Genomic DNA, 922,746 nt, shown 5'->3' on the forward strand with positions numbered 1-922,746 from the left:
TGGTTCCTTTATTGTGCGTTGGCCAGCGTTGCTTGCTGTTCAACATTATTTTTCTTCGTATTGCCGCGCACCAGGCGCAGCACGAAACCGGCGGGACCCGTCTGATACCAGTGGCGCACGCCACGGCGCGGCTGACCCATCGCTTGCGTCAAACGGTCCAGGGTGATGGCCAGCAGCACGATGCCCAGGCCACCCACGGTTGCCAGGCCCATGTCCAGGCGGCCAATACCGCGCAGCACCATCTGACCCAGGCCACCGACGGCGATCATCGAGGCGATCACGACCATCGACAGCGACAGCATCAGCGACTGGTTGATACCGGCCATGATGGACGGCATGGCCAGCGGAAACTGCACGCGGGTCAGCAACTGCCACGGCGAAGCGCCATACGCGCGGGCCGCTTCGATCAGGTCCGGACGCACCTGGCGGATACCCAGGTTGGTCAGGCGCACCAGCGGCGGCAGGGCAAAGATGATCGTCACGATCACGCCTGGCGCATTACCGATACCAAACAGCATCACCACCGGCACCAGGTAAACAAAGGCGGGCGTGGTCTGCATGGCGTCCAGCAGGGGGCGCAGGATATTCTGTGCGCGGTCGCTGCTGGCAAGGAAAATGCCCAGCGGCAAACCGATAGCCAGACAGAACGCCAGCGATGTCAACACCAGCGACAAGGTCGTCATGGCTTCCGGCCAGATGCCCAGCATCGACACGAGCAGCAGCGCCAGCACGGTGCCAATGGCCAGCGTGCGGCTGGTAAATTGCCAGGCCAGCAAGCCGATGATGGCGATCACCGTCAGCGACGGAGCGGCCAGCAGCACGCCTTCCACGCCGGACAGCACACTATCGATCGGCGCGCGCACGGCCTGGAAGAAGGGGCGGAAATGCGCGACGACCCAGCCCAGGCCCTGGTTGATCCAGCTTTCCAGCGGCAGCGAGCCGTCGAAAATCTGCGTCAGGTGAAAGCCGGACGCCTGTTCCGGCTGCACGGCAGGCGCGGCGGCGTCGAGCCACGCGGTGCTGGCATCGGTGGGCGGCGTCAGCGCCCAGGGATTGATTTGGGCGGCCTGTTCAACAACAGGTTCTACGGTAGAAATGGTGCTTGGGTTCATGCTTGTCCTTTCTGTTGTTGTTCGGCTATGGCTGGCGTGTCGCGGTCGAGGAACTTCAGCAAGGTTGTCTTGCTGATGGCGCCGCGGAAGCTGCCGTCATTGGCCACCACTGGGACGGCGTAAGGCAGTTGCGCCACCTGGCCGAACAGGCCGGCGACTGGCTCATCTGCATTGATGGTCTGCACGTCGGGCAGATAGGCATGTGCCAGGCCCAGCGGTCCCACATGGCCGTCGAGCGCACTGCGCAGCGAATCGACCGAGACGACGCCAAGGAACTTGCGCTGCGGGTTGACGACGTAGGCAAACGCACGATCCTGCTCTTCCAGCATCGACAGCGCGGCGCGCGAACCGCGGCTCGGCGATTCCGACACGACGATCTGGCTCTTGCGGGCAATATCGCTGGCCTTGAAGACGGCGGCAGCATCGACGCCGCGCACGAAGTTGCGCACATAATCGTTGGCCGGTTTACGCAAAATCTCTTCCGGCGTGCCCACTTGCACCACGTGGCCGTCTTTCATGATGGCAACGCGGTCACCGATGCGCATGGCTTCGTCGAGGTCATGCGAAATGAAGACGATGGTGCGGCGCTTGATTTGCTGCAAGCGCAGCAGTTCCGATTGCATTTCCGTACGGATAATCGGATCGAGTGCGGAAAACGCTTCATCCATCAGCAAAATCGATGGATCGCAAGCCAGCGCACGGGCCAGGCCCACGCGCTGCTGCATGCCGCCCGACAATTCGTCGGGATAGCTGGCGCCGTAGCCGTCCAGGCCTACCTGCTCCAGCGCTTGCTGGGCCAGCGCATGGCGCTCGGCCTTGGGCATGCCGGCCAGCTCCATGCCGAAGGCAGTGTTGTCGAGCACGGTAATTTGCGGCAGCAGCGCGAACGACTGGAATACCATGCTGATGTCCTTGCGGCGCAGGGCACGCAGCTGGGCGTCCGGCAAGGTGTTGATATCGTTGCCGTCGATCAGGATGCGGCCGGCGGTCGGCTCGATCAGGCGGTTCAGCATGCGCACCAGGGTCGACTTGCCCGAACCGGACAGGCCCATGATGACGAAGATCTCGCCCGCTTCGATGGTAAAGGTGGCGTCGAAGACACCGATGGTGCAGTCGGTCTTGGCCAGGATATCCTGCTTGCTGGCGCCCTTGCGGACGAGTTCAAGTGCTTCTTCTGGCTTGTCGCCGAACACTTTGAATACATGGTCGATAATGATTTGTTTTGCCACGATGTGGTTCTCCCTCGATTTGACGAATGGAATGAAACCCAGCAAGCTGCTAGCTTGCGGCGGGAATCAGCAAACCCTGTTGCGTCGGCTACGCCACGGCGCAAAAGCGCACGGGAGCGACAGTAAACAGGGGGTGACACGCGTGTGACCAGCGGATGGCCAAAGCCGATGCCGGGGTGCCGTGTGCGTGCTAAAAGAGGCTGTGGTTCAGGACTTTTAACAACGCTAGCGCCATGCAAATACATGGAACCAAATGTATTTGACCGAAAAAATCGACCAAACTACTTTTAACTGGATGCGGGTGTAAAACCCGAAGAATTATTCACCACTCAGCGAGCGGAGAGTACTGCGAAGCAGAAGGTGAAACGCGGTGTAGCTGTTGTAAATATGACTCAAGTATAACGCAAAAAGACACAAAAGTCCAATGGCTTTCCAAATAGAAATGTGATAGCAATGTTCGCCAGCGTACAGTCAGACGTAAAAAAGGCGAAAAGAGACGTGTTTGCATCGTCTTTTCGCCCATCGCTGTGACACGCTTCCTAGCACCAAACATGGCGCCAGACAAGCGGATCAAACTGACTCAGTAAACACCTTGCGCATCTTCTCGGCGATCTTGCCTTCAATCGTGGAAGCAAAGGCGCTGAGCATGAAGCCCAGCTTGATTTGCAGTTGCGCCTGCTCTTTTTCCAGGGTCAGCGAACCATCGACGCCGCTGCGCTCGAAGCGCAGTACATCGCCATCCCAGGCGCACGCCAGGTCATATTCCTGGGCCAGCTTGTCGGCCACTTGCTGCGCCGCTTCGCGCGCCTTTGCTGCTGTCAGCTTATGTTGCTGAACTATATTTATATCCGCCATCAAACGATCCTTTTATTATAAAAACGGGGGCCATACGGCCAGCATCATACCAGCCACCATGCGGCAGGCGCGGCCGCAGCGGGCACTGACCTGGCAAAAAACGCCCGCCGTCCCGCATCTCGTTTGCGCGGGATCAAACCGGACACGCCGAAGCGGGACGACTATTCCCATTCCAGTTGCGCGTATCTTGGAGAGCTACCATGGACCAGAAAGTCATCGTGCCGGTCGAAGCCGTGCTGACCAAATGCGTGTCCCTGCCCGTCGGCTATGTCCCTACCCCCTCGGCGCCTTACCGCCAGCACCGCAAGAATGCGCAACTGACCTTGCAGCCAGGCCCGCCGCGTCTGAGCGAGGCAACGGCCCGCAACCTGGCCGCCGTGCCCGTCGGTTCGCGCGTGCTGATCTGGAAGCAAGACCCGTCCGTCAGCGACCTGGGCACGCGCAAGGCCTTCCTGCCCGGCCTGACCCTGCAAGGCCCGCGCGACGCGCGCATCACGTTTGGCGAACCGGGCATCGCGCAGGTCAGCCCGAATGCCTTCGGCGACTTCATCGTCTCGCCCAACACAGACCAGTTCGATGCCGTGCACACCTTTGCCATCGTGCGCATGACGCTCACCATGTACCAGCGCGCGCTGGCCAGCAACGACACGGCGCCGCCCCTGCCCTGGCAATGGAATAGCGCCAGCAATACGGCGCCCCTGCGTGTGTTCCCGCACGGTTTGCCCAATGTCATGAACGCGTACTACAGCCGCAGCGACAAGGCCCTCAAGTTCGGCGACTTCATCCCCAGCGGTGCCACCGAGCGCGTCTACACCTGCCGCTCGCTCGACATCGTCTCGCATGAAACGGGACACGCCGTGCTCGATGGCCTGAAACCGAATTGGCTGCTCAGTAACAATCCACCGCAAACGGGCGGCTTGCACGAATCGTTCGGCGACCTGACCGCCATCTTCCTGGCCCTGTCGCAGCTGGATCAGGTGGAAGCGGTGATCGCCCAAACCAAGTCCGACCTGCACGACAAGACCTTCCTGGCCGACCTGGCGGAACAGTTCGGCCTGGCACTGGGCCGGCCTAACGGCTTGCGCAATGCCGACAACGACATCAAATTGTCGGAAGCAGGCACGGAGGTCCACGCCATCTCGCAAGTATTTACGGGCGCCATCTACGACATCCTGGCCGACATCTTTGCACACGAACGCCAGCCCCAGCTGGAAGACGACGCCGCCGTGCTGCACCGCTGCGGCGACTACCTGCGCAGCCTGGTCCTGCGCGCCCTGGTGGCGTCGCCCGAGCAAGCCGCCACGTATGCCGACGTGGCCGGCCACATGCTGACGATCGCCGAGGCCGACGGCAACGGCGCCTACCTGGACTACATCCGCAACAGCTTTACCGTGCGCGAAGTACTCAAGGCCAATGCCATGACGGAGGACGGCCAGATGAGCTTTGCCGCCGACATCGTCGACGGGGACGGCGCCGTGCAAGACAGGCGCGCCTGCTGCGGTACCATGAACCACGCGGAATACAGCGAGTCGGATCAATTGCTTGAAGCGGAGCGCGAAGCGCTGGCCGCCTGGTGCCGCAGTTACGGCGCCCGCTAGACAGTACAACTGCGTAGTACAACTGCGCACCAGCGCGCCCGCGTCAAACTTGCCGGACTGGCCCCACCACCCTCGACAACAAGGAGCAGCATGAAAATTTCAGCCCGCAGCAGCGGCGGCTTTGCCGGCCTGAGTGAACAGTATGATATCGATACGCAAGCCCATCCGGCTGGCCCCGGGCTGGAAGCGGCACTAGCCAGTAGCGGCTTTTTCACGCATCAGCAAGCCTCGGGAGAACAGCTGGGCGCCGATATCCCCCGCTGGCAGATCACCGTTGACGCGCCCACCGCGCGCCGCACCATCACGTTTGCCGAGGATGGCAGTGCCGAAAATGCACGTTGGCAACAGTTGCTGACGCAAATACGTGCCAGCGCCTGATTTTTCTGGCATGTATTGGGTGTCGATCTTGATTTGAGTAAAACAAAAACACCACACGGCAAGTCAACTCGCCGCCCGCACTGCGCCCTGCCGCATCGGGCGATTGTCGCTTTCTTGCCGCGTTCGTCATGGCAACGTCCCGGATAGTCGCTGAATTGCACTCTCTGCACGGCAACGGCAACGCGAAAAAATGAATTTGCTTATACGTATTGTATATAAGCGGGATTTGTGAGAAATAGCGAATTGCCTTAAAATACAATGCTTTGCTTTAGTATGCGCCGCCGAGGTTCCTGCAGGCGCTACAGCACCTCCCCCAAAAATTGATAGGACTGTTATGACCCACGTTGTCACCGAATCCTGCATCGCCTGTCGCTACACCGACTGCGTCGATGTCTGCCCGGTAGATTGTTTCCGGGAAGGCCCGAACTTCCTGGCGATCGATCCGGACGAATGTATTGACTGCGCCGTCTGCGTGGCAGAGTGCCCGGTGAACGCGATTTTCGCGGAAGAAGACGTGCCGGGCGACCAGCAAGCCTTCATCAAGATCAACGTCGATCTGGCTCGTAACTGGCCTTCGATCACCAAGACGAAGGCTGCCTTGCCGGAAGCCGAGCAATACAAGGACGTCAAGGACAAGCTCGACATGCTGGTGCGCTAAGCGCACGGCAGTTGCGGCGGTCATTCCGATGGAGATCGTCCTCCCCGCCGGGGCGTAGCGGCAAATAAAGGTACAAAAAGCAGCGGAAACGCTGCTTTTTTTGCTTTTAAAACATCGTTGCAGGTCTATCCACGCAAGTGTGGCGCGCTGTCACATCGATGCGCAAACTATGGACCTATGCGCGGTAAAGCACATTTTGTCCTCAACAAATATCGTAGAATTGGATTATGATATTTGAGCCGATATTGGCGCTTGGAATTAAACAAGGACTCTATATGCTTTACCAACTGCACGAACTGCAACGCTCTTTCCTCACTCCGGTGATGCAATGGGCAGACATGTCCTCCAAGTTATTTACCAACCCGGTTTCCCCACTGGCCCACACTCCGTTTTCGCAACGCATCGCAGCCGGCTACGAGCTGATGTACCGCCTTGGCAAAGACTACGAAAAACCGCAATTCGACATCAAATCCGTGCTCGTCCAGGGCGAGAGCGTCGAGATCCGCGAACACGTTGTCGTGACAAAACCGTTTTGCCGCCTGATTCACTTCAAAAAAGAAGCCACTGGCTTGCAACAGCCCAAAGTTTTGCTGGTTGCCCCCCTGTCCGGTCACCACTCGACCCTGCTGCGCGATACCGTGCGCGGCTTGCTGGCCGAGCACGATGTCTACATCACCGACTGGACGGACGCGCGCATGGTACCGCTGACGGAAGGCCCGTTCCACCTGGACGACTACATTTACTATGTGCAGGAATTCATCCGCCTGCTGGCGCCTGACTTGCACGTGATTTCCGTCTGTCAACCGACCGTGCCTGTGCTGGCCGCCATCTCGCTGATGGCGACGGCCAAAGATCCGCACATGCCGAAGACCATGACGATGATGGGCGGCCCGATCGACCCGCGCCGCTCACCCACGCAAGTGAACAACCTGGCGACGGAAAAGAAATTCTCGTGGTTTGAAAACACCGTGATCTATTCGGTGCCGCCGAACCACCCGGGTTTTGGCCGCAAGGTGTATCCGGGCTTCCTGCAGCACGCCGGTTTCATCGCCATGAACCCGGGCCGCCACGCACAAAGCCACCGCGAGTTCTACATGCACCTGGTGACGGGCGATGACGAGCCGGCGGAAGGCCATCGCCAGTTCTACAACGAGTACAACGCCGTGCTGGACATGCCTGCCGAGTACTACCTGGAAACCATCAAAACGGTGTTCCAGGAATTCAGCCTGCCGACGGGCACCTGGAAAGTGGGCGGCCAGCTGGTGCGTCCGCAAGACATCACGAATGTGGCGCTGTTTACCGTAGAAGGCGAACTGGACGATATTTCCGGCGCCGGCCAGACGCAGGCGGCGCATGACTTGTGTTCCGGCATCCCTGCCGAGATGCAGCAAGATTTCGTGGCGCCGAAATGCGGCCACTACGGCATCTTCTCGGGCCGCCGCTGGCGCGAGGTCATTTGCCCGAAAATCGGCGAATTCATCCAGAAGCACGGCTGACACACAGCATATCCATCAAAACGCCACGCCAGTTCACACTGGCGTGGCGTTTTTTTATGCCCAGCTCATGTGCGCGACGTTTCGATTTTCACTGTCGGGCGCGTATTGACAAAGATCTGCTCGACTCTCGGCTCGCCCGGCCCCGGCTTCTTCATCGCATAGCCATTCACGGGCTGCGAACGGTTCACCCACAGCGCGTAATACAGATGGTCGGCACGCGGATCTTCCGTATTCGGGTGGATCAGTATCGTCAAGCCCAGGCTGTTCAACTGCAGCCATGGCACGATCACGGGCAGCAAATCATTGGTAAAGCCGAAATAAAACGAGGGCGTCACGTGCGGGCCGCGCGGCTCCAGGTTCCAGTCGCCCAGCTCGATCTGGAAGCGCTCGGCCGCCCACTTGCGTATCAGCGCCGCCTTCTGGTAACTGTCTTCATCAAAATAAATATGCGCGTGATAACTCTCGATATCCGTGTAGGCGCGCGGTTTGCCCGGCAAGGTTTCCTCGCCGGGCCGCACGCTGACAGGGCGCGGCGTGGGCGCCGTATCCGTATGCTCGCCCCACGGGCTTTTGCCAGGTGGCGGCATGACGCGTTTTACCGCGCCATCCTGCGCGAGAGCCGTTCCCGCCAGGCCGGAAGCGGCCAGCGCCGCCACCAGGCCGCCGCCGCGCAAGACCGTGCGGCGTTGCGGCGAGAGGAGATTGGCCCATTCCAGATCGATGGCCGCGTGTTGCGTGTTGTCAGACATGGGATTCCTGTTCTTGATGATAAGTATGAAGAGAAGGCGGCTCAAAAGTGCACTGTGGCGCGCGCGTAGTAATAACCGCCGAGAACGCCAAGCGGTCCCGAGTTATCGTAGGCCCCCGCGTACTGCGCCAGATTCGACGCGCTGCGCGCTTCGCGCGGCACCTGGCTGGGCTTCTGGTCGAAGACATTGTTGGCGCCCACCGTCACGTTGATGCGCTTGCTGACGTCGTAGCCGACGCTGACATCCGTCACGAAGGCGGCTTTCAGCTGATAATCGCCGCCCGTGATGGCGTTCAGGCGCTTGAGCTTGCCGTAGCGCGTCTCGCGCAGGTTGAACGTCCAACCGGCTTTTTCATACGCCAGCGTGACGATCTCCTTGTCGCGCGGTGCGCGGTACAGCAAGTCGTACTCGGCCGACTTGCTCAGGGTGCCGATATTCGGCAAGCCTTGCAGCACCGTTGGCAGTGCCACCTTGCCCACCAGACTCGTATGGTTGAGATTCGCCGCCGCCGTCCAGCGCAGCTTGCCCTCGGCCACGCGCAGCACATCTTCCGCCGTGAAATCGATGCCGCGCGTGCGCGTGTCGCCCACGTTGGCAAAGTAATGCGCGACGAGGCCATTGCCTACCGTCAAACCCGCCGAGCGCAGCAGGTTTTCAATGACGGTCGCTTGCGCCGCCGTCAACGGCCGGCCGCTGCCGTCAAGCGCCACGCCCGAGCTGCGGTCGATGCCGATGTTCGACGACACGCCCAGGCGGTCGCTGACCTTGATTTGATACGCATCAACGGCCAGGCGCAGTGTCGGCGTAGGATTGAAGGTCAGCCCGGCCGACAGGTTCGTCGATTTTTCCGGTTTCAACGCTTGCGCGCCCAGGGCGCGCGCCGCAGCAGAGCTCGGCTGCGCCAGGGTGTAGGGCACGCCCGCATGGTCAGACGTATTCGAATACGATTGCGTCACCAGGCTGGGTGCGTGGAAACCATTGCTAACGGTACCACGCACGGCCACAGCGGGCGTGACGTCATAGCGGGCAGATAAACGCCCCGTCGTCTTGCTGCTGAAATCCGAATATTTTTCGGCACGCAGGGCCGTGTCGAGCAGCCATTGCGGCGTCAATTTGGCGCCCAGGCCGATATACGCGGCATAGCTGTGGCGCGCCGTGTCGGACGCATCGACGGGCAGGTAGCCGGCCAGCGCCGACGAGCCGCTGCCCTGCCAGGAAGCAGGTTCGCCCGGGCTGCGCTGCTGCGTTTCATGCGAATACTCGAGACCGACGCTGAGGTCGGCAGGTTCGCTCAAGCCCAGCGGCACGGGACGGCGCAGGTCGGCGTTGGTGGTCGAGCGGCTGTAGCGCTGGTTGCCGATGTCAAAATCGGTTTTGCCACCCGGATAGGTCAGCGAGTAATTGGCCGAGTGCTCCACGCCCACGTCGATATCGTCACGGCCGTAGGTGCTGCTGATATCCCAGCTCCAGCCCGCCGTCTCGCCCTTGATGCCGCCCGTCAAGGAAAAGTCGTTCTCGCTCGTCGTTTCATATGGCGTGAAGCCGTCGGGATACACGGACAGCAAGCCTTTGTTGTTATTGAAAATGGTATTGGGCAAGCGGAAATTCTGCGCCGAGCGGGCATTGCGGTGGGCATACGTGCCGAAGCCGTACAGCTGCACCGCGTTCGACACGTCATAGCCGAGGTTCGCGCTGAGCGAGGCGGTCGTGCTTTGCGGCACGCCCGTATTGCGCCATGGATTGCTGTTGCGGTTCGCTTCGGCAGGGTTCGGCGAGGCGCCGGCCGGCAAGCTATTGTTCGGTCCCAATTTGACCAGCTGGCCATCGCTGTTGCGCACGGCCGGATACGACAGATAAGCGCGATTCAGGCCGAAATTGCGCACGGCGATGCCCTGGCGTTGGACTTCGGCGCCGAAGTGGGCAAAGCCGTGTTCGCCCAGACGCATGCCGCCATCGATGCGCGCGGAACCGTTCGTGCCGTCGCCCTCGTAGGTGGAACCGAGCTGGGTGCTGAAGCTGCCCTTGTCATCGGATTTCAGGATGATGTTGATGACGCCGGCGATGGCGTCGGAGCCGTAGATGGCCGAGACGCCGTCGCGCAAGATTTCCACACGGGCAATGGCCCCCGTGGGGATCAGGGCCAGGTCGGTGGCGACGGAACCGGGAAAGCCATCCTCATTGACGATGGCCGTCGTATGCCGGCGTTTGCCGTTGACCAGCACCAGCGTATGCGACGGGTCGAGGTTGCGCAGCTGCCCGGCGCGCACGATGCTGCCCAGGTCGGGCTGCACGCGGGCCGGCAAGTTAAACGATGGCAAGGCCGTGTCCAGCGCATCGAGCAAGTTCAACTTGCCCGTGGCTTGCAATTGCTGCGCGCTGATCACGTCGATGGGCGCGGCGCTGTTGGCCACCGTGCGGCCCGTGCCGCGCGCGCCCGTGACGATGACGGCGTCGAGTGGGGCGGCAGCCAGCACGGCTTGCGCATGCGCCACGCCGGGCGCTGCCAGCGCCAGCACGGCCACCGAGACGGCATGCGCCAGTTGCCGCAGGCGGGGTGCGGGGTAGTGCTTGTGAATCAGTTGCAGCATACGAAAACATCCTTTCAAAGTCGTCAACACAGTGGTTGCAGACTAAAGGATGGACAAACAAACAAGAACGAATGGTTTCGTATTTAGATATTTCGTTTTGGCAACGAACAACAGTGGCGCGATAGCTCAGGGATTCGGTGGCGCCGTCGCCAGGCTCTGGTCGAGCCGCTTCCAGTAATCGCGTTCCAGCCGGGCCGTATCGATATCGCGCGCCGCCTCGTTGAAACGCTTTTGCCGCACCGCGCCGTCTGCGGTGCGCTGGAAGCACACATGCACGGGGCGCTCCTTGAAGACGGTATCGATGATGGCGATGCGCTCACGCTCGGCCTTGCTGAAGTTGCGTCCCATCAGCAAGTGCTGCAGAACGTGGCGCTCGATGACGATCACGCGATATCGCTTGATGAACAGTTTCTTCAGATTCGTGGCGTCATTCAAGCCCTCTTCCGTCCTCAGTTCGCCACGCGCCACCATGCCATCGAACTGCTCGCCATTCGAATAGCCGGCCACGGTGCCGATGCGCAGCTTGCCCAGTTCGGCCAGGGTGCTACCGGGCACGCCATCCTCCTTCAGATAGACCAGCACCCCCTGTGTGTTGCCAACCGGAACAGAAAAGTGGCAGAGTTTTTCCCGCTCGGGCGTGCGCCAGACGGCCAGGAAGCCCGCGTAGCGGGGACTGCTCAAACCAAACTGCATGGCGCGCTTCCACGGAAAATACTCATATTTGACGACATAGCCCATGCGTTCGAAGACGGCGCTGACCATGGCGCCCGACATGCCATCGGCAGGCAGGCTATGGGAAATGAAGGGCGGCCAGTCTTCCGCAGCGAAACGGACGATGCGCGAACTGGCAGCGCCCGGCGCCGCCATAGGAGATCCGGCCTGCCCGTGCGCAAGGGCAAACGCAGAGTGCATGAGCAAACAGAAGGGCAAACCAACTGTCCGGAGGAAACGCATGTTTGGCTCCTATGGCCTGGCGCGCCTTGCAATGCAGGCGCGGCAACAGGACTGGCGGTCGGCTTTTTTGATTACTGGCTTGATAAAAACCATGCTCCCACAAAAAAAAGAAATTGCAAAGTTGTTTATTTTCACTTTGACATTCCCGCAGGAAATAAAATACGATTGCGGCGCGCCTGCAACAGCTCGCCATGGCACACCTTATCCCTCTCGCGAAACAGGTTTTTACTTGCGCGCGCGCCGGATGGCCGATAATGGCGTTTTACCGTATCGAAGATGACCGTGCCGCACTCTGCCCCTCCCTCACTTGCCGACCAGATCGAAGACTTGCTGCCGCAAACGCAATGCACCAAATGCGGCTACAACGGCTGCCGCCCGTATGCGGAAGCGATAGCCGCCGGCAGCGCCGACATCAACCAGTGCCCACCGGGCGGCGCCCAGGGCATCGTGCGCCTGGCAGGCTTGCTGGGCAAAAAAGTCATTCCGCTCAATCCCGTCAACGGCCTCGAACGTCCGCGATCTGTCGCCTACATCGATGAATCGCTGTGTATCGGCTGCACCCTGTGCATCCAGGCTTGCCCGGTGGACGCCATCGTCGGCGCCGCCAAGCAGATGCATACGGTGGTGACCAGCCTGTGCACGGGTTGCGACCTGTGCGTGGCACCCTGCCCCGTCGACTGCATCGTGATGTATCCCGTCAGCGGCGACGCCACCGGCTGGGATGCCTGGAGCCAGGCGGACGCCGACGATGCGCGCGCGCGCCACGATTTCCGCACGCAGCGGCTGCGCCGCGAAGCCGAGGCCAACGACGCGCGCCTGGCCGCCAAGGCCGTCGCCAAGATGCAGGAAGTGACACAGGAAGTGCCCGTCACACAAGATGAACAGGCGGAGAAGGAACGCAAGCGCGCCATCATCGCCGCCGCCATGGAGCGCGCGCGCGCCAAGGCCGCCGCCAGCGCCGCCGCCCAGACCGAACCGCCCGCCCCCACCACGCCGAAAAAAGACGCATGAACGCTGCCAAACGCCTGGAAATCTTTACGCGCTTTCGCGCCGCCAATCCGTCGCCAAAAACGGAACTCGACTACACGACGCCGTTCGAGCTGCTGATCGCCGTACTGCTGTCAGCGCAGGCGACGGACGTGTCCGTCAACAAGGCGACGCGCTTGCTGTATCCGGTCGCCAATACGCCAGCCACGATACTGGCGCTGGGCGTTGACGAGCTGGCCAGCTACATCCGCACCATCGGCCTGTTCCGCACCAAGGCCAAGAACGTCATCGCTACCTGCCAGATCCTGCTGGAACAGCACGGCGGCGAGGTGCCGCGCGACCGCGCCTCGCTGGAAGCCTTGCCCGGCGTGGGCCGCAAGACGGCGAATGTGGTCATGAACACGGCGTTTGGCGAACCGACCATGGCGGTCGACACGCATATCTTCCGCGTCTCGAACCGCACCGGCATCGCGCCAGGCAAGAATGTCGATATCGTCGAACAAAAACTGTTGAAATTCATACCCAAGGAGTTCCTGCACGACGCCCACCACTGGCTCATCTTGCACGGCCGCTACACATGCACTGCACGCAAGCCGCAATGCTGGAACTGCATGATCGCCGACCTGTGCGATTACAAGGACAAGTCGCCGATGCCGGCCGTGGTGTAGGCAAAAAACGGCCCGAATAGGGCCGATGGAGTCGCTGCGTAGGTCGGATTAGGCGCAAGGCGCCGTAATCCGACGACATTGTTGGCCTGTGGAGCTGTCGGATTACGCGCGACGCGCTAATCCGACCTACAGCAACACCATATTATCGCGATGAATCAGCTCATGGCCTTCCATGTAGCCGAGAATCGCCTCGATCTCGGTGGAAGGCTTGCGCATGATGCGGCGCGCTTCGCCGCTCGTGTAGTTGGACAAGCCGCGCGCCACGGGTACGCCGTTGGCATCGACGCAGGTGATGACGGCGCCGCGGCCGAATTCGCCGTTCACACCCGTCACGCCGATCGGCAACAGGGACTTGCCTTCCTGGCGCAGCTTTTGCACGGCGCCCGCGTCCAGCACGACGGCGCCTGCCGTGTGCAGATGATCGGCCATCCACTGCTTACGCGCTGTCAACTGCCCCGTTTGTGCCAGCAACTGCGTACCGATCGCTTCGCCCTGCGCCAGGCGACTGAGCACGTCGCTGTCACGGCCCCAGGCGATGATCGTATGGGCGCCGGACTTGGCGGCGCGCTTGGCGGCGAGGATTTTCGTCAGCATGCCGCCACGCCCCAGGCTGCTGCCGGCGCCGCCGGCCATCGCTTCCAGGGCCGGATCGCCCGCCACGCCTTGCGTGATCAGGTAGGCGTTCGGGTCCTTGCGCGGGTCGGCCGAGAACAGGCCGTGCTGGTCCGTCAGGATGACCAGCGCATCGGCCTCGATCAGGTTGGCCACCAGGGCGCCCAGGGTATCGTTGTCGCCGAACTTGATTTCATCGGTGACGACGGTGTCGTTTTCATTGATGATCGGCACCACGCCCAGGCGCAGCAGGGTCGTCAGGGTGGAGCGGGCGTTCAGGTAGCGTTCACGGTCTGCCAGGTCGGCGTGCGTCAGCAGCACTTGCGCCGTGCCCAGCTGGTGGGCGCGGAAGCTGCTTTCATAGATCTGCGCCAGGCCCATCTGGCCGACGGCGGCGCAGGCCTGCAATTCGTGGATATCGGTGGGGCGCTGCTCGAAACCGAGGCGCAGCATGCCTTCGGCGATGGCGCCGGAACTCACCAGCACGACTTCCTTGCCCAGCGCGCGCAAGCCGGAAATCTGCGCGGCCCAGCGCGCGATGGCGGCATGGTCGAGTCCGCGGCCATCGTTGGTGACCAGCGAGGAGCCGACTTTGATGATGATGCGGGTAGCTTTTTGAATCACGGAATCCATGGGGCGGCGCTCTTCACTTAATAGACGTCAGCGCGCAGGACGCAGCAGCAGCAAGGCCAGCCCCGCCGTCAGCTCCATTGCGCACATGAACAACACAAAACCCTGGGGCAAGCCGAAACTGATGGCCGCGTACAAACGGCCGGCGGGCTGCGCCAGGACCAACATTGCAGTGATATCGCCGAGGATGGGCGGTTCGCCCTGCCGTGCTGCGAACAGCGCCAGGAGCGCGGTAGCGCCCCAGACACCGACATGGGAGGCGTAGAACTGGCTGTAGCCATTGACGCCATTGAGGAAGATGCCCATGCCGGCCGCCATTTCATCGGCGAACAGCAGGCAGGCGACCACGCTCAGCCCGTAAGCATACGCGATCAGATGCAATACACGGCGCTGCCACGCTTGCTTGCGCGAAGACGCGACAGCGACCGCCTGTACTGACATCAGGATACAACCTTAATCGAGGATCTTGAAACGCGGATCATCCGGGTCGATCGACGAGATACCGCGTGCTTCTTCGGTCATCTGCGTTTCTTCGGCACGGCTTTCGCTGTGTTTCTTCGCTTCCAGATGTTGATAAATCGCATTCACCAGTTCCGGGCAACCCTGATGGTTCAGCGCGGAGATCTCGAAGACGGGACCTTTCCAGGCGAAACGCTTGAGGAAGTCCTTCACCAGCTTCTTGCGGTCTTCTTCCGGCACCATGTCGAGCTTGTTCAACACCAGCCAGCGCGGCTTGTCGACCAGCGACTCGTCATATTTCTTCAGTTCCTTGACCAGCGCCTTGGCTTCCTTGACAGGATCGACGTTGGTTTCAAACGGCGCCAGGTCGACGATGTGCAACAGCAGACCCGTGCGCTGCAAGTGACGCAGGAATTGATGGCCCAGGCCCGCGCCTTCGGAAGCGCCTTCGATCAAGCCGGGAATATCGGCGATCACAAAGCTCTTCTCGTGCGACACGCGCACCACGCCCAAGTTCGGGTGCAGGGTAGTAAATGGGTAATCGGCAATTTTCGGACGCGCGTTCGAGACGGCCGAAATGAACGTCGACTTGCCGGCGTTCGGCATGCCCAGCAGGCCCACATCGGCCAGTACTTTCAGTTCCAGGCGCAGTTCGCGGCGTTCGCCTTCCTTGCCCTCGCCTTTTTGGCGTGGTGCGCGGTTGGTCGAGGACTTGAAGTGGATATTGCCCCAGCCGCCTTCGCCACCCTTGGCCAGCATTTCGGTCTGGCCGTGTTCGGTCAGATCGGCCAGGATTTCGCCGCTCGCGTTGTCGATGATCAAGGTGCCGACCGGCATGCGCAGGTGGATGTCATCGGCGCCCTTGCCATAGCAATCTGCGCCACGGCCAGGCTCGCCATTGCGAGCCTTGTGCATTTTGGAGAAGCGGAAATCGACGAGCGTATTGATATTGCGGTCGGCGACTGCCCAAATGGTGCCGCCCTTGCCGCCATCGCCGCCATCGGGACCGCCAAAAGGCCGGAATTTTTCACGGCAGAAAGAGGCGCAGCCGTTGCCGCCATCGCCCGCGATGACTTCGATTTTTGCTTCGTCGATAAACTTCATAATTTTGCCGCCATAAAACTAAAAAGGCTCTACCTTGGGCAGAGCCTTTCGATTGAAGGCTTGCGCCTTACATCATGCGATCACGGCGGAGCGAACTGGCGCCCCGCGATGAATTACGCTGGTACTGCTGCGTTAGGTACAACGGTCACGAATTGCTTCGAGCCAGCACCTTTGACAACGAACTTCACTTTGCCCGCGATCAGCGCGAACAAGGTGTGGTCTTTGCCCATGCCTACGCCTTCGCCGGCGCGCACTGGCGTGCCGCGTTGACGAATGATGATGCCGCCAGCATTGATAGCTTGGCCGCCGTAGACTTTAACGCCCAGACGTTTTGATTCTGAATCACGGCCGTTTCGCGTTGTGCCGCCGCCTTTTTTATGTGCCATTTAAGACTCCTTGATAGCTGATTAATTCAAACAGCGGCGATTAGCCGTTGATCGAAACGATTTGGATTTCGGTAAAATTCTGGCGATGGCCTTGATGCTTTTGGTAATGCTTACGACGACGCATCTTGAAAATTTTGACCTTATCATGGCGACCATGCGCCACAACCGTAACCAGTACCGTTGCACCTTCGACCAATGGCGCACCAAACTTAATGGTGTCGCCCGCGCCTACTGCGAGAACTTGATCGATGGTGATTTCGGAACCAATGTCTGCCGGTATCTGTTCTACTTTAAGTTTTTCGCCAGCGACAACTTTGTATTGTTTGCCACCGGTTTTTATGACCGCGTACATGATTTGAAACCTCATCAAATGTTGAAAGAATTTGTCCCACTGCCACGCAAAGCAAGCCGTACACAACAGGGGGAACCAGCGATTATACACGGACTGAGAAATTGCGTCAAAAACTATTCACAAAGCTTGATGATCGTGGTATGTCGACAACCTGACCATGATGTCAGGCTTGCGCCAGGCGGACAGAAAAGCGCGCGCCAGTGCCAACAAGGTCAAACAATTGCTCTGCAGTCATCGGCAAACATCACGTTCGCGCAAGCCATGTCGTATAATCGCCGCACCCACAATCTAATGCAGGTTCGCCTTGTCTGACGCTAACAAACACGTTAACCAAAACACCATCGTGCAAACGATTGCCGCCGATATGGACGCAGTCAATACGGTGATCCGCCAAAAACTGCACTCCGACGTGATTCTGATTAATCAGATCGCTGAATACATCATCAGTGCAGGCGGTAAACGCATCCGTCCCGTGCTGATTTTGCTGGTGGCCAATGCCCACGCTTATCGCGGCACGGCGCACCATGAACTGGCTGCCGTGGTCGAATTCATCCATACCGCCACCCTGCTGCACGACGATGTCGTCGATGAATCGTCGATGCGCCGCGGACGCCAGACGGCCAACGCCCTGTTCGGCAATGCGGCCTCGGTGCTGGTGGGCGACTTCCTGCATTCGCGCTCGTTCCAGCTGATGGTGTCGCTCAATAATATGCGCGTCATGCAAATCCTCTCCGACGCCACCAACGTGATCGCCGAAGGCGAAGTGCTGCAGTTGCTGAACATGCACGATCCGGACGTGACGCAAGAGAGCTACCTGAACGTCATCCGCTCGAAGACAGCCAAGCTGTTCGAAGCGTCGGCGCAGCTGGGCGCCCTGATCGCCGGCGCCAGCGAAGACGATATCGAAGCGGCTGCCGAATACGGCCGCTCGCTGGGCACGGCCTTCCAGCTGATCGACGACGTGCTCGACTATGCAGGCGACGCCACCGAAATCGGCAAGAACGTGGGCGACGACCTGCGCGAAGGCAAACCGACCATGCCGCTGATCTGGCTGATGGAAAACGGCACGGCGGAGCAACGCGAACTGGTGCGCAGCTGCATCGAGCAAGGCGATGAACAGCATTTCGACGCCATCCTGGCCGCCATCACCAGCAGCGGCGCACTCGACTACACGCGCAAGCAGGCGGAAATCGCCGGCCAGCGCGCCGCCGATGCCATCGCCGGCTGGCCGGACAGCGTCTACAAGCAATCCATGCTGCAACTGTGCTCGTTTGCCGTGGACCGCAATCACTGATCGCGTTTCACTATCAGCAATAAAAAACGGCGCCACTGGCGCCGTTTTCTTTATGCGCCGCTTATTTGCCGCTGCTGCGTTCGTGCTCCATCGCCGCGCCCGCCAATGCCTGCACGATGGCCGGCTCAGCCTCCAGCCGTTCGCTGTAGCGGCTGCCCAGGTAATCGCGGCGATCGCGTACCAGCAGGGTGAATTTGTACAATTCCTCCATCACATCGACCAGGCGCTCGTAATACGGCGACGGTTTCATGCGGCCCGCATCGTCGAATTCCTGATACGCCTTGGCCACCGACGACTGGTTCGGAATGGTGACCATGCGCATCCAGCGTCCCAGCACGCGCAAGCCGTTGACGGCGTTGAACGATTGCGAACCACCCGACACTTGCATCACGGCAAGGGTGCGTCCCTGTGTGGGCCGCACGCTGCCCGTTTCCAGCGGCAGCCAGTCGATCTGCGATTTAAAGACGCCCGTGACGGCGCCATGCCGCTCGGGGCTGCACCAGACCTGCCCTTCCGACCACAGCGACAGCGCGCGCAGCTCCTGCACTTTCGGATGCTCGGGCGAGACGCTGTCGACCATGGGCAAGCCATGCGGATCGAACACGCGCGTCTCGGCGCCAAAATGGCGCAGGATACGTTCCGCTTCCAGGGTCAGCAGCTTGCTGTACGAGCGCTCGCGCAAGGAGCCGTACAGCAGCAGGATGCGCGGCGCGTGGGTGGACACCTGCGCTGGCGCCAGCTTGTCCAGATCCGGCACATCCAGGTGCGCGGCGCTGATATTCGGTAACTCATTGGCCAGCTCGTCCATCTCAGGCCACCGGCTTGCCGTCGGCGCCCACCACGGCCTGGCCATCTTCCTTGGCAAAGGCTCCTTGCTGCGGCAGCGGCAGGATCTCCAGCACTTTTTCCGACGGCCGGCACAGGCGCACGCCGAGTTCCGTGACGACGATGGGGCGGTTGATCAAGATAGGATGGGCTTGCATGGCATCGAGCAGGGCCGCATCGCTCAGCTCGGGATTGGCCAGGCCCAGCTCGTCGTACAGGGCGCCCTTGTCGCGCATCACCGCGCGCACGGACAGGCCAGCACGCTGGATCAGGTCGACCAGTTCCTCGCGCGATGGCGGATGCTTGACGTAATCGATGATGACGGGCTCGACGCCCGTGTTGCGGATCAGGGCCAGGGTATTGCGCGAGGTGCCGCACGCCGTGTTGTGATAAATGGTGATCGTCATGTCGTCGTTTCCTTCAGTAATTGTGGTTCGCTGACGCAGCAAGGCGCGCCAGCGCAGCAGTTTTCGGTCAGAAATGCCAGCAAGCCGTTCATGCCCGCATAGTTCGCGGCATAGATGATGGAGCGGCCCGCCTTGCTCGCCGTCACCAGATCGGCGTGCGCCAGTTCCTTCAGGTGAAACGACAGCGACGATGGCGCAATGGCCAGCGCCTCGGCGATTTTCGTGGCGGCCATGCCCTCCGGCCCCGTCTGCACCAGCAGGCGGAACACGGCCAGCCGAGATTCCTGCGCCAGCGCGGCCAGCGCCGCGATGGCGGCCGTGCTCGTCAGCGGCCCCGCTTGCAGTGTCATTGCGTTTTCATTTTCCATACTTCAATAATAATCGAATTATGGAATCAATGCCAGCAATCGCGATGCGTACGTAACCCAGCGCACCGACTGATATGGCCTATCGGTCTACCTTGATGACAAATCACTGCGATTGGCATCCCATGACACGCTCGACACCCCTGAAAATCCTCGGCTGGAGCCTGGCCGCCCTGCTGGCCCTGATCGCCCTCCTCGTCACCCTCGTCATCCTTGTGCTGACCTTCGACTGGAACCGCGCCCGCCCCTACATTAACGAGAAAGTGTCGGAAAGCACGGGCCGCAGCTTCGTCATCGCCGGTGACCTGCAAGTAAAATGGAAACAAGGCCTCAAAACGGAGTCGGGCTGGCGCCGCTATGTGCCGCGCCCTGTCATCAGCGCGCAGGACGTACGCATGAGCAACCCGGACTGGGCCACGGCCGGCCCGCAACTGGCCAGCGCGAAACGCATCGACGTGGCCCTCCATCCACTGCCCCTGTTGCAGCATCGCGTCGTGCTGACGGACTTGGCGCTCGAGGCGCCAAACATTGCCCTGCAGCGGCGCGCCGATGGCAGCAACAGCTGGACCTTGAAGGATAACGGCCCTTCCGCATGGGAGGTGGAAATCCAGCGCATGGCCTTTGGCGACGGCGCCATCCGTTACCTCGACGAGGGCATCGCGCTGGACTTGCGCGCCAAGGTCAGCTCGACGGCGCCCGACGCCACGCCGGGCGACGCGCCAGGCAGCGCCCCCGTGGAAAAATACGGCATCAAATTTTCCTTGGGCGGCAGCTACCGCAAGGCGCCCGTGACGGGCGGCGGCAAGGCCGGCGCCGTGCTGTCTTTGACCGACAACAACACCGTCTATCCCGTGCAGGCGCACGCCGTGCTGGGCAAGAACAAGGCCAGCATCGCCGGCACCCTGACGGACCCGCGCTCGCTGTCCGGCATCGATTTGCAGTTGAGCCTGGCTGGCGCCAGCATGGCCGACCTGTACCCGCTGACGGGCGTGTTGCTGCCGGAAACGCCGGACTACGCCACCAAGGGCCGCTTGCTGGGCAAGAAGGATGGCGCCAGCTGGAGCTGGACGTACCAAAACTTCAAGGGCACGGTGGGCCAGAGCGACCTGGCCGGCACCCTGCACTATTTACCGCGCCAGCCGCGTCCCTTGCTGCGCGGCGAAGTGACGTCGCAGCAGTTGCGCCTGGAAGACCTGGGCCCCACCATCGGTGCCGACAGCAATGCACAAAAACAGGCGCGCGGCAAGGCACCCGTGCAACCCGATAACAAAGCCTTGCCCGTGGAACAGTTCAACACGGCCAAATGGAATGCGCTCGACGCTGACGTGAAGTTTACGGGCAAGAAACTGGTGCGCACGCACGACATCCCGCTCAACGACGTCGTCGCCAACATCCACATGAAAGACAAGGTACTGAGTCTGACGCCGCTCAACTTTGGCATGGCCGGTGGCGCCATCACATCGAACATCACGCTCGACGGCCGTCAAAAGACCATCGCCGCGCAAGCCAAGGTGGCGGCGCGCCACCTCAAGATACGCGAACTGTTTCCCAAGCTGCAATCGATGCAAGCGAGCTTCGGCGAAGTGTATGGCGACGCGGCCCTCACGGGCCACGGCAATTCCGTGTCCGCCATGCTGGCCAGTGCGAATGGCGAGCTGGCGGCCACTGTCAGCGAAGGCTCCGTCAGCCAGTTCATGCTGGAACTGGCCGGCCTGAACCTGGCCAATGCCGTCTTCGTGAAAATCTTTGGCGACAAGCAAGTGCATCTGAACTGCCTGGCCAGCGATTTTTCCGTGACGAATGGCCAGGCCGACGTGCGCCGCTTTGTGCTCGACACGGACACGGCCGTCGTGAATGTCACGGGCAACGTCAACCTGGCAAGCGAAACCCTGGACCTCGACGTGCGCCCCCGTACCAAGGGCGCCCGCATCATCACCCTGCGCACGCCGCTGTACGCAAAAGGCACGTTCAAGAATCCGGACGTGGGCCCGCAAAAAGGCCCGCTGGCCCTGAAAGCCGGCGCCGCCGTGGCGCTGGCCACCATCGTCACGCCGCTGGCCGCCCTGCTGCCGCTGGTCAACGTCGACAAAGCCCCCGACACGGACTGCGCCGCCGTCATGGCGCAAGCGAACGCCACGCGCAAGGCGCCCACTTCACCGGCGACGAATGCACCGGCAAAAAAAGTCAGCGAAGCGGAGATCAAGAAGGCCCAGCAGAAAACGAAATAGGCCTTGACGCAGCCGCTTGAAAGCCGCCCCGCCATCTGCTGTAATGAAGGAAAGCGGGGTGTGGCTCAGCCTGGTAGAGCGCTGCGTTCGGGACGCAGAGGCCGGAGGTTCGAATCCTCTCACCCCGACCAGCACCGTCACATGCCGTCAGAACCTCTCTGACTTCGCGTCACAAATCAGCTCGTTGGGCGATGTAACTTTCTGAGAAGGCGTCAATGCCATGATGAATCAGTTGCCAGAGCAAGCAGCAAGTAAGAAGAAAGCATATCTGCTTGGGCTGCTCATCGGATTTCTCCCGATCCTCGCCTTTTTCCTGCTCCTGATCGATCACCCGACTGAGTTAATTGGGATATTCACAGGCATCAGCGTGCCTGATTTCAACGACAGGCCCCTGAAAATCCCGCTTGCGTGCGTCGCACTGTGCCTGTTTCTTTGGGCATCGTTCAAGCTGCAAAAATCAGGCCGAATCACAATGGGTGAGCAGTATGGATTGATTTTTATTGCAACACTCATTGTCGTGGTGCGGTTCTTGATCTTCCTGCAGCAATTGGGACAAGCCTTGAGAGGCATGCCATGGTAATCGTCACCAAAGCAGCCGGAGCAGTCAACGCCGGCGTCAGGAAACAGACGCCGCGCCGCAGGCTAGCGCCCCAACAAGGAGCATGATAATGCGCCCAAGCATGACAAGAACACATCAGGTAAATCAAGGCAAGCGTACGGCATCTGGCGCCATGCGCACCAGGCTGTCACGTGACAATAGCAACGCTGTCAAGAAGGCCAGCAACAGCATTACATGGGGTATCACGATCATTTCGGCCATCAGTCTGACTCTTACATTGCTTGGTTATGGCGTCGCCATGGCGGTTGAAACGACATTTGGCATACCACACCAAACAGTCTATACATCCGTATTGGATCTCCTCGGCTTATCGGTCTACGCCATGATTTCCGTGGTTCTGGGAATCGATGCAATCAAATGGCAGCCGATGCTTGAACAGGCTTGGCCAATCGGCCTTGTGGCGACAGCGGGCATGTTCATTTTTATATGCGGCCCGCTTTACTCAGCAACCCGCCAAGCCAAAACACTCATGGGACCGAATAGTTTCTGGCGCTATTTTTGGCGCCCGACCAAACATGACTCAAGCGGCCGCTTGCTGGCCAAGGAGGTGATCAAATCAGGCTTATTGGGCGGATTCATATTCATTAGTCCATTGTTGGTTGCCGGTGGTCTCCTATTCACCGTGATCCTGATTTCCATCGTCCCCATATTTGGCATACAACTGGGAACCCTCTACTTCAGGAAGTTTGTAATTAGCCCAGCCACTTGCGAGCCCGTCAGAGCGCATGCAGCGTTGCTGCAGGTATTCTCCACCCCTCGAAAAAAGAATGTGCCTGTCATCTCGACAGCCAACTGCGTTGCGCTTTTCAAGGATGCAACCCGGGTGGCAATTGGTCGGGTGGTCGTCTCGACACCTGCTGCTATCGTGCTGTTCGAGCCGGTCAGCGGTTCTACACAGCGAGTGCCGATAGGCGAATTAACCGTACAAGTTGTCGATCATGTTCCAGCAATCAATCGCCCTCAACCCTAGCGCAATCCTGACGCACTCAAACCGATGACTCACACCAGTCCGGTCAGATAATAAGTAGCAATCACCAAAAACACGACGCCCGTCTTGATCACGGTGATGCCGAAAATATCGCGGTAGGACTGCCGGTGCGTCAGGCCAGTTACGGCCAGCAGGGTGATGACGGCGCCGTTATGCGGCAAGGTGTCCATGCCGCCGCTGGCCATGGCCACCACGCGATGCATCACTTCCAACGGAATGTGGGCCTGGTGCGCGGCGGCGATGAAGCTGTCGGACATGGCGGCCAGCGCGATGCTCATGCCACCCGAGGCCGACCCCGTGATGCCCGCCAGAGCCGTCACCGAGACGGCCGCATTGACCAGCGGGTCGGGCACGCTGCGCAGCGTATTGCTGACGGCGATAAAACCGGGCAGCGCGGCAATGACGCCGCCGAAGCCATATTCGGAGGCCGTATTCATGGCTGCCAGCAAGGCGCCGCCGACGGCGGTTTTCGTGCCTTCGGCAAAGGAATCCTTGATGCGCCGGAAGGCCGTGGCGCATACCAGCAAAATGCCCAGCAACAAGGCCCCTTCGACGGCCCAGATGCCGACCACGGCGCTGATCGAGGTGGTCACGGGCGCATGCAGGCCCGGCAGCTCATCGCTGGTGATGATGTGGCTGGCGCCATACCAGCGCGGTATCGCATGCGTCAGCAGGAAATTGGCCACACCCACCAGCAACAGCGGCGCAAGCGACAGCAGCGGCGACGGCAGATTCGCCGGGTCGGCCGGGGCGACCGGCTCGGTATCGCCGCCATAGCCTTCGCCGCTGGCCATCACCGAACGCCGCCGCCATTCCAGGTAGGCCAGGCCCGTTGCCACCGTCAGCACGGCGCCGATGGTGCCCAGCCAGGGCGCGGCCCAGCCCGTGGTCTGGAAAAAGGTGGTGGGAATGATGTTCTGGATCTGCGGCGTGCCGGGCAAGGTGTCCATGGTGAAGCTGAAGGCACCGAGGGCGATGGCGCCCGGCATCAGGCGCTTGGGGATGTTGCTTTGGCGGTAAAGTTCGGCCGCAAACGGATACACGGCAAACACCACCACGAACAGCGATACGCCGCCATACGTCAGGGCGCCGCACACGGCCACGATCACGGCATTGGCGCGCGAGCGGCCGATGTAGCGGATGGCGGCCACCACGATGGACTGGGAAAAGCCGGACAGTTCAATCAGCTTGCCGAACACGGCGCCCAGCAGGAACACGGGGAAGTAGAGCTTGATAAAGCCCACCATCTTTTCCATGAAGATGCCGCTGAAGACAGGCGCTACAGCCGACGCGTCGGTCAGCAGCACGGCGCCCAGCGCGGCCACGGGGGCGAACAGGATCACGCTGTAGCCACGGTAGGCGGCCAGCATGAGGAAGGCCAGGGCGGCCAGCACTATCAGAAAAGACATGTCGTTCGGACCTCTGTGGAAAATTTATCGTTCAACAACCATGCAAAAAGTATCATGGTTTGTACTGATTTCCTATTGGTAATATCAATTTCTCCGCAGGTGCAACGTCCCGGACATATTTCCCGCCCCGGCGAGACGCATACCTTTTAAGTATCGAATGGATACCCAATCGGTGTTGGACGCCATTGCCCTGGTTATCTATTCTGCATATATCAGATAACAGTCAGGGTGATATCTTGCCGCAAAGCATAAAACCACAGCAGCACGCAGCCAGCCTGCAGCCGGAACCGCGCGACGGTGGCCAAGCCGCCGGCGGGCTGCGTCTGGCCGACTGGTCAGTATCAGCCGTGGCCGCCGGATTCATGGCCGTGCTGGTGTCGTATGCGGGTCCGCTGGCGATTTTTTACCAGGCGGCCCAGGCGGCACACATGAGCAACGCCATGTTTGCCTCCTGGGTCTGGGGCATTTCCATCGGCGCGGGGCTGGCAGGCATTTTCCTCAGCTGGAAGCTGCGCCTCCCCGTCATCACGGCCTGGTCCGCGCCCGGCACGGCGCTCCTGATCACCCTGTTTCCCGCCATGCCGGTCAGCGAAGCGGTGGGTGCGTACCTGACGGCCGCGCTGATCCTGCTGGCCATCGGCGTGACGGGCCAGTTCGACCGTCTGATGGCGCTCATCCCCAAAGGCATTGCCAGCGGCATGATGGCTGGCATCTTGCTGCCATTTGGCCTGAATGCCTTCAAATCCATCGGCTCGCTGCCACTCCTCAGTTGCGGCATGATCGCCGCCTACCTGGTGTTCAAGCGCCTGCTGCCGCGCTACTGCATCGTGCTGTTGCTGCTCAGCGGCGCGCTGCTGGCCTGGGCCGGCGGCCACACGCACTTTGGCGGCATCACCCTGGAGCTGGCCACGCCGCGTTTCATCGCGCCCACCTGGTCGTGGGCCGGCACCTTCAGCCTGGCGCTGCCGCTGGTGCTGACCACCCTGACCGGCCAGTACCTGCCCGGCATGGCCGTGCTGCGCGGGGCCGGCTATGACAGCCCGGTGCGCCCCATCCTCACGGCCAGCAGCATCGCTTCGCTGGCCGTGGCCTGCGCAGGCGGCATCACGATCGCCATCGCCGCCATCACCGCGGCCATGTGCACGGGACGCGATGCGCACGACGATCCCGCGCGGCGCTACATCGCCGGCGTGGCCAACGGCCTGTTCTACCTGCTCGCCGGCCTGTGCGGCGGCTCGCTGGTGATGCTGTTCGCCGCCCTGCCGCGCGAACTGGTGGCCACCCTGGCCGGCCTGGCACTGCTGGGCGCCATCACCGTCAACCTCGCCGGCATCGCGGCGGCCGAAGACCACCGCGAAGCGTCCGTCATCACCTTCCTTGCCACCGCCTCGGGCATGAGTTTCCTGGGCCTGGGCTCGGCCTTCTGGGGCATTTTGATCGGCATGCTGGCCTGCTGGCTCCTGCATGCCGGGCGGCGGCAGGCCGCGCGCCCCTCCTGACGCACATCCCGTACTTCCCTTCACCACACCCGCACGCCCATCCGGCCGCGCGGCTGGCCCTCCACAACCCACAACAACACCCAGGAGACTTGCATCATGCGACATATCGACGTACACGAATTATCCGACAAGGCCCGTTTCAACCGCTTCCATGCCGGAGTGCTGCTGTGGTGCGCCCTCATCATCATCTGCGACGGCTATGACCTGGCCGTGGCCGGCATCGCCCTGCCCTCGATCATGAAGGACATGGGCGTGACAGCGCAAAACGCGGGCTTCATGGTCAGTTCCGCGCTGTTCGGCATGATGTTTGGCGCCATCTTCCTCGGCACCATCGCCGACCGTATCGGACGGCGCAAAGCGATCGCCATCTGCATCGCGCTGTTCAGCGTCTTCACGGCGGCGGCGGGCTTCACGCACGACCCGTACACCTTCAGCGCCATGCGCTTCCTGGCAGGGCTGGGCATCGGCGGGGTGATGCCCAATGTGGTGGCGCAAATGACGGAATACTCGCCGAAGAAAATCCGCGCCACCATGGTCACCCTGATGTTCAGCGGCTATGCCGTGGGCGGCATGCTGGCGGCGCTGCTGGGCAAGGGACTGCTGGAAACCTATGGCTGGTCGTCCGTCTTCCTGGCCGCCGGCCTGCCCGTGCTGCTGATACCCGTGATCCTGAAAACGCTGCCCGAATCGATGCCCTTCCTGATCCGCGAAAACCGCCTCGATGAACTCAAGCAGATCGTCGCGCGCATGGAGCCGTCGTATCGTCCCGATGCGGGCGACCGCTTCGCCCTGCCCGCGCAGGATCGCGCCGAGGGCGCGCCCATCGGCAAACTGTTCCAAGATGGGCGCGGCTTCAGCACCGCGATGTTCTGGATCGCCTTTTTCATGTGCCTGTTCATGGTGTATGCGCTCAGCTCCTGGCTCACCAAGCTGATGGCCAGCGCCGGCTACAGCCTCGGTTCGGCCCTGACCTTCGTGCTGGTGCTGAATTTCGGCGCCGTCATCGGCGCCGTCGTCGGCGGCTGGCTGGCGGACCGTTTCAACATCAAGTATGTGCTGATGGGCATGTACGCGCTGGCTGCCGTATCGATTACCCTGCTTGGCTTCAAGGTGCCGACCGAACTGCTGTTCCTGCTGGTGGGCCTGGCCGGCGCCTCGACCATCGGCACGCAGATCGTCACCTATGCCTATGCGGGCCAGTTCTATCCGATGGCGATCCGTTCGACCGGCATCGGCTGGGCTTCGGGCGTGGGCCGCAGCGGCGCCATCCTGGCACCCATCGCCATCGGTACCCTGGTCGGCATGGCGCTGCCGCTGGAACAGAATTTCATGGCCATCGCCATCCCTGCGGCCATCGCCGTCATCGCCGTATCGCTGATACGCCATGGCCGTTCGGCCTCGGTGCAAGCGGCACCGGCGATGCCGCCACGCGCGCGCGCCGTTCAACCATAAGCACCACTACATCACGACAACAACGGAGACCAGTATGAACAACACCATCGCCTGCACGGCATTGATCGCGGCAGGATGCCTGAGCACGGGTGCACACGCCCAGCAAGTAACCATGTACGGCCTGCTTGACCTGGGCATGGCCTACACCACCAATGCCAATGCCGCCGGCGACAGCATCGTCAAGATGCCGTCGCTGACGGCCTCGCTGCCCTCGCGCATCGGCTTTCGCGGCAGCGAAGACCTGGGCGGCGGCATGCAGGCACTCTTTGCACTGGAGACGGGCATCGGCGCCGACACGGGCACAACGGGCCAGGGCAACCGCCTGTTCGGCCGCGCCGCCTATGTCGGCCTGAAAAATGCCTACGGCCAGCTGATGCTGGGCCGGCAAGTGAACATGACCTTCCTCGCCACCGCCAGGTCGGACATCATCGGGCCCAACATCTTCAGCATCAGCAGCCTCGATCTGTACCTGCCCAATGCGCGCAGCGACAACGCCATCGGCTACCTGGGCGTGTTCAAGGAATTGACGGTGGGCGCCACTTACAGTTTCGGGCGCGATGCATCTTCGGCGGGCGGGCCGGCCGCCACCGGCTGCGCGGGTGAAGTGCCCGGCAATGTGCGCGCCTGCCGCCAGGTGACGGGCATGCTGGCCTGGGATACCAGGACATGGGGCGCCTCGGCCTCGTACGACCAGTTGCGCGGCGGCCCCGGCGCGGCCAACGGGCTGGTGCGCGCAACCGATACCGACCGGCGCATTTCGCTCAATGGCTACGCGGTGCTGGGACAAACCAAGATCGGCGGCGGCGCCATCGAGCGCCGCATCGATGCGGCCAGCGACAGCCGCCTGGGCCTGTATTACCTGGGCGCGTCCTACACCTTCGACGGCCCGTGGCAGCTCGACGGCCAGTTGTCGCGCCTGGACGTCAAGGACAGCCCGAAGGCATCCAATCTGGCGGTGCTGCGCGCCACCTATTACCTGTCCAAGCGCACGGCCGTCCACGCCTCCCTGGGCCGCATGCAGAACAAGGGCGGTGCCGCCATCGCCCTCGATGCCGGCGGTACCGTGGGCGCGGGGCTGAATCAGTCCGGCGTGCTGATGGGCGTGCGCCACGCGTTCTAAACGGTGCCTCCCCACGTCGGGCTACAGTTCTTCCTTGACGTGGGGCAGCTTGCAGGCGTCGTAGATCTCATAGATTACGCTGAGCATGTTGGACAGTTCTTCCGAGCGGTCCATCAGCCGCACGCTGAAGATGATGGGCGATACGGCGCGCCGGTCGTCGATGGCGCGGTACACCACGTCGTTGCGCTTCATGCCCTGCAGGCTGTCGGGCACGATGGCAATGCCCTGGCCGGCGCCCACCAGGCCGATGGCGATCTGCAGCTCGCGCACCTCGATCACCTGTTCCGGCACGATCATGCGGTCGCTGAAGGTGGCCAGCACCTGGTCGGCAAAACTGGGCCGGGGTGACTTCGGATAGACGATGAGCGGGTCGTGCAGCAGGTCGTTCATCTTCAGCGGCCCTGCTTGCGCGGCGAGCCGGTGCCCCATGGGCAGCGCCACGATCAGCGGCTCCTCGCGCAGCACGATGCGGCGTATCGCGGCATCCTCGCGCTTGAGGCGGCCGAAGCCGACATCGATACGGCCTTCCTTCAATGCCTGCAGCTGCTCCATCGTGGTCATCTCGTGAAAACTGATCTCCACCGCCTGATAGCGTTCGCGAAAGCGCCGCACGATCTCCGGCAGCAGGCCATACAGGGTAGAGGCGACAAAGCCGATCGACAAGGTGCGCTCGATCTTGCCCACGCGCTGGGTCATCGTCTTCAGGTCGGCAGCCTTGGCCAGCAGCTCCTGCGCATGCGCATAAAAGAAGCGTCCCGCCTCGGTCAGGCGCAAGGGACGCGATCCCTTTTCGATCAGCTGCACTGCCAGTTCCTCTTCCAGCTGCTGGATCTGGCGGCTTAACGGCGGCTGGGCGATATGCAGGCGCTCGGCGGCCCGCGTGAAATTCTTCTCTTCCGCGACGGCAACGAAATAACGCAGGTGACGCAGCTCCATATATACCTTTTAAGTATTGAAACCATACCAAAACAGTGTTGGACGTGGGGGGTGACGGGGAATATCGTACACATACCTGCTCACATTATACAAATTAAATATGATACTCAGCATAGAAACCATCCTCGCCGACGTGCCAACCATCCGCGCGCACAAGATGTCGGTAGCCACCATGAAGTCGCAGACGCTGGTGCTGGTGCGCGTACGCTGCGCCGACGGCATCGAGGGCTGGGGCGAAGCGACCACCATCGGTGGCCTGAACTATGGCGAAGAGAGCCCGGAAAGCATCAAGACAAATATCGACACGCATATCGCCCCCCTGCTGGTCGGCATGGAGGCGAGCGGTGTGGCCATGGCCATGGCGAAAGTGCGCAAGACCATCCAGGGCAACCGCTTTGCCAAATGCGCGATCGAGACAGCCTTGCTCGATGCGCAGGGCCAGCGCCTGGGTGTGCCGCTGAGCGAACTGCTGGGCGGCCGCGTGCGCGATGCGCTGCCTGTCGCCTGGACCCTGGCCAGCGGCGACACGGCGCAGGACATCGCCGAAGCGCAGCAGATGCTGGAACTGCGCCGCCACCGCATCTTCAAGCTGAAGATCGGCTCGCGCAGCGTGGCTGACGATGTCTCGCATGTGCTGGCCATCAAGCGCGCCCTGGGCGACGCGGCCAGCGTGCGGGTCGACGTCAACCAGGCGTGGAGCGAACTCGATGCCATGCGCGGCATCGCCGCACTGCAGGATGGCGGCGTGGACCTGATCGAACAACCGGTGCGCGCCGATAACACGGCCGCGCTGGGCCGCCTGGCTGCCCGTTTCGACGTCGCCATCATGGCCGACGAGGCGCTGCACGGCCCCGGCGACGCCTTCCGCCTGGCCTGCGCCGGCAGCGCCGACGTGTATGCCGTCAAGATTACCCAGTCGGGGGGGCTGATCCCCGCGCAGCAAGTGGCCACCGTGGCACAGCTGGCCGGCATCGGCCTGTATGGCGGCACCATGCTCGAAGGCAGTATCGGCACGGCGGCCAGCGCCCACCTGTGCGCCACCTTTGCCGACCTGTCGTGGGATACGGAGCTGTTCGGGCCCCTGTTGCTGACCGAGGAAATCCTGCGTGAGCCGCTGGTCTACCGCGACTTCATGCTGCAGGTGCCCACCGGTCCCGGCCTGGGCGTACAGATAGACACCGACAAACTGCGCCGCCTGGCGCGCCAATAAGGAGATTGCCATGCTGTTTCACGTGAGGATGGATGTAAAACTGCCGCCCGACATGCCAGCCGACCGGGCCGACGCGCTGAAGAAGGAAGAAAAAGCGCTGGCGCAGCGCCTGCAGGAACAGGGTCAGTGGCGCCATCTGTGGCGCATCGCCGGCCAGTATGCCAACGTCAGCATCTTCGACGTGGCCGGCAACGAGGAGCTGCACGCGCTGCTGCTGTCGCTGCCGCTATACCCCTACATGCAGATCGAGGTGATGCCCCTGTGCCGGCATCCATCTTCGGTCCGCGCCAACGATCTTTAACCGCCGCAGCATCATTCCCAACAGAGGAGACAAACATGACACACAATGACATCGATACCCTGGTAAAAAGCTGGATCGTCGACGCCGCCGACCGGCCGGCCCATCCACGCGTGCAGGCCATCGTCCTGCGCCTCGTGGGCGATCTGTGCAAGGCCATGGAAGACCTCGATATCCAGCCCGCCGAATTCTGGACTGGCCTGGACTTCCTTGCCAACGCGGGCGCCGCACATGAACTGGGCCTGCTGGCGCCAGGCCTGGGCCTGGAGCGCTTCATGGATATCCGCGCCGACGAAGCCGAGGCCAGGGCCGGACTGCAAGGCGGCACGCCGCGCACCATCGAAGGCCCGCTGTATGTCGCCGGCGCCCCCGCAAGCGAAGGCTTTGCCCGTCTTGACGACGGTAGCGAAAGCGCACAGGCTGAAGTGCTGTTCATGCAGGGTACCGTCTACGACCAGCAGGGCAAGCCGCTGCCGGGCGCCAAGGTTGAAGTCTGGCACGCCAACCTGATGGGCAATTACTCGTTCTTCGACCAGAGCCAGTCATCCTTCAATCTGCGCCGCACCATCTACGCCGACGCACAGGGACGCTATCAGTTCCGCAGCATCATGCCCAAGGGCTACGGCTGTCCGCCGGATGGCAGCACGCAGCACCTGCTCGACCTGCTGGGCCGCCATGGCCAGCGCCCTGCCCACATCCACTTTTTCATCAGCGCCGAAGGCCAGCGCCAGCTGACCACGCAGATCAACATCGATGGCGATGCCTACCTGTGGGACGACTTCGCCTTTGCCAGCCGCGAAGGCCTGGTGCCGGCCGTCACGCATGTCAGCAATGCCGCAGCCATCGCCGAAAAGGACCTGCAACAGCCGTTTGCCTCGATCGACTTCGACTTCCACCTGTATCCGGAAACCGCAGCCGCACCGACCTCGCAAATCGAACGCAACCGCGCAGCCGCCTAGAGGTCATGCCATGATCCCCATCCACCCATACCGGCCAGCCGCCAGCCCGGCGCCCGATCTCGATGCCTTGCTGGTCGAGGACCAGGCCACGGGCGACCATCGCCTGCACCGCAGCGCCTTCACCGATGAAGCCCTGTTCGAACTCGAGATGAAGCACATCTTCGAGGGCAACTGGATCTACCTGGCGCATGAAAGCCAGATCGCCAACAACAATGACTACTACACCACGCACATTGGCCGCCAGCCCGTCTTCATCGCGCGCAACCGGCAAGGTGAGCTGAATGCCTTCATCAACGCCTGCAGCCATCGCGGCGCGCAGCTGTGCCGCCACAAGCGGGGCAACAAGGCTACCTATACGTGCCCTTTCCACGGCTGGACCTTCAACAACAGCGGCAAGCTGCTGAAGGTAAAGGACCCGGAGAACGCGGGCTATCCGGAATGCTTCAACAAGGAAGGTTCGCACGACCTGAAAAAAGTCGCGCGCTTCGCCAACTACAAGGGCTTCCTGTTCGGCAGCCTGAACGACAATGTGGCGCCACTCGAAGAATTCCTCGGCGAGGCTGGCAAGATCATCGATATGATCGTCAACCAGTCGCCGGACGGCCTGGAAGTGCTGCGCGGCGCATCCACCTATACCTTCGAAGGCAACTGGAAGCTGCAGGCCGAAAATGGCGCGGACGGCTACCACGTCTCGGCCGTGCATTGGAACTATGCGGCCACCACCAACCGCCGCAAGGAGCAGGCGGCGCAGCGCGAAGACAAGATCCGCGCCATGGATGCGGGTAACTGGGGCCGCCAGGGCGGCGGCTTCTATGCCTTCAAACAGGGGCACATGCTGCTGTGGACGCAATGGGCCAATCCGCAGGATCGGCCCAACTTCGCGCGCCACGCGGACTACGCGCGCCAGTTCGGCAAGCCAACGGCGGACTGGATGATCAGCCGTTCGCGCAATCTTTGCCTGTACCCGAACGTCTACCTGATGGACCAGTTCGGCTCACAAATCCGTTTGCTGCGCCCGATCTCCGTCGACAAGACCGAAGTCACAATCTACTGCATTGCGCCGAAGGGCGAGGACGACGCAGCGCGTGCGCAGCGCATCCGCCAGTACGAAGACTTCTTCAACGTCAGCGGCATGGCCACACCGGATGACCTGGAAGAATTCCGCGCCTGCCAGCAGGGCTATGCGGGCAGCGCAATGCCATGGAACGACATGTGCCGCGGTGCCACGCACTGGATCGAGGGCGCCGACGCGGCCGCGCAAGAGATCGGGCTGGCGCCAATCATGAGTGGCGCGCGCACCGAGGATGAAGGCCTGTATACGGTGCAGCACCGCTACTGGCTCGACGTCATGAAAAAAGCCCTCGCCGCACAGGGAGAACAGCCATGAGCGCCATCGCGCAGCACGACATCGCCAGTTTCCTGTACCGCGAAAGCCGCCTGCTGGACGACGAACAATGGGACGACTGGCTCGATTGCTACCACCCGGATGCACAATTCTGGATGCCGGCCTGGGACGATGACGACACCCTGGTCACCGATCCGCAGCGCGAAATTTCGCTGATCTTCTACCCGACCCGACAGGGCCTGGAAGACCGCGTCTTCCGCATCAAGACCGAGCGTTCCAGCGCCAGCATGCCGGACACGCGCACCAGCCACAACATCGCCAACATCGAGCTGGAAAGCCAGGACGGCGCCATCTGCACGGTGCGCTTCAACTGGCATACGCTGAGCCATCGCTACAAGCGCGACTACAGCTACTTCGGCATGTCGCGCTACATCATCGACTTTTCCGGCGCACAGCCGCTGATCCTGAACAAGTATGTCGTCCTGAAGAACGACTACATCAACCAGGTCATCGACGTGTACCACATTTAACAAGCTTCACCAGCAAGGAGACCGACGATGAGCCATAACATCGCCCTGCAATTCGAAGACGGGATCACCCGCTTCATTTCATGTAACGACAATGAAAAGCTGTCCGATGCGGCTTATCGCCAGAAAATCAACATCCCGCTCGATTGCCGCGACGGCGCTTGCGGCACCTGCCGCGGGCACTGCGAGTCGGGCAGCTACGACTTGCCCGCATCGAGTTATATCGAGGATGCGCTGACGCCGGAAGAAGCGGCGCAAGGCCATATCCTGGCTTGCCAGATGCGCCCCACCTCCGACTGCGTGGTGAAGATCCCGGCCACCTCCGCCGCCTGCAAGACGGCCGTGGCCAGCCACGCCGGCACGGTGGCAGCGGTACGGCATCTGTCGCCATCGACGATCGCCTTCGCCATCGACCTGGCCGATCCTGCCGCGCTCGACTTTCTGCCGGGCCAGTACGTCAACGTGGCCATTCCCGGCACCGCGCTGACACGCTCGTACTCGTTCAGCTCCGCGCCAGGCGCGGCCCAGGCGCAGTTCGTGGTGCGCAATGTCCCTGGCGGGCAGATGAGCGGCTACCTGAGCGACGCGGCCCAACCGGGCGCAGCGGCCAGCTTCGCCGGTCCCTATGGCAGCTTCTACCTGCGGCCCGTGCAACGCCCTGTCCTGCTGCTGGCGGGCGGTACCGGCATCGCGCCATTTTTGTCAATGCTGGGCGCCCTGGCCACGCACGGCTTTCCCCAGCCCGTGCGCATGGTGTACGCCGTCACCAATGAGCACGACCTGGTGGAACTGGAGCAGCTCGCCCGCATCGCCTCTGCCCATCCGCAGTTCTCCTATGTCACCTGCGTGGCGGCCGCCGACAGCGCGCATGCGCGCAAGGGCTATGCGACTGCCCACGTGGAGCCGGCATGGATGAACGGCGGCGATGTCGATGTGTACCTGTGCGGCCCTGTCGCCATGGTCGATGCGGTGCGCAACTGGCTCAATGAGACGGGTGTGACGCCCGCCAACTTCTACTACGAGAAATTCTCGGCAAGCAGCGGAGCGTGAACAATGAGTGATCGTCAACGATTTTCCGACAAGGTCGTGCTGGTAACGGGCGCGGCGCAGGGCATAGGCCGCGGCGTGGCGCTGCGCGCCGCGCGCGAAGGCGCGCAGCTGGTGCTGGCTGATCGCGCCGATCTGGTCGAACAGGTGGCAGCCGAAGCGATTGCCCTGGGCGCGCGCGTCAGCGTCTGCAAGGCAGATCTGGAACACTATGCAGGCGCGCGCCAGCTGGCCGAACTGGCCATGGCCGATTTCGGCCGCATCGACGTATTGATCAACAATGTGGGCGGCACCATCTGGGCACAGCCTTTCGAGGTCTACCGGGAAGAACAGATCGAAGCGGAAATCCGCCGTTCGCTGTTCCCCACTCTCTGGTGCTGCCGCGCGGTGCTGCCGGCCATGCTGGAACAGGGCAGCGGCGCCATCGTCAATGTCTCGTCGATCGCCACGCGCAGCATCTACCGCGTGCCGTACGCGGCGGCCAAAGGTGGCGTGAATGCGCTGACGGCCAGCCTGGCGCTGGAAAACGCGCAACACGGCATCCGCGTCAATGCAGTCGCCACGGGCGGCACGGAAGCGCCGCCACGCGCGATTCCGCGCAACAGTACGCCACTCAATGAACAAGAGCTGCGCTGGTATCAGGGCATCGTCGACCAGACCATCGCCAGCAGCGCCATGCACCGCTATGGCAGCATCGACGAACAAGTGGGCGCGATCCTGTTTCTCGCCTCGGATGAAGCGTCGTACATCACGGGCAGCGTGCTGCCTGTCGGTGGCGGCGATCAGGGATAAGGGGCGCATATGCCAATCGCAGACATCAATGGACTATCACTGCATTACCGCAGCGAAGGCGATCCGCACAAACCCTGCGTAGTGCTGTCGAACTCACTGGGCACGGACCTGTCCATGTGGGATGCGCAAGCCGAAGCACTGGCGCCGCACTTCCACGTGCTGCGCTATGACACGCGCGGCCATGGTGCCTCCGGCAGTCCGCCCGGCCCCTACAGCGTGCAGATGCTGGGCCAGGACGTGGCAGGCCTGCTCGACCACCTGCGGATCGGCCAGGCGCATTTCTGCGGCCTGTCGATGGGCGGCGTGATCGGACAATGGCTCGCCATCCATGCGCCGCAACGCCTGCGCAAGCTGGTGCTGGCCAATACAGCGGGCAAGGTAGGCACACAGGAAGGGTGGAATAGCCGTGCGCGCGCCGTGCGCCAGGAGGGACTCGACGCCATCGCGGACGGCGCGGCCGGACGCTGGTTCAGCCCGGGATTCATCGCCGCGCGCCCGGCCACCATCGCCGCCATGCTCGACAAGTTGCGCCGCCAGGATGCCGAAGGCTATGCCAGCTGCTGCGACGCCCTGGCCAGCGCCGACCTGCGCGGCGCCATCCATGCCATCGCCGCACCGACACTGATCATCGCCGGCACGCTCGATCCGGTCACCACCATCGCCGATGCCTTGCTGATGCAGCAGGCTATCTTCCATGCGGACGTGGCCACCGTCGACGCGTCGCACCTGTCGAACATCGAAGCGGAACTGGCCTTTACGGGACGACTGCTGGACTTCCTGCGCGCAGACTAAACCCGGCGACGCATCACGCTGCGTCGGCCAGCAATGCCGGCCGCAGCGCGCGGATGCGCAGCTCCGTGAAATAGCCGCCCGCCTCGTTGTAGCGCAGGTAGTGGCGGCCGCAGTTCAGGCAGCGCGCCACCTGGCTCAGGTTGGCGGGATAGTAACGGGGCGCGATGGGCGCCTCGATGCTGTCATAACGCGTACCATGCGGGTGGTATTCGGCAAACGTCGGTTCCTCGTACGGGTCTTCGCGCAGGGTGCCGATTTCTTCAAACCGATCCAGCTCCAGCGAGGTGGGCAGGCGTTGCCAGGCATCGAGCGGCACGGTGCAGCAGCTGCATTTTTTTGTCACCAGGGCCGACGCGGCGGCCAGTGCGGACAAGGCGGGAAAGTCGATGAATATCATGTTCAGCCATTGCAAGGGTGCGGCCCATGGCAACGAGCCTGGCCGCGCCCCTTATTCTAGCGCAGACGCACCCTGCCGATACGCGCACCCCATTTCGCCAGCAGCAGCTCCAGCAGCATCAGCATGCCGCCGGAAATGAGCAGCAGCGGCATCAGCGCGCACATGCCGGCCGCCACCAGCCAGGCCAGCGCGGACGGCGAGGTCCAGGCGCCCGGCAGCAGCCGGGGCAAGCCCAGCGAGCCTGGCGGGCGGCGCTTGAAGAACATCACCCAGCCCGACACCAGCGAGAACAGCACGCTGGCGCCAAACAGCAGCAGCAAGGCCTGGTTCCACCAGCCGAACTCCCCGCGATGAAATGGAATGCCGATGGCCGTGGCCTTGCCGAACGCCGTCTGCGCCTGCCACCCCGCATAGTACAAAGGCTTGCCGCTGTAGGCGTCGAATTGCAGATCGAAGCGTAAGGTGGGCTGGCTGCGGTCGGCCATGGTGGCGCGCCACACATCGTCCTGGCTGGCCGGCGCCGTCAGCTGCACGGCGATGGCCAGTGCATGGCTGCGCGCCACCTGCCACGCATCCTGCCAGTCGAGCGGCGCGCCCTCCTCGCGCGAATGCAAACCGCGCGGCACGGGCGGCGGCGCCTGGCCGCTGATGTCGCGCAGCGCGCGGATGCGTCCGCCCGCCTGCTGGCTCCACGTCAGCCCTGTCGTCAGGATCACGACGCTGACGATGCCGAGCGCCACGCCGAGAAAAGCATGCCACTGGCGCCAGCCATTGCGCCCCCGCGCGCCCCGCTTCGGCAAGCCAGATTGCGCGCCGCGCGGCCACCACAGCACCACGCCCGTCACCAGCATCACCATCAGCCAGCTGGCGGCCAGCTCGATCATCCAGCGCCAGCCATCGTTTTGCAGCAGGCGCGAATGCAGTTTTTTCGCCCAGTTGCCGAAGCGCTCGCTGCTGGCCAGGCTGCCCAGCACGCGCGCGTCATACGGATTCACATACACGATGATGGCTTGCGCGGGCAGGCCGAACTTCGGCCTGGGGGGCGTGACCGGCGCGGCATGTCCGCCATGGCCCGCATGTTCATCCTGCGCGCCGCCGGGTGGCGCGAACGCCACCTGCACCGCGTCGTCCTGTTGAAACGGCGGCACCACGTGTTGCACTGTCCAGACACGCGGCGCCGCCCGTTCGGCTGCCGCCACGGCGGCGTCCAGCGGCAGCATCGACGCCTGCGGCGTCACATGGTCGAGGTGCTGGTACAGCCTTGCCTCGATCTGCGGCGTGAACACATACAAAATACCCGTCAGGGTGGCCACCAGCGCAAACGGCGAGGCGATCAGCGCGGCCCAGAAGTGGATGCGCCAGTACAGGCTTTTACGCCGTGCGATGAGAAAGGTGTGATCGTCCATGGCCAGCCTCACAGTGCGTTGAAGGTATAGCCCAGGCCCAGCATCACGCTGCGCGGCGCACCGGGCGTGTACTGGTTCTGGCTGTTCGGTGCATAACTGCCCGTGCCCGAATAACTGCTGCTGGCCGAATCGGCATAGCGTTTGTCCATCAGATTGCGCACCTGCGCCCACGCTTCCAGCCCGCGCGCGAGCTGGTAGCTGGCGCGCAGGTTCAGCAAGGCGTGGCCCTTGTACTCCACCGTATTGGCGTTATTCATCCAGTAGCGGCCCTGGTGCACGGCTTCGAGCGCGATACGCGCGCCGGCCACGGGCTTGTAGCCGATCTCGATCGAGGTGACGTCGCGCGGCGCCTGCGGCATGCTGCGGCCGCTGTAATCGAGGCTGGCGGAGACCTGGTAACGCAGGTAGCGGTGGCGTGCGATGGCCGTGGCGAAGCGCGCGTCGAACAGGCCGCTGTCGTAGTTCAGGCCCAGCTCCAGCCCTTCGCTGCGCGTGCGTCCCGCATTGCGGTTTTCGCTGTTGCCCGGCGAGAGCGTATAGCTGACGATGGTGTCGCGCCCGTCGAGGCGGTACAGGGCCGTGTCGAGTTTCAAGCGGCCCTGCAGGAACGCCCAGCGCAAGCCCAGTTCATAGTTGTTGTAGACGGATGGCTGCAGGTCGGCGATACCCGTCTTGCCATACAGCTGGCTCACCTCGGGCGGCGTAAAACCCTGGCTGACGTTCGCATACGCGCTGCCCGCCTGGCCGATGGCGTAGGTGGCACCCAGCTTCGGGCTCACATGCGAAAAGCTGCGCGACTCGTCGGGCGCGCCGTAATTGACGCTGCCGCCGGGCGCCAGCTGGTTGTGGTAATCATAGCGAATGGCGTCCGAGCGTCCGCCCAGCACCACGCGCGTGCCGGCCAGCGGAGAAAATTCCCATTGCGCGAAGACGGCCGTGTTCAGAATGTCCGTCTGGTAGTCGCGCACGCCCTGCGGATTGGACGCATTGGCCAGCGTATAGCGCAGGTAGCGGCCCGTGGCCGCATCGCGCACGATGGACAGATTATCGCTGACAAAGGGATTGTCGCTCTTGTCGACGTACACGCCGGCAATCAGGCGCGAACGCAGCCACGCGAATTCCTGCTGGTGTTTCACGTCCAGCCCCAGCGAATCGACGTGGTTGTTGTTGATGACGCCCTTGCACAGCATGCCTGCGCAGCTGCCGATGGAATACGCGGGAATCTGCCCATGGTCATTTTTGCGCGTAAACACGGTAACGGTGCTGGTGCCATGGGCCGTCGTCGCGCCCTCCCACGCCAGATTCATGCGCGTGGTCTTGTCCTTGCGGTAGGTAAACGTGTTCAGGCTCTTGCCGCGATTGTTGCGGTAGTCATTCTCGAACAGACTGCCCGTCATGGCCGCATCGAGATCCGTGTGGACGAGGGTGGCGCGCAGCTGCGACGTGGAACTGAGCGCATAGTCGGCGCGCAGCGAGAACGAATCCTTGTCGCCATAGCTGTACTCTTGCCAGTTGTCGCGCGAACGGCGCGAGCTGTAATGAGAAAAGCGCAATCCCAGCGGACCCCAGGTATCGCTGGCGGAGGTGTCGTAGCGGGTGAAACCGCCCACGTTATCGCGCCGCACGCCCACCTTGGCCGTCGGCGTGGCGCTGGCGCCGGCCGTCAGGAAATTGACGGCGCCGCCGACGGCATTGCTGCCATACAGCGAGGAAGCAGCGCCCTTCACCACTTCCACGCCGCTGGCGCCCGCCATGTTCATTTCATTGAGCGAGTTGTGATTGAAGACGCCCAGCGGACGGATGGGGATGCCATCTTCCAGGTACTGGTAGACGGCATTCGTGCCGATGGGCTGGCGGATGCTCATGCTGTGCTGCTCATTGCCCAGGTCATTCCAGTACACGCCGGCGATACGGTTGAGGATATCGCCCATGGTCTTGGGCTTGTCGCGTTCCAGCGTTTTGGCATTGACGACGCCGATGGCCTGCGGCGTCTCGGACAGCCACGATTGCGCGCGCGAACCGGAAACGACGACGGTGTCGATGGCATGGTCCGCTTGATCAAGTTGCTGCGCCCGCGCGCACGGGTAAGCCACGGTGATGGCAGCGGCCAGCACCAATAATTTCTTGTGCATGTGATTCTCGTATAAGTGTGCGGATGCTGCCCGTCGCGCCGGAAGACGCGCAGGGCAAGCACTAAAAATGCATGGACTTAGACGAGGGCGGGCGGCGCGCGCGATTGCGCGGTGGACCAGATGAACAGCGGGGATGGGGACTGGTAGTACAGCGCCGGGAAAATGGCCGTACCGCTGGCAACGGGCAGCGGCAGCACGGGGCTGGCGGGCGGCAGGCCGACGGAACCCGCATGCGTGGAACAGAAGGCGCAATGCTCCATCTGCATGGCCTTGCCACCGGATTTTTCGTCGGCGGCGCCGTCATCGCCCTGCACAAGCTGGACAAAACGGATGCCGGCCACCGAGCAGATTTCCGCCCAGCCGGAGCCGGATTCCTGCTTGGCGTTGGCGACGGCCTGGGAAATCGATGGCGCGAGCGCCGCCAGCAGGATCGCAAAGCAGGCGATCCAGGCGGCAAAGCGGCGCGTGAACAAGGTCATTCCCATGGCCGCATTTTACCAGCGGCCGCCGGGACTGGGTAGCGAAAAGCGGCTCAGGATGCCGGGCAGGCGGCGTTGCCGTTGTCAAAAGCGCGCACCACGCTGGCCGTATCGGCGGCGATGCGGCCCACGGCGCGGCGGTGGCCCAGCACCAGTTCATCGTAGCCCGCGCCCACCTTTTCATTGGCGATCGTACGGCAAGTCACCACCTTGTTGCTGGCCAGCTGGCGCACGCTCCACACGGCATCGATCAGCGCATACTGGCCCATCACGGACTCGAAACGCTGCACATTGGTGCTGATGCGGTACACGGGCAGGTTGTCGGGATGCGGCGTGCGGAACACATCGATGGCGCCCAGATCGTTCGTCACGGCCGTCGACAGGGCCTGGCCGATCTCGCCGGCCAGCGGCCCCGCCCAGCGCTGCTGCTCCAGCAATTCGATGCGTCCCGACGGCGCCGTCACAACAAACTGGTTACGGCTCACCTGCTGCGGCACGCTGACAGCCAGCACCTCGACATAGTATTTGACGGGTTTGGCCGGCTGCGCATCGGCGCCGCCACTGAGCGTATAGAAATGCTCGGACTGGGGCGTGGAGCAGGCGCCCAGCAGGCTGCCAGCCAGCAGCGCGGAAAAAATCGGTTTCATCATTTTTTTTCATCTCCTTTTTTACCGCGGATCAGGGACTCGGGATGACGTTCCAGATAATCCGACAGGGCATTGAGCGATTGCAGGGTTTGCGTCAGTTGCTGCAAGGCCTGGCGCACGTCCGACTGCAGCGGCGAATCCTTTTGCAGCACCTGTTCGGCCGTGCCAAAGGTTTGCTTCGCCGCCGTCAGGGTATCGCGCATTTCCGGCACCACCTGGCCATCGAGCTGCTTGAACAGGGTATTGGCCTGCTTGATGGTGGCATTCAAATTGTTGCCGATCTCCGCATATGGCACCTGATCGAGCTTGCGGGCGATGCTGGCGATCTGCGTCTGCAGTTCATCCAGGGTATTGGGCACGGTGGGCACTTCCAGCGGATACCTGTTCAAGTCCAGCGCCACCTTCGGCGCTTTCGGGAAGAAGTCCAGCGCGATGTACAGCTGGCTGGTGAGCAGGTTGCCCGTGCGCAGCTGCGCGCGCAAGCCGCGGCTGACCATGCGTTCGAGCAGCTGGTGGCCGGCCGAGCCTTCCGCATCGTCGACGGCCGTCTTGAAACGCATGCCCAGGCGGGCCGGATACAGACTGACGGTGACGGGCATGCGGAAGTTCTTCTTCACGGGATCGAATTCGATGCCCACCGAGCGCACCTCGCCCAGCACGATGCCGCGGAAGTCCACCGTGGCGCCAGGCTGCAAGCCACGCAGGGACTGGTCGAAATAGAAGACGGTGGTGATCGCCTCGCCATCGGGTTCGCGCATGGCGCTGGCCTCGTCGGCCGCCAGGCGGAAATTGGTATTGGCCGGCGCGGGCTCCTCGGGCTTGCGACCGTTTTCCGCCTCGAAGGCGATGCCGCCCACCAGCATGGCCGCCAGCGACTGCGTATTCAATTTGAAGCCGCTCGAATCGAGGCGCACGTCGACGCCGCTGGCATGCCACCAGCGCGCATTCTTGCCGACGAACTGGTCGTACGGGGCGTTCACGAAGACCGACATGGTGATGCCATTGCCATCCTTGTCCAGCGCGAAGCTGACCACCTTGCCCACGCGCAGGCGGTGGAAGAACAGCGGCGAGCCCACGTCGACGGAGCCGAGGCTGTCCGCATGCAGCGTATACAGCTTGCCCTTCTGGTCACCGGCCACGGCGGGCGGGTTTTCCATGCCGACGAAGTTCTCTTTTTTGGCTTCCGACTTGCCCGTGTCGACGCCGATGTAGGCACCCGACAGCAAGGTGCCCAGCCCCGTCACGCCGCTGGCACCGATCTGCGGGCGCACCACCCAGAAGCGCGAATCGGCGGTAGCGAAGCGCCGCGCTTCCTTGCTCATGTCGATCGTCACCAGCACCTTGCTCAAGTCCTCGCCGAGGGTAATGGCGCGCACCTGGCCAATGTCGACATCCTTGTACTTGACCTTGGTCTTGCCCGGCTCCAGACCTTCGGCGCTCTTGAAGCTGACCGTCACCGTGGGTCCCTGGTCGAGGATGGACTTGGCGGCCAGGCCGGCGCCGATCAGCGCGGCCAGCAGCGGAATGAGCCATACCAGCGACGGCAGCCAGCGGCTGCCCTGTTCCACATCGGGTTCCGGCAACGGGGGGACGCCCTGGCCACCCGTTTCGGCAAGGTCGCCTGCTTCTTTGTCAGACATGCTGTTCTCCAATAACTGTATTGTTTCCGGTATTTGCCACCACCACGGGTTCTTCCTCTCCCGGCACCTGCCCGTCGACGGGGTCCCAGATCAGGCGCGGGTCGAACTGCATCGCCGCCAGCATGGTCAGCACCACCACGGCGCCAAAGGCCAGCGCGCCGGGTCCGGCCGTGATCACGGCCAGCGACTTGAAGCGCACCAGCGCCACCGTCAGGGTGACGACAAAGATGTCGAGCATGGACCAGCGGCCGATGAATTCGACCATGCGGTACAAGATGGTGCGCTGGCGCGGCCGCCAGCGCGAACGCCGCTGCGCCGTGAACGCCAGCAGCGCCAGCACGCCCAGTTTCAACATCGGCACGACCACGCTGGCGATGAAAATGATGATGGCCAGGCCTTTCGAGCCGCTGGTCCAGAACAGCACCACGCCGCTCATGATGGTGTCGTTTTGTGCGCCAAACAGGGAATACGTCACCATCACGGGCAGCAGGTTGGCGGGAATGTAGAGGATCATGGCGGCGATCAGCAAGGCCCAGGTACGGTTGATGCTGTCCGGTTTGCGTACGTGCAGGGCCGTGCCGCAGCGCACGCACGCCAGATGCTTGCCCTTGCCCAGAGGCGGCGCCACCAGGCCGCAGGCGTGGCAAGGCACGATCTTCGCGCCCGGCGCGAAAGCCTTGTAGCGGATGCCGGGCAGCGCTTGACGGGTCAGGTCGTCGCCCAGGTTCCACAGGGCCTTGGGATCAAACGAAACGACGATGGCCAGCATCAGGGTCAGCGCGCCAAACGCGAACAGCCCCGGTTGCGGCAGCACGGTCGCCAGGCTGGTCATCTTCACGACGGTAATCAGGATGCCGATCATCAGCACTTCCGTCATGCCCCACTCGCGCGCCGTCTGCACGGCGCGCAGCACGCGGTTAAAGCCCGGCACTTTGACGCCGCCGCGCAAGCCCAGCGCCACATACAGCAGGGAAGCGAGTTCGATGGCGGGAAAGAGGATGGTAAACAGGAACACCATCGTCGCCACGATGTGCATCTGCTCGGACCACAGCACGCGGATGGAGCCGAGCAAGGTGGCGCTGGAGGTCAGGCCGTTGACGTCGAGTTCGACGATGGGAAAAAACTGGGCGATCAGGAAGACGAAGGCGGCGCCCAGGGTCAGCGCCACCACCTTGGTCAATTCGGCCGATGCGCCGCGCGCGTGCGCGCCCCGGTATAGCACCGAGCGGCAACGGATGCAGCGCGCCTTTTCGCGTGGACGCAGCGGACGTTTGCGGTACAGCGCGCCGCAGTCATGACAGCTAATCAGGTCGTATCGGTGCACAGTTGAAGTTTGCCGGCGCCCGAAGCGCGACTATCCCATGTCAATGCCAGCTATCATATTACAAACCCGGCATTTTCCTGCACTGAGGCACTATTCTTTTCCACGCCCCCGCAGCAGCGCCTCCACGGCGCGGCCAATTTGCAGCACTGTATCGTCGGCGCCGGCCAGGCCGCAAATGCCCAGCCCCACAGGCAATTCGCCATCCGCATGGCAAGGCAGGGACAAGGCGCAGCCGTCGAGGAAGTTGATCACGCTGGCGTTGCGCAGCACCAGGCCGTTCGTGGCAAAGAAGGTGGCGTCATCCGCTTCCAGCGGCGCGACCTGCGGCGCGAGAATAGCCACGCTGGGCATCAGCCAGGCGTCGAATGGCGCCAGACGCTGCTTCGCGATGGCGATCAGGCGCGCGCGCGCATCGAGCAAGTCGATGTAGTCCGCTGCGCCTTGCTGCTGGCCGCGGCGGATACGCGCCGCCACGCGCTGGTCGTATTGCGCGCCATTCTCTTCAAGTAAGGCCTTGTGCCAGTGCCACGCTTCCGCCGCCACCAGGCCGCCGCTGCCATTGATACCCGGCAGTTCCAGCAATTCGGGGAAATCGAACTGTTCCACCTGCGCGCCGGCCGCGCGCAATTTGTCCAGCGCGGCATCGAAAGCCTGCTGCACCTGCGGCTCCACGTGCGTACCGACGTAGTCAAGGGTAACGCCGAAGCGCAAGCCTTTCAATGCTGGTGCCTGCGCGCCGATGTCATGGCCCGACAACGCTGCGTACAAAATGGCGCAGCAATCGACACTGTGTGCGATGGGGCCGGCCGAGTCGAGGGAGCGAGATAACGGCACTGTGCCGGCCAGCGGCACGGACGCGGCCGTCGGCTTGAAGCCCGTCAGGCCGCAAAACGCGGACGGGATGCGGATCGAGCCGCCCGTGTCCGTGCCCAGCGCGCCGGCCGCCATGTCCAACGCCACCGTGACGGCGCCGCCCGAGGTGGAGCCGCCTGCCACACGCGCGTGGTCGTGCGGATTGCGCGGCGTGCCGTAATGGGGATTCAAGCCCAGGCCGGAGAATGCAAATTCGCTCATGTTGGTGCGGCCCAGCAGGACGGCGCCGGCCGCGCGCAGGCGCGCCACGGCAAGTGCATCGGCACCGGCGGGCGGCGCGTCGGCCAGCGCCAGCGAGGCGGCGCTGCTGACCTGCCCCCTGACGTCGAACAGGTCCTTGATGGAAATAGGCACGCCGGCCAGCGGCGAGGCAACGATGCCCGCGGCGCGCGCCGCATCGCTGGCCCGCGCTTCCATCAGCGCCTGTTCACCATCGAGGCTGACATACGCATGGCCGCCTTGCGCCCGGTGCGCCTCGGCGCGCGCCAGCATCTGCTGTGTCAGTGCCACGCTGGTGAGGCGGCCGGCGGCCAGGTCGGCGGCCAGTTCGCGGATAGTCTTGGTCAACTGGGTCATTCTCTTATCCTTCCACGGGCAGGGTTTGCACGGCATAGCGGTGCTGCAGGCAGCGCTGCAAGGCTGGATCATACAGCTCCAGCTCGAACGCGTCGCCATGGCCCATTTCGCCAATGATCGGTTGCGTGCCGCAGAACATCGCGCTGCCCACGGGCAGAGTCGCTTGCCCCGTGTAGCGCAGGATCAGGTCTTCCGGCGACAGCATGCGGGTCACGGGGCCATCCTGGTACAGGGCAGGTACGCCGGCGCGTTCGCGCCAGGAACGCATCTGCAACTGATCCCAATGGCCGGCCACGTCGGCATAGCGCCACAGGGTATCGCCCACGGGCTTGCCGCACATCTGCTTGGACACCGTCACGCCATAGCTTTCCACCTTGCGGTCCGTGTGGTCGGAACCTATCCCCACCAGCAAGCCATATTCGGTGGAAAACAGCACGAACTCGGCCTCGCCGGACGAATCCAGGCCCGGCACTTCGATGGCGGCATCGCTCGACAGCAGCGCCGCCGCCACGCGGTAAAACGTCGGCACGCTTTTCGGGCGCGCCACGCCGATGGCTTCTAGTTCGGCGATATGGTGTTCGACCATCGCCACGTCGCGGCCCGTCCAGCCGGCGATGATGAGATTATCGATGTCGAAGGTAACGGGGCCGTGGCCTGCCAGTTGAAAACTCAATGTCGTCATGATGTTATTCCTCAAGAGGGCCGCGGCCCGTTTCTCTGGCCGCGAAAACGGCGGCGCCGGTGATCAGCAAAGCCGCCGCTACATACAGCGAGACGGCCATGGTGCTGTTGTACGAGCGGTACAGGCTGGCGATGACGAGGGGTGCGAAGCCACCGCCGATCACGCCGGCCAGGGTGTAGGCCAGCGAGGAACCCGCATAGCGCACCTTGGTGGGGAATTGCTCGATGACGAAAGCCGCCTGCGGGCCGTACATGATGGCGTGGATGACCAGGCCCACAACGACGGCCGTGACGATGGCGGCTGGGCTGGCCGTATCCAACAAGGTGAAGAACGCAAACGCCCACACCAGGCCCAGGATGGCGCCCAGCGCATACACGGGGCGACGGCCAATCTTGTCCGACAAGGCGCCAAACAGGGGCACCGACAGCGCATTGCAAGCCGTACCGATCATGATGGCGGTGAGCGCCAGGGTCGAGGAAAGGTGCAGCACGGTGGTCACATAGGTCAGGGTGAACACCACCACCAGCGCATACAGTACGTCCGAGCCGATGCGCACGCCGCCGGCGATCAACAGACGGCGCCAGTAGATGCGCAGCACGTCGCCGATCGGCGCTTCGGCCTTGGCGTCCTGCTGGTCGAGCTCCTTGAACAGCGGGGTTTCCTCGATGCCGCTGCGTATCCACATGCCGAAGGCCACCAGCAGCAGGCTGGCGATGAATGGCATGCGCCAGCCCCAGTCCATGAACGCTTCATGCGGCAGCAGATAGGTGATCAGGCCGATGCAGCCCGTCGCCAGCAGGGTGCCGAACGAAGGTCCCACCTGCGTCCACGAGGCGTTGCGGCCGCGCTTGTCCGCTGCCCCGTGTTCGACGGAGATCAGCACGGCGCCGGCCCATTCGCCACCCAGTGCGATGCCCTGCACGAAGCGCAGCGCCACCAGCAAGACCGGGCTCCAGATGCCGGCCGTGGCATACGTGGGCAAGAGGCCCATCAGGCCCGTCGTCACGCCCATCAGCATCAGGGTGACCACCAGCACCCAGCGGCGTCCCAGCTTGTCGCCCAGGTGGCCGAAGATCACGCCACCGATGGGACGCGAGATATAACCGACTGCATACGTGGAAAAGGCCAGGATGGTACCCGTCAGCGGATCGAATGAAGGGAAGAACAGATGGTTGAAGATCAGCGCGGCCATGGTGTTATAGACGGTGAAGTCATACCATTCCAGGGTCGTGCCGACCATGCTGGCCGTGGCCAGGCGGCCCGTCTTGGACTTGTCGCCCGGTGCCTGGGCCGCCGGATGCGCTGCGCTTGCCGTTGTATATGTGGTCATTGCCTACCTCTCTCGTCAGTTTTATTGCAGGCCCGGCGCAGGATGCTTTGCCCTGTGCCGTGGCCCGTGTCTCGTGTTATCCGTGCCGGCAAGATGCGCGCGTGCGCGTCAGGCAGCGTGCAGGTCCGCCTCGCGCAGTTGCCAGGACAGTTGCAGGATGGCTGCCTGTTCGCCGTCGAGCCCCAGCGCCGCACTGGCGGCATTGGCTGCCGCCAGTGCGGCGCTTTCCGACGAGGCGTCGATCAGGAAGATCGGATCGAGCACGCGGCCTTCCTTCTGCTCTGCCGGCAGGGGGCCGGACAGCTTCGCGTCGGGCGTCAGCAAGCGCGTGGAAATCACGCCGTCGATCTGCAGCAATGTCGCTCCCAGCGTGGCCATGGTGGCCACGGCTTGCACGTCCTGGCCGATGGCTGGCGCCCCCAGGCGCAGCACGGCCAGCCAGGCGCCCGTGCCCATGCCCGTTTCCGCCTCGATGGCGCAGACGCGGCGCATCGGGTCAAGCATGCGCTGCAGATTCGTCACCGACCATGGCGTCTGCTGGCCGAAGGCCTTGAAGTAGTCTGGTGTCTGGAAGGCGTCCAGCGAGTCGGTGCGGTACAGGCCAAGGTATTTACGGGGACCGCGTACGCTCTGATAGCGCGTGCCGCTGACAAAACCGGGAATGCGCACGCGCTCTTCCACGTGTTCGCGGTCGTACCAGCGGTTGAAATCGAGCTCGTGTTCCGGGTCGGTGCTGGTCCAGACAAACAGGATGCCGGGCAAGGTGGTGGTGGACGTCGTCATGATGGTTCCGTTTGCGTTGTAAGTGGGTGCAAACCCAGAATAGGTGGCACGCCATCACTTGGCAAACGGGTTATTCTGAACGCGACTGATAAGTTTTTCTTGTGGGTCGCGGTGGGGACGGGCCAACAATGTTGTCGGATTACGCGCCGGGGCGCTAATCCGACCTACGACACAGCGTCAAGCTCCGTACTCCTCCGCGAGCCCCAGGGTGAACCTGGCCGCTTCCTCGCACGCCAGCATGGCCACCAGCTGAATCGCCTCCGTGGTGATGTCTTCGCTGTAGCTGATGACGATGCGCTGCGGTGCCAGGGCGCTGGCGCAGGGAATCAGGGCGATGTTGCCTTGCTCGATTTCCTCGCGCAGGGGCGCCAGCGGCAACACGGCGATGCCGAAGCCCGCTTTTACCAGGCGCACGATGGCGGAGATCGAGCTGACGCAGTGCACGCGGCCCAACTGCACGCCCTGGTCCTGGCACAGCGCCTTCAATGCGGAATGCGGCTGCGATCCCCGGTTCATGGTGATGATCGGGTGCTGCGCCAGTTGCGCCACCGTGAACGGTGTGCCCGTGTCTGGCCAGTCGGCCTTTCTGCCCGCCCAACCCATGGCAATGGCACCGCTGCCCGTGCTGCGGATATGGTCGCCCGTCAGCATGTCCGTCTGCAGTGCGATATCGAGCTCGCCCTGCTGCAGCTGTTCGTGCAGGCGGCGCGTCGATTCCGACGTCAATTGAATCTCGATGCCCGGATAGCGCTCCTGCACGCGCTGCAGGAACGGGATCAGCCAGGTATGCACGATGGTTTCGATGACGCCGATGCGCACCTCACCCGTGATCTGCGCGGGCGAGGAATTGGCCGCATACATGTCGCGGCACAATTCCAGCATGCGTTCGGCGTACACGAGCAGGTTGCGCCCGGCGAAAGTCAGGCGGATTTCACGCGCGTCGCGGTCGAACAAGCGCGTGCCGAAATCCTGCTCCAGCGAGGCGATGCGGTTGGAAATGGCCGCCTGCGTGATGTGCAGCTTGTCGGCCGCCGTGCGGAAGCTGCCCAGCCGCGCAGCCCAGACAAACGCTTCGAGAAAACGGGTATTCAATTTGGCTCTTCAATCAATGGGGAATCATCTTCACAGTGTGAGTGTTCGCCCCATTGTAAGCCAAAGCGCCCTGCCCTATTTTTCGCCGAGGAAGTCGAGCAGGGTCAGGGCGACGATCTTGCTGGCCTTGCGCAAATCATCGAGCGCCAGGCGCTCGTCGGCCTTCTTCGCGTTCGACTCGGGCACCGTGCGCGGGCCGGCGCCATACAGCACGGCGGGGATGCCCCGTTCGCCATACAGGCGCGCATCCGCATACAGGGGCGTGCCGACGGCGGGAATCGTCTCGCCAAGGATGGCTTGCGCATTCTTTTGCAGGCTGGCGACCAGCTGCTCGGAACCAGGCAAGGGCCGCAGCGCGTGCGACAGCAGCAGGCGGCGGATTTCGATGCGAATGCCAGGTTCGCCCCGCACGGCGTCTTCGATCAGCGCGCGCACCTGCGCTTCCACCGCCACAGGGTCTTCTTCCGGGATCATGCGGCGGTCCATCTTCATGACCACCTTGCCCGGCACCACATTGGTATTCGTGCCACCGTCGATACGGCCCACCAGCATGGTGGGAGAATCGATGCCGGCGACTTTTGACTTGATCTTTTTCAGCTCCGGCAGCTGGCCGTAGATGGCGTTGAGGATCTTGTTGGCCGCCTGCAGCGCGTCATGCCCCGTCTCCGGCATGGAACCATGGCCAGACTTGCCGTGCACAGTGATTTCCAGCTGCAGGCAGGCGTTGTGCGCCGTGACGATGCCGTAGCTGAAACCGGCGGCGATGACGAAATCGGGTTTCGTCAGATTTTGCTCCAGCAGCCAGCCCGGCCCCAGCAAGCCGCCGAATTCCTCATCATAGGTAAAGTGCAGTTCCAGCTGGCCCTTCAAGGCAATACCCAGCGCTTCGAGCGCGCGCGCGGCAAACACATAGGTGGCGAAATCGCCTTTTGAGACGGCCGTCGCGCGGCCGTAGATATAGCCGCCGTCGATCTGGCCGCCATATGGCGGATACGTCCAGTTGTCGCCGGGCGGTACCACATCGCCATGCGCGTTCAGGGCCACCGTCGGCCCGCCCGCCGCGTACGGGCGGCGCACGATCAGGTTGGTGATGCTCTGCATGCCATAGGCCTCGACCTGGTCCGCAGGTACCGCATGCTTTTCCGCCTGCCAGCCATATGCCTGCAACAGCTGCGCCACCAGTTCCGCATGCGGCGCGTTATTGCCGGGCGGCGTATCCGTCGGCTGCTGCACCACCTGCTGTAAAAAGGCGACTTCTTCGTCGAAGTGTGCGTCGATCCAGGCCGTGATTTTTTCTGCGTGCGTAGTCATTTTGCTCCTTGCATGGTCTGTTGCAGCCAGGCGCCCAATTCGCTGCGCTCGGCCTCCGTCATATTGGTCAGGTTCCCGATCGGCATGGCTTTGAGCTCGATGGCCTGCTTGTAGATTTGCGCCGCGTGCTGGCGGATTTGCGTTTCATTATCCAGCATCATGCCGGCCGGCGCCGTGGCGAAGCCCGCTTGCGTGGGCTGGGCCGAATGGCAGGTGGCGCAGCGCTGGGCGATGATGGCATGCACGCGCTTGAACTGCGCGACCGGGTCCACCGCCGGCGCGGCCGCCACGGGCGCTTTCGGCGCGATGGCGATAGCGACGGCCAGCAGCAGGGCCACGCCGATGGCCGGATAGCGCCACTCGACACGGCCCTTGTGGCGCAGGTTGAAGAAGTGGCGAATGAAGACGCCGGCCGCCATGATCAGCGCCAGCACCAGCCAGGCGTGATCGTTGCGGTAGGTCATCGCGTAGTGGTTGCTGATCATGATGAACAGCACCGGCAAGGTAAAGTAATTGTTGTGCACGCTGCGCTGCTTGGCCTTCAAGCCGTGCTTCGGGTCGGGCAGCTTGCCGGCGGCCATGGCTTCGACCATCTTGCGCTGGCCGGGAATGATCAGCATCAGCACATTGGCCACCATGATGGTGCCAATCATGGCGCCCACGTGGATGTAGGCGGCGCGCCCGCTGAGCAAATGCGTGAGCACGTACGCGGCGCCGACGATCAGCGCAAACACCGTCACGCCGAACCACAGTTCATATTGCGCCAGCCTGGAGCGGCACAGCAGGTCGTACACGGTCCAGCCGATGACGAGGGTAGCGATGCCGATGCCGACGGCCTGGCCGCTGGAGATATCGGCCACGGCCTTGTCGATCATCATGGCCTGGGCATTGAAATAATAGGCAATCGTCAGCAGCGCAAAGCCGGACAACCAGGTGGAATACGCTTCCCATTTGAACCAGTGCAGCTCCTTCGGCAGTTCGGCGGGCGCCAGCAGGTATTTTTGCGGGTTATAGAAGCCGCCGCCATGCACGGCCCACAGCTCTCCAGAGACGCCCTTCTTCGCCAGCTCGGAGCCAGGCGCAGGCGGGCGGATCGAGTTGTCGAGCCAGACAAAATAAAAGGAAGCACCGATCCAGGCGATGCCCGTGATGACGTGCAGCCAGCGGACGATCAGGTTCAGCCACTCCAGGCCGTACGGAATCAGATAGGCAAATACTTCCATAAATTTCCTCTAGTCAGACCGAACCCATATTCGTGCCAATCTACACAAGATAAACGGAATTACCGCCCTTCACATGAAAAATATCGTATATTTGACATATTCAAATCGATATACAACAGAGCCGCCGCCACATGTCCAGCCTGCCGCAACACCTCGACCTGCACCTGATCCGCATCCTCTACCTGCTGCTGGTGGAAAAGAATGTCTCGCGCGTAGCGCTGAAACTCAATCAGCCGCAGCCGTCGATTTCCGCCTCCTTGCGCAAGCTGCGCGAGCTCACGGGCGACCCGCTGCTGGTGCGCGGCGCGCGCGGCATGGTGCCCACCCAGCATGGCGAAAGCCTGCTCAATCCGGCCAAGCGCATCCTCGACCAGACGGAGAGCCTGTTCATCAAGAAGACGCCGTTCGTGGCGCAGGAAGAGGCACGCACCTTCCATATCGCAGCGCCCGACTACCTGGACAGCCAGTTCCTGCCCAATGTGGTGGCCCAGTTGCGCCGCGGTTCGCCGAAAAGCCGCGTCGTGCTGCACAGCCTGGGACCGGGCATCGATCATATCCGGCAACTCTCCGACGGGGGTCTGGATCTGGTCATCGCTAACTGGGATGAACCGCCCGCCCATCTGCACATTTCGAAGCTGTTCGAAGATCCCATCGTCTGCGCCATGCATGCGGAAAACGCCTATGCGCGGCGCACGGCCAGCGACGCCATGACGCTCGACGATTATCTGAGCCTGCCCCACGTGGCGCCGTCGCAGATGATGCCGGGCTACCACGGCGTGATCGATTCCTTCCTCGAACGGCAAAACCTGCAGCGCAACGTGGTGGTGGAATCGGCATATTTCGGCCTGATCCCCTACATGCTGACGCAGACGGACCTGGTACTCACCACGGGCCGCCAGTTCATGCGCTTCTATGAAAAGACCCTGCCGCTGAAAACGTATACCGTGCCCTTGAAATTCCCGCCGATGCGCTTTTACCAGTTGTGGCACCAGCGCGTGCACCAGGCGCCCGAGCACAAATGGCTGCGCGACCAGGTCAGCGCGGCGGCCAAGGCGCTGGTACAGCGATAGCCGCTATCAGCACGCGCATATAATGGATGCAGGAACGGGGCGCTATCATCACTGCTTGCATGATCGGAAAACCATGACTACCCTTTCAGACCTGAACGCCGGCAGCCAGGCCGATTTTATCGCGCAGCTGCACGGCATCTACGAACATTCGCCCTGGATCGCCCAGCGCGCAGCCGCCGCGCGGCCGTTTGCCAGCCTGACGGCGCTCAAGACGGAATTGCAGCGCGTGCTGGCCCTGGCCTCGTCCGAAGAACAACTGGGGCTCATCCGCGCCCACCCCGAACTGGCCGGCAAGGCCGCCGTCGCGGGACAGCTGACAATGGAATCGATGCGCGAACAGGCCAAGTCCGGCCTGAACCTGTGCAGCGCCGACGAATTTGCCACCCTGCAGCGCCTCAACAGCGAGTACAACGCCAAGTTCGGCTTTCCCTTTATCCTGGCCGTCAAGGGCCCGACGGGCGAGGGTTTGACGCGCCAGGACATCATCGCCACCTTTGCGCGGCGCCTGAAGAACCGCCACGCCGATGAACTGGCCGAATCGCTGCGGCAGATCAAGCGCATCGCCGAGCTACGCCTGAACGACCTGTTCGACGTGCGCCTGGACTTCGGCCCGGCCATCATGCAGCACGCTGAAACACTGGCCAGCTGGAGCGACAGCGATTACAACCTGACCTGCGCCTACCTGACGCCGGCGCACCAGAAAACGGCAGCGCAGCTGGCCGACTGGATGCAGGAGGCCGGCATGCAGGTGCAGATCGACGCCGTCGGCAACGTGGTCGGGCGCTATCTGTCCGACGCGCCCGGCGCAAAAACGCTGATGACGGGATCGCATTACGACACGGTGCGCAACGGCGGCAAGTACGACGGCCGGCTGGGCATCGTGCTGCCGATCGCCGTCGTGCGCCACCTGCACGAACGGGGTGAAAAGCTGCCTTTCCACGTCGAGATCGTCGGCTTCGCCGAAGAGGAAGGCGTGCGCTTCAAGAGCACGTTTTTGGGCAGCACGGCCGTGACGGGCAGGTTCGACTTGTCGCTGCTGGAACAATGCGACACGGATGGCGTGAGCATGCGCGACGCGCTGGCCGCCGCCGGTCACGAGGCGAGCGCCATCGGCGCCATCGCGCGCGATCCGGCCGATTTGCTCGGCTATGTGGAAGTGCATATCGAACAGGGCCCCGTGCTGCTCGAGCGCGACTTGCCGCTGGGGATCGTCACGGCGATTGCCGGCAGCTCGCGCTACCTGCTCAATCTTGGCGGCGTGGCCAGCCACGCGGGCACCACGCCCATGAGCATGCGCAAGGATGCGGCCAGCGCGGCGGCCGAAATCATCCTGCTGGTGGAACAGCGTTGCAACCAGGGCGTAGCACTGGTGGGCACCGTCGGCCAGCTACAGGTGCCCAACGGTTCCGTCAACGTGATCGCCGGCGCCTGCACCCTGTCGCTCGATATCCGCGCAGCCAGCGACGCGGTACGCCAGGCGGCCGTCGACGACATCCTCGATGGCATCGCAGGCATCTGCGCGCGGCGCCAGATCGACTACCAGCTGGAACTGCTGCTGTCGGCGCGTGCAGCGCCGTGCGCGCCGTGGCTGATGGCGCAGCTGGCGCAAGCCGTGGAATCGGTCGGCATCGCACCATACGCGCTGCTGTCGGGCGCCGGCCACGACGCCATGGCCATGGCCGCCATCACCGACGTGGCCATGCTGTTTACGCGCTGCGGCAATGGCGGCATCAGCCACAATCCGCTGGAAACCATGACGGCCGACGACGCCGACATCGCGGCGCAAGCCCTGCTGCATTTCTTGCGGAATTTCCAGCCAAAAACCTAGCCGTGCGCCTGGCGCCAGCGCGCCAGTTCCTGCGCAAGATGGCCAATCAAGGGTTGCCAGCCACCTGTCGCAGGCTGGCGGAACAGCCGCATCGTGGGATACCAGGGCGTATCGAGGCGCCCGGCCATCCAGCGCCAGTCCGGCAAGTAGTCGGGCAGCAGCAGCCAGCACGGCGTACCCAACGCGCCCGCCAGGTGCGCCACGGCCGTATCGACGCTGATGACCAGGTCCAGGTTGGCGATCAGCGCCGCCGTATCGGCCATGTCGCCCAGCGCCGCGCCGCCGCCGACCAGGGCGAGTGACGCCGAAGTATCGTCCTCGCCGGCACCCTTCTGCAGGCTGACAAACTGCACGCCGTCCACCGCGCTCAGCGGCGCCAGCACGTCGAGCGTCGCCAGCGAACGCGCATCGTCGTTTTCAAATTGCGCATTGCCGCGCCAGGCCAGGCCCACGCGCAGTGGCGCCGCCGGCAGGCGCGTACGCCACGCCGCGACGGCCTGCGGCTGCGCCCACAGATACGGCAACTGGGCCGGAATTGTCTCCAGGGTGGTGCCGCACAGACCGGGCAGGCTCAGGATCGGTGCCCAGTAATTCCAGCCGTCGTCCGGCACGGTCTCGCCGATGGCGAATACTTCGTCTATCTCCGGAAGGTCTAGCAGCAGCGTCTTGAGCGGCGCATGACATAGCAGCGAGATGCGCGCCGCGCCCAGTTGGCGCAGGCAGGATGCATAGCGGCACAGCTGCAGCATGTCGCCCATGCCCGCCTCGGGACAGATCAGCAGCGACTGGCCGGTAAGCGGCTCGCCCTGCCAGCGGGGAAAGCGAAAATACGCGCCAAACATGGTCGGCTGCGGCCGCGCTTCGAGCATCTGCCAGCCTTCGAGAAGGCGGCCCTGGCGCAGCAGCAGATACGACAAGTTGTAGCGCGCATTGGCGTAGTCGCCATCGAGTGCGATGGCATGGCGGTAGCAGCGTTCGGCCTCGGTCTCGCGCTGCATGGCGGCCAGCAGCGCGCCCAGGTTGGACCAGGCGGAAGGCATTTCCGGCGCCAGCGCCAGCACGCGCCGGTCGATGCGCTCGGCCTCCACCGGGCGACGCATCGTCATCAGCAGCGCGCCCAGGTTCTGCAGCAGATGCACGTCATCGGGCGCTTGCGCCAGCGCGCGCAGGTAATAGCTTTCCGCTTCTGCCAGCAAGCCTTCCTCTCCACGCATCCAGGCCAGGTTGGCCAGGGCGAATACATGCCCGGAGTCGAAGACCAGCGCCTGCTGGAAACAGGTTTCGGCGCCTGCCGCATCGCCACTGGCCAGCAGCTCGCCGCCGCGCGCCGCATGCACGGCGGCAGGGTTGGCTTCGTTATCGAAATTGAGAGTGCTCATTGCCGGTTGCCTGTGATCGCAAGGCGCCCAGCATAGCACCGCCGCGCCAGCGCAGCTAGACGGCCACGGCCCGCTCCAGCATCGCGTGCAGCAGCACATTGCAGCCCGCTGCCAGGTGCTCGGGCTTGGCATCCTCGATTTCATTGTGGCTGATGCCGTCCTTGCAGGGCACGAAGATCATGCCGGCCGGCGCCAGCCGGGCCGCGTAGATGGCGTCGTGACCGGCGCCCGACACCACATCCATCACGGAATAACCGAGCTTTGCGGTGGCATTGCGCACGGCGCCCACGCAGTCGGGATGGAACGGGCATGGCGGGTAATAAGACACCCTTTCCAGTGAAATGCCCAGGCCTGTTTTTTCGCGCGTGGCGTCGATGAAGGCCGTGATCTCGCCATGCATGGTGTTGAGCAGTTCGTCGTTCACATTGCGCAGGTCGATGCTGAATGTCACTTCACCGGGAATCACGTTGCGGCTGTTCGGGAACACCTGCACCATGCCCACCGTGCCGCGCCCATACGGCGGGTAGCGGTTGGCGATGGCGACGACTTCCTGCATGATGACGGTGGCCACCTGCAGCGCATCCTTGCGCAGGCCCATGGGCGTCGGTCCCGCATGCGCTTCCATGCCCGTCACCACGCAGTCGTACCACGACAGGCCCATCACGGCAGGCACCACGCCGATGACTTTATCGGCGTCTTCCAGCACGGGGCCCTGCTCGATATGCGTTTCGAAATAGGCGCCGATCGGATGGTCGCCCGGCACCTGGTCGCCCTTGTAGCCGATGCGCGCCAGCTCCTCGCCCACCGTTTTTCCTTCCGTGTCTTTCGCCGCATACGCGGTTTCAAGTGAGAAGGCACCGCAAAAGACGCCGGAACCCATCATCACGGGCACGAAGCGCGAGCCTTCCTCGTTGGTCCAGAAGGCCACCTCGATGGGCGCCCGCGTCTTGATCTGTAAATCGTTAAGGGTGCGCACCACTTCCAGGCCCGCCAGCACACCGTAGTTGCCATCGAACTTGCCGCCCGTGGGCTGCGTGTCGATATGGCTGCCCGTCATCACGGGCGGCAGGGTATTGTCGGTGCCGTCGCGGCGCATGAAGACATTGCCGATCTGGTCGATGGTGATGCTCATGCCCGCCTCCCGGCCCCAGCGCACCACCAGGTCGCGGCCCTGTTTGTCGAGGTCCGTCAGGGCCAGGCGCTTGACGCCGCCTTTCGCTGTCGCGCCGATCTGCGCCAGTTCCATCAGGGCTGCCCACAGCCGTTCGCCATTGATGCGTAGATCATCCATTATTGTCTCCTGACTTCATGCGGCGGTGGCGGCAAACGCCGGGCGCTCGATATAGCGCCCGGCCCCTTCGACGGCCGTCAGCTCGCCCTGGTGGAACACCACCTTGCCGGCGGCAATCGTGGTGCGGGGGATGCCGCGCACGGTGCGCCCTTCGAAGACGTTGAAGCCCCCTTTGGCAAACTGCGTGGCGGCGGAAATGGTGCGTGTGCCCTGCGGGTCCCACAGCACGATGTCGGCATCGCTGCCCGCGGCGATGAGGCCCTTGCGCGGATACATATTGAAGATCTGCGCCGCATTGGTCGACGATACCTTGACGAATTCGGAGGGCGTGAGCATGCCGGAATTGACGCCCGCATCCCACACCACTGCCATGCGTTCCTCCACGCCGCCGCAGCCGTTCGGGATGCGCGTGAAATCATCCTTGCCGGCCGCCTTCTGCTCGGCGCAGAAGGTGCAGTGGTCGGTGGCCGTCGTGTGCAGGTTGCCGCTTTGCAGGCCGTGCCACAAGGCCGCCTGATGGTGCTTGCCGCGAAACGGCGGGCTCATGACGTGGCCCGCCACATAATCGAAATCATCGCTCTGGTAGACGCTGTCGTCGATCACCAGGTGGCCCGCCAGCGCTTCGCCATACACGCGCTGGCCGTTGGCGCGCGCCCGCGTAATGGCGTCGAGCGACTCGGCGCACGAGACGTGCACGATGTACACGGGGGTATTGAGCACATTGGCAATCGCGATGGCGCGGTTGGCCGCCTCCGCCTCCACCGCGGGAGGACGCGACAACGGGTGCGCCTGCGGCCCGGTAATCCCCTTTTTCAGCAAGGCTTGCTGCAATTGAAAAACCAGTTCGCCATTTTCCGCATGCACGGTGGGCAATGCCCCCAGCTCCAGCGAACGGGTAAAGCTTTTCACCAGCGTTTCATCGTCGGCCATGATGGCGTTTTTGTAGGCCATGAAGTGCTTGAAGCTGTTCACGCCATGCTCGCGCACCAGCACTCCCATTTCTTCATGAACCTGCTCGCTCCACCAGGTGATGGCCACGTGGAAGGTGTAGTCGCCGGCCGCCTTGGCCGACCATGCGCGCCACTGGTGATACGCCTCGATCAGCGACTGCTTCGGGGCAGGAATGACGAAGTCCATGATGGTGGTGGTGCCGCCCGCCAGTCCCGCCGCCGTGCCCGTGAAAAAATCGTCGGACGTCACAGTGCCCATGAAGGGCAAATTCATGTGCGTGTGGGTGTCGATCCCGCCCGGCATCACGTACAGGCCGCCCGCGTCGATCACGGTGGCGCCCACCGGCACCGGCAAGTTCTCGCCGACGGCGGCAATCGTGTCGCCGTCGATCAGCACATCGGCGCGAAACGCCCGGTCGGCGTTGACGACGGTACCGCCACGTATCAATGTAGTCATCTTGTCTCCTTCTCGAAAAGATCAGGACTGCGGCATCTGCTGCACGCGTGCCGCTACCTTGCCCTTCATCATGACGCCGTAGACGACTGCGGCGATGGCCACGCCCACGAACCAGGCGTAGGTGTAAATGGTTTTAAAGCCTTCGGCCACGCCGGGAAACGCCGTGGGAAAGGCCGCGTTCAGAAAGCCCGGGATATTCGGCAGCACGGCGATGACAAAGGCGATCAGCGCCGCCATGTTCCAGCCATTGCCATACGAGTAAATGCCGTCATCGCGGTACAACTGCCTGACGTCGAGCTGCGTCTTGCGCACAAAATAATAGTCGACGATGAGGATGCCGGCGATGGGGCCCAGCAGGGCCGAGTAGCCGATCAGCCACGTGAAGATATAGCCCTGCGTCGACTCGAGCACTTTCCACGGCATCATGACGATGGCGATAAAGGCCGTGATGTAGCCACCCATCTTGTACGAAATCTGCTTCGGCGCCAGCGAGGAAAAGTCGTACGCCGGACCCACCAGGTTGGCCGCCAGGTTGACGCTGACCGTGTCGATCAGCAGGATGATCAGGGCGACCAGCACTGCGGCGCCCGTCATGCGGCTGGCCAGGTCGACGGGGTCCCAGATGGCCTTGCCGTACATGACCACGGAGCCGGCAGTGACGATCACGGCCAGCATGGCCAGCAATCCCATGGGCACGGGCAAGCCGACGGACTGGCCGATCACCTGGTCGCGCTGCGTCTTGGCGAAGCGCGTGAAGTCGGGAATGTTCAGTGCCAGGGTGGCCCAGAAACCCACCATGGCCGTCAGCGATGGCCAGAAGACGCTCCAGAACTGGCCCGCCTTCTTGCCGCCAGGGATGAACTGCGATGGCTGGTCCAGCAGCGCGCCCACGCCACCAGCCTTGCTGTGCACCCAGTACAGCAGCACGAAGCAGATGAGGATTTTCAGCGGTGCCGTATAGGTTTCGAGTTTGCGGATCGACTCCATGCCATGCAGGATGTAATAGAACTGGATGGCCCAGAAAGCCAGGAAGCACAGCAACTGGCTGCCGTTGATGCCCAGGCCCGCGATCTTCTCGCCGCCCAGTTCATGCCCCATCAAGACGCCCATCAGGGTGTAGATCATCTGGCCGCCGAACCAGGTCTGGATGCCGTACCAGCCGCAGGCGACGATGGCGCGCATCAGCGCCGGCAGGCGAGCGCCCATGGTGCCGAACGAGGCGCGCGCCAGCACGGCATACGGGATGCCGTACTTGGTGCCCGCATGGCCAATCAAGAGCATGGGCAGGAGCACGATGGCGTTGGCGAGAAATACCGTGAGCACGGCCTGGTAGCCGGACATGCCGCTGTCGATCAGGCTGGCCGACAGGGTGTAGGCGGGAATGCACATCACCATGCCCACCCACAGCGCGGCAAAGTGATACCAGCGCCAGGTGCGCTGCGCTGCCGTGGTGGGCGCCAGATCTTCATTCCACAGCTGCGTATTGCCTGAATAGTCGTGGTTCACAGGTATTCTCCATCGGTTAGGCCGCCGGCATCTTGAATGACGCCAGGGATACGGCATTGTGTAAACTGCGGCAGTCTAGCTTACTGCAAAGACAGGCTACAGTTTATAAAATATACGTACGCAAAAAACGTGCCCTACACCGTTTCCACCAACGCCCGTGGATTCCTGGGATCCTGCGTCCAGTTCATGTATGGCTTGCCAGTGGCCTGCGGCACCATCGTGATGCAGCCCTGCACCGGACAGGTGATTTCGCACAGGTTGCAGCCCACGCATTCCTCCTTGATCACCTCATACGTGCGCATGCCGGCGGCGTCGATCAGTTGCGCAATCGACTGGTGCGAGGTGTCTTCGCAGGCCACATAGCACTTGCCGCACTTGATGCAGTCATCCTGGTTGATGTGCGCGATGACCTGGTAATTCATGTCCAGGTATTTCCAGTCCGTCGTGTTGGCCACGGCCTTGCCGGAAAAATCGCTGATGCTTTCATAGCCCTTCTCATCCATCCAGCGTGACAGGCCATCCTTCATCTCTTCGACGATGCGGAAACCATGCAGCATGGCGGCCGTACACACCTGCACGCAGCCGGCGCCCAGGGCAATGAATTCGGCCGCGTCGCGCCAGTTGCCGATGCCGCCGATGCCGGAAATGGGCAAGCCGCGCGTCTGCGGATCGCGGGCGATTTCTGCCACCATGTTCAGGGCGATCGGCTTGACGGCAGACCCGCAATAGCCGCCGTGCGTGCTGGCGCCGCCCACGATGGGCAAGGCCACCATGCGGTCCAGGTCCAGCGAGGTTATCGAGTTGATGGTGTTGATCAGCGAGACGGCGTCGGCGCCGCCCGCCTTGGCAGCGCGCGCCGGCAGGCGCACATCCGTGATGTTCGGCGTGAGCTTGACGATGACGGGTAGCTTGCTGTGCTTCTTGCACCAGGCGGTGACCATCTGCACATACTCGGGCACCTGGCCCACGGCCGCGCCCATGCCCCGCTCCGGCATGCCATGCGGGCAGCCGAAATTGAGTTCGATGCCGTCCGCTCCTGTCGCTTCCACCTTCGGCAAAATGTCGGCCCAGTAGTGCTCTTCGCAGGGCAGCATCAGCGAGACGATCATGGCGCGGTCGGGCCAGTCCTTTTTCACCTGCGTGATTTCGCGCAGGTTGATCTCCAGCGAGCGGTCCGTGATCAGTTCAATGTTATTGAAGCCCACCACTTCGCGGTTCTTGCCATACAGGGCGGAATAGCGCGACGAGACGTTGACGGCGGCCGGGTCTTCACCGAGGGTTTTCCACACCACGCCGCCCCACCCTGCCTCAAACGCGCGCACCACGTTATAGGCCTTGTCGGTCGGCGGCGCGGACGCCAGCCAGAAGGGATTCGGCGCCTTGATGCCGCAAAATTCGATGCTGAGATCAGCCATTATGCAGCCTCCACTTTATTGAATAAATCGGAATGGATGGCCAGTGCGGCCAGCTTGCCATGCTGGACGGCTTGCACCGTCAAGTCCTGCCCCGGCGCCACGCAGTCGCCGCCCGCGTAGATCCCCGGCAGCACCGTGCGAAAACCCGCATCGACGGCGATCTTGTCGCCTTCACGCTGCAGCAGCGACGCCATCGGGTCATGCAGCACGCCGGTGTCGAGGCTCTGGCCGATGGCCTTGAAGATGGCGTCGGCCGCCACGTCGAACGTTTCGCCCGTCCCGGCCAGACGCGTGCCCTGCATGCGCGTTTTCTCGAAACGCATGCCGGCGACATGGCCAGCCGCGTCGAGCAGCACCTGTTGCGGCTGGGCCCACGTCAGCATGCGCACCTGGTTGGCCTTGGCGATATCCTGTTCGTGGTGGGTAGCCGTCATGGCGTCGAAGCCGCGCCGGTAGACCAGGGTGACTTCCTCGGCACCCAGGCGCTGGATCTGCACGGCCATGTCGATGGCCGTATTGCCGGCGCCGATGACGATGGCGCGTTTCGGCACGGGCAGCGAGGCCAGGTCGTCGGCCTGGCGCAGCGCGGCGATGTAATCGACGGCGGCCAAAAGACCCGGCGCATCTTCGCCCGTCAGGCCCAGCTTGCGGCTGGCGCCCAGGCCCAGGCCGAGGAACACGGCGTCGTACTGCGCGTGCAAGTCGCGCAGCTGCAGGTTCTCGCCCAGCACCTGGCGACATCGGATCTCGATGCCGCCGATGTCCAGCAGGAAGTCGATTTCCTTTTGCGCGAAGTCCTCCGTCAGCTTGTACTTGGCGATGCCGTATTCGTTCAAGCCGCCCGCCTTGCCTTCCTTTTCAAAGATCACCACGTCGTGCCCCAGCATGGCCAGGCGGTGCGCGCACGACAAACCCGCAGGACCGGCACCGACGATGGCGATCGTCTTGCCCGTGCTTGCCGCCCGCTGGAACGGGTGCGCCGCAAAATGCATGTGGTCGACGGCGTAGCGCTGCAACAGGCCGATTTTCACAGGCTGGCCTTCCGCGTCGTGGTTGCGCACGCAGACATCCTCGCACAGGATTTCCGTGGGGCAGACGCGGGCGCAACTGCCGCCCAGGATGTTCTGTTTCAGGATGCCGGCGGCGGCGCCGTTGATGTTCTTGTCGTGGATGTTGCGGATGAAGCTGGCCACGTCGATTTCCGACGGACAGATGCGGCTGCACGGCGCGTCGTAGCAATACAGGCAGCGGGCGCTTTCGATGGCCGCCTGGCGCGCCGTCAGGGGCGGCGCCAGGTCGGTGAAATGGCCCGCCAGTTCCTCGTTGGGCAGGGCGGGATGCGGCAAATAGTTCAAAGACTCGATCATCGCGTATTCCTCTTGTTATGTGCGGCCGGCTCGTAATGTGAAACCTTTACTTCATCTGGGGAAAAGCAAATTCCACACCAGCGCTTGCCGTGTTCGGCCAGCGCTGCATCACGGCCTTGTGGCGCGTGTAGAAACGCACGCCTTCGGGTCCATACGCGTGGTGGTCGCCGAACATGCTGCGCTTCCAGCCGCCAAAGCTGTTGAAGGCCATCGGCACGGGCAAGGGGATGTTGACGCCCACCATGCCGACCTGGATCTGGCGCACGAATTCGCGCGCCACGCCGCCATCGCGCGTGTAGATGGCCACGCCGTTGCCATATTCGTTGGCGTTGATCAGCTCCACCGCATGCACCACGTCAGGACACCGGAGCACGCACAGCACGGGACCGAAAATCTCTTCCTTGTAGATGCTCATGTCGCGCGTGACGTGATCAAATAAAGTACCGCCGACAAAGAAGCCGTTCTCGCGCCCCGCCACCACATGGTTGCGGCCATCGACCACCAAAGTGGCGCCCTGTTCCACGCCTGAGGCGATGAGTTTTTCGATCCGCTGCTTGGCGGCCAGCGAGACGACCGGTCCCATTTCCGCACCATCTTCCATGCCGTCGCGCACTTTCAGTGCGGCCGTGCGCGTTGCCAGTGCGTCGATCAATTTGTCGCCCGCGTCGCCCACGGCCACCACCACCGAGATGGCCATGCAGCGTTCGCCCGCCGAACCGTAGGCGGCGCCGATCAGCGCGTCGACCGTCATGTCCATGTCGGCGTCGGGCATCACCACCATATGGTTCTTCGCGCCGCCCAGCGCTTGCACGCGCTTGCCGCTGGCGCTGCCGCGCGCATAGATGTATTCGGCAATCGGCGTGGAACCGACAAAGCTGATCGCCTGCACCACGGGATGGTCGAGCAAGGCATCGACCGTGACTTTATCGCCCTGCACCACGTTGAAGACGCCGTCGGGCAAGCCCGCCTCCTTCAGCAATTTCGCGTGCAGCAGGGATGCCGACGGATCGCGTTCGGACGGTTTCAAGACGAAGGTATTGCCGCAGGCGATGGCGACGGGGAACATCCACATCGGCACCATCACGGGGAAATTGAATGGCGTGATGCCGGCCACCACACCCAGCGCCTGGCGCATGGACCAGGCATCGATGCCGCGCGAAATCTGGTCCGTGAATTCGCCCTTTAACAATTGCGGGATGCCGACGGCAAATTCCACCATCTCGATGCCGCGCGCCACTTCGCCCTGGGCATCGGCAAACGTCTTGCCATGTTCGCGCGTGAGCATGGCGGCAAAGTCGTCCGTGTGCTGCTGGCACAGCTGCAGGTAGCGAAACAGCACGCGCGCGCGCGTCAACGGCGGCGTGGCCGACCACGAGGGAAAGGCGGCGGCGGCGGCCTGCACGGCCGCATCCACGTCTTCCACGGTACCCAGGGCCACGCGGGCCACGGGTACGCCCAGTGCGGGGTTGTAGACGTCGCCGTAGCGGTCACTTTGGGTGTCGACTTTGGCGCCGTTGATGTAGTGGGTGATGGTGTCGAGAGTGTTCATGGTGTTCCTTTTTCAAACCCAGAAACAAGTGCCGGGGTCGGTCTCTTAGAGATTGGTATGCGTCCCACTGGGACGCATACCCCCTCAGGGTCCGACCCCAGGTTTTGCTTGGGGTCGCAATTCAATCGAGATTTTTGAGTACCTTGGCCAGCTTGCCAAACAACTCGTCGACATGCTGTTTTTCCAGCACCAGCGGCGGCGACAGGGCGATGATGTCGCCCGTCGTGCGTATCAGCACGCCGTCGGCGAAAGCCTGCTTGAAGGCGTTGAAGGCGCGCGTGCCCGGTTTGCCGGCGATGGGATCGAGTTCGATGCCGGCGATCAGGCCGATGCTGCGCAGGTCGATCACGTGCGGCAGACCCTTGAGCGAGTGCACGGCGTCGCTCCAATATGCCTGCATCGCTTTGGCGTGACCCAGGATGTCCTGTTCCTCGAACACTTGCAGGGTTGCCAGCGAGGCGGCGCAAGCGAGCGGGTGGCCGGAATACGTGTAGCCGTGGAACAGTTCGATACCCGGTGGCGCGTCCATGAAGGCGTCGTGGATGTACTTTTTGCTAAAGACGGCGCCCATCGGCACCATGCCGTTGGTCAGGCCCTTGGCCGTCGTCATCAGGTCCGGCTCGACGTCGAAATAATCGGCGGCGAACGGCGTCGTCATGCGGCCGAAACCCGTGATCACTTCATCGAAGATGAGCAGGATGCCGTGTTTGGTACACAGCTCGCGCAAGCGTTTCAGATAGCCTTTCGGCGGAATCAGCACGCCCGTGGAGCCGGCCACCGGTTCGACGATGACGGCCGCAATCGTCGACGCGTCGTGCAGGGCGACGATGCGTTCCAGTTCATCGGCCAGGTGGGTGCCGTATTCGGGTTCGCCCACCGTATAGGCGTTCTTGTCCAGGTTGTGCGTGTGCGGCAGGTGGTCCACGCCGGGCAGCAAGGGACCGAAGGTCTTGCGGTTGCCGCCGATGCCGCCCACGGAAATGCCGCCGAAGCCCACGCCGTGATAACCGCGTTCGCGGCCGATCAGGCGCGTGCGTGCGCCCTCGCCTCGCACGCGGTGATAGGCCAGCGCGATTTTTAACGCCGTGTCGACGGCTTCGGAACCGGAGTTCGTGTAGAAGACGTGGCCGAACTTGTGGCCCGTGTAGTCCATCAGTTTTTCCGCCAGGTCGAAGGCGGCCGGATGGCCCATCTGGAAGGTGGGGGCGAAGTCGAGCTGGCCCACCATCTCGCGGATGGCGCCGACGATCTGCGGCTGCGCGTGGCCGCACGGCACGCACCACAGGCCGGCCGTGCCATCGAGGATGGCGTTGCCATCGACGTCCTTGTAATACATGCCTTCGGCCGACACCAGCAAGCGCGGGTTGGCCTTGAAATCGCGGTTATTCGTAAACGGCATCCAGAATGCCGACATCGATTCCGGCCTTGTTTCGTTCATGATCTTCTCCTTGGGATGGGCTGGCGCGGCGCCAGGATCGTTTTTGACGAAGCGTAAAATAATTTACCAGTTGGCAAAAAGCTGATGTAATAATAGACAGGCCATCCCCAATGGCACAGATACACAAACGGCAAAGTACCCCAACCGTACAGGTCGAAAAACCACTACAGTTTTGTGCAAGGCAGCATAAGGAGCCACCGTGAAGCACAGCGACAGCACAGACGATGCCCCCGAGCAAGGCAATGGCTGGCCCGTGCTGGACATCGACCGCCAGAAAAAGGGCGGCCTCGTCGAGCAGATCGTCATCGCCATCAGCGTCATGGTGGGCAGCCGCGCCCTGCGCATCGGCACGCGCATGCCGTCCGTGCGCCAGTTCGCCCGCTGCAATGGCGTCTCGACCTTTACCGTCGTCGAATCGTATGACCGCCTGGTCAACCTGGGCCTGCTGTCGTCGCGGCGCGGCTCCGGCTATTTCGTCGCACGCCACGATATCGCCGCCTCGCCGCAGGCTGCCCTCATTACCAACACCCTTGCCAGCCCCACCGCCATCGATGCCCTCACGCCGGATCTGTATTCGGGCGTATCCGATGCCCTGCCCGTGGGTGCCGGCTGGCTGCCGCCCGAGATGTATGGCGAAGCGACCGTGCTCGATGCCGTGCGCCAGGCCATGCGCATCCCCGCCAGCCGGCTACGCGGCTATGGCCACCCGCTCGGCTTTGCCTCGCTGCGCCAGCACCTGGCAAGCAGCCTGTCCGAAGAGCTGTTCCAGGTGGAGCCGGACCAGGTCTTGCTGACGCACGGCGCCACGCATGCTTTTGACTTGATCCTGCGCAGCCTGACCAAGCCGGGCGACACGGTGCTGGTGGAAGACCCCGGCTACAGCAATCTGCAGTCGCTGATACGCCACCACGGCTGCATCCCCGTGGGCATTGCGCGCAGCGAGGCGGGCCTCGATCTCGATGCGCTGGCCGTTGAAGCCGCGCGCACGCAGCCAAAACTCATGTTCGTCAACACGGTACTGCAAAATCCGCTCGGCACATCGCTCAGCCAGGCGCAGACGCACCGTCTGCTGGCGCTGGCCGAGCAATTCGATTTCTGGCTGGTGGAAGACGATATCTACCGCGAACTGGCGGCGCGCGGCGAAGCATCGCTGGCGGCGATGGACGGCTTGCGCCGCGTGATCCGCGTGGGGAGTTTTTCCAAGACCCTGTCGCCCGTGCTGCGCGTGGGGTCGATTTGCGCCTCGCCGCCGCTGGTGGCCGAACTGGTGCGCGTGAAAATGCTGGCGGGGCTGACGACGTCGGAAATCAACGAGCGCGCCGTCTACCACGCCATCTCCGCGCGGCCCTACAAGCGCATGGTGGAACGGCTGGTGGCGCAGCTCGAAGCGGCCCGCGAGCGCAGCATCGACTGCCTGGCACAGGCGGGCATGGCGCCCGTGGCGCGGCCGCGTGGCGGCATGTTCGTCAGCGCCGGCTGGCCCGACCTGCAGACGCCGGAATGGAATGGCAAGATCATCGCCGACATGGCATTGAAGGCCGGTATCCTGCTGTCGCCGAACGAATTTTTCATGCTGCGCGCGCCCGAGACGGTGTGGTTCCGCTTCAACGTGGCCTACACCGATACCCCCGTGCTGCAAGCCTTCCTGCAATCGATCCGCCCACGCTAAAGAATCCGCCATGGCCAGCGATAAATCCCCTGCCCTTTCCGTGAAAAATGCCGGCGGCCGGCGCCTGCAAAACCGCGACCGCCTGGAAGCGGACATCCTGGAGCAAGCCGTGCGCGCCTTCGCGCAAAGCGGCTATGAAGGCGCGTCGATCGCCACCATCGCCGAGCGGGCCGGCCTGTCGAAGCAAAACCTGATGTATTACTTCCCGTCCAAGCAGCTACTGTACCAGCGCGTGCTCGACGATGTGCTCGACGACTGGCTGGCGCGCATGGAATCGCTGGCCAATGAACACGACGAGCCGCGCGATGTGCTGCGCGCGTACATCGGCGCGAAGCTGCGTTTTTCACGCGAACAGCCATGGGCTTCGCGCGTATATGCGCTGGAAGTGATCAATGGCGCGCCTCTGTACGGCGCGCAGATACGCGACCGGGTCGTGCCGCTGCTGCGCAAGGATATCGCCGTCTTCGAGGCATGGATCGCGCAAGGCCGGATCGCCGCTGTGAACGCCACGCACCTGATGTTCGCCATCTGGGCCATGACGCAATCGTATGCAGATTTTTCAGCGCAGATGGCCCTGGTGCTGGATCGCAAGCAGCTCACGCGCAAGGATTACGAAGATGCCGAAATCCTGCTCACGCACATGGTGCAGGCTGCCATCGCCCTGCCTGCGGCAGCACCCGGCACGTGATGAAATTTCCAAGGAACAAACGAGCAGTGATAGCATGGCGCGCTGGAGCGTTTGCAATCGCGGCGCCATAGCGACAGGACAAGGAACAGGCATGAAACAATGGTCATCGGCGCGCACCGCGTCATTGCTGGGCAAGGTCGCCTGCGCGGCGCTGCTGGCACTGGCATCCACGGCACAGGCGCAGACAGTGGGCATGATAGACAATCAGCCGCTGAGCGAAACCTGGCTCAACGCGGGCTTTTATTCGTATCACTTTCAGCGCGACAAGAACCTGAACGACAGCAATCCGGGCCTGGGCGCCGAATACCGTTTTTCCACGGTTTCCTCGGTCACGGCAGGGCGCTTCTACAATAGCGACCGCGCCTACTCGAACTACCTGGGCGTGTACTACCAGCCCATCAAGGTGGGCCCACTGCGCATCGGCGCCGTCGTTGGCGGCTTCAGCGGCTATCCGAAGATGCGCGATGGCGGCTGGTTTCCGGCCCTGGTCCCCACCATCAGCTATGAATACCAGCGCGTGGGCGTGAATATCGCCATCGTGCCGTCCTACAAGGACCGCCTGTATGGCGCACTCAGTTTCCAGCTGAAACTCAAGGTGTTCGAGTAACCGTTTGTCCCTGCCCGTCGCCGTTCGCTCCGCCATTCCTGCCATTCGTCGCATACACGATGTCTGGCAGCAAGGTTTTACTTATAGTGGATTCATCGCCAGCCTGCATACGGCAGCGGCAACCACAGGAGAACGGCATGAAAGACATCAATTCGGCACCGGGCAGCACTTCCTTCAGCGCTTTCTGGAGCGAGCTGTGCGCCTACGCGCGCCAGGGCATGGCCGCCCTGCGCGCCATGTCCTGGCCCATGCTGCTGGCGTGCTGCCTGGGCCTGGCGTTCCTGATCACCATCTTGCCACTGGCCATCATGCTGTTTGCCCTCGTCATGCTGCTGAAATGGGCAAGCAGCAGCGACGATACAGGCAAGGACACGAAGGCCGCGAACTCTTCGCAGTCACCGCAATAAAAATTTGCGTCGTGGCAAGAGTGCAATGATGGTTCTATGGCACTATGAGTGCGCGCAGCATTGACGGGCATCAAACCCATCCCGATGGAAGGGTTGGAGACGGAACGCTACGCTGAATAGACGATCAAAGCTACTCCCCCTCAGCCATAGGAGTTTTCTGATGACCACGACAGCAAAAGCGACAACCGGCACGACCATTCCCTGCCTGCGCTACCGCGACGCGCCCGCCGCCATCGAATGGCTATGCAAGGCGCTCGGTTTTGAAAAACAATTGATCGTGCCTGACGGCAATGGTGGCGTCGCCCATGCGCAACTGAGCTTTGGCAATGGCATGGTCATGGTGGCGCCGGCCCTCGACAGCGACTATGGCCGCCTGATGAAACTGCCTGGCGACATCGGCGGCGCCAACACGCAAAACTGCTACCTGGTCGTCAGCGATGCCGATGCCGTCTACCGCAGCGCACGCGAGGCGGGCGCCGATATCGTGCTCGACATCAAGGATGAAGATTACGGCGGACGCGGCTTTACCTGCCGCGATCCGGAAGGCCATATCTGGAGCCTGGGCACCTACGACCCATGGTAAGACGGAGAACAATGATTATCAGTACCCTCACCGCCGCCAGCCTTGCGCTGATCGGCGGCTTCCTGTCCGCCCCCGTCCTCGTGGACGAGCACCTCAACCGTGTCCACCCTCCCTCCGGCAAGGCGCCATCGGCAGCCACTGTAGCCCTGCACCAGAGCCTGTGGATCGCCGACCTGCACGCCGACAGCCTGCTGTGGCAACGCAATCTGAACCGCGACAGCCAGCGCGGGCATGTCGACTTTCCGCGCTTGCAGCGGGCCAACGTGGCGCTGCAAGCGTTTTCCGTCGTCACCAAGACGCCGCGCAAGATGAATATCGAACGCAATGGCAGCGACACGGACAACATCACGGCGCTGGTGGTGGCGCAAGGCTTGCCGCCCGCCACCTGGAACAGCCTGCTGGCGCGCGCTACGTACCAGGCCGGCGAGCTGCGCCAGCAAGCGGCCAAGAGCGATGGCAAGGTGCGCGTGATCGGCAGCCGCGCCCAGCTGCGCAGCTTCATCGCCGCGCGCGAAAAAGACCCCGCCCTGCTGGCCGGCTGGCTGACACTGGAAGGCGCACAAGCGCTCGAAGGCAAGCTGGACAACCTCGATACCTTGTACCGGGCCGGCTACCGCATGGCCGCGCCCACGCATTTCTTCGACACGGAATTGTCGGGCTCCCAGCACGGCCTGAAGAAAGGGGGCCTGACGCCGCTGGGCAGGCAATGGCTGCGCGCCATGGAGCAGCGCAAGATGATCGTCGACCTGGCACATGCCTCGCCGGCCACCATCGACGACGTGTTAACGTTGGCGAAACGCCCCGTGATGGTGTCGCACACGGGCGTGCGCGGCACCTGCGCCAATGGGCGCAACCTCAGCGACAGCCAGTTGAAACGCATCGCCGCCCAGGGTGGCCTGGTGGGCATCGGCTTCTGGAATACGGCCGTCTGCGGCAAGGACGTGGCGTCGATCGCGCGCGCCATCAAGTACACGGTAAAACTGATCGGGGCGCAGCACGTGGCCTATGGCTCGGACTTCGACGGCGCCGTCACCACCGCCATCGACGCCACCGGCTTGCCGCGATTGACGCAGGCGCTGCTCGACGCGGGCCTGTCGGAGGCACAAATTCGCCGCGTGGCGGGCGAAAACGTGCGCGACTTTTTACTCAAGAACTTGCCCGACGACGACGCCTAGCCCAGTGCGCGGATCAAAGCCTGGTCCGCCACCTGGCGCGGCCGGATGCGTATCAGCTTGCGGTACAGGGGCGGCATGGCGTCGCACAGCGCCAGCAGCGCATCTTGCGCCATGGCCGGGCGCACGTACTGGAACTGTGCGGGATTATTCTCCGGCAGCGCCCCTTCCATGGTGGAACCGTAAGCGCCCAGGGTCATGAAACTGGCGGCGCTGTCGTCCGGGCCGATGGCCAGCACGAAGGTGCCATGCTTGGGGTGGCCCAGGTAGCTTTTGATTTCTTCCTGCAGCGCCGGCGCCGCATTCGCCATCAATTCAAAACGCAGCTGCGCGTACTGGCGCGTGCATTCCATGAACGCCGTGCGGATGGCCGATTGCGCCAGTTTCCCCGGCATGCACAGCAGCAGGTTTCCAAAGGAATCGAGCAAGGCGGCCGCGTCGCCCTGGCCGCCATCGCGTGCGTCCTGCTCCATGGCAGCCTGCAGGAATGGCGCCAGGCCAGCATCGGGCGCATGCGGCTCGCAGCGGTAAGTCAGGGCATCGGGATAGCGGCGGCGCAGGGCGCGCACCACGGCATGCTCGGACGGCAAGGTGGCGGGATCGCGCCGGTGCACGTCGTCGCCGGCGTTCAGCAACTGCATCACCTGCGCCGAGGTCGCTTCGAACACCAGCGAGCACAGTGCCTGCGTCGCCTCGTGGATGCTCTTGCCGATGAAAAAAGATTTGGGTGCGGCGCCGGAAGGCAGGCGCGCATACTCGGTGGCGCCGCGCACGGCCGGATAGCAAAAGCTGCGGCCGGCCTGCGCCTGCAGCGGCGCTGGCAAGGCCGTGAACGTGGCGCCGCCATCGTAATTGATACCCGCCTTGACGTCGGGCGCGGCCACCACCACGTTGAAGCCGGCCGCCAAAATCGCCCCCGTGCACATGCAGCACGGGTCGAGCGAGGTGACGATGGTCAGTTCGCCGGGCGGCGGCAAGGGCGTGCCCTTGGCCCGCTCGGCGAAATACCAGTCCACCAGCTGGCGCTCGCCATGCGCGGTGGGATCGAACACCAGCCCTTGGCGTACGACGTTGTTGTGCATCGATTGCAGCACGTTGCCGGCGCCATCGAGCAGCACGCCGCCCACGCCGAAGGTGCCCTGCGTCTTGGCTGCCATGGCTTCGGCCGCGGCAATCGCTACGGCGGCCTGGATGTCGATCGTCTTGTTCAAACCACTCCTATGGTTTCATGTCCAGGTCGGAATTGCCGAAGCCGTGCGGCAGCAGCCAGCCCGCCGTCACTTCCATGACATCGTTTTTCAGGTTCGTCAGGATGACCGGCAGGTCGGCGCCACCCATCTCGAAGATCACCTGGCGGCACGCGCCGCATGGAGAGATCGGTTCCGCCGTGTCGCCCGTGACGGCCAGCCTGGCGAAATCACCCGGTTTACAGCCATGCGCGATGGCGCTGAAAAACGCCGTGCGTTCGGCGCAGTTGCACAGGCCATACGCGGCGTTTTCCACGTTGCAGCCACGGAAGACGCGGCCATCCTTGCACAGCAGCGCCGCGCCCACCTTGAAACGCGAATACGGCGCGTAGGCCAGTTCGCGGCCGGCGTTGGCTTCGGCGATCAGTTCTTGGTTGTTCATTTGATTATTTACCTGTAAAACCCGCAAAGGCCGGGGTCGTACCCTGAGGGTACGACCCCAAACCCTGCTTGGGGCTAAAAATAGTTACGGTCGAATGGTACGGTAAATCACCGGATTGGCCGCCAGCGCCACCGCGCTGATGGCATACGCTTCCTGGATTTCCTTGACGGCTTGCTGCGCCGCCGCTTGCGTGCGCGCATGCACCATGGCCAGCGGCTGGCCGACGGATACTTGCTCGCCCAGGCCCACGAGGTCTGTCAGGCCGACAGCGAAATCGATGCTGTCGGTCGGACGGCGGCGGCCACCGCCCAGGGCCACCACTGCCAGGCCGATGGCGCGGCAATCGCGCACGTTGGCAAAGCCGGCGGTGAGCGCCGGTGCCGGCACGATGAACGGCGCTTTGTCCAGGTGCTTGTCCGGGTTCTCGACCAGGTCCGCCGGGCCGCCCAGGGCGGCGACCATGCGCGCAAAGCGCTCGGCCGCCTCGCCCGAATCGAGGGCCGCCATCAATTTCACGCGCGCTTCCTCTTCGGTGGCCGCCAGGCCGCCCAGCACCAGCATCTCGGCGCACAGCGACAACGTGACTTCGTGCAGGCGCGCGGGACGCGAACGGCCCGTCAGGTAATTCATGGCGCCGCGTACTTCCAGCGCATTGCCGGCGTATGGCGCCAGCGATTCGTTCATGTCCGTCAAAATGGCCGACGTCTGCATGCCCGCACCATTGCCGACGGCGACGATGCTCTCGGCCAGCTCCACCGATTTGTCGTAGGTCGGCATGAAGGCGCCCGTGCCCACTTTGACGTCCATCACCAGCGCATCCAGCCCGGCCGACAGTTTCTTCGACAGGATGGAGCCGGTGATCATGGCCACCGATTCCACCGTGGCGGTGACGTCGCGGATGCTGTAAAAACGCTTGTCGGCCGGCGCCAGTTGGGCCGTCTGGCCGATGATGGCCACGCCAACTTCCTTGACCACCTTGCGGAACAGTTCATTGTCCGGCACCGTGCAATAGCCGGGAATGGCGTCGAACTTGTCCAGCGTGCCGCCCGTGTGGCCCAGGCCGCGGCCCGAGATCATCGGCACATAGCCGCCGCAGGCGGCGATCATGGGGCCCAGCAGCAGGGAAACCACGTCGCCCACGCCGCCCGTCGAATGCTTGTCGACGACGGGACCAGGCAGGTTCAGCGAACGCCAGTCCAGCACCTGGCCGGAATCGCGCATGGCCAGGGTAAACGCGACGCGCTCGTCCATGTTCATGTCGTTGAAATAGACGGCCATGCCCAGCGCCGCGATCTGGCCTTCGCTGACGCTGCCGTCAGTGATGCCGCGGACGAAAAACTGGATTTCTTCGGCGCTCAGGACGCCCTTGTCGCGCTTCTTGCGGATGATTTCCTGGGTTAGAAACATAATAGCTCCCGATGTCCTATTCAAATGCTGATGTCGATCCAGCGGCCTTGTCGGATTACGCCCTGCGGGCTAATCCGACCTACACGCCTTGCTGGCGAAAGCGACTTGGGGCCGGTGCCCCGGCGCGTCGCTGCGCGGGAGAACTGGCCCCACTGTCCTGCTTTATAAACTTAGACGCCGTAAGGTATCCACACGTTTTTCACTTGCGACGCATGCGCCAGCACGGCACGGCCGCCGCTTTGCGCGGCGCTGTACCAGTCGCGGCCTTTGGCGCCACCGACCCAGGTGCGCTTCAGGGTAGCGGCCGACAGGCGCTCGACTTCCGCGCAACCGTCAAGCGAGCCGTCATGGCGCCAGACGGCGTCGATGTCGGCGTGCGTGGCCAGGGTGCGCGCCAGTTCATCGGCGTTACCGCTGATGATGTTGACGACACCGCCCGGCAGGTCGGACGTATCGAACACCTGGTACAGGTCCAGCGCGGAGAGCGGATGCGCTTCCGACGGTACCACCACCACGCGGTTGCCCAGCGCGATGGCCGGGGCGACGAGCGAAATGAAGCCGAGCAATGGCGCTTCGTTCGGGCAAACGATGCCGATCACGCCGACCGCTTCGTTCAGCGCCACGGTGATGCCCTTGGTGGGCGGCTGGTGCGCCAGGCCGTCGTATTTGTCGGCCCAGGCGGCGTAGTAGAACAGGCGCTCGATCGATGCCTGCACTTCCTTCTCGGGATTTTTACTACCCGTCATGGCGGCGATGCGGGCGGCGAATTCGTCGGCGCGTGCAGCGAGGTTTTCGGCGATGTAGTACAGCACTTGCGCGCGGTTGTGCGCCGTGGCGCTGGTCCAGCCGGACGCTTTGTGCGCCGCTTCGACGGCGTTGCGGATATCCTTGCGGCTGCCCACGCCCACTTCGGCCAGCAGGGCGCCATTCGCGCCAAATACGGGCGCGCTGTAGGCGCTGTCAGGGCGCGCCTGCTTGCCGCCGATGTACATCTTGGCCGTGCGGTCGATGGCGAACGGATCGGCTGGCGCCGGCTTCACATTGGCCTTGGCTTTCGCTTCCACCACCGGCAGGGCCGGGCGCGCATCTTCGGCCAGGGCCGTCATGTATTCCAGCATGCCTTCGCGGCCGCCTTCACGGCCGAAGCCCGATTCGCGGTAGCCGCCGAAGCCGCAAGCCGCGTCGAACTGGTTCGCGCTGTTGATCCACACCACGCCAGCCTTGATGGCGGGAGCGATGTCCAACGCCAGGCTGATCGACTCGGTCCACACGCTGGCGGCCAGGCCGTACACCGTGTTGTTCGCCAGTTGCACCGCCTCTGGCGGCGTGCGGAAGCTCATGGCGACGAGCACGGGGCCAAAGATTTCAGCCTGTGCCACGGCAGCCGAGGTCGACGCGCCCGTGATCAGGGTCGGCGGGAACCAGGAACCGTCAGCCGGCAGTTCGCACGCCGGTTGCCACACGTCGCAGCCTTCGGCGCGGGCCGAGTCGACCAGCGCGGCGATGCGCTGGCGCTGCACGGGGTCCACCAGCGCGCCGACGTCCATCGATTTGTCCAGGGGCGAGCCGAGGCGCAGGTTTTGCATGCGCGCGCGCACCTTGTTCAGGAAGCGCTCCTGGATCGATTCCTGCACCAGCAGGCGCGATCCGGCGCAGCACACTTGTCCCTGGTTGAACCAGATCGAATCGACCAGGCCTTCCACGGCGCCATCCAGGTCCGCGTCTTCGAAGACGATGAACGGGGACTTGCCGCCCAATTCGAGGGACAGCTTCTTGCCGCTGCCGGCCGTCGCTATGCGGATCAAACGACCCACTTCGGTGGAACCCGTAAACGCGATCTTGTCGACGCCAGGATGGTTAACGATGGCAGAACCCACGCGGCCGTCACCGGTGACGATGTTGACCACGCCGGCCGGCACGCCAGCTTGCACGCACAATTCGGCGAACAGCATGGCGGTGAGCGACGTGAATTCGGCCGGCTTGAAGACGACCGTGTTACCGGCCGCCAGGGCCGGAGCGATTTTCCACGACAGCATCAGCAACGGGAAATTCCACGGCACGATCTGGCCCACCACGCCCACGGCGCGGTAGTCGGCGAATTCTTCCGACTGCAGCTGCGCCCAGCCGGCGTGGTGATAAAAATGGCGCGCGGCCAGCGGCAGGTCGATATCGCGCGTTTCGCGGATGGTCTTGCCGTTGTCCAGCGTTTCCAGCACGGCGAACAGGCGCGCATGCTTTTGCAGCAGACGGGCCAGCGCGTACATGACTTTCGCGCGGCCGTGGCCACCCATGCCCTGCCAGACGGGCAGCGCGCGGCGCGCCGCTGCCACGGCGCGCTCCACGTCCGCGTCGGTGGCTTGCGTCAGTTCGGCCAGCTGCGTGCCATCGGCCGGATTGGTCGAGGCGAACAGTTCCGCAGGCTCGCTCCAGGCATTGTCGATGAACAAACCAAATTTACGCTGGTGGCCATCGAGCCACGCCTGCGCTTCTTTTTGACTTTCGGGAGCAGGGCCGTAGTCCATAGTAGTGAGAATCTCGTTAATTGTTGGCATGACGATTGTTCTTTAAGGTTGTGCGTGACGATGATTGGCCGAGTAGCTGCCGGTGACGTAGTGCTCGAGCTGGCGCTCGATGTCGGTCAGCAGGCTGGAAGCGCCGATGCGGAACAGGTGCGGCTGCAGCCATTCGTTGCCCAGCTCTTCCTTCATCAGGGTCAGGTATTGCAGCGCGCTCTTGGCCGAGCTGACGCCGCCGGCCGGCTTGAAGCCCACCTGGAAACCCGTCTGCTCGTGGTATTCGCGGATCGTGCGCACCATCGTCAGGGCCACGGGGATGGTGGCGTTCACGCCCTCTTTACCGGTGGAGGTCTTGATGAAATCGGCACCGGCCATCATGCAGACCCACGACGCCTTGGCCACGTTTTCCATGGTCAGCAAGTCGCCCGTGGCGAGAATCGCCTTCACGTGCGCTTCACCGCAAGCCTTGCGGTAAGCCAGCATTTCGTCGTACAGCACTTGCCAGTTACCGTTCAGGACGTGCTGGCGCGTGATGACGATATCGATCTCGGAAGCGCCCGCGGCGACCGACAGTTCGATCTCGCGCAGCTTCGTTTCCATGCTCGTCAAACCGGCCGGGAAACCCGTCGACACGGCGGCGATGGGCAAGCGGCCCTGAATAACTTTCACGGCCGGCTGGATCATCTCGTGGTACACGCACACGGCGCCGGTGCTCAATTGCGTCAGGCCGAGTGCGTCCATCAGGTCGGCGCGCAGCGGGCGCATGGCCTTCATGCACAGGCGCTCCACGCGGCCCGGCGTATCGTCGCCGCCCAGGGTGGTCAGGTCGATCATCTGAATGGCTTTGACCAGCCAGGCGGCCTGGTATTCCTTTTTCACCGTACGGCGGTTCGCCAGGCTGGCCGCGCGGCGGTCTGTCGCGGCGCGGTTGACGCGGATCTGGTTGATCCAGCCCAGGTCGAGGCCAACGGCCTCGTTACGCTTGAATTCGGGGTGCATGAGTGTCATAACAAGCTGGTTCCATTAGCAAGTGGTGGTACGCCAAGGTGCTTGGCGAGGGTTTGGCCAATATCGGAGAACGTCTCGGAAATGCCCAGAGCGCGCGGGGCGACGCCGGGACCGAAGAAGATCATCGGAATGTGTTCGCGGGTGTGGTCGGAGCCGTGCCAGGTGGGGTCGCAGCCATGGTCGGCGGTGATCACGACCAGGTCGCCTTCCTTGAGCTTGGCCATGAATTCCGGCAGGCGACCATCCATTTCGCGCAGCGCGTCGGCATAGCCTTCGACGTTGCGGCGGTGGCCGAAAGCCTGGTCGAAATCGACGAAGTTCACGAAGGTGAGCGACTTGTCCTGCACTTCATCGGCTGTTTTCAGCAGCGCTTCAAACAGCGCCATGTTGTCGACGCCCTTGACGACTCTGGAGATGCCCTGGGTGGCGAAAATATCGCTGATCTTGCCCAGGCCGACGACTTCGCCGCCCGCATCCTTGACGTGGTCGAGCAGGGTCTTGCTTGGCGGCGCCACCGCATAGTCGTGGCGGTTCGACGTGCGCGTGTAGTTGCCATTGCTGCCCGTGAACGGGCGGGCGATGACGCGGCCGATGTTGTACGGCTCGACCAGTTTGAAGGCCATTTCGCACACTGCGTACAGGCGTTCGAGGCCGAACGATTCTTCATGCGCGGCGATCTGCATCACCGAGTCGCCCGAGGTATAGATAATCAGCTTGCCGGTGGCGACGTGTTCATCTCCATGCTTGTTGATGATGTCCGTGCCCGAGGCATGGCAATCGCCGAGGAAGCCGGGCACGCCGGACAGGGCTTTGAGCTTGTCGGTCAGGTCGGCCGGGAACGATGGCGTGGTGCGGGGAAAATATCCCCAGTCGAATTCGACGGGCACGCCGGCGATTTCCCAGTGGCCGCTCTGCGTATCCTTGCCGGTGGAGCGCTCGCGCGCCGCGCCGTAGGCGCCGGTGAAACCGTCGCGCTGGTCGAAGCCGGTGGCCCATTCGCCGCTGGCCAGGTGCGCCGCGGCGCCCAGGCCCAGGCGTTCCAAGTTCGGGAGTTTCAAGGTCTTGCCGCTTTTGGCGACAGTGCTGGCAATGTGGCCAAAGGTATTGGCACCTGCGTCGCCATACTTGGCGGCGTCTGGCGTCGCGCCAAGGCCGAAGGAATCAAGCAGGAGGATAAATGCGCGTGACATGATAAGGCTCGCTTTATGGATTGATGCGGGGTGATGCGGACAGTGTAGGCCGGATTTTCCCGGCCTGCCGCGCGGCAGCGCCGGTGGCCGGCGCGCCGCTACTGCGTAAAAAACTGCTTAGGCTTGCGGCGTAGCCGATACGGTAGCCAGGAAAGCCAGGATCAGCTTGACCAGGTCTTTCGCGCCGATGGCCGCGTATTTCAGGGTTTGCTCGTGCGACAGGGCGAATGGCGACATGCCTTCAGCCAGGTTGGTGATGACGGACACGCCCACCACTTTCAGGTCGCAATGACGGGCCGAGACCACTTCCGGCACCACGGACATGCCTACCGTGTCGGCGCCCAGGCGGGCCATCATGCGGATTTCGGCGGCCGTCTCGAAGTTCGGGCCAGGATAGGCGACGAACACGCCTTCGTGCAGGGTGATGCCGTTGGCGGCCGCCGTGTCCTTGACCAGGTTGCGCAGATCCGCATCGTAGGCGTTGGCCATGCTGAAGAAGCGCGGGCCGAAGCGGTCGTCGTTCGGGCCGACCATCGGCGTGCCTGGCAGCAGGTTGATATGGTCGCTGATGGCCACCAGGCTGCCGGCATCCACTTCAGGGCGCAGGGAACCGGCGGCGTTGGTGACGAACAGCATTTCGCAGCCCAGCAGTTTCAGGGTGCGGATGGCGCTCGTCATCACGCCCATGCCATAGCCTTCATAGAAGTGGCCACGGCCCTTCATGCAGACGACGGCGACGCCCGACAGGGTGCCGATTACCAGTTCGCCGGCATGGCCGTGCACGGTGCTGATCGGGAAACCTGGCAATTCGTCAAAGCTGATGCTGACGGCGTCCGTCATCTGCTCGGCCAACACGCCCAGGCCGGAGCCGAGGATCATCGCCACGCGCGGCTTGAAATTTTCAGGAGCGCGGGCACGGATGATTTCGGCGGCGTGGAAAGGGGTGTTGTTCGACATGGTTATCCTCTGATTGACTAATGATGATGATGGTTGCTGCCTGCGCGGCCGTCCCCGGTGAAGAAGTACGGCCCAGGTTACGGGTATGTATATGGGTGTTGCTGGACTATCCAGATGCGTATTGCCACTATTTGCCGCCACTATGCATCAAACGGATTATGTATGGCAAATACCATTTTTCTTGCCCATTTATACAATTCAAATATAAATGGCCGATATTATAGTCGAGGCTAGCCCAGGCCTGCCATGCCCGGGAAATCCATGCATACAAGCTCCATACGAAGGTTTTTTAACTCTGCTTGACACCGACTTGACACCGACAAGACAAATGTTTACAGTCGCAAACAAATGTCCAACCCTTCAGCGAACACCTTGTGACCGATACCAATAAAAAAGACCAGTTGTACACGCTGATCCGCAACAATCCCTTCATCTCGCAGCAAGACCTGGCGAGCGAACTGGGCTTGTCGCGCTCGGCCGTCGCCGGCCACATCGCCGGCCTGATACGCGAGCGGCGCCTGCTGGGACGCGCCTATGTGCTGCCCGACAGCCGCCCCGTGTTGTGCATAGGCGCCGCCAACCTCGACCGCAAGATGCGCACCCTGGCGACCCTGAAGATGGGCACCTCGAATCCCGTGCGCTCGGAAGAAGTGTTTGGCGGCGTGGGCCGCAACATCGCGGAAAACCTGGCCCGCCTGTCGATTCCCGTGGCCCTGCTGACGGCGCTGGGCGACGATGCGGCCGGCCACGCGCTGCAGACGCACGCGGAAGATGCGGGTATCGACATGCGCGGCAGCTTGCATCTGAGCAACATCAGCAGCGGCACCTATACGGCCGTGCTCGACGAACATGGCGAAATGCTGCTGGCGATGGCCAATATGCAACTCTACGAACAGCTGACGCCGGCCTTCTTGCACAGCCGCCAGCCGCAGCGCGCCGCCGCCGCCCTCACCGTCTGCGACCTGAACCTGGGCCACGACAGCGTGCAGGCACTGCTGGCCGATGCACGCCAGGATGCTGCCCACGCCACGCCGCTGGTCATCGTCGCCGTCTCGCAACCGAAGATGGCGCACTTGCCGCAAGACCTGACGGGCTTGCATCTGCTGATCCTCAACCGGGGCGAACTGGAAACGCGCGTGGCGCGGGCCTTGCCCACGGCGTTTGAGGTGCGCGCCGCCTGCCGCGAAGTGCAGCGCCAGGGCGCGCGCCAGGTGATCGTCACCTGCGGCGGCGAAGGCGTGTACTTCACCGATGGCGACAGCCAGGATGCGCCTGTCGTGCACCTGGCCGCGCGCGAAGTGGCCGCCGTCGACGTGACGGGCGCCGGCGACGCGTTTTCCGCCGCCGTCTGCTGGTCGCTCTACCACGACAGCAGCGACTTGAAACTGGCGTGCCGGCGCGGCCTGAAGCTGGCCGCCATGACCCTGGAATCGGCTGCCACTGTCTCCCCAAAAATTTCCGCCGGCGCGCTCGACGACATCGACGATGCCGACCTGGCGCCGCCTCCCCCTACCCTCTTTCAACAGGATTGACACATGACCCAATTACAGAATTTCCTCTTGTTCTCGCAAGAAGTGCTAGCCGCGCGCGCCGCCGGCAAGGCCATCGTGGCACTGGAATCGACCATCATTTCGCATGGCATGCCGTATCCGCAAAACGTGGAAATGGCGCGCGAAGTGGAACAGATCATCCGTGACGGCGGCGCCGTGCCGGCCACCATCGCCATCATCGACGGCAAGATCTGCGTCGGCCTGTCACCGGAACAGCTGGAATTGCTGGGCACCTCGCCCGACGCCATGAAAGTCAGCCGCCGCGACCTGCCGTTCGTCCTGTCGCAACGCAAACTGGGCGCCACCACCGTGGCCGCCACCATGATCTGCGCGCAACTGGCCGGCATTACCGTGTTCGTCACGGGCGGCATCGGCGGCGTGCACCGCGGCGCGGAAACCAGCTTCGACATTTCCGCCGACTTGCAGGAACTGGCGCAAACCTCGGTCGCCGTCGTCTGCGCGGGCGTCAAATCCATCCTCGACATCGGCCTGACCCTGGAATACCTGGAAACGCATGGCGTGCCCGTCATCAGCGTGGGCCAGGAAGGTTTCCCTGCCTTCTTCACGCGCGAAAGCGGCTTCAAGGCCGATTTCCGCCTCGATACGGCCGCCGAGCAGGCTGCCTTCATCGATACGAAATGGCAGCTGGGCTTGAAAGGCGGCGTGATCGTCAGCAACCCGGTGCCGGCCGCGCAAGCGATGCCCAAGGAAGAAATCGACGCCATCACCACGCAAGCGCTGCAGGAAGCGGACGCGGGCGGCGTGAAAGGCAAGCAAGTCACGCCATTCCTGTTGTCGCGCATCAAGCAGTTGACGGATGGCCGCAGCCTGGCGACGAATATCGCGCTGGTCAAGCACAATGCCCAGGTGGGCACCGCGCTGGCCATTGCCATGCAGGCAGTCGTGGCACGATAATAGGACTGCTGTAAAGAAAGCGCGCACGCCTTCACGGGTTCGCGCGCTGTTCCATCGCCTAGCAAGACGCAACGCCAAGGAAAGCATGTCCATCGATCTGAAACAGTTAAAGTATTTTCTTGCCGTCGCCGAGGAGAAAAGCTTCAGCCGCGCCGCCGAGCGCCTGCATATCTCGCAGCCGCCCCTGAGCCAGCAGATCATGAAACTGGAAAGCGAACTGGGCGTGCGCCTGTTTGCGCGCACCACGCGCACGTTCGAACTGACCGTGGCGGGCAAGGCACTGATGAATGAAGCGGCCGAGCTGCTGGCCAAGATGCGCATGACCATCGACACCATCCGCCAGATCGACCGTGGCGAAGTGGGCCGCTTGCGCGTGGGCATCGTCGGTTCGGCCATGTGGGGCCCCATCCCCAGCCTGCTGGAAGAGTTCCAGACCAAATTTCCCCGCGTCAGCTGGACCATCCATGAATTCGGTCCCACGGTGCAGTACGAAGCCTTGCGCGCCAAGCAGATCGACGTGGGTTTCTGGCGCGAACCGAAACTCAACGACGACGACTTGCGCCACGACAACCTGCGCCAGGAGCTGTGCTTCCGCGAAAACGTGTGCGTGGCCGTCAACGAACACCATCCGCTGGCCAAAAACACGGCCATCGAGCTGATCGACATCGCCCACGAGCCCATGCTCACCCTGAACCTCGATAAATCCGCGTTTCCCCGCTACCTGGTGCAATGCTGCATCAATGCCGGTTTCGAACCCGTGATTTTCCAGGAAGCGAGCGAGCCGCAAACCCTGCTGGCCATGGTGGGCGCGGGCCTGGGCGTGACCCTGGTGCCGGAAACGACGAGCCGCATCGGCTGGCCCGGCGTCGTTTTCCTGCCGATCAAAACCAATCCACCATCGGCCAATCTGTACATCAGCTACACCACGCTCGACGACGCTCCCGTCGTGCGGGCCTTCCTGAATATCCTCAATCCCCCGGCCGTCTAAGCTGCGGCACCAGCTATTTATATGCACTGCGTATAAATACATAAACAAAAACGTATTTGTCATACATATCTGGCATGATGCATAGTGATTCGGACGCCCATCGTGGCGCCGGTCCTGCGCCTGCCCTGCCCGTCCATTGACGGCGCATTCCAGCCCGCTCCGGCAGCCCCATTCGATGTTGTAACTATAAAAGAGACGGGGCGCGACTGTTGCATGAGCATCACACTGTCGACATAAAAGCACGCAAGGCCGGCAATGATCTTGTTCAATACGGTGCAATGTTGATAAGGAATTATCATCTCGTGCATCAAAAACAGGCTAAATCGGCCCCAAATTATATGTTTCACCTATAAAAAATATACAATATCGATCTTCCAGGAGCCAATTCATGAAACTTACACAATTTAGTTTGACGATCGCAGCCGTATTTCTGACTGCTCAAGCGTCCGCGGCTACCCCAAAACTGGGTGTCGTGTATGACGCGGGCGGCAAGTTCGACAAGTCGTTCAACCAATCCGCTTTCGAAGGCGCCTCGCGCTTCAAAAAAGACACAGGCATTTCCTTCATCGAAGTGCAAGCATCGAGCGATACGCAAGCCGAGCAAGTCATGCGCGGCCTGGCCCGCAAGAAACTCGACATGATCGCCGCCATCGGCTTTGCGCAAACGCAAGCCGTGCAAAAAGTCGCAAAAGAATTCCCGAACGTGAAATTCGTGCTGATCGACGGCCAGGCCGCCGGCAGCAACGTCAATTCCGTCGTCTTCAAGGAAGAAGAAGGCTCCTACCTGGTGGGCGTGGCGGCAGCCATGGCCAGCAAGAGCAAGAAGGTCGGCTTCATCGGCGGCATCGATATCCCCCTGATCCGCAACTTCGCCTGCGGCTACGCGCAAGGCGTCAAGGCCATCAATCCGAAAGCGGAAATCACGCAAAACATGGTCGGCACCACCTCCGGCGCCTGGAATGACCCGGCCAAGGGTGGCGAACTGGCCCGCTCGCAATTCGAGCGCGGCGTCGATGTCGTCTTCGCCGTCGCCGGCGGCAGCGGCATGGGTACGCTGCAAATGGCCAAGGAAAAAGGCAAGCTGGCCATCGGCGTCGATTCGAACCAGAATGGTTTGTACCCGGGCAGCATCCTCACTTCGATGGTCAAGCGCGTCGACAACACCGTGTATGACAGTTTCATGCAAGTCAAGAACGGCACCTGGAAGGGCGGCGTCAGCTATAAAGGCTTGAAAGAAGGCGGCGTGGATTGGGCGCTCGACGCCAATAACCGCAAGCTGATTACGCCGGAAATCGAAAAGCGCGTGTTGGGTGCGCGTAAGGACATTATCGATGGCAAGATCAAAGTGATCGATTACCGCGTCGGCAGCAGCTGCCCGGTTTAATTTTTCTCCGTATCTTCTAGCGCGCCGCCGGGGCCTGTCTCCGCGCGGCGCGTTTCCATGAAACTATCCAGTTATGAACCTATGCAGCCAGCAGTAGAATTTCGCAGCATTTCCAAGCAGTTTGGACATGTGAAGGCGAACGCCGACGTCAGCTTCTCCATCGCCAAGGGCAGTATCCATGGCCTGGTGGGGGAAAATGGCGCCGGCAAATCGACCTTGATGAGTATCCTGTACGGGTATTACCGTGCCGACGGCGGAGAAATCTTGCTCGACGGGAAAGTACAGCCTATCCGCAACAGCCAGGAAGCGATCAATCTCGGCATCGGCATGGTGCACCAGCATTTCATGCTGGTCGAGAATTTCACCGTCCTCGACAATATCATGCTGGGCACGGAAGGCGGTTTTCGCCTGGCCAGCCACCGTGCCGAAGCGGAAGTCAAGCTGCGCGAGATTTGCGCGCGCTACCGCCTCGACGTCGACCCGCTGGCGAAGATCGAAGACCTCTCCGTCGGGGCGCAGCAGCGCGTGGAAATCCTCAAGCAGATTTACCGCAGCGCCAACATCCTGATCCTCGACGAGCCGACGGCCGTGCTGACGGCCCAGGAAACGGCGTCGCTGTTTGAAATCCTGCGCCTGTTCAAGGAGCAAGGCAAGACCATCATCCTGATCACGCACAAGCTGCAAGAAATCCTGGAAATCACCGACAACGTCACCGTCATGCGCGGCGGCACGGTGGTGGGCGCAGTTGCCACGGCGACTACCTCGAAAGAGGAACTGGCCAACATGATGGTGGGCCGCCCCATCCAGAGCCATCTGCCCCGTGCACCGTACAATCCGGGCGCCACGGTGCTGGAAGTGGCTGATCTGCAACTGGCCGACGCGCAACAGGTCAAGCTGCTGGCCGACATCGGCTTCAACTTGCGCGCCGGCGAAATCGTCGCCATCGCGGGTGTTTCCGGCAATGGCCAGAGCGAACTGCTGGAAATTTTGTCGGGCATGCGCTTGCCGACGTCCGGCAAGCTGCGCTTCCTCGACAAGGACTTGCCGTTTGCCAAGCGCACTGACGCCGACGGCTTGCCGCTGGCCTTCCGCGAACTGGGCATTGCCCACATTCCGGAAGACCGCTTGCGCGATGGCGTGGTAAAGAATTTCTCCGTCATGCAAAACACCATCCTCGGTTACCAGGATCACCTGAAAAACCGCTGGGGCTTGTTCAACTTCAAGGCCATCGGCGCCCGCTGCGCGGAACTGCTGAAAACCTTCGATGTGCGCCCGGCCAACCCGGATCTGCGCATCGGATTATTGTCAGGCGGTAACCAGCAAAAGGTGGTGATCGCGCGCGAAGTGCTGGCCAAGCCGAAACTGATGCTGGTGGGCCAGCCCACGCGCGGCGTCGACATCGGCACCATTGAAAGCATCCATACGCAATTGCTGGCCCTGCGCGACGCGGGCGTGGCGATCCTGCTGGTGTCCGTCGAACTGGAAGAAGTACGGGCGCTGGCCGACCGCATTCTGGTCATGTGCGGCGGACGCATCACCGGCGAACTGAAAATTGAAGAATTCGATACCACCCGCATCGGTCTGTTGATGGGGGGAATGCATAAATCATGAATAACGACTTGCCACGCTGGGCGACAGCCTTTGTCATGCCCATGTTAAACCTGCTGTCGGCCTTGCTGGTCGCGGCCCTGGTCATTTATATGCTGGGCGAAGATCCGGCCGAATCGCTGGGTATCCTCGTCAATAGCGCCCTCCTCAATCCGGAAGGCTTGAGCTACACGCTGTTCTACGCCAGCACCTTCATTTTCACGGGCCTGTCGGTCTCCGTGGCGATGCAGGCCGGCCTGTTCAATATCGGTTCCGAAGGCCAGATGTATATCGGCGGCCTGGGCTTGACGGTGGCCATGCTGGCCTTCGACCAGACCCTGCCCGCCTGGCTGTTGATTCCGGCCGCCATGCTCGGTGCGGCCCTGTTCGGCGCGCTATGGGGCTTCTTGCCCGGCTATCTGCAAGCCAAACGCGGCAGCCACATTGTGGTCACCACCATCATGTTCAACTTCATCGCCGCCAGCCTGATGAATTTCATTATCGTGAAATATCTGATTCCGCCGGGCGAGCAAAACACGGCCAGCCGCGTGTTTGCGGAAAGCGGCGAAATGCCGCGCCTCTCCACCTGGTTCCCATCCTTGGGCGACACGCCGCTGAACATCAGCTTTATCCTGGCGATCGCCGCGCTGGTCATCTATGGCGTGATGGTCTGGCGCTCCTCGTGGGGCTTCAAGCTGCGCGCCACGGGCCTGAACAAGCACGCGGCCCACTATGCAGGCGTGTCGATCAGCAAGATGATCATCATCGTCATGCTCATTTCCGGCGCGCTGGCTGGCCTCGGTTCCGTCAATTCCATCATGGGCTCGACGCATTATCTGTCGCTCAATTTTGTGGGCGGCGCCGGCTTCATCGGCATCGCCATCGCCCTGATGGGCCGCCAGCATCCGGTCGGCATCTTCCTCTCGGCCGTGCTGTTCGGCGCGCTGATACAGGGCGGTTTTGATTTGTCGCTGGAAAAACCGAATATTCCGACGGAAACCTTCATTTTCATCCAGGGCTTGATCATCCTGTTCTGCGGCGCCATGGAAAACTTCTACGCACCGGCCATTTCCGCCCTGCTCAAGCGCACCAAAGGCTAACACCATGACACTCGACGACTTTCATTTCGCCAGCATCCTGGTATCGACCGTGCGCAATGCGCCCGTCCTGATCTTTGCCGCCATGGCCGGCCTGTTCGCCGAACGCAGCGGCATGATCGACATCGGCCTGGAAGGCAAGATCCTGGCCAGCGCCTTCGCTTCCGCCGCCGTGGCCTACACGACGCAAAACCCGTATTACGGCATGGCTGCCGGCATGCTCGTGTGCGTCGCCCTGGCCCTGCTGCAAGCGTATGTCAGCATCACGCAAAAGGGTAATCAGCTGGTGGCCGGCATGGCGATCAACATCGCCATGAGCGGACTGACCTTTGTTCTGGCGCAATTTTTCTTCCAGCAAGGCGGTCGCACACCCGACCTCGGTTCGGCACGGCTGTTCGACGTCGTCTTGCCGGGCACGCAATACGTGGAGCACATCCCGTTCATCGGCTGGGTGTATGCCCACCTGATCGGCGGCCATTCCATCCTCGTGTATGTGGCGTTCCTGCTGATCCCGCTCGTGCACTGGCTGCTGTACCACACGCGCTTCGGCCTGCGCCTGCGCGCCTGCGGCGAAAACCCGCATGCGGCCGACTCGGCCGGCGTGAGCGTGGAAGCGACGCGCTACCTGGCCATGCTGGTGGCCGGCATCCTGTGCTCGTTCTCGGGCGCCTATCTGGCCATCGTGCAAAGCGGCTTCTTCCTGCGCGACATGTCGGCCGGCGCCGGCTACCTGGCCCTGACGGCCATGGTGTTCGGCAACTGGCGCCCCATCTACACTTTCCTTGGCTGTCTGATGTTCGGCTTCTTCGCCGCCATCCAGATCCAGATTGAAGGCGTGGACTTGCCCGTCGTGGGCCGCATCCCCGGCTCGCTGATCCAGATGGTACCGTACGTGGTCACCGTGATCGTGCTGGCGGGCTTGATGGCGAAATCCATCGCGCCGAAAGCGATCGGTATCCCGTTCGTCAAATCGCGTTAAATTTCAACGAGCGCAAGACAAAAGCGAAGCCCCCGGGCTTCGCTTTTTTTACGCCTGGGCAATCTCGTCCAGCGAGAAAAATACGGGTAAACCTAGGCCCCGCGCCACCTCCACCATCTGGTCGGCCCCACCAGAAGCACCGCCTATCCTCAGCACGGCATCGCAGTGGCTCAATAAACGCGTCGCATGCACGTGAAATAGTTCCTCGTACACGGCGTCACCCACCCGGGCGGAACCAGCCAGCGCCAGCATGGGCAGGGCCAGCCATTCACCGAGCACGGGCATGTGTCCCTTGGCATACAGGGGCAGGCAAACGGCTTGCATGGCCGCCACATTCGCCGCCATCAGTGCGGGATCGTCGCCCGTACCGGAGCGGTAGGGACCGGCAACCAGTATCTGCATGCCAAGTTTGCGCGGCATCAAGTGCAGCTGCGCATGCTGCAGCAGCATGATGGTTTTGCCATCGCAGATGCGGCCATCGGCCACCATCTGCAGCGCTTGCGCCAGGGGCAGTTCCAGCACTTCGATATCTTCGCCCTCATGCGCCAGGCCGCCGCCGTCGCCGATACGGCTGGCGGGATCGTACTCGGCGACAAAGAAATGCAGGCGCTCCGTCACGGAGCCGGGACTCATGAAGGCTTCGAAGACCTTGTGCACCTGCCCCACCCGGTAACCGGTTTCCTCTTCCACCTCGGCGCGGATGCGCTGTTCCGCACTGGCCTCTTCCAGCAAGCCGGCCGCTGCTTCGATGAGGAAACCATCGTGGCCCTCGCGATACGTGGGAAAGCGGAACTGGCGGATCAGGATCACCGTCCGTTGGATTTTGTTGTAGAGCAGGATGGTGGCGCCATCGCCGCGGTCGTAGGTTTCCCGCGTCTGCGTCTGCCATTCACCGTCGTGGCGCAGGTAATCGAACGTGGTCTTTTGCAATAGATACCAGTCGTGCGACAGGGTTACCACGCCCTGTATGCGTACCCGTCGTTGCTCAGCATTTTCTTCGCGCATCGTGTCTCCTTGTGCTTGCATGACCTTGCCTTCGCCGACTTTATCATGCAAACTCGTGCAATATCAAGAAAATACAAGAAAAACCATGCTGACACATCAACGCAAACAATACCTGCTGGACTTGCTCCAGCGCGAAGGGCAACTCGTCGCCAAGGCCGTCAGCGACGCCCTGGGCTTGTCGGAAGACACGATACGGCGTGACTTGCGCGAGCTGGCAAAAGAGGGATTATTGGAGCGCGTGCATGGCGGCGCCCTGCCCTTGCTGCCGCGCTCGCCCGCGCTGGCGCCGTTTGCGGGTCGCGAACAGATTTCGCCCGAAGCCAAGCCCGCCATCGGCCGCGCGGCGGGCGCCATGATACAAACGGGGCAAGTGGTGTTTCTCGATGGCGGCACGACCGCCGTGCAACTGGCGTGCCAGCTGCCGCCCGACTTGCGCGCCACCATTGTCACGCACAGTCCGTCGATTGCCGTCGAGCTGGTGAATCACCGATCGATCGAGGTGCTGATGCTGGGCGGGCGCCTGTACAAGCACTCGATCGTGGGTGTCGGCGCGGCCACCGTGGAAGCCATCGGCCGCATCCGCGCCGACCTGTATTTCATGGGCGTGGCCAGCCTGCATCCGCAAGCGGGCATCACCACGGGTGATTACGAAGAAGCGTGCGTGAAACGCGCGCTGAGCGATGCGTCAAGCCGCACCATCGTGCTGGCCTCGCCGGAAAAGTTCAATACGGCCTCGCCATTCCAAATCGCGCCTTTGAGCCAGGTCAACGACATCATCGTGCACCGCGACGTGGACGACGCCCTGCTCGCGCCCTACCGCGAGATGGGAATCAACATCACCCTGGCATGAAAAAAGCGGCCCGCAGGCCGCTTTCAAATAACATCTTACTGTGGCCAGATCGCCTGCAGCACGGCGGCCAGATGATAGCCGCCCTCGATCAGTTGCTGCTTCGCCAGCGCCGAGCTGGGCACGGGATAATTGTCCGGCACCGTCAAGCTCCACACGTTATAGACATCGCCCTTGCGACTGGTCTGCTGCGTCGCCGGGCCGGCCGCCACGTCCGTAAACGCAATCTTGGACGCCGCCAGCGCGGCATCGGCCCACTGATACGGCCAGGTGACAGGGTCGCCGCTATTGGTGCTCACCACCGGTGCGCTGGCGATCACGGTACGCGCAAACTGCTGCGGCGTGCGCGTGCTCAGGCGGCGCATGGCGTAGTCGACCACGGTCGTATCCCAGTACGAATGCAGGGGCTTGGTGGCCGATTTAGGATAGGCGGGAGCTTTTGTTATCCCCTCTTCCGCCGGCAGCGGCGCGGGAATCACGGCGTCGGACAAGGCCGTCATCTTCGCATCGTCGAGCAGCAAGTCATTGCCACCGCGTGCATTGAAAATGGCGATGTCATCGATCTGCGCCTGCGTGGCGGGCACGAAAAACTGGCCATCCTTGCCGAGAAACGCATTGCCCACATGCAAAGGCTGGTGGATATCGCCAACCAGGTGTGTAATCAGAATCAGTGCTTCGCGCTGGCTGAAGCCGTGCGGATTGCTGGCCGCATCAGCCTTGCCCTGCAGCACCAGGATCGCCTGTTTCAAGGTTTGCACGATATCGTCGTCGGCCGTGCCCACGCCATGGTCGTGGTAGTGCGCATTCTGGAACGGCACGTTCGTGTAGTGGTATTCGCCGTGTTTCGGGTTCGCCGCCACATAGGTCAGCATTTCCGGCGATTGCGGGCCGCAATACGTGCCCTTCACGCAATCGGGCCAGTTGGCGATCTTTTCCAGGCTTTCGCCGGGCAACAGCAACTTGGCCAACTGGGCCTGCGCCACGCTACCTTTGAGCAATTGATCGGCGATGGCACCCACGGCGCGGTGGCCGTCGTTGCCCCAGGCCAGCACGTTGCCGGAAGCAAAAGCGGCGCCCAGCGCCAGCACGGTCAGCAGTTTTTTCATGTTCACCATTACTCCTTGCCTTGCGGCGCAGCCTTGGCCGGCTTCGGATACTGCTTGTTGATGTCGATCGGCTGCGCATACGCCGAGCTCCACGTCTGCTCATGCAGCGCGGCGATGCGTTGCGCCATGGCGTCGTTGCGCAGCACCACTTCCAGGTTGCGCGACAAGTCAAAATAACCGCCCGCCCAGTTGCTCGTGCCAACCCAGGCCAGCTTGCCATCGATGCTCATGGTCTTGCTGTGGATCACGCGCGCGAAGGGAATGAAACCCGTCGAGGCCGTGGGAATCGTCACGATGCGGATTTCCACGTTCGGCACCAGGGCCAAACTCTTCAGGTAGGCGATGGCCGGCGCTTCCGTGTTCCAGCTCGACACCATCAGCTTGATTTTCACGCCACGCTGGGCGGCCGCACGCACGGCGTTGTCGATCACGGCGTAGTACGGCCGCGTGCGGTTCGGACCGTAGGACAGCGGCGCGTAGTCGAGCAGCTGGATGCGCACTTCGCTTTTCGCTTCCGCCAGCAAGGCGGGCAAGCCCGTTTCCGAGTCGCCCACGCCGGCCGGGTTATACGCATTCGGGCTGGCCAGCAGGAACGCGTTTTGCGCGTAATTGGCGGGCACCACCTTGCTGTTGAGCACCGTGGCGCGGCTGCCTTGCGACGTCAATGCCTGCGCTTGCCAATCCTGTTCGAAGATGGCTTGCACCTGGCTGACCATGGCGGGCTCCGTGATTCTCAAGCCCGTCTCATGGATGTGCTCGAACGAGCGCCAGTCAAAATTCTGGCTGCCGATGTACGCGACCTCACCATCGACGGCCAGGTATTTCGCGTGCACGATGCCATTGCCCGTGATTTTATTGAAATCGATGAGGCGCAAGTCCAGGTGCGGAATCGCCTTGATCCGGGCGATGGTCGCCGCTTCCGACAGGCCCACGCCCTTCTGGTCCAGCAGGAAGCGGATCTTCACGCCGCGCTGGCCGGCGGCCGTCAGGCTGGCCAGCACCTTTTCAAAAGCCGTGCCCGGTTTGCTGACGGCATAGAACTGGGCGATGACGATCTCTTTTTTTGCCGAATCGAACAGTTCGCTCCACACGGCGACGGGCTCGCGCAGGTCGGGATTGGTCAAGCTCGTTTCCACGGGCGAAGTGTGCACCAGCTCAAAGCCGGGAATGGTGAAATCGGCGTGGGCCGTGCCCGCAAACAGGGTAGTGACGAGCAGGGAAACAGATAAACGACGCATGGTTCTTCCTTGAAATAATTATTTGACGCGCACGATGCGCCCTGCCGCCGTGGCGCTGCCGGCCGGCTTGCCGGCGCGCGCGCGGGCGATCAGGTAATCGCTGAAGGCGTCGATGTCGCGCACGCCCGTGTCGAGACGGCGCGTGCCGGCCGCCAGCACGGTAAAGCGGTCGCCGCCGCCAGCGAGGAAACTGTTGGCGGCGATACGGTATTGTTGATTGTCTTCAAGAGCAATGCCATTGAGCATGATGCTGCCCGGCAGCACACGCTGGCCCTGCGGCCGCGTGCTGTCCCAGCGGTAGCTGAAGCCGTCCGATATCTGCAGCAGATTATTCTCCTCAGCTTCGGCACCCGGCCACTGCTGCTCAAGCAAGGTACGAATTTGCGCGCCAGAAAGACTCACGACGATCAGGGTATTGCCGAACGGTACCACGGCCTGGTTCTGGCCCACGTTCGTCATCAGGTCGGCGCCCGCTTCCAGATCCTTGCGGATGCCGCCATTGTTCATCAGGCCGATTTGCGCACCAGCAGCGCGCGCGCCGAACAGGGTGCTGTCAGCCACCAGGTCGCCCAGCGCGGAAGCGCCACTGCCCTTGGTACTGCGGCCCACGTTCGGCACGGCGATGGCGGCCACGGGACGCGACAATTCGGCCGCACTGCGCTGCTTGACCGATTCCAGGTAGGCAGCCACGGCCGGGTCCGGCTCATACACGCCTGGCAACATGACGACGTTGTGCGCGCTGGCATCGATCACTGCATTCTTGACGGGATCGACCTTGAGCTTGATGCGCGTCAGCATGTGCCCGCCCATCTGTGCCTGCGTCACGAGGCGGCCATCGACACGGCACAGATAACCCTGGTGCGAATGGCCGCTGATGACCAGTTGAATGGCCGGGTCGAGGCGTTTCACCACGTCGACCACTTCGCCCTTCAGGTGGCTGCAATCGGGCTGGTCGACGGCTTCCTTCGTCTCGCCGCCCTGGTGCAGCAGCACGACGAACACACCCACGCCTTGCGCGCGCAACTGCGGCAAGGTGGCGTTGATGGCGTCAGCTTCATCGCCAAACTGCAGGCCGGCAATGCCGGCGGCCGTCACCACGGATGGCGTATCTTTCAGCACGGCGCCGATCAGGCCCACCTTGACGCCATGCGCCTCTTCGATGCGGTAGGCGGGCAGCAGGGACTTGCCCGTTTGCGTGTCGATGACATTGGCCGCCATATAGGTGTAGCTGGCACCCTTGAAGTCGGGCGTGAACTTGCACGCCTTGTCGGCGCGCGAAGAGTCGCAACCGCCGCGCTGCTGGCGCAGCAATTCCGCCTTGCCCTGGTCAAATTCATGGTTGCCGACGGAACTGGCTTTCATGCCCAGCATATTCATGGCCACGATGCTCGGTTCATCGGCCCACAGCGCCGACATGGCGGGGCTGGCACCGACCAGGTCGCCATTGCCGACAAAAATCAGCTGCGCATCTTCGCGCCGCCAAGTCTTCAATGCGCCGGACAAGGTATCGATGCCGCCCGCCTGCACCGTCTTGCGCTCGGCATCGGTGACACTCGTGTAGGTAAATTTGCTGCGATCGAGATTGCCGTGGAAGTCGTTCAGGGCGACCAGGTTGATGGCGATAGGGGTGGGTGCAACGATGGTACATCCGGAAATAATTCCGGACATACATAGCACCAGCATAGAGGTTAAAGGGCGGTTAGAAAAAGTTCTCATACGTGCCGCTTTCAGGAATGCTGCCATGCAGATAAGTGCTTGAAGACATGACAATACTAACAAGTAAAAACAGGCCCGAAGGCCTGTTAAGTAATACTGCTCAGGGCGTCCACAGCACCACTGTTGATGTTGCTGCAGACCAAGCCATTTCTATCAGAAATCGCCCGAGAACGTCACCGATGAGAAACGTGGTGCACCCAAATAGTAATACACGGTTTTGGCGGATGTACCATTCACTGCAGTCGCATTGGTCACGTTTTGCGACGAAGGATTACGATACTGCTTGTCGGTCAGATTGCTGATGTTCAACGTGATTTTCGGACGCTTCAACCAGCCCATGTTGGCGAAGGTATAACCTGCATCGAAGCCCATGACGGTGTAACCAGGTACGGTTTCATCATTGTTCAAAGTAGCTTGTTGCTTACCGGTAGCCTTGGCTTTCACGCGGGCATAGAAGGCACCTAGTTGATACTCGGCGCTCAAGCCAGCTTTCAGCTTAGGTGTCAGAGGATACTCGTTGCCCTTGGTTGGCAGGGTTGAAGTGGCGCTGGCACGCAAGTCATTCTTTATTTCGCTTTTTGCATAGCCAAACGAACCGTAGAACGCCCAACCGTTGATAGGCGTGTTGCCCAGCTCTACTTCGAAACCGCGGTTTTTCACGTTACCAACGTTCGTCAAGGTGCTGACAGCCGTAAGCGGGTCGTAAGCAGTTGCTTGGCGATCACGGAAATCGACTGAATATACATTAAAGGTACCAATGAAATTCTTGTCTTGGTGGCGGTAACCAATATCAATATTCCACGACGTTTCCGCTTTTACATCACTAGTCAAGGTCGCCACACCGTTGACAAAAGTCACGTTTGAACCGGTTGTTGCGAACACAAAGTTAGGAGGCGCTTTCATGTTCTTGGCAATACTTGCATACAACTGATCGTCGGCAGTTACGCGGAAACGTGCGCCCAACTGCGGCAATATATCCTTGTATTTGCGCTTGATATTATATGTAACACCGGAATTCGTCCCTTCATTGGCATAGTTCGTGAAATCACGATCAACGAATGGTGTACGCACGCCCACATTCAGAATCAGGCGATCATCCATCAAATTGATGGTATCTTGCAGGAAAAATTGATAGGCAGTAGAGATCGTCTTCCAGTTTCGCGATTGGAAGGTCGAGCCATCAGCACGTGTAACTTGATCTTTTTGCAGATAGTAGTCAACAGGGCTACCATCATTATTTACTGGAACCATAGGGCCAGTTTGACCATGGTCTGCACGTTCCCACCAGAAACCACCAAGAATCTGGTGATCACCGATGGTGTGCGTCAGGGACGACGTGACGCCAGGGCGCGTGGTGCGTGTAAAACTACTGTTGGCCATGATGACGGTGTCGAGCGTGTCGCCGTCACCGTTCAAGTCAACCGCGCCTGTCAGCTTGCCTGACTTGGAGTCCAGAAAACCTTTCGATTCCGTCATCGCACGTTGTTGTACTCCTCCGCTACCATAGCCATACCAGAAATAAGGCAAAATTTTCAGGTCGGTATTTTCACCCAGGCGGAACTTTGCCGTAGCTGACAGTACGGCATTTTTAAACGGATTGGTTGCCAACTTGTAGTACTGAGGTGAAGGGGCAATTTTCGACTCGTCCTGAACAGTACCCTTAACTGGCGTCAGGTGACCGGGGAATTTAGTCGAGAAATCATAGTAGTAACCGTTCTTGTTAATATCGGACAGGCTGATGCTGTTGATATTATTGTTCACAGCCTCGTTGTACAGCAAGGTGGCGTGGATGTAATTAAAGCGATCCCAGTCATAGTTAAAACCAGCATCGATATGGTCTCGCTTGGCACCACCCTTGCCCTTCCATTTATCGGCTTGCGCATGCGAAGCCGACAGGAAGAATTTAGATCGTTTGTCCGACAACAGACCGCTATCAACGCGCAAAAAGGTTTTGCTCAGGTTAAGCTGACCTAGGGTTTGCATGACGCGCACTCGCTGCTTGTCTTCCGGATTGCAGGTATTGATACCGAAATTACCACCAGTGGCACCCACTTGTGGGGAGTCGACATCGGTCGAACCCTGTGTAACAAACTCGGAGCAGGTATTTTCCTGGTCAACGTATTCTTGCGGGTAGACCGAAAAACTACCGGAGTCATTCACCGGCACGCCATTAATCGTGGCGCCGATCTGGTCGCTGTTGAATCCGCGTAATGTCAAACCACCACCGAACAGGCCTGTAGAGTCATAGTTATAGCTATTGACCGATGGCAACATCTCCAACGCTTCAAACGCATTGCCCGTTGGACGCTGCTTTTCCAGTTCTTCTGCCGTAATCGTGCTGCGTGCTTTTGGCGCATCTTCCGTCACCATCAGGCCCATACCGGTTTTTTTAGCGGTAATGACGACTTTTGTGGCTTCGTCAGCGGTTTGCGCATGCGCAGTAGAGATGCTGAAGCAAGCCAATTGGCATGCCACTGCGATCATACTTAGTCGCAATTTTGGTTGTTGAATGAACTGCATTTGAACCCCCTAGAGTGTGTTGTAACTTACAAGATTTTGACTTGCTTATATTGTGGTGAAACACGGAAACTATCCAACTAGACACGGCAGTATAAAGATCGAATATTTCAAATCCGTTACACGGATATGACCGCAATGTGACAGGAGCCGCTAGACATCCTGAATTGTCACAAAAGCGATAGCAAAAATGACTTATTCAACTCTTCGCCGTCCAACTATGCATTAAGGTCTGTAGGCTGACAAATACGTTTTTTTTTAATGATTTATATATTAAAAGTATAAATCACCGCTGGAAGCCGCATTTTTTGTATCAACCGAGCAAGCTCACCTCATCGGGGCGAAATTATAGATGAGCGGCAACATTTGGAAATTGTTTCAGAAAATAATTGCAAGAAAGCACTACCAGCGCATCATTTTTTGTCGTAAAGGCACAACAAAAACGATAAAAGGAGGGTTTTGTAACTATGAAGATCAGAAGCTTACGCGACCGCAAGTTGCGGTCGCGTGGCAGGCAGGAGAGGTGAAATACTTTTACGGCTTTACAACAGTTGCTTTGCGATCACTATTTGCGATCAAGGCTTCAAAACGGCTGAAACGGGCATCGAGTGCTTTCAGCAAACGTTGCTTGTCCGCTTGCGCCAAAAATGAATAACGCAGGCTGTTATACGACAGCTTTTTGATTTCCGCATAATCGGTCTTGTACTGGCTGGCAAACAGCACGTACTCATTCGACAGGGTATTGCGCGACACGCCCGCGTCATCGGTGGAGATCACGAAGGGCACGCCATATTTGCGGTACAGGGTGATCGGATGGGCCTGGCCCTTGATGCCGAGAATGTAATCGTTGCTGGTCAGGTTCACTTCCACGGGAATGCCGCGCTCGCGCATCTTTTGCATGGTGGCCAGCGCATTGTGCTCGTACGCGATATCCATGCCATGGCCGATACGGTCCGCGCCGGCCACATCGACGGCTTCGGCGATATGGAACGTCATGCCTTCCGGCGGCACCATGCCCAGCGCCAGCTCGCCCGCATGCAGGGCAATTTTGACGTTTGGATATTTCGCCTTGAGGAATTTGAACATTTCCATGTGCAGGCTGTAGTCGCGCATGGACACGTTCACGCTTTCCTGGCCCACGATGTTCACGCCCACCAGCAGCGGATTCAGGCTCGCTGCCTTGAAGGCGGCCACCATCGAGGAAAAAACTTGCGATGGCGACAGGAAACGCAGCACGTACGCCTGGTAACGCATGGTGAAATTGGCGTCATCGATGCCGGCGCTGCTGGCGTTCACGTTGTCGTTGTAGGCGGTGATGCTTTTCTGGAAGCTGGCGTCCTGCTCCAGGCTGCCTGTCCAGTTGGCCAGCACGGCTTGCAGGGCTGCCGGCGGCAAGCCCGGCGCCAGCACTTGCTGGTCGAACTGCGCATTTTGCACGAATGGCGACAGTTCGAAAATCGTCTCGATGTAGCTGAGGTTTTCCGCGATGGCGCGCTGCTTCAGGGTTTTCAAGCCGTCGGCCGTATTGCTCGATGCCACGGGGCCGAAGTAGCCAAACGTATCAAAAAAGGTACGGTCCGGTGGAGTCTGGATGGCACCATGGTTGTAGAAATCCTTGGTCGACCAGCGCTGCAGCAATTGCGCATACAGACCCGCATCGGCAAACACTTCCGTGGACGACAGGCAGCCACGCTGCGCGGCCGGTTTGGCGCGCTCGGCCGCCACGACGTCCTTGTTGCTTTCGATGCGATACGTCGTCTTGTTGACGCAATAGTTTTCCTTGTCGACCCAGTCGAGGAATTGCTCGGCATAAATGGCGCCCGAGTAATGGTGATGCAAATCACCGCCCTTTGGCATCATGGAAAAGAACAGGCTCAGCTCGGCTGTCTTCGGCTGCGCGCCCGACACCAGGGCGGCAAAATGGCGCGCGGTGGCCGCTTCATTGGAAGACGGAGCGGCCTGCGCCGTTCCGGTCAATGCCAGCGCGGCGCCAAGCGCCAGGCCAGTGAGTTTTATGTGCATTCGCGTTCTCGCTCAGGATAATTCGTATGGAACAACGGGTAGGTCAGCCCTGCCCCCGCACATGCACGCATTGTCCGCCTGAATAGGTGGCGGCCACGGCGCGGTCGTCGCCCAGCAGCGCAAAGGCAAACAGCAATTCCTCCAGGCTTTGACAGCCAGCCGTGCGACGCGCCAGCAGCGGCGTCGATTGCTTGTCGAGCACGATGAAGTCCGCTTCCGTGCCTGCCGTGAAATTGCCCAGGGTACCTTCCAGTTGCATGGCCCGTGCAGCACCCAGGGTCGCCAGGTAAAACATGCGCAAGGCGGGCAGATAGCTGCCTTTCAAGCGTGCTACTTTATAGGCTTCGTTCATGGTTTGCAACATCGAGAACGAGGTGCCGCCGCCCACATCGGTGGCCAGCGACAGCAGCACTTTCGCCGCATCGGCTCGCTCGAAATCGAACAGGCCGCTGCCGAGGAACAAGTTGGAGGTGGGACAAATGGCGGCCGCCGAGGACGTCTCGGCCATGCGCGCGCGGTCGCGCTCATCGAGCCAGATGCAGTGACCGAACATGGCACGCGGGCGCAGCATGCCGTACTGGTCGTACACATCGAGGTAGCTGCGCGCCTGTGGGTGCAGTTCACGCACCCAGCGGCACTCATCCTCGTTTTCCGACACGTGGGTTTGCAAATAGGTATCCGGGTACGCGCGCGCCAGCTCGCCCGCCAGTTGCATCTGTTCATTCGTGGACGTCGGCACGAAACGGGGCGTGATCGCATACAGCGAGCGGCCATGCTTGTGCCAACGCCGGATCAGCTCTTCGCTTTCGCGCGCGCCGGACTCGGCCGTGTCGCGCAGGAACTCGGGGCAATTGCGGTCCATCATGACCTTGCCCGCCACCATGCGCAAGCCGCGCGCCTCGCTGGCGCCAAAGAAGGCATCCACCGATTGCGGATGCACGCTGCCATATACCATGGCCGTGGTGGTGCCGCAGCGCAGCAGTTCATCAAGGAAAAACTCGGCGACATTGCGCGCATGCACAGGATCTTCAAATGCGCGCTCGGTGGGAAACGTGTACGTTTCCAGCCACGGCAGCAAACCGGGGGCCGGCGAGGCGATCATTTCCGTCTGCGGGAAATGCAGATGCGTATCGATGAAGCCAGGCACGATCAGCTTGCCGCGATAATCGACGATCTCGGTGCCGGGCGGCAAAGTCGCCTGCAGTGCAGAGTAATCGCCAGCCGCCACGATCTTGCCTTCGGCCACGATCAGCAAGCCATCCGCATGCCAGGCGTGCGCCTCTTCGGTGAAAGCGGGATCGGCGTGGAAGTGCAGCAAGCTGGCACGGTAAGCTTGCAATGTGGCAGGAACAATCGGCATGACTTCTTTCTATAACGGGTGAGTGGCGACGCGTGGTTGGCGGCGCGGTGGCGCGCTGGCAGAGGCCAGCCGCAGCGGTGCGGCCAGGGCCGCGCTGGCGGCTTCCTCCCACACCATGAGTAATTGACAGGCAACGGAAGCGGCGATCACGGCCGGCGCCTTGTTGCGGATGCCGGGCATGCCGATCGGGCACACCATGGCGGCAATGCGCTCGTCCGGCACGCCGCGCGCCTGCAGGCGGTGCTCGAACTGCTTGCGTTTCGTGTGCGAACCGATCAAGCCGAACCAGCCCGCATCCTCGCGCTCCATGATGGCTTGCGTCAAGCGTTGATCGAGCGCATGGCTGTGCGTCATGACGAGAAAACTGCCACCGGGCGGCGCCATGGCGACAAATTCCTCGGGCGTGTCGGTGGCGGCAATGCGCACGTTATCTGGCAATCCCGGAGGCAATGCGGCGGAAAACATGTCTTCGCGTTCATCGACCCAGGTGATAGTGCAGGGCAAGTGGGCCAGCGCACGCACGATGGCGGCGCCCACGTGACCGGCGCCAAACAGCGTCAAATGGGCGCGCGGCGCCAGGCACGGGTCGACCAGCCAGCGCCGCCCTTCACTCCCCTGCGCGACATGGGTTGCGCGTTCACGTGAAAACGTGTCGGGCGCCTGGCCCGGCATGCCGGCGATCAAGCTACCGGCCGCATCGAACAGGGCCGACGCGCTCTCACCATCGAGTGCCGCCAGACGCCAACTATCGTGCTGGCGGCGCTCGCGCAAGGCGGCCAGCAATGCTTGCAGGCCAGCATCGACATATTCAAAAGCCAGGTGGACGACGCCGCCGCAGCATTGCCCGAGGCTGGGGCCGAGCGCAAAACGCTCGATCCGCGCATGCGTGTCGCCCGTGGCCAGCATGCTCTTGGCGATTTCCACGGCGCGCAATTCCAGGTGCCCGCCGCCGATGGTGTCCATTTGACCATCGAGGGTGACGCGCATCTTCGCGCCCGCTTCACGCGGTCCGGAACCTTCCACCAGGGCCACCGTCACCAGCACGGACGCCTGCGTGTCATTCTCGATTGCTGTCAGCCAGTCGCTCATCATCAGCTCCTTAAGCGGCCACGCCGGCCGCTTGCACGGCCATGACCGCCTTGAGGATTTCCTCGCTGGTGGCGGGGGCATTCAGCGGTGGTTGCACGGCGTGATGGCCCACGCTGGAAATGGCGTCGCGGATGGCAAAGAACACGGAAAACGGCAACAGCAGCGGCGGCTCGCCAACGGCTTTGGAACGGTGGATGCTGTCTTCCACGTTGCGGTTCTGGAACAGCTTGACGCGAAAATCTTCCGGGCAATCTGAAATGCCAGGAATCTTGTATGTCGATGGCGCGTGCGTCATCAGCTTGCCCGCCGCATTCCACCACAGCTGCTCCGTTGTCAGCCAACCCATGCCCTGGATAAATGCGCCTTCCACCTGACCCAGATCAATCGCGGGATTCAATGACTGGCCCGCATCGTACAAGGCGTCCGCGCGCAGCAGTTTCCATTCCCCTGTCAGGGTATCGACCACCACTTCAGCCACGGCCGCGCCATATGCATAGTAGGAAAACGGATGGCCCGTCATCATCTTGGCATCCCACGACAGGCCCGGTGTGGCATAAAAACCGTCCGACCACAGTTGCACCCGCGCCAGATACGCCTTCTGCACCAGTTCGGCAAACGCCACGGCATGACCATTCACGTGGATATGGTTGTCGAAGAAACGCACAGTGCCAGCGTCGCCGCCATACAGTTTGACAGCGTAATCAGCCAGGCGTTCACGGATCTGACGCGCCGCATCCTGCGCCGCCTTGCCGTTCAGGTCAGCGCCGGTAGATGCCGCCGTGGCCGACGTGTTTGCCACCTTGCTGGTGTCGGTGGCCGTGGCGCGCACACATTCCAGGTCCAGTCCCAGTTCGTGCGCCACCACCTGCATGACCTTGGTATTGATGCCCTGCCCCATTTCTGTGCCGCCATGGTTGACCAGCACGGAGCCATCCACATACACGTGCACGAGGGCGCCGGCCTGGTTCAGATGCGTGACGTTGAAGGCGATGCCGAATTTCAAGGGCGTAAATGCCAGGCCCTTCTTCAGGATGGGGCTGGCCTCGTTGTAGGCGTCGATGGCGCGGCGGCGCGCGCGGTAATCGCTGCTCTCTTCCAGTTCCGCGACGAGTTCATGGATCACGTTGTCGACGATTTTCTGGCCGTACGGCGTGACATTGCGTCCTTCCCCATCATTGCGGCCATAGAAATTGAGCAGGCGAATATCGAGCGCATCGCGTTGTAAATGGCGAGCGATTTCATCGATCACGTACTCGATGGCGATGGCGCCCTGCGGTCCGCCGAAGCCCCGGAAAGCCGTGTTCGACTGCGTATTCGTCTTGCCGCAGGCGGCGCGGATATCCACGTCGGACAAATAATAGGTGTTGTCGAAGTGGCAGACGGCGCGCGTGGCGACGGGGCCGGACAAGTCCGCCGAGTAGCCGGCGCGCGTGGTCATGTCGACCTTGGCGGCAAGGATCTTGCCATCGTCGTCGTAGCCCACTTCGTATTCATAATAAAAACAATGGCGCTTGCCCGTCACCAGCATGTCGTCGTCGCGGTCAGCGCGCAATTTGACGGGGCGCTTCAGTTTGGCCGCCGCAATCGATGCGGCCGCCGCCCACAGGGCCGACTGCGACTCCTTGCCGCCGAAACCGCCGCCCATGCGCCGGCATTCAACCGTGATGTTGTGCGAATGCACGCCCAGCGCATGCGCCACCACGTGCTGCATCTCGCTCGGGTGCTGGGTCGAACACAGCACCAGCATGCCCTGCGCTTCCTTCGGGATGGCGTAGGAAATCTGTCCTTCCAGGTAAAACTGTTCCTGCCCGCCCACGTACAGCTGGCCCTTAACCACATGCGGCGCCGTCTCGAACGCGGCCTGGTAGTTGCCGCGCGTCAGCTGCATTGGCGGCAGCACATACGACTGTGCCGCCTTGGCTGCCTGCGGCGTCATGATCGCAGGCAATTCCTCGTACGACACTTGCGCCAGGCGGGCGGCGCGGCGCGCATGGTCGTGTGTATCAGCCACCACGATGAAGATGGGCTGGCCCACGTATTGCACCAGCTCCGCAGCCAGGATGGGATCGTCATGGATGATGGGGCCGCAATCATTGGTGCCAGGAATGTCCTGCGCCGTGTAGACAGCGACGACCCCCTGCGAGCCGCGCACGGCCGACAAATCCATGGCCGTGATGCGCGCATGGGGCTTTTGCGACAGGCCCAGCGCCGCATGCAAGGTGCCTTGCAGTTCGGCGATATCGTCCGTGTAGGTGGCTTGCCCCAGCACATGCAATTGCGCCGATTCATGGGGACTGGGCTTGCCCACGGCGGCCCAGGCGGCCGCTTGCAGTTCGGGCGTGGCAGGATGGTTCATGCTGATCCTTTCAGGCGCGGCAAGCATAGGCGTTGACGGCAGTGCGCAACAGCGGCGCACCGGTGCGTGTTTCCAGCCAGAAGCGGCGCAGCAGGTTTTGCGCCGTCGTCATGCGATAGGTATGCGAGGCGCGCATGTCGGACAATGGTGCGTAATCGTCGGCCAGCAAGCGCATGGCGATGACGAGATTGTCTTCCGTCCACGCCTGTCCGCGCAGAAATGCTTCCGTTTGCGCGGCGCGTTGCGGCGTGGCCGCCATGCCGCCAAAGGCGATGCGCGCATCAATGATGTGCTCGCCGTCGAGCTGGAAGGCAAACGCGGCGCACACGGCCGAGATATCCTGGTCAAAGCGTTTCGCCAGTTTATACGTGCGGAATTGCACCTCGGCACGCGGCAAGGGCACGCGCACGGCTTCGACGAATTCACCGGCTTGCAGATCTTTCTTTTGGTAACCTTGATAGAAATTTTCCAGCGGCATGCTGCGCTGGCCGGCGGGACCCCGCAACACAATCTCGCTGCCCAGCGCTATCAGCCACGGCATCGAGTCGCCGATGGGCGAACCATTGGCGACATTGCCGCCCAGGGTACCCGCATTGCGGATCGGCAAGGAAGCAAAGCGCTGCCACAGTTCCGACAACTCGTCTGGATAGTGCTGGCACAGCGCCGCATAGGCATCGTTCAGGCTGGCGCCAGCGCCGATGTGCAGCTTGCCATCGTCCACGGCGATGCTTTTCAGCGCAGCGACGTTGCCGAGATAAATGATGTCGCCCAGGTCGCGCAATTGCTTGGTCACCCACAGGCCCACGTCGGTGGAGCCGGCCAGCAGGCACGCTTGCGGCTTTGCCGCGCGCAGCGCCACCAGTTCATCGATGGTGCGTGGCGCGTGGAAGTGCTGGTCGCCGTGTTCATAAGTGCTCAGGCTGTCGCGCTGCAGCCCCTGCAATTGCTGCGCCAGGGCATCGCGGTCAAATGCGACACGCGGCAGTTCGCCCATGCGTCTGGCCGCATCGATGATGGGCCGGTAGCCGGTGCAGCGGCACAGATTGCCAGACAGGGTGTCGTCGATTTCGCAGCGCGTGGGCGTCTCGCCGTTTTTCTGCAGATACATGCCCCACAGCGACATCACGAAACCTGGTGTGCAAAAACCGCACTGGGAACCATGGCATTCGACCATCGCCTGCTGCACCGGGTGCAAGGCGCCGTCGGGTTGCTGCAAGTCTTCCACGGAAAACAGGGCCTTGCCATCGAGCGTGGGCGTGAGCTGGATGCAGGCGTTGACGGCCTTCATCTCGACCTGGCCATTCACCAGGCTGCCGATGACCACCGTGCAAGCGCCGCAATCGCCCTCGGCACAGCCTTCTTTGGTACCCGTGCAATGCAAGTCCTCGCGCAGGTGCTGCAACACAGTCTGCGTAGGGGCGGCGTTGCGTACTTCCTGTACGGCACCACGATAATAAAAGCGGATCGGTTCTGACATGCTGGCCTCGGTATAGTCCCAGTATAGGAGATTAACACCGGCATATGGGACAACTATATGCAAAGACTGATTTTACTTATCATCCCATCTCAATAGAGCTCACTCCTGGAATGGATGCGTCGCATGCCAGTGCTCGGCGATATCGATGCGGCGCGTGATCCACACCTGCTCATGGCCCTGCACATAGTCGAGGAAGCGCGCCAGTGCGGCCGCCCGTCCCGGACGCCCCACCAGGCGGCAATGCAGGCCCACGGACAACATCTTCGGCTGATTCAAGCCGTTCGGATCGCCTTCCGCATACAGGACATCGAAGGCATCCTTCAGATAATCGAAAAACTGCGTGCCCGAATTAAAACCCTGCATGGCGGCAAAACGCATGTCGTTCGTGTCCAGGGTGTAGGGCACGATCAGTTGCGGCTGCACGACCGCCACGCCTGTCGCATCCGTATAGGCCACCTTTTCCCAGAAAGGCAGGTCATCGCCATAATAATCGGCGTCGTAGCGGAAACCGCCATGCTCGACCACCAGTTTGCGCGTATTCGGCGAATCGCGCCCCGTATACCAGCCTTGCGGGGCGGCCCCCGTCAATTCGCGGATGATCTGCACGGCCTCGCGCATGTGTTCGCGTTCCGTCGCTTCATCCATGTTTTGATAGGAAATCCAGCGCAAGCCATGACAGGCGATTTCATGTCCCAGTTGCTGGAAGGCGGCCACCGCATCCGGATTGCGTTTCAAGGCCATCGAGACGCCAAACACGGTCAGCGGCAGGTGCCGCTCCTCGAACATGCGCAGCAAGCGCCATAATCCGGCACGCGAACCGTATTCATAAATCGACTCCATGCTCAGGTGGCGCGCAGGGAATGCGGCCGCGCCGATCATTTCCGATAAAAACGTTTCCGAGGCGGCATCGCCATGCAGCACGTTGTTTTCCGCCCCCTCCTCGTAATTGAGGACAAATTGCAGGGCGATGCGGGCCTTGCCCGGCCATTGCGGATGGGGTGGCGTGCGGCCATAGCCGATCAAGTCGCGTGGATAATGTTCGTAATTGTTCATGCGGAGGCGCGCCTATAGGAGGACAATGTTGGCTATATGCCCAATCATATAGCCCGGCGCAGTCGCCGGTATATGATTTGTACGATAAGCACATTCACTCACCCTATATACAGGATAGCAAATGGGAAAACTCAGCACGCATGTACTCGATATCGCCCACGGCAGACCGGGAGCCGGCGTCAAGGTGGCCCTGTTTTCCGTCGCGCCGGAAGGCAAAGTGTTATTGAAGATGGATATGACGAACAGCGACGGCCGTTGCAGCACACCCTTGCTGGAAGGCGACAGCATGAAAGCGGGCCAGTACGAACTGGTATTCAACGCAGGCGACTATTTCGCCGCCCAGGGCGTGGAACTACCCTCGCCCCGCTTCATCGACCTGGTCACCCTGGCCTTCGGCATTGCGCATACGGATGAGAATTACCATGTGCCGCTGGTGGTGTCGCCGTGGTCGTATTCCACTTATCGTGGTAGCTGATGCCACGACGCCAACATGTTGTCGGATTACGCTACGCTAATCCGACCTACCGGCTCTGACCGTAGGTCGGCGTAAGTCGGCGTAGGTCGGCTTAGCGCAACGCGCGTAAGCCGACAGCCACCACCAGCACCAAACAAAACCACCAGACGAAAAAAAACCCCGCCATTGCTGGCGGGGTTTTTCTCTACTGCGAATAACAAGCCTGACGATAACCTACTTTCACACTGGTTGCAGCACTATCATCGGCGCAAAGTTGTTTCACGGTCCTGTTCGGGATGGGAAGGGGTGGGACCAACTTGCTATGGTCATCAGGCATAACTTGTACTGGCATTTGTCCTCAGTGGAGCGACAAAGCCTGAATCTGGAAGAAGCAAAGATTGGGGTAATGAATAGTAGTATCAACACACACGCAACGTTGTACCGTCTTATCCTCTGTACCTGCTAAGGTTATAGGGACAAGCCGTACGGGCAATTAGTACTGGTTAGCTTAATGCATTACTGCACTTCCACACCCAGCCTATCAACGTCCTGGTCTCGAACGACCCTTCAAAGAGCTCAAGGCTCTGGGAAATCTCATCTCAAGGCAAGTTTCCCGCTTAGATGCTTTCAGCGGTTATCTCTTCCGTATTTAGCTACCCGGCAATGCCACTGGCGTGACAACCGGTACACCAGAGATACGTCCACTCCGGTCCTCTCGTACTAGGAGCAGCCCCCTTCAAATTTCCAACGCCCACGGCAGATAGGGACCAAACTGTCTCACGACGTTTTAAACCCAGCTCACGTACCACTTTAAATGGCGAACAGCCATACCCTTGGGACCGGCTACAGCCCCAGGATGTGATGAGCCGACATCGAGGTGCCAAACTCCCCCGTCGATATGAACTCTTGGGAGGAATCAGCCTGTTATCCCCAGAGTACCTTTTATCCGTTGAGCGATGGCCCTTCCATACAGAACCACCGGATCACTATGTCCTACTTTCGTACCTGCTCGACTTGTCAGTCTCGCAGTTAAGCACGCTTATGCCATTGCACTATCAACACGATGTCCGACCGTATCTAGCGTACCTTCGAACTCCTCCGTTACACTTTAGGAGGAGACCGCCCCAGTCAAACTGCCTACCATGCACTGTCCCCGATCCGGATAACGGACCAAGGTTAGAACCTCAAACAAACCAGGGTGGTATTTCAAGGTTGGCTCCACGAGAACTAGCGTCCCCGCTTCAAAGCCTCCCACCTATCCTACACAGATTGGTTCAAAGTCCAATGCAAAGCTACAGTAAAGGTTCATGGGGTCTTTCCGTCTAGCCGCGGGTAGATTGCATCATCACAAACATTTCAACTTCGCTGAGTCTCGGGAGGAGACAGTGTGGCCATCGTTACGCCATTCGTGCAGGTCGGAACTTACCCGACAAGGAATTTCGCTACCTTAGGACCGTTATAGTTACGGCCGCCGTTTACTGGGACTTCAATCAAGAGCTTGCACCCCATCATTTAATCTTCCAGCACCGGGCAGGCGTCACACCCTATACGTCCACTTTCGTGTTTGCAGAGTGCTGTGTTTTTATTAAACAGTCGCAGCCACCAGTTTATTGCAACCCTTTCACCCTCATGGAGTAAACCAATCAAGCTACCGGGGCGTACCTTTTCCCGAAGTTACGGTACCAATTTGCCGAGTTCCTTCTCCCGAGTTCTCTCAAGCGCCTTAGAATACTCATCTCGCCCACCTGTGTCGGTTTGCGGTACGGTCTCGTATGACTGAAGCTTAGAGGCTTTTCTTGGAACCACTTCCGATTGCTTCGTGCACAAGTGCACTCGTCTCAACCCCTTGAATTGCGCACCCGGATTTGCCTAAGTGCCTTCTATGAGCCAAAAACCAACTATTCCAACAGTTGGACAACCTTCCGCGATCCGTCCCCCCATCGCATCATACGACGGTGCAGGAATATTAACCTGCTTCCCATCAGCTACGCATCTCTGCCTCGCCTTAGGGGCCGACTCACCCTGCTCCGATGAACGTTGAACAGGAAACCTTGGGCTTACGGCGTGGAGGCTTTTCACCCCCATTATCGCTACTCATGTCAGCATTCGCACTTCTGATACCTCCAGCATCCTTTACAAGACACCTTCGCAGGCTTACAGAACGCTCTCCTACCATATCCAATAAAGGATATCCGCAGCTTCGGTGACTGGCTTAGCCCCGTTACATCTTCCGCGCAGGACGACTCGATCAGTGAGCTATTACGCTTTCTTTAAATGATGGCTGCTTCTAAGCCAACATCCTGACTGTTTTAGCCTTCCCACTTCGTTTTCCACTTAGCCAATCTTTGGGACCTTAGCTGGCGGTCTGGGTTGTTTCCCTCTTGACGCCGGACGTTAGCACCCGACGTCTGTCTCCCAAGCTCGCACTCATCGGTATTCGGAGTTTGCAATGGTTTGGTAAGTCGCAATGACCCCCTAGCCATAACAGTGCTCTACCCCCGATGGTGATACTTGAGGCACTACCTAAATAGTTTTCGGAGAGAACCAGCTATTTCCAAGTTTGTTTAGCCTTTCACCCCTACCCACAGCTCATCCCCTAATTTTTCAACATTAGTGGGTTCGGACCTCCAGGGCGTGTTACCGCACCTTCATCCTGGCCATGAGTAGATCACTTGGTTTCGGGTCTACACCCAGCGACTGATCGCCCTATTCGGACTCGATTTCTCTACGGCTTCCCTATGCGGTTAACCTTGCCACTGAATGTAAGTCGCTGACCCATTATACAAAAGGTACGCAGTCACGGAACAAGTCCGCTCCTACTGTTTGTATGCACACGGTTTCAGGATCTATTTCACTCCCCTTCCGGGGTTCTTTTCGCCTTTCCCTCACGGTACTGGTTCACTATCGGTCGATTACGAGTATTTAGCCTTGGAGGATGGTCCCCCCATATTCAGACAGGATGTCACGTGTCCCGCCCTACTTGTCGTACGCTTAGTATCACCGGTCCGATTTCACATACGGGGCTATCACCCACTATGGCTCCTATTTCCAGAGGATTCTGTTATCGGTCCGACTATCACGTACAGGCTCTTCCCATTTCGCTCGCCGCTACTTTGGGAATCTCGGTTGATTTCTTTTCCTGCAGCTACTTAGATGTTTCAGTTCGCCGCGTTCGCCTTGCATACCTATGTATTCAGTATGCAATACCCTAAAAGGGTGGGTTGCCCCATTCGGAAATCTGCGGATCAAAGTGTGTTTGCTCACTCCCCGCAGCTTATCGCAAGCTACTACGTCCTTCATCGCCTGTAATCGCCAAGGCATCCACCATGTGCACTTATTCGCTTGTCCCTATAACGTTAGCCTCTCATCATTTGCATGAGGAAAGAGCGTTACAGGAATAAGAAAGTACAACGTTGTTGCTTGTTTGTTGATACATACAATCATTACCCATCGATTTGCTTTTTACGGCAAACCAATCAATAAATAATCTTTACTTCTTCCAGATTGTTAAAGAACATACAGCACTTGATCTCGAAAAGACCAAACCTAAATCCTGGTGCACTCTGCACTGATTTACGTTTGAACTTTTGGTGGAGGATGACGGGATCGAACCGACGACCCCCTGCTTGCAAAGCAGGTGCTCTCCCAGCTGAGCTAATCCCCCTAGGGTATTTCCAGACTACAGAAACTGGTAGGGCTGGTTGGACTCGAACCAACGACCCCCGCGTTATCAACACGGTGCTCTAACCAGCTGAGCTACAGCCCCAAATGCTGTTCTTTATATTAACAGCCGATAAGTGTGAACATTTGATGCGTGAATCAGTTACCTGATTCGTGCAAACTCTAGAAAGGAGGTGATCCAGCCGCACCTTCCGATACGGCTACCTTGTTACGACTTCACCCCAGTCACGAATCCTACCGTGGTAAGCGCCCTCCTTGCGGTTAAGCTACCTACTTCTGGTAAAACCCGCTCCCATGGTGTGACGGGCGGTGTGTACAAGACCCGGGAACGTATTCACCGCGACATGCTGATCCGCGATTACTAGCGATTCCAACTTCATGCAGTCGAGTTGCAGACTACAATCCGGACTACGATACACTTTCTGCGATTAGCTCCCCCTCGCGGGTTGGCGGCGCTCTGTATGTACCATTGTATGACGTGTGAAGCCCTACCCATAAGGGCCATGAGGACTTGACGTCATCCCCACCTTCCTCCGGTTTGTCACCGGCAGTCTCATTAGAGTGCCCTTTCGTAGCAACTAATGACAAGGGTTGCGCTCGTTGCGGGACTTAACCCAACATCTCACGACACGAGCTGACGACAGCCATGCAGCACCTGTGTACTGGTTCTCTTTCGAGCACTCCCTGATCTCTCAAGGATTCCAGCCATGTCAAGGGTAGGTAAGGTTTTTCGCGTTGCATCGAATTAATCCACATCATCCACCGCTTGTGCGGGTCCCCGTCAATTCCTTTGAGTTTTAATCTTGCGACCGTACTCCCCAGGCGGTCTACTTCACGCGTTAGCTGCGTTACCAAGTCAATTAAGACCCGACAACTAGTAGACATCGTTTAGGGCGTGGACTACCAGGGTATCTAATCCTGTTTGCTCCCCACGCTTTCGTGCATGAGCGTCAATCTTGACCCAGGGGGCTGCCTTCGCCATCGGTGTTCCTCCACATATCTACGCATTTCACTGCTACACGTGGAATTCTACCCCCCTCTGCCAGATTCTAGCCTTGCAGTCTCCAATGCAATTCCCAGGTTGAGCCCGGGGATTTCACATCAGACTTACAAAACCGCCTGCGCACGCTTTACGCCCAGTAATTCCGATTAACGCTTGCACCCTACGTATTACCGCGGCTGCTGGCACGTAGTTAGCCGGTGCTTATTCTTCAGGTACCGTCATTAGCAAAAGATATTAGCTCTCACCGTTTCTTCCCTGACAAAAGAGCTTTACAACCCGAAGGCCTTCTTCACTCACGCGGCATTGCTGGATCAGGCTTTCGCCCATTGTCCAAAATTCCCCACTGCTGCCTCCCGTAGGAGTCTGGACCGTGTCTCAGTTCCAGTGTGGCTGGTCGTCCTCTCAGACCAGCTACTGATCGATGCCTTGGTAGGCTTTTACCCTACCAACTAGCTAATCAGATATCGGCCGCTCCACGAGCATGAGGTCTTGCGATCCCCCACTTTCATCCTTAGATCGTATGCGGTATTAGCGTAACTTTCGCTACGTTATCCCCCACTCTAGGGTACGTTCCGATATATTACTCACCCGTTCGCCACTCGCCACCAGAGCAAGCTCCGTGCTGCCGTTCGACTTGCATGTGTAAGGCATGCCGCCAGCGTTCAATCTGAGCCAGGATCAAACTCTTCAGTTTAATCTCTGTTTAATGTCATTTCTGACAGGTCGGACAGTATCACTACCATCCAAATCTTTTGCATTGCAAAAGATTTGCTCACTCAAAAAACTGACAGGCTACTTCCGAAGAAGTATCCTATTTCATTATTTCTTGTGAACATTTGATATTTTAAGTTAGACGCCAATCCAAAGATTGGCGCTGCACTTACATCAAATGCCCACACTTATCGACTGTTAATTGTTAAAGAACGGTATTCGGTACTGCTTATTTGCTACTCTCGCGCTATCGACAAAGCGTTGTGTTTGTCAGCTGCGAAGAAGGAAGAGTATGAAGCGTTTCGGCTAATTCGTCAACCTTCTTTTTTACTACCATCACCGTTTCCAGCGATCCCGTTGTTTCGCAAACTGCTGCGTCTCATTGGGGAGGCGAACTATAGCAAAGCCGTCAACGGGCGGCAAGCTTTATTTCAGCAATTCGGCAACCGCCATGCCCACCTCGGTCGTACTGGCGCCGCCGCCCATGTCCGGTGTTCGCGGGCCATGCTCGAGCACCTGCTCAATGGCGTGCACAATCGCGTCATGTGCCGCCGTGTAATGGGCATCGCCATTGCCGAGAAAGTCCAGCATCATGGCGCCCGACCAGATCATGCCGATCGGGTTGGCGATATTCTGGCCATAGATATCAGGGGCGGAACCGTGCACCGGCTCAAATACTGAGGGGAAAGTGCGCTGCGGATTGATATTGGCCGATGGTGCGATGGCAATCGTCCCCGTACAGGCCGGGCCCAGGTCGGACAGAATGTCGCCAAACAGATTCGAAGCCACCACCACGTCGAAGCGCTCGGGGCTCAATACAAAGCGGGCCGCCAGGATGTCGATATGGTACTTATCCCAACGGACATCGGGAAAGCTCGGCCCCATCGCTTCCACCCGCTCATCCCAATACGGCATGCTGATGGCGATGCCATTCGACTTGGTGGCCGAGGTCAGGTGTTTTTTAGGCCGGCTTTGCGCCAGCTCAAACGCATACTTGAGGATGCGGTCGACACCCTTGCGCGTAAACACAGATTCCTGCAGCACCGTTTCGCGCTCTGTCCCCTCGAACATGCGCCCGCCCACGGAGGAATATTCTCCTTCCGTATTTTCACGCACCACATAAAAGTCGATATCACCCGGCTTCTTGTTCGCCAGCGGACACGGCACGCCCGGCATCAGCCGCACGGGACGCAAGTTGACGTATTCGTCGAACTCGCGCCGGAATTTGAGTAACGAACCCCACAGCGAGATATGGTCGGGTACCTTGTCCGGCCAACCCACGGCGCCAAAATAGATGGCGTCGAAATCCTTGAGCTGGGCAAACCAGTCCGAGGGCATCATCTGGCCGTGCTCCAGGTAATAGTCGCAATTCGCCCATGCCATGGTCGTAAACTGCAGGTCGATATTGAAGCGGCGCGCGGCGGCCTCGACAACACGCAGCCCTTCCGGCATGACTTCATTGCCGATGCCATCGCCGGCAATGACGGCGATTTTATGTGTGCTCATGGGAAACCCTGTTGGAAATAAACGATGGAAGCCCGTATTTACATCTGCTGCGCCACATCCGGGTACAGACGCGCCAGCACATCGGCAGTAATCGCCGCGATAATGGGCTGCACACGCTCGGCCGCCAGTTCATTCGATTTCTCGCGGCGCACTTCTTTCCACAACTCGGCCAACGCGCCTTCATGGCGCGCCACGGCTTGCTCGACCTCATCTTGCCAGAAGGCTGGCGCTTCGCTTTCCACAAAGTTGCCGCGGCCGCGGCCAAAGTGCGCCACCGCCAGGTAACGCAGCACACCCGCTACCACCAGGGTACGCAGGAAGGCATCCGTAAATTGCATGGTGGGCTCGTTGCGGTCCGTGCCGGAATTAAAACCCCAGGCCGCACCCGCAAACGTCAGTGCACCGACCACGCCGCCGAGCAAAGCGCCCGTGCCCAAGGTCAGGCCGCCGGAAATCAGGTCAGCCGACAAGCCCGTCGCCGCACCGGAAATCATGGCGCCCAATAACCCCGCCTGCGCCTTGTCGATCGGCGCGCGCACGGCGAAATTTTCCCGTATCCGGCTATTGATCTTATGTGCATCGGTAGGATCGAGTTTGTGCAAGATCAATAGTTCACGCGTCGTTTCGCCGCTGTGCGTATTGAGCCGCGCCACCAGATTGGCCATGGCCTTTTCTTGCCTTTGCTGTTCAGCATTCTTGCCGATACCCACAACTTGCAAGGCCGATTTCAGCAAGCCCTTGGAGACGGGCTCGATGGCTTCGCGATCCTGCCCAGCCACGGCCAGCTGCGTAGCCAGCAAGCGCATGGCCTGCTGGAAACGCGCCGTATTTTGCTCTTGCCAAGTAGTAAACAAGCGCGCATAGCCGGCTTGCTGCGACTGCGGCAACAACTTGCCCACGGCTTCGTAAAACACACGTTCATGCACCCAGCAGCGAGCAAAGGCATCGAGCGCCAGTACGTCGCGCACGATGGAATATTGCTGTAAATGCTCGCGCCAGCGCGCCTGCTCGCTGTGCTCCTCATTGCCCGGACGCGGCGGCCCCATCTGATTGAGCAAGACCACCACCGGCTTGCCCAGCCATTCGAGAATTTTCATTTCCGCCGGCAAGTAACCAGCATCCCTGGGGTTTTCCGAAGAATTCACCAGGTATAGCACCACGTCGGCCGCGTCCTTGGCCGTGCGCAACGCTTGCTGACTGAGCCAGAACGGGCGGTCGCGATAACGGTCCAGCACTTCGCGCAGGAACCAGCCGATGGGATTGCCCGACTGCCCGAGACGCTTGAGCAAGCGCACGGAGTCGCCAAAGCCAGGCGTGTCCCACAATTGCAGGGCATCGCCCTGCGGCGTGGCCAGCAAAATGTGCGATTCCGCAAACACGGTCACGTGCGCGGCGTCGCGCACTTCGCCGATATCCACGCCCACCAGGGTGCGCGCCAACGTCGTCTTGCCATTATTCGTATGCGAAATCAGCGCAAACTGAATCTGCACCGCATCATCCTGGACATCTTTATTCACATTCACACTCATGCTGCGGCCGATACTTTCAAGCCGACACCGGCGTCGAGCGGGTGCAAGGCGGGATTGAGCAAATTGACCAAGGTGGCCGTGGTTTGATGGAACTGACAGAATTGCTGCCACAAGGCAACTCGCTCCGCCAGACGCGCGCCGTTATCCGCCTGCTCGCCAGCGTGCTCCAAATAGCTGGACTCGTCGATCAGGACGGCGATGCCGCGTGTCGACGATTGCACCAGGTAAGCGAGGAAGGCGCCGTGATTTTCCTTTTCCGGCGTCGCCGTCAGGTTGAACAGCACGGCCGTGATATTGACTTGCGGATCATTCAAGTCGGTGCCGCGCAAGACCTCCTGCGGCTCTTCGCCATACGACGTCGATGGACGCAGCATCATGCGCCCCTGCTCGCCAAACAGCATGATGGACAGCTGGCCCAGGCCCTTGTGGCGCGCCTCATCGACAGTAAAGCTGTACGGCAAGACGCGCAGCATGCCGCCCGTGGCCACGCCGATGCTTTCATTGAGCTTGCGGAAATACGGTTGATCGAGATCCAGCGGAAAGTGCTTGGCCAGGCGCGCGGCGCGCCAATTGTTGACCAGGGCCAGGATCAGGCGGGGGACGACGACCAGCAGGAAAATCGTTGCTGCATACAAATGCACCCAGCGCGCGCCACCTTCCACGGTCGTCGTTTGCGGGAAACGCAGCGCTTCGATTTCCGCCAGCGAAAAACCTTGCAAATGAAACAGAGCAATCGCTGGCGCAAACAGGGTCGAAAGCAGGCTGTGCACCTGGCTGGCACTCAAAAAGGTGCTTTCCCAGCCGGCCGCGTATTGCGACAGGAAACCGCGCGCATACAGCGATGCGACGGCGCCGATGGCAAACATGGCGGCGCTCAAATGAATGGTACGGCTCAGGCGCGCGGCCGTCAGCTTGGCGCTCAGGTGCGCCCATTCCCCCATGAAACTGAGCAAGCCCGAGGACAGGGCGTGCGGCAGCTTGCGCGGCAAGGCCAGGCGGCCCACGCTCAGGTGGCGCACTAATCCCGCTTTTGGCCAACCCAGAGAGTGCGAGGGGATGCATAGCCAGATCAGCAAGCCCAGGTAGACCAGCACATTCCAGGCGATGATCAGCAGCAAGGGCGCCGACAGCAGGTCGACGCGGTGCGGATCGGTAATGCGGTCGAGCCCGGCACCCAGCAGCAGGGCCAGCAATGGCAAGGTCAGCGCCAGGGTTTTCATGCCGTTGCGACGCTTCGCAAACGCAGCGAAGGCGGGGGTGCGCTCGGTGAGGCGCTTGAGGATCAGCTCGGAGCGCTGCTGCAGGAAATCGTCCCCCGTGACTTCGGCCTGCTTGCCCGAGGCTTGCCACTGCGCAAGCTCACGCGCGCTGCGGCTGGCATACATGCGGTCATCCTCGCTGAGGACTTCTTTTTTCTGATCGGCCGTTTCGATAGCACGGACCAATACCACTTCTCTCGCAATCTGCTCGTTCATGGTGCTCCTGTTTTTGTATGAAACGACAACTAGACAGGCAGATTGTGACGTACTTTTGTGTTTCAGGCCAACGCGTCCTCGGCCCGGAACAAATGATGCAGCAGATATATCAGAAAAGCAGCGATCCAGGCAGACCACAAGGTGTGCGTGAAAAATTGCGTACCTTGCAACTGCTGCTGCCAGCCTGCCGCCAAACCGCACAGCAGCATGATCCCTGCCAGCAGAAGCGCCGTGCGTGGCCGTGCTGGCAAGCAGAACAATGGTAAGGCCAGCATCCACCAGGCAATGTTTGCCTGGGTCGCCGGCAGGCAAGCCATGGCAGACGCACTGGCGGGCAATGTTTCCAGCATGCGCGCGTAAGGTTCCAGTCCGCCATAGCGCAGCAAATCCGTGGGGCAAGGCACATCGCTGAAGGTAGAGAGCAAATAGATGCTTGGCGGCACCAAGATGGCCGACAGGGCCACGACACGCAAGGCACTGCGGCGTGATGCAAGCCAGGCCAGCGGACGCAAGGTATCCCAGATGGCCAGGCCGATCACGGCGGCGCCAAGCAAGGTCATGCCAAACTGAAAACTGCCCACCAACGCGCTGTCAGCGCCGGCAAATTGCCCACGCTGCCCATCAAACATACTGTCGGCGATCATGAGGTCGAGGTTGCTGTAATTGCCGATCCAGAGGATCAGCATGGCTGACAGCATCAGGATGCTATCAATGCCATTGGAAGTTTTGACGAGTTTAAGCTTGGCCAGCATGGGTGCACACATTACTTGATGAGATGAAAGGGACTGGCGGCACAGGACTGCAGCCATGGAAGTCATCGTACAGTGTCAATATGAAGAGAACATGACGCTGCCCGCCGTGCACAACACGGACGGGGCGAGACGCGCTTCCAGAACCACCTTACAAGTATCGGCATGAATTACGCGTCAACAGGGCGTTAAGTTTTCGTTAAGTGCTCGCAAAAAGCCGGCTTAAATGAAATCAATCCGCAGCATGGTGCCGCCAGCGGGGCGGACATTGAACGCCAGGTCCGCGCCCAGATACAGGCAGATGCGTTGAACCAGGCCCAACCCAAGACCTGTGCCGGATGAACCACTCAGATTGGCCGGTACGGGTTGATGCAGAAGGCGCGCGCGGGCCGCTTCGGGCAAGCCCGGCCCCGTATCCTCGACGATCAGCGCGCGTCCTGCCAGGCGCACGATCACTTCCCCCTGCAAGGTGTACTGGCAGGCATTGCGCACCAGGTTGCCAATCGCGGCGGCCAGCAATTCACGCGGGGCGTTGACCAGAAAGTCCTCGCCATCCGCAAACGCCAGGGTAAGCGGTTTGCCTGCCGTATATGATTGACAGCGCAGGCATTCCTGGCGAGCCAGTTCCGCCACGGAGAGTGACGTGCACTCCAGCAATTCCGGCGCGCGCGCCAGGCGCAGCAGCACCGTCACGGAGTCGCTCGCTTCGTGCGCAGCCCGGTAGATCCGTTCGGAGGCGGAGCGCACCAGCGGGTCATCGCCGCCGTGTTCCATCAGGATTTCCGCCGCCCCCGTGATCACGGTCAGCGGCGTGCGCAATTCATGACTGACATCGCCCGTAAAAAAGCGTTCACGGTCAAGAACTTCGGTCAACTCCGCCGTACGTTCAGCAAAAGCGCGCGCCAATATCCCCAATTCATCGGCACTGTCCTGCAGTGGCAACGCCACCTGTCCGGCCTTGACGGCCTGCGTCAGCGACATGATTGGCGTAATCAAGCGATTGGCGATGAAGGCGCCCAGCAGCGAAGCGCAAATCAGGAAACCGACAAAAGCGAGGGCAAACATGCTGTACACCACCAGCTCGATCTTTTCATACTCGGTGGCATGATCGATGACGACGAATTCCCCATGCACATCGCTGCCGACCAGCACGTGCAAATCGACACCGTCGACGGTTTTCTCATGCATGCCGGGCGCCAAGCCACGCAAGGGCAACGGCGTATCTTCAGAGTGATGAAAGCTCAAGCCGGCTGGCATTCCGACAGACAAGCCGGCCGCATGCCTGGGTGAGGCCCAGGCCGCCACTTCTTTCAGGCGCTCGTCAACCAGGCGCACTTCGATGCCCTCGACGGCGATGGCGGCAATAATGGCAAAAAAGATGCTCGCCACAAGAGCAAACAGCAGGTAGGCAACGATGATGCGCCGCTTCAGCGATTTAAACGGGCGCATCGCTACTCAATAATTTATAGCCGATGCCGGGAATGGTGCGCAACATGGGAAAGGCATACGGTTTGTCGAGCACTTGCCGCAGCGCATGGATGTGCGTGCGCAGGGCATCGCTGTCGGGCCGGTCATCGCCCCAGACCTCATGCTCGAGCAACTCGCGCGGCACCAGCTTGGGCGCTTCGGTCATCAGGCATTTCAGGATGATGTAACCGGTCCTGGTCAAGGTCAGGGGTTGGCCCGCGCGTCGGACTTCGAATTTTTCCGTGTCGAAACGCAGCTCACCCACAGCCAGCACGGTGGCCGCCGTCGTTTGCCCGCGCGCGCGGCGCAGCAGGGCTTTCAGGCGGATTTCCAGTTCCAGCAGCGAGAATGGCTTGACCAGGTAATCATCGGCGCCACTGTCAAAACCGGCGACCTTGTCTTGCAGGGTATCGCGCGCCGTCAGCATCAGCACTGGCGTGCTATTGCGCAATTCACTGCGCAGTTTCTGGCACAGTTCCAGTCCCGTCAGGCCGGGCAGCATGACATCGAGCACGATCACATCGTATTCATGCTGGGCCAGCAAGGCCAGGCCGGCATAGCCATTCATGGCCGAATCGAGCACATGGCCCTTCGGTTCCAGATAGGCGTAGAGATTGGCAAGAATATCGGGATTGTCTTCAATGATCAGAATGCGCATACCGCCATTGTAGTTCGGATTAGGCCGCCAGCCGTCATCCGACACCACCACCAGCGCCAAACAAAACCACCAGACGAAAAAAAACCCCGCCATTGCTGGCGGGGTTTTTCTCTACTGCGTATAACAAGCCTGACGATAACCTACTTTCACACTGGTTGCAGCACTATCATCGGCGCAAAGTTGTTTCACGGTCCTGTTCGGGATGGGAAGGGGTGGGACCAACTTGCTATGGTCATCAGGCATAACTTGTACTGGCATTTGTCCTCAGTGGAGCGACAAAGCCTGAATCTGGAAGAAGCAAAGATTGGGGTAATGAATTGTAGTATCAACAAACACGCAACGTTGTACCGTCTTATCCTCTGTACCTGCTAAGGTTATAGGGACAAGCCGTACGGGCAATTAGTACTGGTTAGCTTAATGCATTACTGCACTTCCACACCCAGCCTATCAACGTCCTGGTCTCGAACGACCCTTCAAAGAGCTCAAGGCTCTGGGAAATCTCATCTCAAGGCAAGTTTCCCGCTTAGATGCTTTCAGCGGTTATCTCTTCCGTATTTAGCTACCCGGCAATGCCACTGGCGTGACAACCGGTACACCAGAGATACGTCCACTCCGGTCCTCTCGTACTAGGAGCAGCCCCCTTCAAATTTCCAACGCCCACGGCAGATAGGGACCAAACTGTCTCACGACGTTTTAAACCCAGCTCACGTACCACTTTAAATGGCGAACAGCCATACCCTTGGGACCGGCTACAGCCCCAGGATGTGATGAGCCGACATCGAGGTGCCAAACTCCCCCGTCGATATGAACTCTTGGGAGGAATCAGCCTGTTATCCCCAGAGTACCTTTTATCCGTTGAGCGATGGCCCTTCCATACAGAACCACCGGATCACTATGTCCTACTTTCGTACCTGCTCGACTTGTCAGTCTCGCAGTTAAGCACGCTTATGCCATTGCACTATCAACACGATGTCCGACCGTATCTAGCGTACCTTCGAACTCCTCCGTTACACTTTAGGAGGAGACCGCCCCAGTCAAACTGCCTACCATGCACTGTCCCCGATCCGGATAACGGACCAAGGTTAGAACCTCAAACAAACCAGGGTGGTATTTCAAGGTTGGCTCCACGAGAACTAGCGTCCCCGCTTCAAAGCCTCCCACCTATCCTACACAGATTGGTTCAAAGTCCAATGCAAAGCTACAGTAAAGGTTCATGGGGTCTTTCCGTCTAGCCGCGGGTAGATTGCATCATCACAAACATTTCAACTTCGCTGAGTCTCGGGAGGAGACAGTGTGGCCATCGTTACGCCATTCGTGCAGGTCGGAACTTACCCGACAAGGAATTTCGCTACCTTAGGACCGTTATAGTTACGGCCGCCGTTTACTGGGACTTCAATCAAGAGCTTGCACCCCATCATTTAATCTTCCAGCACCGGGCAGGCGTCACACCCTATACGTCCACTTTCGTGTTTGCAGAGTGCTGTGTTTTTATTAAACAGTCGCAGCCACCAGTTTATTGCAACCCTTTCACCCTCATGGAGTAAACCAATCAAGCTACCGGGGCGTACCTTTTCCCGAAGTTACGGTACCAATTTGCCGAGTTCCTTCTCCCGAGTTCTCTCAAGCGCCTTAGAATACTCATCTCGCCCACCTGTGTCGGTTTGCGGTACGGTCTCGTATGACTGAAGCTTAGAGGCTTTTCTTGGAACCACTTCCGATTGCTTCATGCACAAGTGCACTCGTCTCAACCCCTTGAATTCCGCGCCCGGATTTGCCTAAGCGCCTTCTATGAGCCAAAAACCAACTATTCCAACAGTTGGACAACCTTCCGCGATCCGTCCCCCCATCGCATCATACGACGGTGCAGGAATATTAACCTGCTTCCCATCAGCTACGCATCTCTGCCTCGCCTTAGGGGCCGACTCACCCTGCTCCGATGAACGTTGAACAGGAAACCTTGGGCTTACGGCGTGGAGGCTTTTCACCCCCATTATCGCTACTCATGTCAGCATTCGCACTTCTGATACCTCCAGCATCCTTTACAAGACACCTTCGCAGGCTTACAGAACGCTCTCCTACCATATATATTGCTATATATCCGCAGCTTCGGTGACTGGCTTAGCCCCGTTACATCTTCCGCGCAGGACGACTCGATCAGTGAGCTATTACGCTTTCTTTAAATGATGGCTGCTTCTAAGCCAACATCCTGACTGTTTTAGCCTTCCCACTTCGTTTTCCACTTAGCCAATCTTTGGGACCTTAGCTGGCGGTCTGGGTTGTTTCCCTCTTGACGCCGGACGTTAGCACCCGACGTCTGTCTCCCAAGCTCGCACTCATCGGTATTCGGAGTTTGCAATGGTTTGGTAAGTCGCAATGACCCCCTAGCCATAACAGTGCTCTACCCCCGATGGTGATACTTGAGGCACTACCTAAATAGTTTTCGGAGAGAACCAGCTATTTCCAAGTTTGTTTAGCCTTTCACCCCTACCCACAGCTCATCCCCTAATTTTTCAACATTAGTGGGTTCGGACCTCCAGGGCGTGTTACCGCACCTTCATCCTGGCCATGAGTAGATCACTTGGTTTCGGGTCTACACCCAGCGACTGATCGCCCTATTCGGACTCGATTTCTCTACGGCTTCCCTATATGGTTAACCTTGCCACTGAATGTAAGTCGCTGACCCATTATACAAAAGGTACGCAGTCACGGAACAAGTCCGCTCCTACTGTTTGTATGCACACGGTTTCAGGATCTATTTCACTCCCCTTCCGGGGTTCTTTTCGCCTTTCCCTCACGGTACTGGTTCACTATCGGTCGATTACGAGTATTTAGCCTTGGAGGATGGTCCCCCCATATTCAGACAGGATGTCACGTGTCCCGCCCTACTTGTCGTACGCTTAGTATCACCGGTCCAATTTCACATACGGGGCTATCACCCACTATGGCTCCTATTTCCAGAGGATTCTGTTATCGGTCCGACTATCACGTACAGGCTCTTCCCATTTCGCTCGCCGCTACTTTGGGAATCTCGGTTGATTTCTTTTCCTGCAGCTACTTAGATGTTTCAGTTCGCCGCGTTCGCCTTGCATACCTATGTATTCAGTATGCAATACCCTAAAAGGGTGGGTTGCCCCATTCGGAAATCTGCGGATCAAAGTGTGTTTGCTCACTCCCCGCAGCTTATCGCAAGCTACTACGTCCTTCATCGCCTGTAATCGCCAAGGCATCCACCATGTGCACTTATTCGCTTGTCCCTATAACGTTAGCCTCTCATCATTTGCATGAGGAAAGAGCGTTACAGGGATAAGAAAGTACAACGTTGTTGCTTGTTTGTTGATACATACAATCATTACCCATCGATTTACGTTTTACGGCAAACCGATCAATAAATAATCTTTACTTCTTCCAGATTGTTAAAGAACGAAACAGCTTTGATCGCTAAAAGATCAAACCTAAACCCAAGTCTTGTTGACTGGCTTACGTTTGCACTTTCAAAGTATTGGTGGAGGATGACGGGATCGAACCGACGACCCCCTGCTTGCAAAGCAGGTGCTCTCCCAGCTGAGCTAATCCCCCTGGGTGTGTTACATACTGGTAGGTCTGGCTGGACTAGTGTCCACCTTACCCCCGGATTTGTTTTTACTGGTAGGGCTGGTTGGACTCGAACCAACGACCCCCGCGTTATCAACACGGTGCTCTAACCAGCTGAGCTACAGCCCCAACGCGGTGCTACTACGACTACTGTTTCTTCTTAATTAAACAGCCGATAAGTGTGAACATTTGATGCGTGAACCAGTTACCTGATTCGTGCAAACTCTAGAAAGGAGGTGATCCAGCCGCACCTTCCGATACGGCTACCTTGTTACGACTTCACCCCAGTCACGAATCCTACCGTGGTAAGCGCCCTCCTTACGGTTAAGCTACCTACTTCTGGTAAAACCCGCTCCCATGGTGTGACGGGCGGTGTGTACAAGACCCGGGAACGTATTCACCGCGACATGCTGATCCGCGATTACTAGCGATTCCAACTTCATGCAGTCGAGTTGCAGACTACAATCCGGACTACGATACACTTTCTGCGATTAGCTCCCCCTCGCGGGTTGGCGGCGCTCTGTATGTACCATTGTATGACGTGTGAAGCCCTACCCATAAGGGCCATGAGGACTTGACGTCATCCCCACCTTCCTCCGGTTTGTCACCGGCAGTCTCATTAGAGTGCCCTTTCGTAGCAACTAATGACAAGGGTTGCGCTCGTTGCGGGACTTAACCCAACATCTCACGACACGAGCTGACGACAGCCATGCAGCACCTGTGTACTGGTTCTCTTTCGAGCACTCCCTGATCTCTCAAGGATTCCAGCCATGTCAAGGGTAGGTAAGGTTTTTCGCGTTGCATCGAATTAATCCACATCATCCACCGCTTGTGCGGGTCCCCGTCAATTCCTTTGAGTTTTAATCTTGCGACCGTACTCCCCAGGCGGTCTACTTCACGCGTTAGCTGCGTTACCAAGTCAATTAAGACCCGACAACTAGTAGACATCGTTTAGGGCGTGGACTACCAGGGTATCTAATCCTGTTTGCTCCCCACGCTTTCGTGCATGAGCGTCAATCTTGACCCAGGGGGCTGCCTTCGCCATCGGTGTTCCTCCACATATCTACGCATTTCACTGCTACACGTGGAATTCTACCCCCCTCTGCCAGATTCTAGCCTTGCAGTCTCCAATGCAATTCCCAGGTTGAGCCCGGGGATTTCACATCAGACTTACAAAACCGCCTGCGCACGCTTTACGCCCAGTAATTCCGATTAACGCTTGCACCCTACGTATTACCGCGGCTGCTGGCACGTAGTTAGCCGGTGCTTATTCTTCAGGTACCGTCATTAGCAAGAGATATTAGCTCTCACCGTTTCTTCCCTGACAAAAGAGCTTTACAACCCGAAGGCCTTCTTCACTCACGCGGCATTGCTGGATCAGGCTTTCGCCCATTGTCCAAAATTCCCCACTGCTGCCTCCCGTAGGAGTCTGGACCGTGTCTCAGTTCCAGTGTGGCTGGTCGTCCTCTCAGACCAGCTACTGATCGATGCCTTGGTAGGCTTTTACCCTACCAACTAGCTAATCAGATATCGGCCGCTCCACGAGCATGAGGTCTTGCGATCCCCCACTTTCATCCTTAGATCGTATGCGGTATTAGCGTAACTTTCGCTACGTTATCCCCCACTCTAGGGTACGTTCCGATATATTACTCACCCGTTCGCCACTCGCCACCAGAGCAAGCTCCGTGCTGCCGTTCGACTTGCATGTGTAAGGCATGCCGCCAGCGTTCAATCTGAGCCAGGATCAAACTCTTCAGTTTAATCTCTGTTTAATGTCATTTCTGACAGGTCGGACAGCATCACTACCATCCAAATCTTTTGCATTGCAAAAGATTTGCTCACTCAAAAAACTGACAGACTACTTCCGAAGAAGTATCCTATTTCATTATTTCTTGTGAACATTTGATATTTTAAGTTAGACGCCAATCCGAAGATTGACGCTGCACTTACATCAAATGCCCACACTTATCGACTGTTAATTGTTAAAGAACGGTATTCGGTACTGCTTATTTACTACTCTCGCGCTATCGACAAAGCGTTGTGTTTGTCAGCTGCGAAGAAGGGAGAGTATGAAGCTTTTTCAGCATTTCGTCAACCTTCTTTATTTCCCACTTCACTCGGCATTTGCATGCATCGTTCAGCGAGGGGGCGAATTATAGCCCTGCCCCACGCACCCGGCAAGGGCTATTTTGCAGCTGAGCAAATATTGCTGTGTGATATCGTAGCACCAACAATCCCCTGCCTCACCCACTTTGACTCTCATGCCTATCCCACACATCACCCCCACCGCCAATCCCGCACTGGCCAGCGCACTCGAACATGCCATCAATAGCAAGACCAAGCCGCTGGGCAGCCTGGGACTACTGGAAACCCTGGCCCATCAGATCGGCCTGATCCAGCAAAGCACGCAACTGGCACTACACCAGCCCGCCATCATCGTTTTTGCGGCCGACCATGGCGTCGTCGCCGAAGGCATTTCCGCCTATCCACAAAGCGTGACCTGGCAAATGGTGGAAAACTTCCTGGCCGACGGCGCTGCCATCAATGTCTTTGCCCGTCAGAACAATTGCGCCTTGTATATAGTAGATGCGGGCGTCAACCACGACTTCGGCCCGCGCGACGGCTTGCTCGACCGCAAACAGGGTCCCGGCACCCTCAACTTTGCCAACGAAGCCGCCATGAGCAAGCAACAGTGTATCGCCGCCATGCAGGCGGGGATGGACCTGGCCGCCACGCTCGATGGCAATGTGCTTGGCTTTGGCGAAATGGGTATCGGCAACACCACCACCGCCGCTGCGCTGATGCACAAGCTGACGCAAACCCCGGTCGCCGATTGCGTGGGCGCCGGCACCGGCCTGTCGAAGGAAGGGATATTGCACAAACAGCAGGTGATCGAGGCAGCCGTCGCCCATCATGCGGCAGTCAATGATACGCTCGACGTACTGGCCACCTTCGGTGGTTTCGAGATCGCCATGATGGCAGGCGCCATGCTCAAAGCGGCCGAACGGCGCATGATTTTGCTGATCGACGGCTTCATCGTCAGCAGCGCCCTGCTGGTGGCGGCCCGTCTGCAGCCGGCCATCCTCGATTACTGCGTGTTTTCGCACTGCTCCGATGAAAACGGCCACCGCCAGCTGCTGGCCAGCCTGGGTGCGCGTCCGCTGCTGCACCTCGATTTGCGCCTCGGCGAAGGCACGGGTTCGGCCCTGGCCTTGCCGCTGCTGCACGCGGCCGTCAACTTCATGCGCGAGATGGCGACCTTTGCCTCGGCCCAGGTCAGCGAAAAGTCCACGCCAGACTAAGACCATGACCAATCCCGTTTCCGCCGCAGTCCATCAGTGCCGCCTCTTCTTCATTGCACTGCAGTTCTTCACGCGCCTGCCGATTCCGCGCTGGGTGGGTTTCGAGCCGGCCTGGCTGCAGCATGCCTCGCGCTACTTTCCGCTGGTCGGCGTGGTGGTGGCGGCCATTTCCGGCGCAGTGTATCTGCTGGCCAGCTGGCTACTGCCTTCGGCGGTGGCCGTGCTGCTGGCCGTCGCCGCCGGCATTTATCTGACGGGCGCCTTCCATGAAGACGGCTTCGCCGACATGTGCGATGGCTTTGGCGGTGGACTGACGCGCGAACGGGTACTGGAAATCATGAAGGATTCGCGCATCGGCGCATATGGCGCCATCGGCATCATCTGCCTGCTGGCCATCAAATGTGCGGCGCTCGCTTCGCTGCCACCTGCCACGCTGGTGGCGACATTATTCATCGCCCATCCTTTGTCTCGCCTGGCCGCCGTCTCGCTGATCTGGGTCATGGACTATGCGCGCGACGAAGGCAAGGCCAAGCCGATGGCGCAAGAAATGACTACCGCAGAGTTCATCATCGCCGCCGTCTGCGCGCTGTTGCCCGCCATCGCCTGCGGCGTGCTGGGGATAGTTAGCTGGGCTGCGCTGGTCTTTGCCATCGTGGTGGCGGCAGCTGCCGCATTCTGGCTGGGCCGCAAATGCCAGCACCGCCTGCAAGGCTACACAGGCGACTGCCTGGGCGCAGTACAGCAAGTGGCGGAAGTGGCGATTTACCTGGCCATCCTGTCCAGCTTCCAGCCCCCCATACGCTTCTATTAGCATGCGACTGATTTTAGTACGCCACCCCGCGCCGCAGGTGACCAGCGGCACCTGCTATGGCCGCAGCGACGTGGCGGTGGCGTCGCACGAAATGGCCTCGGCGCGCGCCAGCCTGCAAGCAACGCTGCCGGCCGGCGTGCCGCTGTATGCCAGCCCCCTGCGCCGCTGCGCCGGCCTGGCGACAGCATTGGCGCAAGACCTGCCTTCCAGCGGCTTGCGCTTCGATGCGCGACTGGCCGAGATGGATTTCGGCGCGTGGGAAATGCAGCCCTGGCACGCGATTGCACGCGCGGACATCGATGCCTGGGCCGCCGATCTGGCCTGGTATCGTCCTGGCGGGGGTGAGAATGTGCTGGCGATGGCCGCCCGCGTCGATGCGTTTTTAGGCGATCTGTTGCGTGAACAACACGAAACGGCAGTCATCATCTGCCACGCGGGCACCATCCGCCTGCTGTTGGCACTGCAAGCCCGGCTGCCATTGGAAGAAACCGCCCTGCTGGCCGCCCGTTCCACCCACAAAATCGCCTACGGCGCGACGGTCGTCGTCGATTTCTGATATCGAAGCGTCCAGCCAGCCATTTCAGTCTACGTCTGCTGCACGTATAATGGCGGGGTTTTGGTGCCCGCGCTCATGTCCATGAGCGCAGTTAAACGGGAAACACGATGCCGCTCCCGCGGCGAGCGTGTGCTGCCCCCGCAACGGTAAGCAAGTGTCGCCCCTCCCGACAGGAAGCGGGCGACAAGCTATCTCTGACAACCACTGTGCTTGCAATCATCGAGCATGGGAAGGTGGGATAGCGGTACTTGCCAGCCCGGATACCGGCCAGGACAGGTGGAAGTGTGCGAACGGGGATGTTCGCGATCCGAATGGCCCATGGCCATCTTCGATCGTCATCGTCAGTTCCCACTTCTGTTCAATCTGGCCTACGGGGACGTCGGCTGGTTGCATATTACTTACTGAAAATTATCATGACCCATGCTGTTTCCCGCCACGCGGCCCTCACGTCGCTCGCGCTAGCCATTGCCGCGCCTGCCGCCTTCGCCCAAGCCACGCCAGATACCTTCGATCCGATCGTCGTCACCGCCAGCCGCTACCCGCAACACCTGAGCGAAGTCTTGAGCGATACGCAGACCATCAGCTCGGAAGACATCGCGCGTTCTGGCGCCAGCTCGATTGTCGACCTGTTGCAAAAACAACGCGGCATTGAAGTGGCACGCAACGGCGGCGCAGGCACCTCTGCCAGCGTATTCATTCGCGGTGCGAACAGCAACCAGAATATCGTGCTGGTTGATGGTGTGCGCATTGGCTCGTCCACCCTGGGCACGGCCAACTGGAGCGCCTTGCCCCTTTCCAGCATCGATCACATTGAAATCGTCTATGGTCCACTGAGCACCATGTACGGTGCGGACGCCATCGGCGGCGTGATCCAGATCTTCACGAAAAAAGGCGATGGCGCCACGCGCGTCTCCGCCTTCGCCGGTTACGGCAGCAACAACACGCGCCAGGTCGAAGCGCAAGTGGCCGGCTCCACCGCTGGTCCGAACAGCTTCAGCTATGCGCTGGCAGCTGGCAAGGAAAAATCGGATGGTTTCTCGGCTTCGAAACTCGGTGCATCGCCTGAATACACCTACAACCCGGACAAAGACGGCTACGACAAGGAAAGCTTCAGCGGCCAGTTCGGCTATCAGATGGCCAAAGGCCATGAAGTGGGCCTGACATTCCTGAATAGCGAACTGAAAGCGCAGTATGACGCCGGTCCTGGCTACGATGCACGCAGCAACGAGAAACTGGAAAACATTTCGGTCTTCACGAAGAACGAATTTCTGCCCAACTGGACCAGTGAACTGCGTTATGCGGAAGCGCGCGACAAGGCCGGCAATGATGGCGGCACCGATTCGTGGAGCAAGAGCCAGATCAACACCAAACAGACCGACCTGACCTGGCAAAATGACATCCGCTTCGGCCGCGACAACCTGCAACTGCTGGCCAGCTACCGCGATGAAGACGTCACATCGAGCACCACGCCGGAAGTCACGGGCGCACGCCATACGAAATCCTTCGCGGCAGCGTACAACATGGTGCGCGGCGCGCATCTGTTCAATATCAGCGGCCGCCGTGATGACAGCTCGGCATTCGGCACGCATAACACGGGCAGCGTCGCCTACGGCTACCGCATCACCAACGCACTGCGCGCCAGCGCCAGCTACGGCACCAGCTTCCGCGCACCGACCTTCAATGAGCTGTACTACCCGGGCTATGGCCTGGCGACGAACAAGCCGGAACAGGGCCGCAACGCCGAAGTGGGTCTGCGCTACGACGACGGCGTGTCGAAACTGAGCGCCAGCTATTACCACAACAAGGTCAGCGACCTGCTGGTAAATGCCTCGCCTTGTCCCGATCCACTGTTCACCGGCTACGGCTGCGCCTACAACGTCAACAAGGCGCTGCTGGAAGGCCTGACGATTGCTGGCGCACGCAAGTTCGGCGCTTTCAACGTCAGCGGCAACATCGACCTGCAAGACCCGCGCGATGAAACCAAGGACAAGCAACTGGTACGCCGCGCCAAGCAACACGCCAACTTCGCCGTCGACTACACGGCGGGCGCGCTGACGTCGGGCGCCGAGTGGCAATTGTCGGGCAAGCGTTTCGATGATGCCGCCAACAAGAACGTCCTGGGCGGATATGGCCTGGTCAATCTGTACGCCACCTACCAGTTCACCCGCGACTGGTCGGTGCTGGCGCGCTGGAATAACATCGCCAACAAGGATTACGAACTGGCCCGCTTCTACGCGACACCCGGCTCGAAAGTCTTCGTCGGCGTACGCTACGGCATGAAATAACCCCGTCGTAATGATGTAAGCTGCGGGCGATGGCATGCCGCCGTCGCCCGCAGATGCAGTTCTGCGGTCCCCGTTTTTAAGGCAGTACATGCACCCATTTTTCCGCAACATGCGCCACCGCGCCACCGTGATCCTCACGGTGCTGATCGTGTGCGCAATTGCCAGCCTGATTTTCTCCGGCATGATCGGTTCGATCGCGATCCCGCTCGCCGACCTGCCTTCCGCCCTGTTCCATGTGGTGCAGGGCAAGTCCGATACCCTCGCCGCCACCCTGCTCGACCTGCGCCTGGGCCGCGCGCTGACCGCGTTTGTCACCGGCGCGGCGCTCTCCTTGGCCGGCGTCATGATGCAGGCGCTGCTGCGCAATCCCCTGGCCGACCCGTACGTGCTGGGCATTTCCGCCGGCGCTTCCGTCGGCGCGCTGGCCGCGCTGCTGTTCATGTGCGCGCTGTGGGTGGTCGACGCGGCCGCCTTTGCCGGCGCCGTCGGCGTATCGATGCTGCTGTATTTTTTTGCCCGCCGCGACCTGCGCGGCGGCACGGCTGCCGAAGGCGGCGCCTCGCTCTTGCTGCTGACGGGCGTGATCCTGGCCTCGGCCTGCATGGCCATCGTCACCCTGATGCTGTCGATTGCCCCGGAAAGCCGCTTGCGCAGCATGGTGTTCTGGATGATCGGCGACCTGGCCGGCGCGCCCGCGCGGCTGATGCCCTGGCTGGTCCTGGCCGGCGCCCTTGTCTTTGCCTTGCGCTGCGCGCGCTCGCTGAACGTCATGGCCCTGCACGCGGAAGCGGCCAGCACGCTGGGCGTACGCGTGGGAGCGTTGCGCAAGGGCCTGTTCTTCTGTTCCGGCCTGCTCACGGCCAGCGCCGTCACCAGCGCCGGCAGCGTGGGTTTTGTCGGCCTGATCGTGCCGCACGCGCTGCGCTTTGCCTGCGGCCCCGATCATCGTCTGCTGATACCGGCCGCCGCGCTGGCCGGCGGCACATTCCTGGTGCTGGCCGATACCTTGGCGCGTACCGTGCTGGCACCGTTGCAGCTGCCCGTCGGCGTGGTGACAGCCATGATAGGCGCGCCCGTCTTCCTGTACCAGCTGCATCGATTGCGCAGGGGATGAAAAAAGCATGATACGCACCTACCAACTCGGCCTGAAAGCGGGCACGCGCTGCCTGGTGGAAAACCTCGCCTGGCACATCAGGGATGGCGAATGCTGGAGCGTGATCGGCCGCAATGGCGCGGGCAAGAGCACCTTGCTGCGCGCGCTGGCCGGTTTGCGCGAACCCGATGCGGGCCACGTGACGATACAGGGCCGCGCCCTGGTCGACTGGCCGCTGGAGGAGCTGGCGCGTGAACGCGCCTTCCTGGCGCAAGCGCGCCACGATGCGTTCTCGTACCGCGTCGTCGAAACCGTGCTGTCGGCGCGCCACCCGTATCACGACAACCATTACTGGGAAGGCAGCGACGACCAGAGTATCGCCCTGGCGGCACTGGCATCGATGGAAGTGGAGCACCTGGCCGAGCGTGACGTGCGCAGCCTGTCCGGCGGCGAACGCCAGCGCGTGGCGATCGCCGCCATGCTGGCGCAGGATACGCCCTTGCTGCTGCTGGACGAACCGGCCAATGCGCTGGACCTGGCGCACCAGGTCAGCGTCATGGGCCTGCTGGCTAAGCTGTGCCGCGAACAGAATAAAACCGTGGTGATGGTGGGACATGACCTGAACCTGGCACACAGCGTCTCGACCCACGCGCTGTTGCTGATGGGCGACGGCGGCTGGCTGGCCGGCCCCGTGGCCGAAGTGATGCAGGCGTCCATCCTGGGCGACTACCTGGGCCACCCGATCGAGATCATCGCCCACGGCAAACGCAAGATATTCATACCCAAAGAGGATTAAACATGAGCGATAACATCGACGCGGACACCGTAGCCAATACCGCAGCTATCAACGAACGCCACCGCGTGCGCATGGAGCGCAAGAAGGCCATCATCGACGCGGCCATCGCCAAGGCCGACAAGGAAATCGGCATCATCATCGTCAATACGGGCAATGGCAAAGGCAAGAGTTCGAGCGGCTTCGGCATGGCCATCCGCGCCATGGGCCACGGCATGAAGGTGGGCGTGGTGCAGTTCATCAAGGGCGCCATGTCGACGGGCGAAGAAAAATTCCTGCGCCGCTTCCCAGACGAGATCAGCTTTCATGCGATGGGCGAAGGCTATACCTGGGAAACGCAGAACCGCGAACGCGACATCGAAAAAGCCGAACTGGCATGGGAGCAGGCGAAGACCTTCCTGGCCGACCCAGCCTATGGCCTGGTGCTGTTCGATGAACTCAATATCGCCCTCAAATACAACTACCTCGACGTGCACAAGGTCATCGCCGACCTGCTGGAACGCCCGGCGATGCAGCACGTGGTCATCACGGGCCGCGGCGCGCCGGACGAATTGATCGCCATCGCCGACACCGTCACCGAAATGGCCGTCGTCAAGCATGCGTACGCGGCCGGCATCGGCGCACAAATCGGCACCGAGTGGTAACAGCGCCATGACGCGCACCCTGGTCTTCGGCGGCGCCCGTTCCGGCAAGAGCGCCTATGCGGAAAAGCTGGCCCGCGAGTCGGGCAAGGAAGTCGTCTATATCGCCACCGCGCAGGCGGGCGATGAGGAAATGGCCACGCGCGTCAGGCACCACCGTGCGCAGCGCCCGGCCGAGTGGGCGACACTGGAAGAACCGCTGCGCCTGGGCGACGCCATCCTGCGGGAAGCATTGCCTGGGCGCCTGCTGCTGGTCGACTGCCTGACCTTGTGGCTGACGAACCTGATGTTTTCCAGCGGCGAAACGTATCCCGACGTGGGCGACATCGCCCTGCCCGAACTGTTCCACAGCGAGCGCGCGCACCTGCTGTACGCGCTGGCCGAAATTGGCGATACCGGCTGCGACCTTGTTCTGGTATCGAACGAAGTGGGCATGGGCATCGTGCCGTATGGCGCCATCTCGCGCTGCTTCACCGATGAAGCGGGCCGTCTGAACCAGGCCGTGGCGGCCATCTGCGACAGGGCCGTGTTTGTCGCCGCCGGCCTGCCCCTGCACCTGAAAGGCGCCCCATGCTGAGCGGCTTGTCGCTGCCCATGCTGGCAGGCCTGATGACGGCCGGCGTACTGCTCGATCTGATCCTGGGCGAGACGCGCCGCTGGCATCCGCTGGTGGGCTTTGGCCGCATCGCCAGCGCGCTCGAACGCCTGCTGAACCGGGGCCGTGGGCGTTTTCTGCGCGGCGCGCTGGCGTGGGTATTGGCCGTACTGCCGATCAGCTATGCCGCCTGGTGGCTGTGCGGCCTGGCCGGTGCGGCCCTGCACGTCTTCCTGCTGTATCTGTGCCTGGGCTTGCGCAGCCTGCGCGACCACAATCAACCGATCGCCGATGCCCTGGCCATGAATGACCTGGACAACGCGCGCCTGCTGACGGCGCGCATCGTCAGCCGCGACACGGCCAACGCCGATGCGGCCAGCCTGGCCAAGGCCAGCACGGAATCCTTGCTGGAAAACGGCAATGATGCCGTCTTCGGTACCCTGTTCTGGTTTGCCGTGGCAGGCGGCCCCGGCGCCGTGCTATTCAGGCTGGCCAATACCCTCGACGCCATGTGGGGCTACCGCAACGAACGCTACGACTGGTTCGGCTGCTGCGCCGCACGCATCGACGACATATTGAATTACCTGCCGGCGCGCCTGACGGCCCTGTCCTATGTCTTGCTGGGCAAGACCATGGCGGACAAGCGGCGCGCCTGGCACTGCTGGCGCAGCCAGGCCCCCAGCTGGGGCAGCCCGAACGCGGGCCCCGTGATGGCCAGCGGCGCCGGCGCCCTCGGCCTGGCCCTGGGTGGCGACGCCATCTACGACGGCGAGCTGGAACGCCGTCCGCCGCTGGGCGCCGGCCGTCCGGCCGAAGCGCGCGACATCGACCGCGCCTGGCGCCTGGTGGCCGAAACGGCCGTGCTGTGGCTGATCTGGGTGGCGCTGCTGGCCGGGCTGTATTACCTGCGGGGGAAATACTTTGCTTGAACATGGCGGCAACCTGCGCGACGCCGCGCGCGAATATGGTCGACCACTGGCCGACTGGATCGACCTGTCGACCGGCATCAATCCGCACGGCTATCCCGTGCCCGCCAGCAGCGCCAGCGCCTGGCACCGCCTACCGGAAAGCAACCCGGCGCTGACCGCCGCCGCCTGTGCCTACTATCACGCGCCAGCCATGCTGCCGGTGGCCGGCACGCAGGCGGCCATCCAGGCATTGCCCCGGCTGCGCGCGCCATCCTGTGTGGTCGTCGCCTCGCCCTCATACGCGGAACACGCGCACCACTGGGGCCAGCACGGCCACAACTTGCGGCATGTACCGTATGCGCAGCTGGCCAATGCGGTGGACAGCTGCGACGTGATGGTTGTCTGCAACCCGAACAACCCCACCGGCGCGCACATCGCGCCCGAAGTGCTGCTGGACTGGGCAAACAGGCTGGCCCAGCGCGGCGGCTGGCTGGTGGTCGATGAAGCGTTTGGCGACACGCAGGTGCAAGCCGGCCTGGGACCGCACGCGGGCCAGCCGGGACTCATCGTGCTGCGCTCGGTCGGCAAATTCTTTGGCCTGGCGGGACTGCGCCTGGGCTTTGTCGCCGCTCATCCCGAGCTGCTCAGCAAGCTGGCTGACATGCTGGGGCCATGGACCGTCAGCGGCCCGGCGCAGCAAGTGGCCCTGGCCGCGCTGACCGACGCGCCCTGGCAGGATGCGATGCGCCTGCGCCTGCGTGAAGAAGGCGAACGCCTGCGCCAGCTGCTCGCCAGCCACGGCATCGCCAGCGGCGGTTGCGCGCTGTTTCAATGGTGGCCGGAAGAAGACGCCGAAGCCTTCTGGCACCACATGGCGCAGCAGGGCATCTGGGTGCGCCTGTTCCGCCACGCCGCCTACGGCATCCGCCTGGGTTTGCCGCCGAACGAAGACGCCTGGCTCCAGCTGGAACAGGCACTGACCACATGGAAGAAGCTATGAACCACTTGAAAACAGCACTGCTACTGGCGGCACTGATCTCGACCCAGGCGCATGCCGCCATCACCGTACGCGATGACGATGGCAATGTCGTCACCCTGGCCAGGCCCGCGCAGCGCATCCTGGCGCTGGCGCCGCACGTCACGGAGCTGCTGTTCGCAGCCGGTGGCGGCGAGAAAATCGCCGGTGTCGTCAGCTATAGCGACTATCCGGAAGCGGCCAAAAAAATCCCGCAGGTAGGCGACAACCGCCAGTACGACATGGAGCGCATCATCGCCATGAAGCCGGACCTGATCGTCGTGTGGATGCATGGCAGCGCCGAGCGCCAGATCGCCATGCTGCGCCAGCTGAAGGTACCGATTTATCACAGCGAGCCGCGCAAGCTGGCCGACATCCCGGACAGCATGGAACGCCTGGGACAGCTGATGGGCACGGAAAAAGTCGCCAAGCCGGCCGCCGCGCAGCTGCGCGCCAAACTGGCCAGCCTGACGGCCCAGTATGCGCCGCGCCCGCCCGTGCGCGTGTTTTACCAGGTGTGGGACAAGCCCCTGTACACCTTGAGCGGCGCGAGCATCATCAGCGACTCCATGCGCGTGTGCGGCGCGCAAAACATCTTTGCCGCGATGAAGGTGGTGGCGCCCGTCGTCACGCCGGAAGGCGTGCTGCAGGAAGACCCGGAAGCCATTTTCGGCACCAGCGAAAAAAGCGATCCGCGCAGCGAAGGCGGCCTGGCCATGTGGCGCGCCTTCCCCTCGATGAAGGCCGTGCGCAGGAATAATCTGTTCCGCCTGAATGGCGACCTGCTGAACCGCGCCGGCCCGCGCATGATCGAAGGCACGGCCGCCATGTGCGAACAGCTGGAAGTGGCCCGCCAGCGCCGCAGCGCTCCCGCAGCCAAGACGGCGCCATGAGTCACTATCAGCGCATCGCCTGCCTGTCGACGGAAGCCGTGGAAACGCTGTATGCGCTGGGTGCCGAAGACGTCATTGCAGGCATTTCCGGCTTTACCGTGCGCCCTCCCCGCGCACGCGAGGAAAAGACCAAGATCAGCGGCTTTTCCTCCGCTGACCTGGAACGCATACTGGCAGTGAAACCGGATCTCGTGATCGGCTTTTGCGACATGCAGGCCGATATCTGCCGCGACCTGGTCAAGGCTGGCATCGAAGTACACCAATTCAACCAGCGCACGGTGGACGGCATCCTGCGCATGATCGCCGTGCTTGCCGCGCTGGTGCAACGCGAGGACGCCGGCCGCGAACTGATCGCCAGCCTGCGCGCGGACATCGCCGCCGCCCGGGCCCGCGCCGCAGCCTGGACGCGCAAGCCCGTGATGTACTTTGAAGAGTGGAATGATCCCCTGATGAGCGGCATCGGCTGGGCGGCGGAATTGATCGGCATCGCCGGCGGCACGGACGCCTTCCCGGAATTGTCCGCGCACCCGGGCGCCAGGGAACGCATCATCGCCGATCCTTTGGCCGTGGTGCGGCGCGCGCCCGACATCATCATCGCCAGCTGGTGCGGCAAGAAGTTCCAGCCCGCGCAACTGGCGGCACGTCCGGACTGGGATGCGATTCCCGCCGTGAAAAACCAGATGCTGTTCGAGATCAAGTCGCCCGATATCCTGTCGCCCGGTCCGGCCGCCATTACAGAGGGGTTACGCCAGATCAGCGACATCATCGCGCAATGGCAGGAGCGCCAGCCATGAACACCCCCTTCCCCTTCCTGATGGTGCAAGGCACGACGTCCGACGCGGGCAAGAGCACCGTCGTTGCAGCCCTGTGCCGATTATTGATGCGCCGCGGCGTGACGGTAGCGCCGTTCAAGCCGCAAAACATGGCCTTGAATAGCGCCGTGACGGCGGACGGCGGAGAAATCGGCCGCGCGCAAGCCTTGCAGGCACTGGCCTGCGGCATCGCGCCGCACACGGACATGAACCCGGTACTGTTAAAACCGTCGTCGAACACGGGCGCGCAGGTGATCATCCATGGCAAGGTGCGCGCCGAGATGGATGCGCGCGACTACCAGCAATATAAAACCATCGCCATGGGCGCCGTGCTCGAATCGTTCGCGCGCCTGCGCCAGCAGTACGACGCCGTCATCGTCGAAGGCGCCGGCAGCCCCGCCGAAGTCAACCTGCGCGCGCGCGACATCGCCAACATGGGCTTTGCGGAAGCCGTCGACTGTCCCGTGATTCTGGTGGCCGACATCGACCGTGGCGGCGTCTTCGCGCACATCATCGGCACCCTGGCGTGTTTGTCCGACAGCGAGCGGGCGCGCATCCTCGGCTTTGTCATCAACCGCTTCCGCGGCGACATCTCGCTGCTTCAACCGGGCATCGACTGGCTGGAGCAGCAGACGGGTAAACCCGTGCTGGCCGTGCTGCCCTATCTGCAAGGCCTGTTCCTCGACGCGGAAGACGCCGTCGACGCGATACAGACAGAACGCGGCGCCTTCAAGGTGCTGGTGCCGCAACTGCCGCGCATCAGCAACCACACGGATGTCGATGCGCTGCGCGCCCATCCCGGCGTCGACCTGCAATTCATCCAGCAAGGACAGCCGATTCCGCCGGCCGACCTGGTGATCCTGCCCGGCAGCAAGAACACGCGCGGCGACCTGGCCTGGCTGCAGCAGCAGGGCTGGCCCGCCTATCTGGCGAAGCACCTGCGCTACGGCGGCAAGGTCATCGGCATTTGCGGCGGCTTCCAGATGCTGGGGCAAAGCGTGTGCGACCCGCTGGGCGTGGAAGGGATGGCTGGAGAATCGAAGGCACTGGGCCTGCTCGATATGGTGACTGAATTGACGGCGGAAAAACGGCTGCAACAGGTGCGCGGCCACTGCGCGTTTGCTGGCGCGGACGATGCGCGCGTGGCCGGCTATGAAATCCACATGGGCGTCTCGCAGGGCGCCGCCCTGCGGCAGCCGGCGTTCATGATCGATGGACGGCCGGAAGGGGCCGTATCGGGCGACGGGCAAATCCTGGGCAGCTATTTGCACGGCATGTTCGACACGCCCGCCGCATGTTCGGCGCTGCTGCGCTGGGCGGGGCTGGACTCCGGCCACACGGTGGACACCGCCGCCCTGCGCGAGGCCAGCCTGGAGCGCATCGCCGACGCGGCGCTGCCGCTGCTGGATGCACTGGAACGATTGCCACGCTGATGGGGATGTCGGGTTACGCCGTACCGGCTAACCCGACCTACTTGCTGGATCAGATCAAACGCTAGCGGCTATTTTTTCAGGCACATGCCCATGTACGAACGGTCGGTCGAAAACTCGACTGCCATGCTCGACGACACGGGCATGAACATCGAATAATCGGCCGGCACATCGGCCGGGTCCTTGAACACGGCGACGCCATCGAAATCGACGGCTTGCGCGCCCAGACCCAGCTTGTTGATGGTGATGGTTTCCGCATGCGTCTTGCCGGTCGTGTTATTCGTCAGGGTGGCGGTGCTGCCGGCAACGACGATGTTCGCGCTGATGCCCGACGCCGCGCAGGCATAGCTGCCATTGAGTTCCGTACCGATCTTTTGCTGTTTGGCCGCCACGATGGTGCCCACGCGCAGGACGTTTTCCTGGTTGCGGCCGTAGCGGTCGATGAACAGCGCCAGCCCCCGGTCCCCCGCGTGCACGTGCACGATGCCGAAGTCCTGGCCACCCTGGCGGGCGACGAGCAAGCCGGTCTTCGCATCCTTGACCAGGGTCAGGCTGGCGTTTTCCGCTTCCAGCTGCGGCGATACCGCAGAGCACACGCCTTGCGCGTTGAACACGCCGCCATTGCACAGTTGGGCCGCTCCGTCGGCTGCGATCTTGAGAGTGCCTTTCGGATGGAAAGGGAAAGCGCCGTTCGACGCATTGCGCATGGACCCCAGGAAAATATAGTTGCCGGCCAGCTTGGCCACGTCACTCACCGCATAACCGCTGCCGCTGACGGTCGAAGCCATGTTGCCCAATTTGATATTGCCCGACAGCAGACGCGTGCGCGCATCGACGGTAACGCTGAAATCTGTCGCCGTGTAGGTGGTCAAATTGCCGCTGGTGGTAGCGCTGAAGGTGCCGCTGCGGTCGCTCAAGCCGAACTGCGTCGACAAGACACGGATGGCATAGGTTTTCTTGACGCTGTCAAACGTGATGCGCCAGGTGTCGCCGATATCGGCGGCCACGTCATACACGCTTTCGTCAGCACTGGCACCGGCAATGACATTCAGGCCAGCCTCTTTCGCCACGGCTTCCGATGCCACCGTCACGCTGTCGGCGGGGACGACGGGAGGCGTCACCACGACGGGTGGCTTGGCGGGGGTTTCCGGCGTGCCGCTATCGCTGCCGCCACCGCATGCGGACAGGGCTGCGCCCAGGACAAGGAACGTAAGTGCATTTTTCATGTGGCGTGACTTTCGGGAAAGAGGAGGCGGAGCTGCCAGAAACACATGCTAGCCTTGTCCGCAATCTATTGCCATGGAACAAATGTTCCATGGACGCCGCCCCCTGCACGCTGCCAGAAAGACGGGCGCGGGCGGCACGCCGGCGCCATTTATGTGACAATTCATCGTACTGTCGGCTCCGTTCTTCCTCCTCAGGCTCGCATCCATGACCAGTTCCCCGATTAAAAGCTACCTTCCCTGGGTGGTCGCCACTGCCCTGTTCATGGAGCAACTCGACTCCACCATCGTCAACACTGCCATCCCCGCCATGGCCGCCAGCCTGCAGGTGACGCCGCTGAGCCTGAAAGCCGTCGTCACCAGCTACATCCTGAGCCTGGCCGTGTGCATTCCCATCAGCGGCTGGATGGCCGACCGCTTCGGTACGCGGCGCGTATTTTCGGCCGCCGTTGCCATCTTCACCCTCGCCTCCATCCTGTGCGGCCTGTCCGTGAATGCCCCCATGCTGGTCGCCGCGCGCCTGCTGCAAGGGGTGGGCGCGGCCATGATGATGCCGGTGGGCAGGCTCACCATCATCCGCACCTTTCCCAAGTCGCAATTGCTGGCAGCCATGAATTTCGTCATCATCCCCGCCCTGATCGGGCCCCTGCTAGGGCCCACGGTGGGCGGGCTGATCGTGCACTGGCTGTCGTGGCGCGAGATTTTCTTTGTCAACGTGCCCGTCGGCCTGGCAGCGCTGTACCTGGCGCACCGCTACATGCCCGATTACTATGGCGACAAGCCGCGTCCGCTGGACCTGATCGGCCTGGTGCTGTTTGGCACGGGCATCGCGCTGCTGTCGTGGCTGCTGGAAATTTTCGGCGAACACCGCATCGACGGCACCTCGTTTGCCGTGCTACTGTTCATTTCCATCAGCCTGCTGGCCGCGTATGCCTGGCATTCGAGCGAAGTGCTGCACCCGCTGCTGCGCCTGACCCTGTTCAAGATCCGCACCTTCCGCGTCTCCGTGGTGGGCGGCTTCGTCACGCGCCTGGGCGTGGGCGGCCTGCCTTTCCTGCTGCCGCTCTTGTACCAGCTGGGCCTGGGCTTGCCCGCCTGGCAGTCGGGCTTGCTGATGATGCCGTCGGCGGCGGCCGCCATGGGCATGAAGTTCATTTCCGCGCGCGTGCTGGCCCGCTTCGGCTACCGCCAGGTGCTGATCGTCAATACCGTGCTGATCGGCATCACCATCGCCATGTTTTCGCAGGTGGGCGCGGGCACGCCCCTGTACGTGATCGTCGGCATCAGCCTGTGCCTGGGCTTTTTCAATTCGCTGCAATTTTCCAGCATGAACACCATCGCGTATGCCGATGTCGACAAGAGCGATTCGAGCATGGCCAGCACCATCGCCAGCTCGATGCAGCAACTGTCGATGAGCTTTGGCCTGGCCTTCGGTTCGCTGATCACGGGCTGGTACCTGGGCGACATGCCGCAGTCGGACCGCGCCATGCTCAGCACCGCCCTGCACCACACCTTTTTGACCCTGGCGGCCCTGACGATACTGTCCTCGCTGACCTTCTGGACCTTGCGCCGCGACGATGGAGAAAGCATCAGCAAGGGCACCGACGGCGACGAGGAAGAGGCGTCCGACGTGAAGGCCCAGGCCCTTGTGCAGACGGAAGTACAAACCACAAAAGGCTGAGCCACCTCAAGCTTGCCGCCGGCGCCGCTGGTGCTTTTTCCTGACGCTGCTACGGTGACGGCAGGAGGTGCACATGGCGGCCGAGCGGCGCTTTGCATGGAAGGGCACGGACCGTCATGGCCAGGCGGTCGATGGCATCTTGCGCGCCGCCGACGCCAGCGCGGCCACGCTCGCGCTACGCCGCCAGGGCATCCTCGCCACCAGGGTGCAGGCTGTGCGCGCCGCGCCCGGCAAAGCCATCACGCGCAAGGATATCGCGCTGTTCACGCGCCAGCTGTCGACCATGATGGCGGCCGGCGTGCCGCTGCTGCACGCCTTCGACATCGCCGGCAAGGGCCACGCCAAACCCGCCGTCACCGAACTGATGCGCGACTTGCGCCACGACATCGAAGCGGGCAGCAGCCTGCAGCAAGCCTTTCGCCAGTTCCCCCTGCTGTTCGACGAGCTGTACTGCAAGCTGCTGGCGGCCGGCGAACAGGCGGGCATCGTGCAGGACTTGCTGGCGCGCCTGGCCACGCACCAGGAAAAGGCCATCGCCCTGCGGCGGCAAGTGCGCGGCGCGCTGATGTATCCGCTGCTCATCGTGCTTGTCGCCATCGCTGTCACGGCCATCATCATGAGCGTGGTCGTGCCCGCCTTCCGCCAGGTCTTCGACAGCTTCGGCGCGGCCTTGCCGCTGCCCACCCTGGTCGTCATGGATTTATCCGCTTTTATTGTCCGCTACTGGCTGGCTCTGTTGGCGGCGCTCGTGCTCGCTTGCCTGCTGCTGCACCTGGCCTGGCGCCGCTGGCCCGCCTTGCGGCGCAACACGCAACTGCGGGCATTGCACCTGCCCGTCTTCGGTCCGCTCCTGCGCAAGGCGGCGATTGCCCGCTGGACGCGCACCCTGGCCGCCATGTTTGCCGCCGGCGTGCCGCTGCTCGACTCGCTCGGCCTGGTGGGCGCCGCCTCCGGCCACGCGCTGTACCAGGAAGCGACGACGCGCATCGAGCGTGAAATCCGCGCCGGCGGCAGCCTGGCCCTGGCCATGGAGCACAGCGGCGTGTTTCCCCCGCTGCTGACGCAACTGGCCCTGATCGGCGAGGAATCGGGCGCGCTCGACGCCATGCTGTCGCGCGCGGCCGAGATCATCGAGGCGGACATCGACGCCACGGTGGCCACCCTTTCCGCGCTGCTGGAACCGGCGCTGATGGTGGTGCTGGGCGTGCTGGTCGGCGCCCTCGTGATCGCCCTGTATTTGCCGATTTTCAAGCTGGGCGCCGTGATTTGACTGCGCGCCTGCAGGTTGCCAGCGACACCCGGCATGCACCCATGCTGGTCATACATCCACCTTTTTATCAAATAATAGCCATTGACTATGCAATAAACATAAAATATATTGAATTAATAGATAGTAAATACTGTATATTCGTATCGCAATGTAGGGCATGAGGTAATCCCAGGGGTGGGGCTACCCGCTCGCCGTCGCACTTCTTGCATGGCAGGGCCAGACTTGATTGTTGTGCCCCGCCCAGACATTCCACTCTTTTTCAAATTTCGATCATGCGTACTTCCAAAGCCCAACAAGCCAAAAACCATCGGCTGATCATTCAGACCGCAGTGGACCTGATGACCCAGCATGGGTTTGAGGGCACCACGATGAAGCAGATCGCGCGTGCCGCCGACGTCGGTGATGCCACCATCTACAAATACTTCCCTACCAAGGAGAAACTGGTAACCGCCTACTTTCAGCAAGCAATTGCAGACGCGGTGGCGCAGGCCGGCCAGACGCAGGGACAGAACGAATTTTCGCTGCAGGAGCGCCTGCAACTGGTGGTCGAGAGTCTGCTGGAAGGCTTGCTGGCCGACCGCGAATTTGTGGGCCTGGCGCGCGGCATGGTGGAGCGCGCGCCCACGCTGCTGTTGGGCGAGCAACTGCCCGGCAAGCCTTTGCTCCAGCAAACCTTCCTCCAGATGCTGGAGCAGGCCGAGACGACCGGTGAAATCGTGCCTTGCGGCTTCAAGCCCAGCCTGGCCGGACTGTTGGCCGACTATGTGTACGGCGTCATTGCGTACTGGCTGCGCGACACCTCCGAGCAGTTTTCCAACACCACACAAATGGTCGATTTAAGTTTGGGCGTGCTGGTGTTAGCCTTGCGCAGCGGCCTGGTGGACAAGCTGCTGGAGCTGGGCGGTTTCCTGGTGCGCAGCCAGCTGGCGCGCCTGATGCAAGACGGCAATGGCTTGCTGGACCTGCTGCAATTGGCCCGCCGCGGCTTGGGCGGGGTACGCTGATGAGGCCCACGACCAGGACGAACAAAGTTGCGCAATTGCCCCGTACCGGGCGTCTTTCGCGTGGCGCGATTGTCGGCATGGCAGTGGCGCGGGCCGGGCTGACCCACCTGGGCCATAAGGCCAAGTCGATGACGCGCGACGATGCGACAACGGAACAGGCCCGCGTGGCACATGAGGCGGAACTCGGGCGCATCCTGTTTGCCGCGTTGAACCAGCTCAAGGGCACGGCACTCAAAGCCTCGCAGCTGCTCAGCATGGAACTCGGTTTTCTACCCGAGGGCATGCGCCAGGAACTGGCCCGCGCCCACTATCAGGTCACGCCGCTGAACCGCGCGTTGGTGATCAAAGTGATGCGCCAGGAGTTTGGCCAGGATCCGCAAGCCCTGTTCCAGCAATTCGATCCGATCGCCTTTGCTGCCGCCAGTCTGGGTCAGGTCCACGCCGCCATCATGAGCGACGGTCTGGCCGTGGCCGTCAAACTACAATACCCCGGAATGGCGGATTCCATAGGCAGCGACATGCGTATGCTGCGCAGCCTGCTGCAAGCCTGGGGGGAACGCTCGGAGATGATGCCCAAAGCCGATATCATCGCGCGCATGATGGATGACATCGAACAGAAACTGGCTGAGGAGCTGGACTATTTGCACGAGGCACAGACCATGCAATGGTTTGCACAGCATCTCACGCTGCCGGGCCTGGTGATCCCCCAGCCGGTAATGGGCCGCACCACACGCCGCGTGCTGACCATGCAACGCCTGCCGGGACTGCATCTGAACGAATGGTTGCTGACCGAACCCGATCAAGCCGCACGTGATCAGGCTGGTCAGTTGCTGTTTGACGCCTTCTTTCATTGCACCTTTGTGCTGCACCGCTTGCAAGCCGACCCGCATCCGGGCAACTATCTGTTCATGCCGGACGGCCGCCTGGGCCTGCTGGACTTTGGCTGCACCCGCGCGCTGGACGCTGCCTTTTGCCAAGCGCTCAGCGCGCTTTGGTCGGCACAGTTGCGCGACCCGGCGGACCACAGTGCCATGCAGCAGGCCTATCGGGACTTGGGCCTGATTGGGCGGAATCTGCATGAGCAGGACTTTTGCCAGCAACTGCTGCCGGCAATGGCCGAGCGGCATGCCTGGCAGAAGTTGCCGTTTACTGTGGCGGTGTATGACTTTGCGCAACACCCACCATACCCACGCCCATCAGCCGAGCATCAGCGCCAGGCACTTCGGCACCTGCAGTCCTTGCCAGAGGAACTACCCTACGTCGACCGGGCCTATTTAGGACTGATCCAGCTTCTCAAAACCCTCGGTGCACGTGTGCGCACCGCCAACCCCTGGATTCATTAAATGCATACGACGTTTCTGCATCCGGCTTGCGCAATATCCGAGTACCACCGTTCAATCACCCCGTGTTGCACTTGATCCTAGAAACCATCAAGCCTGTCGGCAACGCTCTCGAAAAGGAAAAACATGTCCAAGTCTGCGTATAGCGCCAAAGTATTCGCCATCTACTTGTTCGTCATTGGGCCCATGTTAGTCGTCGCGCCAAACTTCTTGCTGTCGATCTTACAAATTCCGCCAACCTCCGAGGTCTGGATTCATTTGCTTGGCGTTGTCGTATCCATGATTGGCGTGTATGCGTGGGTCGCAGCCAAGCACGAAAACAAGCCGTTTCTGGTCGCGTCCGTATACACGCGCCTCTTCGTGTTCGCGGCCTTCACGACCTTCGCCGCCATTGGCCTTGCCAGCCCAATCATCGTTCTTTTCGGCGTCGCAGATCTGCTTGGAGGAATGTGGACCTACTTCGCACTGAAAGCCGACGCGCAGTCGGCAAGAACGGTCCTGGCGGGCCAGCACTGAGGCCCGTCCAATTTTGCATGCGCGCCAATCAAAACAACCGCAGTCCGACCGTCACTCACTTTACAGAGAGCGTTTTATTCATGACAAACGAAGCAAACAAAGTCTTCTTCATTGCCGCACCGGCAACAGCCATGTCGGCGTCAGGATTGACGCGCATTGATTTCTCCGACGGCTATTCCGGTCAGGGGGATCGAACCTACGTGGACGCCGAACAAGCGGGGCGCGCCGTGTTCGCTGAACCGCATCGCATGCTCACCTGGCTCATTATTCTGCGCAACGCAATCGTCGCACCGCTGGGACTAAAGAAAAGTATCAGCTTTAACGATCGCGGGCTGGGGAAGATAGGCATGTTTCCGATTATTTCCAGTACGGGCACTGAAGTCGTCGTCGGTGGTGACGACAAGCATCTGGATTTTCGGATCTGGATAAGCATTCAACCGAGTCTGCAGGGATCGGAAGTGACGGTTTCAACCTTGGTTAAAATAAACAATCTCTTTGGCAGAGTTTATTTGTTTATCATCATGCCGTTTCATAAACTGCTGACTCGCTCGCTGTTGGAGCGCGCGCTCAACCGGCACGACATGGTGCAGCGCAAGCCAGAAAGGTGAGCTCATTGTTGCCGCTCACCGAATATTGACCATCTAACGGCAGCGCAGGCGTTTCCAGCACCCTGCGCAAAACATCCCCATGTGCTGGCAGATGTTTTACACTGCGGCAGTGCCAGGCAATGTTTGCGCGGCAACATCATCACCTCAGACCCATCCACCATGCTGCAAGATACCCTGCTGTTCGCCGCGCCCGGCAATTTGCCCGTCGCCCTCGTCGCCGCCCTGTTCGGCCTGATCGTCGGCAGTTTCCTCAACGTGGTGATTCACCGCGTGCCGAAAATGATGCAGCGCGAATCCGATAATTATGTAGCGGAAGAAAGCGGCTTGCCCTTGCCGCATACGGACCGCTACAACCTGATGCTGCCGCATTCGCACTGCACCGCGTGCGGCCACCGCATCACGGCCATGGAAAACATCCCCGTCATCAGCTACCTGCTGCTGCGCGGCAAGTGCAGCGCCTGCAAGGCCCCCATCTCCGTGCGCTACCCGCTGGTCGAGCTGCTGACGGGCGCGCTGTCGGCCCTGTTGATCTGGCACTTCGGCAGCGGCTGGACGGGCCTGGCCACGCTCGTGTTTGCCTGGCTGCTGATCGCCATGACCTTCATCGATGCCGACACGCAAATGCTGCCCGACGACCTGACCTTTCCCTTGCTGTGGGCAGGTCTGCTGGTCAACATCAATGGCACCTTCGTGCCCCTGCAGGACGCCGTCATCGGCGCGGCCGCCGGCTACCTGGCACTGTGGGCCGTGTACTGGGCCTTCAAGCTGGCGACAGGCAAGGAGGGAATGGGCTATGGTGACTTCAAATTGCTGGCGGCGCTCGGTGCCTGGCTGGGCTGGACCATGTTGCCGACCATCATATTGTTGTCATCGCTGGTCGGCGCCGTGGTCGGCATCGGCCTGATCGTCTTCGCCAGGCGGGGGCGCGACAAACCGATTCCGTTCGGCCCCTACCTGGCGGCGGCAGGCCTGATCGCGCTGCTGTACGGCACGCCCCTGTCGCGCCTCATACCAGGCATGACCGGCTGATTGGCGCAGCACCGCGCCCCTTTGGATAAATACATGCAAACACAAAACGTCCCCTATTTCAGCGTCGGCCTCACCGGCGGCATCGGTTGCGGCAAGAGCACCGTGGCCGACCTGTTCGCCGCGCACGGCGCCACCATCGTCGATACCGACCAGATCGCCCACAGCCTGACGGCACCGAACGGCGCCGCCATGCCGGCCCTGGTGGCGGAATTTGGCCCCGACTACGCCGATGCGCGCGGCGCCCTCGACCGCACAAAAATGCGCAAGCTGGTGTTTTCCGACGCCGCCGCCAAGGCCCGGCTGGAAGCCATCCTGCACCCGCGCATCCGCCAGGCCACCCTGGCGGCGGCCGCCGCAGCGACGGGCAGCTATGTGATCTTTGCCGTGCCCCTGCTCGTCGAGTCCGGCGGATGGGTGGAAAGAGTCAACCGCGTGCTGGTCATCGATTGCCTGGAAAGCCTGCAAGTGTCGCGCGTGATGGCACGCAATGGCTTATCGGAAGAACAAGTCAAAGCCATCATGGCCACGCAAGCCACGCGTGCCATGCGCCTGGCGGCGGCGGACGATGTGATCGACAATAATGGCGATTTGGCCGCCCTGGCGCCGCAGATTGCCCAGTTGCACGATTTATATCTGGCATTTTCAAAAAGAATGGCCGGAATCGGGCCGCAACGTTTGTAATTTGTCGACGCTTGGTTCAAAATCACGGGATTGTTTGCAGGTCCTTACTTAAGGGAATTATTTTGATTGTCTACGAATACCCTTTCAACGAACGCATACGTACCTTGTTGCGTCTGGAAGACCTGTACGACAAATTCAAGTTCTTCATCCAGCAAGAGCATGCAATGCAGCACCATGTTGCCTTGGCAACCATTTTCGACATGCTCGAAGTGGCCGGCCGCGCCGACCTGAAGTCCGACCTGCTGCAGGAACTCGAACGCCAGCGCCAGAGCCTGCTGGGCTACCGCAGCAATCCGAATGTGGAGCCGGAAACCCTGGACGCCATCCTCGGTGAACTCGACAGTGTCAGCGGCGCCCTGGTGGCGGCGCAAGGCAAGACGGGGCAGAATATCCGCGACAATGAATGGCTGATGAGTATTCGCGGCCGCACCATCATCCCGGGCGGCGCCTGCGAATTCGACTTGCCTTCCTACTTTGCCTGGCAAAAACGCAGCTCCGAGCAGCGCCTGACCGATATCCACGCCTGGTTCGCCCCGCTGGCGCCCCTGTTCGATGCGCTGGCCCTGGTCTTGCGCCTGCTGCGCGATTCCGGCGGACCCGTTAAACTGATCGCCAATGGCGGCAGCTACCAGCAAATGCTGCAAGGCAAGGTGTATCAGATGCTGCGCCTGAGCCTGGATGAAAACATCGGCGCCATCCCGGAAATTTCCGCCAACAAATATATGCTGTGGGTACGCTTCACGACCCAGGGTGGCGATGTGAAACCCAAGCCGCTGGAAGTCGATGTACCATTCGAGCTCACGCTCTGCAATTTTTAACTGTTACTTATTTGCCCCATCATGACCGTCGTTAACTGCCCTACCTGTGCCGCCAAAGTCGAATGGACTGAAGCCAACAAATTCCGCCCCTTCTGCTCGGAACGCTGCAAACAGATCGACCTGGGTGCCTGGGCCGAGGAAAAATACACGATCCCCGCCGCCGATCCATTCGAAGACCCACTGGCAGACGAAGACAACAAGCCGCAGTAAGCCGCAATAAGCCTCAATTAAACGGATTTTCCAGGCGCAGTCCCTGCGTCACGAAACTGTCGAGCCTGCCGCTGACCACCGTCAAACCATAGGCGATGCCCATCGCCGCGATCTGTCCATCGACGCCGTGCACATGGCCGCGGCCATGCAGGCGCGCGCACACGAGTGCGCAATCGAGGTCAAATTCCAGCAGCCGCGGCGCATATTCCGCCAACACGGCTTCCAGCCAGCCTTCCAGCGCCAGTGCTTCCAGCGCCGCTTCGCGCCGCCAGCTGCGCTGTATGCCCGCACGCAACTGCGCGATCACTTGCACCGGCACATAGCGCGCCTCAGGCGCTACCCGTTCGAAAAATGTGAGCACGCCTGCCGGCGCAGCGCCGCCCTTGCGCGCCGCAACGATCACATCCGTGTCGAGCAGATAGGCGGGCATAATCGTGCTGATTCAAGGGCGGCGCTCGAAATCCGCATCCAGCCCCACGTCGGGCATGCCGCGCAAAATATCGTCGAGCGGGCGCTTCGGCAGCGGCCGCAAGGCGCTGCGCAGGATGTCGCGGTGCTCCTCTTCGATGCTGCGCCCATGCGCGCGGGCACGCTTGTGCAGCGCGGCGATCAGCAATTCATCGGTATCGGTAAAGGTCAGTGTCAGCGGCATGCGAAACTCCCCCGTGCGTGATGCAAGCACTGTAGCGCAAAGCGCGCACGATACAAGGAAAGTCACAGGAAAGCTTGCGCCAGCGCGCAGCATCGCGCTGCCCGCTGGCACTATTGAACATCAGGCCGAGGCCAGCGATTCCCGGCGTACCTCGTCGAGCCATTCCAGCAGGGGAATGGTGGCAGGCAGCAAAGGTTCCACGCCGACCGTGCCCTGCCAGGCGAACGCCTGCCCTTCCAGGCTTTGCGGCTCGCCGCGCCATTCGCGGCTGATATAGAAATGCAGGCGCACATGGGCATGCGGATACACATATTCGACGCCGCACCAGGCTTCGGCACTGTCGATATACAGCCCCAGCTCCTCGACAAACTCGCGTTTCAAGGCGTCAAAAATGGCTTCGCCCGGTTCGACTTTGCCGCCAGGAAATTCCCAATAGCCGTCATACGGCTTGCCGGCCGGGCGCTGGCCCAGCAGCACGTCGCCATTCGGCTTCATCAGGATGCCGACAGCCACATCGACCGGTTTCACTTTCACTTCGCTCATTGCGGCAACTCTCCCGCAGGTAGTTTCCCAGCATAATCGCGCGCGAATTGCCAGGCGACACGGCCCGAACGCGAACCGCGCTGCAAGGCCCAGCGCAGGGCATCGCCGCGCGCTGCCGCGATCTGCTCCGGCGTGCAGCCGAAGGAAGCGAGCCAATGGGCCGCGATGTCGAGGTAATCATCCTGCTTGAACGGGTAGAACGACAGCCACAGGCCGAAACGCTCGGACAGCGAGATTTTCTCTTCCACCGTCTCGCCCGGATGCAGATCGCCATCGTCGTCCGTCTTGTAGCTGCTGTTGTCCGACATGCGCTCGGGCATCAGATGACGGCGGTTCGAGGTGGCATAGATCAGCACATTGTCCGATTGCGCGGCGATGCTGCCATCGAGCGCCACTTTCAGCGCCTTGTAGCCATTCTCGCCCTCTTCGAACGACAGGTCGTCGCAAAAGATGATGAAGCGCTCGGGGCGCGCCGCCACCAGGTCGACGATGTCGGGCAGGTCGGCAAGATCCGCCTTGTCGACTTCGATCAGGCGCAGGCCCTGGCCGGCGAACTGGTTCAGGCACGCCTTGATCAGAGAAGACTTGCCGGTGCCGCGCGCACCCGTCAGCAGCACGTTGTTGGCCGGACGGCCGCCGACGAACTGGCGCGTGTTCTGTTCAATTTGCGCTTTTTGCGTGCCGATATTGTGCAAGTCGTCCAAGGCGATGTTCGACACGTGGGCCACGGCCTGCAAATAAGCTGCCGCGCCCTGGCGCCGGCGCCAGCGGAAGGCAAAGCTGGTCCAGTCCGGCGCGGGCGTCGCCTGCGGCAGGATCGCTTCCACGCGCGCCAGCAAGCTTTCCGCGCGCAGCAGGAATTGATCGAGACCGGTCATGAGCGGTAGTCGGCGTTGATCGACACGTAGTCATGCGACAGGTCGCACGTCCACAGGGTCGCCGTGGCGTCGCCGCGCGCCAGTTTCACGCGGATGGTGATTTCGCTTTGCTGCATCACGCGCTGGCCATCCTGCTCCTGGTAGTCCGGGTTGCGGCCACCATTCTTGGCCACCCACACGTCGTCCAGGTACAAATTCAATTGACCCACGTCCAAGTCGTCCACGCCAGCGTAGCCGATGGCGGCCAGGATGCGGCCCAGGTTCGGATCGGAGGCGAAGAAGGCCGTTTTCACCAGCGGCGAATGGGCGATGGAATAGGCGATCTTGCGGCACTCTTCCACGTTGCGGCCATCTTCCACGGTCACCGTCATGAACTTGGTGGCGCCTTCGCCGTCGCGCACGATCGCTTGCGCGAGGAAGGTCGACAGTTCGGTGACGGCAGCGGCCAGTTGCGCATAGTGCGGCGAGTCGATGGAATCGATGACCAGGCTGCCCGCGCCCGTCGCTACCAGCATGAACGAGTCATTGGTGGACGTATCGCCGTCGATGGTGATGCAGTTGAACGATTTGTCGGCCGCCTGCTTCACCAGCTGGTCCAGCACCGGTTGCGCCACGGTGGCGTCAAACGCGAGGAAACCGAGCATGGTGGCCATGTTCGGCTTGATCATGCCGGCGCCCTTGCTGATGCCCGTCAGGGTCACCGTGTGGCCACCGATGGTGAGCGTGCGCGAGCCGGCTTTCGGCTGCGTGTCGGTGGTCATGATGGCTTCGGCGGCCGAGAACCAGTTGTCCGAAGTGAGCGCGGCCACGGCTTGCGGCAAGCCGGCTACCAGGCGCTGCACGGGCAAGGGTTCGAGGATCACGCCGGTGGAAAACGGTAAAATTTGCTGCGGCGTGCAGCCCAGCAACTCGGCCAGCGCGGCGCAGCTGGCCTGTGCATCGGCCAGGCCCGATTCGCCCGTGCCCGCATTCGCGTTGCCCGTATTGACCAGCAGCGCGCGGATAGGCGCGGCGCCGGCCGTCACGGCGGCCAGGTTGGCTTTCGCAATTTGCACGGGCGCGGCGCAGAAGCGGTTCAAGGTAAATACGCCGGCCACGGTGGCCGTCGGCGCCAGTTTCAATACCAGCAAATCCTTGCGGTTGGGTTTCTTGATGCCGGCTTCGGCAACACCGATTTCAATGCCGGCGACGGCTTTCAAGTCGGCGGCGACGGGCTTGGGAGAATTGACGGCCATGGTGATTTCTTCTGCGAGGGAAAAGGGAAGCGCTATTGTAGCGCCTTCGCGGCGCCGTTGAACATACGGCAAGTGAATAGTCGCGATGGCCCCGGCTGCGCCGTAGCGGGTCGCCAGCGTGGCCAGGTTTGCGATTTATCAGAACCATGCCACCTGGCGGCGCTAAGGTAGGGGCATGGACGATGGTGAGTCATGCCATCGCACCGGCCAGGGAGGATGTCATGGCGCATGCTCAGTCAAACCGAATGCAGCATAGCGATGCGGGTCTGTCATGCCTGTTGCGTCTGCTGCGTCTGTTATGCCTGTTTTGCCTGCTGGCGTGGTTGACGGCCTGTACGGTGCAGGATGGTGTGACACAGCGCACAGACTACGACTCTGCCGGACTGGCATCTGAAGCGCCGCCTGGCGCGGTAGCGCCGCCATCGACGATCAAGCCGTCGGGCAGTGCATGGTCGGGCATGGGTGGCTTGCTCGGCAACCTCGGCAATCTGGTCGGCAGCACCGGCAGCGGTGGCACGCTGGCGTCCGGCAACGAGACTGCGCCAGCCGGCGCCATGCACGTCACCGTGTATTACGCCACCGACAGGCAATACCAGGCCCGCAGCCACAATTATGGCTGGCAGCCCAACCGCGCGGCGCCCTACCTCAGCTATGGCAGCGTCGTGGTGAGCATCCCTGAAAAAAGAGCGCCGGGTGAACTGCCGTTGCCGCCCTGGTACGCCCTCCTTTCCAGCGATAATGCGCAAAAATATGTACTGATCAAGGGAGCCACGCGCCTGTCGCGCGCGGATTTCCTCGCCACCGTCAAGGCCAGGATACAAGCCGCCCCGGAACGCCGCGCCGCCTTCATCTACATCCATGGCTATAGCAACTCGTTTGACGACGCGGCCCGGCGCACGGCGCAGATGGCGGTCGACCTCGATATCGGCGCCCTGCCCGTGTTCTACAGCTGGCCGTCGAAAGGTACCTTGGCCGGCTATGAATACGACCAGAATTCGGCCGAATGGACGCAGGCACACCTGCAGGCCTTCCTGGCAGACTTCGCGGAGAACTCGTCCGCCACGGATATCTACCTGATCGCCCACAGCATGGGCAACCGCCCGATGACCGTGGCCCTGGCCAACCTGCTGGAAAAACGCCCCGAACTGCTGCCCCTGTTCAAGCAGGTGGTGCTGGCGGCGCCGGACATCAATGCCGATGTCTTCCGCGACCAGATCGCCCCCCGTTTTGCCAGCCTCAAGCTCCCCACCACGCTGTACGCGTCCGCAAACGACAAGGCCATGCGCGCTTCCTACACCTTTGCCGACTGGGACAGGATAGGCGACATCCGCGGCCCCGTCGTCGGCATCCCCGGCATGGAATTCGTCGATGCCTCGACCGTCATCATGAACTTCATGGGACACGATTACTTCGCCAGCAACCGCGTCTTGCTGACCGATATCGCCACCATGATCAAGACGGGGCAACGGGCAAGGAACCGTGGCGGATTGAAAGGCATTCCGTCGCAGGCGCCGCAATACTGGGCATTTCCCTGAACACATGAACACGCAGCGCATGCCATCGCGGACATAAAAAAACGGAGACCGCAGTCTCCGTTCTTGTTCAAGCTGTCAAACCGGCTTTACGCCAATTTTCCATGACAGGCTTTGTACTTCTTGCCGCTGCCGCAAGGGCATGGGTCGTTGCGGCCCACTTTGACGCCCATGCTCACGCTCATGTCGTCGACGTTGTCCGTGTTGCCGCCTGCCGCAGGCGCCAACAGTTCTTCCGGCGCCGCGTTCGGGTCGAACTCGGCGTGCTGGTAGTGCACGTTTTCCACGTGCGACTGCTGCATCGCCTGTTCGGCCGCATCGACTTCTTCGCGCGACTGGATACGTACCGTCATCACGTGTTTCGTGACGTCGTTCTTGATCATGTCGAGCATCTGGCCAAACAGTTCAAACGCTTCGCGCTTGTATTCCTGTTTCGGGTTCTTCTGCGCATAACCGCGCAGGTGGATACCCTGGCGCAGGTGATCGAGCGCCGCCAGATGTTCACGCCAGTGGCTGTCGACGCTTTGCAGCATGACATTGCGCTCGAAGCCACCAAAAGATTCCTTGCCGACGATATCGATCTTCGACTGGTACACGGCATCGGCCGCGACCAGCACTTTTTCCAGGATCTCTTCGTCCGTCAGGGTCGCATCGGCTTCCAGCATTTGCTGCAACGGCAAGTCGAGCTGCCATTCGCTGGACAGGGTATTTTCCAGGCCCTTGATATCCCACTGCTCTTCCACCGATTCGTGCGGCACGTACTCGTGCACCAGGTCGGTGAACACGCCATGGCGCAGCGAGCCGATCATTTCCGAAATATCGGTCGTTTCCAGCAGTTCGTTACGCTGCTGATAGATGACTTTACGCTGGTCGTTGGCAACGTCATCGTATTCCAGCAATTGCTTGCGGATGTCGAAGTTGCGCGCTTCGACCTTGCGCTGGGCCGATTCGATCGAACGCGAAACGATGCCCGCCTCGATCGGTTCGCCTTCCGGCATTTTCAGACGGTCCATCACGGCGCGCACGCGGTCGCCGGCGAAGATGCGCAGCAGCGCGTCGTCGAGCGACAGGTAGAAGCGCGACGAACCCGGATCGCCCTGGCGACCGGCACGGCCACGCAGCTGATTGTCGACGCGACGCGATTCGTGGCGTTCGGTGCCGATGATGTGCAAACCGCCCGCATTGACCACGTGGTCGTGCAAGGATTGCCATTCGTCATGCAATTTCTTCGCTTGCTCGGCTTTTTCAGCATCGCTCAGCTCAGGATTGGCATCGATGAACTTGATCTGGTTCTCGACGTTGCCGCCCAAGACGATGTCCGTACCGCGACCGGCCATGTTGGTGGCGATGGTGATGGCTTTCGGACGGCCTGCCTGGGCGATGATTTCCGCTTCGCGGGCATGCTGCTTCGCGTTCAGCACGTTGTGCGGCAAATCGGCCTTGGTCAGGATGCCCGACAGCAATTCCGAGTTTTCGATCGAGGTCGTACCGACCAGCACGGGCTGGCCGCGCTCGTAGCAGTCGCGGATATCGTTCAACATCGCGTTGTATTTTTCCGCCGACGATTTGTAGACCTGATCCTGGCGGTCCTTGCGCTGCAACGGACGGTTTTGCGGGATCACGACCGTTTCCAGGCCGTAGATTTCCTGGAATTCGTATGCTTCGGTGTCTGCCGTACCGGTCATGCCGGCCAGCTTGGCGTACATGCGGAAGTAGTTCTGGAAGGTGATCGAGGCCAGGGTCTGGTTCTCGTTCTGGATCTTGACGCCTTCTTTCGCTTCGACGGCCTGGTGCAAGCCATCGGACCAGCGGCGGCCCGTCATCAGACGGCCCGTGAATTCATCAACGATGACAACTTCACTGTTCTGCACCACGTAGTGCTGATCCTTGAAGTACAGCGCATGCGCGCGCAAGGCCGCATACAGGTGATGCACGAGGCTGATGTTGGCCGAATCGTACAGCGAAGCGCCTTCCGGCAGCAGACCCATTTCCATCAGGATGCGCTCGGCCTTTTCGTGGCCCGCTTCCGTCAGCAGCACCTGGTGCGCCTTTTCATCCTTGGTATAGTCGCCCGGCACGTCAACCTTGCCCTTGCCGTCCGGCGTTTCTTCGCCGATCTGCAAAGTCAGCAGCGCAGGCACTTCATTGATCTTGTAATACAGGTCCGTATGGTTCTCGGCCTGGCCCGAAATGATCAATGGCGTACGCGCTTCATCGATCAGGATCGAGTCGACCTCATCGACGATGCCGAAGTTCAGGCTGCGTTGCACGCGCTCGCGCGCTTCGTAGACCATGTTGTCGCGCAAGAAGTCGAAACCGAATTCATTGTTCGTGCCATACGTGATGTCGGAGTTGTACGCCTGCTGCTTGGCACTGTGCTCCATCTGCGACATGTTCACGCCGGTCGACAGGCCCAGCCACGCATACAGGCGGCCCATGGTCTCGGCATCGCGCTGCGCCAGGTAATCATTGACGGTGACGATATGCACGCCCTTGCCCGACAAGGCATTCAGGTAGGCTGGCAAGGTCGCCATCAGGGTCTTGCCCTCGCCCGTGCCCATCTCCGCGATCTTACCGAAATGCAAGACCATGCCGCCGATCATCTGCACATCGAAGTGGCGCATGCGCAGGACGCGCTTGCTGGCCTCACGGCAGACGGCAAATGCTTCCGGCAACAAGGCATCGAGCGATTCGCCAGCGGCGATGCGTTCCTTGAAGGCAGGCGTCTTCGCTTGCAGCTCGGCATCCGACAGCTTTTCGATGGCCGGCTCGAGCGCATTGATCTCGCGTACCGTTTTTTGGTATTGCTTGAGCAGCCGCTGGTTGCGGCTACCGAAAATCTGGGTCAGTAATGACATGCTTGAATTCTTGAAAAAACGCCGTTAAAAAAAGCTCGGTAGGTGACAACGAGGTAACAATCGCGTGACCGCACGGAGTTCGACTATGGCAAAAGACGATGATTTTATCATGCGTTCCCGCCAAGGTTGGGCTAATGCACCATATAACAATAGCTTAATGACAAACAAATGGCAGAAATTGCGGACATTTTCCATACTGTAAGGCAATACGACCGGCCAGCCTGCGCCGCACCCGCCGCCGCACTCGTCATGCGCGGGCGAGTGTGCTATGTTTCGGCCATGCGAACTCCTACCTACTCTCCGGCGCCGCGCCGTGGCTACGGCTTTGCCCGTTCAGGCCCGGCCGTCACGGGCGCAACCGATTTTCTGCGCGGCAATGCGACGATGGCGTCCCTGATGCCCACCGTCACGCGCCTGGCCGCCCTGCAAAAAGATTGCGCCAGGGCCTTGCCGGCGATGTTCGAGCATTGCGATATCCTGCAATTCGAGGGCGGCCAGCTGGTGCTGGCCACGCCGAACGCGGCGCTGGCGGCCAAGCTCAAGCAGCAATTACCAAAATTGCAAGGGGAACTGGAAAGAAAGGGCTGGCAGATTTCAGGCATCAAGCTGAAAGTGCAGGTCATCAGGAGCATCGCGCCCATCGTGCATACACGGGCGCTGGTCTTGCCGGAAAAAGCCATGACGGCCCTGGAAGAGCTGAGCACGGCCCTGCCCGCGTCGAAGCAGAACGAGCAATTGATCGCGGCGCTGCGCAATATGCTGCGCCACCACCGCGAACCTAAAGATTAGCAACGCCAGGCGGCAGCACGTAGGTCGGATTAGGCCCTTCGGGCCGTAATCCGACAACATTGTTGGCGCCTGCGGGGTTGTCGGATTACGGCCTGCGGCCTAATCCGACCTACGTCAGCGACCACTCGCGCTCCATCTGGCGCAAATACGACTGCGGCGCCGCCTCGTTGGTATCGAACGAGACGATTTCATACGCTTCCGGCTGTTCCAGCAGCGCCAGCAGCAACTGGTTGTTCAGTGCGTGACCCGACTTGTGCGCCGTGTAATACGCCAGCAAGGGGTGGCCCACCAGGTACAGGTCGCCGATGGCGTCGAGGATCTTGTGGCGCACGAACTCGTCTTCATAGCGCAAGCCGTCGGCATTGAGGATGCGGTATTCATCCATGACGATGGCGTTTTCCAGCGAACCGCCACGCGCCAGACCCATGCCGCGCAAGCTTTCCACGTCCTGCATGAAACCAAAGGTGCGCGCGCGCGCCACGTCGTGCACATACGACACGTCGCCGAAGTCGACGGAGGCGCGCTGCATCGTGCCATCGACGGCCGGATGATTAAATTCGATGAAGAAGTCGAGCTTGAAGCCGTCGTACGGCGACAAGCGCGCCCATTTCTCCGCGTCTCCCTTGCCGTGACGCACTTCCACGGGCTTGATGACCTTGATGAATTTCTTCGCCGCCTGCTGCTCTTCCACGCCAGCCTGCTGCAGCAGGTAGACGAAGGACGAGGCGGAACCGTCCATGATGGGAATTTCTTCCGCATTCACGTCGATATACATATTGTCGACACCCAGGCCGGCCGCGGCCGACATCAGGTGTTCCACAGTGGACACCCTGGCGCCATCCTTGATCAGCACGGAAGCCATGCGCGTATCGCCCACGGCCATGGCGCTGGCGGGAAACTCGACGATGGGATCGAGGTCGATGCGGCGAAACACGATGCCCGTGTCGATCGCGGCGGGACGCAAGGTCAGCTCGACCTTGGTGCCAGAGTGCAAACCGACACCGATGGTGCGGACCTGTTGTTTGATAGTGCGTTGTTTTAACATGGCACGATTATATCCAGTTGCGGCGTGGAATGCTGACCGGCAAAGAAATGCTAGGGATGCTCACTTTCCACATGCACGGCCTCGCGCCGCACCAGGTAGATGCCGCTGGCGATAATGATCGCCGCGCCAAGCAAGGTATAGCGATCCGGCAGCACCTGCCACAGCAGCCAGTCTATCGCCACGCCCCAGGCCAGCGCCGTGTACTCGAACGGCGCCACGATTGACGCCTTGCCGGTGCTGAAGGCCTTGGTGATCGCCAACTGCCCGAAGAAGCCTGACAGCGCCAGCACCATCAAGGTCGAGCCATGTTCGGCACGCACAGGCACCCAGATATTCCACGCCAGCGTTACTGCGCCAATCGACATCAGCGTCAGCAGCCAGAACATCATCGCCTCGGTGCTGTCGGTGCGCGCCAGCACGCGCGCGCTGATGGCCGACACGGCGTAGCAGGCAGCTGCCACCAGAATCGCCAGCCCGCCCAGCGACAGGAAGCCGGTGCCTTCGGGGCGCAGCACCACCAGCACGCCCAGCAGGCCGACGCCAATCGCCACCCACTGCCCGCGGCCCACGTGCTCCTTCAGCACCCACACCGACAGCGCCGTGATCAAAGCCGGCGCGATGAAGAAGATCGAATATGCCTCGGCCAGCGACAGCGACTTCAGCCCGAAGGCAAAGGTGGTCAGCATGGCGATGCCGAGTGCGGCGCGCAACAGGTGCATTGGCCAGCGTATGCGCAAGATGCCCTTGAACGCACCGCGGTACAGCATGTAGCCGCACAGCAGTGGCAACGAACTGAGCGAGCGCATCGCCGTGACCTGCGTGGCGGGATAATGGGCAGACAGCAGCTTCATGGCGGTATCCATGCACGAGAACATGGCGACCGCAATCAACATCGCATAGATGCTGTGCAGATTTTCTTGACGAGAAGACAGGGAAAGCTCCTTGACGACCGGTCCGGGGCGGACCACTGGGAACGTCATTATGGCGACGTCCGGAGCCAGCACAGCGGAGGCGCTGCCGGGATTGATTATAGCAAGCCGGCCAGCTCATCAGGGGCGACGACGAAAACAGTGCCTGGATCAAGTACTGCCGCAATCGCGGCGGCGGTGCCTGAAATGCTTGATCTACGTCATCGTTTTTTTAAAAGATGTATGTAAAATCCTTGTTTATAATTTTGCAACGATGGAGAACGAGAGATGGACAGCAAGAAGATAGATACCACCAACGACACGCAGTCGAGCCGCCGCGGCTTTCTCGGCAAGAGCGCCGCGCTGGGCCTGGCTGGCGTCACGCTGGGCCTGGCCGGCTGCAAGGAGGAAGTTGCCGCCGGCGGCAAGAGCGCTGCCGCACCGGCCGCACACCATGGCACCGAGATCGCGCCAGGCCAGCTGGACGACTACTATGCTTTCATCAGTTCCGGCCATTCGGGCGAAGCGCGGGTGCTCGGCCTGCCTTCCGGGCGCACGCTCAAGCGCATCCCGGTGTTCAACGTCGATTGCATGGTCGGCTGGGGTATTACCAATGAATCGAAAGCCATCATCGGCACCAAGCCCGACGGCACGCTGAAATACATCACCGGCGACACCCACCACGTCCACGGCAGCTACAAGAACGGCACGTATGACGGCCGCTGGCTGTTCATCAACGACAAGCTGCATTCACGCGTGGCGCGCATCCGCATGGACACCATGGAATGCGACAAGATCACCGAACTGCCGAATGTGGCCGGCTTCCACGGCCTGTTCCCTGACAAGCGCGATCCGGTCGACCAGAAGATTGACTACACCACCCGCGTGTTCTGCGGCGCCGAATTCCATATCCCGCTGCCGAACGACGGCCGCGACCTGGACAATCCGGACAAGTGGGGTGCGTTGTTCAGCTGCGTCAGCGCAGAGACCATGGAAGTGATGTGGCAGGTGCGCGTTGACGGCAATATGGATCTGTGCGCCACCTCGTACGACGGCAAGCTGGCCGCCTGCAACCAGTACAACGTGGAAAACGCCGCCGACCTGAACGGCATGATGGCGGCCGAGCGCGATGCCTGCGTGTTCCTGCATATCGAACGCGTCGAGGCCCTGGTCAAGGCAGGCAAGTTCACCACCATCGGCAGTTCCAAGGTCCCCGTGGTCGATGGCCGCAAGGCTGCCAACACCGATCCGAAAAGCGCGATCTCGCTGTACGTCCCGGTTAGCAAGAACCCGCATGGCGTCAACGCCAGCCCGGACGGAAAATACTTCGTCTGCTCCGGCAAGCTGTCGCCGACCGCCACCGTGATTGAATTGAGCAAGGTGCTGCAGTGGTTCGACGGTAACGTCAAGGATCCGCGCGACACCGTGGTGGCCGAACCGGAAATCGGCCTCGGCCCGCTGCACACCGCCTTCGACGGCAGGGGCAACGCCTATACCTCGCTGTTCCTCGACAGCCAAGCCGTCAAATGGAATGTGGATGCAGCCATTGCCCAGTTCAAGGGCGACAAAAACGCCAAGGTCATCATCGAGAAGCTGGACGTGCACTACCAGCCGGGCCATAACTACTCATCGATGGGTGAGACCAGGGAAGCTGACGGCAAATACCTTAACTCCGGCAACAAGTTCTCCAAGGACCGCTTCCTGCCAGTCGGCCCGCTGCATCCTGAAACCGAACAGTTGGTGGACATCAGCGGCGCCAGCATGAAGCTGATAGCCGATCACACTGCCTACCCGGAACCGCACGATGGCATTATCGTGCGCCGCGACGTGGTCAAGACGCGCCAGATCCACACCATGACCGACTTCCCGAATGCCGTCACGCCGGAAAACGCCGGCATCGAGCGCAAGGGAAACAAGGTGCATGTGCGTCTGATGTCGCAAGCGCCGGCGTTCAGCATGCCGGTCATCAAGGTCAAAAAAGGCGATGAAGTCACGCTCACCCTGACCAACTACGACAAGGTCGAAGATTTGACCCACGGTTGCGCCATCCCGACCTACAACATCAACTTTATCGTCAATCCGCAGGAAACCAAGTCGGTCACTTTCAAGGCCGATCACGCCGGTGCGTTCTGGTTGTATTGCACGCACTTCTGCCACGCCCTGCATCTGGAAATGCGTAGCCGTTTCCTGGTTGAAGCCTGAGCTGTCCAGCAAGTCCATGCCGGCTGATGCGTCAGCCGGCATGGCATATTCTCATGACGACTACTTTAAAAACCTTGTTCAATTCGCTGGCGTCGTGCTTGATGTTACTGGCTATGCTGGCGCCGCCCATCGCCGCCGCCAACATCTACGACGCTGAACTTTCCTCCGAACTGTTGCACGGCGCCGACCTGTGCGCGCATGCCGCCTGCCGCGACGTGATGCCGCAAGCGCAGCGCTTCTCGCAGCGCATGGGTTCTCCACGCTATGTGCAAGCGCTGGACGCTGGCGGCAAGCTCGTTGGCTACGTTTTCCTGTCAACCGACGTGGTGGACATTCCCGCCTATTCCGGCAAGCCAGTCATTACACTGATCGGCATGGACACCGCAGGCATCATTACCGGCGTGCGCGTGATCAAGCATTCCGAACCGATCCTGCTGGCCGGCATACCGGAATCGGCGCTGCTCAAGTTCATCGGACAATATGTCGGCCTGCGCGGTGACGCCAGGCTGGAAATTGGCCGTGGCGGCGATGGCAGCGTAGGATTGGACGCGATCAGCGGCGCCACCGTGACGGCCATCGCCGAGAACCAGGTAATTTCCCGCAGCGCCTATGAGATCGGCCGCCAGGTCGGCATCTTCACTGCGGCGGCGCGGCCGCCAGCCCGCTTCACGCCGCTCGACGAGCGCCTCAACTGGGGCAAGCTGGCCGACGAGGGCTCGGTCGGCCGCCTGACGATCACCGCGCGCGAAGTCGGCGCCGACAGCGCACGCGGCGACTACATCGATCTCTACTTCGGCTACCTCAACACGCCGACGCTGGGCAACAGCCTGCTGGGCGAGGACAACTACCAGCGCCTGATGCGCGACCTCAAGCCGGACGAGCATGCGATCTTCGTCATCGCCATCGGCCAGACCTCGTTCAAGGGCTCGGGCTTTGTGCGCGGCGGCATCTACGACCGCATCCAGGTGCGGCAAGATCCTGAAACCTACACCTTCCGCGATACCGACTATCTCAATCTGTATCACCTGCAGCCCGGCGATGTGCCCCAATACCGCGAATCGGGCATCTTCATCGTCCGCTCGAAACACTTCAATCCGGCGTGGCCTTGGACGCTGACGCTGCTGGTCAATCAGTTGGACGCCAAGGGCGCCAAGACCTTCACCCACTACGACCAGACATACTGGCTGCCGGCCCGCTATCTGGAAGGCGGCCATCCGAAAGTGGTGACGGCGCGCCCGGCGTGGCAAAACATCTGGCTGGACCGGATTGCGCAAATCGGCTTCTTCGTCGCCACCCTGTTGTTTACCGCCATCTGGTACGCACGACGCGACCGGCTGGTGCGTGCATCGACGCGCAAGCACAAGCCTTTGATCAGCTGGCCGCGGCTGGTGCTGTGGCTCATCAGCGCCGGCTTCATCGGTTTCTACCTGAAGGCACAGCCCAGCATCACGCAGATCATGACCTGGCTCCATTCGCTGATCCATCAATGGCGCTGGGAGCTGTTCCTGTCCGATCCGTTCATCTTTTTGTTCTGGTGGTTCATCATCATCACGGTGCTGATCTGGGGACGCGGCCTGTTCTGCGGCTGGTTATGTCCATTCGGCTCGCTGCAGCACCTGATGCTGAAACTCGGTTCCGCCATCGGCCTGAAACGCTGGCAGAAACTGCTGCCGAAACCACTGCACGACAAGCTGCGCTGGCTGAAGTACGCCATCTTCTTCGGCCTGATCGGCGTATCCCTGTTCTCAATGGAGACGGCCGAACATCTGGCCGAAATCGAACCCTTCAAGACCACTTTCCTGGTCGGCGTATGGAACCGCAGCTGGCCATTCTGGCTCTTTATCGGCGCCATTCTTGGCCTGTCGCTGTTCAGCGAACGCCCCTACTGCAAATACCTGTGCCCGATGGGCGCGGGTCTGGCGCTGCCCGGCAAGTTCCGTCTGTTCGGTCTGAAGCGCAAGGCAGAATGCACCAGCTGCCACGCCTGCGCCGCCGGTTGCGGCTCGCACGCCATCGACAGCCAAGGCAAAATCGATCAGATGGAATGCATGCTGTGCCTGGACTGCATGGTGATGTACTACGACGATCACGCCTGTCCACCCCTGGTGAAAGAGCGCAAGCGGCGCGCTGCCAAGGGCGAAGCGCTGACGCGTATCGGCGCCGACGGCTACTTCCTTACGCTCGACAGCTTGCGCTCAACGCTGCCGTCGCAAGGCAAGGAAGACGCATGATGCTGGCGCCTTCCGCCCTGCTGGCGCTGATGCGCGCGCTGGTGCTGGCACTCATACTGGCCGGCTATGGGCCGAGCCTGGCCGCCGCCGTGCTGGAAGTGGCGCCGGGCACGTCGATCAATGCGGCCATCGCCAGTGCGCAGAAAGGCGACACACTGCTGATCGCACCCGGCAGGTATAACGAACACGTGCTGGTCGACAAGGCGCTGACGCTGCAAGGGCGCAGCCATCCCACCATCAGCGGCCGAGGACACGGCGACACCATCCGCATCACCGCCCCCGACGTCACCCTGATCGGCCTGATCGTGATCGACAGCGGCGCGGACCTCACTGCGCAGAACGCCGGCATTTATATCGTGCCTGGCGCGCATCGCGTACAGATCAACAACTGTCGACTGGTCGCCAACCTGTTCGGCATCTGGCTGCAAGGCGTTGACGATGCGCTCTTGCTGAACAACACCATCACCGGCCGGCGCGACCTGCAATCGGCGCAGCGCGGCAATGGCATCCAGGTGTACGACACGCGCGGAGCGCGCGTCACCGGCAACGAAATCAGCGACACGCGCGACGGCATCTATGTCGACGTTTCGCGCGACGCGCAATTTCGCCACAACCGCATCCACCATGTTCGCTACGGCACGCACTACATGAACACCCACCACAGTACCTGGGAAGACAACGAGGTATATCTGAGCCGGGCCGGGCTGGCGCTGATGGAGGTGCGCAGCCTGACCGTGCGCCGCAATATCGCGTGGGGCAATACCGATCACGGCATCATGCTGCGCACCATCCAGGACTCGCTGATCGAAGACAACGTGGTGGCCGGCAACGACCGTGGTTTTTTCATCTATGACGCCGAGTACAACACGCTGCGCCACAACCTGATCATCAATAACCGCACCGGCGTGCACCTGTCGGCCGGCTCGTCGAACAACCAAGTCGATGGCAACGACTTCATCGGCAACCAGGAGCAGGTGCGCTTTGTTGCCGCGCGCGATGTCGAATGGGGCAAACAGGAAGGCAACTACTGGAGCAATTACAACGGCTGGGACCAGAACGGCGACGGCCAGGGTGACGTGGCGTATGAAGCGAACGACCTGGTTGACCGTCTGAACTGGCAATACCCGCTGCTCAAGCTGCTCGGCGCCAGCCCCGCGCTGCAGACGCTGCGCTTTGCCGCGCGTCAGTTTCCGCTGCTGCGCGCGCCAAGCGTAGTCGACCGCCATCCGCGCATGCGCCCGCTCTCACAGAATTGGAAGAAATGGAATGACATCGCTCCCCGCATCGAATACAACTGAAGCCGCCGTCAGCCTGCGCGGCATCCGGCATCGCTACGGCGCGCTCACGGTGCTGCAGGACGTCAGCTTTGACATCGCCCATGGCGCCATGTTCGGCCTGATCGGCCACAATGGCGCCGGCAAGAGCACGCTATTCAAGCTGATGCTCGGTCTGATCACGCCCTGCGCCGGCACGCTGCACGTACTGGGCCAGAACGCGGCCGAACCTGCCTTTCGCCAGACGCGCCGGCGCGTCGGCTATCTGCCGGAAAGTTTTCTCACCTACGATAACCTGAGTGGCCAGGAAGTACTGCACTTTTTTGCGGACTTGAAGCACATTGCGCGCGCTGCTTGCGCACCGTTGCTCGACCTGGTGGGCCTGACGCATGCCGCCGCGCGGCCGGTACAGGCGTACTCCAAGGGCATGCGCCAGCGGCTCGGCCTGGCGCAGGCTCTGCTGGGCGAGCCGGACCTGATCTTCCTCGATGAGCCCACCAACGGATTGGACCCGCAAGGCATCGCCGACTTTTACGCCATCTTGCGCACCGCGCAGGAACGCGGCGCCACGATCGTCATCACCTCGCACATCCTGGCAGAGATCGAGCACCGGGTCGACCAGCTGCTCATCATGCAAGGCGGCACGGTGGCCGCGCAAGGCACGCTGAGGCAGCTGCGGACGGGTACCCATGCGCCCCGGATGCTGACCATTACCGCCACGATTGCGCCTGCGCTGCAGGCGGGCGTGCGCGTGGCGCTGGCCGCGTTGCCGCTGGAGCTGGCGCTGGCGCTGGAGGTGCATGGCGAACAGCTGCACGTGCGCTGCGCCAGGGCCGACAAGATGGCGGTGCTGCGCCAGCTGGCTGCTTGCGCCGACGACATCGCGATTCAGGAATCGACACTGGAACAAGTATTTCTCGGCTACGGAGGCACCCATGCGCGCACGCATTGAATGGCGCCAGGTCGGCGTGCTGGCCGCAAAAGAATGGCGTGACCGGCTGCGCAACCGCTGGGTGCTGGCCGTGGCGCTGGTGTTTGCCTTCTTCGCGCTGGCCATCGCCTACTTCGGCGCAGCCCAGCAGGGACAGGTTGGTTTCCACGGCATCGACGCCACTATCGCCAGCCTGTCCAGCCTGGTGATCTATCTGGTGCCGCTGATCGCGCTGATACTCGGCTATGACGCGATTGTCGGCGAGCGTGAGCGCGGCACGCTGGAACTACTGCTGTCGATGCCGGTGACGCCGCTGGAAGTGCTGCTCGGAAAATATCTCGGCCTGGCGGCGGCGCTCACCAGCGCCACTGCGATCGGCTTTGGCGCCGGCCTGCTGCCGCTGTTCTCGCAACTGACTGTGGCCGAAGGCTGGCGCTACGCCCAATTCGTCGCCAGCGCCGTGCTGATGGGACTGGCCTTCCTCAGCATTGCCATGCTGGTATCGGTCAGCACCCGCGACCGCGTCCGCGCCAGCGGCATTGCACTGGCGCTGTGGTTCCTGTTCGTGCTGGTGTTCGACTTGCTGCTGATGGGGGTGATGGTGCTCAGCCAGGGCCAGCTCGGTAGCGGCCTGTTCGCCGCCATGCTGATGCTGAACCCGGCCGACGTATTTCGCCTGCTGAACGTGTTCAGCTCGGACCAGGCGCAAGCCATGTATGGCCTGGCCACCGTGATGCCGCAAGGCTGGACCCACCCGGCGCTGCTGTCGGGCGTGATGCTGGCCTGGATTTTTTTACCGTTTTCTATCGCACTCAGGAGATTTTCATGACTATTTTCCACCTGCGCAGGAGCGCGCTGGCCACACTGGCCACCCTTGCGCTGGCCGCCTGCACGTACAGCGCCACCAACCTGCCAGCCATTGATCCGTCCGACGAAGCCGCGTGTGCGCTGGACGGCATGCTGCTGCGCGACTTCCCTGGGCCGAAAGCGCAGGTTCGCTTCGCCGACGGCAAGACCAGCTACTTCTGTGACGTAAAAGAACTGCTCGGCGAAATGCTGGCGCCGGAACAGCGTCGCGCCACCAGCGCCTTCTACGTGCAGGACATGGGCAGCGCCAACTGGCAACAGCCGCAAGGCCACTGGATCGGGGCACACGACGCGCTCTATGTATTAGGCAGCAAGGCGCAGGGCTCGATGGGCCCGGCCATCGCCTCGTTCAGCCGGCAGGTAGACGCGGAAGCGTTTGTTCGCAAGGAAGGCGGCCGCGTGCTGCGCTTCAAGCAGATCACGCCGGCCCTGCTGAACGAAGCCAGCGGCGCCATGCCGACGCACGCCATGGCGCATTGAAGCACCACCGCCTGGGCCGGCATTGCCGTTCGGCGGAAAGCGCCGGTCCGTTTTTACCCCGGCATTTGCCGACTTACTTTTGAAAAGAGACAGACCATGAAGAAACTACTTGCACTGGCAGCAATGCTGGCAGCCATCACCTCTGCCACCAGCGCCGCCGCTGCGCCGGACGCCGCCAAGGTTGAGAAAACCTACTCCACCACCTGCCTGGCCTGCCACGGCAGCGGCATCATGGGCGCGCCCAAGGTTGGCGACAAGGCGGGGTGGAAACCGCGTATCGCCAAAGGCAAGCCGGCGCTGTACCTGAGCGCCATCAACGGCGTGAAAATGATGCCGCCACGCGGCGGCAATCCAGGCCTGAAGGATGATGAAATGAAAGCACTGGTCGACTACATGGTCGCCAAGAGCAATTAAGACTGCTGGCCGCCGCCTGCGCGCGGCGGCCACACCCGGAGACATACCATGTTCACCCGCACGCTGCTGGCGCTACTGCTGTTCCTGACTGCCTGTTCCGGCGAGGAACGCCTCTACAAAACCCGGGGCCACGTGTTCGGCACCACGGTCGACATCACCATCTACGGTGGTTCGCAGCAGCGCGCCGACCTGCTTGGCGCCGAGGTATTGAGAGAATTCGATCGCCTGCACCGTAAATTCCACGCGTGGGAGCCAAGCATGCTCACCGCCCTCAACGACAGCATCGCCAAAGGCGAGCCAATGCGCGCCGACGCTGAAATGGTCGGCCTGCTAAAATCGGCCGAGAAGCTGTCAGTGCGTTCCGGCCTGCTGTTCAACCCCACCATTGGGCATCTGATCAGGCTGTGGGGCTTTCAGAAAAACGACATCGGCGCGCAGGGACCGCCGGCCGCCGAGATCAAGCGCTGGGTCGACGCGCGGCCATCGCTGTCCGACCTGCGCTACAACGGCAACATCATCAGCAGCGTCAACCCTGCCGTCATGATCGACCTCGGCGGCTACGCCAAAGGTTACGCGCTCGACCGTGCCGCCGCGCTGCTGCGCGAAGCGCACGTCAAGGCGGCGCTGGTCAACATCGGTGGCAACGTCATCGCCATCGGCCAGCCCGGTGATCGACCGTGGCAGGTCGGCATCCGCGATCCGCGTGGCGCCGGGACAGTTGCGCAGATCGCTTTGCGCGACAACGAAGCGATCGGCACCAGCGGTGATTATGAACGCTACTTCATGAAGGACGGCAAGCGCCGCCCGCACATCATCGACCCGCGCAGCGGCTACCCGATCGATCTGGTCGCTTCGGTCACCATCATCGCCAGCGGCGGCCGCGACCCTGGCCTGCGCTCGGACGGCCACTCCAAACCGCTGTTCATCACCGGCCCCCGAGACTGGCAAGCGATGGCGGAAAAACTCGACCTGAAAGAAGTGCTGATGGTTGACGCCCAGCGCAATGTCCACATGACAGCAGCCATGCAAGCGCGCATTGCAGGTGCAGAGCGGCACGAGCACGCCGGGACCTGGCAAGCACGCGAGTGACGTCTACGACACCGGCAACAGCATCACCAGTTTCAAGTCGTGCTGGCGTGCCAGGTGCAAGGTCACCTGATTGAACTCCAGCAGCCCCTGCTGCGCATGCTGGAAGCGGCGCAATCCCCCATCGCGGCCCTGCACCTGCTGCGCGCCCCACCACTGGCGAAATTCGAGGCTGGCGCCGGCCAGTTCCGCGATCAGACCGGCCAGCGGCGCCTGGTCCGCCTGGCGGCCGATATCGGCGCGAAATTCCGCCACCAGGCGCTGCGCCCGTTCGGGCCAGCCGACGACCAGCGCGCGCGCCCCCGCCTCCAGGAACATGAAGCGCAGCTGGTTCGGTGCAGCCGCGTCGTCATGCAGCCAGCCCGTGAACAAGGCGGACGCCGCCCCGTTCCACGCCACGGCATTCCATGCGCGGTCGAGGAAATATGCAGGCGCGTCGATGGCGGCGACGATGGCGGCCAGCTCGGCGGCTGCCGGCCCTCCGCCCTCGCCTGTGCCATGGCTGGGATCATGCTTGTCGGCCACCTCGAACAGATAGGCGCGCTCGGCCGCGCTCAGCTGCAGCACCTGCGCCAGACGGGCCAGCATCTTGGCCGACGCCGACACGGGCCGCCCCTGCTCCAGCCACGTCAGCCAGGTGGGACTGACATCGCACAGCTGCGCCAGTTCTTCGCGCCGCAAGCCTGGCGTGCGACGGCGCCCACCTCCAGGCAAGCCGGCCATGGCGGGGGTGACGGCTTCGCGCCGGGCGCGGATGAATTCAGCGAGCTTGTTCGACATCAGATACCTGCATGGTAGTAGATATACCAGTATAAGTTATGGTCTTGTTACAGGATAATTTTATCCCTATTCTGCAGGAACTCACCCATCAACAGGAGAAAACCATGCAGCAGCACGATGTCGTTACCGAACAGTTTGGCAAGACGGCGAATGCCTACCTGAGCAGCGCGGTACACGCGCAAGGCGCCGACCTGGTGCTGATGCAGGAATGCGCGCGCCGCCATGGCAAACCGGTGGTGCTGGACCTGGGCTGCGGCGCCGGCCACGCCAGCTTCGCCGTCGCTCCTGTGGCGCAATCGGTCATCGCGTATGACCTGGCGCAGCCCATGCTCGACGTGGTCGACTGCGCCAGTGTGCAGCGCGGCTTGCACAACATCCGCACGCAACAGGGCGATGTGGCCCGTTTGCCGTTTGCCGACGCCAGCTTCGACATGGTCGTCACGCGCTTTTCCGCGCACCACTGGAACGACGTGGCGGGCGCGCTGGCGGAGGCCTGGCGCGTGCTGCGCCCGAATGGCACCTTATTAGTCGTCGACATCGTCGCACCGAAAACGGCCCTGTACGACAGCACCCTGCAAGCGGTGGAAATGCTGCGCGACGCGTCGCACGTGCGCGACTACCGCAGCTGCGAGTGGGGCGCCAAGTTCGATAACGCGGGCTTTACGCACAGCTTGCGCAGCGTATGGAAGCTGACGATGCAGTTCGACGAGTGGGTGGCGCGCATGCGCACGCCGAACGAGCGCGTCGCGGCCATCCGCAACCTGTTCGATGGCGCACCCGAAGAAGCGCGCAGATATTTTGCGCTGCAGGACGATTATTCGTTCAGCATCGATGCGGCCATGTTCGAGGCGACGAAACCGTCGGTGCAATAAAAAAACGGCGCCGATGGCGCCGTTTTTATTGCGTAGGTTGGATTAGCGCGTAGCGCGTAATCCAACAATGCCAGAGCAAACGCGGTGCGAACGCAGCTCGTCGGCTTACGCTGCGCTAAGCCGACCTACGCCGACCTGCACAGGCCCACCCAAGCCACACTCTGCTTAGGCCAGTTGGCCCAGCAAGGTTTCCGCATTCGACACTTCAAACTTGCCGCCCTGCTCGACGTTCAATTGCGTCACGACGCCATTGTCGACCAGCATCGAGTAGCGCTGCGAGCGCGTGCCCATGCCGTGCTTGGAAAAATCGGCGTCCAGGCCCAGGGCCTTGCTGTAGGCGGCATTGCCGTCAGCCATCATGCGTACCACGCCGGTGGCTTTCTGGTCGCGGCCCCAGGCGCCCATCACGAACGCGTCGTTGACGGAGATGCACCAGATTTCATCGACGCCTTTGGCTTTCAGGTCGGCAGCGTGCTGCACGTAGCCTGGCACGTGCTGTGCGGAGCAGGTCGGGGTGTAGGCGCCTGGCAGGCCGAAGATGGCGATCTTCTTGCCCTTGACCAGGTCTTGCACGTTGAACGTGTTCGGGCCCAGTGCGCAACCTTCGGTTTCGCTTTCGATGAATTCGGCCAGGGTGCCTTCTGGCAGGGTGTCGCCGATCTTGATGGTCATGTTGACTCCTTGTGTACTGTCGGTTGAGGATGCTGCCGGCATGATGCCGACACTGCGCAATAGTATGCCTGACTTGCCGTATTTGTGCAGAAAGTGGCCGCAAAGGCAAAGGCAAAAGTCAAAAAACGGCAAAAAAACGGCGACCCTCAGGCCGCCGTCATCCTTGCTTGCATCAGACCACCTTAATCAGCCTGTTTGCGCAGGAAGGCTGGAATGTCATACGTTTCCATGCCATTCTTTTCCATCGCGCGCACCTGCTCGGAAGCCGATTCGCGGCGCCATACTGCCGGCGCCTTCATGCCGTCGAAACCGGCTGCCGGCGTAGCCACGCCAACCGTCGTCGTCGTCGCTTGCGCGCTACCCATGGCAGCCGACGGGATCAAAGGGCTGTTGTGGGTGCCGGTGCGCAGCACTTGCTGCGGTACCAGCTGGATGTTTTTCTTCGCGCGGCCCAGACCCGTGGCCACCACGGTGACGCGGATGTCGTCGCCCATGGCGTCGTCGTAGGCGATGCCTTGCGCGATCGACGCGTCCGGCGCGGCAAACGCGCGCACGGCAGCCATGACTTCCTTGATCTCTTTACCCTTCAAGCCACGGCTGGCCGTGACGTTGACCAGCACGCCGCGCGCGCCGGACAGATCGATACCGTCCAGCAGCGGCGAAGCGACAGCCTGTTCGGCGGCGATGCGCGCGCGGTCGACGCCGGAAGCGGTCGCCGTGCCCATCATGGCCTTGCCCTGCTCGCCCATGATGGTTTTCACGTCGTTGAAGTCGACGTTGATATGGCCAGGCACGTTGATGATCTCGGCAATGCCGGCCACCGCGTTGTTGAGCACATCATCGGCGTGCTGCATCCATTCCAGCATGCTTTCGTCTTCGTAGATCTCTTCCAGTTTTTCATTCAGGATGATGATCAGCGAATCGACGTGCAAGGAGAGCTGCTCCAGGCCTTCGTCGGCGATGTCCATGCACTTCTGGCCTTCGTACGAGAAGGGCTTCGATACCACGGCGACCGTCAGCGCGCCCAGTTCCTTGGCCACTTCGGCCACGATAGGAGCGGCGCCCGTGCCCGTGCCGCCGCCCATGCCGGCAGCGATGAAGACCATGTGCGCGCCGCGCAGCGCGTCGGCGATGCGCGCGCGCGATTCCTCGGCCAGCTGGCGGCCGACGGCAGGCTTCATGCCTGCGCCCAGGCCGGTATCGCCGATCTGGATGATGTTGTGCGCCTTCGATGTCGACAGGGCCTGTGCGTCGGTGTTGGCGGCAATGAACTCCACACCCGACATGCCTTTGTTGATCATGTGTTGGACTGCATTGCCACCCGCACCGCCGACGCCGACGACCTTGATGACGGTACCTATAGCTGTGTTATCGACCATATCGAACTCCATGATGTGCTCCTATCAGATGCGGTTTCCAAGCGCCAGGCCTCATATTGGTAGGAGAACTGGAGATTGAAAACTGCGGTTAAATATAAAATAAAGTTATGTGTGTGTACCTGCGATGCTGCCAAAAAACCTGTGCTGCCGGGCTTGAAGTACGCCCTTAAAAATTACCTAAAAACCATTCCTTCATGCGCTGCCAGACTGCCTTCACCGAGCCGTCCTGACGCGTCACAATGTGGCCGCGCAGGTATTGCTTCTTCGCTTCAAGCAGCAGGCCCAATACCGTGGCATAGCGCGGACTGCGCACCACGTCGGCCAGCTGGCCCCGATACTCGGGCGTGCCCAGGCGCGCCGGTTTCAGGAAAATGTCTTCCGCCATTTCCACCATGCCGGGCATGATGGAAGTGCCGCCCGTGAGCACGATGCCCGACGACAGCACGCCTTCATAACCGGATTCGCGCACCACCTGGTGCACCATCGCGAACAGCTCCTCGACGCGCGGCTCGATCACTGCCGCCAGCGCCTGGCGCGACAGGTTGCGCGGGCCGCGGTCGCCCAGGCCAGGCACTTCCAGCGATTCGCCAGGGTCGGCCAGGACCTGCTTGGCCACGCCATAGCGGATCTTGATTTCTTCCGCTTCCGCGGTCGGGGTACGCAAGGCCATGGCGATGTCGTTGGTGATCTGGTCGCCGGCGATGGGAATGACTGCCGTATGGCGGATCGCGCCATCGGAAAATACCGCCACATCGGTCGTGCCGCCGCCGATGTCGATCAGCACCACGCCCAGCTCCTTCTCGTCGGGCGTGAGCACCGCATCGGCCGAAGCCATCGGCTGCAGGATCAGGTCCGACACTTCCAGGCCGCAGCGGCGCACGCACTTGACGATGTTCTGCACTGCCGACACGGCGCCGGTGACGATATGCACCTTCACCTCCAGGCGGATGCCGCTCATGCCAATAGGCTCGCGCACATCTTCCTGGCTGTCGACGATGAACTCTTGCGGCACCGTGTGCAGCAATTGCTGATCGGTCGGAATGTTAACCGCTTTTGCCGTCTCGATGACGCGCGCCACGTCGGTGGCCGTCACTTCCTTGTCCTTGATGGCCACCATGCCGCTGGAATTGAAGCTGCGGATATGGCTGCCCGCAATGCCCGCGTACACATTGCGGATCTTGCAGTCAGCCATCAGCTCGGCCTCTTCCAGCGCGCGCTGGATGGATTCCACCGTGGCCTCGATATTCACCACCACGCCCTTTTTCAGGCCCTTCGATTCGTGCTGGCCCAGCCCGATCACTTCGTGGCGTCCGTCGGACATCACTTCGGCTACCACCGCCACCACTTTCGAGGTGCCGATGTCGAGGCCGACGATCAGGTTTTTCGCGTCTTTTGTCATTTCTGTCGCCTAGTTTTTTGGGCTATTGTTAAATTGATTATTCGGTTAAGTCGGTTTTTTAATCGGACTGCCATTTTTCTTCCTGATCGCTGGCGCCGGCCTGCCATCCTTGCCTTCGGCCGGTATCACCAGGCCGGCGGAACTGAGCGCCAGGCCATTCTGGTAGCGCATATCGATCGTGTCGATATTCTCCAGCCGGCTCGCCAGCTGCGGGTAGATGCCCACCAGCCGGTCGACCCGCGCCTTCAGGGTCGTATGATTCTGCTCGCGCCCCAGCGCCACGCTCATGCCGTTATCCAGTTTCACGGTCCACGCATAGCGGCTCGACAGCGACAGGGTTTCCGGCACCATCTTCAGTGGCGCAAACCACTTTGCCAGCTGCACATAGGTGGCGAGTACTTCCTTCTCGCTGCCATCGGGGCCGGCGAAGGCCGGCAATTCATGGTCGTCTTCGGCTTCGGCCACATTCGCCGTAAACACGTCGCCCTTGACCGACAGCAGGCGTCCATCCTCGCCCCAGGTGCCCAGCGCTTCGTGTTCTTCCAGCGCCACGATCAGCTGGTTCGGCCACTCGCGTCGCACGCTGGCGCGGCGCACCCATGGCACCGATTCGAACACGCCACGCACGCTTTCCAGATTGGTCGTGAAAAAATTGCCCTTGATGCGGCCCAACGTGCCACTGCGCAGGGTCAGGTAATTCACGTGACGCAGGCCCTTGTCGTCCGCACTTTCCACCTTGATGGTGCGCAGGTCGAACATGGGACGCTGCGACACCCACCAGACGCCGGCGGCCACGCACACGACCAGCACCGCGGCCAGCAAGCCGTTGGCAGTCGTATTGAGGCTTTTAGCGTCATGCCACATATCAGTGCTGTCCCTTGTGCATTTTCAGACGCGCGCCGGCGACGATTTCCAGGCACAGGTCTTCATAGCTGATGCCCACCGCGCGCGCCGCCATCGGCACGAGCGAATGCCCCGTCATGCCGGGCGAGGTATTGACTTCCAGCAGGAACAGCTTGCTGTCGGCCGCGCGCATCAGCACATCGACCCGCCCCCAGCCTTCGCAACCGAGGGCACGGTAGGCAGCTACGGCGATGCGCTCCATTTCCGCCACGATCGCCTGGTCCAGCTGCGGCGGACAAAAATACTGCGTATCGTCCGTGAAGTACTTGTTCTGGTAATCGTAATTGCCTTGCGGCGCGACGATTTCAATCGGCGGCAGTGCGCGCGCCGTGGCGCCCTGGCCCAGGATCGCGACGGTAAATTCGCGGCCCTTGATGAATTCCTCGGCCAGCACCGAATCATCGAGACCGGCGGCGATATCGTAGGCCGCCTGGAAGGCCGATGCTTCGTTGACGGTCGTGATGCCGATGCTCGAACCCTCATGCGGCGGCTTGACGATCAGCGGCAAGCCCAGTTCAGCCGCCACCTTGGCCAGGTCGGAGCTGTCATCGAGCACCGCGTACTGCGGCGTCGGCAACTGGTGCATCAGCCAGATCATCTTGGTATAGACCTTGTCCATGCCCACCGCGCACGCCATCACGCCGCTACCCGTGTAAGGGATGCCCAGCTGCTCGAGCGCGCCCTGCAGGCTGCCGTCTTCGCCGAAACGGCCATGCAGCGCGATGAAGACGCGGTCGAATTGCTCGGCAGCCAGTTCGGCCAGGCTGCGTTCACCCGTGTCGAACGCATGCGCGTCCACGCCACGGCTTTTCAGAGCGGCAAGTACGCCCGCGCCGGACATCAGCGACACTTCGCGCTCGGCCGAGCTGCCGCCGAACAGGACGCCGACTTTGCCCAATTGTTTAACGTCGATAGCTGAAGCTTGGTTCACGTCAGGCCTTTGCAGTGTGAGATTGATACGTTGTCAGTTGTTGCGGGATGCCGCTGATCGAGCCGGCTCCCATGGTCAGCACGACGTCACCGTCGCGCGCCACGCTCATGATGGTGTCGGCCATGTCCGTCATGGACTCGACGAAAATCGGTTCGATCTTGCCGCGCGCGCGCAGCGCATGCGCCAGGGCGCGGCCGTCGGCGGCGACGATAGGCGCTTCGCCTGCCGCATACACTTCGGACAGTAGCAGCACGTCGGGCGCACCGAGCACCTTGACGAAATCCTCGAACAGGTCGCGCGTGCGACTGTAGCGGTGCGGCTGGAAAGCCAGCACCAGGCGACGGCCAGGATAGGCGGCGCGCGCAGCGGCCAGGGTCACTTCCGTTTCCACCGGATGGTGGCCGAAATCGTCGACCAGCGCAAAGCTGCCGCCATTCGGCAGCGCCACGTCGCCATAGCGCGTGAAGCGGCGGCCCACGCCGGAAAACTCCGCCAGGCCTTGCTGGGTGGCGCTGTCGGCGATGCCGATTTCGCGCGCAATGGCGATCGCCGAGCAGGCATTTTGCACATTGTGCATGCCAGGCTGGTTCAGCACCACGTCGAGATCAGGATAGCCATCCTGCAGCACCGTGAAATGCATTTCCAGGCCCACGGCACGCGCGTTGATGGCGCGCACTTCGGCGTCCTGCGCGAAGCCGTAGGTGGTGACCGGCTTGGTCACGAACGGGATGATGGCGCGTACGTGCGGATCGTCGATGCACAGCATGGCGCGGCCATAGAAAGGCAGACGGTGCGTGAACTGCACGAACGCCTGCTTGAGCTTTTCGAAATCGTGCTCGTAGGTGTCCATGTGATCGGCGTCGATATTCGTGATCACTTCGATCATCGGCGTCAGGTTCAGGAACGAAGCGTCCGACTCATCGGCTTCGGCCACCAGGTAGTCGCCCGAACCGAGCTTGGCGTTCGCGCCGGCGCTGGTCAGGCGTCCACCGATGACAAAAGTAGGATCGAGGCCGCCCTGCGCCAGCACCGAAGCGACCAGGCTGGTCGTCGTCGTCTTGCCGTGCGTGCCGGCGATGGCGATGCCGCGTTTCAGGCGCATCAATTCACCCAGCATCACGGCGCGCGGCACCAGCGGGATCTTGCGCGCACGCGCTGCCACCACTTCCGGATTGTCTTGCGGGACGGCGCCCGAGGTCACGACCGCATCGGCGTCGCCGATATTCTCGGCCGCGTGGCCGAGCATGACAGTCGCGCCCAGGCTCGCCAGGCGCTGCGTCGCCGCATTGCTGCCCAGGTCGGAGCCCGACACCTTGTAGCCCAGGTTGACCAGCACTTCGGCGATGCCGCTCATGCCGCTGCCGCCGATGCCGACAAAGTGGATATTGTTTACTTTATGCTTCACAGAGCTAACCTCATGCCAGTTTTTCCAATACGTGTGCGATCGCCTCATTGGCGTCGCGCTTGCCTGCTGCCAGTGCCGCCTGCGCCATGTGCTGGCAGGTATCGCGCGTCAAGGACGCCAGCAGGGTGCTCAGCGACGCCGCACTCATTTCCGTCTGCGGCAGATGAATCGCCGCGCCTTGTTTGGCCATCCATTGCGCGTTATCGCGCTGGTGACTGGTGGTCGACGCCACCAGCGGCACGAGCACGCTGGCCACGCCGGCCGCCGTCAATTCCGACAGGGTGATCGCGCCAGCGCGGCAAATCACCAGGTCGGCCTCGGTATACGCCTTGGCCATGTCGTCGATGAAGTCGACCACATTGGCTTGCACGCCCGCCTGCGCATACGCGGCATGCAGGGCGTCGATATTCTTCTTGCCCGACTGGTGCGTCACCAGCGGACGTTCTCCCTCCGGCATCAGGGCCAGCGCGGCAGGCAAATTGTCGTTCAGCGCTTTCGCACCCAGGCTGCCGCCCACCACCAGGATGCGCAACGGCCCGCTGCGGTCCGCAAAGCGGAGCGCCGGCGGCGCCATGGCGAGGATCTCGGCGCGCACGGGATTGCCCGTGACGACGGCCTTGCCGGCGGCGCTGCCAAAATCGGCGGGAAAGCCGAAGCACACCTTTTGTGCCAGCGGCACCAAGGTCTTGTTCGACAGCAGCAGCGCCGCATCCGCATTGACCAGCACCAGCGGCACGCCCTTCAGGCGCGCCATCAGGCCGCCCGGCACGGTCACGTAGCCACCCATGCCCATCACCACGTCCGGCTTGCGGCTGGCGATGAAACGGCGGATGGCAAAAAAACTCGCCAGCATCTTGAAGCCGCCTTTGACCGTATGCGCCAGGCCCTTGCCGCGCATGCCGGAAAATTCAATGGCGTCCATGGGAATGCCGCTCTTCGGCACCAGTTCCTGCTCCATGCCATGGGTCGTGCCCAGCCAGCTCACTTCCCAGCCGCGCGCGCGCATGGTCTGCGCAATCGCCAGGCCAGGAAAAATATGGCCGCCGGTGCCGGCCGCCATGATCATCAGTCTTTTCGTCGTTTTCAAGTTCGTCACGTTATTCATAGCCGGCCTCCGCGCATCAGGATCCGGTTTTCGTAATCGATGCGCAGCAAAATCGCCAGGCCGATACAGTTAATCAGTACGCCCGTGCCGCCATAACTCATCAGCGGCAAAGTCAAGCCCTTGGTCGGCAGCAGGCCCAGGTTCACGCCCATGTTGATGAAGGTCTGCACGCCGATCCAGATGGCGATGCCTTTCGCCGTCAGGCCCGCGAAGGTCTGGTCGATGGCGATCGCCTGGCGGCCGATATCGAACGCGCGCTTGATAATCCAGTAGAACATGCCGATCACGATCAGCACGCCCACCAGGCCCAGTTCCTCGCCGATCACGGCCAGCAAGAAGTCCGTATGCGCTTCGGGCAGGTAGTGCAGCTTTTCCACGCTGCCGCCCAGGCCCACGCCAAACAGTTCGCCGCGCCCGAAGGCGATCAGCGAGTGCGTCAGCTGGTAAGCCTTGTTCAGCGCATTGTCTTCCTGCCAAGGATCGAGATACGCAAAAAACCGCTCGCGGCGGAATTTCGACAAAGCGATGATGGTGACGAAGATCGCCGTCAGCATGGCGCCGATGCCGCCGAACCAGATGGCGTTGACGCCGCCCAGGAACAGGATACCCATGGCGATGCAGACGATCACGCCGAACGCGCCCAGGTCGGGCTCCATCAGCAGCAGCAGGCCGACGAAGCTCACAGCCAGCGCCATCGGCATGAAACCCTTGGTCAGCTTGTGCATGTATTCCTGCTTGCGCACGGTGTAATCGGCAGCGTACAGCACCATCACCACCTTCATCAGCTCGGACGGCTGCGGCCGCAGGCCCGGCAGGTTCAGCCAGCGGCGGCCACCGTTGACCGACACGCCCAGGCCCGGTATCAGCACCATCACCAGCAGCACCAGGGTGCCGATGAACAGCCACGGCGCCATCTTTTGCCAGGTAGCGACGCGGATGCGGAACACCAGCGCGGCGGCGATGATCGATATACCGATGAACAAGGCCTGGCGTACGACAAAATAATTGTTGGTGTAGGCGGCGAACTTGCGCGCGTCCGACAGCGAGATCGAGGCCGAATACACCATCACCATGCCCAGCAACATGAGCAGCAGGACGACCCACACCAGCGGCTTGTCATAGTCCATCATCTTCGATTGCCGCGCGCGGCTATCCAGCGGCTTGGCAGCCGAGCCGGAACCAAAGCTGAAGGGCAGTTGGAAGGCCATCAGATATCCTGTCCGTTTTCCAGCGCGATGTCGCGCACGGCGTCGACAAATACCTGCGCGCGGTGCGCATAGTTCTTGAACATGTCCAGGCTGGCGCAGGCGGGCGACAGCAGCACGGCATCGCCGGCCAGCGCCAGGCTGCTGGCGCGCTTGACGGCTTCCGGCAAGGTGGCGCAGTCGATAATGTCCACGCCAGCCGGCGCCAGAGCAGCGCGCAGCGCTGGCGCATCGCGGCCGATCAGCACCACGGCACGCACGTAGCGCGACACGGGTTCAGCCAGCGGCGAGAAATCCTGCCCCTTGCCGTCACCGCCTGCGATCAGCACCAAACGCTGTTGCGCACCGCCAAACGCCTTGCCCAGGCCGAACAACGCAGCCACTGTCGCGCCCACGTTGGTGCCCTTGCTGTCGTCGTAGTATTCGACGTCACCCACGGCCGTGATCAGCTCCACGCGGTGCGGCTCTCCCTGGTACTCGCGCAAGCCATGCAGCAGCGGCGCGAACGGCAGGCCGATGGCGCGGCACAGGGCCAGCGCCGCCAGCGCATTCGAGGCATTGTGCTGGCCGCGGATTTTCAGCGCATCGGCCGGCATCAGTTTTTTCGCCATCGTCGGCACCGGTTCCGGCGCCGGATCGTTCTTCCTGCGTTTTTTCTCGATCACTTCTTCGCTGGGCACGGCTTGCGCCAGCCAGAAGATGCCCCGTTCATTCACCAGGCCAAAGCTGTCGACTTCCACCGGTTCGCCCGTGCCGAAGGTGATCGTCGCGGCCAGCGGATCGGCCATGTGCATCACTAACGCATCGTCGCGGTTCAGGATGCGCACGGTCTGTTCGCCGAAGATGCGTGCCTTGTCGCTCGCATAGGAGGCCATGTCGCCATGCCAGTCCAGGTGATCCTGCGACAGATTCAGAACCGTGGCCGCATCGGCCTGCAGGCTGAACGTCGTGTGCAGCTGGAAGCTGGACAGCTCCAGTATCCACGCCTGCGGCAAGCTGCTGGCAACCGGTTCCGCCGCTTCAGCTTCTGCATCGACCGGCAGCGGCGCTGGCTCGGCATCGAGCACCTCGCGCAGCACGTCCAGCGCGGCCGGGCTGATATTGCCGGCCACGCGCGTGGCCAGGCCGGCGCGTTCGCACAGCAGGCCCACCAGGCTGGTGACCGTCGTCTTGCCGTTGGTGCCCGTGATGGCGATGACTTTCGGCGCATAGCCGCGTTCCGCCTTGAGTGCGGCCAAGGCTTGGGCGAACAGTTCGATCTCGCCCCACACGGGGATATTTTTCTCCGCAGCGGCAGGTGCAATCAGCGCCAGTTCGCGGCCCGGCGCCAGGCCGGGGCTGACGGCGACAAAATCGACGCCATCGAGCAGCTCGGCCGTGAAGGCGCCGGCGATGAACTGCGCCTGCGGCACGGCGGCCTGCAGCGCAGCCAGGCGCTCAGGGGTTTCCCTTGTATCGGCCACGCGGACTAGCGCACCGCTGCGGGCCAGCCACAGGGCCATGGCCAGGCCCGACTCCCCAAGGCCCAGTACCAGTGCGGTTTTAGCGTCGTACATCATCAGCGCAGCTTCAAGGTGGTCAGGCCGAGCAGCACCAGCATCATGGTGATGATCCAGAAACGCACGACAACCTGCGTCTCTTTCCAGCCTTTTTGTTCAAAATGGTGATGCAGTGGCGCCATCAGGAAAACGCGGCGGCCCGCGCCATAGCGCTTCTTGGTGTACTTGAACCAGACGACCTGGATGATCACGGACAGCGTTTCGACGACGAAGATGCCGCCCATGATGAACAGGACGATTTCCTGGCGCACGATGACAGCCACGGTGCCCAGCGCGCCGCCCAGGGCCAGCGCGCCCACGTCGCCCATGAACACTTTCGCGGGGTGCGTGTTATACCAGAGGAAGGCCAGGCCGGAACCGGCCAGCGCGCCGCAGAAGATCACCAGTTCGCCGGCGCCTGGAATGTGCGGAATGAACAGGTAGCGCGCATACGTGGCGTTACCCGTCAGGTAGGCGAACAGGCCCAGGGCCGTGCCCACCATCACGGTCGGCATGATGGCCAGGCCATCGAGGCCATCGGTGAAATTGACGGCGTTGCTGGTACCGACGATGACGCAGTAGGTCAGCGCGATGAAGCCCCACACGCCCAGCGGATAGCTGATGGTCTTGAAGAACGGGACGATCAGGTCGGCTTTCGGCGGCAGGTCCATGGCGAAGCCGGACTGCACCCAGGCGTAGATCAGATTCCACACGTGGCCCGCGTCGGGTTCCGATACGGAGACAGAAAACGCCAGGTAAAACGCGGCGACGATGCCGATCAGCGACTGCCAGAAGTATTTTTCGCGCGAGCGCATGCCTTCCGGGTCCTGGTGCACCACCTTGCGGTAGTCGTCGGCCCAGCCGACGGCGCCAAAACCGAGCGTGACGATCAGGACGGGCCAGATGAAGCGGTTCGACAGGTCGGCCCACAGCAGGGTGGAAATGCCGATGGCGATCAGGATCAGCACGCCGCCCATGGTGGGCGTGCCGTGTTTTTTCAAGTGCGTCTGCGGGCCGTCCGTGCGCACGGCCTGGCCGACCTTCATGCGCGTGAGCATGCGGATCACGGCAGGACCGGCGCACAGGCCGATCAAAATCGCCGTCAGCGTGGCAAAGACGGCGCGGAAAGTGATGAAGTTAAAGACCCGCAATGGGCCAATGTCGTCCTGGAAATAATGAGCGAGCCAGAGCAGCATGATTAGTGAGCTTCCTTGTTATTGTTGTTTGAACCAATCAAATGCTGCACGGCCCGTTCCATTTTCATGAAGCGGGAGCCCTTGATTAATACTGTTGCATCCGAACGGCCGGACAAGTGCGCATCGAGCGCCGCCAGCAAGCCGTCGAACTGTTCGAAATACTCCACGACCGTGCCCGATTCCTGGCTGGCGGCAACTTGCGCCGCATTGACCAGATGGCGCGCCAGGCCGCCCGTCGCCAGCACGTATTCGATGCCTTTGATGGCGGCGTAGGCGCCGATCTCTTCGTGGAACTGCTGCCCCTGCGTGCCGACTTCGCCCATCTCGCCCAGCACCAGGATGCGTGGTGCCGCAGCCTGCGCCAGCACATCGATGGCCGCGCGCGCCGAATCCGGATTGGCGTTATACGTGTCGTCGATGATGGTGGCGCCGTTGGCGGCACGTTTTTTCTGCAGGCGGCCGTTCACTGGCGCGAACGCCTCCAGGCCCTGCCGGATATGTTCGATGGCGATGCCCGCGCCAACGGCGCATGCCACGGCCGCCAGCGCATTGCGTACATTATGCTCGCCCGCCGCCTGCAAGCCGACGAAGAACTGGCGCAAGCTGCCGTCCTGCGCGCGCACGCTGACGAACATGTCGCTGCCAAAATCCTCGGCCGCGCGATGCGTGCAGCTCACGTCAGCATCCTTCGACAGGCCGAAGGTGATGACGGCGCGCGCGCCGGCCAGCTCGCGCCACACGGGCGTGAATTCATCGCCGTGCGGGAAGACGGCGACGCCGTCGTCGGCCAATGCCGCCAGCGCCGCGCCGTTCTCGCGCGCCACCGCTACCACCGTATGCATGAATTCCTGGTGCTCGCGCTGCGCGTTGTTGACCATCGCCAGCGTCGGCGCGGCGATTGCCGCCAGGCGGCCGATCTCGCCCGGATGGTTCATGCCCATCTCGATGACAGCCGCCTTGTGTTCTTCATTCAGGCGGAACAGGGTCAGCGGCACGCCGATCTCGTTATTCAGGTTGCCGCGCGTGGCCAGGCGCGCTTCTTCGCCAAAGGCCGCCGCCAGGATGGCCGAAATCATCTCCTTGACGGTGGTCTTGCCATTGCTGCCGGTGACGCCGATGACGGGCAAATTGAAACGGCGGCGCCAGTGATGGGCAATGTGTCCCAGCGCCACCAGGGTATCGGCGACCACGATGGCCGGCACCCTGGCGCTATCCCAGCCTGCGGGCAAGCGCTCGACCAGCACGGCGGCGACGCCGCGCGCGGCCACCTGGTCGAGGAAGTCGTGGGCGTCGAAACTCTCGCCGCGCAAAGCGACGAAGAGCGAGCCGGCTTGGGCGCTGCGGCTGTCGGTGGACACGCCGTCAAACGCTGCGTCGCCCGCCAGCTGCGCGCCGTCCAGCGACGGCATCAGTTCTGTCAGTGTGCCGCGCATCAGTTCGTCCTCATCATGGTCAGGCGCGCGGACAAGGCCAGCTGCGCATGGTCGGCATCGGAGAACGGCAGTTTCTTGCCCTTGATTTCCTGGTACGGCTCATGGCCTTTGCCCGCCAGCAAGATCACGTCCGGCTTGGCGGCATGCTTGATGGCCGACAGGATGGCTGCGGCGCGGTCTTCGATCGCCTGCGGCTGCGGGCCGTCTGCACGCATGCCGGCGACGATTTGCGCGATGATGGCGTGCGGGTCTTCGCTGCGCGGATTGTCGCTGGTGACCACCACGTGGTCGGCCAATTGCGCGATGGCGCCCATCTGCGGACGCTTGCCCGGATCGCGGTCGCCGCCGCAGCCGAACACGCACCACAGCTGGCCGCCACGCTCCTGCGCCACCTGGCGCAAGGCAGCCAGGGTTTTTGCCAAAGCGTCCGGCGTATGCGCGTAATCGATGACGACCATCGGCGCTTCCTGGCCACCCACCTGTTGCATGCGGCCTGGGGCCGGCTGCAGCGATTCGATGCCGTCGATGGCGGCGCGCAGGCCGGTGCCATGCGCCAGCAAGGCGCCCAGCACGGCCAGCGCGTTGCTGATATTGAAGTGACCCACCAGTTGCGTCTTGACCAGCGCCACGCCCAGCGCGCATTCCAGGTGGAAGTCGGTACCGGCATGGCGGCTGCGGAACTGGCTGGCGCGCAGCATCAGCACACCCGGCAAGTCAGGCTGGCTGGCCGCATCCTGCAAGGTGTAGCCGATGACGGGATATTCGCCGGACAGCTTGCCATCCACGTGGCGCGCCAGGCGCAGCCCCATGGGATCATCGAGGTTGATGACGGCCGTTTTCAGGCCGGGCCAGTCGAACAGTTTTACTTTGGCCGCCTCGTAGGTGGCCATGTCGCCGTGGTAATCAAGGTGGTCGCGCGTCAGATTGGTGAACATGGCGACATCGAAATGCATGCCGGCCGCGCGTTCCTGGTCCAGGCCGATCGACGACACTTCGATGGCGACGGCCTTGGCACCGGCATCGCGCATGGCGGCCAGTTTACGCGCCAGCAGCACGGCGTCGGGCGTGGTGTAGCCAGTGACGTCGAATTCGATGGCGCCGCGCGGCTTGCACAGGCCCACGCCCAACGTCCCAATGACGGACGATGTTTCGCCCAGGCGCGCCAGCGCTTGCGCCAGCCATAGCGCGCAGGATGTCTTGCCATTCGTGCCCGTCACGCCGGCGCTGAACATGGCGCTGTCGGGCATGCCGTAAAAAGCATGCGCCACGGGGCCGGCCAGGCGTTTCAGGTCGCTGACCAGCAGGTGCGGCACGCTCCATGCGGCGTTCCATTCGACGGCATCATGCACGATGGCGGCGGCGCCCTGCGCGATGGCGGCGGCGATGAAATGCGTGGCGCCCGCATAGGCGAAAAACACGTCGCCGCGCTGCACGCGGCGCGAATCGGACGTCAGCTGCCCGGACGGGGCAGCCGCTTTGATCCACAAACTGATGTCTTGTATGGTCATGAGTGACTTCACATGGCCTCCGGGCCGGCATTGGCCGGGACCACGATTTCGGTAACGGAGGAATCGGGCGGTACGTTCATCGCGCGCAGCGCGTTGGTCGCAATCGCCGCGAAAGCGGGAGCGGCAACCTGGCCGCCATAGTGGGCAGCGCCGGTTGGTTCATCGATCATCACGGCAATGATGAAGCGCGGCGCCGACATCGGCACCATGCCCACGAACGAGCCGATGTATTTGCGCGGCATCGCATAGCGGCCGTTTTCCACCTTGTAGGCGGTACCCGTCTTGCCGCCCACGCGGTAGCCGGCGACCTGGGCGCGCTTGGCCGAGCCGTGCGCGCCGGAGACCACCAGTTCCAGCATGGCGCGCATGTCGGCGGCCGTCTTCGGCTTGATCACCTGCTGGCCAACGGGCAGTTCATTGACCTTCTGGAATGACAGGGGGATCGTATCGCCATCGCGGGCGAACATCATGTAGGAGCGCGCCAGCTGGATCAGCGAGACGGAAATGCCGTTACCGTAGCTCATGGTGGCCTGTTCCACCGGGCGCCACGATTTATACGGACGCACGCGGCCGGCCACGGCGCCGGGGAAGCCCCATTTCGGCTGCTGACCGAAGCCCACCTTGGTAAACATTTCCCACATTTCCTGCGACGGCATGCCCAGCGCGATTTTCGAGGTGCCGATGTTCGACGACATCTCGATGATTTCGGAAACGCTGATCACGCCGTGCGGCTTGGTATCGGTAATCGTGCGGTCGGCGATGGTGTAGCGGCCCGGCCCCGTGTCGATCAGCGTGCCCGGCTTGACTCTGCCCGTGTCGAGCGCCAGCGAGACGGTGATCGGCTTCAGGGTCGAACCGGGTTCAAAGGTGTCGGTCATGACGCGGTTGCGCAGCTGCTGCCCGGTGAGCTTGCGGCGGTCGTTCGGGTCGTAGCTGGGGTAGTTGGCCAGGGCCAGCACTTCGCCCGTGTGCACGTCGAGCACCACGGCGCCGCCGGCCTTGGCATTGAATTTTTCCACAGCTTCCTTCAGCTGCGTGAAGGCGATGTACTGGATCTTGCTGTCCACGGACAGGGTCAGGTCCTTGCCGTCATGCGGTTCGTGGATGAAGCCGATGTCTTCGACGATGTGGCCCAGGCGGTCCTTGATCACGCGGCGGCTGCCGGTGGTGCCGACGAGGGTTTTCTGCTGCGCCAGTTCCATGCTTTCCTGGCCCACGTCTTCCACGTTGGTAAAGCCCACCACGTGGGTCATCACTTCGCCCTGTGGATAAAAGCGCTTGTATTCCTTGCGCTCGTCGATGCCGTCGATGCCCAGCTTGGAGATCTTGTCGGCCACGTCCATCTCGACCTGGCGTTTCAGGTAAACGAAGCTGCGGTCCGAATCAAGCTTCTTGCGCAATTCATTGACGTTCATTTCCAGCAAGCCGGCCAGCGCGTTGATTTTCTCGGGCGACGCCTGCAACACGTCGTCGGGAATGGCCCAGATGGCTTTCACGGGCACGGACGAAGCGAGCACCTGGCCGTTGCGGTCGGTGATCTTGCCGCGCGTGGCCGGCAGTTCCAAGGTGCGCTCGTAGCGCGCCTTGCCCTGCTTTTGCAAAAACTGCGTCGACACGCCCTGCAGCCACAGCGCGCGCGCGCCCAGGCCGGCGAAAGCGAAGAACAGCAGGAACAGCACGACGCGCGAACGCCAGACGGGCAGACGCACTGCCAGTACGGGGTTCTTCGAGAATGGCACGCCTTTCGATGCCGCCACCCGGCCGTTGCTATTACCGCCCAACTTCATTACTCGCCCTCCGTCAGGTATTGCGTACGCGCCGCCGTCAACGGCGTCATGCTCAGGTCGCGCCGTGCGATCGATTCAATGCGTTCATGCTTGCCCAAAGTGGACTGATCCAGCTGCAGTTGTGCCCAGTCGATGTCGAGCTGGCGCGACAGCGCTTGCGCGCGCTCCAGGTCGATCAGCAGGTGGCGCGACTGGTACTGCGCGTTCACCAGCGACAGGCCGCAACACACCAGCAGGGCCGACAGCACGACACACAGCTTGCCAGTCATCGGACGCCGCCACTCACCGGAATGGGCAAACGCTGCGCCACGCGCATCACGGCCGAACGCGAACGGGGGTTACCCTCGATCTCGGCATCGGACGGCTTCATCTTCAATATCAGCTTCATTTCCGGCTGCGGCAAGTCGACCGCGCGGATCGGCAGGCGGCGGTCAGGCTGCTCCACGTTCGCCTTCGAGGCGAAGAAGCGCTTGACCATGCGGTCTTCCAGCGAATGAAAACTGATCACGGCCATGCGGGCGCCAGGCGCCAGGCAGGCATACGCCTGGTTCAGACCGATCTCGAGATCCTCGAGCTCTTTGTTAATGAAAATGCGGATTGCCTGAAAGGTGCGGGTAGCGGGGTCCTTACCCTTCTCGCGGGTCTTGACGGCGCCTGCCACGATGCCGGCAAGCTGTCGTGTGCTTGAAATTGGCTGGACTGCCCGGCCAGCAACAATCGCCTTTGCAATCTGAAAAGCAAACCGTTCTTCCCCATAATCGCGTATCACTTTCTCTAAATTCTGCTCGGTTTCCACCGCCAGCCATTCGGCCGCGGAGATGCCGCGCGTCGTATCCATGCGCATGTCCAGCGGTCCGTCGTTGCGGAAGCTGAAACCGCGCGCCGCGTCGTCGACCTGCGGCGACGAGATGCCCAGGTCAAGCAAGATGCCATCGACCTGCTGCACGCCACGCTCGGCCAGGCTGGCCGTCATGGTGGCAAAGCTGTCATGGACAATTTCAAAGCGGGGGTCGCCGATTTGTTCGGCCGTGGCGATGGCTTGCAAATCCTTGTCGAAGCCGATCAGGCGCGCGTCAAGCGCCAGGCGCGACAAAATCAATCGGCTATGGCCGCCGCGGCCAAACGTGCCATCGACGTAAATGCCGTGTGCGCGGTCGCCCGTCAGGTCGAGTGCATCGACCGCTTCATCGAGCAGCACCGTGCGATGCTGAAATTCCGGCACCGTGAGTTGTGTCATTACGGAGCCTTAGAAAGAAAAATTGGAAAGTACATCGGGGGTGCCGGCATCGATCGCCTGCTGTTCTTTGTCGGCCAACTTGGCGGCATCCCATATTTCAAAGTGGCTGCCCATGCCGATCATCATGACTTCGCGCGACAGCCCCACGGCGTTGCGCAATTCGGGCGAGATCAGCACGCGGCCGGCCGAGTCCAGCTCGACGTCAACGGCGTTGCCGAGGAAGATGCGCTGCCAGGCGCGCGCCGACATGGGCCAGGCGGCGATTTGCTGGCGGTGGTTTTCCCACACGGGACGGGGGAAAAACAGCAGGCAGCCATCGGGGTGCTTGGTCAGGGTCAGACGGCCTTCGCATTGAATCGCCAGCGCGTCACGGTGCTTGGCAGGGATAGACATCCTGCCTTTGGCATCGAGATTGATTGCGGACGCGCCTTGAAACACGGAAGACCTTTTTTGAGCTTGGGTTGCGACGCTTGCGCATCATGATGAAAAGGGGAAATTTCCCACAAAAACACACTTTTTCACACAGTTGCCCACTTTAGAGTAAGCAAAGATAGTGGTCAAGCGGTTTCCGATTGGCAAAACAGGAATTTTATTAATGAAATTAAGGACTTAGCGCATATCGTTGAAGCAGTCTCAAATAAAAATATATCGATAAATTAGATACTTATGAAAGATAGTGAATGTGCTACCTCATCTGCACACATGTGTTTTCCTACCGTAAACATCAAAAAAGACGAAATGTAAAAATTGAATTTTTTACAGTTAGTTGACACATGACAATACTTTCGACCTCCAGGCACAACAACAAGCAGCCACAGCATAAGACTTGGTTTAAGGCAAAAAAATTGCGCCCTTGGCACGTACCGGCCCTGTTTTCAGGGGTTGGCCTGATGCGGATCAACTATTTTTGCAATGCAGCAATTAATTGAGACGAAGAAACTTTAACCAATTGTTCATTTTAGTTGTATATACAACTTTATCCTGATCACTATCTTTTTGGAAACAAAAAAAGCCCCTTTGCGGGGGCTTTTGGGTGGCGCGCAGCAAGCAAACCGCTGCGGCCGATACACTCCCCGGCAGGCCGGGGAGCTAAAATTCAAGTGAAGCAGGCCGGTAGGCCGGATTTTGTTACGGCGCCTTCCCTTGCAGGTTGGCGCTATGACAGTCATTCCTCTAGGCGCCAGATTACTCGGACGCTCAAGCTTTCTACCCGCACGCTCCGCGAGCAGCATCATCGCGTGCCTATTTGAAATTGCACCAGGTGGAGGTTACCGCGTTTCACCGTAACTTAATACGCTCGTCTCTGTGGCCCTATTCCTCGCCTTATACCCCTTCTCCGTACAAGTACGTCGAGTAGGCTTTCAGCGGACGGCCGTTAACCGTCACCCCGCTCTATGGAGTCCGGACCTTCCTCCCGCCAGCGCATTGCTGCGCCGGCCAGCGACTGTCTGGCCTGCTTCACCCGCCATTGTACCGCGCCGCAGCAGGTTTCTGCAAAAAGGCCTGTGCAGGAACGACACCGCTCGCAGGGCCCCTCGTCGAGCCCCGGCCCGGGGGATTGTGTAATTCGGTGTCGCCATTTCAAAAGCCGGGCCAAATCGGCTCACATAGAATGGGCAAGCTGCTTGCATGCAAGCGCATGCACACCGCTTGCCCCACTTCTTTGCCACCCCACTAGACTATAAAGAGCCGAACATGACGCAACAATCCCGTACCGGCGGCCAGATCCTGGTCGATGCCCTGCAGATCCATGGTGTCGACACCGCTTTTGGCGTGCCTGGCGAAAGCTACCTCGACGTGCTGGACGCCCTGCACGATTCGGGCATCCGCTTCATCATCAACCGCCAGGAAGGCGGCGCCGCCTTCATGGCTGAAGCCTACGGCAAGCTGACGGGCAAGCCGGGCATCTGCTTCGTCACGCGCGGACCGGGCGCCACCAACGCCTCGATCGGCGTGCACACGGCGTATCAGGATTCGACGCCGATGATCCTGTTCATAGGCCAGGTGGGCAACGATTTCGTCGACCGCGAAGCGTTCCAGGAAATCGACTACCGCCGCATGTACGGCCAGATGGCCAAGTGGGTGGCACAGATCGACCGCGCCGAGCGCATCCCCGAATACCTGGCGCGCGCCTTCCAGGTCGCCACCAGCGGGCGCCCCGGCCCTGTCGTGCTGGCCCTGCCGGAAGACATGCTCATTTCCATGGCGACTGTCGCCGACACGCGCGCCTACCAGCCGGTACAGGCATCGCCATCGGACGCGCAACTGCAGCAATTGCGCGCCATGCTGGCCGAAGCGCAGCGTCCGCTGGTCTTGCTGGGCGGCACCACCTGGACGCCGCAGGCCTGCGCCGACCTGCAACAGTTCGCGGAAAGCAAGCACCTGCCCGTCGCCTGCGCCTTCCGCTTCCAGGACTTGCTCGACAATGCCCACCCGAACTACATCGGCGATGTCGGCATCGGCATCAACCCGAAACTGGCCGCGCGCGTGAAAAATGCCGACCTGGTCATCGCCATCGGCCCGCGCCTCGGTGAAATGACGACGGGCGGCTACACGCTGTTCGACGCACCCGTGCCGCGCCAGCGCCTGGTGCACATCCATACGGACGCCGAAGAGCTGGGCAGCGTTTACCAGGCCGAACTGATGATCAACAGCGGCATGCCGCAAGCGTGCGCCATGCTGGCAGCCATGGCCCCCGTCGACGCTTCCGCCTGGAAACATACGCCGGCCGAAGCGAAGGCCGAGCTGGCCGCCTATCAGGAGCGCCCGCCCATCTTCCAGGATGGCCAGGCGCCGCTGGACCTGTGGCAAGTGACGCAGGAAATCATGGCGCAGGCACCTCTTGATACCATCCTGACCAACGGCGCCGGCAACTACGCCTCGTGGGCGCACCGTTTTTATCGCTACGGCGGCATGCGCACGCAGCTGGCGCCAACGAATGGCGCCATGGGCTATGGCGTGCCGTCCGGCGTGGCGGCGAAGATCGTGCATCCGGAGCGTACCGTGATCACCTTTGCCGGCGACGGCGAATACATGATGAATGGCCAGGAACTGGCCACCGCCGTGCAATACCAGGCGGGCGTGGTCATCATCGTCTTCAATAACCAGATGTTCGGCACCATCCGCATGCACCAGGAACGCGATTACCCGGGCCGCGTCTCGGGCACGACCCTGCATAACCCGGATTTTGCGGCGCTGGCGCAGGCGTATGGCGCGCATGGCGAAGTCGTGACTACGACAGAAGAGTTCGCCCCTGCCCTGCAACGGGCGCTGGCGCACGCCAGCGCGCACAACTTGCCAGCGTTGATCGAGCTGCGCTACGACGGCAACCTGATCACGCCGAACGCCACGCTGGCCACCATCCGCGCCACGGCGGAAAAGGCGCAGGCGGCCAAATAAGCCCGTTTCAGCGCGACAAACAACAAAGGCCCGGTCGATACCGGGCCTTTTTCTTTTTGACAGCGATGATCGCTCAGGCAGCCGGTACTGGCGCGCTTTCCTCGGCAGGCACTGCGTCGGCGGGCGCTTGCGGCACCGGTGGGCAGGGCGTGCAGTTTTTCAGGGGACGGCCGAAATCGCGCACGCGGCTCAGTTTCATGGGCATGCGCACATTGCCGCCGCAGTAATCGCCTTCCAGGGTCAGGGTTTGCCCGTCCTTGGAAAACTTGCCGACGATGGTGCGCTCTTCGCTGTCGGCGCCGGCGATGGTGAAGTCGAAGGCGCCCGTAGCGGCGTCCAGGTTGACGTCGTTGGCGACGATGGGCCAGCTCAGGGCGCCAGCAGTAAATTCATAGATGACGGAGTCGGCCTCGGCGAAGCGGTGCAGGGTTACGCGCTGGCCGCCGATTTCGCCGCTATCCTTTTGCAGGCACAGGTCCGAGTAGACGGCAACGCCGTAACGCTCCAGTCCGGCCGGCTTCTTGCCCTTGACGGCGGCGACAGCGGCACCCGTGGCGCCGGCGAATAACAACGCGGCCAGCAGGACGGCCAGGCGCGGCGATGTGTATGGAGACATGGCATTCCTTTACTTGAGTGACGGCGCCATTATAACTGGCACCGCCCATGCAAAAACGCGCCGCCAGGCCGAAGCCAGACAGCGCGTTTCTTTGCTTGCAGCATCCCCGAAGGGATGCCTGAGCGGTACTAAGCTTCGCTTGCGCGAATATTAGAACGAGTGACGAACACCAACGTTGAACGCTTGGTCGCCCGAACCAACATTGCTGTTGTTACCAACGGTGTAACCAGCGTTGTTTTTGTTCGAGATTTTAGCGTACGAAGCGTAGGTGCTGGTGCGCTTCGACAGAGCGTACGAGTAGCCCACTGCGAACTGGTTCGCATCGGCGTTCGAGAAGCCGTTTTTGTCGTTGACGTGGATGATCGAAGCCATCACGGTGCCGGCTGGACCAACTGGTACGGTTGCGCCGATCAGGGCGGTGGTGCTGTCGTTGGACAGACCACCGGTCGATACGGTGTTGAACAGGTTACCCTCTTTTGCGTTGTTACGGGTCGAGCTGTTCAGGCCTTTGTTGACGCCGTATGCAACATACGCTTTCGCTACTGCGAAGTCGTAGTTAGCGGCTACCAGCCAGTTACGTGCGCTGCCAACATCGCTGGTGGCGGTTTCGTTGCTGGTGGTGTTGTAAGCAACACGTGCGTTCAAAGGACCGTTAGCGTAGCCAACCGATGCGCCCATTTGGCGACCGATTTTGCTGGATACCAGGCTCTCTTGGTCTTTGTTGCCGGTGCTGTAAGCAACGTCAGCGTCAAAGCCGCTGAAGTTTGGCGACGAGTACAGCACGGTGTTGCTGGTACGGGTGGTGTTCGCTGGGAACAAGTTCTTGGCGGAACCAGCGTAGCCAGCTGCGAATGGATCAGCAACTTTCGACAGGGTGTTGTACCAAGGGGTGTATTGACGACCCAGGGTTACGGTACCAGCCGTTTTGCTGCTCAGGCCAACATAGGCTTGACGACCAAACAGGGCTTCACCATCTTGCGAACCGGAATCAACTTTGAAACCCGATTCCAGAACGAACAGTGCCGACAGGCCGCTGCCCAGATCTTCGGTGCCTTTGAAGCCGATACGCGAAGCCGAAGCAACGCCGCTATCGATTTTGTTGACGGTGCCGGCTGAGCCGCCGCGCTCGCTGACGAAACCAGCGTCAACGGTACCGTAGATAACAACGCTCGATTGAGCTTGGGCTACGCCAGTGGCTGCTGCCAGGACTGCCAGGGTGATCAGAGTTTTTTTCATTGCGATTTCCTTTAATTTTTGAAGCAAAAAGTAATACAGCCTATGCATCTCGAGCTGCGCTCTAGCAGAGCGCTTTTTATGAGTGAGGGCAAGGTCTCCACCTGCCACATTGCTGTTCCGGTCAGGGGAACATTCATATCGGTATCGGCACGCTATTGCACCGATAAGCTTGAAGGCTGCATAACGACCGTCATTCGTGCGCCGGTTCGGTGCTCAAACGGCACCGGAAGCGGCACTATAACGACCGTTTCACATTCCATCAAGTTCCAACATGTTACTTCCGGTACCAGGCCGGGGGCTTTTTCAGGCATCCCGACCATCGCCAACCGTACTACGCGACAGAGCCAGTGCCCCTTGCCAACCAATGCATGGGCCTGATTGACCATTCCATCATAGCGCATGGTTTGCTGGCACCCGTTGTATTAGTGCAACAGTATCAGGCGAGTGATTAAAACGTCAACATGCTTTACCCATCATTTGCCCTCCAAGACTTACGCGACAAAGCGCACAGTTTGTCAGGCGATAATGGATAAACGGGACGAAGCATACACGGCATCGCCAATGTTTGCTGCCAGATGCCCAAAAACGGGAAATAATGCGCCCTGTTTTGGTGCGTTGCCGCATTATTCAGGGGCGTAGGCGCCAATTCGCGCGTCGGCGCAGGCGTTCAAAAAATAGCCAAAGTGACAATTAAATTACTGACTTTCCGGTAATTTAAATTGCTCACATATAAATGTTTTCCATGTTTACCAGCGCATGCGCCAGCTACCCGCCAGGAACGCATGAGGACGACTCTTGCTTGCAAATTGCGCATCAATTGAAACAATTTCTTACAATGTTGCCTTCTCAATATTTTGACAATTTTGTTTCTAAAAAACGACACTTTGACCGAAATCAAGTTTTCACCTGACCTATTTCACACAATTTACTTTTTCTTTTTTGTATTTTTTGCTTAAAAGCATCGCTAAATCGCCTTAGCGCTGGCTTGCGCGCCGGAGCAGGCGCATGAAACCGCCCAGCAGAGGCAGTTTTTCATACAATTCTTCCGCCACATCCCAATAATCGCGGTGCAAGACCACCCGTCCCTGCGCATCGAAGCGCACATGGGTGGCGCCACGAATACATTGTTCGCCAGATACCAGTCGCTTCATGCGGAAACGAAACTCCCACGTCAGGAAGGCTTGCGTCCCCTGCCCCAGGCTTTCCAGCACGACAAACCGCGGCGCATCGACCTGCACGAACATGTGCTCGAAGATGGCCAGGATGGCGGCATGCCCCTGCACCTCGTTGAACGGATCCTTGAAATGGGCATCCGGCGCGTACACGGCGCCCAGTTGCGCCAGGTTGTCGATGCGCAGGTGCTCGTAAAACGCCACCAGGCGCGCCAACGGGTCATCCATGCTTGCGTTCATAGGCCAGTCACCTTGCGGATCAGCCAGAAATAGGCGCGGTACGGCAACAGCCGCGCCAGGCGCAGGATATTCGTGAAGCGTTTGGGAAAGTGGATGTGAAACTGCCCCCGCTCAATGCCGTCGAGCATGGCGGCGGCCGCGTCGTGCGCCGTCATCAGGGCAGGCATCTTGAAATCATTGTCCGCCGTCAGCGGCGTGGCGACGAAGCCGGGATTGATTTGATACACGTCAATGCCACGCCCATGCAAATCCAGGTACAGCGACTCCGTCAGGTTGATCAGCGCCGCCTTGCTGGCGCCATACGCGAGCGCCTTGGGCAAGCCGCCATAGCCGGCCACCGAGCCGACGATGCCGATGCCGCCGCTGCCCTGGCGCAACAGCCACGGCAAGGCTTGCTCCAGGCAATTGAAGACGCCGCCCACATTCAAGGCCAGCAAGTCCTGCGCCGCCTCAAGGTCAAAGCTATCGGCGCGCATGGCCTGATAGCCGCCGGCCACCACCAGTATCAGGTCGATATGCGTCCACTGCTGCTGCAATTGCGCGCAGACGGCCCGCAACTGCGCGGGCTGGGTGATATCGAGCGGCAAGGCCTGCGCCAGCGGCTGCCCCTGGCACAGCAGTTCCAGGCTGGTCCGATGGCGGGCCGACAGGGCCACGCACGCGCCCTGCTCCAGCAACAAGGTGGCGCACGCGGCGCCGATGCCGCTGGAAGCGCCGATGACCCACACGCGCTTGCCGGCCCAGCTGGTGATCTTGCGATTCATGGGGCCGCCTTTGATGGACGCTTGCTGAACGATAAAGTGACGGCGCCCAGGCTGAAGCCGAACTTGCTCATGGCGGCGCGGTTGAGCATGACCTTGTCATCCATCAGGAACATCCAGTCCTCGAAATCGACGTGGTAAACCGTGCCATCGACGGGCAGTGCCAGCACATATTGCCAACGCAAGGCATTGCCGGCCACTTCGCCGATGGCCTCGCCGACCACGTCGGGCGCCGTGCCGATGAAGCGCCCGGGCGCCGTCTTGCGCAATGTCCACACGCGGCGTTGTTTGCTGCCGTCCGAATACGTGAAATCCTCGTCCAGGGTGCCCGTCTCACCCACCCAGCTGGCCCGCATCACCACCGTGAAGCGCTTGACCACCTTGCCCGAGCGGTCCTGAAAGATGCCGTGAGCATCGAGCGTGCCGTTGAAGTACTGCTGCAGATCCAGTACGGGCAATTCCTGCGCGTACGTGGCGGGGGTGGGCGGCGTTGAGCAGGCGGCCAGCGCCAGCAGCACAGCCGCCGCCGCTATGCCGCGTCGGCAGCATTTCATGAGGTGCATGGTCGAATCTCCAGTTGATCGCTATATATATGTTGTAAGGGCGCGCGCCACAGCAGCAGCGCGGCCAGCAGTTTCAGGGCGCAGGGCAGCAAGGCGTAAGCGACAGACAGGGCCGGCAAGCCTTTGTTGCTGCCCGGCACATAGCCGAGCCAGGCCAGCAGGGGCAAGGCGATGCCGGCCGCCAGTGCCAGGCTCATTTGCACGCCCCAGTTCCACCAGCCGAAATACGCCGCTTCGTGCCGCCCGGCATGGCCCGCCGCGCCGATCAGCCCTGCCAGCAGGGCCGGCGGCAAGGCCAGGTCGGCACCCAGCGCCAGGCCCGACAGCAGGCAGATACTGGCAAAGCCCCAGGCGGCGCCCGCGTCCAGGCCATACGCCCAGACAAACACACCGGCGGCCAGCAGCATGGCGCCACCCCAGGCACGCGCTTCGCCAAAGCGGCGCGCCAGCGCCACCCACGCGGGCATCGAGGCGGCCGCCGCGCAAAAATACACAATCAGGAACGGACCGGCGTAATGCCCCAGGCGCAGATAATCGCCGGCAAAGAACAGGAACAGGGTGGCGGGAATGGCGGCGGCCACGCCATTGACGAGCAGGACGGCGAACAGCCAGCGGAACGCGCGCTGGCGCAATGGCAGGCGCCAGGCGCCAGCGGGCAGCGCCTGCGTGCCTTGGCGCAAAAGCGGACGCGGCGCGCGCGCCAGCAACAGCGCGCCCGTCGCCAGCAGGCACACGGCAAAAGCCAGCGACAAGCCGTCATAGCCGAGCACGGAAGTCAATCCTGCCGCCAGGATCACGCCGAGCAAGCCGCAGCCTTCGCGCACGGCCGTCACGCGCGCCCGCTGCGCACGCGCCTGGCTCAAGGCCGCGCCCCAGCTCTGGTGCGCGATGCCGGCCAGGCCATAGGCGGTGTAGACGAACAGCAAGGCAGCCAGGAACCAGGCCAGGCTTGCCCCATGCGACAGGGACGGCGGATGGAACAGGGCGCCAAAGCCCAGCAGCAGCAGCGGTAGCGCCGCGCCGACATAGACGGCATAGCTGCGCCGGCCATGCGCCATCCAGGCGCCGAGGGCCGGATCGATGAAGGCGGCGGCGATGCGGGCCGCCAGCAGCACGGCGCCGATTTGCGCCAGGTCAAGGCTGCTGCGCTGCGCATAAAATGGCGCCACATATATATAGATGGGCAGTGCCAGCATGGCCAGCGGCAAGCCGAACAGGCCATAACTGAACAAGGCAGGCAAGGTCAAAGCGCCGGCCCCGCTACTCATGGCAGTGGCGCCGCACTCTGCAGCAGGGCCGCGCGCAGCTTCGGCGCCGTCGAGTCGGGCGACAGCCAGATGGCGAAGAAAGCGCGCGCGAAGTCGCCATCGCTCACGTCGGCCAGCACCTTGCCATCGAGATAAAAACGCACGCCAGGCGCGATGCCGGCCCGGTAGGCGCCCGCGATGCGCTGGTCTTCCTTGACGTCAGGAAAGATGCGCTGCATCGTGGCCAGCCACGCCAGGCGCTGCTGCTCCGTGCCGACGCCCAGCTTTTGCATCTGCTCATGGCTGGCTTCGGCGATCTTCTTGCCGTCAAGCGCACGCGCGTAGCGCAATTCCAGCACGAACGGCGCCGTTGCCGACGCCACGCCCTGGTAACCGTTCGCGCCCACCCACAGTTGCGCCCGATAAATCCGCATGCCGAACCACGTGTATTCGCCCTCGCCCGCCAGGCGGGCCTCGGGCACGTCGGCAGCGATAAAGCCAGGCGGCGCGGCCACGGCACCGAACATGGTCAATGACAGCACAACAGTGGCAAGCAGGCGGCGCATGGTCAGTCCTTGATCAGGGTAAATTGCATCACATCCGTGTTGTGCGCCTGGAAGGCGGCCTCGCAATACGCGAGGTAAAACTCCCAGGTCAGCAGGAAACGGCCGTCGAAACCCTGCTTTTCCAGCGCCGTGCGCTGGGCCAGGAAACTGGCGCGCCACTGGCGCAAGGTTTCCGCGTAATCGAGGCCAAAGCTGAAGGCGTCCTCCACGCGCAAGCCCTGCGCCTCGGCGGCGCGGCGAAATTCCAGCGGCGAAGGCAACATGCCGCCCGGGAAAATATACTGTTGAATGAAATCCGTGCTCTTGCTGTAGCGCTGGAACAGTGCGTCGGCGATGACGATGGTCTGGATGCAGGCGCGTCCGCCCGGCTTCAGGTTGCGCGCCACGCAGGCGAAATAGCCGGGCCAGTAGCGTTGTCCCACGGCTTCGAACATCTCGATCGAGGCGATGGCGTCGTACTGGCCGGCGCTGTCGCGGTAGTCGCACAACTGCAGGTCGGCCTGCCCTGCCAGCCCCGCGTCCTGCAGGCGCTGGCGCGCATAGGCCAACTGCTCGGTCGACAAGGTCAGGCCCGTCACGTGGGCGCCGTTATCGCGCGCCGCCGTTTCCGCAAAGCCGCCCCAGCCGCAGCCAATTTCCAGCACGCGCTGACCCGGCTGCAGCTGCAGCTGGCTGGCGATGCGCCGGTATTTGGCACCTTGCGCCTGTTCCAGGCTGGCGCCTTCGCTAAACAGGGCGCTCGAATACGTCATCGATGGATCCAGCCACAGCTGATAAAAGGCGTTGCCGATGTCGTAATGGGCGTGGATATTCTTCTTGCTGCCGGCGCGCGAATTACGGTTGAGCAAGTGCCGCACCTTGTACAGCAGGCTGCCCCACCAATTGCCGTAGATCAGCGATTCAATCTGCGCGCGGTTGCGTATCATCAATTCGATCAAGCCCGGCAAATTGTCCGTGCGCCAGTCGCCGGCGATGAACGTTTCCGCAAAGCCGATGTCACCCGAACGCAACACGGCCGAGCACAGGTGCCAATTGTGCAAGTCCAGGGTGACGGGGTGGCTGGCGTCGCCATACAGCAAGATACGGCCATCGGGCGTGCGCAGGCGCAGGGCGCCATATTGCAGTTTTTCCAGCAGGCGCAGAATCATGCGCGCGGCAGCGGGCAGATCCAGATGTTCATGCACATGGGTCGGGGACGGGCCGCTGCGCGCATGCAGGCCGGTCGGCAGGGAATCGGAGCTCATCGGGACACCTTTTCTTGTGGAGGGTGGGGTTTGCTGAAAAACGGCACGCGGCGCAGCCACAGGCGCAAGGCTTGCCAATGGATGCGCGCCATCACGCCAAACGTCATCAGGGGATAGCGCAGCAAGGCCCAGGCGATGGCGCCATCGCGCAGCGGCTGCGCCGTGCCGGACAAGCTGGTCTGCAAAATCGGACCGTCGAGGTCGTCATAATCGACGCGGGCCAGGTGGCGCTCGCCATCCTTGTCGTGGTTGCGCAGGAAACGGAAACGGTACTGCCCTTCCACCTTGCAAAACGGCGACACATGGAAAATCTTCTTGGCACGCAATTCGCTGCCATACGCGATGGCGCCGCCCTGTTCAAGCAAGTACAGATGGCGCTCGCCAAAGGTATTGCGCACATCGCAGAGCACGGCGCGCAGCGCCCCATCCGGGCGGTGGCAAAACCAGAAGCTGACGGGGTTGAAGACATAGCCGCACAGGCGCGGCATGGTTTGCAGCCAGATTTCGCCACCCGCGTCCAACACGCCATGCTGCTGCAGCAAGCCGTCGATCCACTCCAGCAGCGGCGTCGTGCCATCGCCATGGTCGCTGTCGCGGAAGGCCAGCACATTGGCACCGTTGCGCGACATCAAACGGGCCGCGAAATCCTGCGCGCCCAGGCTGCGCAGGGGCAGGCGCAGATAAAACATGCCGTAACTGAAGGCATGTGCGCGCGGGCGCAGCCGCGCATGGCGAACCAGGCCCAGGCATAGCTGCGGCTGGGCCGGTTGCGCGGGATCACGCGGCATGGCCGAGCTCCGAAGCGGCCATGCCATTGAGCGCTTGCGCCACGGCCAGGCCCGACTTCAAGCCGTCCTCATGGAAACCGTAGCCCGTCCAGGCACCCGCGAACCAGGTGTGCTGCGCGCCCTGGAAGCCGGCCAGGCGCGCCTGGGCGGCAATGGCCGCGCCATCGAACACGGGATGCGCATACGAAAACTCGTCGAGAATGGAGGCCGGGTCCGGTTCATCGAGGGGATTGAGCGAAACGATGACGGGCGTGGTGAACGGCAGCGGCTGCAACTGGTTCAGCAAATAATGCACGCATACCTGCGGCGCCTCGCCTTGCGCCACTGTCGGCCGTCCCTGGTAATTCCAGGCCGACCAAGCCTTGCGGCGTTGCGGCAGGCAGGACGCATCCGTATGCAGCACGGCCCGATTCGGCTGGTAGCGTACGGCTTCGAGCACAGAGCGCTCGTCGTCACGGATATCTCCCAGCAGGGCCAGCGACTGGTCGCTGTGGCAAGCGAGTACGACGTGATCGACATGCTCGACGCCGGCGGCCGTGTGCAGCTCGACCATGCGCGCGCCACCATGAGCCTGGCGACGCACGGCCAGCACGGGGCACGCCAGGCGCTGCTGCGGAATGCCCGCCAGCAGTTTTTCCACATACACGCGCGAACCGCCCCGTACCGTGCGCCATTGCGGCCGGTCGCTCACTTGCAGCAAGCCATGGTTGTGGCAGAAACGAATGAAGGTGGCCAAGGGAAAGGCCAGCATCTGGCGCGCCGGGCACGACCAGATACAGGCGGCCATTGGCAGCAGATACCAGTGGCGGAATTCATCGCCATAGCCGTGCTGGTCGAGAAACTCGCCCAGTGACAGGGCCGGCGCCGGCACGCTGGCCGTGGCCAGGGCGCTGGCCTGGCGGTTGAAGCGCACGATATCGCGCAGCATGCGCAGGAACGCGGGGCGCAGCAAGTTGCTGCGCTGGGTAAACACGGTATCGAAATTGGCGCCCGCCCATTCCAGCACGCGCGCATCGGACGCAGTGCCGAGCGGCATTTTCACGGAAAACGACATGTCGCTGTCAGCCGCCTCGACACCGAGTTCATCAAACAGTTGCACCAGGTTCGGGTAGGTGGCGTGGTTGAACACGAGAAAACCCGTGTCGACGCCATGCGTGACGCCATCGAGCGTGACATCCACCGTATGGCTGTGGCCGCCAAAATAGTCACCCGCTTCGTACAAGGTGACGTCCTGGCCGGCTTGCGCCAGGCGATAGGCACACGACAAACCTGCAATTCCTGCTCCGACGACGGCAATTTTCATGAATACACCTGTGTTAAGTTTGTCCTGGACAAAACGAGCCTCATGGATAATCGATGAAATATTGATTTATGTCAATGAGTGCCCTGAGCCGTTCACAAACTTATACGTCGGCAATGTCTAATCGGATTCAGCTATTTGGTCAGGGGCGGCGGAAGGCGTAAAATGCATGCCACGTTCTTCCGCAAGCGAGCAAAGCCACCCTGGTATGGATACTGACCTGCAACCCACTTCCGCCTTCAGCATCAGCGATGTCGAACGCGATACCGGACTGGCCAAGGAAACCTTGCGCGTGTGGGAGCGCCGCTACGCCTTTCCCCAGCCCCAGCGCGACGCCTTTGGCGAGCGCAGCTACCCGGCCGAGCAAGTGCAGAAGTTGCGCATGGTCAAGCGCCTGCTGGACCTCGGATTTCGTCCGGGCAAAATCATGCAACACAGTACCGTGCAACTGCAGCAGCTGGCCAACGCCGGCAGCGCGGCGCCGTCAACCCGGGCACCCCAGCTCGAACGCTACCTGGCCCTGTGCCGTGGCCACCAGATGGCGGAACTGGGCGACGCCCTGCGCCAGGCGCTGGCCGTGCTGGGCTTGAAAGCGTTCACCATCGACGTCATCGCGCCCCTGACGGGAATGGTGGGCGAAGCGTGGGCTTGCGGCGACCTGGCCGTGTATGAAGAGCATCTGTATAGCGAAACCTTGCAAACGGTGATGCGCCATGCCATTTTTTCCCTGCCGCAGGCAAGCAGCCCGTCGACGCGCACGCCGCGTATCGTCCTCAGTACCTTGCCGCAGGAGCGGCATGGCCTGGGGCTGCTGATGGCCGAGGCGCTGTGCGCGGCGGCTGGCGCCCATTGCATGTCGCTGGGGGTGGAAACACCGCTGGCGGACATCGTCGCGGCCGCCCGCGCGCAGCGTGCCGACATCGTGGCGCTGTCGTTTTCCAGCGCCAGCAAGCAACGGCTGACGCGCGACAGCCTGCAGCAGTTGCATGCAAGCTTGCCGCCAGACATCGAGTTATGGGCTGGCGGACGCAGCCCCGTGCTGACCAGGCAGCCACCGGCGTTCCTGCATGTGCTGGACTTGCGGCAAGTCGAGGAAAGCATCGCCGACTGGCGCCGCCGCCATCAGGCGCGGGCCCTGCAAACCCATTGATCCGGCTGGAAAGCGCGGCAACTGCGGCGATCTCCGTGGATAGCCGCGCAATGTTGCCAATCGAACAGTAAAGCATGAAGGGCCGGGCGCGCTCTGGTAGAATAGCCCGTAACACAGTGTCCGGCGCCGCCGGGCCTTAGGTCAGCACCCGCCACCACACATCCATGTTTAGTTTCTTCAAGAAAAAACCCACCGCTCCCGAGGCTGCGCCAGCCGAGCCCCTCGTCCTTCCCGCCGCCACGCCGCCTGCACCGCAGCCTGCCGTTACGCCCCTGAGCGGCGCGCCAGCCGAACTCGTGCCCGTGATCGTGGCCGCCGAACCCGAGAAAAAATCGTGGATGACGCGCCTGAAAGCCGGCCTGTCAAAAACCTCGAACACCTTATCCGTGCTGTTCGTCGGCGCGAAGATCGACGACGCCCTGTACGAAGAGCTGGAAGCAGCGCTGCTGATGTCCGACGCGGGCATCGACGCCACCGAATTCCTGCTCACGGAATTGAAGAAAAAGGTCAAGGAAGACAAGCTGCTCGACGCCGCCGCCGTCAAGGCAGCGCTGAAAGTGCTGCTGACCGACCTGCTCTCGCCGCTGGAAAAGCGCTTCGAGCTGGGCCGTCACAAGCCGCTGGTGATGATGATTTCCGGCGTGAATGGCGCCGGCAAGACCACCACCATCGGCAAGCTGGCCAAGCACATGCAGTCGAATAACCAGTCCGTGCTGCTGGCTGCGGGCGACACCTTCCGCGCCGCCGCGCGCGAGCAGCTGATGGTCTGGGGCGAGCGCAACAACGTCACCGTCATTTCGCAGGAATCGGGCGACCCGGCCGCCGTGGCCTACGACTCCGTGCAATCGGCAAAAGCGCGCGGCATCGACGTGGTGATGGTCGACACGGCAGGCCGCTTGCCGACGCAGTTGCACCTGATGGAAGAGTTGAAGAAAATCAAGCGCGTGATCGGCAAGGGCATGGAAGGCGCGCCGCATGAAACCCTGCTCGTCATCGACGGCAACACGGGCCAGAATGCCCTCACGCAAGTGAAAGCGTTCGACGATGCCCTGCAATTGACCGGCCTGGTGATCACCAAGCTCGATGGTACCGCCAAGGGCGGCGTGCTGGCGGCGATTGCCCGCGTACGCCCCGTCCCCGTGTATTTCATCGGCATCGGTGAGAAAATTGAAGACTTGCAGCCTTTCGTGGCTGCCGAATTTGTCGAAGCGCTGCTCGGATAAGCCCATACATGATTGAATTTCAGCACGTCTCCAAGCAATACTCCGCCGATGCCGTGGCCCTCAGCGACATTTCGCTGAGCATTGCCAAAGGCGAGCTGGTCTTTCTGGCCGGCCCGTCCGGCGCCGGCAAGTCCACCCTGCTGAAAATGATCGCCGCCATGGAGCGCCCCAGCTCGGGCAAGCTGATCGTCAATGGCCAGGACATGGCCAAGATCAAGCCAGCCGGCGTGCCCTTTCTGCGCCGCAACATGGGCCTGATCTTCCAGCAGCAAAAACTACTCAACGACCGCTCCATCCTGGCCAACGTGATGCTGCCGCTGCTCGTCGTCGGCGCGCATAAAGTTGCTGCCGAACAGCGCGCGCGTGCCGCCCTCGATAAGGTGGGCCTGCTCGACCGCGCCATGGCGCGCCCGCTGTCGCTGTCGGGCGGGGAACAGCAGCGCGTGTCCATCGCGCGCGCCATCGTCAACCGGCCACAGATCATCCTGGCCGACGAACCGACGGCCAACCTGGACCGCGCCAGCGCCAACAAGGTGCTCGACGCCCTGAAAGCGTTTCACTCGGTGGGCGTGACCTGCCTCATTTCCAGCCATGACGAACAGATGCTCGACGCCGCCGCCCGCGTGATCCACCTGAAAAACGGCCAGTTGGTCGCCATCGACAAGGCCACGCAGGCGCCCGTCTTCGCGCCGCCCGATCCCGATTTTGCGCCCTCCCCCGGCCCCGACGATGTGCAGGGAGAACAGGCATGAGAGGCTGGTTCCGTCAACACCGCTTCGCGCTCGGTTCGGCGCTGATCCATTTGCGCAAGTCGCCAGGCGGCTTCCTGTTGAACGTGCTCGTCGTCGCCATCGCCCTGTCGCTGCCGTTCGCCGGCTTGACCATGCTCGACAATGTGCGTCCCATGTCGGAACAGATGTCGGTCGACCCGGAAATCAGCGTTTTCCTGAAGATCGACACGCCGCGCGAGCAAGCCGTGGCCCTGGCGGGCGCCATGCGCAAGGTCGTCGGCGCGCAAAAGGCGAAGATCGTCTTCATTGCGCGCGAAGAGGCGCTCGATACCCTAAAGAACAAGAACGGCCTGGCCGATGTGCTCAGCACACTGGGCGACAATCCCTTGCCCGACAGCTATGTGCTGAAACTCGATGCCTTCAGCAGCGCCAGCGAAGCGCAGGATGTCGATGCGGTGGCGGAGCAGCTGCGCCACCTGCCTGGCGTGGAATCGGCGCAAGTCGATTCGGCCTGGGTCAAGCGCCTGGCGGCCCTGCTGGGCGTGCTGCGCCTGGTGCTGCTGCTGCTGGCCATTACCCTGGGCGTGGCCGTCATCGCCGTGGTCTTCAATACCATCCGCCTGCAAGTGATGCAGCAGCGCGATGAAATCAGCATCTCGAAACTGATCGGCGCCACGGACACCTTCATCCACCGCCCCTTCTATTACACGGGCGCCCTGCTGGGCCTGTGCGCCGGTGCGCTGGCCCTGGGCGCGGTGGCGCTGGCCATGCAACCACTGAATACCGCGATTGCCGAGTTTGCCCGCCTGTATGCGTCCGAATTCCAGCTAGTGCCGCTGGCGCCGCTGCCGATGGCCGGCTTGCTGGCCGTCAGCGCCGGCCTGGGCCTGATCGGCGCCTTCCTCTGCGTGCAGCGCCACCTGGCGCGCCTGAACTGACCTTGCCTTCCCTCCCATGGCGGCACCGCAGGCGCCGCCATGCGTCCCCACAATGCTGTTATCTTGATATTTAGCAAGTATTCTTAAGGTTCGCTTCAGCCAGAGGCCGTAGACTAGCTACGTTGTCGTGAAGCGGCCTGCAGCGCTGTTCAGATCACCGTTCATACACATTTATCAAGCATTCATTCGCCATAGCATTTAGGCTATCAGGACGATTAAATGTGCTGATTGGCACTCTCAAGCAGAGAGTGCTAATATAGGGACATACCAACAGCAGAACCGCCATGGACGCCAGATGAAGATGGTGCCGCGATCTGCAAGTGCAAGACCACATACGCAAAACGAACAGACAATCGGGCCACGTCGCGTGACATGGCCAACTGGAACAAAGCAAGACTACGAGGGAGAAAACATGACTATGATGTCCGCTACATCCGCATTGGTTCCGACCAAAAGTAATGCGCTGGGCCTCGGGTTCACTGGCAATCTGGGCAATATCGACGCCTATATCTCGGCCGTGAACCGCCTGCCCATGTTGACCCACGATGAAGAAATCTCGCTGGCAACACGCCTGCGCGAAAAAAATGACCTGGCCGCCGCGCAAGAACTGGTGCTGTCGCACCTGCGCCTGGTGGTCTCGATTGCCCGCGGCTACCTGGGCTATGGCTTGCCGCACGCCGACCTGATTCAGGAAGGCAATATCGGCTTGATGAAAGCCGTGAAACGCTTCGACCCGGACCAGGGCGTGCGCCTGGTATCGTATGCCATGCACTGGGTGAAAGCCGAGATGCACGAGTACATCCTGAAAAACTGGCGCCTGGTCAAGGTCGCGACGACGAAGGCACAGCGCAAGCTGTTCTTCAACCTGCGCAGCCACAAGACGGGCCTCGATGCGATGACGCCGAAGCAGATCGATGCGCTGGCCAAGCTGCTCGACGTGAAACGCGAAGAAGTGATCGAAATGGAAACGCGCTTGAGCGGACGCGACATCGCCCTGGAATCGCCGACCGACGATGAAGACGACAAGTTTTCGCCGATCGCCTACCTGTCGTCGGAGCAAAGCGAGCCGACCAAGGTGCTGGAAGCGGAACAAGTGACGCGTCTGCAATCGGAAGGCCTGGAAACGGCCTTGAGCAAGCTCGACGCCCGTTCGCGCCGCATCATCGAAGCGCGCTGGCTGGCCAACGACGACGGTTCCGGCGCCACCCTGCACGCTTTGGCAGAAGAGTTCGGCGTATCGGCCGAACGCATCCGCCAGATCGAAGTGGCGGCACTGAAAAAAATGAAGGGCGCGCTGGCCGCCTGGGTGTAAGCACAAGCAATGCCGCAATGCAAAAGGCGCCGCAAGGCGCCTTTTAGTTTTACAAATGATATTTATCAACAGATAAACATTGTCAGCCCTTATGCTGCAGCCAAGCCCTTGGTGATCAGCTCGGCGACCAATTCATTCAGATCCGCATCGCGTTCCTTGGCCAGGGTCTGCAATTGCAACACCAGATCGCTGTTCAGCTTGACGGCGAATGGCACCAGGCCCAGTGCCTGATCGCGCTTGCGCTGCTCGCGGCGGTCGACGACCACCGCTTCCTTACCGAATGCACCGGCGCCGGGAACATTCATCTTTCCCATCAGTTTCTTGGCATCGCTTTTCGCCAGGGCAGTTTTTTTCATGGTTGTTTCCTGATTTTCAAAACAGCCATTTTACGCAGTAATCGGCGCGCCGCGTGGCCGGCGCATCAATTCATCGGCAGCACGCCAATAGTGCGCCGGAAAAATATCATTTTGTTACTATCATTTTATCCCACGTGCGAACAAGCACGCCCGGGACGTTCTACCTGAAAGGAAAAACATGTCTACTCTGAACCACTCTTGTCGTACCCTGCTGCTGCCCCTGCTCATCGCCTGCCTGGCCGTACTGGCTGGCTGCGGCGCGGCCGGCAGCGCCGGCGACGCGGAAAACACGCCGCGCAGCGTCACCCACGTACTCTCGCCGGGCGAACAGGTCGCCATCACGGCCACCGATACCCTGAAACTCGAGCGCGTCAACGACAGCCGCTGCCGCAAGGGCGCCGTATGCGTGTGGAAAGGCTATGTCAGCTACAGCTTCAGTTTGCTCAATAGCGCGGGCGCCACCGACATCGTCCTGTCCGATTCCATGCCCGGCGCCGCCAGTTCCGTCAGCATCAACCACCTGACGTTCACCCTGCTCGACGTCGACCCGGCCACGCCGCCAGCGATGAATGCGGCCGCGGCCACGTATCGGGTCAAAGTAAAAATCACGCAGGGCGCGCTGCCCCGCTAAACGCTGTGACGTTGGCGACTGTCGGCCGGCGCCTGTTGCCGGTCCAGCATACTGTAATCGCGCACGACGGCGGCGATGCGCAGCCGGTAATCGTCAAATACGCCCTGCCGGCCGGCCGACTGCGCCGCGCGGTGCGCTTCCAGCTGCCGCCACTGCGCCAGCGCCGCCTCGTCGCGAAAGAAGGATAGCGACAGCAATTTGCCTGGCTCGCTCAAGCTGCTGAAGCGCTCGATGGAAATGAACCCATCGACTTCATCGAGCAAGGGCCGCAGGGACGCCGCCAGGTCCAGATAGTGCTGGCGCCCTTCGACGCTGGGCCAGACTTCGAAAATCACGGCAATCATTTCATTTCTCCTGGGCTAAAGACGGGGATGCGGGCATTCAGCGACGGCAGGTAGCGCCACGCCAGCGGCATGCGTTGCAACGCATCGGCCCACGCCTGCAGGCAAGCCGTGGCGATGGTGTGCGCGATGGACTGGCCCGGACAACCGTGGCGGCCATGGCCAAAGCCCAACTCCGCATCGCAAGCGCTGGCCAGCACGACGACGATCATCTGCCCGGCCGGCACGCGCACGCCATGCACTTCCACGGCATCGGCCGTGTAGCGGCGCGTGTTGTGGATGGCGGGATCACGCTGGCTAACTTCGCGCAACAGGGCCGGCCATCGCTGAGGGGCGGCGCGCAGTGACGGCAGCAAGTCAGGCTGCGCGCGCAAAGTCACGATGGCATTGCCCAACAAGCCGGCTGTGGCATCGCACGTCTGCGACAGCAAGCCCACGAGGTTGGCCAGCAAGCCGCTCCCCATGGCATCGGTCTCTGTCACGATACTGGCCAGCAGGCTGCCGGGCCTCACATCGCCCTCGCGCAGCAAGGCGGCAAAAGCTTGCAGCAGGGCGTCGGCTGCCACTTGCGCGCCGGCCAGTTGTTCACCATTGCTCAGCGGCGACAGGCAGGCGACAAAATCGCGCGTCCAGGCGGCCAGCGACGGCCATTGCGCTGGCGCAAAGCCCAGCAAGTCGGCCATGGCGAACAGGGGCAGTTGAAAAATCGCATCGTTAAGCTGGACAGCATCGCCTGGCATGCGATCACCAGCAAGATGCATCGCCCGCTCCTGCAGGCGCGCCAGATCCACCTGGCCCAGCGCGCGCGCCAGCACCTGTTTTGGCACGGCATGCCGTTCGCCATCGTTCATACGCACCAGTTCGGCAAAAATCGCGCCGCACGGCGTGCCCGCCAGAGTATCCGGTACAGGCTGTCCAATCGGACGCACGCGGCAAGCGGGATGTGCCAGCACGGCCAGCACGCCGGCCGCGCCCGTCGCCAGCCAGCAGTCGAGTGCCGCATCAAAACGCAGCGGCGGACCATCCGCCAGGCGGCGATAATAATCATACGGCGCCGCGTGGGTGACGGCAGCGAAAGGGTCGGCGGGGTCGATAACAAAGTCGGCAAGCGGCATGCGCATTCCATTGCAGTGAGGTAGGGAGCCGAGTATGCTGCCCCTTCCACCACAACACTTCGCCCACGAACGAATCATGGATGACAAACTTCCTTCGGCCGACATGGGTCTGGCGCAACTGGCCGGCGCCATCGCCGAACCGGCCCGCGCGCGCATGCTGTGCAGCTTGCTCGACGGCCATGCGCGCACGGCGACGGAATTGGCCACGCTGGCCGAAGTGGGCGCCTCGACGGCCAGCGCCCATCTGAGCCGCTTGCGCGACGATGGTTTGCTGTCGATGGTGGCGCAGGGCAAGCACCGCTATTACCGCCTGGCCAGCACGGAGGTGGCGCGAGCGCTGGAAGCGCTGCTGGTGGTGGCCGGCGTGCCGGCGACGCCCTTTTCGCCCTCCACGCCCGACCGCCTGCGCCAGGCGCGCACTTGCTACGACCACATGGCCGGCACGGTGGCTGTCACCGTGCACGACCAGTTGCTCGCCCAAGGCTGGCTGCTCGACGATGAAGGAGAATATCGCCTGTCGGAAGCGGGCGCGGCCGGCATGGCGGCGCTGGGCATCGACGTGCCGCAATTACACAAGCAGCGCCGCCGCTTCGCCTGTGCCTGCCTGGACTGGAGCGAGCGGCGTGCCCACCTGGGCGGCGCGCTGGGTACCGCCATCCTGCAACTGGCCCTGCGCCAGCGCTGGGCCGAACGCGAACTCGACAGCCGCGCCCTGCGCCTCACGCCAGCCGGTGAACGGCGCCTGCTGGCCTCCTTTGGTGGAGGCTGAACGGCGCAGCCTTTTTGTATCTCGGAAGCAACGAAAAAGATAAAAATGTGCTTTTATCATTCTTTTCATTCATCATAGGCTGCGCCCTTGAGCGATCATTTTTTGGCCATGGAAAGAGTTCATCTTGAAAACAGTGTCATCCAGCACCTGCCATAACTGCAATACCGATGCGCCAGGCAACTTCTGCAGCGCCTGCGGCCAGACGACGACCCTGCACATGCCCAGCGCACGCGAATTCCTGCATGAATTTGTCGCCCATTATGTGGCGCTCGAAGGCAAGCTCTGGCGTACCCTGGCCTTGCTGCTGTTCCGTCCTGGCGCACTGAGCAATGAATACATCGCGGGACGCCGCGTGCGCTACGTCGAGCCGCTGCGCGTCTACCTGACCTTCAGCATCCTGTTCTTTGCCATCCTCAAGTTCAGCAGCCCCGCCGTATTCCTCACCGTCCATGGCCAGCAAGCCCAAATGAGCGCCCATGGCACCCCGCAAATTGCGGCAAACAAGTCATCGGCCATGCAGGTCAGCATCTTGGGCCAGACACCCACGCTGCCGCAGCAATGGCAAGACTTCGAGCAACTACCTACGGCCGAGAAACAAAAACTCGTGGTGGACAGCTTTTACCATTACGCGCCGTACGCCATGTTTTGCCTGATGCCGCTGTTCGCCCTGTTCCTGAAAATCCTTTACCTGGGCAGCGGACGGCGCTATGGCGAACATTTCCTGTTCGCGCTGCATACGAATGCCTTCGCCTTCATCACGATGGCGCTGATGACCTTGATCCCCGTCAACATCATCCGCCTTGCGCTTGGCGCCTGGCTGCTGGCCTATCTGCCCTGGGCCATGTGGCGCGTGTACCGAAGCGGCAAACTCGCCACCATCTGCCGCTGGCTGGTATTGATGGCAGCCTACGGCATCGCCATGAGCCTGGCGATCCTGGCCTGCATTGCCATCGGCGTCATGCTGCGACATTAAGGGACGCGCCGGCGGCGCCGTCTCGGGCTATCATCCTGCACGCTATCTTTTTTGGGATGCACGATGATTGCCTTTGAAGGCTTGTCCAAACAGTACGGCACGTTCGAGGCCGTCAAGCCGCTGACCTTGCAAGTGGGTAAAGGTGAAGTCTTCGGCTTCCTGGGCCCGAACGGGGCGGGAAAAACCACCACCATCCGCATGCTGATGGGCATCCTGGTGCCCAGCAGCGGCCGTGTGCTGGTCGATGGCCTCGATTGCCACCGCGACGGTGCCGCCGTCAAGCGCAAGGTGGGCTACCTGCCCGACACCCCGATCTTTTACGATTATTTGCGCGGCCGTGAAATACTGCAATTCGTCGCTGAAATGCATGGTTTTACGCGCGCGGAAGCGGCCGCCCGCGCCGCGCGCCTGTTGACGGAGTTCGGCCTGGATGAAGCGAGCGAGGATTTCGCCGTCAATTACTCGCTGGGCATGAAGAAAAAACTGGGCCTGGCTTGCGCGCTGATCCACGATCCGGCCGTGCTGATCCTCGACGAGCCGATCAACGGCCTCGACCCGCGTGCCTCGCGCGACGTGCAGGAACGCTTGCTGCGCCGCGCCGCCGCCGGCACCACCATCTTCGTTTCCACGCATTTGCTCGATATGGCGCAAAAGCTGTGCAGCCGGGTCGCCATCATCCACCGGGGTGCCCTGGTCGCCACGGGCAGCCTGGACGAGATTCGCCAGCAGCTGTCCAGCGACGGCAGCCTGGAAGACCTTTTCTTGCAACTGACCGATGAAACCACATGACAGCGACGCCGCCCTCTGCCTGGCGCGCCGTCTGGCTGCTGACCCGCTTGCGCCTGCAGCGCCTGCTCAACGTCAGCGGCCGGGGGCTTTCCTTCAAGAAAAACAGTAAAAGCCGCCCCGCCACACGGGGCAAGCGTGGCGGACGCTGGCTGCTGGGCGCGCTGTTCTTGCTGCCCATGCTGTTTTCCTTCGGCAGCATCGCCCGCCACAGCGTGCTGAACATGCATTGTTTGCTGGACCAGGTTGCCGCCTGCCAGGCGCGCGGCAGCCTGCACACGGGCAGCCATTTGCTCGACCCCGTCATCGCGCAACTGATGGCCACGCCGTTCAGCCCGGTACTGGTGGGCGGCCTGACCCTGCAACTGGCGCTGCTGTGGCTGGTCAGCGTCCTGCTGCCGCTGGGCATGGGAGAACTATCGAAGCCGGATTGGGACCTGGAATGGCTGGTCACCCTGCCCGCCGAGAAAAGCACCTTGCTGTGGGCGCGCGTGCTCGAACGCACGCTCGTCAATCCGGCCGGCTTGCTGGCCCTGTGGCCCAGCACGACCGTGATCGCCTGGTACTCGGGCCAGGGCTGGCTGTCGCCACTGTCCGGCCTGTTCGCCAGCCTGGTCCTGCTGGCCCTGGCCGCCATGCTGCGCACCCTCGTCGACACGGGCTTGCGCCTGTCGCTCACGCCATCCCGGCTGGGCAACCTGCAGGCAGTGATCTCGCTGGCGGGCCTGTTTCCCATGTATATGGGCATGTCTTTCGGCATGGGCACGGGCGGCTTCGCCCATGGCTGGGCGGCCGCCATGCCCGCCTGGAGCAGCTGGACGCCGCCGGGCCTGCTGGTGCGCTTGCTCAATGCCGATGGCGTGGCCGCCTTGCTGCCCGCTATCCTGCTGCTGGCACAAACGCTGCTGTTGATGCTGCTGGGCATGGCGATGCTGCGCCGCCAGTTGCGCCACGGCGTGGTCGGCGCGGGCCAGCGCGAAGCGGCGCGCAAGCCGGCAGCGGCACCCACGCAGCGGTGGCGCCCGCGCATCGGCACGGTGATCCAGCGGCGCGAGCTGACGTTACTCTTGCGCGACCGTAATTTTCTCGTGCAAACCCTGCTGATGCCCCTGCTGATCCTCGGCGGGCAAGCCTTGTTTACGGGCCAGGCGCGCGACGTGCACGCACTGCTGGAGCATCCTGTCCTGCTGGCCTCGACCGGCTTTTTCCTCGGCAGCTATGTGCTGATGATGTCGGCTTTCCAGACTCTGAACAAGGAAGGTGGCGCGCTGTGGCTGCTGTATACGTTTCCCGTCTCCATCGAGCAGGCGCTGTGGCAAAAGGCGCAGCTGTGGGCCGTGCTGGCCCTGCTGTATCCATTGGTCCTGTTCGGCGTGGCGCTGGCCTGGCTGCCCACCTGGTCGTGGCAAACGGCGGGCCTGATGCTGCTGGCCCTGGCCGGCATCCCCTTGTATTCGCTGATCGCCGTGGCGCTGGGTGTGTTTGCCAGCGACCCGCTGGCCACGGAAACCACGGCAAAGGTGCGTCCCACGTATATGTATCTGTATTTGCTGCTCACCGGCTTGTACCTCGCCGCCCTGGCCGCCGGCAGCGTGGCGCAGCAACTGGTGTTTGTCGTGCTGACGGTGGCGCTGGCCCTGGCACTGTGGCAAAAGGCGCGCGATGCGCTGCCCTATCTGCTCGATCCCGCCGCCTCGCCGCCGGCCAGGGTGTCGGCCTCGGATGGCCTGATCGCCGCCATGCTGTTTTTTATTCTGCAAACACTGGCCTTGATCCTGCTCAAAGGCACCAGTACGGCGCCGCTGGCGCAGCTGGCCATCGCCTTCGGCGCGGCCGGTGCGTTCACGTATGCGCTGCTGCGCCTCGTCTACTGGCGCGCCAGGACGGCCGGCGTGCCGCGCATCGGACAGGGCCACCAGCCGTGGCGCCGGGGATGCGCGGGCGCCTGTGTCGCGGTCCTGTTCGGCATCGGCTGCGCGGCCCTGCTGCCGCCTGCCGCTTCGCCATTGATACAGATCAATGGAGACGCGCTGTGGCTGCTGGCCGTGGGCGTGCTGGCCGCGCCCCTGTACGAGGAATTCATCTTTCGCGGCTTGCTGCAGGGCGGCTTGCGCCGCTCACTGACGGCCTGGCAAGCGATCGGCATCGGCGCCGCGCTGTTTGCCATCGTGCATCCCCCCGCCGCCATGCTGCCCGTCTTCGTGCTGGGCTTGTGCGCGGGTTATGCCTATGAGCGCAGCGGCGCGCTGCTGGCGCCCATGCTCGTCCACGCGCTGTACAACGCCGCCATGCTCGGCTACCAGCTGAATAGGTGATTGTTGCAGGGTTTGCTAGAATCGCACACGTTTCCGTCCGTATCCCAACCCCTGACTACGCACAGATCACGCATGCATCCACGCTTGTTCGTCCCATTTATCCTCGCTGCGCTGCTGAGCGGCTGCACGGTACTCGCCCTGCGCCCCAACAGCGGCATCGAAAACCGCACGTTTGCCGTGCAGGAAACCCCGCGCCTGCGCATCGACGCGCCCAAGGCGCGCATCCAGAATCCCATGCCAAGCGACCACTTCATCGGCATCGCCCTGTCCGGCGGCGGCAGCCGCGCCGCCAATTTCTCGGCCGCCTCGCTGGAGCAGCTGGAAGAGTTCGGCCTCGTCAGCGGCGCCTCGGCCATCTCCGGCGTGTCGGGCGGCGCCATCGCGGGCGGCTACTACGCGCTGCATGGCAAGCAGACGGACTGGCCCTTGCTGCGCAGCAAACTCAAAACGGATTTCTTCGGCCAGACCATTTTGAAACCGGCCAACCTGACGACGATGTTGTTGACGAACAAGACGCGCACCTCGTTCCTGTCCGACGTGCTGGACGATGTGCTGTACGACAAGAAAACCTACCAGGACTTGCCGCATGACGGCCCCATTTTCCTGGCCAACGCGACGGACGCCACCGATGGCGGCAAGCGCGTGGTGTTTTCCTATGAGTATTTTTACGGCACCCTGCATTCGCCGATCCAGAATATCCGCCTGGCCACGGCCGTGGCCACCTCGGCCGCCTTTCCCGGCGTGTTCGATTCCGTCACTTTCGAGCGTTTCCGCCCGAAAAACAGTTTCGTGCCGGAACTCGGTTCCGAATCGCGCGAATCGCCGTCCTATGTGCACCTGTTCGACGGCGGCGCGGCCGACAACCTGGGCGTGGAAACCCTGTGGGACGTGGCCCTGACGCAGCTGTACGGCAACGACATGGCCATCGTGCCGCCGCGCTTGAACAGCAAGCCCTTCATCCTCATTGCCATCGATGCCAACGCGCCCAATTCCAGCGCCGTGTTCGAAAAGATGTCGGACGAGCGCCAGCCACTGGACCGCATCTTCAACAAGAATATCTACGATGCCGTCGACGCCCTGTTTTCACGCCAGCGCAAGGAAAACCTCGTCAAGATGGGCTTTGGGCAAGCCCGCTTCGACACCATCACGCATGAAAACTTCGGCGACCTGAGCCAGAAATTCGTCAAGGGCAAGCGCACCTCGGCCTTTGCCATTCCCGTGCTGTGCCGGCCCCATCTGGGCCAGTACCGCTGCGAAGTCGATGCGGCCGATCCCTTGCCCGGCCAGATCCGCACGCGGCTGGAAGGCTTTGCCTGGCATATTTCCATCGACCAGATCGCCTCGCTGGCGCTGCGCCTGTCCAGCGGCGATGCGCAAGTCGATGGCGCGCGCAAGGAAGAGCGCGCCGCCCTCGTCAAGCTGCAACGCATGGCCACGCAAACAAAAACCCATCTGAAGCTGACGGGCCCGGAAAACTGCAGCCCGGACGTCTTGCAAGCGGCCCTGTACAGCGCCGCGCGCGTGCTGATCCTCGACGACGAAGAATCGCGCTTCGCCCTGTGCGACTACATGCTGGCGGGCCAGCTGATCAATGACGATACCGTCTGCAAGCAGCGCTATGTGCACGCCGTGCCGCGCTTCGCCATTGAAAGCGAAGATTTACAGTACCGCAACTTAAGTTCGGACGGTAATTCCGTGAACGTGCCGATACGCTGCAAGAAGTGAGCGCGCACAAAAAAGCCCGCACGATCGCTCGTGCGGGCTTTAGCGCAAGGATTCCTGGCGCCCGGCTGATTTAAATCAATCGACCTTAAATCAAGCGACTACGCCTGCGCATGTAGCTGCGGCTTAACGCACCTTCCAGTTCCTGCTCCGTTTTATGCTGGTTCACCGTGTACAGGGCCCACAGGGCCGCCGGCGCCCAGCCGATCACAGTGCACTGCAAGATCAAGGCGGCGGCACCGGCCAGCGGGCGCCCCAGCATGAAAAACGTGAGACACGGAAGTAGCAAGGCTATCAGCAATCGCATCACGACATACTCTCCTAAACTTAGAGCAGCGGACAAGGGCCGGTATCCGGTCCGTCCCCCGCCCGCTGCGTACTGCTCCTTATAGATGCACGGTAATCTGCGGCATTAAGTCGTCAAACGTGCGACCGTTGCCGTTTTCACCGATGGCGTGCATCTTCCATTCGCCGTTATGGCGGTACAGCCTGGCCATGATCTGTGCCGTGTGGGAACCTTGCACAGACAGGTTGAAACGCGCGACTTCCTGGTTATTGCTGGCATTCAAGATGCGGCAATAGGCGTTTTCCACCTGCGAGAAGTTCTGTCCAGTAAAGCTGTTGACGGTGAAGACCAGGCTTTTCACGTGCGCCGGCACTTTCGACAGATCGACATTGATCTGTTCGTCGTCGCCATCGCCCGCGCCCGTGCGGTTGTCGCCCGTGTGAACGACACTGCCGTCCTTGCTTTTCAGCTGGCGGAACCAGACGATGTCGGACGTGCTCTTGTTCTCGTCGAACATGACGCACGAGGCATCCAGGTCGACGGCTTCGGTCTTCGAACCGAAGCCGAGGAAACCCTTGGTCTTGACCGCATCCCAGCCCAGGCCCATGGTGATACGGGTCAGGGTGGCACCAGCTTCTTTATCCAGAGAAATCTTCTGGCCTTTGCTCAAATTGACAGACATACGCATAGCTCCTGTTAGGTTGGTTACTGCTTGATTACGCCGGCTTGCTTTGGGTCCAGGCGAGGAAGGCTGCGCGGTTGCGCGAGCACACGAGGATTTTTCCCGTGCCTGAAAATTTCAGTACTACGCCCTCGCCGCTGGTCTGGCTATTGATCAGGTTACCCAGAAAGCCGCCGCTGCTGCCGGTCGTCATGGAAATTTCGTATTGCAGGCGGTTATCCCAGCACACGACGTGCGAGTTATCGATCACCACGTCCTTGCCAGGCGTCACTTCCAGTATCGACATCGCGCCAAAACCGGAGACCGCCAACTGGCCACTGCCTGCCGTCTCGGTGATGAAAAAACCACCGCTCTGGGCAAACAGCGCATTGCCAAGGCTTTGCGTGCGCACCTTCAATTCCACGCCAGCACTGGCCGCCACGAAGGCGCCGTCGCTGATCATGTATTGCTGGGTGCCCACCTCATTGCCCACATCAAGCACCCGCATCGCGCCGGGCAATGTAGGCGACAGCAGACAATCGCCGTCGCCCCGCATGGCCTCGATATGCTGCTGAAAGAACGATTCCCCGTTGGCAAAGGTGCGCATCAGCGCAGCGCCTATGCCGCCAGTCATCTTGCCTTTCAGCTCAAGATTGGTTTCCATCATCACCATCGCATTGGATTCGCAATAAATCTTCTCGCCCTTGGCAAGCGACACATGCAGGAACGGGTCGACATCCCCTGTAATACTAAAAACTGGCATCTGACTATTCCTTCCTCAACTAGATAATGATGGGGACGGTCCACACTGCAGACCGCCTTGACTGCTTACAACTTATACGCCGACGCCGAACGAGGCAGCTAATGGGCCCAGGCCGCCCTTGTAGCCCTGGCCGATGGCCTTGAATTTCCAATCGGCGCCATTGCGGTAGATTTCACCGAAGACCATGGCCGTTTCCGCCGAGCCGTCTTCCGACAGGTCGAAGCGGGCGATTTCCGTGTTGCCGTTGGCATTCACGCAACGCACGTACGCCTTCGATACCATACCAAAGTTTTGCTTGCGCGCTTCGGCATCGTGAATCGTCACGCAGACGGCGATCTTGTCGATCTCGGCTGGCACCGTGGCCAGGTCGACGATGACGGTTTCATCATCGCCATCGCCAGCGCCGGTGGTGTTGTCGCCCGAGTGGGTGACGGAACCGTCGCTCGATTTCAGGTTGTTGTAAAAAATCATGTCGACGTCGGCGCGAACCTTGCCGTCGGCCTTCAGCAGGAAGATCGAGCCGTCGATGTCGAATGCGGCGCCGTCGGTGGCGCGGGCATCCCAGCCCAGGCCGATGATCATCTTCGAAATGCCAGGGGCTTCTTTGCTCAGGTTGACGTTGCCGCCTTTTTGCAGACTGATTGCCATGATGTATTTCTCCTATGTGGGTTGTGTATGACCAAACACCTGGCGCCCTCCACCGGCCTGACTCCCCAGGCCGGCGGCGACGCTTGCTACAACTTGCCGACAAACGGGTGTAGTCGTTTGTCGCGCATTCTTTACACTGCCTTGACCTGCTCCAGCGCTTGCGTCTGGCCTTCTTCGAGGGCCATCCTGCGCTTGTAGCGGATCGACGACCACAGCGAGGCGAGAATGAAAGCCACCCCAATCAGACCCGTGAAGATCTCGGGAATGTGGAACTTCATGCTGACCAACATGATCACAGCCAGGATACCGATCGCATAGTGCGCGCCGTGCTCCAGATAAACGAACTCGTCGAGCGTGCCCTTGCGCACCAGGAACACCGTCATCGAACGCACGAACATCGCGCCGATTGCCAGGCCCAGCATGATGATCACGACATCCTTGGTGATGGCAAACGCGCCGATCACGCCGTCAAAGCTGAACGATGCATCGAGCACTTCCAGGTACAGGAAGCCGCCGATACCGCCGCGCTTGATGATGTCGCCCATGTTGCCGTCGCCGTTATCGCCTTCCAGCAAGCCGCTGATCACATCGACGCCCACGTAGGTCAAAATACCCCACAGGCCGGCCGTCAGTACCACCAGTTTCTGGCCTTCGTCGATCATCGACAGGCTGGCCATCAGGGTACCCAGCGCAACCATCACGGAAATTGACGAGATCTTGCCCAGCGCGCCCAGTTTTTCTTCAATACGGCCCAGCCAGTGCGTTTCTTTTTCCGAGTCCAGCAGGAAGTTCAGGAACACCAGCAGCAGGAAGATGCCGCCGAAAGCCGCCACTTCCGCGTGGTGATTCGTCAGGTGCATCGAATACTGTTCCGGATTGCTCAGGGCCAGATTCCATACTTCCAGCAAGCCCAGATCGGCCGCTTGCGCCACGATGACCAGCGGGAACAGCAGACGCATACCGAACACGGCGATGATGATGCCCACGCCGAGGAACAGGTTCTGCCAGAACTTGTCCCAGTTCTTCAGCACCGAGGCATTGACCACCGCGTTGTCAAACGACAGCGAGACTTCCATCACGCTCAGGATCACCGCGATGCCCAATGCCGACAGCATGGTCGACACGCCACCGTGCGTATAACCCCACCAGGCAGAAATGCACAGGCAGATAAATGTCACTAGAAATGACACTCTGAAATGTTTCATCGATAGTTCCCCGTTATCCAAATTCAATGGAACGTAGTATAAGGACATGTGACACATTTAAAAATAGAAGATAATGGAAGTATTACTTCGTAAAAACAGAAGATAGGCCCACACGATGAAAACCACCGGCTTCAATTACCGCCATTTGTACTTCTTTTGGGTGGTCGCCAAGGAAGGCGGCGTGACGCGCGCGGCCGAGCGCCTGGGACTGGCCGTGCAAACCATCAGCACCCAGCTGGCCCTGCTGGAAAAGGAACTGGGCAGATCCCTGCTGCAGCCGCAGGGACGGCGCCTGGTGCCGACGGAAGCGGGCCGGCTGGCGCTCGGCTACGCGGACCAGATTTTTTTGCTGGGCGAACAGATGCAGGAAGCGCTGGCCGACACGGATGCGGAAAAGATGCGCCTGACGGTGGGCATTTCCGATTCCTTGCCGAAACTGATGGCCTACCGCATGCTCGACGCCACGCGCAGCCTGGACAAGCCCGTCAAGCTTGTGTGCCTGGAAGATGAATTCGAGTCCTTGCTGGCCGACCTGGCCCTGCACAAGCTGGACCTGGTGTTGACGGACCGCGCCGTGCCGGCCGGCGCCAGCCTGCGCGTCTCCAGCCACCTGTGGGGAGAAAGCGCCATGAAGCTGTTCGCCATCCCCGCGCTGGCCGAACAATACCGCGACAATTTCCCGCATAGCCTGCACGGCGCCCCCTTTTTACTGCCCGCGCGCAATAACGCACTGCGCGGGCGCATAGACGAATGGATGGTGCAGCAAGGCGTGCGCCCCGACGTGGTCGGTGAATTCGAGGATAACGCCATGCTCAACGCGTTTGGCCGCAAGGGCCTGGGCCTGTTTTTCGCGTCCGCCAGCCTGGCGGCCGATATCGAGGAGCAATTCGGCGCCATCCTGGTCGGTGACGCCTCGTCCCTGCGCGAACAGTTTTATGTGATTTCGAACGAGCGCAAGATTATGCACCCGGCGCTGGACGTGATCCTGGCGGCCATCCGGAGTCACCCGAAGATTCACAAGGAAACCTGATAAATCCATTCGAAAATAACGTTTGAATAATCAATCAAAAGCGATTGTAATGAAGCCTGAGACAAACACGCGCCTGTCCCTCGCCGGAAGGGCGCCACCACCATAAAAAAACAGGAGCGGCACCATGTCCACGGCAGGCAAGACGATCGATATTCCCGATCTCATCAATAACAACAAGATCGGCTCCTTCCAGATCGGCATGCTGATCCTGTGCGGGCTGTGCGTCATCATGGATGGCTTCGACGTGCAGGCGATGGGCTATGTGGCGCCCGCCATCATTGCCGACTGGCATGTCAGCAAGGCCAACCTGGGCCCCGTGTTTGGCGCGGGCTTGCTGGGCATGCTGGTCGGCTCGCTCGTCTTCAGCATCACGGCCGACAAGTTCGGCCGCCGTCCCGTGCTGATCGGCTCGACCATCTTCTTTTCGCTGTGCATGCTGGTCACGCCGCTGGCGACGAACATCGAACAATTGCAGCTGATCCGTTTCATCACGGGCCTGGGCCTGGGCGCCGTGATGCCGAACGCCATGGCGCTGGCCGGCGAATACAGCCCCCTGCGCAAGAAAGTCACCCTGATGATGCTGGTATCGTGCGGCTTTACCTTGGGCGCCGTGCTCGGTGGATTATTGTCCGCCGCACTGATTCCCGCCTTCGGCTGGCAATCCGTGTTTTACGTGGGCGGCGTGGTACCGCTCGTGATCGGCGTGCTGATGTTCTTCCTGCTGCCGGAATCGATGCAATTCCTGGTATTGAAGAAACGCAAACTGGACAAGGTGGCGCAGTGGTTGAAACGCATCGATCCCACCGTCAACATCACGGCCGAGACGCAATACGTCGTGCATGAGAAGGAACACAAGGGCGCGCCCGTGCTGCAATTGTTTACGGACGGCCGCGCGAAGATGACGATCTTGTTGTGGGTCATCAACTTCATGAACTTGCTCAATTTATATTTCCTCTCCAACTGGCTGCCCACCATCGCCAAGGAAGCGGGCCTGTCCACGGCCAACGCCGTGCTGGCCGGCACGGCCCTGCAAGTGGGCGGCACCATCGGCACCCTCGTCATGGGCCAGCTGATCGACCGTTCCAGCTTCCGCCGCATCCTGCTGCCGTGCTTCCTCGTTGCCGCAGTCGCCATTGCCCTGATCGGCCGTCCCGACGTGTCGCTGGCCTTCCTCTTCATCACCATTTTCATCGCGGGCTTTTGCGTGGTGGGCGGCCAGCCGGCCGTCAACGCCCTGGCGGCCAGCTACTACCCGACCACCTTGCGCTCGACGGGCATCGGCTGGAGCCTGGGCATCGGGCGCATCGGCTCCATCATCGGCCCTGTGCTCGGTGGCGAGCTGATCCGCCTGAACTGGCCCAACAGCACGATTTTCCTCGTCGTTGCCATCCCCGCCATCGTCTCGGCCGTCATGGTGTTTGCCATGCGCGGCGGACCGCAAACGGCGGCCAAGGGCTGAAACAGCGTAAAAAACCCGCCGCACGCGCGCCTGCAATGGCGGCGCGCGCGGCAAAATTAGGCTATGCCGCCCTTCGTCGTTTAAGATGACGTTTTAACAGCCCATCTTTTTGCACCCCATGCACAATGTCTTGCTTGTCCTGCTAGCCTTTTTCCTGGTCGCGCTGAATGGTTTTTTTGTTGCCGCCGAGTTTGGCATTGTCACCTTGCGGCGCACGCGCATCCGCGCCATCGCCAAGACGCAGGGACTACGGGGCCGCATCCTGGCCAAGGTGCATGGCCAGCTGGACGCCTACCTGTCCGCCTGCCAGCTGGGCATCACGCTGGCATCGCTGGGACTGGGCTGGGTCGGCGAACCGGCCTTTGCCGGCCTGCTCGAACCCGTATTCGGCGCCATCGGCCTCACCTCGCAAGAACTGATACACGGCATTTCCTTCGTGCTGGCCTTCAGCGTGATTTCCTTCCTGCACATCGTCGTGGGCGAACTGGCGCCCAAATCGATGGCCATCCGCAACCCGGAAGCCGTCGGCCTGTGGAGCGCGATTCCCCTGTATGGTTTCTATTGGGCCATGTACCCGGCCATCTACCTGCTCAACGCCAGCGCCAACTGGGTGCTGCGCATGGCGGGCCTGTCCGGCAAGGGCGGCCACGATGCGCATTACTCGTCCGATGAGCTGAAACTGATCCTGCGCACCAGTCAGCCGGGCGAAAAATTTACGCGCGACGAGCGCAACATCCTGGCGCAATCGCTCGATTTCGAACAAATGACGGTGTCGGATCTGATGCGCCCGATCAATGAAGTGATCGCCCTGTACGCGTCAAACAGCGTGGAAGAAAACCTCGACACGGTGCTGCGCAACCGCTTCAGCCGCTATCCGTATTTCGACACGAATGAAGACGACGTGCTGGGCGTGGTGCACCTGAAAGACCTGTTCTTTGCCCAACAGGCGGGCAAACCGATCACCTCGCTCACGCCGTTTTTACGTCCGGTGGACATCATTTCCGCGCGCACGCCGGCGCTGGAACTGTTCCGCCGCTTCCGCGACGGCGCGCCCCACTTCGCCCTGATCGGCGAGAAGGGCAAGCGCCCGCTGGGATTCATCACGCTGGATAACTTGCTCGGCGCCATGGTCGGCGAAATCCGCGATGAATTTCGCCGCAATGAAAACGACTGGCTCAAGCAAAGCGACGGTACCCTGATCGGCAAGGCCAGCCTGCCCATCTTCTCGCTCGAACGCATCCTCGGCATCGATATCGAAAACGAGGAACTGGGGCTGGACGACGTTGAATCGGTGGGCGGCTTGATCATGGTCAAGCTGGGGGATATCCCGAAGCAGGGCCAGCGCATCACCTTTGTCGACTTCGACATCGTCGTCAAGAAGATGAACGGGCCCCGCATCGTGCTCATCAAAGTGATCCCGAAACAGGAACGCGACCTCGACGCGGACTTAAGGGATTAGTCTTTTTTCAAGGTAAGCGTATCTTTGCCCTGCGGCATGGTGGTCTCGCCCACCGTCCACGTTTGCAGCAAGCTGTACAACACCGCCAGCAAGGTCGGGCCAATAAAAATGCCGACGAAGCCGAAGGCCAGCACGCCACCCAGCACGCCCAGCAGCACCAGCAAAAACGGCAAGCTGCTGCCGCGGCTGATGAGCATGGGTTTGACCACGTTATCCACGCCGCTGATCAGCAGTGCGCCCCACACCAGCATGAAGATGCCCCAGCCCGTCTGGCCGTCATTGAACAGCCAAATGGCGGCGCCGCCCCAGATCAGGGGCGGGCCCACGGGGATCAGCGAAAAGATGAAGGTGGCCACGCCCAGCAGCGCCACGGCCGGCACGCCGGCGATCAGAAAGCCGATCACCGCCACCAGCGCCTGCGCCAGCGCCGTGCCCAGCAAGCCGTACATGACGCCGCGCACGGTGCGGCTGATGGTCAGGCCCACGCCCGGCGCGCTGTCGCCGATGATGCGGCCGGCGCCCGTCATCAAGGCACGGCTCAGTTGCTGGCCATCGCGGTAGAGGAAGAAGCTGACAAACACGGCCAGGCTGGTCTGCGCCAGGCCCGTACCCAGCAAGATGCCGCCGGAAGCGAGGAAATGGCGCGCCGGCTCCAGCATGGTCTTACCCAAATTCAATAATTCCTCGCGGTCTTCCAGCAGACGCTGCAGATAACCGGCTATGGTTTCGCCCACCACGGGAATGCTGGCCAGCCAGGCCGGCGGATGCAGGCCACCCGATTCCAGCGCCGTGCGCAACTGTTCATAAATGCGCGAGACATTGTCGGCCAGGTTGTAGGTGACGAGGGCCAGCGGCAGCACGATGACGAGCACCAGGGACAGGGTCATGATGGCGGCCGCCCAGTTGCGCCGGCCTTTCAGGCGCTCGAGCAGCAGCAGGTACAGGGGCCAGCTGGAAATGCCCACGCAGGCGGCAAACAGCATGGCGGCCAGAAAGGGCCGCAAGACGAAAAAGCAGCCGATCAGCAAGAAGATGATGGCTGCCAGGCGGGCGTGGGGCTCGAAACGTTTGTCCATGTACTGCAAATCCTGAAGATGACGCCCGGGGACGCGACCGGGTCAGGATAGCAGAAGTTTAAGATCGTGCACGATGGCGGCAGGTTTTTCGCCGTGGCGCACGAACAGGCGGATCTTGCCTTCGCGGTCGAACACATAGGTGCCGGCCGTGTGGTCGACCGTATAGCTGTTGTCCGTTTCGCCCTCGACCTTGGCGTAATACACCTTGAATTCCTTGGCTACCTTGGCCGTCGCGGCCGCATCGCCATACAGGCCGACGAAGCGCTTGTCGAAGGCGGGCACGTACTGCGCCAGCAAGGCTTGCGTGTCGCGCTCGGGGTCGACGGTGACGAACAGCACTTGCACCTGCTCCGCCTGCGGGCCCATTGCCTGCATCACCTGCGCCATGTCGGCCATGGTGGTCGGACACACATCCGGGCATTGCGTGTAGCCGAAGAACATCAGCACCAGCTTGCCCTTGTAGTCGGCCAGGGTGCGCGGGTGGCCCGTGTGGTCCGTCAGCGCGAACTCGCGCGCGTAGCCGAGGCCCGTCACGTCCGTATTCTTGAATTCCAGCTTCGGTGCGGCAGGCTTGCCGCAGCCGGCCAGGACGGCGACCAGTGCGGCCGCCAACAACAGGGTCAGGGTTTTTTTCATGTGCCGAGGGGAATGTAGTGGTCGACCAGCAAGGCCGCGAACAGCAATGCCAGGTAAATGATGGAAAACGTAAAGGCTTTGCGCGCGATCAAATCCGTGTAGTGGCGGTACATTTTCCACGCGTAATACAGGAAGCCGGCGTTGAGCACCACGGCCGAGGCCAGGTAGATCAGGCCGCTCATGCGCACGGCAAACGGCAGCAAGGTGGTGGCGGCCAGCGCGATCGAGTACAGCCAGACGTGAAATTGCGTGAATTGCATGCCGTGCGTGACGGGCAGCATGGGCAAGCCCGAGCGCGCGTAGTCGTCGCGCCGGTACATGGCCAGCGCCCAAAAGTGCGGCGGCGTCCACACAAAGATGATCAGAACCAGCAGCCACGCCTGCATCGGCACGTCGTTGGCGACGGCGGCCCAGCCCAGCGCGGGTGGCATGGCGCCGGACAGGCCGCCGATGACGATGTTTTGCGGCGTGGCCGGTTTCAGCACCATGGTGTAGATCAGGGCATAGCCGACAAAGGTCACAAAGGTCAGCCACATGGTCAGCGGATTGACGAGGTAATACAGAATCGCCATGCCCAGGCCGCCGATCACCAGCGCGAACACCACCGTCTGTTTCACCGTGATGTCGCCCATGGCCATCGGGCGGCGCGCCGTGCGGGCCATGCGCGCATCGATTTCGCGCTCGGCCAGGCAGTTGACGGCAAACGCGGCACCGGCCAGCAGCCAGATGCCGATGGTGCCGAACACCACCGCGCGCCAGTCCGGCAACTCCTCGCTGGCCAGGAACATGCCGATGACGGCGCAAAACACGGCCAGTTGCGTCACGCGCGGCTTGGTCAGCGCCCAGTACTGGGCGATGCGGGGGGAGGGTTTACGGCTGATGGTCTGAGTAGTCATTTATGCGGTACGGGAAGGACTGGCTGGTGCCGGGGGCACTGGCGCGGAGGCGCAAGCGCGCTGAACAGTGCGCGCAACATCGAGTTGGAATTTAGCCTTGTAGTTTAACATGGTCAGCAATAACACGAGCAGCGCCGCCCCGCCGTTATGCAGCACGGCAATCGACAATGGCCAGCTCAGGTAAATGGTCGCCAGGCCCGTGGCCGCCTGCAGGGCCAGCACCAGCGCCACCCAGCGCGCCGTGCCGCGCAGGGATGGCAGTTTCCATGCGCGAAACACGGTGTAGCCGATGCCAGTTGCCACGATGAAGGCGAAATTGCGGTGCACCCAGTGGATGGCCGTCAGCGCGGAAAACGGCAAGTAATGGCCGGCAGCCGTCTTGCCCAGCTCGCGCCACAGATGGAAACCATGTTCGAAATCCATCTCCGGAATGACTTTGCCGCCGCACAGGGGGAAATCCGTGCAGGCCAGGGTGGCGTAGTTGGTGCTCACCCAGCCGCCCAGCGCGATCTGCACGGTGAGCAGCACCAGCGACATGACGGCCAGCGCGCGCACGGGGCGCAGCACGGACGCATCCGCATCGGCGCGCAACAGGGGTTTCACGGCATGATCCTGTCGCCCACCCAGCAACGTCAGCATGGCCAGTAAACCCATGCCCAGCAGCAAGTGGATGGTGACGATCACCGGTTGCAGCTTCAGGGTCACGGTCCAGGCGCCGAACGCGCCTTGCAGGCAGACAAACAGGAACAGCGCCGTCGGCAGCGCCGGGGCGAATTCCGCGCGGCGGCTTTTGCGCCACTGGCGCCACGCCTGCACCATCATCGCCACGATCAAGACGCCAATGGCCATGGCCAGGTAGCGGTGCGTCATTTCGATCCACGCCTTGACCACCGTGACGGGTCCCGTCGGCATCAGGGTTTCGGCTGCCACGATGTGCTCGTGCGCGAGGAAAGGATTGGCCGAGCCATAGCAGCCGGGCCAGTCCGGGCAACCGAGGCCGGAATCGGACAGGCGCGTAAAGCCGCCAAACATGATCAGATCGACCGTCAAAAAGACGGCGATCCACACCAGCTTGCGGTATTTATTGGCGTCCGCGGACACCCACACCATGGTCAGCGGCAGCAGCGCCACCAGCAAACCTGTCAAGCCCAGCTGGGCCAGCGCGGAGAGATGCATCGTCGGCATGCGTTCCCCTCAACCGATCGCCGAAGCTTTGAGCAGCTTGGCGATGTCTTTCTTGATCTTGTTCGGATCCGCGTCTTTCGGGAAGCGCATCATCAGATTGCCCAGCGGGTCGATCAAATACAAATGGTCGCTGGTCTGGCCGCCCGCCTCCACGGGCAGCCACGCTTTCAGGGCGTCGTTATTCACGCGCAGCATGCTGGTGCCGTCGAATTCGCGCATCACCAGGGTGTCGAGCGGCTGCGCATCCGTCACCAGCCAGACCCGTTCCAGGCGTTCGCGTTCCTTGCCCTGCATGAGGCGCAGTTGTTGCATGTCAAACAATTGCTTTTTGCACGCTTCCTGGCAATCGGATGGCCCCGTTTGCAGCAGCACCCACTTGCCCTTGAATTGCGCCAGCGGCGCCGCCTTGCCATCGAGTTCCGTCACCTGCAGCTGGGCTTCGGGTATCGGATGCAAACGCGGATCGATCAAGGCGCCATAGTTGTTGCGGCCCGTGGGCTTGATGATGTAATACGTGAAATACGAGGCGATGATGGGAAACGCGCACACGGCCACCACGGCCAGCAGTTTCCAGCGTCCCGTATTTTGTGCCTGTTTATTGGAGCTGTCTTGCGTTGCTTCAGGGTTGTTTGTTTGCACGTCGAAATCCTGTAAAGACAAAAAATAAAAAAGCCATCAGTGCCAGTGCATACCACTGGAAGGCATAGCCGCGGTGCTTGTCGGCGCCCAGGTCGGGCGCCGGCCAGTCGCGCACGGGAAGCTGGCTGGACGCTGGCGCCGTTGCAGTCCGATCAACTACGGCGACTGTTTGTTCGAGGATAAAGGGCTGCAAGGACAGGCCGCTGGCCTGTGCCAGCTGGGTGATATCGGCATTTTGCACGATGGCGTGCGGCGCCAGGGCCGGCGCCGTGCCCAGTTCCATCACGTGACCCGCGTTCAGGCGCGCGATGCCGGAAATCGTCACCGTCCCGGCCGGTGTCGTGTAATCGGGAATGCGCGTGCGCTCGGCATTGTTGCGCGGCAACCAGCCCTGCGCCACCAGCACGTGCATGGCGGAACCGTCGATCTGGAATGGCGTGAGCACGTGGAAACCGGCCTGGCCCTTGTAGGGACGGTTGTCCAGGTACACCGTCCAGGCAGGCACGAAGCGGCCCGTGACGGTGATCCTGCGATATTCGATCGCTTGCGCGTCGGCCGGCCGCAGGGGCGCGGCGCTCAAGGCCAGTGGTGCGGCCAGGTTGCCCGCTTCCAGCCGGGCGGCGCGGGCGACTTTTTCATCGCCACGGCGCTGCTGCCATTGCGCCAGAGAGACCCCCAGGGCCACCAGTAGCAGCATTACAACAAATGGAATCCATCTAAAATGGAAGCGGATACGCATTACAATGAAACCTCCTCAAGCCTGGCGCTACCATCCATGAAAATCCTCGTTGCCATTGCCTTCATCCTGATCCTGGGCAGCCTGGGCTCGGCCCTGTTCTTCCTCATGCGCGACAAGGGCAAGAGCAACCGCACCGTGCAGGCGCTGGCCCTGCGCGTGGGCTTGTCGATCACCCTGTTTTTGCTGATCCTGCTGGCGCATCATCTGGGCTATATCCAGCCGACGGGAATACACTAAACCCAAACGCAAGGACCGGGGTCGGTCCCTGCGGGATCGGAATCCGCCCCATTGGGGCGAATTCCCCCGTCAGGGTCCGACCCCGGCTTTACGACGGGTTTGACATCCACATTCTTGCCTCTATGGCAAAAATCCATTCCTCAGAAAAAAAGCCGTACCCAGGATCTCCCGGTACGGCTTTTTTTATGGTGCAGGCGCGCCCTTCAACGGCGCGCGCCCTGCCCCGCCATTATAACCAATACACGACCACGTAAAGGCCCAGCCAGACGACGTCGACAAAGTGCCAGTACCAGGCGGCGCCTTCGAAGCCGAAGTGGTGCTCGGGCGTAAAGTGGCCTTTCAGCACGCGGTACAGGATGACGGACAGCATGATGGCGCCCAGGGTCACGTGGAAACCGTGGAAGCCCGTCAGCATGAAGAAGGTGGCGCCGTAGATGCCGGACGTCAGTTTCAAGTTCAGTTCGCTGTAGGCGTGCATGTATTCATACACCTGGAAGCCCATGAAGATGGCGCCCAGCACGATGGTAGCGAACAGGAACAGGGCCGTCATGGCGCGGTGGCCGGCGCGCAGCGCGTGGTGCGAGATGGTCAACGTGACACCCGACAGCAGCAGCAAGGCCGTGTTGATGGTCGGAATCCAGAACGGCGTCATGGTGGTAAATTCCTGCACCGTGCCGGCCGGGCCCGTATTGCCCCACTGGGCGGCGAAGTCAGGCCAGATCACCTTGTGGTCGAGGTCGGCCAGCCACGGCATGGAAATGCTGCGCGCATAAAACAGCGCGCCGAAGAAGGCGGCGAAGAACATGACTTCTGAAAAGATGAACCAGCTCATGCTCCAGCGAAACGAGTGGTCGATGCGCTCGCTGTACAGGCCCTGCTCCGATTCGCGGATGGCGTCGCCGAACCAGAAATACAGCACCAGCAGGATGCCGGCCAGTCCCAGGTAATTCACGTACGGGCCCCAGGAGACGTCGTTGACCCAGGCCGAGGCGCCGATCATGGTCAGCAGCAAACTGGCGCCGCCCAGCATGGGCCAGCGCGACGGGCCGGGCACGAAATAATAGGGTACGGCGGCGTGGTTGGAACTCATCATCATCTCCTCAAAAACTTATAGGGTGGTTTTTTATAATTTATAAAACGACGAATTTAACAATTGAAATCAGGATGCCGATCAGGCAGGCGACCACCAGGAAGCCGGCGATGACGATGTGCACGGGATTGAGCCTGGCCGAATCCGTGTCGAAATCGCTCTTGCGGCGCAAGCCCGTGAATGACCACACGACGGCGCGCAGCGAATACAGGAACGATGCTTTTTCCGGCTGGTCTGGCTTGGCCATGGCACTCTCCTATTGGACGGCCGGCGTCTGAGCCTGGCTCAGACCGGCAATCTCGAAAAACGTGTACGACAAGGTGATGGTTTTGACCTCTTTCGGCAGGGCCGGATCGAGGAAGAACACCACCGGCATCTGCCGCGCTTCGTGCGGTTTCAAGGTCTGCTGCTTGAAGCAGAAGCACTCGACCTTCTTGAAATGCGGCGTGGCGCTCTGCGGCGCGTAGCTGGGAATGGCTTGCGCGTTGACGACGCGGTTTTGCGTGTTGACCACTTCGTACATGACGGTCACCAGTTCGCCCGGATGCACTTGCATGCTCGATACGGTCGGGCGGAAGCGCCATGGCCCCTGCGCATTGCCGTCGAACTCGACGGTGATGCTGCGCGTGGTGTCGACCTGCGTATTGTTGTCGTAAGCCACCGTGCCATCTTTTTGCGTCAGCACGTTGATGCCCATCACTTCGCAAATCTGCTTGTAGACGGGAATCAGGGCATAGCCAAAGCCAAACATCAGCACGGCAATGACGATCAGCTTGCCCAGCATCTTGCGGTTCAGGCCGCGTGTTTCCTGTTGGTGGGGCGTCGTCACGTCAGAGCCACATGCGCTTGACGAACACGGACAGGAAGAAGAAGGCCGCCAGGGCGGCCAGGATCAGCCCGGTACGCAGGTTGTTCGGTTTTTTACGCTCAGTTTTCACTTCGGTCATGGCAGGCACTCTATTCAAGGGGGCCGGCAGCGGCGCCGGCCCGTGACACTGGCACTACTTCACTGTCGGCGGCGTTTCAAACGTGTGGAATGGCGCCGGGCTCGGCACGGTCCATTCCAGGCCTTCCGCGCCTTCCCATGGTTTCGCTGGCGCAGCCTTGCCGCCGCGGATGGTCGGCAAGACCACGAAGAACAGGAAGTACACCTGCATCAGGCCAAAGCCGAAGCCGCCGATCGAGGCGATCATGTTGAAATCCGTGAACTGCGCCGGATAGTCGGCGTAGCGGCGCGGCATGCCGGCCAGGCCCAGGAAGTGCATCGGGAAGAAGGTCACGTTGAAGGTGATCAGCGACAGCCAGAAGTGGATCTTGCCGCGCGTCTCGTTGTACATATGGCCCGTCCATTTCGGCGACCAGTAGTAGAAGCCGGCGAACAGCGCGAACAGCGAACCGGCCACCAGCACGTAGTGGAAATGCGCCACCACATAATAGGTATCCTGCAGCTGGATGTCGATCGGCGTCACGGCCAGGATCAGGCCCGTGAAGCCGCCCATGGTAAACACGAAGATGAAGCCGACCGAGAACAGCATCGGCGTCTCGAACGTCATGGAACCCTTCCACATCGTGGCGATCCAGTTGAACACTTTCACGCCCGTCGGCACGGCGATCAGCATAGTCGCATACATGAAGAACAGCTGGCTGGTCACCGGCATGCCGGTGGTAAACATGTGGTGCGCCCAGACGATGAAGGACAGAATCGCGATCGAGGCCGTGGCGTAGACCATCGAGGCATAGCCGAACAAGGGCTTGCGGGCAAACGCGGGCAGGATCTGCGAGACGATGCCGAAAGCCGGCAAGATCATGATGTAGACCTCGGGGTGGCCGAAGAACCAGAAGATATGCTGGTACATGACGGGGTCGCCGCCACCTGCCGCGTTAAAGAAGGATGTGCCGAAATGGCGATCCGTCAGGGTCATGGTGATGGCGCCGGCCAGCACGGGCATGACGGCGATCAACAGATAGGCGGTAATCAGCCAGGTCCAGCAGAACATCGGCATTTTCATCAGGGTCATGCCGGGGGCGCGCATGTTGAGGATGGTGACGATGATGTTGATCGAACCCATGATGGACGAGGCGCCCATCAGGTGCATGGCGAAAATCGCCATGTCCATGCCGGGGCCCATCTGCGTCGACAGCGGTGCATACAGGGTCCAGCCGGCAGCCGTGGCGCCGCCCGGCACGAGGAAGGACGTGGCCAGCAGCAGCGCGGCCGGTGGCAGCAGCCAGAACGAGAAGTTGTTCATGCGGGCAAAGGCCATGTCGGAGGCGCCCACTTGCAGCGGGATCATCCAGTTGGCGTAGCCGACGAAGGCCGGCATGATGGCGCCAAACACCATCACCAGGCCATGCATGGTGGTCAGTTGATTGAAGAATTCGGGGTGGAAGAATTGCAAGCCCGGGTGAAACAGTTCCGTGCGTATCATCAGGGCCAGCACGCCGCCCGACAGCAGCATGATGAACGAGAACCACAGGTACAAAGTACCGATATCCTTGTGGTTGGTGGCAAACAGCCAGCGGCGGTAGCCAGTCGGGTGGTCGTGGGCATGGTCGTGACCGGCGTGGTCCAAGGTGCTAGTGCTAGTGCTCATGTACGGCTCCTAATTACTTGCGTGCAGCCACGACTTCGGCTGGTTGAACGATGTTCTCTTCGGCCTTGTTCGACCAGGTATTGCGCGTGTAAGTGATCACTGCGGCAATTTCCGTGTCGGACAGCTGTTTCCAGGCGGGCATTTCCGCTGGATACTTGCCGCTCTTTTGCCCGTTCAGCAAGACGTGGATCTGTTCCGCTTTCGGACCGTTCACCAGAGCAGAGCCGTCCAGCGGCGCAAATGCCCCCGGTACGCCCTTGCCTGTCGCCTGGTGGCAGACCACGCAGTTGGCCGCATACACTTTCTCGCCCTTGACCTTCAATTCATCGATGGTCCACACTTTGCTTGGATCATCAGCCAATGCGGCCATTTCCTTTTGTTTGACATCAACCCAGGCCTTGTAGTCATCTGCCGAGACGACCTTGACGACGATGGGCATGAACGCGTGTTCCTTGCCGCACAACTCGGCGCAATTGCCGCGGAAGGTGCCGATATGGTCGGCCTTGAACCAGGTATCGCGCACGAAGCCGGGAATCGCATCTTGCTTGACGCCAAAGGCGGGCACGGACCAGGCGTGGATGACGTCGTTGGCCGTCAGTACCACGCGGATCTTCTTGTTGACCGGCACGACGACTTCGTTATCGACTTCGATCAGGTAGTTTTCACCGCGTTTTTCCGTCGGCGGCACGCCAGGCGCACCCACTTGCGAGCGCGGCGTGGCCAGGTTGGAGAGGAAGGAAATGCCTTCGCCCTCGCCTTTCAGGTAGTCATAGCCCCATTTCCACTGCATGCCGGTGGCCTTGATGGTGATGTCGGCGTTCGAGGTGTCCTTCATGCCCACCACGGTGCGCGTGGCAGGCAGGGCCATGCCGATGACGATCAGGAAAGGCACGACGGTCCAGGCGATCTCGACGGTGGTGCTTTCGTGGAAGGTGGCCGGTTTGTGGCCCAGGGACTTGCGGTGCTTGAAGATGGAATAGAACATGACGCCGAACACGGCCACGAAGATCACCAGGCAGATGATCATCATCAGGGTGTGCAAATCGTAGATTTCATGGGCGATCTGCGTCGCCGGCGGTTGCAGATTCATTTCGAACGGCACGGGACCACCGGTGCCGGGATAGGTGCTGGCAGCCGGTGCCGCCGTGGCCCATCGCCCGATGCCAAACGCCGTCAAAGACAGCCCGAGCAGCAACGATTGAAGTCGCTTTGCATGTGTCATGTTTTCCCCAACCACCCAAAAATAATGATATTTTAAACGGCTGCGGATTTCTCCGTACTGGACCGCTGCCGCTCCTCCATGAAAGCAACACGGCCAGAATACGGCCATGTGCGTCAAGCACCAGCGAATTCCATGCTGGCTGCGGCAGCAAAACGGCGGCGCGCAACCATGCTGGAACCCTGTTTTTCTTCCCCACCTTGAAATGGCCTCGTGTGGAAGATGGTTACTATACTAATGCAGTAACTTCGAATAAGTCTTGCTTTGTTTTTTTTATTTTGTATGCAGCCCTTGTTTTTTCTACTTGGCAAGCTGACAAACAGTCAACGATTATAGTCAAGTAAACTTGAATCCATCAAGCAATAATCGGCTTTGTGCATGCCCTTCTGCTGGCCGCCGCGCGCTTTGCAACGGTTGCTGCAACATCCATGCGCGGATGGCGACCAAGTGTCGGTTTCTTTGCCGTTTTATTTGGGTTTGCGCGGCAAATCGAAGCGGATGATGGCTTCGCCATTGCGCGTCACGCGCGGCGCGGGACGGAAGGCGTGACCATAGATGACCTCGAAACTCAGGCCCAGCTTGCCGTCGGGACGGCGCATCTTTTCCAGCGCAGCCAGCATGCGCTGCCAGGCGGCCTTGCCCATCAGGCCGCGCCGGCGCGTGGTGAGCGGGTTGCCGCCAAAGGCGCGCACGTCGGCCAGCAGTTTTTCCGCCGTGTCGTAGGTCACCGTGATGATTTCCATGTCCAGCACGGGCGTGGAAAAACCCGTCTCGACCAGCATGTCGCCAAAGTCGTGCATGTCGACAAAGGGCAAGGCGTGCGGATATAAATCGGCCTCGGCAAAGGCGTCGCGCACTTCGCGGAAGGTGTCGGGGCCGAAACAGGAAAACATCAGCAAGCCATCGAGGCGCAGCGCGCGCCGCCATTCGGCAAACACGCGGTCGGGTTGCGCGTGCCAGTGCAGCGCCAGATTCGACCACACGAGGTCGATGCTGCCCTGCGCCAGCGGCAAGTCACCGAGGTCGCCACACAATAAATCCACGCCCGCCTTGGCCGGCAAGAGTTTGCTGAGGAACTGGTTCAAACTGGCCAGTTTCGACGCGGGCGCGCGCGCCGCCTGCATCATCGCTTGCGCTGCATCGAGGCCGATAATCTGCGCGGCGGGATAATCCTTGTGCAACTGCGCCAGATCCGCGCCGGGGCCGCAGCCGGCATCGAGCACGCGCAAGGGCGTGATTTTCACCAGCTCCAGGCGCTCGTGCATGCGTGCCGACACTTCGCGGCGCAGAAAATCGGACGGCGCGACGCGCGCGGGACGGGAAAAGAAATCGCGTACTTGCACCGCATCGATGGGTGCACTCATTTTGGGTGGATTGGCGGGAACTGGCATGTTGAAACCGGTGAGGTGAGATAATGTCGGCAGTGTACATGGAACGACGCCATCGCGATGCGGACCGCCACCCAGCCCCGCCTTGATGCCGCCTGGCGGGCGCTGCGCCAGTGGCTGGGCGCCACCTTGCTGCCAGCGCAATGCGCGCTGTGCGGCATCGGCTGCCCGCAAGTGCTATGTTCGCCCTGCCGCGCGCAGTATCTGGGGCAAGGACGGGGGCAACTGCGCCCCCGCTGCCGCCAGTGCGCCAATCCGCTCGCGGACATCGAGGTGGCGCTGCTGTGCGGACGCTGTGTGCGCCAGCGGCCCGCATATGACGCCACCGTCACGGCGTTTGACTATGCGGCGCCCGTCGACCAGTTGCTGCTGCAGCTGAAATTCGGCGCGCGCCTGGCGCTGGCACCGCTGTTGGCAGAACTGCTGCATGTTGCCATTCAGCAACAACCAGCGTGGGAAGCGCCGCAACTGCTGTGCCCAGTCCCGCTGGGCCCGGCCCGCCTGGCCGAACGGGGCTTTAACCAGGCGCTGGAAATCGCGCGCCCACTGGCGCGCCTGCTGGACGTCCCTTTGCAGCCCCGCCTGGCGCTGCGCGTGCGCGACACGCGGGCGCAAAGCAGCGTGGCGCCGCAGGAACGGCGAGCCAACCTGGCGCACGCGTTCGCCATCGCGCCCGAACACGGGGCGTTATTGCAAGGGTGTCATGTGGGCATCGTCGACGACGTGATGAGCAGCGGCCATACCGTCAACGCGCTGGCGGCCGCCTGCAAGAGCGCAGGGGCGGTGAAGGTCAGCATATTGGTGGTGGCGCGCACGCCGCCGCATTAATTTAGCTATATATTAGATACAGATAGACCCAAGGAGAGCATTTTGTTTCACGTTGTTTTGGTAGAACCTGAAATCCCGCCCAACACGGGCAACGTCATCCGCCTGTGCGCCAACACGGGTGCGCAGCTGCATCTGGTCGAACCGCTGGGCTTTCCGCTCGACGATGCCAAGATGAAGCGCGCCGGCCTCGATTACCACGACTACGCCAAGATGAAGGTGCACAAGAATTGGGCAGCGTTCCTGGCCGATACCCAGCCCGCCCCGGCGCGCATGTTCGCCATGACCACGCGCGGCTCGCGCCCGTTCGGCGACGTGGCCTTCTTGCCGGGCGACGTGTTCGTGTTCGGCTCGGAAACAAAAGGCCTGGATCCGGCCCTGCGCGACGGCTTTCCGGCCGAGCAACGCATCCGCCTGCCGATGCGCCCCGACAACCGCAGTTTGAATCTGTCAAATACGGTGGCCGTGGTCGTGTATGAAGCCTGGCGCCAGCATGGATATCAGGGCGGCGCGTAGGTCGGATTAGGCCCAAGGGGCCGTAATCCGACAACATTGTTGGCGTTAGTGGTGTTGTCGGATTACGCGGGGCTTTACCCCGCTAATCCGACCTACGCGTTTGCATACGGCAATCAGCGCAGCGCCAGCTGCGCGTCAACGCCCGTATCCACATCCAGCATCACCAGCTGTGTGCGCAGGTCGCGTGTGGCGGCCAGCTTGCCGTTCACGTACAAATTCGTCTTGACGCCATACACGCCTTGCGACACGCCGGCCGGCAAGGTCAGCTCGAACGAGTTTTCAAAGCGCCCGCCCGATTTGTTGCTGCTGGCCAGGGCTTTCGAGCCAGACTTGAATGGCTGGCCTTGCGGATCGAGCACCACCAGTTCTTCGCGCACGTCGTTGACGCTTTGCGCGCTGCCGTTGACCAGCTCCACCACCGAATGCACCTTGAACGGCTGGCCACGCTTGACGGTCGACGCGCTCAGCTGCGGCGTGTACGACACCACTTGCGGCTCACGCGGCAACGCGCCGCGTGCGCGGATATAGTCGCGGTCCGCCTGCGCCGCCGTCTTGGTCTGGCGTGAATTGACATTGAACGCCAGGCAACCGGCCGCCGCCAGGCCGCCGCCGATGGCCGCACCCTTCAGCGCGCCATTCTTGCCGCCCGCCAGCGCACCCAGCAGCGCCCCCACGGCCGCGCCGGCCGCCGCCGACGTACCCACGCTGCACGGGTCTTCATCCGTGGCCGCCTGGGTACCGCCTTGCGGATAGGAAGCGTCCTGGCGCACGCCGTTCGGATTCATCGGTGCCGTGGCGCAGCCGGCCAGCATGGCGGCGATGGTCAGTGCGGCGGTGGCGCGCAAGGTGGTGTGATTGAGCATGGTGTCCCCTGATAACTAATTGATCGTTGTTTCCGTCTGCAGCACCTGCCGTTCGCGTTCGCGGATGCGGCGCGACAGGTTATCGATGCGCGCATTGCCTGGATCGACGCGGCGCGCGCTTTCCAGATATGTCTTGGCCGCATCGAACTTGCCTTCCAGCAAAGAGCGCTCGGCGTCGCGCAGGAACGATTGCGCCATCTCGCTACGCATGGCCGCGCCGCTATCGACCGGCGACGTTTCCAGCGGACGGCGTTCGGCCACCGCCGAACGTTCGACCGCGCGCGCGGGCGCAGGTTCCTGCTGTGCCGGCGCCAACACGGGGGCCGGGGCTGAAACAGGCGCGGGCGACGACAGCGCCTGCACGTCGGCCTTCAACTGCGGCAATTCCACCGCTTCGCGGTCGATCGCTTCCAGCCGGGCGATGCCATTCCTTGCCGCTGCTGCATCCTTGCCATCGAGCGCCTGGCGGACTCCCACCAGCACGGACGCGGCTGCCGCCTGCTGGCGCGCCAGCTGCTTGCGCAAGGATGCCACGCTGGCAGCGCCCGCGCAATCGGTGTCGAGTGCGGCGATACCGCTGGCCGCGCTTTGCAATTGATGTCCATCAATGGCGCGCTCGATGGCGCGCACGCCGCGCTGGCAACTGCCCGATGCGGCGCCCGCCTTGCCGATCGCCGCCTGCAAATCGTCTGCCTTGGCGCTGGACTTGCCCGTACAGACATTTTTCGCCGTCGCCAGCTTCTGGCGGGCGCCGTCCAGGCTGCCATTTGCTACCAGCTTCAAGCCACTGTCGATGGCGTCGTTGCAAGCCGATTCATTCTTGCCGCCCGGCTTGCCATTCATGTAGACGATCACCAAGGCCAGCACGGCGATGCCGCCCACCCAGCGCAGCCACTTGCGCGGCGGTGACGGCGGCACCGGTGCGGCCGGGGCTGGCGCCGGGGCAGGTACAGGCTTCGGCGCAGCTTGCGGCTGCGGCTGCGGCTGCGCCGGTTTCGGCGGTGCTTTCGGCGCAGGCGCCGGTGTCACCGGCACGGGTGGCGGCTTGGGCGCCACGGGCGGCGCTACTGGCATAGGCACGGGCACAGGCGGCAGCGGTGGCCGCACGGCCGCCGCTGGCTTGGCCGCGCCAGCCACGGCGTGACCGCAGTAGGGGCAATGACTGACAACGGTCCACAGGCCCGTCTTGCATTTGTTGCAGATATCCAAAACTAATCCTTCATTCCAGCGTCATTCCAGCGTTCACAGGGGCGGCGGCATCAACGGTGGCGGCGCGCTGAGGAACAGGGGCGCCAGTTCGGGGAACTGGGCCAGGTCGGCCCAGGCCGGCAAGCCGGCGCGCCACACCTTGGTGGTGCCTGGTGCAACCTGTCCCGCCTGCACGTATTGCACGATCTGCTGGGCCGTGAACGGTCCCTGCTGCTGGCCATTGATGCCCAGGAAATACTGGTATTCCACCAGCGGCGGCGGCATGCCGCCCAGCGGTGGCGGCGCCGTGCCGAACACCGGCGCAACAGGAACGGCGGCCGCACTGGCCGGGCGCAGCAATTGCTCCAGGCGCCCCGCTTCCAGCATTTCCGCCTTGATCGCATACTTTAACCGCGGCGGTCCATCCGCTTCCGGCTCGCGCACTTCCCAGTCGTAGGCATCGCTGTCGGAGTCGCCGATGACATTCGCCCATTCCTTCAGGCGGCCCAGCAAGGTTTGTACCGTGCGGTCGAGCTCATCGCTGGCCATGCCCTTGCGGCGTGCAGAATCGCGCAGGCGCGTGCCCACCTCGGCGGAAATGGCGCTGCCAAAGCCGATATACGGCAGCTGCGAGCCATCGGCTTGCGCCACCAGCTTCGGTGCATACACGCCCCGTTCATAGTATTTTGCCAGCGCCGCCAGCGCCGCCGTCTGCACGGCGTCAAGCGCCGTCAATTTTTCCTCGATGCGCAGGGCGATGTTTTTCTCGTACGAGGCGGGCATGCCGTTCTGGCGGATGGCCCGTTCATTGCCGATGCGGCGCAAGTCGCCCGGCTCGACGGCAAACTGGTACTGGCCCGGCGGCACGACGCGGCCCGTGTGGCGCGTCAGTATGCCCAGCATGATGGCTTGCAGGAATTCGCCGAAGTCTTCCGCCAGGCGCTTCATCTCGTCCGTGTTCGGCGCGATCGGATGCGTGAATTGCGTCGGATCGATGTGCGTGTGGGTCGGCGCCTTGTCGTTGTCGCCTTCCTTGCGGTAACTGGTGCGCCAGCCTTCCAGGCCGCGCAGCACCGTCATCGGCACGCCGGCCAATTCGCAATAGCAGACGGCGCGCCCGCGAATGCCCGTCTCGACGATTTCCAGCTGGCTCACCGTGATGCCCACCTGGGTCGGCACGCACGATTCGAGCTCGGCGCCGAATTTGGCCTTGAAGGCGGCCGCGTTGGCCACGCCGATCACGCACTTGAACTGGTCTGACACGACCGTGAAGTCGCCCGCCATATTGGCGTCGATCCATGGCATGGAGCAGGCCAGCAGCTTGCGGAAGCGGTCCAGGCGTTCGGAGACATCCATCTGTTCCAGCGCCTCGAACAGGGGGTCGGGCGTGCTCGTCGCCCCTTCCACCAGGCCCGCCGTGGCGATCATGTTCTCGGCCATGCGCGTGACTTTGGCCAGGATCAAGCCGCGCTGCGCCGGTTCGCCCAGCATGGGGAACAGCGCTTTCGAGCCGCCCATGTCCTTGAACGCTTCATCGGCCCACTGGCGCAAGGTGGCCGCCGATGGCAGCGCGATGTCTTTTTCCGTGACGGGAATGACGATCAAGGTCGCGTGTTCCTTGTCCAGGTCCTTTTGCAAAATCGTATTGGCCGTTTTAAGTTCCGCCAACATGGCCAGCACGCCTTCGCGGCCCGTTTGCAGCTCGCCCACCAGGCCATTCCACTGCGCGCGGCCTTGCGCATCGACGCCGACCCGGTTACCCAGCCAGCGCGACAGTTCGCCCAGCAAGATGACGGACTCGTCCGCCGCCTTGGCGCGCAGATGGAATTTCAGCGCATTCGCCATTTCCGTGCGCAAATGGTCCATCACCACGCCCGCCTGCTTTTCGCCATTGCTGAGGAAACCGAAGGTGCTGCGCGTCTGTTCCAGATTGTTCAGCAGGCGCTCGTATTCGCGCGAACGCACGGCTTCCTTGATTTCGCGGTAGCGCTCGGCATTGTTGCCGATCTGCGCCGTCAAGCCGCTGCCCGGCGCCTCGATGCGGTCCTTGATCTGTTCCACCAGCGACAGCACGTATTCGAGGCCGCCGAATTCTTTGTTATCAAGATAGCCATACAGCTGGTCGCGCACGACTTTCTTGACGTCTTCCAGCACTTCGCGGCGGCGCTTGCTGATGCGGTCTTCCGTCGTGTCGGCCGTGGAATCCTGGTCGCGCACGGCGTCGCGTTCCAGGTGCTTCATGGCGTCGCGCACCTGCGCCGGCCATTCGCTGCGGTCAAAGCCCGTGCGGATATCGTTGATGCGCGTATTGACCCGGTTTTCCACGCCGGCCAGCAAGTGGCCGTGGCGGTCTTCCAGCAATTCATCGACGACGCGGAAATCGATGAAGTCGCCACTGGAGCGCTTCAGTTCGATGCTCTTGTCGGAAAACTCGGGGAAGTCGCTGAACGGCGTGCCCTTCAGGAACATATTGGCGGCGAGGAAATTGTCGCGCTGCGTATCCGTGGCCCGGTTGGCGCCCGCATCCGTGCCGCCCACGCCAAAGAACGCTTGCAGCATGGCGCCGGCCCAGCGGTGAGCCCGCTCATCGCGCGCCGCTTCCTGGCGCGTATCGAGCACGGCCATGCCGAACGAGGAAAAGCGCTTCGAGAAATACAGGCGCATGTCGCCGAAGCGGTCTTGCGGCACGGGCGCGTTGTACAGCGAGTTCTTGTGCTGCGCCTGGTTGACGGCGATCGAGCGCTTGGCGCGCGCGAAGTCGGCCGAGGCGAAATCCTCGAACAGCGAATCGGCCACCATGTGGTAGACGTCGCTGACATCCTTGGTGTGCTGCTGGGCCAGGTTGCCCGAGTCGATCAGGTAGACCTCGCTGTACGGCTCGCGCGTCAGTTCCGGACGGTCATACGCATCCCAGCGGCCCACGTAGCCCTTGTTGCCCATCATCGCCGATTCCAGCTCCATCAGCGCCGCGTAACCGTTGGCCTCGACCCGGTCCTTGTTGGCCTTGGTGTAGCCGGTCGGCAAGAACAGCATCAGCTCGACGTCGGCCGCGCCCACTTCGCTGCGCGCCAGCCAGCGCGCCAGCAAGCCCATGTCGAGGAAGGAACCGGAACCCGTGCCACCGGCCACGGAACCGACGATGACGATGCGGAAACGGTTCGTTTCCATGCGCAAACCCAGTTCGGCCAGCTGGCGCTCGTGCGACAGGCCCGCCTTCAGCGCTTTCAGCTTCAAGCGGATCTTGTCGCGGATCTTCGCGTACTTGTCGAAGAAATACAGGCGCGACACGGCACGGATCTGGCCGGCGCCACTGCTCATGTCGAAACGCAATTCGCGGATGCGCTGCGGCGTCAAGGGCAGCCATTCCTTGATGTGCGGATATTTCTCCAGAGAATCTTCATCGCGGCTGTACTTGTCCATGTCGAACGATTCGACCACCTTGTCATCGTCCGTGAACTTCACCTGGTCGAACTGCAAGTCTTTCGCCTGCGACTCGCCGCTTTCGATCACGGCGCCATTGTCGAGGTCGAAATGGATGAATTGCGCGATGGGAAAATCGGCCAGGCCCTCGATGCGCGTGCGCTTGCCCGCGCCGCCCCACAGGGTGTTGAGGATGCGCCGGCGCACGCGCATCAGCACCTGCATGCCCGTGCCGCCGATGCCGATGAACAGGGTCGGGCGCAGTTCGATGATCTTGTCCTGCTTGCGCTCGCTGGCGCCGCCGGGGATGGTTTGGTTCAGGTTCTCTGCCATGGTGATTCCTTCGATGATGCGTACGACGGCGTGCGGCTTAGCGGCGGCTCGATGTAAAGGTCAACAGTAACGCAACCAGGCCCACCAGCACCAGCGGTCCCATGAACAATGGCGCGAGGAATTTGTGCGCGTTCACTGCGGCCAGCACGACACCGGTCGCCAGGCTGGCCAGGAAGATGAACAGCCACCAGCCCGAGGCATTGGCCTTGTTCGGCGGCACGCGCTTGGCCACCAGGCCATTCGCATAGGCATTCTTGGCAAAGAAAAAAGCGATAAACAGCAGCAACAGCACCACGCCGCCGACCAGGGTGTCACGCGACGAGGTATCGGTGGTGCTGGAAGGGTCCAACGCGGGCGCAGGCTCGGTGATGGCCGTGGTGGCGGACGCTGATGCGCCCGCTGCATCGGCAGCCGGTGGCGCCGACGCCGGGGCCGCTACCGGGGCTGGCAAGGTAAAACCTGCGTTGTCTTTGGGAGTGTCTTGCGCCATGGTATGCCTCTGGTGGATTTGAATAGTTTAGAAGGAAATCGTTATCAGGCCAGGCTCAAGGTATGGCCTTCGGCCACGCGCACGACGGCCGGCTTGCCCAGGCCCCGCTTGAGTTCGCCAATGTCGCGGCCGTCATCGTCGCGGATCTGCACGCTCTTGAATGGTTTTAACAGCACTTGCCGCTGCACGCCGTCGGCCAGCACCTTGTAGCGCGTGGCACGCGTGCTGACCAGGCCCAGCGCCAGCAAGCCCAGCACGAGCGCCAGCACGCCGCCCAGTAGTACCAGCACGGGCAGCAGCGGATACTGGATGCGCACCAGCAGCGGTATCGTTGCCTGCGAGGCGCGCACGCTGTCGGGCGGCGTGAACATGTCCGAGATCGGGTCGCCGGGGAACAGTTCCTGCAAATCCTTGCCAAAACTGGGCGCCAGCGCCAGCCGCTGTTCCGACAGGCCCACCTGCGCCTGCATCGGCAGCATCACTTGCTTGCCCATGGCGGCGATCGCCTGCGCCGACCACGGCGAGGGAATCTGCGCCATCGGCAACGCAAACTGTACCTGCACGGCCTGGCTGGCGCCCGGCTGCAGCTGGCGGATTTGATCTGGCGCAACGTGCAGCGGCGCGTTCTGGCCCGCCAGGCTGGCGTGCACCCTGGCGCTGTCGATGACGTACGGGAAAAACATGTTTTGCAAGGACGCCTGCAGCACCACTTGCGGCACCAGGTTCGCCGCATCGACGTCGAGCACGATGGTGCGCCCGTCGCGGCCCAGGCTGGCGTGCACATTGGGGCTGTTCTTGACGGACTGGGGCACGATGCGCACGGCATCCTGGTCCACCGGTTTCAATCGCGCGGGCGGACGCGTCAGCACTTGCGACAACCGCCCTTCCGCCAGGATGCGGGTCAACGCCTCGGACGCCGGCTGGCCATACGCGAGCGCATACACCATCAAACCCTTGGCGCTGTACAGCTTGCCCTGCACGGGCATGCGCAGCGGAAACACCAAGGTCTTGGTGATCGATGGTTCCAGATGCAGCAAGCGATAAAAGTCGCGGTTGCGCTCGGCCGTCTGGCTGTCGTTGTTCGGGCTGTTCTTGTTATTCGTAAAGATCCACACGATGCCGGACGCGGACTGGAACGGCCCCGTGATGGTTTTGGTCACGGCTTCCTGGAAATCCGTGTCGGCCAGCGCGCCGCCGGCACTCTTGCGCGCCAGGCCCAGACTGGCTAGCTGGCCCGCCACGCCGGCGCCGCCCTGTCCCTGCCCGATCAGTGCGGGCGACACATTGCTGCCGCTGCTCTGGCTGAAGGCCAGCGTGTAGACTTTATCGGACGGGCTCGTGGCGGCCTGCGCCACGGCGCCCACCAGGGCTTTCAGTTGCGAATGTTCATCCGTGTAGAACGGCTCCATCCAGCCCGAATTTTGCACCAGAAACGCTTGCTGGATGCCGGCCGCATGCGCTGTGGCAGCGCTGAACAACGCGACGCAGGCCACGCTCAGTAAGCGCGCCTTCATGCCTGCAAGGCCCAGCCATCGATGCGCGACAGCAGCGGATGATACGCCCACAGCGTGCCTTCATGGACAAACAGGCGTACGCGCCACGGCTCGCTGACGGCAAAGGTATGAAACACGGTTTCGCGCAATTCATCGTCCTGCACCAGCTGGGCCGCCAGGCGCTCGTTCGAGCGCAGCACGCTCGACAGGCCGGCGCTGGTGGCAAACTTGACGCCAAAGACGCTGTTGCCCCCGCCTGATTCGAGCAGTGGCATGACGGCCTGGTTCTTGCCGCCATCGTCGCCGTGTTCCGGCTCGTCCCACGGCGCCGTTTTCAGCTTGGTGGCGAAGCGGTAATTGAAGCTGCCCGAACACAGGCGCGGCGCCAGCGCGTCGGCCTTCTCGACCTGGGCGCCCAGTTTCACATAGACATAAGTGCCGCGCCGGCTTTCAAAGCACAGTTGCCACAGGCCACCGTCGCGCGACAGGTAAGGGCTGCCGAATTCGAAGTGCGGCACCAGCCCTTCCGGCCAAGACGTCAACGACGCGGCCACGTTGCCATCGGGCTGCAACTGCAAGCGCAACTGGCCGTTGGCGCAAGGCCACACGGCCATGCGGTTGTAAGCCACGGGCGCGCCGACGGCACCCAGGTCCACGACGCCATCGAGCAGCACGTCGCTGCCCGGCTTTTGTTGCGCGTCAAGATTGACGAAGCGGATGCGGCCATCGTCGTCGCGCAAGGGCGCCCACAAACGATTCTGGAACCAGACAGGTGCGGCCACACACGGCGCGCCGCCCACATGCTCGACCACGTAAGTGAGCGAAGGCACGTCGGGACGGATGCAGGCCAGGCCGTGGCTGGTCGGCAAGACCAGCACACTGTTGAACTCCGGCACCAGCTCGGCGCGCCAGGCACCGTGGACCAGATCCGATTCGGCCAGCAGGCTGCCATGGTCGGGGTCCAGCGCCAGCCAGCGTTGCGAGGCGGGCAGCCAGGCGTGCAAGACGGCCTTGCGCGGATCGAGCGCCAGCAGCGCCGCGGCGCTGGTGCCAAACTGGGCGGAAAAGAATTCGTATTCACCCGGCGGCGGCATGGGCAGCGAGGCATCGGCTTGCGCATGCTCTTCGCGCACGCGCTGGTCCGCCAGCTTCAGGGGCACGCTGGCCTGGCGCAAGCCGGCCGCGCCAGCCGGTGGCACGTCGCTGACGGGCTGTGCGCCGTAGGGCGGCACCCACGGCGGGGTAATTGAAGTGTCGGGCGGCACCTGCAAGGCCGCGCCCGAGGCGGGATCGAACGAGAACTCAGGCGGAAACAGCCGCACGGGCGCGCCAGCGGCAGCCGGCAGGCGCCGCGCGTGCATCAGCTTGCCGATATCGGCCTGGCTCAGCAGGGGCGAGACGTTCTGGCCGTCCGCGCTGCGCTGCATGCTCCACGCGCCATCGTCGTCGACGTACCAAACGCCGGAGGGCACAGCCCAATCCCCAGAAGTTTTAAGATCCATGTATTTTCTATGACTAGCAATGCCTATCAGGCGGTGTAACGGGTGCTGGGGCTGACGCAATGAGGTCGCAACCCTGGCAGTTCTCATAGTAACGTCTTTTTATCTGTATGGAAACATTGACGGCGTTCCTCAGCCCTGCTGCGTGCGCACTTTCGTCAGCAGCTTGGTGGTCGAGCGGTCGTGCGCGAAATCGATGGCCACGGCCTGGCCGCCATACGCCAGCACGGCCTTGCCTTCGGGGATGGCCGCCATGTCATAGTCACCGCCCTTGGCATAGATTTCCGGTTCGATTTCCTGCACCACTTCCAGGGCGCTGTCTTCCGAAAATGGCACCACCAGGCTCACCGCTTCCAGCGCAGCCAGCACGGCCATGCGGTCTTCGCAGCTGTTCAGGGGACGGTCGTCGCCCTTGCCCAGGCGTTTTACCGATGCATCGGTATTCACGGCCACCACCAGCGAGGCGCCCAGCGCGCGCGCCTGCGCCAGGTACGTCACGTGGCCGCGGTGCAGAATGTCGAACACGCCATTCGTCACCACCACCGGTTTCGGCAAGGCTGCGGCGCGGGCGCGCAATTCCTCACGGCCGCACAGTTTGTTTTCAAAATCAGGCATGGATATCTCTTGTTGGGTTAAAGTTGGTCACGCTCCGGCGTGGCTGTCGCCTTGCATGCCGCCGCCAGCGCGGGCAGCCCTCTGTCTTCGCTGCCCGGCCCCGCATTATAGGGGGCGATCCGCTACAATACGCCATCGGCGCCACAGTTTCAGGTGCGCGCCACCTTTCATTCATTGCAAGTAAGCACTTCCTGTGTTTCAATCAAACTATGACACTGACTGAACTGAAATATATCGTTGCAGTCGCGCGCGCGAAGCACTTCGGCCACGCCGCCGAAGCTTGCTTCGTTGCCCAGCCCACCCTGTCAGTGGCCATCAAGAAACTCGAAGACGAATTAGGCGTGGTCCTGTTCGAACGGGGCGGTGCGGAAATCTCCGTCACGCCCCTGGGCGCGCAGATCATCGCGCAAGCCGAACGCGTGCTGGAACAGACGGCCGCCATCAAGGAACTCGCCAAACAAAACAAGGACCCGCTGGCCGGCCCCCTGCGTCTGGGCGTGATCTACACGATCGGCCCCTACCTGCTGCCCCCCCTGGTCAAGGCCATGATAGACCAGGTGCCGCAAATGCCTTTGATTTTGCAGGAAAACTTCACGGTTCGCCTGCTCGAATTGCTGCGCCAGGGCGAACTGGACGTGGCCATCATGGCCCTGCCCCTGCCCGACCATGGCATGGCCATGCAGGAACTGTATGACGAACCGTTCGTCGTTGCCATGCCGCGCCAGCATCCGTGGACCGCGCGTGAAAAAATCGCCGCGCAAGACTTGAAATCGGAAACCATGCTGCTGTTGGGCAATGGCCACTGCTTCCGCGACCAGGTGCTGGAAGTGTGCCCCGAAATGGCGCGTTTTTCCTCGCCCGGCAACGGCATGCAGCGCACGTTTGAAGGTTCCTCGCTGGAAACCATCCGCCACATGGTGGCCAGCGGCATCGGCTTGACGGTGCTGCCGCGCGCCTCCGTCGCCAATATGCACGCCACCGAGGGCATGCTCGAATACCGGCCCTTCGCCGCCCCCGTGCCATCGCGCCGGGTGGTGATGTTGTGGCGCAAGAGTTTTACGCGCAAGGCGGCCATCGATGCCTTGTGCGCGGCCATCGCCAGCTGCGACTTGCCCGGCATTACCCCCTTGTGCGAAAACGCAGCCTAGCGGCCAGGCGTCAAAATAGTACATTTGCATACTATTTGCGATAATCGACCTTTCTCTTCAACAAGATCGAGTCTTCCATGAACAAGCTGGCGCTGTATTTTCGCCTGATACGGCTGGACAAGCCTATCGGTACCGTATTGCTGCTGTGGCCTACCCTGTGTGCGCTGTGGCTGGCGCAGCAGGGCGTGCCGGACTGGCGGCTGCTGCTCATTTTCATTCTTGGCACTTTCCTGATGCGCTCGGCTGGCTGCGCCATCAACGACTACGCCGACCAGGATATCGACAAATTCGTCAAGCGCACGGTGGACCGTCCCATCACCAGCGGGCGCATCAGCGGCAAGGAAGCGCTGGCCGTGGCCGGCGTGCTGACCGTGCTGGCCTTCTGCCTGATCCTGCCCTTGAATGCGCTCACCAAGCAACTGTCGGTGGCGGCCGTCATCATCGCCGGCACCTATCCCTACTTCAAGCGCTTCTTTGCGATTCCGCAAGCGTACCTGGGCATCGCCTTCGGCTTCGGCATCCCCATGGGCTTTGCCGCCATCACGGATGGCGTGCCCGTCGTCGCCTGGCTGCTGTTGCTGGGCAATGTCTTCTGGGCTGTGGCCTACGATACGGAATACGCGATGGTCGACCGCGACGACGACTTAAAGATCGGCATCAAGACCTCGGCCATCACCTTTGGCCGCTACGACGTGGCCATCATCATGCTGTGCTATGCCGCTTTCCTGCTGCTGTGGCTGGTCTGCGGCTGGCACCTGGGCTTGCGCTACTGGTATGTGGCGGGCTTGCTGGTGGCGGCCGGCTGCGCCATTTACCACTACACCCTGATCCGCGCACGCGAGCGTATGCCGTGTTTTGCCGCGTTCCGGCATAATAACTGGCTAGGAGCAGCGGTGTTTGCGGGCGTGGTGCTGGACTTTGCTTTCCGTTAATCAATGATCCTTGCGTCGCCGCAGCTCTTGAGGCGGCGCAAGACTAGCCTGTCCGCTGTTGCCTACACTGGTATTTCACTGTGCAGTTTCACTTCCATGAGGTAATACATGAGCTCGATACATACCGGAAAATCCAGCAGCGACAGCATCCTCGCCGACGCCGACAAGGCGCGCGACAAACTGGTCGGCGACCTGAAAACCGTCATCAATGAAGCGGAAGGCTGGCTCGATGGCGCCAAGGATCAGACGGGAGAGAATGTCAAAGCCGTCAAGGACAAGTTCATCGCCACCCTGGAAACGGCCAAGAAAGACTTGATCAAGCTGGAAGAAGACTTGCTCGAACGTACCAAGAAGGCGGCCAAGGCCACCGATGAATACGTGCAGGACAATCCATGGAAAGCTGTCGGCGCGGGCGCCGTCGTCGGCGTGCTGTTCGGCCTGCTGCTTTCCTCGTCACGCCGCTAGATCGTAACGACGCAGTACCGACGGCGCAGGCCGTCTCCTGACGCGAAAGGCAGCATATGGCTATCGTGCACCATGTCGCCCAAGTCGCAGCGACTCTCGCCGCCATCGTCCAGACCCGTCTGGCCCTGGCGGCCGTGGAAATGGAAGAAGAGTCGCTGCGCTTCCTGTCCTATCTGGCGCTGGCCATGCTGGCGCTGCTGTGCCTGTTTGTCGGCCTGGTGCTGCTGGTCTTCCTCGTCATCGTGTTATTTTGGGACACGCACCGCATCGCCGCCATCGCCATCACGGCCGCCACCTTCATCGCTGCCGCCCTCGCCACCCTGCTCGGTGTGCGCGCCAGTTTCCGCAGCAAGCCGAAACTGCTGTCCTTCACACTTTCCGAACTGAACAAAGACCTGGACGAGCTGCAATTGCTGGCGCGCCGGGAATCGGAGCGGCCATGACCACGCATCCCACCAAGTTATCGCATGTGCACACGGCCGCCAGCCTGGCGCAGCGGCGCGACGCGCTGCTGGCCGAATGCGCGCTGCAGCGCCTGGCCCTGGGCGTGCAGACGCGCCAGTTGCTGGAACCTTTGACGGGCGGCAATCTGCGCCACACCCTGGCCACGCGTTTCAAGGTTCCCCTGATGATAGGAGGCGGCGTGCTGGGCCTGCTGCTGGTGCGCCCGCGCCGCTTCCTGCCCCTGCTGCGGGCCAGCGGCGCGCTGCTCAAGCACGCCACCACCGCCCTGCCCGTCGTGCTGGCGCTGGCGCAGCGTTTCAGCAAGAAAGAAACACCAGACTAACTAACAACGCCTAACAAAACCGTAGCGAGCGGAAGGAAGTTGTGGTCGAGAAGCGCAACTGTACGAAGGTACAGTGAGCATCGCAGGCCGCAAATTACGACGCGCAGTAGGTTTTGATAGGCGTTCTAAAATATTTTTTCCTGGCTGCATCCAAATGGCGATCCCCTGCGTAGTAATGACATCAACCAACCGGTTGAGCCAACTACCAGGAGTTTGCCATGCTTGCCTTCACTGCCCCACGCCATGCCGTTTCCGTCCCCGCACTCACTGTACTGGGCGCCGCCCTGCTGCTGAGCGCCTGCGCCCCCATGAGCGCGCGCTACTCGCAGGAACAATTGCCGAGCGCCGTCAAAGTGCCCGATGGTCATCAAGTCGCCATGCAGACAGTGGGCGTGGGCAAGATCGCCTATGAATGCAAGGCAAAAAAAGACATGCCGGGCCATGAATGGGTCTTCGTGGGCCCGGATGCGGCCTTGAACGACCGCAGCGGCATGCAAGTGGGCACGTATGTCGGTCCGCCTGCCACCTGGGCCAGCCTGGACGGCTCGAAAGTGACGGCGACGCAAGTGGCCGTGGCGCCGGCCGGCGCGGGCAATATTCCGTATCAACTGGTAAAAGCCAACCCGGCCATGGGCAGCGGCGCCATGCAGGGCGTCAGCTACATCCAGCGCGTGGCCACCAGCGGCGGCGTGGCGCCAAGCAGCCCCTGCGGCATGGAGTCCGTCGGCGCCAAGCAATGGGTGCCCTACCAGGCCGATTACATTTTTTGGAAATCGGCATAAATCCTTTCAAGCGACGGCTGGCAAGCTGGTTTCTGGCCTATACTCGGCATTGAAAACTTGCTAACCGTCAACTTCAAACGATTGCGCCCACCTTGCCAGCCCCAGCCACTCCGTTCGACTACGATGCCGCCCTGCGCGCCTGCGCCAGGGGCGAGCAGCAGGCATTGCACGGCCTGTACCAGCAGGAAAGCCGCTACCTGCTGGGCGTGGCCCTGCGCATCGTGCGCCAGCGGGCCCTGGCCGAAGACGTGCTGCACGACGCCTTCCTGAATATCTGGCGCCGCGCCGGCAGCTTCGACGCCACGCGCGGCAGCGGCAAGGGCTGGATCTATGTGGTGGTGCGGCACCAGGCACTGAACGTGGCGCGCGCCCGCGCCCATGAAGTATCGGCCGACGAGGATACCGTGGAAACCCTGCTGCACCAACGCCAAGGCGATGACGCCGGCGACGCCTATGCGCTGCAGGCGAACATGGGCAAACTGCACGATTGCCTGGGCCACCTGGACGAACCCAAGCGCAACAGCATCCTGTACGCCTACGTCGATGGCTGTACCCACAGCGAAATCGCGCAGCGCCTGCAAGCGCCGCTGGGAACCGTCAAGGCCTGGGTCAAGCGGGGCCTGGCCGCCTTGCGGGAGTGCATGGGATGATCGACAACGACGAAGAACTGCAAAGGCTGGCCAGCGAGTATGTGCTGGGCACATTGGCGCTGGCCGAGCGCGCGGAAGTGGAACAGCGCTTGCCGCGCAACGCCGCCTTGCGCGATGCCGTTGCTGCCTGGGAACAGCGCTTGCTGCCCTTGACGACCCTGGCGGCGCCCGAAACGCCGTCCGCGCAACTGTGGCCGCGCATCAGCGCCAGCCTGTTCACGCCGAACACCGTGCGGCAGGCGGGCGGCTGGCAGGCGTGGTGGAACAGCCTGGCCTTCTGGCGAGTGCTGGCCGGCGGCGGCCTGGCGGCCACAGCCGCGCTGGCCGTGCTGGTCACCATGCAACTGCAGGCGCCAGCCGGACCCGGCTATCTGGTCGTGCTGGTGGCGCCACAGGATAAGTCGCCGGGCTGGATCGTGCAGGCGGGCGGACGCGGCGGCAAGAACCGCGACCTGCGCCTGATACCGCTGGGAGCAACAAATGTGCCGCAGCAAAAAGCCCTGCAATTCTGGACCAAGGGCAAGGATTGGGGCGCGCCTGTCTCGCTGGGCCTGGTCAAGCCGGGGCAAAGCCTCAAGCTGACGTTGGACAAGCTGCCGCCGCTGCAGCCGGAGCAACTGTTTGAAATCACGCTGGAACCGGCTACGGGTTCGCCCACGGGCCGGCCGACGGGGCCGATTTTATACATCGGCCGCGCCGTCAAGGTGATCTGATTACTGAGACAGCTCGTCCCCCATCTCGCGCCCGCGCTGCGCGGCCGCCTTGATGCCCTTGACGATGGCCGCCTTCACACCGCTCTCTTCCATGCTGGTGAGTGCCGCATACGTCGTGCCGCCCTTCGACGTGACGCGCTCGCGCAGCAGCGACACGGCTTCGCTGGAGTTCGCCGCCAGCTGCGCCGCGCCCGTAAAGGTGGCAATGGCCAGCTGCGTGCCCTGCTCCGGCGTCAAGCCCAGTTCGGCAGCCGCCTGCTGCATCGCTTCGATAAAGTAGAACACGTAGGCGGGGCCGCTGCCCGACACGGCCGTGACGGGGTCGATCTTCGCTTCGTCGTCGAGCCAGACGGTCTGGCCGACGGCGCGCAGGATGGCGTCCGCCGTCTTTTTCTGTTCGTCGCTGACGCCGCTGCTGGCCACCATGCCCGTGATGCCCATGCCGATCAGGGCCGGCGTGTTCGGCATGCAGCGCACGATGGCAGGGTAATCACCGAGCCAGCGCGACAGGTCTTGCGCGCGGATGCCGGCCGCGATCGACAGGATCAATGGCGCCCGTTCCCCGTCAAGGAAGGGCAGCAATTGCGCCGCCACTTCGCGCATGCTTTGCGGTTTGACGGCCAGCACGATCACGTCCACGCCGCGCAGCGCTTCACCGGCGGCAGTCGCCGTGGTGACGCCGAATTGCGCCTGCAATTTTTCCAGCGCGGGCGCATGCGGGTCGATCACGTGGATGTTGCCGCCCAGGGTCAGTTTGCCTGCCAGGCCGGCGATCAGGGCGGCGGCCATATTGCCGCCGCCCACGAAGGCGATGTTCAATTCTGTCGTCATGGTGATTCTTTCATTCAATCAGTGAGAGTAATTACGGGAACCGAAGATGGCACTGCCCACGCGTACGATGGTGGCGCCTTCCAGCACGGCGGCACGCAAGTCGGCCGACATGCCCATCGACAGGGTGTCGAGCGCCAGCCCGTCGGCCTTCAATTGCTGGTACAGCACGCGCAATTGCGCAAAGGCAGCGCGCTGAAGGTTGACATCCGTTTCCGGCTCGGGAATCGCCATCAGGCCGCGCAAGCGCAAGCGGGGCAATTGCGCCACGGCGCGCGCCAGCGCCGGCAAGTCAGCCGGCGTCACGCCGCTCTTGCTCGCTTCGCCGCTGATATTGACTTGCAGGCAGATATTCAGGTCCGGCAAGCCGGCCGGGCGCTGCTCGGACAGGCGCACGGCGATCTTTTCCCGCTCCACCGTGTGCACCCAATCGAAGTGTTCGGCGATGGGGCGCGTCTTGTTGCTCTGGATGGGGCCGATAAAGTGCCATGCCGGGACGTGCTGCGGTGCGGCCTCCTTCACCAAGGCGATCTTGTCGAGCGCTTCCTGCAGATAATTTTCGCCAAACGCCACCTGGCCCGCGCGCATGGCGGCCAGCACGGCGCCCGCGCCGAAGGTTTTTGACACGGCCAGCAGGGTCACCTCGGCCGGCGCACGCTGCGCGTCAGCGGCGGCCTGCGCAATACTGTCGCGCACGGCTTGCAAGTTCTGTTCGATTGTGGACATAATCATTTTCTAGTGTATAGGGGCGGCGGCACAGTGCGCCAGCCCATCAATGCAGGCACAGGGATTATAAATGGACATCTCCGAATTACTCGCTTTCTCCGTCAGCAACAAGGCTTCCGACCTGCACCTGTCTTCCGGCCTGCCGCCGATGATACGCGTCCATGGCGACGTGCGCCGCCTGAACGTGGCGCCGCTCGAGCACAAGGATGTGCACAGCATGATCTACGACATCATGAACGACAGCCAGCGCAAAGCCTATGAAGAAGCGCTGGAATGCGATTTCTCGTTCGAGATTCCCGGCCTGGCGCGCTTCCGCGTCAATGCCTACAACCAGGAACGGGGCGCTTCGGCCGTGCTGCGCACGATTCCCTCAAAAGTGCTGAGCCTGGAAGAACTCAACGCCCCGCGCATCTTCGGCGAGCTGGCCATGCGTCCGCGCGGCCTCGTGCTCGTCACGGGTCCGACCGGCTCCGGCAAGTCGACCACCTTGGCGGCCATGGTGAACCACGTCAACGAACGCCTGAACCACCATATTCTGACCATCGAAGACCCGATCGAATTCGTGCATGAGCCAAAAAAATGCCTGATCAACCAGCGCGAGGTGGGATCGCATACGCATTCGTTCAGCAACGCGCTGCGCTCGGCCCTGCGCGAAGACCCGGACGTGATACTGGTGGGCGAATTGCGCGACCTGGAAACCATCCGCCTGGCACTGACGGCGGCCGAAACGGGCCACCTGGTGTTCGGCACCCTGCACACCTCATCGGCGGCGAAGTCGATCGACCGCATCATCGACGTCTTCCCCGCCGAGGAAAAGGAAATGGTGCGCGCCATGCTGTCCGAATCCCTGCAAGCCGTTATTTCGCAGAACTTGCTGAAAACCAAGGACGGCGCGGGCCGCGTGGCCGCGCATGAAATCATGCTGGCCACGCCCGCCGTGCGCAACCTGATCCGCGAAGCGAAAGTGGCGCAAATGTATTCGGCCATCCAGACGGGCAGCAACGTGGGCATGCAGACCCTGGACCAGTGCTTGAGCGACCTGGTGCGGCGCGGCACGATCTCGGCCGAAGCGGCCCGCGCGGCCGCCAAATCGCCTGAAAACTTCCCCGGATAAGCCCATGCAGACGACGCACGAATACTATGGCGCCATGCACGCGCTGCTGGCGCAGATGCGCGCACGGGGCGGCTCCGACCTGTTCATCACGGCCGGTTTTCCTGCCGCCATCAAGCTCGACGGCAAGCTGACGCCGCTGGCGGGCGCCGCGCTCGATGCGCAACAGGCGGCCGGCTACGTGCGCGCCGTCATGAACGAACGCCAGGCGGCCGAATTCGCGTCCAGCCGCGAAGCCAATTTCGCCATCAGCCCGGACGGCCTCGGGCGTTTCCGCGTGTCCGCCTTCGTGCAGATGGGTCAGGCAGGCATGGTCTTGCGCTTGATCAATACCGCCATCCCCACGCTGGATGGATTGGGCCTGCCCGCCATTCTGCAAGACATCGTGATGAGCAAGCGGGGCCTCGTCATCATGGTGGGCGCCACGGGTTGCGGCAAGTCGACCACCTTGGCGGCCATGGTGGGCCACCGCAACGCGCACAGCCACGGCCACATCATCACCATCGAAGACCCCGTGGAATTCATCCATCCGCACGGCAACTGCATCGTCACCCAGCGCGAGGTGGGCGTCGATACGGACGACTGGGCCACGGCCCTGAAAAACACCCTGCGCCAGGCGCCTGACGTGATCCAGATCGGCGAAATCCGCGACCGCGAGACCATGGACCACGCCATCGCATTCGCCGAGACGGGCCATCTGTGCCTGGCGACCCTGCACGCAAACAACGCCAACCAGGCGCTGGACCGCATCATCAATTTCTTCCCCGAAGAGCGGCGCCAGCAGCTGCTGATGGATCTGTCGCTCAATTTGAAGGGCATGATTTCGCAGCGGCTGATCCCCAACAAGGACGGCGGCGGACGCAAGGCGGCGCTGGAAATCCTGCTCAATTCGCCGCTGATGAGCGATCTGATCTTCAAGGGCCAGGTGCACGAGATCAAGGAGCTGATGAAAAAATCGCGCGAGCATGGCATGCAGACGTTCGACCAGGCCCTGTTCGACCTGCACGAAGGGGGCGCCATCAGCTATGAAGACGCGCTGCGCAATGCCGATTCCGTCAATGACCTGCGCCTGACGATCAAGCTCAAGGGCGCAACGGCGCCAGAACCGGCCCCGCAAACGGGCACCACCAAACTGGGACTGCTCTGACATGAGCAGCATCCACGCTTTCCAGGCCGAGGCGCTGGACGGCACGCCGGTCGACCTGGCGCGCTACAAGGGCAAGGTGCTGCTGATCGTCAATACGGCCAGCGCCTGCGGCTTCACGCCGCAATACCAGGGCCTGGAAGCGCTGTACCGCGAATTTCACGAGCAGGGTCTGGTCGTGCTGGGCTTTCCCTGCAACCAATTCCGCCAGCAGGAACCGGGCTCGAATGCGGAGATCGGCGCTTTTTGCGAGAAACACTTCGGCGTCACCTTTCCCCTGTTTGCCAAGATCGACGTAAATGGTCCGCAGACCCATCCCCTGTTTGCGCAATTAAAACAGGCGGCGCCCGGCATATTGGGCACGCAAGCGATCAAATGGAATTTCACCAAGTTTTTGGTGCGCAAGGATGGCAGCGTATTTCGCCGCTACGCGACGGCCAGCAAACCGGCCAGCCTGGCGGACGACATTCGGCAATTACTACAGGAATAGCACGCGACGCTTTGATTTAAAACAACAAACATTGAAATCAAGCTATCCGTATTTATTTCATGCTTGATATTAATATTGTGTTTCCAATAGCAAATTTCGGTGATAATGTTGACATAATTATTCGCAGATATCGATCAAAAAACGATGCCAGTCTTTGGGAAATTCATATCTTCATGGATGCGGATGGGCATTTATTCCCGTCTCTTCATTCCTATTTTCTTCCTGATACTCGCCGTTTCCGCCGTTCGCTATCACGCCCTGCTCGGTACGGAAACGGCGCTGGCAAAGGCGCGCTACCAGAGCGATGCCCGGCAACTCGACCTGTTCCTGGCCAATAGCGTGCTGCCGCTGAGCGTACACACGGACGGTCACGCGATGCACGACAGCGTGCGCCAGGTGCTGCGCGGCGCCCTGCCGCTGAACCGCAGCCTCGTTTCCGCGCGCTGGGACACGGCTGACGCGCATGTCGAAGTGCTGGCCGACAAACCGCTGGGCGACAGCGTGGCGGTCACGGTGCCCGCGTGGTTCGCGCGCCTGGCCGGCATCACGGCCATCCGCAGCCGCCTGACGGTGGCGCTGCCGGACGGCGGCGACGGCATCCTCGCCCTGCACTACACGCCCGGCCTGCCCCTGGCGCAGGTATGGCAGAGGGTGCGCGAACAGGCCGTCCTCAGCACCATCAATATCGTATTGGTCTTCCTCTTGCTGGGCTTGATCCTGGCCACGCACCGGCGCTTGCTGGCGCGGCTGGTGCAAGCGACCGACCGCTTCCGCGAAGGCGACTTCGCCGTGCGCCTGGCGGCTGGCGCCACGCCCGAAGCGCAAGCCGTATCGCACTCGTTCAACAGCATGGCCGGCGATGTCGAAGAACTGTTTTCCTCGCTGAAGACCAGCCAGCGCCAGCTGGGCGAGCAGCTGAACGAAACCGTGCACATGCAGCAGGCGCTGCAAAAACTGTCCTGGCAAAACTACAATGATGTACTGACGGGTTTGCCCAACCGTGCCGCGCTGGCCGCCCGCTTCGAACAGGAACTGTTCCTGGCGCGCGAACGCCAGCGCCTGCTGGCCGTCTGCCTGTTCGACCTCGACCACTTCCAGGTCATCAACGACCGCTACGGCGCCGAAGCGGGCGATGAAATCCTCAAGCAGGTGGCGGGCCGCCTGCACAGTTTTACGGGCCAGGTCCACTACGCGGCGCGCCTGGGCGGCGATGAATTCGTCATGCTGCTGTGCGGCCAGGTGAATATCGCCAGCATCGAACAGAACGTCACGCAATTGATGCAGGAACTGAGCCGCCCCTACCAGTGCGACCAGCAGGCGCTGCACATGACGGCCAGCGCCGGCATCGCCGTCTATGCGGGCAAGGACTTGAATACGGAAAGCCTGCTGCGCCACGCCGACCACGCCGTCTACCAGGCGAAATTGACGGGGCGCAACCAGTACCACTTCTTCGATACCAACCTCGATGAAGAAGTGCGCACCCACCACAACCAGCGCACGGAAGTGCGCCAGGCCCTGATCAACGGCGAACTGCGGCTGTACTACCAGCCCAAGGTCAACATGCGCGCCGGCACGGTGGTGGGCATGGAAGCGCTGCTGCGCTGGCAGCATGCACGCCGCGGCGTGCTGGCACCGGCGCAATTCCTGCCGCTGGTAGAGCAGACGGACCTGATCATCGACATCGGCGAATGGGTGCTACGCCAGGCCCTGTGGCAGCTGCAGCGCTGGAGTGCGGCCGGCAAGCACTGGGTGGTCAGCGTGAATATCGCGGCGCGCCACTTCCAGCGACCCGATTTCGTCTCGCGCCTGGAAACCATCCTCGGCGAATTTCCCGGCGTGTGCGCCAGCATGCTGGAACTGGAAATCCTCGAATCGTCGGCCCTGCACGACATCGAGGACGTGCGCCGCATCATCCGCGCCTGCCAGGCGCTGGGCATCACGTTCGCGCTCGACGATTTCGGCACCGGCTACTCGTCGATGTCGTATTTGAAGCGCCTGCCGGCGAACATCGTCAAGATCGACCAAAGCTTCGTGCGCAACATGCTCAACGACCGCGACGACCTGCACCTGGTGCGCGCCGTCATCGGCCTGGCCCGTTCATTCAGCTTGACGGTGATTGCCGAAGGCGTGGAAAGCGTCGAACATGGCGCGCGCCTGATCCAGCTGGGCTGCGACCTGGCGCAAGGCTACGGCATCGCCCGCCCCATGCCGGCCGACGCCGTGCTGGAGTGGGCGAACAATTTCATCCCGGCGCCGCAATGGAAAACTGCGCAATATAGCGAAGTGTCTATTTGACCTTGGACAAAGCGGAGTCGATCAACTCGATCCAGTGCCGCACGGGCGTCTCGGTGCCCGACTGCAGGTGGCTCAGGCAGCCGATATTGGCCGACACAATTTCATCGGGCTCGCACGCTTCCAGGTTTGCCACCTTGTTATCGCGCAGCTGCTGCGACAGGGCCGGTTGCAGGATCGAATACGTGCCCGCCGAACCGCAGCACAAATGGCTGTCGGCGCACAGGCGCACGTCGACGCCGACGGCGCGCAGCACCTGCTCCACCTTGCCGCGGATTTGCTGGCCGTGCTGCAGGGTGCACGGCGGGTGATACGCGACTTTTTTGCCGATGCGCCCTTTCAGCTGCGCCACCAGCTCGTTTTCAAACGCCGGCATGACCTCGGACAAATCGCGCGTCAGTGCGGCGATGCGGCGCGCCTTCTCCGCATACTGCGCGTCGTGCGCCAGCAAATGGCCGTATTCCTTCACCGTTGCGCCGCAGCCGGACGCCGTCATGACGATGGCTTCGGCACTGTCGACATACGGCCACCAGGCGTCGATATTGCGGCGCATGTCGTCCAGCGCCGCTTCCTGGTCGTTCAGGTGATGGCGCAGCGCGCCGCAGCAACCGGCCTTCGGCGCGACGATCAATTGCACGCCCAGCGCATCGAGCACGCGCGCCGTGGCCGCGTTGATGTTGGGCGACATGGCCGGCTGCACGCAGCCGTCGAGCAGCAGCATGCTGCGCGCGTGCTGGCGCGCGGGCCATGCACCGGCGGCGGCGCCCGGGCGCAATTTATCCTGCAAGCCTTTTGACAGCAAGGGCCGCAGCGCCTGCCCCGCCTTGTACACGGGCGTAAACAGCCAGCGGCGCGGCAAGGCTTCCTTCAGGGCGAAGCGCAAGGCGCGTTCGCGCAAGGGGCGCTGCACGCGCTGTTCGACGACGTTGCGGCCGATGTCGACCAGGCGCCCGTACTGCACCCCCGAGGGACAGGTCGACTCGCAGTTGCGGCAGGTCAGACAGCGGTCCAGGTGCGTCTGCGTCTTGGCCGTGACGGGCGCGCCTTCGAGCACTTGCTTGATCAGGTAGATGCGTCCGCGCGGGCCATCGAGCTCGTCGCCCAGCAGCTGGTAGGTGGGACAGGTGGCCGTGCAAAAGCCGCAATGCACGCAGGCGCGCAAGATGGCTTCGGCTTCGTCGCCTGCCGGCGTATTCTTGATGAAATCGGCGAGATTGGTTTGCATGCGCGCTCAATACATTCTGTGCGGGTTGAAGATGCCGGCAGGGTCGAAAGCCTGCCGCAGGCGCTGGTGGATGGTGGCGATGGCGGGCGCCAGCGGGTGGAACACGCCCACCGTCTTGTCGCCGCCGCGGAACAGGGTGGCGTGACCGCCAGCGGCAGCCACCGCCTGGCGGATTTCCTGGGCGCCTTGCACATCGGCGTCGCCATCGAGCTTCAGCCAGCGCTGCGCGCCGCCCCACTCGATCAGCTGGCGCCCTTTTACAATCACGGCGCTGGCGTGCGGCGGCAGCGACAAGCGCCACAAGCTGCCCGCGCCCGCAAAGAAAGCGTGCGTCTGTTCGCGCACGGCCAGCCAGAAGGCGGCCGCCTCATCGGCTGCCAGCAGCTCGCCGCCCAGCGTGTGCAGCGCCGCCGACACGGCCGCTTCAGCGCCGGACAGACGCAGCGTCAGCACGCCGTCGTGCCAGCAGCTGGCCGATATCGGCAGCGGCTTGCCCGCCCATTCATTGAGCAAGCGCAAGGCGGCGATTTCCGCGCACGCCACGCGCAACGTCGCTTCGCGCAGCGGCAGGGGCAGCACCTTCAGCGACACTTCCAGGATCAGGCCCAGCGTGCCCATGGACCCCGCCAGCAGGCGCGAAACATCGTAGCCGGCCACGTTTTTCATGACTTGCCCGCCGAAAGCCAGGCGTTCACCATGACCGTCCATCAGCACGGCGCCCAGCACGAAATCACGCAGCGCGCCCGCGCTGGCGCGGCGCGGGCCGGACAGCGCGCTGGCGACGACGCCGCCCACGGTGGCGCCAGGACCGAAGTGCGGCGGCTCGAAGGCCAGCATCTGGTTGCGCGCGGCCAGCGCCGCCTCGATGTCCGCCAGCGGCGTGCCGCAGCGGGCCGTGATCACCAGCTCCGTCGGTTCATAGTCGATGATGCCCGCATACGCGCGCGTGTCGAGCACCTCGCCTTCGAGCTGCTGGCCATACCAGTCTTTCGTGCCGCCGCCGCGCAGGCGCAAGGGTTTGCCCGCCGCGCTGGCCGCCAGGATGGCCTGCCTGAATTGTTCCACTATCGCTTGCAAAGGAGTCTCCGGCAAATTAAAAACGGGGCAGGTTGGCGAATGGCAGGCGCCCTGCCGTCACATGCATCTTGCCGAATTCGGCGCAGCGGTTCAAGGTGGGGATCGCCTTGTCCGGGTTCAGCAGGGTATGCGGGTCGAAGGCGCGCTTGACGGCAAAGAACGCATCGAGTTCGGCGCGCGTAAACTGCACGCACATGGAATTGATCTTTTCCATGCCCACGCCATGCTCGCCCGTGATGGTGCCGCCGACGGCCACGCACAGCGCCAGGATGTCCGCGCCAAACGCTTCGGCGCGCTCGAACTCACCGGGTTTGTTGGCGTCGAACAGGATCAGCGGGTGCAGATTGCCGTCGCCCGCGTGGAACACATTCGCGCAGCGCAAGCCATGCGTCGTTTCCATGCCGGCGATGCCCGTCAGGACTTGCGCCAGTTTTTTTCTCGGAATGGTGCCGTCCATGCAGTAGTAATCGGGCGAGATGCGCCCGGCGGCGGGAAACGCATTCTTGCGGCCGGACCAGAACTTCATGCGCTCCGCTTCCGACTGCGAGACGGCGATGGCGCTGGCGCCCGCCCCTTCCAGCACCGCCGTCATGCGGGCGATTTCCTCTTCCACTTCCTCGTGCGTGCCGTCCGCTTCGCACAGCAAAATGGCGGCTGCATCGATGTCGTAGCCGGCCTTGACGAACGGTTCGACCATGCGCGAGGAGGTCTGGTCCATCATTTCCAGCCCGGCCGGGATGATGCCGGCGGCAATCACGTTGGCCACGGCGTTGCCGCCCGTGACGACGTCGTCAAAGGACGCCATGATGACCCTGGCCGTGGCCGGTTTCGGGATCAGTTTCACGGTCACCTCCGTGACGATGCCCAGCATGCCTTCGGAGCCGATGAAAACGGCCAGCAGGTCGAGGCCCGGAGAGTCGAGGCATTCGCCGCCCAGTTCCAGCACGTCGCCATCGATGGTGACGATGCGCACGCGCAGCACATTGTGCACGGTCAAACCGTATTTCAGGCAATGCACGCCACCCGAGTTTTCCGCCACGTTGCCGCCGATGCTGCAGGCGATCTGCGAGGAGGGATCGGGCGCGTAATACAGCGCGTGTGGCGCCGCCGCTTCGGAAATGGCCAGGTTGCGCACGCCCGGCTGCACCACGGCGATGCGCGCATACGCATCGAGGCGCACGATGCGGTTCAAACGCGCCGTCGACAGCACCACGCCGTCGGCGATCGGCAAGGCGCCACCCGACAAGCCCGTGCCGGCGCCGCGCGGCACGATCGGCACCTTCAGTTCCCGGCAGACACCGAGAATGGCGATGACCTGTTCCTCCGTATCGGGCAGGGTGACCACCATCGGCAACTGGCGGTAGGCGGCCAGGCCGTCGCATTCGTACGGGCGCGTATCTTCGGCGTCGGACAGCACGCAGCGGGCCGGTAGCACGGCCAGCAGGGCCGCGACGACGGCTTGCTGGCGCGCGGCGGTCAATCCAGGTTCAGGGGCAGCATTGAGCATAAGATGGGGGGAAAGGGCATGGGCGTGCAACGATTGTAAGCACAAAAGTGGCGCGCAGCGCTTTTTTTGTCCATTTCGAAGCCAAATCCGCAGCCAGGCGGCGCGCAGTGTCGTATGCTGCCCCCATTCTTCATTGACAGGATCAGCATCATGGGCAACCGACTCTCGAAAATCGCCACGCGCACGGGCGACAATGGCAGCACCGGCCTGGGCGACGGCAGCCGCACCAGCAAGGACAGCGCCCGCATCCACGCCATGGGCGACGTGGACGAACTCAATTCCCATATCGGCTTGCTGCTATGCGAAGCCATGCCCGACGCCTTGCGCGACGAACTGGTGGCCATCCAGCACGATCTGTTCGACCTGGGCGGGGAAATCTGCATCCCCGGCTACCAGCTGATCAAGGAAGAGCACGTGCTGCGCCTCGATGATTTACTGGCGAAATACAATGCGGACTTGCCCGCCTTGAGTGAATTCATCCTGCCGGCCGGTTCGCGCGCCGCCTCGCTGGCGCATGTATGCCGTACCGTGTGCCGCCGCGCCGAGCGCAGCATCGTCGCGCTGGCCAATGCGGAAACCATCCACGAGCATCCGCGCCAGTACGTGAACCGCCTGTCGGATCTGCTGTTCGTGCTGTCGCGTGTGCTGAACCGCTTTGCCGGCGGCAGCGACGTGCTGTGGCGACATGACCGCGCCAGAGGGTAAAACAGGAAGTGACAGATGATCGCGGACGTGCATGACGCGCCGCGCCTACAGCACTTCCAGGAAGGACTTCAAGGCGATGATTTCGTCCGATGTCAGCTGCAGCGGTCGTAGCAGGGGCGAGGTGACGGGAAACTTCGGATCGGCCGCCTGCTGTGCGTTGTGTGGCACGGGGCGCGACATGCCCGCGTTATACATGTTCAGCAAGCCCACCATCTGCGGAAACAGGCCGTTGTGCATCCACGGCCCCGATTGCGCCACGCCGCGCAAGCCCGGCGTGCGGAACTTGCCCACATCCCCATCTTTGCCCGTCACCAGATAGCGGCCCAGGTCTTCATATTTCTTGCGTCCGTAATACGTCAGCCCCAGGTTATGGAATTGCAGGTCCGTCAGCAAGGCACCGCTGTGGCACGTCATGCAGCGCGCCTTGGTGCGGAACAGATGCAGGCCCAGCAGCTCGCGGTCGTTCAGGGCCGTGCGCTCGCCTTCCAGGAAAGTGTCGAAACGCGTGACGGGCGGCAGCAAGGTGCGCTGGTAGTCGGCCAGCGCCGTCAGGATGTGCGGCAGGGTCACGCCATCTTTCTTGCCGAAAGCAGCATCGAACTGCGCCGTGTAATCATCGAGCGCGGCCAGCTTGGCCGGCAGGGCCGGCACGTCCATGGCCATCTCGTCGGCATGCTGCAAGGGCCCCAGCGCCTGCTCTTCGAGGGAGCTGGCGCGGCCATCCCAGAACAGCGGCTTGATCTGCGCCACGCCCAGCAAGCCCGGCGTATTGCGCTGGCCCAGCCGCCCTTCGTGCCCGACGGAAACGCGCTTGCTGTCGGCAAAGCTGTGCGCGGGACTGTGGCAGCTGAGGCAAGCCACCGCATTCGAACGCGACAATCGCGGGTCGTTGAACAGGCGCTGCCCCAGCGCCACGACGGCCGGCGCCAGGGACGGCCCGGGCACGGGCATGGCCGAGACCGGGGCCATTTCCAGCGGCGTGACGCCGTCGGCCACCTGCGGCCGGGGCCAGCCGGCGATGGGCCTCGCATACGTCTGGCGCAGACAGGCCAGGTCCCAGCCGCTTGCGCCAGCGCAAGGTTCAACGGCGGATGGCGCACCTTCGCGCGCCTGGCCATCGAGGCTGAGTAACAGGGCGCCGCCCGCCAGCAAGGCGGCCACGGCGAAAGTGGTTTTTTTCAGGTGGGATGCGATATTCATGCGCCTGCCGAAGAGTTGATTAGAAACGGTAGCCGAGTTCCAGCGTAAACTGGCGGCCTTTTTCATACACGACCTCGGTCGTCGACTGGAACAGGGGATTGCTGCGGTTGCTCACGTTCTCGATCCCCAGGTTCACAAAGCCCTCGCCCGGGCCCGTCTTCGGCAGCGCATACTGCACGCGCATGTCCCAGGTGATCGACTTGCCCACCGTAATATCCTTGAAGACGGTGGCCACCTCGCCGTCGAACAGCTTGGACTCACCCGTCGTCGCCATGCCCGTTTCCGGCCCCCGCACGCGCAAGAAGTTGTCCACTTTCAGGCGGTATGCAGGGATATCCGTCGACAGCAACAGGCGCGCCGTCCAGGGACGGTTGTAATTATTCGCCGGGCGATCCGCCCAGCGCATGAACTTGCCCTGGTAATAGATATAGTCTTTCAAGTCGCCCGCGAGATCGCTCAGGCTATCCGCGTAATCGGCGTGCGACGAGTGGATGCGCGTGCGGTCGTAGCCGAACTGCACGTGCGTGGCCGTATCGCCCCAACGCAGGGGACGCGCCGTTTCGGCGGCAAACGTCCAGACCTTGCTGTCCGTGCGGCCCACGTTATCCCAATAGAAATTAGCCGGCGACAACAAATGCTGCACCATCTCGTCGCGGCCTTCGCGCAGCACGCGCTTGGCGCTCCACTTCACGCCACCCCATTGCTGGCTGATGCCCAGCATTTTTTCATCCGTGTACGGCACCTTCATGTCGCCCGTCTTGTACCAGGCCCAGTTGGCGGCCATCACGGGCGCTGCCCAATCCTTCAGCAAGCCGCCCGACAGGGTGCGCGTCTGCGGCGACGTCTGCAGCGCCAGGCGTTTCGAATGGGCGTAGAAATCAAAGAAATTGCGGCCATAGTAGCGGTTGGCGCCTGCCTCGATCAGTGTCGTGCCCTTGCCCGCCACATCCCAGAAGGCCGACAGGCGCGGCGCGATGCTCGACTTCGGCGACAGCTCGTCGCTGTCGTAGCGCACGCCCAGGCGCAGGCGCACATCGCCCAGCCTGACGTCGTCCTGCAGGAAGGCGCCACGCATCTTGTTGTTCAGCTCATAGGCGCCCGCGTAGTAAATAATGCGCTGCGCCAGGTACTGGCCGCGCACGTTCGACGCCGCATTCCAGGGCGTGGCCAGCGAGCAGTATTGCCTGTCCACCGCGCCACCCGGCATATTGCAAGTGTTGGTATTGAGCGATGCCTGGTATTGCTCATACTGCGTGTGGCGCACATAGCTGCTGCGTTGATAGTCCAGTTCCACACCGGCCTCGAAAGTATGCGACATGCCCAGCAAATCGAGCGGCTCCCACTTCAGCTTGCCCTGGTACGCGATATTTTCCTGTTCCTGGTCGACGTCGCCCCAGCCGCCCTCGTTACTGGCCCAGCCCGTCGCACCCGTGCCCGTTTTGACGCCCCAGTTCTTGCCACTCGAGTAGCGCCAGGCTTTCCAGACGCTGGCATCGGCATCGCGCGAGCTGTCCATCTTGTTCCAGCTCAATCGGTGCTCCGCCTTGGCATTGCCCAGCAACCCCACGGGATGCGTCAGGCCCAGGTTGACACCCGTGCCGCCGCTTTTCAGGTGATACGTGCTGTTTTTTGCATTGGCAATGAAATAGTCGCCACTGGCCGGTGCATGCATGAGCGAGAAATCGGCCAGCACGCCGGGGCCGATGGTCCAAAAACCGCGCACGAAGGCATTGTCGCTGCCGCGCTTTTGTACCTTGCGGTTGGCATCGCTTTCACTTTGCAAACGGTTGCCGTAGCCATTCAGGGGAATGTCCGAAGTCTTGCGGATAAAACTGCCAATCAGGCTGAAATTCTCCGTCACCTTGCCCTGCAGCGCGGCACGGTACGTCCATTTCTCGAATTCGGGCTGCAAGGCCGCCGTCGTCGACGTGGTGGCGCTTTCCTTCTGGCTGTCGTTGAGCTTGTATTGCATCCATGACGAGCGCGTGCTTTCCACGGAAACCTGGCCGGACAGCTTGCGCGTGGGCGCGCAAGTGTTGGCCTTCACCACGCCGCCCTTGAAGCGGCCAAACTCGGCGCCGATGTTCGAGTCGAGCACCGTCACATCGCACAGCAAGCTGGTATCGACGGCAAAGCCCTGGCTGGCCGACGGTGGCGTGGTATTGCTGGCGGGATTACTACTGACGGGGCCGATATCGTTGTTGAGCGACATGCCATCCATCTGGTACAGATTATCGTAGAACTTGGCGCCATTGATGCTGATGTCGGCCGGCGCCAGTTCGCCCTGGGTGGCGGAGGCTTGCTGCTTGTTATCGAATTGCACGCTGGGGTTGATGCGCAACAAGCTCGTGACATTGCCGTCGATGCCATTCAGCGCTTCAATCTGGCGCCTGTCCAGGCGCTGTTCGCCCACGGAGACACGTTCGGCTTGCGTGCGCACTTCAGGCAGCATCTGCGGTGCAGGTTCATCGGCGTCCGCTGCGGCGGCAAGAACAAGGGGCGAGGCAGCGCTGGCGCCAAAGGCCAGGCCGATGGCCAGCACGGACTGGCGCAGGGTAAGAATGGAAGACATGAAGAACCTTCAACTGCGGATGGGAAAGGGGCAGTCTCATGATGCCGCCCTTCACTCGATCCTTCAGTGTCGTCTTCTCATGCTGCCAGTTGCAAATGATAACTATTACTATTCGCATTTACAAGGCAGAAAAATCAAAACACGGCTGTTTTTTTGACATGCGTAAAAATTTCGGGCAGCCTGTGGCATCTGCGCCACGCCGCCAGCTTATGCGGGAGCCGCCACCCTGGACGGCTGCGCATGCACATGCTCGCGCAGCAAGCCGCGCAACAACTGCACTTGCCCCACGGCATCGGCCTGCAAGGCAGTCAAACCCTCGGCCGCACAGGGCCCGGGCGCAGATGCCGGAGGGACACCGCGCAGCAAGGCATCCATTTCAGCACTGACCTCGGCAATCCACTGCTGCAGCTCGGGCGGCGCCGGCTCGGCCTGGGGGCTGAGGCTGATGCGCGCCGTGCTGCCCGCCACGCGGCGCAGCAGCGGCAAGGTGCGCAGCGCCGCCAGGCCCACGCCGCTGCTGCGGTCGAGGCGGCGCTCGATGCGCAGGCGCTGCAGCACCTGTTCCGCGTTATTGCTGGCCAAGCCCGCCTCGCGGCGCAGGCGCGCGATGGCGCTATCCCATTTACCACCGGCCGCCAGCACGGCCAGCAAATATTTCAGGTTGGCCGACACGGCTTTCGCCAGGCGCTGGTCCAGGTCGTCCGCCTCGCGGTCCGGCCACAGGAAAAACGTGGCCAGCAGGGCCAGCACGCAACCGAGCACATTGTTGCCCAGGCGGCTGGCGGCATACACCATCTCGCTGGCCGGGGCCGCATAGTCGGCCACCAGCACGAAGGCGGGCGTCATGAACAGCACGTGCAGGCTGTAGCTGACGCGGCGCAAAGCCATGGTGGCGACGATCAGGGGAAACACCACCAGCGAAATCGCCAGCGGGGTGTGCACGGCCAGGCCGATCAGCACGGCCAGCACGGCGCCCAGCACGCTGCCCGCGACCCGCTCGATGCCGCGCGGCCAGGTGGTCGACACGGACGGCTGCAGTATCAGCAACGTCGCCATGGTGGCCCAGTAGCCGAACGGAATGTGCAGCGCCTCGACCAGCAGGAAGCCGGCCGTCGTCGCCAGCGACACGCGCGCCGCATGGCGCCAGCTCAGCGACTGCGGCGTGGCGTTGACTTTCGCCGTCTGCCACGCCTGCCCCAGCGCCAGGAAAGCCGCCTCGCGCCACGGCAGCTGCGCCGCGCGCGGCAAGCCCAGTTCCATGAAGTCCACGTTCAGGCGCAGCGGCAGCAAGGCGCCCAGCGCCGCTTCCAGGCGCCGTCCGCAGCCCGCCAGGCGGCGCTGCAATTCCAGGGGCGGCGTTTCCGGCTGGCGCTGCACGGCCTGGCCCAGGCGGCGCAGCAGCACAGCCATCACTTCCAGGCTGCGCCGCGCGCGCGGGTCCTGGCGCAGCCGCTGCTGCTCGCGCTCGCACGTATGCGTGACGGCGATCAGATAGGCGAAGATGCGCTCGGCGTCGCTGAGCGCCAGCAGCAGGTTGTCGTACAGGGCGCTGCGGCCCGCGCGTGCGGGCGGCACGGCGGCCAGCGCCACGCGCGCCGCTTCCAGCGCGGCGCGCGCCTGCGAACGGTAGCTGGCGCCATGCGCAGCGGCGTCGGCCTGCGGCGCGTCATGTTCGAGGAAGCGCGCATTGTCGCGCGCGATGCCGGCCAGGCGCGAATACGCGGCGCGGATGGCGCGCCTGGCAGGGCTGAACGGGTGGATGCGCCAGACGGTAAAACTGAGCACCGTGGCAAACAGGCAGCCGAACATGTAGAGGCCCAGGAATGGCGCCGTCTGCGTCATCGATTCCAATGGGTGCGTGACCATCACCACGCAAGCCGTGGCCGCCAGGATGGCCACTTGCGCCGTGGCCGCGCCCCAGATGCGCGCCAGCGCGCCGGCCCAGGAAAACAGCAGCACGGCGATGGCCGCCGTCGCCACGCCATGCCCGGCCGCCAGCGCCGTCAGGCCGCCGGCCACGCTCGACAGCAAGCCGAAGCCCAGCATCGAGACGAAGCGCATGCGCCGCGTGCCGGCCGCGTCGGCCAGGCAGGTCCAGAAGGCGCCGATGGCGGCCCAGGAAAAATCAGGCTGATCGAACAGCAGGCCCAGCAGCAGCATGGCGCTGGAAGCGCAGGCGGCCCGCAAGCCCTCGGACAGATTCGTTTCGTCGATGGCCAGGGTGACCATCCACAGGGGACGGCGCTGCGACAGGGTGTCGGTATAGGCGTGCATGCCCGTCAGCCAGCGGCCGGCCAGTGCACGCGCACGGCGGTGAAGTTTCCTGAAATGCAAGGTGGACTTTGAAAAGGTATCAAAGCGTCATCGTAGCATTCCCGGGCGAAAAATGTTGCAGTGCAGCGTAAAATCTCGCCAGACAAAAAAAAAGCGGCACCACAGTGCCGCTGTTATCTTGCTTGAGCTTCTTAGCTGACCATGGCCAGGCGTGGTCCGGCGGACGGGAAGCGCTGCTCGATCGAGGCAGCGATGCCGGTGGCGTCCAGGCCCACGCTTTTCAGCAACTGCACGGGGTCGCCATGGTCGATGAAGACGTCCGGCAAGCCCAGCATCAAAATCGGCTTGACGATCCCTTCCGCTGCCAGGGCCTCGGCCACGGCCGAACCGGCGCCGCCCATGATGCAGCCCTCTTCCACCGTCACCAGATAATCGTGGTCAAGAGCCAGCTGCTTCACCAGCGCCACGTCGAGCGGCTTGACGAAGCGCATGTTGGCTACCGTCGCGTCAAGCTTCTCGCCCGCCGCCACGCTCGGTGCCACCATGGAGCCAAAGGCCAGGATGGCGATGCGCTTGCCGTGGCGCTTGAGCTCGCCCTTGCCGATCTCGATGCTGCTCAGTTCCGGCACGATGGCGACGCCGGCACCGGCGCCGCGCGGATAGCGGATGGCCGCCGGGCCCGGATAGTGGTAGCCCGTGGTGAGCATTTGACGGCATTCGTTTTCGTCGGACGCGGCCATGACGACCATGTTCGGGATGCAGCGCAAAAACGCCATGTCGTAGTTGCCCGCGTGCGTGGCGCCGTCGGCGCCCACCAGGCCGGCGCGGTCCAGCGCGAACGTCACGTCCAGGTTTTGCAGCGCCACGTCGTGGATCAGCTGATCGTAGGCGCGCTGCAGGAAAGTCGAATAGATGGCCACGACGGGTTTGAGATCCTCGCAAGCCAGGCCAGCAGCAAAGGTCACGGAATGCTGCTCGGCAATACCGACGTCAAAGTAGCGGTTCGGAAATTGCTGTTCGAACTTGACCATGCCCGAGCCTTCGCGCATGGCCGGCGTGATGCCCACCAGGCGCTTGTCGTGCGCGGCCATGTCGCACAGCCAGTTGCCGAACACTTCCGTGTACGTCATCTTGCCCGGCGCCGTGGCCGGCTTGATGCCCTCGGCCGGATTGAATTTCGGCGTGCCGTGGTACAGAATCGGTTCCGCCTCGGCCAGCTTGTAGCCCTGCCCCTTCTTGGTGACCACGTGCAGGAATTGCGGACCCTTCAATTGCTTGATATTTTGCAAGGTCGGGATCAGCGAATCGAGGTCATGGCCATCGATGGGGCCGATGTAATTGAAACCGAATTCCTCGAACATGGTGGCGGGCACGACCATGCCCTTGGCGTGCTCTTCGAAGCGCTTCGCCAGCTCCAGCACGGGGCCGGGCAAGACGGACTTGCCGACATTTTTCGCCGCAGCATAGAACTGGCCCGACATCAGCCGCGCCAGGTGGCGGTTCAACGCGCCCACGGGCGGCGAGATCGACATGTCGTTGTCGTTCAGGATCACCAGCAGGTTGATGTCTTCTTGCACGCCAGCATTGTTCATCGCCTCGAACGCCATGCCGGCCGTCATCGAACCGTCGCCGATCACGGCGATCGCGTGCAGCGGGTCGCCCTTGATCTTGGCGGCCTGCGCCATGCCCAGCGCTGCGGAAATGGACGTCGACGAGTGCGCCGTGCCGAAGGTGTCGTACTCGCTCTCGTCGCGTTTCGGGAAACCGGAAATGCCATCCTTCTGGCGCAGGGTGTGCATGCGCTCGCGCCGGCCCGTCAAAATCTTGTGCGAATAGGTCTGGTGGCCCACGTCCCAGACGATGCGGTCGTGCGGCGTGTTGAACACATAGTGCAGCGCGACGGTCAGCTCGACCGTGCCCAGGTTGGACGACAGGTGGCCGCCCGTCTTGGAAACGGAGTCGAGCAGAAAGCTGCGCAATTCCTGCGCCAGCGGCACCAGTTGCGAGCGGGCCAGCTTGCGCACTTGCGCTGGTTCATTGATAGTTTCTAACAGTTTCATTTATGCCTTCCGCTGCACGACCAGGTCTGCCAGCTCGCGCAGACGGCGTGCCTTGTCCCCGAATGGCGCCAGCGCCGCATGGGCGTCGCACCGCAATTGTTCTGCCAGGGCTCTCGATGGTTCCAGCCCCAGTATCGATACGTAAGTCGGCTTGTTGGCCGCCGCATCCTTGCCCGCCGTCTTGCCCAGGGTGGCCGAATCGGCCGTGGCGTCGAGCACGTCGTCCACCACCTGGAACGCCAGGCCGACGGCGCGCGCATACGCGTTCAGCGCCGTCATCTCGTCCGGCGCCAGGTCCTTGCCCGCCAGCGCGCCCAGAATCACGGCCGCGCGCAGCAAGGCGCCCGTTTTGAGTTGATGCATCTGTTCCAGCTGCGGCAGGCTCAAGGCCAGGCCGACGCTGTCGAGATCGATCGCCTGGCCGCCGCACATGCCATAGGAACCAGAGGCGTGCGCCAGCAACCTGATCATCGCCATTTGCCGCGCCGGTGGAATGGCCGCGCCGTCAGCCAGCAGCATGAACGCTTGCGATTGCAACGCGTCACCGACCAGCAGGGCCGTCGCTTCATCGTAGGCGATGTGCACGGTGGGCTTGCCACGGCGCAAGGCATCGTCATCCATGCACGGCATGTCGTCGTGCACCAGCGAATACACGTGAATCATTTCCAAGGCGCAAGCGGCGCGCGCGAGGGTATCTTGATCGGCATCAAACAATTCACCGGCCGCCATCACCAGCAACGGACGCACGCGCTTGCCGCCGCCCAAGAGCGCATAGCGCATGGCCGCGTGCAGCTTGTGCGGTACGGCGCCCGCCGCAGGCAGAAACTGGTCGAGCCGGCTTTCCACGCCGGACTGGGTCGCTTGCATCCAGTCGCCGAAGGTGACGCCGTCTTGCTGTACGCTGTCCATCATTGCGCGGCCTCGCCGGCATCGACGAACGGTTTCAGCATGTCGCCTTCCAGTACTTTCACCTGCGCTTCGACACTGTCGAGCTGGGTAGCGCAATACTTGACCAGTTCCGAGCCGCGCTGGTAGGCCGCGACCGATGCTTCCAGCGGCAACTGGCCCGCTTCCATTTGCGTTACCAGCTGCGCCAGTTCCGCCATCGCCTCTTCAAACGAGGCCGGCGCTGCGGCAGCGGCAGTTAATTTCTTCGACATAGACTCAGATCTCTTCGTGGCACGAGGGGTATGTAGGGAGACGCCGGGGACTCCCGGCCAGCATAGAAGCGTTATTTTAGAACAAACCACACTATTAAGTGAAAACTAAAGCGCAATCGGCGTGCTCAAAGGGGTAGACGTTGCCAGCTTGGCAGTCAATTCTAGCGCAATCGCCCCCATCGGTCGGAAATTGCACGGTAAATGACAATGTTCATCACTAAAGTAACCTATTTGCCGGAGGGGTTTGGCAATGCCGAGGCCGATACGCGCTATAATCGCCGGTTCTGTCCGAAATACCGTTTCAACAAATTTGAATTCAGGTCTTTGCGGATTCTTTCTCTCTGTAGCGGTTGCCCAGGGAATGGCCTGGGGCACTGCTGACCGTTGTACATTTATGGGGGGTTGGGATGTCCGATCTGGCTACTCACGCCAAGCTGGCGCGCTCAAACGCGCAACTTCCGGTCCACGTCTATTTTGACGAAACGCTGTTGCAGCGTGAAATGCAGCAATTGTTCCAAGCTGGCCCGCGCTATGTCGGGCACGAGCTGATGGTGCCGGAAACCGGCGATTTTGCGACCCTGGCGTCTGAGAACGAAGGGCGCATGCTCGTGCGCAACGCCAATGGCATCGAAGTGCTGTCCAACGTGTGCCGCCACCGGCAGGCGCTGATGTTCAATGGCCGTGGCAATGCAAATAACATCGTCTGCCCGCTGCACCGCTGGACCTACGACCTCAAGGGTGAATTGATCGGCGCGCCGCACTTCCCCGAGACGCCGTGCCTGAACCTGTCGAAAACGCCGCTGCAAAGCTGGAATGGCTTGCTGTTCGAGCAAAATGGCTACAACGTGATGGAAAAATTGAAAGATTTGTCCGTCTCGAAAGACCTCGATTTTTCCGGCTATCTGTTCGACCACGTGGAAATCCACGAATGCGACTACAACTGGAAGACCTTCATCGAAGTCTACCTCGAGGATTATCACGTGGAACCGTTCCACCCGGGTCTGGGCAGCTTTGTCAGCTGCGACGACCTGCGCTGGGAATTCGGCAAGGATTACAGCGTGCAAACGGTGGGCGTGCACCGCGGTCTGCAGCAGGCCGGTTCGCCCGCCTACAAGAAATGGCAGGAGCAGGTGCTGCAATTCCGTGGCGGCGAAGTGCCACCCTATGGCGCCATCTGGCTGACGCTGTATCCGAACATCATGGTCGAATGGTATCCCCACGTGCTGATCGTCTCGACCCTGTGGCCCGACGGTCCGCAAAAGACGCGCAACGTGGTGGAGTTCTATTACCCTGAAGAAATCGTGCTGTTCGAGCGCGACTTCGTCGAAGCGGAACGGGCTGCCTACATGGAAACCTGCGTCGAGGACGATGAAATCGCCCTGCGCATGGATGCGGGCCGCAAGGCCCTGATGGCGCGCGGCGAGAACGAAGTGGGTCCTTACCAGTCGCCGATGGAAGACGGCATGCAGCACTTCCACGAGTGGTACCGCAACAATATCGAACTGTAATTCCCTCAAGGGCCGCCTCGTGCGGCCTTTTTCATTTTCATTACCAGGATTTACTCATGCAATCGCTTTGGATGTTATTCGCCAGTTTCATGTTCGCCATCATGGGCGTGTGCGTCAAACTGGCGTCGGAGTTGTATTCGACGTCCGAAATCGTCATGTATCGCGGCATCATCGGCATGACCGTCATGGGTTGCACGATTTTCTATCAGGGTGGCAGCTTTAAAACCACGATGCCGGGCCAGCATCTGTGGCGCGGCGTGGTGGGCGTGATCGCCCTGTGGCTGTGGTTTTATGCCATCGCCATCCTGCCGCTGGCCACGGCCATGACCCTCAATTACATGGCGCCCATCTGGATCGCCGTCATCCTGCTGGCCGGTGGCTGGTGGAAAGCGACGAAGCAAGTCGAGTGGCCGCTGGTGGCGGCGATTGCCATGAGCTTTGTCGGCGTGACTCTGCTGCTGCAACCCGTGTTCGAGACGGACCAGGTGGGCGGCGCCGTCACGGCCTTGATTTCCGGCATGCTGTCGGCCCTCGCCTACTTGCAGGTGCGCAAGCTGGGCTTGCTGGGCGAACCCGAATACCGCGTCGTGTTTTATTTCTCGGTCGTCAACTTCCTCGCCGGCGTGATCGGCCACGTGGCCAGCGCCGGCGGCGGCCCCGTCGTCTGGCATGCGCACACGAGCGCCTATGGCATCGGCTTGCTGGCCGCCATCGGCCTGTGCGCCACCATGGCGCAGATGGCCATGACGCGCGCCTATCGCCTGGGCAAGACCCTCGTGGTTGCCAACTTGCAATACACGGGCATCGTCTTTTCCAGCTTCTGGGGCGTGGTGATCTTTGGTGACCTGTTCGACTGGCACGGCTGGGCCGGCATCGGCATCATTCTCGCCTCCGGCATCGCCGCCACCTATTACAATACCCGCAACACGGCCCGTGGCGCAGCGATCGCGCGCACGGATCCCATTGCCAGCGAAGTGTAAAGGAGCGTTCCTGATGTACACCACCTTGATCCAGGCCAGCGAACTGGCCAGCCACCTGAATGACAGCGACTGGGTCATTCTCGATTGCCGCCACGACTTGCTCAACCCCACGGCTGGCAGCGATGCGTTCGCCGCCGGCCACATCCAGAACGCGCAGTTTGCCGACATCGACACGGCCCTGTCCGGTCCCAAGACGGCGCGCGGCGCGGACTTTACGGGACGGCATCCCTTGCCCGAGCGCAACGCCCTGCTGGCCACCCTGCGCGGCTGGGGCATCGATGACGACACGCAAGTCATCGCCTATGACGGCCAGGGCGGCATGTTCGCCGCCCGTCTGTGGTGGCTGCTGCGCTGGCTCGGCCATCCAGCCGTCGCCGTGCTCGACGGGGGCCTGGCCGCCTGGCAGGCGCAAGGCTTGCCGCTGGTGACGCCCGTGGCACCGCGCCCTGTCGGCAATCTGACGGAAAAAGCCAGCCTGACGCGCACGGTCAGCGTGCAGGACGTGATTGCCAACCTGGAAACCCAGGACTTGACGGTCATCGACGCGCGCGCCCCCGACCGGTATCGCGGTGAAAACGAAACCATCGACCCCGTGGGCGGCCATATCCCCGGCGCGAAAAACCGTTTCTTCAAGGATAACTTGCAGGCAGATGGCCGCTTCAAATCCGCCAAAGAACTGGAGCAGGAATTCGCGGGCCTGATCAGTACGGCTGAATCGACCATCCTGCAGTGCGGCTCCGGCGTGACGGCTTGCCACAACTTGCTGGCCCTGGAAGTGGCCGGTTTACGCGGCGCGGCCCTGTATCCGGGCTCGTGGAGCGAATGGTGCGCCGATCCGGCGCGGCCGGTGGCGACGGGTAATTAAGAAAAATGGCGGACCAGATGGTCCGCCATTTTTTTCACCCGTGGATAACTATTAACTTATCCCCAGCACCTGATTCAGCTGTTCCAATTCCGCCTGCCACGCCTGCTGGCTGGCCGGCTTCTGATGGCGCGGTTTTCTCGCCAGGTCTTCCGCCAGCAATTGCTCCAGTTCGCACAAGCGCTCCAGCTGCACGTCGATGTCCGTCAGCACCGCAGACACCTGCTCCACTCTTGGCACGGGTGTCAGCGCCGGCCCATCCTCGGCGCTCAGCCGTGCATAGGCGCTGGCCGCGTCCGGCCACTCTTCCAGCTGGCCATCGGCCACCACCCAGTAACGGTTGCAGGCCGTCTCGATCAGGTCGCGGTCGTGCGACACCAGCAGGCAACCTCCCTCGAAGCCATGCAGGGCTTGCCCCAGTTCCGCCTTGCCCTGCATGTCCAGGTGGTTGCTCGGTTCGTCCAGCAGCAGCAAATGGTAGCTGGCCAGCGACAGCCCCAGGAACAGCAGCCGCGCCCGCTCTCCGCCGCTCAGGGTGGCCACCGTCTGGCCATGGCGCGCATACGGAAAACCGGCCGAAATCAAGGCTTGCTTGCGCGCCACCTGGCTGCGCGCCGCCTCATTTTGCACGGCAAACGGGTACAGGGCGTCGGATAAATCCGCATCGTCGGCCAGTTGCTTGAGCGACTGGTCGTAGTAACCGATATTGGCGGCGTGGTGGTAACGCAGGTCGCTGCGTTCTTCCTGCGCCTGGATCGCTTGCCAGCACAGGCGCAGCAAGGACGACTTGCCACTGCCGTTGGCGCCCAGCAAGGCGACCCGGTCGCCCGGTTTCAGCCACAGCTGGCCCACCTGGAACAGCACGGGAGACGTCGGCACGGCGCGCACCTCCAGCCCATCGAGCGCCAGCAGCTGGTCGGCCGCCAGCGCCTTGCCGCGCAGGGTCAGGCGCCAGGGCGCGCCATCGCTGACGAACGACTGTTCCTCCTGCAGCTTGTCGATGCGCCGCTGCATACTCTTGGCCTTGCGCGCCATGCCGACGTTATCGTAGATCTTGCCCCACAAGGCCAGGCGGGTGCTGCTGACGGCCAGTCGGTCGATTTCCTTCTGTTCGGCCGCATGCCGGGCGGCAGCGGCAAGATCGGCTTCGGCCAGCGCCGCCAGCGCCGGGCCGCACGGCAAGTCGAAATCGTACAGCCGGCTATCGCGCAAGATCCAGCTGCGTGTGGCCACGTTGTCGAGCAGGCGCTGGTCGTGCGAGACGAGGATGAAGGCGCCGCGCCATGTCAGCAGGAATTGCTCCAGCCACAGCAGCGACGGCAAGTCCAGGTGATTACTCGGTTCATCGAGCAGCAGCACGTTCGGCTCCTGCAGCAGGGCACGCCCCAGCAGCAGGCGCGTGTGCTGGCCGCCGGACAAGGAATGCACGGGCACTTGCGCCGTCTCGACGTCAAAACCCAGTTCGGCCAGCAGGCTGTCGATCCGCCAATGCAGTTCCGCCTGCTCCAGCACGGGCGCCAGCAAGGCGTCGTACAGGCTCAGGCTGGCAAGTTCTGCCGGCAAGTGCTGTTCCACGTGCTGCAAACGGCAGGCACGGGCGACATGGATGGTGCCGGACGTGGCTTCCCGCGTGCCGCTGAGCAAGCCCAGCAAGGTGCTTTTGCCGCAGCCATTGTGGCCGATCAGGCCGATGCGGTCGCCCTGGCGCAAGGTAAAGGCGAGTTCATTGAAGAGGAAACCGTCGTGGGTATCCAGCTGTAAAGCTTGGGTAGAGATAAGGGTAGTCATGGCTCTTGTCTTTGTTCGGGATGCAAGCATCCGCGTTAACAGGAGCGCTAACGACAACGGAGTACCAGGAAAGGACTCGTCTAGGAGGGTGGCTTTGCTCTGGCCAGGTTATCGCAGCGCGATAGAACGTGGGCAAGAGCTGGCGAATGTGCTTAAAGAACGCGCATCCCATAGGGCGAGCATAAAAATTTCCATATTTTCCTCCTTTCTGTGCAAGTTAGTCAGAAAGGCAATACTACACCCACCGCGCCAGTGTATCAACCGCCGTGGCGCTTGTGCGTCAAAAACAGCACGATGCACACGCCCAATCCGATCAGCAGCACTTGCGGGATGGTTTCGCGCAGGGTGGCGCGGCGCTGCATCTGCGGCATCAGGTCGCTCAAGGCGATATAGATGAAGCCGGACGAGGCGAAGACGAGCACGTAGGGAATCAGATTGCTGGCGCGGTCCAGGGTGAAATAGCCGAGCAAGCCGCCGGCCACCGCCATCAGGCTGCACAGCAGATTGAAGATATACGCGCGCAGGCGCGAGAAGCCGGCATTGAGCAACACGATAAAATCGCCGATTTCCTGCGGGATTTCATGCGCGATGATGGCCAGGCCAGTGACCAGGCCCAGCTTCGGGTCGGCCAGGAAGGCGGCGGCGATCAGGATGCCGTCCGTAAAGTTGTGCATGCCGTCGCCGACCAGGATCATCCAGCCGGCCTTGCCCGCCTCGTGCTTGTCGTGGCCGTGCGCATGGTGGTGGCCATCGCCTTCGTGGTGGTGCGAATGGCGCAGGATGGCAAATTTTTCCAGCATGAAGAAGGCCAGCAAGCCCGCCAGCAGGGTGGCGAACAGGCTGCGCGGATCGGCCTGCGATTCGAACGCTTCGGGCAAGGCGTGCAGCAAGGACGTCGACAACATGATGCCGACGGACAAGCTGACCATGCGCTCGACCACCTTGGACAGGAATGCAAACGAAAAGATCGCCGCCGCGGTAATGCTCAACACGCCCGCGAGCGTGGTCGCGAGCAAAATGGATATAAGGACGGGATCGATGATTTTCTTACCTCAAAATGGCGCCGGGTCACTGGCGCCCGCGATGCTGGCGTCTGGCCTGATGAATGCGTTGTTATCTATTGTTTAATTTTTTGCGCGTCTGGCGGCAGCGTCGCGCGATGAAGATGCAATTGTACTGCATTGGCGCGCAGCGGGCATTTTACAGCCCGGTGCGCCTTTCGCGTTAACTTCTGGGAAATGCGGTGTTTTTCTGTTGCCGATCACGCCACGCCGTGGCTCTTGAACCAGGCTAAACAACGCGCATAGCCATCTTTCGCATCGGCCGCCACATAGCTGGGGCGGTAATCGGCGTTGAAGGCGTGGCCCGCATCGGGATACACGACGAATTCCGACTTGTTGCCGCCCTTGGCCAGCGCGTCCTTCATCTTGGCGATCGATTCCTGGCTGATGCCGGTATCCTTGCCGCCATACAAGCCCAGCACGGGGACTTTCAAGGTCGGGGCGATATCGATGGGGTTGCTTGGCTGCAAGGGAGTCGGCTCGCCCACCAGGCGGCCATACCAGGCCACGCCCGCCTTGACGGCCGGATTGTGCGCCGCGTACAGCCACGTGATGCGCCCGCCCCAGCAAAAGCCCGTCATGCCCAGGCGGCTCGTGTCACCGCCATTCTGTTTCGCCCACGCAACAACAGCGTCGAGGTCCGCCATCACTTGCGCGTCCGGCGTCCTGGCGATGATGCCTTTCATGAGTTCCGGAATACTGCTGACCTTGGTCGGATCGCCCTGGCGCACGAACAGATCGGGCGCCAGCGCCAGATACCCCTGTTTGGCGAAGCGGCGCGCCATGTCGGCGATATGCTCATGCACGCCAAAGATTTCCGAAATGACCAACACGACGGGCAAACCCGTCTTGCCTTCCGGCTGGGCCGCATACACGGGCACGGCCTGGCCATCGACCATCACCGACATGCTGCCCGTGACGAGCCCGGCGGAATCCGTCTTGATGACGTTTTGCGCCGCGACGGGCAGCACGGCCACGGCAAAACCCGTGCCCAGCGCTACCTTCAGGAAACCACGCCGGCCGTCCGGCCCGGACAAGCTGCTCTGGCCCAGCAAACTCTCACAATCGGTGATCATGTCGCTCATGCGTTTCTCCTGGATGTAGTGTGTTTGAAAATGTCGGCTTACGCTGCGCTAAGCCGACCTACGGTCACTGCTCACCACTCTTGATCGGCACGTAGGTCGGCTTAGCGGGGCATGCCCCGCGTAAGCCGACACCGCATCAGTGCGCTTCGTCCCAATTTTTACCAATACCGACTTCCGCCGTCAACGGCACTTTCAACTCGGCCACGCCCGCCATCAATTCCGGCAGCTTGCGTTTGACCAGTTCCAGTTCCGCGTCCGGCACTTCCAGCACCAGTTCATCGTGCACCTGCATGATCATTTTTGTTTGCAAGCCGTCCGTTTCCAGCCAGCCTTGCACGGCGATCATGGCCAGCTTGATCAGGTCGGCGGCCGTGCCTTGCATCGGTGCGTTGATCGCCGCCCGTTCCGCGCCCTGGCGGCGCGGGCCGTTTGGCGAATTGATTTCCGGCAGCCACAAACGGCGGCCGAACACGGTTTCCACGTAGCCGCGCGCCTTGGCTTGCTGGCGCGTGTCTTCCATATACTGTTTCACGCCCGAGAAACGCGCGAAGTAGCGGTCGATATAGCTTTGCGCAGCCGTGCGGTCCACACCCAGGTTACCGGCCAGGCCAAATGCGCTCATGCCGTAGATCAAGCCGAAGTTGATGACCTTGGCGTAGCGGCGTTGTTCGCTTTGCACTTCCGCAGCCGGCACGCCAAAGATTTCAGCTGCCGTGGCGCGGTGAATGTCGATGCCGTCGGCAAATGCGCGCAGCATGGCTTCATCGCCCGAGATGTGCGCCATGATGCGCAATTCGATCTGCGAATAGTCGGCCGAGACGATATGGCTGCCCGGCGGCGCGATGAACGCTTCGCGAATGCGGCGCCCTTCCGCGCTGCGGATGGGAATATTCTGCAGATTCGGATCGTTCGACGCCAAGCGCCCCGTCACGGCCACGGCTTGCGCATAGTTCGTGTGCACCCGGCCCGTGGTGACGTTGATCATCTTCGGCAATTTATCCGTGTAGGTCGATTTCAGCTTGGCCATGCCACGGTATTCGAGCAGCACTTTCGGCAACGGATAATCCTCGGCCAGCTTTTGCAGCACTTCTTCATCCGTCGAGGGCGCGCCCGTCGGGGTTTTTTTAATTACCGGCAGCTTCAATTTCTCAAAGAAGATTTCGCCGATCTGCTTGGGCGAACCCAGGTTGAACGGCTGCTCGGCCAGCTCATACGCTTTCTTTTCCAGCTCCAGGATTTTGACGGCCAGTTCGGCCGACTGGATGTTGAGCAATTCGTCGTCGATCAGCACGCCGTTGCGCTCGATCTTTTGCAAGACCACGGCCGTCGGCATCTCGATCTTTTCATAGATGAAGGTGAGTTTTTCATCATTCGCCACATTGCCCCACATGGCATTGTGCAAGCGCAAGGTGACGTCGGCATCCTCGGCCGCATACCTGGCCGCCTGCTCTACCTCGACTTGATTGAACGTGATCTGCTTGACGCCCTTGCCGCACACATCCTCGAACGGGATCGTCGTGTAGTTCAGGTGGCGCAGGGCCAGGCTGTCCATGTCGTGCTTCTTGTGCGATTCGAACACATACGATTCGAGCAGGGTATCGTGGGCGATGCCGCGCAACGTCACGCCATGGTTGGCGAAGATATGGCTGTCGTATTTCAGGTTCTGGCCCAGCTTGGGCTTGTTGGCATCTTCCAGCCATGGGCGCAGCTTCGCCAGCACGTGTTCGCGCGTCAACTGTTCCGGCGCGCCCGCGTAATCGTGCGCCAGCGGGATGTAGCAGGCGGCGTGTTCGGCCACGGAGAGGGAAATGCCGACCATTTGCGCCGTCATCGGTTCCAGCGAAGTCGTTTCCGTGTCCACGGCCGTCAAAGGCGCCGCATCGATCAGGGCGATCCATTTGTCCAGCTGCTCGTCCGTCAGCACGGTTTCATACACGGCTTCCACCTTAGGTGCGGCATCGGCGAACATGTCGCCCGTGGTGTTCGTCGTGGCTACCGGTGCGCCGACGGGCGACATCGGTGGCGGCGCCGCACCCAGTTCGCGCAGCAGGGCCTTGAAGCCGTAGCGGTTGAAGAAGGCCAGCAAGGCTTCCTTGTCTTCGTGTTTCGCCACCAGCGAGTCGGCGATCGTCGTCATGTGACCGGACAGATCGCAATCGGTCTTGACGGTGATCAAGGCGCGCGCCTGCGGCAGCCATGGCAGGGCCGTGCGCAGGTGCTCACCCACGGCGCCGCCCACCTTGGCCGCGTTTTCCATCACGCCTTCCAGGCTGTCGTACAGGGTCAGCCACTTGACGGCCGTTTTCGGGCCGCATTTCGATACGCCCGGCACGTTGTCGACGGTATCGCCGATCAGCGACAGATAATCGATGATGCGGTTCGGCGGCACGCCGAACTTGGCCAGCACGGCCGCTTCGTCGAGCTTTTCATTGCTCATGGTATTGATCAGGGTCACCTGGCTGTTGACCAGTTGCGCCAGGTCCTTGTCGCCCGTGGAGACCACCACGTTCATGCCGGCGGCGGCCGCCTGCACGGCCAAAGTCCCGATCACGTCATCGGCTTCCACGCCGTCGACCATCAAGATGGGCCAGCCCATGGCGCGCACGGCTTCGTGGATCGGTTCGATCTGCAGGCGCAGGTCGTCCGGCATCGAGGCGCGCGTGGCCTTGTACTCGGGATACATATCATCGCGGAATGTCTTGCCCTTGGCATCGAACACGCAGGCGATGTAGGCGGCCGGGTAATCGGCGCGCAAACGGCGCAGCATGTTGACCATGCCGTGCATGGCGCCCGTAGGATAACCGTCCGGGCTGCGCAGGTCGGGCAGCGCATGGAAGGCGCGATAAAGGTAACTGGAACCGTCGACTAACAGCAGGGTGTTTTGCATAATGCCAATAAAATAAGGTGAGCCGCGCCAGCCGGGAAGAAACAGCGGCGGGCGGGTGGAATATCGCCCAATTATCGCAGAGTTTAGGGCCGCGCCACCGGGGACAGGGCCCGCGTTTTTTGCACAATTTGCCATGGCTGAACCCTCGCCTGGCCGCCCGGCGGGTGAACAGGGCCTATTTCCGCGCATTTAATCAGCCGTATTAAGCAGCATTGCCTACCAGTTTGTTACAATGCCTTATAGATAAATTGACGGCAATACAGCACTGCACGCGCTGCAGTCCCACACATGGAAGCGAACCCATCATGATGCGTACATCGACACTCTGGACATTCCTCGCCCTGCCCCTGCTGGCATGTTCGGCCATCGCCAGCGCCCAGACGCCGGCCAAACCGAGCGACGCGCCGCCCCAGCTCGAACGTATCGAGGAAATGGGCGAAGCGCCCATCACCGTGGCGCCAGCGGCGGCCAAGCAGCAGATCACCGAAAAACGCGAAGCGGGTGTCACCAGCGAAGTGAAAGTCACCAGCGGCGGCAGCACCTATTACATGAAGCCGGCCGCCGGCGCCGACCAGGCCAATGGCAACGCCCTGCGCGGCCCGCAATGGAAAGTGCTGGAATTCGACCTGGGCAAGAAGAAACAGAAACAACGCGACGAAGAGGCAGCAGACGCGCCAGCACCACCCGCAGCAGCGAAGTAAGCAGCCACTCTCTTCTGCCCTGCCCCGGCCACCTGCGGGGCAGCCGGCTTTTTTTGACCTTTTAGACCATTCCCCTCTTTCCCATGGCAGTTTTTACCGCGCTACACCTGGACGATATCGGCCAGTGGCTCACGCAGTTTCCACTCGGCAAACCTCTGGCGCTCAAGGGCATCGCGTCCGGCATCGAAAACAGCAATTTCTTCCTGAGCACGGAGCGCGGCGAGTATGTGCTGACGATCTTTGAAAACCTCAGCTTCGAGCAATTGCCGTTTTATCTGCAACTGATGCGCCATTTGGCGGACCGGGGCGTGCTGGTGCCCGCGCCGATCGCCAACGCGAATGGCGAGCTGGTGACGGCCCTGCAAGGCAAGCCGGCCGCCATCGTCAGCAAACTCGACGGCAGCTCGCAGATGGCGCCGCAAGCCGTGCATTGCGCCGCTGTCGGCGCCATGCTGGCGAAGATGCACCTGGCGGCGCAGGACTTCCCCCTGCAGCAGCCGAATTTGCGGGGACTGCAGTGGTGGAACGCCACCACACCGCTGGTCTTGCACCACCTCGACGATGCCAAGGCGCATTTGCTGCGCGCGGAAATCCATTTCCAGGACGCCTTTGCGGCCTGCAATACGTATAAAGCCATCCCGCGCGGCCCCGTGCATGCCGACTTGTTCCGCAACAACGTCATGTTTGACGGCGAGCAACTGACGGGCTTTTTCGACTTTTATTTTGCCGGCTGCGACACCTGGCTGTTCGACGTGGCCGTCACCGTCAACGACTGGTGCGTAGACCTGGCCACGGGCGTGCTCGACAAGGTGCGCGTGCGCGCCCTGCTCGACGCCTACCAGGCCGTGCGCCCGTTCACGCAGGAAGAACAGACGGCATGGCAAGCAATGCTGCGCGCTGCCGCGCTACGCTTCTGGCTGTCACGCCTGTACGATTATTACCAGCCGCGCGAAGCGGAAATGCTGACCCCGCACGATCCCACGCATTTCGAACGCATTCTGCGCGAACGTATCGCCACACCTGCCCCGGAACTGTTTTAAACATGGAAAAATTACCTGCAAGTACAGGTTGGCAATGGGTGAAACAGGGATTCTCCCTGTTTCGCAAGCAACCTGGCGGCATGTCGATGCTGTTTCTCGGCTATATGTTCTGCATGCTGGCCGTCAGCATCGTGCCCCTGCTCGGCCAAATGCTGCCCGTCATCCTGGTCCCCGTGTTTTCCATCGCCTTCGTGCAAGGCTGCCTGAATATCGACCAGGGCAAGCGCGTCTTGCCCAGCCTGTTGATCTCGGGCTTCCGCAAGCCGGCGCTTGCTTCCCTGCTGGGCCTGGGCGTGCTGTACATCCTGATGGCCATCGGCGCCATCGGCGCCTCGAGCCTGGTGGACGACGGCTTGCTGTGGCAACTGGTCACGGGGCAATTGACGGAAGAAGCGGCGCGCGCCGCCATCCCCGAATCGCGCCTGGGTCTGGGCATCCTGCTGGCCATCGTGCTGTACGTGCCCGCCGCCATGGCCTTCTGCTTTGCCGCGCCGCTGATCTACTGGCAACGCATCAGCCTGGGCAAGGCGCTGTTCTTCAGCTTTTTCGCCGTCTGGCGCTCGCTGTCGGCCTTCATCGTCTTCGCTTCCACCTGGTTCGCCATCAGCGTCGTCACCAGCCAGTTACTGGCCGTCATCTTTGGCCGCACGCCGCTGATGATGCAGCTGATGATGCCCCTGTCGATGATCTTGACCATCATCATGCATTGCTCGTTTTACGCCGCCTACCGCCAGATCTTCGGCGTGCCCGTCGATGAGAACAAGACGGTGTCGCTGGACAAGACCGGCGAGTGATCGCCGGCCAGACGTAAAAAATGGCAGCCTGCGCAGGCTGCCCCTTTTTATATATCGAATGCCTTGCACGCCAACAATGTTGTCGGATTACGCTGCGCTAATCCGACCTTCGCGCCAGACCAGATCACCGTTCCAGGCGTAGGTCGGATTAGCCGAAGGCGTAATCCGACGCCATCGTCAGCCATCCCGCGTTCTACATCACCGTCCCAGCCGTTCCAGCTTGGCAATCCCCAGGTCCAGCACCTTCATGCCATGCTGGCCAAAATTGATCTGCGCGCGGGCATTGCCGCCGCCGCCTTCGATATTGACGATCACGCCTTCGCCGAACTTGGCATGCGCCACCGATTCGCCGATGCGCCAGCCGCCGCCCGTGGCTTTTTGCGCGATCTTTTGTGCAATCGCATTGTCCGAACCCAGGCTGGCCACCTTGGGCGCCTCGTCCCAGGCCGACTTGCGGTTGCCGAACCAGTTCGCCTGCACCTTCGGCGACAGCCATTTCAGCGCTTCTTCCGGCAACTCGTCAAAGAAACGCGACTTCATGTTGTAGCGCGTCTGGCCGTGCAGCATGCGCGTCTGCGCAAAGCTCATGTACAGCCGCTTGCGCGCGCGCGTGATGGCCACGTACATCAGCCGGCGTTCCTCTTCCACGCCATTGTCTTCCTTCGAGCTGCTTTCGTGCGGGAACAGGCCCTCTTCCAGGCCCGTAATGAACACGTTGTCGAATTCCAGGCCCTTGGCCGAGTGCACCGTCATCATCTGCAGCGCATCCTGGCCCGCCTGCGCCTGGTTGTCCCCGGCTTCCAGCGACGCATGCGATAAAAACGCGGAGAGCGGCGACATGACGGCCGGCAACGGCGCATCGGCGTCGAGGATTTCGATACCATCCTGGTTGACGACGGGCGCGCCCGACTGCGCCTGGGCGCTTGGGCCCAGATGGGCCGGTGCCGCCTGGCCGAAACCCTCTTCGGAAACGAACTGGCTGGCCGCGCTGACCATCTGCTCCAAGTTTTCGATGCGGTCGGCGCCTTCTTTTTCATTCTGATAGTGTTGCAGCAAGGTACTCGCTTCCAGCACCACTCTGACCATTTCCGGCAGCGACAGTTGCTGCGTTTCGAAACGCACGCCTTCGATCAGCTTGACGAAACCGGCCAGCACGCTGCCCGCCTTGCCCGCCACGTAAGGCACGGAGGCGTACAGCGAGATGCCATACTGCTCGGACGCCGCCTGCAATTGCTCGATCGAGCGCATGCCGATACCGCGCGTGGGGAAATTGACCACGCGCAAGAAAGCGGAGTCATTGTGCGGATTGTCCATCAATTGCAAATAGGCAATCGCGTGCTTGACCTCGGCGCGCTGGAAGTAGCGCTGGCCGCCGTACACGTGGTACGGAATGCTGGCTGAAAACAGCGCATGTTCGATCACGCGCGATTGCGCATTCGAGCGGTACAGAATCGCGATTTCGCTGCGCGAGGCGCCATCGGCGATCAGGCTTTTCGCCTCTTCGATGATCCACTGTGCTTCCTGCAAGTCGGAACTGGCCTCATACACGCGCACCTGCTCGCCATGGCCCGCGTCCGTGCGCAAATTCTTGCCCAGGCGCTTGCTATTGTTCGCGATCAACACATTGGCGCTGTCGAGGATGTGACCATGCGAGCGGTAGTTCTGCTCCAGCTTGATCAAGTTCTTCACCTGGAACTCGTGCTCGAAGGCGCTCATGTTGCCCACGTTCGCGCCGCGAAACGCGTAGATGCTCTGGTCATCGTCGCCGACGGCAAACAGGGCGCCGCCATCGCGGCTGCCGTGGCCGGCCAGCAATTTCAACCAGTTGTATTGCAGATTATTCGTATCCTGGAACTCGTCCACCAAAATGTGGCGGAAGCGCGCCTGGTAGTGTTCGCGCAGCGGCTGGTTGCGGCTGAGCAATTCGTACGTGCGCAGCAGCAATTCCGCAAAATCGACGACGCCTTCGCGCTGGCACTGGTCGTCATACAGCTGGTACAGCTCGACCATCTTGCGCTCGTGCGCGTCGTACGCTTCCACGTCCGTGGCGCGCAAACCCTGGTCCTTGGCATTGTTGATGAAATACATCACCGTCTTCGGCGGGAATTTTTCATCATCGATATTGTTCGCCTTCAACAAGCGCTTGATCACCGACAATTGATCCTGCGAATCGAGGATCTGGAACGTTTGCGGCAAGGCGGCGTCGCGGTAGTGCGTGCGCAGCAAGCGGTTGCACAGGCCGTGGAAGGTACCGATCCACATGCCGCGCGTGTTGATTGGCAGCATGGCCGACAGGCGCGTGAGCATTTCCTTGGCGGCCTTGTTGGTAAAGGTCACGGCCAGGATGCCGGGCGGCGATACCTGCTGTGTCTGGATCAGCCAGGCGATGCGGGTGGTCAGCACGCGGGTCTTGCCCGAACCGGCGCCAGCCAGGATCAGCGCATGCTGGGCCGGCAAGGTGACGGCAGCCAATTGTTCGGGATTGAGGTTGTGAAGAAGATTTTGCATGCCGTGATTATACCGGCATGGCTAAAAATACTGTGCATTTGTCCAGCGGTCGCGGCATTTTACCCACGCGCGCTACAATCGGCATCCCGACACCGCAGCCCGTATCCCATGACACCACCCACTCACCTCGACGGCGCCCGCGTACTGGCTTGGGCCTGGTCCGACGTGCCGTTCGGCCATGTCACCGATGAGCATGGCGCCGCCCCCGTCGCCATCCACGGCCTGGCCGTGTGCCGCTACGGGGACGAGGCGCAAGTCTACCGTTTCAGCTGCGACGCGCAGTGGGAAACCGTGCAGGATGACGTGTATGCCAGCGAGGACGGCGCCAGGGAGCAGCTGCCGGCGCAATACCGCGCCATGGCCTCCGTGTGGAACACACCATGAGTTACGCCATCCGCGCAGCCACCAGCGCCGACCTGCCGTTGCTGGCCCAGGTCGAGCGCAGCGCCGCAATCCTGTTTGCCCAGGCCGGCCCCGAACTGGCCTGGCTGGCGCATGGCGCCCCCTTGCCACTGGAGACCTTGCAGGCGCTGCAGCAGGATGGCGGCGTGTGGGTGGCCGCCGATGAGCAGGATGCGCCAGCGGGTTTCCTGGCCGCCCAGCCGCTCGACGGCCAGTTGTTCATCGTGGAATTGTCCGTTGCACTGCCGCAGCAACGGCAGGGACTGGGCGCGCGCCTGCTCGACGCGGCGGCGGCCCATGCCCGGGCGCTGGGCTGCGCCTGGCTGACACTGAGCACGTATCGCCACCTGCCGTGGAACGCGCCCTACTATGCGCGCCACGGCTTCAGCGAAATCGAGGCCGTGGCGCTGGGCGCTAGGCATGCGCTCAAGCTGGCGCGCGAAGCGCAGGACGGGCACGATCCGGCGCTGCGCTGCCTGATGCGCAAGCCGCTGGCCCGCTGATTCGGCACAGCACTCAGCGCACCAGTTTTGCCTTGCCTTCGCTGAGTGCCTGAGCGATCACCTGGCGCGTGGTCTTGTCGGCGAGCTTGACAACTTTTTCCTGCTGGCGGCCCAGGTCGCCCATTTGCTTGCCCAGCGCTTCCATCGGCTTGCTGCGTTGCTCCATCTGGCGCGACATCTGCTCCACTTTCTCGGCCTCGCGCTCGTGCACGTCGGCGATGCGGTCGTTGATCTCTTCCATCTCTTCCTGCGCATCTTCCATCTGCTGCTGCAGGCGCTCCACGTCGCGCTCGGCCGCGCGGCGCGCCGTGTCGCTCGTTGCCAGCGCCTGGCGGCGCGAAGCGTCGCCAAGCTTGCGGCCCAGTTCCTGCTGCTGGCGGCCCAGCGCGCGCAGCTGTTCCGACTCGCGCGCGCTGCCTTTTTCCAGGCTGCGGGCACCCATCTTGCGGCCCATTTCGCCCATGGCCTTGCCATGCGCGCCCATTTGATCGCCGAGCGCGCTCATCTCCTTGCCCAGCTGTCTCGAAGGCTGCCATGCCGTGCGCACCTTGCCCAGCAAGGCCGCATCCTGCAGCACATAGGCCTGGCCCTGGTCGCGGAACCACAGGAAGGGTCCCTTGATCGAGCGCTTGAGCTTTTCCACCTGCTGCGAATGAATATCGCTATCGACAACGATGACGCCCTCACCATCCCTGGCGCCATCAACGAGTGCATAACTTTCACCCTTGTCGAGCGAACGGCTGACCTGCACGCTGGGCGCGGCTGGCGGGGCCGGTGGCGCGGGCGGCTGCGGCGGCTGCACGGCCAGCGCGCTGCCGCCAAGCAGGATACCGGCCAGGCTGAGGATCAAACGGTGGGAAGTGGACATGGCTGCCTCGTCGCAAAAGTAGTGGAGCGTTGACTTTAACGACGGAGAGCTCACGGCTCCAGCGCGCTGCGACAGGCTGCAAAAAGGTGCACCTGGACGGCAGGCTTGCGCGATGAGTGGCAAAGCACTGTTAAAAAAAAAGGAGGCCAGGGGCCTCCGTAAAGCCGCTGTGGTACAGCGACGAGAATCACGATAAGCGCTGGCGGCCGGCACCGCCAGCGCCGTGCGATGAATTGCCGGGATGAAGGGTTAGGCGACAGCCAGGCCCGATGGATGGCAAACGCGGCGGCAAAAAAACGGAGGCCGCAGCCTCCGCAAAAACGCCGTGGTACGGCGTATTTCAATTAATACAGCACGACGGAGCGGATCGATTCGCCGCTCTTCATCAAGTCGAAACCCTGGTTGATATCGTCGAGCTTCAAACGGTGCGTGATCAAATCATCGATATTGAGCTTGCCTTCCATATACCAGTCGACGATCTTCGGCACGTCCGTACGGCCGCGCGCGCCGCCGAAGGCGGAACCCTTCCATACACGCCCCGTCACCAGCTGGAATGGACGCGTGGAAATTTCCTGGCCGGCCGCAGCCACGCCGATGATGATGGACTGGCCCCAGCCCTTGTGGCAGCATTCGAGCGACTGGCGCATGGTGGTGGTGTTGCCGATGCATTCAAACGAATAGTCGGCGCCGCCGTCGGTCAGTTGCACGATGGTGTCGACCACGTTCTCCACTTCGTTGGCGTTGACAAAATGCGTCATGCCGAACTTGCGCGCGATGGCTTGTCGGGCCGGGTTGATGTCGACGCCAATAATCTTGTCCGCACCGACCATCTTGGCCGCCTGGATCACGTTCAGGCCGATGCCACCCAGGCCGAAGACGACCACGTTGGCGCCCGCCTCGACCTTGGCCGTGAACAAGACGGCGCCCACGCCCGTGGTCACGCCGCAGCCGATGTAACACACCTTGTCGAACGGCGCGTCTTCGCGGATCTTGGCCAGGGCAATTTCCGGCACGACGATATAGTTCGAGAAGGTGGACGTGCCCATGTAGTGGAAGATGGGTTGACCGTCGATGGAAAAGCGCGAGGTGGCGTCCGGCATCAGGCCGCGCCCCTGCGTCGAGCGGATCGACTGGCACAGGTTCGTCTTTTGCGACAGGCAGAATTTGCACTGGCGGCATTCCGGCGTGTACAGGGGAATGACGTGGTCATCCTTTTTCAGGCTTTTCACGCCAGGGCCCACATCGACGACGATGCCGGCGCCTTCATGGCCGAGGATGGATGGGAAGATGCCTTCCGGGTCGGCGCCCGACAAAGTGTAGTAATCGGTGTGGCAAATGCCCGTGGCCTTGATCTCGACCAATACCTCGCCCTCGCGCGGGCCGGCCAGATCGACTTCCTCGATGGTCAAAGGCGCGCCCGCCTTCCATGCAATCGCTGCTTTGGTTTTCATGTGTGTCCTGTGGTGTGTGCTGTGTATGGTTGAACCGGGCGCGCCAGCGCGCCGTAGCGTCACATCATAACAAGGCAGGCGCCGACGTGCCACGCCGGCGCCGGCGCAACACCTACTTGCTTTTCGCGCGGTTCAAAAAAGCGCCGTGCAAGCCGTTCAGGGTTTCCTCGGCCAGCAGCAGCTGGCTGGCGATTTCATTGATCTTGCGGCGGCTGGAGCGGGCGTGGTCGCGCAGCACTTCGAAGGCCGTGTTGCGGTCCGTCTGGAACTTGCCCATTAGCAAACCGACGGCCAGGCTGGTTTCGCGCCCGGCGGCCAGCGCCGCATTCAGGTTCAGTTCGGTGCGCCGCAGCTGGCGGATTTCATCGGCACGCGCCAGGCCCGCTTCGAAGGCGGGCATCAAGCGGCCTTCATCGACGGGTTTCACCACGTAGCCGACGGCGCCGTAGGCGGCCGCCTGCTTGCCCGATTCGCTGTCGCCGCTGCCGGACAGGAACATGAACGGCACGCCCGTTTCGCCATGCAAGCGCTTGGCCAGTTCCAGGCCGGACATGCCCGGCATGTGGATGTCGAGCAAGGCCAGGTCCGGCTCGCGCTGGGCGACCATTTGCAGCGCCACTTCGGCCGAATGGGCCAGGGCCGTCTCGTAGCCGGCATGGCGCAGGATTTCGCCGAGGAATTCCAACAGGAGCTGGTCATCGTCAACGATCAGGATAAGGCGTTTCGCGGCGGCTGGCTGACTCATGGGTGGGGGACCTCGGTAATGAATGATGTTCTTATTATATGCCGATTATTCCCCCAAACCAGCCCTTCACGTCCATGCTCACACCGCAAACAAGTGATTGAATTGCTGCACCGCAATATTCACATCGTCCGCCTGATAGACGCTGCTGATGGCCGCCACCATGTCGGCGCCGCGTGCCGCCAGAGGCGCCGCGTTCTCCGGCGTCATGCCGCCGATCACCACGCACGGCAAGCTGATCTCACGCTTGGCTTGCAGCACGATATCGAGGGGCGTCGTCACCGGGTACTTTTTCACCAGCGACGGATAAAAGCCGCCGAAGGCCACATAGCTGGCGCCGCCCGCCTCGGCCGTCCGTGCCAGGGCCATGTCGCCATAGCACGAGGCGCCGACGATCTTCTTCGTGCCCAGGCGCGCGCGCACCTGCGCCACGGACGCGTCCGTGCCACCCACGTGCACGCCGTCCGCGTCGAGTTCTTCGCACAGTTCGATAAAGTCATTGATGATGAACGGCACGCCATACTTGCGGGCCAGCGCCATCAAGGCGCCGGCCTGTTCGCGCCGTTGCTCCGCCTCGGCGCTCTTGTGGCGATATTGCAGCAGCGCCACGCCTTCCTGCAAGGCTTGCTCGCTGACGTCGAGCAGGCGGTCGGTGTCATCCCAGTTCGGGGTGACCAGATACAGTCCACGCATGATGATTTCCTTATTGAATGAATCGTTGCGGCATGAGTTGACCTGGCGCAATCGCATACGCATCGGCCAGGGCCGCATGGCAATAGCGTTGCGCCAGATCCAGCGCTTCGGGCAGTGCCTGGCCCAGCGCCAGGCGCGCCGCGATGGCCGAGGCCAGAGTGCAGCCGCTGCCGTGGAATTCGCCCGGTAAACGGGGCCAGCGCCACTCACGCTCGCCGCCCTCGGCATCAAACCAACGGTTGAGCACTGCCTCACCGTCGCCATGCCCGCCCGTCAGCAGCACGTGCTGGCAGCCTTGCGCGCGCAGGTTTTCTGTGCCACCGAGGGCCAGCGCTTCCGGCCCGTTCGGCACGATCACGGTCGTCAGCGGCAGCAAGGGCGCCAGCGCCAGCACGGCGTCGTCCCGGCTGAGCACGTCGCCATGGCCGCTGGCCAGCACGGGGTCGAGCACCACGGGCAAATCGGGCCGCGCCAGCCGCAGTTGCGCGATCAGTTGCGCAATGACGGCCGCATTCGCGGCGCTGCCAGGGATGCCGATTTTCACGGCGCTGATCACCATCTTGTCGATCAGGGCCTGCGCCTGGCGGCGCAGCAATTCCGGCGCCACAGGCTCGACAGCAAACACGCGGTCATTGTCCTGCACCGTCAGCGCCGTGATGACGGGCAAGGCATGCGCGCCCTGCGCCGCAATGGATAAAATATCGGCGGCCAGGCCGGCGCCGCCCGAAGGGTCGAGGCCGGCAAACACCAGCACAACCGGACGACACGGCAGACGCATCGGCACCATCACGCCAGGCGGCCCGCCATCGGCGACGAAGGCGAGGCGGCGAATTTACGCGGCATGCGGCCCGCCAGAAACGCTTCGCGCCCGGCCCGCACGGCCAGCTTCATGGCACGCGCCATGCGCACGGGGTCGCGCGCGCCGGCAATCGCCGTATTCATCAGCACGCCATCGCAACCGAGTTCCATGGCGATGGCCGCATCCGACGCCGTGCCCACGCCAGCATCGACGAGCACCGGCACCTTGGCCTGGTCGATGATCAGCGACAGATTCCACGGATTCAAAATGCCCATGCCCGAGCCGATCAAGGAGGCCAGCGGCATGACGGCCACGCAGCCGATGTCTTCCAGAATCTTCGCCTGGATCGGGTCGTCGCTGCAGTAGACCATCACGTCGAAGCCATCCTTGACCAGCGCTTCGGCCGCGATCAACGTTTCCGGCATGTGCGGAAACAGGGTCTTTTCGTCGCCCAATACTTCGAGCTTCACCAGATTGCGCCCGCCCAGCAGCTCACGTGCCAGCTGCAGCGTGTAGACGGCATCTTTCGCGTTGTAGCAGCCGGCCGTGTTCGGCAAGATCGTGTACTGGTCCGGCGGCACGAAGTCGAGCAGGCTGGGCGCGTTCGGGTCTTGCCCAATGTTGACCCTGCGGATCGCCACCGTGATGATTTGTGCCTCCGCCGCGTCCGTCGCTTCGCGCGTCTGCGGCAAATCCTTGTACTTGCCACTACCGACCAGCAAGCGTGATTGATACTGTTTGCCTGCGATGGTCAGCAGGTCATTGTTTGTTGCGGTATGCATGTTCTGTTCCTTGTCTGTTTTCAACTTAACCGCCGCCGATGGCGCGCACGATCTCTACTTGGTCTTGCACCTGCAAGACCTGGCCCGGCCACGCCTTGCGCGGCACCACATTGCGGTTGACGGCCAGCGCCAGCGCCTGGTTTTCCAGCGCCAGCGCGGCGATCAATTGATCGAGGGTTTGCCCCGGCGGCACCTGATGTGGCGCGCCGTTGAGCGTGATGGATATCAATGCAGGCATCACGCTCTCCTTCAGACCTTGCGATACAGCTCGGCGCCGTTCTTGACGAATTCGATGGCTTTCACCTCCATCCCCTGCTTGAGTGCCTGGTCTTCCGCGATGCCCATGCCGGCCGCATATTCGCGCACTTCCTGCGTGATCTTCATCGAGCAGAAATGCGGGCCGCACATGGAGCAAAAATGCGCCACCTTGGCTGAATCCTTGGGCAAGGTTTCATCGTGGAATTCGCGCGCCTTGTCCGGGTCCAGGCCGATGTTGAACTGGTCGTCCCAGCGGAATTCGAAGCGGGCTTTCGACAGGGCATTGTCGCGGATCTGCGCGCCCGGATGGCCTTTCGCCAGATCGGCCGCGTGCGCCGCAATCTTGTAGGTGATGATGCCGTCCTTGACGTCCGCCTTGTTGGGCAGGCCCAGGTGTTCCTTCGGCGTCACGTAGCACAGCATGGCCGTGCCATACCAGCCGATCATGGCCGCGCCGATGCCGGACGTGATGTGGTCGTAGCCGGGCGCGATATCGGTGGTCAACGGTCCCAGCGTGTAGAACGGCGCCTCACCGCACTGTTCCAGCTGCAAGTCCATGTTTTCCTTGATCAGCTGCATGGGCACATGGCCGGGGCCTTCGATCATCACTTGCACGTCGTGCTTCCATGCCACTTGCGTCAATTCGCCCAGGGTCTTCAGTTCGCCCAGCTGCGCTTCGTCGTTGGCGTCATAGATGGAGCCGGGGCGCAAGCCGTCGCCCAGCGAGAACGACACGTCATACGCCTTCATGATTTCGCAGATGTCTTCGAAATGCGTGTACAGGAACGATTCCTGGTGGTGCGCCAGGCACCATTTCGCCATGATGGAGCCGCCGCGCGAGACGATGCCCGTCAAGCGCTTGGCCGTCATCGGCACATAGCGCAGCAACACACCGGCGTGGATGGTGAAGTAATCGACGCCCTGCTCGGCCTGCTCGATGAGGGTGTCGCGGAAGATTTCCCACGTCAGATCTTCGGCCTTGCCGTTGACCTTTTCCAGCGCCTGGTAGATGGGCACGGTGCCGATGGGCACGGGGCTGTTGCGCACGATCCATTCGCGCGTTTCGTGAATATGCTTGCCGGTGGACAGATCCATCACGTTATCGCCGCCCCAGCGGATGGCCCATGTCATTTTTTCCACTTCCTCGCCTATCGACGAGGTGACGGCGGAATTGCCGATGTTGGCATTGATTTTCACCAGGAAATTGCGGCCGATGATCATCGGTTCCACTTCCGGGTGGTTGATGTTGGCGGGAATGATGGCGCGGCCGCGGGCGATTTCCTCGCGCACGAATTCCGGCGTGATTTCTTGCGGGATGCTGGCGCCGAATGACTGGCCCGGATGCTGGCGGCCCATCAGGTCGGCCAGGCGCTCGCCCATGGGACCGGAGGCTTGCAGTTCGCGCAAATACTCCTGGCGGCGCATGTTTTCGCGGATGGCGACGAACTCCATTTCCGGCGTGATCAGCCCACGGCGCGCATAGTGCATTTGCGTCACATTCTTGCCGGCAATGGCGCGGCGCGGCTTGCGGTGCAAGTTAAAACGCAGCTCGGCCAGTTTCGGGTCCGCCAGGCGGGCGATGCCGTAGTCGGAGGTAGGGCCGGGCAATTCTTCCGTGTCGGCCCGCTCCATGATCCACGGCAGGCGCGGCGTGTCGAGGCCCGAGCGAATGTCGATCTGCACGTCCGGATCCGTATAGGGGCCGGACGTGTCGTACACGTAAATCGGCGGATTCTTTTCGCCGCCGAACGACGCTTCCGTGTCGGACTGGCTGATTCTGCGCATGGGCACGCGAATGTCGGGGCGGCTGCCTTCGACATAGATCTTGCGCGAATTGGGCAGCGGCGCGATGGCGGCTTCGTCGACCGTGGCGGTGGCGGAGAGGAATTTCGGGTTGGCGTTCATTTTGGCTCCTTGGCTAGACTTGTTTTAAGCCTGGAGCCAGCTAAGGAGGTTCGGAATTGCGCACGCGGAAAGGCGGGGTGCGTTCATCCTAAAGCTTCCCTTCGCTGGCATTATCCAGATCAGGTTCGGAGGGTATTTCTCACCCGCGCTTGCACTGTGTTTCCACAGCGAAAGGCAGGACCCCTAGCGTTTGCCGCCTTGCGGCAGCGAGCCAATTATACGCGGTTCGCGCCGCGTGGCCAGATGATTTCTTGCTTTGTCGTCTTTGTGCTTCGGCGTTACTTCTTCTTGCCCCAGCGCCAGGCGGTCGGTTCGCCCTTCAGCTGGCAGATGAAAATGAGTGCGGCAACGATGGCCACTTCATACACGATGTAGCCTACGAACATGGTTTGCGGCGGGAACAGGAAGGCGCCGCAAGCGAACAGCGCCAGTGCGGCCAGGAATACCAGCCAGCCTTGCCAGGTGATGGGCAAACCCCAGCCCCAGCCATAGGTCTTGGCGGGAAACCAGTAGGAGGGAGATTTGTCAGCCATGATGCTTTCCTTGTCGATGTCGATGGCAACAAGTATAAATCAGGCGCTGCGATGGCGCTCCGTGACATCGAGGCCGATGCCGCGGTAGCCGATGAAGCGGCTGCCATTGTCGAACATCGGTTCGCCGCTGACCTGCAGATACTGCGTGCTGCCGTCCAGGTTGGCGCGGCTGTAGATGAAGTCGAGGAACGGTTCGCGCGCGGCTATTTTTGCGTCGAGCAAGGCGCGTTCGGCCGCGTTCCAGCGCTGCGGCTCTTCCTCGCTGCCGATGCCCAGCATTTCAGCCACGGGACCGGAAAAGCGCGTCAGGTTGCCCTGCGCATCCTGTTCCCAGTACCAGTCGGACGACAGTTCCGTGAAGCGCTGGAAGCGCGCTTCGCTTTCGCGCAGCTCCGCCGTGCGTTCTTCCACCATCTGTTCCAGCGACTTGTTGTATTCGGCCAGCTTCTGGTACAGCAATCGCACTTCCAGCATGTTGTGGATGCGTGTTTTGACTTCCACCAGGTCGAAGGGCTTGCTGACGAAGTCCTTGGCGCCAGCTTGCAGCGCGCGCAGCTTGTGGCCGGGCTGGGCCGTGATCACCAGCACGGGCAGATAGCTGCCCGCCTCGATGTCGCGCAAGCCTTCCATGACTTCGAAGCCATCCATTTCCGGCATTTGCAAGTCGAGCAGGATCAGGTCGTAGCGGTGCTGCTGGTGCAGCGCGCGCACGGCTTGCGGGTCCATGGTGGAGGTGATGCGCGTATAGCCGGCGTTGCGCAGCACCTGTTCGAGCAGCATGACGTTGGCCTCCTGGTCATCGACGATGAGGATGCTGGCGTTCAGGATCTCGGTGGCTTGAAGCATGGCGGTATTCCTAAAATTAAATGCTGAATTAGCGTACTGTGTGAGTGTCGTCGGCCAGGCCGTGCGCGGCTGCATGGTGCAGGGCCACGTCGAGCGCCTCCATGAATTCGACGACCTTGATGGGCTTGGTCAGATAGCGGAAGAAGCCCGCTTCCAGGCCCTTCTCGATGTCGCGCGGCACGGCGTTGGCGGACAGGGCCATGACGGGAATGTGGCTGGTGAGGGGGTCATCATGCAGGATATTCAGGGCACCATAGCCGCTGATGCCGGGCAGGTTGATATCCATCAAGATCACGTCCGGCTGATACGTGCGCGCCAGGTCGATGCCCAGGTGCGCATCGATGGCCGTCAGCAGTTTCAAATCGCTGCGGCGGGCGATCAATTGCTCCACCAGCGCCAGGTTGGCGGGATTGTCTTCCACGTACAGCAAGGTGCGCTGGCTTTCCTGGTCTTCCTGCACCACCGGCAAGGCGACGCCCTGTTCCAGGTGCAGTTCGGGCGCGCGCGAGGCCTTGAATTCCACCCAGAAGGTGGTGCCCACGCCCACCGTGCTGTCGACGCCGATGGTGCCACCCATCAGTTCGACCAGCTGCTTGGTGACGACCAGGCCGATGCCCGTGCCCTCTTCCGTGCTGCTTTCCTGGCCCAGGCGGTTGAAGGGCTGGAACAACTGACTCATCTGTTCGGCATTCAGGCCGGCGCCGCTGTCGGTGACGCTGGCGCGCACGCGGTCGGCATGGCGCGTGCATTCGACCTTCACACTGCCGCCGCTCTGGTTGTACTTGATGGCGTTCGACAGCAGGTTGATCATCACCTGTTTCACGCGCGTGCGGTCGGCATGCACATAGAAAGCCTTGCCGCAGCGGGGGAAATGCATGCTGATGCCGCGTTTTTCCGCCTGCGGCGCGATCATCGCCTGGCAATCCTGCAACACGTCGAGCAAGGACATCGCCTCTTCCGACATGGTGACCTTGCCCGACTCGATCATGGCCAGGTCGAGGATTTCATTGATCAAACGCAAGAGATACCAGCCACCCTTGAGGATCTGGTCGATCGAGCGCTGCTGCGGCAAGCTCGGTGCCGGCGTCTCGGACGCCATCAGCTGGGCAAAACCCAGCACGGCGTTCAGGGGCGTGCGCAATTCATGGCTCATGCTCGACAGAAACTCGGACTTGGCCAGATTCGCTTTCTCCGCCGCCTGGCGGGCCTTTTCCATTTCGATATTCGTGTCTTGCAGTGCTTGTTCAAACTGCCTGCGTTCCGTCACGTCGCGGGCGGCGGCAAACACGCCTTGCAGCTTGCGGTTGCGGTCGTGGAAGGTCGAGGCGTTGTAGGAAACAAAAGTCTGCTTGCCGTCGCGCGCCAGGGCCGTCAGCTCGTAATTGGTCAACTTGCCTTCACGCAAGACGCGCGCGATGGCTTCCTCGGCCCGTTCCGGTTCCGTAAAGTAATTCTTGAACGGCGCGCCGATCAATTCGTCGCGCGTGCAGCCCGTCAGCGCTTCCATCTGCTGGTTGACGTCGCTGATGATGCCGCGCGGGTCCGTCGTCATCAGGGCGTCGATATTCGATTCGATCAGTGAGCGCGTATAGAACTGCTGCTCGCGCAAACGCTGGTCCAGCAGCGCCTGTTCCGCCTCGACCTGCTTGCGCGCCGTGTTGTCGGTGCCGATCAGCAAGTAACCGATAACCTTGCTCTGCGCGTCGCGCAAGGCCGTCACGGAGACGATGGCGGGGAAGCGACTGCCATCCTTGCGGATGTACGTCAATTCGTAGATGTCTTCGATGCCACGCGTGGCCTTGAACACCAGCGCTTCGACGCCGGGCGTGATGACCGTGTCGAGTTCGGCACTGAGGGCGGCGGCGCGCGCGATGATTTCTTGCGCGTCGGAAATACCGGCCGGGGTCAGCTTGTCGACCACGTCGCTCGCTTCATAGCCGAGCATGCGTTCGGCGCCCACATTGAAAATCTGGATCACGCCCTGCGCATCGGTGGCGATGCACGAGAAATTGGCGCTATTGAAAATGGCATCCTGCAAGGCGCCCGCCTTGAGCAACTGGCGCGGCAAGCTGGCCGACAGCGTGCGCCGGTACAGCGCCACGAGCAGCATCAGCAGCAAAAAGACCAGCGCATCGATGACGCAGGCCGTCTCGAACGGCGCGCGCCAGGCCAGTACGCCAATGGCCAGCAGCACGATGGCGCTGAACGAAAACGCCAGCGCCATGGGCCAGCGCGACGGTGCGCGCGGAGGAATGTTTTCAACAGATTGCATGAGGTAGCCTGGGCTGTGACAACGATAAGAGGGAAATGCGGTGATCAGGAACCTTGGCGCTGGCGCACGTCCGACAGCAGGCGCGTGAATTCTTTTTTGACCACGCCATAGCATTCGCACACATGGCCTTCGAGGCCGGCGCGGTCCAGCACGGAGATATGGCCGCGCCGGTAACTGATGAAGCCGCGCTGCTGCAAGCGCCCGGCCGCCTCCGTCACGCCTTCGCGGCGCACACCCAGCATGTTGGCAATCAACTCCTGCGTCATGGTCAGCTCGCGGTTCGGCAGGCGGTCCATGGTCAGCAGCAGCCAGCGGCACAGCTGCTGCTCCACCGTATGGTGGCGGTTGCACACGGCCGTCTGTGACATTTGCGTGATCAGGGCTTGCGTATAGCGCAGCAGCAAGCGCATGACGGGGCCGGCGCGGTCGAATTCTTCCATCAGCAAATGCGCCTTCAGCCGATAGCCGACGCCGCCCGTCTGCACCACGGCGCGGCTCGGCGTCGAGTTGCCGCCCATAAACAGCGACACGCCCACCACGCCTTCATTGCCGACGCCGGCAATTTCCGACGAGCCGCCGTTTTCCAGCAGGTAGTGGATGGAAACGATGGCCGTGGTGGGGAAATACACATGCTGCAGCTTGTCGCCCGAATCGTAGATCACGTCACCGAGCAACATGGACACTTGCTCCAGATGGGGGGCCAGGCGCGCGAAATCGGCGTCGAGCATGGCGGCGAGCAAATGGTTTTGATTCGGGTTGTGCAGCTGGGCATGCGGACTCGACATGGGCAGTTTTCCTGGTTTCCAGTCGTCAGCTAGGGGATAGATAAAAAACGTCCGAACGAGGGGCGCCATATGCCGGAGCGTAACACAGCGCCCGCACAGTGCCGCCACTATATTTCTTGCTGGCATGGCGGTCTGTTCGGCAGCGAACGGACGGTCAGGTACCCCGCGCCCTACAGTCAGTCACTGCCAGGGCTGCCGGATCACGGATCGGCGCCAGCGCTGCTTACCGGACGCCATCATGCAATCATTTTTCAAACGCATCTCCATTTCCGTTTCCACCTCGGCCCTGATCACACTGGCGGTCGGGCTGAGCCTGACGGCCCTGTGCTACGCCTCGGCACGCCAGATCGAGTCGGAAAGCACCCGGCTGCTGCTGCAGTACCACGCCAGCGGTCACACCTTGCGCGCCGCGCTGCTGCCTGCCAACGGCATGAGCCTGGATGCGAACCATCGCGGCTCGCTGTATGTGCTGCTGGGCGGATTATTGTCGAGCCTGCTGGCAACAGCGTATGTGTTTCAGCTAGTCACGCGCAACTCCGTGATTGCCCGCATCACGGGCGAACGCACGGCGGCGCTGCAGTTTGCCAACTTGCGCCTGTCCGAAGACATCGCTGCGCGCATGCACAATGAACAGTCGCTGCGTTTGCGCGAACGCATCATCGAAGTGTCGGCCAATGCCATCATCCTGTGCAGCGCCGACGCGCCGGGCTACCTGATCGAATACGTCAATCCCGCCTTCGAGCGCATCACCGGCTATGCGGCTGGCGAAGTCATCGGCCAACGCCTGGAAGACTTGCAGGGACCCGAACAGGGGCGGCAAGACATGCATGAGATTACAGCGGCCCTGCGCGAACAGCGCGAAGGCAAAGCCATCGTGCGCAATTTCCGCAAGGATGGCAGCTGCTACTGGAGCGAGCTGTTCGTCGCACCTGTGCGCGACGATGGCGATGGCCCCGTCAGCCACTTTGTGGTGGCGCAATACGACATCAGCACCGTCATGCGCTTCGAACAGGAACTGGAATTTCAGGCCAGGCACGACATCCTCACGGGCCTGGCCAACCGGGCCCTGCTGCGCGAACGGCTGGAGCAGGCGATGGCCGTGACGCGGCGCAGCGGCCTGCCCCTGTGGGTGGTGTTCATCGACCTCGACCGCTTTAAATTCGTCAACGACACCCTGGGCCACGATGCGGGCGACACTGTGCTGAAAAACGTGGCCGAGCGCCTGCGCGACGCGACGCGCGAAGTCGATACGGTGGCGCGCCTGGGCGGCGACGAATTCGTGCTGCTGCTGCCCCAGCATGGCAATGGAGAACCGGGCGCAGCCATCCTGCAGCGCATCCTGGACGCCGTGGCGCAGCCGCTGCAACTGGGCGAATATGAATTTTTTCTCAGCTGCTGCATGGGCGTGGCCGTGTATCCCGACGATGGCCAGGACGCCGACACCCTGATCAAGCACGCCGACATCGCCATGTACCGCGCCAAGGAACAGGGACGGGGCCACTGGCAATTCTATGCCTCGGGCATGAATGCGGGCACCCTCGAGCGGCTGGGACTGGAGAGCGAGTTGCGCCATGCCCTGGAACGGGGGCAGTTCCACCTCGAATACCAGCCCCAGCTCGATTTGGCCAGCGGCAAGGTGGTGGGCATGGAAGCGCTGTTGCGCTGGCAACATCCGCAACTGGGGCGCATTGCGCCGGCCAGTTTTATCGGCCTGGCCGAGGAAATGGGCTTGATCATCCCCATCGGCGACTGGGTGCTGCACACCGCATGCGCCCAGGCGCGCGCCTGGCAGCTGGCCGGCCATGGCCCGCTGCGCCTGGCCGTCAACCTGTCGGCGCGGCAATTCAAGCAAAGGAATCTGTTGCATGCGGTGGCGCAGGCGCTGGCGGAAACGGGGCTGGCCGCTGCCCATCTGGAATTGGAATTGACCGAAAGCATGGTCATGCATGACGTGGAACAAGCCACGGCCATCATGGCCAACCTGAAGGCGCTGGGCGTACAACTGTCCATCGACGACTTCGGCACCGGCTATTCCAGCCTGGCCTACCTGCGCCACTTTCCCATCGACGTACTCAAGATCGACAAGACTTTCGTCAGCGACATCACGCACGGCGACGACGCAGCCATCGTGCGCGCCATCATTTCGCTGGCGCACAGCTTGCGCCTGAAAGTCATCGCCGAAGGCGTGGAAACGCCGCAGCAGCTGGCCTTCCTGCGCCAGCACGACTGCGACCAGATGCAGGGTTATCTGTTCAGCCGCCCGCTGACCGTGCCCGCCTTCGAGGAACTATTACTGCAAGGGAAGATGCTGCCCGTTTAAAACGCGTGGCGCAGGCCGACGTTGAAGGCGCGGTTGCCCGTGCCCACTTCCGTCGCATTGCCCACCATGTAAGCGGCGTCGTTGCGGTTGCGGATGTGCGCGTAAGCGACATATACCTTGCTGCGCTTGGACAAGGCATACGTGGCGCCGATGGCCAGCTGCCGCGCATCGCGGTTGGCAGCGTCGCGGTCATCCTTGTGCACATACGAGGCCAGCACGGTGGTCGCGCCGAGCGGCACGGACACGCCGACGATGGCGTCGCGGCTGTCCGTCGACTGGGCCGGCGCCTGCGCCGCACCATACGGATTTTCTGCAAAGAACATGCTGCTGCCGTCGCCCGTGTTGCGGCCATAGCCGGCAAACGCCGTGGCCACGCCGAAGTTGTAGTTGCCGGCCAGAATGGTGTTATTGGCGGCGGCCTTGCCCGGCTCGCCGGCACGGCTCTGGCGCGCCAGGCGCAAGGTCAATGGACCGTTGACATAGCCCAGGGCCAGGCCCAGCGAGCGCTGATCTGCCACCACACCCGTATGTTCGCCAAAGCCATACATCACGGTGGCGCTGACGCCGCGCAGCTCGGGCGAGGTATAGCGCACGGTATTGTCGATGCGCGTGGCCGAATAGCCGGCCAGGTTGGTGGCCGCGCCGGCCAGGCCGCCCTCGAAGGGATCGGCCACGTCAGTCAGCGCCTGGCTTTGCAGATTGTACTGGCGACCCACGGTCAGCATGCCCAGCGGGCTGTTGAGGCCGACAAAGGCCTGGCGGCCAAACAATTGCCCCGCCTGGTCGGAGCGGCCCGTGTCGCTCAGGACACCGGCTTCCAAGGTGAACACGGCTTGCAAGCCATTGCCCAGCGATTCCGTGCCGCGCAAGCCCAGGCGCGAACCGGCCGAGACGCCGCTGGTGAGCTTGCTGATGCCGCCTTCCTGCACCAGGCCCGCATCCATCAAGCCATACAGGTCGACGGACGACTGGGCGTGTGCGGCAGGCAAGGCGCCCAGGGTGGTGGCAAGGCCGGCAAAGATGGCGATTTTTTTCATGATGATTTCCTTGTAAAAGCGAAACCAGGAAAGCGGCGGCCACGGCAAGGCCACAAGCGGCAAGGCGCCATGCGGGGGATGCCGTATCAGAAGACGACGCGCCGGACGAAAGATCCTGGCTAAGCTGTGACGGCAGCGGCGTGCAATGGACGCGCCGCTTTGATTCCGCCGTGAATGGTGCACCGCTGGCGGTGCGCGTGGCTCAGGCGCCCGGCCCGAAGGGGACGCTCTGAAGGTGGCTGGCATCGCAGATGCGCTGGCCGTGTGCGCGGATGCGAGTTCGATAAAACTGCATCTGCTGGCGCCGTCCGCAAAGATAGGGCAGGTGGCGCCGAGGCCGGCATTATAACATCGGCATCCCTTCCATCCCCGTTCTGTTGCTGAAAAACGGCCCGCAAAGCCGCCAAAACACTGAAAAAGGCGGGTTGCCACGCTGCAGGCGATGCCGCGTCATCTATAATGGTTCCTTTTGCCAATCACACGCCAAATCATGGAATTAGCCAAGTCTTTCGAGCCCGCCGACATTGAACAATTCTGGCGCACCGAGTGGGAACAGCGCGGTTACTTTACCGCCACCCTCGATGCCGGAAAACCTTCCTTCAGCATCCAGTTGCCGCCGCCGAACGTCACCGGCACCCTGCACATGGGCCATGCGTTCAACCAGACCATCATGGATGGCCTGACCCGCTACCACCGCATGCTGGGCCACAACACGGCCTGGATTCCTGGCACCGACCACGCGGGCATCGCCACGCAAATCGTCGTGCAGCGCCAGCTGGACGCGCAAAAGATTTCGCGGCATGACCTGGGCCGCGAGAAATTCGTGGAAAAAGTGTGGGAATGGAAAGAAAAATCCGGTTCCATCATCACCGGCCAGATGCGCCGTCTGGGCGCCTCGGCCGACTGGCAGCGCGAATACTTCACGATGGACGAGCCACGCTCGAAAGTCGTCACCGACGTCTTCGTGCGCCTGTTCGAGCAAGGCCTGATCTACCGCGGCAAGCGCCTGGTGAACTGGGACCCCGTGCTGGGCACGGCTGTGTCCGACCTGGAAGTGGTATCCGAGGAAGAAGACGGCTCCATGTGGTACATCAAGTACCCGCTGGTCGACGGCAGCGGTTTCCTGACGGTGGCCACCACGCGTCCTGAAACCATGCTGGGCGACGTCGCCGTGGCCGTCGATCCGACGGACGAGCGCTACGCAGCACTGGTGGGCAAGATGCTCAAACTCCCGCTGACCGACCGCGAAATCCCCATCATCGCCGACGAATACGTCGACAAGGAATTCGGCACCGGTTGCGTGAAGATTACCCCGGCGCATGATATGAACGATTACGCCGTGGGCCAGCGCCACAAACTGGCGCAGATCGTCATCCTGACCCTGGACGCGAAGATCACCGACGACGCGCCCGAAGCCTACCGCGGCATGGACCGCTTCGCCGCGCGCAAGCAGATCGTCGCCGACCTCGACGCGCAAGGCTTGCTGGAACAGGTCAAACCGCACAAGCTGATGGTGCCGCGCGGCGACCGCACGGGCGTCGTCATCGAGCCGATGCTGACGGACCAGTGGTTTGTCGCCATGAGCAAGCCGGCCCCGGAAGGCACTTTCTTCCCCGGCAAATCGATCGCCGAAACGGCGCTGGACAAGGTCGCCAATGGCGAAATCAAGTTCGTACCGGAAAACTGGAGCACCACCTACAACCAGTGGCTCAACAACATCCAGGACTGGTGCATCTCGCGCCAGCTGTGGTGGGGCCATCAGATTCCGGCCTGGTACGACGACAAGGGTAATATCTTCGTTGCCAAGACGGAAGCGGAAGCCATCGCCAAGGCGCAGGCCGCCGGCAGCACGGGCCCGTTGAAGCGCGACGACGATGTGCTCGACACGTGGTTCTCGTCGGCCCTGGTGCCATTCTCGACCATGGGTTGGCCGGAAGAAACGCCGGACATGAAGGCGTTCCTGCCGTCGTCCGTGCTGGTGACGGGTTTCGACATCATCTTCTTCTGGGTTGCGCGCATGGTCATGATGACGGCGCACTTCACGGGCAAGGTGCCGTTTGACACCGTCTACGTGCACGGCCTGGTGCGCGATTCGACGGGGCAAAAAATGTCGAAGTCGAAGGGCAACACCCTGGACCCGATCGATCTGATCGACGGCATCGACCTGGAAGGCTTGATCGTCAAGCGCACCACCGGCCTGATGAACCCGCGCGATGCGGAAAAGATCACCAAGGCGACGCGCAAGGAATTCCCGGACGGCATTTCGGCCTACGGCACGGACGCCGTGCGCTTCACCATGGCCAGCTATGCCTCGCTGGGCCGCAACATCAATTTCGACCTGGGCCGCTGCGAAGGCTACCGCAACTTCTGCAACAAGATGTGGAACGCCACGCGTTTCGTCATGATGAATACGGAAGGCAAGGATTGCACCCCGAACGAGGCCGACCTGTCGCAAGCGGACAAGTGGATCATCTCCTTGCTGCAACGCGCTGAACTGGACGTGGCCAAGGGCTTTGAAGACTTCCGTTTCGACAATATCGCCGCCACCATCTACAAATTCGTCTGGGACGAGTATTGCGACTGGTATCTGGAAGTGGCCAAGGTACAAGTCCAGCAAGGCACGGAAGGCCAGCAACGCGCCACCCGCCACACCCTGCTGCGCGTGCTGGAAGTGGTGCTGCGCCTGGCCCATCCGATCATTCCGTTCGTCACGGAAGCCCTGTGGCAGACGGTAGCGCCTTTGGCCGGCAAGACCCTGAAGGCAGAAGGTGATTCGATCATGATGCAGCCGTACCCGATCGCCAACACCGACAAGATCGACGAATCGGCCGAAGCGTGGATGCAGCAGTTGAAAGCCCTGACGGACGCCACGCGCAACCTGCGCGGCGAAATGCAAATCTCGCCTTCCGTGCGCGTGCCGCTGATCGTCGAAGCGGGCAATGCGACGGAAAAGGCCGCGCTGGCCTCTTACGCACCGTACATCCAGTCGCTGGGCAAGCTGGCCGAGGTGCAGATCGTCGATGCGCTGCCGGACTCGCCAGCGGCCGTCGCCATCGTCGGCACCACCAAGTTGATGCTGAAAGTGGAAATCGACGTGGCTGCCGAACGCGAACGCCTGGGCAAGGAAATCGCCCGTATCGAAGCGGAAATTGCCAAAGTAAATAGTAAATTAGGCAATGAAAGCTTCGTCGCGCGCGCCCCGGCCGCCATCGTTGCGCAAGAAAACGAGCGTTTGCTCAGTTTTTCGGCCACAATTGAAAAATTGCGCGAACAGTTTGCTAAACTAGCCAGCGCATAAGGCAAGTTTGGAAGGATTGCGCGGCCGTCCCAGTGACGCCGCGCAGCACTGCTGGTCTTGCCTTGGTATATAACTGTTCGTGCCCCGATCAAAAAAAACCATTGGAGACTGGCAATGCATACACTATTCAAAACAAGCATCACAGCAAGCATCATGGTGGCCGCCCTGGCCATCGCCGGCAGCGCCACCGCGCGCGACGGCAACTACACCCCCGTCGGTACGTGGAAAACCATCGACGACGCCAGCGGCAAGCCGAAATCGCTCATCGTCATCACGGAAAACAACGGCGTCTTGCAAGGCAAGATCGACAAGCTGTTCCGCGGCCCTGACGAAGACCAGAATCCCAAGTGCGACAAGTGCACGGGCGCCAACAAGGACCAGCCCATCGTCGGCATGGTGATCCTGTCCGGCCTGAAATATGATGGCAAGGAATGGACGGGCGGCGAAATCACGGACCCGGCCAATGGCAAGACCTACAAGAGCAAGGCAGAACTGACGGAAGGCGGCACCAAGCTGCAAGTACGCGGCTATATCGGCGTGCCGATGTTTGGCCGCTCGCAGACGTGGGTGCGCGCAGAGTAATCACTGCACGCCCTGCCCTGATGAAGCCGGCCTTGCGCCGGCTTTTTTACGTCTTGTCCCACATACGCCGTTGTTTTTCAGGCCGAATCGTTTCTTTTTGAACAGTTTTCCAATTGCCGACAAGCTAAGCGCGCCAGCGCACATACCTCCAGTTTCCTAGATGAAATAGTGCATGCCTGTGACGCCATCGCCCTGTAGCGACGGGCGGCATGGCTCTGCCGGATGACCTCATCCGCGGATGCCCGGCAGTGACTGCCATGCACAAAGGAAACACATGAACCTCTTCAAACGATATCTGAACCCGCTGCTCGTCTCGGCAGGGCTGCTGGCCATGGCCACCCTGGCCGGTTGCGGCGGCGGCGACCAGGGACGCGATCCCATCCTCGGCTTGCCGGCTGCCACCTTGTCCAGCCTGGCTGTCACGCCAGCCACGGCGACGGTCGCCATCGGTGCGGGCCAGCAATTCACGGCCATCGCCACGTATAGCGACGGTTCCGCGCAAGACGTCAGCGCCAAGGCGGCCTGGACGTCGGCTACGCCGGCCAGCGCAACCGTCAATGCGGCCACGGGCTTGAGCACCGGCATCGCTGCCGGCAACAGCAACATCAGCGCCGCGTTCGGCGGCAAGAGCGCGGCGGCCCAGCTGACCGTCTCGCCCGCCACGCTCACGGCGATTGCCATCACGCCGCTCACGCCAGCCATCGCCATCGGCGCAACGCAGCAATTCACGGTAAGCGGCAGCTTCAGCGACGGCACCACGCGCGACGTCACGGCCGTGTCGGCCTTTGCCTCCGCCACCCCAGCCACGGCCAGCATCGCCGCGGACGGACTGGCGCTGGGCAAAGTTGCCGGCACGACGCAGATCACCGCCACCACGGGCACGCTCACGGCCAGCACGGTCTTGACCGTCAACCCGGCCACCTTGCTGTCGATCGCCGTCACGCCGCAAAGCCCCATCGTGCCAGTGGCCGCGACGCGCCAGCTGGCCGTCATTGCCACCTACTCGGACAACAGCACGGCTGACGTCACGGCTGGCAGCAGCTTCGTGTCAGTCACGCCAGCGGCGGCCACGGTCGCCAGCAGCGGCCGCGTCACCGGCGTTGCCTTTGGTAGCAGCGTCATGAACGCCAGCTTCAACGGACAGACGGCCAGCACCACCGTCACCGTACCGGCCCTCACCCTGGTCAGCATCGCCGTCACGCCAGCCACCGCCAGCATCGCCGTCGGTACCCAGCAGCAATTCGTTGCCACGGCAACGTATTCGGACAGCTCGAACGCCATCATCACCAACAGCGCCGCCTGGACTTCGGGCACCGTTGCCAATGCCACGGTACTGAATACGGGCGTCGCCGCCGGCACCAGCAACATCACGGCCACAGCCGGCGGCCAGTCGGGCAGCGCGCTGCTGACCGTCACCGCCGTCGCTATCCCGCCCGCATTCAATCCGATCATCCTGGGCCGCGCGGCGCCATTCGGCGTACTGGCAGGCACCTCGATCACCAACAATTCGGGTGGCACCACGCTCATTCGGGGCGATGTTGGTGCGCCTTCGCAAACGGTCGACCCGACCCAGGCGGCAGGTTTTACCAACTACAAGTCGGGCGCCATCCTGGCCGGCGCCATGACGGATCTGCAAGCGGCGATCACGGACGGCAATAGCCGTACCTGCGACGTCAGCTTTGCCGGCGGCATCGACCTCGGTGGCCAGACCTTCGGCCCCGGCGTGTATTGCTATGCGGGCGCCATCAGTATCACGGGTACCCTGACCTTGAACGGCCCCGGCGTGTACATCTTCCGCACGGCATTGACGCTCGATTCGACCGTCAACTCCATCGTTGCCCTGAACAATGGCGCCACCGCCGACAACGTTACCTGGTTGCCCGTCGGCCCCACCACCCTGGCCGCGAACAGCGTCTTCAAGGGCAATATCCTGGGCCAGTCGGCCGCCATCACGGTGGGCGACAACACGACCCTGCTCAATGGCCGCGTGCTGACGGCTGCCGCCGTTACCCTGCGCAACAACCAGATCACCAAATAATCGGGACATGACGATGACTATCGCACACACACTGGGCGCCTTGGGCGTGATGACGGCCTCGCTGCTGGCAGCGCAAGCGGCGCAGGCGCAAGACAACACTTTCATCAACCCGGACTGGGCCAACAGCGCCTGGTACATCGGCGCGGGCGTGGGCCAGTCGCGCGCCACCATCGACGAGCCGCGTCTGCGCACCAGCCTGGCCGCCAACGGCGAGACGGTCACCGGCTTTACCAAGGACGAGCGCGACACCGGCTATAAATTGTTTGTCGGCCGGCAACTAAACCAGTATGTCGCCGTGGAAGCCGGTTACTTTGACCTGGGCAAGTTCGACTTCAAGTCGACCACCAGCGGCAACGGCGTGCTGAACGGGCAAGCGGGCTTTCGCGGCGTGAACCTGGACTTGCTGGGCCAGCTGCCGCTGTCGCAGCGCCTGTCCTTGCTGGGCCGGGTCGGCATGCATTACACCAAGACCAACACCGAATTCAGCGGCAACCGCCTGCTGGGTTCAACGAATACGCATGCCAGCGAGCGTAAGCTCAACGCCAAGCTGGGCCTGGGCCTCGAATACAAGTTCAGCGAAGCGCTGGCCCTGCGCGGCGAAGTCGAGCGTTATCGTCTGAACGACGCCGTCGGCAACCGCGGCGATGCGGACCTGTATTCCGTCAGCCTCGTGTATAAACTGGGCCGCCCGGCCAGCGCCACGCCAGCCTACCAGCCGGCGCCCGAAGTCGCCCCTGTCGTCGCCATGCCGGCGCCCGTCGTCGTGGCCGCACCGGCACCAACACCGGTGGCGGAAAAAGTGTCGTTTGCGTCGGAAGCGCTGTTTGACTTCGATCAATCGACGCTCAAGCCGCAAGGCAAGGCGGCGCTCGACCAGCTACTCGGTCAATTGACGGGCATGGACCTGGAAGTCATCGTCACGGTCGGTCATACGGATGCCGTCGGTTCCGACGCCTACAACCAGAAGCTCTCGCAGCGCCGCGCCGAAGCCGTCAAGGCCTATCTGGTCACGCAAGGCGTGGAAACGAACCGCGTCTACACGGAAGGCAAGGGAGAAACGCAGCCCGTGGCCGACAACACCACTGCCGCCGGGCGCGCCAAGAACCGCCGCGTAACGGTGGAAGTGGTGGGCACGAGAAAAGTCGCGCGTTAAGTTGCATGCGCATAAAAAAACCGGCTTGCGCCGGTTTTTTTACGTCTGCCGCACTGCCACTGCCGGCTTGCGGTGATGCTTGCTCAGATGCCGGTCCAGGCTGTTGGCGAACTGCTGCCGGTCGGACTGGCTGAAGGCGGCCGGGCCGCCCGTGTCCACGCCGCCGCTGCGCAACTCTTCCATGAAGGCGCGCATCGTCAGTTGCTGGGCGATATTGTCCTTCGTGTAAAACTCGCCGCGCGGATTGAGCGCAAAACCGCCCTTGGTCAGCACGTCGGCCGCCAGCGGAATGTCGCCCGTGATGACCAGGTCGCCGGGATTCAACAGCCGCACGATTTCCTGGTCGGCCACATCGGCGCCGGACGGCACTTGCACGGTGCGGATGAAACGCGAAGGCGGCACGCGCAAGCCCTGGTTGGCCACCAGGGTGAGCGGCAACTCCAGGCGGTCGGCCACGCGGTACAGGATTTCCTTGATGACCACGGGACAGGCATCGGCGTCGATCCAGATCTGCATACCCGGCATGCCCGGCCTTCCCTCTTCCGCCATCACAATTCCCACGCTTCACCACCGGGGCCGATACGCGGCGCGCTGACGCCGAAGTGCAGGTAGGCGGCCGGCGTGGCGACCCTGCCACGCGGCGTGCGCTGCAAGAAACCTTGCTGTATCAGGTACGGTTCCAGCACGTCTTCGATGGTATCGGCCGCTTCGCCGATGGCCGCCGCCAAATTGCCGATGCCGACGGGGCCGCCGCCGAACTTGAACAGCACGGCTTCGAGCAGCTTGCGGTCCATCACGTCGAAGCCGGCGGAATCGACGTCGAGCATGGCCAGTGCGCGGTCGGCCACCACCTTGGTGATTTCGCCATTGCTTTTGACTTCCGCGAAATCGCGCACGCGGCGCAGCAAACGGTTGGCGATGCGCGGCGTGCCGCGCGCGCGCTGGGCGATCTCATGCGCGCCTTCCGGGTCGATCGGCGCTTTCAGCAAGGCGGCGCTGCGCGTGACGATCTTCGTCAATTCGCTCGTGTTATAGAACTCCAGGCGCGCGACGATGCCGAAACGGTCGCGCAGCGGATTGGTCAGCATGCCGGCGCGCGTAGTGGCGCCGACCAAGGTAAACGGTTGCAAATCGAGCTTCACGGAACGGGCGGCCGGGCCTTCGCCGATCATGATATCGATCTGATAATCCTCAAGCGCCGGATATAAAATCTCTTCCACGACAGGCGACAGCCGGTGGATTTCATCGATGAACAGGACGTCATTCGCTTCCAGGTTCGTCAAAATCGCCGCCAGGTCGCCCGGGCGCTCCAGCACGGGGCCCGAGGTCTGGCGCAAATTGACGCCCATTTCGCGCGCGATGATGTGCGCCAAAGTCGTCTTGCCCAGGCCCGGCGGGCCGAACAGCAAGGTGTGATCGAGCGCTTCCTTGCGCTGGCGCGCGGCCGTGATGAAGATTTCGAGCTGGTCGCGGATCTTTTCCTGTCCCACGTACTCATCTAACTGCTTCGGACGCAAGGCCCGTTCGATCGCCTCTTCGTTGTGCGAGATGGGCGCCGCGTCGATGATGCGCTGCTCCGTGAAGATATCGGTCTGGATGCTCATGCGTTATCAGCCTTTCGACAGCGCTTTCAGCGCCAGTTTGATGCCGTCCGACACGCCACTGCTGGCCGGCACGTTTTTCACGGCCGCCATTGCTTCCTTGTCCGAGTAGCCCAGCGCCAGCAGGGCATTGAGGATATCGGACTGCGCATCCGGCGCCGCATGCGCGCCCAGCGGGCCAAGATCGGCACCGATCTTGCCCTTCAGTTCCAGCAGCAAACGCTCGGCCGTCTTCTTGCCGATGCCGGGCACTCTGACCAGGCGGCCCGAATCCTGCAAGGTGATCGCTTGCGCCAGGTCGGCGATCGTCATGCCGGACAGGATCGACAGCGCCATGCGCGCGCCCACGCCCGTGATCTTGATCAGCTGACGGAACACGGCGCGCTCGGCCGCATTGCCGAAACCAAACAACAGATGCGCATCTTCGCGGATGGCCTGGTGCGTGAACAACACGACTTTTTCGCCCACATGGGGCAGGTTGTAAAAGGTGCTCATCGGCACGTCGACTTCATAGCCGACGCCCTGGCAATCGACCAGCAATTGTGGCGGATTCTTTTCAAGCAAAATACCGGAGAGACGGCCTATCATCGCATGTTCCTAATGAAATTAAATTGTAAACAAAAGCTTATTGGAGTGTTGCGGCTGTCAGGCCATGTTCAGGGCAAGGCGCACTGCCGAAGACAGTACGAATAGTACGGCAAGGCAGTGCAACGACGCCATGGACTTGGCATGGCAGTCGCAACTATCCGACGAGGCGGCCGCGTTTCATGCGCAGACCCTGCAGTTGCGGCGCCAGCGCGCCGAGCATGGCCAGCGCATCGATGCTGTTGGCGTGGCAAATGGCCACACCCAGCGCATCGGCCGCATCCGTGCCGGGCAAGCCGGGCAGTGACAGCAGCCGCGCTACCATGTCCTGCACCTGCTCCTTGGCCGCCTTGCCATGGCCCGTGACGGCCTGTTTCACTTGCAGCGCCGTATATTCGGCCACCGACAGGTCGGCGTGGACCAGCGCGCAAATGGCCGCGCCACGCGCCTGGCCCAGCAGCAGGGTCGATTGGGGATTGACGTTGACAAACACTTTTTCGATGGCCGCGCAGTCGGGCTGATAGGTGCCGACGATTTCGCTCACGCCCTGCAAGATGATCTTCAGGCGCGGCGGCAATTCCCCTTCGGAAGCCGTCTTGACGGTCCCCGATGCGATATAGCGCAGCTTGTTGCCGTGTTTTTCAATGACCCCAAAGCCGGTGGTGCGCAGGCCAGGATCGATGCCAAGAATAATCATCGCCAGATTCTATAATGAATACGGCAGGCACCGGTGAATAACCGGTGCCTGCCGTATTGTGTCGCAGCAACCCAGAACAACATCTGGGGTCGGACCCTCAGGGTCCGACCCCGGTCATTGCCGTTGGGTTCAATTATCAATGACGGAAGTGACGCGTGCCCGTGTACAACATGACCACACCGCGCTCGTCCGCCGCATCGATCACTTCCTGGTCGCGCATGGAGCCGCCCGGGTGGATGACGCAGGTCGCGCCCGCGTCGACGACGACGTCGAGGCCGTCGCGGAACGGGAAGAAGGCGTCCGACGCCACCACGGAACCGGTCAGCGACAGGCCGGCGTTTTGCGCCTTGATGGAAGCGATGCGGGCCGAATCGATACGGCTCATCTGGCCAGCGCCCACGCCCAGGGTCATGTTATTGCCGCAGAAGACGATGGCGTTCGACTTGACGAATTTCGCCACTTTCCAGGCGAACATCAGGTCGGACAATTGCTGCGGCGTAGGCTGCAGCTTGCTGACCACGCGCAAGTCGCCGATACCGACGTTTTTCGCGTCCGGCGATTGCACCAGCAAGCCGCCACCGACGCGCTTGAAATCCATGGCGTTGACGCCGCTGCCCAGCGGGATTTCCAGCATGCGCACGTTTTGCTTGCTCGACAGAATCTGTTTCGCTTCAGCGGAGAACGATGGGGCGATCAGCACTTCGACGAACAGCTTGGCGATTTCGCCGGCGGTAGCGCCGTCGAGTTCGGTATTAAACGCGATGATGCCGCCAAACGCGGAGGTCGGGTCCGTCTGCAGCGCGCGCGCGTACGCTTCGGCCGCATTCTTGCCCAGGGCGACGCCGCATGGGTTCGCATGCTTGACGATGACGCAGGCGGCGCTTTGCTCGAAACCGCCCAGGCTCTTCACGCATTCCCAGGCCGCATCAGCATCGGCGATGTTGTTGTACGACAATTCTTTGCCTTGCAGCTGGCGGTAGTTGGCCAGCGCACCATCGATGGTGACCAGGTCGCGGTAGAAGGCGGCGCTCTGGTGTGGATTCTCACCGTAGCGCATGTCTTGCACTTTCTCAAATGCAACATTCAACACTTGCGGATAAGCGCCGCGCTCGGCGTGCACTTTTGTCGGGCCCAGGCTGGTCAGGTAGTTGGTGATGGCGCCATCGTATTGCGCCGTGTGCGCAAAGACTTTTTTCGCCAGCATGAATTTGGTGTCGTAGCTGACCGTGCCGGCCGTGCCGTCGGCCGAGCGCAGCTCGGCCAGCACGGCGTTGTAGTCGGTCGGATCGCAGATGACGACCACGTCCTTGTGGTTCTTGGCCGCCGAACGCAGCATGGTCGGGCCACCGATATCGATGTTTTCGATCGCGTCTTCCAGCGTGCAATCGGCCTTGGCGACCGTGCCCTGGAACGGGTACAGGTTGACCACCACCATGTCGATGGTCGGCATGTCGTGCTCGACCAGTTTCGACATGTGCTCAGGGAAATCGCGGCGCGCCAGGATACCGCCGTGCACTTTCGGGTGCAGGGTCTTCACACGGCCATCGAGCATCTCCGGGAAACCGGTGTAATCGGCAACTTCCGTGACGGGAACACCGTTGTCGGCCAGCAATTTGGCGGTACCGCCGGTGGACAGGAGGTTGACGCCGAGGGCAGACAGGGCACGGGCGAATTCGAGAACGCCGGTCTTGTCGGAAACGGAGAGGAGAGCTTGTTTGATCATGGCTGTGGCTAGGTGGTTAAGTGTTCTTGGCGAATGGCGCCGCTCAGTCGTCTGGCTGAGGCGGCGGCGGATTCAAATCTTGGCGTCACTTGCATGCCGGCATTACAGCAAACCGTGCTCCTGCAATTTCTTGCGCAGGGTATTGCGGTTGATGCCCAGCATCTGCGCGGCGTGCGACTGGTTGCCATCGGCGCGTGTCATCACGACTTCCAGGATGGGCTTTTCCACGGTCAGCACGACCATGTCATAGATATTCGACGCTTGCTGTTCGCCCAGGTCATTGAAGTAATCTTCTAGACTTTTCTGTACGACTTCCTGAATGCTTTCTTTGCTCATTTTTATGCTTCAACCGGCTGAACACCTGGCTATCGGGCGCCGCGCCGCTCATGCGGTCCGCGTGCTGCCCTCTTGCCTCGGTGTTGTAATTAATATTGCATGACGCTCTGTATATAGGCGCTCGCCCTTGTGCTGCTGGTAACTGACTACCCTGCTTGTTGCTATCTGCTCATGCTGCCGTGGCCATAGGTTTGATCACATCGATCAGGCCACTTTCACTGGATTCGGAGAGGCGGTATTGTAACCGTTCGCCAAATTTCCATTGCGACTCAAAAAATTGATCCACGGCCAGCAATTGCGCGTCCGTCGACTCCAGCAAGTTCATTTGCTGTCGGAACGCCTCGCCGCCTTCCAGATCCTTGACGTACCAGCCGATGTGCTTGCGCGCCGTGCGCACGCCGAGAAATTCACCGTAAAACGCGTAATGGGCGCGCAAATGCTCATCCATCAGGGTGCGCACTTCATCCACATACGGCGCCGGCAATAAGGTGCCGGTGCGCAGGAAATGGTCGATCTCGCGGCAAATCCACGGCCGGCCCTGTGCCGCACGGCCGATCATGACGGCATCGGCGCCCGTTTGATCCAACACAAAACGGGCCTTTTCCGGGCTGGTAATGTCGCCGTTGGCCACCACGGGGATGCCCACCGAGGCTTTCACCGCGGCAATAGTTTCATATTCGGCATCGCCCTTGTAGCCATCGGCGCGCGTGCGGCCGTGCAAGGTCAGCATCTGGATGCCGGCCTGCTCGGCGATGCGGGCGATGGTCAGGGCATTCTTGTTTTCACGGTTCCAGCCCGTGCGAAATTTCAGGGTGACGGGCACGTCGACGGCGTTGACGACGGCGTGCAAGATCTTTTCGACCAGGCTTACGTTTTGCAGCAAGGCCGAACCGCACCAGCTGTTGCACACCTTCTTCACGGGGCAACCCATGTTGATGTCGATGATCTGCGCGCCCCGGTCCACGTTGAACTTGGCGCAATCGGCCAGGTCTTGCGGATCGGCACCGGCGATTTGCACGGCTTTCGGCTCCATTTCACCTTCATGGTCCGTGCGGCGCGCGCTTTTTTCCGTCGCCCACAGGCGCGGATTCGACGCCGCCATCTCCGACACGGCATAGCCGGCACCCAACTGCTTGCACAACTGGCGGAAAGGCCGATCCGTCACGCCCGCCATGGGAGCGACGAAAACGTTGTTGCGCAGAATGTGAGGGCCGATTTGCACTGAAGAACCTGGAATGGACGGAGGAACCTGCTATTTTAACCGATCCCCTGCCTATTTAATAAGCACTATTTTTTGGGACTAGTGCGTCAGAGTGACGCCGGGGCCACCTAGAGTGCTCTTAGCCCAGCTCGTCCATCGCGGGCGCGCTCAGATGTTCGATATTTCCCCAATGCACTAAATGCAGCTTGCCGTCCGCATACGAAAAACGGTTGACGCTGGCATTCTTGACCTGGAAGTCGCGTGGACTGTCGAGCGTCATGCCGACCGCCTCGCGGTAGGCGCATTCGAGCACGCCGCCATGCGCGACGATGGCGATCGTCTGGCCGTCATAGCGTTCGGCCCAGCGGGCGATGGCGCCGTTCGCACGTGCGTAAAACTGGCGGAAGCTCTCGGCCTCGCGCTCGCCGGACGGCATCACGGCGTCGATCTGGCGCGATTGCCATTGCGCATACTCGTGCGGATAGCGTGCGGCAATATCGGCATACAGCAAGCCTTCGAAGGCGCCATAGCAGCGCTCGCGCAGCAAGGGGTCCGTCTGCACGGGCAAGTCTTTCACATCGGCCACGGCTTGCGCCGTTTGCTGCGCGCGCTGCAGATCGCTGGCGAGGATGGCGGCCAGCGGCTCATCGGCCAGCGCCTGCCCCAGCGCGCAAGCTTGCGCCAGGCCCGCTTCGTTCAGGGCGATGTCGATATGGCCCTGCAGGCGGCGGCCCGCATTCCAGGCCGTTTCGCCATGGCGTATCAGTAAGATCGTGGTGCTCATGCTTTATTTTTTCAGAGTAAGTGCCAGCTCGGGGTTGAGCGAATAGGCGACAACGAGCTGGGCTTCGTCGAGGATGTGGCCGTAGAGTGCGGCATGGGCTTGCTGCCCCGTAAAACGTTCGGGCAAGGCCAACTTTGGCACGTCGAGCGCATACAGGCGGAAAAGATAATGGTGGATGCGCTCGTCATTCCACGGCGGGCACGGACCATCATAACCGTAATAATCGCCGGCCATGGCGGCATCGCCGGCAAACCAGCCCGTGTAGTCGTTGAGGCCCTCGCGCAATTGCAGCCCAGTACCAGTGCTGGCCGCCTTGCCGCGCGGCGTGATGCCGCTGGAAAATTCCCCGGCGGCAATCATCCGCATGGCGGGCGGCAAGTCGAGCACGCTCCAGTGATAAAAATCGCCGCGCGGCGCCGTCAGCGGCAGGGACTGGTCGTCGCGGTTGGCCAGGCTGGCGTCTTGCGGCGCATCGGGGTCGATGCAGAACAGGGCCAGCGACTCGGTGCCGTTCGGTACCTCGTCCCAGGCCAGATGGGGATTGCGGTTGCCGGCGAGGCGCACGCGGCTGGCCGGATCGATCTCGGCAAAGGCATTCTCGGCCGGCATCAGGCCGCCATCACGAAACGTCTCGCTCCACAATTTCATCGCGTGCTCCTCTTTATCGTTATTGTTTTGCGTTCACTTGCAGCCAGAAGGTGACAGGCCCGTCATTGGTGAGTGACACCTGCATGTCGGCGCCAAACTGTCCCGTTTGCACGTTCGCATGGCGGTGGCGCGCCTGCGCCACGAAATGCGTGAACAGGCGCAAGCCATCTTGCGGCGCGGCCGCTGGCGTGAACGACGGGCGCGTGCCGGACTTGGTGTCGGCCGCCAGCGTGAACTGCGGCACCAGCAGCAAGCCGCCGGCCACGTCCGTCACGCTGCGGTTCATCTTGCCCGCTTCGTCGGCAAACACGCGATAGCCGAGCAGTTTGGTCAGCAAGGCGTCCGCTTCCTTTTCCGTATCGCCGCGCTCGGCGCACACCAGCACCATCAGGCCGGCGTCGATGGCGCCGATGGTGGCGCCGGCAACGTCGACTTTCGCCTGGGTGACGCGCTGCAGCAGCGCGATCATGCCGTCAGGGTGACGCGCGCGAAACTGCGCTTGCCAACTTGCAACACGAATTCGCCCGCCGCCACTTGCAAGCCCTTGTCGCTGATGACGGTGCCGTCGATGCGCACGCCGCCCTGGTCGATCTTGCGCATGGCTTCCGACGTCGATGGGCACAGACCCGCTTGTTTCAGCAATTGCGGGATGCCCAGCGGCGCGCCAGCCAGGGTCACTGCCGGGATATCGTCGGGAATGCCGCCCTTCGAGCGGTTGACGAAGTCGGCCAGCGCATCTTCGGCCGCCTGCTGCGAGTGGAAACGGGCGACGATCTCTTGCGCCAGTGCAACCTTGGCATCGCGCGGATTGCGGCCTTCCTCGACTTCGCGCTTCAGCTGGGCCAGGTCGGCGATCGAGCGCCACGACAGCAGCTCGTAGTAGCGCCACATCATGACGTCGGAAATGCTCATCAGCTTGGCGAACATGGTGTTGCCCGGTTCCGTGATGCCGATGTAGTTATTCTTCGACTTGGACATTTTTTCCACGCCGTCCAAACCTTCCAGCAGCGGCATGGTCAAAATACACTGCTGCTCCTGTCCGTACTGCTTTTGCAGTTCGCGGCCCACCAGCAGGTTGAACTTCTGGTCCGTGCCGCCCAGTTCCAGGTCTGATTTCAGGGCCACCGAGTCGTAACCTTGCATCAGCGGGTACAGGAATTCATGCACGGAAATAGGAATACCGCCCTGGAAGCGCTTGGTGAAGTCGTCGCGCTCGATCATGCGCGCCACCGTGTAGTGGGAAGCGAGCTGGATGATGCCGCGCGCACCCAGCGGATCGCACCACTCGGAGTTATAGCGGATTTCCGTTTTACTGGCATCCAGCACTAAAGATGCTTGCGCGAAATACGTCATCGCGTTAATCTCGATCTGTTCTTTGGTCAAAGGCGGACGCGTGACGTTGCGGCCCGAAGGGTCGCCGATCATGGAAGTGAAGTCGCCGATGAGGAAAATGACTTGATGGCCGAGGTTTTGCAGCTGGCGCATCTTGTTCAGTACGACAGTGTGGCCCAGATGCAAGTCGGGTGCAGTCGGGTCCAGGCCCAGTTTGATGCGCAGTGGAACACCGGTTTTCTCGGAGCGTGCTAATTTTTGCGCAAATTCGCTTTCGATCAAGAGTTCGTCGACGCCACGCTTGGTAATCGCGAGGGCTTCTTGTACTCTGTCCGACAGTGGAAGTGCGGTCTGAGCGGCGTTAGCCTTGGCAGGCGATGCGGTGGTGTTGATTTCCATAAAATTTGACTATAAATCTCAAAATGGTAGTAGGTTTGCGGAGTTTGTTATAATGCTCGATCCCATCAATCTTGCCGTATGAAAACGAACCAAAATAACAATAACAAAGAGCATTAGTTCAGGTCACGTTCAAGGGCAAATTTTAACTGATTGCATGAACCCTATACATAAAATCACAAGCTCACGCTTGTACACACAGCTGACGACGACACGCAAGGCACGCATTATCGGCGCGTCGGCAGTGCTGCTCGCCGTGGCCGCCTTCGGCGCAGTCGCTGTGTCGCCCATGGCACCCGACGCATCCGACTTGCCGGTCACGTCCATCGCCCAGAACCTGGAAATGCCTGATCTCGCTTCGCAAATTTCCGCGATGGAACAGGTAGACCAGAACTTCACCCACGAAGAAAAAGTCCGCGCTGGCGATACCCTCGCCACGCTGCTGACCCGTCTCGGCGTGGATGATCCGGCGGCCGCCAATTTCATCAAAACCGACAAGATCGCGCGCGGCGTGATGTTGCTGAAATCGGGCAAGCGCGTGCAAGCGCAAACGACCGAAAACGGCGACCTCAACTGGATGCGCGCCACCCTCGTCGACGGCACGGACAAATCGGTCAAGAACATCCTGATCACCCGCAAGGGCGACAAGTTCGTGGCCACGGAAGTGGCAGCCCAGCTGGAACGCCGCGTTGAAATGCACGCGCGCAAGATTACCTCCACCCTGTTCGCCGCCACCGACTCCAGCCTGGACGGCACCCGCCTGCCAGACTCGATTTCCGCGCAAATCGTGGAAATGTTCTCCACCAATATCGACTTCCGCTCCGACCTGAAACGCGGCGACGCATTCAATGTCGTCTACGAAACGTTCTGGCAAGATGGCGAATTCGTCCGAGCGGGCCGTATCCTGGCCGGTGAATTCACCAACCGCGGCACGACTTACCAGTCCGTTTGGTTCGAAGACCCAGCCAGCAAGCAAGGCGGCGGTTACTACAGTTTCGACGGCAAGTCGCTCAAAAAAGCCTTCCTGAAATCCCCCCTCGAATTCTCCCGTATCTCGTCCGGCTTTTCCATGCGCGTGCACCCGATTTCCGGCAACTGGAAAGCGCACAAGGGCATCGATTTCGCCGCAGCAACGGGTACCCCTATCCGCGCCTCGGGCGACGGCGTGGTCGATTCCGTCGGCAGCCAAAACGGCTACGGCAATGTTGTTGTCCTGAAACACTGGGCCAACTACACCACCGCCTACGCCCACATGAGCCGCTTCGCTTCGGGCCTGAAAAAAGGTCAAAAAGTCAGCCAGGGCGATGTGATCGGCTACGTCGGCACCACCGGCTGGTCCACGGGCGCCCATTTGCACTATGAATTCCGCGTCGGCGGCGTGGCACAAGACCCAAGCAAGCTGAACGTACAAGCCCAGGCGCCGTTGACGGCTGCCGAGCTGAGCCGCTTCCGCATGGTATCGGCCGACATGATGCACCGCTTCACCCTGCTGCGTCCAAACGACACGGCACTGGCGTCGCGCTAAGCAACACTGCCTTCGGGCAATCGTCAAAGGCACCGCCCATGCAGATGGCCGGTGCCTTTGTTTTATGTACGCCGGAAAATGCGGCACAATGTACCCATCACTGACGCCTTCAAGGAAACACCCATGCTGTATATCGGTTTGATGTCGGGCACCAGCCTGGACGGCGTCGACGGCGCCCTGGTCGATTTTTCCGACGATGGCAGCGTGCGCAGCCTGGGCGACGCGTATATTGCCTTTCCCGCCAGCCTGCGCGCCGACCTGATGGCCTTGCAAAGTGCCGGCCAGAATGAAATCGAACGCGAAGCGCTGGCGGCGAATCAACTGGTGCGCCATTACGCCGACTGCGTCGCCATGCTATTGAGCAACGCGGGCATCGTCGCGGATGCCGTCGCCGCCATCGGCGCGCACGGCCAGACCATCCGCCACCGCCCCGAGCTGGGCTTTACGCGCCAGTTGAACAACCCGGCCCTGCTGGCTGAACTGACGGGTATCGATGTCATCGCCGACTTGCGCAGCCGCGATGTGGCGGCCGGCGGCCAGGGCGCGCCGCTGGTGCCCGCTTTTCACCAGGCCATTTTCAATTTGCCCGGCCACACGCGCGTGCTGGCCAATATCGGCGGCATCAGCAATATCAGCGTGCTGCACGCGGACGGCGCGGTGACGGGCTACGACACGGGCCCCGGCAATGCCCTGATGGATGGCTGGGCCCTGCGGCACCTGGGCCAGCCCTACGACGCCAACGGCGCCTGGGCCGCCACGGGCAAAGTCCTGCCTGCCCTGCTGGCGGATTTGCTCAATGACCCGTATTTTGACTTGCCGGCGCCGAAAAGCACGGGCCGCGACCTGTTCCATGCCGACTGGCTACAGGACAAGCTGAGCAACTATCCGCAGGCCACACCTGCCGACGTGCAGGCCACCCTGACGCAGCTGACGGCCGCCAGCCTGGCGCATGCCATCGCGCGCGACGGGGCGCAGGCGGAAAACGTGTATGTGTGTGGCGGCGGCGCGCAGAACGCCAGCCTGATGGCGGCGCTGGCGCACGCCTTGCCGGGCATGGCGGTGGCATCCACGCAAGCGCTGGGCGTGGCGCCCAGCCAGGTCGAGGCGCTGGCGTTTGCCTGGCTGGCCTGGCGCTTTACGCAGCGCAAACCAGGCAACTTGCCGGCCGTGACGGGCGCGGCGGGCTTACGCGTGCTGGGTGCGCTGTATCCGCGTTGAGCAGATGTAGAAACACAAATAGCGGATCATCGATCCGCTATTTTCTTGCTTGCTCCGTTTAATACTTAAACGGAGAAGGACGAACCGCAACCGCAGGTGGACGTGGCTGTCGGATTCTTGATCACGAACTGCGCGCCTTCCAGGTCATCCTTGTAGTCGATTTCCGCGCCGACCAGGTACTGGTAGCTCATGGAATCGATCAACAACTGGACGCCGTTCTTGACCATGGTGGTGTCATCTTCATTGACGATTTCGTCGAAGGTGAAACCGTACTGGAAGCCGGAACAGCCGCCACCCTGCACGAAGACGCGCAATTTCAGGTCGGGATTGCCTTCTTCCTCGATCAACTGCGCGACTTTTTCGGCGGCGCTATCGGTAAAGATGATAGGCGAAGGGATCACATCTTGCATTTCAGCGACTGCATTCATTTCAGACTCCTCAGAAAACATAGCCTCATTATAGACTGTTGGCACAACTCGCGCTGCGGCCGCCACTGACACGACTGGACGGTGTTGTTCCTGCTCACATTTCAGACACGGCCAGGTGCAGCACGGGGTCGGCGCTGTCGTGGCGGCTGAGCTTGCCCTGCACCTGGGCGCCGCTGTGCATTTCCAGCACCTTGTAATAGACCTCTCCTACAATGCGGGCTTTTGGCTGGATTTCAAGCATTTCGGACACATACACGGGGCCATTGATCTCGCCGCTGACGACCAGGCTGGAGCAACGCACTTCGCCATCGATGCGGCCCGCCTCGCCCAGCACCACATGCGTGGACTCGCCCGGCTCGCCCGTGACATTGCCGTGCACATGGCCATCGATGCGCAAGCCGCCGCAAAACAGCAAGTCGCCCTCGATCCGCGTGGAGGCGCCGATCAGGGTGTCGATGGGGTTTTTCGCGTTGCGCTCGAACATGAACGTCATCCTGTCGGGGTAGGCGGCAATCCAATTTATCACAGGTGCGGCAAAAAGGCGCCGCACCTGCGCAAGCACGCCTGCCTATTTTTACGGCAGCAGGGCGATGTGTTGCAAACCGGCTGTTTCTTTCAGGCCAAACATCAAGTTCATGCACTGCACGGCCTGGCCCGATGCGCCCTTGACCAGGTTGTCTTGCACCACCAGCACGATGACGGTATTGCCGCCTTCGGGACGGTGCAAGGCCAGGCGCAGCATGTTCGAGCCGCGCGTGGAGCGGGTTTCCGGGTGCGAGCCGAATGGCATCACGTCGACGAATGGCTCATCCTTGTATTGCTCTTCGAACAAGGATTGCAATTCTTCATTGCTGACATCCTTGTTCAGCTGCGCGTACAGGGTTGAGTGCATGCCACGGATCATCGGCACCAGGTGCGGCGTGAAGGTCAGCGCCACTTTGTCGTCCGTGAAACGCTGCAGTTGCGCCGTCGTTTCCGGCAGGTGGCGATGACCGGCCACGCCGTAGGCTTTGAAGCTGTCGCTGCTTTCCGAGAACAGGATGCCGATTTCCGCCTTGCGGCCGGCGCCGGACACGCCCGACTTGCAGTCGGCGATGAGACCGCCCGCGTTGACCAGGCCAGCCTTGAGCAGCGGGTAAAAGCCCAGCTGCATGGTGGTCGGGTAGCAACCGGGGTTGGCGATCAGGCTGGCTTTTTTAATGTCTTCGCGGTTCAGTTCCGGCAAGCCATACACGGCCTGCTCGATCAGTTCCGGGGCCGTATGGGCAATCTTGTACCATTGCTCGAACTTGGCCTGGTCTTTCAGGCGGAAGTCGGCGGCCAGGTCGATGACTTTTACGCCGGCGGCCAGCAAGGCTGGTGCTTGCGCCATCGCAACGCCGTGTGGCGTGGCAAAGAAGACCACGTCACACTGTGCCAGATTCGCCTTGTCCGGCGAAGTAAACGCCAGTTTGACGTGGCCACGCAGGGAAGGATACATGTCAGCAACGGGCAAGCCATCTTCCTTGCGCGAGGTAATCGCCGTCAACTCGACATCTGGATGGGTAGCGAGCAAGCGCAGCAATTCCACGCCCGTGTATCCAGTACCGCCGACGATGCCAACTTTGATCATGTTCTTTCCTTGTGTATAGAGTGCATAAAGATGAAGGGAAATGCTCCCCCTGCGGGTTTTCCGCGTATTTTACAGCGCAACGGCGCATCCCGCTGAAATGCAAAAAAGCCGCGGGACCGAAGTCCAGCGGCTTTTCGACCAGCACCTCGAAAGGTGCTGTAGCGTAAGAATTAACGCTTCGAGAATTGCTTTGCGCGACGTGCTTTGCGCAGACCAACTTTTTTACGCTCGACTTCACGTGCATCGCGTGTTACGAAGCCGGCTTTAGCCAGTTCCGGTTTCAACGCTGCATCGTAGTCGATCAGAGCGCGGGTGATGCCGTGACGAACTGCACCAGCCTGGCCCGACTCACCGCCGCCATGGACGTTGACTTTGATGTCGAAACGCTCGACATTGCCGGTCAGTTCCAGAGGTTGACGGATGACCATCAGACCCGTTTCGCGCGAAAAGTATTCGTTTGCTGGTTTGCCGTTAACAACGATCAAGCCTGTGCCAACTTTGATAAAAACCCGAGCCACTGCACTTTTGCGACGGCCGGTTCCATAATTGTAATTACCGATCATGTCAGTTCCTTAGAGAACAAGTGCTTTAGGTTGCTGAGCAGCGTGCGGATGGGAACCTTCCGCGTACACTTTCAGCTTCTTGATCATTGCGTAGCCGAGTGGGCCTTTAGGCAGCATGCCCTTGACCGCTTTCTCAAGCGCGCGACCTGGAAAACGCTGTTGCATTTTCTGGAAGTTGGTTTCGTAGATGCCGCCTGGATAGCCAGAGTGACGGTAGTAAATTTTCTCAGTAGCTTTGGTACCGGTCACACGCAGTTTGCCTGCGTTGATGACGACGATAAAGTCGCCGGTATCGACGTGAGGAGTAAATTCTGGTTTGTGTTTGCCGCGCAGTCGGAGTGCCACTTCGCTGGCAACACGTCCGAGGACTTTGTCCGTCGCGTCAACCACGAACCAATCGCGCTGGACTTCATGTCCTTTAGCGGAAAATGTTTTCATGTTGACTTCCTAATAGATTACACGCTCAAATGGTGGTTCCGCCGATGCTGCCATGCGGACTCTGCCTTATTTACTTTTCCTGAGCGAACGGAAAGCCGACAAGTATAAGCGGCTTTGCCTTGCCGCGTCAAGCCACGATGCAGACCGGCTGCGGGCTGGCAGGCGGCACATGGACAGGCATTCCTCTATTACAATACAAAACGCTTACAATTTTCGGAGAGTACGATGGAATGCAAAGTCAGCTGGAATGGCCCGTCGGGCATGAGTTTTCGGGCAGAAACCGGCTCCGGCCACCTGGTGACCATGGATGGCGCGCCCGATGGCGGCGGCCACAACCTGGCGCCACGCCCCATGGAAATGGTCTTGCTGGGTACGGGCGGCTGCACCGCCTATGACGTGGTGCTGATCCTGAAACGCGGGCGCGAAGCCGTCAGTGGCTGCGAAGTGACCCTGAAGGCCGACCGCGCCGACACCGACCCGAAAGTGTTTACCAAGATCCACTTCCATTTCACCGTGCGGGGCAAGGCCCTGAAACCGACGGCCGTGGAACGGGCCGTGACTTTGTCGCACGACAAATATTGCTCGGCATCGATCATGCTGGCGAAAACCGCAGAAATTACGCACTCGTTCGAAATCATCGAGGAGTAGGTCGGGTAGGTCGGATTAGCGGGGCAAGGCCCCGCGTAATCCGACGACACCGGTAGCGCCAACAATGTTGTCGGATTACGGCCTGCGGCCTAATCCGACCTACAGGTAATACGCGGTTTTCGTCATCACTTTGCCCATGATGCCCATCAACGCCTTGACGGGTGCCGGGGTGTCGATGGCGCCGAGGCGCTGCGCTGCGGCGCCGTGTTCCACTTCATCGATGGCCATCTGCTTGACGATGGCGCGCGACTTGGCGTCCTGCGGCGGCAATTGCTGCAAGTGGCTGGCCAGGTGCGCTTCCACCTGGCGTTCCGTTTCCACCACAAAACCCAGGCTGCGGCCGTCGCCCATGCGCGCGGCGATGGTGCCCAGTGCAAAGGAACCCGCATACCACAAAGGGTTGAGCAGGCTCAGACGCGAGCCCAGCTCGGTCAGGCGCTGCGCCGTCCAGGCCAGGTGGTCTTCCTCTTCGCGTCCCGCCTCGTCGAACTGGACGCGGATGGCCGGGCTGTGCGCATAGCGCGCCTGCGAGTTGTACAGGGCTTGGGCGCACACTTCGCCCACGTGGTTGACGCGCATCAAGCCGGCGCTGTGGCGCTGCTCGGCCGCGCTCAGTTCCGCATCGGGCGCGTGCGCGGCCGGCGAGGGGCGCGAGGCCGAAGCCACGCCCGCGATGACGCGCAAGGCCTTGTCGGCGCCAACAATCAAACGATCCAGGGGGTCAAAATGGCGGTTCGCGGTCATCGTGGCTATGCTCATGAGTAGTAAAACATGAATTATAGGACGATCGGGGCCAGCCGTACCCACGCCGCGCGCAGGGTGAACGGGGCTTTATTGACTTGTGCGCGCTTTTTCCTGCTCGATCCAGTCGACCACGGGGCCGACGGCATCGAGGCCGGACAGGCTTTTCGCCACGCCCAGGTTCAGTGAAATCAGGAAAGAAATGCTGTCGACGGGAATGTCCGGGCAATGCGAGATAAACGCGGCGCGAAAACGCTCCGACTGCAGCACGCGCAAGACTTTCTCGCCACTCATGAATTGCAGCACGCTGGCGATGCTGTGCCCGCCACCGAGCGAGTGGTAGATAAAGCGGTTGTACTTCGCGTCGATCTGCTTGAAATCGAGCGCTTCTTCCGTCATCAGGCCGGCCAGGTAGTACAAGCCCAGGCTGACACGGAAGAAACCGATGGCCTCGGCACTGGTCATGCCGGCGCGCGCCACGGCCAGTACCTTGTCCTGCATCGCCTGATCGATCGTTCGCATTGCACTCTCCCGCGCCGTCCGCCGGCGCCTACCGGGCCAGCTTGCATGAAGATGCTGTTTTTTTCAATAGACCAAACGATATTTCCACCTTGCAAGTTACATTTTTTGCATGCTACTCTCGTTCTTCACCGTCAAATGGATGAAGCACATGATTGAAGTCAAGCACCTGGCAAAACGTTTCCGCATGCCACCCCACAAGGGCAAGGGCGTGCACGTCAGCGATCCGCGCGAACACGACGGCTGGTTTCACGCCGTGCGCGACGTCAGTTTCAGCTGCGCCCCGGGCGAGGTGCTGGGCCTGCTGGGCCCGAATGGCGCCGGCAAGACCACCACTTTGCGCCTGCTGTCGACGGCCCTGCAAGCGGACGCGGGCAGCGCCCTCGTCAACGGCGTCGATGTGCTGCGCCAGCCGCTGGTGGCGCGCCAGAGCATCGGTTTCCTGTCCGGCTCGACGGGCTTGTATGGGCGCCTGACGGCGCGCGAGAACGTGGAATATTTCGGCCGCCTGCACGGCATGCCGGCCGACAAGCTGAAACGCCGCTGCGACGAACTGTTTGCCCTGCTGCAGATGGAGGAATACGGCGGCAAGCGGGCCGATCAGTTGTCGACCGGCATGAAACAGAAGTGCGCGATCGCCCGCACCGTCGTACATGAGCCGCAAGTGGTGATCCTCGACGAGCCGACCACGGGCCTCGATGTGATGTCGGCCAAGATCCTGCTCGACTTCATCGCCAGCTACAAGGCGCTGCGCGTGCCGCTGATCTTTTCCACCCACCATCTGCACGAGGTGGAAAAGCTGTGCGACCGCGTCTGCATCATCAACCGCGGCACCACCGCCTTCAACGGCACGGTCAACGAACTGCGCCACCTGGGCGGCAGTGCCGATCTGTACGACGCCTTTGTCAGCGTCGTCAACCAGGGAACCTGAGCCATGTGGACCATTTATCTGAAAGAGTTGCTGGAGCTCACGCGCGACCGCAAGACGTTGATTTTCACCATCCTCATCCCCATCTTTGCCATGCCGCTGATCTTTGGCGGCTTCGCTTATGTTTCAAGCAATATGTTCAAGAACGCCAAGACGGCGGAAATGCGCTATGCGCTGTTCGGCAAGGACCATTCGCCGGGCTTGAGCGCGCGTTTTGCGCAGCAGCACAACTTGCGCGAAGTGCCGCTGGCCAGCGAGGCAGAGATTCGCCGCGCCATCGGCGACGACAGCATCAAGTTCGCCGTCGTCATTCCGCCCCGGTTTGAAGAAGCGCTGCAGCAACACCAGCAAGCCAAGGTAGTGCTGCACTACAACAGCGCCAGCACGGTCGACGTGACCTTGCAGCGGGTGCGCGAGATCGTCGAGGCGTACAACGCCAGCCTGCGTGAAAGCGCGCTGTCGGCCCTGAACCTGAGTCCGGCCCAGCTTGCCTTCGCCCTGCACCCCATCGTGCTCGACAAGCAGTCGACGGCCAACGAGCGTGAGCAGATGGGCGCCATCGTCGGCGGCATGCTGCCCTATCTGCTGCTGATGGTGTGCCTGACGGCGGCCATGTACCCGGCCATCGACCTGGGCGCCGGCGAAAAGGAGCGGGGCACGCTGGAAACCCTGCTGCTGGCGCCCGTGCCGCGCAGCGCCATCGTGCTGGCCAAGTTCCTCGTGCTGTTTACGGTGGGCATGACGTCGGCCGTGCTGATGGTGGGCAGCATGGGCGCCCTGCTGGCCATCTTCGGCAGTTCGCTCGAAGGCAACATGGCCGTCATGGTGCGCAGCATCGGCTTGCCCGACCTGGCCATGGTGACCCTGATGCTGGTGCCGACAGCCGCCATCTTTGCCTCGCTGCTGCTGTCGATCTCGATCTACGCAAAAAGCTACAAGGAAGCGGCCGGCATGATCACGCCATTGATGCTGTTCGTCATCCTGCCCACGGTGGCGGCCATGCTGCCCGGCGTCGAGCTGAACTGGATATGGGCCATGGTGCCGCTGACCAACGTGTCGCTGGCCATGAAGGAACTGGTCAAGGGAACCATGGATTACCGCATGTTCGGCGTGATCCTGGCCTCGACCACGGTGATCGCGGGCGCGCTGCTGATGCTGTGCCGCTGGTGGTTTAACCGGGAATCAGTACTGTTCCGTAATTGATAATTACGCGGCGCGCTGGAAAGACCAGATCCGGCGCGCCGCCCACCCCGCTCATCTGCAATCTGGGCACGCGAAAATGCCGTGTATCGCATGCAACTGCCCAGTACGTCTTAAATTCAATACAATGCCAGCATAGAGTATGCCCTGTAGCATCGGGCAGCAACGCATGAGTCAGGAGTTGTATGGAATTGCAGATTCGCAAATTGTCGAAGACCTACGCGAATGGCGTGGTGGCGCTGGATAACGTGTCGCTGACGATACCGCCCGGGATGTTTGGCTTGCTGGGCCCGAATGGCGCCGGCAAGTCAACCCTGATGCGCACCCTGGCCACCCTGCAGGAATGCGATTCCGGCTCCATCTTCTTCGGCGACTACGACGTGCTCGACGACAAGGACGAGATCCGCCGCATGCTCGGCTATTTGCCGCAAGACTTCGGCTTGTATCCGAAGGTGACGGCGTACGAGCTGCTCGACCACTTCGCCATGTTAAAAGGGCTGTCACAGCGGGCGCGCCGGCGCGAGGTCGTCGATGGCTTGTTGCAGCAAACCAATCTGTTCGACGTGCGCCACCAGCGCCTGGGCAGCTTTTCCGGCGGCATGCGCCAGCGCTTCGGCATCGCGCAAGCCCTGCTGGGCGACCCGAAACTGATCATCGTCGACGAGCCGACGGCCGGCCTCGACCCGCAGGAAAGAGTCCGCTTCCATAATCTGCTGTCCGATATCGGCGAAGACAAGACGGTGATCCTGTCGACCCACATCGTGTCCGACGTGGCCGACCTGTGCGCCAACATGGCCATCATCAACAAGGGCCATTTGCTGCTGTGCGGCAAGACCCAGGAACTGATCGACGAAGTCAGCTGCAAGATCTGGGCGCGCTTTGTCGACAAGAAAGAGCTGGCCAGCTTCCAGCAGCGCCACGCCGTCATTTCCACGCGCTTGCTGTCGGGCCGCACCCTGATCCACGTCTACAGCGACGACGACCCGGGCGACGGCTTCGAGGAAGCCATCGGCGACCTGGAAGACCTGTATTTCGCCACCATTGCGGGGCGCCACCGCGTTGCCCCGCAGTGCGACTGAGGGGGCAGCCATGTTTGCCATCGCCCGCTTTGAAGCGCGACAGCGGCTCAAGCTGCTGTCCACCTGGGTGTATTTCGCCATGTTCCTGGCCCTGGCCATGCTGTGGATGGCTGCCGCCGGCGGCGTCTTCAAGGAAGCGAGCATCAGTTTCGGCGGCAAGTTCCTGATCAACGCGCCGCGCTCGCTGGCGTTCACGTGCAGCCTGCTGGGCTGCTTCGGCGCCGTGGTGGTGGCCGCCATGATGGGCCGCTCGGTGCAGCAGGATTTCGAGTACGGCATGCAGCATTTCTTCTTCAGCGCGCCGATCAAAAAATACCAGTATGTCTTTGGCCGCTTCCTCGGCGCCTATCTGGTGCTGGCGGTGGTGTTTTCCAGCATCGTCATCGGGGCCTGGCTGGGCGCCTGGCTGCCCGGCATCGATCCCGAACGGCTAGGGCCGCAGCGCGCGCTGGCCTATCTGATGCCGTATGTGTTTACCCTGCTGCCGAACCTGTTCATCTTTGGCGCCATCTTCTTCGTCATCGCGGCCCTGACGCGGCGCATGCTGCCCGTGTACATCAGCTCGGTGGTCATGCTGATCGGCTACCTGGTGGCGCCCTCGCTGGCGCGCGACCTCGACTACAAGACCCTGGCCGCCCTGATCGACCCCTTCGGCACCACGGCGCTGATACACCTGACGGAATACTGGCCGAATGCGGAGCGCAACACGCGCCTGGTGACCCTGGAGGGCGTGTATTTGCTGAACCGCGCCATCTGGTCCGGCTTCGCCCTGGTGGCCTTGCTGCTCGGCTACTGGCGCTTCCAGTTCCACGCCACGACGGACGCGGGCGCCAGCAAGCGCCACAGCGACGGCGATGTGCCGCTACGCTTGTCGAGCGCTTCGCTGTCCACGCAGGAAGCGCCTGATTTTGCGCAGCGCAACCTGGCCGCCCTGCTCGTCAAGATGAGCTGGCTGAACCTGCGCGAAACCATCAAGAATATCTATTTTGTCGTCATCGTGCTCGCTGGCGTGCTGACCATGTATGCGGGCGCGCTCGACATGGGTTCCATATACGGCACAAATACCTATCCGATGACGGAAAAAGTGCTGGACATGATCAGCGCCTCGTTCGCCCTGTTCATGCTGATCATTACCACCTTCTATGCGGGCGAACTGGTGTGGCGCGAACGCGAGACCAGCATCGAGCTGATGCTCGACGCCCTGCCCGTGCCGAACTGGCTGCCGCTGCTGTCAAAGCTGTTCGCCCTGATCGGCCTGCAAGCATTGCTGAGCCTGGTCATCATGCTGTGCGGCATGTCGATCCAGGTCTTCAAGGGCTATTACCGCCTCGACCCCGGCCTGTACCTGGAATCGCTGTTCCTGTCGCACCTGCCCTACTACGCACTGATCGCCGTGCTGGCCATCTTTTTGCAGGTAGTGATCAATCACAAGTACCTGGCGTATTTCGCCATGATTCTGTACCACATCGCCAGCATCAGCTTTGCCTCGCTGGGCCTGGGCGACCCGCTGCTGCTGTACGCCAGCACGCCGGATTTCATCTATTCGGCCATGAACGGCGCCGGCCACTATGTGTTGCGCGAGCGCTGGTACTTGCTGTACTGGAGCGGCGCGGCCATCATGCTGACGGTGCTGTCGCTGCTGCTCTGGCCCCGCGGCGCGCAGGACAGCTGGCGCATCCGCTTGCGCCTGGCGCGCCACGGCCTGACGCACGGCGTGCTGGCCAGCTTTGCCATCGGCGCCCTGATCTTCGTCTTCGCCGGCGGCGTGCTGTTCTACGTCTTTCACGTGGCCAACGATTACAAGTCCGAATTCGCCCGCGATGCGGACCGCGCCAGCGTCGAGCGCCAGTACCGCAAGTTTGCCGCCACGCCGCAGCCGAAAATCACCGACGTGAAACTCGACGTGGCCATCTACCCGGCGCAGCGCACCCTGGCCGTCACGGGCCGCTACATGCTGCAAAACAAGACCAGCCTGCCGATCAGCCACATTTTTGTGCAGCAAGACCCCACCGCCACCATGCGCCTGCGCTTTGACACGCGCGTGCACCCTGGCCTCGATGACGGCAAGCTGGGCTTTTACAGCTACCGCCTGGCCGCGCCGCTGGCGCCGGGCGCCAGCCTGGGCCTCGATTTCGACATCCGCTACGCGCCGCGCGGCATCTTCGGCCTGGGCCAGGACACGCCCGTCGTGGCCAACGGCACCTTCTTCACGAATGCCGTGCTGCCGCACATCGGCTACCAGCCACAGCTGGAATTGACGGACCCGCGCGACCGCAAGAAACACGGCTTGCCGGCGCGCGAACGGGCCTTGCCGCGCGACGATGCACGGGGGCTGGCCGACAATTACGTCAGCATGGACGCCGACCGCATCAACTTTGACGCCACCGTCAGCACCGTCGACGGCCAGACGGCCATCGCGCCGGGCATGCTGGACAACGACTGGATCGCCAAGGGCCGCCATTACTTCCATTACACGATGGACCAGCCGATCCTGAATTTCTACGCGTTCCAGTCGGCCCGCTACGCCGTCAGGCACGAGCGCTGGCAGGATGTGGCCATCGACGTGTATTACCATCCTGGCCATGAATACAACCTCGATCGTTTCGTGCGTGGCAGCAAGGAAGCGCTCGATTACTACACGAAAAACTTCGGCCCCTACCAGCACAAGGTCTTGCGCATCGTCGAATTTCCCCGCTACGCCACGTTTGCGCAATCATTCCCGAACACGATTCCGTACTCGGAAGGCCTGGGCTTCATCGCCAAGGTAGACGACAAGAATCCGAAGGACCTCGACTATCCGTTCTACATCACGGCGCATGAAGTGGCGCACCAGTGGTGGGCGCATCAATTGGTGGGCGGCAACACACGTGGCGCCACCGTGCTCAGCGAAACCCTGGCCGAATATTCGGCCCTGATGGTGATGAAAAAAACTGCGGGGCCAGCCAAGATGCGCCGCTTCCTGCGCTATGACCTGAATCAATACCTGATGGGGCGCAGCGAAGAACGCAAGAAGGAGCTGCCGCTGGCCGAGAATGAAAACCAGGCCTACATCCATTACCACAAGGGCAGCCTGGCCATGTATTTGCTGCAGGATATGATCGGCGAAGACAAGGTCAACGGCGTGCTGCGCGAGCTGCTGAAGACGTATGGCCAGAAGGGACCGCCGTATGCGAGCGTGACGGCGCTGGTGCAGGGCTTGCGCCAAGTCACGCCACCCGAGCAGGCTTACCTGATCGATGACCTGTTCGAGAAAATCGTGCTGTTCGACAACCGTGCCCTGTCGGCCACGGCCACCAAACGCGGCGATGGCAAGTACGCCGTCACCCTCAAGGTGCAGGCGGGTAAATTGACGGCCGGCGAACAGGGAGAGGAACACGATGCGCCCCTGCATGACTGGATCGAGATCGGCGTCGACGACGCGAATGGCCATCCGCTGCTGCGCGAACGCCTGCGCATGACGGCGCGCGAAGCGAGCTACACCGTCATCGTCGGCAGCCGGCCCGGCAAGGCGGGCATCGATCCCGACAACAAGCTGATCGACCGCAAGCCCGATGACAATATGGTCACCGTCGAGCTCGACGAACCATGACGAAAAATGGCCACCCTGAACAGGTGGCCATTTTTTCAGTGCAACACGGGAATCAGGCCGCGGCGCAGCGCGTCACCAGGCTCAGGCTGATGCCCATCTCCGTCAGGTGCTGCATGTCGGCCAGGGTCAGGTCCAGCGGCGCATCGAGCGTGTCGTCGCCGTTCAACTCCAGTTGCAGCTCGGCCACGATGCGCGGCATCGTGAACGTGACGCCGCGCGAGCGGCATTCGGCCAGGTAGCTGCGTATGCGCGAGGGTAACACTTGCGCTTTGGACGCCTGTGCGATGACGACTTCAAAGCCGGAATCGAGATGCACGCGACCCGCCGTGCCCTTCGCCTCGCCCTTGCGCCATTGCCGTTCCGGATCCGTGGGCAAGACTTCGAGAATGGATTTGAGCGTGGGATCGTCCCCATGCACCGACAGCTTCACCATATTCATATTGCAAGACTTTCTAGTCAGGATGCCGCCAGGAAGACGACACCATCATCAGACCGACAAGTCTACGCATGGAAGACAAATATGTCCATACGGCAATATTTAATATCTGCCACCAATTTGGGCTATATCAACAACAGGCGGAACAGGATAGCTCCGCCTGTGATCGCCGATTACTGCGCCGCGCCGCGCGCCTGCAAGGCGGCCCGCACGCCAGCGCCATAGGCGGCATCAGCTTGGTCGAAGTGGGCCAGCTGACGCTGCAAGGTTTCCGGCCGCACCTGGCTCAAGGGACCGGCCAGGTTGTCGAACAGATTCTGCTGCGCCTGGACGGACATCAGACGGAACAGATTGCCGGCCTGCGTGTAATCGTCTTCCACGCCGCGCCCATCATAACGGGCCGCGCCGCCGTCGAGCGCCAGCGCCGGTTCACCATGGCCCAGCCCTTGCGGCTGCGTGCCTGCCGCCGCCACGTTGGCGTAGTTCTGCGCCGAGCTGCCATTGTGGATCGCCATGCCGCCGTCGCGCTGCTGGTTGTGGAAGGGGCAGCGGGCCGCATTCACGGGCAGATGCTGGTGGTTGGTGCCGACGCGGTACAGCTGCGCGTCGTGGTAGGCGAACAGCCGGCCTTGCAGCATCTTGTCCGGCGAGTATCCCATGCCCGGCACGGCATTGGCCGGCGAAAAGGCTGCCTGCTCGACTTCCGCGTGGTAATTGTCCGGGTTACGGTTCAGCTCGAAAATTCCCACCGGCAGCAGCGGGAAGTCGGCGTGCGGCCACACTTTCGTCAGGTCGAACGGGTTCCAGCCCGTACGCTGCTCCCATGCATCGAGTTGCTCTTGCGTCGCCACCTGCAGCTTGACTTCCCACTGCGGGAAATCACCGCGTTCGATGGCGCCAAACAGGTCGCGCTGGGCGTAGTCGGGGTCGGCACCGGCCAGGCGGCCCGCTTCCGCCGCAGGCAGATTCTTGATGCCCTGACGCGTCTTGAAGTGCCATTTCACGTACACGCGCTGGCCCTCGGCATTGATCAGGCTATATGTGTGGCTGCCGAAGCCATCCATGTGACGGTAGCCGTCCGGCGTGCCGCGGTCCGAAAACAGCATGGTGACCTGGTGCAGGCTTTCCGGCGCATGGCTCCAGAAGTCGAACATCATCTCGGCCGATTTCAAGTTGCTTTGCGGATCGCGCTTTTGTGTGTGGACAAAATCGGGGAACTTGATCGGGTCCTTGATGAAGAACATGGGCGTATTGTTGCCAACGAGGTCCCAGTTGCCCTCTTCCGTATAGAAACGCACGGCGAAGCCGCGCGGGTCGCGTTCCGTATCGGCACTGCCGCGTTCGCCACCGACGGTGGAAAAGCGCGCGAAGGTGGCCGTCTGCTTGCCCACTTCGGCAAACAATTTGGCCTTGGTATAACGCGAGATGTCGTGCGTGACGGTAAAGGTGCCGTAGGCGCCCGAGCCTTTGGCATGCACCACGCGCTCGGGAATGCGCTCGCGGTTGAAATGCTGGAGTTTTTCAATCAGGTGGAAGTCTTGCAGCAGCAGGGGGCCGCGGGGGCCAGCGCTGATGGAATTCTGGTTGTCGGCGACGGGGATGCCCGAGGCGGTGCTGAATGGCGGCTGTTGACTCATGACTGCTTTTCCTTCGTTGTTGACTGATGGAACTTAGTGTAATGAAGTCAACGACAAAGGAAAAGCTAATTGATTTTATCGAAGCGATAGATATTTACAATGAGCAACCGTGGGCGTCGCATACGCCGCCCAGCTGCGCCTGCAACTTCGCCGGCTGGCCCAGGTAATCGCCGATATCGATCACGGACAGCTTGCCGCTGCCATCATCGAGCACGAACGTGGGAAAGCCCTGCCCGCCCACCTGCGCCAGCAAGGCACGGCTGGCATCGATGTGCTGCTGCGTGGCGGCGCCCGCCTGCCGCGCATACTCGGCCTGGAAGGCGGCACCATCGAGGCCCAGCTCTTGTGCCAGCGCCAGCAGCACGGGCAGGTCGGCGATGCGCAAGCCATCCACATAATGGGCGCGCTGCACGCGCTGCAGCATGTCCAGGCCCTTGCCGGCCAACACTTCCGCCGCCAGGATGGCCGTGATCGGCGGTGCGGAATCCATCATGGCCGTGGTGTCGTTCAGCAAGCCGTTGACATAGGCGTCGCCGAAGGGCTGGCCCGACAGTTGCTCGATGCGCCGGTCATGCGGCAGCACATAGCCGCGCCATGCGGGCGTGATCTGGCGGCGATTGCTGCCCGTCATCATGCCGCCGCCGTGAAAGGCCACCGCCAGGCCCGGCACGGCGCGCGCCGCCTCGACCAGCGGCGCGGCGCCGTAGCACCAGCCGCACAGGGGATCGAAAATATAGTGCAGTGTGGGCATGCCCCTATCCTTTACAAAACTAAAACAGATGACTTGCAAAAACCGTAGCGAGCGGCGCTAGTTCTGGCAGAGAAGCGCAACTGTGCTGGAGCACAGTGAGCATCGCAGGCCGGAAATCGCGTCGCGCAGTAGGTTTTTACCATTTCATTTCGCCTTTTGCCACTTTCGCGCTGGTCTCCAGGGCGCCATCGAGGCCCAGCTTCGGATAGCGCACTTTCATCGCCTCGATCAGCGCGGCCGAATTGGCGGCCTTGGCCGTTTCCGCTTCGAACGTCACCAGGTAGTCGCGCGTAAAACCGATGCTGTCGGGCGTCAGGGGCGAACCCACCTTGAAGTGGCCGGGTACGACGGTGACAGGTTTCAAAGCGGCAATGCCGTCCAGGGTCTTGAGCCAGTCCTGGCGCGATTGCAGGCTTTGCGTATCGGCCGTCCAGACGTGCAGGTTACCAAACAGCACCACGCCGCCGACGACGGCCTTGATCGACGGAATCCACACATAGGTGCGCGAAGGCGTCGGGCCGGCGATGTCGAGCGACTGGCCTTCCAGCGTGATGCGCTGGCCTTTCAATGCTTCGGGAATGACGATGCTGTGCGGCGCATTGTCTTTCAGGATCGGGCCCCAGTAGGCGACCTTGGCGTCGGCCTTGCGGCGGATCTCGGCCACGGTGTCCGGCGTGGCGACGATTTTTGCCTGCGGGAAAGCTGCCTTGATCACGTCGAGGCCAAAGTAAAAATCGGGATCGCTGTGGCTGATGTACACGGTCGTCAGTTTCTTGCCGCTGGCGCGGATCTTTTCCACCAGCTTTTGCGCTTCGGCGCGCGAAAACTGTGCATCGATCAGCACGGCGTCATGCTTGCCCGCAACCAGCACGGAAGCGACGGGGAAGATGGCCGCTTCGCCCGGGTTGAACACTTCCAGGGTCAGGGGCGCGCTGGCGGCGGCCGAGGCGGCGCCGGCGGCAAACAGGGTGGAAACAAGAACGCTGCTGATAGATTTGGAGAACATGATGTGCCTTCACAAGATGATGGGGATGCATGCATCTTACGTTGCTCAATCCGGTAAAAAAACCCGTTAAAGCGCAATAGTTTGTTGCATATTTCAGCGCAATAGCCGGCCATCGAACGCCAAACGTGTCACACCGTCATGAGGGTGTCACATTGAATTGCTATCTTGCTAGCTCTTTCAAACCTAGCCGGATGAACCACATGACACGCAGAAAAATTTCCGTCGCTGGCTGCAGCGTCGCCATCACCCTGATGCTGGCCGCCTGCGGCAGCGACGCCAAAAAAGAAGAGGTAGTGGCCGAAGCACCGCCGAAAAACGTCATCTTCTTCCTCGGCGATGGCATGGGCCTGACCACCATGACGGCCGCGCGCATCTACTCGGTAGGCGAAGAAGGCGCACTGACCATGGACACCTTGCCGGAAACGGCCTTCGTCAAGACCTTCTCGAACGACGCGCAAGTCACCGACAGCGCGCCATCGATGGCCGCCTACATGACGGGCATCAAGATGAACAATGAAGTCATCTCGATGTCGGCCAACACGCTCGCCATCGATCCGGGCACGGATGCGAACGGCAACAAGCTGGTCAACAAATGCGGCACCGGCAACGGCACGCCCGCCACCACCTTGCTGGAACTGGCCAAGGCCAAGGGCTACGCGGCCGGCGTCGTCAGCACGGCGCGCGTGACGCACGCCACGCCGGCCGCGACCTACTCGCACATCTGCCACCGCGACCTGGAAAACGATATCGCCGCAGCGCTCGTGCCAGGCGGCACGGGCTACAACAGCGCCCTGGGCACCACCGGCCTGGACGTGGTCCTCGGTGGCGGCGCGCAATTCTTCAAGCCGTTCAAGGATGGCGGCAAGCGTGCCGACGGCCGCGACCTGCTGGCCGAACTGAAAGCGAAGAGCTACACGGTCGCCAACACGGGCGCCGACTTCAAGGCCGTCGATGCGGCCAAGACGGAGCGTTTGTTCGGCGTGTTCACCTCCAGCCACATGAGCTATGACCTGGACCGCGATGCGGCCAAGGAACCTAGCCTGGCGGAAATGACCACCAAGGCCATGGATGTATTGGCCAAGAACAAGAAGGGTTATTTCCTGATGGTCGAAGGCGGCCGCATCGACCATGCGCTGCACGAAACGACGGCCAAGAAGGCCCTGCAAGACACCGTCGCTTTTGACAACGCCATCAAGGCCGCCATCGAAAAAGCCAAGCTCACCGATCCGACCCTGGCCAATACCCTGATCGTCGTCACGGCCGACCATGACCACACCCTGGTGCTGAACGGCTACGCCAAGCGCACGGGCAAGACGGCCGCCGGCAACCCTGGCGTGCTGGGCGTGGTGAAGAACTACGTCACCGGCGCGGTCGAAAAAGACCTCGATGGCGCACCGTATTCGATCATCGGCTTCGGCAATGGCGAAAACCGCACGCAATCGAGCCGCGCCGCCATGGCCAGCCTCGATGAAACCGTCACCAGCGCCAACACCTACCACCAGGAAGCGGTGATCCGCACCGCGGTCGGCAACGAAACCCATGGCGGCACCGACGTCTTCCTGGGCGCCATCGGCAAAGGTTCGGAAACCTTCCTGGGCACCATCGACAACACCAAAGTATTCGGCCTGGTCAAGACGGCCGGCGGTCTGTAATCCCCAAGACACAAGAATTGGACACGCATATGAAACTTGCACTGAAATCCACCCTGAAACTCTCCTTGCTGACCACGCTCGTGGCCGCCAGCGTTGCCAGCGCCTACGCCGCCGACGCCAAGAACGTCATCTTCTTCCTCGGCGACGGCATGGGCCCGTCCGTCGTCACGGCGGCGCGCATCTACCAGTACAAGGAAGAGGGCAGCCTGACGATGGACACGCTGGAGCGTACGGCGCGCATCAAGACGTTCTCGAACGATGCGCAAACGACGGACAGCGCGCCATCGATGGCCGCCTACATGACCGGCGTCAAGATGAACAATGAAGTCATCTCGATGGCGCAGGACACCGCCGCCAAGGAACCTGGCCGCGACGCCAACGGCAACCTGGGCGTGGACAACTGCCCGGCCGGCGGCAAGAGCGTGCCGACCATTCTGGAACTGGCGAAAGCCAAGGGCAAGGCCGTGGGCGCCATCACCACCACGGAATTGACGCATGCCACGCCGGCGACGACGTTCTCGCACATCTGCAACCGCAATGCGCAATACGCGATCGCCGCGCAAACGGCACCAGGCGGTGTCGGCTACAACACGGCCCTCGGCGATGGCGTGGACGTGCTGATGGGTGGCGGCCGCAACCACTTCACGCCTTGGTCCGCCAGTAACAAGGCCGGCCGCGTCGACGGCCGCAACCTGTTGACGGAATTTGCCGCCAAGGGCTACACCGTGGCCGCGACGAAAGCGGAAATGGCGGCAGCGCCAAGCGGGAAGAAGTTCATCGGTCTGTACAGCACCCGCAGCCACCTGGAATATGAACTGGACCGCACGGCCACGCCACCGCTGGGCGAAGGCGCGACCCAGCCTAGTCTGTCGGAAATGACCCTCAAGGCCATCGACTTGCTGTCGAAAAACGCGAACGGCTACTTCCTGATGGTCGAAGGCGGCCGCATCGATCACGCCTTGCACGGCATCAACGCCAAGCGCGCGCTGACGGACACCATCGCCTTCGACGACGCCATCAAGGCAGCCATCGCCAAGATCAAGGAAACCGATCCGAAGCTGGAAAATACCCTGATCGTCGTCACGGCCGACCACGACCACACCTTGGCCTTCAACGGCTATGGCAAGCGCGGCAACCCTATCCTCGACATCAACCGCGGCTACAAGGATAACCAGCCGAGCAAGGATGCCGATGGCAATACCTACACCACCCTGGTGTTCGGCAACGGCCCGAACCGCCCTGCCCTGCGCAGCAACGTCGACAGCGCCACGGCCCTGAAAGACAACTACCTGCAAGAAACAGGCGTGCGTCTGGCCAGCGAAACCCACGGCGGCGGCGACGTCAAACTGCTGGCCACGGGCGCCGGCGCCAAGGCCTTCAAGGGCACGCTGGACAACACCAAGGTGTTTGACTTGCTGAAGGCGGCGTTCGGCTTCTGATCCACATCAACACGCTAACCCCACCGGGGCGGATGGCAGTTTGCCCTCCGCCCCCTTTGCACGATAAAGGCAACACCATGAAATCGTCCCTGATCGCCGTCCTCCTGGCCGCCGGCTTTGCCGCCAGCGCGCAAGCCGCTCCGGCAACCCCTTCCGCTCCCGCCGACCTGGACCTGGGCATCACCTATTACAGCCGCGTGCTGACGCCGGAAGGCGTGACGCGCGAAAGCCGCTACGAAGAAAAAATGCTGCGCCGCCCCGGCCACGTGTGGGTCGAGCGCGTGCTGGCGCCAGCGACCGACGCGCATGCCGGCCACAAGCATGGCGACAACACCAAAGTCGCACTGAAGGCCACGCAGCATGAACACAAGCACTTCAATCCTGTGCTGATCCCGCGCCATGTGATGCTGGAAAAGAACACCGTGCGCGTGGAATACATCGATGCACACGACAAGATCGTCGTCGCCATCCCCAAGGCCGAGTACGAAAACGTGAATTTCGACGGTTCCTGGGAAAACAGTTTTTATCTGCTGGACCCGAAACTGGTCACCGCCATGCCACTGTCGAAACAGGCATCGAACGTGACGGGCGCGCGCTGGCGCGAAGTGGAAAAGAACGGCGTGTTCCAGCGCATCCTGTGGGATGAGCAAAAGCAGATTCCGCTGGTCATCGAAAGCGGCGACCGCGCGAATACATTCTATCGCCGGGTCGACGTCAAGCTGCAGCCGACCGTCAGCAAGGCGCAGCCGTGGGCGAATTTGCAAAATTACGCGCAGCGCGAGTATTCCGACTACCTGGATTAAGCGCCAAGTAACAGCGGGACGTAAAAAAAGCCAGGGAGCGATCCCTGGCTTTTGTCTGCCTGTCTGGCTGGCGTCAGATTACTCCGCCGCTGCCGCTTTCTTTGCCGGCGCCTTTTTGGCGGCCGGCTTTTTCACGGCAGCAGCTTTCTTCGCTGGCGCCTTTTTGACGGCTGCCGCTTTCTTGACGGCCGTTTTCTTCGCTGGCGCCGCGCCTTCTTCGCCTTCCACCTCGGTCGCTGCAACCTTCGCCTTGGCGCCCGGCTTGGCCTTGCGCTCTTCAAACTCGAAGCTCACCTTGCCATCCTTGCCGCGTACGAGGAAAGCCTTGAACGGGCGACGGGTACGCTGCGATACAAAGCCCGGCAGCAAGTCCGTCTTGCCATCGTTGAGCAGTTTTGCCATTTGTTCCGGCAAGATTTCCTGCTGCAAGATGATGCGGCCGCTGCGGAAATCGCAGGTCTTCGGCTTGGCCATGCTGTGTTCGCACACATAGGCCAGGCCCATCTCGTACACGCCGGCGTTGCACTTGGGGCAAGGTCCCACGGGCGTCTGGCCCGTGAAATCGACGCCTTCGCCATCTTCGCTCTCGTCGTTCTGGCCGAAATCGAATTCCAGCTTGAAATTCTTGATCTCTTCATCGCGCACGATGCGCAGGATGGCGGCGAACGGACGGCCCATCTTCGAGCGGAAACCTTGCAGCGGGCCGATGGTGCGGTCCTTCAGCAATTGTTCCACTTCGGCGATTTCGAACTGGCGCGAACCCGGCGTCTTGCTCATCGAGAATTCGCACTTGGTGCAGGCGAAACGACGGTAGTTTTCTTTCACCACGCCGCTGCAATTCGGGCACGGCGTTTCCAGGGTAGCGTAGTCGCCGGGAATCGTGTCGTTGTCGTATTCCTTGGCTCGCTTGACGATGATTTGCGTCATCTGCGCGATTTCACGCATGAATTCTTCGCGCGAAATCTTGCCTTTTTCCATCTGCGACAGCTTGTATTCCCACTCGCCCGTCAGTTCCGGTGCCGTCAATTCATTGACGCCCAGGCCCTTGAGCAACGTCATCAGCTGCGAGGCCTTGGCCGTCGGGATCAGTTCGCGGCCTTCGCGGATCAGATAGCGTTCCGTCAGCAAGCCCTCGATGGTGGCCGCGCGCGTTGCCGGGGTTCCAAGACCCTTGCCGGCCATCGCATCGCGCAGTTCGTCGTCGTCGATCAGCTTGCCGGCGCCTTCCATGGCCGACAGCAACGTCGCCTCGGTATAGCGCGCTGGCGGCTTGGTCACCAGGCCGTTGGCGCTGACGCTTTCCGTCTGCACTTTTTCGCCCTTGGCGACCGGCACCAGATTGCCGTTGCCATTGCTTTCCTTGTCCGCGTCCGTCGACGCTTCCTTGCCGTAGATGGCCAGCCAGCCCGGATTGGTCATGACTTTGCCTTCAGTCTTGAACTGATGGCCAGACACTTCCGTGTAGCGCGTGGTGACCTGGAATTCCGCAGGCGGGAAGAACACGGCCATGAAGCGGCGCGTGACCAGGTCATACAATTTTTGTTCTGGCTCGGACAAATTCTTGGGCGCGATCGTCGTCGGGATGATCGCGAAGTGATCCGAGATCTTGGTATTGTCGAAGATGCGCTTGTTCGGCTTGACCCAGCCCTTGTCGATGATCTGCTTGGCGAACTGGTGGTAGTTGCTGTTGTCCTTGACCGTTTCCAGCGCCTGCAGCACGGTCGGCATGTAGTCTTCCGGCAGGTGGCGCGAATCGGTACGCGGATACGTCAATACCTTGTGCTTTTCGTACAGCGCCTGGGCCAGGCCCAGGGTATTTTTAGCGGAGAAGCCGAAACGCGAGTTCGCTTCGCGCTGCAAGCTGGTCAGGTCGAACAGGCCCGGCGCCATCGAGGTGGTCGGTTTCGATTCTTCCGTGACGATACCCTGGCGACCACGGCAAGCGGTGGCGATCGAGTCGGCAGCCGTCTTGCTCCACAGGCGCTCGGCGCGCTTCTCGGGGTCGTTCTCGTCTTTCTTGAACTTCGTGTCGAGCCAGCGGCCTTCATAGATACCGGCCGCGCACACGAATTCGGCGCGCACTTCCCAGAAGTCGCGCGGCACGAATTTTTTGATCTTGTCTTCGCGTTCAACGACGATGGAGAGCGTTGGCGTCTGCACGCGGCCCACGGTGGTCAGATAGAAGCCGCCCTCTTTCGAATTGAATGCCGTCATGGCGCGCGTGCCATTGATACCGATCAACCAATCGGCTTCCGAACGGCAGCGGGCCGCGTCGGCCAGCGGCAGCATTTCTTCATCGCTGCGCAGGTGCGAGAAACCGTCGCGGATAGCGCCCGGCGTCATCGACTGCAGCCACAAACGCTTGACCGGTTGCTTGGCTTTCGCGTTTTGCGCGATCAGGCGGAAAATCAGCTCGCCTTCGCGCCCCGCATCGCATGCGTTGATGAGGGTGGTAACGTCTTTACGTTTGATCAGCTTGTTTAATACTTTGAGGCGCGCTTCCGTCTTGGCGATCGGGTTCAGCGCGAAATACGGTGGAATCATCGGCAAGTGCGCGAAACTCCATTTGCCGCGCTTCACATCGAATTCTTCCGGTACGGCGATCTCCAGCAAGTGGCCGACCGCCGACGACAGGACGTATTCATCCGATTCAAAGTACTCATCGTGCTTGGTGAAGCCGCCAAGCGTCTTCGCGATATCGTTCGCGACAGAAGGCTTCTCGGCGATGATGAGGGTTTTTGTCATATTTTGTGGTCTCGAAAAATGCTCTAGGATAGTTTCAGCATGCGCATCATACAGTGCATTGCCAGGCACCGACGCTTTTGTCTGCGCAATGCCTTGTGACTTGTGGTCTTGTCAAGCGGCCAATGATAAGCGCCTATTGAAGAATTCGGCAAGTTATCTGCAAGCAAGAATGCGCCAGCGCAAACACAATGGTCTGGCGTGCGCGGTGCCGCAGCATATAGTAAGGGAGATGGCGCGGCAGCGGCGCCAGGTGCGGCCAGGTGCGTTTATAGACTAGTGCAGCAGGCGCGGCGGGAGGTCTTCGTCGTCGACAAATAAATCGTCGAACATCAGGGCATCCGGTTCCTTGCCCTGGCTCCACAGCAGCATCAGCACGATGACTTTCAGCTTGCCCAGCGACACGGGTGCCTCGTCGAGCGCCAGCGCCCGTTCGATGACGATTTCACGCTGCAGCGGCGAGAGCACCTTGGCGCTTTCCAGGAACTGGATGAAACCGATGGCGGCCGTGCCCAGCACGTCGCTTTCCTGCTTGACATAGAAGCGCGTGCCAGTGGAGCTGGCCGTCAGGGTTTGCTCGACGCCGGCCATGGCGTTCAAGTCTGTCAGCCAGACGAGCGCTTCGGAAATCTCCACGTCGTCGAAACCGACGGCCGACAGTTTGCGCGCCAGGACGGCCGGCTCGGGGCAGGCGTCGGGGCGATAGTAAGTCTCGTAGAGGTACACCAGGATATCGAACATGGCTCTACTCTATCAGCTAAGTTCGCTACGACACAAGGGTGCGCGCCGACAAAGCCCCCCCTGTGCGGCAAGGCCGCCACACAAGTGACAAGCTGTCATTTGCAGCGTTGAAATAGTCCTCCCGGCAAGCGTTCAAGCAAGCCCGCCAGCTCCAGCGCCAGCAATTCGCCCATCAGCGCGCCCATGGCCAGTCCGCTGCGCGCGGCCAGGGTATCGGCATCGAGCGGATCGTGCCCCAGTGCGGCCAGCAGCGGCGTCTCGTCTGCCACCACTGCCGGCACGCGGGGAACGCCGCCCAGCCACTGCAACTCTTGCAGCACATCATCGGCCGACTCGACCAGCTTGGCGCCCTGCTTGATGAGCGCATGGCAACCCTTGGCCAGGGTGGCGTGGATGGAGCCGGGCAAGGCATACACATCGCGCCCCTGCTCGCCGGCCAGGCGCGCCGTGATCAGGGAGCCCGATTGCGCGGCCGCCTCGATCACCAGCACGCCGCGCGCCAGGCCGCTGATCAGGCGATTACGGCGCGGAAAGTTAGCTGGCATGGCGGGCAAGCCCAGCGCGTACTCGCTGACGATGCAACCCTGTTCGGCAATTCTTTGCGCCAGATCAAGGTTACGTCGCGGATATACCAAATCGGCGCCCGTGCCGATCACGGCCACGGTGGCGCCGGCGCCGCGCAAGCCGCCCTCGTGCGCGTGCGTGTCGATGCCCAGCGCCAGCCCGGAAATGATGGTCAGGCCCGCCGCGCTGAGGGCGTGCGCAAAGGCGGCCGCATTCTGCATGCCTTGCGCGCTGGCATTGCGGCTGCCGATGATGGCTACGCCGGGACGCGACAGCAGTTCCGCCCGCCCCCGTACATATAACAATAGCGGCGGATCGGCGATTTCCAGCAACAGCGGTGGATACGCGGCATCGGCCAGGGTCAGCACGGCATTGCCGGGCCGCTGCAGCCACTGCAGGGTGAGCGCCAGCTGACTGTTGTCCACCGGTTTGGACGGCTGCACGATGGCACGCGCCACGCCGGCCGGCACCACCTCGCGCAAGGCATCGAACGGCGCGGCAAAGATTTTCGGCGGCAAGCCGAAGCGGCTCAGCAAGGCGCGCGCCGCCACCGGCCCCACACCGGGCAGATGCTGCAGGCGCAGCCAGCCCGCCAGTTCCGTGGCAGTGTCTGCCGTTGTTGCAATTGCATGCATGACAACCTCACTGTGTACTGTGCCCTCCCATGCTAGCGCCATGGCAGGCGCGCGATACCGATGCGCGCAACAATGCGTGCAATGGCGCTGCAAAACGGCCCCGCATGCACAGCGCCATGGGCGTCTGTGATAAAATTTCCCTTTGCAGCAAACGAATAGCGCACTGGCAAACGCATCTGCCGCGCCGTTGCGCCATACGCGCCCCACCGTAGCGCATTCAAATAAAATAGCCCTGCCATCGTCCGCATGGCCCAGGCATGAATAATCAGGCGCAACGCGCCCACCTTAACCAGTCGAATCCGTATGTCCATATTAAACATCCTGCGTTACCCCGATCCTCGCCTGCACACGATCGCCAAGCCCGTCACCGAATTTGACGCGCGCCTGCAAACCCTGATCGACGACATGGCCGAAACCATGTACGACGCCCCTGGCGTCGGCCTGGCCGCGTCGCAAGTGGACGCGCATATCCAGATGATGGTGATCGACATCACCGAAGAGAAAAGCCAGCTGCAAGTGTTCGTCAACCCGGAAATCACCTGGGCCAGCGAAGAAAAGCAGGTCTACGACGAAGGTTGCCTGTCCGTGCCTGGCGTGTACGATGGCGTCGAGCGTCCGGCCCGCATCAAGGTGCGCGCCCTGGACCGTCACGGCAAGCAGTTCGAGCTGGAAGCCGATGGCTTGCTGGCCGTCTGCATCCAGCATGAGATGGATCACTTGCTGGGCAAGGTATTCGTCGAATACCTGTCGCCGCTCAAGCGCAACCGCATCAAGGCCAAGATGATCAAGGAAGTCCGTGGTCTCGAGCGCGAAGCGAGCCTGCGCGCACAGAACCGCCGTTTCTAAGTCACTGCTGATAGACTAAGCAGCAACAGTCGTCGTTACACCATGCCAGCCTGGCGCCTCCGGCGCGGGCCTGCGCACCTCACGTCAAGGAACCATATGAAAGTGATCTTCGCAGGCACGCCTGAATTCGCCGCCACGGCCCTGAAAGACTTGCACGAAGCGGGCTTCGACATTCCGCTGGTGCTGACCCAGCCCGACCGCCCGGCCGGACGCGGCATGCAACTGCACGCCTCGGCCGTCAAGCAATATGCGCAGCAGCATGGCATCGAGGTGCTGCAGCCCTTGTCCCTGCGCATGGACAGCAAGGATCCGCAGCGCGCCGCCGAGGCAAAAGCGGCCCACGAGCGCCTGCTGGCCACCGACTACGACGTGATGGTGGTGGCGGCTTACGGCTTGATCTTGCCGCGCAGCACACTCGACCTCAAACCCTGCATCAATATCCACGGTTCCTTGCTGCCGCGCTGGCGCGGTGCGGCGCCCATCCACCGCGCCATCGAGGCGGGCGACGATGAAACGGGCGTGACCATCATGCAGATGGAAGAAGGCCTCGATACGGGCCCCATGCTGGCCATCGAGCGCACGCCCATCGAAGCGGGCGATTCCACCGCCAGCCTGCACGACAAGCTGGCCACGCTGGGCGGCAAGATGATCGTCGAGACCCTGCGCAAGATGCAGCAGCAGCCGCTCGAAGCCGTGCCGCAGCCGGAAGCGGGCGTCACCTACGCGGCAAAAATCGCCAAGGACGAGGCAGCACTCGATTTCAGCCAGCCTGCGCTGGAACTGGGCCTGAAAATCCGCGCTTTCAATCCGTTTCCCGGCGCCTGCGGCCAGGTCGATGGCGTCACCATCAAGATCTGGGCCGCCGAGGTACTCGAAGCGGACAGCAAGGAAGCACCGGGCCAGGTGCTGGCGGCCGACGCTCAGCACGGCATCGTCGTGGCCTGCGGCAATGGTTCCCTGCGCCTCACGGAACTGCAAAAACCGGGCGGCAAGCGCCTGCCTGCGGCCGAATTCATCAAGGGTTTCCCGCTGGAAGGCAAACGCTTCGTTTAGATTTACGGCAAGCGCCCCATGGACCAGCTGACCGCCCTGCGCGCCCTGCGCCGCGTCGTGGAACTGGGCAGTTTCACGGCCGCCGGCAACGCGCTGGGCATCTCCCACTCCATCGTCTCGCGCCAGGTGCGCCAGCTGGAAAGCCAGCTGGGCGCCCAATTACTCAACCGCACGACGCGCCGCTTCGCCCTGACGGCCGCCGGCCAGGAATACTATCTGGCCAGCCGCGACATCCTCGACGCGCTCGATGCGGCCGACCGCGCCGTCGCCATGCACCAGGCGCAGCCGTCCGGCAGCCTGCGCATCAATGCGCCGATGGCCTTCGGCACCCTGGAACTGGCCGCCTGGCTGCCCGACTTTACGCGCCAATACCCGCACATCCACATCGATCTGGTCTGCAACGACCGCATCGTCGACCTGATCGACGATGGCTTTGACGTGGCGTTGCGCCTGGCGCGCGGCTTGCCCGACTCCACCCTGGTAGCGCGCCAGCTGGCCAGCAGCCGCACGCTGGCCGTCGCCTCGCCCGCCTACCTGGACCGCCATGGCCATCCGGCCACGCCGCAGGACCTGGTGCAGCACAATTGCCTGATGTACAGCTCCGGCGACAAGCCGGCGCAGTGGTCGTTCACCGATGGCGACGGCGCCGCCCACAAGGTAGCCGTGCGCGGCAGCCTGCAAGCCAATACCAGCGTGGCCTTGCGCGAAGCGGCCATGGGCGGCATGGGGATTGCCGGCGCGGCCGCCTTCATCGTGCGCGACGCGCTGCGCAGCGGCCAGCTGGTCGAGGTATTGCCCGGCTACACCTTACGCCCACGCACCTTGTACGCGCTGTATCCGCACAGCCGCCAGCTGTCGCCGAAGGTCAGGGTCTTCGTCGATTTTGCCGTGCAACACTACCAGGATTGCCACTGGGATTGATCACGGCTGCTGCAGCGCCTTGCGCACGGCGCGGAACTGCTGCGTCAAGCCGCCATAGCCCCAGGCCGCCTGGCGCGCGTCATGCACATGGATATAGCTGACGTCATGCAAGGCGCCGAGATACTCCTGCATGGCGGCGAACACGGCGGCGATATACGCCGCCTTTTCCGCCGCCGTATTCGTTTCATCACTGATCAGGATATCGAGGAAAAAACTGCTCTTTCCCTGGGCTTGCAGCGAGGGGCCGCCGACAAACCAGTGCGCCGCATCAAGATGGCTGATGGCCACCGAGGTCAGCTCGGGCGCCTTGTGCAGCAGTTGCGCCGTCAAACCGCTCAGGGTGGCGGCGATGGCGGCCGACTGGCGCGCATCGGGTGGCGTGGACAAACGCAGGTTCAGAATGGGCATGGGATGCTCCGCAAGTGGGTGAAGCCCCATTCTAGGCAGACAGGATGAAAAGTAGCAGCCTCCGCCAGGCACAGGATCTGTGCAGTTTGTACACCAATGCCTGCGCACATAAAAAAAGGGCTTGCCGCGGCAAGCCCTTCTTGCATCCAGCAGCAACCCTTAGCGGCGCGGCACCTTCATCAAACGTCCGCCCACGGACGACGACAGGCTGACCTCGAAACGTCCGCCGGCCGGCAAGGCGCTCACGTCGACGCTGGCGTTGCCACCAGTCAAGCCGCTGGCGACCACCATCTTGCGGCCATCGGCTGCCACGTGCAGCACGGCCGCATACGGCTCCGCCTGGGCATCCCAGACCAGCACCAGCTTGCCAGCGCTTTGCGTTACCTCAAAGCTGCCATCGTTGGCGGCCTTGCTGCGGCGCGCCGAACGCTCCAGCCGGGTCAATTGCTTACCATTTGACAATACTTCCACGTCGCTGATATCGCCCGGGTTGGCGAAACTGACGCGGAAGTGGCGCATGGCGCTGCCGCCATGGTCGGCCACGGTGACCGCATCGAAGGGCAAGTCGATAGTCGTTCCCGATGCCGTCAAAACCCGCAGGGTGTACGCCTGGCCACTGCCGCTGGCCGCTGCGCCCACACGCGTGGATGAGGCAACGGCTGGGCGCAAGGCCACGCCGGTCGGCGTGATGCTGCCGGAAATGGTCAGGTAGCCATTTTCGGCCACGGACATGCTGGCGGCCAGCACATTGCTGCCCGTCATTTGCGTGCTGCGTTTTTCCAGGAATTGCTGCACCCGCGCATAGCTGTAGTCGGAGAACCAGGCGCCGCTGCAATAGCTCATCACATCCTTCATCGGCGTACCGCCATTGACTGCCTTGCTCAGTTGGCCGATGCTACCCGCATAGTCGCTGTTATACAGCGGTTGCGGGCCCAGATTGCCATTTGCATACGGGTAGTCGGCGACCGCGCCGGCCGCGCCGCCGCAGGCAACGTGCTGCAGCGAGTGATTGTGGCCCAGCTCATGCACGAGCGTGGTCAGCCACTCGGGCCAGCCATTGCCGAAGGGATCGACCGATGCGATGTTGCTAGCCTTGGCATCCAGACCGATGGCCGAGGTGCTGTCGCTGCCGCTGCTGCGTCCGTTGATGTAGGCCAGGCCGGCGGCACGGGTGACAGACATTTTCGGTACGAAACCATAATAATAGGCACCGCTGTCTTCCTGTACCCGCTTGCTTTCCAGCTCTCCCAGGGCCTTGCTCCACCAGCTGTCGGCCGTGCTGCTGCCAGGCATGCTCAGCGCAGTGCGCGTGGTGATGCTGATGTTTTCCGTTGCATACGGATATACGCGCAGCAGCGCGGCGCGGATATCCTTGGCGTCAGGCAGTTGTGCCACGCCATCATCGGTGCTCAAGGGCACGAGTACCAGGCGAATCCTGGCCAGGCTGGCCACCGCCGGCGCCGCTTCCTGGCTCACTTGCACACCGTCATTACCCACGGCCGTCACGCGCACGCGCACGCCGGGCAAGATCCAGCCTGCCGGCAGGACGGCACTGAAATTACCATTGAAACTGTCATCGCTTTTCGCCGTCGGCAAGACTGACGGGCCACTCATGCTGATGCTGCCCAGGTTGCTGCCATTGGCGGCGCTCGCAACCAAGGTCACTGCGGGGCTGGCCTGGCCCGCTTGCAAGGCCAGCACGGACACGCGCACGGCGGCCTGCTTGCCGCGCGTCAGGCGCAAGGCCGTATTGCTGGCGTTCAGGTTCAGTACCTGCGCGAAATCAATGCTGCCCAGGGTAAACGCCGACACCGTGCCTGCATTCACGGCGATGCGCGCAGCAGCTGACAGCATCACATCGCCCGTTGCCGAGCCTGGCGCAGACAACAGCAGCTGGCTGGCACTGGCGCTGACGATGAGGGCTGGCGTATTGCCCACCGAAGCCGAGCTGACCTGGTCGAGATTGCTGCCCTGCAGCGTCACCGACAAGGTCCCGTTGTTGACAACCGACGTGATCGACGTCACGGCCACGCTCGCCAAGACCTTATAGGTGTCGCTGCTGATGGCATCGTTGTAAGGACCGCGCACCGTCAGCGCCCCCGTTGCTGCGCCCAAGGGCACCAGCACGGTCACGCTGCCGGCCGTCTGGCTTTGCGGCGTCGCCGCCGCACCATTGCCAAACTGCACCGCTGTCACGGCGCCCATGCCACCGCCCGCGATCGTCACGCTGGAACCGACGCCGCCCGTCGCTGGTGCGATGCTGCCCACGCTCAATGGCAGGTACACATTGACGTGATAGCTGGTGGCCGCCGTGCCGCTGGCGCTGACCAGGCTCAAGGCGCCCGACACGGGCGCGCCCGGCATCGCCAGGGTCACGCTGGTGTCGCTGGCGGCACTGGTGGCAAGCGGCACGCCGCCCACCTGGAAGGCCGTCACGCGGCTCAAATTCGTGCCCGTGACTATCAGGCTGCCACCCACGGCGACGTTCGCCGCCGAGACGGCCGTCACGGCAGGAATCACGACGGGATTACCCGAGGTGGTCGTCACCGCCGTGTCGCCACCAGCACCGCCACCTCCGCCGCAAGCGGACAGGCCCAGCATGACAAACAATGCAACAAGCAAATGGTTTTTCACGGCTGGCATCCTTGCTGATGCAGCGCGAGGCAGGGGAGGAGGCGAGAGAAATGTGACATATGGGTGACTTTTGGTGGGAATTTACTTTCGAGGAACCAATATTATCGGTTAATTCGATTCCTAAGGACAACTATTGCTGCTGTTGATTCAATTGGTTTTGATCATGATTGACATATCTGCTTGGCAAACTTTATGTAGACCCCTCTTCCTCTCGCTTTGCATTGGCTGAAAAATTGACATTTTGAGCAAGATTTTCAGGGATGTCTTTTTCAGAAACAGGCCAGGCGCAAGGCGATGTGTTGCAAGAAAGCTTGCCGTGGGGCGAACGGCCGCTTTTGCTTAAAACCAAAGCAGCCTGATGCCGTATAATTTTAGACCCGGTGAAATCAGGCGATTGCCACCTTCTGCCTGCCCTACCCGGCCGGCACTCTCCGTCAGCGGATCCTGCTGGCCCGCAACCGCCCCGTACCTGTCCTGTCGCCGCGCCGCCGCCCGTTTGCCTATTGAAAGCATGAAATGAACGATACCGTGATCCCCGCCATGTCCCCGACCGAAGCCACCTTGCGCGCCATTCTGGCGCAGCGGATCATGATCCTCGACGGCGCCATGGGCACGATCATCCAGCAATACAAGCTCGACGAAGAAGCGTACCGTGGCGGCCCCGCCGGCCGCTTCATCGATTTCGCCGCGCCGGCCGACAGTGGCGCGCGCGAACTGTTCGTGAAAGGCAACAATGAGCTGCTCACGCTCACCCAGCCGCACATCATCCAGGAAATCCATGAGCGCTACCTGGCGGCCGGCGCCGACCTGATCGAAACGAATACCTTCGGCGCCACGACGATCGCGCAGGACGATTACCACATGGCCCACCTGGCCTATGAAATGAACGTGCAGGCGGCAAAACTGGCGCGCGCCGCCTGCGACAAGTATTCCACCCCGGACAAGCCGCGCTTCGTCGCCGGCGCCCTGGGCCCCACGCCGAAGACGGCATCGATCTCGCCCGACGTGAACGACCCGGCCGCGCGCAACGTCAGTTTCGACCAGCTGGTGGCCGCCTACCTGCAGCAGACGCAGGGCCTGGTGGAAGGCGGCGCCGATGTGCTGCTGGTGGAAACCATTTTCGATACCTTGAACTGCAAGGCGGCCCTGTTCGCCATCGACCTGTTCTACGAGCAAAATCCGACCGTCGTGCGCCTGCCCTTGATGATTTCCGGCACCGTCACGGATGCCTCGGGACGCATCCTGTCGGGCCAGACCGTGCCCGCCTTCTGGAATTCCGTGCGCCACGCGAAACCGCTGACCATCGGCCTGAACTGCGCGCTGGGCGCCGCCCTGATGCGCCCGTACGCGGAAGAGCTGGCCAAGATCGCCGACACCTTCGTGTGCATCTACCCGAACGCGGGCTTGCCCAACCCCATGAGCGACACGGGCTTTGACGAGTTGCCAGCCGACACGTCCGCCCTGCTGCGCGAATTCGCCGACGCAGGCTTCCTGAACATGGCGGGCGGCTGCTGCGGCACCACGCCCGAGCACATCGCCGCCATCGGCGCGTTGCTGTCGAAGAACACGCCGCGCAGCGTGCCGGCCCCATCGCACGACTTGCGCCTGGCCGGCCTGGAGCCGTTCGTCGTCAATGACGAGTCACTGTTCGTCAACGTAGGCGAGCGCACCAACGTCACGGGCTCGAAAGCGTTCGCGCGCATGATTCTCAACGAGCAATACGACGAGGCGCTCTCCGTGGCACGCCAGCAAGTGGAAAACGGTGCGCAAGTGATCGACATCAACATGGATGAAGCGATGCTCGACTCGCTGGCGGCCATGACGCGCTTCCTGAACCTGATCGCCTCGGAACCCGATATTTCGCGCGTGCCCATCATGGTCGATTCGTCGAAATGGTCGGTCATCGAGGCGGGCTTGAAATGCGTGCAGGGCAAGGCCATCGTCAACTCGATTTCCATGAAGGAAGGCGAGGCAGAATTCCTGCGCCAGGCCAAGCTGTGCCGCCGCTATGGCGCCGCCGTGATCGTCATGGCCTTCGATGAGAAGGGCCAGGCCGACACCTTCGAGCGCAAGATCGAGATTTGCGCCCGCGCATATCATTTATTGATCGATGCGCTGGATTTCCCGCCGGAAGACATCATTTTCGACCCGAACATCTTTGCCGTCGCCACCGGCATCGAAGAACACAACAACTACGCCGTCGACTTCATCAACGCCACGCGCTGGATCAAGGAAAACTTGCCGTACGCGAAGATTTCGGGCGGCGTGTCGAACGTGTCGTTCAGTTTCCGCGGCAACGATCCAGCCCGCGAAGCCATCCATACCGTCTTCCTGTACCACGCCATCAAGGCCGGCATGACCATGGGCATCGTCAACGCCGGCATGGTGGGCGTGTATGACAACCTCGACCCGGAATTGCGCGAGCGCGTGGAAGACGTGGTGCTGAATCGCCGCGAAGACTCCACCGAGCGCATGATCGAGATCGCCGGCACGCTGAAGGCGGGCGGCAAGGCCGAGGCGCAAACCCTGGCCTGGCGCGAAGGCACGGTGCAGGCACGGCTGTCGCACGCGCTGGTGCACGGCATCACGCAATTCATCGTGGAAGACACGGAAGAAGCGCGCCAGGAACTGCTGCACAATGGCGGGCGCCCGATCCACGTGATCGAGGGCCCGCTGATGGCCGGCATGGACGTGGTCGGCGACCTGTTTGGCCAAGGTAAGATGTTCCTGCCGCAAGTGGTGAAATCGGCGCGCGTGATGAAACAGGCCGTGGCCCATTTGATTCCCTACATCGAGGAAGAAAAGCTGCTGGAAGAAAAGCGCACGGGCATCGTCGCCAAGCCGAAGGGCAAGATCATCATGGCGACCGTGAAAGGCGACGTGCATGACATCGGCAAGAACATCGTCACCGTCGTCTTGCAATGCAATAACTTCGAAGTGGTCAACATGGGCGTGATGGTGCCGTGCTCGGAAATCCTCGCGCGCGCCAAGGTGGAAAATGCGGACATCATCGGCCTGTCCGGCCTGATCACGCCATCGCTGGAAGAAATGGCGTATGTCGCCAAGGAAATGCAGCGCGACGAACACTTCCGCATGCTGAAGATTCCCCTGCTGATCGGCGGCGCCACCACCAGCCGCGCCCACACGGCAGTGAAAATCGCCCACAACTACGAAGGCCCCGTGATCTACGTGCCGGACGCCTCGCGTTCCGTGTCCGTGGCGCAATCGCTGCTGACGCCGGAACAGCGCGACAAATATGTACAAGACATCGAACTCGACTACGCGCGCATCCGCGAGCAGCACGCCAACAAGAAGGCGCTGCCCATCCTGCCGCTGGCGCAGGCGCGCGCCAACAAGATGCTCGTGCCCTTCGACGGCCCCTGCACGCCCGTGAAACCGAAGTTCATCGGCCGCCGCGTGTTTAAAAATGTCGACCTGGCCACCCTGGCCAACTATATCGACTGGGGCCCGTTCTTCCAGACCTGGGACCTGGCCGGCCCCTTCCCCGCCATTTTGACGGATGAAGTGGTGGGCGACGCGGCCACCAAGGTGTATGCGGAAGGCCAGGCCCTGCTGAAAAAACTCATCGACGGACGCTGGCTGACGGCCAATGGCGTCGTGTCCCTGCTGCCGGCCAACAGCATCAATGACGACGATATCGAGGTGTACACCGACGATACGCGCAGTAGCGTGGCGTTCACGTATTACGGCATGCGCCAGCAAGGCGTCAAACCCGTGGTCGATGGCGTGCAGCGGCCGAACCAGTGCCTGGCCGATTTCATTGCACCCAAGGCATCGGGCGCGAAAGATTACATCGGCATGTTCGCCGTCACGTCCGGCCTGGGTATCGAGAAATACGAAAAGCGCTTCGAGGATGCGCACGACGATTACTCGTCCATCATGTTGAAGTCCCTGGCCGATCGCCTGGCCGAGGCCTTTGCCGAATACCTGCACGAGCGCGTGCGCAAGGATTTGTGGGGTTATGTGCCGGACGAGCACTTGAGTAACGACGACATGATCGGCGAGAAATACGTCGGCATCCGCCCCGCGCCCGGCTACCCCGCCTGCCCCGAGCACACGGTCAAGAAAGAGATGTTCGAGGCCATGCAGGCCGAGGACATCGGCATGCAGCTGACGGAATCGTATGCCATGTTCCCCGGCGCGGCCGTCTCCGGCTTCTATTTTGCCCACCCGGAGTCGAAATACTTCGTCGTCGGCAAGATCGGCATGGACCAGGTGGAAGACATGGCCAAGCGCCGCGGCGCCAGCATCGAGGACGTGGAACGCTGGCTGGCACCGAATCTGTCGTAGTGCCATAATATAAGCACAAGGCGCGCGGAACTTATCGCGCGCCGAAGCGCACTAACGCAGTATGCCGGTCGGCATGCTGCATGCCCGCTCCGGCCCGTTCCCTGACTGGCTAAGGAGGATATATGGCAAGCAATTTCAAACTGAAACGCTGGCAAGATCAAGTGATCCTGTTGCTGGGCCTGTGGCTGCTCGTTTCGCCCTGGGCCTTTTCCTATCCCGAAGGCTCGCCGCAGATGCTCAATGCCTTGGTCTCGGGCCTGGTGATCGCCGTGCTGGCCGCCTTCGACCTGTACAAGACGTATTTCTGGGCCGTCGTCGTCAACCTGCTGGTGGGCGTCTGGGTCGCCGCCTCGCCGTGGATCTTGCGACTGGCCGAACAGCGCGTCGTCCTGTGGAACGAGTTGCTCGTCGGCATCGCCGTCGTCGTGCTGGCCCTGTGGGAATTGCGCACCGACCCCGAGCTGCACAAGCACTGGCCCGGTGCGGCAGCGTAGCGGCGTAAAAAAGCCCTGTCACGGCGACGCCGTGCAGGGCTTTTGAAGAACGCGCCAACAATGTTGTCGGATTACGCGTGGCCTGACGGCCGCGCTAATCCGACCTACAGCGCATACCTGACAACGTTATCGCTCCATTCGTAGGCCGCCATTTCCAGCTCCACCAGATCGTCCGGCGACATGGCCAGGTCGCGCAAGGTCGGCACGATCTCACCTTCCATGTCTTCAATGCGCTCGATGCATTCGGCCAGGCGCAGCAGGTCGCCGTAGAAGCCTTCGCGCGACAGCAGCGCTTCAGCCACTTCGTCGATCACTTCGATCTGGCTGAGGATTTCCGACATCGGCACGCCGAACAGCGTATCCATCAGGGACATGATGCCGACCGTAAAGGCGATATCGGCCGAATGGGACTGGTTCGGGCGCAGTTTATGCGCGAGCAATTCGAGCAAACGGCCGCGCGTGGTGGCCAGCATCAGCAGCGGCGTCATGCTATGGCCGCGCTTGCTTGGCTCTGCGTACAGCATGATTTGCAGCCAGCGCTGCAGCTGGCGACGGCCCAGCACGGTAACGGCCTGGCTCAGCGAATCGATGCGCTGGCGCGCGCCCACGGCCGGTGTATTCACCAAACGCAACAGGTTCAAAGCCAGCGACACATCGCGCTTGATGGCGCGCTCGATATCCATGTTGTCGGCGTCGGACGTGACCAGGGTCATCAGTTCCATGACGGCCAGTTGCGACGGCGACAGCTTCTTGCCCGTCATGATGGCGGGCTTGGCGAAATAATAACCCTGAAAGTAATCGAAGCCCAGGTCCAGGCCCGACTTGAATTCTTCGCGCGTCTCGACCTTTTCCGCCACCAGTTTCTTGTGTTCCCGCTTGAAACGGGGCGCCAGCGCTGCCAGCACTTTCGGGTCGACCGTGCTCATGTCCATCTTGACGTACTGCACCAGCGGCAACAATTCCTGCACTTGCGACGTGTCGGCCACTACGTTTTCCAGCGCGAAAGTAAAACCATGGCCCACCAGTTCGCTGATGCGCGCGCGCACTTCCGGCGTGACGGGCATCGATTCGACGATTTCCAGCACGACTTTTTCACGCGGCAGGAAAACGAAGATGTCGCTCATGATGACGTCGGCATCGACGTTGACGAAACCGAGCGCGTCGCCGATGACCTTTTCCATGCCCAGTTGGGAAGCGTGGGCGATCACGGACGCCGTGGCGGACAGGTCGCTGGTAATGTTGGCGGGGCCGACCGGAGCGTTGCGGAATAGCAACTCATAGCCAAACAGGGCTTGATTGCGGTCGAGGATAGGTTGTCGACCCAGATAGAACTCGCGCACGCGCAAGGGTTTCGGGGTGATGTCGTTGCTGGAAATATCGATCATTAAGTCTTCATCAATCAGGTCGAGTGACACCGGCCGCGCCGTGCCCGCATCAAGGTTCACTATTGACAATACTTTAGCTGAATTTCGCCCGCGCTGTGGGTATTTTGGCAGCAATCCGGCGTATTGTCGTCAACAAATTAAGCCACTGGCGTGTCTTGCACCATCCCGTCGACAAATAATTTCAATTCACCGGGCGCAAACGCCGTCCACTGCTCATTCGTCGTCAGCGGCTGGGTAACGATCACGGCCACTCTGTCCTGGGGCGTCGTTACCTGGGAAAAGTCCACGCTCAGGTCTTCATCGGAGAGTTTAGCAGTTGGAAACGGATGTTGTCGCACCAGATAGTGCAAGCTGGTCGAGCAATGGGCAAACAACGCCTCGCCGCTCGACAGCATCATGTTGAAGGTGCCGTGGGCCGCGATGCTGGGTAGCAATTGCGCCAGCGCGGCATGCAGTTGCGGCAAGGCCGGCGGGGCATCGCCAAAGCGCGCATGCAATTGCTGCAGCAGATAGCAGAAAGCCAGTTCGCTGTCCGTGCAGCCGACGGGGCGGTAACTGCCCGTCAGCACGGGATGAAATTGCTTCAAATCGCCATTGTGGGCGAACACCCAGTAGCGGCCCCACAGTTCGCGTACGAACGGGTGGCAATTTTCCAGCGCCACCTGGCCTTGCGTGGCCTTGCGGATATGCGCGATGACGTTGCGCGACTTGATGGGATAGCGTTTGATCAGTTCCGCCACGGGCGAGGCGATGGCCGCCTGGTGGTCGACGAAATGGCGCACGCCGGCGCCCTCGAAAAAGGCGATGCCCCAGCCGTCATGGTGGGTATCGGTATGGCCGCCGCGCATGGCGAAGCCGGTAAAACTAAATACAATGTCCGTGGGGACATTGCAATTCATTCCGAGAAGTTGGCACATGGTCTGTTTGCAGCTGGATAACATGCCCACCATACCATGCCGCCCCGCAGATTGGTATGGTGGCGATCACCGTCAGACAGCCACTATCAGTGCAATAGCACAGGCTGGCTCATGAGGGAATCGTAGCTGCCCAAAAATTCATCGATCTCTTCCATGCTGGGTTCGCTGGCGATCAATTCCGTGACGTCGCGGCGGAAGTTTTGCGCAAGGATGCCGGCGATAAACGTCTCGCGTTTGCCGCCCTTGTCGACGATTTCATAGCCGCCAAAGCGCAAGGCTTCCAGGTCGACGTCGGCGCCGAATTCCACGACGCTGTATTGTTCGCTGTTATAGATCAGGTTCATTTTGCATCCTTCGCTCAAGCAGGAGAGCCTCCTGCGGTTTCAGAACAGAGGTGGGGCTGATACGGCACCATTTCAAGCGCCATGCCACCGGGCGGGCTACAGAGTTGTAACGAGATGCAAACTGCGACTGCGGTAAGTTGATCGAGAAATCGTCAGGAAAGCACGATGTCGGCTTGCAGCGCCAGCAGGACGTCGTAGGGACTGGCAGTGAGCCAGGCGCGCAATTGTTCAATGTGCGTGGCATCGGCCAGGCTGATGAACAAGCGCGCGGGAGGATGGCGCAGCAGACGATTCAATGTTACACGCAATACGAGATTGCCGCTGCAGCACAGGCAACCGGGCGCGATGCGCAACAGTTGCAATGGAAACGATGAAGAAGGGGAAGCTTGCCCGGCCAGGTCGGCCAGGATGGCGTTGCCGTCAGCGAGGCCCTCAAGGATCACGGCGGCCGGCTCGCCAGGCGCCAACGCTTGCGCGATGGCGGCCTCGCGCTCGGCGGCGCGTCCACCGCTGACCAGGGTCAGCGGCGTCGGACGCCGCACGGCTGCCGTCACAGGTTTTTCTTGGCCAGCTTGCCCGGTTCGACGCCCAGCTGTTTCAGCTTGCGGTACAAATGGGTACGTTCCAGGCCTGTTTTTTCCGCCACGCGGGTCATGCTGCCGCCTTCGCGGCCCAGGTGGTGTTCGAAATACATGCGCTCGAACGCGTCGCGCGCCTCGCGCAGCGGCAAGTCGAACGACAGGTTGTAGCCATGGCCTTCGGCCACTGCCGGTACGGCGATGCCCGGACGCACCATCAGCTGTTGCGGTGCGCTGCCGCCAAAGCTGGGCACAGGGTGGCTGCTTTCCTCGGCCACCACGGGTGCCACGGGGCGCGGCGCCACGCTCGGCGCGCGCACGGTTTCCTGTGCCCGCGTCAAGCCTTGCTGGACTGCTTTCAGCAGTTTTTGCAGGGCAATCGGTTTCTCCAGGAAATTCATGGCACCGATACGCGTCGCCTCGACCGCCGTATCGATGGTGGCGTGGCCCGACATCATGATCACCGGCATGGTCAGCAAGCCGTCGCGCTGCCATTCCTTGAGCAAGGTCACGCCGTCCGTGTCGGGCATCCAGATATCGAGCAATACCAGATCCGGCGCACCGGCGGCACGCGCTTCACGCGCCTGCTGCGCATTTTCGGCCAGCTGGATAGCATGTCCTTCGTCGCCCAGAATTTCCGAGAGCAACTCACGGATACCCATTTCATCATCCACTACGAGTATGTTTGCCATTCGTGTCTTGCCTTCCTCATTTCGCCGGCCGTCGCGCACAAGATGCACACGGCGGACAGCTATGATTTTATTAGTGTTTTAAATACTAAACCAGACCCTCACGCCAGGAAATCCTGGGCAGGAGTGTCGGGAGCTAACTTTAACAGCAAAATGACCACCGAAGCGCCATTGCCGTCGACCCGGTTCTCGATATCGATGCGTCCGCCATGTTCATCGATAATTTTCTTGACCATCGCCAGGCCCAATCCCGTGCCGCGCGCCTTCGATGTCACATAGGGTTCGAAGGCACGCGCCAGGATTTTTGGCGCGAAACCAGGGCCATTGTCGGTGATGGCCAGCCGCACGGCGATATTCACGCCGCCATCCGCACTGCGATAATGAATTGCTTCCGTCCTTACGTCAATCCGCGGATGCGGCGAGTCCGGCGGCAGGTCGGCCATGGCGTCCTGCGCATTCTGCAGCAAGTTATGGATCACCTGGCGCAACTGGGTCGGATCGCCCATCACCATCGGCAGATTCGGCGCCAGTTGCGGGTGGATGATGTCGCCATCATCGCCGCGCAAATACAGGTTCAGGATCTCTTCGATCAGTTCGTTCAGGCGCAACGGCGTGAGCACGGCCGGCGGCGTGCGCGCATAGTCGCGGAAGTCATCGACCATGCGCTTCATCGCATCGACCTGCTTGACGATGGTGGTGGTGGCGCGGTTGAGCAAGTCCGCATCGGGCTGCTCCAGCTTGCCTTCGAGCTTCATCTGCAGGCGCTCGGCCGACAGCTGGATGGGCGTGAGCGGATTCTTGATTTCATGCGCCAGGCGGCGCGCCACCTCGCCCCAGGCGATCGAGCGCTGCGCGGAAATCACGTCGGAAATATCATCGAAGACGACGATGTAGCCGCTGCCGGACTCCAGCGGCAAGCGCGAACCGCGCGCCAGCAGGGTGATGTCATGCTCGTCGGCACTGCTGCCCAGGCGGCGCGGAATCTCGATCTGGCGCTGCCAGTGCAGGCGCTGCTGGTTGCGGCCCGACGCCGATTGCGCGCTTTGCGCCGTGAAGGCGCTGATGATGGCGCCGCCAAACTCTTCCATTCCAGCAATATGCGCGAGCGGCTGCCCCACGATGCTCATGCCCGAATGCTGCAAGATGCGCTCGACCGATTCATTGCACGTCACCAATTTGAAATCGCCGTCGAGCACCATCACGCCGGCCGACATGTTTGCCAGCACCGATTCCAGGTGGGCCTTGGCGTTTTGCAGCGCGGCGCGGTTGCTTTCCACGGCCGTGCGCGCATCGAGCAACTGGCGCGTCATGATGTTGAACGATTGCGTCAGCGTGCCCAGTTCATCCTTGGTGGCGACGATGGGGCGCGGCGACAGGTCGCCCTCGGCCACGGCGCGCGTGCCTTCGGCCAGCAGCAGCAGGGGCTGGGCCAAATTGCCGGCGATCAGGAAAGCACTGCCGATGGCGCCAAAGATGGCCAGCAGCAAGGTCAAGGTGAGGATTTCCATGTACATCTTGCGCAAGCCCACGCGCGCGACGAAACGTTCCTTGTATTCGCTATACGCGGCGCGCAGCACCTCGCCATTCGTCGCCAGCTTGGGCGGCGCCGATTGCAGCAATTGCAGGTAGCGGGGCGAAACGGAGGGACCGGGCACCGGCACCAGCACCCGCAGACGCAGGCTGGTCGCCGTTTCCAGCGACGCCGGCGTACCCGCGCGCAGGCCGCCGCCGCCCGACTCCGCGCCATCATCGTGCAACTCCTGGCCCCCTTCGGCGGAGGCATAGCCGTCCGGAGAGGCGGCCTTCACCAGCATGGCCGGCGTCGGCAAGTCAGCCGCGCTGTGCGGCCCGGCGCTGGCCAGCAGGATGCCGTCGCCGCTGACAACCATGACATTTTGCATGCCTTCTTCGCGCAGCAAGCTCGTCAGCACGGCCGGACCGGCCACCGGGTCGGTGCCCAGCTCCGCGACCGCCTTGTGACCCCGGTGCTCCAGCTCGACCAGGGCCGCATCGAGGCCCGCGCGGCCCAGCTCAATCCCCGATTCCAGCGCCGCTTCGATCTTGACGTTGAACCAGGATTCGATGGAGTGGGACACGAATTGCACAGAGACAAGAAAAATCACCAGGCCCGGCAAGATGCCGACGGCGGCGAACAGCATCACCAAACGTGTCATCAGCTTGGAGCCGAACTTGCCGCTCTTGTAGCGCACGTACAGACGGCCCAGGGAAATGCCCACCAGCGCCAGCAGGGCCACAGCCACGGCGGCGTTCAGGCCCAGCAGCCAGGTGTAATAACGGTCGAAAAAGCCGGAATTATCGGAAGCCGACGCCAGCAGGAACAGCAGGATACTGACAATGCCGCCGCCCACCACCAGCAAATAGCGCAATGCTTGACTCACTACTCCGCCGTATACAAGAAGGTTTTTTTATTCGAAGCCAGACGCCAGTCGCTGTTATTGAAGGCATTGACCTGTATCGGCTTGGGCAGGTAGTCGCGGTCCATGCCCATGCGCAAGGTGACGTTATACGTCTGCCCCACTTTCAGCGCGCCGCGCGGCGCCACCAGCCAGCGGCTGGGGCGGCGGATCAGGAACAGCGCGTCGTCGAGCGTGGGGAAGCTTTGCTGCAAGCCGCCGCCCGACACATGATACTGGCGCGTGAGCACGTTGTACGACAGCCGGCTGGTCTGGCGCGCCACGATGGCCTTTTCATCGAACCAGTACCAGCGGGGCCGGGTCAGTTCGATTTCTGTCGTGAAAAACAGCGGCACGCCATGCTGCACAGCATCATCGAGGTCGTGATTGAGATCGAAGGAGTAGGTGGCGGCCAGCTTGTAGCCCTCTTCGCTCGACTCGATATAGGCACGGGTGATCTCGACCATGTCGGCGGCTTGCGCGCGCGGCATGGTACATGCCAGCATCAGCAGCAGGGCCAGGAGTCGGAAGAGTCGTGTTGTCACAAGTGTGCCGGTGGTGTCCGTAGGAAAAGGTGCGACGAATCGCTCAAGCCGCATTTTTTTGGAATAGCGCATAGAACAAACCGTCATGGTCCTGCTCCGCGCTGCCAGTCGGCAACAGCTGGCCAGGCGCTGTCAATCGGGTCGCATTATTGCGCACCGCAAATGCCGCCGCCTGTGCCTCGGACTCTTGCGGCCACAATGAACATGTCACGAATAGCAATTTACCATCGGGGCGCAGCATCTGCCACAGGTTGTCCAGAATTTTGGAGGAAAGTGTTGCAAGTTGGAACGCGTCGCCCTTGCGGCGCAACCAGCGAATGTCGGGATGGCGGCGCACGATGCCCGAGGCCGTGCACGGCACGTCGGCCAGGATGCGGTCGTACTGCTGGCCGTCCCACCACGCGCTCGATTGCGCATCCTGCGCCTTCAAGGTAGCGTCCAGGCCCAGGCGCTCGAGGTTTTCCGCGATGCGCGGCAAGCGCTTGGCGTCCGCATCGATGGCCGTCACGTGCACGTCAGCCAGTTCCAGGATGTGGCAGGTCTTGCCGCCGGGCGCCGCGCAGGCGTCCAGCACGCGCATGCCGTCTTGCAAGTCCAGCAGCGGTGCGGCCAGTTGCGCGCCGGCATCCTGCACGGAGACGACGCCCTGCTCGAAGCCGGGAATCAGCGCCACGCCGATGGGCTTGTCCAGGCGTACGGCAAACGGTCCCACCTGGCGTGCGGCGATACCCGCATCAGACAGCACGGCCAGATACGTTTCCACTGTGCTCTTGCGGCGATTCACGCGCAAGGTCAACGGTGGCACGGCATTGCCGGCCGTCAATATGGCTTGCCAGTCGCGCGGATAGGCCAGGCGCAGCGAATCGATCCACCATTGCGGATAATTCCATTGCGCCAAAGGTTGCTGCAGGGCCGCTTCCAGCAAGGACTTGCGCTCGCGCAAGAAACGCCGCAACACGGCATTCACCATGCCCTTGGCATGCGCCAGGTCAGGGTGCGAGGTGGCCACCGTGACAGCCTGGTCGACAACGGTAAATTCTTCGTACGGCTGCTCGCCAGGCTCGGCCGACATCAGCGACAGCGCGCAGCACAGCAGCCCGGCCAGCATCGGCGGCTCCGGCGCCTTCGACGTCATCAGGCCAACCAGGGTTTCGCTGCGGCCCAACTGGCGCATGGTACGGTAGGAAATATCCTGGATGGCGCCGCGCGCCTGCGGGCTGGCGTTCGATTGCGCAAACACCTTGGCCAGCGCCTGCGGCAGGGCCGTGCCCGTGCGCACTTGCGCCACGGCATTGGCGGCGCCCAGCAGGCAAAACGCCAGCGAGTCGGCGCGCAAATCGGGTTGGAAGCCTGGCTGCAAGACCGGCTTCAGGTCGGGATGGTAGCTGGGACGCAATTTCGGTGCGGCAGGCGCCTGGCCTGGCGCCGGCTTGGTTTTCAATTTCAGCGTGGGGCGCTTGTTCATAGTTATCCGGTGTGGCTGCGCGCGGTGGGCTGCATGGTGGCAAAGTCGCGGCCGCGCGTTATCAATAAAGGGTCGATTGTAGCGTTTGTGGCGCCCTCTGGCCCAAGCGATTGCAGCGATTGCTGTAAATTGCGGCAAAAAACTGCATATATACAAGCAGAATGCGCCATGCTGATGTTTTCATGCACCAACATAGGCATGTTGTCCTGATAATATCGTGAAATGCGCCGGCACGGGGACCTTGCCGGCAAGCGTATTGTTCCCGCCGGCAAACCAGTATAATTGACGCAGTCTGGGCGGCTTGGGTACTGGCCGTCCGTTTTGCTTTTTGATTCATTCTATTCATTCTTAACGCGGTTCCACCGCCATCCTGCTCATGCTCGCCCAACAGAAACAAGAAATCATCGCCCTGTTCCAGGCCGCCCTCGCTCCCGTCCTGGCCGGCACTACGCTTGAGCCATCCGTGGTGCTCGAGCGACCACGCGACGCATCGCATGGCGACGTCGCCTGCAACATCGCCATGCAACTGGCCAAGCAGCTGAAACAGAATCCCCGCGAACTGGCGCAAACCATCGTCACGGCCGTGCTGGCCAACCCGGCTGGCAAGGGCTTGATCGAGGCAGTGGAAATCGCCGGTCCCGGCTTCATCAACGTGCGCGTGTCACACGCCGCCAAGCAAGCCGTGGTGAAAACCATCTTGAGCGAAGCCGACAGCTATGGCCGCAGCACGGCAGGCGCCGGCAAGCAGGTCATCCTGGAATTCGTCTCGGCCAACCCGACCGGCCCGCTGCACGTAGGCCACGGCCGCCAGGCGGCGCTGGGTGACGCCCTGTCCTCGCTGTTCGACGCGCAAGGCTACCAGGTGACGCGCGAGTTCTACTATAACGACGCGGGCGTGCAAATCCAGACCCTGGCCAATTCCGTGCAGGCGCGCGCGCGCGGCTTCAAGCCGGGCGACGCCGAATGGCCCGAATCAGCCTACAACGGCGACTACATCGCCGACATCGCCAACGACTTCAAGGCCGGCAAGACGGTCTCGGCCAGCGATGGCTTGCCCGCCACGGCGAATGGCAACATCGACGACATCGATTCGATCCGCCCGTTTGCCGTCACCTACCTGCGCAACGAGCAGGACATCGACTTGCAGGCGTTCGGCGTGAAGTTCGACAATTACTACCTGGAGTCCTCGCTGTACGCGGACGGCAAGGTCAACAGCGCCGTGGAAACGCTGATCAAGGCGGGCCACACCTACGAGCAGGATGGCGCGCTGTGGCTGCGCACCACCGACTTCGGCGACGACAAGGACCGCGTCATGCGCAAGACGGACGGCACCTACACGTATTTCGTGCCGGACGTCGCGTATCACCTGGTGAAATGGCAGCGCGGCTTCGTGCAGGCCATCAATATCCAGGGCAGCGACCACCACGGCACCATCGCGCGCGTGCGCGCCGGCCTGCAAGCAGTCGACATGGGCATCCCGCAAGGCTACCCCGACTACGTGCTGCACAAGATGGTCACCGTCATGAAGGACGGCGAAGAAGTCAAGATTTCCAAGCGCGCCGGCTCCTACGTGACCGTGCGCGACCTGATCGAATGGTCGGGCGGCGGCGACATCGCCAAGGGCCGCGACGCCGTGCGCTTCTTCCTGATCTCGCGCAAGGCCGACACGGAATTCGTCTTCGACGTCGACGTGGCGCTGAAAACCACCGATGAAAACCCGGTGTATTACGTGCAGTACGCGCATGCGCGCATCTGCCGCATCCTGGAAAACTGGGGCGGTGATGAGAACACGGTCGCCGGCGTCGATTTGTCTCCTTTGACGGCGCCGACCGAAGCGACCTTGCTGGCGACCCTGGCAGCCTACCCGGAAACGCTGGCGCGCGCGCAAGCGGAACTGGGACCGCATCAAGTCGCCTTCTACCTGCGCGACCTGGCCGCCAACCTGCACAGCTTCTACTTCGCCGAAAAAGTGCTGGTCGAGGACGACGCCGTCAAGATGGCCCGCCTGGCCCTCGTCATCGCCGCGCGCCAGGTATTGCGCAACGGCCTGGCACTGATCGGCGTATCCGCGCCAAACAAAATGTAATCGCGAAGGTCTAACCGTCAATGAATCATGCTTCCCGCTTCTCTTCGACCCGGCGCCAGCAGGGCAACACGCTGGTCGGCATCATCATCGGCCTGGTCATCGGCCTGGGTATCGCCGTGGTAGTCGCCCTGGTGATCACCAAGGGTGCCTCGCCCTTCACCGACAAGTCGGGCAAGGCCGGCAAGTCGGCCGAACCGACGGCCGGCCAGATCGCCGACCCGAACAGGCCGATGTACGGCAACAAGGAAGCGGCCAAGGAAGCGGCGCGCGACTTCTCCAAGGAGCCGCGCGAGATCGCCGCGCCGACGCAGCCTGCTGCGCCGGCACCCGCTCCCGCGCAGCAGCCGAAGGCACCGCCGCCGGACGCGTTGCAGGAACTCATCGGTACATTGAAGGACAAGCCGGCGCCAAAAACGCCGGCGGCAGCAGCGCCAGCGCCGCAAGCCAAGGCCGACGTGAAAACCGAAGCCAAGGCCGATGCAGCCAGCGACAAATGGATTTATTATCTGCAGGCCGGCGCCTTCCACGACATGTCGGACGCCGAAAGCACGCGCGGCAAACTGGCGCTGCTCGGCTTCGAAGCGGCCATCAGCGACCGCAGCACCGATGCCGGCGTGCTGCACCGCGTACGCATCGGGCCGTTCAACCAGCTCGAAGCGATGAACCGCGCGCGCACCAAACTGTCTGAAAACGGCATCGATGTCGCCGTCGTCCGCAACCAAAAATAAGGAACCAGCATGCGCTTTCTGAAGAAAATCCTGTTCGCCGCCGCCCTGTGCACCGTTACCCTGGGCGCATCGGCCTCGCCGGCCGACCCAAAGAACGGCGTCGAATACGAAACCCTGGCCACGCCGCAGGCGACGGAATCGGGCAAGAAAATCGAAGTGACGGAATTCTTCGCCTATTACTGCCCGCATTGCAACGTGCTCGAGCCGCAACTGGCGGCCTGGGTCAAGAAACAGGGCGACAACATCGTCTTCAAGCGCGTGCACGTGTCGCGCGATGACAGCGTGGCGCCGCAGCAGCGGCTGTTCTTCACCCTGCAAGCCATGGGGCTGGTCGACAAGCTGCACACCAGCGTCTTCCACGCCATGCACGTGGAACGCAACCGCCTGAATACCGACGACGCCGTCTTCGACTTCGTCGCCAGGCAGGGCGTGGACCGCCAGAAGTTCATCGACACCTACCGCTCGATGGGCATCTCGGCCCGCGTGCGCCGCGCGGACGCCATGATGCAGGGCTATAACGTCACGTTCTGGCCCATGATCGCCATCGATGGCCGCTATATCACCTCGCCTTCGCAAGCCGATCAGGGCAGCAAGTCGGCCAAGAACGAAGAGCAACTGAACGCCCAGGCACTGACCGTGATGGACGTGCTGGTCGCGAAAGCCAAAGCGGAAAAGAAATAAGCATGGCCACTTCCCTGGCGCGCCCGGGCATCGCCTGATGCATCGCGTTTTCATCACGGGCGCGTCGAGTGGATTGGGCGCCGCCCTGGCGCTGCAGTACGCGCACCAGGGCGCCCAGTTGGGCTTGCTGGCCCGCCGCGGCGACACCCTGCAGCAACTGATCGCTTCCCTGCCCCACCCTGAACGCCACCGCGCCTACGCCGTCGATGTCTGCGACCACGCCGCCCTGAAAAGCGCGGCCGATGACTTCATCGCCCATGCCGGCGGCATCGACGTCGTCATCGCCAGCGCCGGCGTATCCTACGGCACCCTGAGCGAACACGCGGAAGACCTCGACGCCTTCGCGCGCCTCATCGCCATCAACGTCACGGCCACCGTCGCCACCTTCGCCCCCTTCATCGCCGCCATGAAAAACCAGGGCAGCGGACGCCTGGTGGGCATCGGCAGCGTGGCCGGCATACGCGGCCTGCCCGGCGCCGAAGCCTATAGCGCATCGAAGGCGGCCGTCATCAGCTACTGCGAATCGCTGCGCCTGGAACTCAAACCGGCCGGCATCAAGGTCGTCACCATCACGCCCGGCTACATCGACACGCCGATGACGCGCCACAACGCCTATCGCATGCCCTTCCTGATGCCGGCCGATAAATTCGCCGTGCGCGCCGCGCGCGCCATCGCCGACGGCGACAGCTACCGCGTGATCCCGTGGCAGATGGGCGTCGTCGCCAAGCTGCTGCGCGCGCTGCCGAATGCCGTCTACGACCGGGTCTTCGCCAATGCGCCGCACAAGGCGCGCAACTGATCCAATTCCCATGACGAAGCACTCAGACTTGAACAGCGCGGCCATCGCCGCCCATTGCGCCACGGGCGCCTCCCACGTGGCCATCGAAGTGGTCGACGAAACGGGATCGACCAACGCCGACCTGCTGGCGCGCTGCGCCACCCTGGCCGGACCCACCCTGCGCGTCGCCGGCCAGCAGACGGCCGGACGCGGGCGCGCCGGGCGGCCGTGGGTGTCGCAGGCGGACGCCAGCCTGATGTTCTCGCTGGCCTGGCGCTTCAAGGGGCCGCTGCATCAGCTGGTCGGCCTGCCGCTGGCCGTCGGCGTGGCCCTGGCCGAAAGCATGACGGCGCTGGGCGTGCCGGTGCAACTGAAATGGCCGAATGACCTGCTCAAGGATGGCCATAAACTGGCCGGCATCCTCGTCGAAACGCAGCAGGCGCCAGACGGCGGCGTATGGGCCGTGATCGGCTGCGGCATCAATTTGCTGATGCCCGATGCGCTGGAACGGCAGATTGGCCGCAGCGTCTCGGCCGTGCCGTGGCTGGCGCAGATGGAGCGCAATACGCTGGTGGCGGCCTTGCTCAGCCGTCTGGCCGGCGTGCTGGCCGAATTCGACGACACGGGTTTTACGCCGTTTGCCGAACGCTGGAATCTGTTGCACGCCTGGCAGGGCCAGCACGTGAAAATCCTCGACAACGGCCAGTTGCTGCAGCAAGGCGTGGCGGCCGGCGTGGACCAGCTGGGTCGCCTGCTGCTGCGCACCGATGGCGGGCTGCAGGAAGTCATGTCCGGCGACGTGTCCTTGCGCCTGGTCGGGGAGTAAGCGCATGCTGCTGCTGATCGACGCCGGCAATACGCGCATCAAATGGGCACTCGTGGAAGCCGACAGTGCCGCCGGGGCCTGGCTGGCCAGCGGCGCCGTCGCGCATGCGCAGCTCGACACCCTGGCCGCGCAATGGGAGAAACTCGCCATCAGCGACGCGCTGCTGTCGAACGTGGCCGGCGCCGTCATCGGCACGCACCTGCGCGCCATGCTGCCGGTCTTTGCGCGCAACTTCGTCTCGCTGCCGCAGTTGGCGGGCCTCACGAACGGCTACCGCACGCCATCTCAGCTGGGCTGCGACCGCTTTGCCGCCGCCATCGGCGCGCACGCTCTGGCGCCTGGCCAGGCGCTCATCGTCGCCAATTGCGGCACCGCCACCACCATCGACGCCATCACGGCCGATGGCGTTTTCCTCGGCGGGATGATCTTGCCGGGACTGGGATTGATGGCCAGCTCGCTGGCGCGCAACACGGCGCAGCTGCCGCAAATCGCCGGCGACGCCATGCTGCCGGCCGGCTTTGCCGACAACACGGACGACGCGATTTTGAGTGGCTGCCTGGCGGCGCAGGCGGGCGCCATCGAACGGGCCGTGCGCATGCACGGCGCCAGTGCCTGTGTATTGTCCGGCGGCGCCGCGCCGCGTATCGCACCGGCCCTGGCACTGCCGGTACCGCTGCATCTGGTGGACAATATCGTCATGCTCGGCCTGCAGGCATCCGCACGCGCCGGCACGGCAGGATCACAAGGAAACCACGTATGCTGAAATTCGTCTTCTGGCTGCTGGCCGGCGTCAACCTGCTGGTCCTGGCCATCGGCCAGGGTTATCTGGGCAGTTTTCGCACGGAGACGCGCGAACCGGCACGCCTGAAAAACCAGCTGCAGGCGGGCAAACTCACCTTGCTGACACAGGAGCAGGCCACGGCGCCCGCCGCGCCACCGGCTGCCGAAGAGGGGGCGACGCCGGCGGCGGCCGTAGCTGCGCCACCGCCATCGTATGCCTGCACGGAAGTGGGCAATTTCCTGCTGGCTGACGGGCGCCGCTTCGAAGCGCAAGTGGCGGCGTTGAACCTGGGCGACCGACAGTCGCGCCGCAACGTGGCCGGCCAGGACATTTCCAGCTACATGGTGTACATCCCGCCGCAGGGCAGCAAGGAAGGCGCCGAGCGCAAGGCCGGCGAATTGAAGCAGCTGGGCGTGACGAATTACTTCATCATCAACGAAGGCAGCGCGCAGCGCTGGGGCATTTCACTGGGCGTGTTCAAGTCGGAAACCAGCGCCCAAAGCCAGCTGGCATCGCTCAACAAGCAGGGCGTGCACAGCGCCCGCGTCGCGCCACGCTACAGCGCCAGCAAGCAGCTCGCTTACCAGTTCCGCGACCTCGACGCCGCCACGCGCGCGCGGCTGGCCGAGATCACGAAGCAGTTCGAAGAGCAGGAACTGCGCTCCTGTAAATGACACCTGACAATCGCGTCGGATTACGGCCCTTCGGGCCTAATCCGACCTACGCTTATCTTTCGATGACGATAGGCTTGATGCCCGTCGATTCCGGCAAATTCGCCGCCGCGCGTGCCGCCTCGGCACGGCTGGTGAACGGTCCGCCATACAGGCGGAACAGGTTACCGGCCTGCACCACCCCAAGCGTACCCAAGGCCGCCGCATATGGCGCCAGGCGCGACCGCCCCGTTTCCGCATTGTCGGCGCGCGAGTAGGCACCCAGCTGCAGATAAAAGCCGCTGGTCAACGCGGCCGGCGCTGGCGCGGCCACCGTGGCATCCATTTGCGTCGACACTTCCGGCTGCACCACGGCGCCCGTCTCGGGCGGTGTATCGATGGAAATAGCCACCACGGAAGGCACCGGCTTCGGCGCCGCGCGGGCAGCCAGGATGGCATCGATATCGGCCGGCAGCAGCCGTTCCACGACCACCTGGTGGCTGCCCTTGCCCAGGAAGCCCAGTTTCAGCGCCGCCGTGTAGGACACGTCGATCACGCGCGTGGCGTGGAAGGGACCACGATCATTGACGCGCACGATCACCTGTTCGCCGCTGTCGATGCTCGTCACACGCGCATACGACGGAATCGGCAAGGTGGGATGGGCCGCCGTCATCTTGTACATGTCGTAGATTTCACCCGACGAAGTGCGCTGTCCATGGAATTTCTTGCCATACCAGGTGCCCGTGCCCTTCTGCTTGAATGGCTCGTTGTCGGTGATCGGCGTGTACGTCTTGCCGAAGACGACATACGGGCGGTTCGAGCGCGTCGAATACGGCTCGTTGCGCACTTCCGCATCGGGCACGTCGCGCAGGTTGGCCGGCGGATTCTCGCCCGGGCCGTCATCCTTGTAGTAGCCGCCGCGCCCGGAGCCGGCCGCCGGCAACGCCGGCAAGGTGGGGTCCTGGCGCACGGGGGACTTGACCTTGCCGCCTGACGGCAGCGGCACGTTGTTCGATGCGGTTTTTTGCGGCGTGGTGCCGCAGGCGGCCAGGGTCAGCAAAGCGGCCAGGCTCAATCCGCGCATGGCGAAGGTATCGACAGGCGCCCGCATCAGGTCTGCACCAGCTTGCGATGGCGCTGGATGCTCATCAGGATACCGGTAGCCACGCCCAGGGTCAGCAGCGCGGTGCCGCCATAGCTGAGGAAAGGCAGGGGAACGCCGACCACCGGCACGATGCCGCTGACCATGCCCATGTTAACAAACGCATACGTAAAGAAAATCATAGTGATCGCTCCTGCCAGCAGGCGAGTGAAAAAACTGGGGGCGTTGGCGGCGATCATCATCCCCCGTCCCACCAGCAGCAAATACATCAGCATCAGGATCAAGTTACCGACCAGGCCGAATTCCTCGGAATATACGGCAAAAATAAAATCGGTGGTGCGCTCCGGGACGAATTCCAGGTGGGCCTGGGTGCCGTGCGTCCAGCCCTTGCCCGTCATGCCACCCGAACCGATGGCGATGATGGACTGGATGATATGGAAGCCCTTGCCCAGCGGGTCCTTGGTCGGGTCGATCAGCATCATCACGCGGTCGCGCTGGTAATCATGCAGGTGCGACCAGGCGATCGGCAGGCAGGCCACAAAGGTGATCAGCAAGCCGGCCAGCACTTTCCACGACAGGCCGGCCAGGAAGATGACGGTAAAGCCGGCCGCCACCACCAGCAGCGCCGTGCCCAAATCGGGCTGGCGCGCGATCAGGTAGACGGGCACCAGCAGCAGCACGGCCGCCATCAGGAACGATTTCCAGCGCAGGGCGCCCGCATTGTGCTGGAAGAACCAGGCCAGCATCAGCGGCGTGGCGATCTTCAGGAATTCGGACGGCTGGATATCGATCACGCCGATATGCAGCCAGCGCCGCGCACCGAGCTTGATGGTGCCGAACAGCGCCACGGCCACCAGCAAGATCACCGATACCGTGTACGCCGGCACGGCGATGCGCATCATCATCTGCGGCGTGATGTTGGCCGCCACCCACATGACGAAAAAGCACAGCAGGATGTTGCGCAGGTGGTCCTCGATCTTGCCGGGGATGCCGATACTGGCCGAATACAGGGTCAGCAGACTGGTGCACAGCAGCATCAGGATGATGATCATCAGCGGCGGATCGAACACCGCCAGATAGGGTTTGGCGCGCCGCCACAGCGAGCGCCTCTCGTTAATGGGCATGTGCTTCCTTTATTGCCTGGCAGGCGGCGCCGGAGCGGCCTGCTCGTCAGTGATTTCTTCCAGGGTGCGCACTTCGTCGACATCTTCCTTGGGCACCTTGGTGGTGTCCTTTTCCTTGTCGCTCGGGCGCTTGCCCAGCAGGTAGTAGTCGAGCGCCTTGCGCGCGATCGGTGCAGCCACGCCGGCGCCGAAGCCCGCGTTTTCCACCACGATCGCAATGGCGATGCGTGGCTTGTCGGCCGGTGCGAAGGCTGTAAACAAGGCGTTGTCGCGCAGGCGTTCGGCCAGCAGCTTGGCATTGTACTTCTCGTTTTTCTTGATGCCCACCACCTGCGCCGTCCCCGTCTTGCCGCCCACCGTGTACTGCACGCCGGTGAAGATGCGCGCGGCCGTGCCGCCCTGCTCGCTGGTCACGCCCACCATGGCGCGCTTGATGACGTCGATGTTTTCCTGCTTGAGCGCGATGCGGTAGCTTTCCTTCGGTACCGTCAGGGTGCGCGCACGCGTGGCGGCATCTTCGATGATCTTCACCAGATGCGGCTTCATCACCACGCCGTTATTGGCCAGGTTGGCCGTCGCGTGGGCGATCTGCAGCGGCGTATATGAGTTGTAGCCGGAGCCGTTACTCACCGAAATCGTGTCGCCACCCACCCATTTTTTCTGCTGCGGCGTCTTGAAGCGGTTGCGCTTCCATTCCGTCGACGGCAGCACACCCGTCTTTTCATTATTCAGGTCGATGCCCGTCAGCTGGCCGAAGCCGAACGGCTTCATGAAGTCGTGGATGGCATCAATGCCCATGTCACGGCCCAGCTGATAGTAATACGTGTTGCACGAGACGACGATGGACTTGTGCATGTCCACCGTGCCATGGCCGCCGACCTTGTCGTCGCGGAAGGTGTGACCGCCGAGGATGAAGAAACCCGGATCGGAAATCGACTGGCTCGGCGTGCGCTTGCCCAATTCGAGTGCGGCCAGCGCCATGAAGGGCTTGAAGGTCGAGCCAGGCGCATAGGTGCCGGACAGGGGCCGGTTGACCATCGGCCGGTCCAGCGAGGTATTGAGTTCATTCCAGCTTTGCTGGTCGATGCCGTCGACGAACAGGTTCGGGTCGTAGCCGGGCTTGGAGACGTAGGCCAGGATGTCGCCCGTGGCCGGGTCGATCGCCACGGCCGCGCCACGCCATTCGCCGAACGCTTCCTCGACCACTTTTTGCAGTTCGATGTCGATCGACAGGATCAGGTTATTGCCAGGGATGGCCGCCGTGCGCGACAGGGTGCGCATTGCGCGCCCGCCGGCCGACACTTCCACTTCTTCGTAGCCGGTGGTGCCATGCAGCTGCTTCTCGTAGCTTTTTTCCAGGCCTTCCTTGCCGATATGGTCGGTGCCGTTGTAGTTGGCCGCGTCGTCGCCCTCTTCCAGCGCCTTGGCTTCATTGCGGTTGATGCGGCCGATGAAACCCACCACGTGCGACGCCACCTCGCCCATCGGATACTGGCGGAACAAGCGCGCCTGCACCTCGACGCCGGGGAAGCGGAAGCGTTGCGCCGTGAAACGCGCCACTTCTTCGTCCGTCAGGCGCGTACGCAGCGGCACGCTGACGAAGTTCTTCGACTCTTCCAGCAGCTTCTTGAAGCGGCGGCGGTCCTTGACGTCGATCTGCACCAGGGTCGACAGCTCGTCGATCACCGAATCGAGGCTGGCGCTCAATTTCGATGGCGTGATTTCCAGCGTATAGGCCGAGTAATTGCGCGCCAAAACCACGCCGTTGCGGTCGAGGATCAGGCCGCGCGTGGGCACGATGGGCACCACGGCGATGCGGTTGTCTTCGGCCTTGGTCGCGTAGTCCTCGTGCTTGATCACCTGCAGCCAGATGAAGCGCGCCAGCAGCAGCGAAAAGCAGACGAAGACGAGCGCGCCCAGGATGGTCAGGCGCATGCGGAAAAAATGCAGCTCGCGCTCGGTATTTTTCAGTTCAGTCATGGCGGGCGCCCGTCAAATCGGCCGGTTATGATCGCGGTCCACGGCGCGGCGCTGCGGCGCCAGCAAGACCCACGTGACGAAGGGCCACAGGGCCACGGCGACGAAGCTCTCGATGAAATTGAGCCAGCCGGGGAAACGGCCCGAGACGATCAGGCGCGTCAGCAATTGCAGTGCCTGCGTCAGCAGCAGCAGCGGCAGCACATGCAGCGCCTGCGTCAGGATGGGGAACCACAGCACGCGGCGGTGCATCATGATGGCGAAGTACGACAGCAAGGTGTAGGCCAGCGCATTCTCGCCCAGCAGGGTCGAGTCGTGCACGTCCATCATCAAACCCATGAAGAACGCCACGCCGATGCCGACCTTGCGCGGCTGGTGTATGCCCCAGAAGACCAGCACCAGGGCGACGAAATCGGGCACGCCGACGAACTGTCCCCAGGGCAGCAGGTTCAGCAGAAAAGCGCACAGCAGGGAAAAGCCGATGAACAGGGGGCTGACCGGCAGCAGGATGTAATGCGGGCGGTTCATCGTGTCGCTTCCTTCGGTGGCACGGCGGCAGGTATTGTGGCAGCGGCCGGCGTCGCCGGTTTCGGAAGCGGGCTTGCGGGCGGCTTCGCGGCCGGTGTGGCGGGCGCGGTGGCCGGCGCTGTCGCTGCCCCGGCGGCAGCCGGCTCCTTGGCAGGGTCCTTGATCGGCGCCATCTTGCCGGCGATCTTGCGGCCCGTCTTGACGTCTTCGACTGGCGGACGCGCCGGGATCTCCGGCGACGTCATCAAGATGAGCAGTTGGGTGTTGCGTTCGATGCCGGCCAGCGGCTGGCACACGACGCGGCCGAACGGGCCATGCGCATTGCGCTCGACCAGGGTCACGCGCGCCACGGCCAGGCCGGCCGGATACAGGCCGTCGAGGCCCGAGGTAATGACGATGTCGCCGATCTGGATGTCGGCGGTGGGCGCCGTAAAGCGCAGCTCCATGGTACCGGACTTGCCGCGGCCGATGGCCACGCTGCGCACGCCATTGCGCAGCAGCTGCACGGGAATGGCCTGTTCTTCATCGGTCAGCAAGGTCACTTCCGAGGTGAACGGGAACACGCGCGTGACTTGTCCCACCACGCCGAGGTTATCGATCACGGGGCGGCCCAGTTCGACGCCATTCTGAATGCCCCGGTCCAGCACGATCTTGCGCGTGGCCGAATCGCGCGTGTCATACAGGACTTCAGCCATCATGGTCTTCACGGGAACGCGCTCGCGCGCTTCCATCAGCTTGCGCAAATGGTTGTTCTCAACGATATTGAGCTGCGCCTGCTGCATGATCTGCGCCGAGGCGATTTGTTCGTGCTTCAGGTCGCGTACCTGTTTTTCCAGGGCGGACAGCGAAGAGAAGTAATTGCCGACGCCAAGCGCCACATCGCGCGGCACCAGGGCCGCCATCTGCACCGGATACAGCACGGTACCGACTGCCTGGCGCACGGCCGTCAAGGCGTGCATGCGCGAATCGACCAGCAACAGGGCGATAGAAATGCCGGCGAACACCATCATCTTGACGCGGGCGGAGGCGCCTTGTTTGAAAAGTGGCGGAGGACTGTATTCCATGACTTCCAATAATCAGGCCAGGCGCAGTGCGCCAACGTGCAGGCCCCGGTCGAACGCCGGCGCCAAAACCCAAAAAAGGCCGGAAACTGAAGTTCCGGCCCTTCTGTCAGATTATTCGTAGGAGAAGATCGAGCCGAGCTTGTCCATACGTTCCAGTGCCATCCCGGAACCGCGCACCACGCAAGTGAGCGGGTCCTCGGCAACCAGCACCGGCAGGCCGGTTTCCTCCATCAGCAGGCGGTCCAGGTCGCGCAGCAGTGCGCCGCCGCCCGTCAGCATCATGCCTTTTTCGGCGATGTCGGCGCCCAGTTCCGGCGGCGTCTGTTCCAGCGCGTTCTTCACGGCCGAGACGATGTTGTTCAGCGGGTCGGTCAGCGCTTCGAGAATCTCGTTGCTGGAAATGGTAAACGAGCGCGGGATGCCTTCGGACAGGTTGCGGCCCTTGACTTCCATTTCCTTCACTTCCGAACCGGGGAAAGCCGAACCGATGGCCTTCTTGATGGCTTCGGCCGTTTGTTCGCCGATCAGCATGCCGTAGTTGCGGCGGATGTAGTTGACGATGGCTTCATCGAACTTGTCGCCGCCCACGCGCACGGAACCCTTGTAGACCATGCCGCCCAGCGAGATGATGCCCACTTCGGTGGTGCCGCCGCCGATGTCGACCACCATCGAGCCGGTCGCTTCCGATACCGGCAAGCCGGCGCCAATGGCCGCTGCCATCGGTTCTTCGATCAGGTACACCTGCGAGGCGCCGGCGCCCAGCGCCGATTCGCGGATCGCGCGGCGCTCGACCTGGGTCGAACCGCACGGTACGCAAATGATGATGCGTGGCGATGGACGGAAGAATTTCGAGTCATGCACCATGCGGATGAATTGCTTGAGCATCTGCTCGGTCACGGTGAAGTCGGCGATCACGCCATCTTTCATCGGACGGATCGCTTCGATATTGCCCGGCACCTTGCCCAGCATCTGCTTGGCTTCCTTGCCGACTGCCTGAATGGTCTTCTTGCCATTCGGACCGCCTTCCTGGCGGATGGCGACGACGGACGGTTCGTCCAGGACGATACCGAGGCCGCGCACATAAATAAGGGTGTTGGCCGTGCCCAAGTCAATGGCCAGATCGGTGGAGATATACCTGCGTAAAAAACCAAACATGAGTGTCCTGTAGCGCATCGAGCTGCGCAAAAGCTGTTTATGGGGAGTTTCAAAGCGGGCGCTTTCAGGCACCCTGAAAATCCATGAAGGCGGTTTTTCCGGGTTTCGCTTGGCGCTTGCGCAATCTTTTCTATGCTGCGGCAGCGGTCCATCAGCGCCGGCAACGCATTAACCCGCCATTCTACCTTATAATTTGAATGCGATTTGCTCAAAAACCATGGAAAAGTGCGACTCTTGCAGCCGCGAGTTACGCGGCATTCCCCGGCTTTTGTGAGCAAAAAAGCAGTAAATATTCGCGTTTTATCGAAACGCCAACTTAATACTAATGCGCGGCACTCCGCGCCATTCGCCATGTCCCTGACACTCTCCGACGTAAAACGCATCGCCCACCTGGCACAACTCGAAATGGCCGACGATCAGGCCGTCACGTCCCTGGCCCAATTGAACAAGATTTTTGCCCTGGCGGAACAAATGCAAGCCGTCAATACCGATGGCGTGGCCCCGCTGAGCCACCCGCTGGCTGCCCATATGGACAATATCGCCCTGCGCCTGCGCGAAGACGTCGCCACGGAAACGAATCACCGCGACGCCTATCAGGCCGTGGCACCGAAGGTCCAGGATGGCCTGTATCTCGTGCCTAAGGTTATCGAATAAACACGCCGTTGCGCCGCTCCCGCCTTCTTGCCGAATATCAAAATAGAAACGCCATGCATACAAAATCCATCAAACAGCTGTCCACGCTTTTGCAGAACAAGGAAATTTCCGCCGTTGCACTGGCGACGCACTTCCTCGACCGCATCGCAGCGGATACTTCGAACGCCTTCCTGCACGTCGACCGTGCCCTGACCCTGGCGCAAGCTGCCGAGGCCGACGCGCGCATCGCCGCTGGCACGGCCACGCCGTTGACGGGCGTGCCGATCGCGCACAAGGACCTGTTCGTGACCAAAGGCTGGCGCACCACGGCCGGCTCGAAAATGCTGGCCAACTACGCCAGCCCGTTTGACGCCACCGTGGTGGAAAAATTCCAGGCAGCCGGCATGGTCACCCTGGGCAAGGTCAATTGCGATGAATTCGCCATGGGTTCCGGCAACGAGAACTCGGCCTTCGGCGCCGTGCACAATCCGTGGGACAAGACGGCCGTGCCAGGCGGCTCGTCCGGCGGCTCGGCTGCCGCCGTCGCCGCCGGCCTGACGCCAGCGGCCACCGGCACCGATACGGGCGGTTCGATCCGCCAGCCAGCTGCTTTTTGTGGCATCACCGGCATCAAGCCGACGTATGGCCGCGTGTCGCGCTTCGGCATGATCGCCTTTGCCTCGTCGCTGGACCAGGGCGGCCCGATGGCCCGCTCGGCCGAAGACTGCGCCCTGCTCTTGAGCGCCATGGCCGGCTTTGACGAACGCGACTCGACCAGCCTGTCGCCGGAACAGGGCGGTGTGACGGAAGATTTTTCACGTGAACTGGGCCAGCCGTTGACGGGCTTGCGCATCGGCGTGCCGCGCGAGTACTTCGGCGAGGGCCTGGCCAAGGACGTGGAAGCGGCCGTGCGCGGCGCGCTGGCGCAGTATGAAAAACTGGGCGCCACCCTGGTCGACATCTCGCTGCCGAACACTGCCCTGTCGATTCCCGCCTACTACATGATCGCCCCGGCCGAAGCGTCGTCGAACCTGTCGCGCTACGACGGCGTGCGCTATGGCCACCGCGCCGCCGAGTACAAGGACTTGCAGGACATGTACAAAAAGTCGCGCGCCCAGGGCTTCGGCCCGGAAGTGCAGCGCCGCATCATGGTCGGCACCTATGTGCTGTGCCACGGCTACTACGACGCCTACTACCTGAAGGCGCAAAAGATCCGCCGCCTGATCGCGCAGGATTTCGATGCCGTATTAAATGGCCCGAGCGCCGTCTGCGACGTCATCATGGGCCCCGTCGCGCCGACTGTCGCCTGGGACCTGGGCGACAAGACGGATGACCCGGTAGCAAACTACCTGGCCGACATCTACACCCTGTCGACCAGCCTGGCCGGCCTGCCCGGCATGTCGATCCCTTGCGGTTTCGGCGCGGGAGACAAGAATGGCAAGCGCCCCGTCGGCCTGCAAATCATCGGCAATTATTTTGGCGAAGCCAAACTGCTGAACGTGGCCCACCAGTACCAGCTGGTGACGGACTGGCATACGCGTGCTCCAGGCAACGCAACTGCCGGCATCTAAGAAAAAAATTCGCGCCGCCGAGGCGGCGCCACCAAAAAATAAGCGAGAACACTATGCAATGGGAAGTCGTCATCGGTCTTGAGAACCACGTGCAGCTCACGACCGAATCCAAAATTTTCAGCGGTTCGCCGATCAAGTACGGCGCCGACGCCAACACGCAAGCGAGCCCCGTCGACCTGGCCCTGCCAGGCGTGCTGCCGGTGATGAACAAGCAAGCCGTCGAGCGCGCGATCCGTTTTGGTTTGGCCGTGGGCGCCACCGTGGCGCCGCACTCGGTCTTCGCGCGTAAAAACTATTTTTATCCCGATTCGCCCAAGGGCTACCAGATCAGCCAGTTCGAAGACCCCGTCGTCATCGGTGGCGCCCTGACCTTCGGCTACGAAAAGGATGGCGAATTCGTCACCAAGACGGTCAACCTGACGCGCGCCCACCTGGAAGAAGACGCCGGCAAGTCCTTGCATGAAGACTATGCGGGCATGAGCGGCATCGACTTGAACCGCGCCGGCACGCCGCTGCTGGAAATCGTCTCGGAACCGGAAATCCGCAGCGCCGCCGAAGCCGTGGCCTATGCCAAGGCGCTGCACTCGCTGGTCATGTGGCTGGGCGTTTGCGACGGCAACATGCAGGAAGGCTCGTTCCGCTGCGACGTCAACGTCTCCGTACGCCCCGTCGGCCAGAAGGAATTCGGCACCCGCTGCGAGATCAAGAACCTGAACTCCTTCCGCTTCATCGAGGAAGCCGTGCACGTCGAAGTGCGCCGCCAGATCGAACTGATCGAAGACGGCGGCAAGGTCGTGCAAGCGACGCGTTTGTACGATCCGGACCGCAAGGAAACGCGCGAAATGCGCAGCAAGGAAGACGCCCAGGATTACCGCTACTTCCCGGACCCTGACCTGCCGCCGCTGGTCATCTCGCAAGCATGGATCGATACGGTCAAGGCATCGATGCCGGAACTGCCGGCCGCCATGCGCGCGCGCTTCATCAGCGAGTATGCGCTCCCCGATTACGATGCGCTGGTGCTGACGCAATCGAAAGCCATGGCCACCTATTTCGTCGCCGTGGTCGACAAGGCCGGCAAGGAAAACGCCAAGGCCGCCGCCAACTGGCTGATGGGCGACGTGTCGTCGACCCTGAACCGCGAAGGCGTGGACCTGGACGACGCGCCCGTCTCCGCCGCGCAGCTGGCCGCCATGCTCAAGCGCATCGCCGACGGCACGATATCGAACAAGGCGGCCAAGGAAGTCTTCGCCGGCATGTGGGAAGCGAAGTCCAGCGACGAGCACCTGGTCGATACCGTCATCGACGCCAAGGGTTTGAAGCAGATCTCGGACTCGGGCGCCCTGGAAGCCATCGTCGATGAAGTATTGGCGGCCAACGCCAAGTCGGTGGAGCAGTACCGTGCCGGCAAGGAAGCTGCCATCAACGCGCTGATCGGCCAGGCCATGAAAGCCTCCAAGGGCAAGGCCAACCCGGCCCAGCTGACGGAATTGCTGAAGGCCAAGCTGGCGGGGTAATCTCGCGAGAGGCATGCAAAAGGACGCTGCGGCGTCCTTTTTTTACGCGCCGCCCGCTTGCAGGTATGATCATGGATTCTTCCACGCACCTGTGAACCCGCCATGAACAAGATCAAGACTGGCCTCGTCGGCTACGGCTTTGCCGGCTCCACCTTCCACGCTCCCGTGCTGTCCACCATCGATGCCCTGGAGCTGACGGCGGTGGCCTCCAGCAAACCGGAACTCGTGCACAAGGACTGGCCGCACGCGACCGTGTATGCGGATGCGGCGCAGCTGTTTGCCGATCCGTCCATCGAGCTGGTCGTCATCGCCGCGCCCAACGAAGCGCATTTCAGCCTGGCGCAAGCGGCGCTGCAGGCGGGCAAGCACGTGGTGGTCGACAAGCCATTCACCATTTCCAGCGTTGAAGCGCAGAGCCTGATCGCGCTGGCGCAAGAGCGCAAGCTGGTGCTCAGCGTGTATCACAACCGGCGCTGGGATGGCGACTTCCTGACGCTGAAAGCGCTGCTGGCACAGGGTACGCTGGGGCGCATCGCCAGCGTCGAATCGCATTTCGACCGTTTCCGCCCGGAGATCCGCCAGCGCTGGCGCGAGTCCGGCGCACCCGGTGGCGGCTTGCTATACGACCTGGGCCCGCACATGCTGGACCAGGCCACGCAGCTGTTCGGCCAGCCGGAAAAGCTGTACGCCGATATCGCCCTGCAGCGCGATGGCGCGCAAGCCGTCGACTATATGCACATCGTTTTGTACTACGACCGGCTGCGCGTGGTGCTGCAAGCGGGCTGCCTGGTAAAGGCGCCGACGGCGCGCTTCGCCGTGCATGGCGACAAGGGCAGTTTCGTGAAGTTCGGCCTCGATCCGCAGGAAGACGCCCTGAAGGCCGGCGGCAGGCCGGGCCAGCCCGGCTGGGGCGTGGACCCCGTGCGCGGCGCGCTGCACCTGGGCACGCAGCCGGACGGCCATTGTGAACACCTCGAGATGCAGGCCGGCCGCTACCAGGACTTTTACCAGGGCATGGCCGACGCCATCCGCCACGGCGCAGCGGCGCCCGTGGCAGCCGAAGATGCGGCGGCAACGATACGCCTGATCGAACTGGCGCTGCAAAGCGCCGCCGAAGGGCGCGTACTCGCGGTCAGCTGATCGGGCTGCCGTCGCCCATCAAGGCCGGCCCTGGTTCGTTCCCGCCGGCCAGACCAGCTCCACGCGCGCGGAACTATCCGCCTTGACCTGCACCTTGCGCTCCAAGGTCTTGCCAGCCAGGGTGGCGCGCAGGCTGTAGCTGCCCGGCGCCAGTTTCGCCAGCAGGAACGGCCCGCTGGCCGTCGTTTCCAGCACCGGCACGTCCTTGGCGTCGCGTATTGTCAGCTTCACGTCGGAGGCAAATTCCGCCTTGCCCGCCGCCTGCACGGAAAATACCAAGCTCAAAGGCCAATGCCGGCTGGCGCTCTTGATGGCCGTCGACTCATCGAGGCCGATGCCGCCGCTCAGGTACTCCACCGCCCCGCTCTTTTGCACGGGCGGCAAGGCAGTATCGCCCTGCGCCTGCGCCGCACTTCCCAGCAACAGCCCGGCGGCCAGCATTGCCGCCGCCAGGGTCAAGGTACCGCGTCTGTCTGGTGCCATCTCACTCTCCTCATGTCGGTTGAATCAAGATAGGAAACGCAGCTTAAACAGGACTTAGCCCCACATCAGCGCCGGCGCATGGCCTCGGCGATCTTCTGGTCCGTCTTGTACTGGCTCAGCGCATATACGGCCCAGATCGTCGCTGGTAGCCAGCCGATCAAGGTAATTTGCAGGATCAGGCAAATGATGCCGGCAATCGGGCGGCCGATCGTGAAAAAGGTCAGCCATGGGAGTAACAGGGCAATCAGCAAGCGCATCGTTCGTTCCTTGAGTATTCCCCTGTGCCGCGGGGACCGGGCCGGCATGCACCGGCGGTCAATTCATTGAGCCGATTATAACGATACTGGCGCTTCATGCCGGCACGGGTGCCAGCAGTTTCTCGATCCAGGCCAGGATCGCGGCAAAGATCACGTCACGGTTCACCTCATTGAAGTTCTCGTGATAATTGGCCGGGTAAAAATGGTAGTCGAGCAGGCCATCGGGCACGCTGCGCAGCAGGCTTTCCGTGGCGCGGCTGTCGGCCAGCTTGTCGTCGCCGGCCACCACGGCGAACAGGGGGAAGCGCCAGTCCGACAAGCCGCCCGCCAGTTCCTTTTGCGCCGACGTCAAGGCATGGGCGAAGCGCACCGACGCTGCACTGGCGCGTATGCCGTCGCGCTCATCCTGGAAATGGCGCGCGGTGATGGTTTGATCGTGCGTCAGCAGCATGGTCAGATTCCCCAGCGGTACCTTCATCGTCGGGAAGCGCTGCGCCAGCCAGCCGGACAACATCTGCAGCACCTTCGGCACGGGAATCGCATTCACGTAATACGGCGATGAGATGATGAAGCCTTTGATCGCCGGATCGCCCGCAAAGCGCCGCAGCCCCAGGTGCGTGGCGATCAGGCCGCCCATGGAATGACCCATGACGAAAATCGGCACGCCGGGATACGCCTGCTTGACCCAGGCGAGGAACAATTCCTCGTCGTCGAGGAAGGCCTCGAACGAGGGGATATCGACCTTGCGCTTGCCATCGTGGCCCACCATGTCGAAGCTGACGGTGGCGATGCCGTGCTGGCGGAAAGTCAGCGCCGGCGTGACGTAATCGCCCGCGTGCGCCATGCCGCCGTGGATCGCCAGGATCACGGCGCGCGGGCGTTGGGGCTGTGGCGGCTGCCAGATGTGGATGGGACGCTCGACCTGGTCGCTGCACAGCAGGCTGGCCATCTTGTCTTCTGAAAAACGCATTGCTGCTCCTGTCATGCCCTGTCACGCCTTCAGATGATCGATCAACTGGCGCGCATACAGGGGTAATTCACTGAACTGGCGCACGCAAATCGTCAGATTGCGTACCGACCAGGGATCGGATAATTCCAGGCAGCGCAGCGCCATCGTCTGCTGGCAGCGGCTGGCCGCCGCCAGCGGCACCACGCTGATGCCCACGCCGCTGGCCACCATGCGGCACACGGCATCGAAGCTGCGCAAGCGCACGCGCACCTTCAACGGACGGCCCAGGCGCGCCGCATGCATGCCCAAGTACTGCTGCATCGCGCTGTCGTCGGCCAGGCCGATGAAATCGTGATCCAGCAGCGTGGAGAACGCGACGACGCCATCCTGGCCGAGCGCGCGGTGATGCACGCCATCGGCCGCCGCGATGACCACCAGCCGGTCGGGGCGGAACAAAAACGTCTGCAAGCCGCGCATGTCGACCGAGTCGGACACGATGCCCATGTCGGCCAACCCTTCCGAGACGGCCTTGACGATATCGTAACTGAGGCGCTCTTCCAGGTCGATGGTCAGGTTCGGATGGCGGTCGAGAAAAGCACCGAGTGCCTCGGGCAAAAATTCGCTGAGCGCGGCCGTATTGCACAGCAGCCGCAACTGCCCTTTCAAACCGCGTGCAAATTCACCGAGCTCGCCGCGCATTTTCTCCATTTGCAGCAACACGAGGCGCGCGTGATGCAGCAGGGTCTGCCCGACCGGTGTCGGCTCCACGCCGCGCCGCCCGCGCAGCAGCAGGGGCATGCCCAGCGCCTCTTCCATGCCGCGCACGCGCGCACTGCTTGAGGCCAGCGCCAGATGGCTGCGCGCGGCGCCCGCCGTCAGGCTGCCCGCTTCCACCACATTGACAAACAGCTGCAAATCGACCAGATCAAAACGCATGACAGCTCCCCTTTTCGCCATCTTATCAGCCTTCGTATTTTACTTAGGCTGACTCAAAATAATCCACCTTGGCGAAAGTCCCGGGCAAGCGCAGAATCCACGCAAAATCAATGTGGGATAAAAAAGATGGAGACGTCATTCCTGCTGGCCGTCGGCGCCAGCTTCCTCGTCGCTGGCTTCGTCAAGGGCGTAGTCGGACTGGGCTTGCCGACCGTGGCCATGGGCACGCTCAGCCTCGTCATGCCGCCCGTGCAGGCGGCGGCCCTCTTGATCGTGCCGTCGATGGTGACGAATGTGTGGCAACTGGCGGCCGGCCCCGGCCTGCGCGCGCTGATGCGGCGCCTGTGGCCCATGCTGGCCGCCGTCATGGCCGGTACCCTGGCGGGCGGCGCCCTGCTGCCGACCGACAGCGGCGCCTGGGCCGTCGTCGCGCTGGGCGTGACGCTGATGCTGTATGCGCTGGCGGGATTATTCTCGCTGCAGTTGCGCGTGCCGGCGCGGCACGAAGCCTGGCTGGGACCGGTCACGGGCGTGGCGACGGGGCTGGTGACGGCCGCCACGGGCGTGTTCGTCATCCCCGCCGTGCCGTATCTGCAGGGACTGGGCCTGGCACGCGATGCGCTGGTGCAGGCGCTGGGCCTGGCGTTTACGGCATCGACCGTGGCGCTGGCGGCCAGCCTGGCCGTACACGGCGACTTCAGCCTCGGTGCGGCCGGCGCTTCCGCGTATGCGCTGCTGCCGGCGCTGACCGGCATGCTGGCCGGTCAATGGCTGCGCGGGCGCATCGCGCAACAGGTATTCAAACGGTGCTTTTTTGTCGGCCTGTTCGCCCTCGGCCTGCATGCGGCGCTCAAGCCATGGCTGGCGTGATGCAGATAGACTGGCAAGGGGACAGCGCGCTGTGCGCATGGATCGACGGCCAGCAAGTGGCCATGCTCGATATCAGCAAGTGTGCGGACGGGGTGACGGTGAACATGCTGTTCGTGAAACCGCCGTTCCGCCGACGCGGCATCGGCGGCGCGCTGTTGCGGCGGCTGTTGCAATGCCATCCGCAAGCCGGCGCCGCCTGCAGCGACCCGCGGTTGCGGGCACTGCTGGAAAAGACTACTTAAATGCCATACTTAGCGCGATAAGCGGAAACGGCTTCCTTATGTTTCAACAGTTCCGGATCGGCGCCCGCGCCGTTCAGGTAGCCGAACAAGTCATCCAGGTTGCCGATCGAGATGACGGGAATGCCATACTGTTTCGATACTTCCTGCACCGCCGAACTGGGCGACAGCTGGCCGTCCGGGCCCGAACGCTCCATGCGGTCCAGGGCGATCAGCACGGCGCAAGGCTCGGCGCCGGCGGCGCGGATCATGTCCACCGATTCGCGCACCGAGGTGCCGGCCGAGATCACATCGTCAATGATGACAACCTTACCATGCAGCTTGGCGCCGACGATGGTGCCGCCTTCGCCATGGTCTTTGGCTTCCTTGCGGTTGAAGGCGAACGAGGTGTTGCGGCCCTTGCCGGCCAGTGCCACGGCGGTGGCCGACGCCAGGGTGATGCCCTTGTAGGCGGGGCCGAACAGCATGTCGAATTCGACGCCCGAGTCGAGCAGGGTCTGCGCGTAGAACTGCGCCAGCTCGGCCAGGGTGGCGCCGTCATGGAACAGGCCCGCATTGAAGAAGTACGGCGACTGGCGTCCGGCCTTGGTGGTGAACTCGCCAAACCGCAAGACGCCCTTGGATACTGAAAACGCGATAAACTGCTGGCGTAAATTATTCACATTAGCCTCATTTTTTAAAAGTGCCTGTATTTTAATCCGCGCGCAGCGGCGAGACAATCGCCATGCCGTGTCCGTCGGCCCCGTCCAGCGCCGCTGGCGCTCACCATTGACTCTCGACCTATGCCAAAAATTATCTCCGCCAACCTGAACGGCATCCGTTCCGCCGCCAAAAAAGGCTTTTTCAACTGGATGGGCACGCAAACGGCCGATTTCATCTGCGTGCAGGAATTGAAGGCGCAACTGCCCGACATGACGCCGGAATTCCTCAACCCGCACGGCTACCATGGCCATTTCCACTATGCCGAGAAAAAAGGCTATTCCGGCACGGGCGTGTACAGCAAGGTGGAACCGGACGCCGTGCATATCGGTTTCGGCAGCCCTGAATTCGATGCCGAAGGCCGCTACGTGCGCTGTGATTTTGGCAACTTGTCCGTCATTTCCGTGTATTGCCCGTCCGGTTCGTCCGGCCCGGAACGCCAGGAAGCCAAGTTCCGTTTCATGGAACTGTTCCTGCCGCACCTGCTGGCATTGAAGGCGCTGGGCCGCGAAGTGGTCATCTGCGGCGACTGGAATATCGCCCACCACGAAATCGACCTGAAAAACTGGAAGGGCAACAAGAAGAATTCCGGCTTCCTGCCGGAAGAGCGCGCGTGGCTGACGCGCGTCTTCGACGAAGTGGGCTTTGTCGACGTGCACCGCGGCCTGGACAAGCGCGAAGACCAGTACACGTGGTGGAGCAACCGCGGACAAGCCTACGCGAAAAACGTGGGCTGGCGCATCGACTACCACGTCGCCACGCCCGGCATCGCGGCCCAGGCGCATACGGTCAGCGTCTACAAGGACGAGCGTTTTTCCGACCACGCGCCGTTGATCATCGATTACACGCTCAAGGGCTGATCTTTGACACGTCGGCGGTGGTGTCGGCTTACGCTGCGCTAAGCCGACCTACGCCTGATCTGCCGTAGGTCGGATTAGGACCGCAGGGCCGTAATCCGACAACATGGTTGACACGCCAATGGGGGACGGCTTACGCCAGCGCGCGCCGGCTCTCAAAATGGCGCAGCTCACCCGTCAACGGGTCCGTGAAATCGATGGCGCGCGCCAGCAGCTGCAGCGGGTGCGACATGTCGTCTTCCTTGCACGGCTGGGCCAGCGGGTAAAACGCATCGTTGACGATGGGGATGCCGAGTGCAGCCAGGTGCACGCGCAGCTGGTGCTTGCGCCCCGTGTGCGGGTACAGCCGGTACAGGTTCACCGCGCCGCGCCGCTCGATTACGTCGATGATGGTTTCCGAGTTCGGCTCGCCCGCCTCCTCGCGCATGAGAAAAAACTGCTCGCCCTCGACCATGCGGCTGCGATACGTGAACGGAAAATCGCGGTCTGCCAGGACGGGTGCCAGCGCCTCATACGTCTTGCGCACTTCGCGGCGCTGGAACAGCGTCTGGTAGGCGCCACGGCTGGCGACCTGGCGCGAAAAAATCACCACGCCAGCCGTCTCGCGGTCGAGGCGGTGGATCGGCGTCAGCTCGGCGCAGTCCAGGCTTTTCTTCAGGCGCGTCAGCAGGGTCTCCTGCACGAAGCGTCCGGCCGGCGTCATGGGCAAGAAGTGCGGCTTGTCGACCACCACCAGGTGTTCATCCTGGAACAGGATCTCTTCCTGAAACGGGATCGGCGTTTCGCGTTCCAGCTCGCGGTAGTAAAAAATGCGCATGCCGCGCTTGTACGCGCTGCCGGGGCCGAGCACGGCGCCTTCGCCATTGAGCACTTCGCCGCGCGCCATGCGGTCCAGCCATTGCGCGGCGCCGATCTGCGGATAGCGCTCGAGCAGAAACGACAGCATGTCCGGCCACTGCCCTTCCGGCAGCCACAGATAGCTGGGCGCCACACCGTCGCGCATGGGCAAGGGTGCGGCGGCGTGACACTTCGCCATCCTAGCGCTGCGCGATGGCGGTGCTGCGGTACGGCGGCAAGGCGCCCACGCTGACGCCCTTGCTGCGCGCGTACAAGGGCAGCACTTGCGCCATGTGGCTGTTCATCTGCGAGATACGGTCCTTGCCCGACGGGTGGGTCGAGAGGAATTCCGGCGGCGCGCCCTTGCTCACGGCGGCCATTTTTTGCCACAGGATCACGCCGGCACGCGGATCGAAGCCGGCGCGTGCGGCCAGGTCCATGCCGATCAAATCTGCCTCGCGTTCATCGTCGCGCGAGAACTTCAGCATCACGCCCTGCGCCGCCATATTCGTGGCGGTACTGGTGATGGTCGGATCGACACCGAGCCAGGCTGACAGCCCGGCGCCGGCCAGCTTGGCGCCGACGGCCGCCAGGTTGCCCTTGCCGGCTTGCGCCTGCGAGTGTTCGCGCAGCGCGTGCGAAATTTCATGCCCCATGACGATGGCCACTTCATCGTCGGTCAAATTGAGCTTGGTGATGATGCCGCTGTAAAAAGCGATCTGCCCGCCCGGCATGCAAAAGGCATTGACCTCATCCGAGTTGAGCAGGTTGACCTGCCAGTTCCAGTTGGCCGCCGCCTCGTTCCAGCGCGTGGCGAACGGGATGATGCGCTGGGCGATGGCGCGCAGACGCCTGACCTGCGGGTCGCTGTCGGGCACCAGCGCGTTTTTTTCCTTCGCTTCGTTGACCAGCTGCGTATATTGCTGCTTCGATTCTGCATTGAAATCGGCGCCGCCGGCAAAGATGCGCGAGGTCGACAAAGGCCGCACCTTGATGCCATCCTGCATCGTCGCTTGCTGGGCGTGGGCGGACAGGGGTGCCAGGGCGGTGGCCGCGCACAGGCTGGCCAGGACGGCGTAACGTTTAAGGGATATTGGTGCCATTGGCAGACCTCCATGGAGCGATTTTAGGCAGCATCATCATGGCCGGGAAGGCCAGGAAGAAGCACACGATGAAAAACGAAAACCAGCCCAGTTCCGCGACCAGAAAGCCCACCGAGGCATTGATCAGGGTGCGCGGCACGGCGCTGAGGCTGGAAAACAAGGCATATTGCGTGGCTGTGTAGCGCGGGTCCGTGGTGCGCGACAGGAACGCGACAAAGGCGGCCGCACCCAGGCCCAGGCTGGCAAAGGCTTCAAAACCGATCACGGCGCTGAGCAGCATGGTGTTCGGCCCCACCTGTGCCAGCCAGGCGAATCCCAAAATCGCGATCGCCTGCAGCGCGCCAAACACCCACAGGCCCCGGTTGATGCCCAGCTTGAGCATCCACACGCCGCCCACCACGCCGCCGGCCAGGCTGGCCCAGAAACCCGTGGTGTTGGCGGCCAGGCCGATCTGCGTCATGGAAAACCCCAGATCCAGATAAAACTTCGTCGCCAGCGCCGTGGCCATGCTGTCGCCGATTTTGTAGAGTAATACGAAGGCGAGAATCCACATTGCGTTACGCCAACCATCGCGCGCGATGAATTCCTGGAACGGCAAGATGATCGCTTCGCGCATGGTCTTCGGCGGCGAACCGTACACGGTAGGCTCCTTGATCAGCAAGGTGCACACGAGACCAGGCAGCATGAAGGCGGCCGTGATCCAGAAGACGGGCTGCCACGGCATGCGGTCGGCCAGGATCAGCGACAGCGCGCCCGGCACCATGCCCGCCACCTTGTACGCGTTGACGATGACGGCGGCGCCCAGGCCCTGCTCGTTATCGTCCAGGATTTCGCGCCGGTAGGCGTCGATGACGATGTCCTGGCTGGCAGACAGAAAGGCGACGCCACCGGCGGCCGCCGCGATCAGGCCGATCTGCGTGAGCGGATCGAGCATGCCCATGGCGCCGATGGCAAAGAACAGCGCCACTTGCGTGAGCGCCATCCAGCCGCGCCGGCGTCCCAGCCCCAGGATGCGGTAGCGGTCCATCAGGGGCGCCCACAGGAATTTCCAGATGTACGGGAACTGCACCAGGGCGAACAGCCCCAGCGCCTTGACGTTCAAGCCCGACTTGGCCAGCCATGCCTGCAGCAGGTACAGCAGGATGAACAGGGGCAGGCCGGAACTGAAGCCCAGCACCAGCACGGCCAGCATGCGGCCGTTGGCATAGGAACGCCAGCCTGGCGCCGGGCTTGTGGTCATCAATGCACCGCTTTTTTACGCAGGCGGAAGACGGCCAGGTCGCCGCGCAGGTTCGGCAGCACGGAGACCATCTTGCCTTCGGCCAGGGCCACGCATTCGATCACTTCCAGGCCGCATTCCTCGGCCAGTTCGCGGAAGTCGTTGATGGTTGCGCAGCGCACGTTGGGCGTGTCATACCACTGGTAGGGCAGCGATTTCGACACGGGCATGCGGCCCTTGAGCAGCGCCACGCGGTGCGGCCAGTAGGCGAAGTTGGGGAACGAGACGATGGCCTCGGCGCCCACGCGCACGATGTCGCGCAGCAGCGGCTCGACCTGCTTCATCATCTGCAGCGACGACAGGCACAGCACCGTATCGAAGCTGTTGTCGCCAAAGATGGCCAGGCCCTTTTCCATGTCTTGCTGGATCACATTCACGCCGCGCAGCGTGCTGGCCAGCACCTTGTCGTCGGCGATCTCGATGCCGTAGCCGCTGCACTCCTTGTCGCTTTGCAGGTACTGCAGCATCACGCCTTCGCCGCAGCCCACGTCCAGCACATGCGCGTTGTTCGGCACCCAGTGGGCGATGAAGGCCAGGTCGGGGCGCAGTGCGCTCAATTCGTCAAAAGTCATGCGGTCTCCTTGGCGCCCTGGCGGACGGCGGTGTGCGGTGCAGGAGCGGGCAAGGCCGTCCCGATATCGTGCCAAACCTGGCCATAATAGGCGCGCACCATGTTCATGTAGCGCGCATCTTCCAGCAAAAAGGCGTCGTGGCCGTGCGGCGCGTCGATTTCCGCGTAGGTGACCTGGCGGCGGTTGCACACCAGCGCTTCGACGATTTCGCGGCTGCGCTCGGGCGAGAAGCGCCAGTCGGTGGAAAACGAGGCGAGGAAGAACTTGGCCTTGGTGCCCGACAGGGCCTTGGCCAGGTCGCCGCCATGCGCGCGCGCCGGGTCGAAATAATCGAGCGCCTTGGTGATCAGTAAATACGTGTTCGCGTCGAAGTATTCAGAGAACTTGTCGCCCTGGTAGCGCAGATACGATTCGATCTCGAAATCGATGCCGAAGCCGAATTTGTAGTCGCCCGTCTGCGCCGCGTCGCGCAGCTTGCGGCCGAATTTCTCGGCCATGTCGTCATTCGACAGATACGTGATGTGGCCCACCATGCGCGCCACGCGCAAGCCGTTCTTCGGCACCACGCCATGCGCATAAAAGTCGCCGCCATGGTAATCGGGGTCGGACAGGATGGCCTGGCGCGCCACGTCGTTGAAGGCGATATTCTGCGCCGAGAGTTTGGCCGTCGAAGCGATCACCACGCAGTGACGCAGGCGCTCGGGGAACATGATGCTCCACGCCAGCGCCTGCATGCCGCCCAGCGACCCCCCCATCACGGCGGCGAACTGGGCGATGCCCAGTTCATCGGCCAGGCGCGCCTGCGCGCTGACCCAGTCTTCCACCGTGACGACGGGGAAAGAGGCGCCATACGGCTTGCCGGTGGCAGGATTGGTGTGCATGGGGCCCGTCGAGCCGAAGCAGGAACCCAGGTTATTGACGCCGATGACGAAGAATTTATTGGTGTCGAGCGGCTTGCCCGGTCCCACCATATTGTCCCACCAGCCCGTGCTTTTCGGTTCATCTGCGTAGACGCCGGCCACGTGGTGCGAGGCGTTCAGGGCGTGGCAGACCAGCACCGCGTTCGATTTGTCGGCGTTCAGGGTGCCGTAGGTTTCATACATCAACATATAGTCGCGCAGCGATGCACCGCTTTGCAGCTGCAGGGGTTGCGCAAAATACATGGTTTGCGGCGAAACGATTCCAATGGATGACATGTGTGTCGGTTTATAAAAGGGGGTGGCCCCACGGGCCATGGTCGATGCAGCACCGCGATGATAGGTGCTGCAACTGTAGCATCAGGACACCTCTTGCCGCGCGCGACGTGTCCTGATGCTGATAGGGTGACAGTTTACATGAGCTGCAACTGTTGTACGGCTTCCGCGATCACATTTGGTTCCATGGAACGCATAATTTTGCGCATTTGTGGTGCGATCAGGCCCAGGTCGCTGTTGAGGATCTCTTGCTTGACCGCTAACAGCTGGGCCGGATGCATGGAAAACTCGCGCAGTCCCATGCCCAGCAGCAAGCGCGTGAGCTTCACGTCGCCCGCCATTTCGCCGCACACGGCCACGTCGATGCCCGCCTTGTGGCCGGCCGCGATCGTCATCGAGATCAGTTGCAGCACGGCCGGGTGCAGCGGATTGTACAAATGCGCCACTTCGTAGTCGACGCGGTCGATGGCCAAGGTGTACTGGATCAGATCATTCGTGCCGATCGACAGGAAATCCATGCGCTTGACGAACATGGGCAGGGCCAGCGCCGCGGCGGGAATTTCGATCATGGCGCCCACTTCGACGGCATCGTCGAACTTGACGCCCTCCTCGCGCAGGCTGGCCTTGGCTTGCGCGATCATGGCCAGCGACTGGTCGATCTCGAATGCATGCGCGAGCATGGGGATCAGGATGCGCACCTTACCAAAGGCCGAGGCGCGCAGGATCGCCCGCAGCTGCGTCAGGAACAGTTGCGGCTCGGCCAGGCAGTAACGGATGGCACGCAAGCCCAGGGCGGGATTCAAGGCCGTATGGTCGGACTGGTCGAGCGGCTTGTCGGCGCCGATGTCAAGCGTGCGGATGGTCACCACGCGCCCTTTCATCGACTGCACCGTGTTGCGGTACGCCTCGAACTGCTCATCCTCGGTGGGAATCTTGTGGGCGCGGCCCATGAACAGGAATTCGGAGCGGAACAGGCCCACGCCGCTGGCGCCCGACTCCAGCGCAAACGGACAATCCTCGGGCAGTTCGATATTCGCCAGCAAGGTGATGGGGGTGCCGCATTTGGTCACGGCCGGGGTCTTTTTCAGCTTGCCCAGCTTCTTGCGCGCGCGCTGCATGGCCACCTGGCGCTCGCGGTACTGCTCCAGCACCAGCGCGCTGGGGTTGGCGATGACCACGCCGGCGTCGCCGTCGATGATCAGCCAGTCGTCCTGCTCGATCAGCATCGACGCCTGCGACATGCCGACGGCGGCCGGGATATCCAGGCTGCGCGCGACGATGGCCGTGTGCGAGTTCTGTCCGCCCACGTCGGTGATGAAGCCGATGAAGGAGCGGTCGCGAAATTGCAGCATGTCGGCCGGAGAAATGTCGTGCGCGACGACGATCATCTGCGCCATCAATTCGTCTTCGGCCGCGGCCTTGGGCAGCAGCTGCTCCGTGCCCAGCAAGACTTTCAATACGCGCTCGGCCACCTGCTGGATGTCGGCCTTGCGTTCGCGCAAATACGGGTCTTCGATTTCATCGAACTGCGCCGATAATTCATCGATTTGCGTCAACAGCGCCCATTCGGCGTTGTAATGGCGCGAACGGATGATGTCGAGCGGCGCTTCGGCGATCAATGGGTCCGACAGGATCAGCGCGTGGACGTCGATGAACGCGCCCAGTTCCGTGGGCGCGTCTTTCGGCAGCTCGTTCCACAGGGTTTGCAGTTCCTTGTGGACGGCGGCGATGGCGTTTTGCAAACGCTGGACTTCGGCTTCGATCTGTTCCTGGGCGACCAGGTAGTGTTTGACGTCAAGGGCGGCCGGCGCCAGCAGATGCGCGCGGCCAATGGCGATGCCGCGGGAGACCGGGATGCCGTGGAGCGTGAAAGATGCCATGGGGTGACCTGTCGGAATGCGGCTGCGGCTACGTTCGGCAGGCATTACTCGCCTTCGCCAAACCTGTCATTAATCAGGGCGGTGAGCGCATCGACACATGCCTGCTCATCATCGCCCTCGGCTTCCAGGGTCACTTTCGCACCCTTGCCGGCGGCCAGCATCATCACGCCCATGATGGATTTGGCGTTGATGCGGCGCGCGTTGCGGGTCAGCCAGACGTCGCTCTTGAACTTGGCGGCGAGCTGGGTAAATTTGGCGGAGGCGCGTGCGTGCAGTCCCAGCTTGTTGATGATTTCGAGTTCTTTTTGAATCATTTTTGTATGGTCTCTATCCCTGAATGCACTACGCTGATGACAATCTTGGCCTATAAAACCCGCCGCCTTCAGGGCGGCGGCCTTGCATTTTCCTATTCGCCCACGCGGATGCGGTTATCGACGCGCACGGCGCCGCTTTGCGCACCGGCCAGCGCCATCTCCACCACCACGTCGAGCGTGTCGCGGCGATACGTGATGGCGCGCAGCAGCATCGGCAGGCTGATGCCGGCGATGACTTCCACCCGCCCCGCATCGGCCAGCTTGTTGCAGCAGTTCGACGGCGTGCCACCCTTCACGTCGGTAATCACCAGCACGCCGGAGCCGTCGTCGAGGCGGCAGATGGCTTCCGACGCCAGCTTTTGCACTTCCGCCAGGTCCTGGTCGGCGACGACGTCGATCGCTTCAAAACGTTCCGTTGGCCCGCGAAACACATGCGCGCAGGCGGCGATGAATGCCTGTCCCAGCGGGGCATGTGTCATGAGCAAAATCCCTACCATGGTCATTTCACCTTCTGATGCTGCTGCGCTTGCGCAACGCCATGCTCGACGGCGTCGACAAACATGGCAGCCACATCAAAACCCGTCTGCTGCATGATTTCCTGGAAGCAGGTCGGGCTGGTGACATTGACTTCCGTCAGATAGTCGCCGATCACATCCAATCCTACCAGCATCAGGCCGCGCGCGGCCAGGATCGGGCCCAGTTTTTCAGCGATTTCCAGGTCGCGTGCCGTCAATGGCTGCGCCACGCCCGTGCCGCCGGCGGCCAGGTTGCCGCGCACTTCGCCCGCCTGCGGGATGCGCGCCAGCGAAAACGGCACCGGCTTGCCGCCGATGACGAGGATGCGCTTGTCGCCCTTGACGATGTCGGCAATAAAACGCTGCGCCATGATGGTTTGCGCGCCGTTCTCGCTCAAGGTCTCGATGATGGCGCCCAGGTTCAGGCCATCGGCCTTGACGCGGAAGATGCCCGTGCCGCCCATGCCGTCGAGCGGCTTGAAGATGACGTCCTGGTGCTTGGCGTGGAAGGCGCGCAGGCGCGCTTCATCCGACGTGACCAGGGTCGGCGAGGTGAATTCGGAAAACTGGGCAATGGCCAGCTTTTCATTGTTGTCGCGGATGGCGGACGGCTTGTTGAAGACGCAGGCGCCCTGCTTTTCCGCCAGTTCCAGCAGATACGTGCCATACACGTATTCCATGTCGAACGGCGGATCCTTGCGCTCGATGATGGCGTCCAGGGCCGACAAACGTACTTCCTCGGTGGAGACCACCTTGTACCAGTCGTGTTCGTCGCCTGTCAGCTCGATATGTTTGACCCATGCCGTGACGATGCCCTCTTCCAGCGCCATGTCTTTCTGTTCGAAGGCGTACACGGCGTGGCCGCGCTTGGCCGCCTCGCGCATCATGGCGAAGGTGGAATCTTTGTAAGTCTTGAAGCCTGCCAGCGGGTCGGCAAGGAATGCAATTTTCATGGTGCGTCCAATAGGGGAGCCTGGATAAGGAATGCTTGATTCTAGCCGAGATCGCCAGGCGCGGTAGTCACCGCGCCCGGCAAACCTCATTGGTGGATCAATACACCTCGGGATTCGGGTCCGTACGCTCCATTTCCAGCGACGCGGCCAGCAAGGCCAGACGCGCCACCACGCCGTACACATAGAAGCGGTTCGGCGCGGCCGTGCCCGGCTTGGCCTTCAAGTCCGGCACCGCATGCTGCTGGGCAAACGCCAGCGGCACGTACTGCGAACCGGGCGCGTTCAGGTTCTGATCCACGCCCCGCTCTGCGTGCACGCGATAAAAGCCGCCCACCACATAGCGGTCGATCATGTAGACGACGGGCTCGGCCACGGCATCCTTGATGCTTTCGAAGGTCGGCACGCCTTCCTGGATGATCACATCGGTTACCAGCTGGCCATCCTTGACGATCGACATTTTCTCGCGCTGCTTGCGCGACAGATCGCGCACTTCACTGGCGTCGCGCACCGTCATGATGCCCGTGCCATACGTGCCCGCATCGGGCTTGACGATGACGAACGGCTTTTCCTTGATGCCGTATTCCTTGTATTTCTTGCGGATCTTGGCCAGCAGCACGTCGACGCTGGCGGCCAGCGCATCTTCGCCCTCGCCTTCCTGGAAATTGACGTCGCTGCACTTGGCGTGGAAGGGGTTGAGCATCCACGGATCGACATCGATCATCTTGCCGAATTTTTTCACCACTTCATCGTAGGCCGTGTAGTGGTTGCTCTTGCGGCGCAAGGCCCAACCCGCGTGCAAAGGCGGCAACAGGCTTTGCTCATGAATATTTTGCAAGATATCGGGGATGCCGTCCGACAAGTCGTTATTCAGCAAGATCGTGCACGGATCGAAATCCTTCAAGCCCAGGCGGCGGCCGTTGTTCAGGCGCACGAGGGGCTCGATGACGAGCATGTTGCCATCTGGCAACGCCAATGGCGTCGGCTGGGTGATCTCGGGCGACCATGAGCCCAGGCGTACGTGCAGGCCCGTCTGGCGGAAGATCTGCATCAATCGCGCCACGTTTTGCAGATATTGCGGCGTGGTGTTGTGCAATTCCGGCACCATCAGCAGGTTGCGGGCGTCCGGACAATACTTGTCGATGGCGGCCATGGCCGCCTGCACGGACAGGGGCAGCATTTCCGTGGCCAAATTATGAAAACCGCCAGGGAACAGATTGGTATCGACGGGCGCCAGCTTGTAGCCCGCGTTACGCAAGTCTACCGAGCAATAGAAGGGCGGCGTATGTTCTTGCCACTCCATGCGGAACCAGCGCTCAATGGCCGGCGTCGCGGCCAGAATCTTTTTTTCGAGGTCGAGCAGCGGTCCGGTCAGGGCCGTGACGAGATGGGGAACCATAGTTACATCCTTAAATTATGTGCAGTATTCAAAAAAGCACACAGAACTGCCGACTATATTACCGTGTAAGTACCCCAAATCGGGGCAAAACCCTTGTTTTAAAGACCTTTTCCATTCGCACAACGAAAAAAAGGCACCTCAATGAGGCGCCTTTTCCAGCCGGACATGCCGCGCCGGGGCGCTGGCATGCCAGATAATTATCATTTAACCATGATATGCCTGCTCGCCGTGGCTGGTGATATCGAGGCCTTCGCGCTCTTCTTCTTCCGGTACGCGCAGGCCGATGACGATGTCGACCAGTTTATAGGCGATGACGGAAACCACGGCCGACCAGAGGATGGTGGTGCCGACCGCTTGCGCCTGCACCCACACCTGATGACCGATCGAGTACGGATCCGCCGACATCTTGTTGGTGACATAGTCGAAGATGCCCTGACCGCCCAGTTGTGGTGCAGCAAACACACCTGTCAACAAGGCACCCAGGATGCCGCCCACGCCATGCACGCCGAACACGTCGAGCGAATCATCGGCGCCGATCAGGCGTTTCAAGCCATTCACGCCCCACAGGCAGACGACACCGGCCAGCAAGCCGATGACCAGGCCGCCCATCGGACCGACAAAGCCGGCCGCCGGGGTGATCGCCACCAGGCCGGCAACGGCGCCCGATGCGCCACCGAGCATCGATGGCTTGCCTTTGCTGATCCACTCGCCAAATACCCACGACAGGGTGGCGGCGGCAGTGGCCAGCAAGGTGTTGACGAACGCCAGGGCCGCCACATCGCCCGCTTCCAGCGAGGAACCGGCATTGAAACCGAACCAGCCCACCCACAGCAAGGATGCGCCGATCATGGTCATCGTCAGCGAGTGCGGCGCCATCGATTCGCGGCCGTAGCCGACGCGCTTGCCGATCATGATGGCGCCCACCAGGCCGGCAACGGCGGCGTTGATGTGTACCACGGTGCCGCCGGCGAAGTCCAGCGCGCCTTTTTGCCAGATCCAGCCAGCCTTCAGGGCTTCGCTGGCCGAGGTGGCGGCGTTGGTGATCAGGTCAGGACCGGTCCAGAACCACACCATGTGGGCCGCTGGCAGGTAGGCGAAGGTGAACCACAGCACGACGAAGGCCAAAACCGCGGAAAACTTGGCGCGCTCGGCAAACGCGCCGACGATCAGTGCGCAGGTGATGGCGGCAAACGTGCCCTGGAAAGCCACAAAGACGAACTCGGGAATGACGACGCCCTTGCTGAAGGTGGCGGCGGCGGCAAACGTGCCCTTGGCCGGATCCCAGATACCGTTCAGGAACAGGCGGTCGAAGCCACCGAAGAAGGCGGTTTTTTCCGTGAAGGCGATCGAGTAGCCGTAGATGCACCACAGCACGATGACCAGCGCGAACACCATGAACACCTGCATCAGCACCGACAACATGTTCTTCGAGCGCACCAGACCGCCGTAGAACAGGGCCAGGCCGGGGATGGTCATCAAAATCACCAGCAAGGTGCTGATCATCATGAAGCTGGTATCGCCCTTGTTGGCGACGGGCGCGGCGACTGGCGCGGCAGCGGCCGGGGCCGGTGCGGCGGCAGCGGGCGCGGCGTCAGGCACGGGCGTCACGGCGGGGGCGGCAACGGCCGTAGTCGTGGCCGCCTCCGTCTTGGCGGGCGCATCGGCAAAGCTCGGCGTGGCGACGCCAAACGCACACAGGCAGGCTATCCCGGCGAGCAATTTTGTTATATTTTTATGCATCAATATTCCCCTTAGAGCGCTTCGTTGCCGGTTTCACCGGTACGGATGCGGATGACCTGTTCCAGGTTGTAGACGAAAATCTTGCCATCGCCGATTTTACCGGTACGCGCGGCACCTTCGATCGCTTCGATGGCCTGGTCGACAATGGCGTCATCGACGGCCGCTTCAATCTTGGTTTTTGGCAAGAAATCGACGACATACTCAGCCCCACGGTAGAGTTCCGTGTGACCTTTCTGGCGGCCGAACCCTTTCACTTCAGTGACGGTAATGCCTTGCACATTGATAGCCGACAAGGCTTCACGCACTTCGTCCAGTTTGAATGGTTTAATGATTGCGGTAATCATTTTCATGGCAGTCTCGCTTAAAAGGTTTTGGACACGGTCAGCACGAGACCGGATTTCGCCAGGTTCTTGCCATTCGGTGCCAGCGACGTGATGTTGGCCTTGACGTAAGCCAGGGCGACTGTTGCCATGCCGAAATCCTTGGTGACACCCAGCTTGTAGTCGGTGTAGCTGAGGGAATCGTTATGCGCGACCTTCTGGCGGCCCACATGCAGGTTCAGCAGATAACCTTCGTACATATCGATATTGGCGCCCACATCGAGGTAGCCGCTGTTCTTGCTGTCGGCGACACCAAACAGATTGGTCGTCGAGTGCGAGTACTTGATATAGGCAGGGCCATAGCCAAGCTGACCGTACAGCTCGAAAGTGTTGGCATTGGTGCTCAGCCCATTCGAGGGATAGAAGTAGTACAGGCCGCCCACGTCATAGGTGAAATCCTTGCTGATCTCGCCCCGCTTGCCGCCGTAGACATCCCATTCCAGGTTGGTATCGCCGCCGCCATCCTTGATCCATTTGATGCTCGACAGCCAGGTGCCCACGTACAGACCCGTCGGATTGTGGGTATAGTCGGCACCGCCGCTGATGGCAGGATCGAGACGGCTTTGCGACACGCCACGGTAACGATAGTCGCTGGTCAGCGCCACGTTGTAGCTCACCACGTTATCAGGTACGGCTTCGGCCGCAGCAGGCGCTGCCACCGCATCCTGGGCCATGGCGCTACCGCACACGGCGGTCATGGCCAGCGTCAACGCTGCTACTAAAGTCATGTTCTTGGACAGATTCTTCATGGCGATTCCCTTTTATTGAACTTTTAAAGCGGTTGAGGTTTAAAATCTTGGCTGGAGATCACAAAGCGTTCATACCTTCTTTAGCAGAATACGTGCCAGCTCTCAGCCACCTTGACAGGTGCATTTCCGTCCATACCTACCCTGCAAGCCCTTGGGCATGCGGAAATGGGCTGCTGAAGCGTTGTGGATATACCTATTTCCGCACCAGATTAACACCGCTGTGCACCGCAATGGTGCGATGCACATGCCGCACCATAAAAGGACTGACCATGGACATGAATACCTTCTTTAACGACTTGCAAGGCAAGATTCACCAGGCCATCGAGAACTCGCCGGCCAAGGATATCGAAAAAAACGTGAAATCGATGATGACCCAGGGCTTCGCCCGTCTCGATCTCGTCACGCGCGAGGAATTCGATATCCAGGCGCAAGTGCTGGCCAAGACCCGCGCCAAGCTCGATGCTTTGGAATTGCGCCTGATCGAACTGGAAACGCGCCTGAACGACCCAAAGGCATAAAGTACCGCCAGCAAGGTCGCGTTATACACGGCCTTGCTGGCATATCTCAAGCCTGACAGCGCTTCAAGCGCTAGACTGATCCTGACCGCGCTCGCGCCACAGGGGAGTCTGATGAGTCTGGCCGTCCTGAAAAGCCGCGCCCTGGCCGGCATGGAGGCACCCGAGGTAAGTGTCGAAGTCCACCTTGCCAATGGCTTGCCCTCGTTTACGATAGTCGGCCTGCCGGATACGGAAGTGAAGGAATCGCGCGACCGCGTCCGTGCCGCGCTGCAAAACTGCGGCTTTGACATGCCGGCGCGGCGCATTACGGCCAATCTGGCGCCGGCGGACTTGCCCAAGGAATCGGGCCGCTTCGACTTGCCCATTGCGCTGGGCATCCTGGCCGCCTCCGGCCAGTTGCCGGGCGACCAATTACACCACTATGAATTCGCGGGCGAACTGTCACTGTCGGGCCAGCTGCGCCCCATCCGCGGTGCGCTGGCCATGACTTTTGCCATGCAGCGCAGCCAATCGGGCACACCACGCGCCTTCATCCTGCCGCAAGCGAACGCGGACGAGGCGGCTCTCGTCAGCGATGCCTGCATCTATCCCGCCCACAGCCTGCTCGAGGTCTGCGCGCATTTTGCCGCGCCCGCCAGCCAGACCGCCCTGCAGCGCCATCAGCCCGTGCTGGCAGCGCAGGTTTTTGCGTATCCCGACTTTGCCGATGTGCAGGGGCAGCAGCAGGCGCGACGCGCACTGGAAGTGGCGGCCGCAGGCGGCCACAACGTCTTGATGGTGGGGCCGCCGGGTGCGGGCAAGACCATGCTGGCCAGCCGGTTTCCCGGCGTGCTGCCGCCCATGAGCGATGCAGAGGCGCTGGAATCGGCCGCCGTACATTCGCTGGGCGGCCACTTCAAGGTGGAACACTGGAAACGCCGTCCTTATCGCGCCCCGCACCAGACGGCATCCGGCGTGGCCCTGGTGGGCGGCGGCAACGTGCCGCGCCCGGGAGAAATCTCGCTGGCACACTGCGGTGTGTTGTTTCTCGATGAAATCGCCGAATTCCAGCGCCGGGTCCTCGATGTCTTGCGCCAACCCATGGAATCGGGCGTCATCAGCATTTCGCGCGCGGCGCGCCAGGCCGAGTTTCCTGCCCGCTTTCAGTTGATCGCCGCCATGAATCCCTGCCCGTGCGGCTACCTGGGGCATGCTTCCGGCCGTTGCCGCTGTACGCCCGACGCCGTGCTGCGCTATCACAGTCGCCTGTCCGGCCCGCTGCTCGACCGTATCGACCTGCAAATCGAAGTTGCCGCCATGCCACCGGCGGCGCTGGGGCGGCACGCAGGCCCCGGCGAAAGCACGCAATCCATCGCCACGCGGGTAGCGGCAGCCTTTGCCCTGCAGCTGGCACGCCAGGGGAAAGCGAACCAGCGCCTGAGCAGCACGGAAATCGAACAGCATTGTCGCCTGGAGCCACATGGCGAACAGTTGTTGCATGGCGCCATGGCGCGCCTGCACTGGTCGGCACGCACCTACCACAGGGTACTGCGCGTGGCGCGCAGTATCGCCGACCTGGCAGGCAGCCCCACGATCACGCAGCCGCATGTCGCCGAAGCGATCCAGTACCGGCGCGTACTGCGTGAAATGTAAGGAGTGCAATGAACGCCACATGTGCGCGATTGCGCGTGACTGGCGGCACTGCTACCATCTGCTGATGAAAAAACCATCACTTGCCCTCTCGCTGGCTACGCTCGCGGCCGCCAGCATCCTGTCTGCCTGCAGTCCGAAATTCGACTGGCGCGACTATCGCAGCCCCGACGCTCAGTTCACGGCACTGTTTCCAGGCAAGCCGGCCGTGCTGACGCGCGAGATCGATCTCGATGGCAAGAAAGTCAGCCTGACCATGACGGCGAGCGAGGTTGATGGCAATACCTTCGCCATCGGCAGCGCCGTGCTCGACAACGCAGAACAGGCGCAAGCGGCCCTGCCCGCCATGCAGACTGCCCTCTTGAAAAATATCAACGGCACTGTGCGCAGCGAAAAATCCGCATCGGCAGCCAGCAGCACTGCTGCCGGAATACATCAGCGCAGTTCGCTCAGCATCGAGGCCAGCGGCACGCAGCAAGGCAAGCCTGTCCTGCTGTTCGGCCGTTTTGTGGCCCAGGACAAGCACATCTTCCAGATCATCATTCTCGGTGAAGAGCGCAAGCTGTCGCGTGACACCATCGACACCTTCATGGACTCAGTGAAGCTGGATTGAGACTTAGCGATCGCTTAAACAGGCAGCTGCCTGGAACAGCCGCCCTTGTAAATACGTGTGTTGTCCAACAGATGGCGATATCCGGCGCGCAAATGTGCAATCCGCGCAATCGGACGGACTGTGCGATATTTCAAGTCGTGATATTGTTTCGACACTAACAACAAGTCTCAGAAAGCCCCTATGTTGATCTCATTCAAATCCAAATCCTCCCCTGAAGTGCTGATGTACCAGGAACATGCCCAGCGTATCCTCGACATCCTGCACAAGAATCCCACGCGCGGCGTCATTACGCCAACGGAAGCAGGCGATGCCCTGGCCCTGCTGGAAAAAGAAGTCGCGGAAAGCAAATTGCATCCGGAAAATGACATCGAGCACGATACCCATACGCCGGAAACGCTGGAAGATGGCGAAACGGGCACCCATGCGCGCGCGCAAAAAGTGCATTTTTCGCAGCGCGCCTATCCACTGATGGAGATGCTGCGCTCGGCCAAGGCGGAAGGTGAAAGCATCACCTGGGGCATCTGATCCGATGAATGTTGCAGACGAAAAAAAACCCCGCACCTAGCGGGGTTTTTTTATATAACAAGCCTGACGATAACCTACTTTCACACTGGTTGCAGCACTATCATCGGCGCAAAGTTGTTTCACGGTCCTGTTCGGGATGGGAAGGGGTGGGACCAACTTGCTATGGTCATCAGGCATAACTTTTTCAACAGCCTGCTCCCAACGGGGCAGCAAACCATCTGATCTGAGGAAGCGAATTATATACGAATTTGTCTGAAGATGGGGTTAAAAATGGCGCTTTACAGCGATAAAACCACCAGACGAAAAAAAACCCCGCCATTGCTGGCGGGGTTTTTCTCTACTGCGAATAACAAGCCTGACGATAACCTACTTTCACACTGGTTGCAGCACTATCATCGGCGCAAAGTTGTTTCACGGTCCTGTTCGGGATGGGAAGGGGTGGGACCAACTTGCTATGGTCATCAGGCATAACTTGTACTGGCATTTGTCCTCAGTGGAGCGACAAAGCCTGAATCTGGAAGAAGCAAAGATTGGGTAATGAATAGTAGTATCAACAAACGCACAAGGTTGTACCGTCTTATCCTCTGTACCTGCTAAGGTTATAGGGACAAGCCGTACGGGCAATTAGTACTGGTTAGCTTAATGCATTACTGCACTTCCACACCCAGCCTATCAACGTCCTGGTCTCGAACGACCCTTCAAAGAGCTCAAGGCTCTGGGAAATCTCATCTCAAGGCAAGTTTCCCGCTTAGATGCTTTCAGCGGTTATCTCTTCCGTATTTAGCTACCCGGCAATGCCACTGGCGTGACAACCGGTACACCAGAGATACGTCCACTCCGGTCCTCTCGTACTAGGAGCAGCCCCCTTCAAATTTCCAACGCCCACGGCAGATAGGGACCAAACTGTCTCACGACGTTTTAAACCCAGCTCACGTACCACTTTAAATGGCGAACAGCCATACCCTTGGGACCGGCTACAGCCCCAGGATGTGATGAGCCGACATCGAGGTGCCAAACTCCCCCGTCGATATGAACTCTTGGGAGGAATCAGCCTGTTATCCCCAGAGTACCTTTTATCCGTTGAGCGATGGCCCTTCCATACAGAACCACCGGATCACTATGTCCTACTTTCGTACCTGCTCGACTTGTCAGTCTCGCAGTTAAGCACGCTTATGCCATTGCACTATCAACACGATGTCCGACCGTATCTAGCGTACCTTCGAACTCCTCCGTTACACTTTAGGAGGAGACCGCCCCAGTCAAACTGCCTACCATGCACTGTCCCCGATCCGGATAACGGACCAAGGTTAGAACCTCAAACAAACCAGGGTGGTATTTCAAGGTTGGCTCCACGAGAACTAGCGTCCCCGCTTCAAAGCCTCCCACCTATCCTACACAGATTGGTTCAAAGTCCAATGCAAAGCTACAGTAAAGGTTCATGGGGTCTTTCCGTCTAGCCGCGGGTAGATTGCATCATCACAAACATTTCAACTTCGCTGAGTCTCGGGAGGAGACAGTGTGGCCATCGTTACGCCATTCGTGCAGGTCGGAACTTACCCGACAAGGAATTTCGCTACCTTAGGACCGTTATAGTTACGGCCGCCGTTTACTGGGACTTCAATCAAGAGCTTGCACCCCATCATTTAATCTTCCAGCACCGGGCAGGCGTCACACCCTATACGTCCACTTTCGTGTTTGCAGAGTGCTGTGTTTTTATTAAACAGTCGCAGCCACCAGTTTATTGCAACCCTTTCACCCTCATGGAGTAAACCAATCAAGCTACCGGGGCGTACCTTTTCCCGAAGTTACGGTACCAATTTGCCGAGTTCCTTCTCCCGAGTTCTCTCAAGCGCCTTAGAATACTCATCTCGCCCACCTGTGTCGGTTTGCGGTACGGTCTCGTATGACTGAAGCTTAGAGGCTTTTCTTGGAACCACTTCCGATTGCTTCGTGCACAAGTGCACTCGTCTCAACCCCTTGAATTGCGCACCCGGATTTGCCTAAGTGCCTTCTATGAGCCAAAAACCAACTATTCCAACAGTTGGACAACCTTCCGCGATCCGTCCCCCCATCGCATCATACGACGGTGCAGGAATATTAACCTGCTTCCCATCAGCTACGCATCTCTGCCTCGCCTTAGGGGCCGACTCACCCTGCTCCGATGAACGTTGAACAGGAAACCTTGGGCTTACGGCGTGGAGGCTTTTCACCCCCATTATCGCTACTCATGTCAGCATTCGCACTTCTGATACCTCCAGCATCCTTTACAAGACACCTTCGCAGGCTTACAGAACGCTCTCCTACCATATCCAATAAAGGATATCCGCAGCTTCGGTGACTGGCTTAGCCCCGTTACATCTTCCGCGCAGGACGACTCGATCAGTGAGCTATTACGCTTTCTTTAAATGATGGCTGCTTCTAAGCCAACATCCTGACTGTTTTAGCCTTCCCACTTCGTTTTCCACTTAGCCAATCTTTGGGACCTTAGCTGGCGGTCTGGGTTGTTTCCCTCTTGACGCCGGACGTTAGCACCCGACGTCTGTCTCCCAAGCTCGCACTCATCGGTATTCGGAGTTTGCAATGGTTTGGTAAGTCGCAATGACCCCCTAGCCATAACAGTGCTCTACCCCCGATGGTGATACTTGAGGCACTACCTAAATAGTTTTCGGAGAGAACCAGCTATTTCCAAGTTTGTTTAGCCTTTCACCCCTACCCACAGCTCATCCCCTAATTTTTCAACATTAGTGGGTTCGGACCTCCAGGGCGTGTTACCGCACCTTCATCCTGGCCATGAGTAGATCACTTGGTTTCGGGTCTACACCCAGCGACTGATCGCCCTATTCGGACTCGATTTCTCTACGGCTTCCCTATATGGTTAACCTTGCCACTGAATGTAAGTCGCTGACCCATTATACAAAAGGTACGCAGTCACGGAACAAGTCCGCTCCTACTGTTTGTATGCACACGGTTTCAGGATCTATTTCACTCCCCTTCCGGGGTTCTTTTCGCCTTTCCCTCACGGTACTGGTTCACTATCGGTCGATTACGAGTATTTAGCCTTGGAGGATGGTCCCCCCATATTCAGACAGGATGTCACGTGTCCCGCCCTACTTGTCGCATGCTTAGTTCCACACATCGCATTTCACGTACCGGGCTATCACCGTCTGTGGCTCCTATTTCCAGAGGATTCTGTTATGCGTCATGCTAAAACATGCAGGCTCTTCCCATTTCGCTCGCCGCTACTTTGGGAATCTCGGTTGATTTCTTTTCCTGCAGCTACTTAGATGTTTCAGTTCGCCGCGTTCGCCTTGCATACCTATGTATTCAGTATGCAATACCCTAAAAGGGTGGGTTGCCCCATTCGGAAATCTGCGGATCAAAGTGTGTTTGCTCACTCCCCGCAGCTTATCGCAAGCTACTACGTCCTTCATCGCCTGTAATCGCCAAGGCATCCACCATGTGCACTTATTCGCTTGTCCCTATAACGTTAGCCTCTCATCATTTGCATGAGGAAAGAGCGTTACAGGAATAAGAAAGTACAACGTTGTTGCTTGTTTGTTGATACATACAATCATTACCCATCGATTTGCGTTTTACGGCAAACCAATCAATAAATAATCTTTACTTCTTCCAGATTGTTAAAGAACATACAGCACTTGATCTCGAAAAGACCAAACCTAAATCCTGGTGCACTCTGCACTGATTTACGTTTGAACTTTTGGTGGAGGATGACGGGATCGAACCGACGACCCCCTGCTTGCAAAGCAGGTGCTCTCCCAGCTGAGCTAATCCCCCTAGGGTATTTCCAGACTACAGAAACTGGTAGGGCTGGTTGGACTCGAACCAACGACCCCCGCGTTATCAACACGGTGCTCTAACCAGCTGAGCTACAGCCCCAAATGCTGTTCTTTATATTAACAGCCGATAAGTGTGAACATTTGATGCGTGAACCAGTTACCTGATTCGTGCAAACTCTAGAAAGGAGGTGATCCAGCCGCACCTTCCGATACGGCTACCTTGTTACGACTTCACCCCAGTCACGAATCCTACCGTGGTAAGCGCCCTCCTTACGGTTAAGCTACCTACTTCTGGTAAAACCCGCTCCCATGGTGTGACGGGCGGTGTGTACAAGACCCGGGAACGTATTCACCGCGACATGCTGATCCGCGATTACTAGCGATTCCAACTTCATGCAGTCGAGTTGCAGACTACAATCCGGACTACGATACACTTTCTGCGATTAGCTCCCCCTCGCGGGTTGGCGGCGCTCTGTATGTACCATTGTATGACGTGTGAAGCCCTACCCATAAGGGCCATGAGGACTTGACGTCATCCCCACCTTCCTCCGGTTTGTCACCGGCAGTCTCATTAGAGTGCCCTTTCGTAGCAACTAATGACAAGGGTTGCGCTCGTTGCGGGACTTAACCCAACATCTCACGACACGAGCTGACGACAGCCATGCAGCACCTGTGTACTGGTTCTCTTTCGAGCACTCCCTGATCTCTCAAGGATTCCAGCCATGTCAAGGGTAGGTAAGGTTTTTCGCGTTGCATCGAATTAATCCACATCATCCACCGCTTGTGCGGGTCCCCGTCAATTCCTTTGAGTTTTAATCTTGCGACCGTACTCCCCAGGCGGTCTACTTCACGCGTTAGCTGCGTTACCAAGTCAATTAAGACCCGACAACTAGTAGACATCGTTTAGGGCGTGGACTACCAGGGTATCTAATCCTGTTTGCTCCCCACGCTTTCGTGCATGAGCGTCAATCTTGACCCAGGGGGCTGCCTTCGCCATCGGTGTTCCTCCACATATCTACGCATTTCACTGCTACACGTGGAATTCTACCCCCCTCTGCCAGATTCTAGCCTTGCAGTCTCCAATGCAATTCCCAGGTTGAGCCCGGGGATTTCACATCAGACTTACAAAACCGCCTGCGCACGCTTTACGCCCAGTAATTCCGATTAACGCTTGCACCCTACGTATTACCGCGGCTGCTGGCACGTAGTTAGCCGGTGCTTATTCTTCAGGTACCGTCATTAGCAAGAGATATTAGCTCTCACCGTTTCTTCCCTGACAAAAGAGCTTTACAACCCGAAGGCCTTCTTCACTCACGCGGCATTGCTGGATCAGGCTTTCGCCCATTGTCCAAAATTCCCCACTGCTGCCTCCCGTAGGAGTCTGGACCGTGTCTCAGTTCCAGTGTGGCTGGTCGTCCTCTCAGACCAGCTACTGATCGATGCCTTGGTAGGCTTTTACCCTACCAACTAGCTAATCAGATATCGGCCGCTCCACGAGCATGAGGTCTTGCGATCCCCCACTTTCATCCTTAGATCGTATGCGGTATTAGCGTAACTTTCGCTACGTTATCCCCCACTCTAGGGTACGTTCCGATATATTACTCACCCGTTCGCCACTCGCCACCAGAGCAAGCTCCGTGCTGCCGTTCGACTTGCATGTGTAAGGCATGCCGCCAGCGTTCAATCTGAGCCAGGATCAAACTCTTCAGTTTAATCTCTGTTTAATGTCATTTCTGACAGGTCGGACAGTATCACTACCATCCAAATCTTTTGCATTGCAAAAGATTTGCTCACTCAAAAAACTGACAGGCTACTTCCGAAGAAGTATCCTATTTCATTATTTCTTGTGAACATTTGATATTTTAAGTTAGACGCCAATCCAAAGATTGGCGCTGCACTTACATCAAATGCCCACACTTATCGACTGTTAATTGTTAAAGAACGGTATTCGGTACTGCTTTCGCGCTATCGACAAAGCGTTGTGTTTGTCAGCTGCGAAGAAGGAAGAGTATGAAGCGTTTCGGCTATTTCGTCAACCTTCTTTTTTTCCCGCTTCACTCGGCATTTGCATGCATCGTTCAGCGAGGGGGCGAATTATAGTCCTGCCCCGCGCACCCGGCAAGGGCTATTTTTCAGCTCCGAGAAACAGCCCTGGCACCGCACTTGCTTATACAGACATATGCACTACACACTGATGGCAGCAACTCTGGGCCTGGCAGCAACACTGGGGACAGCCCGGTTCGCTTTGCTTTGCTCCCATCTGTGACAGGTGCTACATTATGGAACACTCTCGATATTCAAAAGAGCGCCGCAGTACAGGGCCCAACGGAGGCAACGAGATCATGTATCAACCGTCAGCTACTTACCGTAGCGCACCGTTTTCGTCCATCGCGGACGCGAACATTTTGCCGGCAGGACAGGACAATGTCCCCGTCATCATCGAAACGTCCCATCAGCGCTCAGTCGCCTTTGGCCTGTCGCCCACGGCCACGCCCGACTTTACGCCGGCCGGCAAATCCGACCTGTCACTGCTGATCGAGCAGAACCGCATGCTGCACACGCACGCGCTGCCCGCCATGGAAACCCTGTACCAGCAAATCGTCAACACGCACAATATGGTGATCTTGACGGATGCCAACGGCGTCATCGTGCATTCGCTGGGCGACGATGATTTCCTGGAGAAAGCCAACCGCGTGGCCCTGCAGCCGGGCGTGGCATGGTCGGAACAAAGCCGCGGCACGAATGCCATCGGCACGGCCATCACGGAAAAAGTACCGACGTTGGTCCATGCGGACCAGCATTACCTGGCCGCCAATCACTTCCTGACGTGCTCCGCGGCACCGATCACCGATCACCGGGGCAATGTCATCGGCGTGCTGGACGTGTCCAGCGACCAGCGCAGCTTTCACAAGCATACGATGGCCCTGGTGCGCATGTCGGCGCTGATGATCGAGAATCAGCTGTTTTCCGCCACCTTCGAAGATGCCATTACCGTGCACTTCCACGCGCGCCCCGAATTCATCGGCACCTTGATGGAAGGCATCGCCTCATTCACGCCGGGCGGGCGGTTTTTATCCGCCAATAAAAACGGTTTGTTCCAGCTGGGCCTGTCATTCGCCGCGCTGCAATCCCATACCTTCAGCTCCCTGTTCGGCTTGCCCGTGTCTGCCCTGTACGAACATTACCGCACGGCCTCACCCGGTTTGCTGAACCTGTGCATGCACAGCGGCGTGCGCGTGTATGGGCGCGCGCAGTTGCGCTTGTCCAATAGCGTTTTCCAGCACGGTTTCACTGCCAGCACCGACCATAGCGATATCAACGCCGTGCCGGCCCAGGTTCCCGCACCGGCCAGCCATGCGGCCAACGCGGCGCGCCGCCTGTCCGGCCTGCGTTACTTGCGCACGGGCGATCCGCAACTGGAACTGGTGATCGAAAAGGTCAACAAGGTGCTGGGACGCGATATCCCCATCCTCGTCATGGGCGAAACGGGTACCGGCAAGGAATTGCTGGCGCAAGCCATCCATAACGACTCGCCGCGGGCCATGGGACCGTTTATCGCCGTCAATTGCGCGTCGATCCCGGAAACCCTGATCGAGTCTGAACTGTTCGGCTATGAAGATGGGGCATTTACGGGCGCGCGCAAGAAGGGGGCGATAGGCAAGATCCTGCAAGCCAATGGCGGCACCCTGTTCCTCGATGAAATCGGCGACATGCCCTTTGGCTTGCAGGCGCGGCTGTTGCGCGTGCTGCAGGAACGCATGGTCACGCCGCTGGGCAGCAGCAAATCGATCACCGTCAATGTGGAACTTATTTGCGCCACGAATCACAACTTGCGCGAACGCATGGCCAAGGGACTGTTCCGCGAAGACCTGTATTACCGCCTGAATGGCCTGGTGGTCAAACTGCCGCCGCTGCGCGAGCGCACCGACCTGGACACGGTCGTCAAGAAAATCCTCGCGACGGAAGCGCCCGATACGCGCTACACGGTGGCGCCGGACATCCTGCGCATGTTCCACCAGCATAAATGGCCAGGTAATTTCCGCCAGCTGACGAACCTGTTGCGCACGGCCATCGTCATGGCAGGCGACGAGCATGAAATCTGTCTGCGCCACATGCCTGATGATTTCCTCGACGATATTGAGATGACGCAAGCCCATGCCGCCAGCGCCAGCACCGACCGCATGATCGCCGCCGGCGCCAACCTGGAAGAAATGGAACAAAGCGCGATTCTCAAGTCGCTCGATGCCCACGGCGGCAACGTCTCGGCCACGGCGCGGGCCCTGGGCGTGTCGCGCAATACGATCTATCGCAAGGTGCCGCATCTGAAATGACCTAGAGTAAACGGGCAAAGCCGGGCGACATCTCGCGCCGCCCCGACTTGTCGATGGTCATCAGGTCGACGCCCGGCATGTGTGCGGCCATCGCATGCGCACGCGCGGCCCCCGTCACCATAAAGGTCGTCGACAAGCCATCAGCCAGCAAGCCCGTGGGCGCCAGCACGGTCACGCTGGCCAGTTCGCCCGGCGAATCACCGTTCGCTGGGTCGAAGATATGGTGATGCACGAAGTCGGGCGTAAACGTGCATTCGTAATCGCCTGACGTGGCCACGCTGCGCCCCTCCACTTGCAAGGTGGCCGCCAGGATTTCTGCGTCGCGCGGGTCCTGGATGCCCAAGGTCCACGGACGGCGCAGGGAGCGCTGTCCGCGCGCAATGAACTCACCCGTGTCGAGCAGCGCGTGCCGTATGCCGCGCGCCTGCACGGCCGCCAGCGCCATGTCCGCCGCGTAGCCTTGCGCCAGGCCATTCAAGGTCAGCGCCATGCCGGGCTGAAGAAAACGCACTTCGCGGCTATCCCACGCCAGTTGCCGCCAGCCTACCCGCGCCTGCGCGGCGCGACGCAATGTGTCCGTCGGCAAGCTTGCCTGCTCTGCCGCCGCGCGAAACAGCTGCCATAAAGGTTGCACGGTGACATCAAACGCCCCATCACTCCATTGCGACAAGGCTTGCGCCTGCGCCAGCACGGCCAGCAGATGCGCGTCCGGCCGGGCCAGACGGCCGTCACGATTCAGCTGGAAGACTTGGCTGGCCGGGCTGTAAATACTCATCAGGCGGTCGATATTCCTGGCCGCATGCAAGGCGTCTTCAATCGCCAGTTCGGCCTGGTGCTGATCGTGGTGCAACACGGTGACGGTGATCGTCGTGCCAAACGCCAACGCGGCGCCTTGATAAGGCCGCACGCCGGACGCCGTGGCCGTGCCGCGCGCCATGCTGCCAGGCAAGGACAAGCCCGCCATGCCGGCCACGCTGCCGATCGCTGCGGAAATAAAGGTTCTACGCTGCATTGCTGCTCTCCTCTGCCGTGGCCCGGACGATGGGAATGGTACGGGCACGCTTGATTTCCAGCATCAAGGGTGCGCATTTTTCATCGCTGGCGTAAATCACCACGCAATCCATGCACTGGAAACACTCACCGTAATCGACCTTCCCGCTGGGCGCGATGGCGTGATACTCGCAACGGTGGCGGCAAGTCTGGCAAGGCGTGCCGCATTGCTTGCGGCGGGGAATCCAGTTGAACAAGCGAAAGCGCCCCAGCAGCGCCAGCGCCGCGCCAAACGGGCATAGATAGCGGCAAAAGAATTTGTAGGAAACACTGCTAAGCAGCAGCAAGCCCACGGCATAGGCGACGAAGGGCCAGGCGCGCACGAAGTTCAGGGTAATGGCCGTCTTGAACGGCTCCAGCTCCACCAGCTTGTCCGTGATCTGGCTGGAAAACATGCTGCTGCCAAGAATGGCCGCCAGCAAGCCATACTTGATCCATTTCAAGCGCCCGTCGAGGCGCGGCTTGATCTTCCACTGCGGCAAGCGCAGCCACTGGCCCAGCTTGCCCGTGAATTCCTGCAGCGCGCCAAACGGACACAGCCAGCCGCAAAACGTGCCGCGCCCCCAGATAAACAGACTGAGCAGCACGAAAGCCCACAGGATCACCGTCATCGGATCGAACAGGAAAAAGCCCAGGCTGCGCCCCGCCAGCAGGGCCTGGATGACACCCGTGATATTGACAATCGATAACTGCCCCTGCGCGTAGTAGCCGATGAAAGCGATGGTAAACACCAGGAACAGGTTGCGGAACCAGGTAAATTGCCGGCCATCGCGCACCAGGCGTTTCTGCCAAGTCAATGCGCCGGCCAGCAGCGCCATCCCGGCCAGCAAGAGCAGCAACTCAGCCTTGCGGTTCTTCCACGTGCCGCGCCATGTGGCATCGTCGCCTTGCGGTGCGCTATAAAAATCAGCAGGCAGGCGGTAGCTGAAATCCACGTTGCGAGCGATGCGTTCCGGATACACGATGCCCTTGTTGCGCGTGATGGGGAGAGAAAATGCCAGCGGGCTGGCCGCATCGAGCCCCGCCTGGCTGATGATGCGAAACACGGCGATATTTTCTGTCGGCAACGCTGCCCCCTCCGACAAGCGCAATTCCAGGTCCAGGTCGCGCATGTCGATGGGCAAGCCATCCTGCTTCAGCAACAGCCTGTCCGGCACGGTGCCGCGCACGAAATCGTCGCCCAGCACGCTGTAGCGCCCGCGCGACATGACGAGGATGGCGTGGTCGCCCTCGTCGAGCCGGTTGCGCAGCTTGTTCCAGCTGCGCTCCGTCAATAGATTGCGTCCCACCGTGGGCACGGAGACATACGCCAGGTACAGGTCGATGAACACGCCGTCCGGCGCGCGCGCGGCTTCCACATCGAGTCCGGCGCCGGGACTGCCGGCAAACAGGGTTTCCACGTCCTTGTTGCTCAGGCGTACATGCTGAATCAAGCCCTGTTCGAGCATCTGCGCCACGCCGAGTTTCTCAAACACGTCCATGCGGATGCGGGCGATCTGGTCGGGGTCGCGCCCTTGCGCGAAGCCGAGTTTTTTGCGCGATACTTTCAAGGCTGACGCCAGCACGCTCTGGTTGATGATGCGCACGGAGGCCGTGGCCTTCGACACGCCGTCGATATCGGCGTGCGTCGCATCCGGTGCGCGTTTCGTCTTGGCATCGATGGCGATATTCTGTTTCAGCGACAAGCCCTGGTACTGTTTGACGAACTGGAACAACGGCGCTTCACCTAGGCCGTCGAGAAACACGGGTTCGTGGTGCGACAGCACGGATACGTCGAGAAAACTGCCTTTCGGATCGATGGCGATCAGCAGATTGACGGGTACGCCGGAAAAGCCGGGAATCGGGGCCAGGTCCACCGATTCAAACGCATAGCCGACCAGTTCGGTGGCCGTGGCGTTTTGCCGGAACAAGGGCCAGACGGGCAAATCGGCCTCCTTGTCGCCGACGACGATGGGAGCAGGAAAACGCCGTGCCAGCTCGGCCTTGGTGAGTACACCCGCCCACGCCTGTCCCAGAATGAACAAAAATAGCCAGCATCCGATGAACAACCGCATTATCCGCATGCACTGTGCTCCGTGCGGCGCCCTGTCGCAAGGCGCCGCGTTCATTAATTAGAAGAAAATAATGCCGCCCAGCGACACGCCATTCATCTTCGCTTCGCCGCCCGTAAAGCCTTTCGAGCGCGTCTGGCCCAGTTCGCCCACCAGGGTGATCGCGCTGTTGAGCGAGTAGTACGCGCCCAGGGTCAGGTTGGCGTTCGACTTCAAGCCGCCCGTGCCGGCCGTGTTGTCGTCGTTCTTGCTGATGCCGTAGGACAAGCCCAGCTTCAGCTTCTCCGTCGTTTTATACGTGCCTTGCAGCAGCCAGTTCTTCGACTTGGTATCGCCCTGGTCCGCATCGGAGAGTATCCCCAATCCTTTGCCGCCCTGGAAGTTGACCAGCACGCCGGCCGGGCCCATCTGGTACGAGCCGCCCACTTCCACGCCGCGCATGGTCAGGTCATCGACACCTGGCGTTTTCGAGGTGAATTTTTGCGACTTCACGCCCAGCCAGGCTTTCAAGCCTTCCTGCGCATACGTCACTTGTGCCTGCACTTGCGGACTCGACTTCGAGGAATAGGTCGAGCCTGCCACGATGGGCGTATCGGAGACGGGGCTGACCAGCGCCACATCGACGCCAAAGCCGCCGGACTTCGGCGAGCTGTACATGATCTGGCCATAGTTTCCCAGATAGGTGTAGCCGGCGCCGATATGGCCCAGGGTCACCCGGCCCCGCTGCGTCGCTTGCACGGGTGCACCCGAACCCAACAAGGTCATGTCGGACAGGATCGCATTCGCGCCGAAGATGCCGTAGTCGCGGCCCAGCTTGAAGGTGCCCATTTCCGCATTGCCGAACGTGAAGAAGGCCTGGCGCACATCGACCACGCTGTTCTGGCTGATGGCGCTGTCGGTGGCCGTCGAGTTATAGATGCCGATCAAGGCTTTCACGTCGTACTCGCCCAACCGCGAGCTTGCCGAGGTAATCAAGCCATTCGGCAGCAAGCCATTGCCGATCGTGGTGCGGTCCTTCTCGCCGCCGCAACCGAGCGCCTGGCCACCCAGCGCCAGCCCGCCCACCGCATCGCCCGAACACGACACTTGCGTGTAATAGGCGTTGACGATGCCGCCCACCGACACGGTCCAGTCTCCCGCCTTGATATCGACGGCTTGTGCCTGCCCCATCGCTGCGATTGTCATGACACCCAGGCTCCCCAGCTTGCTCAATGTGTTCATTGCGTCTCCTCTTTCTTCTCTGTTTTTAGTGTGCACACCAGTGATTGATGTACCTCAAGCTTTGGCAATAAGCGTGCCCAGCACTGCTCAGAGGGAGAAAGAGAAAAAGCGTCGTTAACGTGTGCAGCAGCGGATCAATTGCCACAGATAGTGTTCATTTTTTGACCGCAAGTATGCATAGTGGAGAGACTGGTAAACAAAAAACTGACGGCCTGGGCCGTCAGCAAAAAGAAAGCGCCCGGCGGACAGGGAGACACCCGTCCGAATGGCCCGGGCGTTTCACCCCGTTACTTCGATGCCAGTTTGAAGACCCACACGGAACCGCCCTGCTCCAGGAAGTTGACCTTCTTGGCCACTTCGCCACCCCACAGCGGTACCGCGCCACCCCAGCCAGATACGACGGCCACATATTGCGTATCGCCATCCTGCCAGGTGACGGGCGGCGCCACGACGCCGGAACCCGTCTGGAATTTCCACAGTTCCTTGCCCGTCTTCGCGTCGACGGCTTTCAGGTAGCCTTCCGGCGTGCCATAGAACACCAGATTGCCGGCCGTGCTCATCACGCCGCCCCACAGCGGCGCGTTGTTCTTGATTTCCCAGACGATCTTGCCCGTCTTCGGATCAATGGCGCGCATGGCGCCGATGTAGTCGTCAAACAAGGGTTTGATGGTAAAACCGGCACCGAGGAAAGCGCCACCCTTCTTGTAGCTGATCGGCTCGTTCCAGATGTCCATGCCCCATTCGTTGGCGGGAACGTAGAACAGCTTGGTTTGCGGCGAGTAGGCCATCGGCATCTGGTTTTTTGCACCGAGGAAAGCGGGCGCGGCAAACACGGTCGTGCCTTTCTTGCCCTCCTCTCCCTTGGTCGGGTCGCCTGGGCGGCCGGCGGCGATGTAGTTCGGCCGTCCCGTTTTCAGGTCGATGCTGCTGGCCCAGGTGATTTTCTTCACAAACGGAAAGGCGTTCTGCAGCTTGCCGTTGGTGGCATCGATGACATAGAAGAAACCGTTGCGGTCGGCCTTGCCGCCGTAGCGCTTGCCATCCATGTCGAAGGTGACGAACTCGTTGGCGCCATCGAAATCCCAGGCATCGTTGGGCGTGTTTTGATACGCCCATTTGATCTGGCCCGTCTTGACGTCCAGCGCCACGGTGGACGAGGAATACAGGTTGTCGCCGGGACGCAAATGGCTGTTCCATGGCGCCGGGTTGCCGGTGCCGAAATAGGCCAGCTTGGTTTGCGGATCGTAGGTGCCGCCCATCCAGGTCGAGGCGCCGCCCGTTTTCCACAGGTCGCCCGGCCAGGTTTTGTTCACCGTTCCCGAGATGCCGTTGTCGATGGCCTTGCCATCCTTGTCGTAGCGGTGGCCCATATGGCCCTCTACCGTCGGACGGCTCCACACGAGGTCGCCCGTCATCGGGTTGCGCGCTTCGACCCGGCCGACGATGCCGAATTCGCCGCCCGACACACCCGTCAGCAGCAAGCCTTCGGCGATCAGCGGCGCGGCCGTCATCGAGTAGCCGGCCGCATAATCGTCGACCTTTTCCTTCCAGACGATCTTGCCCGTGTTCTGGTCCAGCGCCACCAAGTAGGCGTCGAGCGTGCCAAAAATCACCAGGTTGCCATACAGGGCGGCACCGCGGTTGACCACGTCGCAGCACGGCATGATGCCGTCCGGCAAGCGATGCTCATACTTCCACAGCTTGGCGCCCGTTTTCAAGTCGACGGCAAAGATGCGCGAGTACGATGCCGTGACGAACATCTTGCCGTTATGAATCAGCGGCTGCGATTCCTGGCCCCGCTGTTTTTCGCCGCCAAACGAGAACGACCAGGCCGGCACCAGCTTGGCCACGGTCTTGTCATTGATTTGCGTCAACGGCGAATAGCGCTGCCCCTGCGTGCCCATGCCAAACGACAGCACGCTGGCTGGATTCTTCGCCGTGTTGTCGAGCATGGCATTGGTGACATTGCCCACGTCGGCCGCCTGGGCCAACGAGGCCAAGGATGCCAACCCCAAACCGACGACGATCCCCATGATTTTTTTCTGCACAATCATCTCCCTCTGTTTTATTAGTATGTGTGTATCAGGTCTTGCGGTGCTCATGCGGCTGGGCATGCAACAGCGCGCACTCTTCATCGGTGAACAGGCGCGAGCGCGTCAGGAAGCGCTTGCCCGTGCCGTTGTCGAGTGAAAACATGCCGCCATTGCCATCGACCACATCGATAATCAACTGGGTATGCTCCCAGTACTCGAATTGCTCGAGTCCCATGTAAAACGGTGTGCCATTCAAGTTGCCGAGATAGATATCGGTATCGCTGACATCGAACTCGCCCAGCGCATAGCACATGGGCGCGCTGCCGTCGCAGCAGCCGCCCGACTGGAAAAACATCAGCGGGCCGTGACGCTGGCGCAACTTGTCCATCATTTCCAGCGCCGCATCGGTGGCGACCACCCGGGCAATTGCTGCACTCATGGCATCCCTTTCTGCGCGCCGCCCCCGGCTAAGGGCGCGGCGCCTGTTGCCGGTTTAGAAGAAGCCCAGGGCTTTCGGGCTATAGCTCACCAGCAAGTTCTTCGTTTGCTGGTAGTGGTCGAGCATCATCTTGTGGTTTTCGCGGCCGATACCCGATTGCTTGTAGCCACCGAATGCGGCGTGGGCTGGATACAGGTGGTAGCAATTGGTCCACACGCGGCCCGCCTGGATGGCGCGTCCCATGCGGAAGGCGCGCGAACCGTCACGCGTCCACAAGCCTGCACCCAGGCCGTACAAGGTATCGTTGGCAATCGCCAGCGCTTCGGCCTCATCCTTGAAGGTGGTGACGGAGACGACAGGCCCGAAAATCTCTTCCTGGAAGATGCGCATCTTGTTATTGCCCTTGAACACCGTCGGACGCACGTAGTAGCCGCCCTCCAGGTCGCCTGCCTGCGTATGGCGCTCACCGCCGGCCAGCACTTCGGCGCCTTCCTGGCGGCCGATGTCGAGGTAGGACAGGATTTTTTCCAGCTGCTCCTGCGACGCCTGGGCGCCGATCATGGTGGACGAGTCGAGCGGGTTGCCCTGCTTGATGGCGGCCACGCGCTTCAAGGCCCGTTCGATGAATTTCTCGTAAATCGATTCCTGGATCAGCACGCGCGATGGGCAAGTGCACACCTCGCCTTGATTCAGCGCAAACATGGTGAAGCCTTCCAGGCACTTGTCGAAATAATCATCATCGGCATCCATCACATCTTCAAAGAAGATGTTCGGCGACTTGCCGCCCAGCTCCAGGGTGACGGGAATCAGGTTTTGCGCCGCATAACCCATGATCAAGCGGCCCGTGCCCGTTTCACCCGTGAAGGCGATCTTGGCGATGCGCTTGCTCGACGCCAGCGGCTTGCCCGCTTCCAGGCCGAAACCGTTGATGATGTTCAGCACGCCCGGTGGCAGCAAGTCGCCGATCAGTTCGATCAACACCATGATGGACGCCGGGGTTTGCTCGGCCGGTTTGAGCACCACGCAATTGCCGGCGGCCAGGGCTGGCGCCAGTTTCCACACGGCCATCAGAATTGGGAAATTCCACGGGATGATCTGGCCCACGACGCCCAGCGGCTCATGGTAGTGATAGGCATAGGTTTCCGCATCGATTTGCGCGACGGAACCTTCCTGCGCGCGGATGCAGCCGGCGAAGTAACGGAAATGGTCGATGGCCAGCGGAATGTCGGCATTCATCGTTTCACGGATCGGCTTGCCGTTGTCGATGGTTTCCGCCGTGGCGATCAGGCTCAGGTTCTGTTCGATGCGGTCGGCGATGCGATTCAGGATATTGGCGCGCTCGGCGGGTGAAGTCTTGCCCCAGGCATCCTTGGCGGCATGCGCGGCGTCCAGCGCCAGCTCGACGTCTTCCGCCGTGGAACGGGCGATTTCGCAAAACGGCAAGCCCGTGATGGGCGTGATGTTAGGAAAGTATTCACCTTTTACTGGTGCAACGAACTGACCGCCGATGTAATTGTCATAGCGTTGTTTGAAGGGATTGGCTACGCCCAGTTTGCTGATGTCTGCGAGATTCATGTCGTCCTCTATCGGGTTAATTAGAATGGAATTGCTTTAATTAAAATCAAACGTCCTGGTACAGATGGGGTGAGTACACGGAGTCTTCCGCAAATGCCGTGCCAGCTCACCATCCCACTACAAACTTAGCCGCTTTTCCCCCTGTTGCAAGGGCGTGGCGTCAAACCCGGCGCGCTTTTCAGCGCACGCCCCGGGCTTGAGCGGAGGGCGCGGCTCTGTTGGCGTTTTGAACAAGCGGCGCGGCCCCTGTTCCGATCCGTGCCAGCCTGGACGCCAGCCCGCATCGCGCCCCCTGCGCCGCTGCACAATGGAACAGGTGTACCAGACTGGAACACCTACTCCTGTACCACTACCGTATCACCACGCCCCATGGCAATTCGCCCACGGCAATATCGGCCACCTTGCGCGCGCTGGCCGTATCGATGACGGAAACGCTGTTCGAGCGGCCATTGGCCACGTACAGCTTGCTGCCATCGGGCGTGATGGCCATGTTCCACGGGCGCTTGCCGACGGCAATGGTGGCCGTGACCTGGTGGCTGGCCGTATCGATCACCATCACCGTGCCGTCCGTACCGTTCGAGACATACACCTGCTTGCCGCCAGGATGGACGGCGATGCCGTTGGCATTCTTGCCCGCTGGAATGGTGGCAATCGCCTTGCGCGCGGCCATGTCGATCACATACACGGCGTTGACCAGTTCGCACGCCACGTAGGCGCGGCCGGAGTCCGGACTGAAACCGATGCCACGCGGACGCAGGCCCACGGCGATGGAAGCCACCTGGCGGCGTTGCGCCACATCAATGACATCGACTTGCTCGGCCTCTTCCGCACTGACCAGCAGCCAGCGCCCGTCCGGGCTGAACACGGCATGTTCCGGATTGCGTCCCTGCACCTTGATGTCGGCGAGCAAGACGCCCGTCTGACCATCGAGCAAGCTCACGCTATTGTTTTCCTCGACGGCCACGGCCACGTAACGACCGTCCTGCGTAGCGCTGACGCCTTCGGGCGACTTGCCCAGCGCCACCGTGCGCACGGGCGTGCCGGTCGCGTTATCGATCAGCAACAAGGCGCTGCTGGCGGCATCGGTGACAAACAATTGCCGCCCGGTGGGGTCGGCGGCGATGCCACGCGGCCGCTTGCCTGCCGCGATCTGGCGCACCACCTGGTCGGTCGCCGTGTCGATCACGCTCAGGGTGCCCGATTTTTCATTGGGAACATAGGCAAAAGGAGCGGCCTGGAGGGCGCTGCTGGCGAGTACAGGCAGCAGCCAGCACACCTGGCGCAAGCGTGAGAAGAAGTTGGGCATAATCACCTTTTCAATGGAAAAACACGGGAAAAGCGCGCGGTATCGGCGCCTCTGAGCATTTCTGCATGCAAACGCCGTGCCACTGACACGCGTATAATTTCAGCCCACCAATGGAGACATGGCAGGCATATTGCTTGATACACCTATGCAGACCTGCGCCGCTCACGCGCTCAAGCAGGCTTTTATTCACATTGGAGAACCCGCATGCAGCATCGTTTCCGCTTGAACACCATTGCCAGCCTGTTTGTCGCCGGCAGCGCCACCCTCGCCCCCCACGTTTTCGCCGCCGAGGCAGCTAACCTGGCCAACGGGCAACTCATGGATACGGTGGTCGTCAGCGGCAGCCGCATCGCCCACCCCAGCCAGGAAGTGCCGGCATCGATCGACGTGGTCGACAGCGCCCGCATCCAGGATGGCCAGATCCGCGTCAACGCGTCCGAGGCGCTGGCCGCCGTGCCGGGCCTGGTTGTGCAGAACCGCCAGAATTACGCGCAAGACTTGCAGATCTCGTCGCGCGGCTTCGGCGCCCGCTCGGCCTTCGGCGTACGCGGCGTCAAACTGATCAGCGATGGCATTCCCGCCAGCATGCCCGACGGCCAGGGCCAGGCCGCTACCTTCAACCTCGATACGGCCGAGCGCATCGAAGTGCTGCGCGGACCGTTTTCTGCCATCTATGGCAACCATTCTGGCGGCGTGATCCAGCTGTTTTCCAGGGATGGGCAGAATCCCCCGTCCGTCGAATTGAATGTAACGGGCGGCAGTTTCGGCACCAGCAAGGTGGACCTGACGGCACAAGGCCAGGCAGGCGGCATCGGCTACGTACTCGACGGTTCGCGCTTCCGCACGGACGGCTTCCGCGACCACAGCGCCGCCACGCGCGAACAGGCGTTCGGCAAGATCACCGTCAAGCCCAATGCGGACAGCAAGCTGACGATCGTCGCCAACAGCCTGCACCAGGGCAACACGCAAGATCCGCTGGGCGCCACCTGGGCCACGTTTGCAGCAAACCCGCGCGCAGGTGAAATCGATCCTAAAGACGACCAGATTCCAAAACGCAGCTTTGCAGAACGCTACAACACGCGCAAGAGCATCGACCACCAGCAAATCGGCGCCACCTATGAACAAGCGTTTGGCGACGACCGCCTGCATGTGATGGTGTATGGCGGCAACCGCGATGTGATCCAGTACCAGGCTTTCAACATCGATTTCCAGAAGTCGCCCTCACACTCGGGCGGCGTGGTCGACTTCCAGCGTCAGTTCTATGGCATCGATACCAACTGGCTGCACGTGAACCAGCTGGCCGGCGGCAAGCTGAGCACCACCATCGGCATCGATTACGGCCGCTCCAGCGATGACCGCACCGGCTATGAAAATTACATTGGCAATAGCTTTGGCGTAAAAGGCAAGCTGCGCCGCGACGAGCAGGATGTCGTCTCCAGCCTCGACCCGTATCTCCAGATGGAATGGCAAAGCGGGCCATGGCTGCTGAGCGCAGGTGTGCGCTACAGCAAGATGAAAGTGGCGGTCAACGACCACTTCCTCAGCAATGGCGACGACAGCGGCAACCTCACGTTCAGCCACACGACACCGGTGCTGGGTCTGCTGTATAAACTGACGCCGAACGTCAACGTCTACGCCAGCGCCGCGCGCGGCTTCGAAGCACCTACCTTGAATGAACTGTTTTACTCGGGCTTGGGCGGCGGCTTCAATTACCAACTGAAACCGGCCACCAGCACCAACCTGGAAGCGGGCGTCAAGGCCAGGATCAGCAACAACACGCAGGTGAACGCGGCCGTGTTCCAGATCAAGACCAACGACGAACTGGTGGTCGACAAGTCCAGCGGCGGGCGCACCAGCTATCGCAATGCGGGTAAAACCTTGCGCCAGGGTATGGAAGTGTCGCTGGATTCGAACCTGCCGTATGGCTTCACGGCAAAAGTGGCGCTCACCAGCCTGCACGCTGTGTACGACCAGGCCTTTGGCAGCGTGCGCGAAGGCAGCCGTTTGCCGGGCGTGCCCAGCGCCAACCTGTTCGCGGAACTGGCCTGGAAAGACACGCTCGACCGTTTCGGCGCAGCACTGGAAAGCGTGGCCAGCAACCAAGTCTACGCGGAAGACAGCAACAGCGAAAAGCCGGCGCCCGGCTACACGGTGTTCAATGCGCGCTTCAACGCCAGGCAAAACGTAGGGAACTGGCGCTTCAAGGAATTTGCCCGCCTGAACAATCTTTTCGACAAGACCTACGTGGGCTCCGTCATCGTCGGCGACAGCAACAAGCGCTACTATGAAGCGGCGCCGGGACGTAATTGGTTGTTAGGCGTGAGCGCCCAATATAATTTCTAAAAAGAAAAAGCCCGCGCCTCTTCCGATGCGCGGGCTTTAGTGTCATTCAACATGGCCTATTACGGCCGCGCTTCCTTCACCCCATATTTCTCAAAGATGGCTTTCAATTCGCCGCTGGCCGCCATCTCGTTCATGGCTGCCTGCAGCAACTTGCCCACGTCGAGTTGCTGGCGGCTGACGGCCAGGCCCACGGCCCAGCCGGCACGCGGCAAGCGGGCGAACGCCACTTCGCTCAAGGGAAAAGCGGGATCGCTTTTCAGCACCGACTCGATTTCCGAACGATTCGCCAGCACGGCGTCGAGCTTGCCCGCCTGCAATTGCTGCAAGGCTTCGGCCGCCGTGTCGAAGATGCGCACGTCGTCGCGGTACTTGCCATTGTCTTCGCCCAGCATCAGCATGGCGGCGATCGATACCTTTTCCACGCCGATACGCTTGCCGGCCAGCGAAGCGACGCCATCGAATTGCGGCACGGCTTGCGCACTGCGTACCAGGCGCACCGTTTCCACGTAATACGGCGCAAAGATTTCCACCTTGTCGTTGTCCGCCATCAACTTCTTGTCGACCGGCACATGCAGCATCACGTCGGCGGGACCATAGCCGAGGTAATGCCCCTTCCACACCATATTGCGCAAATCGTCGTTCAGGTTTTCACCGGCGGGAAAGGGCAGCAAGCTCAGTTTCAAGCCCAGCTTTTTCGCCAGCGCTTCGGCAATGTCGATATCGATGCCCGTTCCCTTGTCGGAAAACGGCGCAAACTCGTTATACACCGCCACTTTCAGGCTGCCCGACTGCTGCACTTTCTGCCAGTCGGCGCGCGCTGGCGCGGCTGCGCACAGCGCCAGGCAGGCGAGCGAAAGCATCGCGCGCGCGCCCGGAAGTTGAAATGAACGCATGGGACTCCTTCGTTATCAATTCGACCTAATTAGATTCGCGGCGGGTTTCCAGGTAGGTCTTGATGGCCCACATGGCTTCCTGGTTGAAGACGCCTTCGAACGGCGGCATGTACACGGCGCCATTGCGTACTTTACCGTGGCGAATAGTCGTCAGGAAATAATTGTCCGTTTCCTTGTAGCAGGCCTGTTTCTTTGTCTCATTTTTGATGCCGAAGCAATCGCGGTCGAGCTGGCGCAAGTCCGGCGCGATGCCGCCCGAGATGGCTTCGATGCCGTGGCAGCGGGCGCAATTCTGGTTGTAGGCCGAGGTGCCCACCGTCAAGGCCAGCTTGTTGCCCCGATACGGGTTTTGTTCGAGCCACTTGTCGCCCACCTTGGGCAAGCCCGTGGTGTCGACGCCTTGCGGCGTGACATTGCCGTGCGCATAGGCCTGCGGCAAGGTCAGCAGGGAAGTGAGGGCCACGGCGCCGGCGGCTGCCACGCCGAGCAGGGTACGGATGGAATAGGTCATGCTGGTCTCCTTGGTTTTTTTAGTGAATATCCAAGAAGAGCAAATGCCATGCCATGCGTACATGCCCCACATCCGACCGCCCATGTATCAATTTGGAACAGCTGCAACAGGTAGCTGTGTCACCACGAGGGTCAGGCGGCGGCCACCGTGCAGATGCTGCCCCGCTCCTGCGGCTCGAAAGTGATACGCACGGGCAAAAATCGGGCAATCACTTCAGCATTCGTCAGCGCATGTTGCGAGACCTTGTTGCAACTGAAGCTACCGCCACCGGCCAGCGCCATGGGCAGCAAGAGCTGGTCGGCCAGGTGCTCGCCGACTGCCGCGTCCGTCTTGAGATAGGCACGCACCTCGTTCAACAGGCGCTTGGCCACCGTTTCGGCCAGCAAGGACTTTTCGCCGAACGAGGTAAATACTTCCGTGACGTGCTCATGTTCCAAGGTCAGCAACAGGACGTTGCCCGGTCCCTGCTCCGCCGGCAAGCCGACGAGGCGCAGCTGCTTGCCGCTCCAGCCCATGCCGTCGGCGACACGCTCGAGCTCGCGTTGCGCCACGTTCACATGCACGCCCGCCACCACGCTTTCCGCATACCCGGCCTTGCGTTCGCCGCGCTGCAGCAGCGAAATGGGCCGCAAGCGCTGGCACGGTTGCACGGTGGCCAGCACCTCGCCGCCGCCCGCGGGATGAAAACCATAGCGCTGTTGCGTCATCTCCACGTCGGCGCCCATTTGTTCCAGGATGCGGCCATACGCGCGCTGCAGGAAATGCACGGGCGGCGCCATGGCATTGTGCGTGCCGCCACTGATGCGCACGGTCGACGGCCCATCCGCATGCAGCAGGGCCGGCAGCAGGGTTTGCAATACCAGGGTGCAACTGCCGGCGCTGCCGATGGCAAAGCGGTAATCACCGCTACGTATGGGACCAGGCATAAATTCCAGGCTCGTTGCGCGCAGCGCCACCGGCGTCGTGCGCGCCCCGCAAATGGCGGCTGCCGCCTGCACGGCCAGCAGATGCTGGCGCAGCAAGCCGGGCTTGTCCCGTCCCGCGCGGATGTTAATCAGCCGGAACGGCTGCCCCGTGATCATCGACAAACTCAGCGCCGAGCGCAAAATCTGTCCGCCGCCTTCGCCTTGCGCTCCATCAATTTCTATCATCTCTGCTTTCTCTCTGTTAACCTTTGACGCACACGACCTGCTTCAGGATATGCACCACATCGACCAGTTCGCGCTGTGCCAGCATCACCGCGTCGATATCCTTGTAGGCCATCGGAATCTCATCGATCACATTTTCATCCTTGCGGCATTCCACGCCCTCGGTGGCGCGGATCTGGTCGGTCAGGTTGAAGCGCCGCTTCGCTTCCGTGCGACTCATCGTGCGTCCGGCACCGTGGCTGCAGCTATGGAAACTCTCCGCATTGCCCTTGCCGCGCACGATAAAACTCTTCGCGCCCATGGAGCCGGGAATGATCCCCAGCTCGCCGGCGCGGGCCGACACGGCACCCTTGCGCGTGACCAGCACGTCCTTGCCGAAGTGGTGTTCCTTCTGCACATAGTTGTGGTGGCAGTTGACGGCCTCCACATGCGTCTGGAACGGCTTATGGATGACCGTGCGCACGGCCGCGATCAGGTTCATCATCATCACTTCGCGGTTGTTGCGCGCAAAACGCTGCGCCCAGCCCACCGCTTCCACGTAATCGTCATAATGCTGCGTACCTTCGGCCAGGTAAGCCAGGTCCTGGTCGGGCAGGTTGATGAAGTGCGTGCGCATATCCTGCTTGGCCAGTTCGATGAAATGCGTGCCGATGGCATTGCCCACGCCGCGCGAGCCGGAATGCAGCATGAACCACACAGAGCCCTGCTCGTCGAGGCACACTTCGATGAAGTGGTTACCGCTGCCCAAAGTTCCCAGGTGGCGGTAGTGATTCGTATTTTTCAGCTTCGGCGTTTTCAGGCAGATGGCATCGAACTCGTCCTTCAGCTGCAGCCAGGCCGCATCGACCACCGAAGGCGGGGTATGCCAGGAACCCTCGTCACGGCCGCGGTGGCCGCGCGTCTTCGGCGACATCCCGTGCGGAATGGCGCGTTCGATGGCGCTGCGCAGTGGTCCCAGGTTATCAGGCAAGTCGCTGGCCGTCAGCGTGGTTTTCGCCGCCATCATGCCGCATCCGATATCCACGCCGACGGCCGCCGGAATCACCGCACCCAGGGTGGGAATCACGCTGCCGATGGTCGAACCTTTACCCAGGTGGACGTCGGGCATGACGGCGATATGCTTGTAAATGAACGGCAGGGTCGCCGTGTTGCGCAATTGTTTTTTGGCCGCTTCTTCGACGGGCACGCCACGGGTCCACATTTTGACGGGACGGCTGCCTTCGGTATGCAGGACTTCGTATTCTTCGTTTTTCATCTGCTTCTTTTCTTCTATTTTATAGGGGTGATGACAAGGCTTGGTAAAACGTCTGCCGACGTATCGGCTGTGGAGGTCGGTATTGGCCATTTTCGTTCCTCCCTGCTCTCTACTTTCATCTCGTTGCTACACTCTCTAACGCAAGCGCTGTGCCAGCTTTCAATATTTCACCCAAGATACCTATAAACCATTGATTTAATTAAACAATATTTGAATGCATGTTCTGCCGAGCAAGTTCCTGCGCATTAGAATCTAAACTATAATTATCTTTTAAGATAAATATTTATCCAATTTATGCAAGCAAAACGCACCGTCGTCATCGGCTTTCTCGGCACGCAGCTCGACAATGGCAGGGGAGCGGCACGCTGGGAAAAGTGGCGCCCCAGCATCGCCCTGACCCAGCATGAGGACAAGATCATCGACCGCTTCGAACTGCTGTACGCGGGCAGCCAGTTCGACAATCTGGTACGCCAGGTATCGCAGGATATCGCCAGCGTCTCGCCTGAAACCAGGCTGATCGCCCACGAACTACCGATCAGCGATGCCTGGGACTTTGAGAACGTGTACGGCGCCCTCTACGATTTTGCCAACAACTACCCATTCGATCCGGACAAGGAAGACTATTGGATCCACATCACCACCGGCAGCCACGTGGTGCAGATCTGCATGTTCCTGATGACGGAAGCACGCTATTTTCCTGGCCGTCTCGTGCAAACGTCGCCGCCCAGGCGCCAGGCCGTCGGCAATCCCGGCAGCTACGCATTGATCGACCTCGATCTGTCGCGCTACGACCAGATCGCCCAGCGTTTTACGCGCGAACAGGCCGAAGGCGTGGCCTTCCTGAAGTCCGGCATCGCCACGCGCAATGCGAAGTTCAACGGCATGATCGAGGAAATCGAGCGCGTCGCCATCAAATCGAAAGCCCCCATGCTGCTGATGGGGCCGACCGGTGCCGGCAAATCCTTTCTCGCGCGCCGCGTGTATGAGCTGAAAAAATCGCGCCACCAGATCGACGGAAAATTCATCGACCTCAATTGCGCCACCCTGCATGGCGATGGCGCCGCTTCCACCCTGTTCGGCCATATCAAGGGCGCCTTCACGGGCGCGGGAGCGGATCGGCCCGGATTGCTGCGCAGCGCGCACAAGGGCTTGCTGTTTCTCGATGAAATCGGTGAGCTGGGACTCGACGAGCAGGCGATGCTGCTGAAAGCCATCGAAGAAAAGCGCTTTTTCCCCGTCGGTGCCGATACGGAAGTGCAAAGCGACTTCCAGCTGATCGCCGGCACCAACCGCGACCTGGGTGAAGAGGTGGCCGCCGGCCGCTTCCGCGAAGACCTGTATGCGCGCATCAACCTGTGGACCTACGAATTACCGGGCCTGGCGCAGCGGCCGGAAGACATCGAGCCGAATCTGGAATACTTGCTGGCACAATACAGCGCCGAAACAGGCGAAAGAGTCCGCTTCAACAAGGAGGCGCGCGAACGCTTCATGCGCTTCGCCACCTTGCCCACCTCGGCATGGAAAGGCAATTTCCGCGACCTGTCTGCCGCCGTTACGCGCCTGGCCACGCTATCGGAGGCGGGGCGCATCACGGATAGTGTCGTCGACGAAGAGATCAAGCGCCTGCAGCGGATGTGGCGATATCATGGTGGGCGCAGCGATAGGGCGGAAGTGGACCTGACAGGGATCATGGGAGAGCAGGCGGCTTCACAACTCGACCTGTTCGATACGCTGCAGTTGCAGGCTGTAATCCAGGTGTGCCGCCAATCGAACAGCCTGTCCGATGCGGGCCGCACGCTGTATGCCGTCTCGCGTGCGGCGAAAGCCAAGCCGAATGACGCCGACAGGCTGAAAAAATACCTGACGAAGTTTGGCGTGAGCTGGGAAGACGTGAGTCGATAAAACCCAGCAACAGCCGGGGTGAGCCCCCCCCCCTCGGTCGTTTAACCCAACGGCAAAATACCGGGGTCAGACCCTCAGGGGGGATGCGCCCCAGTGGGACACATCCCGATCACGCAGTGACTGACCCCAGCCTTCGCTTGGGGTTAACGTTAAAACCACCAGACGAAAAAAAACCCCACCATTGCTGGCGGGGTTTTTCTCTACTGCGAATAACAAGCCTGACGATAACCTACTTTCACACTGGTTGCAGCACTATCATCGGCGCAAAGTTGTTTCACGGTCCTGTTCGGGATGGGAAGGGGTGGGACCAACTTGCTATGGTCATCAGGCATAACTTGTACTGGCATTTGTCCTCAGTGGAGCGACAAAGCCTGAATCTGGAAGAAGCAAAGATTGGGGTAATGAATAGTAGTATCAACAAACACGCAACGTTGTACCGTCTTATCCTCTGTACCTGCTAAGGTTATAGGGACAAGCCGTACGGGCAATTAGTACTGGTTAGCTTAATGCATTACTGCACTTCCACACCCAGCCTATCAACGTCCTGGTCTCGAACGACCCTTCAAAGAGCTCAAGGCTCTGGGAAATCTCATCTCAAGGCAAGTTTCCCGCTTAGATGCTTTCAGCGGTTATCTCTTCCGTATTTAGCTACCCGGCAATGCCACTGGCGTGACAACCGGTACACCAGAGATACGTCCACTCCGGTCCTCTCGTACTAGGAGCAGCCCCCTTCAAATTTCCAACGCCCACGGCAGATAGGGACCAAACTGTCTCACGACGTTTTAAACCCAGCTCACGTACCACTTTAAATGGCGAACAGCCATACCCTTGGGACCGGCTACAGCCCCAGGATGTGATGAGCCGACATCGAGGTGCCAAACTCCCCCGTCGATATGAACTCTTGGGAGGAATCAGCCTGTTATCCCCAGAGTACCTTTTATCCGTTGAGCGATGGCCCTTCCATACAGAACCACCGGATCACTATGTCCTACTTTCGTACCTGCTCGACTTGTCAGTCTCGCAGTTAAGCACGCTTATGCCATTGCACTATCAACACGATGTCCGACCGTATCTAGCGTACCTTCGAACTCCTCCGTTACACTTTAGGAGGAGACCGCCCCAGTCAAACTGCCTACCATGCACTGTCCCCGATCCGGATAACGGACCAAGGTTAGAACCTCAAACAAACCAGGGTGGTATTTCAAGGTTGGCTCCACGAGAACTAGCGTCCCCGCTTCAAAGCCTCCCACCTATCCTACACAGATTGGTTCAAAGTCCAATGCAAAGCTACAGTAAAGGTTCATGGGGTCTTTCCGTCTAGCCGCGGGTAGATTGCATCATCACAAACATTTCAACTTCGCTGAGTCTCGGGAGGAGACAGTGTGGCCATCGTTACGCCATTCGTGCAGGTCGGAACTTACCCGACAAGGAATTTCGCTACCTTAGGACCGTTATAGTTACGGCCGCCGTTTACTGGGACTTCAATCAAGAGCTTGCACCCCATCATTTAATCTTCCAGCACCGGGCAGGCGTCACACCCTATACGTCCACTTTCGTGTTTGCAGAGTGCTGTGTTTTTATTAAACAGTCGCAGCCACCAGTTTATTGCAACCCTTTCACCCTCATGGAGTAAACCAATCAAGCTACCGGGGCGTACCTTTTCCCGAAGTTACGGTACCAATTTGCCGAGTTCCTTCTCCCGAGTTCTCTCAAGCGCCTTAGAATACTCATCTCGCCCACCTGTGTCGGTTTGCGGTACGGTCTCGTATGACTGAAGCTTAGAGGCTTTTCTTGGAACCACTTCCGATTGCTTCATGCACAAGTGCACTCGTCTCAACCCCTTGAATTCCGCACCCGGATTTGCCTAAGTGCCTTCTATGAGCCAAAAACCAACTATTCCAACAGTTGGACAACCTTCCGCGATCCGTCCCCCCATCGCATCATACGACGGTGCAGGAATATTAACCTGCTTCCCATCAGCTACGCATCTCTGCCTCGCCTTAGGGGCCGACTCACCCTGCTCCGATGAACGTTGAACAGGAAACCTTGGGCTTACGGCGTGGAGGCTTTTCACCCCCATTATCGCTACTCATGTCAGCATTCGCACTTCTGATACCTCCAGCATCCTTTACAAGACACCTTCGCAGGCTTACAGAACGCTCTCCTACCATATATATCTGTGATAAATCACAGAACAATATCCGCAGCTTCGGTGACTGGCTTAGCCCCGTTACATCTTCCGCGCAGGACGACTCGATCAGTGAGCTATTACGCTTTCTTTAAATGATGGCTGCTTCTAAGCCAACATCCTGACTGTTTTAGCCTTCCCACTTCGTTTTCCACTTAGCCAATCTTTGGGACCTTAGCTGGCGGTCTGGGTTGTTTCCCTCTTGACGCCGGACGTTAGCACCCGACGTCTGTCTCCCAAGCTCGCACTCATCGGTATTCGGAGTTTGCAATGGTTTGGTAAGTCGCAATGACCCCCTAGCCATAACAGTGCTCTACCCCCGATGGTGATACTTGAGGCACTACCTAAATAGTTTTCGGAGAGAACCAGCTATTTCCAAGTTTGTTTAGCCTTTCACCCCTACCCACAGCTCATCCCCTAATTTTTCAACATTAGTGGGTTCGGACCTCCAGGGCGTGTTACCGCACCTTCATCCTGGCCATGAGTAGATCACTTGGTTTCGGGTCTACACCCAGCGACTGATCGCCCTATTCGGACTCGATTTCTCTACGGCTTCCCTATGCGGTTAACCTTGCCACTGAATGTAAGTCGCTGACCCATTATACAAAAGGTACGCAGTCACGGAACAAGTCCGCTCCTACTGTTTGTATGCACACGGTTTCAGGATCTATTTCACTCCCCTTCCGGGGTTCTTTTCGCCTTTCCCTCACGGTACTGGTTCACTATCGGTCGATTACGAGTATTTAGCCTTGGAGGATGGTCCCCCCATATTCAGACAGGATGTCACGTGTCCCGCCCTACTTGTCGTACGCTTAGTATCACCGGTCCAATTTCACATACGGGGCTATCACCCACTATGGCTCCCATTTCCAGGGGATTCTGTTATCGGTCCGACTATCACGTACAGGCTCTTCCCATTTCGCTCGCCGCTACTTTGGGAATCTCGGTTGATTTCTTTTCCTGCAGCTACTTAGATGTTTCAGTTCGCCGCGTTCGCCTTGCATACCTATGTATTCAGTATGCAATACCCTAAAAGGGTGGGTTGCCCCATTCGGAAATCTGCGGATCAAAGTGTGTTTGCTCACTCCCCGCAGCTTATCGCAAGCTACTACGTCCTTCATCGCCTGTAATCGCCAAGGCATCCACCATGTGCACTTATTCGCTTGTCCCTATAACGTTAGCCTCTCATCATTTACATGATGAAAGAGCGTTACAGGAATAAGAAAGTACAACGTTGTTGCTTGTTTGTTGATACATACAATCATTACCCATCGATTCGCTTTTTACGGCAAACCGATCAATAAATAATCTTTACTTCTTCCAGATTGTTAAAGAACGAAACAGCTTTGATCGCTAAAAGATCAAACCTAAACCTACTGGCTTACGTTTGCACTTTCGAGTAAAACTTTGGTGGAGGATGACGGGATCGAACCGACGACCCCCTGCTTGCAAAGCAGGTGCTCTCCCAGCTGAGCTAATCCCCCTGAGATTTTACGACTCGGGTCTTACTGGTAGGGCTGGTTGGACTCGAACCAACGACCCCCGCGTTATCAACACGGTGCTCTAACCAGCTGAGCTACAGCCCCAACGCGGAACTACTACGACTACTGTTTCTTCTTAATTAAACAGCCGATAAGTGTGAACATTTGATGCGTGAATCATTACTGATTCGTGCAAACTCTAGAAAGGAGGTGATCCAGCCGCACCTTCCGATACGGCTACCTTGTTACGACTTCACCCCAGTCACGAATCCTACCGTGGTAAGCGCCCTCCTTGCGGTTAAGCTACCTACTTCTGGTAAAACCCGCTCCCATGGTGTGACGGGCGGTGTGTACAAGACCCGGGAACGTATTCACCGCGACATGCTGATCCGCGATTACTAGCGATTCCAACTTCATGCAGTCGAGTTGCAGACTACAATCCGGACTACGATACACTTTCTGCGATTAGCTCCCCCTCGCGGGTTGGCGGCGCTCTGTATGTACCATTGTATGACGTGTGAAGCCCTACCCATAAGGGCCATGAGGACTTGACGTCATCCCCACCTTCCTCCGGTTTGTCACCGGCAGTCTCATTAGAGTGCCCTTTCGTAGCAACTAATGACAAGGGTTGCGCTCGTTGCGGGACTTAACCCAACATCTCACGACACGAGCTGACGACAGCCATGCAGCACCTGTGTACTGGTTCTCTTTCGAGCACTCCCTGATCTCTCAAGGATTCCAGCCATGTCAAGGGTAGGTAAGGTTTTTCGCGTTGCATCGAATTAATCCACATCATCCACCGCTTGTGCGGGTCCCCGTCAATTCCTTTGAGTTTTAATCTTGCGACCGTACTCCCCAGGCGGTCTACTTCACGCGTTAGCTGCGTTACCAAGTCAATTAAGACCCGACAACTAGTAGACATCGTTTAGGGCGTGGACTACCAGGGTATCTAATCCTGTTTGCTCCCCACGCTTTCGTGCATGAGCGTCAATCTTGACCCAGGGGGCTGCCTTCGCCATCGGTGTTCCTCCACATATCTACGCATTTCACTGCTACACGTGGAATTCTACCCCCCTCTGCCAGATTCTAGCCTTGCAGTCTCCAATGCAATTCCCAGGTTGAGCCCGGGGATTTCACATCAGACTTACAAAACCGCCTGCGCACGCTTTACGCCCAGTAATTCCGATTAACGCTTGCACCCTACGTATTACCGCGGCTGCTGGCACGTAGTTAGCCGGTGCTTATTCTTCAGGTACCGTCATTAGCAAAAGATATTAGCTTTCACCGTTTCTTCCCTGACAAAAGAGCTTTACAACCCGAAGGCCTTCTTCACTCACGCGGCATTGCTGGATCAGGCTTTCGCCCATTGTCCAAAATTCCCCACTGCTGCCTCCCGTAGGAGTCTGGACCGTGTCTCAGTTCCAGTGTGGCTGGTCGTCCTCTCAGACCAGCTACTGATCGATGCCTTGGTAGGCTTTTACCCTACCAACTAGCTAATCAGATATCGGCCGCTCCACGAGCATGAGGTCTTGCGATCCCCCACTTTCATCCTTAGATCGTATGCGGTATTAGCGTAACTTTCGCTACGTTATCCCCCACTCTAGGGTACGTTCCGATATATTACTCACCCGTTCGCCACTCGCCACCAGAGCAAGCTCCGTGCTGCCGTTCGACTTGCATGTGTAAGGCATGCCGCCAGCGTTCAATCTGAGCCAGGATCAAACTCTTCAGTTTAATCTCTGTTTAATGTCATTTCTGACAGGTCGGACAGTATCACTACCATCCAAATCTTTTGCATTACAAAAGATTTGCTCACTCAAAAAACTGACAGGCCACTACTTGCGTAGCGCCTATTTCATTATTTCTTGTGAACATTTGATATTTTAAGTTAGACGCCAATCCGAAGATTGACGCTGCACTTACATCAAATGCCCACACTTATCGACTGTTAATTGTTAAAGAACGGTATTCGGTGCTACTTTCGCGCTATTGACAAAGCGTTGTGTTTGTCAGCTGCGAAGAAGGAAGAGTATGAAGCGTTTCGGCTATTTCGTCAACCTTCTTTTTCTCCCCGTTTTACTCTGCAACACCATGTTTTGTGTGCGTCGTTTTGCGAGGAGGCGAATCATATCAAAGACCGTCGAAGTTTGGCAAGCGCTTTTCCAGGAAAGCGTGCATGCCTTCTTTTTGTGCAGGCGTGCCGAAGGCAGCCTGGAACAAGCGGCGCTCGTAGGCGACGCCATCGCTCAGGGTCGTTTCAAAGGCGCGGTTGACGCAATCCTTGATCATCATGGCAACCGAGGTCGGCATGGCGGCGATGGTCTTGGCGGCAGCCAGGGCTTCTTCCATTAATTTATCTGCCGGCACCACGCGCGACACCAGGCCGATGCGTTCCGCCTCGGCAGCGTCGATGGTGCGCGCCGTCAGCAGCAGATCCATGGCCTTGGCCTTGCCGATGGCGCGCGGCAAGCGCTGCGTGCCACCCGCGCCCGGCGTGACGCCAACCTTGATTTCCGGCTGGCCGAATTTGGCGCTGTCGGCGGCGATCAGGAAATCGCACATCATGGCCAGTTCACAGCCACCACCAAGTGCGTAGCCAGCTACGGCGCCCACCACGGGTTTGCGCACGCGCAAGATATGCTCCCAGTTGCGGCTGATGTAACCTTGGGTAAAGGTGTCCGGATAGGTGTAATCGGCCATGGCGGCAATATCGGCGCCGGCGGCAAACGCTTTTTCGCTGCCCGTGAGCACGATGCAGCCGATATTCTCGTCCGCGTCGAATTTCAGCAGGGCGTCGCCCAGTTCATTCATCATGTTGTCGTTCAAAGCGTTGAGTGCCTTCGGGCGGTTCAGGCGGATGACCGCCACTTTGTCCTGGATATCGATGATCAAGTCTTCGTATTGCATGGTGTCTCCTCTGGATGAACGGTGTGACGATTGTAGCGGCTAACAGCGGCGGCGCGACAAGTGCGCTGCTATTATTGTGAGCCCGACCACCTTTATCGAGCAGCGTATTTTCTCTTCCTTCTTCCAGTACTGCGCCCGCCATTTGCGCGGCGACGGCAGCGCCGCCAGCGTCAATTTTCGCCGCCTGTGGTTCAGCAACGGCCTCAATTGCTTCGGCGCCCAGATCACCTCGCTGGCCCTGCCCCTGTGCGCGGTATTGTTATTACATGCGACGCCAGAACAAATGGGGGTGCTCGTCGCCCTGCAGGCGCTGCCGTTTGCCCTCTTCGGCTTGCCCGTCGGCGTGCTGCTGGACCGGCGCAGCAAGCACCCGATCATGCTGTTCAGCGAAACCATGTCGGGCCTGGCGCTGGCCAGCGTCGCCGTCGCCTACTGGTGCGGCGTGCTGTCGATGCCCTGGTTATATATAGTGGGATTCATCATCGGCACGGGCTTCGTTGTCGGCGGCGGCGCCGAACAGGTTTTCCTGACCTTCCTGGTGGGCCGCGACGGCTTGATCGATGCGCAATCAAAATTTGCTGCCACCGAATCGGCTTCGCGCCTGATCGGCCCCGGCCTGGCCGGCGTGCTGGTGCAAGTCCTGTCGGCGCCCGCCGCCATCCTGTGCACGGCCTGCGGCTATCTGGTGTCCGTCTTCAATCTGCGCGCCATGAGCGTGCGCGATCCGCGGCCTGCACCGTCCGACAAGCACGCCTTGCGCGACATCGCCGACGGCTTGCTGTTTGTCTGGCGCGAACCGCTGCTGCGCGCGCTGGCCTGGGGCGCCGGCATCTGGCACTTCCTGTTTTACGCCAGCATGGCCTTGACGGTGCTGTTTGCCACGCGCGACCTGGGCATGAGTCCTGGCGTGCTGGGCATGACGCAGATGCTCGGTGGCGCCGGCGTGCTGCTGAGCGCCTTCATCGTCAAGCCATTGACGCGCCGCTATGGCGCCGGTCGCACCATCCTGATCGGGCTGGCGTCCACCTCCGTGTGCTTTGCCCTGACGCCCACCATCCCCGCCTTACTATTAGGCAGTGCGGCGGCCAGTGCCGTGGCCTATGCCGTGCTGATGTTCTTTTTTGATTGCGGCGTGATGCTGTTCTTCATTCCCTACCTGGGCTTGCGCCAGAAAGTCACACCCGACCCCATGCTGGGCCGCATGACCTCAACCATGCGCTTCCTGACGGTAGCGACGGCGCCGCTGGGCGCGCTGGCCGCCGGCTGGGTAGCGGAACACTTTGGCGTGCGCAATGGCCTGGCCTGCATCGCGGCAGGCAGCATCGCACTGACGATCGCCATGGTGTGGGGCACGCCGCTGCGTAGCGTGCGCACCTGAAGCGATAAACGGGCATACACTGCTAAAAGATTGCCTTGGCGACACTATTCATGCCAAAGCCTGTGAGTTTTGATTTACATCAAGGAATTAATTGAGGTAAATCCATAAGCTGTCTTCCATCACTCTAGGAGCACGTCATGTTTAACACCATCTTATTTCCCACCGACGGCTCGCCGCTGTCCGACAAAGCGGCCGAGACGGCCCTCGCCTTTGCTCAATTGAACAAGGCCAAGCTGGTCGCCCTCAGCGTGGTGCAACCGTTCCCGTTCTCGCCGATGGCCGATGGCGGCATCGTGCTCGACGCCAGCCTGTATGAACAGCAGATGCAGGAGGCATCGCAACGCGCCGTCGACAAGATCGGTGAAGCGGCGCGCGCCGTCGGCGTGCCCTTTGAAGGCGTGGTCGTCGTCTCGCCCAGCCCGCACGAGGAAATCGTCAATGCGGCGCAAACCTACCATTGCGACATCATCCTGATGGCTTCGCATGGCCGCAAAGGCTTGAACAAGCTGTTCGTGGGCAGCGAAACGCAAAAAGTGCTGGCGCATACCCATTTACCTGTCATGGTCTTGCGCTAACCTTGCGTTAGCGCAATCCCCGCCCGGCGCCGCGAGAAACTCAGCGCGCCGGCGCCTGCTTCGGCAACAACACCCACACGGCGCCGCTCTGCTTCATGCGGCCCGCATTCTCCGCCGCTTCCGCACCGAAACCAAAGAAGTAATCGACCCGGATGGGGCCGCGAATGGCGCCGCCCGTATCCTGCGCCATCACCAGCCGCTGCATGGGAATCTCGCTATTGGCTTGCGTGGTGGACAGGAACACGGGCGCACCCAGCGGCAGGAAGCGCGAATCGATGGCCACCGAGCGCTGCGGCGTCAACGGCACGCCCAATGCGCCCTTCGGTCCCACTTTGGGATCGGGCAGGCGCTCTTCCTTGAAGAAGACATAGCTCGGATTGGCGTTGAATAATTCATCCTTGCGCGTGGGGTGGCCGGCGATCCACGCCTTGATGCCCTGCGCGGACGCCTGGCTCAAGGTCAGCTCGCCCTTGTCGACCAGGTAGCGGCCGATGGATTTGTACGGGTGACCATTCTGGTCCGCGTACGCCACGCGCACGGTTTCCTGCGTATCGGTCAGCTGCACGCGCCCGGAACCCTGCACTTGCAGGAAGAAGGCCTCGACTTCGTCATCCACCCACAGCAATTCCTTGCCCGTGACGGACGTGGCGCGCTCGATGTCGGCGCGGGTCGCGTACGGGATCACCTTCTTGCCCACCAGCTTGCCCCGCAAACGCATGTTCTTCAATTCCGGATACACGCCGGACAAGTCCACCGAAACGAGGTCGTCAGGCACCTTGTACAGCGGCGTCTGGTATGGACCGCCGCGCTTGCGCGCGCCGTGCAGCAGCGGCTCGTAATAACCGGTCACCAAACCAGTATTGGCGCCATCGGCGGTGACGACTTGATTGGGCACAAAGAAAGTTTCGAAGAACAGACGGATGGCCTTGTCGCTATCGGCATTCACCTGACGCGCGATGGTGCACGACTCCTTCCAGTCCGGGCGTTTCACCAGCACGCCGCATGAAGCCATGAACGCGGGCCAGGCGGCGCGCATGTCGTCGCGGGCCCAGCCTGGCAAGGCGGCAAATTTGGCGGGCACGAACGTTGGGGCCGCAGCATCCGTCGCGTCTTTGGCATCCTTGGCCTCGGCCGGCTTGGCCGGCACCGGCCTGACGACAGTCGGAGCAATCGCAGGCGCCTTGCCAGTCGCAGTAACCGGCTCTGCCGGCGGCGTGGTACAGGCGGAAAGCGCAAGCGCGACGGCGCTGATTGAAACGGGTAGACTACCGCGTGTCAACAGACGGCGGGTAAATACTAAGCTGCGGGTAAATAACATAGGGGTGCGTATGTGGATCTTGATGATAGAGGCGCTGGTGGCGTTCTTCTTGCTGGCATTTATAGTCTGGTGGACCATGTATTCGGGCAAAAAGCCCGCACCACCGGCGCGCAAACAGCTCGGCGAAGAACAGGACAGCACCGAAAAGCTGAAGTAAGTGGGGGCGCAAGCCCCCGGCGTTTCCTTAATGCAGGGTACGCGGCACCGACAACACGAACTCGGGAATCAGCGCTTCGAACTGATGACCATCCTCGGCCACGCAAAAGTATTCGCCGTGCATCGAGCCTTGCGGCGTGCCCAGCATGGTGCCGCTCGTGTACTCGAACTGTTCGCCCGGCTGCAGCAGCGGCTGGTGGCCGACGGCGCCCAGGCCGCGCACCTCTTCGACCTTGTTGTTCGCATCCGTGATGACCCAGTGGCGCGAAATCAGTTGCGCGCCTGCCGTGCCCGTGTTGACGACGCGAATCGTGTAGCTGAACACGTGCCGCCCCTGGTCGGGGGCCGATTGCTCGGGCAGATATTGTGTCTTGACCGTTACCGTAAATTCATAAGTCGCCATCGTCATTCCTATTCAGACATTGCCAGTCGTATATTGTGTGTCGCGCGCGCCGCATTGGCCATCGCGCGCCGTGTATTCTGCGTTCCACCGTGCTTCAATGAGGCATGGTAACGGCGTCAAGCGTAAAATAGCGCATCTTCGCATTTTCTACTCTTAGCCTTTAGCCACCATGACAACATTCCGTATCGCTCCCAGCATCCTGTCCGCCGACTTTGCCCGCCTGGGCGAGGAAGTGCGCAACGTCGTTACCGCCGGCGCCGACATCATCCACTTCGACGTGATGGATAACCATTATGTGCCGAACCTGACCATCGGCCCCCTGGTGTGCGAAGCGATTCGCCCGCACGTGCAAGTACCCATCGATGTGCATCTGATGGTCAAGCCTGTCGATCGCATTATCCCGGATTTCGCCAAGGCTGGCGCGAACATCATCACCTTCCACCCGGAAGCGTCGGATCACCTTGACCGTTCCTTGCAGCTGATCCGCGACAATGGCTGCAAATCGGGCCTGGTGTTCAACCCGGGCACGCCGCTGCACTACCTGGAACACGTGATGGACAAGATCGACATCATCCTGATCATGTCGGTCAACCCGGGCTTCGGCGGCCAGTCCTTCATTCCGCAAGCACTGAAAAAAATCGCCGAAGCGCGCCGCATGATCGACGAATCGGGCCGTGACATCATGCTGGAAGTCGATGGCGGCATCAAGATCGACAACATCGGCGCCGCCGCTGCCGCCGGCGCCGACACCTTCGTCGCCGGCTCGGCCATCTTCGGCAAGCCCGATTACAAGGCAGTCATCGACGCCATGCGTGCCGAATTGGCAAAAGTGACGGGCGCCTGATGCAAGCGGGCACGGTGAAAGACCACGTACTGGCCGGCGTGCGCGCCGCCATCATCGACCTCGATGGCACGATGCTCGACACCGTGCCCGATTTTCATGTCGCCATCAACGGCATGCGCGCCGAATTCGATCTGGCACCCATCAGCGCCGAAGCCATCAAGCTGATGGTGGGCAAGGGCTCGGAAAACCTGATCCGCACCGTGCTGGCCCTGGACTTCGACGCGGCCGGCGTGGAACAGCATTTCGAGCACGCCATGGACGCCTACCAGCGCCACTACCTGGCCATCAATGGCCAGTTCAGCACCCTGTACCCGGACGTGGAAGCAGGCCTGGCGGCGATGAAGGCGGCGGGCTTGCGCCTGGCCTGCGTCACCAACAAGCCGATCGCCTTCGCCCTGCCCCTGCTGCAACAGAAAAACCTGGCACAGTATTTCGAGATCGTCTACGGCGGTGATTCGCTGCCGCAGAAAAAACCGCATCCCATGCCGCTGCTGCAAGTGTGTGCGGACTTCGACCTGGCGCCCGCCAAAGTGGTGGCCATCGGCGACTCCTCGAATGACGCGCAAGCGGCACGGGCTGCGGCTTGCCCCGTCTTGACCGTACCGTATGGTTACAACCACGGACACTCTATACACGACACCGATTCCGATGGTATAGTAAATACGCTGCTCGAAGCGGCGCATTTTATTAGCATGCACAACAGACCAGCATACTGACCATACCTAACACCATATCGTGAACACGTTTCTCATCAAAAAACACAATGTCACCCAAACCGGCTCGATTGAGGCCTGGCTTTGGCGACGCTGGCAATCCTGGCAGGCCTAAGGGCCGAGCCGTGTAAGATTGCTGTCGGCGGCACGCGCGCATTTGCGTGTTGTATGCACCGGCAGGTTTTTTGATAACCCACCGCAGGGTCTGTGCTTTGACAGCACGACGCATACGCGTACCCTGGCGGCATGGAGAGACACATGACCGAACTCGAATTCAAATCGCTGGCCCAACAAGGCTACAACCGCATCCCCCTGATCGCGGAAGCTTTTGCCGACCTCGAAACCCCACTCACGCTATACCTGAAACTGGCGCAAACCCAGCAAGGCGGCAAGAACACCTTCCTGCTCGAATCGGTCGTCGGCGGCGAACGCTTCGGCCGCTATTCCTTCATCGGCTTGCCCGCCACCACGGTATTGCGCAGCCATGGCAACCGCACCGAAATCGTCAAGAACGGCGCCGTGATCGAAGAGCACGAAGGCAATCCGCTCGACTTCATCGAACAGTACCAATCGCGCTTCAAAGTGGCGCTGCGCCCCGGCATGCCGCGTTTCTGCGGCGGCCTGGCCGGCTACTTCGGCTACGACACCGTGCGCCACATCGAGAAAAAGCTGGCCGGCGGCGCGCCGAAAGACGACTTGAACCTGCCCGACATCCAGTTGATGGTGACGGAAGAACTGGCCGTCATCGACAACCTGTCCGGCAAACTCTACCTGATCGTGTATGCGGACACCACGCAGCCCGAGTCGTTCAGCAAAGCGCGCCAGCGCCTGAAAGACTTGCGCATGATGCTGCGCCGCGGCGTCGATGCGCCCGTCACCAGCGCCTCCGTACGCACGGAAACCATCCGCGACTTTTCCAAGGAAGACTACCTGAAGGCCGTCGCCAAGGCGCATGAATACGTGATGGCCGGCGACTTGATGCAGGTGCAGATCGGCCAGCGCATCCGTAAACCGTATGTCGATTCGCCGCTGACCCTGTACCGTGCCCTGCGTTCGCTCAATCCGTCGCCCTATATGTACTTCTATAATTTCGGCGACATGCAGATCATCGGCGCCTCGCCCGAAATTTTGGTGCGCAACGAGAAGCTGGCGGACGGCGGCAAGAAAGTCACCTTGCGTCCCATCGCCGGCACCCGTCCGCGCGGCGCCACGCCAGAGCGCGACGCCGAATTGTCGGCCGAACTGCTGGCCGATCCGAAAGAGATCGCCGAACACGTGATGCTGATCGACCTGGCCCGCAACGACATCGGCCGCATCGCCGAAACGGGCAGCGTGCACGTCACCGACCGCATGGTCATCGAAAAATACTCGCACGTGCAGCACATCGTCTCGAACGTGGAAGGCACGCTGAAAGACGGCCTGTCGAACCTGGACGTGCTGCGCGCCACCTTCCCCGCCGGCACCCTGACGGGTGCGCCGAAAGTGCGCGCCATGGAAGTGATCGACGAGCTGGAAATCACCAAGCGCGGCATCTACGGCGGCGCCTGCGGCTACCTGTCGTTTGGCGGCGAAATGGACGTGGCGATCGCCATCCGCACGGGTGTGATCAAGGACGGCATGCTGTACGTGCAGGCCGCGGCCGGCATCGTGGCTGACTCGATCCCCGAAATGGAATGGCAGGAAACCGAAAACAAGGCGCGCGCCGTATTGCGCGCCGCCGAACAAGTGCAAGATGGCCTGGATGGGGAGTTTTAAGATGCTGCTGATGATCGACAACTACGACTCCTTCACCTACAACATCGTGCAGTATTTCGGCGAGTTGGGCGAAGACGTGCGGGTCTACCGCAACGATGAAATCACGCTCGAACAGATCGAGGCGCTGAACCCGGACCGCATCTGCATCTCGCCCGGCCCGAAAGCGCCGGCACAGGCGGGCATTTCGGTGGCAGTGCTCAAGCACTTCGCCGGCAAGAAGCCGATTCTGGGCGTATGCCTGGGCCACCAGGCCATCGGCGAGGCGTTTGGCGGCAAAGTCATCCGCGCCAAGCAGGTCATGCATGGCAAGACTTCCCTCATCGCGCATACGGGCGTGGGCGTCTTCAAAGGCTTGCCCAGCCCCTTCACAGTGATCCGCTACCACTCTTTGGCGATCGAACGCGCCTCGCTGCCTTCCTGCCTGGAAGTGACGGCGTGGACGGACGACGGCGAAATCATGGGCGTGCGCCACCGGGAATACGATATCGAGGGCGTGCAATTCCACCCCGAGTCAATCCTCTCGGAGCACGGCCACGCCCTGCTGAAGAATTTCCTCGAGCGCTGATTCCATGCGCACGCCCCGGCGTGCCATCAGTGTCCTCCTGCGCCATCATTGAAGAAGGAAGCATCATGCCGATCACCCCACAAGAAGCCCTGCTGCGCTGCATCGAACACCGCGAAATCTTTCACGACGAAATGCTGTACCTGTTCCGCCAGATCATGTCCGGCGAAATGTCGCCCACCATGATCGCGGCGCTGACCATGGGCCTGCGCGTGAAAAAGGAAACCATCGGCGAAATCGCCGCTGCCGCGCAAGTGATGCGCGAGTTTTCCACCAAGGTGCCCATGGCCGACACCACCAACCTGCTCGACATCGTCGGCACGGGCGGAGACGGCGCGCACACTTTCAATATCTCCACCGCTTCGATGTTCGTGGCGGCAGCAGCCGGCGCACGCGTGGCCAAGCATGGCGGGCGCAGCGTCTCTTCCTCGTCGGGCAGCGCCGACGTGCTCGACTCGCTGGGCGTCAACATCAACCTGCAGCCCGAGCAGATCGCCCAGTCGATCGCGCAAACGGGCATCGGCTTCATGTACGCACCGAACCACCATGCGGCCATGAAGCATGCGGCGCCCGTGCGCCGCGAACTCGGTGTACGCACGATCTTCAATATCCTCGGCCCGCTGACGAATCCGGCCGGCGCGCCGAACATTCTGATGGGCGTATTCCACGCCGACCTGGTCGGCATCCAGGTGCGCGTGCTGCAGCGCCTGGGCGCGCAGCATGCCATCGTCGTGTATGGCCGCGACAATATGGATGAAGTGTCGCTCGGTGCCGCCACCATGGTGGGCGAACTGGTCAACGGCGAAATCCGCGAATATGAAATCCATCCGGAAGACTTCGGCATGTCGATGATCGCCAGCCGCAACCTGAAGGTGGCCGACTCCATCGAATCGAAGGCCAAGATGCTGGAAGCCCTGCGCGGCGAACCCGGTGCGGCGGCAGACATCGTCGCCCTGAACGCGGGCACGGCACTGTACGCGGCCGGCGTGGCCAGCTCGATCGAAGACGGCCTGGCGCGCGCGCGCATCGCCGTCAGCTCGGGCGCCGCCCTGGCAAAACTGGAACAATTCGTGCAGGTGACGCAGCAGCTTGGCACCCCGGCGCAAGCGTAAGCTCCCCCCGCCCTCCTTGATAGAATAGCGACCATCATGTCCGACATACTCGATAAAATCCTGGCCGTGAAGGCCGACGAAGTGGCGAAGGCGAAAGCCCATCGCAGCCTGGCCAGCCTGCGCGGCGACGTGGAAAGCGACAGCGCCCTGCGCGCCGGTCTGCGCGGCTTCGAGGCGAGCCTGCGCCAGCACATCGCCGCCGGCAAGCCCGGCATCATCGCCGAAGTCAAAAAGGCCTCGCCGTCGAAAGGCGTGATCCGCGCCGACTTCCGCCCGGCGGACATCGCCGCCAGCTATGCGGCGCATGGCGCGGCCTGCCTGTCCGTGCTGACGGATGAACAGTTCTTCCAGGGCTGCGTGGATTACCTGCAGCAGGCGCGCGCCGCCTGCGCCATTCCCGTGCTGCGCAAGGACTTCATGGTCGACATGTACCAGATCTATGAAGCGCGCGCCATGGGCGCCGACTGCATCCTGCTGATCGTCGCCGCGCTCGACCACGGTCTGATGGCCGAAATGGAAGCGTGTGCCCACGAACTGGGCATGGGTGTGCTGATCGAGAGCCACGATGGCGAAGAACTCGACGCGGCACTCAAGCTCAAGAGCGCGCTGATCGGCATCAACAACCGCAACCTGCGCACCTTCGAGACCTCGCTCGACACGACCATCAATCTCTTGCCACGCATCCCGCAAGACAAATTGATCATCACGGAATCGGGCATCCACAGCACGGCCGACGTGCAACGCATGCGCGATGCGCACATCCACAGCTTCCTGGTGGGTGAAGCGTTCATGCGCGCGCCAGACCCCGGCGTGGAGCTGGAACGCCTGTTCAGTTAAAGCATGGTAGTCTGGCAGGCATGAGACACGCGATGATCGTCCTTGCCGCCGCCAGCCTGCTGTCGGCTTGCCAGACTGCGGCCCCGCCAGCGGCGCGCACGCCCGCACCTGCGCCCCCACGCACGCCGGCCGCGCTACAGCTTGCCGCCAGCATCGACGCCTACAAGGCGCTGGTGGCGCAGCAGATCATGGCGGCCAACGGCGCATATACATTCAGCGGGCGTCTGCCGCCCATGTTGCCGGCCATCGTCGTGCTCGACCTGCGCGTGGGCCCCGACGGCGAGCTGAAAAGCGTGCAGGTACACCGCTCACGCGACAGCGAAGCCTCGGCTGCGGCGCTGGCCGCCGTGCGGCGCGTGCAAGAACTCTTTCCGCCAGCGGCACACCTGATGCACCGCCACGCCAGAACCTTCGATTTCTCCGAAACCTTCCTGTTCAACGAACAGTACCGATTCCAGCTGCGGACATTGTCCGGTCCACAGTAAGCGCGGCGGCATCGAGCTCGATGCGGTCGCGTCCCCGCTCCTTGGCCAGGTACAGGGCCGCATCGGCGCGCGACAGCAATTCTTCCAGCCCCTCCACCACCGAGGCCTGGCAAGCGACGCCTATGCTGACGGTACACGAAGGCAGTCCTGCATGACTGGACTCGCGCAGCAAGGCGCGTATGCGTTCGGCCACGCCCAAGGCATTATGCACAGGCATATCCGGCATCAGCACGACGAATTCCTCGCCGCCGAAACGCGCCACGCAATCCGATTCGCGCAAGGCGCCTTTGATCACGGTAGCCACATGCGCCAGCACCTGGTCTCCCACCGCGTGACCGTAGCGGTCATTGATCAATTTGAAGTAATCGAGGTCGATGCTGAGCAGTGTCAACGGCACACGGCGGCGGCGCAGATTACCGATCTCGCGCGCATAGGCGTCGCCAAAGCCGCGCCGGTTCAGCACTTGCGTCAGCGGATCGTGGGTCGAGCGGCGCTCCAGTATCTGCTGCAGGCGGCGCGTCGCCACCGTCATGAAGCCCACCGTCAGCAGCAGCGCCATGAAATTGGCGACCGCCAGATAGATGCCGGCCGGCGTGCCTGCCACCGCCAGGTTGACGCTGGCGCCGCCATGCAGCAATGCCGACACGCCGCGCGCCAGCACCACGACAGCTTGCAACAGCATCAGCGCACCGAAGAAAAAACTCGAAAAGTGGCGCTCGCCGTAGCACCATACCAGTTGCACCTGGCGCGCATAAAACAGGAAGACCAGCAGGGAGAAGACCGCCACGCGCGCCGAGAAGTCGGGGCGCACCAGCAGCCACCAGCTATTGCCAGCGAGGGCCAGGGCAAGTATCAGCAGATAGGCGCGGCGACTCGTCGCCAGGCCAAAGAATTTCTCCGTGCCCAGCATCGACAGGCCGATGCCGGCCACCAGCGCCGCATTGGCCGAGATCATGGACAATGCCGACGGCAGCACCTCGCGGGTGCCGAACAGCAGGGACGCACACACCAGCAACAGCAAACCGGCCGCCCAATGCCCCAGGCCGTGTACCTCGCGCCGGAAACTGCGATACACCGAGAACATGACAATGCTCATCGCCCCGCACATCAGGGTCGTCATCAGCATGATCGTTCGGGGATCGAGGGTTTGCACGTTGGGCGCGATCTAAAAGAAACAGTTCGGCAATTTTAGTTTAGTTGAAGGAAAATTAGTTCATTTGCGGTAAATATGATGGTACAGCGCCAATATTGGTGGATTACTTGCATTGAAGAAGTGGCATCTTGAAATGAAAAACCGGCCATAACGGCCGGTTCTCTGTCTTAACGCATGACCATCAGCATCATGCCGCGCTAGGACGCTTCGGCCCCGTGGCTTTCTTTGGCGCGGGCAGCAATGCCAGGCTGACGCCAGGAACACGGTCGCCCTGCAATACGGTGGCAAACGTCATCAGCTCGTCGCGGCGGAAGGCGTGGATGGCCACCCTGGCGCCGACGGCGTAACGGCCCAACAAGGTATCGAGGTTGGTGCCCGTCACGCGCAAGCCATCGACCGCCACCAGCACGTCGCCCGCCGACAGGCCAGCCATGTGGGCGGCGCCGCCCTGGTGTACCTGCGCCAGTTTGGCGTCGTTGCCGTCGCGGCCCAGGTTGACGTCCAGGCTGGGCTTTTCCGCCCTGCGCGCGTCGCTGTATTTCACGCCGAACGGCGCCAGCAGGCGCGCCAGCGGCACGTCGTCCGTGCCGCGGATGTAGCGCTCGAAGAACGGCTTCATGCGCGTGCCGGAAATCTCATCGAACAGCGCTTCGACTTCGGCCGGCGTCACGCCACGGCCCTTGCCCTTGTAGAAATCGCGGCCATAGCGCTGCCACAGCGCCTGCATCACATCGTCCAGCGACTTTTCACCGTTCGTCTTGCTGCGGATCGTCAGGTCGAAGGCCAGCGCGATCAGCGAACCCTTGGTGTAATAGCTGACGATGGCGTTCGGCGCGTTTTCATCCTGGCGGTAGTACTTGCCCCAGGCGTCGAAGCTGGAATCGGCCACGCTTTGCTTGGTACGGCCGCTGCCGCGCAGCACACTGTTGACGGTCTTGCCCAGCAATTTGAAATAGGCTGCCTCGTCGATCAGGCCCGCGCGCACCAGCATCAGGTCGTCGTAATAGCTGGTGAAGCCCTCGAATAGCCACAGCAGCGGCGAATAGCTTTCCGCCTGCAGGTTGTATGGCGCAAAGGCGGCCGGCTTGATGCGCTTGACGTTCCAGGTGTGGAAGTACTCGTGGCTGCACAGGCCGAGGAATTTCAGGTAGCCGTCGCCGATCTCCGTGCTGGTCGACGCCGTCGTCGGCAAGTCGGCACGGGCGCAAATCAGCGCCGTCGAGGCACGGTGTTCCAGGCCGCCGTAACCGTCGCCGACGGCCATGGTCATGAACACATAGCGGTCCATCGGGGCTTTTTTCGTCTTCGGCTCGAAGAAGGCGATCTGCGTTTCGCAGATGGCTTTCAGGTCGCGGCACAAACGGTCCAGGTCCAGGTTCGGCACCTTGCCCGTGACGACGATATCGTGCGGCACGCCATACGCCTTGAAAGTGGCCAGCGCGAAGTCGCCCATCTCCACCGGATGGTCGATCAGCTCATCGTAGTTGGCCGCCTGGTAGCTGCCGAAGCCATAGCGCTTCGCCTTGAGTTCCGGCAGGGTGGTGGCGACTCGCCAGGTCTTGCAGGCCGCATCCTTCGGCTGCACGATGTGCACCTCGTGCGGCTCGGCCTCCTGGCCCAGTACGCGCAGGAACACGCTGGTGCCATTGAAGAAGCCGTGATTCTGGTCCAGGTGCGCGGCGCGCACGGACAAGTCCCAGGCATACACGTCGTATTCGAGCGTCAAGGCGCCCTTGCACGGAGCGGCTTGCCACGAATGCTTGTCCAGCTTGGTCAGCGCCACGGCCTTGCCCTCGGACTCGGCGCGGATGCTGACGATGTTGCGCGAAAATTCGCGGATCATGTAGCTGCCCGGGATCCAGGCCGGCAAGGACAAGACCTGGCCGATGGCGGCCGGCGACTTGACCGTCAAGGTGACCTTGAACATGTGGCCAGCCAGGTCAGAGGCGGCGATGCTGTAGATGATGCCGGCGGCGGGCGCCTTGGCGATGCTTTTTTTAATTGGAGCTTTTTTCATGTTTTTCTCGTGTCTGGCATGGATGTTCTAAAGTCGCCCGGGCGCGCCATGCACCGGCGACAAATCGTCAGGTGTATCAATATCGCGCAAGATGCCGCTGTCGTCCACTGTCACGTCGCATACGGCATGGCTGTTGACGATGCTGCGCGCGCCCTGGTCGCCATCGAGCGCCAGCAGCAGCGGCAAGTGAAAGGCACTGAACGCGACAGGATTGCCGCGCCGGCCCTGGAACACGGGCACGGCGATGTGCGCGCCATTGCCGATGGCTTCCGACAAGGCGGCGATTGTAGCCGGTTCTACACCAGGCATGTCGCCCAGGGCGATCAGCCAGCCCGGTGCGCCGCGCACGTAATCGATGGCGCAGGTGAGCGAGGCGGCCATGCCCGTATCGGCATCATGGCAGACGCGCACCTCGCAGCCCAGCGCGCCGAGCACGCGCGCCACCTGCGTGTCGTCGGCACGCACCACGGCCAGCACGCGCGGCAAGGCCGCCAGCATGTTCGTCGCTGCCGCCACCACGACCGGCAAGCCAGCATGCGGGCCTTCCGTCAACGGCTGCAATAATTTGTTCTGCACGCCGGAAGGGTCGAACCTGCGTCCCCTTCCGGCTGCCAGCAAGATGCCGACCGTACTCAAAAAACGGCTACCGTCATGCGGCCGCCAAATCAAACGGCAGCTTGCGCAGGCGCTTGCCCGTCAGCGCGAACAGCGCATTGGCAAACGCAGGCGCCAGCGGCGGCACGCCCGGTTCGCCCATGCCCGTCGGTGCGTCGCCCGATGGCACCAGGTGCACCTCGATCACCGGCATCTCGGGCATGCGCGGGACAGGGTAGTCGCCAAAGTTCTGCTGCTGCACCACGCCATCCTTGAGCGTGATGGCCGCGCCGGGAATGGTCATGCCCAGCGCCATCAGCGCGGCGCCCTGCACTTGCGCCTCGATCGTCAGGGGATTGACGGCCAGGTTGCAATGCACGCCCGCCCATACCTGGTGCAGCCTGGGCGCGCCTTTGACCACCGAAGCCGTCACCACGTAGGCAACCACGGAATTGAACGATTCATGCATGGCCACGCCCCAGGCCTGCCCCTTCGGCAGCTTCTTCCTGCCATAGCCGGACTTGGCCACGGCCAGGTCCAGCGCGGCGATGTGGCGCGTGTGCTTGGCGTCGATCAGCTGCTTGCGGTAGGCGACGGGGTCCATCTTTGCCACATGCGCCGCTTCGTCGATCAGGGTTTCCATGACGAAGGCCGTGTGCGTCGAGCCGACGGAGCGCCACCACAGCACGGGCACGTTCGCCTTGGCCGTGTGCACGGACAATTTCATCGGCAGGGTGTACGGCTCGCCCATGCCTTCGACCATGGTGCCATCGACGCCATTTTTCACCATGAACGCTTCGAACGGCGTGCCGGCCATGATGGACTGGCCGACGATGGTGTGGTCCCAGGCGAGAATCTTGCCCTTGGCGTCGAGGCCGATCTGCGCGCGGTGCACATGCGACGGCCGGTAGTAGCCGCCCTTGATGTCATCCTCGCGGCTCCACATCAGTTTCAGCGGCCCGCTCTTGCCCGCCGCCCGGTACGCCTTGGCCACATTGACGGCTTCGACCACGTAATCGGACGAGGGCACGGCGCGCCGGCCGAAACCGCCGCCGGCCATCATCGTGTGCAGGGTCACCTGTTCGGGTTTCAGTCCGGACGTGGCGGCAATCGCCGCCTGGTCGCCGGTCTGGAATTGCGAGCCGACCCACATCGTGCATTTGTCGGCCTGAAGGTCCACGACGCAGTTGAGCGGCTCCATCGGCGCGTGTGCCAGATAGGGGAATTCGTAGACGGCCTCGATTTTTTTCGGCGCCTTGGATAATGCTGCGACATCGAATGCGCGCGCCACCGTACCGGGCGTCTTGGCCAGCGCCTTGAAGGCCGCCAGTTGCTGGTCGCTGCTGACCTTTTCCACGGCGCTGCTGTCCCACTCGATCACCAGCGCGTCGCGTCCCTGCTTGGCCGGCCAGTAGCCGTCGGCAATCACCGCCACACCGCTGCCGCCACGGTCGGTTTTGACTTCCAGCACCTCCAGCACGCCTTTGATGGCCTTGGCCTTGCTGGCGTCGAACTTCGCTACTTTCGCGCCAAACACGGGCGGGCGCGCCACCATGGCCACTTTCGCGCCGGGCGGCTTGAAGTCGATGCCGAACTGCTGTTTTCCCGTCGACTTGGCAGCCGCGTCGAGCCGTTTCACGGGTTTGCCGATGATGGCAAAGTCGCGCGGGTCCTTCAGCTTGACGCTGGCAGGCACGGGTTGGCGCATGGCCGCGTCGGCAAGTTCGCCGTACGTCGCCTTTTGCCCGCCGGGGCCATACAGCACGCCTTTCGCGGCGCGCACCTGGTCGGGACTGACTTTCCACTGTGCGGCAGCGGCGCCCACCAGCATGGCGCGCGCCTTGGCGCCGATTTCGCGGTACTGCGTAAACGAATGGGCGATGCTGCCGGAACCACCCGTCATCTGCATGCCGTAGGCGGCATCCTTGTACTGCTCGCCGGCCGGCGCCAGCGCGCCATGCACCAGGCTCCAGTCGGCGTCGAGTTCCTCGGCGATCAGCATGGGCAAGCTCGTTTGCACGCCCTGGCCGAATTCCAGCCGGTTCACCTGCACCGTCACCGTGTTATCGGGGGCGATGTGCAAAAAGGCGTTCGGCGCATACGCGGGTTTGGCGGGCGCGGCATCGGCCGCCTGCGCCAGCTTGCCTGCGCCGGGCAGGAAAAAGCCCAGCATCAAGCCGCCGCCGGCCACCGCGCCGGCCTTCATGAAACCGCGCCGCGAGACGCCATCGGCCGCGCCAACCACAGCCACCGGCGCCGCTGCCAGCGCCGCGCCCAGGGTCACGCCGCCATGCTGCAATGCTTCCTGATTCAACCATTCGATACGCATGCCGTTCTCCTCAGGCCAGGGTCTTGGCCGCGTCCTTGATGGCTGCGCGGATCCGTTGATAGGTGCCGCAGCGGCAGATATTGCCGCTCATGGCGCCGTCGATATCGGCATCGCTGGGCGCCTTGTTGCTGCGCAACAGCGCCGTGGCGCTCATCACCTGGCCGCTTTGACAGTAGCCGCATTGCGGCACGTCGTGGCGCACCCATGCCGCCTGCACCGCCTTGCCCACCTGGTCGTTTTCCATCGCTTCGATGGTGGTGATCTTTTGTGCGCCCACCGAGGAAATCGGCGTGATGCACGAGCGAATCGGCTGGCCGTCGAGATGCACCGTACAGGCGCCGCACAGGGCCGCGCCGCAACCGAATTTGGTGCCCGTCATGTTCAGATTATCGCGCAGCGCCCACAGGATGGGCGTGGAAGGATCGGCGTCGACCTGCGTGTCGCGTCCGTTGATATTCAGTGTAATCATCTGCTGCTTCCCCTTTTTTGGATTGTTATGGCATCTACAAACAACACTTGATGATACGACAGCGGAAAAAAGTGCAAAAAAAAGCGCGCCTTGCGAGGGCGCGCCGTCCAGCCTTCCTGGCGACAGCCCGGATTACTTAATGGTCGAGAATTTCTGTTCCAGCGTTTTCGCATCGACTGCGCCCGGAATGCGGCTGCCGTCGGCAAAGAAGATGGCCGGCGTGCCCGAGACGCGCAACTGCTGGCCCAGGGCCAGGATTTTTTCATGCGGATTGGCGCACGTGGCGGCCACCGTGGCTGGCGCCTTGCCGTTCAACATCCAGTCATCCCAGGCCTTGTTGCGGTCAGGTGCGCACCAGACATTGCGCGACTTGACGATGGAGTCCGGCGACAGGATGTTGTACATGAAGGTGTAGACGGTGACGTTGTCGATTTCCTTCAGCGCGTTCTGGCGGAAGCGCTTGCAATAGCCGCAGTTCGGATCTTCGAACACGGCGATCACGCGCTTGCCATTGCCCTTGACGGTTTTCATGGCCGAGTCGAGCGGCAGGTCGGAGAACTTGATGCGGTTGACTTCGTCCAGGCGCACCTTGGTCAGGTCTTGCGAGGTCTTGGCGTCGAAGACGTGGCCCACGAACAGGTATTGCGCGGCCTTGTCCGTGTACAGGATGTCGCCACCCGTGCGCACTTCGTACAGGCCGCCGTACGGCGTTTCCTTGACCGAATCGACCTTGGCGCCTTCGCCCAGGCGCGGCTCGATCAGCTTTTTGATGCTCGCTTCCGTCGGCGTTTCCGCGCCGGCGCACGACATCATCAGGCCCGAGGCCATCAGCAAGGCAATTTTGCTCATGCTTTTGTTCATTGTTATCACTATCACTTCTCCACTTGAAACGCCCGGCGAAACTGGCAGGGAGCCCGGCGTCGTTATCTCTTTGATAAAACGATCGCCGCAGACCAGCTGCGGCGACCTTGAATTTTCACTGCTACCATTATCCAGCGATATCTTAAGACTTCCTGATTTTCACTGATGCCCCAATGCGTGCGAAATCATTTTTCGCTTCAGGGCAGGTAATTTATCGAGCAAGTTTAATCCCAAATTGCGAACCACGCGCAGCGGCTCCAGATCGGCGCCGAATAATCGCGCCAGGCCGTCGGTGGCCAGCTGCATCAGCAGCACATCTTCCTTGCGCGCGCGCGCATAGCGGGCCAGCACGCGCTCGTCGCCGATGCCGCGGTGCGCTTCGCGTTCGCTGATCGTCTTGACCAGCTGCGCCACGTCGGCAAAGCCCAGGTTCATGCCGTGGCCGGCCATCGGGTGCACCACGTGGGCGGCGTCGCCGACCAGGGCCACGCGCGGCGCCACCATGGCGTGCGGGCGCATCAGGGTCAGCGGAAACGCGCGCACCAGTTCCGGCTGCAGCGGCGTGAGTTTACCCAGTTTGTCGTGGCAATACGCGGCCAGGCGCGCGGCCAGGGCGTCGGCCGATTCGGCCATCAGGGTATCGGCCAGCGCATCGGGCGCCGACCAGACCAGCGACACGCGCTCGCCCGGCAGCGGCAGCAGCGCGACGATGCCTTCGCTGCCCGTAAACCACTGGTGGGCCGCGCCATGGTGCGGCTTTTCGCAGGCGAAGTTGCTGACCACGCCGCGCTGGCCATACGAGCGGTAATCGAGGCCGATGTCGCACTGGCCGCGCACCCACGATTGGGCACCGTCCGCGCCGACCACCAGCGCGCAGGTGATGGTATCGCCGCCGTCGAGGTGCACGATGGCCGAGTCATTCGTCCATTCCAGGCGGCTGGCGCGGCCCTGCACCACGCTGACGTTAGGCGCGAATTTCAGGGCAGCGTCCAGCGCCTGGCCCAGGTTGCGGTCTTCGATGATCCACGCCAGGGTAGCCACATGGGCGCCGTAGGCGTCGAAACCGAGTCCGCCCGCCTGCGCGCCGTCGCCGTTGACCAGCATGGCGTCGACGGGCGCCACCCTGTCACCCTCCAGGGCGCCCCACACCTTCAGCGACGACAGCAGCTGGTGCGCCGTGTGATTGAGCGCGTACACGCGCACGTCCCAACTGGCTTCGACCGGCTTGACAGTGGGTGCAGGAGGGCTCACCGGGGATAACAGGGTGACGCTTTGTCCTGCCTGGGCAAACGCCAGCGCCGTGGTTTTCGCGATGGCGCCATTGCCGACGATGCAAACGTCGCTGTGGCTGTGCATGAAGCGCCGCATGGTGGGGGGAGTGGGACTGTTCATGCGGCCATTATAGCGTTTGCCCCATGCTTTTCAGATAGTCCGGAAGTATAGGACGCCGGCCCCAGATCAAGCCGCGCCATCGCGTTCATGCGGCAGTCCTCTCAAGTCAGTAACGAGGACCAGACTATGCGTCCATGCTTTATTGATAAAAATAGTGAGCACATCAAATAATTTTTGCTTCACAAGCAAATAAAGCGATGCTGACGCAGGAAATCGGGGAAAAGTCGCAGCCGGCTCTTGCATTCCCGTTTTGGTCTGCTATAATTCGCCACCTTGGCCTGGTAGCTCAGTCGGTAGAGCAGAGGATTGAAAATCCTTGTGTCGGTGGTTCGATTCCGCCCCGGGCCACCAAGAATTCGTAATACGTTCAAAAACGCCACCTTCGGGTGGCGTTTTTGCGTTTATCGTCCCATCCCGCTTTCACGCTGCGCATCGCGCTGCGGCGCCAGCGACAAGGCCTTCTGCGGCTCTTGATTCAATGAATCCAGCAACGCGACCACAGCCTGCTCGATGGCTTGCCATTCGTGCAGATGGCTGCGAAAGTAGCTGACTTGGATATGAGAATTTCTCAAGCCGTGCAGGAAAATATCGTGCGAGCAGCGGGGATTAATGACCAACTTGCCGCGCTTCTTCAGCGCGTTCGCTCTTTCCGTACCAGGATCGGGAAAAAAATCGGGGTCGCAGACAATCTGCGTTTCTATCCGCTCGCGCGATGGATATAGATACAAGTCCTTTTCATAAAACACCGTGATCACATCTTCCCGCACGCGCTGCGGCAGATCGTTGTGTGCATAGCGCAGCAAGCCATGGCGTGACGCCGCCTGCTTGCGATTCGGCATCCAGATCGAGCTGAAGTGCTGGGCAAGCTGATACTTTTCCGCCAGCGTGTTGGCGTCAAAATGCTGCACCAGAATGGAGACTTCATCCTGATAACGGATCCAGACGGGCGTATTGTCATGCGGAGTGATGAAGGGCAGCAACTTGCCCCCCGTCCACCGCGCTTGCAAGAGCAAACCCTGCCTGTTGCCGGCTTGCTCGTACAAGCCCCGCATATAGCTTGGAATATAGTTCGCGGGAATGAGAAGCTTATTGCCATTGACCATCATGTGCAGTTCGGTCGGTGGCTGTTTGCGTGGCGACGCATACCAGGCCAGGGCGGCCAGACAGAAAATGGCAAGCAATATCTTTGTTGCCAAATGTCGCTTGCACGGGGGTGGTTGCCTCATCTTACTGCCCCGGCATCAGATGAGAGAGGTCCTGCGGATGTTTGTCCATCGGACGCAGACGTTCCAGGCGGAACAGCCTGTCCAGATCCAATTGCTTGCGCAGCCGCTCAGGCGCCATGTCCATGCCGAAGCTGCCATCCATGGCGGCCGGATAATCGAAATGCATGCGCGACCAGGCGCCATTCGCGTAGCGCCAACTGCCGATCTTGTCCGCGTCGGCATAGGCCTGGAATGGATCGAGGGCGTAGCCTGACGTGAGCACGCCAATTTTCCCCAGCCAGGCGGCATGCTCCATGGAATTTACTCCGTTCAATAACGCGCGCCCTTCCGACCGCAAAACACGCGATGCATTGACGTAAAAGCGCTCATCGAGCATGGCCTGCCAGACTTTCTCCGCGCCTGCGACATCATGGGCATTCAGATAAGGAGACAGAGGAACATGGGCGGTCCACGCATATGCATCCAGGTCAAATTTGGCAAATGTATCGACGTGATATCTCGCCACATCTTCCACCGAAAGCGATGCGATTTTCCCCAGCGCCATCGAATTCGGCCGATATTTTTCACGATATCCAAGATCAGCCCGCATCAGCTCGATGCCAAACTGATCCCAGTCGCGCTCGCTCATCACTCTCCCAAGCTGATCTGCCCGCATCTGTGCATAGCCGTTGGCAATGGCGCCGCTGATGGTGTCATTGCGCACGACACCCAGTGCCAGCCGCGCATAACGGTCGCCGCCGGCGGCCAGATAGTTCCAGTAGGCTTCACGGTCGCCCTGGGCCGCGTAGAAGCGCAGGATTTCCATGTCGCGCGCGACCTTGTTTGCGTTTGCCACCACGCCTTTGACGGCAGTGGCCGGCGCGGTGCGCGCCAGCATGGCTGGCGCCGTCTCGATCGCCGCCGTTCGCGCCTGCAAGGACGGATGTCTGGCCAGCGCCAGTTCATTGCGCGCCAGCCACATGGCGACCTTGGGGCCGAGCCGCGCATTGTGCATGGCGGCGCCGAGTATGGCTTGCCGCCGCATGCTGCCATGGCGTAAACCGAGGCTCACGCTGCGCAGCATGGCGGTGACGGCGAGCACATGGCCATGGGCGAAATCGGCCGCAACCATGCTGGCATGGGGCGCTGGGCGATGCAAGTCAGACACAACAAAGCGGGCGCGCGCAGGATCAGCCCCCCATAGTTTGCCTAAGCCCATGCGGTAAGTGCTGCCGGCGTCACGCAGGCCGGCAACCATGGACTTGCCCATGGCGCCCGCGTTAAACACCTGCGCCAGCATGGCTTCCAGCGCAGCCTGCGATGCCAGCGTCGCCATGCCCAGGCACAAGGCGACATCATGGCAAATTTCGCTCAGCTGTGGCCATATGGTGGCAATATCGACCTGCGAAAACTGCAGGCGCAAACGCTTGAGCGCTGAATCTTTGGCGTAATCGAGCGCCTGCAGCACGCGACGCGAGCGGTTCTCAGCACGCATCAGGACAGCGGTATCATGCCTTGCATGCAACAGATGGCGCCGCAGGTCACGCTCGGCTTGCTGATCGAGCGCCACCAGCATGGCATGCAGGCGCGAGCGGTCGTAGGGAAGTATCGTCATGGCATACCCGATGGGAAGATTCCCACAGCATGCCGCGCTGGGCTGTGCCGACCTTGAGCAGCCTCAGCGATTGCTCTTATTTTCTTGCTTCCAGCATCTGCATTCGTGTCTCAACGCTGCAAGCGCGGCCTTACCACATCAAATCATCAGGAATCTGGAACGCCGCGTACGGATCGTCCTCGTCCACTTCCGTGCTGGCCTGTTTCACGCGCACGACGATGGCCGGATCGCGTTCGGCGATCTTGTCGGCGATGATGCGCGGCACCAGCTCCACGGCGCCGCCCAGGCAGATGATCACCAGACGGCCCGCCACCAGGTGGGCTTGCACGGCGGCCGTCACGTAGATGCGCTCGATCTTGTTATTAAAAGTGAAGTTGTACGGCAGCTCGCCGTGGTTGCCCTTGCTCTGGCGGTTTTTTTGCACCATTTGCGCAATCTGCGCCACGATGGCTTTCTGGTTGGCGGCCGCGTCGCGCTGCGCGTTCAGTTCGCGCGCACGTTCCGCGTTCTTGCGCTGCGTCTCGAGCGCGGCCAGGCGCACTTCGTCGACACTTTGCGTGCCGCTCTTGCGCTCGTCCTTTTTTTGCTTGCTCTTGTCCTGGTTGGCCAGCTTGACCTTCTTCTTGTCGACCAGGCCGGCCTTTAAAAACTGCTCTTGCAACGAGACCATAACTACTCCGTATTGAGGGTGCGCCGGCCAAGGCAGCGGCATCGACCGGTGGAAAGACGCTAGCATAACAAAAAACAGGGCCACTGCCGCCGCAACATGGCTGCCCGGGCCAGCCGGTGGTCGCATGGCGCCTGGCAGTAACAAAAAGACACACACGCGTGGAAATTTTGTTGATAAATGTCATATAGTTAGTTACGTTCTGCATATCGGCAGTGAACTGCCGATTGCACGTCCCCTTCCATCGCCTGCGTCTACAAGGATTTGCCATGAAACAATTAATCGCCCTCTGCATCGCTGCCGCGTTTGCCAGCACCGCCTTTGCCGCCGCACCGGAAGCGGCCCCCGCCGCCAAGACGGCGCAGCAGTCGAAAATGACCACCTGCAATGCCGATGCCGCTGGCAAGAAGGGCGATGAGCGCAAAGCCTTCATGAAGGAATGCCTGAGCGCCAAGCCGGCACCTGCCATGACGCAGCAAACCAAGATGAAAACGTGCAATGCCGATGCCAAGGACATGAAGGGCGACGCGCGCAAGGCATTCATGAAAGAATGCCTGAGCGCCCCCAAGAAATAAGCGCCGGTTCGAAGCGCCAGTGCGCGCTTCACCCCATAGCGCCAGCCGAAAGGCTGGCTTTTTTTTGTTCCCGCCACCTGGAGTTCCCTCTTGCCCTATCGCCTGTCCCCTTTCTCTGCCGGCAGCCTGCTGGCCACCGCCTGCCTCGCCATCCTCCTGGCAGGCTGTCACACAAGCACGCCGGCGCCCGTTGCGGCACCTGCCGTGCGCGTGCCGGCCAGTATGCCGGCTGCTTGTACCCCGCCAGCCTGGCCCCCGGGGGAGCAACGGCGCGGCGCCCAAGGCAGAGTGACCTTGCACTTCACGGTGGAGGCGGACGGCAAGGTCAGCGCAGCGGCAGTCATCCGCTCCAGTGGCTATCCCGCCCTCGACCAGGCAGCCCGCGATGCGCTGGCCAAGTGCCTCTTCCAGCCGGAAACGCTGGATGGCAAGCCCGTCGCCAGCAAAGTGATCATGCCTTACGCATGGATCAATGCATCCGTCGACAAGGCTGAACGTTGAACGCCGGAAATCATGATGAATGATCAAGATGACATGGAGAAAGATAACGCGTAGTATTTAGTCAACCTACTGCTCAGTACGGTTACACGGCATTCTGGAGAAAGGACGGCAGCGTGGTGGCGTCGAACGATCTCGCGCACTGGCGCGGCCAGGTCTTCAAGCACCTGCTGCAGGTGGTGCTGCTGCTTGGCTTCGTGACGGCCATTCCCAGCGCGCTGCTGGCCGCGAGCGAAGCCATCTGGTCCATTGTCGCCCTCGACTTGCTGGCCCTCGGCTGGATCGGCGTCATCTGGCATCTGCGCGCCATGCCCTACCGCTGGCGCGTGTGGCAATTTCTCATCGTCGCCTACCTGGTGGGCGTGGGCTTGCTGCTGAAAATCGGCCCCGTCAGCCAGATCTACATGATGCTCATGCCCGTGCTGGCGGCACTGCTGCTGGGCATGCGGCCCGCCCTGTTCACCCTGGCTCTGACCTCGCTGACCATCTTTTTGCTCGGCCTGCACCCGGACGTCGCCCTGCACCTGCCGGGCACACCCGACTCTCCCGTGCTGCGCGCGCTGATCGTGGCCCTGAACTTCCTGTTCATCGCCGCCGTGCTGACCCTGTCCTGCGCCTTCCTGCTGCGCCACCTGGAAGACAGCAGCCAGGCCCTGTCGCAACGCAACGCCGAGCTGCGCTTGACGGCCACGGCGCTGGCCCGCCTGAACGACATGGTGATGATCGCCGAAGTGGCCGAAGTGGCTGATGCCGCGCCCGGCTCCGGCGCCGGGACGGTATCGGCCACGCGCATCATCTTCGTCAACGACGCCTTCGAGCGCAGCAGCGGCTATGCGCGTGCCGAGGTGCTGGGCCGCAGCCTGCTGTTCCAGCAGGGCCCCGCCACCGAGGCGGGCGAACTGGCGCGCGTCGCCGCCGCCATGGCCCGCGCCCAGCCGGCCAGGGCGGAATTGCTGAACTACAACAAGGCCGGCAAGGCGTACTGGGTCGAAGCGGAACTGGTGCCGTTTACGGATGCAGACGGCAGGCAAACGCACTGGGTGGCGGTCGAACGCGAAATCGACGAGCGCAAGCGATCGGAAGCGGACATCCACCGCCTGGCCTTCTACGACGTGCTGACGGGCTTGCCCAACCGGCGCCTGTTGATGGACCGCATCGCCCACTTGCTGGCCGCCGCGCCGCGCGACCATAAAATCAGTGCGCTGATGTTCATCGACCTCGACCACTTCAAGCACATCAACGACGCGCGCGGCCACGCCACCGGCGACGCGCTGCTGCGCCTGGCGGGCGAACGGCTGGCACAGCTGATGCGCAAGGCCGACACGGTGGCGCGCATCGGCGGCGACGAATTCGTCGTGCTGCTGGCGCACCTGGCCGCTGACTTGCACGGCGCGGCCCATGCGGCGGCCCAGGTGGCCGAGAAAATCCGCACCGCCATCGCGCGCGACTTCGAGATCGGCGGGCAGTCGTATCATTGCAGCGCCAGCATCGGCGTGACCCTGCTGCCGAAAGCGCAGCAGCAGGCGCATGACTTGCTGCGCGAAGCCGATATCGCCATGTACCGCGCCAAGGCGGAAGGGCGCAACGGCATCGCCTTCTTTGAAGCGGCCATGCAGGCGGACGTGGAGCGTCGCCTGACCCTGGAACGGGCGCTGGCGCGCGCGCTCGATGCCAGTCAATTATGCATGCACGTGCAGCCGCAGGTCGACCGCCATGGCCGGGTGACGGGCGCCGAAATGCTGATGCGCTGGCCGCAGCCGGACGGCAGCTTTATCGCACCGGGCATCTTCATCCCCATCGCCGAGGAATCAGGGCTGATCGTCAAGCTGGGGCATTGGGCCCTGCGCGAAGCGTGCCGCGCCGCCAGCCTGCTGGCACAGGCTGGCCGGCCCGTTCCCCTGTCCGTGAACGTCAGCCCGGCCCAGTTTCGCCAGCCCGATTTCGCCTCCCGCGTGCAGGCGGCGCTGGCCGAACACGGCACGCCGGCCGGCGCCCTGATCCTGGAATTGACGGAAGGCTTGCTGATCGACCAGCGCGACGCCTCGCTGGCGCGCATGCGCGAACTGGCAGCCCTGGGCATCCGCTTTTCCATCGACGATTTCGGCACCGGCTATTCGAGCCTCGCCTACCTGACCTCGATGCCGCTGTACGAACTCAAAATCGACAAACGCTTCATCGACGACACGCCACACGACACGGCCATCGTGCAGGCGATCCTGGCCATGGCGCGCCACCTGGGCTTGCGCGTGGTGGCCGAAGGCGTGGAAACGCAGGAGCAGGCCGACTTCCTGGTCGCCCACGATTGCGACGGCTTGCAGGGTTACCTGTATGCGCGGCCGATGCCGCTAGCCGACTTTCTCGCCTGGCAGGTCCGGCAGCAAGCTTAGCTTTCCGACATTTCCTGTACGAAACTCCTCCGCTAGAATACCGGCCGCATAGCCTGTACCTTCACCATCCCCTTTTTTTAAAGCGATCCCCGATGCGTCTGGTTCTTCCCCTGCTGCCGCTCCTGCTGCCGCTGCTGCTCTCTCTGCTGCCCGCCGCCCATGCCGCCCCATCCACCACCGCAGCACCGACGCCCATCACCCTGGATCAGGCCATGGCCGATCCCGACTGGATCGGCACACCCGTCGAAGCGGCGTGGTGGGGCTGGAATGGCCAGCTGTATTACAAGCAAAAACGCCTCGGCTCGCCGTTGCGCGACACCTATCAATTGCCAGGCGCCAGCGCCAAACTGAATAGCGGCAAGCAGGTCGACGACGCGCAACTGGCCCATCTTGATGGCCAGCAGATGCGCGTCAACCGGGCCGGCACGCGCGCCATCCTGCTGCGCAACGGCGACTTGTTCGAGCGCGACCTGAAAAACGGCGCCTTGACGCAAATCACGCGCGGCGTCCCGGCCATCAGCGACCCGCAATATTCAAGCGACGGCGGCGCCGTGCAATACCGCAGCGGCAGCGACTGGTTCAGCTGGAGCCGCGTCGACCGCCTGAGCGCGCCCGTCGCCCTGCTGCGCACGGCCAAGGACCCGGACGCCAAGCCGGAAGCGGACGCGCTGCGCGAACTGCAACTGCGCCTGATCGTCAACCTGGCGCGCCAGAAGCAAGACCGCGACGCCAGCCGCGAGCGCCGCCACGAAGAGCGCCGCCTGGACGCCACGCGCGCGCCGGAACCGATCTATCTGGGCGACAAAGTCACCATTTCCGGCAGCGCCCTGTCGCCGGATGGCCGCTGGCTGCTGTTCGTCACGCAAGACAAGGCCGCCGAGAAGGGCAAGCTGGGCAAACTGGCCCGCTACGTCACGGAAACGGGCTACCCGGAAGCGGACGACGAGCGCACGCGCGTGGGCCGCAACATGCCGATTGCGCAAAGCCTGAAACTGGCCGACCTACGCACGGGCCAGGTGCGCGACATCGCTTTCGACAGCCTGCCCGGCATCGCCGTGGACCCGCTGGCGCTTCTGCGCGCCGAGCAAAAACTGCCGCCGTTGAAAGGCAACCGCCCCGTGCGCATCGACGCCCAGCGCGACGGCATCGCCTGGACCGATGACGGCAGCAAAGTAGCCGTGCGCGTGCGCGCCATCGACAACAAGGATGGCTGGCTCGCCAACGTCGACCTGGTCAACGGCGCCCTGCTGCCCGTGCACCGCATCAGCGACGCGGCCTGGGTCAACCGCCGCGCCGAGGAATTTGGCTGGCTGCCCGACAATGCCACGCTGTGGTACCTGTCCGAGGAAAGCGGCTACGCCCACCTGTACACGAAGACGGGCGCCGCTCCGGCGCGCGCCTTGACCAGCGGCCAGTGGGAAGTGAGCGCCGTCGAATGGAGCCGCGACGGCAAGAGCGCCTATTTTATGTGCAACCGGCAGGCGCCAGGCACGTATGAAGTGTGCGCCAGCACGGCCAGCGATGGCGGCGCACGCGAAGTGACGAAGCTGAAAGGCGTGGAAAATTTCGGCCTGTCGCCCGATGGCAGCAAGTTGCTGCTACGCTATTCGACCAGCTATATGCCGGCCCAGCTGGCGACGGTTTCCGTTGCAGGCGGCAAGGCGAATATTTTGACGGATACGCGCAGCGAGGCCTTCAAGGCGCGCAGCTGGGTCATGCCGGAGCTGGTGCAAGTACCGTCCACGCATGGCGCAGCACCGATCTGGGCCAAGCTGTACCGTCCCGCAAAACTGGAAGCAGGAAAACAGTATCCGATCGTGATGTTCGCCCACGGCGCCGGCTACCTGCAGAACGTGACGCAGCGCTACCCCGTCTACTTCCGCGAACAGATGTTCCACAACCTGCTGGTAGAGCAAGGCTATATCGTGCTCGACATCGACTATCGCGCCTCGATGGGCTACGGCAGCGCCTGGCGCACGGCCATCTACCGCCAGATGGGTCACCCGGAACTGGAAGATTTCATCGACGGCGCCAACTGGCTGGCGCAGCAGCACCAGGGCGACATCAAAAATGTGGGCATCTATGGCGGCAGCTATGGCGGCTTCATGAGCCTGATGGCCCTGATGCGCGCCCCGGAAGTCTTCAAGTCCGGCGCCGCCCTGCGTCCCGTGACGGACTGGACCACCTACAACCACGAGTACACGGCGAACATCCTGAACACGCCGGACATCGATCCGCAAGCGTACAAAATATCGTCGCCGATCGAATACGCCGACAAGCTGACGGGCCACCTCCTGATCGCCCATGGCATGATCGACGACAACGTGTTTTACCAGGATTCCGTGCGCCTGTCGCAGCGCCTGATCGAGCTCAAAAAGGATAACTGGGAAATGGCCAGCTACCCGATGGAACGCCACGGCTTCGTGCAGCCGGAAGCGTGGTATGACGAGTACCGCCGGATTTATCAGCTGTTCCAAAGAACCTTGAAGTAATCGTCATTGCCCGGCTCGCTCGGTAAAAACTGTCGGATTACGCGAGGCGAGGCCTCGCTAATCAGACCTACTCGCTCAGGCGTAGGTCGGATTAGCGGCGCAGCCGCGTAATCCGACACCCCCACACTACAATTACTCAGTCAAACGGCACGGGCCGCGGCGTCGTGTCCGACGATGGCGGCAGGATCGGCAGCACGAGCTGCGGCTGCTTGCCCGTCAGGGTTTTCAGGAAAGCCACCAGCTTGGCGTTTTCATCGGGCGCAAACGTGCGGCCCAGTTGCAAGCGGCCCATCACGTCGACGGCTTGCGTCAGGGTCGCCGCTTCGCCATCGTGGAAGTAGGGATACGTCAATTCCACGTTGCGCAGGGTCGGTACCTTGAAGTTGAAACGGTCAGCATCCTTGCCCGTCACGGCCGAACGCCCTTGCGCCGTCATCGCCGTTTTATACGGTTCCACCACCCCCATCTTCTGGAAAGTATTGCCGCCCACGGCGGGACCGTTATGGCAGGCGATACAGCCGCTCGATTTGAACAGCTGATAGCCTGCCAGCTCGTCTTTCGTCAGCGCGCTTTTCTTGCCCATCAGCCATTGGTCGAAGCGGGAACCGGGGGTTACCAGCACTTCCTCGAAGGCGGCGATGGCGCGCGTGACTTGCTCGATGGTCAATTTATCCTGGCCAAACACTTGCCGAAATTCCGAGCGGTAGGCGGGAATCGAGGCCAGCACGTCGATGGCCAGCTCGTGCGTAAAAGCCATCTCGCCCGGATTGGCGATGGGCCCGCCCGCCTGTTCCTGCAAATCCTTGGCGCGGCCATCCCAGAATTGCGCCACGTTCATGCTGGAATTGAGCACCGTGGGCGAATTGATGGGCCCGCGCTGCCAGTTGTGGCCTATCGAGGTCTTGATGTTGTCCGTGCCGCCCATGCTCAGGTTATGGCAGCTATTGCAGGAAATAAAGCCCGAGCGCGACAGGCGCGGGTCGAAAAACAGCTTTTTACCCAGTTCGACCATCGCCGGATTGGCCACCTTGGCGGCGGTGATCGGCTGGATCGGTTCCTTGTCGGCGGCGTGCAGCACACCGCCGAAGGCCAGGCTGGTGATGAAGAGGAAGGGTGAGAGGGTGCGGCGCATAGTCTAACTCCTGGAAACATTCCCGAATCGGCGGCACGCGCCGGCGCGGGAATGCAGCGCACCGGCCCGGTTGCCACCCGTACATCGCTAGTTGGATGTTGATTTATATTAACTTTGACTGCTTGGCAATGAAAATGACGGGGATCAAGGATAGTCCAGCGCGCGAATCGCGCTTGCCATTTGGGCAAGCGTGGCACATGATGAAGGCATGAAAACGCCTACCTACTCCGTCCTACGCGCCGCGTGCGCCGCCATCCTGCTGCTGGTCACCAGTGCCTGCGGCAGCGCCCCTACGCAAAATGATGCGCCGCCCGCCCCCGGCAATGCCAGCTTGCTGGCGCAAATCCAGGCGGAAGTGGGCGCCGCCGCCTGCAATTCCACGCAGCAATGCCACACCCTCGCCATCGGCGCCAAGGCCTGCGGCGGGCCCGAGCGCTACCTGGCCTGGTCCAGCAAGGACTATGACGGCAAGAAACTCAAGGCACTGGCCCAGGCGCAAGCCGAGGCGAGCCGCAAGCAGCAGCAGGCGGACGGCATGATGTCGACCTGCTCCATCGTCACGGACCCGGGCGCCACCTGCGAAGCGGGACGCTGCGTGCTGCAAAAGAGCGGCCTGGGCGGCAGCTCGGCGATGTAAAAAAAGCCGCTGGATCAGCGGCTTGCGTGATTCTGTAACAGGTCAGGACTGCAGCTGCAAGGTCTTGATGATCTTGCTGTCCACCTTCTCGCCCGCGCCGGACATGGCACTCCGGCTTTCCTTGCGCAGCAACAATAAATGGTCACCGCTGACGCCATACTGGCGCGTCTCGTCCATCTTTTGCGTAAAGCTGATGACGACGAAAGCGCGTCCGCTGACGTCAAAGTGGAAATGGCTTGCCAGCGGCGTGCCGTCGGCGGCGATCCACACCTCGAGGCCGCCTTCGAACTTCTTCACATACTTGCGGTCCTTTTCCGGTACCTTGTCGAGCGACAAGGTAAAGCTGAGCAGGCGCGCGGGCTTGCCCTTGTAGTTATCCATCTTCTCGCCGCTGAACACGGCTTCCTCGATTTCGCGCGACAGGGCATCCGCCGCCGACACCATGGAACGCAGCTCCGTCGCCTTCATTTCTCCCAGCGCAAAGCCGATCGGCGTCTTGACCTTCGGATCTTTCACCCTGGCGCGCTGCTCGGCTTCCACTTTCGCCAGCACCTCCTTACTGTAGAGCACCTGCAAGCCCGCCGGCCCGCTGTCGACAGCCACCGTGGCCTGGCCGCTATCGTCTTCCGCCGCCTTGCCCTCGCCCTCGCGGCGCCAGGTTTTCGATTCGACCTGCGCCTTGATCGGCATCTGCCCCTGCAAACGCGCCAGCGCTGCGTTCAGATCGGCCAAGCCATCGGCCCGCGCCGTACCGCAAAACAAACTGAACAAGCCCGCAGCCGCCAGGCCTTGCACTCCAATACATCGCTGCATCGCCACATCCCTTCAGGTCATACAAAGATGCCAAAACACCATGTTTTGGCCATCTGTTGCATTTGAACACAGCTAGCTCTGGTCAGGTGGAAAGTCTTTCTGCTATAATTCGCCGCCTTGGCCTGGTAGCTCAGTCGGTAGAGCAGAGGATTGAAAATCCTTGTGTCGGTGGTTCGATTCCGCCCCGGGCCACCAAGAATTAAGCAGTACATAGCAAAAAGCCACCTTCGGGTGGCTTTTTTGTTTTCCTTTGCACAAAACTTCCCTCACCCCACCGCTGTGTACGCAAACGTACGGACAGCCGCCGCCCAAGAGCCCATGCTGCAGGCAGACCACACACCCCTCCGCCGCCAGCGCCCTGCGCGACGCGGCAGACGGGTCGCCTGGTCAGCTCTCCCCGCCATACCGCCATGCGAAACTCGCGCCCGACGCCGTCGAGCCGTTCCGTACATAACGGCACACTGCCAAAGGATGCATCATGAAACCTACCCTGATATTGCTCGCGCTCGCCTCTACCCTCGCCTTGACCGCTTGCCAGCGCGAAACGCCACCCGCGCCGACCGTCGTACAAGTCGTTCCCGGCCCGGCCGGCGCGCCTGGTCCTGCCGGCGCTACCGGTGCCACGGGCGCTGAAGCCCCTGCCGGCGCGACGGGCGCCACCGGCGCCACGGGCCAGACCGGCGACAGCGGCATGCAAGGCAACGATGGCGCCAAGGGCGACGCTGGCACCGCCGGCGATGCAGGCGCCAAAGGCGACACGGGCGCCAAGGGCAAGACGGGCGAGACGGGCGACACGGTGATTGTCGTTCCACAACGCTAATCCGAGCGACACCGGACACCACAACGCCAACCCTTGCGGTTGGCGTTGTGCGTATGCGCTGTACCGCACAGTAACATCGGCCATATGCGCCTACCCTGTACTCATTACACAGGGAGATATCGCATGCTGACGATCATACTGATGGTGGCCCTGCTGGGTCTGCTTGCACTGTTCGCGCCCGGCCCCGTGCGCCGCGCCCTGCTTGCTCCGCGCCTGCTGGCCCTGTTCAAGCGCATCCTGCCAACGATGTCCGGCACGGAACGCGACGCCCTCGAGGCGGGCACCACGTGGTGGGATGCCGAGCTGTTTTCCGGCCGGCCCGACTGGACAAAACTGCATGCCTATGGCCGCGCCTCGCTCACTGCCGAGGAACGCCATTTCCTCGAGCACGACGTCGAACGGCTGTGCGAACTGGTCAATGACTGGGAAACGCAGCAGCAACTCGACTTGCCACCGCAGGCGTGGACCTACATGAAAAGCCAGGGTTTCCTCGGCATGATCATCCCGAAACAATATGGCGGCAAACAGTTCTCCGCCTACATGCATTCGCAGGTGGTCATGAAACTGTCGAGCCGCTGCTCGGCGCTGGCGGTGAGCGTGATGGTGCCCAATTCGCTGGGGCCGGCAGAACTGCTGCTGCACTACGGCACCGAAGCCCAGAAAGATTACTATCTGCCGCGATTGGCCGCCGGCACCGAGATTCCCTGCTTTGCCCTGACCAGCCCGTATGCGGGTTCCGACGCGGCCGCCATTCCCGACCTGGGCGTGGTGTGCATGGGCATGCATGAGGGCCGCGCCACCGTGGGTTTCCGCCTCACCTGGAACAAGCGCTACATCACCCTGGCGCCCGTGGCGACCTTGCTGGGCCTGGCATTCCAGACCAGCGACCCCGACCATCTGCTCTCCGACAACGATGCACCGGGCATCACCTGCGCCCTGATCCCCGCCAGCCACGACGGCGTGGTAATCGGCCGCCGCCACCATCCGCTCAATGCCGCATTCCAGAACGGCCCTACGTCCGGCAACGATGTCTTCATCCCCATCGACTGGGTCATCGGCGGCCAGGCGCAAGTGGGCAAAGGCTGGCGCATGCTGATGGAATGCCTGGCGGCGGGGCGGGCAATCTCTCTGCCCTCGTCCAGCGTAGGCATGGGCAAGATGGCAGTGCGCGGCACCGGCGCGTACGCTGCCGTGCGGCGCCAGTTCAACATGCCGATCGGCAAGTTCGAGGGAGTGCAGGAAGCGCTGGCGCGCATGGGCGCCAACCTGTATCTGATGGATGCGGCGCGTACCCTGGCCGCGCACGCCGTCGACCTGGGCGAAAAGCCGGCCGTCATTTCCGCCATCGTCAAATACCACGTCACGGAACGGGGACGCGCGCTCGTCAATGATGGCATGGACATTCTCGGCGGCAAGGGCATCTGCGTGGGGCCGAACAATTTCCTCGCCAGCGCCTACCAGCAAATCCCCATCGCGATCACCGTCGAAGGCGCCAACATCCTCACGCGCAGTCTGATCATCTTCGGCCAGGGCGCCATCCGCGCGCATCCGTATGTACTCAGGGAAATGGCCGCCGTCAGCGAAAGCGACGGCCGCAAGGCCGTGCGCGATTTTGACGCTGCCTTCTTTGGCCACGTGGGCTTTGTGCTGGGCAACCTGGCCAGAGGGCTGTGGTACGGACTGGGCGGCGCGCGCCTGGCGGTCGTGCCCGACGCCGGCGCGCCCGCACTGGCCCCCTACTACCGCGCGTTGACGCGGCTGTCGACGGCGTTTGCCGTCATGACGGATATGTCGATGTTCGTGCTTGGTGGTGAACTCAAGCGCCGCGAACGGCTGTCCGCGCGCCTGGGCGACGTGCTGGCGCAGCTGTACCTGGCGTCGTCCGTGCTGAAGCGTTACGAGGACGATGGCCGGCCCGAGGCCGACCTGCCCTATGTGCACTGGTCGCTGCAAGATGCGCTGGTGAAGGCGCAGCAAGGCTTGACGGGCGTGCTCGACAATTTCCCCGCGCGCGTGCTGGCCGTGTTGCTGCGCACCTTGCTGTTCCCGTTTGGCCTGCCCCACCATCCGCCGTCCGATGAACTGGGCAGTGCAGTGGCGCTGGCCCTGCAAACGCCGGGCGCCGACCGCGAACGCCTGCTGGCCGACGGCCATGTGGCCAGCGATAGCGGCGATCCCGTGGCTTGCGCCGAGCGGGCGCTGGTCTTGCTGCCGGAAGTGCAGTCCATCGAAAAGCGCCTGAAAGACACGCCCGAAGGCGCGGCCTTGCGGCACCTGCCGCAAAGCCTGTCCGCCATGCAGCCATGGCTGGCGGCGGCGATGACGGCAGGCACCGTCAGCGGCCAGGAGCACAATACTTTGCTGGAATTCGCGCGCCTGGTCGATGGCTTGATCCAGGTCGACGATTTTCCACCGGCCGCGGCGCTCCCGGGCCGCGCCTTTGCATACAGCGCCGGCGGCAACAGTCCTGCGGGCGGCAGTCTCGCGGCATAGGCTGCACGCTCCTCACCGGGCCAGGCTCTCGGGCGATACCGCCCAAGACCGCCAGGCCGTGCCTGACCGTCAACAGAGCCAGCCCTCGGGTTGGCTCTGTCATTTTAACAACATGCTTTTCATTGCCCGCGCCTTTCTCCCGCAGAGCGATGAGGGTGCGCATAAAAACAGATAGCAATAGTTGTATTTATTGTTAGCAATTTTATTAATATTGGTGTTATCTTGATTGCAACGCTCACACGCGTTACTACGATTACCCACTATTTCTTGATGGAGGTTCATGATGTCTGTCACGTTCAAATCCACGTTGCTTTCCACGCTTGCCCTGACCCTGGCCTTCAGCCTTAGCAGCACTGCCTCAGCCGATGCCTTGACTGAAAATTTCGATGACGGCCTTCCCGCTGGCTGGACCGTGAACAACCTGAGTTCGCCTGTCGGTTCGACCAGCTGGTTTCAGGGCAACCCATCGGTGTTCAACGCGCATCAAGGCGCAGCCAACTCCTATCTGGCAGCCAACTTCAATAGTGGCGCTAACGTGTCCGACATCAGCACCTGGCTGATCTTGCCCACCTCGACCTACCGCAATGGCGACACGCTGTCCTTTTTTACCCGCACGGAGGATATGTCGTTCTATCCGGATAACCTGGAAGTGCGCTTCAGCAATGTCGGCGGTACCGATGTCGGCAACAGCGCCAGCAGCGTGGGCACCTTCTCGACGCTACTGCTGAGCGTAAACCCGAGCCTGGGCCTGTTCGGCTATCCGGAAACGTGGACGCAATACAGCGTCACCCTGAGCGGCTTGTCGAACGCGACCACTGGCGCCCTGGCCTTCCGCTACCTGGTGGGCGACGGCGGTCCGATTGGCGATAACTCGAACTTCATCGGCATCGACACCGTGAACATCACCTCCGCCGTGCCGGAACCCGGCACGTACATGATGCTGGGCATGGGCCTGGGCATGCTCGGCTTCCTGCGCATGCGCAAACGCAAGCACCTGGCCTGAGTCGCCAAGCAAGGATTTGCCAGCGGCAAGTCCTTGCAGCGCCAGCACTGGAACCCAGGCCCGAAGAGGATGGCGCCCGGGGCTGGCGGTTTTTATGCGCTGCTGGCGACCTGGAGCACAGCGCTCATCGAGGCGTACCGCGCCTTAGGCCTGAAGTTGCCTGACAGCACATGTTAATCCCTTGACCCAAGGCAAGGCAATCTGGCGCCAGCCCGCATAGAATGGCCGGCTTTGCCCCTCGCCCATGCGCCACGCTCCCGAACTTCTCCTGCCTGCCGGCTCACTGGCCAAGATGCATGCCGCCTTCGACTATGGCGCCGACGCCGTCTATGCGGGCCAGCCGCGCTACAGTTTGCGCGTGCGCAATAACGATTTTTCGACCTTGCAAGCCTTGCAGGAAGGAATTGATGGCGCGCATGCGCGCGGCAAGCAATTCTTTGTCGCGAGCAACATCTTCGCCCACAATGCCAAGCTGAAAACGTATTTGCACGACATGGAACCGGTGATCGCCATGCGCCCGGATGCCCTGATCATGGCCGACCCGGGCCTGATCATGATGGTGCGCGACAAGTGGCCGGACGTCCCCGTGCACCTGTCCGTGCAGGCGAATGCCGTCAACTGGGCCGATGTGAAGTTCTGGCACCGCATGGGTTTGACGCGCGTGATTCTGTCGCGCGAACTGTCGCTCGACGAAATCGAGGAAATCCGCCAGCGCTGCCCGGAGATGGAACTGGAAGTGTTCGTCCACGGCGCCCTGTGCATTGCCTATTCGGGCCGCTGTTTGCTCTCCGGCTACTTCAATCACCGCGACCCGAATCAGGGCACCTGCACCAATTCCTGCCGCTGGGATTACAAGGTGAAAAATGCCTCGGAAGACGCCAGCGGTGACCTGGGCGGCATGCAGGTGGTGCCGCTGGAATTTCACCAGGCGCTGGCCGAGGCCGACAACAATGCGTTTTCCGCCCTGCACCAGCAGCCGCGCCACCCGCTGGCCGACCAGCCCTACTTTATCGAAGAAGCCCAGCGCCCGGGCCAGCTGATGCCGATCCTCGAGGACGAGCACGGCACCTACATCATGAATTCGAAGGACTTGCGCGCCGTCGAGCATATCGAGCGCCTGGTGAAAATCGGCGTCAATTCGCTGAAAGTCGAGGGCCGCACCAAGTCGCTGTACTACGCGGCGCGCACGGCGCAAGTCTACCGCCAGGCCATCGATGACGCCGTGGCGGGCCGTCCCTTCGACATCAGCCTGCTGGGTCAGCTGCAAGGCCTGGCCAACCGCGGCTACACGGACGGTTTTTATCAACGCCATCACACGCAAACGCACCAGAACTACATGCGCGGGGCCTCCGAGGCGGACCGCAGCCAGTATGTGGGCGACGTGCTGGGCGTGACGGACGGCTGGGCCAGGGTGGAAGTGAAAAACCGCTTCGCCGTGGGCGACCGCATCGAGGCCCTGCATCCGGGCGGCAACCGCGATTTCACCATCGCCCGCATGCTCAGCGACGACGGCAAGGAGATCCAGGTCGCGCCCGGCAGCGGCCACTTCGTGCGCATCGAACTCGACGGGGCGCTGGACAAGGCCTTGCTGGCCCGCTATTTGTAACCGCCAGTCTGGCAAGCGGTGTGGCGAGCAGTTTCCAAGTGTTTGATTTGACAAGTAAAAATCCGCACATCGCCGCTTAAACAATTTGTTCAAGCCTCAACATTGCTATACGATACGGCCACCCTGCGCCCGGGGCCGTTATCGGAACCCGGTGCGTCCCTGACACGTTCACCGGAATCCCCGATGCCACCTGCCACACCCGCCCTCATCACCAACGACGCCGTCGTCCTCGGCCTGCTCGCCATGACCCTGGGGGCCGTCTTCTGGACAGCCTCCCGCGCGGACGGCTTCTGGAAAAAGTTCTATACCTATATCCCGTCGCTGCTGATGTGCTACCTGATCCCGGCGCTGCTCAACACCTTCGGCATCATCGACGGCAACGCCTCCGGCCTGTACGCCGTGGCGCGCGACTATCTGCTGCCCAGCGCGCTGGTGCTGCTGTGCGTGGCCATCGATTTCGGCGGCATCATCCGCCTCGGCCCCAAGGCCATCATCATGTTTCTCACAGGAACGCTCGGCGTGATGCTGGGCGCCCTCGTCTCGTTCGAATCCTTGCGTTTGATCCACCCGGAAACGGTGGCGGGCGACACCTGGCGCGGCATGACGACTGTCGCCGGTTCGTGGATAGGCGGCGGCGCCAACCAGGCGGCCATGAAGGAAGTGTTTGAAGTCGATGCCACGCTGTTCGGCCAGTTCGTCGCCGTCGACGTGCTGGTGGCCAACGTCTGGACGGCCGTGCTGCTGTTCCTGGCCGGCCGCGCGGGCGCCTTCGACCGCTGGACGGGCGCGGATTTATCCGCCATCAATGCGCTCAAGGACAGCATCGAAAGTTATCGGGCCCAGCACGCGCGCATCGCCACCTTGACCGACATCATGATCATCCTTGGCGTGGGCCTGGGCGTGACGGGCCTGTCACACTTCCTGGCCGGCCCCATCATCAGCTGGATCGCCACCCTGCCGGCCGAGTGGCGCTTGCAGGATTACAGCCTGACATCGAACTTCTTCTGGATCGTCGTGCTCGCCACCACCTTCGGCCTGCTGCTGAGCTTTACCCGCGCGCGCAGCCTGGAAGGCGCGGGCGCCTCGACCATCGGCTCGGCCATGCTGTACGTGCTGGTGGCCACCATCGGCATGCACATGGACTTGAAAGCCCTGTTCGACAAGCCGTTCCTGTTCCTGCTGGGCCTGATCTGGATCGCCGTGCATGGCGGGCTGATGCTGCTCGTCGCCAAGCTGATCCGCGCGCCCCTGTTCTTCATGGCCGTCGGCTCGCAAGCGAACATCGGCGGCGCCGCCTCGGCCCCCGTCATCGCCAGCGCCTTCCACCCATCGCTGGCACCCGTCGGCGTGCTGCTGGCCGTGCTGGGCTACGCGCTGGGCACCTATGGCGCCTACATCACGGGTTTGATACTGCGCGGCATGGCGGGGTGACGCTCCTGACAGCACAATGACGACAACGCCAGCCTTCGGGCTGGCGTTGTCGTTGGTGGGCTGCGCAAGGAGGGCGACGGGGATGTCACTTGGTCGGGCACTTGCCATTACGGCACATGTAAAAAGCCGCTTTCAGTTTGCACTCGGATACACTGAGAAACAAGGGCGCAAGACCTTGCTCATCGGTAATGCCTGTTTGATCGTATCCGCAACCTGTCACGTGATAATGCATACCGGCCACGCCCGCGCCATCCGTCGGGCGCAACAAGCGAGGACTGCGGCCATATGGCCCGCTTCCCACCACCCGCACAAATCGCATGCGCTCGGGAGTGATGGGAAATGACGCCCGTATGAATCCGGATCGCCCATGCGCATCTGTCACACCTTTCAGTGTGGCGAGAAATGGTGTTTCTGAGGCTACCGATTTCGACGGTGCATAGACGTCGAGTGAATACGGTGTATTGACGAGAATTTCTTTCGTCTCCGTATCGAGCAGTTGAAAATGGCATCCATACGCCCCCTCCCCTGCCATGGGCAAGCCATCGACTGGTGTCGGCCTGCATTCATAGCTTGAGGCCGATGCCACCACTGGCACTGTCTTTGTTACACATCCGGAAAGCATGTGCGCGCAAAGCAAGGTGATGACGATAGGCGCGCTTTTAGTGGCAAGACACTTGAACATAAGGATTCCCCCATTCAAAGTTGGCGAACAGCAAGTCATTCTTGCCTGACTACCCACAGGGGTGATTGGGATCTGTCAATCTTTCAATAAATAGGCAATTCTTAAAAACTCACCAGACCACTACCTGTTTTGCCGCGCCGGCCAGCCGGAAAATGCGCCCCATAATGTAGCAGAAACCCCTCAAAACCAAATTTCTGCACCATTTTCGTGCGAAATCTGCGATGATAGTTGCCCAAATAACCGATTACCTCCATGGAATTCTGATGAAATACGCATCTGCTCACGAGTATGTCCAGCATGTCGCCGCACGCAATCCAGGTCAACCCGAGTTTCTGCAAGCCGTCACCGAAGTCATGGAGAGCTTGTGGCCGTTCCTGGAACAGCACCCGAAATACGCGGAACAAGGCTTGCTGGAACGCTTGATCGAGCCGGAGCGCGTGGTGATGTTCCGCGTGTCGTGGGTCGATGACCATGGGCAAGTACAAGTCAATCGCGGCTACCGCATCCAGCACAGCATGGCCATCGGGCCGTACAAGGGCGGCATCCGCTTCCACCCTTCCGTGACCCTGTCGGTGCTGAAATTCCTCGCCTTCGAGCAAACATTCAAGAATGCGCTGACCACGTTACCGATGGGCGGCGGCAAGGGCGGCGCCGATTTCGATCCGAAGGGCAAGAGCCCGGGCGAAGTGATGCGTTTCTGCCAGGCCTTCGTCAGCGAACTGTTCCGCCACGTGGGCTCGGACACGGACGTGCCGGCCGGCGACATCGGCGTGGGCGGGCGTGAAGTGGGTTATATGGCCGGCATGATGAAAAAACTCAGCAACCGTGCCGACTGCGTGTTCACGGGCAAGGGCGCCAGCTTCGGCGGCTCGCTGATGCGGCCGGAAGCGACGGGCTACGGCACCGTATATTTCGCCGAAGAAATGCTGAAAACGCGGGGCCGCTCGTTCGAAGGCATGCGCGTGTCCGTGTCCGGTTCGGGCAACGTGGCGCAGTACGCGGTGGAAAAAGCCATGGCCATGGGCGCGAAAGTCATCACCGTCTCGGATTCGAGCGGCACCATCATCGATGAAGACGGTTTCACGCCAGAAAAACTGGCCATCCTGATGGAAATCAAGAACCATCTGTATGGCCGCGTCAGCGACTACGCCGAACGCACGGGCGTGCGCTTCGAAGCGGGCGTGTCGCCATGGCATGTGCCGGTCGACATCGCCCTGCCCTGCGCCACGCAGAATGAATTGAACATCGACGATGCGCGCACCTTGATCGCCAATGGCGTGCAGTGCGTGGCCGAAGGCGCCAACATGCCCACCACCATCGAGGCAGCCAAGGCATTCGAGGCGGCCGGCGTACTGTATGCGCCGGGCAAGGCCAGCAATGCGGGCGGCGTGGCGACTTCCGGCCTGGAAATGAGCCAGAACGCGGCCCGCATTTCCTGGCCGCGCGAAGAAGTCGATGCGCGTTTGCTGCAGATCATGCAAGGCATCCATGCCGCGTGCAAGCAATACGGCACGCGCGCCGATGGCACCGTCAGCTATGTCGATGGCGCCAATATCGCCGGCTTCGTCAAAGTGGCCGATGCGATGCTGGCGCAAGGGGTGATTTAAGCGTCAACAATGTCGTCGGATTACGCGCGGCATAGCCGCGCTAATCCGACCTACAACATTTCAGGTTTCATCAAGCTCTTGCGGCTGATCGTGCGGCCCGACACCATGAACTCGCCGTTGCCCCGGTAGTGCAGGGTTTCGGGCAGCTTGGGCGAGGTGGCCACGTGGGCTTTCACGCACTCGAAGATGAAGAAGCCGCCCTTCGGGTTGCCCGCCACCTGCGCCAGCTTGCATTCGAAGTTGGCGTAGCACTCGGCGATCAGCGGTGCGCCCACCAGCTCGGCCGGCTGCGGCGTCAGGCCGAAGGCGGTGAATTTATCCGTGTCTTCGCCGCTGCAATTGCCGATGGCGACCACCTGATCGACCATGTCGGCCGTGGGCAGGTTGATCACGCATTCCATGCTGCGCTTGATCATTTCGTAGCTGTGGTTCGCATCGGAAATGAAGCAGCCCAGTAACGATGGCGTGAATTCCATCAGCATGTGCCAGGCCATGGTCATGACGTCGCTCTCGCCCTTCCAGGTGGAGCTGACCAGCACCACCGGCCCCGGTTCGAGGAAGCGGCGAATATCGGCGACGGGATAATCTTCTTTGTGATAATTTTTCATCTGGTCTCCAGGACGCGGTACGCCATAGCATAGCCCAACGGCGCCTTGCCGGGCGCGCGGCTGTCATCCGCGCCGCGATTTGTGCCGTTCATCGCAAATTTCTCCCCAATGGAGATGTTGCACAATAGAATACACTGATCAACTACTCAAGGAAACCGCCATGCGCCCTCTGTTCCTGTTGTCAGTCCTGTCCCTCGCCTGCCTCGCTACCGTCGCGCATGCCGACGAGCAAACCCGCACGGTCGGCGCCTTTAACGCCATCGACATCCGCGGCCCCATCAGCATCGAAGTCGAATCGGGCAAAGAGCAGACCCTGCTGCTGCGCGGCGACCAGAAATTCCTCAGCGGCGTGATTACGGAAGTGGTCGATGGCGAGCTGAAAATTTCCATGAAGGACAAGGACATCAAGAAGACCGAGGGCGACCCGCGCGTCATCATCACCATGCCCACCTTGCGCAAGCTGATCGCGGAAGGCGCGGGCGAGAAGATCTTGACCAAGCTCAATGGCCCAAGAGTCGACATCAGCTACAAGGGCGCGGGCCGCCTGGCCGCCGATGGCCAGGTCGACTGGCTGCGCCTGAAGGCGCAGGGCGTGGGCGAAGTCGATACGAAAGCCTTGCTTGCGAAAAACGTCGACGTCAATTTCGAAGGCATCGGCTCCGTCAAGGTGTATTCCTCGGGCGAACTGAACGCCGTGGTGCGCGGCATGGGCGAACTGACGTATTACGGCAAGCCGAAGATCGTGCACAAGTCGGTCGCCGGCATCGGCAGCGTCAATGCCGCCAAATAAGATTTCCTAAAACAACAAGGCCATCAGGCCACTGGAGACCGCATGACCGTTTTACACGATACCGACGCACCGCTGGTGCTGCGCGAGGATGAGGCTGGCCTCGTCACCCTGCGCCTGAACCGCCCCCTGCAATTCAATGCCCTGTCGGAAGCCATGCTGGCGGCGCTGCAAAAAGCGCTGGACACCATCGCGCAGCAGCCGCACGTGCGCTGCGTGGTGCTGGCCGCCGAAGGCAAGGCCTTTTGCGCGGGCCACGATTTGCGCCAGATGCAAGCTACGCGCCAGCTTGATTATTATCAGACCCTGTTCGCGCAATGCTCGCGCGTGATGCAAGCCATCCAGGCCTTGCCCGTGCCCGTGATTGCCCGCGTGCACGGCATCGCCACGGCGGCCGGCTGCCAATTAGTCGCCAGCTGCGACCTGGCTGTGGCGGGCGCGTCCGCGCGTTTTGCCGTCTCCGGCATCAACGTGGGCCTGTTCTGCGCCACGCCATCGGTGGCCCTGTCGCGCAACGTCTCGCCCAAACGGGCCTTCGACATGCTGGTGACGGGCCGCTTCATCGACGCCGACACGGCCGCCAACTGGGGCCTGATCAACGAAACGGTGGCCGATACGGCGCTCGACGAGGCCGTGGCGCGCCTGGCGCAGCAAATCATGGCAAAAAGCCCGACGGCCATCCGCTACGGCAAGGCCATGTTCTACCGGCAGCGCCAGTTGCCGCTGGACGACGCGTATGCGTATGCGGGCGACGTGATGGCGCGCAACATGATGGAAGAGGATGCGGACGAAGGCGTCACCGCCTTTTTAGAGAAGCGGCCGCCCAGCTGGGCGCGGCCGTAACATAATTTAGCGCTCTTGCTTCATCTGCTGCTGGACGGAAAGACTCAAGGTACCGAGGTCTTCCTTGCCCAGCAGCGGCAGTTGCGACAGCAGCTGCATCAGGGCCGAGCTGCCCGTCACGTCCAGTTCGGACGACTGCACCAGCACCGTGCCGGCGCCCGTGAAGTCGATCTGCTTTTCCTCGCCCGACAGGGTAAAACCCGTGAGTGCGCCGGCGGCCGAGGCCCAGCCCTGCACGTGGGCGTAATCGTAGTGATACGAAGGGCTGGGGCAGTCGGCCCAGCCCAGCACGGCCTGCTCGTCCACGCGGCACGGCAACTCGAGGAAATGCACGGGGCCGTTCGACGAGGCGATCACTTTACCCGTGCCTATCATCGTCAGATAGCCGGGCAGGGTCGATTCCTGGCAAATCACGTCCTTCGTAAAACCCAGCAGGTTTTTCGCGCGGATGGTCATGTTGGCGTTGTCCAGGTCGTAGCACGCCAGGTCGTTGCCGTTATCGCCCAAAATCAAGTGACCCTGGCCTTGCGCCACGACAAAGTGGTGGATGTACTTGGGCGCATTGAAGGCGTTGCGCACGATCAGGTCGAGCACGCTGCTGCCCATGGCTTCGAAGCGCAGCTCGCCATAGAAGGCGATCATCTTGCCCTTGCGAATGAAGATCTGTTCCTTGACGTCGATGACATACGAAAAACGGTTCAGGTTATCGTTCTTCGGCAAGGTATCGGGGTTGTAAATCGTCATGGCTTACCTTTCGCTCGCTTGGATGTAGACCGTGCCCTGGCCCGTAAACTTCACCTGGTACGATTCGCCGGACGCCTGGCCGACGAAGGTTTTCCAGTTCAGGTCCGTGACGATGGTCGAGCTCAGCTGGCCCGTGTGGCCGATATACGCTTGCGGGTCGACAAACACGGGCACGTCCGGCGTGACGGGCAAGCCGATGGCATTGCCGTCCGACAAAATCGCCACTTCGCCCGTGCCTTGCAAGGTGGTGGTAAACAAGCCCTGGCCCGAGGCCATGCCGCGCACCACGCCCTGCACGCCGCCCTGGTTGCCGAGGAACATGGTGCCGGCCGTCAGGCGCGCATCGAAGGCTAGCAGGGAATCGCTTTCCACGTAAAACGTTTCGCCGCGCACGGGCACGATAGTAACGAACAGGCCGCCCTGCGCATAAAACACGCTGCCCGTGCCACGCGCCGACATCATGGCGTAGCCTTCGCTCGTGACGGCGCGCATGGCCAGGCTTTGCACGCCCTGGCCCGCCAGGAAGGAGCGGCTGAACGCCACGTCGCCCTGGTACGACACCATGGCGCCCTTGCGGGCGAACACTTCTTCATTGCCGAGTTTGACCTCAAGCATCTTTTCATTGATTTGCTGATAGACAGGCATCGCGGGTCCTCGCTGACTTAACGTTCGGCGGGCTGGATGAACACCACGCCCTGGCCAGTGAATTTATGCTGGTACGATTCGCCCGAGCTCTGGCCGATCATGGTGCGCCAGTTGACATCAAAAACGAATTCCTGGCGGATATCGCCCTTGAAACCGACGAAGGCGTCCGGGTCCACGCGCAGCGGGTGCGCCGGCGTCACTTCCAGCATGATCAGGTTGCCGCGCGAAATGACGGCCAGGTTGCCATGGCCTTCGACGGTGGTGGAAAACAGGCCCTGGCCCGAGCTGGCGCCACGCAGGCCGGCAAAGCTGGTGCCCGTCTTCAGACTGGTGTCGTAGGCCAGCAGGCTGCTGCTTTCGATAGTCAGCTTTTCGCCGGCCAGCGCCATGACGGTGATCTCGGCCGCATTCTGCGCGAAAAACACCGTGCCGCTGCCTGAAGCCTGCATCACTTGCATGCCTTCGTTCGTCACCTTGCGCTTGAGCGCGCCGAAGATGCCCTCGCCACCGAGCAGGGACTTTTCAAATTTGATGCTGCCCGTATAGGCGACCATGGCGCCGGCAATCGCCAGCACTTTTTCATCCTGCAGGCGCACTTCCAGCAGGCGGTCGGTATTGGTGCGGAAACTGGTCACGCGCGACTCCCCAAGAATGCCAGGGCACAAAGCCATGGCTATCCGACAAGATACCGGTGGCTTTGCCGGTGCGCAAGCGCTATTCCTCCCGAACGGGGGTGTATAAATAAAAAAAAGGCGTGCCCGGAGGCACGCCTTGCGCTCACGCAAAGAACGGTTTATTCAGCCAGCACCGGCCTGGCGCCGCGTGCGTTCTGGAACATCGGCACGGGGTCATTGGTATTGACCTCGACCACCGTGACGCCCTGCACCACGCCGCCCACCTGGTAGCCGACGGCGCCCAAGTGGCGCTTGCCTTCGGCCAGGCTGGACCAGCTCAGGGAGACAGTCGCCGTGCCGCCCGTGTAGGCCGTGCCCGGCATCAGCGCCTTGAAGCCGCCATTCGACAGGCCAGGCGCCAGCACCCACGACGACAGCGTGTAGTCGGCCTGGCCGCCTTGCGGCGCGTAGCCGATCACGCACACCTTGTACGTGCCAGCGGCGGGCAGGCGCAGTTCCACTTGCTCATTGGAACCTTCATTGCCGCTGCTGCCGACCAGCACATTGGCGGCGTTGTAGACCTCCATGTCCATGTCGGTATTTGCGCCGCCCGTCGTTTCCGCGTCGTAGGTGGCAAAGCGCGCCGCCAGGGTGCCGGCCGGGATCACCACGCTGTGCACGTTCACGCCCGTGGTGCCGCCAGCCTTGCAGGCAGCCGATGCGGCAGCGCCCGTCACTGCCTGGCCGATCGTGCGCGCCTGGCGCACGGCTTCGACGAGACCCGACTTGACGCCCACCAGCGCGCCCGTGAAGCCCGTGCCCAGGGTCAGCACCTTGCTGCCCGTGGCCGCTTCGCTTCTGACCAGTGGAATGGCGGCCAGCGAGGTGCCACGCGCCGTCAGCGGGCTGCGTACCGTGTGCGTGCCATCGCTCCAGCTCAGGGCGCCGTAGGCCCAGGTATTGGCCGGCGCCGTGGTGCGCGTCAGCTTGACCTGGTACTGCGCACTGGCGCCCGGCGCCAGGCTCAGGCTGGTTGGCGTCACCGCCACCGTATAACCGGACAGGCTGGCCGAGACGTTGTAGACGGCGCTGCTGGCACCCACGTTGGTCACCGTGCGCGTCAGGGTTTGCGTGCCCAGCACGTTGGCCGCCGTCAGCGACGCCAGGTTCAGGTTGTAGGCCGGGATGGTGCCGATGGCCTGGCAGGTGGCGGCAGTGTAGACCTTCAGGTTCAGGCCGCACAGGAAGCGCGCATAGTCGATTTCCGACATGTCATACACGAGGCCCGGATCGGCCGCGCTGTTCGGCGCGATGTGGCCGGCGCCCTGGCCCCATGGCAGCTGGCCCGAGTTCTTCGCCGTGGCATCCCACGACACGGAACCGTTCAAGCCATCCGAATACGTGCTGAAGGCCGTCGTCATCAATGCCGACTTGATGGCTGCGGGCGACCAGTCCGGATGCTGCTGCTTGAGCAGGGCCGCCACGCCGGCCACGTGCGGGCTGGCCATCGAGGTGCCGGAATAGAAATCCCATTCGGCCGACGGCGCCACGCCACCGGCCGCCACGGCATCGCGCTGCGCCTGCGTCAGGTCGGCCGTCACGCCGGCCAGCACGTTGGTGCCGGGCGCCGACAGATCCGGTTTCAGGATGTTCGCATTGGCCACGTTCGGCCCGCGCGAGGAACGGTCGCTGACGATCGGCGCCTGCACCGTGGTGTCGGGGATGGTATGGATGTCGCCCAAGGCCGCCGTGCCGTCGGGGTTTGCGGTCATGAAATCTTTCAGCGCGTCGCCCTGCGTCTGCGCCAGGTGCACGGTCGACAGCACATGCGCCTGGTTGATGATGGTGTTGACGCCACCGGCCACGTTGGCGATGATCACGCCCGCCGCGCCCGCCGTTTTGGCATTCGCGCTCTTGTTGACCAGCACGTTGCCGCCACGGTCGCACACCAGCACCTTGCCCGCCACTTTCGCCGGGTCCAGGTAGGCCGAGGTGACATCGGCCGCGCCGAAGCAGCGCAGCAGGTTGACATCCGTCGGCAACACGCCGGCCAGGCCCGCGTCGCGCGAGCGGATCAGCGGCAGCGCCGGCGTCTTCGCATTGCTCGATGCGCCTTCCAGCTTGCTGCCGTTGCTGAGGATGACGTTACCCGCGTACAGGCGGTTGTGGGTGGAATTGGCCACCGTCGCCAGCCACGGGCTGATGTGCGACACGGGTGCCGGCACATCGGGTGCCGGCGTGGCCGGGCCGGAATTGCCGCCCGACGTGGCAACGAACACACCGGCTGCCGCCGCGCCGAGGAAGGCCACTTCCGTCGGCTCGTCGAACGCGCCGCCGCCCGCGTTCGGACCGATGGAGAAGTTGATGACGTTGACGCCATCCTTGACCGCCTGGTCGATGGCGGCCACGCTGTCGGCCGTGGCGCAGCCGTTGCGCCCCGTCGAGGCAGCCGTCCAGCACACTTTATAGGCGGCGATGCGGGCGCGCGGCGCCATGCCCGACGCCTTGCCCAGCGAGACGCCGTTCGAGGTGGCCAGGGCGCCATTGTTGCCGCCGGCCGTGGACGCCGTATGCGTGCCATGGCCGCCGTGCCCCGTCAATCCGGCGACGGAATCGCGCGGCGATAAAAATTCCGTCCAGTGCAGGGCCGACGTGGCGGCGCGGTAGTAGCGCGCACCGATCAGCTTGTTGTTGCAATTCTCGGCGGAAAATCCCTCGCCTGTCTGGCACGTGCCCTGCCAGTTGGCCGGTGGCGCGCCGTACACGACGTTGTTGCCATTGTGGCTGGGTACGCCGTTCTCGTCGAGGCGGTCGGCAAAGGCCGTGTTCTCTGGCCAGATGCCGCTGTCGACGATGCCGATGATGATGTCTTCACCCGCGTGCGCCTTGCCGCCCAGCTGCTCCCAGATGCCGCCCGGCTTGTCCAGGCCCAGGAAGCTGGGCGTGTAGCTGGTGTCGAGCTGCAGGATGGAGTCGGCGCTGATGCTGGCCACGCCGCTGTTTTTCTTCAGGGCCCGCACTTCATCGTCCGTCAGCAAGGCGGAAAAGCCGTTGAAGACGACGCTGTACTGGTGCGTGATTTCAGCCGCACTGACGGTACCGGCCACGGCGGCCTGTTTGGTGTCGAGGTAGCTCAGGTAGGCCTGCACATCGGCGGCGCCCACGTTGATACGTGCCCCCGGGGCCGGCTTGGTGGCGGCCAGGCCGTTGACCTGGCCCGTGTAGGTGGCGGCCGGCTTGTCGACCAGCTGCACGATGTAGGAGCGGCGTTCCTGCGCCTGCGCCGCTTGCGCCAGGCTGGCGGCCAGCAGGAGGATGGCGAGTGAAACGGGACGTAGTTTCATCTCATGCTCCTTGCACGGTGGAAGCTGCGAACTTGCCGCTGCGGCGGCGCGACAGCATGCCGATGGCACCCAGGCCGGCCAGCATCAGCATGTAGGTCGACGGTTCCGGCACGGCGCTGACACTGAGGTTGTCGAGCGCGAACTGGCCCTGGTTGAATGCGGGCGAATCGAGGGAATTGCTGCACGCGCCCGTCTCGTTGAAGATACACGCATTGAAGGTCAGGCCCGTGAAGGCGTAGTTGCTGAAGCCGCTGAGCAGGGAAGCGCTTTGGAAATAGTAATTGCCATCGCTGCCCTGGCCCGGAAACGCCCACGACGTGCTGATCACCTGGCCGTTGCTCAGGGTGCCGCTCAGTTGCAGCTGGCCCCAATTCATGTTCGGCAAGCCCGTGATGGGGGCGATGAAGGAATAGTCGAAGCCGGACAGGGTGAATGCCCGGTGGTCGGCGCGCGAGAAATTCACGCCGCCATCGTTGAGGATGGCCAGGTAGTTGCCAGTGGCGCCTTGCGGGCAGGCGGCGATATCGCACGACGAGCCCACGCTGCCATCGAGAATGGCGCCCACGCCGCTGATGCCGCCGCCGGCCGCCGTGGTCGGGTCGGCCAGGAACTGCAGCTTGTAGTTCGACGTATTGAGCGTCTGGCCGCTTTCATACACGTCGGGGGGCAAGTTATCGAAGCTCAGGACACCGGCCATGGCTGGTGCCGAGGCCAGCACGGACAAGGTGGCCAGCGCGGCAAAAACGGTGGAGCGACCGCGGGTAGCGGACGGATTGACGATGGCGGGCGATACCCGCGCAGGTGATAAACGATTCATTCTATTCCCTTGATTGTTGTGGATAGATAGGTCGGCAGGTCTGGCGCCCGCTTTCAGCTTTTTCACAAAAGTGTCAATAAATATAGCAAATTACATAAAATAAATATCATATATTTAATATCATTTATTTATTTTTTATCTAACTCTGCGAAACTTTGTTTTGTTTTACCTATGAAACCTTGAGGAATCTCAATGTTACATTTGAACAACAATTCATCACGCAGCTGACGTGTGCGCCAACGGGCCGGCCCAACTTCCTATAAGCTCGAAAACCGCGCTTGCAAAGCCATCACATCGGCGTCACATCGCGGTACACCTGTTCCATCCTGGAACACTGGTCTGTGCCCCTCGTTCCCACAAGACGCACCTCTCGGGCTATTGCGCCGATGGCATGAAGCTTGCACAACAAGGGGATCGACCGTGCTCAGGGAGCAACATCATGGAACACTACCAACTGGCCGGCAGCGGCCGCTCAGGCACGCGGCCGGCCTGGCGCAGCATCGTGTGCTGCGCGCTGGCGCTGGCTTTTTTCCTGCTGGCCGCCAGGCTGGACCTGGCCGAACGGCTGACGCGCGTCCTCTGGCGCCAGGAGCACTGGCAACTCGATGAATTGGCCCTGAGCCTGCTGCTGCTGGTGCTGGTACTGGCCGGCTTTGCCATCTGGCGCGGACGTCAGGTGGCCCTGCTGCTGGCGCAAAACCGCGCGCTCACGCAGCGCCTGCTGCGCGCGCAGGAAGAGGAACGCTGCGCGCTGGCGCGCGAGCTGCACGATGAAGTGGGTCAAGACTGCACGGCCATCCGCGCCGCCGCCAGCTATATCCTGCGCGCGCGCGATGGCGACCAGGCGAACGTGCAAGCCTGTGCCGCCAGCATCGCCCGCTCCGCAGAAGCGCTGCATGCGATGGTGCGCAGCATGCTGCGCCGGCTGCGCCCGCCCGTGCTCGACAGCCTGGGCCTGGAAGCGGCCCTGCAGGCGCTGTGCGACAGCTGGGCCCAGCAGCACGGCATCGCCTGCCGTTTCGCGCCGCACGCCATCCCCGCCGACCTCGACGACAGCATCGCCACGGCCATCTACCGCCTGGTGCAGGAAGGCTTGACGAATGTGGCACGCCACGCGGGCGCCGACCAGGCCACCGTGGAATTGCGCGCCGATGCGCACGGCTTGCTGCACCTGGCCATCGAAGACAATGGCCAGGGCTTGTGCCAGGACAGGCAGCAGGATCCCGGCTTCGGCATGCTCGGCATGCGTGAAAGAGTCGCCGGCCTGCGCGGCCATATCCGCTGGATCAGTGCGCTGGGCAACGGCTTACGCATCGAAGTGGCCCTGGCGGCCCGGTGCGCGGCATGAACGCCATGCACAACGCCCTGCAGCCGATCCGCGTCATGCTGGTGGACGACCACCCGGTGGTGCGCACGGGCTACCGGCGCCTGCTGGAACAGGGCGGCGACATCGCCGTCGTGGCCGAGGCAGGCAATGGCGAAACGGCGTATGGCCTGTACCTGGAGCAGGCACCCGACGTGTGTGTCACGGATCTGTCCATGCCCGGCATCGGCGGCCTGGAATTGCTGCGCAAGCTGCTCGCGCGCGATGCTGGCGCGCGCGTGCTGGTGTTTACCATGCACGACACGCCGCAGCTGATCGCGCGCGCGTTTGACGGCGGCGCCTGCGGCTTCGTCAGCAAGCAGGCCGACCCGGAACACCTGGTCGACGCCGTGCGCGCCGCCCACGCGGGCCGGCGCTACCTGGACCCGCACAGCGCGCCCGGCGTGCTGCAGGGCACGGCCAGCATGGAAGCGCAGCGCTTGAGCAGCCTGAGCCAGCGCGAATTCGAAATCTTCCGCCTGCTGGCCGAAGGCCGCAGCGCCGCCGACTGCGCCCGCCTGCTGCACGTGAGCAGCAAGACGGTGGCCAACCACCAGACCTGCATCAAGGAAAAGCTCGACGTGCCCGGCCCCGCCGCTTTGGTCCACCTGGCGCTGCGCAACGGCATCATCGAGCAGCGCCAGCTTTGACAGTTTAAAACGCGTAGCGCAAGCCCGCATTCACGCTGCGCGGCGCGCCGGCCGCATAAAACGTCGCGTTGACCATCGGATACTCGCCGCCTACGGCCGGCAGCGGCCGGGCGGCGAAATTGCCGTTGGCGTCGAAAGCCGTGGCGCCCAGCTGGGCCGCCGTCGCATACTTCCGGTCGAACAAGTTATTCACCTGGGCAAATATGCTCAGCTGTGGCGTCAGCTGGTACTTGCCATTCAGTTCCACCACGGCATAGCCGCCGCTCTTGCCCGCCCCCAGGTACGCTGGCCCGCCCGCCTGGTGCTGGTTGTTTTCATTGCCGCGCGCATACGCGCTCGACACGGCCGTCATGGCCAGCCCCACCGTCCAGTCGCGTCCGCCCTGAAGCTCCACGTGCGCTTTCACCATGTGGCTCGGTGTCAGCGGTATCCGCTTGCCGGGCGTGATGACGATATTGCCTTCCAGGCCAGGTGCTTGCGCGTCGCTGCTGCTGTTGGCGCTGCCGTTGACCACTTCCCGGCTTTGATACGTCGCCTGCAGCCACGTGTAGTTGACGCCGAAGTCCAGCGCGCCCGTCTTGCCATCGACCGCCAGCTCCACGCCCTGGTGGCGCGTCTTGCCGAAATTCTTGAAGTAGCCAAAACCCGCCTGGTTGTCGGCCACGAACAGGATATCGTCGTGGTTTTCCGCGCGGAACAGGCCCGCGCTCCAGCGGGCCACATTGGCGAGCTTGCCGCGCACGCCCGCTTCCCACGTCTTCGTCACCACCTGTTTTAATGGCGGATCGCCGGCCATGGCATTGGGCAGGCGGCATGGGTTTTCCGGGTCGGCGCAACCGAGTTCGATGGCCGTCGGCGTGCGGCTGCCTTCGTTGTAACCGAGGTAGGCGCTCACGCCCTTCGCCGGCGCATAGGCCAGGCCGATGGCGGGATTGAAGCGGCTGAAACGGTGGTCGCCATCGAGCGAACCGCTGCCGCCGCCTGGCGTAATGGCGTCGCGGTTGCGCACCGTGCTGCGGTTGTAGCGGCCGGAAACGGTCAAGGTCAACGCTTGATTCAATGCAATACTGTCGCTCGCATACACGCTCCAGGTACGTACGCGCCCGCTCAAGTCGACCCGGTTATCGACGGGCGTGCCATCGTCGTCGATTTGCGTGCCGTCGGCAAAGAAGTCGACGGGCGTGATGCTGCGGTCCGGGTTCAGGTAGCCGAACTGGCTGGTCTGGCGGAAGGTGGCGTGGCTTGTGTCGTAGGCGGCGCCGGCCGTGACGGCATGGCGCGCTCCCGCCAGGTCGGCCAGCACGGTGAACTGGCCAGAAAACCCATAGTTTTCCTGCTGCGTATGGCTGCGGTTGATCATGCCATTGCATTTTTCGGCCGGCTCATCGTTCAGCAGCACGTTGCCGATGCAGCGCCACTTCGGAAACGGCGTATTGCCTGCATTCGCCCCGCTGGCGGGAAAGCCCGTGTAGCCGGCCGCCGCCAGCGCCGCCCGCTCGGCCGCGCCGGGCTGGTAGACGGACTGGTCCAGCGACTCGTCGTTCAGGTCGCCGTTAAACGTGTGCGTGTCGATCTTGCGGTAGTAGACATTGCCGGACAAGAGCAAGGCCTCGCTGGCCTGGTGCTTGCCCGTCAGGTTCAGCAGGGTCGACCGGTTCTGCGTCAGATCGGGCTTGGTGTAGACGCTGCGGTAGTCGCGCGCCAGCAGGCGCTGTTCCTGCAAGCCGTTGCCCGTCAGCGCATTGTCCGCGTGGGCCACGGTGGCGGCAATGTCCGTGCGTGCATCGCTCCAGCCCAGCTTGCCAAACACCTGGCGCACGTCGGACGGCGAATCGTCGCGCCAGCCATCTTCCCTGAAGCGGTTGCCCGTCACATACCAGTGCCAGCCCTGCGCATTGCTGCCGCCATGCTCGAACTCGACGCCGCGCCGTTGACCGGAACCCAGGCGCGCTTCGATGGCGGTGCCGGGACTGCTGCGCCCGTCCTTGGTCTGCAGAGCCAGCGCGCCGCCCAAGGTGTTGAGGCCAAACAATGGGTTCGAGCCTGGCATCAAGGTCAGCGATTCGATGGCCATGCGCGGGATCAAGTCCCAGCTGACGACGTCGCCAAACGGCTGGTTCAATCGCATGCCGTCGAGATACACAGAGAGTCCTTGCGGCGTGCCCAGCAGGGGCGAAGCCGTATAGCCGCGATAGCTGACGTCGGGCTGGAACGGGTTGTTCTGCACTTCGTTCACGTAGACGCTGCCCAGGTTGCGGCGCAGGAAGGCGGAAATGTCGAGCGCGCCGCTGCGCGCGATCTGCTGCGCGCTGGCCGTTTGCACGGGCGCGGCCAGCGTATCGCGCGGCTGCTCCACGGTGGGCAGCGGCATGCTGCCCGTGATGATAACGGTGGGCAAGTCGCCCGAGGTGGCCAGGCTGGCGTCAACGGCAAGGTCGGCGGCCTGCGCCTGGCACAGCGCCATGGCGGCGGCGGCGAATAAAGTCAGTTTCATGCGTATCCCCGTTTTATAGTGGTTTTTATTGCGTCCAGTATCGGGCAACCACCAGGGATGAACTAGGGAAAAATTCCCGCCGTGTACAAGCTTACCGTTGCAGGGGCAAATAGCTCTGCTTCAGCTGGCGCAACACGAAACTGGATTTGCTGTGGCGGATGCCGGGAATTTTATACAGGCGCTCGCGCAGCAGGCGCTCATAGTCGCGCGTGTCGCTGACCGCAATGCGCAGGTAGTAATCGTAATCGCCGGAGACGAGAAACGCTTCCAGCACTTCCGGGATCATGGCCAGCGCGTGGCCGAATTCGAACAGGGCCTGGTCGGAATGGTCGTCCAGCGTGACTTGCACGATGACGGTATCGGCCAAGCCGACCTTGGCCGCGTTGACGTTCACCGTGTAACCCTCGATGACACCATCGTCTTCCATGCGCTTGATGCGCGCCCAGCATGGGGACGAGGTCAGGCCCACCTTGGCGCTCAGGTCGTGCAGGCTGATGCGGGCGTCCTGCTGCAGGGCCGTCAGGATGGCGAGGTCGAATTTATCGAGTTTCATTCTGTGAATTCCTCATTTGACAGCAAATTTTGCTTAAATAGGCATTCTATACGAGAAAACCAGCAGCCTTTTCTGCCGCATCAGGCAGAAAATAGGGCCATGAAACCCGATCCCGCTCCCCTCCTCGCTCGCGCATCCCATAACGGTGCCAGCACCCTGATCGACACCCTGCTGGCGCTCGGTGTCGACACCGTCTTCGGCTATCCGGGCGGCGCCGTGCTGCCCCTGTACGACGCGCTGCACGCGCAGCCCCGCTTGCGCCACGTGCTGGTGCGCCACGAACAGGCGGCCGTACATGCGGCCGAAGGCTATGCGCGCAGCACGGGCCGGCCCGGCGTCGTCTTCGTCACCTCCGGCCCCGGCATGAGCAACACCACCACGGGCTTGCTCGACGCCCTGTGCGATTCGATTCCCCTCATCTGCATCAGCGGCCAGGTGGCCAGCACCAGCATCGGCACGAACGCTTTCCAGGAATGCGACGCGCTGGGCATCTCGCGCCCCGTCACCAAGTGGAACCGGCAAATCCGCACGGCCGACGAAACGGCCGCCGTGGTGCACGAAGCTTTTATGCAAGCCACGCAAGGCCGGCCCGGCCCCGTGCTGGTCGACTTTCCCAAGGACTTGCAGCTGGCACAGGTCATCGAAACCGCGCCACTGCCGCCCGCTGCTACCGTCGCCGCACCCCTGCCCGACAGCACTGACCTGGAACGGGCCGCCAGCCTGATCGCCGGTGCGCGCCAACCCGTGTTCTATGGCGGCGGAGGTCTCATCAATTCCGGCCCGGAGGCCTGCGCCGCGTTTCAACAATTAGTGAAACTGGCGGCCGCACCGTGTACCTTGACCCTGCTGGGCCTGGGCGCCTTTCCCGCTTCGCACCCGGCCTTCCTCGGCATGCTGGGCATGCACGGCACCCTGGAAGCGAACCTGGCCATGCACCATGCGGATCTGATCGTCTGCGTCGGCGCCCGCTTCGACGACCGGGTCACGGGCCGCCTCGACGCCTTCTGCCCCGGCGCGAAAATCATCCACATCGATATCGACCCTGCCTCCATCCATAAAGTGGTGCGCGCCGACGTGGCCCTGCGCGGCGATTGCGCCCCCGTGTTAAACGCCCTGCTGGCGCAGTTGCGCGGACGCTTGCTGGCGGACCGCCAGCCGTGGTGGCAGCGTATCGATGGCTGGCGCGCGCAAGACTCGCTGGCGTTCGACGACACGCCCGAGGTGATCGCGCCGCAGGCGCTGATGCGCCGGCTGCAGGCGGCCCTGGACGGCCGCGACGCCATCGTCGCCACCGACGTGGGCCAGCACCAGATGTGGGCCGCACAGCATATGCGCTTCGAGCAGCCGCGCCGCTGGCTGACCTCGGGCGGCGCCGGCACCATGGGCTATGGCTTGCCGGCGGCCATCGGCGCGCAGATCGCCCACCCCGAAGAATGCGTGGTGTGCGTCAGCGGCGACGCCTCGATTCTGATGAATATCCAGGAACTGGCCACCGCCGTGCAGCACCGCCTGCCCGTCAAGGTGGTGTTGTCGAACAATGGCGTCATGGGCATGGTGCGCCAGTGGCAGGAACTGCACCACGGCGGGCGCTACAGCCACAGCTACACGGAAGCGCTGCCCGATTTCGTCGCCCTGGCGCGCGCGTTTGGCTGGCAAGCGCACACGGTAAGCCGGCGCGAGGAGCTCGACGCGGCGCTGGCCGCCTGCCTGGCATCCGAAGGCCCGTATTTTCTCGACGTGCGCGTACACGGCGCGGAAAACTGCTTCCCCATGCTGGCGCCCGGCGCGGGGCAGCATGAAGTCACCCTATCCAAGGGAAATGTGTACAAGGAACGGTAGGTCGGATTAGCGGCAACGCCGCGTAATCCGACACCACCACCGGCCTCGCCAACGACGTTGTCGGATTACGCGCGGCCTTCGGCCGCACTAATCCGACCTACGTCCATATTCGGTAGATCCAGTAACTTTCATCTTCCTTCATGGCGCGCGCCAGCTCGGTAGGACTCAGCCCCGTGATTTCGCGCGTCTCGCGGCAGAAATGCGCCTGGTCGGCATAACCGCCGCTGGCGGCGATATCGGACCACGACACCCTGCCTTGCAGGATGGCGCCGCGCTCGTCAAGGAATAGCTGCTCCGCGCGGCGCATGCGGCGCAAGGTGCGCATGGGCTGGCCGGCCCAGGCCTTGATGCGGCGCTCGATATGGCGCGCGCTGCGGGCCAGGCCCGTCGAGGCCGCCTGCACGCCCAGGCGGCGCACCCAGTCCTGCACGGCGCCGGCCGATACATCGCTGCCCTTGCGCGCCGCCTGCCAGCGGGGCGCGAGAAAAGCCTCCACCAGGCCGATGCGCACGGCGTCGTCGGGCGCCGCCAGCACGGCGTCGGACAGGGCCAGCCAGTCGGCATCGAACAGCGCATCGAGCGGGCGAAACTGGTCCAGCAAGGCATCCATCGATACGCCCGTCAAGGCATGCAGGGCGGCCGGATACAACATCACGACAAACGAATGCACGGGGCCGGGGTTGTAGCTGACCAGCGGATACGAGCGGGGGCCGCCAAACAGCGCGGGCGGCATGCGCACGTCCGGCAGCGACAGGCCCGGCGCGGCCGCTTCCACATCGCCCGCGACGGTCCAGATGATGCTGCACATGGGCGCGGCGGGAAAGCGGTTCAGGCGCTGGGCCGGCGGCAAGGGCGCGCAGCGCGTGGTGTCGCGCACGAGGAAAGCGCGCACGCAGGAAGCGAGCGCGGTACGCGGCGCGATCAGGCGGGTCAGGGGCGTAGGGGCGGCAGGCATGGCGACGATTGTACCGGCAATTTCTGGCCGCGCACGATGTCGTATTCGTTCAATACAAACGGGCCGCAATCGCGTAGAGTATGGCCATTATTGCAAGCAATCCTCGTACTTTCACCGTATCGACAGGAGATGTCCATGCCGCCATTCGACCACGCCGCCGCACCCGACATTGCGCGGCCGCTGCGCCAGATCCGCCGCTTGCCGGGGCCCTTCGCCCTGCCCATCGTCGGCAACAGCCTGCAGATCAAGCTCACGCGCATCCACCGCGACGTGGAACAGTGGGTGCAGCGCTACGGCCCCTTCATGCGCGCCTGGTTCGGCCGCACGCTGGTGCTGGTGGTGGCCGACAGCGAGGCCGTCGGCGCCGTGCTGCGCGACCGGCCCGACGGTTTTCGCCGCCCCCTGAGCAGCTCCGTCGTGTCCGACGAAATGGGCGGCGTGCCCGGCCTGTTCCTGGCCGAGGGCACGGAGTGGCGCAACCAGCGCCGCATGGTCATGGCCGGCATGGCGCCCGGCGCCATCAAGGCCTACTTCCCGGCCCTGGTGACGGTGGCGCAGCGCCTGCAGCGGCGCTGGCATCTGGCCGCCACGCAAGGCCAGGCGATCGACCTCGATGGCGACCTGAAACGCTACACGGTCGACATCATCGCCGGCCTGGCCTTCGGCACGCAAGTCAACACGCTCGAATCGGGCGAAGACGTGATCCAGCGCCACATGGACGACATCCTGCCCGCCGTGGCGCGGCGCAGCCTGTCCATGTTCCCGTACTGGCGCTATGTCAAGCTGCCCGTCGACCGGCGGCTGGACCGCGACGTGGCGGCCCTTTCCGCCGCCGTGGCCGACCTGGTGCAGCAGGCGCGCACGCGCATGGCGCACGACCCGGCGCGCCGCGAGCGTCCGCCCAACCTGCTCGAAGCGATGATCGCCGCCGCCGACCTGGAAGGCAGCGGCGTGACCGACCGCAATGTGGCCGGCAATGTGCTCACCATGCTGCTGGCGGGCGAAGATACGACGGCCAACACGGTGTCATGGATGATCTATTTGTTGCAACGCCATCCGCACACCCTGGCCCGGGCGCGCGAGGAAGTGCGGCGCCTGGCACCGGACGTGGCCGGCTTCACGATCGAGCAGATGGATAGCCTCGACTACCTGGGCGCCTGCGCCAGCGAAGCCATGCGTTTGAAACCGGTGGCGCCGTTCCTGCCCGTCGAGGCGCTGCGCGACACGGTCATCGGCGATATTGCCGTGCCGGCCGGCACCCTCGTGTGGTGCGTGATGCGCCACGACACCGTATCCGATGCGCACTTTCCCGACGCGCAAGTCTTCCAGCCCGAACGCTGGCTGGCCGAAGGCGGCGAGGCGAACAACAAGCGCGCTTCGATGCCCTTCGGCGCCGGCTTGCGCACGTGCCCGGGCCGCTACCTGGCCTTGCTGGAAATCAAGATCGCCATGGCCATGCTGCTGGGCAGCTTCGACATTGCCGGGGTCGACACGCCCGATGGCGGCGAGGCGCAGGAATTGATGGGTTTCGTGATGTCGCCCATCGGCCTGACGCTGCGCCTGGCGCGACCGCAGTGATACCATGGGGGAATCTCAGTCAACATGCTTTCCCCCATGCAAATTCACCTGGAATCGCCGCAGCAAGCCGATGTGCAAACCCTGATCGCCGAGCTTGATGCCTATCAACAGACCCTGTATCCGGCCGAGTGCGTGTATTCGCTGGACCTGGCGTCCGTGCCGCCCGATACCCTGCTGTTTGCCGTCGCCCGCGATGCGGCAGGCACGGCGCGCGCCTGCGGCGCCATCGTCGTCACGCCCGATTTCGGCGAGCTCAAGCGCATGTATGTGCACCCGGACAGCCGTGGCCTGGGCCTGGCCAGGCGCCTGCTGGCCTTGCTGGAAGAGCAGGCGCTGGCGCGCGGCTGCCGCTTGCTGACCCTGGAAACGGGCATCCACCAACCCGCCGCGATCGCCCTGTACGCGCGCCATGGCTACCAGCGGCGCGGGCCGTACGGCGACTATCCCGACGATCCATTCAGTATCTTCATGGAAAAACCGCTGCAGGTGGCGGCATGAACGCGCCTGCCGACAGTCTGCTTGATATCCGCGCGCGCCTGCGCGCCTTTGCCGCCGAGCGCGACTGGGACCAGTTCCACACGCCGAAAAACCTGGCCATGGCCCTGTCCGTGGAAGTGGCCGAACTGGCCGAGCACTACCAGTGGCTGCCCACGGGCGCGGACAGCGAGCTGGACGAGGCCAAACGCACGGGCATCCGCCACGAACTGGCCGACGTGCTGATGTACCTGGTACGCCTGGCCGACAAGAGCGGCGTCGACCTGCATGCGGCCGTGCTGGAAAAGATGGCGCTCAACGCACTGAAATATCCGGCGCAGCAGGTGCGCGGCGACGCGCGCAAATACAGCGAATACTGAGACACTCACGCGTGCGTGGCTGCCGCGCAAAAAGGCGTAGCATCGGGCCATGCGTATTCCTCTTTCCCTGCTGCTCGTCTGCCTGCTCCATGGCCCGGTCGCCCTGGCGCAAACTGCGCCCGTGCCGCAAGTCAAAGTGGACGCCACGCGCGACCCCGTGGATAAATCCTACCGCAAGATGCTGCAGGGCGCGGAGCGTTTCGAGCGCGACCATGCGCTGGCGCCGCAAGCGGTGCTGCGCTTCCGTTTGCTGCCGCGCCAGCCCGGCGTGGACATGACGGGCGTGCAGTTGCGCATCGCCGGTGACACCGTCAGCATCTCGCTGCCCCTGGCCGAGGACAACAGCTTTGCCCCCGTGCGCAACGCGCAGGCCGCGCGCGAGGATGCCGTGCTGATCGCCAACCGCAAGGCGACCAGCATGAGCTGGCGCGCGCAAGTCATCACGCCCGGCTTGCCACCCGACACGCGGCGCCTGGGTGACTTGCGCCTGGAATGTCGCGCCGGCATGGATTCGGGCCTGATTTCGAACGACCCGCAAATCATCGCCTGGCTATCCAGCATGCTCTACAGCACGGATAAAGTGTGTTCCGAGCCAGACGGCAATTATTTGTTCTTCACGGATCGCCCCCTGTTCGGCGTGACCCTCGTGCATGGCGAACGCAGGATTGCGCTACCGTTTACCATGCTGTACGCGGGCGGCGAGCAAACACCCGCCTCGCTACCCTATTGCGATTGCCAGGTCTTGCTTGACCGCACGTATTACGCGCCCCTGTGGGATAGCAACTGGCCCAACGATACCCTGCTGGAATTTACTTATATGGATGAGGTGGCGCCATGAAATGGCTGGTCTTCGCCTTGCTGACGCTGCTCACCGGGTGCTCGGGCACGCGCGCCTTGCAGGCAAGTAAAACGGTGCCTTACGCTACCCTGGAGCAGACGGTGCAAATAGGCAGCAGCACGCGCGAACAGGTGCGCGCCGCGCTGGGCGACAGCACGTCCATCCGTTTCGACAGCGGCAATGAAGTGTGGATGTACACCTACCCGGCCGCCTCGGGCGCGCAGGGAGAATATGTGATTCTGTTTGGCGGGGATGGGGTGGTGAAGAAGGTGCGCAGCGGGGAAGTGTATCGGGTGAAGAAGTAAGAGTACCCCAAAAGCAAACTGGGGGGAATGCTCCCAATGGGAAGCATTCCGGTCACGCAGTGACGGACCCCGGCCTTTCGCCGTTGGGGTAATTAGCGCGCCTTCAGCAAAGCGCGCGACGCCACGCCCGCCCCCACGCCGCGCCCCACGCCGGCAACCTTGCGCTTGGGCGAGGCCTTCAGTTTGAAGATGCCGATCGACTGTGCCACGCTCTCGGTGCGCCGCGCCAGGTTGGTGGCGGCTGCGGCCGCCTGCTCCACCAGCGCCGCATTCTGCTGCGTGATGCCATCCATGTGGATGACAGCCTGGTTGACTTGGCCGATACCCTGGTTCTGCTCGCGCGTGGTCGAGGAAATCTCGTCCATCATTTCCGTCACGCGGGCCACGGAGGCGATCACTTCCGCCATGGTGGCGCCCGCATTGCTGGTCAGCACGCTGCCCGCATTCACGGTGGCGATCGAATGGTCGATCAGGTGCTTGACTTCCTTGGCCGCCGTCGCCGAGCGCTGCGCCAGGCTGCGCACTTCACCGGCCACGACGGCGAAGCCACGGCCATGCTCGCCCGCACGCGCCGCTTCCACGGCCGCGTTCAAGGCCAGGATATTCGTCTGGAAAGCGATGCCGTCGATCAAGCCGATAATGTCGAGAATCTTGCGCGACGAGGTGCTGATCTCATCCATCGTGGTAACCACTTCGCTGACGATGGTGCCGCCCTTGGCCGCGACGGTCGACGCCTGCACCGCCAGCTTATTGGCCGTGTCCACGTGGTCGGCGCTGTTTTGCACGGTGGACGTCAGTTCTTCCATGCTCGCTGCCGTCTGCTCCAGGCTGGACGCCTGCGATTCCGTGCGGCTGGACAAGTCCATATTGCCCGTGGCAATTTCCGCCGTCGTGACGCGGATATCCTCGAAGTTGGCGCGCACGTCGCCGATGATGCTGTGCAAGTTGATATTGGTCTGGCGCAAGGCCGCCATCAATTGACCCATGTCGTCGTCGCGCACCTTGTCGATGACGCCCGTCAGGTCGCCACCGGCCATTTTGCGCGCCATCGTGATGGCGTCGCCCAGCGGCGCGACGAGCGAATTGTGCAGATGGGCCCAGAAATACAGCATCAGCGCGACGGCGGCGGCAGCGGCACCGCTGAACCAGCTGCGCGTGGCCGTGCTCGTGTCGCCATCGATACTCCACACGGCGCAGCCGAGGATGGCCAGCACCACGCCGAAGACGATGCAATGCAGGGCCAGGTCTTGCGACAGGCTCAGCTTGCGCCACTCGGCCAGCTTGGCGGCCCAGCCCTGGCGCACGACGCGGCCATTGCGGATCGCCAGGTTGGCGCTATTGCCGTCCTTGAAACTTTTATACAGGGCCGCCGCTTCGTTGATCTGCTCGCGCGTGGGCTTGGTGCGCACGGACATATAGCCGATCGGACGGCCGTTCTCGATGACGGGCGTGATGTTGGCGAAGACCCAATAAAAATCGCCATTCTTGCAGCGGTTCTTGACCATACCGGTCCATGGCATGCCCGTCTTGATGGTATCCCACAGGTCGGCAAATGCTTCGACCGGCATATCGGGATGACGCAGAATATTCTGTGGTGCACCCAGCAGTTCCGTTTCCAAGAAACCGCTGACTTCAATGAAATACTGATTGGCGTAATTGATGTTTCCCTGTAAATCCGTGGTGGAAACAATCGTCATGCCTTCATTTAATACGTATTCCTTTTGCGTGATAGGCATATTGACCCGCATCGTCGCTCCTCTATTTTTTTTCAACTAGCATAACAAAATTATAAAAACAATATACCACATCAAGCACCCATGATATATCGCCCCGGCGACAGTGACGCTGGTCAAACAATTTAATAAAAGTCAATTTATTTATGATTTATAATTTACTTTGATTCAACTAGATTGATTTTATTGAAATGCAAAATTCAAATTGCGTGCAGGTGCAATAATTAATAAAAAATTATGCATTGATGTCACGGGCAATAAATATGGTACTTTCGCCGATCAAAAAGACGCGCAGGCATTGCGATAAAGGCCAGCACATGGCGACGCCTGCCGCCAACAATAATGCAGCAACAATATTCATTTCTTGAGGGAAAATAAAAACTGGCGCGAACGCGCCAGTGGGGGAACTGTCTCCAATCCGCGACACAGGCGCCGGGGAGGCGCCTGGGAAGGGATGGCTTACTTGAACGTTTTACGCGGTGGCGACTTTGGACGCGCTGGCGCCGGTTTGCGCTCGGTCGTGCCGTCATCGAGGCTGATGCGCAGTTTCTGGCCCGACACGACGACCGATTTCAGGTGGTCGAGGATTTCCGGCGGCATGCCTTCCGGCAAGTCCAGCACGCTGTAGTTGTCAAAGATATCGATACGGCCGATATGCTTGGCTTCCAGGTTCGCTTCGTTGGCGATGGCGCCCACGATGTTGCTTGGCGTCACGGCGTGCTCACGGCCCACTTCGATGCGGTAAGCCGTCACGCCCGGGCGTGGACGTTCCTTCTTCGGCGCGCGCGGCGCAGGTGCTGCCTCGCCCGCGTCCGCTGGTGCATCCTTGAATGCTGGCGCGGCCTTGGCGGCGAACGGCTTGCGCGGCGCGGCTGGCGGCGCCAGGTCCGGTGCATCGCCGTCGCGGCTGATGCGCAATTGTTGACCAGCGACCCACACGCTTTTCAGCTGATCCAGCAATTCTTTCGGCATGGTATCTGGCAAATCCAGGACGCTGTAGTCGTCATAGATTTCGATGCGGCCGATGTTTTTCGAATCGATGCCCGCTTCGTTGGCGATGGCGCCCACGATATTGCCCGGTTTCACGCCATGCTGATGACCGACTTCAATACGGAAAGTCTGCATGCCGGCGTCGGCAGGACGGGAAATGCGCTCCTTTTTCGGGAAGGCCGGACGTTCGCCACGCTCGCTGCGCTCGTTACGCTCGAAACGGTCGCCCCGTTCCGGACGGTCGTTGCGTTCGAAGCGGTCTTGGCGTACCGGACGGTCGTCTTGCCAGGTGGCTTGCTCGCGCGCCTTGTTCTTGTCCAGCAGCAGCGGCGTATTGCCACGCGCCATCTTCGCCAGGGCGGCGGCGATTTCGATGGCGGGAATGTTCTGTTCGCGCTCGAAATCTTCGATCAGCGACTGGAACTGCTCCAGTTCGCCCAGGGCCAGGGTTTCGCTGATCTGTTCCTTGAACTTGGCGATACGCACATCGTTGACGGCTTGGATGGTCGGCAATTCCAGCATGCTGATCGGCTGGCGGGTCGAGCGTTCGATGGCTTTGAGCAAGTTCTTTTCACGCGGGGTGATGAACAAAATCGCTTCGCCGCTGCGGCCGGCACGGCCCGTGCGGCCGATACGGTGGGTATAGCTTTCCGGATCGTGCGGCACGTCGTAGTTGACGACGTGGCTGATGCGCTCGACGTCCAGGCCGCGGGCGGCCACGTCGGTAGCCACGAGGATGTCGATCTTGCCGTCTTTCAACTGCTGGATCGTGCGCTCGCGCTGCGCTTGCTGGATGTCGCCATTGATGGCGGCAGCCGAGAAGCCACGTGCTTGCAGCTTGCCGGCCAGCTCTTCCGTGCCCAGCTTGGTGCGGGCAAAGATGATCATGCCGTCAAACACTTCCGCTTCCAGGATGCGCGTCAAAGCGTCGAGCTTGTGCATGCCCGACACGAGCCAGTAGCGCTGGCGAATGTTGTCGGCCGTGCCCGTCTTGGCGGCGACCGTCACTTCGGCTGGATTGACCAGGTAAGTGGTGGCGATGCGCTTGATGACGGAAGGCATGGTGGCCGAGAACAGCGCCGTTTGATGGCCATCCGGCGTTTCTTTCAAGATGCGTTCGACATCGTCGATAAAGCCCATGCGCAGCATTTCATCGGCTTCGTCCAGCACCAGCGTCTTCAGCTTGGACAGGTCGAGCGAACCCTTGTCCAGGTGATCGATGACGCGGCCAGGGGTGCCGACGATGACGTGCACGCCGCGGCGCAGGGCCGACAGTTGCGGGCCGTAGCTTTGACCGCCGTAGATCGGCAGCACGTGGAAGCCGGGAATGTGGGCGGCGTACACCTGGAACGCTTCGGCGACCTGGATGGCCAGTTCGCGCGTCGGTGCCAGGACCAGGGCTTGGGGTGAGCTTTGTTTCAGATCAATGCGCGACAGGATAGGCAAGGCGAAGGCGGCGGTTTTACCCGTGCCTGTTTGCGCCTGACCCAGCACGTCGCGGTTAGCGAGCAATAATGGAATCGTGGCCGCCTGGATAGGCGACGGTGTTTCGTAACCGACATCCTTGAGCGCGCGAATCAGCGGCTCGCTCAGGTTAAGGTCGGAAAATAAGGAAATTGGTGTATCAGACATGAAATCACTCACAAGTTCGCTCGAATCGCCCAATGCGAAAGAGTGTATCTGCTAGTTTACTCTTTACTGGACCTCACCGGGTGGCTGCATGCCGCAGAACGCCGTTTTTTGCGGCATATGGACCGAAAAAAGGCAGAAAAATCGGTGATCCGCACGCAATCGACGCGTGATTTTGCCAACATTAAATGATACACAACAATGTTCCGCCTGCGCCTGTTCTGCGCGGCAACAGCAACGGCGGGCGCCGCGCCAGCATGGCGCCCGCCGCGTTTCAGGTGCGCAAAAACTCCAGCAAGTCCTCGTTCAGGCGGTCCTTGTGCGTCGTCGCCAGGCCGTGTGGCGCGCCCGCATACACGAGCAGCTTGCTGCCGATGATGAGCTCAGCCGTGCGCCGCGCCGAGGCGGCAATCGGCACGATCTGGTCGTCGTCGCCATGGATCACCAGGGTCGGCACATCGAAGCTGGCCAGGTCGCTGGTGAAATCCGTTTCGGAAAATTGCTTGATGCATAAATAGGATGCCGGCATGCCCGCCTGCATGCCTTGTCGCCAGAAGCTGTCGCGCACGCCCTGCGACGGTGTGGCGCCGGGCCGGTTATAGCCATAGAAAGTCTCGCTCAAGTCGCGGAAGAATTGGCTGCGGTCGGCCTGCACGCCGGCGCGGATGGCGTCAAACGCGGACAGCGGCAAGCCCAGCGGATTGTCGTCCGTTTGCAGCATCAGCGGCGGCACGGCGCCCACCAGCACGGCGCCCGCCAGGCGCTCGGTGCCATGGCGGCCGATGTAGCGCGCCACTTCGCCGCCGCCCGTCGAATGGCCGACCAGGGTGGCGCCCGTCAAGTCCAGCGCGGCGATCAGGGCGGCCAGGTCGTCGGCATAGGTATCCATGTCGTTGCCATCGAACGGCTGGCTGGAGCGGCCATGGCCGCGCCGGTCGTGGGCGATGACGCGGTAGCCGTGCGCAGCCAGATAAAACATCTGGTCTTCCCAGGCGTCGGACGACAGCGGCCAGCCATGACTGAAGACGACGGGCGGGCCGCTGCCCCAATCCTTGTAGTAGATCAGGGTGCCGTCGGCGGTACGCAGGGTATTGCTCGATTGCAAGTCAGTGGCGGTCATGGAACGCTCCTTGTCGGTGGACCAGCGGCCATTGTGGCCGCAATGGCGCGCACACGCCGCGCGCTACGCCAGAGCATTGCGGTAGAGTAAGATTGCCGCTGTTTTGCTTTCCCGTATTCACTTTTGGAGTTGACATGCGTTTTCCCTTCATCCTCGCCGCCAGCCTGTTCAGCACGGCCGCCCTCGCCCAACCGCTCGTTGCCGAAGTACCCCTGCGTGCCCATCTGTCCTTCCTGGCCGACGACTTGCTGGAAGGACGCGGCACGGGCCAGCGCGGCGGCGACCTGGCCGTGCGCTACCTGGAAACGCAGGCGGCCGTGGCCGGCTTGCAGCCATTAAAAGATGGCAGCTACCGCCAGGCGCTGACCATCGTCGGCAGCAAGGCCTTGCCATCGAGCACAGTGACCTTCAGCGCGGGCGGCAAGACCTTGTCTCCCGCCTTCGGCAAGGATATCGTCTTTGGTGCGTCGAATGGCCAGCAGACAGTGGCATTCGACGCGCCCGTCGTGTTTGCCGGCTACGGTATCCGCGCCCCGGAAGAAAACTGGGACGATTTCAAGGGTGTTGATGTAAAAGGCAAATTGCTCATCCTGATGGTCAACGACCCGCAGCCGACCGTTGCCGAAGCAAACCGTTTTGCCGGCAAGTCCCTCACGTATTACGGCCGCTGGGTCTACAAGTACGAGGAAGCGCTGCGCCAGGGCGCCGCCGGGGTCTTGCTGATCCACACGACGGCGTCCGCCTCATATCCGTGGTCGGTGCCCGCCAACGGCTTCGGCCACGAACGCTTCAACCTGGCCGGCGCGGGCAATGCGATGGAAGGCTGGCTGCAGGAAGACATGGCGCGCGCCCTGTTCCAGCAAGCCGGGCAAGACCTGGACGCCTTGCGCGCACAGGCGGAAACGCGCGCGTTCCGCCCCGTGCCCCTGGATGCCACGGTCAGGGTTCAACTCGACAGTCAGGTCCGCAGCATCGAGCAATTCAACGTGGCCGGCATCGTGCCGGGCACGGACCCGAAATTGAAGGACGAAGCCGTGATCTATTCGGCGCACTGGGACCACCTGGGCAAGGATGACGAAGGCCACAGCCGCAGCGGCCAGAGTGACCACATCTACAACGGTGCCATCGACAATGCCTCGGGCGCGGCGGCCCTGCTGGCCATGGCGCAAGTGGCCGTGAAACAACCGGCGCGCCGCACGCAGATCTTCCTGTGGCCGGCTGGCGAGGAAACGGGCATGCTGGGCAGCACGGCCTATACGCGCGCTCCCCTGTGGCCGCTGGCGAAAACGGCCGCCGACCTGAACCTCGACAGCATGAACTTCGTCGGCAAGACGCACGACATCGGCGTGGCCGGCGCCGAGCGCAGCAGCCTGTACGCCAGCGCCGCCAAGGTGGCCAAACGCATGGGCCTGCGCCTGGCGCCGACCATCCCCGACCTGTCCGGCGCGTTTTACCGGGCCGACCATTTCGCGTTTGCCAAGGCCGGCGTGCCCGCCTTCAACGTGGGCTCGGCCGTATTCTCCGGCGACGGCTCCTTCGATTTCGTCAAGGAACCCAAAGCCTCAGGCGAGCGCCTGGTGGCGTTTAAAAAGGATTACCACCAGGTCACCGATGAGTACCACCCGTCGTGGGACTTGTCGGGCATGCTGCAGCAGGCGCAGTTCACCCTGAACCTCGGCTATGAAGTGGCGAACGACAAGAACTTGCCTACTTGGAACAAGGGCGAGGCGTTTGGAAAAGTGAAGCGTTAACGTCTAGCGTAGGTCGGATTAGCGGGGCATCGCCCCGCGTAATCCGACAACATTGTTAGCGCCGGTGGTGGTGTCGGATGACGCGGCGTAGCCGCTAATCCGACCTACACTGGTTGATTCAAATAGCCATAATGCGTTTCAGGTCGACGAACGCCGTCTCATACAAATGTTGAAACGCGCCCACCATGACCTCTTCCACGCCTTCGGCCGCGTCGAACTCGCCCGACCATTCGGCCACGCAGGAAGCGCCGCCCGGTTCGCCCGTGACGCGCAGGGTGGAACGGTAGTTCTTGACGGGGATCGGCCCCGAGACGATGGTGTAGCTGTAGCTCTTGTCCGCTTCGCTGTAGCTTTGCAGGCGTTCGGCGATGATGGCGCCGTCCGTGGTTTTCAGGCGCCGCACGCGGCCGCCGTGCTCAGGCAGGCTGGTCTTGATGGAGCTCGACCATTCAGCCAGCGACTGGAAGCCGCCGATAAAATCCCACACTCGTTCGGCGCTTGCCGCCAATGTTACAGAAACAATTACTTGGGCCATCTTTGATTCGGTTCCTCATCCAGGTTTGCCGGGCGCTGCGCCCGGCCGGCCGGAGATGCCCGGCACAGCCGCTATTTTAGCGCCCATGCGGCTTTACTGCCGAGTCGACAGCGCTGGCGGCGCTCCTGCTTACAGATTTTCCGACAGGAAAATCAAGGAATTGCCATGTGCCTGGGCGGCGGCGCGCTGCTGGTAGCTGTCGCGGTGGGTGCAATTGAAGCCGTGTTCGGCGCCCGGATAGATATGGATTTCCACGTCTTGCCGGTCTTCGAAGCGCTCGGCGATGGTTTGCACGGCTTGCGGCGAAATATGGCTGTCCTGGCCGCCGAAATGCATCAGCAACGGCACCTGGATATGCTCGGCCAGGTCCAGTTTGTTCTGGATGCCGCCGCCGTAATAGGCGATGGCGGCATCGACCAGGCCGGCCGCTGCCGTCTGGAATGACAGGCGGCCGCCGAAGCAGTAACCGATGGAAGCGAGCTTGCCTTCGACTTCAGGCCGCGCGCGCAGGGCGGCGACGGTGGCGGCGATATCAGCGTCGGCATGCGGATTATCGGTGGCCTGCATCAGCTCCACGGCGCGCTTCCAGCCTGCTTCGTCATAGCCCAGCTCGATGTGCGCGCCCGCGCGCCAGAACAGGTCGGGCACCAGCACCACGTAGCCATCGGCCGCGTACTGGTCGGCCACGGCACGGATGTGCTCGTTGACGCCGAAAATTTCCTGCAACAGGATGATGGCGGGGCCTTTGCCGATATGCGGCACGGCCAGGTAAGCCTGGAAGCTGCCGTCCGGGCCGGCGATATCGATCCACTGCGATGTTGTGCTCATAGAAACTCCAGTCTGAGGTTGGGGGAATGCCACAGCCAGGCATGTTACTGGTTTTTCACGCCGCCTGCGTCCGCCCCCCCTTTGCCCAGGCTCAATACATCTCGCGCAGATAAATCACGGGGCCCGATCTGAGGATGCCGAAGACAACAACGCCCACCGTGCTGGCCAGGTAAGGATGGTTACCAACGGAAACGTCCACTCTGCCGGCCTTGCCGGCGCCGGGCGCCAGCAGCGTCAGGCGATTGGCCTGCGGCAACGCGCCTTGCACGACGGCATAGGCCAGGTCATCAGCGGCCAGCTTGCTGCAGTCCAGCGTTTTCTTGCAATTGACAAACACCACCTGCGACTTGTTGAACGCACTGATACTGTCGAGCAGGTTCGTGATCCATTTCGTGCCATTCCAGTACTGCACTTGCACGGCCAGCCGGACGGGCAGCAACTCGGAGCCATAGCCGTGGGCTACCTGCCATTGCCCCGACAGCACGGTCATCCTTGCCTCGTTCTGTATCAATGCCGAACTTGAGCTGACGACGGCGACGCCGGGATACGTGCTGCTGGCGCGCAGCAGCACGTCGGTGGGCGCCACCGTCACCGGCACGCCTGCCTTGCCCGGAAAACGGTAGGCGACCATGGTTCGGGCGATGCCCAGGGTGAATTTCGCGGGCGCCACGCCCGTGACGGTGGTTTGCGCCTTGCTGCCATCGGTGAGGCGGCTGCTGCCATCAGGGGTGCTCGGTGGAAAAGAAATCGTGCCCGTGGCCGCATCCAGGCCTTCGAGCAACACGGGCGCCATGGCACTCGGATTGCGCTCGTCATAATTGGCCGTCGTCGCTCCCCCCAGGGCGCGCGCCGTCACGCGCACGCCTATCGCCTGCCCCGAGTAGGCGTAGCGGCCTTTCTCGCCATCGTTGGCGCAGGTGAGCGGGGCGGCGCACGGCGTGGCGATGCCGTTGCCAGCGGCCGGCTCGTCACTGTCGTCCTTTTTGATCAACTCCGTGATGAAGTGGTGCGGGATGAACTGCACCTCCTCGCTCACGCGTGAGGGCTTGGGCAAGGTTGGCACGGCAGTGTTGGCCTCCAGGTAGCCCTTGGGATTGGCCAATTTGAAGGCGATGGTGATGGTTCCCACTTCCGGCCAGTTCATGTCGCTGCTGGCAACGCTGCCATTCTTGAAAACCACGCCACCCTGAATGTCCGGCTTGGCTGGATTGCTAATCTCGATCGTCGTCGGCTTTACCAGGCTGGCCAGCGTAGGCAGCGCCGTTTCTGACGGCTTTTCATTGCCGAAGTTCGGCGTCACGGCGCCCGCGCTATTGAGCGCGCTCATGCTGACCGTCACTGGCGCGCCTGCGCGCTGGGGGTTGGCGATGGCAACGACGCTGAACGCGTCCGGCACGACGATGACATCGGCGTTGCCCGTCATGCTCAAGCCAGTGTCGCCGCTGGCGCTTGACCCCGTATAGGTCGCTTTCAAATTCACCTTTCCCACATCCGCGTAAGACATGACGGCCGTGGCGACGCCCTGGCCGTTGAACGCCAGGTTGACAGTCTTCCCCAGGGCACTGCAAGCACTGCTGTTATTCGCCGCCAGGGCGATGAAACCACCCGTGCCTTTGATGAAGACGGGCAAAGTGCCGCTGGCGGGATTGCTGTAGCCGCAAGCGAGCGTCAAGTCCTTGTTTTTATTCGCAAACAGGGGCACGCAAGCTTGCTGGTCTCCGCTGGCCTGCACGGCGCTGATGTCAAACGACGGCTGCGTGCCCGAGATATGGTTGGTGGGCGTGAGCATCAAGCCCGTCGCCGCGAACGCCATGTCGCAGCTATTGCTATTGTCCGAGCTGCGCTTGCACACCAGCGCGTCCGTGGCGCCGGGCACGCTGGTCAGGTTCAGGGTGGCCGTGCCGACCGTGTACTGGCGCACGCTGGCCGTCGCCACCCCGCTGCTGCCGATCGGCGTCAACGTGCCGCCGGGGCTGACGGTGACATCCACGCCGCCCGTGTATTTGGCGCTGCAGGCGGCATCCGCGCAGGCCGTCACCGTTACCGTTTGCGGCGCGCACGTCAGGGCCGTGCCTGGGTGGTCGATCTGGAAATGGTGGGGCGCCGCCTGCGTACCCGGACCGCACTTCGGCCCCATCGGTTCATTGAAGGCCCAGCCGCTGTTGTTCGTCACGCAGCTGCACGGATTCGATGGCGTATAGGCCTTGCAGGTGATGGTTTGCTGCACCCGGCCCTGCCAGCCCAGAGTGATGTGGTCAACCTTGGCGTTACCCGTGATATAGGCGTTGGACGAGTCGAGGGTCACTTCCCCTGCGTCCACATTGCCCTTGATGCCATTGCCGGAAGCGATCGACAAGGAATTGCTCGCCTCCACGTCGCCGGTGACGAGCAGGCCGGATGCCTTCAGGTCGATCGTCGGCGATTTCAGGTTACCCGTCACCTGGCTGCCGGAACCGATGGTCAGCGAGGTGGTCGCCGTGATATCGCCCTGGATGCGGGTACTGGCGGCCAGGATATTGACGATGGTGCCGCTGATCGGACCGTTGATGACCGAGCCCGAAGCGATTTCCACCGGGCCCTTGGCGCTGATCTTGCCCGTCACCTTGACGTTGTTCGAGCCCATCTTGATGGTGGTGGCGGAAATATTCGCCGTGACGGTCTGTTCCTGCGCGCCCATGAGGAAAGTGCCGCCCAGGGCGGTCAGGTTTCCTCCCGTCACCTTCAGATTCGACGGATTGATGTCCTTGATGTCGAGATTGCCCTTCACCGTCAGGGCGGCGTTGCCGCTCATCGTCAAGCCCTGGTTATAGCTCATCGCCAGGGAACCGTTGACCGTCACCCCATACGCGCTGCCGATGACGATGACGTCGGTGGAACCCAACGCCAGCGAGCCGCATGTGTATTGCAAGCCATCCGGGCTCAGGCTGCAGCCGCTGACGGCGCCGCCGTTGAAATTGAGCGTGGCCGCCTGGGCAAAAGTTGAGCATAGCAACAGTGTCAGGGTGGCAAAAAAGGGAAATAAGCGCACGATATCCAGGAATCTGATGAATGGGAAGACAGCGGGCGCGTGGGGTATTCCATGCTAATCTATGCCCTCGCTGTTGTTGCATTATGGCAGTATTTTCCACCCACACGTACTTCGCATGATCAAGCAAAGCCCCAAGGAATTTCCCCTGCGTACTGTCGACATCATCGTCTACCCCGGCTTCAAGGCGCTCGAAGCCATCGGCGCCATGAAAGTGTTTGATTACGCCAACACCCATTTGCGCCTGCGCCATCTGCCCGGCGGCTACGACGTGCGCATCGTGTCGACGGCCATCGGGCCCGTCGAGTCCGACACGCTGATGTCGCTGCACGCCAGCAAGGCGCTCGATGTGAACCGCTTGCCCGACCTGGCCGTCATCGTCGGCTGCCACCACGTCGAGCAAGTCTTGCAGGATATTCCCGCCCTCGCCGCCTGGGTGGCCGAGGCGGCGCCGCGCATCGACACGCTGGCGGCGCTGTGCACGGGCTGCTTCTTCCTGGCCGAAGCCGGCGTGCTCGACGGCAAGAGTGCCGCCACGCACTGGAGCGCCGTGGACAGCCTGCGCCAGCGCTATCCATTGATACAGGTCAATGCCGATGCGATTTTCGTGCGGGAAGGAAAATTCTGGACGTCGGCCGGCGTGACGGCCGGCATCGACCTGGCGCTGGCGCTGGTGGAAGACGATTTCAGCCGCGATATCGCGCTGGAAGTGGCGCGCGACCTGGTGGTGTACCTGAAGCGGCCCGGTGGCCAGTCGCAGTTTTCCGTGCACCTGTCGAGCCAGATGACCACGCATCCGACCATCCGCCAGTTGCAGGGCTGGATCATGGAACACTTGGGCGAAGAGCTCGGCATACCGCTGCTGGCGGCCAGGCTGGCCATGAGCGAGCGCAATTTTACGCGCGTATTCCAGCGCGAAACGGGCAGCAGCCCTACGGAATTCATCGAGACGGCGCGCTTTGAAGTGGCCCGTCGCTTGCTGGAAGACAATGTATCGTCCTTAAAACAGGTGGCCGTGCAGGCGGGCTTGCACAGCGAAGACAGGCTGCGCCGCCTGTTTCAAAAGAAACTCGCCATCACGCCGCGCGACTATCGCGAACGCTTTTCCAGCACGGCGCGCTAGGCGCAGGGGATATCAGCGCGACTTGTTGCTGCGCACGTGGCGCGTGGCCAACTGCTGGCGGTGCCAGGCCAGCGGCGTAAACATCAGCGCGCACAGCAGATAGGTGGCCAGCAGCGCCAGCCAGATGGCGGGCGTGGCGAGGATGGCGGCATTGCCCCACCACAAGGCCAGCAGGGAGGACAGGGCCGCGCCGAAGAAGACGGGCAACATGCGGCGCAACGTGGCGAGGTAGGCAGTGGCAAACATGAGCGGCTCCCAAAGCAAGGCGGATGTCTTCACACTAGCAGGCGCAGGCGGCGAAGTACAGCCTGTCGCCCTGCCCCGTCCGTCAAGTGTGGCGCAATGAGTACAGTCAGATAAAATTAATACAACACGACGGAACGGATCGACTCGCCGCTCTTCATCAGGTCGAAGCCTTCATTGATGCGTTCGAGCGGCAAGCGGTGCGTGATCAGGTCGTCGATGTTGAGCTTGCCTTCCATATACCAGTCGACGATCTTCGGCACGTCCGTGCGCCCGCGCGCGCCGCCGAAGGCCGAACCGCGCCATTCGCGCCCCGTCACCAGCTGGAATGGCCGCGTGGAAATTTCCTGGCCGGCTGCCGCCACGCCGATGATGAACGATTTGCCCCAGCCCTTGTGCGTACACTCGAGCGCCTGGCGCATCAAGTTGGTGTTGCCCACGCATTCAAACGAATAATCGGCGCCGCCGTCCGTCAGTTGCACGATGGCATCGACGACGTTGTCCACGTCATTCGGGTTAATAAAATGCGTCATACCGAACTTGCGCGCGATGGCTTGTCGGGCCGGATTGATATCGATGCCGATGATTTTGTCGGCGCCGACCATCTTGGCTGCCTGGATCACGTTCAGGCCGATGCCACCCAGGCCGAACACGGCCACGTTGGCGCCCGCCTCTACCTTGGCGGAGAACAAGACGGCGCCCACGCCCGTCGTCACGCCGCAACCGATGTAGCACACCTTGTCGAACGGCGCGTCTTCGCGGATCTTGGCGAGAGCGATTTCCGGCACGACGATATAGTTCGAAAAAGTGGAGGTACCCATGTAGTGGAACAGCGGCTGGCCATTCAGCGAAAAGCGGCTGGTGGCGTCCGGCATCAGGCCACGGCCCTGCGTGGAGCGGATGGCCTGGCACAAATTCGTCTTTTGCGACAGGCAGAACTTGCACTGGCGGCATTCCGGCGTGTACAGGGGAATGACGTGGTCATCCTTTTTCAGGGTCGTCACGCCCGGGCCCACGTCGACGACGACGCCGGCGCCTTCATGGCCGAGGATGGCGGGGAAGATGCCTTCCGGATCGGCGCCCGACAAGGTGTAGTAATCGGTATGGCAAATGCCCGTGGCTTTCAGCTCGACCAGCACTTCGCCGGCGCGCGGGCCGGCCAGGTCGACTTCTTCGATGGTCAACGGGGCGCCCGCCTTCCAGGCAATCGCGGCTTTGGTTTTCATGGGATGGTTTCCTGCTCGGTTTCAGATGCGCCATTATCGGGCGCTGGCGGACGTGGCGGGGCAAGGGGCCCCGCGCTTGTCTGAAAACGCGGCGCATTTGTCCGCTGCCGCCGCACGTTTGCGCCAGCTCAAACTTCCCAACACAAAGACGCGCATTCTTGGCACATCCTTTGAGCAGTCGTTGCGTCATTCCCGCAGGAGACTGACATGCGCCATTTCCTTTCCCGCCTCCCCGGCTCCTGGCTGGCCCTGCTGCTGGTATGCTGCCTGGCCCTGCTGGCTGCCTGTGGCGGCGGCCACGATCACCACCCGCCCGGCGCCACCACGGGTGACCTGACAATCAGCATCGGCGGCTTGCCGGCCGGCGTAGCGGGCGCTGTCACGCTCACAGGGCCTGCGTCCTACAGCAAGACGCTGACGGCCAGCACCACCTTGACGAACCTGGCACCCGGCGCCTACACGCTCAGCGCCGCCAGCGTGGCGCAAGGCACGCAAACGCTGGCGCCCACGCCCGTCACACAGCAGGTGCAAGTCATTGCGGGGGCGACGGCCAGCGCCGGCGTCAGCTATGCGGCCACGGCACCGCTGGCACTGGCCCTGCAAGAGGTGGCCAGCGGACTGGACGCGCCCATCTTCCTCACGGCGCCGCCCGGCGACAGCCGCCTCTTCATTCTCGAACGGCCCGGCCGCATCCGCGTGCTGCAGAACGGCAACCTGCTGACCACGCCCTTCCTCGATATCAGCCAGCTCACCACCACCAGCGGCGAGCGGGGCTTGCTGTCGCTGGCCTTCCATCCGCAGTACGCCAGCAACGGCTATTTCTTTATCTATTACACCAACCTGGCCGGCGACATCGTCATCGAGCGGCGGCAAGTGTCGGCGGGCAACGCCAACGTGGCCGATCCCCTGTCGGCGCTGACCATCCTCACGATACCCCACCCCACGTTCAGCAACCATTATGGCGGCTTGCTCAGCTTTGGCCCGGATGGCTATCTGACCGCAGGCACGGGCGACGGCGGCAGCGCGGGCGACCCGGCCGGCAATGCGCAAAACACAAATGTGCTGCTCGGAAAACTGCTGCGCCTGGACGTCAACGCCAGCAGGGTAGCCCAGCCATACGCCATTCCACCCGGCAACCCCTTTGCCACGGCGGGCGGGCGCGCCGAAATCTGGGCGTATGGCTTGCGCAACCCGTGGCGCTACGCCTTCGACGTGCCGGCCCAACTGCTGTATATCGCCGACGTGGGCCAGGCCAATTGGGAAGAGGTCGATGTGCGTCCCGTGGGCCAGGCTGGCAACAACTATGGCTGGAACATCATGGAAGGATTGCATTGCTACAACAGCGCCAGTTGCAACCAGGCGGGGCTGGTCCTGCCCGCCATCACGTACAGCAACGATACGGCCAACGGCTGCTCCATCACGGGCGGCTATGTGTATCGGGGCACGGCCCTGCCGGAACTGGCGGGGCAGTACCTGTATTCGGACTACTGCAGCGGCTGGCTGAAAAGCTTCAGCTACAGTAATGGCATGGCCTCCGCCGTGACGGACTGGGGCATCACCAATGTGGGCAATATCCTGTCGTTTGGCCAGGATGCGCAAAACGAGCTATACATGCTGAGCGGCACTGGCAAGGTGTACCAGATCGTCCGTAAATAAACGTACATAAATAAGCGCACGCAAATAAGCGTGTGCAGACGGACATGGTGGCGCACGCGGCAGAGGGCGTTTTTCGACGGGGCACGGGGAACCGGCTAGAATGGGTTTTTCCCGTCGCGCCCCGCGCACCAGCCCAAGAGAACACCATGGCCCGTTTGAAACTTGAATTTCCCGAAGACCAGTACTGCTATTCCTCGCAACTGACGGTACGCACCACGGACATCAATGCCGGCAACCATCTCGGCAACGATTCCATGATTTCCATGATTTCCGAGGCGCGCGCCCGCTTCCTGTTTGAATTCGGCGTGCGCGACATTGAAGCGGATGGCACCGGCATCATCGTCACCGACCTGGCCACCACCTACCGTGCCGAAGCTCATGCGCGCGACCAGTTGCTGTTCGAAGTGGGCGTCATGGATTTCAATAAATATGGCGGCGACATCACCTTCCGCATCACGCGTCCGCGCGACAACACCCTGATCGCGATGGCCAAGTCCGGCTTTGTGTTTTTCAACTACAAACGCAGCCAGGTCGTGCCCATGGCGGAAGAGTTCGGCAGCAAGTTCCCGCAGGTGAACTGGATCGATTAACGGCAGCGCCTTGCCACCGTGCTGTATGCTTGCCAGGAAGACATTGAAACTGGAGCGACATGCAAGCAGCGATAACGGCAAGACTGTGCCTGGCCCTGGCGTTGTCGGGCGTGTGGCAAAGCGCCCTGGCCGCGCCGCAAACCGTCATCCTGTATGGCGACGACGACTATGCGCCGTACAGCTATGTGGAAAACGGCGTCTTCAAGGGCATGTACGTCGATATGCTGCGCGCAGCCGCCACAAGCATGCCGGAGTATCGGCTGGACCTGCAGCCGCGCCCCTGGAAACGGGGACTCGCCGCGCTGGAAAAAGGCCAGGTATTCGGTCTGTTCCCGCCCGGGCGCAAGACAGAGCGGCCGTACGTGCAACCGTATTCGGCCATGCTGTACCGCGAATCGGTGGTGCTGTTTTGCCATGACGCCGTCATGCGCAAGCCGCGCACGCACTTCCCGACCGACTTCGCCGGCCTGACCATCGGCGTCAACACGGGTTTTTTGCTGTCGGAAAAATTGATGGCGCCGGCCCGCCAGGGATTGCTGCATCTGGCAGCGGCCAAGGGCAACGATGCCAATCTGAAGAAACTGGCCCTGCGGCGCATCGATTGCTACGCCAGCGACCGCGGCGCGGCCCGCCACACGGCACGCCAGCTGCAAGGAGAACTAAGCAGCTACGGCTTTCAATTGCACGAAGTGCTGGAACTGTCGTCCGAAGCCACGTATATCGCCTACAGCGCACGCAATACGCCCGTCTACAAGGCCGATTTCATCGAGAAGATGAATGCGGCCTTGCTTGCCATGCGGCAGAGCGGCCAGCAGGCACGCATCGAAGAGGCTTACCTGCGCTGAATTACCGGCGCTGCACTTCGCGCGGCTGCAAGCTCATGACGGGACTGCTGCGGCCCTGGAGCTTGACGCCGAAGGTATTCTTGAACCAGTCGTCGATCATGCGCTTTTCATAGCGCAAGGCATCGTTGCGGGAATAACGATTGATATGCTGAAAATAGGACATGTCCGACAGATAAGCGTTGCCGCTGGCAATGACTTTGCCATGCTGCTCGAGCGCCAGGTGAAGTGATTCCCCAGGCCCGCCAGCACCTGTTCCCGGTCGCGCGAGCTGAACGGAACATCGGAATAGTCATCGGGTTTGTCGAACGTCACCTGCACGCCCGCCCAGGCGCTGCTGCCGGCGGCCAGCGCCAATGCGGCCAGCCATGTTTTCGCCATCGTGGAAATACGCATGTGCATTCCTTTCAGAAAAGTCACGGGCAGGCAGATGCCGCCATGCCGCATCTGCCTGCCCCGTTTGACTATAGCCTGAAGTGAAAATTTCCGTGGCGCAATACGTTTCGCGCGGCGGCACGCGCAGCGGCATGCCGCCTGACGGGCTGCCCCCCCCCTCTCTTACTTGCGCGCCTGGCGCTTCACCTTGATGCCAAAAGTATCGGCATACCAGTCATCGATCATCAACTTTTCATAGCGCAACTTTTCATTGCTGAAATAGTGATTGATGCGGTTCAGGTACGACATGTCGGACAGGGCGGCATCGCCACTGCGAATCACCTTGCCATCCTGCTCCAGCACATAGTGCAGGCGCATGCGCGGCCAGTCGACCTGGCCATTCATGACGCGGATATCCTGCCCCGCACGCAGGGAAGGATTTTCACGTCCCGCCAGGTCCACATCCGTGACGTCGATTTTCAAGGTCTGCCCGGGCGGCAGCGATGCGCCCAGTTTCTCGAAATGCCGGCTCAGTTCCTTCAATACCTCATCGCGTTCCTGCGGGTTGAACGCGACATCCGTGTATTGATCCGGTTTGCTGAACTGCACTTCCGTTCCGGCCCAGGCCGCGCTGCTGGCCAGCAAGGCCAGGCCGGCGACCAGGGCGCGCGTCGTTTGCTTTTGCATGATGTACCCTTTCAGGAAATGTGTGTGGCATGCTGCCACTTCTTATACCTGTTCAATATAGCGCGCTACGGCCCATTCTGACGCGCAATTCATACCTTGTTACTTTTCTGATTTCGCGCCAGAAAGGCGAGACGCCGTTTTTTTTGCAGATTCATTGGCAATATTAATTAAAACAAAGTATTGTCTTGAAAATATAGTTGCCTAAGCGATAAAGCATAGATAGTGTCAGCAGCCTGTATTTAAAGTGTTTTTTTAGCACGTGTGTTGCATGTTGTTAGTCAATTTTTCTTGCATATTGTTAATATTTAGCTGTCAGTCTACAATCGACAAAATGCGCCCGAAAAATGCGCAACGCCGGTAATGGCGCACAGGAATTCCTGGCGCAGGCGTCTCAACATTGCGTCAGTTATGCCTTTTAGCGGAACTCGCCCTCATGTCATTTTTGTCTTCAGCATCGCCCAAGTTACCCCCCTGGAAAGTCCTGCTCGTCGATGATGAACCCGACATCCACGACATCACCAAACTGACGCTGAGCCGTTTCCGCCTGGAAGGCCGTGCCCTGAGCTTCGTGCACGCCTACAGCGGCGCCGAAGCCAAGCAGGTGCTGGCGCGCGAAGAAGGCATCGCGCTGGTCTTCCTGGACGTGGTGATGGAACGCGAAGACAGCGGCCTGGAAGTGGCGCGCTGGATGCGCGAAGACCTGGGCAACCAGTTTACGCGCATCGTGCTGCGCACCGGGCAGCCGGGACAGGCGCCGGAGGAGCGGGTGATCGTCAACTACGACATCAACGACTACAAGGAAAAGACGGAACTGGACCGCACCAAGCTGTTCACCACCACCTTTGCCGCCCTGCGCGCCTACCGCGACATCATGAAGGTCGAGGAAGCACGGCTGAGCCAGCTGCACTACCGCGAAGGCCTGGAAAGAGTCATCGCCGCCTCGGCGCATATCTTCAAGCAGCGCAACCTGCGCGACTTCGCCAGCGGCCTGCTGCAGCAAGTCGTCGCCCTGCTGCGCCTGGAAACGAGCATGCTGCTGCGCCTGCGCGGCGCCAGCGCCATCTCGGGCGAGCAGGACTATGAAATCCTCGCGCAGATCGGCGACCATGAAGCCGATGACGGCATCCTCAGCCCTTCCCTGCTGTCACAACTGGACGACGCCAAGAGCAACAAGATCTCGCGCCTGCACGGCGACACCTATGTCGGCTATTTTCCCAACAGCAGCGGCAAGGCGTCCTTGCTGGTCTTGAAGGGCGTGGAAGAAATTTCCGACCTCGACGCGCAATTGCTGGAAGTGTTCTGCTCGGGCGTGGCGATTGCCTTCGACAACATCCTGCTGACGCAGGAAATCACCGATACCCAGGCCGAACTGATCCTGCGCCTGGGCGACGTGGTCGAATCGCGCTCGCACGAAGGCGGCAACCACGTGCGCCGCATGGCCGAAGTGTGCCAGCTGCTGGCGCAAGCCTCTGGCATGTCGGAAGAGGAAACCATGGTGCTGCGCCACGCGGCGCCCATGCATGACATCGGCAAGATTTCCACACCCGACGCGGTGCTGCTGAAACCGGGCAAGCTCGACGCGGCCGAATGGGAAATCATGAAGCAGCATCCGACGGTGGGCATGTCCATCCTCGACGGTTCGCAGCGCCCGCTCTTGAAAGCAGCCGCCGTGATCGCCCACCAGCACCATGAAAAATACGACGGCAGCGGCTACCCGCAAGGTCTGGTCGGTGAAAACATCCACAAATACGCGCGCATCGCCGCCGTCGCCGACGTCTTCGACGCCCTGATGCACAAGCGCTGCTACAAGGACGCCTGGCCCCTGGAGCGGGTAGTGAGCTACCTGCGCGAAGTGAGCGGCAGCCACCTCGATCCGCAGTATGTGGAGTTGCTGATTGCGAACCTCGATGCAGCGCTGGCGTTGAATCAGCGTTTCCCGGATTAGCATGCGTACGTCAGATTACGCGGCTGCGCCGCTAATCTGACCTACGCGATACACACACCGGCAAAACACGCTTCGGCCCAGGTCTCCAATACGGGCATTCCGGGCCAAGCGGACCTGAAAAATGTCGAGGGCAAGGCGCGGCGACGCAGGCGTAGGTCGGATTAGGCCGCAGGCCGTAATCCGACACCACCACCGGCCACGCCAACAATGTTGTCGGATTACGCGGCTACGCCGCTAATCCGACCTACGTGGCTCCAGCGGGAAGCGTATCTTGTAATGCAATCCCATCCCTGGCGCGCTAACCACCTTCACCGTGCCGCCCAGCGGCCCCGTCACCAGGTTGTACAGGATATGCGCACCGAGGCCGCTGCCGCCCGAGCCGCGCTTGGTGGTGAAGAAGGGGTCAAACAGCTGGCCCAGGGTGGCGCTGTCCATGCCCATGCCATCGTCGCTGTAGTCGAGTTCCAGCATCTCGCCGGCCGTCCTGGCACTGATTTTGATCTTGCCCGGCTCGCCTTCGACAAAGCCGTGCACCAGTGAATTGACCACCATGTTCGTGACGATCTGCGAGACGGCGCCCGGGTAGCTGCGCAGCTGCACCTCGGGCGCGCAATCGATCTCCACCCTGACCGGCTTGCCCTTCAGCTTGGGCTGCAGGGATAGCAGGATTTCATCGAGGTATTTGCGCAAGTGAAAGCTGCGCAATTCGTCCGAGGACTGGTCCACGGCCACCTGCTTGAAGCTGCGCACCAGCGCCGCGGCGCGCTGCGTATTCGTCGTCATGATGCGCAGGGTCTGGTCGATGATGTCGAAGAATTGCCGCAAGCCGTCTTCATCGAGCTGGCCGCCGTCCATGTCTTCACGCGTGAGTTTCAATTCCTGCACCAGGTGGCTGGTGGCCGTGACGCATATGCCCAGGGGCGTATTGATTTCATGTGCCACGCCCGCCACCAGGCGCCCCAGCGATGCCAGTTTTTCCTGGCGCACCAGCTCCGACTGCGCTTCCTGCAAGGCGCTCAGGGCGCTGTTCAGGGCCGCGTTCTGCTCTTCCAGCGCTTCCTTGGCCTGGCGCATGGCGCTGTCGGCCTGGATGCGGGCTATCGCCACGGCCACATGGCTGGCCATGAAGGCCAGCACGTCCAGTTCCGCCTGGCCATACACGACGGATTCGTCGTAGCTTTGCACGATGATCACGCCATATTTGCGCTCGCCCAGCAGCATGGGCGCGCCCATCCAGCTGGCGATGCCGACATTGCCCAGCGGCTCGTCCATCTCGCCGCTGGCCACCAGCGCCGCATAGCTGCTGGCATCGAGCAAACACGCTTGCCGGCGCGCCAGCACGTACGAACTCATGCCGATGCCGTAATGGAAGCGTTTCACGGGCGCCTGCGCATCCTTTTCATCGACGAAATACGGGATCGTGATGTCCTTGTTGTCGGGATGGTACAGGGCGATCAGGAAATTCTTCGCCGTCACCAGCTCGCTGATGATGGCGTGCAGGCGCGCGTACAGGGTCGTCGCGTCGGCCGCCTGCGCCGACAGGTTGGCGATTTCATACAGCGCATGCTGCAGGTTTTCCGCGCGGCGCCGCTCGGCCACCTCATGCGCCAGCAGGGCCGTGCGCTCCTGCACCGCCTTTTCCAGCCGGTCCATGCTTTGCATGCCTTGCAGGGCGCTCGACACGTGCGTGGCGATCAGCGCGAACAGGGCCTGGTCTTCCAGGCTGAAGTGGTGCTGCGCGTCGTAGCTCTGGATGACGATGGCGCCCAGCACCTGATGCTGCTGGTCCAGCAGCGGGCAGCCGATCCAGTGCTCGGCCGCCGTGCCGCCGCCCCAGGCGCCGCCACCGATGGCGCGCATGGCGTCGTCGTCGGCCGTCATCACCAGTTGCTTGCGGTTGACGATGACCCACGCCGTGGGCGACTGCGCGGCGCTGGCCAGGCGCACGCCCTCGTCCGGGTCGGGCGCGGCGTCGAATTCATCGACAAAATAGGGAAAGCGCACCAGGCCGTCGTCGTGGTCGCTGAGGGCCACATAAAAGTTCGCCGCATACATGATGCGGCCCAGCGCCGCATGCACCGCCTGCAGGAATTCGCTGATATCGCTGCAGGTGCTCGAGCGCTGCCCGATTTCCAGCAACACGGTTTGAACGGCTTCCAGGCGACTGAGACGGCTTTCCATGGGTAACTGTGTGCCTTGTGTAAGTATATGTTCTGAAAATTAATATTATCAGTTCAGCCCAGCCTTGGCACGGCATAAAACGCACAATCTTGCCTTGAGGCAGCGCAACACACGCCACGCCGGCATTTGCCACCTTGGCGATACAGTGGCAGACTAGGCCCCTTCCTACAGACCAGACCGTCCTCATGACCGCCACGCTACGCGCCTCGCTTCGCCCCTATACCCTCGCCGGCCTGCTGCTCTTTGCCGCGCTGGGCATGCCGCCGCTGTGCGCCGCGCCCGCCAAGGCGCCGGCGGCGGAGACGGCCGATGGCGGACGCTATTTCGGTCCCCTCGTCGCAGGCAAGATGCATGGCCAGGGCCGCCTCGAATACGCGAGCGGCGCGTTTTACGAAGGAGGTTTTGCGCGCGGCGTGTTTTCCGGCCTAGGCAAGCTGCGCCAGGCGTCCGGCGTCGAGTACACGGGCGCCTTCCGCCAGGGCGCCTTCGATGGCCTCGGCCGCTACACCTCGCCCAAGGGCGAGATCTATGCGGGCAGCTTCATCAAGGGCAGCTTCGAGGGGCAAGGCCGCTTCCAGGGCGCCGACGGCGCCACCTTCGAGGGACAGTTCAAGCATTGGCGCCCGCACGGCGCCGGCAAGCTGACCGATACGGACGGTACCGTCTTCGAAGGCGAATTCGTCCAGGGCCAGGTGCAGGGCAAGGCGAAAGTCAGCACCAGCGACGGCATCCACTACGAAGGCGAGCTGAAAGACTGGAAATTCGACGGTGAAGGCGTGCTGCGCACGGCCGACGGCGACGAATACCGGGGCGGTTTCAAGAATGGCCAGTTCGATGGCAAGGGCGTGCTGCGCTACGCCGTGGCGCAGGCGGACGGCCGGCGCGAAGACAGCGGCAACTGGACGGAAGGCCAGCTCGACGACCCGGCCGCAGACAAGCTCACGCGCGACAATATCGAGCTGGCCCTGTACCACCAGCGCGCCCTGCTCGACGGCGCCCTGGCGCGCATCGCGCCGCGCGATGCGGCGAAAAAAATCAATCTGTACCTGCTGGGCGTGGCCGGCGATGGCGCGCAGGAAGTGTTTCACCGCGAAACGGCCTTCGTGCAGCGCCAGTTCGACCGCGATTACGGCACCGTGGGCCGTTCCCTGATGCTGGTCAACAGCCGCAACACGGTGGCGCAGCAGCCGATGGCCACGCGCACCAGCATCGCCGCCAGCCTCGACGCCCTGGGCGCGAAGATGGACAAGGCCAACGACATCCTGTTCCTGTTCCTCACCAGCCACGGCTCGCCCGAGCACGAACTGGCGCTGGCGCAAAACGGCATGGACCTGCACAGCCTGCCCGCGCAAGAGCTGGCGTCCATGCTCAAGCACAGCGGCATCCGCTGGAAAGTCATCGTCGTTTCGGCCTGCTATGCGGGCGGCTTCATTGCGCCCTTAAAAGATGACAACACCCTCATCATCACGGCCGCGCGCAGCGACCGCACCTCGTTCGGCTGTGACGACCAGAACGATTTTACGTACTTCAGCGAAGCGTATTTCAAGGAAGCCTTGCCCAAAAGCGCCGGCTTTGCCGAAGCCTTTGACAAGGCCAAGGTGCTGGTGCAGGCGCGCGAGGCGGCCGACTTCCGCGAAGGCGGCATGGAAGCGGAAGAGCATTCCGAGCCGCAGCTATTCCAGGGCAAGGCCATCGCCGCACAGCTGAAGGCGTGGCGCGCCCAGCCGCGTTAAGCACGGCACGGCCACCCGGCTTTCTGTACAATAGCCGTCACCATGCGTAAATTCTTCCTCATTTTGCTGCTGTTCGTGCTTCCGCTCCAGATGTCCTGGGCTGCGGCGAGCGCGTATTGCCTGCACGAGGAAGGCAAGGCGGCGCAGCACCTGGGCCACCACAGCCACCAGCACAAGGCGGACGCGGACAAAAAACCCGTGGCCGACAAGGCTGACAAGCAATCCAAAGGCCAGCCGCACAGCGACTGCAACGTCTGCCACGGCATCGGCCATGCGTGGCTGCCGGCCGGCTCCAGCCTGCCCACCGGCGACATGGCGTCCGTCAACGCGGACACCTCCCCCTTCTTTTACGCTTCCCACATCCCGGACGCCCCCAAGCGCCCTGACTGGTCGTCGGCCACCTAGGCCGACGGGACGTTTCAATCACTTTTCAACGTAAGTCAGGCGCCAGCCTGCGCGTCCCGTCGAATTCTTTTCCATGCTTTTGGAGAATTCGATGTACCGATTCATTTTCTTGCTATCCGCTGGCCTGCTGGCCGGCAACTTTGCCCATGCACAAGCTCCACAGGAGCCTACCGGCCCCCTGACCTTACCCGCCGCGCTGCTGCTGGCCGAAGGCGGCAACGCCACTTTATCCGCCGCCCGCCATGAACTGGCGGCGCAAGGCGGCGCCCTGCAACAGGCGCGCGCCTTGCCCAATCCGGAACTGCAAACCGTGCTGGAAGACACGCGGCGCGCCACGCGCAGCACCACCGTGCAACTCAATCAGTTGATCGAACTGGGCGGCAAGCGGGGGGCCCGCACGGCCGTCGCCCAGCGCGGCGCAGACCTGGCGCAAGCGGGCCTGTCCTTGCAGCAAGCCGACACGCGCGCGGCCGTCACGATTGCCTTTGTCGACGTGCTGGCGGCGCAGGAAGGCTTGCGTCTGGCCGACAGCGCGCAAGCCCTGGCCGCGCGCGCCAGCGACATCACGGCCCGACGAGTGACGGCCGGCAAGGCGTCCCCCGTCGAGGAAACGCGCGCCAGGGTCGCCGAAGCGAGCGTGCGGCTGGAACTGAACCTGGCCCGCAGCACCCTGGCCAGCGCGCGCAAGCGCCTGGCCGCCCTGTGGGGCAACACCACGCCACGCTTCAGCCTGGCGGAAGGTCGCCTGGAAACCTTGCCCGAGCTGCCCCCGGCCAGCGAACTGGCGGCGCGCCTGGCCCAGGCCCCCACCGTGCGCCAGGCGCACAGCGCGCTGGCTCAGCGGCAAGCCATGCTGGACGTGGAACAGCGGCGCGCCACGCCCGACGTCACGGTGAGCATCGGCATGAAGCGCTCGGAAGAGCTGGGCCGCAACCAGGCCATCATCGGCCTGGCCTTGCCGCTGCCTTTGTTCGACCGCAACGCGGGCAACAAGCTCGACGCCTTGCGCCGCAGCGACAAGGCCAGCGACGAGCTGGCCGCCGCCCGCATCGATGTGCAAACGAAGGTCGCCGCCGCCAGCGAACGGCTGGCCACGGCCCGGCTCGACGTGGCAAGCTTGCGCCAGGACATCTTGCCTGGCGCCCAGAGCGCCTACGACGCGGCCAGCAAGGGCTTTGAGTTCGGCAAGTTCGCCTTCCTCGACGTGCTCGATGCCCAGCGCACCTTGCTGCAAGCCAAAAACCAATACCTGCGCGCGCTGACCGAAGCGCAGCACGCCGCCGCCGACATCGAGCGCCTGCTGGGCGCCCCTGCCTCCCTGTAAGGAACACCCTCCATGAACATCACACTCGACAAAAAACAGGCGATCGCCATCGGCGCCATCGCGGCGGCCGGCATCGTGCTGGCCATCCTCATCCTCGGTACGGGCAAGTCCGGCGCCCCACCGGCCCCTGCCGTCAAGGCGGAAGCTCATGCTGAAAAGAAAGACGAACACGGCCACGAAGAAGTGGAAGGCAAGCTGGAATTGACGGCGGCGCAAAGCCGCGCGGCCGGCGTCGTCATCGCCACGGCCGCGCCCGGACGCATCAAGACGACGGTAGCCCTACCCGGTGAAATCCGCTTCAATGAAGACCGCACGGCCCACGTCGTGCCGCGTCTGGCCGGCGTGGTGGAAGCCGTGCAGGCGGACCTGGGCCAGCTGGTGAAAAAGGGGCAAGTGCTGGCCGTCATCGCCAGCACGGAGCTGTCGGAACAGCGCAGCGCACTGCTCTCGGCGCAGCGGCGCTTGTCGCTGGCCCGTTCCACGTATGAGCGCGAAGAAAAACTGTGGCGCGAAAAGATTTCGGCCGAACAGGATTATCTGCAGGCCCAGCAAACGTGGCGCGAAGCGGAAATCGCCGTGCAGAATGCGCAGCAAAAGCTCAGCGCCCTGGGCGCCACGAGTACCAGCAAAGGCCCGCTGAACCGCTATGAGATCCGCGCGCCGTTCGACGGCATGGTGCTGGAAAAACACATCACCCTGGGCGAAGCCGTCAAGGAAGACGCGAACATCTTCGTCATTTCCGACCTCTCGACCGTGTGGGCGGAAATCGCTGTGCCGGCGAAAGACCTGGCCACCGTGCGCGTGAATGGCAAGGCGGAAGTGAAAGCGTCCGCATTCGATGCCAGCGCGCAAGGCACGATCACCTACGTGGGCGCGCTGCTGGGCGAGCAGACGCGCACGGCCAAGGCACGCATCAGCTTGCAGAATCCCGACATGGCCTGGCGCCCGGGCCTGTTCGTCACGGTGGAAGTGGTGTCCGGCGAAGCGGACGCGCCCGTCACCGTGCAGAGCACGGCCATCCAGACGGTGGAAGACAAGCCCGTCGTCTTCGTGCAAGTCAAGGAGGGCTACCAGGCCACGCCCGTGGTGCTGGGCCGCAGCGATGGCACCTTGACGCACATCAAGCAGGGCCTGGCCGCCGGCACGCCGTACGCGGCGCAAGGCAGTTTTGTCCTGAAATCCGAGCTGGGCAAAGATGCCGCCGGCCACGAACATTGATCACGTCGAACTAAAGGAAACCATCATGTTTGAACGCTTGATCCGCTTCGCCATCGAGCAGCGCTGGCTGGTGATGCTGGCCGTCGCCGCCATGGCCGGCCTGGGCATCTACAGTTACCAAAAGCTGCCCATCGACGCCGTGCCCGACATCACCAATGTGCAGGTGCAAATCAATACCCAGTCCGCCGGCTATTCGCCGCTGGAAACCGAACAGCGCGTGACCTTCCCCATCGAGACGGCCATGGCCGGCTTGCCGAATCTGGAACAGACGCGCTCGCTGTCGCGCTATGGTTTGTCGCAAGTGACGGTGATCTTCAAGGATGGCACGGACATCTATTTTGCGCGCCAGATGATCAACGAACGCTTGCAGGAAGCCAAGGAAAGTCTGCCGGCCGGCATCACGCCGAAGATGGGCCCCGTTTCCACGGGCCTGGGCGAAATCTATCTGTGGACGGTGGAAACGCAGGAGGGCGCGAAAAAACCCGATGGCACGCCATACACGCCGACGGACTTGCGCGAAATCCAGGACTGGATCATCAAGCCGCAGTTGCGCAACGTCACGGGCGTGACGGAAATCAATGCCATCGGCGGCTACGCCAAGCAATACCAGGTGGCGCCCTACCCGGAAAAACTGGCCGCCTACGGCATCAGCCTGCAAGACGTGGTGACGGCGCTCGATCGCAACAACAGCAACGTGGGCGCCGGCTACATCGAAAGGCAGGGCGAGCAATTGCTGATACGCGCACCGGGCCAAGTGGCGTCAAAAAGCGATATCGGCAACATCGTCGTCGCCAACGTGCAGGGCGTGGCGATCCGCATCCGCGACGTGGCCGACGTGGTGCTGGGGCGCGAGCTGCGCACGGGTGCGGCCACGGAAAACGGCCGCGAAGTGGTGCTCGGCACGGTCTTCATGCTGATCGGGCAGAACAGCCGCGCCGTGTCACAGGCCGTCGATAAAAAAATGCTGGAGATCAACCGCAGCCTGCCGAAAGGCGTACACGCCGTCACCGTGTATGACCGCACGGTGCTGGTCGACAAAGCCATCAATACGGTGAAGAAAAACCTGCTCGAAGGCGCGGTATTGGTGATCGCCATTTTGTTTTTGTTCCTCGGCAATATCCGCGCGGCCGTCATCACGGCCATGGTGATACCGCTGGCCATGCTGTTCACGTTTACGGGCATGGTGCAATACCATGTGAGCGCCAACCTGATGAGTTTGGGCGCGCTCGATTTCGGCATCATCATCGATGGCGCCGTGGTGATCGTGGAAAACTGCGTGCGCCGCCTGGCCCATGCGCAGCAGAAACTCGGACGCCCCCTGACCTTGCAGGAACGTTTTCATGAAGTGTTTGCGGCATCGCAAGAAGCGCGCCGGCCCCTGCTGTATGGCCAGCTGATCATCATGGTCGTGTACCTGCCCATCTTCGCGCTGACTGGCGTCGAAGGCCGCATGTTTACGCCAATGGCCCTGACGGTGGTCATCGCCTTGCTGGGCGCCATGCTGCTGTCGATTACGTTCATTCCCGCCGCCGTGGCGCTGTTTATCGGCGACAAGGTAGCGGAGAAGGAAAACGCCATCATGCGCGCCGCCAAGCGCTGGTATGCGCCGCTGCTGGGCAAGGTGATGCGCAACACGCCCGTCGTGTTGACGGGCGCGGCGGTAGCCGTCGTGCTGTCGGGCTTGCTGGCCACGCGCATGGGCAGCGAATTCGTGCCCAGCCTGAACGAGGGCGACATCGCCATCCAGGCCCTGCGCATCCCCGGCACCAGCTTGACGCAATCGCTGGCCATGCAGCAGCAGCTGGAAAGCAAGCTGATGGCAAACCACAAGGAAATCGCGCGCGTCTTCGCCCGCACGGGAACGGCCGAAATCGCCTCGGACCCCATGCCACCGAATATTTCCGACGGCTACATCATGCTCAAGCCCCGCGATGCATGGCCGGAACCGGGAAAATCGCGCGAGCAATTGCTGGCGGAAATCGAAGCGACGGCCACCAGCTTGCCGGGCAACAACTACGAGTTTTCGCAACCGATCCAGCTGCGCTTCAATGAACTGATTTCTGGCGTGCGCAGCGACGTGGCCGTGAAACTGTTCGGCGACGACATGCTTGTCCTCGACAGCACGGCGGCGAAGATCGCTGGCGTGCTGGGCAAGATACCGGGCGCAACAGAGGTGAAAGTCGAGCAGACGACGGGGCTGCCGATGCTGACGGTGCAGATCGACCGCGAGCAGACGGCCCGCTACGGTTTGAATATTGCCGACGTGCAAGCGGCGATTGCCACGGCCATCGGCGGGCAAGAGGCGGGTACCCTGTTCCAGGGTGATCGCCGCTTCGACATCGTCGTGCGCCTGCCCGACAGCCTGCGCAGCGACCTGGAGCAGCTGAAACGCCTGCCCATCGCCCTGCCCCTGGGCGCGGCGGCGGAAGGCCGCGCGCGCTTCATCCCGCTCGGTGAAGTGGCCAGCCCGCAAGTGGCGCCGGGGCCAAACCAGATCAGCCGCGAAGACGGCAAGCGCCGCATCGTCGTCAGCGCCAACGTGCGCGGACGCGATATCGGCTCGTTTGTTGCCGACGCCACGCAGCAGTTGCAAGCACAGGTCAGCATTCCGGCCGGCTACTGGACCAGCTGGGGCGGCCAGTTCGAGCAGCTGCAGTCGGCCACGAAACGCCTGGAACTGGTGGTGCCGGTGGCGCTGGCGCTCGTGTTTGTGTTGCTGTTCGCCATGTTCGGCAACGTGAAGGATGGCTTGCTGGTGTTCAGCGGCATCCCGTTCGCCTTGACGGGCGGCATCGTCGCGCTGTGGCTGCGCGACATCCCCATGTCGATCTCGGCCGCTGTCGGTTTCATCGCCCTGTCCGGCGTGGCCGTGCTCAATGGCCTGGTGATGATCGCCTACATCCGCCAGCTGCGCGAACAGGGCATGCCCTTGCAGGAAGCCATCCGTGAGGGGGCAATCACGCGCCTGCGGCCCGTGCTGATGACGGCGCTGGTGGCCTCGCTGGGCTTCGTGCCGATGGCCATTGCCACGGGCACGGGCGCCGAAGTGCAGCGCCCGCTGGCCACCGTGGTGATCGGCGGCATTTTATCGTCGACGGCCCTGACCCTGCTGGTGCTGCCATTGCTGTACCGGCTGGCGTACCGCCGGCAAGAGGTAGGTCGGACGTAGGTCGGATTAGGTCCGAAGGGCCGTAATCCGACATCACCACTGGTGCCGGTGGTGGCGTCGGATTATGGGCGGCGGTAGCCGCCCTCGATCCAGTTCGCCGCTGCGGTAGCGTTGAACTTGAACGCCGCCGAGGTACGCACCTTGGCGATCTGTTCGCCGTCGGCGTCGTAGGCGCTCAGTTCCGCGTACGGGTGCTCTTCGTCGGGCACGATGTCGAACATCACCTTGATTTGTCCCTCGTCGGTGGCGACGAACAGGTTCTTGTGCAATTGCGCATGCAGCTGCTGCTCGTGGCGGCGCAGCACTTCCGAGGCCGTCTTGACCAGCGTGTTAAACGCGTTGACGTCGAGCGGCTTCGGATTTTTCTTGTCGCGGCCCATGGTCCACGGCCCCACCAGCGCCGGTTCCGGTTCGCCATCCTTGATCATGGCTACGGCCCAGCCTTCATCTTCCTCATTCTTGATCACCCTCGCCGTCCAGCCATTGCCTACCCACAGGCGCGGCTCCTGGATCGGGGCGTCATTGTCCTGCTCGGCTGCTTCGTCGGAAAAGTCGGGGAAATCGGTACTCATGGCGGTGCTCGTGATGGAAGGTCGGGGCTAGCATGATAGTCGAAAACGTCCACCCGTGCCGCCTTGCCGCAAGGTAAGGCGCGGCCCGCCATAGTCGATCTCGGCAATAAGACAAGCTATCAATCTAGTAGTTTCATTCTAGCGATCGACCTTTGATATTGCTCAAGTACGACTATTATTATTTTGCAATCTGAATTATGTTTTTTATATTTCAAATATTGCATTTAGTAATGCTTGGCCTCAAGAAATTCTTTCATCATGCGACGTCCCTCACCCCCGCACGCCGCCTGCATCGCCACGCCAAGCACTTCTGCCTGTCCTGATCAAAACAGCTGCGTACACCTATAAATCTTTGAGGGAATAAACATGAAAATCTTGTCCACACTGGCATGCGCGACGCTCGCTGCCGCCGCCGGCAGCGCCAGCGCCGTCCCCACATTTACGGCTGGCGGCACAGCCCTGGCCGGCGAAGGGCTGGTGACATCCGTTGCAGGCGCCACCACGATCGATTTCAACAGCGGCATCCTGCCCGCCAACTACATCGACGGCGCGCTGTTCACCGGCACGAACAGCAACCATGCCGCGCCTCCTGGCGATATGAGCAAGTATTTGTCGGCAGGCACTTCTTCCGACCAGCACTCGCCCGTGACCGCCAACTTCACTAGCGGCTTGAGCTATTTCGGCTTCTACATGGGTTCGCCGGACACGTACAACAGCGTGACCTACACCTTTGCCGACCACAGCTCGACCACGCTGACGGGCACGCAACTGGCAACGCTGGCCGGCGATGCCGCCAACGGCAATCAGTCCGTGGGCCTGTACGTGAATGCCTTCGCCGGCGTTGGCAGCAAGATCACCTCGGTTGCCTTCAACTCCACGCAGAATGCCTTCGAGACGGATAACCACGCCTTCATCACCGCCGTGCCGGAGCCGGAAACCTATGCCATGCTGCTTGCCGGCCTGGGCATGCTGGGGTTCATGCTGCGCCGCAAATCTTCCTGACGCGGGCAGCTACTGGCAAAAGCCCGCGATTGCGGGCTTTTTCACGGCCAGGCCAGACGGCTGCCGTCCGCCGGTGCCTTCAGCACATGGACATGGCAGGCCGGTTAGGCCAGGTCAGCGGCGGACCGGGCGGCACCCAGCGCGGGTCGATGGCTGGCAGTGGCGCATGGTAATTAAAGGGATTGATGATGATCGGCGGTATCGCCGCTGGCGCACCGACGGGTTCGGCGCAGGACTGCGGGGCGCTACGCTGGCGCGTGCTTCGATGGTGGGAAAGGGATAGCGATTGATCCCCGGTATCTGCAAACAAAAGCATGTTGCCCTCCTTGCGAGACTGAGGAATTCAGTATAGGACGGCTTGCGCGTATTACAAGAAAAGAAATCTTGTTACAGATCAGTGTTTTCTGCCCGTACAGACCTCCCATACCGTGAAAATGACGGCCTGTCGCACGCCGCTGGCGGCCAGCCCGGCGTGCCCCTACAGTGTGATCATGCAATACCCCATCCCCCACACACTGAGGCTTACCATGAAAAAATTACTCACCTTCGTCCTCATCGTCATGCTGGCCTGCCTGTTCCTCGACAAGGTCGGCGGCAGCGACATGCACATGCAGTTCCACGGCGACGATGTCGACGGTCCGCTGGAATGGCTGTTCGGCCTGGTGTTTGCCGGTGGCGGTTTGCTCGTCGCCGCCATTGCGCTGGTGTGCGCCGCCGTCGTCACGGGCGTGGTGCTGGCGGGAGTGGGCGTGGTGCTGATCGCCGTGCTGGCACTGTGCATGGTACTGGTGCTGGCGCTGAGCACGCCCGTGCTGCTGCCCCTGCTGATTCCCGTCGCCATCGTCTGGCTGATCGTCAGCCGCAACCACAAACAGACGCAAGCGCATCAGCACAGCCTGTAATCACTGCGCCATGAACTTGCTGAGCACGCCGTCGCCGCCGCCATCATTCTGTTCGATGCGGTTGCGTCCGCCCCGCTTGGCCCGGTACAGCGCCTCGTCGGCGCGCGCCAGCACGGCGTCGCAATCGGCATCCGTGCCGGCCATGGCGGCCATGCCGATACTCACCGTGATGGTGATCAGGATGCCGCCATCGGTGGTCAGCGAACTTTCCGCCACGCGCCGGCGCAAGCGTTCGGCAAACACGGCCGCCGCCGCCAGGTCGGTGCCCGGTAGCAAGATGGCGAATTCTTCGCCACCCACGCGGCCTGGCACGTCAACCTTGCGCAGCGCCTGGCACATCAGCGCGCCCAGGTGGCGCAGCACGGTATCACCCACGGCGTGGCCATACTCGTCGTTGACGCGCTTGAAGTGATCGATATCGAGCATCAACACGCTGGCGCAGCTGGCCATTTCACGCTGCAGCCGTGCATGCTCGTTTTCCAGTGCCGCCATGAAGTGGCGCCGGTTCGGCAAGCCCGTCAAAAAATCGGTGGTGGCCAGTTGCAGCAATTCCGCGTTCATGCGCTTGCGCTCGGTGATATCGAGCGAGGACACCATGACGAAGTCCAGGCTGTCGGCATGGCCGGGCATCACCAGCAAGCTCAGCTCGTTTTGCCGCGCCGCGCCATCGAGACGCAAGAAGCTGCTCTCGCACTCGTACAGATGGGCGCCGCCAGCCAGCGCCAGCAGCGCATCGCCGAAACGGGGCAAGGCGCTGGCATCGAAATTCTGCGCCAGGCCCAGCGCGCCGCGCCGCTGGTCGCTCTCGTTGGCGCGCACCTGCGCCAGCGCGGCGCCGTTCGCATCGATGATGCGCACCAGCCCCGCCAGCCGCTGCAGCGCGTCCGGATTGGCCTGGAAGTGGGCGCCCAGGTCGCGCACGCCAGCTTGTTCGAGCGCATCGAGCGCGGCGCGCACGGCCGACCAGTCCTGTTCCCACAGGGCCACGGGCGCATGGTCATACAGGCTGCGAAAACGCGCTTCGCCGGCGCGCAGGGCCAGCGCCACCTGCGCCTGTTCGATGGCCATGCCGGCCAGGTGCGCCGCCTCGCTCAGCCGCGCCAGATGCGCCGCGCCCGGCAAGGTAGGCTGGCGGTGATACGCCATCAGCACACCGAGCAACTTGCCCGAGCCGCCACGCACGGGCTCGGCCCAGCACGATTGCAGCTGGGCCCGCCACGCCAGTTCCATCGTCTCTTGCACATCGGCGGCGGCATGCAGGTCGCCCACGATCACGCGCTGGCCGTCGCGCAGCGCTTGCGCGGCGATGCCATGCACGCCCTGCAGGGTATCGAGGTCATGGCCATGGCTGGACACGTTGAAAAACGCGGGCAAGCTGGGCGCCGCGCCCAGCACCAGGCGGTGGCGGTTTTCATCGAGCAACAAGATGCTGCACAGCATGGCGGGATGGTCGGCTTGCACGCTCAGCACCACGCTTTCCAGCACCCGCTCCAGCGGCGCGCCCGTGGCCAGCATTTCCAGCACTTGCCGCCGCGTGTGCTCGCGCCGTTCCATCTGGCTGCGCTCGCTGATGTCGCGGAAGGTCCACAAGCGTGCCTGTTCATTGCCCAGCTGCATGCTGCGCACGTATTGCTCGACCACCCGTCCATCGCGCAGGTGCAGCACGTCGCGCCGCTCGCGGTGGCCATGCGGCGCGTGAGCGCGTGCTCCCAGGAAAGGCGCCGCCTGCTCCAGCTGGCTTTCCACATGGCGTACCAGTGCCGCGCCGTCCGCCTGCCAGTCGAGCGCGTCGGGCACTTGCCACAGGTCGCGGAAGCGCCGGTTCGAAGTGAAGATGCGGCCGTTGACGTTGTCGACCAAAATGCCGTCGATGGTCGAATCGAGGATGCTGCGCAGCATGGCCTGGCTGCGCTGTGCCGCCTCGGCCATCGCCAGCACGCTGGCCTGGCCCTGCTCGAGCTGGTCCGTCAACTGGCTCGAACGCGCCAGCGCCGCCTGGGCGCGGGTGCGGCCCGCCGCCAGCAGCCAGGCCGCCAGCGCCAGCACGATGCTGGCCAGTAAACCGGTCCAGGCCACCAGGCGGGGCCGCGCCAGCAGCTCGCCATCGAAGCCCGGCATGGCGCGCACGCGCAAGGTCCAGGCATGGCCGGCGATGCTGACCGCCTGCTGCGACACCAGGCTGTCCGACCCGGCCGCCGCCAGCATGTCCGGCAAGCTGTCATACATCAGGGCCGCCTCGGCCTGTTGCACCCCATCATAGATTTCCAGGTCCAGCTGGCGCGCCCCCTCGCCGCCCACGCCCGCCATCAGATCGACCATGCGAAACGGCGCAAACACCCAGGCGCGCAAGGCGGCGCGCCGCTGCGCCACGCTGGCACGCGGCAAGCCATTGTCATACACGGGCAGCACGACGAGGAAGCCATGCGTCTGGACACTGCCGCCATCTTGCACCAGCTGAATCTTGCCCGTCATGGCCGCTTGCCCCGTGTCGCGCGCCTGTTCGAGCGCGGCGCGGCGCACGGGTTCCGACCAGATGTCATAGCCGAACGCCAGCAAGTTGCTTTCGCTTAAAGGTTCCAGATAAGTGATGGGTGCATGCCAGGCGCGCTGGCCCGGCGGACGCACGGCATAGCCGGGATAGCCCTCCGCGCGTACGCTCGCTTCGTGCCGCGCCAGCCCGGCACCGGGCAACCACGGCAGGTAGCCGATGCCGTGGATACCGGGAAAATGCCGGTCGACCTGCTGCACCGCCAGATAGGCATGGAATTCTCTGCGCGTGACGTCTTGCGAACTGGCATACAGTCCCTGCACGCCGTGCAGCACCTGGATGTAGGTCTGCATGCGCACGACGATGTTGCCCACCAGTTCGCGCACGCGAAAGTCAAAATCGGCCTGCACCTGCTGTTCGCTGGCGTCGTGGGCAGTGCGCCAGGCGCCATACGTCAGCCCCAGGCACAGCGCCAGCACCAGCGCAGCCAGCACGCGCGGCCCCACCCAGTGCGACACTGACCGAGCAAACCACGACGTAGACGCGCGTGTAGGCATGACAGGCGGACAAGCAGAATGGACATCAAACCGCTACACGGCCAGCAACAGGGCTGGCAGCGGGCTGCACGATTACCATCGGTAGTCGATGAGAATGATAGTACGTTACAGCGGGCGCCCTTGCAATGCTGAATATTGTATTAAAAAAATCACAAATTTCGCAAATGCAATAATGTGTACTTCGGGAACATTCGACGCATTGGAAACCATCACGCAGGAGTCGCGTTTGCAGCAAGATAGCTGGCAGGGAACACTATGGCTGGCGCCCGACTTTGCCATCTTGCATGGCGCAGCGGGCGCCACGGACAGCCACGCCCATTATGCGCACCAGCTGATGCTGAGCACCGGGGCGCCCTTCACGGCAGAGCTCGACGGCATCGTCCACACGGCGCGACACTTGCTGATCGAAAGCCTGCGCCCGCACGCCATCGTGGCCGCGCCGGCTTTCATGCTGACCATCTATGCGGAACCACAGCGCCTGAGCGGCGCGGCCTTGCTGGCGGCCGCCAACAGCGCAGGCGCGCCCAAGCTCGACAGCCTGGCCGCCGCGCTGCAGGCCCAGCCGCGCAAGCATCTGGCCGACGCGCGCGTGCAGCGCGCGCTGGACCAGGTCGATGCGCTGCTGTCGGGCAAGGTCAGCGCGGCTGCCGTGGCCGAAGCGGCGCATTTGTCGCTGAGCCAGCTGGAGCGCCTGTTCAGCGCCCAGTTGGGCTTGCCCGTGCGCCGGCTGGTGCTGTGGCGCCGCTTGCGCCTGGCCATCCGTTTCATATTGCTCGGCAGTACATTGACGGATGCGGCCCACGGCGCCGGTTTTGCCGATGCGGCGCATTTTTCGCGCACCATGCGCAGCCTGTTCGGCGTGCGCGCCGACCGCAGCTTGCGCCAGTTGCAGGTCACGCTTCTCGACTGAGACCTTGGCGCAAGCCGGCCGGCAGCGCGGGCGCGCGTACGCCCTCTTCCGCGCGGAACGGTTCGATCAATTGCGGCAGGTAGGCCACGGGATAATCGGGACGGCTGCCGATGCCCAGGTCCTCGCCCCGCATGCGGTAATCCGGCGCGTCGAAGCAAGTGCCCAGCAGGCGGTCCCAGCACGTAAAAAACAGGCCGAAATTCACGTCGCCGGCCGTGCCATACTTCATGTGATGAAAACGGTGCAAGGGCGCCCAGGCAAACACGTGACGCAGCGGCCCCAGGCGCATGTCGACATTCGCGTGCTGCAGCAACAGCTGGATCGCCACGGCAAACGCCAGCACGGCCATGAGCGGCTCCGGGATGCCCAGCAACAGCAAGGGCAGCATGCCGCCCGCCGCTTCCAGCAGCAGGTGCAGCGGATGTTTCATCCAGCCATTCAAACCGTACAGACGCTGCACGCTGTGGTGCACGGCATGCAGTTTCCACAGAAAATAATAGCGGTGGCTCAGGTAATGCACCAGGGTAATGCCACAGTCGGCAATCAGGATGGCCAGCAGCAGTTGCCCCCAGAATGGCAGCTGGACTGGCCAGAACGGCCCCAGCGCCAGATGGCCAGCCAGCAGGGGAAAAGCAGCCAGGCCCGGCAGGTACAGCGCCTCGTTGACGAGCGCATGCAGCACGTCGCGCCAGACGTCGCCGTGCGCATGGTTCCACGCGCCATCGTATGGCAGATAGCGTTCGGCAAGAAAAGAGGTAAGCAGGGCCAGCAGCAGCAAGGGCGGCAAGATCCAGAGGGAGTACTGAGCAACCGCAATCAGGCAGGCGGCGGCGCCGATGAAGCCGGCCCAGAACACGGGGCCGTACAGCGCGGCAAAGAGGGATTTCATGGCAAGGTTCTCCTGTGGCAAAAACCACAGCATGGCTGGTCCCCTTGCCGCGCCGCTTGAAGAAACGGCGCAAACTGTTTTTTACTTTGCCGCCTTGCGCGCAGCGTATTGCTGGTAGCCATTCGCGCGCAGGGCACAGGCCGGGCAAGTGCCGCAGCCATAGCCCCAGTCGTGCAGCTCGCCACGTTCACCCAGGTAGCATGTGTGCGTGCCGCTGCGGATCAGGTCGACCAGCGGCTGGCCGCCCAGGTCTTGCGCCAGGTCCCAGCTTTGCGCCTTGTCCAGCCACATCAGCGGCGTTTCCAGTTTCAGCCGCGTATTCATGCCCAGATTCAGCGCCACTTGCAGGGCCTTCATCGTGTCGTCGCGGCAATCCGGGTAGCCGGAAAAATCCGTCTCGCACATGCCGCCGACGAGCACCGTCAAGCCGCGGCGATACGCCACGGTGGCGGCCACCGTCATGAACAGCAAGTTGCGTCCAGGAACAAAAGTGTTCGGCAAGCCGTTTTCCTGCATGACGATCTCGACGTTCTGCGTCATGGCCGTATCGGAAATGGCGGCAATCAATGACAGGTCGATCATGTGATCCTGGCCCAGGCGGCTGTCCCACTCGGGCGATTGCTGGCGCATCTGTTCGAGCACGCCGGGACGCACGGTCAGCTCGATCGCATGGCGCTGTCCATAGTCAAAGCCGATGGTTTCGACGCGGCTATAGTGCTTGAGGGCCCAGGCCAGGCAGGTGGTGGAATCTTGTCCACCGCTAAAGAGCACCAGTGCGGAGTCCGTTGCTAGCATAATTTCTTTCTTTTCAGTTTTACTCTGTTGCAATCGTGCGCGGGGAAACGTGATTCCCCGCGCAAAAAATACTTATTCGTCCGCCATCAGTTTACCTATTCCGGTAACATGCAGTCAGCATTTACTCATCTGGAGCACCATGTTTTCTGCACGACCCATACGGCATACGGCTGCCGGCAAGGCGATACGACCACGAATTTTGGCACAAGTAGTGACAAAAGTAATGGGGCAACTGACATTGGCGGCCGCCGGCAGTGTCATCTTGATATGCCCGATCGCCGAAGCCCGCGCGCAGGAAGGACCGCAAGAACGCACGCAAGACGCCGTTGCGGACAGCCCCGCCACGGAAGCGGCACCCGCGCCACTGCAGTACGAGGTCAAGGTCAACGCGCCGGGCGACCTCGATGAGTTGCTGGAAAAAAACCTGGACCTGGAGCGCTTCCGCGGCAACCCGCGCATGGACCGCGAACAATTGCAGCGCCTCGTGCGCGATACGCCTGAGCAAGCCAAAAACCTCGTCGCCACGGCCGGCTACTACACGCCCGTCGTCACGGTGCGCGTCGATACGACGGGCGCCAAACCCGTCGTCATCGTCGACGTCGACCCGGGCGAACCGGTGACCATCGACAAGGTCGAGCTGGAATTGCGCGGCTTCGACCCCACGCCGCCGCTGGCCGCTTCCGAGCCCTTCGACACGGAAGCCCTGAAGCGCAGCTGGTCGCTGAAATCGGGCGGCGTGTTCCGCCAGGCCGACTGGGAATCGGCCAAGCGCGCGCTGCTGCGCGAAGTGGTGCAGACGCGCTACCCGCGCGCCCAGCTGGTCGATACGCAAGCCGTGGTCGACCCGGAAACGCACAAGGTGTCCTTGCTGGTGGTGCTCGACAGCGGCCCTGAACTGCGCTTTGGCGAGCTGCGCATCGAAGGCCTGAAGCGCTACGATGCCAGCATCATCCGCAACCTCGACAAGATCCGCCCGGGCGACTATTACAGCGAGTCGGCGCTGCAATCGTTGCAGGCGCGCCTGCAGGACACGGGCTACTTTGCCAGCGTGGAAGTGAGTGCCGACATGAGCAGCATCCTGGGCGAGCAGATCGAGGCAGGCCAGGAAAGCCAGCAAGCCGAGGCCGCCGGTGCCGTCCCTGAAGCCAAGCCCGCCAACCGCGGCCCCGCGCCACTGCTGCCGCTGGTCGTGCGCGTGACGGAAAACAAGCAGCAAAACGTCAGCGCCGGTCTCGGTTTCAGTACGAACACGGGTAATCGCGCCCAGCTCAATTATGACAACCTGAACGTGTGGGGCACGCGCTTCAAGAGCGCGATCACCATGGAAACGAAGAAACAGGCGGCGCACGCCAATTTTTATTTCCCCACCACTGAGCGCGGCTATAACGACAGCGCGGGCGCCTCGTTCGAGCGCAGCGACATTTCCAATGAAATCACGGCCGTCACCACCATCTCGGCCAAGCGCAACTGGGGCGGCACCAACCTCGAACGCAGCCTGACGTTCGAGTTCCTCAGCGAAGACAAGACCGTCGTGGGCCTGGAACAGACGCGCAGCAAGAGCTTGCCGCTGACCTATGCAATCACCAAGCGCAGCCTCGACAGCCTGCTATTCCCCACCAAGGGCTATGTCATCAATGCCCAGGTGGGCGGCGCCCTGCTGCCCGTGCTGACGGACGAGCGCTTCGTGCGCGTGGCCGGCAAGGCCGTGTATTACCGTCCGCTCGGTGAAAAGGGCGAGCTGATCGTGCGCGGCGAAATGGGCGCGCTCGGTTCGAAGGAAAAACGCGGCGTGCCGGCCGTCTACCTGTTCCGCGCGGGCGGCGACCAGTCGGTGCGCGGCTATGCCTACCAGGAACTGGGCGTGAAGGAAGGCGACGCCACCATCGGCGGGCGCTACATGCTGACCGGCAGCGCCGAATACCAGTACTGGTTCAAGCCGAAATGGGCGATTGCCGCCTTCTATGACGCCGGTAACGCGGCCGACACCGTCAAAGCAGCGATGACGCCGAAATCGGGCTATGGCCTGGGCGGGCGCTACAAGAGCCCCGTCGGCCCCATCAATGTCGACGTGGCATACGGCCACGCCGTCCAAAAATACCGTTTGCACTTTTCTCTGGGATTCACTTTCTGATGTCCGATATGACTACCGAGGCGCCGAACGCGGCGCCCCAGCCCCCAGTAAAAAAACCGCGCCGGGTGTTGCGCTATGTACTGATCGCCGTCGCCAGCCTGGCCGTGCTGCTGGGTGGCGCCTTCTGGTTCCTGGGCCGCGAATCGACCTTGCAGATGCTGGTGCAAAAAGTGGCCAGCGCCAGCGGCGGCGACATCGCAGTGTCGGGCGTGTCCGGCTCGCTGTACAACCGCATGCACCTGGGCCACGTCAGCTACCGCAGCAAGACGCAGCACATCACGGCCGACAACATCGACATCAACTGGTCGCCGTTCCAGTTCTTTTCGGAAGGCATCGCCATCAGCGAACTGCACGTGGCCAGCCTGTCCGTGGCAAGCACGGCGCCGTCCGACGAACCGTCGACCATGCCCGCCAGCCTGGCATCACCTTTTAAAATCGGCATTGCCGACGCGCGCCTGGACAAGGTGACCCTCATCAATGCGGGCGGCAACACGGTGTTTGAAAAGATCCATTTCACCTTGTCGGGCGACAAGACGCAATGGCAGCTGGAAGACGCCTCGGCGTTGACGCCATTCGGCCAGGCCACGGCCAGCGCGACGATTGCCGCCACGCAGCCGTTCAAATTGTCCGGCAAGGCGGGTTTGACGCAGCTCAATGCCGCCGCCGGTGAAAAACCCGCCGCCTTGAATCTGCAGCTGGGTGGCGACTTGAACGTGCTGAACGTGACGGCCAAGGGCAGCGCGGGTGCGGCCACGGCCGACGCCCAGCTGGCGCTGGCGCCGTTCGACCCCGTCATCATCCTGCGCTCGGCCAGCATCCGTGGCCGCAACATCAATCCGGGCAAATTCGACGCGACCTTGCCGCAGGCGGACCTGAGCCTGGAACTCGATGCCGCCATCGACACGCGGCCAACCAAACAAACCGTGTCGGGCAAGCTGGCCATCCTCAACCACGCCACGCCGGGCCCCATCGACCAGCAAAAGCTGCCGCTGCGCCAGTTCGAAGCGCGCCTGGGCGGCACCCTGACGGCCACGACGCTAGAGTCGGCCATCATCGATTTCGGCAACGCCGGCAAATTCACGGGTAGCGGCAAGCTCAACCGCGACGCCGTCGACGGCCCCATCGGCAACGCGCAGCTGACCTTGCACACAGACAAGATCGACTTGCAACATATCTACAGCAGCATCAACAGCACCAAGATCGTGGGCGACATCGTGCTCGACAGCGATGGCAAGACGCAAACCCTGCGCGCCAAGCTCGGCGAAGCCAAGCTGCGCCTGGACGTGGAAGCGACCCTCGCCGATTCCCTGGTGCAACTGCGCAAGGCCACCTTGCAGGCAGGCAAAAGCAGCGTCAACGCGACGGGCCAGATCAGCCTGAAGGATGAACAGCCCTTCAAGGCCGTGGCCAACGCCAGCCGTCTCAATCCCGCCGACTTCGGCGCCTTCCCTGTGGCCGACCTGAACCTCGACGTGCGCGCCAACGGTCACGTGGCCCCCAAGTGGCTGGCAAATGCGGACTTTACCGTACGCCCCAGCAAGCTGCTCGACCAGCCTTTGTCGGGCAAGGGCAAGCTGACGGCCGATGCGGCCCATTTCAGCGGCATCGACGTGCAACTGGCGCTGGGCAAGAATAATGTCACGGCCAAGGGCAACTTTGGCGGCGCCGGCGAAAAGCTCAACTGGAACGTCGATGCGCGGCAACTCTCCGCCCTGCAGAGCGACTTGCTGGGCGCCGTGCAAGCCAGCGGTGTGGTGCAAGGCACCTTGCAGCAGCCGCGCACGAGCTTTGTTGCCGATGCGAAGGGTCTGGGCCTGACCAGCGGCAAGCGCCCCGCGCCCGACAGCGCCATCCACGCCCGCGGCGACGTGGGCTTGACGGGTCCGAAGCAAGAAGCGGAATTGAAAATGACGGGTTCCTTGCAAAAGATCAATCCGGCCGCCTTCGGCGCGACATTACCCAACGGCAACGTGAATGCGGACTTCAACGGCAGCGGTCGCCTGACCAGCGACTGGCAAGTGGCCCTGAACCTGGGTTTGCGCGAATCAACCCTGCAAAACGCCCCGCTGGCCGGTTACGCCAAGCTGTCGGCCAATGCGAAACGCATCGACAGCGTCGATGCGGAACTGCGCCTGGGGCCGAACAGCCTGCTGGCCAAGGGCGCGCTCGGTGGCGCCACCGACAAGCTCACATGGAAACTCGATGCGCCGCAACTGTCGACGCTGGGCCCCCGCTTTGCCGGCGTGCTGCATGCCTCCGGCTCCGTCAGCGGCAAGATGGACGCGCCCGCCGCGCAACTGACGCTCGATGGCCGTGACCTGACCTTCTTTGGCGACCAGCAATTGAAATCCATCAAAGGCAGCGCCAGCGTGGGCGCCGGCCAAGGCGCGCTCGACCCCATGGTCAGCGCGCTGGACATCGCGGGTTACAGCACGCCTACCTTCAAGCTGGCCAGCGCCCGCCTGGGCACGACGGGCACGCGCGGCAGCCATACGCTCAGTTTGACGGCGCGCAATGACGATTTCGATGCCAGCGTACAAATCCGCGGCAGCCAGAGCGGTGCCGCCTGGACGGGCACCATCGACAGCCTGCAAAACAAGGGCCGCTATGCGCTGGTGCTGCAAGCGCCCGTGCCCGTGAAAGTGGCGGGGCCGGCCGGCAGCGGCGTGGCGGGCCTGGCCCAGCCTGAACAGATCAGCGTGGGTAACACCGTCATCAAATTGCCGGCAGGCAGCATCACCATGCAAAGCCTGGTCAAGAACGGCCCGCGCTGGAACAGTTCCGGCCAGGCGGCCGGCGTGGCGCTGACCTATCTGGCGCAAGTGATTCCCTCGCTGCAAGCCAATGCGCGCAGCGACCTGACCCTGGGCGCGCAATGGTCGCTCGACATGCAGGTGCCGACGGCCAAGCAGAAAGACCCGTCGTTGGCCGGCATGCTGCACATCTACCGCGAAAAAGGCGACGTGACGGTGGGCGTGGAACAGCCGCTGGCGCTGGGACTGCGCACCTTCGATGCCCGCATCGATGTGGCCAACCAGCAACTGCGCCTGGCCGTGAAACTCGACGGCGCGCGCGCGGGCCAGAGCGATATCAATGCCACCGTGCAAATGCTGAACGGGCGCATCAGCAATGACAGCGCCCTCTCGCTGACGGGCACCACCAGCATCGATACACTGGCCTGGCTGGCGCCGCTGACGGGCCAGCCAGGCCTGGAGCTGGGCGGCGCCTTGAAAGTGGCCCTGTCCGGCAGCGGCACCATCGGCGCGCCGCAATTGAATGGCGACATCAACGGCAGCAAGCTGCTGGTGAACTGGGCCGACCAGGGCTTGAAATTGCGCAATGGCGTGCTGCAAGCCAAGTTGGCCGGCGATCAGCTGCAATTGCAGCGGCTGAGCTTTGACGGCGGCGATGGCAAGGTGCAGGCAGATGGCTGGGTACGCTTTGCGAATGGCGAAGCGAGCCTGGAACTGAAACTGATGGCCGACCGCCTGCAAGCGCTGTCGCGCCCCGACCGTACTTTGATCCTGTCGGGCAACAGCACCCTGGTGCGCAACGACAAGCGCTTCAGCTTCGAGGGCAAGTTCAAGGCCAACCGCGCGCTGATCGAACTGGCGCCGCAAGATACCCCCACGCAAAGCAGCGACGTCGTGGTGCTGGGCAAGGAAGTCAAGGGCAGCAAGGAAGCGCCGTCACTGCCCCTGAATATCGACCTGGAATTTGACCTGGGCAATGCCTTCCACCTGCGCGGCATGGGACTCGACGCCGACCTGGCCGGCAATGTGCGCGCCCGCGTCATCAACCGCGCCGCGCCGCGCGTGACGGGCAGCATCAAAGTCACCAACGGCCAGTACGCGGCCTACGGGCAGAAGCTGTCGATCGAACGGGGCTTGATCGCCTTCACGGGCGCCTACGACAACCCGTCACTGAACATCCTCGCCGTGCGCAAGCGTCCCGAGGGCGAAGCCTTGTCGGAAACGAATGTGGAAGCGGGCGTGGAAGTGCGCGGCACGGCGCAGGCACCGACGGCCAAGCTGGTCTCCACGCCGAGCGTGTCGGATAGCGACAAGCTGGCCTGGCTGATCCTCGGCCACGGCGCGGAAACGGCGGCCGGCGATGAAATGGCCTTGCTGACGACGGCCGCAGGCGCCCTCTTCGGCGGCTCCGGCGGCGGCTTGCAAGGCAAGCTGGCCAGTTCGCTGGGCCTCGATGAAGTGGGCCTGTCGCAGGCGCAAGGGCTGGAAAGCACCGTCGTCACCGTCGGCAAGCGCCTGTCCTCGCGCGCCTACCTGACGTTCGAGCAAGGCACCAGCACGGCGACGAGCCTGGTGAAACTGCGCTACAAATTGAATCGCCGCATCACCCTGCAATTCCAGACGGGCACCAACAATGCGCTGGACGTGTTGTACACCTGGGCATTCGATTAGAGTGGCGGCCAACAATGTTGTCGGATTACGCCCTTGCGGGCTAATCCGACCTACAGTCCATGTGCATGTGCGTAGGTCGGATTAGCGGCGCAGCCGCGTAATCCGACACCACAGAAACAACAAAGGGCGCCTCGGCGCCCTTTTCTTTGCTCTACCAAAAACAGTTTATTCGGCCACGTCGAGCCCGCGCTCGATCATGCCTTCGACGTACGCGCGCAGATATTGTTCCAGCGCGGGGCCGGACAGCACGTTGGCCGTCAGCGCGCCGTGCGGCGAGCCTTTCAGCACGCCATCGTGGTACACGCGCGCAATCCAGGCCACGTCCGCGCCCTGGGTGTAATCGAGTTCATAGTCAAACGATTCTCCGCTGACTTTGCGTGTGTAGACTTCCTTGACAATTGCCATCTGAAACAGCCTTTCTTGAGGAGATTAACTAAGTAATCCTCAGGAAATTATTGTGAATTTATGACGAACAGAACCGGATGCTATGCAAGGCGCCCGCTGCGACGCAGTGCGAGCACTGCTAGCAGCGGGCAACGCCGCAGAGCGCCGGTTATGGAAGTCAGAAATCACAATAATTTATTGGGGGTTACTGAGGATGCGGATCGGGTACGGGATCGTCCTGCGGCACCGGGTGCACGGGCCCCGGCTGGCGCCCGGGCGCTTCTTGCGGCTCCGGCGCCGGCATGGGTTCATCGACAGGCGCCGGATCGGGCGCGCGGTGGGCGTGGATGACGGACATGGCTGGCCTCCCTGCAGACAAAAGAAGACCATACCACGAGAAATGCGCCTCCTGCCCTGCGCGCCCCTTATTTCGCTGCCGGCTTGACGTCGGCGGCCGGTGGCGGGGCATTCTTCACATATTTTTCCAGCCAGTTGTTGCTTTCATACAGCATCTGCATGATCGATTCGCGCGCGCGGTAGCCGTGGCTCTCGTTCGGCAGCATCACCAGGCGCGCCGTGCCGCCCAGTCCCTTGACGGCCTGGAACATGCGCTCGCTCTGGATGGGGAAAGTGCCCGAGTTGTTGTCCTGCTCGCCATGGATCATCAGCAGCGCATCCTTGATCTTGTCCGCATAGTTGAACGGCGACATGGCCTGGTAGACGGCGGGCGCCTGCCAGAACGAGCGCTCTTCCGCCTGGAATCCGAACGGCGTCAGGGTGCGGTTGTAGGCGCCGCTGCGGGCGATGCCGGCGCGGAACAGCCGCGTGTGCGCCAGCAAATTGCCCGTCATGAAGGCGCCATACGAGTGGCCGCCGATGGCGATGCGGTTGCGGTCGGACACGCCACGGCGCACCACTTCATCGACGGCCGCTTCGGCATCGGCCACCAGCTGCGGCAGATAGGTGTCGTTCGGCTCCTGCTCGCCATTGCCGACGATGGGGAACGATGGATTGTCGAGCACGGCGTAGCCCATGGACAGGAAGGCGGCCGGGCCCCAGTAGCTGACGGCATTGAATTTGTACGGCGAACCCTTGGTCTGGCTGGCGGCGCTGGCCGTCTTGAATTCCTGCGGATACGCCCACATCAGGGTCGGCAAAGGGCCGTCGCGTTTGACGTCATAGTTCGGCGGCAGCATCAGGGTGGCCGTCAAGTCCACGCCATCGGCGCGCTTGTAGCGGATCAGCTCTTTCTGCACGTTCTTCAATTGCGGCAGCGGATGGGGGAAGTGCGTGAGGGCCGTCAATTGTGCCGCGCCCTGCTGTTTCAGGTTGCGCACATAGTAATTCGGCTGCTCGGTGGGCGATTCACGCGTCGACAGCAAACGGCTGCCGTCCTCGTCCAGCACGGCCACCACGTTTTCATAGTACGGCGCGGCGCTCTGGAACAGGCGCTGCTTCTGTTTCGTCGCCAGGTTCAGGCGGTCGATGAAGGGACGGTCGCCGTCCTTCGAGGCGCCCTGGCCGTCGAGCAGGATGGAACCATCGGCGGCGATGAGCAAGCGCGGCAAGCCGGCCGCATCGGCGCGCATGACGGGCTGGCCCGGATCGTTGTAGCGGTCTTCGAACGATCCCGCATACACGAGGTCGGCCTGCGTGGAAGGTTGATCTGGCGAAATCTTCCACTGCTTGACGGCGCGCGTCTTGTACCACGCTTCGCTGAGCAGGGCCAGGTCGCCGCGGCCCCAGGCCACGCCCGCATAGCGCGAGCCCAGCCTGGCCAGCACGGCCGGCTTGTCGGTAAACGGTGCTGCCTGCGTGTAGACGATGTCGCGGATCTCGACCGCCTTGGCCGGATCGCCGCCGTCCTGCGCTTCAGCCCACACCAGGGTGGCGGGCGCATCGACCCGCCAGCTGATGGAGCGCACGCCGGCGGACACGGCATCATTGCCAGGCGGCAGCCCTTCCTCCAGCGGCAGGGCCGCCACCGCGTGCTCCACCTTGCCATTCAGGTCACGTACGTCGATCTGGTGAGCAAAGTCATGCGCCGGCACGATGTACGAATACGGACGCACGATGCGGGTCGTCAACAGGTGCTTGCCATCGGGCGAGGCCGACACGCGCGAAAACTGGCCGGGCTGGCCCACCAGGCGCTGCTTGCCAGCCACGTCCAGCATGGCCAGCTGGACGGTGATGTAGTGTTCGAACAGCTGCGCATCCTGTTCGTTCTTCAACAGGTCGGGATAGGTGCGCAATTGCTTGACGCCACCGCCCGGCACGCTATCCTGGACGGACGGACCCGTCGGGATGCCGCTCGCCACGGGCGCCCCACCCAGCTTGGCCGGCTTCAGCTGCACCAGCAGGGTCTTGCTGTCGGGCATCCAGGAAAAACCACGGCCATACACGGTCGACAGGGGCGCGCTGGCCAGCTTGCGCGCCGCTTTCGTCTGCACGTCGAGCAGCCACAATTGCACGCCCGATTCCTTCACGCCCTTGGAGGGATCGGCATAAGCGACATGCGTAAACGCCAGGTAGCGCTGGTCGGGCGACCAGGCCAGGTCGGCGATGCGGGGCGACGCGGGCAAGCCGCTGACCTTGATTTCCTTCTGCGTATCGATGTCGAGTAAACCCAGTCCCGTGTGGAAGCTGAAGCGGCTGGCCGAATACGTGCGCGGATTGATGCGCAAACCCGCCAGTTTCAGTTCCGGCTGCGCCACTTCGCTAATGCCGGGCAGGGATGGCGTGGGCAGCACGGCAGCCAGGTTGCGTTTCGGGCTCAGGCTCAGGGTCGGCGCGCGCGGCGCATCGACGATGGCTTGCAGGGGCGCTGGCGGGGCTTGATAAGCACCATCTTGCGCCATGGCCAGGGAAGACGAGGCCAACAGGCCGACAGTGATGGGCAGCAAAGGCAAACGAGTAGACATGAAACTCCAGTGGATGAAGGTGGTGACAACAAGCGAACGCACCGCACCGCTCATGGCGGTGCATTGTGACAAGGCATAGTGCGTTCATGCCATGTAAATGTCAACCAGCAACTTTTACCGTTTGACAAGCATCGCCGCCCGTCCCCATCTCGCTTACAATCGCTGTTTTACCCGCACCCGATTGCCTACATGGAAACCACTACCCTCGCCCTGCTGTTCCTGGTCCCGCTGCTGGTCTGGCGTATTTATTCGCGCCTGAAGAAACTGGTGGCGCGCCAGAAGTCGCAGCTGTGGCGGCACTGGAGCGTGGCGATCGCGTTTCCCGCGCTGCTGCTGTTCCTGGCGACGACGACGAAATTCGAGGTCCTGCCCCTGTCCAGCCTGGGCGCGGCCGCGCTGGCCGGCGGCTGGCTGGGCGTGCTGGGCTTGAAGCTGACGCGCTTCGAGCAAGTCGGAAAAGATTTCTTTTTTACCCAGCACCGCTACCTGGGCCTGGCCATCACGATGCTGTTCATCGCCCGCCTGCTGTACCGTGGCATGGAAATCTATATGAACTCGCGCCAGGACGTGCCCGTGCCGCCGCCACCGTTCGGCCAAAGCCCACTGACCATGGCCGCCTACGGCCTCGTCATCGGCTACTACGCCATGTATGCGTGGGGCTTGCTGCGCTGGCGCCAGCGTAACAAACCGCTGCAGGCCGCAGAGTAAATCAGTAGTACTGGCACAGGCCGGTACACGTCGTCACCGCCAGTGCCTGGCGTATCGTCGCCAGCGCCGGCGCCAGGGCCGGATCGAGATCCTTGTCAGCATCGGCCAGGCTGGTCAGCAGGCGCTCGCGCAAGGGCGGCGCCATCAGATTGGCGTTCGCCGTGGCGTGCTGCGCCGCCGCTTCCAGCATCCGCTTCTTTTGCGCCACGTTCCAGAACGGCACCTGCACAAACTGCACCACGTTCGCAAACATGCTGCTCGATCCCTTGCTGAAAGCGCGGGCGCGCATGCGCTCGGCACCGCTCACGTCCTGTGCCGGCTGCGTGCTGAACTCAGCTTCCATCAAGCCAATCAAGTGCGCATGACAATGCACGCCGAAGGCAAACAGGGCGGCCATTTCATCGCCATAATTGGCCAGATTCTGCGTCACCTGGTCCCGGCGCGCCTGCTGCAGCTCGGCGCCGGACAGCAGCAGCGGCCGTTGCAGGCCAAACGTGTAATACGCCTTGCCCAGGTTGGTCGCCCGCTCGCACACGGCCACGCTCTGGTTCATGTCTTGCAGCGCGGCCACGGGTGCCTGGAACAGGCGCGTGCCATCGGCGGCCTGGGCAAACAGTGCCGCCACGCCAGGGTCGCCCAGGCGCGGCAAGCCGCTTTGCGGCGTCGCCTTGGCCACCATCGCTTCCAGGCGCGCACTGGCGTCCTGGAAATCGGTGTAGCTGTCGGCCCAGGCGGCGGGCGCCACGAGGGCGGAGGAAAAGCAGAACAGGCGGCAGAGACGGCGCAGCGGCGAAGAAATCAAAAAGGACATGGGATCAGGAGAGCACTATTGGATAATTAGCAATTATAAGCAATCTGGTTCCACAGTGCATTTAATTGCTTTTACATTATCATTTTTCTAAACGACGATGGTGACGCGCGGCCAGCGCGCCGCATAGTTTTTGCTGGCCAGGCGCTGCGCATAGCCACCTTCGCTGATGCGCGCCGGGTTGCGCCGCACCACCATGTTAAACAGATCATCGAGGCCATGCGGCGCGACGATGCCGATCTCGCCGCATGGCCGCAGCCAGATGCCAACCGAGGTGGCAAATTCGGGCCAGGTAGCGATGGCGTCGTCGAGCGAGCGCAAGGGCGGCACGGCGTAGCCGAACTCAGCCTCGAACCACAGGTGCACCCGGGCCTGGTTGCATACCTCCCACGGCACGCCGGGCAGCAAGGTTGCCAGGCGCTGGCGCAGCTGCACCTCGCTTTCCGCAAGCAAATCGTGCGCATCGAAATACGCCACGTCGATATCGCTCAATGTCGACGGTTGTGAGTAAGCATGCAAGGCATCCCACACCAGGTTGCGCACGGCGCCGGCGCCGATGCAGCAGTGGGGCAAGCCCAGCTGCGCCACGGCGTGCAGCGCTTGCATGCACCACGGCGTGGCGCGGGCGATGGCGCGCAGGCGCGCCGCCAGTGCCTGCTGCTCACTCACGTGCTCACGGCCGTATCTGCGGCGCCACGCCGTCGTGGCTGACCGTGCCCTCGACATTGCCGAAGTACACATCCAGATCCTGCTTCGGATGGAAGTTACGCAGCTTGACTTGCAATGTGGTGGGGTTGATCTTGGTGAACGTGCCGGGGAAGCACAGGCTGACCAGCTCGTCAGGCTTGCCCTTGACCAGGTTCAAGGTAAAGTCTTCGATGCCATTCTTCCAGGTGTTGCCCGTCGTCAAAATGTACGAGACCCAGACAGCATTGACGAAGCCGCTTTCGCCCTGCTTGGCCGCCAGGCGGTTCCACGTCTTGTAAAAGGCCTTGTCGCCGCAGTATTTCTTTTCAAAGGCATTGCCATCGCCCAGGTAGGACGCACCGGGGCCGGCCGCGACGAATGGCGCATATTGATGGCGCACGCGCACGACTTTACCGGCGGGGAATTTCTGCTGCCACAGATAGATGACTTTCACTGTCCAGGCAGGTACCCATTCTTCGTCATACAACTGGGCCAGCAAGCCTTCGCCGATCATGATCTTGCTCTGCGCGGCCGTCAACGGCGCCACTTTTCTATCGAACGGCGTGTGCGAGGGGAAATAGGCAATTTGCGCGTCCGACAAGCCCAGCTGGCGCAAGCGGGCCGTCACGTCCGAGCTATCGAGCTTGGCGACGAAGGTGGTTTTATAATCCTTGCGCTTGCCATCCACGTCGACCGTAAACTGCTGCTGCTGGCCGTAATACGTGGGCGAGCCATGGTAGCCGGCCGCGTATTCGGGCAGGGGGAAGAAGATCGTCTCTTCCACATCCTTGGCCGATTCATTGAGAAATTCGTACTCGACCTTGATCAAGTCCGTGCTCACGCTGAGCACTTCCTTTTTCATGGCCACGGCATCGGTCTTGCCGAACAGGATGCCGCCCGCGCTGACGGAACCGATGCCGTCGTTTGCCACGGCCGTCCCCACCAGCACGGCCAGCGACACGGCGATGGCCGAAACCAGCTTGCGCACGATCATCACGCCACCTTGCCCGGCACGGGTTCAACCCGGCGCTGCAGCACGAAAATCGGTTGCGCCCATTGGCTATCCTTTTTCTTTTTGCTGGTGATCAAGGTCAGTTCCGACGGATCGTAGACATCCGTGTTGTGCGTCAATGGCGTCGTCATCAGGTATTGCGCTTGCGTATTTTTCAGGAATTCGCCGACCAATTGAATGTTGCGGATATCGAGGTGGGCAAACGGTTCGTCGATGAAGACGAAGCCGCCGGAACCGTCTTCCGATTTCAGCAAGCCGATCAAGAGCACCAGCGACTTCATCACTTGCTGGCCGCCCGACGCTTCGCCATCGTTCATGCCGATCACGCCCTTGCCGTCGAATTTGAAACGCACGTGCAAGCCCGCCTGCGACAGCTGCACGTCATCGTTTTCCAGGCGCACGGGGTCGGCATGGACTTCGATGCCGGCCAGCTCACCGAGCTCCTTGATGTTCTTGCTGTACGTCTTGATGGTGTAGCGCAAGCGCTCCATGTAGGCGCCACGGGCATTGCCCGTCGCTTCGATGGCGCGGTTGTTCTGGTAGCGGCGCTCGTCCGTTTCCGACTGGCGGCCATGCAACTGGTCCGACAGGCGGTGATGCTGGTCGATGACGGTGGCGTCGAGTTCCCAGTCGTCGCGCGCCAGGCTGCTTTGCAGGCTGGCCACACGCAAGTCGACCTGGTGCGCATTCTGGTGCTCGGCCACGAGCGCCGCGCGGCGTGCGGGACGGCGCCAGCTTTTCGGCAAATGGCGCCATGCATGGCGCAAGGCCAGCAAGGCGCGCGCATGCTCGGCGCGCTGTTCGATCTGTTTCTTGTAGCCGAGGCGCGCACCGGCTTCCGCTTCGGACAACGCCAGGCGCGCGTTTTGCCACACCGTATCGGCACGCGTGCGCGCCACGGTGGCGTTCTTCGTCAGGTTTTGCAGCTCGCCCAGACGGCCGCCCACTTCCAGGCGCTCTTCCTTGAGCGGCTTCGAGTTGCGCAGCGCTTCGGCAAATTCTTCCTGGCGCGCACTGAGTTCCTTGGCCGCGTCGACGCCGGCGATGCGCGCTTTCAAGGCGCCCACCTCAAACGCCAGTTTCGAGATCGCCAGGGTCAACGTATCTTCCTGTCCTTCCAGGCCAGGCAAGGAACGCAGCAGCGCTTCCAGGCGGCCGCTGCGGCCGGCCTGGCCGAAGCGGTAGCGCGACGCTTCCACGAACAGCGAGCGCCCGCCGCGGCGTTCGCGGTGATACGCCTCGGGCGTGATCCACTCTTCGTGGTTGCCCAATTTGAAACCCGCTTCGACGGAATCGACACGCGCAATGCGCGACAGCTGCTCGATCAGCCAGCTCGGCACGGGCGCGGAAAATTTCACCACCGCCAGCAAGCTCTCGTCCTTGGCGACAGGTGCCGTGACCAGCTCGGGCACGATGAAGTGGCGATAGCGCTCCTTCTCGGCCAAACGGTAGGCGGCAGCCGCATCCTTGGCTTTATCGAGCAAGACCACCGAAGCGTAACCGCCCAATATACCTTCGACGGCGCCCTGCCAGCGGCTGTCCGTCACTTCGACGATGTCCGACAGCATCGCGTGGGAAATCCCCGCGTCGCGCAGCGCGCGGCGCATGCCGCGCACATTGTCCGGCTCCGGCATGGCCGTCTTGCCTTGCAGCGCGGCAATCGTCGCCTGCTCGCCCGCGATGCGCGCCGACAGGGCGTCGCGCTGCTGGCGCTGCTGCAGCAATTGCGCTTCCTTCTGTTCCAGCTGGGCCGTCACTTCGGCGATGTCGCTGCCCGAGTCGGCTGCCAGCTTGTGCAAACGGTCCTTCTGCTCCAGCAGGCTGTCCAGCGGTTTCAGCTTGCTATTGATCAGGGACAAGCGGCTCTGCAAGCCGATCGATTCCTGTTCCAGCAAAGTTTCGTTCATCTGCGCGTCGGACAGGGCCTTCGCTTGCGCCGCCAGCGCATTGCGTTTATCGGTCAGCTGCTGGTCCGCCTGCGCCATCGGTTTGCGCGCATCGCGCAATTGGCGGCTGGCCTGAGCCGCCTTTTCGCGCGCCTCGTGGTATTGCAGGCTGGGCAGCACTTCTTCCAGCAGGTTGCGGCGCTCTTTATGCAGCCCTTCCCACTGGTGGTAATTGGCGACGCGCAGGCGCAAGCCTTCCAGGTTGGTCTTCGACGCTTCCAGTTCCGTCTCGAAGCGTTTCAGCTCCACTTCCGTATCGCGCTGGTGGCGCTTGGCTTCGTCGTAGGCATCCAGCACTTCCTTGTCGCCGAACACCTGGAACACCAGGTCGAGCAGCTGGCGCGGCGCGTATTCGCACAATTTGTCCGTCTCGCCCTGCTCCAGCGCCAGCACTTTCGACATGGCGGGCGACAGGCCAGCATTGGCCAGGCGCTTGCGGTAGTTTTCCACGCCCAGCCAGTCGTTGGCGTCCGTGATGTCCTCGATCTGCACATTGCCTGGACGCATCAGATACTGACGCTTCCAGTCGCCACCATTTTTCTGGATCTGGCAAAACAGGGTCACTTCATCGTCGCTGAAGAAGCCGGAGCTGCGGAACGGGCGGTTCGACAGTTGCTTGCCCACGTTCTTGTTGTCGACCACGGCGCGCAGCCAGGCCGTCTGCTGGCCCGAATGGCGCGCATAGTGTTTATACGTGCGCCCCATCGAGCAGTCGAGGCCAAACAGGGTGCGCAAGGCGTCGAGCAAGGTGGTCTTGCCCGAACCGTTCTGCCCCGCGATGGTGATGATCTTCGCGTCGAGCGGAATATTCTTGATGCGCTGCCAGTAATCCCAGTGCACCAGTTCAAGTGATTTGATATGAAACATGGGCGCTTTCAGTGAGGGAGGTCGGACGAATCGGCGTCACCGGCATCGCCGGCGTCGGGCAAGTCGCCGATCTCGGCGGACAGCTCGTCTGCCAGGTCGGCGTCAGGATCGACAGCCATCAGGCGCGCGGGCGCCCGCTTGAACACGTCGGCCAGGGCGCCGTTGATGATGCGCTCTTTCAGGACGTCGGTGTCCATCATCAGATCCAGCAGCGGACCTTCCAGGATGAAGTCGCCACGCCGCTCGATGAAGCCCAGCTTGGCCAGCGTGCCCAGGTTCATGTCCATGCGCGTTTTCTTGCCCAGCTTGTCACCGAAGTCCGACAGCAGGGCCTTGTAGGAAATACCGATCGAGGCGTCTTCCGCGCGCGGCAGCGGCTTTTCCGTGCCAAACATATCGTTCTGGTCATCGTCCGCGTGCTGGTGTGTTTCCTGGCGTTCGCGCTTGGGCAGGATGATCTGCGCCCACAGCACCACCAGCAAGGCCACGCCATCGCGCGCCAAACCGAAATTATTGTTTTGCCACACGTCGCGCGCGCCGAAGATCTTCGGTTCAATGGTGCGCGTCAGGGCCAAAGTCACGTGGTCGGCATACACGTTGTCGAGCAGTTTCAAGCCGCAGGCCAGCAGGCGCGCATCGATTTCGGCGCGGAACAGCTCGTCGGACAGCACGCGCTTGACGAGCTTGTCGTCGCGGCGCAGGGTTTGATGCGTGAGCAGGCGCGCAATCAGGATTTGGGAATCGTCATTCATCGGCAGTGCCGCTATCTAAATCAAGTGAAACATTCAGTGAAAGCGAGGCGATCGACATGGCCGCCACGTGGGGGTCGGTCAGTTGGACCATCTCGTCGGTCGGTGTAAAGGTGATCGGCAAACGGGCCAGTTCGGCCGTCGAGCCTTGCAAGCTCGCTTCGGACACGTCACCGAGCAGCGGCAGCATCGAGGCGCGGTACGAGGCTACGGCAAAGCTGGCCGGCAGCAGCGAATCCTGCACGGGCACCGATTTCGGCCCTTCTTCGCCGATGCTGGGGAAATTGCCCAGGCTGGCAAAGTTCGACAGGCGTTCGAGCAAGTCATCGAGTTCAAGCTGCATGGCGGGACCGTCGCTGATGGTGGTGGGCGCGTCCTCTCCGCTGGGCAGGCCCGTGTTGATGACACCTGCCACCCGTTCGGACAGCAGTTCCGTTTCGGCCACGTCGATCATCTCGGCAGGCGTGCTGAACAGGGGCACGACAGGCTGGTCGATGGCGCCCTCGGCCAGGCTGGCCAGGTCGTCATGCAGCAAGAGCCAGCGCTTGATGTCCGTGGTCGACAGGCCCGACTGGCCCAGGTGCACGCGCTGGCGCTCGATCTGGTTCAGCGCGCGCGAAAACATGCCTTGCATGTTCAACAATTTACTTTGCGCGCGGCCGATCGCCTGCGCCGCCTTGTGCGTGGCGCTGTCCGCGTTTTCATCGGAAGTGATGGCCACGAGAATCTCGGAACCCTTTTCCACCCAATCGCACGCCATGTTCCACTTCGCCTGCGCCGTGCGCAGCCGGAATTCGGAACCGGAGGCAATCGCGTCGGAAAATTCTTCCGTCAAGTCCACCAGGCGCCCCAGCAAATGTTGGAGTTGTTCAACGGACACGCCGCCCACGGCTTGCGCACCGGCCACCTGCGACAGCAAAAAGCCCATTTCCGCTTCGTCTTCCGTCTGGCCCAGACCCAGCAGGCTGTCGATGGCGGACAGCACGTTGCGCGCCATGGGCGTGACGCGGTACACGCCCTGCTGCGCATCCCAGGCCAGCAACTGGTTCGAGCGCAGGCGCAGCAAAACCGTTTCCAGGCTTTCCGGCAATAAATAGGCCAGCTTGGTGTTGATATCGGCGCGCGTATAGGCGGACGTGGCCGCATCGGACGCCAGCTCGCGCAACACCAGCAGACGCACCAGCACGCCATCAAAACCGCCATGGAACAGGGCCGTAAACACTTGCAGCAAAGGCTGCGCCCGCTTCAAGTGAAAAACTTGCTCAATTTCATCGGCCGAAATATTGGGCTGGAAATGCGCCTGCAAGGAATCGTGATGCTCTTGCTCTGTCTGATGTGCATCCGTAGCCACGGCTGCACTTGCCATTATATCAATCATTCTTTTCCGGATGAGTGTTCAGCGGGCGGCGCAGCGGGCTAACGCAGCGCTGCGGGGCGGGGGCGTCAGTATATCAGTTCTGACATGCAATTTAGCGCGTGGGAGGGGGCGAACGGGCCGTCAGTCTGCCGAGTGTTGCATTGACGACGTCCCCAAAGGCGAAGGGCCGGGGTCGGACCCTGAGGGTCCGACCCCAGTTTTTGCATCCGGGTTGGCAACTTGATGCAAAAACCATTAGCAAGCGCTTACTTCTTGACGATCTTTTGCAAGGTTTGCTCGACGTAATCGCCGTCTTCATCGGCGAACGTCACCTTCACGGGATACCATTCCAGCGACGGCGCCAGCCACAGGTCCACTTGCTGGCCCTTCTTGTCCGGCGGCGGCGCCTTGACCAGGTGCACGGCCTCCACCAAACCCTGGCCGGTGGCGACGGTTTCCTGCTTGACGACCTTGAAGGTCCACGGCTCGGCATCGTGGCGACCGGCCACGAAGAAGCTCCATTCCGAACCGGGCGTGAATTTCTCGGGCGTGGCGCGCGCCACGCTGACCAGTTGCCAGACGGTACTGTTGCGGTCCTGTTCGCCGCCTTTCAGCGGATAGCTGTCATCGCCCTCGCTGAAGACGATGGTCTTGCTGTCGCGCTTGAACGTGGTGGTGGCCGCTTCCTTGCGGAAGCGTTTTTCCACGAATTGAGAAGGCGCCAGGCCGAAATCGTCGACCGTACCTTCGCTGCGCTGTTCCAGGATCTTGCCGAACAGGGCAGCCTTGGTTTCGGCCAGCAGCGAATACTTGCCATCACCCACGCGCCAGTTGCTGACCGATTCGCCGGACAGTCCGATGCCGCGCTGTTTGGCCTTGATCGAATAGACGAGGTCTGCCGATGGCGCCAGCTTGTAGGGGCGCTTGATGACGGGATGCTCCACGGGCGCGTCGGCCATGGCGGGAGTCAGGGTGGCGGCCAGCAAGCTGGCCAGCACCACGCGTTTTAAAGTAGTCAAAGTCATCATTTATTTTCCTGTAGCGTCATTGACGCGAATTTGGGTCACGGTTTGCGTGGTCAGCGCCCCGCTCGCCTCGGTATTGCGTATTTGTACCGGATACCATTGCATGGACGGCGCCAGCCAGATATCGAGCTGCGACGAATACGTGCCGGGCTTCGGTGGCCGGCGCAGATGCCAGGTCACCAGACGGCCCATGTTGGTATCGAGCTCTTCCTCGCCCACCAGCTGGAAGCGGAACACGGTCGCTTCCTTTTCCTCGCCGACGAGGATGTCGATATTGCCGGCCAGCTGGTTGACGTCGGCGCGGCCGATGGCGGCCAGCTGGAACGGCACCGTGGCCTTGTCCTGCGCCCCCTCCTGCCATGGCGCCGTGGCCGTCGTGGCCGAAAACGTGATGGCCTTGGCGTCGCGCTTGAAATGCGTGGCCGTTTGCGCGCGGCCCTTGCGTTTTTCCGTGGCCGTGACGGGTACGATGCCGCTGGCATCGATCACCCCCTCGCTGGTCAGCACCAGCAGGTTGATACGTGTGATCAGCATGCTCAAGCCCACTTCCAGCTTCAGCTGATACGTGTCGCCTTTGTTGTCCCACGCCATGGCGGCCACGCCCTGCCACTTGGTACCGTCGGCATCGCGCCTGTCCACATGCAAGTCGAACTGGGCCGAGGCAGGCACATTCGTCTTGTAGTGCCGTGCCTGCTCGACGGCCGGTGGTGGCGGCGCGGCAGCTGGCGCGGGCGCGGCCGCCACGGCGGGCGCAGGCGCCGTGATGGCCGGGGCAGCCACTATGGCCGGCTCGGTCGTGGCGGGGCCTTGCGGCACCTCGCTGGCGGGCGCCGTCCACTGGGGCGTGTCGCTCGACGCCAGTTCCGTCGGCGGCGGCGGTGGCGGCGGCCTGAGCTTGGGCATGGGGAACTCGGGCGGCGGCGGTGGTGGCACCACTGGCAATGGCCTGGGCGGCTCGGCGATCAAGGCCATGCTGACCATCTGCGCATGATTCTGTCCCAGCGGCACCATGCGGGCATGCGAGGTGAGCCATGCCAACGCCACGTAATGCAGTGCGCCGATGACCGCGACAAAGATGACGGTACGGCGGCGCGGTGGCGAAAAGAAGGAGTCGGGCATCATAGGCCGTAGTGTAACGCTTCCACCCCACTTTCCGCTTCTTGCCCGCGCTCAACTCCTGATGTTTTATGTAAGAAAATGTTGGCAGCGTTGCGTCAGTTGCAAGCTGATATCTGCTACGCTAGGGGCATCCACCTACCAGGAGATTTCGCATGGCAAATCCGCAAATGCCCCAAATACCGGGCGCAGCAGTTGTGACCGATACCCTCGACTTCGTCAAGAACCTGTGGGGCAGCATGAGCGTGCCCGGCATGGGCATGCCCGGCATCACGGCGCCCACCATGTCGGTGGAAGAACTGGACAAGAAAATCAGCGACCTGAAAGCCGTCGAAGCATGGCTGAACCTCAATACCAGCATGCTGCGCGGCAGTATCCAGGCGCTGGAAGTACAGCGCGGCACCATCGCCACGCTGAAATCGATGGGTGCTTCGCTGGCGGCGGCCATCACCCAGCCAGGCGCCAGCGAGAAAACCGTCTTTGAATCGGTGCCCTACGCTTCCGCGTTTTTCCAGCAAGCTGCACCTGCACCTGCGGCGCCAGCGCCTGCACCGAAACCGGCGCCCGCACCTGCGCCCGCGCCGGAACCGGCTGCGGCGGCGACCGACGATGCCGGCAACCAGGCAGCAGCCCAGTTGGCCAATCCAAGTGCTTGGTGGAATTTGTTACAAGATCAGTTCAAGCAGGCGGTGTCGACGGCGATGTCGCCCGACGCTGCCAGTGCGGCAGCGGCCAGTTTTGGCGCTGGCGCCAAGGCCAAGCCAGCGGCCAGCAAATCCGCCAAGCCTGCAGAAGCAGGCACGGCAGCCAAGGCCAAGGCCCCGCTGCGCAAGGCGCCCGCGAAACGCGCAGCGCCCAAGGCTAAAGCACCAGGCAAGGCCTGATACGCAAGCCGGCGATATGATCAGGCGATACGATGAATGCGGATCGCCTCGATCATGTTGTCGGCCTGGCGTTTTACGTCACCGATCGTGATCAGGCCTTCGTCGGCCAGCGCCTTGGCGTGCTCGTACGAAGACTGGAATGTTTCCAGCGTGTCTCCCTTGGCGGCGACCGGGCGTACCCAGGCAATACTGCCGACCTTCATTTTTTTGTACACTTCATTGACCACATCACGCATAGTTTCTTCCTTATTGTTGTAAAGCAACTCAAGCACGGGCGAACCCACGCTGGCCCCTAGTTTATCATCCGGCACGCTCGCGCACGGATTTTCCCCCTTTTTCCGGCGCCGGCGGCGTTTTTTCCGGCACTTCGACGGCCTGTTCCGGCCCGGGCGGCGGCGTCAGCTGCACCAGTTGCTCCATCAATTGCGCAAAGCGCTGCTGTCCCGGTGCGATTTTGTCTACATACAACAACACTTCCATGGCTTCGGCCGCCAATTCCGCCTGGTAACCGCGTTGCTCCAGGAACGACACGATGATTTGCGCGGAATTGAACAGGATGCGCAGGTTGTTCGGCAGTTTTTCGCGTGCCGCGCGCATCCAGGCGACCGCCTCGTTGAGCTTGTCCGTCTTCCACAGCAGCACGCCCTTGTTCATCAAGTCCGACGCTTCCTTGCGCGCAGCGATGATCAGGCTGGTGCCTTCGTCGCCCATCTTGGCCTTGTCGAAGATCTTTTGCACCTCGTCCTGTACCACCTGGTTATCGTGGTTGTTCTTCACCACGTAGCACAGCAGGCCGGCCGGCGCATCCTTGACGCCGACGGCGAACAGCAGGGTCGCCAGTTCCATGCAGATACTTTTTTCGGGCCGCGCCGGGTCTTCCAGCAGCATGGCTTCGAGTTCGTCGCCGCACTTGCGCGCGCGCCGGTAATCGCCCGTTTCGTGGTGCACCATGCCTTCCGTGATCTTCGCGCGCAAACCAATTTGCTCGGGCGGGAATTCACGCTGCGCCAGCAGCAGCCATTGCAGCGCCTCCTTGGCATCCTTCTTCAGGCCGCACACGCGCGCCAGGCCCAGGTAGGCGTCCGGCGTCTTCATGACGGAAAATTCACCGATGGAAATACACTTGCGAAAAGCCTTTTCCGCCATGCTGACATTGCCGACTTTCAAGGCGGCCAGCCCCAGATTGCGCTGGCGCGGCACCGAATTGGGCGACAGGCGCGCCGCCTTTTCCAGCACGCCGCACGCTTCCTCGTGCTGGCCCATCAGCTGGTAAGCGACGGCCATCTGATCATAGGCATCGATGTAATACTTGTTTTCGACGATCACGCCCTGGAAGATTTGCCGCGCCGCCTCGTGCTCGCCGTTATTCATGCGGATCTTGCCCAGACCCGCCTTGGCCCAGCTGTAATCGCGCTCGGCCAGCACTTTTTCGTACACGGCGCGGGCCTTTTCCGGCTCGCCACTTTTCAGCAGCAAACTGGCCTTCATGCGCAGCAATTCCAGCGCGTGCAGCTTGTTGAGCTCGATCTGCGCGTCGCATAATCTGGCGGCGCGCAAATAATCCTTTTCCATGCAGGCCTGGTCGATTTCGCGAAACACCTGCTTCTTGTGCCACACGCGGTTCAGCCGCGTCAGCAGCACGCCTTCCGTGATGGGTTTGATCAGGTAGGCGTCGGGCTGGTGCTCGGCCGCGCCCATCACCGATTCCACGCTTTTCTCGGCCGACACCATCAGCCACACGCTCGACGGCGCCGTCAGGTTGCGCACGCGCGTCTCTTCCAGCACTTGCTGGCCATTCTTGCCTTCACCCAGGTTGTAATCGCACAGCACCACGTCATAGCGCGTCTTGGCCAGCAGCTTCATGGCTTCGCCGCCGCTGGCCGCCTGGTCGATATGGCGCGCGCCCAGGTTGCGCAAGGATTCGCGCAGCAGGATGCGAATGCCGATGAAGTCGTCGACCAGCAGATAATGCTTGTCGGCCCAGTCGGTGCTGCCCGCTTCGGCGGCGGTGGCGTGGCTCTCTGTCGTCATGAATTCCTCGTTCAGGGCAGGCGCAGGATGAAACAGCCGCCGCCCAGCGCGCCGCCATTTTCCAGGGCGATGCTGCCGCTACGGCCCCGGTGCTTGTGCATCTTCGCCACTTCGCTGGAGAAATACAGGCCCAGTCCCGTGCTGTTGGTGGAAAAGTTCACGCCGGCCGCCATGCCATCCATGGCTGCGCTGCCCGCGTCGAGCAGCGCCTGCGAGTAGCCGTCGCCATTGTCGTCCACGCGCAGCTCGAGCATGTCGTCGTGCTCCTGCACCGACAGGCGGATCGTGTCCTTCGTGTAGCGGATGGCGTTGTTGATGGCATGCGCCAGCACGCCGATGACCAGGTCTTCATCGAGGGTCCAGATCAGCTCGGCCGGGCAAGCCGTCTCCAGGCGGATGCCTTTCGAGGCCAGCAGGATCTTTTCCTGGTCCACCACCTGGTCGACCACCTGGCTCACCAGTTGCGGCTGCACGTCAAACGGGTAGCCGGGCTTGCCCACTTCCTTGTACAGGGCCAGCAGCTGGATCAGGTTATCGTTGAGGCGCTTGGTCTGGTACAGCATTTGCGCCATCTGCAGATAGGCGGGGTCGGCCTGCGGCGCGGGCTTGGCCTGCTCGGCCGCCAGCAGCGACTCCAAAGTGCCGCTGACCACGCTGATCGAATTTTTCATGTCGTGCACGGTCGACGCCAGGAACAGGAAAAGCTCGGGCGAGCTGTGTTGATTTTCCACCGGATATCTCCTTGGGCCGCAGCTTCAATATTGCCAAGGATAAATTATACCGCCAGCCTGCAGACGCCAGCCAGCCGCGCGCAAAGTCCGTGACCTGACGCAACAATGCCGCCCCCGCTGGCGCAAGGGCGGCATAGTCTTGATAAGCCGGCAAGATCAGCGGCGCGCACCCGCCAGGCGGCGCACCACCGCGATCATCCGGTCGATTTCCTCATACGTGTTGTAGAAGGCGAACGATGGCCGCACGGTCGCTTCCACGCCGAAGCGGCGCAAAATCGGCTGGGCACAGTGGTGGCCCGAGCGCACGGCGATGCCCTCGTCGTTCAGGGCACGGCCCACTTCCGCCGGCTCGTAGCCGGCCAGCACGAACGAGGCCACGCTGGCCTTCTCGAATGCGGTGCCGATCAGGCGCACGCCGGCAATCGCCTGCAGCTGGTGCGTGGCGTATTCCAGCAGCGCGTGCTCGTAGGCGGCGATGTTGTCCAGGCCGATGCGCTGCACGTAATCGATGGCCGCACCCAGGCCCACGGCATCGGCGATATTGCCCGTGCCCGCCTCGAAACGGTTCGGCACGCCCTGGTAGACGGTGCGCTCGAACGTCACGTCGGCGATCATGTTGCCGCCGCCCTGCCATGGCGGCAGTTGCTCCAGCAAGTCCGCCTTGCCATACACGGCGCCGATGCCCGTCGGGCCGAACACTTTATGCCCCGAAAACACGTAAAAATCCGCACCCAGCGCCTGCACGTCCACGCGCAGGTGCGATACGGCTTGCGCGCCATCGACCAGCACGCGCACGCCGGCCGCATGCGCCAGCGCGATGATCTGTGCCACGGGCGTCACCGTGCCCAGCGCATTCGACACCTGCGTCACGGACACCAGCTTGGTGCGCCCGTTGAGCAGCTTGCGGAATTCATCGACGATGATCTGGCCGCTGTCGTCGACGGGAATCACGCGCAGTGTCGCGCCCTTTTCCGCCGCCAGTTGCTGCCACGGCACGATGTTGGCATGGTGCTCGAGCTGCGAGACGATGATCTCGTCGCCGCTGCCGATGTACTTGCGGCCAAAGGTATTGGCGATCAGATTGATGCCTTCCGTGGCGCCGCGCACGAAGATGATTTCATTGGCCGAGGCGGCGCCCAGGAAATGGGCCACCTTGGCGCGCGCGGCCTCGTACGCATCGCTGGCGCGCGCCGCCAGTGCGTGCGCCGCCCGATGGATGTTCGAATTCTCGTGCGCATAGAAATACGCCACGCGGTCGATCACCGACTGCGGCTTGTGCGTGGTGGCCGCATTATCGAACCAGGCCAATGGCTTGCCGTTGACGCGCTCTGCCAGCACGGGAAAATCGCGCCGCACGGCGTGCACGTCGAACGGCGCGGGCGCCTGGCGTTGGCCCGGCTGCGTCGCCGCGGGCAACTCGGTCTGGAAATAGAACGCGGGCTGGCTGTTGGACGGCGTCACGGGCAGCTGGTGCGCGGGCGCGCGCTGCGGCGTGGCATCGGGGGCCACCTGTCCCAGCCCCTGCTGCGCCAGGCCATCGAGCTTGCCGTTCGACGCGGGATAGCCATGCGCGCCACCGACAAAATAGTAGGGCGACGGTGCACTGAGGGCGGATAGCCGTGGTGTCGGCACGGAAGCCGGCGCCGGCGCAATCGGCGACTCCAAAGGTGCCGTCACGGGCGGCACTTGCGCCGTCGCCACGCCGGGGGCGATGGCGGCGAACGAAGGTCCGGGCTGCGGCGGCGGCCGGTGCGCGTAGCGGGGCGCCGCATCGAGCACGCTGCCGGAACCGCCAAGGCTGGGTGACTTGTCCAACGCAGGGGCCAATCCCGGCAGGCGCGCAAAAAACTCACCGGCCAGCCGGTTCACGGTCGCTTCGTCGGGCAGAAACGGGACGGCGGGCAAGGCCGCCGCGCCATCACTTGTAGGTGTCTGGGTAGTCATGGTATTTACCGATCTCCACGTCTTCCAGTACGGCCAGCGCATCGTCGGTCAGCACGGCCAGCGAGCAATACAGCGAAATCAGATAGGACGAAATCGCGTGGCGGTTGATGCCCATGAAGCGCACGGACAGGCCAGGGCTTTGCTCACCCGCCAGGCCAGGCTGGAACAGGCCGATCACGCCCTGGCGCTGCTCGCCCGCGCGCAGCAGGATGATTTTCGTCTTGCCGTCTTCGATGGGCAGTTTGTCGGACGGCACCAGCGGCACGCCGCGCCAGGTCAAAAACTGCGAACCGAACAGACTGACGGTCGGCGGCGGCACGCCGCGGCGCGTGCATTCGCGCCCAAAAGCGGCAATCGCCAGCGGGTGCGCGAGGAAGAAACCCGGCTCCTTCCACACTTTCGTCAGCAGTTCGTCGAGGTCGTCCGGCGTGGGCGCGCCCGTCAGGGTAAAGATGCGCTGGTCGTCATGCACGCTGGCCAGCAAGCCGTAGTCGGGATTGTTGATCAGTTCGCTTTCCTGGCGCTCCTTGATCGTCTCGATGGTCAGGCGCAGCTGCTCCTTGATCTGGTCGTGCGGGCTGCTGTACAGGTCCGACACGCGCGTGTGCACGTCGAGCACCGTGCTGACGGCATTGAGAAAATACTCGCGCGGCTGGTCGTCATAGTCGACGAAGGTTTGCGGCAGTTCCGACTCGTCGCGCTGCGAGCAGGCCACGCGCACATCCTTCGGATTTTTCACGCGATTGAGGCGGTAGATACCCGCTTCCACGGGCAGCCATTGCAGCAGGTGCACCAGCCAGCGCGGCGTGATCGTGGATAACTGGGGGACGCTCTTGCTTGCATTGGCCAGCTGGCGCGCGGCGTTGTCGCCCAGCGCGAACTGGTTCTCTGTTGCTGCTGTCATGACTACTCCTGATGAGAAAAGTGAATATGCTTATCTGAAAAACGAATAAAGTATCGAGTACCCCTCTCTTTTCCTCAACATGCTATCGCCATCAACGCGGCGTTTTCAATGACCTAATCCACCAGCTCCGGTTCGCAGCGGGCCATCAATCCCGCCAGGCCGACACCCAGCGCGACGGCCAGCTTTTCCACCGTCAGCAGCGACGGCGTAGCGGCGCCCCGTTCGATTTCGCCGATGAAGGAGCGGTTCAAGTCGGCCGCTTCGGCCAGCCGCTCCTGCGACCAGCCATGCCCTTCGCGCAACTGGCGCACGGCCAGTCCAAACTGTTTGATCAACATGCTGTCCTCATGGGTGGTGGGCAAAAGCGGGGTGCGATGGCGCCGGTAAATCCGCTGCTTCCTGCTGGTTGTGCGCTTGCGCGACATGGCTGCCGGGCGCCACGCTGCGGGTCAGCCAGACATTGCCGCCGATGACGGAACCCTGGCCGATGGTCACCCGTCCCAGGATCGTCGCGCCCGCGTAGATGACCACGTCGTCCTGCACGATGGGGTGGCGCGCCAGTCCCTTTTTCAGCACGCCATCAAAGCCGACGGGAAAGCGCTTGGCGCCCAGGGTGACGGCTTGATAAATGCGTACCCGTTCGCCGATGATGGCCGTCTCGCCGATCACCACGCCCGTGCCATGATCGATGAAAAAGCTGCTGCCGATGTTGGCGCCCGGGTGGATGTCGATGCCCGTCTGCGAATGGGCCACCTCGGCGATGATGCGCGCCACCAGCGGCGCGCCGAGTGCATACAGGGTATGCGCCAGGCGGTAGTGGATGATGGCCAGGATGCCCGGATAGCACAGCAGCACTTCATCGACGCTGTGCGCGGCCGGGTCGCCATGGAAGGCGGCCGCCACGTCCGTGTCGAGCTGGGCGCGGATGCGCGGCAATGCGCGGGCGAAGCGCTGCACGATGGCCAGCGCCTGCTGTTCGATGGAGACCGTCTGCTGCAAGCCGTGCTGGCGCGCGTGGTAACTGAGTTCGCGCCGCACCTGTTCGTGCAATCCCGTGAGGGTCGTGTCGAGCGTGTGGCCGACAAAGAAATCTTCGCTCTCCTGCTGCAGGTCGAGGGGCCCCAGGCGCATGGGAAACAGGGCCGCACACAAGGCGTCGACGATATCGCGCAAGTGCTGGCGCGACGGAAATTCGCGCGCGCCGCACTCCTGGCTGCTGGCCAGCCCTTCGCGCCACTGTGCGCGCACGGCACGCAATTCATCGACGATCTGGCGCAGTTCCCATTGCGGCTGCGCGGCAAGGGAGGCGGGGGGAATGGCTCGCTGGTTCATGGTGGTCCCGGGAGGAGCGTTAATCTTGCAGCCAGGGCAGCGCATGCCAGCGCCAGCCACCGCTGTGGCCACGCTGCTGCTGCGCGTCGAGGTCGCCCTCGAAGCCTTGCGCGATATTGAAGACGTGCGTGAAACCCGCCTTGGCGGCCGCTTCGGCGGCTGCGGCCGAGCGCTTGCCGCTGCGGCACAGCAGCACCACGACAGCATCCTTGCCACCCACCTTCGCTTCCAGTTCGCGCGTAAAGCGGGGATTGCGGTGCATGGCCGTGCCGGTGGCCCACGCCACGTGCAGCGAGGCGGGCACGTAGCCGACGAACGTGCGTTCCTCGTTGGTGCGCACGTCGACCAGCACGGCTTTGCCAGCCTGCACCAGCTGCCATGCATCCTGCGCGCTGACGATGCCCGCATACGGCAAGCCCTGCGCCTGCGCCTGGGTGCGCGCAAGATTGAGCACCTCGTCAAAAGCCGCCTCGCCGTGCGCGGCGCGGGGGTCGAAAATCAGTTCTGCAGCAGCCATCGTTCCACCTCTTTATTCCGTCGTCAAAAACCAGCACGAGTCCACTGTAGCGAACTTATGTTGTTCGGAAAACAAATTAAAAAGAGTTTGGAAAGCTGGAAAACGTATATGGGGTCAGTTCCTTCGGAATCGGAATATGCCCCATTGGGGCATATTCCCCCTGAGGGTCCGACCCCAGAATTTGCCTCTGGGTGTCATCAGGAAGCGCGCCGGCGTTCGCGCAGCAGGAAGCGGGCTGGGTCCAAAGCAGCGGCCAATTGAATCTCCAGCGGCAACGGCTCGCCCTCCAGCTGGCAAGCCAGCAGCTCGGCCGCCAGCGGCGCCCAGATCAGGCCGCGCGAAGCGTACCCCAGCAAGCCAAACAGGCCGGGCCAGCGCGGCACATCGCGCAGGTGCTCGCAGCGCCCTGGCACGCCGGGATCGGGCAAGGCGCCCGCCAGCGGCAGGCGGTCCGGCGCCATGCAGCGAAAGCCCGTGCGCCCGGCCAGCGGCGCCTCGAACGGAGACAGATCGAGGATGTCGGCGATCTTCGCGATATTGTCGTGCTGGCTATCCATGCGCAGGCTGCTGTCTGCATCGGCAGCATAGGTCGCGCCCACACACACGACGCCCTGGTATGCCGGCGTCATGTAGGCTTCGCGGCAGACGACGAACGGCAACGATGGCAGACTGCCTTCGGCCAGGTGCGTGACCTGGCCGCGCACGGCGTCCAGCGGCAGGCCGGCCGCCTGTTCGAAATCGACTGCCCCCGTGCCGGCCGCCAGGATGACGGTAGGCGCCGCCGCGATCAGGGCTCCGTCCGCATCGCGCACCAGCCACTCCTGATCGCCACGTTCCAGGCGCAGGGCGCTGCTGGAAAAGCGCCGCGTGAGCAAGGTGCCGCAAGCGTCCAGCATGGCCGCGCAGACGGAAGACGGACGCGCCCAGCCACCCTGTGCGAACCACCAGGCGCCGTCTGGCGCCGGCGCGCCCAGCATGGCGCTCGCCTCGGGCGCTTCCAGCCAGCGGGCAAATTCGCGCGGATACAGGCCACTGCCGGCGATCTGCCGCTGCACCTGCGCATGCGCGCCGTCGCGCGCCAGGTGCAGCACGCCGCTTTGCGCACCCTCGATGGCGGCGCCGATGCCGCCCAGGTCTTTCCAGCGGCGCAGCGAGTACAGATAGGCGGCGCGCGTCAGGCGCGTGGCGATGTTGTCGTCCTTCGACAGCAACGGCATGAAGATGCCGGCCAGGTTGCCCGACGCTGCGCTGGCCGGCTGCGCGTGGCGCTCGATCAGGGTCACCTTCCAGCCGCGCGCGGCCAGCCGTTCGCAGGCGGCCGCGCCGGCCACGCCCGCACCGATGACGATGGCGCGCCGCTCGGGCACGGTGACGGCCGCGTACTCTGCGCGCCGCGCATAAAACACGGCGCGCAAGCGGCTTTCGTCGAAGACAAAACCAGTCTGTTGCAACTGCGTGCGCTGTGCCTCGTCCAGGTGCAGCGCATGCAGCTGGCCGCCATCGAGCATCAGGCGCGCCAGCACCGCCATGGCGGCAGGCACCCAGGCCAGCAGCACTTCATCGACACGCGCCGACAATTGCGCCAGGCAGGCATCGGGCTCGCCGATCAGCACATCGAGCGTGACGATGCCATCGTGCGAGACCATGCGGTGCAGGCCCGGCACGCAAAGCGGCCACTGTGCGCGCCACTGCTCGGGCAAGTGGCTGGCATCGACGGGACGCGGCGCCAGCGCGATGTAATGCAGGCGGCGACCGCCATGCGCCGCACAGGCGGCGCCAAAGCGGGCGCCGTCAAAATCCGTGTCGAGCAGGACCAGCGCGCGGCGCATCAATGCCCCGCGCGGCAAAAGCAGGCCGGCGCATGGTCGTTGACCATGCCGATACCCTGCATGTAGGCGTAGACGATGGTCGAGCCGACGAACTTGAAGCCCAGCTTGAGCAAGTCTTTCGACAATGTGTCGGACAAGGCCGTCTTGGCGGGAAACTCGCCCGGCTGCCAGCTGTTGACGATGGGCTGGCCATCGACATACGCCCACAAAAAGCTGTCCAGGGTCTGGCCTTGCGCACGCAGGCGCAAATAGGCTTGCGCATTCGTGATGGCCGCCGCCACCTTCAGGCGGTTGCGCACGATGCCGGGGTCCGCCAGCAACTGTGCCACCTTGTCCGGGCCATACGCGGCGATCTTCTCCGCGTCCCATTCATCGAAAGCGGCGCGGTAGGTGTCGCGTTTATTCAAGATGGTTTCCCAGCTCAGGCCAGCCTGCGCGCCTTCCAGGTTCAGCATCTCGAACAGCCGGCGCTCGTCGTGGCAAGGCACGCCCCACTCCGTGTCGTGATAGTCGAGGTAGCGGGGATTGGCCGGGTTGGCCCAGGTGCAGCGGGTAATAGTCATGGTCGTGTTCTTCATGTGCGGGCAAGCACCAGTATAGTTTATCGGCCGCGCAGCAGGCGCCCCAGTTCCAGCAGGCCGTGCTGCATCTCTGCCGGGGCAATCGCGGCAAAGCCCAACAGCAGCCCGGGCGGCGTGGCGCAGGCGGCACCGGCGTCAGGGTCGGCATAGTGCCCCAGCGGACGCAGTTCGATGCCCCGTTCCAGCCCCGCGCGCGACACCGTTTCTTCATCATGGCCAGCGCGAAAGTACGCGCACAATTCCAGGCCGCTGTCGGCCGGGCCGCACACGAGCTGGTCGTCGAGTTCGTGCGCCAAGCCGCGCACCAGCTGATCGCGCCGTTCGGCATTGCTGTCGCGCGTGCGGCGGATATGCCGGCCAAAGTGGCCCTCGGCGATGAAGTCCGCCAGCGCCATCTGCGGCACGATGGCCGTGTGGCGGTCCATCACGGCCTTGGCCTGCACCAGCGCCTCGGCCAGCGCGGGCGGCGCCACCATGTAACCGAGGCGCAGGCCGGGGAACAGCACTTTCGACATGGTACCCACGTAGACCACGCAGCCATCGCGGTCCAGGCTTTGCAGGGACGCCAGCGGCGCGCCCGTGTAGCGGTACTCGCTGTCGTAATCGTCCTCCACCAGCCAGGCCTTGTTGTGTGCGGCCCAGGCCAGCAGGGCCAGGCGGCGCGGTAAACTCATGCTCACGCCCAGCGGCATCTGGTGCGACGGCGTCACATAGGCCAGCTTCGCCTGCGGACAGTGCGCCACGCCATACGCCACGTCCAGCCCCTGCGCATCGACGGGAACGGGAAAGACGCACGCGCCGGCCGCGCGCAAGGGACCGCTGGCGCCCCGGTAGCCGGGCGACTCCATCCAGGCCGCGTCGCCCGGTGCCAGCAAAATAGTCGAGAGCAGGAACAGCGCCTGCTGCGAACCGGAGGTGATGACGATCTGCTGCGGCGTGCACTGGACGCCACGCGAGGCCTTCAGGTACACGCACAGCAGCTCGCGCAGCGGCAGGTAGCCGGCCGGGTCGCTGTAGCCGAAATGATGGTCGGGGCGGCGCCAGCGCCGCGCTTCCAGGCGGTTCCACACGTCGAATGGAAAATGGTCGATGCGCGGCATGCCGACGCGGAAAGCGCGCAGCGGGCCCCGGTGGAACGCCACCTGGCGCATGGCCGCCACCACACCCTGCCCGCGTGCCGACAGCGGCCGCAGCAGGCCAGGTGGATCCATCTTGCCGGCCGGCGCGGCCACCGGTACGGACAAGGGAACGTCGCGGCTGACAAAAGTGCCGCGTCCCACGGCGCCATCGAGATAGCCTTCCGCCGTCAACAGCGCATACGCATTGAGCACCGTCTGGCGCGACACGGCCAGCAGGCGGCAAAAATCGCGCGTGGGCGGCAGCTGCATGCCGGGACTCATGCGGCCATCGAGGATGGCGGTCTTGATGGCCGCATACAGCTGGCGGAACAGCGGTTCGGTGGTGCCGCGCTGCAGCGGCAAGGCGGCGATGATCTGGTTCAGGTGGGAAGCTGGCATGGTGGCGCTCTTGAATTGGTAGCTTCAAGATAGCACTTATTGGCTGTTTTAAATAGCCAAGACTGGCGCTAAGATGACGCATCCCCTCTTACTCCCGTGGAGCAACCATGCATCAGTTTTTCGCCACCGTGGCCTGGCAGCGCGACGGCCAGGATTTCGCCAGCCAGCGCTATAGCCGTGGCCATGCATGGCAGTTCGACGGCGGCCTGACGGTACCCGCCTCGTCGTCGCCCTTGTCCGTGCCGCTGCCCATGTCGGTGGCAGCAAATATCGACCCGGAAGAAGCGCTGGTGGCCGCCACATCGAGCTGCCACATGCTGTTCTTCCTGTCGCTGGCAGCGCAGCGCGGCTACGTCATCGACGACTACCGCGACGACGCCGTCGGCGAGTTGGGAAAAAATGCCGCAGGCCGCCTGGCCATGACGCGCATCGCGCTACGTCCACGCATCGTGTTTTCCGGCGCGGCACCCTCGCCAGAAGCATTGGCCACCCTGCACCACGACGCGCACGAGCGCTGCTACATCGCCAATTCGCTGACGGCCGATGTGGTCGTGGAAGGCGTCGCCTAGATGTACACGCCCGCCACCTTCCGCGAAGAACGCCTCGACGTGCTGCATGGCCTGATCGACGTGCATCCGCTGGGCGCGCTGGTGCGCCACGGCAAGGATGGCCTGTGCGCCGACCATCTGCCGTTCGAGATCTCCGCACCCACGCCTGACGCCCCGTTCGGCATCCTGCGCGCCCACGTGGCACGCGCCAATCCCGTGTGGCGCGCGGCGGGCGAAGAAGATGAATGCATGGTGATTTTCCAGGGGCCGCACGCCTACATCACGCCCGCCTGGTATGCGGAAAAGCAGCGCAGCGGCAAGGAAGTCCCCACCTTCAACTATGCGGTGGTGCACGCGCACGGCCCCCTGCGCGCCATCGACGACGCGGCATGGCTGCTGGGATTGGTGGAGCGGCTGACGGCACGCCATGAGGCAGATCAAGCCGCGCCGTGGCGGGTGAGCGATGCGCCGGCCGCCTATATCGACAAGCTGTTAAAAGCCATCGTCGGCATCGAAATTGCCCTCACGCGCATCACGGGAAAATGGAAGCTGGGACAGAACCGCAGCATGCAAGACCAGGCCAGCATGGCGCATGGTCTGGCGCTGGACCATCAACCCGGTGCGGCGCAGGCGCTGGGTGCGCTGATCGCCGCGAACGTCAAGCCAGCCAGCTGACGGCCGCCGAAAACGTCAAAAACGACAGCGCCGTCGACACTAAAATGATGCGGGCGATGCGCGCCGTGTTCGCCCCGAAGCGTTCCGACAGCAGCGAGACGTTGCTGGCGCTGGGCAGGCACGCCACCAGCACCATGCAAGTCAGCGCGAACGGATCGAGCGGCGCGCCCAGCGCGATGGCCGCGTGGCCGATGCCCCATACCAGCAGCGGATGCAGCAGCAGTTTTTTCAGCGCCACCGGCACATATTCCCCCAGCGGCGCCGGGTCGCTGGTGCTCATCTGCGAACGGGCCAGCACGGCGCCGATGGTAAACAGGGCGACAGGAGAGGCGGCATCGGCCAGCAGGCCCACCGTCTGCGTCAAAGGCTTGGGCAAGGCCAGTGCCTGCCACGACGTCAAGGCGCCCAGCACGATCGCCCATGGCATGGGATTACCCACCATGCCCTTCATGGCGTTGACGACGGCCGTGCGGCTGCCGTGCGCGCCGCCGCTGCCGATGCGCGACAGGGCGATGCACAGCGAACTGGTAATGAGCAAGTCGACGACGATGGTGACGATGACGGGGCCCGAGGAACGCGGCCCGAGCAAGGTCAATAGCAGCGGCACGCCCATGAAGCCGGTGTTCGGGAAGGCCGCCACCAGCGCGCCGAAGGCGGCGTTGTTCCAGTCGATGCGGTGGCTCAGCGTCATGGCCATGGTGACGCCCACCATGATCAGCGCGCATAGCAGGTAGACGCCGAACACGCTGGCGTCGAGCAGTTGGGCGATGGGCGTGGCGGCGCCGAAGCGGTACAGCATGCAGGGCAGTGCGAAGTACAGGACAAAACTGTTCAAGCCACCGATGGCGGCCAGCGGCAGCAGCGTGCGCCGCACGGCCAGGTAGCCGCACAGCACCAGGGCGAAGAACGGAAAGGTGATGGCGAGGATGGTCAGCATGGAGCGCCATTGTAGCGCGCCTCGTGCAGCATCCCCTGGCGCAGGCCGCTCGCACGGCCATGGTTGACGCTGGGCGCGGATCTCGCCTGCCGTCGCGCCTTAGGCCAGATGCCCTTCTGCCACCCAGCCCCGGTTGGCTGGCGCTGGCTTCGGTTTGGGTGCGATGCCGCTGCTTTTTTCCGCATCGAGGATGATGCTGCGCATGCTGTCGCTGGCGGCCGGCCCCGGCGCAAACGCGTAGTACTCATCATTGATGGGCAAGCCCGTCATGGCATCGACCAGCACGGGATCGGCAGCCAGGCCCGTGTCGCGGCTGGCGATGACGAGGCTGGCGCCTTCCGGCGCGAAATTTTCATTGCCCCAGGCGATAAAGGCCAGCAAGACGGGCTTGAAGGCGCGCCCGGACTTGCTCAGCACATAGTCGTAGCGCGGCGGCTTGGCGCAATACAGGCGGCGCGTCATCAAGCCGCCCTCCACCAGGTCCGCCAGGCGGCGCGTCAGGATGGTGGGGGCGATCTTGAGGCTTTTTTCAAATTCGTCGAAGCGCGTCTTGCCATAAAACGCTTCGCGCAGGATGAGGATGCTCCACCATTCGCCCACCTTGCCCAGGCTGCGGGCAATCGGGCAAGGCAAATTGTTAAAGTTGGTATGTTTCATGACCATCTCCTCACATTAATTCAACACAACAATCGAAAAAATCTCAGTTGCAACACGGAAACATGTATTTTCCTGCGCGACGAGGCCAGCCTCGGCACGGACAAGGCGGAGGTTGAGCCTCAGGAATGCAGGTATCGGGCGCCGGTGCCGCTCAGGTAGCGCGTGGTGCAGGTCACACGCACGCTCATATTGACGTTCAGATACACGGCCGCGTCGGCGCCACGCGGCAGCAGTGCCGTGCTGGCGGCAACGATAAGGTGGGGGGAAATAACTCGCAACATGATACCTCCTGATGATCGAACATCATTAATGAGCCCGTCAATATGAAGGACGTCGAGGATAGTCACGGTATTGCCGGCGTTTTTTGGGGCACGCAAACCAGGACAACAAAATATCAGCGCCGAGAGCCAGGAACCTGAGGGCGTCGGTTTTTTGCCGCATTTGCAAAACAGATTTTTTAATAATCGACATTGCTTTAAGTCAATGCATGGGTGAATTATTAGCGATCTGGGAAATCGCCGCTTCTTCTGGCGGAGAAACCTCTTTTGAAACACGAGAAAAGCAGAAAAAAAAGAAAAAGCGAGGCATAATAAGCCACACTTGCTTTTTGGTTAAGTCATCCATGCCATGCCATTGACCAGCGAAACCGTCAAAAAAAACATCTTGATCGTGGACGATTCCGCGTTCGAGCAACGCATGCTGATGGAGCTGCTCAGCGAGCAGCCCTACCGTTTCAGCATCGCGTTCAACGGCTACCAGGGCTACCAGCTGGCATTGGCCACGCATCCCGACCTGATCCTGCTCGACGTGCGCATGCCCGAGATGGATGGCTACACGGCATGCCGATTGCTCAAGGCCAATCCCGAAACGGAACAGATACCCGTCATCTTTCTCAGCGGCGCAGATGCCGCCAAGGAACGCATCATGGGCTTGCAGGTGGGCGGTGTCGACTACATTTCGAAGCCGTTCACGCCGGAAGAACTGGCCGCGCGCATCCATATCCACCTGGGGTTGATGCGTAAGAGCAACAGTACCTTGCCAGCCACGATGCCTATCCGCGACAAGCCCCAGCATCCCGACCTGGTGTTCGTCAATGCCGTCAAACAGCTCATTCTCGATAACCTGGGCAGCCTGCCCAACCTGTCCGAGATCGCCCGCAGCGTGGGCACCTACCGCGAAAAGCTGACCCTGATGTTCCGCGAACAAACGGGCATGACGGTGTTTGCCTTCATCCGCGAAGCGCGCATCGCCCGCGGCGTGGCATTGCTGCAGCAGACAGACATCGACGTGCAGGATGTCGCCCTGCTGATCGGCTTTCACAACGCGGGCAACTTCGCCACCGCCTTTCGCGAACGCATGGGCATGACGCCCAGCGCCTACCGCCAGCGCCTGCAGGAGCAGACGGGCCAGCGGCAGGTGTCAAACGGGCATTAGAACTGCTGATCAGAACTTGTAGTTCAGCTTGAGCGAGGCGAAGCGTCCGCGCGGGTCGGCCTGTGTATAGTCGAAGCCCGAGGCTGAGTAATCCCACGGTGCGCGTTTGTTGGCCAGGTTTTGCACGATGAAGGTGACGTTCGCCTTGGGTGTCACCTGCCAGCTGCTGGTCACGTCGAAGGTGCTGAACGCGGCCACCGATTCATCGAGATGCGTGTTTTGCGCATAGCTGCCCACATAGTTCCAGGTCAGCGTGGACGACCATTTTCCCTGCTCCCAGGTGGCCGAGGTGACGCCGCGCCATTTCGGGATGGAGCCGAAATAATTGGTGCCTGCGCCGTTCGTCAGCGGTGCGCCATCGGACAGCGGTTCGGCAAAGCGCAGCACGCGGCTCAGCTGGCCGGCCAGGGTCAGCTTGCCCCAGTCCTGGTCGACGAAGCGCTGGCGCAGGTCAAGGTCGATGCCCGACACTTCACGCTGTCCCTGGTTGCGGTACTGGCGGTACAGGGTCGTGATGCGGCCATCGGCGTCGCGCGTGATCTTCTGCGGCGCCGACGCTTCATTGGCGAGGGTGGTGGTGGCGCTTTCCGTGCCGATCACACCATCTTGCTTGATGCGGTAGTAATCGAGGCCGATGCTCGAGCTGCTGGTCGGCGAGACCACCACGCCCAGGTTCAGGTTATTCGACCGTTCCGGCCGCAGCGCCGTATTGGCGATGGTAATGGCCGTCACGCCGCGCGTCTGCGTCGGCGTGACAGGGTCCTTCGGATCGAGCACGCTGACATAGCTGACGGCCGTGCTTTGCGTGATTTCCGGCAGCGACGGCGCGCGGAAGCCGCGCGACACGGTACCGCGCACCAGCAGCCACGGCGCCGCCTGGTAGCGGGCGCTGGCTTTCGGCGAAAACGCATTGCCGAAATCGCTGTAATGGTCGGCGCGGCCCGCCACGTTGACGGACAGGTCTTTCACCACGGGCACGTTGAATTCGGCAAACAGGGCCGACACGCTGCGCGAGCCGTTGATGATGTTGATCGCCGGGCGCAGCTCCGTGCCCGACAGCACGGCCGTCGAGGTTTGCGAATCCATCTTTTCGCGGCGCCACTGAGCGCCAGCGGCAAAGCCCAGCGGACCGGCCGGCAGCTGCCACAAGTCTTTCGCGGCCGAGAAATCGACGGTGTCGAGGGTCGACTCGGCCGGACGCAGGGTCGACAGGCGCAGGCGATTGCGCACCGCTTCGCTGTTTTGCGACTGGTCAAAGAAGTTATAACTGCCGTCGGCCAGCACCTTCTGGAATTCATAGCGGTTGACGAAATTTTGCACCGTCTCTTCCAGCTTGCTGCTCGAATGGCCCACGGCCGCATCCCAGTCCCAGCCTGCCACGGTACCCTTGGCGCCGGCCAGCGCGCGGTAGAAGGTGACCTTGTCCTGCTTCAGGCGCGGCCCCAGGTCGAACAGGGTAGCCGTGAACGGCAGGGGCGTGGCACCGGGATTGTTCGGGTGGCCGACAGGCAGCACGACAGGAATGGTGTCGAGCGCCTGAGTGGCGTTGTTCCACACGCGCGTGGCATTGTTGACGGTGAGCGGCGCGCTGAAGGTCTGGTCGGCGCGCGAATAGCTGTGCAGCAAGTCGACATACGCTTCCGTATCCGCGTTCAGTTTGAAGGTGGCGCGCGCGGCCGTGTGCACGCGCTCGATGCCGGGAATCAGGGTTTTATACGGCGACGGGTTATACGCCAGCACTTGGCCCGTCTTGCCGGGCGTGATGTCGCCATAATTGACCAGTTGCAATGGTCCGCGCACGCCGCCCAGGATCCGGGTCGGGTCCGTGCCCGCGTAATTGGTGATGGCCCAGCCCAGGCTGCCCCGCTGCTGCTTGCGGAAGTCCGCATCGCGCATCCACGCCACGTCGCCTTGCTGCAGCTTGTCGCGCTGCTGCGCATCGATCGAGAAGACCAGGCTGTAGCCGTCTTCCTCCAGCTTGCCGAAACCCGTCTGCAGCGCCGCGCTCTTTTCATGCTGGCCCGTGCCTTGCGTCGAGCCGCCCCACTGCGCCGTGACGTCCGTGCCCGTGAATTCCTTGTACAGGATGATGTTGACCACGCCGGCCACGGCGTCGGAGCCGTAGATGGACGAGGCGCCATCCTTGAGCACTTCGATGCGCTGCACGGCCGCCATCGGCAGGCTGTTCAGGTCGACAAAGGTTTCCTGCAGGTTTTGCGCCGTCGCATAGCTGGCCACGCGCTTGCCATTGACGAGGATCAGGGTATTTTTCTGGCCGATGCCACGCAGCGACAGGCCCGAGGTGCCGGCCGAGAAACTGCCCGTATATTGTTCGTTGTAGCTGTTGCCACTGTTGGCGGAGATGGCGCGCAGCACATCCGAGACGCTGGTCTTGCCGCTGGCTTTCAATTCCTTGGCCGTGATGACCTGCACCGCGCTGGCGCCCTCCTTTTCGCTGACGCGGATATTCGAGCCGGTGACGTTGACCCGCAGCATGTCCTCCTCGGCGTGGGCAAGGATGGGGAAAGCGGGAAAGGCGGCGGCGATGGCAAGACTGATGGAGAGTGGTTTGAACATGGTTTCCTCTTATTGGGATTGAGCCTTTTTCCGATAAAAAAGGCCGAGCAGGGGCACGCGGACCGGGTGGGCCAGCGGGCAAACGACAACGAAACGAATGGGAATGACTTACGGGATGCGTGGACGGGCACGCACCGGCATCGACTGGGCCATGCATTGCATGGTCAGCTGGTGCGGGGCGGCATAAAAACAGGCGGAAAGACTAAAGCGCAACATAAAAGACACCGGTAAGCGGGGAAAGGCCACTATATCTCGGCGTCTTTATGGCGTGAACGAATTAAAAATTGATTGTATATACGATTTGAATCTAAGGACTTGGCGTTTGGCAATATCAGGCGTCGGCCATCGCCTGCGGCGCGGCCGCCGCGCGGCGTGCCTGCACGCCCCACCAGTACCAGGAAATCAGGGCATTGACCCAGTAAGCCGCATACAGCACGGCCGTCAGGTGCAGGCCGCGGCTGTAGTAGAGCGGCACGGCCACGGTATTGACCAGCAGCCAGAAGGCCCAGGTTTCGATGCGCCGGCTCATCAGCAAGAATTGCGCGATGATGCTAAATACCAACACTGCCGAATCGATGAAAGGCGCGTAGGCATTCGTAAACCGGTGCAGCAGCATGCCGTAGATGGCCACCGAGGCGATGCCGGCTGGCACCACCCAGGCCAGGCTGCGCCAGCCCGTGCGCGTGATCGGCAACGGTTTGCCGCCGGCGCCGCGCCGCCATTGCAGCCAGCCGATGACGCAGGTGACGATGAAAAACAGCTGCAGCATCACGTCGGCATACAGGTTGACCTGGAAAAACAGCACGGCAAACAGCACGCAGCCGACCATACCGATCCACCAGGAATGAATATTATTGCGTCCAGCCAGGATGATGGAGGCAGTCATCAAGACATTGGCGGCGATCTCGAGCGGGGGAGTCAAGCGGTCTTCCTTTGAGTGGGGCACGCCGCCACTATAGCCCATTTGATATCCGCAACCAGCCATGCACTGCTTGACTTCCGTGGCCATTCTGGCAAATTGGCAAACAGTACCCCTGAACCACTGCGGAGATGTTCCATGCGCTTGCGCCACGTGCTGCTTGCGGCAATGCTGCTCGGCAGCGTTCTGCCCGCCCAGGCCTGCCGCATGACGATGGCGCTGGAACAGTGGCCGCCGTATCTCTACCGCGATGCCCAGGGCCGCTATACGGGCCTGGACCTGGAGCTGCTGCGCGCCATTTTCAAGGAAGCGCACTGCACCTTGCTGACCGCGCCGGAACTGCCCACGGCGCGGCGCCAGTTGCTGTTCCAGAAAGGGGGGCTGGACCTGATGCTGGCCGCGTCCGACACCTCGGAGCGCCATGCGTATGCGCGTTTCAGCGTGAGCTACCGCGACGAAACCGTGGGCATCTTCGGCAAGGCCGGCACGCACGCCGTGCAGCGCCATGTCGGTAGCTTCGCGCAGCTGGCGCGCGGCAAGTCGACCTTGCTGGCGCCCAAAGTGGGCTGGTATGGCGCGCAGTATGCGGCGGCCCGGCCGGCGCTGGAAAAGGCCGGTCGACTGAATACCTTCGGCAGCTTCCAGCAGGGCATCCGCATGCTCGACGCGGGCCGCGCCGACCTGTTGCTGGGCGACGTGCTGGCCGTACGCCACGAAGCGCGCCTGCAGGGCGTCGCCTTGCACGCCCTGCCCTTCCTGGTCCTGCGCGCCCCCGTGCACCTGATGCTCAATGCGCGCACGACCAGCGCCGACGACCTGGCGCGCCTGAACGCCGCCATCACGCACCTGGAACAGCGTGGCGTGCTGGCGGCGATACGCGCCCGCTATGACGCGCCGTAAGGTGATCAGCCCTTGCTGGCCGCTTCCAGAATTTCCAGCTTCGTCTCGCGGCCATTCTTTTGTACGCCCTGCGCCTTGTCGTAGCTTTCGATCAGCGCGCGGTACGGCGGCACGATATGGTCCGTCATGATGGCGGCGAATTCCATCGCATCGGCGCGGTTCCAGGTGCTCATCACTTCAGCCAGCACCGCATACGTATCGATCGGCACGGCGCCCGCCTGCGTCACGCGCGCCATGGTGATGTCAGTGGCCATCTTCGACCAGTTGCCCGAGGCGTCGATGATGGCAAACACCTTGTAGCCGGCCGCCAGCGCGCTGATGGTAGGAAAAGCCATGCACACGCTGGTCAGCGTACCGGCGATCAGCAGGGTCTTGCGGCCCGTCTTTTCGATGGCTTCTACCCAGGCCGGATTGTCCCAGGCATTGATCTGGCCTGTGCGCGGGATGTAGACGGCATCCGGGTTGAAATGGTGGATTTCCGGGATCAATGGGCCGTTCGGGCCGTCGGGCACGGAAGCAGTGGTAAAAGTCGGCATGTTGGCCAGGCGCGACAGCTTGGCCAGCGCCGTGACGTGGCCGCGCAGCACGTGCTGCTCGATGTCGCGCACCAGCTGGAACAAACCGCTCTGGTGGTCGATCAGCAGCATGACGGCGTCGTCGGGATCGATCATCGGTGGCAAACCTTGGAAGTTGGCGGGGGTGCTCATGGTGGTCTCCTGAAAAACCATGCCGCGGGATGCGGCATGGGTACTGCACAAATGAATTACTTCTCGATGCGGGCGAAGCGGCCGCTGTTGAAATCCTCGAACGCCTGCGCGATTTCCGCCTCGGTATTCATGACGAAGGGGCCATGGCCGACGATGGGTTCGTCGATCGGCTCGCCGCTCAGCAGCAGTACCACGGCGTCGCTGTTCGCCTCGACGGTGATGCTGTCGCCATCGCGTTCGAACAGCGCCATCTGCGCTTCGCGCACCACGCTCTCGCCATTCACCAGCACCGTGCCGTGCAGGACGATCAGCGCCGTGCTCCAGCCGGCGTGCACCGGCAGCTGCGTCAGCTTGCCCTGCGCCAGGCGCACATCCCACACCTGCATAGTCGAGAACGTGCGGGCCGGGCCATGCTGGCCAGCGAAATCGCCGGCGATCACGCGCACCGAGCCGGCACCATCGGGCAGCGCCACGGTGGGAATCGTGTCGCTGGTGATGGCCTGGTAGCCGGGCGCCGTCATCTTGTTTTTCGCCGGCAGGTTCACCCACAGCTGCACCATTTCCAGCGTGCCGCCCGACTGCGTGAAGGCAGGCGAGTGAAACTCTTCATGCAGGATGCCGGCGCCGGCCGTCATCCACTGCACGTCGCCGGGGCCGATCACGCCGCCCTGGCCCGTCGAATCGCGGTGCGCCACTTCGCCCTTGTAGACGATGGTCACCGTTTCAAAGCCGCGGTGCGGGTGTGAACCGACGCCGGGCGGACGCGTGCCGGGTGCAAATTCGGCAGGGCCTGCATAGTCGAGCAGCAGGAAGGGGCTCAGCTGCTTGCCATGGCCGGTGTACGAAAACATCGAGCGCACGGGGAAACCGTCGCCGACCCAGTGCTGGCGCGGTGCGCTGTAGATACCTGTGACTGTATTCATCTCGATCTCCTGTGGGGTGTGCATGACGATGGAGTCAGAATACTCTTGCAACGATAGAGGCGGTAGACGGTAAAATTCGCCATCAGCGTTCCAAAAATAGAACGATCAAGGAGGCGGCATGCAGGATCTGAACGATTTGTATTACTTTGTGCAGGTGGTCGACCATGGCGGCTTCGCCCCGGCCGGACGCGCGCTGGGCATGCCGAAATCCAAACTGAGCCGGCGCATCGCGCTGCTCGAAGAGCGCCTCGGCGTGCGCCTGCTGCAGCGCACGACGCGGCATTTTTCCGTCACCGACGTGGGCCAGACGTTTTACGAGCATTGCAAGGCCATGCTGGTGGAAGCGGAAGCGGCGCAGGAAGCGATCGACCTGACGCGGGCGGCGCCGCGCGGCACGGTGCGCCTGTCCTGCCCCATCGCCCTGCTGCATTCGCTGGTCGCGCCCATGCTGGCCGGCTTCATGCGCGAGCATCCGCAAGTGACCCTGCTGCTCGAAGCGAGCAACCGCCGCGTCGACCTGGTGGCCGAAGGCATCGACGTGGCCATCCGCGTGCGTCCGCCGCCGCTGCCCGACAGCGATCTGGTACTGCGCGTGCTGGCCGAGCGCAGCCAGTGCATGGTGGGCAGCCCGCTGCTGTTCGGCGACGCCACCAGGCCAACCGCGCCGGCCGACCTGGCCGACTGGCCCAGCCTGGCCTTGGGCGCGCCGCAACAGCACTACCAATGGGATTTGCACGGCCCGGGCGGAGCGCGCGCCCAGCTGCGGCATACGCCGCGCTTCGTCACGGGCGACATGCTGACCCTGCGCGACGCGGCCGTGGCCGGCGTGGGCGTGGTGCAGCTGCCGACCATGATGATCGTCGAACAGGTAGCCAACGGCAGCCTACTGCCGCTGATGGCGCAGTGGCGGCCGCAGCGCGAAATCATCCACGCCGTCTTCCCGTCGCGGCGCGGCCTGCTGCCGGCCGTGCGCGCGCTGATCGACTACCTGGCGCACAGCTTCGCCGCGCTGGAGGAAGAGTGAGGCTTTTCAGGTACGATGGCGTACCCTCCAATCGCCTGGATACCGCATGCGTTTATTGATTTTGTCGGACCTGCACCATGAGTTATGGCGCGAGGATGCGCCGCAAGGCGACCTCGCGCTCAGCCGTCCCGATGCCGTGATCCTGGCCGGCGACATCGACACGGGCACCCGCGCCGTCGCCTGGGCGGCCAGCACGTTTGCGGGACTGCCCGTGCTGTACGTGCATGGCAACCACGAAGGCTATGGCCACTATCTGGACAAGGTGCGTCAGGAGCTGCGCGCAGCCTGCGCCGCCACCGACAACGTGCATTTGCTCGACGCCGACAGCCACGTCATCACCGACCAGGCCGGCAAGCAGGTGCGCTTCCTGGGCGCTACCCTGTGGACGGATTTCCGCCTGCTGGGCGACGACACGCGGCAAGCGGCCATGCACGATGCGCAAGCCATCATGAACGACTACAAGCGCATCCGTCTGGCCAACATGGGCTATCGCAAGCTGCGTGCGACCGACACGGCCATGTTCCACGCGCAGCAAAAAGCCTGGCTGGCGCGCGAACTGGCGCAGCCGTTCGAAGGCGCGACAGTCGTCATCAGCCACATGGCGCCGTCGCTGCTATCGGTCGATGATGCGTATGGCAGCGAGGCGTGTTCGCCCGCCTATGCTTCGCGCCTGGACGACCTGGCCGCGCAGGCGGACCTGTGGGTGCATGGCCACATCCACGCTTCGCGCGACTATCGGATCGGCCAGTGCCGCGTGGTCAGCAACCCGTGCGGCTACAAGACGCGCAGCGGCACGCCGCAAAATCCCCGTTTTGATCCGAACTTCATCGTCGAGCTACCGGCTCGCTAATCGTCAGGTTTGCGCCGGCCCGCCAGCCATTGCTGCAAGCGGTGCTTGCCGGCGAGGCTTCCGACTGGTGTGCGCCAGCGCTGTCATTTTGTCGCAGCCGTTTTTTCTTTCGCAATGCGGGCATCGAGCTTGGCTTCATTCTTGGCCGCGTAATTGCTGCACGCCTGCGCATCGATGAAGGGATTCGGCGTGACGCCTTCCAGCAATTGCGTCAGCTTGCGGTCGCCGCCGGAGTGGTCGGGGTGGGCCGAGATCAGGATGTCGCACGGCAGTTTGGCAAAGTCCTGCATGACGCGGCGGAAGGCCGGCGTCAGGTCCGCATGGCGTTCATCGCCCAGGTAGTGAAAATCGTCGGCCGCCACCGGCGTGAGGCTGGCGCCGAACACCACGTTCAGGCAGTCTTCGCGCTCTGCATCCTCGCACGAGACCCAGGTCCAGCTGGTGCTGCCCGGCGTATGGCCCGGCGTGTAGCGCGCCGTCACGCTCACGTCGCCCAGCTGCAGGGTTTCGCCATCGGCGATCTCGCGCACGTTTTCCACGGCCGGCATGGGGTCAATTTCGCCCGCTTGCGGGTCCGCAGCGAGCACCGCTCCCGCGCGCAGCGCCTCCGCTCCCAGCGGACTGGCGACCACTTGCGCGCCGCTGTCGCGGGCCAAGGCGGCGATGCCGCCCGAATGGTCGAAATGCGCTTCCGTATTCAGGATGAATTTGATGTCTTCCAGGCGAAAGCCCAGCTCGAGGATATGTTCCTTGATGGCGGCCACCGATTGCGGCAACGCGCCGTCGATCAGAATCAATCCTTCGCGCGTGTCGATCAGCACCACGCTCAAGCCGCCCACGCCCACGTAATACGTATCGCCATGGATGCGCGCCGGTTGCTGCGGGCGGTTCCATTGCGCCGCATACGGCGAGGCGATCGGCTGCGTCAAGGGATCGACGGCGGGCGTGGCGCCATGCGCGGCAAATGGCAGCGCCATGGCGGCCAGCGCGATGCTGAGCAGAGTCTTGGGTAAGTAGAAAGGCGGCATGCGGCTCCAGGAGTGAGTGTGTGGTAAACGATGCCATAGGGTAACGTCGCCACCCTGGCGCGGTCAAGCAGTGGGGCGCGCTTGCTGTCCATCCCGCCAATTGCGCTACGATAGAGGCCCATCCACTGCCGCGCGCCTTGCCGCGCCCACTGCCATGCGTTTGCTGATCCTGTCCGACCTGCACCTGGAAGTCTGGGGTGAAGACACACCCGCCATCGACCTGGCTACCAGCCGCCCCGACGTGGTGATCCTGGCCGGCGACATCGCGACGGGTAACCATGCCATCGCCTGGGCCGCGCGCACCTTCGGCGCCCTGCCCGTGCTGTATGTGCACGGCAATCACGAGGGCTATGGACACCAGCTCGAACACATGCAGGACGCCGTGCGCGACGCCTGCGCCAGCGCGAATGCGCAGGGCGCCAACATCGGCCTGCTCGACGGCGACGCCGTGGTCTTGAACGGCGTGCGCTTCCTCGGCATCACCCTGTGGACGGATTTCCTGCTGTTCGGCGCCGACAGGTACGAGGAAGCCTTGAGCGCGGCGCAAGCCTACATGCCCGACTACAAGCGCATCAGCACGGGTGGCGACGCGCCGCGACTGCTGTGCGCCAGCGACACGGCGCTGCTGCACGCGCAGCACAAGGCCTGGCTGGCCGAGCAACTGGCGCAACCGTTCGCCGGCGAGACCGTCGTCATCACGCACATGGCGCCCTCGATGCTGTCGGTGGACGAGCAATACGCGGCCAACCTGGGCTCGCCCGCCTTCGCCTCGCAGCTGGACGACCTGGTGGCGCAGGCGGACCTGTGGGTGCATGGCCACATGCACGCCTCGCTCGACTACCAGATAGGCGAGTGCCGCGTCGTGTGCAACCCCTGCGGCTACAAGCGCCCCGATGGCACGCCGGAAAATGAACGTTTTGATACAGGCTTTATCGTCGAACTCGATAACGCGGTTTAGGGTTTCCGATAGCGCAGCTGCACCACGCCGCTGGGTAGTGGACGCGTGTCTTCCAGGCGCCAGTCGCTGCGCGGCAAGCCATCCTCGAACAGGCGCACGCCCTTGCCCAGCACCACGGGCAGCACGGACAAGGTCAGGCTGTCGATGACACCTTCGCGTAAACCAGCGCGGATGACGGCGCCGCCATCGAGATACACATGGTGGCAGCCCTCCTCTGCCAGACCTGCCAGTACTTCCCGCACGCCGCCTTCGCGGCGCTGCTCGCCATGCCGTGGCGCGAAGGCGCGGTGGCTGAGTACCACCACGCGCTTGCCCGCATACGGCCACGGCGAAAAATCCAGCACGGCGTCATACGTGGTGCGTCCGATCAGCAGGGTATCGACTTGTCCCATCAAGGCCGTGTAGCCGGTGGCGTCGGGCGAGTCGGGCGCCAGCTCGGCCAGCCAGGCCAGGTCGCCGTTCTCTCCCGCGATGCAGCCGTCGATGCTGATGCCGAGAAAAACGCTGACGAAAGGTTTTTGCATGAAGCACTCCCACAATTAATTCTACAGTGTAGAATTATGCCCATGAAACCACCAAAACTTCAAGCGCTTGAAAGTCCCGTGCGCCGTGCAGGGCGTCCGCGCCGCGCCGCGCCCGCACTGGATAGCGCCAGCATCCTGCACGCTGCCCTGGCCCTGCTGGAAGAACAAGGCGAAGCGTTTTCCATGCGCGCGCTGGCGCACAGCTTGGGCGTCGACGCCATGGCGGTGTATCACTACTACGCGGGAAAAGAGGAATTATTGCTGGCCTTGATGGCGCAGCGTTTTGCCGCGCTCGATCCGCACCAGCCGCCGTTTACGCGGCGCCAGGCACCTCGGCGGCGCCTGCTCGCGCTGTGCGCGCTGTACCTGGAACTGGTCAGCGCCACGCCGTATTTCGTGCGCCTGATGGCGCGCGGGCTGGTAGAACAAGCCGATGTCGCCGAGCGCTTCACGGCGCTGTTCGAGCTGGCCGTGGAGGGCCTTGAGCTGGACAAGAAAACCCGGCTGCGCGGGCGCGATGCGCTCGTCGATTTTTTACACGGCTATGCGCTGGCAGGCAGGCCCGCCAGCGAGACGCAATGGCACGCCTCGGTCGGCCTGCTCCTGGCGGGCATGACCGCCTGGAACTAGCCTGGCATCAGGCCAGCAGCTTGAGCAGCGCCTGCGCGGCCGCTTCCGACGATGCGGGATTCTGGCCCGTGACCAGCAAGCCATCGGTGACGGCATACGGCTGCCAGTCGCCCAGCTTCGAGTAAATACCGCCGTTTTGCTTGAGCATGTCCTCGACCAGGAAAGGCACGATGGCGGTCAAGCCGACGACGTCTTCCTCGGTATTCGTAAAGCCCGTCACCTGCTTGCCGCGCACCAGCGGCGTGCCGTCAGCCGCCTTCACGTGGCGCAGCACGCCCGGCGCGTGGCAAACGGCGGCGACGGGTTTGCCGGCGGCGATCATCTGCTCGATCAGCGCGATCGAGTGCGGATCTTCGGCCAGGTCCCACAGCGGACCATGGCCGCCCGGGTAAAACACGGCGTCAAAGTCGGCCGCCTTCACTTCGGCCAGCTTGCCCGTGTTGGCCAGCACGGCTTGCGCATCGGCGTCTTGCTTGAAGCGGCGCGTGGCGTCCGTTTGCGAATCGGGTTCATCGCTTTTCGGGTCCAGCGGCGGCTGGCCACCGTTGGGCGACACCACCGTCAGCTTCGCGCCCGCTTCCTGCAGGGCATAGTAGGGCGCGGCGAATTCTTCCAGCCAGAAGCCGGTTTTCTTGCCCGTGTCGCCCAGTTGATCGTGCGAGGTCAGTACCATCAGGATGTTCATGTTGTTTCCTTTTATGTCAGGATTACAGTGCTGCTTCGAGGATACGGCGGCTGCGCGCGAGATCGATATCGCGGTGTTCGCCGAGGGAGGTCATGCCGTGTGCTTCCAATTGTTTCAGTACCGATTCCACCGCTTCCTGGCCCAGCTGGTAAGCGGACAAACGGGTCGGGATGCCCAGGCCTTCAAAGAAGGCGCGGGTGCTGGCGATGGCCATGTCGATGCGCTCGTCGTCGCTGCCCTGCGTGATGTTCCAGACACGCTCGCCAAATTGCAGCAACTTGCCGCGTTTCTGCTCGCGCTGTACGTCCAGCAGTGCCGGCAGCACCAGGGCCAGCGTGCGCGCGTGGTCGATGTCATACAGGGCCGTCAGTTCGTGGCCGATCATGTGGGTGGCCCAATCCTGCGGCACGCCGGCGCCGATCAAGCCATTCAGGGCCAGGGTGGCCGTCCACATCAGGTTGGCGCGGGTAGCGTAATCGTCGGGCGCGGCGACCGCCTGCGGCGCGATCTCTACCAGCGTCTGCAGCAAGCCTTCGGCAAAGCGGTCCTGCACCATCGCCTGCGCCGGATAGGTCAGATACTGTTCCGTCGTGTGGACAAAGGCGTCGACCAGGCCATTGGCCACCTGCGTGGCCGGCAAGGTAAATGTCTTGCTGGGGTCAAGTACGGAAAATTGCGGATACAGCAGCGGACTGCGGAAACTCAGCTTGTCATGCGTGGCTTTTTTCGTCACCACGCCGCCGCTGTTCATTTCCGACCCGGTGGCCGGCAAGGTCAGCACCGTGCCGAACGGCAGGGCTTGGCGCACATTGGCGCCGCCGCGTTCGGCGATTTCCCACGGCTCGCCGTCGTACAGGGCGGCGGCGGCGACGAACTTGGTGCCGTCGATGACGGAGCCGCCACCGACGGCCAGCAGGAAGTCCAGCTTGGCGCTGCGCACCTGCGCCACGGCGCGCATCAGGGTTTCATAGCTGGGATTGGGTTCGATGCCGCCAAACTCCTGCACGCTGCGCTGGCCCAGCGCAGCGCGCACTTCGGCCAGGGTGCCGGTCTTTTCCGCGCTGGCGCCGCCGTACAAGATCAGCACGCGCGCATCGTGCGGCACCAGGGTGGACAATTTGGCGACGGTATCAAGACCGAAGACGATACGGGTCGGGTTATGGAATTCAAAATTTTTCATGCTGTTGCTCCCTATTATTAGACTGGTCGTCTACGATTTAATTCAAAAAACGCGGACGTGCTGCGTCCGCTTGCTAGCTGTCTATCGGTAGCTGTCCGGCGGCAGCTGCAGCAGGTCCAGGGTCGCCTGCCAGGCCGTTTGCAAGGCGCTGGCGTCGCGCCGCAGCTTGGTCAGCATGGCCGCGCCCAGCCACAGCTGGTACAAGGTGGCGGCCATCTGCCCCGGATCGGCCACCGATGGCAGCGAAGCGTCCGCCCTGCCCTGCGCGATGGCCAGGGCCAGCCTGGCGATGATACGGTGGGTGCCGTCGAGCAGCGCCACGCGCATCGGTTCGGACATGTCCGCCACTTCGCTGCTAAGCTTGACCACCAGGCAGCGGCAGTCGCAACCGCTGCCATCGAGACTCTCGCTGGTCCAGCTGGCCCAATACGCCATCAGCGACTGCGCCGCGCTCTGGCCCGGCTGGCCCAGCACGTCTTCCATCCCGGCCAGGTAGCCGGTAAGGTAATCTTCCAGCATCGCCTCGCCAAACAATTCCTTGGACTTGAAGTAATGGTAGAACGAGCCCTTGGGCACGTCGGCGGCCGACAAGATCTCGTTCAACCCCACGCCGGCAAAGCCCTTGCGCGTGATGATGGCCTTGCCCTGGTCGATAATGTGCTGGCGCACGTCGGTGTATTCAGCTTTCATGCGACGATTGTAGCACAATTAGACCAGTCGTCTAGTTTGAATGAAACCCAGAGAAAAATTCTGGGGTCGGACTGAGCTAGCCCGGATTTGATGGAGGGTCACTAATTTGAGAAAATAGTGACATCCAAAGGAATCCATCATGACCAAGAAGCCATCGCTTGCCGTATCAGACGCTGTTCCCGCTACGCAAGTGCGGCGGGAACGCACCGTTTTCTCCAGGCAGTTCAAACTCACTGCTGTAGAGCGCATGCAGGAACCTGGCTGCAGCCCGGCCGCCTTGGCGCTGGAACTGGGCATCCGCCGCAATCAGCTGTACAAGTGGGCTGCCGCGCTCAAGCAAGCTGGCGAACTGCCGGCGCCGAAAGTGGTAACGCCTGTCTCGACCACGGATCTGGCCAAAGAGAATGTCCGTTTAAAGCGTGCACTGCAGGCTTCGCTGGAGGAGAACGCCATCTTAAAAAAGCTCGATGCGTACTTAACGCGGCGTTAAAGCACAAGTACGCTTTCATTACCGCGCACCAAGCCGAGTTTCGGCTCGCCGCGATGTGCCGGGTACTGCAGGTCAGTCCCAGCAGTTATTATGCGGCCGCGAAACGGTTGCCCAGCTTGCATGACACTGTCGATCTGGCGCTGCGCGAGGACATCAAGCGCCTCCATGCAGAACATCGCTGTGCGCCGGGCGCGGTCAAGACCTGGCGGCTGTTGCATGCGCAGGGAATCATCTGCGGCAAGCACCGCGTGGCACGCCTGCGCAAGCTCGATGGCATTACGTCGATGCGCCGGCAGCGCTTTCGTGTCATGCAGACACATCAACACACCGAGCCTCCAGCGCCTGATTTGTTGCAACGGAAGTTCAATGTTGCCGCGCCCAATACGGCCTGGGTGGGCGATATCACGTCGATACGTACGCGTGAAGGATGGCTGCATCTGGCCATCGTGCTCGACCTGTTTGCACGCCGGGTGGTGGGATGGTCGATGGATACGTCGCAGCCTGCCATGCTACCCATCGCGGCCTTGAGGATGGCCATTGCGCAGCGCAAGCCGCCTGCCAATCTGATCTGTCATACCGATCAGGGCAGTGTGTACGGATCGGCGGCCTATCGCAGCGTGCTGCAGGAACATCAGTTGCGGCCCAGCATGAGCCGGCGTGGTAACTGCCACGATAACGCCGTGGCCGAGAGCTTCTTCTCGCAGCTGAAAAACGAAATCACGCACAATACGACGTATGCCACACGCGAAGAGGCCAAGGCTGCTATCGTCGATTACATCGAGGTGTATTACAATCGGATGCGCTTGCATCAAAGCTTGAAATACCGCACCCCAATCGAGGTTGAGGTGCATTACGCATCGATTAAAAATCCCCCGCACCGCGAGGGAGTGACTCTCCATTAAAACCGGGACACCTCAGACCCTGAGGGTCCGACCCCGGCAGTGCGCATTTGGGTTTGCTTCCTGGAACTTATGCAAACTTCTTGAAATCCGGCTTGCGCTTTTCAAAGAAGGCCGTAAACGCTTCCTTCGCTTCGGCGCCGCCCAGCATGGCGCTGAACAGTTTGTTTTCGTCGGCGATGGCGGCCTTCATCGGCTCCATGCGGCTTTGCTTCATCAGGCGCTTGGTGGCGCGGATCGAGGCCGCTGGCAGGGCCACCAGCTTGGCGGCCTGCCCTTGCGCGTACGTCATCAAGTCGTACAGGGGCACGACTTTCGACACCAGGCCCATTTCCAGCGCTTCGCTGGCCGGGAAGGACTCGCCCAGCATCAGCTTTTCCGCCGCGCGCGGGTAGCCGGCCAGTTGCGTGAGCAGCAGGCTGGAGCCGAATTCCGGGCACAGGCCCAGTTGCGTAAACGGCATCGAGAAGCTGGCGTTGTCGGCCGCATACACCAGGTCGCAATGCATCAACAAGGTCGTGCCGATGCCGATGGCCGGGCCGGAGACGGCGGCCACCACGGGCTTGCTGCTGCCGTACAGGGCGCGCATGAACTGGAACACGGGACGGTCATGGTCGAGCGAGCCATCCTTCGGACGCGCCGTCTTCATGAAGTCATCGAGGTCGTTGCCAGCCGTGAAAATCTCGCGCTTGCCGCAGATCAGGATAGCGCGTACCTCATCATCCGTCTCGGCCGCCACCAGCGCATCGGCCAGGGTCTGGTACATGGCGCCCGTGATCGCATTCTTGCGTTCCAGGCGGTTGAATTCCAGGGTCAGAATGCCCTCGCTCTTGCTGCACAAAATATCCATGTCGTCTCCAAAAAGATAAAGGGCGCCGGGGTAATCCCGCAGCGCCCTGTTGTATTGCTTTAGCCCGTCAAGCTTATACGCGCTCGAAGATGCCTGCCGCGCCCATGCCGGCACCGACGCACATCGTGACCATGCCGTACTTCTGCTTGGTGCGCTGCAGTGCGTGAATCACGGTGGCCGCGCGGATGGCGCCGGTGGCGCCCAGCGGGTGGCCCAGGGCGATCGCGCCGCCCATCGGGTTGACCTTCGATGGGTCCAGGCCCAGGTCGCCGATGACGGCCAGGGCTTGCGCGGCAAACGCTTCGTTCAGCTCGATCCAGTCCAGCTGGTCTTGCGTGATGCCGGCGGCGGCGCACGCTGCGGGAATGGCGAATTTAGGACCGATGCCCATGATTTCCGGCGGCACGCCGCGCACGGCGAACGAGGAGAATTTCGCCAGCGGGGTCAGGTTATGCTCGCGTAAAATCTTCTCGCTGACGATCAGCAGCGCGCCGGCGCCGTCGGACATCTGCGAGCTGTTGGCGGCCGTGACGGTGCCCTTGGCGGCAAACACGGGTTTGAGCTTGCCCAGCGACTCCAGCGTCGAATCGGCACGCGCGCCTTCGTCGGTGTCGACGGTGCGGCGCGTCACATCAACTTGGCCGGTGGCCAGGTTCGGCGTGCGCGTGATGATTTCCACGGGCGTCGTTTCGGCCTTGAAGAAACCGGCTTGCTGCGCGGCGATGGCGCGGCGGTGCGATTCAACGGAGAACGCGTCCTGCTGTTCGCGCGACACTTTCCATTGCTGCGCCACTTTTTCGGCCGTCAGGCCCATGCCGTAGGCCATACCGATGTTTTCGTCGCTGAACATGTCCAGGTTCATCGATGGGTGATGGCCCATCATCGGCACCATCGACATCGATTCGATACCGCCGGCGATCATCACGTCGGCTTCGCCCACGCGGATGCGGTCGGCGGCCATGGCGATAGCCGTGATGCCCGAAGCGCAGTAACGGTTGACGGTGACGCCGCCCACGGTTTTCGGCAAGCCGGCCAGCAGCACCGAGTTACGCGCAATATTAAAACCTTGTTCCGCTTCCGGGAACGAGCAGCCGATGATGGCATCGGTGATCAGCGCCGGGTCGAGGCCAGGCGCTTGCGCCAGGGCCGATTGCAGCACGCGCACCAGCAGGTCGTCCGGGCGGGTGTTTCTGAACATGCCGCGCGGCGCCTTGCCGATCGGGGTGCGGGTTGCAGAGACGATGTAGGCGTCTTGAAGTTGTTTGCTCATTTTATACTTTCAAAGATGTTGAACGAGGTTCGTGTTCTGTCGAATGTCCGGGATGCTGGCCTATCGCTTCTGCGACAAATACCAGTCCACCGTCACCTGTGCCGCCAGCGTGCCTTCGGAGTCGAAGATATCGACTGCCACGGGAAACGCCACCTTGCCGTCCTGCGCCAGCTGCGCCTTCAATGCAGCCAGGTCGCCCGGTACCCGGCCTTCGGCGCGCGTCGCGCCCCGGGCCAGCTTCTGGTACTGAATGCGCGACTCCTTGGCCACCGGGCGCAAGCCCAGTATCAGCTCGGCGAAGCCGCCAGCCATGGCCGCGCCGGAAGCCGTTTCGGCCAGGGTAAACAAGGCGCCCGCATGCTGCGTGCCCAGGTGATTATGCAGTTTGGGATCGTCCGGCATCGACACCTTCGAGGTGCCGGCGCCGATGTCGTCGATGCTGATCCCCAGCAGCCGCACGAAGGGCAAGGTGTCCATCATCTGTTGTTTGATACGGTCATACACCATGCTTGGCCTCACGCGCAGCAGTACTTTAAAAACAAGGGACAGGATCGTCATCGACGTTGTGCTTAGTTGCGTACCGGCTTACCGGTCTGCATCATGCCCATGATCCGTTCCTGGGTTTTCGGATGGTTCAACAGCTCCAGGAATGCCTTGCGTTCCATATCCAGCAGCCACTGTTCGCTGACGAAACTGCCTTGGTCCACGTCGCCGCCCGATACGATCTCGGCGATCATCTCGCCCAGCTTGAAATCGTGCGCCGAAATGAAGCCGCCGTCGCGCATGTTGACCAGCTGCGCCTTGATGGTGCCCCAGCCGTAACGGCCCGTGACCTGGATCAGCGACGGCAGTTGCGGACGGAAGCCCGCGTCGAACATGGCGCGCGCTTCGACCTTGGCCACGTGCAGCAGCTCGTAGGCGTTGAACACGATGACATCGTCTTCTTTCAGGTAGCCCATTTTTTTCGCTTCCAGCGCCGATTTCGACACATTGGCGGTGGCTGCATTGGTGAAGCCCGTTTTCAGGAATTGCAGGATGTCGTTGCCCTTGGCTTCCTTGTAGGCGCGCTGCGCCGCTTCTTTCAAGCCGCCGCCGGCTGGAATCAGGCCCACGCCCACTTCCACCAGGCCGATGTAGGACTCGATCGAGGCCACGCGCTTCGAGGAGTGCAGCGCCAGCTCGCAACCGCCGCCCAGGGCCAGGCCAGCGACTGCGGCGATCACCGGCACGTTCGCGTATTTCAGCGACATGAAGGTGTTCTGCAGTTCGGCGATGATCGGGTCGACCGCTTTCACGCCGCCTTGCATGAACGCTGGCAGGGCCGATTGCAGGTCGGCGCCGGCCGAGAAGGCGCCGCCTTCGGCTGCGTCGGCGTGCCAGATCACCAGGCCCTTGAAGTTCTTCTCCGCTTCGGCCAGCGCCAGTTTCAGGCCATTGATGACGCCTTCGCCGATCACGTGCATCTTGGTCTTGAACGAGATGATCAATACATCGTCGCCCGTATGCCAGACGCGCACGGATTCGTCTTCGAAGACGGTGGTGCCGGCGGTCTTGCCGTCGATGGCGCCGCTGCCCAGGACGGGCGCGCGGAATGGCTGGCGGTCATACACGGCCAGGCTAGAACGGGGCACGAAGCTGTTCGACACGGCCGAGTAGGAACCTTCCGGCGTATGCACGCCGCCTTTTTCAGCGACAGGACCTTCGAACACCCATGCCGGCAACGGTGCATTGCACAGCGCGTGGCCGGCGTCGATGTCTTCCTTGACCCAGTTGGCCACTTGCAGCCAGTTCGATGCCTGCCACGTTTCAAACGGACCGACGTTCCAGCCGAAGCCCCAGCGCATGGCGAAGTCGATGTCGCGCGCATTGTCGGCCACGGTATCGAGGTGGATGGCGATGTAGTGGAAAGCGTCGCGGAAGATCGCCCACAGGAACTGGCCTTGTGGATTCGTCGATTCGCGCAGCGCCTTCATCTTCTTGACCGGATCCTTTTCTTTCAGGATGCGGGCGATGATGTCGGCAGCCTTGGCGCCGCCAGCGACGTATTCACCGGTGGCGAAATCGAGGCGTTGAATCTCCTTGCCGACTTTCTTGTAGAAGCCCGCGCCGCTCTTCTGGCCCAGCGCGCCTTTTTCCACCAGCTGCGCCAGCACGGCCGGCGTCTTGTAGACGGCAGCGAACGGGTCGTTCGGCAGGTAGTCCTGCATGGTCTTGATCACATGGCCCATGGTGTCCAGGCCGACCACGTCCGCCGTGCGGAAGGTGCCCGACTTGGCGCGGCCCAGCTTGGAGCCCGTCAAGTCATCGACGACGTCCACGGACAGACCGAATTTCTCGGCTTCGTGCACGATGGCCAGGATACCGAACACGCCAACGCGGTTGGCGATGAAGTTCGGCGTATCCTTGGCGCGCACGACGCCCTTGCCCAGGGTGGTGGTCAAAAAGCCTTCCAGCTGGTCAGCGATTTCAGGGCGGGTAGACTCGGTCGGGATGATCTCGACCAGGTGCATATAGCGCGGCGGGTTGAAGAAGTGCACGCCGCAGTAGCGCGATTTCAGGTCGGCGTCGAAGCCTTCGGCCAGCTTGGTGATCGACAGGCCGGAAGTGTTCGAGGCGAAGATCGCGTTCGGGCCGATGTGCGGCGCGACCTTTTGATACAGGTCGTGTTTCCAGTCCATGCGCTCGGCGATGGCTTCGATGATCAGGTCGCAACCGGCCAGCAGGTCCAGGTTGTCTTCGTAGTTGGCGACCTGGATCAGCGATGCATCATCCTTGTTGCCCAGCGGCGCAGGCGACAGTTTTTTCAGGTTCTCGATGGCGCGCAGCACGATGCCATTCTTTGGACCTTCTTTTGCCGGCAGGTCGAACAGCACGACCGGCACTTTCGCGTTGATGCAATGGGCGGCGATCTGCGCACCCATCACGCCGGCGCCGAGGACGGCTACTTTTTTAACGATGAAATTGGTCATATTTTCCTCAAGTCTTAGAACAGGTCTGCGTCGAGTGCCATCAGGTTGGCCGAACCGGAACGCGCCTGACGGATCAGGGTTGCCGTTTCAGGCTGCAAGCGGGCGAAGTAGAAACGTGCGGTAGCCAGTTTGGCGGTATAGAACTTGTCGCCGCTGGATTCTTTTTCGAGGGCGATCTTGGCCATCTGCGCGAACAGGTAGCTGTAGATCATGTGGCCGACGACACGCAGGTATGGCACGCATGCCGCGCCCACTTCGTCAGGATTCTGGAAGGCTTTCATGCCGATTTCCATGGTCAGCTTGGTGACTTTGTCGCCCAGGTCGCCCAGTGGGGTGACGAATTCGCTCATCGCTTCATCGGTACCGTTGTCTTCGACAAACGCCTTGATCTTTTCGCCGAACTTGCGCAGCTTGGCGCCGTTGTCGCCGAGGATCTTGCGGCCCAGCAGGTCCAGCGACTGGATCGTGTTCGTGCCTTCGTAGATCATGTTGATGCGCGCGTCACGCACATACTGCTCCATGCCCCACTCCGAGATGTAACCGTGGCCGCCGAACACTTGCATCGCTTCCGAGGTGGCGATCCAGGCGTTGTCGGTAATGAAGGCCTTGATGACAGGGGTCAGCAGCGCCACTTCATCGGCGGCTTCCTTGCGCACGTCGGCGTCCGGGTGGTGCAGTTCGCGGTCGATCTGCAGCGCCACGTAGGAAGTGAAAGCGCGCGCGCCTTCGGCGTAGGCTTTGCCCGTCAACAGCATGCGGCGCACGTCAGGGTGCACGATGATGCGGTCGGCCGGCAGTTCCGGGTTCTTGATGCCGGACAGCGAACGCATTTGCGTGCGGTCCTTGGCATAGATCAGCGCATTCTGGTAAGCGATTTCCGTCAGGCCCAGCGACTGCATGCCCACGCCCAGGCGGGCCGCGTTCATGAAGACGAACATGGCGTTGAGGCCCTTGTTCGGCTGGCCGATGATCCAGCCTTTCGCGCCGTCCAGGTTCATCTGGCAGGTCGAGTTGCCGTGAATGCCCATTTTTTCTTCGATGGCACCGCAGGTGATCGGGTTGCGCTCACCGACCGTACCGTCCGCGTTCGGCAGGAATTTCGGTACCAGGAACAGCGAAATGCCTTTCGAGCCTTCCGGTGCATCCGGCACGCGGGCCAGCACCAGGTGCAGGATGTTTTCCGCCATGTCGTGCTCGCCGGCCGAGATGAAAATCTTGTTGCCGGTGATGGTCCAGGAACCGTCCGCCTCAGGCAGCGCCTTCGAGCGCAGCAGGCCCAGGTCGGTGCCGCAGTGCGGTTCGGTCAGGCACATGGTGCCCGTCCATTCGCCCGAGACCAGTTTCGGCAGATACACTTCCTTCTGGTGGTCGGTGCCGTGTTCCTTCAGGCACTCGTAGGCGCCGTGCGACAAGCCAGGGTACATGGACCAGGCCTGGTTCGACGAGTTCAGCATTTCATAGAAGGAATTGTTCAGCACGACCGGCAAGCCCTGGCCGCCGTATTGCGGATCGCAAGCCAAGGCCGCCCAGCCGCCTTCGACGTACTGCTTGTACGCTTCTTTAAAGCCTTTCGGCGTGGTCACGCTTTTCGTGACGGGATCGTGGTGGCAGCCTTCGCGGTCGCCGGAGTGATTCAGGGGGAACAACACTTCGGAAGTGAACTTGCCGCCCTCTTCCAGTACCTGGTTGATGATATCGGCGTCGACGTCGGCGTACGACGGCATTTGCTTCAGTTCTTCTTCCACTTGCAGGAACTCATGCAGAACGAATTGCATATCCCGGATTGGCGCGACGTATTGACCCATAATTTTTCTCCTGAAGGCGTTTAGCTAAAGTGTTGTACTTGTGAACTGCGTGTGCGTTGCTGCGGATACTGCCTGACGGCTTATTTGCTTGTGACGGAATTCTGGTACGACGCCAGCAGGCGGATAAAGCCCGCTTGCGCCCGTTCGATGCTGCCCGGCACGCGCAGGAAGCGCGCATCGTGATGCAGGGCCAGGATCAGGCCATACATCTCGTACACCAGCTGCTGGGCGTCCGTGTCCGCTTTCAGGTCGCCCGTGGCGATCGATTGCTCGACACAGCGCAGCAGCGCACCTTGCCAGGCCCGTACCATGGCCACCAGGGAGTCGCGGATGGGGCCGGGACGGTCGTCATACTCGACGGCGCCGCTGATATAGATGCAGCCGGAAGCGATTTCCACGCTGACCCGCTTGACCCAGCGCGCAAACATCGATTGCAATCGCTGGATACCGCGTGGCTCTTTCATGCTGGGGAAAAAGACTTCTTGCTCGAAACGATAGTGGTAGAGCTTCAGCACTTCCATCTGCAAGTCTTCGCGCGAGCCAAAGTGGGCAAACACGCCCGACTTGCTCATGTTCATTTTGTCCGCAAGCAGCCCAATGGTCAGGCCTTCCAGGCCGTCGCGGCTGGACAAGTCCAGCGCCACGTCGAGGATGGCTGCACGGGTCAGTTCGCCCTTGCGCATGAATTTGACTGAAGTATTCAAGAGGTCCGTTCTAAAAGTGATGTTGCCGATTTGGCGGACTGAAGCGAGGGTAAAAAAAAGCACGCTTCGAAAAAATCCGAACGCTCGTACTATTATCCACTACCACGTAAAAGTCAAACGGGAACTTTAGAGCCGGTGTTCTATTGGTGCAGCGCAGCATTTTTTGACTGCGTGTTTGTTGCGATTTCAGGCAGGCAAAAGCGGTGAGCGCCCTTGCCTGACAGCAACAAGCGCGCCTCAGTCGAGGCCGCCTGCCTTGCTCAATTGACGGCGGTCGCGCTTGGTCGGCCGCCCCTTGATGGTGGTGCCCGGCTCGCGGAACAGCTTGCGCTCCTCGGCCAACTGCTCGCGGCGGGCGATGCTGGCCGGTGTTTCTCCGTACAGCAGACGCGCCACGCTTGCCGCGCCGCGCTTGTCGGACAGGCCCAGCACGGCCACTTCCCACGTTTCCGCGCCATTGTCGATGGCCAGCTCGTCGCCCACGCGCAGGCTGCGCGCCGGCTTCACGCGCTCGCCGCCCACTTTGACTTTACCCGTATCGACGGCTTCGCTGGCCAAGGAGCGCGTCTTGAAGAAGCGCGCCGCCCACAGCCATTTATCCAGCCTTACCGTTGTCATCTCGTTCATGCGTACTTGCCTACTGAAAAAATGCGCATCACCAGCCGGTACACGAGGAAGGCGGCTTCGTAGCCGATGCGCCGGACACGGCCGATGTGCTTGAAATCATCCTGGTGAATCACGATGCCGTCGGCCACGCCCTGCTCGATGTGCTGGCGCAGGCTTTGCGCGAACGCCACATCCTTGATGACGATGTTCGCTTCCTGGTTGAGGAACAGGCTCAGCGCGTCAATATTGCTCGAACCCACTGTCGCCCAGTCATCGTCGACCACGGCCACCTTGGCGTGCAGCTGGGTCTTGCGGTATTCGACGATTTTCACGCCGGCAGCCAGCAGTTTCGGATAAAACGAGTGCGCCACGGCATCTTGCATGCGAAATTCGCCCACGCCGATCAACAGCACCACGTCGACGCCCCGCTGGGCCGCCTGGGCCAGGGCGTGGCGCAGCTTGTGCCCGGGCGCGAAATACGGGTTGGCCAGCATCACGCTCTTGCGTGCCTGGCCCAGCGCCTGCAGGTAGGCGCGCTGGATGGTGCGGCGGTTGCGCAGGTTGTCGCGCACGACAAAACCGGCCACGACGGGGTTCTTCGCCAGCTCCTTGCTGACCACGCGCATCTTGCGGTACAGCTTGATACGCCGTACCAGGTTCATCTTGCCCAGCCGCGCCCACTGTGCCTGCACTTCTTCATGGATGGCGTCGACCAGCGGGCCCTTCACCTGCACGGCGAAATCCCAGCGCGGCGCTTCCAGGCTGATGCTGTGGTCGTAGTCGCAAAACATGTCGTCGTTGATATTGATGCCGCCCACCAGGGCAATTTCTCCATCGGCGACGCAGATCTTGCGGTGCGTGCGCGTGATGCCGCGCCGGAACCACGGGTTGAAGATGCGGTGGTGCACGCCGGCCGCTTCCAGCTGCGCATGCATGGCATTCACGCGGCGATTGCCCGTGCCGAACCAGTCCGTGATCATGCACACCAGCACGCCGCGCGCGGCGGCACGCTTGAGCGCATCGAGCACCAGGGTACCCGTGGCGTCATCGGCAAAGATATATGTTTCGAAATACACTTCCGAACGCGCGCCGTCGATGGCGGCTATCAATGCGGGAAAATAATCGGTGCCGCAACACAGCAGCTCGATGTCGTTGTGGGCGATGAAGTTGACTGTGCGCATGCCGGCAGTCTACGCGAGTTTCAAGGCAGCAACGATCGGCGCGTGGTCCGACAATTTTGCCCACAGCGTGCCATGCATCACTTGCGCGCCTTCCACGTGGAAACCGCGCACATAGATGCGGTCCAGGCGGAACCACGGCAAGGCGGCGGGAAAGGTGCGCGCCGGTACGGGCACGGGTATTTTCGTCTGGCGCCGCGCCAGGGTGCGTACCAGGTCGCCCAGGGCCGAGTTCGACGCGCGCTGGTCGAATACCTCGACCACACCGAGCGCATTGCGCAGCTTGTCGCTGAGCGTGTTGCGCCAGTCGTTGAAGTCGCCCGCGATGATGACGGGCTCGCCGTTCGGCGCCGATTCCATGACGGCGTCGATCAGCGCCTGCGTCTGGCGGCCCCGTCCCGATTCGAACAGGCCCAGGTGCACGACATAACAGTGCACGTCGGCCTGCGGCGTCTTGAGCACGCAATGCAGGATGCCGCGCTGCTCGTAGGCATGGTCGGACACGTCGTGGTTGGTTTGCGAGGCGATGGGAAACTTGCTCAGCAAGGCGTTGCCATGATGGCCATGGTCGTACACGGCATTCATGCCATACGCGGAATGGTGCTCGGCGCCGGCAAAGAATTCATGCTGCGACGCTTCCGGCCAATGCTTGTGGCCGTTGTTCTCGGCGCCATAGCGGGCCGCATTGCGGTCATGCTTGCCTTGCACTTCCTGCAAAAAGACGACATCGGCATTGAAGAGAGCGATCGCCTGCTTCAAGGCGTGCACCCTGGGCAAACCCCGCACGGAGGAGACACCCTTGTGTATATTATAAGTTGCTACGCGGATTTTCATGCCTTGATTCTACTCCCAGACGGGCCCCGCGCGGCGCCAACGTAGGTGCGCGTGCGCACCTAAACGCACACAATCACGCCAGCATGCGTCCCACGCCTGCCGTCACGCTGACGAGCAGCGCAGTAATGCCGGCCGCCCAGACGATCTTCACCAGCAGCGGTGCGCCGCGCCAGGCCACGGTGCGCTTGCCCTTGGCAAAGGCGCCCGGATGCAGCAGCCAGCCGATCGCCATCAGCGGCATGCCGATCGGCGGCGTGCGGCCGGGCACGGTGGAGCTGAACAGCAGGAAGATAAAGCACAGGCAGAAAACAATGCCCAGGGTGCCCAGCAGTTTTTGCTGCGCAGTCAAATGTAACCAGTTCAACATGGAATGCTTTCTAGGGAAATCAGGTGGGACGCGCCAGGCCCGTCATGGCCGGCAATTGCAAAATCGCTTCCGCGTTGGACGACGAGAAACAGCGGTCGGCCGCCGCCAGATACGGCAGCCACGCGTATTGCAAGTGTTCGCGGGGACTCAGTGTAATCAGCGTATCGCGCGGCACTTGCACGCTGAACACGTGTTCCGTGTTGCGCGTCACGCCGGGCGCATAGCGGTGGCGCCAGATCGGATAGATCTCGTACACATTCGACAAGTTCCAGTCGCGCAGCACGATGTGCTGTCCATCGACGACGATGCCGGTCTCCTCGCACAATTCGCGCGCGGCCGTCTGCAGCAGCGGCTCGTCGACGGCGTCGACGGAACCGGTCACCGATTGCCAGAAACCAGGCTGGCCCGCGCGCTCGATGAGCAAGACGTCAAGGTCAGCCGTATGAATGACGACCAGCACGGAAACGGGAATTTTATGGTTCATATCAACAATGAAAAAGGCGCCTCGTCAGCGCCTCTTTTTGCATAGCATTATCAAACAGCGGCCGCCGCAGCGGCCGCATGCTGCATTACGCTACTTTTGGCTCGGCGCCGCGCAAACGGATGTGCAGCTCGCGCAATTGCTTCTCGTCCACTTCCGACGGCGCTTGTGTCAGCAGACACTGGGCGCGCTGGGTTTTCGGGAAGGCGATCACGTCGCGGATCGAATCGGAACCCGTCATCATGGTCACGATACGGTCCAGGCCAAATGCCAGGCCGCCATGCGGTGGCGCGCCGTATTGCAGGGCGTCAAGCAGGAAGCCGAACTTCAGCTGCGCTTCTTCGGCATCGATTTTCAATGCGCGGAAGACCTTGCTTTGCACTTCTTCGCGGTGGATACGGATCGAACCGCCACCCAGTTCCCAGCCGTTCAAGACCATGTCGTAGGCCTTGGCGATGCAGGCACCCGGATTCGTTTCCAGCATGTCTTCATGGCCGTCTTTCGGCGCCGTGAATGGATGGTGGGTCGCCGTCCAGCGGTCCGCTTCTTCGTCGTGCTCGAACATCGGGAAGTCGACCACCCACAATGGCTTCCACACGTCTTCGAACAGGCCGGCTTTCTTGCCGAACTCGCTGTGACCGATTTTCACGCGCAGCGCGCCGATGGCGTCGTTGACGACCTTGGCCTTGTCCGCGCCGAAGAAGATCAGGTCGCCGTCTTGCGCGCCCGTCTGCTCGAGGATCGTGGCCAGCACGTCGGCAGGCAGGAACTTGACGATCGGCGATTGCAAGCCCTCAGGGCCCTTGGCTTTCTCGTTGACCTTGATGTAAGCGAGGCCCTTGGCGCCGTAGATGGCGACAAATTGCGTGTAAGCATCGATTTCCGAACGCGGCATGCTGCCGCCTTGCGGTACGCGCAGGGCCACCACGCGGCCGCCCTTCATGTTGGCGGCGCCGTTGAAGACCTTGAACTCGACCGTTTTCATGATTTCGGTCAAGTCCGTGAAGGCCAGCTTGACGCGCATGTCCGGCTTGTCGGAACCATACAGGCCCATCGCTTCGGCGAAATCCATCACCGGGAACGGGTTCGGCAAGTCGATGTTCAGGGTGTTCTTGAAGACGACGCGGATCATGTCTTCGAACAGGTCGCGGATTTCCTGTTCCGTCAGGAACGAGGTTTCGCAATCGATCTGCGTGAATTCAGGCTGGCGGTCAGCGCGCAAGTCTTCGTCGCGGAAGCACTTGGTGATCTGGTAGTAACGGTCGAAGTTAGCGACCATCAACAGTTGCTTGAACAACTGTGGCGATTGCGGCAAGGCGAAGAAGCTGCCCGCGTTCACGCGCGACGGCACCAGGTAATCGCGCGCGCCTTCTGGCGTGGACTTGGTCAGCATCGGCGTTTCGATGTCGATGAAGCCCAGCGCGTCGAGGTACTTGCGCACTTCCATCGTCACCTTGTAGCGCAGACGCAGGTTGTTCTGCATTTGCGGGCGGCGCAGGTCCAGCACGCGGTGCGTCAGACGCGTCGTTTCCGACAGGTTGTCGTCATCGAGCTGGAACGGCACGGGCACGGACGGGTTCAGCACTTCCAGTTCCGAGCAGACCACTTCGATCTTGCCCGATTTCAGGTTGTTGTTGATGGTGCCGTCGATACGGTTGGTCACGACGCCCGTCACGCGCAGGCAGAACTCGTTGCGCACGGCTTCGGCGACCTTGAACATCTCCGCTTGTTCCGGGTTGCAGACGATTTGCACCAGGCCTTCACGGTCGCGCAAGTCGATGAAAATCAGGCTGCCGTGGTCGCGGCGGCGATGTACCCAGCCGCACAGGCTGACGGTTTGTCCCAGCATGGCTTCGGTGACGAGGCCGCAGTATTCAGTACGCATAGACATAAAATTCTCAGTTCAGGTTAGTGAGTGTTCAATCCGGCCACGTCCCGCGTGGGACGCCTGCCTTTATTCTTTGGCTGCCGGGGCCGGTACAGCAACAACTTCCGCAGGCGCTACCACGCCCATCGAGACGATATATTTGAGCGCCGCATCGACGCTCATGTCGAGTTCGACGACGTCGCTGCGTTTCATCATCAGGAAAAAGCCCGATGTCGGATTCGGCGTCGTCGGCACGTACACGCTGACATAGTCGCCTACCAGGTGGTTCGCCGCATCGCCGCCCGGCACGCCGGTCAGGAAAGCGATGGTCCAGGAATTCTGGTGCGGATACGGCACCAGCACGGCCTTGCGGAAGGCATTGCCCGACGGGGAAAACAAGGTATCGGACACTTGCTTGACGCTGGAATACAGGGAATTGACGATGGGTATGCGTTGCAGCAATTTTTCCCACAGTTTCACCACGTAATTGCCGACCAGGTTATTCGTCAGCAAGCCCGTGAAGAACACGATCAATACCGTCAATACCGTGCCCAGGCCGGGAATGCTGCTCAGCGCGGGAAGCTTGTAGCCGAACCAGACGCTGGGCTGCGTACTGCCGGGCACCAGCAACAGCGACTGGTCCATCGTGCTGATCACCAGATTCAAGACCCAGGCCGTAATGGCCAGGGGCACTAAAATCAGTAATCCGGTAATAAAGTATTTACGCATCGGTTTCTCGGTAATGGAACGTATCGGCGCGGCGCGCTTTTCAGTCCGCTTTCGGCGCAGCGGCAGCCGGGGCGGACGCAGGTGCCGCCGCAGGCGTGCTCTCGGCGGCTGGGGCGGGCTTGGCGCCATCGGCCGGGCCCGTCGGAATGGCCGTGGTGGGCGCCGTGCCGCCGCGGAAATCGGTCGCGTACCAGCCAGTGCCCTTCAATTGGAAACCGGCGGCCGTCAATTGTTTCTTGAAACTGGGCTTGCCGCACGACAGGCACACCGTCAGTACTGGATCGGAGATCTTTTGCAAGACGTCCTTGGCAAAACCACACTCGTCACAACGGTAAGCATAAATCGGCATCTCTACTCCGAGAAAATCATCAAAAACCCTGAATTATAAAGCTTTTCCGCCATTCCCAGCGGAAAATGCCCGGCCGCGACCGTTGCCGCCTCAGTCCGCCCGGCGGCGCCAGCGCATCCAGCGTTCCTTGCCCGCGAAGACGGCGATGGAATCATCGACGGCCTCATCGGCCAGGCAGTCGAAATGCGGCGCCAGCAAGGCCTGCAATTGCTCACGCGACATGCCGAACGGCGGTCCCTTGGCATTGTCGTCAAAGAAAAAGTAACCGGCCAGCATGGCGCCCGGCGCCAGCAATTGCGCCCAGCGCGCCGCCACTTGCGGCCACATGGCGCGTGGCATGGCGCACAGGAACGCTCGCTCATAGATCAGGTCCAGCGGCGCTGCTGGCTGCCAGGCGAAGAAATCGGCTTGCACCACCTGCCCTGCCCGCGCGCCGACGACGGCGCGCGCGGCGGCCACGGCAGCCGGCGAAAAGTCGATGGCCGTGGCATCCCAGCCGTGATCGAGCATGAAGACCAGTTCATACGCCGAGCCGCAGCCGGGAATCAGGCAGCGCAGCGGCGCCGGACTGTCGGCAACGAAGCGGCGCAAACGCGCAGGCACGCCGCCCTGGTCCCAGGGCGTGAATTGCTTCTCGAAACGCTCGTCCCAGAAGGCCGGCGAGAGCGGATCGCGGTTATGGAAGTTAGCCATCACTTACGTCCTGATCCAGTTACAACGGCAGTTGATGCCAGCGCATGAACACTTGCAAACCCAGCGCGCCGAGCGCGAAGGCACCCACGAAGTACACGATAAAACTCAGCAATCGATTCGTCTGGCGTTGCTCCGCCAGCAAGGTTTTCATCAATTCCACATCGTTTTCGCGCGGTTCGCCATGCACCGTCAAGGCCTGGTGCAGCAAGCGCGGCAGTTGCGGGAAGATGTGCGCATAGCGGGGCGCCTCGGCGCGCAGGCGCTCCATGAAGCCTTGCGGCCCCACCTGGTTGCTCATCCATTTTTCCAGATACGGCTTGGCCGTTTGCCACAGGTCCAGTTCCGGATCGAGCTGGCGGCCCAGGCCTTCGATATTGAGCAGGGTCTTTTGCAACAGCACCAGTTGCGGCTGCACTTCCACGTTGAAGCGGCGCGAGGTCTGGAACAGCCGCAGCAAGACCTGGCCGAACGAGATATCTTTCAGCGGACGGTCGAAGATCGGCTCGCAGCAGGCGCGCACGGCCGCTTCCAGTTCATCGACTCGCGTGTCTTTCGGCGCCCAGCCCGATTCGATGTGCGCCTCGGCCACGCGCTTGTAGTCACGGCGGAAGAAGGCGAGGAAGTTTTGCGACAGATAGTCCTTGTCGTAATCGTTCAACGTGCCCACGATGCCGAAGTCCAGCGCGATGTAGCGGCCGAACGATTCGGGCGCGATCGACACGAGAATATTGCCTGGATGCATATCCGCATGGAAAAAACCGTCGCGGAACACTTGCGTGAAGAAAATCTCCACGCCATCGCTGGAGAGCTTGCGCAAATCCACGCCGGCCGCCACCAGGCGGTCGATCTGCGACACGGGAATGCCCACCATGCGTTCCATGACGATGACGCTGCTGGAGCAATAATCCCAGTGCATTTCCGGCACCAGCAGCAAGTTCGAATTGGCGAAGTTACGGCGCAGCTGGCTGGCGTTGGCCGCTTCGCGCATCAGGTCCAGCTCGTCGTGCAGGTATTTGTCGAACTCGCCCACCACTTCCTTGGGTTTCAGGCGCTTGCTGTCGGCCCACAGGCGGCTGGTCCAGTCGGCCGCGATGTGCATCAGGGCCACGTCTTCGTCGATCAGCTTTTTCATGCCTGGACGCAAGACCTTCACGGCCACTTCACGGCCATCTTTCAGGGTGGCGAAGTGCACCTGGGCAATCGAGGCGGACGCCACCGGCTCGCGCTCGAAGTGGGCAAACAGTTGATCCGGGTGCGCGCCCAGCGACTTGACGATCTGTGCGATGGCCAGGTCGGAATCGAACGGCGGCACGCGGTCTTGCAGGCGCGCCAGTTCTTCGGCGATGTCGAGCGGCATCAGATCGCGCCGGGTCGACAGCACCTGGCCGAATTTCACGAAAATCGGGCCCAGCTCTTCCAGCGCCAGGCGCAGGCGCATGCCCCGTGGCGACGACAGGTCGCGCCAGAAAATCAGGGTGTCGATCAATTTGGCGGTGCGGGGAACTTGCAGACCAGAAATCGCTATCTCATCCAGACCGTACTTGATGGAAACACGGATGATTTTAAACAGGCGCAGGAATTTCAATATCATGTAGACAAATCCGGTGAGGAGGACTGCGGCTGGACGGCGGCGGCCGCCTTTTCCAGCCGGGCAAGGCGCTTGGCCAGGCGTTCGACATCATCGCGCACGCGCGTCACGCCAGCGGAATACTCTTGCAGGGTAGCAGGACGGATCAGCATCGGCTGCTCGTCGAGAAAATATTCGGCCACGTTTTCCGCCAGCTTTTGCTGGCCCGTGCGCACAAAGGCGGCGGCATCTTTCGCGCCGGAAACAAGGCGCGTAGCCAGCATGGGACCGACTACCTTTTCCAGGTCGTGCTCGGCTTCCCAGCGCAAACCCTTGCTCAATTGCGAAATCGCATTGGCAAACTCGGCATCGCCTTCGATTTTTACATACGAAAACGCCCGCTCGCGGTTTTGCAGGATCAGCGGCACATCGGACAATTTGACGCGGATGGTGACATTGGCCGGCATATCGGCCGGCGCCGCTGCCAGCATGCCGGCGCTGTCGACGCCCAGGCGCAAGGCTACGGCGCCCGTGTCGATGCAGGCCAGCTTGCCGGCGTGCACGGCCAGTTGCTGGCGCGCCCACGGCTCTTGCGCCAGCAAATGGTTGATGGTCGCGATGACGGGCGTCATCAGGGAGAGATCGGAAAGTGGTGCCATCTATATACTGCGCGCCGCGCGCGCCCCTAAAAAGAAAAAACCGCCCGTAAAACAACGTGGGCGGTTTCGATCTTACCAGTTCAGCAGGAAATATCTGTCAAGCATCATGCATTGCGCATGAACTTAAGCCATTATTCAGCAAGTTTTGACAATTAATTCAATTGCTGGATGCCTGCCAAGACCCAGCCGCTGTTGCCGCTGACGGGTTTCGACATATTCCACACTTCCGCGAACGGCTCGGCTGCCGCGCCCGGCGCCGAACGGATCAGGCCCGTAAACTTCACGCTGGCCAGGTAGTCGTTGACGCTCGTCTCGATACCGAGCAGTTCGGCATCGATGGTGACGACATCGGTAAAGTCCGGTTGCGCGCCCCGTTCCTGGATTTGCATGCGCAGTTCCCCATACACTTCCGGCGACGTGAATTCACGGATATCGTTGACGTCGGCCTTGTCCCAGGCCGCTTGCAGGCGAATGAAATTGCTTTTCGCGTGGCGCAGGAAGGCTTCCTTGTCGAAGTCGCTTGGCACGCCCCATGGCGCGGCAACCGGCGCCGGTTTGTCCAGGCCGACGCCGGACGAGACGGGCTGCAGCGGCGGCAGCGGTGGAATGCGCGAACCGATGTCGGGCACGTTGCCGGCCGGTGCAGGCTGGTTGCCGCCAAAACCCGCGAACGGCGCATTGCCGCTGGTGTTGCTGTCGCGCTTGCCGCGCACCATGCGGTAGATGAAGTAGGCCACGCCGGCCAGCAAGGCCACCATCAGCAGGGTACTGATCATGCTGGCCAGGGCGCCGCCCAGGCCGAAATGCGACAGCAGCGCGCCCAGGCCCAGGCCCAGCAGTGCGCCGCCCAGCAAGCCCTTCCAGCGGCTCGGTGCCTTGGCGGCAGGTGCCGGCGCCGGGGCTGGCGCAGGTTGCGCCTGGCGTGGCGCGGCAGCCGGTGCCGGGGTCGGCGCCGGTGCGGGCGCCTGGCGGCCCACGTTTTGCGACTGGCGGCCAAACGAACGGCCACCACCCATGGGACGGGCCAGCGCCTCGCCCAGCATGGATACCGTGGTCGCGGCCAGCATCATGCCGACCATAAATTTCTTCAATTTCATTCCATCTCCTAAAATCACCAACGTTGATGCATTACATCTTGATACCGGTATGCAAAGCGGCAATGCCTGCCGTCAAATTGTAGTACTGCACACGTTCCAGGCCCGCCGTTTCCATCATGGTCTTCAGCGTTTCCTGGTCCGGGTGCATGCGGATCGATTCGGCCAGGTAGCGATAGCTTTCCGCGTCGCCGGCGATTTTCTGTCCGAACCACGGCAAGACCGAAAACGAATACAGGTCATACGGCTTTTGCAGCGGTGCTGCCACCTTGGAAAACTCCAGCACCAGCAGCTTGCCGCCCGGCTTCAGCACGCGGCGCATTTCGGCCAGCGCCACATCCTTGTGCGTCATGTTGCGCAGGCCAAAGGCCACGCTGACGCGGTCAAAATAGTTATCGGGGAACGGCAGTTTTTCCGCGTCACACAACAAGGTGGGGGTGAGCAAGCCGCGATTCAAGAGGCGGTCGCGGCCCACGCGCAACATCGATTCATTGATATCGGTCAACCAGACTTCGCCCGTGGGACCCGCCTGCCTGGCGAACGCCTTCGACAGGTCGCCCGTGCCGCCGGCGATGTCGAGCACCTTGAAGCCGGGGCGCACGCCCGCGTTGGCAATGGTGAACGTCTTCCACAGACGGTGCAGCCCGCCCGACATCAAGTCGTTCATCACGTCGTATTTGGCAGCGACGGAATGGAACACCTTGGCGACTTCGCGCACTTTGTCGTCTTCTGCAACTGTTTTGTATCCGAAATGGGTCGTATTGGTCATGGTAGGCAGTCTGTTTGAACTTGCACGCATTATACAAGCGGCAGGCGCATTTCCCCCTGACGCCGGAGAAGGTATTGCCTTTCCACTGCATTTGAAGCAAGCATTGCCGCCTGTGCATACGCCGCCAGCGCACCTGAGCGGTCACCCTGGCGGCGCAGCAAGTCGGCCCGGGCCGCATGCAGATAATGCGAGTTGGCAAGGCTGGGCACGGCTTCCAGGCGATCGAGCCACGCCAGGCCGTGTGCGGCGCCATGCGCCATGGCGCAGGCGATCACCGCATTGAGCAAGATCAAGGGTTCCGGCTTGTGCCGCAGCAAGGCGCCATACAGGGCGCTGATCTGACGCCAGTCCGTCTGGCTGGCCGTGGGCGCTTGGGCGTGCAAGGCGGCAATCGCCGCCTGCAGCTGGTATGGCCCCGGTGCGCGCGCCGGCAAGGCCAGCGCCAGCAGCGCCAGTCCCTCGGCAATCAAGTCCCCCTGCCACAGGCGCCGCTCCTGCTCTTCCAGGGTCAACAAATACCCCTCGGGCGACAGGCGGGCCAGGCCGCGCGACGCCTGCAGCAGCATCAAGGCCAATAAGCCCTGCACTTCCGGCTGGCCCGGCTGCAGGCTGTCGAGCAGCCGTCCCAGCCGCAGCGCCTCCGTGCACAGGTCGGCGCGCAGCAGGGTATCGCCGCCGCTGGCGCAATAGCCTTCGCTGAACACCAGGTAAATCACGTGCAGCACTTGCGCCAGTCGTGGCGGCCAGTCTTGCGCTGGCGGCAATTCGAAGGGGATGCGCGCTTCGGCGATCTTGCGTTTGGCACGCAATAGCCGCTGCGACAGGGCCGCTTCCGCCACGCCGAAGGCGCACGCGATCTCGGCCGTGGATAGGCCACACAGGGTGCGCAGGGCCAGCGCCACCTGCGCCTCGGGCGCCAGCGCGGGATGGCAGCAGATGAACAGCAGGCGCAGGCGGTCGTCTTCGATGGCGTGTGTTTCTTCCATCGCGGATGCCGGCAGACTCGACAGGATGAGCTCGGCATCCATGATGATGCTCTTGCCCGCGCGGCGCACCTGATCGAGGCCCGCGTTGCGCGCCACGGCACTGAGCCAGGCGACGGGATGATCGGGGATGCCCGTGCGCGGCCACAGCTCCAGCGCCTTGCGGCACGCTTCCTGTAACACATCTTCCGCCAGGCCCAGGTCGCCAAAGCGCCGCATCAGGCCGGCCAGTACCCTGCCCCGTTCCTGGCGAAAGACGTGCTCGACGGCCGACAGGGCGTCGCCGGCCATGGTTATGCCGTGACAGGCCGCACTTCGATGGTGCCCAGCGAGGCTGCCGGGCAACGCCCGGCCCAAGCCAGCGCCTCGTCCAGGTGGGCGCAGTCCAGCAGGTAATATCCGCCCAGTTGCTCCTTGGTTTCCGCGAACGGCCCATCCGTGATGACAGGCTTGCCATTGTGCACACGCACGCAGGTGGCGCTGCGCACGGGCGCCAGCTCCGCGCCGCCGCGCAGCACGCCCGCCGCCTCCAGGTCCTGCGTGTAACTGGCAAAATCGGCCATCAGGCCGGCCATCTGTCCTTCCGGCATCGTTTCATAGCGGGATTCATCGGCGTAGATCAGGATCAGGTATTCCATAGTCTCTTCTCCAAAAGAAAAATGCCCGCAAGCGCGGGCATTCATACGACGAATGGATATGCGGCAATCCGACAAGATTACCGCATTATTTTTTCACCTTAGTGTTTGTGCCCGCAACTGGGTCCATGAACATGGCCGGAAGATTGCTTGACCGTCATGTCGGCCTTGGCGTCGCGGCCGCTGTCACCGGGGTAGCCGGCTGCCGTCAGGCGGTCCAGGTAATCCTGCCACAGGGTCGCTTGCTGCGCGCCCAGCTTGTACAGATAAGCCCAGGTGTACAGGCCGGAATTGTGGCCATCGCTGAAGGTCGGTTGCACGGCGTAGTTGCCGACAGGCTCCAGACCCGTGATGCCGACCAGGCGCTTGCCTAATTGCAAGGTTTCCTGGCCCTTGCCATGACCCTGCACTTCGGCCGACGGCGAATACACGCGCAGATATTCGAACGGCAACGCAAATGTGCTGCCATCGTCGAAAGCCACGTCGAGCACGCGCGACTGGTTGTGCACGGTCAAGCCGGTCGGTTGGGGTGTTGCTGTTTTTTCAGTCATGACGATACTTTATGCGGATAAACGTTGAATGATGGCGGCGCGCAGTGCCGGCAGCAAGGCGCGGCGGGTGGCCAGTACTTCCGGCGCCGTTTCGCGCTGCACGACTGCCCAGCTGGGGTTCGGGAAATGCGCATCGTCGCGGTAGCGGGGAATCACGTGCCAGTGCACATGCGGCGTCATGTTGCCGAAACTGGCCAGATTGACCTTTTCCGGCTGCATCACTTCACGCACGGCCAGCTCGACTTGCCACACGACTTCCATGACGTAGTTGCGCTCACCGGGCGTCAAGTCCGTCATTTCCTTCACGTGCTTGTTCCAGATCACGCGGCAAAAGCCGGGATAGGCGGCGTCGTCGACGGCCACCACGGACAAGCGCTCGCTGCGCCACAGCAAAGTCTCCAGACCCTGCTTGTTGGCGTAGCCGTCCAGCAACTGACACAGATCGCAAGGCGTGGACATTACACCAGCACCCGTTCGATACCGCCGTCATTGGCGCGTTTCACGTAATCGGGCATCCAGTTCTCTCCCAGCAAGTGTTTGGCGATCTCGACGACGATGTAGTCGGCCGTCGTGCCCGAATCATCATTGTAGCGCGACAAGCCTTGCAGGCACGACGGGCAGCTGGTGAGGATTTTCACGTCACCCGTGAAGCCATCGCCGCGCAGCTTGTCGGCGCCCTTGACCATCTCTTCTTCCTTGCGGAAACGCACTTGCGTGGAAATGTCGGGGCGCGTGACGGCCAGCGAGCCCGATTCGCCGCAGCAACGATCATTTTTCTCGATCTTCACGTTGTCTACCGTGCTGATCAGGGAATTGATGGTCTTGCCCGATTCCTGCAACTTCATCGGATTGTGGCATGGCTCGTGGTACATATAGCGCGTGCCGTTGACGCCTTCCAGCTTGACGTTTTTCTCCAGCAAATACTCATGGATATCCATGATGCGGCAGCCCGGGAAAATCTTTTCAAACTGGTAGGTTGCCAGCTGGTCATAGCAGGTGCCGCACGAGACGAGCACCGTCTTGATGTCGAGGTAATTGAGCGTGTTGGCCATGCGATGGAACAGGACGCGGTTGTCCGTCATCATCTTCTCGGCCTTGTCGAACTCACCGGCGCCCCGCTGCGGATAACCGCAGCACAGGTAGCCCGGCGGCAAGACCGTCTGCACGCCCACTTCCCACAGCATCGCTTGCGTCGCCAGGCCCACTTGCGAGAACAAGCGCTCCGAACCGCAACCGGGGAAGTAGAACACGGCTTCCGTATCGGCCGTGGTCGTCTTCGGATTGCGGATGATCGGAATGACTTTATCGTCTTCGATGTCGAGCAACGCGCGTGCCGTTTTCTTCGGCAAGTTGCCCGGCATTTTTTTGTTGATGAAGTGAATCACCTGCGCCTTGACCGGTGGCTTGCCAGTCGATGGCGGCGGCGCCTTGGTTTGCTTCTTGGCAAATTTCTTCAATAAATCGTGGCCCAGGCGCTGCGCCTTGTAGCCCCAGTCGATCATGACCTTGCGCGTGGCATTGATGGTCACGGGATCGGTGGCGTTGAGGAACAGCATCGTCGCCTTGGTGCCCGGATTGAAGCTTTTCTTGTCCATCTTGCGCAGCAAGTTACGCATGTTCATCGACACGTCGCCGAAGTCGATGTTGACGGGACAGGGCGTGACGCATTTATGGCACACCGTGCAGTGGTCGGCCACGTCTTCGAACTCTTCCCAATGCTTGATGGAAATACCGCGCCGCGTCTGCTCTTCGTACAGGAAGGCTTCGATCAGGGACGACGTCGCCAGGATCTTGTCGCGCGGCGAGTACAGCAAATTGGCGCGCGGCACGTGGGTTGCGCACACGGGTTTGCATTTACCGCAGCGCAAGCAATCCTTGACGCTGTCGGCGATGGCGCCGATGTCGCTTTGCTGCATGATCAGCGACTCATGGCCCATCAGGCCGAACGATGGCGTGTAGGCATTGCGCAAGTCGGCGCCCATGCCCGGCAGGTTCAGCAATTTGCCTTTGTTGAAACGGCCTTCCGGATCGATGCGCTGCTTGTAGCTGCGGAACTCGCCGATTTCTTCTTCCGTCAAAAATTCCAGCTTGGTGATGCCGATACCGTGTTCGCCCGAAATGACGCCATTGAGCGAGCGGGCCAGGATCATGATGCGGCCCACGGCGGCGTGGGCATCTTGCAGCATGTCGTAATTGTCCGAGTTGACGGGCAAGTTCGTATGCACGTTGCCGTCGCCCGCATGCATGTGCAGCGCGACGAATACGCGGCTACGCAGGATGCGCGCGTGAATCGCCGTCGCCTCGTCAAGGATCAGTTTGAAGGCGGCGCCATTGAAGATCTGGCGCAGCTGGGCGCGGATTTCTTGCTTCCAGGTGATGCGCACGGTGCGGTCCTGCACCACGTCGAACAGGGTGGCGTCCGGCTGTGTTTCCAGGCGTGCATCGAAGACGGGCAGCAAGCGCTCCATGCCCAGCTCGCCCAGTTCGCCCTTTACATCGGCCAGCGGACGGTCCAGCTGGGCCAGCAGACAGGTCCAGCGTGCCGTGACTTGCGCCAGCAACTGCTGCGCCTGCTCGGCACGGTCGCCCAGCATTTCCGCGTCATCGACGCGGTCGTCCGAGGCGTCGTCGCTCTTGCCAATTGGCAAGTTACCCTTGGCAAAGAATTCACTCAGGGCATCGGCCAGTTGCAGCTTGTTCTTGATCGACAGCTCGATATTGATGCGCTCGATGCCATCCGTGTATTCGCCCATGCGATTCAGGGGAATCACCACGTCTTCATTGATCTTGAACGCATTCGTGTGCTTGGCGATCGCTGCCGTGCGGGCGCGGTCGAGCCAGAACTTTTTGCGCGCTTCCGGGCTGACGGCCACAAAGCCTTCGCCCACGCGGGTGTTGGCGATGCGCACCACTTCCGACGCCGCTTGCGCGACGGCATTTTCATCGTCGCCGACGATGTCGCCAAACAGGGCCATCTTCGGCAGCACACCCCGCTTCGACTTGGTGGCGTAGCCGACGGCGCGCAGGTAGCGCTCGTCCAGGTGTTCCAGGCCCGCCAGGCGGATGGTCGTGTATTGCTCGCCCTTGGCCGGCAAGCCATCGAGGTAATCCTTGATTTCCACGATCGACGGGATCGCATCGCGCGCCTGGCCAAAGAATTCCAGGCAGACGGTACGGGCGAATTTCGGCATCTTGTGCAAGATCCAGCGCGCCGACGTGATCAGGCCGTCGCAGCCTTCTTTCTGGATGCCCGGCAAGCCGGCGAGGAATTTGTCCGTCACGTCCTTGCCCAGGCCCTCTTTACGGAACTTGCGGCCAGGAATTTCCAGGATTTCCGTCTTGAACGGCGCGTTCGGTTTCGTCGCGTCGCGCGTGCTCGGGTGACGCCATTCCAGCTGGAAACGTGCCAGTGCGATATCGTGGATCTTGCCCAGGTTATGGTCGAGGCGCGTGACATCGAGCCAATCGCCATTCGGGTCGACCATGCGCCACGAAGCCAGGTTGTCCAGCGCCGTGCCCCACAGCACGGCCTTCTTGCCGCCCGCATTCATGGCGACGTTGCCGCCGATACACGAAGCGTGCGCCGAGGTCGGGTCAACGGCGAACACGAAGCCGGCCTTTTCAGCCGCTTCCGACACTTTATTCGTGATCACGCCCGCGCCCGAATGGATCGTCGCGTATTCGTGGCTCAATCCCGGCAAGACCGTCATTTCCACGGCGCCCAGGGTGATGAGCTTTTCCGTGTTGATGACAGCCGACATCGGCGTCAAGGGAATCGCGCCGCCCGTGTAGCCGGTGCCGCCGCCGCGCGGGATGATGGTCAGCCCCAGCTCGATACAGCCCTTTACCAGACCGGCCATTTCCTCTTCCGTGTCGGGCGTGAGCACGACGAACGGGTATTCGACGCGCCAGTCGGTGGCGTCCGTCACGTGCGACACGCGCGTCATGCCGTCGAAGCGCACATTGTGCTTTTCCGTATAGCGGCCCAGCACCTTGACCGTGCGCTTGCGCAAGTCATAGGTCTTGCGGAATTCGTCGCCGAAGTCGGCCACGGCCTTGCTGGCCGCTTTCAGCAGCAGTTCCACGTTGGCGCTGCGCGCCTTGGCCACTTCCGGCGCTTCGCCACTGGCCGCGACGTCGCCGCCGGCCGCATCGATGCCCAGGCGGCGCTTGTCGACTTCGGCCAGACGGTGATGCAAGGCGTCGATCAAGCCCTGGCGGCGCTTCGGGTTGTCCAGCAAGTCATCCTGCAGGTAGGGGTTGCGGCGCACCACCCAGATGTCGCCCAGCACCTCGTACAGCATGCGGGCCGAACGGCCCGTCTGGCGGGCGCCGCGCAGCTCGTCGAGCAGGCGCCAGGAGTCCTCCCCCAACAGGCGTATGACGATCTCGCGATCGGAAAACGACGTGTAGTTATACGGGATTTCGCGCAGGCGGCTTGCTGCGGGACCATTCGGCGTTTCTGCCAGTAAAGCTTGGATATGTGCGGGAGCGTTCATGGAATGTGGTGACGATGTGGACTGGACCCTAAAGGATCATTTTATCTTATTGCGCCGCACCATGCCGGAACAGCCTTAGGCCGCCTAAGGTTTAAGCACCTCATCGGCTACCATAGCAAATATGGAAAAGCCCACTTTTGCATGAATAAAAAACCAGTTTCCATGATTTTTTGACGCAAAAATGCCAAGAATCGGACTCTACTGCAAACTATCGAACTGCCCAAAAATAGGGCAAACAGGCGTTGCATTCCGCCCGTTTGCGTGCCGTTTACGCCAGCATTTGTCCGATCCGGTGCCATACGCCATCGGGTACGTACAGCAGCAAAGCCGTCATGCTCAGGTAGCGTGCGCACTTGCCGATGGCCATGTAGGCCACGCTGGGCCAGAACGGCAGCTTGAGCCAGCCCGCCAGCGTGCACAGCGGGTCGCCCACAAGGGGCAGCCAGGCCAGCAGCATGGTCTTGGCGCCATAACGGGCCAGCCAGCGGAACCAGCGCGTGTCGCGCTCCTTGGCGAACGCCTGCTTGGCCCGGTAGCCCATCCAGTAGTCGACCATGCCGCCCAGGGTATTGCCCAGGGTGGCGACGCCGATGGCGGCCCAGAACAGTGCGGGATTGGCCTTGATGACGGCAAACACGGCCGGCTCCGAGCCGAGCGGCAACAAGGTGGCGGAAATAAAGCTGATCAGAAAGACCGATGTCAGACCGACTTCCGGTGCTGCGATCAGCTGCAGCAGCCAGGCGATTGCGGATTCGATCATGGAACACTTCGCGATGCAGTATGGCTCTCCATTATAATGAAGAGCAGCCTGGGCGCCGCACACATCGCGCCAGCCGGCAAAGGCACACCCGCCCGCAGTTCCACAGAGCATTATTTGTCGCCAGGCTATCCGCCGCGGCGCCGCCGCTATCGACCGACACGCTCCAGTACCTTTCTGGCCCAGAATCACTTGCTAGCAGACTATGAACATCGACTACCTCAAGAAAATCCTGACCGCCCGCGTCTATGACGTCGCCACCGAAACGCCGCTGGAACTGGCCCCTGCCCTGTCGCAGCGCCTGAACAACCAGATTTACTTCAAGCGCGAAGACATGCAAAGCGTGTTCAGCTTCAAGATTCGCGGCGCCTACAACAAGATGGCCCAGCTCAGCGATGCGGAACGCAAGCGCGGCGTCATTTGCGCTTCGGCCGGCAACCATGCCCAGGGCGTGGCCCTGTCGGCCGCGCGCATGGGCTGCCGCGCCGTCATCGTCATGCCCACCACCACGCCCCCCGTCAAGATTGACGCCGTCAAGGCGCGCGGCGGCGTGCATGTGGAAATCGTGCTGCACGGCGAGTCCTACACGGACGCCTACAACCACGCGCTGACCCTGGAAAAAGAACAGAAGCTGACCTTCGTGCACCCGTTCGACGATCCGGACGTGATCGCCGGCCAGGGCACGATCGGCATGGAAATCCTGCGCCAGCATTCCGGTCCCATCCACGCCATCTTCGTCGCCATCGGCGGCGGCGGCCTGATCGCCGGCGTGGCTGCCTACGTGAAACAGATTCGCCCCGACATCAAGATCATCGGCGTGCAAACGGTCGATTCGGACGCCATGGCGCGCTCGCTGAAAGCGGGCGAACGCGTGACCCTGCCCGACGTGGGCCTGTTTTCGGACGGCACGGCCGTGCGTCTGGTGGGCGAGGAAACATTCCGCCTGGCGCAGCAATATGTCGATGACATCATCATCGTCGACACGGACGCCATCTGCGCCGCCATCAAGGATGTGTTTACGGATACGCGCTCCATTCTGGAACCGGCCGGCGCGCTGGCCATCGCGGGCGCCAAGGCCTACGTGGAGCGGGCCAGCCTGAGCAAGCACCCCATCGTCAACCAGACGCTGGTCACCATCGCCTGCGGCGCCAACATGAATTTCGACCGCCTGCGCTTCGTTGCCGAGCGAGCCGAGCTGGGCGAGTTCCGCGAAGCCGTGTTTGCCGTCACCATGCGCGAACAGCGGGGCAGCTTCAAGCGCTTCTGCTCGCTCATCGGCGCGCGCAACGTGACGGAATTTAACTACCGCATCAGCGATGAAAAAGCCGCGCACGTATTCGTCGGCATCCAGATTGCCGACCGGCATGAATCCGGGGCGATGGCGAAGAAATTCGAAGAGCATGAATTCAAGACGCTGGACTTGACCCACGACGAGCTGGCCAAGTCGCACATCCGCCACCTGGTCGGTGGCAAGAGCCGCCTGGCCCAGGACGAGCTGCTGTACCGCTTTGAATTCCCCGAGCGCCCCGGCGCGCTGATGCGCTTCCTCGACAGCATGGCGCCAAACTGGAATATTTCCCTGTGTCATTACCGCAGCCAGGGCGGCGACGTGGGCCGCATCCTGGTGGGCCTGCAAGTGCCGCCCGATGAAATGGGAGAATTCGCCCGTTTCCTCGATACGCTCGGCTATCGTTACTGGGATGAGAGCAGCAATCCTGTGTATAAGCTGTTCCTGGGGCAATAAGCCCAACTGCAAATACTGGGGTCGTACCCTGCAGGGTACGACCCCAGTCGTCGCCGTTGGGTTGAAATAGGCTACCATGCGTCCTTGACCGAACTACGCCACACGACCATGACCACCACCAACGACCTCGCCGAACTGTCTCCCCTGGGCAAAAGCTCCGCCTACCGCAGCGATTACGCGCCGGAACTGCTGTTTCCGATTCCGCGCCAGGGCAAGCGCGACGAGCTGGAACTGCGCGGCACCTTGCCCTTCTTTGGCCTCGACATCTGGAATGCGTATGAACTGTCGTGGCTGAACCAGCGCGGCAAGCCGCAGGTGGCCATTGCCAAGGTCAGCGCGCCGGCCGATTCGCCCAACATCATCGAATCGAAATCGTTCAAGCTGTACCTGAACTCGTTCAACCAGACCAAACTGGACAACCCGGATGCGCTGCTGGCCCTGCTCAAACAGGATCTGTCGAACGGTTTTGGCGCGCCCGTGCAAGTGGAACTGACCTTGCAGGAAGATTTCGGCAAGCTGAAAATGGGTGAATTCGACGGCGTGCTGCTCGACCGCCTGGACCTGGAAATCACGCAATACACGCCCTCGCCGCTGCTGTTGCAGGCGGCACTCGATGAAGCACCGGTGGAAGAAAAACTCGTCTCGCACTTGCTCAAATCGAATTGCCTGGTGACGGGCCAGCCTGACTGGGGCAGCGTGCAGATCGCGTATGCGGGACCGCAGATCGACCAGGAAAGCCTGCTGCGCTATCTGATCGGTTTCCGCGAGCACAACGAATTCCACGAGCAATGCGTGGAGCGCATCTTTGTCGATATCTTGCGCCAGTGCAAGCCGCAAAAACTGTCCGTGTATGCGCGCTATACGCGCCGCGGCGGGCTCGATATCAATCCGTGGCGCAGCAACTACAGCACGGGCACGATGCCGGGCAATCTGCGCAATGCGCGCCAATAACCTTGCGCAATACCTTGAAATCATGCCAACAGGAATGTTGGCTGTGTTTTAAAACAACGTTGCAGTAGTGCCTCAGAGCATGTCAAAGACGCTGAAAAATCGGAAAATCGGCATTCGGCGGCGGAAAAATCTGTTCGCCGCGTGTTTTTAATCAAGAAATAGCCGCTACACCCCGATGTTATTTTTTTGCTAAAATGATGGCGACATGGGCTGTCGCGCCCACTGCGCCCGCAGCGCGCGTATACTGTTGAGAATTGGCGTTACAGGCCGCGGAAACAGGCCTATAATTCGGCTCGCAAGCCCTCTGCGCATTGCACCATTTCATTGAGTGTCATGACTAATCTTAGCAAAATATTATCTCTCGAAAACGTCCTGCTGGACCTGGAAGTGTCCAGTAAAAAGCGCGCCTTCGAGCAAGCCGGCCTGATCTTCGAAAACAATTACGGCATCGCCCGCTCTACCGTTTCGGACAATCTGTTTGCCCGCGAACGCCTGGGCTCGACAGGCCTGGGCCATGGCGTAGCCGTGCCGCATGGCAGGGTCAAAGGCAGCAAGACCCTGAAAGCGCCGCTGGGCGCCTTCGTGCGTCTGGCCGAGCCGATTCCGTTCGAGTCGCCCGATGGCAAGCCCGTCAATCTGCTGTTTTTCCTGCTGATTCCCGATCATGTCACCCAGCAACATCTGGAAATTTTGTCGGAAATCGCTGAAATGTTTTCCGACGATGCCTTCCGCACGGCGCTGGCCACGGATCCGGAACCGAAATCCGTGCATTCGCGCATCGTCAATTGGCAACCCAGTCTGCAAGCGACGGGTTAAACTTCAGGTATTCCTCCACTCCTGAAGAAGACTGCCATGTTGCAAACGCCGCTGACGATACAACGCCTGTACGACGATAATCGTGAAAGTCTGCAACTGGGCTGGTTCGCCGGTTTCCCCGGCGGCGAGCGCCTGATCTCGGGCGATGTCTCGTCGGCCGCCGACCAGGTGGGCCACTTGAACCTGATCCATCCGGGCCGCATCCAGGTCTTCGGCCACCAGGAAATCAATTATTATCAGCGCCTGAAGGTCAACACGCGCACCCATGTGATCGGTGAACTGATCGCCGGCGGCCCACCCGCGCTGATCATCGCGCAAGGACTGGAAACCCCGCCCGACATCCTCGCCATCTGCGACGAGCAAAACATCCCCCTGTTCTCGACCCCGCTGCCGGCCGCGCAAGTGATCGACTTCCTGCGCGTCTACCTGTCCAAAAAGCTGGCGCAGCGCATCATCATGCATGGCGTGTTCATGGACGTGCTGGGCGTGGGCGTGCTGATCACGGGCGATTCGGGGCTAGGCAAGAGCGAGCTGGGCCTGGAACTGATTTCGCGCAGTCACGGCCTGGTGGCCGATGACGCCGTCGAATTCTCGCGTATCGCGCCCAACATGATCGAAGGCCGCTGCCCGCCCCTGCTGCAAAACCTGCTGGAAGTGCGGGGCCTGGGCTTGCTCGACATCAAGGCCATCTTTGGCGAAACGGCCGTGCGCCGCAAGATGCGCTTGAAACTGATCGTGCACCTGGTGCGCCGCAACGCGCTGGAAGAGGAAGTCGAGCGCCTGCCCTTCCTGTTCCCCACGGAAGACGTGCTCGGCTTGCCCGTGCGCAAGGTCGTCATCCCCGTCGCCGCCGGCCGCAACATCGCCGTGCTGCTGGAAGCGGCAGTGCGCAACACCATTTTGCAGCTGCGCGGCATCGATACCTTGCAGGAGTTCATGGAGCGGCAACGACTCGCCATGAGTGGCGATTAACAACGTAGGTCGGATTAGCGGGGCAACGCCCCGCGTAATCCGACAACATTGTTGACGTGTGCAGCAAAGAAATACCACAGTCTAAATTGCAATCATTTGTAAAGATCATTGCCTCGGGAGCGCAGTGCCGATCTTTATTGTATGATCGGCGTATGCATATCGTCCTTATCACCGGAATATCCGGCTCCGGTAAATCCGTCGCGCTCAATGTGCTGGAAGATACCGGCTACTATTGTGTCGACAACCTGCCACCGGCCTTGCTGCCCAGCCTGGTGCAAACCTTGCTCGACGAAGGCACACCGCAACTGGCCGTCGCCGTCGATGCGCGCAGCGCCGAGTCGCTGGCCAGCCTGCCGCACAATGTGGCCCTGCTGCGCGACCAGGGGCACGACGTCAAGGTGATGTTCCTCACGGCCACCACGCATTCGCTGGTGGCGCGCTTCTCGGAAACGCGGCGCAGCCATCCGCTGTCGCACGAATTGCGGCCGAACCAGAACCCCGCCAGCCGCCGCACCCTGATCGAATGTATCTCGGAAGAACGCGAACGCCTGTCGGCCATCGAGCAATTGGGCCATGTGATCGATACCTCGGAACTGAGCGCGAACAAATTGCGTGCCTGGATCAAGGATATCGTCGCCTCCGAACGCGCGCCGCTGACCTTGTTCTTCGAATCGTTCGCCTTCAAACTGGGCGTGCCGCTGGACGCCGATTTCGTCTTCGACGTGCGGGCCTTGCCGAATCCCTATTACGACCTGGCGCTGCGTCCGCTCGACGGACGCGATGCGCCCGTGATCGCCTTCCTCGACGCGCAGCCGAGCGCGCTGGAACTGCTGGCCGACATCCGCGCCTTCATCGAGAAGTGGTTGCCGTCATTCAAATCCGACAACCGCAGCTACCTGACGGTGGCGCTCGGTTGCACGGGTGGCCAGCACCGCTCCGTGTACATGGCGGAACGGCTGGCGCAGTATTTCGGGCCGAACGAGCGCGTGGTTCTACGCCACCGCGAGCGCAGCTAGAGAACGCCAATAAAACCTACTGCGCGTCGGTATAGGTGGTCTGCGATGCTCACTGTGCGTAAAGCACAGTTCCGCTTCTCAACCACCTCTCCCTTCCGCTCGCTACGGTTTTATCCAGCGTTGTTACTTCAGATAATAAAGCGGATGCGCCGTGGCCGGCCAGACGGGGGCAAAGAAACGTGCCACCATGGCTGCATCGACCTCGTCCAGGCTGGCGGGGTTCCAACGTGGCGCATTGTCCTTGTCGACCACCAGCGCGCGCACGCCTTCCAGCACTTCTCCATGCGCGAAATTGTGGCGCACCACGCTGCGCTCCAGGCGCAGGCAGTCGGCCACACCCAGGTGGGCACCGCGCTGCAGCAATTCGAGGGTCACCGACATCATCAGCGGTGAACGCAAACGCATGGCCGCCAGGGCCTTGCCTGCGAACGCGCTGTCGTCCTGCGCCAGCGAGGCCATGATGGCGGCCACGGAAGGGGCGCCGAAGTGGCGGTCCAGCGCCGTGCGCGCGGTGGCCAAAGCAGAAGCCCCCGCCTCGGCCTGGAACGGCGCGGCCAGCGCCTTGATGGCCACCGGCAAGGCCTCGCCCGGCGTCGATTCGAACAGGGCCAGCAGCGCCCCCATCTGCGCCTCGGGCAGGTAGACATCGGCCAGCCCCGTGTACAGGGCATCGGCCGCGTTGATCGTCAAGCCCGTCAAGCCCAGGTACAGGCCCAGCTGGCCGGCCAGGCGGGACAGAAAATAACTGCCGCCCACGTCCGGGAACAAGCCGATATTGACTTCCGGCATGGCCATGCGCGTGCGGCCCGTGACGATGCGCAGGCGGTTGCCGGGCCCGGCTTGCGCCACGCCCATGCCGCCGCCCATGACCACGCCATCCATCACGGCGATATACGGTTTCGGGTAGAAATGAATGACATGATTTAAGGCGTATTCTTCTGTAAAGAAATCTTCCAGCAATGCACTGCCGCCTTGCGGCGTAGCCAGGCCCGCATCGTAAAAGAAACGGATATCGCCGCCGGCGCACAGGGCTTTTTCGCTGCTGGAACGGATCACGACGGCGTCCACCTGCGGATCGTCGCGCCAGGCCAGCAAGACGGCACTCAGGGCCCGCACCATCTCCAGCGACAGGGAATTGAAGGCTTTCGGACGGTCGAGCACGATGTGCCCGGTACGGTTGCGGATGGAGGTCTGGACGAAGTCGCTCATGGGAAAATGAAAGAAGTGAGAGTAGGCACATTCTAGCGCCTGCACGGGCAACATTGCGCTCGACAGGCAGGGGCGCAAAAAAGGGCGCAATGTGCGCCCTTAGTTGATCACAACCGGTTGAAAGTCGCAGGCCGTTTAGACGGCGGCTAATTCTTCTTCCGAGTTGTCTGGCAGATGCTTGATCGCCTCTTTACCGTGCCCTTGCACTTTGGTTTTGTATTTCATCACTTGCCTGTCCAGCTTGTCGATCAGGATATCGATTGCGGCATACAGGTCATGCGCCAGGCTTTCCACATAGACAGTTTTGCCACTCAGACGCAGGTTGACTTCGGCCTTTTGACGTTTTTCTTTCTCTTTGAGGTTATCCACGGTCAGAATCACGGCGATATCGATAACTTGATCGAAATGACGTTTCACGCGCTCCAGCTTCGTTTGTACGTATTCACGGATGGCTGGTGTCACTTCGAGATGATGTCCGCTGATGGTGAGATTCATACACACTCCTAAAGATGATCGGGTTCGTGCGGTCCATCCTATCCGGCCCGCAGAGGAACCGAAAAAAACTTACAAACACTTACGCAGGCTCACTGGCGGAATTTTCAACGCTTCCCGGTATTTGGCAACAGTACGTCGCGCAATCACCATGCCTTGTTCCCCCAGCATGTCCGCAATCTTACTGTCGGATAAAGGATTTTTAGGGTCTTCTGCTCCTGTCAGTTGCACGATCAATGCCCGTATCGCCGTCGATGATGCTTCGCCCCCCGCTTCGGTGGCGACGTGGCTACCAAAGAAATATTTCAACTCGAACATGCCGTGCGGGGTCAGCATGTACTTTTGAGTTGTTACCCGCGAGATAGTACTCTCGTGTAAACCCAGTGTATCAGCTATTTCACGGAGCACAAGGGGGCGCATGGCAACGGCCCCATGCGAGAAAAAGTTCTTTTGTCTTTCTACTATCGCCTGTGCCACGCGCAGGATCGTGTCGAAGCGCTGGCGCATATTCTTGATCAGCCACTTGGCTTCCTGCAACTGTGCGCCCATGGCGCCCTCGCCCTTGCCCTGCTTGAGCAAGTTGGCGTACATGGCGTTGACGCGCAGGCGCGGCATGACGTCGTTGTTCAGGGTGACTTGCCAGCCATTGCGCGCACGCTTGACGACGACGTCGGGCACCACGTAATCGGACACGTCCGAGGCGAACACGGCGCCCGGATGCGGATTGCACTGGCGAATCACCGTCTGCGCTTCACGCAAGTCTTCCTCGTCGCAATCGAGGGCTTTTTTCAGCTTGTTGAAATCGCGCTGGGCAAACCAGGCCAGGTGCTTTTCCACGATGACGAGGGCCATGCGCCGCGTCACCATGGCGACGTGCGGCAAACGCTTGATTTGCAGCGCCAGGCATTCGGACGCATTGCGCGCACCCACGCCGGGCGGATCGAAACTTTGCAGCAGGGACAAGGCCGTGCGCATCTCGTCGGCGTCGATTTCCAGCTCTTCCGGCAGGCGCGCCAGGATGTCGTCGAGCGACTCTTCCAGGTAGCCATTGTCGTCGAGCGCGTCGATGATCAGTTCGACCAGCGCGCGGTCGCGCAACTCGAGCACCGTCACGCGCATCTGCTCCATCAGGTGCTCGCGCAGGGTGCAGTGATGGGCCTCCAATTGCGGACGCGAATCTTCGTCATCGGGCGCCTTGCCCCGGCTCGCCTCGCTCCAGTCGCTGTCGCCACCGTCTGCGGCGGCCGGGCTGTCGCTCGCCTCGCCGTCAAAGGTCTCCGCTTCGGCCGGCGCCGCAGGCGCATCCTGGCCTGGCGGCTGGGGCGGCGCTTCGGCCGGCGCGGCCGTGGAACTCAGGGCTCCGTCGGACAGCAGGCGCAGCGAATGGTCGAGCGGATCGTCGAGGCGCTCGAGCAAGGGATTGTCCGTCAGCAGTTGCTCGAGTTCCTGGTGCAATTCCAGGGTAGACAATTGCAACAGGCGTATCGATTGCTGCAACTGCGGCGTCAGTGCCAGGTGCTGCGAAGTGCGCAGCTGCAATGATTGTTTCATTGGCTCACATGCGGAAGTGTTCGCCCAGGTAGACCCGGCGTACCGACTCGTTCGCGATGATGTCGTCGGGGCGTCCCGACGCCAGCACCGAGCCCTGGTTGATGATGTAGGCACGGTCGCAGATACCCAGCGTCTCGCGCACATTATGGTCGGTGATCAGCACGCCGATATTGCGCTCCTTCAAGAAGCGCACGATGCGCTGGATCTCGATCACGGCGATCGGGTCGACACCGGCGAACGGTTCGTCGAGCAGCACGAAACGTGGGTCGGTCGCCAGCGCGCGGGCGATTTCCACGCGGCGGCGCTCGCCGCCCGACAGCGACAGCGCCTGGTTCTCGCGCAACTTTTCAATCTGCAAGTCAGCCAGCAATTTATCCAGGCGCTCCTCGATCTCGGCCTTCTTCAAAGGACGGCCTTCGACGGTCTGGATTTCCAGCACGGCGCGGATATTGTCTTCCACCGTCAGCTTGCGGAAGACGGACGCTTCCTGCGGCAGATACGACAGGCCCATCTGCGCGCGGCGGTGGATCGGCAGGCGGGAAATGTCCACGCCGCTGATATCGATGCTGCCGCCGTCCGACGGCACCAGGCCGACGATCATGTAGAACGAGGTGGTCTTGCCGGCGCCGTTCGGGCCCAGCAATCCCACCACTTCGCCGCATTCGACTTGCAGCGATACATCATGCACGACTTGCCGCTTGCCATAGGTTTTTTGCAGCCCGCGAACGATCAGGGTGCTGCCGCAACGTGTATTGTCCATTAGTTCTTTCCTGGTGCGGGCGTGGCCGGCGCCTTGGGCTTCGGCTGGATCACCATGCGCACGCTGCCGCCATCGGGGGTGCTGGTGCCGCTGTCGGAATTTTCCATTTTGAATACTTCCTTGCGGCTGTCATACGAGATGAAGGCGCCGTTGGCCACGTCGGTCACTTTCGTGCCTTCCAGGCGCGTCAGCTTGGCCTTGGAAAACAGTTTCACCACTTCCGTCTTGTTATCGTATTCCACGCGCTCCGCCTCGCCTTCCACCCACAGGTCACCCGCGCCATCGCGCTTCTGGCGGAAGGTGGCCAGCTTGCCGGGATCGGCCCAGAAGGTGATGAACTGGTAGCCTTGCGGGTCTTCCGTGATCAGGGCCCGGCCCGCCTTCATGGTCAGAGTCCCTTTCACCAGCACGACGTCGCCCGTCAGGGTACGCACCTGCTTGACGTCATCGACGTGGCCGCTACGTGCCGTGATGACGGCTTCCTTCTCGGAATCGGCCTTCTCGGCATGCGCCACGCCCATCATGGCCAGAGAAAATACGGTCAACAGCAAGATATTCTTCATAGTATGGTTTCCTTGTTTCATTCTGTCATTTTGCCGCCGCAGCCGGGCGCGGTTTCGGCGGGAGGACCATGCGCAGCGCATTCGACACTTCCACCACGCCGGTGGCGTTATTGGCCTTCATGCCGATGCCATTGATGCGCGAGGCGCCCGTCAGGATATCGACAGGCACGTCCGTTTCCATTCTTTCTTCATCCGGGAATACCGTCAGCGCTTCCGTCTTGACTGTCAGGTTCTGCGCCTTCGGACTGGCCACGCGGTCGATCACGACATTGCGGTGCAGTTGCAGCCGGGTATTGCCCTGGTCGATATGCGCCAGTTCCGCATTCATGTTCATCGGCGGCATGCCTGGCGTGAGCTTACGCACGAAAGGCTGGTCGATATCGGAGGAATCATCGAGCGGATAATGCGTGAGCTTGGTGCCCGACACGATATAGCTGGGTTTACCCGTCAAGTCCATGCGCACCAGGCTGAAATTGGTGATGAAATAGTCTGGCTCATCCAGATGCTTGCTGGCCGTGATGTCCTGGGCATTCTTGTTCATCACTTCCAGCAGCCAGAAGCTGCCCAGCGCAAAGACGACGGCCCCAAGCACGGTAAAAATCATGCGCCAGCGATGGGCGCCTCCTGGCTTACGCATAGGCTTTCACTCTTTCAAATCTGACTGGCGGCAAGGCGATGCGCCTCACTCCAGGAATGGCGCCATGACGCGCGCATAGTTATCCTGCGCGCGCAGCAGGAATTCGCAGATCTCGCGCACCGCGCCACGACCGCCGCCGGCCTGCGTCACATGGTGCGCCAAGTCCAGCGCTTCCGGACGCCCGCCCGGCACGCTGACGGCAAAGCCCACGCGGCGCAGGATGGGCGCATCGATGACATCGTCGCCGATATAGCCGCATTGCTCTTCCGTCAAGCCCGTCAGCGCCAGCAGTTCGCGAAACGGCGTCAGCTTGTCGTGACCGCCCTGGTGCACATGGGTAATGCCCAGGTCTTGCGCGCGGCGCGCCGTGATGGCCGAGCGGCGTGCGCTGATGATGGCCGTCTGCACGCCCGATTCCTGCAGCAGCTTGATGCCCAGGCCATCATACACATTAAACGTTTTCATCATCTCGCCATCGGGGCCGAAATGCAGGCTGCCGTCGGTGAGCACGCCATCGACGTCAAAGATCATCAGTTTGACTTTGGCCGCGCGCGCCAGGTTGTCCGCTACGCTCTCCATCAGATCACCTTCGCTTGCGTCAGATCATGGATATGCAGCGCGCCTACCAGCTTGCCGTCGGCATCGACGACCAGCATCTGGTTGATGCGGAACTGCTCCATCACGGCCACGGCATCGACGGCCAGGCGTTCGGGCGCGATGCTGCGCGGCTGCGCATGCATGACGTCGCGAATCGCCACTTGCGTGAAATCCTGCACGCGCTCGAACATGCGGCGCAAGTCGCCATCGGTAAACACGCCCACGGGGCGCTCATCCGCATCGACGACGGCCGTCATGCCCATGCCCTTCTTCGTCATTTCTTCCAGCGCCTGCAGCAAGGAAGCGTCCACGGGCACCTTCGGTACCCGTTCGCCGCTGCGCATGACGTCATGCACATGCGTGAGCAGGCGGCGGCCCAGGGCGCCGCCCGGGTGCGAGCGGGCGAAATCTTCTTCCTTGAAGCCGCGCAAGTCGAGCAAGGCCACGGCGATCGCATCGCCCAGGGCCAGGGTGACGGTGGTGCTGGCCGTCGGCGCCAGGTTAAGCGGACAGGCTTCTTTCTCAACAGAAATATCCAGGTGCACGTCAGCCAATTGCGCCAGGCTGGAGTTCGGCTTGCCCGTCATGGAAATGAGCACGCCACCCATACGCTTGACGACGGGCATGATGGCCATCAGTTCCGACGATTCGCCGGAGTACGATATGGCAATAAACGCATCGTCCGAGGTGACCATGCCCAGGTCGCCATGGGCCGCTTCGGCCGGATGCACGAACAGGGCCGGCGTGCCGGTGGAAGCGAGGGTGGCGGCAATCTTGCGCGCGATATGGCCGGACTTGCCGATGCCGGAGACGACGACACGCCCCTTGCATTGCAGCAACATCGCCACGGCGCGGCCCACGCTGTCGTCCGTGGCCAGGCGCGCGTGCAGCGCAACGATGGCGTCGGACTCGATCTGCAAGGTGGTGCGGGCCAGCGCGACGGCGCGCTCGGTCGTCGCTTGCATGTCAATTCGATCAAAAGCTTTCAGCATTGTTTTTTCATGGGTTACACTCATGCCCAAAGTATAAACGAATTAGGAAAGCAAAAAACTTGCCAGTCACAACAAACAACGATTTCCATTGACCGTACCGGGCAACCCATGTTTTCCTCGCTTGAACTGACCCTGATGTTACTCGGCAGCGCCGTGCTGGGCGTGGTCGCTTTCAGAATGTTGCATCTGCCGCCCATGCTGGGCTACCTGGCCGTCGGCATCGTCATCGGCCCTCACGCGCTGGGCCTGGCGGCGGAAAACGAAGCCAGCCACACCCTGGCCGAATTCGGCGTCGTCTTCCTGATGTTTTCCATCGGGCTGGAATTTTCTCTGCCCAAGTTCCTCGCCATGCGGCGCATCGTCTTCGGCCTAGGCATGGCGCAGGTGGTCACCACCATCATCGCCACCGTCGTCTTCGGCTGGTTCGTCGGACGCTACCTGTCCGCCTACATCCACCTGAGCTGGCAAGCCGCCTTCGCCCTGGGCGGCGCGCTGGCCATGTCGTCGACGGCCATCGTCTCGAAAATGCTCACGGAGCGGCTGGAACTGGAAAGCGAACACGGCCGCAAGATCATCGGCATTTTGCTGTTCCAGGATCTGGCCGTGGTACCCCTGCTGATCCTGATTCCCGCCCTCACGCGCGATTCCGACAATCTGGCCGAAACCCTGGCCTGGGCGGGCGGCAAGGCCCTGGTTGTCCTCATTCTGCTCTTGTTCATCGGCCAGAAGCTGGTGCGCGGCTGGCTGACCATCGTCGCCAAGCGCCGCTCGCAAGAATTGTTCATGCTCAACCTGCTCTTGATCACGCTGGGCGCGGCCTGGATCACGGAACGGGCCGGGCTGTCGCTGGCCCTGGGGGCGTTTGTTGCCGGCATGCTCATTTCCGAGACGGAATTCAAGCACCAGGTGGAAGAGGATATCAAGCCGTTCCGCGACGTGTTGCTGGGCCTGTTCTTCATCACCGTCGGCATGCTGCTCAACATCCGCGTGGTACTCGACAACTGGTGGCTGGTCTTGCTGCTGCTGTGCGGCCCCGTGCTGCTGAAATTTGCCCTGATCGCGGGCCTGGCCCGGCTGTTCGGCTCCAGCAACGGCGTGGCCTTGCGCACGGGGCTGGGGCTGGCGCAGGCGGGCGAATTCGGCTTCGTTCTGCTGAACCTGGCGGGCGGCATCAAGCTGATGGATCCGTTCGTTGTGCAGGTGGTGCTGGCCTCGATGGTGCTGTCGATGCTGGTGGCGCCCTTCCTCATCGCCAAGTCCGACGCCATCGTCATGAAGCTGGCGGCCAACGACTGGATGATGCAATCGCTGGCGCTGACCAAGATTGCCACGCGCACCATGGCGTCGCAGAAACACGTGCTGATCGCCGGCTTCGGGCGCAGCGGGCAAAGCCTGGCCACCCTGCTGGCAGAAGAAAAAATTGAATACCACGCGCTGGACCTGGACCCGGAACGGGTGCAGGAAGCGCAGCTGGCTGGCGCCCACGTCTCGTATGGCGACGCGGGCCGGCGCGAAAGCCTGGTGGCGGCCGGTATCTACCGGGCCAGCGCCGTGGTGATCACCTATGCGAATACCCCCTCGGCACTGAAGTTATTGCATTTACTTAAAGAAATGGCGCCGACCTTGCCCGTCATCGTGCGCAGCTACGACGATACCGACCTCGACCAGTTGAAGAAAGCGGGCGCGGCCGAAGTGGTGCCGGAATTGATGGAAGGCAGCCTGATGCTCGCCTCGCACGCGCTGATCATGATGGGCGTGCCCCTGCGCCGCGTGGTGCACCGGGTGCAGGCGGCGCGCGAAGAGCGCTATGCGTCCTTGCGCGGCTATTTCCACGGTTCCAGCGATACAGGCGACGATGCCGAGCTGGAACGCCTGCATACAGTCACCGTCAGCGAGGGCGCGCAGTGTGTGGGCTTGCCCTTGAGCATGCTCGACGTGGCTGGCTGCGGTGCGACCGTGACGGCCATCCGCCGCGGCCGCGACCGCCTCGATGTCACCCCCGAGACGCAGCTGGCCAGCGGCGATGTGGTGGTATTGCGCGGCACGGCCGACGCCGTGGCCAAAGCAGAAACATTGCTGTTGAAATAATTATTCGACCTGCGCCTGCCAGCTGATGACCTTGTTGCGGCCATCCGCCTTGGCCTGGTACAGGGCCTGGTCGGCGTGCGCCACCAGCTGCTGCGCCACCGTTTCGATCGGTAGCAGCGCCGCGTCCGCTTCCAGGCTGGCCACGCCGATCGACACGCTGACCCACGCTTGCGCGCTGCCCGGCAAGTCAAACATGGTGCCGGCGATGCTGGCGCGGATGCGTTCGGCAACGAAGGTCGCGCTGTCGAGGTCGGCATCGATCAGCAGGACGACGAATTCCTCGCCGCCGAAGCGGCCCAGCGCATCGGAGCGGCGCAATTCCGTGCGGATGCGCGTGGCCACTTCGCGCAGTACTTCATCGCCGCCCTGGTGGCCATAGGTGTCATTGACCAGCTTGAAATGGTCGATATCGATATACATACACGAAATGCAATAATTCTGGCGCCGCGCGCGACCGATTTCTTCCAGCAGCCGGCGGTCGATATAGCGGCGGTTATAGACGCCCGTCAAGGAATCGGTCAAGCCGATGTACTTCAGCATTTCATTGCTGATCACGTTTTCCAGGCAAATGGCGATGATGGAGGCCATGTGCTTGATGAAATCCGTGCCCAGCGAAGGCGTGAAGCGCGTCATGTCGCCGCTGGCCAGGTTCAGGCTGCCAATCAGGCGCTTGTTGCGCAACAATGGCACCAGCGCCACGCTGCGCAAGGGAGCGTCGATGCCCGGAAAACGGGGGCCATGCACGGCGGCGTCGAACTGTCCCAGCAGGGGCGACGGCGGCAAGGCCGCCTCCCCTTCAGCTGCGGGCTTTGGTGCAGCAAAACCCAGCTCCGCCACGGCATGCACGAACAGCAACTGCGGAAAGGCGCTGAAATCGACGCCCAGCTTTTCCATCACCAGCACGATATCGTCATCCTCGTCGAGCAGGCTCAACGTAACGCCGTCGAGGTCGGAAATCACGGGCAAGGTGCGAAAAATGGTGCCGATCAGTTCGGGAAAGGTGGACGCGCTGACGATTTCCAGGTCAAACGCCTGGTGGCGGCACATGATGTCGTGGTTGCGCTCGACCTGTTCCAGCAGGAAAGCCATGCGCGCGCGCAAGGCCTGGTTTTCGGCTTCGAGGCTGGCAATGCGCGGGTCCGGCGGTATTGCTTGATTCATAGAAACCTTAAACCCTTGTGTGCGGGCGCCATGCTTAAAATGCCAGTTCGAAACCGATGTCCTGCCCCACCACGATGCGCTCGTCGCCGCCGTCGGTGACGATGGCGTTCATGCCGAAGCAGATGGCGCCATCGAGTTCGGGCTTGGCACGATAGCCATGCATGACGTCGAGCGGGTCCGGTCCCGGCACGCCCGTGGCCTGGTCCACCGACGGGATCGGGCAGCGCGAGCACGGCTTGACGGGTGTTAACACGGTGGAGCCAAATTGCAGGAACGCGGCGTAGTCTTCCTCGAAGGCACCGATATCGCCGATCACCAGATTGGGACGGAAACGGTTCATCGGCAGCGCCTCGCGGCCGGCGGCGCGCAGCTTGTCATTCACGTCATCGAGCGAGGCACTGCCGGCGATCAGCACTGGGTAGCCGTCGGCAAACATGGTCGAAGCGGCCACGCCGCCCGTCCAGGTGGTGCTGGTGGCGCGCACCACGTCCGGGTGAAAGCGCACCAGGCGGCACGGCACGCCGATGGCGTTGGAAAACCAGGTGGCCGTGACGTCGTCGCAATCGTAGGCGCGCACGCTATCGTCCCACACCTGCACTTCCAGCATGGGTGCCAGTTGCGGATGTGGCAAGCCCAGCTCGATTTCCAGGCGCAGCATGCCCGGTGCGCGCAATTCCAGGGTGGTGGCCTTGATGGAAGGCACGATCAGCGCCATGCGCGGATGTTCGCGCTGGGTCAGGAAACGGCCCTGCGCATCGACCACCATCCATTCGCGGTCGAACACGTGTTCGCTCATCAGCCCTGAGCGCGTCAAGACCGCCTCGCGCAAATGGATGCCGGCGCACGATTTGATCGGATACAGGATGATGTCGGACAGGATAGCCATGAACAGGGGACAAGGAACAGTGTTGCTGCTTCTGCCAGGAAGTTATTCAGAAGCGAAGTATGGCAGCAAAGCGGGCAAGCGTAAATCAGCCAGGCTCAGCCAATAAGGCTGGCCTGGCGCGAGAAGGATCAATACGTGTAGAAAATACGCTGGATTTCTTGCGTACTGTTGGTCTTGGTCAAGGCCAGCATCAGCAGGATGCGGGCTTTTTGCGGGTTCAGGGTGTCGGACACGACACTGTCGAGTTCATCGTCGTTGGCTTCGCCATTGCGCGCCACGATGCCCTGGCCGACGCGGCTCGAACGCACGATCAGCACGCCCTTTTGGCGCGCTTCCACCAGGGCCGGCTTCATTTGCGCGGCCACGCTGCCATCGCCCACGCCCGCGTGGATGATGCCCTTGGCGCCGGCGGCAATAAACGCGTCCATGCCGACACGGTTCATGTTGGCGTAGCCATACACGATGTCCACTTGCGGCAAGGCATCGAGCTTGCTGATGTCAAATTCCGATTCCAGGGTGTGCTTGCGCGTCGACTGGCGGTAGAAAAAGGCCTTGCTGCCCTGGATGTAGCCGAGCATGCCCAGTTCCGGCGATTTGAAGGTATCGGTCGTCGAGGTGTTCGTCTTGGTCACTTCGCGCGCCGCGTTGATCTGGTCGTTCAAGGCCACCAGCACCCCCTTGCCCACGGCTTCCTTGCTGCCAGCGAGCATCACGGCGTTGTACAGATTGATGGGACCGTCGGCCGAAATGGCGGTCGACGGACGCATGGCGCCCACCACGACCACCGGTTTGTGGCTCTTCACGGTGAGGTTCAGGAAATACGCCGTCTCTTCGATGGTATCAGTGCCGTGCGTGACGACCACGCCATCGACATCGTTCGAGGCCAGCAGCACGTTGATGCGTTTGGCCAGGGCCAGCCAGTGGCTATTGCCCATGCTTTCGCTGGCGATCTGGAACACTTGCTCGCCTTTCACATTCGCCACTTTTTTCAGTTCCGGCACGGCTGCGATCAGGCGCTCGACGCCCACGGTGGCCGAGGTGTAGCCGACGGTGGTGGTGCTGTCGGCGCCGCTGCCGGCGATGGTGCCGCCCGTGGCCAGGATCACCACATTCGGCAATTTGACGGCCGCTTGCTGCGCGCGCGCGGGGGACGCGGCGACAAAGCCCATCAGCAAGGTGGCCAGCATCAGCTGTGCACAAGAATGGAATTTACGTGAAAACATGGTGCTCCCGTGAAGTGTACTGTCAAAAATAACAAAGTCGTGTGCAAATTATATGTCATCAGTGCCGCACGAATCCCCCAATTCATGCGTCCCGCGCAAACGTGCGCACCTGCGCATGGGCTACAGTGGCGCCATGTCCACACTACTCTCCCTGCGCGCCTGCCTCGTCCTGCCTCTGATCCTGATCGCGCTGGGCGCCTGCTCCACGCAAACCGAACTGCGCATGGCGGCGCAGCAGGAGCAGTTCGCCCGCGAATCGGCCAGCCAGGGAGACTGGGCGCAAGCCATGCGCAGCTATGCGGCCGCGGCCGACAATGCCGAACTGGGCCATGGCGACTTCGCTTGGCAGGCGCGGCTGCATCATGAGGCAGGACGCGCCGCCAGCGTGGCCTGCCGCTACGATGCGGCCGAGTTTCATTTCCGCCAAGCCATCGCGCTGGCAAAGAAAAGCGGTCAATCGAGCGCGCTCAGCGAGAAGGCACTGGAATCGCTACAGGCCGGCAAACCCTGCGGAGTTCCCCGATGAATATCGCACCTGCCTTGCTGGCCTTCATCACCTTCCTGGCCGCCATGGCGCCCGCGTACGCCGCCGAGCCGGCGTTACCCTTATGGGAAGCGGGCATCTTCGGCGGCACGGCCGTCACGCCCGCCTATCCGGGCGCCAGCGAGCGCTCGACGCGCAGCCTGGCCCTGCCCTATTTGATTTATCGCGGGAAAGTGCTGCGTGCCGACCGCTCCGGCGTGGGCGCGCGCCTGCTCGACACGGAGCGGGTGGAGTTCGACGTGGGTTTCGCCCTGTCCTTGCCGGCCAGGTCCAGCGACGTGCCGGCCCGGCGCGGCATGCCGGACCTGGGCACCCTGGTGGAATTTGGCCCGCGCCTGAAAATCAAGCTGGCCGAGCCGACGCAACACAGCCGCCTGGGCCTGGAACTGCCCTTGCGCGCCGTCATCGAAGCGCGCGGCGGCCTGCGCCGCCAGGGCGCCACGTTCGAGCCGCGCCTCGTGTACGCGCTGCAAGGCGAGCAGCAGGCATGGCACGTCGATGCCAGCGGCGGCGCCGTACTGGGCAATGCCGCCATCAACGATTACTTTTATGGGGTCAGCCCCGCGTTTGCCACCGATCAGCGTCCGGCGTATGCGGCAAAAAGCGGGCTGATGCTCACGCGCCTGGGCCTGGGCGGTTCCTACCGGCTGCACCAGGACTGGCGCGCCTTTGCCTTTGTACGCTACGACAACTACGCAAGCGCCGCCAACCGTGCCAGCCCCCTGCTGCGCCAGAACAGCGGCACCTCGGCCGGTATCGGTCTGATGTGGACGTGGCAACGCTCGGGCCGCATGGCCGTCGAATGATGATTGTGCCCGATAGTGCGGGAACACGGCACTGGCCGGTCGGGTTTCTGGAGGGATATACACGATGCCGTCGGATTGCCAGAAGGCGTGCTGGAGTTGATCGTCGCATTGACCAGCACCTCAAGGCCGGCGTTTGCGGCGTGATCGACGTCAGCCGGTTGCCCGGCTGACGTCGTCTTGTCCGCGTGATGCACGCGGCGATGGGAAGGAAATTTGCTAAAATATCCTTTGTCATGTGGTTTAGCAACACAGACAGCAGCGTCTTTCACAAAACCACAGCGCCTGTCGCTCAACAATGTGCAGCCAGCCCTATCCGACCGGAAGCGGGCGTTGCGAACCAAGGGCAGTAAGCATGAACGACATTCACCGTGCCGGCACCGCCGCGCGCGCAGCCCAGCCTGCGCTCCTGAAAGCGGGCGTACTGCAGGAAGCCATCTTCAACAGCCCCTATTTTTCCTGCATCGCCACCGATGCACAGGGTGTGATCCAATTATTCAATGTCGGCGCCGAGCGCATGCTGGGCTATCAGGCAGACGAGGTGATCAACCAGATCACGCCGGCCGGCATATCCGATCCGGCCGAGGTCATCAGCCGCGCCACCGCCCTCTCCGGGGAAATCGGTACGCTGATCGCGCCCGGTTTTGAGGCGCTCGTCTACAAGGCGTCGCGCGGGATCGAAGACAGTTATGAGCTGACATATGTGCGCAAGGATGGCAGCCGCTTCCCGGCGATCGTCTCGGTGACGGCGCTGCGCGATGCGGACGACGCCATTCTCGGCTATCTGCTGATCGGCACCGACAATACCGTGCGCAAGCATGCGGAGCAGGAGCGCGAGCTACTCAATCGCGTGCTGAGCGACAATAGCATCGAACTGGAAAACGCGCGTGCGCAGGCGGACAAGGCCAACCGCGCCAAGTCGGAATTTTTGTCGAGCATGAGTCATGAGTTGCGCACGCCGCTCAACGCGGTACTGGGCTTTGCCCAGCTGATGGCGTCGGACACGCCGCCGCCCAGCGCCTCGCAGCAACGCTCGCTGGAGCAGATCCTCAATGGCGGCTGGTATCTGCTACGCCTGATCAATGAAATTCTCGACCTGTCGATGATCGAATCGGGGCGGGTCGCCATGTCGCGCGAGGCGATGGCGCTCACCGAAGTCTTGCGCGACTGCCGCGCGATGATCACGCCGCAGGCGCAAAAGCGCGACATCACGCTGACCTTCCCTACACTCGACCAGCCGTTCTACGTACATGCCGACTTGACGCGCGTCAAACAGGTGGTCATCAACCTGCTGTCGAATGCGATCAAATACAACCGCACGGGCGGCAGCGTGCAGGTGGAATGCAAACGGCATGGCGATAAAGTGCGCCTGAGCGTGCGCGACACCGGCAACGGCCTGAGCGCCGAGCAATTGCAACAATTATTCCAGCCGTTTAACCGGCTGGGACAGGAAGCCGGCACCGAGGAAGGTACCGGCATCGGGCTCGTGGTCACCAAGCAGCTGGTCGAGCTGATGGGTGGCACGCTGGGGGTGGAGAGCGAGGTCGGGGTCGGCACGCTGTTCTGGATCGAATTGGCAGCCTCATCTGCTCCTGAACTGCAACTCGGCGAGCATGCCGGGAATATGGGCCTGGAGCCATCGGCTGATGCGCCGCTCGATGCGCCGCGCCGCAAGGTGCTGTACGTGGAGGACAATCCGGCCAACCTGATCCTGGTCGAGCAATTGATCGCCCGCCGCAGCGACCTGGGCATGCTCAGCGCCGTCGATGGCCACCTCGGCATCGCGCTGGCGCGCCAGCACCAGCCCGATCTGATCCTGATGGACATCAACCTGCCCGGCATCAGCGGCACCGAGGTGCTGGGCTTGCTGCGCGTCGATCCGCTGACGGCGCACATCCCCGTCATCGCCTTGTCGGCCAACGCCCTGCCGCGTGACGTGCGCAAAGGCCTCGACGCCGGCTTCCTGCGCTATCTGACCAAGCCCATCAACGTACCCGAGTTCATGGAGGCGCTCGACACGGCGCTCAGCTTGACGACAGCGTCGACCAAGGGTGCCACAACGCCATAGCGTGCTGTACGCGCGCCAGAAACAAAAAAACCTCGCAAGCCGCGAGGTTTTTTTTATCAGCCAGGCCTTTAGACGCACCCCTTTAAAGGTGTACATTGACAGCCCCGTCTTTTAATACCCGTGCCGTTGATACGTGGCGTCTGGCAACAGCACCGGCCACGTAGCCTTTTTTCGTTGTTTTTTTCGGGCCGCGAGGGTGTTTGCGCAGCGTTTTTGGTTTGGCGTAAGCGGCAATCTGAAGCAGTAATTTGCTCAGCTCTGATGCACACATGGCGTCGTAGCGCCGCCATGCTTTGGTTGGCACAGCCATCACCATGCCGGCATAGTGCGCTCGTACCTCCACGGCCACATAAAACGGCGATAGCTCAATGCCGCTGGCAACCAAGTCATGCGCGGTGCTTACCGCGCGCTGCAAGACAGTCAGCACGTTATAGGCCAGGATCGCGGTGCCGAACGCGAACAGGGCTGCGCGCGGGTGTCCGAGAGTCTTGACTTCACTGTGCAAGACCGATTCGAGCCGCTGGAACATTGTCTCGATCCGCCAGCGCTTGCTGTATAGGCGAGCAATGGCACGTGCGCTGAAATGCTCTTTTGGTAGATTCGTCAGTAATCGGAGCATCATTTCGCCATCGTCAGTGGGCTTGTAAAGTTGCAGTTCAATACGACGTAATGCTACCTTCTGTCCTGTAGCTCCAGGGATGGCAACGCACTGTTCAAAGACGGCGCCGGTCGCGATTCTCCCTCGATATGTCAGCTCGTCGAGCGGTGCCGGATTGGGCGTACGACCGTGCTCACGCACGATGAAGGCACACCCACGGCGATCCCATTCGGACAGGATCATGCGCGTGCTGAAGTTGCGATCAGCAATCCACAGGTCGCCCGGATGCGAACGCTCTAGTAGCGGCGGCATCACGGCGCGTTCCTGCGAGTGTGCATCTTCGCAAGGCTCCATATCGACGACCAGGCCCGAATCAGGGTCATACACCACAAGGGACTGGCCAGGCAATGCGGCGCCGCGAAAGGCGCGTAAAGGCTTCAACCGCTTTTCGCTTGCAGGCAAATGGTTACCGTCCACGATTCGGGTGCGGTAACCCGGAACCAGCGGTGCATTCCCCTGCAAAAATGGCGTGATCACATCTCCAAGGCGCTCGACGCTGCCGGTGACCAGAGCCCGTACCAGGTTCGGCTCGGTATGCTTGACCTTGTCATATAAAGCTTGCACCGAAACAGGCAAATCAGGGTAAGCCTGCGCTGCAGCGTGAAGCGATGGCCGCAGCCCAACTGCGACCACGGACATCAGTTCGACTGTCGTCGAGAACAGTAGCTCCCTCTGGTATTGGGCGCCACGTTCACGCTCGAAAAGTGCATCGACCCAAGCAGGGTCGAGGGCACGTTGCAGCGCCAGCCTTGCCATTACAGTCAGCGGGCTGATTTTTGCGCAGTGCGATACCACAGCATTCATCATCATGGCAGTTTCCTCCTGTCCCAGTTAGATGATGTTTGCGACAAAGAGTGCAGGTTTTATCTCATCTGTGACGACGCACCTTTAAAGGGGTAGCCTTTAGACGTTAAACAGGAAGTTCAGCACGTCGCCATCCTTGACCACGTATTCCTTGCCTTCGGCGCGCATCTTGCCCGCTTCCTTGGCGCCGGCTTCGCCCTTGTAGGTGATGAAGTCGTCATAGGCGATGGTTTGCGCGCGGATGAAGCCACGTTCGAAGTCGGTGTGGATCACGCCGGCCGCTTGCGGTGCCGTGTCGCCCACATGGATGGTCCAGGCGCGCACTTCCTTCACGCCCGCCGTGAAGTAGGTTTGCAGGCCCAGCAGCTTGTAGGCGCTGCGGATCAGGCGGTCCAGGCCGGGCTCTTCCAGGCCCATGTCAGCCAGGAAAGCGCCCTTGTCGGCGGCATCCAGATCGGCGATTTCCGCTTCCATCGATGCGCAGATGGCGACGATGGGTGCGTTTTGCGATTGTGCGTAGGTGGTCAGCTGGTCCAGCAGCGGGTTGTTGGTAAAGCCCGTGTCGGAGACGTTGGCCACGAACATGGCCGGCTTGGCCGTGATCAGGCACAAGGGCTTGATCAGTTCCATTTCGTCGGCGTCCAGGCCCATCGCGCGCACCGGTTTGGCGTCGTTCAGGTAAGGCATCATGCGTTCCATGATGGCCAGCAGCTTGGCCGCGTCCTTGTCGCCCGAGCGGGCTTTCTTGTTTTCGCGGTGAATCGCTTTTTCCACGGTGCCCATGTCGGCCAGCGCCAGTTCGGTCTGGATGACTTCGATATCGTCGAGCGGGCTGATCTTGCCGGCCACGTGGATGACGTTGTCATCTTCAAAACAGCGCACGACGTTGACGATGGCGTCCGTTTCGCGGATGTGCGACAGGAACTGGTTGCCCAGGCCCTCGCCCTTCGATGCGCCAGCCACCAGGCCGGCGATGTCGACGAATTCCACGATGGCGTTGACCGTGCGTTCCGGCTTGACGATGGCGGCCAGCGCATCCATGCGTGGATCCGGCACTTCGACGACGCCGACGTTCGGCTCGATGGTGCAGAACGGATAGTTTTCAGCCGGAATGCCGGCTTTCGTCAGTGCATTGAACAGGGTGGACTTGCCGACGTTCGGCAAGCCGACGATACCGCATTGGAGACTCATGGAAAACCTTTAATAATCAAAGCACATGGCGCCGTCTATCGGCGTGCTTGCCGTGCTGTTAGGGAAAACGGAGCTATCGCTCGCCGTTTTCCGGGAATGGTGCGTGTGCTGCATTTCAAGGGGTCAATTGTACCCCTGACAGGCGCGCTTCAAAAGCCCGATGATGGGCAAATGACGCCAAAACAGCCGTATCGTGACGCCATCAGGCCCTGTTCTCAAACCGTATGCAGCTTCATGGTCGCCGCCTCGAACTTGCCTTCGACGATCTGCGGCATGACCTGCAAGGATTTCTCGATGGCTTGCTCGATCAGCTCCTGGTCTTCGCGGCGCGGACGGTGCAGCACGAAGTCGGCCACCTGCTGCTGCAGGCTCAGGGTGCGCGGGTGACCGATGCCCAGGCGCAAGCGCCAGTAATCCTGCGTGCCCAATGCGGCCGTGATGTCTTTCAAGCCATTGTGGCCGCCGGCCGAGCCACCTTTCTTCAGGCGCGCAATGCCGGGCATCAGATCGAGCTCGTCGTGCACCACCAGCACTTCATCGGCGGCGATCTTGAAAAAGCGCGCCAGCGCGCCCACGGACTGGCCCGAGCGGTTCATGAAGGTCAGCGGTTCGAGCAGCCAGACTTCCTTGCCGGCGATCGATGTTTTTGCCAGCATGGCGTTATAGCGCGAATCGCGCTGCAAGCGCGTGCCGGGCAAGCTGTTGGCAAGATTGTCCACCAGCCAGAAACCGGCATTGTGGCGGGTTTGTTCGTATTCGGGTCCCGGGTTGCCGAGGCCGACGATCAGGCGTATGGGCATGGCTGTGTCTGCAATGAAAAAGAAAACATTATCGGTGAAAACAGGCAGAAAAAAACCCGCGCGGCGAACCTGGCGGGTTTTTCCTTGCGACTACCGCATTGCTGCGGCGGCAAAATTACTTCTTGTCGGCGTCAACAGCAGCAGCTGCTTCAGCTTCAGCAGCAACGTGGCCAGCCGGTACCGAAGCGGTAGCGATGGTCAGGTTGTCGCCATGGGCCACAACGGTCACGCCAGCTGGCAGGACCAGGTCGCCGACGTGCAGCGAGTGACCGACGTCGATGTTCGACAGGTCAACGTTGATGAATTCTGGCAGTTGGCCTGGCAGGCACGAAACTTCGATTTCGTTGGCTACGTGGCTGATGGTCGCGCCGTGCAGTTTGACTGCTGGGGAAACGTCAGCGTTGATGAAGTGCAGCGCCACTTTCACGTGGATAGCTTGCTTCGAGTCAACGCGCTGGAAGTCAGCGTGCAGAACCAGTTGTTTGTATGCGTGGACTTGGAAGTCGCGCAACAGAACTTGCTGGGAAACGCCGTCGATTTCCAGATCCAGGATCGACGAGTGGAACACTTCTTTTTTCAACGCGTGGTACAGAGCGTTGTGATCCAGCGAGATCAGCACCGGGGCTTCAGCGCCACCGTAGACGATACCAGGGGTTTGGCCGGAAATGCGCAGGCGGCGGCTCGCTCCGGAACCTTGCAATTCGCGTTTAAATGCGATAACTTTCATGTGAAACTCCAAGAAGAACAAGGCTTGCGCCTTGTGTTATGAAGATTCCCGCGACCAGGAATCTTCGGAAATGGGCGCAGACGCGCCCCGAAAACTAAAACACTGCGGCGCAACAGGCAAAAAGCCGGTCGCGCCGCAGGCATTACGTCTGTTGCTGCTCTTACCGAATTAATCGATGAACAGCGAGATGACGGAGTCACCCTTGATGATGCGCTTGAACGTCTCGGCCAGCAGCGGCGCGCACGTCAATTGACGAATCTTGCCGCAGGCCAGGGCCGCTTCGGACAGGGGGATCGTATCGGTCACGACCAGCTCATCGAGTGGCGAAGCCGAAATACGGTCGATCGCCGGGCCCGACAGCACCGCGTGCGTGCAATACGCCACGACTTTTTTCGCGCCGCGCTCTTTGAGCACTTCGGCAGCCTTGGTCAGCGTGCCTGCCGTGTCGACCATGTCATCCATGATCACGCAGTTGCGGCCTTCGACTTCACCGATGATGTTCATCACTTCGGACACGTTCGCTTTTGGACGACGCTTGTCGATGATGGCCAGGTCGCAGCCCAGGCGTTTTGCCAGGGCGCGCGCACGTACCACACCGCCGACGTCCGGCGACACCACCAGCAAATCCTGGTAGTTTTTCTTTTGCAGGTCGCCCAGCAAAATTGGCGAAGCGTAAATATTGTCGACTGGGATATCGAAGAAACCTTGAATCTGGTCAGCGTGCAAGTCCATGATCAGGACGCGCTCGACACCGGCTTCTTCCAGCATGTTCGCCACCACCTTGGCCGAAATCGCCACACGCGCGGAGCGCGGACGACGGTCTTGGCGGGCGTAGCCGAAGTAAGGAATGGCTGCGGTGATGCGGCCAGCGGAAGCACGTTTCAAGGCATCAACCATCAGCATGATTTCCATCAGGCTGTCGTTGGTTGGAGCACAGGTGGATTGCAAAACAAAAACATCCTTGCCGCGCACGTTTTCGTTAATCTCGACCATTACTTCGCCGTCGGAGAATTTCGAAACGTTTGCTTTACCGAGAGGGATGCCGAGGTTTTTTGCGACCCCCTCTGCCAACGCTGGATTCGCGTTGCCGGTAAAAACCATCAGGTTTTCGTAAGCCATGGGAGTCCCAAGAGGTGATATAGAAGTCTTGAAAAGCACTAACCGGGCATAGGCCCGGTCAGTCATTGTTTAGAATATGCCGCGTGGCGACACATCTGCTTTTTTCCGCACTGGACGCTAACTTCGCATCGACAGACTACGGTGAAATGGTGGCAGGGGAAGAAGGATTCGAACCTTCGCATGCTGGAATCAAAATCCAGTGCCTTAACCAGCTTGGCGATTCCCCTACGTTACTGACTGCTTGCCGTCATGTTGGCCAGTATTATACCGACTATTTGACGCTAAGCAAAATCTTTTTTTGCTCTCTACAACATGGTAAGCATCGGGTGGCGACTCAGCGCTTTTGCCTTCCAGGCGATCCAGACTGGTGGCACATTGCTGAGCACCGCATCCGCTTCTTCCTGACTGCCAAACGCACTAAATACACAAGCACCGGAACCAGTCATCCTGGCCTCACCGTAAGCACCCAGCCATTCTACCGCATCTGCTACCGGCTTGAAAAGACTGCATGCTACTTGCTGTAAATCATTCTTACCAAACCCGCCCGCATCGTTTCCTTCTGCGAGGTACCTGGAAAAGTCCGCTATTGTGACGGGTTCGGTATTTCTCGTCAAGCCTTCCGCGCAAAAAATTGCAGCGGTGGGTACTTGCACGCCCGGCTCGATCACCACATACCAGCATTCTGGCGTGGCGACAGGCTGCAAGGCCTCGCCCACGCCTTCGGCAAAGGCATTCTCGCCAAAGATGAAAAACGGGATATCGGCGCCCAGCGGCAAGCCCAGCGCCATCAACTCCTCGCGCGTCAACCCCGCTTGCCACAAACGGTTCAGCGCCATCAACGCCGTGGCCGCGTCGGACGAGCCGCCCCCGAGGCCGCCGCCCATGGGCAGCACTTTATCGATGGCGATATCGACACCGCGCGGCAAGGCGCCCGTGCGGCGCAGCACTTCGGCCTGCAGCAGTTTCGCGGCACGGATGATCAGGTCCTGCTCCTGCGGTACGCCGGCCAGCGCCGTCACGCGGACAATCGCCGTGTCGTCGCGCAGCGCAAAGTGCAAGGTGTCGCCATGGTCGAGCAATTGGAATACCGTCTGCAGCAGATGGTAGCCATCGGCGCGGCGGCCGTTGACGTGTAGAAATAAGTTCAGCTTGGCCGGGGCCGGGCAATTGTTCAGGGTCGTCAGTGTCATGGTGCAGGTGCGGAAGTGGCGGGATCGAGCACGATGCGCAGCGAGACGGCATCGGCCTGCGCGCTGGCATTGCGTTCGGCATCGATACGCCGCGGTTGCGGCAAGGCGCCCGGCGTATTGTCAGCCGCATTTTGCCCTACTTCTTGCCACGACACATAGCGCAAGCGCCAGCCGTCCTTGGTCGTCACGCTGTCGTTCGCGGGCGAGGCGACAAAGCGCTTGCCATCGGCGCCCATGGCATAGCCTTGCAGCCAGTCGCGCAAGCCCGACACGGGCAAGGACCAGCCCAGCATCTGCGCGCTCAGGGTATCGACATCGGGCGCGCTGCGCGGCGCCTTGCCGCTTTGCGTCAACACGGCCTCGCGCGGCGTGACGGCGATGGTGGCCAGGGTGCTGCCGACGGGCGAATACAAGGTCACATCCGTGCGCTGCGCCGTCTGCTGCCAGTTGAAATTGACGGTTGCCGATTCGGGCTTGTCATCCTTCTGGTACACCACGTTCAAGCGGCCCGTCAGCTCCACCTGTTCGCGGTAAGGGGCGACGGTTTTACCGGATGGCGCGGCGCCGGACGAGAATGGGGAGGTCAGGGTCGAGCAGGCCGAGAGGGACAGGCAGACGAGTGTGAGGGGGAGGAGTTTTTTTAACATGGGAATAGTAAAGAACCGGCAGCGACAAGGTGGGGTCAGTCCCTGCGGGATCGGAATGCGTTCCACTGGAACGCATTCCCCCTGCAGGGTCTGACCCCGGTTTTTGCCCTTGGGTTAACAATCACAAACTGACATTCAGTCGCGCCAGGGTACTTTTCAGCGCATCGTTTTTCGGGTCCTTGCTGCGCGCTTCGCGCCACAGTTTTTGCGCTTCATCCTTGTAGCCCTTCTGCCACAGCACTTCGCCCAGGTGGACGGCGATTTCCGGATCGCTGCGCACGGCATAGGCGCGGCGCAGCGCGTTTTCCGCGGCGGCCAGGTTACCCATGCGGAACTGCACCCAACCCATGCTGTCCATGATGAACGGGTCGCCCGGCGCCATCTGCAGCGCTTTTTCGATCAGCGCATAGGCTTCCGGCAAGCGGATGCCCCGCTCGGCCAGCGAGTAGCCCAGGGCGTTATACGCATGCTGATTGTCGGGCGCCAGCGCCATCACGCGGCGCAGGCTCGCTTCCATCAGCTCGAGTTTATCCAGGCGCTCGGCCAGCAAGGCGTAGTCGTACAGCAGTTCCGGATTGTCGGGGAAGCGCAGCAAGGCGTTTTCCAGCACCGTGTAGGCGCTTTGCACATAGCCGGCGTCGCGCAGGAATTGCGCATCGACCAGCAACACCTGCGCCTGGCTTGCCGGATCGTCCGTTTCGATTTCCGTCAGCGCCTTGCGCGCCGCATCGAGATTGCCGCCGCGCGCGATCAGCTGGGCGCGGCGCAAGCGCGCCTCGACATAACCGCTTGATGCGCTATTGTCGACCTTGTCCAGCCAGGCGATGGCGCCGGCCGTGTCGCCGCGCGTCTCGGCGATCTGCGACAAAATCATCAGGGCCTTGAAAGGATCGCGCGTGTCGCCAGGATTTTTATCCAGCACGGCCAGGAAGCGCTTGAAGTACTGCTCCGCGCCCTTGGTGTCTTCCAGCTGCAGCGCCACGATGCCCAGCGCATACAGGGCGCCCACGTTATCGGGCGCGCTTTTCAGCAGCAGCAGGAACTGGTCGCGCGCCGGTTCCAGCTGTTTTTGTTCGACCAGCAGGCGCGCATACGCGCCGCGCACTTCGACGGCGTCCGGATTCTTTTGCAGGAAAGCGGCCAGCACCTTGCCCGCAGCCTCGGGCTCGCCCGTCACCTGGGCCAGGGTCAGCGCGGCCAGCTCGGAGTTCGGCTTGATGGCCAGCGCCTTGTTCGCTTCGCCAATGGCGCGTTCACGCTCGCCGATCGACAAGGCGCCCTGTGCCAGCACCAGATGCGCTTCGAACATGTCCAGGTAGGGCTGCGCCAGGCGCGTCACCATCGAATAGGCATACAGCTTGTCATTCGAGCGCGACAAAATCTGCTGCATCTGGAACAGGGCCACGCCACGCGCGCCCGCCGGTGCATTGGCCAGGCGCTCGGCGAAAATCGGTTCCGCTTCTTCGATCTTGTCCGTCAACACGACAAAGCCGAGGAAGAACTGCGTCGCCTCGTCCGAATCGGGCGCCAGCTCGCGCCACAGGCGGATGGCCGCCAGCGCTTCGCTGCCCTGCTTGGCGGCCAGCGCCATTTCCGAAGCGCGGCGCGCCAGGCGCGGGTCGCGCGTCTGCTGCGCCGCCACCATCATCGTCACGTACGGCCCTTGCCACTGGCCGCTCTTGAATTCCATTTCAGCGCGGGTCAGCTTGTACAGCAAGTCGCTGGTCAATTCGACCTTCGGCAAACCCGCCGCCTTGGCGTCAGCCTTGGAATCGGCGCCTCCTTCCTGCGGCGCGGCAGGCGCGGCCGCAGAGGGGCTGGCCGCGGCATCGGCGGGGGCGACAGGCGTCTGAGCCATGGCATGCGTGGCCATCAGGGCGGACAAGGTTACAATGGCGAAAGCGTTTTTCAAAGGCTGATCCTGGCTAAACGGCAAAGTTTGATTCTACGCCCAACACGGCTATCGCGTACTTCACGTATGTAACGAAATATATACGTCGTGGCGGCGTAGCCGGCCCGGACCAGCCATCGGCCGGCAACCCGCCTGTTTTTACCTGGTTTTCAACCATTCGAGCCCTATGCCAGAATTGCCAGAAGTCGAAGTCACACGGCGCGGTGTCGCGCCCCATATCGAGGGCCGCGCCGTGCGCGCCGTCGTGCTGCGCCGCGACGGCCTGCGCTGGCCCTTCCCTCCGGCCCTGGGCGAACAATTGTCGGGGCAAACCATCGGCCTGACGGGACGGCGCGGCAAATACCTGCTGATCCACTTCCGCCACGGCACCTTGATCATCCACCTGGGCATGTCGGGCCATTTGCGCGTGCTGCCGACGGGCACGGAGGCGCAAAAGCACGACCATTTCGACCTCGTCGTGGAAGACGCGGACGGCGGCAGCCAGGTGCTGCGCATGACGGACCCGCGCCGCTTCGGCGCCGTGCTGTGGCACGACGAGGCCGACGGCCCGCTCGATGGCCACGCGCTGCTGCGCGGCCTGGGCACGGAACCGCTGGAAGGCGGCTTCACGGGCCGGCTGCTGTTCGAAAAAACGCGCAACAAGGGGACCAATATCAAGCAGGTACTGATGGCGGGCGATATCGTCGTCGGCGTGGGCAATATCTATTGTTCCGAAAGCCTGTTTCGCGCGGGGATCAACCCGAAGACGCCGGCCCGGCGCATCGGCCTGGCGCGCTATGAGAAACTGGCGCAAGCGATCCGCGACGTGCTGGCCGAAGCCATCGTGCAAGGCGGCAGCACCCTGCGCGACTTCATCGGCGTGAACGGCCAGTCCGGCTATTTCCAGCAAACGTATTTCACGTACAACCGCGCGGGCAAGCCATGCCGAGTCTGCGGCGCGCCTATCCGCCAGATCGTGCAGGGACAGCGTTCCACGTTCTACTGCGTGAACTGTCAAAAGTAAAGGGGGCCTGATGGTCAGAGATTTGGAACAATACAGCGCATGGCGGCAGGACGTGCAGGCCGCCTTGCAGGCATACCGGCAAGCCGCCAGCGCGGCGGGCCTGGTCGACGGCGCTTCCGCGCTGCGCCTGGCGCGCTGTGGTTCCCGCCTGCTTGATGACCGTTTATCTGTCGCCTTCGTGGCGGAATTCTCGCGCGGCAAATCCGAGCTGATCAACGCCATCTTCTTTGCCGGCTATGGCCAGCGCATCCTGCCCTCGGGCGCGGGCCGCACCACCATGTGCCCCACCGAGCTGCTGTACGACGCCGCATGGCCGCCATCGATCCGGCTGCTGCCCATCGAGACGCGCGCGCAGAACCTGTCGACCAGCGACTACCGCGACCTGCCCGCCGCCTGGACCGTCCTGCCCCTGAACATCGATGCGGGCGACGACATGCAGGACGCCATCCGCCAGGTCAGCCTGACGAAAACAGTCAGCGTGGAAGAAGCGGCGCGTTACGGCCTGTACGACGCCGACGACGCGGACGCTCCCGCCATGCTGGACGAAGACGGCCAGGTGGAAATTTCCATGTGGCGCCACGCCATCATCAACTTCCCCCATCCGCTGCTGAAACAGGGCCTGGTGATCCTCGATACGCCCGGCCTGAACGCCATCGGCACGGAACCGGAACTGACCCTGAACCTGATTCCGAATGCGCATGCGGTGCTGTTTATTCTGGCGGCCGACACGGGCGTCACGCGCAGCGATATCGAAGTATGGCGCAACCATATCGGCGCCGGCGCCGGGCGCCTGGTGGTGCTCAACAAGATCGACAGCATGTGGGATGAATTGCGCGGCGACGCCGAGGTGGCGCAAGCCATCGAACGCCAGCAGGCCAGCGTGGCGCACCTCCTGATGCTGGACGCTGGCCAGGTGTTCCCCGTCTCGGCGCAAAAGGCCCTGGTGGGCAAGATCAACCACGATGCGGCGCTGCTGGAAAAGAGCCGATTGCAGGCGCTCGAGACGGCCCTGTTCGAGGAGCTGATCCCCGCGCGCAAGGACATCATCCGGCGCCAGCTGGCGTTCGACCTGGACGCCATCGAAGCGGCGCAGCAGGTGCAGGCGGCGGCGCGCGTGCGCGGCATCGCCGAGCAGCTGCACGAGCTGCACAGCCTGCGCGGCAAGAACCAGAGCGTGATCGCGCACATGATGCGGCGCATCGATATCGAGAAGAAGGAATTCGACAGCAGCCTGTTCAAGCTGCAAGCGACGCGCGCCGTGTTTACCCGCCTGTCGACGGAGCTGTATACGAGCCTGGGCATGGACATCGTGCGCGACGATATCGATGGCGTGCGCGCGGCCATGCAGCGCAGCCGCTTTTTCACGGGCCTGCGCGAGGCCGTGCGCCAGTATTTCGAGCGCATCGCCAGTAACCTGGACCGCTCGGAAGGCAAGACGGCCGAGATCACGGAAATGATGAACGTGATGTACCGCAAATTCGCCTCCGAACACGGCCTGGCACTGGCCGCGCCGATGCCGTTTTCGCTGGCCCGCTACCGCAAGGAGATCGCCGACATCGAAGCCGTGTATCACAAGCAGTTCGGCACGGCGACCCTGCTCACCACCAGCCGCGTCGTGCTGATGGAAAAATTCTTCGACACCATCGCCTCGCGCGTGCGCCGCAGTTTCACCAACGCCAATGACGACGCGAGCGCCTGGCTGAAAGTCATCATGGCGCCGCTCGAAGCCCAGATCGTCGAGTACAAGGAACAGCTGAAACTGCGCTTTGCCTCGATCCAGCGCATCCACGACGCCACCGGCAGCCTGGAACAGAAAATCGCCGGCTTCGAGGCCAGCCTGGCGGCGCTCGAACGCGACAAGGCGCAGCTGGCGCAATTGCTGGCCGCCTTGCGTGCCGCCAGCGCAAGCTGAGCAACATCACACCACAGAACACTGGAATCTTGCATGAAACGTCTGCTGCATCCGCCCTCGCCCGCCAAGGGCACAACTCAATTTGAAAACGCGCCTGAAAATTATATCGACCCGACTTTTTCCGCCACCATCATCGCCTGGCAAAAGCAGCATGGCCGCCATGCGCTGCCGTGGCAAAACACGCGCGACGCCTACCTGATCTGGCTGTCCGAAATCATGCTGCAGCAAACGCAGGTCACCGCAGTACTCGGCTACTATGCACGCTTCCTCGAACGCTTCCCCACCCTGCGCGATTTGGCCGCAGCACCGGTGGAAGACGTGATGGCGCAATGGAGCGGCCTTGGCTACTACACGCGGGCGCGCAACCTGCACAAATGCGCGCAGCGCGTGGTGGCCGAATACGATGGCGTCTTTCCCAGCGACCCGGCCCTGCTGGCCGAGTTGCCCGGCATCGGCCGCTCTACGGCGGCCGCCATTTCCGCGTTTTCCAGCGGCACGCGCGCGGCCATCATGGACGGCAACGTCAAGCGCGTGTTTGCGCGCACCTTCGGCATCGACGCCTATCCCGGCGAGAAACGGGTGGAGGAAGCCATGTGGCGCCGCGCCGAAGCGCTGCTGCCTGAATCGGGTATCGAAGCCTACACGCAGGGCTTGATGGACTTCGGCGCCACCCTGTGCACGCGCAGCAGCCCCGATTGCGGCCGCTGCCCGCTGCAACCGCGCTGCGTGGCCTACGCCACCGGCCGCACCAAGGATTTGCCGGTGCGTAAACCGAAGAAAACCAGCCCGGAAAAGCACGCCGTCATGCTAGTCATCATCGACAACGGCCAGGTGCTGCTGGAGCAGCGCCCCGGCTCGGGCATCTGGGGCGGCTTGCTGTCGCTGCCCGAACTCGATGGCCACATGCTGGCCGATGCAGACTCGCCGCGAGAGATAGACCAGCAGGTACTGGCACGCGCCGTGGCGCCGTTCGGCGCCATCGAGACGCAGGAGCGCTTGCTGCCCATCGTGCACGTCTTCACCCACTACAAACTGCACATCGTCCCCTGCCGCATCACCCTGGCGCGGCGCCTGGCGCTGGCAGGGGAAGCCACCCACGTCTGGTACGACGGCACGAAAATCGCCGACGCACCGCTGCCCGCACCGATCAAGAAACTGCTGCTGGAACTGTTCGGCGATGCGCGCGCGGCGCAGCGCAGCATGTTCTAGTGCGACGTTTTTTACTGTTCGCGCTGACGGCGCTGTGTTTGCACGGCGCGCAAGCGGCTGACGCGCTGCCGGAGCTACCAGAGGTGAGAATAGGCGTGCTCGCCTACAAGGGCGCCGACGCCGTGCAGCAGGACTGGTCGTACGTGACGCGCCACCTGCAGGCGAGCATCCCCGGTATCCGTTTTACATTGGCCGACTACGACCAGGCGGGCTTGACGCGTGCCGTGCAGTCGCAAGCGATCGCCTTCGCCATCACCAGCAGCGGCCATTACGTGGCGCTGGAACACAGCGATGGCGCCAGCCGCATCGCCACGCTCGAATCGCCATGGACGGACTCGCCGCGCCAGGCCATCGGCTCGGCCATCATCGTGCGCAGCGCGTCGCCGCTGCATGACCTGGCCGACCTGGCGGGCAAGAACGTGATGGCGGTAGCACCCGATGCGTTTGGCGGCTACCAGATCGCCGCACGCGAACTGCGCGAAGCGGGCATCGATCCCACGCATGATTTTGCCAGCCTGCGCTACAGCGGTTTCCCCTCGCAGCAGATCGTCGACGCCGTGCGGGCGGGACGCATGGATGCCGGCATCGTGCGCACCTGCCTGCTGGAACAGATGGTGGCGCGCGGCGAAGTGCGCGCCGATGAACTGCGCGTGATCACCACGCGCCCGATTCCCGGTTTTCGCTGCGCCAGCTCGTCGCGGCTGTATCCGGACTGGCCCTTCGTGGCCCTGCGCCAGACGCCGCCAGCGCTGGCGAAAAAAGTGGCGCAGGCCCTGCTGGCCATGCCGCGTACCGATGAAGGTTACAGCTGGACCGTGCCCAGCGATTACCAGATCGTCGATGAACTGTTCCGCGAGCTGCGCATCGGCCCCTACGCCTATCTGGACAAGCTGACGTTCGAGACGGCCCTGCGCCGCTACTGGGGCTGGATGCTGCTGGTGCTGGCCTTGCTGGTGGCCTGGGCCGTGCATACGGTGCGCGTGGAATACCTGGTCAGCCGGCGCACGGAGCAATTGCGCGCCGCCCAGCACCAGCAGCGCGCGCTGGAAGAACAGGCGCGCCAGCGCCAGGCCACGCTCGACCACACGGCGCGCCTGGCCATCCTGGGCGAGATGGCCAGCGCCATTGCGCACGAATTGAACCAGCCGCTGGCGGCCATCGGCAATTTCGCGCGCGGCATGGCGCGCCGCATCACGGCGGGCCGGCTCGACGCGGCGCCACTGCTCGACGGCGCGCAGGAAATCGCCACGCAAAGCGAACGCGCGGGCGCCATCATCCGGCACATCCGCGCAATGGCGCAAAAACGTCCCGCGCACAGCACGCCCTTCGCCCTGGCCGACGCCGTGGAGCAATCGGTATCGCTGTTCCGCGCGGCCCATCCGCAAGCCAATATTAGCTGGCGTCACGAGGAGGTCAGCGCTGCACCGCGCGTGCTGGCCGATCCGCAGCAAGTGCAGCAGGTACTGCTCAATTTGCTCAAGAACGCGCTCGATGCGCAGCTGGAAAACGACAATCCGGGGCACCCCATCGGCGTGCTGCTGCACCGCGAAAACGGCGCCTGCACGGTGGCCGTGCGCGACGCCGGTTGCGGCCTGCAGGCGGCGCAGATGGCGCGCCTGTTCGAACCCTTTTTTACCACCAAGGCCGAAGGCCTGGGCCTGGGCATGTCGCTCAGCAAAAGCATCATCGAATCGTTCGGCGGCAGCCTGTCGGCGCACGCCAACGCCGATGCGCCAGGCTTGACGGTCTGGTTCCGCCTGCCCGAAGATACCGGTATAAAGGCGCACAAGGAAAAGGAAACACCATGAATGAAAGCGATGCGATCATCTTTGTCGTCGACGACGACGCCGCCATGCGCCGCTCGCTGGCCTATCTGTTCGATTCGGCCGGCTGGCAAGTGGCGACGTTTGAATCGGCGCGCGACTTCCTGCAACGCTATGATGGCCATGCGCCCGGTTGCTTGCTGCTCGACGTGCGCATGCCTTTGATGAGCGGACTGGAACTGCAACAGGAGTTGAAGAATAAAAGCGGGCACGCCATATCTCTGCCCGTGATTTTCCTCAGTGGCCATGGCGACCTGGCCATGGCCGTGCAGACGATGAAGGCCGGCGCCTGTGATTTTCTGGAAAAGCCGTGCAAGGACCAGGTGCTGCTGGACGCCGTCTCGCGCGCCGTGGCCCGCAGCGTGGAGGAAAGCCGCAACGCCGCCAGCGCGAATACGGCGCAATCGGCGCTGGCCAGGCTCACTGCGCGCGAGCGCGAAGTGGCGCTGCTGATGGCCGAAGGCAAAGCCTCGAAAGTCATCGCCCGCGAGCTGGGCATCAGCGACAAGACGGTGCAGGTACACCGCCATAACACGATGGAAAAACTGGGCCTGCACTCAGCAGCCGAGGTAGCCCGGCTGCTGATGGCCAGTGGGGAGATTTAAGCCCGCACGATGCGCGCCGGCAGTCCCTGCCGCACCGACGTGCCCGACACGGGATCGACAAACACGTTCTTGTCGCCGCGGCTCGGGTCCGTCAATCCCAGATCGTTCAGGTTGATGCCCGCGCCGATGGCCGGCTCGTCGGGCTGACGCGACTTGCCGATGCGGTGGGCCCGCGCGCCATGCTCCTTGTGGCCAAAGCCATGTTCAATGGCGATCACGCCGCGCTGCACCCCATGGCGCAGCATCACCGTGGCCCTGGCCCTGCCGCCCGGCGTTTCCAGATATATTTCATCGCCATTTTCCAGTTTCAAACGCGCCGCATCGTCGGGATGCACGGCAACCGGGTTGTCCGGATGGATGCCGCGCAAGCGCCGCGCGCCGATGCTGTAGGAGTTCTGCAGCGCCGATTTAAAACTGATCAACTCGAATGGCCACTCGCTGGCCGGGTAGGCCTTGCGCACGGGCGTGCCGTCGGCAAACGCCGCCACTCTCCAGGCGGGCGTACCGGGGAAGCGTTTGCCGCTCAAGCTGTTCTTGCTCACGCCCAGGCCCTCGTTGTACAGCATCATCGGTTTCAGATAACGGTGCGTGGACCAGTCCTGCGGATACGGCGTCTCATCCGCCACCGGCACGGGAGCTGCCGGCGCCTTGGCATTCACGGGCGGCGGCAGGCGCAGGCCGAACATCTCGCCATAGCTCTGGTAGCGTCCTCCGCGTGCCAGCATGAAGGCCACCTTGCGCCACTCTTCCGGCTTCAGGGTGCGCTCCAGTTCGGGGCGGATGCGCGCCACGCCGGACAGCGCGATGTCGTCGTCGCTGGCTTCCGGCACGGCCGTCTTGCCCTGCCAGGCGATGTTGGCGCCGCCGCGCAGATACCAGTCTTCCGCGCGCAGCAAGGGGAAGCGCTGGCCATCCATGTCCTGCAAGGCCTCCGGGCCGAAGCCCGGCAAGGCCATCGTTTTGGCCAGCGCGATGAAGAACGATTCCATGCAGATGGTCTGGCCATCCGGCGTTTTCTGCACGCGCGGTTCGACCACGGGCCAGCGCGCCGTGCTCATTTTGACGGGCATGCCGCCCCAGGCGCCGGCCCAGCCCCAGCTTTCATACAGCAAGGTATCGGGCAGCAGGTAGTCGGCAAATGCCGAGCTTTCATTGATGAAGGGGTCGATGGCGACGATCAGGGGAATCTTCTTCGGATCGGCCAGCTCCTTGCCGATCTGCGCGCGCAAGCCCGTGATGCCGTAGACAGGATTGCAGCTCCACAGGATCAGCGCCTTCAAGGTGTACGGGTAGCCATTCATGGCGCTGGTGAGCCACTCGGTCGCCAGCGCGGGCGCGTTCGGATACCACGGCGCCCTGGCCGGATACGCCTTGCCCGCTTCCTTCTTCAGCTTGAATTCCGAGGTTTTTTCATAGGGCACATTGCGCCCGATCGGCATGCCCGTCGCCTTGATCTCGCCGTCGAAACTCTCGAGGTTATAACGCGGCCCAGGCCCCGCATCCTTGAAGCTGCCGCCATTGACCAGGGTGCCGCCCTTGCGGTTCAAGTTGCCGATCAGGGTATTGAGCATGACCAGCGCATACGCGTTATAAAAACCCGCGCCCGACATCATGCCGCCGTGCGCATTGACGGCGGCGCGCTTGCCATGGCTGGTGAGTTCCTGCGCCAGGCCTTCGATGATGTCGCGCCCGATGCCGCAGGCAGCTGCGTATTCATCCATGCTGTGGCGCTGCGCTTCTTCGTTCAACATCGTCATGGCCGTCTTCAGGTGCAGCGGCGCGCCCGCCACCTCCAGCGGACCGTCGAAGAACAAGCGACCCTCGCCCTTGGCCGCGTTGTGCGGCACGATCGCTTGCGTGGCGGCGTCGATCACGCAGAAGGCGTCGCCATCCTTGTAGCGCTCTTCTTCCGCCAGCTCCACCGCGCCGATGTCCGATGCGCGCAGGTAGCGGCCGTCGCGCGGATGGCCTTTCTCGTTGATGATCAGGTGCGTGGCGTTGCACCAGGCGGCTTCGCCCGCCGCTTCCGCCACCTTCAGGTTCGGCTGCGCGAGGAAGTTGCGGTCATAGCGTTCCTGCTCGATGATCCAGCGGATCATGGCCATGGCCAGCGCGCCATCCGTGCCCGGCTTGATCGGTACCCAGCGGCTGCGGTCGCCCGCTGCCAGGCTGTCGGCATTCGTCAGCACCGGGTCGACGACGACGTAGCTGAAATCGCGTTTGCCCGAGCGGGCTTTTGCGATCAGGGTGCCCTGGCGCTTGAACGGATTGCCCGCATTGCCCGGCGCCGTGCCCACGAAAATGCAAAATTCCGTATTTTCCAGGTCCACTTTCGCATGCGGCATTTTCTTCATGTCGCCGAACATGGCGCCCGAGCCGCTGCGATACGCGCCGCCGCAATACGAACCATGGTTGACCAGGTTCAAGCTGCCGTACGACTGCTTGAAAAAGCGCGTGCCGAACGCCAGGCGGCCGTCGTCCGTGCTGCACATCAGGCCCACCTGATTGACTTGCGGCCCCAGTTCCGGCTGCGCCGGATCGATCGGTTTTTCCAGCTCGCGCAAGGCGCGCAAGCCCTGCACGTGGCCTTCGCCAAACAAGTCGCCGCCTTCCGTCACTTCCTTCACCAGCTGATCGAAGGCGATCGGCTCCCACTGGCCGCCGCCGCGCGGTCCCACGCGCTTCATGGGCGCCAGCACGCGGAACGGCGACTCCATCTGTTCCAGCACGCCATTGCCGCGGCCGCAAGCGGTCGAGCGCCCTTTCAAGCCCTTTTCCTGGAAGCGCGAGAGCGACACAAAACTGTCGCGTATCGAAGTTTGATATGGCAGCGCCGGGTCGGCCGACATGGGGCTGTAGGGATTGCCCGCCACGCGCAGCACCTTGCCGCTTTTTTTATCCAGGCGCACGCGCACGCCGCAAAACGTGGTGCAGCCCATGCACATGGTGTAGCTGACCTGCTGCTCCGGGTTGACGGTCAATTTCCCCGTGGCCGTGTCGACGGAAAACTCGGGCGGCAGGGAATTGCCGTGCAAGCGCTGTACGGGTTTGTCCTTGCCCAGCGCGTGGTCGACCATGCGGCCGGCCGTGGTGGAAAAGCTGGCGGCAAAGGCGGCCAGGCCGCCGCCGATGGCGCCGTAGCGCAGCAGCTTGCGGCGCTTTTCATTTTCATTTTCAGGGACGTCGTTGCGGTCGTCGTTGTTTGTGTGTTCGTTCATTTTTGACTCCTCAGTACGTGGCCATGGCGGGACGGCTGCGTGCAGCGACGACGCGTCCGGCCCATGGCAAAAATTCCAGCATCAGCAACAACAGCGCGATCCACAGGCCGGCCGTGCCGATGATCCCCAGCAAGCCGTCGTTCCCCATCGGCAGGTGATAGTCGTACAGGCCCGCGCCCGTTTTCGGTATCGTCTGGCCGCCGATGAAAATCGTCCAGCGCATCATCCAGGCGCTATGCAGCGCGATCAGGCCGTTCACCAGACCACTCGTGGCCGGGCGCCAGATGGCCAGCGCCATCGGCACGATGGACGACAGCACGGCCCAGACAGCCGTGAACTGCCATTGCGGCATGCCCGCCACCTGGGTAAATGCCATGCTGTGGCTGGCGCTCACGCCGGAGAGACTGACGAACAGCCAGCCGCCGCCCAGCGCCAGCACCAGCGCCAGCGACAGGGCCAGCGCGCGGTTCAAGGACACTTCCAGCGCCTGCTCGCGGCCCGGCAGGAAGCGGTTGAACAGCAACGCCAAGCCCACGGCGCCGACAAAGGCCGTGGCGGCAAATTGCGCCGGCAGGAAAGGCGTGAACCACAGGGGACGGGCGCGCACCACCATCACTTCCATGCCCGTGTACAGGCCCACGACAAACGCGGCGAGCAAGGTGAAGGCGGCGGCGGTGACGATGGCCTTGCGCGATGCGGCGCCACCGCGCCCGGCCAGGCGATACAGGAAGGCCAGACGGTCCTGGCCCTGCCCCCGCGTGGCGAAGTCCACGCGCAGCGCCAGCCATGCGTACAGCATCAGGCAGCCCAGATACAGGGGAATGAAGAACGAGCCCCACGACATCCACGACTGCGGCTGGAAGTAAATATAGAAGTGATAGAAGCGGCCCGGCCCGTGCAGGTCGGCCAGCAGCGCCACGGGCGCCGTCATGCCGCAGACGAGGGACGCCAGCAGCGCGATGCGCCCCAGGCGTTCATACGCCTTGCGGCCGAAGACGAAGTACGGCAAGGTCAGCATGAAGCTGCCATAACTGAGGCCGATGAGGAAAAAATACTGCACTGCCCACGGCAGCCATGCCGCTTCGCGCGTGACGTTGACAATTTCGGTGATGTGGCTGTCCATGGTTTATTTCCCGTGTTTGCTCGGTTGCCAAAGTGTCGCTTCACCCTCGACGTGGCCGGCGAAGCGCGTGTCCAATCCCAGGTAGAACACGTGGGGCTGGGTACCCTGTTCGGGCTTGAGCACCTTCACCTTGTTCTCGGTGAGCAGTTGGTGCACCATGCTTTCAGGGTCATTCAGGTCGCCGAAGATGCGCGCGCCGCCGACGCAGGTTTCCACGCAGGCCGGCAGCAGACCTTCATCGACGCGGTGCGCGCAGAATGTGCATTTGTCGGCCTTGCCCGTTTCGTGGTTGATGAAGCGCGCGTCGTACGGACAGGCTTGCACGCAGTAGGCGCAGCCCACGCAGCGATCGCCATCAACGACGACAACGCCATCCTTGCGCTGGAAGGTGGCGCCCACGGGACAGACGGGAATGCAGGGGGGATTGGCGCAGTGGTTGCACAGGCGCGGCAGCATGTAGGTGCCGCAGCGGTTCTCTTCCTTCACTTCATAGGTCGAGACGACGGTGCGGAAGCTGTTTTCCGGTACGGCGTTTTCCATGATGCAGGAGACCGTGCACGCCTGGCAGCCGATGCACTTCTGCACATCGACCACCATCGCCCAGCGCTGGCCGCCTTCGCCCCTGGTGGCGGCCTTGCCGGGCAGCGGCGCGATGGCCGCGCCGATGGTAACGGCTGGCAAGGCGCGCAAAAAACTGCGGCGCGATTCAATCATGACACTCTCCTTGACTATGGGCGGCAAGCCCTTGTTGACTTGCTGCCATGATAGAAAAGAAGTTGCCGTACGGATATTGGGGTGATCGGGTGGGGTCCTAGATGATCATGCCGATTGACAGGATCGACAATGCGGAGTAGGTCGGATTAGCGGGGCCGCCGAGGCGCGCCAGCGCGTAATCCGACAACCTTGTTGGCATGAAGTGTCGTGGTATCGCGCAGACATGTCGGATTACGCTGCGCTAATCCGACCTACGTCAGATTCCCCATGACCGCTTGCATTGGTAGGTCGGGTTAGCCGGCACGGCGTAACCCGACATGAAGCGTCGCGCGGGCATGTCAGTCCACGCAGTGACCGTTACAGCTCGTCGAGCGAATACAGTCGGCGGTGTTCGCGGATCGCGTAGCGATCCGTCATGCCGGCGATATAGTCGGCGATCTTGCGCGCCTGCTTGGTCACATCATCGCCATTGACCTGATAGTCGGGCGGCAGCAGGGCCGGTTCGGCCATGAAGCTGTCGTACAGTTCGCGCACGATGCGGCTCGCCTTGACCCGCATGCGGTTGACCTGGTAGTGGCGGTACAGGTTCGCTCTTAAAAAGCGTTTCAGGTCCGTCGCGTCACGACGCATGGCATCCGAAAAACGGATCAGCGGAGCACTGGCGCGTACTTCGTTCACATCGCGCGGCGCCGCATCAAGAATCAAGGCATTCGAGGTGACGATCAAATCGTCGGCCAGGGCCGTGATCAATCGGCGCAGGGTTTCGTAGATGGCGCGCCGGCCCGACAGGCCTGGAAACGCCTGCTGCACCTCGCGCCACAGGCGGCCAAAGAATTCCACCTCTTCCAGCTGGGCGATGGTGATCAGGCCCGAACGCAGGCCGTCGTCGATATCGTGGCTGTTGTAGGCGATTTCATCGGCCAGATTGGTCAGCTGCGCTTCCAGCGTCGGTTGCGTGCGGTCGATGAAGCGCTGGGCCACAGGGCCCAGTTCGCGCGCATGCGCCAGCGAACAGTGTTTCAATATGCCTTCGCGCGTCTCGAACATCAGGTTCAAGCCATCGAAGGCGCCGTAGTGCTCTTCCAGCGTGTCGACCACGCGCAGGCTTTGCAAGTTGTGCTCGAAGCCGCCGTGCGCCTGCATGCATTCATTGAGCACGTCCTGGCCCACGTGGCCGAATGGCGTGTGGCCCAGGTCATGCGCGAGCGCGATGGCTTCGACCAGATCTTCATTCAGGCGCAGGTTGCGCGCGATGGAGCGGCCCACCTGCGCCACTTCCAGGCTGTGCGTCAGGCGCGTGCGGAACAGGTCTCCCTCGTGATTGAGGAAAACCTGCGTCTTGTATTCGAGGCGGCGGAAGGCCGAGGAATGGATGATGCGGTCGCGGTCGCGCTGGAACTGGCTGCGCGAGGCGTGCGCCGCCTCGGCAAAGCGACGTCCCTGCCCCTGTGCCGAATGGGCTGCATAGGGGGCCAGGAAGTCTTCGGGCAGCATTTTATTGCACTCCGGCGGCCAGCGTGGCCAGCACCAGTTCATGCGGTGCCGACGTGATGCACGGGCTGCCCAGCGGTTTCAACAGGATGAACTTGATGGCGCCGCCCTCGTTCTTCTTGTCCACTTCCATCAGTTCCAGCCAGCGCGCGACACCGAGGTCCGGCGCCTTGACGGGCAAGCCGGCGGCGGCGACGAGTTTGCGCAAGCGCTCCACGGCCGCCTGGTCGATATACCCCATGCGGCAGGACAGGTCGGCCGCCATCACCATGCCGCAGCCGACGGCTTCGCCGTGCAGCCAGTGGCCGTAGCCCAGGCCAGCTTCAATGGCGTGGCCGAAGGTGTGGCCGAAGTTCAGGATGGCGCGCAAGCCGCCTTCGCGCTCGTCCTGGCGTACCACGTCGGCCTTGATTTCGCACGAGCGGGCAATCGCATATGCCAAAGCGCCCTTGTCGCGCGCCATCAGCTTGGCCATGTTCGCCTCGATCCAGTCGAAGAAGGCGGCATCGATGATGGCGCCATGCTTGATCACTTCGGCCAGGCCGGCCGACAGCTCGCGCGCCGGCAGGGTTTCCAGGGTCGAGGTGTCGGCGATCACGGCGCGCGGCTGATAAAACGCGCCGATCATGTTCTTGCCCAGCGGGTGGTTGATGCCCGTCTTGCCGCCGACGGAGGAATCGACCTGCGCCAGCAAGGTGGTAGGCACCTGCACGAAGCCGATGCCGCGCATGTAACTGGCCGCCGCATAGCCGGTCAGGTCGCCGATCACGCCGCCGCCCAGCGCCACCAGGGTAGTCTTGCGGTCGCATTTATTGGCCAGCAGCGCGTCGAAGATCTGCATCAGGCTGGCCCAGTTTTTATATTCTTCGCCGTCCGGCAGGACGATGCAGATCACTTCGCGGCCATCGCTGGCCAGCGCTGCCTGCAGGCGGCCCAGGTACAGCGGCGCGACGGTGGTATTGGTGACGATGGCCACCTTGTGGCCGCTGATATGGCGCAGCAGCGCATCGGCGTCGGCCAGCAGGCCGGGACCGATGGCGATCGGATAACTGCGTTCGTCGAGATCTACGCTCAACAACATTTTGGATTGCTCGTTCATCGAAGGCTCTGCATGAATGACGCAGTTGGGCGAAGCCTCGCATTCGAGGCTGGCCAGCTGCATCAGGATGGTCTGAACCATCGATTGTACGTTAGGACGGCCCGTATCGATGACAATGTCAGCCACTTCCATGTAGTGGGGCTCGCGCTGCGACGTCAATTCTTCCAGCTTGCGGCGCGGGTCGGCCGTCTGCAGCAGCGGACGATTCTTGTCATGGCTGGTGCGCGCCAGGATGTTGCTGACGCTGGCGCGCAGATACACGACCGTGCCCCGTTCCTTCAGGTAGGCGCGGCTGTCGGCATTGAGGATGGCCCCGCCGCCGGTGGCCATGACGATGCCTTCCTGGGCGCTCAAGTCGCGAATGACCTCGGCCTCGCGCCGGCGAAAGCTGGCCTCGCCCTCGATTTCAAAGATCCACGGGATGGTCGCTCCCGTGCGTGCCTCGATTTCGTGGTCGGAATCGACAAAGCGCAAGCCCAGCTTGCGGGCCAGGATGCGCCCGATGGTGGTTTTGCCTGCGCCCATGAGGCCTACTAAAAACAGATTTTGCATGTGCTGCGACAGTTAATTTGGATTACGACAATCAGTGGCTTGCCCATACGGACTAATGACGCCTGGAGGTGAAACATCCACGCGGTTAAAGTCCGTAGCCAGCCCCGGAAGCAAAGTGTAACCGACATAAGTTGCCTCCGTCCCGGAACTATTGCCACGAATCGTCAATTCGACGTCCAGCCAGTTGGCTCTGTCGCGTGGATAAGTCAGGGTGACGATCGCCGTTCCCGAGCTGTCGGTCTTGCCGCCGGTCGACAGATTGAGCGGAATGCCCGGGTCGAGACGGCCATTGAGGTTGAAGTCGTTATTCGGATTGAAGGTGCCGCTGCGGTCCCGGTCTTCATTGTCACAGGCGTTCGCGGTCCTCACGACTATCCACGACTGGGCAACCAGGGAATATTGCAAATAACCCTTGTAATAATAGCGGGGCCAGGCAGCGGCCGTGATGATCACGTCCGGCACGGGATTACCGGCGGCATCCGTCACAAACACACTATACGTCTTGCGGTAGGTGCTGCTGTCGGAGGCGTCGAGCGCGTTACCGCTGCCGGCGCTGATGAACAGCGATTTTTTCGTCACCGTCAGCTTGACCGTGGCTGCATTGCTCGACACGCCCTGCAGTTGCGCCTTGACAACGACGCCGTCGACACCAGTGGTAGCCTGCCCCGCAATATAGCTGACAGTGGCCACGCCATCGCTGTCGGTGGTAACCAGCGAAGGCGAACTCAGGGAACCATTGCTGGCATCGGCCTGGATCGAGAAGCTCACCTGTGCATTCTTGACCAGATTGTTTTCCGCCGTGCCATCGCGCACGATGGCACGCAAGGCGCTGCGCTGCGCCGTGCTGCCGGCCGTATTGGCGCCGATGACCGCCGGGTCGGCTTGCAGGCTGATCGTGGCCTGGACCGTCAATGGCGCAACGAACTCCACTTCCGACTGCACCGAGACGCCGCTGTCTTCGTACTTCGCCGTGAGGGCGGTCAAGCCGGCGCCGCTGGCCTTCACGTAGGCAATGGCATTGCCGCCCACCAGCGCCAGCGGTGCCTGCAATGGCGTACCGCAGGCGGCGTCCTGGTACATGGCGCCGCGCGACGTGCTGAAACGCACATTGCCCGTTTGTGGCACACCAGCCACATCGCTATGCACCGTCACCGCATAACAGGTATTCGTGTTCAGGGTCGCTAACGCAACATTGCTGCCCGATACGGCATTGATCGTGAAGTTCGATGCATTAATTGCAATTGGCAACACGACGCTGTCACCCTGCGCCTTGACGCTGATGCTGTCGCTGCTGCCCGTCTGGGCGTTGTAGCTCAACACCAACTGGCCGTTGTTGTCAGTCAATGCGGGACTGGCGCCGCCGCCCTTGACCGTGATGGCATTGCTGCGGGCGCTGAATGTCACCGGCTTGCCCACCAGGGGATTGCCGCTGGAATCGACCAGCTTGACCACCATGTCAGTGCTCGTCTTCAGGTTCACCGTCGAAAAGGCACTGATGACCAGCCGGGTGCCGCTGACGCCGATGTCCGTGCGGGCCGTTTGCGCGCCTGCGCTGGCCGTGACCTTGATCGTGCGCAAACTGGCATCGCCACCCGTATTCAGGCTGACCTGTGCCTGTCCCTGCGCATTGGTATTGACCTTGGTCGCGCCCAGCGCGCCCGAATCGGCGCTGAACGTCACGCTGGCATTGGGCACGACGGCATTGTTGGCATCCTTCACAAAAGCGATGACATTGACAGCGGTACCACCGGACGAAGCAAGCGTGCCGCCGGAAGACGTCAGCAACAAGCTGGCAATGCCGGAGGTGACGGGCACCACTTTCACCACCACGGGAGCCGATTCAACGCCACCGCTGCTGGCCTTGATGGTGATGTCGCGCAAGCTCGCATCGCCTTTCACGCTGAGTTTTTCCGTCACCGTGCCATTGGCATCCGTCACGCGGTTGGTATTGCTGATGACGCCGGAACTGGCGGTGAAGGTCACCGTCTGGCCTGTCATGGCATTATTGCCGGGATTTTTCACCACGGCCGTCAGCACGACTTCCGTGCCGTCCGCCCCCGATGCAACGATCGTCGTGGCGCCAGCCACCAGTACCACACTGCCAACGCCGGCATTCGCGCCATCCTTGACGCCCAGGGTCGGATCACCGCCACCGCCGCCACAGGCGGCCAGCACAGTGCTCAAGACCAGCAAAGCCAGCCAATTCAATGCCCTACTCCAAGAAGTATTGCCTAAAGAAAAATTCCGCATAGTCGCCATCAGTCCGCTTTCGTTTGCATTGTTACTTAAACGTAAAGATGTGACATTAACGTGTTGCTGGCCGATCTGCCACTATTTTCGGCGTAATAAACACCATCAGTTCCGTTTTTTCTTGACTGCGGCCCGTGCTGCGGAAAAAAACACCGAGCACGGGGATGTCGCCCAGCAGCGGCACCTTGCTGTCCGTACCCCGTTCGGACTGCTGATAAATGCCCCCCAGCACCACCGTGCCGCCGTCTTCCACCATCACTTGCGTACGCACGTGCTTGGTGTCGATGGCGAAGCCGGAACGCGTTTCCTGGCCCACGCTATCCTTGTTGACGTCCACTTCCAGCACCACGTTGCCGTCCGGGGTGATCTGCGGCGTGACCTCCAGGCGCAGGTTCGCCTTGCGGAACGTGATCGAGGTGGCACCGCTGCTGGTGGCCACCTGGTACGGCAATTCGATGCCCTGCTCGATCAGCGCCAGCACCTTGTCGGCCGTCACCACGCGCGGGCTGGAAATGATCTTGCCCCTGCCATCGGCTTCCAATGCGGACAATTCCAGGTTCAAGAAGCGGTTGGCGGCCGCCGAAAACAGGCTCAGGGCGAAGCTGGCCGGTTGCAAGCCATTGATGCTGGCGGCAGGCAAGTTGACGAATTGCGTGTTCGGCACGAAGGCGCCGCTGCCTGCCACCGTTTGCCCCGTCGCCTCGCCCACGCCCTGATACGTGCCGCCGATGGCCGCGCGGCGCCCGCTGCCGCCCAGGGAAAAACCGGGCAACTGGCCCGCTGCCAGGCGCTGGTCCGTAAAACCCAGGCGCGCGCCCAGGTTGCGGCTGAAACTGTCATTCGCCTCGACGATGCGCGCCTCGATCATCACTTGCCGCGTGGCAATATCTGTCTTGGCGATCAGCTGACGGATCTGCTCCAGGCGCGCCGGCACGTCGGTGACGAACAACTGATTCGTGCGCGGCTCGATCAGCACGCTGCCACGGCGCGACAGCAGCCGGCTGCGCCCTTCCCCCGCATCGAGGCCGAACACGCTGCGGAACGCTTCCGCCTTCTGGTAGTTGAGCTGGAAGATGCTTGATTGCAAGGGTTCCAGTTCCGCGATCTGGGCGCGCGCTTCGAGCTCCAGTTTTTCGCGCGCCAGCATTTCCTCGCGCGGCGCGATCCACAGGACGTTGCCATTGCGCCGCATGTCCAGCCCCTTCGCCTGCAGCAGCACGTCGAGCGCCTGGTCCCACGGCAAGTTGCGCAGGCGCAGCGTCAGGTTGCCCGTCACGCTGTCGCTGGCGATGATGTTTTGCCCCGATGCGTCGGCCAGGATGTGCAGGGCCGCGCGCACGCCCACGTTCTGGAAATCGACGGAGATTTTCTCGCCCGCATACAGGCGCGGCGCCGTCACCTGCACCACGGCCTCGTCCCCGGCCAGGGCGGCGCCAGGCAGCAATAGCCAACACATGAAACACATCCACACAGACGGCTTCATGGCGTGGCCTCCGGCGCACTGGCCCTGGCGTCACCCGGCTTTTGCAGGGACAGGCTGCCATGCCGCTCGCGCCACCCGCCGCCCGCTTCCGGCAGCAACTCTTTGTACTGCAGCGCCTGTTCGCTGATCTGCGTGACCCGGCCGTGGTCTGGCCCCAGATACTGGCCCACCGCCACCCGGTACACGCGCTGGCCCGCCAGCAGCAGCGCGCTCAGGCGCCCTTCCTGTTGCACACTGCCCACCATGCTGATGGCCGGCAAGGCGACGCTTTCCAGCGGCTCGCGCACACGGCCCGGGTCGGGTCCGGCCACGCTGCCATGCTGAGCCGGCGCGATTGCCGCCGGCAAGGCGCCAAAAGGGTCGGCCAGGGCGGCGGCGGCGTACGGCTGCGGCGCGACAGCGGCGAGCGGGCGCCATGCCGCAGCGGGTGCGGCCGCCTGGGGCGTCAAAGCCGCTTGCGCCGCCCGCTCCACCGCGTCGGGCAAGCGATACGCCTGCAGCACGGCATCGAGGGTCAGCAAGCGATCCTTGCCCAGGGTCAAGGCCAGCTCATGCACCGTAACGATGCGCGGCAGGCGCGCCAGGTCCCCCAGCAACGCGCCCATGGCGTGATAGCCGCCGCGCAACTGGATGGCGATCGGCAAGGCGACATACGGCGTTTGCGGCCGGGCCGCGCCCGGCTTGAACAGCGAAAATTGCAGGCCCCGCGACTGGCCTGCGGCGTTAATGTCCGTCAATAGCACCGCCATCGCCTGCTGGTCGGGCAATTGCTGTTCCAGCTGGGCCAGCTCGGCGCCAGCCTGGCGCCGCTGCGCACGCCACTGCGGCAACTGGCTCGCCCTGGCCTGCGCCGCCAGATACCCGGCGCGCAAGCGGCCCTCCTCGCCTTGCGCCACCTGCACGGCGGCCATCAGTCCCTCCAGCCAGATGGCGTGCAGCAGCGCAGCCACCAGCGTACCGGCCAGGGTGGCGCATGCGAGGCGCGCGGGTAGCGGCCACAGCGAAGCGGTCTTCAAGCTCAGCATGATCAACCTCCACGACTAAGATTGCCCAGCGGGTGCCAACGCCAGCCGTATCGTCCATTCCACGGCGCCCTCTGACGCGCCGCGCACTTCAATCACTTCCGGGCGGGACCAAGGCGCGGCCTGCTCCAGCGCCAGCAGCAGTGCCGCGACCTTCTCCTGCGCGACGGCATGCCCTTGCAGACGCACCAGCGCCGTTTCCTGGTGCACACTGTGCAAGGCCACGCCGGCCGGCATCGCCTGGGCCAGCACATCCAGCATGCGCACCCAGGCATGGCGTTGCGCTTGTAATTTGGCAATGGCCTGCTGGCGCAGCAGCAGCGCCGCCATCTCGCCCTGCACCCGCTTGCCGGAGACGAGGACGGCATTCACCTGCTGCATGGCATGGCGCCAGCCCTCCTGGCGACGCAGTTGCGCGTCGCGCTGGTGTTGCAGCCAGGCGCCTGCCGCCAGGGCCAACAGCAATCCCAGCATCGCCCCACCGGCCAGTTGCCACAGCAGCAGCTGACTGCGCCGGCGCCGTGCCGCCTGCCGATGCGGCAACAGGTTGATGCCTGGCACTTGTGCCACGGCCGTCATCGCGCGTACCGGTGCATGGCCAGGCCCCAGGCCAGCTGATAACTGAGGCCGCCGTCCGGCAAGGCTTGCCAGCCACCCTGCGCGAGTGCCGCCTGCAGGGCCAGCGCCTCGCTATCCATGACGATGGGCGTCAAGCCAGCCGCCATGGCCGCATCGAGGCGGCGCTGCACGCTGGCGCGCCGCGCCGCCACCAGCAGCACCTCGATCTCCGTGCCCGTCTGGCCCGCAAGCGGCGGCGCGGGGCCAAGAATGAAAAAATCCAGGCTGGCGTCTTCCAGTGCAAACGGCATGTATTGGGCCGCCTCCAGCTCCACCAGGATTTCCAGCTGTTCCTCCGGCAAGCCGGCGGGCAGGCGGATCGCATGCGTGATCAAGGCCGTGGCCGGCATGGCCAGCGCCACGCGGGTGCAGCCGCTGCCACTGTTGCGGCATGCCAGGCGCACGGCGCTGGCCAGGCCCTGCGGATCTTCGACATGACCTTCCAGCATCACGCCTGCCGGCAGCGCGGCGCTGCCGCAATGCCGGCATGACAGTTTCCCCCGCCGGCGCCTCAACTCGACCACGCGCACGCCATCGTCCGCCATGTCGACGCCCAGCAAGCCGATGCCAAGAACACTGCGGATGGATATGTTTTTCATAGAGAAACGTCAGCGTGGAAGGGGTTGCTGCCATCGGCAAGCCTAGTCCTGGCAGCGCTGGCTTGTAAACGGATTTCACGCTGGTGTCTGCGGCGCGCGGCGTCTATCTGGCCCGGCCGTGATCTGGCGCAGAATAATTGTTACCAAATCCTGGTTGCCAGCGGGCCAATACACGCTTATATAGAGTATCGACAAGTTTCAACACTCCCCCGGCAAGCGCCACAGCGCGCTGCCACCCCGGCAAGCTCGCTTATAATTGGCCGGCATAATTAACCGAAAGACATACGACGCATGACATCTTCAAACTCCGCTGGCTCCGCTGGCTCGAAGCCGCCCACCAAGGGCAGCAAACCCAAACGTTTCCTGATGATGGCCCTGGTATCGCTGCTGGGCCTGGGCATCGTCGGCGTCTTGCTGGTGGTCTTTGGCCTGGCCATGGCCTATCCGAACCTGCCGGCGCTCGATACCTTGACCGATTACAAGCCAAAGATGCCGCTGCGCGTGTTCACGTCCGACAGTGTGCTGATCGGCGAATTTGGCGAAGAGCGACGCAACATGGTGCACATCAAGGATATTCCCGATGTCATGAAGAAAGCCGTGCTGGCCATCGAAGATGACCGCTTCTATGAACATGGCGGCGTCGACTATCTGGGCATCACGCGCGCGGCCCTGCACAACCTGACGGGCGGCGCCAAGCAAGGCGCCTCGACCATCACGCAACAGGTGGCGCGCAATTTCTTCCTGTCCAGCGAACAGACCTTGAAACGCAAGGCGTATGAAGTCTTGCTGGCATGGAAGATCGAGAAAAACCTCAGCAAGGACCAGATCCTCGAAGTGTATATGAACCAGATTTATCTGGGACAGCGCGCCTACGGCTTCGCCTCGGCCGCGCAAATCTATTTCGGCAAGAATATCCAGGATCTCACCGTGGCCGAAGCGGCCATGCTGGCCGGCTTGCCGAAAGCGCCGTCGGCCTACAACCCCGTCGTCAATCCGAAACGCGCGCGCATGCGCCAGCAATACATTCTGCAGCGCATGGCGCAGCTGGGCTACATCACCCCGGCGCAGTTCGAAGAAGCGAAAAATGAAGAGCTGAAAGTGAAGACCGACAGCAACGCCTTCGGCGTGCACGCGGAATACGTGTCGGAAATGGCGCGCCAGCTGGTCTACGAGCAATTCAAGGAAGACACGTACACGCGCGGTCTGAACGTCTACACCACCATCACCAAGGCCGACCAGGACGCCGCCTACATCGCCTTGCGCAAGGGCGTGATGGATTACGAGAAACGCCACGGCTACCGCGGCCCGGAAGCCTACATCGAGATTCCGAAAACCAAAGCCGAAGCGGACGACGCCATCGAGACGGAGCTGGCCGACCACCCGGACAGCGACGACATCATCGCCGCCATGGTGCTGCAGGCATCGCCCAAATCGTTGCAGGCAGTCACGTCGGCCGGCGAAGAAATCACCATTACCGGCCCCGGCCTGACCTTCGGCGCGGCCTGGCTGTCGGAAAAAGCGGCGCCGAACCGCCGCATCAAGCGCGGCGCCGTGATCCGCGTCATGCAGGAAAACAACGCCTGGGTCTTGACGCAGATGCCGGAAGTGCAATCGGCGTTCGTCTCGGCCAGCACCACGGACGGCGCCATCCGCGCCATGGTGGGCGGCTTCGATTACAACCGCAACAAGTTCAACCACGTCACGCAGGCATGGCGCCAGCCCGGTTCGGCCTTCAAGCCCTTCATCTATTCCGCTTCGCTGGAACGGGGCCTGTCGCCAGCGACCATCATCAACGATGCGCCGATCTCGTTCGACGCGGGCCAGACGGGCGGTCAGGCGTGGGAACCGAAGAACTACGACAGCAAATACGATGGTCCGATGACCATGCGCAAGGGCTTGATGAAATCGAAAAACATGATTTCCATCCGCATCCTGCACAAGATCGGCGCCAAGTATGGCCAGGAATACGCGACGCGCTTCGGCTTTGATGCGGACAAGAACCCGCCGTACCTGACCCTGGCCCTGGGCGCCGGTAACGTGACACCGCTGCAGATGGCGGGCGCCTACGCCGTGTTCGCCAACGGCGGCTACAAGATCAACCCCTACCTGATCGCCAAGGTGACCGATAGCGATGGCAATATCCTGTCGCAAGCCAAGCCGGACCTGGCGGGCGAGGAAGCCAACAGAGTCATCGACGAGCGCAATGCCTTCATGATGAACAGCATGCTCAACGATGTCGTGCGCTTCGGCACGGCGAACAAGGCCATGGCCTTGAAGCGCCCTGACCTGGCCGGCAAGACGGGCACCACCAACGATTCCATCGATGCCTGGTTCGCCGGCTACCAGGCCAAGCTGGTGGGCATCGCCTGGATCGGCTACGACCAGCCGCGCAACCTGGGCAACCGGGAAACGGGCGGCGGCCTGGCCTTGCCGATTTGGATCAGCTACATGGCGAAGGCATTGAAAAGCATTCCCGTCGAGGAACGCGCCGTGCCGGAAGGCCTGATCCGCGTGGGCGACGAGTATTACTATGCGGAAAATCCGCCGGGCACGGGCGTAGGCAGCCTGGAAGGCGCGGCGCGCGGCACGCCGGAGGAAGAAAAAGCCAAGGAAGCTGTGAAGAACGAGTTGTTCTGACAGCAATTTCGTGGATCGGGTAGGTCGGATTAGCGGCGAAGCCGCGTAATCCGACACCACCTCGGCGCTAACAATGTTGTCGGATTACGCGCTTGCGCGCTAATCCGACCTACGTTTCAGCCATAAAAAAGGGCAACCCATGCGGGCTGCCCTTTTTTATTGCCGCGGCGAAAAGCTTATTTCAGGACCACCGTCGCGCCCGCCTGCTCGCTGGCCATGCCGGACAAGGCGGCAAACAGTTCCGAGCCGTCGCGCGTGTTGAGCCATTCATCGCCCACGCGCTTGTAATGAAAACCGCCGGAACGGGCGGCCACCCACATTTCGCGCATGGGGGCCTGGCTATTGACGATGATTTTCGTGCCGTTGTCGATGAATTCGATTTCCAGCACATTGCCGCTGCGGCTGCATTCGACGTCGAGCACGTCTTCATCGTTCAGCCGGTCCAGCGCCGTGGCGATCTGGGTCAGGGTGGCTTCGGCCAAGGCCAGGAATTCCGATTCGCTCATGCTACACTCCAAAGATCTTAATCAAACCGTGATTCTAATCGTGAAGTCATCCTCAGCGTTTTATATCGGCACCGCCATTGTGGTTTCCAGCATCCTGGCCGGCTGCGGCCAGCCCGGCGCCCTGTACTTGCCCAAGCCGCCAGCGGCCAAAGGCGCGCCAGCCAAGGGCCCCGTCGAACCGGCCCCCGTGCCGCCGCCACCGGTCATCGTGCCAGTCACCTAAACGGAGCGCACCGGGGTGGCTGCCTGCGCCGCCCTGCTACTTTTGACGCGCTTGTTCCAGGCGAAAATCACGCGTATTAGCAGCAGTAGCACGACGATACAGCCGAACAGGATCGGTTGCGCGAAATTATGCTTGCCCGCCTTCATCCACCAGAAATGCAGGATGCCCAGCGGCGCGATGATGTAGATCAGCCGGTGCAGCCACTGCCAGCGCTTGCCACCGAGGCGCTTGACCATGCCATTCGTGCTCGTCACGGCCAACGGAATGAGCAAGACGAAGGCGATGAAACCCACCGTGATGAAGGGCCGCTTGAGCACATCCTTCCACATTTCCTGCACATCAAAAAAGTGATCGAACCATAAAAACGTGGTGAAGTGCAGCGCCGCGTAGAAAAACGCGAACAGGCCCAGCATGCGGCGCAGCTTGATCAGCCAATTCCATTGCGTGAACCGGCGCAAGGGCGTCACTGCCAGGCTGATGCAGATAAAATACAGGGTCCAGTCGCCCGTGCCGCGCGTGATGAATTCCAGCGGCTCCACCAGTTGCCCCGTGTACGTCAGCCAGACCATGCGGGCAAACGGCAGCAGCGCCAGCAAAAAGATCAGGCTTTTGAACAGCGACAATTGTCTCGGCGTGGGGTTGAGGGCCATGATCTTTCCTTAAAAGAACTTCTTCAGATCCATGCCCGCGTACAAGGAAGCGACATCGTTGTAGCCATTGAACATCAGGGTCTTGCGCTTGCGCGTGAGAAAGCCGTCTTCGCCGATGCGCCGCTCGGAAGCTTGCGACCAGCGCGGATGATCGACGTTCGGGTTCACATTCGAGTAAAAACCGTATTCGGACGGCGCCGACAGGTTCCACGACGTGCGCGGCTGTTCCTTGACGAAACGGATCTTGACGATGGATTTGGCGGATTTGAAACCATATTTCCACGGCAAGACCATGCGCACGGGTGCGCCATTCTGGTTCGGCAAGGTTTCGCCATACATGCCCAGGGTCAGCAGTGCCAGCGGATGGTTCGCTTCATCGATGCGCAAGCCTTCCGTATACGGCCACTGCAGCACGCGGCTACCCACGCCCGGCATCTGCTTCTTGTCGGCCAGGGTGATGAATTCCACGTACTTGGCATTGCCCGTCGGCTCGACCTTCTTGATGATTTCCGAGAAGGAATAGCCGACCCACGGGATGACCATCGACCAGCCTTCCACGCAGCGCAGCCGGTAGACGCGCTCTTCCAGCGGCGCCAGTTTTAACAGCGCATCGAGATCGAGGGTCATCGGTTTCTTGACCTCGCCTTCGATGCTGACCGTCCACGGCCGCGTGCGCAAGGTGCCCGCGTTTTGCGCAGGGTCGCTCTTGTCCGTACCGAATTCGTAGAAATTGTTGTAGCTGGTGGCGTCTTTATAGGCCGTCTGCTTTTCCAGCGCCGAATAGGCGGGATTGAGCTTGCCAGCCAGCTTGGGATTGGTGCCTTGCGCGAACGCTTCGCGGCTGGCCATTTCCAGCAGGGCTGCGCTGGACACGGAGCCCAGGGCCACTTGCTTGATGAAGCTGCGGCGCGATTCAAACACGGCGCGCGGCGTGATTTCGGAAGAAAACGGCAACTCAATGCCGTTGGGACTGCGCTTGATCAACATGGCGGCTCCGGAAAAAGGTGATTGGATATACCTTACACCAGTTTTTCCGGGCCGTTCATGACGCTTCTGTCATGCAAAAATCAATTACAGTTTGCCGTAAGAATGCAGGCCGGAGAGGAACATATTCACGCCCAGGAAGGCAAACGTCGTCACCAGCAAGCCCACCAGCGCCCACCACGACGCGACGCGGCCGCGCAAGCCCGTCATCAATCGCATGTGCAGCCAGGCTGCATAGTTGAGCCAGACGATCAGCGCCCACGTTTCTTTCGGATCCCACGACCAGTAGCCGCCCCACGCTTCGGCCGCCCACAGGGCGCCCAGGATGGTCGCTACCGTGAAGAAAGCAAAGCCCACGGAAATGGCCTTGTACATGACGTCGTCGAGCACTTCCAGCGACGGCAGGCGGTCGACCAGGTAGCCGCTCGATTTGAGCAGATACGCCGCCGCCACCATGGCCGACAGGGCGAACGTGCCGTAGCCGATGAAGTTGGCCGGCACGTGGATCTTCATCCACCAGCTTTGCAGGGCCGGCACCAGCGGCTGGATTTCGGCCGCGTCGCGCGTGACCGTGTACCACATCAGGAACACCACGGCTGCCGAAATGACCAGCATGACGAAGGCGCCCAGCTGGCGCGTCGCATAATGCTGCTCGTAATACAGGTAGAACATGGCCGTGATCAAGGAAAACAGGATGAACACTTCATACAGGTTCGAGACGGGGATGTGGCCCACGTCAGCGCCGATCAGGTAAGACTCGTACCAGCGCACCAGCATGCCCGTCAGGCCCAGCACCACGCCGGCCCAGCACAGCAGGGAACCGACCGACGAGCCGAATTCCGAGCGCGCCACCAGGCCGATCCAGTAGAACAGGGTCGACAGCACGAAAAGCGTGCCCATCCACAGAATGGCGGACTGGCTCGACAAGATGTATTTGAGGAAGAATTTCTGGTTCGCCATCTCAAGGTGGCCCGCGTACAGCTCGATGGCGAACAGCGACAGCACGGCCGCCACGGGGATCAGCCAGCGCACGGGCTTCCAGTACCAGCCCAGCCACGCGAACGTGGGCGCCGCTGCCAGCAGGATAGCCTTTTCATAGATATCCATGAAGGCGCCAAAGCGCATCAGGCCGAACAGGGAGGCGGCCAGCAAGCCGGCGCCATACAGCCAATCGATCAGGCTCAGGCGCTTGAAAAATCCTGGTTCCTGCGTATATATTTGCTTGTTTGCCAATTCCATCATTTTCTCCATTCCCGGCGACGCGCAAGCGTCCCGAAACTCAACCAATCCAACTCAGCGCAGCTTACGCCGATTGCGGCAGCTTTGCCTTCAAAGTCTCAAATTCTTTTTCAAAATCCAAGGTCTTGCGCTGCGTGCTCATGGCCATCAGCGCTTCGCTGCCGCCTTCGCCATCCTTGATCCACACCCACAGGCGGCGCTCGCGGATATAAAACATGGAAAACACGCCGATCACGAGGAACAGGCAACCGAGGTACACCACGCTCTTGCCCGGCGAACGCGTCACCTGCAGCACGGACGCCTTGATCTCCGTGAACTCGTCGAGCTGCAGATACACGGGCGCGCCATAGAAGAAGCTGTCGGACAGCGCATTCGTGGCCAGTTGCAGGAAGCGGCCGTGCTTGTCATCGGCCTCGATGGCTTTCAAGCCATCCTGGGCGCGCGCAGCCTGCCACAAGTCCCACAGGCTGCCGTTGAGAATTTTCATGAAGATATCGGCCGCTTTTTCTTGCTCGGCCGCAGGAACTTTTTCCAGGAAACGCGAAATGGCGAGGAAACCACCCTCTTGCCCATTGCCGGCAAAGATGCCCAGGCTTTTCGCCGCCGATTCCTGCAACTGGCCGCGCAGGGCTTCCGCGTTCGCCTGCGGCATGGCGCGCGCCGCATAGCGCGCGGCAGCCTGCTGGCGCAGCGCCGGATCTTGCAGCGCGGCACGCAAACGCATCCATTCCGTCACGCTGTAATTGTCATCGACGGGAATGCGCAGATAGCTGAACGGGTCGCTGGGGTTGACGCGCATGCCGGCCAGAAACACCGTCGTGCCATCCACGGTGACGGGCTGCATGTAATTCTGGTACTCGCGCGCCTGGCCCGTCTTGTCGCGCAATTTGTATTGCACCGAGGGGCCCACATTCTTGAGATCCTTGTTGTTCGCATTTTTCGCGGCCGAACCGAGGCGCTTGTCCAGGCCCACGGCAAATTTATCGTTGAAACTTTCCGCCTTGCTGACGGCGCGCACATCCTGGCCGGCGCTGAGGTTTTCCACGTTGAAGGGGCGGAAGCCCGACCATTCCACCGTGTAGGAATTGCCATCGCTGCGCTCGAGCGGCGTGCTGCCGCCCACTTCGCCGCCGATATCGAAGCGTTTTGTCGTCTTGCCCGTCATGGGAAAACCCGTCAACTTGAGCTTGCTGCCGCCATCCTCAAAGCTGGACTGGTACAGGGCCAGGCCCTTGTACAGCAGCGGCTGGTTGACTTTGATGGTTGCCGGGAAACTTTCACCCGTGACATGGTCGGTGATGACGACATCGCTGGCAAACAGCTTGGGCATGCCGGTGCTGTAGAAATCGATGTGGAATTTTTTCAGCAAAATCGTGATCGGCAGATCCTGGATCAGCACGCCATCGGCCTGGGGAATGATGGCCGTGTTGCTCGACGAGCCTTCCGGGATCATGGTGTTGCCACGGAAAGTAGGATTTGACAGGCTCAAACGGTGCTGGGCGGGAATGTCGGCAATCACGCCGCTGCCGGAAAATGGCGTCTTGCCAAAAAACCATTGCTGTACGCGGATCGGCATTTCCGAGTCGAGCAAGCCGCCCACGCAGATGATGACGATGGCGCCGTGGGCAAAGATATAGCCCCATTTATTGGCCGCGCCGCGCTTGGCCGCCACCAGGGTGGCGTTGTCCTTCTCGACCACCTTGGCCGCATAGCCGCTGTCTTTCAGGCGCATCACCATCTGCTGCGCCAGCACGGCGCGCGGCAGCGGCGCCTGCCATTCCATCTTGTGATGAAAATTGCGCAACGATTGCTCGCGCACATTGTCGCGCCAGCTGCGCATATCCTTGAGCATCTTCGGCGCATTGCGCACGATGCACAGCGAGGTCGAGGCGACGAGGAAACCCATGATCACCAGGAACCACCAGGCCGAATACACGGAATACAGGCTCAGCTTGTCGAAGACGGCGAACCAGAACGGACCGAACTGGTTCACATAATTGGGCATGGGCTCGTTCTGCTTGAGCACGGTGCCGATGATGGACGCGACGGCGATCAGGGTCAGCAGGCTGATGGCAAAGCGCATCGACGAGACCAGCTCGACGAATTCAGCCAGGCTGCGGCGTTGGGTCTTTAACTCGATTCCGGTCGTGCCTGTGCTCATACGTGGATACTCATACGGGATATGCAATCTTCAAGAAAATGTGGCATGGAGCAGAGTGTTTCTGCGCGCAAGGCGGCAGCATACTCCAGTTTTGGCCCCTGCCATAAAAAAGGGCAGCCTGTTGAGACGGCCGCCCTAGTTCATGCGCGATGGTACGCCTGGCAATCTCTTGCCACTATGAAAACTTACTTCAGGCCGGCGATGTAATCGGCCACGGCGGCAATCTCGTCATCCGACATGCGGGCGGCGATGGTGTGCATTTGCGCGCTGTTCTTGCGGGCATCAGCCTTGGTGCTGCGGAACATCGTCAGCTGGGCCACCGTGTAGTCCTGGTGCTGGCCGGCGATGCGCGGATACTGGACGGGCATGCCATTGCCCGTCGCGCCATGACAGCTGGCGCAGGCAGCAACTTGCTTGGAAGCAATGCCACCACGGTAAATTTTCTTGCCCAGGTCGATCGTATCCTTGTTTTTCGCGGCGCCCGGCTTGGACAGCTGCGCGCCCAGGTAGGCGGCGATATTCTTCTTGTCGGCGTCGCTGAGCATCTTCGCGTACGTCGTCATGACGGGCTGGTTGCGCTCCGGCGTGGTGAAGTCAACCAATTGCTTGTAGATATAGCTTTCATGCTGGCCGGCCAGCTTCGGGTTGACCGTGATGGTCGAGTTGCCGGCCGCACCATGGCAGGACACGCAGGCAGGCAAACCGCGCGCCGCATCGCCATCGGCATACAGGGTAGCGCCCTTGGCGGCATCGGCCTTGACGGCCGGTTTCGGTGCTTCGACCGCGGAAGCAGTTGCCGATACAGCCAGCAAAGCGAGCAGCATGGATTTGAACAACGGTGAAAACGCACGATTCATTCAGGCACCCTGAGACAGTGAGAAATTAGTGGTGGACATTGCCGCGCGCCTGAGATTTTTGATTTATTTTCAGGGCCGCAAGCCGCATCGCTGCTACGCCGGCAACAATTAACAATCCCTTATTGTACAATAGCTTCTTGGCGTTATCGCTCCCTTATCGCTCCATTTTGTTGCTTTACTACTCCCATGTCAAAACTCTGGCAAGCCCGCTTCTTTACGACCGTCAACCAATTGCGTGACCTGCCCGATACCACGGTGCCGGAAATCGCTTTTGCCGGCCGCTCCAATGCCGGTAAATCGACCGCCATCAACATCTTGTGTAATCAGAAAGGCTTGGCGTTCGCCTCCAAGACACCTGGCCGTACCCAGCACATCAACTACTTCTCCATCGGCGGCGCCCACGTGGCGCAGCACCGCAAGGATGCCACCATCGTCGAAGAGATCGAATGTCTGCTGGTCGACTTGCCCGGCTACGGCTACGCGGAAGTGTCGGGCTCGGCCAAACTGCACTGGCAACGCCTGCTGGGCGACTACGTGCAGCGCCGCGAGCAATTGGCGGGCCTGGTCCTGATCATGGATTCGCGCCGTCCGTTCACCGACCTGGACGTCCAGATGCTGGAATGGTTCGCCCCGACGGGTAAACCAATTCACTGCATCCTGACCAAAGTCGATAAGCTCAACCGCAATGAATCCGTGAATGCCTTGCGTCAGGCGAAAGCCAAGCTCGACAGCTATGTGGACGAAGACGGCATCGGCTTCCCGTTCACCGTGCAACTGTTCTCGGCCTTGAAACGTGTCGGCATCGACGAAGCCAATGACAAGATCATGGAACTGGCCGGCATCAGCGAAGATGGCGCGGCCCAGATGGTCGAGCTGATCGAGATGGAAGACGACGTGGAAGCGGCGCCGGGCACCGAATCGGATAAACCGGCCTGAGCATCATCAGCGCCGTATGACAAAAAGGCTGCCCGGTCACACCGCGCAGCCTTTTTAATTTTTAGCGCCGTCCCGGACGCTTCTCGGAAAAGAATTCCTGACGCAGGAAGGCAGTCAGCTCAGCCGTGTCTTCCACGCGGGCGCTGAGGTTGACGTTACGCCCCAGGCGCCGCGATTCCCAGACGAAGTCGCCCGGCTTTTCGGCACGGATCAACTGGATCATCTTCTTGATGATGGCCGATTCGATATCGGGTTCATTGCCCAGTTCGACTTTTTCCTGCTTCAGCCAATTGCGCTTGAAGTTGCCATTCCAGCCCTTGAACTTGACTTCGGCACTGAACGAAGTCTGGTTGACGATGGAAAACACGCCGCCCGAATCCTCGCGGTCGCTGCCCGAATTGCGCCCCTGTGCGCCGGCGATATTCGCCTTGGCCACGCGCATGGCGCGGTCGTTCTCGCTTTCTTCGGCCGGCGGCGTGGGGTTCTGCGCCTGACGCTGCTTGCGGCGCTGCTCGATCATCGAGCTCATGTCTTCAGCTGGCGGCGGCGGCAACGGCACTTTCGATACCAGCGGCGGCGTGAAGGTTTCCAGTTTCGGCTTGTCGCGCGGCACGTCCTTGGTCACCACGCGCTTGCTCGGCGCCGGCGGCGGTTTCACCTTGGCCACTTTCGTGTCCTTCGGCTTGGGCGTGGGTTTCGGTTGCGGCTTCGGTTGCGGCTTGTCCTTCAGGGGCGCGATGTAGACCATCGCGCTTTCCTTCTTCGGCGGCGGGATCTTTTCGATCGTGTCGCTGCGCAACAGGACATACGCCGCCAGCAGCACGTGCAGCAAGACGGACACGCCGAGCACAACCTTGCGCGTGGTGCTGGTCCTGGACCCGTAGGCCGGCAGTGGCTGGATCACTTGCCCACAGGTGGGGCAAACATCGGAATCGGCAGCCAGCAAATGGGTCGTGTCATGCAAAATGAATCGTGCTTTCTGTGTAGCGAAGAAATAACATTACAGGGCAGCCATAGTGCCAGAGTCCCTTGCTTTTGGGAACACTTCCTCGGCCTTTCCAACCCGAAGCGTACAGGATAGCGACATTCCTTGCAGCGCTGACCAGAGTACCCGAGCCGTCCCTTGATGGTTGTTACCGTATGTATCACGGCCCATACAAAACCGGCGCCCCATTCACGCAGGAATGGGGCGCCGGTCACGGGTCAACGGATCAACGGGCAACGCAAGCGCTCAAGCCTTGTTGTCGAGTGCCACCAGTTGCTCGTCCGTCACCGGCCCCGTGCCGCTGTACTTGTCCAGGAACAAATAGATGACGGGGGTGATGAACAGGGTAATCACTTGCGAAAACAGCAATCCACCGACCACGGCCAGGCCCAGCGGCTGGCGCAGCTCGGCGCCGGCGCCCAGGCCCAGGGCGATGGGCAAGGCGCCCATCAGGGCCGCCGCCGATGTCATCATGATGGGGCGGAAACGCAGGATGCACGCCTGGCGGATGGCTTCAGGCGGGCTCATGCCCTCATTGCGCTGCGCATGCAGGGCAAAGTCGATCATCATGATGGCGTTTTTCTTGACGATACCGATCAGCATCAAGATGCCGATGATGGCGATCATCGTCAGGTCCATGCCGAACAGGCGCAGGGTCAACAGCGCGCCCACGGCTGCCGACGGCAAGCCGGCCAGGATGGTCAGCGGGTGGATATAGCTTTCATACAGCACGCCGAGCAGCACATAGATCACGGCCAGCGCGGCGATGATGAGGATGATCTGGCTGGACTGCGAATCCTGGAACACGGCCGCATCGCCACCGTAGCGCGTGATGATGGAGGCCGGCAAGCTCATGTCCTTGCCCATCACGTCGATCTTGCCCGTGGCGACACCCAGCGGCACGTCCGGCGCCAGGTTGAAGGAGATCGTTACGGCCTGCAACTGCCCCTGGTGATTCACGGACGTGGGGCCAATCGTGCGTTCCACGTAGGCAATACTCGACAGCTTCACCAGTTCGCCCGACTTGCTGCGCACGGACACGCGCGTGAGCGCATCATCATACTGGCGATCCGCCGTGGCCGCTTCCAGGATCACGTAATAGCTCGCTGCCGAAGAATAGATAGTCGACACTTGCCGCTCGCCAAAGGCGCTGTACAGGGCCGTGCGGATATCGGACATTTGCACGCCCAGCAGATTGGCCTTGTCGCGGTCGATCCGCAGGGACGCCTGCAAGCCCTTGATCTGCGAATCGCTGGTGACGTCGCGGAACGCGGGATCGGTGCGCATGCCAGCAATAAACTTCTCCGCCCAGTCATTCAAGGCATCGGGACTGACGCTTTGCAAGGTGTACTGGTAGCGGCTCTTGCTCTGGCGTCCGCCCAGTTGCAAGTTTTGCACGGGACGGAAATACACGGCCATGCCGGGCACGCTACTCGTCGCGCGGCGCAGGTTTTCCAGCACCACCGGCATCTTCGGCCGTTCGCTGCGCGGTTTCAGCACCATGAACATGCGGCCCGTGTTGCCGCCACCGACGAACGAGGTCACATCCTGCACGCTGGGGTCCGCCTTGAGCACGGCCGCCACGCGCGCTTGCAAGTCCTGCAATGCCGCCGAAGAAATATCCTCCGACGCTTCCGTATTCACCTGGATCTGGCCCAGGTCTTCCTCGGGGAAGAAACCCTTCGGAATGGTCGCGTACAGCAGCACCGTCAGCGCAAAGGTACACACGGCAACAAACAACACCACGTTGCGGTGCGCCAGGGCCTTGTCGAGCAGATGCACATAGCCGTTGCGCAACTTCGTGAACCCCGCCTCGAAGTGGCGGCCGATGAAGGACTTTTCGCCATGCGTGGGATCGCTGTCATTGTGTTCGCGCGAGTCGGCCGGCAGGAAGCGGCTGGCCAGCATCGGCACCAGGGTCAGCGACACGATGGCCGAGACGAGGATGGACAGCGAGACGACGACGGCAAACTCGTGAAACAGCAAGCCGATCACGCCCGGCATGAAGAAGATGGGGATGAACACGGCCACCAGCGAGACGGAAATCGAAATGATGGTGAAACCCATTTCCTTGGCGCCCACGAGAGCCGCCTGGATCGGTTTCTTGCCCATCTCGATATGGCGCACGATGTTTTCCAGCACCACGATGGCATCGTCGACCACCAGGCCCACGGCCAGGGTGATACCCAGCAGGGAGATATTGTCGAGGCTGTAGCCGAGCCAGTACAGCAGGGCCAGCGCACCGAGCAGGGAAATCGGCATGGTGACGGCGGGAATGAAAGTGGCGGCCGCGCGGTGCAGGAACAAAAAGATCACCAGCACCACCAGGATCACCGTCAGGGCCAGGGTCAGATTGACGTCGTGGATCGCTTCGCGGATCGAGACGGAACGGTCATTGACCAGGCTGATCTGAATGGAAGCGGGCAATTGCGCCTTGAAACCGGGCAAGAGTTTGCGTACGGCATCGACCACTTGCACCGTGTTCGCATCCGGTTGGCGCTGCACCAGCAAGGTGATCGAGCGCTCGCCATTGAAACTGCCGGCCGTCTTGGTTGACTGGAAACTGTCTTCCACTTCGGCCACTTCCTTCAGCCGCACGGGCTGGCCATTGCGCGTGGCGACGATGAGTTCGGCAAAATCGGCCGCCTTCATCATCTGCGGGTTGCCCTGGATGGTCAGCGTCTGGCTGGGGCCGTCGAGGATGCCCAGCGGCGAATTCGTGTTCGAAGCGCGCAGGGCCTGGGCCAGCTCGTCCATCGTCAGGTTGCGCGCGTTCATCAGGTCGGCACGGGCGCGCACGCGCACGGCGAAGCGTTTCTGGCCATTCACGCTGACCTGGGCCACGCCAGGCAAGGTCGACAGGCTGGGCGCAATCAGGTTTTCCGCATAATCATTCAGATCCGACAAGTTCAGCGATGGCGACGTCATCTGGATGAACAGCACCGGCGCATCGGCCGGATTGACTTTGCGGTAGGACGGCAAGTCCGTCATTTCCGTCGGCAACTGGCGCTGCGCGCGCAGCAGGGCCGCCTGCACATCGACGGCGGCCTCGTTGACATTGATGCTGGCGTCAAACTCCAGGGTCAGCGACGTACTGCCCAGGGTACTCGTCGAGGTGATCAGGCTCAGGCCGGCAATCGTGGAAAACTGCTTTTCCAGCGGCAAGGCCACGGAAGACGCCATGGTCTCGGGGCTGGCGCCGGCCAGGTCGGCGCTGACGTTGATGACGGGCGTGTTATAGCTCGGCAAGGCCGCCACGGGAATGTGGCCATACGCCAGCACGCCGGCCAGAATAATGGAGAGGGACAACAGCACCACCATGACGGGGCGGCGGATGCTCAGTTCGGACAGGTTCATGCTGGCTTGCCCTGCGCTGCGGCGGCGCCATCGGCGGCCTTGTGTTTTTCCGCCAGGCGCACCTTGCCCCCCGGACGCAGGTTCTGCTTGCCGTCGACGATGACTTTTTCGTCGCCGGTCAATCCGGTGACGACGGCATTCGGGCCGAACGCATACACGCGGGCAATCTTGCGCACCTTGGCCGTATGATCGGCTTCCATCGAATACACGAAGATGCCCGTGGTATTGGTGATGATGGCGTTTTGCGGGATGACCAGCGCATCTTTCAAGGTGCGCACCGTCAGCTGCGTATTCACATACTGGCCAGGCCACAGGTCGGTACCGCCATTATTGAAACGGGCCTTGACCTTGATCACGCCCGTGGCGGGATCGACGGCATTGTCGATGAAACTCAGTTTGCCGTCGAGCTGCTTGCCGCCCGCATCGGCCAGCAGCGCCTTGACCGCCACCTCGCCCGCCTTCTGCGCCGCCAGCAAGCCCGACAGACTGCTTTCCGGCAAGGTGAAGACCACATCGATCGGGTCGAGCTGGGTGATGCTGGTGAGCGAAGTAGTCGGCTGCACCAGGCTGCCCGCGTACACATTGATGGCGCCCACGCGGCCCCCCTGCGGCGCGCGCAGGACGGTGTAGCTGGAATCGACCTGGGCGGCGCGCAAGGCGGCCTGGTCGGCGGCCAGCAAGGCGCGTGCCGCGTCGAGCTGGCTTTGCAGGGTATCCACGGCGCCCTGGGCGATGAAGTTCTTGCTCAGCAAATCCTGGCTGCGTTTGAGCTGGCGTTCGAGGTCCAGCACCGAGGCGCGGTCACGCAATACTTGCGCCTGCGCCTTGTCGACATTCGCGTGCTCGCTGCGCGCGTCCAGCGTAAACATCAGTTCGCCCTGTTTGACGAACTGGCCTTCGCGGATGTGCACCTTGGTGATCGTACTGGTCGTCTGTGGATGCAGGTCGACGCTGCTGATGGGCGTCACGCTGCCATTGGCTTGCAGCAGCATCGGCACATCCTGGCGCAGCGGCGCGACCACGCTCACCGTGGTCGGTCCCTGTCCGCCCTTGCCCCCTTTGCCATCCTGCCCACCGGCCGCTTTGCCCGACTGATGATTGAAATACCAGATGCCGCCACCGATACACAGGGCCGCACCCACAAGGATTGCCAGGCTAGTCTTTTTCATTGTTCTGTCACGCTGTCGCAGCGCAGGGCTGCAGGTTGAATGTAGTTGCCAGGGGGGCATAAAGCACAATATTGTCGCACGGAAATACTCACTTTCCAGCGTAATACTCTGGCACGATCAGGGTAACTTCCAGTCCACCGTCGACATGATTGAGCAGTGAAACCGTGGCGCCATGCTGCTCGGCGATGTTGCGCGCGATGGTCAGGCCCAGGCCAGTGCCACCCGATTCGCGCGAACGCGAGGTCTCGATACGATAAAACGGTTCGAACACTTTGGCCAGCTGATCTGGCGCAATACCCGGCCCGCCGTCGCGGATGCGGATGCGCGCCGCGCCGGCGATGCGTTCAACGGTGACCTGCGCGTACTGGCCATATTTGACGGCATTGTCGATCAAGTTCACCAGGCAGCGCCGCATGGCGATGGGCCGGGCCATCAAGGCCATGCTGGCCTGCCCGGCCAGGGTCACGTTCTGGCCGGCATCGGCCGCATCCGAGCAGACGCTGTCCAACAGGGAATCGAGATCGAGCGCCTGCATCGCTTCCGTGCTGTCCATCGAGCGGGCCAGGTCCAGTCCTTCCTTGACCATGCTCTGCATGGCCGACAGGTCGCCCACCAGGCGCTCATACAATTCCGTATCGGCCACCTTTTCCAGGCGCAGGCGCAGGCGCGTCAGCGGCGTCTGCAAGTCGTGCGTGATGGCCGCCAGCATTTGTGTACGCTGGGAAATATGCTGGCGGATGCGCGCCTGCATGGCATTGAAGGCAGCGCTGGCCTGGCGGATCTCGCTGGCCCCGGACAGGGTCAGCGGCGGATGGTTGATGTCGTTGCCCAGGTCTTTCGCCGCCTGCGCCAGCTGTTTCAGCGGGCGCATGGTCATGCGCGTGACCAGGTAAGCGAGGATGGCGATGCTGATCAGGAAAGGCAGCAGAGTCATCCAGTCATTATGTTCATTGAACGGTGGCTGCTGGCGCGGCGGCAAGACCATCAGGCGCAGCACGTGGCCATCCTGCATGCGCACGTCGAGGTTTTCGCAGGTGCCGCCCCAAGGCTTGGCGCCGAACATGCCCGGCGACTGGCGTGGCTTGACGCAGGCTTCCGGGCGGTCGGCCAGCGCGCTGACCTTGAAACCCTCGCCCAGCTTGGCTTGCAGGGCGCTGGAAAATTCCGTCGGCGTACCGGGCTTATGCTCCGTATCGGGGCGCAGTTCCAGGCGCACGCTGCCCTTGTTGGCGACCTTCAGGTAGGCGGCGCGCGAGGCCAGCGGCACCACGTCGGCCGCCATCACCAGCTGCTCGGCCCGCTCGACGGCGTGGTAGTCGCGGTATTGCTCGATGGCGCGCTGGCGTTCGCCCACGGCCAGCCACTGCGTCAGTGCAGCCGAAGCGACGATGCCGATCAGCAGAAACATGAAGACTCTGCCCGTCATCGACCCCAGGAAGGCCTTCACGCGTGCGGCTCCACGTTGACTTGCCCGGCCAGCACGTAGCCGCCGTTGCGCACGGTCTTGATGATTTGCGGCAAACGGGCATCTTCACCGAGTTTTTGCCGCAGGCGGCTGATCTGGATATCGATCGAGCGGTCGAACGGGTCGGCGTCGCGCCCCTGCGTCAGGTTCAGCAACTGGTCGCGGTTGAGCACGCGGTTCGGGTGTTCCAGGAACACGCGCAGCAAGCGGAACTCGGCGCCCGACAGCATGATCACCAGGCCCGTGGGATTGAGCAGGTGGCGCGCCGTGAGGTCCAGGGTCCAGCCGGAAAAACGGATTTGCTGCGCCTTGTCAGACGGCACGTTCGACGGCATGGCATGGCTGCGGCGCAGCACGCTGCGTATGCGCGCCAGCAATTCACGGGGTTCGAACGGTTTCGGCAAATAATCGTCGGCGCCCATTTCCAGGCCCAGGATACGGTCCAGCGGCTCATTGCGCGCCGTCAACATGATTACCGGCACGGTCGATTGGGCACGCAGCTTGCGGCACAAGGTCAGGCCGTCGTCGCCAGGCAGGTTCAAATCGAGCACGATCAGGTCGGGCCGCGTTTCATCGAGAATCTTCCACATGGCCGTGCCATCTGCCGCACCCAGGGTGCGGTAGGCGTTCGTTTCCAGGTAGTCCGCCAGCAAGCTGCGGATGTCGCGGTCATCGTCGACGATGAGAATTGTAGAAGTGGGTTCCATGGTACGAATTATCCCCACTTCCCCCGCCCTTGCACAGCGCATTTGTATCGTCTTGTATATAGGAGACCCGAAGAAACATATAGATACAAACTGTCTGGCAGCGGACACTTCGGGGAAACATGGAGCGTCCACCATGGATTCATGTGCAGCAACATGTACATCCCTCATCTTTTACAAAGGAATCCAGATGAACGCCTCAATGACAACCTTGCGCAAGAATTTGATCATCGCCATGAGCGTACTCGGCATGGGTGCGGCATCGCTGACCGTCCACGCCCAGGAAGCGGCCGCCAGCGCGCCTGCCGCCAGCACCAAGATGCAACATGATGGCCAGCGCGGCCAGCACCGCGCAGGCAACCCGGCCGAGCGCATGGCCAAGTACCAGGCCCGCCTGCACGACAAGCTGAAGCTGACAGCCGCGCAGGAACCTGCCTGGACCACCTTCACGGCCGCCAATGCGCCGAAAAAACCGATGGGCGACTGGAAAGCCAGGCATGCAGCGATGGCCAAGCTGTCGGCGCCGGAACGCATGGAACAATGGATCGCCATGTCGAAGGAACGCATCGCCAGCCAGGAAAGTCGCCTTGCCTCGCTGAAAACCTTCTATGCCGTGCTGACGCCGGAGCAAAAGAAAGTGTTTGATGACAGCGTGCCTGGCGGCAAAGATGGAGAAATGCGCGGCCACCACCGTGGTCATGGCGCGCACCATAAAGCAGGCTGAACGTAGGTCGGATTAGCGGCGGAACGCCGCGTAATCCGACAACATTGTTGGCGCTGAACGTGGTGGTGTCGGATTACGGCCCGAAGGGCCTAATCCGACCTACTCGTCAAGCTTGCGCAGAGAGGTCAGGAAAGTGGCAGCATTCTGGAAACCGATCACGCGCGACTGGGCGATCTCCTGCCCCTGTGGGTTGAACATGATGATGCCAGGCGGGCCGAACAGCTGAAAACGTTTCAGCATGGCTTTGTCGTCCGCATCATTGGCCGTGACATCCACTTGCAGCAGCACGGCTTGCCCCATTTTCTCGCGCACGGCAGGGTCGACGAAGGTCAGCTTTTCCATCTCGATGCACGACACGCACCAGTCGGCATAAAAGTCCAGCAAGGCCGGCTTGCCACCCAGCTGAGCCAGCGCCGCATCGAGCTGCGCCACGGTCTTTACGCGCGTAAATGGTTGCGCGTGCACCTGGCCACCGCCCAGGTGCGCCAGCGGCGCCAGCGGGTCGCGGCCACCGCTGGCCACGCCCACCAGTTGCATCGCACCCAGCACGGCAAACACCAGGCCGAAGGCCTTGGCCACCCAGGCGTTCTTCGCGCCGCTTTTACCCACCAGCAAATACATGCCGTAACCGACGAACAGCACCGTCCAGCCCAGCATCTGCACGGCGCCCGGCAGCACGGGCGAGACCAGCCACCAGGCCACACCCAGCTGCAGCATGCCAAAGAAGCGCTTGACGGCATCCATCCAGGCGCCGGCGCGCGGCAGCAAGGTGCCGGCCGAGACACCGACCAACAGCAACGGCACGCTCATGCCCACCGCCATGGCAAATAAAGCGCTGCCACCGATGACGACGTCGCGCGTCTGGCTGATATACAGCAAGGCGCCGGCCAGCGGCGCGGCCACGCATGGCCCCACGATCAGGGCGGAAATGGCGCCCATGACGAAGACCCCCGCCAGGCGGCCCGACGATTGCTGGTTCGACACGGACGTCAGCTTGCCTTGCAGGAAAGCCGGCACTTGCAGCTCATAAAAACCGAACATCGACAGCGCCAGGCCCGCCATCAGCAAGGCGAAAACGCCCAGCACCCACGGATTTTGCAGCTTGGCCGCCAGGCCTTCGCCCGCCAGGCCCGCCGCCACGCCCAGCGCCGTGTAGACGATGGCCATGCCCAGCGCGTACGTCAGCGACAGCAGCAAGCCACGCGAGCGGCTGACCTTGGCACCATCGCCAATGATGATCGACGACAAAATCGGCACCATCGGCAGCACGCACGGGGTGAACGCCAGCCCCAGGCCCAGCAACATGAACAGGGGCACGATGACCAGCAGCTTGCCGCCCTTCAGCGCCGATTCGATCTTGCCCAGCTCGTTTTGCGCGGGCGCCGGGCTTGCTGCCACAGGAACCGCCGCTACCGGCTCGGGCGTGGCAGTGATTTCGGGATTGGCAATGCTCAGCACGGACACGCCAGGCGACGCTTGCGCCTGTGGCCCGTTGACGGCTGCCGTGTCGACTGCCGGCGCGCCCGGCAGGGCGAATTTCGACGGCAGGCCCGTGCCGGGCGCCACGCTCTGGCCGCCGCCACCGCCCACCAGCTGGGCCATGGCATCCTGCGGCGCATAGCACAGGCCCTTGTCGGAGCAGCCCTGCCCCGTCGCCTTCAGGGTGAACGCGCCAGCGGCCTGCACGGGAATGGTGAAGGTGAGCGTCTTGCGGAACGTTTCCACGTTCTTCTGGAAAGTGTCGTCAAACTTGACCTTGCCAGCCGGATACACGGGCGTGCCCAGCTTGGCGCCCACGGCGTCGAACTTGAAGCGCTCGTGATACATATAGTAACCATCGGCAATCACATAGGTGACGGCGATGGTAGACGGGTCCTGCATGCGGGCGGAAAATTTGAAAGCCAGCTCGGGATCGAGGAACTCATCGTCAGCACGGGCATGGTCGGCGCCAAAAACGGCGATCAACAGGAAGCAACAGGCAGCAAACCAGGTGAGCAAAGGATGGCGTGGCGCGGCGCGCGCAGTGGCGCTGGAGAGGAAACGGGACATGAACTACCTTTTCGACCATTCGACAGAGGACGCGCGGAGCAGGCAGCGCATGTGCCGGGCCGGCGCGAAAGGAGAATAGTACACTGCGGTAAGAATGACTGCAGCAGAAAACAAAAAAGCCAGGCTAGGCCTGGCTTTCTCAGATACAACCGGCGGGATTACTCGCCAGCGATTTCAACTGCTTCGGTCGTGTCTGGACGATCCATCAGTTCGACGAACGCCATAGGAGCGTTATCGCCTACGCGGAAACCCATTTTCAGGATGCGCACATAGCCGCCGTTACGGTTGGCGTAACGTGGGCCCAGTTCAGCGAACAGCTTCAGGACCATTTCACGATCGCGCAGGCGGTTGAAGGCCAGACGCTTGTTTGCCAGGCAGTCAGTTTTGCCCAAGGTCAGAATTGGCTCGACAACGCGGCGCAGTTCTTTTGCTTTTGGCAGGGTGGTTTTGATCGCTTCGTGACGCAGCAGCGATACTGTCATGTTGCGCAGCATTGCCAGACGGTGGGACGAGGTACGATTCAGTTTACGGAGGCCGTGACCGTGACGCATGATAAATCCTTTCGGTGAGTGTTTAAATTCCAGCTCTTCGATCGATGAAGCTAGTGCAACATCGCGGGCCGGTTTGGTGCTTCAAAATAAAAGCCTGGGACACCTGTCCCAGGCAGTTTGCTACAACTACGAATTACTTTTCCAGGCCTGCAGGCGGCCAGTTTTCCAGCTTCATGCCCAAGGTCAAGCCGCGCGATGCCAGCACTTCCTTGATTTCGTTCAGGGACTTGCGGCCCAGATTTGGCGTTTTCAGCAGTTCGTTTTCCGAACGTTGGATCAGGTCGCCGATGTAGTAGATGTTTTCCGCTTTCAGGCAGTTCGCCGAACGCACGGTCAACTCCAGGTCGTCGACTGGACGCAACAGGATAGGATCGACCAGCGGAGCGCGCGATGGCGCTTCGGCGGCAGCTTCCGTGCCTTCCAGGGCAGCGAACACATTCAACTGGTCCACCAGGACGCGGGCCGACTGGCGGATCGCTTCTTCCGGCGAGATCACGCCGTTGGTTTCGATGTTGATGATCAGCTTGTCCAGGTCGGTACGCTGTTCGACGCGAGCCGATTCAACGAAGTACGATACACGGCGCACTGGCGAGAACGACGCATCGAGAATGATGCGGCCGATGGTCTTGTTCGTGTCTTCCGACAGGCGACGCACGTTACCAGGAACGTAGCCGCGGCCTTTTTCAACCTTGATCTGCATGTCCAGCTTGCCACCAGCGGTCAGGTGGGCGATCACGTGGTCAGGGTTGATCAGTTCGACGTCATGCGGCAGGTCGATGTCGGAGGCCAGGATCGCGCCTTCGCCTTCTTTTTTCAGGGTCAGGGTTACCGAATCGCGGTTGTGGACTTTGAAAACCACACCCTTCAAGTTCAGCAACAGATCGACGACGTCTTCTTGCACGCCATCGAGGGAGGAATATTCGTGGACGACGCCGGCGATCGTCACTTCGGTCGGCGCGTAGCCTACCATCGACGACAGCAGAACGCGGCGCAACGCGTTACCCAATGTGTGGCCATAGCCGCGCTCGAACGGTTCCATCACGACTTTGGCGTGACCTGCACCGAGAGCTTCAACATCGATAATACGTGGCTTCAACAAACTGTTTTGCATGAAATGTCCTTTTCAATACCCTCGGCTCATTACACCGATAAGGCTGATGGCATTAGTGAAACGCCCACTTTACAAAAGCAAAGTGGGCGGAGATCTTGCTACTGACTACTATTAACGCGAGTACAGCTCGACGATCAGCGATTCGTTGACGTCGTTAGCGATTTCGTTACGCTCTGGCAGGGACTTGAAGGTACCTTCCATTTTCTTGGCATCAACCGAAACCCAGCTAGGCATACCAACTTGTTCAGCCAGCGACAGTGCTTCAACGATACGCACTTGCTTTTTCGATTTTTCACGAACAGCAACGATGTCGCCAACTTTGACTGCGTACGAAGCGATGTTCACAACGATACCGTTCACGGTGAACGCTTTGTGGCTGACCAATTGACGCGCTTCAGCGCGGGTCGAACCAAAGCCCATGCGGTAGCAAACGTTGTCCAGACGCGTTTCCAGCAACTTCAACAGCGTTTCGCCGGTGTTGCCTTTACGACGGTCTGCTTCAGCGAAGTAGCGGCGGAATTGACGTTCCAGCACGCCGTACATGCGTTTTACTTTTTGCTTTTCGCGCAGTTGGTTACCGTAGTCCGAGGTGCGGGCGCCGGATTTGACACCGTGCTGGCCTGGTTTGACGTCCAGTTTGCACTTGCTGTCGAGCGAGCGACGTGCGCTCTTCAGGAACAGGTCAGTACCTTCACGGCGGGAGAGTTTTGCTTTAGGTCCGATATAACGTGCCACGATGCTTCCTTTTATTAATGATAACGCCCCAGCCACATGCATGATCAAACACGCTGCTGCGGTTAGGCGCTAGTCTGACTCAGCTTCAATCAGACGGTGGCTGAAAACGAAAAACCCGCCAAATGGAATTTGACAGGCAAGAACAGCCGGGCAGTATAACCGTTTCCGGCTCCCTGCTCCAGCAATTTCACACAACTGTACTAATACAACAGATAGAAAAGCAGCTGGCGCCGAAGCGCCCTCTGCAACACTATCTTAGATACGACGGCGTTTCGGTGGACGGCAACCGTTGTGCGGTACCGGCGTCACGTCCTGGATCTCGGTGATCTTGATGCCCAGGTTGTTCAGCGCGCGAACAGCGGATTCACGACCAGGACCTGGGCCCTTGATACGTACTTCCAGGTTCTTGACGCCACACTCAACAGCCACTTTACCAGCGGCTTCCGCGGCGACCTGCGCTGCGAACGGGGTCGATTTACGCGAACCCTTGAAGCCTGCACCGCCGGAGGTAGCCCACGACAAGGCATTGCCTTGACGATCGGTGATGGTAATGATGGTGTTATTGAACGAAGCGTGGACATGTGCAATGCCTTCAGCGACGTTCTTTTTAACCTTTTTACGCACGCGTGCTGATGCGGCGTTATTTTGCGACTTAGCCATAATTATTCCCTAGCGGATTATTTTTTCAGCGATTGAGCGGCTTTACGCGGTCCCTTGCGGGTACGTGCGTTCGTACGCGTACGCTGGCCACGGCAAGGCAGACCCTTACGATGACGCATGCCGCGGTAGCAACCCAGATCCATCAAACGCTTGATGTTCATGGACAGTTCACGACGCAGATCGCCTTCGACGATGAATTTACCTACTTCATCGCGCAGTTTTTCCAGTTCGCTGTCATCCAGATCTTTGATCTTTTTGTTGGTTGCTACACCGGTCGATGCACAGATTTTCTCTGCGCGTGGACGGCCCACACCGTAGATGGCTGTCAGGCCGATAACGGTATGCTGATGATTTGGGATATTAACCCCTGCAATACGTGCCATTTGTTATTCCTCGATTAACCTTGACGCTGCTTGTGACGTGGTTCCACGCAGATTACGCGGACTACGCCTTTGCGCTTGATGATCTTGCAGTTGCGGCAGATCCGCTTGACTGATGCGAGAACTTTCATTTTTGGGCTCTTTCTTTCGCTTCTTTGGTTTGATTCAGTGTGTTACTTGGTACGGAACACAATGCGGGCTCGGCTCAAGTCGTACGGCGTTAACTCCACCGTCACCTTGTCTCCAGGGAGAATGCGAATATAGTTCATCCGCATTTTACCTGAAATATGCCCGAGCACCACGTGTCCGTTCTCCAGCTTCACTCGAAATGTTGCATTTGGGAGATTCTCAAGAATCTCGCCCTGCATCTGTATGACGTCGTCTTTTGCCATTCGGTATGTTTACCGCGCTTAACGCGTCGGAATTCCGCCCTTGAAATTTGCTTTGCGCAGCAGCGAATCATATTGCTGCGACATCACGTAGTTCTGTACTTGCGCCATGAAATCCATGGTGACAACTACAATAATCAATAAAGAAGTACCGCCGAAATAGAATGGTACTTTCCACTGGGCTTGCATAAATTCCGGCAATAAACACACCAGGGTGATGTAGACTGCGCCGGCAAGTGTCAAGCGTGTCAGGATCTTGTCGATGTAACGGGCTGTCTGCTCGCCTGGACGAATCCCGGGAATGAACGCACCGCTTTTCTTCAAGTTATCTGCTGTTTCCTTGCTGTTAAACACCAGCGCTGTATAGAAGAAACAGAAAAACACGATCGCCACTGCGTACAACAGCGCATGGATAGGCTCACCAGGCCCCATCGATGCTGCCAAATCTTTCAAGAACCGCACCGCAGGGTTAGCGTTGTCGGCGCCCTTTGAAAACCAGTCCACGATAGTGGCCGGAAACAAGATGATCGAAGAAGCAAAGATCGGCGGGATCACGCCGGCCATGTTCAGCTTCAACGGCAAATGGCTGGTTTGACCGCCATAAATCTTGTTGCCTACCTGGCGCTTCGCGTAATTGACCAATATTTTGCGCTGACCACGTTCGACGAATACAACGAAGTACGTTACCAGTGCTACCAGGATCACGATGAAAATCGCGCTGAAGCTGCCGATCGAACCATTCGACACCTGAGTGAACAAGCCACCCAACGCCGACGGCAGACCTGCTGCAATCCCGGCAAAAATGATGATCGAGATGCCATTCCCCAAGCCGCGCTCGGTAATTTGCTCACCCAACCACATCAAAAACATTGTTCCGGTCAACAAAGTGACGACCGTCACGAAGCGGAATGCAAGACCAGGTTCCAACACCAGACCAGCTTGCGACTCCAGTGCGACTGCAATGCCTAACGCTTGAAACAGTGCCAGGGCAACCGTGAAATACCGGGTGTACTGGGTGATCTTGCGACGACCTGCTTCGCCTTCTTTTTTCAACGCTTCCATCTGCGGTGACACGATCGACAGCAATTGCATGATGATCGAGGCCGAGATATAAGGCATGATACCCAGCGCAAACACTGTAAAACGAGACAAGGCACCGCCCGAGAACATGTTGAACATGCCCAGGACGCCGCCTTCGTGCTCCTTGAACAGCGAGGCTAATTGTGTCGGGTCAATCCCGGGAACCGGGACGTGAGCACCGATACGATAAACCACCAATGCGCCAAGCAAAAACCAGAGCCGTCCCCAAGGGAAACCGGCCGCTGCACTTTTAGCAAGTTGTGGATTAGTCGCCAATTTTCGCTCCGATCAAGCTGTTAGCGGTCAACTCAGGCTACCGAGCCGCCGGCTGCTTCGATGGCGGCTTTCGCGCCAGCGGACACTTTCAAGCCCTTCAAATTCACCGCTTTGGTGATTTCGCCGGACAAGATCACGCGCACGTCACGGGCCAACACGCCCAGAACGCCAGCTTGCTTCAAGACCAGAATGTCGACATCGCCAACAGCCAGGTTGTTCAGATCGGACAGGCGCACTTCAGCTTTGAAGGTTGCGTGCATCGATTTGAAACCGCGCTTAGGCAGACGGCGTTGCAGAGGCATCTGACCGCCTTCGAAACCGACTTTATGAAAGCCGCCCGAACGCGATTTCTGACCTTTGTGACCACGACCCGAGGTTTTACCCAGGCCGGAGCCGATACCGCGACCGACGCGACGCTTGTAGTGCTTAGCGCCTTCGGCTGGTGCAATAGTATTCAATTCCATGATTTGCTCCGTTCGTGTAAGCCCGAAGGCTTACCCGACAACTTTAACGAGATACGATACTTTATTGATCATGCCGCGTACGGATGGGGTGTCTTGCAATTCGGAAACCGAATTTACACGACGCAGACCCAGACCGCGCACGGTAGCGCGATGCGATTCGCGCGTACCGATCAAGCCCTTGACCAATTGCACTTTGACTGTGTTTGTCATTTTGTCCACCTTAAGCCAGAATGTCTTCAACCGACTTGCCGCGTTTGGCAGCGATATCGGAAGCAGTGCTCATTTTCGACAGGCCGTCCAGCGTAGCGCGTACCAGGTTGTATGGGTTGTTCGAACCGGTGGATTTCGCCACCACGTCCGTCACGCCCATCACTTCGAAGATAGCGCGCATGGCGCCACCAGCGATCACGCCAGTACCAGGCTTAGCTGGGTTCATCAGGACCTTGGAGGCGCCGTGACGACCAACAACCGTGTGATGCAAGGTACCGTTTTTGAGCGGTACTTTGATCAGGTTGCGACGGGCTTCTTCCATTGCCTTCTGCACGCCAACTGGCACTTCTTTCGATTTGCCCTTGCCCATGCCGACGCGGCCATCGCCATCACCAACTACGGTCAGCGCGGCGAAACCCATGATACGACCACCCTTGACCACTTTGGTCACGCGGTTGATCGCGATCATTTTTTCGCGCATGCCATCATCCGGCTTGTCGCTTTGCATTTTTGCTTGCATTTTTGCCATGATTGATCCTTAGAACTTCAGACCGGCTTCGCGTGCGGCTTCTGCCAACGCTTTCACACGGCCGTGGTAACGGAAACCGGAGCGGTCAAACGCAACTTCGGTAATCCCTGCTTTCAACGCTTTTTCAGCGACGCGCTTGCCGATCAAGGCTGCAGCAGCGGCATTGCCGCCTTTGCCGGATTGGCCTGCCAGTTCAGCGCGAACTTCCGCTTCAGCCGTCGAGGCCGAAACCAGGATTTTTGCATCCGGGCTGATCAGGTTGGCGTAAATGTGCAGGTTGGTGCGATGCACCGACAAGCGATTTACTTTCAATTCCGCAATCTTGATGCGGGTTTGGCGTCCGCGGCGAAGCCGTGATTCTTTCTTATCCATCGTCAGCCCCTAATTACTTCTTCTTGGTTTCTTTAAGCTTAACCACTTCGTCCGCATAGCGAACGCCCTTGCCTTTATAAGGCTCAGGAGCGCGGTAAGCACGAACTTCAGCGGCTACCTGGCCAACCTGTTGACGGTCGATACCTTTAATCAGGATCTCGGTCGGGGTTGGTGTTGCGCAGGTAACGCCAGCTGGCATGTCATGCACTACAGGGTGCGAGAAACCCAGGGACAGATTCAACTTGTCGCCTTGAGCTTGCGCCTTGTAACCCACGCCTACCAGGTTCAGCTTTTTCTCGAAACCCTTGGTGACGCCAACAACCATGTTGTTGACCAGTGCGCGCAGCGTGCCGGACATGGCATTGGCTTCGCGGCTGTCGTTCGCCACGTCGAAACTCAGGGTTCCTGCATTGTTTTCTACTTTGACCTGGCCGGTGAGGGCCTGGGAAAGTACGCCCAGCGGGCCTTTTACGGTGATCGCTTGTGCGGAGATGGCGACTTCGGCGCCAGCTGGCACTACGATAGGCATTTTAGCTACTCGAGACATGTGTAACTCCTTAAGCCACGTAGCAAATAACTTCGCCGCCGACACCGGTAGCGCGTGCTTTGCGGTCAGTCATGACGCCTTGCGGAGTCGACACGATCGCCACACCCAAGCCATTCATCACAACAGGGATCTCGTCTTTACCCTTGTAGACGCGCAGACCCGGACGGGACACGCGCTCCAAGCGCTCAATAACGGGACGGCCAACATAATACTTCAAACCGATTTTCAGTTCCGCTTTGCCACCAGCTTCGGTAACAGCGAAATCTTCAATGTAACCCTCGTCCTTCAGGACGCTGGCAATCGCAATTTTGACTTTCGACGATGGCATGGCCACGGTCGTCTTTTGCACGCCTTGTGCATTGCGAATGCGGGTCAGCATATCGGCGATAGGATCGCTCATACTCATTGCATATTCTCCTATTACCAGCTTGCTTTTGTCATACCCGGAATTTCACCACGCATGGCGAATTCACGGAGCTTGATACGACCCAGACCGAATTTACGGAATGTGCCGCGCGGACGACCAGTGATGGCGCAACGGTTACGTTGACGCGTCGGGTTCGAGTTACGTGGCAGCGCCTGCAATTTCAGGCGAGCTTCGTAGCGCTCTTCTTCCGATTTCGATTGGTCATCGACGATGGCCTTGAGAGCTTCGCGCTTAGGGGCGAATTTCGCCACCAGGTCAGCACGCTTGATCTCACGATTAATCAGTGACAGTTTGGCCATGATCAGTTCCTGAAAGGGAATTTAAAGGCGGCGAGCAAAGCTTTGGCTTCGTCATCGGTCTTAGCGGTTGTCGTGATGCTGATATTCATACCGCGCAACGCGTCAATCTTGTCGTATTCGATTTCAGGGAAAATGATCTGTTCCTTGACACCGATGTTGTAGTTACCACGACCATCAAATGCACGGCCGTTCACACCACGGAAATCGCGTACGCGCGGCAGAGCCACGGTAATGAAGCGATCCAGGAACTCGTACATGCGAGCGCCGCGCAGGGTGACCATCGTACCGATCGGGTAACCTTCACGGATTTTGAAGCCTGCGATCGCTTTGCGGGACTTGGTGGTCACTGGCTTCTGGCCGGCGATCTTGGTCAAGTCAGCAACTGCGTGCTCGAGAACTTTTTTATCCGCGATAGCCTCACCAACACCCATGTTCAGGGTGATCTTGGTCAGGCGTGGAACTTCCATTACCGACTTGTAACCAAACTTGCTGGTCAGGTCGGCAACGACTTTTTCTTTATAGAATTCTTGGAGACGTGCCATGATTTCTTAAGCCTTCACTACTTCGCCGGAGGATTTAAAGATGCGAACTTTCTTGCCGTCCACTTCTTTGAAACCCACGCGATCTGCCTTGCCAGTCGCTGCATTAAACAATGCAACGTTGGACACGTGAATTGGCATGGTCTTATCGACGATACCACCAGTTACGCCAGTCATCGGGTTTGGCTTAGTCGCTTTTTTAGCGATGTTAATGCCGTCAACCACGATATGTTCAGCATCGATACGCTGCTGTACCACACCACGTTTGCCCTTGTCTTTCCCGGTCAGAACGATGACTTCGTCGTTTTTACGAATCTTATCCATTACGACTCCTTACAGGACTTCCGGTGCCAGGGACACGATTTTCATGAACTTCTCAGTACGCAGTTCGCGTGTGACAGGTCCAAAAATACGGGTACCGATCGGTTCCAGCTTGGCGTTCAACAGAACGGCGGCATTGCCGTCGAACTTCACCAGGGAACCGTCTTGGCGGCGAACACCTTTAGCGGTGCGCACAACCACGGCGTTATAAATTTCACCTTTTTTGACACGGCCACGTGGCGCAGCAACCTTAACGGTTACCTTGATCACATCGCCAATGCCAGCATAACGGCGCTTGGAGCCGCCCAATACCTTGATGCACATTACTTCTTTGGCACCGGTATTGTCAGCCACTTCGAGCCGGCTTTCAGTTTGAATCATAGTATTCTCTTTCCCAACTTAAGCCGAAGAATCCACACAATGTAGACCCACGGTCAGTCTTGGTCCCGCCAGAGCCGCCCTGCTGGGCTTCACTGTTTGGGTGCATGACCTTCATACATTAACTGACCGCGAATGCTACTGTCTGTGACCAGACACTTTGCGGCGTTACATGAACGAAGCCCGCAAGTATTACATACAATTTGCGGGCCTGCAAGTACTAATTAAAAGCCACCGCCGAAACGGTGGTTTTTATTTAAACGGTTGGTGCGGCTTGAACCACACGTGTCACCGTCCATGCCTTCGTTTTGGAGATCGGGCGACCTTCCTGGATCTCGACCGTATCACCGGCCTTGACTTGGTTGGTCTCGTCATGCGCGTGATACTTGTTCGAGCGCATGATGATCTTGCCATACAAAGGATGTTTTACGTGGCGCTCGATCAGAACGGTAACGGTCTTGTCCATCTTGTCCGAAACCACTTTACCGATCAGCGTGCGCTTGAGCGACTGTTTCACTGGTTCGTTCATTTGGCTTCCTTCAGATTCATTACCGTCTTCACACGCGCGATATCGCGGCGTACCTTCTTGAGCTGCGAAGTGTTGCTCAGCTGCTGCGTAGCGATTTGCATACGCAGGCCGAACTGTGCCTTCAACAAGTCATTCAGCTCTTTTTGCAGAGCTGGCTGGTCTTTGCCGCGGAGTTCAGATGCTTTCATATACAACTCCAATTATTGGCCGACTTGGCGGATGACAAACGTCGTCGCCAGTGGCAGTTTAGAGGCGGCAAGACGGAAAGCTTCCCGTGCCAGCGCTTCATCAACGCCATCCATTTCGTACAGTACTTTGCCTGGCTGAATTTCAGCGACGTAGTACTCAGGATTACCCTTACCGTTACCCATACGGACTTCAGCCGGTTTGTTCGAAATCGGTTTGTCCGGGAAAATACGGATCCAGATACGGCCACCGCGCTTGATGTGACGCGTCATTGCACGACGCGCCGCTTCAATTTGACGCGCAGTGATACGACCGCGCGCAACTGCCTTCAGACCGAATTCGCCAAACGACACGGCGGTGCCGCGGCTGTGCGAAATACCGGTATTACGGCCTTTCTGCTCTTTACGATACTTTCTGCGTGCTGGTTGCAGCATGATTATTCTCCTGCTTTCTCAGCTGGTGCTGCTGCGGCGGCCGGTTTAGCGGCGGTACGCACACGTGCACCTGGTGCTGTGGATGGTTTCGCACCGGCACCGGCTGGACGTGGACGGCCAGCTGGCTTGCCATCGTCACGGCGTGGGCCGCGGCTTTTCTTCTCGTCAGCTGGGGTATCGATGACTGGTGCATCGCCGTTAGGCGCGCGGTCACCTTTGTATACCCACACCTTGACACCGATGATGCCGTAGGTGGTCGACGCTTCGCTGGTACCGTAGTCGATATCGGCGCGCAGGGTATGCAGAGGCACGCGGCCTTCGCGGTACCACTCTTTACGCGCGATTTCGATACCGTTCAGACGGCCGGACGACATGATCTTGATACCGAGAGCACCCAGGCGCATTGCATTTTGCATTGCACGCTTCATGGCGCGGCGGAACATGATCCGTTTTTCCAGCTGCTGAGCGATCGAATCGGCGATCAGTTGCGAGTCGATTTCTGGCTTGCGAATTTCTTCGATGTTCACGTGAACAGGTACGCCCATGATCTTGGTCAGCGCGGACTTCAGTACTTCGATGTCTTCGCCTTTTTTACCAATGACCACGCCTGGACGCGAGCTGTAGATCGTGAAGCGCGCGTTCTTGGCTGGGCGCTCGATAACGATGCGACCAACGGATGCGTTCTTCAGTTTCTTTTTCAGGTAAGCACGTGCTTTCAAGTCTTCGTTCAGCATGGCAGCGAAATTACCGTTGCCTGCATACCAGCGCGAAGCCCAGTTACGGGTGACCGCCAGACGGAAACCGGTTGGATGAATTTTCTGACCCATCGTGGCTCCTTAGTTACCGACAGTCACGTAAACGTGACAGGATTGTTTCGAAATACGGTCGCCACGGCCTTTTGCACGCGCGGTGAAGCGCTTCAGGACGGGGCCCTTTTCGACGTAGATCGTTTTCACGAACAATTCGTCGATGTCCGCACCATCATTGTGCTCGGCATTCGCAATAGCGGATTCCAGAACACGTTTGATGATCGCAGCACCTTTTTTCGGGCTGAATTGCAAGATGTTGAGTGCAGCGTCAACTTTCTTGCCACGGATCAGGTCAGCAACCAGGCGGCCCTTTTGGTCCGACAGGCGCACACCTTTGAGGATAGCTTTAGTTTCCATTATTTCTTAGCCTTTTTGTCAGCTGCATGGCCCTTGAACGTACGGGTCAGTGCGAATTCGCCGAGCTTGTGACCAACCATGTTTTCGGAAACATAAACCGGCACGTGCAGCTTGCCGTTATGAACCGCGATCGTCAGGCCGATAAAGTCAGGCATGATTGTCGAACGACGCGACCAGGTTTTGATTGGCTTTTTGTCTTTGGCTGCTTGCGCGGCTTCAACTTTTTTCACCAGGTGGGCGTCACAGAACGGCCCTTTTTTCAATGAACGTGTCATGTGCTACCCCTTATTTCTTGCCGCGGCGCGAGACGATCATGGAAGTCGTACGCTTGTTGCTGCGTGTTTTCTTACCCTTGGTCTGTTGGCCCCATGGCGAAACTGGATGACGACCAGCTGCTGTTTTACCTTCACCACCACCGTGCGGGTGATCGACCGGGTTCATGACCACACCGCGAACGGTAGGACGAACACCGCGCCAGCGCATCGCGCCAGCTTTACCGATTTTACGCAGGCTGTGCTCGGCATTACCGACTTCACCAACCGTTGCACGGCACTCGATGTGCACGCGACGTACTTCACCCGAGCGCAGACGCACTTGAGCATAGGTACCTTCACGTGCCATCAGCACAACGCCAGCGCCAGCGGTACGTGCCATTTGGGCACCTTTACCTGGCAGCATTTCGACGCAATGCATCACGGTACCGACTGGGATGTTACGGATTGGCAAGCAGTTACCCGATTTGATCGGTGCTTCCGAACCGTTCATCACGCTGTCGCCAACGGCCATGCCTTTGGTTGCGATGATGTAGTGACGTTCGCCGTCGGCGTAGCACAACAGAGCGATATTCGCGGTGCGGTTTGGATCGTATTCGATACGTTCCACTTTCGCTGGAATACCATCTTTGGTGCGCTTGAAGTCGATCAAGCGATAGTGTTGCTTATGACCACCACCGATATGACGGGTGGTGATGTGACCGTTGTTGTTACGACCAGCGGTCTTGGATTTCTTTTCAACCAGGGCAGCGAACGGACGACCTTTGTACAGGTCTGGGTTCACCACCTTTACCATGCCGCGACGGCCTGGCGAGGTTGGTTTCATCTTAACGAGTGCCATTATGCAGCCTCCTCGGAGAAGTTGATTTCCTGGCCAGGCTTCAGGCACACGAAAGCACGCTTGGTATGGTTACGACGACCGTTGAACTTGCCGGTGCGTTTCTGCTTACCTTCGCGGTTTGCAGTTTGCACGGACAGGACTTCAACCTTGAACAGCAGTTCGACCGCTGCCTTGATTTCAGGCTTGGTTGCATCCGGCAGTACGCGGAATACAATTTGCTCGTTCTTTTCCGCGACCATGGTGGCCTTCTCGGAAATCACGGGCGCCAACAGCACCTTCATCAAGCGTTCTTCGCTATGTTTCAAAATCGCGCTCATGCCAGCATCTCCTCAATCTTGGCCAATGCAGCTTTGGTGACCAGGATCTTCTTGTAGAACACCAGGGACATCGGATCTGCGTGACGTGGCTCAACGACGAGTACGTTAGGCAGGTTGCGCGATGCCAGTTCCAGGTTTTCGTTCAGAACGTCGGTGATGATCAGAACCGAATCAAAGCCCAGGCCGTTCAATTTTTGCGACAACAGCTTGGTCTTTGGCGCGTCGATCGTCAGATCGTCGATGACGATCAGGCGCTCTTCGCGAGCCAGCTGCGACAGAATCGAGCAGATACCTGCGCGATACATCTTTTTATTCACTTTGTGGGTGAAGTTTTCGTCAGGCGAGTTCGGGAAAATCCGACCACCGCCGCGCCACAGTGGCGAGGACGACATACCAGCACGAGCGCGGCCGGTACCTTTTTGGCGCCATGGCTTTTTCGTCGTGTGGTGAACTTCTTCACGGTCTTTTTGCTTGCGGTTACCACTACGTGCATTCGCTTGATACGCGATGACGACTTGGTGGATCAGCGCTTCATTGTAGTCACGGCCGAAAATCGTATCGGCTGCAGCAACGTTCGAGGCGGCTTGACCTTGCGCATTCAGAAGCTTGAGTTCCATCGTTTAAGCTCCCTTCTTGGCTTTGGTTTTGATGGCTGGCGAGACAACTACCTGGCCATTTTTCGCACCTGGAATCGCGCCTTTGACCAGCAACAGCTGACGGTCGGCATCGATACGGGCGATCACGAGGTTCTGGATCGTACGGTTAACGTCACCCAGATGACCGGTCATGCGCTTACCAGGGAAAACGCGACCTGGATCTTGTGCCATACCGATGGAACCTGGAACGTTGTGCGAACGCGAGTTACCGTGCGTTGCACGGCCAGAAGAGAAGTGATAACGTTTGATAACGCCTGCATAGCCTTTACCAATGGTAACGCCTTGCACGTCGATCTTTTGACCGACTTCGAACAGGGAAGCAGCGACAACATCGCCAGCTTTCAGTTCAGCGGCTTTAGCAGCATCGACACGGAACTCTTTCAACAGAGTACCGGCTTCAACGCCAGCTTTAGCGTGATGACCAGCAACAGCTTTGGTCACGCGGGAAGCGCGACGTTGACCGAATGCGACCTGAACAGCGGAGTAGCCATCTGTTTCAGGGGTTTTGATTTGCGCAACACGGTTGTTCGATACGTCCAACACGGTGACCGGGATCGAGTCCCCTTCATCCGTGAAAATGCGCATCATACCAACCTTGCGACCGAGAAGGCCTAGGCTCATTTTTTCTCCATTCCCACCTGCGATTGGGCGGGGCTTGTTTAACTACAAAGTAACGTAGGATCCAAAAAAGACGAATCCATACCGAAGCCGGCTAGTATATAGCACAAAAACCCTTGACGCAACAAGTTAACACGAGGTATGTCAAAGTGTTGCGCGACGCCCCTGCGACAGTTGTCAGGGGCGCTGCAAAGGTCGGCTAATGTAGCACACATCGCCTATTCATGCGGCTCTGCAGCGGGTGCCACTGCGCCCTTGCCCACTTGATACCAGTCAACTTTGCGTGTCGCCACCATGATGGCGGCCAGCACGGCGAACAACAGGATGCTGCCCATCACCAGCGCATTGTTTTCCGAGCTCAGCAAGCCATACAGGGCGCCATACAGCGCCGTCAGCGCCATGCCGAAGCCGATGCCGCGCCAGGCATTGTGCAGCACGTGCGCCAGGTAAAAGCTGGTCAGCGCGATACAGGCGGCGCTGGCGATCAGGTAGGCGGCGAGGAAGGCGATGTGCTCGGCCAGGCCCACCAGCAGCAGGAAGAAGATCACCAGCGACAGGCCCACCAGCAAGTACTGCACCGGGTGGATCGGCAGGCTCTTCAGGATTTCAAAGATGAAGAAGGCGGCAAAGGTCAGTGCCACGAACAGCAAGCCATACTTGGTGGCACGGTCCGATTGCGAATACACGTTCACCGGCTCGATGAAGCCCACGCTGAAGCGGTCCACCTGGCCCAGCGGCGCACTGTCGGGCACCTTGAATTCCCCCTCGATCGTGTTCAGCTGCGTTTGTGCATTGGTCGCCAGCGAGGAGATGCTCCACTCGACCTGAAAGCCATCGGCGTTGATCTGGCGGTGTTTCGGCGACGGCAGGAAGCGCCCGCCAAACTGCGGATGGGGCCAGTTCGACTTGATGCTGATCTGGCTGTTTTTCGCCACCGGCACGAAATGCTGGCGTTCGATGCCGTCCAGCCCCAGGTCAAAGCTGAATTTCACCTGCTGCGCTTGCGCCAGCGGCATGGCGCCCAGCGGCGCGTGCAGGCCGCTGCGGAAGGCAAACAGGTCGGTGCCCTGCTCGAACTCGATCTGGCGCCCGCCCCAGTCGATTTTCGGGATATTGCGGATGCCGCGCACGTCCTCGATCGATAGCGCGACGAAAGGCGTGCCCAGGGTCACGCGCGAGTCCGGCGACTTGCGCGGCAACTGCGTGCTGGCCGGTACCGTAAAATCTCCCTTGAAGGCATGCTGACCGCTGTACACCAGCACCTGGTGGATACCACGGTAGCGGCGGTCGGTCTCGATGGTGCCTTCCTGCAGCAAAAAGTTCGGGTACACCAGCAAGCGGCGCTGCACCGTGCGGTGCAGCAACTCCGTGCGCACAGGCGCTTTCGCTTCCCTGTCATCGCCTTTGGCCACTTCCACGCGCTCTTCATATTGCTCCGTGTAGGGGATCACCAGGATAGGACCGATGATGGTTTGTTCGCGCACCGAATCGGCGGCGATGCTATTGACGGCTTCCTGGCGGAATTCCATCCGCTCCTTGATCGTTTCCTGAATCATCAGCAGAGGCAGGCCGATCAGCAACATCAGGCCGAACACGATCAACGCTTTGACTAACAGAGTTTTTTGCATGGCGCATCCTTGAAGTAAGGCGGCCAGTGTAGAAAAAACATGTGCGCTGATGATGCGTTGCGTGTGAAGTCAAAAAATACACTCAGGCCAGCGGCAGGCACAGGCGCGCGCAGGCACCACCTTCCGAATGATTGAGCACTTCGGCCGTGCCGCCATGCAGGGAAGCGACCTCGCGCACGAAGGGCAGGCCCAGGCCCGTGCTCTTGCCAGCAGTCGGGCGCGGCAGGGAATAAAAGCGCTCAAAGATACGTTCCAGCGCATACGCGGGGATGCCCTCGCCGCGGTCGCGCACGGCAATTTCCACCTGGCTGCCGTGGCGCTGCGCCGTCAGCTCGATGCAGCTGCCCGGTGGCGCGAAGCCGGCCGCGTTGTCGAGCAGGTTGCCCAGCGCCTGGCGCAGCAACAGGGCGTCGCCCGCCACACTCCCCTCTTCCGCCCGCACCTGCAAGCGCACGCCGCGCGCCGCCAGGGTGGCGGCCGCGTCCTGCGCCACTTGCGCCAGCAGCGGCCCCAGCGCGATACGCTCGGGCTTATCCAATCGCTGCTGCTTTTCCACGCGCACCAGGGCCAGCAGCTTGTCGATCAGCTGCCGCTGGCGCGCATTCTGTTCCAGGATACTGGCGAGGAACTGGCGCCGCTCGGCCGGCGGCATGTCTTCCTGCAGCAGCTCGGCCGATGCCTGGATGGCGGCGATCGGGCTTTTCAATTCATGCGCCAGGGTGTGCATAAGCTGCTCCACGTATTCCTTGCCTTCCAGGCGCGTGCGCATCGCCTCCAGCGCCCGCCCCAGGGTGCCGATCTCGTTGTTGCCCAGCGCCGGCAGCGCCACCTTGCGCCCTGCTTCCACGTCGCCGATGTAATGCATCAGCTTGCCCAGCGCATGGTGCAGCCACCAGGCGAATGCCAGACCGATCAGCAACGACAGCAGCAACAGGATGGCGCCGCGCTGCAATATCTTGCGCTGGCTGCGCTCGACAAAGGCTTGCACGCTGGCATTCGGTTTGGCCACCGTCAGCACGCCGATCACTGCATTGCCGTCGCGGATCGGTGCGGCCACGTGCATCACCGTCGACATCTCGTCGTCGGGCCGGCTGCGCGTGCTGCGCGCGCCATACTTGCCCTGCAAGGTGAGATATACGTCATTCCAGCGCGAATAGTCGCGCCCCACGTCGCGGCCGCTGGAATCGAACAGCACGATGCCGTGCCGGTCCGTGATGGTGATACGGTAGTCAAGCGTGCGCTTGCGCACGCCATTGATATTGACGTCCACGCCATGGCGCGCATAGTCCTGCATGCGCTCGGCCAAGGGCGACTGTGCCAGCGTGCCCGCCTTCAAATCGGGGGCCACCAGGCTGGCCAGCAGTTGCGAGGTATCGACCAGGGTATCTTCCAGGGTCGAGCGCACACCCGGCTTGACCTGCTCCATGAAGACGTTCAGCAAGAACCACGCGGCCAGGCCGACGATCAGGAAGTAGCCGAGCAGGATGCGCAGGCCGATCTTCATGCGCCGGCCAGGCTGTAGCCGAGGCCACGGTGGGTGTGGATGGGGTCGGCCTGCGCATCGATGGCGCGCAGCTTGGCACGCAGCGATTTGACGTGCGCATCGACGGTGCGCTCGAGCGTGTCGGGCGCTGCGCTCCACACGCGCGCCATCAGTTGCGCGCGCGACAGCACGTGGCCCGGGTGTTCCAGCAGGGTTTTCAGCAGCAGGTACTCGTAACGGGTCAGGTCCAGCGGCTGGCCGTGAAACAGTACTTTTGCCTCCAGCACGCGCAGTTCGAAGCGCGCCGGCGCCGGCGCGCTCGCCGTGACGGCATCGGCGCTCATCATGCCAGTCTCGCGCAGCGCTGGCGCGGCGCCGGCGCGGCGCAGGATGACGCGGATGCGCGCCACCAGTTCGCGCGGCGAGAACGGCTTGGTGACGTAATCATCGGCGCCGATTTCCAGGCCGACGATACGGTCGATTTCATCGCTGCGGGCCGTCAGGAAAATCACCGGCACCTCGGAAAACTGGCGCAGCCGGCGGCATACTTCCAGCCCGCTCATGTCGGGCAAGCCGATATCGAGCACCACCAGTTGCGGTGCGGCCTCACTGCGCAGCACGGCAAGCGCCTGCTCACCCAAGGTCACATGGCGCGGCGTAAAGCCGTCCGTGCGCAAGGCATAGGCGATGCTGTCGGCGATCGCCTGTTCATCTTCCACGATCAGGACAGTCTTGGACATGGCGGCGGCACACATTAATGGACAAGTCCGGAGTATCCCTGAAGCGGGCAAGCGGCGTCAATCGCGCGCCTTGTCGTGCGCGGGCAAAAAGCCGCCCGAGCTAAGGCTGGGCGACGTGGATGCTGGCCTTGATGTGCTTGAGGTGGGCCACGATAGTGAACGTCATCACCACCAGCAGCGACCATGAACTCCATTTGCTGACATGCACCACCGACCAGGCGCCAAGCTGGTTCGGATAACGCCACACGCCCCAGAAAGTGCTGATGTTTTCGGCCAGCCAGATAAAGAAGCCGACCAGCACAAAACCGAGCAGCAAGGGCATGCTGCGGTCGCGGTCGAGCGGACGGAACACCACGCTGGTGCGCGCGTACAAGCCCAGCGCACAGGCGGCCAGATACCAGCGGTAGTCGCCGATGTAGTGATGGGTGAAGAAGTTGGCGTAGATGAGCAGCGCGATCAGCACCGCCATCCAGTACGGCGGATGGTGGCGGATCCGCATGTCGAGCAGGCGCCAGGTCTGGATGATATAGCTGCCGACGGCCGCATACATGAAGCCGGAAAACAGGGGCACGCCGAACACCTTGGTATAGGCGAAGTCGGGATAGCTCCAGGACTGGATCGTCCCCGAGACCTTGAACACTTCCAGCGCGAAGCCGACCGCATGAAACAGGCAGATGGCTTTCAACTCATCCCACGTTTCCAGCCCGCTCCATACCATGGCAACCTGGATCGCCAGCGCGACCAGCAGCAGCACGTCATAGCGCGGCAGACCGAACAGGCCGGCGCGCGGCACCAGGAACACGGCAGCAAAAAACAGCCCGACGAACAGGCACGCCCTCGCCTCCTTGATGCCGAAATACAGGAATTCGGTCAGGAAGCGCGGCCAGCCGCGCAAGCGCAGACGTGGAGTCGCATTTAACAGGTGGGTATCGAGGGCATTGAGCATGCGGCAACTTTATCGTCCAGCCTCAGCACTGTAAAGCGATATCCCCCCATGCATCGATGGCAGGGCAAAAAAAAACCAGGCACGAGGCCTGGTTTTTGACACGCCCGGCATTGGCACCGGGCGGTGGGGTATCAACTGACGATGATCAGAGGAAGGTGTAGCTGGCCGTTACGCCGATACGACGCATCTGGAACGTATCAGCATAGCCGGAACGCCATTGAATTGGCGCTGCCTTGTCGAACATGTTATCCACGTACAGGCTCAGACGCGTGTTCTTGATGCCGCTGTACGACAGGTTGTAGTCGACCGTCGTATTGCTGCCGACGCGCGAGCATGCTGCCATGTTGTCTGCAGAGACTGCATTCGTGGCGCAGTAGGTCGGCGACGAATCGTCGTTGTTGCTATAGCCGCTGGCATAGTTCAGGGTCATGCCGTGGTCGAAGGAGCCGGCCTTCAGGCTGGCGCGCAGCTTGGTGTTCAGACGCGAACCCAGGGCCCAGTTACCCGCCATGTTGCCAGCATAAGCATTATCGGTCACGCTGAACTCCTGATACTTCCACAGGTAGCTACCTTCCAGTTTCAGGCGAACCTGGCCGATACTGGTGTTGAAACGGCCACCCGCATCAAAGTCGAAGCCCGAAGCACGGGTCTTGCCGCTGTTGACGTATGGGTTGAACAACAGGCCGATCGCACCAACGCCACCGAAGTTGGTCGTATTGTTCGGTGCGTATTTTTTCACCAGTGCCAGGAATTGCGCATCGGAAGCCGAGTTATCGACACGCACCAGCTGTCCGGCTGGCAGACCAGCTTCGCCGCGCAGGATGTCAGCCACGGCACGGGTGCCGATTTCGTCCTTGCGTTCGATATGGTAGTAGTCCAGTGCCACGGTCCAGTTCTTGACCGGTTCGAAAACGAAACCAGCGGTGACCGAACGCGAGGTTTCCGGTTTCAAGTCCTTGTTCGCCGACACGAAAGTCGGTACGCCGCCCGAGCAATCGCTATTCTGGAAGGTGTTGCCCTGCGCCTTGTCAGCGCTGGTGACTGCTGGATTGCTCTGCACCAGCTTGTTCAAGGCACTGGCGGTGGCGCAGCGGCGTGGATCGCTGATTTTAGTGGCAAACGAGCTGCGGCCCAGACCGTTACCGGTTTCAACGATGTTAGGCGCGCGGAAGCCGCCAGCGGCCGTGGCACGCAGCAACAGGGTATCGGTTGCGTTGACGCGCAAGCCCAGCTTCGGCGAGAAGTGCACGTCGCTGTTGGTGGACTTGTCGGCACGTACCGCGGCGCTCACTTCCACACGCTTGACCACCGGAATGGTCGCTTCCGCGAACAGCGCGTAGTGATCCATGGTGTCCTTGACCTGCAGGCCGGCGATGCCGACCAGGTCACCACGCAGCACGTTGTCCGAGCTGGCCATCTCATACTTTTCGCGGCGGATATCGGTACCGAATGCCACGTTCAAAGGACCGGCAGGCAGTTGCGCCACTTCACCGGACACGGTTGCGTCGACGAAGGTGATTTTCGACTCGCCCTTGGTGGTACGTACAGGGAACATCGATTCCAGCAGCGCGGTATCGTTTTGCTGGCCGAACTTGTAAGTGCCGTTGACGATGGCATTGTTGTAGCCGGTGGCGCTCACGGCACGGGTGGCCTTGGTGGCTTTCGAGTTCATGTAACCGACTGCGGATTTCCAGTCGAAATTGCCGATATCGCCGTTCAGGCTCAGCATGACGCGCGTCTGGTCGGACTCGGTGCGGTTGAAGTTGAAGCCGTTGCCGGTGTCCATCATGCGGGCACGGTATTCCACCGGTACGCCGTAAGGGTTGTTGGCGTGGCCAACTGGCAATTTTGGATAGAAGTATGGACCGACCATCTTGCCGTTGATCGCATCGTACCAGGTGCTCGACGACGTGGTGGCGCTACCATTGCTGACGTTGAACGGCGCGACGATGTAGTCGTTGCTGGCGCCGGCATTGGTGATCTCGAAGTTGGCATCGATGCTCTTGCCGATACGGAAGTGCGTGTTGCTGGCCAGCGCATAGCGCTTGGCATTGGTCGTCAGGCCGGTGTAGGGCAAGACATCCATCTTGCACAGCTTGTCCTTGGCATCGATCTTGTCGGCCGGGCAGCCGGGCGCAGCAACGATGTTCGTGCTGTTCAGGAAGTAATTGCCGGTTGGCGAAAACGAGCTTGGGGCGTCCCAGGTCGAACGAAGCGGGGTCTGGCGGTGCCAGTCCGGATAGTGGCTGCGCAGGTCGTCAGCGGTGTAACCATCGTTTTTGTAGGCTTCGTACGTCAGGTAGGTGTTGAAACCATCCTTGTCGATATCGCCGTAACCGATGATGCCGGAAACATTGCGGCTGCGCTGGTCTTTGAAACCGTCGGTTTCCTTGTAGTTGCCGGTGATCTTGGCGCCTTCAAAGTTTTTCAGCAGGATGATGTTGATTACGCCAGCGATGGCGTCGGAACCGTAGATTGCCGAAGCGCCGTCTTTCAGGATCTCGATGCGCTCGATGGCGGCAGCCGGGATCGCGTCCAGGTTGGTGAAGTTTTGTTGTGCGCCATCGGCGAGGCCGTATTGTGCAATGCGGCGGCCATTGACCAGCACCAGGGTAGCGACCTTGCCCAGGCCACGCATGCCCACGCCCGAGGAGCCCGTAGCAAAGCTGCCGGAGCTGGAGCTTGCCGAGTCGATCGAGGTGCTGATGGCGGCGGAGGAATTCAGGATGCCCAGCGCCGTGGTCTGGCCGGTGCGCTCGATGTCGTCGCGGGTCAGAACCTGCAGCGAGCCGGCTGTTTCAGCTTCGGTACGCTTGATACTACTACCGGTGACTTCGACGCGCTGCAGTTTTTCTACAGGCTCGGCAGTTGTTTGTGCTGTGGCGTATTGAGAGAAGGCTAATGTCAATGCAATTGCAAGCGTGCTTTTCTTCAACCGTGGTGTATTGTTATTTACCGTACTTTTCAAGACTACTCCTCAAATATTATTTTCGTTTTGTAAATCGATACGTCTTGTTGACCGTTTTTGTAAAAAAGTCATACATTCCCGCCGTATATTACAAATTTCTCACATTGAGGCCACGCAAGGAAGGGGAAAATTAACAATTGTTGTTTTAATCCGACTTTATCCGCCAACTTGTTGTTTTCCGGGATCAATTTGGCCTGTGCCGGCCTGCTCCGCCAGTTTGGATAACGAGAGAAAAAGAAAGTAAAGCGGAGAAAGAGAACGGGAGAGTGAAAGATGTACGGCGTAAACACAATACTGCGGGCCAATAGCAATGGGGCCGGGCGCACTCACGCTTGTGAGCAGGCCCGGCCCCATCATCAGGCAGCGGGACACCCCGCCGGCCTGGAACAGCTGTCAATACCTGGTGCTACGGTATTGTCAGCCGCCCTTGAAACTCTTATTGCAGTTTGATTTCGACATCAACACCAGCTGGCAGGTCCAGCTTCATCAGCGCGTCAACGGTTTTGTCCGTTGGGTCAACGATGTCCATCAGGCGTTGGTGCGTACGGATCTCGAACTGATCGCGCGAAGTTTTGTTGACGTGCGGGGAACGCAGCACATCGAAACGCTGAATACGGGTAGGCAGTGGTACTGGGCCTTTGACGACAGCGCCGGTGCGCTTCGCGGTTTCAACGATTTCCAGAGCGGACTGGTCGATCAGTTTGTAATCGAAAGCCTTCAGGCGGATACGGATTTTTTGGTTTGGTGCCGACATGATATTTCCTTAAAAGAACGAACCGCGCAGTCTGCACGGCAATGAGGTCATACGGGAATTTCTGACGCAACAACCGTCAGGGTCGACATGATAGCACCAAAATGCTTGCCAACCCCGCCAGTTGAATAAAAAGAAGGGCGCCGGGCGACGACGCGTCTTCTTTTATGCAGGCTTAAGAATTAAGCCAGGATTTTTGCAACAACACCAGCGCCGACGGTACGACCGCCTTCGCGGATAGCGAAGCGCAGGCCTTCTTCCATCGCGATCGGGTTGATCAGCTTGACGGTGATCGACACGTTATCGCCTGGCATAACCATTTCTTTGTCTGCTGGCAACTCGATCGAACCAGTCACGTCCGTTGTGCGGAAGTAGAACTGTGGACGATAGTTGTTGAAGAATGGCGTATGACGGCCGCCTTCGTCTTTCGACAGAACATAGATCTCGCCGGTGAAGTGCGCATGCGGCTTGATCGAGCCTGGCTTGGCCAGAACTTGACCACGTTGCACGTCTTCACGCTTGGTGCCGCGCAGCAGCAGACCAACGTTGTCGCCTGCTTGACCTTGGTCCAGCAGTTTGCGGAACATTTCCACGCCGGTGCAAGTCGTTTTGACGGTATCGATAATACCAACGATTTCGATCTCTTCGCCGACTTTAACAATGCCGCGCTCGATACGACCGGTCACAACGGTACCGCGACCCGAGATCGAGAACACGTCTTCCACTGGCATCAGGAAAGCACCGTCAACAGCGCGCTCTGGCGTTGGGATGTACGAATCGAGGGCATCGGCCAGACGCAGCACTGCATCCACGCCCATTTCGCCTTCTTTGCCTTCCAGCGCCATACGTGCCGAACCTTTGATGATAGGCACGTCGTCGCCAGGGAACTCATACTTCGACAACAGCTCGCGCACTTCCATTTCAACCAGTTCCAGCAGCTCTGCGTCGTCGACCAGGTCGCACTTGTTCAGGAACACGATGATGTATGGAACGCCAACTTGGCGGGCCAGCAGGATGTGTTCGCGGGTCTGTGGCATTGGGCCGTCAGCTGCGGAGCATACCAGGATCGCGCCGTCCATCTGCGCGGCACCGGTAATCATGTTTTTGATGTAATCGGCGTGGCCTGGGCAGTCAACGTGCGCGTAGTGACGCGCTGCCGTTTCGTACTCGACGTGAGCGGTGTTAATCGTGATACCGCGCGCTTTTTCTTCTGGTGCTGCATCGATCTGGTCGTATGCTTTAGCTTCGCCGCCGAATTTCTTCGACAGAACCGTTGCGATTGCAGCGGTCAGCGTGGTTTTACCGTGGTCGACGTGGCCGATGGTGCCGACGTTGACGTGCGGCTTGGTCCGTTCGAATTTACCTTTTGCCATTTTATTCTTCCTTAGAACAATGATTTAAATGTAGGGACCGGCATTCTCGTGAAAGCCGGCCCGGAACTTCTATTACTTAGCTTTCGAGCTTACGATCGCTTCAGTCACATGCTTAGGTGCTTCAGCATAGTGCTTGAATTCCATCGTGTAAGTCGCACGACCTTGGGTCGACGAACGCAACGATGTGGCGTAACCGAACATTTCCGACAGAGGCACTTCGGCCTTGATGATCTTGCCGCCACCACCAGCAATTTCATCCATGCCTTGCACCATACCGCGACGCGACGACAGATCGCCCATCACGGTACCGGCGTAGTCTTCCGGCGTTTCCACTTCCACGGCCATCATCGGCTCCAGGATGACAGGCGATGCTTTGCGGCAGCCATCTTTGAATGCCATCGAAGCGGCCATGCGGAATGCATTTTCGTTCGAGTCAACATCATGGTACGAACCGAAGAACAGCGTGACTTTCACGTCAACAACTGGATAACCAGCCATCACGCCCGAAGTCAGCGTGTCGCGCACACCTTTTTCAACTGCAGGGATGTATTCGCGAGGAACGGTACCGCCCTTGATCGCGTCAACGAATTCGAAACCCTTGCCCGGTTCTTGCGGTTCGATCTTCAGAACCACGTGACCGTATTGACCACGACCACCCGATTGCTTGACGAATTTGCCTTCCGACTCTTCGCACACTTTACGGATCGTTTCGCGGTAAGCCACTTGTGGCTTGCCGACGGTCGCTTCAACGTTGAATTCGCGCTTCATGCGGTCAACGATGATGTCCAGATGCAACTCGCCCATACCGGCGATGATGGTCTGGCCCGATTCTTCATCGGTACGCACGCGGAACGATGGATCTTCTGCTGCCAGGCGGTTCAGCGCCAGGCCCATTTTTTCCTGGTCGGCCTTGGTTTTTGGCTCGACTGCCTGCGAAATCACCGGCTCAGGGAAGACCATGCGCTCCAGAACGACGCTTGCCTTTTCGTCGCAAAGCGTATCGCCAGTGGTGGTGTCTTTCAGACCCACGACGGCAGCGATGTCGCCAGCGCGCATTTCCTTGATTTCTTCGCGCTCATTGGCTTGCATCTGTACGATACGGCCAATACGCTCACGCTTCTGCTTCACGGAGTTCAGGACCGAATCGCCCGAATTCAACGTGCCCGAATAGCAGCGGATGAAGCACAACTGACCGACGAACGGATCGGTTGCGATCTTGAACGCCAATGCCGAGAATTTCTCATTGTCGTCAGCAGCACGTTCAACTGGCTGCTCGTCCTCGTCCAGACCTGGGACAGGTGGAATGTCGATTGGCGATGGCAGGTACTCGATGACCGCGTCCAACATGGCTTGTACGCCCTTGTTTTTAAAGGCGGTACCGCACAGCATTGGAACGATTTCGCTGGCGATGGTACGCTGACGCAGAGCAGCCTTGATCTCGGCTTCCGTCAGGTCGCCTTCTTCCAGGTACTTGTTCATCAGTTCTTCGGACGCTTCAGCAGCGGCCTCAACCATGTTTTCGCGCCACTTGGCAGCTTCAGCCGCCAGATTCGCTGGAATTTCGCCGTATTCAAACTTCATGCCTTGCGAAGCGTCATCCCAGATGACCGCTTTCATCTTGACCAGATCGATAACACCGGTAAAGAGGTCTTCAGCGCCGATAGGCATCTGAATTGGCACTGGGTTGGCCTTCAGACGCGAACGCATCTGATCGTAGACCTTGAAGAAGTTGGCGCCGGTACGGTCCATCTTGTTCACGAAGGCCAGACGTGGCACTTTGTATTTGTTAGCCTGGCGCCAAACCGTTTCCGATTGTGGCTGCACGCCGCCGACTGCACAGTAAACCATGCAGGCGCCATCCAACACGCGCATCGAACGTTCTACTTCAATGGTGAAGTCAACGTGGCCTGGGGTGTCGATGATGTTGATGTGATGCGGAGGGAAATTGTTTGCCATGCCCTTCCAGAAGCACGTAACAGCAGCCGAGGTAATCGTGATGCCGCGCTCTTGCTCTTGCGCCATCCAGTCGGTGGTGGCAGCGCCATCATGGACTTCGCCCAGCTTGTGGTTCACGCCCGTGTAGAACAGGACGCGCTCGGTGGTGGTCGTCTTACCTGCATCGATGTGAGCGGAGATACCGATATTGCGGTAGCGCTCAATGGGGGTCTTGCGGGCCATAATTAATCCTAAATGAATGGACAAAACCGAGCAGCATTTTTTTGCAAAAATGAGCCCGGCCTCGAACAACAGATGCTTGACAGCCGCCTTGCGGTAGCTGGCTTTATATTAGAAGCGGAAATGCGAGAACGCTTTGTTCGCTTCAGCCATACGATGGACTTCGTCGCGTTTTTTCATCGCGCCGCCACGGCTTTCAGCCGCTTCCATCAGCTCACCGCCGAGGCGTTGTGGCATCGATTTTTCGCTGCGCTTGTTAGCAGCTTCACGCAACCAACGCATGGACAGAGCCATACGACGGACTGGGCGAACTTCGACCGGCACCTGGTAGTTTGCACCACCGACGCGACGGGATTTCACCTCAACCAGCGGCTTGGCGTTGTTGATTGCGGTAACAAAAACTTCGAGCGGATCTTTGCCCGATTTTGCTGCGATGTGCTCGAAAGCACCGTAGATGATGTTTTCTGCAACCGATTTCTTACCGGACAGCATCAGCACGTTTACAAATTTAGCGACATCAGTGTTGCCGAATTTTGGATCTGGCAAAATTTCGCGCTTGGGTACTTCACGACGACGTGGCATATCAATTCCTTTCAATCTTCAGTTGAGCGCGCGTTCTTCGCACACTCGCGGACGACCATCATAGTCTTCCACTTACTCGACCAGATGCGGTCGACTACATTCACTTAGCTAGTTGCCACTGAGCGAAACTTGGGTTTGCTGCGTACAACTTATTACTTCTTGCCTGCTTTAGCGCGCTTGGTACCGTACTTCGAACGCGATTGCTTACGGTCTTTAACGCCTTGGGTATCCAGAGCACCGCGAACCATGTGGTAACGCACACCCGGCAAATCCTTGACGCGACCGCCGCGCAACAGCACAACACTATGCTCTTGCAGGTTATGGCCTTCACCGCCAATGTACGAAATGACTTCGAAACCATTGGTCAGGCGAACTTTAGCGACTTTACGCAGAGCCGAGTTAGGCTTCTTTGGAGTCGTGGTGTAAACACGTGTGCAAACGCCACGTTTTTGCGGGCTGTTTTCCAGCGCCGGCGATTTGCTCTTCACGGTCAAAGCGACGCGTGGATTGCGAATCAATTGATTGATGGTTGGCATCGTTATAAATCCAACAAAAAACTACGATTAATAACCCGGGCAAGATGCCCGGCGACTAAAACCTCGTCCCACTTTCATCTACTGCGCACCGGAGGCGCCCGCAGCCACTCGTTAAGGAGCGGCCATGAAATGCCAAGTAATGCGTAAACGATGAGCAGAATAAAATCGAGAACTCGCTAGTTTAGACCTTGTGTTACAGGGGGTCAATCAGTTTACCGCTTTTTGCTATAAAAAAAGGCAAAAAAGAGGCGTTTTTGTGGCATTTTGACTAATCTTTGGCTGCGGTGCGCAGACGCCGGCACCTTGTGGTGCTTGATGATTTGGCACTCTTTCTCTGCAACCAAGCATCTGGCACGCGCATTCTTGTACGACCGCAAGACAACAAAAGGATTGATAATAGCGGACATTTTTCGCTGCCCTCCCGCCCTCCCTTATGCGCTTCTTGCTTCGCCCTGCCACTCTGTTCCTGCTCCTGACGTATGCCTTGCTGACGGCCGTGCCCTTCGTCCCCGCGCTGCTGGGGCGTGCGCCCGAGCATCCCTGGCAGATGCTCACCTTCGAGCTGCTGGCCTGGCTGGCTGTCTGGAGCGTGTTCAAGCGCCCCGCCTGGTTCCACTGGCTGCTGGTGCCCGCCTTCCTGGCCCTGCCGACGGAAATCTACCTATTCATCTTCTATGGCCAGGGCATTTCCACGCACCACCTGGGCATCATCTTCGAAACCAGCCCCAAGGAAGCGATGGAATTCCTCGGGCAAAAAGTGTGGCTGATGGGCGCCGTCATGCTGGGCGTGATCGCCTGGTGCGGTCTGGCTTGGTATGCCGCCACGCGCACGCGCGACCTCGACTGGCGCGGCAAGACGCGCCTGGCCGCCTTCGTGCTGCTGACACTGCTGGGCGGTTTCTGGTGGTATGGCTACGAATTCGGTTTCGAGGCCAAGGTTCTGCATGGCGCGCCAGCATCGGCCAAGGCCAGCCATCCGGCGGCCAGCGGCAAGGCGGGCGCCTCCGGCTTCGGCGACGCCAGCTCGGCCGAAGACGACACGGCCGAGGAAGACGAGGAAAGCAGCAAGCCGGAGAATGCCAGCGTCGCCGGCGCCGACGAAACGGGCTTGGGCTGGCCCAGCCTGCCCCACTGGGCACGCCTGCCCTACGCCTTCGACACCATCAGCAATTCCTGGCCATTCGGCCTGGCCGCGCGCGGCTTCGATTTCTACAAGGAACGCAAGTACCTGGCCGAGCTGGGACAGAAAAGCAGCAACTTCCGTTTCGGCGCGCACCAGCAACAGCCCGATGCCCATCCGGAAGTGGTGGTCATGGTGATCGGCGAATCGTCGCGCTACGACCGCTGGAGCCTGAATGGCTACGAACGCGACACCAATCCCCTGCTGAAACAGGAGCGCAACCTGGTGCCGCTGGCCGACGTCATCACGGCCGTGTCCGCCACGCGCCTGTCCGTGCCCGTCATCATCTCGCGCAAGCCGGCCACGCAAAGCCTCAAGGATGGCTTCTCGGAAAAATCCTTCCTCACCGCCTACAAGGAAGCGGGCTTCAAGACTTACTGGCTGTCGAACCAGATCTCGTTCGGCCAGTTCGATACGCCCGTGTCCGTGTTTGCCAAGGAAGCGGACGTGGTGCAATTTTTAAACCTGGGCGGCTTTACCAACAATTCGAACTTCGACCAGATCCTGTTCGACCCGTTCAAGAACGCGCTGGCCGATCCGGCGCCGAAAAAACTCATCGTGCTGCACACGCTGGGCAGCCACTGGAACTACAGCCAGCGCTATCCGAAGCAATTCGACAAGTGGCAGCCATCGCTGTTCGGCGTCAACAAGCCCGTCTACACGGACACGGCCATCAAGCCGCAGCTTAACAACAGCTACGACAGTTCCATCCTGTACACGGACTGGTTCCTGTCGAACGTGATCGGCATGCTGAAGGACGATGGCCAGCGCACCGCCCTGCGCAGCTCGCTCGTCTACGTGGCCGACCATGGCCAGACCCTGTACGACGGCACCTGCCGCCTGGCCTTCCATGGCCACAACACGCAATTCGAATTTCACGTGCCCGCCTTCGTCTGGTATTCGCCGCAATTCCAGCAGCACTATCCGGACAAGGTGACGCAGCTGCAGCGCCATCAGAAGGCGCGCCTGTCGACGGAAAACATGTTCCACACGCTGCTCGACCTGGGCGACATCCGCTTTGCCGGCGAACAGCCCGAATGGAGCATCGCCAGCGCCCGCTTCAAGCAGCACAAGCGCTACGTCGATAGCTACGGCTGGACCAACTACGACAACGCCATCATCCGTGGCGATTGCCGCGAAGTGATCGACAAGAGCACGCCGGAAAAACAGGACAAGTAAGGGCGGCCATCAGGCCCGTTCGAGCACGCCGCCGCAATCGGCCGGCTGCGCCATGTGCGTGCTGAGCCAGTCGAAGACGCGGCCCGCCTTGTCCGCGATGCCGGCGTCGAAATCGCGCTGCGCCAGCAGGGCGATGCCATTTGTTGCTTGCAGCACGCCGGGCGCCAGCAGCAGCGCGCCGGCCTCATCGCGGCACACGCACCACGGTGCCAGGCAGTCTTCCAGCAGCGGCCCCAGCACCAGGTTGTGCGACGAGACGATCACCAGGTGGCGCGCGGCCAGGGAATGCAGCACGGCGGCCGCGGCCGCCACCGATTCGAGGTGGTTGGTGCCGCGGAAAATCTCGTCGATCAGGAACAAGGCCGGCACCCCCGCTTCGGCCAGCGCCAGCAATTCGCGCGCGCGCCGCAATTCGGCGATATAGAGACTTTCGCCACCATCGAACGAATCTTCATTCTGCATGCTCGAATACAGGGGCAGCATGGGTACCCGGGCCGTCTGCGCATAGCAAAAGCCGAAGGCGCGCGCACTGATCAGATTGAGGCCCACGGCGCGCAGCAAGGTACTCTTGCCGATGGCATTCAGGCCCGAGATGAAGGCGCCGCGACCATCGAGCTGCAGCGACAGCGGCATGGCGCCGTCCAGCAGCGGATGCACCATGGCATCGAGCGACAACTGCCGCGCATCGGCTTGCTGCGCCCAGCAAAACTGTGCGCGACCGCGCAGGTGGCGCGCCAGAGCCAGGTCCGCCTCCAGGTCGGCCAGCAGCAGGAAACTCTGGCGCAAGAAGGCGCGTTCGCGCCGCACCACGCGCAGGCTGTGAAAGTAGCGCCGGATATTGCCCAGCATGAGCCAGTCATCATATTCGCTCAGCACAGGAATCATCTTGATCCAGCGTACCGGCGTGATCTGGCGGTTGATCACGCCGGCAGCCCGCCCACCTTCGCGCAGGTCCACCGTGAACGCCATATCGAGCGCGCCCAGGCGGCCATGCACCAGCAGTATCTGCTGCAAGGTAAAGACGCTGCGCTCCCACGGTTTGCAACGCTCGTAAAAACGCATCTGCAACGCCATCAGCGAGAGCCAGACGGGCACCGCGACGGCCCATGCCAGCGGCGCAAACAGCCACGCGGCCAGCAGCGACACCAACAGCGCCAGGGTCGGCAGCAGCAGCCAGCGGCTCCACCACGGTGGTGCTGGCGGCGCAGCGCCGCACAGCAGCGCTGCCACTTCCCTGTCTGCCGTGCGCAGCGGCAGCATGGCTTGCTCGATCACCGCCAGCTGTGCCGGCGCGGCCAGCAAGGCCGCGATACGCGCCCGCGAGGCGGCGCCCGCCATGCCGCTGGCCAGGCGCTGATGCAATCGCTGTTGGCCAAGAATGCTGGTCTGCGTGGCCAGTTGCGCATGGTAGGCGTCCAGCAGCATTTCATCCCAGGTCTGTTCATCGAGCTGGACCGGGCCAGCTTCGACCTGCTGCAACACGGCAATGTCGCTGCGGGCAAACGGGTAATCGAATTCCGCCGGTTCAGGCAGGCTGGCAAACTGGCGCAGCCAGGGACGCAGGCGGGCAAAAAGGGAGGGCGAAGGCGACATCATGCTCCAAAGTAGAGGACCAGCATGGCGCCGCACGCCATCACTGCATGGGCCGCAGATCAGGTCGATTGCCAGAATATCAATATTCATGCGCACACGCCGCGACACTGCCGCGCACGCGGACACCGCCTGGACAGCGCGGACACGGCGGACAGCCGGACGCCAAAAAATTTTCCGATTCAAATCAACGACTTGATAACTGGCACGGATCGTGCATTGGAAAAATCATTCTCCACGAGACCTGACCATGATTCGCGATACTTCCTCCCAAGACGCCGTGCTGTCCGCCCCACCGGGCCAGCGCCACAAGCAACGTGCCCTGCTGCTGGCCGGCGCCGTCATCGTCATCGGCGGCGCCATCGCTGCCGTTGCCGGCTGGCGCAACAGCGAGCATTCCGTCAACAGCAGCCGCCTGCGCATCGCCGAGGTCACGCGCGGCACCCTGATTCGCGACGCCGCCGTGAATGGCCGCGTGGTGGCCGCCATCAGTCCCACCCTGTACTCGACCACGGTAGCGACCGTAACCCTGAAGGCCAAGGCCGGCGACACGGTGAAAAAGGGCGACATCCTGGCCGTGCTGGAATCGCCTGACCTGTCCGACGCCTTGAAGCGCGAGCAATCGAGCGTGCAGCAACTGGAAGCCGAGGTAGCGCGCCAGCAGATCCTGGCAAAAAAACAGAAGCTGCTGGCGCGGCGCGAAGCCGATACGGCGGAAATCGAACGCCTGTCCGCGCAGCGTACGCTGGAACGCTATGAAAGCGTGGCGCAGGTGGGCATCATCGCCAAGATCGATTACCAGAAGGCCAAGGATGCCTTGAATTCTGCCGACATCCGCAGCAAGCACGCTTCGCAGGCGGCAGGCCTGGAAAGCGAAGACGTGACCCTGGCCTTGAAAACCAAGGCGAATGAACTGGAACGCCAGCGCCTGAGCCGTGACAACGCCCAGCGCCGGGTCGACGAACTGACCGTGCGCGCCCCCGTCAACGGCTTCATCGGCACCCTGTCGGTCGCCAACCGCAGCGTGGTGCAAGCCAATACCGCCCTGATGACCCTGGTCGACCTGTCGCAGCTGGAAGTGGAGCTGGAAGTGCCGGAAACGTATGTGGCCGACATGGGCCTGGGCATGCGCGCGGAAATCGAAACGGGCGCCATCAAGGCGACAGGGAAACTGTCGGCGCTGTCGCCCGAAGTGGTCAAAAACCAGGTACTGGCGCGCGTGCGTTTCGATGGCCAGCAGCCAGCTGGCCTGCGCCAGAACCAGCGCGTCACGGCACGCCTGCTGATCGATGAAAAACCGAATGTGCTGATGCTGGCGCGCGGCTCCTTCGTCGAAGCCGAAGGCGGCCGTTTCGCCTACGTCGTGCGCGACGGCGTGGCGATGCGCACGCCGATCAAACTGGGCGCGACCAGCGTCACGGCAGTGGAAATCCGCGATGGCTTGAAACTGGGCGACAAGGTGGTCGTCGCCGGCACGGAAAACTTCGCGAACGCCGCGCGCGTCTCGCTCAACTGAATCTCCTTCATTTCACTCTACAAGAGGCCCCTCCATGCTGCGCATGCAAAACCTGAGCAAAGTCTACCGTACCCACATGATCGAAACCCACGCGCTGCGCGGCTTCGACATCCATGTGCAACAAGGTGAATTCGTCACCGTCACGGGACCGTCCGGCTCGGGCAAGACGAGCTTTCTGAACATCGCCGGCCTGCTGGAAGAATTCACCGACGGCGAATACATCCTCGACGGCGTCAACGTCAGGGGCATGGACGACAATGCCCGCTCGCGCCTGCGCAATGAAAAACTCGGCTTCATCTTCCAGGGTTTTAATCTGATCCCCGACCTGTCGCTGTTCGACAACGTCGACGTGCCGCTGCGCTACCGGGGTTTCAACCGCGCCGAACGCAAGGAGCGCATCGAGGAAGCGCTGGCCAAGGTGGGCCTGGCATCGCGCATGAAACACTATCCGGCCGAACTGTCGGGCGGCCAGCAGCAGCGCGTGGCGATCGCGCGCGCGCTGGCCGGCTCGCCCAAGCTGCTGCTGGCCGATGAACCGACCGGCAACCTGGACACGCAAATGGCGCGCGGTGTGATGGAACTGCTGGAAGACATCAACGCGCAAGGCACCACCATCCTGATGGTCACGCATGATCCGGAACTGGCGCTGCGCAGCCAGCGCAATGTGCACATCATCGACGGCCAGGTGTCGGACCTGGTGCAACACAGTGCCACGTTGTCGGCCAGGCCGCAGCACCCCGTGACCGCGTAAGGAGAGAACATGTTCCGCTACTATTTCACACTGGGCCTGCGCAGCCTGCGCCGCAACCGCGCCCTGACCGCATTGATGATACTGACCCTTGCCGTCGGCGTCGCCGCCAGCGTATCCACCGTCACCATCCTGCACGCCATGTCGGGCGATCCGCTGCCGCACAAGAGCGACCGCCTGTTCGTGCCGTTGATCGACATCCTGCCCGTGAAAGGCTATGTACCCGGCGAAAAACCGGGCTTTTCACAGATGCAGATGAGCTATATCGATGCGCAGAACTTCATGCGCAGCAAAATGGGCGTGCGCCGCACCGTGATGTATGGCGTGGCCGGCCAGGTAGAACCGGCGCGCAAGGATATCGGTTCCTTCTTCGCCCAGGGCATGGCGCCCACGCGCGACTTCTTCACCATGTTCGAACCACCTTTTTTGCATGGCCAGCCATGGAGCGAAGCCGATGACGCCAGCGGCGCCGACGTGATCGTGCTCAGTCGCGCCCTGGCCGAAAAACTGGTGGGGACCAGCAATCCGGTAGGCCAGCGCGTGACGGTGCTGGGTCGCCCCTACATGGTGACGGGCGTGCTGAAGACCTGGGAGGTGGTGCCGCGCGCGCATCACATTATCGGCAGCAAGGGAGCGTTCGGCCCGGAGGACGAATTCTTCATTCCGTTTGCCAGCGCGATCCGCCACGAGACCGTGCACGATGGCGGCATGAGCTGCAACGGCGACAATGTCGCGCCCGGCTACCAGGGCATGCTGGCGTCAGGCTGCACCTGGCTGCAGTTCTGGTTCGAGATGGCCAGCAGCAGCGAGCGTGGCCAGCTGCAGCAATACCTGGACGCCTACGCAGGCGAGCAGCGCAAGCTGGGACGCATGATGCGCAACGCACCTAACCACCTGTACGACCTGAAAGAGTGGATGGCTTACCTGCAGGTAGTCGACAACGACAACCGGCTGGCTGCCTGGCTGGCCTTTGGTTTCCTGCTGCTGTGCCTGGTCAACACCATCGGCCTGCTGCTGGCGAAGTTTTCGGTGCGCGCCTCCGAAGTGGGCATCCGCCGCGCACTGGGCGCCACACGGCGCGACATCTTCCGCCAGTTCCTGATCGAGACGGGCGTGATCGGCCTGGCCGGCGGCGTATTGGGCCTGCTGCTGGCGTTTGGCGCGCTGGCCGTGGTCAGCCAGCAATCGGAAGAGCTGGGCACCGTGGCGCACATGGACTTACCGATGCTGTTGCTGACGTTTGCCATGTCGGTTGCCGCCGCCCTGCTGGCCGGCCTGCTGCCCACCTGGCGCGCCTGCCAGGTCACGCCGGCGATTCAGCTCAAGTCCCAATGAAGCCGATCACACACACTTACCCACTATGAGGTCCAGCATGGAAATCCGTCCCATCCTGTCGGCGCTGATGCGCAGCAAAACCGGCGCCATCCTGGTGGCCGTGCAAGTGGCCATCAGCCTGGCCATCCTGGCCAACGCCCTGTATATCGTCAACGTGCGCCAGGCCGTGGCCGCGCGGCCCACCGGCGTGGCCGCTGAAAACGATATTTTCTATGTCAATGTGCAGAACATGGACCGCGGTGGCCACCAGCGCCAGCTGGCCGAACAGAAACGCCAGGCTGCCCTGCTGCGCGCTTTGCCGGGCGCGATGTCGGTGGCGCAAACATCACAGGCCGTGCTGTCACGTTCCGGCAACATCACCAGCGTGTCGGCCAAGCGCGGCCAGGCCACGCCCAGCGCCGAAGTGTCAACCTACTTTAGCCCCGATTCACTGTTGAAGACCTATGGCTTGCAACTGGTCGAAGGACGCGACTTCCGGCCCGACGAGGTGCCAGAGATCGACGACGATGTCGAGGACACCTATCCCAAGGTGCTGATCCTGACGCGCCTGGCGGCGCAGAAAATCTGGCCCGGCGAGACCAGTTTTGTTGGCAAGACATTGTACAAGGGCACCGGCGATAACGACCCGGAACTGCGCGTGGTCGGCATCGTCGAACGGCTGCAGACCCAGGGTGCCCAGGTCAAGCCCAGAGGCGAATATTCGGCCCTGCTACCGGCGCGCCTGACGGGTGGGCGCGATTCGCTGATGTATGCCGTGCGCGCCGAACCGGGCCAGCGCGACCGCCTGATGCAGGAGGCGGCCCAGGCGATCCGCACCTCCACCACGGATCGCATCCTGGTGCGTATCGACACACTGGAGCAGCACCGCCAGGAACGCTACCGGGCCGACCGCGGCCTGTCATGGATGCTGATCACCGTCTCGACCCTGCTGCTGCTGGTGACGGCCAGCGGCATCGTCGGCATCGCCAGCCTGTGGGTGACGCAGCGGCGCAAGCAGATCGGCGTGCGGCGCGCCCTGGGCGCGCGCCGCGTCGACATCCTGCGCTACTTCCTGACCGAAAATTTCATGATCACCAGCGTCGGCGTGGCTGCCGGCGTACTGCTGGCCCTGGGCTTGAACCAGCTGCTGGTGAGCCAGCTGGAAATGGCGCGCCTGCCTCTGCCCTACCTGCTGGGTGGCGCGGCCGTCTTCTGGCTGCTGGGCCTGGGCGCGGTGTACGGCCCGGCATGGCGCGCAGCCAGCATTTCGCCAGCCACGGCCACCCGCAGTACCTGAGCCGGCACCTGAGTGATATGCTGCGCGCATGCCTACCGTACTGATTATTGACGACAATGCCGCCGTGGCCATCGCGCTCGACGTGCTGTTCTCCCTGCACGAGATCGACGCCGTGCGCGCCGCCTCGCCCGAGGAGGGCCTGCACCTGCTCGAGCGCCACGCCATCGACCTGGTGGTGCAGGACATGAACTTCACGGCCGACACCACCTCGGGCGAAGAAGGCAGCGCGCTGTTCCACGCCATCCGCGCGCGCTACCCTGACCTGCCCGTGATCCTGCTGACGGCATGGACCCAGCTCGACGCGGCCGTCGACCTGATCAAGTCCGGCGCAGCCGACTACCTGGCCAAGCCATGGGATGACCGGCGCCTGATCGCTTCCGTGCAAAACCTGCTGGAACTGGGGCAGGCCAACCGCGCGCTGCGCCAGCGCGTGGTGGCCGAGCGGCGCCAGCGCCACGCGCTGGAACACGACTTCGATTTGCGCGGCATGGTGTGGCAAGACCCGGCCACCGAAAGAGTGGTGCACCTGGCGTGCCAGGTGGCGCGCGCCGACGTGCCCGTGCTCATTTCGGGGCCGAACGGCAGCGGCAAGGAACGCATCGCCGCCATCGTGCAAGCCAATTCGCAGGTCGCCAGCGGCCCCTTCATCGTGCTCAATTGCGGCGCCGTGCCGGTCGAGCTGATCGAAGCGGAACTGTTCGGCGCCGAGGCGGGTGCCTATACCGGCATCACGCGCGCGCGCGACGGCAAGTTCGACGCGGCCGACGGCGGCACCCTGTTCCTCGACGAAATCGGCAACCTGCCGCTGGCCGGACAAATGAAACTGCTGCGCGTACTGGAAACGGGACGCTTCGAGCGCCTCGGCTCGAACCGCGAGCGGCAAGTGAAAGTGCGCGTCATCAGCGCCAGCAACGCCGACCTGCCGGCGATGATCAAGGCCGGCACGTTTCGCGAAGACCTGTTCTACCGCCTGAACGTGATCGAACTGCGCCTGCCGCCGCTGGCGCAGCGCCCGCTGGACATCCTGGTACTGGCGCGGCATTTCCTGGGCAGCGAAAAAACCCTGGACGCGCAGGCGCAGGCGACCCTGCTGGCGCACGGCTGGCCGGGCAATGTGCGCGAACTGAAAAATGTGATGCAGCGCGCCAGCCTGCTGACGGCCGGCCCGGTGATCGGTGCGCAGGAAACGGGCTTGCCGCTGGCGGATGTCGCGTCGCCGCGCGCACCGCAGGATGGCGCCGCGACGGAGCCGGACCGCGACAGCGTCACCGCGGCGCTCACGCGCGCACACGGCGTGGTGGCGCAGGCGGCGCAGGAACTGGGGCTGTCGCGCCAGGCGCTGTACCGGCGCATGGAACGCCTGGGCATCGCGCGCGGCTGATGGCCTACCGTCCCATGCGCCTCTCCCTGCTCACGCGCTGGACGGCGCTGATCGTTACCTTGCTGGTGCTGGGCATCGTCATCGCCCTGCTGCTCGCGCATTTTTTGCCAGATCAGCCGCTGCTGGTGCTGGCCGGCACCCTGCTATGCGTGCTGCCGGTGGCCGTCATTACCATCCGCGCGCAGCTGCAAGCGATGCTGTCGCTGTTTCGCGCCTTGAGCGGTACGGTCGCCAGCTACCAGGACGGCGACTTCGGCTTCAGCTTGCGCTGGCCGCAGAACGATGAACTGGCCGACCTGGTGGCGGCCCACAATGCGCTGGGCGACGTGCTGCGCAAGCAGCGCCTGGACCTGGTGCAGCGCGAACTGCTGCTCGACACCATGGTGCAAAACACGCCGGTGGCCATGCTGCTGGTGGCCGAGGGTAGCGCCATCGTCTACGCCAACCTGGCCGCGCGCCAGTTGCTGCACCACGGCCGCCGGCTCGAAGGACGCCACCTGGCCGACATCGTGCGCGAGGCCGCGCCGGCCCTGGCCGAGGCGCTGGCGCGCCGCAACGACGGCTTGTTTACCAGCGGCGAGGGCGAGCAGGAAGAGGTATACCACCTGGCGCGGCGCAGCTTCAGCCTGAACGGGCGCAAGCATGAACTGCTGCTGCTGCGCCAGCTGACGCTGGAACTGCGGCGCCAGGAAGTGCAAACCTGGAAAAAGGTCATCCGCGTCATCAGCCATGAGCTCAACAACTCACTGGCGCCACTGGCCTCGCTGGCCCATTCCGGCGCCGAGCTGGTACGCCGCGGCCAGACCGAACGCCTGCCGCAAATCCTCGCCACCATCGAAGAGCGCACGCGTCACCTGGAAACCTTCATCCTCGGCTATGCGCGCTTTGCCAAGCTGCCCGCGCCGCGCCTGGCGCCATGCGAGTGGCAACCCTTCCTCGACAGCCTGGCTTCGCAAGCGGCCTTCACGCTCGACGGCCCGCCGCCGGCGCAGGCGGCCGTGTTCGATGCGGCGCAAATGCAGCAGGCGCTGCTGAACCTGCTCAAGAATGCGCTGGAGTCCGGCTCCAAGCTCCAGCATATCGGCCTGCACGTCAGCCAGGCGCATGGGCAGCTGCGCATCGAAGTGCGCGACCGGGGGCCGGGCATGAATGGCGCCGTGCTGGAAAATGCGCTGGTGCCGTTTTACTCTACCAAACGCAGCGGTACGGGACTGGGCCTGGCACTGGCGCGCGAGATCGCCGAAGCGCATGGCGGACGCATCACCCTGGCCAACCGCGAAGGCGGCGGACTGGCGGTGACATTGATTCTTCCCTTTTGAACCTGGTTCCGGTTGCCGAGCCGGAAACGTATGCCATGCTGCTGGCCGGCCTGGGCATACTCGGCTTCCTGGCGCGGCGCCGCAAGCAATCTTGAGCTCCCCTCCCAAAAGACGCTGCAGCGTCTTTTTTTCAGTCGGCTGCTACACTGACGCCATGACGACCGACTTTACCTCCACCAGCCATACCGCCTTCAGCCACCCGGGCCACCCGCCGGCCACCACCACAGAACACCGCGGCATCCGCTACCTGCACCTGGGTACCAAGTGGGTGCAGGGCGCCATGCGCCTGGACAAACCCGATGCCATCGAGCTCGAATACGTGCAGATGATGATGATGTGGATGCTGTTCAAGACGCAGCCAAAACGCATCGTGCAGCTGGGACTTGGCAGCGCCGCGCTGACCAAATTCAGCTACCGCCGCTTCCCCGACGCCACGGTCACGGCCATCGAACTCAATCCGAACGTGATCGCCATCTGCGGCGCCCAGTTTGCGCTGCCGCCGAACGATGCGCGTCTCGACGTGCGTGAAATGAATGCGCTCGACTTCGTGCTCGATCCTGCCAACCATGGCACCGTCGATGCGCTGCAAGTGGACCTGTACGACGAAGACGCGCGCGGCCCCGTGCTCGACACGCCCGAGTTCTACCAGGCTTGCCACGACTGCCTGACGGACGACGGCATCATGTGCACGAATGTCTTCGGTGACTTCCCCAACTACGACAAGAACTTGCAGGCGATGGAACTGGTCTTCGACGCCGTCGTCTGGGTGCCGGAAACGGAAGATGAAAACATCGTCGTGCTGGCCTTCAAAAAATCGCCATCGCTCGACTTCAGCGACTTGTACGAACGTGCCGCCACCATCAAGAAGCAATTCAACCTGCCCGCCAAGAACTGGGTCAACGGCTTGAAGCAGTGGATGCAGGACCAGCAGTAAGGCAGTAGCGCCGCATCACACCGGCAGCAGCGCGCCCAGGCGGCGCGCCAGGCCGTCCATGTTTTCGGCCGGCACCTGCGCATAACCGAGCAGGAAACCGTTCCAGCCGGCGCCCTCGCCCCTCCTCTCGCCCGTGCCATGCGCGGACAACGCCAGCGCCACGATGCCGTCCTGCGCGGCGCGGCGGCTCAACGCCAGGTCATCCCATTGCACGTCTTGAAAACGCAGCGCCAGGTGCATGCCGGCCGTGCCGCCATGGATGACCGCGCCCGCACACGCATGGCGCTGCAATGCCTCGCTCAAGGCGTCGCGGCGCTGGCAATACAGGCGGCGCATGCGGCGCACATGGCGCGCAAACAGGCCGCTGCGCAGGAACTCGGCCAGCGCCAGCTGTTCGGCCACGCGCCCCCGTGTGGCGCCCTGCGCCTGCATCTGCGCGAAAGCCCCGGCCAGCCCTGCCGGCACGACAATAAAGGCCAGCCGCAAGGCGGGAAACATGGTCTTGCTGAAGGTACCCAGATACACGACGGGCGCGTCGGCCACCAGTCCCTGCATGGCCGCCAGGGGCGGACCGCCATGGCGAAATTCGCTGTCGTAATCATCTTCGATGATCAGGGCGCCGGCGGCGCGGGCACGTTCGAGCAGCACCATGCGGCGTGCGGGACTGAGCACGCTGCCCGTCGGATACTGGTGCGACGGCGTGGTGTAGATCAGGCGCGGCGGCGCCGCGCTCCAGTCGTCATCCGTCGGTGCGATGCCATCCATGTCGACGGCGATGCCCGTCACCTGCAGGCCGGCGCCACGGCCCGCCGCCAGCGCGCCGCCATAGCCAGGGTGCTCGATCCACAAGGTGTCGCCCTGGTCGGCAAAGGCGCGCAGGCACACATCAAGGCTGCTCTGCGTACCGTCCGTGATGAACACCTGGCCCGCATCGCAGACGACGCCGCGCGCGGCGCGCAAATGGTCGGCGATGGCCATGCGCAGCTGCGGCTCACCGGCCGGGTCGCCGTAATTGAGCTGGCGCGGCGTCAGCGCGCGCCACGCGCGGTCCAGCATGCGCCGCCACTGCGCCAGCGGGAATTCGTCGAGCGCCGGCACGCCAGGCGCGAACGCCCCCATCGCGTCGGCGGGAAACACCACCGTCGCATTCCTGTCCTGTCCCGCCACGCCGCGCAAATGTTGTGCACGGCGCGACAAGCCATCCTTGCTGCCGGCCGGCGGCGCCACCACCGGCTGGCCAACGTTGCCGGCGACCACGGTGCCACGCCGGTCCGGCAAGACAAAACCTTCGCTGGCCAGCTGCTCGTAGGCGTACAGCACGGTATTGCGCGCCAGTCCCAGTTCGGCCGCCAGCACGCGCGTGGCGGCCAGCCGCGTACCTGGCGCCAGCTGGCCACCGCGGATCGCCGCGCGCAGGCATTCATGCAGCAGGCGCTGGCGCGGCCAGCCCCGCTCGCGGTGCGTACGTTCGAAAGCGTTCAGCAGCAATGCATAATCCATGCGCCCCCCTTTTATGGCTCCAAATTATTTCTAACTTCTGGATCTTTTTTCAGGGCCAGATGCCGATTATAGTGCGGCCTGCTTCCTCAACCAACCGGATTTTCGCCATGACCGCTGTCGCCCTCCCTCCCAGCCCGCGTACCCGCGTGCGCCGCGTCGCCGAACTGGCCAGCTACGAGCAAGCCACCGTGTATACCATCGTCGACGCCGCCTTCCTGTGCCATATCGCCTTCCGCGACGACAAGGGCAGCCATTGCATCCCGACCGCCTGCTGGCGCATCGACGGCCACCTGTATATCCATGGCTCGAACGGCAGCCGCATGCTCAAGCAACTCGTCAACGATACCGACGTGTGCGTGACCATCACCCATCTCGACGGCCTGGTGCTGGCGCGCTCGGCCTTCAATCACACGATGAACTACCGTTCGGCGATGGTCTACGGTCGCTTTGACAAGGTGAGCGACATCGGCCAGCAGCATGCGGCCATGGATGCGCTGATGGAAAAGCTGGCGCCGGGACGCCTGGCGCAGGTGCGCGGCGGCAGCGCCAAGGAATACGCGGCCACCACCGTGCTGCGCATCGCGCTCGACGAATGCGCCGTCAAGCAGCGCAAGGGTGGCCCGCTCGACGATGCGGGTGACATGGCACACGTCGTCTGGACGGGCGAATTGCCTTTTACGCACGGCCGTGGCGCGGCCATCGCCGATGCACTCAACACCAGCGCGCTGCCCGCGTATGCCGCCGCATGGGGTACGGAATCCGCTTGACCGGCCAGCGTGCTTGCCCGATGATCGGCGTTGATGGCGATAGCCACCAATCGACCCACTCATGAATGGAGCAGATGATGATGAAGCGAGTATCCCTGGCCGCGGCCCTGACGGTCATGCTGGCCTGCGGCGGCAGCGGTGCGGCACTGGCGGCCGACAGCAGCGACGCAGCCTTGAAGGCGGCTATCGCCGGCAGTGCACGCACGCCGGCCAACGCGCTGCGCGACAGCGCCCGGCACCCGTATGAAACACTGACGTTCTTCGGCATCAAGCCGGGCATGACGGTGGTGGAGCTGGCGCCTGGCGGCGGCTGGTACACGGAGATCCTGGCGCCCTACCTGCGCGATAACGGCAAGCTGATCGCCGCCGGCAACGACCCGCAGTCAAGCAGCGAAGGCGCACGCCGTGGCGCGGCGCGCTTCCAGCAAAAACTCGACGCCAATCCGGCCGCTTTCGGCAAGGTGGAACTCGGCGCCTTCGCACCGCCCACCACCTACCGCATCGCGCCCAAGGGCACGGCCGACATGGTGCTCACCTTCCGCAATATCCACAACTGGATACCCATCGGCGAAGCAGGCATGCAGACCCTGTTCAAGGAAGTGTATGACAGCCTGAAGCCGGGCGGCGTGTTCGGCGTCGTCGAGCACCGCCTGCCGGCGAACAAGGCGCAAGATGCCACGGCCAGCAGCGGCTACATGCACGAAGCGTATGTGATCAAGCTGGCGGAAAACGCGGGCTTCAAGCTGGCAGCCAGGTCCGAGATCAACGCCAATCCGAAAGACCATGCCGACCACCAGGGCGGCGTGTGGGCGTTGCCGCCGACCTACACCAACAAGGATGTCGAGCGGGCCAAATACACGGCCATCGGCGAGAGCGACCGCATGACCCTGAAGTTCGTCAAGCCATAAAGTGAGCGTGTCGGGTTACGCGCTGCGCGCTAACCCGACCTACCGGTTTATTTCTTCGCTTCCTTCGGTTTCACCGGCGCCAGGCTCAGGTCCTGGAAGTCGTAGCTGAAATCCGTCTCGGCCGACACGGGCGCCATTTTTACCCTGTCGATGCTGCCATCGGGATTGAGCGAGAACGTCACGTAGGCATCGGCGTTGAAGTTGCGCTCTTTCCAGCGCACGATGAAGGTGTCGTGCTGCCAGTGTTCCAGTTCACCCGTCAGGTCCGGCGTGCGCGTGAAGCTGAGGATATGCTTTTTCCCCTCCGGCTTGATGACGACCTTGCCATACCAGGCGTCTTCATACTCGCCGTCATACGCGGCCAGCGGCAGCGATGGCTGCGATTTGGCCGCGCGCGCGCTCGATGCCTTGCCCTGCTTTTTCACCTCTTCGGCATGCTGGTCCTGCTCCACCTTGGCCACCCGCGCCAGCCAGTCCGACGGCACCGCCTGCAGGTAATGGTCGAGAATGCGCCATTGCAGTGCCGTCATGGAGCCGCCATTTTCCGCATTGGTGAGGATGGCCACGCCCAGCTTTGCTTCCGGCACCATCACCACGCGCGAATAAAATCCCTGCAGCGCGCCGCCGTGCATGGCCACTTTCATGCCCTTGTAGTCGCGCAGCTGAAAGCCCAGGCCATACGCGCTGAAGTTCGGTTTCGTCGCGGCCAGCGCCGGTTTTGGTTCGGCAATCTTGATCGGCGTTTGCGCCGTCCACATCTCGCGGCCCTGCTTTTCGCTGAACAGGCGCGCGTCCTTGCCATCCTTGTCTTTCACGCCGGCGATCTTGCCTTCGTCGAGCAGCACCATCATCCACTTGGCGATATCTTCCGCATTCGTGTTGATGCCAACGGCGCCCACGGCGTTCGGCACGGGCATGGATTTGACGGCGGCGATCTTGCCGGCGATCTTGCTGTGCGCATTGGCGACGTCGGGATTACCCACGTTTTCCGCCAGACTGGTGGTGGTACCCGTCATGCCCAGCGGCGCCAGGATGCGCTCATGCATCGCTTCGCCCCAGCTCTTGCCCGCCTTGTCGGCGATGATCTTGCCGGCCACGATGTACAGCAGGTTATCGTAAGCATAGCTGTTGCGAAAACTCGTGGCCGGACGGATGTAGCGCAGCTTCTCGATGATCTCGTCGGTGGAAAACGTCGTGGTAGGCCACCACAGCAAGTCGCCCGCTCCCAGGCCCAGGCCACTGCGGTGCGTCAGCAAGTCGCGGATGGTCATGGCGCCCGTGACGTAGGAATCGTGCATCTGGAAGCCGGGCAGGTGCTTGGTGACGGGATCGTCCCAGGCCAGCTTGCCGTCGTCGACCAGCATGGCCAGCGCGGCAGCCGTGAAACCTTTCGAGTTCGATGCCACTTCAAACAGCGTCTTGGCGTCGACGGCCGCCGGTTCGCCCAGCTTGCGTACGCCGAAACCCCTGGCGGTGATGACCTTGCCATCCTTGACGATGGCGATCGCCATGCCCGGCACGTCGAACACTTTCAGGGCGGTGGCGACGTCGCGCTCGAGATCGAAGGCCGGCGCGGGGGCAGGCGCAGCGGCAACGACGGGTGCGGCGTCAGAGGCCAGCGCCGGCACCGTGATGCCGGAAAACGCCAGCACGATGGCGGCGGCGAGACGGTTCATGGTATGCATGGTCAGGATGTCCAAATAAGGTTCAATGCGCTTGCGCGGCCATCAATTTATCGACGCTTTCCTGCGTCACCGGGTGGTAGCGTTCGCGCGCCTGCGCATACACGTCCTTGGCCCAGGCGTGGCCCTGCGGCGTCTTCATCAAGGCGCTATACAGGGGCACGACGAACTTCTGGCGACCCACGCTCATCAGGAATGCCTGCAAGGGCTGGCGCACATCGTAGCCGGCGTTCACGGAGGCCAGGTAGAAGCGGTAAGCGACTTCATTGTTGCCGCTCTTGCCCACGCCGTAGACCTGGTCCAGTTCACGTAATTGCGCCGCGCTGGCCTTGTTGTTGATGTCGTTCAGGAAGTGCATCGACTCGATGGCGATCCACTTGTCCATGCCCAGGTCTTTGGTGGCAAGCTCGCCCTTGAGCCAGGCGTCGCGGTGCTGGTCGAGCAGCGCCAGGCGCGGCGAGACGACGCGCTGCGCGCTGGCCGGCACGCCGGTGCCATACAGCCATTCATCGAGTTCCGCGTCCGGCATCACGTCCGGATGCTGCGCCAGCAGGTTCTTGCGCAGGTAGGCGATGAACTGCTCCGTCGTCACGCTCTGGAACGCATGCTGGTCGAACCAGCCGCGCAGGAAAGGGTCGAACACGGCACGGCCGGCGCGGCGTTCCATGGTGGCCAGGAACCAGGCGCCTTTCGGGTAGATGATGCCGTCATCCGTATACGTTTCGGCAGGATTGGCGTCCGCATCGCGCGTGATCAGCGCCGTTTTCGCCGCCGGCAGTTCCTTGATCGAGGCGGCCAGTTCTTCCTGGTCGACCTGCACGCCCATCTGCGCCACGTCGCTGCCATACAGCTGCTCGACGATGCGCGTGGTGACGTAGGTGGTGAAGCCTTCGTTGAGCCACATGTGCTTCCACGACGCGTTGGTGACCAGGTTGCCCGACCACGAGTGGGCCAGTTCATGCGCGATCAGGTCGACCAGGCTGCGGTCGCCCGCGATCATGGTCGGCGTGAGGAAGGTCAGGCGCGGGTTTTCCATGCCGCCGTAGGGGAACGATGGCGGCAGCACGATCATGTCGTAGCGTCCCCATCCATACGGACCATACAGCGCTTCGGCTGCCTGTATCATCTTTTCCGTGTCGGCCAGCTCGTATTCGGCCGCCTTGATGCGCGGCGGTTCGGCATACACGGCGGAGCGGGGACCGAGCTTGCGCACTTCCAGTTCGCCGATGGCGATGGACAGCAGGTACGATGGAATCGGCTGCGGCATCCTGAATTTCCAGCCGCCCTTGCCCGTCGCCTTGTCGTCATTCTCGGCGCTCATCACGACGCGCATGCCACTCGGCGCCTCGATACGCGCGCTGTAGGTAAAACGCACGGCCGGCGTATCCTGCGACGGCACCCACGAGCGGGCGTTGATGCTTTGCGACTGGCTGAACATGAAAGGCAGCTTGCCCGACATGGTCTGCTGCGGCGTGAGCCACTGCAGCGCAATGGCGTTCGGCGCCGTGTGATAGTAGACGCGCACCTTGCCCGGCTGGCCCGTGGTGGTGATGCGCAGCGCCTGGCCCTTTTCCGGGTCGGCCTTGTCCAGCTGATACGGCGCCATCTGCCATGCGCCGCGCTTGTCCTGTACCTGCACTTTCGCGATCGACAGATCGCGCGTATCGAGCACCAGGGTACGCGCCGCCGGGTCGATCCAGTTCAAGGACAGCTCGGCATAGCCGGAGAGCGTCTTTTGCTTGAAATCGGCTTTCAGGTCCAGCTGCAGGTCGCGCGTGCGCACCTGGTCGTAACGCGCGTAGCTGAGGGGGTCGGCGTGTGCTGCCAGGGTTACCTGGCAAAGTAGCGCACAGCCCAGCGCGCGCAGGAAGGTCAAAGTTTGCATGGTCGTCTTTTGAATGATTTGCGAAAGCCCCGGTCCGTGTGCGCCGGGGCGTCGCGCAGAATAGCACTTCCGGCGCAGGCCGGCAGAAAAAAGCGCCGGGCTGGCCGGCGCTTTTTTCCTATTTCGTATCTGGCTGGACTTCGGGCTTGGCCTCGGGTGCCTTCAGCGGCGTATTAAAATCTTTCATCAGGTTGTTCTTGTCACGGTCCAGCTTGAACAATTCCAGGCGCGATGGCGTGATTTTTCGCGGCCAGGCGTTGTTGCTGGTGTCGATATCGGCCGTCTCCCAGTACGGGTCTTGCACCAGCCCCACCATCGGCTCGTCCGTGACGATGACCTTGCTGATCTTGTGCGGCGCATAGCGCCACACTTCGGCCGGCACGCGTTCGATGATCTTCTTGCCGCTTTTCAGTTCGATTTCCAGGATCAGCGGCATCACCAGGCCGCCAATATTCGAAAAGTCGACCAGGTACAGATGCTTGCCCAGGTTATGCTGCTCCAGCAGCTTTCGCTCCCACGGCTCCAGCGCCTCCTGCTCTTCCGCATAGCTGTTGCGGTCCTTGTTGGTGACCGTGAATTCATCATGCCGGTTATAGAAATCCTTCAGCGCGGGGTCCAGCTCCACCTTCTTCGGCAGCGTCTTGTTGCGCTGGTCCGAGATCGAAATCGGCTGCGCGGCCTTCTGCGCCTTCTTCCACGCTTTTTCGACCTCCGGATTCTTCGTGCTCACGCCATATTCGCTGATGCCGTCGATGCTGATGTCGACCGCGTCGGTGGTATAAAACCAGCCGCGCCAGAACCAGTCCAGGTCCGTGCCGGAAGCGTCTTCCATCGTGCGGAAAAAGTCGGCCGGCGTCGGGCGCTTGAACTTCCAGCGCAGGGCGTACTGCTTGAAGGCGAAGTCGAACAGCTCGCGCCCTAAGATGGTTTCACGCAGGATGTTGAGCGCCGTGGCCGGCTTGTCGTAGGCGTTCGCCGTGAACTGCAGCAAGGACTCGGAATTGGTCATGATGGGCACCTGGTTCTGGCTGCGCATGTAGTCGACGATCTTGCGCGGCTCGCCATTCCAGGATGGGAAATGCTCTTCCCACGCCTGCTCGGCCAGGTACTGCAGGAAGGAATTGAGGCCCTCGTCCATCCACGTCCACTGGCGCTCGTCCGAGTTGACGATCATGGGAAAATAATTGTGCCCCACTTCATGGATGATCACGCCGATCAGGTCATATTTCGCCGTCTTCGAATACGTGAGTTCACCCGTCTTCTTGTCCTTCACGGGACGCCCGCCATTGAACGCAATCATCGGATACTCCATGCCGCCCACGGCGCCGTTGACGGAGATCGCATTCGGATACGGATAGTCGAAACTGTATTTGTTGTACTGCTCGATCGCGTGCACGACGGCGCGCGTGCTGTACTGCTGCCACAGCGGGTTGCCCTCGTTCGGGTAATACGACATGGCCATCACGCGCTTGCCGCCGCTGTCCAGCCCCTGCGCATCCCAGATGAACTTGCGGCTCGAGGCCCACGCCACGTCGCGCACATTGGCCGCCTTGAAATGCCAGGTTTTCATCCCCGCCGCGCGGCCCTTTTCCGCCGCCAGCGCTTCGGCGGGTGTGATCACCAGCAGCGGCGTATTGCTGTTTTTCGCCCGCGCAAGCCGCTCGCGCTGTGCCGCGCTCAACACGGCCGCAGGATTTTGCAGTTCGCCCGTGGCGGCCACCACGTGGTCGCCCGGCACCGTCAGATACAGTTCGTAGTCGCCAAATTCCAGCGTGAATTCACCGGAGCCGAGGAATTGCTTGTGCTGCCAGCCGACGGCATCGTAATACGCGGCCATGCGCGGGAACCATTGGGCGATCTGGAAAATCGTGTTCTTGTCCTCTTCAAAATATTCATAGCCGGAGCGCTCGACCAGCACCTTCTGGTCATTGATTTTGTAGGACCAGTCGATGCCAAAGCTGATGCTCTGGCCGGGCGCCAGCGCCACCGGCAAATCGATGCGCAGCATGGTCTGGTTGACCACATACGGCAGCGGCTTGCCGCTGGCCGCTTTCACGGCGGTGAGCTTGAAGCCGCCGTCAAATTCCCGCCCCGCATGGAGGGCGCGCAAGTCTTCGAATTTCAGCGCTTCCTCTTCGGTGCCGCTGAGCCAGGCCTGGCGCGACGGCGCGCTCAATACGCGGCGCTGGTCCGCATCCTGGCGCAAGCCATTCTGGTCCAGTTGCAGCCACAGATACGCGAGGCTGTCCGGCGAGCGGTTGTGATAGGTGATCTGCTCGCTGGCCGTGATTTCGCGGCGCGCTTCGTCCAAGGTGGCGCGGATCACGTAATCGGCGCGCTGCTGCCAGTAGGCGTGGCCCGGCGCACCAGATGCGGTGCGGTAGTTATTCGGCGTGGGCAGCAATTCTTCCAGTTGGCGGAACTTGTCGTCGAAGGGCGCGGCGGCGCACAGGCCGGGCAAGGGAGCAAACAAGGTCAAACACAAGGCAAGCAAGCGGACAAGGACCGGCATGGCGCATTCCATCTGGGAGTCGTGGACAGACTGCATTCTAAGTCGAGTCTGTTTGCAAAGCGCTCATTGTTGTGGAAGTCCCACACACCAGGCAGTGCCATGCCCCGGCAGCACTGGCGCCGGCACGGGCATTGGCGTATGATGCGCCTCGAACATTGGGGAGTAGTCGTCTCGCGGTCCTGCCGCGGGAACCTGTATCAACATAATTGGCCCGCAGGCCATGGTGCAGGTGGTTGCAGAACTTGACGAGACCATTGATCCAGGGCGGCCGCATGGGCCGGAGTCGCCCATGGATCATTGGTTAATTCGTCCGGCCCGCGTACCTCTTGCAATCTCATGGAAGCATTCCTCATCTCCACCGGCATCGTCGGTCTCGCTGAAATCGGCGACAAAACCCAACTCCTGGCCTTTTTGCTGGCGGCCAAATTCCGCAAGCCTTTGCCCATCGTGCTGGCGATTTTCGTCGCCACCGTCGCCAACCACGCGTTTGCCGCCGCCGTCGGCGCCTGGATCACCAGCATGCTGGGGCCCGACGTGCTGCGCTGGGTACTCGGCGTATCGTTCCTGGCGATGGCCGCCTGGACCCTGATCCCCGACAAGCTCGATGAAGACGAAACGAAGCTGGCCAAGTATGGCGTCTTCCTGACCACCCTGATCGCCTTCTTCATGGCGGAAATGGGAGATAAAACGCAGGTGGCCACGGTGGCGCTGGCGGCGCGCTACCACGACATTGTTTCCGTCGTGCTGGGCACCACCTTCGGCATGATGCTGGCCAACGTGCCGGCCGTGTACCTGGGCGACAAGATCGCCAACCGCGTGTCGCTGCGCCTGGTGCACGGCATCGCGGCGCTGGTATTTGCCGTGCTGGGCGTGGCAACCCTGCTGGGCGCGGGCGCGGCTCTGGGCTTCTGACCAATCTCGGCGACATGCATACCGGCGCGCTGATCCTGAACGGTCAGCGCGCTTTCTTGAGACGTGGGCAAGACTACACCAGCAATAGCACCGCATACTCGCGGCCGTCGTCGCGCAGGGCGATGCTGTTGCCCTCCTGCGCCACGCCATCGAGCGACAATCCTGCGGGCCGCCCCTGTGCCTTTTCCACCGTGATGGCATAGCTGCTGGCGCCGAAGCGGTAATGCAGCTTGAAGCTGTCCCATTCGGCCGGCATGGTCGGCAGCACACGCAGCACGTTCGCTTCGCGCGTCAAGCCCAGCAGCGATTCGACGATCAGCCGGTACAGCCAGCCCGACGATCCCGTGTACCAGCTCCAGCCGCCGCGCCCCACATGCGGCGCCACGGCATACACGTCGGCCGTCACCACATACGGCTCGACCTTGTAGCGCTGCACCGCCTGCGCATCCGCGCCATGGCGCACGGGATTGATCATGCGCAGCAGTTCCCACGCCTTTTCGCCATCGCCCAGGCGGGCAAACGCCATCGCCGTCCAGATGGCCGCATGCGTATACTGACCGCCGTTCTCGCGCACGCCCGGCACATAACCGCGGATATAGCCGGGATTGAGATCGGATTTGTCGAACGGCGGATCGAGCAGCTGGATCACGCCGGAATCACGACGCACCAGGCGCGCATCGACCTGGCGCATGGCGCCGGCCACGCGCTCCTTGTTGGCCGCGCCCGACAGCACGCCCCAGCTTTGCGAAATCGAATCGATCTGGCATTCCTCGTTCGTGTGCGAACCCAAGGGCGTGCCGTCGTCGAAGTAGGCACGCCGGTACCACTCGCCATCCCACGCATGTTCCTCGACATTGGCCGCCAGTTTCACGGCTTCGTCGCGGCAGAACCGGGCGAATGCGGCGTCGCCGCGCAGCACGGCCACCTCGGCAAAGCGCTGCAGCACTTCATACAGGAAGAAGGCCAGCCACACGCTCTCGCCCTTGCCGTGTTCGCCCACCTTGTCCATGCCGTCATTCCAGTCGCAGGAGCCCATCAGGGGCAAGCCGTGCACGCCCAGGCGCAAGCCGTGGCGGATGGCGCGCACGCAGTGCTCGTACAGGTCGGCCGACTCGCCCGAACGCACGGGCAAGTCGTAATAGGAATCCTCTTCCGGCTTGACAGCGCGTCCCTCGATGAAGGGCGCCACTTCGGACAGCACGTTGACATCGCCCGTGGCAATCACATAGCGGCAGGCGGCCAGCGGCAGCCACAGGTAATCATCGGAGCAGTGCGTGCGCACGCCCCGGTCCGACGGCGGATGCCACCAATGCTGTACGTCGCCTTCGACAAACTGGTGCGCCGCGCACAGCAGCAAATGGCCGCGCAGCAGTTGCGGCGCCGTGTGGATCATGGCCATCGCATCTTGCAACTGGTCGCGGAAGCCATACGCGCCGCCCGACTGGTAATAGCCGCTGCGCGCCCACAGGCGGCAGGCGATTGTCTGGTACATCAGCCAGCCATTGGCGATCACGTCCAGCGATGGATCGGGCGTTTCGATGCGCACGGCGCCCAGGGTGTTTTCCCAGTGCGCGCGCACGGCGTCGAGCGCCATGCGGGCCGCGTCCTTGCCCGCATGGCGCTGCACCATGGTACTGGCGTCGGCATTGCGGCGCCCGCCCACGCCGAGGAGGAAGACGATTTCGCGCTCCTGCCCCGGCTGCAGTTCAAACGGCACCTGGATCGCTGCGCACGGGTCCAGGCCCGTGCCCGCCTTGCCGGACAGGCGCACGCGCCGTAGCGCCGCCGGCTGCGCCAGACTGCCGTTACGGCCGATGAATTCATTGCGGTCGCAGGTGATGGAGCGGATGCTGGCGTCGGTATTGAAAAAGCCGACACGGCCTGAAAACTCCGTGTTGTAGTTATTGCGCGCAAACAGCGCGCCGCTGATGGTGTCAACCTCGGTCGCCACGTGCATGCAGGACTTGGCGCGCAGGTCGCCCATCACCCATTCCACGTAGCCTGTGACGGACAGACGGCGCGGCACGCCGCTGTCGTTGCGCACCTTGATCACCGAATATTTGACGGCCGCGTCCAGCGCCACATAGGTGCACAGTTCGGTGGAGATACCGCCCTCGCTGTGTTCAAAAATGCTGTAGCCAAAGCCGTGGCGCGTCACGTAGTCGCCGCTGCCGCGCGCCGGCAGGGCCGATGGCGACCAGAACTGGCCGGTTTGCTCGTCGCGCACATAAAACGCTTCGCCGGACAGGTCAGAAACGGGGTCGTTCTGCCATGGCGTGAGGCGGAATTCATGCGCATTCTCGCTCCACGTATACGCCTGGCCGCCTTCCGACACCACGGTGCCGAATTGCGCGTTGGCCAGCACGTTCGACCAGGGCGCCGGTGTCTGTGTGCCTTCGCCTGTGGTGATCACGTATTCGCGCCCATCGGGTGTAAAACCACCGAGGCCATTTTCCAGGATCAGTTCGCGCGGTGCGGCGCGGTGCGGCACGCTGCCCTGTTCGCGGGCAGTATCCTGCAGCAGCGGCGGCATGCGCAGCACAGGGCTGGGCGGGCGCTTGACCTGCTCGGCCAGGGTGCCGCGCAAGTCGCTGATGATGGCGCGCGCCACCGATTGCAGCAAGATGCGGTCTTCGTTGGCAATCTGCTCGGCCAGGCGCACGAAAATGCCGCCCGGGCGGTCGATCGCCTGCGCATCGATGCCCGAGGCGATCAAGCCCATGATCTGGTCATGCAGCAGCTGGCGGTAGCCCGACTGTTCCTCGTACCAGATCACCAGGTCGACGATCAATCCTTTCAGGCGCCAGTAGGCATGCGCCTGCACCATCTGGCGCGCCAGTTCGATATTGGCCGCGTCGCGTATCTGCAGCAGCACGATGGGCAAGTCGCCGGAAATGGCATACGCCCACAGGCCGGACTGGCCGCGCTGGTTCTTGATCAGGATGCCGGCATCGGCGCGCAGGGCCGCATTCGGGTAGATCACGGCATTGGCCAGGCGTGCATACAACTGCGCGTCCGCTTCGCTGGCATTCAACTGGCGCAGCACCACCTGGCTGTGCGTCCAGGCCAGTTCGAACACGCGGTCGGCCAGATGGCGATCCTGATATTTGTCGATCAGGTGCAGCGCCGCCTCGCGCTGTTCCACCATGCCGGTCACGCTATCGACCGTGACCGCCTGGTCCGGTTCGAGCGTGATGACGTAGCGGATGGCCACGATGGGGTCGAGCACGGAACCGTGGCCGCCACCGAGCGGACCGCTGTCCTGCAGCGCCTGCGGCAGCTGCGCCGTGTTGCCGCGGCCGATGAAGCGCGCGCGGTCCGTCTCGAACGACACGGCATAGTGTTCGATATCGTGCACCGTCATCACATGCAGCAGCCACGGCATCGGCTCGTCTTTCGAGCGGGGCCGGCGCGTGCATAAAATCGCATTTTCATGCGCCAGGATTTCCGTCTGCACGAACAGCTTGCTGAACGCGGGATGCGCCGCATCGGCTGCCGCCGGCGCCATCACCACTTCGGCAAAACTGGTGATCTCGATGCGCCGCTGGCGGTTCGAATTATTGCTGATGCGCGTGCGGCGGATTTCGATGTCGTCCTCGGGCGAGACGACGATTTCCGTGTACAGGTCCAGGCCATGGTCGGCACGGCGAAATTCCGCGCGCCCCTCGGAGAAAATCACTTCGTACTTCTTCGGTTCGACCAGGGTCGGCTGGTACATGGTGGACCAGACGGCACCGTCGTCGAGGTCGCGCAAATAACAGAAATTGCCCCAGTTATCGCGCGTGCTGTCTTCGCGCCAGCGCGTCACGGACAAGTCTTTCCAGCGGCTGTAGCTGCCGCCCGCATTGCTCACCATGACGTGGTAGCGGCCATTCGACAGCAGCTGCGTTTCGGGCACGGCGCTGTTGGCCTGCGTGAGGATGCGCATCGGCATGGACTGCTCGGACGCGCCGCTGCGCAGCACCGCCAGTTCGGCCGTGTTCGAATAAAACGCCCCCGCTTGCGGCGTACGCTCCTGCAGCACCAGCAAGGCCGATTGCAGCAGCGGATCGGACTCGAAACGGCGCTGCATCGGGCGATCGTGCAACAGGTAGCTGAGAGCCAGGAAACCCATGCCCTGGTGGTGCACCATGAACGAGCGGATGACGGCGCTGACCTGTCCGCGCGGCAGGCGCGCGGTGGTGAAATCGATGGCTTCAAAGAAGCCGTAGCGGCCCATGTAGCCGGCCGCCTGCATGCGCTGCAGGTTCTGGCACGACGCTTCCGGCTGCACCATCAAACCCATCATGCTGGCGTATGGCGCCACCACCAGGTCGTCGGCCAGGCCCCGCTTCAGGCCCAGCCCCGGCACGCCAAAGGCGCGGTACTGGTAATTCAAGCTGGCGTCGACCGTGTTATAGCCGGATTCGGAAATCCCCCACGGCACGTCGCGCTGGCGGCCATAGTCGATCTGCGCCTCGATGACGGAGTGGTAGGTCTGGTCAAGCAAGGTGTTCGGATAATTCGGCATCACCAGCAGCGGCATCAGATACTCGAACATCGAGCCGCTCCACGACAGCAGCACGGGCTGGCCCGCCACCATGCACAGCTGGCGGCCCAGCGCGAACCAGTGCTCCTGCGGCAGCTGGCCCTGGGCGATGGCGATGAAGCTGGCCAGGCGCACTTCGGAAGCCAATAAATCGTAGTAGCTGGGGTCGAGGCGCCGTTCGCTGACGTTGTAGCCGATGGCCAGCAGTTTGGTCGACGGGTTGTACAGAAACGCGTATTCGATCTGTGCGAAATCGCGTGCCTGGCCGGCCGCGTGGGCGATGTCGCGCATGTGGCGGCCCGCCTGTTCGCGGCCTTGCGCCAGCCATGCGGCCAGCTCGGAAGGCAAGCCTTCCGGCGTCTCCAGATTGGCCAGTTCGCGCAGGGTCGGCACGCGCAGCCACGCCGTATCGAGGCCTGCCTGTGCCGCCCATGGCGCCAGTTGCAGCAACTCGGCCAGCGCCGCGCGGCACTGGCGCGCCAGCGCTCCGCTCCACATGGCCAGCTCGCCATCGTCGCTTTGCAGAGTCAGCGACAGCAGCGCGTCGGCCGCGCCATTCGCGGCACTCAGGTAGGCATGCCATTCGGGCAGGCTGGCTGGCGCGGCCGGCATCTGCAGCAGCGCCAGCGACGCGCGCACCGCCTTGTCTTCGCCTTCCGCGGCAATGAATTCCTGCAGTACCTGCGCCGTCGTGCGGATGCCGTCCACGATCTGTGGCCCCATGATGGGCGCGTCATACAGTTCCACCAGGCCGGGCTGCAAGGTCAGCAGATGGCCGGCCAGATTGCCGCTGTCGACCGTCGAGATGTACATGGGCTGCAGCGCCTTGAGCGTTTGCGTGTCGTACCAGTTGTAGAAATGCCCCTGGAAGCGCTCCAGCTCCCCCATGCTGTGCAAGGTGGCGCGGCTGCGCTCGATCAACTGGCCCATGGTGACATAGCCGAAATCGTAGGCCGTCAGGTTGGCCAGCAGGGCCAGGCCGATATTCGTCGGCGAGGTGCGGTGCGCCACCACCAGGTTCGGATGCTCCTGCATGTTATCGGGCGGCAGCCAGTGGTCGTCCGGTCCGACGAAGGTCTCGAAATAGGCCCAGGTCTTGCGCGCCACGCCATGCAGGAAACGTCCCTGCTCGGCCGACAAACGCGCCACGGCCCGTTCGATGGGGCGGCTGATCCACCAGGCGATGGCAGGTGCGGCCAGCCACAGCAGCAGCACCACGGCGGCGGCCGGCAACGCTGCCGGGCGCCAGTGCAGCAAGGCGGCAAAGGTGGCCAGCGCCAGCGCGGGCGAGCACCACATGGCGCGCCAGCTGTCTGCCTGCGAGCCGGAAGACGTATGCAGGTTCGAGGCACGCCAGTCGAGCAAATGCTTGTGCGACACGCCCAGGCGCCACAGGGTGCGGGCGATGGCATCGAGGCTGATCCAGGCCTCATAAGGCAGGAAGACGAGGGTCAGCATGGCATGCGAAAACTGCACGCCGCAGCGCCGCTCGAACGCGGCCAGATGCTGGCGCCACAGGGTGTCGCGCGGTTTGCGCAGCAGATCGTACAGGGCCGAAAAAACGGGCGGCAGGAAGATGATGGCCAGCACCGCCACGCTCCAGAAAACCACGTGCGGCAAGAAACCCCACACCAGCAGCAGCGACACGGTGGTGGCCGGCGCCACGATGCTGCGGCGCAGGTTGTCGAACAGCTTCCAGCGCGACAGCATCGACAGGGGATTGCGTTCGCGCTTGCCGGCGCGGCCCGGCACGCGGCCCAGCAACCAGCCGATCAGCTGCCAGTCGCCGCGTATCCAGCGCTGGCGGCGGCTCACGTCGGCGTCGTAGCGGGCCGGGTATTCCTCATACAGTTGCGAGTCGCTGAGCAAGCCGGCGCGTAAATAACAGCCTTCGAGCAGGTCGTGGCTGAGGATTTTATTGTCGGGCAGGCGCTGGCCCAGCACGCGCTCGAACATGTCGAGGTCGTAGATGCCCTTGCCGATGAAGGAGCCCTCGTAAAATACGTCCTGGTACAGGTCGGAGACGGTGCGCGTGTAGGGATCGATGCCCGGCTCGCCACCGCACAGCAGTTCGTAGCGCGAGGCATTCGCGCTGGGCAGCGCCACGGCCACGCGCGGCTGCAAGATGCCGTAGCCGGCCACCACGCGCGTGCCGGCCGCGTCCAGCACGGGACGGTTCAGCGGGTGCATCATGGTGGCGATGAATTCGCGCGCCGCGTCGCGCGGCAGCTGCGTATCGGTGTCGAGCGTGATCACGTATCTGATGGTGCGCAGGCCGCGCAGCTCGCCTTCCACCAGCGAGAATTTGTCGCGTGCCCCGCCGCGCAAAAACGCGTGCAGGTCGGACAATTTTCCGCGCTTGCGCTCCTGCCCCATCCACGCATTCTGCTGCGAATTCCACAGGCGCGGACGGTGCAGCAGCAGGAACGGCCCCACCTGGCCCAGTTCTTCGGGGTCGGCCGGTTCGCCATTGTCCTTGCACTCGGCGCCTTCCACGCGGTACTTGTCGTTCAAGCCACGGATGGTCTCCTGCGCCTGGCGCAGCAAGGCTTCGTCGCCCGGCATCGTTTGCGCGGACGCATCGACAAAATCCGTCAGCAGGCAGAAACGCAGGTTCGGATCGCGGTTGGCGAGATAACGCACTTCCAGCGCCTCGCACAGGGCCGCCACGTTGTCCGCGCTGTAGATCAGGGTCGGCACCACCACGATGCCGCGCCCGTCCGACGGAATGCCAGCCTGGTAATCCATGCGCGGCAGCGGATGGGGCGACGTCATCAGGGTCGCCAGCCAGTTCACCACGGCCACGGCCAGCTGGCTGCTGCCCAGCAGCGCCAGCACGCCCAGTGCCGCCAGGGGCCAGCCCTGCACGCCATGGCGCACGGCGCGCTCGAGCAACAAGGCGCTCGTCGCCAGGGTCAGGAACGAGATGGCCCCAAGGTAGACGGCCAGCGGCGCGGCGCGCGCCGTATGCTGCAGCGCTTCGATGAAAGGCAGCTTCGCGCCGGCCAGCTTTTCCAGCACCAGCACGCCGCGTCCCACCAGGTAAAAGCCGATGTGGCCACGGCGCGCGTCATTGCCGTTGCCGTGCGTATGCGCCAGCTGCACCACCATCTCGGCGACGTCCACTTCGCTGCGCGCGCTGCGCCTGGCGATGCGTTCAATGGCGTGGCGGTAGCTGTCGCGCGTGGCAAAATCCATCAAGCCATACGTGCCGGCCGGGTCCAGGCGCAAGGTTTGCTCGACGACGCTCATGGTCTCGACGAATTCCTGCCAATCCATGGTACCGAGAAAACGCAGGCTGCCGATGCTGTTGGCGATCGACACCTGGTCGGCCGCCTGCTGCCCGATCTCGGACTGGATCTGCTGCTCGATGGTGAGGCCCGACTCGGCCAGCTTGTGCGTCAGCCACGACAGGGCCAGGGTCAGCGAGGAACTTTGTCCCTGCAGGCGGCGCGACAATTCTGCCACGAAGGCGCTGGTCAACGGCGGATTCGAACGGGCCATGTCGGCTACCAGCAGGATCAAGCCGCTGGGATTGCGCTCGGCGATGTCCATCATCTGGTCGGCCCAGGTATTGGCCAGGTCGCGCTGCATGCGGTCGTCGGCCACGCGCGCAGCGACGCGGCGCAGGTTTTCGATCAGGGCCAGGCGCAGCATGATGGGAACGGCCCACAGTTCACCCAGCGTGAGCGTGGCGACGTCCTGGTAAGCCTCGACGAAGTGACACAGGTTTTCCAGGTCGACCCGGCCATCGCCATGCGAGATGATTTCCAGCGCAATTTTATACACGCGCGGGCAGCCCGCGTCCACGCCCGACGTCAGTCGTGGCAGCTCCTTGCTGTAGTTCTTCGGCAGGTGGCGCCGCGTGGTGCGGATCTGCTCTTCGATCAGGTAAAAATTATCCAGCAGCCATTCCGAGGCGGGCGTAACCTGCCGTCCGCTTTTCACCGTGGCCGTCAGCTCGTTGACGGTGGCCGTGATCAGGGCCGCATTATCGGCCAGGCGCGCCAGCAGGCGGTCGCGGCCATGGTGCTTGCCCACCGCGTGGCCGGCGGCCACGTGCTTGCCGTGGGCGGCCATCTGCATGGCACTGAATAACTCGGACCGCAGGGGCAAGGCATCGTCGCGCGCAGCGTCGAAACTGTCCGGTGCAAGGGGATGGTCGCGGAAGATTTCCTTGAATTTGGAAAGCTGTTCCTTGATCTGCTGCGTGACGACTGCGGTGTACTCTTTCAACTTGGCCTCGCTAGGTGCGCGCAGGCAGCCAGCGGCCACCGTCACGCTGGCCAAGTCTGGAAGAACACGATCGGACACTGGCGAAGACGGAAAGCGAAGCGCCGGAGCGTTGCGACGAATCTCAGGGTATAGGGAGATTTTCTGAACTTCATCGTAGGTGCGCCCTGCGCGCAAGACCGTGCGCTAGCGTACATAGCCGACGCATTGGCAGCGTGTCGGCAAAGAAATTTGCGGACTGGACAGCAAAAAAATGCCGTTAGGAAACGAATAGCTTGCACCGTGCCGGTGATGGCACGGTGCAATATTCCAGAGGAGAAATTTCAGCCCCGTCAAGCCGCGATGGCCAGCGGGTGGCGCGTCGCTTCCGCCATCGCCATGCCGCCGTTGAGCTGCCATGCAGCAGCATGGCCCAGGCGGCGCAGACAGGCGCTAGCGCGCGCGCTGCGGTTACCGCTGCGGCAGAAAAAGATCAGCGGGCATTGAGGCTGCTGCAGCCATGCGGCCACCTGCCCCGCCAGGCGACTCAGCGGTACGCTGTGCACGGCGCAGCCCTCGAACACGGTTCCGGCGCAAGCCGCGTGTTCATACGCTTCGCGCACGTCGACGAGGATGGCGTCGGGATGCTGGCGCAGGAAGGCGGGCAAGCTGGCCGCATCGAGCTGCAGGTCGGCTGCCGGTACGATGCCTTGCTGCGCCGTGCGCACGGTGCAGCAGATGCTGCCATCGTCGCGTGCGCCGCACAGCACGGTATCCGGCGTCAGCAGCGCCGCATCCAGCAAAGGCGTCAGCGCCTCGGGCGCCAGGGTGCCGATGAAGGCGAAGCGCTGCCCCAGCAGATACACATGGTTTTCGCCGCACTCGACGCGGCGCAAACGCTGATGGCCCAGTGCCAGCTCACCGTCGATATCGACGTGACCGACTTGTTCGATAGCGAGTTCCTGCAGCAAGGCCAGGCGCGCCACGCCATGGTCGGCTGGCGCCGTCGTGTGCACGATGGCGCGCAAGGCCAGGTGCTGGCAACGGATGAAGGCGGCCAGGCGCGGCACGAGCGCGGCGACGGGATCGATGACGACGCAACTGGCGCTGGCAGCGTCGCTGAGCAGCCAGGTGCACTGGCCATCGACGCTGAGCTGGATTACGCCGTCCTGCACGCCGTCCTGCGGCGATGGCGCCAGCGCCGATGGCAACAGGCAACTGCCGCGCAGCGCTTCACCACAGCGCTCGATGCGCGCGCAGGCGGCGGTAATGGTCGCCGCATCGATCTGGGGGCCGAACGACAAACGGATGGCCGAGCTGGCGCGCCATTGCGGCACGTGCATCGCTTCGAGCACATAACTGGGGAGCGCCTTGGCAGCGGAACAGGCGCTGCCCGAGCTGACGCGCACGCGCGCCGCGTCGAACAGGTCCAGCAACTCTTTCGAGGACAAGCCCGGCACGGAAAAATTGAGCGTGGTCGGCAGCGACAAGTAGAACGGCATATTGAACACGATGCCGGGGAAAGCGCGCTCCAGGCTGGCCACCAGCTGCGCGCGGAAAGCGACCAGCTCCGCGTGGCTGCGGAAGGTCTTGCCATCATCGAGCGCGGCCAGCACGGCGCCCAGGGCCGCAATGCCGGCCATGTTCTCCGTGCCCGAGCGCAGGCCCGCTTCCTGGCCGCCGCCCATCATCAACGGTGTAAATGGCGCGCCGGCGCGCACATACAGCATGCCGATGCCCTTCGGCGCATACAGCTTGTGGCCGGAGAACGGCGCGTAATCGATGCGCGTGGCGGCCAGGTTCAGTTTCAGCTTGCCCAGCGCCTGCACGCAATCGACCATCCAGTAGGCATCGGCACCGCGTTCCTGCAGCAGTTGCGCGATGGCGGACAGGTCGCTGATGACGCCCGTTTCATTATTCGCCGCCATCGTGCACAGCATGGCTGTGTCGCCGATCAGCGCGTCGAGTGCCTGCAGATCGTGGCGCCCGTGTGCATCGACGGGCAGCTTGCGCACTTCCAGGTTCAGGCCCAATAGCCGGTTCCAGTGCGCCAGGCTTTCCGGCACGGCCTTGTGCTCGGTCGCGCCATACAGCAGCAGGCTGCCGATGCGCTTGCCCGCAGCGCGCCGTTCGCGCAGCGCGCACAGGGCCGACAGCACGGCCGTCTGAATGCCTTCGGTGGCGCCGCTGTTGAACATCAAGCGGCCGTCGCCCACGCCCAGCAAGCCGCTGGCGCGCTGGCGCACGCCATCCATCATGGCCTTGGCCTGCAACCCCGTCGCGTGAGTGCTGCTGGGATTGCCATAGCCCTGCTCCATCGCTTGCCGGGCGGCGGCAACGGCGGCGGGCAGCACGCAAGTGGTGGCATTGCTGTCGAGGTAGATTTCTTTCATGATGGCAGTCTGAGTATTCTCTAAAAAGGGTGCAGCGCAAGTAGCTGGAACGTATGGATAGTTTACCGACACGCTGCCGTGAAGATATGCCAAAAGACACTGCAACTACGCTACTATGCAGCATGTTTATGCTATAAAAACCGGAATAGTAAAATGAATTCACCAAACACCTCGCTCGACAAATTCGACTGCGCCATCCTGGCTGCCCTGCAACAGGACGGCACCCTGTCGATCGCCGCTCTCAGCGAGAAGATCGGCTTGTCCAGCACGCCCTGCTGGAAGCGCGTCAGGCGCCTGGAGGAAGAGGGCTATATCGAGAGCCGCGTGGCCATCGTCAACCGGCAAAAAGTGGGCTTGCCCGTGACCGTCTTCGTCAGCGTGCGCACGGGACAGCACGATGAAAAATGGCTGCGCCGCTTCGCCGCCGCCGTCATCGTCTTGCCCGAGGTGCAGGAATTTCACCGCATGAGCGGTGACATCGACTACCTGCTGAAAGTCGTCACCACCGACATCAAGGGCTACGATACCTTCTATAAAAAGCTCATCAAGGCCGTACAACTGACGGGCGTGTCGTCCGCCTTTTCCATGGAGCAAATCAAGTGCAGCACGGAGTTGCCGCTGGAATTGATCGCCCACGGCTTGCCTGCCTGAACGTTTTTCCTCGCCGTATGGACGCGCATGAAAATCACGCATGTTGACATCCTGAAATCGTTGCCGCACAGCAACGGCCATCAATTAAATACCGCATTTCCCCCATATCGCCCCCCTATCGGTCGCTATACTGCGCACTTGCCTGTGCATGTCCGGCAACCTCTGCCAGGCGCGCAGGCCCATTCCCAGGGTCGTCCATGCATCTGCTTCGTCACCTCTCCATCCAGAAAAAACTGATGTTCAGCATGGGCTTATGCCTGCTGCTGTTCATGGGCATTTCATCCTTCCTCAGCGTGCGCATGAGCAGCGACTATGTGCGCGAGCGCGTCGTCGGCCAGGAACTGCCAGCCCAGGTGGGAGAAATCCGCAACGACGTGCTGCGCCAGATCAACCAACCGCTGTCGGTCGTGCAAACGATGGCCAACGATGTCTTTTTGCACGACTGGGAAGATGCGGACCTGGCGGATAGCGGCTTGCCGACCTTCCAGCGCTACGCGAAGATGCTCAAGGAGAAAAACAAGGCAGCCGTCGTCAGCTGGAGTTCGCAAACTGCATCCAGGTACATGACCGATGCGGGCCTGATCCGCACACTGGACAAGCAACAGCCAGCCGATCATTGGTTCTTCAGCATGCTCGACGAAAACAAACAGCACACGGTCAATCTGGACCGCGATCCAGCCTCGGGCAGTTTCATGCTGTTCCTGAATGCGCGGGGCCAGACGGCCGGTGGCAAGGCCGTCATTGCAGGCATGGGCTTGAGCGTCGATGCCATGGCCGACACCATCCGCAGCTACAAGGTCGGCCAGACCGGCCATGTCTACCTGGTGCGCGCCGACGGCAACCTGCTGATCCACCGCGATCCGGCCCTGGCCGACGGCAAGCATCAGTTGAAGGACTTGCCCGGCTTCAATGAAGCATTGAGCAAGACTCTGCTGACCGGCAACAAATACACCTATGCCAGTTATGCGGCGCCGGCCGGCAAGCAGCTCGTCGCCGCCTCCTTCGTGCCGGAATTGAATCTGTATGTGATGGCCGAAGTGCCGGAAGCGGAAGTGCTGGGCAATGTCACGCGGTCGGCCCTGATCGCCGCACTGATCGCCGCACTGGTCGGTGGCGGCATCGCCCTGTGCATCATTTATGTCATCAGCCGCGCCATCGCCGCCCCCGTCGCCCGCGCAGCGGACATGCTCAGCGAGATCGCCAGCGGAAACGGCGACCTGAGCCGCCGCATGCCCGTCGAATCGGAAGACGAGGTCGGCGCACTGGCCGCCGCCTTCAACCGTTTCGTCGCATCGCTGAACGTGACGATACGCGAAGTTCGCGACAGTACCGGGGCCATTGCGAGCGCATCGAGCCAGATCGCGTCGGGCAACCTGGACCTGTCGGCCCGCACGGAAACCCAGGCGTCGAGTCTGGAAGAGACGGCGGCAGCCATGGAAGAACTGACATCGACCGTGAAACAGAATGCGGATAATGCGCGCCAGGCGAACCAGTTGGTGGTATCGGCCTCAAGCCACGCCGTCAAGGGCGGTGAAGTGGTCGGACAAGTCGTGCAGACGATGGGCGCAATTACAGAAAGTTCGCGCAAGATCGCGGACATTATCGGCGTGATCGACGGCATTGCCTTTCAAACCAATATCCTCGCCCTGAACGCGGCGGTCGAGGCGGCGCGCGCGGGCGAACAGGGCCGCGGCTTTGCCGTGGTGGCGACAGAAGTGCGCAACCTGGCGCAACGCTCGGCAGCGGCGGCGAAGGAAATCAAGGACTTGATCGTCGACTCGGGCAGCAAGGTGGAAGCCGGCAGCAAGCTGGTCGACTCGGCCGGCGCCACCATGCAGGATATCGTCGTGTCGGTCCAGAGGGTCGCCGACCTGATGGGAGAAATCGCTTCGGCCAGCCAGGAGCAAAGCCAGGGCATCGCGCAAGTCAATGCCACCGTCACGCAGATGGATGACGCGACCCAGCAAAACGCGGCCCTGGTGGAAGAAGCGGCAGCGGCGGCCCAATCCTTGCAAGAGCAGGCAGGCCGGCTGGCGCAGGTGGTCAGCGTCTTCAAGCTGGAAGAAACGGGGCATGCAGTACTGCAACAACCGGCCCGCAAGCCCGTGCAGCCCAAGCCGGCGCGCATGCTAACGGCAAAAGCGGCGATCCCCGCCGCGCGCCCGACAGCACCGGCCAGCGATGCGTGGGAAGAGTTTTAAAGGGGATTACATCGCCGGCGCTTTCACGCTCGCCGCTTGCTTGAAGAAATCATAAATGCCGCTTTCACTCATGCGGCGCGCATTCGCCAATTCGCCGCCCTTGGTGGCGTACAGCACCTGGTTGTTGTCGCTCGATACGAGCACGGCAGCCGGGATGCCTTTCTTGAGCGGATTGCCATAGGCGTGCGCCACGTCCAGGTTATGGTCGAAGTTGCCCACATCGACCTTGACGACCTTGAACTGCTGTTGCATCAACTCGGCGTTCTTGCCTTCCTTCAGTGCCTTGTCGAGCGCACGGCAATCCTCGCACCAGTTGGCGCCAAAGATCAGCAAGACAGGCACATGCGCCGCCTTGGCGTCGGCCAGCGCGCGGGCCACGTCGGCTTTGGCGTCGGCCGCCGCGTTGTACGGCAAGTGCGGCGTGGCGACCGGGTTGCTTGGCGTCGGGGCGGCGGCAATGGCGGTGCCGGCAAGCAGCAGGCTGGCAAGAAGAATGGAAAGGCGCATGCAGGGCTCCTGAAAGAAATCGTGAGGCCAGCTGAACAGTTGCCAGCGGGCGTGATTGTCTAGAATATGCCTGCTTGTGGGAAATTTCCACCATTTAATTGCACTGTGCTTATGCGGAAAACGTATAAGCGCGTATCAGCACCACCATGGAGAAGCTGCTTGAGCACGCCAGATACCCTGCCCCCAACACTGTCCGGCGCCGCGCGCATGCTGCACAGCGCCTACCCCGGCGGCATGCCAGACACGGCGTATGTCCCCGTGCTGGCCCTGCTGTACGAACACTTTTCCGACCGCAACCTGGCCGAGCTGATGGCCGCTGTCACACACAAGAATGCGGCGACGGTCCTCAATGACATCTATGCCTGCGCCAGCAGCAAGCCGGCGCCGTCCGCCGTGGCAGCTGCCAGGAGCTTGCTGGAACAACACGGCTTGCATGCCGTCTGCGCCGAGGATTAATGCCCGCCGGCAGCGAAATGCAACGCATGGGATAATCTCGGGCTCACACTGAGCAACGCGGCCCGAACGCGCCCTCCCCCATGACGACTTCTTTCCTGGCACGCTGGCTGCCGCAACCGAACAACGGCAGCCGCCGCGAACAATTGCGCGCCTGCGCGGGCGCCATCTGCGGCCTGTTGCTCACTGGCCTGATCTGCCATTTCCTGCTGGCCCCCGACAGCGCCAGCGTCTACCTGATCGCGCCCATGGGCGCTTCGGCCGTGCTGCTGTTCTGCCTGCCAGCGAGTCCGCTGGCGCAACCGTGGTCGGTGGTCGGCGGCAACGTCGTCTCCGGCCTGGTCGGCATGGCCTGCGTCAAATGGTTAGGGTCCAGCGTGGGCGTGGCGGCGCTGGCGGCCTGCCTGGCCATCAGCGCCATGTTTGCCCTGCGCTGTTTGCATCCGCCGGGCGGCGCCGTGGCGCTCACCACCGTCGTCGGTGGCGCCAGCGTGCATGCGGCCGGCTTTGAATTCGTCTTCATTACCGTGCTGTTCAATTCCGCCGTGCTGGTCGCCTGCGCCGTGCTGTACAACAACCTGACGGGACGCCGCTACCCGCACATCCAGCAACTGGTCGCGCCGCATCCGCACGCCACCAGGGATGACGTGCCCAGCAACCGCCTGGGCTTTTCGCCGGACGACCTCGATGCCGTCTTGCGCCAGCACAGCGAAGTGCTCGACATCAGCCGCGACGATTTGCAAGCGATCTTCCTGCAAACGGAAATGCGCGCCTACCAGCGCCGCTTCGGCGTCGTCACCTGCGCCGACATCATGTCGAAGGATGTGCTCAGCGTGGAATTCGGTACGCCGCTCGATGTGGCCTGGCGCACCATGCGCGAGCACGACGTGGGCGCCTTGCCCGTGCTGAACCGGGCGCGCCGCGTCATCGGCATCATCACGCAGACGGATTTCCTGCGCCATGGCGGCCTCGACGATTATCAGGGCATGCGCCAGCGCCTGCGCGGCTTGCTGCAGCGCAGCGGGCTTTCCCACAGCGACAAGCCCGAGGTGGTGGGCCAGCTGATGACGCCGTCGCCGCATACGGCGCGCCTGGGCACGCCCATCATCCACCTGGTGCCCCTGATGGCCGACGCCGGCTATCACCATATTCCCATCCTCGACGATGACGAGCGCCTGGCCGGCATCATCAGCCAGTCCGACCTGATGGCGGCCTTGTATGAAAGCCGCTTTGCCGAGGCGGCCGCATGACGCCATTCCAGGCACTGCTGACCGGTCCCGAGGGCGGCGCCGCCGGCACACCCGTCGGCGCGCATTTTTTCGGCCGGCAGTTGGCCATCGACGCACCCGGCCATAACGTGGATGTGGCGCAGCTGGTCGTCAGCGTAGGCGGTGTCGATGGGCCGGAACTGTTCCTGAACTGGCTCGACGCACAAGGGCGGCAAGCCTCGCTCAAGCCGCTGACAGCGAGCGACATCGCCATCGTCTTGCGCGAAGCGCCAGCCGCGCTGCAGCCGCAACTGCAGCGCCTGTGGGGCGAGCGCCAGCGCAACCGGCGGCAAGTGTCGGGCTGGCTGGCCGGCTTGACGGGCGCGGCCGTCGTCGCCTCTGCCCTGCTGTGGTGGCAGGGCAGCCATGCCATCGGCGCGCTGGCCGGATGGATCCCCTTGTCGACGGAAAAGCAGCTGGGCGAACTGGCCCTGGCGCAAGTGCGCGCGCAGGGCGGCATCAGCGAGCACGGCGTGGCGCAGCAGACAGTGCAGGAGATCGGCCGCAAGCTGACAGCGGGGTCGCGCTACCAGTACCGCTGGCTGGTCAAGCAGGATGACACGGTCAACGCGTTTGCCATGCCGGGCGGCATCATCGTCGTGCATACGGGCTTGCTGCGCCAGGCGGGCGATCCGGGCGAGCTGGCCGGCGTGCTGGCGCATGAAGTGCAGCATGTGGAACAGCGCCATTCGCTGCGGCAAATGATCACCAGCCTGGGCTGGGGCGCCCTGGTGGGCCTGACCATCGGCGACATCAGCGCCGTGGCCGCCATGCTGGCGCACCAGGCCGGCACCCTGTATTTCAGCCGCGACATGGAAGAGGAAGCGGACCGTCTGGGCTTGCTCGCCTTGCAGCGCGCGCACATCCGTCCCGACGGCATGCTGCGCTTTTTCCAGAAGCTCGATGACAAGGACAAGGCCAAGGTGCCCGACTGGATTTCCTCGCACCCGCAAACGGCGGCGCGCGCGCAGCAGATCGAGAGCCTGATCGCCGCCACGCCCTGCCCCGCCTGCATCCCATTGACCAGCCAGCACTGGCAGGCGATGAAAGCGGCCCTGCCGCCTACAGCGAAATAGCAACATTCCCTCCCTACAATTTGTCCAAACGCACTGGGCAATGGCGTATGCTTACGCCCCGGCTGTTCCTTCTCGACCGGCCACCCCGACCCTACTACGCCTCCGTTCATTCCCTCCTTACAAAGGACATCGCGCATGAAGCATCGTTTTGCCGCCGGCACCCTCGGCACCCTGGCCATTTCCCTGTTGCTCGCCCACGCGCCCATGGCGCAAGCAGTCCAGCCCGCAGCCAAAAGCGTTGCCGTCAGTGCGCCGAAAGCCAGGCAGCAGTTGCAAGTGCTGGCCGACCAGTACTACGATGCGCAGGCCCGTTTCGAGCCGATCAATGCCACCGAGAGCGGCGACAACCGTTTTGACGACCAGCTCGGTTCAGCCATCGTTCCCGCCGCGCGCGCAAAACAGTTTGCCCTGTACCGCCAGTACCAGAAGACCCTGCGCAGCATTGCCCGCGCGCAGCTGTCACACCACGACCAGATCAACTACGATATCCTCGACTATGAACTGGCGACGGCGCTGAGCTTCGAGCGCTTCCCCGAATACCTGCTGCCACTGAACCAGATGGACAGCATGCCCGTCACCCTGGCCAATTACGCGGGCGGCGAAGCATCGCAACCGTTGACCACGGTCAAGCAGTATGACGCTTACCTGAGCCGTATCGGCCAGTTGCCCGGCTGGATAGACCAGGCCATCGCCAACATGAAGGTCGGCATGCAAAAGGGCATCGTGCTGCCGAAGGCGCTGACGGAGTCGGCCCTGCCGCAATTCAAAAAGCTCGTCAGCGCCACGCCGCAGGACAGCGTCTATTACACGCCCATCAAGAACTTGCCGGCCAGCTTTTCCGACGCGGACAAGGCGCGCCTGACGCAAACGTACACCGTCATCATCGCGGCCAAGCTGATGCCAGCGCTGCAGCGCCTGTCCACCTTCATGGAACGCGATTACCTGCCGGCCGGCCGCACGAGCAGCGGCTGGAGCGCCCTGCCCGATGGCGCTGCCTGGTACCAGGCGCGCGTGGCCAGCAGCACCACCACGGACTTGAAGCCGGAGCAGATCCACGCCATCGGCTTGAAGGAAGTGGCGCGCATCCAGGAACAGTATGCGATCGTGGGCCCGAAGATGGGCTACACCGGCCCGGCCGCCGGCTTGCCCGTGTGGGTCTCGGAACAGGCAAAATACCGCCCGTTCAAGACGGAGCAGGAAGTACTCGATGTCTACCGCAAGCTGAACGTGCTGCTCGACAGCAAATTGCCCGCGCTGTTCACCCTGGTGCCGAAAGCGCCGCTGGACTTGCGCCTGGAGCCTGAACTGAGCCGCGACACGGCTGCCGACCACTACACGGCCCCGGCCGCCGACGGTTCGCGCCCCGGCGTGTTCTGGTCCGTCGTCACCGATCCGAAACAGTATGGCGACACGGGCATGACCACCTTGTTCTTGCATGAAGGTAAACCGGGCCACCATTTCCACCTGGCGCTGGTGCAAGAGATGGACTTGCCGAACTTCCGCCGTTTCGGCGGCAACAATGCCTTCACCGAAGGCTGGGCCCTGTACGCGGAAACCCTGGGCAAGGAAATGGGTCTGTTCGAGGATCCGGCCCAGTACTTCGGCCACTTGAACGACGAGATGCTGCGCGCCGTGCGCCTGGTGGTCGACACGGGCTTGCATACCAAGGGCTGGACACGCGAGCAGACCATCAAGTACATGCGCGACACCCTCGGCTATGACGCCGTGGCGAAAAGCGAAACGGAACGCTACATGGCCTGGCCGGGCCAGGCGCTGGGCTACAAGATCGGTTCGCTGAAGATCGTCGAACTGCGCCAGCGCGCGCAAGCTGCCCTGGGCGACAAGTTCAGCCTGCCGAAATTCCATGAGGTGGTGCTCAGCGACGGTACCCTGCCTTTGAAACTGCTGGAAGCCAAGGTCGACCTGTGGATCGCGCAGCAGAAGTAAAACGCCAGGCCTGAAGACAAAACGGCAGCGCCTCGATGGCGCTGCCGTTTTTTTTGCCGCTGGCGTTTTCAGTTACACCAGCAACGCCGCACTCATCGAGCGTACTTCCTCGGTCGATTCGGCCAGGATGCTTTGCAGGGTTTCGTTATCAATAATGAAATCGATGACGGAATCGGAAGGCGTGAGCATTTCCACATACGTCGCTTGCAACGGCGACGGTACGGGCGAGAGTTGCTTGGCCAACAATAAAGTATCGAGCAGGGAATCGGGCGGAATGGACAGCAAGCCATCGCGCAAGCCTTCGATGGCGTCGCTCACGGCCAGCGGAATCAAGAGCTTCTTCATGACTTCGCGGGAAATGATTTCTTCGGCGGACTCCATCCAGTGATCCGCATCGTCGTCGAGCAGGCCAGGAAATTCATCGGCACGCGACAGCAGGTAAAAACCGCCCACTTCATGCACGATGCCGGCGAACAGCGCCGTGTCCGCATCGACGTGCGTCACGCGGCGGGCCAGCACATGCGCCAGTGCCGCCACGTGCGCCGTGTGCTCCCACAGCTGTGTCGCCTTCTGGCGCAGCACGGGGTCGATGATCTTGCTGCCGAACTGGCGCACCACCATGGCCGCCACCAGCGCATACAGATTGCGATAACCCATGCGCATCACGGCGGCGCGCACGCTGGTCACGGGCGCCGCATCGCCGCGGCTGTACACGGCCGAATTGGCCAGGGCCACCGTGCGCGCCGCCAGCAAGGGCTCGGCCAGCACCAGCTTGATGGCATGATCGATATGGCAGTCCGGTTCGGCCAGGGCCAATTGCAATTGCAGCGCTGAATTAACACTCGTGGGAAACGTTAATTCACCGCGCACCGCCTGGGAAACAATTAAACCGAAAGCCTGTAGTTTATTCATCATACGATCAATCCGCCTCAGAGTTTTTGCTAGCTAACAATTTCATGCACCAGAAATTGAATGCCAGACCCGGCCTTTAGAATACAGATGGCAAGTCATTCACTTGCAAGGGAGCGTCTGGCAATGCCAGCGCCTGCAATAGCGATTCATCGCCGATGACAAACAACTTCGGCTGCTGTAATACCTGCAGCAGAAATGGCTGACCTTCGCGCAGACGCCGGCGATAATCGGCCAGCGTATATAAGTTGGGATTGATTTTACGCCTTAAGGTTCGCTCGGCCGGGGCCAATCCTGTCAACAGATCGCCATAATTGGCGTCCTCGCCCACCAGCAGCAAGTCGATGGCGCTACCGGGCATGTCCTGCCCCTTCGCGGTCGCACCAGACACGAAGGCCAGGTGCAACTGGGCACGCAAGGGCGCCAGGGTCGCGCTGAGCACGCCAACGATGCCGAAGGTTTTCTGCACCAGTCCGCTCAGCTCGGGATACACGAGGCTTTCCTTGTTGGGCCAGAAGCGCCGCACATTGCCAATCCGCTCCGAAGTGATCAGGCCGGAATCATGCAGGCGGCGCAGTTCGCGCTGCGCCGACGCGCTGCCCAGCCCCGTCAAGCGCATGATCTCGTTCAAGTGAAAGCCTTCATTCACGCGGACAAAGAGCAAGCCCAGCAGTTTCTGCTGGGCGGGAGTAAACAGGGCTTGGGCAATCATGCGCCAAATCTTAGCATGAATAAACTGAAAACTGGCGTGGCGAAGGCAATACTGCGTGATGGCACCACAACGCCGTGATACGCGATCTGCAGCAGTTGGGCGAACACATGCGGGCGACGTAGCGTTTGCCAACTGCGGCTAGCCAGTCATCAGTCATCCTTGTGAGCGCTCACTTCGGATCCGTTGACACCAACCGCCTCACCTGGATTTGCCGATCAATTCAACCATGTCCATGCAAGAGTAACTCGGCCATATTGATGCACAAAACAACCGGGATACATACTGGCATATAGCTTTGATTCCAATCCGAGTTATTAACAACAGCGTGACTTTCATTACATCATGCATTTTCCACTTACCCATACAGCCAATATTTCAGTCCACCATATAAATAGCGTTTTTTCAGTAATGATAATCCGCGATATAAATGGGTCACCATAATTTTTCGCATTCCCCGCTATTCGTGCGCATGCTTCGGATAAGCGCGCAGGCATAAAAAAACGGCACCCGAAGGTGCCGTTCTTGTCAGCTAACAGCGTAGATTACGCTTCGTCGCCGTGGTGTTGCTGGCTTTCGATGTCCTGCAACGCTTCGGCAGCTTCGCCAGCCATCGAGGCTTTCTCGGCCAGCAGCAGTGCTTGACGCTCTTCCACTTCCCACGCTTCTTTTTCTTTGCGTGCGCGGTGGAAGGCCAGGCCCGTACCGCCAGGAATCAGGCGGCCGACGATGACGTTCTCTTTCAGGCCGCGCAAACCATCGCGCTTGCCCATGATCGCCGCTTCGGTCAGCACGCGGGTGGTTTCCTGGAACGATGCGGCCGAGATGAACGAATCGGTCGACAACGAAGCCTTGGTAATACCCAGCAGAACGTTTTCGTAGGTCGCAGGAATTTTGTTTCCGGCTTCCATCAGGTCGTTCTGATCCAGCAGTTCCGAACGCTCTACCTGCTCGCCAACGATGTAGTTGGTGTCGCCGGCATTGACGATCTGTACGCGGCGCAGCATCTGACGCACGATCACTTCGATGTGCTTGTCATTGATCTTCACGCCTTGCAGACGGTACACGTCTTGCACTTCGTCGACGATGTAACGTGCCAGTGCTTCGATACCCAGCAGGCGCAGGATGTCTTGCGGATCGGCCGGGCCGTCCACGATCATCTCGCCCTTGTTCACGACTTGGCCGTCATGCACCAGCACTTGTTTGTCCTTGGTGATCAAGAACTCATGCTTGTTGCCGTCCATGTCCGTGATTTCCAGACGCTGCTTACCCTTGGTTTCTTTACCGAACGCAACCGTACCCGTGACTTCCGCCAGCATACCGGCATCTTTCGGCGAGCGCGCTTCGAACAGTTCCGCAACGCGTGGCAGACCACCGGTAATATCGCGCGTTTTTTGCGATTCGGTAGGAATACGTGCCAGCACTTCACCAACCGATACCTGTTGACCGTCTTTGACCATGATCAGCGCGCCGACCTGGAAGCCGATCGCCACCGAGTGTTCGGTGCCGGCGATCTTGACTTCTTCGTTCGCTTCGTTGATCAGCTTGACTTGCGGACGCAACGTTTTCGTCAACGAACCGCGACGTTTCGCATCGATCGCCACCAGGGTGGACAGACCGGTCACTTCATCGACCTGACGGGCGACGGTGACGCCTTCTTCGACGTTCTCGAAACGCACTTGACCGGCGTATTCGGTAATGATCGGACGGGTCAGCGGATCCCACGTTGCCAGGGCCGTACCGGCCTTGATGACCAGACCGTCCTTGACGATCAGGGTCGCGCCGTACGGCACTTTATGACGCTCACGCTCACGGCCATGGTCGTCGGTGATCAGCACTTCGCCGGAACGGGAAATGACGATTTGCGCGCCCTTGCCGTTCGTCACGTAACGCATGGTTGCCGTGAAGCGGATGGTACCGTTCGACTTGGCTTCCACCGACGATGCCACTGCCGCACGCGATGCCGCACCACCAATGTGGAACGTACGCATGGTCAGCTGGGTACCCGGCTCACCAATCGACTGCGCTGCCACCACACCGACGGCTTCGCCGGCGTTGACCAGCATGCCGCGGCCCAGGTCGCGGCCATAGCACTTGGCGCACAGGCCGAAGCGCGTGTCGCAAGTCAGTGGCGTACGCACCTTGACTTCATCGATGGACAGACGCTCGATCTCTTCGACCATGTCTTCGTCCAGCAGCGAACCGGCTTCGTACAGCGTTTCCTGGGTTTCAGGATGGACGACATCGTGCACGGTAACGCGGCCGAGGATACGGTCGCGCAGCGCTTCGATGACTTCACCACCTTCGACCAGCGCCTTCATCAGCGCGCCGTTCATGGTGCCGCAATCGTCCTCGATCACCACCAAGTCTTGCGTCACGTCAACCAGACGACGCGTCAGGTAACCGGAGTTCGCCGTTTTCAGCGCCGTATCGGCCAGACCTTTACGCGCACCGTGGGTCGAAATGAAGTACTGCAAAACGTTCAGACCTTCGCGGAAGTTCGCGGTAATCGGCGTTTCGATAATCGAGCCATCCGGTTTGGCCATCAGACCACGCATACCGGCCAACTGACGAATCTGGGCTGCGGAACCGCGCGCGCCGGAGTCGGCCATCATGTAAATGGCGTTGAACGATTCTTGCGTCGACTTGGTGCCGTCGCGGCGGATCACGTCTTCGACTTTGAGCTGGTCCATCATGGCCTTGCCGACTTCATCCGAGGTTTTGCCCCAGATATCGACTACCTTGTTGTAACGCTCGCCGGCGGTCACGAGACCCGAGGCGTATTGCTGTTCGATCTGCTTGACTTCCGATTCGGCCGCCGCGATCAGGGTGACTTTTTGCGGTGGTACCAGCATGTCGTCGACGCAGATCGAGATACCGGCGCGTGTCGCCAGGCGGAAACCCGATTGCATCAGTTTGTCTGCGAACACCACGGTGGCGCGCAGGCCGCACTTGCGGAACGACGTGTTGATCAGCTTGGAAATTTCTTTCTTTTTCAGCGCGCGGTTCAGGACGGAGAACGGCAAGCCTTTAGGCAGAATTTCCGACAAGATCGCACGGCCGATCGTCGTTTCGTAGCGGGTAATCGTTTTCTCGAATTCGCCCGTTTCGGCGTTTTTCGGGTATTCGGTAATACGCACGGTCACGCGGGTCGTCAGTTCGACTTCCTTGTTGTCGTAGGCGCGGATCACTTCCGAAACGTCAGGGAACATCATCCCTTCGTTCTTCGCATTGATCGCTTCACGCGTCGCGTAGTACAGACCCAGCACGATATCCTGCGACGGCACGATCGACGGTTCGCCGTTCGATGGGAACAGGATGTTGTTCGATGCCAGCATCAAAGTGCGTGCTTCCATCTGCGCTTCGATCGACAGAGGAACGTGGACCGCCATTTGGTCACCGTCAAAGTCGGCGTTGAATGCGGCGCAGACGAGTGGGTGCAACTGGATGGCCTTGCCTTCAATCAGGACTGGCTCGAAAGCCTGGATACCCAGACGGTGCAGCGTAGGTGCGCGGTTCAACATGATCGGATGTTCGCGAATCACGTCTTCCAGGATGTCCCACACGACCGGCTCTTGAATCTCGACCAGCTTTTTCGCTGCCTTGATCGTGGTCGCCAGACCCATCAGTTCCAGTTTATTGAAAATGAATGGCTTGAACAGTTCCAGCGCCATCAGTTTCGGCAAGCCGCACTGATGCAGTTTCAATTGCGGGCCGACGACGATGACCGAACGACCGGAGTAATCGACGCGTTTGCCCAGCAAGTTTTGACGGAAACGGCCGCCCTTGCCCTTGATCATTTCTGCCAGGGATTTCAGCGGACGCTTGTTGGCGCCGGTCATCGCTTTGCCGCGACGGCCGTTGTCCAGCAGCGAATCGACCGCTTCTTGCAGCATGCGCTTTTCGTTGCGCGTGATGATCTCTGGAGCGCGCAGCTCCATCAGGCGTTTCAGACGGTTGTTACGGTTGATGACGCGGCGATACAGATCGTTCAGATCCGAGGTCGCGAAACGGCCACCATCCAGCGGTACCAGCGGACGCAGTTCCGGCGGCAGCACTGGCAGCACTTCCATGATCATCCAGTCAGGCTTGATGCCCGAACGCTGGAACGCTTCCAGCACTTTCAGGCGCTTGGCGTATTTCTTGATCTTGGCTTCGGATTTCGATTCCTTCAGTTCCACGCGCAGCGTTTCGGCATCGCGGTGGATGTCGATCGAGCGCAGCAGTTCACGGATACCTTCGGCGCCCATGAAGGCGGTGAAGTCGTCGCCGTACTCTTCGTACTTGGCGGCGTAGTCGTCTTCCGACATGATCTGGCACTTCTTCAGCGGGGTCATGCCTGGATCGGTCACGACGTATGCTTCAAAGTACAGCACGCGTTCGATGTCCCGCAGGGTCATGTCCAGGACCATGCCCAGACGCGACGGCAGCGACTTCAGGAACCAGATGTGCGCGGTCGGCGAGGCCAGCTCGATGTGGCCCATGCGCTCGCGGCGCACCTTGGCCAGCGTGACTTCGACGCCGCACTTTTCGCAGATCACGCCGCGGTGTTTCAGGCGCTTGTACTTGCCGCACAGGCATTCGTAATCCTTGATCGGGCCAAAGATCTTGGCGCAGAACAGGCCATCGCGTTCAGGCTTGAAGGTACGGTAGTTGATGGTTTCCGGCTTTTTGACTTCGCCGTAGGACCACGAACGGATTTTCTCAGGCGAAGCGAGACCGATCTTGATTGCATCGAAGGTCTCGTTGGTCTGTACTTGCTTGAATAGATCGAGCAGTGCTTTCATGTATCACTCCAGAGGTGATTAAATTTCTATATTCCTGAGACTACATTGCCCGGCGTGGTTTCCCAGCCGGGCTTTGTGTTTCCCAAACCAAATGACAGGTAGCTGTCTTTTAGTTGCGTTCGAGGTCGATATCGATACCCAGCGAACGGATTTCCTTGACCAGCACGTTGAACGATTCCGGCATGCCGGCGTCGATCACGTGGTCGCCCTTGACCAGGTTCTCGTACACTTTGGTACGGCCATTCACGTCATCGGACTTGACGGTCAACATCTCTTGCAAGACATACGACGCGCCATACGCTTCCAGTGCCCAGACTTCCATCTCACCGAAACGCTGACCACCGAACTGGGCTTTACCACCCAGCGGCTGTTGCGTCACCAGCGAGTAAGGACCGGTCGAACGCGCATGCATCTTGTCATCAACCAAGTGATGCAGTTTCAGCATGTGCATGACGCCGACAGTGACCTTGCGTTCGAACGCTTCACCGGTGCGACCGTCATACATGGTCACCTGGTTCTTCGACGGGGTCATGCCCAGGTTCTTGGCGATGTCGTCCGGATACGCCAGGTCCAGCATGCGGCGGATCTCTTCTTCGTTCGCACCGTCAAACACTGGCGTGGCGAATGGCACACCTTTTTTCAGATTCTCGGCCAGTTTCATGATCTCTTCATCATCAAACTTGTCCAGATCTTCCGCGCGGCCATTGTCGTTGTAGATCGTCGTCAGATACTTGCGCATTTGCTCGACCTTGGTTTGCGCCTTCAGCATTTCGCCGATGCGGATACCCAGACCCTTGGCAGCCCAGCCCAAGTGAGTCTCGAGAATCTGACCAACGTTCATCCGTGAAGGAACACCCAGCGGGTTCAGCACAACGTCGGCTGGCGTACCGTCGGCCATGTATGGCATGTCTTCCACAGGAACAATACGGGAAACCACACCCTTGTTACCGTGGCGACCTGCCATCTTGTCGCCCGACTGCAGGCGGCGTTTCACGGCCAGGTACACCTTGACCATTTTTTGCACGCCTGGTTGCAGCTCATCGCCTTGCGTCAGTTTCTTGCGCTTCTCTTCGAAGGCCAGATCGAACTGGTGACGCTTCTCGTTGATCGATTCCTTGATCGCTTCCAGCGCTACCGCTGCATCGTCGTCCGCAGGGCGGATGTCGAACCAGTGGTATTTATCCAGATCGGCCAGGTATTCCTTGGTGATCTTGGCGCCTTTGGCCAGCTTTTTAGGGCCGCCGTTGACAACTTTGCCGATCAGCATTTTTTCCAGACGCTGGAAGGCATCGCCTTCAACGATACGCATCTGATCGTTCAGATCCAGACGGAAGCGTTTCAGTTCGTCATCGATAATTTGCTGAGCGCGCTTGTCGCGCACGATGCCTTCACGCGTGAAGACTTGCACGTCGATCACGGTACCGATCATGCCCGAAGGCACGCGCAGCGACGTATCTTTTACGTCCGAAGCTTTTTCGCCGAAAATCGCGCGCAGCAGCTTCTCTTCCGGGGTCAGCTGGGTTTCGCCTTTCGGCGTCACTTTACCGACCAGGGTGTCGCCGGCCTGGACTTCAGCGCCGATGTAGACGATACCGGACTCATCCAGACGTGCCAGCTGATTTTCAGCCAGGTTCGAGATGTCGCGCGTAATTTCTTCCGCGCCCAGTTTCGTGTCACGCGCAACGACCGACAACTCTTCGATGTGAATCGAGGTGTAGCGGTCGTCCTTGACGACGTTTTCCGAGATCAGGATCGAATCTTCGAAGTTCAGACCATTCCATGGCATGAACGCCACGGTCATGTTCTGGCCCAGTGCCAATTCACCCAGGTCGGTCGATGCGCCATCGGCGATCACGTCGCGCTTGGCAACACGGTCGCCCACTTGCACGATAGGACGCTGGTTGATGTTGGTGTTCTGGTTCGAACGGGTGTACTTGATCAGGTTGTAGATGTCGACGCCCACTTCACCAGCGGTGGCTTCGTCATCGTTGACGCGAATCACGACACGGCCCGCATCGATGTAATCGACGATACCGCCACGCAAGGCTTGCACGGTGGTGCCCGAGTCGACCGCAACGGTGCGTTCGATACCGGTACCGACCAGCGCTTTTTCAGGACGCAAGCAAGGCACAGCCTGGCGTTGCATGTTGGCGCCCATCAATGCACGGTTTGCATCATCGTGTTCGAGGAACGGAATCAGCGAGGCAGCGACGGAAACGATCTGGCCTGGCGCCACGTCCATGTACTGGATGCGCTCCGGGGAGACCAGGATGGTTTCGCCGGCTTCACGGGCCGAGACCAGTTCATCGGACAGCGTACCTTCATCGCTGATGGTCGCATTCGCCTGAGCGATGATGTAGCGGCCTTCTTCGATGGCGGACAGGTAGTCGATCTGATCGGTAATCTTGGAACCTTCGACCTTGCGGTACGGGGTTTCCAGGAAGCCGTATTCATTCAGGCGGGCATACAGAGCCAGCGAGTTGATCAGACCGATGTTCGGACCTTCCGGTGTCTCGATCGGGCAGACGCGGCCGTAGTGGGTCGGATGCACGTCGCGCACTTCAAAGCCGGCGCGTTCGCGTGTCAGACCGCCGGGTCCCAGAGCCGATACACGGCGCTTGTGGGTAATTTCCGACAGAGGATTGGTTTGGTCCATAAACTGCGACAGCTGGGACGAACCGAAGAACTCGCGAATCGCAGCCGAAATCGGCTTCGAGTTGATCAGGTCGTGCGGCATCAGGTTGTCCGCTTCGGCTTGGCCGAGGCGTTCCTTGACGGCGCGCTCAACACGCACCAGGCCGGCGCGGAATTGATTCTCAGCCAGTTCGCCCACGCAACGTACGCGACGGTTACCCAGGTGATCGATATCGTCGACTTCGCCGCGGCCATTGCGCAGTTCCACCAGGATCTTGATCACGGCCAGCACGTCTTCGTTCGACAGGGTCATGGCGCCGGTCAGTTCATCGCGGCCAATGCGGCGATTGAACTTCATGCGGCCCACGGCCGACAGGTCGTAGCGGTCCGAGTTGTAGAACAGGCCATTGAACAGCGCTTCAACGGAGTCTTCCGTTGGCGGTTCGCCTGGACGCATCATGCGGTAGATCGCCACTTTCGCAGCCATCTGATCGGCGGTGTCGTCGATACGCAGGGTTTGCGAGATGTAGGCGCCCTGATCCAGGTCGTTGGTGTACAAGGTCTGGATTTCGGAAATGTTGGCGTCGCGCAAGCGGCCCAGCAAGTCTTCCGTCAGCTCATCGTTCGCGGAAGCGACGACTTCACCGGTGTCGCCATCGACGATGTTCTTCGCCAATACGCGGCCCAGCAGGTAGTCTTCCGGTACCGAAATGTGCTTGATGCCGGCAGCTTCGATATCACGCACGTGCTTGGCGTTGATACGCTTGTCTTTCAGCACCAGGGTCTTGCCCGACTTGTCGACGATGTCAAAGCGCGCCACTTCGCCGCGCAGACGTTCGGCGACGAATTCCATTTCCGCGCCTTCGGAGCGCAGGTTGAAATTGTCGAAGACAAAGAAATTAGCCAGGATTTGCTCATGCGACATGCCGATGGCTTTGAGCAGGATCGTTACTGGCATCTTGCGGCGGCGGTCGACGCGGAAGAACAGGATGTCTTTCGGGTCGAACTCGAAGTCCAGCCACGAACCGCGGTAAGGAATGATACGCGCGGAGAACAGCAGTTTACCGGACGAGTGAGTCTTGCCGCGGTCGTGCTCGAAGAACACGCCAGGCGAACGGTGCAGCTGGGAAACGATAACCCGCTCCGTGCCGTTGATCACGAACGAACCGGTGGTCGTCATGAGCGGCAATTCGCCCATGTAGACTTCCTGTTCCTTCATCTCTTTGACGACAGGCTTGGTTGGCGATTCCTTGTCCAGGATCACCAGACGCACTTTCGCGCGCAGCGGCGACGCGAACGTCAGGCCACGTTGTTGACATTCTTTGACGTCAAAGGCAGGATCGCCCAGAACGTACGACAAGAATTCGAGACGCGCAAAACCATTGTGCGACACGATAGGGAAAATCGAAGTGAAAGCCGACTGCAGGCCATCATTCTTGCGGCCGGACGGTGCTATGTCCTCTTGCAAGAAGCTATGATAAGACTCGAGCTGGGTCGCCAGCAGGAACGGAACGTGGTGAACGTTGGCGCGCTTCGCGAATGATTTGCGAATGCGTTTCTTCTCAGTAAATGAGTAGTGCATGGACACTCCGTGAGTGACAGAAAGGATAGAAAATTCAGGTTTTGCAAGTGTTCGTTTGCACCGCTGCGTGTGACACAGACGAAACCTCAAGGCTCTGCTTTCCGGCTTGAATCGAATAAAAACTGCTGCTGCAACTACATGACAAATACGATGCAGACGACAAAGGAGCCAAAGTCGGATTTCCCCCCTTGCGAGGGGAAACCTCAGACTTTGACTCGGGCGCTAACTGCCGCCGGTACAGATATTACTTGATCGAAGCGGTTGCGCCGGCTTCTACCAGTTTCTTCTGTGCTGCTTCAGCGTCAGCTTTCGACACTGCTTCTTTCACAGTTTTTGGTGCGCCATCGACCAGGTCTTTAGCTTCTTTCAAGCCCAGGCCGGTGATTTCGCGAACTGCTTTAATGACGCCAACTTTGTTTGCGCCGAAGCTGTCCAGAATGACGTTGAATTCGGTTTGTTCTTCAGCAGCTGCTGCTGGGCCTGCTGCAGGACCGGCCGAAGCCATTGCTGCTGCGGACACGCCGAATTTTTCTTCGAATGCTTTAACCAGGTCGTTCAGGTCCATTACGGACATGGCGCTAACTGCTTCCAGGATATCGTCTTTGCTAATTGCCATTTTGAAACTCCTAAATTTATTACGTTAGTTACATCAGATTGGTACTGAGAGAAAAAAGCGCGCGCAATTAAGCGGCTGCTGGGGCTTCTTCTGCTGCTGCTTCTTCTGCAGGAGCTTCGGCGCCTTCGCCTTTTTTCGCTGCCAGGGCAGCCAGACCACGTGCAAAGCCCGAAACCGGAGCCAGCATAACGCCCAACAACTGCGCAATGAGGACTTCACGGCTAGGAATGCTCGCCAACGCGGTGACAGCAGCTGTATCCAGCGGCTTGCCTGCGTAGTTACCTGCTTTGATGACCAGTTTGTCGTTGGTTTTAGCGAAGTCAGCGATGACTTTAGCTGCTGCAACGGCATCGGCCGAGATCGAGTAGATCAACGGGCCGGTCATGGCATCTGCCAGGCTGGCGAATGCGGTACCTTCAACGGAGCGACGAGCCAGAGTGTTTTTCAACACACGCAGGTACACGCCTTGGGCACGCGCTTTAGCACGCAGTTGCGTCAAGTGACCAACCTGGATGCCACGATATTCGGCCACGACGATCGTTTGCGCATTTGCTACTTGTGCGGAAACTTCGGCGACGACGGCCTTTTTGTCATTCAGATTGAGACTCACGGTCAACCTCCTTAAATGATGTTCGGCAATCACAACCGAGTGGTTGAGCGCCTTGCATCGGTTCGAACACGGCGTCCGAAGTCAAGAAGTACTAAACTGAGCGGATGGATTCACGCAGCATGAGGACTACAAAACTTGTTCGGGTACACCATCTGCGTTGGGCACTTGCCGTTGCCGGCAAGCCTATTAACCTTCTGCATGTGCGATCACAGTCGGCCCAACGGTCTTTGATTGTCTGCCTGCCTGGTGCGAACACCGGACAGACAGCCCAAAGATGCGCCCGCAGCGCCCGCAGGCGCCACAGGACTTGATTCTTTACTTAAGCTGCCAGGCTAGTCTGGTCAACACGGACGCCAGCGCCCATGGTCGACGACAGCGAAACTTTGCGCAGGTACACGCCTTTGCTCGATGCTGGCTTGGCTTTGTTCAGTGCGTCGATCAGTGCGACCAGATTCGATTTCAGATCTGCGTCAGCGAACGATTTACGGCCGATGGTAGCGTGGATGATACCGGATTTGTCGGTACGGTACTGAACTTGACCGGCTTTCGCGTTTTTCACGGCGGTAGCGACGTCAGGAGTAACAGTGCCAACTTTCGGGTTAGGCATCATGCCGCGTGGGCCCAGGATCTGACCCAGGGTACCAACGATACGCATGGTATCTGGCGAAGCGATAACGATATCGAAAGGCATGTCGCCGGCTTTGATACGCTCAGCCAGGTCTTCCATACCAACGATGTCGGCGCCAGCTGCTTTAGCAGCTTCTGCTTTTTCGCCCGACGCGAAGACTGCCACGCGTACGGTTTTGCCGGTACCAGCTGGCAGCACGACGGAGCCGCGCACCACTTGGTCGGATTTCTTAGGATCAACACCCAGTTGTACCGATACGTCGATCGATTCATTGAACTTGGCCGTTGCGCACTCTTTGATCAGAGCGACAGCGTTGTCGAAAGCGTACACTTTGGTACGGTCGACTTTGGCTTTCAAAGCCTTGATACGTTTGGATAACTTAGCCATTATACAACACCTTCCACCGTGATACCAATCGAACGAGCGGAACCAGCGATGGTGCGTACAGCAGCATCCATGTCGGCAGCGGTCAGATCAGGGGTTTTCAATTTAGCGATTTCTTCAGCTTGTGCGCGGGTCAGCGTACCGACTTTGTCGGTATGTGGCTTCGGCGAACCTTTGGTGATCGCAGCAGCTTTTTTGATCAGGTAGGTTGCTGGAGGCGTCTTCATCACGAACGTGAAGGACTTGTCCGCAAACGCGGTGATCACGACTGGAATCGGCATGCCTGCTTCCAGACCTTGGGTCTGTGCATTGAAGGCTTTGCAGAATTCCATGATGTTCAGACCACGTTGACCCAGAGCTGGACCGATTGGTGGGGATGGGTTTGCTTTACCAGCTGGTACTTGCAGCTTGATAAAACCAATGATTTTCTTTGCCATGATGGCTCCTATCTTGGATTGAGTAGTAGCGCCCCGCCGATCCTACCCTGGCGGGGCTCCTCTGACCGGATTTCACTGAGACTGCTGTGACGCTCCTGGTGGCGCTTGATAATACTTAAACTTTTTCGACCTGGCCGAATTCGAGCTCTACCGGGGTAGCGCGGCCGAAGATGGTGACCGAGACGCGTACTTTGGATTTCTCGTAATTGACTTCTTCGACATTGCCGTTGAAATCGGTGAACGGACCATCCTTGATACGCACTTGCTCGCCCACCTCGTACAAGGTTTTTGGACGGGGCTTTTCAACACCTTCCTGCATCTGCTTCATAATGCCGTCGATTTCGCGCGCGGAGATCGGCGTCGGCTTGTTCGACTTGCCACCAATGAAACCGGTAACCTTGCTGGTGTTCTTGACCAAGTGCCAGCTCTCGTCCGTCATTTCCATTTCAACCAGCACATAGCCAGGATAGAAACGACGTTCGGTGACGGACTTCACACCATTCTTGACTTCGACCACTTCTTCGATCGGCACCAGGATCTGGCCGAACTGGTCTTGCATGCCCGCGCGCTCGATGCGCTCGGTCAGTGCGCGCATGACGCTTTTTTCCATGCCGGAATAAGCATGCACGACATACCAGCGCTTGCTGCTGACTGGCACGCTCAGCGCTGCACCAGTGTCCGCTACCGGAGCGTCGCCCGGAACGGACTCGTCCGCTGCTTCATCATGCACATTTTCGCTCATTATTTTTTCCAACCCAGAATTACGTCATACAACAAAAACTCGAGCAATTTATCCGTGCCCCACAGGAAAATCGCCATGACCAGCACAAAGGCAAACACGATCGCAGTAATCTGCGTGGCTTCTTTGCGGGTAGGCCAAACGACTTTCTTGGTTTCGCGCACAGCTTCTTTGGCGAAATTGAGAAATTCACGGCCGGTCGTCGAGACATACAAGAGCGCAACAGCAATAACCAAACCAGCCACAAGCGCGCTTGCACGCACCAGAGCTGGTTGGCCTGCCAGGTAATAAAACCCGACTACTCCTGCAATCGCAGCCACTATTGCCAGCGCGACTTTTATCTTGTCACTCGACGTGCTAACGGTTTGCACGGATTGATTTGACATTTTTCTACTTTCGGTGCCCTGCACCTTGACGGTGGCAGGGACGGAGGGCATCGAACCCCCAACCTTCGGTTTTGGAGACCGACGCTCTGCCAATTGAGCTACGTCCCTACGTAAAACTTTCGAGGAGTGCTATTCTACCACCCAGGACGCCCCAGGTGGAAGCATAACATTTCCTTATGCGAGGATTTTTGCAACCACGCCGGCGCCGACGGTACGACCGCCTTCACGGATAGCGAAGCGCAGACCTTCTTCCATTGCGATCGGGTTGATCAGCTTGACGGTGATCGACACGTTATCGCCTGGCATAACCATTTCTTTGTCTGCTGGCAACTCGATCGAACCAGTCACGTCCGTTGTGCGGAAGTAGAACTGTGGACGATAGTTGTTGAAGAATGGCGTATGACGGCCGCCTTCGTCTTTCGACAGAACATAGATCTCGCCGGTGAAGTGCGCATGCGGCTTGATCGAGCCTGGCTTAGCCAGAACTTGACCACGTTGCACGTCTTCACGCTTGGTGCCGCGCAGCAGCAGACCAACGTTGTCGCCTGCTTGACCTTGATCCAGCAGTTTGCGGAACATTTCCACGCCGGTGCAAGTCGTTTTGACGGTATCGATAATACCAACGATTTCGATCTCTTCGCCGACTTTAACAATGCCGCGCTCGATACGACCGGTCACAACGGTACCGCGACCCGAGATCGAGAATACGTCTTCCACTGGCATCAGGAAAGCACCGTCAACAGCGCGCTCTGGCGTTGGGATGTACGAATCGAGGGCATCGGCCAGACGCAACACTGCATCCACGCCCATTTCGCCTTCTTTGCCTTCCAGCGCCATACGTGCCGAACCTTTGATGATAGGTACGTCGTCGCCAGGGAACTCATACTTCGACAACAGCTCGCGCACTTCCATTTCAACCAGTTCCAGCAGCTCTGCGTCGTCGACCAGGTCGCACTTGTTCAGGAACACGATGATGTATGGAACGCCAACTTGGCGAGCCAGCAGGATGTGTTCGCGGGTCTGTGGCATTGGGCCGTCAGCTGCGGAGCATACCAGGATCGCGCCGTCCATCTGCGCGGCACCGGTAATCATGTTTTTGATGTAATCGGCGTGGCCTGGGCAGTCAACGTGCGCGTAGTGACGCGCTGCCGTTTCGTACTCGACGTGGGCGGTGTTAATCGTGATACCGCGCGCTTTTTCTTCTGGTGCTGCATCGATCTGGTCGTATGCTTTAGCTTCGCCGCCGAATTTCTTCGACAGAACCGTTGCGATTGCAGCGGTCAGCGTGGTTTTACCGTGGTCGACGTGGCCGATGGTGCCGACGTTGACGTGCGGCTTGGTCCGTTCGAATTTACCTTTTGCCATTTTGAACTCCTAATGATTTGATTAGATTGCTCAGGCACACGCCCGACGGTCTGGTTTGAATTGCTTCTGTGCTGCCTGCTGCGAATTCTGGTGCCCTTGACGTGGATCGAACACGTGGCCTCTCCCTTACCAAGGGAGTGCTCTACCACTGAGCTACAAGGGCTGTAATTTGTTGCATGCGATGCATCAAGCATCTGAACGGAAACTGGAGCGGGTGAAGGGAATCGAACCCTCGTCGTAAGCTTGGAAGGCTTCTGCTCTACCATTGAGCTACACCCGCGAGGTATCGTTCACTTTTCTTCACTTACTTGCTATTACTTTGCTACTACCCAGTTTTCCTTGCAAAAACTTGGTGGAGGGGGCTGGATTCGAACCAGCGTACTCATAGAGAACAGATTTACAGTCTGTCGCCTTTAACCACTCGGCCACCCCTCCGCGGGAACCGCAGAGTATGAAGCATCTACTCACAACTGTCAACCTTATTTACTGATGCCTGACTGCTGCATTTGCGTATAAAGAAGAAGTTGGCTGCTTCGGGGCGTGATTATAAGCTCCCGATTTGAGAATGTGCAAGGGTTGGCGCGAAAAAGTCGACTTTTTTTCGCATTTTTTTATCACCCCCGGCTGCAAGCCGCATGTTTCCGTCATTCGCCCCATATTTCTCCCTGTCACCGGGCGTCAGGCGGATGCATCCAGGAGTTGCCAAGGGGCTTATATTTACGCAACAACTGCTGATGCAAGCCCGATAGCACGGGCAATTTGGGGTTGCGTGGGTCCAGACGGCGCACACCGGCAATAAACGTCAGCGCCTGCTGCCCCATGCGCTCATCCCAGCCTTCGTGTTCCAGGCATTTCAGTACCGCCACGGCCGCATTGAACACCACTTGCGGATTGTCGGGCAGGCGCGTGACGGCTTCGCCCATCAGATTGACGGCGCCGCGGAAATCGCCTTCTCCCGCCCTGGCGGCGCCCGCGGCCACCATATCGGCCACTTCCTGGCGGCTTTGCCGCGCCAGCGCCTTGGCCAACTCCTCGCGCCCCGCCAGCTCGAACACGGCCATGGCGCGCGTCATGGCCGCGCTGTCGGGCGCATTGCGCATGACTTCACGCATCACCTCGGCCGCGCCCTCTTCGCGCCCGTGCGCCAGGCAGTGGCGCGCGAGCTCCGTTTTCAGCGTATTCGAGCTGCCCACGCTATGCCGGTTGGCGGCCAGGGCGGCATCGAGCGATTGCTGCAGGCGTTCGGCGTTGCCCGTATGCGCATGCAGCATGGCGCTGCACAGGGCGCTGCACAGCTCCGCATTCTTTTGTCCGCCCATCGACTTGTCGAGGTCGCGGATCACGGCGCCCACCTGTAGCGGGTCGCCCTTGCGCACCAGGGTCTGCACCAGGCGCACATGGTCTTCCGGGTCGCGGAACTCCGAATACTTGGCCTTGCTGACCACCAGCTTCAGGGCTTTTTCCGCCATCTCGATATCGTCGGCCGCCAGGGCCGCCTCGCCCAGCCGGCGCAAGCGGCGCACGGCATGCGGCGACAGGGCCACCGCCTCGCTCAGGGCCGCCTGCGCCAGTTCCGGCTTGCCTTGCGCCAAGTGCGTGCGCGCCAGCCAGTCATACGCGTCGAGAAAACGCTTATTGTTTTCCAGCAACCCTTCCAGCGTACCCTGCGCCGCTGCGTACTCGCCCAGCAGGAATTGCGTCTTGGCCTGCCCCAGGCGCGCCCAGCCGATGGACTTGGCTTGGTATAGGGCTGCGTAGATCGGCTCGGCGTCGGCCGCCTCACCCAGCAGCAAATGCAATTCCGCGCGCAGGCGCAGGAAATCGGTGGCGTAGCGGGGATACAGGCTGGCGCCCTCGGCGCAGGCGGCAATCGCCGCGCGCTCATTGCCTACGTCGATCAGTGCATACACGGGCACGAAGGCATTGCGCTTGTCGAGCGCGCGGCCGATGCGCTCGAGCATGTTCTCAGCGGTGAAGGGCTTGAGGATGTAATCGGTGGGTAGCAGCTCGACGGCGCTGACTACCTTGGCAAAGCTGCCTTCGCCCGTGACCATGAAGAACATGGTCGACGCATGCATCAATTTGTGATGGCGCAAGTCTTCCAGCATCTGCTGGCCATCCTGCCCGCCGTCGAGGTCGTATTCGCACAGGATCAAATCATACGCTTTGCTGCCCAGCATGCGGATCGCCTGGCCCGAGCTGGCCGCGTCATCGATCTTCGCCAGGCCGCACAGGTTGAGCATATTGTGCAGGCTGGCGCGCATGCCCGGATGCGGCTCGATGATCAGTGCGCTGAGGCCCTTGAGTTCTTTCATGTCGTAATGTCCGAAAACTCCGCGGCGCGCCACACTGGTGCGTGGCGCCAGCCAGCATGAGGCAGCCGAGTATATGACGGCGCCGCGCGCAAGGGAATGGTGTGCTGCCGAAAAACGCCAACTCAGGTGGTGGCGCGCTCCGGATGCCACAGTTGCGGCTCGTGGTCGATCAGATCCAGCAGCGCCGTCACCACTTCCGGATCGAACTGGCTGCCGCTGCGCTGTTCGATGTATTCGCGCACCTGCGGATACGGCCACGGCTCCTTGTAGGGCCGCTCGTGCAGCAAGGCATCGAAGACATCGACCACGGCAACGATGCGCGCGGCCACGGGAATATCGCGTCCCACAAGGCCATTCGGGTAGCCGGCACCATCGAAGTGTTCGTGGTGGCCGCCGGCGATCTGCGCGCCATACGTGAGGTAGCTGACGCCGTCGACCATGTTGGCGGCCCGCTCGAGGATGGTGCGCCCGACGCTGGCATGCAGCTGCATTTGTGTGCGTTCCTCGTCCGTATGCTTGCCCGGCTTGAGCAGCACGGCGTCCGGCGTGGCCACCTTGCCCACGTCGTGCAAGATGCTGGCCAGGCCGATCATGTCGAGCAGCTGCGGCGTCAGCTCATCCGGGTACACGGCGCGCTGCTGCATGCGCCGCGCGATCGCCTCGGACAGCAGCTGCACGCGCCGCACATGGCCGCCCGTGTCGCTGTCGCGAAACTCGGCCAGGTCGGCCAGCGCCACCACGGTCGCTTCCTGCGCCTTGCGCAGCTGGCCGAACATGTACAGGTTGTCGAAGGCGGCGGCGATGCGCTGACAAAATACTTCCAGCAAGTCGCGCTGGATCTGCGCCAGCGGCCACGGCGGCGTGACGGAGATGGCCAGCTCGCGGTTGCCTTCCGTGTGGATGAACAGCACATTGGCCGGATGCTCGAACTGGCTGCGCTTTTCCGCAAACGCCTTGGCGATGGTGGCGGTGAGCGCATGCTCGGCCGGCATGGCTTCCGACTCGGCCAGCATGGCATAGGTGCCCGTGGCGGCGACCACCTCGGGCCGCCCGGCGCCGCCCTGCATCAGACACAGCACGCCGTCGGCCCCCACGTCGAGGATGGCGCTGACCTGGTTCAGCACGCCGGAAGCGAATTCGCGCAGCGAATGGATCTGGTACAGATTGGTGGCGCCGGCGAGGATCTTGCCCAGGCCGATGCGGCTGCGCTCGAGCATCATCAGGCTCTCGTAGGCACGCAGGGCCGAGATGACGGTGGTAAACAGCTTCTGCGTCGTCAGTTCCGTCTTGGCCTTGTAATCGTTGATGTCGTATTCGATGATGACGCGCTGCTCGGGCGCCTGGCCCGGCTGGCCGGTGCGCAGCACGACGCGCACGATGGCGTTGTTCAGGTCGGCGCGGATGCGCTTGGCGAGGATCAGGCCGGCATCATCCGTTTCCATCACCACGTCGAGCAGCACCAGCGCGATATCGGGCGTGTCGCGCAAGATGTCATACGCTTCGCGGCCGCTATAGGCGGAGAACAGCTCCAGTTCGCGGCCCTTGAAACTGACATTGCGCAGCGCCAGCCGCGTGACCGCATGCACATCGACATCATCATCGACGATCAGGACACGCCACAGGCGCTGGTCGGGCGCGGCCAGCCCGGCAGGACTGGCCACCGGCTCATCTTCGTCGAGCAGCCAGTTATCATCTGCATCGGCTGTGAGGTCGGTCATGAATACTCCTAATGGATAAGGTCGATGTGGACGCTGCGTTGACGCATATCAAGCATAATCAGATTAGATGCTGCTTACAACAGGATTCTTCGCGCTCTCTTCGCCAACGACCGGCGCCGGCACCGATGCGCCGCCACGCGTGCTGCCGCCACAATTGTCCTGGCCCGGCCCGACTGCCTGGTAGCGCACTTCATACTTGCCAGCGCTGAGCTGTTCCACCAGCAGTTTGTCGTTCGCGAGGATGTACAGATAGCGCACGTTCGAGCGCCGCTCCGTGTCATACAGTTTGACGAACATGGGCGCGGCATTGTGGCTGTTGTCGATGCTGATGACCAGGTCTTCGCCCTTGTTGCCGATCAGGAATCCATCGACATAGCCGGAATGCGTCGGCCAGGGCTCGCCATTCGGCGCCACCAGCGCTGCCGACTCGGCCTTGCCTGTGCCATCGCAGGCGGGCTGGATGGCTTTCAAGCTCAGCTGGGAAACGGCCAGCACGCGGATCTCGGGCGTCTTCGCTTCCGGGGGTTCCGGTGCATACGGTTTGCCCACGGCCCAGCTGTCGACTGCCACGGCCTCGCCTTTCGATGACGGCGGCGCGGCGCTGGCCGCTGGCGCATGCGGCTGGGCGCCATCGCGGGCCAGCCCGCTCCAGGCCGATGCCAGCGCGGCCGGCACGGGCTGGGAGGTATCGAGCATCAGCAAGGCGCCCAACCAGCCCAGCAACAGGCAGACAAGCAGACTCAGCCACCAGCGCCAGTTGCGCCAGACGGGCTGCAGGCCGCGTCGCGGCTTGCCCCTGGATGGCGGCACATCCTGCGCCCAGGCGTGCTCATGCGACTGGGCATGGCCTTTCGCGCGGCCATCGCGGCCCTTGCCTTCTTCGTGATGGGTGCTTTCCAGCCATTCGATTTCCCACTCCTCGGCAGCGATCCACTCGTCGTGTTCCCTGCGGCGTTGCGGATCGGACAAGGTGCCATAGGCGCTGTTGAGGATCGCCATGATGCGGGCGGCCTTTTCGTCGCCGGGATTCTTGTCAGGGTGGTATTTCTGGCTGAGGGCTTTGTACGCGGCACGTATGACTTCCTGCGGCGCCAGGCGCGCCACCTTCAGGTTGTCATAGTGTGTATGTATCTTTCCCATCGTTCTATCTTGAAATCGGTGCGCGGCGACGGGTTCTTGCAGGATGGAACCGTGCTGTGTCGGTCATCATATACGATATGACAAGTTAATAACCACCAGCGGACAGGAAATTGCAGGGCGACACTGCCCTGCCTTGATATTGCAGCGCTTACAGGCGATGACTGCGGTCAGCGGACAACAGCGCTTCCGGCAACTCCACACAGTGCCCCACCGCCAGCACCTTGAACAATTCCCCCATCTCGGCCGGCGAGACCAGCTTGTGCACGGCGCTGGCCTGCGGCAAGTACGTTTTGACCTGTTCAGGATCGGTACGTAGCAGCAAGTCGCCGATGCCAGCGCCCAGCAGGAAGGACGCCTGGTTCATGTACGCGAGCACATCGAGGCCGGCGTCCTGCGCCGCCACCGCCATGGCCGTGAAGTCGACGTGGGCCGTGATGTCTTGCAAGCCGGGCAGATAAAACGGTTCCGCATGGGCGTGGTGGCGGTAATGGCACATCAGGGTGCCCGTGGCGCGCAAGTCCAGGTAATACTCGTGCGCAGGGAAGCCATAATCGAACAGCACGGCCGCGCCGCCCTTGCCATTGCTCAGCATGCGCGCCAGCGAGCGCATGAAGCCGCAGGCGACGCCGTGGATTTCGCTGACATAGCCGACCGGCAAGGCATCGGCCTCGGGCACCTGGGCGGCGATCTGCGCGGCCACGTCGGCACCGGCCGGGCGCTCGACAAACACGAACTGGCCATCGGCGATGCTGACATCGAGCTCGCACCAGCCGGCGGGTGTCTTGCTGATCAGGTTGACGGGCATGGCGTCCAGCACCTCATTGCCGAACACGGCGCCTTCAAAAGCGTCGGGAAAGCCGTCGAACCACACCACTTGCGGGAAGGCGGCCAGCGCCAGTTCCTGGCGCGCGCGCAATTCGCCGGATAACTCGACGATCGCATACTGTTCCACATGGATGCCGGCGCTGGCCGCTTCCGTCAGGATGTCGCAGGCCAGCTTGCCCGTGCCGGCGCCGAATTCGAGGATGCGCGGGGCCGTTTGCGCCATAATAGCGGCTGCCACATGGGCCAGGGTGGCGCCGAACAGGGGAGAGATCTCCGGCGCGGTTGTAAAATCGCCATCTTTTCCCAGCTTGGCGGCGCCGCCGCTGTAATAGCCGAGGTCAGGCGCATACAGCGCCAGCTCCATGAAGCGGGCAAAGGGAATGGCGCCATCATTGCGCGCGATTTCGGCGGCAATCTGGTGCTGCAAGGCATGGGACGCGGCCAGCGCGTCGCTATCGGGTACGGGAAGAGACATACCCGCATTGTAGCGAATCGACGGCGCATGCCGCCAGTGTGGCATCCACCGAATATCTCAACCATAGCAAAGACATGACAGAAGCAACGACAACGCCATTCGACAGCACTCCCCGCGTCGCCCTCGTCACGGGCGCGGCGCGCCGCATCGGCCGCGCCATCGCGCTGGGCCTGGCGCGCGACGGCTGGGATATCGCCGTCCACTACCGCCACTCGCGCGAGGAAGCCCTCAGCCTGGTGGCGGAAATCGCCGCGCTGGGCCGCCGCGCGCAAGCGTTCCCCTGCGACCTGGCGCAGGAAGACGCCGTGCGCCAGCTATTGCCGCAGGCGCAGGCGGCGCTGGGGCCGGTTACTTGCGTGGTCAACAACGCATCGTTGTTTGAATACGACAATGCGGGCGATTTTTCCGTCACGGCGCTCGACGCCCACATGCACGCCAACCTGGCCGCCCCCATCCTGCTGGCGCAGGCGCTGTACCAGGCCACCCCGGCAGGCGAGCAAGCCGTGGTCATCAACTTGCTCGATCAAAAACTGTACAATCTCAATCCTGATTTTTTGTCGTACACCCTGTCCAAGGCGGCGCTGCTGTCGGCGACCACCATGCTGGCCCAGGCGCTGGCGCCAAAAGTGCGCGTAGTGGGCATTGCCCCCGGCATCACCATGGTCTCCGGCGAGCAGACGGCAGCGAACTTTGCCAAGGCGCATGAAAACACGCCGCTGGGACGCTCCAGCACGCCCGAGGATGTGGCCGACTGCGTCTGTTACGTGGCCGGCGCGCGCGCGCTGACGGGCACGACCCTGCTGGTCGATGGCGGCCAGCATTTGATCGGTTTGCCGCGCGACGTCATGTTTTTGACCAAATAATCAGCAGCAATACCAAACAACCAGCATTCCAGCATTCCCTAAAAGGTAAAACTATGTCGTCCGCCCTGTACCACCCTCGCCTGGCCGATTGCCGCCGCCTGTTCCTGCGCAATTACGAAATCCTCATCAACATCGGCGTCTACGACTTCGAGAAAAAGGGCGAGCAGCGCGTCCTCATCAACGTCGACCTGTACATTCCCCTGGCCCTGTCGACGCCCAAGGATGACCAACTGGAAGAAGTGGTCGACTACGACTTCATGCGCGAAACCATCGCCAAGCGCATGGCGCAAGGCCACGTGCAGCTGCAGGAAAGCCTGGTCGACGACGTACTCGCCGCCATGCTGGCGCACCCGCGCGTGCGCGCCGCGCGCGTGTCGAGCATGAAGCCGGACGTGTATCCCGACTGCGAAGGCGTGGGCGTGGAAGTATTCAAGATCAAGGATGAAGCATGAACAACATGAGCAATGCCGCAGTGATGGAAACGACGACCACGGCCGTGGAATTCCCGGCCAATGTGGAAGCGCAAAAACTGGCGCGCAAGAAGGCGGAAAAGATCGCTCTGGAAAACAACAAGCTGCACAAGCGCTTGTGCCGCCTGGTGGGGCAAGCCATCGGCGACTTCAATATGATCGAAGACGGCGACAAGGTGATGGTGTGCCTGTCCGGCGGCAAGGATAGCTACGCGCTGCTGGACATCCTGATGACCTTGCGCGAACGCGCGCCGATTCATTTTGATATCGTCGCCGTCAACCTAGACCAGAAGCAGCCGAACTTCCCACCGGAAATCCTGCCCGCCTACCTGACGGAACTGGGCGTGGCCTTCCACATCGAAAACCAGGATACCTACAGCATCGTCAAGCGCCTGATCCCGGAAGGCAAGACCACCTGCTCGCTGTGCTCGCGCCTGCGCCGCGGCATCCTGTACCGCGTGGCCGACGAGCTGGGCGCCAACAAGATCGCCCTGGGCCACCATCGCGATGACATCCTGGAAACGTTCTTCCTGAATATGTTCTTCGGCGGTAAACTGAAGGGCATGCCGGCCAAGCTGCAATCGGACGACGGCAAGCACATCGTCATCCGCCCGATGGCGTACGTGAAGGAAGAAGACACGCAGCGCTATGCGGAAGTCAAGGGCTTCCCCATCATCCCATGCGACCTGTGCGGTTCGCAGGAAAACCTGCAGCGCAAGCAGATCAAGGGTTTGATGCGCGAATGGGACAAGAAATTCCCCGGCCGCGTGGAAAGCATCTTCTCGGCGCTGTCGAACGTGGCGCCGTCGCACCTGATGGACCCGAAACTGTTCGGCTTCAAGGATTTGAAGGCCGATGGCCTGGCCAACCCGATGGGCGACATCGCCTTCGACGAAGAGCCGTGCTCGACGCCGACCACGTTCGGCACGATCCCGCTGCAAGCGCTGTAAGTCCTGTTGTTTTCGCCGCCACCGTCCAGGTGGCGGCATCCCTCCTCTTTCCCCCTGCGTCCATTTGATGTACCGTAGTCAGCTCTGCCGGTACGCGATGTGTCACGCGCGCATTCCTGCCCGGCGGTCAGCACGCATTCTTCCGACAACCTCACTGGAATGAACCATGACGCCATCCGCGCTCAAGCGCCCCCTGCTGTTCTCCCTGCTGGCCCTCGGCCTCGGCGCCGCCTCTGCCACTCCTACCGACCGCCAGGCCGACCGCTGGGATTTGACGGCGCTGTATCAAAACGATGCCGCCTTCGATGCCGACGCGAAAAAGCTGTCGGCCCAGCTGCAGCAACTGGGCGCCTGCAAGGGGCAATTGAAAGCCTCGCCGGCCCGCCTGAAAAGCTGCCTGGACTTGGTCGCCGATGCGCGCAAGCGCGTCAACACGCTGACCACGTATGCAGCGCAGTACTACGACCAGGACACGGGCGACAGCAAGGGTAACCAGCTGAATCAGCGCGCCGCCCTGCTGGGCAACGACTTCACCCAGGCGACGACCTTTTTGCAGCCGGAAATCCTCGCCCTGGGCGCCAAACGCATCGATGCCATGCTGGCCAAGAACCAAGGCTTGCAGCTGTACCGTTTTCAATTGAGTAACATGCTGCGCAGCGCGCCGCACACGCTCGACGCGGCCGGCGAACAGCTGGTGGCGCAGTTCGGCCTGGCGACAAGCTCGGCCGCCAACGTCTACCGTACCCTGGCCAATGCGGAAATCCCCTGGCCGACCGTGAAACTGTCGGACGGCACGCAAGTACGGCTCGACCAGGCGGCGTACACCAAATACCGCGGCGACGACCGGCGCGCCGACCGCAAGCTGGTGTTCGACGCCTTCTTCGGCAAGTGGAAAGAGTATGAACGCACGTTCGGCGAAACCCTGTACGGCCAGCTCAAAACAGATGCCGCGTATGCGAAGGTGCGCCATTACACCGATTCGCAAAGCGCCGCGCTGGACGCCGACCATTTGCCGCCGGCCGTCTACCAGACCCTGATCGCGCAAACCAACGCCAACCTGCCCACCTTGCACCGCTACTTCAAGCTGCGCGCGCGCATGCTGGGCGTCAAGGATCTCGCTTACTACGACATCTATGCGCCGCTGCTGAAAAGCGAACGCACGTTCCCGCTGGCCGAGGGCAAGCAGATGATGCTGGACTCCGTCGCGCCGCTGGGTCCCGACTACGTCAAGGCGCTCACCGCCGCCGTGGAGGCGCGCTGGATGGATGTGTACCCGCGCCCGCGCAAGGTGGCGGGCGCCTACATGAATGGCGACGCGTATGACGTCCACCCGTTCGTGCTGCTCAACTACACGGACAATTACGAAGCCGTCAGCACCCTGACGCACGAATGGGGCCACGCCATGCACTCGGTGCTGGCCAACAAGGCGCAGCCATCGATCTATGCGCCGTACAGCATCTTTGTCGCGGAAATCGCCTCGACGACGAACGAAGCGCTGCTGCTCGACGCGCGCCTGAAACAGGCCAGGGACGACGACGAACGCCTGCTGTACCTGGGCGCGGCGCTGGAAAACCTGCGCGGCACCTTCTTCCGCCAGGCCATGTTCGCCGAATTCGAAGCGGCCATCCACGGCAAGGTGGATCAAGGAGAATCGCTGACGGGCGAGCAGATGACGGCCATCTATGCCGGCATCCTTAAGCGCTACCACGGCGAAGCGCAGGGCGTCATGCGCATCGATCCCGCCTACGCGCTGGAATGGGCGTATGTGCCGCATTTTTATCACGGCTACTACGTGTTCCAGTACGCCACCTCGATCGCGGCGGCGCAGGATTTCGCGCAGCGCATCCTCGACAAGGAACCGGGCGCGCTGGCCGCCTACCTGAAGATGCTCAGTTCCGGCGGCTCGGCCTACCCGTATGAGCTGGTGAAGGCGGCCGGTGTCGACCTGGCCTCGCCGAAACCATACCAGGCGCTGGTGGCGCGCATGAACGGCATCATGGACCAGATCGAGGCGATTGAAGCGAAGCGGGGGAAATAAGCCGTAGGTCGGCTTAGCGCAAAGCGCGTAAGCCGACACCACCACGTTCAGCGCCAACAATGTTGTCGGATTACGCGCTTGCGCGCTAATCCGACCTACCATTCTCTACTTCCGCCGCCGCAAACGCCGCCGCATCGCTCTCGAACATGTCTTCCAGCTCTTCGCGCGCCTGGCGCGTGAGGGACATGACTTTTTGCTGGTCCTGGAAGTGCGGCGCCACTTCCAGCAGGGTCTTGAGGTTATGTGCACGGAAGATGCCGGCCGCGCGCTGCGCGCGTTCCGCGCTGAAGCCCACCTGCTGCAAGGTCTGCTCGCCCAGCAGCAGGGCTGCGGCAAAGGTTTCGCGCTCGATGATGCTCACGCCGCGCTTCATCAATTCATAGTAATGCGTGACGTTGCGCGCGCGCGCCAGGATCGTCAGTTCGGGCAGGCGCAGGCGCACGGCGTCGACCAGGGCCAGGCTGTCGTCCACATTGTCGATGGCGATCACCAGCGCCTTCGCCTTCTCGATGCCGGCCGCCACCAATAAATCCACGCGCGTGGCGTCGCCATAAAATACCTTGAAGCCGAACTTGCGCAGCAGCTCGATCTGGTCCGGGTCGTGGTCAAGCACCGTCACGCCGATTTTATTGGCCGCCAGCAGGCGGCCGATGATCTGGCCGAAACGGCCAAAGCCGGCAATGACGATGGGGTTGTCCTGCGCCTCGATATGGTCGTCGGGACGGCGCTTCTTGTCGCCTTGCAGGCGCGGCGCGACGAACTTGTCGTGCGCCAGCAGCAGCAAGGGCGTGGCCACCATCGACAGGGTCACCACCACGACCAGCAGCGCGGCCGTCTGCGGCGCAAACACGTGCGCGGCTTCGGCGGCGGCAAACACGACGAAGGCGAATTCGCCCCCTTGCGACAGCAGCAGCGCAAAGAACAGCTGCTGGCCGCGGGGAATGTCGACAAACTTCGACAACATATAAAGCAAGGCGATTTTCACCGCCAGCAGGCCCGCCACCAGGGCCAGGATCAGCAAGGGCTGGGCGCGCAGCACGCCAAAATCGACGGACATGCCCACGGCGATGAAAAACAGGCCCAATAACAGCCCCTTGAACGGCTCCAGGTCGGAAATGAGCTCATGGCGGTATTCGGAATCGGCCAGCAGCACGCCGGCCATGAAGGTGCCCAGCGCCATCGACAAGCCCACCGATTCCATCAGCACGCAAATGGCGATCACCAGCAGCAGGGCAAAGGCCGTGAAGATTTCGCGCAAGTCCGTCTTGGCGATGAAGCGCAGGATGGGGTTGACGAGGAAGCGCCCGCCGATCACCAGCGCCGCCAGCACGGCGGCCAGCTTGGCCACGCGCAGCCAGCCCGGCTCACCGCTGTGCGTGACCAGGCCACCGAGCAGCGGCACCAGCGCGATCATGGGAATGGCGGCGATATCCTGGAACAGCAAAATGGAAAAGCCGGCGGAACCGGCCGGCGTGCTCATCAATTTTCGTTCGCCCAGGGTGGCCAGCACGATGGCCGTCGACGACAGCGACAGTCCCAGCGCACCGACCAGCGCCGTGCGCCAGTCCACGCCAAAGGCCATGGCCACGGCGCACAGCCCCGCGCTGACCACACCCACCTGTGCCCCGCCCCAGCCGAAAATCGGGCGGCGCAACAGCCACAAACGCTTCGGCTCGAGCTCCAGGCCGATCAAAAACAGCAGCAGCACCACGCCGAATTCGGAAAAGCTGAGGATCACCTCGACATTCTTGATCAGGCCCAGGCCCCACGGACCGATGACGACGCCGGCCACCAGGTAGCCCAGCACGGCGCCCATGCCCAGGCGCTTGGCCAGCGGCACCATGATGATAGCCGCCACCAGGTAAAACAGTATGTTAATGAGAAAGCTGTGGTGTTCCATGCGGATTCCGGAAAAACGTGATTGGAATCGCAATCATGCCTGAAGTGGCGCGCCGGCGGGGGTCAAGGCTGCGGAGAGTCGATGCGCGCGCGCAGTTCGTCGAGATTCACGCGCGACAGATAGCGTTCGATGTTTTTCCACACGGCGTGGTAGCCGTAACCGCCATTTTTCAGCTCATCGATCGCCTTCTCGCGCGGCCAGCCCTGGTACAGCATGCGATACATGGCGGCCATCATGCCCGTGCGGTCGGCGCCGTGCAGGCAGTGCAGCAGCACGGGCCCATCCTGCCCGGCGGCGCGGATGGCACGCATGGTCTCTATCACATGCCGGTCGCCGATGGCCCAGGTATTGATGGGAATGCGGATGGCGCGGATGCCGCTGCCATCGAGCACTTGCGTATCGGAGTGGAAGGAGCGCAGGCTGATCACGGTCTTCACACCCAGCGCCTGCAGCTGGGCCACGTCGGCACTGTCAAGCATGGCGCTGCGGTACAGGCCCGGCGTGATCTGGTACAGGTTCGACACCTGCGGCAGCGGCGCCGCCCAGTCCGGATGGCGTGGCGGCGATGGTTGTGCCCCGGCCGGCGCGGCGGCCAGCCCCAGGGCGAGGGTCAGTAGTACTGCATGCAACATCATGGCTTCCTTGTTATTGAAGAACGGCGCCAGCGCGGCCATCGTCCAGCACCAGCGCCAGCACGTCCAAAGCGGCGCGCGGGCGGCCCAGGGCCAGCGCCTTTGCGCGCATCGCTTGCAACTGTTCAGGGTGCTCAAGCAACAGGCGCACGCGGTATTCCAGGGTCACGCCATCGAACGCTTTCAATGCCACGCCCTGCTCCAGAAGATAGTCGGCATTGCGCTCTTCCTGGCCGGGAATCGGCGCGTTGACAATCATGGGCAAGCCCAGCGCCAGGCATTCCGAGGTGGTCAGCCCGCCCGGCTTGGTGATCACCAGGTCGGCGCACGCCATCAGGCGCTCCACTTCGCTGGTAAAGCCTTGCGCCAGCAGGCGGCCAGGATACTGGCCGGCCAGGTCCTGCAGCGCCGCCAGCGCGGCGGCGTTCTTCCCCGCCAGCACGATCAGCTGGAAATCGCCTGGCAGCGCCAGCAGGCGCGCGGCGACGGTATCGAGGCTGCCCAGCCCTGCCCCGCCGCCCATCAACAGTATCGTCGTACGCCGCGGATCGAGGCCGAATGCCTGCGCGCACTGCACGCGCTCGGGCACCTGTGCAAACGCGGGCATGATGGGGATGCCCGTCACGTGGATGCGCTCGGCGGGGATGCCTTCGTGGCGCATGCGGAACGCCACCTCGTCGGTGGCGGCAAAATAACCGTGCATCCGTTCGTGCACCCACATGCGGTGCAAATCGAAATCGGTGACCTGCACCCACACGGGGCAGGCCAGCTGTTCCTGGCGCAGCGCGCGCGACAACAGTTCGGCCGGCAGGAAATGCGTGCAGATGATGGCGTCGGGCTGGAAGGCGGCGATCTGCGCCATCAGGGCGCGCGTGTTGAGGCGCTCGATGCCACGGCGCAAACGCTGCATCGAGCTGTCGCGCGGCGCATCGTGGCTGGCGTGATACAGATAGCCCCACAGCGCGGGCGCCTTGTTGACCAGCTTGATGTAAAAATCCGTGTACAGCTTGCGGAACGCGGGCGTGACGAAATCCATCACATCGAGGTGGCTGGCGATGGCGGCACTCCCCTCGCCGTCATCCTGCGTGGCATACGCCTCGATGGCTTGCGCCGCGCGCAGATGGCCGGCGCCGGCCGAGACGCTCAACAGGAGAATTCTTTTCTGCCTTTTTTCTGTCATGGGAAACCGATACATGGAACAGGTGGGCGCTGACGCGGAGGATAGAAAGAATAGCATTTCCGCGTCACGCTCATCATGAGCCTTGTCAATCCATGAAACTGGCGGGCGCCACGTCGACGCGCATGACCGGGTACAGGTTCAAGCGCTCATCCCACGAGGCGTGGCGGCGGGCGAAAAACTCCAGGCGCGCATGCGGATTCCTGGCAAACGCGGGTTCGTCGGCCAGCTTCTGCCGGAATTGCGCTGCCAGCGCCGGGTCGGCCGCCAGCTGCGCGCGCGCCACATCCTCGGCCACATAGTCCTCCATGTATTCCTTGCGCTCGAACGCCGTGTTGAAGCTGCCCCAGGCCAGCAGCGAGTCGGGTGCGCGCGGCTCGAGCAGCGCCATCACCATGCGCGCCTTCGGCTGGTTGACGGGCACGTACAGCACGCCCGCATCGACCAGGCGCTCTTCCTTCTGCCATTCGCCCTGTACCGCCGCCGTCTGGCGTCCTTCGAACGACTGCGCGCCAAACTTCACCTGCGTGGCGCGGAAGATTTCCACCTTCTGCCTGGCGACGATACTGCGCATTTCCTGGTAGACGATGCCGTGCTGGCGCAGTTTGGCGCCCACCATGGCCGCCTGCGCGCGTGGCACCAGGTAGCCGGCCTTCGGCGCGGCCACCTGCAGGTCGGGCACGATCTCGTCGCGCAGCGGCACGTGCCAGATTTGCGGCGTCTTTTCGTCATAGCGCGTCATCAGCGCGCCCGACACGTCGGACGGCGTGCGCGTATAGGCATAACCGCGAAACGCGATCATGCGGCTTTTCTCCGTGGTCCTGTAGCTGAGGGGTAGCACACTGCCGGCCAGCTGCGTCGCGCGCAGGTCCGCTTCCATGGCGGTTTGTCGCCATGCTGCGCCGTGCTGCGCCATCTGCGACAGCAGGGAAACGATGGTGTTGCGCGTGATGCGCACGCGGGTCGCGTAGTCCTTCCACGAATGGGTTTCCACCAGCACGCCGAAACGGTTACGCAACAGGAAATAGCCGTGCGAAAAGCGCGGGTTCGGCGTCGAATCGACAAAACCCGACTGCGGATTGTCTTCTTCGGCAAACGACATGTAGAACGGCTTCGGATCGGAACCCTGCTTTGCCAGGTCGGCCAGCACGCCGTCGCGCAGCGCCGTTCCCGCCACGCGCAAGGCCGCATCGCCCGCATGCACGGGTTCGACCTGGATCGAGATATCGGGTTCGAACTGCGCGCCATCGGTGACGTGCAGGTCGACATACGCCAGCGGATCCCAGGCGTTCACCAGCGCCAGCATGTGCTGCATCTCGGGCGTATCGGCCTTCATGTATTCGCGGTTCAGATTGTAGTTTTGCGCCGTGCTGCGCCAGCCCATTTCCACGGGACCGCGCTGGTTCGGCCGGTTCCACTGGCCGAAGCGCTCATGGCCGTCGACATTGAAGACCGGCACGAACAGCAGCACCTGCTTGTCCAGCGCGCCAGGCGCTGCCTTGCCTTCCAATACTTCGCGCAGGGCCAGGAAACCCGCGTCCTTGCCGTCGATTTCCCCCGCATGGATGCCGCCCTGTACCAGCAGCACCGGTATCTTGCGCAGCCTGGCCACGTCCGGCGTCAGCGCGCCCGTGTTGGAAACGGCCAGCGCCAGCATGGGGCGGTTTTCCGGCGTGCGGCCAAATTCGAAGCAGCGCACCTGTTTCGGATGGTGCTCCTCGAAGCGCCGGCACAAGGCTTCCACTTCCTCATAGCGGCCCGTCTGCTGGAAACCCGAGTATTCGGCCGCCGTTTTCAGGGAAAACTGCCGCATATCGCGCGCGGCATGCGCGTTGACGGCAAACAGGGACAACATGGCGGCGGACAGCAGGGCGTGGCGTAGCATCAGGCGAGCTCCATCAAGGGGGACAAGCGGGCAATTATAGAGGCGCGGTCAGGTAAAAGCACCGTGAAAAATAAAAAAGCCGGAACAGCGTCAGCTGCTCCGGCCTTGCTTTGACAAGCGTGAATTATGAGCCAAAGTGGTAGTTGAATTCGAGCCATCCCTGGCGGCCTTGCGGGCTGTAGTTGCCGATCGGGTAATACGGCCAGCCGTTGCTGGTGTCGCGCTTGATCTTGTCGAACACGTTATTGACGATCAGCGAGACGGTGGCGCGGTCGCTGATGCGGTAGACGGTGCTGATGTTGGCCAGCGCCGTCGGCGTCAGGTAGCCGGTGCCGGCGGCATTCGGCACCTTGCCGTAGCGGCTGACCAGCAAGGTATTCGACCAGTCGCCCGCCGCCCAGTTGACGCTCAGGTTCAGTTTGTCGGGCCAATCCATGTTGGTCAGCGATTTGGTTTCGTCGGTCTCTGCATCGCCGGCGAATTGCTGCGATTTCTTGCTCAGCACCCGCGCGTAGTTGGCCTTGAAGGCAAAGCGGCCATAGTCCGTTGTGCGCAGCACATACTTCAGGCTGACGTCGACACCGCTGCTGCTTTGCTTGGCTGCGTTGATCGGGTTGACGGTGATGGTCTTGATCTCGCCCGCCTTGTTCAAGGCATTGGCCGCATAGCGCTCGATGCGGCCCAGGGTATCGATACAGGTCGGCGAGCCGATGTCGGCCTTGCCCAGGCGGCAATCGGATTCGTCGCGCAGCAGCTTGTCGGCGCTCAGGTTCGTCACCAGGTCGTCGATCTTGATGTTCCAGTAGTCGACCGACACGTCGAAATTGGCACTCGGCGACCAGACGGCGCCCACGCCGAAGGACTTGCCCTTTTCCGACTGCAGGTCGCGGCTGCCGTTCTGTACATAATCGGCGCCAGGCGATTTATTCGCATATTCGCAGCCGTCGATGGCCTGTCCGGCAGCGTCGCAACGGTAGTAATCGGTGGTGCTCGAATAATAGCCTTTGCCGCGGGCCTGGTAGATGTAATTCATGTCCGGCGCGCGGAAGCTGGTGGCGTAGTTGGCGCGGAACAGCAGCTCCGGCGCCGGGCGCAATTCCAGACCGCCGTTATAGGTGAACTTGCCTTCCTTGCGCCCGGCAAAGCTGTAGCGGTCATAGCGGCCGGCCAGGGTGCCGATCAGCTTTTCATGCAGCGGCAGGTTCACTTCCGCGCCCAGCGCATAGCGCGAACGGGTGCCGGCCGTGGTGCCCGAACCGGTGGCGATATTGAAATAGCCCTGGTCGATACGCGCGTCGGGTTCGTTGCTGAAACCCTGCTTGCTCGCTTCGGCTATCGTGGCGATCTTCGCCGTGCCGGCAGGCAGCTGGAACAGGTCGCCATTCGTGGCCAGGCTGAGAGTATTCGTCCAGGCCTTATCCTTGCTGTCGCTGTAGCCGCTGATGCTGTCGAATTCGGCCGGCGTCAGCCGGCGCGACAGACGCGCCGCATCCGGTGCGTAGATGGCCACGCCCTTGGCATCCGTGCCCAGCTTGGGTCCCAGGAAGAAGCTGTCGATGTTCGACAATATGCGTGGCGTGTGGCCTTCGCTCTTGTAGACGGACGCGTTGTAGTTCGCTTCATACTGCCATGCGCTGCCGGGAATGCGGCCCTTGGCGCCCAGCGAGATGGCGGTGGCCTGGTCATCCCAGCTGCGCTTGTAGCGCTGCACGCCGCCGATTTCCTCAGGCGACATGAAGCGGGTCCACTCTTCGTAGGCGCCGCTGTTCTGGTTCAGGAAGTAGCCGTTGCCCAGCGAGGCCGAGGTCCACGATGGGCCGCGCGTCGTATTGACGGTCTTGTTCTTGCCGATCAGGAAGTCGGCAAACAAGGTCGTATCGGCATCGAGCTCGTAATTGGCGCTGCCAAACACGTTCTGGCTGCTATTTTTGGTCTGCGTGGTCCAGTAGGTCGGACGGGCTTTCGGGCTGGCGCAATAGCTGCCATTCTTCGCCGTGTACTTGCTGACACTGCCGCCGAACATGTCGCCAAACTGGCTGCAGGTGTCGCCCAGGTCGACATAGCGGCCGGACGTGCCTGACGCCATCACGCGGCGCGAAGCGACCGTGGTCGGTACGCCCGAGCGGCTGGTCATGAAGTCGCGCTCCATGCTCCACAACGGGTCGCGCTCGCTCAATTCCACGCTGAACAGGGTATGCAGTTTGTCGAAATTGCCGCCGCCCGTCAGCTGCACGCGCTGGTTGCCGGCGCCGCCGCGCGAGGTGCCGCCGACCTTGACGTTGATATCGAAACCTTCCGCCTGTTTTTTCAGGATCACGTTGACCACGCCGGCAATCGCGTCCGAGCCATAGATGGCCGAAGCGCCGCCGTTCAGAATCTCGATGCGCTCGACGATGCTAGCCGGGATATTCGCCAGGTTGGTGAAGTTGACCGCGCCGTCATAGGCGATGGGGAAGTCGGCCAGGCGGCGGCCGTTGAGCAGGATCAAGGTGTGGTTCGGCCCCAGGCCGCGCAGGCTGATGGTATTGGCCGACGGCGTGAACGTGTTGCCGTAATCTTCGCCCTGCGTAAAGCCGCTGTTCTGCACTTGATTGGTCAGCGCGTCGAAGACGTTCTTGTAGCCCTGCTTGGTGATTTCATCGCCGGTCAGGATGGTGACGGAAGACGGGCCTTCCAGGCTGGCGCGGGGAATGCGCGAACCGGTGACCACGACGGCTGGCGGGGTGGCCGCTGCCTGCTGAGCCGCTGCGGGCGCTTGCGTTTGCGCGTGCGCCTGCCATGCGGTGCCGCCCAGGATGGCCAGTACGCCAAGGCTGAGCGGGGTTAACTTGAACTGTTTCGACATCGTTGCGCTTCTCAAGGTGGGAGAAAAGCGGGACGATAGCAAAATGACAGTCATTCCAGAACGAATGGATTCATCTTTCTATATATCAAAATTGTTATATAGAAATATTTTTGAGCAGGAAAACGTCAGGCGCCACGGCGATGCCAAGGCAGAAGCATGCGCTTTATTGGCGAATGAGGGCAATTTCCTTGTAGGCCGGGCGCAGCAGCCGCGTCGCCGTCTCGGCCGGACTCTGCATCGAACTCAACAGCCTGGTCGCGCCTGTGGCCGGGATGCAGCTGCCGCTGTTGCGGTAGCGCAGCGCCGCCGCCAGCATGCCTTCGGCCGCGTCGCCCAGTTGGTGCTGGAAATCATCCGTCACGTCGCAGGTCGGCGCCATGCCATCGGCAAAGTCGCCAAAGCCCTTGGCGTTGACACCCTGGAACTGCACCGCGAAATAGGTGGTGCCGCAATTGGGCGTGGGATAGAAACCGTAGGGCTTGCCGCACGTCGTGCCGCCGATCAGGTTGACTTGCACATTCACGCCGCGCAAGCCGTTGATGATGGCTTCGCTGGCCGAGCAGGTATTGCCCGTCGTCAGCACGGTCACCCGCGTCAGCCCCAGCGAGGGCAAGGGCGTACCCTTGGGGAGGGGATTCGGGCCGGGAAAGCCCTGGCTTTGCGCATGGAAGGGCACGGGCGCTTTCGGCCGGGTCTTGTCATTGAAGAGCACCTGCTCGAAGGTCTTGCCGGTGGTGACTTGCGGGCCGGCAATCATGTAAGCGAGCTCGCTGGCGACATCCAGATAGCCGCCGCCGTTGTAGCGCACGTCGAGCACCAGGTCGCTGATGCCGGCCGCCTGGAAGCGGCGCATGCTCTCGACCAGCTGACGCTCGGCGACATTATTGTGGGTGTTGAAGGTCAGATAGCCCACCTTGCCCGTGGGCGTGTCGATGATGCGCTCGTTCTGCACGGCGCTGGTGCTGACCTCGACGGCCTGCAGGGTGGCGCTCAGCGCCATCCCACCACGGCTGAATCCCAGCGTGTGCGTGCCTTGCGCTGCAGGGAACAGGCCCGCGTTGATGATCTTCACGCTGGCAGTGTCTGCGGCATTGACGAAATCGACGCCATCGATGCTTTGCAGCAGGTCGCCCCGCTGCAAGCCCGCCAGGGCCGCCGGCGAGCCTGGTTCGACGATCGAGATCACCGCCTGGCGCGGTGGCGTGTTACGCGTCAACGCCAGCAGCATGCCGTAGCCCAGTTCAATGCCATTCTGCGCATTCTCCCACTCTGCCGTTGGAGTCGTGAAATGGAACTGGTCCTTGGGCTTGCCGGACGCCGTCGTCGCCGTTGTTTTCAGCACGTCGAAATACGCGATGGGCGTGGTGAAGCTTGGCGGCTGGTACGAGGTCGGTACTTCGCGGTACCACAGATACGTTTCATCGATCCAGCTGCGCACCCACGTCAGTTCATCGAGCAGGGTGCCCGGCTTGTCGATGCTGCTGCCGCTGCGCGGTGCCTCGCAGCGGTTCGCCACAGTGGACGAAGCGACCAGCGCCGTGGGACCCGTCGGTACGGTTGGCGTCAAGGGCGGGACGACGGGCGCGCTGTCGCTGCCGCCACCTCCGCCGCAGGCACTCAACACGAATCCGAGGGAAACAGCGAGGCAACGAAGGCGCAGGGAATGCATGAGAAACTTTCCGAAAAGAAATTATCGAAAAATTATAATATGTTTTGCCAGCAAGCGTTGTTTTCTTTGTCACAGAAAAATGGCGCCCGCAGGCGCCATTACTACTACGTCATACTCAAACCATCACGCCACGCTGGCCGCCACGGGCGCTGCCACGACGGGCGGCAGCGGCGTCGGCGCGTTGAAGGCGATCAGCAAACTGGCTTCCTTCTCTTTCGCCGCCTTCAAATGACGTTCCTTCACGTGACCATAGCCGCGGATGTCTTCCGGGATGCTGGCAATGGCCACGGCTTGCGCCAGCTTGGCCGTCGTCAGTTTCGGCAGCAAGCCGCCCACCGTCGCGCGGTATTCAAGAATCAGCGCGCGCTCCGTCTTGCGCTCGGCCGTATGGCCGAACACGTCGAACGCCGTGCCGCGCAAGCCCTTGAACTTGGCCAGCACGCCGAAGGCCTTCAGCATCCACGGGCCATATTCCTTCTTGATCAAATGGCCCTGCGCATCCGTCTTGGCCATGATCGGCGGCGCCAGGTGGAACTTGAGCTTGATGTCGCCCTCGAACATGGCGGCGATCTTCGCCTGGAAGGCGCCGTCCGTGTACAGGCGCGCCACTTCGTACTCGTCCTTGTAGGCCATCAGCTTGTAGAAGTAGCGGGCCACGGCTTCCGTCAGGCGCAAGTGCGGACCATTCAGGGCGCTTTCGGCCGCGCGCACCTGGCTGATGAAGTCCAGATACTGCTGCGCATACGCACGATCCTGGTAGGCCGTCAGCAAGGCGACCCGTTTTTCGATGATGTCGTCGAGCGTGTCGATGCGCTTGAATTCCACCACTTTCGCTGGCGTCGTCATGCGCACCAGGCTGGCCGTATCGTGGGCGCCCGCGCGGCCCCAGTTGAAGGCGGCCTTGTTGAACGCCACCGAGACGTTGTTCAAGTCGATGGCCTTCATGATCGACGCCTCAGTCAACGGCACCTTGCCCTTTTGCCAGGCATAACCGAGCATGAACATGTTCGTCGCGATGGAGTCGCCCATCAGCGCCGTGGCGATCTGGCCCGCATCGATGAAATCGACGTGATCCGTACCGCAGGCCTTTTCGATTTCCATGCGCGCCGATGCACCGGGGAATTGCCAGTCCGGGTTTTTCACAAACGCCGCCGTCGACGAGCTGGTCGAGTTGATCATGGCCCAGCTGCGGCCCTCGCCCATGCGCGACAGCGCGTCGCGGCTGGCCGTGACGATCAAATCGCAACCGATCACCAGGTCGGCCGCGCCCGTGCCGACGCGCGTCGAATGGATGTCTTGCTGGCGGTCCGCCAGGCGTACGTGCGACATCACGGGGCCGCCCTTTTGCGCCAGGCCGCTCATGTCGAGCACGGAACAGCCCTTGCCTTCCACGTGCGCCGCCATGGCCAGGATCTGGCCCACGGTGACGACGCCCGTGCCGCCGATGCCGGTGACCAGGATGCCGAACGGTTCCGCCGTCGAAGGAATGACGGGTGTCGGCAAGGCTGGTGCGGCTGGTGCGTCCTTGTCGGCGGCAGCGGCTTTTTTCGGCTTTTTCAAGCCGCCGCCTTCCACCGTCACGAAGCTGGGGCAGAAACCCGTCGTGCACGAGAAATCCTTGTTGCAGGACGACTGGTTGATCTGGCGCTTGCGCCCCAGTTCCGTTTCCAGCGGTTCCACCGACAGGCAGTTCGATTGCACGGAGCAGTCGCCGCAGCCTTCGCAGACGGCTTCGTTGATGACGGCGCGCTTGGCCGGGTCCGGGTATTCATTGCGTTTCCGGCGGCGGCGTTTTTCCGAGGCACAGGTCTGGTCGTAGATCATGGCCGACACGCCGGGCATGTCGCGCAGTTCGCGCTGCACGTCCATCAGTTCCGAACGGTGGCGCACGGTGACGCCTTCGGCCCAGGCGTAATCGTCCGGGTATTTTTCCGGCTCATCGGTGACGACGATGATGGGACCGACGCCTTCGGCGGCAATCTGGCGCGAAATGATGGCCGGAGACAATGGGCCATCGAATTCCTGGCCGCCCGTCATGGCCACCGCATCGTTGAACAGAATTTTGTAGGTGATATTCACCTTGGCCGAGACGGCGGCGCGGATGGCCAGGATGCCCGAGTGGAAATACGTGCCGTCACCGAGGTTGGTAAACACGTGCTTTTCATTCGTGAACGGCGCCTGCCCCACCCACGTGACGCCTTCGGCGCCCATGTGGGTAAACGTCGACGTTTCGCGGTCCATCCACAGCACCATGTAGTGGCAGCCGATGCCGGCCAGCGCGCGCGAACCTTCCGGTACCTTGGTCGAGGTATTGTGCGGACAGCCGGAACAGAAGAACGGCGTGCGGTCTTTCTGCGGATCGGGTTTCACGCTGATCGCTTTCAGCACATTCTCTTTGGCTTCCAGGTAGGCGATGCGCTCCTTCACGCGCTGCTCGACGGGGTGACCGGCGTAATAGCGCGAAATGCGGCTGGCAATCGCGCGCGCGATCATGGCCGGGTTCAGTTCATACGTGGCCGGCAGCAGCCAGTCGCCGTGTCCCGTGCCCTTCTGGTTGCTCCACTCGCCCGTGTCGTCGAACTTGCCGACCACGCGCGGACGCTCGCCATCCTTCAGGTTGTACAACTCTTCCTTGAGCGCGTATTCGAGGATCTGCCGCTTTTCTTCCACCACGAGGATTTCATCGAGGCCCTTGGCAAATTCATGCACGCCGTCCGCTTCCAGCGGCCAGGTCATGCCGATCTTGTACAGACGGATGCCGATGTCGGACGCCGTTTGCTCGTCGATGCCCAGGTCGGCCAGCGCCTGGCGCGTGTCGAGGTAGGATTTGCCGGCCGTGATGATGCCGATGCGCGCCTTCGGGCTATCCCAGATGATTTTATTGAGCTTGTTGGCACGCGCATACGCCAGCGCCGCATACCATTTGTAGCTGTTCATGCGCACTTCTTGTTCCAGCACCGTGTCCGGCCAGCGGATGTTCAGGCCGCCGGCCGGCAGCTCGAAATCGGTCGGCAGCACGATCTGCACGCGGTCCGGGTCGAAATCGACGGCGGCGCCCGACTCGATGATGTCGGTCACGCATTTCATCGACACCCACAAACCCGTGTAGCGGCTCATGGCCCAGGCATGCAAGCCGTAATCGATGTATTCCTGTACCGACGACGGGTACAGCACGGGGATGCCGCAAGCGTTCAGGATGTGGTCGGACTGGTGCGCCGTCGACGAGGATTTCGCCGCATGGTCGTCGCCGGCCAGCACCAGCACGCCGCCATGCTTGGCGGAACCGGCGTTATTGGCGTGTTTGAACACATCGCCGCAGCGGTCGACGCCGGGGCCCTTGCCGTACCACATGCCGAACACGCCGTCGTACTTCGCGTCTTCGAACAGATTCGTTTGCTGCGTGCCCCAGACGGCCGTGGCGGCCAGGTCTTCATTCAGGCCGGGATGGAATTTGACGTGGTGTTCATCGAGGTATTTCTTGGCCTTGATGGCCGTCATGTCGACCGACGTCACGGGCGAACCGCGGTAACCGGTGATGTAGCCGGCCGTATTCAGGCCCGCTTTCAGGTCGCGCTCGCGCTGCAGCATGGGCAGGCGGATCAGCGCTTGCGTGCCCGTCATGAAGGCGCGGCCACGCTCCAGCGTATATTTGTCGTTCAGGGAAATCTCGGACGCGTGCGCGCCCGGCTCAAGACTCGAGCCCTTGATTGGTGCATTCATTACTTGTCTCCATTATTCTCGGTGCTACGCGTGCAAAGTCGGTTGAACTCACACGTACCGGTCGCGCTTTGTGAGCATGCCGGTGCGGAAAAATGACTTGTTTGTCGTAGACTACCACAGGAGGGCGCACAGTTCTTTTGCTGCACTGCACTCCCGGGCGGGTGCTGTTTGATGCCTGTTTTCTTTGCTGCCATGTCGGATTACGCTGCGCTAATCCGACCTACATCAATGGCGCGTGACGCGTAGGTCGGCTTAGCCCGCCAGGGCGTAAGCCGACAACAGCCAATTACGCCGCGTTCGTATCTTTCAGCACGCCGCGCTTGATCTGATCCAGCTCGATCGATTCGAACAGGGCGCGGAAATTGCCTTCGCCGAAGCCCTGGTCGCCCTTGCGCTGGATGATCTCGAAGAAGATCGGGCCGATTACCGTCTGCGTGAAGATTTGCAGCAGCAGTTCGCGTTCCGTTTCCGTGCTGTGGCCATCGATCAGGATGCGCAGACGGCGCAGTTCTTCCAGCTGCTCGCCGTGGTTCGGCAGGCGGCGGTTGACCAGTTCATAGTACGTTTCAATCGTATCCTGGAAATCGATACCCGTGTCGCGCATGCCTTGCACGGAAGCATAGATATTGTCCGTGCCCAGCGCGATGTGCTGGATGCCTTCGCCATGGTACTGGTCCAGGTATTCGGCGATCTGCGACTTGTCGTCCGACGATTCATTGATCGGGATGCGGATCTTGCCGCAAGGCGAAGTCATGGCTTTCGATTTGAGGCCCGTCAGCTTGCCTTCGATGTCGAAATAGCGCACTTCGCGGAAGTTGAACAGGCTTTCATAGAAGCTCGCCCATTCCTTCATGCGGCCACGGTGCACATTATGCGTCAGGTGGTCGATATACGTCAGGCCATGGCCGACGGGGTTGGCGACGGCGCCGGGAATGGCGACGAAGTCGACGTCATAGATGCTGATGTCGCCGATGCCACCCGGTGCGGCGGCGCCTTCCTTGTCGGCGCCCTTGCCGCGCCAGCGGTCGACGAAGTACAGCAGGGAATCGCCCACGCCCTTGATGGCGGGGATATTGAGCTCCATCGGACCCGTTTTATTGTCGAAACCCCAGGCACCCAGTTCCAGCGCGCGGCGGTACACAAAGGCCGCATCGTCGACGCGGATGGCGATGGCGCACACGGACGGGCCGTGATGGCGGGCAAAACGCTGCGCGAACGAATCTTGTTCGGCATTGATGATGAAATTGATGTCGCCCTGACGGTACAGGGTCACATCCTTGTGGCGGTGGCGCGCGATGGCCGTGAAGCCCATGTTCTCGAACAGCTTGCCCAATGCTTTTGGGTCTGGTGCTGCATACTCGACGAACTCGAAACCATCGGTACCCATCGGGTTATCCCAAGGCTGAAATTGCATGATGTCTCCTCCAAGAAGTAGCGCACAGTATAGGCGTGGCTCACGGGCATTAAATGCCAAAGATCTCCCGAACAATCATGATTTGCGCAATAATATTGCGTGAAACGAGAACCACCGGAGGGAGCATGAGCAAAATTACGCTGGATAAAACGGACCGCAAGATCCTTGCCGTCCTGCAGGCCGATGGCCGCCTGTCGAATCAGGACGTGGCCGAACAGGTCAGCCTGTCGCCGTCGCCATGCTTGCGCCGCGTCAAACGGCTGGAAGAAGCGGGCGTCATCCGCCAGTATGTGGCCCTGCTGGACCCGGAAAAGATCGGCCTGGGCTTGCTCGCCTATGTAAATGTGCGGCTGGAAAAGCACAGCGACGCCACCGCGCACAGCACGGCGCGCGTGCTGGCGCCCAACCTGGTGACGACTACCTCGCCGCGCGCCGACTTCGCCGTGGCCGTGGCGCATTGGCCGGAAGTGGTGGCCTGCTATGCGATGACGGGCGAAATGGATTATCTATTGCGCGTGCATGTGGAAGACATGGAGCATTTTTCGCGCTTCATGATGGCGACCCTGTTGCGCCACCCGGCCGTGCTGGACGTGAAATCGAGCTTTGCCTTGCAGCGCATCAAGGATACGACGGCCCTGCCCTTACTGTGACGGCGGTGACGGTGGCTCGGGCTTCTTCTTGCGCCCCGGCAAGCGATCCCACAGTTTGAATGCGGCGCGCGCGTTCGCCTTGAGCGTGTAGTCGAACATGGCAAACTGCTCCTGCACGGCTTCCTGCAGCATGCTGGTCGGGTTCGGCGGCAATAGTTTCAAATAAGCATCAGCTTCGCCATAGTCGCGCTGGATTTCCATGCCCGCCTTCTTGGCGATATGCATCATCGTCTTGTTGGACGACAAACAATGCATGTACAGGGTATCGACATCGTTGTTGCGGCAGTGTATCGCCGCCCGCTCGAACAGTTTCGACCCGACGCCCATGCCGCGCATGGATTTCGACACGGACACGCCAAACTCGGCCACCTGTTCCTTGTCCGTGACGACACTTTTCGCCGGCGACTTGTCCTTCGGCGCGAACGCCAGATGCCCCACGCCCACCAGCTTGAACAAGCTGTTGTAGACGCCATAAATCATATCGCGCGAGAAATCCATCTTCTGCACGTACTGGGCGACGAGTTCATCGGGCAAGGTGCTGCCGAAGCGCAGCAAACGGTCGCTTTTCTCGAGCGACAGAAAATGCTTCATCATGCGGCGCCGGTCGCGCTCATGCAACTGCTTGACAAGCACGCTCGGGCGCCCGCCGCCGCTACGACTGAGCCAGCGGCGAAACGGATTTTGAAACAGCTTGGGTAAGGTCACGACGACTCCTGGGGGCGGTGCTGCGGCACGTCAGGCCGGTATTGTGCAGTGCAACATTGTGGCGCCATTGTAGCCTATTCCCGCCATTCAAACCTGGGCCAGGAATGCTTGCACGGCGGCCACCCGCGCCGCATGGATGACTTCAGGAATGCGTTTCGGCTCCGTACAACCTTGCGCCAGCGCGCCCGCATTGACGGCGCGCGCCGCGTCCAGCCCGCCCTGCAAGCGCACCGCTTGTGGAAAGTCCCCGGTGACCAGCCCATCGCACGCCACCGCTTGCAGCAGCTGCGCAAAGCGCTGCGGTTTACGCAAGCCATCGCAGCGCTCGCACAAGCTCACCACGGCTTCGGCGGTCAAGTTCAGCGCGCCATTGATCTGTTCCAGCTCACGCGCCGCCATGACGGCCAGCTCGCGGCACTCGTTGGGCACGCGCAGGCGCTCGCTCAGTTGTTCGATGGCATCTTTCGGCAGGCGCAGCAGCAGGGCGGCGAAACGCACGGGCAAGTCAAGGCCTTGCGCGGCCGCATGATCGATGACCTGCAGCAAGCGCTCGCTCAACTGGATTTCTCGCATGATGCGCGCCAGCGCGCCGCATTCCTGCAGCACCGTCAGCATGCGCGACGGCCGCGCTTCCATCAATCCTTTCGCTACTTCCTGCCACACGCGTTCGGCCACCAGGGCATCGACTTCGCCGTCGGCCACCATCCGGCGCATCAGCGCCATGGTGGCGGGCGCGACAGTGAACGTATGAAACCGGGCGGCAAAGCGCGCCAGGCGCAAGATACGCACGGGGTCTTCGCCGAACGCGTCGGAGACGTGGCGGAAGATTTTGTTCTCGATATCCTGAATGCCGCCGAACGGGTCGGTCAACGTACCGTCCGCGGCTTGTGCGATGGCGTTGATGGTCAGATCGCGCCGCACCAGGTCGTCTTCCAGCGTGACGTCGGGCGCCGTGTGGAAGACAAAGCCCCGGTAGCCGGGGGCCGTCTTGCGTTCCGTGCGGGCCAGCGCGTATTCTTCCTGCGTCTTCGGGTGCAGGAAGACAGGAAAATCCTTGCCGACGGGGCGGAAGCCCTGGCGCAGCATATCCTCGGGCGTGGCGCCCACGACGACGTGGTCGTGGTCTTTCACGGGCAAGCCCAGCAGTTGGTCGCGCACCGCGCCACCGACCGTGTAAATCTTCATGGTGAACTTCTCTTTAATCGGGTAATTCCGCGTCGTGCTTGGCCGCGACTTCCGTCTCCGCCAGCGCTTCCGTGATCCAGCGCGCCACGGCCGGGTGCGCCTGCACGCGCTCGCAATATGCGTTCAGCGCCGGCGCCAGACTCACGCCATACGTGCGGAAACGCATGACGACGGGGGCGAAATACGCATCGGCGATGGAAAACTCGCCAAACAGGAACTGGTGGTGGCCAAAGCGCGATAAACACTCTTCCCAGATTTCGCTGATGCGGCCGATGTCCGCCTGCGCGGCGGCCGTGCGGCCACGGCCCGGCAACGCCGCCTTGATATTCATCGACATATCCGTGCGCAAGCCGGTGAAGCCGGAATGCATTTCCGCGCAGACACAGCGCGCCATGGCGCGCGCGGCCACGTCTTGCGGCCACAGGTGTTTGTCAGGGAACTGCTCGGCCAGGTATTCGCAGATGGCCAGGCTGTCCCAGATCGTGATCTCGCCCGCCAGCAGCACGGGGACCCGGCCGCAGGCCGAATACTCGGCGATTTTCGTCGCCGTGTCGCTCTGGTCGAGCAGCACGCGCACTTCCTGGAACGGGATGCCAAACGCCGTCATGGCCACCCACGGGCGCATCGACCACGACGAATAATTCTTGTTGCCGATGATGAGGGTCAGGCCTGGCTCGCGCGCGGCGGCCAGGGTTTGCGTCAGGCTGGGATCAAGGATGGTCGTTTGCATGGTCGGCGAGCTTTAGTTGGATGATGGCAAATCGGCAGAAACAGCGCTGTTTTTCGGGCCCACGGTACCCAGGCGGGCTTTCAGCGACTGCGGGCGCTTCTCGAACAGGGCCGCGTAATAGGTGGCGTTGGCCATCACGTTTTTCACGTAGCCGCGCGTTTCCGTGTACGGAATGATCTCGGCAAAGATGGCGCCTTCCAGCGGACTCTTCATGGTGGCGCGCCAGATGCGCAAGCGCCCCGGCCCCGCGTTGTAGGCGGCGCTGGCCAGCACTTGCGAACCATCGAGGCCACCGAGCACCATGTTCAAGTAATTCGTGCCCAGCAAGACGTTGGTGCGCACATCGCTCAAGGTTTCCGTGACGAAATCGGTGAGACCGATCTTCTTGGCCACGTAACGGGCAGTCGATGGCATCACCTGCATCAAACCGGAGGCGCCCACATGCGATTGCGCATCCATGATGAAACGCGATTCCTGGCGGATCAAGCCATACACCCAGGCTTTGTCCAGGCCCAGGGTTTGCGTGGCCGGATGCATGACGTCGTCGTGCGGCGTCGGGTAGCGCTGCGTATAGTCCACTTCCAGGCGCGTGCGGTCGGACGTATTGACCATGCGGTCGAGCACATTGTTCTGGCGCGCAAATTCCGCGGCCGCCAGATGCTGGCGATCCGTCATCGAGCGCAATTCCCAGTTCCACTCGCGCGTGCCTTCGAAGCGCAAGCGCATATTGAAAAATTTCAGCGCCCGCTGCAAGCCCGGATTGGCGGCCATGGCGGCGATTTCTGTCGGGCTGACGGGCTGGCCCGGCGGCGGCAACACCAGGTGGTTGCCCAGCTCTTCGTTGGCCAGCAAGCCATAGAAATTCGATTGTTCGCTGATCGTGCGGTACAGGGTGTCGGCTTGCGCATTTGGGCGGCCCGGCGTTTCCGCCTGCTGCGCGCGCGCCAGCCAGTAGACCCAGGTGGGGTCCGTGCGCAGCGAGGCCGGCATGGCCTGGATGGACGATTTCACCACAGGCCAGTTGCCTTCGCGCAAGGCAATGCGCGTTTTCCACTGCATCTGCTCCTGGGTCAACGGTGCGCCATTGGATTTTTGCCAATATTCAAACGCTTCCGGCGCCAGCGAATACGATGCCTGCAGGGCCAGGCTGGCCCAGCCGATGGCCTGCTCCTGCGCGGTCAGCTGCGCGCTGGCTTTTTGCAAGGCCACCACGCCCAGTTTCAGGGTGCTTTTCGCCATACGGCCGACAGCCACCAGGTACATTTCATGGTCGGCACGGCTGGCGCCCGGGCCCTTGGCCAGCACCAGCGCCGGCAAATCGATCGCTTGCGCCATCTTCGCGTCGGACGCACCGAGCAACAGCGCGATGCGGCGCGCCGGGCCGGTGGCGTTGGTCTGGCCCGCCAGGCGGATCTGCGCCCACAGCTCATTCGTGTCGAACTGGCCATTTTGCGCCAAGACCGCGATCAGGCTGCCGCACGCTTCGCCATAGCCGGGCGGCGAGACCAGCAGGTTGCGCGCTTCGGGCGCCACGTTCTGCCCCTTGGCCGCGCGCGACATCAGCGCGTAGCACTTGAGCTGGGTGTCGTCGTCGAGGGCGAATTGCGGGTATTGCTCGTCAAATACGACCCAATCGCGCTTGCGGCCCAGTTCCAGCAGCCAGTCGTTGCGGAAACGGTCGGCGATGGCGCTGCCCTTGTAGCGGTTCAGGTAATCGCGAAATTGCGCCTCGGTCAGCAGTTTGATGCGCGGTTTCAGCCGATAATAGTCAACATACGATGGAATCTGGTAATTCGTCAGGCGCCCCGCATAAAAGTCGGCTTTTTCGGCGTCATCCTTGCGCGCGGCGTCGCGCAGCAGCAGGAAGGCATCGTCCTCGCTGCGCGTGTCGGGTGCGGCAGGAGAGACGGTGGCGGACACCTGGGCCAGGGCGGCCAGGGGAGACAAGGCCGATGCAACACACAGCATCGTGCCGGCAATCCATTTCAGTGGGGAAATCAATGTACGACTCTCAATCTTAACTTGATGGTGATATGAATAGCGACCCTAGAATAACATGCGATCCGGCTACACGGCCACCCATTGCGCCACAGGACAAAGCCGGCTTGCGCAAGGCCCTGCTGGCGGCTCGCCGCGCCCTGCCCGAGACTACCCGCGCGGGGTGGGATGCGGCCATCGCGCAGCGCCTGCTGGACTGGTGCGCACAGGAAAAAGTCGAGGAACTGGGCGTGTACTGGCCCCTGCATGGCGAGCCGGACTTGCACGGCGCGTATGTGCAACTGGCCGCGCGCGGCGTGCAATTAAGCTTGCCGGTAGTACTGGAAAAGCATGCGCCGCTGGCATTCAGCCACTGGACACCCGGCGAGCCCATGGTCAAGGATGGCATGGGCGTGGCCGTGCCGGCCCAGTTGCGCCTGCGCCCGGCGCCGGCCACCCTGCTGGTGCCCTGCCTGGGTTTTAGTGTGGAACGGTATCGCCTCGGCTATGGCGGCGGCTATTACGACCGCACGCTGGCGCAAACGCCCCGTCCGCGCACCCTGGGCATCGCCTATGCCTGCCTGATGGCAAGTTTTCCGAACGGCGAATACGACATCGCCCTCGATTACGTCGTAACCGAGGGCGATCTGCTCTAACGCATCAGAATGGTTTATTTCACCAGGCGCTGCCACAGTGCGGTCGTGGGCGCCGCCTGGTTCATGCTATAGAAATGCAAGCCTGGCGCGCCGCCTTCCAGCAGGCGTTCGCACAAACCCGTCACCACGTCCAGTCCAAAGGCCTTGATGGACGCGCTGTCGTCGCCGAAGCTGGCCAGTTTCAGACGCACCCAGCGTGGAATTTCCGCGCCGCACATGTCCGAAAAGCGCATCAATTGCGTGTAGTTCGTGATTGGCATGATGCCGGCCACGATAGGCACGTTGATGCCCATCTTCTGTGTCTGCTCGACAAACTGGAAATACGCGTCGGCATTGTAGAAGTACTGGGTGATGGCCGCATCGGCGCCAGCCTGCACCTTGCGCGCGAACGCCTGCAGGTCGTCTTGCGGCGAACGGGCTTGCGGATGCACTTCCGGATAGGCGGCCACTTCGATATGGAAATGGTCGCCCGTCTCGGCGCGGATGAATTCCACCAGCTCGTTGGCGTAGCGAAACTCGCCCGAGGCACCGTAGCCGCTGGGCAAGTCACCGCGCAAGGCCACGATACGGCTCACGCCGGCCGCCTTGAAGTCGGCCAGCACGGCGCGGATCGATGCGCGCGAACCGCCCACGCAAGACAGATGCGGTGCGGCTTGTTCGCCAGCCGCCAGGATTTCGCGCACGGTGTCCAGGGTGCCCTGCTGCGTGGTGCCGCCGGCGCCGAACGTCACCGAGAAATACTTCGGCTGCAATTCAGACAACTTGATACGCGTGGCGCGCAGCTTTTCCGCCCCTTCCGGGGTTTTCGGCGGGAAAAACTCAATACTGAAATTATGCTTTTCCATCGTCATTACTCAAAAGTAAGGTCGACAGGGCCCAGGAAATGATGCTGTACAGAATGGCACCACCCACGGCAGACCAGAAACTGGCGACATGGAAACCATCGATCACCTGCGCCACCAGCCAGAACAGGAAGCCGTTGATGATCAGAATGAACAGGCCCAGCGACAAGAATGTCACCGGCAGGGTCAGCAGGATCAGCAATGGGCGGATCAGCGCATTGACCAGCCCCAGCACGGCAGCGGCCAGCAGCGCCGTCCAGCCGCTGCTCATCGTCACCGAGTGCATCAGGTAGGGGACGGCAAACAGGGCTGCCGCATTGATAAACCAAATCAGTAGCAAGCGCATTTCTCTAGCCTGTCAAAAGTAGGGTCAGGCCGGCGGCAGGCGCCGGCCCTCAGAGGGTGAGTTACAGCCCCGGACTACCGATTAATAACGGTAATGCTCTGGCTTGTAGGGGCCTTCTTGACGCACGCCGATGTAGTCGGCTTGCTCTTGCGTCAGTTCCGTCAGCTGCGCATTCAACTTTTTGAGTTGCAAACGGGCGACTTTTTCGTCCAGGTGTTTTGGCAAGGTGTACACGCCGACCGGGTAGTTGGCCGTGTTCGCGTACAGCTCGATCTGGGCGATCGTCTGGTTGGCAAACGACGAGCTCATCACGTACGACGGGTGGCCCGTGCCGCAACCGAGGTTGACCAGGCGGCCTTCGGCCAGCAGGATGATGCGGCGGCCCGACGGGAAGATGATGTGGTCGACTTGCGGCTTGATGTTTTCCCACTCGTATTGCTTCAACGAAGCAACGTCGATTTCATTGTCAAAGTGACCAATGTTGCAGACGATGGCCTGGTCTTTCATGCGCGTCAGGTGATCGTGCGTGAGGATGTGATAGTTGCCGGTGCAGGTGACAAAGATGTCGCCGTGTTCGCAGGCGTAATCCATGGTCACCACGCGGTAGCCTTCCATCGCCGCCTGCAGTGCGCAGATCGGGTCGACTTCCGTCACCCACACTTGCGCCGACAGGGCGCGCATGGCTTGGGCCGAACCTTTACCGACATCACCGTAACCGGCGATGACGGCCACTTTACCGGCGATCATCACGTCGGTGGCGCGCTTGATACCGTCGACCAAGGACTCGCGGCAGCCATACAGGTTGTCGAATTTCGACTTCGTGACGGAATCGTTGACGTTGATCGCAGGGAAAGCCAGCTTGCCGTCCTTGTGCATTTGATACAAACGGTGCACGCCGGTGGTGGTTTCTTCCGTCACGCCGAGGATTTCCGGCAGACGCTTCGAATACCAGGTCGGATCGGTCAGCAAGTGTTGCTTGATCGAGTTGAACATGCAGATTTCTTCTTCCGAACCGGGGTTCGCCAGCACCGACAAGTCGGTTTCCGCGCGCACGCCCAGGTGCAGCAGCAGGGTCGCGTCGCCGCCATCGTCGAGGATCATGTTCGAGTAGACAGCCTTGCCGTCCACGTTCGGCCATTCGAAGATGCGGTGCGTGTATTCCCAGTAGTCGTCCAGCGACTCGCCCTTGATGGCGAACACAGGCGTGCCGGCGGCAGCGATGGCGGCAGCAGCGTGATCTTGCGTCGAGTAAATGTTGCACGATGCCCAACGCACTTGCGCGCCAAGTGCTTCCAGGGTCTGGATCAGCACGGCGGTCTGGATGGTCATGTGGATGGAACCGGTGATGCGCGCGCCTTTCAGGGGCTGCGCTGCCGCGAATTCTTCGCGGATGGCCATCAGGCCAGGCATTTCCGTTTCAGCGATCTTGATTTCTTTGTTGCCCCATGCGGCCAAAGTGATATCGGCGATGGTGTAGTCGTGTTGCGATTTGAGTACGGCGTTCATCACGCCCTCCTTTCAGTTGAAAAAGGTACGTGAGCGCAGTTGCAGGATATTCCGAGCCTGGCGAATTTCTTCGTCGCAACGCTCCTCGGACAGTGCATCATAACATTGGCCATGCGCCGGCGGCAACCATTAGTCAAGCGCGCTGGCGCCCTATGGTTTCTGCGGCGGCCAGTTCTTGCCCTGGCTGAGACAGCTGGCGCGCGCGTCGGCATCGAGGCGCCGCGCTATGTCATCGGCCAGGTCGCGCAGGATGGGTATCATATCTTTATCGGCCTTGCTGCCGTCGGTCGGGTAATTCGCGGCGCGCATGGCCCATTTGCAGGTGAGCACGGGATCGGGCTTGATATTCGCGCGCCAGGCATCGGGATCCGTGGCGAGAAAACCACTGTCCGCATAGATGGTGAGCACATGCAAGGCCTGGCGTGCCGACATTTGCCCCATCAACTCGGTGAGTTCCGGCCGCATCTGGACCGGCGTTGCCAGCGAGCCCTCGGGAAAAATAAATTTGCCGCCCGCCGCCAGGATCAGCACGGCATGACCATCGCCGGTCTCCGCCTTGTCCAGCCATTGCCCCACCGTCAGCGTGGCCGGCGCCGCCACCGCCAAGGCAGCGGACAGGCCGAATGTCGCCACCAGACCAACACACAGCGAGCGTACGTGCAACACAGTCATGCCATTCCCCTATTGGTTTATTTGCAATGAATTGTAGCGTATCCCTACGGCAACGCCGTTCCGTACGCACTGTCGCGTGCGCCCATGAAAAAAGCGCCCGCGGCCAGCTGGCCGGGGCGCTTCTCATGCAAGCGGGCTAGGTTACTTCAGGCCGGCAGCGTCGCGCAGCAGGGCGACCTTGTCCGTGCGTTCCCACGTGAACTCCGGCTCTTCGCGGCCGAAGTGGCCGTAGGCGGCGCTCTTCTGGTAGATCGGGCGCAGCAGGTCGAGCATTTGCACGATGCCTTTTGGACGCAAATCGAAGTGCGCCAGCACCAGCTTGGCGATTTCCGCGTCAGGAATCACGCCCGTGCCTTCCGTGTAGACGGTGATGTTGATCGGCTTGGCCACGCCGATGGCGTAGCTGACCTGCACCTGGCATTGGCGCGCCAGGCCGGCCGCGACGATGTTTTTCGCCACGTAACGGGCCGCGTAGGCTGCCGAACGGTCGACTTTCGATGGGTCCTTGCCCGAGAACGCGCCGCCGCCGTGCGGGGCTGCGCCACCGTAGGTGTCGACGATGATCTTGCGCCCGGTCAAGCCGCAATCGCCTTGCGGACCGCCGATGACGAAACGGCCCGTCGGGTTGACGAGGAATTTAGTCTCGGTCAGCCATTCGCGCGGCAGGATCGGCTTGATGATCTCTTCGATGACGGCTTCTTCGATCTGCTTGTGCGAGATTTCCGGCGCATGCTGGGTCGACAGCACGACCGTGTGCACGCCGACGGGGCGGCCATCGACGTAGCGCAGGGTCACTTGCGATTTTGCATCCGGACGCAGCCATGGCAAGCGGCCATCCTTGCGCAGCTGCGACTGGCGCTCGACCAGGCGGTGCGCGTAATGGATGGCGGCAGGCATCAGCTCGGCCGTTTCATCGCAGGCGTAGCCGAACATCAGGCCCTGATCGCCAGCGCCTTGATCCAGGTCAATCCCCGCACCTTCATCGACGCCTTGCGCGATATCGGGCGACTGCTTGTCGTAGGCCACCAGCACGGCGCAACCCTTGTAGTCGATGCCGTATTCCGTGTTGTCGTAACCGATGCGTTTGATGGTTTCGCGCGCAACTTGAATATAATCCACATTGGCGTAAGTGGTAATCTCGCCAGCCAGCACCACCAGGCCCGTGTTGCACAGGGTTTCGGCAGCCACGCGGGCGGTCGGATCCTGGGTCAGGATGGCGTCAAGGATGGCGTCGGAAATTTGATCGGCAACCTTGTCGGGATGGCCTTCCGAGACGGATTCGGAAGTGAAGAGATAGTCGTTTGACATTGCAAGCTCCTGATTACTATGTGAATGTTCTGTCGCAGTAAAGAGGATATTGCCTGCGACGCTTTAGCGATATTTATATTCCGCTTCGCAAGTTGTCTATTAACTCAGCGGTTACTGCATACGTGGTATTTTACGCTTCTTAAAAAATTTTGGCACGGCAACACGCCATTCCTGGAAACAGCTTATTCATGTTAGTCCCAATTTTCCGCTTTTTATCCCTCTTTCCCCTGCCCGTCCTGCATGGCCTGGGCGCTGCGCTCGGCTGGGTGATTTACGCCATTTCCCCGTCCTACCGGCGCCGCATGCGCGAGAACATGCAGGGTGCGGGGTTTTCGCAACACTTGCACACGGCCGTGGCCGAAGCGGGCAAGAGCGTGCTGGAATTGCCCTTCATCTGGTGCGCGCCGCCCGAGCGCGTGGCGCGTCATGCCACCGTGGAAAACTGGGAACTGGTGGAAAAGGCCTTGCAACACGGCCGCGGCATCGTCTTCCTGACGCCGCATCTGGGCTGCTTTGAAATCGTCGCCCAGCAAATCGCCCTGCGCACGCCGCTCACCGTGATGTACCGCCCGCCCAAGCGCGCCGCCCTGAAACCGCTGATCGAAGGCGCGCGTGCGCGCGAAAACCTGATGCTGGCGCCGGCCAACATGTCGGGCGTGCGCATCTTTGCCAAATGCCTGAAAAAAGGCCAGCCCATCGGCCTGCTGCCCGACCAGGTGCCGCAAGAGGGCGAAGGCGTGTGGGCCGATTTCTTCGGCCGCCCCGCCTACACCATGACCCTGCCGGCCAAGCTGGCGCAGATGGGCGGCGCCGAAGTCATCATCACCTACGCCGAACGCCTGCCGGGCGGGCGCGGCTATATCGTGCATTTCGTGCCATTTACCGAATCGCTGGACAGCACTTCGGCCGAGCAGGCGCGCACCATCAACGCGGCCATGGAAGAATTGATCGCACGCAGCCCGGCGCAATACCTGTGGAGCTACAACCGCTACAAGGTGCCGCGCGGCGCGCCGCCGCCCACGCCGGCCAGCCCCGCTGCCGCCAGGGAGAAGGCATGAGACTGCTGATCGCCTTCATGTGGCTGCTGCACTGGTTGCCCCTGCCCATCCTGGGCCGCTTCGGCGTCGGCGTCGGCAGCGTGTTGTTCCTGGTCATGCGCAAGCGGCGCGCGATCGCCCTGACGAACTTGCGTCTGTGCATGCCGCAATTGTCGGAAGCCGAGCGCGTGGCCCTGGCGCGCCAGCATTTCCAGGCGTATTCGCGCAGCGTGTGGGAGCGCAGCATCCTGTGGTGGTCGTCGGAAGCACGCCTGACCCGCCTGATCAAAAAGGTGCCCGCCTTTCCGGGCCAGCAGATCGCGGCCAAGCCGACCATTTTGCTGTGCCCGCACTTCGTCTGCCTCGACGTGGCCGGCGCCGCCACGGCGATGGAAATTTCCGCATCATCGATGTATGTGCAGCAAAAGAATGCCGCCTTCGACCAGGCCCTGCGCGCCGGCCGTTCGCGCTTCAAGCCGCCCAAGCTGTTTACGCGCCAGGATGGCATCAAGACGATTCTGCGCGCGCTGCGCGACGGCTTGCCGTATTTCATGCTGCCGGACATGGATTTCGGCGAAAAGGATGCGGAATTCGTGCCCTTCTTCGGCGTGCCTGCCGCCACCCTGACGGCCACGGCGCGCCTGGCGCTGGCCGCCAAGGCGCAAGTGATTCCCGTCATCGCCACCTTTTTGCCCAATTACCAGGGCTGGCAAGTGACGTATTACCCGGCCTGGGACGATTATCCGGGCGACGACATCACGGCAGCCACGCGCCGCATGAACGCATTCATCGAAGAGCGCGTGCGCGAAGCGCCGGCCGAATACTTCTGGACGCATAAACGCTTCAAGACGCGTCCGCAAGGCGAAGCGTCGTTCTATAACCAGCACAAGTGATACGACAAAACATGAAACTCCAATTTACCAAGATGCATGGCGCCGGCAATGACTTCATCGTCATCGATGCCATCAATCAAGATATCGACTTCACGCCGGCCCAGTGGCAGCGCCTGGCCGACCGCCGTTTCGGTATCGGCGCCGACCAGATCCTGGTGGTGGAAAAGCCGCGCCTGCCCGGCTGCGACTTCCGCTACCGTATCTATAACAACGATGGCGGCGAAGTCGAGCAATGCGGCAACGGCGCGCGCGCCTTCGTCAAGTTCGTCAGCGAAAAAGGCTTGTCAAGCAAGGCGAGCATCCGCGTGGAAACCATGGCCGGCATCATTGCACCGCGCCTGGAGCTTGACGGCAGCATCACGGTCGACATGGGCGCGCCTGTGCTGGAACCGGCACTGGTGCCGTTCGATGCGGCTGGCCTCGCCGGTGTAGCGCAAGGCAGCGACACCTTGTGGCCGCTGGACCTGGCGCTGCCGGGCCACAGTAGCCCCGTGCTGGTGTCCGTCGTCTCGATGGGCAACCCGCATGCCGTGCAGGTGGTCGACGATGTCGATGCGCAAGACCTGGAACAATCGGGCCCGCTGATCGAGCACCATCCGCGCTTTCCCCGCCGGGTCAACGCCGGTTACATGCAGATCGTCGACCGCCATCACGTGAAACTGCGCGTGTATGAACGGGGCGCGGGCGAAACCCTGGCGTGCGGCACGGGCGCCTGCGCTGCTGCCGTGGCCGGCATCCTGCGCGGCCGGCTCGATTCCCCCGTGCGCATCAGCGCGCGCGGCGGAGAACTGTCGATCGCCTGGCAAGGCCCGGGCCAGCCTGTCCTGATGACGGGCCCGGCCGTGACCGTGTTCGAAGGCACGATCGAGTTGTAAGCAAATAAACGTCAGGCGGCCAGGAACTGCTGTTCCTGCGCGACGCCGAGTTCGGCCAGGTAGCACTTCAGGCGGTACAGGCGTTGCCGGTAATTGCCTTCCGGCCCCGTCACGCCGCAATCGACGCGTTCGAACAGGCGCACCACCTGATCGAGCAGCTGGCGCTCCTGCGCCGTGCGGATCAATACCAGGCGCCGCTTGCCGCGCCCATGCGTGGCGCTGATATCGATCAGCAGGCAATGTCCCTGGTCGGCCGCATGCAGATCGAGCAGCAAGGCCTCTGCACGCGACAGATGAAAGCGGCGCGCCAGCTCCAGCCGCGCCGCCAGCAAAGGGTGGCTCTGGCCCAACTGGCGCAGTTGTCCATCGGCATGCAGGGCGGCATACTGGCCCCAGTCGCCGGGCTCGCCGTACGGCGCGATCTTCGCCAGCGCCGCCTCCGCTTCATTGCTGCCCTGCGCCTGCGCCTGCAGCAGCCAATAGGCGGCACGCACATCGTTGTTGACATCGTCGCGGCGATTGCGCCAGGCATGCATGCCGCACTCGAGCTGGGCCGGGCCATGTCCCAGGCCGGCGGCACGCTCCAGGCAGGAATGGGCTTCGACCACATTGCGCTGGGAAAATTCCGGTTTTGTATAGATGCGCGACAGCACGAACCAGGCTTCGGCCAGGCCCTGCTCGCCCGCCTGCGTCAGCCAGCGCACGGCGCGCTTGAAATTGGCCGCGCCGTTGCGCGTGGCCAGCCGCTGTCCATGCCCATCCATGCGCGCATAGCCGAGTCCCAGCTCCAGCTGCGCCGTGCGGTCGCCGCCATGCGCGGCCAGCTCGCAACATTGCCACCCCTCGGCATCGCCGCCAGGCGCCAGTGCCTGGGCACAACGCGACAGCAACTGCACCTGCTGCGGGTCCAGTGCGATCGTGCGCGCCCCGGCGGCGGCCTGGCGCTGCAACAGCTCGCGCGCCAGCGGCAAACCTTGCGACAGGAAGCCGGCATGGTTGTCCTGGCTCCAGGCCTGCTCCAGCCAGGCGTACAGGGGTGCATCGCCATCGAAGGCGTGCTTGCCAGCGACGCCGGTATCGGGCACGCAGGCTGCGGACGCTCCTTCTTGCATGGATAACAACCATTGCGCATCGGGCAAGCCGGCGCGCACGGCGGCGTCCAGCGCCACGCGTGCCTTGGCGCGCAAGGTTTCACAACTGTTGGCGGCGTTGCCCAGCACCAGTTGCGCCAGCACCAGGCCCGCCTGCACCAGGCCCGCATCGAACGCCTGCGCGTAATACGGAATCAGCGTCCTGGCTGCCGGTTGCGCCACTTCGAACGGCACGTGCGTACCGATCAGCAAGCATGCTTCCTGGCTATCCTCCTGGGCCGCGCGCGCCAGCCAGTGCAAGGCGGTCGGCAAGCTCTGCGGCACACCCTGTCCGAACAGATACAGCCGTCCCAACGCCAGCTGGCAAGCCACATCGCCCGCGCGTGCCCCCTTGATCAATCCTAATGTTTCGCGATTTGCCATCGATTCTCGATATTGAGTCAATGATTCTAATAGTAAGCCGTCTCCAGACCCGTCCATGCAGGCCGTCCCTTAGTGTAACGTCCTTGCGTCATAAATCCGTCACAGCCCGCTTAAGAACTTGATTCAACGCAACAATGTCCTGGCCAGGACACGCCAATATGGCGAGGTGCCGCCACCGTGGCGATGGGAGAACGCCGGCCATCGGCGCAGGATCGGCAAAAACCGCGCGTTACAAAAATACAACAGGGCCATGGATTTATGACGCTTTTCACCAATCTTTTCACGCATATTTGACCAATCCCGCACGTCTTGCGCGCCAACGAATTAAGGTTCACTCATCGAAACGCGGTAATTGGCGCATTTCAATCTGCTCGGATCTCGGACGGAACTCACTTTTAATAGGGAATAAGACATGAAAAAATCACTCGTTGCCCTCGCACTCTTCGGCGCCTTTGCCGCAACCGCACAAGCGCAGTCGTCCGTCCAAATCTACGGTACGATCGATGCTGGCCTGGGCAAATTGACTGGTGAAACCACCAAAGTCACCAAGCGCGACAACAACAAGCTGGGTTTCAAGGGTACGGAAGATCTGGGCAATGGCTTGAAAGCTATTTTCCAACTGGAAATTCGCTATGAATCCGATACGGGTACGCTGGAAAGCAATTCCCGTCCGCTGTTCCAGGGTCAAAGCCGCGTCGGCCTGCAAGGCAACTTCGGTACCGTGCGCCTGGGCCGTGGCCTGACCGCCTTCCAGGAAGCGAGCACCGCGTTCGAACCATGGTCGGGCATGCCGACGAAAGCCGGTTTCCAGACCGACATCACGGTGGCCGCCTACACCAGCGATCCGCTGAGCGCAACGGGCAACTCGCAGAACCGCTTCTCGAACGCCGTGTTCTATAACTCGCCAGTCGTCAGCGGCTTCCAGTTCAACGCCACTGTCGCCGCCAAGGAAGCAAACGGTAACGCCGCGGTCCCTGCGACGGCAAGCAACTACTTCGTGCCAGCCAATGCCGTACCAGCGTCGAATCCATACTCGATGTCGGCTACGTACAACTACGGCCAGTTCGCCGGTATGGCCGCGTATGAGCGCAATGGCCTGCAAGCCAAGCTGTGGTCGGTTGCCGCATCGTTCAATCCGGTAACGGAACTGAAACTGATGGCATCGTACCAGCATCAGGATAACAGCAACTTCAAGATCACCAATACGGACACCAAGGCATGGCTGATTGGCGCCAACTACGACGTCGGCCCAGGCAAGATCCGCGCCGGCTACGGTCAAAAGACGCCGGACGGCGTAACCAAGACCAAGCAGGCTTCGCTGGGCTACGACTACAACCTGTCGAAGCGCACCTACCTGTACGCGGACATCTCGAACCGCAAGGCAGACGTTTCGCAGACCTACATCGGTCTGGGCGTACACCACAATTTCTAATGCCCCGCACCTCACCCGCCACGGGTGATTGCTGAGCAAGAAATGCAAGGCGGCATGGGCAACCATGCCGCTTTTTTCATGCGCGCGCGGAAAATGCAGCGGCGCCCTGCCCTTTGCGCCTATGCCGGCGCACTCTCGGTTAGAATGAAGCGTTCATCCTTCTCTCTTCTGACTATCAATGACCGCCACACTCGATTCCAGCACCGTCGCCCAGTACCTGAGCGAGCATCCGACTTTCTTCGCAGAGCATACCGCGCTGCTCGGCGAGGTCAAGCTGAGCAGCCCGCTGACGGGACGCACCATCTCGCTGCAGGAGCGGCAGATGGAAGTGATGCGTGACAAATACAAGGCGCTGGAACTGCGCATGTCCAAGCTGAGCCGCCTGGCCGAGGAAAATGGCGACATCGCCAGCAAGTTCCACGGCTGGAACCAGGCCATGCTGCAAGTGCGCAGCGACGCGGCCATGCCGCGCGTGCTGGTCGACGCCCTGCAAAGCAATTTCGACGTGCCCTATGTCAGCCTGCGCCTGTGGCAAGTGCTGCCGGAACACGCCAATGGCTGGTTCACGGAAGATGTCACGGCCGACGTGCGCATGTTCGCCAACAGCCTGCAAGCGCCGTACTGCGGCAGCAACCGCGATTTCGAAGCAGTGCACTGGTTGCAGGCGGATAAAATCGAATCGACCGTCATGATCGCCCTGCGCGCCCCGAACACCACGGGCACCTTCGGCTTGCTGGTGCTCGGCTCGCCCGACAGCGAACGCTTTACGTCCAGCATGGGCACGGACTTCCTCGTGCATATCGGCGCCACGGCCAGCGCCGCCCTGGCCGCGCTGCGCGCCGGCTCGCCTGCCTGAGTCAGCCATGGGCGAAGCGCGCGGCAAGGCCGAATGGCTGAGCAGCTACCTGGCGCAGCTGGCCACGCAGCGCAAGCTCTCGCCCCACACCCTGGACGCCTACGGGCGCGACCTGCGCGCCTTGCTGGAACTGAGCGGCAATACGCCCTGGACGGCGCTGGCGCACAATGAAGTGCGCCGCTACACGGCCAAGCTGCACGCCGGCGGCCTCGACCCGCGCTCGATCGCCCGCAAGCTGTCGTCGTGGCGCGGCTTTTTCAACTGGCTCAGCGGCGAAACGGCACTCGACGCCAATCCCGTCGACGGCATCCGCGCCCCCAAGCGGGCCAAGACCTTGCCCAAAGCCCTGTCGGTGGACGACGCCGTGCGCCTCGTGGCGCCCGCGCAACACCAGCAAGGCGCCGCCGAGCCGGAACAACTGTGCAACCGCGCCATGTTCGAGCTGCTGTATTCGAGCGGCTTGCGCGTGTCGGAACTGACCAGCCTGGACACCCATTACTGCAAGGCCGAGGGCGGCCAGCCCGCCTCGCTGGGCTGGCTGGACATGGCCAGCTTCGAAGTCATCGTCACGGGCAAGGGCAGCAAGATGCGCAAGGTGCCCGTTGGCAAGGCCGCCCTCGTGGCGCTGGCCAGCTGGCTGGCCGTGCGTCCGCCTGCCAAGGATGGCAGCGCTGCCTTGTTTTTAAGCACACGCAACACGCGCATCTCGCCGCGCGTGCTGCAGCTGCGCCTGAAGGCGCATGCGCAGGCGACGAACATTCCCGCGAATGTGCACCCGCACGTGCTGCGCCACTCGTTCGCCTCGCACGTACTGCAATCATCGGGCGACTTGCGCGCCGTGCAGGAAATGCTGGGCCATTCCAGCATCACCTCGACCCAGGTCTACACGGCCCTCGATTTCCAGCATCTGGCGCACGTGTATGACCAGGCGCACCCGCGCGCCAAGCTCAAGTAGGCAGCCGCAGCCGTGGGCCAGCCTGATGCATATCAAGCCGATGGGCGCGCATTTGCAAGCATTTGCAAAATTCCGGCATAATCGTCCGCATTCTTCCGCTTGCGCGGCGGCACCATCGATTACAGCATAGGCATCTCTCATGGCACTGATTCCAACCACCATCCTCACCGGTTTCCTCGGTGCCGGCAAAACCACCTTGCTCAACCGCATACTGCAGGAAGACCATGGCATGCGCATCGCCGTGATCGAGAACGAGTTTGGCCAGGAAAACATCGACAATGAAATCCTGGTGCAGGATAGCAACGAGCACATCATCGAGATGAACAACGGCTGCATCTGCTGCACCGTGCGCGGCGACCTGATCGTGGGCCTGACGGAACTGGCGCGCAAGCGCGACGCCGGCCTGCTGGCATTCGACCGCGTCGTCATCGAAACGACGGGCCTGGCCAATCCCGGCCCCGTGGCGCAAACCTTCTTTGTCGACGAAGAAGTGGGCAGCCACTACATGCTCGACGCCATCATCACGGTGGTCGATGCCCGCCATGCGATGAAACAACTCGATGAATACGAGGAAGCCCAGCGGCAAGTGGGCTTTGCCGACAAGCTGTTGCTGTCAAAAACCGACCTCGTCAGCGAAGACGACGTGGCCACGCTGACGCGCCGCCTGAAGCGCATCAATCCGCGCGCGCCCATCGCCAAGGTCGATTTCGGCCGTGCGCCGCTGGCCGAAGTGCTCGACATCCGCGGTTTCAACCTGAACGAAAAGCTGGAACTGGACCCGGATTTCCTGGCCACCGAAAGCGAGCACGTGCATGATCACGACAAAGCGCACGACCATGCGCATGAGCACGCAGATGAGCACGCAGATGCGCACGGCCACGAGCACAAGCATGCGCACGAGCACAGCGACGCCTGCGCCACCGATTGCGGCCACACGGACCACCATCATGCGCAGCATAGCGACGATATCGCCGCCTTTGTTTTCAAGAGCACGCAACCGTTCGACAGCGCCAAGCTCGACGAGTTCCTCGGCGGCCTGGTGCAAGTGTATGGCCCGCGCATGTTGCGCTACAAGGGCGTGCTGCTGATGCAGGGCGCCGAACGCAAGGTGGTCTTCCAGGGCGTGCACCAACTGATGGGCAGCGACCTGGGCGCCAAATGGGGCGAAAACGAAGTACGCGGCAGCAAAATGGTGTTTATTGGCAAGAATCTACCAAAAGACATTTTTATTCGCGGACTCGAACAATGTTTGGTATAAACTAGCCGGGTTTTGCAAAATACCCGTTGCAAAGCAGAAACAAAAGGGAAAGTTAAGCACGCTTTCCCGCTGTCCGACACCCGTCTTGCTGGTATAAACCAACAAGTGGCCGTCTCTGATCGGCTAGGCAACAAATCGGGATGGCAATATAAGGCAAAGCGTGCCAAAATCAGCGACGAAAACGGCCCATGTCGTTCGCCTGTCATAAAATGCTGGCAAACTGCCGCTGGCCGCATGCCAGGCATGCAAACGATCCACCCAACACGCCCGTTGTTGCGCGCATAGCGCGACTGGCATAGAGCGGTAAAAAGTTATCAACATGGCACCATAGCCTGCCGGTAGTCCTGGCTTTCGCCGGCAAGCCAAGGTCGCACGCAGTACAGCGGGACAGCAATGCCAAGCGGAACCTGTACAGTTGCTCGGTATCGCCGCATCAACTGATCAATTTGAAAACTCTGTCGTATCGAAGGTAAGCGAAGTTATGACCAAAACTAATAAATCGACCCCGGCCGCCAGCCAAGACATCCCCCTCATCAGCGAAGATCAAATTCGCGCCATGAGCGAAGATGACTACATGAATGCGGCACAACTGGCATTCTTCAAGGCGCGCCTGCAGCAACTCGAAAAAGACTTGCTGAAAAACGCCGGCGAAACCACGGAACACTTGCGTGAAACCGTGCTCGTACCGGACCCTGCCGACCGCGCCACCATCGAGGAAGAGCATGCGCTGGAACTGCGCACGCGCGACCGCGAGCGCAAATTGCTGAAAAAAGTGCAGCAATCGATCGCCAGCATCGACGCCGGCGACTATGGCTGGTGTGAAGAAACGGGCGAGCCTATCGGCATCCCGCGCCTGATCGCCCGTCCGACCGCCACCCTGTCGCTGGAAGCCCAGCAACGGCGCGAACTGAAGCAAAAACTCTACGGCGACTGATCACCCTTTCCCTTGCGCGGCCGCCCCGGCTGCTGCGTGGCGGCAGAAAAAAAAGCACACAACCTGCGTTGCGTGCTTTTTTTTCGTCCCGCGCCGACTACACTGAAGCAGGCACTGCCGCTTGCAATTGCCTTTTCCATCCCCACTTTTGAGCCATGGGCGCGCAACCGCATGGCCTTGCACGCATCGGCACGAATCTTTTGAGGTCACTATGGAACAATTTCACGGCACCACCATCCTCTGCGTCCGGCGCGGCAAGCAAGTCGCCCTGGGCGGCGACGGCCAGGTCACGCTCGGTAACATCGTCATGAAGGGCACGGCCCGCAAAGTGCGTAAGTTGTATCAGGGCAAAGTCCTGGTCGGCTTTGCCGGCGGCACGGCCGACGCTTTTACCTTGCTCGACCGTTTTGAAGGCAAACTGGAAAAGCACCAGGGTAACCTGCTGCGCGCCTCCGTCGAACTGGCCAAGGACTGGCGCACCGACCGCGTGCTGCGCCGCCTGGAAGCGATGCTGCTGGTGGCCGACAGCGAGTCGACCCTGGTCATCACGGGCAATGGCGACGTGCTGGAACCGGAAGACGGCATCGGCGCCATCGGCTCCGGCGGCACCTTCGCCCAGTCCGCCGCCAAGGCGCTGCAGGAAAACACGGACTTGTCGCCGGCCGAAGTGGTCAAGAAATCGCTGACCATCGCCGCGGAACTCTGCATTTACACCAACATGTCACACATCATCGAGACCCTGGACTGAGTCCAGGCGCGTCCGAGCAAAGAATAGAAAGCCAACTATGATCATGAACATGACTCCGGCGGAAATCGTCACCGAACTCGACAAACACGTGGTGGGCCAGGCCAAGGCCAAGCGCGCCGTCGCCATCGCCTTGCGCAACCGCTGGCGCCGCCAGCAGGTGGCCGAGCCCCTGCGCCATGAAATCACGCCCAAGAACATCCTCATGATCGGCCCCACGGGTGTCGGCAAGACGGAAATCGCGCGCCGCCTGGCCAAGCTGGCCGAAGCGCCGTTCATTAAAATCGAAGCGACCAAGTTCACCGAAGTCGGTTATGTCGGCCGCGACGTCGACACCATCATCCGCGACCTGATCGACATCGGCATCAAGCAGACGCGCGCGCTGGAAATGAAGAAAGTGCGCGCACGCGCCGAAGATGCGGCCGAAGACCGCGTCATCGACATCCTGGTGCCGCCGGCACGCGACTTCGGCTTCACGCCGAATACGCCAGCGGCCGTGGACAGCGGCAGCGGCAGCGGCGACAGCACGCGCCAGACCTTCCGCAAGCGCTTGCGCCAGGGCGAGCTCGATGACAAGGAAATCGAGATCGAACTGGCCGAGGCGGGCCCGCAGATGGAAATCATGGCGCCGCCAGGCATGGAAGAAATGACGGAGCAGATCAAGTCCATGTTCTCGGGCGTGGCCGGGCAACGCAAGAAGGCGCGCAAGGTCAAGATCCGCGAAGCATTGAAACTGCTGGTCGAGGAAGAAGCGGCCAAGCTGGTCAACGAAGATGAGCTGAAACAGAAGGCCATCCAGAACGTCGAGCAGAACGGCATCGTCTTCCTCGATGAAATCGACAAGATCGCCTCGCGTTCGGAGTCCGGCGGCGCCGACGTCTCGCGCGCGGGCGTGCAGCGCGACCTGCTGCCGCTGGTCGAAGGCACGACCGTCAACACCAAGTACGGCATGATCCGCACGGACCACATCCTGTTCATCGCCTCGGGCGCCTTCCACCTGTCGAAACCGTCGGACCTGATTCCCGAGCTGCAGGGGCGTTTCCCGATCCGCGTGGAACTGGAATCGCTGTCGATTTCGGACTTCGAGCGCATTCTCACCAGCACCGACGCCTGCCTGACGATGCAGTACGAAGCCTTGCTGGCAACGGAAAACCTGACCTTGAAGTTCGCGCCGGAAGGCATCACACGCCTGGCGGAAATCGCCTATTCGGTTAACGAGCGCACGGAAAACATCGGCGCGCGCCGGCTGCACACGGTGATGGAAAAACTGCTGGAAGAAGTGTCGTTTACGGCCAGCGAAGGCAGCAGCACGACGGAAAACCTGCTGGTGATCGATGCCGCGTACGTGAATGAACGCCTGGAAGCGCTGTCGGTCAACGAGGACCTGTCGCGCTACGTGCTGTAATCAGGGAGGGGAAAACCGATGGCAAACAAGGCATTGGCGACGCGGCAGAAAATGCAGTTCCGCGTCGAACCCTCGCAAAAACCGCGCAACCCGGTCGCCACGGCCGCCCTGCAGCGCGCCGCCGGCGCGCACGTGAAGACCGTCTCAGGCCAGCGCCAGCAGGAAAAACGCCTGCTGGCGAAATTGCTGCTGAAGGTTGACGTCAAAGACTGATCTGGAAATGTCCATGGCAAGGCGCATGGACGAAGACAGTATGGATAATACGGTGAGGCCATGCAACGCAGCCATGGTCATTTCCGGCCGCCCGCGGACACCCCTTCTACAGGGCGTCCGCCATCAGGCCATCGTCTGCTGAACGTCCCCCTTAGAACCGGTAGGACGCGCCCAGCGAAAACATGTCGACCTTGCTCGTTTGCTTGCTGTTGTACTTGACGGGCACGCGATCCCAGTCGAGGTGCAGCGACCAGTTCTGGTTCAGCGCATATGCCGTGCCGATGCCGTAGGTCAGGCCGGCCTTGTTCTTCTTGTCCGAACCGCCGCCCAGGTAATCGACCTTGCCCTGCGTGTAGGCCAAGCCGGCGCGCCCGCTCAGGGTGAAGGCATCGAACTGGTAGCCGAGCACGCCCTGCACGCCGAGGCCCGTGAACTTGCCCCGGCCGGCGCGCTTGCCGGCGCCCGTGTCGAAGCCTGACTTGACCTCGCCGCCTGTGTACCCCACCAGTTCAACCGAAGGCAGGGCCACGCCGCCCTGAAACGGCAGCGCGTTGAAACTGTAACCCAGGTAGGCCTTGCCATTGCGCTTGCTGCTTTTGTCGCAATCGGCTTGTCCTGGCACGCAATCGAGGCCGCTATTGGCGCGAAAGCCATAGCTAGCGCCCGCATAGATGGGACCCGGTGCAGGATCGGCAGCGGCGGCATGCAGGGGAGCGATGCTGGCCAGCGCCAGCAGCGCTGCGGGGAAACGGAAAGATGGGAACATGGATAACCTCTACAAGTGGATGGATTGCCTGGTTGTAGCGCGCTGCGCGAGCCACAAGCGGGAGTGTCATCTTTTTTGCCGAGAAGTACTATCAGCTTGTGCAAAGTGCCATTAAGGGCTACATTCGGTACCGTCATCTGCTACCAAACTTGTAAAGAAGGATATCTCGTGAGTTCACCTGAACTGGTTTTGCGCGTGCTGCGCACCCAATTGCGTGCCGCCGGCATCACGTACAAGGTATTGGCCGAGCGCATCGCCATGAGCGAATCGAGCGTCAAGCGCATGTTTGGCCAGCACGACATGTCGCTCTCGCGCCTGGCCCTGATCTGCAAGGCCTCGGGCATCGCCATGGAAGACGTGCTGCGCGGCGCGGCCGACATCACGCCGCATGCCGATACGCTCACCCTGGTGCAGGAAAAGTCGCTGGTGGCGCATCCGCGCCTGCTGCTGGTGGCGATCTGCTGCCTCGGCCACTGGAGCCTGGAGCAGGTGGTGGAAACGTATGCGCTGACGCAGGCCGAATGCATCGGCTGCCTGGCCGAACTGGACCGGCTGGGCTTGATCGAACTCAAGCCCCTGAACCGCTACAGCCTGCGCGTCTCGAACGCCTTCCACTGGCTGGCCGACGGCCCGGTGCAGCAGTACTTCCGCGAACACGTGGTGGCCGATTATTTCAGCGGCCATTTTGACGGTGCCGGCGAAACGCTGATGTGCATCCCGGCGCGCCTGTCGCTGTCGAGCGCGCAGGAACTGGTGCAAAAGATCCGCCAGCTGGCCGAGGAACTGGCGCGGCTGCACCAGAACGACCGCCGCCTGGCACCTGCCGAACGCGATGGCTTTACCCTGCTGCTGGGGTTTCGCTCATGGGAATTTGCCGCCTTCACGGCTCTGCGCCGCAGCACGGCCCCCGCCGGCTACCAAACGGGTCCCAGGAACAGATAGAAGGTGCTCTCGCCGCCCTTCGATGCGCCCGAGGCCACGTATACGGGGCCGAAGCGCGTATCGACGGAGATGAAGGCGCTGCTGGCCTGCGTGAACTTGCTGGATTTCCAGCGCTCGTTCTGGTCAAAGCCGCCGCCCATTTCCAGCGAAAAGCCGGCCCGCACGGCGCCGCCCAGAGTACTGGGCAGGGAAGCGATGCGGCGCGCCATCACCACGCGCGCCAGGGCGATGCTGCGCCCGCTCACCGATTGAGAATCCGTGCCGGACAGGCGCAGAAAGCCGCCCAGGCTGAGTGGAGCCTCGCCGCGCTGCGCGCGCGCCCATTCGCCATACACGTGGCCGGCCCAGTTGCCGTAACCGAAAGCCTTCAATGCCGTCAGCGAAGAGCGGCCCAGCGCCGCCTCGCCCGAACCCGTGGTCGAAGCGCGCGTCCAGGTAGCATCGAGCAGCGCGCCGCGCGTGGGGAAGCCCGGCGAATCGAGCGTATCGACGCGGAACTGGACAAACTGGGTGGTACCCAGCCCACGCGACTCAGGCTGCGTGGGATCGGCCGGTATCGCCAGCTTGCCCTTGATCTCCGTGCGCGTGACACCGAACTGCAAATCGCCCCAGGTACCGAACTCGCGTCCCAGCACCAGCGCCGCCGTCTGGCCGCTGTACGCCACGCGCGCGCTGCGCCGGCCCTGGTCGAAGACATCCATCGCCGACGAGGTGTACTGCAGCTGCGGCGCGATATACCACGGGTTGCCTGCGCCCAGCGGCTGCCAGAACTGCACACCATAGCCGCGCGCATTGCCGATCTGCGCCATGCTGCGCAACTCGCCGCCCCAGCTGTTCAGGTTCGAACGCACGTGCAGCAGCTTCAGGGCGAAGCTGTTGCTGTCTCTGAAATCGCTGGACAGCTCCAGGCCCACGCGCAGGCGGTTGCTGGCCCATGGCGCTTCGACCGCCTTGATGCTGACCGTGCGCTGGTCGCCGGCATCGACCACGTCCGTCTCCACGCGCGCCACGTCGCCGCGGCCATATAGCCTGGCCGCCGCCTTGAGTACATCCTCCTGGCTGACGGCCTGCCCTTCCACCAGGCCCGATTGCGCCTGCAGGATGCGCGGATTGATGTCGCCTTCGCTCTCCACGGCCAGGCGCGTGAGCGGCAGGGCCACGTCCAGCAAGGCCGGCGCCGCCAGACGCAGCTGCTCGCGCGCCGCATACTGTTCCGGCGGCAGGGCCAGCGGCGCCAGGCGGGCGGCCAGCGCCTGCGCCGCCTGTTCGCCGGCGCGCATGGCGCGCGCATAGTTTTCGAAATCGAGGAAGCTGACGCCCGTCAGATCCGGCGCCACCAGGATATCCTGCGGACGCAATTCCTTGAGCGAGCGCTGCACATTCTGCTCCGTGAGGATCTGCAGCATCTGCTGCGCCACGCCGATGGCGCTGCCCAGGTCTTTTTCCGGCGCCAGCGGCGTGCCCACGTTGACGGCGATGATGATGTCGGCGCCCATGGCGCGCGCCATGTCGACGGGCAGGTTGCGCACCAGGCCCCCGTCCACTACCAGGCGGTTATTCACGCGTACGGGGGCAAACACGCCAGGCACGGCCAGCGAGGCGCGCATCGACAGGAACAGCGGCGTGTCGACCAGTTCCACCAGCTCGCCATTGACCAGGTCCGACGCCACCGAGCGGAAGGGCAAGGGCAGCTGGCTGGCGGGGCGGTCGCGCATGCCGGCCGGCAGCAGCCGGTTCAGCGCCATTTCCAGCGCCGCATTGCTGGCCGCGGCCGGCGGCGTGGAGATGCCGTTGCGGCTGATGCCAAACTCGATGCGCGACGGCAGCAATAAATCTTCTTCGCGGCGGCGAAACGCCAGTTCGTCACGCGGCGGCCGGTCGGCCACCACGCGCGCCCAATTGGTCTCGCGCGCCATCTTTTCCAGGTCCGCCACGGAAGCGCCGGCCGCATACGCGCCGCCCACCACGCCACCCATGCTGGTGCCGACCACCATGTCGATCGGCACATGCAGCTCCTGCAGCACTTTCAATACGCCGATATGCGCGAGACCACGCGCGCCGCCGCCCGACAGCACCAGTGCAATGCGCGGGCGCGCCGCTACGGGCGCAGGAACGGCCAGGGCGGGAGCGGAGGCAACGGTGCTGGCGGGAACGTCAGCGGCGGCGCCGGCGTGCGGCAAGGCGCACAGCGCCGCCACGCAGCCTGCTGCCAGGACGGCACGAATCGAAAACATGAGGACTCCTGTTGCGATGACGGCACGGCGCCATCAGCATGGTGGTAATGGGGTGATCCCGAAAATCAGCTCAATTTGACGGCGGCGCGCCGGTGCTGCTCACCTGCGGCGGCGCCGGCATCATGGTCGCCGGACGCTGCTGCTCCATCGGCAGCGGCGGCGGCACCAGATTCGTTGCCGACGCCGGTGCCGGGCTGGCAGACACTGGCCCCGGCAAGGCCAGCGCCTTGTCGTCGGCCACCAGGTCGATGCGCTTGCTCACGCCGCCATCGCGCAGCAGCACATGGCGCGCATGCACTTCCAGCACCGTCACGCCGGGCGCCACCTCGGCGCCTTCCGGCAAGGCCACGGACGGCTTGCCGTCGGTGGCGATGATGGCCACGCTGCCACGGCCATTGCCGGCCGCGACCACGCCCTTGAGCTGGTAGTTGCTGGCCGTGGCTACGCTGACCTGGCCGCCAAACAACGCAGCGCCCGCCTCCACGCTGGCATCCTGCACCACCGGTACGGCGGGTGGATTGATGGGGCGCTGCGGCGCCTTGAACAGCTGCATGGCCCAGTAGGCCAGCGACACGGACAGCGCCACGACGGCGAGCAAACTTGTAAATTGAGGCAAACGCTTCATGGCTTCCTTGAGTTTCTTATCTGACGAGCTGATTGATTTCGATAATCGGCATCAGCACGGCCAGCACGATCAGCAGCACCACCACGCCCATGGCCAGGATCAGGGCCGGTTCCAGCAAGCCCGCGATGGTCAGCGTGCGGCGTTCCAGGTCCTGCTCCTGCGCACTGGCGGCACGTTCCAGCATGGCCGGCAGCTCGCCCGTGATTTCGCCCGCGCGTATCATGTGGATCAGCATGGGCGGAAAATGCTTTTGCGCCGACAGCGCGCGCGCCAGGCTGACGCCCTCGCGCACGGCGCCGCTGGCTTCTTCCACCAGTTCCTGCATCGCCACATTGGTCAAGGTATCGCGGCTGGTGTCGAGCGCGCGCAGGATCGGCACGCCGGAGCCCGTGGTGATGGCCAGGGTACTGGCGAAACGCGCCGTATTCAGGCTGCGCTCGAACTTGCCGTACAAGGGCGCCGTCAGCAGCCAGGTATGCCAGCGCCGTTTCAAGGCCGGCTGCTGCAGCGCGCGGCGCCAGGCGAACCAGGCGCCAATCAGGACGATGCCCACCACGATGCCATAGTTGCGCACGAAGTCCGACAGCGCCAGCATGATCACCGTCAGCAGCGGCAGCTTCTGCTTGGTATTGGCAAACACGGAAACGATCTGCGGCACCACGTAGGTGAGCAGGAAGATCACGATGGAAAACGCCACCACCGTGACGATGGCCGGATACGTAAAGGCCAGCTTGACCTTCTGCACCAGCGCATTGCGCCGCTCGATGTAGTCGGCCAGGCGCGAGAGCACGCGCGACAGATGGCCGATCTGCTCGCCCGAGGCTACCAGCGCCCGGTAGATTTCCGCGAAATCGCGCGGATGGCGCGCCAGCACGTCGGAAAACGCGGCGCCGCCGATCACTTCGGAACGGATCGAGGCAATCAGGTCGCGCAGATACGGCCGCTCGGCCTGTTCCAGCAGCGCGGAAAACGCCTGCTCCAGCGGCAGGCCCGCTTCGAGCAAACTGGCCAGCTGGCGCGTAAACAGGGCCAGCTCGGTGCTCGACAGGCGCTCGCCGAAGCCGCGCCGCTTGGTGACGCCGGCCGCGTCGACCTGCGCGGCAATCGGTTCGACGGCCAGCGGCACCAGGCCTTGCACGCGCAGCTCGGCGCGCGCGGAGCGGGGACTGTCGGCATTGAGCACGCCCTTGCGGGTGGCGCCCTGGGCGTCGACGGCTTCATAACGGAATGCGGGCATGGTGGCGGGCCTAGTCTTTGGTCACGCGCAGCAACTCGGCCTGCGTGGTGGTGCCGTCGCGCAGCCAGCGTTCGCCGTCGTCGCGCATGCTCGTCATGCCGTCCTGCAGGGCGACGGCGCGCACTTCCGCTTCCGAGGCGCGGTTGTGGATCTGCGCGCGGATCTGCTCCGTCGTGCGCAGCAGCTCGTACACGCCCACGCGGCCCTGGTAGCCGGTCTGGCCGCACTGCTCGCAGCCGACCGCCTGCCAATATCCGCTTTGGCCATCGAAGGTCTTGCAGGAGCCGCACAGCTTGCGCACCAGCCGCTGCGCCAGCACACCAAGCAAGGAGGACGACAGCAGGAATGGCTCGATGCCCATGTCCAGCAAGCGCGTGACGGCCGCCGAGGCGTCGTTCGTGTGCAGGGTCGCCAGCACCAGATGGCCCGTCAAGGATGCCTGCACGGCGATCTGCGCCGTCTCCAGGTCGCGGATCTCGCCGATCATGATGACATCAGGGTCTTGCCGCAAAATCGCCCGCAGCGCCTTGGCAAAGGTCATGTCGATGCGCGGATTGACCTGCGTCTGGCCCACGCCGGCCAGGTCGTACTCGATCGGATCTTCCACCGTCAGGATGTTCGTGGTGGTGGCGTTGAGCATCGACAGCGCCGCGTACAGGGTCGTCGTCTTGCCCGAGCCGGTCGGACCGGTGACGAGCACGATGCCGTGCGGCTGCGTGATCAGGCCATCGAACTGTTTCAACATCGGCGCGCTCATGCCCAGGTGCTGCAGGTCGAGGCGGCCCGCTTCCTTGTCCAGCAAGCGCAACACGGCCCGTTCGCCATGCCCGGTGGGCAAGGTCGAGACGCGCACGTCGACGGGCTTGCCGCCCACGCGCAGGGTGATGCGGCCGTCCTGCGGCAAGCGCTTTTCGGCGATGTCGAGCTGCGCCATGATCTTGATGCGCGAAATGAGCGAACCGTGGATGGCTTTGCGCGGGCGCACCACGTCGCGCAGGCTGCCATCGATGCGAAAGCGCACGACGGAGGTCTGCTCGAACGGCTCGATGTGGATGTCGGACGCGCCTTCGCGCAGCGCCTGCGTGAGCAGCGCGTTGATCATGCGGATGACGGGCGCGTCGTCGGACGATTCGAGCAAGTCCTCGATGGCCGGCACGTCCTGCAGCAGCTTGGTGAGATCCAGGTCGGCGTCGAATTCATCGGCCATCTGCGAGGCGTCGCCGCCACCGCCCGCGTAGGCGCCGGCAATGGCCGCATCGAGTTCGCCGCGCGGCAGCACCGTCAGTTGAATCTGGCCGAAACGGCGCGACACTTCGGCGATGGCCGCCGGCGCCGTCGATGCGGCCACCAGCACGTCGACCGGGGCGCCATCGACCGCGCCGGGCCGGGCCAGCAGGCCGAAATCGCGCGCGTAGGCGTAGGGAAGCAGATTGCTCATGGCTGTCCCATCACTTCTGCTGCTGCGGCAATTGCTGCTGCTGGTATTGCTGCAGCAGCGGCTGCGGCGGCGTGGCCGCATTGGCTGGCGCGCCTGGCGGCGGCGTTGGCGCCGGCGGCACGGGACGCGTCACCATGTTGCCGCCCACCGGCTGGCCATCCTGCAGGGCTGGCAGCACAGGCGTACCCAGGTCTTTCAGCATCAGGTTGCCCGTGGCCGGCACGGCGGCCGTCTCGGCCGAGCGCATGTAGTCGTAGCGGTCGGCCGCCAGGCTGCCGCTCTGCTCCTTGTTGCGCACGATGACCGGGCGCAGGAAGATCATCAGGTTGGTTTTCTTGCGCTCGCGTGTCTGGTACTTGAACAGGTTGCCGATCAGGGGAATGTCGCCCAGGCCGCGCACTTTTTCCGCGTTGTCGCCCGTGGTGTCCTCGATCAGGCCGCCCAGCACGATGATCTGGCCATCGTCGGCCAGCACATTGTTTTCGATCACGCGGTTGTTGATGGTGATGCCGCTGACGGCCGACGCGGTGGATTTGTCCACGCTCGACGTCTCGTGATAGATACCCAGCTTGATGGTGCCGCCCTCGGAAATCTGCGGGCGCACCTTCAGGGTCAGGCCCACTTCCTTGCGGTCGATGGTCTGGAACGGATTGGTATTGGTGCCGGCCGTACTGGTGTACTGGCCCGTCAGGATAGGCACGTTCTGGCCCACCTTGATGGTCGCCAGTTCATTGTCCAGGGTGATCAGGTTCGGCGTCGACAGGATATTCGCATTGCCGTCCGATTCCAGCGCATGCGCCACGGCGCCCAGGCCCAGCGCGCCGTTGATCTGCTTGAAGATGCCCAGGGTCAGGCCGCCCGTCGGCAAGACCTTGCCACCGCCCGTGGCGATGGCAGCGATGTTGTTGGTGGTGCCGCCGGCGAACGACTGCAAGGCGCCCACGCGGTAGTTGCTGGTGCTGTCGCCCGACAGCCCCAGCCACTGCACGCCGAATTCGGACGCCTTGGCCGACGTCACTTCGACGATCAGCGCCTCGATGTAGACCTGGGCGCGGCGCACGTCGAGCTGGTCGATCACAGCGCGCAGGTTGCGGTAGACGGCTTCGTTGCACGTCAAAATCAGCGTATTCGTCGACGCATCGGCCTGGATGAAACCGGCCGCGCCGCCCGACGACAGTTGCTGCGGCGCGTTGTTCAGCGAAGCGCCGCCCGTGCTGCCGCTTTGCGTATTGCCGCCCAGGCCAGTGCTGTTCATGCCGCTGTTGTTCTGGCCGATCTGGTTGTTCGTGTTCTGGTTGCCGACGCCCTGCTGCGCCGTGGCGGCCGTGCCGTCCGACGTCACCACCGAGCGCAGGGTCTGCGCCAGCTTGGTGGCGTCCGCATTTTTGAGGTACACCACGTGCACATTGCCCAGCTGCGTGGTGGGCTGGTCCAGCTTCGAGATCAGCGACTTGGCCAGGTTGGCGCGCGCCGCCGACGGCGCGCGCAGCACCAGCGAATTGGTGCGCGGGTCGGCCAGCACGGAGACCTTGCCAGCGTCGGCCCCTGCGGCGGCCCCCGCATTCCCGCCTTCCATCAGTTTATTCACCATCGAGGCCAGGTCCGACGCGATGGCATAGCGCACGGGGATCACGTCCAGGTCCGTCGAGGCGGGCACGTCGAGCGCGGCGATGATCTTCGCCAGGCGCTTGAGGTTATCCGCGTAATCGGTGATCACCAGCGAGTTGTTGCCCGGGTTGGCGTTGATCGTGTTGTTCGGCGAAATCAGCGGGCGCAGCACGGCCAGCAGGTTGGCCGACGATTCGTAGTTCAGGTAAAACACCTGGGTGGCGATCTGGTCGCCCTTCACCTGGCTGGCGCCGTTGCCCACCTGGGTCGGCACGGATTGCAGCTTGGCGTCCGCTTCCGGCACCACTTTCGCGTAGCCGTCGCCGGAGACCACCGCATAGCCCTGCAGGCGCAGCGCGGAGGCCAGCAGCCCGAAGGCCTGAGTTTTGCTGATCGATTTTTCCGACACCAGCGTGATCGTGCCCTTGACGCGCGGGTCGATGACGAAATTGATGTTGGTGTAATGGCCCACGGCCTTGATCACCGACTCGATGTCGGCACCGACGAAATTGAGCGCCGCTTCATCACCGGGTGCGGCCCAGGCGGGTGCCGGCATGCCGGCCACGGAACAGCACAGCAAAGCGGCGGCCGACAGGCGGCGCAGCGAAAAGGAGAAAGTATGGGGGCTCACGGATGGTTTTTTCATTGTCTGAACTCTAAGGCGATGATGTTTTTTTCGCTATTGCTACGGCGCTGTCCCAGCAAATTCAACAAACTCGCCAAGGTCTCTTCATATCCTGCTGCGGCCTGGGCCTGGCCGGAAAACTGCATGCGCCCCTGTTGCAGGCTGCCGCTGCCGTCAAGCAGCAGCGGTCCCTTGATGGAGCGCAGGGTCAACGTCGCCTGCTGCCCCTGCCAATCGAAATCGAGCTCGTAGCTGCCCAGCGGACGCAAGGACGACAGGCGCGAGGCCATGTCCGTCATCTGCAAGGTGGTGCGGCCGACGGCGGAAAACTGCCGCTGCTCCAGGGCCAGCTGCAGGGTGCTCCACGACAGGCGCATGCTGCCCGTCGGCGCCACGGTATTTAATGGTGCACCGAGGCCGCCGAGGCCATCGGCCGGCAGCAGCAGGGCCGCCGGGCTGACCTGCCAGTGCGACCACGAACCGCGCAGGTTCACCGGCTGCGACAGCGCCTGCGGATTCTGCAATTCCACGTCCGCCGATCCCCACAGCACCGAGGGCGAAATGCGCCAGCTGAAGCGCCCCGGCAGCAGCGGCGTCACGGCGCCATTCGCGCTGGCCGCCCCGCCGATAAAGGCCGAGCCGCGCCACAGGGTACCTTGCGCGTCGCCCAAGGTCAAACGTCCGCCCGTCTGCTTTTCCACGATGCCGGCGACCCAGCCGGCCGGGAAAAATACCAGCAGGGTGACGCAGACGCTGACGATGATGGCCAGCAGCCAGCCAAGCAAGCGCCTCATCGTGCCGCGCCCGGGCTCTGGTGCAGGGTCAAGCTGGCATCGACCAGGCCCGCCACCGCCTTATCCTGCACCGTCTGCGCCGTGATCTTCGCTTCCTGCACCGCCACGCGGCCTTCGCGGCGCAAGCCGTCCAGCCACAGCATGACGCTGGCAAACGGCACGCCGTTCAATTGCACGCGCGCGTACTCTCCCGTCAGCGACAGCGATTGCGGCGTCAGGCCGCGCGCCTTCAGCGACGCGTCTATGCTGTCACGGCTCATGGGAGCGACCTGCACGGGCGCCTGGCGCGCCAGGTCGCCCGCTTCACGCGCCAGCGCCTGCAGCTGGGCCGCGTTCTGGCGCAGCTCGGGCAAGCTCTTTTGCAAGGCGATGCGGCCCGTCCAGGCCGGCTCGAAAAACACCGCGTAGACGAGGGCCAGTCCCGCCACCACGCCGCCGATGGCCAGCAGCTTGCGCTCCTGCTGCGTGCGTTCCGCCCAAAAGGCTTGCAGCGCCTGCTGCTGCCGCGTCAACGCGGCGCGCGCCTGATTTACTGCTGCACTCATGCTTTTGCTCCCGTGGCCGGCGTGATCTTCCACACGCCCGGCGCCGTTTCATTCAAGGCCAGCTTGCGCGCGGCCAGGCCATCGCGCACCTGCGCCTGCGCGCTGGCGTCGACCATATCCGGTTTCAGCGTGACGATCAGGCTGCGCTCGCGATATTCCAGTGACGCCACCACGCCGCGCCCGGCCAAGCCGCCCAGCGCCTCGCCCAGCGCCGCGCTCATGCTCGTAAAATCGTCCATGCTCGCTTGCCCGCCCTGCAGGCGGGCGGCGGCGATATTGCGCCGCATCTGCTCCGCTTCCAGTCCATACACGGGCGCTTCATTCGGATACGCGGCCTTGAAGGTTTGCTGCATCGAGGTGCGCACGGTGGCGGCCTCGCGCTTCAGCCGCATCCATTCGATATTCATGCCGGCCAGGTTGACGATCACGGCCAGCAGCGCCAGGCGCAGCGGCCAGCGCCAGCGGCGCCATTCGGTGGCCGATCCCGTGGCCGTGCCCAGCGCGGGCGCCAGGTCCAGTCCCGCATTTTTGGCGCCGGCGATCCAGTGCGCCCAATGATCGGGTTCCAGCGTCACGCCCTGCATGCCGGCAGCGAGCTGTTGATATTGCGCCAGCTCGGCCTGCACCACGTAGACCGTCAGCGGTACGTCGCCGGCAAACGCGCGCGTCGTCAGCAGCGCCTGCTGAGGGTGAGCCGGCAAGACCAGGCCCAGCCCTTCTTGCGGGGCCTGGCGCAAGGCCAGTTCCAGGCCGTCGCCGGCCGCCTGCAAGGAGGCCGTCACGCTGCCTGGCTGCAAGGGCAGGCATAGCTGCGACGGCAGCAGCACCACCTTGCGCGCGCCCTGCGCCAGTAAAGCCTTCACCAGTACCCCGGCCCAGGCGCGCTGCGCCACGGCGACCGTGCGCATGCCGGCAGCATCGGGCACACCGGCGGCCAGCAGGCAATCCTGCGTGTCACCGAGGATATGTTCTTCCACCAGGCCAGGCAAGGCCGCGCGCAGGCGGGCGCCGGCCAGCGGCGGGGTTTTCAGGCGCAGCAGAGTCACGTCGGCCGCCGCCAGCAGCAAGACCACCTGCTTCGCGCCGGCGATCAGCTGCCCCAGGCTGCCCAGCGGCGCGCTGCCCTGCTGCAACAGGGCGCCGCCGTCGCCGGCCAGCACGAAGGAGCAGGCCGGCGCGCTATCGATGGACGCCCTGGCCGGGTGACGGATATACAATATTGTCAAAGTGACTCGCTTTCAGGGGTTAATTTTCCCGCAACCAGACCAGGCTGGTGGTGCGCTGCGGATCCGTTTTGCGATTGACGAGCGCCACGGCATCGAGGGCGGCACGGTCCAGCCGCACGCGGATGACGGTGAGGAAGTAGCGGCTCTTCACATCGAGCTCGACGCCCTCAATCACACTGCCATTGATATTATTCTTGAAGTTTGCCAAATCGACAAACTTTTTGCGCGGATTGCTCAAGGTCAGCGCGCTGGCTTCAGACAGCGACATCATCGTCACGGCCGCCAGCACCTCGGCCGGCGCCGTATTCACATTCACGGACGTTATTTCCGGCAACACGATGATGAAGTCGCGCAGCTTTTCGATGATTTGCGGCGTATAGCCGGGCACGGCCAGCAAGTCCTCGACCTGCGTGAAGGCCATCGGCTCGCTGCTGCCGCCCGATGGGGGCGTGGCGGCGGGCGTCTTGCCATCGCTGCCGCTGTCCATGGCGCGCGGTTTCGGCCGCGCGCGCAGCACGGCATCGGCCGTCGCCTGCGCCAGGGAACTATCGAGCTGCAAGTTGGCCAGCAGCCGCTGGTAGGCCTGCACGTAGGACTGGCTGACAATGCCCGTGGCGGCGGCCAGGTTGGTGATATTGAAACGCGCCTGCGCATCGAGCGCGCGGCCCGAGACGGTGGCGTCAAATTTTTCCGTGTCGACCTTTTCGCGGTCGACGTAATCGTCGAGCCGCGCTTCCTCGATGGGCGTGGCCCACACGCCGTCCAGCGCCGTCTGCGAGGGATTATCCTGGCGCAACCAGAAGCGGGCGAAGTCGACCATGCCGCGCATGGCCCACTGCGTCTGCAGGCGCAGACGCTGGTTTTCCATCGAGCGCACCTGCACCTGCTGCTGCCAGAACAGGCTGGCGACGACGGTAATGGCCAGCGCCGTCAGCAGCAGGGCCGTGATGACGGCCACGCCGCGCTGGCGCGCGGGGAGCGAAAAGTGCTTCATCCCGGCCCCAACAAAAAGACTTTGGACAGGCCCGCATCCTGGCCCGGCATTTGCAAGGTCACTTCCAGGCCGACAAAATCCTCTGTTTTTGTACCGGCAAACATGGTGATCCACTCAGGATTGGGCGTATTTTGGCGCATTTGACCGCGCATGACCATGCTGTCGACGCCATGCATCAGGGCCACGTCCGCGTTGGAGGTATCGGTATCGTCGCGCGCCGCCTGCCACAGCGTGTCGAGCACGGCCAGGTCGCGCGTGCCGTTCGACTCGCGCCGCGTCAGCACGCCGCCACGCAGACGGTAAGTGACCACTTGCAACTGTTGCGGCTCCTGTTCCGATGCGGCCAGGCGCACCAGGGTCAGGCGGTCATTTTCCGCCGACAAGTTCAGGCGGCCATTCAGCAGGGTATTGCTCTGGCCGGCACCAGCCAGATGGTCACAATCGCTTTGCATCTGGGCAAACGCCAGCTGCATGCCGCGCGCCTGCTCCAGCTGGCTGGTCAGCACTTCACGCGAACGCATGATGCTGTCCAGGCCGCGCCAGCCCAGCACGGCGACCATGGCCAGGATGCCAATCGCCACGAGCAGCTCGATCAAGGTGAAACCCGCGGCGGAGTAATTGCGGCGCGCCATCAGTCGTTGAACGCCAGCAAGACCAGGCGCACGATGCGCCGGGCCGGGTATTGCACGTCGTACACGTTCACGCGCACTTGGCGGATGCGGGGATTCGGCGTGGCCACCACTTCCTCTTCGCAGATCAGTTTTAAATCGCCCTGCGGGCAGTCGACCGTGCGCTTGCCCGTCTGCGGAAAAGTTTTTGCCAGGCGCAGCCGCACCAAATGGTTTTCCGCCGACCAGGTGGCCATCATGGAGCTGCGCAAGCCGTCGCTGTTCTGCGTCAGGCTGCCGACGGCGCGCAGCGAGGCACCCAGGGCCGTGCCGACGATGACCAGGGCCACCAGGACTTCCAGCAAAGTGAAGCCGAACTGCGAGCCGCACTGGCGGCGTGGTCGGGAGAGGCCCATCATTGCTCGACCGTGAAGTGGCCGATGCCATCGGCGCGGATGGCCACGCTGCGCTCGCCGCTGGCCAGGGTCAGCACGAAAGGCTTGTCGACCGGTTCGCGGCCGAAGATGATGCGCAGCGGCTGAGCCACGCTGTTCGACGGCTGCACGCTGAGCAGCATGGGCGTGTTGGCAAACGCGCGCTCGCGCAGCAAGTCATCCTGCGTCACGGGTTGCCACAGCTTTTCATTGAGGACCAGGAAACGGTATTGATTTTCGTCCGCCTCGAACGCCACTTGCCGGCTGCGCACGATGGCTTCATCGCGTGCCAGCTGCAGCAGCAGGGCGATGCGCTCGGCTTCTTTTTGCAGCGCTTGCTGGCCATTCGGCATGGCGTTCAGCGACACCAGGCCCAGGGTCACCCCGATGATGACCATCACCACCAGCAATTCGATCAGCGTGAAGCCGCGCTGGCGCAGACCGGTGGTCATGGCAGGCATGCAATGAAAAACTTACAGTTCCCAGGAGCCGATATCGGCATCGTCGCCGCTACCGCCAGGCTGGCCGTCGGCACCCAGCGAAATCAGGTCAACTTCGCCTTTCACGCCCGGTGACAGGAACTGGTATGGGTTGCCCCACGGATCTTTCGGCATCTTTTCCAGGTAGCCGCCGGCCTTCCAGCCATTCGCGGCCGGTCCCGTGGTCGGCTTCTCGACCAGGGCACGCAGGCCCTGTTCGGTAGTCGGGTAGCGCTGGTTGTCCAGTCGGTACAGTTTCAAGGCTTGCATCACGGTGGCGATGTCGACTTTCGCCGCCGCCACTTTCGACTCGCCCGTGCGAGCGATCAGCTTGGGCACCACCAGCGAAGCGAGGATGCCCATGATCACCACCACTACCATGATTTCGATCAAAGTGAAGCCGCGCGCGCGGCGCTGGCGTATCGGATGGTTTGCTGCGTTTTGCATAAGAAAGAGAGAAGAAGGTGAGTAATGAGTGCAGAGTATAAAGCGGAAATATGACAAAGCCTGTCATATGGGGAAAAATTTGTGCGGGGCTATTCAGAGCGGCAAGACCACTCCACCGCAAACGGCGCAGCCGGGGTCGCGCGCGACCCGCATGCTGCTCCATTCCATGTGCAAACCGTCGAGCAGCAGCAGCCGTCCGGCCAGCGATTCCCCCACGCCCATGATGAGTTTCAGCGCCTCGGCCGCCTGCATGGCGCCCACCACACCCACCAGCGGTGCGAACACGCCCATGCTCGAGCACGCCTCGTCCGTGAACTGCTGTTCTTGCGGAAACAGGCAGGAATAACAGGGTTGCGTGCCCGTGCGCGGGTCGAACACGCTCACTTGCCCATCGAAACGGATCACGGCGCCCGACACCAGCGGCACCCGGGCCGCCACGCAGGCGCGGTTGACGGCGTGGCGCGTGGCGAAGTTGTCGGTGCAGTCGAGCACCACCGTGGCGGACAAGACCAGTTCAGCCAGGCGCGCGCCGTCGAGGCGCTCTTGCAAGGCGACGATGGCTATCTCGGGATTGATGCCGGTCAAGGTTTCGCGCGCCGACAGCACTTTCGGCTGGCCCACGCGGGCCGTGGTGTGGGCGATCTGGCGCTGCAGATTGGTCAGGTCGACCGTATCGTCATCGACCAGGGTCAGCTTGCCGACGCCGCTGGCGGCCAGATACATGGCGGCCGGCGAGCCGAGCCCGCCCGCGCCAATCACCAGCACATGCGCATCGAGCAAGGCTTGCTGGCCTTCGATGCCGATCTGATCAAGCAGGATATGGCGCGAATAGCGCAGCAGTTGGGCGTCGTTCATGGCGGCGACTACGGTTTTTGCACAGGAATCTTCTTGTCATCGGCCTTGATGTCGGAAGCAATTTCCGGCTTGGCGCCGATCTTCTCCGCCTTCGGGTCCACCTTGGCCAGCTGCACCGGCAAGCCCTGGAAGTGATTCAAGGCTTGTTGCAGCTGGAAATCGTCCTTGGCGCCGTATTCGAGCGGCTTGCGCTTTTTCGCCGTGGCGATCAGGCGCTGCTCTTCTTCCAATTGATCTTGCATGCCTTCCATCGTCGGCTTGGCCGCTTCCGGCTTGCCGTCGTTGCTGCTCAAGTGTTTTTCCAGGTCCGCCTCGCGCACGCGCAGGCTGTTCCAGCCATCGCCTTCAGCCGTTTCATCGACCAGCAAGTCGGGCACGATGCCGCGCGCCTGGATGGCGCGGCCTTTTGGCGTGTAGTAGCGGGCCGTCGTCAGCTTGACGGCCGTATCGGCCGTGATCTGGCGCAAGGTTTGTACGGAACCCTTGCCGAACGTTTGCGTGCCGATGACGGTGGCGCGCTGGTAATCCTGCAAGGCGCCGGCGACGATTTCCGAGGCGGAAGCGGAACCGGCATTGACCAGCACCACCAGCGGCACGGTTTTCAGCGCGGCCGGCAGCTTGGCCAGCGGGTCGGCCTTGGCGCCCGGCGGCGCATAGAATTCGCGGCGGCCATAAAACACTTGCTTCGACTCCGGCAACTGGCCCTTGGTGGAAACGATCACGGAATTACCCGGAAGAAATGCTGTCGCCACGCCGATAGCGCCCGGCACGACGCCACCGGGATCGTTACGCAAGTCCAGCACCAGGCCCTTGAGCTTGGGGTCTTGCGCATACAGCGCGTTGATCTTTTTGACCATGTCATCGACGGTCGGTTCCTGAAACTGGGCGATGCGCAGCCAGGCATAGCCAGGCGCGACCATCTTGGCCTTCACGCTTTGCACACGGATTTCCTCGCGCACGATGGGGAACACCAGCGGGCGGCTTTCGCCCTTGCGCGACATGGTCAGCACCAGCTTGGTGCCGGGCTGGCCGCGCATCTTCTTGATGACCTCCTCCAGCTGCAAGCCCTTCAGCGGGATATTGTCGAGGCGGGTGATCAGGTCGCCGGCCAGGATGCCGGCTTTGGCGGCCGGGCTGTCCTCGATGGGCGAGACGACTTTCACGTAGCCGTCTTCCATGCTCACCTCGATGCCGATGCCGACAAACTTGCCTTGCACGCTTTCGCGCATTTCCTTGAAGGCATTTTTATCGAGGTAGACGGAATGCGGGTCCAGCGACGAGACCATGCCGGAAATGGCTTCCGTCAGGAGTTTCTTGTCTTCCACCTTCTCGACATAATCGGACTTGATCAGGCCGAAGACGTCGGACAGCTGGCGCAGCTCGTCGAGCGGCAGCGGGGCATTCGTGATTTTCTGCGCCACGGCCGGGAACTGCAGCGACATGCCGATGCCGGCCAGCACGCCCAGACCGATCAGGCCGATACTTTTGACTTTGATACCCATGTATTCTTCGCCTCTACAAATTCGCTGGGGAACTTAAAACTTCACCCAGGTGGCTGGATCGAAGGCGCGGCCCTGATGACGCAATTCAAAGTATAGCCCTGATTCCTCGTTGCCGCCGCTGTTGCCCGCGCTGGCAATGGCGTCGCCGCCCTTGACGGCATCGCCCACGCGTTTCAGCAAGGATTGGTTATTGCCATAAATACTCATGTACTGGCCGCCATGGTCGACGATGATCAAATTGCCGAAACCGCGCAGCCAGTCGGAAAACACGACCCGGCCGCCGGCGATGGCGTGGACCTCGCTGCCTTCACCCGTGCGGATGAACACGCCCTTCCAGCTGGGGCCGTCACCACGCTTGCTGCCGAAGCGGGCGGCGATCTTGCCCGCCACGGGGGCGCGCAGCTGCCCTTTCAGGCTGGCAAAGGCGCCGGCCGGCGCGGCCGGACCCAGGCTTGGGCGTTCCGGCTCCGGCTTGGGTTCCGGCTTCGGTGTCACCTTGGCCACCTGCGGCGGCTCGTCGTCGTCGATCGGTTCCAGTTTCACGGGCGGCGCCGGCGGCGTTTGCGGCTTGATCTTGCCCGATTTGTTTTGTTGTTCTTTCGCCAGGCGTTCGCGTTCGGCCTGCGCCTGGGCGGCCTTGGCGCGCGCGGCCAGCAAGCGTTCGCGTTTTTCCGCCGCGATCCTGGCGTCGGCGGCCGCTTTCGCGGCGGCACGCTGCTCGGCCAGCAATTGCTGGCGTTTCTTTTCAGCCGCGGCGGCGGCGGCCTGCTCTTCGATCAGTTTCGCCAGCTTGTCGACCAGGCTGCCCATGCGCTGTTCGTCGCGCTCGACATTGCCCACTTCCTTGCGTTGCGCCACCAGGCGCTGCGACAAGCTCGTCAGCAAGGCGGCGCGGCGCGCCTTCTCTTGCACCAGCAGGGCCTTCTGGTCGCGCTCTTCCTGCGCGATTTCTTCCAGTTCATCCTTGGCGTTCTGCACGTCCGCCTGGTTTTTCTCCACCGCCAGCAAGTTGGCGCGCAAGGCGTCGAGCAGGCGCGCCTGCGCCTGCGACACATAGGCCATCAATTGCAAGTCGCGGTTGATGCGGTTCGGATTGTCGCCCGACAAGAGCAGCTTGATGCGGTCTTCGTTGCCGGCGACATATTGTTTACGCAGCAACTTTGACAGCTGCGCTTTTTGTTTTTCGACGGTGGCCGTCAGTTGCTGGTGCTCTTGCCCCAGCGCATTGAGTTTCACGCCCGTCGCGCTTTGCTCCTGCGCCAGGTCGCGCAAGGCGCGGTTGGCGTTGGAAATGGCCTCTTCCGACTCGGCCAAGGTATCGGCCGCGTCATCCTTGGCGCTTTCCGTGCGGCTGATGTCGCGCTTGAGCGCCGTCAGCTTTTGTTGCAATCCAGCACGTTGTGCTTCCGCGGCCGCTTTCTGCTTGCTGCGTTCGGTGGGCTTGGCACCCTGTGCGGCAGCGCTGCAGAACAGCAGCGCTGCGCACAGCATGGCGCCGGCGCGCCACGCCGGCAGGGGTCGTTCAGCAGAGGGGGCGATTGCTGTGCCGCGGAAGAAAGACAACAAGTTACTTGGCCTTCCCTTGGTTCGCCACGGCCGCTTGCGCTGCCGCAATCGCTGCCGGGTCGCCCAGGTAGTAATGACGGATCGGTTTCAGGTCGGCGTCCAGTTCATACACGAGCGGCTGGCCGTTCGGGATGTTCAGGCCGACGATATCGCTGTCGCTGATGCCATCGAGCATCTTGATCAGCGCGCGCAGGCTGTTGCCGTGGGCCGAGATGATGATTTTCTTGCCGGCGCGAATGGCCGGGGCGATTTCCTCGTCCCAGGACGGCATCACGCGCGCCACGGTGTCTTTCAGGCATTCGGTCAGCGGAATCGACGCTTGCGGCAAGCCGGCGTAGCGCGGATCGTTGAACGAGGCGCGGTCATCGTTCGCTTCCAGCGGCGGCGGCGGCGTGTCGTAGCTGCGGCGCCACACCAGTACTTGCTCGTCGCCATACTTGGCGGCTGTCTCGCCCTTGTCCAGGCCTTGCAGGGCGCCGTAGTGACGCTCGTTCAAGCGCCAGTCGTTCTTGATGGGCAAATACATCATGTCCATCTCGTCGAGCGCCAGCCACAGGGTCCGGATGGCGCGCTTCAGGACGGAAGTGTAGGCCACGTCGAACGTAAAACCTTCCTGCTTGAGGATCTGGCCGGCGGCCCTGGCTTCGTTGACGCCCTTTTCCGTCAGATCGACGTCGGTCCAGCCGGTGAAGCGGTTATCGAGATTCCAGGTGGACTCGCCGTGACGCATGAAAACGATTTTGTACATAGTTCTATCTTCTCAAGGGGTTCAAATCAAAAAAGCAAAACGTAAAAAGACCTCGTCCAGCTTCTATTTTATAATGCGCGGATTGACTTAAACCATTGGACCCTACGTGAAATTCATTATCGACCACATTTTTCTGTTTGCCATCGTCATTATTTCCGGCGGCGCCCTCCTCTGGCCACTGCTGTCGATGCGCGGCAAACGCGCGACCGTGCTGGAAGTCACGCAACTGATCAACCGCGGCAAGACCATCATTGTCGACGTGCGCAGCGCGGAAGAGTTCGCCACGGGCCACTTGCCTGACGCAAAAAATATGCCGCTGCCGGAACTGGCAAAACGTCTGGGCGAGCTGGAAAAATTCAAAACACGCCCCATTGTAGTGGTTTGCCAGAAAGGTTCGCGTTCGGCAACGGCCGTCGGCCTGCTGGGCAAAGCCGGTTTCGCCGAGGCAACGAGCCTGGAAGGCGGCATCGACGAGTGGAAAAAGCAGGGTTTACCATTGAAAACCTTGTCGCTGGCGAAGTAAGCCGGCCTTAACTGAAGGAAGCATCATGACCATACCAGTAATTGTTTACAGCACCGCCGTGTGCCCGTATTGCGTGCGCGCCGAGCGCCTGTTGGAAGCCAAGGGCGTGACCGTGCAAAAGATCCGCGTCGACCTCGACCCGGAAGAGCGCATCAAGATGATGGAACGCACGGGCCGCCGCACGGTGCCGCAGATCTATGTGGGCGAAACCCACGTGGGCGGATTCGACGATTTGTATGCGCTCGATCAAGCCGGCAAGCTGGACCCCTTGTTAAATGGCACGGCAGCCTGATATAAAGCGGGTTCGAGAAATTGCTTGGTTTTTTGTCGTATTGTTTTGATACAATTGCCCTCGCACCTGATCTGGCCGTGCCTATCCGGCACGGTTTGAATACCGCAAGTACCATATTTGAACGGTGTGCCGTTCTTGTCCTTTACAACGAAAGCGTTCCATGTCCGACGAAAATCTGCAACCAGTCTTCCAAATCCAACGCGTCTACCTGAAAGACATGTCGCTGGAACAACCAAATTCCCCAGCTATTTTCCTGGAACAAGAAGCACCAGCGATCGAAGTGGCTCTGGACGTGGGCGCGGCGCCTCTGGCCGACGGCATCTTTGAAGCCACCGTGACCATCACCGTGACCGCCAAAGTGGGCGAAAAAGTCGCTTTCCTGGTTGAAGGCAAGCAAGCTGGTATCTTCGAAGCACGCAACATTCCTGCCGATCAACTCGATCCGCTGCTGGGAATCGGCTGCCCGAACATCATCTACCCTTACCTGCGCGCCAACATCGCCGACGTGATCACCCGTGCCGGCTTCCCGCCAGTGCACCTGGCCGAGATCAACTTCGAAGTGTTCTACCAACAACGTCTGCAAGCTATTGCTGACGCCGCTGCAGCAGCTCCAGCAGCCAGCGAAACGCACTAAGAACATCTCACCAAACCTGCTGCGCGGCGCGCCTTGCGGCCTGTGATGCTCGCTGTGCCCTGGCACAGCTGCGCTTCTCGGCCACAATGCACTGCCGCTCGCGACGGTTTTGTGTGTGTTCTATACTGCAGGTAAGAAACGGCGGCCTGGCCGCCGTGTTTCGTTAAGGTTCAAAAATATCATGTTGAAAAGTGCGCTCTTGAGCAAGTTCCGCTGGATGGCCGGCGCCGTGCTGCTGCTGGCCACCGCCGCCAGCCACGCCGTCGATTTCAAAACGGTGGGAGCAAATCCCGTGATCCTGTACGACGCGCCATCCGCCAAGGGCGGCAAGCTGTACGTGGCGCCACGCGGCATGCCGCTGGAAGTCGTGCTCAGCTACGGCGAATGGGTCAAGGTACGCGACGCCAGCGGCGAAATGGCCTGGACCGAAGCCAAGGGCCTGTCGGCCAAGCGCAACGTCGTGGCGCGCGCTGCGAACCTCAAGGTTCGCGCCAGCCCCGATGACACCGCCTCCGCCATCATCCTCGTCGACAAGGGCGTGCTGCTGGAAATGAGCGAGCAACCGAGTTCCGGCTGGATTAAAGTGCGCCACAAGGATGGCCAGAGCGGCTACGTCAAGACCAGCGAAGTGTGGGGCTTGTAAGCACCGCGCCCGTCCCCCCTGCCCCGTTGAGGTTGCATGCAAGTTTCTCCTGAAGTCACTCCCGATAGTATTCCCGCCGTCCGCAAGATCACCATCCTGGGCGCCGGCGCCTGGGGCACGGCCGTGGCCATGGCCCTGGCCGGCCGCCACGACGTGCTGCTGTGGGGCCGCAACGGCGCGGCCATGGCCGCCATGGCCGCCAGCGGCGAAAACAGTTATCTGCCCGGTTTTCCTTTACCGCCGCAACTGCGCATCAGCGCCGATTTCGACGCCGCCGTCGCGCATGCCAGCGGCGAACACGGCCTCTTGATCGCCGCCTGCCCCGTGGCGGGCCTGCGGCCGATGCTGCATCAACTGAAAGACAGAGCCATCGGCAACCTGGTGTGGCTGTGTAAAGGCTTTGAAGGCGGCACGGGCTTGCTGCCGCACCAGATCGTGCAGGAAGTGCTGGGCGACAAGATCCCCGGCGGCGCCCTGTCCGGCCCCTCGTTCGCGCAGGAAGTGGCGCGCGGCCTGCCGTGCGCGCTGACCATCGCCTCGCACAGCGCCGCCTTGCGTGGCGCCGTCGTCTCGGCCTTGCATGGCGGCACCATCCGCGTGTATGCGAGCGAAGACCTGGTGGGCGTGGAAGTGGGCGGCGCCGTCAAGAATGTGCTGGCCATTGCCACCGGCGTGGCCGACGGCCTGGGCCTGGGCCTGAATGCGCGCGCCGCGCTGATCACGCGTGGCCTGGCGGAAATCACGCGCCTGGGCACGGCCCTCGGTGGCCAGACGGAAACGTTCATGGGGCTGACGGGCATGGGCGACTTGATTTTGACCTGCACGGGCGACCTGTCGCGCAACCGCAGGGTCGGCCTGGGTCTGGCACAAGGCAAGGCGCTGGCCACCATCGTGGCCGAACTCGGTCATGTGGCCGAAGGCGTGCCGTGCGCCAAGGCCGTGCGCGAACTGGCGCGCCGCATGGGCGTCGACATGCCGATCACCAACGCGGTGGCCGGCGTGCTGTTCGATGGCGATTTGCCGCACGTCATGGTGCAACAACTGCTGTCGCGCGATCCGCGCGACGAAACTACCTGAAAAAATGACAGGGCCGGGCCTAGCGCCCAGCCTTGGCCATCAAGATCGTCAGCAGCACCAGACTGTCTTCGCGCGCGGCCAAAGCATGCGCCTGGCCGCCGTGCAGATACAGCATTTGCCCCGGCCCCAGCACCTGCTCTCCGCCATGCGCGGTCACCGCCACCTGCCCTTGCAGGCACAGCAAGGTGATTTCACCGAGCACATGATGCTCGGGCATGGTCTTGCCCTTGGGCATGCACATGCGGATCAATTCCAGTTCGTCCGTCTTGGCCAGCGCAATGGCGGAAAACTGCGACAGGTCGTCGCTATCCCTGCGCAGCACCTCGATCACCTGTCCTGAACTTGCGTGCTCCAGTGCCATCATGTGCTCCTTCAGCAATTACTCGGGGACTTCCTCCGGCTCTTTCGCGCCGCGCATCCACTCGACCAGCGGCCACGCATCCTGCAAGCCTTGCGCCAGGGTCGGCAGCAGTTTTTCCGGTTCGTTGACGGGCAGCGGTATTTCGGTCCAGACAAAAAAGCTTTTCAGCTTGATGAATTCGATATGTTCGGCATCCGCGTCAAACCCCTTGGGCGGGCGCTGCAACTTGCCCTCGTTCTGGATGGTGCCGAAACGGGCCTTCAAGCGCTTATTTTTCAGCACTTTGGAAAAACCTGGCGCGTCGTTGAGCATATGTTCGCGCAGCGCCTTCAGGCGGCCTGGCGGCGGCATGTATTCGCCGGCACCGAACAGCAAATTGCCCTGGCCATCGATCTGCAGATAATACGTGGGGCCGCCCGCCTTGCTGGGGCGGCGCATGTCGTTCGGCGCGATGGCGGCCGAAAAACGCGTTTTATACGGGCTTTTATCGTGCGCGAAACGCACGTCGCGGTTGATGCGGAACAAGGCCTTCTTCGGATTGCAGTATTTCACGGCCGGGTCGAACTTGCCGAGTTCAGCAATGAGTGACGTCACCAGCGCCAGGAATTCCTCGCGCAGGATGTCGTAGCGGGGCTTGTTCATGACAAACCAGGGACGGTTGTTGTTGTCGCTCAGTTCACGTAAAAATTGGGTCAAATCACGCACATGCATGTGTCAAATTCCGATCAACAACTATTTGGAAAGCTCTTTCGGGATGGGGCGCTTGCCCACCATCACGTCGAGCGCCGCTTCGCGATTTTTGCGCAGCACCGTCATTTTAGCTTTTCCGCCGGGCGGCAGTTGGGCGATCAGATTCAGCATTTCCGTCGTGTCGCCCACGGGCTTGCCTTCCACCGTCAGCAGGATGTCGCCGGGCACGATGCCCGCCTTGTCGGCCGGGCCGTTGCGCACCACGCCGGCGATGATGGCGCCGCTGGTGCGCTGCAAGTTGAAGCTTTGCGCCAGCTCGGGCGTGATGTCCTGCGTTTCCACGCCGATCCAGCCGCGCACCACGTGGCCATCCTTGATGATGGCTTCCATCACCGTCTTGGCCGTCGAGACAGGGATGGCGAAGCCGATGCCGACGGAACCGCCGCTTTGCGAGTAAATCGCCGTATTGATGCCGATCAAGTTGCCGCGCGTATCGACCAGGGCGCCGCCCGAGTTGCCGAAGTTGATGGCGGCATCCGTCTGGATGAAGTTTTCAAAGCTATTGATGTGCAGATTGTTGCGGCCCAGCGCGGAGATGATGCCCATGGTCACCGTCTGGCCCACGCCGAACGGGTTGCCGATGGCCAGCACCACATCGCCCACGCGCGCCAGTTCCGACTGGCCCAGCACGATGACGGGCAACTTGTCGAGGTTGATCTTGATGACGGCCAGGTCCGTTTCCGGGTCCAGACCGACGATCTTGGCAGGCGCCTTGCGGCCATCGGTGAGCACCACTTCGATTTCGTCGGCGCCTTCGACCACATGGTTGTTGGTCAGCACATAGCCTTCATGGCTGACGATGACGCCGGAACCGAGGCTGTTTTTCAAGTCCTCGCCATCCTCAGCGTCCGGGTCGCGCTCGCCGAAGAAACGTTTGAAGAAGGGATCGCGCGCCAGCGGATGGGCGCCGCGCTTGGGCACTTGCAGGGTGAGGATGTTGACGACGGCGGGCATGGCGCGCGCCGCCGCGTCGCGGTAGGAACCGGGCGCCAGGCTGCTCGACGCCGTTTCCACCACGGGCACCGGTTTCGCGGCAGAGCCCAGTTGCTGTACCCGGCTGGCCGGGCGCAGCGCGCCGTACACAAAGTACAGCGCCAACGCGATCGTCACGGTTTGCGCAAACAATAACCAGAATCGTCGCATAGTTCTCTGCCCAGGTCAGCCGGCCGGTGCCGGAACGACTTATTTTGCCAGATTGTTGCTGTTGCGTGCGTTCTGCTGCAGGGAATCGCGGATTTCACGCAGCAGCACGATGTCTTCCGGCGTGGCCGGTGCCGGTGCCGGCGTGACCGGTTCGCTGCGGCGGGCCTTGTTCATCAGGCGCACCATCTGGAAGATGATGAAGGCAAGAATGATAAAGTTGAGCAAAATGGTCAGAAAATTACCGTAGGCCAGCACGGCACCCGCCTTTTTCGCTTCCACCAGGGTCATCGTCGTGGCTTGGCCATTCAGGGGCAGGTAGTAATTGGCGAAATCGAGGCCGCCGAAAATGCGGCCGATGGGCGGCATGATCACGTCTTGCACCAGGGAATCGACAATCTTGCCGAAGGCGCCGCCGATGATGACACCGACTGCCAGATCGACAACGTTGCCTTTCATTGCAAATTCTTTAAATTCTTTCATCATTGCCATGAATTTCTCCTTCGGATAGATATAAAAACATGCCGATCATACTATTGATTCCCAGTGCCACCAACTTGTGGTTGTCGGCGAGACCAATTCGTGCACAGCCAGGCGCATCTAGTTCGAAAGAACTAGCCACCTCCTGCAAAAGTATATAAATTATGGTACAAGCAACGTTTTTGTTCTATTCGTTGTTTGCTTCACTTATAATTTGCGGTTGCCAGAAGTGGATTTTTCACTTCCGGATAATCAACAAGAAACTGGCACGGGCTGCGCCATTGGCCGAAGTTCCGCAGGGATGTTGCCACTTTACCGCGCAAAGACGCGGGTTGCGGCAATCAGTGGGAAAGAGCTTCGGCGACGGGTTTTTCGCGGCTGCCACTCATAATAAAGATTCGCATTTTGACTGATTGGGGTTTGCATGAGTAACGAAAAGCAGGTCGATTCAGGCCGTCGCGGCTTGCTCGTCGCCACGTGCGCGGCGGGCAGTGTAGTTGGATTGGCAACCGCGGGAGCCTTGGTAAGCACCTTCCAGCCGTCGGAGCGCGCGAAAGCGGCTGGCGCGCCGGTCGAAGTAGACATCACCACCTTGCAACCCGGCGAAATGCGCACCGTCGAATGGCGTGGCAAGCCGGTCTGGATCCTGAAGCGTACGCCGGAAATGATCGCGTCCCTGAAAAAGACCGATGGCAAAGTCGCCGATGCCAATTCGCAACGCAATCCCGCCGAATTCACGCCTGACTACTGCATGAACGAGGCACGCTCGATCAAGCCTGAAATTCTCGTCGCCGTCGGCATCTGCACCCATCTGGGCTGCTCCCCTTCCTCGAAATTTGCCCCCGGCCCGCAACCGTCGCTGCCCGATGACTGGGAAGGCGGCTTCCTGTGCCCTTGCCACGGCTCCACCTTCGACATGGCAGGCCGCGTGTTCAAGAACAAGCCGGCGCCGGACAACCTGCAAGTGCCGCGCCATATGTACCTGAGCGACACCAAATTGCTGATAGGTAAAGACGAGAAAGGCGAGGCTTGATCATGGCAGCTTTTAAAGAAACGAAATTCCCGGCAGACGCCCCCGTCGCCGAAAAAGCGCTGGGCTGGGTCGATGACCGCTTTCCCCTGACCAAGCTGTGGAACGACCAATGGGGCAAGTACTACGCCCCGAAAAACTTCAATTTCTGGTACATCTTCGGCTCGCTGGCCATGCTGGTGCTGGTCTTGCAGATCGTCACCGGCATCTTCCTGACCATGCATTACAAACCGGATGCGGCCCTGGCCTTCAATTCCGTCGAGTACATCATGCGCGAAGTACCGTGGGGCTGGCTGGTGCGCTACATGCACTCGACGGGCGCCTCGGCCTTCTTCATCATCGTCTACCTGCACATGACGCGCGCCCTGCTGTACGGCTCCTACCGCAAGCCACGTGAGCTGATCTGGCTGTTCGGTTTCGCCATCTTCCTGTGCCTGATGGCCGAAGCGTTCTTCGGCTACCTGCTGCCATGGGGCCAGATGTCGTACTGGGGCGCCCAAGTGATCGTCAACCTGTTCGGCGCCATCCCATTCATCGGCCCTGACCTGTCGTTGTGGATCCGCGGCGACTACGTTGTGTCCGACGCGACCCTGAACCGCTTCTTCGCCTTCCACGTGATCGCCATCCCGCTGGTACTGCTGGGCTTGGTTGCAGCGCACTTGATCGCCCTGCATGAAGTCGGTTCGAGCAATCCGGACGGTATCGAAGTGAAGGAAAACCTGGGCGCCGATGGCCACCCGCTCGATTCGATTCCGTCGCATCCGTACTACACCGTGCATGACCTGTTCGGCGTATCGATCTTCCTCGTCATTTTCAGCGCCGTCGTGTTCTTCGCGCCGGAAATGGGCGGTTACTTCCTGGAATACAACAACTTCCTGCCCGGCGATTCGCTGAAGACCCCGCTGCACATCGCGCCAACCTGGTACTTCACGCCGTTCTACTCGGTGCTGCGTGCCACCACGGCCGACTTCATGTACGTGCTGATGGGTGTCGTGGCGGCCTACGTGGTGTTCATCTGGCTCAAGTCGCGCCTGTCGACGACCGTCAAGTCGGCAATCGCCGGCATCGCCATCGTCGCCATCATCGGCATGCTGCCGCAGGTGCTGGACGCGAAATTCTGGGGCGTGGTGTTCTTTGGCGGTTCCGTCGTGATCCTGGCCTTCCTGCCATGGCTCGACCATTCGCCCGTGAAATCGATCCGCTACCGTCCGAACTGGCACAAATATGTGTACGCCATCTTCGGCCTGTCGTTCCTGATCCTGGGCTACCTCGGCACCCAGGCGCCAACGGATACGAAAACCATCGTGTCGCAAGTGTGCACCCTGATTTACTTCAGCTTTTTCCTGCTGATGCCATGGTGGAGTGCAATGGGCAAGTTCAAGACCGTGCCGTCGCGTGTGACGTTTCACCCGCATTAAGCCGCTCTCACGCCACGCTCAAAGGACATACATCATATGAAGATTGCAAAAAAACTGCTCGCCATCCTGGCCTTCGTGCCTGCCATGGCTCTCGCCAGCGAAGGCGGCTTTCCGCTGGACAAGGCTCCTGACCGCCAGACCAACATGGCGGCGCTGCAGCATGGCGCCAAATTGTTCGTCAATTATTGTCTGAATTGCCACGCCGCCGTGTCGATGCGCTACAACCGCCTGCGCGACCTGGGCTTGACGGAAGACCAGATCAAGCAGAATCTGTTGTTCTCAGGCGATAAAGTCGGCGACTTGATGACGACTAGCCTGGCACCGCAGGACGCCAAGGCCTTCTTTGGCGTCGTACCGCCGGATTTGTCGGTAATTTCGCGCGCGAAATCATCTTCCGCTGGCACAGGCGGCGACTACCTGTATACTTACCTGCGTACGTTCTATAAAGACGACACTCGGCCGACCGGCTGGAACAACATGGTCTTGCCGAATGTTGCCATGCCGCATGTATTATGGGAATTGCAAGGTGTCCAGACTGCCAAGTTCGTGGAAGAGACGGATCCCCACGAGCCCAGCAAGAAGATCCACAAATTTGCCGGCTTCGAGCAGGTCAAGCCCGGCACGTTGAACAAGATCGAGTATGACAATGCGGTAGCCGACCTGGTCGGCTACATGGAGTGGATGGCCGAACCGGCACAGCAAACACGCAAACGCCTGGGCGTGTGGGTGCTGCTGTTCCTGTCGGTATTTGCTCTGCTGGCATGGCGCCTTAACGCGTCGTTCTGGAAGGAAGTCAAATAAGTGAGGCGCCGGCCATAGGCCGGTTTATGCCTGTTTCTGCGTTGTCCGCATGAGTGGACAAGCGACCTGGGGTGAGCCGTTCGCGGCTTCACCCCCTTTGTTTCTAAGGAACTATAAAAAATGATGGTTCTCTATTCGGGTACAACCTGCCCATTTTCGCAACGCTGCCGCCTGGTCCTGTTTGAAAAAGGCATGGACTTCGAAGTGCGCGACGTCGACCTGTTCAACAAGCCGGAAGATATTTCGACCATGAACCCGTATGGCCAGGTGCCTATCCTGGTCGAGCGCGAACTGATCCTGTATGAATCGAACATCATCAACGAGTACATCGATGAGCGCTTCCCGCATCCGCAACTGATGCCGGCCGATCCGCTGATGCGTGCCCGCGCGCGCCTGATGCTGTTCAATTTCGAAAAAGAACTGTTCGTGCACGTGCACGTGCTGGAAAGCGAACGCGCCAAGAGCAACGACAAGGCCCACGATAAGGCACGCGCGGAAATCCGCGACCGCCTGACGACCCTGGCGCCGCTGTTCCTGAAAAACAAGTACATGCTGGGCGACGAATTCTCGATGCTCGACGTGGCTGTCGCGCCGCTGCTGTGGCGCCTGGACCACTACGGCATCGAACTGTCGAAGACGGCCGCACCGCTGATGAAATACGCCGAACGCATCTTCTCGCGTCCTGCGTACATCGAAGCGCTGACGCCTTCCGAGAAAGTGATGCGTCGTTAAGATATTCCCGGCAAGCCACGCTTGCCGGGGTATCTGTGTCTTTTGAATTACCGGTGCGCCGCCTTGCGGGGGCGCTCCCGCCTCACAGTGCCTACCATGTCTGAAATCTCAACCAAACCCTATATGCTGCGCGCCATCTACGAATGGTGCACCGACAGCGGCTACACGCCTTATCTCGCGGTCAAAGTCGATTCGCGCACCACGGTACCGATGGAATACGTGAAAAAGGGCGAGATCGTGCTCAACATCAGCTTCGGCGCCACCAGCGGCCTGAAGATGGACAACGACGCCGTCCGCTTCCACGCCCGCTTTGGCGGTGTCTCGCGCGAAATCTACGTACCGGTCGACAATGTGATGGCCATCTACGCCAACGAAAACGGCCAGGGCATGGCCTTCGAGCCCGTGCTGGGCAACGATGACCCCGACGCGCAACCGACCGACAGCCCGGCCTCCGCCGACCTGCCGCCGCCAGCGCTGGCCCCGGTCTCCAGCGCCCCGACCCTGTCGTCCGTGCCGACCAGTTCCCCCGAACAACGCGACAACGCCACGCCCGGCGACGACGAGCCACCAAAAAAAGGCGGCCGCCCGACCCTGACACGCATTAAATAGCGTATAATTCGCAACGCACAGTTTTTGCCGACTTAGCTCATTTGGTAGAGCAGTTGATTTGTAATCATCAGGTGGCCAGTTCGAAACCGGCAGTCGGCACCAGAATTTTAGTAGGAAATCAAAGGGTTACCCGCTTCGGCTGGTAGCCCTTTTTTCTTTTCTACCCCTGATGAGGCACTGGCGGGGCAATTCACAGTGCCTCCAGTCGCACTTTTCTCCATGTCTCCTCGTCCTGAACAGCACAAGTGTTGCCAGAACATGGCTACGTTGACGCGGCGGATCCAGGAAAGCGAAAACCACCGAAGCGCCACGGCGCGCGTCCATGCGGAAAATGGCTGCCGGCAAGAAAGGGGGATTTTCATTTTTACCACATTCTTGCGATAGTTGCCATGAGGTGAAACTAGTTGACTTGACGCAATAGGCTGCACTGAGTTTAACTGTGTTTATTGCGGCATAGCTGAATCCAGGCTTCGTGCTCGCACGAAAACGTGGACTTTCCCTGTTCGATGCGTCCCTTTTCCATTTTGGAGTTGCCATGTTCCACACTTTGCGTGCGCGCCTTATCGGTATCGCCATTGCCATCGCCGCAGTGGCGCTGGTTCTCCTCTCGACGGTGACCTTCGTGAGCGTGCGTACCAATGTCCTCTCTTCCCTGGACAAGCAGATCAACGATGTCACGCGCCTGTATGCGCGTGAGCTGACCGAGTGGGTGCAGGACAAGCAGCGCATTGCGGGCGCATTGAAGGTAGCGGTGGCCCAGCCGGATCCGCAACCCGCACTCGATACGGCCCGGCAGGCCGGAGCATTGGATTCGGTGGGCTTTGCCTTGAGCGACAAGCGTGCTCACTACAGCGGATGGACGGTGCCACCGGACTTCGATGGCACGGCGCGCCCCTGGTACAAGCTGGCGGTGTCGACAGGTGGCCCTGCCATCACGTCCCCTTATGCCGATGCCGGTACCGGCGAACTGTACGTGAGCTTCGTGGAACCCGTTTTCGCGCAGGCTGGCGGTGCGCTCGCCGGCGTGGTCAGTGCTGACGCAAAGCTGACCTCGGTGGTCAGGAAAGTCAACGCCATCCACCCCACGGAAAAGAGTTTTGCCGTGCTCGTCGATGGCACGAACAACACCATTCTGGCGCATGCGCGCAAGGAATTGACGCTCAAGCCTGTCACCGACCTGGCAGCTGGCCTCGATGCCGCGCTGCTGGCGCGCCTGGTCGCGGGCAATGCGCATGCCGAAGTGATGATCGATGGCGCCCCGCAGATGGTGTACGCCGCCAAGGTCGAGGGGACGCCATGGATACTGCTGACGGCGGTTGACCGCGACCTCGCTACCGCATCGCTGAGGTCGATGCTGCGCGTGACGGTGGTGCTCACGGTGCTGTGCCTGCTGGCCGCCGGCGGTTTGATGTCGCTGTTCGTCAGCCGCCAGCTGCGCCGCATGATACTGGTGCGCGACGCGCTGGAAGACATTGCTTCGGGGGAGGGTGACCTGACGCGACGCATGGATACGTCCGGTCGCGACGAGCTGACGCACATTGCCAGCGCCTTCAACCGTTTCGCCGACAAGATCGCCACTGTCCTGCTACAAATCCGCGAAGCGTCCGATACGGTAAGGACAGCATCGGGCGAGATTGCCTCTGGTAACAATGACCTGTCCGTGCGCACCGAGTCGCAAGCCAGCGCGCTGGAAGAAACCTCAGCCGCCATGGAGCAACTGATGGCGACTGTCCAGCAGAACGCCGAAAACGCCATGCAGGCTGACCAGCTGGCCGCCAGCGCCACGCAGGTGGCCGGGCGTGGCGGCGAGGTGGTGCAACAGGTGGTGCAGACCATGGGCGACATCAATATTGCCTCGCGCAAAATCGTCGACATCATCAGCACCATCGACGGGATCGCCTTCCAGACCAATATCCTGGCGCTCAATGCCGCCGTTGAAGCGGCGCGGGCCGGAGAAATGGGCCGCGGTTTTGCTGTCGTGGCATCGGAAGTGCGCTTGCTCGCCGGCCGCTCGGCCGAAGCGGCCAAGGAAATCAAGGCGCTGATCGGCGATTCCGTGACGCAGGTCGACGCGGGCAGCCGCCTGGTGGAAAGTGCGGGCGTGACCATGAGCGAGGTGGTGGACAGCATTCGCCAACTGGCCGGTATCGTCAAGCAGATCAGCAGTGCCAGCCATGAACAAAGCAGTGGCATCACCGAAGTGGGGACGGCGGTGACGCAAATGGATGAAAACACCCAGCAGAATGCCGCATTGGTCGAGCAAGCCGCCGCCGCTGCGCAATCGCTGCAGCAGCAGGCCAGCGCGCTGGCCGAGGTGGTCGCAGGCTTCAAGCTGCCGCAGATGGACGGCAGTGCCTTGCCGTCGCGGGCGCCGCAGGCCGGGTCGCGCGATGCGCTGCGTCTGCACTAACAAGGGAGATTGACCATGTCTGCAAACCATCGTGGTGTCGTCCTGGCGGGAGCGTTGTTATTGCTGTGCAACGCCGTAACGGCCGAAGAGGTGGCCGGATCGCCCTGGACCGTCGGCGGCGCGATCCGCTTCAATTATGTTTACAAAAGCTGGCAGGACGACTATCGGAGCGGTTTCGTCGGCCTGGATACGGCGCGGCTGGACGTCAATTTTGACGATGGCACGCTGATCGGCTCGGCGCAATACCGTTACAACCGGTACCCGAAGGGGCAGGGCGGCTATTGGCAGCACTTCCTGCATCACGGCTGGGTCGGTGTGCGCCTGGCCGACAAGAGCACCTTGCAAGCGGGCCTGGTGAAAAATCCGTTCGGGCTGCAGCCGTTCGCGTCGAATAATTTTTACGAGTCGATGGCGTTCTACACCGGTTTCGAGGACAAGTACGATCTCGGCGTGACCTACGCCAGCCCACCCGGCCCCGTCGAGTGGCAGCTGGGCTTTTATCCGCGTGACGGGGGTTCCTATGGCGGCGGCGGCAATACGGCCGGGGCTTCGAACCGCTACTCGTATAATATCGTGCCCGATGATGACCAGCAGGGGTTTGCCACCGGCCAGCGCGACCACGAACGCAATACCTTCACGGGCCGCGTCGTGGCGCACATCGGCAGTTCGGGCCAGCATGAAGTGGGCTTGTCCGCCTTGACCGGCACGATACGTAACGACACCCGCAGCGAAGGGCGCGATACGCGGCGCAATGCGGTGGCGCTGCACTACCGGGGCGGCATGGGACCCTGGAATGTCATGCTGGAAGCCTTGCGCTACAGCTATGGCACCAGCCATGGCGTGACCCAGACCTACGGCGGGCTCGACCCGAACAGCTTCGTCATCCTGGGCGCATTCGGTTATCCCTACCCGGTGGCGGCCAAGGGCGATATCTATATCGCCAACCTCAGCTACGACATCCCTGGCACGCTGGGCCCGCTGGGCGGATTCAAGCTGTATAACGACTACAGCATCCTGCGCAAACGTGTCGGCAACTACAAAAGTTCGGTGCAGAACGTTAGCGGACTGAGTTTTTCATCCGGGAAATGGGTGTTCTACGCCGACTTCATGTTAGGCAAGCATCACCCGTATCTGTCGCCGGACGCAGGGGGGCTGGCGTCGACCTCGCTCCGGCACGATGGCTACACGCGCAGGATCAATTTACAGGCGGGGTATTATTTCTGAGCGGGCAATCTTGCTGACGTCGCCAATGGTTCATGGCCATTTGCATTGCTGCACCGCGCAATGACGTCTGCCGCATTTAGGCGCACTATGGGCACTTGCTGGCGAAGAACAAACTCCGATGTCTGGCTTTCCTACCTGGGGAAACATCATGTCCGCACATACTTACAAGCTCATCGAACTGGTGGGCACATCGACCGAGAGCAGCGATCAGGCAATACGCGATGCCATTGCCAAGGCGGCGCTGACGGTCAAGCATATGGACTGGTATGAAGTGACCGAGTCGCGCGGCCATATCGTCGATGGCAAGGTGGCGCACTTCCAGGTCACGCTGAAGGTCGGCTTCCGGCTCGAATAGGGTAAGGCGGCAACTCACCGCCGCCCGACCACTGCCCGGCTCTCCAGCCACTCGCGGCCGCCGGCCTCCAGCGCGGCCTCGATCACCTTTTCCGGCAAGCTATACACGGTCGCCCAGCTGGCGCGGCCATCCTGCGTATTCGCGGGGAAACTGTGCGTCTCGATGGGCCAGTGGTATTTGCGTTTCAGCGCTTTGACGATGGCGGCCAGCGAGACGCGGCCTTGCAGCGGTTCGGCACCGGACTGGTCGCGGTTCGACAGCAGCACGGCCAGGACCTGGCCGCGGCCCGTGCGTGCGCCGGGGAAAGTGGGAGTTTTGTTTGCCATGGCCTATTTTACCGGGCGTGGCGCGATGTGCCGCACCTTTGATCTGGCGCAAGCGCCGCACCCGCTTTGCGGCCACGATGGGTATTTCGCCAGGCGTGCCGGCGCCCCTCCGGCAGCCTGGGCCACTCATCACGGGGCACAGGAGCCTATCATGCACAGCCTGAACATCCATGCCATGCAATGGCAACCCGTTGCCGATATTTCCGCCGTCGATCCGCTGCTGCCCGCGGATCTGGCCTGCTTTCGCGAATTGCGCGACGTGCTGCAGCGCTACGGCGCACTCGACCGCTTCGGCATTTCCCTGATCCACCGCCATTTCGACATCGCCGACGACGAGGAGCTGATGGAATACACAGATGTAGAGCAGCGCACCTTGACGGTCAAACCTGTCAAGAAAAGCGACATCGACTGGCAGCACACGACCATTACCAACTGGAAATTGACGGAAGGTGAGGAAGTGGCGCGCATCGGTTGCGGTTGCGCAAGCAATTCGGGTGGCCACCTGGGCTATCACCGCGGTACCTGAGGCGGGCCGACGCTGCCCGCCAAGCGGCGTCGGCCTTTCTTACACTTCGCCCTATCCAGCTCAGTCCGCTTTGCGCAAGTAGTTGATTCAATTTACTTTTTTTGTGTGGCACGCAAGCTGCTTATCCCAGTCTACGAGATGAATCCAGGCAAGTCACTCTGGATTCTTTGTCCCCCGGATTTTCCGCGACTGACCACGATAAGAGGCTGCGATGAACGTCGATCACACACGAAGCAAGACCCTGGGCTGGCTGGGCGCACTGGCGGCGGCAAGCCTGCTGGCCAGCGGCCAGGCGCAGGCCGGCGCGTACGGCCTGGCCGTCAATGAGTTGAACAATTTCCGGATCACCACCAGTGCCGGCAGCTTGTCGCTGGCCGGCGCCAACCGCAATGCCAGCGACAGCGCGTTTTTCGAAGGCGGCGTGGCCGTCAATCCGCGCGCCGTCAATACGGGGCCGGCCGCCAACGCCGACGTGCTGCAAGTGTGTTCGGGTGGCGGCTGCAGCGGCTTGCCGCAAAACCACTATGCACCCAGTCCCAGCTCCACCCTGGAATTCGCGCGCGGCGATGCGCACGCCTTCGGCAATATGCTCAATGGCGGCGCCAGCGTGCAAGCCGTGGCGGAAGCACAGCGCAACACGGTCGGCGCCGCCACGGCCACGGCCGGCGACACGCTCACCGGCTCCGTCAACCTGACCCTGTCGAGCGCCGGCTTCATCACCTTCAGCTTCATGGGACGGCGCGACTTGCGCACCAGCGTGACGACCATGGGCGACAAGTCGAACGTGTCGATCATGGATATCTTCAATATCTCGTGCAATGCCGCCAGCCCCGCCGGCTGCCTGTCGAACGCGAACGCCGATGGCGTGATCTTCCAGTTCGCGCCCGATGGCGACGCCAACAATGGCAGCGATATCAACGGCAACCATGGCGCCGGCAGCCTCGACCCGTTCAGCCTGAACATGACGGCCGGCACCAACGACCCCGCCACCGGGCGCGCCTTCACGAACGGCCTTTCGATGTTTTCCCTGACCTCGAATTTCGCCCTGCCCGCCGGCAGCTACACCTTGAACTTTGCCAAGTCCACACGCACCGACATCGTCGTCATCGATCCCCTGGCCGTGCCGGAACCGGGCAGCCTGTTCCTGCTGGGTCTGGGGCTGGCCGCCCTGGCGTTCACGCGCCGCCGCCAGCCGGAATAGACACCGGCAGAGGCGTTTTACCCCAGCCGAGCCAGTGCCTGGCGCGCCAGCTGCAACTGCTGCAGATAATAGCGGTGCAGCATGGCGGGGTCACTCAGGTCGCGCCCGAGTACCAGGCGCAGCTCGCTGGCCGGGCAGTCGGCGGCCTGGGTCTGCACCTGCGGTCCAAGCTGGCGGGCCAGCTGGCGCGCCAGCTGTTCTTGCGCGGGCCGGTATTCGACGCGCGTGCGCGCCACCTGGAAGCTGGTTTCATTGGTCAGGCGCACCACCTGCACAGGAGCGCCAGCCAGGCTGCGCGCCAGCGCGGCAGCCATGCCAGGCACACCGTTGCCGTTCACAATTTCCAGGCGCGGCTGCGGCGCGGGCGCCGCCGGCATGGGCCGCTCGGGCACTGCGGCGGGTACGCTGCGCACCGCTGCCGGTATGCGCTGCAAGCGGGCCATGCCATCGCTCTGCGTGATCTCCACGCGCGCCATGGCCGGCGCCTCCGGCACCGGCACGGGCACAGGCTGCGGTGCCGCCGCGCCGCGCACGAGCGCCAGGTCGCGCCGCAAGTCGTGTTCCCGCAAGCTGACCGCCTGGCGCCGCATGAGGGCGGCGCGCTCGTGCTGTCCCAGCCGTTCGAGTACCTGCGCCAGGTGCTGCCAGGCCAGCGCATTGAGCGGATCGAGCAGACACGCCTGTTCCAGCGCGGGCAACGCTTGCGCATCGCGCCCGCTCAGAGAATAGGCATGGCCGAGATTGCTGAACAGATAGGCCTGCTGCGGCCGCGCCATGTCCGCTTCCTGCGTCAAGGCCAGCCAATGGGCGAGCGCGGCGGCGTGCTCGCCCCGCTGCGCATGCAGCACGGCCAGGCCGTTGCGCGCATTCACGTGGCGCGGCGCATGGCGCAGTGCTTGCTCATAGGCCGCTTGCGCGGCGGGCAGGTCGCCCTGCTCGAAATGCTGGCGCCCCGCCACATAGGCGGCATCGGCGTCAGGCCACGCCGGCACCGGCGCATGCGCCAGTTGCGTGGTACAGGCGGCCAGGCCAAGGCAGGCACAGGCGGCGGCCAGGCGGGAGAGCGTCAAGCGCATGGTGACTCCTTTCAGCGGCTGGCCATGGCCGGCACGAGCACGCGATAGACTTCGATCACGGCCGGCCCCATGAGCACCAGCATCAGGGTGGGAAAGACGCAAAATATCAGCGGGAACAGCAGTTTCAGGGCGATCTTCGCCGCCGCCTCCTCGGCCAGCAGACTGCGCTTGCCGCGCAGGTTTTCCGAATGCACGCGCAGCGAATCGCCCATGCTGGTGCCGAAGCGTTCCGATTGGATCAGCATGGCGACGAGGGTATCGACATCTTCCACGCCGCTGCGCAAGGCCAGGTTGCGCAATGCCTTTTCCTTGGAAAAGCCGGCGCGCATTTCCATCAGTACCAGTTGCAATTCCTGCGCCAGCACCATGCTTTTGATGTGGATCTCGCCCGATACCTTGACCAGCGCACGCTCCAGGCTCAGGCCCGCTTCCACGCAGACGGTCAGCAAGTCGAGCGCATCGGGGATATTTTCAAAGATGTCGCGCTGGCGCCGCTTGGCCGTGCTGGCCAGCACCAGGTTCGGCAGGTAATAGCCGACGGTAGCGCTGACGCATAGCAGCAACAGCAGCACGCTGCGCATCTGCGCCGCCATGGCGCTGGCCGCGTACAGCCCCAGCACGGTGGGAAACAGCAGGGCCAAAACGCTTTTCGCCGCAAAGTACAGGGCCGGCGCGCTCGCTTGCCGCCAGCCCGCATTCATGAAACGCGTGCGCAGCGGCGAGCGCTCCCAGCCCTCTTCCGGCAGCGACAGCTTGCTGAACGGCTGCGCCACGCGCGCCACGCGCTCCACCCAGCCAGAGTCGGCCACCGCGTCGCTGGCCGCCGGCGCCGTGGCGCCGAACAGGCGCTGGCGCAAGGTGCCGGGAATGAAGATCAGCCACGCCAGCAGGGCCAGCGCCACTACCACGACGAAGACAATCCCGAGAAACAGCAGTTGCGAAGTGCTCATGCCACCCCCTGTTGTTATATCCTGATACGTATCACATTGCGCATCCAGACCACGCCCAGCGCCACCATGCCGGCCGCGTACCACAGCAATTTGATGCCGCTGGGATCGGTCCACAGCAGGCGGATGTATTGCGGGTTGACCAGCGCCATGACGCCGATCATCACCACCGGCATCAGTCCCAGCACCCAGGCCGACATGCGCCCCTCGGCCGACAGCACGCGCACCTGCCCCAGCAGTTTCAAACGGGCGCGGATGATGCACGCGATGCTGACCAGCACTTCGGCCAGGTTCCCCCCCGATTCGCGCTGCACCAGCACGGCGATGACGAGGTAGCGCAAGTCCGTCAGCGGAATGCGCGCGGCCAGGTTTTGCAGCGCCTCGTTCATCGGCACGCCGTAATTGATCTCTTCGTGCGCCATCTTGAATTCGCCGCTGATCGGCTCATTGAGTTCGTCGCCCACCATTTGCAGCACGTTGGAAAACGAGTGACCGGCGCGCAGCGCGCGGGCCAGGAAATCGGCCGCTTCCGGCAGTTGCGCCTCGATCTTTTTCAGCCGCGCCGCGCGCGCGCGCAGCACCAACAGGCACGGTCCGCTCACGGCACTGACCAGCAGCAGCAAGGCGCCAGGCAAGGGCATGGACCAGGCCGCCAGCAGCAGCAAGGCCGCCAGCAACAGGGCACCCGTGACGCCGATGAATTGCGCCACCGACCAGGACAAGCCCGATTGCAGCAGCAAGTGGTCGAGCCGCGCCGCCTGCGGCACGCGCCGCAGCAAACGCTCGAGGCCAGGCGCACGCGCATAGCGGCGTTGCTTGAGGATGGAGATCCGCTCCCCACCCGCCTCGCCGAGCGCCGCCATCAGCCGCAAGCGCCGGTTGATGCGCCGCGCCGCGCTGCCATGCGTGCCCGACCACCACAGCCAGGCGCCTTCCACCATCAGGATGCAGGCGGCAAACAGCAGCACGGCAAAGCCGTAGAACACCAGGTCCATGCTGCCTCCTATTCGTAGATGCGGTCCGGATCAAAAACACTATCGGGTACCGGCGCGCCGAACATGCGCAGGCGCTCCGTGAAACGCGGCCGCACGCCCGTGGCGCAGAAGTGGCCCTGCACCTTGCCCTCGGCATCGACGCCCGTCTGCTCGAAGCGGAAGATTTCATGCATGGCGATGATGTCGCCTTCCATGCCCGTCACCTCCTGCAGGCTGACCAGCTTGCGCGCGCCGTCCGTCAGGCGCGACACTTGCATCACTACCGTCACGGCCGAACAGATCTGCTGGCGCGTGGCGCGTGGCGTCAGGTTCACGCTGGCCATGCCGACCATGTTTTCCAGCCGCGCCAGCGCATCGCGCGCCGTATTCGAGTGGATGGTCGCCAGCGAACCCTCATGGCCCGTGTTCATCGCCTGCAGCATGTCGAGCGCCTCGGCGCCGCGCACCTCGCCCAGGATGATGCGGTCGGGGCGCATGCGCAGCGCATTGCGCACCAGCGCGCGCTGGCTCACTTCGCCCTTGCCCTCGATATTCGGCGGTCGCGTTTCCAGGCGTACCACGTGCGGCTGGCGCAGCGCCAGTTCGGCCGCATCCTCGATGGTGACGATGCGCTCGCTGCCGGGAATGAAGCCAGACAGCACGTTGAGCAAGGTCGTCTTGCCACTGCCCGTGCCGCCCGAGATCAGGATGTTCACCTTGGCCTGCCCCAGCGCCTGCAGCACCTGCACCATGGGCGGCGTCAGGCTCTTGTAGTCGAGCAGGTTGGCTATGGTCAGGGGCTGCACGGCAAAGCGCCGGATCGACAATATCGGGCCATCGACGGCCAGCGGCGGGATGATGGCGTTCACGCGCGAACCGTCCGGCAGGCGCGCATCGACCATCGGGCTCGATTCATCGACGCGCCGTCCCACACGCGAGACGATCTTTTCGATGATCTTCATCAGGTGCGCATTGTCGTGGAACGTCACGTCCGTCAACTGCAGCCGCCCGCCCCGCTCGACATACACCTTGTCGCAGGTATTGACGAGGATGTCGGACACGCTGGCGTCGGCCAGCAAGGGTTCGAGCGGGCCAAAGCCCAGCATCTCGTGCTGGATATCGAGCACCAGGCTATGCCGCTCATGCTGGTTCAGCACGATGCGCTCTTCCTCGATGACGCGCTGTACCAGCAGCGCCAGTTCGTGCTTGAACTGCTCCGCCGTCAGGCGCTTTAACCGTTCCAGGTCGATACGGTCGAGTATCGTCTGGTGCATGGTTTTTTTGAGTTCCTGGTAGGCGTGCAGCGCCAGCGCCCCTTGCCCATTCGTGGCGGGGCGCACCATTTCATTCGCCGCCAGGCGTTCGCGTAAAGTCATCTCGGCTCCCATGATGGCTCCCGGCGGGAGCCTTGACATCCATCCCTGTCCTAGGCCTCGCTGCGGCTGAACAACCGGTCGAACAAGCCGCGGCTTTCCGTCACGCGGCGCGCCGTCACCAGCTCCACCAGCTCGGCCAGGCTGCGCGCCACGGCGCTGGTGCGCGACAGCTGCAGCAGCGGGATGCCCTGGTTGACGGAGTCCGTGGCGGCGATGTAATCGTTGGGCACCGTGTGCACCACTTCGGCGCCCAGCGCCTGCTCCAGGTCCGCCAGGCGCAGGCGCCCGCCCTTTTCATAGCGATTGACGATCAGGCGCAGGCGCTCGCCCGGATAGCCGAGCGAGCGGAAGATGTCGAGCAGACGGCGCCCGTCGCGGATGTCGGGCAAGGCCAGCTGCAGCACCGGATAGATGGCGTCGGCATTGTCGAGCGCGCGCAGCGACAGCGCATCGATCTGGCGCCCCACGTCGAGCACGATGTAGTCGTAATGCTGGCGCGCCACGGCCAGGATGCGGTCCATGTGCTCGGGCTGCATGTCGACCTTGTGCGCGGGGTCGTCGGCCGCCGCCAGCACGCCGAAGTTCGGCGTCACGTGCACCAGGCAAGAGGCGAGAAAGGCGCCATCCATGCGCGCGATCTGCGCGCAGATATCGGACAACGTCATGGCCGGCTTCTGGTCCGAGACGTACAAAGTGGCGTCGCCGAACTGACCGTGCAGATCGATCAGCAGCACCTTGCAGCCGGCCAGGCTGGCCAGCGCGTAGGAAAAATTCGTCGACAGAAAGGTGGCGCCGCTGCCGCCCTTGCACGAAATGAAGGCGAGCACCTTGCCGTCGCGCATCTGCGTCACGCCGGCCTGGATATCGACCCGGTCCATCGCCTCGTGAAAGGCCTTGTGTACCAGCGGCAGCTGCAGCACTTCGCGCATGCCGGCGCGCATGGCGCGGATCAGCACATCCTGCTGCTGGCCGCGCGTGAGCAGCATCAGCACGGCCAGCGGATACTGGCGCGCCAGCCGTTCCAGCAAGTCCGCCTCCTCGGCGTCAAGGCCGCTGGCGTCGACGATCACCAGCTCGGGCGCTTCGGGCAGCATGCGCTCGACGGCGTCGCGCAGGCCGCTGCGCCGTTCCAGCAGCCGCAGCACGGGCATGCGGGCCGCGCCTTGCGCGGCGATTTCTTCATGCAAGCTGGCGTCGCGGCTAATCATCAAGGCTTTCATCGCACTTCCTCACTTCTTTCAGGTCAACACAGTCGGCTGCCACCGTCTGACAGCGCTCAGGGACAGAAATTCGGGTTATCCGGATAGCCCAGCGACTCGGCCACCGCCATGGTGCTCCCGCTGGGCAAACGCACGGCCCCCGCGCCGGAGGGAAACATCATCCCCAGCAGGGGCAGGACGGGCCGGTATGGCACGCGCTCGCAGCGCGCGCCATCGCCCGGCACGCACAGGCGCGCGCGCACGAAGCGGATGCAGCTGGCGCCATGCGGATCGTCCAGGCAATTGATACGGTTGCGTTGCGGACAGCCCGGCATCACCGTCACCGGCACTGCCGCCAGCGCGGCGCCGCCGGCGGCCTGCGACAGATAATCGATGCGCACATACGCATCGCTGATGCCGCCACCGAGCGGCAGCGCGCCCGGCGTGGTGCGCAGCACGGCGTGCGCGCGCACGGCCTGCAGCGCGCCGGCATTGCTGAAATCGGTGACGGCGGCGGCGCGCGCGGCGCGCCGGGTAATTTCATGCACCATATTCCACACGTACACGGCGCGCGCCAGTTCCAGCATGGCGAACAGGAACAGAAAGAACAGCAGCGCCAGCATGGCGAATTCGACGGCGAACACGCCGCCCTGGCGCCGGCGCCCCGTGTGCAGGTCAATTTTCATAGCGCAAGGTCGCGTTGGCACGCAACGGTATCGGCGCCATCTGCGGCAGCCATCCCAATGTCAGGTCGGGCAAGATGCCGATGGGCATGTCGACACCGACCTTGAGACGCACCTGCAGCGGCTTGCTGGGAAAGTTACCGCAGGCATAGGCATCGTCGTTATAGATGCATTCCAGGTTGACCTTGGCGACATCCATGTCCGGCCAGGTTTCCAGCATCGCATCGAGCACCATCTGCCTGGCGAACGCGGCGCCCTGCGCCGCCGCGGTGGCGTTGGTCATCTGCGGCAGCGGCAAGGTGGCCATGTAGCGCGCCGCATCATGCACGCTTTTTTGCATGGCGGTATAGGCCAGCAGCGCACGGCCGAACAGCAGCACCACGGGCAGCAAGCCCATGAAAAACAGCAGGATCAGCGCCAGTTCGATGGCGGCCACGCCGTCCTGGTGGCGCGGCTTGCGGCATGGTTTTCGGCATGGCGCCTTCATTGCAGCAGCTCCGCCGGGCCTGCAAGCGCCTGCTCCGGCACCACGCCGGCAAATTCGGCGCTGAGCATGGCACTGCTGGCCGGCGCCGTCATGAAAAAGCGGCCGACGGCCAGCACATTGGCCAGCACATCGCTGCCGGCCGGCAAGGGACACGCCAGCAAGGCGATGTTGAGCACGCGCCGCTGCGCCACGCCCGTGTTGCCCACGGGCGGCGTCTGGAATGCCCCCCACAGGTAGGGCGTGCCGCTGGCGGGATAAAAACTGTTGCTGGCGGGCGCGCTGGGCAAGCCTGGATACAGGCTGCTCCAGGCGCTGTTGGGAAAGGCGACAAAATCGCCGGGTGGCTTCGGGTTGGCATACTGCACCGCCTTGGCGAACGACCACAAGGGACCATAGCTGGCAGCGGAAATGGAGGCAGGCACCCCGGCGGCGGCCGGCGGCAAGTCGGCCACGGACAGCAGGGGAGTGCCGCCGCTGGAGGCGGCGCTGGAAGCGGACGGCATGTTCATCCACCAGTTCGCCGCCGCGTTGGGAAAGACGCGGATATTCACGTCGGGCGGCGCCGTCAGCGGATGGCAGCCGCTGCCCGCATACTGATTGAAGCGCGCGTTAAATGCCGGCCACAAGCCGGTGGGAAACGGACGGTGCGCATGAATGGCCGCGTTACCGATGGCCGTGTGCAGCATGCTGCCGCTGCAGATGAACGGCGTCACAGCGGTGTTGCTCACTTGCGCCGACGGGCCGATCGCGCCCAGCGGACCGAGCGGGTTGAGCACGAAGTGCTCGGGCGCGGCCCCATGCGGATTAAGCTGGAACAGGTTATAGGCGACGCCGCGGCGAAAGCCGTATTCCAGCGCCTCCTTGCGTTCGGGCGGGCCTGCATTCGTGCGCAGGCCAAGCGGCGCCGACGACAGAGCGCAAATGGCCAGCGGCGCCAGGCGCAGGCTGGCGCGGCCCGCCACGGCGCGCGCGCCCGTGTCGAGCGTGCGCAGCGCCGGCGACCAGGCGCCCAGAAAGGCCGTCGCCACCTTGCCCAGCGACGGCGTGTTGTCGCGCGTATCGACGCGCACGAACAGGGCGGTGGCCGGATCGGCCACCGCCGCCGCCACCTGCCACGCACTGGCCGGCGCGTCAAAGGCGCTGGCAAAGCGGATGCTCTCGTCGGACAGGATGGCGCCCTGTGTGCGGCGCCGATATGCGCTCTGCCCGGCGGCGCTGAGCTTGGCTTTTTGCACGGCATTGGCCAGGCCGGCCGCCGTGCCCACCAGCTCCGGCACCGCCGCCAGCGCCGCGTTGTCGACCAGGTTCTGCAATTCCGTCTTGCGGCCGATGACCTGCCCCACATCGAGTGCCAGGCCGATAAAGCCCAGCACCACAATGAGCAGGATGGAAAAGGCGATCAGCATCGCCCCGCGCTGGCGCTGGCGTCTATTTGCCATTGCCGCCTCCCAGCATGAATTGCACCGGCTGCGGCGCCTGGCCGTTCGGTTCGGCAAACGAGGCGCGGTAGCGCTGCATGACGGCGTGCGCGCTGGGGCCATCGAGGCCATCGGCCGGCGTGCGATTGCCGGCGCTGGCCGGATCGCGCACCTGCTGCGCCATGGCCAGGCGCACGGCGTCGCCGAAGCGCCGGTCCAGCTGCGGCGTGCTGCCGTGCGTGCAGGCGGCCAGCTGCAGCGCCAGCAGCAGCGCCGCCAGGCGCCGCAGCGACATCAAAAGCGAGTTCGGCATGGCATCTCTCCCCGTCTCATTTCAGCTCGAAACCGTTGGCCGCGCGCAGTGGAGACACGGGCGGCGGCACGGACGGCGGCGCCAGCGTACCTTCCATCTTGCCGCCCAACATCAAGTCCGTGCGCGAAGGGGGCGCCAGCTGGGCCGTCGGCAGTACGGCGTCCGCCGGCAACGGTTTGACCAGGTGTGCGGTAATGACGAACAGCAATTCCGTGCGGTCATGCTGGAAATCCGTGCTGCGAAACAGCGCGCCGAGGATAGGCACTTCGCTGAGCCAGGGCACGCCCGTGATATTGCTCACCTGGTTGTTCTTGATCAAGCCGCCGATGGCGTAGCTCTGGCCGTCGTACAGCTGTACCGTGGTCGACGCGCGCCGCGTCGTGATGACGGGCAAAATAGAACGTCCGCTGACGCCGGCGGCGGAAATGCCCACCCCCTCGCGCGACAGTTCCGACACTTCCGGCGCCACCTTCAAATTGATGCGCCCGCCCGACAGCACGGTGGGCGTGAAGCGCAGGCCGACGCCATACTCGCGTTCTTCCAGCGTGATCTTGTTGTTGTCCTGGCCGACGGGAATGAAGATCTTGCCGCCCGCCAGAAAACTGCCCTCCTGCCCGCTGATCGCCATCACCGTCGGCTCGGCCAGGATACGCACCAGGCCATCCTGTTTCTGCGCCTCGATGGTCAGCTGCTGGCCGTTCGACTTGCGCACGTCGAGCAAGCCATTGGCCGTGCCGCTGAGGAAATTCGACAGCAAGGTGGTAGCCCAGCTGCCGGATGCAAAACGCAGGGTGGCGCCCACTTCCAGCCGTTCCAGCAGCGACTTCGACACTTCGGCGATCTGCACGGCCAGCATCACTTGCTGCGGCGCACTGACGTCGAGCATGTTGATGACGCGGCTGTTCGCACCACCCGTGCCGCCAGCGGATGCCGTGGCCGCCGCCGGCATGGCGGCGCCATCGGCGGGCTTGGGCAGCGCCAGCGGCGATGTTGCACGACGCACATAGGCGTGTGCCAGCTCGACGGCGCGCAGCACGGCGCCCGCATCCTGCACCGTGCCCGACAGCACCAGGGTATCGGCCACGGCCGTCACGCGGATGGCTTTTTCTTCCGGCATCAGGGCCGCCAGGGTCGCTTGCAAGCCGGCCGGGTCCATGCTGACGCTGACGTTCACCACGCTGCACACGCCGCTCTTGCCCTGGATGATCATATTCGTGCTGCCCACATCGACGCCGACCACATATAAAGTGTCGGGCGCCACCAGCATGGCTTGCAGCACGGCCGGATTGCCGACACTGCGGGCCAGCACCGCCTCGGGCAGGCGCAGCATGCTCGACTTGCCCACCTGCAGCTGCAAGTTGCCCGGTGTCGCCGCTTCGCCGCCGCAGCGCGGGCCAGGATCGGCCGCCGCGCCGGCAAGCGGCAACAGCAGGCAGCACAGTGTCAGCAGGGCGCGGTTCATGAGCGTGTCCATGGTTGGCTAAAAACATTCGCGCGACTGGCGCGTCCCGTCGATGACGCCGCTGCACTGGCGCGCCGCTTCCGGCGCTGCCTTCGCCACGCGCACCGGACGCGGTGCCACGGCAAGCACGGGCACGGCGGCAGGCGCGGGTTCGGCTTCAAGCGGCCCGCCCAGCAAGGTCAGCTTGGTGGCGCCCGCCGTCACGCCCGGCTGCGGGTCGACCTGGTTGCGCAGCACCAGCGACAGGCTGCCCACGCTGCGCGCCAGGTCCAGGTTTTCGGCCTGTTCCGGCGTCACTTCCAGGGTCACTGCATTGACCACGCGCGGCTTGGTCTCGTCGCGCCCCACTTCCTGCGCCACGGCCAGCACCAGGATGCGTTCGAGCACGATCTTCGAAATGTTGCGGCTTTGCGGAAACGCGCGGTCGCCAGCATCTTGCTGGGTACTCACGATGATGTCGACATAGTTGCCCGGCAAGGCGAAGCCGGCCACGCCGATCACGTCGTTGACGCGCACGGTGATGGCACGCCGCCCTTCCGTGATCAGGGCCGACAGACCGCCCAGGGTGCCCACCGGCGCCAGCTTGGCTTCGCTCAGCGGTTCGCCGCGCAGCACGCTGGTTTTCAGCACCCGTCCCGCCAGTGGCGCCGGGTCTTGCAGCGCGCCCTGCGGCAAGCTTTCCGCCGGCCACTCGGCCAGGCGCAGCATCTCGGGCGTCAGGCGCTGGCCCAGGTTGACATCGCTGGCGGCGACGACGATCTTGCCCTTGCCGGCCGGCGTCTGGCGCAGCAGCCAGTGCGAGGCCAGCAACACGGCCAGCAGGCCCAGCACCACAGCCAGACCCATCATCAGAAGGGCGCGCCGGTTCTTCATGCGATACGCTCGCACAGGCTGGCGGCCGGCATGTCGCAGCTGGCAAACAGGCTGCTCCAGGCCTGGTCCAGGGCGGCCACCGTCAGGCGCGCTTCACAGCCGGCAAAGCCGGCAAAGTCGCCTATGCGCGCCAGCAATTCACCAGGATAGCTGGCCAGCAAGGGCCGTCCCTGCGCGCCATGCAGCTGCAGCAGGTGATTCAGGGCCAGCTCGTCGATGGCCATGCCGGCCAGACGGCATTGCTGGCGGAACAGGGCGCGATAGGCGCTCTCGGCCAGCGGTCCCACCTGCACCTTGTAGCCGATGCGGCGCAGCAAAGCAGGATCGAACAGCTCGCCCGGCGGCACGTTCGTGGCCAGCACCAGGGCATTGTCGAACGGCACGCTGATCTGCACGCCGCCGGGCAGGCCCAGCTGGTCGCTGCCGCGTGCCAGCGGCTGCATCAGCCGCGTCAGCAGTTCTTGCGCGCCCAGGCGCTGGCAACCCAGGTCGTCAAGGATCAGCATGCCGTTGTTCGCCCGCACATGCGGTGGCGCCTGGTAACAGCCGCCGCTGGCGTCATGGCGCAGCTCCAGCATGCCCGCGTCGAGCTCGGCGCCCACGTGAATCACGGGACGCTGGCACAACACCCAGCGAATATCCGTGCTGCGCCGCTCCAGCGCCTGGCGCGCATGGCTGACATGCTGCGGCGCGGGCGGCAGGTGCTGCGCCGGATCGTACAATTGAATGATGTCCTGGCCGACGACGATGGCGTAGGGCACGGCGACGAGACCGTGCAGCAATTGGCCCAGTTGCAGCGCCAGGGTCGACTTGCCGCTGCCGGGCGGACCGTACAGCAGCAGCGAGCGCCCCGAATGCAGGGCAGCACCCACCACGTCGAGCATGCCCGGCCCCGCATGGGCGCTGCCCAGCACGGCGGCCAGGTCGTCGCTGCCGACGCGCTGTTCCTGTACCAGCCACGACTGGCGCGCCACCATGGCGCGGTACGCTTCCAGGGTGACGGGGGCGGCGCCGATATACGCACAGCGCTCAAGGAAGGCGCTGGCGCGCTGCTTGCCGGCGCCCGTCAGCTGATACTGCACGTCGATCTCGGATTCGCCGCGCCAGGCCACTTCGGCCATCTGCTCGGCCACCATGAAATCGAGCACTTCGCGCAAGACATTGATCGACAGGCGCAAGCGCGTCGTCATGGCGGACAGGTGCGTCTTGCCGCTCACAAACATCAGCTTGGCGATCAGTTCAACCACCAGCGGCCGCTCCAAGCCCGTTTCGCGCAAGCTCTTCGGCTGCGGCGGCAAGGGCGGCATCAGGTTCGCGTCGGCAGGGCGCGGCGTACTCTCGGTGCTCATGGAATAGTCGACCTCGGTCATCCTGTGTCTCCAAGCCGGTTAAGACTGCATTGAACAGAATTCATTCTAGCCAGCGGGGACTGGCGCCCATTGATTCAGAGCAATAAATAACAATCAGAAATAATGTCGCCCTTGCACTGCCAGGCAACCCAGGGCAATGGCCAGTCCGTACGGCATGTTGCCCACGCTGGCGGCGCTGCCCAGTGCGGCGGGTGCCAGGGGTATGCCGGCCATGCGCGCGATCATCGGCCACAGCAACTGGCGCAGATTGCCCAGGCAGGCGCGCCACTTGCCCTGGTACGTGATCATCAGCACGGCCATCAGGCCGCCCAGCGCAAAGGTGGCGAAACAGATCTGCAGCACGGGCCATGGGCCGGCAAAGGCGCCCACCATGGCGATCAACTTGACGTCGCCGGCGGCCATGCCGCGCAGCACATATAAAGGAAGAAACAGGAAGAAACCCGTCGCCATGCCGCCCAGCCACAACGACGGCACGCTTTGCGGCCACAGCCACATGTGCAAGGCCAGTGCGGCGAGGATGCCGGACAACACCAGACCATTCGGTATCTTGCGGCGGATCAAATCACTGACGGCGGCCCCCGTCACAAAACACAACAACAGCAGGTCACACAAGGCAGTAGCAGGCATGGCATACCTCCTGAAAAAAAACCCGCCACCGGCCGGCCAGCGGCGGGCACCCGCTTAGGGCGTCAACACCAGGTTCTTCGAAATGTCGGTGAGGACGTTCAGCAGGCCGTCCTTGATCAGCAAGAAACCGGCCGCGATGGCCGTCGCCATCAAGGCCGCAATCAAGCCGTACTCGATTGCCGTAATGCCATCCTCATCTTGGACAAATTGCTGTACTGCCGACAGGAAGGTATGCATGACAAGCTCCCAAAAGTGAATCACAAGTCCCTGGCGCAATCGGGTGTGAAACATTGCCCATTCCTGCTAATATGTTTCCTGCCGTAAATTTCTGCGCCATTGCATTGACTATAAAGCGTCCATAATTTGGCAAATTGACGCGCCACAAGTTTCCATATGGAAATTATCAAACCTTGTTGAAACGACGGCGGACGCAAACAATTGTTGCGATCAGGATTGAAAGTCTGCGTCAAGGCAAGTTTTTTGCAACGCAGCGCATGAATCTCATGTATTTACATGAAATATTGCATACGTTAATTGCCTATTAGGCAAAAAGACATTATCCTGCTTAGCTCTTCTTTGGAACGGCCTCTCGCCCTGCGGTAAAGAGCGTCATGCCACCAAATAAATCTTGGCTTCTTGTAGACGGACGCGAACATGCTCTTGCTTGATGCAATGCTGCGATGACGACACTTGTGTGACTACTTTCCAGAGAACGACAATGGATTCCCTACTGAAACACATGGTGGACATGACCGGGCACCGCGACCACACGATGCTCGACATCTCCGTGATCTCGGCGGTTCAGGAGCTCGCTGCCGCGTCGCAAACCCGTGTACTGGCACTGACCAGCGTGCGTGGCCAGGTGTTCGTGCGGTCGCGGGCCATCATCGTGGCAGGCAGCGTGGCCCGCATGGAAGAGCATAACGACCCTACCCTGCCAGGCGAACCGCTGTCCGACTACCCGGCCCTGGCCACCTGCATCAAGCGCCATGAAGCGAGCGCCGACACCCTGTGCGCCGACGGCCGCCACCTGCTGTGGCTGCCCATCTGGATCGGCGACCAGGTCACCACCTGCCTGGAAATCACCAACCCCACGCCCTACACGGGCGCCACCATCCAGGTGATCGGCGGCATCGTCAGCGTGTACCGCAATTTCCAGAACCTGCTCGACTACAGCGAACGCGATTCGCTCACCGGCTTATTGAATCGCAAGACCTTCGACGACCAGCTGGCGAAAATCCTGCACAGCCGCGGCGAACCGGAAGCGGACAAGCCGCTTGCCATCGATGAAGAGCGGCGCCACCATACGGACACGGAACGGCAATGGCTGGCCGTGATCGATGTCGATCATTTCAAATTGGTTAACGATAAGTTTGGCCACCTGTATGGCGATGAGGTGCTGATCCTGATCGCCAACCAGCTGCAATCGTCGTTCCGCTCGCAAGACCGCATCTTCCGCTTCGGCGGCGAGGAATTCGTCGTGCTGCTGCGCTCGATCACCCTGGAAAATGCGCAGAAGATCATCGACCGCTTCCGCACCAATGTCGAAACGCACGACTTCCCGCAAGTGGGCAGAGTCACCGTCAGCGTGGGCTTCGTCAGCATCAACGCCTACGAGGCGCCCGTCATCATCCTCGGCCGCGCCGACCAGGCCCTGTACTACGCGAAAAGCCATGGCCGCAACCTCGCTTGCCACTATGACGAGCTGGTCGCCAAGGGTCTGTTAACTACCATCGCCTCGAACGATACGGCGGAGTTCTTCTAGGCATCCGCCAGCGATAAAAAGCGCATGGGATCGACCTGCCACTTGGCAGCGGACTCATGGCCGACGATCTTGTCGCCGCCGCCGAAGCCGAAGCCGCGCGACAGGTCGACTGTCTCGGGCTTGATGTAGGCATTGCTCTTCGTACTGAAAAACACATTCACCTTCGGCGCCAGCAGATTGCTCTCGTGCGCTTCGATGACGACGGCCAGGCGGCCCGATTCCAGCATGACCATGGTCCCCACCGGATAGATCCCCACGCAACGCATGAAATCCTGCGCGAACACGGGGTTGAAATGGAATTTGCTCCACTCATAAATCTTGCGCAAGGCTTCGGCGGCGGCAACGCCCTTGTGATAGCTGCGGTCGGACGTCAGCGCGTCATACACGTCGACGATGGCGGCCATCTGCGCCAGCTCGCTGATGGCGTCACCGGCCAGCTGGTCCGGGTAGCCGCTGCCGTCGCGCCGCTCATGGTGGTGCAAGGCGATGTCGAGGGGAATGGCGCCCAGCTCGGGCGAGCGGCACAGGATGTCGTAGCCATCGCGCGGATGGCGCTTGATCAGGGCAAATTCTTCCGGCGTCAGGGGGCCGGGTTTGTTCAGCACGCTATCGGGCACCAGCGCCTTGCCTGTGTCGTGCAGCAAGCCGCCCAGGCCGGCCTGGTGCGTGGTGGCGCCATCGACGCCCCGCGAGCGGCAAAACGCCACCAGCAGCGCGCACACGCTGACGGAGTGCAGGAAGGTGTAGTCGTCCTTGTTCTTGATGCGCAACAAACCGACGAGGGCGCCGGGATTGCGCAGAATCGATTCGGTAATATCTTGCACCGTGTGCTGCACGCGATCGATCTCGACGGCCTTGCCCAGGCGTACATCGGCCATCACCGTGCGCACCAGGCTCGATGCCTGCCGCCGCACCTGCGTGGCGCGCGCCAGTTCCATGCCCAGCGACACGCGCGTGACCACCTGCGGCGCCGCCGCGGCGATCTGCACCAGTTCGCGTTCCGTCTCGGCCCGCGCCTGCGCCACGGTAGGCGCATCCTGCACATCGAGGCCCTTGCCGCTGTCGATCACCACGTCGTGGATGCCGGCTTGCACGATCTTGCGGATTTCATCGTCGCTGCGCAACAGGAAACGGTTGCGCACGAACGGATGGGTCATCCAGTCACAGCTGAGGTCGTGGACATACATGCCCACTTTTAATTGAGACGAATCAACTTTCTTGAGCATGCTGTCATCCCACAAGTACGCGTCTGGAGCACCGAAGGCGCTAGAATGAGTATAACAAAATTGTTATTCTGCTGGCCGCGTTCGGCGCTGCGGCGCAACACCTTGTTTTTTCCGATCACCGCCCCCTCAACGCACCGCTCTTGGGACCCATGGAACTGCGCCAATTACGTTACTTTGTTGCCATCGTTGACCACGGCTCGCTGTCGCGCGCGGCCCTGGTCCTGCATGTGGCGCAGCCGGCCCTGACGCAGCAGCTGCGCCAGCTGGAAGAAGAACTGGGGGTACAGCTGCTGCACCGCTCGGCCCAGGGCGTGCTCAGCACGGACGCGGGCAAGGTATTTTACGAACACGCGCAAGCGATCCTGAAACAGGTGGCCGACGCCCGCTCGGCCGTCACGCAGAGCGCCACGCGCCCGTCCGGCAATGTCACCCTGGGCTTGCCGCACAGCATCTCCGGCGCGCTGGCCCTGCCCCTGCTGCTGGCCGCGCGCGAACGCTACCCCGAGATCACTCTGCAACTGACGGAAGAAATCACGGGCAACCTCAATGAACAGCTCAGATCGGGCCGCATCAACCTGGCCGTGCTCTTCGACGATGGCCAACTCACGCCGTTTGCCTGCAGCCCCCTGGTGGAAGAAGAAATGCGTTTTATCTGCCGCAGCGATTCGCCGTTCGCACCCGCCGGCCATGCCGTGTCGTTCCCGCAAGCATTGAGCGCCACCCTGATCTTGCCGGGCTTGCAGCATGGCGTGCGCCCGCGCATCGACAGCCGCGCGCGCGAACTGGGCCTGGAGACGGCGAACGTGATCGAGATCAACTCGATCGCCATCCTGAAATCGGCCATCCTGGCCGGCATGGGCGCCACCATCTTGCCGGCCGCGCCCCTGCTGGCCGAACTCGACAGCGGCGCCATGCGCAGCTATGCCATCCACAGCCCCGTACTGTCGCGCACGGTGGCCCTGTGTGCGTCGAAAAACATTCCCCTGACGAATGCGGGCAATGCCGTGAAAAACCTCGTGCTGCAAGTGGCCGCCGAGCTGTGCGGCAGCGGGCGCTGGGTAGGGGCGCACGTGCTCTCGCCCATGGCATAAGTATTTCTTATACCCCCATCGTCAAAGCGTATTTGCCCCTTCCCCTCGGTCGTTCTACACTGACCACATTAACTATTTTAAATTTAAAATAGTTATGTGCCGCCCATAGGCGGCCATCCCGTCTGCACAGCGCGCGCCTTACCGGGTGCGCCCCTTGTACAGCCGTTATCTGAAACACCCTTTTGGAGACAGCCATGTCCGTGACCACGGAAAACGGCTCCGCAGCGTTCGTTAGAAACGCCGGTGCCGCGCCATCTACACCGCTTGAACCTTCCCGTTTGACCAGCGTCAGCCTCGACGACAAATACACGGCCACTTCCGGCGCCATCTTCCTGTCCGGCATCCAGGCCCTCGTGCGCCTGCCCATGATGCAGCGCCTGCGCGACCAGGCCGCTGGCCTGAACACGGCCGGCTTCATCTCCGGCTACCGCGGTTCGCCCCTGGGCGGCCTGGACGAGAACCTGTGGAAAGCCAAGCAGCACCTGGAACAACACCATGTGCAGTTCGTGCCCGGCGTCAACGAAGACCTGGCCGCCACCGCCGTCTGGGGTTCGCAGCAGGTGGACCTGATCGGCCCGGCCAAGTACGATGGCGTGTTCGCCATGTGGTATGGCAAGGGCCCGGGCGTGGACCGCTGCGGCGATGTCTTCAAGCACATGAACCATGCGGGCACCTCCAAACTGGGCGGCGTGCTGCTGGTGGCCGGCGACGACCATGGCGCCTACTCATCGACCCTGCCGCACCAGTCCGACCATCTGTTCTCGGCCTCGATGATCCCGGTCTTGTATCCGTGCAATGTGCAGGAATACCTGGACCTCGGTATCCACGGCTGGGCCATGTCGCGCTTTTCCGGTTGCACCGTGGCCTTCAAGGCCCTGGCCGACACGGTCGAATCGTCGGCTTCCATCGACGCCGACCCGTTCCGCGTGGAAGTCAAGATTCCGCAGGATTTCATCATGCCCGAAGGCGGCCTGAACGCGCGCCTGTCCAGCATCCCCCTGGGCCAGCAGGCGCGCAACCAGGAAGCGCTGATGCAGGACTACAAGATCTATGCGGCCCTGGCCTACGCGCGCGAAAACAAGCTCAACCACACCACCATCGACAGCCCGAACGCCAAGCTGGGCATCATCGCTTCCGGCAAGTCCTACCTGGACGTGCTCGAAGCGCTGGAAGAGCTGGGCATCGACGAGCAGATGGCGGCCGAGGTCGGCATGCGGCTGTTCAAGGTGGCCATGCCGTGGCCGCTGGAACCGGACAGCGTGCGCGAATTCGCGCAAGGCCTCGATGAAATTCTCGTCGTCGAAGAAAAACGCCAGATCGTCGAATACCAATTAAAAGAGCAGCTGTACAACTGGCGCGACGACGTGCGCCCGCGTGTCATCGGCAAATTCGACGAAAAGGGCGAATGGGTGGCGCCGCGCGGCGAATGGCTGCTCACCTCGAAGGCGGACTTTTCCGTCTCGCAAGTGGCCAGAGTCATCGCCAGCCGCATCGCGCGCCTGATTTCCGATCCCGTCACCTGCGACCTGATCAAGGCGAGATTAAGTTTCCTCGACGCCAAGGATGCGGTATTGAAAAAGGCCGTGAACACGCCGTTCCGCCCCGCGTTTTACTGCTCCGGTTGCCCGCACAACACCTCGACCAAGGTGCCGGAAGGCAGCCTGGCGCTGGCCGGCATCGGTTGCCACGTGATGGCCACCTCGATTTACCCGGAAATGAACAAGCTGACCACGCACATGGGTGGCGAAGGCGCGCCGTGGATCGGCCAAGCCGCATTCTCGGAGCTGCCGCACGTGTTCCAGAACCTGGGTGACGGCACGTATTTCCATTCTGGCTATCTGGCCATCCGCGCCGCGCAGGCGGCCAAGGTGAACATTACCTACAAGATTCTGTACAACGACGCCGTCGCCATGACGGGCGGCCAGCCTGTCGACGGCCTCATCACCGTGCCGATGATGGCGCAGCAAGTGGCGGCCGAAGGCATCGCCCGCATCGCGCTGGTCACGGAAGATTTGAGCCGCTACAGCGACCGCAGCAACCTGCCCGCCCACCTGACCTTGCACGACCGCAAGGACATGGACGCCGTGCAGCGCGAATTGCGCGAAGTAGCCGGCGTGTCCGTGCTGATCTACGACCAGACCTGTGCGGCCGAGAAACGCCGGAGAAGAAAAAAAGGCGAGTATTCGGACATTGCCAAACGCATGGTCATCAACGACGCCGTCTGCGAAGGCTGCGGCGATTGCGGCGTGCAATCGAACTGCGTGTCGATCTTGCCGAAAGAAACGGAATTTGGCCGCAAGCGCACCATCGACCAATCCTCGTGCAACAAGGATTATTCGTGCGCCAAGGGCTTTTGCCCCAGCTTCGTCACCGTCGAAGGCGGCAGCCTGAAGAAAACCAAAACGGGCGCCGGCAAGCCGGGCGAGACGGACAACTTCGGCCCGCTGCCGGAACCTGTCTTACCCGATTGCGACGCGCCGTACAACATCCTGATCAACGGCATCGGCGGCACGGGCGTCATCACCGTGGGCGCGCTGATGGGCATGGCGGCGCACCTGGAAGGCAAGGGTGCTTCCGTGCTGGACATGACGGGCATGTCGCAAAAGAACGGTTCCGTCACCTCGCACGTGAAAATCGCCAAGTCACCGGCGCACATCCGCGCCCAGCGTATCGCCACGGGCGAAGCGGACCTGATTTTAGGCTGCGACATGCTGACGGCCGGCGCGCAGGATGCCGTGTCGAAAATGCGTCCAGGTAGAAGCCTGGCCGTCGTCAACCTGCACGAGCAACCGCCGGGCACGTTTGCGCAAAATGCAGACTGGCAATATCCAACGGCGGAAGTGCGCCAGCTGATCGAGGAATCCGTGGGCGGCGCCGAGGCGGCCGACTTCATCGACGCCACAAAACTGGCTACCGCCCTGATGGGCGACTCGATCGCCGCCAACCTGTTCATGCTCGGCTACGCCTGGCAAAAGGGCCGCATCCCGTTGACGGAAGCGGCGCTGCTGCGCGCCATCGAACTCAATGGCGTCGGCATCGAGTCGAACAAGAAGAGCTTTTTGTGGGGCCGCCGCGCCGCCGTCGACGTGCGCAAGGTCACGCAGATCGCCACGCCGTCGCAAGCGATCCTCGTGCAAATGCCGCAAAGCCTCGATAGCGTCATCAAGAAGCGCGTGGAGTTCCTCACCGCGTATCAAAATGCCGCGTATGCGGTTGGTTATTCCACCTTGGTGAAACAGGTGCGCGACCGGGAAAACACCCTGGGACTGGGCCAGAAGCTGTCGACCGCCGTGGCCAAGAGCTATTTCAAATTGCTGGCCTACAAGGACGAATATGAAGTGGCGCGCCTGTACACGGATGGCCGTTTCGTGGAGCAATTGCAGCAGCAATTCGAGGGAAATTTCTCCGTGAAATTCAACCTGGCGCCGCCGCTGTTCGCGAAGAAAGATGCGAAAGGGCATTTAGTAAAAGCGGAGTTCGGTTCCTGGATGTGGGGCGCCTTCAAGCTGCTGGCGAAAGCCAAGGGCTTGCGCGGCGGCAGCTTCGACATCTTCGGTTATACAGCCGAGCGCAAGATGGAACGCGCGCTGATCGTCGAATACCGCGAACTGCTGGCCGGCCTGCTGGTCAACCTGACGGCGGAGAATTTGGCCACCTGCGTGGAACTGGCATCCCTGCCCGAAAAGATCCGCGGTTTCGGCCACGTCAAGGAAGCCGCTGTCGATACTTACCGCAAGGACAAGGCGAGACTGTTGGCAAAGCTGGCCGATGGCACGAAGCACGCGGCCTAAAACCGGTCGGGCAATGAAAAACGCAGAGCCTCGGCTCTGCGTTTTTTTATGCGTCCACGCAACGCCCCACGGTCGCCCCCGGCAACAACACCGGTTGCCAGATTTCCTGCAACCGTTCCGGCGGCGTGCCGGCCAGCAGGGATTGCAGCATTTCCACCATCTTGGCGCCGGCGCGGCGCAGGTCGGGCTGGTCGATGGTGGTGACGTTGATGCCGATCAAGGTGTCTTCCACATTGCCCCAGACGATGACGGAGATTTCCTTGCCGATTTCGATGCCCGCATCCATCAGGGCACGCACCACGCCCACGCCGGACAGGTGGTTGTCGACAATGACAGCCGTGGGACGGGGCGAACAGGCCAGCAATTGCTGCATGGCCTGGTAGCCGCTGCGGCGATCAAAAGTATTGTCGAGCAAATAGTGGGGGTCCAGCGGCAAGCCCGCTTGCGCCATGCAGCGGATAAAGCTTTCCTTGCGCTCATAGGCGAAATGCAAGTCCAGCGGCGCGCTCAGCAGGGCGATGCGCTGGTGGCCATGCGCCGCCAGGAAGGACACGGCCAGGTCGATGCCGGTGTCGTTGTCGTAATCAAAATACGCGTACGGCGCGTCGATGCGCGTGCGGCCATTCGCGACAAAGGGAAAGCCGACTTTCGTCAAATACGCGATGCGCTCGTCGACCACCTTGGTGCGGCCCACCACCAGGCCATCGACCTGGCGCCCGCGCACCATGGTTTCATACGAGGGCTGTTCGTTCTGCGGCGACACGGGGGCGATGATGAGACTCATCTTCGACGCTTCCACGGCGTCCGACATGCCATTCACCACGGAAAGAAAGACGCTGTCGCCCAAGTCGCTGGGCAGCAGGGGATAAATCATGCCCAGTACATTGGTACGGCCGACGGCCAGGCTGCGCGCCAGCGGGTTGGGCCGGTAGCCGACTTTCTTGGCGGCGGCCAGGACGATTTCACGGGTGCGGGAATTGACTTCCGGATAGCCGTTCAACGCCCTGCTGACTGTCGTTTTCGACATGCCGAGGGCAATTGCGAGGCTCTTGAGATTCATGTGTTAACTACCTGTCTGTATGGCAAAAAAAACCAACTCTGACCGTCCATTATAGCCCAGAGCGCCAAGCAGGCCGCGTATTACCCTGCGCCGCAATGGTAAAAAAACAACAAGATATTGACTATTTAAAAAGCAATGTTTTAAATATGACCAGTCCCGCCATCTTCGCAGCGCGGCATCGGCCATGGCAGAGAAGAAAGGGCAAGTAGCGGAAGCGTGCACTCACTTTGAGCATAGCGTCGCCAGCGTCGGCATGCCCGCTCGGCAACGCAGGGCCCGCACGATAAAATTATCAAGAAAACATAATTAGCTGGAACTATGCGAGAATTTGTCCTACTCTTGATTCAGGTGAAGATTACCTGCAGACATGTCGCGCCCCCCGGCCTGCATTCTTCCTCTTCTGCGCACGCCTGGACATACTTTCAAAGGTGAACAATGTGGTCACGCTAACGTCCGTCAACAATCTGCAAGCCTCGCTGGCCACGGCGCAACGCCGGGTCGAGCAAGGCCAGAACCAGGTACAGCGCGACAGGGAGAAACTGGCGCAAAGCCGCCAGTCGCTGGCGCGGGAACAGGAGTCGCTGAGCCAGACGCAGCGCAGCAGCCAGCAAGCCCAGGCCGATGCCCCTGCCGCCGTGAAGGCGCCGCAACTGGATCAGGCGATCAAGCTGGCCGTGCCGCAGCAAGCGCTCCCCGCCACGCCGAAAAGCATGCCCCAGCTGAACAGCTATGGCCAGACCCTGGGCCGCCTGATCAACGTGACGGCTTGAGCCAGCTTACTGCGCCATTTCTTCTTCCAGCATCGCCAGCCACCACTTATTTCCCTTCTGCGGTTGCGTCAGGTCGACCGCCTCGCCCATCTGCGGCGTGGCCAGGTGCACGCCCTGCTTGGCCGCCAGCCCCGTAATACGGTCGAACGGTTCATGCCAGGCGTGCAACCCCAGGTCAAAGGTGCCGTTATGCACGGGCATCAGCCACTTGCCGCGCAAGTCCAGGTGGGCTTGCAGGGTTTCTTCCGGCTGCATGTGCACGTCCGGCCACAACTTGTCATACGCGCCCGTCTCGATCATGGTCACGTCAAACGGGCCGTACTTGTCGCCGATCTGCTTGAAACCGTCGAAATAGCCGGAGTCGCCGCTAAAAAACACGCGCACGTCCGGCGCGTCGATGACCCACGACGCCCACAGAGTTTGATTGCCATCAAACAAGCCGCGTCCCGAGAAATGCTGCGAGGGCGTGGCGACGAGTTTCACGCCGGCAATCGTGGTGCCCTGCCACCAGTCGAATTGCCGCACCTTGGCAGCCGGCACGCCCCAGGCAACCAGGGTATCGCCCACGCCCAGCGGCGCAACAAAATGTTCGGTCTTGGCGGCCAGTTGCAGCACGGCGGCATGGTCGAGGTGGTCGTAATGGTCATGCGACAGGATGACGGCCTTGATCGGCGGCAAGTCGGCGATGCTGATGGGCGGCTGGTGAAAACGCTTCGGACCTGCCCATTGCACCGGCGAGGCGCGCTCGGAAAACACGGGATCGGTGAGGAAGAATTCGTTGTTCAGTTTCATCAGCAGGGTCGAGTGACCGAGGCGAAACAGGCTGTTGTCGGGGGCGGCCAGCAATTGCGCCTGGCTCAAGGCTTGCACGGGCACGGCAGCGGCCGGCACCGTGCTGTCGGGCTTGTCAAAGAGAAAGGTCCACAGCAGCTTGAGCGTGGCTGCCGTGCCCAGCTTGTGCATCTGCACGGGATTGCGAAACTTGCCTTCGTGGTGTTGCAAGGATTCAACAGGCGCCACAGGCGCGGCGCGCAAGGTGCAAGAACTCATGATGATCAGGACTCCCAAGAATAAGATGCGGTGCATATGCGATCCGGTCAATAAAACACAAGGATTAAATTACACTACACAGTGTAGTTCCTATTCCGGGCAAAGTAAACCAGGAGGTGTAAAATATTGTTTTCAAAGGAGATTTCCCGCCATGGCCGCACCGCAACGCCTCACCGACCGCAAGCGCGTCGCCATCGTCGATGCCGCCATCGCCGAGTTCCGCGAGCACGGTTTTGACGCGACCAGCATGGACAGGATCGCCGCCACGGCCGCCGTTTCCAAGCGCACCGTGTACAACCATTTCCCCAGCAAGGACGAACTGTTCGCGGAAATCCTGCAGCGCATGTGGGAAAGCAGCGTGGCCCAGCCCGCCGTACCCTATCTTGCGGACCAGCCGCTGCGCCCGCAGGTGCTGGCCCTGGTCGAGCAGAAAATGGGTTTGCTGTGCGACCCGGCATTCATCGACCTGGCGCGCGTGATCTTTGGCGAAACCATCCACTCGCCTGCGCGCGCGCAAGCGATGGTGGCGCGCCTGAATGAAAAGGAAACGGGCTTGTATCTGTGGATCCGCGCGGCGCAGCAAGATGGGCGCATCAAGGCGGGCGAGACGGTGGAAGTGGCGCACCTGCTGATGTCGCCATTAAAAACTTTTGCATTCTGGCCGCAGATCACCATGGGTGAGCCTCTGCTGGGCCCGGCACGCCGGCGCGAAGTGGCGGAACTGGCCGTCGATATCTTCCTGTGCTACTACAGCGTGGCAAAACAGACGGCATAAACAGGCGGCAAGTGGGCAGAGATGGTCTGCCAATGCTCGCCCTCGTCGCTCGAATACCAGGCGCCGCCCGTCGTCGACGCCATCACTAAACTGCGCCCATCGTCGGCCAGCGCCAGCCCGTGGCGGTAGATGAGGTCGTAGCAATGCTGCTGCGGCAATCCCGCGCGCAACACCTGAAACGTCTTGCCACCATCGCGCGTGCGCGTCACGGCCAGCGCGCCATCGATGGGAATGCGCAGCACGTCCGCCTGCGCGGGCACGAACCAGGCCGTGTCGCCATCGCGCGGATGCACGGCGACGGCAAAGCCGAAATGCGACAGCGGCGCCGTGGTCACTTCCTGCCAGTGCCAGCCGGCATCTTCCGAGCGCCAGATGCCGTTATGGTGCTGGCACCACAGCGCGTCCGGCGTGCCGGCGCTGCGCACGATGCGGTGCGGATCTTGCACGGCTTCATTTTCATCGAGCTCGGGCGGCATGTAGTCGGCCCGCATGCCCGTCGCGCTCAAGGCCCAGTTGGCGCCGCCATCGCGCGTTTGCCACACGCCGCCGCAGGACACGCCGACGAGCACTTTGCTGCTGTCGCGCGGATCGACGCAAATGCTGTGGATGCCGGGCACGTCGTAGCCGCCGCCAAACCACTGCGCCCGCTGCGGCACTTGCCACAGGGACTCGACCAGTTGCCAGCTGTCACCGCGGTCGCGGGAACGAAACAGGCCGCCAGGCAGGGTGCCCGCCCACAGCACGCCGGGCTGGTCCGCGCCACCGGCTGCCAGCGACCAGATCTGCCGCAAGGTCCAGTCCAGCGTATCGCTGCTGTCTTCCGGCTTGGCGGGATAGGCGGGCACGGCGATCTCTTGCCAAGTGGAACTGCCCCTGTCCAGGCGGTGCAGCTTGGCGCCGAAGTGGCCCAGGTTCAGGGCCGCGTACAGCGTGCCGTCGCGGCCATCGTGCAGCAGCATGGAAACGGGGTCGCCGGCAAACTGCACCAGCGCCAGCTGCCAGGCGCCGGCCGCATCGACATCGAACTGGAACAGCCCCTTGCGGGTGCCGAGATACGCGCGTTGGCTCATGTCAACCTCCGGAAAGTGCCTGCAAGATATACACCTGGCTGTCGGGCCGCAAGGCGTCATCGAGCACGCGCCGCTCGCGGCAACGCGCGCCGTCGATGAAGATCACCACGTTGGGACGCAGCGCGCCCTGCTCGTCGAGCACATAGCCGCGCAGGCGCGGCTGCTGCGCAAACGCGGCATCCAAGGCGGCGCGCAGGCGTGGCGCGGCCACGTCCACGGTGGGAGCGTCCAGGAAACGTGCCAGTTGCTGGGTAAAATGCAAGTGCGCCATGCTGCCTTCGACGTCATTGGCCTGGACTCATTCTAGTCCGCTTTGCCGACGATACAATGGCGCATGCCCTAAAATAGGGCCAAGCACACAAGGAGGCCAGGCATGACGATTACCCCGGAAGAACTAGCGGTGCTGATGCAGGAAGTGGAAGTGGCCGACCCCATCGATTTTGCCGACTTGCCCTTCGACGAGCAGGAATTGCGCGGGCTGATCGCCAACCACCTGTGCGAGATGGCCGATGCGATGGAAAGCTTCAGCCCGGAAGACCGCAACCTGGCCCTGCTGGCCGTGGCGGCCAAGCTGGTGCTGGAAAACCTGGTGCTGCACGTGCAGCTGCTGCGCCGCCACGGCTTGCCCGTGAGCGACAGCGTGGACGCGCTGCTGCAGCGGCTGAAGGGCGGCAAGTCCTTTTGAGTCAGGCACCCGTGCGCACGGCCCGCGCCTGCACGGTGAGATCGCTTTCGGCCACGGCCACGCAGGGCAGGATGTAGCCGTCGATCCGTTCATCGGGGCTGATGCCGGGCCAGTCCACCGTGTAGCGGATCTTTCCTTCGGGCATATGACAGAGGCAGGTGCGGCAAGTGCCGTTGCGGCAGGAGCTGAGCAGGCGGATACCGGCCAGCTCGGCGGCGGCCAGCACGGTGGTGCCGGCCTGGGCCGGGAATTGCCAGCCTTGCGGGACGATGGTGATGGTAAAGGAGCGCATGCCCCAGTGTAACAGTCAGCTTGCCAAGGTCGTCCACTGCGCGCCCGCCGCGTGGCTGCGCAGCACGGCCTCGGCAAAGGCCAGGCCCGCCACGCCGTCCATTACCGTCGGCAGCCAGCGGGCCGCCTCGGGCACGGGCAAGCCCGCTTGCAGGGCACGGATGGCCAGAGCCGCATCCAGGTACAGCTGCGCGAACGCTTCCAGATACCCCTCCGGATGGCCGGCCGGTACGCGCGTGGCGTGGCGCGCGGCCGCACTGTCGACCCGGCCCGGGCGCAGCAGCTGGCGGTTGCCGCCCTGCGGCGTCAACCACAGTGCATTTGGTTGTTCCTGATCAAAATCGAGCTGCGCCTTGCTGCCAAACAGACGCAAGCGCACCGTGTTTTCGCAACCGGTCGCCACCTGGCTGGCCCACAAAGTCCCCTTGGCGCCATTCGCATAGCGCAGCATCACCTGCACGTGATCGTCCAGGCTGCGATTCGGAACAAAGGTCGACAATTCCGCCAGCACGGATTGCGGCGTCATTCCGCTGACGAATTGCGCCAGGTGATACGCGTGCAAGCCCACGTCGAGCAGGGTACCGCCGGGACCGGCCTTGTGCGGGTCGTTATGCCAGTTGCCCTCGTTCATGCCGCCAGCGGCAATGGCATCGGCCAGCCAGTCTTGCGAATACTCGACTTGCACCAGGCGCAGCGCGCCGATGTCGCCCGCCTCGACCATGGCCCGGGCGTGGCGCAGCAGCGGATAACCGCTGTAGGTATGCGTGAGCGCAAACAGCAGGTTTTTTCGTTGCGCCAGCGCCGCCAGCGCCTGGCCTTCCGCCAAAGATATTCCCAGCGGCTTGTCGCAGATCACGTGGATGCCCGCTTCCAGGAACGCCGTGGCGACCGGTGCGTGCAAATGGTTCGGCGTGACGATGGCCACCGCCTCGATACCGTCCGCGCGCTGGCTTTCGGCCTGCGCCATGGCGCGGTAATCGCAATAGCTGCGCTCCGGAGAAAGATGCAGCGCCGCGCCGCTGTCGCGCGCACGCTGCGGGTCGGACGACAGGGCGCCCGCCACCAGCGCATATTGGTCGTCGATGCGCGCCGCGATGCGGTGCACGGCGCCGATGAATGCGCCCTGCCCGCCCCCTACCATGCCCAGCCGTAAGCGTCGCTGCATGTCGTTTCCTTATTTCAAGCCCAACAAATGGTTGATCTGTCCTTGGTCAACCGCACTGCCCGCGAAATCGTCGAACGCATGTTCGGCCACGTGAATGATGTGTTCACGGATGAAGCGTGCGCCCTCGGCCGCCCCATCCTCCGGGTGTTTCAGACAGCATTCCCATTCCAGCACGGCCCAGCCTGGAAAATCGTACTGCGCCAGCTTCGAAAAGATCGCCTTGAAATCGATCTGCCCATCGCCGAGCGAACGGAAACGCCCGGCCCGGTCTTGCCAGTCGGCATAGCCGCCATACACGCCCTGGCGCCCGTTGGGCCGGAATTCCGCATCTTTGACGTGGAAGGCCTTGATGCGCGCATGATAAATATCAATGAAAGCAAGGTAATCGAGCTGCTGCAGCACGAAGTGGCTGGGGTCGTACAAGATCGAGGCGCGCGGGTGATCGCTGACGGCGGCCAGGAAGCGCTCGAACGTCACGCCATCGTGCAAATCCTCGCCCGGATGCAACTCATAACAAAGGTCCACGCCGGCTGCATCGAACGCGTCGAGGATGGGCAGCCAGCGCTTGGCCAGTTCCGCGAATGCCGTCTCCACCAGTCCCGCCGGGCGCTGCGGCCACGGATACAGATACGGCCAGGCCAGCGCGCCGGAAAACGTCACGTGCGCCGTCAAGCCCAGGCGCTGCGAGGCGCTGGCCGCCCACAGCAATTGCTGCGTGGCCCAGGCCGTGCGGGCAGCCGAGTCGCCACGCACGTGTTCGGGCGCAAAGCCATCGAACAGCGCGTCGTACGCGGGATGCACGGCGATCAGCTGGCCCTGCAAGTGCGTCGACAGTTCCGTCACCTGCAAGCCGTGGCGCGCCAGCAGGGCGACCACATCGTCGCAATACTGCTGGCTATTGGCCGCTTGTTCCAGATCGAACAATCGCGGCGCCGTGGGCAGCTGCAAGCCCTTGTAGCCCAGTCCGGCCGCCCATTGCGCCAGGTGCTCGAGCGAGTCGAACGGCGGCTCGTCGCCGAGAAACTGGGCCAGGAAAATGGCCGGGCCCTGGATGGTTTTCATGTCAATGTCCTGTTAACCCAAACCAAAACCCGGGGTCGTACCCTGAGGGTACGACCCCAGCCCTTGTTTTGGGGTGTCGTTAAAAAGGCGAGTTCGGAAAGTAGAACTGCTTGGCATTCTCGCGCGTGATCAGCACCGACGGGATGATGGTGTTGGCCGGCAATTTATCACCTTTCAGGCGCGCTTCCGTCGTCAGCTTGATGGCGTCGTACATGAACTTCGGCGAGTACGACACGTCGGCCACGATCAGCGGGTCGGAACCGTCCATGATCTTCTTCACGGCGCCCTTCGCGCCTGCGCCGCCGAACACTTGCTTGATATCCGTGCGCTTGGCTTGCGCGATGGCTTTTTGCACGCCGATGGCCATGTCGTCATCGGCGGCCCAGACGGCGTCGATGTGCTTGAAGCGGGTCAGATAATCCTGCATGACCTTGAATGCATCGTCGCGGTTCCAGTTGCCATACTTGGCATCCAGCACCTTGATGTCGGGATGACCTTTCATGACGGCACTGAATGCGTCAAAACGCTCGTTATCGAGCGTGGTCGGCATGCCGCGCAGCACGACGATATTGCCCTTGCCATTCAGGCTTTTCGCCAGATACTCGGCCGGCAGCTTGCCAAAGGCCGTGTTGTCGCCCGCAATGTAGGCATCCTGCGACTGCGTGTTCGTCAAGCCACGGTCCACCACCGTCACGTACACGCCCTTGTTTTTCACTTGCGCCACGGGCTGCGTCAGCGAGGCCGACTCGATGGGGAAGATGACCAGGGTGTTGATTTTGTTCACCGTCAACATGTCCTGCAACTGGTTCGCCTGCTCGGGCGCCGTGGCGGCCGTCTTGACGATGATTTTCACGCCCGGATGGGCTTTTTCCAGCTCCGCCTTGGCCTGGTTCGCCCACCACACGATGCCCGACGTGAAACTGTGCGTGGCCGTGGGGATGGCGACGCCGACCACCAATTTCTCTGCCGCCTGCGCACTTGGCAAGGCCCACGCCTGCATCACCAGCACTGCCATCCCTGCTACCCCTGCTACCCGTCTAAAGCTCTTCATGCTGCTCTCCTCCAAGGTTGTGGGCGCCCGTTGGCTGCCCTTTCAGAACGCCGCTGTGTTTTTATTTGCGGCCTCGCTGCAGGAAGGCGACGGCGATAATCACCACGCCTTGCACTGCGGCATTCAGGTAGACACTGATGATGCTGGTCAAATTCAGGATATTGCTGATCACGGACAACAAAATGGCGCCGATCACGGTGCCGACGATGCGCCCTTCGCCGCCCTTCAGCGCCGTGCCGCCGACGACGACGGCGGCGATCGCTTCGAGTTCCCACAGCAAGCCCGTGGTCGGCGTGGCAGAGCCCAGGCGCGGCACGTACAGCACCGTGGCGATGCCCACGCACACGCCCAGCAGCATGTAGGTGGCAATCTTGACCTTGTCGACATTGATGGCCGCATAGCGCGCCACTTGCTCATTGGAACCGATTGCCTGCACGTGGCGGCCAAACGTCGTGCGGTTGAGGATGATGGCGCCGGCCGCCGCGACGAATAAAAAGATCCAGATCGGGATCGGTGCGCCCAGCACGCTGGTGTAATACACGGGGCTGTACAGCTCGGACAGGGTGGCGTCCAGGGTCAGGGCGCCGCCGTCGGCCAGATACGTCAGCACGGCGCGGAAGATGCCCAAGGTGCCCAGGGTGACGATGAACGGTTCGATATTGCCCTTGCTGATGAGCAAGCCATGCATCAGGCCGAATCCGGCCCCCAGCACCAGGGCCATGGCGATGCCCAGCACCAGCATGGTGATGGGCGCCAGGTCGCCGCCCGCGCCTTGCGCCAGCGCATTCATGAAATAGATCATGCAGCCGGCGATCAGCGCCGCCATCGAGCCGACCGACAAGTCGATGCCGCCGGAAATGATGACGAAGGTCATGCCCACGGCGATGATGCCGATGAAGGCCGTGCGCGTGAGCACGTTCATCAGGTTGTCCAAGGTGGCGAAATCGCCGTTGAGCAAGGTGCCCGCGATGCACAGCGATAACAGGCCCAGCACGGGGCCAAAGCCCTTGATGCGCGCGCCCAGTTTGGCGATGCGGGCGCCGGTGGAGACAGTGGTGTCAGTGCGTACCGGTTGCATGGGCAATCAACTCCTCTTCGGTCAGGTGGTCAGCAGACAGGGTGGCTTGCAAGGTGCCGGCGCGCATCACCGCGACTCTGTGGCACAGGCCGATCAATTCGATCAGTTCCGATGAAATCACGATCACGGCGCGCCCTTCGGCGGCCAGGCGGTGAATCAGAAAGTAAATGTCGCGCTTGGCGCCCACGTCCACGCCACGGCTGGGCTCGTCGAGCACGACGACACGCGGGTCCGAATGCAGATATTTCGCCAGCGCCAGCTTTTGCTGATTGCCGCCCGACAGCATGCGCGCGCGGCTGTCGAGGTCGCCCGTGCGGATATTGAAGTCAAGCACCGCCTTGGCCAGCGCCTGTTTCTCTGCCTTGACATCGAGCCACGGCCGCGCATAGCGCTGCAGCGTCATCATGGTGAGGTTTTCGCGCAAGCCCAGGTTCACATGCAAGCCCTTGCCCTTGCGGTCTTCGCTCAAATACGTCATGCCGTGCTGCATGGCTTCACGCGGCGTGCGGATGTCCACGGGCTGGCCATTGAGCTCGATCAGCCCCGCACTGCGCGGACGCAAGCCCAGCAGTGCCTCGAACGATTCCGTGCGCCCCGCCCCCACCAGGCCCGCAAAGCCCAGCACTTCACCGGCGCGCACCTCGAACGACAGGTCTTTCGACCAGCCCGGCACGCACAGGCCATCGACCTTCAGCAGGATCGGCGCATCGGGCGCCAGCGGCACTTTCGCGGGGAACATGTCGGACAATTCGCGCCCCACCATCAGGTTCGCCATCTGCTGGCGCGTGAGGCTGGCCGTCGGCTCGCGCGTGACGAAACGCCCGTCGCGCATGACGATGACTTCGTCCGTGTTGCGCTCCACTTCATCGAGCTTGTGCGAGATATACAGGATGGTGACGCCGTCCGCTTTCAACTGGGCCATGACGGCGAACAGGCGCTGGGTTTCCGACGACGTCAGGGTGGCCGTGGGCTCGTCCATGATCAAAAAGCGGGCACGGCGTGACAGGGCCTTGGCGATTTCCACAAGTTGTTTCTCGGCGACGATGAGGTCGCGGATTTTTGTCTCGGGCGATACCTCCAGCCCCACCTGTTTCAAATAGCGCGACGCTTCTTCGCGCATGGCGGCTTCGTCGAGCAGCCAGCCGCGCGTCTTTTCATGGCCGAGGAACATGTTTTGCGCCACCGTCAGGTGCTCGGCCAGGTTGAATTCCTGGTGGATCAGCACGATACCGGCAGACTCCGCCGCGCGCGAACTGCTGAAATGCCGGGGCTGGCCATCGATCAGCAGTTGCCCTTCGCTCACAGCCTCGTAGCCGGCAAGGATTTTCATCAGGGTCGACTTGCCGGCGCCATTTTCGCCCAGCAAGCCATACACGCGCCCGGGCGACAAGGTAAAACTGACGCCATGCAAGACGCGCACGGGGCCGAAATCCTTGCACACTCCCTCGAAACCGACGGCAACGCTCACTATGCACTCCCTCGCAGAATTAACCGGTGTTGCAGCAGCACGCCGGGCACGCTGGCCGCCGGGTTCGCCAGCCGCTGCAGCAATAATCGCGCCGCCGTCTCGCCCAGCTCGCGCATCGGTTGCGCGATGGTGGTGAGGCCGGGGGCGATCTGCGCGGCGATGGCGATATCGTCGAAGCCGATCACGGCCACGTCTTCCGGCACGCGTTTTTTCAGCTGGCGCAACGCGCTCAAGACGCCGATGGCCAGGGTGTCGGAGACGGCAAAGATGGCCGTCGGCGCGTCCGGTCCCGCCATCATGCGCAAAGTGGCGGCCGTGCCCGCTTCATAGTCGAGGCTTTGCACCGTGTGCACCCACTGCGGCTGCACGGGCAGGCCGGCGCCCGCCAGGGTGTCCAGGTAGCCTTGCTGGCGTTGCCGCGCGTACAGATAGCGTTCATCGGAATTGATCAGGCCGATGCGCGTGTGGCCGCGCGCCAGCAGATGTGCGACGGCGTCGGAGGCGGCGCGGTGGTTGTCGATGCCGACATAGGGCACGGCCACGGCGGGATCGAATTCGCAGCAGGCCACCCACGGCAGGCTGACGGATTCATGCGACAGGGCGTGCTGCACCGTGTCCGGGTCGAGGCAAATGGCGCCATCGGCGCGGTGCATGCGCAGCAAGTCGAAGTAGGAACGTTCGCGGCCCGCATCGGCGCCCGTGTCGCACAGCAGCACGAAATAGCCGTGTTCGCGCGCCACCGTGTCGATGCCGCGCACGATTTGCGCATAGAAAGGATTGCCCACATCGGGCACCATGGTCAGCAGCATGCGGCTCTCGGCCGTGCGCAAGCTGCGCGCCAGGTGGTTCATGCGGTAGCCCAGCGCGGCCACGGACGCGAGCACCTTGTCGCGCGTGGGCGCCCGCACCCCGGCCTGCTCATTCATCACGCGCGAGACGGTGGCCACCGACACCCCCGCATGCGCGGCGACGGCGCTGATGGAGACGGTTTCTGTCGGCAAAGAAGACGGGACGGCTGGCGGCATGGGGGGTTTCACATAAATGTAATCGATTACATTTATAGGCCAGTCGCACGCGCGATGCAAACATTATCGATGCTGCGGTGCGGGAGAATGGCCCGTGCAAGCCGCTGGCAGTAGGTATTTCCCAGGGCTGGACGGGCCAGTGTTGCGTGGCAAAATGATACGTCAGGGGAACATGGACACCGGCAACATCACTCCGACACCCAGGCAGCGCCCCGGTTGCCTGGGGCTGTGGCGACTTGCCTGGATTCGCCAGGCCAAGAGAGGCTTACCAGTCCTTGTCGCTAGCCTCTGCAGCGGCATTTTTGGCAGCCGCAGGTGTATTGCGCTTCACTTCGGTTTTCACCGGCGCCACCGCAGGCTCCACCTTGACGATGGTTTTTTCCGCAGGTGCCGCTTCCCGCACCTGCAGCGCGCCCGCCGCGATGCCGTCGAGCTTGATCTTGACGTTTTCCAGGACGCCATACGACAGCTTCGGCGTGACGCGCTCGATACGTACCTCGCAGCACAGCTTTTCCATATTGCCCAGGGATTGGCCAGTCTGCGGATCCTTGATTTCCTTGCCTTGCTGATACACACGGTAGCGGCCGTTTTCCACCACGGCGTTGCCACCCTGACTCAACACAACGTTGTCGCCATCGCGCTCGACGATGGAAATAGGGAACGTGCGCAGCAAGATAGCCTCGGTCGCCTGTTTAACGATCGCTGCCTGCATATTCTTCAGCGTCTGGCTCTCATTAAAGTTACTGCCCAAGGTCGTGGCGGCAATCGCTGGCGGTTCGCCTCGCAGGGTGGTCGATTGCAGGATCTGCCGCGTAGTCAGATTGATCATGCGTTGCGAGACCGACCAGGCACCGGCATAGGACACCAGTTCGCGGTCCGAGGTCTGCAGCTTGCGTGCATGACGCTGGTAAGCGAATTCATTGACCACGCCGACCCACACCAAATCCGCGCTCAGCGCCTGTCCCAGCTTGGCAAGGTCACTACTCGGGGAATTACCCGAGGTAATCATATTCAATTCATCCTGCAACTCGCCCTCGAACTGGCGATCCAGCACGGTAAAGCGGCCCGTTTGCGACAAGGCATCAATGATCTGCTGGCGTATTGGCGCCAGCACTTCCTGCGCCGGCACCGCGCGCCCGCCAATATTGAAGCTGGCTTGCTCGCTGCGCAACGGCGCCACGACGATCTTGATCTTGCCACTATCGGCTGGCGCCTTGAACTTGGCAATGCGCGCTTCGATCTCCACCTTGTACATACCGCCCTTGGAAAACGGCGATGCCATGTCAACCACCTTGAACGAGGACACCACGCCCTTCGATTGACTGATGATCTGCTCGGCAAAAGCCTGACCCTGCATGGTCGCCTTCATGCTGGCGCTCCCTGAACCGGCCGTCGAATCGACATCGAGCGTTGCCGTCACCTGCTCAAACATGCTCGCATTGCTTGAATTGGCTTGCACCGTAGCGCCATTGACTTGCATGATGGCCAGCTTGAGCGCGTCATTGAGCGCGGCACCGGGCGAAATGCCGCTGCCAGTTGCCGTCGTAGTGACTTGTTCGACCTGTCCGACGTCAGGTGTCTGCGTCAGATTAGGCGCGCTTGACGTAACAGGCGGCTGCGCAGCTTTCTCGCCGCAAGCAGCCAGGCCCAAGGCGATACTCAGCAGTATGGCTGGTATACCGGATTTCATTGTGATCTTCATAGGCAATTCCATTGTCCCAAAAAAAAAGGGCGAACCAGTCGCCCTGCTATCTTTCCTACTCCGTTTTTGACTTACAGCAATGCAGTAGCGTCGCTGGCTTCTTTTGGCAGCGGAATATTATTGTTCTTGGCAAAATCGATCGCCACTTTCAAGGTGCTGCCGACGGCCTTGATCGATGACGGCAGGTTTTGCGCGATAAACAGGGCCGAATTGGCCGATGCGCCCAGAGCGGTAACCGATGGCTTGAAGCTGCCGACATCCTTGCTCATGCCGACGTACTGAATCACGCCTTTCGACAGATCAATCAAGCCTTCCGTGAAGCGCTGCTTGCTCGCATCATCCATGGCTACTTTCTTGCCTTTCATTTTCTCTTCCAGCAGTTTGCTGTTTTCGCTTTGCATCTTGCTCGCACCCTGCAGGCTATCCTTGGTGGCGCCTTCGGTCAGATTCTGCGCTTCCAGGGCGGCCTTGTCCGACTCTTCCTTCAAACCAAACGCGGCCAGCATGGTGGCATCGGCTTTCATGACGCTTTGCGTACCGCCGACATATTTCTTGACGATCTGCTCGGCGGTGACTCCCTTGCCACCACCCAGCGCACCGGCCAGGCCACCGAATTGGGCCGATGCCAGGCTCGAAACTGCCAACAGGGTCGCACCCAACAATGCGGAAATACGAATATGCTTCATGACTTGCCTTTTAAAAGAAAAATGAGAAACAGTCGAGGGAATAGAAGATGCGGGCGTTCGACTTGCCGCCAACACCGGTATGTCAATACACGCCAGCGGCGCTCAAGCGGCTGATAATTTCCTTGGCCGCCAGTGCGGAAGCGTCCTTCAACGCCTTGGTCTGGGCTGTCGCATTGTCCGCACCGAGGCCAAAATACTGTACCGGTGGCACGGCCGCCACTTCACGAGGCAAGGCGCCACGCAAATCGAGTACGCGGCCGGTGACCGATACCACGACGCGCTGCAAACCGGTCGCTTCATCGGTCGCGGCAGGATTGACGTCAAAGGTGGCCAGTGCCAGCAAGGGCACATTCGCCTTGCGCAAGGCGGCAACGATGGAACGCAAGGTCGCGGGCGCCAAATCATTGCCTTTGGAAAAATCTTTATTCACGGATGGAATGTCCTTGTCACCGAGTACGAACTCAGGATCGGCGACCAGGTACCCCGCTTGCGAAAACACGCTCGTCACGGCCGTCTTCTGGTTGGCCAGAGAAAACACACGGTAGTCGGTTTCATCTGCCTTGCGCACGGTGCTGCCACCGGTTTCGACCTTGATAGTCTGCTTGAGGGCAACGTTTTCATTCCGGCGCACGGTGGCACTGGTGGCGATGGCCCCGCCGCTCAGCGATTCGCCTTCGCGGCCGTTCACGCTACCGCTCGTTTTCGCGCTACCGTCGAGGGTCAACTCGGCACGCTTGACCACACGCTCATCAAATGCCTTCACGCTGGCCACTTCGCGGCCGACAAAGACATACACCATCTGCGATTTTTCCCCGTTTGATACCCGACCGGTGGCACTGGCGCCTTTCAGGGTATTTCTCAGTTTCGCCACATTTAGTTCGGCACGCACTACCACGGAATATTTACGCAGGCTGACCTGATCTTGCTCGTTCAGGACGACAGTACTGAGCAAGAATTTATCCAGATTGGCTTCAATTTTTCCCTGGATCGCTTCAAAGTTTTCCGATTCCGCTTCGCCGCTCTCAGCGAAATAACGTTCTATCGCCGCCATTTGCGCCTTCTGATAAGCCATTTCCTTGTCGGCATCCGTCAGCATGGCCGCATATTTCACCGTCGCCGCGCCTTTTATCTGAATAACCTGGGAAAAGCATGGGCCGGCCAAAAACAAGCCCAGGCAAAACAACATCAATTTTTTCATCTATTTACTCGCCTTTAATATCACCCGAGTTGCCTCGAGTTGTTTTCCAATATCCTTGGCTCCTGCCGCAGTCTGTATCCATTTCATGTCGCCGCCTTCAAATGCGGCGGTCAGCTTTAAAAACAAACCGCGCAAGGCATCCTGATAGGCGGCAAAATCGTCGGATCCGATGCGGCCGGCAGGAACGATCGCCGTTTCGCCATTTTTCAAATCGGTATTCAGGAAGTCGGAATGGAGCAACGGTTCTGAAAACTGAACGTGCGCATATGCACCATATACATACGATATCGCGACAGCCGTTTCCGCCGTTTTAATCTTGGCAAACTTATTCAGCGTAATATCAAAAACATAATCACCTTCGCCGATGCTCAAATCGACATCATCACCATTCTCGAGCCGCAGCGACATGCGTCCCAGGGCGTCACCAGCCTTGCTCGGCAGCAGCGGCACGCCAGCCTTGGCGGCTAGCACTGAAGCAAAGGCGTCAACCACCATGCTTTCCATCAGTTGCGGCTGGCTACGCAGCGCGTCGGGCATGACCGCCAGCGCTTCGGGCGCCACTTTGGCACGCCGGATCTGGATCGTGCGCTGGCCTGGGGTCGGCAAGGTCGCGTGCGACAGGCGATCCAGATATTGCGTCACCAAGCCCTTGCCCTCTTCCTTCAACAATAACTGTTCGATGAATCCGCTAATACGTGCGGCATCGGGTGCGTCCGGCGTGGCATCAAACAGGGCGGCATTGACGGGATAGCTGCGCACCACGGTCTTGCTCTTGTAATCGAATATCAGGGCATCGCCACGCAAATTGACAAAGGTCTTGTAATAACTGCCAAAATTTTCCGTCAATACCGTTTCGCCGGTCAGTACCAGCACCGTGATCAAGGCCTGATCACTTTTCTTGAGATTAACGAGGGATGCAGGCGGCAACAGGCTGAGGGCAGGATTGGCCACTTTGCCACTACGGTCGTGAATAATGCGCGAAAGGTTCTGCCCCGACTTGTCGGCGCGCAGGCGCATATATAATTGGTGGGAATATGGAAAACGAACGCCGGCCGTGGCGGAGTCACCGGCAAATGCAAACCCGGCTACCGCTATATCGGCGGCATAGGCTGGGATCGCGAACAGGAAAAAAATCAGCTGAAATGACAGAACTGCATATATCTTGGATTTCGACCACACGAACCAACCTCTATTGCCTCATGGAAATAGCATAAATTGTAACTTATTTTTTATCAAAAAATCAAAAGTATTTTGCCAATTTATTACGTTTGTTGATAAATTCCGACGCTCCGTGAATTTGCCCAAGAATAAACCACAGAATATCTGGCTATTTTTTTAGAAAGCGACGTAATAAATATCAACGCGCCTTCCATTAATTCTTCATCATCGCGCAAAACGTCTCGGGATTGCCGTCAAGGATGACACCGCTGGGCCAGCGGTGGCTGCGCTGCTGCGCGCGCAACAGCGAGGCGGCCAGGGCCGAGTCGCCATCGACGGCATACACGAAGACGGGCATGTTCAGGCTGGCGGCGTCCATCAGCAAATTCGGGTTGGCGTCGAGGCTGCGCGCGTCCACGTGCACGCCGGCGGGCATGCCGATCTGCTGCTGCACGCGCTGCAGCCACGGTTTGTCGAGCTTGGGCGGGCGGGCATTTTTCGCGATATAGCGGCTGACCCGGTTCGCGCCGGCCGCCTGTGCATTGCGCGCGTCAAACACGAGCAAACCCAGATAACCCTGCGGATCGGCGCGGCGCGCGCACGCCAGGTTGTTCGGCACGCCCGAGGTCAAGAACCAGTTGCCATGCTTGATATTTGCACGCAATTGCCCCACCAGGGTGGCGATCGGCGCGCACGAGGACACGACATCCTTGATTTCCGCGTTCAGGGTCTTGTTCGGGAAGGCCGTCGCCAGGCCGGCGATATCGCTGACGAAGGGCGGCGTTTCCGCCGTCAGCACGCCGCGGTTCTTCATGCTGGCGGCGCGCCAGTCGTCGGCCGTCAATTGTTTCACGGTGCGGGGCGAGCCCGTATCGACGACTCTGCCCGTCAGCAAGTCGTGGTGCACCACCCAGCTGCCGTCGCCCAGCAGTTGCAAATCCGTCTCGACGCCGTCCCAGGTGCCGAAATACGTGTTGCGCAGCGCACTCAGCGAGTTTTCCGGCGCATTGCCGGCGCCACGGTGGGCGTGCACCTTCATGCCCAGGCAGTCGGCCTGGACAGCCGTGCTGGCCATGCAGAGCAGCAAGGCCAGGGCGGCCGCCTTATTTTTGTCCTGCGTGATAGCCATAGTGAATTCCCTGCAAAACATTGATGCGGATCGCTTCGTTGACGGGGTAGCTGTAGCCCTGCCCCACCGCCACGACGTGCGTGATATTGGCCAGGATGGCCTTGCCGGCGAGATTCCAGCGCGTGCTGTCGGGCTCGCCCTGACGCGTCCAGTCCAGCATTTGCCGGAACAAGTCGCTTCGCGTGACGTTGTTGTCGAGCACCGACAAGATGCCCCAGGTGCCCGCAAAGGCCGTCGCCAGCACGCCCGTGGCGATCCAGGCGGAACGGCGGCTCAGCTGTCCATCGGCACCCGCCTGCTCGCCCCGGCGCATGGCCAGCAGCAATAATACGACGGTGGCGATCAAATACAGCAATTTGGAAAAGTGGCCGATGGCGCCCAGCAGCGAGAAAAACAGGGCCACGGGCGGTACGATGGCCGCGCGTGCCGCTTCCTTGCCTTCATGGAAGAACCTGCCGCCCGCTTCAAAATCCGTGCGGCTGGCGCGGTATTCCACCAGTTTTTCCGCCGTCTGGCGATCCAGGAACTGGTCGAACAGACGCCCGAACTCGGCAGGACTCGCATACGATGCCTGCACCGTGGCGCTGGCTGGCAACTTCAACGCTTCGCGCAATTCCGCCTGCACGCCGGGGCGCGCGACAAAGGCGGCAAACGGCAAGCCAGGCGGGATGCGCTCGCCGCGCACGGTAACGCCCTTGCTGGCCGCCTCGGCCGTGTAGCGGCGCTTGACGGCGGCGCGGAAGCCCTGTTCGTCATCGGTACGCCAGTTGGCGGGCACGGGCACTTTCTTGCGCACATTGTTGACGACGGCTGCCTGGCGCCGCATCGGCACCGAATGCGGCTGCCAGCCACGCCGCGACAGGCTGCTCACGTATTCCTGCCACGAGGATTGCTGCTTGGCACGCAAGCCGGCATCGCTATCGGGGATGATGCCCGCATACAGTTCCCACTTGCCGGCCAGCTCGCGCATGGCTTCTTGATATTTGTCATAGTAGCCGGACGGGCCGCCCGCCACCTGGCGCACGTTGGCGCGCACCAGCTGTTCCTTGGCCGGCCCCATGCGCTCGTCAAGATGCCGCACCGACACGGCCAGGAAGGGGAACAGGGCCAGGAAGGATTTGCCTTCCGGTTTGGCGAACAGCGTAGGATCGTCGACCAGGCCTTGCAACTGCAAGCTGCCGCCTACCAGCGAGCGCTGCAGCAAGGTGGTATTGAAAGCCATGCGGCGAAATTCCGCGTCGCGCGTATTGACGAGCACATTCACCGTGGTTTTCAGCACGCCGAAGACGACGCCGGCCGTCACCAGGCAGCAGACGATGATCTTTGTCCAGCTGGGGCCGCTGCCATTGTTCTTCAGGCGGCGGCGCCACATCAGTTGCAGCACCACCAGCGCGGCGGCGATGCCCGACAGGCTGCGGCCATAGAATTCCACCCCTTCCACGTCTTCCGGCTTGACGTTGCCGCCCACCACGTCGAGCAAGCGGGCATTGAAGCCCAGCTCGAAGCACAAATAAATGATCGTCAGGACGATCAGGATCAAGGTCTGCCGGATTTGCAGACTGCGCAAACTCGCGGCCATCTTATTTCCTCAAATCGATGACGACGGGCTTGATTTCTTCCGTCTGGAAACTCATGGCGGCCGGTACGCGCGAGGCGCTGTCGGCGGCACGGGTGGCCGGAGCCGCTGCCGGCGCGTTTGGCACGGTGCGGGCGGGCGCGGGCGCTTCCTGCGCCACCTGCCGGCGGTTGCGGCTGGTGGTACGCGTGGCGGGCTTGGTGGCGGGTGCCGGTGCGGCGGCCGGCGCGGCGGGAATCACGCGGCCGCTGTCGTTGCCCGGCATGTTGGCGATGACGGGGCCGGTGGCGCGCAAGGCGTCGTCGGCAAACGGCTGGGCGCGCGTATCGACGCCGGGCGGCACGGCCACGCTGGCGTTCAGCAGGCGGTTGTCCGTGTAGATCATGCGTGACAGGCGGTTGTAGTTGGGAAAGTCGATATTCAGCGATTTCGCGTCCGCCGCCAGTTCCACGCGGGGGCGGTCCTTGCAATTGCCGACCGTCCACTGCAGCACGTCCGTGCCCTGGAAAGCCAGCACTTCATAGCGGTAGGCGCAGCCGCGCTCCTGCGTTTCGACGATCACCACGGTGCGCTCGCCCACGTTTTCCACCCTCGCCACGCGGGCCGTCATCGCATTGGCCAGCGGTACGACGCGAAACGCCTGCGACAGCTTGATCGAATACTTGCCTTGCGGGTCCTTGCGCAAAGTGCCTTCCGTGCCATCGCGCAGGCGGAAGGTGGAAATCGGCGTGCCGAACAGCTCGGCAGTATCGAGGCCCACCAGCACGCCGCCACGGCCGTTCGGCGTCATGGCGCAGCCCGTCAACAGGACGCCAACTGCCACACCGGCGATCAATGTGCGCCAGTGCGCGGATGCAAAATTCTTATACGTTGTCATGCTGGATAACTTTCTCTTATTTCAAAATTCAGGGATTGATCACGGCCAGGGGATTGCCCGGTCCCGGTGGCGGCAAGATTTTCTGGCGGTCGCGCGATAACAGCGTGAAAGCGCCCAGGGTGTCCGGTCCGGCAACGATTTCCAGCTGTTCGCGCTGCAGCCAGGTGCGGATTTCCGCTTCCGTGGCCTCGGCGCGGAACAACACGCGCGTGCGCACGCCCGTCTCGACGCCGCTGCCGCCGTTGCGGAATTCCGCATTGCCAACGACAGCATTCTCTTTCGGCAGGAACAGCCACGCCGATTGCACCAGCATCACGCTGGCAGCCACGGCCGTGACAAGTTTGAGCCAGCGGTTCGCATTGGCCGCCCGCATCGGCATGGCGATCGGCACCGTCGTCTGTGGCGCGGCGACATCGGCCGAAGCGATCTGCAACTGCTGCAGCCCCTGGCGCAGCAATTGCCGGTAGGCCAGGCGGCCATCCTTGCCCAGTTCGCTCGACAAGGGTGTGCCCGTCAAGGCGTAATCGTCGCCGGGCAGGGCCACGCGGGCGATCACGCCGGGCGCCGCCGTGGCGGCATTGGCGCGGCCATGCGTTTCCAGCCAGCGCGCCGCCTGCAGGCGCTCCTGGCTGAACACGCCCAGGCAGGCGCCCAGGTCCGTCACGGCCAGGGTCACGGGCATGTCGCACAGCACCAGCCCCGCGCGCGGGTCGGCGGGCGCGTCGCGCTGCTCGACCACCAGGCCGCAGGCATCCGCATACGCAGCATCTGGCGTGACGAGCCAGCCGCGCCAGCGCTGCCGCGAGCTGTCCCAGGCGTCGAGCAGCACGGCGCCAAAGCCGGGACGGCGCGCCAGCAAGTGGATCTGTCCGCCCGCGATAGGCCGCGCGGCCAGCGGCGCGGCATCGCTGCGGCGCTCGAAACGCTGCAGCAAGTGTTCCGGCACGGCAATGCCGCGCCAGTCGGGGGTATCGCCGCTCACCTCCGCGTCCAGCAAGTCGGCGGACGATGGGGGCGATGGCAGGCGCGCGGCAACGATGGCCAGCGAGGGCGTCAATGCAGTCATGCCGGTGGCCTTTCATCAGGGTTCGGGGAGGTGGCTATCGGGTCCAGCTGCGGGGATAACGCGGCCAGGCACAAGATATCCAAAACTATTTGCGCCGCCTGCATATCGCGCGTGGTCAAAACATCGCCCACGCGCAGCTTGAGCAGGCTCAAGACCCAGCTGCCCAGCAAAGTAGAACGGTGGGCCGCTTCGACGATCTGGCGCCCCGCGCTGTCCGCGTCACCCTTCTGCCGGTGCACGAGGCCCAGCTTGCCGCCGTGGTAATGCGCGGAGGCGATCTGCTCGGCCAGTTCCCTGACGGGCATGCCGCCGCAGCCGCAATGACGCAGCAGCAAGATCAAGTCCCGTGGCAAGGTGGCGATAAAAACGTCGGCCGCCTCGCGCACCTGCTGCGGCGTCAACTGGTAGTCGCGCAGCGGTTCGGCATAGGCGTCGGGCGCGCGCAGTTCGCAGCCCTCTTGCGCATCGGCATCGTCATCATCGCGCTGCTTGCGCAGCTGGTCGATGATGAAGCGCTTGAAGTACAGGAACAAAGCACCGATGTGGTGGGGCGCCGCATCGCTGTCGCTGTGCAGGACTTTTTCGATGAAGAACTGGTGGCGCAAATCCGCCAGGGAATCACCGAGCGACGCCGCCTCGCGCGGGCGGCATGGGGTCAGCGCGGCGATGACGCGCTGGTAAAACTCGCCCAGTTCGCCTTGTGTCAGCTGCTGGCGGCGCGTCCAGAAAGCATGAATCCGTTCAAATTGTTCCGATTGCACAGCCGGTCCGATCGTGTGTTGGGGCGGCACGCGCCACTGGCCGGCGGCGATGCGCACAGGCAAACAGGCAATGCGCTGGCCCGACAAGAGAAACTTGTCAGTAAGGTAAAATGCATTTAAGCAATTTTCTCATATCACAGTAAAAATCGCTAACTTTTGTTACTTTCACGACAATTCCCGAGAAACCCATGCATCGCCTGATTCCCCTGTTTTTCAGTCTGTTCTTTTTACTGGGCAGCAATGTGGCGCACGCCGCTGTGCCAGCGGCTCCCGGCAAGCGCATCGCCCTGGTGATCGGCAATGCGGCCTATCCGCAGCCTCTATTGAATCCCGTGAACGATGCGCGCGCCATGGCCGAGCGCCTGCGCCGCCTGGGCTTTGAAGTGCTGTTGCGCACGGACATCAATGCGCAGCAGCTGCAAAAGGCGTCGGCCGAGTTTTCCACGCAGGCGCGCGGCGCCGATATCGCCCTCGTGTTTTACGCGGGCCACGGCGCGCAGGCGGGCGAAGCGAACTATGTGCTGCCGCTGGGCGCCAACATGAATGCGCTCAGTGCGGCTGCCATCGCCGCCCAGGGCGTGTCCGTTTCCAGCCTGGCAGGCGATTTGCAGCGCACGGGCGCGCGCGGCGCCGTGCTGATCCTCGACGCTTGCCGCCAGGAATATACGCGCGGCGGCGCCGTGGTGCTTCCCGGCGGCGGCAATGCGGCCAGCCTCGGCTTTGCCGACACGCAAGCGCCACGCGGCGTGGTGATCGCCTATTCGGCCGGTCCCGGCGCCCTGGCACGCGATTTCTGGTCGCCCGATTCGCGCAACAGCCCGTACACGAGCGCCCTGCTCGATGCGCTCGATGCGCCGGGTTTGCCGATGGGCGACGTGTTCTCGCAAGTGGCGGCGCGGGTGGCCGCCATGACGCACGACGTGCAAAAGCCCCGCGTGTCGTTTGGCGAAACGTCGGCGCGCCTGGTGCTGAACATGGGCAGCGGCAAGGGTGTCGGCCAGGCAACGCCAGGCGTGCTGGCCGGCGCGCAAGGCCAGGGCGGCGTGCGCGCACCGGTCCCGGCGCCAGCGCCAGCGGTGGAAAAGCCGGCCGCATCCGGCGCCAAGGTGTGGCCAGGTAATGTTTTGCAAGATATCAACTATGAAATCCGCATGCAGATCGCGGCACGGCCGTTTCCCCGCCAGCAGCTGGAAAAGCGCGCACGCGGCGGCGATCTGGTGGCGCTGACGGCCCTCGGCTACGGCATCGGCGGCGGCGATGCCGGCGTCAAACAGCCGAAGGCGGGCATGCAGTGGCTGGAAAAGGCGGCCGCCAAGGATTTCCCGATTGCCCAGACCTATCTGGCCGAATTGCTGATGGTCAAGGGCGATCCCGCCTCATTAAAACGCGCCGGCGTGCTGCTGGACGCCGCCTCGCAGGCGGGCTACACGGCCGCGCACGCGTATAAATTCGACCTGGCGCGGCGCACGGGCGCACCGCCACAGGATGCGGCCCGGCATTTGCAGGATGCCTTCATGGGCTTGATGAAGGATTACCAGGGCGCCGCCAAAGACGTGTTACAGCCGCCAAAAAAATAGTTTCAAATAATTTTGGATTTCCCTGAACTACCCCCGTTATCCGTGGGTACATGCAATACAGCATGACAGTGACCAGGGAAATCCCATGCAAGCATCGAGCCCAGCAGCAACCATTACCACCGGCCAACGGGGCCGCATCCTCGCCTACCAACCGAGCGGACAAGGTTCCGTCAGCGTGGGCGGCATTCAACATGCGTTCGACGTGGCCACGCACTGGCGTTCCGACGTGGCGCCCGCCATCAACGCCGTCGTCGACGTGCGCTTCGATGACGCCGGCAGCCTCGCCACCGTCAGCGCCGTGGCAACGCAGCAACTGGCACAGGAAGACATGGCCATCGCGGCGAAACTGGCGCGCGACAAGGGCCAGCAACTGTGGCGCCAGGCCGTCTCGGCGCTGGGCATCAAGGTGCTGGCCAGCCTGGGCATCCTGATCGCCGGCGCCTTTATCTTCAACACCATCGGCATCCGCCTGTTCGCCTCCGTCTCGCGCACTTACTGGCAGCTGCTGGGCCTGTCCGCCGACAGCCTGGAAAGCTTTGCCCGCGATGGCGGCGGCGGTTTTACTTCCGCACAGTTTTTCTTCCTGCTGGCCATTGCCGGATGCTGCGCCACCATGGCCAGCAATAGCCCGAAAGCGGCACTGGGCAAGTGCGCGCCGCTGCTGTTCGTCGTCATCCACAGCAGCTTGCTGTTCGTCAAGATCAAGGGCGCCGTCAGCGAGGCAGGTAACGCCATGGGCGGCATCATGGGCAGCCGCGCGGCCCGCATGGCCGAGCAGATGGCCAGCGAAATGCTGGGGCAAGTGTGGCAAGGCTTGTCGTTCGGCATCGGCTTTTACCTGGTGCTGGCGTCTTCCATCGTCCTGGCCGCGTACGGCATCGGCGAATACAAACGTAAAACCATCGGCTAAGCCACCTCACACATTCACTCAAGGAAATATCATGAACCGTACCCTCCCCGCCCTGCTCGCCATCGCCGTGATCCTGTCCGCCTGCGGCAAGACGGATAACGCCACACCCGTCGCCTCCGCCCCCGTCGCCGCGAATGTCGCCGACCTGGCCGCCAAGGCGCAAGTTAAGGCGGCCGCCGCCAGCCTGCCACAAGCGGATCCGGCCACGCCAAGCGCCAGCTATATCGACATCACCAGCGGCAACCAGTTGATGTACAGCTACATCGCCCTGTCCGGCGTGCCGCCCGACTATGCGGCCGTGGCGCAACGCATTTCGCGCGAATATGCGGGCAGCAATGATGCCTTCCGCAAGCAGGAAGTGCTCGACGCGCTGAAACCGCAGATCGACGCCAAGGTCAATGAGGCCAAAACGAAACGCTACCTGCGCTACCAGATCAATGGCCAGGGCGCGCTGTCGCCGTACGCCATGGACAAGGCCGCCTTCCCCGCCAAGTTCGCCGACGCGGGCACGTATTACTACATGTATGACAACGGCGACTACAAGCTGGCGTTCACGAATGGCGACGGTTATTCCTTGCTGAAAGTGGACCAGGAGGCGGCGCGCAAGATCGAGGCGGCGCGCAGCGGCTACAAGGACTTCGCCATCGTCGTGTATGCCTACGCCCAGGAAGCGGACATGGCCAGCAACCAGGTCAAGGCGCAGATCGTCAAAGTGGCGATCAAGCTGAACGGGGAAGAAATTCCCGTCAGCCAGGCGCTGTAGAACAGCCTCGGTTACACTGTTCGCCACATTGCATCGGGATAGTGACATGGGCGAACAGACACTGGCGGAACAACAGCTGGCCAAGGGCCGGCAACTGCAGCAGCAAGGCAAGCTGATCGAGGCGATCAACGCTTACCAGGCCGCGTATCAACAAGACCCGGCCCTGGCCGAAGCGCAGCATTTCCAGGGCCTGGCCATGCTGGAGCTGGGCCAGGGCACGATCGGCCTGGGCCTGTTAAAACTGTCGCTCAAGCAACAGCCCGACAACGCCCTGTTCCACTACAACCTCGGCAACGTGCTGCGCGGTACAGACAACGAGGCGGCGCTGGCCAGCTACGCCACGGCGGCGCGGCTGGCGCCGCACGAGCACGATTTCGCCATTCTTCATGCGGAATTGCTGCTGGGGAAACAACGGCTGGCGGAGACCATCGCCGAACTGGAACGCGCCCACGCCCTGCGCCCGCAGCGCTGGCAAACCCTGCAGGGCCTGGCCGAGCTGTACTACCGCACGGGACAGCAGGATCTGGCGCTGGAGCGTTACGCGCAAGCGCTGGCGCTGCATCCGGCGCTGGCGCACACGTGCCGCATCGGCTTTGCCAGTCCGCAAGCGGAACAGGCGGAAACGCTGACACCGCTCAACGTCGCGCCAGCGCTGCAGGACTTCCTGCGCGAAACGGATTTGCATATCCTCGACGATTTCCTGCCTGACCCCGCCGCCTGGCGCGCCCAGGCGCTGGCTCTGCCATTCGAGCAGCAGCGCTATGCGGGCCAGAACTATCCAGGCAGCCAGACGGCGGGCCAGCCCAGCCAGGCCATCATGGAGCGCATCGCCACGGCGCTGGGCCGCCCCATCCGTTTCATTTCGCCCGACAATGGCTCGTATCGCCTCAGCTATGCGGACGCCATGGCGCGCACGGATATCCACGTGGACAATGAGACGGGCAACAATTTCAATTTCTATGCGGGCGTGCTGTATCTAAACCCGCCCGAGCAGTGCCAGGGAGGCACCACGTTCTGGCGCCACCAGCCCAGCGGCTGGTACCGGCGCTTGCCCGAGGCGGACGTCAAAGCGGGCGGCTATGCCAGCTTCAAGGATTTCCAGAAACGCTGGCTGCCGAACAGTAAAGTGCAGAAATTCAACGACTTGCAGGAACAGCGCGACAGTTGGCAAGCGCTGCTGGAAGTGCCGATGCACCACAACCGATTGATCGTCTACAAGGGCCACTACTTTCACTCGATCAGCAATGTGTTTGGCGACACGCCAGAAAATGGGCGGTTGGTGCAGCTGTTTTTCTTTGAAGTCCCCGATTGAACCCCAAAAGCAAGATCCGGGGTCGTACCCTGAGGGTACGACCCCAGCATTTGCCGTTGGGTTTAATACATATCCGCCGCCGTGGCCCGCACAGCTTTCAGTAACATATCCGCCCCCGGCGACAGCAAATGATCCTGCTGGCGGATGATGCCGAAGGCATCCATCTTGCATGGCAGCTCGATGGGCAAAATGCTCAGCACGTTCAACGATTCGTAGTAGTGCGCCACTTCCGTCGGCATCACGTGCAGCGAATCCGTCTGCTGCAGCAGGGAGGTGATCAGCAGCAAGGCGGTGGTGTCGACGACGTCGACGGGCGGCTCCAGGCTGGCGCGGCGGAACATCATGTCGAAGCGGTGGCGCAGGATGCTGCCTTGCGGCGGCAAGATCCACGGCTGACCCGCCAGGTCCTTCAATTGCAAATTCTTGCGCGACAGCAGCGGGTGGCCATTGCGCGCCACGGCGCTGGCTGGCTCTTCCGTCAACTCTTCGTAGATGAGTCCCGCGCTGCTTTCCTTTTCCAGGATGCGCCCGATCATGAAATCGAGGGTGCCATGCTGCAGCATGTCCATCAAGGTATTGCTGTGCTCCAGGTGCACGCCGATGCGCATCAGCGGCGCCTGCTGCTTGATGCGCGCAATCGCGCGGGGCAGCAAGGCCATGGCCGGCGTCATGATGACGCCAACCTCCACCTGGCCCGTCAAGCCCGACTTCAGGGCGACGATGTCGTCATGCGCCAGCGACAGGCTCGTCAGGGCCATACGCGCGTGGCGTATCATCGTTTCGCCGTAGATGGTCGGCTCCATGCCGCGCGGCAACCTGTCGAACAGGCGCACGTCGAGCATCTCTTCCAGGTCCTTGATTTGCTTGGACGCGGCCGGCTGCGTCATGTGCAATTCTTCCGCCGCGCGGTGGATGTTGCGCTGCTCGTCAAGGGCGATCAACAGCAGCAATTGCCGCGTCTTCAGGCGGGCTCGCAAGAACCAGTTGGGGTTGAGGGTATCCATGAATAAATCATATCATGATCGATATCAGTTTTAACTCAATATCGATATTCCAGATATCGGTATGTCTCCTTTTTGAGCGTCGTCAAACTGCGTTCACAATGCCTTGCAGGCGGCGCTGGGATTGGCTGCCGGGCCAGCCGTTTGATGGATGAATTCTATCGTGCCATCGGCCTTGTATTTCAGCTCTTCCACGGCCACGGAACGCCGGTATTCTCCACCGCCGGGCAACTTATCGTTGTGATAGAAGATATAGGACTTGCCGTTAAATTCGATGATGGCCTGGTGGATGGTTTTCACCACGGCATTCTTGTCCATGATGGCGCCGCGGAAATGCCAGGGACCCGTCGGTGTCGGCCCCGTCGAATACGCCGTTTCTTCCGGGAAGTTGCGCGAGTACGACAAATAGTAGGTGCCCGCATGCTGGTGCATATACGCCGCTTCCGTGAACGCATCCATGCCGAAGGTCAGAATCGGGCCATCGAGCTCCGTCATGTTGGCTTTCAGCTTGGCGTATTTCAAGACCGTGTTGCCCCAGTAAAGGTAGGCCTGACCATCCGTGTCGATGAAAACAGCCGGGTCGATGTCGTCCCACAGGATCGCTGTCTGTTTCGTCATGTCGTTCGTGATCAGGGCGCTGCCGCGCGCATCGACGAACGGACCGGTCGGGCTGTCGGAGACGGCCACGCCGATGGCCTTGCCGGCGATGGTTTTATGATCGACGGTCGAGTAAAAATAGTATTTGCTGCCGCGCTTGACGATGTCGCCCGCCCACGCATCCTTGCCGGCCCAGGCAAACGTGGAAAAGCGCACGGGCGAGCCGTGGTCCGTCCAGTTCGCCATGTCGCACGAGGAATACACGCGCCACTCGTTCATGCGGTAATCCGTGTCCGTGGCGCTCGCTTCATCGTGGCCGACGTACAAATACACCCTGCCATTGTCGACCAGCGCGGCCGGATCGCCCGTGTAGATGTTTTTCACGATGGGATTGGCCGCCGGCGCATTGACTGCAATACAGGCGAGCGCCACCGCCATGCCGATGGCTGCGGCACGTTTATTCTTCTTCAACATCAATTAACTCCCGTTGGTATGTTTCTGGCCCATGGCCATCAGTCTTTGCACGACGCAAAAGACAAACAGCAAGCCGCCGATGACGATCTTGGTCCACCACGAGCTGAGCGTGCCGTCAAAGGCGATCAGGGTCTGGATGGTGCCGAGCACCAGCACGCCCGACAGCGCACCGGCCACGTAGCCGTAGCCGCCGCTGAGCAAGGTGCCGCCGATGACGACGGCGGCGATCGCGTCCAGTTCCGTGCCTTGCGCATGCAAGCCATAGCCGGACAGCATGTAGAACGAAAACAGCACGCCACCGAGCGCGGCGCAAAAGCCGCTGAAGGCGTAAATGAACACCTTGGTGCGGCCTACTGGCAAGCCCATCATCAGGGCCGACTGTTCATTGCCGCCAATCGCATACACGGCACGGCCGAACGGCGTGGCGTGCGCCAGCCAGATGGCCAGCAGCAAGGTCAGCACGGCGATCACCACGCCCGGTGAAACAAAACCACCGAGAAATTGCAGCTGCGTCTGCGACATGGCCACGAACAGCGGATCGTCGATGGTGATGGAATTGATGCTGATCAAGTAGCACAGCCCCCGCGCCAGAAACATGCCGGCCAGGGTCACGATGAAGGGCTGCAACTTGAAATAATGGATCAGCGCGCCCATGCTAGCGCCAAACACGGCGCCCAGCGCCAGCACGGTGACGATCACCAAGATTGGGGGCCAGTGCGCCACGTTGAGCAGCCAGGCGGCGATCATGGTCGACAGGGCCAGCACGGAGCCGACCGACAGATCGATGCCGCCGGAAACGATCACGAAAGTCATGCCGACGGCGATCACCAGCAAAAAGGCGTTATCGATCAACAGGTTAAAGATCACTTGCGTCGACAGCAGGCCCGGATAGGCGGCGCCGCCCAGGCCCAGCATCACCACCAGCAACAGCACGGTGACGAGCGAGGTGAAATACGGGGTGTGCAGCAAGCCCTTCATGCTTTTCTCCGATGCAGCAATTGCTTGAATTCCGACGATTGCGACAGGCAGACGAGGAACACGACGACCGACTTGACGACCATGTTCACCTCGGGCGGCACGCCCAGCGAATAGATCGTGTAGGTCAGGGTCTGGATGATGAGCGCGCCGATCATGCTGCCGACTAAGCTGAACTTGCCGCCCGCCAGAGACGTCCCGCCCAGAGTGACGGCCAGGATGGCATCGAGTTCCAGCATCAGGCCCGCATTGTTGGCGTCCGCGCTCTTGATGTTCGAGCTGATCATCAACCCCGACAGGCCCGCGCAGGCGGCGCAAAACACATAGACGAAAAAGATCAAGGTCGCCGTCCTGATGCCGGCCAGGCGCGCGGCGACGGGGTTGATGCCGACGGCCTGGATGAACAGGCCCAAAGCGGTTTTCCGCATCAGCACGGCCGTGATAATGAACACGGCAGCGACGAGGAACAGCGAAAACGGCAAGCCGAACAAATAACCGCTGCCGATGAAGAAGTAAGGCTGATAGTAGACGGTGACGATCTGGCCATCCGTCAGCAGTTGCGCCAGGCCGCGCCCCGCCACCATCAGTATCAATGTCGCGACGATGGGCTGCAAGCCAAGACCGGCCACCAGCACGCCATTCCAGGCGCCGCACAGCAGGGCCGCGCCCAGGGCGGCCGCCAGGGCCCAGCCCATGGGGATATTGCTCACGTAGGTCGGCACGCCGTTGTCCATCACCATGGTGCCGCCGATCAGCATGGCGGCCACGGTGCCGGACAGGGCCACGACGGCGCCCACGGAAATATCAATGCCGCGCGTGGCGATCACCAGGGTCATGCCCAGCGCCGCCAGCATCAAGGGCGCCGCGCGGTTGACGATGTCGATCACGCTGCCGTACAGGTGACCGTCGCGCACTTCCAGATGGAAAAAGCCGGGGATGGCGAAGAAGTCGACCAGCAGCAGCAAGAACAGCGCGGCCAGGGGCCTGCTCAAAGGGTGATGCAAGACGGTATTCCCCGTAAAAAAAGCCGGGCGCGCCAAGGGCACGCTGGAGGGTGTGGATAAACTCATGTGGCGTCTCCGGCGATCACTTGCAGCACGGAACTGTCATCGAGCTCGCCGCGCGCATAGTCGCCGCAAGCCTTGCGGTCGCGCATGACCAGAATACGGTCGCTGCAGCGCAGCACTTCCGGCAATTCGGACGAGATGAACAAAATCGCCATGCCCTTGCGGCACAGTTTGCTCACATAACTCATGATTTCCTGCTTGGCGCGCACGTCGATGCCGCGCGTGGGTTCGTCCAGGATCAGCATGGCGGGCGAGGTCACCAGCCAGCGCGCCAGCAAGGCCTTTTGCTGATTGCCGCCGGACAAGCTGCCGATCGGCGTTTCGATACTGGCCGTCTTGATGCCCAGCGCCTTGACGTACTCATCGGCCAGCGCCTGCTGGCGTTTGAACGGGATGGCGCGCAGCAAACCCGTGCGGGCTTGCAAGGCTAAAATAATGTTTTCGCGCACGGACAGCGACAAAATCGCGCCCTCGTGCTTGCGGTCTTCCGAGCAAAAGCCGATATCGCGCGCAATCGCGTCGCGCGGCACGTGGAACTGGCACGGCTGGCCTTGCATGGTGATGGAGCCGGAATCGGCCTTGTCGGCGCCGAACAGCAAGCGCGCCAGTTCCGTGCGACCGGACCCCAGCAAGCCGGCCAGGCCCAGCAATTCACCCTGGCGGATGTGGAAATCCATGGGCAGCAAGGCACCCTTGCGGCCCAGTCCTTGCGCTTCGAGCACAGTCGGGCCAAAGCTGGCCGCGTCCGCTTCGTGCGCCAGATCCAATGCCTGTTCCTGCGTGTCGGCCGCCACGCCGATCATCTTGTTCACCAGCGCCAGGCGCGACAGTTCGCTGCACGCATATTCCCCTTCGCGCTCGCCATTGCGCATGACGGTGATGCGGTCGGAGATGGCGTAGGTCTGGTCGAGAAAGTGGGTGACGAACAGAATCGCCATGCCCTGCTCGCGCAGGCGGCGCAGCACGAAAAACAGCAGATTGACTTCCGCCTCATCGAGGCTGGACGTAGGTTCGTCGAGGATCAGCACGCGGGCCGAAATATTCAGCGCGCGCGAAATGGCCACCATTTGCTGGATCGCCAGCGGAAAGCTGGACAATTGCGCCGTGACATCGATATCGATCTGCAATTGCTGCAGCAAGGCACGCGCCTGTTGCTGCATGGAACGCCAGTCGATGATGCCGAAACGGCGCGGGTAGCGGCCGATAAAAATGTTTTCCGCCACCGACAGGTTCGGGCACAGATTGACTTCCTGGTACACGGTGCTGATGCCCAGCGCCTGCGCGTCCGAGGTGGAGGCGGGGGCGATGGGCTTGCCGTCAAACAGGATCTGGCCGCTGTCGGGCGTGTAGACGCCCGTCAGCACCTTGATCAGGGTCGACTTTCCGGCGCCGTTTTGTCCCATCAAGGTGTGCACTTCGCCCGGATACAGGCGCAGGGCAACATCGCTGAGGGCTTTGACGCCGGGGAAGGCTTTACTGATGCCGCGCAACTCCAGCAAGGGAGCTGGCGCGGCCGTGTGATGCGCTTGCGTCTTCATCATGCGGCAAGCTTAGTACTTACGGTTCGGAAATTCCTTGGCGGCCACCTCGGCAGGGAACACGCCTTCCACCGTCGTGATGCGCGCTGGCACGGGTTTACCGGCCACCACATCGCGGGCGATGGACATCAGTTGCGGGCCCAGCAGCGGGCTGCATTCCACGGTGACGTTCAGCTTGCCAGCGATCATCGCTTCGAACGCGCCTTTCACGCCATCGATCGAGATGATGATGATGTCCTTGCCCGGCTTCATGCCCGCTTCTTCGATGGCCTGGATGGCGCCGATGGCCATGTCGTCATTGTGCGCGTACAGCACGTTGATCTTCTTGCCTTCGGCTTTCAGGAACGCTTCCATCACTTCCTTGCCCTTGGCGCGCGTAAAGTCGCCCGTTTGCGAACGGATGATCTTCATCTTCGGATTCTTGCCCACCACTTCCAGGAAGCCCGCCTTGCGGTCGATGGCGGGCGCGGAACCGACCGTGCCTTGCAGCTCGACGATGTTCAGGGTGGCATCCGGGGTTTTCTTGGCGTGCTCGAGCAGCCATTGGCCCGCGCGGCGGCCCTCTTCCACGAAGTCGGAACCGATGAAGGTGACGTACAGCGATTTATCGGCAACGTTGACGGCGCGGTCCGTCAGAATGACGGGAATCTTGGCGGCCTTGGCTTCGCGCAAGACGGTATCCCAGCCCGATTCCACCACGGGCGAAAAGGCGATCACATCGACTTTTTGCGCGATGAACGAGCGCAGGGCCTTGACTTGGTTTTCCTGCTTTTGCTGGGCATCGGCAAATTTCAGGGTGACGCCATCTTTCTTGGCGGCCTCCTTGATGGAGACGGTATTGGCGGTGCGCCATTCGCTCTCGGCGCCTACCTGCGAAAAGCCCATGACGAGGGGCTTGGCGGCGAAGGCGGAAGAAGTAGCGGACAGTGCCAACAACATGGCGCTGGCGAGGAGTGTGCGGCGTGTCAATTTCATTCTTGTCTCCAGTTTTTTTTGGAATACCATCACAGCCGGATGCAGGATGGGCGGTTTTTTATGAACCCATGGTAGGAGAAAGCAACATAGCCATCCAATCAATTCTTTTTCGCTTGCGATACCGATTTGCGTATCACCGGATGGTCGCCTAGCGTCCTGCCTCCCGTCAGCGCAGCAGGCGCAGCCCGTACAGGCCGCCCGCCACGGAATTCTTGCCGGCGACAAATTTCACGCGCAATTTGCCCTTGGCCGCTTTGACCAGCTCGGCAGGCAAGGCCACATCCACCGTATGCAGCTCTTGCGGCGCATCGGCCGCCACGGCGATGGTCTCGACCTTGAAGCCGTTGATCAAGACGTCGAAGACGCGGCCCGCGTCCAGGGTGGACAGAGTCAGGCGCAATATCGCCGCTGCACCTTGCGGGTCGCTCAGTTCATAGCTGAACCAGCCCGTGGCATGGCGCCAGTGCCTGCCCTTGTTGACGCCGTTTTCTCCCCCCTCGGCCTGGAAGTTGTGGTCGGACTCGGGCTGCTGTTGTCCGGGCGCCACCTGGTCGATGGTGAGCGCATCGAGCGCCAGGCGCTGCGCCTCGGCTTGCCGGGTGGTTTCCTGCAGCTGCGCCAGGCTGGCGGTCGTGGATACGGGCCAGTACAGCATGTAGCGAGAGTCATGCAGGCGGAAGAACGGGATCAGTTTTATCTTCGCCGCATCCTTGCCCTGGATCAGCCCGGGCGCCGTGAACGTCAGCGGCTGGCCGTTCACGGGGCGGATTCTCCGCATGAAATCCTTCTCATCGCTGACGAACAGCGGCGACGATTCCAGCGGACAGACTTGCCCCTGAGCGATATGGCCCATGCGCGAATCGTCGGCAAAATAGTTCAGTTGTTCATTCGCGAACGGCTGCGTCTTGGCGGCCAGCACGATGGGGCCATGCAGCACGGCATAGTAATTCGACTGGTCCGGCATCTGCTCCAGGCGCGTCGTCATCGGCAGGGTCACGTCCACGGTGTCGCCCACTTTCCAGGCGCGCGTGATCGTCACGTATTCGCCGGGGGCGCCGTTCACGCGCATGGCCTTGCCATTGAGCTTCAGGCGCAGCTTGCCTTTGGCTACCCACTGCGGGTAGCGGATCTTCATGCTGAACGTCTTATTTCCCTGCACGGTGATGCGCGTCGTGTCCTGGTCGGGGAATTGCGTGCTCTGGATGATCCTGACACCCTGCTCTTTCCAATCGAGCGTGGAGGCCATGAACAGGTTCACGTACAGGGCGTCACCTTCATGCGCGTAGATGAACTCGCCATATTTGGCCTGGCTCTCGATGCCGGAACCCACGCAGCACCACATGCCCTTGTCCACCTGCGAATACACGCGGTAGTGATTCGGGCGCATGGGCGTGAAATACACAAAACCGCCCGTGCCGGGGCGCTGCGACGACAAAATATGGTTGTACAGGGCGCGCTCGTAGTAATCCGCGTAGCGCACCTGCTCATCGCGGCGGAACAGTTGCCCGGTGAGCTTGAGCATATTGTAGGTATTGCACGTTTCCGGCCCTTCGACCTCTTCCACCATCGAGGAAAAGTCGTGCTCGTCGTGAAAATGTTCCTTGACGCTATTGCCGCCGATGGCCACCGTGCGCTTGTCATGTACGGTTTGCCAAAAGAATTGCGCCGCCTGCTGCCAGTCGCGCCTGCCCGTCAATGCACCGATACGCTCGAAGCCGATGACTTTCGGGATTTGCGTATTCGCATGCAAGCCCGTCAGCTTGTCCTGCTGCTGCGCCAGAGGCTGCAGGATGGCCTGGTGCGAAAAGCGCACGGCCAGGTCCATGTATTTCTGCTCGCCCGTCATGGCGTAGACGTCGGCCAGCACTTCATTCATGCCGCCGTGCTCGGCGCGCAGCATCGCCTGCATCTGTGCATCGGTAAGCGAGACCGACAGATTCACGGCCCAGTCCGACAAGGCGATCAGCATGGTTTTCGCTTCAAGATTGGCGGCGTACTGGTAGGCGTCGCGCAAGCCGGCGAACACCTTGTGCAGGTTGTACCACGGCACCCAACGACCATTGACGGAGAAGGTGTCGGCCTGCAGTTTTCCCTTGGCGATGGCTTGCCAGGCGGCATTGCCGTCGGGGATGCCGCCCAGGTAGCCATTACCGTTGGCGTCCTGGCATTTCTTCAATTCCGCCAGCAGGTAGTCGAGGCGTTCGCGCGCCTGCGCGTCGCCCGTGGACGCCACCATCAGGGCCAGCGCGGACAGGTAATGCCCGCCCATGTGGCCATCGAGCCCCGTCGACTCCCAGTTGCCATAGCTGGGCTGGATCTGCGGCAAGCCCGCTTCGCGGCGAAATGGCGCCAGCAATTTGTCCGGTTCGAAAGCCAGCAAATAATGCAAGTCCGTCGTTTGCGCATCGAGAAACGGTCCCGCTTTCAAGCGTACGGACGAGAGGGGAAACAGTTCAGCCGCAGGGAGTAGCGGCGTGACAAGGCCGCCGGCGGCCAGCGCCAGCGTCAACAAGGTCTTTTTCATGGCGCGCCCTCAGGGTTTGGCGGCCGGCAGCTCGCGGCTGTGATAGCGGTTCAAGTCGCGTGCATCGACCTGCGGCCAGCCCTCCTTGTCCCACGTCATGGGCAGGATCTTGAGCTTCTGCAAATAATTGTCCGCCGTCTCATACGCATGCAGCACCAGGTAATCCTTGCCGTCAAACGTGTACGCGCTATTGTGGCCCAGGCCCTGCCAATCCTTGTCGCCCTGCAGCACCACCGTGCCGCCGCCCTGCGCCATGTCGCGCCCGTTCTTGTCCAGATAAGGCCCCGTCACACTTTTAGAACGCCCCACTGCCAGGTGATACGTGCTTTTTTCCTTCTGGCAGCACAAGCCCCAGGAAACGAAGAGGAAGTAATCCTTGCCGCGCTGGAAGATGAACGGCGCCTCGATTTCCTCGGGCGCGGGCTTGAACTCGCCCGCGCGTGGCGGCAGCGGTGCCCGGCGCGCCAGCGAGTGCCACTCTTGCGGTTCCGCAATAGTTTTCCAGTCCGCATTGAGTTTCACCAGCTTGATGCCGTTCCAGAACGAGCCGAACGACATCCACGGCGTGCCCTTGGCATCGGTGATGATGTTCGAATCGATGGCATTCCACTCGTCGCGCTCGGGCACCGATTGCAGCAACATGCCCTGGTCGACCCAGCGGTAGTCGGGCGAGCGGGGATTCAAGGTGGTATTGACAGTCACGCCGATGCCGGACGTGTTCTTGCCGAAGCCGGAAACCGAGTAATACAGGTAGTATTTTCCGTCGTGAAATTGCACGTCGGGCGCCCAGATATGGTCGTCAAAGCTGGGAGCGGCTGTCTTGGCCCACGTGGGCTGGCCCGCAAAGACGCGCCCTTCCGGCTGCCAGTCGACCATGTTTTTCGAACTGTAGAAGGTGATGCCGGGGCCCGTGCTGTACAGATAATACGTATCGCCTTCCTTCGCCATCACGGGGTCGTGCACGCTCACTTGCGCGGCATGGCAGGACAGCGCCAGCAAGGTGGCGGTAACAGCGGCCAGGCCGCGCTTGAGCGTTTGCATCATTGTTTTCCTTTGACTTTGACTTGTTAGTTGCCCGTGCGGGCGCCCCACAGCGACACGCCATCGGCGGACTGCACCGTGAACGTGACGACAAAGGTGCCGGCATTGCCATTCCACTGGCGCGACAGCACGCCATGGAACAGGCCGCCGGACACCAGGGTAATGGCGATCAGATTGTTGCCCTGGTGTATCCAGCTCCCCACCTGCGCGCCCGTGATGGTGCCGTCCGCCAGCAAATTGATGGATTGCGACAGCTTGAGCACCGTGGAAATATCCTTGCCATGATTGACCAATTGATAGCTGCCCACCACGTCCGCTGCCACCACTTGCGCCGCCAGCGGCGTGGCGCTGCGACTCAATGGGACATAACGGAATGGCGCCGCCACCAGCCAGCCATCGCCATTCATGAACAATTCGTGCACGCGGATCTCGTGCAACTCGCCCGTGTTCGGGAAGCGCGTATGGAAGATCAGGAAATACTGCTGCGTGGCGGCATCGTATACCGCCGAATTGTGTCCTGGCGACACATATCCCAGCGGCGTGCCCGTCTCGCCAGCGGTCAGCGCGAATTGATGGTTGCCCATCAGCTTCTGGCCAAAGGGTGCGATGCTGGCGTCGTCGAACAGGGGCAAGGCGGGGTTGGACTTGACCTGGCGCATATCGTTGCCCTTGCCATCCACGTACGGGCCGTCCGGCGCGCGCGAACGGGCCACGCGCATATTGTAGGCGCCGTTGGCATCCAGGCCGCCAAACGACGTAAACAGGTAGTAATACTGCGTTTGCGGGCTGTACAGCACGTAGGCGCCCTCGATGCGGCTATGGTTGCCGCCGATCACGTGCTTGCCATAGCCCTGCCCCGCGACAGGCAAGCCCGTGGCCGGGTCCATGGCGAGGATGAAGATGCCGCCCGAATACGAACCGTAGGTCATCCACAGCTTGCCGGCAGCGTCGCGGAAGGTGTTCGGGTCGACCACGTTCGGTTGCGTCAGCGCATCGTAGATAGTCACGCCATCCTCGCTGATCTGGCCCCACATGCCCGATTTCAGGAAAATCTTCTGATTGACATATGGGCCTTCCACTTTGTCCGCCAGGGCCAGGCCCATGGCGGAACGGGGCGAATCGCCCTTGCAGCTGTTGTAGTACATGGCGAACTTGCCATTGTCGAGCGCGATCACGTCGGGCGCCCACAGGCCCGTCACTTGGGACCAGGCAAAGGTGTCGGCCAGGCTGGTGACGACATTGTTGAACAGGGGGTTGCTGGCATTGACGCCGTCGGCCATCTTCGTCCAGTTCATCAAGTCGGTGGATTTGGCAGCCGCCAGGTGCGAGCCGAACACATAATAGGTGCCGGCCACCTTGATCACGGACGGGTCGTGCACGGAGGCATTGCTAAAAGTGATGGCGCCTTGTACTGGTGGAACGACAGCGGGAGGGACGACCGGCGGCACCACGGGCGGCGTGACGGAGACGACAGGCGCGCTATCGGACGAACCACCGCCACAGGCGGCCAGGGCCATGGCGCTACCCAGCGCCAGCACAGCTTCTCTTCTGTTCATGGAATACTTTCTCTACAACGTGCAGCACGATGCGGCTGGCCGGCGCGGGAAAGCTCCCGCACCGGCACAGAGTAGACAGCAGGAAGCCAGGCGTTTATTCGACGGCCACCACCACCACGGCCTTGGCCGGCACCGACACGGTCAGCTTGCCGCCTTGTGCCTTGGCATTGAACGCCACCGGTTGCACGGCTTGCGGTTGCGCAAAGCTGTTGACGGCATCCATCTTGCCGGCGGTCAGCACACGGCCCGTCACGCTGGCCACTTGCTTGCCTGCCAGCGCCACGCTCACGTCGACGGCCTTGTGCGGGTTCGTGTTGACCAGCGACAAGTACACCTTGCCATCCTTGGCGCGCGCGGCCGAGGCGCTCACTTCGGGAATGCTGACCTTGCCCAGGCTGTATTTGCCATTGCCAGCGATGGCCACCGGCAGCGAGGTGGCGTCCTGGAACGGCACGTACATTTCAAATGCATGATACGTGGGGGTAAGGAAATATTTGTCCTTGTCCGTGATGATCATCGCTTGCAGCACGTTGACCATTTGCGCGATATTCGTCATGCGCACGCGGTCCGCGTGTTGGTGGAAAATATTGAAATTCAGGGCCGCGACGAGCGCATCGCGCAAGCTGTTTTGCTGGAACAAGAAGCCCGTGTTGGTGCCCGGCTCCACGTCGTACCAGGTACCCCATTCGTCGACGTACAAGCCCGTCTTTTTCGAGGGATCGTTCTTGTCGATGGCGGCGAGATTGTTCTTGATCAAGCTATCGATGCGCAGGGTGCGGCTCAAGGTGGAAATCCACTCATTTTCACCAAAGCCCGTGGCCGCGCCCTTCTTTTCCCACACGCCGGTCGGCACCGTGTAGTAGTGGAAACTGATGGCATCCATCATGTTCGGCTTGATCTCGCGGCTCAGCGTGCCGGACCAGCTGATGTCGTCGTCATTGCCGCCGCTGGCGATGAATTTCGGGCGCGCGCTTTCCGGCGTCTTCATGAAGGTGTGATAGTGCTTGTACAGGTCGGCGTAGTACTGCGGGCGCATATTGCCGCCGCAACCCCAGGCTTCGTTGCCAATGCCAAAGTAATCGACCTTGTACGGCTGCGCGCGGCCATTCTTGCGGCGCAGCTCGGCCAGGGTCGACTTGCTGTCCGAGGTCATGTATTCGAGCCACTCGGACATTTCCTGCGGCGTGCCGGAACCGAGGTTGCCGTTGATATAGGTTTGCGCCCCCAGCAATTCCGCCAGGTCGAAGAATTCATGCGTGCCGACGGCATTCGACTCTTCCACACCACCCCAGTTGGTGTTGACCTTGGTCGGACGCTGCGCGCGCGCGCCGATGCCGTCCTTCCAGTGGTATTCATCGGCAAAGCAGCCGCCCGGCCAGCGCACCAGCGGCACGTGCAACTGTTTCAGCGCGCCCAGCACGTCGTTGCGCCAGCCTTTGGTGTTGGGAATGCTGGACTCCGGCCCCACCCACATGCCTTCGTAAATACCGGTCCCCAGGTGCTCGGCGAACTGGCCGTAGACGTTCTTGTTGATCACGGGACCGGGCCTGGCCACGTCGATGGTGACACTGACGGACGCGGCAAAGGCGCTGCCGGCGACGAGGCTCAAGGCCACGATGCTGGTATGGATGAATTTCATGCTGTCTCCTGTTTTTGAGTGAAAAGCAAGGGCCGGGGTCAACCCGGCGATGGAATGGCGATGCCTCTCCTGCCGCGGGGTTGGGGCGGCAAGAGCGGTGTTTCAAGATCGGAGTTGCCGGTCAGTGCCGGCACGAATTAAACGATGCGCTAAGGCTTATATCCAGCCGGCATCGACGATGAATTCCTGACTGGAACACATCGCGCCGTCGTCCGATGCAAGGAACAGCACCATGGCGGCGATGTCCTGTGGCATCAGCTTGCTTGGCAAGCATTGGCTTTTCTTGATTTCCGCTTCCGCCGCCTCGTCGACCCACAGGTCGATCTGGCGCTGCGTCATGACCCAGCCCGGCGTAACCGTGTTGACGCGAATATTGTGGGCGCCATAATCGCGCGCCAGGCCCCGCGTCAGGCCCACGACGGCCGCCTTGGTGGTGGCATACACAGGGTAGCCGCCCGACTTCATGTGCCAGGAAATCGAGCTGACGTTGATGATGGAACCGCCGCCCTGGCGCTTCATGCCCTCGAAGACGGCCTGGCACGTAAAGAACATGGGACGCTGATTGATCGCAATGCGCTCGTTCCAGTATTCCAGGGTGACGTCCTGCGCCTGGTGGCGCTGGTCGTTGGCGGCATTGTTGACGAGGATATCGAAGTCGCCCAGCTTCTGCGCCAGTTCCGCCATGACGGCTTGCAGCGATGCAATATCCGTGATGTCGCAATGGCGGAACAAGGGCGCCGTCAGGCCCGCTTCGGCCAGGCGGCGGCACAAGGCCTCGCTCGCTTCCACGGCAATGTCGACAAACGCCACCAGCGCGCCCTGGGCGGCAAACTCCGCCACCAAAGATTCGCCGATGCCGCTGCCGCCACCCGTGATGAACACGCGCTTGCCCTGCAAGCTGCCATATTTCGCCAATTGCTTCATTTTGTCTCCGCCTGTGTATTTTTTATTTTTTGTAATTAACGTTTGCCCAGCACGCCATCGTGACGGCGCCAGATACTGAGCGGATTATCATCGCGCAGCGACTCCGGCAGCAAGTCTTGCGGCAGGTTCTGGTAAGACACGGGACGCAGGAAGCGGTTGATGGCCGCCGTGCCGACCGAGGTGCTGCGGCCGTCCGACGTGGCCGGGAACGGGCCGCCGTGCACCATGGCCGTCGACACTTCCACGCCCGTCGGGAAACCGTTGGCCAGGATGCGGCCCACGCGGCGCTCCAGCACGGGCAGCAAACGGCGCGCATCTGCCACGTCGCCGGCATCCATCTGCAAGGTGGCCGTCAGCTGGCCTTCCAGGCTTTCCGTGATCGCCAGCAACTGTTGCATGTCACGGCAGGCCACCAGCAGCGAGGCGGGACCGAAGACTTCGTCGCGCAGATCGTGCCTGGCCAAAAACGCCTCGCCCGAGGTGACGAACAGGGCGGCGGCGCCCTTGCCTTCCTCGCCCGTGTTATGCACCAGCGGTGTCACGTCGGCATGCTGCGCCAGCGCGGCGACGCCCTTCGCATAGCTGCTGGCGATGCCGGCCGTCAACATGGTGGCGGCCGGGGCCGGCGCCAGTGCTTCGGCGGCGGCGGCGGCAAACGCCGTAAAGTCAGCGCCTTCCAGGCCCAGCACGAGGCCGGGATTGGTGCAGAACTGGCCCACGCCCATCGTCAGCGAAGCGGCAAAGCCGCTGGCAATGGCTGCGCCACGGGCGGCCAAGGCTTGCGGCAGCACGAACACGGGGTTGATGCTGCTCATTTCCGCATACACGGGTATCGGTTGCGCACGTTCCGCCGCCACCTTCATCAGGGCGATGCCGCCCGAACGCGAACCCGTAAAACCGACAGCCTGGATGGCCGGATGGGCCACCAGGGCCTGGCCGATGCCATTACCCGTGCCTGTCAGCAAGGCGAACACGCCTGCCGGCAGCTGGCAAATCGCGATGGCTTTGACGATGGCGCGCGCCACCAGTTCCGACGTGCCAGGGTGGGCCGAGTGGGCTTTCAGCACGACAGGGCAGCCGGCAGCCAGGGCCGAGGCCGTATCGCCGCCAGCCACCGAGAAGGCCAGCGGGAAGTTACTGGCCGCAAACACGGCGACGGGGCCCAGGCCGATCATGCGCAAGCGCAAGTCAGGACGCGGCGGCGTGCGCTCGGGCAAAGCCGAATCGATGCGCGCATCGGTCCACGAGCCTTCGCGCAGCAAGCCAGCGAACAGTTTTAACTGCCCCACCGTGCGGCCACGTTCGCCTTCCAGGCGCGCGCGCGGCAAGCCGCTTTCCGTCATGGCGCGCACGATCAAGTCGTCGCCCAATTCGCCGATTTGCGCGGCGATGGTGTCGAGGAAATCGGCACGCTGCGCATCGCTGGTGGCGCGGAAGGGGTCGAACGCGGCTTGCGCCAGGCGGCAAGCCGCGTCGATTTGCGCTACGTCAACCATGTGGAAGGCGGGCGCGATGTGCGCGCGCGCGGCCGGGTCCCACGCTTCGAAGGAGCCGCCATTGCCCTTGACGGCGACGCCGCCGATCAATGCATCACCGGTGATATTGAAACTCATAATGTGCTCACTTTCGCAAATTCGGTTGGGAAAACGTCGAGGCGGTTGCGCAAGGCAGGGCCAAAGGCCGGCGCTTCGATTTCAAAGATTTCGCCCGGCGCCACGCTCACGCCATCGGCAAAGCTCAGGGTGGCCGTGCCGAAGAAGTGCACGTGCACGTCGCCAGGGCGCTTGAACAGCGGATACTTGAAGTGATGGTGTTCCAGGTTGGCAATCGTGTGCGACATATTGTCTTCGCCGCTGACAAAGGCCTTTTCCCAGCGCACCTTGCCGGCCGCATCGAGCACGCGCGAAGCGCCAGCGATGTGCGCGGGCAATTCGCCCACCAGCAGGGCCGGTCCCACGCTGCACATGCGCAGCTTCGAATGGGCCAGGTACAGATAGTTCTGGCGTTCCGTCACATGGTCCGAGAATTCATTGCCGATGGCGTAGCCGACCCGGTACGGCTGGCCATCGTCGCCGATCACGTACAGGCCGGCGATTTCCGGCTCTTCGCCGCCATCGAGGGCGAAATCCGGCATGCGCAGCGGCTGGCCGCTGGCGCGCACGATGGAGCCGTCGCCTTTATAGAACCACTCGGGCTGGGCGCCGGCCGTGCCATCGGCCGGCTTGCCGCCCTCCACACCCAGGCGGAACATTTTCATCGAGTCGCTCAGGGAATCGGCATCGCCGCCGATCTTTTTGTGCATGGCGTCACGTGCACCGGCGCTGCCCAGGTGGGTCAGGCCCGTGCCCGTCACGTAGCAGTGCGCTTCATCGGCGTGGTCGAGCGGAGGCAACACACGCCCGGCAGCGGCCACGTCCGCATAGGCATGCGTGGTGTTGCCGACGGTGGCGTTGACCAGCTCGGCCAGGCTGACCTTCTTGCGGATGGCGTCTTGCGCCAGCGCATACGTCGTGTTGTAGCCTTCGATGACGCGGATGACGTCGTCTTGCAGCAGGCCGACGAGGCGGCCGCCATGTTCATTCATAAATTGCAGCAACAGCATAATGGTCTCCGCTTAATGTGAGTGGCGCGGCACGGCGGAACCGCGATTGCCGACCAGGAAGTCGAAATCGCAGCCTTCGTCGGCTTGCAACACGTGTTCGATGTACAGCTGCTGGTAGCCGCTCTTCGGTCCGGGCGCGCTGCCCAGTTCGCGCTTCGCCAGGCGCTCGGCGATTTCCACGTCGCTGATGTCGATGTTCAGGCTGCCGGCGTGGCAATCGAGGGAGATCATGTCGCCATCTTTCACAATGCCCAGCGGGCCACCGGCCATGGCTTCCGGCGCCACGTGCAGCACGACGGTGCCGTAGGCGGTGCCGCTCATGCGTGCATCCGAGATGCGCACCATGTCGGTGATGCCCTGCGCCAGCAGCTTCGGCGGCAAGCCCATGTTGCCCACTTCGGCCATGCCCGGATAGCCTTTCGGGCCGCAGTTCTTCATCACCAGCACGGAATCGGCGTCGACATCGAGGTCCGGATCGAGGATGCGCGATTTGTAATGTTCAAAGTCTTCGAAGACGACGGCCTTGCCACGGTGCTGCATCAGATGCGGCGAGGCGGCCGACGGCTTCAGGACGGCGCCGCGTGGCGCCAGGTTGCCGCGCAACACGCAAATGCCGCCATCGGCCAGCAGCGGGTTGTCCAGGGTGCGCACCACTTCATCGTTGTAGATCGGCGCTTCGACGCAGTTGTCCCAGATCGACTTGCCATTGACGGTCAGCGCATTCTTGTGCGGCAGCAAATCGCCTTCACCCAGGCGGCGTATCACGGCCGGCAAGCCGCCCGCGTAGTAAAACTCTTCCATCAGGAAACGGCCCGACGGCAGCAAGTCGACGATGGTCGGCGTGCCGCGGCCTACCTTGGTCCAGTCTTCCAGCTCCAGCGGCACGCCGATGCGCCCGGCGATCGCTTTCAGGTGGATCACGGCATTGGTCGAACCGCCGATGGCGGCGTTGACCTTGATGGCGTTTTCAAACGCCTCGCGCGTCAGCACTTTCGACAGGCGCAGGTCTTCATGCACCATTTCAACGATGCGGATGCCCGACATGTGCGCCAGCACGTAGCGGCGCGAATC

The 922,746-nt window shown here is 61.9% G+C and carries 808 protein-coding genes, 17 tRNA genes, 13 rRNA genes, 1 other RNA gene, 3 pseudogenes and 4 riboswitches (1 of these 846 running past the window's edge); of the genes and pseudogenes, 295 read left to right on the top strand and 547 right to left on the bottom strand.

The genetic code is table 11. From position 1 onward, the window contains the following. Positions 1-8 precede the first annotated feature (8 nt). From proW to CLU93_RS06675, 3 genes are all read right to left on the bottom strand, one after another. Positions 9-1,112 carry a glycine betaine/L-proline ABC transporter permease ProW gene (gene proW, locus CLU93_RS06665; RefSeq protein ID WP_099760479.1) on the bottom strand — a complete coding sequence of 368 codons (1,104 nt, stop codon included), beginning with the start codon at positions 1,110-1,112 and terminating at the stop codon, positions 9-11. Further along, complete coding sequence (gene proV, locus CLU93_RS06670; RefSeq protein ID WP_071079337.1) at positions 1,109-2,341, bottom strand: glycine betaine/L-proline ABC transporter ATP-binding protein ProV; 1,233 nt, start codon at positions 2,339-2,341, stop codon at positions 1,109-1,111. The genes proW and proV overlap by 4 nt, the downstream gene beginning before the upstream one ends. Positions 2,342-2,911: 570 nt before the next feature. Then, the gene (locus CLU93_RS06675; protein WP_099760480.1) at positions 2,912-3,196 is read right to left on the bottom strand and encodes a polyhydroxyalkanoic acid system family protein; all 285 of its coding nucleotides are present in this window, start codon (positions 3,194-3,196) and stop codon (positions 2,912-2,914) included. A gap of 200 nt (positions 3,197-3,396) precedes the next feature. Between CLU93_RS06675 and CLU93_RS06680 the strand changes: the two genes are divergently transcribed. The 4 genes from CLU93_RS06680 to CLU93_RS06695 all read left to right on the top strand — a co-directional run bounded on the left by CLU93_RS06680 (position 3,397) and on the right by CLU93_RS06695 (position 7,326). Further along, positions 3,397-4,794, top strand: coding sequence for a hypothetical protein (locus CLU93_RS06680; protein WP_099760481.1), 1,398 nt, complete (start codon positions 3,397-3,399; stop codon positions 4,792-4,794). Between the two features lie 90 nt (positions 4,795-4,884). Beyond that, a complete protein-coding gene (locus CLU93_RS06685) occupies positions 4,885-5,172 on the top strand; it encodes a protealysin inhibitor emfourin (protein WP_099760482.1) in 288 nt (95 codons plus the stop codon). 334 nt (positions 5,173-5,506) lie between these two features. Then, the gene (gene fdxA, locus CLU93_RS06690) at positions 5,507-5,830 is read left to right on the top strand and encodes a ferredoxin FdxA (protein ID WP_010395176.1); all 324 of its coding nucleotides are present in this window, start codon (positions 5,507-5,509) and stop codon (positions 5,828-5,830) included. A gap of 275 nt (positions 5,831-6,105) precedes the next feature. Beyond that, positions 6,106-7,326, top strand: a complete 1,221-nt coding sequence (locus tag CLU93_RS06695) for a polyhydroxyalkanoate depolymerase (protein WP_099760483.1) — start codon at positions 6,106-6,108, stop codon at positions 7,324-7,326. A gap of 65 nt (positions 7,327-7,391) precedes the next feature. Here CLU93_RS06695 and CLU93_RS06700 read toward each other — a convergent pair whose 3' ends face one another. The 3 genes from CLU93_RS06700 to CLU93_RS06710 all read right to left on the bottom strand — a co-directional run bounded on the left by CLU93_RS06700 (position 7,392) and on the right by CLU93_RS06710 (position 11,530). Further along, a complete protein-coding gene (locus CLU93_RS06700; protein WP_099760484.1) occupies positions 7,392-8,075 on the bottom strand; it encodes a DOPA 4,5-dioxygenase family protein in 684 nt (227 codons plus the stop codon). A 41-nt stretch (positions 8,076-8,116) separates the two neighbouring features. Then, positions 8,117-10,663 carry a TonB-dependent receptor plug domain-containing protein gene (locus CLU93_RS06705; RefSeq protein ID WP_099760485.1) on the bottom strand — a complete coding sequence of 849 codons (2,547 nt, stop codon included), beginning with the start codon at positions 10,661-10,663 and terminating at the stop codon, positions 8,117-8,119. 126 nt (positions 10,664-10,789) lie between these two features. Then, positions 10,790-11,530, bottom strand: a complete 741-nt coding sequence (locus CLU93_RS06710; protein ID WP_099760486.1) for a substrate-binding periplasmic protein — start codon at positions 11,528-11,530, stop codon at positions 10,790-10,792. A gap of 43 nt (positions 11,531-11,573) precedes the next feature. Between CLU93_RS06710 and CLU93_RS27845 the strand changes: the two genes are divergently transcribed. From CLU93_RS27845 to nth, 3 genes are read left to right on the top strand one after another with little or no spacing between them, the layout of a single operon-like run. After that, positions 11,574-11,897 carry a hypothetical protein gene (locus CLU93_RS27845; protein WP_143451716.1) on the top strand — a complete coding sequence of 108 codons (324 nt, stop codon included), beginning with the start codon at positions 11,574-11,576 and terminating at the stop codon, positions 11,895-11,897. Next, complete coding sequence (gene rsxB / locus CLU93_RS06715) at positions 11,894-12,628, top strand: electron transport complex subunit RsxB (protein WP_099760487.1); 735 nt, start codon at positions 11,894-11,896, stop codon at positions 12,626-12,628. The genes CLU93_RS27845 and rsxB overlap by 4 nt, the downstream gene beginning before the upstream one ends. After that, positions 12,625-13,272, top strand: coding sequence for an endonuclease III (nth, locus tag CLU93_RS06720; RefSeq protein ID WP_034782448.1), 648 nt, complete (start codon positions 12,625-12,627; stop codon positions 13,270-13,272). The genes rsxB and nth overlap by 4 nt, the downstream gene beginning before the upstream one ends. A 126-nt stretch (positions 13,273-13,398) precedes the next feature. On the opposite strand, the gene proB is transcribed toward nth, so the two are convergent. The 5 genes from proB to rplU form a co-directional block, all read right to left on the bottom strand. Then, positions 13,399-14,517, bottom strand: coding sequence for a glutamate 5-kinase (proB, locus tag CLU93_RS06725; RefSeq protein ID WP_099760488.1), 1,119 nt, complete (start codon positions 14,515-14,517; stop codon positions 13,399-13,401). Between the two features lie 27 nt (positions 14,518-14,544). Beyond that, complete coding sequence (locus tag CLU93_RS06730; RefSeq protein ID WP_099760489.1) at positions 14,545-14,955, bottom strand: hypothetical protein; 411 nt, start codon at positions 14,953-14,955, stop codon at positions 14,545-14,547. Positions 14,956-14,967: 12 nt separating this feature from the next. After that, positions 14,968-16,077 (bottom strand): GTPase ObgE, encoded by a 1,110-nt coding sequence (gene obgE / locus CLU93_RS06735; RefSeq protein ID WP_096234008.1) that lies wholly within the window; start codon positions 16,075-16,077, stop codon positions 14,968-14,970. 113 nt (positions 16,078-16,190) lie between these two features. Then, on the bottom strand, positions 16,191-16,463 hold the full coding sequence (rpmA, locus tag CLU93_RS06740) for a 50S ribosomal protein L27 (protein ID WP_010395157.1): 273 nt from the start codon (positions 16,461-16,463) through the stop codon (positions 16,191-16,193). A gap of 40 nt (positions 16,464-16,503) precedes the next feature. After that, on the bottom strand, positions 16,504-16,815 hold the full coding sequence (gene rplU, locus CLU93_RS06745) for a 50S ribosomal protein L21 (protein WP_038500602.1): 312 nt from the start codon (positions 16,813-16,815) through the stop codon (positions 16,504-16,506). Positions 16,816-17,119: 304 nt separating this feature from the next. On the opposite strand from rplU, the gene ispB reads away from it, so the two are divergent. Further along, positions 17,120-18,109 (top strand): octaprenyl diphosphate synthase, encoded by a 990-nt coding sequence (ispB, locus tag CLU93_RS06750; protein WP_099760490.1) that lies wholly within the window; start codon positions 17,120-17,122, stop codon positions 18,107-18,109. Positions 18,110-18,170: 61 nt separating this feature from the next. Here the strand turns inward: ispB and arsH are convergent, their stop codons facing one another. The 3 genes from arsH to CLU93_RS06765 are packed head-to-tail and all read right to left on the bottom strand — an operon-like array spanning position 18,171 to position 19,691. Beyond that, positions 18,171-18,908: an arsenical resistance protein ArsH gene (gene arsH, locus CLU93_RS06755; protein ID WP_099764270.1), complete on the bottom strand. Its 738-nt coding sequence runs from the start codon at positions 18,906-18,908 to the stop codon at positions 18,171-18,173. A 10-nt stretch (positions 18,909-18,918) separates the two neighbouring features. Beyond that, positions 18,919-19,341: an arsenate reductase (glutaredoxin) gene (arsC, locus tag CLU93_RS06760; RefSeq protein ID WP_096234005.1), complete on the bottom strand. Its 423-nt coding sequence runs from the start codon at positions 19,339-19,341 to the stop codon at positions 18,919-18,921. Further along, positions 19,338-19,691, bottom strand: coding sequence for an ArsR/SmtB family transcription factor (locus CLU93_RS06765; protein WP_243420127.1), 354 nt, complete (start codon positions 19,689-19,691; stop codon positions 19,338-19,340). The genes arsC and CLU93_RS06765 overlap by 4 nt, the downstream gene beginning before the upstream one ends. Before the next feature lie 140 nt (positions 19,692-19,831). Here CLU93_RS06765 and CLU93_RS06770 point away from each other — a divergent pair, with 140 nt between their 5' ends. From CLU93_RS06770 to CLU93_RS06785, 4 genes are all read left to right on the top strand, one after another. After that, entirely contained in the window at positions 19,832-21,934 is a 2,103-nt protein-coding gene (locus CLU93_RS06770; protein ID WP_099760491.1) for an AsmA family protein, read from the top strand. A 54-nt stretch (positions 21,935-21,988) separates the two neighbouring features. Further along, positions 21,989-22,065, top strand: a tRNA-Pro gene (locus CLU93_RS06775). Positions 22,066-22,154: 89 nt separating this feature from the next. Next, entirely contained in the window at positions 22,155-22,514 is a 360-nt protein-coding gene (locus CLU93_RS06780) for a hypothetical protein (RefSeq protein WP_099760492.1), read from the top strand. An 88-nt stretch (positions 22,515-22,602) separates the two neighbouring features. Further along, positions 22,603-23,523 carry a hypothetical protein gene (locus CLU93_RS06785; protein WP_143451717.1) on the top strand — a complete coding sequence of 307 codons (921 nt, stop codon included), beginning with the start codon at positions 22,603-22,605 and terminating at the stop codon, positions 23,521-23,523. Between the two features lie 29 nt (positions 23,524-23,552). Here CLU93_RS06785 and CLU93_RS06790 read toward each other — a convergent pair whose 3' ends face one another. Then, on the bottom strand, positions 23,553-24,950 hold the full coding sequence (locus CLU93_RS06790; RefSeq protein WP_099760494.1) for a GntP family permease: 1,398 nt from the start codon (positions 24,948-24,950) through the stop codon (positions 23,553-23,555). A gap of 275 nt (positions 24,951-25,225) precedes the next feature. Between CLU93_RS06790 and CLU93_RS06795 the strand changes: the two genes are divergently transcribed. From CLU93_RS06795 to CLU93_RS06805, 3 genes are all read left to right on the top strand, one after another. Next, entirely contained in the window at positions 25,226-26,449 is a 1,224-nt protein-coding gene (locus tag CLU93_RS06795) for a benzoate/H(+) symporter BenE family transporter (RefSeq protein WP_373629874.1), read from the top strand. Positions 26,450-26,545: 96 nt separating this feature from the next. Continuing rightward, entirely contained in the window at positions 26,546-27,901 is a 1,356-nt protein-coding gene (locus CLU93_RS06800) for an MFS transporter (protein ID WP_099760495.1), read from the top strand. 34 nt (positions 27,902-27,935) lie between these two features. Next, positions 27,936-29,021 carry a porin gene (locus tag CLU93_RS06805; RefSeq protein WP_099760496.1) on the top strand — a complete coding sequence of 362 codons (1,086 nt, stop codon included), beginning with the start codon at positions 27,936-27,938 and terminating at the stop codon, positions 29,019-29,021. Between the two features lie 21 nt (positions 29,022-29,042). On the opposite strand, the gene CLU93_RS06810 is transcribed toward CLU93_RS06805, so the two are convergent. Then, a complete protein-coding gene (locus CLU93_RS06810) occupies positions 29,043-29,957 on the bottom strand; it encodes a LysR family transcriptional regulator (RefSeq protein ID WP_099760497.1) in 915 nt (304 codons plus the stop codon). A 100-nt stretch (positions 29,958-30,057) separates the two neighbouring features. Here CLU93_RS06810 and CLU93_RS06815 point away from each other — a divergent pair, with 100 nt between their 5' ends. From CLU93_RS06815 to pcaD, 8 genes are read left to right on the top strand one after another with little or no spacing between them, the layout of a single operon-like run. Then, positions 30,058-31,167: a muconate/chloromuconate family cycloisomerase gene (locus CLU93_RS06815; protein WP_099760498.1), complete on the top strand. Its 1,110-nt coding sequence runs from the start codon at positions 30,058-30,060 to the stop codon at positions 31,165-31,167. A 10-nt stretch (positions 31,168-31,177) separates the two neighbouring features. Further along, positions 31,178-31,468: a muconolactone Delta-isomerase gene (gene catC, locus CLU93_RS06820; protein ID WP_099760499.1), complete on the top strand. Its 291-nt coding sequence runs from the start codon at positions 31,178-31,180 to the stop codon at positions 31,466-31,468. Between the two features lie 35 nt (positions 31,469-31,503). Further along, complete coding sequence (catA, locus tag CLU93_RS06825) at positions 31,504-32,424, top strand: catechol 1,2-dioxygenase (protein ID WP_099760500.1); 921 nt, start codon at positions 31,504-31,506, stop codon at positions 32,422-32,424. A gap of 10 nt (positions 32,425-32,434) precedes the next feature. Beyond that, complete coding sequence (gene benA, locus CLU93_RS06830; protein WP_099760501.1) at positions 32,435-33,811, top strand: benzoate 1,2-dioxygenase large subunit; 1,377 nt, start codon at positions 32,435-32,437, stop codon at positions 33,809-33,811. Further along, positions 33,808-34,299 carry a benzoate 1,2-dioxygenase small subunit gene (gene benB / locus CLU93_RS06835; protein WP_099760502.1) on the top strand — a complete coding sequence of 164 codons (492 nt, stop codon included), beginning with the start codon at positions 33,808-33,810 and terminating at the stop codon, positions 34,297-34,299. Before benA ends, benB begins: the two co-directional genes overlap by 4 nt. 27 nt (positions 34,300-34,326) lie before the next feature. Continuing rightward, on the top strand, positions 34,327-35,346 hold the full coding sequence (gene benC, locus CLU93_RS06840; RefSeq protein ID WP_099760503.1) for a benzoate 1,2-dioxygenase electron transfer component BenC: 1,020 nt from the start codon (positions 34,327-34,329) through the stop codon (positions 35,344-35,346). A gap of 3 nt (positions 35,347-35,349) precedes the next feature. Beyond that, positions 35,350-36,135, top strand: a complete 786-nt coding sequence (locus CLU93_RS06845; protein ID WP_099760504.1) for a 1,6-dihydroxycyclohexa-2,4-diene-1-carboxylate dehydrogenase — start codon at positions 35,350-35,352, stop codon at positions 36,133-36,135. A gap of 9 nt (positions 36,136-36,144) precedes the next feature. Then, a complete protein-coding gene (gene pcaD, locus CLU93_RS06850) occupies positions 36,145-36,927 on the top strand; it encodes a 3-oxoadipate enol-lactonase (RefSeq protein ID WP_099760505.1) in 783 nt (260 codons plus the stop codon). A 13-nt stretch (positions 36,928-36,940) separates the two neighbouring features. Here pcaD and CLU93_RS06855 read toward each other — a convergent pair whose 3' ends face one another. From CLU93_RS06855 to CLU93_RS06920, 14 genes are all read right to left on the bottom strand, one after another. After that, the gene (locus tag CLU93_RS06855; protein WP_099760506.1) at positions 36,941-37,324 is read right to left on the bottom strand and encodes a hypothetical protein; all 384 of its coding nucleotides are present in this window, start codon (positions 37,322-37,324) and stop codon (positions 36,941-36,943) included. Positions 37,325-37,380: 56 nt separating this feature from the next. Then, on the bottom strand, positions 37,381-38,730 hold the full coding sequence (locus CLU93_RS06860) for a PepSY-associated TM helix domain-containing protein (RefSeq protein WP_099764273.1): 1,350 nt from the start codon (positions 38,728-38,730) through the stop codon (positions 37,381-37,383). 8 nt (positions 38,731-38,738) lie between these two features. Beyond that, entirely contained in the window at positions 38,739-40,862 is a 2,124-nt protein-coding gene (locus CLU93_RS06865) for a TonB-dependent receptor family protein (RefSeq protein ID WP_257224902.1), read from the bottom strand. Positions 40,863-40,939: 77 nt separating this feature from the next. Continuing rightward, positions 40,940-41,347, bottom strand: a complete 408-nt coding sequence (locus CLU93_RS06870) for a DUF2946 domain-containing protein (RefSeq protein ID WP_243420125.1) — start codon at positions 41,345-41,347, stop codon at positions 40,940-40,942. A 47-nt stretch (positions 41,348-41,394) separates the two neighbouring features. After that, the gene (locus CLU93_RS06875; protein WP_243420124.1) at positions 41,395-41,991 is read right to left on the bottom strand and encodes a PqiC family protein; all 597 of its coding nucleotides are present in this window, start codon (positions 41,989-41,991) and stop codon (positions 41,395-41,397) included. Beyond that, a complete protein-coding gene (locus CLU93_RS06880; protein ID WP_099760508.1) occupies positions 41,988-43,628 on the bottom strand; it encodes a PqiB family protein in 1,641 nt (546 codons plus the stop codon). Before CLU93_RS06880 ends, CLU93_RS06875 begins: the two co-directional genes overlap by 4 nt. Beyond that, positions 43,621-44,952 (bottom strand): paraquat-inducible protein A, encoded by a 1,332-nt coding sequence (locus tag CLU93_RS06885; RefSeq protein WP_099760509.1) that lies wholly within the window; start codon positions 44,950-44,952, stop codon positions 43,621-43,623. Before CLU93_RS06885 ends, CLU93_RS06880 begins: the two co-directional genes overlap by 8 nt. Positions 44,953-45,042: 90 nt before the next feature. Continuing rightward, positions 45,043-46,401 (bottom strand): amidase, encoded by a 1,359-nt coding sequence (locus tag CLU93_RS06890; protein WP_099760510.1) that lies wholly within the window; start codon positions 46,399-46,401, stop codon positions 45,043-45,045. A 4-nt stretch (positions 46,402-46,405) separates the two neighbouring features. Then, the gene (locus CLU93_RS06895) at positions 46,406-47,083 is read right to left on the bottom strand and encodes a DUF2848 domain-containing protein (protein WP_096233984.1); all 678 of its coding nucleotides are present in this window, start codon (positions 47,081-47,083) and stop codon (positions 46,406-46,408) included. 4 nt (positions 47,084-47,087) lie between these two features. Continuing rightward, positions 47,088-48,413, bottom strand: coding sequence for an MFS transporter (locus tag CLU93_RS06900; protein WP_099760511.1), 1,326 nt, complete (start codon positions 48,411-48,413; stop codon positions 47,088-47,090). A 108-nt stretch (positions 48,414-48,521) separates the two neighbouring features. Then, positions 48,522-49,196 carry an antibiotic biosynthesis monooxygenase family protein gene (locus tag CLU93_RS06905; protein WP_099760512.1) on the bottom strand — a complete coding sequence of 225 codons (675 nt, stop codon included), beginning with the start codon at positions 49,194-49,196 and terminating at the stop codon, positions 48,522-48,524. A gap of 177 nt (positions 49,197-49,373) precedes the next feature. Next, complete coding sequence (locus CLU93_RS06910) at positions 49,374-50,288, bottom strand: LysR family transcriptional regulator (protein WP_099760513.1); 915 nt, start codon at positions 50,286-50,288, stop codon at positions 49,374-49,376. 75 nt (positions 50,289-50,363) lie between these two features. Next, a complete protein-coding gene (locus tag CLU93_RS06915) occupies positions 50,364-51,599 on the bottom strand; it encodes a M20/M25/M40 family metallo-hydrolase (protein ID WP_099760514.1) in 1,236 nt (411 codons plus the stop codon). Further along, the gene (locus tag CLU93_RS06920) at positions 51,596-52,822 is read right to left on the bottom strand and encodes a urate hydroxylase PuuD (protein ID WP_099760515.1); all 1,227 of its coding nucleotides are present in this window, start codon (positions 52,820-52,822) and stop codon (positions 51,596-51,598) included. The genes CLU93_RS06915 and CLU93_RS06920 overlap by 4 nt, the downstream gene beginning before the upstream one ends. A gap of 131 nt (positions 52,823-52,953) precedes the next feature. Between CLU93_RS06920 and CLU93_RS06925 the strand changes: the two genes are divergently transcribed. Both CLU93_RS06925 and CLU93_RS06930 read left to right on the top strand, forming a co-directional pair. Then, positions 52,954-53,892, top strand: coding sequence for a LysR substrate-binding domain-containing protein (locus CLU93_RS06925; protein ID WP_071079255.1), 939 nt, complete (start codon positions 52,954-52,956; stop codon positions 53,890-53,892). Positions 53,893-53,965: 73 nt separating this feature from the next. Then, positions 53,966-55,720: an allantoate amidohydrolase gene (locus CLU93_RS06930; RefSeq protein WP_099760516.1), complete on the top strand. Its 1,755-nt coding sequence runs from the start codon at positions 53,966-53,968 to the stop codon at positions 55,718-55,720. On the opposite strand, the gene CLU93_RS06935 is transcribed toward CLU93_RS06930, so the two are convergent. The 8 genes from CLU93_RS06935 to CLU93_RS06970 all read right to left on the bottom strand — a co-directional run bounded on the left by CLU93_RS06935 (position 55,717) and on the right by CLU93_RS06970 (position 67,072). Further along, on the bottom strand, positions 55,717-57,099 hold the full coding sequence (locus CLU93_RS06935) for a glycosyltransferase family 9 protein (protein ID WP_099760517.1): 1,383 nt from the start codon (positions 57,097-57,099) through the stop codon (positions 55,717-55,719). The genes CLU93_RS06930 and CLU93_RS06935 overlap by 4 nt on opposite strands. A gap of 55 nt (positions 57,100-57,154) precedes the next feature. Beyond that, positions 57,155-58,390, bottom strand: a complete 1,236-nt coding sequence (locus tag CLU93_RS06940) for a Zn-dependent hydrolase (protein WP_099760518.1) — start codon at positions 58,388-58,390, stop codon at positions 57,155-57,157. 15 nt (positions 58,391-58,405) lie between these two features. Beyond that, positions 58,406-59,797 (bottom strand): dihydropyrimidinase, encoded by a 1,392-nt coding sequence (gene hydA / locus CLU93_RS06945; RefSeq protein ID WP_099760519.1) that lies wholly within the window; start codon positions 59,795-59,797, stop codon positions 58,406-58,408. 21 nt (positions 59,798-59,818) lie between these two features. After that, positions 59,819-61,303 (bottom strand): NCS1 family nucleobase:cation symporter-1, encoded by a 1,485-nt coding sequence (locus tag CLU93_RS06950; protein ID WP_099760520.1) that lies wholly within the window; start codon positions 61,301-61,303, stop codon positions 59,819-59,821. Positions 61,304-61,437: 134 nt separating this feature from the next. After that, on the bottom strand, positions 61,438-62,718 hold the full coding sequence (gene preA, locus CLU93_RS06955; RefSeq protein ID WP_218968328.1) for an NAD-dependent dihydropyrimidine dehydrogenase subunit PreA: 1,281 nt from the start codon (positions 62,716-62,718) through the stop codon (positions 61,438-61,440). Then, the gene (locus CLU93_RS06960; RefSeq protein WP_099760522.1) at positions 62,718-64,085 is read right to left on the bottom strand and encodes an NAD(P)-dependent oxidoreductase; all 1,368 of its coding nucleotides are present in this window, start codon (positions 64,083-64,085) and stop codon (positions 62,718-62,720) included. The genes preA and CLU93_RS06960 overlap by 1 nt, the downstream gene beginning before the upstream one ends. Positions 64,086-64,131: 46 nt before the next feature. Beyond that, positions 64,132-65,634: a CoA-acylating methylmalonate-semialdehyde dehydrogenase gene (locus CLU93_RS06965; RefSeq protein ID WP_099760523.1), complete on the bottom strand. Its 1,503-nt coding sequence runs from the start codon at positions 65,632-65,634 to the stop codon at positions 64,132-64,134. A 121-nt stretch (positions 65,635-65,755) separates the two neighbouring features. Further along, complete coding sequence (locus tag CLU93_RS06970; protein WP_099760524.1) at positions 65,756-67,072, bottom strand: aspartate aminotransferase family protein; 1,317 nt, start codon at positions 67,070-67,072, stop codon at positions 65,756-65,758. 199 nt (positions 67,073-67,271) lie between these two features. On the opposite strand from CLU93_RS06970, the gene CLU93_RS06975 reads away from it, so the two are divergent. The 6 genes from CLU93_RS06975 to CLU93_RS07000 all read left to right on the top strand — a co-directional run bounded on the left by CLU93_RS06975 (position 67,272) and on the right by CLU93_RS07000 (position 72,201). Then, entirely contained in the window at positions 67,272-68,741 is a 1,470-nt protein-coding gene (locus tag CLU93_RS06975; protein ID WP_099760525.1) for an aminotransferase-like domain-containing protein, read from the top strand. 10 nt (positions 68,742-68,751) lie between these two features. Beyond that, positions 68,752-69,429, top strand: coding sequence for a TetR/AcrR family transcriptional regulator (locus CLU93_RS06980; RefSeq protein ID WP_099760526.1), 678 nt, complete (start codon positions 68,752-68,754; stop codon positions 69,427-69,429). Between the two features lie 91 nt (positions 69,430-69,520). Beyond that, positions 69,521-70,036, top strand: a complete 516-nt coding sequence (locus tag CLU93_RS06985) for a hypothetical protein (protein WP_099760527.1) — start codon at positions 69,521-69,523, stop codon at positions 70,034-70,036. Positions 70,037-70,173: 137 nt separating this feature from the next. After that, a complete protein-coding gene (locus CLU93_RS06990) occupies positions 70,174-70,443 on the top strand; it encodes a hypothetical protein (RefSeq protein ID WP_099760528.1) in 270 nt (89 codons plus the stop codon). Between the two features lie 160 nt (positions 70,444-70,603). Beyond that, on the top strand, positions 70,604-71,026 hold the full coding sequence (locus tag CLU93_RS06995; RefSeq protein WP_099760529.1) for a VOC family protein: 423 nt from the start codon (positions 70,604-70,606) through the stop codon (positions 71,024-71,026). An 11-nt stretch (positions 71,027-71,037) separates the two neighbouring features. After that, positions 71,038-72,201 (top strand): dipeptidase, encoded by a 1,164-nt coding sequence (locus tag CLU93_RS07000; RefSeq protein WP_099760530.1) that lies wholly within the window; start codon positions 71,038-71,040, stop codon positions 72,199-72,201. Here CLU93_RS07000 and CLU93_RS07005 read toward each other — a convergent pair. The 7 genes from CLU93_RS07005 to xapA form a co-directional block, all read right to left on the bottom strand. After that, positions 72,198-73,409 (bottom strand): nucleoside deaminase, encoded by a 1,212-nt coding sequence (locus CLU93_RS07005; protein WP_099760531.1) that lies wholly within the window; start codon positions 73,407-73,409, stop codon positions 72,198-72,200. The genes CLU93_RS07000 and CLU93_RS07005 overlap by 4 nt on opposite strands. A 7-nt stretch (positions 73,410-73,416) precedes the next feature. After that, a complete protein-coding gene (locus CLU93_RS07010; protein WP_099760532.1) occupies positions 73,417-73,827 on the bottom strand; it encodes a cytidine deaminase in 411 nt (136 codons plus the stop codon). Between the two features lie 84 nt (positions 73,828-73,911). Then, entirely contained in the window at positions 73,912-75,234 is a 1,323-nt protein-coding gene (gene deoA, locus CLU93_RS07015) for a thymidine phosphorylase (protein WP_099760533.1), read from the bottom strand. Positions 75,235-75,404: 170 nt separating this feature from the next. Then, positions 75,405-77,786, bottom strand: a complete 2,382-nt coding sequence (locus tag CLU93_RS07020; protein WP_373629813.1) for an aldehyde dehydrogenase family protein — start codon at positions 77,784-77,786, stop codon at positions 75,405-75,407. 12 nt (positions 77,787-77,798) lie between these two features. Beyond that, a complete protein-coding gene (gene deoC, locus CLU93_RS07025) occupies positions 77,799-78,758 on the bottom strand; it encodes a deoxyribose-phosphate aldolase (protein WP_034785577.1) in 960 nt (319 codons plus the stop codon). Then, complete coding sequence (locus tag CLU93_RS07030) at positions 78,755-79,948, bottom strand: phosphopentomutase (protein ID WP_099760535.1); 1,194 nt, start codon at positions 79,946-79,948, stop codon at positions 78,755-78,757. Before CLU93_RS07030 ends, deoC begins: the two co-directional genes overlap by 4 nt. 117 nt (positions 79,949-80,065) lie before the next feature. Further along, entirely contained in the window at positions 80,066-80,905 is an 840-nt protein-coding gene (gene xapA, locus CLU93_RS07035; RefSeq protein WP_099760536.1) for a xanthosine phosphorylase, read from the bottom strand. A gap of 374 nt (positions 80,906-81,279) precedes the next feature. On the opposite strand from xapA, the gene CLU93_RS07040 reads away from it, so the two are divergent. The 7 genes from CLU93_RS07040 to CLU93_RS07075 all read left to right on the top strand — a co-directional run bounded on the left by CLU93_RS07040 (position 81,280) and on the right by CLU93_RS07075 (position 89,405). After that, positions 81,280-82,437 (top strand): carbohydrate kinase, encoded by a 1,158-nt coding sequence (locus CLU93_RS07040; RefSeq protein WP_099760537.1) that lies wholly within the window; start codon positions 81,280-81,282, stop codon positions 82,435-82,437. 3 nt (positions 82,438-82,440) lie between these two features. After that, a complete protein-coding gene (locus CLU93_RS07045; RefSeq protein ID WP_099760538.1) occupies positions 82,441-83,370 on the top strand; it encodes a pseudouridine-5'-phosphate glycosidase in 930 nt (309 codons plus the stop codon). 85 nt (positions 83,371-83,455) lie between these two features. Then, positions 83,456-84,358: a LysR family transcriptional regulator gene (locus tag CLU93_RS07050; RefSeq protein WP_099760539.1), complete on the top strand. Its 903-nt coding sequence runs from the start codon at positions 83,456-83,458 to the stop codon at positions 84,356-84,358. 388 nt (positions 84,359-84,746) lie between these two features. Further along, positions 84,747-85,742 carry a BMP family lipoprotein gene (locus CLU93_RS07060; protein WP_099760541.1) on the top strand — a complete coding sequence of 332 codons (996 nt, stop codon included), beginning with the start codon at positions 84,747-84,749 and terminating at the stop codon, positions 85,740-85,742. Positions 85,743-85,823: 81 nt separating this feature from the next. Next, on the top strand, positions 85,824-87,353 hold the full coding sequence (locus CLU93_RS07065) for an ABC transporter ATP-binding protein (protein ID WP_099760542.1): 1,530 nt from the start codon (positions 85,824-85,826) through the stop codon (positions 87,351-87,353). Beyond that, positions 87,350-88,429 carry an ABC transporter permease gene (locus tag CLU93_RS07070; RefSeq protein WP_099760543.1) on the top strand — a complete coding sequence of 360 codons (1,080 nt, stop codon included), beginning with the start codon at positions 87,350-87,352 and terminating at the stop codon, positions 88,427-88,429. Before CLU93_RS07065 ends, CLU93_RS07070 begins: the two co-directional genes overlap by 4 nt. 4 nt (positions 88,430-88,433) lie before the next feature. After that, positions 88,434-89,405 (top strand): ABC transporter permease, encoded by a 972-nt coding sequence (locus CLU93_RS07075; RefSeq protein WP_096233948.1) that lies wholly within the window; start codon positions 88,434-88,436, stop codon positions 89,403-89,405. Between the two features lie 420 nt (positions 89,406-89,825). Here the strand turns inward: CLU93_RS07075 and CLU93_RS28540 are convergent. Continuing rightward, a pseudogene (locus CLU93_RS28540) lies at positions 89,826-90,410 on the bottom strand (NUDIX domain-containing protein); the annotation flags it as partial. 85 nt (positions 90,411-90,495) lie between these two features. Between CLU93_RS28540 and CLU93_RS07085 the strand changes: the two are divergent. Further along, on the top strand, positions 90,496-91,260 hold the full coding sequence (locus tag CLU93_RS07085; RefSeq protein ID WP_099760544.1) for a DeoR/GlpR family DNA-binding transcription regulator: 765 nt from the start codon (positions 90,496-90,498) through the stop codon (positions 91,258-91,260). Between the two features lie 35 nt (positions 91,261-91,295). Here CLU93_RS07085 and CLU93_RS07090 read toward each other — a convergent pair whose 3' ends face one another. The 10 genes from CLU93_RS07090 to puuE all read right to left on the bottom strand — a co-directional run bounded on the left by CLU93_RS07090 (position 91,296) and on the right by puuE (position 107,191). Beyond that, positions 91,296-92,363 (bottom strand): S1/P1 nuclease, encoded by a 1,068-nt coding sequence (locus CLU93_RS07090; RefSeq protein ID WP_099764277.1) that lies wholly within the window; start codon positions 92,361-92,363, stop codon positions 91,296-91,298. Between the two features lie 8 nt (positions 92,364-92,371). Further along, the gene (locus tag CLU93_RS07095) at positions 92,372-93,601 is read right to left on the bottom strand and encodes a phospholipase D-like domain-containing protein (RefSeq protein WP_099760545.1); all 1,230 of its coding nucleotides are present in this window, start codon (positions 93,599-93,601) and stop codon (positions 92,372-92,374) included. 18 nt (positions 93,602-93,619) lie between these two features. Beyond that, entirely contained in the window at positions 93,620-95,269 is a 1,650-nt protein-coding gene (locus CLU93_RS07100; RefSeq protein ID WP_257224903.1) for a bifunctional metallophosphatase/5'-nucleotidase, read from the bottom strand. Between the two features lie 201 nt (positions 95,270-95,470). Beyond that, complete coding sequence (locus CLU93_RS07105; RefSeq protein WP_099760546.1) at positions 95,471-97,837, bottom strand: TonB-dependent receptor; 2,367 nt, start codon at positions 97,835-97,837, stop codon at positions 95,471-95,473. A 531-nt stretch (positions 97,838-98,368) separates the two neighbouring features. After that, complete coding sequence (locus CLU93_RS07110) at positions 98,369-99,856, bottom strand: adenosine deaminase family protein (RefSeq protein WP_099760547.1); 1,488 nt, start codon at positions 99,854-99,856, stop codon at positions 98,369-98,371. Between the two features lie 43 nt (positions 99,857-99,899). After that, complete coding sequence (gene guaD / locus CLU93_RS07115) at positions 99,900-101,216, bottom strand: guanine deaminase (protein WP_099760548.1); 1,317 nt, start codon at positions 101,214-101,216, stop codon at positions 99,900-99,902. Positions 101,217-101,225: 9 nt separating this feature from the next. Then, the gene (gene xdhC, locus CLU93_RS07120; RefSeq protein WP_099760549.1) at positions 101,226-102,305 is read right to left on the bottom strand and encodes a xanthine dehydrogenase accessory protein XdhC; all 1,080 of its coding nucleotides are present in this window, start codon (positions 102,303-102,305) and stop codon (positions 101,226-101,228) included. 10 nt (positions 102,306-102,315) lie between these two features. After that, positions 102,316-104,661, bottom strand: a complete 2,346-nt coding sequence (gene xdhB, locus CLU93_RS07125) for a xanthine dehydrogenase molybdopterin binding subunit (RefSeq protein WP_099760550.1) — start codon at positions 104,659-104,661, stop codon at positions 102,316-102,318. 10 nt (positions 104,662-104,671) lie between these two features. Further along, positions 104,672-106,138: a xanthine dehydrogenase small subunit gene (gene xdhA, locus CLU93_RS07130; protein WP_099760551.1), complete on the bottom strand. Its 1,467-nt coding sequence runs from the start codon at positions 106,136-106,138 to the stop codon at positions 104,672-104,674. A gap of 99 nt (positions 106,139-106,237) precedes the next feature. Further along, the gene (gene puuE, locus CLU93_RS07135) at positions 106,238-107,191 is read right to left on the bottom strand and encodes an allantoinase PuuE (RefSeq protein WP_099760552.1); all 954 of its coding nucleotides are present in this window, start codon (positions 107,189-107,191) and stop codon (positions 106,238-106,240) included. A 121-nt stretch (positions 107,192-107,312) separates the two neighbouring features. On the opposite strand from puuE, the gene uraH reads away from it, so the two are divergent. Beyond that, positions 107,313-107,666, top strand: a complete 354-nt coding sequence (uraH, locus tag CLU93_RS07140) for a hydroxyisourate hydrolase (protein ID WP_035824942.1) — start codon at positions 107,313-107,315, stop codon at positions 107,664-107,666. A gap of 200 nt (positions 107,667-107,866) precedes the next feature. On the opposite strand, the gene rrf (CLU93_RS07145) is transcribed toward uraH, so the two are convergent. The 16 genes from rrf (CLU93_RS07145) to CLU93_RS07220 form a co-directional block, all read right to left on the bottom strand. Further along, positions 107,867-107,979 (bottom strand): 5S ribosomal RNA (gene rrf / locus CLU93_RS07145). A gap of 138 nt (positions 107,980-108,117) precedes the next feature. Continuing rightward, a 23S ribosomal RNA gene (locus CLU93_RS07150) occupies positions 108,118-110,993 on the bottom strand. Positions 110,994-111,233: 240 nt separating this feature from the next. Beyond that, positions 111,234-111,309: transfer RNA gene (locus tag CLU93_RS07155), tRNA-Ala, on the bottom strand. A gap of 25 nt (positions 111,310-111,334) precedes the next feature. Beyond that, positions 111,335-111,411, bottom strand: a tRNA-Ile gene (locus tag CLU93_RS07160). An 81-nt stretch (positions 111,412-111,492) separates the two neighbouring features. Continuing rightward, positions 111,493-113,023, bottom strand: a 16S ribosomal RNA gene (locus CLU93_RS07165). Together the 16S, 23S and 5S rRNA genes with 2 tRNA genes alongside form the textbook arrangement of a ribosomal RNA operon. A 443-nt stretch (positions 113,024-113,466) precedes the next feature. Further along, positions 113,467-114,546, bottom strand: a complete 1,080-nt coding sequence (locus CLU93_RS07170) for a tartrate dehydrogenase (RefSeq protein ID WP_099760553.1) — start codon at positions 114,544-114,546, stop codon at positions 113,467-113,469. A 38-nt stretch (positions 114,547-114,584) separates the two neighbouring features. After that, positions 114,585-116,075, bottom strand: a complete 1,491-nt coding sequence (locus CLU93_RS07175; RefSeq protein ID WP_099760554.1) for a DUF3482 domain-containing protein — start codon at positions 116,073-116,075, stop codon at positions 114,585-114,587. Continuing rightward, the gene (locus tag CLU93_RS07180) at positions 116,072-117,550 is read right to left on the bottom strand and encodes a DUF2868 domain-containing protein (RefSeq protein WP_099760555.1); all 1,479 of its coding nucleotides are present in this window, start codon (positions 117,548-117,550) and stop codon (positions 116,072-116,074) included. The genes CLU93_RS07175 and CLU93_RS07180 overlap by 4 nt, the downstream gene beginning before the upstream one ends. Before the next feature lie 62 nt (positions 117,551-117,612). After that, positions 117,613-118,359 (bottom strand): acid phosphatase, encoded by a 747-nt coding sequence (locus CLU93_RS07185; protein WP_143451718.1) that lies wholly within the window; start codon positions 118,357-118,359, stop codon positions 117,613-117,615. A gap of 162 nt (positions 118,360-118,521) precedes the next feature. After that, the gene (locus CLU93_RS07190) at positions 118,522-119,748 is read right to left on the bottom strand and encodes a sensor histidine kinase (protein ID WP_099760557.1); all 1,227 of its coding nucleotides are present in this window, start codon (positions 119,746-119,748) and stop codon (positions 118,522-118,524) included. Further along, positions 119,735-120,424: a response regulator transcription factor gene (locus tag CLU93_RS07195; protein WP_099764279.1), complete on the bottom strand. Its 690-nt coding sequence runs from the start codon at positions 120,422-120,424 to the stop codon at positions 119,735-119,737. The genes CLU93_RS07190 and CLU93_RS07195 overlap by 14 nt, the downstream gene beginning before the upstream one ends. Before the next feature lie 127 nt (positions 120,425-120,551). After that, positions 120,552-120,664: ribosomal RNA gene (rrf, locus tag CLU93_RS07200) — 5S ribosomal RNA — on the bottom strand. A 138-nt stretch (positions 120,665-120,802) separates the two neighbouring features. Beyond that, positions 120,803-123,678, bottom strand: a 23S ribosomal RNA gene (locus CLU93_RS07205). A gap of 246 nt (positions 123,679-123,924) precedes the next feature. After that, positions 123,925-124,000 (bottom strand) — tRNA-Ala (locus tag CLU93_RS07210). Positions 124,001-124,067: 67 nt separating this feature from the next. Continuing rightward, positions 124,068-124,144 (bottom strand) — tRNA-Ile (locus tag CLU93_RS07215). 100 nt (positions 124,145-124,244) lie between these two features. Then, a 16S ribosomal RNA gene (locus CLU93_RS07220) occupies positions 124,245-125,775 on the bottom strand. Positions 125,776-126,276: 501 nt separating this feature from the next. On the opposite strand from CLU93_RS07220, the gene cobT reads away from it, so the two are divergent. The 13 genes from cobT to CLU93_RS07285 all read left to right on the top strand — a co-directional run bounded on the left by cobT (position 126,277) and on the right by CLU93_RS07285 (position 139,152). After that, a complete protein-coding gene (gene cobT, locus CLU93_RS07225) occupies positions 126,277-127,317 on the top strand; it encodes a nicotinate-nucleotide--dimethylbenzimidazole phosphoribosyltransferase (RefSeq protein ID WP_099760558.1) in 1,041 nt (346 codons plus the stop codon). Between the two features lie 4 nt (positions 127,318-127,321). Then, positions 127,322-128,128, top strand: a complete 807-nt coding sequence (locus tag CLU93_RS07230) for an adenosylcobinamide-GDP ribazoletransferase (RefSeq protein WP_099760559.1) — start codon at positions 127,322-127,324, stop codon at positions 128,126-128,128. A 1-nt stretch (position 128,129) separates the two neighbouring features. After that, a complete protein-coding gene (locus tag CLU93_RS07235; RefSeq protein ID WP_099760560.1) occupies positions 128,130-128,684 on the top strand; it encodes a histidine phosphatase family protein in 555 nt (184 codons plus the stop codon). Positions 128,685-128,728: 44 nt separating this feature from the next. Continuing rightward, positions 128,729-128,970, top strand: a riboswitch (cobalamin riboswitch). A 127-nt stretch (positions 128,971-129,097) separates the two neighbouring features. Further along, on the top strand, positions 129,098-130,969 hold the full coding sequence (locus CLU93_RS07240) for a TonB-dependent receptor domain-containing protein (RefSeq protein ID WP_099760561.1): 1,872 nt from the start codon (positions 129,098-129,100) through the stop codon (positions 130,967-130,969). An 88-nt stretch (positions 130,970-131,057) separates the two neighbouring features. Continuing rightward, the gene (locus tag CLU93_RS07245) at positions 131,058-132,083 is read left to right on the top strand and encodes a FecCD family ABC transporter permease (RefSeq protein ID WP_099760562.1); all 1,026 of its coding nucleotides are present in this window, start codon (positions 131,058-131,060) and stop codon (positions 132,081-132,083) included. A gap of 7 nt (positions 132,084-132,090) precedes the next feature. After that, the gene (locus tag CLU93_RS07250; protein ID WP_099760563.1) at positions 132,091-132,858 is read left to right on the top strand and encodes an ABC transporter ATP-binding protein; all 768 of its coding nucleotides are present in this window, start codon (positions 132,091-132,093) and stop codon (positions 132,856-132,858) included. A 2-nt stretch (positions 132,859-132,860) separates the two neighbouring features. Then, positions 132,861-133,499 carry a cob(I)yrinic acid a,c-diamide adenosyltransferase gene (gene cobO, locus CLU93_RS07255; RefSeq protein WP_099760564.1) on the top strand — a complete coding sequence of 213 codons (639 nt, stop codon included), beginning with the start codon at positions 132,861-132,863 and terminating at the stop codon, positions 133,497-133,499. A gap of 7 nt (positions 133,500-133,506) precedes the next feature. After that, positions 133,507-134,073 carry a bifunctional adenosylcobinamide kinase/adenosylcobinamide-phosphate guanylyltransferase gene (gene cobU / locus CLU93_RS07260; RefSeq protein WP_099760565.1) on the top strand — a complete coding sequence of 189 codons (567 nt, stop codon included), beginning with the start codon at positions 133,507-133,509 and terminating at the stop codon, positions 134,071-134,073. Next, entirely contained in the window at positions 134,067-135,020 is a 954-nt protein-coding gene (cbiB, locus tag CLU93_RS07265) for an adenosylcobinamide-phosphate synthase CbiB (RefSeq protein ID WP_099760566.1), read from the top strand. The genes cobU and cbiB overlap by 7 nt, the downstream gene beginning before the upstream one ends. Further along, the gene (cobD, locus tag CLU93_RS07270; protein ID WP_099760567.1) at positions 135,013-135,999 is read left to right on the top strand and encodes a threonine-phosphate decarboxylase CobD; all 987 of its coding nucleotides are present in this window, start codon (positions 135,013-135,015) and stop codon (positions 135,997-135,999) included. Before cbiB ends, cobD begins: the two co-directional genes overlap by 8 nt. Then, positions 135,996-136,907 (top strand): cobalamin-binding protein, encoded by a 912-nt coding sequence (locus tag CLU93_RS07275; RefSeq protein ID WP_099760568.1) that lies wholly within the window; start codon positions 135,996-135,998, stop codon positions 136,905-136,907. The genes cobD and CLU93_RS07275 overlap by 4 nt, the downstream gene beginning before the upstream one ends. Continuing rightward, positions 136,904-137,701 carry an ABC transporter substrate-binding protein gene (locus CLU93_RS07280; protein WP_099760569.1) on the top strand — a complete coding sequence of 266 codons (798 nt, stop codon included), beginning with the start codon at positions 136,904-136,906 and terminating at the stop codon, positions 137,699-137,701. Before CLU93_RS07275 ends, CLU93_RS07280 begins: the two co-directional genes overlap by 4 nt. After that, entirely contained in the window at positions 137,698-139,152 is a 1,455-nt protein-coding gene (locus tag CLU93_RS07285; protein ID WP_099760570.1) for a cobyric acid synthase, read from the top strand. The genes CLU93_RS07280 and CLU93_RS07285 overlap by 4 nt, the downstream gene beginning before the upstream one ends. A gap of 68 nt (positions 139,153-139,220) precedes the next feature. Here the strand turns inward: CLU93_RS07285 and CLU93_RS07290 are convergent, their stop codons facing one another. Continuing rightward, positions 139,221-140,375, bottom strand: a complete 1,155-nt coding sequence (locus CLU93_RS07290) for a hypothetical protein (protein WP_099760571.1) — start codon at positions 140,373-140,375, stop codon at positions 139,221-139,223. A 205-nt stretch (positions 140,376-140,580) separates the two neighbouring features. On the opposite strand from CLU93_RS07290, the gene CLU93_RS07295 reads away from it, so the two are divergent. The 10 genes from CLU93_RS07295 to yacG all read left to right on the top strand — a co-directional run bounded on the left by CLU93_RS07295 (position 140,581) and on the right by yacG (position 149,529). Continuing rightward, positions 140,581-142,053 carry a DHA2 family efflux MFS transporter permease subunit gene (locus CLU93_RS07295; protein WP_257224904.1) on the top strand — a complete coding sequence of 491 codons (1,473 nt, stop codon included), beginning with the start codon at positions 140,581-140,583 and terminating at the stop codon, positions 142,051-142,053. 73 nt (positions 142,054-142,126) lie between these two features. Next, positions 142,127-143,323: a type II secretion system F family protein gene (locus tag CLU93_RS07300; protein ID WP_099760573.1), complete on the top strand. Its 1,197-nt coding sequence runs from the start codon at positions 142,127-142,129 to the stop codon at positions 143,321-143,323. 272 nt (positions 143,324-143,595) lie between these two features. After that, a complete protein-coding gene (locus CLU93_RS28425; protein ID WP_099760574.1) occupies positions 143,596-144,327 on the top strand; it encodes a TetR/AcrR family transcriptional regulator in 732 nt (243 codons plus the stop codon). A 128-nt stretch (positions 144,328-144,455) separates the two neighbouring features. Then, on the top strand, positions 144,456-145,670 hold the full coding sequence (locus CLU93_RS07310; RefSeq protein ID WP_257224905.1) for an ABC1 kinase family protein: 1,215 nt from the start codon (positions 144,456-144,458) through the stop codon (positions 145,668-145,670). A gap of 123 nt (positions 145,671-145,793) precedes the next feature. Further along, on the top strand, positions 145,794-146,183 hold the full coding sequence (locus CLU93_RS07315; protein ID WP_099760576.1) for a hypothetical protein: 390 nt from the start codon (positions 145,794-145,796) through the stop codon (positions 146,181-146,183). A 17-nt stretch (positions 146,184-146,200) separates the two neighbouring features. Continuing rightward, on the top strand, positions 146,201-146,791 hold the full coding sequence (locus tag CLU93_RS07320) for a DUF2867 domain-containing protein (RefSeq protein WP_099760577.1): 591 nt from the start codon (positions 146,201-146,203) through the stop codon (positions 146,789-146,791). A gap of 159 nt (positions 146,792-146,950) precedes the next feature. Beyond that, positions 146,951-147,820, top strand: coding sequence for a prepilin peptidase (locus CLU93_RS07325; RefSeq protein WP_099764280.1), 870 nt, complete (start codon positions 146,951-146,953; stop codon positions 147,818-147,820). A gap of 33 nt (positions 147,821-147,853) precedes the next feature. Beyond that, positions 147,854-148,501: a dephospho-CoA kinase gene (gene coaE / locus CLU93_RS07330; RefSeq protein ID WP_099764281.1), complete on the top strand. Its 648-nt coding sequence runs from the start codon at positions 147,854-147,856 to the stop codon at positions 148,499-148,501. Between the two features lie 62 nt (positions 148,502-148,563). After that, complete coding sequence (gene zapD, locus CLU93_RS07335; RefSeq protein WP_099760578.1) at positions 148,564-149,319, top strand: cell division protein ZapD; 756 nt, start codon at positions 148,564-148,566, stop codon at positions 149,317-149,319. Positions 149,320-149,337: 18 nt separating this feature from the next. Then, the gene (gene yacG, locus CLU93_RS07340; RefSeq protein ID WP_034748814.1) at positions 149,338-149,529 is read left to right on the top strand and encodes a DNA gyrase inhibitor YacG; all 192 of its coding nucleotides are present in this window, start codon (positions 149,338-149,340) and stop codon (positions 149,527-149,529) included. A gap of 13 nt (positions 149,530-149,542) precedes the next feature. Here the strand turns inward: yacG and CLU93_RS07345 are convergent, their stop codons facing one another. The 5 genes from CLU93_RS07345 to argJ form a co-directional block, all read right to left on the bottom strand. Beyond that, positions 149,543-149,959, bottom strand: a complete 417-nt coding sequence (locus tag CLU93_RS07345) for a VapC toxin family PIN domain ribonuclease (protein WP_099760579.1) — start codon at positions 149,957-149,959, stop codon at positions 149,543-149,545. 12 nt (positions 149,960-149,971) lie between these two features. After that, positions 149,972-150,181, bottom strand: a complete 210-nt coding sequence (locus CLU93_RS07350; protein ID WP_099760580.1) for a FitA-like ribbon-helix-helix domain-containing protein — start codon at positions 150,179-150,181, stop codon at positions 149,972-149,974. A gap of 120 nt (positions 150,182-150,301) precedes the next feature. After that, a complete protein-coding gene (locus CLU93_RS07355; protein WP_071079372.1) occupies positions 150,302-150,724 on the bottom strand; it encodes an NUDIX domain-containing protein in 423 nt (140 codons plus the stop codon). After that, the gene (locus tag CLU93_RS07360; RefSeq protein ID WP_099760581.1) at positions 150,721-151,602 is read right to left on the bottom strand and encodes an ATP-binding protein; all 882 of its coding nucleotides are present in this window, start codon (positions 151,600-151,602) and stop codon (positions 150,721-150,723) included. Before CLU93_RS07360 ends, CLU93_RS07355 begins: the two co-directional genes overlap by 4 nt. After that, the gene (gene argJ / locus CLU93_RS07365) at positions 151,599-152,837 is read right to left on the bottom strand and encodes a bifunctional glutamate N-acetyltransferase/amino-acid acetyltransferase ArgJ (RefSeq protein ID WP_099760582.1); all 1,239 of its coding nucleotides are present in this window, start codon (positions 152,835-152,837) and stop codon (positions 151,599-151,601) included. The genes CLU93_RS07360 and argJ overlap by 4 nt, the downstream gene beginning before the upstream one ends. Before the next feature lie 350 nt (positions 152,838-153,187). Between argJ and CLU93_RS07370 the strand changes: the two genes are divergently transcribed. Continuing rightward, the gene (locus tag CLU93_RS07370) at positions 153,188-154,372 is read left to right on the top strand and encodes an alpha/beta hydrolase (RefSeq protein WP_180287821.1); all 1,185 of its coding nucleotides are present in this window, start codon (positions 153,188-153,190) and stop codon (positions 154,370-154,372) included. 86 nt (positions 154,373-154,458) lie between these two features. On the opposite strand, the gene secA is transcribed toward CLU93_RS07370, so the two are convergent. Continuing rightward, the gene (gene secA / locus CLU93_RS07375) at positions 154,459-157,227 is read right to left on the bottom strand and encodes a preprotein translocase subunit SecA (RefSeq protein ID WP_099760584.1); all 2,769 of its coding nucleotides are present in this window, start codon (positions 157,225-157,227) and stop codon (positions 154,459-154,461) included. A gap of 279 nt (positions 157,228-157,506) precedes the next feature. Between secA and CLU93_RS07380 the strand changes: the two genes are divergently transcribed. Continuing rightward, on the top strand, positions 157,507-158,016 hold the full coding sequence (locus CLU93_RS07380; RefSeq protein ID WP_071079376.1) for a DciA family protein: 510 nt from the start codon (positions 157,507-157,509) through the stop codon (positions 158,014-158,016). Positions 158,017-158,125: 109 nt separating this feature from the next. Here CLU93_RS07380 and lpxC read toward each other — a convergent pair whose 3' ends face one another. Both lpxC and CLU93_RS07390 read right to left on the bottom strand, forming a co-directional pair. After that, complete coding sequence (gene lpxC / locus CLU93_RS07385; RefSeq protein ID WP_099760585.1) at positions 158,126-159,061, bottom strand: UDP-3-O-acyl-N-acetylglucosamine deacetylase; 936 nt, start codon at positions 159,059-159,061, stop codon at positions 158,126-158,128. Positions 159,062-159,111: 50 nt separating this feature from the next. Next, positions 159,112-159,954 (bottom strand): DMT family transporter, encoded by an 843-nt coding sequence (locus tag CLU93_RS07390; RefSeq protein ID WP_099760586.1) that lies wholly within the window; start codon positions 159,952-159,954, stop codon positions 159,112-159,114. Between the two features lie 303 nt (positions 159,955-160,257). Between CLU93_RS07390 and nosZ the strand changes: the two genes are divergently transcribed. The 8 genes from nosZ to CLU93_RS07430 all read left to right on the top strand — a co-directional run bounded on the left by nosZ (position 160,258) and on the right by CLU93_RS07430 (position 169,457). Continuing rightward, on the top strand, positions 160,258-162,171 hold the full coding sequence (nosZ, locus tag CLU93_RS07395) for a TAT-dependent nitrous-oxide reductase (RefSeq protein ID WP_099760587.1): 1,914 nt from the start codon (positions 160,258-160,260) through the stop codon (positions 162,169-162,171). Positions 162,172-162,224: 53 nt separating this feature from the next. After that, positions 162,225-164,402, top strand: a complete 2,178-nt coding sequence (locus tag CLU93_RS07400; protein WP_099760588.1) for a NosR/NirI family protein — start codon at positions 162,225-162,227, stop codon at positions 164,400-164,402. A 29-nt stretch (positions 164,403-164,431) separates the two neighbouring features. Beyond that, the gene (locus tag CLU93_RS07405; RefSeq protein ID WP_099764282.1) at positions 164,432-165,700 is read left to right on the top strand and encodes a nitrous oxide reductase family maturation protein NosD; all 1,269 of its coding nucleotides are present in this window, start codon (positions 164,432-164,434) and stop codon (positions 165,698-165,700) included. After that, positions 165,669-166,628 carry an ABC transporter ATP-binding protein gene (locus tag CLU93_RS07410; RefSeq protein WP_099760589.1) on the top strand — a complete coding sequence of 320 codons (960 nt, stop codon included), beginning with the start codon at positions 165,669-165,671 and terminating at the stop codon, positions 166,626-166,628. Before CLU93_RS07405 ends, CLU93_RS07410 begins: the two co-directional genes overlap by 32 nt. Then, on the top strand, positions 166,612-167,436 hold the full coding sequence (locus CLU93_RS07415) for an ABC transporter permease (RefSeq protein WP_207780972.1): 825 nt from the start codon (positions 166,612-166,614) through the stop codon (positions 167,434-167,436). Before CLU93_RS07410 ends, CLU93_RS07415 begins: the two co-directional genes overlap by 17 nt. Then, entirely contained in the window at positions 167,433-167,954 is a 522-nt protein-coding gene (locus CLU93_RS07420; RefSeq protein WP_099760590.1) for a nitrous oxide reductase accessory protein NosL, read from the top strand. Before CLU93_RS07415 ends, CLU93_RS07420 begins: the two co-directional genes overlap by 4 nt. 96 nt (positions 167,955-168,050) lie before the next feature. Beyond that, positions 168,051-168,368 (top strand): c-type cytochrome, encoded by a 318-nt coding sequence (locus CLU93_RS07425; protein WP_099760591.1) that lies wholly within the window; start codon positions 168,051-168,053, stop codon positions 168,366-168,368. Between the two features lie 48 nt (positions 168,369-168,416). Beyond that, entirely contained in the window at positions 168,417-169,457 is a 1,041-nt protein-coding gene (locus CLU93_RS07430; RefSeq protein WP_099760592.1) for an FAD:protein FMN transferase, read from the top strand. A gap of 3 nt (positions 169,458-169,460) precedes the next feature. Here CLU93_RS07430 and CLU93_RS07435 read toward each other — a convergent pair whose 3' ends face one another. Then, positions 169,461-170,234: a helix-turn-helix transcriptional regulator gene (locus CLU93_RS07435; protein WP_099760593.1), complete on the bottom strand. Its 774-nt coding sequence runs from the start codon at positions 170,232-170,234 to the stop codon at positions 169,461-169,463. Positions 170,235-170,338: 104 nt separating this feature from the next. Between CLU93_RS07435 and CLU93_RS07440 the strand changes: the two genes are divergently transcribed. Beyond that, positions 170,339-171,106, top strand: coding sequence for a class I SAM-dependent methyltransferase (locus CLU93_RS07440; RefSeq protein ID WP_099760594.1), 768 nt, complete (start codon positions 170,339-170,341; stop codon positions 171,104-171,106). 165 nt (positions 171,107-171,271) lie between these two features. On the opposite strand, the gene CLU93_RS07445 is transcribed toward CLU93_RS07440, so the two are convergent. The 17 genes from CLU93_RS07445 to rnpB all read right to left on the bottom strand — a co-directional run bounded on the left by CLU93_RS07445 (position 171,272) and on the right by rnpB (position 190,264). After that, entirely contained in the window at positions 171,272-171,778 is a 507-nt protein-coding gene (locus CLU93_RS07445; RefSeq protein ID WP_058050716.1) for a peroxiredoxin, read from the bottom strand. A 182-nt stretch (positions 171,779-171,960) separates the two neighbouring features. Continuing rightward, a complete protein-coding gene (gene ftsZ / locus CLU93_RS07450) occupies positions 171,961-173,169 on the bottom strand; it encodes a cell division protein FtsZ (protein WP_099760595.1) in 1,209 nt (402 codons plus the stop codon). Positions 173,170-173,323: 154 nt separating this feature from the next. Next, the gene (ftsA, locus tag CLU93_RS07455; RefSeq protein WP_010394955.1) at positions 173,324-174,556 is read right to left on the bottom strand and encodes a cell division protein FtsA; all 1,233 of its coding nucleotides are present in this window, start codon (positions 174,554-174,556) and stop codon (positions 173,324-173,326) included. A 45-nt stretch (positions 174,557-174,601) separates the two neighbouring features. Then, positions 174,602-175,420 carry a cell division protein FtsQ/DivIB gene (locus CLU93_RS07460; protein ID WP_099760596.1) on the bottom strand — a complete coding sequence of 273 codons (819 nt, stop codon included), beginning with the start codon at positions 175,418-175,420 and terminating at the stop codon, positions 174,602-174,604. Position 175,421: 1 nt separating this feature from the next. Then, positions 175,422-176,390 (bottom strand): D-alanine--D-alanine ligase, encoded by a 969-nt coding sequence (locus tag CLU93_RS07465; protein WP_099760597.1) that lies wholly within the window; start codon positions 176,388-176,390, stop codon positions 175,422-175,424. A gap of 1 nt (position 176,391) precedes the next feature. After that, entirely contained in the window at positions 176,392-177,795 is a 1,404-nt protein-coding gene (gene murC, locus CLU93_RS07470) for a UDP-N-acetylmuramate--L-alanine ligase (RefSeq protein WP_099760598.1), read from the bottom strand. Positions 177,796-177,805: 10 nt separating this feature from the next. Continuing rightward, positions 177,806-178,900, bottom strand: a complete 1,095-nt coding sequence (murG, locus tag CLU93_RS07475) for an undecaprenyldiphospho-muramoylpentapeptide beta-N-acetylglucosaminyltransferase (protein ID WP_099760599.1) — start codon at positions 178,898-178,900, stop codon at positions 177,806-177,808. Next, complete coding sequence (ftsW, locus tag CLU93_RS07480) at positions 178,897-180,108, bottom strand: putative lipid II flippase FtsW (protein WP_099760600.1); 1,212 nt, start codon at positions 180,106-180,108, stop codon at positions 178,897-178,899. Before ftsW ends, murG begins: the two co-directional genes overlap by 4 nt. Beyond that, positions 180,108-181,664 (bottom strand): UDP-N-acetylmuramoyl-L-alanine--D-glutamate ligase, encoded by a 1,557-nt coding sequence (gene murD, locus CLU93_RS07485; protein WP_099760601.1) that lies wholly within the window; start codon positions 181,662-181,664, stop codon positions 180,108-180,110. Before murD ends, ftsW begins: the two co-directional genes overlap by 1 nt. Further along, complete coding sequence (mraY, locus tag CLU93_RS07490; protein ID WP_071079386.1) at positions 181,664-182,839, bottom strand: phospho-N-acetylmuramoyl-pentapeptide-transferase; 1,176 nt, start codon at positions 182,837-182,839, stop codon at positions 181,664-181,666. Before mraY ends, murD begins: the two co-directional genes overlap by 1 nt. A 2-nt stretch (positions 182,840-182,841) precedes the next feature. Further along, positions 182,842-184,272 (bottom strand): UDP-N-acetylmuramoyl-tripeptide--D-alanyl-D-alanine ligase, encoded by a 1,431-nt coding sequence (locus tag CLU93_RS07495; RefSeq protein ID WP_099760602.1) that lies wholly within the window; start codon positions 184,270-184,272, stop codon positions 182,842-182,844. Beyond that, on the bottom strand, positions 184,272-185,780 hold the full coding sequence (locus CLU93_RS07500) for a UDP-N-acetylmuramoyl-L-alanyl-D-glutamate--2,6-diaminopimelate ligase (protein WP_099760603.1): 1,509 nt from the start codon (positions 185,778-185,780) through the stop codon (positions 184,272-184,274). Before CLU93_RS07500 ends, CLU93_RS07495 begins: the two co-directional genes overlap by 1 nt. 8 nt (positions 185,781-185,788) lie before the next feature. Then, a complete protein-coding gene (locus CLU93_RS07505; protein ID WP_099760604.1) occupies positions 185,789-187,567 on the bottom strand; it encodes a peptidoglycan D,D-transpeptidase FtsI family protein in 1,779 nt (592 codons plus the stop codon). Next, complete coding sequence (gene ftsL, locus CLU93_RS07510; RefSeq protein ID WP_034748894.1) at positions 187,567-187,836, bottom strand: cell division protein FtsL; 270 nt, start codon at positions 187,834-187,836, stop codon at positions 187,567-187,569. Before ftsL ends, CLU93_RS07505 begins: the two co-directional genes overlap by 1 nt. Then, positions 187,833-188,804, bottom strand: a complete 972-nt coding sequence (gene rsmH, locus CLU93_RS07515; RefSeq protein WP_099760605.1) for a 16S rRNA (cytosine(1402)-N(4))-methyltransferase RsmH — start codon at positions 188,802-188,804, stop codon at positions 187,833-187,835. The genes ftsL and rsmH overlap by 4 nt, the downstream gene beginning before the upstream one ends. 9 nt (positions 188,805-188,813) lie before the next feature. After that, positions 188,814-189,242, bottom strand: a complete 429-nt coding sequence (mraZ, locus tag CLU93_RS07520) for a division/cell wall cluster transcriptional repressor MraZ (protein WP_099760606.1) — start codon at positions 189,240-189,242, stop codon at positions 188,814-188,816. Between the two features lie 660 nt (positions 189,243-189,902). Continuing rightward, positions 189,903-190,264, bottom strand: an RNA gene (gene rnpB, locus CLU93_RS07525) — RNase P RNA component class A. 235 nt (positions 190,265-190,499) lie between these two features. Here rnpB and CLU93_RS07530 point away from each other — a divergent pair. After that, complete coding sequence (locus CLU93_RS07530; RefSeq protein ID WP_099760607.1) at positions 190,500-192,203, top strand: thiamine pyrophosphate-binding protein; 1,704 nt, start codon at positions 190,500-190,502, stop codon at positions 192,201-192,203. Positions 192,204-192,276: 73 nt separating this feature from the next. On the opposite strand, the gene CLU93_RS07535 is transcribed toward CLU93_RS07530, so the two are convergent. The 10 genes from CLU93_RS07535 to CLU93_RS07580 form a co-directional block, all read right to left on the bottom strand. Next, on the bottom strand, positions 192,277-192,819 hold the full coding sequence (locus CLU93_RS07535) for a hypothetical protein (RefSeq protein WP_099760608.1): 543 nt from the start codon (positions 192,817-192,819) through the stop codon (positions 192,277-192,279). A gap of 150 nt (positions 192,820-192,969) precedes the next feature. Beyond that, positions 192,970-194,055, bottom strand: coding sequence for a porin (locus tag CLU93_RS07540; RefSeq protein ID WP_099760609.1), 1,086 nt, complete (start codon positions 194,053-194,055; stop codon positions 192,970-192,972). A gap of 974 nt (positions 194,056-195,029) precedes the next feature. Then, on the bottom strand, positions 195,030-195,467 hold the full coding sequence (locus tag CLU93_RS07545; RefSeq protein ID WP_099760610.1) for a nuclear transport factor 2 family protein: 438 nt from the start codon (positions 195,465-195,467) through the stop codon (positions 195,030-195,032). Beyond that, positions 195,464-196,231, bottom strand: a complete 768-nt coding sequence (locus CLU93_RS07550; protein ID WP_099760611.1) for an SDR family NAD(P)-dependent oxidoreductase — start codon at positions 196,229-196,231, stop codon at positions 195,464-195,466. The genes CLU93_RS07545 and CLU93_RS07550 overlap by 4 nt, the downstream gene beginning before the upstream one ends. After that, positions 196,228-196,791 carry a DUF3833 domain-containing protein gene (locus CLU93_RS07555; protein ID WP_099760612.1) on the bottom strand — a complete coding sequence of 188 codons (564 nt, stop codon included), beginning with the start codon at positions 196,789-196,791 and terminating at the stop codon, positions 196,228-196,230. Before CLU93_RS07555 ends, CLU93_RS07550 begins: the two co-directional genes overlap by 4 nt. After that, positions 196,779-198,059 carry an MFS transporter gene (locus CLU93_RS07560; protein ID WP_099760613.1) on the bottom strand — a complete coding sequence of 427 codons (1,281 nt, stop codon included), beginning with the start codon at positions 198,057-198,059 and terminating at the stop codon, positions 196,779-196,781. The genes CLU93_RS07555 and CLU93_RS07560 overlap by 13 nt, the downstream gene beginning before the upstream one ends. Next, entirely contained in the window at positions 198,056-198,604 is a 549-nt protein-coding gene (locus CLU93_RS07565; protein ID WP_099760614.1) for a chalcone isomerase family protein, read from the bottom strand. Before CLU93_RS07565 ends, CLU93_RS07560 begins: the two co-directional genes overlap by 4 nt. 2 nt (positions 198,605-198,606) lie before the next feature. Then, a complete protein-coding gene (locus CLU93_RS07570; RefSeq protein WP_243420122.1) occupies positions 198,607-199,848 on the bottom strand; it encodes an SAM-dependent methyltransferase in 1,242 nt (413 codons plus the stop codon). Then, entirely contained in the window at positions 199,845-200,636 is a 792-nt protein-coding gene (locus CLU93_RS07575; RefSeq protein WP_099760615.1) for a DUF1365 domain-containing protein, read from the bottom strand. The genes CLU93_RS07570 and CLU93_RS07575 overlap by 4 nt, the downstream gene beginning before the upstream one ends. Continuing rightward, positions 200,626-201,939: an NAD(P)/FAD-dependent oxidoreductase gene (locus tag CLU93_RS07580; protein WP_099760616.1), complete on the bottom strand. Its 1,314-nt coding sequence runs from the start codon at positions 201,937-201,939 to the stop codon at positions 200,626-200,628. Before CLU93_RS07580 ends, CLU93_RS07575 begins: the two co-directional genes overlap by 11 nt. Before the next feature lie 166 nt (positions 201,940-202,105). Between CLU93_RS07580 and CLU93_RS07585 the strand changes: the two genes are divergently transcribed. The 5 genes from CLU93_RS07585 (at position 202,106) to rpoH (ending at position 207,290) form a co-directional block, all read left to right on the top strand. Continuing rightward, positions 202,106-203,086 carry a MerR family transcriptional regulator gene (locus tag CLU93_RS07585; protein WP_243420121.1) on the top strand — a complete coding sequence of 327 codons (981 nt, stop codon included), beginning with the start codon at positions 202,106-202,108 and terminating at the stop codon, positions 203,084-203,086. A 164-nt stretch (positions 203,087-203,250) separates the two neighbouring features. Beyond that, positions 203,251-204,309: a signal recognition particle-docking protein FtsY gene (gene ftsY, locus CLU93_RS07590; RefSeq protein ID WP_099760618.1), complete on the top strand. Its 1,059-nt coding sequence runs from the start codon at positions 203,251-203,253 to the stop codon at positions 204,307-204,309. Positions 204,310-204,317: 8 nt separating this feature from the next. Beyond that, positions 204,318-205,061 (top strand): cell division ATP-binding protein FtsE, encoded by a 744-nt coding sequence (locus tag CLU93_RS07595; protein ID WP_099760619.1) that lies wholly within the window; start codon positions 204,318-204,320, stop codon positions 205,059-205,061. After that, a complete protein-coding gene (gene ftsX, locus CLU93_RS07600) occupies positions 205,058-205,978 on the top strand; it encodes a permease-like cell division protein FtsX (protein WP_099760620.1) in 921 nt (306 codons plus the stop codon). Before CLU93_RS07595 ends, ftsX begins: the two co-directional genes overlap by 4 nt. 418 nt (positions 205,979-206,396) lie before the next feature. Continuing rightward, positions 206,397-207,290 (top strand): RNA polymerase sigma factor RpoH, encoded by an 894-nt coding sequence (gene rpoH / locus CLU93_RS07605; protein WP_035824784.1) that lies wholly within the window; start codon positions 206,397-206,399, stop codon positions 207,288-207,290. An 89-nt stretch (positions 207,291-207,379) separates the two neighbouring features. On the opposite strand, the gene CLU93_RS07610 is transcribed toward rpoH, so the two are convergent. After that, positions 207,380-207,646, bottom strand: coding sequence for a hypothetical protein (locus CLU93_RS07610; protein WP_071079406.1), 267 nt, complete (start codon positions 207,644-207,646; stop codon positions 207,380-207,382). A 178-nt stretch (positions 207,647-207,824) separates the two neighbouring features. Here CLU93_RS07610 and CLU93_RS07615 point away from each other — a divergent pair, with 178 nt between their 5' ends. Then, positions 207,825-208,277, top strand: a complete 453-nt coding sequence (locus CLU93_RS07615) for a hypothetical protein (RefSeq protein WP_099760621.1) — start codon at positions 207,825-207,827, stop codon at positions 208,275-208,277. Here the strand turns inward: CLU93_RS07615 and CLU93_RS07620 are convergent. Continuing rightward, positions 208,274-208,621, bottom strand: a complete 348-nt coding sequence (locus tag CLU93_RS07620; RefSeq protein ID WP_099760622.1) for an antibiotic biosynthesis monooxygenase family protein — start codon at positions 208,619-208,621, stop codon at positions 208,274-208,276. The two genes, CLU93_RS07615 and CLU93_RS07620, sit on opposite strands and share 4 nt — an antisense overlap. After that, positions 208,618-209,733 carry a cytochrome P450 gene (locus CLU93_RS07625; protein WP_099764285.1) on the bottom strand — a complete coding sequence of 372 codons (1,116 nt, stop codon included), beginning with the start codon at positions 209,731-209,733 and terminating at the stop codon, positions 208,618-208,620. Before CLU93_RS07625 ends, CLU93_RS07620 begins: the two co-directional genes overlap by 4 nt. A 76-nt stretch (positions 209,734-209,809) precedes the next feature. On the opposite strand from CLU93_RS07625, the gene CLU93_RS07630 reads away from it, so the two are divergent. The 5 genes from CLU93_RS07630 to CLU93_RS07650 all read left to right on the top strand — a co-directional run bounded on the left by CLU93_RS07630 (position 209,810) and on the right by CLU93_RS07650 (position 216,301). After that, complete coding sequence (locus CLU93_RS07630) at positions 209,810-210,502, top strand: ArsR/SmtB family transcription factor (protein ID WP_099760623.1); 693 nt, start codon at positions 209,810-209,812, stop codon at positions 210,500-210,502. A gap of 133 nt (positions 210,503-210,635) precedes the next feature. After that, complete coding sequence (locus CLU93_RS07635) at positions 210,636-211,475, top strand: DUF3667 domain-containing protein (RefSeq protein ID WP_243420394.1); 840 nt, start codon at positions 210,636-210,638, stop codon at positions 211,473-211,475. A 63-nt stretch (positions 211,476-211,538) separates the two neighbouring features. Next, positions 211,539-212,264 (top strand): ABC transporter ATP-binding protein, encoded by a 726-nt coding sequence (locus tag CLU93_RS07640; RefSeq protein WP_099760624.1) that lies wholly within the window; start codon positions 211,539-211,541, stop codon positions 212,262-212,264. Next, a complete protein-coding gene (locus tag CLU93_RS07645; RefSeq protein WP_099760625.1) occupies positions 212,261-214,576 on the top strand; it encodes a type II CAAX endopeptidase family protein in 2,316 nt (771 codons plus the stop codon). Before CLU93_RS07640 ends, CLU93_RS07645 begins: the two co-directional genes overlap by 4 nt. A 72-nt stretch (positions 214,577-214,648) precedes the next feature. Then, a complete protein-coding gene (locus CLU93_RS07650) occupies positions 214,649-216,301 on the top strand; it encodes a patatin-like phospholipase family protein (RefSeq protein ID WP_099760626.1) in 1,653 nt (550 codons plus the stop codon). 85 nt (positions 216,302-216,386) lie between these two features. On the opposite strand, the gene CLU93_RS07655 is transcribed toward CLU93_RS07650, so the two are convergent. The 5 genes from CLU93_RS07655 to CLU93_RS07675 all read right to left on the bottom strand — a co-directional run bounded on the left by CLU93_RS07655 (position 216,387) and on the right by CLU93_RS07675 (position 219,861). Then, on the bottom strand, positions 216,387-216,605 hold the full coding sequence (locus CLU93_RS07655; protein WP_034784905.1) for a hypothetical protein: 219 nt from the start codon (positions 216,603-216,605) through the stop codon (positions 216,387-216,389). Between the two features lie 79 nt (positions 216,606-216,684). After that, the gene (locus tag CLU93_RS07660) at positions 216,685-217,266 is read right to left on the bottom strand and encodes a TerD family protein (RefSeq protein ID WP_099760627.1); all 582 of its coding nucleotides are present in this window, start codon (positions 217,264-217,266) and stop codon (positions 216,685-216,687) included. Between the two features lie 34 nt (positions 217,267-217,300). Beyond that, the gene (locus CLU93_RS07665; protein WP_099760628.1) at positions 217,301-218,008 is read right to left on the bottom strand and encodes a TIGR00266 family protein; all 708 of its coding nucleotides are present in this window, start codon (positions 218,006-218,008) and stop codon (positions 217,301-217,303) included. A gap of 72 nt (positions 218,009-218,080) precedes the next feature. Continuing rightward, positions 218,081-218,656, bottom strand: a complete 576-nt coding sequence (locus CLU93_RS07670; protein ID WP_071079413.1) for a TerD family protein — start codon at positions 218,654-218,656, stop codon at positions 218,081-218,083. Positions 218,657-218,787: 131 nt separating this feature from the next. Beyond that, on the bottom strand, positions 218,788-219,861 hold the full coding sequence (locus CLU93_RS07675; RefSeq protein ID WP_099760629.1) for a DUF475 domain-containing protein: 1,074 nt from the start codon (positions 219,859-219,861) through the stop codon (positions 218,788-218,790). 115 nt (positions 219,862-219,976) lie between these two features. Here CLU93_RS07675 and nhaR point away from each other — a divergent pair, with 115 nt between their 5' ends. From nhaR to CLU93_RS07690, 3 genes are all read left to right on the top strand, one after another. Continuing rightward, a complete protein-coding gene (nhaR, locus tag CLU93_RS07680; protein WP_099760630.1) occupies positions 219,977-220,891 on the top strand; it encodes a transcriptional activator NhaR in 915 nt (304 codons plus the stop codon). A gap of 124 nt (positions 220,892-221,015) precedes the next feature. Then, positions 221,016-222,350 (top strand): MFS transporter, encoded by a 1,335-nt coding sequence (locus tag CLU93_RS07685; RefSeq protein WP_099760631.1) that lies wholly within the window; start codon positions 221,016-221,018, stop codon positions 222,348-222,350. A gap of 118 nt (positions 222,351-222,468) precedes the next feature. Further along, entirely contained in the window at positions 222,469-223,809 is a 1,341-nt protein-coding gene (locus CLU93_RS07690) for a hemolysin family protein (protein WP_099760632.1), read from the top strand. Here the strand turns inward: CLU93_RS07690 and CLU93_RS07695 are convergent. Genes CLU93_RS07695 through CLU93_RS07720 form a run of 6 tightly spaced genes read right to left on the bottom strand, consistent with a single transcriptional unit; the run spans position 223,806 to position 228,980 of the window. Then, positions 223,806-224,885 carry an AI-2E family transporter gene (locus CLU93_RS07695; protein WP_071079418.1) on the bottom strand — a complete coding sequence of 360 codons (1,080 nt, stop codon included), beginning with the start codon at positions 224,883-224,885 and terminating at the stop codon, positions 223,806-223,808. The genes CLU93_RS07690 and CLU93_RS07695 overlap by 4 nt on opposite strands. A gap of 42 nt (positions 224,886-224,927) precedes the next feature. After that, positions 224,928-225,521: an SCO family protein gene (locus CLU93_RS07700; protein WP_099760633.1), complete on the bottom strand. Its 594-nt coding sequence runs from the start codon at positions 225,519-225,521 to the stop codon at positions 224,928-224,930. Beyond that, the gene (gene cyoE / locus CLU93_RS07705; protein WP_099760634.1) at positions 225,518-226,417 is read right to left on the bottom strand and encodes a heme o synthase; all 900 of its coding nucleotides are present in this window, start codon (positions 226,415-226,417) and stop codon (positions 225,518-225,520) included. The genes CLU93_RS07700 and cyoE overlap by 4 nt, the downstream gene beginning before the upstream one ends. After that, positions 226,418-227,593: a COX15/CtaA family protein gene (locus CLU93_RS07710; RefSeq protein WP_099764287.1), complete on the bottom strand. Its 1,176-nt coding sequence runs from the start codon at positions 227,591-227,593 to the stop codon at positions 226,418-226,420. 18 nt (positions 227,594-227,611) lie between these two features. Further along, positions 227,612-228,241 carry an SCO family protein gene (locus tag CLU93_RS07715; RefSeq protein WP_099760635.1) on the bottom strand — a complete coding sequence of 210 codons (630 nt, stop codon included), beginning with the start codon at positions 228,239-228,241 and terminating at the stop codon, positions 227,612-227,614. Continuing rightward, entirely contained in the window at positions 228,222-228,980 is a 759-nt protein-coding gene (locus CLU93_RS07720; RefSeq protein ID WP_099760636.1) for an SURF1 family protein, read from the bottom strand. Before CLU93_RS07720 ends, CLU93_RS07715 begins: the two co-directional genes overlap by 20 nt. Positions 228,981-229,016: 36 nt before the next feature. Here CLU93_RS07720 and CLU93_RS07725 point away from each other — a divergent pair, with 36 nt between their 5' ends. Continuing rightward, positions 229,017-229,217, top strand: coding sequence for a twin transmembrane helix small protein (locus CLU93_RS07725; protein WP_046683386.1), 201 nt, complete (start codon positions 229,017-229,019; stop codon positions 229,215-229,217). A 229-nt stretch (positions 229,218-229,446) separates the two neighbouring features. Here the strand turns inward: CLU93_RS07725 and CLU93_RS07730 are convergent, their stop codons facing one another. The 7 genes from CLU93_RS07730 to CLU93_RS07755 all read right to left on the bottom strand — a co-directional run bounded on the left by CLU93_RS07730 (position 229,447) and on the right by CLU93_RS07755 (position 235,484). After that, positions 229,447-230,307: a cytochrome c oxidase subunit 3 gene (locus tag CLU93_RS07730; protein ID WP_099760637.1), complete on the bottom strand. Its 861-nt coding sequence runs from the start codon at positions 230,305-230,307 to the stop codon at positions 229,447-229,449. Between the two features lie 40 nt (positions 230,308-230,347). Continuing rightward, entirely contained in the window at positions 230,348-230,554 is a 207-nt protein-coding gene (locus CLU93_RS07735; RefSeq protein WP_099760638.1) for a DUF2970 domain-containing protein, read from the bottom strand. 9 nt (positions 230,555-230,563) lie between these two features. After that, positions 230,564-231,136, bottom strand: a complete 573-nt coding sequence (locus tag CLU93_RS07740) for a cytochrome c oxidase assembly protein (RefSeq protein ID WP_081344910.1) — start codon at positions 231,134-231,136, stop codon at positions 230,564-230,566. Between the two features lies 1 nt (position 231,137). After that, the gene (locus tag CLU93_RS28430; protein WP_217494223.1) at positions 231,138-231,254 is read right to left on the bottom strand and encodes a cytochrome oxidase small assembly protein; all 117 of its coding nucleotides are present in this window, start codon (positions 231,252-231,254) and stop codon (positions 231,138-231,140) included. A 54-nt stretch (positions 231,255-231,308) separates the two neighbouring features. Next, a complete protein-coding gene (gene ctaD / locus CLU93_RS07745) occupies positions 231,309-232,901 on the bottom strand; it encodes a cytochrome c oxidase subunit I (RefSeq protein ID WP_071079424.1) in 1,593 nt (530 codons plus the stop codon). Positions 232,902-232,914: 13 nt separating this feature from the next. Continuing rightward, positions 232,915-234,123 carry a cytochrome c oxidase subunit II gene (gene coxB, locus CLU93_RS07750; RefSeq protein WP_099760639.1) on the bottom strand — a complete coding sequence of 403 codons (1,209 nt, stop codon included), beginning with the start codon at positions 234,121-234,123 and terminating at the stop codon, positions 232,915-232,917. A gap of 464 nt (positions 234,124-234,587) precedes the next feature. Next, entirely contained in the window at positions 234,588-235,484 is an 897-nt protein-coding gene (locus CLU93_RS07755; RefSeq protein WP_099760640.1) for a methyltransferase domain-containing protein, read from the bottom strand. An 84-nt stretch (positions 235,485-235,568) separates the two neighbouring features. Between CLU93_RS07755 and CLU93_RS07760 the strand changes: the two genes are divergently transcribed. Together CLU93_RS07760 and trmL are read left to right on the top strand one after the other, a co-directional pair. Next, positions 235,569-236,336, top strand: coding sequence for a ComF family protein (locus CLU93_RS07760; protein WP_099760641.1), 768 nt, complete (start codon positions 235,569-235,571; stop codon positions 236,334-236,336). Positions 236,337-236,378: 42 nt separating this feature from the next. After that, positions 236,379-236,849, top strand: coding sequence for a tRNA (uridine(34)/cytosine(34)/5-carboxymethylaminomethyluridine(34)-2'-O)-methyltransferase TrmL (gene trmL, locus CLU93_RS07765; protein ID WP_099760642.1), 471 nt, complete (start codon positions 236,379-236,381; stop codon positions 236,847-236,849). A 113-nt stretch (positions 236,850-236,962) separates the two neighbouring features. On the opposite strand, the gene CLU93_RS07770 is transcribed toward trmL, so the two are convergent. From CLU93_RS07770 to rfaE2, 7 genes are all read right to left on the bottom strand, one after another. Continuing rightward, on the bottom strand, positions 236,963-237,712 hold the full coding sequence (locus CLU93_RS07770) for a hypothetical protein (protein ID WP_099760643.1): 750 nt from the start codon (positions 237,710-237,712) through the stop codon (positions 236,963-236,965). A 15-nt stretch (positions 237,713-237,727) separates the two neighbouring features. After that, positions 237,728-238,921 carry a hypothetical protein gene (locus tag CLU93_RS07775; RefSeq protein ID WP_099760644.1) on the bottom strand — a complete coding sequence of 398 codons (1,194 nt, stop codon included), beginning with the start codon at positions 238,919-238,921 and terminating at the stop codon, positions 237,728-237,730. A 33-nt stretch (positions 238,922-238,954) separates the two neighbouring features. Continuing rightward, entirely contained in the window at positions 238,955-242,653 is a 3,699-nt protein-coding gene (locus tag CLU93_RS07780) for a tubulin-like doman-containing protein (protein WP_099760645.1), read from the bottom strand. Between the two features lie 37 nt (positions 242,654-242,690). After that, entirely contained in the window at positions 242,691-243,143 is a 453-nt protein-coding gene (locus tag CLU93_RS07785; protein ID WP_099760646.1) for a hypothetical protein, read from the bottom strand. A 44-nt stretch (positions 243,144-243,187) separates the two neighbouring features. Then, entirely contained in the window at positions 243,188-244,657 is a 1,470-nt protein-coding gene (locus tag CLU93_RS07790) for a hypothetical protein (RefSeq protein ID WP_099760647.1), read from the bottom strand. Then, entirely contained in the window at positions 244,654-246,108 is a 1,455-nt protein-coding gene (locus CLU93_RS07795) for a hypothetical protein (RefSeq protein WP_143451719.1), read from the bottom strand. Before CLU93_RS07795 ends, CLU93_RS07790 begins: the two co-directional genes overlap by 4 nt. Before the next feature lie 159 nt (positions 246,109-246,267). Further along, positions 246,268-246,750 (bottom strand): D-glycero-beta-D-manno-heptose 1-phosphate adenylyltransferase, encoded by a 483-nt coding sequence (rfaE2, locus tag CLU93_RS07800; protein WP_099760649.1) that lies wholly within the window; start codon positions 246,748-246,750, stop codon positions 246,268-246,270. Positions 246,751-246,959: 209 nt separating this feature from the next. Between rfaE2 and CLU93_RS07805 the strand changes: the two genes are divergently transcribed. The 8 genes from CLU93_RS07805 (at position 246,960) to CLU93_RS07840 (ending at position 252,227) form a co-directional block, all read left to right on the top strand. Next, on the top strand, positions 246,960-247,898 hold the full coding sequence (locus CLU93_RS07805; protein ID WP_099760650.1) for a hydrogen peroxide-inducible genes activator: 939 nt from the start codon (positions 246,960-246,962) through the stop codon (positions 247,896-247,898). Positions 247,899-247,975: 77 nt separating this feature from the next. Continuing rightward, positions 247,976-248,830: a 4-hydroxybenzoate octaprenyltransferase gene (ubiA, locus tag CLU93_RS07810; protein WP_099760651.1), complete on the top strand. Its 855-nt coding sequence runs from the start codon at positions 247,976-247,978 to the stop codon at positions 248,828-248,830. 108 nt (positions 248,831-248,938) lie between these two features. Beyond that, positions 248,939-249,295 (top strand): glycine zipper domain-containing protein, encoded by a 357-nt coding sequence (locus CLU93_RS07815; RefSeq protein WP_046683402.1) that lies wholly within the window; start codon positions 248,939-248,941, stop codon positions 249,293-249,295. Between the two features lie 56 nt (positions 249,296-249,351). Next, positions 249,352-249,738 (top strand): phage holin family protein, encoded by a 387-nt coding sequence (locus tag CLU93_RS07820; RefSeq protein WP_099760652.1) that lies wholly within the window; start codon positions 249,352-249,354, stop codon positions 249,736-249,738. After that, the gene (locus CLU93_RS07825) at positions 249,735-250,082 is read left to right on the top strand and encodes a hypothetical protein (RefSeq protein ID WP_099760653.1); all 348 of its coding nucleotides are present in this window, start codon (positions 249,735-249,737) and stop codon (positions 250,080-250,082) included. Before CLU93_RS07820 ends, CLU93_RS07825 begins: the two co-directional genes overlap by 4 nt. Positions 250,083-250,300: 218 nt before the next feature. Continuing rightward, on the top strand, positions 250,301-250,864 hold the full coding sequence (locus CLU93_RS07830; RefSeq protein WP_099760654.1) for a DUF3455 domain-containing protein: 564 nt from the start codon (positions 250,301-250,303) through the stop codon (positions 250,862-250,864). A 92-nt stretch (positions 250,865-250,956) separates the two neighbouring features. Continuing rightward, positions 250,957-251,514 (top strand): sigma-70 family RNA polymerase sigma factor, encoded by a 558-nt coding sequence (locus CLU93_RS07835; RefSeq protein WP_099760655.1) that lies wholly within the window; start codon positions 250,957-250,959, stop codon positions 251,512-251,514. Next, positions 251,511-252,227 (top strand): anti-sigma factor, encoded by a 717-nt coding sequence (locus tag CLU93_RS07840; protein ID WP_099760656.1) that lies wholly within the window; start codon positions 251,511-251,513, stop codon positions 252,225-252,227. Before CLU93_RS07835 ends, CLU93_RS07840 begins: the two co-directional genes overlap by 4 nt. Here CLU93_RS07840 and proC read toward each other — a convergent pair whose 3' ends face one another. Beyond that, positions 252,228-253,058, bottom strand: coding sequence for a pyrroline-5-carboxylate reductase (gene proC / locus CLU93_RS07845; protein ID WP_099760657.1), 831 nt, complete (start codon positions 253,056-253,058; stop codon positions 252,228-252,230). 18 nt (positions 253,059-253,076) lie between these two features. Next, on the bottom strand, positions 253,077-253,781 hold the full coding sequence (locus CLU93_RS07850; RefSeq protein WP_099760658.1) for a YggS family pyridoxal phosphate-dependent enzyme: 705 nt from the start codon (positions 253,779-253,781) through the stop codon (positions 253,077-253,079). Between the two features lie 70 nt (positions 253,782-253,851). Between CLU93_RS07850 and CLU93_RS07855 the strand changes: the two genes are divergently transcribed. The 4 genes from CLU93_RS07855 (at position 253,852) to CLU93_RS07870 (ending at position 258,821) form a co-directional block, all read left to right on the top strand. Beyond that, the gene (locus CLU93_RS07855; RefSeq protein WP_099760659.1) at positions 253,852-254,895 is read left to right on the top strand and encodes a type IV pilus twitching motility protein PilT; all 1,044 of its coding nucleotides are present in this window, start codon (positions 253,852-253,854) and stop codon (positions 254,893-254,895) included. Positions 254,896-254,899: 4 nt separating this feature from the next. After that, on the top strand, positions 254,900-256,039 hold the full coding sequence (locus CLU93_RS07860; protein WP_180287822.1) for a PilT/PilU family type 4a pilus ATPase: 1,140 nt from the start codon (positions 254,900-254,902) through the stop codon (positions 256,037-256,039). Position 256,040: 1 nt separating this feature from the next. Continuing rightward, positions 256,041-256,526, top strand: coding sequence for a glutathione peroxidase (locus CLU93_RS07865; protein ID WP_099760660.1), 486 nt, complete (start codon positions 256,041-256,043; stop codon positions 256,524-256,526). Positions 256,527-256,709: 183 nt separating this feature from the next. Next, entirely contained in the window at positions 256,710-258,821 is a 2,112-nt protein-coding gene (locus CLU93_RS07870) for a putative bifunctional diguanylate cyclase/phosphodiesterase (protein WP_099760661.1), read from the top strand. Here the strand turns inward: CLU93_RS07870 and glcF are convergent. Genes glcF through CLU93_RS07885 form a run of 3 tightly spaced genes read right to left on the bottom strand, consistent with a single transcriptional unit; the run spans position 258,814 to position 262,627 of the window. Then, positions 258,814-260,043, bottom strand: a complete 1,230-nt coding sequence (glcF, locus tag CLU93_RS07875) for a glycolate oxidase subunit GlcF (RefSeq protein WP_099760662.1) — start codon at positions 260,041-260,043, stop codon at positions 258,814-258,816. The two genes, CLU93_RS07870 and glcF, sit on opposite strands and share 8 nt — an antisense overlap. Before the next feature lie 6 nt (positions 260,044-260,049). Then, positions 260,050-261,120, bottom strand: coding sequence for a glycolate oxidase subunit GlcE (gene glcE / locus CLU93_RS07880; RefSeq protein WP_099760663.1), 1,071 nt, complete (start codon positions 261,118-261,120; stop codon positions 260,050-260,052). Between the two features lie 16 nt (positions 261,121-261,136). Continuing rightward, positions 261,137-262,627 (bottom strand): FAD-linked oxidase C-terminal domain-containing protein, encoded by a 1,491-nt coding sequence (locus tag CLU93_RS07885; protein ID WP_099760664.1) that lies wholly within the window; start codon positions 262,625-262,627, stop codon positions 261,137-261,139. Between the two features lie 150 nt (positions 262,628-262,777). Here CLU93_RS07885 and CLU93_RS07890 point away from each other — a divergent pair, with 150 nt between their 5' ends. Further along, entirely contained in the window at positions 262,778-263,332 is a 555-nt protein-coding gene (locus tag CLU93_RS07890; protein ID WP_099764289.1) for a cob(I)yrinic acid a,c-diamide adenosyltransferase, read from the top strand. 45 nt (positions 263,333-263,377) lie between these two features. Here CLU93_RS07890 and CLU93_RS07895 read toward each other — a convergent pair whose 3' ends face one another. The 6 genes from CLU93_RS07895 to CLU93_RS07920 form a co-directional block, all read right to left on the bottom strand. After that, the gene (locus tag CLU93_RS07895) at positions 263,378-264,532 is read right to left on the bottom strand and encodes a cytochrome-c peroxidase (RefSeq protein ID WP_099760665.1); all 1,155 of its coding nucleotides are present in this window, start codon (positions 264,530-264,532) and stop codon (positions 263,378-263,380) included. A 19-nt stretch (positions 264,533-264,551) separates the two neighbouring features. Then, positions 264,552-267,104, bottom strand: a complete 2,553-nt coding sequence (locus CLU93_RS07900) for a TonB-dependent receptor plug domain-containing protein (RefSeq protein WP_099760666.1) — start codon at positions 267,102-267,104, stop codon at positions 264,552-264,554. 207 nt (positions 267,105-267,311) lie between these two features. Then, positions 267,312-269,378 carry an FUSC family protein gene (locus tag CLU93_RS07905; RefSeq protein ID WP_099764290.1) on the bottom strand — a complete coding sequence of 689 codons (2,067 nt, stop codon included), beginning with the start codon at positions 269,376-269,378 and terminating at the stop codon, positions 267,312-267,314. A 191-nt stretch (positions 269,379-269,569) separates the two neighbouring features. Then, on the bottom strand, positions 269,570-271,438 hold the full coding sequence (gene dxs / locus CLU93_RS07910) for a 1-deoxy-D-xylulose-5-phosphate synthase (protein WP_099760667.1): 1,869 nt from the start codon (positions 271,436-271,438) through the stop codon (positions 269,570-269,572). Next, positions 271,439-272,350: a polyprenyl synthetase family protein gene (locus tag CLU93_RS07915; RefSeq protein WP_257224906.1), complete on the bottom strand. Its 912-nt coding sequence runs from the start codon at positions 272,348-272,350 to the stop codon at positions 271,439-271,441. It abuts the gene before it with no gap. Continuing rightward, positions 272,347-272,598: an exodeoxyribonuclease VII small subunit gene (locus CLU93_RS07920; protein WP_046683420.1), complete on the bottom strand. Its 252-nt coding sequence runs from the start codon at positions 272,596-272,598 to the stop codon at positions 272,347-272,349. The genes CLU93_RS07915 and CLU93_RS07920 overlap by 4 nt, the downstream gene beginning before the upstream one ends. Positions 272,599-273,005: 407 nt before the next feature. On the opposite strand from CLU93_RS07920, the gene CLU93_RS07925 reads away from it, so the two are divergent. From CLU93_RS07925 to CLU93_RS07935, 3 genes are read left to right on the top strand one after another with little or no spacing between them, the layout of a single operon-like run. Then, complete coding sequence (locus CLU93_RS07925; RefSeq protein WP_099760669.1) at positions 273,006-274,106, top strand: aromatic ring-hydroxylating oxygenase subunit alpha; 1,101 nt, start codon at positions 273,006-273,008, stop codon at positions 274,104-274,106. A gap of 56 nt (positions 274,107-274,162) precedes the next feature. Further along, positions 274,163-275,086 carry a DMT family transporter gene (locus tag CLU93_RS28860; protein ID WP_099760670.1) on the top strand — a complete coding sequence of 308 codons (924 nt, stop codon included), beginning with the start codon at positions 274,163-274,165 and terminating at the stop codon, positions 275,084-275,086. A gap of 13 nt (positions 275,087-275,099) precedes the next feature. After that, the gene (locus CLU93_RS07935; RefSeq protein WP_099760671.1) at positions 275,100-275,951 is read left to right on the top strand and encodes a sulfurtransferase; all 852 of its coding nucleotides are present in this window, start codon (positions 275,100-275,102) and stop codon (positions 275,949-275,951) included. Between the two features lie 51 nt (positions 275,952-276,002). Here the strand turns inward: CLU93_RS07935 and CLU93_RS07940 are convergent, their stop codons facing one another. The 4 genes from CLU93_RS07940 to polA form a co-directional block, all read right to left on the bottom strand. Next, positions 276,003-277,736, bottom strand: coding sequence for an ABC-F family ATP-binding cassette domain-containing protein (locus tag CLU93_RS07940; RefSeq protein WP_099760672.1), 1,734 nt, complete (start codon positions 277,734-277,736; stop codon positions 276,003-276,005). A 257-nt stretch (positions 277,737-277,993) separates the two neighbouring features. After that, positions 277,994-278,752, bottom strand: a complete 759-nt coding sequence (locus tag CLU93_RS07945; RefSeq protein ID WP_096233833.1) for a ZIP family metal transporter — start codon at positions 278,750-278,752, stop codon at positions 277,994-277,996. Positions 278,753-278,997: 245 nt separating this feature from the next. Next, positions 278,998-279,882, bottom strand: coding sequence for a dienelactone hydrolase family protein (locus CLU93_RS07950; protein WP_099760673.1), 885 nt, complete (start codon positions 279,880-279,882; stop codon positions 278,998-279,000). A gap of 136 nt (positions 279,883-280,018) precedes the next feature. After that, complete coding sequence (gene polA, locus CLU93_RS07955) at positions 280,019-282,769, bottom strand: DNA polymerase I (protein WP_099760674.1); 2,751 nt, start codon at positions 282,767-282,769, stop codon at positions 280,019-280,021. 305 nt (positions 282,770-283,074) lie between these two features. Here polA and CLU93_RS07960 point away from each other — a divergent pair, with 305 nt between their 5' ends. The 3 genes from CLU93_RS07960 to CLU93_RS07970 all read left to right on the top strand — a co-directional run bounded on the left by CLU93_RS07960 (position 283,075) and on the right by CLU93_RS07970 (position 285,304). Further along, positions 283,075-283,470, top strand: a complete 396-nt coding sequence (locus tag CLU93_RS07960) for a hypothetical protein (protein WP_099760675.1) — start codon at positions 283,075-283,077, stop codon at positions 283,468-283,470. An 83-nt stretch (positions 283,471-283,553) separates the two neighbouring features. Next, the gene (locus tag CLU93_RS07965) at positions 283,554-284,510 is read left to right on the top strand and encodes a homoserine kinase (protein ID WP_099760676.1); all 957 of its coding nucleotides are present in this window, start codon (positions 283,554-283,556) and stop codon (positions 284,508-284,510) included. A gap of 2 nt (positions 284,511-284,512) precedes the next feature. Next, entirely contained in the window at positions 284,513-285,304 is a 792-nt protein-coding gene (locus CLU93_RS07970) for a BPSS1780 family membrane protein (protein ID WP_099760677.1), read from the top strand. A 198-nt stretch (positions 285,305-285,502) separates the two neighbouring features. Here CLU93_RS07970 and CLU93_RS07975 read toward each other — a convergent pair whose 3' ends face one another. Next, on the bottom strand, positions 285,503-287,812 hold the full coding sequence (locus CLU93_RS07975) for a UvrD-helicase domain-containing protein (RefSeq protein WP_099760678.1): 2,310 nt from the start codon (positions 287,810-287,812) through the stop codon (positions 285,503-285,505). Between the two features lie 108 nt (positions 287,813-287,920). On the opposite strand from CLU93_RS07975, the gene CLU93_RS07980 reads away from it, so the two are divergent. Together CLU93_RS07980 and CLU93_RS07985 are read left to right on the top strand one after the other, a co-directional pair. Then, complete coding sequence (locus tag CLU93_RS07980; protein ID WP_099760679.1) at positions 287,921-288,196, top strand: hypothetical protein; 276 nt, start codon at positions 287,921-287,923, stop codon at positions 288,194-288,196. Then, complete coding sequence (locus CLU93_RS07985; protein WP_099760680.1) at positions 288,193-288,717, top strand: GNAT family N-acetyltransferase; 525 nt, start codon at positions 288,193-288,195, stop codon at positions 288,715-288,717. Before CLU93_RS07980 ends, CLU93_RS07985 begins: the two co-directional genes overlap by 4 nt. Before the next feature lie 13 nt (positions 288,718-288,730). Here the strand turns inward: CLU93_RS07985 and CLU93_RS07990 are convergent, their stop codons facing one another. The 12 genes from CLU93_RS07990 to CLU93_RS08045 all read right to left on the bottom strand — a co-directional run bounded on the left by CLU93_RS07990 (position 288,731) and on the right by CLU93_RS08045 (position 300,651). Further along, positions 288,731-289,585, bottom strand: a complete 855-nt coding sequence (locus CLU93_RS07990) for a hypothetical protein (protein ID WP_133250697.1) — start codon at positions 289,583-289,585, stop codon at positions 288,731-288,733. A gap of 344 nt (positions 289,586-289,929) precedes the next feature. Next, on the bottom strand, positions 289,930-291,036 hold the full coding sequence (locus tag CLU93_RS07995; protein ID WP_099760682.1) for an S-(hydroxymethyl)glutathione dehydrogenase/class III alcohol dehydrogenase: 1,107 nt from the start codon (positions 291,034-291,036) through the stop codon (positions 289,930-289,932). Between the two features lie 112 nt (positions 291,037-291,148). Further along, positions 291,149-291,781 carry an ANTAR domain-containing response regulator gene (locus CLU93_RS08000; RefSeq protein WP_099760683.1) on the bottom strand — a complete coding sequence of 211 codons (633 nt, stop codon included), beginning with the start codon at positions 291,779-291,781 and terminating at the stop codon, positions 291,149-291,151. A gap of 78 nt (positions 291,782-291,859) precedes the next feature. Further along, positions 291,860-292,471 (bottom strand): thiamine phosphate synthase, encoded by a 612-nt coding sequence (thiE, locus tag CLU93_RS08005; protein WP_099760684.1) that lies wholly within the window; start codon positions 292,469-292,471, stop codon positions 291,860-291,862. Positions 292,472-292,481: 10 nt separating this feature from the next. Beyond that, positions 292,482-293,249, bottom strand: coding sequence for a hydroxymethylpyrimidine/phosphomethylpyrimidine kinase (locus CLU93_RS08010; protein ID WP_099764291.1), 768 nt, complete (start codon positions 293,247-293,249; stop codon positions 292,482-292,484). A gap of 8 nt (positions 293,250-293,257) precedes the next feature. Further along, positions 293,258-294,052, bottom strand: a complete 795-nt coding sequence (locus CLU93_RS08015; protein ID WP_092803851.1) for a thiazole synthase — start codon at positions 294,050-294,052, stop codon at positions 293,258-293,260. 25 nt (positions 294,053-294,077) lie between these two features. Next, positions 294,078-294,281 carry a sulfur carrier protein ThiS gene (gene thiS / locus CLU93_RS08020; RefSeq protein WP_099764292.1) on the bottom strand — a complete coding sequence of 68 codons (204 nt, stop codon included), beginning with the start codon at positions 294,279-294,281 and terminating at the stop codon, positions 294,078-294,080. A 20-nt stretch (positions 294,282-294,301) separates the two neighbouring features. Further along, entirely contained in the window at positions 294,302-296,215 is a 1,914-nt protein-coding gene (gene thiC, locus CLU93_RS08025) for a phosphomethylpyrimidine synthase ThiC (protein WP_099760685.1), read from the bottom strand. A 79-nt stretch (positions 296,216-296,294) separates the two neighbouring features. Further along, positions 296,295-296,410, bottom strand: a riboswitch (TPP riboswitch). 83 nt (positions 296,411-296,493) lie between these two features. Next, positions 296,494-296,748 carry a hypothetical protein gene (locus CLU93_RS08030; RefSeq protein ID WP_099760686.1) on the bottom strand — a complete coding sequence of 85 codons (255 nt, stop codon included), beginning with the start codon at positions 296,746-296,748 and terminating at the stop codon, positions 296,494-296,496. Positions 296,749-296,787: 39 nt separating this feature from the next. Further along, on the bottom strand, positions 296,788-297,594 hold the full coding sequence (locus CLU93_RS08035) for a response regulator (protein ID WP_099760687.1): 807 nt from the start codon (positions 297,592-297,594) through the stop codon (positions 296,788-296,790). Positions 297,595-297,622: 28 nt separating this feature from the next. Then, positions 297,623-299,866: a PAS domain-containing hybrid sensor histidine kinase/response regulator gene (locus CLU93_RS08040; RefSeq protein ID WP_099760688.1), complete on the bottom strand. Its 2,244-nt coding sequence runs from the start codon at positions 299,864-299,866 to the stop codon at positions 297,623-297,625. A gap of 44 nt (positions 299,867-299,910) precedes the next feature. Then, entirely contained in the window at positions 299,911-300,651 is a 741-nt protein-coding gene (locus tag CLU93_RS08045) for a Crp/Fnr family transcriptional regulator (RefSeq protein ID WP_099760689.1), read from the bottom strand. A gap of 238 nt (positions 300,652-300,889) precedes the next feature. On the opposite strand from CLU93_RS08045, the gene CLU93_RS08050 reads away from it, so the two are divergent. Beyond that, entirely contained in the window at positions 300,890-302,971 is a 2,082-nt protein-coding gene (locus CLU93_RS08050; protein ID WP_257224907.1) for a putative bifunctional diguanylate cyclase/phosphodiesterase, read from the top strand. Here CLU93_RS08050 and CLU93_RS08055 read toward each other — a convergent pair. Next, entirely contained in the window at positions 302,968-304,008 is a 1,041-nt protein-coding gene (locus CLU93_RS08055) for a porin (RefSeq protein ID WP_099760691.1), read from the bottom strand. The genes CLU93_RS08050 and CLU93_RS08055 overlap by 4 nt on opposite strands. Before the next feature lie 490 nt (positions 304,009-304,498). On the opposite strand from CLU93_RS08055, the gene CLU93_RS08060 reads away from it, so the two are divergent. The 4 genes from CLU93_RS08060 to CLU93_RS08075 all read left to right on the top strand — a co-directional run bounded on the left by CLU93_RS08060 (position 304,499) and on the right by CLU93_RS08075 (position 311,079). Next, complete coding sequence (locus CLU93_RS08060) at positions 304,499-307,306, top strand: valine--tRNA ligase (protein WP_099764293.1); 2,808 nt, start codon at positions 304,499-304,501, stop codon at positions 307,304-307,306. Between the two features lie 153 nt (positions 307,307-307,459). After that, the gene (locus CLU93_RS08065; RefSeq protein WP_373629875.1) at positions 307,460-307,888 is read left to right on the top strand and encodes a DUF2147 domain-containing protein; all 429 of its coding nucleotides are present in this window, start codon (positions 307,460-307,462) and stop codon (positions 307,886-307,888) included. 274 nt (positions 307,889-308,162) lie between these two features. Further along, positions 308,163-309,926, top strand: a complete 1,764-nt coding sequence (locus tag CLU93_RS08070) for an Ig-like domain-containing protein (protein WP_257224908.1) — start codon at positions 308,163-308,165, stop codon at positions 309,924-309,926. A gap of 13 nt (positions 309,927-309,939) precedes the next feature. Then, a complete protein-coding gene (locus CLU93_RS08075; protein ID WP_099764294.1) occupies positions 309,940-311,079 on the top strand; it encodes an OmpA family protein in 1,140 nt (379 codons plus the stop codon). A gap of 39 nt (positions 311,080-311,118) precedes the next feature. Here the strand turns inward: CLU93_RS08075 and CLU93_RS08080 are convergent, their stop codons facing one another. From CLU93_RS08080 to tyrS, 11 genes are all read right to left on the bottom strand, one after another. Further along, on the bottom strand, positions 311,119-311,595 hold the full coding sequence (locus tag CLU93_RS08080; RefSeq protein ID WP_099760694.1) for a YaiI/YqxD family protein: 477 nt from the start codon (positions 311,593-311,595) through the stop codon (positions 311,119-311,121). 32 nt (positions 311,596-311,627) lie between these two features. Beyond that, on the bottom strand, positions 311,628-312,683 hold the full coding sequence (ruvB, locus tag CLU93_RS08085) for a Holliday junction branch migration DNA helicase RuvB (protein WP_071079481.1): 1,056 nt from the start codon (positions 312,681-312,683) through the stop codon (positions 311,628-311,630). 6 nt (positions 312,684-312,689) lie between these two features. Then, complete coding sequence (ruvA, locus tag CLU93_RS08090; RefSeq protein WP_071079482.1) at positions 312,690-313,268, bottom strand: Holliday junction branch migration protein RuvA; 579 nt, start codon at positions 313,266-313,268, stop codon at positions 312,690-312,692. A gap of 154 nt (positions 313,269-313,422) precedes the next feature. Continuing rightward, positions 313,423-313,962 (bottom strand): crossover junction endodeoxyribonuclease RuvC, encoded by a 540-nt coding sequence (gene ruvC / locus CLU93_RS08095; protein WP_099760695.1) that lies wholly within the window; start codon positions 313,960-313,962, stop codon positions 313,423-313,425. Between the two features lie 136 nt (positions 313,963-314,098). Next, entirely contained in the window at positions 314,099-315,685 is a 1,587-nt protein-coding gene (purH, locus tag CLU93_RS08100) for a bifunctional phosphoribosylaminoimidazolecarboxamide formyltransferase/IMP cyclohydrolase (protein WP_099760696.1), read from the bottom strand. 102 nt (positions 315,686-315,787) lie between these two features. Beyond that, on the bottom strand, positions 315,788-316,021 hold the full coding sequence (locus tag CLU93_RS08105; protein ID WP_008445162.1) for a helix-turn-helix domain-containing protein: 234 nt from the start codon (positions 316,019-316,021) through the stop codon (positions 315,788-315,790). A gap of 169 nt (positions 316,022-316,190) precedes the next feature. Then, positions 316,191-317,243, bottom strand: coding sequence for a tRNA dihydrouridine synthase DusB (gene dusB, locus CLU93_RS08110; RefSeq protein ID WP_099760697.1), 1,053 nt, complete (start codon positions 317,241-317,243; stop codon positions 316,191-316,193). 118 nt (positions 317,244-317,361) lie between these two features. After that, complete coding sequence (locus CLU93_RS08115; protein ID WP_099760698.1) at positions 317,362-318,006, bottom strand: histidine phosphatase family protein; 645 nt, start codon at positions 318,004-318,006, stop codon at positions 317,362-317,364. Between the two features lie 3 nt (positions 318,007-318,009). Then, on the bottom strand, positions 318,010-318,654 hold the full coding sequence (locus CLU93_RS08120) for a YbhB/YbcL family Raf kinase inhibitor-like protein (RefSeq protein WP_099760699.1): 645 nt from the start codon (positions 318,652-318,654) through the stop codon (positions 318,010-318,012). Positions 318,655-318,673: 19 nt separating this feature from the next. Further along, on the bottom strand, positions 318,674-319,123 hold the full coding sequence (gene dtd, locus CLU93_RS08125; protein WP_099760700.1) for a D-aminoacyl-tRNA deacylase: 450 nt from the start codon (positions 319,121-319,123) through the stop codon (positions 318,674-318,676). After that, positions 319,120-320,385, bottom strand: coding sequence for a tyrosine--tRNA ligase (gene tyrS, locus CLU93_RS08130; RefSeq protein ID WP_096233803.1), 1,266 nt, complete (start codon positions 320,383-320,385; stop codon positions 319,120-319,122). Before tyrS ends, dtd begins: the two co-directional genes overlap by 4 nt. A 154-nt stretch (positions 320,386-320,539) precedes the next feature. Here tyrS and CLU93_RS08135 point away from each other — a divergent pair, with 154 nt between their 5' ends. Together CLU93_RS08135 and CLU93_RS08140 are read left to right on the top strand one after the other, a co-directional pair. After that, entirely contained in the window at positions 320,540-321,907 is a 1,368-nt protein-coding gene (locus tag CLU93_RS08135; protein ID WP_099760701.1) for a M23 family metallopeptidase, read from the top strand. A 123-nt stretch (positions 321,908-322,030) separates the two neighbouring features. Further along, a complete protein-coding gene (locus tag CLU93_RS08140; protein WP_099760702.1) occupies positions 322,031-323,125 on the top strand; it encodes an anhydro-N-acetylmuramic acid kinase in 1,095 nt (364 codons plus the stop codon). Between the two features lie 65 nt (positions 323,126-323,190). Here the strand turns inward: CLU93_RS08140 and erpA are convergent, their stop codons facing one another. The 5 genes from erpA to rplM form a co-directional block, all read right to left on the bottom strand. Next, on the bottom strand, positions 323,191-323,553 hold the full coding sequence (erpA, locus tag CLU93_RS08145; RefSeq protein WP_029496047.1) for an iron-sulfur cluster insertion protein ErpA: 363 nt from the start codon (positions 323,551-323,553) through the stop codon (positions 323,191-323,193). A gap of 94 nt (positions 323,554-323,647) precedes the next feature. Then, complete coding sequence (locus CLU93_RS08150; RefSeq protein WP_099764295.1) at positions 323,648-324,037, bottom strand: bactofilin family protein; 390 nt, start codon at positions 324,035-324,037, stop codon at positions 323,648-323,650. Positions 324,038-324,127: 90 nt separating this feature from the next. After that, a complete protein-coding gene (argC, locus tag CLU93_RS08155) occupies positions 324,128-325,165 on the bottom strand; it encodes an N-acetyl-gamma-glutamyl-phosphate reductase (RefSeq protein ID WP_099760703.1) in 1,038 nt (345 codons plus the stop codon). A 170-nt stretch (positions 325,166-325,335) separates the two neighbouring features. Beyond that, positions 325,336-325,728, bottom strand: coding sequence for a 30S ribosomal protein S9 (rpsI, locus tag CLU93_RS08160; RefSeq protein ID WP_010393285.1), 393 nt, complete (start codon positions 325,726-325,728; stop codon positions 325,336-325,338). A gap of 9 nt (positions 325,729-325,737) precedes the next feature. Continuing rightward, positions 325,738-326,166 carry a 50S ribosomal protein L13 gene (rplM, locus tag CLU93_RS08165; RefSeq protein WP_010393282.1) on the bottom strand — a complete coding sequence of 143 codons (429 nt, stop codon included), beginning with the start codon at positions 326,164-326,166 and terminating at the stop codon, positions 325,738-325,740. A 225-nt stretch (positions 326,167-326,391) separates the two neighbouring features. Between rplM and CLU93_RS08170 the strand changes: the two genes are divergently transcribed. Continuing rightward, on the top strand, positions 326,392-326,814 hold the full coding sequence (locus CLU93_RS08170) for an OsmC family protein (RefSeq protein ID WP_099760704.1): 423 nt from the start codon (positions 326,392-326,394) through the stop codon (positions 326,812-326,814). Positions 326,815-326,913: 99 nt separating this feature from the next. Here the strand turns inward: CLU93_RS08170 and coq7 are convergent, their stop codons facing one another. Beyond that, a complete protein-coding gene (gene coq7 / locus CLU93_RS08175) occupies positions 326,914-327,558 on the bottom strand; it encodes a 2-polyprenyl-3-methyl-6-methoxy-1,4-benzoquinone monooxygenase (protein WP_099760705.1) in 645 nt (214 codons plus the stop codon). 87 nt (positions 327,559-327,645) lie between these two features. Further along, complete coding sequence (locus tag CLU93_RS08180; RefSeq protein WP_099760706.1) at positions 327,646-328,077, bottom strand: hypothetical protein; 432 nt, start codon at positions 328,075-328,077, stop codon at positions 327,646-327,648. 148 nt (positions 328,078-328,225) lie between these two features. On the opposite strand from CLU93_RS08180, the gene CLU93_RS08185 reads away from it, so the two are divergent. The 4 genes from CLU93_RS08185 to CLU93_RS08200 all read left to right on the top strand — a co-directional run bounded on the left by CLU93_RS08185 (position 328,226) and on the right by CLU93_RS08200 (position 334,870). Beyond that, positions 328,226-329,005: an ABC transporter ATP-binding protein gene (locus CLU93_RS08185; protein WP_099764296.1), complete on the top strand. Its 780-nt coding sequence runs from the start codon at positions 328,226-328,228 to the stop codon at positions 329,003-329,005. Positions 329,006-329,008: 3 nt separating this feature from the next. After that, positions 329,009-330,205: an ABC transporter permease gene (locus CLU93_RS08190; protein ID WP_099760707.1), complete on the top strand. Its 1,197-nt coding sequence runs from the start codon at positions 329,009-329,011 to the stop codon at positions 330,203-330,205. 182 nt (positions 330,206-330,387) lie between these two features. After that, positions 330,388-331,281, top strand: a complete 894-nt coding sequence (locus CLU93_RS08195; protein WP_099760708.1) for an ABC transporter ATP-binding protein — start codon at positions 330,388-330,390, stop codon at positions 331,279-331,281. 10 nt (positions 331,282-331,291) lie between these two features. After that, positions 331,292-334,870 (top strand): ABC transporter permease/M1 family aminopeptidase, encoded by a 3,579-nt coding sequence (locus CLU93_RS08200; RefSeq protein WP_099760709.1) that lies wholly within the window; start codon positions 331,292-331,294, stop codon positions 334,868-334,870. A gap of 52 nt (positions 334,871-334,922) precedes the next feature. Here CLU93_RS08200 and CLU93_RS08205 read toward each other — a convergent pair whose 3' ends face one another. The 4 genes from CLU93_RS08205 to CLU93_RS08220 form a co-directional block, all read right to left on the bottom strand. Next, a complete protein-coding gene (locus CLU93_RS08205) occupies positions 334,923-335,309 on the bottom strand; it encodes a hypothetical protein (protein WP_116743167.1) in 387 nt (128 codons plus the stop codon). A gap of 170 nt (positions 335,310-335,479) precedes the next feature. Continuing rightward, positions 335,480-336,943, bottom strand: coding sequence for a catalase (locus CLU93_RS08210; RefSeq protein WP_099760711.1), 1,464 nt, complete (start codon positions 336,941-336,943; stop codon positions 335,480-335,482). A 94-nt stretch (positions 336,944-337,037) separates the two neighbouring features. Then, on the bottom strand, positions 337,038-337,694 hold the full coding sequence (locus CLU93_RS08215) for a DsbA family protein (protein ID WP_099760712.1): 657 nt from the start codon (positions 337,692-337,694) through the stop codon (positions 337,038-337,040). 136 nt (positions 337,695-337,830) lie between these two features. Beyond that, complete coding sequence (locus CLU93_RS08220) at positions 337,831-338,700, bottom strand: MBL fold metallo-hydrolase (protein WP_165829287.1); 870 nt, start codon at positions 338,698-338,700, stop codon at positions 337,831-337,833. 200 nt (positions 338,701-338,900) lie between these two features. On the opposite strand from CLU93_RS08220, the gene CLU93_RS08225 reads away from it, so the two are divergent. The 3 genes from CLU93_RS08225 (at position 338,901) to CLU93_RS08235 (ending at position 342,594) form a co-directional block, all read left to right on the top strand. Then, a complete protein-coding gene (locus tag CLU93_RS08225) occupies positions 338,901-340,352 on the top strand; it encodes an alkaline phosphatase (protein ID WP_180287824.1) in 1,452 nt (483 codons plus the stop codon). 29 nt (positions 340,353-340,381) lie between these two features. Further along, a complete protein-coding gene (locus tag CLU93_RS08230) occupies positions 340,382-341,791 on the top strand; it encodes an alkaline phosphatase (protein ID WP_099760713.1) in 1,410 nt (469 codons plus the stop codon). Between the two features lie 77 nt (positions 341,792-341,868). After that, entirely contained in the window at positions 341,869-342,594 is a 726-nt protein-coding gene (locus CLU93_RS08235) for a hypothetical protein (protein WP_099760714.1), read from the top strand. Positions 342,595-342,672: 78 nt separating this feature from the next. On the opposite strand, the gene CLU93_RS08240 is transcribed toward CLU93_RS08235, so the two are convergent. From CLU93_RS08240 to CLU93_RS08255, 4 genes are all read right to left on the bottom strand, one after another. Next, positions 342,673-345,339, bottom strand: a complete 2,667-nt coding sequence (locus CLU93_RS08240) for a DNA topoisomerase III (protein WP_099760715.1) — start codon at positions 345,337-345,339, stop codon at positions 342,673-342,675. A gap of 273 nt (positions 345,340-345,612) precedes the next feature. Then, positions 345,613-346,077, bottom strand: a complete 465-nt coding sequence (locus CLU93_RS08245) for a DUF494 family protein (protein ID WP_096233791.1) — start codon at positions 346,075-346,077, stop codon at positions 345,613-345,615. 95 nt (positions 346,078-346,172) lie between these two features. Further along, on the bottom strand, positions 346,173-347,276 hold the full coding sequence (gene dprA, locus CLU93_RS08250) for a DNA-processing protein DprA (RefSeq protein ID WP_099760716.1): 1,104 nt from the start codon (positions 347,274-347,276) through the stop codon (positions 346,173-346,175). 32 nt (positions 347,277-347,308) lie between these two features. Further along, positions 347,309-347,587, bottom strand: a complete 279-nt coding sequence (locus CLU93_RS08255) for a hypothetical protein (RefSeq protein WP_143451720.1) — start codon at positions 347,585-347,587, stop codon at positions 347,309-347,311. Here CLU93_RS08255 and def point away from each other — a divergent pair. The 3 genes from def to CLU93_RS08270 all read left to right on the top strand — a co-directional run bounded on the left by def (position 347,580) and on the right by CLU93_RS08270 (position 350,096). After that, a complete protein-coding gene (gene def, locus CLU93_RS08260; RefSeq protein ID WP_099760718.1) occupies positions 347,580-348,122 on the top strand; it encodes a peptide deformylase in 543 nt (180 codons plus the stop codon). The two genes, CLU93_RS08255 and def, sit on opposite strands and share 8 nt — an antisense overlap. Positions 348,123-348,218: 96 nt before the next feature. Further along, a complete protein-coding gene (gene fmt / locus CLU93_RS08265; RefSeq protein ID WP_099760719.1) occupies positions 348,219-349,175 on the top strand; it encodes a methionyl-tRNA formyltransferase in 957 nt (318 codons plus the stop codon). An 18-nt stretch (positions 349,176-349,193) separates the two neighbouring features. After that, positions 349,194-350,096: a LysR family transcriptional regulator gene (locus CLU93_RS08270; RefSeq protein WP_099760720.1), complete on the top strand. Its 903-nt coding sequence runs from the start codon at positions 349,194-349,196 to the stop codon at positions 350,094-350,096. Here CLU93_RS08270 and CLU93_RS08275 read toward each other — a convergent pair whose 3' ends face one another. Both CLU93_RS08275 and CLU93_RS08280 read right to left on the bottom strand, forming a co-directional pair. Further along, positions 350,097-350,504: a tautomerase family protein gene (locus tag CLU93_RS08275; RefSeq protein WP_099760721.1), complete on the bottom strand. Its 408-nt coding sequence runs from the start codon at positions 350,502-350,504 to the stop codon at positions 350,097-350,099. A gap of 159 nt (positions 350,505-350,663) precedes the next feature. Beyond that, on the bottom strand, positions 350,664-353,138 hold the full coding sequence (locus CLU93_RS08280; protein WP_180287825.1) for an IPT/TIG domain-containing protein: 2,475 nt from the start codon (positions 353,136-353,138) through the stop codon (positions 350,664-350,666). 516 nt (positions 353,139-353,654) lie between these two features. Between CLU93_RS08280 and metH the strand changes: the two genes are divergently transcribed. Both metH and CLU93_RS08290 read left to right on the top strand, forming a co-directional pair. Further along, positions 353,655-357,449 (top strand): methionine synthase, encoded by a 3,795-nt coding sequence (gene metH, locus CLU93_RS08285; RefSeq protein WP_180287826.1) that lies wholly within the window; start codon positions 353,655-353,657, stop codon positions 357,447-357,449. Between the two features lie 122 nt (positions 357,450-357,571). Continuing rightward, positions 357,572-357,943 (top strand): SPW repeat protein, encoded by a 372-nt coding sequence (locus tag CLU93_RS08290; protein WP_099760723.1) that lies wholly within the window; start codon positions 357,572-357,574, stop codon positions 357,941-357,943. Between the two features lie 104 nt (positions 357,944-358,047). On the opposite strand, the gene CLU93_RS08295 is transcribed toward CLU93_RS08290, so the two are convergent. From CLU93_RS08295 to rsmB, 8 genes are all read right to left on the bottom strand, one after another. Continuing rightward, complete coding sequence (locus CLU93_RS08295; protein WP_071079507.1) at positions 358,048-359,328, bottom strand: EAL and HDOD domain-containing protein; 1,281 nt, start codon at positions 359,326-359,328, stop codon at positions 358,048-358,050. A gap of 137 nt (positions 359,329-359,465) precedes the next feature. Next, a complete protein-coding gene (locus CLU93_RS08300) occupies positions 359,466-360,245 on the bottom strand; it encodes a class II glutamine amidotransferase (RefSeq protein WP_099764300.1) in 780 nt (259 codons plus the stop codon). 86 nt (positions 360,246-360,331) lie between these two features. Further along, complete coding sequence (locus CLU93_RS08305) at positions 360,332-360,589, bottom strand: BTH_I0359 family protein (protein ID WP_071079509.1); 258 nt, start codon at positions 360,587-360,589, stop codon at positions 360,332-360,334. Between the two features lie 152 nt (positions 360,590-360,741). After that, on the bottom strand, positions 360,742-361,143 hold the full coding sequence (locus CLU93_RS08310) for a GTPase (RefSeq protein WP_099760724.1): 402 nt from the start codon (positions 361,141-361,143) through the stop codon (positions 360,742-360,744). Continuing rightward, a complete protein-coding gene (locus tag CLU93_RS08315; RefSeq protein WP_099760725.1) occupies positions 361,140-361,859 on the bottom strand; it encodes a response regulator in 720 nt (239 codons plus the stop codon). The genes CLU93_RS08310 and CLU93_RS08315 overlap by 4 nt, the downstream gene beginning before the upstream one ends. A 98-nt stretch (positions 361,860-361,957) precedes the next feature. Next, entirely contained in the window at positions 361,958-364,255 is a 2,298-nt protein-coding gene (locus CLU93_RS08320; RefSeq protein ID WP_099760726.1) for a sensor histidine kinase, read from the bottom strand. After that, positions 364,255-364,887, bottom strand: coding sequence for a DUF4390 domain-containing protein (locus CLU93_RS08325; RefSeq protein WP_099760727.1), 633 nt, complete (start codon positions 364,885-364,887; stop codon positions 364,255-364,257). The genes CLU93_RS08320 and CLU93_RS08325 overlap by 1 nt, the downstream gene beginning before the upstream one ends. Then, complete coding sequence (gene rsmB, locus CLU93_RS08330; protein WP_099760728.1) at positions 364,859-366,280, bottom strand: 16S rRNA (cytosine(967)-C(5))-methyltransferase RsmB; 1,422 nt, start codon at positions 366,278-366,280, stop codon at positions 364,859-364,861. The genes CLU93_RS08325 and rsmB overlap by 29 nt, the downstream gene beginning before the upstream one ends. 376 nt (positions 366,281-366,656) lie before the next feature. Between rsmB and argS the strand changes: the two genes are divergently transcribed. Genes argS through CLU93_RS08365 form a run of 7 tightly spaced genes read left to right on the top strand, consistent with a single transcriptional unit; the run spans position 366,657 to position 372,834 of the window. Beyond that, the gene (argS, locus tag CLU93_RS08335; protein ID WP_099760729.1) at positions 366,657-368,366 is read left to right on the top strand and encodes an arginine--tRNA ligase; all 1,710 of its coding nucleotides are present in this window, start codon (positions 366,657-366,659) and stop codon (positions 368,364-368,366) included. 20 nt (positions 368,367-368,386) lie between these two features. Further along, a complete protein-coding gene (locus CLU93_RS08340; protein ID WP_099760730.1) occupies positions 368,387-369,094 on the top strand; it encodes an SPOR domain-containing protein in 708 nt (235 codons plus the stop codon). A gap of 9 nt (positions 369,095-369,103) precedes the next feature. Continuing rightward, a complete protein-coding gene (locus CLU93_RS08345; protein ID WP_099760731.1) occupies positions 369,104-369,775 on the top strand; it encodes a thiol:disulfide interchange protein DsbA/DsbL in 672 nt (223 codons plus the stop codon). A 37-nt stretch (positions 369,776-369,812) separates the two neighbouring features. Next, positions 369,813-370,574 (top strand): SDR family oxidoreductase, encoded by a 762-nt coding sequence (locus CLU93_RS08350; protein ID WP_099760732.1) that lies wholly within the window; start codon positions 369,813-369,815, stop codon positions 370,572-370,574. Between the two features lie 10 nt (positions 370,575-370,584). Continuing rightward, a complete protein-coding gene (locus CLU93_RS08355; protein WP_099760733.1) occupies positions 370,585-371,379 on the top strand; it encodes a biotin--[acetyl-CoA-carboxylase] ligase in 795 nt (264 codons plus the stop codon). A gap of 4 nt (positions 371,380-371,383) precedes the next feature. Then, positions 371,384-372,142: a type III pantothenate kinase gene (locus CLU93_RS08360; RefSeq protein WP_099760734.1), complete on the top strand. Its 759-nt coding sequence runs from the start codon at positions 371,384-371,386 to the stop codon at positions 372,140-372,142. After that, complete coding sequence (locus CLU93_RS08365) at positions 372,136-372,834, top strand: SPOR domain-containing protein (protein ID WP_099760735.1); 699 nt, start codon at positions 372,136-372,138, stop codon at positions 372,832-372,834. Before CLU93_RS08360 ends, CLU93_RS08365 begins: the two co-directional genes overlap by 7 nt. A gap of 52 nt (positions 372,835-372,886) precedes the next feature. On the opposite strand, the gene CLU93_RS08370 is transcribed toward CLU93_RS08365, so the two are convergent. The 6 genes from CLU93_RS08370 to CLU93_RS08395 form a co-directional block, all read right to left on the bottom strand. After that, the gene (locus CLU93_RS08370; RefSeq protein WP_099760736.1) at positions 372,887-373,921 is read right to left on the bottom strand and encodes a septal ring lytic transglycosylase RlpA family protein; all 1,035 of its coding nucleotides are present in this window, start codon (positions 373,919-373,921) and stop codon (positions 372,887-372,889) included. Next, positions 373,921-375,036 (bottom strand): rod shape-determining protein RodA, encoded by a 1,116-nt coding sequence (rodA, locus tag CLU93_RS08375; RefSeq protein WP_099760737.1) that lies wholly within the window; start codon positions 375,034-375,036, stop codon positions 373,921-373,923. The genes CLU93_RS08370 and rodA overlap by 1 nt, the downstream gene beginning before the upstream one ends. Positions 375,037-375,045: 9 nt before the next feature. After that, positions 375,046-377,016 (bottom strand): penicillin-binding protein 2, encoded by a 1,971-nt coding sequence (gene mrdA, locus CLU93_RS08380; RefSeq protein WP_099760738.1) that lies wholly within the window; start codon positions 377,014-377,016, stop codon positions 375,046-375,048. 12 nt (positions 377,017-377,028) lie between these two features. Further along, positions 377,029-377,541: a rod shape-determining protein MreD gene (gene mreD / locus CLU93_RS08385; RefSeq protein ID WP_071079524.1), complete on the bottom strand. Its 513-nt coding sequence runs from the start codon at positions 377,539-377,541 to the stop codon at positions 377,029-377,031. Next, entirely contained in the window at positions 377,538-378,605 is a 1,068-nt protein-coding gene (mreC, locus tag CLU93_RS08390; RefSeq protein ID WP_099760739.1) for a rod shape-determining protein MreC, read from the bottom strand. Before mreC ends, mreD begins: the two co-directional genes overlap by 4 nt. A gap of 111 nt (positions 378,606-378,716) precedes the next feature. Further along, the gene (locus CLU93_RS08395) at positions 378,717-379,760 is read right to left on the bottom strand and encodes a rod shape-determining protein (protein ID WP_010393186.1); all 1,044 of its coding nucleotides are present in this window, start codon (positions 379,758-379,760) and stop codon (positions 378,717-378,719) included. 351 nt (positions 379,761-380,111) lie between these two features. Here CLU93_RS08395 and gatC point away from each other — a divergent pair, with 351 nt between their 5' ends. The 4 genes from gatC to CLU93_RS08415 all read left to right on the top strand — a co-directional run bounded on the left by gatC (position 380,112) and on the right by CLU93_RS08415 (position 384,618). Next, a complete protein-coding gene (gene gatC, locus CLU93_RS08400) occupies positions 380,112-380,414 on the top strand; it encodes an Asp-tRNA(Asn)/Glu-tRNA(Gln) amidotransferase subunit GatC (RefSeq protein WP_071079526.1) in 303 nt (100 codons plus the stop codon). 53 nt (positions 380,415-380,467) lie between these two features. Further along, the gene (gene gatA, locus CLU93_RS08405) at positions 380,468-381,964 is read left to right on the top strand and encodes an Asp-tRNA(Asn)/Glu-tRNA(Gln) amidotransferase subunit GatA (protein WP_099760740.1); all 1,497 of its coding nucleotides are present in this window, start codon (positions 380,468-380,470) and stop codon (positions 381,962-381,964) included. 38 nt (positions 381,965-382,002) lie between these two features. After that, a complete protein-coding gene (gatB, locus tag CLU93_RS08410) occupies positions 382,003-383,478 on the top strand; it encodes an Asp-tRNA(Asn)/Glu-tRNA(Gln) amidotransferase subunit GatB (RefSeq protein ID WP_257225123.1) in 1,476 nt (491 codons plus the stop codon). Between the two features lie 102 nt (positions 383,479-383,580). Continuing rightward, a complete protein-coding gene (locus CLU93_RS08415; protein WP_099760742.1) occupies positions 383,581-384,618 on the top strand; it encodes an oxidoreductase in 1,038 nt (345 codons plus the stop codon). 18 nt (positions 384,619-384,636) lie between these two features. Here CLU93_RS08415 and CLU93_RS08420 read toward each other — a convergent pair whose 3' ends face one another. The 4 genes from CLU93_RS08420 to CLU93_RS08435 all read right to left on the bottom strand — a co-directional run bounded on the left by CLU93_RS08420 (position 384,637) and on the right by CLU93_RS08435 (position 387,243). Further along, the gene (locus CLU93_RS08420; RefSeq protein ID WP_143451722.1) at positions 384,637-385,101 is read right to left on the bottom strand and encodes a carboxypeptidase regulatory-like domain-containing protein; all 465 of its coding nucleotides are present in this window, start codon (positions 385,099-385,101) and stop codon (positions 384,637-384,639) included. 65 nt (positions 385,102-385,166) lie between these two features. Continuing rightward, positions 385,167-385,358: a YqaE/Pmp3 family membrane protein gene (locus CLU93_RS08425; protein ID WP_034749384.1), complete on the bottom strand. Its 192-nt coding sequence runs from the start codon at positions 385,356-385,358 to the stop codon at positions 385,167-385,169. Between the two features lie 94 nt (positions 385,359-385,452). Next, the gene (locus tag CLU93_RS08430) at positions 385,453-386,328 is read right to left on the bottom strand and encodes an alpha/beta fold hydrolase (RefSeq protein ID WP_099760744.1); all 876 of its coding nucleotides are present in this window, start codon (positions 386,326-386,328) and stop codon (positions 385,453-385,455) included. A 21-nt stretch (positions 386,329-386,349) separates the two neighbouring features. Beyond that, positions 386,350-387,243 carry a LysR substrate-binding domain-containing protein gene (locus CLU93_RS08435; RefSeq protein ID WP_071079533.1) on the bottom strand — a complete coding sequence of 298 codons (894 nt, stop codon included), beginning with the start codon at positions 387,241-387,243 and terminating at the stop codon, positions 386,350-386,352. Between the two features lie 126 nt (positions 387,244-387,369). Here CLU93_RS08435 and CLU93_RS08440 point away from each other — a divergent pair, with 126 nt between their 5' ends. Both CLU93_RS08440 and CLU93_RS08445 read left to right on the top strand, forming a co-directional pair. Then, positions 387,370-388,113, top strand: coding sequence for a sulfite exporter TauE/SafE family protein (locus tag CLU93_RS08440; protein ID WP_099760745.1), 744 nt, complete (start codon positions 387,370-387,372; stop codon positions 388,111-388,113). Continuing rightward, positions 388,101-388,355, top strand: a complete 255-nt coding sequence (locus CLU93_RS08445; protein WP_099760746.1) for a GNAT family N-acetyltransferase — start codon at positions 388,101-388,103, stop codon at positions 388,353-388,355. Before CLU93_RS08440 ends, CLU93_RS08445 begins: the two co-directional genes overlap by 13 nt. On the opposite strand, the gene pyrE is transcribed toward CLU93_RS08445, so the two are convergent. Then, a complete protein-coding gene (gene pyrE / locus CLU93_RS08450) occupies positions 388,352-389,014 on the bottom strand; it encodes an orotate phosphoribosyltransferase (protein WP_071079536.1) in 663 nt (220 codons plus the stop codon). The two genes, CLU93_RS08445 and pyrE, sit on opposite strands and share 4 nt — an antisense overlap. A 120-nt stretch (positions 389,015-389,134) precedes the next feature. Here pyrE and CLU93_RS08455 point away from each other — a divergent pair, with 120 nt between their 5' ends. Next, positions 389,135-389,911 carry an exodeoxyribonuclease III gene (locus CLU93_RS08455; protein ID WP_099760747.1) on the top strand — a complete coding sequence of 259 codons (777 nt, stop codon included), beginning with the start codon at positions 389,135-389,137 and terminating at the stop codon, positions 389,909-389,911. A 130-nt stretch (positions 389,912-390,041) separates the two neighbouring features. Here the strand turns inward: CLU93_RS08455 and CLU93_RS08460 are convergent, their stop codons facing one another. The 13 genes from CLU93_RS08460 to CLU93_RS08520 form a co-directional block, all read right to left on the bottom strand. Then, complete coding sequence (locus CLU93_RS08460; protein WP_099760748.1) at positions 390,042-390,944, bottom strand: pseudouridine synthase; 903 nt, start codon at positions 390,942-390,944, stop codon at positions 390,042-390,044. Between the two features lies 1 nt (position 390,945). Then, positions 390,946-391,848 carry a M48 family metallopeptidase gene (locus CLU93_RS08465; RefSeq protein ID WP_099760749.1) on the bottom strand — a complete coding sequence of 301 codons (903 nt, stop codon included), beginning with the start codon at positions 391,846-391,848 and terminating at the stop codon, positions 390,946-390,948. After that, a complete protein-coding gene (locus CLU93_RS08470) occupies positions 391,829-393,088 on the bottom strand; it encodes an AmpG family muropeptide MFS transporter (protein ID WP_099760750.1) in 1,260 nt (419 codons plus the stop codon). The genes CLU93_RS08465 and CLU93_RS08470 overlap by 20 nt, the downstream gene beginning before the upstream one ends. Then, complete coding sequence (metW, locus tag CLU93_RS08475) at positions 393,088-393,699, bottom strand: methionine biosynthesis protein MetW (RefSeq protein WP_070222822.1); 612 nt, start codon at positions 393,697-393,699, stop codon at positions 393,088-393,090. The genes CLU93_RS08470 and metW overlap by 1 nt, the downstream gene beginning before the upstream one ends. Then, on the bottom strand, positions 393,696-394,895 hold the full coding sequence (gene metX, locus CLU93_RS08480) for a homoserine O-succinyltransferase MetX (RefSeq protein ID WP_099760751.1): 1,200 nt from the start codon (positions 394,893-394,895) through the stop codon (positions 393,696-393,698). Before metX ends, metW begins: the two co-directional genes overlap by 4 nt. A gap of 134 nt (positions 394,896-395,029) precedes the next feature. Further along, the gene (ptsP, locus tag CLU93_RS08485; protein WP_099764301.1) at positions 395,030-396,772 is read right to left on the bottom strand and encodes a phosphoenolpyruvate--protein phosphotransferase; all 1,743 of its coding nucleotides are present in this window, start codon (positions 396,770-396,772) and stop codon (positions 395,030-395,032) included. Between the two features lie 44 nt (positions 396,773-396,816). After that, positions 396,817-397,086, bottom strand: a complete 270-nt coding sequence (locus CLU93_RS08490; protein ID WP_010393142.1) for an HPr family phosphocarrier protein — start codon at positions 397,084-397,086, stop codon at positions 396,817-396,819. Between the two features lie 92 nt (positions 397,087-397,178). Continuing rightward, positions 397,179-397,583, bottom strand: a complete 405-nt coding sequence (locus CLU93_RS08495; RefSeq protein WP_029496035.1) for a PTS sugar transporter subunit IIA — start codon at positions 397,581-397,583, stop codon at positions 397,179-397,181. A 2-nt stretch (positions 397,584-397,585) separates the two neighbouring features. Further along, positions 397,586-398,554 carry a glutathione synthase gene (gshB, locus tag CLU93_RS08500; RefSeq protein WP_099760752.1) on the bottom strand — a complete coding sequence of 323 codons (969 nt, stop codon included), beginning with the start codon at positions 398,552-398,554 and terminating at the stop codon, positions 397,586-397,588. A gap of 97 nt (positions 398,555-398,651) precedes the next feature. Further along, positions 398,652-399,950, bottom strand: a complete 1,299-nt coding sequence (gshA, locus tag CLU93_RS08505) for a glutamate--cysteine ligase (RefSeq protein WP_071079543.1) — start codon at positions 399,948-399,950, stop codon at positions 398,652-398,654. A 204-nt stretch (positions 399,951-400,154) separates the two neighbouring features. Further along, positions 400,155-401,690, bottom strand: a complete 1,536-nt coding sequence (locus tag CLU93_RS08510; RefSeq protein WP_099760753.1) for an ammonium transporter — start codon at positions 401,688-401,690, stop codon at positions 400,155-400,157. Between the two features lie 11 nt (positions 401,691-401,701). Then, positions 401,702-402,040 (bottom strand): P-II family nitrogen regulator, encoded by a 339-nt coding sequence (locus tag CLU93_RS08515; protein ID WP_010393464.1) that lies wholly within the window; start codon positions 402,038-402,040, stop codon positions 401,702-401,704. An 11-nt stretch (positions 402,041-402,051) separates the two neighbouring features. Beyond that, complete coding sequence (locus tag CLU93_RS08520; protein WP_099760754.1) at positions 402,052-402,819, bottom strand: TorF family putative porin; 768 nt, start codon at positions 402,817-402,819, stop codon at positions 402,052-402,054. Positions 402,820-403,088: 269 nt separating this feature from the next. On the opposite strand from CLU93_RS08520, the gene CLU93_RS08525 reads away from it, so the two are divergent. The 4 genes from CLU93_RS08525 to CLU93_RS08540 all read left to right on the top strand — a co-directional run bounded on the left by CLU93_RS08525 (position 403,089) and on the right by CLU93_RS08540 (position 406,104). Beyond that, positions 403,089-403,337 carry an accessory factor UbiK family protein gene (locus CLU93_RS08525; protein WP_035824443.1) on the top strand — a complete coding sequence of 83 codons (249 nt, stop codon included), beginning with the start codon at positions 403,089-403,091 and terminating at the stop codon, positions 403,335-403,337. 111 nt (positions 403,338-403,448) lie between these two features. Then, on the top strand, positions 403,449-404,969 hold the full coding sequence (locus CLU93_RS08530) for a YifB family Mg chelatase-like AAA ATPase (protein WP_099760755.1): 1,521 nt from the start codon (positions 403,449-403,451) through the stop codon (positions 404,967-404,969). Positions 404,970-405,033: 64 nt separating this feature from the next. Beyond that, positions 405,034-405,579, top strand: a complete 546-nt coding sequence (locus CLU93_RS08535; RefSeq protein WP_099764302.1) for a hypothetical protein — start codon at positions 405,034-405,036, stop codon at positions 405,577-405,579. Positions 405,580-405,759: 180 nt separating this feature from the next. Further along, a complete protein-coding gene (locus tag CLU93_RS08540; protein ID WP_071079548.1) occupies positions 405,760-406,104 on the top strand; it encodes a DUF1840 domain-containing protein in 345 nt (114 codons plus the stop codon). Between the two features lie 61 nt (positions 406,105-406,165). On the opposite strand, the gene rrf (CLU93_RS08545) is transcribed toward CLU93_RS08540, so the two are convergent. The 6 genes from rrf (CLU93_RS08545) to CLU93_RS08570 all read right to left on the bottom strand — a co-directional run bounded on the left by rrf (CLU93_RS08545) (position 406,166) and on the right by CLU93_RS08570 (position 411,613). Beyond that, a 5S ribosomal RNA gene (gene rrf, locus CLU93_RS08545) occupies positions 406,166-406,278 on the bottom strand. Between the two features lie 179 nt (positions 406,279-406,457). Next, positions 406,458-406,570: ribosomal RNA gene (gene rrf / locus CLU93_RS08550) — 5S ribosomal RNA — on the bottom strand. 137 nt (positions 406,571-406,707) lie between these two features. Next, a 23S ribosomal RNA gene (locus CLU93_RS08555) occupies positions 406,708-409,583 on the bottom strand. Positions 409,584-409,823: 240 nt separating this feature from the next. Next, positions 409,824-409,899 (bottom strand) — tRNA-Ala (locus CLU93_RS08560). A 25-nt stretch (positions 409,900-409,924) separates the two neighbouring features. Beyond that, positions 409,925-410,001: transfer RNA gene (locus tag CLU93_RS08565), tRNA-Ile, on the bottom strand. 81 nt (positions 410,002-410,082) lie between these two features. Then, positions 410,083-411,613 (bottom strand): 16S ribosomal RNA (locus CLU93_RS08570). 630 nt (positions 411,614-412,243) lie between these two features. Between CLU93_RS08570 and CLU93_RS08575 the strand changes: the two genes are divergently transcribed. After that, a complete protein-coding gene (locus CLU93_RS08575) occupies positions 412,244-414,232 on the top strand; it encodes a sigma-54-dependent Fis family transcriptional regulator (RefSeq protein WP_243136199.1) in 1,989 nt (662 codons plus the stop codon). Position 414,233: 1 nt separating this feature from the next. Here the strand turns inward: CLU93_RS08575 and CLU93_RS08580 are convergent, their stop codons facing one another. The 7 genes from CLU93_RS08580 to CLU93_RS08610 form a co-directional block, all read right to left on the bottom strand. Further along, positions 414,234-415,244 carry an FAD:protein FMN transferase gene (locus CLU93_RS08580; protein WP_099760756.1) on the bottom strand — a complete coding sequence of 337 codons (1,011 nt, stop codon included), beginning with the start codon at positions 415,242-415,244 and terminating at the stop codon, positions 414,234-414,236. Further along, entirely contained in the window at positions 415,234-417,306 is a 2,073-nt protein-coding gene (locus tag CLU93_RS08585) for a 4Fe-4S binding protein (protein ID WP_257224909.1), read from the bottom strand. Before CLU93_RS08585 ends, CLU93_RS08580 begins: the two co-directional genes overlap by 11 nt. Positions 417,307-417,393: 87 nt before the next feature. Then, the gene (locus CLU93_RS08590) at positions 417,394-418,554 is read right to left on the bottom strand and encodes a porin (protein ID WP_243420117.1); all 1,161 of its coding nucleotides are present in this window, start codon (positions 418,552-418,554) and stop codon (positions 417,394-417,396) included. A 287-nt stretch (positions 418,555-418,841) separates the two neighbouring features. Continuing rightward, positions 418,842-420,587, bottom strand: coding sequence for a methanol/ethanol family PQQ-dependent dehydrogenase (locus tag CLU93_RS08595; protein WP_180287985.1), 1,746 nt, complete (start codon positions 420,585-420,587; stop codon positions 418,842-418,844). Positions 420,588-420,636: 49 nt separating this feature from the next. Further along, on the bottom strand, positions 420,637-421,026 hold the full coding sequence (locus CLU93_RS08600; protein ID WP_034756816.1) for a DUF779 domain-containing protein: 390 nt from the start codon (positions 421,024-421,026) through the stop codon (positions 420,637-420,639). A 54-nt stretch (positions 421,027-421,080) separates the two neighbouring features. After that, positions 421,081-422,601 carry an aldehyde dehydrogenase gene (adh, locus tag CLU93_RS08605; RefSeq protein ID WP_099760759.1) on the bottom strand — a complete coding sequence of 507 codons (1,521 nt, stop codon included), beginning with the start codon at positions 422,599-422,601 and terminating at the stop codon, positions 421,081-421,083. Between the two features lie 349 nt (positions 422,602-422,950). Then, entirely contained in the window at positions 422,951-423,907 is a 957-nt protein-coding gene (locus tag CLU93_RS08610) for a beta-propeller fold lactonase family protein (RefSeq protein ID WP_099760760.1), read from the bottom strand. Between the two features lie 204 nt (positions 423,908-424,111). On the opposite strand from CLU93_RS08610, the gene CLU93_RS08615 reads away from it, so the two are divergent. Then, a complete protein-coding gene (locus CLU93_RS08615; protein WP_099760761.1) occupies positions 424,112-426,250 on the top strand; it encodes a TonB-dependent receptor family protein in 2,139 nt (712 codons plus the stop codon). Between the two features lie 59 nt (positions 426,251-426,309). Here the strand turns inward: CLU93_RS08615 and CLU93_RS08620 are convergent, their stop codons facing one another. From CLU93_RS08620 to CLU93_RS08635, 4 genes are all read right to left on the bottom strand, one after another. After that, positions 426,310-427,143, bottom strand: coding sequence for a substrate-binding periplasmic protein (locus CLU93_RS08620; protein WP_257224910.1), 834 nt, complete (start codon positions 427,141-427,143; stop codon positions 426,310-426,312). 25 nt (positions 427,144-427,168) lie between these two features. Further along, positions 427,169-427,654: a cytochrome c-550 PedF gene (gene pedF, locus CLU93_RS08625; protein WP_099760762.1), complete on the bottom strand. Its 486-nt coding sequence runs from the start codon at positions 427,652-427,654 to the stop codon at positions 427,169-427,171. 131 nt (positions 427,655-427,785) lie between these two features. Then, positions 427,786-428,805: an RNA 3'-terminal phosphate cyclase gene (rtcA, locus tag CLU93_RS08630; protein WP_099760763.1), complete on the bottom strand. Its 1,020-nt coding sequence runs from the start codon at positions 428,803-428,805 to the stop codon at positions 427,786-427,788. Between the two features lie 16 nt (positions 428,806-428,821). Then, positions 428,822-430,057, bottom strand: a complete 1,236-nt coding sequence (locus CLU93_RS08635) for an RtcB family protein (protein WP_099760764.1) — start codon at positions 430,055-430,057, stop codon at positions 428,822-428,824. 294 nt (positions 430,058-430,351) lie between these two features. Here CLU93_RS08635 and rtcR point away from each other — a divergent pair, with 294 nt between their 5' ends. Next, positions 430,352-431,959 carry an RNA repair transcriptional activator RtcR gene (rtcR, locus tag CLU93_RS08640; RefSeq protein ID WP_099760765.1) on the top strand — a complete coding sequence of 536 codons (1,608 nt, stop codon included), beginning with the start codon at positions 430,352-430,354 and terminating at the stop codon, positions 431,957-431,959. Between the two features lie 216 nt (positions 431,960-432,175). Here the strand turns inward: rtcR and rrf (CLU93_RS08645) are convergent. From rrf (CLU93_RS08645) to CLU93_RS08670, 6 genes are all read right to left on the bottom strand, one after another. Continuing rightward, positions 432,176-432,288: ribosomal RNA gene (gene rrf, locus CLU93_RS08645) — 5S ribosomal RNA — on the bottom strand. 138 nt (positions 432,289-432,426) lie between these two features. Next, positions 432,427-435,316: ribosomal RNA gene (locus tag CLU93_RS08650) — 23S ribosomal RNA — on the bottom strand. 239 nt (positions 435,317-435,555) lie between these two features. Then, positions 435,556-435,631, bottom strand: a tRNA-Ala gene (locus tag CLU93_RS08655). A gap of 25 nt (positions 435,632-435,656) precedes the next feature. Then, positions 435,657-435,733: transfer RNA gene (locus tag CLU93_RS08660), tRNA-Ile, on the bottom strand. 98 nt (positions 435,734-435,831) lie between these two features. Then, a 16S ribosomal RNA gene (locus CLU93_RS08665) occupies positions 435,832-437,362 on the bottom strand. A 396-nt stretch (positions 437,363-437,758) separates the two neighbouring features. Further along, positions 437,759-438,535, bottom strand: coding sequence for an enoyl-CoA hydratase (locus tag CLU93_RS08670; RefSeq protein ID WP_099760766.1), 777 nt, complete (start codon positions 438,533-438,535; stop codon positions 437,759-437,761). A gap of 76 nt (positions 438,536-438,611) precedes the next feature. On the opposite strand from CLU93_RS08670, the gene CLU93_RS08675 reads away from it, so the two are divergent. Together CLU93_RS08675 and CLU93_RS08680 are read left to right on the top strand one after the other, a co-directional pair. Then, positions 438,612-439,913: an MFS transporter gene (locus tag CLU93_RS08675; protein WP_257224911.1), complete on the top strand. Its 1,302-nt coding sequence runs from the start codon at positions 438,612-438,614 to the stop codon at positions 439,911-439,913. A gap of 137 nt (positions 439,914-440,050) precedes the next feature. Then, a complete protein-coding gene (locus CLU93_RS08680) occupies positions 440,051-440,488 on the top strand; it encodes a universal stress protein (protein ID WP_096233739.1) in 438 nt (145 codons plus the stop codon). A gap of 40 nt (positions 440,489-440,528) precedes the next feature. Here CLU93_RS08680 and mltA read toward each other — a convergent pair whose 3' ends face one another. Further along, positions 440,529-441,635, bottom strand: a complete 1,107-nt coding sequence (gene mltA, locus CLU93_RS08685; RefSeq protein ID WP_306594702.1) for a murein transglycosylase A — start codon at positions 441,633-441,635, stop codon at positions 440,529-440,531. Positions 441,636-441,816: 181 nt separating this feature from the next. Here mltA and CLU93_RS28175 point away from each other — a divergent pair, with 181 nt between their 5' ends. After that, positions 441,817-441,963: a hypothetical protein gene (locus CLU93_RS28175; protein WP_165829277.1), complete on the top strand. Its 147-nt coding sequence runs from the start codon at positions 441,817-441,819 to the stop codon at positions 441,961-441,963. 27 nt (positions 441,964-441,990) lie between these two features. Here CLU93_RS28175 and apaG read toward each other — a convergent pair whose 3' ends face one another. After that, complete coding sequence (gene apaG, locus CLU93_RS08690; protein ID WP_035828598.1) at positions 441,991-442,365, bottom strand: Co2+/Mg2+ efflux protein ApaG; 375 nt, start codon at positions 442,363-442,365, stop codon at positions 441,991-441,993. A 169-nt stretch (positions 442,366-442,534) separates the two neighbouring features. Between apaG and rpe the strand changes: the two genes are divergently transcribed. From rpe to CLU93_RS08725, 7 genes are all read left to right on the top strand, one after another. Next, positions 442,535-443,209, top strand: coding sequence for a ribulose-phosphate 3-epimerase (gene rpe, locus CLU93_RS08695; protein WP_071079585.1), 675 nt, complete (start codon positions 442,535-442,537; stop codon positions 443,207-443,209). Beyond that, positions 443,209-443,925: a phosphoglycolate phosphatase gene (locus CLU93_RS08700; RefSeq protein ID WP_099760767.1), complete on the top strand. Its 717-nt coding sequence runs from the start codon at positions 443,209-443,211 to the stop codon at positions 443,923-443,925. Before rpe ends, CLU93_RS08700 begins: the two co-directional genes overlap by 1 nt. A 255-nt stretch (positions 443,926-444,180) precedes the next feature. After that, entirely contained in the window at positions 444,181-445,677 is a 1,497-nt protein-coding gene (gene trpE, locus CLU93_RS08705) for an anthranilate synthase component I (RefSeq protein WP_099760768.1), read from the top strand. Position 445,678: 1 nt separating this feature from the next. After that, positions 445,679-446,242: an aminodeoxychorismate/anthranilate synthase component II gene (locus CLU93_RS08710; RefSeq protein WP_099760769.1), complete on the top strand. Its 564-nt coding sequence runs from the start codon at positions 445,679-445,681 to the stop codon at positions 446,240-446,242. 65 nt (positions 446,243-446,307) lie between these two features. After that, positions 446,308-447,351 (top strand): anthranilate phosphoribosyltransferase, encoded by a 1,044-nt coding sequence (gene trpD / locus CLU93_RS08715; RefSeq protein ID WP_099760770.1) that lies wholly within the window; start codon positions 446,308-446,310, stop codon positions 447,349-447,351. A 36-nt stretch (positions 447,352-447,387) separates the two neighbouring features. Continuing rightward, a complete protein-coding gene (gene trpC / locus CLU93_RS08720; RefSeq protein WP_099760771.1) occupies positions 447,388-448,188 on the top strand; it encodes an indole-3-glycerol phosphate synthase TrpC in 801 nt (266 codons plus the stop codon). Positions 448,189-448,220: 32 nt separating this feature from the next. After that, positions 448,221-448,673, top strand: coding sequence for a hypothetical protein (locus CLU93_RS08725; RefSeq protein ID WP_099760772.1), 453 nt, complete (start codon positions 448,221-448,223; stop codon positions 448,671-448,673). On the opposite strand, the gene CLU93_RS08730 is transcribed toward CLU93_RS08725, so the two are convergent. The 7 genes from CLU93_RS08730 to CLU93_RS08760 form a co-directional block, all read right to left on the bottom strand. After that, the gene (locus tag CLU93_RS08730) at positions 448,624-449,799 is read right to left on the bottom strand and encodes a GGDEF domain-containing protein (protein ID WP_099760773.1); all 1,176 of its coding nucleotides are present in this window, start codon (positions 449,797-449,799) and stop codon (positions 448,624-448,626) included. The genes CLU93_RS08725 and CLU93_RS08730 overlap by 50 nt on opposite strands. 214 nt (positions 449,800-450,013) lie before the next feature. Then, positions 450,014-451,843 carry a M61 family metallopeptidase gene (locus tag CLU93_RS08735; protein WP_099760774.1) on the bottom strand — a complete coding sequence of 610 codons (1,830 nt, stop codon included), beginning with the start codon at positions 451,841-451,843 and terminating at the stop codon, positions 450,014-450,016. A 27-nt stretch (positions 451,844-451,870) separates the two neighbouring features. Beyond that, a complete protein-coding gene (locus CLU93_RS08740; RefSeq protein WP_099760775.1) occupies positions 451,871-452,479 on the bottom strand; it encodes a nucleotidyltransferase family protein in 609 nt (202 codons plus the stop codon). Between the two features lie 13 nt (positions 452,480-452,492). Continuing rightward, positions 452,493-454,766: a xanthine dehydrogenase family protein molybdopterin-binding subunit gene (locus tag CLU93_RS08745; protein WP_099760776.1), complete on the bottom strand. Its 2,274-nt coding sequence runs from the start codon at positions 454,764-454,766 to the stop codon at positions 452,493-452,495. 10 nt (positions 454,767-454,776) lie between these two features. Further along, positions 454,777-455,235 (bottom strand): (2Fe-2S)-binding protein, encoded by a 459-nt coding sequence (locus tag CLU93_RS08750; protein ID WP_071079595.1) that lies wholly within the window; start codon positions 455,233-455,235, stop codon positions 454,777-454,779. A gap of 132 nt (positions 455,236-455,367) precedes the next feature. Continuing rightward, complete coding sequence (locus CLU93_RS08755; RefSeq protein ID WP_282408207.1) at positions 455,368-456,084, bottom strand: DsbC family protein; 717 nt, start codon at positions 456,082-456,084, stop codon at positions 455,368-455,370. 171 nt (positions 456,085-456,255) lie between these two features. Further along, entirely contained in the window at positions 456,256-457,488 is a 1,233-nt protein-coding gene (locus CLU93_RS08760) for an FAD-dependent monooxygenase (RefSeq protein WP_243420114.1), read from the bottom strand. Between the two features lie 275 nt (positions 457,489-457,763). On the opposite strand from CLU93_RS08760, the gene CLU93_RS08765 reads away from it, so the two are divergent. Continuing rightward, positions 457,764-457,839 (top strand) — tRNA-Phe (locus CLU93_RS08765). A gap of 50 nt (positions 457,840-457,889) precedes the next feature. On the opposite strand, the gene CLU93_RS08770 is transcribed toward CLU93_RS08765, so the two are convergent. The 3 genes from CLU93_RS08770 to CLU93_RS08780 all read right to left on the bottom strand — a co-directional run bounded on the left by CLU93_RS08770 (position 457,890) and on the right by CLU93_RS08780 (position 460,978). Beyond that, positions 457,890-458,684 (bottom strand): hypothetical protein, encoded by a 795-nt coding sequence (locus tag CLU93_RS08770; protein WP_143451724.1) that lies wholly within the window; start codon positions 458,682-458,684, stop codon positions 457,890-457,892. Between the two features lie 31 nt (positions 458,685-458,715). Beyond that, a complete protein-coding gene (locus CLU93_RS08775) occupies positions 458,716-460,308 on the bottom strand; it encodes a DUF6861 domain-containing protein (RefSeq protein WP_099760780.1) in 1,593 nt (530 codons plus the stop codon). 130 nt (positions 460,309-460,438) lie between these two features. Further along, a complete protein-coding gene (locus CLU93_RS08780; protein WP_071079601.1) occupies positions 460,439-460,978 on the bottom strand; it encodes a DUF2058 domain-containing protein in 540 nt (179 codons plus the stop codon). Between the two features lie 266 nt (positions 460,979-461,244). Here CLU93_RS08780 and CLU93_RS08785 point away from each other — a divergent pair, with 266 nt between their 5' ends. The 4 genes from CLU93_RS08785 to CLU93_RS08800 all read left to right on the top strand — a co-directional run bounded on the left by CLU93_RS08785 (position 461,245) and on the right by CLU93_RS08800 (position 466,927). Further along, positions 461,245-461,550, top strand: coding sequence for a PsiF family protein (locus tag CLU93_RS08785; RefSeq protein ID WP_099760781.1), 306 nt, complete (start codon positions 461,245-461,247; stop codon positions 461,548-461,550). 90 nt (positions 461,551-461,640) lie between these two features. Then, positions 461,641-462,051 (top strand): energy transducer TonB, encoded by a 411-nt coding sequence (locus CLU93_RS08790; protein ID WP_099760782.1) that lies wholly within the window; start codon positions 461,641-461,643, stop codon positions 462,049-462,051. A gap of 116 nt (positions 462,052-462,167) precedes the next feature. Beyond that, positions 462,168-464,435: a putative bifunctional diguanylate cyclase/phosphodiesterase gene (locus tag CLU93_RS08795; protein ID WP_257224912.1), complete on the top strand. Its 2,268-nt coding sequence runs from the start codon at positions 462,168-462,170 to the stop codon at positions 464,433-464,435. A 92-nt stretch (positions 464,436-464,527) separates the two neighbouring features. Then, a complete protein-coding gene (locus tag CLU93_RS08800; RefSeq protein ID WP_099760784.1) occupies positions 464,528-466,927 on the top strand; it encodes a S9 family peptidase in 2,400 nt (799 codons plus the stop codon). A 136-nt stretch (positions 466,928-467,063) separates the two neighbouring features. On the opposite strand, the gene CLU93_RS08805 is transcribed toward CLU93_RS08800, so the two are convergent. Then, positions 467,064-468,059: a cytochrome-c peroxidase gene (locus tag CLU93_RS08805; protein WP_099760785.1), complete on the bottom strand. Its 996-nt coding sequence runs from the start codon at positions 468,057-468,059 to the stop codon at positions 467,064-467,066. 208 nt (positions 468,060-468,267) lie between these two features. Here CLU93_RS08805 and CLU93_RS08810 point away from each other — a divergent pair, with 208 nt between their 5' ends. Next, on the top strand, positions 468,268-468,696 hold the full coding sequence (locus tag CLU93_RS08810) for a hypothetical protein (RefSeq protein WP_099760786.1): 429 nt from the start codon (positions 468,268-468,270) through the stop codon (positions 468,694-468,696). Positions 468,697-468,738: 42 nt separating this feature from the next. Here the strand turns inward: CLU93_RS08810 and CLU93_RS08815 are convergent, their stop codons facing one another. Continuing rightward, positions 468,739-469,509, bottom strand: a complete 771-nt coding sequence (locus tag CLU93_RS08815; RefSeq protein ID WP_257224913.1) for a hypothetical protein — start codon at positions 469,507-469,509, stop codon at positions 468,739-468,741. Positions 469,510-469,628: 119 nt separating this feature from the next. Between CLU93_RS08815 and CLU93_RS08820 the strand changes: the two genes are divergently transcribed. From CLU93_RS08820 to CLU93_RS08845, 6 genes are all read left to right on the top strand, one after another. Further along, positions 469,629-469,704: transfer RNA gene (locus CLU93_RS08820), tRNA-Phe, on the top strand. Positions 469,705-469,987: 283 nt separating this feature from the next. After that, the gene (locus CLU93_RS08825) at positions 469,988-470,329 is read left to right on the top strand and encodes a hypothetical protein (protein ID WP_099760788.1); all 342 of its coding nucleotides are present in this window, start codon (positions 469,988-469,990) and stop codon (positions 470,327-470,329) included. An 84-nt stretch (positions 470,330-470,413) separates the two neighbouring features. Next, on the top strand, positions 470,414-472,822 hold the full coding sequence (locus CLU93_RS08830; RefSeq protein ID WP_099760789.1) for an acyl-CoA dehydrogenase: 2,409 nt from the start codon (positions 470,414-470,416) through the stop codon (positions 472,820-472,822). A gap of 280 nt (positions 472,823-473,102) precedes the next feature. After that, a complete protein-coding gene (locus CLU93_RS08835; protein WP_243420111.1) occupies positions 473,103-473,825 on the top strand; it encodes a choice-of-anchor J family PEP-CTERM protein in 723 nt (240 codons plus the stop codon). A gap of 244 nt (positions 473,826-474,069) precedes the next feature. Next, positions 474,070-475,431 (top strand): prephenate-dependent tRNA uridine(34) hydroxylase TrhP, encoded by a 1,362-nt coding sequence (trhP, locus tag CLU93_RS08840; protein ID WP_099760790.1) that lies wholly within the window; start codon positions 474,070-474,072, stop codon positions 475,429-475,431. A 183-nt stretch (positions 475,432-475,614) separates the two neighbouring features. Beyond that, a complete protein-coding gene (locus tag CLU93_RS08845) occupies positions 475,615-476,862 on the top strand; it encodes a DUF819 family protein (protein ID WP_099760791.1) in 1,248 nt (415 codons plus the stop codon). Positions 476,863-476,947: 85 nt separating this feature from the next. Here the strand turns inward: CLU93_RS08845 and CLU93_RS27850 are convergent, their stop codons facing one another. Beyond that, entirely contained in the window at positions 476,948-477,544 is a 597-nt protein-coding gene (locus CLU93_RS27850) for a hypothetical protein (RefSeq protein ID WP_143451725.1), read from the bottom strand. 263 nt (positions 477,545-477,807) lie between these two features. Between CLU93_RS27850 and gdhA the strand changes: the two genes are divergently transcribed. Next, positions 477,808-479,151: an NADP-specific glutamate dehydrogenase gene (gdhA, locus tag CLU93_RS08850; protein WP_099760792.1), complete on the top strand. Its 1,344-nt coding sequence runs from the start codon at positions 477,808-477,810 to the stop codon at positions 479,149-479,151. A gap of 50 nt (positions 479,152-479,201) precedes the next feature. Here gdhA and CLU93_RS08855 read toward each other — a convergent pair whose 3' ends face one another. Further along, positions 479,202-479,759, bottom strand: a complete 558-nt coding sequence (locus CLU93_RS08855) for a flavin reductase family protein (RefSeq protein WP_096233711.1) — start codon at positions 479,757-479,759, stop codon at positions 479,202-479,204. Positions 479,760-479,919: 160 nt separating this feature from the next. On the opposite strand from CLU93_RS08855, the gene CLU93_RS08860 reads away from it, so the two are divergent. Both CLU93_RS08860 and CLU93_RS08865 read left to right on the top strand, forming a co-directional pair. Further along, positions 479,920-480,549, top strand: coding sequence for a head GIN domain-containing protein (locus CLU93_RS08860; protein WP_099760793.1), 630 nt, complete (start codon positions 479,920-479,922; stop codon positions 480,547-480,549). Between the two features lie 42 nt (positions 480,550-480,591). Beyond that, positions 480,592-481,389, top strand: a complete 798-nt coding sequence (locus CLU93_RS08865; RefSeq protein ID WP_099760794.1) for an enoyl-CoA hydratase — start codon at positions 480,592-480,594, stop codon at positions 481,387-481,389. Positions 481,390-481,395: 6 nt separating this feature from the next. Here the strand turns inward: CLU93_RS08865 and CLU93_RS08870 are convergent, their stop codons facing one another. The 5 genes from CLU93_RS08870 to CLU93_RS08890 form a co-directional block, all read right to left on the bottom strand. Further along, on the bottom strand, positions 481,396-482,133 hold the full coding sequence (locus CLU93_RS08870; protein WP_099760795.1) for an AIM24 family protein: 738 nt from the start codon (positions 482,131-482,133) through the stop codon (positions 481,396-481,398). 3 nt (positions 482,134-482,136) lie between these two features. After that, a complete protein-coding gene (locus CLU93_RS08875; protein WP_099760796.1) occupies positions 482,137-482,778 on the bottom strand; it encodes an AIM24 family protein in 642 nt (213 codons plus the stop codon). Positions 482,779-482,795: 17 nt separating this feature from the next. Continuing rightward, a complete protein-coding gene (locus CLU93_RS08880; protein WP_081344927.1) occupies positions 482,796-483,449 on the bottom strand; it encodes an AIM24 family protein in 654 nt (217 codons plus the stop codon). 122 nt (positions 483,450-483,571) lie between these two features. Continuing rightward, positions 483,572-486,736 (bottom strand): S8 family serine peptidase, encoded by a 3,165-nt coding sequence (locus CLU93_RS08885; RefSeq protein ID WP_099760797.1) that lies wholly within the window; start codon positions 486,734-486,736, stop codon positions 483,572-483,574. Between the two features lies 1 nt (position 486,737). Beyond that, complete coding sequence (locus tag CLU93_RS08890; RefSeq protein WP_099760798.1) at positions 486,738-487,553, bottom strand: NF038120 family PEP-CTERM protein; 816 nt, start codon at positions 487,551-487,553, stop codon at positions 486,738-486,740. Positions 487,554-487,992: 439 nt separating this feature from the next. On the opposite strand from CLU93_RS08890, the gene CLU93_RS08895 reads away from it, so the two are divergent. Both CLU93_RS08895 and CLU93_RS08900 read left to right on the top strand, forming a co-directional pair. Continuing rightward, positions 487,993-488,901 (top strand): histidine kinase, encoded by a 909-nt coding sequence (locus tag CLU93_RS08895; protein ID WP_180287828.1) that lies wholly within the window; start codon positions 487,993-487,995, stop codon positions 488,899-488,901. Next, entirely contained in the window at positions 488,898-489,566 is a 669-nt protein-coding gene (locus CLU93_RS08900) for a response regulator (protein WP_257224914.1), read from the top strand. Before CLU93_RS08895 ends, CLU93_RS08900 begins: the two co-directional genes overlap by 4 nt. Positions 489,567-489,570: 4 nt before the next feature. Here the strand turns inward: CLU93_RS08900 and CLU93_RS08905 are convergent, their stop codons facing one another. Both CLU93_RS08905 and CLU93_RS08910 read right to left on the bottom strand, forming a co-directional pair. After that, a complete protein-coding gene (locus tag CLU93_RS08905; protein ID WP_099760800.1) occupies positions 489,571-492,060 on the bottom strand; it encodes a TonB-dependent receptor in 2,490 nt (829 codons plus the stop codon). 91 nt (positions 492,061-492,151) lie between these two features. Beyond that, entirely contained in the window at positions 492,152-492,613 is a 462-nt protein-coding gene (locus tag CLU93_RS08910; protein ID WP_070217690.1) for an Lrp/AsnC family transcriptional regulator, read from the bottom strand. Positions 492,614-492,712: 99 nt separating this feature from the next. Here CLU93_RS08910 and ilvB point away from each other — a divergent pair, with 99 nt between their 5' ends. Continuing rightward, the gene (gene ilvB / locus CLU93_RS08915; protein WP_099760801.1) at positions 492,713-494,452 is read left to right on the top strand and encodes a biosynthetic-type acetolactate synthase large subunit; all 1,740 of its coding nucleotides are present in this window, start codon (positions 492,713-492,715) and stop codon (positions 494,450-494,452) included. A 97-nt stretch (positions 494,453-494,549) separates the two neighbouring features. On the opposite strand, the gene CLU93_RS08920 is transcribed toward ilvB, so the two are convergent. Continuing rightward, positions 494,550-495,407: a helix-turn-helix domain-containing protein gene (locus CLU93_RS08920; protein WP_243420109.1), complete on the bottom strand. Its 858-nt coding sequence runs from the start codon at positions 495,405-495,407 to the stop codon at positions 494,550-494,552. A gap of 135 nt (positions 495,408-495,542) precedes the next feature. Between CLU93_RS08920 and CLU93_RS08925 the strand changes: the two genes are divergently transcribed. Genes CLU93_RS08925 through bamE form a run of 5 tightly spaced genes read left to right on the top strand, consistent with a single transcriptional unit; the run spans position 495,543 to position 498,982 of the window. After that, positions 495,543-496,985, top strand: a complete 1,443-nt coding sequence (locus CLU93_RS08925; protein WP_243420108.1) for a cytochrome P450 — start codon at positions 495,543-495,545, stop codon at positions 496,983-496,985. Between the two features lie 36 nt (positions 496,986-497,021). Further along, a complete protein-coding gene (locus CLU93_RS08930; protein ID WP_099760803.1) occupies positions 497,022-497,483 on the top strand; it encodes a GNAT family N-acetyltransferase in 462 nt (153 codons plus the stop codon). Then, positions 497,480-497,839, top strand: a complete 360-nt coding sequence (locus CLU93_RS08935; RefSeq protein ID WP_099760804.1) for a nucleotide pyrophosphohydrolase — start codon at positions 497,480-497,482, stop codon at positions 497,837-497,839. Before CLU93_RS08930 ends, CLU93_RS08935 begins: the two co-directional genes overlap by 4 nt. Positions 497,840-497,888: 49 nt before the next feature. Then, positions 497,889-498,677, top strand: coding sequence for a hypothetical protein (locus tag CLU93_RS08940; RefSeq protein ID WP_099760805.1), 789 nt, complete (start codon positions 497,889-497,891; stop codon positions 498,675-498,677). Continuing rightward, positions 498,674-498,982, top strand: a complete 309-nt coding sequence (gene bamE / locus CLU93_RS08945; RefSeq protein WP_099760806.1) for an outer membrane protein assembly factor BamE domain-containing protein — start codon at positions 498,674-498,676, stop codon at positions 498,980-498,982. Before CLU93_RS08940 ends, bamE begins: the two co-directional genes overlap by 4 nt. Positions 498,983-499,074: 92 nt before the next feature. On the opposite strand, the gene CLU93_RS08950 is transcribed toward bamE, so the two are convergent. From CLU93_RS08950 to CLU93_RS08960, 3 genes are all read right to left on the bottom strand, one after another. Next, positions 499,075-500,718 (bottom strand): methyl-accepting chemotaxis protein, encoded by a 1,644-nt coding sequence (locus CLU93_RS08950; protein ID WP_099760807.1) that lies wholly within the window; start codon positions 500,716-500,718, stop codon positions 499,075-499,077. A 456-nt stretch (positions 500,719-501,174) separates the two neighbouring features. Then, positions 501,175-503,337, bottom strand: a complete 2,163-nt coding sequence (locus tag CLU93_RS08955; RefSeq protein ID WP_099760808.1) for a DEAD/DEAH box helicase — start codon at positions 503,335-503,337, stop codon at positions 501,175-501,177. Positions 503,338-503,608: 271 nt separating this feature from the next. After that, the gene (locus CLU93_RS08960; protein WP_099760809.1) at positions 503,609-504,454 is read right to left on the bottom strand and encodes an alpha/beta fold hydrolase; all 846 of its coding nucleotides are present in this window, start codon (positions 504,452-504,454) and stop codon (positions 503,609-503,611) included. Positions 504,455-504,588: 134 nt separating this feature from the next. Between CLU93_RS08960 and CLU93_RS08965 the strand changes: the two genes are divergently transcribed. Next, positions 504,589-506,205, top strand: coding sequence for a M28 family peptidase (locus tag CLU93_RS08965; protein ID WP_099760810.1), 1,617 nt, complete (start codon positions 504,589-504,591; stop codon positions 506,203-506,205). A 118-nt stretch (positions 506,206-506,323) separates the two neighbouring features. Here the strand turns inward: CLU93_RS08965 and CLU93_RS08970 are convergent, their stop codons facing one another. From CLU93_RS08970 to CLU93_RS08980, 3 genes are all read right to left on the bottom strand, one after another. Continuing rightward, positions 506,324-506,740 (bottom strand): SRPBCC family protein, encoded by a 417-nt coding sequence (locus CLU93_RS08970; protein ID WP_071079630.1) that lies wholly within the window; start codon positions 506,738-506,740, stop codon positions 506,324-506,326. A 129-nt stretch (positions 506,741-506,869) separates the two neighbouring features. Continuing rightward, positions 506,870-507,568 carry a dienelactone hydrolase family protein gene (locus tag CLU93_RS08975; protein ID WP_099760811.1) on the bottom strand — a complete coding sequence of 233 codons (699 nt, stop codon included), beginning with the start codon at positions 507,566-507,568 and terminating at the stop codon, positions 506,870-506,872. A 91-nt stretch (positions 507,569-507,659) separates the two neighbouring features. Next, positions 507,660-510,596 (bottom strand): polymer-forming cytoskeletal protein, encoded by a 2,937-nt coding sequence (locus tag CLU93_RS08980; protein WP_099760812.1) that lies wholly within the window; start codon positions 510,594-510,596, stop codon positions 507,660-507,662. A gap of 115 nt (positions 510,597-510,711) precedes the next feature. Between CLU93_RS08980 and CLU93_RS08985 the strand changes: the two genes are divergently transcribed. Next, positions 510,712-511,716, top strand: a complete 1,005-nt coding sequence (locus CLU93_RS08985) for a GlxA family transcriptional regulator (RefSeq protein ID WP_099760813.1) — start codon at positions 510,712-510,714, stop codon at positions 511,714-511,716. Positions 511,717-511,728: 12 nt separating this feature from the next. Here CLU93_RS08985 and CLU93_RS08990 read toward each other — a convergent pair whose 3' ends face one another. Together CLU93_RS08990 and CLU93_RS08995 are read right to left on the bottom strand one after the other, a co-directional pair. After that, positions 511,729-511,962 (bottom strand): hypothetical protein, encoded by a 234-nt coding sequence (locus tag CLU93_RS08990; RefSeq protein WP_099760814.1) that lies wholly within the window; start codon positions 511,960-511,962, stop codon positions 511,729-511,731. Between the two features lie 116 nt (positions 511,963-512,078). Beyond that, positions 512,079-513,185 (bottom strand): S-(hydroxymethyl)glutathione dehydrogenase/class III alcohol dehydrogenase, encoded by a 1,107-nt coding sequence (locus CLU93_RS08995; RefSeq protein ID WP_099760815.1) that lies wholly within the window; start codon positions 513,183-513,185, stop codon positions 512,079-512,081. A gap of 207 nt (positions 513,186-513,392) precedes the next feature. Between CLU93_RS08995 and CLU93_RS09000 the strand changes: the two genes are divergently transcribed. The 3 genes from CLU93_RS09000 to CLU93_RS09010 all read left to right on the top strand — a co-directional run bounded on the left by CLU93_RS09000 (position 513,393) and on the right by CLU93_RS09010 (position 516,276). Next, positions 513,393-514,841 carry a PQQ-dependent sugar dehydrogenase gene (locus CLU93_RS09000; protein WP_099760816.1) on the top strand — a complete coding sequence of 483 codons (1,449 nt, stop codon included), beginning with the start codon at positions 513,393-513,395 and terminating at the stop codon, positions 514,839-514,841. Between the two features lie 146 nt (positions 514,842-514,987). Next, positions 514,988-515,431, top strand: a complete 444-nt coding sequence (locus CLU93_RS09005) for a thioesterase family protein (RefSeq protein ID WP_099760817.1) — start codon at positions 514,988-514,990, stop codon at positions 515,429-515,431. Between the two features lie 59 nt (positions 515,432-515,490). Beyond that, on the top strand, positions 515,491-516,276 hold the full coding sequence (locus tag CLU93_RS09010) for a substrate-binding periplasmic protein (RefSeq protein WP_099760818.1): 786 nt from the start codon (positions 515,491-515,493) through the stop codon (positions 516,274-516,276). 1 nt (position 516,277) lies between these two features. On the opposite strand, the gene CLU93_RS28550 is transcribed toward CLU93_RS09010, so the two are convergent. The 3 genes from CLU93_RS28550 to CLU93_RS09020 form a co-directional block, all read right to left on the bottom strand. Next, on the bottom strand, positions 516,278-516,439 hold the full coding sequence (locus CLU93_RS28550; protein WP_257224915.1) for a DUF3016 domain-containing protein: 162 nt from the start codon (positions 516,437-516,439) through the stop codon (positions 516,278-516,280). Then, positions 516,373-516,669 (bottom strand): hypothetical protein, encoded by a 297-nt coding sequence (locus CLU93_RS09015; RefSeq protein WP_257225149.1) that lies wholly within the window; start codon positions 516,667-516,669, stop codon positions 516,373-516,375. Before CLU93_RS09015 ends, CLU93_RS28550 begins: the two co-directional genes overlap by 67 nt. Positions 516,670-516,831: 162 nt before the next feature. Continuing rightward, on the bottom strand, positions 516,832-517,335 hold the full coding sequence (locus CLU93_RS09020; RefSeq protein WP_099760819.1) for a DUF3016 domain-containing protein: 504 nt from the start codon (positions 517,333-517,335) through the stop codon (positions 516,832-516,834). A 433-nt stretch (positions 517,336-517,768) separates the two neighbouring features. Here CLU93_RS09020 and CLU93_RS09025 point away from each other — a divergent pair, with 433 nt between their 5' ends. Next, positions 517,769-519,280, top strand: a complete 1,512-nt coding sequence (locus CLU93_RS09025; protein WP_099760820.1) for a DUF3369 domain-containing protein — start codon at positions 517,769-517,771, stop codon at positions 519,278-519,280. Positions 519,281-519,514: 234 nt separating this feature from the next. Here CLU93_RS09025 and CLU93_RS09030 read toward each other — a convergent pair whose 3' ends face one another. Beyond that, positions 519,515-521,461, bottom strand: a complete 1,947-nt coding sequence (locus CLU93_RS09030; RefSeq protein WP_099760821.1) for a GAF domain-containing sensor histidine kinase — start codon at positions 521,459-521,461, stop codon at positions 519,515-519,517. 185 nt (positions 521,462-521,646) lie between these two features. Between CLU93_RS09030 and CLU93_RS09035 the strand changes: the two genes are divergently transcribed. The 5 genes from CLU93_RS09035 (at position 521,647) to CLU93_RS09055 (ending at position 529,310) form a co-directional block, all read left to right on the top strand. Then, positions 521,647-523,194: a C13 family peptidase gene (locus CLU93_RS09035; RefSeq protein WP_099760822.1), complete on the top strand. Its 1,548-nt coding sequence runs from the start codon at positions 521,647-521,649 to the stop codon at positions 523,192-523,194. Between the two features lie 42 nt (positions 523,195-523,236). Beyond that, a complete protein-coding gene (czcI, locus tag CLU93_RS09040; protein ID WP_099760823.1) occupies positions 523,237-523,599 on the top strand; it encodes a cation efflux protein, CzcI family in 363 nt (120 codons plus the stop codon). A 91-nt stretch (positions 523,600-523,690) separates the two neighbouring features. Next, entirely contained in the window at positions 523,691-524,923 is a 1,233-nt protein-coding gene (locus tag CLU93_RS09045; RefSeq protein WP_143451726.1) for a TolC family protein, read from the top strand. 12 nt (positions 524,924-524,935) lie between these two features. Then, a complete protein-coding gene (locus CLU93_RS09050; RefSeq protein ID WP_099760824.1) occupies positions 524,936-526,141 on the top strand; it encodes an efflux RND transporter periplasmic adaptor subunit in 1,206 nt (401 codons plus the stop codon). 25 nt (positions 526,142-526,166) lie between these two features. After that, positions 526,167-529,310, top strand: coding sequence for an efflux RND transporter permease subunit (locus CLU93_RS09055; RefSeq protein ID WP_099764311.1), 3,144 nt, complete (start codon positions 526,167-526,169; stop codon positions 529,308-529,310). 62 nt (positions 529,311-529,372) lie between these two features. On the opposite strand, the gene CLU93_RS09060 is transcribed toward CLU93_RS09055, so the two are convergent. Continuing rightward, positions 529,373-529,882 (bottom strand): hypothetical protein, encoded by a 510-nt coding sequence (locus CLU93_RS09060; RefSeq protein WP_099760825.1) that lies wholly within the window; start codon positions 529,880-529,882, stop codon positions 529,373-529,375. A gap of 366 nt (positions 529,883-530,248) precedes the next feature. Between CLU93_RS09060 and CLU93_RS09065 the strand changes: the two genes are divergently transcribed. After that, positions 530,249-530,884 (top strand): Npun_F0296 family exosortase-dependent surface protein, encoded by a 636-nt coding sequence (locus tag CLU93_RS09065; RefSeq protein ID WP_099760826.1) that lies wholly within the window; start codon positions 530,249-530,251, stop codon positions 530,882-530,884. Positions 530,885-530,963: 79 nt separating this feature from the next. On the opposite strand, the gene CLU93_RS27855 is transcribed toward CLU93_RS09065, so the two are convergent. Continuing rightward, positions 530,964-531,200, bottom strand: a complete 237-nt coding sequence (locus CLU93_RS27855) for a hypothetical protein (protein ID WP_143451727.1) — start codon at positions 531,198-531,200, stop codon at positions 530,964-530,966. A 211-nt stretch (positions 531,201-531,411) separates the two neighbouring features. On the opposite strand from CLU93_RS27855, the gene CLU93_RS09070 reads away from it, so the two are divergent. Continuing rightward, positions 531,412-531,786 (top strand): hypothetical protein, encoded by a 375-nt coding sequence (locus tag CLU93_RS09070; RefSeq protein WP_099760827.1) that lies wholly within the window; start codon positions 531,412-531,414, stop codon positions 531,784-531,786. Here the strand turns inward: CLU93_RS09070 and CLU93_RS09075 are convergent, their stop codons facing one another. Next, positions 531,787-534,792: a sensor domain-containing diguanylate cyclase gene (locus tag CLU93_RS09075; RefSeq protein WP_257224916.1), complete on the bottom strand. Its 3,006-nt coding sequence runs from the start codon at positions 534,790-534,792 to the stop codon at positions 531,787-531,789. It abuts the gene before it with no gap. Between the two features lie 238 nt (positions 534,793-535,030). Here CLU93_RS09075 and CLU93_RS09080 point away from each other — a divergent pair, with 238 nt between their 5' ends. Then, on the top strand, positions 535,031-535,741 hold the full coding sequence (locus CLU93_RS09080; RefSeq protein WP_218968330.1) for a helix-turn-helix domain-containing protein: 711 nt from the start codon (positions 535,031-535,033) through the stop codon (positions 535,739-535,741). Here CLU93_RS09080 and CLU93_RS09085 read toward each other — a convergent pair. Continuing rightward, positions 535,725-536,630, bottom strand: coding sequence for a sterol desaturase family protein (locus CLU93_RS09085; protein ID WP_099760829.1), 906 nt, complete (start codon positions 536,628-536,630; stop codon positions 535,725-535,727). The two genes, CLU93_RS09080 and CLU93_RS09085, sit on opposite strands and share 17 nt — an antisense overlap. A gap of 81 nt (positions 536,631-536,711) precedes the next feature. Continuing rightward, entirely contained in the window at positions 536,712-537,425 is a 714-nt protein-coding gene (gene queC, locus CLU93_RS09090) for a 7-cyano-7-deazaguanine synthase QueC (protein ID WP_099760830.1), read from the bottom strand. Between the two features lie 223 nt (positions 537,426-537,648). Here queC and CLU93_RS09095 point away from each other — a divergent pair, with 223 nt between their 5' ends. Both CLU93_RS09095 and CLU93_RS09100 read left to right on the top strand, forming a co-directional pair. Further along, positions 537,649-539,556, top strand: a complete 1,908-nt coding sequence (locus CLU93_RS09095) for an autotransporter assembly complex protein TamA (RefSeq protein ID WP_099760831.1) — start codon at positions 537,649-537,651, stop codon at positions 539,554-539,556. Next, entirely contained in the window at positions 539,556-543,980 is a 4,425-nt protein-coding gene (locus CLU93_RS09100; RefSeq protein ID WP_099760832.1) for a translocation/assembly module TamB domain-containing protein, read from the top strand. The genes CLU93_RS09095 and CLU93_RS09100 overlap by 1 nt, the downstream gene beginning before the upstream one ends. 165 nt (positions 543,981-544,145) lie before the next feature. Here CLU93_RS09100 and CLU93_RS09105 read toward each other — a convergent pair whose 3' ends face one another. From CLU93_RS09105 to CLU93_RS09110, 3 genes are all read right to left on the bottom strand, one after another. Next, complete coding sequence (locus CLU93_RS09105) at positions 544,146-544,385, bottom strand: hypothetical protein (RefSeq protein ID WP_034753464.1); 240 nt, start codon at positions 544,383-544,385, stop codon at positions 544,146-544,148. Positions 544,386-544,569: 184 nt separating this feature from the next. Further along, positions 544,570-544,722, bottom strand: a complete 153-nt coding sequence (locus CLU93_RS28180) for a hypothetical protein (protein WP_165829272.1) — start codon at positions 544,720-544,722, stop codon at positions 544,570-544,572. A 67-nt stretch (positions 544,723-544,789) separates the two neighbouring features. Continuing rightward, positions 544,790-547,285 (bottom strand): alpha/beta hydrolase family protein, encoded by a 2,496-nt coding sequence (locus CLU93_RS09110; protein WP_180287829.1) that lies wholly within the window; start codon positions 547,283-547,285, stop codon positions 544,790-544,792. A gap of 189 nt (positions 547,286-547,474) precedes the next feature. Here CLU93_RS09110 and CLU93_RS09115 point away from each other — a divergent pair, with 189 nt between their 5' ends. Next, a complete protein-coding gene (locus tag CLU93_RS09115) occupies positions 547,475-547,993 on the top strand; it encodes a hypothetical protein (RefSeq protein ID WP_099760833.1) in 519 nt (172 codons plus the stop codon). Position 547,994: 1 nt separating this feature from the next. On the opposite strand, the gene CLU93_RS09120 is transcribed toward CLU93_RS09115, so the two are convergent. The 8 genes from CLU93_RS09120 to CLU93_RS09155 form a co-directional block, all read right to left on the bottom strand. Beyond that, positions 547,995-548,804 (bottom strand): hypothetical protein, encoded by an 810-nt coding sequence (locus tag CLU93_RS09120; protein ID WP_099760834.1) that lies wholly within the window; start codon positions 548,802-548,804, stop codon positions 547,995-547,997. An 87-nt stretch (positions 548,805-548,891) separates the two neighbouring features. Then, positions 548,892-549,470 (bottom strand): nucleotidyltransferase family protein, encoded by a 579-nt coding sequence (locus CLU93_RS09125; protein WP_306594704.1) that lies wholly within the window; start codon positions 549,468-549,470, stop codon positions 548,892-548,894. A gap of 4 nt (positions 549,471-549,474) precedes the next feature. After that, entirely contained in the window at positions 549,475-550,482 is a 1,008-nt protein-coding gene (locus CLU93_RS09130; protein WP_099760835.1) for a DUF4424 family protein, read from the bottom strand. Next, on the bottom strand, positions 550,482-553,313 hold the full coding sequence (locus CLU93_RS09135) for an ATP-binding protein (protein ID WP_099760836.1): 2,832 nt from the start codon (positions 553,311-553,313) through the stop codon (positions 550,482-550,484). Before CLU93_RS09135 ends, CLU93_RS09130 begins: the two co-directional genes overlap by 1 nt. Before the next feature lie 8 nt (positions 553,314-553,321). Beyond that, entirely contained in the window at positions 553,322-554,065 is a 744-nt protein-coding gene (locus CLU93_RS09140) for a hypothetical protein (protein ID WP_099760837.1), read from the bottom strand. Next, positions 554,058-555,440: a hypothetical protein gene (locus CLU93_RS09145; protein ID WP_257224917.1), complete on the bottom strand. Its 1,383-nt coding sequence runs from the start codon at positions 555,438-555,440 to the stop codon at positions 554,058-554,060. Before CLU93_RS09145 ends, CLU93_RS09140 begins: the two co-directional genes overlap by 8 nt. 245 nt (positions 555,441-555,685) lie before the next feature. Then, positions 555,686-556,447, bottom strand: coding sequence for a DUF3108 domain-containing protein (locus CLU93_RS09150; RefSeq protein WP_099760839.1), 762 nt, complete (start codon positions 556,445-556,447; stop codon positions 555,686-555,688). After that, a complete protein-coding gene (locus CLU93_RS09155; protein ID WP_257224918.1) occupies positions 556,448-557,566 on the bottom strand; it encodes a DUF3108 domain-containing protein in 1,119 nt (372 codons plus the stop codon). It lies immediately after the preceding gene. 149 nt (positions 557,567-557,715) lie between these two features. Here CLU93_RS09155 and CLU93_RS09160 point away from each other — a divergent pair, with 149 nt between their 5' ends. Then, entirely contained in the window at positions 557,716-558,444 is a 729-nt protein-coding gene (locus CLU93_RS09160) for a PhaM family polyhydroxyalkanoate granule multifunctional regulatory protein (RefSeq protein ID WP_099760840.1), read from the top strand. A gap of 20 nt (positions 558,445-558,464) precedes the next feature. On the opposite strand, the gene CLU93_RS09165 is transcribed toward CLU93_RS09160, so the two are convergent. The 11 genes from CLU93_RS09165 to pdxR (CLU93_RS09215) all read right to left on the bottom strand — a co-directional run bounded on the left by CLU93_RS09165 (position 558,465) and on the right by pdxR (CLU93_RS09215) (position 569,830). Continuing rightward, on the bottom strand, positions 558,465-558,680 hold the full coding sequence (locus CLU93_RS09165; protein WP_010394693.1) for a hypothetical protein: 216 nt from the start codon (positions 558,678-558,680) through the stop codon (positions 558,465-558,467). Positions 558,681-558,744: 64 nt separating this feature from the next. Then, the gene (locus CLU93_RS09170; RefSeq protein WP_099760841.1) at positions 558,745-560,475 is read right to left on the bottom strand and encodes a tetratricopeptide repeat-containing response regulator; all 1,731 of its coding nucleotides are present in this window, start codon (positions 560,473-560,475) and stop codon (positions 558,745-558,747) included. A gap of 11 nt (positions 560,476-560,486) precedes the next feature. After that, complete coding sequence (locus tag CLU93_RS09175; RefSeq protein ID WP_099760842.1) at positions 560,487-561,206, bottom strand: sensor histidine kinase; 720 nt, start codon at positions 561,204-561,206, stop codon at positions 560,487-560,489. A gap of 156 nt (positions 561,207-561,362) precedes the next feature. Then, a complete protein-coding gene (locus CLU93_RS09180; protein WP_099760843.1) occupies positions 561,363-563,150 on the bottom strand; it encodes a family 2A encapsulin nanocompartment cargo protein cysteine desulfurase in 1,788 nt (595 codons plus the stop codon). Beyond that, positions 563,125-564,054, bottom strand: a complete 930-nt coding sequence (locus CLU93_RS09185) for a family 2A encapsulin nanocompartment shell protein (RefSeq protein ID WP_099760844.1) — start codon at positions 564,052-564,054, stop codon at positions 563,125-563,127. Before CLU93_RS09185 ends, CLU93_RS09180 begins: the two co-directional genes overlap by 26 nt. Positions 564,055-564,167: 113 nt before the next feature. Beyond that, the gene (locus CLU93_RS09190) at positions 564,168-564,392 is read right to left on the bottom strand and encodes a helix-turn-helix domain-containing protein (RefSeq protein WP_070305409.1); all 225 of its coding nucleotides are present in this window, start codon (positions 564,390-564,392) and stop codon (positions 564,168-564,170) included. A gap of 7 nt (positions 564,393-564,399) precedes the next feature. Beyond that, a complete protein-coding gene (gene epsC, locus CLU93_RS09195; RefSeq protein ID WP_099760846.1) occupies positions 564,400-565,386 on the bottom strand; it encodes a serine O-acetyltransferase EpsC in 987 nt (328 codons plus the stop codon). 19 nt (positions 565,387-565,405) lie between these two features. Continuing rightward, positions 565,406-565,903, bottom strand: a complete 498-nt coding sequence (locus CLU93_RS09200; RefSeq protein WP_099760847.1) for a rhodanese-like domain-containing protein — start codon at positions 565,901-565,903, stop codon at positions 565,406-565,408. 197 nt (positions 565,904-566,100) lie between these two features. Next, positions 566,101-567,732, bottom strand: a complete 1,632-nt coding sequence (gene mnmC / locus CLU93_RS09205) for an FAD-dependent 5-carboxymethylaminomethyl-2-thiouridine(34) oxidoreductase MnmC (protein ID WP_099760848.1) — start codon at positions 567,730-567,732, stop codon at positions 566,101-566,103. Next, positions 567,732-568,295: a DNA-3-methyladenine glycosylase I gene (locus CLU93_RS09210; RefSeq protein ID WP_099764316.1), complete on the bottom strand. Its 564-nt coding sequence runs from the start codon at positions 568,293-568,295 to the stop codon at positions 567,732-567,734. Before CLU93_RS09210 ends, mnmC begins: the two co-directional genes overlap by 1 nt. A gap of 38 nt (positions 568,296-568,333) precedes the next feature. Continuing rightward, on the bottom strand, positions 568,334-569,830 hold the full coding sequence (pdxR, locus tag CLU93_RS09215; protein WP_099760849.1) for a MocR-like pyridoxine biosynthesis transcription factor PdxR: 1,497 nt from the start codon (positions 569,828-569,830) through the stop codon (positions 568,334-568,336). A gap of 107 nt (positions 569,831-569,937) precedes the next feature. On the opposite strand from pdxR (CLU93_RS09215), the gene CLU93_RS09220 reads away from it, so the two are divergent. Next, complete coding sequence (locus CLU93_RS09220; RefSeq protein ID WP_099760850.1) at positions 569,938-570,399, top strand: OsmC family protein; 462 nt, start codon at positions 569,938-569,940, stop codon at positions 570,397-570,399. Further along, positions 570,400-571,053, top strand: a complete 654-nt coding sequence (locus CLU93_RS09225; RefSeq protein ID WP_099760851.1) for an FMN-binding negative transcriptional regulator — start codon at positions 570,400-570,402, stop codon at positions 571,051-571,053. Here CLU93_RS09225 and CLU93_RS09230 read toward each other — a convergent pair. The 4 genes from CLU93_RS09230 to CLU93_RS28190 form a co-directional block, all read right to left on the bottom strand. After that, a complete protein-coding gene (locus CLU93_RS09230; RefSeq protein WP_099760852.1) occupies positions 571,037-571,990 on the bottom strand; it encodes an AEC family transporter in 954 nt (317 codons plus the stop codon). The two genes, CLU93_RS09225 and CLU93_RS09230, sit on opposite strands and share 17 nt — an antisense overlap. 99 nt (positions 571,991-572,089) lie before the next feature. After that, positions 572,090-572,647 (bottom strand): winged helix-turn-helix transcriptional regulator, encoded by a 558-nt coding sequence (locus CLU93_RS09235; RefSeq protein ID WP_071080157.1) that lies wholly within the window; start codon positions 572,645-572,647, stop codon positions 572,090-572,092. 119 nt (positions 572,648-572,766) lie between these two features. After that, complete coding sequence (locus CLU93_RS28185) at positions 572,767-572,928, bottom strand: hypothetical protein (RefSeq protein WP_180287830.1); 162 nt, start codon at positions 572,926-572,928, stop codon at positions 572,767-572,769. A gap of 199 nt (positions 572,929-573,127) precedes the next feature. Beyond that, complete coding sequence (locus CLU93_RS28190) at positions 573,128-573,271, bottom strand: hypothetical protein (protein WP_180287831.1); 144 nt, start codon at positions 573,269-573,271, stop codon at positions 573,128-573,130. A 3-nt stretch (positions 573,272-573,274) separates the two neighbouring features. On the opposite strand from CLU93_RS28190, the gene CLU93_RS09240 reads away from it, so the two are divergent. Beyond that, complete coding sequence (locus CLU93_RS09240; protein ID WP_099760853.1) at positions 573,275-574,081, top strand: response regulator transcription factor; 807 nt, start codon at positions 573,275-573,277, stop codon at positions 574,079-574,081. Positions 574,082-574,090: 9 nt separating this feature from the next. Here CLU93_RS09240 and CLU93_RS09245 read toward each other — a convergent pair whose 3' ends face one another. Together CLU93_RS09245 and pnuC are read right to left on the bottom strand one after the other, a co-directional pair. Then, entirely contained in the window at positions 574,091-576,658 is a 2,568-nt protein-coding gene (locus CLU93_RS09245; RefSeq protein ID WP_099760854.1) for a TonB-dependent receptor, read from the bottom strand. Between the two features lie 331 nt (positions 576,659-576,989). After that, the gene (gene pnuC, locus CLU93_RS09250; RefSeq protein WP_180287832.1) at positions 576,990-577,580 is read right to left on the bottom strand and encodes a nicotinamide riboside transporter PnuC; all 591 of its coding nucleotides are present in this window, start codon (positions 577,578-577,580) and stop codon (positions 576,990-576,992) included. Between the two features lie 135 nt (positions 577,581-577,715). On the opposite strand from pnuC, the gene CLU93_RS09255 reads away from it, so the two are divergent. After that, a complete protein-coding gene (locus tag CLU93_RS09255; protein WP_099760855.1) occupies positions 577,716-578,477 on the top strand; it encodes a substrate-binding periplasmic protein in 762 nt (253 codons plus the stop codon). A 5-nt stretch (positions 578,478-578,482) separates the two neighbouring features. On the opposite strand, the gene CLU93_RS09260 is transcribed toward CLU93_RS09255, so the two are convergent. Both CLU93_RS09260 and CLU93_RS09265 read right to left on the bottom strand, forming a co-directional pair. Beyond that, on the bottom strand, positions 578,483-579,184 hold the full coding sequence (locus CLU93_RS09260; protein WP_207780966.1) for an isochorismatase family protein: 702 nt from the start codon (positions 579,182-579,184) through the stop codon (positions 578,483-578,485). A gap of 56 nt (positions 579,185-579,240) precedes the next feature. Then, entirely contained in the window at positions 579,241-580,107 is an 867-nt protein-coding gene (locus CLU93_RS09265) for a pirin family protein (protein ID WP_099760856.1), read from the bottom strand. Between the two features lie 118 nt (positions 580,108-580,225). Here CLU93_RS09265 and CLU93_RS09270 point away from each other — a divergent pair, with 118 nt between their 5' ends. Both CLU93_RS09270 and CLU93_RS09275 read left to right on the top strand, forming a co-directional pair. Beyond that, complete coding sequence (locus CLU93_RS09270) at positions 580,226-581,131, top strand: LysR family transcriptional regulator (protein WP_099760857.1); 906 nt, start codon at positions 580,226-580,228, stop codon at positions 581,129-581,131. Positions 581,132-581,177: 46 nt separating this feature from the next. Further along, on the top strand, positions 581,178-581,981 hold the full coding sequence (locus CLU93_RS09275; protein ID WP_099760858.1) for a metallophosphoesterase family protein: 804 nt from the start codon (positions 581,178-581,180) through the stop codon (positions 581,979-581,981). 83 nt (positions 581,982-582,064) lie between these two features. Here CLU93_RS09275 and bla read toward each other — a convergent pair whose 3' ends face one another. Beyond that, positions 582,065-583,009: a subclass B3 metallo-beta-lactamase gene (bla, locus tag CLU93_RS09280; protein ID WP_099760859.1), complete on the bottom strand. Its 945-nt coding sequence runs from the start codon at positions 583,007-583,009 to the stop codon at positions 582,065-582,067. 154 nt (positions 583,010-583,163) lie between these two features. Between bla and CLU93_RS09285 the strand changes: the two genes are divergently transcribed. After that, the gene (locus tag CLU93_RS09285) at positions 583,164-583,967 is read left to right on the top strand and encodes a metallophosphoesterase family protein (RefSeq protein WP_099760860.1); all 804 of its coding nucleotides are present in this window, start codon (positions 583,164-583,166) and stop codon (positions 583,965-583,967) included. Here CLU93_RS09285 and CLU93_RS09290 read toward each other — a convergent pair. Further along, a complete protein-coding gene (locus CLU93_RS09290) occupies positions 583,964-584,491 on the bottom strand; it encodes a dihydrofolate reductase family protein (RefSeq protein WP_099760861.1) in 528 nt (175 codons plus the stop codon). The genes CLU93_RS09285 and CLU93_RS09290 overlap by 4 nt on opposite strands. Before the next feature lie 42 nt (positions 584,492-584,533). Between CLU93_RS09290 and CLU93_RS09295 the strand changes: the two genes are divergently transcribed. Next, on the top strand, positions 584,534-585,121 hold the full coding sequence (locus tag CLU93_RS09295) for a TetR/AcrR family transcriptional regulator (RefSeq protein ID WP_180287833.1): 588 nt from the start codon (positions 584,534-584,536) through the stop codon (positions 585,119-585,121). A gap of 7 nt (positions 585,122-585,128) precedes the next feature. Here the strand turns inward: CLU93_RS09295 and CLU93_RS09300 are convergent, their stop codons facing one another. The 3 genes from CLU93_RS09300 to CLU93_RS09310 form a co-directional block, all read right to left on the bottom strand. Next, on the bottom strand, positions 585,129-585,806 hold the full coding sequence (locus tag CLU93_RS09300) for a type 1 glutamine amidotransferase domain-containing protein (RefSeq protein WP_099760863.1): 678 nt from the start codon (positions 585,804-585,806) through the stop codon (positions 585,129-585,131). A 22-nt stretch (positions 585,807-585,828) separates the two neighbouring features. After that, positions 585,829-586,986: an iron-containing alcohol dehydrogenase gene (locus CLU93_RS09305; protein ID WP_099760864.1), complete on the bottom strand. Its 1,158-nt coding sequence runs from the start codon at positions 586,984-586,986 to the stop codon at positions 585,829-585,831. Positions 586,987-587,067: 81 nt separating this feature from the next. Further along, complete coding sequence (locus CLU93_RS09310; protein WP_099760865.1) at positions 587,068-587,676, bottom strand: TetR/AcrR family transcriptional regulator; 609 nt, start codon at positions 587,674-587,676, stop codon at positions 587,068-587,070. Positions 587,677-587,815: 139 nt separating this feature from the next. Here CLU93_RS09310 and CLU93_RS09315 point away from each other — a divergent pair, with 139 nt between their 5' ends. Further along, entirely contained in the window at positions 587,816-588,166 is a 351-nt protein-coding gene (locus CLU93_RS09315; RefSeq protein ID WP_099759988.1) for a transposase, read from the top strand. A gap of 17 nt (positions 588,167-588,183) precedes the next feature. After that, on the top strand, positions 588,184-589,068 hold the full coding sequence (locus CLU93_RS09320; protein WP_243420400.1) for an IS3 family transposase: 885 nt from the start codon (positions 588,184-588,186) through the stop codon (positions 589,066-589,068). A gap of 67 nt (positions 589,069-589,135) precedes the next feature. Here the strand turns inward: CLU93_RS09320 and CLU93_RS09325 are convergent, their stop codons facing one another. The 25 genes from CLU93_RS09325 to CLU93_RS09445 all read right to left on the bottom strand — a co-directional run bounded on the left by CLU93_RS09325 (position 589,136) and on the right by CLU93_RS09445 (position 615,284). Further along, complete coding sequence (locus tag CLU93_RS09325) at positions 589,136-589,915, bottom strand: enoyl-CoA hydratase (protein WP_099760866.1); 780 nt, start codon at positions 589,913-589,915, stop codon at positions 589,136-589,138. Between the two features lie 73 nt (positions 589,916-589,988). Further along, positions 589,989-591,185 carry an acetyl-CoA C-acyltransferase gene (locus tag CLU93_RS09330; RefSeq protein WP_099760867.1) on the bottom strand — a complete coding sequence of 399 codons (1,197 nt, stop codon included), beginning with the start codon at positions 591,183-591,185 and terminating at the stop codon, positions 589,989-589,991. Between the two features lie 60 nt (positions 591,186-591,245). Continuing rightward, positions 591,246-591,743, bottom strand: a complete 498-nt coding sequence (locus CLU93_RS09335) for a PaaI family thioesterase (RefSeq protein WP_243420105.1) — start codon at positions 591,741-591,743, stop codon at positions 591,246-591,248. An 11-nt stretch (positions 591,744-591,754) separates the two neighbouring features. After that, positions 591,755-594,154, bottom strand: coding sequence for a 3-hydroxyacyl-CoA dehydrogenase/enoyl-CoA hydratase family protein (locus tag CLU93_RS09340; protein WP_099760868.1), 2,400 nt, complete (start codon positions 594,152-594,154; stop codon positions 591,755-591,757). Between the two features lie 14 nt (positions 594,155-594,168). Continuing rightward, on the bottom strand, positions 594,169-595,959 hold the full coding sequence (locus CLU93_RS09345) for an acyl-CoA dehydrogenase C-terminal domain-containing protein (RefSeq protein ID WP_099760869.1): 1,791 nt from the start codon (positions 595,957-595,959) through the stop codon (positions 594,169-594,171). Between the two features lie 80 nt (positions 595,960-596,039). After that, the gene (locus CLU93_RS09350; protein ID WP_096233568.1) at positions 596,040-596,642 is read right to left on the bottom strand and encodes a TetR/AcrR family transcriptional regulator; all 603 of its coding nucleotides are present in this window, start codon (positions 596,640-596,642) and stop codon (positions 596,040-596,042) included. Between the two features lie 258 nt (positions 596,643-596,900). Continuing rightward, positions 596,901-597,290, bottom strand: a complete 390-nt coding sequence (locus tag CLU93_RS09355) for an RNA-binding S4 domain-containing protein (RefSeq protein WP_099760870.1) — start codon at positions 597,288-597,290, stop codon at positions 596,901-596,903. Continuing rightward, the gene (clsB, locus tag CLU93_RS09360; protein WP_099760871.1) at positions 597,287-598,450 is read right to left on the bottom strand and encodes a cardiolipin synthase ClsB; all 1,164 of its coding nucleotides are present in this window, start codon (positions 598,448-598,450) and stop codon (positions 597,287-597,289) included. The genes CLU93_RS09355 and clsB overlap by 4 nt, the downstream gene beginning before the upstream one ends. Positions 598,451-598,459: 9 nt before the next feature. Further along, on the bottom strand, positions 598,460-599,281 hold the full coding sequence (locus tag CLU93_RS09365; RefSeq protein ID WP_099760872.1) for an endonuclease/exonuclease/phosphatase family protein: 822 nt from the start codon (positions 599,279-599,281) through the stop codon (positions 598,460-598,462). A gap of 73 nt (positions 599,282-599,354) precedes the next feature. Further along, positions 599,355-599,648, bottom strand: a complete 294-nt coding sequence (locus CLU93_RS09370; RefSeq protein ID WP_072457749.1) for a hypothetical protein — start codon at positions 599,646-599,648, stop codon at positions 599,355-599,357. A gap of 19 nt (positions 599,649-599,667) precedes the next feature. Beyond that, entirely contained in the window at positions 599,668-600,132 is a 465-nt protein-coding gene (nudB, locus tag CLU93_RS09375) for a dihydroneopterin triphosphate diphosphatase (protein ID WP_099760873.1), read from the bottom strand. 85 nt (positions 600,133-600,217) lie between these two features. Next, complete coding sequence (aspS, locus tag CLU93_RS09380; protein ID WP_170840575.1) at positions 600,218-602,020, bottom strand: aspartate--tRNA ligase; 1,803 nt, start codon at positions 602,018-602,020, stop codon at positions 600,218-600,220. 63 nt (positions 602,021-602,083) lie between these two features. Then, positions 602,084-602,725, bottom strand: a complete 642-nt coding sequence (locus tag CLU93_RS09385; protein WP_099760874.1) for a DUF502 domain-containing protein — start codon at positions 602,723-602,725, stop codon at positions 602,084-602,086. A 40-nt stretch (positions 602,726-602,765) separates the two neighbouring features. After that, positions 602,766-603,074, bottom strand: coding sequence for an FmdB family zinc ribbon protein (locus CLU93_RS09390; protein WP_099760875.1), 309 nt, complete (start codon positions 603,072-603,074; stop codon positions 602,766-602,768). A gap of 90 nt (positions 603,075-603,164) precedes the next feature. Further along, positions 603,165-603,767 carry a methyltransferase gene (locus tag CLU93_RS09395; protein WP_099760876.1) on the bottom strand — a complete coding sequence of 201 codons (603 nt, stop codon included), beginning with the start codon at positions 603,765-603,767 and terminating at the stop codon, positions 603,165-603,167. 19 nt (positions 603,768-603,786) lie between these two features. After that, complete coding sequence (gene ubiB, locus CLU93_RS09400; protein WP_099760877.1) at positions 603,787-605,358, bottom strand: ubiquinone biosynthesis regulatory protein kinase UbiB; 1,572 nt, start codon at positions 605,356-605,358, stop codon at positions 603,787-603,789. Beyond that, a complete protein-coding gene (locus tag CLU93_RS09405) occupies positions 605,355-605,993 on the bottom strand; it encodes a ubiquinone biosynthesis accessory factor UbiJ (protein WP_165829257.1) in 639 nt (212 codons plus the stop codon). Before CLU93_RS09405 ends, ubiB begins: the two co-directional genes overlap by 4 nt. A 152-nt stretch (positions 605,994-606,145) precedes the next feature. Then, a complete protein-coding gene (locus CLU93_RS09410) occupies positions 606,146-607,090 on the bottom strand; it encodes a Tim44 domain-containing protein (protein WP_099760879.1) in 945 nt (314 codons plus the stop codon). Between the two features lie 31 nt (positions 607,091-607,121). Continuing rightward, positions 607,122-607,856 carry a bifunctional demethylmenaquinone methyltransferase/2-methoxy-6-polyprenyl-1,4-benzoquinol methylase UbiE gene (gene ubiE / locus CLU93_RS09415; protein ID WP_010394608.1) on the bottom strand — a complete coding sequence of 245 codons (735 nt, stop codon included), beginning with the start codon at positions 607,854-607,856 and terminating at the stop codon, positions 607,122-607,124. Positions 607,857-607,885: 29 nt separating this feature from the next. Then, positions 607,886-609,130, bottom strand: a complete 1,245-nt coding sequence (locus CLU93_RS09420) for an RNA polymerase sigma factor (RefSeq protein WP_099760880.1) — start codon at positions 609,128-609,130, stop codon at positions 607,886-607,888. A gap of 2 nt (positions 609,131-609,132) precedes the next feature. After that, positions 609,133-609,477: a YciI family protein gene (locus CLU93_RS09425; RefSeq protein WP_099760881.1), complete on the bottom strand. Its 345-nt coding sequence runs from the start codon at positions 609,475-609,477 to the stop codon at positions 609,133-609,135. 98 nt (positions 609,478-609,575) lie between these two features. Beyond that, entirely contained in the window at positions 609,576-610,025 is a 450-nt protein-coding gene (locus CLU93_RS09430) for a gamma-butyrobetaine hydroxylase-like domain-containing protein (protein WP_099760882.1), read from the bottom strand. A 9-nt stretch (positions 610,026-610,034) separates the two neighbouring features. Further along, on the bottom strand, positions 610,035-610,484 hold the full coding sequence (locus CLU93_RS09435; RefSeq protein WP_099760883.1) for an HIT family protein: 450 nt from the start codon (positions 610,482-610,484) through the stop codon (positions 610,035-610,037). After that, the gene (locus tag CLU93_RS09440; protein ID WP_099760884.1) at positions 610,484-614,524 is read right to left on the bottom strand and encodes a DUF3683 domain-containing protein; all 4,041 of its coding nucleotides are present in this window, start codon (positions 614,522-614,524) and stop codon (positions 610,484-610,486) included. Before CLU93_RS09440 ends, CLU93_RS09435 begins: the two co-directional genes overlap by 1 nt. A gap of 268 nt (positions 614,525-614,792) precedes the next feature. Then, positions 614,793-615,284 carry a YqaA family protein gene (locus CLU93_RS09445; RefSeq protein ID WP_071079715.1) on the bottom strand — a complete coding sequence of 164 codons (492 nt, stop codon included), beginning with the start codon at positions 615,282-615,284 and terminating at the stop codon, positions 614,793-614,795. A 202-nt stretch (positions 615,285-615,486) separates the two neighbouring features. On the opposite strand from CLU93_RS09445, the gene ilvA reads away from it, so the two are divergent. The 5 genes from ilvA (at position 615,487) to rapZ (ending at position 620,780) form a co-directional block, all read left to right on the top strand. Further along, positions 615,487-617,025, top strand: coding sequence for a threonine ammonia-lyase, biosynthetic (gene ilvA, locus CLU93_RS09450; protein ID WP_096233536.1), 1,539 nt, complete (start codon positions 615,487-615,489; stop codon positions 617,023-617,025). A gap of 108 nt (positions 617,026-617,133) precedes the next feature. Continuing rightward, entirely contained in the window at positions 617,134-617,976 is an 843-nt protein-coding gene (gene queF, locus CLU93_RS09455; protein ID WP_099764318.1) for an NADPH-dependent 7-cyano-7-deazaguanine reductase QueF, read from the top strand. Between the two features lie 333 nt (positions 617,977-618,309). Beyond that, positions 618,310-618,792 carry a PTS sugar transporter subunit IIA gene (locus CLU93_RS09460; protein ID WP_096233534.1) on the top strand — a complete coding sequence of 161 codons (483 nt, stop codon included), beginning with the start codon at positions 618,310-618,312 and terminating at the stop codon, positions 618,790-618,792. 36 nt (positions 618,793-618,828) lie between these two features. Continuing rightward, positions 618,829-619,764: an HPr(Ser) kinase/phosphatase gene (gene hprK, locus CLU93_RS09465; RefSeq protein WP_034753337.1), complete on the top strand. Its 936-nt coding sequence runs from the start codon at positions 618,829-618,831 to the stop codon at positions 619,762-619,764. Positions 619,765-619,916: 152 nt separating this feature from the next. Continuing rightward, positions 619,917-620,780 carry an RNase adapter RapZ gene (gene rapZ, locus CLU93_RS09470; protein ID WP_071079719.1) on the top strand — a complete coding sequence of 288 codons (864 nt, stop codon included), beginning with the start codon at positions 619,917-619,919 and terminating at the stop codon, positions 620,778-620,780. 123 nt (positions 620,781-620,903) lie between these two features. Here the strand turns inward: rapZ and CLU93_RS09475 are convergent, their stop codons facing one another. The 8 genes from CLU93_RS09475 to CLU93_RS09510 all read right to left on the bottom strand — a co-directional run bounded on the left by CLU93_RS09475 (position 620,904) and on the right by CLU93_RS09510 (position 627,605). Then, a complete protein-coding gene (locus CLU93_RS09475; RefSeq protein ID WP_099760885.1) occupies positions 620,904-621,989 on the bottom strand; it encodes an enoyl-CoA hydratase/isomerase family protein in 1,086 nt (361 codons plus the stop codon). Between the two features lie 135 nt (positions 621,990-622,124). Continuing rightward, positions 622,125-622,484, bottom strand: a complete 360-nt coding sequence (gene hpf / locus CLU93_RS09480) for a ribosome hibernation-promoting factor, HPF/YfiA family (protein WP_099760886.1) — start codon at positions 622,482-622,484, stop codon at positions 622,125-622,127. A 69-nt stretch (positions 622,485-622,553) separates the two neighbouring features. After that, complete coding sequence (locus CLU93_RS09485; RefSeq protein ID WP_099760887.1) at positions 622,554-624,032, bottom strand: RNA polymerase factor sigma-54; 1,479 nt, start codon at positions 624,030-624,032, stop codon at positions 622,554-622,556. Positions 624,033-624,036: 4 nt separating this feature from the next. Beyond that, positions 624,037-624,792: an LPS export ABC transporter ATP-binding protein gene (lptB, locus tag CLU93_RS09490; RefSeq protein ID WP_099760888.1), complete on the bottom strand. Its 756-nt coding sequence runs from the start codon at positions 624,790-624,792 to the stop codon at positions 624,037-624,039. Beyond that, complete coding sequence (gene lptA, locus CLU93_RS09495; protein WP_099760889.1) at positions 624,792-625,355, bottom strand: lipopolysaccharide transport periplasmic protein LptA; 564 nt, start codon at positions 625,353-625,355, stop codon at positions 624,792-624,794. The genes lptB and lptA overlap by 1 nt, the downstream gene beginning before the upstream one ends. A 25-nt stretch (positions 625,356-625,380) precedes the next feature. Continuing rightward, positions 625,381-625,992: an LPS export ABC transporter periplasmic protein LptC gene (gene lptC / locus CLU93_RS09500; protein ID WP_243420104.1), complete on the bottom strand. Its 612-nt coding sequence runs from the start codon at positions 625,990-625,992 to the stop codon at positions 625,381-625,383. Between the two features lie 45 nt (positions 625,993-626,037). Further along, positions 626,038-626,571 (bottom strand): KdsC family phosphatase, encoded by a 534-nt coding sequence (locus CLU93_RS09505; protein WP_099760891.1) that lies wholly within the window; start codon positions 626,569-626,571, stop codon positions 626,038-626,040. Further along, positions 626,571-627,605, bottom strand: a complete 1,035-nt coding sequence (locus CLU93_RS09510) for a KpsF/GutQ family sugar-phosphate isomerase (RefSeq protein ID WP_373629837.1) — start codon at positions 627,603-627,605, stop codon at positions 626,571-626,573. Before CLU93_RS09510 ends, CLU93_RS09505 begins: the two co-directional genes overlap by 1 nt. Positions 627,606-627,689: 84 nt before the next feature. On the opposite strand from CLU93_RS09510, the gene CLU93_RS09515 reads away from it, so the two are divergent. Beyond that, a complete protein-coding gene (locus CLU93_RS09515) occupies positions 627,690-629,669 on the top strand; it encodes a monovalent cation:proton antiporter family protein (RefSeq protein WP_099760893.1) in 1,980 nt (659 codons plus the stop codon). Here the strand turns inward: CLU93_RS09515 and CLU93_RS09520 are convergent, their stop codons facing one another. From CLU93_RS09520 to CLU93_RS09530, 3 genes are all read right to left on the bottom strand, one after another. Next, a complete protein-coding gene (locus CLU93_RS09520; RefSeq protein WP_099760894.1) occupies positions 629,670-630,830 on the bottom strand; it encodes a GGDEF domain-containing protein in 1,161 nt (386 codons plus the stop codon). It abuts the gene before it with no gap. A 34-nt stretch (positions 630,831-630,864) separates the two neighbouring features. Continuing rightward, positions 630,865-631,716: an MOSC domain-containing protein gene (locus CLU93_RS09525; RefSeq protein WP_099760895.1), complete on the bottom strand. Its 852-nt coding sequence runs from the start codon at positions 631,714-631,716 to the stop codon at positions 630,865-630,867. Positions 631,717-631,844: 128 nt separating this feature from the next. Next, entirely contained in the window at positions 631,845-632,939 is a 1,095-nt protein-coding gene (locus tag CLU93_RS09530) for a type II asparaginase (protein WP_099760896.1), read from the bottom strand. 133 nt (positions 632,940-633,072) lie between these two features. Here CLU93_RS09530 and CLU93_RS09535 point away from each other — a divergent pair, with 133 nt between their 5' ends. The 3 genes from CLU93_RS09535 to CLU93_RS09545 all read left to right on the top strand — a co-directional run bounded on the left by CLU93_RS09535 (position 633,073) and on the right by CLU93_RS09545 (position 636,354). Further along, complete coding sequence (locus CLU93_RS09535; RefSeq protein WP_133250691.1) at positions 633,073-633,465, top strand: hypothetical protein; 393 nt, start codon at positions 633,073-633,075, stop codon at positions 633,463-633,465. Further along, positions 633,462-634,289: a MipA/OmpV family protein gene (locus CLU93_RS09540; protein ID WP_099760898.1), complete on the top strand. Its 828-nt coding sequence runs from the start codon at positions 633,462-633,464 to the stop codon at positions 634,287-634,289. Before CLU93_RS09535 ends, CLU93_RS09540 begins: the two co-directional genes overlap by 4 nt. A 352-nt stretch (positions 634,290-634,641) precedes the next feature. Further along, the gene (locus CLU93_RS09545) at positions 634,642-636,354 is read left to right on the top strand and encodes a PAS domain-containing hybrid sensor histidine kinase/response regulator (RefSeq protein ID WP_099760899.1); all 1,713 of its coding nucleotides are present in this window, start codon (positions 634,642-634,644) and stop codon (positions 636,352-636,354) included. Between the two features lie 82 nt (positions 636,355-636,436). Here the strand turns inward: CLU93_RS09545 and CLU93_RS09550 are convergent, their stop codons facing one another. From CLU93_RS09550 to CLU93_RS09590, 9 genes are all read right to left on the bottom strand, one after another. Further along, complete coding sequence (locus CLU93_RS09550) at positions 636,437-637,768, bottom strand: IS4 family transposase (RefSeq protein ID WP_099764268.1); 1,332 nt, start codon at positions 637,766-637,768, stop codon at positions 636,437-636,439. Positions 637,769-637,915: 147 nt separating this feature from the next. After that, positions 637,916-639,007: a redox-regulated ATPase YchF gene (gene ychF, locus CLU93_RS09555; protein ID WP_099760900.1), complete on the bottom strand. Its 1,092-nt coding sequence runs from the start codon at positions 639,005-639,007 to the stop codon at positions 637,916-637,918. Positions 639,008-639,222: 215 nt separating this feature from the next. Further along, positions 639,223-639,807, bottom strand: coding sequence for an aminoacyl-tRNA hydrolase (gene pth / locus CLU93_RS09560; protein WP_099760901.1), 585 nt, complete (start codon positions 639,805-639,807; stop codon positions 639,223-639,225). Between the two features lie 115 nt (positions 639,808-639,922). Beyond that, positions 639,923-640,534 (bottom strand): 50S ribosomal protein L25/general stress protein Ctc, encoded by a 612-nt coding sequence (locus tag CLU93_RS09565; RefSeq protein WP_099760902.1) that lies wholly within the window; start codon positions 640,532-640,534, stop codon positions 639,923-639,925. A 168-nt stretch (positions 640,535-640,702) separates the two neighbouring features. Next, the gene (locus tag CLU93_RS09570) at positions 640,703-641,653 is read right to left on the bottom strand and encodes a ribose-phosphate pyrophosphokinase (RefSeq protein WP_034753270.1); all 951 of its coding nucleotides are present in this window, start codon (positions 641,651-641,653) and stop codon (positions 640,703-640,705) included. A 150-nt stretch (positions 641,654-641,803) separates the two neighbouring features. Further along, positions 641,804-641,880, bottom strand: a tRNA-Gln gene (locus tag CLU93_RS09575). Positions 641,881-641,958: 78 nt separating this feature from the next. Next, complete coding sequence (gene ispE / locus CLU93_RS09580) at positions 641,959-642,843, bottom strand: 4-(cytidine 5'-diphospho)-2-C-methyl-D-erythritol kinase (RefSeq protein WP_099760903.1); 885 nt, start codon at positions 642,841-642,843, stop codon at positions 641,959-641,961. Next, entirely contained in the window at positions 642,840-643,490 is a 651-nt protein-coding gene (locus CLU93_RS09585) for an outer membrane lipoprotein LolB (RefSeq protein ID WP_099760904.1), read from the bottom strand. The genes ispE and CLU93_RS09585 overlap by 4 nt, the downstream gene beginning before the upstream one ends. A 121-nt stretch (positions 643,491-643,611) precedes the next feature. Then, on the bottom strand, positions 643,612-645,402 hold the full coding sequence (locus CLU93_RS09590) for a tetratricopeptide repeat protein (RefSeq protein ID WP_099760905.1): 1,791 nt from the start codon (positions 645,400-645,402) through the stop codon (positions 643,612-643,614). A gap of 166 nt (positions 645,403-645,568) precedes the next feature. Between CLU93_RS09590 and mutM the strand changes: the two genes are divergently transcribed. Genes mutM through CLU93_RS09615 form a run of 5 tightly spaced genes read left to right on the top strand, consistent with a single transcriptional unit; the run spans position 645,569 to position 651,954 of the window. After that, the gene (gene mutM, locus CLU93_RS09595; RefSeq protein ID WP_071079741.1) at positions 645,569-646,405 is read left to right on the top strand and encodes a bifunctional DNA-formamidopyrimidine glycosylase/DNA-(apurinic or apyrimidinic site) lyase; all 837 of its coding nucleotides are present in this window, start codon (positions 645,569-645,571) and stop codon (positions 646,403-646,405) included. 10 nt (positions 646,406-646,415) lie between these two features. Next, complete coding sequence (locus tag CLU93_RS09600; protein WP_099760906.1) at positions 646,416-648,317, top strand: dynamin family protein; 1,902 nt, start codon at positions 646,416-646,418, stop codon at positions 648,315-648,317. A 33-nt stretch (positions 648,318-648,350) separates the two neighbouring features. Beyond that, entirely contained in the window at positions 648,351-649,526 is a 1,176-nt protein-coding gene (gene mutY / locus CLU93_RS09605) for an A/G-specific adenine glycosylase (RefSeq protein WP_257224919.1), read from the top strand. Further along, positions 649,526-651,334 carry a sensor histidine kinase gene (locus CLU93_RS09610; RefSeq protein ID WP_099760907.1) on the top strand — a complete coding sequence of 603 codons (1,809 nt, stop codon included), beginning with the start codon at positions 649,526-649,528 and terminating at the stop codon, positions 651,332-651,334. The genes mutY and CLU93_RS09610 overlap by 1 nt, the downstream gene beginning before the upstream one ends. Continuing rightward, positions 651,331-651,954 carry a response regulator transcription factor gene (locus tag CLU93_RS09615; RefSeq protein WP_099760908.1) on the top strand — a complete coding sequence of 208 codons (624 nt, stop codon included), beginning with the start codon at positions 651,331-651,333 and terminating at the stop codon, positions 651,952-651,954. Before CLU93_RS09610 ends, CLU93_RS09615 begins: the two co-directional genes overlap by 4 nt. Here CLU93_RS09615 and CLU93_RS09620 read toward each other — a convergent pair. The 10 genes and pseudogenes from CLU93_RS09620 to pilM all read right to left on the bottom strand — a co-directional run bounded on the left by CLU93_RS09620 (position 651,951) and on the right by pilM (position 666,123). Then, positions 651,951-655,172, bottom strand: a complete 3,222-nt coding sequence (locus tag CLU93_RS09620; RefSeq protein WP_099760909.1) for a molybdopterin dinucleotide binding domain-containing protein — start codon at positions 655,170-655,172, stop codon at positions 651,951-651,953. The genes CLU93_RS09615 and CLU93_RS09620 overlap by 4 nt on opposite strands. A 10-nt stretch (positions 655,173-655,182) precedes the next feature. Continuing rightward, positions 655,183-656,295: an NrfD/PsrC family molybdoenzyme membrane anchor subunit gene (gene nrfD, locus CLU93_RS09625; protein ID WP_099760910.1), complete on the bottom strand. Its 1,113-nt coding sequence runs from the start codon at positions 656,293-656,295 to the stop codon at positions 655,183-655,185. A gap of 3 nt (positions 656,296-656,298) precedes the next feature. Continuing rightward, positions 656,299-657,009, bottom strand: coding sequence for a sulfate reduction electron transfer complex DsrMKJOP subunit DsrO (gene dsrO, locus CLU93_RS09630; protein WP_086139026.1), 711 nt, complete (start codon positions 657,007-657,009; stop codon positions 656,299-656,301). Positions 657,010-657,366: 357 nt separating this feature from the next. Next, entirely contained in the window at positions 657,367-658,503 is a 1,137-nt protein-coding gene (locus CLU93_RS09635) for a deoxyguanosinetriphosphate triphosphohydrolase (protein WP_099760911.1), read from the bottom strand. A gap of 1 nt (position 658,504) precedes the next feature. After that, entirely contained in the window at positions 658,505-660,124 is a 1,620-nt protein-coding gene (aroKB, locus tag CLU93_RS09640; protein ID WP_373629838.1) for a bifunctional shikimate kinase/3-dehydroquinate synthase AroKB, read from the bottom strand. A 39-nt stretch (positions 660,125-660,163) separates the two neighbouring features. Then, positions 660,164-662,359: an Ig-like domain-containing protein gene (locus tag CLU93_RS09645; protein WP_257224920.1), complete on the bottom strand. Its 2,196-nt coding sequence runs from the start codon at positions 662,357-662,359 to the stop codon at positions 660,164-660,166. A 97-nt stretch (positions 662,360-662,456) separates the two neighbouring features. Continuing rightward, positions 662,457-663,782, bottom strand: a pseudogene (locus CLU93_RS09650) (type IV pilus secretin PilQ); the annotation flags it as partial. 98 nt (positions 663,783-663,880) lie between these two features. After that, entirely contained in the window at positions 663,881-664,909 is a 1,029-nt protein-coding gene (locus CLU93_RS09655; protein WP_099760915.1) for a pilus assembly protein PilP, read from the bottom strand. 15 nt (positions 664,910-664,924) lie between these two features. Next, complete coding sequence (locus CLU93_RS09660) at positions 664,925-665,485, bottom strand: PilN domain-containing protein (RefSeq protein ID WP_099760916.1); 561 nt, start codon at positions 665,483-665,485, stop codon at positions 664,925-664,927. Continuing rightward, positions 665,482-666,123: a pilus assembly protein PilM gene (gene pilM / locus CLU93_RS09665; RefSeq protein ID WP_099760917.1), complete on the bottom strand. Its 642-nt coding sequence runs from the start codon at positions 666,121-666,123 to the stop codon at positions 665,482-665,484. The genes CLU93_RS09660 and pilM overlap by 4 nt, the downstream gene beginning before the upstream one ends. Positions 666,124-666,414: 291 nt before the next feature. Here pilM and CLU93_RS09670 point away from each other — a divergent pair, with 291 nt between their 5' ends. Beyond that, positions 666,415-668,760, top strand: coding sequence for a penicillin-binding protein 1A (locus CLU93_RS09670; RefSeq protein ID WP_099760918.1), 2,346 nt, complete (start codon positions 666,415-666,417; stop codon positions 668,758-668,760). A 176-nt stretch (positions 668,761-668,936) separates the two neighbouring features. Here CLU93_RS09670 and cyaY read toward each other — a convergent pair whose 3' ends face one another. Continuing rightward, the gene (gene cyaY / locus CLU93_RS09675) at positions 668,937-669,266 is read right to left on the bottom strand and encodes an iron donor protein CyaY (RefSeq protein ID WP_099760919.1); all 330 of its coding nucleotides are present in this window, start codon (positions 669,264-669,266) and stop codon (positions 668,937-668,939) included. Positions 669,267-669,306: 40 nt separating this feature from the next. Between cyaY and lptM the strand changes: the two genes are divergently transcribed. Beyond that, positions 669,307-669,489, top strand: coding sequence for an LPS translocon maturation chaperone LptM (gene lptM, locus CLU93_RS09680; RefSeq protein WP_099760920.1), 183 nt, complete (start codon positions 669,307-669,309; stop codon positions 669,487-669,489). Here the strand turns inward: lptM and CLU93_RS09685 are convergent. The 5 genes from CLU93_RS09685 to CLU93_RS09705 form a co-directional block, all read right to left on the bottom strand. Further along, the gene (locus CLU93_RS09685; protein WP_099760921.1) at positions 669,486-670,139 is read right to left on the bottom strand and encodes a sulfite oxidase heme-binding subunit YedZ; all 654 of its coding nucleotides are present in this window, start codon (positions 670,137-670,139) and stop codon (positions 669,486-669,488) included. The genes lptM and CLU93_RS09685 overlap by 4 nt on opposite strands. A 9-nt stretch (positions 670,140-670,148) precedes the next feature. Beyond that, positions 670,149-671,126, bottom strand: coding sequence for a protein-methionine-sulfoxide reductase catalytic subunit MsrP (msrP, locus tag CLU93_RS09690; RefSeq protein WP_099760922.1), 978 nt, complete (start codon positions 671,124-671,126; stop codon positions 670,149-670,151). 84 nt (positions 671,127-671,210) lie between these two features. Continuing rightward, on the bottom strand, positions 671,211-672,362 hold the full coding sequence (gene ccsB, locus CLU93_RS09695; RefSeq protein ID WP_034753239.1) for a c-type cytochrome biogenesis protein CcsB: 1,152 nt from the start codon (positions 672,360-672,362) through the stop codon (positions 671,211-671,213). A gap of 64 nt (positions 672,363-672,426) precedes the next feature. Continuing rightward, positions 672,427-674,523, bottom strand: coding sequence for a cytochrome c biogenesis protein ResB (locus CLU93_RS09700; RefSeq protein ID WP_099760923.1), 2,097 nt, complete (start codon positions 674,521-674,523; stop codon positions 672,427-672,429). Between the two features lie 185 nt (positions 674,524-674,708). After that, entirely contained in the window at positions 674,709-675,380 is a 672-nt protein-coding gene (locus tag CLU93_RS09705) for a c-type cytochrome (protein WP_099760924.1), read from the bottom strand. Positions 675,381-675,566: 186 nt separating this feature from the next. Here CLU93_RS09705 and yihA point away from each other — a divergent pair, with 186 nt between their 5' ends. Beyond that, positions 675,567-676,316, top strand: coding sequence for a ribosome biogenesis GTP-binding protein YihA/YsxC (yihA, locus tag CLU93_RS09710; protein ID WP_099760925.1), 750 nt, complete (start codon positions 675,567-675,569; stop codon positions 676,314-676,316). A gap of 61 nt (positions 676,317-676,377) precedes the next feature. Here yihA and CLU93_RS09715 read toward each other — a convergent pair whose 3' ends face one another. The 5 genes from CLU93_RS09715 to CLU93_RS09735 form a co-directional block, all read right to left on the bottom strand. Further along, on the bottom strand, positions 676,378-677,280 hold the full coding sequence (locus CLU93_RS09715) for a hypothetical protein (protein ID WP_243420101.1): 903 nt from the start codon (positions 677,278-677,280) through the stop codon (positions 676,378-676,380). Between the two features lie 267 nt (positions 677,281-677,547). Further along, the gene (locus CLU93_RS09720) at positions 677,548-680,658 is read right to left on the bottom strand and encodes an efflux RND transporter permease subunit (RefSeq protein ID WP_099760926.1); all 3,111 of its coding nucleotides are present in this window, start codon (positions 680,656-680,658) and stop codon (positions 677,548-677,550) included. Further along, on the bottom strand, positions 680,655-681,827 hold the full coding sequence (locus CLU93_RS09725; protein ID WP_099760927.1) for an efflux RND transporter periplasmic adaptor subunit: 1,173 nt from the start codon (positions 681,825-681,827) through the stop codon (positions 680,655-680,657). Before CLU93_RS09725 ends, CLU93_RS09720 begins: the two co-directional genes overlap by 4 nt. Before the next feature lie 88 nt (positions 681,828-681,915). Further along, a complete protein-coding gene (locus CLU93_RS09730) occupies positions 681,916-683,274 on the bottom strand; it encodes an ATP-binding protein (RefSeq protein WP_099760928.1) in 1,359 nt (452 codons plus the stop codon). After that, positions 683,271-683,999, bottom strand: a complete 729-nt coding sequence (locus CLU93_RS09735; RefSeq protein WP_035824023.1) for a response regulator — start codon at positions 683,997-683,999, stop codon at positions 683,271-683,273. The genes CLU93_RS09730 and CLU93_RS09735 overlap by 4 nt, the downstream gene beginning before the upstream one ends. Positions 684,000-684,186: 187 nt before the next feature. Here CLU93_RS09735 and CLU93_RS09740 point away from each other — a divergent pair, with 187 nt between their 5' ends. Continuing rightward, a complete protein-coding gene (locus CLU93_RS09740; protein ID WP_243420100.1) occupies positions 684,187-684,720 on the top strand; it encodes a Spy/CpxP family protein refolding chaperone in 534 nt (177 codons plus the stop codon). A gap of 99 nt (positions 684,721-684,819) precedes the next feature. Here the strand turns inward: CLU93_RS09740 and dsbD are convergent, their stop codons facing one another. The 39 genes from dsbD to rpsL form a co-directional block, all read right to left on the bottom strand. Next, a complete protein-coding gene (gene dsbD, locus CLU93_RS09745) occupies positions 684,820-686,769 on the bottom strand; it encodes a protein-disulfide reductase DsbD (protein WP_099760930.1) in 1,950 nt (649 codons plus the stop codon). A gap of 158 nt (positions 686,770-686,927) precedes the next feature. Continuing rightward, positions 686,928-687,320 (bottom strand): 50S ribosomal protein L17, encoded by a 393-nt coding sequence (rplQ, locus tag CLU93_RS09750; RefSeq protein ID WP_010394482.1) that lies wholly within the window; start codon positions 687,318-687,320, stop codon positions 686,928-686,930. Between the two features lie 133 nt (positions 687,321-687,453). Further along, complete coding sequence (locus CLU93_RS09755) at positions 687,454-688,431, bottom strand: DNA-directed RNA polymerase subunit alpha (RefSeq protein ID WP_008444343.1); 978 nt, start codon at positions 688,429-688,431, stop codon at positions 687,454-687,456. Between the two features lie 111 nt (positions 688,432-688,542). Beyond that, positions 688,543-689,166: a 30S ribosomal protein S4 gene (rpsD, locus tag CLU93_RS09760; protein WP_010394478.1), complete on the bottom strand. Its 624-nt coding sequence runs from the start codon at positions 689,164-689,166 to the stop codon at positions 688,543-688,545. A 255-nt stretch (positions 689,167-689,421) separates the two neighbouring features. Beyond that, entirely contained in the window at positions 689,422-689,826 is a 405-nt protein-coding gene (rpsK, locus tag CLU93_RS09765; RefSeq protein WP_010394475.1) for a 30S ribosomal protein S11, read from the bottom strand. Between the two features lie 17 nt (positions 689,827-689,843). Further along, positions 689,844-690,209 carry a 30S ribosomal protein S13 gene (gene rpsM / locus CLU93_RS09770; RefSeq protein WP_046681666.1) on the bottom strand — a complete coding sequence of 122 codons (366 nt, stop codon included), beginning with the start codon at positions 690,207-690,209 and terminating at the stop codon, positions 689,844-689,846. A 14-nt stretch (positions 690,210-690,223) separates the two neighbouring features. Continuing rightward, entirely contained in the window at positions 690,224-690,337 is a 114-nt protein-coding gene (gene rpmJ / locus CLU93_RS09775; protein ID WP_010394471.1) for a 50S ribosomal protein L36, read from the bottom strand. 42 nt (positions 690,338-690,379) lie between these two features. After that, positions 690,380-690,598, bottom strand: coding sequence for a translation initiation factor IF-1 (gene infA, locus CLU93_RS09780; RefSeq protein ID WP_005663428.1), 219 nt, complete (start codon positions 690,596-690,598; stop codon positions 690,380-690,382). A gap of 18 nt (positions 690,599-690,616) precedes the next feature. Then, a complete protein-coding gene (secY, locus tag CLU93_RS09785) occupies positions 690,617-691,951 on the bottom strand; it encodes a preprotein translocase subunit SecY (protein WP_010394438.1) in 1,335 nt (444 codons plus the stop codon). A gap of 32 nt (positions 691,952-691,983) precedes the next feature. After that, complete coding sequence (gene rplO / locus CLU93_RS09790) at positions 691,984-692,415, bottom strand: 50S ribosomal protein L15 (RefSeq protein WP_034753211.1); 432 nt, start codon at positions 692,413-692,415, stop codon at positions 691,984-691,986. A gap of 30 nt (positions 692,416-692,445) precedes the next feature. Next, entirely contained in the window at positions 692,446-692,625 is a 180-nt protein-coding gene (gene rpmD, locus CLU93_RS09795) for a 50S ribosomal protein L30 (protein WP_010394435.1), read from the bottom strand. Between the two features lie 10 nt (positions 692,626-692,635). Then, a complete protein-coding gene (gene rpsE / locus CLU93_RS09800; protein ID WP_010394433.1) occupies positions 692,636-693,154 on the bottom strand; it encodes a 30S ribosomal protein S5 in 519 nt (172 codons plus the stop codon). A 9-nt stretch (positions 693,155-693,163) separates the two neighbouring features. Next, positions 693,164-693,526 (bottom strand): 50S ribosomal protein L18, encoded by a 363-nt coding sequence (gene rplR / locus CLU93_RS09805; RefSeq protein WP_071079767.1) that lies wholly within the window; start codon positions 693,524-693,526, stop codon positions 693,164-693,166. 13 nt (positions 693,527-693,539) lie between these two features. Further along, on the bottom strand, positions 693,540-694,073 hold the full coding sequence (rplF, locus tag CLU93_RS09810) for a 50S ribosomal protein L6 (protein WP_034778281.1): 534 nt from the start codon (positions 694,071-694,073) through the stop codon (positions 693,540-693,542). Positions 694,074-694,083: 10 nt separating this feature from the next. After that, positions 694,084-694,479, bottom strand: coding sequence for a 30S ribosomal protein S8 (gene rpsH, locus CLU93_RS09815; RefSeq protein ID WP_010394425.1), 396 nt, complete (start codon positions 694,477-694,479; stop codon positions 694,084-694,086). Between the two features lie 14 nt (positions 694,480-694,493). Further along, positions 694,494-694,799: a 30S ribosomal protein S14 gene (gene rpsN, locus CLU93_RS09820; RefSeq protein WP_010394423.1), complete on the bottom strand. Its 306-nt coding sequence runs from the start codon at positions 694,797-694,799 to the stop codon at positions 694,494-694,496. Positions 694,800-694,801: 2 nt separating this feature from the next. Then, positions 694,802-695,341 (bottom strand): 50S ribosomal protein L5, encoded by a 540-nt coding sequence (gene rplE, locus CLU93_RS09825; protein WP_010394421.1) that lies wholly within the window; start codon positions 695,339-695,341, stop codon positions 694,802-694,804. A 6-nt stretch (positions 695,342-695,347) separates the two neighbouring features. Further along, complete coding sequence (rplX, locus tag CLU93_RS09830) at positions 695,348-695,662, bottom strand: 50S ribosomal protein L24 (protein WP_034753204.1); 315 nt, start codon at positions 695,660-695,662, stop codon at positions 695,348-695,350. A gap of 9 nt (positions 695,663-695,671) precedes the next feature. Continuing rightward, positions 695,672-696,040 (bottom strand): 50S ribosomal protein L14, encoded by a 369-nt coding sequence (gene rplN, locus CLU93_RS09835; RefSeq protein ID WP_008444317.1) that lies wholly within the window; start codon positions 696,038-696,040, stop codon positions 695,672-695,674. Positions 696,041-696,293: 253 nt separating this feature from the next. Further along, on the bottom strand, positions 696,294-696,566 hold the full coding sequence (gene rpsQ / locus CLU93_RS09840) for a 30S ribosomal protein S17 (protein WP_010394415.1): 273 nt from the start codon (positions 696,564-696,566) through the stop codon (positions 696,294-696,296). After that, a complete protein-coding gene (gene rpmC, locus CLU93_RS09845) occupies positions 696,563-696,754 on the bottom strand; it encodes a 50S ribosomal protein L29 (protein ID WP_010394412.1) in 192 nt (63 codons plus the stop codon). The genes rpsQ and rpmC overlap by 4 nt, the downstream gene beginning before the upstream one ends. 12 nt (positions 696,755-696,766) lie before the next feature. Continuing rightward, positions 696,767-697,186, bottom strand: a complete 420-nt coding sequence (gene rplP / locus CLU93_RS09850) for a 50S ribosomal protein L16 (RefSeq protein ID WP_010394411.1) — start codon at positions 697,184-697,186, stop codon at positions 696,767-696,769. Positions 697,187-697,188: 2 nt separating this feature from the next. After that, the gene (gene rpsC, locus CLU93_RS09855; protein WP_034753199.1) at positions 697,189-698,013 is read right to left on the bottom strand and encodes a 30S ribosomal protein S3; all 825 of its coding nucleotides are present in this window, start codon (positions 698,011-698,013) and stop codon (positions 697,189-697,191) included. A 9-nt stretch (positions 698,014-698,022) separates the two neighbouring features. Further along, the gene (gene rplV, locus CLU93_RS09860) at positions 698,023-698,355 is read right to left on the bottom strand and encodes a 50S ribosomal protein L22 (protein ID WP_170840583.1); all 333 of its coding nucleotides are present in this window, start codon (positions 698,353-698,355) and stop codon (positions 698,023-698,025) included. After that, a complete protein-coding gene (rpsS, locus tag CLU93_RS09865) occupies positions 698,352-698,627 on the bottom strand; it encodes a 30S ribosomal protein S19 (protein ID WP_008444295.1) in 276 nt (91 codons plus the stop codon). Before rpsS ends, rplV begins: the two co-directional genes overlap by 4 nt. 10 nt (positions 698,628-698,637) lie before the next feature. Further along, positions 698,638-699,465, bottom strand: a complete 828-nt coding sequence (gene rplB / locus CLU93_RS09870; RefSeq protein WP_010394400.1) for a 50S ribosomal protein L2 — start codon at positions 699,463-699,465, stop codon at positions 698,638-698,640. Beyond that, entirely contained in the window at positions 699,465-699,782 is a 318-nt protein-coding gene (rplW, locus tag CLU93_RS09875) for a 50S ribosomal protein L23 (RefSeq protein WP_010394398.1), read from the bottom strand. The genes rplB and rplW overlap by 1 nt, the downstream gene beginning before the upstream one ends. Continuing rightward, positions 699,779-700,399: a 50S ribosomal protein L4 gene (rplD, locus tag CLU93_RS09880; RefSeq protein WP_034753197.1), complete on the bottom strand. Its 621-nt coding sequence runs from the start codon at positions 700,397-700,399 to the stop codon at positions 699,779-699,781. Before rplD ends, rplW begins: the two co-directional genes overlap by 4 nt. Before the next feature lie 3 nt (positions 700,400-700,402). Then, positions 700,403-701,059 carry a 50S ribosomal protein L3 gene (rplC, locus tag CLU93_RS09885; RefSeq protein WP_071079769.1) on the bottom strand — a complete coding sequence of 219 codons (657 nt, stop codon included), beginning with the start codon at positions 701,057-701,059 and terminating at the stop codon, positions 700,403-700,405. A 215-nt stretch (positions 701,060-701,274) separates the two neighbouring features. Then, positions 701,275-702,684 (bottom strand): cell envelope integrity protein CreD, encoded by a 1,410-nt coding sequence (gene creD / locus CLU93_RS09890; protein WP_099760931.1) that lies wholly within the window; start codon positions 702,682-702,684, stop codon positions 701,275-701,277. Positions 702,685-702,766: 82 nt separating this feature from the next. Beyond that, positions 702,767-704,188, bottom strand: coding sequence for a two-component system sensor histidine kinase CreC (gene creC, locus CLU93_RS09895; protein WP_099760932.1), 1,422 nt, complete (start codon positions 704,186-704,188; stop codon positions 702,767-702,769). Beyond that, positions 704,185-704,907 (bottom strand): two-component system response regulator CreB, encoded by a 723-nt coding sequence (creB, locus tag CLU93_RS09900; RefSeq protein ID WP_099764321.1) that lies wholly within the window; start codon positions 704,905-704,907, stop codon positions 704,185-704,187. Before creB ends, creC begins: the two co-directional genes overlap by 4 nt. A 100-nt stretch (positions 704,908-705,007) precedes the next feature. Beyond that, on the bottom strand, positions 705,008-705,853 hold the full coding sequence (locus CLU93_RS09905) for a DUF817 domain-containing protein (protein WP_096233421.1): 846 nt from the start codon (positions 705,851-705,853) through the stop codon (positions 705,008-705,010). Between the two features lie 145 nt (positions 705,854-705,998). Next, a complete protein-coding gene (locus CLU93_RS09910) occupies positions 705,999-708,761 on the bottom strand; it encodes a TonB-dependent receptor plug domain-containing protein (protein WP_257224921.1) in 2,763 nt (920 codons plus the stop codon). Between the two features lie 496 nt (positions 708,762-709,257). Next, positions 709,258-709,575 carry a 30S ribosomal protein S10 gene (gene rpsJ, locus CLU93_RS09915; protein ID WP_010394389.1) on the bottom strand — a complete coding sequence of 106 codons (318 nt, stop codon included), beginning with the start codon at positions 709,573-709,575 and terminating at the stop codon, positions 709,258-709,260. A 179-nt stretch (positions 709,576-709,754) separates the two neighbouring features. Next, the gene (gene tuf, locus CLU93_RS09920) at positions 709,755-710,945 is read right to left on the bottom strand and encodes an elongation factor Tu (RefSeq protein ID WP_096233366.1); all 1,191 of its coding nucleotides are present in this window, start codon (positions 710,943-710,945) and stop codon (positions 709,755-709,757) included. 72 nt (positions 710,946-711,017) lie between these two features. Beyond that, positions 711,018-713,123, bottom strand: coding sequence for an elongation factor G (fusA, locus tag CLU93_RS09925; RefSeq protein ID WP_099760934.1), 2,106 nt, complete (start codon positions 713,121-713,123; stop codon positions 711,018-711,020). 108 nt (positions 713,124-713,231) lie between these two features. Then, a complete protein-coding gene (rpsG, locus tag CLU93_RS09930; protein ID WP_065310159.1) occupies positions 713,232-713,702 on the bottom strand; it encodes a 30S ribosomal protein S7 in 471 nt (156 codons plus the stop codon). A 152-nt stretch (positions 713,703-713,854) separates the two neighbouring features. Then, positions 713,855-714,238, bottom strand: a complete 384-nt coding sequence (gene rpsL / locus CLU93_RS09935) for a 30S ribosomal protein S12 (RefSeq protein ID WP_010394376.1) — start codon at positions 714,236-714,238, stop codon at positions 713,855-713,857. Positions 714,239-714,671: 433 nt separating this feature from the next. On the opposite strand from rpsL, the gene CLU93_RS09940 reads away from it, so the two are divergent. Continuing rightward, positions 714,672-716,597 (top strand): phosphoethanolamine transferase, encoded by a 1,926-nt coding sequence (locus tag CLU93_RS09940; protein WP_143451728.1) that lies wholly within the window; start codon positions 714,672-714,674, stop codon positions 716,595-716,597. 9 nt (positions 716,598-716,606) lie between these two features. On the opposite strand, the gene CLU93_RS09945 is transcribed toward CLU93_RS09940, so the two are convergent. Next, the gene (locus tag CLU93_RS09945; RefSeq protein WP_257224922.1) at positions 716,607-718,280 is read right to left on the bottom strand and encodes a MutS-related protein; all 1,674 of its coding nucleotides are present in this window, start codon (positions 718,278-718,280) and stop codon (positions 716,607-716,609) included. Between the two features lie 157 nt (positions 718,281-718,437). On the opposite strand from CLU93_RS09945, the gene CLU93_RS09950 reads away from it, so the two are divergent. From CLU93_RS09950 to CLU93_RS09985, 8 genes and pseudogenes are all read left to right on the top strand, one after another. After that, positions 718,438-719,703 carry an efflux RND transporter periplasmic adaptor subunit gene (locus CLU93_RS09950; protein WP_099760936.1) on the top strand — a complete coding sequence of 422 codons (1,266 nt, stop codon included), beginning with the start codon at positions 718,438-718,440 and terminating at the stop codon, positions 719,701-719,703. A gap of 34 nt (positions 719,704-719,737) precedes the next feature. Beyond that, positions 719,738-720,454: an ABC transporter ATP-binding protein gene (locus tag CLU93_RS09955; protein ID WP_099760937.1), complete on the top strand. Its 717-nt coding sequence runs from the start codon at positions 719,738-719,740 to the stop codon at positions 720,452-720,454. A gap of 9 nt (positions 720,455-720,463) precedes the next feature. Beyond that, the gene (locus tag CLU93_RS09960) at positions 720,464-721,786 is read left to right on the top strand and encodes an ABC transporter permease (RefSeq protein ID WP_099760938.1); all 1,323 of its coding nucleotides are present in this window, start codon (positions 720,464-720,466) and stop codon (positions 721,784-721,786) included. Positions 721,787-721,823: 37 nt separating this feature from the next. Further along, positions 721,824-723,062 (top strand): ABC transporter permease, encoded by a 1,239-nt coding sequence (locus tag CLU93_RS09965; protein WP_099760939.1) that lies wholly within the window; start codon positions 721,824-721,826, stop codon positions 723,060-723,062. 28 nt (positions 723,063-723,090) lie between these two features. Then, positions 723,091-724,443 carry a sigma-54-dependent transcriptional regulator gene (locus CLU93_RS09970; RefSeq protein ID WP_099760940.1) on the top strand — a complete coding sequence of 451 codons (1,353 nt, stop codon included), beginning with the start codon at positions 723,091-723,093 and terminating at the stop codon, positions 724,441-724,443. Further along, on the top strand, positions 724,443-725,762 hold the full coding sequence (locus CLU93_RS09975) for a sensor histidine kinase (RefSeq protein WP_099760941.1): 1,320 nt from the start codon (positions 724,443-724,445) through the stop codon (positions 725,760-725,762). Before CLU93_RS09970 ends, CLU93_RS09975 begins: the two co-directional genes overlap by 1 nt. Before the next feature lie 11 nt (positions 725,763-725,773). Further along, positions 725,774-725,857, top strand: a pseudogene (locus tag CLU93_RS09980) (PEP-CTERM sorting domain-containing protein); the annotation flags it as partial. Between the two features lie 59 nt (positions 725,858-725,916). Beyond that, on the top strand, positions 725,917-726,696 hold the full coding sequence (locus tag CLU93_RS09985; RefSeq protein ID WP_099760942.1) for a spermidine synthase: 780 nt from the start codon (positions 725,917-725,919) through the stop codon (positions 726,694-726,696). Positions 726,697-726,711: 15 nt separating this feature from the next. Here the strand turns inward: CLU93_RS09985 and pdxR (CLU93_RS09990) are convergent, their stop codons facing one another. After that, the gene (gene pdxR / locus CLU93_RS09990; protein WP_099760943.1) at positions 726,712-728,196 is read right to left on the bottom strand and encodes a MocR-like pyridoxine biosynthesis transcription factor PdxR; all 1,485 of its coding nucleotides are present in this window, start codon (positions 728,194-728,196) and stop codon (positions 726,712-726,714) included. A gap of 107 nt (positions 728,197-728,303) precedes the next feature. On the opposite strand from pdxR (CLU93_RS09990), the gene CLU93_RS09995 reads away from it, so the two are divergent. Together CLU93_RS09995 and CLU93_RS10000 are read left to right on the top strand one after the other, a co-directional pair. After that, a complete protein-coding gene (locus CLU93_RS09995) occupies positions 728,304-728,963 on the top strand; it encodes a pyridoxamine 5'-phosphate oxidase family protein (RefSeq protein ID WP_099760944.1) in 660 nt (219 codons plus the stop codon). A gap of 77 nt (positions 728,964-729,040) precedes the next feature. Next, on the top strand, positions 729,041-729,871 hold the full coding sequence (locus tag CLU93_RS10000; protein WP_099764323.1) for a class I SAM-dependent methyltransferase: 831 nt from the start codon (positions 729,041-729,043) through the stop codon (positions 729,869-729,871). Positions 729,872-729,918: 47 nt separating this feature from the next. On the opposite strand, the gene CLU93_RS10005 is transcribed toward CLU93_RS10000, so the two are convergent. The 3 genes from CLU93_RS10005 to CLU93_RS10015 form a co-directional block, all read right to left on the bottom strand. Next, entirely contained in the window at positions 729,919-731,556 is a 1,638-nt protein-coding gene (locus CLU93_RS10005) for a serine hydrolase (RefSeq protein ID WP_099764324.1), read from the bottom strand. Positions 731,557-731,578: 22 nt separating this feature from the next. Further along, positions 731,579-733,438 (bottom strand): M1 family metallopeptidase, encoded by a 1,860-nt coding sequence (locus CLU93_RS10010; protein WP_099760945.1) that lies wholly within the window; start codon positions 733,436-733,438, stop codon positions 731,579-731,581. Between the two features lie 118 nt (positions 733,439-733,556). Further along, positions 733,557-735,950 carry a M1 family aminopeptidase gene (locus CLU93_RS10015; RefSeq protein WP_099760946.1) on the bottom strand — a complete coding sequence of 798 codons (2,394 nt, stop codon included), beginning with the start codon at positions 735,948-735,950 and terminating at the stop codon, positions 733,557-733,559. Positions 735,951-736,095: 145 nt separating this feature from the next. Continuing rightward, positions 736,096-736,265, top strand: a riboswitch (yybP-ykoY riboswitch). 21 nt (positions 736,266-736,286) lie between these two features. Here CLU93_RS10015 and CLU93_RS10020 point away from each other — a divergent pair. Beyond that, on the top strand, positions 736,287-736,862 hold the full coding sequence (locus tag CLU93_RS10020) for a TMEM165/GDT1 family protein (protein WP_099760947.1): 576 nt from the start codon (positions 736,287-736,289) through the stop codon (positions 736,860-736,862). 73 nt (positions 736,863-736,935) lie between these two features. Here CLU93_RS10020 and CLU93_RS10025 read toward each other — a convergent pair whose 3' ends face one another. Together CLU93_RS10025 and CLU93_RS10030 are read right to left on the bottom strand one after the other, a co-directional pair. Beyond that, a complete protein-coding gene (locus CLU93_RS10025) occupies positions 736,936-745,563 on the bottom strand; it encodes a GH36-type glycosyl hydrolase domain-containing protein (protein ID WP_099764325.1) in 8,628 nt (2,875 codons plus the stop codon). Between the two features lie 392 nt (positions 745,564-745,955). Continuing rightward, a complete protein-coding gene (locus CLU93_RS10030) occupies positions 745,956-747,995 on the bottom strand; it encodes an aminotransferase class V-fold PLP-dependent enzyme (RefSeq protein WP_099760948.1) in 2,040 nt (679 codons plus the stop codon). Positions 747,996-748,148: 153 nt separating this feature from the next. Here CLU93_RS10030 and CLU93_RS10035 point away from each other — a divergent pair, with 153 nt between their 5' ends. Together CLU93_RS10035 and CLU93_RS10040 are read left to right on the top strand one after the other, a co-directional pair. Beyond that, complete coding sequence (locus CLU93_RS10035; RefSeq protein ID WP_099760949.1) at positions 748,149-748,646, top strand: Lrp/AsnC family transcriptional regulator; 498 nt, start codon at positions 748,149-748,151, stop codon at positions 748,644-748,646. Positions 748,647-748,843: 197 nt separating this feature from the next. Then, positions 748,844-750,847 (top strand): methyl-accepting chemotaxis protein, encoded by a 2,004-nt coding sequence (locus CLU93_RS10040; protein WP_257224923.1) that lies wholly within the window; start codon positions 748,844-748,846, stop codon positions 750,845-750,847. 6 nt (positions 750,848-750,853) lie between these two features. Here CLU93_RS10040 and CLU93_RS10045 read toward each other — a convergent pair whose 3' ends face one another. Beyond that, positions 750,854-751,354: a thioredoxin family protein gene (locus tag CLU93_RS10045; protein ID WP_099760951.1), complete on the bottom strand. Its 501-nt coding sequence runs from the start codon at positions 751,352-751,354 to the stop codon at positions 750,854-750,856. Between the two features lie 159 nt (positions 751,355-751,513). On the opposite strand from CLU93_RS10045, the gene CLU93_RS10050 reads away from it, so the two are divergent. The 4 genes from CLU93_RS10050 (at position 751,514) to CLU93_RS10065 (ending at position 756,098) form a co-directional block, all read left to right on the top strand. Beyond that, on the top strand, positions 751,514-751,810 hold the full coding sequence (locus CLU93_RS10050) for a DUF3349 domain-containing protein (RefSeq protein ID WP_180287835.1): 297 nt from the start codon (positions 751,514-751,516) through the stop codon (positions 751,808-751,810). An 80-nt stretch (positions 751,811-751,890) separates the two neighbouring features. Continuing rightward, positions 751,891-753,057 carry an HPP family protein gene (locus CLU93_RS10055; RefSeq protein ID WP_099760953.1) on the top strand — a complete coding sequence of 389 codons (1,167 nt, stop codon included), beginning with the start codon at positions 751,891-751,893 and terminating at the stop codon, positions 753,055-753,057. Beyond that, on the top strand, positions 753,054-754,151 hold the full coding sequence (locus CLU93_RS10060; RefSeq protein ID WP_099760954.1) for a M48 family metallopeptidase: 1,098 nt from the start codon (positions 753,054-753,056) through the stop codon (positions 754,149-754,151). Before CLU93_RS10055 ends, CLU93_RS10060 begins: the two co-directional genes overlap by 4 nt. 135 nt (positions 754,152-754,286) lie before the next feature. Next, positions 754,287-756,098 (top strand): DUF885 domain-containing protein, encoded by a 1,812-nt coding sequence (locus CLU93_RS10065; RefSeq protein ID WP_099760955.1) that lies wholly within the window; start codon positions 754,287-754,289, stop codon positions 756,096-756,098. Between the two features lie 72 nt (positions 756,099-756,170). Here the strand turns inward: CLU93_RS10065 and CLU93_RS10070 are convergent, their stop codons facing one another. The 19 genes from CLU93_RS10070 to CLU93_RS10160 form a co-directional block, all read right to left on the bottom strand. Then, the gene (locus CLU93_RS10070) at positions 756,171-757,010 is read right to left on the bottom strand and encodes an HDOD domain-containing protein (RefSeq protein WP_099764326.1); all 840 of its coding nucleotides are present in this window, start codon (positions 757,008-757,010) and stop codon (positions 756,171-756,173) included. A 76-nt stretch (positions 757,011-757,086) separates the two neighbouring features. Further along, a complete protein-coding gene (locus CLU93_RS10075) occupies positions 757,087-757,719 on the bottom strand; it encodes a transcriptional regulator (protein ID WP_099760956.1) in 633 nt (210 codons plus the stop codon). Positions 757,720-758,261: 542 nt separating this feature from the next. Beyond that, complete coding sequence (gene rpoC / locus CLU93_RS10080; RefSeq protein ID WP_099760957.1) at positions 758,262-762,503, bottom strand: DNA-directed RNA polymerase subunit beta'; 4,242 nt, start codon at positions 762,501-762,503, stop codon at positions 758,262-758,264. A 109-nt stretch (positions 762,504-762,612) separates the two neighbouring features. Continuing rightward, positions 762,613-766,719 (bottom strand): DNA-directed RNA polymerase subunit beta, encoded by a 4,107-nt coding sequence (gene rpoB / locus CLU93_RS10085; RefSeq protein WP_099760958.1) that lies wholly within the window; start codon positions 766,717-766,719, stop codon positions 762,613-762,615. A gap of 244 nt (positions 766,720-766,963) precedes the next feature. Further along, complete coding sequence (rplL, locus tag CLU93_RS10090; protein WP_010394320.1) at positions 766,964-767,335, bottom strand: 50S ribosomal protein L7/L12; 372 nt, start codon at positions 767,333-767,335, stop codon at positions 766,964-766,966. Positions 767,336-767,402: 67 nt separating this feature from the next. After that, complete coding sequence (gene rplJ / locus CLU93_RS10095; protein ID WP_071079796.1) at positions 767,403-767,945, bottom strand: 50S ribosomal protein L10; 543 nt, start codon at positions 767,943-767,945, stop codon at positions 767,403-767,405. A gap of 319 nt (positions 767,946-768,264) precedes the next feature. Then, positions 768,265-768,960, bottom strand: a complete 696-nt coding sequence (gene rplA / locus CLU93_RS10100; protein ID WP_071079797.1) for a 50S ribosomal protein L1 — start codon at positions 768,958-768,960, stop codon at positions 768,265-768,267. Continuing rightward, positions 768,960-769,394, bottom strand: coding sequence for a 50S ribosomal protein L11 (rplK, locus tag CLU93_RS10105; RefSeq protein WP_010394312.1), 435 nt, complete (start codon positions 769,392-769,394; stop codon positions 768,960-768,962). Before rplK ends, rplA begins: the two co-directional genes overlap by 1 nt. A 115-nt stretch (positions 769,395-769,509) precedes the next feature. Continuing rightward, a complete protein-coding gene (gene nusG, locus CLU93_RS10110; RefSeq protein WP_034753130.1) occupies positions 769,510-770,136 on the bottom strand; it encodes a transcription termination/antitermination protein NusG in 627 nt (208 codons plus the stop codon). Further along, positions 770,136-770,519, bottom strand: a complete 384-nt coding sequence (secE, locus tag CLU93_RS10115) for a preprotein translocase subunit SecE (protein ID WP_010394308.1) — start codon at positions 770,517-770,519, stop codon at positions 770,136-770,138. The genes nusG and secE overlap by 1 nt, the downstream gene beginning before the upstream one ends. Positions 770,520-770,551: 32 nt before the next feature. Then, positions 770,552-770,627: transfer RNA gene (locus CLU93_RS10120), tRNA-Trp, on the bottom strand. A gap of 66 nt (positions 770,628-770,693) precedes the next feature. Beyond that, entirely contained in the window at positions 770,694-771,884 is a 1,191-nt protein-coding gene (tuf, locus tag CLU93_RS10125; RefSeq protein WP_096233366.1) for an elongation factor Tu, read from the bottom strand. An 88-nt stretch (positions 771,885-771,972) separates the two neighbouring features. Then, positions 771,973-772,047 (bottom strand) — tRNA-Thr (locus tag CLU93_RS10130). Positions 772,048-772,090: 43 nt separating this feature from the next. Further along, positions 772,091-772,164 (bottom strand) — tRNA-Gly (locus CLU93_RS10135). Positions 772,165-772,234: 70 nt separating this feature from the next. Then, positions 772,235-772,319, bottom strand: a tRNA-Tyr gene (locus CLU93_RS10140). A gap of 233 nt (positions 772,320-772,552) precedes the next feature. Beyond that, on the bottom strand, positions 772,553-774,199 hold the full coding sequence (locus tag CLU93_RS10145) for a tetratricopeptide repeat-containing response regulator (RefSeq protein WP_099760959.1): 1,647 nt from the start codon (positions 774,197-774,199) through the stop codon (positions 772,553-772,555). Positions 774,200-774,321: 122 nt separating this feature from the next. Further along, positions 774,322-775,917: a DUF3369 domain-containing protein gene (locus tag CLU93_RS10150; protein WP_099760960.1), complete on the bottom strand. Its 1,596-nt coding sequence runs from the start codon at positions 775,915-775,917 to the stop codon at positions 774,322-774,324. Between the two features lie 63 nt (positions 775,918-775,980). Then, the gene (locus CLU93_RS10155) at positions 775,981-777,057 is read right to left on the bottom strand and encodes a J domain-containing protein (protein WP_099760961.1); all 1,077 of its coding nucleotides are present in this window, start codon (positions 777,055-777,057) and stop codon (positions 775,981-775,983) included. 148 nt (positions 777,058-777,205) lie between these two features. After that, positions 777,206-778,357: a class I SAM-dependent methyltransferase gene (locus CLU93_RS10160; protein WP_099764327.1), complete on the bottom strand. Its 1,152-nt coding sequence runs from the start codon at positions 778,355-778,357 to the stop codon at positions 777,206-777,208. Between the two features lie 74 nt (positions 778,358-778,431). On the opposite strand from CLU93_RS10160, the gene CLU93_RS10165 reads away from it, so the two are divergent. The 4 genes from CLU93_RS10165 to pepF all read left to right on the top strand — a co-directional run bounded on the left by CLU93_RS10165 (position 778,432) and on the right by pepF (position 782,678). Next, positions 778,432-779,220, top strand: a complete 789-nt coding sequence (locus tag CLU93_RS10165; RefSeq protein ID WP_099760962.1) for an SDR family oxidoreductase — start codon at positions 778,432-778,434, stop codon at positions 779,218-779,220. A gap of 53 nt (positions 779,221-779,273) precedes the next feature. Beyond that, positions 779,274-779,672, top strand: coding sequence for a dihydroneopterin aldolase (locus CLU93_RS10170; protein WP_099760963.1), 399 nt, complete (start codon positions 779,274-779,276; stop codon positions 779,670-779,672). Between the two features lie 5 nt (positions 779,673-779,677). After that, the gene (ttcA, locus tag CLU93_RS10175; RefSeq protein ID WP_373629876.1) at positions 779,678-780,640 is read left to right on the top strand and encodes a tRNA 2-thiocytidine(32) synthetase TtcA; all 963 of its coding nucleotides are present in this window, start codon (positions 779,678-779,680) and stop codon (positions 780,638-780,640) included. A 166-nt stretch (positions 780,641-780,806) separates the two neighbouring features. Then, positions 780,807-782,678, top strand: coding sequence for an oligoendopeptidase F (gene pepF, locus CLU93_RS10180; RefSeq protein ID WP_099760964.1), 1,872 nt, complete (start codon positions 780,807-780,809; stop codon positions 782,676-782,678). Between the two features lie 85 nt (positions 782,679-782,763). Here pepF and kefC read toward each other — a convergent pair whose 3' ends face one another. From kefC to hppD, 8 genes are all read right to left on the bottom strand, one after another. Further along, on the bottom strand, positions 782,764-784,578 hold the full coding sequence (kefC, locus tag CLU93_RS10185; RefSeq protein WP_099760965.1) for a glutathione-regulated potassium-efflux system protein KefC: 1,815 nt from the start codon (positions 784,576-784,578) through the stop codon (positions 782,764-782,766). Between the two features lie 62 nt (positions 784,579-784,640). Next, positions 784,641-785,213, bottom strand: coding sequence for a dual specificity protein phosphatase family protein (locus CLU93_RS10190; RefSeq protein WP_257224924.1), 573 nt, complete (start codon positions 785,211-785,213; stop codon positions 784,641-784,643). Positions 785,214-785,223: 10 nt separating this feature from the next. Then, on the bottom strand, positions 785,224-786,390 hold the full coding sequence (locus CLU93_RS10195) for an MGDG synthase family glycosyltransferase (RefSeq protein WP_180287836.1): 1,167 nt from the start codon (positions 786,388-786,390) through the stop codon (positions 785,224-785,226). Between the two features lie 85 nt (positions 786,391-786,475). After that, the gene (locus CLU93_RS10200) at positions 786,476-788,272 is read right to left on the bottom strand and encodes a M14 family metallopeptidase (protein ID WP_099760967.1); all 1,797 of its coding nucleotides are present in this window, start codon (positions 788,270-788,272) and stop codon (positions 786,476-786,478) included. 124 nt (positions 788,273-788,396) lie between these two features. After that, the gene (locus CLU93_RS10205) at positions 788,397-791,117 is read right to left on the bottom strand and encodes a TonB-dependent receptor plug domain-containing protein (RefSeq protein WP_099760968.1); all 2,721 of its coding nucleotides are present in this window, start codon (positions 791,115-791,117) and stop codon (positions 788,397-788,399) included. Between the two features lie 163 nt (positions 791,118-791,280). Then, a complete protein-coding gene (locus tag CLU93_RS10210; protein WP_099760969.1) occupies positions 791,281-792,786 on the bottom strand; it encodes a S41 family peptidase in 1,506 nt (501 codons plus the stop codon). 123 nt (positions 792,787-792,909) lie between these two features. After that, complete coding sequence (locus CLU93_RS10215; RefSeq protein ID WP_099760970.1) at positions 792,910-796,506, bottom strand: indolepyruvate ferredoxin oxidoreductase family protein; 3,597 nt, start codon at positions 796,504-796,506, stop codon at positions 792,910-792,912. A 286-nt stretch (positions 796,507-796,792) separates the two neighbouring features. Next, complete coding sequence (gene hppD, locus CLU93_RS10220) at positions 796,793-797,920, bottom strand: 4-hydroxyphenylpyruvate dioxygenase (RefSeq protein ID WP_071079812.1); 1,128 nt, start codon at positions 797,918-797,920, stop codon at positions 796,793-796,795. A gap of 125 nt (positions 797,921-798,045) precedes the next feature. Here hppD and CLU93_RS10225 point away from each other — a divergent pair, with 125 nt between their 5' ends. Beyond that, positions 798,046-798,570 (top strand): Lrp/AsnC family transcriptional regulator, encoded by a 525-nt coding sequence (locus CLU93_RS10225; protein ID WP_099760971.1) that lies wholly within the window; start codon positions 798,046-798,048, stop codon positions 798,568-798,570. Here CLU93_RS10225 and CLU93_RS10230 read toward each other — a convergent pair. The 4 genes from CLU93_RS10230 to CLU93_RS10245 form a co-directional block, all read right to left on the bottom strand. Then, the gene (locus CLU93_RS10230; RefSeq protein ID WP_096233337.1) at positions 798,562-799,275 is read right to left on the bottom strand and encodes a GNAT family N-acetyltransferase; all 714 of its coding nucleotides are present in this window, start codon (positions 799,273-799,275) and stop codon (positions 798,562-798,564) included. The two genes, CLU93_RS10225 and CLU93_RS10230, sit on opposite strands and share 9 nt — an antisense overlap. Before the next feature lie 87 nt (positions 799,276-799,362). Then, positions 799,363-800,460: a multifunctional CCA addition/repair protein gene (locus tag CLU93_RS10235; protein WP_099760972.1), complete on the bottom strand. Its 1,098-nt coding sequence runs from the start codon at positions 800,458-800,460 to the stop codon at positions 799,363-799,365. A gap of 13 nt (positions 800,461-800,473) precedes the next feature. Then, positions 800,474-801,190 (bottom strand): glutathione S-transferase family protein, encoded by a 717-nt coding sequence (locus CLU93_RS10240; RefSeq protein WP_099760973.1) that lies wholly within the window; start codon positions 801,188-801,190, stop codon positions 800,474-800,476. Between the two features lie 12 nt (positions 801,191-801,202). Then, the gene (locus CLU93_RS10245; protein WP_099760974.1) at positions 801,203-803,191 is read right to left on the bottom strand and encodes a lytic transglycosylase domain-containing protein; all 1,989 of its coding nucleotides are present in this window, start codon (positions 803,189-803,191) and stop codon (positions 801,203-801,205) included. A 104-nt stretch (positions 803,192-803,295) separates the two neighbouring features. On the opposite strand from CLU93_RS10245, the gene CLU93_RS10250 reads away from it, so the two are divergent. Further along, positions 803,296-803,823 carry a 5-formyltetrahydrofolate cyclo-ligase gene (locus tag CLU93_RS10250; RefSeq protein WP_099760975.1) on the top strand — a complete coding sequence of 176 codons (528 nt, stop codon included), beginning with the start codon at positions 803,296-803,298 and terminating at the stop codon, positions 803,821-803,823. Positions 803,824-803,837: 14 nt separating this feature from the next. On the opposite strand, the gene metF is transcribed toward CLU93_RS10250, so the two are convergent. The 5 genes from metF to metK form a co-directional block, all read right to left on the bottom strand. Further along, complete coding sequence (gene metF, locus CLU93_RS10255) at positions 803,838-804,668, bottom strand: methylenetetrahydrofolate reductase [NAD(P)H] (RefSeq protein WP_099760976.1); 831 nt, start codon at positions 804,666-804,668, stop codon at positions 803,838-803,840. Further along, positions 804,655-805,011, bottom strand: a complete 357-nt coding sequence (locus tag CLU93_RS10260; protein ID WP_034783534.1) for a phage holin family protein — start codon at positions 805,009-805,011, stop codon at positions 804,655-804,657. The genes metF and CLU93_RS10260 overlap by 14 nt, the downstream gene beginning before the upstream one ends. A gap of 81 nt (positions 805,012-805,092) precedes the next feature. Beyond that, complete coding sequence (ahcY, locus tag CLU93_RS10265; RefSeq protein ID WP_099760977.1) at positions 805,093-806,517, bottom strand: adenosylhomocysteinase; 1,425 nt, start codon at positions 806,515-806,517, stop codon at positions 805,093-805,095. A gap of 24 nt (positions 806,518-806,541) precedes the next feature. Then, positions 806,542-806,610, bottom strand: a riboswitch (S-adenosyl-L-homocysteine riboswitch). 57 nt (positions 806,611-806,667) lie between these two features. Further along, complete coding sequence (locus CLU93_RS10270; RefSeq protein ID WP_099760978.1) at positions 806,668-807,189, bottom strand: hypothetical protein; 522 nt, start codon at positions 807,187-807,189, stop codon at positions 806,668-806,670. Positions 807,190-807,330: 141 nt separating this feature from the next. Further along, entirely contained in the window at positions 807,331-808,497 is a 1,167-nt protein-coding gene (gene metK, locus CLU93_RS10275) for a methionine adenosyltransferase (protein WP_071079821.1), read from the bottom strand. Positions 808,498-808,685: 188 nt separating this feature from the next. Here metK and CLU93_RS10280 point away from each other — a divergent pair, with 188 nt between their 5' ends. From CLU93_RS10280 to dapF, 3 genes are read left to right on the top strand one after another with little or no spacing between them, the layout of a single operon-like run. Then, positions 808,686-809,555: a lysophospholipid acyltransferase family protein gene (locus CLU93_RS10280; RefSeq protein ID WP_099760979.1), complete on the top strand. Its 870-nt coding sequence runs from the start codon at positions 808,686-808,688 to the stop codon at positions 809,553-809,555. Next, positions 809,552-810,427 carry an LpxL/LpxP family acyltransferase gene (locus CLU93_RS10285; protein ID WP_099760980.1) on the top strand — a complete coding sequence of 292 codons (876 nt, stop codon included), beginning with the start codon at positions 809,552-809,554 and terminating at the stop codon, positions 810,425-810,427. Before CLU93_RS10280 ends, CLU93_RS10285 begins: the two co-directional genes overlap by 4 nt. Before the next feature lie 11 nt (positions 810,428-810,438). Next, on the top strand, positions 810,439-811,302 hold the full coding sequence (dapF, locus tag CLU93_RS10290; protein ID WP_099760981.1) for a diaminopimelate epimerase: 864 nt from the start codon (positions 810,439-810,441) through the stop codon (positions 811,300-811,302). 11 nt (positions 811,303-811,313) lie between these two features. On the opposite strand, the gene CLU93_RS10295 is transcribed toward dapF, so the two are convergent. Continuing rightward, positions 811,314-812,816, bottom strand: coding sequence for a tetratricopeptide repeat protein (locus CLU93_RS10295; protein WP_099760982.1), 1,503 nt, complete (start codon positions 812,814-812,816; stop codon positions 811,314-811,316). 412 nt (positions 812,817-813,228) lie between these two features. On the opposite strand from CLU93_RS10295, the gene CLU93_RS10300 reads away from it, so the two are divergent. The 8 genes from CLU93_RS10300 to CLU93_RS10335 all read left to right on the top strand — a co-directional run bounded on the left by CLU93_RS10300 (position 813,229) and on the right by CLU93_RS10335 (position 820,614). Further along, entirely contained in the window at positions 813,229-814,248 is a 1,020-nt protein-coding gene (locus CLU93_RS10300) for a porin (protein WP_099760983.1), read from the top strand. Between the two features lie 178 nt (positions 814,249-814,426). Continuing rightward, complete coding sequence (locus CLU93_RS10305) at positions 814,427-815,104, top strand: DUF484 family protein (protein WP_099760984.1); 678 nt, start codon at positions 814,427-814,429, stop codon at positions 815,102-815,104. Positions 815,105-815,111: 7 nt separating this feature from the next. Next, on the top strand, positions 815,112-816,059 hold the full coding sequence (locus CLU93_RS10310) for a tyrosine recombinase XerC (protein WP_099760985.1): 948 nt from the start codon (positions 815,112-815,114) through the stop codon (positions 816,057-816,059). Positions 816,060-816,198: 139 nt separating this feature from the next. Continuing rightward, positions 816,199-817,317, top strand: coding sequence for a CobW family GTP-binding protein (locus tag CLU93_RS10315; protein ID WP_099760986.1), 1,119 nt, complete (start codon positions 816,199-816,201; stop codon positions 817,315-817,317). Positions 817,318-817,798: 481 nt separating this feature from the next. Continuing rightward, complete coding sequence (gene dksA / locus CLU93_RS10320) at positions 817,799-818,251, top strand: RNA polymerase-binding protein DksA (RefSeq protein WP_099760987.1); 453 nt, start codon at positions 817,799-817,801, stop codon at positions 818,249-818,251. 211 nt (positions 818,252-818,462) lie between these two features. Beyond that, positions 818,463-818,999, top strand: a complete 537-nt coding sequence (gene hslV / locus CLU93_RS10325) for an ATP-dependent protease subunit HslV (RefSeq protein ID WP_096233303.1) — start codon at positions 818,463-818,465, stop codon at positions 818,997-818,999. 43 nt (positions 819,000-819,042) lie between these two features. Next, positions 819,043-820,401 carry an ATP-dependent protease ATPase subunit HslU gene (gene hslU / locus CLU93_RS10330; RefSeq protein ID WP_099764329.1) on the top strand — a complete coding sequence of 453 codons (1,359 nt, stop codon included), beginning with the start codon at positions 819,043-819,045 and terminating at the stop codon, positions 820,399-820,401. A gap of 18 nt (positions 820,402-820,419) precedes the next feature. Beyond that, a complete protein-coding gene (locus CLU93_RS10335; protein WP_077398720.1) occupies positions 820,420-820,614 on the top strand; it encodes a hypothetical protein in 195 nt (64 codons plus the stop codon). Between the two features lie 151 nt (positions 820,615-820,765). Here CLU93_RS10335 and CLU93_RS10340 read toward each other — a convergent pair whose 3' ends face one another. Next, entirely contained in the window at positions 820,766-821,380 is a 615-nt protein-coding gene (locus CLU93_RS10340) for an outer membrane protein (RefSeq protein ID WP_099760988.1), read from the bottom strand. Between the two features lie 168 nt (positions 821,381-821,548). Between CLU93_RS10340 and CLU93_RS10345 the strand changes: the two genes are divergently transcribed. Further along, positions 821,549-822,322, top strand: a complete 774-nt coding sequence (locus CLU93_RS10345; protein WP_071079832.1) for a helix-turn-helix domain-containing protein — start codon at positions 821,549-821,551, stop codon at positions 822,320-822,322. On the opposite strand, the gene CLU93_RS10350 is transcribed toward CLU93_RS10345, so the two are convergent. The 17 genes from CLU93_RS10350 to gpmA form a co-directional block, all read right to left on the bottom strand. Further along, positions 822,295-824,556 carry a patatin-like phospholipase family protein gene (locus tag CLU93_RS10350; protein ID WP_099760989.1) on the bottom strand — a complete coding sequence of 754 codons (2,262 nt, stop codon included), beginning with the start codon at positions 824,554-824,556 and terminating at the stop codon, positions 822,295-822,297. The genes CLU93_RS10345 and CLU93_RS10350 overlap by 28 nt on opposite strands. A 70-nt stretch (positions 824,557-824,626) precedes the next feature. Next, positions 824,627-825,181 carry a type II secretion system protein N gene (locus tag CLU93_RS10355; RefSeq protein ID WP_099760990.1) on the bottom strand — a complete coding sequence of 185 codons (555 nt, stop codon included), beginning with the start codon at positions 825,179-825,181 and terminating at the stop codon, positions 824,627-824,629. A 16-nt stretch (positions 825,182-825,197) separates the two neighbouring features. Beyond that, the gene (gene gspF / locus CLU93_RS10360; protein ID WP_099760991.1) at positions 825,198-826,418 is read right to left on the bottom strand and encodes a type II secretion system inner membrane protein GspF; all 1,221 of its coding nucleotides are present in this window, start codon (positions 826,416-826,418) and stop codon (positions 825,198-825,200) included. 10 nt (positions 826,419-826,428) lie between these two features. Then, positions 826,429-827,856, bottom strand: a complete 1,428-nt coding sequence (gene gspE / locus CLU93_RS10365; protein WP_099760992.1) for a type II secretion system ATPase GspE — start codon at positions 827,854-827,856, stop codon at positions 826,429-826,431. A 10-nt stretch (positions 827,857-827,866) separates the two neighbouring features. Then, complete coding sequence (gene gspD / locus CLU93_RS10370) at positions 827,867-830,110, bottom strand: type II secretion system secretin GspD (protein ID WP_099760993.1); 2,244 nt, start codon at positions 830,108-830,110, stop codon at positions 827,867-827,869. Next, a complete protein-coding gene (locus CLU93_RS10375) occupies positions 830,107-830,883 on the bottom strand; it encodes a type II secretion system protein N (RefSeq protein WP_099760994.1) in 777 nt (258 codons plus the stop codon). The genes gspD and CLU93_RS10375 overlap by 4 nt, the downstream gene beginning before the upstream one ends. Beyond that, positions 830,880-831,428, bottom strand: coding sequence for a type II secretion system protein GspM (gspM, locus tag CLU93_RS10380; RefSeq protein ID WP_099760995.1), 549 nt, complete (start codon positions 831,426-831,428; stop codon positions 830,880-830,882). Before gspM ends, CLU93_RS10375 begins: the two co-directional genes overlap by 4 nt. Next, positions 831,425-832,654 carry a type II secretion system protein GspL gene (gene gspL, locus CLU93_RS10385; RefSeq protein ID WP_257224925.1) on the bottom strand — a complete coding sequence of 410 codons (1,230 nt, stop codon included), beginning with the start codon at positions 832,652-832,654 and terminating at the stop codon, positions 831,425-831,427. Before gspL ends, gspM begins: the two co-directional genes overlap by 4 nt. A gap of 19 nt (positions 832,655-832,673) precedes the next feature. After that, entirely contained in the window at positions 832,674-833,648 is a 975-nt protein-coding gene (gspK, locus tag CLU93_RS10390; RefSeq protein WP_099760997.1) for a type II secretion system minor pseudopilin GspK, read from the bottom strand. Then, positions 833,645-834,280, bottom strand: a complete 636-nt coding sequence (locus CLU93_RS10395; protein WP_099760998.1) for a PulJ/GspJ family protein — start codon at positions 834,278-834,280, stop codon at positions 833,645-833,647. Before CLU93_RS10395 ends, gspK begins: the two co-directional genes overlap by 4 nt. Beyond that, on the bottom strand, positions 834,280-834,675 hold the full coding sequence (gene gspI / locus CLU93_RS10400) for a type II secretion system minor pseudopilin GspI (RefSeq protein ID WP_099760999.1): 396 nt from the start codon (positions 834,673-834,675) through the stop codon (positions 834,280-834,282). Before gspI ends, CLU93_RS10395 begins: the two co-directional genes overlap by 1 nt. Continuing rightward, positions 834,672-835,151: a type II secretion system minor pseudopilin GspH gene (gene gspH, locus CLU93_RS10405; protein ID WP_096233276.1), complete on the bottom strand. Its 480-nt coding sequence runs from the start codon at positions 835,149-835,151 to the stop codon at positions 834,672-834,674. The genes gspI and gspH overlap by 4 nt, the downstream gene beginning before the upstream one ends. Positions 835,152-835,163: 12 nt before the next feature. Beyond that, the gene (gene gspG, locus CLU93_RS10410; RefSeq protein ID WP_099761000.1) at positions 835,164-835,616 is read right to left on the bottom strand and encodes a type II secretion system major pseudopilin GspG; all 453 of its coding nucleotides are present in this window, start codon (positions 835,614-835,616) and stop codon (positions 835,164-835,166) included. Positions 835,617-835,709: 93 nt separating this feature from the next. Continuing rightward, a complete protein-coding gene (locus tag CLU93_RS10415) occupies positions 835,710-836,471 on the bottom strand; it encodes a HesA/MoeB/ThiF family protein (RefSeq protein ID WP_099761001.1) in 762 nt (253 codons plus the stop codon). Positions 836,472-836,479: 8 nt separating this feature from the next. Then, positions 836,480-837,973, bottom strand: coding sequence for a S41 family peptidase (locus tag CLU93_RS10420; protein ID WP_099761002.1), 1,494 nt, complete (start codon positions 837,971-837,973; stop codon positions 836,480-836,482). A 33-nt stretch (positions 837,974-838,006) separates the two neighbouring features. Continuing rightward, positions 838,007-839,464, bottom strand: a complete 1,458-nt coding sequence (locus tag CLU93_RS10425) for a murein hydrolase activator EnvC family protein (protein WP_099761003.1) — start codon at positions 839,462-839,464, stop codon at positions 838,007-838,009. A gap of 76 nt (positions 839,465-839,540) precedes the next feature. Continuing rightward, positions 839,541-840,287 carry a 2,3-diphosphoglycerate-dependent phosphoglycerate mutase gene (gpmA, locus tag CLU93_RS10430; RefSeq protein ID WP_099761004.1) on the bottom strand — a complete coding sequence of 249 codons (747 nt, stop codon included), beginning with the start codon at positions 840,285-840,287 and terminating at the stop codon, positions 839,541-839,543. A gap of 106 nt (positions 840,288-840,393) precedes the next feature. Here gpmA and CLU93_RS10435 point away from each other — a divergent pair, with 106 nt between their 5' ends. The 5 genes from CLU93_RS10435 to CLU93_RS10455 all read left to right on the top strand — a co-directional run bounded on the left by CLU93_RS10435 (position 840,394) and on the right by CLU93_RS10455 (position 843,456). After that, positions 840,394-840,810, top strand: coding sequence for a rhodanese-like domain-containing protein (locus tag CLU93_RS10435; RefSeq protein WP_071079850.1), 417 nt, complete (start codon positions 840,394-840,396; stop codon positions 840,808-840,810). Between the two features lie 25 nt (positions 840,811-840,835). After that, positions 840,836-841,102 (top strand): glutaredoxin 3, encoded by a 267-nt coding sequence (grxC, locus tag CLU93_RS10440; protein ID WP_099761005.1) that lies wholly within the window; start codon positions 840,836-840,838, stop codon positions 841,100-841,102. 160 nt (positions 841,103-841,262) lie between these two features. After that, a complete protein-coding gene (gene secB / locus CLU93_RS10445; protein WP_034783580.1) occupies positions 841,263-841,736 on the top strand; it encodes a protein-export chaperone SecB in 474 nt (157 codons plus the stop codon). Positions 841,737-841,917: 181 nt separating this feature from the next. Beyond that, positions 841,918-842,379, top strand: coding sequence for an SH3 domain-containing protein (locus CLU93_RS10450; RefSeq protein ID WP_099761006.1), 462 nt, complete (start codon positions 841,918-841,920; stop codon positions 842,377-842,379). 36 nt (positions 842,380-842,415) lie between these two features. Beyond that, the gene (locus CLU93_RS10455) at positions 842,416-843,456 is read left to right on the top strand and encodes an NAD(P)H-dependent glycerol-3-phosphate dehydrogenase (protein WP_099761007.1); all 1,041 of its coding nucleotides are present in this window, start codon (positions 842,416-842,418) and stop codon (positions 843,454-843,456) included. 19 nt (positions 843,457-843,475) lie between these two features. Here CLU93_RS10455 and CLU93_RS10460 read toward each other — a convergent pair whose 3' ends face one another. Genes CLU93_RS10460 through mscL form a run of 4 tightly spaced genes read right to left on the bottom strand, consistent with a single transcriptional unit; the run spans position 843,476 to position 846,199 of the window. Continuing rightward, on the bottom strand, positions 843,476-843,820 hold the full coding sequence (locus CLU93_RS10460) for a cupin domain-containing protein (protein WP_257224926.1): 345 nt from the start codon (positions 843,818-843,820) through the stop codon (positions 843,476-843,478). A gap of 15 nt (positions 843,821-843,835) precedes the next feature. Then, positions 843,836-844,528: a DUF2461 domain-containing protein gene (locus tag CLU93_RS10465; RefSeq protein WP_099761008.1), complete on the bottom strand. Its 693-nt coding sequence runs from the start codon at positions 844,526-844,528 to the stop codon at positions 843,836-843,838. Positions 844,529-844,549: 21 nt separating this feature from the next. After that, entirely contained in the window at positions 844,550-845,710 is a 1,161-nt protein-coding gene (locus tag CLU93_RS10470; RefSeq protein WP_165829249.1) for a Do family serine endopeptidase, read from the bottom strand. A 39-nt stretch (positions 845,711-845,749) separates the two neighbouring features. Next, complete coding sequence (gene mscL, locus CLU93_RS10475; RefSeq protein WP_099761010.1) at positions 845,750-846,199, bottom strand: large conductance mechanosensitive channel protein MscL; 450 nt, start codon at positions 846,197-846,199, stop codon at positions 845,750-845,752. 412 nt (positions 846,200-846,611) lie between these two features. On the opposite strand from mscL, the gene petA reads away from it, so the two are divergent. The 9 genes from petA (at position 846,612) to CLU93_RS10520 (ending at position 854,766) form a co-directional block, all read left to right on the top strand. Continuing rightward, positions 846,612-847,220, top strand: a complete 609-nt coding sequence (gene petA / locus CLU93_RS10480) for a ubiquinol-cytochrome c reductase iron-sulfur subunit (RefSeq protein ID WP_099761011.1) — start codon at positions 846,612-846,614, stop codon at positions 847,218-847,220. Between the two features lie 2 nt (positions 847,221-847,222). Next, positions 847,223-848,635 carry a cytochrome b gene (locus tag CLU93_RS10485; protein ID WP_099761012.1) on the top strand — a complete coding sequence of 471 codons (1,413 nt, stop codon included), beginning with the start codon at positions 847,223-847,225 and terminating at the stop codon, positions 848,633-848,635. A 36-nt stretch (positions 848,636-848,671) separates the two neighbouring features. Continuing rightward, on the top strand, positions 848,672-849,436 hold the full coding sequence (locus CLU93_RS10490) for a cytochrome c1 (protein ID WP_099761013.1): 765 nt from the start codon (positions 848,672-848,674) through the stop codon (positions 849,434-849,436). Between the two features lie 120 nt (positions 849,437-849,556). Continuing rightward, positions 849,557-850,168, top strand: a complete 612-nt coding sequence (locus CLU93_RS10495; protein WP_010394154.1) for a glutathione S-transferase N-terminal domain-containing protein — start codon at positions 849,557-849,559, stop codon at positions 850,166-850,168. Positions 850,169-850,264: 96 nt separating this feature from the next. Continuing rightward, on the top strand, positions 850,265-850,777 hold the full coding sequence (locus tag CLU93_RS10500) for a ClpXP protease specificity-enhancing factor (protein ID WP_071079859.1): 513 nt from the start codon (positions 850,265-850,267) through the stop codon (positions 850,775-850,777). A gap of 26 nt (positions 850,778-850,803) precedes the next feature. Next, positions 850,804-850,879: transfer RNA gene (locus CLU93_RS10505), tRNA-Thr, on the top strand. Positions 850,880-851,312: 433 nt separating this feature from the next. Then, positions 851,313-853,187, top strand: coding sequence for a methyl-accepting chemotaxis protein (locus CLU93_RS10510; RefSeq protein WP_099761014.1), 1,875 nt, complete (start codon positions 851,313-851,315; stop codon positions 853,185-853,187). Positions 853,188-853,202: 15 nt separating this feature from the next. Next, positions 853,203-854,411, top strand: a complete 1,209-nt coding sequence (locus tag CLU93_RS10515; protein ID WP_243420095.1) for a hypothetical protein — start codon at positions 853,203-853,205, stop codon at positions 854,409-854,411. Positions 854,412-854,559: 148 nt separating this feature from the next. Further along, positions 854,560-854,766, top strand: coding sequence for a dodecin (locus CLU93_RS10520; RefSeq protein ID WP_034753599.1), 207 nt, complete (start codon positions 854,560-854,562; stop codon positions 854,764-854,766). 14 nt (positions 854,767-854,780) lie between these two features. Here the strand turns inward: CLU93_RS10520 and CLU93_RS10525 are convergent, their stop codons facing one another. After that, positions 854,781-855,092, bottom strand: coding sequence for a hypothetical protein (locus CLU93_RS10525; RefSeq protein WP_099761015.1), 312 nt, complete (start codon positions 855,090-855,092; stop codon positions 854,781-854,783). Between the two features lie 151 nt (positions 855,093-855,243). On the opposite strand from CLU93_RS10525, the gene CLU93_RS10530 reads away from it, so the two are divergent. Both CLU93_RS10530 and CLU93_RS10535 read left to right on the top strand, forming a co-directional pair. Next, a complete protein-coding gene (locus tag CLU93_RS10530) occupies positions 855,244-855,618 on the top strand; it encodes a hypothetical protein (protein WP_071079861.1) in 375 nt (124 codons plus the stop codon). A 211-nt stretch (positions 855,619-855,829) separates the two neighbouring features. Then, a complete protein-coding gene (locus CLU93_RS10535; protein ID WP_099761016.1) occupies positions 855,830-856,819 on the top strand; it encodes an EDSAP-1 family PEP-CTERM protein in 990 nt (329 codons plus the stop codon). A gap of 17 nt (positions 856,820-856,836) precedes the next feature. Here CLU93_RS10535 and CLU93_RS10540 read toward each other — a convergent pair whose 3' ends face one another. The 14 genes from CLU93_RS10540 to CLU93_RS10600 all read right to left on the bottom strand — a co-directional run bounded on the left by CLU93_RS10540 (position 856,837) and on the right by CLU93_RS10600 (position 869,861). Then, complete coding sequence (locus CLU93_RS10540) at positions 856,837-857,895, bottom strand: LytR C-terminal domain-containing protein (RefSeq protein WP_099761017.1); 1,059 nt, start codon at positions 857,893-857,895, stop codon at positions 856,837-856,839. An 11-nt stretch (positions 857,896-857,906) separates the two neighbouring features. Beyond that, positions 857,907-858,845, bottom strand: a complete 939-nt coding sequence (locus CLU93_RS10545; protein WP_099761018.1) for a type II secretion system F family protein — start codon at positions 858,843-858,845, stop codon at positions 857,907-857,909. A 14-nt stretch (positions 858,846-858,859) separates the two neighbouring features. Beyond that, positions 858,860-859,837, bottom strand: a complete 978-nt coding sequence (locus CLU93_RS10550; RefSeq protein ID WP_099761019.1) for a type II secretion system F family protein — start codon at positions 859,835-859,837, stop codon at positions 858,860-858,862. Between the two features lie 8 nt (positions 859,838-859,845). Continuing rightward, positions 859,846-861,192, bottom strand: coding sequence for a CpaF family protein (locus tag CLU93_RS10555; RefSeq protein WP_099764332.1), 1,347 nt, complete (start codon positions 861,190-861,192; stop codon positions 859,846-859,848). A 50-nt stretch (positions 861,193-861,242) separates the two neighbouring features. Continuing rightward, complete coding sequence (locus CLU93_RS10560) at positions 861,243-862,412, bottom strand: AAA family ATPase (RefSeq protein WP_099761020.1); 1,170 nt, start codon at positions 862,410-862,412, stop codon at positions 861,243-861,245. 56 nt (positions 862,413-862,468) lie between these two features. Next, positions 862,469-863,077 (bottom strand): TadE/TadG family type IV pilus assembly protein, encoded by a 609-nt coding sequence (locus CLU93_RS10565; protein ID WP_099761021.1) that lies wholly within the window; start codon positions 863,075-863,077, stop codon positions 862,469-862,471. Continuing rightward, positions 863,067-863,561, bottom strand: coding sequence for a TadE/TadG family type IV pilus assembly protein (locus tag CLU93_RS10570; protein WP_099761022.1), 495 nt, complete (start codon positions 863,559-863,561; stop codon positions 863,067-863,069). The genes CLU93_RS10565 and CLU93_RS10570 overlap by 11 nt, the downstream gene beginning before the upstream one ends. Further along, positions 863,558-865,000, bottom strand: coding sequence for a Tad domain-containing protein (locus CLU93_RS10575; protein WP_165829245.1), 1,443 nt, complete (start codon positions 864,998-865,000; stop codon positions 863,558-863,560). The genes CLU93_RS10570 and CLU93_RS10575 overlap by 4 nt, the downstream gene beginning before the upstream one ends. Further along, the gene (locus tag CLU93_RS28195) at positions 864,990-865,292 is read right to left on the bottom strand and encodes a hypothetical protein (protein ID WP_157750882.1); all 303 of its coding nucleotides are present in this window, start codon (positions 865,290-865,292) and stop codon (positions 864,990-864,992) included. The genes CLU93_RS10575 and CLU93_RS28195 overlap by 11 nt, the downstream gene beginning before the upstream one ends. A gap of 16 nt (positions 865,293-865,308) precedes the next feature. Further along, positions 865,309-866,754 (bottom strand): type II and III secretion system protein family protein, encoded by a 1,446-nt coding sequence (locus tag CLU93_RS10580; protein WP_099761024.1) that lies wholly within the window; start codon positions 866,752-866,754, stop codon positions 865,309-865,311. 18 nt (positions 866,755-866,772) lie between these two features. After that, positions 866,773-867,627: a Flp pilus assembly protein CpaB gene (cpaB, locus tag CLU93_RS10585; protein WP_099761025.1), complete on the bottom strand. Its 855-nt coding sequence runs from the start codon at positions 867,625-867,627 to the stop codon at positions 866,773-866,775. Continuing rightward, positions 867,624-868,997 (bottom strand): ATP-binding protein, encoded by a 1,374-nt coding sequence (locus CLU93_RS10590; RefSeq protein ID WP_099761026.1) that lies wholly within the window; start codon positions 868,995-868,997, stop codon positions 867,624-867,626. The genes cpaB and CLU93_RS10590 overlap by 4 nt, the downstream gene beginning before the upstream one ends. A gap of 93 nt (positions 868,998-869,090) precedes the next feature. Continuing rightward, the gene (locus CLU93_RS10595) at positions 869,091-869,624 is read right to left on the bottom strand and encodes an A24 family peptidase (RefSeq protein ID WP_099761027.1); all 534 of its coding nucleotides are present in this window, start codon (positions 869,622-869,624) and stop codon (positions 869,091-869,093) included. Between the two features lie 54 nt (positions 869,625-869,678). Continuing rightward, positions 869,679-869,861 carry a Flp family type IVb pilin gene (locus tag CLU93_RS10600; protein ID WP_099761028.1) on the bottom strand — a complete coding sequence of 61 codons (183 nt, stop codon included), beginning with the start codon at positions 869,859-869,861 and terminating at the stop codon, positions 869,679-869,681. A gap of 481 nt (positions 869,862-870,342) precedes the next feature. Between CLU93_RS10600 and CLU93_RS10605 the strand changes: the two genes are divergently transcribed. Next, on the top strand, positions 870,343-871,389 hold the full coding sequence (locus CLU93_RS10605; protein WP_099761029.1) for a GGDEF domain-containing protein: 1,047 nt from the start codon (positions 870,343-870,345) through the stop codon (positions 871,387-871,389). Here CLU93_RS10605 and CLU93_RS10610 read toward each other — a convergent pair. Beyond that, positions 871,386-872,615, bottom strand: a complete 1,230-nt coding sequence (locus CLU93_RS10610; RefSeq protein WP_099761030.1) for an HD-GYP domain-containing protein — start codon at positions 872,613-872,615, stop codon at positions 871,386-871,388. The genes CLU93_RS10605 and CLU93_RS10610 overlap by 4 nt on opposite strands. A 149-nt stretch (positions 872,616-872,764) precedes the next feature. Here CLU93_RS10610 and CLU93_RS10615 point away from each other — a divergent pair, with 149 nt between their 5' ends. Both CLU93_RS10615 and CLU93_RS10620 read left to right on the top strand, forming a co-directional pair. Then, positions 872,765-873,706: a LysR substrate-binding domain-containing protein gene (locus tag CLU93_RS10615; protein WP_099761031.1), complete on the top strand. Its 942-nt coding sequence runs from the start codon at positions 872,765-872,767 to the stop codon at positions 873,704-873,706. A gap of 194 nt (positions 873,707-873,900) precedes the next feature. Next, positions 873,901-877,497, top strand: coding sequence for an indolepyruvate ferredoxin oxidoreductase family protein (locus tag CLU93_RS10620; RefSeq protein WP_099761032.1), 3,597 nt, complete (start codon positions 873,901-873,903; stop codon positions 877,495-877,497). Positions 877,498-877,543: 46 nt separating this feature from the next. Here the strand turns inward: CLU93_RS10620 and CLU93_RS10625 are convergent, their stop codons facing one another. After that, positions 877,544-878,557 (bottom strand): substrate-binding domain-containing protein, encoded by a 1,014-nt coding sequence (locus tag CLU93_RS10625; RefSeq protein WP_099761033.1) that lies wholly within the window; start codon positions 878,555-878,557, stop codon positions 877,544-877,546. 437 nt (positions 878,558-878,994) lie between these two features. Here CLU93_RS10625 and CLU93_RS10630 point away from each other — a divergent pair, with 437 nt between their 5' ends. Beyond that, positions 878,995-879,327, top strand: coding sequence for a hypothetical protein (locus CLU93_RS10630; RefSeq protein WP_099764333.1), 333 nt, complete (start codon positions 878,995-878,997; stop codon positions 879,325-879,327). 6 nt (positions 879,328-879,333) lie between these two features. On the opposite strand, the gene CLU93_RS10635 is transcribed toward CLU93_RS10630, so the two are convergent. After that, the gene (locus CLU93_RS10635; RefSeq protein ID WP_207780962.1) at positions 879,334-880,377 is read right to left on the bottom strand and encodes an MBL fold metallo-hydrolase; all 1,044 of its coding nucleotides are present in this window, start codon (positions 880,375-880,377) and stop codon (positions 879,334-879,336) included. Between the two features lie 151 nt (positions 880,378-880,528). On the opposite strand from CLU93_RS10635, the gene CLU93_RS10640 reads away from it, so the two are divergent. Next, on the top strand, positions 880,529-881,152 hold the full coding sequence (locus CLU93_RS10640; protein WP_099761035.1) for a TetR/AcrR family transcriptional regulator: 624 nt from the start codon (positions 880,529-880,531) through the stop codon (positions 881,150-881,152). On the opposite strand, the gene CLU93_RS10645 is transcribed toward CLU93_RS10640, so the two are convergent. Continuing rightward, a complete protein-coding gene (locus tag CLU93_RS10645) occupies positions 881,125-882,222 on the bottom strand; it encodes a WD40/YVTN/BNR-like repeat-containing protein (RefSeq protein ID WP_099761036.1) in 1,098 nt (365 codons plus the stop codon). The two genes, CLU93_RS10640 and CLU93_RS10645, sit on opposite strands and share 28 nt — an antisense overlap. A gap of 1 nt (position 882,223) precedes the next feature. Further along, entirely contained in the window at positions 882,224-882,493 is a 270-nt protein-coding gene (locus tag CLU93_RS10650; protein WP_099761037.1) for a MoaD/ThiS family protein, read from the bottom strand. 102 nt (positions 882,494-882,595) lie between these two features. On the opposite strand from CLU93_RS10650, the gene CLU93_RS10655 reads away from it, so the two are divergent. Continuing rightward, complete coding sequence (locus tag CLU93_RS10655; protein ID WP_099761038.1) at positions 882,596-882,907, top strand: hypothetical protein; 312 nt, start codon at positions 882,596-882,598, stop codon at positions 882,905-882,907. Between the two features lies 1 nt (position 882,908). Here CLU93_RS10655 and CLU93_RS10660 read toward each other — a convergent pair whose 3' ends face one another. The 16 genes from CLU93_RS10660 to CLU93_RS10735 all read right to left on the bottom strand — a co-directional run bounded on the left by CLU93_RS10660 (position 882,909) and on the right by CLU93_RS10735 (position 900,287). After that, entirely contained in the window at positions 882,909-883,199 is a 291-nt protein-coding gene (locus CLU93_RS10660) for a 2Fe-2S iron-sulfur cluster-binding protein (RefSeq protein WP_099761039.1), read from the bottom strand. Between the two features lie 15 nt (positions 883,200-883,214). After that, positions 883,215-884,363 (bottom strand): Gfo/Idh/MocA family protein, encoded by a 1,149-nt coding sequence (locus tag CLU93_RS10665; RefSeq protein WP_257224927.1) that lies wholly within the window; start codon positions 884,361-884,363, stop codon positions 883,215-883,217. Positions 884,364-884,372: 9 nt separating this feature from the next. Then, on the bottom strand, positions 884,373-885,425 hold the full coding sequence (locus tag CLU93_RS10670) for a sugar phosphate isomerase/epimerase family protein (protein WP_099761041.1): 1,053 nt from the start codon (positions 885,423-885,425) through the stop codon (positions 884,373-884,375). Between the two features lie 79 nt (positions 885,426-885,504). Further along, the gene (locus CLU93_RS10675; RefSeq protein ID WP_243420386.1) at positions 885,505-886,440 is read right to left on the bottom strand and encodes a substrate-binding domain-containing protein; all 936 of its coding nucleotides are present in this window, start codon (positions 886,438-886,440) and stop codon (positions 885,505-885,507) included. A 97-nt stretch (positions 886,441-886,537) separates the two neighbouring features. Beyond that, positions 886,538-887,554 (bottom strand): ABC transporter permease, encoded by a 1,017-nt coding sequence (locus tag CLU93_RS10680; protein WP_099761043.1) that lies wholly within the window; start codon positions 887,552-887,554, stop codon positions 886,538-886,540. After that, entirely contained in the window at positions 887,535-889,022 is a 1,488-nt protein-coding gene (locus CLU93_RS10685) for a sugar ABC transporter ATP-binding protein (protein ID WP_099761044.1), read from the bottom strand. Before CLU93_RS10685 ends, CLU93_RS10680 begins: the two co-directional genes overlap by 20 nt. Beyond that, a complete protein-coding gene (locus CLU93_RS10690) occupies positions 889,022-890,047 on the bottom strand; it encodes a LacI family DNA-binding transcriptional regulator (protein WP_099761045.1) in 1,026 nt (341 codons plus the stop codon). Before CLU93_RS10690 ends, CLU93_RS10685 begins: the two co-directional genes overlap by 1 nt. 265 nt (positions 890,048-890,312) lie before the next feature. Then, positions 890,313-891,749, bottom strand: coding sequence for a CsgG/HfaB family protein (locus CLU93_RS10695; protein WP_165829241.1), 1,437 nt, complete (start codon positions 891,747-891,749; stop codon positions 890,313-890,315). Between the two features lie 71 nt (positions 891,750-891,820). Further along, positions 891,821-892,435, bottom strand: a complete 615-nt coding sequence (locus CLU93_RS10700; RefSeq protein ID WP_099761047.1) for a hypothetical protein — start codon at positions 892,433-892,435, stop codon at positions 891,821-891,823. 82 nt (positions 892,436-892,517) lie between these two features. Further along, positions 892,518-893,633 carry a hypothetical protein gene (locus CLU93_RS10705; protein ID WP_099761048.1) on the bottom strand — a complete coding sequence of 372 codons (1,116 nt, stop codon included), beginning with the start codon at positions 893,631-893,633 and terminating at the stop codon, positions 892,518-892,520. Further along, on the bottom strand, positions 893,634-894,812 hold the full coding sequence (locus CLU93_RS10710) for a hypothetical protein (protein WP_099761049.1): 1,179 nt from the start codon (positions 894,810-894,812) through the stop codon (positions 893,634-893,636). A gap of 193 nt (positions 894,813-895,005) precedes the next feature. Beyond that, the gene (locus CLU93_RS10715; protein WP_099761050.1) at positions 895,006-895,920 is read right to left on the bottom strand and encodes a glycerophosphodiester phosphodiesterase; all 915 of its coding nucleotides are present in this window, start codon (positions 895,918-895,920) and stop codon (positions 895,006-895,008) included. Further along, positions 895,895-897,499, bottom strand: coding sequence for a hypothetical protein (locus tag CLU93_RS10720; protein ID WP_257224928.1), 1,605 nt, complete (start codon positions 897,497-897,499; stop codon positions 895,895-895,897). Before CLU93_RS10720 ends, CLU93_RS10715 begins: the two co-directional genes overlap by 26 nt. Position 897,500: 1 nt before the next feature. Further along, the gene (locus CLU93_RS10725; RefSeq protein WP_099761051.1) at positions 897,501-898,373 is read right to left on the bottom strand and encodes a hypothetical protein; all 873 of its coding nucleotides are present in this window, start codon (positions 898,371-898,373) and stop codon (positions 897,501-897,503) included. A gap of 28 nt (positions 898,374-898,401) precedes the next feature. Further along, the gene (locus CLU93_RS10730; protein WP_099761052.1) at positions 898,402-899,439 is read right to left on the bottom strand and encodes a hypothetical protein; all 1,038 of its coding nucleotides are present in this window, start codon (positions 899,437-899,439) and stop codon (positions 898,402-898,404) included. Beyond that, on the bottom strand, positions 899,436-900,287 hold the full coding sequence (locus CLU93_RS10735) for a hypothetical protein (RefSeq protein ID WP_099761053.1): 852 nt from the start codon (positions 900,285-900,287) through the stop codon (positions 899,436-899,438). The genes CLU93_RS10730 and CLU93_RS10735 overlap by 4 nt, the downstream gene beginning before the upstream one ends. 101 nt (positions 900,288-900,388) lie before the next feature. Between CLU93_RS10735 and CLU93_RS10740 the strand changes: the two genes are divergently transcribed. The 4 genes from CLU93_RS10740 (at position 900,389) to CLU93_RS10755 (ending at position 904,762) form a co-directional block, all read left to right on the top strand. Beyond that, the gene (locus CLU93_RS10740; protein WP_099761054.1) at positions 900,389-901,777 is read left to right on the top strand and encodes a caspase family protein; all 1,389 of its coding nucleotides are present in this window, start codon (positions 900,389-900,391) and stop codon (positions 901,775-901,777) included. 85 nt (positions 901,778-901,862) lie between these two features. After that, a complete protein-coding gene (locus CLU93_RS10745) occupies positions 901,863-902,687 on the top strand; it encodes a hypothetical protein (RefSeq protein WP_099761055.1) in 825 nt (274 codons plus the stop codon). 31 nt (positions 902,688-902,718) lie between these two features. Continuing rightward, complete coding sequence (locus CLU93_RS10750) at positions 902,719-903,450, top strand: hypothetical protein (protein ID WP_099761056.1); 732 nt, start codon at positions 902,719-902,721, stop codon at positions 903,448-903,450. A 46-nt stretch (positions 903,451-903,496) separates the two neighbouring features. Continuing rightward, complete coding sequence (locus CLU93_RS10755) at positions 903,497-904,762, top strand: DUF6445 family protein (RefSeq protein WP_099761057.1); 1,266 nt, start codon at positions 903,497-903,499, stop codon at positions 904,760-904,762. 62 nt (positions 904,763-904,824) lie between these two features. On the opposite strand, the gene CLU93_RS10760 is transcribed toward CLU93_RS10755, so the two are convergent. From CLU93_RS10760 to CLU93_RS10825, 14 genes are all read right to left on the bottom strand, one after another. Next, positions 904,825-905,766 (bottom strand): LysR family transcriptional regulator, encoded by a 942-nt coding sequence (locus tag CLU93_RS10760; protein ID WP_035823672.1) that lies wholly within the window; start codon positions 905,764-905,766, stop codon positions 904,825-904,827. A 93-nt stretch (positions 905,767-905,859) separates the two neighbouring features. After that, positions 905,860-906,834, bottom strand: a complete 975-nt coding sequence (locus CLU93_RS10765; RefSeq protein WP_099761058.1) for a glycoside hydrolase family 43 protein — start codon at positions 906,832-906,834, stop codon at positions 905,860-905,862. Positions 906,835-906,837: 3 nt separating this feature from the next. Further along, complete coding sequence (gene yjfF, locus CLU93_RS10770; RefSeq protein ID WP_099761059.1) at positions 906,838-907,812, bottom strand: galactofuranose ABC transporter, permease protein YjfF; 975 nt, start codon at positions 907,810-907,812, stop codon at positions 906,838-906,840. Further along, positions 907,809-908,879, bottom strand: a complete 1,071-nt coding sequence (locus tag CLU93_RS10775; RefSeq protein WP_099761060.1) for an ABC transporter permease — start codon at positions 908,877-908,879, stop codon at positions 907,809-907,811. The genes yjfF and CLU93_RS10775 overlap by 4 nt, the downstream gene beginning before the upstream one ends. Beyond that, positions 908,876-910,417: a sugar ABC transporter ATP-binding protein gene (locus CLU93_RS10780; protein ID WP_257224929.1), complete on the bottom strand. Its 1,542-nt coding sequence runs from the start codon at positions 910,415-910,417 to the stop codon at positions 908,876-908,878. The genes CLU93_RS10775 and CLU93_RS10780 overlap by 4 nt, the downstream gene beginning before the upstream one ends. 9 nt (positions 910,418-910,426) lie before the next feature. Continuing rightward, positions 910,427-911,389, bottom strand: a complete 963-nt coding sequence (locus CLU93_RS10785) for an ABC transporter substrate-binding protein (RefSeq protein ID WP_099761061.1) — start codon at positions 911,387-911,389, stop codon at positions 910,427-910,429. A 166-nt stretch (positions 911,390-911,555) separates the two neighbouring features. Continuing rightward, on the bottom strand, positions 911,556-913,913 hold the full coding sequence (locus CLU93_RS10790; RefSeq protein ID WP_099761062.1) for a glycoside hydrolase family 127 protein: 2,358 nt from the start codon (positions 913,911-913,913) through the stop codon (positions 911,556-911,558). Between the two features lie 9 nt (positions 913,914-913,922). Beyond that, on the bottom strand, positions 913,923-914,957 hold the full coding sequence (locus tag CLU93_RS10795; protein ID WP_099761063.1) for an arabinan endo-1,5-alpha-L-arabinosidase: 1,035 nt from the start codon (positions 914,955-914,957) through the stop codon (positions 913,923-913,925). A gap of 23 nt (positions 914,958-914,980) precedes the next feature. After that, positions 914,981-916,510: a glycoside hydrolase family 43 protein gene (locus CLU93_RS10800; protein WP_257224930.1), complete on the bottom strand. Its 1,530-nt coding sequence runs from the start codon at positions 916,508-916,510 to the stop codon at positions 914,981-914,983. Positions 916,511-916,604: 94 nt separating this feature from the next. Next, complete coding sequence (locus CLU93_RS10805; protein WP_099761064.1) at positions 916,605-918,149, bottom strand: alpha-N-arabinofuranosidase; 1,545 nt, start codon at positions 918,147-918,149, stop codon at positions 916,605-916,607. Between the two features lie 156 nt (positions 918,150-918,305). Further along, on the bottom strand, positions 918,306-919,073 hold the full coding sequence (locus tag CLU93_RS10810) for an SDR family NAD(P)-dependent oxidoreductase (protein ID WP_099761065.1): 768 nt from the start codon (positions 919,071-919,073) through the stop codon (positions 918,306-918,308). A gap of 35 nt (positions 919,074-919,108) precedes the next feature. Next, positions 919,109-920,686 carry an aldehyde dehydrogenase (NADP(+)) gene (locus CLU93_RS10815; protein ID WP_099761066.1) on the bottom strand — a complete coding sequence of 526 codons (1,578 nt, stop codon included), beginning with the start codon at positions 920,684-920,686 and terminating at the stop codon, positions 919,109-919,111. Then, entirely contained in the window at positions 920,683-921,675 is a 993-nt protein-coding gene (gene araD1 / locus CLU93_RS10820) for an AraD1 family protein (protein WP_099761067.1), read from the bottom strand. The genes CLU93_RS10815 and araD1 overlap by 4 nt, the downstream gene beginning before the upstream one ends. Before the next feature lie 12 nt (positions 921,676-921,687). Then, positions 921,688-922,746, bottom strand: the 3' portion of a protein-coding gene (locus tag CLU93_RS10825; RefSeq protein ID WP_099761068.1) for an IlvD/Edd family dehydratase. 684 nt of this gene lie beyond the right edge of the window; 1,059 of the gene's 1,743 nt are visible here — the last part of the coding sequence; the start codon falls outside the window, past its right edge — the gene reads right to left on this strand; the stop codon is at positions 921,688-921,690.

It is taken from the genome of Janthinobacterium sp. 35 (assembly GCF_002754575.1).
Lineage (GTDB): Bacteria > Pseudomonadota > Gammaproteobacteria > Burkholderiales > Burkholderiaceae_D > Janthinobacterium > Janthinobacterium tructae.

Bases quoted from the DNA above. Each gene is read 5' to 3' on its own strand.
- proW (WP_099760479.1), bottom strand. From the start codon at position 1,112: ATGAACCCAAGCACCATTTCTACCGTAGAACCTGTTGTTGAACAGGCC.
- CLU93_RS06675 (WP_099760480.1), bottom strand. From the start codon at position 3,196: ATGGCGGATATAAATATAGTTCAGCAACATAAGCTGACAGCAGCAAAG.
- CLU93_RS06680 (WP_099760481.1), top strand. From the start codon at position 3,397: ATGGACCAGAAAGTCATCGTGCCGGTCGAAGCCGTGCTGACCAAATGC.
- CLU93_RS06685 (WP_099760482.1), top strand. From the start codon at position 4,885: ATGAAAATTTCAGCCCGCAGCAGCGGCGGCTTTGCCGGCCTGAGTGAA.
- fdxA (WP_010395176.1), top strand. From the start codon at position 5,507: ATGACCCACGTTGTCACCGAATCCTGCATCGCCTGTCGCTACACCGAC.
- CLU93_RS06695 (WP_099760483.1), top strand. From the start codon at position 6,106: ATGCTTTACCAACTGCACGAACTGCAACGCTCTTTCCTCACTCCGGTG.
- CLU93_RS06700 (WP_099760484.1), bottom strand. From the start codon at position 8,075: ATGTCTGACAACACGCAACACGCGGCCATCGATCTGGAATGGGCCAAT.
- CLU93_RS06705 (WP_099760485.1), bottom strand. From the start codon at position 10,663: ATGCTGCAACTGATTCACAAGCACTACCCCGCACCCCGCCTGCGGCAA.
- CLU93_RS06710 (WP_099760486.1), bottom strand. From the start codon at position 11,530: ATGGCGGCGCCGGGCGCTGCCAGTTCGCGCATCGTCCGTTTCGCTGCG.
- CLU93_RS27845 (WP_143451716.1), top strand. From the start codon at position 11,574: ATGAGCAAACAGAAGGGCAAACCAACTGTCCGGAGGAAACGCATGTTT.
- rsxB (WP_099760487.1), top strand. From the start codon at position 11,894: ATGACCGTGCCGCACTCTGCCCCTCCCTCACTTGCCGACCAGATCGAA.
- nth (WP_034782448.1), top strand. From the start codon at position 12,625: ATGAACGCTGCCAAACGCCTGGAAATCTTTACGCGCTTTCGCGCCGCC.
- proB (WP_099760488.1), bottom strand. From the start codon at position 14,517: ATGGATTCCGTGATTCAAAAAGCTACCCGCATCATCATCAAAGTCGGC.
- CLU93_RS06730 (WP_099760489.1), bottom strand. From the start codon at position 14,955: ATGTCAGTACAGGCGGTCGCTGTCGCGTCTTCGCGCAAGCAAGCGTGG.
- obgE (WP_096234008.1), bottom strand. From the start codon at position 16,077: ATGAAGTTTATCGACGAAGCAAAAATCGAAGTCATCGCGGGCGATGGC.
- rpmA (WP_010395157.1), bottom strand. From the start codon at position 16,463: ATGGCACATAAAAAAGGCGGCGGCACAACGCGAAACGGCCGTGATTCA.
- rplU (WP_038500602.1), bottom strand. From the start codon at position 16,815: ATGTACGCGGTCATAAAAACCGGTGGCAAACAATACAAAGTTGTCGCT.
- arsC (WP_096234005.1), bottom strand. From the start codon at position 19,341: ATGACGATCACCATTTATCACAACACGGCGTGCGGCACCTCGCGCAAT.
- CLU93_RS06765 (WP_243420127.1), bottom strand. From the start codon at position 19,691: ATGACACTGCAAGCGGGGCCGCTGACGAGCACGGCCGCCATCGCGGCG.
- CLU93_RS06770 (WP_099760491.1), top strand. From the start codon at position 19,832: ATGACACGCTCGACACCCCTGAAAATCCTCGGCTGGAGCCTGGCCGCC.
- CLU93_RS06780 (WP_099760492.1), top strand. From the start codon at position 22,155: ATGATGAATCAGTTGCCAGAGCAAGCAGCAAGTAAGAAGAAAGCATAT.
- CLU93_RS06785 (WP_143451717.1), top strand. From the start codon at position 22,603: ATGCGCCCAAGCATGACAAGAACACATCAGGTAAATCAAGGCAAGCGT.
- CLU93_RS06790 (WP_099760494.1), bottom strand. From the start codon at position 24,950: ATGTCTTTTCTGATAGTGCTGGCCGCCCTGGCCTTCCTCATGCTGGCC.
- CLU93_RS06800 (WP_099760495.1), top strand. From the start codon at position 26,546: ATGCGACATATCGACGTACACGAATTATCCGACAAGGCCCGTTTCAAC.
- CLU93_RS06805 (WP_099760496.1), top strand. From the start codon at position 27,936: ATGAACAACACCATCGCCTGCACGGCATTGATCGCGGCAGGATGCCTG.
- CLU93_RS06810 (WP_099760497.1), bottom strand. From the start codon at position 29,957: ATGGAGCTGCGTCACCTGCGTTATTTCGTTGCCGTCGCGGAAGAGAAG.
- CLU93_RS06815 (WP_099760498.1), top strand. From the start codon at position 30,058: ATGATACTCAGCATAGAAACCATCCTCGCCGACGTGCCAACCATCCGC.
- catC (WP_099760499.1), top strand. From the start codon at position 31,178: ATGCTGTTTCACGTGAGGATGGATGTAAAACTGCCGCCCGACATGCCA.
- catA (WP_099760500.1), top strand. From the start codon at position 31,504: ATGACACACAATGACATCGATACCCTGGTAAAAAGCTGGATCGTCGAC.
- benA (WP_099760501.1), top strand. From the start codon at position 32,435: ATGATCCCCATCCACCCATACCGGCCAGCCGCCAGCCCGGCGCCCGAT.
- benB (WP_099760502.1), top strand. From the start codon at position 33,808: ATGAGCGCCATCGCGCAGCACGACATCGCCAGTTTCCTGTACCGCGAA.
- benC (WP_099760503.1), top strand. From the start codon at position 34,327: ATGAGCCATAACATCGCCCTGCAATTCGAAGACGGGATCACCCGCTTC.
- CLU93_RS06845 (WP_099760504.1), top strand. From the start codon at position 35,350: ATGAGTGATCGTCAACGATTTTCCGACAAGGTCGTGCTGGTAACGGGC.
- pcaD (WP_099760505.1), top strand. From the start codon at position 36,145: ATGCCAATCGCAGACATCAATGGACTATCACTGCATTACCGCAGCGAA.
- CLU93_RS06855 (WP_099760506.1), bottom strand. From the start codon at position 37,324: ATGATATTCATCGACTTTCCCGCCTTGTCCGCACTGGCCGCCGCGTCG.
- CLU93_RS06860 (WP_099764273.1), bottom strand. From the start codon at position 38,730: ATGGACGATCACACCTTTCTCATCGCACGGCGTAAAAGCCTGTACTGG.
- CLU93_RS06865 (WP_257224902.1), bottom strand. From the start codon at position 40,862: ATGCACAAGAAATTATTGGTGCTGGCCGCTGCCATCACCGTGGCTTAC.
- CLU93_RS06870 (WP_243420125.1), bottom strand. From the start codon at position 41,347: ATGGGAATGACCTTGTTCACGCGCCGCTTTGCCGCCTGGATCGCCTGC.
- CLU93_RS06875 (WP_243420124.1), bottom strand. From the start codon at position 41,991: ATGATGAAACCGATTTTTTCCGCGCTGCTGGCTGGCAGCCTGCTGGGC.
- CLU93_RS06880 (WP_099760508.1), bottom strand. From the start codon at position 43,628: ATGTCTGACAAAGAAGCAGGCGACCTTGCCGAAACGGGTGGCCAGGGC.
- CLU93_RS06890 (WP_099760510.1), bottom strand. From the start codon at position 46,401: ATGACCCAGTTGACCAAGACTATCCGCGAACTGGCCGCCGACCTGGCC.
- CLU93_RS06895 (WP_096233984.1), bottom strand. From the start codon at position 47,083: ATGACGACATTGAGTTTTCAACTGGCAGGCCACGGCCCCGTTACCTTC.
- CLU93_RS06900 (WP_099760511.1), bottom strand. From the start codon at position 48,413: ATGACCACATATACAACGGCAAGCGCAGCGCATCCGGCGGCCCAGGCA.
- CLU93_RS06905 (WP_099760512.1), bottom strand. From the start codon at position 49,196: ATGACGACGTCCACCACCACCTTGCCCGGCATCCTGTTTGTCTGGACC.
- CLU93_RS06915 (WP_099760514.1), bottom strand. From the start codon at position 51,599: ATGACTACGCACGCAGAAAAAATCACGGCCTGGATCGACGCACACTTC.
- CLU93_RS06920 (WP_099760515.1), bottom strand. From the start codon at position 52,822: ATGGAAGTATTTGCCTATCTGATTCCGTACGGCCTGGAGTGGCTGAAC.
- CLU93_RS06925 (WP_071079255.1), top strand. From the start codon at position 52,954: ATGTCCAGCCTGCCGCAACACCTCGACCTGCACCTGATCCGCATCCTC.
- CLU93_RS06930 (WP_099760516.1), top strand. From the start codon at position 53,966: ATGACTACCCTTTCAGACCTGAACGCCGGCAGCCAGGCCGATTTTATC.
- CLU93_RS06935 (WP_099760517.1), bottom strand. From the start codon at position 57,099: ATGAGCACTCTCAATTTCGATAACGAAGCCAACCCTGCCGCCGTGCAT.
- CLU93_RS06940 (WP_099760518.1), bottom strand. From the start codon at position 58,390: ATGGATGATCTACGCATCAATGGCGAACGGCTGTGGGCAGCCCTGATG.
- hydA (WP_099760519.1), bottom strand. From the start codon at position 59,797: ATGACTACATTGATACGTGGCGGTACCGTCGTCAACGCCGACCGGGCG.
- preA (WP_218968328.1), bottom strand. From the start codon at position 62,718: ATGGCTGATCTCAGCATCGAATTTTGCGGCATCAAGGCGCCGAATCCC.
- CLU93_RS06960 (WP_099760522.1), bottom strand. From the start codon at position 64,085: ATGATCGAGTCTTTGAACTATTTGCCGCATCCCGCCCTGCCCAACGAG.
- CLU93_RS06965 (WP_099760523.1), bottom strand. From the start codon at position 65,634: ATGAACACTCTCGACACCATCACCCACTACATCAACGGCGCCAAAGTC.
- CLU93_RS06970 (WP_099760524.1), bottom strand. From the start codon at position 67,072: ATGAACGAAACAAGGCCGGAATCGATGTCGGCATTCTGGATGCCGTTT.
- CLU93_RS06980 (WP_099760526.1), top strand. From the start codon at position 68,752: ATGGCCAGCGATAAATCCCCTGCCCTTTCCGTGAAAAATGCCGGCGGC.
- CLU93_RS06985 (WP_099760527.1), top strand. From the start codon at position 69,521: ATGAAACAATGGTCATCGGCGCGCACCGCGTCATTGCTGGGCAAGGTC.
- CLU93_RS06990 (WP_099760528.1), top strand. From the start codon at position 70,174: ATGAAAGACATCAATTCGGCACCGGGCAGCACTTCCTTCAGCGCTTTC.
- CLU93_RS06995 (WP_099760529.1), top strand. From the start codon at position 70,604: ATGACCACGACAGCAAAAGCGACAACCGGCACGACCATTCCCTGCCTG.
- CLU93_RS07000 (WP_099760530.1), top strand. From the start codon at position 71,038: ATGATTATCAGTACCCTCACCGCCGCCAGCCTTGCGCTGATCGGCGGC.
- CLU93_RS07010 (WP_099760532.1), bottom strand. From the start codon at position 73,827: ATGAACAACCAAGAACTGATCGCCGAAGCCAACGCCGGCCGCGAACTG.
- deoA (WP_099760533.1), bottom strand. From the start codon at position 75,234: ATGTTTCTAACCCAGGAAATCATCCGCAAGAAGCGCGACAAGGGCGTC.
- CLU93_RS07020 (WP_373629813.1), bottom strand. From the start codon at position 77,786: ATGCCAACAATTAACGAGATTCTCACTACTATGGACTACGGCCCTGCT.
- deoC (WP_034785577.1), bottom strand. From the start codon at position 78,758: ATGACACTCATGCACCCCGAATTCAAGCGTAACGAGGCCGTTGGCCTC.
- CLU93_RS07030 (WP_099760535.1), bottom strand. From the start codon at position 79,948: ATGTCACGCGCATTTATCCTCCTGCTTGATTCCTTCGGCCTTGGCGCG.
- xapA (WP_099760536.1), bottom strand. From the start codon at position 80,905: ATGTCGAACAACACCCCTTTCCACGCCGCCGAAATCATCCGTGCCCGC.
- CLU93_RS07045 (WP_099760538.1), top strand. From the start codon at position 82,441: ATGACCCAATTACAGAATTTCCTCTTGTTCTCGCAAGAAGTGCTAGCC.
- CLU93_RS07050 (WP_099760539.1), top strand. From the start codon at position 83,456: ATGTCCATCGATCTGAAACAGTTAAAGTATTTTCTTGCCGTCGCCGAG.
- CLU93_RS07060 (WP_099760541.1), top strand. From the start codon at position 84,747: ATGAAACTTACACAATTTAGTTTGACGATCGCAGCCGTATTTCTGACT.
- CLU93_RS07065 (WP_099760542.1), top strand. From the start codon at position 85,824: ATGCAGCCAGCAGTAGAATTTCGCAGCATTTCCAAGCAGTTTGGACAT.
- CLU93_RS07070 (WP_099760543.1), top strand. From the start codon at position 87,350: ATGAATAACGACTTGCCACGCTGGGCGACAGCCTTTGTCATGCCCATG.
- CLU93_RS07075 (WP_096233948.1), top strand. From the start codon at position 88,434: ATGACACTCGACGACTTTCATTTCGCCAGCATCCTGGTATCGACCGTG.
- CLU93_RS07085 (WP_099760544.1), top strand. From the start codon at position 90,496: ATGCTGACACATCAACGCAAACAATACCTGCTGGACTTGCTCCAGCGC.
- CLU93_RS07090 (WP_099764277.1), bottom strand. From the start codon at position 92,363: ATGAAAAAACTGCTGACCGTGCTGGCGCTGGGCGCCGCTTTTGCTTCC.
- CLU93_RS07095 (WP_099760545.1), bottom strand. From the start codon at position 93,601: ATGCGTCGTTTATCTGTTTCCCTGCTCGTCACTACCCTGTTTGCGGGC.
- CLU93_RS07100 (WP_257224903.1), bottom strand. From the start codon at position 95,269: ATGTCCGGAATTATTTCCGGATGTACCATCGTTGCACCCACCCCTATC.
- CLU93_RS07105 (WP_099760546.1), bottom strand. From the start codon at position 97,837: ATGCAGTTCATTCAACAACCAAAATTGCGACTAAGTATGATCGCAGTG.
- CLU93_RS07110 (WP_099760547.1), bottom strand. From the start codon at position 99,856: ATGCACATAAAACTCACTGGCCTGGCGCTTGGCGCCGCGCTGGCATTG.
- guaD (WP_099760548.1), bottom strand. From the start codon at position 101,216: ATGCCGATTGTTCCTGCCACATTGCAAGCTTACCGTGCCAGCTTGCTG.
- xdhC (WP_099760549.1), bottom strand. From the start codon at position 102,305: ATGAGCGACTGGCTGACAGCAATCGAGAATGACACGCAGGCGTCCGTG.
- xdhB (WP_099760550.1), bottom strand. From the start codon at position 104,661: ATGAACCATCCTGCCACGCCCGAACTGCAAGCGGCCGCCTGGGCCGCC.
- xdhA (WP_099760551.1), bottom strand. From the start codon at position 106,138: ATGTCAGAACCGATCCGCTTTTATTATCGTGGTGCCGTACAGGAAGTA.
- puuE (WP_099760552.1), bottom strand. From the start codon at position 107,191: ATGAACAATTACGAACATTATCCACGCGACTTGATCGGCTATGGCCGC.
- uraH (WP_035824942.1), top strand. From the start codon at position 107,313: ATGGGAAAACTCAGCACGCATGTACTCGATATCGCCCACGGCAGACCG.
- CLU93_RS07170 (WP_099760553.1), bottom strand. From the start codon at position 114,546: ATGAGCACACATAAAATCGCCGTCATTGCCGGCGATGGCATCGGCAAT.
- CLU93_RS07175 (WP_099760554.1), bottom strand. From the start codon at position 116,075: ATGAGTGTGAATGTGAATAAAGATGTCCAGGATGATGCGGTGCAGATT.
- CLU93_RS07180 (WP_099760555.1), bottom strand. From the start codon at position 117,550: ATGAACGAGCAGATTGCGAGAGAAGTGGTATTGGTCCGTGCTATCGAA.
- CLU93_RS07185 (WP_143451718.1), bottom strand. From the start codon at position 118,359: ATGGCTGCAGTCCTGTGCCGCCAGTCCCTTTCATCTCATCAAGTAATG.
- CLU93_RS07190 (WP_099760557.1), bottom strand. From the start codon at position 119,748: ATGCGCCCGTTTAAATCGCTGAAGCGGCGCATCATCGTTGCCTACCTG.
- CLU93_RS07195 (WP_099764279.1), bottom strand. From the start codon at position 120,424: ATGCGCATTCTGATCATTGAAGACAATCCCGATATTCTTGCCAATCTC.
- cobT (WP_099760558.1), top strand. From the start codon at position 126,277: ATGCCTATCCCACACATCACCCCCACCGCCAATCCCGCACTGGCCAGC.
- CLU93_RS07230 (WP_099760559.1), top strand. From the start codon at position 127,322: ATGACCAATCCCGTTTCCGCCGCAGTCCATCAGTGCCGCCTCTTCTTC.
- CLU93_RS07235 (WP_099760560.1), top strand. From the start codon at position 128,130: ATGCGACTGATTTTAGTACGCCACCCCGCGCCGCAGGTGACCAGCGGC.
- CLU93_RS07240 (WP_099760561.1), top strand. From the start codon at position 129,098: ATGACCCATGCTGTTTCCCGCCACGCGGCCCTCACGTCGCTCGCGCTA.
- CLU93_RS07245 (WP_099760562.1), top strand. From the start codon at position 131,058: ATGCACCCATTTTTCCGCAACATGCGCCACCGCGCCACCGTGATCCTC.
- CLU93_RS07250 (WP_099760563.1), top strand. From the start codon at position 132,091: ATGATACGCACCTACCAACTCGGCCTGAAAGCGGGCACGCGCTGCCTG.
- cobO (WP_099760564.1), top strand. From the start codon at position 132,861: ATGAGCGATAACATCGACGCGGACACCGTAGCCAATACCGCAGCTATC.
- cobU (WP_099760565.1), top strand. From the start codon at position 133,507: ATGACGCGCACCCTGGTCTTCGGCGGCGCCCGTTCCGGCAAGAGCGCC.
- cbiB (WP_099760566.1), top strand. From the start codon at position 134,067: ATGCTGAGCGGCTTGTCGCTGCCCATGCTGGCAGGCCTGATGACGGCC.
- CLU93_RS07275 (WP_099760568.1), top strand. From the start codon at position 135,996: ATGAACCACTTGAAAACAGCACTGCTACTGGCGGCACTGATCTCGACC.
- CLU93_RS07280 (WP_099760569.1), top strand. From the start codon at position 136,904: ATGAGTCACTATCAGCGCATCGCCTGCCTGTCGACGGAAGCCGTGGAA.
- CLU93_RS07285 (WP_099760570.1), top strand. From the start codon at position 137,698: ATGAACACCCCCTTCCCCTTCCTGATGGTGCAAGGCACGACGTCCGAC.
- CLU93_RS07290 (WP_099760571.1), bottom strand. From the start codon at position 140,375: ATGAAAAATGCACTTACGTTCCTTGTCCTGGGCGCAGCCCTGTCCGCA.
- CLU93_RS07295 (WP_257224904.1), top strand. From the start codon at position 140,581: ATGACCAGTTCCCCGATTAAAAGCTACCTTCCCTGGGTGGTCGCCACT.
- CLU93_RS07300 (WP_099760573.1), top strand. From the start codon at position 142,127: ATGGCGGCCGAGCGGCGCTTTGCATGGAAGGGCACGGACCGTCATGGC.
- CLU93_RS28425 (WP_099760574.1), top strand. From the start codon at position 143,596: ATGCGTACTTCCAAAGCCCAACAAGCCAAAAACCATCGGCTGATCATT.
- CLU93_RS07310 (WP_257224905.1), top strand. From the start codon at position 144,456: ATGACGCGCGACGATGCGACAACGGAACAGGCCCGCGTGGCACATGAG.
- CLU93_RS07315 (WP_099760576.1), top strand. From the start codon at position 145,794: ATGTCCAAGTCTGCGTATAGCGCCAAAGTATTCGCCATCTACTTGTTC.
- CLU93_RS07320 (WP_099760577.1), top strand. From the start codon at position 146,201: ATGCGCGCCAATCAAAACAACCGCAGTCCGACCGTCACTCACTTTACA.
- CLU93_RS07325 (WP_099764280.1), top strand. From the start codon at position 146,951: ATGCTGCAAGATACCCTGCTGTTCGCCGCGCCCGGCAATTTGCCCGTC.
- coaE (WP_099764281.1), top strand. From the start codon at position 147,854: ATGCAAACACAAAACGTCCCCTATTTCAGCGTCGGCCTCACCGGCGGC.
- CLU93_RS07345 (WP_099760579.1), bottom strand. From the start codon at position 149,959: ATGCCCGCCTATCTGCTCGACACGGATGTGATCGTTGCGGCGCGCAAG.
- CLU93_RS07350 (WP_099760580.1), bottom strand. From the start codon at position 150,181: ATGCCGCTGACACTGACCTTTACCGATACCGATGAATTGCTGATCGCC.
- CLU93_RS07355 (WP_071079372.1), bottom strand. From the start codon at position 150,724: ATGAGCGAAGTGAAAGTGAAACCGGTCGATGTGGCTGTCGGCATCCTG.
- CLU93_RS07360 (WP_099760581.1), bottom strand. From the start codon at position 151,602: ATGACCGGTCTCGATCAATTCCTGCTGCGCGCGGAAAGCTTGCTGGCG.
- argJ (WP_099760582.1), bottom strand. From the start codon at position 152,837: ATGGCCGTCAATTCTCCCAAGCCCGTCGCCGCCGACTTGAAAGCCGTC.
- secA (WP_099760584.1), bottom strand. From the start codon at position 157,227: ATGTCATTACTGACCCAGATTTTCGGTAGCCGCAACCAGCGGCTGCTC.
- CLU93_RS07380 (WP_071079376.1), top strand. From the start codon at position 157,507: ATGCGAACTCCTACCTACTCTCCGGCGCCGCGCCGTGGCTACGGCTTT.
- lpxC (WP_099760585.1), bottom strand. From the start codon at position 159,061: ATGTTAAAACAACGCACTATCAAACAACAGGTCCGCACCATCGGTGTC.
- CLU93_RS07390 (WP_099760586.1), bottom strand. From the start codon at position 159,954: ATGTTGATTGCGGTCGCCATGTTCTCGTGCATGGATACCGCCATGAAG.
- nosZ (WP_099760587.1), top strand. From the start codon at position 160,258: ATGGACAGCAAGAAGATAGATACCACCAACGACACGCAGTCGAGCCGC.
- CLU93_RS07400 (WP_099760588.1), top strand. From the start codon at position 162,225: ATGACGACTACTTTAAAAACCTTGTTCAATTCGCTGGCGTCGTGCTTG.
- CLU93_RS07405 (WP_099764282.1), top strand. From the start codon at position 164,432: ATGCGCGCGCTGGTGCTGGCACTCATACTGGCCGGCTATGGGCCGAGC.
- CLU93_RS07410 (WP_099760589.1), top strand. From the start codon at position 165,669: ATGACATCGCTCCCCGCATCGAATACAACTGAAGCCGCCGTCAGCCTG.
- CLU93_RS07415 (WP_207780972.1), top strand. From the start codon at position 166,612: ATGCGCGCACGCATTGAATGGCGCCAGGTCGGCGTGCTGGCCGCAAAA.
- CLU93_RS07420 (WP_099760590.1), top strand. From the start codon at position 167,433: ATGACTATTTTCCACCTGCGCAGGAGCGCGCTGGCCACACTGGCCACC.
- CLU93_RS07425 (WP_099760591.1), top strand. From the start codon at position 168,051: ATGAAGAAACTACTTGCACTGGCAGCAATGCTGGCAGCCATCACCTCT.
- CLU93_RS07430 (WP_099760592.1), top strand. From the start codon at position 168,417: ATGTTCACCCGCACGCTGCTGGCGCTACTGCTGTTCCTGACTGCCTGT.
- CLU93_RS07435 (WP_099760593.1), bottom strand. From the start codon at position 170,234: ATGTCGAACAAGCTCGCTGAATTCATCCGCGCCCGGCGCGAAGCCGTC.
- CLU93_RS07440 (WP_099760594.1), top strand. From the start codon at position 170,339: ATGCAGCAGCACGATGTCGTTACCGAACAGTTTGGCAAGACGGCGAAT.
- CLU93_RS07445 (WP_058050716.1), bottom strand. From the start codon at position 171,778: ATGACCATCAAGATCGGCGACACCCTGCCAGAAGGCACCCTGGCCGAA.
- ftsZ (WP_099760595.1), bottom strand. From the start codon at position 173,169: ATGGAGTTCGATATGGTCGATAACACAGCTATAGGTACCGTCATCAAG.
- ftsA (WP_010394955.1), bottom strand. From the start codon at position 174,556: ATGACAAAAGACGCGAAAAACCTGATCGTCGGCCTCGACATCGGCACC.
- CLU93_RS07460 (WP_099760596.1), bottom strand. From the start codon at position 175,420: ATGTGGCATGACGCTAAAAGCCTCAATACGACTGCCAACGGCTTGCTG.
- murG (WP_099760599.1), bottom strand. From the start codon at position 178,900: ATGAATAACGTGACGAACTTGAAAACGACGAAAAGACTGATGATCATG.
- ftsW (WP_099760600.1), bottom strand. From the start codon at position 180,108: ATGGCCTTCCAACTGCCCTTCAGCTTTGGTTCCGGCTCGGCTGCCAAG.
- murD (WP_099760601.1), bottom strand. From the start codon at position 181,664: ATGATGTACGACGCTAAAACCGCACTGGTACTGGGCCTTGGGGAGTCG.
- mraY (WP_071079386.1), bottom strand. From the start codon at position 182,839: ATGCTGCTCTGGCTCGCTCATTATTTCCAGGACGACATTGGCCCATTG.
- CLU93_RS07495 (WP_099760602.1), bottom strand. From the start codon at position 184,272: ATGCGCGGCACACTGACAGAACTGATGCCGTCGCTGGACGGCGCGCAG.
- CLU93_RS07500 (WP_099760603.1), bottom strand. From the start codon at position 185,780: ATGACCATACAAGACATCAGTTTGTGGATCAAAGCGGCTGCCCCGTCC.
- CLU93_RS07505 (WP_099760604.1), bottom strand. From the start codon at position 187,567: ATGAAGTTGGGCGGTAATAGCAACGGCCGGGTGGCGGCATCGAAAGGC.
- ftsL (WP_034748894.1), bottom strand. From the start codon at position 187,836: ATGACTGGCAAGCTGTGTGTCGTGCTGTCGGCCCTGCTGGTGTGTTGC.
- rsmH (WP_099760605.1), bottom strand. From the start codon at position 188,804: ATGACACAACTCACGGTGCCGGAATTTCAGCATCGCACGGTGCTGCTC.
- CLU93_RS07530 (WP_099760607.1), top strand. From the start codon at position 190,500: ATGACGCAACAATCCCGTACCGGCGGCCAGATCCTGGTCGATGCCCTG.
- CLU93_RS07535 (WP_099760608.1), bottom strand. From the start codon at position 192,819: ATGTCTCCATACACATCGCCGCGCCTGGCCGTCCTGCTGGCCGCGTTG.
- CLU93_RS07540 (WP_099760609.1), bottom strand. From the start codon at position 194,055: ATGAAAAAAACTCTGATCACCCTGGCAGTCCTGGCAGCAGCCACTGGC.
- CLU93_RS07545 (WP_099760610.1), bottom strand. From the start codon at position 195,467: ATGAACGCAAGCATGGATGACCCGTTGGCGCGCCTGGTGGCGTTTTAC.
- CLU93_RS07550 (WP_099760611.1), bottom strand. From the start codon at position 196,231: ATGAATCGCAAGATCACCAGCTGGGCCGGCAAGCGCGTGTGGGTCATC.
- CLU93_RS07555 (WP_099760612.1), bottom strand. From the start codon at position 196,791: ATGCACCTCATGAAATGCTGCCGACGCGGCATAGCGGCGGCGGCTGTG.
- CLU93_RS07560 (WP_099760613.1), bottom strand. From the start codon at position 198,059: ATGAGTAGCGGGGCCGGCGCTTTGACCTTGCCTGCCTTGTTCAGTTAT.
- CLU93_RS07565 (WP_099760614.1), bottom strand. From the start codon at position 198,604: ATGCGCCGCCTGCTTGCCACTGTTGTGCTGTCATTGACCATGTTCGGT.
- CLU93_RS07570 (WP_243420122.1), bottom strand. From the start codon at position 199,848: ATGAGCTCCGATTCCCTGCCGACCGGCCTGCATGCGCGCAGCGGCCCG.
- CLU93_RS07575 (WP_099760615.1), bottom strand. From the start codon at position 200,636: ATGCCGCGTGATCCCGCGCAACCGGCCCAGCCGCAGCTATGCCTGGGC.
- CLU93_RS07580 (WP_099760616.1), bottom strand. From the start codon at position 201,939: ATGAAAATTGCCGTCGTCGGAGCAGGAATTGCAGGTTTGTCGTGTGCC.
- CLU93_RS07585 (WP_243420121.1), top strand. From the start codon at position 202,106: ATGCCACGTTCTTCCGCAAGCGAGCAAAGCCACCCTGGTATGGATACT.
- ftsY (WP_099760618.1), top strand. From the start codon at position 203,251: ATGTTTAGTTTCTTCAAGAAAAAACCCACCGCTCCCGAGGCTGCGCCA.
- CLU93_RS07595 (WP_099760619.1), top strand. From the start codon at position 204,318: ATGATTGAATTTCAGCACGTCTCCAAGCAATACTCCGCCGATGCCGTG.
- ftsX (WP_099760620.1), top strand. From the start codon at position 205,058: ATGAGAGGCTGGTTCCGTCAACACCGCTTCGCGCTCGGTTCGGCGCTG.
- rpoH (WP_035824784.1), top strand. From the start codon at position 206,397: ATGATGTCCGCTACATCCGCATTGGTTCCGACCAAAAGTAATGCGCTG.
- CLU93_RS07610 (WP_071079406.1), bottom strand. From the start codon at position 207,646: ATGAAAAAAACTGCCCTGGCGAAAAGCGATGCCAAGAAACTGATGGGA.
- CLU93_RS07615 (WP_099760621.1), top strand. From the start codon at position 207,825: ATGTCTACTCTGAACCACTCTTGTCGTACCCTGCTGCTGCCCCTGCTC.
- CLU93_RS07620 (WP_099760622.1), bottom strand. From the start codon at position 208,621: ATGATTGCCGTGATTTTCGAAGTCTGGCCCAGCGTCGAAGGGCGCCAG.
- CLU93_RS07625 (WP_099764285.1), bottom strand. From the start codon at position 209,733: ATGCCGCTTGCCGACTTTGTTATCGACCCCGCCGACCCTTTCGCTGCC.
- CLU93_RS07630 (WP_099760623.1), top strand. From the start codon at position 209,810: ATGGATGACAAACTTCCTTCGGCCGACATGGGTCTGGCGCAACTGGCC.
- CLU93_RS07640 (WP_099760624.1), top strand. From the start codon at position 211,539: ATGATTGCCTTTGAAGGCTTGTCCAAACAGTACGGCACGTTCGAGGCC.
- CLU93_RS07645 (WP_099760625.1), top strand. From the start codon at position 212,261: ATGACAGCGACGCCGCCCTCTGCCTGGCGCGCCGTCTGGCTGCTGACC.
- CLU93_RS07650 (WP_099760626.1), top strand. From the start codon at position 214,649: ATGCATCCACGCTTGTTCGTCCCATTTATCCTCGCTGCGCTGCTGAGC.
- CLU93_RS07655 (WP_034784905.1), bottom strand. From the start codon at position 216,605: ATGCGATTGCTGATAGCCTTGCTACTTCCGTGTCTCACGTTTTTCATG.
- CLU93_RS07660 (WP_099760627.1), bottom strand. From the start codon at position 217,266: ATGTCTGTCAATTTGAGCAAAGGCCAGAAGATTTCTCTGGATAAAGAA.
- CLU93_RS07665 (WP_099760628.1), bottom strand. From the start codon at position 218,008: ATGCCAGTTTTTAGTATTACAGGGGATGTCGACCCGTTCCTGCATGTG.
- CLU93_RS07670 (WP_071079413.1), bottom strand. From the start codon at position 218,656: ATGGCAATCAGTCTGCAAAAAGGCGGCAACGTCAACCTGAGCAAAGAA.
- CLU93_RS07675 (WP_099760629.1), bottom strand. From the start codon at position 219,861: ATGAAACATTTCAGAGTGTCATTTCTAGTGACATTTATCTGCCTGTGC.
- nhaR (WP_099760630.1), top strand. From the start codon at position 219,977: ATGAAAACCACCGGCTTCAATTACCGCCATTTGTACTTCTTTTGGGTG.
- CLU93_RS07685 (WP_099760631.1), top strand. From the start codon at position 221,016: ATGTCCACGGCAGGCAAGACGATCGATATTCCCGATCTCATCAATAAC.
- CLU93_RS07690 (WP_099760632.1), top strand. From the start codon at position 222,469: ATGCACAATGTCTTGCTTGTCCTGCTAGCCTTTTTCCTGGTCGCGCTG.
- CLU93_RS07695 (WP_071079418.1), bottom strand. From the start codon at position 224,885: ATGGACAAACGTTTCGAGCCCCACGCCCGCCTGGCAGCCATCATCTTC.
- CLU93_RS07700 (WP_099760633.1), bottom strand. From the start codon at position 225,521: ATGAAAAAAACCCTGACCCTGTTGTTGGCGGCCGCACTGGTCGCCGTC.
- cyoE (WP_099760634.1), bottom strand. From the start codon at position 226,417: ATGACTACTCAGACCATCAGCCGTAAACCCTCCCCCCGCATCGCCCAG.
- CLU93_RS07710 (WP_099764287.1), bottom strand. From the start codon at position 227,593: ATGCATCTCTCCGCGCTGGCCCAGCTGGGCTTGACAGGTTTGCTGGTG.
- CLU93_RS07720 (WP_099760636.1), bottom strand. From the start codon at position 228,980: ATGCGTATCCGCTTCCATTTTAGATGGATTCCATTTGTTGTAATGCTG.
- CLU93_RS07725 (WP_046683386.1), top strand. From the start codon at position 229,017: ATGAAAATCCTCGTTGCCATTGCCTTCATCCTGATCCTGGGCAGCCTG.
- CLU93_RS07730 (WP_099760637.1), bottom strand. From the start codon at position 230,307: ATGAGTTCCAACCACGCCGCCGTACCCTATTATTTCGTGCCCGGCCCG.
- CLU93_RS07735 (WP_099760638.1), bottom strand. From the start codon at position 230,554: ATGGCCAAGCCAGACCAGCCGGAAAAAGCATCGTTCCTGTATTCGCTG.
- CLU93_RS28430 (WP_217494223.1), bottom strand. From the start codon at position 231,254: ATGACCGAAGTGAAAACTGAGCGTAAAAAACCGAACAACCTGCGTACC.
- ctaD (WP_071079424.1), bottom strand. From the start codon at position 232,901: ATGAGCACTAGCACTAGCACCTTGGACCACGCCGGTCACGACCATGCC.
- coxB (WP_099760639.1), bottom strand. From the start codon at position 234,123: ATGACACATGCAAAGCGACTTCAATCGTTGCTGCTCGGGCTGTCTTTG.
- CLU93_RS07755 (WP_099760640.1), bottom strand. From the start codon at position 235,484: ATGAGTGCACCCATCGATGCGGTGCAAGTACGCGATTTCTTTTCCCGT.
- CLU93_RS07760 (WP_099760641.1), top strand. From the start codon at position 235,569: ATGCGGACCGCCACCCAGCCCCGCCTTGATGCCGCCTGGCGGGCGCTG.
- CLU93_RS07770 (WP_099760643.1), bottom strand. From the start codon at position 237,712: ATGCTCAATCACACCACCTTGCGCGCCACCGCCGCACTGACCATCGCC.
- CLU93_RS07780 (WP_099760645.1), bottom strand. From the start codon at position 242,653: ATGGCAGAGAACCTGAACCAAACCATCCCCGGCGGCGCCAGCGAGCGC.
- CLU93_RS07785 (WP_099760646.1), bottom strand. From the start codon at position 243,143: ATGGCGCAAGACACTCCCAAAGACAACGCAGGTTTTACCTTGCCAGCC.
- CLU93_RS07790 (WP_099760647.1), bottom strand. From the start codon at position 244,657: ATGAAGGCGCGCTTACTGAGCGTGGCCTGCGTCGCGTTGTTCAGCGCT.
- rfaE2 (WP_099760649.1), bottom strand. From the start codon at position 246,750: ATGCCTGATTTTGAAAACAAACTGTGCGGCCGTGAGGAATTGCGCGCC.
- CLU93_RS07805 (WP_099760650.1), top strand. From the start codon at position 246,960: ATGACACTGACTGAACTGAAATATATCGTTGCAGTCGCGCGCGCGAAG.
- ubiA (WP_099760651.1), top strand. From the start codon at position 247,976: ATGAACAAGCTGGCGCTGTATTTTCGCCTGATACGGCTGGACAAGCCT.
- CLU93_RS07815 (WP_046683402.1), top strand. From the start codon at position 248,939: ATGAGCTCGATACATACCGGAAAATCCAGCAGCGACAGCATCCTCGCC.
- CLU93_RS07820 (WP_099760652.1), top strand. From the start codon at position 249,352: ATGGCTATCGTGCACCATGTCGCCCAAGTCGCAGCGACTCTCGCCGCC.
- CLU93_RS07825 (WP_099760653.1), top strand. From the start codon at position 249,735: ATGACCACGCATCCCACCAAGTTATCGCATGTGCACACGGCCGCCAGC.
- CLU93_RS07830 (WP_099760654.1), top strand. From the start codon at position 250,301: ATGCTTGCCTTCACTGCCCCACGCCATGCCGTTTCCGTCCCCGCACTC.
- CLU93_RS07840 (WP_099760656.1), top strand. From the start codon at position 251,511: ATGATCGACAACGACGAAGAACTGCAAAGGCTGGCCAGCGAGTATGTG.
- proC (WP_099760657.1), bottom strand. From the start codon at position 253,058: ATGACGACAGAATTGAACATCGCCTTCGTGGGCGGCGGCAATATGGCC.
- CLU93_RS07850 (WP_099760658.1), bottom strand. From the start codon at position 253,781: ATGTCCACAATCGAACAGAACTTGCAAGCCGTGCGCGACAGTATTGCG.
- CLU93_RS07855 (WP_099760659.1), top strand. From the start codon at position 253,852: ATGGACATCTCCGAATTACTCGCTTTCTCCGTCAGCAACAAGGCTTCC.
- CLU93_RS07860 (WP_180287822.1), top strand. From the start codon at position 254,900: ATGCAGACGACGCACGAATACTATGGCGCCATGCACGCGCTGCTGGCG.
- CLU93_RS07865 (WP_099760660.1), top strand. From the start codon at position 256,041: ATGAGCAGCATCCACGCTTTCCAGGCCGAGGCGCTGGACGGCACGCCG.
- CLU93_RS07870 (WP_099760661.1), top strand. From the start codon at position 256,710: ATGGGCATTTATTCCCGTCTCTTCATTCCTATTTTCTTCCTGATACTC.
- glcF (WP_099760662.1), bottom strand. From the start codon at position 260,043: ATGCAAACCAATCTCGCCGATTTCATCAAGAATACGCCGGCAGGCGAC.
- CLU93_RS07885 (WP_099760664.1), bottom strand. From the start codon at position 262,627: ATGCTCAATGCTGCCCCTGAACCTGGATTGACCGCCGCGCGCCAGCAA.
- CLU93_RS07890 (WP_099764289.1), top strand. From the start codon at position 262,778: ATGGGCAACCGACTCTCGAAAATCGCCACGCGCACGGGCGACAATGGC.
- CLU93_RS07895 (WP_099760665.1), bottom strand. From the start codon at position 264,532: ATGAATATCGCATCCCACCTGAAAAAAACCACTTTCGCCGTGGCCGCC.
- CLU93_RS07900 (WP_099760666.1), bottom strand. From the start codon at position 267,104: ATGTCTTCCATTCTTACCCTGCGCCAGTCCGTGCTGGCCATCGGCCTG.
- CLU93_RS07905 (WP_099764290.1), bottom strand. From the start codon at position 269,378: ATGCACGCCTATACCGACACCCTGTCGCAGCGCCGTCCCCTGTGGATG.
- dxs (WP_099760667.1), bottom strand. From the start codon at position 271,438: ATGAAACTGTTAGAAACTATCAATGAACCAGCGCAAGTGCGCAAGCTG.
- CLU93_RS07915 (WP_257224906.1), bottom strand. From the start codon at position 272,350: ATGATGGACAGCGTACAGCAAGACGGCGTCACCTTCGGCGACTGGATG.
- CLU93_RS07920 (WP_046683420.1), bottom strand. From the start codon at position 272,598: ATGTCGAAGAAATTAACTGCCGCTGCCGCAGCGCCGGCCTCGTTTGAA.
- CLU93_RS07925 (WP_099760669.1), top strand. From the start codon at position 273,006: ATGTCCGATCTGGCTACTCACGCCAAGCTGGCGCGCTCAAACGCGCAA.
- CLU93_RS28860 (WP_099760670.1), top strand. From the start codon at position 274,163: ATGCAATCGCTTTGGATGTTATTCGCCAGTTTCATGTTCGCCATCATG.
- CLU93_RS07935 (WP_099760671.1), top strand. From the start codon at position 275,100: ATGTACACCACCTTGATCCAGGCCAGCGAACTGGCCAGCCACCTGAAT.
- CLU93_RS07940 (WP_099760672.1), bottom strand. From the start codon at position 277,736: ATGACTACCCTTATCTCTACCCAAGCTTTACAGCTGGATACCCACGAC.
- CLU93_RS07950 (WP_099760673.1), bottom strand. From the start codon at position 279,882: ATGAGCGACATGATCACCGATTGTGAGAGTTTGCTGGGCCAGAGCAGC.
- polA (WP_099760674.1), bottom strand. From the start codon at position 282,769: ATGCAAAACACCCTGCTGTTAGTCGACGGTTCCAGTTACCTTTATCGC.
- CLU93_RS07960 (WP_099760675.1), top strand. From the start codon at position 283,075: ATGATGCGTACATCGACACTCTGGACATTCCTCGCCCTGCCCCTGCTG.
- CLU93_RS07965 (WP_099760676.1), top strand. From the start codon at position 283,554: ATGGCAGTTTTTACCGCGCTACACCTGGACGATATCGGCCAGTGGCTC.
- CLU93_RS07970 (WP_099760677.1), top strand. From the start codon at position 284,513: ATGGAAAAATTACCTGCAAGTACAGGTTGGCAATGGGTGAAACAGGGA.
- CLU93_RS07975 (WP_099760678.1), bottom strand. From the start codon at position 287,812: ATGCAAAATCTTCTTCACAACCTCAATCCCGAACAATTGGCTGCCGTC.
- CLU93_RS07980 (WP_099760679.1), top strand. From the start codon at position 287,921: ATGACACCACCCACTCACCTCGACGGCGCCCGCGTACTGGCTTGGGCC.
- CLU93_RS07985 (WP_099760680.1), top strand. From the start codon at position 288,193: ATGAGTTACGCCATCCGCGCAGCCACCAGCGCCGACCTGCCGTTGCTG.
- CLU93_RS07990 (WP_133250697.1), bottom strand. From the start codon at position 289,585: ATGTCCACTTCCCACCGTTTGATCCTCAGCCTGGCCGGTATCCTGCTT.
- CLU93_RS07995 (WP_099760682.1), bottom strand. From the start codon at position 291,036: ATGAAAACCAAAGCAGCGATTGCATGGAAGGCGGGCGCGCCTTTGACC.
- CLU93_RS08000 (WP_099760683.1), bottom strand. From the start codon at position 291,781: ATGAGTCAGCCAGCCGCCGCGAAACGCCTTATCCTGATCGTTGACGAT.
- thiE (WP_099760684.1), bottom strand. From the start codon at position 292,471: ATGCGTGGACTGTATCTGGTCACCCCGAACTGGGATGACACCGACCGC.
- CLU93_RS08010 (WP_099764291.1), bottom strand. From the start codon at position 293,249: ATGCGTCTGCCGTGTCGTCCGGTTGTGCTGGTGTTTGCCGGCCTCGAC.
- CLU93_RS08015 (WP_092803851.1), bottom strand. From the start codon at position 294,052: ATGCATACCGCAACAAACAATGACCTGCTGACCATCGCAGGCAAACAG.
- thiC (WP_099760685.1), bottom strand. From the start codon at position 296,215: ATGAACGCCAACCCGAAATTCCTCTCCGCCACCGCCACGGTCGACGAA.
- CLU93_RS08030 (WP_099760686.1), bottom strand. From the start codon at position 296,748: ATGGCTGACAAATCTCCCTCCTACTGGTTTCCCGCCAAGACCTATGGC.
- CLU93_RS08035 (WP_099760687.1), bottom strand. From the start codon at position 297,594: ATGCTTCAAGCCACCGAGATCCTGAACGCCAGCATCCTCATCGTCGAT.
- CLU93_RS08040 (WP_099760688.1), bottom strand. From the start codon at position 299,866: ATGCAATCTGTTGAAAACATTCCTCCGCGCGCACCGTCGCGCTGGCCC.
- CLU93_RS08045 (WP_099760689.1), bottom strand. From the start codon at position 300,651: ATGTCGAGTCCGCATGCCCAGCTGCACAACCCGAATCAAAACCATTTG.
- CLU93_RS08050 (WP_257224907.1), top strand. From the start codon at position 300,890: ATGCAATCATTTTTCAAACGCATCTCCATTTCCGTTTCCACCTCGGCC.
- CLU93_RS08055 (WP_099760691.1), bottom strand. From the start codon at position 304,008: ATGAAAAAAATCGCCATCTTTGCCGGCCTTGCCACCACCCTGGGCGCC.
- CLU93_RS08060 (WP_099764293.1), top strand. From the start codon at position 304,499: ATGGAATTAGCCAAGTCTTTCGAGCCCGCCGACATTGAACAATTCTGG.
- CLU93_RS08065 (WP_373629875.1), top strand. From the start codon at position 307,460: ATGGTGGCCGCCCTGGCCATCGCCGGCAGCGCCACCGCGCGCGACGGC.
- CLU93_RS08070 (WP_257224908.1), top strand. From the start codon at position 308,163: ATGAACCTCTTCAAACGATATCTGAACCCGCTGCTCGTCTCGGCAGGG.
- CLU93_RS08075 (WP_099764294.1), top strand. From the start codon at position 309,940: ATGACTATCGCACACACACTGGGCGCCTTGGGCGTGATGACGGCCTCG.
- CLU93_RS08080 (WP_099760694.1), bottom strand. From the start codon at position 311,595: ATGCAGATCTGGATCGACGCCGATGCCTGTCCCGTGGTCATCAAGGAA.
- ruvB (WP_071079481.1), bottom strand. From the start codon at position 312,683: ATGAGCATCCAGACCGATATCTTCACGGAGCAGCGCATCATCGACGCG.
- ruvA (WP_071079482.1), bottom strand. From the start codon at position 313,268: ATGATAGGCCGTCTCTCCGGTATTTTGCTTGAAAAGAATCCGCCACAA.
- ruvC (WP_099760695.1), bottom strand. From the start codon at position 313,962: ATGATTATTCTTGGCATCGATCCTGGCCTGCGCACCACCGGCTTTGGG.
- purH (WP_099760696.1), bottom strand. From the start codon at position 315,685: ATGATCAAACAAGCTCTCCTCTCCGTTTCCGACAAGACCGGCGTTCTC.
- CLU93_RS08105 (WP_008445162.1), bottom strand. From the start codon at position 316,021: ATGAGCAAAGAAAGCATTCAGGAAGTCGTACAGAAAAGTCTAGAAGAT.
- CLU93_RS08115 (WP_099760698.1), bottom strand. From the start codon at position 318,006: ATGAGCACCACGATCTTACTGATACGCCATGGCGAAACGGCCTGGAAT.
- CLU93_RS08120 (WP_099760699.1), bottom strand. From the start codon at position 318,654: ATGAAATTGTGGAGCGAGACGTTTCGTGATGGCGGCCTGATGCCGGCC.
- dtd (WP_099760700.1), bottom strand. From the start codon at position 319,123: ATGATCGCGCTGCTGCAGCGCGTCACCCAGGCGAAAGTCGACGTTGCC.
- tyrS (WP_096233803.1), bottom strand. From the start codon at position 320,385: ATGGAAATCAACACCACCGCATCGCCTGCCAAGGCTAACGCCGCTCAG.
- CLU93_RS08135 (WP_099760701.1), top strand. From the start codon at position 320,540: ATGAACCCTATACATAAAATCACAAGCTCACGCTTGTACACACAGCTG.
- CLU93_RS08140 (WP_099760702.1), top strand. From the start codon at position 322,031: ATGCTGTATATCGGTTTGATGTCGGGCACCAGCCTGGACGGCGTCGAC.
- erpA (WP_029496047.1), bottom strand. From the start codon at position 323,553: ATGAATGCAGTCGCTGAAATGCAAGATGTGATCCCTTCGCCTATCATC.
- CLU93_RS08150 (WP_099764295.1), bottom strand. From the start codon at position 324,037: ATGTTCGAGCGCAACGCGAAAAACCCCATCGACACCCTGATCGGCGCC.
- argC (WP_099760703.1), bottom strand. From the start codon at position 325,165: ATGATCAAAGTTGGCATCGTCGGCGGTACTGGATACACGGGCGTGGAA.
- rpsI (WP_010393285.1), bottom strand. From the start codon at position 325,728: ATGATCGGTAATTACAATTATGGAACCGGCCGTCGCAAAAGTGCAGTG.
- rplM (WP_010393282.1), bottom strand. From the start codon at position 326,166: ATGAAAACATTTTCCGCTAAAGGACATGAAGTCCAGCGCGATTGGTTC.
- CLU93_RS08170 (WP_099760704.1), top strand. From the start codon at position 326,392: ATGGAATGCAAAGTCAGCTGGAATGGCCCGTCGGGCATGAGTTTTCGG.
- coq7 (WP_099760705.1), bottom strand. From the start codon at position 327,558: ATGACCGCGAACCGCCATTTTGACCCCCTGGATCGTTTGATTGTTGGC.
- CLU93_RS08180 (WP_099760706.1), bottom strand. From the start codon at position 328,077: ATGCGAACGATCGATCAGGCGATGCAGGACAAGGTACTGGCCGTGGCG.
- CLU93_RS08185 (WP_099764296.1), top strand. From the start codon at position 328,226: ATGATTGAAGTCAAGCACCTGGCAAAACGTTTCCGCATGCCACCCCAC.
- CLU93_RS08190 (WP_099760707.1), top strand. From the start codon at position 329,009: ATGTGGACCATTTATCTGAAAGAGTTGCTGGAGCTCACGCGCGACCGC.
- CLU93_RS08195 (WP_099760708.1), top strand. From the start codon at position 330,388: ATGGAATTGCAGATTCGCAAATTGTCGAAGACCTACGCGAATGGCGTG.
- CLU93_RS08200 (WP_099760709.1), top strand. From the start codon at position 331,292: ATGTTTGCCATCGCCCGCTTTGAAGCGCGACAGCGGCTCAAGCTGCTG.
- CLU93_RS08205 (WP_116743167.1), bottom strand. From the start codon at position 335,309: ATGAATATGGTGAAGCTGTCGGTGCATGGGGACGATCCCACGCTCAAA.
- CLU93_RS08210 (WP_099760711.1), bottom strand. From the start codon at position 336,943: ATGAGTCAACAGCCGCCATTCAGCACCGCCTCGGGCATCCCCGTCGCC.
- CLU93_RS08215 (WP_099760712.1), bottom strand. From the start codon at position 337,694: ATGCCCACACTGCACTATATTTTCGATCCCCTGTGCGGCTGGTGCTAC.
- CLU93_RS08220 (WP_165829287.1), bottom strand. From the start codon at position 338,700: ATGTTCTCCAAATCTATCAGCAGCGTTCTTGTTTCCACCCTGTTTGCC.
- CLU93_RS08225 (WP_180287824.1), top strand. From the start codon at position 338,901: ATGACACGCAGAAAAATTTCCGTCGCTGGCTGCAGCGTCGCCATCACC.
- CLU93_RS08230 (WP_099760713.1), top strand. From the start codon at position 340,382: ATGAAACTTGCACTGAAATCCACCCTGAAACTCTCCTTGCTGACCACG.
- CLU93_RS08235 (WP_099760714.1), top strand. From the start codon at position 341,869: ATGAAATCGTCCCTGATCGCCGTCCTCCTGGCCGCCGGCTTTGCCGCC.
- CLU93_RS08240 (WP_099760715.1), bottom strand. From the start codon at position 345,339: ATGACAAAAACCCTCATCATCGCCGAGAAGCCTTCTGTCGCGAACGAT.
- CLU93_RS08245 (WP_096233791.1), bottom strand. From the start codon at position 346,077: ATGTTCGATATCCTGGTGTACCTCTACGAGACTTACTATCGCCCCGAC.
- dprA (WP_099760716.1), bottom strand. From the start codon at position 347,276: ATGCATGCAATTGCAACAACGGCAGACACTGCCACGGAACTGGCGGGC.
- def (WP_099760718.1), top strand. From the start codon at position 347,580: ATGTCCATATTAAACATCCTGCGTTACCCCGATCCTCGCCTGCACACG.
- CLU93_RS08255 (WP_143451720.1), bottom strand. From the start codon at position 347,587: ATGGACATACGGATTCGACTGGTTAAGGTGGGCGCGTTGCGCCTGATT.
- fmt (WP_099760719.1), top strand. From the start codon at position 348,219: ATGAAAGTGATCTTCGCAGGCACGCCTGAATTCGCCGCCACGGCCCTG.
- CLU93_RS08270 (WP_099760720.1), top strand. From the start codon at position 349,194: ATGGACCAGCTGACCGCCCTGCGCGCCCTGCGCCGCGTCGTGGAACTG.
- CLU93_RS08275 (WP_099760721.1), bottom strand. From the start codon at position 350,504: ATGCCCATTCTGAACCTGCGTTTGTCCACGCCACCCGATGCGCGCCAG.
- metH (WP_180287826.1), top strand. From the start codon at position 353,655: ATGAACGATACCGTGATCCCCGCCATGTCCCCGACCGAAGCCACCTTG.
- CLU93_RS08290 (WP_099760723.1), top strand. From the start codon at position 357,572: ATGGCAAGCAATTTCAAACTGAAACGCTGGCAAGATCAAGTGATCCTG.
- CLU93_RS08295 (WP_071079507.1), bottom strand. From the start codon at position 359,328: ATGATCGATATTTCCAGCAACGACATCACCCCGAAACCCTTGCGCGTG.
- CLU93_RS08300 (WP_099764300.1), bottom strand. From the start codon at position 360,245: ATGTGCCAACTTCTCGGAATGAATTGCAATGTCCCCACGGACATTGTA.
- CLU93_RS08305 (WP_071079509.1), bottom strand. From the start codon at position 360,589: ATGAACCTGATCTATAACAGCGAACAATACAGCGTCGTGGAATTCGGC.
- CLU93_RS08315 (WP_099760725.1), bottom strand. From the start codon at position 361,859: ATGGCAAACATACTCGTAGTGGATGATGAAATGGGTATCCGTGAGTTG.
- CLU93_RS08325 (WP_099760727.1), bottom strand. From the start codon at position 364,887: ATGCGCTATTCCAAAAAAATGCGGCTTGAGCGATTCGTCGCACCTTTT.
- rsmB (WP_099760728.1), bottom strand. From the start codon at position 366,280: ATGAACAAGCGCCCCACGCTGAAATTGAAAACCAAGCCGGCGCCAGGC.
- argS (WP_099760729.1), top strand. From the start codon at position 366,657: ATGCTCGCCCAACAGAAACAAGAAATCATCGCCCTGTTCCAGGCCGCC.
- CLU93_RS08340 (WP_099760730.1), top strand. From the start codon at position 368,387: ATGAATCATGCTTCCCGCTTCTCTTCGACCCGGCGCCAGCAGGGCAAC.
- CLU93_RS08345 (WP_099760731.1), top strand. From the start codon at position 369,104: ATGCGCTTTCTGAAGAAAATCCTGTTCGCCGCCGCCCTGTGCACCGTT.
- CLU93_RS08350 (WP_099760732.1), top strand. From the start codon at position 369,813: ATGCATCGCGTTTTCATCACGGGCGCGTCGAGTGGATTGGGCGCCGCC.
- CLU93_RS08355 (WP_099760733.1), top strand. From the start codon at position 370,585: ATGACGAAGCACTCAGACTTGAACAGCGCGGCCATCGCCGCCCATTGC.
- CLU93_RS08360 (WP_099760734.1), top strand. From the start codon at position 371,384: ATGCTGCTGCTGATCGACGCCGGCAATACGCGCATCAAATGGGCACTC.
- CLU93_RS08365 (WP_099760735.1), top strand. From the start codon at position 372,136: ATGCTGAAATTCGTCTTCTGGCTGCTGGCCGGCGTCAACCTGCTGGTC.
- CLU93_RS08370 (WP_099760736.1), bottom strand. From the start codon at position 373,921: ATGCGGGCGCCTGTCGATACCTTCGCCATGCGCGGATTGAGCCTGGCC.
- rodA (WP_099760737.1), bottom strand. From the start codon at position 375,036: ATGCCCATTAACGAGAGGCGCTCGCTGTGGCGGCGCGCCAAACCCTAT.
- mrdA (WP_099760738.1), bottom strand. From the start codon at position 377,016: ATGACTGAACTGAAAAATACCGAGCGCGAGCTGCATTTTTTCCGCATG.
- mreD (WP_071079524.1), bottom strand. From the start codon at position 377,541: ATGAACCGCCCGCATTACATCCTGCTGCCGGTCAGCCCCCTGTTCATC.
- mreC (WP_099760739.1), bottom strand. From the start codon at position 378,605: ATGGAATACAGTCCTCCGCCACTTTTCAAACAAGGCGCCTCCGCCCGC.
- CLU93_RS08395 (WP_010393186.1), bottom strand. From the start codon at position 379,760: ATGTTTGGTTTTTTACGCAGGTATATCTCCACCGATCTGGCCATTGAC.
- gatC (WP_071079526.1), top strand. From the start codon at position 380,112: ATGTCCCTGACACTCTCCGACGTAAAACGCATCGCCCACCTGGCACAA.
- gatA (WP_099760740.1), top strand. From the start codon at position 380,468: ATGCATACAAAATCCATCAAACAGCTGTCCACGCTTTTGCAGAACAAG.
- CLU93_RS08415 (WP_099760742.1), top strand. From the start codon at position 383,581: ATGAACAAGATCAAGACTGGCCTCGTCGGCTACGGCTTTGCCGGCTCC.
- CLU93_RS08420 (WP_143451722.1), bottom strand. From the start codon at position 385,101: ATGGCACCAGACAGACGCGGTACCTTGACCCTGGCGGCGGCAATGCTG.
- CLU93_RS08425 (WP_034749384.1), bottom strand. From the start codon at position 385,358: ATGCGCTTGCTGATTGCCCTGTTACTCCCATGGCTGACCTTTTTCACG.
- CLU93_RS08430 (WP_099760744.1), bottom strand. From the start codon at position 386,328: ATGCGTTTTTCAGAAGACAAGATGGCCAGCCTGCTGTGCAGCGACCAG.
- CLU93_RS08435 (WP_071079533.1), bottom strand. From the start codon at position 387,243: ATGCGTTTTGATCTGGTCGATTTGCAGCTGTTTGTCAATGTGGTGGAA.
- CLU93_RS08440 (WP_099760745.1), top strand. From the start codon at position 387,370: ATGGAGACGTCATTCCTGCTGGCCGTCGGCGCCAGCTTCCTCGTCGCT.
- CLU93_RS08445 (WP_099760746.1), top strand. From the start codon at position 388,101: ATGGCTGGCGTGATGCAGATAGACTGGCAAGGGGACAGCGCGCTGTGC.
- CLU93_RS08455 (WP_099760747.1), top strand. From the start codon at position 389,135: ATGCCAAAAATTATCTCCGCCAACCTGAACGGCATCCGTTCCGCCGCC.
- CLU93_RS08460 (WP_099760748.1), bottom strand. From the start codon at position 390,944: ATGGCGAAGTGTCACGCCGCCGCACCCTTGCCCATGCGCGACGGTGTG.
- CLU93_RS08465 (WP_099760749.1), bottom strand. From the start codon at position 391,848: ATGGCACCAATATCCCTTAAACGTTACGCCGTCCTGGCCAGCCTGTGC.
- CLU93_RS08470 (WP_099760750.1), bottom strand. From the start codon at position 393,088: ATGACCACAAGCCCGGCGCCAGGCTGGCGTTCCTATGCCAACGGCCGC.
- metW (WP_070222822.1), bottom strand. From the start codon at position 393,699: ATGACTTTTGACGAATTGAGCGCACTGCGCCCCGACCTGGCCTTCATC.
- metX (WP_099760751.1), bottom strand. From the start codon at position 394,895: ATGTCATCCATTGGAATCGTTTCGCCGCAAACCATGTATTTTGCGCAA.
- ptsP (WP_099764301.1), bottom strand. From the start codon at position 396,772: ATGGCATCTTTCACGCTCCACGGCATCCCGGTCTCCCGCGGCATCGCC.
- CLU93_RS08490 (WP_010393142.1), bottom strand. From the start codon at position 397,086: ATGATTCAAAAAGAACTCGAAATCATCAACAAGCTGGGACTGCACGCA.
- CLU93_RS08495 (WP_029496035.1), bottom strand. From the start codon at position 397,583: ATGGTAGGGATTTTGCTCATGACACATGCCCCGCTGGGACAGGCATTC.
- gshB (WP_099760752.1), bottom strand. From the start codon at position 398,554: ATGAAAATTGCATTCCTTGCCGACCCGCTGGCAGGCTTCAAGACTTAC.
- gshA (WP_071079543.1), bottom strand. From the start codon at position 399,950: ATGGTTCCCCATCTCGTCACGGCCCTGACCGGACCGCTGCTCGACCTC.
- CLU93_RS08510 (WP_099760753.1), bottom strand. From the start codon at position 401,690: ATGCATAAAAATATAACAAAATTGCTCGCCGGGATAGCCTGCCTGTGT.
- CLU93_RS08515 (WP_010393464.1), bottom strand. From the start codon at position 402,040: ATGAAAATGATTACCGCAATCATTAAACCATTCAAACTGGACGAAGTG.
- CLU93_RS08520 (WP_099760754.1), bottom strand. From the start codon at position 402,819: ATGAAGAATCTGTCCAAGAACATGACTTTAGTAGCAGCGTTGACGCTG.
- CLU93_RS08525 (WP_035824443.1), top strand. From the start codon at position 403,089: ATGGACATGAATACCTTCTTTAACGACTTGCAAGGCAAGATTCACCAG.
- CLU93_RS08530 (WP_099760755.1), top strand. From the start codon at position 403,449: ATGAGTCTGGCCGTCCTGAAAAGCCGCGCCCTGGCCGGCATGGAGGCA.
- CLU93_RS08535 (WP_099764302.1), top strand. From the start codon at position 405,034: ATGAAAAAACCATCACTTGCCCTCTCGCTGGCTACGCTCGCGGCCGCC.
- CLU93_RS08540 (WP_071079548.1), top strand. From the start codon at position 405,760: ATGTTGATCTCATTCAAATCCAAATCCTCCCCTGAAGTGCTGATGTAC.
- CLU93_RS08575 (WP_243136199.1), top strand. From the start codon at position 412,244: ATGTATCAACCGTCAGCTACTTACCGTAGCGCACCGTTTTCGTCCATC.
- CLU93_RS08580 (WP_099760756.1), bottom strand. From the start codon at position 415,244: ATGCAGCGTAGAACCTTTATTTCCGCAGCGATCGGCAGCGTGGCCGGC.
- CLU93_RS08590 (WP_243420117.1), bottom strand. From the start codon at position 418,554: ATGAACACATTGAGCAAGCTGGGGAGCCTGGGTGTCATGACAATCGCA.
- CLU93_RS08595 (WP_180287985.1), bottom strand. From the start codon at position 420,587: ATGGGGATCGTCGTCGGTTTGGGGTTGGCATCCTTGGCCTCGTTGGCC.
- CLU93_RS08600 (WP_034756816.1), bottom strand. From the start codon at position 421,026: ATGAGTGCAGCAATTGCCCGGGTGGTCGCCACCGATGCGGCGCTGGAA.
- adh (WP_099760759.1), bottom strand. From the start codon at position 422,601: ATGAATCTCGCAGACATCAGCAAACTGGGCGTAGCCAATCCCTTCAAA.
- CLU93_RS08610 (WP_099760760.1), bottom strand. From the start codon at position 423,907: ATGCCCAACTTCTTCTCACGCTTGCGCCAGGTGTGCTGGCTGCTGCCT.
- CLU93_RS08615 (WP_099760761.1), top strand. From the start codon at position 424,112: ATGCAGCATCGTTTCCGCTTGAACACCATTGCCAGCCTGTTTGTCGCC.
- CLU93_RS08620 (WP_257224910.1), bottom strand. From the start codon at position 427,143: ATGCGTTCATTTCAACTTCCGGGCGCGCGCGCGATGCTTTCGCTCGCC.
- pedF (WP_099760762.1), bottom strand. From the start codon at position 427,654: ATGACCTATTCCATCCGTACCCTGCTCGGCGTGGCAGCCGCCGGCGCC.
- rtcA (WP_099760763.1), bottom strand. From the start codon at position 428,805: ATGATAGAAATTGATGGAGCGCAAGGCGAAGGCGGCGGACAGATTTTG.
- CLU93_RS08635 (WP_099760764.1), bottom strand. From the start codon at position 430,057: ATGAAAAACGAAGAATACGAAGTCCTGCATACCGAAGGCAGCCGTCCC.
- rtcR (WP_099760765.1), top strand. From the start codon at position 430,352: ATGCAAGCAAAACGCACCGTCGTCATCGGCTTTCTCGGCACGCAGCTC.
- CLU93_RS08670 (WP_099760766.1), bottom strand. From the start codon at position 438,535: ATGCAATACGAAGACTTGATCATCGATATCCAGGACAAAGTGGCGGTC.
- CLU93_RS08680 (WP_096233739.1), top strand. From the start codon at position 440,051: ATGTTTAACACCATCTTATTTCCCACCGACGGCTCGCCGCTGTCCGAC.
- CLU93_RS28175 (WP_165829277.1), top strand. From the start codon at position 441,817: ATGTGGATCTTGATGATAGAGGCGCTGGTGGCGTTCTTCTTGCTGGCA.
- apaG (WP_035828598.1), bottom strand. From the start codon at position 442,365: ATGGCGACTTATGAATTTACGGTAACGGTCAAGACACAATATCTGCCC.
- rpe (WP_071079585.1), top strand. From the start codon at position 442,535: ATGACAACATTCCGTATCGCTCCCAGCATCCTGTCCGCCGACTTTGCC.
- CLU93_RS08700 (WP_099760767.1), top strand. From the start codon at position 443,209: ATGCAAGCGGGCACGGTGAAAGACCACGTACTGGCCGGCGTGCGCGCC.
- trpE (WP_099760768.1), top strand. From the start codon at position 444,181: ATGACCGAACTCGAATTCAAATCGCTGGCCCAACAAGGCTACAACCGC.
- CLU93_RS08710 (WP_099760769.1), top strand. From the start codon at position 445,679: ATGCTGCTGATGATCGACAACTACGACTCCTTCACCTACAACATCGTG.
- trpD (WP_099760770.1), top strand. From the start codon at position 446,308: ATGCCGATCACCCCACAAGAAGCCCTGCTGCGCTGCATCGAACACCGC.
- trpC (WP_099760771.1), top strand. From the start codon at position 447,388: ATGTCCGACATACTCGATAAAATCCTGGCCGTGAAGGCCGACGAAGTG.
- CLU93_RS08725 (WP_099760772.1), top strand. From the start codon at position 448,221: ATGATCGTCCTTGCCGCCGCCAGCCTGCTGTCGGCTTGCCAGACTGCG.
- CLU93_RS08730 (WP_099760773.1), bottom strand. From the start codon at position 449,799: ATGCTGATGACGACCCTGATGTGCGGGGCGATGAGCATTGTCATGTTC.
- CLU93_RS08735 (WP_099760774.1), bottom strand. From the start codon at position 451,843: ATGAAAAAAGCTCCAATTAAAAAAAGCATCGCCAAGGCGCCCGCCGCC.
- CLU93_RS08745 (WP_099760776.1), bottom strand. From the start codon at position 454,766: ATGCGTATCGAATGGTTGAATCAGGAAGCATTGCAGCATGGCGGCGTG.
- CLU93_RS08750 (WP_071079595.1), bottom strand. From the start codon at position 455,235: ATGATTACACTGAATATCAACGGACGCGACACGCAGGTCGACGCCGAT.
- CLU93_RS08755 (WP_282408207.1), bottom strand. From the start codon at position 456,084: ATGAGCAAAATTGCCTTGCTGATGGCCTCGGGCCTGATGATGTCGTGC.
- CLU93_RS08760 (WP_243420114.1), bottom strand. From the start codon at position 457,488: ATGAACAGTCCCACTCCCCCCACCATGCGGCGCTTCATGCACAGCCAC.
- CLU93_RS08775 (WP_099760780.1), bottom strand. From the start codon at position 460,308: ATGACGATACTTCCCTACGACCGCTCGCGCCTGCATGCCATGCTGGTG.
- CLU93_RS08780 (WP_071079601.1), bottom strand. From the start codon at position 460,978: ATGGTCTCGTTGCAAGAGCAGTTTTTAAAGGCCGGCCTGGTCGACAAG.
- CLU93_RS08785 (WP_099760781.1), top strand. From the start codon at position 461,245: ATGAAACAATTAATCGCCCTCTGCATCGCTGCCGCGTTTGCCAGCACC.
- CLU93_RS08800 (WP_099760784.1), top strand. From the start codon at position 464,528: ATGCGTCTGGTTCTTCCCCTGCTGCCGCTCCTGCTGCCGCTGCTGCTC.
- CLU93_RS08805 (WP_099760785.1), bottom strand. From the start codon at position 468,059: ATGCGCCGCACCCTCTCACCCTTCCTCTTCATCACCAGCCTGGCCTTC.
- CLU93_RS08810 (WP_099760786.1), top strand. From the start codon at position 468,268: ATGAAAACGCCTACCTACTCCGTCCTACGCGCCGCGTGCGCCGCCATC.
- CLU93_RS08815 (WP_257224913.1), bottom strand. From the start codon at position 469,509: ATGCAGCGATGTATTGGAGTGCAAGGCCTGGCGGCTGCGGGCTTGTTC.
- CLU93_RS08825 (WP_099760788.1), top strand. From the start codon at position 469,988: ATGAAACCTACCCTGATATTGCTCGCGCTCGCCTCTACCCTCGCCTTG.
- CLU93_RS08830 (WP_099760789.1), top strand. From the start codon at position 470,414: ATGCGCCTACCCTGTACTCATTACACAGGGAGATATCGCATGCTGACG.
- CLU93_RS08835 (WP_243420111.1), top strand. From the start codon at position 473,103: ATGATGTCTGTCACGTTCAAATCCACGTTGCTTTCCACGCTTGCCCTG.
- trhP (WP_099760790.1), top strand. From the start codon at position 474,070: ATGCGCCACGCTCCCGAACTTCTCCTGCCTGCCGGCTCACTGGCCAAG.
- CLU93_RS08845 (WP_099760791.1), top strand. From the start codon at position 475,615: ATGCCACCTGCCACACCCGCCCTCATCACCAACGACGCCGTCGTCCTC.
- CLU93_RS27850 (WP_143451725.1), bottom strand. From the start codon at position 477,544: ATGTTCAAGTGTCTTGCCACTAAAAGCGCGCCTATCGTCATCACCTTG.
- gdhA (WP_099760792.1), top strand. From the start codon at position 477,808: ATGAAATACGCATCTGCTCACGAGTATGTCCAGCATGTCGCCGCACGC.
- CLU93_RS08855 (WP_096233711.1), bottom strand. From the start codon at position 479,759: ATGAAAAATTATCACAAAGAAGATTATCCCGTCGCCGATATTCGCCGC.
- CLU93_RS08860 (WP_099760793.1), top strand. From the start codon at position 479,920: ATGCGCCCTCTGTTCCTGTTGTCAGTCCTGTCCCTCGCCTGCCTCGCT.
- CLU93_RS08865 (WP_099760794.1), top strand. From the start codon at position 480,592: ATGACCGTTTTACACGATACCGACGCACCGCTGGTGCTGCGCGAGGAT.
- CLU93_RS08870 (WP_099760795.1), bottom strand. From the start codon at position 482,133: ATGACGATTTACAACCCCGATACCTTGCCGAAGAACGATAACCTGAAC.
- CLU93_RS08875 (WP_099760796.1), bottom strand. From the start codon at position 482,778: ATGCCTGTCTATCAGCAAATCAATGAAAAGATGCTTGAGGTCAAACTC.
- CLU93_RS08880 (WP_081344927.1), bottom strand. From the start codon at position 483,449: ATGGCTTTGTGCCCTGGCATTCTTGGGGAGTCGCGCGTGACCAGTTTC.
- CLU93_RS08885 (WP_099760797.1), bottom strand. From the start codon at position 486,736: ATGAAACTACGTCCCGTTTCACTCGCCATCCTCCTGCTGGCCGCCAGC.
- CLU93_RS08890 (WP_099760798.1), bottom strand. From the start codon at position 487,553: ATGAATCGTTTATCACCTGCGCGGGTATCGCCCGCCATCGTCAATCCG.
- CLU93_RS08895 (WP_180287828.1), top strand. From the start codon at position 487,993: ATGGAACACTACCAACTGGCCGGCAGCGGCCGCTCAGGCACGCGGCCG.
- CLU93_RS08900 (WP_257224914.1), top strand. From the start codon at position 488,898: ATGAACGCCATGCACAACGCCCTGCAGCCGATCCGCGTCATGCTGGTG.
- CLU93_RS08905 (WP_099760800.1), bottom strand. From the start codon at position 492,060: ATGAAACTGACTTTATTCGCCGCCGCCGCCATGGCGCTGTGCCAGGCG.
- CLU93_RS08910 (WP_070217690.1), bottom strand. From the start codon at position 492,613: ATGAAACTCGATAAATTCGACCTCGCCATCCTGACGGCCCTGCAGCAG.
- ilvB (WP_099760801.1), top strand. From the start codon at position 492,713: ATGAAACCCGATCCCGCTCCCCTCCTCGCTCGCGCATCCCATAACGGT.
- CLU93_RS08920 (WP_243420109.1), bottom strand. From the start codon at position 495,407: ATGCCTGCCGCCCCTACGCCCCTGACCCGCCTGATCGCGCCGCGTACC.
- CLU93_RS08925 (WP_243420108.1), top strand. From the start codon at position 495,543: ATGCCGCCATTCGACCACGCCGCCGCACCCGACATTGCGCGGCCGCTG.
- CLU93_RS08930 (WP_099760803.1), top strand. From the start codon at position 497,022: ATGCAAATTCACCTGGAATCGCCGCAGCAAGCCGATGTGCAAACCCTG.
- CLU93_RS08935 (WP_099760804.1), top strand. From the start codon at position 497,480: ATGAACGCGCCTGCCGACAGTCTGCTTGATATCCGCGCGCGCCTGCGC.
- CLU93_RS08940 (WP_099760805.1), top strand. From the start codon at position 497,889: ATGCGTATTCCTCTTTCCCTGCTGCTCGTCTGCCTGCTCCATGGCCCG.
- bamE (WP_099760806.1), top strand. From the start codon at position 498,674: ATGAAATGGCTGGTCTTCGCCTTGCTGACGCTGCTCACCGGGTGCTCG.
- CLU93_RS08950 (WP_099760807.1), bottom strand. From the start codon at position 500,718: ATGCCTATCACGCAAAAGGAATACGTATTAAATGAAGGCATGACGATT.
- CLU93_RS08955 (WP_099760808.1), bottom strand. From the start codon at position 503,337: ATGTCTGATACACCAATTTCCTTATTTTCCGACCTTAACCTGAGCGAG.
- CLU93_RS08960 (WP_099760809.1), bottom strand. From the start codon at position 504,454: ATGACCGCCACTGACTTGCAATCGAGCAATACCCTGCGTACCGCCGAC.
- CLU93_RS08965 (WP_099760810.1), top strand. From the start codon at position 504,589: ATGCGTTTTCCCTTCATCCTCGCCGCCAGCCTGTTCAGCACGGCCGCC.
- CLU93_RS08970 (WP_071079630.1), bottom strand. From the start codon at position 506,740: ATGGCCCAAGTAATTGTTTCTGTAACATTGGCGGCAAGCGCCGAACGA.
- CLU93_RS08975 (WP_099760811.1), bottom strand. From the start codon at position 507,568: ATGAGCACAACATCGCAGTGGATCGATATCGCCGGCCCGGACGGCAGC.
- CLU93_RS08985 (WP_099760813.1), top strand. From the start codon at position 510,712: ATGATCAAGCAAAGCCCCAAGGAATTTCCCCTGCGTACTGTCGACATC.
- CLU93_RS08990 (WP_099760814.1), bottom strand. From the start codon at position 511,962: ATGTTTGCCACTGCCTACCTCGCCACGTTGCGCCGCATGTTGCCCGTC.
- CLU93_RS08995 (WP_099760815.1), bottom strand. From the start codon at position 513,185: ATGAAAACCAAAGCCGCGATTGCCTGGAAGGCGGGCGCCCCGTTGACC.
- CLU93_RS09000 (WP_099760816.1), top strand. From the start codon at position 513,393: ATGCGCCATTTCCTTTCCCGCCTCCCCGGCTCCTGGCTGGCCCTGCTG.
- CLU93_RS09005 (WP_099760817.1), top strand. From the start codon at position 514,988: ATGGCCCGTTTGAAACTTGAATTTCCCGAAGACCAGTACTGCTATTCC.
- CLU93_RS09010 (WP_099760818.1), top strand. From the start codon at position 515,491: ATGCAAGCAGCGATAACGGCAAGACTGTGCCTGGCCCTGGCGTTGTCG.
- CLU93_RS28550 (WP_257224915.1), bottom strand. From the start codon at position 516,439: ATGTCCTATTTTCAGCATATCAATCGTTATTCCCGCAACGATGCCTTG.
- CLU93_RS09015 (WP_257225149.1), bottom strand. From the start codon at position 516,669: ATGCGTATTTCCACGATGGCGAAAACATGGCTGGCCGCATTGGCGCTG.
- CLU93_RS09020 (WP_099760819.1), bottom strand. From the start codon at position 517,335: ATGCAAAAGCAAACGACGCGCGCCCTGGTCGCCGGCCTGGCCTTGCTG.
- CLU93_RS09025 (WP_099760820.1), top strand. From the start codon at position 517,769: ATGTCATTTTTGTCTTCAGCATCGCCCAAGTTACCCCCCTGGAAAGTC.
- CLU93_RS09030 (WP_099760821.1), bottom strand. From the start codon at position 521,461: ATGGAAAGCCGTCTCAGTCGCCTGGAAGCCGTTCAAACCGTGTTGCTG.
- CLU93_RS09035 (WP_099760822.1), top strand. From the start codon at position 521,647: ATGACCGCCACGCTACGCGCCTCGCTTCGCCCCTATACCCTCGCCGGC.
- czcI (WP_099760823.1), top strand. From the start codon at position 523,237: ATGCGTAAATTCTTCCTCATTTTGCTGCTGTTCGTGCTTCCGCTCCAG.
- CLU93_RS09045 (WP_143451726.1), top strand. From the start codon at position 523,691: ATGTACCGATTCATTTTCTTGCTATCCGCTGGCCTGCTGGCCGGCAAC.
- CLU93_RS09050 (WP_099760824.1), top strand. From the start codon at position 524,936: ATGAACATCACACTCGACAAAAAACAGGCGATCGCCATCGGCGCCATC.
- CLU93_RS09055 (WP_099764311.1), top strand. From the start codon at position 526,167: ATGTTTGAACGCTTGATCCGCTTCGCCATCGAGCAGCGCTGGCTGGTG.
- CLU93_RS09060 (WP_099760825.1), bottom strand. From the start codon at position 529,882: ATGAGTACCGATTTCCCCGACTTTTCCGACGAAGCAGCCGAGCAGGAC.
- CLU93_RS09065 (WP_099760826.1), top strand. From the start codon at position 530,249: ATGAAAATCTTGTCCACACTGGCATGCGCGACGCTCGCTGCCGCCGCC.
- CLU93_RS27855 (WP_143451727.1), bottom strand. From the start codon at position 531,200: ATGCTTTTGTTTGCAGATACCGGGGATCAATCGCTATCCCTTTCCCAC.
- CLU93_RS09070 (WP_099760827.1), top strand. From the start codon at position 531,412: ATGAAAAAATTACTCACCTTCGTCCTCATCGTCATGCTGGCCTGCCTG.
- CLU93_RS09085 (WP_099760829.1), bottom strand. From the start codon at position 536,630: ATGAAATCCCTCTTTGCCGCGCTGTACGGCCCCGTGTTCTGGGCCGGC.
- queC (WP_099760830.1), bottom strand. From the start codon at position 537,425: ATGCTAGCAACGGACTCCGCACTGGTGCTCTTTAGCGGTGGACAAGAT.
- CLU93_RS09095 (WP_099760831.1), top strand. From the start codon at position 537,649: ATGGGGCAACTGACATTGGCGGCCGCCGGCAGTGTCATCTTGATATGC.
- CLU93_RS09100 (WP_099760832.1), top strand. From the start codon at position 539,556: ATGTCCGATATGACTACCGAGGCGCCGAACGCGGCGCCCCAGCCCCCA.
- CLU93_RS09105 (WP_034753464.1), bottom strand. From the start codon at position 544,385: ATGGCAATTGTCAAGGAAGTCTACACACGCAAAGTCAGCGGAGAATCG.
- CLU93_RS28180 (WP_165829272.1), bottom strand. From the start codon at position 544,722: ATGTCCGTCATCCACGCCCACCGCGCGCCCGATCCGGCGCCTGTCGAT.
- CLU93_RS09110 (WP_180287829.1), bottom strand. From the start codon at position 547,285: ATGTCTACTCGTTTGCCTTTGCTGCCCATCACTGTCGGCCTGTTGGCC.
- CLU93_RS09115 (WP_099760833.1), top strand. From the start codon at position 547,475: ATGGAAACCACTACCCTCGCCCTGCTGTTCCTGGTCCCGCTGCTGGTC.
- CLU93_RS09120 (WP_099760834.1), bottom strand. From the start codon at position 548,804: ATGTCCTTTTTGATTTCTTCGCCGCTGCGCCGTCTCTGCCGCCTGTTC.
- CLU93_RS09130 (WP_099760835.1), bottom strand. From the start codon at position 550,482: ATGATCGTGCGCAAGCTGGTTTCGGCCATCGCCGTGTCGCTGGCCGTG.
- CLU93_RS09135 (WP_099760836.1), bottom strand. From the start codon at position 553,313: ATGTTTCATATCAAATCACTTGAACTGGTGCACTGGGATTACTGGCAG.
- CLU93_RS09140 (WP_099760837.1), bottom strand. From the start codon at position 554,065: ATGAATGACGATTCCCAAATCCTGATTGCGCGCCTGCTCACGCATCAA.
- CLU93_RS09145 (WP_257224917.1), bottom strand. From the start codon at position 555,440: ATGATTGATATAATGGCAAGTGCAGCCGTGGCTACGGATGCACATCAG.
- CLU93_RS09150 (WP_099760839.1), bottom strand. From the start codon at position 556,447: ATGATGACTTTGACTACTTTAAAACGCGTGGTGCTGGCCAGCTTGCTG.
- CLU93_RS09155 (WP_257224918.1), bottom strand. From the start codon at position 557,566: ATGATGCCCGACTCCTTCTTTTCGCCACCGCGCCGCCGTACCGTCATC.
- CLU93_RS09160 (WP_099760840.1), top strand. From the start codon at position 557,716: ATGGCAAATCCGCAAATGCCCCAAATACCGGGCGCAGCAGTTGTGACC.
- CLU93_RS09165 (WP_010394693.1), bottom strand. From the start codon at position 558,680: ATGCGTGATGTGGTCAATGAAGTGTACAAAAAAATGAAGGTCGGCAGT.
- CLU93_RS09170 (WP_099760841.1), bottom strand. From the start codon at position 560,475: ATGACGACAGAGAGCCACGCCACCGCCGCCGAAGCGGGCAGCACCGAC.
- CLU93_RS09180 (WP_099760843.1), bottom strand. From the start codon at position 563,150: ATGACTACCCAGACACCTACAAGTGATGGCGCGGCGGCCTTGCCCGCC.
- CLU93_RS09185 (WP_099760844.1), bottom strand. From the start codon at position 564,054: ATGACAGCAGCAACAGAGAACCAGTTCGCGCTGGGCGACAACGCCGCG.
- CLU93_RS09190 (WP_070305409.1), bottom strand. From the start codon at position 564,392: ATGTTGATCAAACAGTTTGGACTGGCCGTGCGCCAGTTGCGCGAAGGG.
- epsC (WP_099760846.1), bottom strand. From the start codon at position 565,386: ATGAACCAGCGAGCCATTCCCCCCGCCTCCCTTGCCGCGCAGCCGCAA.
- CLU93_RS09200 (WP_099760847.1), bottom strand. From the start codon at position 565,903: ATGGCTGCTGCAGAACTGATTTTCGACCCCCGCGCCGCGCACGGCGAG.
- mnmC (WP_099760848.1), bottom strand. From the start codon at position 567,732: ATGCGCCGCGCGCTGGTCCTGCTCGACACGGATTTTGACGGCGCCCGC.
- CLU93_RS09210 (WP_099764316.1), bottom strand. From the start codon at position 568,295: ATGACTATTACCCGCTGCACCTGGGCCAACCCGGCCAATCCCCGCTAC.
- pdxR (WP_099760849.1), bottom strand. From the start codon at position 569,830: ATGCCAGCTTCCCACCTGAACCAGATCATCGCCGCCTTGCCGCTGCAG.
- CLU93_RS09220 (WP_099760850.1), top strand. From the start codon at position 569,938: ATGCATCAGTTTTTCGCCACCGTGGCCTGGCAGCGCGACGGCCAGGAT.
- CLU93_RS09225 (WP_099760851.1), top strand. From the start codon at position 570,400: ATGTACACGCCCGCCACCTTCCGCGAAGAACGCCTCGACGTGCTGCAT.
- CLU93_RS09230 (WP_099760852.1), bottom strand. From the start codon at position 571,990: ATGCTGACCATCCTCGCCATCACCTTTCCGTTCTTCGCCCTGGTGCTG.
- CLU93_RS09235 (WP_071080157.1), bottom strand. From the start codon at position 572,647: ATGAAACATACCAACTTTAACAATTTGCCTTGCCCGATTGCCCGCAGC.
- CLU93_RS28185 (WP_180287830.1), bottom strand. From the start codon at position 572,928: ATGTTGCGAGTTATTTCCCCCCACCTTATCGTTGCCGCCAGCACGGCA.
- CLU93_RS28190 (WP_180287831.1), bottom strand. From the start codon at position 573,271: ATGGATGACTTAACCAAAAAGCAAGTGTGGCTTATTATGCCTCGCTTT.
- CLU93_RS09240 (WP_099760853.1), top strand. From the start codon at position 573,275: ATGCCATTGACCAGCGAAACCGTCAAAAAAAACATCTTGATCGTGGAC.
- CLU93_RS09245 (WP_099760854.1), bottom strand. From the start codon at position 576,658: ATGTTCAAACCACTCTCCATCAGTCTTGCCATCGCCGCCGCCTTTCCC.
- CLU93_RS09255 (WP_099760855.1), top strand. From the start codon at position 577,716: ATGCGCTTGCGCCACGTGCTGCTTGCGGCAATGCTGCTCGGCAGCGTT.
- CLU93_RS09260 (WP_207780966.1), bottom strand. From the start codon at position 579,184: ATGAGCACCCCCGCCAACTTCCAAGGTTTGCCACCGATGATCGATCCC.
- CLU93_RS09265 (WP_099760856.1), bottom strand. From the start codon at position 580,107: ATGAATACAGTCACAGGTATCTACAGCGCACCGCGCCAGCACTGGGTC.
- CLU93_RS09270 (WP_099760857.1), top strand. From the start codon at position 580,226: ATGCAGGATCTGAACGATTTGTATTACTTTGTGCAGGTGGTCGACCAT.
- CLU93_RS09275 (WP_099760858.1), top strand. From the start codon at position 581,178: ATGCGTTTATTGATTTTGTCGGACCTGCACCATGAGTTATGGCGCGAG.
- bla (WP_099760859.1), bottom strand. From the start codon at position 583,009: ATGCCGCCTTTCTACTTACCCAAGACTCTGCTCAGCATCGCGCTGGCC.
- CLU93_RS09285 (WP_099760860.1), top strand. From the start codon at position 583,164: ATGCGTTTGCTGATCCTGTCCGACCTGCACCTGGAAGTCTGGGGTGAA.
- CLU93_RS09290 (WP_099760861.1), bottom strand. From the start codon at position 584,491: ATGCAAAAACCTTTCGTCAGCGTTTTTCTCGGCATCAGCATCGACGGC.
- CLU93_RS09295 (WP_180287833.1), top strand. From the start codon at position 584,534: ATGAAACCACCAAAACTTCAAGCGCTTGAAAGTCCCGTGCGCCGTGCA.
- CLU93_RS09300 (WP_099760863.1), bottom strand. From the start codon at position 585,806: ATGAACATCCTGATGGTACTGACCTCGCACGATCAACTGGGCGACACG.
- CLU93_RS09305 (WP_099760864.1), bottom strand. From the start codon at position 586,986: ATGAAAAATTTTGAATTCCATAACCCGACCCGTATCGTCTTCGGTCTT.
- CLU93_RS09310 (WP_099760865.1), bottom strand. From the start codon at position 587,676: ATGAAAGCTGAATACACCGACGTGCGCCAGCACATTATCGACCAGGGC.
- CLU93_RS09315 (WP_099759988.1), top strand. From the start codon at position 587,816: ATGACCAAGAAGCCATCGCTTGCCGTATCAGACGCTGTTCCCGCTACG.
- CLU93_RS09325 (WP_099760866.1), bottom strand. From the start codon at position 589,915: ATGGATATTTTGTGCAGCAAGAGCGAGGGCATTCTGACCCTGGAATTC.
- CLU93_RS09330 (WP_099760867.1), bottom strand. From the start codon at position 591,185: ATGAGCAAACAACTTCAAGACGCCTACATCGTCTCTGCAACCCGCACC.
- CLU93_RS09335 (WP_243420105.1), bottom strand. From the start codon at position 591,743: ATGACGATCCTGTCCCTTGTTTTTAAAGTACTGCTGCGCGTGAGGCCA.
- CLU93_RS09340 (WP_099760868.1), bottom strand. From the start codon at position 594,154: ATGACCAATTTCATCGTTAAAAAAGTAGCCGTCCTCGGCGCCGGCGTG.
- CLU93_RS09345 (WP_099760869.1), bottom strand. From the start codon at position 595,959: ATGGGTCAATACGTCGCGCCAATCCGGGATATGCAATTCGTTCTGCAT.
- CLU93_RS09350 (WP_096233568.1), bottom strand. From the start codon at position 596,642: ATGCGCAAGGGCGAACTGACCCGTGCAGCCATCCTCGACGTGGCGCTG.
- CLU93_RS09355 (WP_099760870.1), bottom strand. From the start codon at position 597,290: ATGAACGAGATGACAACGGTAAGGCTGGATAAATGGCTGTGGGCGGCG.
- clsB (WP_099760871.1), bottom strand. From the start codon at position 598,450: ATGCGCACAGTCAACTTCATCGCCCACAACGACATCGAGCTGCTGTGT.
- CLU93_RS09365 (WP_099760872.1), bottom strand. From the start codon at position 599,281: ATGAAAATCCGCGTAGCAACTTATAATATACACAAGGGTGTCTCCTCC.
- CLU93_RS09370 (WP_072457749.1), bottom strand. From the start codon at position 599,648: ATGTTGAACTGGTTACATTTGACTGCGCAGCAAAAACTGCTGGGCACC.
- nudB (WP_099760873.1), bottom strand. From the start codon at position 600,132: ATGAACCATAAAATTCCCGTTTCCGTGCTGGTCGTCATTCATACGGCT.
- aspS (WP_170840575.1), bottom strand. From the start codon at position 602,020: ATGTCTATGCGTACTGAATACTGCGGCCTCGTCACCGAAGCCATGCTG.
- CLU93_RS09385 (WP_099760874.1), bottom strand. From the start codon at position 602,725: ATGCGTAAATACTTTATTACCGGATTACTGATTTTAGTGCCCCTGGCC.
- CLU93_RS09390 (WP_099760875.1), bottom strand. From the start codon at position 603,074: ATGCCGATTTATGCTTACCGTTGTGACGAGTGTGGTTTTGCCAAGGAC.
- CLU93_RS09395 (WP_099760876.1), bottom strand. From the start codon at position 603,767: ATGGCTAACTTCCATAACCGCGATCCGCTCTCGCCGGCCTTCTGGGAC.
- ubiB (WP_099760877.1), bottom strand. From the start codon at position 605,358: ATGATATTGAAATTCCTGCGCCTGTTTAAAATCATCCGTGTTTCCATC.
- CLU93_RS09405 (WP_165829257.1), bottom strand. From the start codon at position 605,993: ATGGCACCACTTTCCGATCTCTCCCTGATGACGCCCGTCATCGCGACC.
- CLU93_RS09410 (WP_099760879.1), bottom strand. From the start codon at position 607,090: ATGAAATTGAAGAAATTTATGGTCGGCATGATGCTGGCCGCGACCACG.
- ubiE (WP_010394608.1), bottom strand. From the start codon at position 607,856: ATGACCAATACGACCCATTTCGGATACAAAACAGTTGCAGAAGACGAC.
- CLU93_RS09420 (WP_099760880.1), bottom strand. From the start codon at position 609,130: ATGGCCGGCGACGCCCTGTCGGCCGTCGAGCACGTCTTTCGCCAGGAA.
- CLU93_RS09425 (WP_099760881.1), bottom strand. From the start codon at position 609,477: ATGGAATACCTGATCCTGATCTACGCCGATGAATCCCGCTATGAAACG.
- CLU93_RS09430 (WP_099760882.1), bottom strand. From the start codon at position 610,025: ATGACTGAAAAAACAGCAACACCCCAACCGACCGGCTTGACCGTGCAC.
- CLU93_RS09435 (WP_099760883.1), bottom strand. From the start codon at position 610,484: ATGTCCACGCCTTGCGATCTGTGTCAGTTGCTGGACGGCTACGCCAAC.
- CLU93_RS09440 (WP_099760884.1), bottom strand. From the start codon at position 614,524: ATGAACGCTCCCGCACATATCCAAGCTTTACTGGCAGAAACGCCGAAT.
- CLU93_RS09445 (WP_071079715.1), bottom strand. From the start codon at position 615,284: ATGATCGAATCCGCAATCGCCTGGCTGCTGCAGCTGATCGCAGCACCG.
- ilvA (WP_096233536.1), top strand. From the start codon at position 615,487: ATGAACATCGACTACCTCAAGAAAATCCTGACCGCCCGCGTCTATGAC.
- queF (WP_099764318.1), top strand. From the start codon at position 617,134: ATGACCACCACCAACGACCTCGCCGAACTGTCTCCCCTGGGCAAAAGC.
- CLU93_RS09460 (WP_096233534.1), top strand. From the start codon at position 618,310: ATGACTAATCTTAGCAAAATATTATCTCTCGAAAACGTCCTGCTGGAC.
- hprK (WP_034753337.1), top strand. From the start codon at position 618,829: ATGTTGCAAACGCCGCTGACGATACAACGCCTGTACGACGATAATCGT.
- rapZ (WP_071079719.1), top strand. From the start codon at position 619,917: ATGCATATCGTCCTTATCACCGGAATATCCGGCTCCGGTAAATCCGTC.
- CLU93_RS09475 (WP_099760885.1), bottom strand. From the start codon at position 621,989: ATGAGCGACTTCGTCCAGACCTCCATCCGCAACCGTACCGGGCACATC.
- hpf (WP_099760886.1), bottom strand. From the start codon at position 622,484: ATGAATCTCACCATCAGCGGACATCATCTCGAAGTGACACCAGCCATC.
- CLU93_RS09485 (WP_099760887.1), bottom strand. From the start codon at position 624,032: ATGAAACAATCATTGCAGCTGCGCACTTCGCAGCACCTGGCACTGACG.
- lptB (WP_099760888.1), bottom strand. From the start codon at position 624,792: ATGGACAATACACGTTGCGGCAGCACCCTGATCGTTCGCGGGCTGCAA.
- lptA (WP_099760889.1), bottom strand. From the start codon at position 625,355: ATGAAGAATATCTTGCTGTTGACCGTATTTTCTCTGGCCATGATGGGC.
- lptC (WP_243420104.1), bottom strand. From the start codon at position 625,992: ATGCGTAAGCCAGGAGGCGCCCATCGCTGGCGCATGATTTTTACCGTG.
- CLU93_RS09505 (WP_099760891.1), bottom strand. From the start codon at position 626,571: ATGGAGAGCGTAGCGGACAACCTGGCGCGCGCGGCCAAAGTCAAACTG.
- CLU93_RS09510 (WP_373629837.1), bottom strand. From the start codon at position 627,605: ATGAGTGTAACCCATGAAAAAACAATGCTGAAAGCTTTTGATCGAATT.
- CLU93_RS09515 (WP_099760893.1), top strand. From the start codon at position 627,690: ATGTTTTCCTCGCTTGAACTGACCCTGATGTTACTCGGCAGCGCCGTG.
- CLU93_RS09520 (WP_099760894.1), bottom strand. From the start codon at position 630,830: ATGAATCAAGCAATACCGCCGGACCCGCGCATTGCCAGCCTCGAAGCC.
- CLU93_RS09525 (WP_099760895.1), bottom strand. From the start codon at position 631,716: ATGGCTATCCTGTCCGACATCATCCTGTATCCGATCAAATCGTGCGCC.
- CLU93_RS09530 (WP_099760896.1), bottom strand. From the start codon at position 632,939: ATGTTTTCACGTAAATTCCATTCTTGTGCACAGCTGATGCTGGCCACC.
- CLU93_RS09535 (WP_133250691.1), top strand. From the start codon at position 633,073: ATGTCCACACTACTCTCCCTGCGCGCCTGCCTCGTCCTGCCTCTGATC.
- CLU93_RS09540 (WP_099760898.1), top strand. From the start codon at position 633,462: ATGAATATCGCACCTGCCTTGCTGGCCTTCATCACCTTCCTGGCCGCC.
- CLU93_RS09545 (WP_099760899.1), top strand. From the start codon at position 634,642: ATGAACGACATTCACCGTGCCGGCACCGCCGCGCGCGCAGCCCAGCCT.
- CLU93_RS09550 (WP_099764268.1), bottom strand. From the start codon at position 637,768: ATGGCAAGGCTGGCGCTGCAACGTGCCCTCGACCCTGCTTGGGTCGAT.
- ychF (WP_099760900.1), bottom strand. From the start codon at position 639,007: ATGAGTCTCCAATGCGGTATCGTCGGCTTGCCGAACGTCGGCAAGTCC.
- pth (WP_099760901.1), bottom strand. From the start codon at position 639,807: ATGCCCATACGCCTGATCGTCGGCCTCGGCAACCCGGGACCCGAATAC.
- CLU93_RS09565 (WP_099760902.1), bottom strand. From the start codon at position 640,534: ATGAAAGTTATCGCATTTAAACGCGAATTGCAAGGTTCCGGAGCGAGC.
- CLU93_RS09570 (WP_034753270.1), bottom strand. From the start codon at position 641,653: ATGGCTTACGAAAACCTGATGGTTTTTACCGGCAACGCGAATCCAGCG.
- ispE (WP_099760903.1), bottom strand. From the start codon at position 642,843: ATGACACTGACGACCCTGAACAATTGCCCGGCCCCGGCCAAGCTGAAC.
- CLU93_RS09585 (WP_099760904.1), bottom strand. From the start codon at position 643,490: ATGTTAAAAAAACTCCTCCCCCTCACACTCGTCTGCCTGTCCCTCTCG.
- mutM (WP_071079741.1), top strand. From the start codon at position 645,569: ATGCCAGAATTGCCAGAAGTCGAAGTCACACGGCGCGGTGTCGCGCCC.
- CLU93_RS09600 (WP_099760906.1), top strand. From the start codon at position 646,416: ATGGTCAGAGATTTGGAACAATACAGCGCATGGCGGCAGGACGTGCAG.
- mutY (WP_257224919.1), top strand. From the start codon at position 648,351: ATGAAACGTCTGCTGCATCCGCCCTCGCCCGCCAAGGGCACAACTCAA.
- CLU93_RS09615 (WP_099760908.1), top strand. From the start codon at position 651,331: ATGAATGAAAGCGATGCGATCATCTTTGTCGTCGACGACGACGCCGCC.
- CLU93_RS09620 (WP_099760909.1), bottom strand. From the start codon at position 655,172: ATGAACGAACACACAAACAACGACGACCGCAACGACGTCCCTGAAAAT.
- nrfD (WP_099760910.1), bottom strand. From the start codon at position 656,295: ATGGACAGCCACATCACCGAAATTGTCAACGTCACGCGCGAAGCGGCA.
- dsrO (WP_086139026.1), bottom strand. From the start codon at position 657,009: ATGATTGAATCGCGCCGCAGTTTTTTGCGCGCCTTGCCAGCCGTTACC.
- CLU93_RS09635 (WP_099760911.1), bottom strand. From the start codon at position 658,503: ATGCTGCCCGAAGACTTCCTGGCCCCCTATGCAGCCCATTCGGCACAG.
- aroKB (WP_373629838.1), bottom strand. From the start codon at position 660,124: ATGGGCGCAGGCAAAACCACCATCGGGCGCATCCTGGCCCGCAAGCTG.
- CLU93_RS09655 (WP_099760915.1), bottom strand. From the start codon at position 664,909: ATGCTGAGCTTGAAGACCGCTTCGCTGTGGCCGCTACCCGCGCGCCTC.
- CLU93_RS09660 (WP_099760916.1), bottom strand. From the start codon at position 665,485: ATGACGGCCGTGGCACAAGTGCCAGGCATCAACCTGTTGCCGCATCGG.
- pilM (WP_099760917.1), bottom strand. From the start codon at position 666,123: ATGAAAAACATATCCATCCGCAGTGTTCTTGGCATCGGCTTGCTGGGC.
- CLU93_RS09670 (WP_099760918.1), top strand. From the start codon at position 666,415: ATGACATCTTCAAACTCCGCTGGCTCCGCTGGCTCGAAGCCGCCCACC.
- cyaY (WP_099760919.1), bottom strand. From the start codon at position 669,266: ATGAGCGAATCGGAATTCCTGGCCTTGGCCGAAGCCACCCTGACCCAG.
- CLU93_RS09685 (WP_099760921.1), bottom strand. From the start codon at position 670,139: ATGGCCCTCAACCCCACGCCGAGACAATTGTCGCTGTTCAAAAGCCTG.
- msrP (WP_099760922.1), bottom strand. From the start codon at position 671,126: ATGTTGATCAAGCGCAGTCCCAACGGCATTGAGTTGCCGTTTTCTTCC.
- ccsB (WP_034753239.1), bottom strand. From the start codon at position 672,362: ATGGAATTGGCAAACAAGCAAATATATACGCAGGAACCAGGATTTTTC.
- CLU93_RS09700 (WP_099760923.1), bottom strand. From the start codon at position 674,523: ATGAGCACAGGCACGACCGGAATCGAGTTAAAGACCCAACGCCGCAGC.
- CLU93_RS09705 (WP_099760924.1), bottom strand. From the start codon at position 675,380: ATGAATCGTGCGTTTTCACCGTTGTTCAAATCCATGCTGCTCGCTTTG.
- yihA (WP_099760925.1), top strand. From the start codon at position 675,567: ATGTCAAAACTCTGGCAAGCCCGCTTCTTTACGACCGTCAACCAATTG.
- CLU93_RS09720 (WP_099760926.1), bottom strand. From the start codon at position 680,658: ATGAACCTGTCCGAACTGAGCATCCGCCGCCCCGTCATGGTGGTGCTG.
- CLU93_RS09725 (WP_099760927.1), bottom strand. From the start codon at position 681,827: ATGAAAAAGACTAGCCTGGCAATCCTTGTGGGTGCGGCCCTGTGTATC.
- CLU93_RS09735 (WP_035824023.1), bottom strand. From the start codon at position 683,999: ATGGAACCCACTTCTACAATTCTCATCGTCGACGATGACCGCGACATC.
- CLU93_RS09740 (WP_243420100.1), top strand. From the start codon at position 684,187: ATGAACGCCTCAATGACAACCTTGCGCAAGAATTTGATCATCGCCATG.
- dsbD (WP_099760930.1), bottom strand. From the start codon at position 686,769: ATGTCCCGTTTCCTCTCCAGCGCCACTGCGCGCGCCGCGCCACGCCAT.
- rplQ (WP_010394482.1), bottom strand. From the start codon at position 687,320: ATGCGTCACGGTCACGGCCTCCGTAAACTGAATCGTACCTCGTCCCAC.
- CLU93_RS09755 (WP_008444343.1), bottom strand. From the start codon at position 688,431: ATGCAAAACAGTTTGTTGAAGCCACGTATTATCGATGTTGAAGCTCTC.
- rpsK (WP_010394475.1), bottom strand. From the start codon at position 689,826: ATGGCTAAGTCGCAAAATAACGCCGCATCAGCACGCGTGCGTAAAAAG.
- rpsM (WP_046681666.1), bottom strand. From the start codon at position 690,209: ATGGCACGTATTGCAGGGGTTAATATCCCAAATCATCAGCATACCGTT.
- rpmJ (WP_010394471.1), bottom strand. From the start codon at position 690,337: ATGAAAGTTCTCGCATCAGTCAAGCGGATCTGCCGCAACTGCAAGATC.
- infA (WP_005663428.1), bottom strand. From the start codon at position 690,598: ATGGCAAAAGACGACGTCATACAGATGCAGGGCGAGATTCTTGAGAAT.
- rplO (WP_034753211.1), bottom strand. From the start codon at position 692,415: ATGGAATTGAATACTATTGCACCAGCCGAAGGCGCTAAGCACTACAAG.
- rpmD (WP_010394435.1), bottom strand. From the start codon at position 692,625: ATGACAAACACAGTCAAAGTGCAATTGGTCAAGGGCTTGATCGGTACG.
- rpsE (WP_010394433.1), bottom strand. From the start codon at position 693,154: ATGGCAAAAATGCAAGCAAAAATGCAAAGCGACAAGCCGGATGATGGC.
- rplR (WP_071079767.1), bottom strand. From the start codon at position 693,526: ATGGATAAGAAAGAATCACGGCTTCGCCGCGGACGCCAAACCCGCATC.
- rplF (WP_034778281.1), bottom strand. From the start codon at position 694,073: ATGTCTCGAGTAGCTAAAATGCCTATCGTAGTGCCAGCTGGCGCCGAA.
- rpsH (WP_010394425.1), bottom strand. From the start codon at position 694,479: ATGAGTATGAGCGATCCTATCGCCGATATGCTGACCCGCATTCGCAAT.
- rpsN (WP_010394423.1), bottom strand. From the start codon at position 694,799: ATGGCCAAACTGTCACTGATTAATCGTGAGATCAAGCGTGCTGACCTG.
- rplE (WP_010394421.1), bottom strand. From the start codon at position 695,341: ATGGCACGTCTCCAAGAATTCTATAAAGAAAAAGTCGTTGCCGACCTG.
- rplX (WP_034753204.1), bottom strand. From the start codon at position 695,662: ATGGATAAGATTCGTAAAAACGACGAAGTCATCGTTCTGACCGGGAAA.
- rplN (WP_008444317.1), bottom strand. From the start codon at position 696,040: ATGATTCAAACTGAAAGCCGGCTCGAAGTGGCTGACAATACCGGTGCC.
- rpsQ (WP_010394415.1), bottom strand. From the start codon at position 696,566: ATGAACGAACCAGTGAAACAGTCGCTCAAGCGCACGCTGATCGGTAAA.
- rpmC (WP_010394412.1), bottom strand. From the start codon at position 696,754: ATGAAAGCATCTGAACTCCGCGGCAAAGACCAGCCAGCTCTGCAAAAA.
- rplP (WP_010394411.1), bottom strand. From the start codon at position 697,186: ATGCTGCAACCAGCACGCAGAAAGTATCGTAAAGAGCAGAAAGGCCGT.
- rpsC (WP_034753199.1), bottom strand. From the start codon at position 698,013: ATGGGTCAGAAAATTCATCCAACCGGTTTCCGTCTGGCGGTCACCCGT.
- rpsS (WP_008444295.1), bottom strand. From the start codon at position 698,627: ATGACACGTTCATTGAAAAAAGGGCCGTTCTGTGACGCCCACCTGGTG.
- rplB (WP_010394400.1), bottom strand. From the start codon at position 699,465: ATGGCACTCGTTAAGATGAAACCAACCTCGCCAGGCCGTCGCGGCATG.
- rplW (WP_010394398.1), bottom strand. From the start codon at position 699,782: ATGAGCGCGATTTTGAAACATAGCGAAGAACGCTTGATGAAGGTGCTG.
- rplD (WP_034753197.1), bottom strand. From the start codon at position 700,399: ATGGAACTCAAGCTTCTGAATGCGCAAGGTCAAGCCGCCTCGAACGTT.
- rplC (WP_071079769.1), bottom strand. From the start codon at position 701,059: ATGAGCCTAGGCCTTCTCGGTCGCAAGGTTGGTATGATGCGCATTTTC.
- creD (WP_099760931.1), bottom strand. From the start codon at position 702,684: ATGCAAAAAACTCTGTTAGTCAAAGCGTTGATCGTGTTCGGCCTGATG.
- creC (WP_099760932.1), bottom strand. From the start codon at position 704,188: ATGAAGATCGGCCTGCGCATCCTGCTCGGCTACTTCCTGATCGTCGGC.
- creB (WP_099764321.1), bottom strand. From the start codon at position 704,907: ATGTCCAAGACTGTCCTGATCGTGGAAGATGAACAGGCGATCGCCGAC.
- CLU93_RS09905 (WP_096233421.1), bottom strand. From the start codon at position 705,853: ATGCTCAATGCCCTCGATACCCACCTGTTAAATGCGACTCCACGTCTG.
- rpsJ (WP_010394389.1), bottom strand. From the start codon at position 709,575: ATGTCGGCACCAAACCAAAAAATCCGTATCCGCCTGAAGGCTTTCGAT.
- tuf (WP_096233366.1), bottom strand. From the start codon at position 710,945: ATGGCAAAAGGTAAATTCGAACGGACCAAGCCGCACGTCAACGTCGGC.
- fusA (WP_099760934.1), bottom strand. From the start codon at position 713,123: ATGGCCCGCAAGACCCCCATTGAGCGCTACCGCAATATCGGTATCTCC.
- rpsG (WP_065310159.1), bottom strand. From the start codon at position 713,702: ATGCCACGTCGTCGTGAAGTACCCAAGCGCGAAATTTTGCCAGATCCA.
- rpsL (WP_010394376.1), bottom strand. From the start codon at position 714,238: ATGCCAACCATCAATCAATTGATTCGCAATCCACGCGTCGCTTTGACC.
- CLU93_RS09940 (WP_143451728.1), top strand. From the start codon at position 714,672: ATGCGCTTCTTGCTTCGCCCTGCCACTCTGTTCCTGCTCCTGACGTAT.
- CLU93_RS09945 (WP_257224922.1), bottom strand. From the start codon at position 718,280: ATGAATATTGATATTCTGGCAATCGACCTGATCTGCGGCCCATGCAGT.
- CLU93_RS09950 (WP_099760936.1), top strand. From the start codon at position 718,438: ATGATTCGCGATACTTCCTCCCAAGACGCCGTGCTGTCCGCCCCACCG.
- CLU93_RS09955 (WP_099760937.1), top strand. From the start codon at position 719,738: ATGCTGCGCATGCAAAACCTGAGCAAAGTCTACCGTACCCACATGATC.
- CLU93_RS09960 (WP_099760938.1), top strand. From the start codon at position 720,464: ATGTTCCGCTACTATTTCACACTGGGCCTGCGCAGCCTGCGCCGCAAC.
- CLU93_RS09965 (WP_099760939.1), top strand. From the start codon at position 721,824: ATGGAAATCCGTCCCATCCTGTCGGCGCTGATGCGCAGCAAAACCGGC.
- CLU93_RS09970 (WP_099760940.1), top strand. From the start codon at position 723,091: ATGCCTACCGTACTGATTATTGACGACAATGCCGCCGTGGCCATCGCG.
- CLU93_RS09975 (WP_099760941.1), top strand. From the start codon at position 724,443: ATGGCCTACCGTCCCATGCGCCTCTCCCTGCTCACGCGCTGGACGGCG.
- CLU93_RS09985 (WP_099760942.1), top strand. From the start codon at position 725,917: ATGACGACCGACTTTACCTCCACCAGCCATACCGCCTTCAGCCACCCG.
- pdxR (WP_099760943.1), bottom strand. From the start codon at position 728,196: ATGGATTATGCATTGCTGCTGAACGCTTTCGAACGTACGCACCGCGAG.
- CLU93_RS09995 (WP_099760944.1), top strand. From the start codon at position 728,304: ATGACCGCTGTCGCCCTCCCTCCCAGCCCGCGTACCCGCGTGCGCCGC.
- CLU93_RS10000 (WP_099764323.1), top strand. From the start codon at position 729,041: ATGATGAAGCGAGTATCCCTGGCCGCGGCCCTGACGGTCATGCTGGCC.
- CLU93_RS10005 (WP_099764324.1), bottom strand. From the start codon at position 731,556: ATGCATACCATGAACCGTCTCGCCGCCGCCATCGTGCTGGCGTTTTCC.
- CLU93_RS10010 (WP_099760945.1), bottom strand. From the start codon at position 733,438: ATGCAAACTTTGACCTTCCTGCGCGCGCTGGGCTGTGCGCTACTTTGC.
- CLU93_RS10015 (WP_099760946.1), bottom strand. From the start codon at position 735,950: ATGCCGGTCCTTGTCCGCTTGCTTGCCTTGTGTTTGACCTTGTTTGCT.
- CLU93_RS10020 (WP_099760947.1), top strand. From the start codon at position 736,287: ATGGAAGCATTCCTCATCTCCACCGGCATCGTCGGTCTCGCTGAAATC.
- CLU93_RS10030 (WP_099760948.1), bottom strand. From the start codon at position 747,995: ATGAAAGAAATCTACCTCGACAGCAATGCCACCACTTGCGTGCTGCCC.
- CLU93_RS10035 (WP_099760949.1), top strand. From the start codon at position 748,149: ATGAATTCACCAAACACCTCGCTCGACAAATTCGACTGCGCCATCCTG.
- CLU93_RS10040 (WP_257224923.1), top strand. From the start codon at position 748,844: ATGCATCTGCTTCGTCACCTCTCCATCCAGAAAAAACTGATGTTCAGC.
- CLU93_RS10045 (WP_099760951.1), bottom strand. From the start codon at position 751,354: ATGCGCCTTTCCATTCTTCTTGCCAGCCTGCTGCTTGCCGGCACCGCC.
- CLU93_RS10055 (WP_099760953.1), top strand. From the start codon at position 751,891: ATGACGACTTCTTTCCTGGCACGCTGGCTGCCGCAACCGAACAACGGC.
- CLU93_RS10060 (WP_099760954.1), top strand. From the start codon at position 753,054: ATGACGCCATTCCAGGCACTGCTGACCGGTCCCGAGGGCGGCGCCGCC.
- CLU93_RS10065 (WP_099760955.1), top strand. From the start codon at position 754,287: ATGAAGCATCGTTTTGCCGCCGGCACCCTCGGCACCCTGGCCATTTCC.
- CLU93_RS10070 (WP_099764326.1), bottom strand. From the start codon at position 757,010: ATGAATAAACTACAGGCTTTCGGTTTAATTGTTTCCCAGGCGGTGCGC.
- CLU93_RS10075 (WP_099760956.1), bottom strand. From the start codon at position 757,719: ATGATTGCCCAAGCCCTGTTTACTCCCGCCCAGCAGAAACTGCTGGGC.
- rpoC (WP_099760957.1), bottom strand. From the start codon at position 762,503: ATGAAAGCACTGCTCGATCTATTCAAGCAAGTACAGACCAACGAGACC.
- rpoB (WP_099760958.1), bottom strand. From the start codon at position 766,719: ATGCACTACTCATTTACTGAGAAGAAACGCATTCGCAAATCATTCGCG.
- rplL (WP_010394320.1), bottom strand. From the start codon at position 767,335: ATGGCAATTAGCAAAGACGATATCCTGGAAGCAGTTAGCGCCATGTCC.
- rplA (WP_071079797.1), bottom strand. From the start codon at position 768,960: ATGGCTAAGTTATCCAAACGTATCAAGGCTTTGAAAGCCAAAGTCGAC.
- rplK (WP_010394312.1), bottom strand. From the start codon at position 769,394: ATGGCAAAGAAAATCATTGGTTTTATCAAGCTGCAAGTACCAGCTGGT.
- nusG (WP_034753130.1), bottom strand. From the start codon at position 770,136: ATGAGCGAAAATGTGCATGATGAAGCAGCGGACGAGTCCGTTCCGGGC.
- secE (WP_010394308.1), bottom strand. From the start codon at position 770,519: ATGTCAAATCAATCCGTGCAAACCGTTAGCACGTCGAGTGACAAGATA.
- tuf (WP_096233366.1), bottom strand. From the start codon at position 771,884: ATGGCAAAAGGTAAATTCGAACGGACCAAGCCGCACGTCAACGTCGGC.
- CLU93_RS10145 (WP_099760959.1), bottom strand. From the start codon at position 774,199: ATGAAAGAACTCAAGGGCCTCAGCGCACTGATCATCGAGCCGCATCCG.
- CLU93_RS10150 (WP_099760960.1), bottom strand. From the start codon at position 775,917: ATGACCGACCTCACAGCCGATGCAGATGATAACTGGCTGCTCGACGAA.
- CLU93_RS10155 (WP_099760961.1), bottom strand. From the start codon at position 777,057: ATGGGAAAGATACATACACACTATGACAACCTGAAGGTGGCGCGCCTG.
- CLU93_RS10160 (WP_099764327.1), bottom strand. From the start codon at position 778,357: ATGTCTCTTCCCGTACCCGATAGCGACGCGCTGGCCGCGTCCCATGCC.
- CLU93_RS10165 (WP_099760962.1), top strand. From the start codon at position 778,432: ATGACAGAAGCAACGACAACGCCATTCGACAGCACTCCCCGCGTCGCC.
- CLU93_RS10170 (WP_099760963.1), top strand. From the start codon at position 779,274: ATGTCGTCCGCCCTGTACCACCCTCGCCTGGCCGATTGCCGCCGCCTG.
- ttcA (WP_373629876.1), top strand. From the start codon at position 779,678: ATGAGCAATGCCGCAGTGATGGAAACGACGACCACGGCCGTGGAATTC.
- pepF (WP_099760964.1), top strand. From the start codon at position 780,807: ATGACGCCATCCGCGCTCAAGCGCCCCCTGCTGTTCTCCCTGCTGGCC.
- kefC (WP_099760965.1), bottom strand. From the start codon at position 784,578: ATGGAACACCACAGCTTTCTCATTAACATACTGTTTTACCTGGTGGCG.
- CLU93_RS10190 (WP_257224924.1), bottom strand. From the start codon at position 785,213: ATGATGTTGCATGCAGTACTACTGACCCTCGCCCTGGGGCTGGCCGCC.
- CLU93_RS10195 (WP_180287836.1), bottom strand. From the start codon at position 786,390: ATGACAGAAAAAAGGCAGAAAAGAATTCTCCTGTTGAGCGTCTCGGCC.
- CLU93_RS10200 (WP_099760967.1), bottom strand. From the start codon at position 788,272: ATGCTACGCCACGCCCTGCTGTCCGCCGCCATGTTGTCCCTGTTTGCC.
- CLU93_RS10205 (WP_099760968.1), bottom strand. From the start codon at position 791,117: ATGTCGAAACAGTTCAAGTTAACCCCGCTCAGCCTTGGCGTACTGGCC.
- CLU93_RS10210 (WP_099760969.1), bottom strand. From the start codon at position 792,786: ATGCATTCCCTGCGCCTTCGTTGCCTCGCTGTTTCCCTCGGATTCGTG.
- CLU93_RS10215 (WP_099760970.1), bottom strand. From the start codon at position 796,506: ATGAATGCACCAATCAAGGGCTCGAGTCTTGAGCCGGGCGCGCACGCG.
- hppD (WP_071079812.1), bottom strand. From the start codon at position 797,920: ATGCAATTTCAGCCTTGGGATAACCCGATGGGTACCGATGGTTTCGAG.
- CLU93_RS10225 (WP_099760971.1), top strand. From the start codon at position 798,046: ATGAGCAAAATTACGCTGGATAAAACGGACCGCAAGATCCTTGCCGTC.
- CLU93_RS10235 (WP_099760972.1), bottom strand. From the start codon at position 800,460: ATGAAGATTTACACGGTCGGTGGCGCGGTGCGCGACCAACTGCTGGGC.
- CLU93_RS10240 (WP_099760973.1), bottom strand. From the start codon at position 801,190: ATGCAAACGACCATCCTTGATCCCAGCCTGACGCAAACCCTGGCCGCC.
- metF (WP_099760976.1), bottom strand. From the start codon at position 804,668: ATGGAAAAGCATAATTTCAGTATTGAGTTTTTCCCGCCGAAAACCCCG.
- CLU93_RS10260 (WP_034783534.1), bottom strand. From the start codon at position 805,011: ATGCGCTTGCTACTGATTTGGTTTATCAATGCGGCAGCCCTGTTTGCC.
- ahcY (WP_099760977.1), bottom strand. From the start codon at position 806,517: ATGAACGCCGTACTCAAATCGCAACACGACTACACCATCGCCGATATC.
- CLU93_RS10270 (WP_099760978.1), bottom strand. From the start codon at position 807,189: ATGACTGTGTTGCACGTACGCTCGCTGTGTGTTGGTCTGGTGGCGACA.
- metK (WP_071079821.1), bottom strand. From the start codon at position 808,497: ATGTCAAACGACTATCTCTTCACTTCCGAATCCGTCTCGGAAGGCCAT.
- CLU93_RS10280 (WP_099760979.1), top strand. From the start codon at position 808,686: ATGTTAGTCCCAATTTTCCGCTTTTTATCCCTCTTTCCCCTGCCCGTC.
- CLU93_RS10285 (WP_099760980.1), top strand. From the start codon at position 809,552: ATGAGACTGCTGATCGCCTTCATGTGGCTGCTGCACTGGTTGCCCCTG.
- dapF (WP_099760981.1), top strand. From the start codon at position 810,439: ATGAAACTCCAATTTACCAAGATGCATGGCGCCGGCAATGACTTCATC.
- CLU93_RS10295 (WP_099760982.1), bottom strand. From the start codon at position 812,816: ATGGCAAATCGCGAAACATTAGGATTGATCAAGGGGGCACGCGCGGGC.
- CLU93_RS10300 (WP_099760983.1), top strand. From the start codon at position 813,229: ATGAAAAAATCACTCGTTGCCCTCGCACTCTTCGGCGCCTTTGCCGCA.
- CLU93_RS10305 (WP_099760984.1), top strand. From the start codon at position 814,427: ATGACCGCCACACTCGATTCCAGCACCGTCGCCCAGTACCTGAGCGAG.
- CLU93_RS10310 (WP_099760985.1), top strand. From the start codon at position 815,112: ATGGGCGAAGCGCGCGGCAAGGCCGAATGGCTGAGCAGCTACCTGGCG.
- CLU93_RS10315 (WP_099760986.1), top strand. From the start codon at position 816,199: ATGGCACTGATTCCAACCACCATCCTCACCGGTTTCCTCGGTGCCGGC.
- dksA (WP_099760987.1), top strand. From the start codon at position 817,799: ATGACCAAAACTAATAAATCGACCCCGGCCGCCAGCCAAGACATCCCC.
- hslV (WP_096233303.1), top strand. From the start codon at position 818,463: ATGGAACAATTTCACGGCACCACCATCCTCTGCGTCCGGCGCGGCAAG.
- hslU (WP_099764329.1), top strand. From the start codon at position 819,043: ATGAACATGACTCCGGCGGAAATCGTCACCGAACTCGACAAACACGTG.
- CLU93_RS10335 (WP_077398720.1), top strand. From the start codon at position 820,420: ATGGCAAACAAGGCATTGGCGACGCGGCAGAAAATGCAGTTCCGCGTC.
- CLU93_RS10340 (WP_099760988.1), bottom strand. From the start codon at position 821,380: ATGTTCCCATCTTTCCGTTTCCCCGCAGCGCTGCTGGCGCTGGCCAGC.
- CLU93_RS10350 (WP_099760989.1), bottom strand. From the start codon at position 824,556: ATGTTTTCGATTCGTGCCGTCCTGGCAGCAGGCTGCGTGGCGGCGCTG.
- CLU93_RS10355 (WP_099760990.1), bottom strand. From the start codon at position 825,181: ATGAAGCGTTTGCCTCAATTTACAAGTTTGCTCGCCGTCGTGGCGCTG.
- gspF (WP_099760991.1), bottom strand. From the start codon at position 826,418: ATGCCCGCATTCCGTTATGAAGCCGTCGACGCCCAGGGCGCCACCCGC.
- gspE (WP_099760992.1), bottom strand. From the start codon at position 827,856: ATGAGCAATCTGCTTCCCTACGCCTACGCGCGCGATTTCGGCCTGCTG.
- gspD (WP_099760993.1), bottom strand. From the start codon at position 830,110: ATGAAAAAACCATCCGTGAGCCCCCATACTTTCTCCTTTTCGCTGCGC.
- CLU93_RS10375 (WP_099760994.1), bottom strand. From the start codon at position 830,883: ATGAGGCGCTTGCTTGGCTGGCTGCTGGCCATCATCGTCAGCGTCTGC.
- gspM (WP_099760995.1), bottom strand. From the start codon at position 831,428: ATGAGTGCAGCAGTAAATCAGGCGCGCGCCGCGTTGACGCGGCAGCAG.
- gspK (WP_099760997.1), bottom strand. From the start codon at position 833,648: ATGAAGCACTTTTCGCTCCCCGCGCGCCAGCGCGGCGTGGCCGTCATC.
- CLU93_RS10395 (WP_099760998.1), bottom strand. From the start codon at position 834,280: ATGGCGCGCCGCAATTACTCCGCCGCGGGTTTCACCTTGATCGAGCTG.
- gspI (WP_099760999.1), bottom strand. From the start codon at position 834,675: ATGATGGGCCTCTCCCGACCACGCCGCCAGTGCGGCTCGCAGTTCGGC.
- gspH (WP_096233276.1), bottom strand. From the start codon at position 835,151: ATGCCTGCCATGACCACCGGTCTGCGCCAGCGCGGCTTCACGCTGATC.
- gspG (WP_099761000.1), bottom strand. From the start codon at position 835,616: ATGCAAAACGCAGCAAACCATCCGATACGCCAGCGCCGCGCGCGCGGC.
- CLU93_RS10415 (WP_099761001.1), bottom strand. From the start codon at position 836,471: ATGAACGACGCCCAACTGCTGCGCTATTCGCGCCATATCCTGCTTGAT.
- CLU93_RS10420 (WP_099761002.1), bottom strand. From the start codon at position 837,973: ATGGGTATCAAAGTCAAAAGTATCGGCCTGATCGGTCTGGGCGTGCTG.
- CLU93_RS10425 (WP_099761003.1), bottom strand. From the start codon at position 839,464: ATGCTGTGCGCAGCGCTGCTGTTCTGCAGCGCTGCCGCACAGGGTGCC.
- gpmA (WP_099761004.1), bottom strand. From the start codon at position 840,287: ATGTACAAAATCGTTTTCATGCGTCACGGCGAGTCCACCTGGAATCTC.
- grxC (WP_099761005.1), top strand. From the start codon at position 840,836: ATGACCATACCAGTAATTGTTTACAGCACCGCCGTGTGCCCGTATTGC.
- secB (WP_034783580.1), top strand. From the start codon at position 841,263: ATGTCCGACGAAAATCTGCAACCAGTCTTCCAAATCCAACGCGTCTAC.
- CLU93_RS10450 (WP_099761006.1), top strand. From the start codon at position 841,918: ATGTTGAAAAGTGCGCTCTTGAGCAAGTTCCGCTGGATGGCCGGCGCC.
- CLU93_RS10455 (WP_099761007.1), top strand. From the start codon at position 842,416: ATGCAAGTTTCTCCTGAAGTCACTCCCGATAGTATTCCCGCCGTCCGC.
- CLU93_RS10460 (WP_257224926.1), bottom strand. From the start codon at position 843,820: ATGATGGCACTGGAGCACGCAAGTTCAGGACAGGTGATCGAGGTGCTG.
- CLU93_RS10465 (WP_099761008.1), bottom strand. From the start codon at position 844,528: ATGCATGTGCGTGATTTGACCCAATTTTTACGTGAACTGAGCGACAAC.
- CLU93_RS10470 (WP_165829249.1), bottom strand. From the start codon at position 845,710: ATGCGACGATTCTGGTTATTGTTTGCGCAAACCGTGACGATCGCGTTG.
- mscL (WP_099761010.1), bottom strand. From the start codon at position 846,199: ATGGCAATGATGAAAGAATTTAAAGAATTTGCAATGAAAGGCAACGTT.
- petA (WP_099761011.1), top strand. From the start codon at position 846,612: ATGAGTAACGAAAAGCAGGTCGATTCAGGCCGTCGCGGCTTGCTCGTC.
- CLU93_RS10485 (WP_099761012.1), top strand. From the start codon at position 847,223: ATGGCAGCTTTTAAAGAAACGAAATTCCCGGCAGACGCCCCCGTCGCC.
- CLU93_RS10490 (WP_099761013.1), top strand. From the start codon at position 848,672: ATGAAGATTGCAAAAAAACTGCTCGCCATCCTGGCCTTCGTGCCTGCC.
- CLU93_RS10495 (WP_010394154.1), top strand. From the start codon at position 849,557: ATGATGGTTCTCTATTCGGGTACAACCTGCCCATTTTCGCAACGCTGC.
- CLU93_RS10500 (WP_071079859.1), top strand. From the start codon at position 850,265: ATGTCTGAAATCTCAACCAAACCCTATATGCTGCGCGCCATCTACGAA.
- CLU93_RS10510 (WP_099761014.1), top strand. From the start codon at position 851,313: ATGTTCCACACTTTGCGTGCGCGCCTTATCGGTATCGCCATTGCCATC.
- CLU93_RS10515 (WP_243420095.1), top strand. From the start codon at position 853,203: ATGTCTGCAAACCATCGTGGTGTCGTCCTGGCGGGAGCGTTGTTATTG.
- CLU93_RS10520 (WP_034753599.1), top strand. From the start codon at position 854,560: ATGTCCGCACATACTTACAAGCTCATCGAACTGGTGGGCACATCGACC.
- CLU93_RS10525 (WP_099761015.1), bottom strand. From the start codon at position 855,092: ATGGCAAACAAAACTCCCACTTTCCCCGGCGCACGCACGGGCCGCGGC.
- CLU93_RS10530 (WP_071079861.1), top strand. From the start codon at position 855,244: ATGCACAGCCTGAACATCCATGCCATGCAATGGCAACCCGTTGCCGAT.
- CLU93_RS10535 (WP_099761016.1), top strand. From the start codon at position 855,830: ATGAACGTCGATCACACACGAAGCAAGACCCTGGGCTGGCTGGGCGCA.
- CLU93_RS10540 (WP_099761017.1), bottom strand. From the start codon at position 857,895: ATGCGCTTGACGCTCTCCCGCCTGGCCGCCGCCTGTGCCTGCCTTGGC.
- CLU93_RS10545 (WP_099761018.1), bottom strand. From the start codon at position 858,845: ATGAGCACTTCGCAACTGCTGTTTCTCGGGATTGTCTTCGTCGTGGTA.
- CLU93_RS10550 (WP_099761019.1), bottom strand. From the start codon at position 859,837: ATGGACCTGGTGTTCTACGGCTTTGCCGTGCTGCTGTTTGCCGCCTGC.
- CLU93_RS10555 (WP_099764332.1), bottom strand. From the start codon at position 861,192: ATGACTTTACGCGAACGCCTGGCGGCGAATGAAATGGTGCGCCCCGCC.
- CLU93_RS10560 (WP_099761020.1), bottom strand. From the start codon at position 862,412: ATGAAAGCCTTGATGATTAGCCGCGACGCCAGCTTGCATGAAGAAATC.
- CLU93_RS10565 (WP_099761021.1), bottom strand. From the start codon at position 863,077: ATGAAAATTGACCTGCACACGGGGCGCCGGCGCCAGGGCGGCGTGTTC.
- CLU93_RS10570 (WP_099761022.1), bottom strand. From the start codon at position 863,561: ATGAAGGCGCCATGCCGAAAACCATGCCGCAAGCCGCGCCACCAGGAC.
- CLU93_RS10575 (WP_165829245.1), bottom strand. From the start codon at position 865,000: ATGGCAAATAGACGCCAGCGCCAGCGCGGGGCGATGCTGATCGCCTTT.
- CLU93_RS28195 (WP_157750882.1), bottom strand. From the start codon at position 865,292: ATGCCGAACTCGCTTTTGATGTCGCTGCGGCGCCTGGCGGCGCTGCTG.
- CLU93_RS10580 (WP_099761024.1), bottom strand. From the start codon at position 866,754: ATGAACCGCGCCCTGCTGACACTGTGCTGCCTGCTGTTGCCGCTTGCC.
- cpaB (WP_099761025.1), bottom strand. From the start codon at position 867,627: ATGAAGAACCGGCGCGCCCTTCTGATGATGGGTCTGGCTGTGGTGCTG.
- CLU93_RS10590 (WP_099761026.1), bottom strand. From the start codon at position 868,997: ATGACCGAGGTCGACTATTCCATGAGCACCGAGAGTACGCCGCGCCCT.
- CLU93_RS10595 (WP_099761027.1), bottom strand. From the start codon at position 869,624: ATGCCTGCTACTGCCTTGTGTGACCTGCTGTTGTTGTGTTTTGTGACG.
- CLU93_RS10600 (WP_099761028.1), bottom strand. From the start codon at position 869,861: ATGCATACCTTCCTGTCGGCAGTACAGCAATTTGTCCAAGATGAGGAT.
- CLU93_RS10605 (WP_099761029.1), top strand. From the start codon at position 870,343: ATGGATTCCCTACTGAAACACATGGTGGACATGACCGGGCACCGCGAC.
- CLU93_RS10610 (WP_099761030.1), bottom strand. From the start codon at position 872,615: ATGCTCAAGAAAGTTGATTCGTCTCAATTAAAAGTGGGCATGTATGTC.
- CLU93_RS10615 (WP_099761031.1), top strand. From the start codon at position 872,765: ATGGAACTGCGCCAATTACGTTACTTTGTTGCCATCGTTGACCACGGC.
- CLU93_RS10620 (WP_099761032.1), top strand. From the start codon at position 873,901: ATGTCCGTGACCACGGAAAACGGCTCCGCAGCGTTCGTTAGAAACGCC.
- CLU93_RS10625 (WP_099761033.1), bottom strand. From the start codon at position 878,557: ATGAATCTCAAGAGCCTCGCAATTGCCCTCGGCATGTCGAAAACGACA.
- CLU93_RS10635 (WP_207780962.1), bottom strand. From the start codon at position 880,377: ATGAGTTCTTGCACCTTGCGCGCCGCGCCTGTGGCGCCTGTTGAATCC.
- CLU93_RS10640 (WP_099761035.1), top strand. From the start codon at position 880,529: ATGGCCGCACCGCAACGCCTCACCGACCGCAAGCGCGTCGCCATCGTC.
- CLU93_RS10645 (WP_099761036.1), bottom strand. From the start codon at position 882,222: ATGAGCCAACGCGCGTATCTCGGCACCCGCAAGGGGCTGTTCCAGTTC.
- CLU93_RS10650 (WP_099761037.1), bottom strand. From the start codon at position 882,493: ATGGCGCACTTGCATTTTACCCAGCAACTGGCACGTTTCCTGGACGCT.
- CLU93_RS10655 (WP_099761038.1), top strand. From the start codon at position 882,596: ATGACGATTACCCCGGAAGAACTAGCGGTGCTGATGCAGGAAGTGGAA.
- CLU93_RS10660 (WP_099761039.1), bottom strand. From the start codon at position 883,199: ATGCGCTCCTTTACCATCACCATCGTCCCGCAAGGCTGGCAATTCCCG.
- CLU93_RS10665 (WP_257224927.1), bottom strand. From the start codon at position 884,363: ATGCAGCGACGCTTACGGCTGGGCATGGTAGGGGGCGGGCAGGGCGCA.
- CLU93_RS10670 (WP_099761041.1), bottom strand. From the start codon at position 885,425: ATGAAAACCATCCAGGGCCCGGCCATTTTCCTGGCCCAGTTTCTCGGC.
- CLU93_RS10675 (WP_243420386.1), bottom strand. From the start codon at position 886,440: ATGGCAGTGCTGGTGATGCAGGCGTGGGCCTTGCCAAGTGCGCAGGCG.
- CLU93_RS10680 (WP_099761043.1), bottom strand. From the start codon at position 887,554: ATGCAACCGGTACGCACTGACACCACTGTCTCCACCGGCGCCCGCATC.
- CLU93_RS10690 (WP_099761045.1), bottom strand. From the start codon at position 890,047: ATGCCGCCAGCCGTCCCGTCTTCTTTGCCGACAGAAACCGTCTCCATC.
- CLU93_RS10695 (WP_165829241.1), bottom strand. From the start codon at position 891,749: ATGAAGATCACAATGAAATCCGGTATACCAGCCATACTGCTGAGTATC.
- CLU93_RS10700 (WP_099761047.1), bottom strand. From the start codon at position 892,435: ATGAAGCATATTCGTATTTCCGCATTGTTGGGTGCGACCCTGTTGGCA.
- CLU93_RS10705 (WP_099761048.1), bottom strand. From the start codon at position 893,633: ATGAAAAAATTGATGTTGTTTTGCCTGGGCTTGTTTTTGGCCGGCCCA.
- CLU93_RS10715 (WP_099761050.1), bottom strand. From the start codon at position 895,920: ATGGCTATCACGCAGGACAAAAATAAGGCGGCCGCCCTGGCCTTGCTG.
- CLU93_RS10720 (WP_257224928.1), bottom strand. From the start codon at position 897,499: ATGGCCGCGAGTTTGCGCAGTCTGCAAATCCGGCAGACCTTGATCCTG.
- CLU93_RS10725 (WP_099761051.1), bottom strand. From the start codon at position 898,373: ATGACAACGTATAAGAATTTTGCATCCGCGCACTGGCGCACATTGATC.
- CLU93_RS10730 (WP_099761052.1), bottom strand. From the start codon at position 899,439: ATGACTGCATTGACGCCCTCGCTGGCCATCGTTGCCGCGCGCCTGCCA.
- CLU93_RS10740 (WP_099761054.1), top strand. From the start codon at position 900,389: ATGCATCGCCTGATTCCCCTGTTTTTCAGTCTGTTCTTTTTACTGGGC.
- CLU93_RS10745 (WP_099761055.1), top strand. From the start codon at position 901,863: ATGCAAGCATCGAGCCCAGCAGCAACCATTACCACCGGCCAACGGGGC.
- CLU93_RS10750 (WP_099761056.1), top strand. From the start codon at position 902,719: ATGAACCGTACCCTCCCCGCCCTGCTCGCCATCGCCGTGATCCTGTCC.
- CLU93_RS10755 (WP_099761057.1), top strand. From the start codon at position 903,497: ATGGGCGAACAGACACTGGCGGAACAACAGCTGGCCAAGGGCCGGCAA.
- CLU93_RS10760 (WP_035823672.1), bottom strand. From the start codon at position 905,766: ATGGATACCCTCAACCCCAACTGGTTCTTGCGAGCCCGCCTGAAGACG.
- CLU93_RS10765 (WP_099761058.1), bottom strand. From the start codon at position 906,834: ATGTTGAAGAAGAATAAACGTGCCGCAGCCATCGGCATGGCGGTGGCG.
- yjfF (WP_099761059.1), bottom strand. From the start codon at position 907,812: ATGAAGGGCTTGCTGCACACCCCGTATTTCACCTCGCTCGTCACCGTG.
- CLU93_RS10775 (WP_099761060.1), bottom strand. From the start codon at position 908,879: ATGAGTTTATCCACACCCTCCAGCGTGCCCTTGGCGCGCCCGGCTTTT.
- CLU93_RS10780 (WP_257224929.1), bottom strand. From the start codon at position 910,417: ATGATGAAGACGCAAGCGCATCACACGGCCGCGCCAGCTCCCTTGCTG.
- CLU93_RS10785 (WP_099761061.1), bottom strand. From the start codon at position 911,389: ATGAAATTGACACGCCGCACACTCCTCGCCAGCGCCATGTTGTTGGCA.
- CLU93_RS10790 (WP_099761062.1), bottom strand. From the start codon at position 913,913: ATGAAAAAGACCTTGTTGACGCTGGCGCTGGCCGCCGGCGGCCTTGTC.
- CLU93_RS10795 (WP_099761063.1), bottom strand. From the start codon at position 914,957: ATGATGCAAACGCTCAAGCGCGGCCTGGCCGCTGTTACCGCCACCTTG.
- CLU93_RS10800 (WP_257224930.1), bottom strand. From the start codon at position 916,510: ATGAACAGAAGAGAAGCTGTGCTGGCGCTGGGTAGCGCCATGGCCCTG.
- CLU93_RS10805 (WP_099761064.1), bottom strand. From the start codon at position 918,149: ATGAAATTCATCCATACCAGCATCGTGGCCTTGAGCCTCGTCGCCGGC.
- CLU93_RS10810 (WP_099761065.1), bottom strand. From the start codon at position 919,073: ATGAAGCAATTGGCGAAATATGGCAGCTTGCAGGGCAAGCGCGTGTTC.
- CLU93_RS10815 (WP_099761066.1), bottom strand. From the start codon at position 920,686: ATGAGTTTCAATATCACCGGTGATGCATTGATCGGCGGCGTCGCCGTC.
- araD1 (WP_099761067.1), bottom strand. From the start codon at position 921,675: ATGCTGTTGCTGCAATTTATGAATGAACATGGCGGCCGCCTCGTCGGC.